The sequence below is a fragment of the Lentzea sp. NBRC 102530 genome (genome assembly GCF_030269365.1).
In the GTDB taxonomy this organism is placed as follows: domain Bacteria; phylum Actinomycetota; class Actinomycetes; order Mycobacteriales; family Pseudonocardiaceae; genus Lentzea.
The window spans coordinates 115,344-833,258 of record NZ_BSTF01000002.1; the positions used below are offsets into that span (position 1 = coordinate 115,344).

Genomic DNA, 717,915 nt, shown 5'->3' on the forward strand with positions numbered 1-717,915 from the left:
AACCGCTCAGCAAGCGGATCGCCGGGCTCTCCGACGGCGACCGGGACCAGCTGCTGCTCGACGTCGTGCGCTCGCACGTCGCCAAGGCCCTGGGCCTGTCCGGCCCGGACGCCGTCGACGAGCACCGCGCGTTCCAGGACCTCGGCTTCGACTCGCTCAGCGCGGTCGAGCTGCGCAACGGACTGAACGCCGCGACGGGCCTGAAACTGCCCGCCACGCTGGTGTTCGACTACCCGACCCCGGCGGCGCTGGTCGACCAGCTGCGCGCCGAGGTCAAACCCGACACACCCGCCGGGGCGCCGCTGGCGCTCGGCGATCTCGACCGACTGGCCGCCGAGCTGATCGAGCTCGGCAAGGACGACACCGCCCGTGCGCGGATCACCGAACGGCTGCAGGCGGTTCTCGCCGGACTGGCGTCCGCGCCGGAGTCCGACGGGGATCTGGACACGGCCACGGACGACGAACTCTTCGACATGCTGGACCAGGAGCTGACGTGACGATGGACAACGAGGAGAAGCTCCGCGACTACCTCAAGCGCGCCACAGCGGACCTGCGTCAGGCCCGGCGCCGCCTGAAGGAGGTCGAGGAGTCCGACCGGGAGCCCATCGCCATCATCGGCATGGCCTGCCGCTACCCCGGTGGCGTCAAGAGCCCGGAAGACCTGTGGGACCTGGTCGCCGGCGAGCGCGACGCCATCGCGCCGCTGCCGACCGACCGCGGCTGGGACATCGACGGCCTGTTCGGCGACGACCCCGAGGCGACCGGCCAGAGCTACGTCGCGAAGGGCGGGTTCCTCTACGACGCCAGTGAGTTCGATCCGGCGTTCTTCGGGATCTCTCCCCGTGAGGCGCTGGCGATGGACCCGCAGCAGCGGCTGCTGCTGGAGGCGTCGTGGGAGGTGTTCGAACGCGCCGGGATCGACCCGGCCGCGGTCAAGGGCACCAAGACCGGCGTCTACGCCGGCGTGATGTACCACGACTACGCGACCGGGCTGACCGAGGTGCCGGAGGAAGTCGGCGGCTTCCTGAGCACCGGCACGGCCGGCAGCGTCGTCTCCGGCCGCGTCGCCTACTCGCTCGGCCTGGAGGGCCCGGCCGTCACGATCGACACCGCCTGCTCGTCGTCGCTCGTCGCGCTGCACTGGGCGATCCAGGCGCTGCGCAAGGGCGAGTGCACGCTCGCGCTCGCCGGTGGCGTCACGGTGATGGCCACGCCCGGCACGTTCCTCGAGTTCTCCCGCCAGAAGGGGCTCGCGTCCGACGGCCGCTGCAAGGCGTTCGCGGCGTCGGCCGACGGCACCGGCTGGGGTGAGGGCGTCGGCATGCTCCTGGTGGAGCGGCTGTCCGACGCGCAACGCCTGGGCCACAACGTGCTCGCGGTCATCCGCGGCAGCGCGATCAACCAGGACGGCGCCTCGAACGGCCTCACCGCGCCCAGCGGCCCGTCACAGCGCCGCGTCATCGGGCAGGCGCTGGCCGACGCCGGTCTGACGACCCGCCAGGTCGACCTGGTGGAGGCGCACGGCACCGGCACCAAGCTCGGTGACCCGATCGAGGCGCAGGCGCTGCTCGCGACCTACGGCCAGGACCGCGCGGAACCGCTGCGGCTCGGCTCGATCAAGTCGAACATCGGCCACACCCAGGCCGCGGCGGGCGTCGCGGGCATCATCAAGATGGTCATGGCGATCCGCCGGGGCGTGATGCCGAAGACCCTGCACGTGGACGAGCCGTCCCCGCACATCGACTGGTCGGCCGGCGCGGTCGAGCTGCTGACCGAGCAGCGCTCCTGGCCGGAGACCGGCGAACCGCGCCGTGCCGCCGTGTCGTCGTTCGGGTTCAGCGGCACGAACGCCCACACGATCATCGAGCAGGCGCCGGAGTCCGAAGAGGACGTTCGCCCGGCCGGCACCGAGCGGGTGCTGCCCTGGGTGCTGTCCGCCCACGGTGAGACCGCGCTGCGGGCCCAGGCCGCGCAGTTGCGCGAGCACCTGGCCACCACGGACGCGTCCGCCGCCGACGTCGGCTACTCGCTCGCCACCACCCGTTCCCGCTTCCCGCACCGCGCGGTGCTGCTCGGCACGCAGAAGTCCGACTTCGCGCTGGACGCGCTGATCGGCTCCGAGGTCACGGCCGACGTCGTCGAGGGCGTCGCGGACGTGCGCGGCAAGGTCGCGTTCGTGTTCCCCGGCCAGGGTTCGCAGTGGGTCGGCATGGCCCTGGACCTGTTGGACACCAACGAGGTCTTCCGCGCCCGGATGGCCGAGTGCGAGCAGGCGCTGTCGTCCTACGTGGACTGGTCGCTGATCGACGTGCTGCGCGAGGCTCCCGGCGCGCCGGGCTTCGACCGCGTCGACGTCGTGCAGCCCGCCCTGTGGGCCGTGATGGTGTCGCTGGCCCAGGTCTGGCGCTCGCTGGGCGTCACGCCCTCCGCCGTCGTCGGCAGCTCGCAGGGTGAGATCGCCGCCGCCTGCGTCGCGGGTGCGTTGTCCTTGGACGACTCGGCTCGGGTGGTCGCGTTGCGCAGCCAGGCCCTGGGCGCCTTGTCCGGGCTCGGCGGCATGGTCTCGGTCTCCCTGCCGGTCGCGCAGGTCCGGGAACGCCTGACCCGCTGGGAGGGCAAGCTCTCCGTCGCCACGGTCAACGGTCCGCGCGCCACCGTGGTGTCCGGCGACAACGACGCGCTGGACGAGCTGCTGGCCTCGTGCGAGGCCGACGAGGTCCGCGCCCGCCGCATCGCGGTGGACTACGCCTCGCACTCCGCGCACGTCGAGATCATCCGCGACGAGCTCGCGAAGCTCCTCGCGCCGGTCCGGCCCGTCGCGGCCGAGATCCCGTTCTACTCCACCGTCACCGGCCTGCCGGTCGACGGCACCGCGCTCGACGCCGAGTACTGGTACACGAACCTGCGCGAGACGGTCGAGTTCGAGCAGGGCGTGCGGCTGCTGGTCGAGAAGGGCCACCGGTTCTTCCTGGAGATGAGCCCGCACCCGGTGCTCACCATGTCCGTGCAGGACATCGTCGACGAGACCGGCACCGAGGCCGTCGTGCTCGGGTCGCTGCGCCGCGACGAGGGCGGCCTGCCCCGGCTGCTGACCTCGCTGGCCCAGGCCCACGTCCGGGGCCTGCCGCTCGACTGGGAGGCGGTGTTCGCGGGCACCGGTGCCCGCGCGGTCGAGCTGCCCACCTACGCGTTCCAGCGCCAGTCGTTCTGGCTCGACACCGGCGGTTCCGGCTACGGCGACGTGTCGTCGGCCGGCCTCGGCGTCACCGACCACGCGCTGCTCGGCGCCGCCGTCGCGCTGCCGGACTCCGGCGGCTACCTGTTCACCGGCAGGCTGTCGCAGCGCACCCACCCGTGGCTCGCCGACCACCGCGTCAACGACGTGGTCCTGCTGCCCGGCACCGCGTTCGTCGAACTCGCCATCCGCGCCGGCGACCAGGTCGGCTGCGGCGTGCTGGACGAGCTCACGCTGGAAGCGCCGCTGGTGCTCGGCGAGCACGAGGCCGTCGTGGTCCGCGTGGCGCTCGACGACGCCGACGAGGACGGCGTGCGCACCGTCTCGGTGTTCTCCCGCGTCGAGCACGCGGACGACGACGAGCCGTGGACCCGCCACGCCACCGGCACCCTGGTCGCCGACGGTGGCGCGACCGCCGCGGACCTGACGGCGTGGCCGCCGCCGGGAGCCGAGCCGGTCGACACCTCCGAGCTGTACGACGGACTCGCCGCCATCGGCCTGGGCTACGGGCCGACGTTCCGCGGCCTGCGCGCCGCGTGGCGCTCCGGCGACGAGGTGTTCGCCGAGGTGGCGCTGCCCGAGGGCGTGAAGGTGGCCGGCTTCGGCCTGCACCCCGCGCTGCTCGACGCCGCGTTGCACGCGGTCGGCCTCGGGAAGTTCCTGGACGTCACGACCACGCCGTGGCTGCCGTTCTCCTGGACCGGTGTCCGGCTGGACGCCGCCGGTGCCGCCGCGCTGCGGGTGCGGATCGCCGCCGTCGGCTCGGGGTCGGTGTCCGTCACCGTCGCCGACGAGACCGGTCAGCCGGTCGCCTCGGCCGACGAACTGGTGCTGCGCCCCATCTCCCAGCAGCAGGCGGCCACCGGGTCGGCCCGGTCGCTGTTCCGGGTCGACTGGCAGGTGCTGCCGGTCGAGGCGGACCAGACCTCGCTCGCCGACGTGCCGGACGTCGAGGTGGTCGCGCTGGACGTCGCTCCCACCCTGCCCGCCATCCCGGATGCCGACAGCGTCCGCTCCGCCGTGCACTCCGCCCTGGAGCGCGCGCAGGCCGCTCTGAACACCGAGTCCCGCCTGGTCTTCCTCACCACCGGCGCGGTGCCGGTCGGCGACATCACCGACCTCGCCGGTGCCGCGGTCTGGGGCCTGATCCGCTCCGCCCAGACCGAGAACCCGGACCGCTTCGTCCTGGTCGACACCGACGACACCCCCGCGTCGGCCGCCGTGCTGGCCGCCGCCGTGGCCACCGGGGAACCCGAACTCGCGATCCGCGAGGGCGTCGTCCGCGTGCCCCGGCTGACCCGCGCCGCGGTGTCCACTTCGGACGCGCCGGCGTTCCGCCCGGACGGCAGGGTGCTCGTCACCGGCGCCACCGGCGTGCTGGGCGCGTTGCTGGCCCGCCACCTGGTGACCGTGCACGGCGTGCGCGACCTGGTGCTGACCAGCAGGCGCGGCCTCGACGCCCCCGGCGCCACCGGCCTGCGCGACGAACTCGCCGGGCTCGGCGCGTCGGTGACGATCGCGGCCTGCGACGCCGCCGACCGCGAGGCGCTCACCGCGCTGCTGGCTGAGCACCCGGTGACCGCCGTCGTGCACACCGCCGGCGTCCTCGACGACGGCGTGCTGTCCTCGCTCACCCCCGAGCGCCTGGACCTCGTGCTGCGGCCCAAGGTCGACGCGGTGCTGAACCTGCACGAGCTGACCGGAGAGCTGGACGCGTTCGTCCTGTTCTCCTCCGCGGCCGGCACGTTCGGCAACGCGGGCCAGGCCAACTACGCCGCCGCCAACGCCTTCCTGGACGCGTTCGCCGTGCAGCGCAGGGCCGCCAGGCTGCCCGCGCTGTCCCTGGCCTGGGGCCTGTGGGAGCAGGCCAGCGAGATGACCGGCGAGATGGCCGACACCGACCGCGGCCGCGTGGGCGCCGGTCTGTCCTCATCGGACGGTCTGGCGCTGTTCGACGCCACCCTCGCCGCCACCGAGCCGGTCCTCGTGCCGATGCACCTGGACACCGCCGGACTGCGCGGCGCGGGCGCCTCGGTGCCGCCGCTGCTGCGCGGCTTCACCCGCGCACCGGGCCGGCGCACCGCGTCGGCCGCCGACCAGGCCGCCGCGTCCTCGCTGGCGCAGCAGCTGTCCGCACTGCCCCAGAACGAGCAGACCCGCACCCTGGTCACGTTGATCGGCACGCACGTCTCCGCGGTGCTCGGGTTCTCGTCCGCGGAGTCCCTCGACTCGTCGAAGGCGTTCCGGGAACTCGGTTTCGACTCGCTGACGGCCGTCGAGCTGCGCAACCGGATCAACGCCGCCACCGGCCTCAAGCTGCCGGCCACGCTGGTCTTCGACTACCCGACCTCGGACGTGCTCGCCGAGCACCTGCGCGACAAGATCGTCGGTGCGGGTGGTGGGGCGGCGGTCGTCAGGGCGGCGACCTCCACCGACGACGACCAGATCGCCATCGTCGCGATGGCCTGCCGGTTCCCCGGCGGCGTCAAGACGCCCGAGGACCTGTGGGCGCTGCTCGCGGGCGGCGGGGACGCGATCGGCGGGTTCCCGCCGGACCGCGGCTGGAACATCGACTACCTGACCGAGGCCTCGAACGCCGCCGAGGGCGGGTTCATCTACGACGCCAGCGAGTTCGACCCGGCGTTCTTCGGCATCAACCCGCGTGAAGCCCTCGCCATGGACCCCCAGCAGCGCCTGCTGATGGAGACCTCCTGGGAAGCCGTGGAACGGGCGGGCATCGACCCGTCGTCGTTGCGCGGCAGCCAGACCGGTGTGTTCGCCGGCATGATGTACCACGACTACGGCACCCGGCTCACCGCGCTGCCCGAAGAGGTCGGCGGCTACTTCGGCACCGGCACCGCGGGCAGCGTCGCCTCTGGCCGGATCGCCTACACCCTCGGGCTCGAGGGCCCGGCGGTCACCGTCGACACCGCGTGCTCGTCGTCGCTGGTCGCGCTGCACCTCGCGGCGCAGGCACTGCGCAGCGGCGAGTGCGACCTCGCTCTGGCCGGTGGCGTCACGGTGATGGCCACGCCCGGCGTGTTCGTCGAGTTCAGCACCCAGGGCGCCATGGCACCCGACTCGCGCTGCAAGCCGTTCGCGGCCGCCGCCGACGGGTCGAGCTGGGGCGAGGGCGCCGGCATGCTCGTCGTCGAACGCCTGGCCGACGCTCGCCGCAACGGCCACCCGGTGCTCGCCGTCCTCAAGGGCACGGCGGTCAACCAGGACGGCGCCTCCAACGGCCTCACCGCCCCCAACGGCCCGTCGCAGCAGCGCGTGATCCGCCAGGCGCTGGCCAACTCCGGTCTGTCCACTTCGGACGTCGACGTGGTCGAGGCGCACGGCACCGGCACGAAGCTCGGCGACCCGATCGAGGCGCAGGCCATCCTGGAGACCTACGGGCAGAACCGGTCCACGCCGGTGCTGCTGGGCGCGGTCAAGTCCAACCTGGGCCACACCCAGGCCGCCGCCGGTGTCGCGGGCGTCATCAAGATGGTCATGGCCATGCGGCACGGCGTCGTGCCGAAGACGCTGCACGTCGACGCGCCGTCCCCGCACATCGACTGGACGTCCGGCGCGGTCTCGCTGGTGACGGAGACGACCCCGTGGCCCGAGACCGGCCGCACGCGCCGCTCGGCGGTGTCCTCGTTCGGCATCAGCGGCACCAACGCGCACGTCGTGCTGGAGCAGGCCCCCGAGGTCGCCGAGGAGCCGGGGGAGTGGACGACGCTGCCGTTCGTGCTGTCCGGCAAGACCCCCGAGGCGCTCGCCGCCCAGGCCGCGAAGCTCCGCGACCACCTGACCGCCCACCCCGACGCGAACCCGGCCGACGTGGCCTTCTCGCTCGCCACGACCCGGTCGCTGCTCGAGCACCGCACCGCCGTGGTCGCGAGCGACCGCGACGAACTGCTGGCGGCGCTGGAGAACCCGGCGATCGCGACCCCGGCCGGTGGCAGGCTGGCGTTCCTGTTCACCGGTCAGGGCAGCCAGCGGGCCGGCATGGGGCGCGAGCTCTACGACGCCTTCCCGGCGTACGCCAAGGCGTTCGACGAGGTCGCCGCTCTGGTCGATGTGAGGGACGAGGAACTCGACCGCACGGAGTTCACCCAGCCCGCGATCTTCGCGCTCGAAGTCGCGCTCTACCGGCTCGTCGAGTCGTGGGGCATCCGACCGGACTTCCTGGCCGGGCACTCGATCGGTGAGATCGCCGCGGCCCACGTTGCCGGGGTGCTCTCGCTGGAGGACGCGGCCACGTTGATCAGCGCCCGTGCGCGGCTGATGCAGGCACTGCCCGAGGGCGGCGCGATGGTCGCGTTGCAGGCCACCGAGGACGAGGTCACGCCTCATCTGTCCGATCTGGTGTCGCTGGCTGCGATCAACGGGCCGAACGCCGTGGTGGTGGCCGGTGCGGAAGACGCTGTGCAGCAGGTGGTCGCGCAGTTCCCGGACCGCAAGTCCAAGCGGCTCAGCGTCTCGCACGCGTTCCACTCGCCGTTGATGGACCCGATGCTCGACGACTTCCGGGCCGTGGTCACGGGATTGACGTTCCACGAGCCCCAGATCGCCATGCTGGGCGAGGTGACGGACCCGGAGTACTGGGTGCGGCACGTGCGCGGCACGGTCCGCTTCGCCGACGCGATGCGGACCCTCGGCGACCAGGGCGTGCGGACGTTCCTGGAGCTGGGCCCGGACGGCGTGCTGGCCGCGATGGCCGACGTGCCCGTGATCCCGGCCCTGCGCAAGGACCGGTCCGAGGTCCTCGGCATCACCACCGCGGTCGCGGCGCTGCACACCCGTGGCGTCCGGATCGACTGGGCCGCGTTCTTCGCCGGTGCCCGCGTGGTCGGCCTGCCGACGTACGCGTTCCAGCGCGAGCGGTACTGGCTGGAGGCCCCGGCGGGCGCCGACGACGGCACCGCCGCCGGGCTGGGCCTGGTCGCGGGCAGCCATCCGCTGCTCGGCGCCGAGGTCTCGCTGCCGGAGTCGGGCGCGCTGGTGTTCAGCGGCCGGATCTCCCTGCACACCCACCCCTGGCTCGCCGACCACGCCGTCAACGGGGTGGTCCTGCTGCCCGGCACGGCCTTCGTCGAGATGGCGCTGCAGGCCGGTGCCGGTGACGTGCTGGAGGAGCTGACCCTCGAAGCGCCGCTGGTGCTCTCCGGGCACGGCGGGGTGGCGTTGCGGGTCATGGTCGGCGAGCAGGAGGCCGACCGGCGCGCGGTGACCGTCTTCTCGCGGACCACCGACGACGCCCCGTGGACCCGGCACGCGACCGGTGTCCTGGCCCAGGCCGCCGACGAGGCGGGCGACGATCTCACGGCGTGGCCGCCCGCCGGCGCCGAGCAGGTGCCGGTGGACGGGCTCTACGACGACTTCGCCGCACTGGGCCTCGAGTACGGCCGGGCGTTCCAGGGCCTGAAGGCCGCCTGGCGTCGTGGCGACGAGGTCTTCGCCGAGGTCGCGCTGGACGCCGACACCACGGCGTTCGGCCTGCACCCGGCGTTGCTCGACGCCGCCCTGCACGCCATCAGGATCGGTGACTTCGTCGACGGCACGCGTCTGCCGTTCTCGTTCAACGGTGTCCGCCTGCACGCCGTCGGCGCGCAGGAGTTGCGGGTCCGGATGTCGAGCGCGGGCACGGACGCGGTGTCGCTGCTGGTCGCCGACGCGACCGGTGCGCCGGTCGCGTCCATCGACTCGCTGGTGCTGCGCCCGCTCGCGGTCACGCCCGTCGCCACCGACTCGCTGTTCCACGTCGAGTGGGTGCCGGTTCCGGCCGCTCCCGCCGAGGTCGAGGTGGTCGAGATCGCCGGCACGGTGTCCGAAGCCGTGCACGCGGCTCTCGCGAAGGTGCGGGAGCACGCCGAGTCCGACGCCCTGGTGGCGTTCGTGACGCGGGGCGCGGTCGCGGTCCGGCCCGGTGACGACGTGACCGACCTGGCGGGCGCCGCCGTGCGCGGCCTGGTCAAGTCGGCCCAGGCCGAGCACCCCGGCCGGTTCGTGCTGGTCGACCTCGCCGAGGGCGCCGAGCTCGTGCTCGGTGCCGACGAACCCGACGTCGCGGTCCGCGACGGCCAGGCCTTCGCGCCGCGGCTGGTCCGCACGGTGTCCGAAGTGGACGACCAGGTGACGGGCCTCGGCGCCGGACCCGTGCTGATCACCGGTGCCTCCGGTGGTCTGGGCGCGCTGTTCGCCCGCCACCTCGTCACCGAGCACGGCGTGCGGGACCTGGTGCTGGCCAGCAGGCGTGGCCCGGACGCGCCGGGAGCAGAAGACCTGCGCGCCGAACTGACCGGACTCGGCGCCGGCGTCGAGATCGTGGCGTGCGACGTGGCCGACCGCGACTCGGTCGCCGCGCTGCTGGCCGCCCACCCGGTGCGCGCCGTCGTGCACACCGCCGGTGTGCTGGCCGACGCCACCATCGGCTCGATGACCGCCGACCAGGTCGACCAGGTCCTGCGGCCCAAGGTCGACGCCGTGCGCAACCTGCACGAGCTCGCGGGCGACCTGGACGCGTTCGTGGTGTTCTCCTCGGCCGCGGGCACGTTCGGCACGCCCGGCCAGGGCAACTACGCGGCCGCCAACGCCTACCTCGACGCCGTCGCGCGGCAACGCCGGGCGCGCGGCCAGGCAGGGCTCTCGCTGGCCTGGGGCCTGTGGGACGACCTCGGCGGCATGACCGCCGACCAGGACAGGCTGGGACGTGCCGGTGTCGCGGCACTCGGCGTGGCGGAGGGGCTGGCGCTGTTCGACCGCGCGGTGCGCGGCGCGCAGCCGGTCGTGGTGCCGATGAAGCTCGACACCGCCGGTCTGCGCGGCGCCGGTGCGGGCCTGCCCGCCCTGCTGCGCGGCCTGGTCCGCACCACGACGAGGCGTGCGGCGTCGGCGACCGCCACGCTGGACCTGCGCAGCCTGTCCACCCAGGACCGGGGCGCGGCACTGCTGGAGGCCGTGCTGACGCACACCGCCGCGGTGCTGGGCTACGGGTCGAAGAAGGTCGAGCCGGACCAGCAGTTCCTGGAGCTGGGCTTCGACTCGCTCACCTCGGTCGAACTGCGCAACGTGCTGAACGAGGTCACCGGGCTGCGGCTGCCGCCGACCCTGCTGTTCGACCACCCGACGCCCGCGCTGGTCGCCGAGCACCTCGACCGCGAGATCGGGATCCCCGGAGACAGCGCCGCCGCGACCACCGCGACCGCCACGGCCGGCACGCTCGGCCTGCTGTCCAGGCACGCCACCGAGACCGGTCGCGGCGAGGACTTCATGGGCCTGCTGATGGCGATGTCGGCGTTCCGGCCGTCGTTCTCCGGCCCGGAGGACCTGCCGGAACCGTTGCACCGCATCAAGATGGCGAAGGGCGAGGGCAAGCCCGGCCTGATCTGCTTCCCGCCGATCCTCGCCAACTCCGGGCCCCAGGTCTACGCGCGGTTCGCGCACGCGTTGCGCGACGAGCGGGACGTCTCGGTGGTCTCGACGCCCGGCTTCCTCGCGGGGGAGCTGGTGCCCGCGTCCATCGACGCCATCGTCCGGGCGCAGGCCCAGGCCGTGCTCGAGCAGGCGGAAGGTGAGCCGTTCGTGCTCGTCGGCCACTCCTCGGGCGGCACGCTGGCGCACGGCGTGGCCGCACACCTGGAGAGCATCGGCAAGCCCGCCGAGGCACTCGTGCTGATGGACATCTTCCGCCACGACCGCGAGTCCCTGTCGCGCGTGCACCCCGAGTTCGTCGGGGGTGCGGCGGAGGGAGACACCGCAGGGGGAGGAATCCCCGCGCCGGGCGACGCCGGGGTGCTCGACGACCAGCGACTGACCGCGATGGGCGCGTACTGCCGCATCTACGCGGGCTGGCGGCCGACGGCCATCAGCACGCCGACGCTCCTGGTGCGGGCCACCGAACCGCTGCCCGGCACCGAGCCCGGCAGCGACTGGCGGTCCACCTGGGACTTCGAGCACGCGGTCCTGGACACCCCGGGCACGCACTTCTCGATGATAGGCGAGCACTCGGCCACCACCGCGGCGGCCGTGCACACGTGGTTGTCCGATCGGCGGGGATGACGAATTCCGCAATCCGTAGCGCGTGACGGGAAATCAATCTTTCAATTTTCAGACACCCTGTGCTCAGCCTGGAGGTATGCGCACTTCCGGTGACGTCTCGAGAGGAACGATCTGCCATGCTACCGGCAGCTGTGGACACCGCCCTGTGGATCCGCCGATTTCATCCGAACCCGGACGCGAATGTCCGGTTGGTCTGCCTGCCGCACGCGGGAGGATCGGCGAGCTTCTACTACCCGGTGTCGGAATCATTGACGCCCGAGGTGGAGGTGCTGGCGGTTCAATACCCCGGCCGGCAGGACCGCAGGAACGAGCCGTGCGTCGAATCCGTCACAGAATTGGCAGATCTGATCGTCGAGGCGCTCGACCCGTGGTCGGACGAAAGGCCGATCGCGCTCTTCGGTCACAGCATGGGCGCCACCGTCGCTTTCGAGGTGGCGCGCGGGCTGGAGCGGCGGGGACGGCCCCCGGTCGCCCTGTTCGCCTCCGGCCGGCGCGCCCCGTCGCGCTACCGCGACGACCAGGTGCACCTCAAGGACGACCGGGCGATCGTCGAGGAGTTGCAGACGCTGAGCGGCACCGACTCCCGGCTGCTTGGCAACGAGGACCTGTTGCGCCTGGTCATTCCCGTGGTGAGGGCCGACTACAAGGCGGTGGAGACGTACCGCTGCGAGCCCGGCGCGAAGGTGTCGTGCCCGGTGAGCGTGCTGGTCGGTGACAGCGATCCCAAGGCGACCATCGAGGAAGCCAGGGCGTGGTCGGAACACACCGCCAGTGCGTTCGAACTCCAGGTCTACCCCGGCGGGCATTTCTACCTCAGCGCCCACCAGGACCGCGTCACCGATCTTCTCCTGGATCGGCTGGTGGACTCGGCGGCCGCATTTCTGGGGCAGCCTAGGGGTGTCCTTTAGGGGTTTCCCCATATTGGGTAGGGGTTCCCCTGTCGTATCGTGAAGAATACGATTGTTTTAGAAAAGGATCCAGCGGTGCGGATGTTCAGCTCGCGGGACCGCAGTGCTTCAGAACCACTTTTCGCTGCGCTTCTCCGCAGCCCGTCGAGCAAGAGGAAGGAGGAGTGACGCAGATGACCGCGAAACTCTTCTCGACCGACTCGGTGCAGACCTATTCCGAGATCGAACAGAACGCTCTGCGCGTGGCCGACGTGCTGGGTGAGAACGGTATCGGCCACGGTTGCCGGGTGATGCTGAAGGCGGGCAACTCGGCCGGCTGGGTCATCACGCTGCTCGCGCTGATGCACACCGGGGCGTCCATCGTCATGGTGGACAGCCAGCAGCGCGCAGAGCAGACGCGGCGGATCGCCGACCAGGCCGGCGTGAAGATGTGCATCGTCGACGAGGACGCGCCGCTCACCCACGACCAGAGCAAGATCTACGTCTACGAGCTGCTGGTGGCCGCCGCCAGCCGCATCCCGTTGCGCGACAAGCTCGACTTCACCGAGTGGGCCGAGCGCCCGGACGGGCTGCTCATGTGGTCGTCCGGTTCGACGGGCACCGCCAAGGGGATCGTGAAGTCCGGCGGCAAGTTCCTCGAGAACCTCCGCCGCAACGCGGCCCAGGTCGGGCACCGCGAGGGCGACGTGCTGATGCCGTTGCTGCCGTTCTCGCACCAGTACGGCCTGTCCATGGTGCTGATCGCGTGGCAGGAGCGCTGCTCCCTCGTGGTGGCGCCCTACCGCCGGATCGACCGCGCGCTGGTGATGGCCGGCCAGACCGGTGTCACCGTCGTGGACGCCACTCCCTCGACCTACCGCAGCATGCTCAACATCGTGGAGAAGCGCGCGGACGCCGGGCTGAAGCTCATCACGGTGCGCATGTTCTGCAGCGGTGCCGCGCCGCTCGACCCCAAGCTGAGCCAGGACTACGTGGAGAGGTTCGGCCTGCCGCTGCTCGACAGCTACGGCAGCACCGAGATGGGCAACGTCTCGTTCGCCACGCTCGAGAACCCCTTCGTCTGCGGCCAGGCCATGGAAGGCCTGGCGCTCAAGGTCGTCGACGACGACGGCAACGAGGTGCCCGCCGGCGAGATCGGCGAGGTGCTCGTCTACACCCCGGACGTGATGGAGGGCTACCTCGCCGAGGACGGCACGCTCGTGCCGCACCGGGAGACGTGGTACCACACCGGCGACTTCGGCAGCCTGGACGAGCACGGCAACCTGTCGGTGTACGGCAGGAAGTTCGCCGTGACGCGCATGGGGTACACGCTGTACCCGGAGATCATCGAGCGCCAGGTCGCCGAGAAGGGCTGTTCGGCCAAGGTCGTCTCTGTGCCCGACGACCGCCGCGGCTGCCAGCTGGTGTTCTTCGTGGAGGACTCGCTGAACCGCGCGCCGCGGTTCTGGCGCGAGCTGCTCTGCAAGGTGCTGCCGGCCTACGAGTGGCCCAACCGCGTGCAGGTGCTCGACCGGTTCCCGTTGAACGCCAACGGGAAGCCCGACCGCTTGCAGCTGGAGCAGATGGCGCTGAACAGCGTCGAGGGCGTGGCCGCGGAGACCCTCGAGGAAGAGGCCGCACGCCTGACCGTCTGAGCGTTCGACCGTCGATGTCAGTCAACACAACCGCTTTGCCAGAGCCACTGGGCATCCAGGGGAGGGAGGGGAACACCGTGGAGGAGAACCAGAACACAACGACCGAGGCCGAACAGGGTCGCACCGCCATCGTGTTTCCTGGGATGGGACCGTCCAGCTTCGCCGACGTCGGCAGGTACATGGTGCTCGACCGCTACGCCCGCCGGCGGCTGGCCGCCGCCGACGAGGCGTTGGGGTACTCGGTGCTGGAACGCTTCCGCGGCGCCGACGACGAGTACTCCGAGGCGACCCAGATCGCGTTCCTGATCAACTCGGTGGCTCTGGCCGACCGGGCCGTCGACGTGATGGGGCTGTCCCCGGACGTGTGCGTCGGCCCGAGCTTCGGGCAGAAGGCGGCGACCGCGTTCGTCGGGTCGCTGCCGTTCGCCGACGTCGTGCGGATGACGGCGGAGCTCGCCCGGTGCGAGGAGGAGTTCTTCTCCACCCAGTACTCCGACGTCGTCACCCAGTCGTTCGTCCGCGCTCCGAAGGAACGGACGATGGAGATCCTCGCGGAGATGGAGGCACGGGGGGAGTGGCACGAGATCTCCGGATTCCTCGACTCGGACTTCTACTTCGTGTCCGTTCGTGAGTCCTTCCTGGACGATTTCAAGCAGCGCATCCGGGCGGCGGGCGGGTACTCCATGTACTCGATGCGGCCGCCGGTGCACGCCAGGGCCTTCGGCGACCTGCGCCGCAAGGCGGAGGACGAGGTGTTCTCGCGTTACGAGGTCGCGGCGCCGCGGATGCCGGTGATCGCCGACCAGAACGGCGCGGTCGTCACGTCCGCCGACGACATGCGCACGATGCTGCTCGACACGTTCGACCAGCCGATCAACTGGCCGGACGTCGTGTCCGGGTTGCAGGCGGAAGGCGTGTCCGAGCTCTGGTTCACCGGGGCCGACAACCTCTTCCACCGACTCCACTGCACGACCAAGAACTTCCGTGTCACCGCTGTGACACCGAAGACGGCACTGAAACCCGCGAAAAAGAGCTGAGGCACTACCGTGATCGACGAGAGCTGGCCGCACCGGATCCAACCGTCCATCAACCCCCAGCGGACACCGGGACCGATCGACCTGCGCCGGAACTTCGCCCAGCCCGCGTACTCGGGCATCGCGACCTTCATGGGCGTGCCGGTCTGCCTGACGCAGGAGGACCTGCGGGCCGGCGAGGTCGACGTCGCGATCATGGGTGTTCCGCTCGACCAGTCCGTCGGTCACCGCGGCGCCGCCTTCGGCCCGCGCGCCATCCGCTCCGAGGAGCGGTACCTGTTCAACAACTACGAGGACCTGGTGCACGCCTCGACCAGGGTGCACCCGTTCCAGCAGCTGCGGGTGGTGGACTACGGCGACGCCGCCGTGGATCCCTTCAGCCACCCCAACTCCATGGAGCCCATCAAGGAGATGGTCACGGAGATCGCCTCGGTGGGCGCGACGCCGATCCTGCTCGGCGGCGACCACACGCTGCTGTGGCCGAGCGTCGCCGCGCTCAACGAGGTCCACGGCCCCGGTTCCGTCGCTGTCGTGCACTTCGACGCGCACCCCGACTGCCACGCCGAGGTCTACGGCAACACGGTCAGCCACACGACGCCGATCTACCGGCTCATCGAGGACGAGAAGATCCCCGGCACGAACATCGTGCAGTGCGGCCTGCGCGCCCACTCCGCGCCCGACGACAAGCAGTTCAACTGGATGCGGCGGCAGGGCATGAAGTCCCACTTCATGGCCGAGATCGAGCGGGTCGGGATGAACGCGGTGATCGACAAGCTCATCGCCGACGTCTCGCACGTGCCCAACGTGTACCTGTCGCTCGACATCGATGTCCTCGACCCGAGCCACGCGCCCGGCACCGGCACCCCGGAGCCCGCCGGACTGAGCACCCGCGAGCTCTTCCCCGCGCTGCGCAGGCTGGCGCACGAGACCAACGTGATCGGCATGGACGTCGTCGAGGTGGCGCCCAACATCGACCCCGGTTACTCCACGGCGTTGAACGCCCGGCGAGCGGTGTTCGAGGTCATCACCGGGCTCGCCATGCGCAAGATGCAGATCAGCAGCACCAACTACGTGAACCCGATCGTGTCCGGGCAGGTCAAGTTCCCGATGAAGTGAACGATCCCGTTCCGTTCTCGAGAGAGGCTGGGTTCGCAATGCGAGTCCTCACCAGCATCACAGGATCTCAGGGCCACGCGCGGGACATGCTCCCGCTGGTGCGCGCCATCGCCGAAGCGGGCCACGAGGTCCTGGTCGTGCTACCGCCCTCGCTGGCACCGGTCTACGCGGGCGAGGCGGTGCGCGTCGAGGCGGTGCTGCCCGAGATGTCCGACTCGATCATGGCGGTGATCGCGGCCGGTGCCCAGACGAGGGCCCGCGAGGCCGCGGAGTCCGGGTTGCCCGAGCGGCCGCCACCCGCGATGACGGTGTTCGACGAGATGCTGGTGATGGCCGGCGGACCGCACATCACCCCGACGTACCAGCTGATCATGGCGCTGGCCAAGGACTTCCGGCCGGACATCGTGGTCAGGGACTCGGCGGAGGTCGCCATCACCCTGGTCGCGGAGGAGCTCGGGTTGCCGCACGTCGCGGGCCCGTCCGGGACCACGCCGCTGATCGACATCGAACGCCTCGTCGGCCCGCTCAACGAGCGCAGGGAGGAACTGGGACTCACGCCCAGGTCCGATCCCGGTGCGCTGTACCGGTACGGGCGGTTCGACTCGGTGCCGGAGCGGTACGCGTTCTCGGCCTTCGACCTGCCTCCCGCGATCCGCTACCGGCAACCGGCCATCGTCGCCCGTGACGAGGTCCTGTCCCGGGAGATCGCCGACCTGCCCACCGACAAACCACTCGTCGTCGCCGCCATGGGGACCGTGCTGAAGGCGTTGTGGCAGTTCGCCCAGTACGGTCCACCGTCCGACGTCGACCCGTTCAAGGTGCTGCTGCAGTCCCTGGCGGCCGGACTGTCCGAACTGGACTGCTACGCGGTGCTCGCCACCGGCGGGCTGCCCACGGACGGCGTCGAGTTCGGTGCCAACGTGCTCGTGGTGAACCAGATGGCGCAGCCGCTGCTGTTGCAGTGCGCGGACCTGTTCATCACCCACGGCGGCTACAACAGCATCCGCGAGGCGATGATCGCCGGCACGCCGATGGCGGTGCTGCCGCAGTTCGGGGACCAGCCCTTCAACGCCGACCAGCTGGAGAAGCTGGGGCTGGGCAAGGTGATCCCCGCGACCACCGCGGCCGCCGTGCACGACACCTGCCAGGCCGTGCTCTCCTCGTCGGCGATCGAGCAGGAGATTCGGCGCGCTCGTCAGGAGATGCTCGCCCTGCCGCCGGTCGAGTCCGTCCTGCCGTACCTGGAGTCGCTCGTGCCGAACTCCTGACCGTGAGCGTTGCCGACAGGCCCACCTGCTTCGCGCGGGTGGGCCCGTCGACGTCGTAAACGGGTTGCTCCGACCGGCTCGCCCGTGTTGCCTGGGAGGGCACCGGAGACCTGGGGGAGCTGATCGATGCTGGACGGCGAGATCGCCATCGACGTGTCGCTGGCGGCCGAGTTGGTTCGCACCCAGTTCCCGTGCTGGCAGGGGTTGCCGCTGCGCGAGGTGCGGCACGGCGGCACCAGCCACGCGCTGTTCCGGCTCGGTGACGAGCTGGCGGTGCGGCTGCCCCGGCGGGAGTGGGCCTGGAACGAGGCGGCCAAGGAAGCGGCGATCGTCCCGCTGGTCGCGCCGCACGTGCCGGTCGCGGTACCGGAACCCGTCGCGCTCGGCCTGCCGGACGACCGCTACCCGTACCAGTGGTCGGTGGTGCGCTGGATCGAAGGTGACCTGGCGCCGATCGAGGACGTCAGCGAGAACACGCCGTTCGCGCTCGCCGAGGTGGTCCGGTCGCTGCACGCGATGGACGCGACCGACCGGACGTGGACCCCGAACCGGGGCCGGCCCGTCACACCCGACGACGACGAAGCGGTCCGCGTCAACATCGCGGCCCTGGGCGGCAGCCCGGCGCTGACGGCCGTCTGGGAGGACGCGCTCGCCGCCCCGAGCTGGGACGAGCCCGGCCGCTGGCTCCACTCCGACCTGCACGTCGGCAACCTGCTGTTCCGCGAGGGCGAGCTGACCGGCGTGATCGACTGGGGCAGCGCGGGCGTCGGTGACCCGGCGGCCAACCTCATGACCGCGTGGCTCTACCTGGACGAACGCGGGCGCGCGCGGTTCCGGCGCGAGCTGGGCGAGTTCGACGACGCCACCTGGGCTCGGGCGGGAGGCTGGGCGTTGCACCTCGCCGTGATCGCACTGCCGTACTACCGCGACACCAACAGGTTCCTCGCGGACATCGCGACCCGCACGCTCGACCAGCTCTGCCCCGGCTGGGACGGCTGACGCGGCTCCGTCCGTTGTGGACGGGCTGGAGCGTTGCGGCGCACCGGCTTCGTCAAAAACCGATCTTGGTGAACGGCTGGTGTCTGTCCCTCTGGACGGGATGAAAACCCTCACCCGGCATAGCACGTCGCGCTAGCCGCGAACCGGAGTAAGGCGCCCCGCCATCTGGTGCCATTCGTCAGGTTACGTATATGAGAAAGTTTCACTACCCCCTCGACGCCGCCTCGGGTTTGTGCGTACGGTGAGCGCGTTGTCACCGTACCGGCCAGTAGGAACCCTAGCTGAATTCCTTTCTCCCCACCCCTGCCGGGTGAGGAAGTGAGCGCAGTGAACATGCTGTCGGATCGAGATCGGGTGCTGTGCCTGAGCCCTTTCAGCACCCCCAACCCGGCCCTCGTGGTCGCCGCCGAACGGGCGGGCGCACTCGGTGTGCTCGACCTCGGACCGCACGCCGCCGCCGACCTCGCGCGGGTCGCCGCACGACACCCGCGCTCGTTCGGGGTGCGGGTGCACGGGCCGTTGGCGGTGCCGCTCCCGGATGCCGTCGACACGGTGGTGGTCGATCTTGCCCGCTACCGCCCGAACCCTGCTGAACTGGGCGAACGCCGCCTCCTCGCGGTCGTCACCTCGGTGGCGGAGGCTGCTGCGGCGATCGAGCACGGGGCGGCCGGGTTGATCGCGAAGGGTGCCGAGTCCGGCGGCCGAGTGGGTGGATCGCCCGCGTTCGTGTTGCTCCAGCAGGTGCTCGCGCTGACCGATCTGCCGGTCTGGGTGGCCGGGTCGATCGGGCCGGACACCGCCGCGGCGGCCCTCGCCGGCGGTGCCCGCGGGGTCGTGCTGGAAGGGCAGCTCGCACTCGTGGCGGAGGCCCGAAAACATATTTCCGGCGAAATTGTCAACGCGGTCCGGATGATGGACGGCGCCGACACCGTCGTGAACGACGGGTTACGCGTGCATGTTCGTCAAAACGCGCTCGAAATTGGTCAAGAAGGTTCCTTTGCTGATTCTTACCGTACCTCGTTCGGGACCGTCGGAGGTGTCGTCGGGGCCATTGCGCGAGGTGTGACCGAGAATCTCACCCTGGCGGGTGAGCGGAGGTCCGTCCGGCCGGGCGGACCGTTCTGCGACCGGGTGCCCGGCCTGCGTTACCCCATCGCGCAGGGGCCGATGACGCGTGTCAGCGACCAGCCCGCGTTCGCCGCCGCCGTCGCGGAAGGCGGCGCGCTGCCGTTCCTCGCGCTCGCGCTGATGGAGGGCGACGCGGTCCGCGCACTGCTCGACGAGACGGCGGCCGAGCTCGGCGAACGGCCGTGGGGCGTCGGTCTGCTCGGCTTCGCGCCGGCAGAACTCCGGGCCCGCCAGATGGCGGCCGTGCTCGCGGTCAAACCCCGGTACGCGATCGTCGCCGGCGGCACGCCCGCGCAGGCCCGCGAACTGGAGGACGCCGGCATCGAGGCGTTCCTGCACGTGCCGTCACCCGCGTTGCTGCGCCGGTTCCTCGACGAGGGCGCGCGCAAGTTCGTCTTCGAGGGTTCGGAGTGCGGCGGGCACACCGGCCCGCGCACCAGCTTCACGTTGTGGCAGCAGCAGATCGACGTGCTCAAAGGACGGGAGAAGGACCTCGCCGACGTCACCGCGCTGTTCGCGGGCGGGATCCACGACGCCCGCTCGGCCGCGATGATCGACGCCATGACCGCGCCGATCGCGGCGAACGGCGCGGCGATCGGCGTGCTGGTCGGCACCGCGTACCTGTTCACCGAGGAAGCCGTGACGCACGGCGCGATCCAGCCGGTGTTCCAGCAGGTCGCGCTGGAGTGCGAGGACACCGCGCTGCTGGAGACCTCGCCCGGCCACGCCGTCCGCTGCGCCCAGACGTCCTATGTGGACACCTTCGAGCAGGCGCGTGGCGAACTCGAAAGCCTGTCCAAGCAGGAGAGCTGGGAGCGGCTCGAACAGCTCAACCTCGGCAGGCTCCGGCTCGCCAGCCGCGGCCTCGTGCGCGAGAACGGGGTGCTCACCGAGGTCGGCGAGGACGAGCAACGCCGCGAAGGCATGTTCATGATCGGCCAGGTCGCCACCCTGCGCCACGATCGCACCACGATCGCGCAGCTGCACGAGGACATCACTTCCGGGGTGCTCCCCGAAACCGTTCACGAGACCACCGAGACGCAGCCGCTCGACATCGCCATCGTCGGCATGGCCGCGATCATGCCGGGCGCCCGCGACGTCGCCGAGTTCTGGGCCAACGTGCTCGCGGGCACCGACTCGATCACCGAGATCCCGCCGGACCGCTGGTCGCCCGAACGCTACGGCAGCCCGTTCCGCTGGGGCGGCTTCATCCCGCGCACGGCGTTCGACCCGTTGGCGTACGGCATCCCGCCCGCCTCGCTGACCTCGATCGAACCCGCTCAGCTGCTGGCGCTGGAAGTCTCCGCGAAAGCACTGCGGGACGCCGGGTACGCCACCCGCGTGTTCGACCGCGAACGCACGTCGGTGATCTTCGGCGCGGAGGCCGGTGCCGACCTCGCGAACGCCTACACGGTCCGCACCGCGTTGCCCGCGCTGGGCGTCCGCGGCCTCGAAGACCACCTGCCGGCGCTCACCGAGGACTCGTTCCCCGGCGTGCTCGGCAACGTCATCGCGGGCCGCGTCGCGAACCGGCTCGACCTCGGCGGCGCGAACTACACCGTCGACGCCGCCTGCGCGTCCAGCCTCGCCGCGCTCGACGTGGCGTGCAAGGAACTCGTCGGCGGCACCAGCGACATGGTCCTGTGCGGCGCGGTCGACCTGCACAACAGCGCGCACGACTACGAGATGTTCGCGTCGGTCAAGGCCCTGTCCGCCCAGGGCCGTTGTGCCACCTTCGACTCGGCCGCGGACGGCATCGCGCTCGGCGAGGGCGTCGCGGCGGTCGTGCTGAAGCGCCTCGCCGACGCCGAACGCGACGGCGACCGGGTGTACGCGGTGATCAAGGGCATCGGCGCGTCCAGCGACGGCCGGTCGAGGGGCCTCACCGCACCCCGGCCGGAAGGCCAGCAGCGCGCCCTGAAACGTGCCTACGCCTCGGCCGGGCTACCGGTCACCGAGGTCGGCCTGGTCGAGGCGCACGGCACCGGCACCGTCGTCGGCGACCGCACCGAACTCGCGGCGCTCACCGAGATGTTCGCCGGCCTCGAACCCGGCACCTGCACGATCGGCTCGGTCAAGTCGCAGATCGGCCACACCAAGTGCGCGGCGGGCCTCGCGGGCGTGATCAAGGCGGCGCTGGCCGTGCACACCGGCATCCGGCCCGGCACGCTGCACGTCAAGCAGCCCAACGCCTTCTGGGACGCGGCCACCAGCCCGTTCACCTTCGGCCACCGCACGTGGGCGAGCCGGCACCGGGTCGCGGGCGTCAGCGCGTTCGGCTTCGGCGGCACGAACTTCCACACCGTGCTCACCGGCTACCCCGGCGCCGACGAACCCCGGCACGGCCTGACCGCCTGGCCCGCCGAGCTGTTCCTGATCCGCGGCGACGCACACGCGGAAGCCGCTCGTCTCAAGACTTTGGCCGACGAGCGGACGCCGTTGCGAGAACTGGCGGCGGCCTGCGGCACCGGACCGGTTCAGGCGGCGTTCGTGGTCAGCGATCACGCCGCGCTGCGGAAGGCGCTCGACGACGTCGAGGCCGGGCGCGAGTCGGACGTGGTGTCGTGGCGCACCGGCGAACGGCCGCGGGTCGCGTTCCTGTACCCCGGTCAGGGCAGTCAGCGGCCGGGCATGCTGCTCGACCTCGTCACGGCCTTCCCCCGCCTGCAGGACTTCCTGGACGCCCGGTACGAGCGGGTGATGTACCCGCCCGCCGCGCTGACCGCGGAGGACGTCGCCCGGCAACGCGCCGAGATCACCGACACCCGCAACGCCCAGCCGGCGCTCGGCATCGCCGGGCTCATGGTCACCGCGCTGCTGGATTCCGTCGGCGTGCGGCCGGACCTGGCCGGTGGGCACAGCTACGGCGAGCTGGTCGCGTTGTCGGCGGCCGGTGTGTTCGGCACCCGGGAACTCCTGGACCTCAGCGCCGCACGGGCCGCGGCCATGCTGGAGGCGGTCGGCGAGGACCCCGGCACGATGGCCGCCGTGACGGCCTCGATCGACGCCGTGGAAGCGTTGCTGCCCAACGACGTCGTGGTGGCCAACCACAACTCGCCCGACCAGGTCGTGATCTCCGGCCCGACCGAGGCCGTGCACCGCGCGGTCGACCAACTCCGGGACGCCGGGTTGACGGTGAAGAACATCCCGGTCGCCGCCGCGTTCCACAGCCCGCTGATGGCCGGTGCGCGCGACCGGTTCGCCGTGGAGCTGGCCGGGATCGAGACCGGTGAGCCGCGGTTCCCGGTGTGGTCCAACGTGTCCGCGCGGCCGCACACCGACGTCCGCGCAGGGCTGTCCGCGCAACTCGCGGGCCGCGTCCGGTTCGTGGACCAGGTCGAGTCGATGTACCAGGCGGGCGCGCGGATCTTCGTCGAGGCCGGACCCGGCGGCGTGCTCACGTCGCTGGTGGGCAGGACCCTCGGTGACCGGCCGCACCAGGCGTTGCGCTGCGACGACCACGTGACGTTCCTGCGCACGCTCGCCGCACTCGCGGTCGCCGGTGTCGAGGTGGACACCGCGCCGCTGTTCGAGGACAGGGCCGAACCGGCCACGGCCGTGCCGCCGCGGCCGGGCTGGTACGTGGATGGAGGTCTCGTGCGGGACGCGAACGGCAACGCACTGCCCGGTGGGCTGCGGCCCGCGACCGAGTTCCCGACCCTGAAGGTGGGGTCCGGACTGGGCCGGGACGAGATCGTCGAGAAGTTCCTGGACGGCATGCGGGACGCGGTCAGCGCCCAGCGCGACGTCCTGCTGAGCTACCTCGGCACCGCGCCCGCCGAGGTGCCCGCGCCGAGGCAGGTCATCGACCAGCACCCCGTCGTGGTCGCGGAACCCGTGGCCAAGCCGCAGGAGGACGTCGGCGCGGTCGTGCTGCGGACGATCAGCGCCCGCACCGGCTACCCGGTCGAGATGCTGCAACCGGGCCTGGACCTCGAAGCCGACCTGTCGATCGACTCGATCAAGCGGACCGAGATCGTCGGCGAGCTGGTCGCGGAACTGGGCGCGGCGGGCGAGGTCGACGAACTGGCGCAGCTCAAGACGATCGAGGGGATCGTCGGCTGGTTCGGGGCCGCGACCCCGGTCGCGGCACGGGGCTTGGACGTCCGGGCCGTGGTGCTGAGGACGATCAGCACGCGGACGGGCTACCCGGTCGAGATGCTGCAACCAGGTCTGGACCTCGAAGCCGACCTGTCCATCGACTCGATCAAGCGCGCCGAGATCGTCGGCGAGCTGGCCCAGGAACTGGGGGCGCCGGGCGAGGTCGACGAGCTGGCGCAGCTCAAGACGATCGACGGGATCGTCGCCTGGTTCGGCGACACACCGGCCCTGCCGGCCGCACCCGTCGTCGCCGCTCCCGAAGTCGTGCCGGGTTCGACCGGACGGCTGGTGCGGCTCGTGCCCCAGGTCGTCCCGGCCGACCCCGCCAGTCCCACCGATCTCACGGGCAGGTCCGTGCTGATCATCGACGACAACGGCATCGGCCTCGAACTCGCCGACCTCCTCGAACGGCACGAGGCCGTGCCGCGCGTCGAGCCCGCGTTCCCGGACGACCTGACCGGCGTGGACGTCGTCGTGCGGCTGCAGGCCCGGCTGCCGGAGGCGTTCAGCGAGGTCAAGGCGTGCGTGAGGAGCGGCGTCGCGCTCGTCGTCGTGACCACCGGCGGCGGCACGTTCGGCTTCGACCACCAGCCCGACGAACTGCCCGCGGACATCGGCCTGCACGGCCTGATCCGCACGGCCGCGCTGGAGTACCCGGACCTCGTGGTGCGCTCGGTCGACGTCAACCCCAAGGAGAGCCACCGCGACATCGCCACCGCCCTGCTCGCCGAGATCGGCCCGGGCCCGGCCGTCGTCGGGTACACGGCAGGGCGTCGTCAGGTGATCGAGGCCGTCGAAACCGTGCTCCCGCAGGGAGAACTCGGCCTCGACGCCGACAGCGTCGTGCTGCTGACCGGTGGCGCCCGCGGCATCACCGCGCTGGCCGCCACCGCGCTCGCCGAACGCACCGGGTGCCACGTCGAGCTGATCGGCCGCACGCCGATCGCCGCCGAGGACCACCGGCTGGGCCACGCCACCACCGAGCCCGAGCTGGTGAGGGCGTTGTTCGAGCTGGGGGAGAAGGAGAACGTCCCGGCCAAGGCGCGCGAGGTTCTCGCCGAACGCGAGGTCCGCGCCACCATGGAACGGTTGCGCGACAAGGCCTCCAGCGTCCGGTACCACGAGTGCGACGTCACCGACGCCGAGGCCGTCCGCAGGGTCGTCGACGACATCACCGCCCGGTTCGGCCGGCTCGACGGCGTCATCCACGGCGCGGGAGTGCTGGACGACAAGCTGATCGAGGCCAAGACGCAGGAGTCGTTCGACCGCGTCTGGGCCACGAAGGTGGTAGGAGCCAAGGCGTTCAGCGACGGCTTCCTGGTCCTGTTCGGCAGCGTCAGCGGTGTGTTCGGCAACCGCGGCCAGGCCGACTACGCGGCCGCCAACGACGCGCTCGACCGGATGGCCCGGTTCTGGGGCGCACAGCGCAGGGTCGTCGCCGTCGACTGGGGTCCCTGGGCCGGGGCGGGCATGGCCGTCGGGCTCGCCGACGAGTACGCGCGCCGCGGCATCCCGCTGATCGAACCGGGCCAGGGCGTCGACGCGCTGCTCAACGAGATCGCGACCGGCCAGGACGTGCAGGTGGTCTACCGATGGGAGGCATAGCGATCGTCGGGATCGGCGCCGTCTTCCCCGGCGCCCCGGACGCGGCGGCCTTCTGGCGCAACATCGCCGGCGGTGTCGACGCGATCGGCCAGATCCCCGCGGGCCGCTGGGACCCGGCCACCTACTACGACCAGGACAGCCGCTCCGGCGACCGGTTCTACTGCCGGCGCGGCGGGTTCGTCGACGACCTCGCGGAGTTCGACCCGACCAGGTTCGGCATCATGCCGTCCACAGTGGACGGCGCGGAGCCCGACCAGCTGCTCGCCCTGGCGACGGCCGCCGAGGCCATCGCGGACGCGGGCGGCGAGGCCGTCCTGCCGTCCCGCGACCGCGTCGGCGTGGTCGTCGGGCGCGGCGGCTACCTCACGCCGGGGTGCGCGAAGCTCGACCAGCGGGTCCGGCTCGCCGACGAGGTCGTCTCCGTCGTCCAGGACCTGTTCCCGCACCTCGCCGGCAGCGAGATCGACACGGTCCGGCAGGCCATCCGCGAGCGGTTCGGGCCGGAGCAGCCCGAGTCGTCGATCGGGCTCGTGCCGAACCTCGCCGCGTCCCGCATCGCCAACCGGTTCGACCTCAAGGGCACCGCGTACACGGTCGACGCCGCCTGCGCGTCCGGGCTCGTCGCCGTCGAGCACGCCGTCCGCGAACTCCAGGAGGGCCGCGCGGACGCGATGATCGCGGGCGCCGTCCACGTGTGCCACCACCCGACGTTGTGGAGCGTGTTCACCCAGCTCAGAGCGTTGAGCCCGAGCGAACGCATCCGGCCGTTCGACGCGAACGCCGACGGCACCCTGCTGTCCGAGGGCGTCGGCATGGTCGTGCTCAAGCGACTGGAGGACGTCGGCGACGAACGGGTCTACGCCGTCATCCGCGGCATCGGCTCCGCGAGCGACGGCCGTGCGACCAGCATGATGACGCCGAACCCCGAGGGCCAGCTCCTCGCCGTGCACCGGGCCTGGGCCAGCGCCGGACTCGACCCGCGCCGCGACGCGCCGGGGTTGATCGAGGCGCACGGCACCGCCACGCCCGCCGGGGACGCCGCCGAACTCCAGACGATGATCAGCGCGTTCGGCGAGCAGGGCGACGAGATCGGCATCGGCACGGTCAAGTCGATGATCGGCCACGCGATGCCCGCCGCCGGGATGGCCGGGCTGATCAAGGCGGCGCTCGCCCTGCACCACCACACCCTTCCGCCGACCCTGCACGTCGAGAACCCGCACAGCAGCTTGACCGGCACCAGGTTCGCGCCCGTGACGAGTGCTCGCGAGTGGACCGGACGGCACCGCGCGGTCGTCAACGCGTTCGGGTTCGGCGGGATCAACGCCCACGCGGTCCTCGACGGCCACACCATCGCGAAGCCGCGCAAGCCCGTGATGACGTTCGCCGCCGACACCGCCGACGAACTCGCACGGGCGTTGAAGGAACGCCGGACCTCCAGCGCCGACCGGGCGTTCCGGCTCGCCATCGGCAACCCGGACGACCGCAAGCTCGAGCTCGCCGAACGCGTGGTGCAGCAGGGCAGGGCGTGGCCGGGCCGGCACGACATCTGGTTCAGCCCGCAGCCGTTGCTCAGCAGCACCGACCAGGTCGCGTTCCTGTTCCCCGGCTTCGAGCGCGAGTTCAGCGGCGAGGTCGTGGAGCACGCGATCGGGCTGCTCCAGGACGGCCGCAGGGAGGCCCGCGAACTCATGGCGCTCGGCATCACGCCGGGCGCGCTCGCCGGGCACAGCATGGGCGAGTGGACCGCGATGGTCGTCGGCGGCATCTACCCGACGATCGACCAGTTCGTCGGTGCGCTCGGGCCGGGCGCGGTCGCCGTCGTCGACATCGCCTACGCCGCGCTGGGGTGCTCCGCCGGCACCGCCGAGCGGTACCTGGTGGACGGCGTCACGATCAGCCACGACAACTGCCCGCACCAGTCGGTGATCTGCGGCCCGATCGAGAAGCTCGAAGAGGTCCTCGGCACCTTGAAGGCGAACGGCGTGATGGCGCAGCTGATGCCGTTCCGCACCGGCTTCCACACCCCGGCGCTCGCCCCGTACCTGGGCCGTGCCAAGGAGATGCTGGACGCGCTGCCGGTGCGCGCGTCGGACGTCCCGGTGTGGTCGGCGAACTCCCTCGCACCGATGGCCGCTCAGGACGTCCGCGAGCTCGTGCTGCGGCACCTGGTCGAGCCCGTCCGGTTCCGCCCGTTGCTGCAACGGCTGCACGACAACGGCTTCCGGGCGTTCGTCCAGATCGGACAGGGCAGCCTGCCCGGGTTCGTCGGCGACACGTTGCACGACAGGCCGCACATCGCCGTGAACGCCGACATCGCGCCGGAGGCGCTGTGGGCGTTCGGGCTCAAGCGCGGCACGGCGCACAGGGTCAAGCTCCGGCTCGGCACGCGGAAGATCAAGGTCGAGCCGCTGCTCAGCCAACCCGCGTTGAGCACCGAACCGATCGCGGACGACAGCCCGATGTCCGCCGCCGTCACCAAGCTCCTCGCACACACCAACGCCGTGGCGCGCGAGGTCGCCGGCGCGCTGCGGCCGAACGAGGCGGGCTTCACCCGCGAGTTCTCGCTGCGGACCATGCCGGAACTCGTCGACCACTCGGTGTTCCCGCAGGCGCCCGGCTGGCCGGACCTCGCCGACGGGTTCCCGATCGTGCCCGCGACCGGCCTGCTGGAGGTGTTCGCCGACGCCGCGCGCAGGCTCACCGGCGGCGCGGTGCACGGGTTCGACCAGGTCAGGGCCAAGCGCTGGCTCACCGCGCTGCCCGCCACCACGGTCAAGGTCTCGGCCCGGTCCGAAGGCCCGGACCGGGTCGTCGTGAAGGTCGGCGACTACGCCGAGGGCGTCGTGCTGATGTCCCCGCAGACCCCCGAACGCGTCGGCAGGCAGCTCGAAGGGGTGCGCGAGGCCCCGGTGCCGGCCGCCGAGCTGTACCGCGACAACTGGATGTTCCACGGACCGGCGTTCGCGGGCGTCACGAAGATCGAGTGCCTGGCGGACAACGGGATCGCGGGCGTGCTGACCCCGTTGCCCGCACCGGGAGCGTTGCTGGACAGCGCCGGGCAGCTGATCGGCCACTGGATGCAGGTCTGCCACACGGTCGACCAGACGGTGCTGCCGACCGGGATCGAGCGCGTCACGTTCCACGGCCCTGCCCCGACCGGCGACGTCCACTGCACCGCGTGGATCCGCGAACTGACGGACCAGACCATGGTCGGCGACCTCGAACTGACCGCGAACGGCGTGCTGTGGTGCCGGATCACCGGCTGGACCACCCGCCGGTTCACCACCGACGACCGCATCTGGCAGGTCAAGCTCAAGCCCGGCACCGAGATGCTGTCCACACAGGACGGTCAGTGGCTGCGCGTGGCGGAGAACTGGTCGGACAGCGCGACCCGCGACCTGATCATGCGCCGCTACCTGAACTCGGCGGAGCGCAAGCACTACGGCGGTCTGGACGTGCCGGCCCAGCGCGACTGGCTGCTGCGCGTGATCGCGGTGAAGGACGCCGTGCGCTCCTGGCTGTGGGGCCGCGGGGCGGGGCCGGTCTACCCGGCGGAACTCACCGTCACCGCCGACGGACGGGTGCGCGGGGCCTTCGCCGTCCCGCGCGTCGAAGTCACCAGTGAACGAGGGCACGCCGCGGCCCGCGTGCGAACGGAGATCTGATGGACGAGGTGCTGCAGCAGGTCGCGAAGCTGATCACCGAGGTGGTCGGGCCCGACTTCCTGCTGGGCGTGGAGATCACCCGCGACACCACGTTCAGCGACGACCTGGGCCTGGAGTCGATCGAGTTCGTCGCGCTGGCCGACAAGCTCAACGCCCACTACGGCGTCGACCTCGTGGCCTTCCTGGCGGACATGGACATCGACGAGATCATGGCGATGTCCGTCGGCCGGCTCGTCGACCACATCACGGCCCGTGTCTGACGTCCACGCCCGAGGGCTGCGGTTCCACGTGCAGCGGCTCGGGCCGGCGGAAGGCCCGACCGTCGTGTTCGTGCACGGCCTGGTCATGGACAACCTGTCGAGCTTCTACTACACGCTCGCCGCGCCGCTGGCCAAGGCCGGGTTCGGCACCGTGCTGTTCGACCTGCGCGGCCACGGCCTGTCCGAACGCCCGCCGACCGGGTACACGCCCGAGGAGAGCGCTCTCGACCTGATCGCCGTGCTGGACGAGATCGGCGTGACCGAGCCCGTCCACCTGCTGGGCAACAGCTACGGCGGGGTCGTCGCGATGCACGCGGCCGTCCAGGCGCCCGACCGGGTGGGCGGCGTCGTGCTGGTCGAGTCGGCGGTCGGGGGAGTGGTCGGCGACGCCTGGTTCGAGGACATCACCAACACCCTGACGGTCGCGGCGCTCGGGCTGGAGTTCGACCGCACCCAGGACCAGTTGATGGCACTGGGTCAGCGCAAGATCGCGAAGCTCGCCGTGAACGCCAACGCGTTGCTCAACGGCACGACGCTGATCGACGACCTCGGGTCCGGCGCCAAGCTCGACCTGACCGAGGTGCGGTGCCCGGTGCTCGGGGTCTACGGCGCCGAGTCCGAACTCGTCGGTGCCGCCGCCGAACTGCGCGAGCGCATCCCGTCGTGCCGCCTGCACGTCGTGTCCGGGCTGGGCCACACGGTGCTGCGCGAGGCCACCCCGGAACTGCTCGAGGTGCTCTTCGACTGGTTGCCGTCATGAGCCGGTTCCTGTTCGTCGTGCCGCCGCTGACCGGCCACGTCAACCCGACCGCCTCGGTGGGCGGTGAGTTGCTGGCGCGCGGGCACGGGGTGGCGTGGGTCGGGCACCCCGGCACGTTGCGGACGCTGTTGCCGGACGACGCGAGGATCTTCCCGGCGATCGACGATGCGCTGGAGGCCGACATCCGCGCGAAGCGGGAGCGGTGGCTCGCGTTGCGCGGGATGGCGGTGCTCAAGTTCTTCTGGGAGGAGTTCCTGATCCCGCTCGGGCACTCCATGGTCCCCGGCGTCGAGGCGGCGGTGCGGGCGTTCCGGCCGGACCTGGTGGTCGCGGACCAGCAGGCGCTGGCCGGGCCGTTGGTGGCGCGGGAGTCAGGACTGCCGTGGGTGACGTCGGCGTCGACGTCGGCGGAGCTGGTCAATCCACTGAGGACGATGCCGAAGGTCGACGCCTGGGTGCGGGACCTGCTGCACGACTTCGCCGGTGGGGACGTCCGGTTCTCCGAACGGCTGGTGCTGGTCTACAGCTCGAAGGCGTTGGTGGCGGGGGAGTTCGGGGACGAGGTCGCCTTCGTCGGCCCGGCTCTGAGCCACCGGGTGGAACGGACCGGCTTCCCGTGGGACTGGCTGGGGGGTTCGCCGGGGGGAGGAGCGGCGGGCAGGTCGCCGGGACTCGCGGGGCGATGCGTGCTCGTGTCGCTCGGCACCCTCAACGGACCTGCCGGTGAGCGTTTCCTCGGCCAGACCCTCGAAGCCGTGGACGGGCTTCCCGTGCGGGTGGTCATGGTCGCCGAACCGCGACCCGCGCCGTCCAACGTCCTGGTCCTCCCGTCCGTCCCGCAACTCGCGCTCCTGCCGCACCTGGACGCCGTCGTCACGCACGGCGGCCACAACACGGCCTGCGAGGCGCTGGCCCACGGACTCCCGCTGGTCGTCGCCCCGATCCGGGACGACCAGCCCACGGTCGCCGCCCAGGTCGTCGCGGCGGGCGCGGGCGTCCGTCTCACGTACTCGCGGGCGCGGGCAGCAGACATCCGCAGCGCACTCACCTCCGTGCTGGACGAGCCGGAGTACGCGGCCGCCGCCGGGGCAGTGCGCGACTCGTTCCTGGCGGCGGGCGGCGCGGCCGCCGCGGCCGACCGACTCGAAAAGGTGGTGGCCGGGTGATCCTCACCGTGGTGGTCGTGCTGGTCGTCCTGCTGGACGTCCTGCGGCTGCGATCCCGCGCGTCCAAGCTGCGTGTGCTCCCCCGGGGCGCGGGCGAGCACACGCTGCTCACCGCCACCGGGGTCCGTCCCGAGGGCTCGTGGGAGACCGAGGACGACCTCGTCGACCTCGTGCCGCGGGACCTGCCGACGGTGGCGGCGCTCGACCTGCTCGGCGCGGTCGACCCCGGCGAGTACCGCGACGACCAGTGGGCGCGCGGGATCAGCGCGGCGCAGGCCGTGCTGGTGCGGGAGAAGTACGCGGAGGAGTTCGACACCGACGATCCGACGGAGTTCGTGGCGTTCGTGCGGCGGGTCAAGGACCACGTGCACGCCAAGGTCGACATCGCCGTGGCACCGGGGCTGCGGGCCGGGCCGTACGACCTCGGGTACCGCGCGGCGATGCTCCGCCGGCTCGGGAAGCGGCCATCGCTGTGGATCGCGGGCTCGGTCATCGGGTACGCGACCGTCGTCGGTGCTCTGATCACCGACTGGCGGTGGGGACTCGTCGCGCTCGCCGCCTACTGGGCGCACCCGGTCCTGGTGTTCGCCGGCACGCCGTTGAAGCCGCGCGACCTGTGGGTGCCGCGCGTCCTGCGCACGCCGTACCTGTGGTTCAAGACGTCCGGCGGCAAGAAGTCCACCGCCGAGAAGCGACAGGCCGAACACCTCGCGCAGGCCGCGCCCTGGTACGAGGAGAACCGGGACAGGAACTTCCACGAGGCACCGCGCGACGACTGCCCGTCGTGCGGCAGCACCGACCTGCGCCGCTGGGTCACCGCGACGGACCTGGTGCAGCGCAAGCCCGGGAAGTTCACCATGGACCGGTGTGTCCGATGTGGACACGTCTGGCAGAACCCGCGCCTCACCGGCGAAGGCCTCGGCTTCTACTACCGCGACTTCTACGACGGCCTCGGCGAGACGTCGGCGGAGGCGGTGTTCTCCGGCAAGACCGACCCCTACTACGGCCGGGCGCGCATGGTCGAGCCGTTCACCACGCCCGAACGGTGGCTGGACGTCGGCTCCGGGCACGCGCACTTCTGCCTGGGCGCCAAGGAAGTGCTGCCGCACACCAAGTTCGACGGGCTCGACCAGGGCGCGGCCATCGAGGACGCGGCCAGGCTCGGCCGGATCGAGCAGTCCTACCGGGGCAGCTTCAAGGACTTCGCGGGTGAGCTCCGGGGCCGTTACGACGTGATCAGCATGCACCACTACCTGGAACACGTGCGCGATCCGTGGGAGGAGCTCGACATCGCGGCCGACGTGCTGCCACAGGGCGGGTACCTGCTGATCGAGCTGCCGGACCCGGAGTGGCGGCTCGGCCGGTTGTTCGGCCAGTACTGGATGCCGTGGTTCCAGCCGCAGCACCAGCACATGATGCCCATCGGCAACCTGCAGCACGCGCTGGCCGACCGCGGCCTGACCACGGTGGCCACCGAACGCAGGGAAGCCCACCTCTGCAACGACTTCACGCTCGCGTTGCTGCTGTGGCTGGGCGACAAGGCACCGCGCACGCCCGCGCCGTGGCGTCCCGAGGAGGTCAGGCTGCGCCGCACCCGCAGCTTCCTCGTGTGGACGCTCGGCATCCCGGCGTTCTTCGTCGCGCTGGCGCTCGACCAGACCGTCAACCGGTTCGTGGCCGCCCGCACCGGCAACGGCAACGCCTACCGCCTGCTGGCGCGGAAGTCATGACGGACATCGCGGACCGGCCGGAGATCGCGCCGGAACTCCGGCTCGTCCCGCACGCGTTCCGGCGCACGTTCGGCAGGCCGGCCCAGGGCGTCTGGTACGCACCGGGCGTGGTGAACCTGCTGGGCGGCGCGGTGCGGGTGCCCGCCAGGTGGGGCGCGATCGTCGCGGGCGATCGGCGCGACGACGGCGTCCTCGAGCTGGTGTCGGTGAACCGGCCCGCCGAACGCGCCGTGCTGCCTTCCGACGACGTGCCGGCCTGGGCGCGGGACGTGCGCGCGAGGGGCGGCGCCACGTTGATGTGCAGCGTGGACCTGCCGCGGGGGAGCGGGCTCTCCGCCGGCGAGGCACTCAACGCGGCCATCGCACTCGCGCTCGACGAAAGCGACCAGCCGGACCCCGAGGTGCTCGACCTGCCCGGCCAGCGGCTGCTCGTGGTCGACACGAGGATCCGGCGGGAGGAACCGCAGGTGGAACGACCGCACACCCCGGGAACACAGGACCTCGGGACGGAACTCACGGCCTACCACCGCGCCCAGAGCCCGGATCCCGAGCAGGACGCGGTGGTGCAGGCCGCGCTGCAGGCCGGCGCACGCGGCGCGAGCATGCTGATCGACCCACCGGGCAGGCCCGCCGTCGCACTGGTCGACGCGGACCTCGTCCCGGCGGTCCGGAAGGCGATCACGAAGGCGGTGGAGACCCCTCCCCGTTACCTCACGATCACGCCCGGCCCCTTCAAGGCAACGGCTTCACGGTGAACTCGGCCCGGCGCAGGTCCTTCGAGCTCGGCCCCACGAGCAGGACGAACTCGCCGGGCTCCACCACCCGCAGACCGGCGGCGTCGACGATCGTGCAGTCCGACACCGGCAGTTCCAGGTCGACCTTGACGGTCTCACCGGGTGCCACGTCGACCTGGCTGAACGTCTTGAGCTCCTTGTCCGCCCAGCTCACCGACGTGACGGCGTCGCTCACGTAGACCTGCACGGTCTCGCGCGCGGGCCGCGACCCGGTGTTCGTCAGCGTGATCGACGCCCGCACCGTCTCGTCCGGGCGCAGCACCGCCGTCTCGACGTGCAGGTCGCCGTACTCGACCGTGGTGTACGACAGGCCCTCGCCGAACACGAACGCCGGCTCCTGCGTCAGGTCGGCGTAGCGCGTGCCGTGCTGGCCGCGGATCTGGTTGTAGTACGTCGGCTGCTGACCGGCGTGCGCGGCGAACGAGATCGGCAGGCGGCCGCTCGGCTCGACGAGGCCGTGCAGCACCTCCGCGATCGCCCGGCCGCCCTGCATGCCGGGGTTCGCGACCCACAGCAGCGCGGCGGCGTTGCGCGCCGACGGCGGCAGCACCAGCGGTTTCGACGCGAGCAGCACCACGACCAGCGGCTTGCCGGTCTCGGCCAGCGCGTCGAGCAGGGCGATCTGGCCGCCGATCAGGTCGAGCGTGGCGGTGGACCGGCCCTCGCCGACCAGTTCGATCTGGTCACCGACGACCGCGACCACGTAGTCCGCGTCCTGGGCGGCCGCGACGGCCTCGGCGATCAGGTTCGTGTCCGGCGGGCAGGCCTGCACGATCTTCGGACGCGGCTGGCCGTCCGGGAACGTGTCGCCCTCGGGGTCCGGCTCCAGCGTCAGGATGTCGGCGCCGCGCGCGTACGTCACCTCGCCCGACGACAGCTCGCGCAGTCCGTCGAGGACGGTGGTGATCATCTCGCGCGGGTGGCCGTTGGGCAGCCAGTCGGCCTGGCCGGACGACCCGGCCCAGTCGCCGAGCTGCGTCTGCGCGTCGTCCGCGAGCGGGCCGACGACCGCGATCTTGGCCTTGGGCCGGGTGAACGGCAGCACGCCGTCGTTGCTCAGCAGCACCAGCGACCGCCGCGCGACCTGCAGGTTCAACGCCACGTGGTCGTCGTGGTTGATCATCGTCCGCTGGCGTTCGGCGTCGGGCCTGCGCGGGTTCTCGAACAGCCCGAGGTCGAACTTCAGCGTCAGGATCCGGGTGACCGCGCGGTCCAGGTCGGACTCGGCGAGCAGCCCCTCCTCGACGGCCTGCAGCGCGCCGTCGAAGAACTGCGGGGTCGTCATGATCATGTCGTTGCCGGCCTTCACGGCGGCCGCCGCGGCGTGCATGTGGTCGGGCTGCAGCTTCTGCTCCCAGACCATGCGGCCGACGTTGTCCCAGTCGGTGATCAGGGTGCCCTGGTAGCCCCACTCACCGCGCAGCACCTCGTCCAGCAGCCACGAGTTGACCGTGATCGGCACGCCGTCGGTCGTCTGGTAGCCGAGCATGAACGTCGCGCAGCCCTCCCGGGCGACCTTCTCGAACGGCGGCAGGAACCACGAGCGCAGCTTGCGCCGCGACAGGTCCGCCTCGCTCGCGTCGCGCCCGCCCTGGGTCTCCGAGTACCCGGCGAAGTGCTTCGCGGTCGCGAGGATCGCCGTCTCGTCCGCGAGGCCGGTGCCCTGGTAACCGCGCACCATCGCGGCCGCGAGTTCCCCGATCAGCACCGGGTCCTCGCCGAACGTCTCGTCCACGCGGCCCCAGCGCAGGTCCCGCGCGATGCACAGGACCGGCGAGAACGTCCAGTGCACGCCGGTCGCGGCGGCCTCGACGGCGGTGACGCGGGCGACCTGCTCGACGAGTTCCGGGTCCCACGACGCGGCCATGCCGAGCTGGGTCGGGAAGATCGTCGAGCCCTCGTAGAACGAGTGGCCGTGGATGCAGTCCTCGGCGATCAGCAACGGCACGCGCAGGCGTGTCTGCGTGGTGAGGTCTTGCGCGCGCAGCACTCGTTCCGGCGAGGTGTGCAGGATCGACCCGACGTGCTTGCGCAGCACGTGGTCGTCCAGGTCCTCCCTCGAGTCCAGCTGCATCATCTGGCCGACCTTCTCGGCCAGCGTCATGCGGCCGAGGAGGTCGGCGACCCGCTCTGCGGTGGGCAGCGTGGCGTCGAGGTAGGGCACGTCGTCGCGATCCATGTGGTCTCCGAGAGGGCTCGTGCGGCGGCAGCGTCTATGGGAGCGCTCTCACAGTAGATACCTGAAACCGGTTCCGCGCGGAACCGGTTTCAGGATTTCCGGTACAAACGAATCGGTTGAGTAACCCGAACGCGACAAACCGGCGACCCTTCGGGGTCGCCGGTTCCAGTGTGTGGCCTCGGCGTCACTGCGCGCTGTCGCGCGGGACGCCGAAATTTCGGCCCGCTATTTGGTCGCTTTCGTCCCAGTCGGTGAGATCGCGAACCACTTGTCGTCCACGCCGTGACCCGTCGTGTCGCCCGCCTGCTCGTCGTCCACGTACCGGTAGACCGGCTTGCCCGCGATGGTCACCTGCTCCGTGCCGTCCGGGCGCTTCATCGTGCCGAGGAGCTGCGCGTCGAGGGCGGGCGCCTCGAACTTGCCGCCCGCCGCGAGCAGCGGCGGCCACACGAGGGTGCACTCGGGTTCGAGACACGTCGACTTGGACGGTCCGTCCTGGACGGTGAAGTAGAGCGTGTAGTGCTCGCGGTCGGCGACAACGGCGCCGACCGCGGGCGACTCCTCGACCTGCAGTGTCGCGATGTCGTTCGGAAGAACCCGGGAGGACCCCGCGACCGGACCGGCAGCGGCCTCCGGTGCGTCCAGCGAGGTCGTCTCCTCCGCCGGTGCGGAGCAGGCACCCAGGCACACGAGCAGCGCGACAACGGCGAATCGGCTCACACAGGGGATTACGGACGAAAGCGCCCGGGTGGTTCAGCGCGGCTTGTAGGCGTCGTTGACGTCCATGGGAGCGCCACCGCCGCGGTTGCCGCCGCCCAGGGCCGTAGATCGTGTCCGCGCCCCCGATGGCCGCCCCGCGTGCCGCTGGAGGGAACGCAGGGACCCCGCGTGTCGCTGGAGAGAACGAAAGGTCCCCGCGTGACTTTCGGGAACGGCGTGGCGAGGCGCGACACGCCGACTGACTGGGTCGGCGCATGTCGGATTCGGCACACCGGTGCTGCGGCGCTAGGCGTCCGGCCTGGTGATCGCCGCCAGCATCAGTGCGCGGATCTCGGCGGCGATGTCGTCGATCGCGAGCGGGGGCTCGTGCGCCTGCCACTCGCGCAGCAGGCCCGTGATGGCGCCGACGAGCGCGATCGCCGTGAGCCGGTACGAGCGCTGGGGTGCGACGCCCGTGGCCGCCGCCCGGAGCGCCTCCGCCTCGATGAACTCCGCCCAGGTGTTCACCCAGCGCACGTGCTGCCGTTCGATCTCCGTGTTCACGCCCACGGCTTCGACGTAGCTGAGGCGTGGCGCGCGCGGATCGGCTGTGACGCTGCGGACGAACACCTCCAGCAGCGTCGTGATCCGGGTGTCGACGTCCTCGGTCGCCAGTTCGGTCATCGCCGCGCGGACCTCGGCGAACGCCGTGGCGTTGATCAGGTCGTGCAGCTCGCGCAGCAGCTCTTCCTTGGAGGCGAACTCCTCGTAGAAGTTGCGCGTGGAGACGCCCGCCTCGGTGCACAGGCCGGAGATCTTCGTCGCCGCGAACCCGGTGCTGGTGAACAGCTGGAGGCCCGCCCGCAGCAGCCTCGCCCGGCGCTCCGCCCTGCGCTGCTCGGGTGAGATTCCGCCGTAGGCACGGGCCACCGGGCGCTCCAATCTGGTAACTGGGCTTGTCAGATTACGTCCGGGCAACCCCGGTCGCACGTCAAGCGTCTAGACCTGTGCGCGAGGGGTCAGCTGCCCGTCGCACTGGGGATGAGGGCCGGACAACCGGCCTCGGGGTAGTCGGCGTTGTACTCGAAATGCCACTGCTCGTTTTCGTAACGGCGGCACCAGCCCAGGGTGTTGCCGTTTTTCTCGACCCATTGTGCGGATTCGATCGGTTGAATGTCGACGGCGAATCCGATCACGTGCATCGACCGGTCCGGCGGGTTCAGCACGTACTTCGACGCCAATTCTTCGGTGCCGAACTTCTCCACCGCCTCGTCGAACTCGGCCCGCTGCTGCCCGCGGCTGCGCTTGCCGTCGTTCAGGCACAGGGTGACGCCCTGCTCAGAGGCCTTCTGGCGGAGCTTCGACCACGCCTGCAGCACCTCGGGACGCAGGCCCTCCGGCTTCTCGTCGAAGTACCGCGCGTCGATCGCGCACTTCGGTCCGTCCGGCGGTCCGGGCACTTCTTCGATGATCGCGAGTGGCTTTCCCGGATGGCGGTCGAACACGAGCGTCAATCTGCCCAGGTAACCCAGCGCGCCGCCGGTGGAAACCACGAGTGTGACGATCAGCAGCACGCCGAACACGACGCGTCTGGAGGTCTTGGACATGAATCGGATAATACGTCCTTTGATGCGGTGGTCTGTCAGCAACCCGTAACAGTCCGTCGGCGGCTCCGTCTCCGCGAACGTGTCGCGCGACACATCCGTTCGGCCCAACCACGCTTTCGGAGGAGTCCGTGAATGTGATCGGTGAACGTTTCCTGGCCCCTTTCGCGGTGGCGATTCCGGGTGGCAACATCTGCGGCGGCCGAGAACCGGCCCGTTTTTGTGAGGTCTCAGGAGGACCGCTTTCATGTCCGGCCGCATTTGTGCGTTCGTTGCTCTGCTCGTGTCGCTTTTCGCCTTCGCCGGCACCGCGCAGGCCGCGCCCGCTCCCCGCGGGAACACCGCCCTGGTGTTGACCGCCCAGTACTCCGAGTTCGACGACAACGCCTTCAAGGCGACCGTGCTGACCTGCGAACGAGGTGACCAGCACCCGCGCAGGGCCCTCGCCTGCGCGACGCTGTCCTCCGTCGGCACGCAGCTGGCGGCCATGCAGGCCGACGACCGTGCGTGCACGTTCCACTACGCACCGGTCGAGGTCACGATGTTCGGCTTCTGGCGCGGTCAGCCCGTGCACGAGGTGCACACCTACCCGAACTCGTGCGTCATGCTGGCGCACACGGGTGCCCTCTTCGATTTCTGACGATCGGACACGGCACCAAAAAAGAAATGTGGTGCGGGGCGCGGCAGGGGCGCTCCGCACCACATTTTCTTGCGGGCGAAATCACCGCTGCGCCGAATGGCGGGAGGCCAGTCCGGTATGCGAAGGTGTGATCATGGCCGCCGCCCCGCGCTTCCCGCTGCTCCACTGGACGACCATCACCCCCGTGCTCGGCATGGTCCTGCTCGCCGTCTTCTGGGGACGTGACCTCGGGGGCGTGCTCGTCGCGCTCGTCGCCGTGGTCCTCGCCGCGACGGTCCTCGCCGCCGTGCACCACGCGGAGGTGGTCGCGCTGCGGGTCGGCGAACCCTTCGGCTCCCTCGTCCTCGCGGTAGCGGTGACGATCATCGAGGTGGCCCTGATCGTCACCCTGATGGTGTCCGGCGGCCCCGAGGCCTCCTCGCTGGCGCGCGACACGGTGTTCGCCGCCGTCATGATCACCACGAACGGCATCATCGGCATCTCGCTGCTGCTCGGCGCGTTGAAGCACCACACGATCCTGTTCAACGCGGAAGGCAGCGGCGGCGCGCTCGCCACCGTGATCACGCTCGCCACGCTGACCCTGGTGCTCCCGACGTTCACCACCTCGACGCCCGGCCCGGAGTTCTCCGGCGCCCAGCTCGCCTTCGCGGCGCTCGCCTCGCTGGGCCTGTACGCGATGTTCGTGTTCACCCAGACCGTCCGGCACCGCGACTTCTTCCTGCCCGTCGACGAGGACGGCGTGATCGAGGCGGACGAGCACGCCGACGCGCCGACCGGCAAGGCCGCGCTGATCTCGCTCGCGTTCCTGCTCATCGCCCTGGTCGCGGTGGTCGGCCTGGCCAAGATCGAGTCACCCGCGATCGAGGCGGGTGTGCGCGCGGCCGGGTTCCCCCAGTCGTTCGTCGGCGTCGTGATCGCGTTGCTGGTGCTGCTGCCGGAGACCATCGCCGCCGCGCGGGCCGCGTTGCGCGACCGCATCCAGACCAGCATCAACCTCGGCTACGGCTCGGCGATCGCGTCCATCGGCCTCACGATCCCGACGATCGCGCTGGCCACGATCTGGCTGGACGGGCCGCTGACGCTGGGCCTCGGGTCGACGCAGATGATCCTGCTGCTGCTCACCGTCCTGGTCAGCGTGCTCACGGTCGTGCCTGGTCGCGCGACACGGCTGCAGGGTGGCGTGCACCTGGTCCTGCTGGCGGCGTTCCTGTTCCTGGCTGTGAACCCGTAGCGTGGCGACTCGAAATCAGGCGGGCCAGTTCACGCTCAGCAGGCCACGATGCACCCGTCTGACCGCGAACTGGCCCGGCGAATTTCGAGCCACCACGCCATGCCGGGATCCGTCCCGGTCGCTTGATCCGTTGTGCCCTGGTTTGCCCGACTCCTACGTTCGTGGGATGTTGCGTCGCAGGGCACTTCTGCAGTCGGTCGCGCTCGGAGCCGTGTCGGCGTTGGCCGGCAAGTCCACAATGGACGTCCAGCTGATCAGGCCCGGCGACGCCGCCTACAGAGACGCCAAGCTCGGGTACTTCACGCACTACGACGCCCAACGCCCGAGCGCGATCGCCCGTGTCGTCTCACCCGCCGACGTCCAGCGGTGCATCGAGATCGCGCGGACCGACCGGACCCGCATCACCGCGCGGTGCGGCGGGCACAGCTATCCGGGGTACTCCACGGCGGACGGCGCGCTGGTCGTGGACGTGCGCGGGCTCAACAGGATCGACGTCCGCGCGGACGGGACCGCCGAGGTCGGCGCGGGCGTGTTGCTGATGGACCTCTACCTCGCGCTGGCGAACGCCGGGCGGATGATGCCGGCCGGAACCTGCGCGACCGTCGGCATCTCGGGGCTGACCTTGGGCGGCGGCATCGGGGTGACCGCGCGGGCGTTCGGACTCACCAGCGACCGGCTGGTCAGCGCGCGGATCGTGACGCCCGACGGGGTTCTCCGCACGGTGTCGGCCGCCGAGAACGCCGACCTGTTCTGGGCGTTGCGCGGCGGTGGCGGTGGCAACTTCGGCATCGTGACGTCGTTCGTGTTCCGCACCGAACCCGCGCGCAACCTCACGACCTTCACGCTCCAGTTCCCGTCGGCCGCGCTGCCGTCGTTGCTCAGCGTGTGGCCGGACTGGCAGGGCAAGGCGCCGGACGCGCTGACGTCGACGGTCGGCGTCGGCAGCGGCGCGAACCCGTACGTCGAGGTCGGCGGCTGTTTCGTCGGCACGCCCGCGAACCTCAAGCCGCTGCTGGACGACCTCGTGCGGCGGGTCGGATCGCAGCCCACTTCGCGACGCGAGACCGAGCAGGGCTTCCTGGCCGCGATGGAACGGTTCGCGTGGTGCCGGGTGAACGACGGCTCGTGCAAACCCAGCTGGAACGGGGGCGGCGGCTCGCAGTCGCGCGGGAGTTACGTGGCGACGTCGCGGATGCTGACGAAGCCGATCGCCGACCCGCAGAAGCTCGCCGACATCTTCAAGAACACGCCCCACTCGTACAACATGATCGACGCCTTGGGCGGTGCGGTCGGACGTGGGCCCGCCACGGCGTTCCCGCACCGCGCGGCGGTGGCGAGCATCCAGGTCGAGTGCACGCTGGCCGCGGGCGAGACGAACGCGCGGCGGGACATGGGCGTCGCGCGCGACGAGCTCGGGACGATGTTCGGCGCCACCGGGTACGTGAACTACCTCGACCCGCAGATGCCGGACTGGGCCCAGGCGTACTACGGCTCGTCGTTGACGCGGTTGCGCGAGGTGGCGCGGAAGTACGACCCGGACCGGGTGTTCGCGTTCGCCCAGGGGATCGCGTGAGTCACCCCTCGACCGAGACGTTCCCCCGAGGGCGTTCCTCGACCTCGAAGACGAGCCGGTTGCCGCTTGCGGTGATCATGAAGGTGACCCGGTCGTTCTCGACACCGGTGCCTTCGAGGTAGCAGCTCATCCAGAGTCGACGCTTGGTCATCATCTCGGCGTGGACGAGGGAGACGTCGTGCACGAGCACGTCGTCGAGGTGCAGACCGCCGGAGCGGTCGAGGGACACCCGTGGTTTCTCCGGCATGCAGCGGACGGTAGTTCGCGCGACCGGGCCCGGCACGCGAATTTCGCGCGCCACCCGGTCGTGAATCCATCAAGCCGAAAGGCCTATTGCTCCACTGCTGCGTTCAGCCCTACATTGCGGTAACGCCGGTTACCACAAAGGGGTCCACCGATGCAGCTCCGAGCCGTGCTCTCCGCCGTCCTGCTGTTGTTCACCCTGGTCACGCCTGCTTCCGCCGCCGCGCCGGGGGAACTGGTCAGCAGCAGGGAGGTGGCGTGGCACCCGGAACCGCTCAGGTTGCTCCCGGCGCCGGTGAAGGCCTACGACATCCGGTACCGCTCCACGACCGCGACGGGCGGCAGCACGGTCGTGTCCGGCATGGTGCTGGTGTCACCGCTGCCGTGGAACAACGGGCCACGCCCGATCGTGGCGTACGCGATGGGCACGCAGGGCATGGGCGACCAGTGCGCGCCGTCGCGGCAGTTGCAGGGCGGCACCGAGGTCGAGATCGCGTTCCTCGCGCAGGCCATGTTCCAGGGCTGGGCGGTCGCCGTCACCGACTACGAAGGGCTTGGCACGCCTGGTGATCACACGTACGCGGTGTCCCGTTCGGAGGGACGTGCACTGCTCGACGTGGCACGCGCGGCGGGCAGCGTTCCCGGCTTGTCCGCGGACGCACCGGTCGGTGTTTTCGGCTACTCGCAGGGTGGGCAGGCCGCTTCGGCCGCCGCCGAGCAGTGGAAGTCCTACGCGCCGGAGGTGAACGTCGTCGGCGTCGCGGCCGGGGGAGTGCCGGCGGACCTGAACGCCGTCGCGAAGTTCAACGACGGCAACGCCGGGTCGGGCCTCGTGTTCGCCGCGGCCGCCGGCTACGCCGCCGCCTACCCGGAACTGCCGCTGTCGAACGTTTTGAACGCGCGCGGCCGGCAGGTGATCGACCGCATCCGCGCGGCCTGCGTCGCCGAGATCGCTCTGGTGGCACCGTTCACGCGGCTGAACGCGCTGACCACCACGCCGGACGTCATCCAGGACCCGTTGTGGCAGAAGAGGTTGAAGGAGAACACGCTCGGCTCGGTCAGGCCCGCCGCGCCCGTCTACCTCTACCACGGCACGCTGGACGAGCTCATCCCGTTCGGCGTCGGGCAGAAGCTGCGCTCGCAGTGGTGCTCGCTCGGCGCCGACGTGCAGTGGACGCCGCTGCCGCTGCTCGGCCACGTCACCGCCGTCAGCGCGTGGGGCACCAACGCCATGAACTGGCTCGGTGACCGCTTCGCCGGCCGGCAGACCCGCCCTAACTGCTAGGACACGGGAACCGGCGCCGGAAGGTGAACCCCTCCGGCGTCGGACCTTGTGCGCGAACGAGATCCAGCTTCGCGAGGCCTTCCTCCGTCGTCGGCCGGTGCCCGGCGGGGACCCACCACAGCACGTCGAACGCGCTCTCCGGCTCGAACCACTGCTCGCTGCGCTTCACCGCCTCGAGGTGGACGCCGCCGAACGTGAACGCCCACAACGACTCGACCGACTCCCACACGCTCAGGTTGTAGGCCTCACGCATCGGATCGCGTCCCAGCCGCAGCAGGTCGTTCATCATCCGCTCGGACGTCGGCCGCCACACGAACCCGGGAGCCTTCACCGCGAGGTCGTTGATCGCGTCGACCCGGCTCGCGAACCCGCGCATCCGCCAGTGGTCGAACGCCCACCGCCCGGTCGAGATGTTGGCCTGTGCCAGGTGGAAGGCTCCCATGCGCCCACTCTGACATGATCAGGCCATGCGGTGTGTGGTGCTCGACGACTACCAGGGCGTGGCGCTCGCCAACGCCGACTGGTCAGGCCTCGACGTGACGGTGCTGCGCGAGCACCTCGACGACCCGGCCGACGCTCTCGCCGACGCCGAGTGCGTTGTGATCATGCGCGAACGGACGCCCTTCGACGCGGCGTTGTTCGCCCGTCTCCCCAAACTCGAGCTGCTGATCACCAGCGGCATGCGCAACGCCGCGATCGACCTGGACGCGGCCAGGGAACACGGCGTCACGGTCTGCGGCACCGGCAGCGCCAAGACCCCACCGGCCGAACTGACCTGGGCGTTGCTCCTCGGCCTCGCCCGCCACATCACCGTCGAGAACGCCGCCTTCCACGCCGGTGGCCCGTGGCAGAGCACAGTCGGAGCTGATCTGAGTGGCCGCACCCTCGGCCTGCTCGGCTTCGGCCACATCGGCCGGGCCGTCGCCCGCGTCGGCAAGGCGTTCGGCATGGACGTGGTGGCGTGGAGCCAGAACCTGACGGCCGACCGCGTCGAACCCGAGGGCGTCCGGCTCGCCAAAGACCTGCACGACCTCCTGACGCAGAGCGACTTCGCGTCCATCCACGTCGTGCTGAGCGACCGTACCCGCGGCCTCGTGGACGCGGCCGCGCTGGCGTGCCTGAAACCCACGTCGTTCCTGGTCAACACCTCCAGGGCGGCCATCGTGGACGGTGAAGCCCTGCTCGACGTGTTGCGCTCGAACCGGATCGCCGGGGCGGGCCTCGACGTCTTCGAGGTGGAGCCGCTCCCGCTGACCGACGAGCTGCGCTCGCTGCCCAACGTCCTCGCCACCCCGCACCTCGGCTACGTCACCGAGACCAACTACCGCACCTACTTCACCGAGGCCGTGGAGAACGTCCACGCCTACATCGCGGGTGAACCGGTCCGGCAACTCTAGCGGCGAGTTACCTACCGGTAGTAAGTTCTGGCGCATGACCCCGGACGCCTCCGCGCACATCGACGTGGCTGCCTCGCCGCAGCGCGTGTTCGAGCTGGTCAGCTCCCTTCGTGAGCTCGGCCGGTACGCCGAGGAGTACTCCGGGGGCAAGTGGCTGAACTCGGTCGGCCCGCGCGTCGGGGCACGGTTCCGCGGCGTCAACAGGCGCGGCTGGCGGGTGTGGCCGACGACCTCGACGGTCACCGAGTGCTCGCAGACGCGGTTCGCGTTCGAGGTGAGGTCGCTGGGTCTCGCGGTGTCGCGCTGGCAGTACGACATCGAGGAGACGGCCGGCGGCTGCCGCGTCACCGAGTCGACGTGGGACCGCAGGCCCGGCTGGTACGTGCCGATCACGCAGCTGGCGACCGGGGTCCGCAACCGCGCGGTGACGAACCAGCGCAACATCGAGGCGACCCTGAAGCGGCTGAAGAGCGCCGCCGAGTCCGTCTGACAACCAGACAGAACCACTCACTTTTAAACACACCGCCACAAGCCTGCTCAGGGGTGTTGTGTGACCTTGAGCTGCAGACATCGGAGGACCGGAACGGGATCCGGTCGCGGTGACCCGTTGAAAACGCTGTCATCGGCGTGGGACGGTGGCCAAACGACCGTTGACACGCTCGTAACGCCCTTGTTCAATCGCCGTCAAATATCCTATAGGATCAGAGATCCGAGGAGTTGGCGTGGCGAAGATCGTGCGTGCTGAGGCGTTCCAGGTCGACGTCCCCGTCGAGACCCTGCGCACCGACGCGGTCCAGCAGTTCATCAAGCAGGAGACCGTGTTCGTCGAGGTCACGACGGACGACGGGCTCACCGGCCTCGGGTACGCCTACACGATCGGTACGGGCGGCAGCTCCGTCCTCGCTCTCCTGAAGGACCACCTGCTGCCGCGCCTCGAAGGCGTCGACGCGCGACGGATCGAGCACGTGTGGCACGACCTGTTCGCCTGCACGCGGTCGACGACGGTCGGCGCGATCACCTCGCTCGCGCTCGCGGCCGTGGACACCGCGTTGTGGGACCTGAAGTGCCTGCGGGCGCAGGAACCGTTGTGGCGCATGGCTGGCGGGTTCAGGCAGGACGTGCCGCTGTACGACACCGAGGGCGGCTGGCTGCACCTGAGCACCGAGGAGCTCGTCGCGGGCGCCAAGGAGACGGCCGCCCAGGGCTGGCAGGGCATCAAGATGAAGGTCGGCAAGCCGGACCTGACCGAGGACGTCGAACGCCTCGAAGCCGTGCGGGCGGCGGTCGGCGAGCGGTTCGCGATCATGGTGGACGCCAACCAGTCCATGACCGGCGCGGAGGCGATCCGGCGGGCCGACGCGTTCAAGAACGTCAACCTCACGTGGCTGGAGGAGCCGCTGCCGGCGGACGACGTCAGCGGGCACGCCAGGCTGGCGCGGACCACGCCGATCCCGATCGCGGTGGGGGAGTCGCTGTACTCGGTGGCGCAGTTCCGCGAGTACCTCGAACGGGGTGCGGCCTCGGTGATCCAGGTCGACGCTGCCCGGATCGGCGGCATCACGCCGTTCCTGAAGGTCGCGCACCTCGCGGAGGCGTTCAACGCGGACGTCTGCCCGCACTTCCTGATGGAGCTGCACGTCAGCCTCGCGGCGGCGGTACCCGGCGGCAGGTTCGTCGAGCACATCCCGCAGCTGCGCGCGATCACGAAGAGCGAGCTGACCGTCCACAACGGACAGGCGCTCGCCCCTGACTCACCGGGTCTCGGCATCGATTGGGACCGCGACGCGATGGACGACCTTCGAGTCGCCTGAAACACCACGGGAAATCACAAAGGAGTGGTCTTGAGAGCGTTAGGTGTCGTTGCCGGCCTGCTCGCGTCGCTGATCGCGGTCCCGGCGGCCCAAGCCCAAGCACCCGCAGCACAGCAGACCGCCGCGAAGGCGGAGAAGCCCTACATGGGGTGGAGCAGCTGGACGTTGCAGGCGACCAACTACCCCGGTGTCAACCCGGACGGCCCGGCGAGCTGGCTCAATGAGAAGAACGTGCTGGCGCAGGCGGACGTGCTGGCCGCGCGGTTCAAGAAGGCCGGCTACGACCACGTGAACGTCGACGCGGGCTGGCTCGGGTCGTTCGACTCCTACGGCAGGCCCGTGGTGGACCCGAAGAAGTTCCCGCGCGGCTTCAAGTGGCTCGGCGAATACATCCACGGCAAGGGCCTGAAGTTCGGCTCCTACCTGGCGGTCGGCCTGGACCCCAAGGCGTACAACGACGGCAAGACGCCGATCTTCAACGCGCCCGGCTGCACCACCAAGGACGTCGTCTACCCCGACCTGCGCAAGACCAACGGGTGGGACTCCTCCTACAAGATGGACTTCGCGAACCCGTGCTCGCAGAAGTACATCGACTCGCTCGCGCAGACCCTCGCGGGCTGGGGCGTCGACTTCCTCAAGCTCGACGGCGTCGGCCCCGGCAGTTTCCGCGGTGGTGAGCGCTACGACAACACCACCGATGTGAAGGCGTGGAACTCGGCGCTCAAGAGCACCGGGCGGCCGATCGAGTTCCTCATCTCGTGGGCGCTGAGCCACCGCTACGCCGACGTGTGGAGGGCCAACACCAACGGCTGGCGCGTCGACACCGACGTCGAGTGCTACTGCGACACGCTCGTCACCTGGAACCAGTCGGTGAAGCAGCGCTGGAACGACGTCGTGCAGTGGATCGACGACGCGGGCCCCGGCCACTGGAACAACCTCGACAGCCTCGCCGTCGGCAACGGCCAGATGGACGGCCTGACCGAGGCGGAACGCCAGAGCTACATGACGTTGTGGTCGATCTCGTCCTCGCCGCTCTACATCGGCGACGACCTGACGAAGATCGACGACTACGGCTACCGGCTGCTGACCAACGACGAGGTCATCAGGATCAACCAGGCGGGCATCCCGGCCCGTCCGGTCGACCAGTTCTCCGACCAGCAGGTCTGGTACGCCCGCAACCGCGACGGCAGCTACACCGTGGCGCTGTTCAACCTGGGCTCGCGCCCGGCCTCCGTCACCGCCGACTTCGCGAAGCTCGGCATCACCGGCAACGCCAAGGTCCGCGACGTGTGGGCGAAGAAGGACGTCGGCCAGAAGTCCGGCTCCCTCACCGAGGAACTGCCGGTGCACGGCTCGAAACTGTTCACGATCACCCCGCGCACCTCGGTCGCGCCGGGCGTCGTGCAGGGCACCGCGGCCACGCCGAACAGCGTCTCCCTGAAGTGGTACGGGAAGACGGGCGTCCGGTACGACGTCTACGCGGGCAACAAGAAGGTCGCCACCACCACGGACACCAAGGCCACCGTCACGGGCCTGACCCCGGCGACCGCCTACGAGTTCACCGTCGTGCAGAACGGCGCGCGCTCCAAGCCCGTCAGCTTCGTGACGCCGCAGGAGAGCGTGACGTACGAGGCGGAGAAGGGCAGCCCCGGCGGCGGCGCGACCGTCTACGGCTGCGCGTGCTCGGGCGGCAGCAAGGTCGGGTACATCGGCGGCAGCGGCACCATCACCATGCCGACGGTCGTGGCGCCCCGGGAGGGCACGTACCTCGTCGAGCTCGCCTACATCTCGGCCGACGCCAGCAGGACCGGCGTGGTCACGGTCAACGGCACCAGCTTCAAGCTGCCCGTCGCCGGGTCGAACGACGACGACTGGAACACCCCGCAGAAGGTGACCGTGCCCATCTACCTGTTGAAGGGCAACAACACCATCCGCATCGGGAACCCGGACGACTCCGTGTTCGACGTCGACAGCATGCGCGTCTAGAAGACCAGGAGGCGTCGTGGTGACAACCGTGCAGGACTCCAGCGCCCAGGTCGTGCGTGGCCCCGCCACCACGGCGTCTCCGCCCCCGCGCAGGCGCAGGGGCCCCGCCTCGCGCCGCAACGACACGTGGGTCGCGTGGCTCCTCGTCGCCCCCGCCCTCGTCGGGTTCGGCGTGTTCTTCGCCTACCCGATGCTGCGGGGCGTCTACCTCAGCTTCACCGAGTTCCACATCCTCAGCCCACCCGTGTGGACGGGCCTCGACAACGTCACCGAGCTCGTCAACGACACGCGGTTCTGGCACTCGCTGGGCGTCACCGTCTACTTCGTGGTGCTGTCGGTGGTGCTGGGCATCGGGGTCTCGCTGCTCACCGCCGTCGTGTTGCACCGCCTGGGGGTCAACACGACGGTCCGCGGGCTGATGATCCTGCCGTTCCTCATCTCCGGCGTCGTCACGGCGCTGGTGTGGACGTGGATGCTCGACCCGCAGCTCGGCATCGTGAACCAGCTGATCACGTGGATCACCGGTGAGCCGATCATGTTCTTCTCGTCCGACGACTGGGCGGTGCCCACGCTGGCCGCGCTGAACGTGTGGAAGACCATGGGCTACAACGCGGTCCTCATCTTCGCGGGCCTGCAGACGATCCCTGCGTCGATCTACGAGGCCGGGCGGATCGACGGCGCGTCGGAGTGGCAGATGTTCCGCTCGCTCACGTTGCCGCTGCTGCGGCCCATCCTGGTGATGGTCGTGATCCTCAACGTGATCAGCTCGACCCAGGTCTTCGACATCGTCCAGGTCAGCACCAAGGGCGGTCCGGCGGACGCGTCGCTGGTGCTGCAGATGTACATCTACGACAAGGCGTTCGGCCAGTTCGACTTCGGTTACGCCGCAACGATGTCGCTCGCGTTGTTCCTGCTGCTCGTCACGGTTACCTTCACGCAGATGCGGATGGCCCGTGCCGGCGAGTCCGACACCGCCTGAGGAGGCTCGGTGAACCTCTCGATGAAACTCGGCAGGGGCGTCGCCTGGGGCTACCTGGTCGTCGTGCTGCTGATCACGATCTTCCCGTTCTACTGGATGCTGCGCACCGCGCTGTCCAACAACTTCGCGATGTCGACCGACCCGTCGTCGTTGCTGCCGGTGCACTTCACGTGGGGTCCGTTCAAGCGTGCCCTCGGCCTCGCGACTCCGGCGGAAGCAGCGGCGGAAGGCGGGTCGGGCGCGTCGATCGACCTGGCGCTCGCGCTCTGGAACTCCGTTGTGTACGCCGGGATCCTGACGATCCTCACGGTCGGGTTGTCGGCGCTGGCCGCCTACGCCTTCGCCCGGTTGCGGTGGAAGGGCCGGGACTTCGTCTTCGGGCTGCTGCTCACCGCGTTGATGGTGCCGTCGGTGTTCACGCTGCTGCCGAACTTCGTGCTGATGAAGGACCTCGGGCTGCTCAACACGTTCGGCGGCATGATCCTGCCGGCCGCGCTGTTCTCCGCGTTCAACATCTTCTTCCTGCGGCAGTTCATGCTCGGGCTCTCGCACGAGGTCGAGGAGGCCGCGATCATCGACGGCGCCGGGCCGTTGCGGGTGTGCTTCCGGATCGTGCTGCCGATGAGCATCGCGCCGATGGCGACCTTGACGTTGTTGCAGTTCATCACCACCTGGAACGACTACTTCTGGCCGTTGCTCGTCACCAACGACGAGTCGGTCCGTCCGCTCACCCTCGCGCTCGCGGTGTTCAAGCAGTCCTCGCCGCAGGCGTCGCTGGACTGGGCGGGCCTGATGGCGGCGACGCTGGTCGCGGCGCTGCCGATGCTGCTGCTGTTCGTGGTGTTCGGGCGGCGGCTGGTCAACTCCATCGGCTTCACGGGGATCAAGTGAGACTGCACTGGCCTGCCGCGGCAGGGGAGTGGACCGAGGCGCTGCCCGTGGGCAACGGCCGTCTCGGCGCGATGGTCTTCGGCGGGGCCGGCCGGTCCCGCCTGCAGGTCAACGACGCGACCGTCTGGTCGGGGACGGCGGCCGGACCTGCTGACGCGCTGGCGGACGTGCTGGCTTCCGGTGCCGGCCCGGAACGGCTCGCGCAGGTGCGGGAGGCGATCTTCGACGGTGACCTGGAGCGGGCGACGTCGTTGCTGATGTCGTTCGAGGGACCGTACAGCCAGACGTTCCTGCCGTACGCAGACCTGTGGATCACCCTGCCCGAGGGCGAGTCGCACGGGCGCACCCTCGACCTCGCGACCGGGGTGGTGACCGAGCGGCTCACCATCGACGGTGCGGAGGTCACCCGGCGCGTGTGGGCGTCGGAAACGGCGCTGTGCGTGGAGATCACCGGTGCTGTGCCATCCGAGGTGGACATCTCGACGCCGTTGCGGGAGGTGTCGCGGGACGGCCTGGACCTGGTGGTCGAGATCCCGGTCGACTCCGCCCCGCGGCACGAACCCCAGGTCGACGCGCCCGTCTACGGCGACGGCGAGCGCGGCACGGTGACCGTGCGGATCACCGAGGGTGAGCGCTGGCTGCTCACGCTCACCAGCTCCACCACCACCGAGTCGTCGTGGCGGGGTCAGCGGCACGGCAACCACATGACGTTGATGGACGCGTGCGAGGTGCGGTTCGGCGACCTGCCCGAGGTCGTCGACGTGCCGGAGTTGGTGAGCGGCAAGGACGAGCAGCTCATCGCCTCCGTGCTGTTCGCGTACGGCCGGTACCTGCTGGTCTCGTCGTCCCGGCCGGGCGCGCCGCCCGCGAACCTCCAGGGCCTGTGGAACGCCGACCTGCGCCCCGCCTGGTCGTCCAACTACACGATCAACATCAACACCCAGATGAACTACTGGGCGGCCGAGGTCACCGGCCTCGCCGAGTGCCACGACCCGTTGCTGGAGCTGCTGGAGAAGCTCGCGGTGACCGGCGCGGACGTGGCCTCACGGCTCTACGGTGCGCGGGGCTGGGTGGCGCACCACAACACCGACGCGCACGCGTGGGCGCTGCCGGTCGGCATGGGCCACGGCGCGCCGTCGTGGGCGATCTGGCAGATGGGCGGTGCCTGGCTGGTCCAGCACGCCTGGGACCACTACGACTTCGCCCGCACCTGGTCCACATTGGAACGTGCCTGGCCGCTGCTGCGCGGCTGCGCGGAGTTCTGCCTCGACTGGCTGGTCGAAGGCCCCGACGGCCACCTCGACACGTGCCCGTCGACGTCGCCGGAGAACTGGTTCCTCGTCGACGGCGAGCCGCAGGCGCTCACGTGGTCCGCGACGATGGACGTGGTGCTCATCCGCGCCGTGTTCGAACGCACGCTGGCGCTGGCCCTCGCCTCGGGCCGCACCGATCCGCTGCTGGCGGAGATCTCGGCCGCACTCCCGCGCCTGCGGCCCGTCCCGGTCTTCGACGGACGGCTGGGGGAGTGGGTCGGCGACTTCGTGGAGGAAGACCCCACCCACCGGCACATGTCGCACCTGGTGTCCGTGTACCCGCTCGGCCAGATCGTCGCCGGCACCCAGCTCGGCGATGCCGCCTTCGAGGTGCTGCAACGGCGGGGCAACGGCGCGATGGGCTGGTCGTGGGCCTGGAAGATGGCGCTCAGGGCTCGTCTCGGCGACGGCGACACCGTGCGGTCGCTGCTGCTGGAGGCCGCGCAGCCGTTCACCGGCGACCGCCACCGGGACGCGCCGGTCGACGGGTCCGAGTGGGGCGGCCTGCTGCCGAACCTGTTCAGCACGCACCCGCCGTTCCAGATCGACGGCAACTACGGCTTCACCGCCGCGCTCGCCGAGGTGGTGGTGCAGAGCCACACCGGCGTGATCGACGTGCTGCCCGCGCTGCCGTCCGGCTGGTCGACCGGCTCGGCGCGCGGCCTGCGCTGCCGGGGCGGCCTGTCGATCGACGTGACCTGGGCCGGCGGTGACGTGACGGTGCGGTTGCGCCGGGTGTCCGGTGACGCCGGGGAGTTCGTGCCGGTGCGCATCGGCGGCGAGATCACCGAAGTCGTCGTGAGCGATGTCGTGGAAGTGCGCGGGAGGACCTCTTGCTGACAGACCTGACCCTGGACGCGCTGTGGGAGTACCGCAGCAGCTACGTCCGCCCGGACGACTTCGACGAGTTCTGGGACTCCACGCTCGCCGAAGCGCGTTCGCTGGACCTGGCCGTCGAAGCGGTGCCGGTGAACACCCCGCTGCGCACCCTCGACGTCTACGACGTGTCGTTCGCGGGCTTCGGCGGCGACCGGGTCCACGCCTGGCTGCGCACGCCGAAAGGCGCCACCGGCTTCCCCGCCGTGGTCCAGTACCACGGCTACGGCGGCAACCGGGGCAGCGCGGTCGAGAACCTGACCTGGGCGAGTGCCGGGTTCGCCCACCTTCAGGTCCAGGTGCGCGACCAACGCGGTGGTGCCGGCTTCATGACCCGCGGCATCACCGACCGTTCCACCTACTTCTACCGCCGCGTCTTCACCGACGCCGTCCGTGCGATCGACGCCGTGCGCCTGCTGGGGTCCTCGGACGTGGCCGTGCTCGGCAACAGCCAGGGCGGCGGGATCGCACTGGCCGCAGCGGGTCTGGTACCGGACCTCAAGGCCGTGCACACGCAGGCGCCGTTCCTCTGCGACTTCCGGCGGGCGCTGAACGTCTGCGGCCGCCCGCCCTACACCGAACTGACCACCTACATCGCCGAGAACCGGCGTTCCGACGTCTTCCCCGCACTGTCCTACTTCGACGGACTGGGGTTCGCCGCCAGGGCCACGGCCCCGGCGTGGTTCTCGATCGGCCTGATGGACGACATCGTGCCGCCGTCCACCGTGTTCGGCGCCTACCACGCCTACGCCGGACCGAAGGAGATCGCCGTCTGGGAGCACAGCGCCCACGAGGCGGGCGGCTCCGACGACCTCGACATCGCACTCGACGCGTTCCGTTCCCGTCTCTTGGAGAAGCCATGAAAATCGCCGCCGCTGCCCTCGTCGCAGCAACAGCCCTGGTGGTCGCGGGCTGCGGGAGTTCCGACTCGGGTTCCGCCGGCAACACCGTGAACTGGTGGACGTGGGACGACAAGCAGGCCGTCGCCTACGGCGAGTGCGAGAAGGCGTTCGAGACGGCCAACCCCGGCACGGACGTGAAGATCACCCGCTACAACGTCGACGACTACTTCACCAAGCTCACCGCGGGCTTCGTCGCCGGCACCGCCCCGGACGCGTTCCAGAACTCCGTCCAGTTCCTGCAGGCCTACGCCTCGCAGCACCAGCTGATGCCGCTCGACGACCTCATCACGAAGTCCTCAGTGGACCTGAAGAAGTACTCGGTCGGCGTCGACACCTGGAAGTTCACCGACGGCAAGCAGTACGCGCTCCCGCTCGACTGGGCCGCCTCCGCCCTCTACTACAACGCCGACATGCTCGCCAAGGCCGGCGTCCCGGAGGCCGACGTCCAGAAGCTCACCTGGAACCCCGACGACGGCGGCACGTTCGACAAGGTCGTGGCCCGCCTGACCGTCGACAAGTTCGGCAAGCACGGCGACGAACCGGGCTTCGACAAGACCCAGATCGCCACCTACGGCATCGGCGCCATGGCGGGCCGCAGCTTCATCGGCGAAACGAGCTGGGCCCCGTTCGTCAACACGCTCGGCTGGCGCCTGGGCGACAAGGACCAGTGGCCGACGAAGTTCAACTACACCGACCCCCGCTTCACCAAGACCATGAAGTGGGTCCTCTCCCTCACCGACCGCGGCTTCTCCCCGAAGCTCGGCACCTTCACCACCGGCAACCAGTCCACCATCTCCGACGTCGACCTGATCGGCTCCGGCAAGGTCGCCATGACCATGGGCGGCTCGTGGTCCGCTCCTTCGTTCGGCAAGATCCCGGGCGTCAAGGTCGGCATCGCTCCCACGGTGCTGGGTCCTGACGGCAAGCGTTCCGTCCTCTCCAACTCCAACGGCAACAACATCTGGGCGGGCACCAAGAACCCGGACCTGACCTGGAAGTGGGTCAGCTTCATGGGCAGCGAGGAGTGCCAGAGCAAGGCGGGCGCCACCGGCACCTTCTTCCCCTCGATCCCGGCCGCCATGGACAACACGGTGACCTCGATGAAGACCCAGGGCGTCGATCTCACCGTCTTCAACCAGTACGTGAAGGACGACGTCCTCCACCCGTCCACCGCCTACGCCAACGGCAGCGCGGTCCAGTCCGCCGAGCAGCCGCTCTTCGAGGCGTACTTCGCAGGCCAGCGCTCCGACGACGTGTTCGCCGAGATGGAACGCGTCTCGCAGGAGATACTGGCCAAGAACTAGGACGGGAGTCTCAGGAGTGGTGTTGCGGATACCGACCAGGCGCGTACTAGCGGATGACGTCTACGAACAGATCCGCGCCCTGATCATGAGCGACGGCATGGCCCCGGGCGCCCGCGTGAACATAGACGAACTCGCCCGCCGGCTCGACGTCTCCCCGACACCGGTCCGAGAAGCCCTGGCACGCCTCGAATCCGAAGAACTGGTCAGCAGGCTCCCGTTGCGCGGCTACAGCGTGACGGACCTGCTGAACCGCAAACAGGTGGCCGACCTCTACGCCCTCCGCCTGTTGCTGGAACCCCCGTCGGCCGCACTCGCGGCGCTCAACATGACCCCGGAGTCCGCCCAGCAGATCGAGGACGAACTCGCCACCTGCCCGGCGGCCCCCGCGGACAACGCTTACGACGACTACAAGAACCTCACCGCCCACGACCAACGGCTGCACGAGCTGATCCTGCGGATCGCGGGCAACGACGCCGTCCTCCAATCGTTCATCAAGACGCACTGCCACCTGCACCTGTTCCGGCTGAACTTCCAGCAGCCGTTCGGGGTGCAGACGATCACCGAGCACAGGGCGATCGTGGACGCGCTGATCGCCGGGGACCCGGAGGCAGCGAGCGCAGCGATGACCGCGCACCTCGAGATCGCCCGCGCACGCCTGCTGGACCGGATGTAGCCAGGCCGCATTCCTGGCTGAACCGTCCAGCCGCTATCGGTGACGTGCCAGCACGAACACAACCCCGATCCCCATCGTCGCGCAGCGGCGATGAAACGACCCGTCCCGCCCGAGGTCTGCCCAACCACCGCACCAGGTGACACACCTACGTAGCCGGCCACCTACGTAACGACTACCGACGCGAACCAGCCACCCCGAGAGCCAATCTGGCTCTCGTGACAACACGAACTGCGCCGACGCGAACGGCAAGGGCGGTGGTCCTGGCCTCCGCCACTCTCACGATCATGGCGGCGGCGATCATCGCCCCCAGTCTGCCCGCGATGGGCGAGGTGTACGGCGAGGGCGTCCTGATCCGCCTGGCCCTCACCATCACCTCCCTGGCCATCGCGGTCAGCGCACCGGCGGCGGGCCTGCTGGCCGACAAGACGGGCCGCAAGCCACTCCTCACGGCAAGCCTCGCCCTGTACGCCACCGCGGGCACCGCGGGCTACTTCGTCACGAACCTTCCCCTCCTCCTCACCACCAGAGCAGTCCTGGGCCTGGCAGTGGGCGGCATCATGACCGCCGTCAGTGCCCTGATCGCAGACTGGTTCGAGGGCAGCGAACGCAGCAAGTTCCTCGGCTACCAGCAGGCAGCGGCAGGCCTCGGCGGAGTCGTGTTCCTCCCGCTGGCGGGCGTCCTGGCGGCCCAGGACTGGCGCCTGCCGTTCTGGCTCCACAGCGCGGCGGCACTGATAGCCGCGGCAGCCGCGACGGGTCTCACGAACGAACGCCCACCAAGCCGCACCAGGACGACCGGGCCGTTCCCCAAAGAGGCCCTGGGCATCTACGTCATGGCGCTGATGGCCACCCTCATCTTCTACATGGCGCCGACCCAGCTGCCGTTCCTGCTGAAGTCGATGAACGCCACCCCCACCACCATCGGCGTGGTCATCGCCGGCAGCACCGCGAGCAGCGTCGTCGGCGCCCTGCTCTACCCAAAACTCACCACGACCCGCACCACGGCGATCAGCGTCGGCCTGCTGGGCGCGGGGTGGCTGGTGATCGGCTACGCCCCGAACACCGCCACCGTCACCGCAGGGCTGCTGATCGGCGGCCTGGGCGTGGGCCTGGTGGTCCCGAACCTCAACACCACCCTCGCCGACCTGGCCGAACCGGCCCAACGGGGCCGAATCCTGAGCGGCCTGGTGGCGGGCATCTTCCTGGGCCAGTTCCTCTCACCGCTGGCACTCGAACCAGTCGTCCGCGTCACGGGCATCGCACAGGCGTTCACCTGGACCGGCGCGGCAACCATCGCAGCAGGGGCAGTACTCGCCCTGACCTACAAGGAGAAGACAGCATGATCTACCACGGCAACCGCTTCACCCTGCGCAAGGACGCCTCGCCCGAGCAGATCGAGGAAGCCCTGGAAAGCCTGCGCCACCAGGGACGCGTCATCCCGAGCGTCAAGTCCTTCGTGGTCGGACGCGACCACGGCGGCGAGTACGAGTGGGGCGCCACGTTCGTCATCGAGGACCTGGAGGGGTACTGGGAGTACCTGATCCACCCCGCGCACCGCAACACCGACCGCGTCGGACTGCCCCTCGTCGACAAGTTCGCGTCGTTCGACATCACCGACGACGAGGACCCCGAGATGGGCGCGAAGATCGCCGCCCTGCACCAGAAGCGCTACGACGCCGATCCCGAGCTCACGCAGCTCGTGTCGGACCTCGGCGAGTACACGGGCAGCGCCGCCCCCGGACACCACGGAGACAGGTGATGCAGGCCTGGATCGACCTGTGGAACGGCGACCTCGCTCAGGCCGGCGACATCGTCACCGAGGACTTCGTCTGGCACGTCGCACCGCTGACCGGCGGCCCGCAGCAGGACCACCAGGGCCGCGAGAACCTCGTCGAGTGGGTCAGGAGCTCCCACGAGAACATGCCCGGCCTGAAGTTCACGATCGACGTAGGCCCGATCGAACAGGCGCCGTACGTCGTGATCAGGTGGCTGGCCGAAGCGAACGAGATCTCCTTCCACGGCACGGACATCCTCCGCGTCGAGGACGGCAGGATCGCCGAGTACTGGCTGAACGCCGACGGCCTGTGGGCCGCCCAGCAACTCGGTCTCCTGCCGCACAACTAGAACAGCCCGGCCAGCTGACGACGTGAGTTGATGCCCACCTTGCGGTAGATGTTCCGCAGGTGGGCATCGACCGTGCGGGGACTCAGGAACAACCGCGCCGCCACCTCCTTCGAAGTGGCCCCACCAGCCACCAGCCGAGCGATGTGCGTCTCCTGCATGGTCAACGACTCGGCGACGTCAGCCGAACGGCTCCGCGCCACCTCCCCGGTCGCTCGCAACTCCAGAGCCGCCCGCCCAGCGAACGCCTCCATCCCCACCGCAGCGAACAACTCGTGCGCCGACCGCAGCTGAACCCGCGCATCGACCCGACGCCCGGCCCGCCGCAACCACTCCCCGTACAAAAGATGCGCCCGCCCCAGATGAGGACGAGCGGCAGAAGCCGACAGCTGCTCCACGGCCGCAACGAAGCACTCCTCGGACCCGGTCACCAAAGCCGAGGCACAGGACGCCACACCGGCGGCCCACGAAGTGGCGCAAGGGGAAGTCCGGGCCACGAGATCGTCCAAAGCCCGAGAGGCCAACTCCGTCTCACCACACCGCATCGCCGCCTCGACCAGTTCGGGCAACGCGATCCCGGCGAGGTAGAGGTCCCCGGGTTCGACGGCGGCACGGGCAGCGGCCAGCGCCGCCGGGTAGTCGCCCAGGCCGTTGTGCAGCACGGCGGAAGCCCAGTGCGTGTTGGCGACCAGCACCCCGGCCCGCCGCGACGAGTGCTCCGACTCCGCCAGCACCGCGTCCTTCTGCCCCCGGAACGCCGCCAGGTGCAACCGCGGATACCGCAGAGGAGCCATCCCGACGGCGTCCGCGACGGCCTCCTCCTCGGCGATGGCCGACACCGCCGCCCCGAACTCCCCGCGCAGCACCGCCCCGGTCGCCACCTGCGCGAGGCCGAGCCGCAGCACGAACGGCGACCCGGCCTGCTGCCCGGTCTTCATCAGCCAGTCGGTGACCGCGGAGTGCACCTCGGTGTCCCACAGCTCCCCGGCGAGCATCGTGGCCAACGCCGGATGCCGGGTCCACGCTCGATCATCGGAGGCGAACACCCGGCGCAGCAACGGAACCGCGGCCGCGTGTCCCTCGTCGGCGAGGAGCACCAACGCCTCCAGCGCGTCCGACCCGCGTTCGAGCGCCCGAGCCTCGCGCACGACGGCGTCCATCACTCCGGAAGGCCGTCCGAAGGCCAACGCGAGCTCAAAAGCGTCCAGCACGCGATCACGAGCCTCGGCACCGGAAACCCGGCGCGCGGCGCGGAGGACGAACGACGGCCCGTCGTTCGACTCGCTGCGCACGAAGGCGATCCGCCCGCGCACCAGGTCAGCCCGGGGATCATCGGCCGGAAAGCTCGTCAGCAGCTCGGCGGCGTCGTCCACCGCACCGGCGTCGAGCTTCGCCTCGGCCGCCGCCACCGTGCGCGCGGCCCGCAGCGAGGGGGAGACCGACAACGCCGCCGCCCGTTCCAGGAAGGCCGCCGCCGCTGCCACTCCACCACGGGCCCGGGCGCGATCGGCGGACCGCTCCAGGTCCGCGGCCAGCGCGTCATCGGGCCCGGTACCGGCCTGCGCGCGGTGCCACACCTGCCGGTCGGGGTCGGTGCGGGCATCGGTCACGGCGGCCAGCGCGAGATGTGCCGCCTGCCGTTCGGTGGGAGAGGCCGCCAGGTACACGGCCGAGCGGGCGAGCGGGTGGCAGAACCGCACCCGCGTGGAGATGCCGACCAGCCCGGACCCCTCGGCCTCGACCCCGGCGGAGGCCACCTCGATCCCGAGCCGTGCGGCCGCGGCCCACAACAACCCGGGCTCCCCGGTCGGGTCGGCGCTCGCCACCGTCAGCAGCAGCCGGGCGTCCGCCGGCAGGGAGGCCGCGCGGTCCTGGAAGCTGCGTTCGACCAGGCTCGGCACCGACGCGACGTCCGGCATGGCGAACCCGCCCGCCTTCGGCAGTTCCAGCAACGCCAACGGGTTCCCGCGCGCCTCCGACAGCAGGCGTTCGCGCACCTTGTCGTCCACCACGGCGGACGACAGCAACGTCCGGGCGTCGGCGTCGGCCAGCCCGCGCAGCTCCAGCCCCGGCAACGCGTCCAACTTGGACGGACCGGACCGCGCCGAGAACACCAGCACGACGGCCTCGGCGGCCAGCCGGCGCCCGAGGAACGCGAACACCCCGGCCGACGCCTCGTCGAGCCAGTGCGCGTCGTCCACCAGGCACAGCACCGGCCCGGAGCGGCTCACCAGGTCCAGCACGGCCATCCCGACCCGCACCACATCAGGCTTTCCGATGGCCAGGCCGAACGCGACGTCGAGCGCCTCCCGGTGGTGACCGGAGGAGGAGTCCAGCAACGGCAGGCACAGCTGGTGCAGCGCGGCGAACGGCAGCGAGGTCTCGAACTCCGACCCGGACGCCTCGACCACCCGGAACCCGGCCGCCGACGACCGCACGTGATCGAGCACCGTGCTCTTGCCGATGCCCGCCTCCCCGCGCAGGACGAGGGCGCCACCCCGGCCTTCGAGACCGGCGGCGAGCATCCCGGACAGACAACGGATCTCGTCGTCCCGCCCGAGCAGCGAGGGGGTGGTGAGCGCGTCCATGAACGCACCGTATGCGAGGCCTACCGAGACGCGTCACCCGTTCGGCCCACAACCTGAGGTGGATGGGTAGTCGCCTGAAGTCGGATGCGTCCTCATCAAGAAGTTCAATAGCCTCACCAGCACATGATCACGAGGGGGAACTTGTGATGAGACGTGTTCTGGCGGCCACCGGCGTGGCCGCACTGGCGGGTGTGATCTTCACGGGGGTACCGGCCCAGGCGGCGCCGGGAGCGACGCTCCTCGCCGACACCGACCGCAGCGGCACGGTCGACTGGGCCGACCAGTCCGGCAAGACGAGGTGGACGCAGGGCAGGGGAGCGATCTTCCTGCCCAACCTGGACGACGACGCGAAGCGCTGCGAGGTCACCGAAGAAGACCTCCGGGACCGCGCCATCGCCGTCGACGAACGGCTCGCGGCCTGCAACGACGCCCAGGACGACGTCCTCAACGGCGCACGGGACGCCCAGGACTTCGCTCCGCTGCGCACGATGCCGCGCAACACCAAAGCGGACGGCACGATCGAACTCGGCGCGAACCAGGGCCGCTACGCCCGCCTGTGGGTCGAACGCGACGGCACCTGGACGTCCCTGAACGACAAGGGCACGCTCACCGCCGCCGAACTGCGCAAGGGCGTCAAGCTCGGCCTCGAGGGCAAGGACGTCATCCGGGACAAGGCCGTGTGGGACGGCACCGTCACCGTGACGCTGAGGACCGGCGGCAGCGCGGACTCCGTTCAGCTCCGGGTCGCCCCGCTGATCCTGCAGAACGACCTGAAGGCACCGAGCAAGGTCGTCACCTCGAAGCCGATCAGCCCCGGCCTCGACACCGGCTACCCGCAGTTCGTCGCGGGTCTCAAGGCCGCGATGAAGGCCGCGCACCTGCCCGACGAGGCGTTGCAGGTGGTCGCGAACGACGACCGGTGGTTCCAGGACATCTTCGAGCCCACCACGGCGTCCATGCCGGGCCCGAACGGCGAGCCGCAGGTCATGCGGGTGCTGTTGCGCAGCGCCAACTACCGGCCGGGCATGGAGTTCGAGGGCGTCCACCACCCGCCGGCCCTGCGCCCCGCCGGACGCGTCGTGTTCAGCGCCCTGCGCGGCCCGGACGTCGGCGTCGTGCAGCAGTACACGGCCGAGCGCGGCCCGGAGGTCGACGACAGCCTCAACTCCACCGGCAACTACGAGAGCCTGCCGCCGTACCGGGGTCACGAGCTGGGCCGGCCGCTGTTCGGCAGCACGCAGGCACGCATGCCCGACCCGACGTTCGCCAAGATGATCGGGGACCAGTACGCCGAGCCGGTCGTCATCGACACGTCGTGGCTCGCCGTCGGCCACTCCGACGAGACCGTGCACGCCATCCCCGCCCGCAACGCCCGCGGCTGGACGTTGATGGTCGCCGACCCGAGGCTCGCCCTCGACGTCCTGCGCAAGGCCACAAAGGACGGTCACGGCAGCGCGGTCCTGTTCGAGGGCACCGGTGAGCGGGACAAACCCACGATCGACCAGGCGCTCGCCGACCAGGACTTCCTGGCCCGCAACGAGACCGCGGCCAAGCACATCGACACCCAGCTCGCCGTGCTCACCAGGGAGACCGGTCTCCAGGACCGCGAACTCGTCCGGGTTCCCGTGCTGTTCCAGGAGTTCCGCTGGCCGCAGCTGGCCGCGGCCGCCGACGAGCTCACCGCATCCGGCCGGATCACCCGCGAGCAGCTCACCGCGCTGGGCGAACGGATGCGCACCGGCCAGGCCCCGGACTCGATCTTCGTGGCGCACTCGGCGGGCATCCCGAACGGCATCTCGCTCGGTGGCGGTGTGTTCGGCGCACCGGACCCGCACGGACCGCGCGTCGGCGGTGTCGACCTGTTCAAGACCAGGACGGAACAGGCGCTGACCGGCACGCCGGTCAAGATCAAGTGGGTGGAGGATTGGGACTTCCTGCACGCCGGTGCGGGAGAGGTGCACTGCGGGACCAACGCGTTCCGCGAGCCCACCAGGGCGGACTGGTGGCGCGCCTGATGGAGTCACAGGGGGTTTCACCGGGATGAAGAGGCTGAGCCTCGCGCTGGCGGGTGCCGCCAGCGCGGTTTTCCTGATGGGCACGTCGGTGGCGGCGCCACCGGAGCAACCGACGGCGCAGGAGGGCGCCACCTACGTCTACCGCGTCCCCGCGCCGCTGGGGCAGAAGGCGCAGGACCTGCTCGCTCGCGGGTTCGACGTCCTCGAACAGCGCGACGGCGACGACCTGTTCGTGCTGGGGTCGAAGACCACCCACACCGACCTCGCCAACGCCGGTTTCGCCGGCAGGGTCGAGTCGGTGATGGCCCCGCCGTCGGCCGAGCAGAAGACGCGGGGCAGTGGCGTCACCGAGACGTACTACGGCGGCTACCGCACGGTGAAGGCGCACCACGCCCACCTCGACCAGGTGGCGTTCAGGTACGCGGGCCTCGCGAAGGTCGTCGACTACGGCGACTCGTGGCGCAAGACCCAGGGCGCCGGCGGGTACGACCTCAAGGCCGTCTGCCTCACCAGGCGCGCCCCCGGCGACTGCAAGCTCACGCCGAACGCGCCCAAGCCGCGGATGGTGGTGTCGGGCCAGATCCACGCCCGCGAGATCACCACCGGTGACATGGCGTGGCGCTGGATCGACCACCTGACCCAGGGCTACGGCAAGGACCCCGAGGTCACCGCGCTGCTCGACACGACCGAGGTCTGGGTCATCCCGATCGCGAACCCGGACGGCGTGCAGATCGTGCAGTCCGGCGGCGACTCGCCGAAGTTGCAGCGCAAGAACGCCAACCACACCAACGGGCCGAAGGACTGCCCGACGACGCAGGACCCGAACGCCCAGATCGGCATCGACGTCAACCGGAACTTCGACGCGCAGTGGGGTGACAACGGCACGTCGTCCGACCCGTGCCACCAGGTCTACCGCGGGCCGAGCCCGGACTCCGAGGTCGAGACGAAGGCGCTGGAGAAGCTCTTCCGGTCGCTCTTCAAGGACACCCGCGGCCCCGCCGTCACCGACCCGGCGGATCCGAAGACCCGGGGCATGGTCGTCACCATGCACGCCGCGCTCAACGTCGTGCTGCTGCCGTGGGGTTACACCACCACGCCGTCGCCGAACGACGGACCGCTGCGCGCGATGGCGAAGGACATGGCGCAGCTCGCCGGACCCGAGTGGCAGTACGGCCAGCCGGGTGAGCTGCTCTACACCGCGGGCGGCTCGATCGACGACTGGGTGTACGGCGAGCTCGGCGTTCCCCACTACACCTGGGAGATCGGCAACTGGGAGGGCGAGTGCACCGGGTTCCTGCCCGCGTACTCGTGCCAGGACGGGCACTGGGCCGAGGTCAGGCCGATGCTGACCTACGCCGCGAAGAAGGCCGCCAACCCCTACGGCGGGTGACCGACCGGATACCCGTACGGATGTCCTGCGAACGCGTTTCCCGGACACCCCGTACGGGTATCCGCCCGGCATGGACCGCGGCATGACCATTGACTTCGGCTTCGACATCGACTTCGACGACTCGGCGGCGCGGCAACTGAGGCGCTACGTCCGCGAGGTCGTCACCGGGCTCGGCCTGCGCGGCGACAGCTCGTGCTTCGAGTTCACCCCGCTGCCCGGCGCCTACATCGCGCTGGAAGGACGGCTCGCCGACCACCCCGACCACTACGTCGCGCTCGTGTGGAAGGAGAGCGCGGGCTGGTCGGTCGCGATCGAGGACCGGCTGGGGGAGCTCGTCGAGGTGGCCCGGCTCGAAGGCCTGCACCCCTCGCCCGCGTCGGTCGTCGCCTGGGTGAGGGAACTGCTGCACGGCGACGAGCGGTCAAACCGTGACTTCGCCGCGTTCCTCCCGGAGCCGAGGACCGCTTTGTCCTGACGCGCGTGGGAACGAGGAAGGGCCCGGTGTCCGCCGTCTTCGGACACCGGGCCCTTCCGTCCCTCCACCTACGCGGGCACGGTCCACCGCTGGTTCGCCCCGCCCGTGCAGTCCCAGATCTGCAACTTCGCGCCGTTGGCGTTGTTGTTGCCGATCACGTCGAGACACTTGTTGCTGCCGGCGTTCACCAACGTGCCGCCGGACGCGGTCCACCTCTGGTTCGGACCGCCGAAGCAGTCCCAGAGCTGCACGGCCGAGCCGTTCGCCGTGCCGTTGCCGGTCACGTCGAGGCACTTGCCCAGCCCGCGCACCGTGCCGTCCGAGGACAGCGTCCACGTCTGGTTCGGGCCGCCGAAGCAGTCCCAGATCTGCGGCAGGGTGCCGTTGGCGGTCGAGCCGTCCGTCACGTCGAGGCACTTGCCGCCCAGACCCGTGATCTGGCCGGTGCGGCCCGTCGGCGGCTGACCGGGGTCGAGCGTGCCGGGCCAGGTGAACGTCGCCATCGCACCGGACGGCAGGGTGTAGCCGAACGTCTGGCCGTTGTACTGCACGCGGAAGTTCTGCTGACCGCCGGTGTTCAGCGCGACGAGCACGATCTGGCCGTCGGGGTTGCGGAAGGCGACGTTCTGCACGCCACCCTCGCCGAAGCCGGTCGAGTCGATGCGCACCGCGCCGGGCTTCACGAACTTCGACAGGTGGCCGAGGACGTAGTACTCGGCGTTGTACGTGACGTTGCCGCCGGAGGTGGTGACGACGCCCGTGCAGTTGGTGCAGCTGCCGATCACCGGGCCGTTGTTCTGGTCCAGCGCCATGTTCCAGATCGCCACGGACCGCGCGTGGTTGCGCGTCGCGCCGATCGCCAGGTTCATGCCCTGCCAGCGCAACGTGTCGCGGAACGTCGCGGCGTCGTTGGCCGACCGCGTGCCGGAGCACTCGGTGAAGAAGATGTCCTTGCCGGGCTGGTTCTGCTTCACGATGGACTGGCGGTCGGGGGTGCCCCGGTAGCAGTGCCACGCGGAGCCGATCACGTTGGCACCCGTGCCGTTGTTGACGGTCTGGGCGTAGTCGACGACGTCCCAGTTGTGGTCGTAGCCGAGGATGCGGGCCTGCTCACCGGCCGCGCGCAGCTTCGGGACCAGCGTGTTGATCACGTTGACCTGCTGCTGCGGCGACATGTACATGCCCGGGTAGCCCGGCGGCTCGAACAGCGGCTCGTTCTGCACGCTCAGGTAGTCGATCGGGATGCCGGCGGCCTTGTACGCCTGGGCGAACTTGACCAGGTAGTCGGCATACACCCCGATCCGGCTGTCGTTGAGCGAGCCGGTGATGAGGTTGTTGTTGTTCTTCATCCACGCCGGCGCGCTCCACGGCGTCGCCATGAAGGACACCTGCGGGTTGAGCTGCTTGGCCTGCTGGAGCAGCGGCAGGATGTACGCCCGGTCGTGGTCGATGGAGAACCGGGACAGCGACGGGTCCGCCGCGCCGTCGTTGTAGGTGTAGAAGTTGCGCGAGTAGTCGCTCGCGCCGATCGGCTGGCGGACGAAGCTCAGGCCGATGCCGCTGGACGTGTTGAACAGGTTGTTCATGATCTCGTTGCGGCGCGGGGAGTTGAAGATGTTCCACGCCGCCGAGTCCGTGAACGAGGCGCCGAAGCCCACCATCGACTGGAAGGTGGAGTTCGGGTTCACCGTGATCGTCGAGCCGCTGCCACCCGAACCGAACGTCACGTCCCCTTGCCTGGTGAGTGCGTTCGACTTGTCAGCGGTCGTCAACCACACGCTCGCGTTGGTCGCCGCGGTGGCGGCGGGGGAGGACACCAAGGTGCTTCCCACCGTCACCACGGCCGCCGCCAGCGCGATACCGCGCCAACGTGCTGTCATCTTTGACATAGCGCTCCTTGCAGGGGTGTAAGCGCCCGATAGCAGTTGTTCAGTTGTAGAGCCGGAAATCGGCGATGCTCCACCAGTTGCTCGCGCTCCCGGTGGACGTGATGCGGACGTAGCGCGCGCTGGTGCGGCGCACGTCGATGGTGGTCAGCTGGCCGACGCCCGCACCGGACGCGATCGTGCGCCAGCTCGAGCCGTTGTCGCTGACCGAGAGTTCCCAGTCGCGGGCGTAGTCGCCGAGGTTGCCGCCGGAGTCGACCGCGACGCGGCGGAAGTCCTTGCGGCGCCCCAGGTCGACCTGGAGGAACTGACCGGGGGCCTGGGCTCCGTTGTTGGACCAGCGGGTCGAGGCGTCGTCGTCGATCGCCGCCGCGCCGTCCGGGGTGGCGGTGGCACCGGCCAGCGACACGGCGTCGAGCCGGCTCCTGTGCTGGGTGGTCCAGGTGAACGTGGCCAGCGCGCCGCCCGGCAGGGTGTACTCGAACGTGCGGTCGCCGACGCTGACCGCGAACGAGCGCGGGTCGTCGTTCTGGTTGTGCACCACCAGAGCCGTGGAACCGTCGGGGTTGCGGAACGCGGCGTCCATGATCTGGCCGTTCCAGCCGGTCGTGCCGAACGAAGTGCTGGCGATCCGGCGCGCGCCCGGCTTCACGAACTTCGACAGGTGGCCGATCGTGTAGTACTCCGCGTCGGTGACGACCGAGCCGTCCGGCTGCACGGTGACGAGGCCGGTGCAGGTGTTGCAGCCACCGAGGTGCGGGCCGCCGGTGCTGTCGAGCGCGATGTTCCAGTTGACGGCGCTGCGGGCCCAGTTGCGGGTGGTGCCGAGCACGACGTTGCGGGCGTGCCAGCGCAGCGTGTCGCTGAAGACCTTCGCGGGCGGGTCGGTCGCGCCCTTCGAACCGGAGCACTCGGTGAACCAGATGCCCTTGTCCGGGAAGGCGTCGTGCAACGCGGTCTGCGCGCTCGGGTCACCGTAGTAGCAGTGGTAGGCCGTGCCCGCGACCCACTTCGCCGCCTTGGACCGCAGGACCTGGTACGGGTAGTCGGCTTCCGCCGTGCCGTCGTTGGGGTGCGTGGCCCAGTTGTGGTCGAAGCCGAGGATCTTGGTGCGCGGGCTCGCGAGCCTGAGCTTCGGGCCGAGCGCCTCGATCACCTGGACCTGCGCGGCGACACCCATGTCCGTGCCGGGGTAGGCGTCGGGCTTGCGGTTCTGCGGCTCGTTCTGCACGGACAGGAAGTCGATCGGCACACCGGCCTTCGCGTACGCCTGCACGAACTTCACGAGGTAACGCGCGTACGCGTCGTAGATCTTCGGGTCGTCCTTGAGCTTGCCGCCGACCAGCGAGTCGTTGTCCTTCATCCAGGCGGGCGGGCTCCACGGCGTGGCCATGATCTTGATCTTCGGGTTGAGGCGCTTGGCCTCGCGCAGCAACGGCAGGACCTTCGCCTCGTCGTGGCGGATGCTGAAGTGCCGGAGCGGGAAGTCAGTCTGGCCCGCGGGCACGTCGTCGTAGGTGTAGTGCTCCTTCGCCGCCGTGAAGTCCGACGAACCGACGGGCTGGCGCAGGAAGCTGACGCCGATGCCGTTCTTCGGATCGAAGAGCTTGCGCATGGTCTCGGCGCGGACGGCAGGGGCCAGGCCCGCGAGGACCTCGGCGGACGAGTCCGTGATGGACGCGCCGAAGCCGTCGATCTCCTGGTAGCGGCGGTCGGGGTCGACCACGATCGTCGGGTGCGCCGACTCGCTGGTGCCGAACGTGACGCGGGGGCGTTCGTGCATCAGTTCCGCCCGGTCCGGGGTGGTGACCCAGACGCGGACCTGCGGAGCGCTGGTGGCTTCGGCGGCCGGTACGGCGGTGAGGCCCACTACCAAGGCGACGATCGCGGTTGTTCTCATTGACGTCCTCACGACATGTAACACGTCTAGATCACTGTGAAACGCTGGTGTTTCAGGATGAAACACCGGGGTGTGCCGATCGTCAATGGTCTGGCCGAGTTCCGGTACAGTGACCTGGTGGAACGCAAGATCGAGAACGTGAAACAGCGCGCGAGCCTGCGGGACATCGCGGCGGAGACCGGTGTCTCGATCGCGACCGTCTCCCGCGTGCTCAACGATCATGTCAACGTGGCCCAGCGGACCCGTGACCTGGTCCTGCAGGCCGTGGAACGGCGCAAGCAGGACGCCGTCCCGCCACGCACGCGCACGGTCTACGTCCGCTGCCCGTACGTCCTCACCGACTACTTCGGCCTGATCGTGTCGTCGATCGCCGAAACGCTGAAACTGCACGGCCTGCGCATGCTGCTGGACGCGGGGGAGTCGGGCCAGGGCTCCGCCGCACTGCGCGCGCTGCCGGACATGGCCGACGTCGACGCGGCGATCCTCATCCTGCCGCCCGAGGAGGGCGACGACCTGCTCGCGCTGACCCGCGCCGGCTACCCGTTCGTCGTGGTCGACCCGCGCATCCTGCCGCTGCCCGACATCGCCTCGGTCTCCGCCGCGCACTTCGCGGGCGCGCGAGCCGTCGCCGACCACCTCATCGCCCTCGGGCACCGCGACATCGCCGTGATCGCCGGACCGGAGGAGTGGCTCGCCGGCGACGCCCGCCTGGCAGGCCACCGCGCGTCACTGGCGAAGGCCGGCGTGCTGCTGTCGCCGGACCGGTTGCGGCACGTGGAACCCACGACCGCGCACGGCAAGGCGGCCGCCGCCGAACTGCTGGCGCTGGAACCCCGCCCGACCGCGGTCGTGTGCTTCAACGACAAGGTCGCCGTGGGCACGTTGCAGGCGGCGCGGGAACGCGGTCTGCGCGTACCGGAGGACCTGTCCGTGGCCGGGTTCGACGACATCGACCTGGCCGAGGCGACCGACCCGCGGCTCACGACGGTGCGGCAACCGTTGCAGGAGATGGGAAGCATCGCCGTCACGCAGCTCATGCGCGTGCTGGACGGGCACCAGCCGGAGGCGTTGCACATCGAACTGGCGACGACACTAGTGGTGCGGGACTCGACGGCCGCGCTCTAGTGCACGACGGCCCAGGTGCGGTCGGCCGGGTCGACCAGCACCTGAAGGCTTCGTTCGCCGCGGTAGTGGTTGCACTGGTGGCGCACCTCGAAACCGCTGTCCTCCAGCGGAACCCACAGGGTGAGGTCGTGCGTGACGGACTCACCGTCGAAGTCCTTGGTGCTGTTGCGCACTTCGGCGCTGGCGGTGGTTCCTCCGGCGCGCAGGGCGGTGGACCTGGTCGCGGACGTGCCGGCCGAGGACCAGACCCTGACCATGACGGCGACCCCGGCGAGCAGGGCCAGCTCCCAGAGGACGGTCGCCCACCACGGGCCGTCCGAGAAGGCGACCGCGATCATGCCGGCGGCCAGCGCGACCGCCGTGGTGCCCGCGAACGCTCGTTGGGCGACGGCGGTGGCCGGGTTCGTCAGGACGATTTCGACCGGGGTCGTGGTCACCCGGAGATCCTAGTGGCGTGGCTCAGAACGTTGCCGGACGGACTCGACCGCCGGCTAGTGCACGACGGCCCAGGTGCGCGTGGTGGCGTCGAGCAGCACGGTGACCTGTCCGCCCGTCAGCACGGCGGTGCACTCGGACCGGCTGCACCGGTGGCGGTCCTCGAAACCGCCGCCCGGCACCGGGATCCGCAGCGTGAGCTCGTACATGATGGCGTCACTGACGTCGAACACGGTCTTGTCGGTGACCTCGCCCCGCACGAGCGTGCCCGCCTCCCTCAGCGCGGCGGTCTGGTCGGCGTCGTCGGACGCCGTCGTCCACAGCGCCAGCATGCCGAACACGACCACGAGCAGTCCGAGCTCCCACAGCACGATCGCCCACCACGCCTGGTCCGAGAAGGCGACCACGACGCCGCCCGCGACCGACGCCGCGATGCTGATGGCGGCCAGCGCGCGCTGGACCCGCGCGGAACCGCGGTCCGTCAGGACGACTTCGACAGGGTTCGTGGTCACCGGCCGATCCTAGGACGCCGATGACCACGAACCCCGTGCTTTTCACGGGCGCAGCGTCACCGACTGACCCTTGTGCAGCTTGACCTTCTTCTTCCAGTTCCCGAAGCGGACCTCGGTCTCCGTGCCACCGACGCTGCGCACGGTCACACTGGTGACCTTGCCGTCCTTCCACGTCAGGTCGACGCTGAAGCCGCCGCGCGCGCCGATCCCGGTCACCGAACCGGTCTTCCACGCCTTCGGCAGCGCGGGCAGCAGTTCGATCACGCCGGGACGGCCGTAGAGCAGCATCTCCAGCATGGCGGCCGGAGCGCCCAGGTTCGCGTCGATCTGGAAGATCGAACGGTCGCCGAAGCTGTACATGTCGAAGAAGTTCGGCGCCGTGCCGTTCGCGTGGTCGATCGACGGCCGGATGACCTTCCCGATCAGCTCGTACGACCGGTCGGCGTCCTTCAGCCGGGCCCAGCAGGCCGCGCGCCACGCGAGTCCCCAGCCGAAGCTCTCCATGCCGCGCGTGATCAGGTGCTGCTTCACGCCGTCGAGGATCGCGGCGGGGGAGTCGTCGCGGTTGATGCGGTCACCGGGGAAGAACCCGACGAGCGGGGACAGGTGCCGGTGCGTGGTCTCGCCGAGGTCGTCGGGCGACATCCACTCCTGCAGCATGCCGGTCTTCGGGCTGACGACCGGCAGGTAGAGCTTGTCGCGCAACGCCGACATCCTGCGTCCGTACGCCTGGTCGCGGCGCAGCACGTCGGTCGCGGCCCGATACGTGCCGAACAGGTGGTGCACCAGTTCCTGGTTGTAGGTGTTGCCGCGGGTGTCCTGCGGACCGTGCTCCGGCGACCAGTCGTGGTCGTCGACGAGGCCGTCCGGGGTCTCGACCAGGCGTGCCTCCCAGAACTCGCAGGCGCCCTTGAGCAACGGGTAGATCTTGGCCAGGTAGTCGCGGTCGAGCGTGTACTCGTAGTGCTCGTACAGCGACATGCACAGCCAGGCGTTGCCACCGGGGTGCCACCACCAGCCGCTGCCGCCGTAGATGTTGGTGGAGAAGGCGATCGCCCATCCGGCCACGCGGTTGTTGGTGTTGCGGAACCGGTTGCGCTCGTCCTGGTACACCGCCTGCGTGGTGTTCGTCCACGCCGGCAGCTGCGCGAGGCAGTAGTCCGCCAGCGCCTCGAACGTGTCCGACAGCGCGGCCCGGTCCGCGAGCCAGTAGTTCATCTGGATGTTGATGTCGGTGTGGTAGTCGCTGTACCAGTCCGGGTTGTTGTTCGACAGCCACAGACCCTGCAGGTTGATCGGCAGGTTGTCGCGCGACGCCGTGATGGCGAGGTAGCGGCCGAACTGGAGGTAGCTCGCCTCCAGCTCCGGGTCGGGCGCGTTGCTCGACGCCCTGGCCTGCAACCGGGTCCAGGTGTCCGTCGCGCGCTGGGCGTCGGTGGACCGGCCGAGGTCGACCCGCTGCCGGTCGTACTTCTTGCGGTAGTCGGCGACGTGCGTGCGCAGCAGGGCGTCCGCCTTGGCGCGCACCTTCGCCTTCTCCAGCGCGAGCTTCGCCGGTTCCACGAGGGGATCCATGAACCCGGTGGTGTGGTCCGGCACGTAGTTCGTGCCGCCGGAGAACACGACCACCAGGTCCGAGCAGCCCGTGAACGCCAGCTTCGCGCCGTCCACCTCGACCGTCCCATCAGGACTGAACGCCGTGACGACACCGGCGTACGCCAGCTTGTTCGCGAATGAGCCCGTGAACACCGCCGCGGTGTGCGGCGAGTCGCCCACGGTCGGTTCGCCGTGTGCGCCGACGAGGTCGATCGTGCCGGTCTGGCTCGGGCCGACGAGGCGGACGACCACCACGTCGTCCGGGTGGCTCGAGTAGATCTCGCGGCGGTACTGCTTGCCGCCGTGCGTGTACTTCGTGGTGACGAGGCCGTTGCTCAGGTCGAGTTCGCGGCGGTAGTTCGTGGCGCCCGCGTGGCCCGGCACGTTCACGTAGAGCTTGGCCAGCATGGAGAACGTGCCGAAGCGCGTCGGGTCGTAGGGCAACTGGCCGTCGCCTTCGAGGGCGTCGTTCAGCTCGCCGGTCCACAGCGTGACGTCGGTCAGGTAGAGGAAGTCCTTCTCGACGCCACCGCCGACGAGCGCGCCGAGGCGCCCGTTGCCGATCGGGAGACCCTGCTCGATGATCTTCGCCTCGTCGGCGGGAGCGGGGTACCAGAGCGTGGTCGGATTGGCCGTGAGCGGGTTGCCGCTCGGCCGGTACGGCTCGGCGTGCGAGGTGAACGTGGGCAGGACCACGGCCCCGAGCCCCAACGCGCCGGTGGCCTTCAGAAACGTGCGACGTGAGGTCATCGTTCGTAACTCCGTGAGGTGCGTTGCGGATCAGGGGGTGGGCAGGCTGGACACGTGCACGGCGTTGTCCGGTCCGCGCACCGCGACCCAGGTCGTGCCGCCGGCACCCGCGGCCGCGCCGACCGCGCCGGTGAGCGCGTTGCTCACGAACTGGTCGCGCTTGAACCACCAGGTGCCCGCGCCGTCGACGAGGTCCTGCTGCCACAGCGTGTAGTCGCTGCCGCGCACGAACACGTTGACGCGGTCGCCGTTCGCGAGGGCCGTCGGGCTGCCGCTGATCACGCCGCCGAGCGAGGTCCAGGCGGACCAGCCGTTCGCGGTGCGCTTGCGGTACCAGGCGGAGTCGTCCTGCAGCCGGACCGTGACGAACGTGCCGGCGGACACCGTCGCGGCAGAAGGCCTGCCGTAGATCTGCTGGTTGCCGGGAGAACCGACCGAGGTCCAGGTAGCGCTGTTCCTGTCGCGCGTCCACACGCGACCGTCAGCACCGCGACCGAAGAGGCTCCAGCTGTCCGGGCTGGTGAACGCCACCGACACCGAGTCCGTCAGGCTACCGCCGAGCGAGGACCAGTTGCCCCACTTGCCGTTCGCGTAGGTCCGTTGGTACGCAACGTTGTCCGTGCCGCGCACGAACAGATCGACGCGCCCGTTCGCGCTGGCGAAAGCCGACGGCTGGCCGAGGACCCGACCGTTCTTGGGGCCACCGAGCACGACCCAGTTGCGCCACTCGCCGTTGACCATCGACCGCTGCGTGAGGCGACCGGACCTGTCGCGCGCGAACGTGGCCATCGTCCTGTCGTCCCATCGAACCAGCGCCGGGCTGGCCGACGTCTCGCCACCGACGTCCGTGCCGGGCACCGCGGTCTCGCCGCGCAACTTGAGGAACGCCGTGCCGTGCGCGGGAACCGTGACGGTGACCTTGTCGGTCGTCGTGCCCTTGTCCGCCCGCGCCCGCAGGTCCCGCACGCTGACCGTGCCCTCGAGCCCGGCATCGGCCACATCGACCGCGAACTCGGCGGGCTGGTCGTTGCGGTTCAGCACCGCCACGGCCCGCTCACCCTTGCCGGACAACACCTTGCTGTACACGTCGACGTTGTTCGAACCCGCCACCCGAACACCCTGGATGGCCAGCGGGTCCTGGTTCACCGCGATGATCTCGGGGTTCTTCAACGTGTCGATCATGGACTGCGGCAACGTCCGCGGGTCCGACCCGATGATGAGCGGCGAGGCCATCACCGACCACATGACGAGCTGCGAGGTCGACTCCTCCTCGTTGAGCTCGTACGTCCCCTGCTCGGTCTTGCGCATGGGGATCAGGTAGTCGGGATCGTTGTAGTGACCGGGCCCCTGCGCGCCGGGCCGGTAGAGGTTGCGATCCATGTTGCGCAACACATCGCGCCAGATCCCCTCGTACGGCGTGCCGAACGCGACGTCCGTGCTCGTCCGCCACGAGTCACCCACGCGCGGCCCGTACGTGTAAGCCACGTAAGCCGTCTGGTCCCACCGGTGCGGCACACCCCACTCGTCCGTGACGGGGTTGCAGAGGTTGAGGATCATCTTCCGCCCGGCCTTCTGCACGGCGGCGGAGAACTGTGTGAACGCGACAGCCGGGTCCATGTTCTGCGCGATGCCGCACAGGAAGTCGATCTTGATGGCGTCGAACTTCCACCCGGCGAACTGCCTGGCGTCGGCCTCGTAGTACCCACCACCACTGCCGGCGGCGCAGTTCTTGCCGTCCCAAGCCCCGGCGTCGGTGTAGATGCCCGCCTTCAACCCCTTGGCGTGCAACGTGTCCACGAGCTTGGTGAAGCCGGACGGGAACCGCGCGGGGTCGGGCACCAACGACCCCTTGCCATCGCGCGGCGGGCTGGCGTTCCACCCACCGTCGATCCACACGATGTCGTACCCGGCCTTGGCAAGACCACTGCTCACGAGGTGGTCAGCCACCCCGAGCACCTTCTCCTCCGAGGCGGCGCCAACGGCGAAGTAGGAGTTCCACCCCATGTATGGAGTGCGTGCGACACCGGAGTCGTAGTAGGTGGGCGCTCCTTGGTCAACGCCCGCGTGCTCAACCGGGGCGGAAGTGGCAGCAGGCGCAGCGGCAACCGCCGTGGGCGCCAACAGCGCCAAAGCGATGGTGGTCGCGGACAGCAGGGTTCTCGGCATACCCGTACCTCTCGTCGTCGAGTGGCCAAAGCATGCTTCGGTCCCCCGATCGCGTCAAGAATAAATACTAAATTAAGTTTAGAAGTCCCTGCGCCCGTACGCACCGTAACAGCCCTCCGACCTATGGCAACGGTCCAGGCAGGATTACCCAAGATCCTGTCCGATCCAGGTCAAGGTCCTCGGAGGTGTGAGGTGTTCGGGGGTAGCGCGAGTTGCCCCCGAAGACGCCTCTGCCCCGGCTCGACGTAACGAGCCGGGGCAGAGGGAAAGAGGGGAGGGGCTCAAGCCTGACCGATACCGCACCACAGCCGCAGTCTCACCAGACCCGCGCACGCAACCGCAGTCGCCAACGCAAGCCGACCACCACCCAAGCCCGGCGCGCGCACCCAACCGGACAGCCGTCAACGCAAGCCGCCCACGTACGAAACCCGGCACGCGAAGCCGAAGGCGAGCCCGAACGAGCTGCTGCCACCTCTTAGCCGGTTCCGCCTGAACCGGCGATTGGGGCTTGACCTTGAGGGGCGGGATGCCAGCACGTCAGACCGGCCGGGGCGCTTGTATCCCCGGCTTGTGAGGCCGATGCGCATCCCGCCAGGGGCTCAAGGTCAAGCCTCAATCGCAACCCCAGATATCCGAAACGACCCAACGGGACCACCCTCGCAGGGTGACAGGACCAGCCCAACGCAACCACCCCCGCTGGAAGCTGGAGCCCGTCACGGCACCACCAGCACGGGCCAATGCCCAGCCCGGATCAGCCGAGTCGCCACCGACCCGGCGAACCGGTGCCCGGCCTGTTGCGAAGCCCCGACCACCACCATGTCCGCCTGACACTGATCGGCCGACTCCCGCAACACCGTCACGGGATCCCCGAACGCCTTGACGAACGTCACCGGAACGTCCAACTCCTCGGCGAGCTCCCGAACCTGATCCCGCAACTCCGCGTACAACGTCGCCGCAGTCTCGTGTTCGAACACCGAGGCAACCGCCGGACTGAAGGCACCCAACGAGGAATGGCAAGCCACGAACGTGACCACCAGCCGAGCCCCCTGCCGCCGAGCGAACCCGAACGCCGCCGCGGCAGCCCGCATGGCGGTGTCCGACCCGTCCACCCCCACCAGCACGGTGCGGGCGGACGGCAGCGGAGCGGGGCCGAAGGCGTCCACGGTGGACGAGAAGGCGTTGGGGCCGGCGCTCATGGTTTCCCCCTCAGGAAGTTCAGCGAGCAACCGCTGAGTCTGCTTCCTTCTTCTCGAGATCGATCGTCGTGCGCAACGTGATCGGCTTGAGCAGCAGCGCCGCGATGATCCCCACGACGCCGACCGCGGCCGAGATCAGGAAGATGTGCGCCGTGGCGTCCCCGTACACCGTGTGCACGACGGTCTGCACCTGGGGCGGCAACGCCGAGAGGTTCAACGCGCTGGTGCTCCCGGTCGACTGCCCGGCCGGCACGTGCAACGCGGCCGACAGGTCAGCGGTCACGCGGTTGGCCAGCACCGCGCCGAGCACCGACACGCCGATCGTGCCGCCCAGTGACCGGAAGAACGTCACGGTCGCGGAGGCGGCCCCGAGCTCGCTCAGCGGAACGCTGTTCTGCACAGCCAGAACCAGGTTCTGCATGGTCATGCCGACGCCGATGCCGACGACCGCCATCGCGACCCCGACGATCCACAACGCGGTGGCGTGGTCGACGAACCCGAGCCCGAGGAACCCGAGCACCAGGATGATGGTGCCCGCCACGATGTACGGCTTGATCCGCCCGGTCCGGCTGATCAACCGGCCGGACACGGTGGACGACACCAGCACACCCGCCATCAACGGGATCGTCAGCAGCCCGGCCTCGGTGGGCGAGTACCCGCGCCCGATCTGGAAGTACTGCCCGAGGAACACCGCGCCACCGAACATGGCCATGCCCACGGAGAGCGAAGCGATGATCGCCAGCGCCGGGGTGCGCTGGACGACGATGTGCAGCGGCACAACGGGTTCGGCGACGCGCATCTCGACGGCGACGGCAACGCCGAGCAGCATCACGCCGCCGAGCACCATCGCGCCGGTCTGCCAGGAGATCCAGTCGAACGAGTTGCCGACGAAGGACACCCAGATCAGCAGCACGCTCACCCCGGCGGCGATCAAGGCCGCGCCCAGGTAGTCGATCTTCACGTTCGAACGGCGCACGGTCTCGAGCTTCAGCGTCGCCTGGAGCACCACGAACGCGATCGCGGCGATCGGCACGGCGACCCAGAAGCACCAGCGCCAGCCGAGCCACGACACGTCCACGATCAGGCCGCCCAGCAGCGGGCCGCCAACGGTCGCGACGGCCATGACCGCGCCGAGGTAGCCGTTGTAGCGGCCGCGCTCACGGGGCGGGATGATCGCGGCGATCACGACCTGCACCAGCGCCTGGAGGCCGCCGACGCCGAGGCCCTGGAACGCTCGGGCGGCGATCAGCTGGCCGGTGTCCTGGGCGAAGCCGGAGAGCAGCGAGCCGATCACGAAGATCACGATCGCGGCCTGGACCAGGGTCTTCTTGTTGAACAGGTCGGCCAGCTTGCCCCAGATCGGGGTGGTGGCCGTCGCCGTGAGCAGGGTGGCCGTGACCACCCACGTGTACTGGGTCTGCGTGCCGTTCAGCGAGCCGATGATCCGCGGCAGCGCGGTGGACACCACCGTGGAGCTGACCATGGCCACGAACAGCGCGAGCAGCAGTCCGGACAGCGACTCCAGCACCTGCCGGTGCCCCATCGCCCGAGTCTCGATCTTCACATCCGCCCCTTCGTCACCTCTGATTCTTGCGCGTCGTGCAAATTTGCGCAATGGGCAACGTACACCCGCTAGGCTGGACGGCATGGAGACCCTCACCACTCGCCGCGAGCACAAGAAGGCGGTGACCAGGCGGGCGCTGGCGAACGCGGCGTTGCGGCTCGCGATGGAGCACGGCCTGGACGGCGTGACGGTCGAGGACATCGCGGACGCGGCGGGCGTCTCGCGCCGGACGTTCTCCAACTACTTCACCAGCAAGGAGGACGCGGTCCTCGACGCCGACCGCCAGCGCATGCGGGCTCTCGTCACGCTCGTGCAGGCTCGACCCGAGCGCGAAAGCGCCTGGCAGGCCCTTCGCGCGTCGACCGCCGACCTCTACCGCGACCGGCCGCTCCCGGACGTCGAGTGGATGGCCCAGCTCCGGCTGCTGCGCCGGCACCCGTCGCTGCTCGCACGCCAGGCAGGGGACCAGGTCGCGCTCGAACGCGACCTGACCGCCGTGCTGGTACTCCGCGAACCCGACGAGGAGGTCGCCCGTCTGATGGCCGCGACCTTCCTCGCCACGATCCGCACCGGCATCGCCCTGTGGCTCGAAGGCGCGGGCAAGCAGCAGTTGCCCGGCCTCGTCGACCGCCTGCTCGGCCGCGTCGTGGTTCAGGGCACGTAGACCTGGCCGGTCTGCCGTCCCTCGATCGACCGCACGTACGCGCGCGTGACCTCGGCCAGCGGGACGGGCTTCAGGCCGGGGAAGAAGTCGCCGTACGCGTCGAGCGACTCGGTGAAGACCGTGGGGCTGACGGCGTTCACCCGCTTCGGCGCGATCTCGACGGCCGCCGTGCGCACCCATCCCTCCAGCGCGCCGTTGGCCAGCGCGGCCGCGGCGCCACCGGGCACGGCCTCCCGCGCGAGCATGCCGGTGATCAGCGTGAACGAGTCCGTGACGTGCGCGAGCCCTTCGCGCACGAGCAGGATCTGGGGGAGCACCTTGCCGGTCATCGCGGCCTGGTAGTCGTCCGCGGTCAGGTCGCTCACCGGTCCGAACGGGACGTGCCCCGCGGCCGAGGCGACGGCGTCGAACGGGCCCGCCGTGCGGTACATCTCGGCCACCTGGGCCGGGTCGGACACGTCGTAGCGCAGGTCGCCCGAGGTGCGGGAGACGGTGACGACGTCGTGCTTGCGTTCCACGAGCTCCGAGTGCAGTGCGGTGCCCAGCGTGCCGGAAGCTCCAACGAGCAGAATCCTCATGGGCTCGACGCTAGGAGCGTTTTCAGGGCTTGAGAAATGCCGTTCGTGCAGCACTTATACTCGACGGTTATGAATGTCGAGCTGCGTCACCTGCGGGCGCTCGCCGCGATCGGCGACCACCTGTCGATCACCGCGGCGGCCCGGGCGCTGCACGTCACCCAGCCTGCGCTGTCCCGCACGCTCGAACAACTCGAACGCCGCGTCGGCGTCAAGCTCGTCGACCGCACGACCCGTCACGTCGCGCTGACCGAACCCGGCCACCGCCTGTGGGAGCACAGCCACCGCATCCTCACCTCGCTCGACTCCGCACTGGCCGAAACCGCGGCCCCGCAACCACTTCGGCTCACCTTCGCCTGGGCCGCGCTCGGCGGCCGCACCACGCCGTTCCTGCGCGAGTGGCGGGCGGAACACCCGGAGGTCGACGTCCGCATCCACCAGTCCGAGGACCCGGTGGCGGCGCTGCGCAAGGGCGAGGCGGACGTGGCGATCCTGCGCACGCTGCCCGACCGGCCCGGCGTCGACCACGTGGCGATCGCCGAGGAACCCCGCGTCGTGGCCCTGGCGAACGACCATCCACTTGCGACTCGAGAAGCGTTGGTGCTCAAGGACCTCGTCAACGAGAACGTCGCGGTGTGCGAGATGTCGGCCACGAGCTCGGCCGAGCTCTGGCCCGAAGGCGACCGCCCGCACACGCTCGACGTGCCGGGCGCGGTCGAGTGGATCACGGCGATAGCGGCCGGCACCACGGTGGGCGTCACCACGGCAGGGTCGAGCCACGACTACCCGCACCCCGGCGTCACGTACCTGCCGCTGACCGACGCGGGCCTGATCACCGTGCACCTGGCGTGGCCGCGGCCGGCGGCGCACCCGGCGACGGAGGCGTTCGTCGCCCTGGCACGGCGCCATCTGGGCGCCACAGCCGCAGCTGGAGCATCGCCGCGAACCGCGCGTCGGCAGAGCTGAGGTCGATCTCCCCGACCTCGGCGAGCCGCCGCAGCCGGTAGCGGAAGGTGTTGGGGTGCACGAACACCGCGGCCGACGCGGCCGTGACGTCCCCGAACGCGTCGAGCCACGCGGCGAGCGTCTCGACCAGGCTCGTGCCGTTCCTGCGGTCGTAAGCCACCAGCCGCGCGACGGGCCCGGTCAGCACGTCGCCGCGTTCGGCGATGAGATCCGCCAACTCCAGCAACAACCCCTCACCGTGCACATCGGACACCCGCGCCACCGGCAACGCCGACCGCCCGGCCCGCAACACGCGCAACACGAGATCCGCACCGGCCCGCGACCGCGCCAGCGAGAGCCCGTCCGCCACCTGACCGACCCCGACGAGCACCTGATGCCCGACGCGCGCCTGGAAATCGGAGGCGATGCCCCACGCCCGGTCCTCGGACACGGGCAGGATCGCGTAGGCGACATCACCGACCAACGCGGCCGCGGCGCGCGGATGCACCGCCGTCAGGTGCATCGCCAGCGCGTCCGCCACCTGACGCCGTTCGGCCAGCAACCGCGCGTGCGCGGCCGGATCATCGCCGTGCGAGTGGGCAAGGGCCAACGCCAGCACCACGCACGCCTGGTCCGACAAGCCCAGCCGCCGCACCGCCTCCGCCGCGCCCGCACCACCCTCGACGGCCGTCGACACCAGGTCCGCGCGCAACCGCCGTTCGACGTCGGCCCCGGCCCGCTGCCGCATCAGGTGCAACGCCACGAGCTTCGCCGCGTCCCGGAACGCCGCCGTGCTCTCCGCCGTCAACGGCTCCCGCACCGCCGCCCAGATGGACCCGAGCAACTCGTCCCCGGCCCGGCACGCCACCGCGACCCGGGGCAGGCAGAACGTGCCGTCCTCCTCGGGCAGCCCCTCGACGTGCACGGGCTGATCGCTGCGGTGCAGGTGCCCGAACACCCCGCGCTCGGCGAGCATCCGCGAGTACCGCTCAGGCACCTGCCGCCCCAGGATCGTCTGCACCCGCGACGGATCAGCCTCGTCCTGCCGCCCGGAGAACGCGAGCACCCGCGAACTGCGGTCCTCGATCGTCACCGGCGCGTCGATCAACGACGACACCGCGTTGGCGAGCGCGAACAGGTCCCCGGACGGCACGCCGCCGAGCGTCTCGGACGGGTCGGGCTCCAGCAACGACCGCAGCAACGCGGCCAACTGCGTCCACGAAGCACCAGGCGCGAGACCGAGCAGCACGACACCGGAGCGGTCGACGGCCTCGGCGAGGTCGTCGGTGAGCACGACCGGGCCGCGCACGACGAGCGCCGCCGCACCGGTGAGCCTGCCGAGCAGCTCCGCCGGGTGCCGCACGCCCACACCCAGCACCAGGGCGGACGGCGGCACCTGGTCGTCGTCGGGGTCGTGGATGACGACGCCGCCGACGGCCCGTCCGGGGTCGCCGCGCACGAGGTCGATCAGCGTGGTGCCGAGGTCGTCCAGCACGCGGGTGAGGCCTGTCATGCCCCCACTCTGCCCACCGCCCACTGACGATTCCAAGCGGCGACGACGTCGTTCACAGGCCGCCCAGCAACCCGGTGATCGCCTCCACGACCTCGATCAGCACTACGCAGAACTGCAGCGCGACGAAACAGGTCAGGACGAACCGCGACTGTCGGCGGGGTTTGCGCGAGTGCTTGGTCACCGTGATCACCTCTCTGTGGCATTCGGTGCCCACAGGCAACCTCGCACCCACGCTGACCAGGTACTCCGCGCAGTTCCTCCCGAGCGGAGGAACCGTTTCGGGCCCAAACCCGGAATACTCGGCCGACATGTACGACGGTCCCCTCGACGACGTGGCGATCAACGCGAGAACGAAGAGCGGCCGGTTGCTCACCGGCCGCAAACTGGCCAACAGCCCGGTGGTCCGGGCGTGCCTGGAAAGCGGCAGGCGCCTCGCCGAGCGAGAGCTCCTGGGCCAGGTGGGCGACGAACACCTGCACCGCCCGCTGCGAACGCTGACGCGGGAGAACATCGCCGCCGAAGCCGAGCTGATCTTCGCCGAGGCGGAGGCGCGCCGTGACGGCCAGATCGCCCGCGCACTCTTCGGCACGCCGCCCGACTGGAAGAAGGCCAAGACCAGACCCTCGGTCGGCACCACGAAGGACCCGTGGCCCACCCTCGCCCTCTACCTGGGCGACCTGGTCAGGTACGCGCTGCTGGACCGCTACTCGCTCACCGAGGGAATGCTCGACAACGCCACCCGAGCACAACTGCGCGAGTCGCCGTCCTTCAGCGTCGTGGTGGACAAGGTCGCCTACGAGGACATGAAGATCGTGTACGCCGACGAGACCTCGGCGCGCTTCCAGTACCTCGCCACCGGTCTGGCCGACTTCCACGACCAGATCAGGGAGGCGCTGGCCGGCGTCTACGAGCACTCCTTCCACTACTGGCGCGACGTGTACGCGGAAATCCTCGAAGCACGTGGCGTCGCGCTGCGCCCGGGGATCTCCCTCGACGAGCTGACGATGATGCTGACCGGCATGGCCCAGGGCCTGAGCCTGCGCCACATCGGCGCCGCCGGCGGCAAGGTGATCGACCACCACGGCCGGTGCTCCGTGCTCGGCAAGGCCACCCAGATCCTCATCGCCGGAGCCATCGACCCGGGAGACGGCCGGGAGGTCGCCGACGTGGTCGACGAACTCATGGCCGTGCGAATCCCACCTGACGGAGAACGCCGGAAGCCGTCGCGGTTGCGCACCTGGATCGACCGGCTGAGGCGTTGAGCTCCTAGGACGAGGGAATCCACTCCGTCTTCACCGTGAGCGAGTCGAGCACGTCCGGCAGAGGCGTCACGCCCAACCCCGGCCCGGTCGGCACGGTCAGGTGGCCGTCCTCCAGCACGAACGGCTCGGTGACGTCCAGCCGGTAGTAGCGGTCGGACGCCGAGGTGTCGCCGGGCAGGGTGCAGCCGGGCAACGCCGCCAGCGCCACGTTCGCCGCCCGGCCGATGCCCGTCTCGAGCATGCCGCCGCACCACACCGGGATGTTGTGCGCTGCGCAGACGTCGTGGATGCGGCGGGCTTCCAGGTAGCCGCCGACCCGGCCGGGCTTGATGTTGACGATCTGGCAGGCGCCCAGCTTGATCGCGTCGGCCGCCGAGGACGCCGACGTGATCGACTCGTCCAGGCAGATCGGGGTGCGCACCACCTCGGCGAGTTCGGCGTGGGCCAGGAGTTCTTCCTCGTCCAGCGGCTGTTCGATGAGCAGCAGGTCGAACGGGTCGAGCCGGGCGAGGTGGCGGGCGTCGCCGAGGGTGTAGGCGGTGTTGGCGTCCACCTGCAACAAGATGTCGCCGAACCGCTCGCGGACGGCGCGGACCGGTGCCACGTCCCAGCCGGGTTCGATCTTCAGCTTGATCCGCTGGTAGCCCTCGGCGAGGTAGCCGTCCACGGCGTCGAGGAGTTCGGGGATCGAGTTCATGATGCCGACCGAGACTCCGCACGGCACGCGGTCGCGCACTGCGCCCAGCTCACGGCCGAAGGACACGCCCCGCGCGCGTAGTTCGGCGTCCAGGACTGCCATTTCCAGTGCGGCCTTGGCCATCCGGTGGCCGCGGAACCTGCGCAGGCGCGGGGCCACCGCGATCGCGTCGATCTGGCCGGTCAAGGAAGGGACCAGGAAGCGGCGCAGGACGTCCGCGCTGCCCTCCAGGTACTCCGACGAGTACACCGGGTCGGCCATCGTGACGCACTCGCCCCAGCCCTCGTTCTCGTCGGTGACGGCGCGCAGCAGTAGTAGCTGGCGCACGGTCTGCGTGCCGAACGAGGTTCGGAACGGGGACCTCAGCGGCATCTCGACCCAGCGGATCTCCACCCCGGACAGCTTCACCGCGTGCTCCTCTCCACGACGTACCAGCCGGACCTGTTGAACCCGGTGACGCGGGCGCCCTCGGCCAGCAGGCCGCCCAGCACCTCCCGCACGGCGTGTCGCCATTCGTGCGCCGCGGCCGGGTTCGTGGTCCGCAGCGTTTCGACGTCCGGTGGCACGGCGACCAGAACCGTGGTGCCGGAAGGGGTTTCGCGCACCGGCCGGTCGTCCTCGATGCCCAGGGCCACCGAGCCCTCGACGGCGACCGCGCGCGGCACCACGGGCTCGGTGATGCGCCAGGTGACCAGCAGGCGGTCGGATTCGACGCCCGCGTTGATGCCGTCGTGCATGTCGCCGTAGAAGTCCGGCAGGTACTCGGTCGCTTCGGCGGCGAGTTTGGTCAGGTTGAAGTGGGCGTTGCGGCGCACCAGCGGGTCGAACGTCCAGGAGATCTCGGTGATGCCCCGGTCCAGCGCCCACTGCCGTTGGTCGAGCTTGAGCGCCAAACCGACGGCTCGGCCGCGTGCGGCCGCGGAGACCCCGGCGATGTGGCTGTGCAGCGAGCGGGCGGCGGGCGGGGAGCAGAATCCCGCGCACGCGCCCACCAGGACGTCGCCGTCGAACGCGCCCGCCACGTAACTGCCCGCCTTGGTCATCGCGCGCAGCAGTTCGGCGGTGACCGGGGGAGTGTCGCCCTGCCAGATCGACTCGAAAAGCCGTTGGGTGGCCAGGAGGTCCGCGTGTTCGGTGAGTTGCCGGACGACCACGTCCTGGGCGACCAGTGTCATGTCAGCTCCTTCACCAGCGCGGCCAGCAGCTCGGTGCGCGGGCCGATCTCGGACACCAGCACGTGCTCGTTCTCGGCGTGGGCACCGCCGCCGACGGCGCCGAGGCCGTCCAGCGTCGGGATTCCCAGGCCCGCGGTGAAGTTGCCGTCCGACGCGCCTCCGACCGCCGCCCGGGTGACGCCGGGGAGGAGCCGGCTGGCCCGTGCGAACAACGCGGTGGTCATCGTCTGCTCCATCGGCGGGCGGTTCGGGCCGCCGGACACCTCGACCTTCGAGCCGTCGAGCACCGGGCGCAACGCCCTGATGTCGTCGTCCACGCGCTGCTGTTCGGCGAGCGTCCGCACACGCACGTCGATCATGAACCTGCCCTGTGCCGGCACGGTGTTGGTGGTCGTGCCGGACGACAGCACGCTGGGCACGACGGTCGTGCCCAGCGCCGGAGCGGCCAGCTGCGCCACGGCCAGGACCTGGTGCGCGGCCTCGACGGTGGCGTTGACGCCGCGTTCGGGTTCCAGGCCGGCGTGTGCGGCGCGGCCGTGCAACGTCACCTCGTACATCGACGTGCCCTTGCGCTCGGTCTTCAGCGCGCCGCCGTCGGCCGAGCCCTCGGTGACCAGAACGGCCTGGTGCGCCAACGCTTCCGTCTCGATCAGGCCGCGCGACGACGGTGAGCCGATCTCCTCGTCGCCGGTGACCAGGATCGTCGTGCCGTCGGGGCAGCCGGCCGCCGCCACGGCGTGGAAGATCATCGCCAGGCCCGTCTTCATGTCGAAGCAGCCTGGGCCGCGCAGCACGCCGTCGGTGACGCCGAACGGGATGCGCGCCAGCGTGCCGATCGGCCACACCGTGTCGTGGTGACCCAGGAGCAACACCTTGCGCGGCCCGGAACCCAGGCGCCACCGCAGGTGCGTGCGGCCGTCGAGGACGATCCGTTCGGGTTCGGCGCCGAGCAGCGCGGCACCGACCGCGGCGGTGACCTCGGCGCCGCGGGCCACGGCCGCCAGGTCGTCGGAGGGCGACTCGCAGGACACCAGTCGCTCGATGTCGTTCAGCAGGTCCATGTCAGGACACCTTCGGCGTGGAGCGGAAACCGGAGTAGAGATACGGCTCGCCGCTGGGCAGCGAGTAGAAGACCAGCGCCGTCCAGGCCTTGTCCTGCGGCCACCGGTAGAGGAACACGTCGTCGGCGAACGGGACGAGGTCGACGACCTCCGGCTTCGGCACGACGTCCGCGAACGTGCCGGTGGGCGTCGTGTCGAGCCGGAGCCCGTTGTCTCCCAGCGTGATGTCGAAGCGCAGCGACGCCCGTTCGTACCGGCCGACGTGCTTCTCCAGTTCGACGGCGGGCGGTTCGGCGGCGGGCTTGCGCGCGGCGGGCATCTGAATGCCGGCCAGCTCGGCGAAGATCTCCCGGAACAGCTCCACGTACAGCTCGCGCGAAGTGTCCACATTGGTCAGCAGCGTCACCGCGAGGTCGTGCTCCGGCGCGATGAGCAGGTAGGCGGACTGGCCGACGGTGTTGCCGTCGTGGCCGATCAGCCGCTCGCCGTCCCAGCCGAACCGGATCCAGCCCAGGCCCCACGAGTCCGGCAGGCCGCCGGTGTCGGGCAACGTCGCCTGCTCCTCGGTCATCGCGGCCGCGGACTCCGCTGACAGCACGCGCGTGCCGTCAGCGGAAAGACCGCCGTCGAGGTGCATGCGCGCGAACTTCAGCACGTCGCCGGTCGAGGCGAAGATCGTGCCGGCCGGTCCCATGGCCCTGGGCAACGGCATCCAGAGCTTCGCCGTCTCCTGCTCGCCGTCGTGGGTCACGTGGCTGTTCGCGGCGCGGTGCAGCAACGCCTCCTCGGGCAACGTGCCGGTGTGCGTCAGGCCGAGGGGGGTGAGGAGGCGTTCGCGGACGGCCTCGTCCCACGTCTTGCCGGTGATCTTCTCGACCACCCGGCCCGCCAGCGCGAAACCCGCGTTGCAGTAGGAGAACGTGGCGCCCAGCGGGTGGTTCCGGGCCGCGTCTCCGAGCACGTCGGCGTAGCGCTCCAGGCAGTCGTCGCCGCGCCCGGTGTCGGTGAAGTTGTCGCCGTCGATCCCGCTGGTGTGCGTGAGCAGGTGCCGGACGGTCACGGGTTCCGCGAGCCTCAGCTCCGGCAGCACGTCCTTGACCGGCGCGTCGAGGTCGAGCAGGCCCTCGTCGACGAGCTGCAGCACGACCGTGGCGGTGTACACCTTGGTCATCGACCCGATCTGGAACACCGCGTCGTCGGTGACCTCGACACCGGTCGTCCTGCTCAGCACGCCGTGGTGCGCCTGGGCGATCTCACCGCCGAGGTCGATGCCGAGCACCGCGCCGGGCACGTCGTGCTTCTCGGCCAGCGCGGAAAGCCTGCGCTGCCAATGCTTCGCGTCGAGCGGCTTGCGCTGCTCGACGTGCTCGCGCAGCCAGTCGACCACGCGCCGGTTGAAGTCCTCGCGGTGCGACGGTTTGCCGCTCAGCACGAACAGGTGCGACTCGCCGGGGTAGAGCACGAGCCGCGCGGGAACGCCGCCCCGGCGCAACGCGGTGAACCACTGCTCGGCCTGGCCGACCGGGCAACGGTCGTCGTCGACGCCGTGGTAGAGCAGCGTTGGCGTGCGGACGTCGTCCACGCGCGTGAGTGGCGACTGGTCCGCGAACCGCGCCGGGCCCCCGAACTCGAACTCGGTCAGGTAGTGGCCGCCGTCGGACGTGCCGGCCATGCTGGTCAGGTCGCTGACCGCCCCGCCCGCGACGGCCGCCGCGAACCGGCTGTCCCGGCTGGTCAGGTAACACGTCATGTAGCCGCCGTAGCTGTAGCCGGTGACGGCGAGCTTCGCCGGGTCGGCGAGCCCTTCGGCGACGAGCTGGTCGAGCGGTTCGAGGAAGTCCTTCGCGTCGGACTCGCCCCACGAGCCGATGGTCGCCCGGTAGAACGCCTCGCCGTAGCCGTCGCTGGCACGCGGGTTGACCATCAGCACGGCCCAGCCCTCGCGCACGAGCGCCTGCTGGTAGTGACGGACCGAGTCGGCGGCGCCGTTCCACGCGTTGTGCGGGCCGCCGTGGATGTCGAGCAGCAACGGCGACGGGCCGGTGCGTGCGGGGTCGCGGACGAGCCAGCCGTGCACGACCGTGCCGTCCGAGATCGTGAACTCGCGCTCCTCACGGACGAACAGCTCCGGGCTGTTGTGTCCGGTGTGGACGGTCACCTCGCCGGTGGTCAGGTCGATCGTGGCCACCTCGCCGTACGAGGTGGGGGTGCTGAGCACGGTCGCGGCCCTGTCCCCGGTGACCGACAACCCCGACACGACCCGGTCACCACCGCCCAGGACCAGGCGCGGGCCGTCGTCGTCCACGGCGTACAGCTGGGAGCAGCCGCGGTCGCGGGCGCAGAAGTAGACGGTGCCGCCGACCTGCGCGGGCCGGCCGCCGGGATAGGCGGGAGAGCCGGACAGGACGTTGCGGTCGAGCGGCGCGGACAGGTTCGCGACCTCGCCGTCGACGTCCAGGCGCAGCAGGTGCAGGTGACCGGCCTCGACGTTCTCGCGGCCGACGACGAGCAGACCGTCGTCGGTCCACGTGACGGACTCCGCGTACCCCTCGGCGAGCCCGACGAGTCGCGGTTCCGCCGTGCCGTCGACGTCCACGACGTGGACCGGCCAGCGGTAGGTGAGGTCGGCGTCGTCGTCGAGGGGCGCCGTGAACGCGATCTTCGTGCCGTCCGGGGACCAGGTGGGCGTGGCCGCGTTCCAGTCGCCGGTGGTCAGCTGACGCACCTCATGCGTCTCCAGGTCGAGGACGTGCAGGTGGGACCGCACGCTGCGCAGGTAGCCCGCCCCGTCGGCCTTGAAGGCGAGCCGGGACGTGACGATCGGCTCCCCGGCGTCCGCGAGGTCGACCGGTGCCGCGAACGCGATCTTCGTGCCGTCCGGGCTCCACACCGGGGCACCCGCGCCCAGCGTCAGGTCGGTGAGCCGCTCGGGTTCGCCGTCGAGCAGCCACACCTGGGCGGCGCCGTTCTGGGAGGGGCCGTCCTGGGCGCGCAGGAACGCGAGCCTGCCGTCGGCCGACCACGCCGGTGCGGTGTCAGCGTTTCCCCTGGTCAGCTGCTTCGGCCTGCCGTCGGTGATCCGCCAGAGCGCGCGTTCGTCGCGGTCCTGCTCGCGGTTCGTCGTGCGCAGGACGTAGACGACCTCGGAGCCGTCGGGTGAGATGGCGGGCTGTTCCGGCAGCGCGTGGCCGTACAGGTCCTCGATCTTCGTCATGGTGTTCGTGATCCCCCTAATCCACCAGTCCGGTCCTTCTCACCCTGCCAGGAATTCTGGGTCCGGTGCCGGGCTCTTGGTTCGTCGCGGCCGACGAATCCGGCGGCTCGGATCTGTCCGCGCCGACGAGGTGGAGCAGGCTCTACCTCGGTCCTGGCAGCCTGCGTGATCGTGTCCGCGGTGCCCGCGAAATTAGGTTCTCAGCCAGAAAGTCGTTGCGAGCCAAGGAGAACGTGATGAGGGCAGACGCGCTGTCGCTGCAGGCGGTGCGGAAGGTGTACGGCTCGGGTGGCGGAGCCGTCACCGCGCTGGACGAGGTCACGGTCAGCGTCCGGCGGGGCACGTTCACCGCCGTGATGGGACCGTCCGGTTCGGGCAAGAGCACCTTCCTGCACTGCGCGTCGGGCATGGACCGGCCGACGTCCGGCCGCGTGCTGCTCGGCGACACCGACCTCGGTGGCCTGAAGGAGGCGGCGCTGACCCGGGTGCGCCGCGACCGGATCGGGTTCGTGTTCCAGGCGTACAACCTGCTGCCGTCGCTGACCGTCGAGCAGAACATCACGCTGCCGCTGCGCCTCGCGGGACGGTCGGCGGACCGCGGCTGGCTGCGCGAGATCGTCGGCAGGGTCGGCCTCGACGGACGGCTCGACCGGCTGCCGACCGAGTTGTCGGGCGGTCAGCAGCAACGCGTCGCGATCGCCCGCGCGCTGATCGCGAGGCCCGAGGTGGTGCTGGCCGACGAACCGACCGGCGCGCTCGATTCCCGGACCGCGCAGCAGGTGCTGGCGTTGCTGCGGTCCGTTGTGGACGAGATGGGGCAGACCGTCCTGATGGTGACGCACGACCCGGTGGCCGCCTCGGCCGCGCACAGCGTGCTGTTCCTCGCGGACGGACGGCTGGCCGGCGAGCTCGTGGCGCCGACGCCGGAGAAGGTCGCCGAGCGCATGACGCACCTCGGGGAGTGGTGAGCCGTGCTGACCCTCGCCTGGCAGACCGTCAAAGCCCGCACCAGCGGGTTCATCGGTGCCTTCGTCGCCGTGCTGTGCGGGACCGCGCTGGTCGCGGCCTGCGGGATCCTGCTCGAGTCCGGGCTGCGCGGGGGGGTGCCGACCCAGCGCTACGCGGCCGCCGACGTGGTCGTCACCGGTGACCGGACCGTGCGCCCGCCCGGCGCGGACGTCCTCGCGTTCGAGCACGCCGCCGAGCAGCCGTCCATCGCGGCCTCGCTGGTCGCGAAGGTCGCCGCCGTGCCGGGTGCGAAGGCGGTGGCCGAGCGGACGTTCCCCGCCGTGGTCGTCGGGCCGTCGGGACGACCGGCCGCGTCCAAACCCGTGTTCGGGCACAACTGGGGGTCCGCGGTGCTGGCGCCGTTCGCGGTGAAGGAGGGGAACGCGCCGGGACGGGACGAGGTCGTGCTCGACACGGCGCTCGCGGCCGAGGCCGGGGTGCGCGTCGGCGACGAGGTGCGGGTGATGACCCGCTCGCAGCCCGTCGCCTACCGGGTGGCCGGACTCGCCGAGTCCGCCGGGGTGGCGCGGCAGGCGTCGGTGTTCTTCAGCGACGAGGAGGCCGTCGAACTCGCCGGGGGGCCTGAACGGGTGAGCGCGATCGGTGTGCTCGGGGCGGACGCGAAGCGCGTCGAGGACGCGCTGGCCGGTGAGCACGTCACCGTGTCGGCCGGGGCGGACCGCAGCGCGGCCGAGTTCGACGACGTCAGCCGCACGAAGTCGATCCTCGCGATCCTGGCCGGGTCGTTCGGCGGGTACGCGATCCTGGTGGCGATCTTCGTCGTGGCGAGCACGCTGGCGTTGACCGTCGAGCAGCGCCGTCGCGAGTTCGCGCTGCTGCGGGCCGTCGGTGCCACGCCACGGCAGGTGCGCAAGCTGATCGGGGTCGAGACGACGGTCGTGTCCGCGGTGGCCGGGGTGCTCGGCAGCCTGCTGGGCATCGGGGTCGGGCACGGGCTGCGCGACGCGTTCGCGCGGATCGGCGTGGTGCCCGCGGACTTCGAGCTGTCGATCAGCCCGATTCCGCTGGTGGCGGCGTTGCTGATCGGGGTCGGCGCGGCCCGGCTCGCGGCGTGGAGCGCGTCGCGGCGGCCGTCGTCGATCAACCCGGTCGAGGCGCTGGGCGAGGCCGCCGTGCAGCGCAAGGACGTCGGGAAGGTGCGGCTCGCGATCGGGTGGGTGCTCGTCGCGCTGGGACTCGGCGCGAGCGTGGTGCCGTTGTTCCTCGGCGGGCAGATCGGTGCGGCGATGTCGGTGATGGCCGCGTTGGTGCTGATCATCGGGCTGACCCTGACCGGGCCGCGGGTGATCGGCGTGGCGGTGCGGTGGATCGTGCCGGTGCTCGCCCGGTTCGGCGTGAGCGGGTTCCTGGCCTCGGCGAACGTCGCGCGCAACTCGCGGCGGCTCGCGGCCGCGGTGACGCCGTTGATGCTCGCGGTCGGGTTCCTGGTGGCGAACTTCTACAGCCAGACGACTCTGACGGCCGCCGTCGGGCAGCAGACCGACCGGTCGATCACGGCCCAGCGGGTGATCACCGGCGTGACGGGCGTGCCGGCCGAGGTCGCTCCGGAGGTCGGCGGCACGTCGCTGGTGCGCACGCAGGTGATCACCTCGTCGCGGACGGGGGACAGCGTCGAGGTGCAGAGCCGTGCCGCCACCGGGCTCAGCCCGGCTCCCGCGGGCGTGGACCTCGGGATCGTGTCCGGCACCCTCGACGACCTGCGTGCGGGCACGGTGGCGTTGAGCGCCGGGCACGCGTCGTGGGAGGACAAGGCGGTCGGTGACGACGTCGAGTTCTGGTTCGCGGACGGGCAGCAGGCCCGGTTGAAGGTCATCGCGACGTACGACCACGACCTGGCGTTCGGTGACTACGTGCTGTCGGCTGCCGACGCCCGTGCGCACACCACGTCCGGATTGGACAGCGCGGTGCTCGTGGGTTCTTCGGACGTGAGCGAGGTCGTGAGCCGCTATCCGGGGTTGCAGGTGGCGGACCGGGTGGCGGCGCGGGAACGCGGCGAGGAGCGGACCCAGTTCCTGCTGAACCTGGTCGCGGTCGGCGTGATCCTCGGGTACGTGGCGATCTCGGTGTCGAACACGCTGGTGATGTCGACGGCGGCGCGGCGGCGGGAGTTCGCGTTGCTGCGGCTCGTCGGCACCGGACGGCGGCAGATCGTGCGGATGATGCGGACCGAGGCGTTGCTCACCGCAGGGCTCGCGCTGGTGCTCGGGTCGCTGGTGGCGGCCGTGCCGTTGGTGCTGCTGTCGCTGGGGCTCACCGGGAGCCCGGTGCCGTCCGGACCGGCCGGCGTGTGGCTCGGCGCGCTCTGCGGGGCGGTGCTGCTCGGGGTCGTGTCGGTGGCCGTGTCGACGCGGTTGTCGTTGCGCGGCAAGCCGATCGACACCATCGGCACGAGGGAGTGACCGGGGTGGGGAGGCCTTCGCGGCCTCCCCACTCGTGCGTCAGAGGACCTGCTGGATCGGGCTCGGCTGGGCGCCGAGGTGGATCGGCAGCGAGTGCAGCCCGTAGACGATCGACAGCTTGCGGAACTGCAGCGCGGCCGGGTCGGCCGCGAGCTGCATCTCCGGGAACCGCTTCACCAGCGCCGGGTAGGCGATCCGCAGTTCCATCTTGGCGAGCTCGGCGCCGATGCAGCGGTGCGCGCCGTAGCCGAACGCCAGGTGCTGGCTCGCGGGACGGTCGGCGAGGACGACGTCCGGGGTCGGGTAGACGCTCGGGTCGCGGTTCGCCTGGGACAGCGAGCAGGCCACGATGTCGCCGGCCTTGATCTTCGTGCCGGCCACCTCGATGTCGTGCCGCGCGACCCGAAGGAACGCCACCGACACGACGCTGAGGTGCCGCAGCAGTTCGTCGACCAGCCCGTTGACGGCCTTGTCGTCGCCGAGCGCCTTCTCGCGCAGACCGGGATCGCGCAGCATCGCGAGCGTGCCGAGCGAGATCATGCTGGCCGTCGTCTCGAACCCGCCGGTGAGCAGCCCGTCCGCGAGACCGGCCAGTTCGTCGTCGTCCAGCTCGTCACCGTGCTTGCGCACCAGTTCGCCGAGCAGCCCGTCGGTGGGCGCCAGCCGCTGCGACCGCACCAGCTCCCGGAAGTACACGATCGACTCGGACACCGCCGACAACGACGTGGTCGCGGCGCCGCCGAGGTCGAACCGCGAGACGCTGCGCCGCTGGAACTCCTCGCGCTCGCTCGCGGGCACACCCAGCAGCTCGCAGATCGTGAGCGCCGGGACCGTCATCGCGAAGTGCTCGACGAGGTCGACGGGACCGTCCTGCATGGACATCAGGTCGAGCTGGTCCTTGACGATCTCCTCGATGCGCGGCACGAGCCGCGACAGCCGCCGCATCGTGAACTCCGGCGTCAGCACCTTGCGCAACCGCGTGTGCTCGGGCGGGTCGCTGAACCCCAGCCCGCCCGGCGCCTCGTCGGAGAACAGCCCGAGCTCGCGCAGGTGCCCGAAGTCGTTGCTGAACGCCGCGGAGTCCACCAGCACCTGCTTGGAGGCCTCGTAGCCCGTGACCAGCCACACCGTGACCGGCAGCGGCAACCGCGTCACCGGCCCGTGCGCCTGCATCCGCGCCAGCTCCGGCACGGGGTCGACCCCGTTGCGCCGCAGCGGGGCGAGCACGCGCGAGGGGACGAACCAGGACGACTCGAGGTCGAACCCGGTCTTGCTGAGGTGCGCGAGGAACCGCTTCCCCATCCACTCGGTCACGCGCGACCGGACGTCGGTCGCTGACTGAAGCACTTCCCACATGACGCGGCTGTCCCTTCGGCGGAAAGGGGGTTACGAGCTGATGATGTCAATCGGAACGGACAATAACGACGTGGCCGCGCGCACGTCGTCATACCTGGGCCTAACGCGCCGTCATACTTTGGTCCAGATGTCGATCAAAACCGGGACAGGCGCCTGGTTGGCCGTTCAAAGACTCTCAGTCGGCATGATCAGCCGGGTGACCTCCGCCGCTGATTTCGACCGCTGGTACGCCGACCGGACCAGTTCCACCGTGGCCGACGACCTGGTCCGCCGCACCCTGGGCCTCCCGCCGGACCTGGAATCCACGAGCATGCTGTGCGGCGTCGCGCTGGACGAGGTGGCGGCCGCGTTGTCGCTGGGGCCGGGGCAGGTGCTGCTCGACCTGGGGTGTGGCCGCGGCGGCTACGGCCGGGAGATCGCGCGGCGGGCGTCGTGCTCCTTGATCGGGGTGGACTTCTCGGCCGTCGCAGTTGAACAGGCTTCTGCGCGGGGTGGCGACTTCCGGGTGGGGACGTTGGAGGCGTGTGGTCTGCCCGACGCGTCGGTGGACGCGGTGGTGGTGATCGACGCGCTGCAGTTCGCCGACTCGAAGCCCGGTGCGATGAGGGAGTGCCTGCGGGTGCTGCGGCCGGGCGGACGGCTGGTGGTGACGTGCTGGCAGCCCGTCGACCCCGCCGACGCGTCGGTGTGGCGCAAGTTCCGCGACCTGGACATGGCCGTTCAGCTGCCCGAGGCGGGGTTCGTGGACGTTTCTGTCGTCGACCGGCCTGAGTGGAGGGTGGTGGAGCGGCGGATGTGGGACGAGGCGCTCGCCGCGGACGCGGCGGGCGACCCGGCGATGGTGTCGATGCAGACCGAGGCACGGCACGTGCTGGCCACGTTCGACACCAAGCGCCGGGTGCTCGCCACCGCCTCCGCGCCCGGCTAGTGGCAGTGGCCCTGGCGGCCCAGCGTCGTCACCGGCCCCGCGCCCGGCCGCGTCCACTGCGGGACCGGACGGCTGTCCTCACCCCAGCTCGACCCGCCGGCGGCGTTCGTCCGCCAGAACCAGCCCGCGTGCTGCTGCTCCGGCCAGCCGTCCGGAGTGTCCTCCCAGGTCTCGCCGCGGCCCCGCACCGTCATGTCCAGCAACGCGAACGAGCCGGACACCGCCTCGAAGCCGCGGCCCGTCGTGGAGTAGGTGAGGAACGTGCGGTCGCCGTCGCGCACGTAGCTCGTCAGGTAGCCCATGTCGCCGCCGGCCGGGCCTTCGACGCCGCGCACCGAGTACCACGGCTGCCGGTAGCCCATGAACTCCACGAACGGCGCGACCTCGTCCCACGCGCCCGTGGTCACGATGGCGAAGGAGACGCCGCGTGCGTTGAGGTAGGCCGCGTCGCGGAAGTGCCACGGCACGAAGGTGCAGCCCTCGCACTGGCCCTGGTGCGGAGCGCCGTCCCACCACATGTGCTTGTAGACCACCAGCTCGTCGCGGCCGTCGAAGAGCGTGTGGAACGGCACGGGGCCATCAGCGCCGACGACGGGAACCGAGCCGTCGAACTCCACCATCGGCAGGCGGCGGCGTTCGGCGGCGATGGCGTCGCCCTCGCGGGTGTGGGCCTTCTCGCGGACCAGGAGCTCGTCGCGGGCCTTCTGCCAGGTGGCCAGGTCGGTGACGGGCGGTAGTCCGGTCATGATCGGTCCTCCAAGAGGTCGTGCGGACGTGCTTGCACAACCACGTCGAAGCCGGCGCCGCCGTTTCGACATGGCGTGACAGATGGCCCCTAACGAGTGATGGCATCCCCCTAACGGGTGACCCGTGGCCCCTAAGGAGTTCGGCCGCTCGAAATCTAGGGATCGCACCCGATGCCGGGGGATGTTGATCTCAATACGGTTCCCGTCAACATCCCCCGCATTGCCCCAAGGGAGCTCCAGTTCCATGATGCAGCAGGACATCCAGCCGGCCACCCCGCAGCAGCCCGCACAGCCGGTCGCGCCCGAGGTCGCCGTCCCGGCCACCCCCGCGGCCGTGCCGGCGGAGGCCCAGCCGGCCACGCTGCAGGAGTTCGCCCTGAACCTCCTGAACGACCCGAGCGCCCTGTCGGCGTTCGACCTCGACCCCGAGGGCGTCCTCAGCGCCTGCGGTCTCAGCGACATCACCCCCGGTGACGTCCAGGAGATCCTCCCGCTGGTGCTCGACGCCGTCTCGGTCGCGGACGTCAACGGCCTCTCGTCCTTCGGCGCCGTCACGGGCCTCGCGAACGTGGGCGCGGCGACCGGCCTGGTCGGCGACCTGGCCGGCCACTGCGACCTGTCGGACACCCTCGACGGCGTCACCGGCCTCGGCAACGTGGCCAACGTCGCGAACCTGGGCGACGTCACCGACCTGGGCAACGTGACCGACCTCGGCAACATCACGGACCTCGGCAACGTCGCCGACCTGGGCGACGTCACGGGCCTCGTCGGCTCCGGCGACCTGCTCGGCACCGCGACCGGCCTGACCGGTGTGGCCGACGTCAACGGCGTCCTCGGCACCGTCACCGGCGCGACCGAGATCGTCTCCGTCGACGGCGTGCCCGGCGTGCTCGGCGCGGCCACCACCGACGTCACCCACGTCACCGAGATCGTCCACGACGTCGTCCCGGACGTCGCGCCGGTCAGCGGCGTGCACGAGACCGTCCACAGCGTCGTCGACGGCACCGTCGGCAACGTCCTCGGCGGCTCCGTACTGGGCGGCGACGTCCTGGGCGACACGGCCGGCCTCGACGCGCTCGACGGCGTCGGCGGCCTCACCGAGGGCCTCGGCCTGGGTCTCTGACCCACCAGCGCGAAAGCAGCCCCGGACCGTGCCAGGTCCGGGGCTGCTCGCCGTTCTCAGGAGCCGAGCAGGTCGTCCAGGCGGTCGAGACCGGAACTCCACGGCCGCGGGGCCAGCACGGGAACGCCGTGCCGCTCGGCCTGCTCCACGAGCCACTGTCCGTGGTGGACGCTGACCGAGGCCCGGTGCGCCTGCGGGCCCGACGAAGGTTCCCGCGCCAGGTAGTTGGCGAGCACCTGCTCCTCGTCCGGTTCGTGCACGATTACGCCGGCGACCCGGCCCGTGGCCGCCCAACGAGCGCAGAACGACGGCAGCACGTAGTCGCCTTCCACGACGACCCGGTCACCGGCGTCGAGGTGGTTGCGGACGACGGCGTCGAGCGCGGGCACCAAAGCCTCCGCGAGCGCGACCTGCCGTTCCACGACGTGCTCCGCCGACAGCCCGTCGTGGTACGGGTGCGTCAGCCAGTGGTGCAGGTCGGGGTGCTGCTCCGGCGTGGTCATGCTCTGCACCGCCACGACGAGGTCGTCCACCTCGACCAGCGCGGCGCCGTGCCGCTGTGCCAACGGGTAGCTCAGCCTGCTCTTGCCCACCCCGGACGGACCGCCGACGAGCGCGATCACCCACCTGTTCCCAGTGCCCACGAAGCTGATCTTGTCAGCTAGCGGCGGATGAGTCCGAGGTCCGTGGCGGTGGCCACGGCGGCCGTGCGCGAGTCGACACCGAGTTTGGGGTAGCAGCGGGCCAGGTGCGACTTCACCGTGCCTTCGGTGAGGTGCAGCCGCGCCGCGATCGCCCGGTTCGACAGGCCGTCGGCGACCAGCGACAGCACCTCGATCTCCCGCCGGGTCAGCGCGGCGTCGGGCATGCGCATCCGGGTCAGCAGCCGGTCGGCGACGGTGGGGGCCAGGGTGCTGCGTCCGGCGGCGGCGGTGCGCACGGCGGCCGCGAGGTCCTCCGGCGACGCGTCCTTGAGCAGGTACCCGGTGGCGCCCGCCTCGATCGCGGGCAGGGTGTCCGCGTCCGTGTCGTAGGTCGTGACGATCAGCACGCGGGGTGCGCCGGGCCGCGCGGTGATGGCGGCGGTGGCCTCGGCCCCGGTCATGCCGGCACCGAACCGCAGGTCCATCAGCACGACGTCGACGTCACCCTGGAGCGCCCGCGCCACCGCCTCCTCGGCGGTGGCGGCCTCGGCGACCACGACGAGTCCGGGTTCGGTCTCCAGCACGGCCCGCAGACCCGCACGCACCACCGGGTGGTCGTCGGCCAGCAGCAGGCGGATCACGATCGGGCCAGCGGGAGCCGCGCGGTCAGCACCGCACCCTCACCGGGAGCCGATCGGACCGTGAGCGAGCCGCCCAGCGCACGGGCGCGGGAGCGCATGGCAGCCAGTCCGAACCCGTCGGGAAACGGGAGCGACGGGTCGAAGCCGACGCCGTCGTCCGCGATCTCCAGAGCGACCTCGTCGTCGAGGTGGCTCAGGGTGACGGCGGCGGTGGTCGCGTTCGCGTGCCGGACCGTGTTGGCGAGGGCGGCCTGGGCGATCCGCAGCAGCGCGACCTCGTGGGCGATCGGCAGCGCGACCGGGTCGCCGTCGAGGTGGAACCGCGTTCCCGGGGTGGCCGAGCACAGCCGTGCCACCGCGCCCGCCAGCGTCGTGCCGTCGAGCGCCGGCGGCGTGTGCGCGGCGACGAACCGGCGGGCCTCGGCGAGGTTGTCCACGGCGGCCTGCCGGGCCTGCTCCACGTACCCGGCCGCCTTGCCTCCGGTGTCGGGCAGCGCACGCCCGGCGGCGCGCAGCAGCAGTTGGATGCTCGACAACCCCTGGGCGAGCGTGTCGTGGATCTCGCGGGCCAGCCGTTCCCGTTCGGCCAATACCCCGGCGTCGTGCTGGGCCGCCGCGAGGTCGGCGCGGGTCGCGGTGAGCTCCTCGATCAGCCGCCGCCGCTGCTCGTTCTCCCGGTACAGCGCCTGATAGCCCCACACGACCGCGACCGCGACGGCGGCACCGAGCGCCGGGCCGATCGCGGCGGCAGGGCTGAACGTGCCCTGGTGCGCGGCGAAGGCGGCGATCGCGACCAGCGCCGTGACGGACACCGCGACCAGGCCCGCCCGCCGCGGCAGCAGGTGGAGCTGGAGGAAGTACAGCGGGAACGCGACCCACACGCCGTCCGGTGTCAGGACCACCAAAACGAGCCACGCGACGGTGACGGCACCCATCCATCGCGCGGCGACCACCCGCGACGAGCGGACCCTGGGGGACAGAGGTCCGAGCGCGTACACCGCCGCGCAGAGCACGGCGACCACGGTGACGGCCGCTGCCTGGGGTTGCCCGCCCGTCACGGCCCGTGTCGCCGCCAGCGCGAGCAGCGCGAGCAGCAGCAGGTGCAGGCATCGGGTCAGCACCTGGTTGATCGGGGCGACAGCGGGAGTGGCGTTCACAGTGAGTCCAGGCTACGCAGCACCGGCGGTGACCACCTCTGTCGAAAGGTACAACCGGGGCGCCGTCTTTCTGCCGGGCAAGAGCCATCCCCGGCCAGATCCGCGACCAGGGCTCCGGCGGAGATCGTGGAGAAGTCCCCGAACCCCACCGGAAAGGACCAGGCCGTTGTTCGTCGCCTGGAGAGACCTGAAGTTCGCCAAGGGCCGCTTCGCCCTGATGGGTTCGGTCATCGTGCTGATCACGCTGCTGGTCGGCCTGCTGTCCGGGCTGACCGCCGGGCTCGGGCGCCAGAACGTCTCCGCCGTCACCGGTCTGCCCGCCGACCACATCGCCTTCGCCCCCGGCCTGTCGTACGCCGACTCGGCCGTCACCGAGGCGCAGTGGCGGCAGTGGGCGGCCACGCCAGGCGTGAGCAGCGCCGAGCCCCTCGGCATCACCACCACCAAGGTGACCGCGGGCGACCGGAGCGCAGGCGTCTCGGTCTTCGGCGTCCGTGCCGGATCCGCCATCGCCCCGGCCGCACTCACCGAGAACTCGGTCGTGCTGTCCACTGTGGCCGCTCGCGACCTGGGGACCGGGCTCGGTGACGGCCTCGTCGTGGCGGGACGGCGGCTGACCGTCACCGCCGTGTCCGGTGACGCGTCGTTCAGCCACACCCCGGTCATCTGGACCACCCTCGACGTCTGGCGCGCCGCCGCCCCTCCGACCGGCGCGATGGCGACCGTGCTCGCCCTGACGACGTCACGCGCCGACCTCGGCGCCACCGACCAGGCGGCCGGGACGAAGACGGTCACCAAGGACGAGTCCCTGTCCGCCATCGGTTCCTACACCTCCGAGAACGGCTCCCTGCAACTGATGCGCGGCTTCCTGTTCGTCATCTCGGCCCTGGTCATCGGTGCGTTCTTCACCGTCTGGACCGTGCAGCGCAGCGCCGACATCGCGGTGCTGAAAGCCTTGGGCGCCACCACCTCCGGGCTGCTCAAGGACGCGCTGGGCCAGGCCGTGCTCCTGCTCGCCGGCGGCACCCTGATCGGAACCGGCCTCGCCGCGGCACTCGGCACCGCGCTCGCCGGCTCGGCGATCCCGTTCGTCCTCACGCCCGGCACCGTGCTCGTCCCGGCAGCCGTGACGGTCGGACTCGGCCTGCTGGGCGCCGGTCTCGCCGTCCGCCGCATCACGTCCGTCGACCCGCTGACCGCCCTGGGGAGCGTCCGATGAGTCTCGCCCTGACCGACGTCACCCTCACCTACCCCGACGGCGACACCCGCCTCACCGCACTCGACCGGGTCACCCTCGACGTGCCGCGCGGCACCCTGACCGCCGTGGTCGGCCCGTCCGGCTCCGGCAAGTCCAGCCTGCTCGCCGTCGCCGCCACCCTCATCACGCCCGACACCGGCACCGTCACGATCAGCGGCACCTCGACCGCGGACCTGACGAGAGGAGAGCTCACCGACCTGCGGCGCCGCCAGATCGGCATCGTCTTCCAGCAGCCGAACCTGCTGCCCGCCCTCACCGCCGCCGAACAGCTCCAGGTGATGAGCCGGAAGCCCGCCAAGGCCCGCACCCGTGCCCTGGACCTCCTCGACGCCGTGGGCCTGACACCGCAGGCGCACCGCCGCCCGCACCAGCTGTCCGGCGGGCAACGCCAGCGCGTGAACATCGCCCGCGCCCTGATGAACGACCCGGTGGTCCTGCTGGTCGACGAACCCACGAGCGCCCTCGACCACGAACGGGGTGCCGCCGTGCTCGACCTGATCACCCGCCTCACCCACCAGCAGGCCACCGCGACGGTCCTGGTCACGCACGACCGCACGCACCTCACGGCAGTTGACCGGATCGCCGAGGTCCACGACGGACGGCTGACCTCGCCTCGAAACCTCGACCTGGCCAGTTCGCGCCGGGCCGCCCGGTGAGCAGGGCGACGTCGCGCGGGCGGGGTGGCAGGGCGGCGTCGCGCAGCTCGGCCGACACCGGTCCTCGGCACCACCGGACGCACGTAGTGGGCGAGCAAGCGCCACAGGTCGGCGGGCACCGCCACCGCAGCACCGGGCGCACGTGGTGGGCGAGCAAGCGCCACAGGTCGGCGGGCACCGCCACCGCAGCACCGGGCCATGCCTCTCCGGTCTGCGGGTGCAGCGGCACCCGCAGCAGGTCCGCTGGTCGCGCGGCACCCGGTCCCGCCACCACCGCGGTGAAGGCGCCAGCGAGGTCGTTCGGCTCGCTCGGAGCGAGGAGCGTCCGCGGTCGTTCCGGCTGGTCCCTCCACTGAGGAGGCGCGGCCGCTCCCCGCCCCGGCGTCTACGGTGGCGTCATGGTGAGGCTGGACCGGCTGGTCAACGTGCTGGGCGGGTACGGGGTCCGGTTGTGCTGCGGCCCGGCGTCGCGCTCGGCCGAGCTGCGCGGTGTCGTCCTGCGCGACGCCGCGGACGACCGCACCGAGGTCGGTGACGTGTACCTCGCCGTGGGAGCCGGGTCCGTCGGGGAGGCCGTGGCCTCGGCGACCGCGGCTCGTGCGGTCGTCGTGCTCGTCCGCGGCGGCGAGGAACTGCGGGACGAGGCCGTCGCCGCGGGGGAGGTCGCCGGGGTCGCGGTGATGCTGGCCGACCCGTCCCTGTCGTGGAGCCAGCTGGCGGGTGTCGTCTACGGGCTGGTGCTCGAAGGGCGGGAGACCGAGTCCGGGCGCGGGCCCACCGACCTGTTCGCCCTCGCCGACAGCCTCACCGCCGCCACCGGCGGCCCGGTGACCATCGAGGACCGGCTGTCCCGCGTGCTGGCCTACTCCGGCCCCCAGCAGGAGGTCGACGCGGCCAGGCTGGAGACCATCATGGGACGCCGGACGCCCGCGTGGGTCCAGGAGGTGTTCGACGCGGCGGGCGTGGGCGCGCACCTGCGGGACTCCGACGAGCCGCTCTTCGTGGCCGGGGACCCCGGTCGCGGTCTGACCGGGCGGATGGTGGTCGCGGTCCGGGTCGGCCGGGAGCTGCTGGGCACCATCTGGGTGGCCTGCCCCGCGCCGCTGGAAGGCGTCCGGCGGACCGCGCTGACCGACGGCGCCCGGATCGTGGCGTTGCACCTGCTGCGGTCGCGGGCCAGCGCGGACCTGGAACGCCAGGTGGAGTCGGAGTGGGTGACCCGGCTCCTGGAGGGCACGGCCGACGCCGCCACGGTGATCAGCCAGCTCGGCCTCCCGCCGGGGCCCGCCAGGGTCGTCGCGGTCCGGGCGCAGGTCGGCGACGAACGGCACGCGGCGGTGCTGCAGGCGTTCGACCAGGCGACCACCGGTTTCGGCTGGTCCCGGCCGGGACGCAGCGCGGTCGCCGGCAACAGCGTCTACACGGTCCTGCCGGGGGAGCGGGTCGCGGCGGCGCGGGAGTGGCTGGCCGTGCTCAGGGCGTCGTTGCCCGCCGACGTGACCTTGTCCGCGGGGATCAGCGGGGTCGCCGAGCCCGCGGACCTGCCCGCCGCGCGGCAGGAGGCGGACGAGTGCCTGGCGCTGCACGAGGCCGGTGCGCCCCGCGCGCCCGCGTACGACGAGTCGTGGGACGAGATCCTGTTGCAGCGCCTGCGGACCGCGGCACGGGTCGGCCGGGCGCCTGCCCGCGGACCGGTGGCCGACCTGCGCCGGCACGACGCCGAGCACGGCACCGACCACGTCGCGACGTTGCGCGCGTGGCTCGAGGCGCAGGGCGACCTGACCGTCGCCGGTGAGCGCCTCGGCGTCCACGGCAACACCGTGCGCAACCGGCTCCGCAAGATGAGCGAGGTGACCGCCCTCGGTCTGGACGACGCGGCCAAGCGGGTCGCGATGCTGATCGACCTCGCCGCGACGGTGTCGGAAACCGACAACCGCTGACCGTCGATTGTAGGAATCGGACAAGCGGTTCGGTCCTGCTGCACCCCACCCTGGAATCGGTTGCCCCGAGGACAGGAGGACGGGATGGATGGCGTCGAGCGCCTGGACGGCGGTCCGCGCACCGCGGTGGTGGTCGGCGCGGGCGTGGTCGGTCTGTCCGCGGCGTGGTTCCTGCAGGAACGCGGGGTCGAGGTGACCGTGGTCGACCGGACCGGGGTCGCGGCGGGAGCGTCCTGGGGCAACGCCGGGTGGATCGCACCGGGACTGGCGATCCCGCTGAACGAGCCGTCCGTGCTGAGGTACGGCCTGCGCTCGGTGCTCGACCCGGCCGCGCCGCTGCACGTCCCGCTGACCGCCGACCCGAAGCTGTGGTCCTTCCTCGTGCGCTTCGCCGCGCACTGCCGGTGGCCGTCGTGGACCAGGGCCGTGCGGGCGAACCTCCCGCTCAACGAGGAGAGCGTCGAGGCCTACGACGTGCTCACCGCCAACGGCGTCGAGGCGCCCACCGTCGACGCGCCCATCACCGCCGCCTTCACCTCCGCCGGGCAGGCGCGTGGTCTGCTGCGGGAGCTCGAACGCCTCGCGGCGGCGGGACAGCAGGTCGACCACGTCCGGCTGTCCACGGCGGACCTGCGCGAGCACGTGCCGCTCGCCTCGTCCGCGATCACGGCCGGCGTGCGCGTCGACGGGCAGCGGTTCGTCGACCCCGGCGAGTTCGTGCGGGCGCTGGGACGCGCGGTGGTCGCCCGCGGCGCCTCCCTGCGCACCCTCGAAGCGGTCGACGTCCGCGCCGGGCGTGGCTGCGCGACCGTGGTGACGAAGGACGGTGACCGGATCTCCGCCGACGCCGTCGTGCTGGCCACCGGCGCCTGGCTGCCGGGCCTGGCCGCGGCGACCGGCGTCCGCACGCCGGTGCGCGCCGGGCGCGGCTACTCGTTCACGGTGCCCGTGCGGGAACCGGTCCCCGGGCCGGTCTACCTGCCCGAGGTGCGCGTCGCCTGCACGCCGTACCAGGGCGGCCTCCGCGTCGCGGGCACCATGGAGTTCCGCGGCCCCGACGCACCGCCCGACGAGGCCCGCGTGGACGCGATCATCGCGTCCGCCCGGCCGTTGCTGGACGGCGTGCGCTGGGAGGACCGCACCGACGTCTGGGTCGGCCCCCGCCCGGTGACCCCGGACGGCCGCGCTCTCGTCGGCGCGACCCGCCTGCCCGGTGTCTACGTGGCCGGCGGCCACGGCATGTGGGGCCTCGCCCAGGGACCCGTCACCGGCAGGTTGCTGGCGGAGCAGATCACCACCGGCAAACAGCCCGCCGCGTTGCGCGAGTTCGACCCGCTCCGGTGACGCCGGCGTGTCCACCGAACCGCCGCTGACCGACGACGAGCGCGCCGAGCTCGCCTGGCTGCGCAAGGAGAACGACTTCCTCCGGGTGCAGCGCGACATCCTCCTGGACGTGGCGACCGGCTACGCCCACGACTTCGAGGCCGTGCTGCGCGGCCCCGTTCCCGTCCGCGCGAGTCGAGAGCCGACCGAACCCGGCTGACGCGGACACCCCCGCCGTCAGGGCGATGCCTCCCCCAGGTCGCCCTGACGGCACCCAACCCATGGAGCGAACATGACGAGCACGACCCCGCGCGTGTGGCTCTCGCCGCAGGCGCACCACCGCCTCCGCAACGAGCTGATGACCCTGCTGTCCCCGGTGCGCCACCACGACGAACCCGGCGAGTCGGGCTTCCTGTCCCAGCGGGACCGCGAGACGCGCATCCGCCAGATCAAGGACCTGCTCGTCAACGCGATCGTGGGCGAGGACCCGCCGGACGACGGCGTCGCCGAACCCGGCATGGTGCTCACCGTCAGCTTCGACGACACGGGCGAGACCGAGACGTTCCTGCTCGGCGTCCGCGGTGCCGAACACGGTACGACCGAGGTGTACTCCCCGGACTCGCCGCTGGGCTCCGCGGTGAACGGCGCCCGCCAGGGCGAGCAGCGTGCGTACCGGACGCCGAGCGGTGCCACGGTCCGCATCACGGTGCTGAACGCGGTGCCGTACGGGCAGGTGCGTCGTGCTCAGTGAGAGCGAACGCCGGACGTTGGGCGAGATCGAACACGCACTGTCCACTGAGGACCCGAAGCTCGCGGAGACGTTGCAAGGAACCGAGATGCCCGCGGCCCGCGAACGCGGCCGGCACGCCTACGCGGTTCTCCTGGCGCTCACCGCGTCGATGGGCCTGCTCGCGCTGGCGCTCGGGCACCTGACCGGGGTCGTCGCGTGCGCTCTCGTGGCCGGGTGGACGTGGGGCTCGTGGCGACTGCGGCGCGACCGGACCACCGGGTGATCCGCCGTCACGTCCGCTTCCTCAGCATCGTCGTGATCTCGGCGCCGACGTCCTCGGTCAGCTTGCCCTCGCACGTGATGCCGAGGCTTTCCGCCAGAGCCCTGGCGTGCAGGTCGACCGCTGACTCGGTGAGGTCGGCGAACGCGACCGCGGCGACCCTGGCACGGCGTCGCGCGGTGAGGGCCGTGCCGACGGCGATGACGGCGGCGGGCCACCACACGACGCCCGCGGCCAGGTAGCCGGCCGCCCAGCCCGCCAGCCGGCTCGCGGCGGTCAGCCGGGCCCGAGCGGCCGTGATCTCGGCTCGGACGTCCTCCGGCAGGATGAGCCAGAGGCGCGGCCACACCGAGGCCAGGTCGAGCCGGTAGGTCTCCCACAGCCGCGTGTCGACGGCGGTGATCCGGTCGCCGAGCCAGAACGCGTGGACCGGCCGGGCGATGCTGATCCGGTTGCGCCGGGCGTTGAGGTCCTGGGCCCGTTCCGCCGCCGCGGGGGAGTTCTCGGCCCGCGCCGCCTCCAGCAGGGCCCGGTTGAACGCGTCCTGGGCGGCGTCCCACCTGCGCTGGCGGCGCCGGGCGAGCCACCGCGGACGCCTTGCGAGCCACAGCCGTTCCACCGCCGCGCCGAGTGCGCCGGCCGCCACCCCCAGGCCCGCCGACACGGTCAGGACCACGGCCAGCAGCAGGACCAGGGTGCCCGCGTTGCGCAGCGCCGGCTCGGTGGACCACCGGTTGAGCCTGCTGAGCAGCAGGGCCGTGTCGTGCCAGCGCCGATGGCCGAGGACCGTCCCCACCAGCGTCACGATCATCAGCAGCAGACTGGGCCCGAGCAGCAGCGCGAGCCAGCGTTCGGCCAGCTTGCCACCCAGGGCCTCGAGGAACTTGGTCACGAAGGCAGCCTCTGCACGACCATGGGCTTGAGGTGCACGGCGCAGGGCACCGGCCGCGCGCCCGGCAGTTCCACGCGGGGACAGGAACCGCCCGGACACCGGAGCACCTCGAGGACCCGGTGCCCGTCACCGGCGCCGGGCAGCCGGTCGTACGAGCGGACCGGGCTCAGCCCGGCGGCGTGCCCGGCCTGCAGCAGCATCTCCTCCAGCGCGTCGAAGTCGTCGGCGACGTCGGCGGGCTCGGCGCCCGCGCGCACCCGGCCGGCGATCGACTCGGCCAGCGCCGCCATCCGGGGCGAGGCGCGCACCCCGCCGGCGCTGTCAGCGAGGCGTTCGCACAGCACGGCCAACTGCTCGGAGATCATCCCGCTGAGGATAGCGTCGCAGGGTGTCTCCTTTCGACGACGAGATCGAGTGGAACCGGCGCCACGCGGCCGAGGGGTCGATCAACGCGATGGGCGACCTCGCGATGTTGTTGCGCGATCGGTACCGGCAGGCCGGTGACGTCACCGATCTGCTGGAAGGGGTCTCGCTGCTGCGGCAGGCGCTCGGGTACGTGGGCGATCACCCGATCCGGTACCCGTTGCGGATCAACCTCGGTTCCCTGCTGCTCGACCACTTCCAGCACTTCGGCGACGTCGCGGCACTGCGGGAGGCGCTCGCCGCGTGCGACGAGGCGATGCCGGTCCTCGCCGAGGACGAACGCGTGGTGGTGGCGGTGATGCGGGTCGAGACACTGGTCCTGCTGGCCGAGCACCTGCGCGAGGAGAGCCACGCGACCGAGGCGGTCGCGTCGGCACGCCGGTTGCCGCCGGACCCGTCCACCGCGTTCGGTCTGGGCAAGGCGTTGTCGGCGCTGCACGCGTTCACCGACGACATGGAGGCACTGGTCGAAGCCGTCGCCGTGCTGACGGAGAGCGTCAGGCTGACACCGCCTGATGACACGCATTACCTCCTGCGCCTCAACCTCCTGGGTGACGTGCAGCTGCGGCTCGCCGAGCAGACGGGTGACGACTCGGCGCGCGAGAGCGCCATCAGGCACCTGAGGGTGGCCGCCGCGGACCCCCGCGCGGCGTTCTCCCGCGTCAACCTGGCCGCCGCGTTGCGGCACCGGGGTGAGCAGACCGGGGACGTCGCCGCCCTGCGGGAAGGCGTGGCTCTGCTGCGCGAGGTGGTCGAGGACGGCGAACCGGGGACGAGGTCCTGGGGGAACCAGTGCGAGAACTACCTGAACGCGGTGCTGGCCCTGGTCGAGCTGACCGGGGACGTCGACCTGCTCGACCAGGCCGTCGAGGTCGGGCACGCGGCGCGGGGCCGGGGCAGCAAGGCGGCCACCATCCCCCTGCTCCTCGGACTGCTGCACTACGAACGGTTCCGGCGCACCGGGATGGAACTCGACCTGGTGCAGGCCACCACCGTGTTCTCGTCCGTCGCGGACACGGAACCCTACGGCGACCCCGACCACGTGGTGGCGCTGGGCAACCTCGGCCGGGTGTGGTTCGCCGAGCACCGGTTCCGCGGCGACGAGGAGTCGCTGCGCCGGTCGGTCACCGCGCTCAGCAACGCGGTCAGGGCGAGTGCGCCGCACACGACCGTGCGTGCCGAGTCGTTGCTCAACTACGGCGAGGTCGTGCAGGCGCAGGCCGAGCGCACCGGCGATCTCGGCGCGCTGGCCGCTGCGGGCCAGGCCTTCCGGGACGCCGCCGGGATCGAGGCGTTGCGCCCGGCGAAGCGGATCGCGGCGGCGCGCTCGTGGGCGCTCACCGAGGCCGTGGCCGGGCGGTGGCCGCGCGCGAGGGACGCCTACGCCTTCGCGGTGGGGTTGCTGCCGAGGGTGGTGCCGCGGCGGCTGGCCCGCGCCGACCAGCAGCGGGCGCTGGCCGAGCTCGAAGGGCTCGCGGCCGATGCCGCCGCCTGCGCCGTGCACGCGGGGGACCCGGAGACGGCGGTGCGCCTGCTGGAACTCGGCCGCGGTGTGCTGGGCGGGCAGCTGCTGCAGAGCCGCGTCGACCTGTCCCGGCTGCGCGCCGTGGCACCGGGGCTCGCCGCACGGGTGGAGGAGGCGTTCGAACGCCTCGCCCCGTCGGTGCACGTCGAGGGCGTCCCCGCGGACGACCGCCACGACGTCGACGTCCGGATGGAGGAGCTGCTCGGCGAGGTGCGTGCGGTGCCGGGTTTCGCGGACTTCCTGGCACCGCCGGAACTCCCGGAGCTCCTGGCGTCCGCTGTGGACGGTCCGGTGGTGCTGGTCAACGTGGGGCTGTTCCGCAGCGACGCCCTGATCGTGCGGCCGGACGGCGTCACCGTGGTCGAACTCCCCGGCGTGACACCGGATTCCGTCGGCGACCAGGCCGAGGCGTTCGGTGCGGCGCTCGCGGCTTCGCGCAAGCCCGGCGCGAACGAGGTCGAGGCACAGGCGACGATCACCGCCGTGCTCGCCTGGCTGTGGGACCACGTCGCCCAGCCCGTGCTGACCCGCCTCGGGTACACGGCCGAGCCCGCGGGGGACTGGCCGCGGGTGTGGTGGTCGCCGGTCGGCACCCTCGCCCTGCTCCCGATCCACGCCGCCGGCCGCTTCCCGGACGGCGCAACGGTTCTCGACCGGGTCGTGTCGTCCTACACGCCCACCCTGCGCGCGTTGCTGCACGCGAGGGAACGGCTCCCGCGGCACGGCGACGACCTGGTGGTCGTGGCGGTCGACAACGCGCCGGGAACGGCCGTGCTGAGAGGTGTGCGCAGGGAGGCCGACGCGATCAGGGCGCTGACCTCGGCCACGGTGCTGAGCGGCGAGGACGCGACCGCGGCGGGTGTGCGCGCCGCGCTGACCACGCACACGTCAGCGCACTTCGCCTGCCACGCGGCGAGCGACCCGGACGACCCGTCCGCGGGACACCTCCGGCTGCACGACGGCCCGCTCTCGGTCCTCGACCTCGCCTCGCTGAACCTCTCCGGGGTCCGGCTCGCGGTGTTGTCGGCCTGCGAGACCTCGCTGGGAGGCCCGCGCGTCGCGGACGAGAGCCTGCACCTGGTCTCGGCGTTCCAGCTCGCCGGCTACCCGCAGGTCGTGGGCACGCTGTGGCAGGTGAACGACCTCGTGGCCCGCCAGGTCGCCGTCGACCTGCACCAGCGGGTGGCCGCCGGTGAGGAGGTGGCGGTGGCACTGCACCACGCCGTCCGGAGCTGCCGCGCCCGGTTCGGCAAGACGCCGGCGCTGTGGGCCGCACACCTCCATTCGGGTCAATAGCGGGAAACAGGGTCCGCCGGGGACCGCCGCTGCACTAGGCATGAGCCATGGTGTTCGGCAGGAAGAAGCGGCGGGCGAAGACGACCACGGACCACGTCACCGGGGACTACGGCAGTGCCGAGATCAGCTACACGGAGCGGCCGGGCGACATCCCGCTGATCGACGTCAAGGTGTCGATGACCCCGGAGTACGCCTATGGGCTCGACCTGAAGAACAAGCTCGACACGCTCGGTCCGCACCACGTCGAGACCCACCGCGCGTCGCACCTCTACGCCGTCGAGATCGCCACGAAGCCGGAGCGGCTCGCCGAAGCCGTGGAACTGCTGGAGTGGGTCGCCGACCACTGCGACGACGAGGAGGTCAGGCTTCCGGCGCTCAACGACCTCACCCGGCTCCTGCAGGACAACGGTCACCCGAAGACGGCCGAGCCGCGGCTGCGCGAGGCGTTGTCCGGATGGGAACGGCTGCGCGGCCAGAACGACGACCAGACGCTGAAGATCGCCACGAACCTGGCTCACGTGCTGATGGACCTCGGCCGCCCGGACGAGGCCGAGGGCCTGATGCGGGACACGGTCGCGCGCCGGATCCGCGCCTTCGGCCTCGCCCACGCGGAAACGCTGCGCAGCATGAACTCCCTCGCCGGCACCCTGCGCGGCACACCCGCCCGGCTGGCCGAGGCCGAGAGCCTGTACCGGCAGATCCTGTCCACGCCCGATGCCGCGTCCGACCGCCTGCTCGGGGTCGCGCGGAGCAACCTCGCGGCCGTCCTGCTCCACCAGGGCCAGGCCGCCGAGGCCCTGGAGATCTTCGGCCAGTTGATCACCGACAGCACGCGGCAGCTGGGCTCCGACCACAAGGACACCTGGACCGCCCGCCTCAACCACGCCGCCGTGCTCGCCCGCGTGGGCCGGCTCGAGGAGAGCGAACGCCGCCTCGTCGAGGTCCTCGCCGGGTACCGGAGGGTCTACGGACCCGGCCACCACGCGACCCTCGACGTGCAGGTCGACCTGGCGGCGACCAAGGCGAACCAGGGCCGCCAGGCGGAGGCGATCCCCCTGCTGCGCGACGCGATCGCGGGACTGCGGAACACGCACGGCCAAGACCACCCGAAGGTGCGCCGGCTGCAGCACGTCCTGGCCGAGCTGGAGGGCCAGATCCGCTGATCAACGCTGTTCCCGCAACACGCGGCGGATCGCCCAGTGCGCGGGGACGACGTCGTGCGGCCGGGGCGGCATCGGCACGTCGCGCAGGCTGTCCGCCCACTGGCCACCGGTCCTCGGCAGCACCGGGCGCACGTCCCGCGCGAGCAGCACCCACAGCTCGGCGGACACCGCCACCGACCCGCCGGGCCACGCCTGCCCGGTCTGCGGGTGCCGCGGCACCAGCAGCAGGTCGGCCTCGCCGGTCACGCCCGGTCCGGCCAGCGCGAGGGACTTCGGCGCACCCCCGGGAGGCCGCCATTCGTCGAAGGCGCGCCGGAACACCGCGGCCAGCGGACCGTCCGGAACGGACACGGGTGCGCCCTCCGCCGCGCGCAGCACGCGTCCGGCGGCGACCCCGGCGGCGATCTCCACGCGGCGCTCCCACCACAGGTCGCCGTCCTCCGGCGACGGGCCGTTCCAGTCGAAGTCCTCCCACGGCCGCACGGGCTCCGGTGAGCCCACCGGACGCACGGCGCCCGGCGCGAACTCGACGACCTGCCAGAACGAGCAGTCGTCCACGCGGGTCGCCACCGGTCGTCCGCACGCGCAGGCCAGGTTCGGTTCGGCGGAGGCGTTCACGCCGCAGCAGTACCCCTCGTAGCCGATCCACGAGAGGCCGCGGACGTCGCCAGGGGCGACCAGGAAGTCGCCCTGGGCGGCGTAGGTGCCGTCCGCGAGCAGCGGCGGGGTGAAGCTGGTGCTGTTGCCCCACTCGATGCCCTCGTGGTCGGGGCGGTCCACCTGGGTCAGGGCAGCGGTCAGCGCCGCACCGCACCCCGCGCACTCGAAGACGACCACCGCACCATCATCCGGACGCCGTCCAGCGGTTTAGGCCGATCTCCTTGCCCCGCCAGCGTTTGCGCAACCACCGGTCGTGGCTCGCGACCACGATCGCGCCCGGACCCCGTTGCCCCAGCGCGTCCTCCAGTTCGTCGCACAGCGTCGGTGACAGGTGGTTCGTCGGTTCGTCGAGGAGCAGCAGGTGCGGCGGATCGGCCACCAGCAACGCGAGCGCCAGCCTGCGCCGCTGGCCCACCGACAACGAGCCGACGGGCTTGCCGAGGTCCCACCTGTGCAGCAGCCCCAACGAATCCAGCGGCACCCGCGCCACCCGCTCGGCACCGAGCGCACGGCCGTAGGTGGCACGGGCGGTCAGCCGCGGGTTGGCGAACGACGTGTCCTGGTCCAGCGATCCCACCCGCACACCGGGGCTGAGCCGGACGCCTTCCGTCGACAGGCGTCCGGACAGCACCTGCAGCAGCGTCGACTTGCCCGCGCCGTTCGGGCCGGTGACGAGCAGCCGGTCGCCGTCGCGGACGTCGAGGGCGTCGAGCGCCAGCCGTCCGGGAACCCGGACCTCCCGCAGCGCCACCAGTTCCCCGGCCTCGACGGCCAGCACGTCCGGGGCGAAGCGCAACGGGCGCGGGGGAGCGGGGACGGCGGCGCGTTCCAGCTCCTCCAGCCGGCGGGTGGCGTTGCGGATCCGGCGGGAGATCTGGCTCTGCACCCGGTTCGCGCGCACGCCGTAGCCCATCTTGTCGCCGTCGCGCATCGGCCGGTCCGGCGTCACCCGGCCCGCGATGAGGTCCAGCGACGAACGGACCTCGGCGATCTCCTCCTGCTCCTCGGCGAACCGGCGTTCCCAGCGGTCGCGGTCGGCCCGTTTCTGGTGCAGGTAACCGGAATAGGTGCCGCCGAAGCGGACCGGCCCCTCCGGCGCAGGATCGAGGTCGACCAGGTCGGTGCAGACCGCGTCCAGGAACGCCCGGTCGTGGCTCGCCAGCACGACCGTCCCCGGCAACGCCCGGAGCTGGTCCTCCAGGAACGCCGCCGCGTCGTCGTCCAGGTGGTTCGTCGGCTCGTCCAGCAGCAGGGCGGTGGGCCGGCGGATCACCAGTGCCGCCAGGTCGAGCCGCCGCCGCTGGCCGCCCGACAACGAGCCGAGCGCGCGGTCCCGGCCGACGTCGCCCAGCCCGAGTCCACCGAGGACGACGTCGGCGCGCCGGTCCGCGTCCCAGGCCTCGTGCAGCTGCGCGAGTTCGAGCCGCTCGGAGTACTCGGCGAGCATCGCCGGGTCATCGAGCAGCGCGCTGAGCCGGTCGAGTTCGGCGAGGTCGGTGCGGGCCTGCGCCAGGGCTTTGTCCAGCACGTCGGCGAGCGTGGCCTCGTCCGGGAACGGCATCTCCTGCCGCAGGAAACCCAGGTCGGCGGGCCGCCGCACCGTGCCGCGCTCCGGCTGGTCGACGCCCGCCAGCAGGCGCAGCAGCGTCGACTTGCCCGCGCCGTTCTCGCCGATCAGGCCGATCCGGCGGCCGGGCGCCGCGGTCAGCGAGACACCGTCGAGCACCCGCCTGCCGGCGAAGCCGCGCACGAGTTCGGTGGCCACCAGGGCTGCTTCAGCCACGTGCGACCTCCAGCAGCCTGCCGTTCTCCAGGCGCAGCCAGCGGTCGATCCTCACCTCGTTCAGGAACCGCTCGTCGTGGCTCACCACCACGAACGCGCCGCGGTAGGCGTTCAGCGCGCTCTCCAGCTGGCCCGCGCTGACCAGGTCGAGGTTGTTCGTCGGCTCGTCGAGCAGCAGCAGCTGCGGCGCGGGCTCGGCGAACAAGATGCACGCGAGCGTGGCGCGGAGGCGTTCGCCGCCCGACAGCACACCGACCGGCAGGTGCGCCCGGCTGCCGCGGAACAGGAAGCGCGCCAACAGGTTCATCCGGTCGGCCGGGGGCATGGCGGGCGCGAACGCCGCCAGGTTCTCGGCCACGGTGCGGCCGTCGTCGAGCAGGTCGAGCCGCTGGGACAGGTACGCGACGCGGCCGTCGGCCCGTTTCACCTCACCGGCATCCGGGGTCAGCGACCCGTGCAGCACCCTCAGCAGCGTCGACTTGCCCGCGCCGTTCGGGGCGGCCAGCGCGATGCGTTCGGGGCCGCGGATCGCGAAGTCCAGGCCGTCGAACAACTCCCGCACCCGGATGCCCGAGCCGTCGAACAACGTCCGTCCGGCGGGGACGACGGTCTGCGGCAGGTCCAGGCTGATCTTCTGCTCGTCCTTCACGGCCCGTTCGGCCTGGTCGAGCTTCGAGCGGGCGGCACCCAGGCGGGCGGCGTGCGTGCCGTCGGCCTTGGCCGCCGACACCTCCGCGTTGCGCTTCATGTTGCCCGCGAAGATCCGGGGCAGGCCCGCGTTGGAGAGGTTCTTCTGGGCGTTGGAGGCGCGGCGCGCGGCACGTTCGCGGGCCTGCTGCATCTCCCGCTTCTCGCGCTTGACCTCCTGCTCGGCACTGCGGACGTTCTTCTCCGCGACCTCGCGCTCGGCCGCCACGGCCTCCTCGTACGCGCTGAAGTCGCCGCCGTAGAAGCGGATCTCACCGCCGTCGAGCTCGGCGATGCGGTCCATCCGGTCGAGCAATGCCCGGTCGTGGCTCACCACGAGCAGGCAGCCGCGCCAGTCGTCCAGCACGTCGTAGAGCCGGTGCCGGGCCTCCAGGTCGAGGTTGTTGGTGGGCTCGTCGAGCAGCAGCACGTCGGGCTGCTTCAGCAACTGCGCGGCGAGGCCGAGCGAGATGACCTGGCCGCCGCTCAGCGTTCCCAGGCCGCGGTCCAGCGCGAGATCGCCGAGCCCGAGGCGGTCGAGCTGGGCGCGGGTGCGTTCCTCCAGGTCCCAGTCGTTGCCGATGGTGGTGAAGTGCTCCTCGGCGACGTCACCGGACTCGACGGCGCGGATGGCCGCGAGGACGTCGGCGACCCCGAGCACCTCGGCCACGGTCAGCCCGGCCGTGAGCGGCAGGTCCTGCGGCAGGTAGCCGAGGACGCCCTCGACGGACACGCTGCCACCGGACGGCTTCAGCGCGCCCGCGACGAGCTTGAGCAGTGTCGACTTGCCGGCGCCGTTGGGGGCGACGAGACCGGTGCGGCCGCCCGGTACCGAGACGGACAGGCCGTCGAACACGGGGGTGTCGTCCGGCCAGGAGAACGACAGGGACGACACGACGATGAATGCGTCGGACATGGGTGTGAGACCTCAGGATGTGCCGCGCGCGAACAGACGTCGCGCGAGTGGAAAAGGGGACGACTGAACCGGCCACCACACAGCGATGGCCTGTCACATCCAGGGCTCACCCTGAGATGTCGTCTTCACCCACCAGCACGTCGCACTCCTCGGTTGATCTCCGTTCCACCGTAGCAGCGCTCCAGGGACTCCGCCGAGGGGGTTTCGCCGCCGGGTGGCACTGTGGAGTGGTGACAGTTCTCCAGTTGCTGCGCGAACGCGGGCTGCAGCGAAGCGTGCCGGGGCAGCGCACGGACGGTGCGCGCCTGGTGTTGCTGGTCGAGGGCGGGAGCTCCCGGGGCGTCTACTCGAGCGGGATGACGGTGGCGATCGAACGCCTGGGGCTGCTGCCGCTGTTCGACGCCGTCTACGGCAGCTCGGCCGGGTCGTTGAACGCGGCGTGGCTGCTGTGCGGGCGGGCCGACCGCAGCAAGCACGCGTGGTGGGACCCGGCCGTCATGCGCACGACGATCGACCCGCGCCGCCTGTTCGGCAAACGGCCCGTCGTGGACACCCGGCACCTGATCCACACGATCTACACCCGGGTCCACCCGATGGGGTTCCAGGAGATCCTCGACAACCCCGTCGAGTTCCACCCGATGGCCACCGACGGCCTGACCGGCGAGGCCACCGACCTGCACCCGCACGTGCGCGACCAGCTCGGCATCCAGACGGCGCTGAGGGCCTCGGCCGCGATGCCCGTGCTGGCCGGGCCTCCCGTGGTGATCGACGGGCGCCCGTACGTCGACGCCGGGCTGAGCGAGACGATCCCGGTGCGGACCGCGCTGGCCCAGGGAGCGACGCACGTGGTGGCCCTGCGCACGCGGCGCGCGGACGAGGAGGCGGGGTCGCCGCCGTCACGGGTCGAGCGGATGGTGCTGGGGCGGTGGTGCGCCCGGCACGCGCCCGGGGTGATGGATGCCTTCCTGCGGCGGGAGGAGATCCGGGCGCAGGACGAGAACCTGCTCGCCACGCACCCGGACTGCCTGCAGATCCGGCCGCCGCTGGGCAGCGCGCCGATCGGACGGACCGAGCGGCGGCCGCGGGTGATGCAGGACGCGCTGGACGTGGGGATCGCCGCGGCGATGCACGACCTGCGGGAGAGCGTGGTCGAGAGCCGCTGATCCGGACGGGACTCGGACCGGCGGCGCGAGACCGCGCGAGCACCGACCCTTGTGGACTCCCGCCGGGGCCTCTACGGTATCGCAACAACCTGTTGCGAATTGGAGGGCTGCCGGTGGCGGGGCGTCCGCGGGATCCCGAGCTCGAACAGCGGCTGCTGGCCACGGCGTGGTCGCTGCTGACCTCGAACGGCTACGACGCGCTGACGTTGACGCAGGTCGCGGCCCAGGCCGGCGCGCACCGGACCGACGTGTACCGGCGCTGGCGCAGCAAGGTGCGGCTGGTGGCGGACGTGCTCGACGCCTACCTGCCGCCGGTGCCCGACCCCGACACCGGCACGTTGCGCGGTGACCTGAGGGCGTTCGCGCAGGACCTGGCCGGGGCCTGGAACGAGCCGTGGAACGACGGACTCGTCGGGTTCCTCGCCGACCTGCGCGGCGACGGCGACGCCGAACGGACGTTCCGGGCGTTGGTCGCACGCAGGTCCCAGCCGCTGGTGGACGCCATCGCCCGGGCGGTGCGGCGCGGCGAGATCGCCGAGGTGCCGGAGCTGCCGTTCGTCGGCAACCTGCTCGAAGGGCCGGTGATGCACCGGCGGATGTTCGGGGGCGAGCCGCTGACGCCGCACGAGCTCGACGTGGTGACGGAGTCGGTGCACCGGCTGCTCACCGGGACGTCGGTGACGTCGTGACGCTGCACGACCTGACGGCGGCGCAGCAGCTGGAAGGGTTGCGCGCCAAGGAGTTCAGCTCGCGTGAACTGACCGAGCACTACCTCGGTCGCATCGAGAGGCACGAAGGTCTCGGTGCGTTCGTGACGCTGAACGACGCCGCTCTGGAGGAAGCGGACAGGGCGGACGCGCGACTCGGGGCGGGGGACCGGGCGCCGTTGCTCGGGCTGCCGATCGGCGTCAAGGACCTCGCGGCCACGGCGGGCGTCCGCACGACGTTCGGGTCGGCGGCGCTGCGGGACTTCGTGCCGCCGCAGGACTCCTGGACGGCCGGGCTGATCCGGCAGGCCGGAGCGGTGCTGCTGGGCAAGACGAACACGTCCGAGTTCGGTGCCAGCTGCTACACCGAGAACGACGTCACGCCGCACCCGGCCGTGACCCCTTACGCGCCAACGAGGTATTCGAGCGGGTCGAGCGGTGGCGCGGCCACGGCGGTGGCCGCGGGGCTGTTGCCGGTGGCGCACGCCAGCGACGGGGCCGGGTCGATCCGCACGCCCGCGGCGACGTGCCACCTGGTCGGGTTCAAGCCCAGCAGGGGACTGGTGAGCCCGGCGCCCGCGGTGTCGTTCCTGAGCGCGGGCACCGAGGGACCGATCGCGCGCACGGTCGAGGACGCGGCGCTGCTGCTGGACGTCCTGGCGTCGCCCGCGCCCGGCGACCTCTACGGGTGGCGCAACGAGGGCAGCTTCACCCAAGCCCTCAAGCTCCGTCGTCCGCTCAAGGTCGCGACGTGGACGGACACCGGCACCACCGAAGCCACCCACCCCGAGGCCGAACGGGCGGTCGGACGCGCGAAAGAGGTGCTGACCGGACTCGGGCACGAGGTCGTCGAGGTTCCGCTGCCCGCCCGCTGGGACGAACCGGTGAGCCGCGCGATCCTGACGTGGTTCGCCTACCAGGTGGGCGCCGTGACCCAGCTGGTGGTGCGACGCCCGGAACTGCTGCGGCCGTACACGAAGAGCCTGCTCGCGATCAACGACACGTTGTCCGCCAACGACATCGTCACCGCGCAGGCGTTGCTCGCCCGCTACGCCGGCACGTTCCTGGCCGCGACCGACGACTACGACGTCGTCCTCACCCCGACGACGAACGGCCCGCCGGTGCCGATCGGCCACTACACCGGCGACGAGGCCGACCTGATGCTCAAGTGGTCGTGCCCCACGCCGTGGGTGAACCTCGCCGGGGTGCCGGCGATCTCGCTGCCGTCGCACGTGGACGACCAGGGGCTGCCGCACGGCGTGCACCTCGCCGGCCGCGCCCGCCGGGACGCCGAACTCCTCGCCCTCGCCGCCCAGCTGGAAAGCGCGCGGCTGTGGGAAGACCGCCACCCGCCCGCCTGGCACGAGTGAAAGGGGCGCCCGCGATGCCCGATCCCGGACTCGGCCTGACCGAGCAGACCGTCACGCTGCCCGACGGCCGCGCCATCCGCACCGTCCGGGCCGGACGGGCACCAGGACCGTTGATCGTCTTCGAGGCGGGGATGAGCGCGCCCGCCTCGTCCTGGATCCACACGCAACGCGAGGTGAGCGCGCGCTACCGCACGTTGTCCTACGACCGCGCGGGGTACGTCGGCAGCGACCCCGACCCGCACGACCGCACGCTCGACCGCATCGTGGACGACCTGACGGCGGTGCTCGACGCGATCCACGAGACCGACCCCGTCGTGCTCGTCGGGCACAGCTGGGGCGGCCCGATCATCCGCGTGTTCGCCGACCGCCACCCGGACCGCGTCGCCGGGATGGTGTTCGTGGACGCGACCCTCGCCGAGGTCATGGCCACCCGCAACGCCAAGGTGGCGGCGCGGTTCTTCGCTTTCATGGGGCTCGTCGCGAGGTTCGGGGGCAAGGGGCTGATCAAGAGGCAGACCTTCCGCAACGGTGTCGCGCCCGAGATCTCCGCGGCCGACGTGGAGATCATGACCCGCGACCACGCCAACCCGCGCGCGATGAGGGCGGGCAGCCGGGAGGCCGCGCAGATCGCCGCGGCACTGCCGGTGCTGCGCCGCGTGCAGGCGAAGGGCACCCCGGACGTCCCGGTCGTCAGCCTCCAGGCCGGACTGGTCGAGCGCGGCATGACGAAGTGGCGCCCGCTGTTCAACCAGCACACGCAGGACCTGATGGACGCCGCGCCGCGCGGCGAGATGGTCGTCGTCGAACGCGCCGGGCACCTCATCCCGCAGGAATCGCCGGAGATCGTCCGGGAAACCATTTTCGGGGTGGCCGAACAGCTACCTTGAGCGCGTGGACTTCGACGAGTACCGCCAGTACGACGCCACCGGGCTCGCCCGGCTCGTCGCCGAGAAGCAGGTGTCCGCGGCGGAACTGCTCGCCGTGGCACGGGAGCGCGCCGCCGCGGTGAACCCGCGCCTCAACGCGATCGTCCGGGACGTGCCCGCCGACCCGCGCGACGACCTCACCGGCCCGTTCGCGGGCGTGCCGTTCCTGATCAAGGACCTGGGCCAGGACTACGCGGGCCTGCCGACCTCGAACGGGTCGCGCTCGCTCAAGGCGCACAACGTCTCCGCGCACTCCACCGTGGTCCAGCGCTGGCTCGACGCCGGTCTGGTGATCTTCGGCAAGACCAACCTGCCGGAGTTCGGCGCGAAGGCGATCAGCGAGTCCACCACGTGGGGTCCGGCGCGCAACCCGTGGGACCTCGAACGCACCCCCGGTGGTTCGTCGGGCGGTTCGGCCGCCGCGGTCGCCGCCGGGATCGTGCCGTGCGCCGGGGCCAACGACGGCGGCGGTTCGACCCGCATCCCGGCCGCCTGCTGCGGTCTCGTCGGGTTGAAGCCCGGCCGCGGCCTCACGCCGTTCGGCCCGGAGACCGCCGAGATGATGCACGGCGCGGCGGTGCAGGGCGTCGTCTCGCGCACGGTCCGCGACACCGCGGCGATGCTCGACGTGATCTGCGGCGGCGAACCGGGCGGGCCGTACTCGCCCGCGCTGCCCCCGGAGGCGTTCGCGTCCTACGTCGGCCAGACGCCCGGCAGGCTGCGGATCGGCGTGCGCGTGCCGTCCGCGATCAACCCCGACCCGCACCCCGAGGCGGTCGCCGCCGTCGCGTCGGCGGTGAAGACCCTCACCGACCTCGGCCACCACGTCGAGGAACTGCCGGAGGCGCCGTTCGACGACGCGGCGCTGGCCAAGGACTTCCTGCTGACGTGGTTCGTGAACCTCGCCTGGAAGGTCGCCGACGCCAAACGGCTGACCGGGGCGCCCGACCTCGCGTTCGAACGCGACACGCTGCTCATGGCCGCGCTGGGACGGGCCACGAGCAGCGTCGACTACGTGGACGCGGTGCAGCGCCGGCACGAGCACACCCGCCGGCTCAGCACCTACTTCGAGTCGTTCGACCTGCTGCTGACCCCGACGCTCGCGACCCCGCCGCCGAAGGTCGGCCAGTTCGACCTGCCGGTGTCGCTGCAACGGGCGACCGACGTGCTGCTCAAGACCGGCACCGCCCGGTTCCTCAAGCACACGCCGATCGTCGAGGACATGATCAGGGACAACCTCGGCTGGGTGCCCTACACGCAGCTCGCGAACATCACGGGCCGTCCCGCGCTGTCGTTGCCGCTGCACTGGACGGCGGACGGGCTGCCGCTCGGCGTGCAGTTCGTGGCGCCGCTGGCGGGGGAGGCGGTGCTGATCAAGCTCGCGGCGCAGCTCGAGGAAGCCGCGCCGTGGGCCGATCGGCTGCCGGTCATGAACTGAGGAACTCGAGCAGTTCGGCGGTCACGAACCGCGGGTTCTCCTCGACGAGCCAGTGGCCCGCGTTCGGGACGTCGAGCGCGGCGACGATGTTCGGGACGCGCGGTGCGATCGTGCCCCTGATCGCCTGCGCCTGGCCCTCCGCGGCCAGCACCAGCGTCGGGTCCTGCACGGGCCGGGCGGCCACGGTGTCCCGGACGTCCTGGTCGAGCGCGCGGTACAGGCCGAAGCCGTTGGACAGCGTCCTGCCGTAGGTGCGGGCGTACTCGTCGATCTCCTGGTCGGTGAACGGGGACTTCGTGGACGTGCCGCCGAACGCGCTGCCCTGGTAGGACACCTGCGGGTAGAAGAGGTTCAGGTACTCCCGCACGTCGTTCTGCACGACCGCCTCGGGCACCTGCGGCTGCGAGTGGAACGCGATGTGCCAGCTCAGGCTCCGGTACGTGCGCGCGTCGATCGCCGGGCCGGGCAACGGCAGGTCGAGGTAACCGAGGCGGGCGGTGTCCTCGGGGAACTGGCTCGCGTACTGGAACGCGACGGCGGCGCCCAGGTCGTGGCCGACGATCGAGGCGTTCTCGATGCCCAGCTGGCTGGTCAGCCCGTGCACGTACCTCGCGAGCGTGGCCTTGTCGAAACCCTTCGGCGTACCGGTGCTGTCGCCGAGTCCGGGCAGGTCGAGGGCGTAGACGGTGTGGCGTTCGGCGAGCGCGGGCATGATCGGCCACCAGCCGTACCAGGTCTGCGGCCAGCCGTGCAGCAGCACGACCGGGCTGCCGCTGCCGCCGGTGACGTAGTGCATCTTCACCCCGTCGACGTCGGCGAACTCGTGCCGGAACGTCCGCTGGAAGGCCGGGTCGTGCTGGGTGACGGCGGCATGGGCGGGGACGTCGGCGGCAGGGGCGGAACAGGCGGTGATCAGGAGCAACAGCGCGACTGTGAGGCGTTTCATGCTTCGAGCTTGGCGTGTGATTGCCAGAACTGGCACGAAAACTTGCCGTCGTGGCAAGATGGCCGGTCATGAACCGCGAAACCGAAGAGGTCCTCGACGGGGTGGGCGCGCGGCTGCGGACGTTGCGGCGGCACCGCGGCATCACCCTCGCCGACCTCGCGACGACCACCGGGATCTCGGAGAGCACGCTGTCGCGGCTGGAGAGCGGGCAGCGGCGGGCGACGCTGGAACTGCTGCTGCCGTTGTCGCGCGTGTACGACGTGCCGCTGGACGACCTCGTCGGCGCCCCGCGCACCGGTGACCCGCGCATCCACCTGAAGCCGATCCACAAGTACGGCATGACGTTCGTGCCGTTGTCGCGACGGCCGGGTGGCGTGCAGTCGTTCAAGATGCTCATCCCGGCCGTGCCCGAACCGCTGGAACCGGCGTTGAAGACGCACGACGGGTTCGAGTGGCTCTACGTCCTGAACGGACGGTTGCGGCTGGTGCTCGACGACCTCGACCTGACGTTGCCGCCGGGCGAGGCCGCCGAGTTCGACACCGGGAAACCGCACTGGCTCGGCAGCGCGGACGGCGGCGCGGTCGAACTGCTGATCCTGTTCGACCCCCAGGGGGTGCGCGCGCACGTCCAGGCCGACGGGGTCACGCCCGGCTGAAGCGGGTCGCGAGCAGGCCGACCAGCGTGATCACCGCGAGGACCACCCCGTAGCCGACGGCCATCGAGGCCGCGCCGACCACGCCGACGAACAGGCCCGCGACGATCGCCGCGCTGCCCATCGCGAGGTAGCCGACGAAGAAGATCGCCGTGAACAACGCCGCCCGCTCGTGCGGCGCGACCTCGGGCACGAGCCCGCGGGTGGTGCCGGCGAACGACGCGCCGATCCCCGCGCCGCCGACGATCGCCGACGCCCACAGCAACGGCAGCGAGGTGGCGCCGATGCTGCCGATGAACAGCACCGCACCCACGACCATCGCCCCGATGCCGGCCGTGCGCAGCAACGGCGGCCGGTACCGGCTGGTGAACGCGGAGGCCACGGTGGACGCTCCGAGCGCGACGAAGGCCAGCAGTGACCCCACGATCGGGCTCTTCACCGCGAACACCGCGACCAGCAGCGCGGGCACGAGTCCCATGAACGCCGTCATCGTCATGAACCCGCCGACGATGCCGGGCACCGTCGTCCAGTAGAGCCTGCGCACCTGGACCGGCAACTTCAGGCGGGGGTTGAGCGACGCGATCGCGCCCGGCTTGCGCGTCGCGGTCTCGGGCGTGAAGACGGCGAAGAGCGTGCCGGCGGCCATGACCACGGCGAGCACGAGCCACACGTCGAAGGCCGCGTTCGAGGAGAACTCGGCCAGCACACCCGCGAACAGCGCGCCGATCGCCAGCCCGCCGAGCGGCGCCATGCTGGTCATCTGCGCGCCGAGTTTCTTGAACCTCTCCGGCGCGAGTTCCACGACCGCCGCGCTCAGGGCGGCCGACGCGGCACCGGTCGCCACGCCCTGCACGACCCTGGCGGCGATGACCCAGCCGATCGACGGCGCGAACAGGAACATCAGCATCGCCACGAGGTCGACGCCGAGCGCCGCGATCATCAGCGGCCGCCGTCCCACGTGGTCCGACAGCGACCCGATCACCAGGATCGACACCAGCAGCGAGAACGCGTAGATGCCGAACGCGAGCGTCAGCACCCAGGGCGCGAAGCCCCATTCGTGCTGGTAGACGGGCAGCAACGGGGTCGGTGCGCCGGCCGCGACGAGGATCGCCACCATCGCCGCCGAGATGCCCGCGAAGCCGGCGCCGCGGGACAGGAGAGGCCGCCGCGCGGTCGTGGCGGGACGGTCGAGCAGTGCGGTCATCGCACTTCCTTCGCTGGGGAGCGGGCAATGCGACGACGGTAGGCCGGTTCACTTCGTTTTTGCAAGTGTGCTCTGCATCGCGCAGCTGGATACGTTCAAGCAAGCGCGCTACGATCAGTGTTGTGAAGCGACGCGACTTCGGTCAGTACTGCGGCCTCGCCCGCGCCCTGGAACTGGTGGGCGAGCGGTGGGCGTTGCTGATCGTGCGCAACCTGCTGGTGCGCCCGCACCGCTACACCGAACTCCAGACGGGTCTCGCGGGAATCCCGACGAACGTGCTGGCCACGCGCCTGAAGGAGCTGGAGCAGGCGGGCCTCGTCGAACGCCGGGTGGCGCCCGCGCCGGCCAGGGGAGTCGTCTACGCGCTCACCGAGGTGGGCCGCTCGCTCGAGCCCGCGCTGCTGTCGCTGGCCCGCTGGGGCGCGACGCAGCTGGGTGAGCCGCAGCCGGGTGACCGGGTGACGCCGGAGGGCATGGCGCTGAACATGCGCGCGGCGTTCCGGCCCGAGCAGGCGGTGGACCTGACGGCGGCCTGGGAGATCCACGTGCGCGACGCCGTCGTCCACGTCGTGATCACCGACGGCGCGCTGACGACCGGCCTCGGTGAGTCGCCGGTCGAGCCGGACCTGGTGATCACGCCTCAGCTCGACGAGGACGCGCTGCCGTCGTTCCGCGCGGTCGTGCACGCGATCCGCGAGGGGGCCGTCGAACTGGGTGGCCGCCGCAAGCTGCTGGACACGTTCCTGCGCGTCTTCACCGCTCCGCGCGCGGCCTGAGGGCCACCGAGCCCGCCAGGATCAGTCCGGCGGCGACGAGCAGGGCGTGCGGTACGAGCAGGCCTGCCGCGACCAGCGCGAGCGCGATCACGTGCCACGGCCAGGTGCGCGCGGGGGACTTGGTGGCGGTCTTCGGGACGGTCTTCATCGGGCGCCTCCGGGGGCTTGAGGGCGTCACCTCCACCCTGCATCCGATATGTCCGGTTTGGCGATCGGTCGCGGCACCCAAGTCCGCATGGGGGAGACGCCCACCCCGCCGCGCGGTCGTGAGTGTCGCCACCCCCGCCCCTGCCGCGGCCCGCCGACCGGCGCGCATGCCGCCGCCCCGCGAACATGGGTGTTGCCACGGATGGACAGGTGGCGCCCCCGCCCGTCAGCCTCGCAGGCGTGGCGGGAAGTGATCACGGAGAGGCGGCTCGTGTGTCGTTGTTCGGGCGGATCTTCCTGCTCAACGCCCTGGTCCTGGTCGTGGCGGCCGCTCTGCTGGTGTTCGGGCCGGCCACGGTGTCCACGCCCGCGTTGTCGCGCGAGATGCTCGTGCTGGCGGCGGGGCTGGCGGTGATGCTGATCGCCAACGCCGCGCTGATCCGGGTCGGGCTCGCGCCGCTCGGGCGGTTGACCCGGGCGATGACCACCATCGACCTGCTCAAGCCGGGGCCTCGGTTGCAGGCCACCGGGCACGGCGAGATCGCCGAGCTGATCACCACGTTCAACAGCATGATCGACCGGCTGGAGGCCGAGCGCGGCTACAGCTCCGCGATCGCGTTGTCCGCGCAGGAGTCCGAACGGCGGCGCGTCGCGCAGGAGCTGCACGACGAGGTGGGGCAGTCGCTGACGGCCGTGCTGCTGAGCCTCAAGCGGGTGGCCGACCAGTCGCCGCAGGAGACCCGCGAGGAGCTGCTCGTCGTGCAGGAGACGACGCGCAGCACGCTCGACGAGATCCGGCGGATCGCGCGGCGGCTGCGGCCCGGCGTGCTGGAGGAGCTGGGACTGGTCAGCGCGCTCAAGGCCCTCACCAACGAGATCTCCGAACCCACCGGGCTCGCGATCAAGCGGTCGTTCGACAAGAACCTGCCCGCGCTCGACGCCGAGACCGAGCTCGTGGTCTACCGCGTCGCGCAGGAAGGGCTGACCAACACCGTGCGGCACGCCAACGCCGACGCGGCCGTGGTGAGCCTCACCGCGCGACCGTCCGAAGTGGAGCTGCGCATCCGGGACGACGGCCGGGGGATCGGCACCAACCAGGAGGGCGCGGGCATCAGGGGGATGCGGGAGCGGGCGTTGCTCATCAGCGCGGACCTGTCGGTGGGCCGGGCGCCCGGCGGCGGGACCGAGGTCAGGCTCGTGGTGAAGGCCAAGGGGGAGAGCGAATGAGCGTGCGCATCCTGCTCGCGGACGACCACGCGCTCGTCCGCCGCGGCGTGAGGATGATCCTCGACAACGAACCCGACCTCGAGGTGATCGGGGAGGCGGGCGACGGCGCCGAGGCGATCAGCATGGCCCGCAAGGACCAGCCCGACCTCGCGATCCTCGACATCGCCATGCCCCGGCTCACCGGTTTGCAGGCCGCGCGCGAGCTGTCCCGGCTGCTGCCGGACCTGCGGATCCTCATCCTCACGATGTACGACAACGAGCAGTACTTCTTCGAGGCGCTCAAGGCGGGCGCGTCGGGGTACGTGCTGAAGTCGGTGGCGGACCGGGACCTGGTGGAGGCGTGCCGCAGCGCGATGCGCGGCGAGCCGTTCCTCTACCCCGGCGCGGTGAACTCGCTGATCCGCAACTACCTGGACCGCGCCAAGGAGGGCAACGGGTTCCCGGCCAAGGCGATCACCGATCGCGAGGAGGAGATCCTCAAGCTGGTCGCGGAGGGCCACTCCTCCAAGGAGATCGCGGACATGCTCGTGATCAGCGTCAAGACCGTCGAGCGGCACCGGGCCAACCTGCTGCAGAAACTCGGGCTCAAGGACCGCCTCGAACTCACCCGGTACGCGATCCGCGCCGGGCTCATCGAACCCTAGGAACCACGAGTGAACGTCGAAGTGACGCCCCTGCCCGGCATAGGGGTCAGGCAGGACTTCTCCATCCGTTCTGGCCGCCGGATCGGCGTGATCTCCTACCGCGACGGCAAGTTCGAGCTGATCCTGTCCAAACAGGACGACCCGGACGCCACCGCCGCGTCGATCCCGCTCGCGCCGGAGGAGGCGGGCACGCTCGCCGGGCTGCTCGGGGCGCCGCAGCTCGTCTCGCAGCTCGACCGGCAGCACCGCGACATCGCCGGCATCACGACCAGGCAGCTGCCCGTCACGGCGTTCGCCCTCCGCACGCTCGGCGACACCGCGCTGCGCACGCGCACCGGCGCGTCGATCGTCGCGGTCGTGCGGGCGGGCACCGCGCACCCCTCGCCGGGCCCCGACTTCCAGTTCGAGAACGGCGATCTCGCGGTCGTCGTCGGCACCGCGGACGGTCTCGATGCCGCCGCGGACATCCTGACGGGCGGCTGACCACAGTGCACGACACAACGATCGCGCTGATCCAACTGGGTGCGGTCTTCTTCGGACTGGGCCTGCTCGGCCGCGTGGCCTGGAGATTCGGCATCTCGCCGATCCCGCTGTACCTCGTCGGCGGCCTCGCGTTCGGCTCCGGCGGGCTGATCCCGTTGCACGGCATCGAGGAGTTCACCCACCTCGCCAGCGAGATCGGCGTGGTGCTGCTGCTGTTGTTGCTGGGCCTCGAGTACTCGGCGTCCGAACTGACGACCGGCCTGAAGAAGTCGTGGATGGCCGGTCTGCTCGACATCGTGCTCAACGCGGCACCCGGCGCGATCGTCGCGCTGCTGCTCGGCTGGGGACCCGTCGGCGCACTGGCGATGGCGGGCGTCACGTACATCTCGTCGTCCGGCATCATCGCGAAGGTCCTGGGGGATCTGGGCCGGCTCGGCAACCGCGAGACGCCGGTGATCCTCTCGGTGCTGGTGTTCGAGGACCTGGCGATGGCCGTCTACCTGCCGGTGCTCACCGCCGTGCTCGCGGGCGTGAGCTTCTGGGGCGGACTCACCTCGGTCGGCATCTCGTTGCTCGCGATCACCATCGTGCTCGTGGTGGCGTTGAAGTACGGCCGGGTCATCTCGGCCATCGTGGACAGCCCGGACCACGAGGTGTTCCTGCTCAAACTCCTCGGTTCCGCGCTGCTGGTCGCCGGCATCGCCTCCGAACTCCAGGTGTCCGCCGCCGTCGGCGCGTTCCTGCTCGGCATCGCGATCTCCGGTTCCACCGCCGAGAACGCCACCCGCCTGCTGGAACCGTTGCGCGACCTGTTCGCCGCGATGTTCTTCGTGGTGTTCGGCCTGAACACCGACCCGCGCACGATCCCGCCGGTGCTGTTCATGGCGGTCGTGCTCGCGGTCATCACCACGCTGACGAAGGTCGCCACGGGCTGGTGGGCCGCCCGCAGACAGGGCATCGGGCCGATGGGAAGAGCCAGGACCGGTGCCGCCCTGGTGGCACGAGGCGAGTTCTCGATCGTCATCGCCGGCCTCGCGGTCGCGTCCGGGCACGTCAACGAACAACTGGCCGCTCTGGCGACCGCGTACGTGCTGCTGATGGCGATCATCGGCCCGATCGCGGCGCGCTACGTTGAACCGGTCGGCGAGTTCTTCCTGCGCAGGCGGGCAGCGACTGGATGAGGTGGCCGGCACTCCTGCTGGCGGTGTTGCTGGCGTTCGTCGGGACGAGCGCCCGCGACACGGCGGCCGACCAGCCGGGATCGGGGATCGACGCCCCGGTCTCGGCGGTGCACGTGCACACGACGGGCTCCCCGGACGCGTGCTGGGCCCTGGTCGGAGCTTCTGGCGACGCCCGCCCGCCGGCCGCGCCTCCCTCCGCCGAGGTGGCGTGCGCGGAGAGCGTGGACGAGACCTCCGCGGGTCAGTGGTCGAGCCGGGCACCGCCGTTCGCGGCGATCGCCTGACTCCACCTTCCCCTGACCCTTGAGGACCTCGTCATGTCGTACGTCGTACTTGTGCTGCTCGTTTCGTCCGTGATCGTCGGCGTCGGCGCGCTGGCCGCGATGGTGCAGAAGAAGGAACCGTTCTACGGCGTCGTCGGGCTCGTCACGATCTGCGTCCCCTCGTCGCTGCTGGCGTTCCTCTACATCGCCGTCGCCTGATCGGCGGACCGGTCGGGCTGGGCGATCCCACGGGCCACCCCCAGCTCGACCAGGTCCTGCGGCCGCAGCCGCAACTGGTCCGCGGTCCTCCTGGCCTGCGCCGGATCCCGCTTGAGGATCGCGGTCGCGAGCTCGGGCGAGATCACCGCGAAGTAGCTGTCCGGCGTCACCCACATCCGGTCCGGCGCCGCGAACGCCAGCGCACCCCCGGACCCGCCCTCCCCGACCACCAGTGTCGTCACCGGCACGCGCGCGCCGGCGATCGCGGTGAACAACGCGGCGATCGCCGCCCCCACCCCGGCCTTCTCGGCCGCCGCGTCGTTGGCGGCTCCCGGCGTGTCCACGAGCGTCAGCACCGGGACCCCGAGCCGGTCCGCGAGTTCGACGAGCCGCGCGGCCGTGCGGAACCCGGCCGGTCTCGTGGCCGTGCCGCACTGCGCGGCGTAGGCGAACGTCCGGCCGTCGCGCTGCCCGAACCCGCACAGCACCCCGGGGTCGACACCTCCGGCCCGGTCACCGTTGACCGGCTCGTGCCAGTCGAAGTAGGCGCCCAGGTACTGCTTCGCGCGCGGCCGGCCGAGCGCGCGGGCGTTGACCACGGCGTCCCAGCCGGTGGGCGGGAGCGCGGCCTGACCCAGTGCGTGCGGCACCGGTGCCTCGTCGCCGGGGGTGGTGAGCAGGCGGAGCCAGCGGTGCAGCCTGGCCGGCAGCTCGTCGGGCGTCAGCAGCTGGTCGACCAGACCGGCCGCGAACTGCTGCGTCACCGAGTAACCCGGTGGCCGCACCCTCGATCCCGCGAACCCGACCTGGGCGCCCCTCACACCGAGGACGATGTCGGCGCCCGCGCCCAGGGTCGCCCAGCCGCCACCCGTGGTGGGGTCTCGGAGGACGGCGATGTGGGGCAGGCCCGCGCGCCGGGTCAGGGTGAGCTGGCGGGCGATGCGGGTGAGCTGCATCAGGGCGGGGGTGCCCTCCTGCATGCGGCTGCCGCCCGTGGCGACCAGGGAGACGACGGGGAGGCCTTGTTCGCGGGCGTGGGTGAAGGCCTGCTCGATGCGGGCGCCGGTGCGGGTGCCCAGCGAGCCGCCGAGGAAGCCGAACTCGAATGCCACGACGACCGCCGTGGTGCCGCCGAGGTCGGCCACGCCGCAGACGACGGACTCGTGCTCGCCGGTGAGGGAGGTGGCACGGGCGAGCTGGTCGCCGTAACCCGGCCAGTTCAGCGGCCCGTTCGCTCCCAGGCTGTCGTCGCTGGCCGGCCTGAACGGACCGTCCGCGCTCAGGTTGCCGTCGCCACCCGACCCGAACGGACCGTCCGCTCCCAGGTCGCCGTCGCCGGCCGACTTGAACGGACCGCTCGCCTCGCCTGGCGGTCCCTCCGGCAGCTCCGCGAACGCCGACGCCACCCTCCCGATCAGCTCTCGCGCCGGCTCACGTCCGCAGGGCACGTTTCATCACCTTGCCCATGTCGTTGCGCGGCAACGACTCCACGAACCGCACGGTCCGAGGCCGTTTGTGCGGCGTGAGCAGCCGGGCGACGTGGTCGGCGAGGTCGTCGGGCGACGGTGCGGCCCCGGCGGGCACCACCCAGGCGACGATCCGCTCGCCCAGGTCGTCGTCGGGTTCGCCGGTGACCGCGACCTCCTGGACCGACGGGTGTTCCAGCAGGGCGTTCTCGATCTCGCCCGCGCCGATCTTGTAGCCGCCGCTCTTGATGATGTCCGTGGCCTTGCGGCCGACGATGCGGTAGTAGCCGTCGTCGTCGCGCGTGCCGACGTCGCCGGTGCGGAACCAGCCGTCCGCGAACGCCTCGGCGGTGGCGTCCGGCCCGTTCAGGTACTCGGTGAACAGGTTGCGGCCGCGCACCTGGATCTCGCCGACCGCGCCGACCTCGTCCAACGTCAGGCCCGCGTCGTCGACGAGCCGCACCTCGACGCCCGGCAGCGGCACGCCGACGGTGCCGGGCCTGCGGTCGCCGTCGAAGCGGACGCTGGTGTTCATCAGCGTCTCGGTCATGCCGTACCGCTCGACCACGCGCTGGCCGGTCGCGGCGGCGATGCGTTCGTGGTCGCGGACGGGCAGCGCGGCCGAGCCCGACACCAGCAGCCGCGCCTTGCCGAGCGCCTGAGAGAGCGCAGGGCTGTCGCCGACCTCCTCGGCGATCCGGTGGTACATCGTCGGGACGCCGAACATCATCGTGGCGTCGCCGTTCAACGCCTCCACGACGGCGTCCGTGGAGAACTTGCCCAGGTGGTGGAGTGTGCCGCCCTGGCGGAGCGGGCCGAGCACGCCGAGGATCAGGCCGTGCACGTGGAACAGCGGCAGCGCGTGCACCAGCACGTCGTCCGGGGTCCACCGCCAGGCCTGCGCCACCGCGTCCAAAGTGGACTCGATCGCGCGGCGCGGCAGCACGACCCCCTTGGGCGCGCCGGTCGTGCCCGAGGTGTAGACGATCAGCGCGGGTGCCTCGTCGCCGTGGTCCGCGAACGGCTCACCACCGGTGCCTTCGAGCGTGACGTCCTTGCGCGGCACCGACTCCAGGCCGGAGGGCAGCGTCACGCCAGGTCCCGCGAGCACCAGGGCCGGTGCGCTGTCGGCCACGATGTGCGCCAGTTCGCGTTCGCCGACCTTGGGGTTGAGCGGCACGGCGGGCACTCCGGCGAGCAACGCGGCCACGACGGCCACGCACGTCTCGATCGTCGAGGTGGCCCACACGGCGACGCGGGGGAGGCCGTCGAGTTCCCGTGCCAACGCGTGAGCGCAGGACCCGAGTTCGGCGTGGGTCAGGCTTCGGTCGCCGAAGCGGAGGGCGACGCGGTCGGACTGCAAGGCGAACATCGACTCACCAGATTCCCGGGACGACGAGGGCGAGCCAGACCAGCGGCGGCGCTGCCGCGACCATGATCCCGCCGTAGACCATCAACTGCTTGAAGAACTTGTCGCGATCCACGTCCTGCGCACCGGCCAGCACCAGGGCGCCGTTGGTGGAGAACGGGCTCACGTCGACCACCGTCGCCGACACCGCCAGAGCCGCGATCAGGCCGACCGCGCTCACCTCGCCCTGCAACAGGAACGGCACCGCCAGCGGGATGAGCGCGCCCATGATGCCGACCGACGAGGCGAACGCCGACACGATCGCGCCGATGTAGCAGATCAGCAGCGCCGCGACGAGCGGAGCACCGACACCGGCGACCGAGTCGCCCGCCCACTTGATCGTGCCCATCGTCTGCAGCACGGCGACGTAGGTCAGGATGCCGCAGATCAGCAGGACGGTCGGCCAGGTGATCTGGGTGATGGCCTGCTTGGACGTCTCCGGCCACACGACGCTCAGCAGCACGGCGACCGTGATGGCGGCGAGGCCGACGTCGAGGTCGAACACGAGGGCGGCGACGACCAGGGCGGCGAGGCCGAGCAGGGTGGCGAGGCGAGGCGCCGTCAACGACACGCGCTCATCGGACGAGTCGGCGCTCTTCTCACCGGGAACGTCTCCGCCGCTGGTCCCGCCCGTGAGGCTTTCGCCGGTCGAGTCACCGGCACCGGTCCGTGCCAGCGCGGGCGTCCCCAGAGGCTGCCGTGCCAGTTTCATCCCGCCCAGCACCACGAACACCACGGCCGCGATCAGGAGGTTCACCACCAGACTGGCCAGGAACAGCACGATCTCGTTGCCCGGCAGGCCTTCCTTGGCCACGATGCCGTTCACGATCGTGCCGTAGATGCTGATCGGCGAGAACCCGCCTGCCTGCGCGCCGTGCACCACCATCACACCCATCAGCAACGGGTTGATCCGGTACTTGGCCGCGAACCCCATCGCGATCGGCGCCACGATGGCGACGGCCGCGGGGCTGACCGCGCCGATCGCCGTCAGCACGCCGGTGATCGCGAACATCACCCACGGCATCAGCGCGATCCGCCCGCCCACGGCCCGGATCGCCATGTGCACCAGCCAGTCCGTGGTGCCGTTGGCGCGGGCGATGGCGAACAGGAACGTGACCCCGACCAGCACCACGAACAACGAGCCGGGGAAGCCTTTGAAGATGTCGTCGGTCTTCATGTCCGCCACCAGCGTGCCGACCCCGAAGGCGGCGGCGAAGGCGAGCGCACCCATGTTGATCGACCTGGTCGTGGCGATCACGAACACCACGACCAGCACGAGTATCGAGATCAGTTCGGCGGACATGCAGGGCTCCCGTCGTTGGGGCTGTCCGGTGGCGGCCAGAGCAACAGTGGCCGAGTGGCTCAGCCACTTTCCGCCCACTGTCGAGCAGCTGTCAAGAGGTGGCCTAGTGGCTGAGCCACTTGACCGGTTATTCTGGCTTTATGTCCGAGGCGCTGAGGCCGATGGTGAAGTCCCGCCTGTACGAGCAGGTGCTCGAACGGCTGCGCGCGTACGTCACTGAGGCCGGGCTTCAGGCGGGCGACCGGCTGCCCGCCGAACGCGACCTGGCGGCGAGCCTCGGCGTCAGCCGCGCGTCGGTCAAGCAGGCGATCGTGGTCCTGGAGGTCCAGGGCCTGGTCGAGGCACGCCACGGCGGCGGCACGTACCTGGTGCGCGACACCCTCGACGTCGAGCCGGTCGAGCAGCTCGTCGAACGCCGCGAGCGCCTCCCCGAGGTGCTGGAGGCCCGCGAGGCCCTGGAGACCAAGCTCGCCGAACTCGCCGCCGAACGCCGCACCGAAGAGCAGCTGGAGACGATCCGGCAGGCCCTCGACTTCATGCGCGACGAGATCGCCGACGGCGACAACGGCGTGGAAGGGGATCGCCGCTTCCACGCCGCCGTCACCGCCGCGGCGCACAGTTCCCTGCTGGCCGACTTCATGAAGACCATCGCCGGGCAGATCACCGAGAGCCGCACCGAGTCGCTGCGCCAGCCGGGGCGTCCCTCCCGGTCACTGGCGCAGCACACGGCGATCTACGAGGCCATCGCGGCGGGCGACGGGAAGAAGGCCGCCGCCGCGATGCGCAAGCACGTCCGGACCGTCGCGAAGGTCCGCCTGCTCACCTGGGTGCCCGAAGACTGATCACCGCGCCCGACCCCTTCACCGTCCGGGTCGAGCCGTCGGCCTCGTGCACCACCACCGTCCAGTCCTTCTTGGACCCCGACAGCACGAGCAGGTGGTCGCGCGCCTGCACGATCCGGGTGCGCTTCCCCTGGTCCTCGTACAGGGTGAACTCGCCGGTCGCTCCCGCCGTCACGTGCACGGTCAACGGTCCGCCCCGCACGTCGTGCGCGACGTCGGCCGACCGCTCGACCAGCACCCCGCCCGAACGCAGGAACACCGGCATGGTGTCGAGACCCGCGCTGACCGTCGCCCAGCTGTTGCCCTGGTACACCTGGCCGGTGAAGTAGTCGGTCCACTGGCCGGGCGGGAACCACACGCGCGTCGAGCCGACGTCGCCGGGCGTGGTGATCGGCGCGACCAGCAGGTCGGACCCCAGCAGGAACTGGCTGTCCACAGTGGAGTAGGCCTCGGGTGAACCGGGGTACTCCAGGTAGGCGGGGCGCACCATGGGCACGCCGGTCCGCCCGGCCTGCTCCGCCAGCGAGTAGAGGTACGGCACGAGCCGTTCGCGCAGGTTCAGGAACTTCGTCGCCGACGCCTGCGCGGCCGGTCCGTACTGCCACGGCAGCCGGTCGCCGTGGTTGCTGTGCAGACGGGTGATCGGCTGGAACGCCCCGAGCTGCACCCACCGCGCGTACAGGTCGTCCGGCAGCTTGGTCGTCCACCGCAGCTGCCCGTTGTCGAGGTACTGCTCCGACCCGCGCAGCCCGGTCGTGTCGTTGTGCCCGCCGATGTCGTGGCTGATGTTCGACATGCCCGTCGCCACGCCCTCGGCCGAGGTGTAGCCGATGGTCGCCTTCAACGTGCCCCACGTCGACGAGGTGTCGCCGGTGAAGTGCAGCGTCGTGCGCTTCTCCGCCCACGGCCCCGTCGGCAACGGCCCGGAGCCGCTGTACCCGCCCGCCTGCAACGACCCGAAGCCGCGCGAGAACGCGAACGCGCCGATCTTGGAGTACTGCTCGTTGATCCACGTGTCCGGCGTGACGCCGCGCAACGACGACCCCGAGCCGTCGCAGCACCAGTCGAGCCACCAGAAGTCCGTCGGCATCTTCCGGTGCAGCTCCAGGTACGCCCGCAGCTGGTCCGGATCGGCCCAGTCGAAGACGTAGCAGTTCGCGCAGGAACCCTTCGCCAGCTTGCCCTTCGCGGTCGCCTGGGCCTGCGCGAAGTCCGGGTCGTCGCCCTGGATGCTCGGGTGGATGTTCAACGTGCTGTGCAGGCCCTCGCCGTGCGCCCAGTCCAGGAACCCCTGCGGGTCGGGGAACTTCGCCTGGTCCATGCGCCAGCCGTTCCACAGGTTGTGCGCCTTGAAGTCGGTGTCGACCACGAGCACGTCGAGCGGCACGCCGTGCTGCCGGAACGCCGGCAGGATCCGGTCGCGGTAGTCGGCGGCCGTGCGGTCGATGTACTCGGAGTACCAGACGCCGTAAGCCCACTGCGGCAACACCTTCGGGCCGCCGGTCAACGTCGCGAGGTCACCCAGTGCGGCCTTGTGGTTCGTGCCGTACCCGAACACGTACCCGTCCTGGTACGGCTGCGCGCCCCGGTCCCCGCGCGGAGTTCCGTTGCGCAGCGCGGAAGGCGTGTCGTCCAGCAGGTACCAGCCGTCGCGGTACAGCAGGCCGGGCGTGAGCTGAGGATCGCCGTTGTTGCCCGTGTAGCCGTCGAGCGAACGCCGGTACCCGCCGAGTGCCAGGTGTTGCACCGAGTTGTTGAGGCCGATGGTGTCGAGGTTGACGTGGCACCCGGCGTCCGGGCACGTGACGGTCAGGTCGGAAGTGCCTGAGGGCAACGGAACCGAAGCCGTCGCGGTGGCCCACGTCTTCCAGTCGGCCGTCACGGGCAGCACGACCGCCTGCCCGTTGACCAGCACGGTCCTCGGCTCGTGCTTGCCGTCGCCCCCGACACCGTTGGCGTACCGCACCGTCACCGGGTACGTGCCGGCGGCGGGGACGCTCGACACCCGCTGGGTCAGCCGCGTGCCGCCGACGAGTTCGGCGACGAACCCGGTGCCCGCGAACCCGGCGTGCTCGTCCGCGATCTTCGCCGCCCCGCTCACCGCCCCGTTCTCGGCCTCGCAGGTCGTGCCGAACCGGCAGTCGTCGATCGTCCGGACGGTGGGATAACCCTGGTCGCCGCTCAGCAACGCCAGGCTGTCGACGTTGACGTTGCCCGAGTCGGCCGGTCCGCGCGTCAACGCGACGCGGTGCTCGCCCGCGGCCAGGTCGACGTCGGCCGACACCTGCTGCCAGGCGTTCCAGTCCGCGGTCGCCGGCAACGTGAGCTGCCGGGGAGCCTGACCGTCGACGGAGAGGCTCAGCGTGCGGTTCTCGTGCTTGCCGTCGCCGCCCTGCCCGTTCGCGTACTTCACCACCACGCGGTGCCGACCGGCGGCAGAAGCACGCACGGTCGCCGTGATCCCGTTGTTGCGGTAGGAGAACCCGGCGACGAACCCGGACCCGGAGTACCCGGGGTGGTCCGCCGCGACCAGCAGGCCTTCGCGGGCGGTGTCCTCGGCCTCGCACAGCTGCCCGGTCGCACAGACCACCCGCCGCCACGGGGACGCGGTCGTGCCGCCGGAACGCAGTTCGAGGTTGTCCGCGCGGAACGGCCCGGAGCCGACCCGATAGCGCAGGGTGAGAGCCGACGTGGTGATCGTCAGCCAGCCGTCGGACACCCGCGAGGTGTAGGCCGTGCGCGGGAAGGTGCGGTTTACAACGTTGTAAGTGGCCTGGTCCTCAAAGCGGCGGTCCCCGGCGAATTCCGACCGGATCAGCGTGGGGGAGAGGACCTGGAACCTGGCCTGCCCGGAGATCACCGTGCCGTTCGGCTGGGCGGTCGCGGGGGCCGGGAGCCCCAGGGTGAGTAGGGCTAACAGGGGGACTAACGCGCGTTTGCGCATCCGTGCTCCTCGTCTGACGCCGTCGGCTTCCGAGGTGTTCAGGAACGTGAACACCTCTCACCCTGGCGTGACGGTGTGGAGCGATCAAGAGGCCAGTCAGCGCAGCACCCTGTAGGTCACATGCGTGAACGCCGCGCCGGGCCGCGAGGACGTTTGCTCCAGCCGCAGCCGTCGATCGACCCCGGAGTCGGGCGTCCGGACTCGTCGCCTCCCATCCCGAGCTCCACGCCGTGACGCACGGCGGCCCGCCCGACCCTCCGGGCGGACCGCCGCACTCGCCGCAGCGCGGAACTCGGTCAGCGCTTGAGGGTGAAGGTGAAGTCGCCGGTGACCCTGCCGGTCAGCCGGACCGCCGACACCACCCCGCCCTCGGCGACGAGGCGTTCGACCTCACCCCGCGTCAGCCCGCACGCGTCCGCGATCAGCCGCGTCGGACGGACCGGGATCTTCGCCTCGAACCGGACCTCGACGTCGATCACGTCCCGGTCGAGGTGGTCCGAGCCGCCGGTGTCGAGCCGCCACGCGCCCTCCCAGTCCAGGGAGATGTGGTTGCGGCGCTGCACCACGGGGTCCTGCAGCAGTTCGGGCACGAGCGTGACGTCGTTGACGTGCAGGCGTTCCAGCAACGCCGGCCGCACGGTGCGCACGTGCGCCCGTTCGAAGATCGTGAGCTTGGCCGTGTCCCCGCAGCCCTCGCAGAGCACGAGGAGCCAGGCGTCGAGGATCTTGTGGTTGGCGTTGACGCGGAACTTGCCGCTCGGCCGGAACCGGTCGGAAGCGCAGACGTGGCAACGCCGGCGGACGGCGGGAAGGCGGGTGGGCACGACGGCCCAGGTGATGAGCACAGGAAGACACCGTTCGGTGAGAAATCCGCAGCAAGGGGAGCGCACCGCTCACAGAGCGGCGCGCAACGAAGACCAGCGCTTGGGAAGACTCACGCGATGTACAACGGCACTCCCGGCCTCGACGACTCAGTCGGGCAGGAACGTAACGGCCTCGGGCGGCACCGTTCCACTCGATTTCGGCAGGGTCGCCGAGCCGAGAACGCCCTCCAGCTGTTCCCACCTCGTCACGAGGTCCGAGAGCATCAGCATCATCACGTCGGGGAACGCGTACAGGAAGCTCTGGTAGCGGTAGTGGTCGAGGTAGAACACCAGCACGTCGTCGGTCAGCGCCGTCACGGACGTGGTGCGGGCGTTGAAGAACAGGTCGTAGTGGCCGAGCAGCGCGCCCCGGCCGAGCACCGCCCGTTCGTAGATCCCGCCGAAGTCGATCTCGATCCGCCCGGACGCCACCAGGAACACGCCGTGCGCCTCGTCGTCCTCGTGGCACAGCACGTCGCCCGCCGTGTAGGGAATCTCGTCGAACATCGACGCGAGCGTCTCCAACTCGGAGTCGGCCAGCGCGGCGAACAACCGCACGCCGTGGGGGTCGACGCTCTCCCGCAGGCAGGCCACCCGCTCGGTGAGCTCGGGTTCGGTGATGTGGTTCATCCGCATCCGCACGAACCGCAGCATCCGGTCGGTGTTGCGCGACTGCGCCCGCGACTTGCCGGCGCTCGGCGGGGTGTAGAGCTCGGAGTGGCCGCTGATCCGGGCGGCCTCGCGCAGCCCGCTCTCGTACGCGCTGTGCACGCAGCCCCAGTGGTACGGATTCGTGCCCTCGCCGGCGAAGTGGACGTCACCGACCGGTTCCGCGAGCGTCGCGACGTCCTTCGACGACGACCCGACACCGATGCACGTGTAGGAGCCCAGCGCGTACGGATCTGACGACCAGGCCGTGCGCGAGGTGCTGACCGGTGCCGGCGCGTCCTCGCCGAACAGGTCCTCGACCACCGACGTGGCGTACGCCGTGACGTCCTCTGTGGACCAGGTCTCCGCCTCACGGCCGAGCGACGCGCCGAGCAGCATCACCAGGATCGGCTTGCCGTGCGACTTCCACATGCTGATCACGACGGTGGGGTAGCGGTCGGTGTCGCGGCACAGGTAGCCGAAGACGTACTGCTCGCGCGGCCAGAACGGCTCGTCGTAGTGCAGCGCGATCTTGTTGAGCGTGCCGTACCCGAGCCGGGCGATCGCGGACCGCTTCGCTTCGGGCAACGGCGGCACGAACTCGACCGCGCCCGCCTTCAGCACGCCGAGCGGCAGCGTCACGAGCACCTTGTCCGCCTCGAACACGCCCTGGTCCGTCGTCACCCGCCCGGCCTCGACGCGCGTGACCACGTGGCCCAGCCGGACGTCGAGCCCGTCGGCCAGAGCGTCCACAACGGACTGGTAGCCCTGGTGCAGGGTGCTGTCGCCGTAGCCGTAGACGAGGTAGCCCTCTTCCCAGTGCTTCAAGGAGAGCTTGTCCGGATCCTCCGCCGCGTCCTCGCGCAGGATCACGTTCAGGTGGTACCGCACGGCCTGTTCGTCCTCGGGCGGCAGCCGGCGTTCGGCCAGCACGGCCGTCATCGCCTCGCCCAGCGAGATGTCCGGGTGCTCCGCCTTGCGGGCCACGGCGGCACGGCGTTCCAGCTCGTGCAGCACCTCGTCGGCCAGTTCGAGCGTCCGGCTCTTGTAGCGGTGGTTCACCGCCCGCCGGTCCGCGCCGAACAGGTCGAGGCTGTCGAACCCGCCGGTGTAGGCGCTGTCCCCGCCCACGTAGCTGTACGGGATCCCGAGGTCCTCGACCAGTTCGGTGATCGGGTTGCCGTCGGTGCCGTGGATCCAGTGCGCGCCCAGGTCGACGCCGTGCTCGTCGGTCCAGATCCGGCCGCCGATCCGGTCCCGCGCCTCCAGGACGGTGACCCGGTGTCCCAGGTCGCGCAACGCCCGCGCTGCGGTCAGACCGGCCACTCCCGCACCCACCACCAGGACGCTCGGTCTCGCGTCCTCATCACCACCAGATACCGAGGGCATCGCTCGATTGTCGGGCAACCATCCGTGCCCGAACATTCCCGGATCGTGTGCTCGCGCTGCGCCGTCCGGGTTGTCCGCGGGCGCCCCGAAATCCGACGTCAGAGCCGTCACCAGCACTGCGCTCCCCGAGGGAACCGGGACTACCAGGTAGTGACTTGATCTACAAGCGCCGGTATAACTTGTTCTCATGCGCCCACAGTGAGGAAGATCACATGACCCACACAATGACGTGTGACAACGGTTTTGAAGGTCCTTCACGACGTTCGTTCATAGCTGGAACAGGTTCTATTCTTGGGGCAGTCGCCCTCGGGGGTGTCGCTCCGGTGGCACGGGCGGCGGCCTCGATCTCCGACGCGGCAGTCGTTCCCGCCCTGGTGATCGGCACCGGCTACGGCGGAAGCGTGACGGCCCTGCGGCTCGCCCAGGCCGGTGTCGACGTCCACATGGTCGAGATGGGCATGGCGTGGGACACCCCCGGCTCGGACGGGAAGATCTTCGCGAACACCACGACCCCGGATCAGCGGTCCTTCTGGTTGCGGACCAAGACGAAGCAGCCGCTGAGTCACTTCCTGGGCATCCCGATCGACAAGAACATCCCGAAGTACACGGGCATCCTCGACGCCGAGGAGTTCTCCGGCATCACCGTCTACCAGGGACGTGGCGTCGGCGGCGGCTCGCTCGTCAACGGCGGCATGGCCGTCACGCCCAAGCGGGAGACCTTCGCCGACGTCCTGCCGATGGTGAACGCCGACGAGATGTACGACACCTACTACCCGAGGGCGAACGCGGAACTCGGCGTCGGCCTGATCAGGGCGGCCTGGTTCGACTCGACCCCGGCCTACCAGTACGCGCGGGTCGGCCGGAAGCACGCCCAGCGGTCGAACTTCCCGTACGTGTTCGTGCCCACCGTGTACGACTGGAACTACATGGAGCAGGAGGCCGCCGGGACGGTGCCGAAGTCGGCACTGGCGGGGGAGATCCTGTTCGGCAACAACCACGGCAAGAAGTCGCTGCAGAAGACCTACCTCAGCAAGGTCAGGGCGACCGGCCGCGTCACCATCTCACCGCTGCACCGGGTCGTCGACGTCCGGCCCGCGACCGGTGGCTACAAGGTCACCATCGAGCAGCTCAACACCGCCGGCGACGTGGTCACGGTCAAGGAGGTCACCGCGGCGAAGGTGTTCTTCGCGGCCGGCAGCGTCGGCACCAGCAAGCTCCTGGTCAAGTTCAAGGCCACGGGCGCGTTGCCGAACCTGAACGGCGAGGTCGGCAAGGGCTGGGGCGACAACGGCAACGTCATGTGCGGCCGCGCGAACCACATGTGGGACGCGACCGGCACGCTGCAGTCGTCCATCCCGACGCTGGGCATCGACAACTGGGCCGCGGGCGGTGCCTTCGCCGAGGTGGCACCGCTGCCGACCGGGATCGAGACCTACGCGTCGTTCTACCTGTCGATCACGAAGACGCCGAACCGCGGCACGTTCACCTGGAACGCCGCCGCGGGCAAGGCCGAGCTGAACTGGCAGACGGCGTGGAAGGAGGTCTCGATCAACGCCGCGAAGTCCATCTTCGACAAGATCAACTCGAAGGAGGGGACGATCTACCGGACCGACCTCTTCGGCGTGTACAAGATCTGGGGCGACCACCTGACGTACCACCCGCTGGGCGGCGCGATCCTCGGCAGGGCGACCGACAACTACGGCCGCCTGCAGGGGTATCCGGGCCTGTACGTCATGGACGGGTCGCTGATCCCCGGCAGCACCGTGGTGAACCCGTTCGTCACGATCACGGCGCTGGCCGAGAGGAACATCGAGAAGATCATCGCCACCGACTTCTGAGCAGTCCTCCTTTCTGGCAGTCCTCTGGGGACCTGATCAGAACTTCGGCAGCACGCACATCGCGTCGAGGCCGAACACCCGGTTCAACCTGCCGAACACGAGCCAGGCCCCGACGCTCATCGTGAGCTCCACTATCTCCACCTGCGTGTAGTGCTGGGTCATCCGCGCCCAGAACTCGTCGTCGAGACCGTGGTGGTCCAGTGCGTACCGCTCGGCGTACTCCGCGGCCAGCTTCGCCCGGTCGTCGAGGGCGTCGGTGGTGCGCCACTGGGTCACCGCCTCGAGGAACTCCTCCTCGACCTTCACGCCGTCGCGTTCGGTGCGGAAGTCCAGGCAGAACATGCAGCCGTTGATCTGTGCGATCCGCAGCCGCGCCGCCTCGAACTCGCGCAGCCCCAGCGTGGTGTGCTGGTACACGGCGAGCGAGAGCGTCGCGGCCGCCATGCCGATGCCCGGCACGAGTTCGCCCCACACGTACCCGATGGGGTCCTTGCCCTCGGGGATGTCGATGTTCACGCCCTGCCCCTTCCGAGTTTGCCGGCGACCGGCCGCAACGGGACGTCGAGCGCGTCGTACAGGCCGGGTTCCTGGCCGGCGAGCCAGTCGATGGCGTTCACGATCCGGCCGACCGCCGTGGCGTTGCCGCCCGCGGACCGGTTCTCGCCCTCGTCCACCGCCTCGACCGACACCTCGATGCGCGGCTGCCCCTTGATGATCACCTTGTGCGCGCCGTCGCCGGACGGCGGCATCGGCCAGTCCGTGGCGCACGAGGCGTGGATGCGGGTGACGTGCTCGATCACGATCAGCGGCTCGCCACCGACGACGCCCTGCACCTCGAACCGGATCGCGCCCTGTGTGCCCTTCTCGAACTCGCCCATGGTCCGCGTCGTCACCGTCTCGTCCAGCGCGCGCCGGTCGACGGTCTCGCGGATCTCCTCGATCTCGACGCCCAGCGCCCGCGCCATCAGCCGGATCTGCCCGCCCCAGATCATGGTCGGCACCGTCGGCATGATCATCGGCGCCTGGTAGTCGAGCGGCTGCCCGAACCCGATCAGCCACCGCACCGCGTCGGGCTGGTCGTAGGTCGAGTAGTCGAAGATCTCCTGGCAGCGCACGGCGTCGATGGTGTGGCCGAGGCCGCTGACGATCAACGGCAGCACGTCGTTGCCCCAGCCCGGGTCGACACCCGAGACGAACAACGACCCGCCGCCGTCCTTGATCGCCGCTAGAACTGGTTCTCGCAACTCCGGCGGTGCGCTGCGGTGGTCGTAGAGCGCGTACAGCGACGGCGTGACCACGACCGCGCCCGCCCTGATCGCCCTGGTGATGTCGGCGAGGGCCTCGTCCGGCCGGATGTCGCCGGAGGCCGCGTACACGACCGCGCGCGGACTCGTGGCCAGCACCGCGTCGATGTCCGTGGTGGCCGCGACTCCCAGTTCGGTGCCCAGTCCCGCGAGGTCGCCCGCGTCCCGGCCGGCCTTCTCCGGGTCGTGCACGATCACGGCCGTCAGCTTCAACGCCGGATGGGCCTCGACGGCGCGTATCGCGCTGCGGCCCACGTTCCCCGTACCCCACACCACCGTGGCGATCATGCGAGTAGCGTAACTAGAACACGTTTCAGTTTTCAAGGGTCCATCAGGTGTAGAGCCGCACCCCCGCCAGCTGTCCCGCCGGCCAGCCCGTGTTGCCGGTGAAGGTGAGCCGCACGTACCTGACCTGTGTTCCGGGGAGGACGGCCGTCGCGGAGTTGCCGGTGGCGGGGTCGAACACGTACCCGGCCCGGGTGACGAGCGGACTGAACTGCTGACCGTCGGCGCTGCCCTCGATCGTCACGGTCTGGGTGCGCCTGCCCCACGCGGGGTTCGGCGGGAGCGAGAGGACCGCGCGTTTCAGGGCGGCCGCCGTGCCGAGGTCGACCTGGATCCACTGGGGGAAGGCGTTGTTCGCGCTCTCCCAGTAGGAGTGCGGATCGCTGTCGACGGCGAACCCGCTGCCGTAGTGCTGGGTCTGGGAGCTTTGCGTCGTCGGCCGCCCGGCGGCCAGGTCGACGTCCGGCGCGGGCGGCCCGCCGAGCCACGGCTGGGTGGGCCTGATCGCGGTCAGGGCGATCTGACCCTTGAGCATCCGGCCGCCGTCGCCGGTCAGGCGCAGGTAGTAGTCGGCCGAGCAGCGGGTGCCGTCCTCGTCCAGCGCCAGGTACCCGGACCCGGCCGGCACGTCCGACTGCGTCTCGGCGGTCTTGCAGATCTGGTTGCCCTCGTTGAACTCGTCGAACATCGAGACGTAGATGCCCTGCGCGCCAAGGCGGACCATGTTGTAGAACTGCCGCCACATGAAGTCGCCGTGCAACCGTTGCCGCGAGCCGACGTCGCCCGGCAGCACACACGGCTGGTAGTCGATCCCGCGTGCGTCGCACTCGGCCTGGTCGGGCAGGTTCACGTTGGCGTGGAAGCGATCCGTGTCCGCGGGAGTGCCGATCCGGCCGACCATCCACGGCGAGATCATGTCGAACGACCGGTAGACGGTGCCGAAACCCTTCCGCGAGTCCTCGATCTCCAGCCGCCAGTGCGTCGGGACGCCGCCGATCACGTAGCAGCCGCGCGCCTTGAACCAGTCGATGACGTCCTGGCAGGGCTCCGGCGCGAACGGCCGGCCGGGGTCGTTGAAGCCGAAACCCCAGATGCAGACGACGGGCTTGCCGTTCTGCCGCGCGTACGCGGGCGAGGAGGTGTACGCGGACATCTTGTCGAGCCAGTCGGTCTTGATCTCCGACTGCATGTTCGTCCAGTTCGTGACGTCGTACATGATGTAGAACTTGCGGCCGGTCGCCTCGGCGGCGGGCCGGACGTGCGCGGTGACCGCGTCGCGGATCGGGCCCTCACCGCCGGTCGGGTCGAACCGCTGCAACGCCGCCGTGTCGATGTTGTTGTCGCGCATCCACTGGAAGTGCACGTCGACGGTCTGGCGGTCGTAGTTGGAGAACAGCGTCGCGGGGCGTCCGTCGTTCAGGTTCGCGAACGCCGTCTGGTACGTGCGCGCGTAGTCGCGGACGTCCGGCCAGGCGACGATCGAGCTGGTCGGGGGCGCGGGCGGCCGGCTCCAGTCGTTGTTCCAGTGCCACCAGCCGTCGAGCGGGGAGTTGTCGCCGCGGCAGGCGAACCAGCCCTGGTACCCGACGGTGATCTTGCCGACGACGTCGCCGGGTGGGCTGGCCGCCCGCCCCGGCGCGGGCAGGACCCCGAGCGCGGGAACGGCGAGCGCGGTGCTGAGCAGTGTGCGGCGTGACAGGGACATCGCGAACTCCTTTGTCGGCGATTCGACTCCAGAGTGCAAGATGTGAACAGGATCACGCAAGAAGGTGACGGACCGGAACTTTTAGGTGCCCGGACAGGGTGGACGAGCAGGACGGTGTCGCAGGAGTCGAGCTGGTGGGGGAAGCCCGGCCGGTCAGGGAGATCGCGCCCTTCGGCTTCTGCCGCAACGCTTTCGCGGTGCCGCGTCGCGCGTGTCCAGCGCGCGCGACGCGGCGAGGCGGCACCGGGTTTCCCAGAGCGAGAAGTCAGCGGTGTGCGGACCGGGTGTAGCTGCCGGCCGAAGCCGGTGCGGGGTCAGCGGCTCGACGGGGGAAACCGCCCGTCCAGGCTGCCGAGCGCGACCAGGTCGGTGTACTGGTCCTGCCACGACCTCTCGGTCGCGAGCAGGTCGGAGAGCCGCTGCACCCACTCGTCGCCGACGGTGTGCGCGGAGCCCGCCGCGAGGTGGACGGCGGTCTCCTCCCGTGCCTTGAGCCATTCGGACAACGTCGGTTCGAGTGCCGGGCCACCTGCGTCTTCTGGCATGGGCCGACCGTACGCCGCACGCATTACCTGTGCTGGTGCGCTACTGTGCGGAAGTCGGGGTACCAGGTGTCGGCAACCAGCCGCCGCGGTTCCCGATCCCCGTCCGGTCCGGTGTTCTCCGGCCGGAGACAGGAGCGCCGGCTTGCAGCCGGAACGCCAGATCTTCTCTCCTCCTCGATCTCAGCCGGCGATCGGTTTCGCGCAGGCGCGTCAGGCGGCCGAACGGGCCGAGTTCCACCAGCAGCGCCAGGCCGCCCGGCGCGTCGCGGAACGATCGCGTGACGCGGGCGACTGCCTCGACCTGCTGTCCATGCTCGGCCTGGCGAACCTGCCGGCGTCCACCGGCCCTGAAGGAGCACGCGCGTGACTCGAGGAACTGTCAAGTGGTTCAACGGAACCAAGGGTTTCGGCTTCATCGCGCCCGAAAGCGGTGGGCCTGACCTCTTCGTGCACCGCACCGAGGTGCGGGACTACGACTCCGGTGGCATCCCGGACAACCAGCTGGTGGAGTTCGAGGTCGGCCAGGGAGCGAAGGGACCGCAGGCGGTCTCCGTGCGGATGCTCTGAGGTAGGTCAGTCGGGCAGCAGCGGCACCGAGATCCCCGGATCGCGGCCGATCAGCGCCGCCCGCGTCACCGACCTCGACCCGAACCGGTCGCGCACCACGTCCAGTGCGGCGTCGAGCGCGGCCGGTTTGCGTTCCTCGAACGGCAGCACGAGCTGCATCGGGGTGTAGTCCTGCAGGTTGGTGAGCGACAGGCCCAGCAACGTGATGCCGCGGCTCTCGATCATCGGCATCGCCCCGGCCAGCAACTCCCGCGCGGCGTCCAGCAGCACGCCGGTCTCGGTCGTGGGCTGCGGCAACGTGTGCGAGCGGGTCGCGCGCGAGAAGTCCGCGAACCGCAGGCGGAGGACCACCGTCCGGCAGGCGCGTTCGGCCGTGCGCAACCGGCGTGAGATCCCGTCGATCAACGACGCCAGTACGGCGTCCAGGTCGTCACGCGTGCGGTCACGCCGGCCCAGAGCTCGTTGCGAACCGATCGACCGGCGCCGCCGTCCTGTGTGGACCGGACGCGGATCCTGGTTGTGCGCCAGCGCGAACAGGTGCCGGCCCGTCGCCTTGCCGAGCATCGACACCAGTGCGGTCTCGCCGAGCCGGGCGACCTCGCCGACCGTGCGCAGGCCCAGCCCGTGCAGCTTGGCGGCCGTCACGTCGCCGACACCCCACAGCCGTTCGACCGGCAGCGGGTGCAGGAACTCCAGTTCGCCCTCGGCCGGGACGACCAGCAGCCCGTCCGGCTTCGCCACGCCGCTCGCGACCTTGGCGAGGAACTTCGTGCGCGCCACCCCGACCGTGATCGGCAGGCCGGCCTGCTCCAGCACGGCCGCCCGCAGGCGTGCGGCGATCACCTCCGGCGGGCCCGCGATCCGGCGCAGGCCACCGACGTCGAGGAACGCTTCGTCGATCGACAGCCCCTCGACCAGTGGTGTCGTGTCGCGGAACACCTCGAAGACGGCCTTGCTCGCCGCCGAGTACGCCGACATCCGCGGCGGCACGACGATCGCGTGTGGACAGAGCCTGCGCGCCTTCGCCCCGCCCATCGCGGTGCGCACGCCGTACGCCTTGGCCTCGTAACTCGCGGCCAGCACCACCCCGCCGCCCACGATCACCGGGCGTCCGCGCAGCTCAGGCGCGTCCCGCTGCTCGACCGACGCGTAGAACGCGTCGAGGTCGGCGTGCAGGATCGGGGTGCTCACGAACACATGTTCGCACCCGTCACCCGTTCAGAACAGTGCCCGCTCACGTGAGCGCGCGGGCGATCGGCCAGGCACCGGGGGAGGTGTTGGACAGGACGGTGACCGTGCGGCCGGTGCGCGGGTCGTGCGTGGACTTGAACGACGCGCCCGCGTCGTACCCGGCGAGGATCACCTCGTCACCGGTCTCGTGCAGCCAGAACCCGAGCCCGTACCGCAGCGACTCCTCCGGCACGTGGTGGCGCGGCGCCGTCACGAGCGGAGCGTCCGGGCCCGCGAACAAGGCGTGCCAGAACTTCGTCATGTCGCCCGCGGTCGTGTGGATGCCGCCGTCGCCGTTCGCCAGGACCGGGAGGTGGAAGACGTTCGTGCGGTCCGAGTCCTCCAGGTAGCCGACGGCCGCGTCGCCGGGGAGTTCGTCGGAACGCAGGAAGTCCGTGCGGGTCATGCCGGCCGGGGCGAGCACCCGCTCGCGGACGAGGTCGTGGTAGGCCCGGCCGCTGACCCGTTCGGCCAGCAGCGCGAGCACGACGAAACCGCCGTTGCAGTAGCCGAAGCGCTCACCCGCCTCGAACTTCGTCGGGATGCCGTCGAGCAGCGGCAGGAACGCCTCGGTCGTCGTCAGCACGTGGACGGCGCCGATGACGTAGTCGTTCGCCTCCCAGTCGCCTTCCTCGTCGAGGTAGTCGCCGATGCCGGACGTGTGCGTGAGCAGGTGTTCGACCGTCACGCCGGCGGCGATCAACGGCAGGTCGCCGCCGAGCACCGACCGGGCCGTGGTGTCGAGCGACAACAACCCCTCGTGCACCAGTGAGAGCACGGCCAGGGCGGTGAAACCCTTGCCGCCACTGGCGATCCCGAACCGCGTGTCGACGGTGTTCGGCACGCCGTACGCGCGGTTCGCGAGCCCGTAGGCCTTCTCGAACTCGACGTCCCCGGCGTGGTCGACCCGCACCACGCCGGAGAAGTCCGTCTCCGCGGCGATCTCGTCGATCTGTGCCCACGACATCCGGGCAGGTTAGCCCCGCGCGGCCACCGGGCTGCCACTCGTTTTCCGGTGCAGCACGAGCGGTGCCAGCACGACGACCGCCGCGAGCAGGAAGCCGAGCCGGAACGAGCCGCCGGTGGTGAGCAGCGCCGCCGCGACCTGCACGCCCAGCGCCGCGCCGATCGCCCGCGCGATCCCGCACGTCGCCGCCGCCACCCCGGTGTCCTGCTCGCCGACCGACGCGATCACCGAGGTGTAGGTGGCGGTGGCCGCGGTGCCGACGCCGAGTCCGAGCGTCACCAGCAGTCCCACCACGATCTGCCACGGCGTCTCGTGCCACGCGGCCACGAACAAGGTCCCGGCGGCGGTGAGCGCGAGCCCCGCGAGCAGCGCGACCCGTGTTCCCACGCGACGTACGAACACCCCGGACAGCGGCCCGACCACGACCGCGACCAGCACGGTCGGGAAGAGGTACAGGCTGATCTCGCTCGCCGTCGCGCCGAACCCGGTGAGCAGTTGCGGCACCAGGAAGTACGTCGCCGAGTAGCTCGCCCCGAGCGCCGCGGCCGTGACGCTCGCGGTCCAGACCCCGCGCTCGTGAAGAATTCCCAGTTCCACCAACGGATGCGCGGACCGGCGTTCGACGGCGACCCACCCGGCGCCGAACCCCAGGGCCGCCACGAGCAGCACCACCGCGGTGAGCAGTGCCTGCGTCACCACGTAGAGCCCGAGCATGAGGGTGGCCAGCGCCAGCGCCAGCAGCACCGCGCCCTGCCAGTCCAGCCGGGTGCGCCGGACCGCCGCCGGGCCGGGCAGCGACAGCGGCGCGAGGAGCGTCACGACCGCCACGGCGATCGCCGGCAGCAGGAACATCCACTGCCGGGACAACGCGTCGGCGAGCGGTCCGGCGGCGAGCACGCCGAGTCCCGTGCCCACGGTGAACAGCCCGGTCAGCACGCCGACCGCCACGGGTGTCGAGTCGGGGAAGAGTTGCCGCGCCACGACGAACGACACGGGCAGCACGCCACCGCCCAGTCCCTGCAGGAACTGGCCGAGCAGGATCACCGGGAACGTCGTCGCGAACGCCGACAGCACCGCTCCGGCGACGATGCACCAGGTCAGCACGAGCAGCGTCCGGCGACCGCCGCGGTCGTCGGCGATCTTGGCGACCACCGGCATGGTGATGGCCGACGTGATGATCAACGTCGTGGACAGCAGACCCGCCTGGGCGGGGTCGAGGCCGAGTTCGCGTTGCAGCAGCGGGAGAGCGGGGAACGGGATGCTCTCCAGCGCGCCGATGGTCACGGCCAACGCGGCTAGCACCGCCATCGCGGGGCGGGTGTTCGTACTGGTCACGGCTGGTCTCCCTGGTCCGGGGGCCAGTAAAGCTACAACGTGTAGCGCAAACCCGCCAGAGGCTTGGGCGACAACCTGTAGCGAATCGGGTGGGCGGCCGTTCCCGGGCGTTCCGCCCCGATGCAGGCAACCGAACGCGCGGGCATCCCGTTTCGGGAAGTACCGGGTTGTGCTCACCCACGGGAAAGGACCGAGCGGAGTTGGCGCTCGCCACGATCAGCCGCCCCGCCGGGGTGCCCCTGCCGCCAATGCGGGTCGCGACACCTCGGCGCTGGCCGTTCGTGCTGGTCACGGCCGTTCTGCTGGGGCAGATGGCGATCGCGATGATCACCACCGCGGTGCAGCAGACCCCGACCATCGACGAACCCGTGTACATCGGCGCCGCCGTCGTCCAGGCCGAGCAGCACAGCCTGCGCTACAACCCCGAGCACCCGCCGCTCGGCAAGCTGGTCATGGCGGCGGGGCTCGCGTTCACCGGCGTCACCCTCGACCCCGGCTTCCAGGGTGATCAGACCGAACTGGGACGGCACCTGCTCTACGAGTCGGGACACGATCCCGGGGAGTTGCTGCTCGCCGCCAGACTCCCGATGATCGCGCTGACGCTGCTCTTCGGGCTGGTCGTGTACTTCTTCGCCGCCGACATCTCGGGGAGCCGGACCGGCGGCACGCTCGCCCTGGCCCTGTACGCGTTCTCGCCCGACGTCATCGCGCACGGCTCACTGGCCACTGTGGACGTTCCGGCCGCCGGGTTCGTGCTCACCTCGGCCTGGTTGCTGTGGCGGGCGCGCACCGATCCCGCGCTGAACCTGCCGCTCGCGGGGCTCGCGCTCGGTGCCGCCCTCGCGACGAAGATGAACACCCTGGCGGCCGTGCCGGTGCTGCTGGCCCTGGTGCTGTGGCAGGCCCGCTGGCGCGCCGCGCTCGGGTTCCTGCTGGCCGCGACCACCGTCGTCTGGATCTCCTACGTCGCCGTGGACCCGTCGGTGTCGTTCGTCCAGGCCTACCTGGACGGGATGCGCGTCCAACTGGGGTTCGAGCAGCGCGTCTGGGGCGGTTACCTGTTCGGCACGCACTACGAGGGGTCGCGCTGGTACTACCTGCCGGCCGCGTTGCTGGTGAAGACCCCGCTGGGTGCGTTGCTGCTGTGGGCGACGGGTGCCGTGGCCCTCGTCAGACGGCCCGCGGCGGCGTACGTGCTCGCACCCGCGGGCGTGATGCTCGCCGTCGCCATGACCGGCAGCCGCGACCTCGGGGTGCGCTACGCGATCTTCGTGCCGATGTTCCTCGCCGTCGCCGCCGCGGTCGTCGCGCACCGCCGGTACGCCGTGCTCGCGGTCGCGCTGGCCGCCGCGAGTTCACTGTGGACGTTCCCGTACTACCTGCCGTACTCCAACGAGCTGTTCGGCGGCCCGTCCAAGACCCACCTGCACCTGCACGACTCCAACGTCGACTGGGGCCAGGACCTCGGCAGGCTCGCCGAACGGCTGAAGCGCTACCCGGACGCGCAGAAGTGGCTCGTCTACAAGGGCGCGGGCGTGCCCGCGCACTACGGGATCGACGCCGCCGACCCGCGCGGTGTCCCGGCCGAGCACGTGCACGGGCTGCTCGTCGTGTCCAACACCGCCATCGCCAAGGCCGACGCGGCCCTGCGCGAACTGGTGGACACGAGCGTCCCGATCGACGTCGTCGGCCACTCCACCACGATCTTCCGCCGTCCGTAGGTAGTGAAAGTTCCGTACCCCTACGGATGCCGTCCCTGATTGTTCCGCACGTGTCCGGCTCCGACAGTGATCGCAGCGAACGGCCGCCGTCCCTGCCCTGAGGTGGGCGTTCCTGAGATCCGGAAAGGAACCGACGTGACGAGAACACGGTCATGGGGCCTCGTGGCCCTGGTCGCGGCCTCGGTGCTGACGCCCGTCAGCACCGCGAGCGCCGCGGCACCGAACGCCCCTGCCGCCACCTACCTGGGGGACACCGTCCCCGCGAACCTCGGTGACGCCTCGCCCTTCTTCGCCGGTGGGCAGAACGCCACGGTGAGCGAGTTCCCCGGCATCATCGCGGGCATCCGCGCCGGGGGCACCCGGCCGCAGGGCCAGACCTGCACCGGCACGGTCGTGGCGCCGCGCAAGATCCTCATCGCGGCGCACTGCGCGGACGCCCAGGGGGAGAAGAAGTTCGTCTACGGGCTCGACGACCTCAAGGACTACGACAACGGCAACGGGTCCGGGTTCGCCGTCAACGTCGTCAGCTACAAGAAGCACCCGAAGTACGTCAACTTCGACCAGGGCTACGACGTCGCCGTCGTGACCGTGGACCGCGACATCGCGCTCAAGGGCGGTGCCGCGTACCCGAAGTTCGCCACGTCGGCGGACTCCGGCGGTGCGGCGCCGGGCAAGACCGGTGTCGGCTTCGGCTACGGCAAGAAGGACTTCAACGACACCTCGGCGGACGTCACCCTCGACAAGGCGAGCCTGCCGGTCGTCAACGGCGACAGTGTCTGCCAGGGCGTCGGCGCCGGGTTCAAGTCGGCGACCATGATCTGCGCCGGCTACAACGACGGCCGGATCACGATCCTGCCCGGTGACAGCGGTGGCCCGCTGGTCGTCGACGGCAAGATCTACGGCGTCGCGTCGTGGAGCCGGTCGGACTTCAAGTGGTACTCGATCTACGGCCGCCTCGACAACGAGATGGGCGACTGGGTCAAGACCGAGGTCGGCGAGCAGCCGCCCGTCGGTGACTTCGGGCTGAGCGTCGCGCCGGGCAGCGGTGCGGTGGCGGCGGGCAAGACGCTGTCGGCGGGCATCACCACCACGGCGGGATCCGGTGGCGCGGAGAACGCCACGCTGTCCGCGTCCGGCCTGCCGAGCGGTGTGAAGGCGGTCTTCCAGCCGACCTCGGTCACCACCGGCAACTCGGCCAAGGTCACGTTCGACGCCAGTGCCTCGGCACCGAACGGCACCTACGAGATCACGGTCACGGGGTCGACGTCGAGCGGCAAGACGGCGTCCGCCAAGTACTCGCTGACCGTCACCGGCGGCGGCGACCCGCAGCCGGGCGACTTCACCCTCGGGGCGTCGCCGAGCAGCGTCAAGGCGGCCAAGGGCAAGTACGTCTCCACGACGATCTCGTCTGGCGGCGACGGGCAGACGATCACCCTCTCGGCGTCCGGGGTGCCGAACGGCGTGAAGGCCGCGTTCCAGCCGACGTCCATCGGCGCGGGCAGTTCGGCCAAGCTGACGCTCGACGTCTCCACCACCGCGGCCGCCGGCACGTCCACGATCACGGTCACCGGCACCGACGCGAACAACAAGACGGCCACCACCACGGTGTCGTTGACGGTCGAGGGCACCGACCCGCCGACCGGTGAGGTCACCGTGACCGCCACGCCGTCGTCCGCGACGGTGAAGCAGGGCCTGCTCGGTCAGACGATCGTGAAGGCCTCCGGTGGCACCGGGAACCTGACGCTGACCGCGTCCGGAATCCCGGCCGGTGCGCAGATGTCGTTCAACCCGGCCACGATCGGCCAGAACGGCAGCAGCAACGTCTGGATCTTCACCAACTTCTCCACCCCGCCCGGCACCTACCCGATCACCATCACGGCGAGGTCCGCCGACGGGAAGACCGGCACGACGACGTTCACGCTGACCGTCACCCGATAACTCCCCTGGCAGGGGGAACGGGGAAGAGCCCTGGAGTCGATGTGGCTCCAGGGCTCTTCTTCTCGCCGGACTCCTAGACCGTGAGGGTCCAGGTGTCGATGTTGCCGGTGTCGTAGGTGTAGACGTCCTTCACCTGGAGCTTCCAGGTGCCGTTGCGCGCCTCCGAGGACAGGTCGACGGTGTAGGTCTCGTGGACCCCCGCCGAGGACGAGGCGCCGCCCGCCTTCTTCAGCACGTAGGACTTGCCGGACGGGCTGACGAGGTCGATCGCCAGGTCGCCGGTGTAGGTGTGGTTGATGTCGACCTTGACGGTGGCCGACGCGGTGGAGTTGCCCGTGCAGCCCGAGATCGTCACCGACGACGAGACAGCGGTGTTCGTGTCCGGAATGGACACGTCGTCGCCGTTCGTGCCGGGACCGCACTGCGGCGGGTTGGGATCGCCGCCGCCGATGAAACCGCTGTACAGCAGCTTGTTCGGCGAACCGGAACCCGGGTTGGTGACCTTGCCGTCGGTGGCGTTGTTCACCAGCGCGTCGCGCAGGGCCTGCGGGCTCGCGGACGGGTTGGCCGACAGGTACAGCGCCGCGACCCCCGCGACGTGCGGGGTGGCCATCGACGTGCCGGACATGTTCGTGTTGCCGCCGTTCAGGCCGAGCGAGGTGATGTTGTCACCCGGCGCGAAGATGTCCGTGCAGGTGCCGTAGTTCGAGAACGAGGCACGCGCGTCGTTGGACGAGGTGGCGTTCACCGTGATCAGCGACGAGATCTTCGCCGGTCCGGTCGAGCACGCGTCGGTCGAGCTGTTGCCCGACGCGACGGCCATCTGCACGCCGGAGGCGACCATGCCGGCGATGGCGTCGTTGCCGATGTCCGCGGTGTCGAAGGTCCAGGAAGCGTTGACCACGGCCGGTTTCTGCGCGTTCGCCGTGATCCACTCGATGGCCTTGACACCGGCCGAGTCCGGTCCGTTGCCCGTGCAGTTCGTGCCGAGCATGCGGACCGAGACGAGCTTGGCCTTCTTGGCCACGCCCCAGGTCTTCGAGCCGACCGTGCCCGCCACGTGGGTGCCGTGACCGGAGCAGTCCTGCCCGTTCTGGCCGTCCTCGATGAAGTCGGCGCCCACGGACGCCCGCCCCTCGAAGTCGGCGATGCCGGTCTTCACGCCTGTGTCGGTGATGTAGACCGTCACGTTCGACGCGCCACCGCTGGGGTAGGTGAACTTCTTGTCCAGCGGCAGCGACGCCTGGTCGACGCGGTCGAGACCCCAGGTCGGGTTGGTCTGCACGTCCAGCGCCCTCGCGGTGCCGTCCTGGTAGACGGCCTTGACGGCGGGGTCCGCCGCCAGCTTCCGCGCCGCGGCCTCGGTCAGGTTCGTGACCTGGAAACCGCGCATGGCGTGGGAGAACACGGCGTCGAGGGTGCCGCCGTAGCGCTGGGTGAGAGCTTGCGACGACGCCTGGACGGCGGCGCCGGGTTTCAACGACACGATGAAGCTGCCGCCGGCCGCCGGGTTCTCGGCCCTGACGAAGTCGGCCTCGGCCGCCTGTGCCGGGGTCACCAGCACGGCGGAGGCCAGGGCCAGAACCGCGAGCCCGCAGGTGGTGCGGTGCATGGGAAGTCCTTCCAGGCTCGTCAGAACGTCAGGGTCCAGGTGTCGATGTTCCCGGCGTCGTAGGTCCAGACGTCGGTCACCTGCAGCTTCCACGTGCCGTTGCGGTTCTCGGCGGAGGCGTCGACCGTGAAGGTCTCGTGCACGCCGCCGGTCGAGGTGGCGCCCTTGGCCTTCTTGAGGCTGTAGGTGGCGCCGGACGGTCCGACCAGGTCGATGGCGAGGTCGGCGGTGTACGGGTGGTTGATGTCCACCTTCACCTTGGTGGCGGTCGACGCCTTGCCGGTGCAGCCGGTGACGCTCACCGACGAGGACACCGCGGTGTTGGTGTCCGGAATGGACACGTCGTCACCGTTGGTGGCCGCGGCACACGGCTCGGGGTCCGGGCCACCGCCGCCGATGAAGCTGATGTTGAGCAGCTTGTTCGGCGAGCCCTGCAGGTCGGTGATCTTGCCGGTCGTGGCGTTGTTCACCAGCGCGTCGCGAACCTGGGCAGGGGTGGCGTTCGGGTTCGCGGACACGTACAGAGCGGCGGCACCCACGACGTGCGGGGTGGCCATCGAGGTGCCGCCCATGGACGTGGTGCCGCCGCCGTTGCGGGTCGACGTGATGTTCGAGCCGGGCCCGAAGAGGTCGACGCAGGAGCCCCAGTTCGAGGCCTGCCCGCCGGTGTAGATCGAGCGCTTGTCGGCCGAGTCGCTGGCGGCCACCGTGATGGCCTCCGGCACGCGGGCGGGGGAGGTCTGGCAGGCGTCGCCGTTGTTGTTGCCCGCCGCCAGGCCGAACGTCACGCCCGCCGCGATCGCGCGCTTCACCGCGTTGTCCACAGTGGAGTCCGCGCCGCCGCCGAGGCTCATGTTCGCCACGGCCGGCTTCTTCGCGTTCTGCGCGACCCAGTCGATGCCCTTGATGATCTGCGAGTACTGGCCGTTGCCCGAGCAGTCGAGCACGCGGACCGCCACCAGGTTCACCTTCTTGGCGACGCCGTACGTCTTCGACCCGACGGTGCCGGCGACGTGCGTGCCGTGGCCCTGGCAGTCCGACGCGTCCGCGTCGTTGTCGATGAAGTCGTAGCCGTCCTTGGCCCGGCCCTCGAACTCGGTGTGCTGCTTGTAGATCCCGGTGTCCAGGACGTACGCGGTCACGTTCGAGGCGGTGTTCGGGTAGGTGAACTTCTGGTCGAGCGGCAGGTTCGCCTGGTCGATCCGGTCGAGGCCCCACGACGGGTTGGCCTGGGTGTCGGACATCCGCGCCCAGCCGTCCTGCTGCACGTAGGCGACGGCCGGGTCGGCGGCGAGGCGCCTGGCCGCCGCCTCGTCCAGCTTCACCGCGAAGCCGCGCACCGACGCCACGTAGGTGTTGCTGACCTTGCCGCCGTGCTTGCGGGCGAGGTCGAGCGCCTTCGCGTTCGTGGTCGGGGCGTCGCTGGCGCCGTCCTTGAACACCACGATGTAGCTGCCCGCGACGGGCTGCGCGGTCTGCTGGACCGTGCCGGTCTGGGCCATGACGGGGCTGGCCACCGCCGCCACGACGGCGAGGCCGAGGCCCGTGGCCGCGAGCACTCGTGTTGTGCGATCGAGTCGCATCTCGGGTTCTCCGTTCTGGCCGCCACGGCAGGGATGGGCGGCACGTGCCGATCACCATCGATCGGCGCGCAACGGCGAACAATCCGGATATCTCTACGTAGGGATACCCGTCTTTCACCTAACATCGATGCGGATGAGCCGGACACCGAAGTCCAGGGCGCGGCGTTGCGACCCCACGGGACTGATGCGCACGAGCTCGCCGGTGCTGGTGGGGCGAGGTGACCAGCTCGGCGCGCTGCGGGCCGCCGTGCCCAGCCAGCCCGCGGTGGTCATGGTCGAGGGCGAGGCGGGCGTCGGCAAGTCACGCCTGGTGCGCGAGCTGCTCGACGCCGACCTCGGGCCGATCGCCGTCCTCATGGGCCACTGCCAGCCGGTGGGGGAGCCGTTCCCGTACGGCGCGGTGCTGGAGGCGTTGCGCGACTGCACGGAACGCCTGGCGCGCAACCACACGCGGCTGAGCCCCGTGGCGGGCGTGCTCGCCGGGCCGTTGCCGGAACTGGCGTCCTACCTGCCGGAACCTCCGCCGCCGACCGGTGATCCGCGCGCGGAACGCCACCGGTTCTTCCGCGCCCTGCGGGAACTGCTCAGCGTGCTCGGGCCCGTGCTGCTGGTCGTGGAGGACCTGCACTGGGCGGACGACGGCTCGCGGCAGCTGTTGCGGTTCCTGATGGGCGACCCGCCACCGAATCTGTCCATCGTGGTCACCTACCGGCGCGAGGACGTGCCGGGCGGGGTGCCGCTGGGCTCCGCGTACCGGCCGCCGACCGGGATCACCAGCGCGTTGCTGGAACTGGAACCGCTGGACGTGGCCGAGGTGCGGGCGCTGACGTCCGCGATCCTCGACGGCGAGCCGGTGTCCGCCGAGTTCGCGGCCAAGCTGCACGAACGCACGGCCGGTATCCCGTTCGTGGTCGAGGAGACGTTGCGGGCGCTGCGGAATCCGGCCGGCGCGGTGCACGCGGACGGTGCCACGGCCCGGCGGTTGCTGGACAACGTGGACGTTCCGGTGCTGCTGCGCGACGCGATCGCCGAACGCCTGGCCGCGCTGCCGTCCTCCGCCGTCCGGCTGGTGCAGGCCGCCGCGGTGCTGGGCGCTCCGGCCGGCCTGGAGCTGCTGGGGTCCGTCGCGCGGATCAGCGAGAGCCCGGCCGCGTTGACGCACGCTCTCACGGGTCACGTGCTGCACGAGGTCGGCCCGCGGCGGTACGGCTTCCGGCACGCGCTGGCGCAGCAGGCCGTCTACGACACGTTGAGCGGACCCGACCGGACCGAGCTGCACCGGCGGGCCGTCGAGGTGCTGGACCAGGTCGAACCCAGGCCGCTGGTGCAGCTCGCCGAGCACTCCGAACGAGCGGGGAGCACCTCGGCGTGGCTGCGGTACGGCGAGGCCGCCGCCGACAGGGCGGTGGAGATCGGCGACGCGGGCACCGCCACGGCGATGCTGAACAAGCTGCTGGCGGACGCGGCCGTGCCCGCCGCCGACGTCGACCGGCTCGCGATCAAGCTCGGCCAGGTCGCCCACCAGGGCCTCGACCAGTTGGATCCGACCGAGACGCTGGAACGGCTGCTGTCCGACCGGCGCCTGTCGACCGCGGCCAGGGGCGAGGTGCGGCACTACCGGGGCGTGCTGCTGATCCGCCAGGCCGGGGGCATCGAGGAGGCGCGGTCGGAGCTCGAACGGGCCGTCGCCGACCTGACCGAACGGCCCGACCTGGCCGCGCGGGGCGAGGCCGTGCTGGGGCTGTCGTACCTGGGCATGACGCCGATGAGCGAGGTCCGGCCGTGGCTCGACCGGATCACCGCGGCCCGGGTCGCCGCTGTCGATCTCGAGCAGAAGATGGCCCTGTACGCCAACGAGGTCGGCTCCAAGATGCACCTGGGCGACCCGTCGGTGCTGCCGAACTGGTCCGCCCCGACCGTCACCACGTCCGGTGAGCTGCGCCAACTCGCCCGCGCGCACTGCAACCTCGCCGACGCGCTGACCACGACCGGCCACTTCGGGTTGTGCGCCGAACTGCTGCGCGACGGCCTGCGCTACGCCGCCGAGTGCGGGGCGCCGTTCACCGCGAGCACCGCCAACGCGACCAGGGCCCGCCTCGACTGGCTGACCGGCGACTGGGACGGCCTGGCCGAGCGCGCCGAGACGTTGCTAGACGAGTACCGCGACCTGTTCCCGCTGGCCAGCGAGCTGTGCCTGATCCTGGGGTCGCTGGCGACGGCCCGGGGTGAGTGGGCGGAGGCCACCAGCTACCTGACCGAGACGGGCGCGTTCGCCCCCGAGGAGTCGATCACGCCGGTGGCCATCGCGGGCTGCGCGGCACTGGCCCGCACGATGCTCGCCCAGGACGAGATCACCCGCGCCTGCGTGGACGTGGACCGCGGCCTCGCGATCGTGCGGGCGAAGGGCGTCTGGGTGTGGGCGACCGAACTCGGACCCGTCGCCGTCGCGACCTTCCTGGCGGCCGGGCGCGAGACCGACGCCGAGACGCTGATCGACGAGATCGCCGCCGGCATCGAGGGCCGCGACGCCCCGATGGCGTTCGCCGCGCTGGCCTGGTGCCGCGGCCTGCTGGCGGAGGCTCGTGGCCAGGAGGCCGTGGAGCTGTACCGGGAGGCCGCCGACCGGTACTCGGCGCTGCCCGCGCCGTACCTGACGGCGTTGGTCGCCGAACGCGAGGCCGCCTGCCTGCTGCCCGGCGACCAGGAGAAGGCGGCGGAGATCCTGTCCGCGCTGGTGGACACGTTCGACGGGCTCGGTGCCACCCGCGACGCGGCCCGGTGCCGGCACCAGCTGCGCAGCATCGGCGGCGGCAAGCCGTCCCGGCGTGGCCGGCGGGGGTACGGGGACGCGTTGTCGCCGCGGGAGCAGGAGGTCGCGCGGCTGCTGGTCGCGGGGCACACCAACCGCAAGATCGCGGACGTGCTGTTCCTGTCGCCGCGGACCGTCGAGCAGCACGCGGCACGGGTGCTGCGCAAGCTCGGGGTGTCGTCGCGGGCGGAACTGCAGGCCGAGGACCTCGCCTAGTTCCTGTCCTGCAAGCCTCGCCGGGCGAGACTTGCGGGCCCAGGGCCTAGTTCTCGCCCGGCACCACGACGCCCATCTCGTAGGCGGCGACGATGGCCTGCGCCCGGTCCCGCACCCCGAGCTTCGCGAACACCCTGCTGACGTGCGTCTTCGCCGTCTGCTCCACGATCACCAGCGCGGCCGCGATCTCGGTGTTAGACATGCCCCGCGCGACCAGCCGCAGCACCTTGAGCTCCTGCGCGGTCAGCCGTTCGGCGCGTTCGGTGTCGACCGGTTCGGGGCGGCGGGCGGCGAACTCGGCGACCAGGCGGCGCGTCACGGCCGGGGCGAACAGGGCGTTGCCCGCCGCGACCACCCGCACGGCGTTGACCAGGTCGTCCAGTGGCGCGTCCTTCAGCAGGAACCCGCTGGCACCGACCCGCAGCGCGCCGTAGACGTACTCGTCGATGTCGAAGGTCGTGAGCATCAGGACGCGGGCGTCGAGGTCGGGGTTGCCGAGGATCAGCCTGGTGGCCTCGAGGCCGTCCATGATCGGCATGCGGACGTCCATCAGCACCACGTCCGGGCGGTCGCGGATCGTGGCGCGCACGGCGTCGGCGCCGTTGCTCGCCTCGCCCACGACGGTGATGTCCGGCTGTGCGTCCAGCACGGCGTGGAAGCTCTGCCGGACCATCGTCTGGTCGTCGACGATCAGGACCTTCGTGTCCACCCGGTCATCCCTCGTTCCCGTTGAGCGGCAACGTGACCGCCACGACGAACCCGTTGCCTTCCGTCTCCGCGCGGAACGTGCCGCGCAGCGCCGTGACCCGTTCCTTCATGCCCAGCAAGCCGTGCCGGGGGCGTTCGTCCGCCGGTGCCGCGGGCTCGGTGGCGGCGCTGTTCGCGACCACCAGCCGGAGTTCCGCCGCCAGCGCGGTGATCCGGACGTCCACATCGGAGCCCGGAGCGTGCCGGACGGCGTTGCTCAGCGCCTCCTGCACGATCCGGTACGCGGACAGTGCCACGCCGTCCGGCACGTGCACGGTGTCCCCGTCGGTCTGCAGGGAGATCGAGACCCCGGCGCCGCGCAACCGTTCGACCAGGTCGGCGATCTCCTCGACACGGGGCTGCGGCGCGGTGTCCAGCACGCCGTCTGAGTTGCGCAGCACACCCAGCAGGCGGCGCATCTCGGTGAGGCCCTCGCGCGCGGTGGACTGCATCTCGTCGAACTCGGTCACCAGATCCGGAGGCACGTCCGTGAACCGGTAGCGCGCGCTCCCAGCCCGTAGCGCGAGCACGGACATGTGGTGCGCCACGACGTCGTGCAGTTCGCGGGCGATGACCGCACGTTCCTCCAACGTGTCGGCGCGTGTGCGCTGCTCCGCGCGGTCGGCGTCCGCGACGCGCCGCAACCTCATCGCGTTGCCGAGCACGAGCGGCGCGCCGATGATCGCGCAGATCATCAGCATGTACGGCAGGTAGCCCCAGAACAGCAGCCACACGAGTCCGGTGGTGACGGCGAAGACCCAGACCAGGACCATCTGCCGGTAGTTCTGGCCGACGGTCAGCAGCACCGTGAGGGAGGCGAGGACCAGTCCGGGCGACCAGGGCCACAGCCAGTCGTCGCTCCAGCCCCAGTTGATCTGCGGCGTCACGGTCAGCAGCAGCACCGCCACCCGCCACGCCCACAGCGGGCGCACCAGGGTGAGCAGCACCGTCGCCGCCGCGACCGCGGTGAACCACCAGCCGTTGACGGGGTAGTCCCAGCCGTACCGGCCGGGTGGGTTCACGAGGTCCAGGATGAAGACCAGCACGGCGGCGCCGACCGTGAACGACACCCGCACGTGGTGCCAGGGTGCCGGAGACGGCGCGCGCTCGAGCCTGCCGACGCCGAAGACGGTGGCGAGTCCGGTGACGAGGAACTGCCTGATCTCAGCGAACACCACGCGTCCCACCGCCCCCACGGAAGTCGAACCTACATCAGTTGCCGATCGAGTACTGAGCATGCGAGAACGGTCGCAAGGCCGCGGCCGGAAGTCGTCGTACGCGGGCGCACTCTTCGCGTGCTACCGGGGTAGCACGGTCTTCATCGGGAACTGCGAGTTGGTGCGCGCCACGCCGGGCAGGCTCGTGAGCGCCGACATCGACCTGATCCTCGAGCGGCTGCGCCAGGTGCGCTAGCGCCAGACGTCGGCGAGGTTGCGGTCGAACATCGTCGCGATCGACACCAGCGCGGCGTCGAGGTCGACGTGCTCCGGGTCGACCAGCGCCTGGAGGTGGATGCCGAGGAGCGCGCCGTTCAACGCCACCGCGGCGGTGCGCTCCTGCTCGGCCGCCCGGACGGGGTCGGCGCCCTCGGGACGCTTGAGGCGCAGCAGTTCCTCGATGCCCGCCCGCCTGCGGGTGAAGAACTCGCGGTACTGGTCGTGCACGAGACCGCGTTCGCCGAGCGCCTCGACCAGGATCATGAACACCAGGGCGGAGTTGCCGGACCTGAGCAGCTCCGCCGTCTCCCCGAACACCTCGGCGAGCGACGGCACCGCGTCGTACCGCTCGGCGGGCCAGATCCGGGCGACGGCCCGTTCGACGACGGCCATCACCAGGCCGTCCTTGTTCTTGAAGTGCCACGGAATCGAACCGCGGCTGATGCCCGACCGCCTCGCGATGTCCACAAAGGACGTCCGGTCGAACCCGCGTTCCGCGAAGAGCTCCTCGGCGGCGTCCAGGATGCGGCGGCGGCTCTCGTCACCGATCTCGTCGATCCGGCGCGTCCCAGGGGAGTTCACGGAGATCATCGTACGACGTCCTCCCGCACGTGCTGAGCGGTCCTGACGAGCACCAGACCGGCGACGACGCAGGCCGCGGGCGCGACGAGGGTGACCGCGTGCTGCGCGCCGGAGATCTTCTCCACGACGCCGGTGAGCACCGCGCCGCCGAGTCCGCCGACCACCGCCGTGACCGCTCCGACCAGGCCGAACGCCGTGGACCGGAACTCCTTCGGCGTCACCGCGGCCACGACCAGGCTGAGCGGCACGATGCCCGCGAACGTCATGGCCTGGGTGAGCACGCCGACCACGACGTAGGTCGTGACGTCCGGTGCGTGGGCCTGCACCGCGAACCCGATGCCCAGCACCGACAACGCCGCCGCCGCGAGGTGCAGGCAGGCCGGGGGAGAACGGCGGAACAGCCGGTCGCTCACCACCCCGCCGAGCGCCGCGCCGACCAGCCCGCCGGCCGCGCACACCGACGTGATCACGCCCCGTGCCGCCGCTCCCTGCCCGAGTTGCTCCTCGAGCAGGACGGTCAGGTAGATCGGCACGGTCGTGACGGAGACCCCGAACGCCGCCAGCGCGACCATCACCCCGGTGAAGGTGCGGATCTTCCTGAGCCGCCGGAACGTCCCGCGCGTCTGCGTGGCGTGGCGTGGCGGCTCCGGCAGGCGGTAGGCGGCAACGCCGAGAACGAGTGCCGGCACGGCGAGGAACGCGAACGCCCACCGCCACGGTTCGTGCTGCGCGGGGATCGCCGTCGCGAACGCCGCCGCCACCAGCGGACCGGCGACGATGCCGAGCGGCTGCCCGGCCCGGTGCAACCCGAGGATCCGCCCGCGTCCCTGCGCCGGGTAGGCGTCGGTGAGCAACGACGACTGGATCGGCCCCTCGTTCGCCTTGCCCGCACCAGCCACGATCCGGAGTGCCACGGCCTGCCACAGGGTGTGCACGAGCCCGAGGAGTGCGGCCGCGGCGGCCCAGACGAACGTCGCCACCCCTGCGATCCTGGTGCGGCTGCGCCGGTCGCCCAGCAGGCCGAGCGGCAGCGCGGCGACCGCGACCATCACGCCGGCCAGCGCGCCGACGACCCCGATGGTCGCCGTGCTGACCCCGAGCGCCGCGCGGATCTCGGGCGCGAAGACCACGAACACCACGCCGTCGACGCTGTCGAGCACCTGCAGCCCGGCCAGCACGCCGATGGTCGCGCGCCCGCTCGTGGCGAAGACGTCCTTCAGTGACATCTCTGTCGTCGTAGGCATGCTGAGCAGGCTACTGTGTTAGTCAACATAGTGTTGGTCGTTCGACATAGAGGAGGTCCGGATGCGGGACTGGGCTGGTTCGACGGCGTTCATCACCGGCGGGGCGAGGGGGATCGGCCTGGGCATCGCCCGCGCGCTGGCCCGTCGGGGGGTGCGGCTGGTGCTGGCCGACGTCGCGTCGTCGGCTCTGCGAGAGGCGGGCGCGGAGCTGGGTGCCGAGACCTTCGTGCTCGACGTGCGCGACCGTGCCGCGTTCGGACTGGTCGCCGCCGAGGTCGGCCCGGTGGACCTGCTGTTCAACAACGCCGGCATCGTGCCGCACTCGACCGTGGACTCGTTGACGTACGAGAAGTGGGACGTGGCGCTGGCCGTGAACCTGAACGGCGTGATCAACGGAGTGCAGACGTTCCTGCCGGGCATGCTCGCGCGCGGCTGCGGCTACATCGTCAACACGGCATCGGCCGCGGGCCTCGTGTCCGATCCGAACCTGCTGTACGCGACGACGAAGTTCGCGGTCGTCGGCCTGTCGGAGTCGTTGCGGCTCAACGTGGTGGAGCACGGCATCGACGTGAGCGTGCTGTGCCCGGGCCCGGTCGACACGGGCATCGTCCTGCACACCCGCGCGGCGCACGCCGAGGTGGGTCTGCGCGCCGACCTGGTGCCCGCCGTGTCGGCGTTCCTCGGCAGCGGCCCCTCGGTGGACTCGGTCGGTGAGATGGTGCTGGCGGGCATGGAGAAGCGCTCGCCGTGGATCTTCACGGGCTACGACGTGCGGCCGCACCTGGAACGGCGGGCGGCCGCCATGCTGGAGTGCCTCTGAGGGTTACGCGACCGCTTCGCGGCTGCCGGTGTCGACGTAGATCACGCCGTCCTGCACGACGACCGGGTACGTGCGCACCGCCCTCTTGGCCGGCAGGCAGGTGGGCACGCCGGTGCGCAGGTCGAAACTGGCCGCGTGCAACGGACATTCGACGAAGCACCCCTCCAGCCAGCCCTCGGACAACGACGCGTCCTGGTGCGTGCACGTGTCGTCGATCGCGTAGAACTCGCCGTCGGCGTTGAAGACCGCGATGGCGGGATCGCCCTCGACGCGCACGGACTCACCCGGCGGCAGGTCCTCGACGGTGCAGGCGGTGATCATGAGACCCTCCGTTGCGTATTACGGAACTAGGCGTGCGATACGCAACAGCGAGGATGACTCAGGATCATGAAGGCCGTCAAGAACCTGGTGGAGTGAGTGCAAGAACCCGGTGGGCAAGGGTCGGGAATCGGACACTGTTGCGCCAATCGGATACCGTTGCGCAATGGGCAACAACGAGGTGGGGCGCGACCCAGCGCTCGTGCAATCGGTCGATCGGGCGGTGACCGTCCTGGAACTGCTGGCCCGCAACGGCGAGGCGGGCATCACCGAGATCGCCGCCGAACTCGGCGTGCACAAGTCCTCGGCGTCCAGACTCGTCTACACCCTGCAGGCCCGCGAGCTGGTGGAGCAGGACGGCGAGCGCGGCCCGTTCCGGATCGGGCTGGGGATGCTCCGGTTCGCCGGTGCCGTGTCCGGACCCATCGACTACGTGCGGGTGGGCGGACCGGTGTGCGTCGACCTCGCGGATCGTCTCGGGGAGACGGTCAACATCGCGGTTCTCGATGGTGATGTCGCTTTGAACGTGTCGCAGGCTCGCGGCGGGTCGGCCGTCGCCGCGCAGAACTGGGTGGGGCAGCGAACGCCGTTGCACGCCACCTCTTCGGGGAAGGTCTTGCTGGCGGCGGCTTCTGCCGCTGAGCAGGACCGGTTGCTGGGCGGGGAGTTGGAGGCCTGCGCGCCTCGGACCATCACCGATCCTTCTCGGTTGCGGCGGGTTTTGCGGCGTACCGCCGAGGACGGGTTCGCTACCTGCATGGAGGAGTTGGAGGCCGGGCTGCACGCGGTCGCGGTGCCGGTTTTCGGCTCTGGTGGGGACGTCGTTGCCGCTATCAGTGCTGCTGGGCCGGCTTATCGGTTGTCCTCGGCTCGGATGCCGGAGATCGTGGAGGAGTTGAGGGTGGCTTCTCGGGATCTGTCTGCTCGGATGGGGCATGCGGTGGCGTAGGTGGTGGCGTTCCAAAGACTTTGACGAGCCCCGATCCCACGCGTACGTGGTCGGGTTTGTGCTGGCACGTCACCGATATCGGCCGATCGGTTCAGTCAAGACCGACGGCTCACCTGCGGCATCGTTCTCCTCGAGCCAACTCTCGGCTGCCAACTCTCGGCCACCTGGCGCTCCGCTCACCTCCGCCGCCTGTGTCCTGGCGCCGTCCGCGCCCCCTGTCGTCTGAGTCCTCACATCGCCCTGGCCGTGCCCGCTTCCCTTGTCCCGCACGGCCCGCCGAGCCCGATCGGGCAGGGCTGGGTGCCTCCGTCCGAGCGACCAGGTCTTGACAACGGCTTCGGCTGGTCTCACCGTGATGCGCGCTGCAGTTGCATAATGCGAACCTGGTTGCGTATTACGGAACTCGCTCGGAAGGGTTGGCCCGTGTCACTCTCCGTTCCCACCACCACAGACCTCGATCTGGGCATCGACGAGCTCGATCCCGAGGTCGCCGCCGAGATCCGCGCCGAGTTGCTGAGGCAGCAGTCGACGCTGGAGATGATCGCCTCCGAGAACTTCGCCCCCGTCGCGGTGTTGCAGGCGCAGGGGTCGGTGTTGACCAACAAGTACGCCGAGGGGTATCCGGGGCGCCGGTGTTACGGCGGCTGTGAGCACGTGGACGTCATCGCGGCCGCGCTCAAGCCCGCGTTCGACGCGGAGGCCCTCCAAACGCGGGTTGCCGTGCTGGCTGCCGAGAACCCCCTCTACCCCCACCTCTGACGGGAGCGATTCGAAGTGGTACATGCGGTGAACGGTGTCGTGGCGGCGGGGCGCGGGGCCAAGGTGTCGGTCGAGACGATCCTGGTGCCGGATCCCGGACCCGGTGAGGCGCTGGTGAAGGTGCGGGCCTGCGGGGTCTGCCACACCGATCTGCACTACCGGGAGGGCGGGATCAACGACGAGTTCCCGTTCCTGCTCGGGCACGAGGCGGCCGGAGTGGTGGAGGCGGTCGGGGACGGGGTGACCGACCTCGAACCCGGTGACTTCGTGGTCCTCAACTGGCGGGCGGTGTGCGGGTCCTGCCGGTCGTGCCTGCGCGGCAGGCCGCAGTACTGCTTCAACACGCACAACGCGGCGCAGCCCATGACGTTGCGGGACGGCACGCCGTTGTCGCCCGCGCTGGGCATCGGGGCGTTCGCGGAGAAGACGCTGGTGCACAGTGGACAGTGCACGAAGGTGAACCCGAAGGCGCCGGCGGAGGTCGCCGGGTTGCTCGGGTGCGGGGTGATGGCGGGCATCGGGGCCGCGATCAACACCGGTGGCGTGACGCGCGGGGACAGCGTCGCGGTGCTCGGGTGCGGCGGTGTCGGGGACGCGGCGATCGCCGGGGCGCGGCTCGCGGGTGCGCGCACGATCATCGCCGTCGACCTCGACCCGACGAAGCTGGAGTGGGCGACGAAGTTCGGGGCCACGCACACGGTCAACGGCGCGGAACAGGACGTCGTCGAGGCCATCCGGGAGCTCACCGACGGCAACGGCGCGGACGTCGTGATCGACGCGGTCGGGCGGCCCGAGACGTTCGAGCAGGCCTTCTACGCCCGTGACCACGCCGGGCTCGCCGTGCTGGTCGGCGTGCCGACGCCGGACATGAAGCTCGCACTGCCGTTGATCGACGTGTTCAGCCGGGGCGGCGCGGTGAAGTCGTCCTGGTACGGGGACTGCCTGCCCAGCAGGGACTTCCCGATGCTGATCGACCTGTACCTGCAGGGGCGGCTCGACCTCGGCGCGTTCGTCTCGGAGACGATCGGGCTCGGGGACGTCGAGAAGGCGTTCGAGGACATGCACCACGGCCGCGTGCTGCGTTCGGTGGTGGTCCTGTGACCCAGCCGAGAGTGGTGCTGATCGGCGCGGGCATCGTGGGGTGCGCGCTGGCCGACGAACTGACCGCGCGCGGGTGGACCGACGTCACCGTGCTGGAGCAGGGACCGCTGTTCGCCACGGGCGGGTCCAGCTCGCACGCGCCGGGGCTGGTCTTCCAGACCACCGGGTGCAGGACGATGACGTCGTTCGCCAAGTACACCGTCGAGAAGTACACGGCGATGACGCTCGACGACCAGTGGTGCTTCCAGCAGCTCGGCGGCCTCGAGGTGGCGACGACGCCCGAGCGGTGGACGGACGTCAAGCGGCGGCACGGGTGGGCCACGGCGTGGGGCGTCGAGAGCTTCCTGCGCGACCCCGAGGAGTGCGCGCGGCTGCACCCGCTGCTCGACCCGGCGAAGATCCTCGGCGGCTTCCACATCCCGTCCGACGGCCTCGCGAAACCGCTCAGGGCGGCCGAGGCCCAGGCGCGCAGGGCGATGGACCGGGGAGCGAAGTTCCTGCAGCACCAGAAGGTCATCGGCGTCGAACGCACCGGCCGGCGCGTCAAGGCCGTCGTCACGGAGAAGGACACCTTCCCGGCCGACGTCGTCGTGTCGTGCGTCGGCATGTGGGGCCCGCGGATCGGCAGGATGGTCGACCTCGACATTCCGCTGGTGCCGATGGCGCACCAGTACGCGAAGACGGCGCCGCTGCCGTCGTTGAAGGGCGTCAACACCGAGCTGTCCGAGATGTCGACGCCGTTGCTGCGCCACCAGGACGCGGACCTGTACTTCCGCGAGCACGTCGACCGCATCGGCATCGGCGCCTACGGGCACCGGCCCATGCCGATCGACGCCGACGAGATCCTCGACTTCGACGTGGCGCCGACCATGCCGTCCGAGATCGCGTTCACCCCGGAGGACTTCGAGACCTCCTGGGAGGCGGCCGTCGACCTGCTGCCGGCACTGGGCGACTCGAAGGTCGAGGAGGGCATCAACGGCCTGTTCTCGTTCACCCCCGACGGCAACCCGCTGCTCGGCGAACACCCCGGCCTGCAGGGGTTCTGGGTCGCCGAGGCCGTGTGGATCACGCACTCCGCCGGGGTCGCCAAGGCGATGGCCGAGTGGCTGGTCGACGGGCAGCCGAAGATCGACCTGCACGGCTGCGACCTCAACCGGTTCGAACTCGCCCAGCGCTCGCCCGGTTACGTGCACGAACGCAGCTGCCGGGCGTTCGTCGAGGTCTACGACATCCTGCACCCGTTGCAGCCGGCCGAGAAGCCGCGACCGCTGCGCACGAGCCCGTTCTACCAGCGGCAGAAGGAACTCGGCGCGGTGTTCCTGGAGGCGTCGGGCTGGGAGCGGCCGCACTGGTACGAGGCCAACGCGACCCTGCCCGAGGTCGCGGAGATCCCGGAACGCAACGAGTGGGCGTCGAGGTTCTGGTCGCCGATCGCCGGTGCCGAGGCACTGGTGGCGCGCAAGCGGGTCGCCCTGTTCGACATGACGGCGCTCAAGCGGCTGGAGGTCAGCGGGCCGGAGGCGTTGCCGTTCCTGCAGACCATGACCACCAACCAGCTCGACCGCAAGCCGGGTGCGGTCGTGTACACGTTGCTGCTCAACGAGGACGGGGGAGTGCGCAGCGACCTGACCATCGCCCGGCTCGGTGAGCAGCGGTTCCAGGTCGGCGCGAACGGCCCGCTGGACCTCGACTGGCTGCGGCGGCGGTTGCCGCCCAACGGCGGTGTGCACATCGCCGACATCACGCCGGGAACGTGCTGCATCGGCCTGTGGGGGCCGGAGGCGCGCAACCTGTTGCAGCCGTTGACGAAGACCGACTTCTCGCACAGCGCCATGGGGTACTTCAAGGCCCAGGAGGCGTTCATCGGCGAGGTGCCGGTCACCGCGATGCGGCTGTCGTACGTCGGCGAACTCGGCTGGGAGCTCTACACGACCGCGGACATGGGCGCGCGGCTGTGGGACACGCTGTGGGAGGCCGGGCAGCGGCACGGCGTCATCGCGGCGGGCCGCAGCGCGTTCACCAGCATGCGGCTGGAGAAGGGCTACCGCTCGTGGGGCACGGACGTGACCACCGAGCACGATCCGTTCGAGGCGGGGCTCGGGTTCGCGGTCCGGATGAACAAGGGCTACTTCCACGGCCGCAAGGCGCTGGAAGGCAGGTCCGAGGAAACCGTCACGCGCAAACTCACCTGCCTGCTCATCCATGACGACCACCAGGTCGTCATGGGCTCGGAGCCGGTTTTCGCCGGGGGCGTTCCGGCCGGGTACGTCACGAGCGCGGCTCGCGGCTACTCGATCGGCAAGAACATCGCCTACGCCTGGTTGCCCGCGGAGGTGGCCGTCGAGGGCACGCAGGTCGAGATCGAGTACTTCGGTGCCCGTGTCCCAGCGGTCGTGGCGGCGGAACCGCTCTTCGACCCCGAGATGAAGCGGATCCGTTCATGACGCAGACCGAGCTCCCCGGAAGCCTCATCCCGACGCTGCCCGGCCACACCTACACCGACCCGGCGATCTTCGAGCTGGAGCAGCAGAACATCTTCGAACAGATGTGGTTCTGCGCGGTCAGGAGCGCCGACCTACCGGACGCGGGCAACTTCAGGACCGTCCAGGTCGGCCGCGAGAGCGTGCTGATCACCCGCTCGCGCGACGGCTCGCTGCGGGCGTTCCTCAACATCTGCCGGCACCGCGGCGCCAAGCTGTGCGTCGAGGAGTCCGGCACGGTCAAGCGCAACTTCCAGTGCCCGTACCACGCCTGGACCTACGGCCTGGACGGCAAGCTGGTCGCCGCGCCGAACCTCACGTCCATGCCGGACGTCGACCGCGTCGAGTACGGCCTCAAGACCGTGCACCTGCGCGAATGGCTCGGCTACGCCTGGGTGTCGCTCGCCGAGGAGCCCGCGTCGTTCGAGGAGACCGTGCAACGCGACGTCCGCGAACGCCTGGGCAACCTCGACGCGATCGGCAACTACCAGGTCAGCGAACTCGACCTGGGGCGCCGGATCACCTACGACGTCAAGGCGAACTGGAAGCTCATCATCGAGAACTTCATGGAGTGCTACCACTGCGCCACGATCCACCCGGAGCTCACCGAGGTGCTGCCCGAGTTCGCCGACGGGTACGCCGCGCAGTACTACGTCGGGCACGGTGCCGTGTTCGGTGAGGAGATCAAGGGCTTCACGATCGACGGCAGCGAGGGCTTCGACGACCTGCCCGGCGTCGCGTCCGACCAGGAACGCCGGTACTACGCGATCACCGTGCGGCCGCAGGTGTTCATCAACCTGGTGCCGGACCACGTGATCATCCACCGGATGTTCCCGCTGGCCGCCGACCGCACGATCGTCGAGTGCGACTGGCTCTACGCCAAGGACGTCGTCGCGACCGGCAAGGACGTCTCACGGTCGGTGGAGCTGTTCCACCGCGTCAACGAGCAGGACTTCGAGGCGTGCGAACGGTGTCAGCCCGCCATGTCGTCGCGTGCGTACCGCGACGGCGGCGTGCTCGTGCCGTCCGAGCACCACATCGGCGAGTTCCACGACTGGGTGCAGAAGAAGCTGATCAGGGGGACCGACTAGAAGGCGGTACCGCGATGTCCGTCAAACCCGGACCGGAGTTCTTACCCACCACCAGATCCCACACCGACCGCGTCGTCTTCACCGTCTCGGCGGTCGTCGCCGCCGCGTTCCTCGGGTGGGGGATCATCGGCACGAACAGCCTCAGCACCGTCTCGTCGGCGGTGCTGGGCTGGGTCATCCGCAACACCGGCTGGGCGTTCCTGACCGCGGCCACGGGGTTCGTGCTCTTCGCCCTGTGGCTCGCGTTCAGCAAGTACGGCCGCATCCCGCTCGGCCAGGACGGCGAACGGCCGGAGTTCCGCACGATCTCGTGGGTCGCGATGATGTTCAGCGCGGGCATGGGCATCGGGCTGATGTTCTACGGCGTCGCGGAACCGTTGGCGCACTACGTGACACCGCCGCCCGGCTCGGCGCAGGGCGGCACGGACGCGGCGATCGACGTCGCGATGGCGACCTCGCTCTTCCACTGGGCGATCCACCCGTGGTCGATCTACGCGGTCGTCGGGCTCGCCATCGCCTACGGCACGTTCCGGCGCGGCCGCAAGCAGCTGATCAGCGCCGTGTTCGCTCCGCTGTTCGGCGACCACGTGTCGGAGAAGCCGCTGGGCCGGGTGATCGACGTGCTGGCGATCTTCGCGACGCTGTTCGGCTCGGCCGCGTCGCTCGGGCTCGGCGCGTTGCAGATCGGCAGCGGGCTGAAGGCCGGTGGGTTCGTCCGCGAGAACCCCGGCGTGGGCGTGCTGATCGGCATCATCGCGGTGCTGACGGTGGCGTTCGTGGCGTCGGCGTGTTCGGGCGTGGCCAAGGGGATCCAGTGGTTGTCGAACATCAACATGGTGCTGGCGACCGTGCTGGCGGTGTTCGTGTTCCTCGTCGGGCCGACCGTGCTGATCCTCAACCTGGTGCCGGCCGCGATCGGCGACTACTTCCGCGACATGGGCGAGATGGTCTCGCGCTCGGCCGGGACCGGCGGGAACGCCATGGAGACGTGGCTGTCCGGCTGGACGATCTTCTACTGGGCGTGGTGGATCTCGTGGACGCCGTTCGTGGGCATGTTCATCGCCCGGATCTCGCGCGGCCGCACGATCAAGCAGTTCGTGAAGGGCGTGATCCTCGTGCCGTCGGTCGTGAGCCTGGTCTGGTTCTCGATCATGGGCGGGACCGCGATCTCGGTGCAGCGCGGGGGCACCGACCTCGCGGGCGCGGCGAACCCCGAGTCGCAGCTCTTCGGCGTGCTCGGCCAGTTCCCGCTGGCCGCGGTCGCCGGGGTGGTCGTGATGGTGCTGGTGGCGATCTTCTTCGTCTCCGGCGCGGACGCCGCGTCGTTGGTGATGGGCACGTTGTCGCAGCGCGGCACCGACGAACCTCACCGCCGGCTGGTGGTGTTCTGGGGCGTCGCGACCGGTGGCGTGGCCGCGGTGATGCTGCTCGTCGGCGGGGGAGGGGCGACCGCGCTGACCGGGTTGCAGAACCTCACGATCATCGCCGCCGCGCCGTTCGGGCTCGTGATGGTCGTGGCCTGCGTCGCGCTGGTGAAGGACCTGCGCAGCGATCCGCTCGTCTCAGATCAACGCCCGGATCGCGCGCTCGAAACCGACGACGTGTTGTGAGGCGAGCTCGCCCGCCTTCTTCGCGTCCCCGTCGATGATCGCCGTCAGGAGGGGTACGTGTTCGTCGACGTGACCGGCCATTCCGGACAGTCGCGGCAGGAAGACGCACCAGATCCGGGTGGCGAGGTTGTCGTAGGAGATCAGGGTGTCCTCGAGGAACGGGTTGTGCACGCACCCGTAGATGGCGCGGTGGACGCCGACGTCGGCGCGCAACAGCTCCGTGTTGTCGCCCGTCGGCGTCGTGTCGAGCTGCGAGCGGAGGTCCGTGAGCGCGGCGCGGTCCTGCGTCGTGGCGCGCTCGGCCGCGGCTGCGGCGGCGAGGGGTTCCAGCGTCCGGCGCACCTCGGAGATGTGGGAGAGGTCGGAGATGTTGACGTCGGTGGCGAACGTGCCGCGGCGCGGGAAGGCGACGACGAGGCGTTCCTGCTCGAGCCGCTTCAACGCCTCGCGGATCGGGGTGCGGCCGACGCCGAGCTCGGTGCGCAGCCTGTCCTCGTTGATGGGCTCGCCGGGCTTGATCTCCAGCATGACCAGGCGATCTCGCAGCACCACGTACGCCTGCTCGGTGAGCGAGATGGCCGCCGGAACGTCGTTGACCCGTGCGTTCATGTGACCTACTGTAACGCACAGACTGATATATCAGGAGTCGACCAGATGGTGTCACTGGAGGCCTCGCGATGACCAGCCCGCCCGGAGCGCACCTGCCCGAGCACCCGGACTTCCTCTGGGACGACCCGGAGCCGAAGGCGTCCTACGACGTCGTGGTCGTCGGCGGAGGCGGGCACGGCCTGGCCACCGCGTACTACCTCGCGAAGGTGCACGGCATCACGAACGTCGCTGTGCTCGAGAAGGGGTGGCTCGCGGGCGGCAACATGGCCCGCAACACCACGATCATCCGGTCGAACTACCTGTGGGACGAGAGTTCCGGCATCTACGAGCACTCCCTGAAGCTGTGGGAGGGCCTGGAGGAGGACCTCGGCTACCCGATCCTGTTCGACCAGCGCGGCGTGCTGAACCTCGCGCACAGCCTGCAGGACGTGCGCGACAGCGTGCGCAGGGTCAACGCGAACCGCCTCAACGGCATCGACGCGGAGTGGGTGGACCCGGCCGGGGTCAAGGAGATCTGCCCGATCGTCAACACCTCGCCGGACGTCCGCTACCCGGTGCTCGGTGCGACCTACCAGCCGCGCGCGGGCATCGCCAAGCACGACTACGTGGCGTGGGGCTACGCGCGGGCGGCGCACGCGATGGGTGTCGACCTGATCCAGAACTGCGAGGTCACCGGGCTGGAGACGGTCGACGGCCGGATCGCCGCCGTGCAGACCAGTCGCGGCAGGATCTCGGCGGGCAAGGTCGCGTTGTGCGCGGCCGGGCACAGCTCGGTGCTCGCGAAGATGGTCGGGCTGCGGTTGCCGTTGGCCTCGCACCCGTTGCAGGCCCTGGTGTCCGAGCTGCTGGAGCCCGTGCACCCGACGGTCGTGATGTCCAACGCCGTGCACGTCTACGTCTCCCAGGCGCACAAGGGCGAACTGGTGATGGGCGCGGGCATCGACAGCTACAACGGCTACGGGCAACGGGGTTCGTTCCACATCATCGAAGAGCAGATGGCCGCCGCCCTGGAACTCTTCCCGGTGTTCGCGCGGGCGCACCTGCTGCGGACGTGGGCGGGCATCGTCGACGTCAGCCCGGACGCCTCGCCGATCGTGGGCCTGACCCCTGTCGGCGGCCTGTACCTGAACTGCGGCTGGGGCACCGGCGGTTTCAAGGCCACACCCGGTGTCGGCGACTGCTTCGCGCACACCATCGCCCACGACAAGCCGCACCCGTACAACGAGCCGTTCACCCTGGAGCGCTTCACCTCCGGCGCTCTCGTCGACGAGCACGGCGCCGCCGCCGTGGCCCACTAGGAGACCTGCGATGCAACTCATCCCGTGTCCGTGGTGCGGCCCGCGCGAGGAAGCCGAGTTCCACTACGGCGGCCAGGCCCACGTCGCCTACCCCGAGGACCCGTCGGCGCTGAGCGACGAGGAGTGGGCCCAGTACGTGTTCTTCCGGGAGAACCCGAGCGGCCCGTTCGCCGAGCGCTGGAGCCACAGCGCCGGCTGCCGCCGCTGGTTCAACGCCGTCCGCGACACCCGCACCCACGACCTGCTGGCCGTCTACCGCGTGGGCGAGCCGATGCCCGAGGTGACCGCATGACCCACCGCACCCCGACCGGCGGCTCGATCGACCGGAACACGTTGCTGCGCTTCACCTTCAACGGCACCGAGTACACCGGCCACCCCGGTGACACCCTGGCGTCCGCGTTGCTGGCGAACGGCGTGCACTCGATCGGCACCAGCGTGAAGCTCGGCCGGCCGCGCGGCGTCGTGGCGGCGGGCTCCGAGGACCCGACCTCGCTGGTCCAGGTCGAGGCGCCGTTCTCCGAACCCATGCTGCTCGCCACGACCGTCGAGCTGTACGACGGCCTGGTGGCGCGCGGGTTGTCCGGCCAGGGAAGGCTTTCGGCTGAGCCCGACCCGGCCCGCTACGACGCCAAGCACGAGCACTGCGACGTGCTCGTGGTCGGCGCCGGGCCCGCCGGCCTGGTGGCGGCGTTGACGGCCGCCCGTGCCGGTGCCCGCGTGGTGCTGGTGGACGAGCAGAACCAGGCCGGTGGCGCGCTGCTGGGCGTGGACGAGTACCTGGACGACCGGCCGTCCGCCGAGTGGGTCGCGGACGTGGTGGCGGAGCTGAAGTCGACGCCCGGCGTGCTGGTGCTGGAGCGGACCACGGCGTTCGGCATGTACCAGGACGGGTTCGTGCTGGCGTTGCAGAAGCGGACCGACCACCTCGGCTTCGCGGCGCCTGCCGCGGTGGCGCGGCACCGGGTCTGGCGGATCAGGACGCGGCAGACCGTGCTGGCCACCGGCGCCCACGAGCGGCCGGTGGTGTTCGCGGACAACGACCGGCCCGGGATCATGCTGGCGTCGTCGGCGCGGACGTTCCTGCACCGCTACGGGGTGCTGCCGGGCTCGCGGGCGGTGGTGTTCACGACCAACGACTCGGCCTACTGCGCGGCGATCGACCTCGCGGAGTCCGGTGTGGACATCGCGCTGATCGTGGACGCACGGGCGGAGGCACCGGCGCGGCTGTCGACGGAGTGCGCGGCGCGGGGCATCGAGGTCCGCGCCGGGCAGTTCGTCACCGGCACGGAGGGATCGTCTCGTGTCGAGGCGGTGCTGGTCGGGGACCAGCGGATCGCCTGCGACACCCTGCTCGTCTCCGGCGGCTGGAACCCGGTCGTCAGCCTGTTCAGCCAGGCCAGAGGCGCGCTGCGCTACGACTCCGAGCTGGGTGCTTTCGTCCCCGGCGAGGAGTTGCCCACCGTCCGCGTCGCCGGGTCCGCGACCGGCGAGCTCGACCTCACCGCGTGCACCCGCCAGGGCCGCGACGCCGGTGCCGGAGCCGCCCGGGCCGCCGGCTTCACCCCTGGCGGCCAGGTCCCGCTGCCCGCCTCCGACTCCCGCTGCACCGCCCGTTCCGGCCTGGTCCTGTGGCGCGTGCCGGGCTCCGACGACACGAGCTTCGTCGACCTGCAACGGGACTCCACCGTCGCGGACGTGCTGCGGGCGACCGGCGCCGGACTGCGGTCGCTGGAGCACATCAAGCGGTACACGACCATCGGCACCGCCCACGACCAGGGCAAGACGTCCGGCATGATCGCCGCCGGCATCGTCGCCGAAGCGCTCGGCGTGGAGTTGGGTGAGCAGCGGCCCACGACGTTCCGGCCGCCGTACACCTCGGTGTCGTTCGCGGCGCTGGCCGGGCGGGACCGCGGCGAGTTGCACGACCCGGTGCGCGTCACCTCGATCCACCCGTGGCACGTCGAGCACGGCGCGTTGTTCGAGAACGTCGGGCAGTGGAAGCGGCCCTGGTACTACCCGCAGCCGGGCGAGGACCTGCACACGGCCGTGCTGCGCGAGTGCAGGGCGACACGGGAGAGCGTCGGCCTGATGGACGGCTCCACGCTCGGCAAGATCGATGTGCAGGGCCAGGACGCCGGGAAGTTCCTGGACATGCTCTACACCAACCTGATGAGCACGTTGAAGGTCGGCAAGATCCGGTACGGCGTCATGTGCGGCGTGGACGGCATGGTGATCGACGACGGCACGGTGATCCGGGTCGGCGAGGAGCGCTACCTCGTGACCACGACCACCGGCAACGCCGCCAAGATCCTCGACTGGATGGAGGAGTGGCTGCAGACGGAGTGGCCGCACCTCGACGTGCACTGCACCTCGGTCACCGAGCACTGGGCCACGATCCCGTTGGTGGGCCCCAGGTCCCGCGACGTGCTGGCGGCCGTGGCGCCGGACCTCGACGTGTCCAACGAGGCGTTTGAGTTCATGACCTGGCACGACACCACGGTCGCGGGCGTGCCGGCGCGGGTGTGCCGGATCAGCTTCTCCGGTGAGCTCGCGTACGAGATCAACGTGACCGGCTGGCACGGCTTGACGGTGTGGAAGGCGTTGATGGAGGCCGGGAAGCCCTACGGCATCACGCCGTACGGCACCGAGACCATGCACGTGCTGCGCGCCGAGAAGGGCTACCCGATCATCGGCCAGGAGACCGACGCGACGGTGACGCCGCAGGACCTCGGCATGTCGTGGGCGGTGTCGAAGAAGAAGCCGGACTTCATCGGCAAGCGCTCGTTCGCCCGCGCCGAGAACAACCGCTCGGACCGCAAGCAGCTGGTCGGGCTCCTGCCCGTCGACCCCGCGGTGCTACTGCCGGAGGGGTCGCAGATCGTCGAGACCGACCGGCTGCCCGAACCGCCCGTGCGGATGCTCGGCCACGTCACGTCGAGCTACCCGAGCGCGGCGCTGGGCCGCACGTTCGCGCTCGCGCTGGTGCGCTCCGGCCACGACCGCATCGGCGAGACCCTGTACGTGCCCGTCGAGGACGCGCTCGTGCCGGTCACCGTCACCGAATCCGTGCTGTACGACAAGGAAGGAGCCCGTCGTGACGGTTAGTCCCCTCGCCGCCTGGACCGACCGGCTGGCGGCACTCGCTCCCGCGCTGGACGTCACCGAGGTGCCGTTCCGCTCGCAGCTCACCGTCCGGGTGTCCGACCCGGACGCCATCGCGGCGATGGGCGACGCGCTCGGGGTGAGGTTCCCTGCTGTCCCTTGCACTTTCAGCGCGGGCACCGGAGAGTTCGGTGCCGTCGAGGTGCTCTGGCTCGGCCCGGACGAGTTCCTGGTCACGGCCTCACCCGACCTGCAGGTCACGATCGAGGAGGTGTTGCGTGGCGCGCTCCAGGACGTCCGAGGGTCCGTTGTGGACACTTCGGCTCAACGCACGACCGTGGTCCTTCAAGGGCCGCGCGCGCGAGACGTGCTGGCTCACGGATGTTCCGTGGACCTGCACCCGGCTTCGGCTCCCCGCGGCACTTGCGTGCAGACGCTGCTCGCCCGGACGGGGATCGTCCTGCAGGTGAACGACGACGGCTACACGATCCTGGTGCGCTCGTCGTTCGCCGAGTACTTCGCCGCGTGGCTCGCCGACGCGGCCACCGAATACCTGGCGGTGCCGTGATGCCCCAGTTCGTCCTCACCCTGCACTGCCCCGAGCGGGCGGGCATCGTGCATGCCGTGACGTCGTTCCTGGTCGACCACGGCTGCGACATCGTGCAGCACCAGCAGTTCGACGACGACGTGCGCGGCAAGCTGTTCCTGCGCACCGCGTTCTCGTGCGCCGGCACGGACCGCGACTCTCTGGCCGGTGAGTTCGCCGCCGTCGCCACCCAGTTCGAGATGGACTTCGCACTGCACGACGAACGACCGCCGCGCGTCCTCGTCATGGTCTCGAAAGCCGGGCACTGCCTGAACGACCTGCTGTTCCGCTGGCGCGCGGGCAGCCTCGGCGGCGAGATCGCGGCCGTCGTCTCGAACCACCAGGACCTGCGCCCGATGGCGGAGGCGGCCGGGCTCGACTTCGTGCACGTGCCGAACACCGCCGACACCAAGCAGGCCGCCGAGCAGCGCCTGGTCGAACTGGTCGAGCAGTACCAGGCCGACCTGGTCGTGCTGGCCCGCTACATGCAGGTGCTGTCGAACGACCTGTGCGCGAAGCTGGCCGGCCGCGTGATCAACATCCACCACTCGTTCCTGCCGGGCTTCAAGGGCGCGAAGCCCTACCACCAGGCCTACGACCGGGGCGTGAAGTACGTGGGCGCGACGGCCCACTACGTCACCCCGGACCTCGACGAGGGCCCGATCATCGAGCAGGAGGTGCTGCGGGTCGACCACTCCTACGACCCGCGCGCCCTCACCGCCGCCGGCCGGGACGCCGAGGCGCTGGCGCTGTCCCGGGCCGTGCGGTGGCACTGCGAACACCGCGTGCTGCTCAACGGCAACGGCACGGTGGTGTTCCGCTGAGCGCCTACCCACACCCACCCGAGCCAGCCTCACGTTTCCTGCCGCACGCGGGGCCCTCGCGTGCGGTCCCCGCGTGCACTCCGGCAACGTGAAACGCGCTCGCGAAGCGGCGCGGCCGCGGACAGGACTCCCGGCCGAGCGCTCAGACCGCGCCGGTCGACCGCTCAGCCGGGCTCGGTGAACGAGACCGGCTTGCCGGTGGCGCGGGCGTGGGCGATCTCCCGGCTGGTGGACTCGCCGACGTACCCGCCGGGGTTGACCACCAGCACGCGGTCGGCCAGGTCGATCTTGTGCAGGTGCAGGGCGTCCAGCACGGCCTTCTGCTCGGCGGTGACCACCTCGCCGGCTTCACCCGGCGCGACGACGATGACCCCGGCGAACGTCAGCTCCCGGTTGGCCGCGCGCAGTTCGTCCACGAACCGGGCCGAGCCGCAGAGGCAGACGATCTCGGGCCGGTCAGGCACGGGAGTCCGGCAGCCCGGCGTAGTCCGGGAGTTCGGCGCCGTTGATAGCGCGGTCGATCAACGCGGTGAACGCCTCCATGTCGGGCTCCGGCGCGGGTTCGGCCTGGGGCAGCAGGCTGTGCACGTGCATCCGGCCGATCTCCTGGTTGGCCTCGACGAACGCCCGCATGCGTGTTTCGTAGCCCGCGAACCCGGCCCCGGGGTTCCAGTCCGCGGCGGCCAGTTCGCCCGCCAGCAGGTAGGCGCCGACGAGGGCGAGACCCGTGCCACCGCCGGACATCGGCGACGAGCTGGACGCGGCGTCGCCGATGAGCGCCACCCGGCCGGCGGACCAGCGGGGCATGACCACCTGGGCGACCTGGTCGAGGTAGAAGTCCGGGGTGTCGTCGAGGTGCGCGAGGATGCGCCCGGTTTCCCAGCCCATGCCCGCCATCTGCTCGCGCAGCAGGCGTTTCTGGCCCTCGACGTCGCGGAAGTCGACGTCGAAGTCGGCCGCCGGGAACGACATCATGGCCATCGCCCGGCTCTTGTCCTTCAGGGGGCGCAGGCCCGCGGTGCGGCCGGACTCGCGGTCCTGGTGGTCGATCATCCAGCCGTCGATGCCGAACTCGTTGGGCACGCTGTAGAAGGCGAGCACGAGCCCGAGGTGCCGCACGTAGGCCTCACGCGGTCCGAAGACCATGGCGCGCAACGACGAGTGCAGTCCGTCGGCGCCGATCACCAGGTCGAACCGCCTCGTGCCACCGCTCGCGAACGTCACGTCGACGCCGTCCGCGTCCTGGGTGAGTGCGCTGATCCGGTCGTCGAAGACGTACTCGACGTCGTCGCGCGTGTCGTCGTAGAGGAGTTGCGAGAGGTCGCCGCGCAGGATCTCGATGTCGGCGATGTAGCCGTCGCCGCCGTCGTCCTCCGCGCGGTACGTCTCCAGCACCGTGCCGTCGGCGTCCACGGTGTGCGCGCCCGCCGTTTCGGTGCGGGCCGCCCGCACCTGCTCTTCCAGGCCCATCAACCGGATCGCGTCCTTGGCGACGCCGCGCGCGTCCACCGCCTGACCGCCCGGCCGCAGCCCCGGCGCCCGTTCCACCACGGTCACGCCGGCTCCACGCCGCTGCAACCAGTGTGCGAGAGCCGGTCCCGCGATGCTCGCCCCTGCCACCAAGACCTCAGTCACGGTCCGGAGTGTGCGGAGGAAACGACGGTCAAGCCTTGCACATCAACAACTGCGCCTGCAGGAAACGTTCGCTTTCGATCGGTTGGCGGACCATTCGCCCGATCTCGGCGAAACCGGCTTCGCGCGCCAGATCCAGCAGACCGGACGGCGACCAGCGGTAGGCGGGCGTCACCCTGTGGTCGAACTCCACCGGTTCGGGGTCGTCGCCCGCGAAGAACCCGATCAGCGCGTGCCCGCCCGGCCGGAGCACCCGGTGGAACTCCGCGAACACCTTCGGCAGGTCGTGCGGCGGGACGTGGATGACGGAGTAGTTCGCCAGGATTCCGCCGAGAGAGCCGTCCCCGAGGTCCAGCGCGGCCATCGTGCCGACGTCGAACTCCAGGTGCGGGTGGGCCTGGCGGGCGAGGGCGATCATCTCGGGCGAGAGGTCGATTCCGAAGACGTCCAGCCCGAGCCCGTGCAGGTGCGCGGTGAGGTGGCCGGGTCCGCAACCGAGGTCGGCGACCGGGTTCTCGGTGAGTTCGGCGAACGCGGCGAGCATCGCGCGGTCGAGCGGCCGGGTGTCGAGCATGTCGCTGAACAGGTCGGCGTACAGGGACGCGACGGAATCGTAGGGGGTCACAAATGCGACCCTATCGCCCTGATTAATCAAATGTGAGTCCTTTGCTGTTGCCAGTGTTCTGCTGTTGCACCGTCGACGCAAACCTGTTGTGGTGCTTATAGTTCCGCCGTGATTTCCGTTCTCCGTCATCCGGCTTACCGCGCTTTGTTCGGCGCGCAGGTCGTCGCGCTGACCGGAACGGGACTGACGACCGTCGCGCTCGGCCTGCTCGCCCACGACCTGGCCGGTGCGGAGGCGGGCGTGGTGCTCGGTACGGCGCTGGCGATCAAGATGATCGCGTACGTGGCGGTCGCGCCGGTGGCCACGGCGGTGCTCGGTGCGCTGCCTCGTCGCGCGGTGCTGGTGGCGCTGAACCTCGTCCGGGCCGGGGTGGCCGTGGTGCTGCCGTGGGCCGGCGAGGTGTGGCAGGTCTACGCGCTGATCTTCCTGCTGCAGGCGGGATCGGCCGCGTTCACGCCGTTGTTCCAGGCGACGATCCCGGACGTGCTGCCGGACGAGCGGGAGTACACCCGCGCGATCACGTTGTCCCGCATGGCGTACGACCTGGAGAGCCTGCTCAGCCCCGCGCTCGCCGCGGCCGCGCTGGCGGTGGTGAGCTTCCACGAGTTGTTCCTGGGCACGGCGCTGGGGTTCGGCGGTGCGGCGTTGCTGGTGCTGTCCGCGGTCGTGCCACGCCCGGAGGTGGTGCCACGCCGGGGATACGACGCCACGACGCGCGGGATGCGTGCCTATCTGGCCACCGCGCAGCTGCGCGGGTTGCTCGCCGTGCACTTCACGGCCGCCGCGGCGGGGTCGATGGTCTTCGTGAACACCGTGGCGCACGTGCGGGACGGACTCGGGCGGGACGCCTCGGACGTCGCGCTGGCGTTGGCCGCCAACGGTGTCGGATCGCTGGTGGCGGCGTGCGCGTTGCCCCGGCTGCTCGACCGCTACCCGGACCGCGTGGTCGTGCTGCGGGCGGCGGTGACGTTGGCCGGGGTGCTGGGCCTGGGGGCGTTCCTCGCCGGGAGCTGGCCCGTGCTGCTGGTGTTGTGGGCGTTGATCGGCGCCGGGTGCTCGTTCGCTCTCACGCCCGGTGCCCGCCTGCTGAGGCGGTCGGCCGACGGGCCTGACCGGCCCGCGTTGTTCGCCGCGGACTTCGCTTTGTCGCACGTCTGCTGGCTGGTCTGCTATCCGCTCGCCGGATGGGTGGCGACGGCCGCGGGCATTGTGACGGCGTTCGTCGTGCTCGGTGTTCTGACGGCGGTGGGGGCGGGGGTCGCATTCGTGTTGTGGCCCAGGACCGAAAAGTTAAATTCGCAGGTCGCGGGTTTTGCGGAATACGGTTTTCGCACCCTGCCTGCGAAGGAGTTCCACTCATGCGATTGCGCAGCAAAATCATCGCTGCCGCGTGCGGATCGGTCCTGACGCTCTCCGTCGTGCCCAGCGCGGCGGCGGTGCAACCGGACGCCACGGTCCAGCAGAACGAAGCACACCAGCGGTTCGAGGCCCTGTCCTCCGAACTGCGCGGCCAACTGGCCGGGCACTGGTTCGACGCCGCCTCCGGCAAGCTCACCGTCGCGGTGCCGTCCGAGCAGGCCGCCCAGCGCGCCCGCTCCGAGGGGGTCGAGGCCGTGGTCGTGCAGCGCGGTGCCGGCGAACTGGACCGCCTGCTGGCCGAGGTGCGGTCGCACGTCGGCGATGGCGTGCCCGGCGTGTACAGCTGGGGTGTCGACGTGCGCGACAACCAGGTCGACGTCACGGTCAACACGACCAGCAAAACCGAAGCCACCGAACGCTTTCTGACGAAGGTGCGCGCGCTCGGCGACGGCGTGCACATCGTCGAGACGACGTCGCAGCCGCGGCAGCAGGCCGGCACCGTGCAGGCGGGCAGCCCGTGGTGGCCGGGGTCGGAGACGTACTGCTCGATCGGGTTCGCCGCGATGGACGCCAACGGCGGCAAGCACTTCCTCACCGCCGGCCACTGCACGAACGACGCGAACCAGGCCGCCTACGGCCAGTCCGGGCAGCAGAACCGGCTCGGCACGTCGAACGTCGGCGGCACCCGCAGCGTCAACGCCCGCGAAGGCGACATGGGCGTCGTGGCCGTGACCGAGGCCGGCTGGACCCTGTCCCCGTCGGTCAACACGTGGGGCCGGCCCGCCGTCACCGTCACCGGGTCGGCCGAGGCGATGGTCGGCGACCGCGTCTGCCACTCCGGCAACACCTCGAAGTGGCAGTGCGGCGAGGTCAAGTACACCAACAAGGCCGTGGACTACGGCGGCGGCCTGATCATCGAGGGCCTCACCTGGACCACGGCGTGTTCGCTGGGCGGCGACTCCGGCGGCGCCTGGCTCCTCGGCGACAAGGCGGTGGGCCTGCACGACGGCGGCCCGTCGCAGTGCGTCCAGAACCCGACGAACGACGGCGACCTGTCGATCTTCCAGCCGGTCGACGAGGCGCTCCGCAAGTGGAACCTCACCCTCGTCACCGGCGGGGGCGGCGACACCGCGGCCCCCACCGCCCCGGCCACCCCGCGCGCCACCGGCACCACGTCGTCCAGCGTCTCCCTGGCCTGGGACGCCTCGACCGACGACGTCGGCGTCACCGGTTACGAGGTCCTCAACGGCACCACCGTCGCCGCGACCTCCACCGGCACCACGGCCACCGTCGCCGGCCTGACCGCCGACACCCAGTACACCTTCACCGTCCGCGCCCTCGACGCCGCCGGCAACCGGTCGAAGCAGTCGGCCGAGGTCACCGCCCGCACGTCCGGCGACACCGGCGGCGGGCGCACGTTCACCAACGACACGGACTACCCGATCCGCGACTACCAGGTGGCGGTCAGCCCGCTGCGCTCCGCGGCGGCCGGCACCACCAGGAACCCGATCACGGTCACGGTGGACGCCACCCACACCTGCCAGGAAGACCTGAACGTCACGCTGGTCGCCGCGAGCGGCCGCGCGTACCCGCTGATGCGCACGCCGGGTGGCAACTACAGCTGCCACCCGTTCGTGGCGGGCAGGACGTTCACCGTGGTCCCCGGTGCAGGGGAGGCCGCGAGCGGCACGTGGACGCTGCGCATCGGGGACAACGGCCCCGGTGACACGGGCGTCCTGAGCAGCTGGTCGCTCACGGTCTAGGGAGAGAAGAGCGGGTGCGGCCGCCAGGTTCGGCCGCACCCGCTCGCCCCGTCGCTCACCAGGCCCACTCGAACCCGTAACACCCCGGCCCGAACCGCAGCGCCACCCCCAGCACCGACCCGCCCTCGTCCACCCGGACTCCCGCGGTCCGCTCACCCTCGGCGTCCCGCTCCACCCGCCGGACACTGCGCGGCGGCTCGTCGAACGTCACCTCCAGCACGTACTCGTGCACCGGCCGCCGGAACTTCCGCGAGTAGTTCGTGGCCAGGGGATAGGGCGCGGTGTTCTCCAGCGCGTGCTCGGTGATCACCGTCTGCCCCCGCCGCAACGGCGCCCGGAACAGCAGTTCCGCCACCAGCAGTCCCTCAGAAGGCCGCGTCACCACCCGCCCCAGCCGGCAGTTGTGCAGCGGCCGGATCGCCGGCAACGCCCGGTCGTGCTCGTCGAGGTGCAGGATCACCACCCACCGGTCGGGCCCGTCCTCCTCCGCCCGCAACACCTGCCGCGACACGTAGGACCGCTCACCCCGCCCGGCCACCGCCACCCGGTCGTGCTGGCTGATCCGGGTCAGCCGCGAGTCCCAGCGCGTGTCGACGCCGCCGACGACGTCCTCGATCACCGACGGCTCGGGCCAGAACGCGCTGATGCCCGCCACACGCCTCGATCCGCGCAACGCCGGTGCCAACAACGACGACAACGCACCGATCTCCAACTCCAGCACTTCTTCGAGGTGCGTCACGGCCGTCAAGGACGCACGGCGCTCGGGACGGCTGCGACCGGTCTGCCAATAGCTCAACGTGGCCAGGCTGACCGACACGCCGCGGCGGTCGAGGTGCGAACGGATGCGTTCGAGCGACAGGCCGCGCGCCGCGACGGCGGAGCGCAGGACGTCGGCGAAGTCGGGCATCGGGAGCGACATCGTTGTCTCCTCAGTACCGGGTCGCCCGACGCTATCCCCCTGATGGCGCAACGGAAGCCGGGACTTAAAAGTGAAATCGGACAGCCACGCGCGAACCGCGCCGACAACCATCCGAACGACCGGATGCCGCCCGCCGGAACGACAGCTACGGTCGCGTGACCCTGCGATCCCTGCGAAGGAGCCCGACAAGTGCGAAGAAGAAGATCCCTCCTCGCCACGGCCGTGACGGCGTTGGTGGCGACGGCGCTGACCCTCCCTGCATCGGCGTCCGCCCTGGCCGGCTGTTCCGGCACCAACGACGGTGACGTCGCGATCGGCGACAACACGACCGCCGAGTCGTCGATCCTCATCGAGGGCTGCGCCTCCGCGCCGTCCGCGACCGCCACCGTGCCGGTGAAGATCGTGCACACCTACATCGGCGACCTCCAGGTCAGCCTCATCGCCCCGGACGGCTCGGCGTACGTCCTGCACAACCGCTCCGGCGGCAGCGCGGACGACATCGACCAGACCTACACGGTCAACCTGTCGGGCGAGACGTCGAACGGCACGTGGAAGCTGCGCGTCAACGACAACGCCAACAACGACACCGGCCGGATCGACGCCTGGACGCTGAACCTCGGCGGCTCCACGCCCGCGAACGACTTCTCCGTCGCCGTGTCACCGACCTCCGGCACCGTCGCCGCCGGGTCGAACGCCACCACCACCGTGCAGACGCAGACCACCAACGGCCAGGCGCAGACCGTCGCGCTCACCGCCAGCGGCCTTCCGTCGGGCGCCACCGCGTCGTTCAGCCCGTCCTCCGTCCAGACGGGTTCGAACGCGACGCTGACGATCAGCACGACCGCGTCGATCTCGTCCGGCACCTACCCGATCACCGTGAGCGCGGCGGGCAGTGTCACCAGGACCGCGACCTACTCGTTGACGGTCACCGGCGGCACCGGACCGCAGATCCCGGACATCGACATCGCCGCGGTCAAGGCGCACCTGACGCAGTTCGGCACGATCGCCTCGCAGAACGGCGGCAACCGGCGTTCGACGTCGGCCGGCTACCGCGCGTCGGTGGCGTACGTGAAGGACAAGCTCACCGCGGCCGGGTACTCCGTCACCGAGCAGCCCTGCACGAGCGGCTGCACCACCGGCGCCGGTCCCAACGTCATCGCGGAGTGGCCGGGCGGCAACGCGAACAACGTCTACATGTTCGGCGCCCACCTCGACGGCGTGTCCGCGGGCCCCGGCATCAACGACAACGGCTCGGGCTCGGCGGCGCTGCTGGAGACCGCGCTCGTGCTCGCCCAGCGCAACCCGTCGATGACGAACAAGGTCCGCTTCGGCTGGTGGACCGACGAGGAGCAGGGCCTCAACGGCTCGCGCTTCTACGTCTCGCAGCTGCCGTCCACCGAACGCACGAAGATCAAGACCTACCACAACTTCGACATGGTGGGCTCGACCAACGGCGGCTACTTCATCAACAACATCACGTCGGCGCAGTCCGTGCACATGAAGGCGTACTGGGACTCGCTGGGCCTGTCGCCGGAGGAGAACACCGAGGGCCGCAACCGGTCCGACGACGCGTCCTTCACCAACGCGGGCATCCCGGCGTCCGGTTACGCGATGGGCGCGAGCGCCCGCAAGACCGCGGCCCAGGCGACCAAGTGGGGCGGCACGTCCGGCGCGGCGTTCGACCCCTGCTACCACGCGTCCTGCGACACCACCGCGAACATCAGCGACACCCACCTCAACCGCGCGGTCGATGGCATCGCCTACACCCTGTGGAAGTCCGCCGTCGGCACCGGGACGCCGTCGCAGGACTTCTCCGTGTCGGTGTCGCCGGCGTCCGGTTCGGTCGCGGCGGGCTCGTCCGTCTCCGCCACGGTCGGCACGGCCACGGTGAGCGGCTCGGCGCAGACCGTCCAGCTGTCCGCGTCCGGGCTGCCCTCCGGCGCGACCGCCTCGTTCAGCCCGGCGTCCGTCCAAACAGGAGCGAACTCGGCGCTGACGATCAGCACCACCTCGTCCACCCCGGCCGGCACCTACCCGGTGACGATCACCGCGGCGGGCACGGCGAACCGCACCGCCACCTACACGCTCACCGTCACGGGAGGCGGAGGTGGCAGCTGCGCCGGCACCAACCCGAACGACGTGGCCGTCCCGGACGCGGGTGCCGCCGTCGACAGCGACCTCGTCATCTCGGGCTGCTCCGCCACGCCGTCCGCGAGCTCCGTGGTCACCGTGCGGATCGTCCACCCGTACATCGGTGACCTGACGGTCGCGCTCATCGCACCCGACGGCACGTCGTACACGCTGCACAACCGCACCGGCGGTTCCGCCGACAACATCGACCGCACCTTCACGGTCAACCTGTCGAGCGAGACCGCGAACGGCACGTGGAAGCTGCGCGTCCGCGACCTCGCGGCGTCCGACGTGGGCACCATCGACACGTGGGGCCTGAACCTGGCCCCGTAGGCGCGTCGATCCGCACGTCGAGGGCCCCGGCGCACCGGGGCCCCTCGACGTGCAAGTGGTCCTGCCCGGTTCGACGCCCCGGACCGCGCCCCTGCTCGGCGATGCGGGTCACGGCGGGTCACGTCGCCGGTGCGATGGCGTTCCGCCCCTGCTCCGCCCGAAGTGGCCTCTTGCTTTGCGTGCTGAATGGGCCTTCAAGAGTGCCACTTGGGTGCGCGAGCATCGGAGGCGTGACCACTTCCACCACCGCCCACGCCACCGCCCGCACCATCGCCGAGCTCGACGCGGGCGAGACCGCCCAGGCCTTCGAGGTGATGCGCGAGCTCCGGCCCCACCTCACCGACGTCGACGAGTTCGTCGAGCTCGTTCGCGGCCAGCGGCGGGAGGGCTATCGCCTGGTCGTGTCGTACGACGAGACCGGGCGGCTGGTGTCGCTGGCCGGGTTCCGGCACCTCAACAGCCTCTACGCCGGGTCGCACCTCTACATCGACGACCTGAGCACCCTGCCGTCCGCGCGTGGCAAGGGGCACGCGGGGGCGCTGCTGCGGTGGGTGGACGAGGAGGCGCGCCGGTTGGGGTGTGCCGGGGTGCACCTCGACTCCGGTACGGCGCGGCACGACGCGCATCGGCTCTACCTGGCCTCGGGTTTCGTGATTCCCGCGTTCCACTTCGCCAAGAGCCTCTGAAACGGGGTCGCGCCCACGCCGTGCAGGGCGACGCTGCCCAGCACGCAGCCCACCGTGATGGCCAGGATCGTGTCGGCCGCGTTGCCCTCCGGGAGGCGGTTGAAGGCGAGCAGGCCGAAGACGATCGTCGTGGTGCCGCGCGGGCCCAGGGCGCCGATGAGCAGGCGCTCGCGGCGGCGCAGGGGGGAGCCGGTCAGGGCCAGGAACACCGGGCCCAGGCGGAGCACCGTGAGAACGGCCGCGCAGAAGACGACGACCTGCCAGTCGACGCCCAGGTAGAAGATCAGGACGGCGGCGATGCCGACCACGAACCACATGGTCATCGTCAGCAGGCCCGTGACGTCCTCCAGGAGGTGCAGGTCGCTGTTCAGGGCGTCGGTGCGGGCCTCGGCCCGTCCGGTGCGGACGCGGCGGGCCTTGAGCAGGCGGTGGACGTAGCGGAACGCGATGCCGGCGACGAAGGACGCCACGAAGCCGTTGCCGTTGATGGCGACGGTCGCGGTGAAGGTCAGCAAGGGGGCCAGGAGGACGGCCACCCGCGCTGACTGGTCGGTGACCCAGTCCGCCTGGTGGGCGAGGTCCATCAGCCAGCCGAGGAGCGCGCCGATCACCAGGCCCGCCACCAGTGCCTTCACCGCGAACGGGAGGACCGTCCCGAGTGCTTCGAGCGGTGTGCGGTCCTGGGTGTCGTCGCCGGCGAGGACCAGGGCGAAGAGGAACAGCGGCGTGACGATGCCGTCGTTGTAGCCGCTCTCGACGTTCAGGGTGCTGCGGACCCGGGCGGACAGGCCCCGGTCGCGGACCAGTTTCTCGGCCGGGGCGAAGTCGATCGGTACGGCCACGCACGCGACGAGCAGCAGGACCGCCCACGACAGGCTCGGGAACAGCAGCCAGCCGAGCACGGCGGCCGCGGCGAGGCTGATCGGCATCGCCACCAGCAGGACCCGGCCCACCAGGCCCGGATAGGCACCCCACAGGCGGCCCGCGCGCACCTCGGTGGCGTCGACGAAGAGCAGCACCGCGAGGATGATCTCCGCCGCGTGCTGCACGGACTCGGTGTTGAGGCCTTCGGCGATGCCGCTCGGTTCCGCCAGGCCCACGGCCACCCCGGCGAGCACCATGACCAGCGGCGCGCCGAGGTACCAGCGGTCCAGGCGGTTCGCCGCCAGCGATCTGACGACCATGGCGAACGCGGCGGCGAGCAACAGCGAGTTCATGGGCCCATCTTCCCGTGTGTGTCCTAACAGGACATGTCCAGGTGGCCCACCGGCCGGGCGGACTCCGGCGATTCACCTAAACCGGAACGGCTCGCTGTACGTACACCCAGACATGAGCGGATCTCAGTCCGGTAACGAGAGGACGCCACATGGGCAAACACCGCGATGACAGCAGCCGGGTGAAGATGATCGCGGGCGCCGTCGGGCTCGTGGCCGTGGCGATCACCGCTTCGACGTTCACCGCCAGCCAGGCCGCACCGGAGCAGCGCACCGCTCCCGAGCAGGCCACCCAGACGTTGCGGGAGAAGGCATCCGTGGCGGGCACCGCGTGGGCGGTGAACCCGGCCACGAACGAGGTCCTCGTCACCGCCGACAGCACGGTGACCGGCGCCAAGTGGGACAACCTCGTGTCGACGGTGAAGTCCATGGGCGCCGGGGTGAAGCTGCAACGCACCGAAGGCACCTTCAGACTGTTCGCCGAGGGCGGCGACGCGATCTTCGCCGGTGGCAGCCGGTGTTCGCTGGGCTTCAACGTCCAGACGAACGATGGGCGCCCCGCGATCCTCACCGCGGGGCACTGCACCGCGGCGGGCAGGCAGTTCTCGCTCAACCCCGGCGGCCGCGCCGTCGCCACCGTGGCGCGGTCGACGTTCCCTGGCAACGGCGACTTCGCGCTGCTCACCTACAACGACCGCAACGCGAACGCCCCCAGCGAGGTCGACACCGGCAACGGCCGCAAGGTGCGGATCCAGCGCGCCGCCGAGGCTCGCGTCGGCACGCAGGTCCAGCGGATGGGCAGCACCACCGGCCTGCGCGCGGGACGCGTCACCGGCCTCAACGCCACTGTCAACTACCCGGAGGGCCGCGTCACCGGCCTGATCCAGACGACCGTGTGCGCCGAGGGCGGCGACAGCGGCGGGCCGATGTTCACCGCCAACGGCAACGCGATCGGGCTCACCTCGGGCGGCAGCGGTGACTGCCGGCGCGGTGGTGTGACGTTCTTCCAGCCCGTCACCCGAGCGCTCGCCGCGGTCGGCGCGAGCATCGGTTAGGACATGGCCTGGTTCTTCAGGCCGCGTCCCGTCTGCTCACGGGGCGCAGCCTGATCCGGCGCCGCACGCGGGTGCGTCCAGCGCGGTCTGTCGAGCTGGAGGCATCGCGTGCGGTGTCGTGCTCGTCGTGGGTGAGCGGGGTGCGGCCGCCGGGCCCGCGTTCGCTGTGGTGCACGAAACCCAGCAGCACCAAGCCGATCACGAGCAGCGAGTGCGAGAACACCCGGCCCGCCGTCGCCGTGCCGCTGACGAGGTCGCTGGCGGAGTAGGGGATCAGCACCGCCACGAACGCCGCCGTGACGGGCAGCATGCCGCTGACCGCGCCGGGCCGCAGAGCCGTCCACAGTAGACCGAGGCCCAGCGCGAGGTTCCACGCCGTGCTCTCGTTGAACAGGTGGCTGCTGTCCACACCGGACGTGTGCCCGCCGTGCGACGGGTTGACGCCGATCACCTGTGCGAGACCGAGCGTGAGCTGCGCGACGGCGACTCCGGTCAGCAACCCGCGCGGCAGCCAGCCCCTGGGCGTGGCGGGGACGACCGGCGGGGCCGCCTCCATGATCGCCGCGGCGAGGTCGGGAACCTGCGTGGCGGGCCTCACCCTGAGCGTTCTGGTGAGCGCGGCGGCGCTGTCGTGCCACTCCCGGCACGACGCGCAGCTGTCGAGATGCGCGTCCACCTGGTCGGCGGGCACGCCCTCTGGTTCCCCGTCGAGCCTCGCGGACAGGGCTTCGCGGCAGATGTTGCACTCCACACCCACCATTGTCGGCCATTGGCCGTTCACAGTTCCCAGCAATCTCGAACGGTGGGTTAGTCTGCGCAATCGTGTCGACTTCGAGGGGTGACGACGAGGCGGTGACGGCGTGCGCGCTGGCCGCCGGTGCCGGTGACCGCGAGGCGTTGGAGCGGTTCATCCGCCTCACGCAGCGCGACGTGTGGCGGCTGGTCGCGCACCTCGGCGGCATCGGCGTCGCCGACGACCTCACGCAGGACGTCTACCTGCGCGCACTGCGCTCGTTGCCGAGCTTCGAGGGCCGCTCGTCGGCCCGCACGTGGTTGCTGTCGATCGCCCGCCGCACCGTCGTGGACCACATCCGCGCCGCCGTCGCCCGCCCGTCGATCGCCTGGTCGGCCGACTACCAACTGGCCTCGGACGCGGGCCGGTACGCCGAGCACGCCCGGTCGGCGGGGTTCGAGGACGTGGTGGAGCTCACCGTGCTGCTCGCCGGCCTCGCACCTGAGCGGCGGGAGGCGTTGCTGCTCACCCAGGTGCTCGGCCTGTCCTACGCGGAGGCCGCCGAGGTCGCGGGCTGCCCGATCGGGACCGTGCGGTCCCGGGTCGCGCGGGCGCGCGAGGACCTGATCAACGGGCAGGGCCACGAGGACGTCGGCGTCGTCTAGCGAACCGTTGCGCCGTCCGGCTCCCTAACGCCGCCAGACGGTGCCGCGCCGCTCGTACTCCAGCACGGTCTCGGTGCGCTGGGCCACCTGCGCCCCGACGAACCGTTCCACCATCCAGAGCGCCACCTCGAGACCCGACGTGATTCCGCCGCCGGTGATCAGGTCGCCGTCGTCCACCACCCGCGCGTTGACCACGGTGGCGCCCTGGGCCGCCAGGTCGGCCTTGGCACCCGCGTGCGTGGTCGCGTTGCGGCCCTTGGTGATCTCCGCCGCCGACAGGACCATCGTGCCCGTGCAGATGCCGACCGGCAGCGCCTTCGACTCCTTGAGCCTGCGCAGGAACCCCTTGTCGCCGATGAGCTCGTGCACGCCCGGCCCGGTGCGGTTGGTGTAGCCGCCGCCGGGTACCACGAGGACGTCCGCCTCGGCCGGGTTCCAGGCGCCCGCGACCTTGACCTCGGTGCCGTACGTGCAGGTCACGGTGCGCGGGCGGTGGTGTGACACGAGGGTGGTGCGGATGGCTCCGCTCATCCGGCCCGCGAGGCCGAGGACCTCGACGGGGGCGATGAAGTCCTGCTCCTCCACCCCGTCGAACATCAGCACCTGCACGCGCAGGGGTGTCGCGGCGGTGGCGGTGGCGGCGGCGGTTCCGGTCAGTCCCAGGGACAACGCTGAGGCGCGTATGAAGGTTCGGCGTTCCATGGCTCACAGGTCGGGCGGGAAACCCGTTCGGTTCCTGGGGAACCGCACGCGGTTTCGGCGCGACTAGTGGCGGTGGAAGAGGTTTCCGTGCGCGGCCGGGCCGCGGTGCCGGTGCTGACGACAGCGGCGATGACGGCGTCGATGCTGCCGTTGTTCCTGCTGGGAGCGCTTTCACCGGCCCTGGTGCGGGAGTTCGGCATCGAGCGGCCGTTGCTCGGCGTGCTCGTGACGGCCGGGTTCGGCGTGGCGGTGGTGCTGTCGCTCGCGATCGGGCCCGCCGTGGACGCGCTGGGGCCGCGCCGGTCGATCATCGCGTTGTTCGCGACGAGCGCGGTGGCGTTGGCCGTGTTCGCTCTTGCGCCGCACTACGCCGTGCTGGTGTGCGCGGTGGCGTTGGGAGGGGTGCCGCAGGCTTTGGCGAATCCCTCGACCAACAAGCTGATCGCGACGTCGGTGGAACCTGCGCGGCGGCCGGTGCTGCTGGGGATCAAGCAGTCCGGCGTGCAGCTGGGGGCGTTCCTCGCGGGGCTGCCGCTCGCGTGGCTGGCGGACGGCGTGGACTGGCGGCTCGCCGTCGGCGTGGCCGCCGGGCTGGCGCTGGTGGCGGCATTCGGGTGCCTGGTGCTCCCGCAGGACGTGGCTCCGCCTCGGCGGGTGCCGTTCGCCCTGTCGGTCGGTTCCGGTGGGCTGATCTGGCGCCTGGCCGCCTTCTCCGTGCTGCTCGGGTCCGGGATCGCGGCGGTGAACACCTACGTGGCGTTGTACGCGACGGAGGAACTCGGCTTCGGTGCGCCGGTCGCGGCCGGGCTGGTGGCGGTGCTCGGCGTGGTCGGCATCGCCGGGCGGATCGTCTGGTCGCGCGTGGCGGGCCGGGAGCTGCTGGTGGGGTTGTCGGCGGCGGCCGTGCTGGCACCGCTCCTGCTGCTGACCGGGGTGCCCGTGCTGGCGTGGGCAGCGATGGTGGTCGTGGGCGGGTGCGCGGTGGCGGCCAACGCGATCTCGATGGTGCTGGTGGTGGCTGCCTCCCGGGGACCGGAGCTGGGACGGAACTCCGCGCTCGTGTCGGCGGGGTTCTTCGCCGGGTTCGCGGTCGGGCCGCCGTTGTTCGGCCTGCTCGGCTACGACGCCGGGTGGGTGCTGGTGGCGGTCGAGTTCGGGTTGGCGGCGGTCGTGGCGTGGCGGGCGCGGTGAACGTCGAGGCCGTGCTGGGGGAGGTGGGCGACCGGTTTCCGTTGTACGCCCCGGCTTCCGGTGGCTGGCGGACGACGGCTCGTGGTGCGTGGGCGGGTGGGTGCTGGGCCGGGTTGCTGTGGCTGAGCGGGCACCCGGACGCGCGGCGGTGGACGGAGAAGCTCGACGGCTGGCACGACAGCGACACCGTGCTCCAGGCGCTGATCTTCTGGTACGGCAGGGGAGACGTCGACCGGGCCGCGAAGTCGCTGGCTTCCCGCGCGGTGGACGGTGTGATCCCGTGGGGCACGGCGTTCGGCCCCGACACCGGACTCCGTTCGGACGGCGCGGCCGGCGTCGTGCCGTTGCTGTGTGCGGCCGGATTCCCCGACCTCGCACGGTCCCACGTGGACGCTCACCTTCGGCTGGCCGAGACGTGGCCGCGTGGTCGTGCCTGGTTGCTGCTGGCGGCGGCGGACGCGGTGCTGTGGCTCGGCGAGGACTACCGGGCCGGTGCCGAGGCGAGGGCACGCGAGTGGGCAGATCCCGGGGACACCTCGGCGGACGCGATCGCCGCGGTCGCGTTGGTGAAGCTGGGGCTGGACGCGTCGGCACCGCTGCGGCGGCTGCGCGGCGCGATGCACGACGGCCGGTTGCTCGGTGGTGTCTACGACGGCCAGGAGAACCTCGAACTGGTGTGGGGCACCTTCTTCTCCGCGCTGGCCAGGGCGATCGTGTCCGGGGAGGTCAGCTCGCGCGAGTTCTGAGCAGGCGCCGCGCGGTGTCGGAGACGTGCATCTCGTCGGCACCGTCGAGGATGCGCGCCGCCCGGCCGATCCGCGCGAGCACCGGCAACGGCGTGTCCGGGCCGAGTCCTTCCGCGCCGAACACCTGGATCGCCGCGTCGCACACCTGGTGCAGGGTGCGGGCCGCCGCGACCTTGGCCAGCCCGATCTCGACGCGCGCGTCTTCCTCCGCCGCGACGAGATCCGCCGCCTGGCGCGTCAACGCCCGCGCCGAACGGATCGCCAGCGCCGATTCGAACACGTGCTGCCGCACCAACTGCCGGTCGGCCAGCGCGCTGCCCCGCACCTGGCGTTCGCCGGCGCGACAGCACATCAGGTCGAACGCCCGCTCCGCCATGCCGAGCCACCGCAGGCACCGCAGCGTCCGGCCCAGTGCCAACCGGGTTCCGGCGATCCGCAGCCCGTCGCCCTCTGCTCCGAGCAGGTGGTCGTGCGGCACGCGCACGTCGTCCAGCGCGATCTCGAACTGCCCGGCCGCACCCAGCACCGGGATCTCCCGCACCACCCGGAAGTCCGTGGCGACGAACAGCGACCCGCTGGCCAGAACCGTGACGTACGAGGCGTTTCCGGCACCGCTGGTGAACCACTTGCGCCCGTTGAGGACCCAGCCGTCACTCGTCCGAACGGCGGTGGTGCGCACGGCTCGTGGGTCCGAACCGGCGACCCCCGGCTCGGTCATCGCGTAGCTGCCGCTGATCTCTCCGGCCACCAGCGGTTTCAGCAGTTCGCCGACCGCCGGGCCGCCGAACCGCTGGAACATCCGCACGTCGAGCAGGCACGCCGAGCCGAGCGCGGCCGGTCCGTGATCGCTGCTGCCTTCCTGCTCCGCCACCGAGAAGTACTCCGTCAGGCCCAGTCCGCCACCGCCGAGTTCGCGGGGCAGTGGCAAAGCCCACAACCCTTCCGTCTTCGCCGCGCCGCGCAGCCGCGCCAGTTCCTCCCGCGCGGCCTGACCACCGGCGTCGAGCACCGTCTCGCTCGGCCACACCCGCTCGCGCACGAACGCGGAAATCCGTTCCAGCACCGGCGTTCTCCTCCCCGCTGGGAACTCGGGCGGCGTTGCGCCCGACTGGTGGACGACCGACCGTCGCCGCCAGGAGGAGGCCAGCGTGACCCTGCACCTCGACCGGACGACGAGCGATCCGCCGTTGTCCGCCACCGAGATCACCGTCCACGGCGACACCGCCGCGGCCGACGTGCTCGGCGCGCTCCTGCACCAGTCGGGCGCGACCGTCACCCGGTTCCCGGACGCCGCGGGTGAACCCGCCCACGTCGACGCCGGTGCCTCGCTCACCGTCGGCTGGGGAACGGTGCCGGGCGTCCGCGACGAGGCGAGCGCCCAGGCGGTGTGCGGCCTGATGCACGTGCACGGCCGCAGTCAGGGTTCGCCCCGCGGCCTCGGCCTCGACCACTGCTCCACCGCGGCCGGCGTGGTCGGAGGCACCGGGCTGCTCGCGGCCCTGTTCGGTGGCGCGTCGAGCGTCACTACGAGCGTCGCCGAGGCGGCGCTGCTCACCGTCTCGCAGTACCTGGCGGCGGCCGGGGCGCCGGAGGCGGAGGCCACGGCGCTGGCACCGGGCGGGCCGCCGTTCCTGAGCGCCGACGGGGTGCTGTTCGAGATCGAGGCGCTCGATCCCGGTGTGTGGCAGGCGTTCTGGACCGGGCTCGGGGTGCCGGGGAAGGTGATCGGGGCGGGGTGGCGGCCGTTCCAGTTCCGGTACCCGACGGCGACCGCGCCGTTGCCCGTGGAGTTGCAGGAGGCGGTGGGGGCGCGGCCGTTCGGCGAGGTGGAGGCGCTGGCGGGGGCGACCGGGACGAGCATCTGCCGGCTGCACGAGCCGGGCACGACCGGGGGACCGCTCTTCGAACTGACCACTTTGGACTCGGCACACGTGGGGGCGGCAGTCCGGAGAGCGGCTGCCGGAGCGGAGGCGGGTTCGCTCACCACGCCCCTGTCCGGCGTGGTCGTGCTCGAAGCCGGCCGCCGGGTCCAGGCGCCGCTGGCCGCCCACCTCCTGCACCTCCTGGGCGCCACCGTGATCCGCGTCGAACCACCGGGCGGCGACCCGTTGCGCGGCATGCCCCCGATGTGCGGTGGCACGTCCGCCCGCTGGCTGGCGCTCAACCGGGGCAAGTCCGCCGTGGAGATCGACATCAAGGACCCCGCCGATCGCGACCGCCTGCGCGACCTGGTCCGCACCGCCGACGTCTTCCTGCACAACTGGGCCCCCGGCACCGCCGAACGCCTCGGCCTCGGCGCCCAGGACCTCGCGGCCGTCAACCCCGCCCTGGTGTTCGTGCACACCTCGGGCTGGGCGAACAGGCTCCCCGACGCCCCGATGGGCACCGACTTCATGGCCCAGGCCCGCACCGGCCTCGGTGCCCTGCTGCGCCCGTCTGACGAGCCGCCCGCTCCGTCCCTGATGACCCTGCTCGACGTGCTGGGCGGCCTCCTCGGTGCCTACACCACCGTCGCCGCCCTGCTCCAGCGCGAGCGCACCGGCCGGGCGATCCGGGCCGAGTCGTCGTTGCTGGCCGCCGCGGAACTGCTGCAGCTGAACGCGAACGGCCGTCCGGCGCCGGGGTTCCGCAGGCCGCTGCTCGGTGACGGTGGCTGGACGCACGAGGGCGTGCCGGTCACCGACGACCTCGCCTCGATTCCCGCCGACCCCCGGTTCGCCGGCGTGGTCGGGCTCGACTCCGACCGTTGTCCCGAAGTCCTCACACCCTGGAGGTTCCGATGACGACCACCGCCGTCCACGACCTCGTGCCCGCCGCGCTGCGCCACCAGTGGGCCGAGCTGGGCCACTACCCGGACCGCGACATCTACGACCTGTTCGCCGTGCGGGTGTTCTTAGACCCGTTGCGAACAGCCGTGATCGACGACGACGGCGAGCTGACGTACGGGCAGCTCAACGAACTCGCGCTGCGGATGGCCGCGAACCTCGCCGCCAGAGGCGTGCGGCCCGGCGATGTCGTGGCCGTGCAGCTGCCCAACGGCCGGTACGCGGTCGCCGCCGATCTCGCCGTCGCCGCGGTGGGGGGTGTGATGCTGCCGTTCCCGGTGGGGCGCGGGGAGAACGAGGCGCGGTCGCTGGTCCGGCGCAGCGGGGCGGTCGGGCTGATCGCAGACGACCCGGGGCGGGCCTGGACGACCGCGGAGTTGCTGGCGCCGGCCGGGGTGGTCGAGCCGGTCCGGTCGGATCCCAACGGTCCGGCGCGCATCCTCGTGTCGTCGGGGTCCGAGGCCGAGCCGAAGATGGTGTTGTACTCGCACAACGCGTTGCTGGGCGGGCGAGGGGCGTTCGTCGGCAGGCTGATCCCGCCGGGGGAGGAGCTGCGGGCGTTGTTCCTGGTGCCGCTCGCGTCGTCGTTCGGCAGCAACGGCACGACGGTCACGTTGGCGCGGCACGGTGGCACTCTCGTGCTGCAGGGCAAGTTCACCCCGGAGTCCACTGTGGAGCTCATCGAGCGGGCGAGGCCGACGCACCTGTTCGGCGTGCCGACGATGTTCAAGATGCTGTTGTCCCAGCCCGGGGACTACTCGTCGATCCGCGTCATCGCGCCCGGCGGCGCGCAGCTGGACGCGGCGACGGCGCAGGCGTGCCGCGAGTTCTTCGACGCGATCGTCGTCAACGTCTACGGGTCGGCGGACGGCGTCAACTGCCACACCGCGCTGGACGACCCACCGGGGTCCGGTGCCGGGCGGCCGAACCCCGCTGTCGCGGAGATCCTGGTCGTGGACGACGCGCGGCAGCCACTGCCCGCCGGAGAGGTCGGGGAGATCATCGCGCGCGGGCCGATGAGTCCGTTGCGGTACGTGGACGACGACCTCAACGCCCGCTACCGCACCGAGGACGGCTGGGTGCGCACGGGTGATCTGGGGGTGTTCGACGAGGCGGGCTACCTGTCGGTCGTCGGGCGGCGCAAGGACATCGTGATCCGCGGTGGCGCGAACATCAGTCCGGCCGAGGTGGAGCAGGCGCTGGCCGCTCACCCGTCGGTCCGCGACGTCGCCTGCGTCGGCGTGCCGGACGAGCTGATGGGCGAACGGCTGTGCGCCTGCCTCGTGGTGTCGGAGCCGGTGACCGTCGCGGGGCTGGGGGAGTTCCTGAGCGGGCTGGCCCGCTACAAGCACCCGGAGCACCTGCTGGTGCTGCCCGAGTTCCCCCTCAACCCCGCGGGCAAGGTCGACCGCGACGCCTTGCGGCTCTTGGCTAGGCGAGCGCCTCGCTGATCTTCTTGGCGTTGGCGCGGTAGACACCGAGCAGGTCGTTGTCGTCGTCCGGGTAGTTGACGAGGTCGACCTGCTCGGCACCGGCATCGGGCAGCACGGTGCCGGTGCTCATGTGCGAGTTCTCGAAGACGAACTGCGGCGCCTTGCCCTTCAGTTCCGCGAGCTGCGACGGCGTCACCGGTTCCGGCCCGTACACGCCGAGCAGTTCGGCACCGGCGAGGTCGGCCGCGTAGCCGACGAACATCTGCGCGACGACCTTCGGCTGCTTGCCACCGGGCCACTTCGCCTTGACCTCGCCGGCGAGCTTCGCGTACTCGGCGTCGAAGTCGCCGATCCACTTCCGCGCCGCGTCCTGCGTGCCGAACAACTCGGCGAGCCGCGTCACCTCGGCCTTGACCTTGTCGCGCGAGTTGTCCAGCGCGACCTCGATCTTCTTCGCGTTCGAGCCGGCCGCGTCGGTGATCTTCGGCGCGAACGACTCGAACGGCGCGTACAGCACGTAGTCCGCGTCCGCGACGGCCTTGAGGTCGGACGGCTTCGGGTCGTAGTCCGGCGCGTGCAGCACGGACCTGGGCACGATCACCGTGACGTTCGTGGCACCGGCCGCCTTCGCGAACCCGGCCTCCCAACTGGTCGTCGCCACGATCTTGGGCCCGGTCTGTTGCTGCTGCCGGGGTGCCGCGGCCGATCCGCAACCGGCCAGCAGCAGCGCGGCGGTCAGTGGGACGAGGAAGCGGACTGCCATGCGGGGGTTCTCCGTTCGGGAAGGAAATGAGCGGCGAGCGCGACGGCGCCCGCCAGGAGCACGAGGACCGGACCGGGCGGCTGGTCCAGCAGGAGGGCCAGGGCGAACCCGGCCAGGTTGACGACGACACCGATCCCGACCGCCCACACCGCCATGCCGGTCAGCGACTGCGCGAGCCGCCGGGCCGCCAGCGCGGGCAGCAACGTCAGCGCGTCCACCAGCAACGCGCCGGTCAGCCGGATCGCACCGGCGATCGCGATGGCCACCAGCACGAGCAGGACGAGCGTCAGCCGGTTGACCGGCACGCCGCTGCACGCCGCCAGCTCGCGGTCGTGCAGCAGCAACGCGAGTTGCCCGCGGCGCCAGGCGAACAGCGCCGGAACGAGAACGGCGAGGGCGCCGAGCAGCACCACGTCGCCGGTCTTGGTGGCGAGGATCGAGCCCCACAGCAGCTCGAACGCCGCCGAGGCGTTGACGCCGGAGATCGACAGGACCAGCAGGGCGGCCGCGATGGCGAGGCTCATCAGCAGGCCCATCGCGCCGGACAGGCCGGACCGGCTGCGGGCGAGCGGGGTGAGGCCGGCGCCGGACAGTCCACAGGCGACCACCGCGCACAGCAACGGGTCGAGACCGGTGAGCAGGCCGACGGCGATGCCCAGCAACGCAATGTGCATCATGGCGAAGCGGACCGGCATGATGTCGAGGCCGATGATGACGACGCCGATGATCGGCAACGCCACCGCGCCGAGCAGGAGGGCGAAGGCGGCGCGCTGGACGGCCGCGAGTTCGAGGAGCTCGAAGAACTCGGTCACGTGATCTCCCGCAGCGCACCCGCGGCCATCTCGAAGACGCGTTCGCAGCGCTGCACCACGGCCCGGTCGTGCGTCACGACCATCACCGTCACCGGCAACCCGGCGAGCAGCCCGGCCACCGCCGCCTGCCCCTCGAAGTCCAGCGCCGCCGTGGGTTCATCGGCCAGCAGCACCCCCGCCCCGGCCTCGACGCACCCGAGCGCCCGCGCCAGGTACGCCCGCTGCAACTGCCCGCCGGACAACGTGTGCACCGGCTGCCGTCCCAGCTCACCGACGCCGAGTTCCGCGGCCGCGGCCCGCGCACGTTCCGGCGCACCGCCGCTCGCCAGCAGTTCGTCCACCAGCAGCGGGAACCGCCCGGCCGCCTGCCGTTGCGGGATCCACGCGATCTCCCGGCGGCGGCGGGTCCAGTCGGCGGACGTGCGGGCCTCGCGCCGCCCGACCTCGATCACGCCGCGGGCCGCGGCGTGCAGGCCGAGCACCGCGCGCAGCAGGGTCGTCTTGCCGGAGCCGTTCGTGCCGGTCAGCGCCACGCGTTGGCCGGCGGCGACGTCGAGCGAGACGTCGCGCACGACGGTCCTGCCGCCGTGCGCACAACTCACCCCCGCCAGCCGCACCGGCAGACCTGTCGTTTCCACGAGCATCTAGTCGGTGCGCGCGGGTGATCAGTTCCCTCGGTCGGGTGAGATCAGGAACTGGCAGCCCGAGCGGTCCGACCAGTGGACGCGGTCAACACCGGGCCGGTCACCTCACTGGTCCGGTGTCACCGACTGCGCGAAGGCGAAGACGCGGTCCGGGTCGTAGCGGGCGGCGACGGCGTGCAGGCGGGAGAGGTTGCCGCCGTAGTACGCCTCGGCCCAGCGCGGCATCTGCGGGTCGATGTAGTTGACGTAGCCGGTGTCGCCCGTCAGCGCACCCAGGCCGTCGCGGATCCCGGCCAGCTTCGTGCGGGCCTCGTCGGCGGACGACGGCGGGGTCTTGAGGTAGATCTGCACGTTCGCGAGGGCCGTGCGGTGCGGGAACGCCGTGGCGTCGGGGGCCACGTCGGCCACGGCGCCACGCAGGCCGTCGAAGATCAGGTACGTCTCGTCGGACTGGCCCGCCAGCAACTCCACGGCCCGCCCCGCGTCGACCGCGTCCCGGGCCACCCGCGACGACGCGACGGCCGACTCGCGCGAGATCGGGCCGCCCGCGAAGTACCGCACGGCCTCGGCGTAGGTCTGCGGCTGGACGAACCGCGACTCGGGCGCCGGCAGGCCGTTCAGCAACGACGCGAGGGCGCCGGCACCGCCGACGAAGCAGCCGCCGATGCGGGCGGACGGTTGCGGACCGCCGCGCACGACGACGTTCGACCAGAGTTCCGGCGGTGCCTGGGCGAGCCACGTCTGCCACGCGCCCAGGGCGTCCGCGGCGGCACCGGCCGGGTAGGCGAGCGAGAAGACGGTGACGTCCGGCGCGGGCAAGGTCGCGAACACGAACTCCGTCACGATCCCGAAGTTGCCGCCACCGCCGCCGCGCAACGCCCAGAACAGGTCGGGCCCCTCGGAGGCGGAGACCGTGAGCAGCCGCCCGTCGGCGGTGACGACCTTCGCCGACACCAGGTGGTCGCACGTCAGGCCGTACCTGCGGGAGAGAACGCCGATGCCACCGCCGAGCGTGAGGCCCGCGACGCCGACGGACGGGCACGTGCCGGTGGGCAGGCAACGGCCTGACGCGACCAACGCGTTCGAGACGGCGCTCAACGCGGCGCCGGAGCCGACGCGGACCTGGTCACCCGGCAGCACCTCGACGTCCGCCAGCCCGCGCACGTCGACCTGGAGACCGCCCGACGGCGACGAGTACCCGGCGTAGCTGTGGCCACCGCTGCGGGCGGCGATCGCGACGCGCCCCCGTGCCGCCTCGACGCAGGCCTGCACGTCCGCGGCCGAGGTGACCTTGGCGACGGCGGCGGGTTCCCGGGCGTCCCACACGGGGTTGAAGCCCTGGTAGGTGAACCCGTCCTCACCTGCCAGCGCCAGCCGCCCGGACATCCGCGAGCGCAGCGCGGCCCAGTCGGGCGGTCCACTCGGAACGGACGAAGTGGACGGTGGTGGAACCGGTGGGCCCGAGGCGGAGCAGGCGGCCACCACACCGACCCCGGCCAGTCCCGCGACCTTCAGAAACCCGCGTCGATCCACCTTCCCATGCTGGCACGCCATGATCACCCCCGCATCCGGTACGACCTGAGGCGTACCCCGGCGCCACCCTTCAGCGTGATGCGGGCTGACGAGCAGGAGATCCATTCTGAACCGCGTGGCAATCCTGAAAGCAGCGGTCGCGGCCGCGATGATCACGCTCACCCTGACGCCGGTGGCGACGGCGCAACCGGACCTGGGCTGGGGCAAGTGCGACAAACCCGTCGCCGACGGGGTCGAGTGCGGCACGCTCACCGTGCCGATCGACTGGGCGAAGCCGGACCGGACGGTCGGCCTGCGGGTCTACCGGTGGAAGGCGGACAACAGCAAGGGCACGATCCTGAGCTTCCCGTCCGGACCCGGCCAGCCCGGCGACTTCACCTTCGGCACGCTGAAACGCGCCCTGCCCGGCTACGACCTGATCTCACTGGACCCGCGCGGCGTCGGCGAAAGCCACCCCACGACGTGCGACCTGGCCAAGGCGCTCAAGGTCCCGTACGTCCCGCCGACCGGCGCGCGGGCGTTCGAGCAGCTCCAAAAGGACCAGAAGGCGTTCTGGGCGTCCTGCACGACCGGCGTGCCGGGCCTGGACCAGCACCTCGACGCCTACAGCACCGCGAACGACGCCGACGCGCTGCGCAAGGCCGTCAATGCGGACAGGGTCAGCATCTACGGCCTCTCCTACGGCACGTTGCTCGGCGAGCGCTACCTGGAGCGGTTCGGCCGGCACGTCGACGGCTCGGTGCTCGAGGGCGTGATGAACCCCGGTCTGAGCCGCCGCGAGTTCATGGCGACGGCTGCGGCGGGCGTCGAGGCGATCTTCACGAAGTTCACCCGGTGGTGCGCCGACACCCCGGACTGCGCGCTGCACGGCCAGGACCCGGCCGAGGTCTTCCGGCAGGCCCGGCGCACCGCCACGAAGATCCCCGGCACGTTCTACGGCTTCCCCTGGTCGGAGGCCATGATCACGCGTTACTTCGAGATCTTCGGCACGCGGGACTTCGCCGAGGCCGCACAGGGCCTGCACGCCCTCGCCGAGGGCCGCAACCCCACGCCGGACGACCCGGGAGGTGAGTTGCCGCACCGGTTCGAGTACGCCGACCCGAACGTCTGCTCCGACTGGCCGTTCGCGCTCGCCTCGGTGCGGGAAGCGCGCGGCGACCTGAACGCGACGCGCAAGGCCGCTCCGGTCGTGGGCTACTCGACGAACGCCAGCAACTACACCTCGATCTGCGTCGGCGGCCCGGAGACCGGACGCCCGAAGCCCGTGTCGTCACGCAGCCAGCACCCGACGTTGTTGCTCAGCAACAGCCTCGACCCCGCCACCCCGAGGACCTGGGCCGACGGCGTGCAGAAGCAGCTGGGGCGCAAGGCGATCCACGTCGTCACGGACCGGGTCGGCCACGGCGGCGGCACCGACGACCCGGTCACGCTGAAGAAGCTGCAGGACTACATGGCCAGCACGACCCGGCCGTGACCGGTGCGGTGCCACACGTCGGAGACGTCGGCGAGCGGCACCACCTCGTGATCCACGGTCAGCGCGCCCTCGGCGGCGTACCGGGCGATCACCGAGACGGCCTCGGCCCGTTGCTGCGCGGTCAGCTCGTTGTTGGTGTACCCCAGCAGCCGCAACGACTTGCTGCGCAACGTCGACGACGTGACCGGACTCGTCTCGCCCGCTGACCCGCCGAGGTTCACCCACCGGCCGCCCGGACGCAACGCCCGGGCGGCCGTGGCGGCGGGCTCCCCGAACAACGGGTCGATCAGCAGATCGGCGCCCTGACCAGCAACACCGACGTCCTCCAGCGGCACCACCACGTCGGCGCCGGCGCGCACGGCACGTTCCCGTGCCGATGCAGACCGTGCCGCCGCGATCACCCGCCCGGCGCCGAGCAGCCGGGCGAGCTGGATCGCGGACTGCCCGACCGCGCCGCACCCGAGCACCACCACCGACTCACCCGCGACGAGTCCACCGACCTGCAACGTCATGTAGGCGGCGACCGCGGACAACCCCAGCGCCGCCACCAGCACGGGGTCGACCGCCGGCAGAAACACGAGGTCTTCCTGCCGTGCCAACGCCTTCGGGGCCATGCTCCCGTCACCGGGCGCCATCCCGGCGGTCGTCGGGAACCACACCGCACGCCCGTCGACCGTCCCGACGCCCTGCACCCCGGGCACGTACGGCGTCTCCGGCACCCCGAAGTACGAGGTCCCGCCGGCGCACAACAGGTCGAGCGGCGTGATCGGCGCGGCGGCCACGTCCACCACGACCTGGCCGGGGCCGGCGGTGGGCTCGCCCCGGTCAGCGAGCGACGGCGGCTGACCGGGACGAACGACTACCGCGGCGCGCACGGCTGCAACACGAAGTCGTACTCCGCCAGGACCCAGGGCACAGAAGAAGAACCGCCGTCCGGCGTCGGCCCCGGCTCCTGCGGCACGAACCGCACCACCAGCTCCTGCTTGGTACCGAACACCACGTCGCTGTCGAGGTACTCCGCGCCTTCCTCGAACAGGTGCGTGATCAACGGCTCGAACCCGTCCGCGGTCAGCAGGAAGTGCACGTGCGCCGGGCGGAAGTAGCTGATCTCGGTCTGCTCGATCAACGCGCCGACCGGCCCGTCCATCGGGATCGCGTACCCCTTCGGCGTGATCGTCCGCACGCAGTACGACCCGTCCTCGCGCGCCCGGTACTTCGCCCGCAACCGCGCCTCGTCCACCTCGAGCTGCGCCTCGTACGCGCCCTCGGCGTCGGCCTGCCACACGTCCAGCACCGCCCCGGCCACCGGCGTCCCGTCCAGCGACCGCACGGTTCCCCTGATGTAGAGCGGGGTTCCGTCGACGTCGTCGGACATGTCACCACCGAACCCGAGTTCGGGGGAGCCGTCGATGTGGAACGGCCCGAGCACCGTCGCCGGAGTCGCGGCCGCGTCGAACCGGTGGTTCATCTGCACGACCAGCATGCTCAGCCCCAGCACGTCCGAGGCGAGGATGAACTCCTCGCGCTTCTCGTCGCTGATCTGCCCGGTGGCGGTGAGCCACTGAACGGCGGCCATCCACTCGGCCTCGGTGAGCCGCACCTCGCGGGCGAAGTCGTGCAGGTGCCGCACCAGCGCGGTCATCAGCTGGGCGGTCCGCGGCTCCTTCGCGGTCGCCCAGCGCTGCTGCGCGAGTGCGGTGATGTTGTCCTCGGTGACGAGCTGCATTGCTCACTCCTCGACGGGCGCGACGGACCTGGTGTTCGAATCGACGGACAGGAAGATCTCGTTGGCGACGGGGTTGCGCAGCTCTTCGGCTAGCTGTCCGATCAACCCGGCCGTGCGGGCCAGCAACGCGAAACCGCGCAACAACTCCAGCGGCAGCCCGAGGTCGGCGAGCACCGCCCCGCACGTGCCGGCGCCGTTGAGCGGCAACGTCCTGCCCAGCACCCGCGGGTGCACCCGGCCGATCGCCGCGAACAACGACAGGTGCGGCCCGACCAGGCCCTCCTCCTCGGCGATCTCGTAGAGGCGGGCGGTGCGCGGGTCGCCGTTCTTGTGCACGTGGTGGCCGAGGCCGGGGATGCGGGCCTTGCCTTGAGCCTGCAGCGTTTCCAGCGCCAGCGCGTCCCAGTCGGTGGAGTCCGTGCCGCTGACGACGTCGTGCAGGAACCGCCCGGCGTCCTCCGTGACGCCGAGGAACCGCGACCCGCCGCCGAGCAGCCCGGCCGCGAGCGCGCCCTGCACCGAGTCCGGCGCGGACAGGAACGTCAGGCGGCTGACGATCGCGGTCGGTGTGAACCCGTGGTCGGCCAGGGCCGCGAGCACCGCCTCGAACAACCTCGTCTCGCCGGGACTCGGCCTGCGCTGGGTGGCGAGCCAGAACGCCAGCTCGCCGAACCCGACGGTGCCCATCACGTCCCGGGCGAGGTCCTTGCCCAGCAACGTGATCGTGTCGGTGGTCGACGCGCCGAGCGCCGTTTCATAGGTGGCCACGAGACTCCTTCGGGCGCGGGACGAGACCCCTCACTGCTCCTCCTTCAGCCATGCGCGCAACTCTTCGCCGTGCTCGTCCAGGGCGGGCGGCGGCAGTTCGTACTCCGCCGGCGTCTGCGAGAACCGGATCGGGTGCCGCGTCGTCGGGACGTCGCCGACCACCACGACGGGGTCGAGCCCGAACCGTTCGGCCATCGCGAACCCGCCGTCGATCGTGTTGATCGGCCCGCACGGCACCCCGGCCGCCACCAGCAGGTCGAACCACTCCACCGCGTTCCGCGTGCGCAGCCGTTCCTCCAGGACCGGCCGCAACTCCTCGCGGTTGCGGGTCCGGTCGGCGTTGCGGGCGAACCTCGGGTCGTCCGGAATCTCCGGCAACCCCAGGACCTCGCACAACCGCCGGAACTGGCCGTCGTTCGCGGCGGCCACGATCAGGTCGTTGTCGGCGGTCGGCAACGGCTCGTACGGGAACACGCTCGGGTGCGCGTTGCCCATCCGGAACGGCACGACCCCACCGGCCACGAACGCCGAGCTGTGGTTCACCAGACCGGTCAACGCCGACGACAGCAGGTTCACCTCGACGAGTTGCCCGGTACCGGTCGCGTCCCGGTGCCGCAACGCCGCGAGGATGCCGATCACCGCGTGGTTGCCCGCCATCACGTCGAACACCGAGATGCCCGCGCGGTACGGCGGCCCGTCCGGATCACCGGTCAGGCTCATCAGGCCGGAGATCGCCTGCACCATCAGGTCGTAGCCGGGCACGTGACTGCCCGCGCCGGACCCGAAACCCGTGATCGACGCGTACACGACTCGCGGGTTCGCGGCGCTGACCGAGGCGTGGTCCAGGCCGTACTTGGCCAGGCCGCCGGGCTTGAAGTTCTCGATCACCACGTCCGCGCGCCGGGCCAGCTCACGGCCGAGCGCGGCGTCGTCCGGGTCGCGCAGGTCGAGGGCGATCGACCGCTTGCCCCGGTTGACGCCGAGGTAGTAGGTCGAGACGTCCTCCCGGACGGGCGGCATCCACGTGCGGGTCTCGTCCCCGGCCGGGCCCTCGACCTTGACCACCGAGGCACCCATGTCGGCCAGCAGCATGGTCGCGTACGGGCCCGCCAGCACGCGGGAGAAGTCGGCGACGAGCAGTCCGTCGAGCGCACCCATCAGACGGACGTCCTGGTGTCGCCGCGGTACTCGGTGTAGGTGTACGGGTTGTCCAGCACCTTGGACTCCGGGATGTCGGGGTTCATGCCCTTGCGCCACGCCTCCTCGCCGAGCTGCGCGCGCAGGTGGTCGACGGTCCGCGACACCTGCGAGCGGATCGCGCCGAGGTCGACGCCGACCAACCTGTGGTCGCGCTTCACGATCCTGCCGTTCACGATCACGGTGTCCACATCGGACCGTTGCGCCTGGAACGCCACGTGGCCGTACGGGTTGAGGATCGGGAACATCGCGGGGGAGTTCTCGTTGCGCAGCAGCACGACGTCGGCCTTCTTGCCCACTTCGAGACTGCCCAGGTCGGTGCGTCCCAACGCCCGAGCGCCACCCAGCGTCGCCCACTGCACGACCTGCTCGGCGCGCAACGACGAGTGCGTGACGGTGTCGTTGTCGGCGTGCGCGGCCATGTGCTCGCGGGACCGGTCGGCGCCCAGGGTCGTGCGCATCGCCGAGAACAGGTCGCCGCTCCACCACACCGAGGTGTCCATCGACAGCGACACCGGGATGCCGTGCTCGCGGATCGCCCAGGTGGGCGGGTAGCCCTGGCCCGCGCTCTGCTCGCTCTCGGTCGACACGGAGATCGATCCGCCGGTCGCCGCGATGCGGTGGTAGGAGTCGGCGGACAACGTCGCCGCGTGCACGTAGATGGACTCCGGCGTCATGAACCCGTTGTCGTGCATGAGCCTGATGCCGTCGTCGTTCGTCGCGCCCCACACACCCGCGTGCGTCGTGACGGGCACGCCGAGTTCGCGCGCGACCTCGAAGGCGGGCTTCTCCGGGAACGACGGGTCGCCGGTGACGTCGAACGCCAGCTGGAAGCCCAGCATGTCGTCACCGGTCATGCGCCGGGACACGAAGTCGCGGAACTCGGGCTTGGCCGTCCACGAGGCCGGGCTGTCCTGGATGTTGCCGTACGCCAGCACGAACCGGCCCGGCACCGCCCGCAACGCGTCCACGGCGGCGTCGGCGTGGTCGGGGGTCTGCAGGCCGTGCGACCAGTCGACGGTCGTGGTGACACCGGCGTCCAGCGCCTCGGCGGCGCCCAGGAGGTTGCCGGCGTGGATGTCCTGCGGCCGGAAGACCTTGCCCCACTCCAGGTAGTACCAGACGAAGTACTGCGTCAGCGTCCAGTCGGCGCCGTAGCCGCGCATCGCCGTCTGCCACATGTGCCGGTGCGTGTCGATCATGCCCGGCATCACGATGCCGTTCGTGGCGTCGATCTCGACGGTCCCCTCCGGTACCTCCAACCCCGGTCCGACCGCCGCGATCCGGTCGTCCACGACGAGGACGTCGTGGTCGGGCAGGGGTGGGCCCGCCATGGTCAGGACAGTGCCGTTTCTCAGGACGATGGAACTCATCGGGAACTCCTTGACCGTCTGGCGGACAGGTGTCCGTTGAATCCTCAACCTTCTCCGCCGCCCGGTCAACCCCTCAGGACGCGACGACCTCGTGCGGCACCGTGCCCAGCCGGGCGAAGTCCGCGCTGATCTCGCCCGCGACCTGCAGCAGCAGGGGCAGGTGATGATCGACCATCCGCTCGACCGAGGTCTCCGACGCGTGGCAGTTGACGTTGATCCCGGCGATCACCGTGCCGTTCCCGTCGCGCAACGGCGCCGCGATCGACCGGATGCCCAGCGCCAGCTGCTCGTCGGTCAACGCCCACCCGCGCGCCCGCACGTCCCGCAGCTCGGCGTCGCGCTCGGCCGCCCCGGGGTTCCAGCGCGAGGTGAGCCCGGACCGGGTCGGCTGCGCGAGCACGGCCTCCAGTTCGTCCGGTGCCAGTGCGGCGAGCTGCACTTTCCCGAGCGAGGTGGGCAACGCCGGGAAGCGCGTGCCGATCTGCACCGACAGCGTGACGATCTTCGGCACGGCCACGCGGGCGACGTAGACGATGTCCGAGCCGTCGAGCTGGGCGATCGACACCGACTCGTTGGTGCGCGCGCACAGCCGTTCCATGTGCGGCCGCGCCACGTCCCACAGGCCCATCGAGTGCACGTACGCGACGCCGAGTTCGAGGACCCTCGGGGTGAGCGCGAAGCCGGCCTCGCTCTGCCGCGCGTACCCGAGTTCGACCAGGGTGAGCAGGATGCGGCGGGTGGTCGGCCGGGCCAGGTCCGTGGCGGCGGCGACCTCGCTCAGCGTCATCACCGGGCGCAGTGGCTGGAAGGCGCGGATCACGTCCAGGCCGCGGGCCAGCGCCTCGATGAAGTCGGGGCCGGTGTCAGGGCGAGCAGGCATGCGCCCACGATAACGGACAGCTGTCCGCTGAGTCGGAAGTCGCTCGCCGGGGTCGCGGCCGATGTGGCCACTAGGGCTGGAGGTGGCGGCCCAGGTACCGGCCGGTGAGGCTCAGGGGTGCGGCGACGACCGCGTCGGGCGTGCCGGCGGCGACGATCCTTCCGCCCGCCGCCCCACCGCCAGGCCCCATGTCCACCACGTGGTCGGCGTTGGCGATCAGGTCGAGGTCGTGCTCGATGACCACCACGGTCGCGCCCCGGTCGGTGAGCCGTCCGATCACCGCCAGCAGCGTGCGGACGTCGAGCGGGTGCAGGCCCACGCTGGGTTCGTCCAGCACGAACAACGCGTCCGACTGGTCGCGGTCGAGCTCCGAGGCGAGTTTCAGCCGTTGCGCCTCACCACCGGACAACGCGGTCGTGGCCTCGCCCAGCGTCAGGTAGCCCAGACCGAGGTCGATCAGCGACTGGAGCCGCGTGCGCACCTTCCGCAGGCCTCCCACGCGCTTGACGGCCTGCCGCACGGTCAGCGCGAGCAGCGCCGGCAACGTGATCCCGTCGCGCACGTACGCGCTCGCGGCGGGGGAGTAGCGGGTGCCGCCGCAGTCCGGGCAGGCGATGTCGACGTCCGGCAGGAACTGCACGTCGAGCGAGATCTCCCCGGTGCCCTCGCAGCGCGGGCAGCGCAACGACCCGGTGTTGTAGGAGAAGTCGCTCGCGGTCAGCCCGTCCGCCACCGCCGCGTACGCCCGCCGGAGGTCGTCGAGCACGCCGCTGTAGGTGGCGACGGTCGAGCGGACGTTGACGCCGATCGGGGTCGCGTCGACCACGTTGACCCGCGTGATCGCCCCGGCGTCGACCTCCGCGACCCACGCGGGCAGCCGTTCGCCGGCGTTCTTGGCCCGCACCGCCGGCACGAGGCTCTCCAGCACCAGCGTGGTCTTGCCCGAACCGGAGACACCGGTGACCGCGGTCAGCCGCCCGGCCGGGAGGTCGAGGTCGAGGGCGTGGACGGTGTGCACCGGCCGCGTGGCCAGGTGGATCCGCCCGTGCTCGAACGGGTCGGGCGCCCGGTCCCGCACGACCACGGGCTCGCGGCCGACGAGGAAGCCGCCCAGCAACGAGTCCGGGTGCTCGGCGAGCGCCGCCACCGTGCCGGAGGCCAGCACCCGCCCGCCCTCCGCGCCCGAGCCGGGACCGATCTCGATCAGCCAGTCGGCCTCGCGCAGCACCTGCACGTCGTGGTCCACCAGGACCACGGAGTTGCCGTCCCGCAACAGGTCCCGCACCACGCCGAGCAGTCCGTCCACGTTGGACGGGTGCAGCCCGATCGACGGTTCGTCGAGGACGTAGAGCACCCCGGTCGTCTCGTTGCGCACGGCCCGCGCGAGCTGGACGCGCTGGCGTTCGCCGGTCGACAGGGTCGTGGACGCCCGGTCCAGGCTCAGGTAGCCGAGCCCCAGTTCGACGAGGCGCCGCGCGGTGCCGAGGAGTTGGGCGGCGATGCTCTCGCCCATCGCGCGCATGTCGCCGGGCAGGGCCCGCACGACGGGCGGAACCCAGGCGACCAGGTCGTCCAGGGTCTTCGAGGTGGCCTCGGCGAGGTTGATCCCGTCGACCCGGGGGGCCAGCGCGGCGGGGGACAGGCGCGTGCCGTGGCAGGTCGGGCAGGTCTGGGTGCTGATGAACCGGTTGACCCGGTTGAGGCCGCGTTCGGTGGTGGCGTTGTCCAACGCCTCGCGCACCGCGAGGCGCGCGTTGCGGTAGGTGAAGTTCAGGTCGAAGAGCCGACCGGCCTTCGACGGCACCCGGATCTGCCGCTTCTCGGCCGGGCCGTTCAGGACGATCTCGCGCTCGGCGTCGGTGAGGTCGGCGAACGGCACGTCGGTGCGCACCCCGAACTCGCCCACCACCTCGGGCATCACCGACAACCCGAACATGCCCCACGGCGCGACGGCACCCTGGGCGATCGTCAGCGACGGATCGGGCACCAGCCGGTCGTCGTCGACCTCCCGCACGACCCCGGTGCCGGTGCAGTGCGGGCACGCGCCGTCGGAGTTGAACGCCAGCGCCTCCGCACCGGGCGGGTTGAACGTCACCCCGCACACCGGGCAGGTCACGCCGATCTCCGCCGCGACGTCGATCGACGGTTCCTGCCGGTGCCCGTTGGGGCACACGTGCGAGGCGAGCCGGGAGAACAGCAGCCGCAGCACGTTGAGCAGTTCGGTCGAGGTGCCGAACGTGCTGCGGACGCCCGGCACGCCCGGCCGTTGCCGCAACGCGAGCGCGGCCGGGACGTGCCGCACGCTGTCGACCGCTGCCCGCGGCGCCTGGGACATCCGGCGCCGCGTGTACGTCGACAACGCCTCGACGTAGCGCCGCGAGCCCTCCGCGTAGAGCACGCCCATCGCGAGCGACGACTTGCCCGACCCGGACACCCCGGCGATCGCGACGAGCCGGCGCAGCGGCACCGTGACGTCGACGTCGCGCAGGTTGTGCACCCGCGCGCCCCGCACCTCGATGGCCAAAGGCTGATCCTGCATGCACCGAACTTAGGCCGTGTCCTGCAAGTCCGTCGGGCGACAGTGGCGGCCGAGGGACCCGGAGGCGGCACCGCCACGCCGCCCGAATACCTCCGGTATGAGGGCACCGCGGCGGCACCGTCTCCGGCTCGCTCACCCGCGCCTGCCACCTGACAGACTTGCAGGACACGGCCTACGGTCTGGACGCCAGCACCGCGCAGGCGATCACCAGTGCGGTCAGCACGAGCAGTGTCACGCTGACGTCCACGAGGAAGTCGAACAGGCGCGCGGTGGCCATGGCGATCAGTCCAAACTGGCTGGTTCCCTGCGGTTGGCGCGGAGGCTGGTCAGGGTGACGACCCCCAGCGTGGCGATGATGACGGCCAGCGACACGGGCGTCGGGATCGTCGGGACGGACGGCCACACGTCGTGCGCCCAGTGCAGCACCAGCTTCACGCCGATGAACGCCAGGATGAGCGCGAGGCCGTGGTTGAGGTGCACGAGCTTGGCCAGTGCCGAGTGCAGCACGAAGTACAGGGCGCGCAGGCCGAGCAGCGCGAACGCGTTGGTGGTGAAGACCAGGTACGGGTCCTCGGTGATGCCGTAGACGGCGGGCACCGAGTCGATCGCGAACACCACGTCGGTCGCGAAGATCGCCACCACCACGATCGCGAGCGGTGTGAGCGCGCGGCGGCCGTGCTCGCGCACGATCATCTTCGTGCCGCGGTAGTCGTCGGTGACCGGCATCAGCCTGCGCAGCAACCGCACGGACCGCATCTTCGACGTGTCCTTGGCCTCGGGTTCCCCGGCCAGCGCGGCGTGCAGGATCTTCACCGCGGACGCGAACAGCACCAGGCCGAACACCAGGAACGCCCAGGTGCCGGCCGACAGCATCGCCGCACCGGCCGCGATGAAGATGCCGCGCAGCACCAAAGCGCCCACGATGCCGTAGAGCAGCACGCGTTGCTGGATCTCGCTGGGGACGCTGAACGCCGCGAGCAGCAGCATGAACACGAACAGGTTGTCGACCGAGAGGGACTTCTCCACCACGAACCCGGTGACGAACTCCAGCGACTGGCCGCTGCCGAACTCGAACCACAGCCAGAGGCCGAACACGAACGGCAGCGCCAGGTAGAAGATCGACCAGCCGGCCGCTTCCTTGAGCGACACCTCGTGCGGGCGTCGCGTGACCAGGAAGTCGACGATCAGCAGACCGAGCAGCACCGCGATGCTGATGAACCACAGTGCGGGGGATGCCACGGATTGCACGGGCAGGGACCTCCTCGAACAAGATCGTTCGAGGTCTCCTTCACCCCTGGTGGGGCGGCCTCCCGGGGACACCGCTGGGGATGTCCGTACTGACCGGGCAGGCGCTTGGGAAGTACTCCCCTCGCCGGACAGCATAGGTAAAGGGTTGGTAATGCTCAAGTAACCCGATAGTGGGGTGGATCTCAGGGCGCGGGAGGCGCGGTCACCTTGGGTGGGGCGGTGAGAGTCGCCGCCTATCGCCGCCGTGTCCCCCGTACGAGCTACACGCAGGTGTCCACCGCGCGGGGACGTGCCGGAGCGGCGTGATCTTTAGCGTTTCGGCCATGCGAATCCTGTTGCAGATCGTCGTGGTGGTGGCGGTGTCGTGGGTGGCCGGCACCGGAGTGCAGGCGCTCGGCTGGAACTGGCCGTTGACGCTGGTCGTGGGCCTGCTGGCGGCCGTGCTGGCGGTGGCCGCCTACGGCTGGATCGTGCGGAGGACCGAACACCGCGAACCCACCGAGGTGGCGTGGAAGACCGCTCCGGGCGCGTTGGCGAGGGGCGCGCTGATCGGGTTGCTGATGTTCGCGGCGGTGATCGCCAACATCGCGTTCCTGGGCGGGTACGAGGTGCGCGGGCTCGGGTCGGTCACGGGGGCGCTGGCGATCTTCGGGTTCATGGCGGCGGTCGCGGTCACCGAGGAGTTGATGTTCCGCGGCCTGTTGTTCCGGTTGGTCGAACGACGCTTCGGCACGGGGGTCTCGTTGACCCTCAGCGGTCTGCTGTTCGGGTTCGCGCACTTCTTCAACGCCAACGCGACGCTGTGGACGTCGCTCGCCATCGCCGTCGAGGCCGGGTTCATGCTGGCCGCCGCGTACGCCGCGACCCGCACCCTGTGGGTGCCGATCGGCGTGCACTTCGCCTGGAACTACGCGCAGGGCGGCATCTTCAGCACCAGCGTGTCCGGGCAGGACGCGCCGCAGGGGCTGCTGGACGGCGTCACGTCCGGGCCGGCGGTCGTGAGCGGTGGCGCGTTCGGGCCCGAGGCCAGCATCTACTCGGTGGTGTTCGGCATCGCGGTGACCGCGGCGTTCCTGTGGCTGGCGAAGCGCAGGGGGCACCTCGTGCCCCGCCGCGGCGCCACGGCCCCGGCCGCTACCCTCGGCGCGTGATCAGCCTCCAGTGGTGGCGCGGCTTGGACGTCCGCGTCCAGGACGCGCCGATCGCGCTGGCGCTCGCGGTCGGCTCGGCGATCCCCGCCTTGTACAGCAAGGGAACCCAGCTCGGGGAGCTGCCGACGCGGCCGTTCGACTGGCTGGCGATCGTCGTGATCGCGGTGGAGTGCCTGCCGCTCGTGTTCCGCCGCAAGTGGCCGCTGATCTGCCTCGCGCTGGTGTCGGTCGCGTTCAGCGTGGACCAGCTGCGCGGCTACCACACGGTGGCGGGGACGGCGTTGGCGGTCGCGTTGATCAGCGCCGGGCTGCACCTGGAACGTCATCGGCGGGCCACGGTGATCGGGGCCTCGGTGGCCTACGTGGGGCTGGCCCTGGCACTGGACGCCAAGGGGTCCACCGAAGGCGTGGCCGGGTTCGTCACCTTCTACCTGGCGCTGGCGGCGGCGTGGGCGATCGGCGCGTGGCTGCGGCTCTCGCGCAGTGCCGAGGCCGAACGGCGGCGGCACGTCGCGGCGGCCACCCGCGTCGCCGAACGGACGTTGATCGCCCGCGAACTGCACGACGTCGTGACGCACCACGTGACGGCGATGGTGGTGCAGGCGGAGGCGGCGCGGTACCTGTCGGCGGCGCCCGACAAGCTGGACCGGACGCTGCAGGCGATCACCGACACCGGCCGGCGTTCGCTCACGGACCTGCGGCACCTGCTCGACCTGCTGAACCCCGACCACAGCCCGGAACGCGTCGGCGACCTGCGCACGCTGGTCGAGCAGACCCGGCTGGCCGGACAGCCCGTGGAGTTCGCCGAGGAGGGCGAGGCGACCGGTGACGCGGGCAGCGCCGAGGCCGTGGCGTACCGGGTGGTGCAGGAGGCGTTGACGAACGCGTTGAAGTACGCGCACGGCAACGCGACGAACGTCTACGTGCGGTACGGCGAAAGGGACATCACGGTGGAGGTCGGCACGGAGGGCGCCGCGTCGTCCAGTCCGGTCGGGGGCGGCGGCCGCGGGCTGGCCGGGCTGCGCGAGCGGGTGGACGTGCTCGGCGGCGAGTTCTCGGCGGGGCGGCGCGACGGCGGGTTCGTGGTGAAGGCCCGCATCCCGGCGGGGAACCCGGCGTGACCACACCGGTGCGCGTGCTCGTGTGCGACGACCAGGCGCTCATCCGCACGGGGTTCGCGACGATCATCGACGCCCAGCCCGACCTGGAGGTCGTGGCGGAGTGCGGGGACGGCCGCGCGGCGGTCGACCTCGCCGGGCGGCTGCGGCCCGACGTCGTCGTGATGGACGTGCGGATGCCGGTGCTCGACGGCATCGGGGCGACCCGGTTGCTGGCGGGCGCCGGCGTGCCGGACCCGGTGAAGGTCCTCGTGGTCACGACGTTCAACCTGGACGAGTACGTCTACGAGGCGTTGCGCGCCGGGGCCAGCGGGTTCCTGTTGAAGGACGCGCCGCCGGCGCAGCTGCTGCACGGCATCCGGACGGTCGCGAGCGGTGCGGCGTTGCTGGCGCCCGAGGTGACGCGGCAGCTCGTCGGGCGGTTCGCGGCGCGCATCCGGCCCGCCGAGGAGGTCGCGGAGACCCAGCTCGCGCCACGCGAGCTGGAGGTGTTGCGGCTGATCGCGGAGGGCCTGTCCAACAGCGAGATCGCGGCGGCCCTGGTGATCAGCCAGGAGACGGTGAAGACCTACGTGTCGCGCATCCTGACCAAGCTCGACCTGCGGGATCGGGTGCAGGCGGTCGTCTACGCGTATCGGCGCGGCCTGGTGAACTGATCTTGTCCAGTGATTACGAGACGTGACCTCGTCGTCACGAAGCGGTAAGAACCTCGGCATGAGAACTCCTGCGATCGTGTCGACCGTGCTCGCCGTTGCCGCCCTGCTCACGCCCGTCGCCGAAGCCGACCGCCCGGTGTGGTTCACGTCGTGGGCGCAGTCGCAGCAACACCTCGCGCCCGTGACGCTGCACGACCAGTCGATGCGGATGATCACGCACCTCAGCCAGGGCGGCAGCGCGGTCCGCATCCGGGTGCAGAACACGTTCGGCGAGCAGCCGTTGACCATCGACCGCACGACCGTGGCGGTGAGCGCCGGTGGGGCGGCGGTGGACGCGACGCGGGACGTGACGTTCGCCGGCCGCCGGTCGGTGACGATCCCCGCCGGCGGCGAGATGTGGAGCGACCGCACCACCCTGGCCACGACGCCGGGCGCGGACCTCGCGGTGAGCATGCACGTCGCCGGGGACGTCGTGCCGGGACGGCACGAGTCGGCGTTCCGGGACAACTACCTGACCCCGCCGGGCACGGGGGACAGGACGACCGACAAGGGTGCCGCGTTCACGGAGAAGGTCCAGTCGACGTACGTGGTCAGCGCGGTCGACGTGGTGAATCCGAAGCTGCGCGGGACGGTCGTGCCGTTCGGCAGCTCGGTGGTCGACGGCGTGGGCAGCACGAACTGCGGTCCCGGATGCACCGAGATCGGCACGAACAAGCGGTGGGCCGACGTGCTGGCGCGCAAGGTCGTGGCGTCCGGCGGTCCTCAGCTCGCGGTGGCCAACGCCGGGATCAGCGGCACGACCAGCGCGGTCTGCCCGCGCACTCCTGCGCCGTTCGTCGGGCTCGATGCTCGTACGAGGCTGGAACGGGACGTGCTCGCGTTGCACGGCGTCACGGACGTCATCTACTACTACGGCACGAACGACCTGGCGAACGGCTGCACAGCCGATGAGATCGTCGCGAGCTATCGCGCGGTGTTCGAGCGGCTGCGCAAGGCCGGGATCGCCGTGCACGTCACCCCGATCACGCCGCGTCCCGGCTACAGCGACCAGAACAACGTCGACCGCCACGCCGTCAACGACTTCGTGAAGCGCGGCGGCGACTGCTCGGACACCTGCGCTTCGGTGCAGGACTTCGACCAGGTGCTGGAGGACCCGATCCGGCCGAACGCCGTCAACCCGCGCTACGACACGGGCGACGGCGTTCACGCGAACATCACCGGACAGCAGGCGATCGCGGACTACATCGCGCTGGAGACGCTCGTCTAACGGCTGCCTTTGACGCTGTAGGCCGTGACGCCGCTCGCGAACAGGATCGCGGCCGTCCACGTCGTCGCGGCGTCGTCGGGGGAACCGAGCGGCCACGTGACGACCCTGGCCGTGACGGACTCACCCGGCGGCATGATCGCCGCCACCGCCCACCACAGCACCGGGGCGGTGGCGGCGAGCCTCGCTCCGGCGACCGCCGCGGCCAGCCCGGCCAGGCCGATCATGCCCGCGGTGTCGCGCACGACGAACGTGGCGCTGGACGGCTCGGAGCCGAGCTCCTGCACCAGGAGCACGGCCGCCGTGGCGGTGAGGGTGGCGAGCAGGAGGTGCGCGAGCCGCCAGAACGGCCAGGGCACGGCGGTGGAGGCGTCCAGTTCGGGGTCCTGGCCCGCGAGCCCGACGGTGGCCACCAGCACGGCGGCCAGGCAGGTCAGGGACGCGCTCAGCGGCGTCCACGGCGAGTGCAGCGCGGACCAGGCGACTAGCACGACCACCGGCAGGACGACCAGGGCGGACGGGACGTTGCGGGAGCGGGCGTACAGCGTGAGAGGCCTCATCGGCCCGCCTTCAGCACGTCCAGCATGCGTTCGGGGTCCTCGCACGCCAGCATCATCCGCCGCACTTCGGTGACCCGCTCGAGCTGCTCTGAATCCGGCTGACTGCGGAACTGCCGCCACGTCTCGTCGATCTCGCCGCGGAGCCGGTCGTTCGCCCACATGTGGGGCTCGGAGGGCAGTTGCACCAGTTCGCCGTTGAAGTAGCCGGCGGTGACGTAGCGGACGGTTCCCTCGAAGGTGTTGAAGGAGGACGGCACGGAGCAGGAGGCGACTCCCGCGCCGGCGAGCAGTTCGAGGCGGATCTCGTCCGGCGTCATCCTCAGCGTCCGGGGAAAGGCGTTGGTGTTCAGGTAGACGACGCGCTCGTCTCGCCGCGTCGGCGTGAGGTGCGCCATCGCGGACGTGTCCTCGTGGACGGCCTTCGGTGCGCCGGGCAGCACGGCGAGCTTGGCCAGCGCCGCCTTGCCCGCCTCGGCCACGGCGGGGAGGTGCTCCGCGTGCGCCTGGCCGACGCAGACGTCGTCGTCGCACACCAGCTTGCTCGCGATGGAGTCGGACACGATCACGTCGGAGAACTTGGCCGGCATGATCGCCAACGCGAGGGCGAGCGCGAGCCCGGCCGGGACCAGTGCGGCCAGACGACCGAGCAGGCCGCGGTTCACGAGCAGCAGGAACGCCGTCACGCCGAGACCGGTGAACCAGGCGAGCTGACCCAGGTCGACCGACGTCGAGGTGGTCACGAGGTCCGACTCCGGCGGGTCCATGACGGGCGTGAGCAGGGCGAGCGCGGAGATCTCGTCGCCGGGGGAGCGGACCTCGAGTGCCCGCCCCGCCGTCGTCGCGATCATGAACGTCGCCACCAGAGCCACCGGCACGGTCAGCGGGTGCGGCAGCATCCGTCCGATCGCGAGGCCCAGCAACGTGCTCGACGCGAGCGCCAGTACCGCGGTCAGGGCGAGCGGGACGAACCCGATCGACACGAACCCGCCGGTGAACGCGACCCGCGCGACCAGTCCGAGGCACAGCAGGGCCGCCGCCACCGCGACGACGCCCGCCACCGAGCCCGCGAGCGTGCCGAGCCGCCTCCAGGCCGGTTTCGCCGTGGTGGCGAACAGTTCGGTCACGCCCGCCCGGCTGTCGCGCATCCCCTGCAGGGTGGCCAGTCCGACGACGAGCGCCCAGACGTAGGCGATCGGGAAGCGGAACTCGAGCACGGCCGACGTCGAGTTGCCCTTCCAGAGCGAGCCCTCCGACGTGATGAGCCACAGCATCCCGGTGCCGGACGCCAGGACCACCAGGCCCGCCCAGAGCGCGGTGGAGCGCCGCAGTTCGATGCGCAGTCCGGTCACCAGGCACCCCCGGTGTTCGCGCTGATCAACGCCGAGTAGCCGCGTTCGATCGGGCTGTCGCCGACGTGCGCGTCCGTGCCGGCGTCCGTGAGGTCGCGCGGAGTTCCCCGGAACACCAGCGATCCCTCGTTGACGAGCACGACGTCCGTGCAGGCCGCCGCGACGTCCTCGACCAGGTGCGTGGAGATCAGCACGCAACTCCGTTGTCCCAGTTCGGCCACGAGTTCGCGGAACCTCAGCCGTTGCGCCGGGTCGAGGCCGACCGTCGGTTCGTCGAGCAGGAGGAGCTCCGGGTCGTTGACGATGGCCTGCGCGATGCCGACGCGGCGGATCATGCCGCCGGACAACGACTTCATCCGGTCGTCCGCGCGGTCCGCGAGGCCGACGCGGTCGAGTGCGCTGTGAACGGCCTTCGGGATCTCCTTGGCGGGCATCTCCTTCAGCCACGCCAGGTACTCGACGAACTCCCGCACCTTGAACCGCCTGTAGTAGCCGAAGTGCTGGGGCAGGTAGCCGAGCTTGCGGCGCACCGCCTTGAAGTCACCGCAGTCTCTGCCGAGCAGCTGGATCGTGCCGCTGGTCGGCTGCTGCACGGTGGCGAGCGTGCGGATCAGCGTCGTCTTGCCCGCGCCGTTCGGGCCGAGCAGCCCGTGCACGCCCCGGCCGAGGCTCAGGCTGAGCCCGTTCACCGCGTTGCGCTTTCCCCGGCGCACCACCAGGGTGTCGGTTTCGATCGCCCGCATCCTGTTCTCCCTCAAGTGTTTTCCGCTTCACCCGGCTAGACGGCGTTGGTGCGCTCGAGGTTCTCCGGGTGGTGTGACGTGGCTCACCACGTGCCGGGGCGGTCGGGGAGGCCGAGCACGGCGCTGTAGCCGCGTTCGATCGGGCTGTCGCCGGGGTGGTGTTCCGCGCCTTGGCCGGTGAGGTCTGCCGGCGTGCCCTGGAAGACGAGTTTTCCTTGGGACAGCAGAACTACGTCAGTGCACGCGGCGGCGACGTCCTCGACCAGGTGGGTGGAGACGACCACGCACGCGTCGGTGCCGAGTTCGGTGAGCAGCTCGCGGAACCTGAGCCGTTGCGCGGGATCGAGGCCCGCGGTCGGTTCGTCGAGCAGCAGGATCTCCGGGTCGTTGACGATGGCCTGCGCGATGCCGACCCTGCGGATCATGCCGCCCGACAACGTCTTCATCCTGTCGTCGGCCCGGTCCGCGAGCCCGACCCGGTCGATCGCCCGCTGGGTCGCCGCGGGGATGTCGCGCATCTCCTTGAGCCACGCCACGTACGCGACGAACTCCCGGACCGTGAACCGCTTGTAGTGCCCGAACTCCTGCGGCAGGTACCCGACCCGTTTCCGCAGCTCCCTCGACTCCATGCCGCCCAACAGGTGCAGCTCGCCCGCCGCGGGTTCGAGAACGGTCGCGAGTGCCCGGATGAGCGTCGTCTTGCCCGCGCCGTTCGGCCCCAGGAGCCCGTGCACTCCGCGCCCCATCTTCAGCGTGACGCCGTCGACCGCCATCCGCCTCCCGGCCTTCACCCTGAGGTTCTCGGTCGCGATCTCCCAGGCGTACGTGGTGGGCGCGGTCATCGGTTCGCCTCCAGCCTTGTGAACGTCATCCTTCTCAGCACGATCACCACGACGCTGACCGCCAGCACGCCCGCCCACACCGGCGCGGCCTCGGCGTCGAACGCCGTGGACGTCCTGGTGAACGCGATCGTCGGCGCCACGATCACGACCGCCCAGGCCGCGATCAGCGCGACGGCCGCCCGCGTGACGCCGACGAGCGTGCCGAGCGCGAGCGTGCCGAGCGTGAACGCCAGGCACGGCAACAACCACCGTGCGAACCCGACGTCCGTGACGAGACCGGCGATGGTCAGGCCGGGGACGAGCACCCCCAGTACCGCCGCCGTCCTGCGGAACACCAAAGGCAACCCGGCCCGGGGCGTGGCGGCGGTCAGCTCGTACGCGGGATCCAGCGCCCGGCTCCACGACGCCGCCACCCCGAGCACCGGCAGCACCGGCGCGACCAGCAGCACCACCGACACCCGATCACCCACCGCGAACCCGATGCGGTCCAGCACCACGGCCGCGGCGGTCACCAGCAGGATCGCCGCGAGCCACGGCCCGGCCGCGGGCGAAACCCACCCGTAGCGCCTCCTCGAACGAGGCATCTGCGGCGTGCTGTCGAGCTGCGGCAGGAGCTCGGCCCACACCGCCTCGGCGATCGGCTCGGGTGCGAGCCTGCCGCGGCAGGGCGCACACGTCTCCAGGTGCGCCTCGACCGCCCACAACTGGTCGGCGGGAAGGTCGGCATCACCACGCGCATACCTCCGCAGCAACGGCTCGGACGGGTGGTTCGTGGTCATGCCAAGGCCTCCCTCATCGCGATCCGGGCACGCCGGGCCCGCGTCTTGACGGTCCCCTCCGGCACCCCGAGCAACACCGACGTCTCCCGCACCGACAACCCGTCCAGCACCATCGCCTGCAACACCTGCCGCAACTCGGGAGCGAGCCGCCGCAACGCGTCCCCCACCTCGTCCCCGACGACTCCGTCCAGCACGGCCTCCTCGGCACCGGGCGTGGAACGCTCCGGAGCCGCCGCCGCAGGAGGTGAGGCGTGATGAGCCCGCCGCCGGAACGCGTCGATCAACCGCCGCGCCGCGATCGTCCACAACCACCCGACCGCACTCCCACCGGCGGCCGCGCCGGCGAAGGCGTCCGCCGCCCGCCACACCGCCAGGTAGGTCTCCTGCAACACCTCGGCGACGACCTGGTCGTCCGCGCACCGCCTGCGCAACCGCACCGTCAACCACGGCGACGTCCGCCGGTACAGCTCCTCGAACGCACGCCGGTCACCTCGTGCCACGCGGCGCACGAGTTGTTCCTCGTCGAGGTCGGCCGGCTCACCCCGGATGGCTCTCACACTCCGCAAGACGTCGAGATCGCGGTAGAGGTTCTCGCACCGGTGTGGCGCGCGCCACAACAAACAGCACTATTGCTTCAGTGTTGACCGAAAAACCTCACCGGGCACCAGCCACGACCAGCCAGATTCTCGGGCCATGCCCCAGTGCTGCCTGGCCGCCACCTGTCCCAGGTTTCGCTGGTTCGAGCTAGTCAGAGGCCGTCGGCAACGCCACCGCCAGCGTCAGCTCCAGCACCCGCTGCGCCGACCCCAGGTCCGGGAACAGGTCGCGGAGCTGCTGCATCCGGTACCGCACCGTCTGCGGGTGCACGAACAACGTCGCCGCCACCTCCTCCCGCCGCCCGTGGTGCAGCAACCAGGCCCGCAACGTCTCCTCCAGCTTCCGGGAGGTCGCGACCGGCAGCTCGAGCAACGGAGCGAGCGCCCGCGCCCGCAGGTCCGCGTAGGCGTCCGGGTCGGCGCTGAGCACCAGAGACGCGAGGTGTTCCTCGGTGTCGCGGATGTCGGGGGACAAGGAGCGCGCGCGTACGGCCCGTGCGTAAGAAGCGGAGGCACGCATCCATGGACGTGCCGGACCGACCACGGCTGTACGGCCGATGAGCTGCCGCAAGAGGTGGGAGCGGTCGGCTTCCGGCACGAGCAGCACGCCGGTGGAGTCGGGCAGGTCGTCGAGCACCAGGGTGCTGGGGTCGAGCAGGCGGTAGGCGGGGCGTGCCTGGGCCGCGGGCAGCAGCACGACGGTCAGCGTCGACGGCGGTTGCCACGCGGCCCGTCCGGCGTCGGCCAGCAGCACCTCGGCGCTGGCGCCGGCGAGCAGGTCTCGGGCGAGTTGTTCGAGGTGGCGCTCGTGGGCCATGCCCCGGGCGGCCAGTTCGTCGGCGTGACCCGCGGCGCTGGCGGCGGACAGTTCGTCGATGTAGGCGAACGTCAGCTCGGCGAACTTCGCCACCTCGGCGGCGGGCAGGCCTGCGGGAACGGCCCCGGCGGCGAGGCCTCGCCAGGCCACGCGGGCACCCACGCGGTAGGCGCTGAGCAGCGCGTCCATCGAGCGGCCGTCGCGCACCTCGCCCCGGCCCAGTTCGTAGGCGGCGTCGGACGCGTCGCCGCCGCCGCCTGTGCCGCCGGCGAGGTCCAAGTAGTGTCCTAGCGCCGTGCGAACCGCACGGCGGATGGTGCCACCCATGCGTCCGGAGAGTGCGTTGGCGTAGCTCGGCACCTCGGCGATGATGGCGCGGACCACCTCGTCGGCGGTCGTCTTCAGCACCGCGCGCAACGCGGTGACGGTCTTCTCATCGAGGGCGAGTTCGGTGGCTCGCCGCATTGCGTGCGTCACGATTTGTTCCCTGCGAACAATCCGGCCCGGCAGATTCACGTCCTACGGACAGGACTTTACGCCCTAGGGCGCATCAAGCTGGAGTCATGACGAGTGCCGCCCTCCGCAGCAGGGCGTGGAAACTGCTTGAGCTGGTCACGACGCCACTGCTGCCGTCCGACTACCTCGACCTGGTCAGCCCCCTCCGAGCAGGCGCTGACCTGCGCGGCCGCATCGAGGCCGTGCACCGCGAGACAGCCGATGCCGCGACCATCGTGATCCGGCCCGGCAAGGGCTGGCGCGGTCACGTCGCAGGTCAGTACATCCGCATCGGGATCGACGTCGACGGCGTGCGCCTGTGGCGCGCGTACTCGGTGACGTCGCCGACGAACCGCGCCGACGGCCGCATCACCATCACGGTGAAGGCCATCCCCGGCGGCAAGGTCAGCAACCACCTGGTCCGCCACGCGAAGCCCGGCACGATCATCCAGCTCGACCAGGCGACCGGCGAGTTCGTGCTGCCCGCGACGAAACCGGCGAAGGTGCTGTACCTGACCGCCGGCAGCGGCATCACGCCCGCCATGGGCATGCTGCGCGACGCGAAGCTCACCGACGTCGTGATGGTGCACTCCGCGCCGCGCAAGGAAGACGTGATCTTCCGCAACGACCTGCACGACCTGGTCGCGGACAAGTCGCTGACGCTGGTCGAGCTGCACACCGACACCGACGGCATGCTCGACGTCGCCGAACTGCACCGGCTGGTCCCGGACTGGGCCGAGCGCGAGACGTGGGCGTGCGGCCCGACCGGCCTGCTCGACGCCGCCGAGGCCCACTGGGCCGAGCACGGCATCGCCGAGAAACTGCACACCGAGCGCTTCCGCCCGACCGTCGTCGTGGCGGGCGAGGGCGGCGAGGTCACGTTCGGCAAGACCGGCAAGACCGTCGCCGCGGACGGTGCCACGCCGTTGCTGAACGTCGGCGAGGAAGCGGGCGTGCTGATGCCGTCCGGCTGCCGCATGGGCATCTGCTTCGGCTGCGTGACGCCGCTGAAGTCCGGCGCGGTGAGAGACCTGCGCACCGGCGAGATCACCCAGGCCGAGGACAGCCCCACGGCTCACGTGCTCGTCCAGACCTGCGTGTCCGCCGCGGCGGGCCCTTGCGAACTCGAACGCTGACCCACCCCACACTTCCTCCCCCCGCGAAGTGGCCCGTCCCCCAGCCACTGTCCCCGGAAAGCGAGATTCATGACCGCCATCGACCCCACCGCGCACCTCACCGCAGAGCAGATCGAGGAACTGGGCCGCGAGCTCGACGCGATCCGCGACGAGATCATCGCGAGCCGTGGTGAGAAGGACGCCGCCTACATCCGCAAGGTCATCTCGGCGCAGCGCAAGCTGGAGCTGACCAGCCGCGGCATCCTGCTGTTCTCGTTCTTCCCGCCGGCGTGGATCATCGGCACGGCCGGTCTGTCCGTCGCGAAGATCATGGACAACATGGAGATCGGGCACAACATCCTGCACGGCCAGTGGGACTGGATGCGCGACCCGAAGATCCACTCGACCACCTGGGAGTGGGACCACGTCTCGCCCGCCGACCAGTGGAAGCACTCGCACAACGAGCTCCACCACACGTACACCAACGTGATCGGCAAGGACAACGACCTCGGCTACGGCATCATGCGCGTGGACGAGGACCAGAAGTGGCACCCGATCCACCTCGGCCAGCCCGTCTGGAACTTCATCAACGCCTGCTTCTTCGAGTACGGCATCGCCGCCTACGACCTCGAACTGGGCAAGAACCTCCACAAGCGCCGCCGCAAGAACCCGGAGTTCCGCGCCCGCGCCAAGGCCGTCGGCCGCAAGATCCGCAAGCAGGTCCTCAAGGACTACGTGATCCACCCGCTCCTGTCGGGCCCGTCGTTCCTCACGACCCTCGCGGCGACCTTCACCGCGAACCTGATCCGCAACCTCTGGTCCCACTCCGTCATCATGTGCGGCCACTTCCCGGAGGGCGTCCAGGTCTTCGAGCGCCGTTCGATCAAGGGCGAGACCCGCGGCCAGTGGTACCTGCGCCAGATGATGGGTTCGGCGAACATCAGCGGCAGCAAGGCCATGCACTTCATGACCGGCAACCTGTCGCACCAGATCGAGCACCACCTGTTCCCGGACCTGCCGAGCAACCGCTACGCCGAGGTCGCCGTGAAGGTGCGCGCGCTCTTCGAGAAGTACGAGCTGGAGTACGTGACCGGCCCGCTGCCGAAGCAGGTGTTCTCGGCGTGGCGCAAGGTGTTCCGCCTGTCGCTGCCGAACAAGAAGCCGAAGGTCAAGACCCCGGACCGCGAGAAGGAACTGGTCGCGGCCTGACCACGACGAGTCCGACAGCAAGCTGACGCAGGGGTCCCGGCAACGGGACCCCTGCGTCGTTCCTCCACCCCGACCGCAGTCGCCAACTCGGGCCGACCACCGTCTTGGCCAGGCGCGCGGTGCCAACCGGACAGCCGTCAACGCAACCCAGCCACTTCCGAGGCCTGGCACGCGAGGGCGAGCCCGAATGGGCTGCTTCCCACCACCGAGCCGGTTCCCCCTGCCTTGGCGATTGGGGCTTTACCTTGAGGGGGCGGGGTGCCGGACCTGTCCGGTTCGGCCGGGGTGCTTCCATCCCCGGCTTGTGAGGCCGCGAACGCGCCCCGCCAGAGGCTCAAGGTCAAGCCCCAATCGCACCCCGCACGTCCGAACCGACCTACGCGTCCATCCTCGCAAGGCGACCCAACCCGAGGGACGCAACCAACCCCGCTGGAACCGGAACCACTCGCACCCCAGCCAGAACCGGAACCAAAACAGATCTTTCGGCCGTACCGGCACCCACCCGAAACCCGGTGAGATCCGTAAGTGAGGGCCCGAACCCCTGCAGCTACAACGGGCCCTCCAACGGAGGAACCATGCGAAAGGCCTACCTGGTCGCGGCCACCCTGCTGACAGCCGCGACCGTGTACACCCCTGTCCAGACGGCGCAGGCCGCAGCGGCCGCGATCACCGAGACGGTCTACGTAGAATCCACAATCGACAGTGACGCCGACGGCAGGCTGGACCGCATCGCCGCGGACGTCATGCGCCCGGACACCGCCGAGCGCGTCCCGATCGTCATGGAGGCCAGCCCCTACTACGGCCTGGGTGCGGCGAAAGCCGAGTCCATGACCGTCCCGAGAGGCTTCGGCCGCTGGTACGACGAGTACTTCGTGCCCCGCGGGTACGCGGTCGTGGAGATGGAGATGCAAGGCACCTCCCGCTCCACCGGTTGCCCCACCACCGGTGGCCCGGAGGACACCGCGAGCGTCAAGGCCGTGGTCGACTGGCTGAACGGCAGGGCCAAGGCGTTCTACGCCGACGGTCGTGAGGCCAAGGCCACCTGGAGCACCGGCAACGTGGGCATGCTCGGCGTCTCCTACAACGGCACGCTCCCGAACGCCGCCGCGGCGGCCAACATCCCCGGCGTCAAGACGATCGTCCCGATCGCCGCGATCTCCAGCTGGTACGAGTACGCACGCGACCAGGGGATCGGGTACAAGGGCTGGGAGTCGAACTATCCGACGTTCCTCGCCAACTACGTCGTGAGCGCGTCCCAGAAGGCCAAGTGCAAGCCGGTCTTCGACAAGCTGACGGCGCAGGACGGCGACGAGTCGTGGGACTACACGCAGTTCTGGAAGGCGCGCGACTACCGGCCGGGTGCGCAGAACACGACCGCCTCGGTGTTCGTCGTGCACGGGCAGGCGGACTGGAACGTCAAGCCGTCCCAGTTCGGCCGCTGGTGGAAGGAGCTCCAGGACCGGAACGTGCCGCGCAAGATCTGGCTGCACCGCGGCGGTCACCTCGACCCGATCTCGTTCCGGCAGGCCGAGTGGCAGCGCGTCATGGGGCTGTGGATGGACCACTGGCTCAAGGGCGCGAACAACGGGATCATGAGCGAGCCCGTGGCCGACGTGCAGAAGCCCGACGGCAGCTGGGAGCAGGCGGCGAGCTGGCCGCGGCCGAACACGCAGGACACCACGCTGTACTTCGGTCCGGCGGCGAACGGGATGTCCGGCTCGCTCACCACGACCCCGGTCACGAGCGGCACGCAACGCCTGGGGGACAACGCGAACCTCAGCGAGTCGCTCATGATGGCCAACCCGGAGACGGCCGACTCGCGCCGCCTCGCCTACGTGACGGCACCGCTCACCAAGGACGCTCGCCTGAGCGGTGAGGTCCGGGTGACGGCGCGGATCGCCTCGAACCGGGCGTCGACGCCGCTCACGGCGTTGCTGGTGGACTACGGGCCGACCAGTCAGGCGGTGCTGAGCGAACGCAGCCCGCTGCAGCTGTCGACCGAGACGTGCGCGAAGAACGACCTGAAGAACCGCACCGGCTGCGCCAAACCACCGGAGGTCTCGATCCAGGCGGTCAGCGCGACGATGCTGACCAAGGGCGCCATCGACACCAAGAACAGGTCGTCGCTGGAGTCCGCGACCCCGTTGCCCACCAACGGAACCACCGTGGACGTCACCTGGAAGCTGCACGCGCGGGACGCGATGGTCCCGGCCGGGCACCGGATCGGCATCGTGCTCGTCACCAACCACAGCGGGTACATCGCGACCGACACCGGCGCGAGCGGCATCGCGCTGAACGTGTCGCTGGGTGTCAGCAAGGTGGTGCTGCCGATCGTCGGCGGCGCGATCTGATCGGCAGCTGATCGTCCGGGGCCCTGTGTGCCGGAAACGCCGGTGCACAGGGCCCGTTCCCGTTAGCGTGCGACGAATGCTCCTCGCGGCCATTCCCAGTCCTACCCGGGGTGTCTGGCACCTCGGGCCCGTGCCGATCCGCGCCTACGCGTTCTGCATCATCGCGGGCATCCTCGTCGCGGCCTGGCTGACCGAACGCCGGTACGTGCGGCGCGGCGGAAAACCCGGTGTCATCAACCAGATCGCGACCTGGGGCGTGCCGTTCGGCATCGTCGGCGCGCGGCTGTACCACGTCGCCACGTCCTGGCAGCCCTACTTCGGACCGAACGGCGACCCGCTCAAGGCCCTGTACATCTGGGAAGGCGGCATGGGCGTGTGGGGCGCGATCGCGTTCGGCGCACTGGGTGCGTGGATCGGCGCGCGACGGGCCGGCGTGACGTTGCCCCCGCTGGCGGACGCGGCCGCGCCGGGAATCGCGCTGGCGCAGGGGATCGGCCGGCTCGGCAACTGGTTCAACAACGAGGTCTACGGCGGCCCGACGGACCTGCCGTGGGCGCTCACCGTCCACGAGTGGGACCAGGCCGCCGGCAGAGCGGTGATCGGGGCGGACGGGCTGCCGGTCGTGCTCGGCACGTTCCACCCGGCGTTCCTCTACGAACTGCTGTGGACCTTCGGCGTCGCGGCCGTCGTGATCTGGGCCGACCGGAGGTTCCGGCTCGGCCACGGGCGGGCGTTCGGGCTGTACGTGGCGCTCTACACGCTGGGCCGCCTGTGGATCGAGGCGCTGCGGATCGACGACGCCAACACGGTCCTGGGGCTGCGCCTCAACATCTGGACGTCGCTGCTCGTGGGGCTGGGCGCCGCCGCGCTGACGCTGTGGTCGGCACGGCGGCACCCGGGTCGGGAGGACCTCAGCTCAGCTTCGGAGCCGAGTTGTACGCCTCGACGAGCAGGCGGGGACGGCTGACGTCGCGCTGCGGGTCGATCGCGACGGTCCGGGTTTCCCCTGGCAGCAACCAGAAGTAGTTGTCGCTGTACAGGGTCGGCAGCACGCGGTCGGTGCCGTTGCGTTCGCGCAACGACAGCCTGACCATCGCGGCCACCGTCTTGCCGGTGTTGCGGACCACCGCGGAGTAACCGTCCTTCGTCGCGCTCAACGTCGTGGTCAGCTGCGTGTACGCCACCTGGTTGAGCGCGTGCATCGACTCCGGCGTGCGGTAACGCCAGTAGGTGTTCTCGGAGATCTGCTTGCCCTGGGCGTCGGTCATCGTCAACCGCAGCAGGTGGAACGCGGGCAACGAGTCCGCGAACGGCACGGTGAACAGGTTCGTCGCCGTGGTCGCGTTCACGTCGAGCTTCTGCTCCTGGGCCTGCCCGACCGCCTTGCCGTCCAGACCGAACAGCTGCGCCCGCACCGTCACGCCGACCAGGTGCGACGCGGTGTGGTTGACGGCGGTGACCTGCCACGTGGTCAGGTTCGCCTGCACGTGCCGCTGCTCGCACCCCTTGCGGGAGCCGTAGAAGCTGCCGTTGACGTCCATGTCGTAGTCGTAGGTCTGCCAGACGGTCGAGTGCCACGCCGGGTGCGACATCCACAGCAGCACGCCGGTCGCGTCGTTCCACAGCCGGGCGTTCCAGGCCTCGAAGATCGCGCGCATGTTCTCGTAGTTGACGAACTGCGCCTTGCGGCAGAACTCCTCGAGGCTGCTCGACGGCGCGAGGCGGGCGTCGATCGCGGCCTGGTAGCCCTTGGGCTGCTGGTTGCTGTTCTCCGACCAGTCGTGCAGGTACCAGGCGTCGCCGATCGGCCAGCCTGGGTTGCCCTGGCCGACGAGGTTGCGCATGCTCTCGACCGTGGAGACGGTCGGCAGACCGATCTCGCTCCAGAACCCGAACTTGCCGCCGGTGGCCTCGCCGGTGCCGTACGTGCGCGGGTCGACCCAGCGGTACGTGCCGTCGCCGGTGATCACGCCGCTGGCCGAGTTCGGCTGGTACATCAGGTCGGTGTTGGTGTGGACGATCTCCCGCAGGACCTTGTCCACGGCGGAGGGCGGGCTGCCCTCGTTGCAGCCGAACCACACCACGCAGCAGGCGTGCGAACGGTAGCGCAGCACGGTGTCTTCTGCCTGCGCGAAGAACTGCTCGTGGTTGGCCGGGTCGGCCGACCAGCCGAGCCAGAACTCGTTCCACAGCAGGATTCCGTACTTGTCGCACGCGTCGAACAGCTCGTCGCGGTAGGACGAGCCGACCCAGTTGCGGATGACGGTGAAGTTCATGTCCTTGTGCAGCGCCACGGCCGCGTCCGCACGGGAGGCGGGCATGCGGCGCAGCAGCTCGTCCCAGCCCCAGCTGCCGCCGCGGGCGAAGATCTTCACGCCGTTGACGAGGATGATCAGCGGTTTGGGGGAGTTGTCCTTCTCCGCCACGTCGGTCCAGGTGTCGCCGTCCTGCGACACCTGGATCTTGTAGGTGGCCGCGTACGCCGTCTCCCAGCGCAGCACCACGCGGTCGAAGGACGTCACCGCGCCGAGGTCGACCTGCACCCACTCGTTGTCGTTGTAGTTCGACGTCCAGCGGGACTTCGGGTCGCCGTCGGTCACGGCGCCGGGCGAGGTCCAGTCGGCGGCGGACGACGCGGTCGCCGTCCTGCCGCGCGCCAGGTCGGTGTCCGGGGTCCTGCTGTCCGCCACGGACATCGTGAAGATCGAGAAGCCCCAGCTCGTGGCCCGCCGCCCGCCCTGCATCCGGACGTAGCGCGCCTGCTGGTACGGGAACTCGACGGTCTGCTCGGCCGCGCCGTCGACGATCGTGATCGGCAGGTCGTACTGGTAGGTGACCTGGCGGATGCCGAACTTGCGCTTCTTGCGGTCGCTGACGGCGTTGCCGATCGACGCGGTGAGCGTCAGGTCGTGCAGCGTCGGGTCGCCGTACCCGTTGGGCCACCACAGCTTCGGGTTCCTGATCCGCAGCGGGGAGTGCGTCGACGGCGAGAACACGACGTCCTGCGTGGAGTTCGCGGCCACGGTGACGGTGCTGCTCACCTTGACGCCGTCGAACTCGGCGGTGACGGTGACGTTCTTCGCGGCGGCCTCGACGTTGCGGACCGGCACGGTGAACGTGACCTCGGCCGTCGTCCTGTCCGGCAGCACGGTGTCGATGCGCGGGTCGCCGACGACCACGGCGCCGGTCGAACGCAACCGCACGTGGTTCCAGATGCCGGAGGCGCGGTCGCGGACGGCGGGCATCCAGTCCCAGCCCGACACCGCGAGGTAGGTGGGGGAGTTCTTGAACATCGTGCTGTTCGCGCCGACCCACGCCTCACCGCGCGGGCCCTTGTCGCCGGGGCTGCCGGGGAACGGCATCGGCGTGATCTGCACGGCGAGGTTCTGGTCGCCGGAGCGGCGCAACGTGGCCGTGACGTCCAGCGCGGCCCGGCCGAACGGGTTGCTGACCGCACCGATCTTGGCTCCGTTGAGCCAGATCTCGGCCTCGTGGTTGATGCCGTCGAACTCGAGCCACACGTGCCGGCCCGCACCGGTGTCGAGGCCGCGCGGCAGCCCGAACGACCGCCGGTACCACCAGGTGTGCCGCGAGAGCGCCTCGGGGATCTTGAGGTTGTTCATGCCGTACACCGGGTCCGGCAGGTGTCCCTGCTCGACCAGCGACGCGAGCACCGTGCCCGGCACGGTCGCCGGCACCCAGCCGCGCGTGTCGACGTCCTGGCCGGAGAGCGCGGCGCCGTCCTTGCCGGGCGCGAAGTCCTGCATCGTCAGCACCCAGCCGGACTCGAGTGGCACCGATCCGTCCGCCGCCACGGTCAGCGCGGGGTTCGGGTGGTCCTGGACGGGCCAGTTGGTCCAGCCCTTGACCGCGGGCCGGTTGTCCCTGCTCGTGCCGTAGACCTGCAGCCCGTTGAGCCCCAGCGGGTTCGTCGTCGACCTGCGGGTCGCCGAGAACCGGACCCAGCGGGCCTTCACGACCGGCGTGAACGGGATCGTGATCGCCCCACCGGCGCCGGACTCCGTGTGGTGCACCGTCCGCCACACCCGGCCGTCGTCGGAGACGTCGAGGTCGAACGCCACCGCGTAGCTCGACAGGATCTCGGTGCCGACGGTGTCGGCGCGCGAGGCGTTGGCGTCGAACGCGGGGTCGCCGGGCTTGGCCTCGAACGTCAGCACGATCGAGCTGATCTCGCACCGGCCCTGCAGGTCCACGATCATCCACTGGCCGTCGCCCTGCCCGGCCCGCCACCCGGACCCCCGCACGCCGACCTGCGCGAGCCCGTCCACGGCGAACTCGGCGGGCGTCGCCGCGTAGTCCGTGGACGACACCGACACGGGTCGGAACAACGCGAGGTCGATCGTCTTCGGCTGCGCCGCCGACTGCCCGGGCGCGGCCGACGCGGTCACCGGCAGCAGGGTGCTGAGCCCGAACCCGGCGAGCAGCCCGCCACCCATCGTCAACGCCTGCCGCCGCGAGACGCCGCTGCCGAAGTCCTGCGCCATTGCGTGCTCCGATCCCTGTCCTGACAACGTTGCCAGGAAGCTTCAGGCTCGTAACACGAATGGTCAACAAGACAAACGAGACAGGAATCGGCGGCGACGACATCGATGTCATCCGGCTGGATCGGTGCTGGTGCCCTGTGCTGGGAGAACGGTACTGCGCCCGGCCGGTACCGGTCCCACCCGGAGAAAAGACCGGTACAAGAGGTGGACCGGTTTCCGATGGATCCTTGGGTCCACTCCGGTGACCGGCCGGGCGCTGGGCCGGGACTGCCCTTCGTCCTTCAAGCCGAGTGACGGATCGCCGCCGTCACCGTGATGTCGACCCACCGTCCGATCAGGAACGACGGCGCGCGGATCCCGAGCGCCCTGCGGTCCAGCCGGGCGGTGGCGGTCAGCACCAGGTCGTCCACGGTCACCACGCCGGTGATCTCGGCCGCGGTGCCCCGGCAGGTGAGCGTGCCGGTCACCTCCCAGCCGTCGGCGGTGGTCCGCGCCGACGTCGCGGTGAACCTCATCGTCGGATGCCGGTCGAGGTCCAGCAGGCCGGGCCGCCGCAGGTCCAGGTCGCGCTTGGGGACGCCGGTCGCGATGCCGGACAGGTCGAGCGTGCCGCGCACGCCGAGCAACGCGCCGTCGGCACCGATCTCCACCGATCCCGCGGTGACCGGGACCGTGCCGCGGGTCCTGCGGCCCAGGTTGCCCACGGTGAACGACGCGGTGGTGCGGGTGAGGTCGGCCTGCCAGCGGCCGGGGGCGAGGGCGTGGACGGTGGTCATGACGTCGCTCCGTGCTCGAAGACCTCGTGCACCGGGTAGATCTCGACGCGGTCGGGGCCCGGCAGCAGGTCCGGGTCCTCGCCGGGCAGCAGCGAGGTGCCCATGATCGCGTCGCGGCCCGCGAGGAGGTCCTGCTCGGTCTCGGCGAGCGTCAGGACGACCTCGGAGCCGTCGGGCCGGCGCAGCACGTAGGTCCTGATGCTGCCGGCCACCGACGCGACCGCGGGTTCGATGCGGTGGGTCGCCGCGAAGTCCGCGGCGGCCAGCAGTTCGGTGCTGCGGGGGCCGTCGAAGTAGACGAGTTGCGCGTACATGGTCGCCTCCTTGAAGTGGTGGCCACCGAGTCTCGTCATCCCGGGCAGCGGGCGGATCCGTGCCAGCACGGAGGTCACGCGCCGGGCGTCACCAGGCCCGTCTCGTGGGCGAGGACGACGGCCTGCGCGCGGTCCCGCAGGCCGAGCACGGCCGCGGATGAGCTCGCCGCTGGTCTACGGGCAGTCCGCCGACCCTGCCTCGCCGCACCACACCGACCAGGCGCGGCTGTACGCGCGCAAGCAGTGGGTGAAGGGCGAGTTCACCGAAAGCGAGATCGCCCGCAACCCGGACCTGGTGGTCACCCGCCTGCGCTGAACGTGCCGTGCCGGCCGGCGCCGTCAGCGAACCTGGCGGCGCCGGCCGCACCCTCCAGCGCCACGATCGGCACGCCCGCCGCTCCTTCCGCCCTCAACGCCTCCGCCACCGGCAGGTCCAGCCCGCCGTAGGTCGACGCCCGGTCCGCCAGCACGCACTCGAACGGGAACGCGGCGATCTGCTGCGCCAGTGCGAGAGCTGCTTCCAGGGCCTTCCCCGGTTCCACCACCCTGTTCGCCAGCCCGATCGCGAGCGCCTCCTCGGCGTGCACCGGGCGTCCGGTGAGGATCAGGTCCAGCGCCCGGCCCAGGCCGACGATCCTGGGCAGCCGCACGGTGCCGCCGTCGATCAGCGGCACGCCCCACCGCCGGCAGAACACCCCGAACACCGCGTCGCTCTCCACCACCCGCAGGTCGGCCAGCAACGCGAGTTCCAGCCCGCCCGCCACGGCGTACCCGCTGACCGCCGCGATCACCGGCTTGCTCAGGTGCAGTCGCGTCGGTCCCATCGGTCCGGCGCCGCCCCCGCCCAGGTCGAGCTCGTTGCGCCGTTCCGGATCTCCGACGGACGTCAGGTCCGCACCCGCGCAGAACGTCCCGCCTTCACCGGTGAGCACCGCGACCCGTTGCGGGGACGCCTCGAACTCCAGGAACGCGTTCCTGAGCGCCTCGGCCATCGGCCCGTCGACCGCGTTGCGGCGGTCCGGGCGGTTCATCCGGATCACCGTCACCACGCCGACGGTCTCGACCAGCACGTCCAATGTGACCTCCGTGATCAGCAGTGGCGTTCGGCGCGCCGCTGTCGTCTACTGACACGATGCCAATCGTCTCTCCCGGTTTCACCGGGCGACGCCAGTCACCGGACGTGCAGTTGCCGCCCGGCCAGTACCTGGCGGAGGACTTCCCGGTCCTCACCGCGGGCCCGACCCCGCGCGTGTCGACCGACCGGTGGCAGTTCACGATCAACACCGAGGCCGGCCAGCGCTACGACTGGTCGTGGCAGCAGCTGATCGAGCTGCCCGCGGAGAAGATCACCACGGACATCCACTGCGTGACCAAGTGGTCGAAGCTCGGCACCCGCTGGAAGGGCGTGTCGCTCGACGTGCTGCTCGAGGACGTGGAGACGGCCGCGGACTTCGCGCTCGTCCAGTCCTACGGCGGCTACACCACGAACCTGCCGCTCGAGGACCTGATCGACGGCCAGGCGTGGATCGCCTACCGCTACGACGGCGAGGAACTCACCCCCGAACACGGGGGCCCGGCGCGGCTGCTGGTGCCGCACCTGTACTTCTGGAAGTCGGCGAAGTGGGTCCGCGGGATCCAGTTGCTGCTGGAGGACGAACCCGGCTTCTGGGAGAGCGCGGGCTACCACGACTACGGAGACCCATGGCGCGAACAGCGGTATCAGGGCGACTGACCTGGCGGACGGCAGCCCTGGCCGAGGCCACCGACGTGACCGCGAGCGCGCGGAGCCTGGTGTTCGACGTGCCCGGCTGGCCGGGTCACCTGCCCGGCCAGCACGTCGACGTCCGGCTGACCGCCGAGGACGGCTACTCGGTGCAACGCAGCTACTCGATCTCCTCCGCACCGGACGGGGAGCGGTTCGAGCTGACCGTGCAACGGGTCGACGGCGGCGAGGTGTCGCCGTACCTGTGCGACGTGCTGCCGGTCGGTGCCGAGGTCGAACTGCGCGGGCCGGTGGGCGGATGGTTCGTCTGGCGTGCCACCGACCAGGCGCCGGTGACGCTGGTGGCGGGAGGGTCGGGCATCGCGCCGTTGATGGCGATGATCCGTGCGCGAGCTGCCGAGGGGAGCCGGGTGCCGTTCCGGTTGATCTACTCGGTCCGCACGCCGGACGACGTCTGCTACGCCGACGAACTGCGGCGGCGTGCGCGTGAAGATGGTGGGCTGGACGTGCACATCGTCTACACGCGCCGGGCGCCGGAAGGGTGGCCGGGCGTGCCTGGGCGGCTTGGACTTGCCGAGTTGAACACCCATGCCTGGCCGGCCGACTTCGCGCCGAACGTGTTCGTGTGCGGGCCCACCGGGTTCGTCGAGACCGTGTCGGACGTGTTCGTGGCGCTCGGGCACGATCCGCGGCGTGTGCGTACGGAACGCTTTGGCTGACGGGAGAGCACCTATGAGCGACACGCATGTGGACACGCACGTGGACGGCAACGCGCTGGCCGGTGACCTGCGGGAGATCTTCGCCGTGGACCTGACCGTCGCCACTGGACAGTGTTCCGGTTGCGGGTACAAGGGGTCCGTGGCGAGTTTGCGGGTCTATCAGAACGCGCCCGGGGTCGTTGCCCGTTGTCCTGCTTGCGAGGAAGTGGTGCTGCGGCTGGTTCGCGGGCGGGATCGTGCGTGGCTGGACCTGCGGGGCACGGTCAGCTTGGAGATCCCGCTGCCGTCCTGAGTTCGCCCGCGTGATGAGGAGAGCGATGTACCTGCGTTGTCAGGCCGTGCTGTTCGACATGGACGGCGTGTTGACCGATTCGACCGCGGCCGCTGAACGGGCTTGGACGCAGTGGGCCGGTGAGTTCGGGGTTTCGCCTTCGGCGGTGCTGGAAGGACTGCACGGGCGGCGGGCTTCGGACACCGTTCGAATGCATGTGCCGGATTCGGTGCACGCTCGGGCGTTGCGGCGGATCAACGCCATTGAGGTTGCGGATTCCGGTGCTACCACGGCGATTCCCGGGGCCGTGGAGTTGGTGGAGTCCTTGGGGGATCGGTGGGCGTTGGTGACTTCGGCGCCGGTCGAGTTGCTGGAGGCTCGGCTGGCGGCGGTGGGAATTCCGTTGCCTGCTGTGGTGGTGGACGGGGATTCGGTCGGTGCCGGTAAGCCCAGTCCTGAGGGATATCTGAGGGCTGCCGCGAAGCTCGGGTTGTCGGCTGGGGATTGTGTGGTCTTCGAGGACAGCGGCAACGGGGTGGCGGCTGGGATTGCCGCGTTGGCCGGGGCTGTGGTGGGGGTCGGGGTTGCGGCCTTGGAGACGCCCGCTGCCGTCGTGGTGCCGGATTTGAGGGCGGTTCGGTGGGATGGGGGCGGGGTCGAGGTCGTGGGGGCGTTGAGGGGGTAGCGCCGTGACCGTCGGCGGGGGTTGCGTTTCGACGGTTCGGCCGGACCGGACCGGTTGGCATCGCGCCGTCTCAAGGTAAGCCCCCATCGCCAAGGCAGGTGGAACCGGCCAGGTGGTGGGCGTTGGCCCGTTCGGGCTCACTGCGCTTGGATTCGTGGGTGGTCGGCTTGCGTTCACGACTGCGGCTGGCACCGCTCCGCGTTTCTGTTGTCCTCGCCGCGGTGCCCTCTGCCTCGTCAGCGCCGGCGCTTCGCCCTGCCTCTGCCGTTTGCTGCACGGCTGACCGCGCCTGGCTCTTGATCTCGGCGCTATGGTGGGTGCGTGGCCGCCGCCCGACTTGTTGGAGTTGCTCCAAGAGAAGGGAAAGCGCGTTGATGAAGCGGCCCTGGTTCCCCGCTCTTCTTGCCGTGTTGCTGACTTTGGTGTTCGTGCCTGCGGCTTCCGCTCAGGCTTCGCCGCGGTCGGCGATCTTCGGCGGCGGCCCGTTCTACTCCGACGGCCAAGCCGTGATGGACACGCTGCGCTCGTCCGGGTTCACGACCGTGATCCTGTGGAGCGTGCACGTGCACCCCAACGGGGATCTGTACCTGAACGACAAGTTGATCGTGCAGAGCGGCCGGTACGTCGGTGACTCCGGCTGGCCCGCTCGTCTGCGGACGTTGAAGCAGGCACCCACGTCCGTCAACCGCATCGAGGTGTCGGTGGGGTCGTGGGGCGTGCGCGACTGGGAGAACATCGCGGCCCTGATCAGCTCGGGCGGCACCGGCTCCAACTCGATCCTGTACCGCAACTTCCAGGCGTTGCGCAGCGCCACGGGGGCCGACGCGATCAACAACGACGACGAGTCGTTCTACCAGGTGGCGCCGACGGCGGCGTTCGCGCGCATGGCGGCGGAGCTCGGGTACTCGAAGTTCACGTTCGCGCCGTACACGAACCAGTCGTTCTGGGCGAGCCTCAAGTCGAACCTCGGCTCGCTGGTCGACCGCGTCTACCTGCAGGGCTACGCGGGCGGCGCGGGCAACAACCCCGCCACCTGGAACCGGGCGCTGGGCATGACCGTCGACCCCGGGTTGTGGAGCAAGCACGGCAGCGGGTGCGGCGCCGGCGACTCACCGGCGACCGTCGAGAGCAAGATGCGGTCGTGGAAGAGCTCGGCGGGCATCACCGGCGGGTTCATGTGGCTGTACGACGACATGAAGGCGTGCAGCTCACAAGGCAACGCGGCGGCCTACGCGCGCGCCGTCAACAACGGCGTGCGGTGAGTTTCTAGTCGAGCAGCTTGCGCAGCTCGGCCTCGAAGTCGACGTAGTCGTTCTCGCAACCGGGGGCGACTACGTCGTAGGTGGAGTTCAGGAACTCCTGCAGCTCCGACGACTGGACGTGGAACACGGCGTGCGACACGTCGGACCGCAGCTCGAGCACGGCGGTGGTGGAGTTGTGCGGCCGCAACCGCACGTCGCCCGCACCGCTGGTGGTGATCAGGCCGTCGGCGAGCAGGTCGCGGCTCACCAGCCACACCGTCTCCTGCCGTCCCATGCGGAACGTCATGGTCACGGCGTGGGGGTCGTCGGCGCGGTAGCCGAGCTCGACGTCAACGGGCAGCGGGCGCCCGGACGGGGCGATGAAGGCGAATGTCGAGTCGGCGCCCACTCGTGTCACGTTCCTCATGCCCCCTTAGACGTCCGGCAGCCTCCGTGGATGCCTCGATCAGGAAAAGCGATCGGAACGTGATTTTCAATGGTCCTCAAGTATGACTTTTCACATGCAGCGGAACCCGCCAGGTGAGACGGGTGACCACAGGTGTGCTGAGCTGGGATTTTGTTGGATTTGTGCAGGTGGTGTTCGGTCATCTGTGGACGGGATCACGGGCTGAGACGGACGGCTCGCGGCCCGGATGATGGGACTGGTGGGTGCCTCCAACCTTAATTCTGTTTAAAGGTGGAGGTGCTTTCCGTAGCTAATTCGGCACGTTAGGTGACGTTGATCAGGCCGGGTTTCCGCGGGGCCGCAGCCGTCCGCCCGGCAGCGGCGGCGCGGGCAGCCGGTCGCCCGGATAGCCCACGACCCGGCCGAACCGGTCCGTCTCCGCCTGCCACTCCTCGCGGAACGCGGCGATCTCCTCGTGGGTGCGCCCGACGAAGTTCCACCACATGACGATCTCCTCGCCGAAGGGCGTGCCGCCCAGCAGCACGACCCGCGCGCCCTCGACCGTCGAGAGCGTCAGCGAGGTGTGGCCGGTGCCCAGGTAGCCGAGCGAGTGGGGGGCCAGCGCGGTGTCGCCCAGGCGGACGTCGCCGGTGTCGAGGAGGACGCCGTGTTCGAACTCCTCGGACACGGCCAGCGTCAGCGTGGTGCTGGCGGGCAGCACGAGTTCGGCGCCCAGGAGCGGGCTGAAGGTGTGGACCGGGGAGGTGGAGCCGGCCAGGGTGCCGAGGAAGACGCGGGCGGTCGCGCCGTCGACGTCCACGGCCGGTGGGGCGTAGTGCTGGAAGTCGCGCGGGGCGTCGCGGTGCGCGTCGGGGAGGGCCAGCCAGAGTTGGACGCCGTGCAAGGTGGTGGAGGACGGGGTGGACTGCTCGGAGTGGCAGATGCCGCGGCCGCCCGTCATGAGGTTCAGCTCGCCCGGACGGATGTGTGCGTGGACGCCGTGGCTGTCGCGGTGCTCGATCTCGCCGGTGAAGAGCCAGCTCACGGTCTGCAGGCCCGTGTGGGGGTGCGGGGCCACGTCCATGCTGGTGTCGTCCGGGCCGTAGTGGTCGCAGAAGCACCAGGCGCCGATCAGCGAGCGCTGTTTCTGGGGGAGGGTGCGGCGGACCGGCATCGCCCTCGGGCCGCCCAGCGGGACGTCGCGCGGGGTGAGGACCTCCACGTCGCCCGGGCTGGAGGTGCACGTCACTTCTGCGGGCTCGGCCTCGACATTGCTCACGGTGGTGATCGTAGGCTGGCGCGGGGGGTAATTGTGGATCTTCGGCAGCGGGTGTCGGCCAGCGGGTACGTGCTCGACGTCGCGCAGCAAGCGGCCGTCGAACGGTTGGAGGAGCTCCAAGGGCGGCGCAGGGGTGTGTACCTGCACGGGCCCGTCGGGCGGGGGAAGAGCTTCTTGGCCGACGCCCTGTTCGAGGTGGTGCCGGGGCCCAAGAAGCGGGTGCACTTCCACTCGTTCTTCCAGGAGCTGCACCGCCGGATCTCGGCACGGCTGCACGAACGCGGAGCCGCCGCGAAGGCCGTCAAGGAACTCGTCGGCCGGGCGAAGGTGCTGGCGTTCGACGAGCTGCACGTGCACGACGTCGGCGACGCGATGCTGATGACGCGGTTGTTGGAGGAGCTCCAAGAGCGCCGGGTGATGATCATCGCCACGTCCAACTACCCGCCGGACGGGCTGCTGCCCAACCCGCTCTACCACGACCACTTCCTGCCGGGCATCGCGCTGATCAAGCAGATGATGGAGATCGTCCCACTGGACGGCGCCACCGACTACCGGCACCTGCACGGGGCGCCGCGTTCGCGGTTCGAGACCGGTGCGATCGTCCGCGTCGCGACATCGCCGGGGCCGCCCGTCGAACTGGACGTCAACGGCCGGGCGATCACCGCGCTCGCCGTCGACGGGAACGAGGTCTGGTTCGACTTCGGCGACCTGTGCGAGAAACCGACCTCGACGCAGGACTACTTGGAGCTAGTCCAACGGTACGACGACTGGGTGATCACTGGCGTGCCACGGCTCGAGCACCGCGATCGCGAGGCGCGGCAACGATTCTCGAACGTCGTGGACGTGCTGGTCGACGCCGACGTGAGGCTGACGGTGGTGAGTGAGCACTCGCTGGCCGAGATCCTCGGCGGCGAGGTGCGTGACCTCGATCGCACCGCCAGCCGCCTGGAGCTGATCAACACGACCGGGTGAACAGTTGGCCCCGCTCCACCGCCGATAGGTAGCAAAACCCCTGTCGTAGGAGCAGCAAGTGAAGATGGTGCGCGCCCGCGTCGGCTCGCTCGTGGAGAGCAACCGGTTCCAGATGTTCATCGTCGCGGTGATCGTGGTCAACGCGATCACCCTGGGAGCCGAGACGTCCACGGTTCTGCACGCGAAGTTCGGACCGGCCCTGACGGTGATCGACCACACCGCACTGGCGATCTTCACGGCCGAGCTGGCGGCACGGTTGTACGCGTTCGGCTGGAAGTTCTTCAAGGACCCGTGGAACGTCTTCGACTTCGTGATCGTCGCCATCGCGCTCATCCCGACGGCGGGGCCGCTCTCCGTCCTGCGCAGCCTCAGGATCCTGCGGGCGTTGCGGCTCGTCGCGATGGTGCCGAGCATGCGCCGCGTCGTCACCGCGCTCGTCCGGTCCATCCCGGGCCTGGTGTCGTTGTCGGGCCTGCTGGTGCTGCTCGTCTACGTCGGCGGCGTGATCGCCAGCAACCTGTTCGGCGACACCGGCGACCCGCGTTTCACCGGGCTCGGCCCGACACTGCTGACGCTCTTCCAGATCACCACGGGCGACGGCTGGTCCGACGTGATGCGGGACCTGATGGAGCAGAAGCCGTTCGCGTGGATCTTCTTCCTCATCTACCTGATGGTCGGCTCGTTCACGATGCTCAACCTGTTCATCGCGGTGGTGTGCAGCGCGATGCAGGAGGAGATCACGTTGCCGGCACCTCGGTCCGCCGCGCACGACGACCTGCTGCTGCGCGAGGTGAAGGCGCTGCGCGAGGAAGTGCGGGCCATGCGGCAGACCGCCTGACAGGACACCCGAAGACGCGGCGGAGCCCGCACCCCCACCAAGGGTGCGGGCTCCGCGTCCTGCCAGAGATCCCGATCGGCGACGCCGCCGTACACCGATCGGGATCCCTGCAACCCCCGCCTTCTACGGGGTGACCGGGATGTTCGACACGCCCTTCCTGGCCTTGGCGGCCGTGTTCGAGGCGTAGACGACATTGGGGTTGGCCTTGCACTTCGACGTGGATGACACGTACACGGCGTACTCGCCGACGTTGCCCAGGTCCGACCTGTTGTCGCGCCACACGTTCCCGCAGCCGTTGCCGAACGACGGGGTCGTGCTCGGGTTGTGGGTCTCGTAGCCGTTCTTGAACGTGCCCGGCGAGGTGAACGTGCCGGTGTTGTTCTCGATGCGGTAACCGAACCCCTTGACGTCGATCCACGAGTCGGCCGAGTTGGCGCCGGAGATGCCGGTGCCGTTGAAGGTGTTGCCGCTGATCAGGCCGCCCTGCGTGCCCTCCTTGACGTCGATGTGCTCAGCCGAGACGCCGGGACCGATGCGGTTGCCCAGCACCTGCACGCGGTCGGACTTGTCCACGCCGCCGGAGTTGCCGTGGCACTTCCAGTTGGAGTTGGCGGAGCCGATGTAGACGCCCTCGCCGTAGTCCTTGGTGACGACGCCCGCGTCGGTGATCGTGGAGTTCCTGATGACGCCGTCCGCCGAGCTGCGGCGGAAGTGGACGCCCTCCTCGTCGGTCCTGCGGACGGTGACGCCGTCGATCGTCACGTGGTGGGAGTTGTCGAGGACGATGCCCTTCTTCGACTCCGCGATCGTGATGCCCTTGATGTTCCAGTAGGGCGCGTTGTACAACCACAAGCCGTAACCCGAGTCCCAGCCGGAGGTGGGGACCGGGCAGGACGGGGCCGTGCCGGACGGGCCGTCGTTGACCAGCACCGCCGACGACGGCCCGGTGAGCGTGATCGGGTTGCTGGACGTGCCGGCCTTCTGGCTGACGAACGCACCGCGGTAGGTGCCCGGGGCGAGCTGGATGGTGTCGCCCGGCTTCGCGCCCGCCAGTGCGGCCTTCAGCTGGTCGGCGTTCGCGACCGGGACCGTGGCCCGCGCGCCGAAGTCGTCCTCGGTGGACCCCGCGGCGAAGTTCGCCGGGATGTTCTTGAGGAACAACGACTTCGCCGAGTCCGTCCTGGTCGCGTCGAGGCCGTGGCCGCTGGTGTAGTCGCGCTGCTCGTTCTTCGCCCAGTCCGCGATCGGGGTACCACCGACGTCGAGGTGCTGGTAGGCGGTACCGCTCCAGCCGAACTGGTAGACGCGGCCCTGCTCGCTGTAGAACGGGTCGTACGGACCACCGGTCGACAGCTGCTTCGTCATGCCGTTGTTGAAGAACACGTTGCGCGGGCCCGAGGCGCCCGACCACTTGACGGCCTTCTGGCCGGCGCCCCACCAGATCGGGAACCAGTTCGAGTCGTCCGGCCCGCCGCCGCCCTCCTCACCGCAGTTGGCGCGGCAGTTGCCGGAGCGGTGGGCGTAGGAGATCTTGACGCTGTTGTTCTCGAACAGGTTGTTGCGCTCCCAGCCGCCGTGCAGGTTCAGGTCGGAGTCGAAGTCGTTGCCCACCACGACGTTGCCCGACGCGGACCACTGGAACGTGAAGTGGCGCAGGTTGCGCGACGTGTTGCCGGCGAAGAGCGAGTCCCAGACGCGGGAACCGCGGAAGTAACCGTTGCCGCCCTTGCCCTTGTTCCACGAACCGTCGAGGTGGTTGTCGACGATCTGCAGGTTCTTGGCCTCCTCGGTGACGATCGGGTGCGACCCGGTCATCTCAGCGCGGACGCCCCTCACCCACGAGTTGGCCGCCCACTTGAACACGATGCCGTGCATCTCGTCGGCGGGCGCCATGTTGCCGTAGTTGTTGACGGCCTCGGCGGGGTTGAGGTCCGGCATCGCCTGCGTGAAGCCGAAGTTCTCGAACCCGACGCCGAGGACCGGGTCCACCAGCGGCGACACCTTCGAGTCGTACGCCGCCCCGTCGATGGCCGGTGAACCGTCCGAGGTGGAGTTGACCGGGACGTCGAACTCCAGCGGTTTGTCGAGCGTGACCGTCGTGCCCGACACCGATGCCACGGTGAAGATCTGCTGGCGCATGTGCATGTTCAGGTACGGCCACTCGGTGCCGTTCGCGAACTGCTGCTCGTAGAACTTGACCGAGTTGGCCGCGCGGACGTTGACGAGCATGCCCGCCTTGATGGTGCTCGCCGACGCGACCTTGATCGTGCGGTCACCGGCCTTCGCGGCCGCGGAGACCTTCGCACCCGCCTTCCAGTGCACGTTGATCGTGCCCTCGAAGATGTCCTTGCGGTTCTCCGGTGCCGACGCGTGGTCGCTCGCGTAGCTGGAGTGCACGCCGCGCGACTGGACCCGGAACAGCCCGCGGCCCGGCCACAGCCAGCCGCCCTTGCCCTGGCCGAACGTCATGCCGTCCTCGTCCCAGTCGGAACCGTCCGGCGTGAGCGCGTCGTAGCGGGTGCCGGCGTCCGGCGTGTAGACGATCTTCGTGGCGGTCGCGCCGGCACCCCTGATGATCAGGTGGTCGGCGTCGACGTGCAGTTCCTTCGAGACCTCCAGCCGGCCCGCAGGCAGCGTGATGGTGCTGAGCCTCGTGTAGCTCGCGCCCGGTGAGCACTGCGTCCTGATCGCGTCGATCGCTGCCTGGAGCCCCGCCGTGTCGTCGGCCGCGTCGTTCGGGCGGACGTTGAACTGACTCGCGAGTTCGGCCGCCGTGATCTGACAGGCCGCGCTCGGATTCACCTCGTTGTTTCCGGGCAGCACGCCATTGCCGCGATAGCCCGCTTTCGACCAGTCGTACATACCTGAAATAGGCGCACGACGGTTGCCTGACGAGACGTCCAGGCCTGTCAGAGCAGGTGCGGCGGTCGCCGCGGCGGCAGGGGCGGCCAGGGAACCGGTTAAGAGGAGTGTGAGCAGGGGTATGGAGCTTTTCGTCATTGATTACCCTCGTGTGGCAGGTCGGGGCCATTTCTTTGTAGTCGATGGTTTAGATGTGTGTCAAACTTTCACGTCCGTGAAATGGGTAATGTTGCAATGCTTTTCAATGACGAATGTCTGCCTGTTCGGACAGTCGACGGTCCAGCTCACGCGTCTGAATCGAGGGAGGCCGAGAGTCCGGTCGCGACCCGGATGGACGTGAGGAGGCCTCGGGTCGGAGTACCGGGATTTTTGGATTCGTGCCCCGGACGGCTCAGCCGCGGTCGGCGCCCGCGGCTCCGACGATCGGGTGACGCCCATTTCGGACGGCGTGGAATATCGGGGACCTGTGTCATGCGGTTGGTCGTCAGAAACCCACGAAAGTGGGGCTAGCCAAGGGCTTGCCTGCGTTATGGGGCCTACCGAAATGCAGTATCGGGCACACCCGTTCGTGGCCGAACCAAGCCTGAACGGCGGATCGCCGGTTGGGCCGACAGCTGCAATCGTCTGTTCCTGTTCGGCAGTGAGCGTTTCAACGAACAGGAGCCACCTAGGTCATGGCGAGCCCCACTGTGAAGCCGGTTCTGCGCACCGACTACCAGCGTTCCGTCGCGGACTACTGGAACAAGGAGAAGGACCCGGTCAACATCAAGCTCGGCGAGGTGGACGGGCTCTACCACCACCACTACGGGCTCGGCCAGTACGACCCGGCGGTCCTCGAGGCGCCCGCCGACATCCGCGACCAGGTGATGATCGCGGAGATGCACCGCCTGGAGACCGCGCAGGCCGAGGTGCTGCTCGACGCGTTCGGTGACCTGCCGGCGAACCCGCACCTGATGGACGGCGGCTCGGGCCGGGGCGGCACGAGCTTCATGGCCAACGCGAGGTTCGGCGCGCGCATCGACGGCGTCAGCATCTCCGAGGAGCAGGTGGCGTTCGCCAACAACCAGGCGAGGGAACGCGGCGTCGCGCACGACGTGAAGTTCCACTTCAAGAACATGCTCGACACCGGCTTCGAGACCGGCTCGTTCAACGGCATCTGGACCAACGAGACCACGATGTACGTGGACCTCCAGCAGCTGTACGGCGAGTTCGCGCGCCTCATCGCCCCCGGCGGCCGCTACGTCTGCATCACCGGCTGCTCCAACGACCTGACGGGTCTCCGCTCGCGAGCCGTCAGCCAGATCGACCAGCACTACATCTGCAACATCCACCCGCGCAGCGAGTACTTCCGGGCGCTGGCGGACAACGGCTTCGTGCCGATCAGCGTCATCGACCTGACCCCGGAGACGATCCCGTACTGGGAGCTGCGCGCCCAGTCGTCGGTCGCCACCGGCGTGGAGGACCCGTTCCTCACCGCGTACAAGGAAGGCAGCTTCCACTACCTCCTGATCGTGGCGGACCGCATCTGATGAAGGACCTCCTCACCGGGCCGTCCGGGCTGGGCACCTCCGCTGCCCGGCTCGGGCGGCCCGAGGTCGTGGACCTCCCCCCGGAACCGGGCTACGCCGAACGTCCCTGGGGCGACGGCACCGCACCACCGCTCTACGTGCCGGTGCTGGAACGCGAGGACCCGCTCCTGGCCGCCGCCGTGGACGAACGCCTCGTCGCCTGGGCGGACGAGTGCGGCTTCGAGGAGCCGGAACGCTTCCTGGGCGGCATGTTCGGCCGCCTGGCGGTGCTCACGCACGTCGACACGAACGACGTCGACCAACTGCTGATCGCGGCACGTCTCAACGCCGCGTGGTGGGCCGCCGACGACCTCTACGCCGACGACACCGAGATGGGCGCGATCCCAGCCGAACTACCCCCGCGCCTGGCCCTGGCGATGGCCGCGATGGACCCGGTGGCCCCCGCCGCCGAGTTCACCACCGCACTGGAGGAGCGCATCGCCTCCGACCCGGTGCTGGTCGGCCTGCGCTCGGGCATCGCGCACCTCACCTCGCGCTCCACCGCGACCATCGTGCAACGCGTCTGCTACTCGACGTTCGCGATGTTCGTGTCGTGGGGCGCCTACGCGGCGTGGCGCCACACCGGCAACTACCCACCCGCGTGGCAATACCTCGCAACCCGCCAACACGACACCTTCTACACGTCGATGACGCTCATCGACGCCGTCGGAGGCTACGAACTACCCGCGCCGCTCTACTACGACCCCCGAGTGCGCCAACTGCTCACCGCGGCGGGCACGGCATCGGTGATCGTGAACGACCTGGTGTCGGTGGAGAAGGACGCCGCCGACGAGAAACCGGTGTGCAACATGGTGTTGCAGATCGCGGCGGACCGGGAGTGCTCGATCGCCGAGGCGACCGAACGCACCGTGGAGCTGCACAACCAGCTGGTGCGGGACTTCGAGGCGGGGCACAAGGCGCTGCTGGCGGTGCCTTCCGCCGAACTGCACCGGTTCCTGAAGGGCACCAAGGCCTGGATGGGCGGCGGCTTCGAATGGCACACCACGCACCCGCGCTACAAGTGAAGCGTGCGCCTGAGCCACGCCATCCGCGTGGCTCGGGCGCGGCGGGACAGAGCGGCCTCCGGCGCGATCTGGTCGAACCCGTGGCAACCGCCCGGCCAGACGTGCAGTTCGGCGTCCCCGCCCGCGCGCCAGAGCCGCGACCCGAACTCGACCACCTCGTCGCGGAACACGTCGACCGAGCCGACGTCGAGGTACGTCGGTGGCAGGCCGTCCAGGCCGGTGGCACGGGCCGGAGCGGCGTACGGGGAGACGTCCGGACCGCCGCGCGCCTCACCGAGCAACGCCGTCCAGCCCGTGAGGTTGGACGTGCGGACCCAGGTCGTGCCGGCCAGGAACTGGTGGCTGGACGGGGTCTCGCACCGGTCGTCGAGCATCGGGCACATCAGCAGCAGGCCGCGGATCGCCGGTCCACCCTGGTCGCGCGCCATCAACGTCATCGCCGCCGCGAGCCCGCCCCCTGCTGACGTGCCCGCGACGACCGGCGCCGGGAAACCGTTGCGCGCCATCCAGGTCAGCGTTCGGTAGCAGTCCTGCACGGGTGCCGGGTGCGGGTGCTCGGGTGCGAGCCGGTACTCGGGGGAGATCAGCGTGACGCCCAGCTCCGCCACCCATTCCGAGAGGGCTTGCAGGTCGGAGCGACGGGTTCCGGCGACCATGCCGCCGCCGTGGACGTGGAGAACCGGTGGGCTCGCGACGCCGTGCGGGCGGAGCACCAGCACCGGCACGCCGTCGGCGTCCTGCTCGGTGAACGTCACCGCGCCGCCCCGCGTGAGCTCGGCGTCGGTGACCACCCGGCCATTGGCCCGCCGCCACCCGATGCGGTCCGGCGTCAGCGGTGTCAGCGGGAAGTCCATCGCGGCGGCGATCTCCGGATCGATCACCCCTTCACCCCGGTGTGCGCCAGCCCTTCGATGAACTGCCGCTGAGCCACCACGAACACCACCAGGATCGGCACGGCGGTCATGGTCGCCGCCGCCAGCTGGACGTTCCACATGGGCCCACCGTAGATGTCCACGAACTGGGTCAGGGCCTGTGGCAACGTGAACATGTCCGGGGTGGACAGGTAGACGATCGGCTCCAGGTACAGGTTCCACGAGTGCAGGAACGTGAAGATCGCGACCGCACCCAGAGCGGGCCGGGACAGCGGCAACGCGATCCGGTAGAAGATCCCGGCCCGCCCCAGGCCGTCCATCCGGGCCGCCTCCTCCAGTTCCGGCGGCAGCGCGAGGAAGAACTGCCGCATGATGAAGATCGCCAGCACGCAAGGTGCCCCGAAGATCGGCACGATGATCAACGGCCAGTGCGTGTTGGTCATCCCCAACGACTGGAACAGCTGGAACAGCGGCACGATCGTGACCTCGCTGGGGATGAGCAGCCCGGTCAGCACCACGACGAACAGCACGTTCTGACCGGGGAACTTGATCCGTGCGAACGCGTAGCCCGCCAGCGCAGCCACCGCCATCGTACCGACGGTGACGATCACCGCGATGTAGAGGCTGTTCCAGTACTGCTGTCCGAAGGGCTGCATCTTGAACACGGTCGAGTACGTCGAGAACGTCCACTCCGACGGCAGCAACGACTCCGAGAAGATCTCGGAGATCGGCTTCATCGACGACGTGACCATCCACCACGTCGGGAACACGAACGGCACGCACAGCAGGCACAGCAGGCCGTACAGCCAGACCTTACGACTCATGGAGCACCCACTTCCGGCGCATCCGCCACTGCACCAGCGTCAGCGCGGCGACGATGACGAACAGCAGCACCGAGATCGTCGCGCCGTAGCCGAAGTGGTGGAACTGGAACGCCTGCTGGTACAGGTAGTAGATCAACACCGTGGTGGACGTGCCGGGGCCGCCCTGGGTGAGCACCGCGATCTGCGCGAAGACCTGCAACGAGCCGACGATGGTGATGATCGACGTGAGCAGGATCGTCGGGCTGATCAACGGGATGGTGATGCGGGTGAACCGGGTCCACGCGCCCGCGCCGTCGATCTTCGCCGCCTCGTACAGCGGCGCGGGAACCCCTTGCAGGGCGGCGAGGAACAGCACCATGTTCAGTCCGACGTTCTTGATCACCTGCACGACGATCACCGACACCATCGCCGAGGACTCGCCGCGCAGCCAGTTGGGGCCGTCGACGCCGGCCAGGCCGAGCAGGTCGTTCACGCTGCCCTCGGGCTGCAGCATGAGCTGCCACACCAGCGTCCACGCCACCAGCGACACCAGCACGGGGGAGAAGAACAACGTGCGGAACAGGGTGGTGCCGCGCAGTTTCTGGTTGAGCAGCACGGCGAGCAGCAACGCGAGCGTCAGGTTCAGCACCACCAGCCCGGCGGCGAACCAGGCCGTGGCGACGAGCGAGTCGCGCAGCTTCTCGTCGGCCAGCAGGCGCTGGTAGTTCTCACCGCCGATGAACTCGAAGGTGCCGCCGAGCACGTTCCACTCGTTGAGGCTGTACCAGCCGACCATCCCCAGCGGGATCAGCACGAACGCGAGGCTGCCGAGCAGAGCAGGCGCGACGAACAGGTAGCCGACCAGGTTGTCGCGCCTGCGGTACGTCCAGAACGTCACGAGCGCTCCAGCAGCGGCTTGATCTTCGCGCACACGCCGTCGAGCACCGAGGACACGTCCGCGTCCGGCTTCCACAGCGGGTCGAGCGCCGCGCGGATCGTCTGGTTCAGCTCCTCCTGGCCCTGGTGGCTCGGCTTCACGACGCCCTTGCTGATGCCGTCGATCACCACCGACTGCAGCTGCTCGGGCTTGATCAGCGGGTTGCTCTTCGCGAGCGTGTCGGCGTTGAGCAGCGACTGCCGCACCGGCGGGAAGAACTGCGCGAGCTTCGCCGAGTTGGCCGCGTTGGTGAAGAAGCCGAGGAAGTCCGCGGCGGTCTCGGCGTTCTTCGAGCGCTTCAGCACGCCGACACCCGCCTGGCCGATCACCGCGTAGTCACCCTTCGGGCCCTTGGGCAGCGGCAGCAGCGTCCAGCCGAACTTGGCGTCCTTCAACGCCCCCGCCCGCGAGATCTGGCTGATGGCCATCGCCGCGTCGCCCGCGAAGAAGTCCACGGTCGTGCCGGGGCCGGGGATCGCCTTGTCGGTGAAGATCGCCTTGTGGACGAACGTCATGGCGTCCTTCATCTCGGCGCTCGCGAACCCGCACTGCTTGCCGTCGTCGCTCCAGGCCTGAGCGCCCCAGCCGCGCCAGATCGCCGACAGCACCGCCCAGTTCTGGTACTTGAAGTCGGGCAGCACCAGGTTCTTGCCCGCCGCCGCGGCGACGGCCTCGTCCCACGTCGCCGGCAGGTCCTTGACCAGGTCCGTGTTGACGAACAGGCCGAACGGCGAGGTCGAGAACGGGTAGGCGAACAGTTCGCCGTCCTTCTCCCACAGCTTCGTGGCGGACGGGACGAGCTCCTCGGCCTTCTCCACCTTGGCCTTGATCGGGGCGAGGGCGCCGGACGACACGAAGTCCGGCGCGGACTCCTCCAGGATCCACGCGAGGTCGGGGGCGTTGCCGCCGGCGATCTGGGTGGTGAGGGTCGTGGTGTAGCCGTCGGCCGGGATCGAGTCGAACTTGATCTCGGTGACGTCCGGGTGCGCCGCCTTGTACTCGGCCGCGATCTCGTTGAGCAGCTTGAGATGCGCCTCGTTGGCGGTCCACACGGTCATCCGCAGCGTCTTCGGCCCGGACTGCGCCGAAGAGCCGGAACACGCGGTCAACGCGATGAGAGCGGTGCAGAGAAGCGCGAGAAGCCTGGACATCTTTGTCTCCCTGGGCTTTTCAGTAACCGGACACGTCCGGCCAGCGGAGCTCGACCCCGTCGCGTTCCAGCCGGTGCTGGAAGTCCGCGAGCAGGGCGGGGGTGTTGCGCACCGCGCGAGGGGTGACTCGGTGCGCCAGGCAGAAGTCCGCGAGCGCGCCCGCGACCTCGCCGACGTTCCACTCGACCGGGTGCAGCCGGTGGGAACCGTTGGTGATGTGGGTGGTGCCGATGTTCTTGCCCGCAGGCAGGAGGTTCTCGACGCGTTGGGGGATGAGCGCGCCGAGCGGGATCTCGAACGGGCAGCTCGCGACGTCGAGGTAGTTGTCGCCGCCGGTCGACGGGTGCAGGTCGATGCGGTACATGCCCACGCCCACCGCGTCGGCGTGCTGCACCGCGCCCTTGTCGCCGCGCACGGCCAGCGACAGGTCCTGCTCGACGATCGTGTACTCGGTGCGCATCCGCCTCGACTCGCGGATGTACGGCGCCTGCGCCAGCCCGTCCGCGCTGCCCGTGACGTCACCGCGCAGCCGCAGGCCCGGGAATCCCGTGCCGCCGTCGGGCCTGGGTGCCTCGGTCTGCAGCCAGTACAGGACGGACCTCGACAGTTCGCGGGCCGCCGCGATGTGCGCGTCGGCGTCCGGCACGTCGATCACCGGCGACTCGAAGTAGTCGATCATCGGCCAGTTGACCAGGCAGATGTCGCTGTCGTAGGCGCCGTCGACGAAGTTGCGGCGGGCGGCGATGCGGCGGAACGTCCACAGGTTGCTGTCGCCCGCGCTCAGCCTCTGGTCCGAGAGCACGGACAACGGGTCGTCGTCCGGGTTCGGCGTGAACGTGCGCTCGGCGATGTTCAACGTGCGCGGGTCGGGGGAGCGGAACGACAACATCCGGTCACCCCAGTAGGGAGGCTGGTACTCCCGCCAGAAGTCGTAACGGGAGGGCCGGTCGATCGTGTGGTCCCCGTCGACGTGGTCGATCGCGAAGCACACCGACATCGCCTGCATGTTCGCCGGTTGGGCCACTTCTGGCGCGCTGGGCTCGCCGGTGTCCAGGGTGGACTCGAAGCCCGTCACGTACTCCGTGCCGGACAACGGCAGCAGCTCGCCCGTCTCGGTCGCGTCGAGGACGTAGGGCGCCGCGAGCTCGACCTCGGATCCGTTGTGCTCGACGGTGACCGACACGATCCGGTCGCCGTCGGTGCGCGCGGAGACCGGCCGCGCGGGTTGCAGGACCGTGAGCTGACCGCTGCCCCGGTACGGCGCGAGCATCTCGTCGATCACGGCGACGGCGACGCGCGGTTCGTGGCACAGGCGGCTGACGTTGCCCGCGCCGGGGTTGAGCTCACGCCACGCCCTGGCGCGCGGCGTCAGCGGGTAGTGGCGGCGGTAGTAGTCGCGGATGCCGTCGCGCAACGCCCGGTAGGACGCGGTGACGCCGAAGCGCTCCACCCAGCTGTGCTCGTCCGGGGGCACGGCCTGGCTGGTGAGCTGCCCGCCGAGCCACTCGAACTCCTCGGTGAGCACGACCCGGCGACCGGCGCGCAGCACCGCGAGGGCCGCGGCGACGCCGCCGAGTCCGCCGCCGATGACGACGACGTCAGGGTTGTGGGACAAGAGATTCCTCCAGAAACTCAGCCGAGCGTGGTGCCTTCGACGAACTCGCAGGCCAGCAGCTCCTGCGGGGTGGTGCCGTGTTCGAGCACCTCGGTCAGCGCCTGCACGGCCCGCCGTCCCATCTCCCGGCGCGGGATGCGGAACCCGGTCAGCGCGACGTCGTCCGGCGCGGGCCTGGTGGCCGCCCCGAGCGTGAGCACGGAAAGATCGCCGGGGACCGACAGGCCGCGCTCGCGGGCGGCGAGGACGAGCGCGGCACCGTCGGAGACCTCCTCGGCGAGCACGCACGTGATCCCGTTGCCGCGCAGCTGGTCGAGCCCGGCGAACTGCACGTGCGTGCCTTCGAGTCCCTGCGCCGCAACGGCCTGCTTGAAGCCGCGCAACCGGTCTGCCGACGACTCCGCGCCCGTGCCGGCCCCGACGTAGGCGAACTTCCGATGGCCCAGGGCCACCGCCCGGTCCACCAGGTCGCGCACGGCGGCGGGGTAGTCGGCACCGACGTGCGGCACCGGCCCGCCCGCGTCGTCGCGGCGGCCGATGGACACGAACGGGATGGCCTCGGCGACGAGCTGCGCGAGGTCGTCGCGGTCGACCGAACGGCCTAGCAGCACGCACCCGTCCGCGAGCCGGATCCTGCTGTCGTCGTTGAAGATCCGCCGCCGCCCGCCCGCCGCCTTCGCGCTGGTGAACAGCAGCAGGTCGCAGCCCACCTCCTCGGCCTGCTCCTCGATGCCCTCGAGGAACGGCTGGTAGAAGTCGGCGCGGGTGCTCGGGAAGACGGCCTCGTAGGTGAACACGCCGAGGATGCGGTTGCGCTGGTCGTGCAGGCGCCGCGCGATGGGGTTCGCGACGTAGCCCGTCCGGCGGATGACCTCCAGGACCCGCGCACGGGTCTCGTCGGCGATCCGGACGCCGCTGTCGGTCCGGTTGTTGAGCACCAGCGACACCGTGGCCTGGCTGACGCCTGCCATCCGCGCGATGTCCTGCTGGGTGAGCCGCTTCGCCATTGAACACCTGCCAATTCGAATTGGCACGGAGTCTGCGCCAGCACCCGCGCTGCCGTCAAGCCTGTAATAATTCGAATTAGCACCTTGACGGACCGGGTGTGGGGGAGCGAGGGTGCTCCGCCAAGGAGGTAGGCCCGTGAACGCATTCAGTCGTCGCAGCCTGATCACCGGCGCGACCGCGGCCGGACTGCTCGCCGCTCTGCCCGTGACAGCACACGCCTTGCCGGCACCCCCACCCGTGACGCCCGGCCGCCGCGCCTTCGCGCCGGAGGAACAGCGGTTCGCGCAGTACCTGATGCTGGTCTCACCGATGGTCGCCGACATGAACCCGGCCGGGTTCTTCGGCGGTGGCTGGTGGCGCAGCCCGAACGTCCGGTACAACGCCCGCGTCCAGGAGCACGTCTACACGCTGGCGTGGTTCGCGACGCAGTCCCGCCCGTGGAACCCGTACCGCGGCAACGCCGAGGTGCTCGCCGCGCTGGACGCCGGGCTCGGCCACTACCTCGGGCTCCAGCACGCCGACGGCTCGTGGCCCGAGTACTCGCCCGACCAGCACTCGCTCGCCGCGACCGGGTTCGCGATGGGGTACCTGAGCAAGACGAACGCACTGCTCAGGAGCACCCGAACGCTGCCGGCGCGGCAGCGTCAGATCTCCGCCGCACTGCACCGGGCCATGACGTGGTTCCTCGATCCGTCCACCGGCACGGTCTGGCAGTCGCCGCTGACCTGGGCGAACCAGACGACCTCCGGGCTCGCCGGCGCGGGCCTGGCGTTGCGGCAGGATCCCGACCGGGTGCTGCGCGGGCGGTTGACCGAGGCGTTGCGCAGGCTGGCCGTCGCCGGGCAGAGCCCGGCGGGCTTCTTCTACGAGGAGTCCGGCGCCGACACGAACTACAACTTCGAGGTGATGCTGCCCGAGCTCGCCGACGCGTGGCGGCAGACCGGCGACCAGAACCTCGTCACCATGACCCGCCGGTACACCGACTGGCTCGGCTACAACCTGCTGCGCGAACCCGACGGCTCCGGCTGGTTCGCCAACATCGCCACGAACTCGCGCACGTCCTCGAAGTTCTACGCCGACGTCCGCCCCGACCCCGAGCGCACGGCGCTGAACGCCCAGTTCGTGCCGGAGGTGCCGGACCTGGCGGCGTTCGTGTCGAGCCGTGAGGACCTGGCCGCCGCCCGCAGGGCCTGGGCGGCGTCACCGGAACCGATCCCCGCGCTCGCCAAGCAGGACACGTCCCCGCGCATCCTCGCGCACGCGATCTACGGTGAGCGCTACCCGAGTCGTGCCCAGCGCACGGCGGCCATCGCGCGGTTGCCCCACCGGCGGTCGCACTTCACCGAACTGCGCAGCGATCAGGGGCAGGACTTCCTGTTCGTGCGCCGGCCGCGCTGGTACGTCGGCGGCTACTTCGGGACGCGCCGCGCGACCTCGTTGGCGCGCACCGGGTTGACGTTCCTGTGGCATCCGGTCGCGGGCACACTCGTGCAGTCGATGAACAACAACAACCACGCGTGCTGGGCAACCGTGTTCTCCGGCCAGAAGCCGGACTCCGACGGCGTGCAGAGAGCGGAGTTCCTCGGCGGTGAGCCCTACCGGTTCCGCTACCGCACGGCGTCCGGCTCGGTGGTGACGGAGGTGACCGTCGGCGACCGGATCACCCGGACCGTGCGCGCGCAGTCCGCCGCCACCGAGCAGATTCCCTTGGTGGTGAAGGATTCCGACGTCCTCGTACTGGACGGTCGCGGGCTGACGCTCACCCGCGGTCGCACGGTGGTCCGGTTCGACTGGGGCCGGACGCTGGAACCTCAGCTGCGGCCGGCGTCCACGATCAGCTATCCGGGACGGCGCCTGCACGTCCTGACGGTGCCGCACGACGGGACGTTCGACCTCGTGGTGTCGGTGCGTTAGTCCACATTGGACTCACGTTCACCCTGATGTCGCAACGCCGCAACGCATGTCCGTGCAGCTCACGGGGTATTCGAGGTGCCCAAACCCATTTGGTCCCACCGAGTACCACCCGTGAGGGAGTGGTTGTGATGGCTCACGTGCGCCGCATCGTCGACATCCACACCGGAGACGAGTTCGACCAACCGGTTCCCTTCGGTCTGGTGTACCCGGTGTGCACCGCGGACGGGGAAGCACCGCCGAGCCAGCGCGGCCGCACGTGGGAACACCTCGTCGCGAGCGACCGCGAGCTGCGCCAGGTGTCGTGAAGTCCGTGTGAAGAACTCCCACGCCGGGTAGGCCCGGTGCGGGTGACCCGGTCGGGCTACCCGTGCGAAGGGAGTTCGACATGGACTTCGGACAAGGGCTGACCGACGCCTGGCGCGCGGTGGCCACGTTCGTGCCCAAGCTGGCGGCGTTCCTGCTGATCCTGCTGATCGGCTGGTTCGTCGCCAAGACGGTGGCGAAGCTCGTCGACAAGGTCCTCGAACGGGTCGGCTTCGATCGGCTCGTCGAGCGCGGCGGCATCCGGCGAATGCTCGCCAACAGCAAGTACGACGCCTCCGACCTTCTCGCGAAGCTGGTCTACTACGCGCTGCTGCTGATCACGTTGCAGATCGCGTTCGGCGTGTGGGGCCCGAACCCCGTCTCCGAACTGCTCACCGGGATCGTGGCGTGGCTGCCGAAGGCCGCGGTCGCGATCATCATCGTCGTGGTGGCCGGCGCGGTCGCCAACGCGGTGAAGGACTTCATCGGCGGTGCGCTCGGTGGCCTGTCGTACGGGCGTGTGCTCGCGAACATCGCGTCCATCTTCATCTGGGCGTTGGGCATCATCGCCGCGTTGAACCAGATCGGTGTCGCCACGACGGTCACCACGCCGGTCCTGATCGCCGTGCTCGCGACCGTCGGCGGCATCCTCGTCGTCGGTGTGGGCGGCGGTCTGGTGCGGCCGATGCAGCAGCGGTGGGAGGGCTGGCTGGGACGCGCGGAGCAGGAACTCCCGCAGGCCCAGGCCCAGGCGGAGGCCTACCAGCGAGGACGTGAGGACGCGACCCGTGTCGGCGCGGCTCCCGCTGCCCCTGCTCCCGCTGCCGCCGCCGAACCGGTCACGGCGCCGATGCCCGTGGCTCCGCAGGACCCGGTGCTCGGCGAGCGCCGGCCGGACGAACGCTGAGTTCCGCGACGAGGCGCACCCGCCTGGGTGCGCCTCGTGTCACGCGAGCTTCGGCAGGACGGGCACGTCGCCGGTCAGCGGCTTGACGTCGTGCAGGTGCGCGAGTTCGCAGATCGCCCTCAGCCGCAGACCGACCCACGACGTAGGCGTCCAGTCCGCGTCGAGGACGTGGTCGAGCAACCCGCGCCCGTACGAGGCGAGGAGCACGACCGCGCCGACCGCACCGGCGCCTTCGACCCCGATCAGGAGAATGTCGCGCACGGCCGCCGCGTGCTGGTCGACCTCGGCGGCGAGGGCGGGCGTGAGGGCGGGCGCCGCCCACCCGGCCACCCCGATCCGGGCCGACACCTCGGAGATCCACTGCCGCGCGTTCTTCTCGCGCCAGGTCGCACGCGTCCCGCCACGGTAGCGGCGGGTGCCGGAGCACCGGTTTGGGCGCGCTGGACGGGGGTAACCACGCGCGGGCGCGTCAAGCAGTCGGCGCGAGGATTCCGGCTGTGAAGGCAGGCGAGCATGACCACCGAACTCGACGAGCCCGCGTCCCGCCAGGTGCGCGCGACGGCACTGGAGAACCTGGACAACGCGGTCTGCTCCGCTCTGTCCGGGGTCGGCGCCGAGGACGCTCGCAGAGGTCTCGAGGAAGCGCTGGCGGCGTGCTCGGACGTGCACGCGACGGTGTCACCGCAGGTCCTGGGCAGTGTCAAGGCCGCGGGGGAACACCTGCGCTACGGCGAGCGGATGGAGGCGCGGATGCTGCTGACCGTCGCCCACCGGCTGCTGTCGCGCCGGTCCCACCCGGTCGTCCTGCCCGGTCCGCGCGAAGTTGATCGTGTCAACGGCTCCGTGCGCGGGTAACCGGAGAACGTGGACATCAAGCACGAAGTGCCTCAGGAAGTGGCCAGGGTCGAGTCGTCTTTGCTCGCGAGCTACCCCGACTACCTCGACGCCCAGCGGCTCGTGGACCGGATGTCCGACGACGGGTTCCCGGTGGAGAGCGTCAGGATCATCGGCGAGGGCGTTCGCACCGTCGAACAGGTGACCGGACGGCTGACCCGGGGCCGCGCGGCGGTGATGGGCGCGGCCAGCGGTGCCTGGTTCGGTGTGTTCATCGGTCTGTTGTTCGGGCTGTTCAGCACGGACACGGCCTGGGGCTGGTTCCTGGCGATCAGCGTCGTCGTCGGCGCGTTCTGGGGTGCCGTCTTCGGGTTCGTCGCGCACTGGAGCACGCGTGGCCGTCGTGACTTCGCGAGCACCATGACGTTGCAGGCACGCCGGTACGAGGTGCACGTCGACCGGGAACGGGCCGCCGAGGCAGCGCGTTACGTGCTCTGATGCAGACCTTCCTGCCGTACCCGGACTTCGCCGCCAGCGCCCGCGTGCTGGACCGGAGCCGGCTCGGCAAGCAGCGGGTCGAGGCGCTGCAGGTGCACCGGGCGTTGGTGGTGCCTGGCCACGGCTGGCGCCACCACCCGGCCGTGAAGATGTGGGTGGGCTACGAGGAGGCCCTCGTCCGGTACGGCCTCGACGTCTGCGCGGAGTGGCGGTCGCAGGGCTTCCGCGACACCTGCGAGGCCACGATGCGAGCGGACCTGGCCCGCGCCACCGGCGTCGTGCTCGTGCGCACGCAGGACGAACTGGCCGCAGCCGGGGACCTGCCGCCGTGGCTCGGTTACGACGAGGTGCACCGCAGCCACCAGTCGGCGTTGGTGCGCAAGGACCCCGCGCACTACCGCCGGTTCTTCCCCGCGGTGCCGGACGACCTGCCCTACGTCTGGCCGCCCACGCTCACCCGCACGGTGAACCCGTCCCCGTCGCGGCCCATCGCCACGTAGTCGCACGTGCGGTGCAGGATCCACAGTCCGAGCCCGGCCGACAGCGTCTCCTTGGTCGGCATCAGCCCCGCGAGCGGGTCGCCCGGGCCGGGGCCCTGGTCGGTCACCGACACGACCACCCGCGACCCACCGGCCCAGAGCCGGAACCGGACCGGGGCGACACCGTGCGTCAGGCCGTTCGTGACGATCTCGCTGGCCGCGTAGACGACGTCGTGCGCGTCGTCCTCGTCCAGACCCAACGGCTCGATGGCCGTGCCGACGGCCTCCCGCACCGCGCTCGCCGTCGCGTCGAAGAGCTCGACCAGCGGCGTTCCCGCCTCGAGCGCGTCGCTGACCTGCGGGGTGGCGGCAAGACCCTCGCGGTATCCGGGGTTGGCCTCGTGCGTGCCGGGCGCGGACATGATGTTCGGGTGTGTGCTGAGCACGTCGGCGAGCACGTCCGCGGGAGTCGTCCTCGTGTCGTACGGGCACAACCCCCACACGGGGAACTCGGCGTACGCCCGGTTCACCGCGGCCTCGTACCGCGCCCACCAGTCCCAGCACGCGCCCACACCGGAGTGCGGCACGTCGCCGACCACGCGCATCTGCTGCGCGCCGCTCGCCGTGTGCTCCGCGAACAGGGCGCGGAAGCGGGCGATCGACTCGGACGGCCGGGAGTACTGGTCGGCACCCGGCAGGTACATCACGGCGGCGTCGCCGAGCGCACCGCGCAGCAGGGCAGAGTTCCGCTCCGTGCACGCCACGACCGACGGTTCGCCCGCGCGCAGGCCGCCCTCGACGAACGGCACGGCGTGCGCGAGGAACTCGTCGTCAGAGCCGTAGAAGGCGGTCTCGTGGAAGAAACCGGTCACGCCGACCGATGTTACGCGCGCGAGGCCTGAGCCCGTCACGCACGCGAGGCCTTCCGTGCACGCGAAGCCTGAGCCGTCCGAGGGAACCTGCCACGAACGGCACTCACACACCGGGTGCGCTACGGTACTCACGGGTTGAGCAGCCAGCCCGGTGACGGCCGTGCGTGCCGTCCCACCTGGAGGTTGCCGCGTGCTCCCCATCAGCCCGATCCCCTTTCGCACGAGTTGCGAGACCATGGGCGTCTCCACCCTCGTCCGCGTCGGCGGTGAGGTCGACTACACGACGGCCCCTGAACTGGCCGAATGCCTCGTCCAGGCGGTCGAGGCGGTCATCCCGCCCGCGCCCGTCGTCGTGGACCTGAGCGGTGTCCGGTTCCTCGGCGCCCAGGGCATCGGCCTGCTGCTCGACCACCAGGACCTGTGCCTGCGCCGCGGCAGCGCGCTGGTGGTCGTCGCGAACACCGCCGCCGTGCTGCGGCCGTTGCAGGCGCTGGAACTGATGAGCGTGCTGGGCGTCCGGTCGTCGGTGCTCGACGCCGCGGTGCCGCCGGAGGTGCCGGCTTAGGTCTGTCCGGGATGCGGAGGGCAACGGAACACGTTGGCCTCCGCATCCCGCGTCATGTCGTGGACTCAGAGCATCGGCGGCATCAGCCGGTAGCTCTCGGAGTAGTACTCGCCGGTGCGGTCGCGGTAGCCGTCGTGGTCGTCGGGGTCGTACGGCGGCGCGTTCTTGATCTGCTCCTTGGTGCGGTCGACGTGGACCTTGCGTTCCTCGTGGTCCACGTGCCGTACGGTGCCGACGGGCAGCACCACCTTGTTCCCGAAGATCCACGGCCCGGTGTCGACCATCAGGCAGTCGTGCGGCACCTTGGCGTTGTCCTCGTGGATCTTCCCGATGCCGCCGTCGGTCGCCTCGACCTCGTAACCGATCAGGCCGGTGTCGGGCCGATCTGCCAGGTCCGGCTCCGGTTCGCCGGCCCAGGACGGATCGCGCCACAGCCACGGGATGAACGGGACGGGTTGCATGTCGGCCTCCTCAGGTCCGTCCCGGGGTACCCCGTCACACCCGGTCGAGGAACTTCCTCATCATCGAGATCTGTGCGGTCCGCGACTTGTCGATGCGGTCCGCGAGGGCCTTGACCTCCTGGCTCGCGCCGCTGCCGGTCTCCCAGCGGGCCATCTGCACGGCGTCGTCCTGGTGGGCGATCATCACGTTGGCCAGGCGCTGGTCGAACTCGGCGCCCTTCAACGCCGTCAGCCGTTCGACCTCCTCGGGGTCGGACTCGCGCATGCCGCCGTGGCCCGCGTGCGCGTCGGGTGGTGCCGTCAGCGGTTCGCCCCACGACGTCAGCCAGTTCCGCATCGTGTCGGCCTCGGTCACCTGGGTCTGCTCGATCGCGGCGGCGAGCATGCGCAGTTCCTCGTCCTGCGCGCGGTCTTTCGCGAGCGCGACCATCTCCACTCCCTGCTGATGATGGGGGAGCATCATCTGCAGGAACATCACGTCCAGCGGATCGCCGCGCAACACGGTGTCCGGCTGCGTGGAGGCGCAGCCGGACACCACGAAGGCGAGCGCCAGCAAGAAGAACCGCATCAGAGGCGTCGCCACAGGGCGGGCGTGTTCGGCGGTTCCCAGCCGGCGATGGCGGTGTGCGCGAGCTGGCACTCGTAGTTCACGCCGCCGTAGGTGACGCGGTTGCCGATCGAGTACGTCGTGCCCGCGGCCCACGTGCCACCGGCGGGCGGCTGCGTAGTGGTGGTCGTGGTCGTGGGTGGCTGGGGCGTCGTGGTGGTCGTCGGCGGGTTGGTGGTGCCGCCGCCGAAGTCGACGTCCGAGCACGTGTAGAACGCCTCGTTGCTGCCCACCACGCGCTGCCAGATCGAGTAGACGATGTGGCGGCCCGAGCGGTTCGGCAGGTTCAGCGTCCAGTTGGTGAACGTGGAGGGGTTCTGGTTGTTGAACGTCTGGAGGTGCACGAGGTCCGACCAGCGCAACGGCATGGTCGGGTTCCAGCCGTCCCTGGTGATGTAGAACTCGAAGTTGCTGTTCGAGTGAGGTGCGGACGCGTGGTACGTCACGGTCAGCGCCCCCGGCGAGACCCGCTTGGCCGGCCAGTCCGCGCGTTGCAGGTCGAGGCCGCGGTACTTGTCGCGACCGGCGCTGCAGAGCTTGCCGTCGGGGATGAGCTGGCGGTGGCGCCCGCCGGCCTCGAGCAAAGAGACCTCGTTCCAGTCGTAGTACGCCTGGGTGCCACCGGCGGCGACGGCGGCCTTGCAGGCGTCGGACTTCGGCGTCTCCGGACCCTCGTTCTTGCACGTGTAGACCCGGCTGGCCGGATCGGACATCGTGCCGTGGGCGATCGCGGGCGTCGTGGGGACGATGAACGCGACGACGACCGCAGTGGTGGCGGACAGGCTCGCTAGGGCAAGCCGAGTGCGTGTCTTCACTGCGCCTCCTGGCAGGCGGAGGTGGCGATCACTTCCCAGTTCAGGAGGTGTTCGCGTGACGGGTCGGCGGCCCTGGTTCACGAGTGTAAACAAGTGGTTGAACCATTTCAGTGGACCAACCGGGCGAATCGCCCATCCGGCGATGAGTCCTGGAGCCGCTGGCGGTCTGCCTTCCCGACGGAACCGGGGAAGGGTGGATCGACGTGGACCTGCACAGCGTGCTGTGCGTGAGCGACCTGGCGCGCTCGCTGGAGTGGTACGGGGTGTTCTTCGGCCGGGCGGCGGACGAGGTCATCGGTGAGGAGCACCTGTGGCAGGTGGGGGAGAACGCTTACGTCGTGCTCGACGCCCGTGACGTGCGATCTGCCCGTGTGGGCGGGTCCATGCTCACTTTCGGGCTGTCTTCAAGCGAGTTCGATGCCGCGTTGGAGCGGTTTGCGGCTCACGGCGTGACGCATGCAGCCGTGGAGACGTACTCCAACGGCGTGCTGCACGTCGAAGTGCTCGATCCCGACGGCAACAGCCTGTCGCTCGCGGCACTGCCGTAGGTCTTGCACACTCGACGGTGGGCACCGCAGAAGGGACCGCGCCATGACCACCGATCCCACCGTCGAGGCGTTCGTCGCCGCCGTGAACGCGGGCGACCGCGACGCGTTCTACGGGCTGTTGACCGACGGCGCCACGATGTCCGACGACGGTAGCGATCGTGATCTGCGCGCGTGGACCGCCAAGGAGTTGTTCGACGACAACGGGACGATGAAGGTCGAATCGTCCTCGCCGGACGGAATGTCGTTGATCGTCCACGTGCACAACGACACGTGGGGAGAGATGCGCACCTTCTGGCGGTTCGTCGTAGAGTCGGGCAAGGTCAGCCGCTTCGAGACGGGACAGGCGTAGATGAGCGACGAGAACGTGCTGGGACGCATCAACGAGCTGGTCGACGAGGAGCACAAGCTCCGTCAGCAGCTCGCGTCCGGCGAGATCTCCACGGACGAGGAGCACGCGCGGCTGCGGTCGCTCGAGGAGGCACTCGACCAGTGCTGGGACCTGCTGCGGCGGCGCCGGTCGGCGCGGTCGCTGGGCGAGAACGCCGAGGACGTGCCCGCCCGCTCGGTCGGCGAGGTCGAGGGCTACCTGCAGTAGTCAGTTCTTCGTGTCGCGGAAGACGACCCAGCGCAGGACGCTGTACATGAACGCCGCTTCGCACGCCCCGGCCACGATCCGCGACAGGTGGTACTGCAGGCCGAGTTCGGTCAGCGCGCTGCCGACGCCGAGGACGAACGCCAGGTAGTTGATCAGGATCGCGACGGCGTACAGGCCTGCCTGCGGGCCGACCGGGGCGTGGGAGCGGAAGTTCAGGGCGCGGTTCAGCACGAAGCTGAGCCCGAACGCCAGCACGTAGGCGATCGTGAACGCGAGGGGCACCAGCAGGCCGAGGCCGCTGCGCAGCAGCGTGAGCAGCAGCAGGTCGATGCCGAACGTGAAGCCGTTGATCAGGGCGAACCCGAGGAAGCTCGGCGCCACCACGCGGGACAGGCGCAGCGGCAGCCACCTCACCACGACCTCCATCAGGTCGTGGAACCTCGTGCCGAGGTCTCTGTCGTTCGCGTGCATGGTGGGCGTCCCGCCGGTCATGGTCACGACAGTGCCACGTCCGAGAGGGACGAAAACGACGAAACGCCCGGTGATCGACAGGTCGACCACGGGTGTTCAGCGGGTGTTCAGGTGGTTGAACCGCCGCCAGCGCGTGGGGCTCATCCCGTGCACCTTGCCGAACGTGCGGGCGAAGTAGCCGGCGTCCGGGATGCCCACCTGAGCGCCGATGTCGCCCACCGGCAGGTCCGTGACGGCGAGCAGGCGCCGGGCCTGCACCATGCGGCGTTCGGTGATCCACTCACCGACGGTGCGGCCGGTCCGCCGGCGCACGGACGAGGTGAGGTGGCCGGGGGAGACGCTCACCGCGGCGGCGACCTCCCGCAACGACAGCGGCTCGGCGTAGCGGCGTTCGATCACGTCGAACACCGAGGCCAGCAACGGTTCCGCGTTCTCGCGCAGGTCGCCGACCACGTCCGCGGCCAGCCGGGAGACGCCGACCAGCAGCAACGTGAGGTGCGCCGACACCGCCTCGCGGTAGCCGTCGCGGCGATGGTGCAGTTCATCGTGCAACGCCTCGACGCGAGCGGTCCACTCGGCGCGTGCGGGCGCGGGCACCTTGAGCCGGAGCGCGCCCGTGGCGCCGCCGCGGACGAACGGGAACAACAGCGGGTGCGTGCGCCACGCCAGGTGCGTGCCGGGGGTGTCCGAGCTCAGCACGTCGGCGGTGAAGAAGACGCCCCACCCGTGTGCGTCGAGCAGGTCGTCGCCGCGCGCCTGGCCCATCACGTCGCCGGGCGCGATGACGAACAGGTCGCCCGCCTCGACGTGCCGGACCTGGCGGCCGTGCCGCACGATGCCGCCGGACTCCTCGAAGTACGCGATGCCCGGGAAGTCGTGGGAGTGGGCCTCGTGCGCGCCGTTGATCTCCGCGCCGTGGCCGAGCCGCACGGCCGCCACGGACAGTTCGCCGGGAGCGGGTCGCCAGGCGTACTGCGCGGGTTCGTCGCCGCTCATCCGCGTTCGTCGGGTGCGCATCGTCAAATCGTCCCATTCAAACCGTGGATCGGCACAGAAATCCCAGTGCTGCTCAGGCCACACTGGGGCCATGACCGAAATATCGTCCCAGGAGCGCGACTACCTGCCCGGCATGGGCAAGCACTACCTGCTGCCGTTCTACGACCTGTTGCACCGCGTGTCCGCGCTGGGGCGCGTCCACGCCGAGATGGTGGCGCTGGCCCGGTTGCGGCCGGGTCAGCGCGTGCTCGACGTCGGCTGCGGCACCGGCAACCTGTTGCGCGCCACGGCGAAACGGCATCCGGACGTCGAACTCTTCGGCGTCGATCCCGACCTGAAGATGCTGGCGCGGGCGGAGCGCAAGCTCAGGACCGCGGGAGCGCGGCTGGACAGGGGGTACGCGCAGGAGTTGAGGTTCCCCGACGCGTCGTTCGACGTCGTCTTCTCCAGCCTGATGCTGCACCACCTCGACACCTCGTCGAAGGACGAGATGCTGGCCGAGGTCCGGCGGGTGCTGAAGCCGCAGGGCCTCCTGGTGCTCGCCGACGCCGTCTTCCACCACCACGGGACGTCGAAGGAGCACCTGCAGGACAACGTCGGCGACGCCGTCCCGAAGCGGATCGAGGCGGCCGGGTTCACCGCGGAGCCGACCGTGCTGCACAAGTTGCGGATGTTCGGCACCATAGGAATCGAGGTCGCGAGAGTCCACTAGGGACAGGTCCATTGTCGACCGATTGAACCTGCACGATGTTGCTTTGCTCCCAACGGATCCAATGGATCACGAAGTTTCCGGTTCCCGTCGTGAGAGCGTGTCCGCCCATCTAAGCTGCGCGCCGTGACAGATGCGACGGGAAGCCTGGTGGCGCAGCGCTACCGGCTCGTTCAGGTGATCGGTGCCGGCGGCATGGGCCGGGTGTGGCTCGGCCGGGACGAGGTCATCGGCCGTGAGGTGGCCATCAAGGAGCTGTTGCTCCCGGCCGGTCTCGACGCGCAGCAACGGGCGGTGCTGTGCCAGCGCGCCATGCGCGAGGCACAGCTCGCCGGCCAGCTCAACCACCCCGGCATCGTCACCGTGCACGACGTCGTCGAGTACAACGGCACCCCGATGATCGTGATGGAATTCGTCCGCGGCGGATCGCTGTCCGACGCCATCAAGACCCAGGGCGCGCTGCCACCCGACCAGGTCGCCTACGTCGCCACGTCGATGCTCAGCGCGTTGCGGGTCGCCCACCAGGCCGGGATCGTGCACCGCGATCTCAAGCCCGCCAACGTGTTGCTGTCCGGCGACCGGGTCGTGATCACCGACTTCGGCATCGCGCGGCTCACCGGCGACGTGCCGCTGACGACCGACGGCTCGATCGTCGGCACGCCCGCGTACATGGCGCCGGAGCAGGGCACCGGCGCGCCGATCACCCCGGCGACGGACCTGTGGTCGCTCGGCGCCACCCTGTACGCCGCGGTCGAGGGCAGGCCGCCGTACCAGGGCCAGGACTTCATGACGACCCTGTCGATGCTGCTCACCCAGGAACCGCCGCCCCCGCAACGAGCCGGGCACCTCTCGTCGTTGCTGGGCGGGCTGCTGCGCAAGAACCCCGCCGAACGCGCCACCGTCGACCAGGCTCTCGCGATGCTCGCCGGTGCCCCGGTCGTGCTGCCGGTCGTGGCCCGGAAGTCCGGTGTCAGCAGGCGCACCGCGCTCTTCGCGGGTATCGGCGCCGTGGCGGCCGTCGGTGGCGGCGCCGCGTGGTGGATCACCTCTCGCGGGAGCGACGGCGACGGGGCACTGCTGCCGTCCACCAACGACAACAAGGTGGCCTCCGACAAGGAGGGCGGCTCCGAGCAGTCCACGACCTCGGCCAAGGCCGATCCGGGCGCGCCCGAGGAGTTCGCCGACCACGTCCAGCTCGTCGACCACAAGGACGCGATCGCGTCCATCGCCTGGAGCCCGGACGGCAAGATCCTCGCGAGCGCCGAGGACGGCCTCGGCGACGGCGGCGACCTCGTCCGCATCTGGGACACCACCACGAACAAGGTCATCGGCACCGTCCAGCTGCCCGCCGGGCCCGGCGGCGCCGCGGCCACCGCGGTCGCGATCAGCCCGGACGGCAAGATCCTCGCGGCGGGCGGCAACCGCACCGGCGACTTCACCACGTACCTGTGGAACCTCGCCGACCGCTCGATGATCGGCGGTCTCGACGAGAGCCGCTCGATCATGAAGACGCTGCGCTTCCACCCCGACGGCAAGACCCTGGTGGGCGTCACCCACACCGGCCGCATGCTGGTCTGGGACGTCGCCACGCGCAAGGTCAGGATCGGCCTGACCGAGGCGCGCGGCAGCAGCGAGCTGTCGTTCACCCCGGACGGCAAGCTGCTCGCGTACGCGGGCAGCAAGTACCAGGAGATCAGGATCGTCGACCCGGCCACGGGCAAGCTGGTCAAGACCATCAACGACTCCACCGGCGACGGCGGCTCGTTCTCGCCCGACGGCAAGACCCTCGCGGTCGTGGACGGCGACGGCACGAACAGCATGCAGCTCTGGGACGTCACGTCCGGCCAGAGCAAGGCGGTCTTCCCGCGCGCGGACGACGACCTCACGCTGTCGAGCGCGCTGTTCCACCCGGACGGCGACACGGTCGCGGCCTGGGGGCAGGGCAACTTCGTGCAGCTGTGGGACGTGGAGACGAAGAAGATCCGCGCCACCGTGATCGGGGCGGCCGGGCAGATCCAGGCGGTGGCGTTCTCGCCGGACGGCAAGCGGATCGCGGCGGGTGGCGACGACAAGATCGTGCGGATCTGGAAGCTGGCGGACTAGGCACTGTCCGCCTCCGGCTCGCTCACCCGCGCCTGCCACCGGACAGACCAGCAGGACAGGGCCTGAACGTCTTCCAGCGTGTCCGTGAACGCCTCGACGGCGTTGCCGAGGCCCCACTCGCGTCCACCGCGGTCGGTGAACGTAGCGTGACCCGGCCGTCACAAACCGCGTGAACGCTGGAAACGCGCGTTTCGTAGCGTCGGACTCCATGACCCTTGACCAGGTTGCGGAGCGCGCGGAGGCTCCGGCGGCGTCCAAGGAGACGCTGGAGGACTACACGCTGCGGTTCGCCCCGCGCACGTACCGGCGCTGGACGCCGGCCGTCGTCGGGGCGTCCGCGCTCGGCGGGATCGCCTACATGGCGGACTTCTCGATCGGCGCGGGCATCGCTCTCACCCACGGCACCGGGAACGCGTTGCTGGCCATCGCGTTCGCGGCCGTCGTCATCTTCGTGACCGGTTTCCCGCTGGCCTACTACGCGGCCCGGTACAACATCGACCTCGACCTGATCACGCGTGGATCGGGCTTCGGCTACTACGGTTCGGTGCTCACGAGCGTCATCTTCGCGAGCTTCACGTTCATCTTCTTCGCGCTCGAAGGCTCGATCATGGCGCAGGGCCTGCGGTACGCGCTGGGCCTGCCGTTGTGGCTCGGGTACCTGGCGTCGACGCTGGTGATCATCCCGCTGGTGATCTACGGGATGAAGGTGCTCGCGAAGCTCCAGAGCTGGACGAACCCCCTGTGGTTGCTGCTGATGGTGGCGCCGCTGCTGTACCTGGTGATCGCGGACCCGTCGTCGGTCAGCCGGTGGCTGTCGTACGGTGACCAGGGGGTGAACCTGGCGGCGGTGATGCTCGGCGCTGGCGTGTGCCTGTCGCTGATGGCGCAGATCGGCGAGCAGATCGACTACCTGCGGTTCATGCCGCCGCGCACGGCCGAGAACCGCCGGGCCTGGTGGACGTCGATGGTGATGGCGGGGCCCGGCTGGGTGGTCTTCGGCGCGCTGAAGCAGGCGATCGGCGCGTTCCTCGCGATCTACGTGCTCGACGCGGTCGGCAAGGTGGCCGCGGTGGAGCCGATCGAGCAGTTCACCGGGGTGTTCAAGCAGTTCATGCCCGTGTGGCTGGTGGTGCCGCTGGCACTGGTGCTCGTGGTGCTGAGCCAGGTGAAGATCAACGTCACCAACGCCTACTCGGGGTCGCTGGCGTGGACGAACTCGTTCACCCGCGTCACGAAGCACTACCCGGGACGGCTGGTGTTCGTGCTGGTCAACCTCGCGATCGCGCTCATCTTGATGGAAGCCGACATGTTCAGCTTCCTCAACAACCTGCTGAGCTTCTACTCGAACTGCGCGATGGCGTGGGTCGTCACGGTCGCGGCGGACATCGCGATCAACAAGTACCTGCTCAAGCTCTCGCCCAAGCAGCCGGAGTTCCGCCGGGGCATGCTGTTCGCGGTCAACCCGGTCGGCGTCGGGTCGTTCCTCGCGTCGTCGATCCTGTCCATCTCCGTCTACTTCGGACTGTTCGGCGCGGGCATCCAGCCGTACTCGCCGCTGGTCGCCGTCGGGATCCCGATCGTGCTCACGCCGCTGCTCGCGGTCGTCACGCGCGGCCGGTTCTACCTGCGGCGCACCGACGACGGCATCGCGGAACCGCTGCTGGACCCCGACGGCAACCCGAGCGGCACGCGGTACGACTGCGTGGTGTGCGAGGAGTCGTACGAGCGGCCGGACATGACGGCGAGCGCGCAGGGTGGCGAGATCTGCTCGTTGTGCCTGAGCACCGACCGTGACGGGCGCCACGTGCTCCCCGCTTCCTGACCGGCGTGGCTCCCCGGGCGAGGTCCGTCCTGATCGAGCAAACTGCACGTCATGCAGGAATGGGCCTTGCTCGCGGTCGCGGCCGTGCTGATCATCGTGGCGGTGTCGTACTTCGCGCCGAAGCTCGGCGTCGCGGCACCGGTGTTGCTCGTGCTGGTCGGCATGGCGTGCAGCCAGCTCCCCGGAGCGCCGCACCTCGACGTGGAACCCGAGTGGATCCTGGTGATCGTGCTGCCACCGATCCTCTACTCGGCGGCGGTGAACGTGCCGGTCGTGGACTTCCGGCGGGACTTCTCCACGATCGGCTCGCTGTCGGTGCTGCTCGTCGTGGTGTCGGCGTTCGGGACGGGCCTGCTGATCTGGTGGCTGGTCCCGGACATCGGCTTCGCGGCCGCGCTCGCGCTGGGCGCGGTGATCAGCCCGCCGGACGCGGTCGCGGCCACCTCGATCGGCAAGCGGCTCGGCCTGCCACCGCGGCTCGTGACCATCCTGGAGGGTGAGGGGCTGGTCAACGACGCTACGGCGTTGGTGCTGCTGCGCACCGCTGTCCTCGCGATCACGGCCAGCGTCACGTTCGGCGACGCGCTGGGCGACTTCGCCTACGCCGTCACGGTGGGCGTGGCGATCGGGTTCGCGGTCGGCCTGGTGTCGGTGTGGGTGCGGTCGAAGATCCAGGGCCAGCCCGTGCTGACCACCGCGATCTCGTTCGTGGTGCCGTTCCTCGCGTTCATCCCGGCCGAGGAGGCGCACGCGTCGGGCGTGATCGCGGTCGTCATCGCGGGTTTGGTGACCGGCCACCTGAGCGCACGCCGGTTCACCGCGCACGACCGCATCTCCGAACGCACCAACTGGCGCACGATCCAGCTGCTGCTGGAGAACGGCGTGTTCCTGTTGATGGGCTTCGAACTCACCGCCGTCATCGGTGCCGTGGCGGACGAGGGCGTGGTGCGCACGTTGCTGATCGGCGCACTGGCCACGGTCGCGCTGGTCCTGCTGCGCGGGGTGTTCGTCATCCCGCTGATCGCCATGCTGCGCCGCCAGCAACGCCGCGCGGACGCGTTCACCGGTAAGCTCGACTCCTTTTTGGACCGATTCCTCGAACGCGGCCCGCGCCCGGGCGAGGAGAAGCGCTACGACCGAGGAGTCCGTGCCCTGCAACGCAAACAGGCCGACGTGGCGTTCTACGCGAGCGAGGGCCTGAGCTGGCGCGGCGGTGCCGTCCTCGCCTGGTCGGGCATGCGCGGCGTCGTCACGCTGGCCGCCGCCCAGACCCTGCCCACCGACCTGCCGCACCGCGAAGAGCTGATCCTCATCGCGTTCACCGTCGCGATCCTGACCCTGGTCGTGCAGGGCGGCTCGCTGCCGCTGGTCATCAAGTGGCTCGGCATCCGCGGCAACGACGAGGAACACGGCCGTCGCGAATACGCCCGTCTGGCCAACGAGCTCGTCGTCGCCACCCAGGACCTGCTGGCCAGCCCCACTTTGTGCCGCGAGAACGGCGACCCGTTCACCGACGACGTGCTGGAGCGGACCCGCGAGCGCACCGTGTTCATGAGCGAGAACATCGAGAAGATGCTGGTCGAACCGGAGCCGGACAGCGAGGTGCACCAGATCCGGGAGTTGCAGCGGCTGATGCTGGACGCGCAGCAGAACGCGTTGCTGGACGCGCGGGCGGGCGGCACCTACAGCTCGCACACGCTGGAGAAGGCGCAGAACTTCGTGGACAGCTTCTCGGTGCGGTTCACCTGAGTCAGAACGGGTCGCCGCTCACCCTCGCCCGCACGCCCACGGTGCTGCGCGGCGACGCCCCGAGCGTCAGCCTCGACACGATCTTGTACCGGTCGCCCCGGTAGATCGAGTGCACGTACTCCACCTGCCGCCCCTCGGCGTCCGTGGTGAGCCGCTCGAACAGCAGGGCCGGTGCCAGCACGGGAACCGCGAGCAGCGAAGCCTCGGACTCGTTCACCACGGTGGGCTCGATCGACTGCACCGCCTCGGAAACGTGCACGCCGTGCTCGCGCAGCCGTTCGTAGAAGTCGCCGGACTCCATGTCGTGCAACGTCAACGCGGGCGCGACGGCAGCCGGCACGTGCAGGTACTCCAACGCCATCGGCTCGCCGTCGACCAGGCGCAGCCGGGCGATGTAGTGGATCTCGGCGGCGGGGGAGAGGTGCAGCCGCCGGCCGACCCGTGCCCCGGCCGGGATGCGGGCGTGTTCCAGGACGCGCGACGACCAGGTGCCGCCCGCCTGGGGCAGCGACATCGCGCCGGTGTCCGACACCATCTCCTGGGTGATCTTGGCGCGGGCCACGAAGGTGCCCCTGCCGTGCTGGCGCACCAGCAGGCCGGTGTTGACCAGTTCCTCCACCGCGGAGCGGACGGTGGGGCGGGAGACCGAGAGCTGCTGGCACAGCACGCGTTCCGCCGGGATGGGGGCGCCCGCGGGGTGGGTCTCGATGAGTTCGAGCAGGTAGTCGCGGACGCGCTCGCGCTTCAGGATCGCCTCGGCCATGCCTCTCCGCTTCGTCGGCGGCCAGTATGGCATACCACTGGTAAGTAACCAGTCCGTTGAAGATCGAGAGCGCTCTCATGCGTCCGAGCTGGGTATTGACCTGAGAAGTGGTCTATGCCACTTTCTACCTCACCCGTCGAGACCTGACCAATTGGTCACATCCCAGCGAGAGGTGAGTCGTGTCGCGCTCCGCTGCCTTACTGGTTCTTGCACTCGCCTTGTCCGCCTGCGGCACGGAGGCCGGAGGGGGTGAGAAGCAGGAGATCACCGTGTGGCTCATGAAGGACACGGCCACCGAGGAGTTCGTGCAGAAGTTCGAGGGCGAGTTCGAGAAGGACCACGCGGACCTCGACCTGAAGATCCAGATCCAGGAGTGGAACGGCATCACGCAGAAGGTGACCAGTGCGCTGGCCAGCACTGATCCGCCCGACGTGATCGAGGTCGGCAACACCCAGGTCGCGCAGTACGTGGCCAGCAAGGGCGTCACGGACCTGTCCGGCAAGAAGTCCGAGCTGCAGGGCGACGACTGGATCCCCGGCCTCGCCGACCCCGGCGCGGTGGACGGCAAGCAGTTCGGCGTGCCGTTCTACGCGGCCAACCGGGTCGTGCTCTACCGGACCGACCTCTTCGAGGCCGCGCAGGTCAAGCCGCCCAGGACGCGGCAGGAGTGGCTCGAGGCCACCGCCAAGCTCGACCAGGGCGAGCAGCAGGGGATCTACCTGCCCGGCCAGAACTGGTACACGCTGTCCGGGTTCGTCTGGGACGAGGGCGGCGACCTCGCCGAGCAGGACGGCGGCAGCTGGAAGGGCTCGCTCAACACGCCCGAGGCGTTGGCGGGCATGGACTTCTACAAACAGCTCCAGGCGCTCGGCGACGGCCCGAAGGACGCCGACGAGTCCAAGCCGCAGCAGACGGACGTGGTCGCGGGCGGCAAGGTCGCGCAGTTCATCGCGGTGCCCGGCGCGGCGAAGCTCGTCACCAAGGCCAACCCGGCGCTCGAAGGCAAGATCGGCTTCTTCCCGATCCCCGGCAAGACCGCCGACAAGCCCGGCGCGGTGTTCACCGGCGGTTCCGACCTGATCATCCCGCTGGCGTCGAGCAGGCAGGACGGCGCGTACGAGGTCGTCAAGGCGCTGGCCGGCGAGAAGTGGCAGGTCGAGCTCGCGAAGGCGATGAACTACGTGCCGAACCGCAAGTCGCTGGCCGGCTCGGTCGGCGGTGATCCGGGCACGGCGGCGATGGCGCAGGGCGCCGCGAACGGGTTCGCCACGCCGAACTCGCCGAACTGGGCGGCCGTCGAGGCCCGCAACCCGATCAAGGAGTTCCAGACGGCGGTGTTGACCGGCGCCGACCCGAAGACGGCCGCGGCGAAGGCCGACGAAGTGATCACCCAAGCGCTCAACTCCGGCAAATGACGCTCCTCGCCGAGCGGCCGGTGCGGGAGACCGCACCGGCCCCGCCGCCGAGGCGCAGGCGTCCGGTCCTGCCGTACCTGCTGATCGCGCCCACCCTCCTGACCACCGCGTACCTGCTGTTCTACCCGCTGGTGCGCAACGTGATCATCTCGCTGCAGGAGTTCGGGCTGCCGCAGCTCGTCCGGGGCGACGCGGAGTTCGTCGGCCTGGCGAACTACGCGAAGGTGCTGCAGGACCCCGAGTTCTGGAGCGTGGTCAAGCGGACGCTGTGGTTCACCGCGATCAACGTCGTGCTCATCATGGTGCTGTCCACCCTGGTCGCGCTGCTGCTGGTGCGGCTCGGGAAGTGGTTGCGGTTCCTGGTGATGGGCGGCCTGGTGCTGACGTGGGCGACGCCGATCATCGCGGCCACCACGGTGTTCCAGTGGCTCTTCCAGTCGCGGCTCGGCATCGTGAACTGGGCGCTGGTCGCGCTGGGCTTCGAGGAGTACCGCGGCTACACCTGGTTCGCCGACGGCGACGCGACGTTCGGCATCCTCGTCACGCTGATCGTCTGGCAGTCGGTGCCGTTCGCCGCGCTGTCGCTGTACGCGGCGATGATCACCGTCCCGCAGGAGCTGTACGAGTCGGCGCGCATCGACGGCGCCGGCGCGTGGCGGGTGTTCACCACCATCACGTTCCCGATGCTGCGGGCCATGTTCGGGCTGATCACGTGCCTGGAGGTGATCTGGGTCGTCAAGGCGTTCGTGCAGATCTGGGTGATCAGCCAGGGCGGTCCCGGGCAGGCCACGACGACGTTGCCCGTCTACGCCTTCCAGGTCGCGCAGTCGTTGCAGCGCTACGACCTCGGCGCCGCGGTCTCGATGCTGATGGTCGTGTTGCTGGTGCTCGCACTGCTGGCGTACTTCCGCCAGCTCTACCGGCAGGAGCGGGAAGCATGATGCTCGGGAGGATCTCCCGCACGACGGCGGCGCTGGTGGTGTTCGTGCTCTCCGTCTTCCCCGTCTACTGGATGGTGCTGACGGCGTTCAAGCCCACCAAGGACATCCAGAGCGAGACGCCGACGTTCCTGCCGATCCCGCTCACGTTCGACCACTTCGGTACGGCCATCGCCGCGCAGGGGTTCTTCTCGTTCTGGCGCAACAGCCTGCTGGTCGCGGGAGGGGCGGTGCTGCTGGCCCTCGGTGTCGCACTGCTCGCCGCGTTCGCGATCGCCCGGCTGCGGTGGAAGGGCCGCAGGGCGTTCGTGCTGATGGTGTTCATCGCGCAGATGACGCCCTGGGAGGCGTTGCTGATCCCGATCTACGTGATCGCGCGCGACACCGGGATGCTCGACACGCTCTGGATCCTCACGCTGGTCTACTTCATGATGACGCTGCCGTTCACGATCGTGACGCTGCGCGGGTTCCTCGCCGCCATCCCGGTCGACCTGGAGGAGGCGGCGCAGGTCGACGGCTGCACGCGCGGGCAGGCGTTCCGCAAGGTCGTGTTCCCGCTGCTCGCACCGGGACTGCTCGCGACCTCGCTGTTCGGGTTCATCACGGCCTGGAACGAGTTCGCCTTCGCCAACGTGCTGATCATCAAGAACCAGGACGACCGCACGCTGCCGGTGTGGCTGTCGTCGTTCAACAACACCTTCGGCACCGACTGGGGCGCCACGATGGCCGCCTCCACGCTGTTCATGCTGCCGGTGCTGCTGATCTTCGTCGTGTTGCAGGGCCGGGTCACCACCGGCATCGTCGGAGGGGCGGTGAAGGGGTGATCGTGCCACTCCCGACCAGGATGGTCCGTCGCAGCAGGGGTTTCACGCTCGACTGCGGCACGAGCGTCCGGGCCACGCCCGGCGCCGAACCGGCCGCGCGGCTGCTGCGCACGCTGCTCAGACCGGCCACCGGCCTGGCGCTGCCGCTCGCGGACCACGGCCAGATCGTCATGGCGCTCGACGCCAAGCTCGTCGGGCTCGGCGAGGAGGGTTACGCGCTCACCGTCAACGAGCACGGCGTGCTGCTCAGGGCCGCCACCCGCAACGGCCTGGCGCACGGCGTCCAGTCCATCCGCCAGCTCCTGCCGGCGCAGGCACTGCGCTCGAGCCGGGTGTCCGAAGTGGAGTGGACGTTGCCCGGCGTCGACATCCGGGACGTGCCGAGGCTGCCGTGGCGCGGGTTCATGCTCGACACGGCACGGCACTTCCAGCCGGTGCACGTGGTGCGCCGGCTCATCGACCTGATGGCCCTGCACAAGCTCAACGTCCTGCACCTGCACCTCACCGACGACCAGGGCTGGCGGATGCCGGTCCCGGCCCACCCGCTGCTCACGTCGATCGGCGGCTGGCGCACCGAGACCAACGGCGACGGCGTCCCGCACGGCGGCACCTACACCCGTGCCGAACTGGAAGGACTCGTCGCGCACGCCGCCGAGCGCGGCATCCGGATCATGCCGGAGATCGAGATGCCAGGACACGCCCGCGCGGCGCTGGCCGCGTACCCCGCTCTCGGCATCGCCCCCGAGCCGTTGCCCGTCTGGACCCGGTGGGGCATCAGCGACGCCGCGTTCGGGATGCACGCCCTCGGCTTCGTTCGCGAGGTGCTGGCCGAGGTGCTGGACGTGTTCCCCGGCGAGCACGTCCACCTCGGCGGCGACGAGTGCCTGCTGCCCGAGACCGTCCACGCGCAGTTCCTCAAGCAGGCGAGCAAGTACGTGCTCGACCACGGCCGCACCCCGGCGGCGTGGGAACCGACCAGCGACGTGAGGTCCGTCCTCATGCCGTGGAAGGACGAAACCCAGGCCACCAAAGCACTCGAACGCGGCCAGCCGGTCGTGATGGCCCCGCACACCTCCACCTACCTCGACTACCCGCAGACCGAAGGCGCGCACGAACCACCCGGCCAGCCCGGGTTCGTCGTCACCACCCGCGACGTCTACGACGTGCCGCTGCCCGACGGCGTGCTCGGCGCCCAGTGCCAGCTGTGGACCGAGCACGTCCGCTCCAGGGACCACCTGGAGTACCTGGCTTTTCCCCGACTTGCCGCGCTGGCCGACACCCTCTGGTCCCAGCGCCCCGAGTGGGAGGGCTTCACCACCCGGATGCGCCTCCACTCGTCCAGGCTCGCCGCCCTGTCCGTCCCTGCCGAAATGAGGAGAGAACGTTGCGAGCACTCTTAGCCGCGTCCTGCGCGGCGCTGGCGGTGGCCGCACTGGCCGTCGCACCGAACGCGTTCGCCGCCGACGCGATCACCGCCCAGTACCGGACCAGCGCGTCCGGTGCGACGACCGACCAGGCGGAACCCTGGTTCAAGCTGGTCAACTCGGGCAGCACGAGCGTGCCGCTGTCCGAGGTGAAGATCCGCTACTACTTCAAGGCCGACACCCCGGACGTCGGCTACCGGTTCGCCTGCTCGTGGGCCGTGCGCGGCTGCGGCAACGTCACCGGCCAGTTCGGCACCCTCACCGGTGGCCCCGCCGACCGCTACCTGGAGGTCGGCTTCACCTCCGGCGCCGGCACCCTGAACGCCGGCGCCGACTCGGGCGACCTGCAACTCCGCTTCTACCGCACCAACTGGGGCCCGATCACCCAGACCGACGACTACTCGTTCCGCGCTGACAGCAACTACTCGGCGTCGAACAAGGTGACCGTCCACCGCGGCAGCACGCTGCTGTGGGGCACCCCGCCAGGCGGCAGCCCACCCACCACCACGACGACCAGCTCCACGCCGCCGAACCCCAACGGCCCCAAGCTGTTCGACGACTTCGCCTACACCAGCTCGAGCGACTCGCGCATCAGCCAGCGCGGCTGGACGGTGCGTTCGGGCGCGGGTGGCCCCGGCGTCCCCGGCGCGGAGTGGGACGCCTCGCGCGTCACGTTCCCGACCGTCGACGGCCAGAAGGTCATGCGCCTCGACTCGTGGAACAACGGCTCCGCCGCCAAGCAGACCGAGATGTTCCACCAGCGCAAGTTCTTCGAGGGCACCTACGCCTCGCGGGTGAAGTTCAGCGACGCCCCGGTCTTCGGCCCCGACGGTGACCACGTCGTGCAGACGTTCTTCACCATCACCCCGCTCGACGCGCCGATGGCCCCGGACTACGGGGAGATCGACTTCGAGTACCTGCCCAACGGCGGCTGGGGCGAGCAGGGCAACATCATGTACGAGACCACTTGGGAGACCTACCAGAACGAGCCGTGGGTGGCCGACAACATCCACAACTCCCAGCGCCAGAGCTACAACGGCTGGCACGACCTGGTCTTCCAGGTGGCGAACGGCCGGGTGAAGTACTACATCGACGGCAACCTGGTCGCCGACCACGGCGACAAGTACTACCCGGAGACGCCGATGTCGATCAACTTCAACCTCTGGTTCATCTCGGGCGGCCTGCAGGGCAGCAGCGCCGAACGCGCCTACCAGCAGGAGGTCGACTACGTGTACTTCGCCAAGGACCAGGTGCTGAGCCCGGCCCAGGTGAAGACGGCGGTGCAGGACTACCGCAACGCGGGCGTCACGCACACCGACAACGTCTGACCGCGCACGGGCGCCCCGGAACTCCTTTCGGGGCGCCCGTCTCAGTCCCGCAGCAACTCGTCCACCAATACCGCGATGTCGTGGTCGCCGTACCCGCGGCGCAGGTGGTGGACCTGGACGTGCACCAGGTGGTGCAGCTCTTCCGGCAGCTGCTCGACCCTGAGTGCGCCTCTCAGCCCGACGAGCACTGGAACCACCTTCTTTCCCTGCTGGTGTGCGAGAACCAGCTCCCTGCGCACCCAGTCCTGCGGATCGTCGAGGAACCGCACGCCGTCGTTGTTGGTCTGGCTCTCCCAGCGCCTGCCGACGACGGCGATCAGCGTCTCGCAGTTGCGGACGTTCTCCTCCAGCGCCTCGGTGAAGTCCGGCAGGCCTGGCCGCATCGACCGCACGTCGTAGAAGACGGCCTGCTCGCCCAGCCGGCGGACCAGTTCCCGGTGCAGCAGTTCGGGTACGGCCTCCGCGTCACCGGTGCGGAAGTTGATGAAGAACCTCGGCGGGGCCGGCGGCAGGTCGACCTCCACCCCGTACGGCTTGAGGAGGTCGCCCAGCCAGGACAGCTGCTCCGGCGTGTCGAGCGCACGCTGGACTCCCGACACCGGCGGGGCGGTGCACCGGTGGTCGAAGAGCACGACCGTTTCCCGGGGCATGTCCTCGATCGACTGCCAAAGGATCCCGTCCGCCCACGGCACCTTCTCGTACAGCCACGCGGCCCACTGCCGGGTCTTGGGGAAGCTGTCCGGTGTGGTCGTGGTGAGCCAGGAGTCCTGGTGCACCTGCCCGAGTTCTGGCGTCGTGAGGAGGCGGATGAGGTTGAGCGGGCGGGTCGTCCTGACCTCACTGAGCACCTGACCGGCGAGCGCGGCGCCCGGCAGGATGCGCTGGACCCCGCGGGTGACCGCGAACTCACGCAAGAACCGTTCCGCCACAGCGGTTTCCGGGGCCGCGGACATGCACAGCGTGTGGTGTGAGGCGCCGTTGCACGCGTCGAACCGGCCCCCGCCGAACGCGCTGTCGTGCCGGGGATCGAACATCCGCGGGTCGAGCGTGGCGGCGTGCACGCGGTAGAAGGTCCGTCCGGCTTCGATCGTCTCGCGCTTCGGAGTGCCGGTGAGATGAGGGGGCGGAGCCATGTCGGGCACGGGTCAGCCCTCCGTCAGCGCGACGGCGGCCGCCACCAGCAGGTCGTCGGGTGTCCGTCCGATCAGCTCGTACGGCGGCTCGGTGAGCCAGGCGTTCGCGCTGAACCACCAGTCGGCCGCGCCCCACGGGTCTTCGTGGGCGCGCAGCAACCAGTTCACCCGCAACACGACCTCCAGCGGTGCACCCGACTCGTCGAACTGGAACAGCGGCACGGACGCACTGCCGTCGTCGCGGTGCAGCTTGATCACCCCGAACGCGTCCGGGGCGTGCCCGCGTTCGCGCAGATCGGCAGCCGATTCCCACTCGTGCGTGAGAATGCGTTCTTTCGCGCTGCGCGGCCGCCCGTACAGGTTGACGTCACCGGAGATGGCAACGAGCAGGCGGTCGAGCTCGCGAATTTGTCCCGGGTTGGCATAACGGACCCCGGCGTCGGCGAAAACAGGGTCGTCATGGGGGAGGAGCTCGCCGAGCAACCGCGTCAGGGCGTGTGCGATGGCGGCCCGCTCGTCGGCGCTTTGAGCGGACCGCAGCGCGTCGACCAGCCCGCGCAACCGGGTACGCCCGTGGGATCCGAGCAGGTGGGTGACCCTGTCCCAGTCCGCGACGAGCGCGTCGATGATGTGCTGCACCGCCACGCGCACCACTCCTGTTCCGTAGACAGGACATTCTGCCCCGGCCTCACCGTGAAATTTTGGTCAGAAAGAGGACATTTGATTGTCGTGCCCGGGAAATGCGTGGAGCGGGACGTAGCTTCTTTCTTCGTCCGCACATCCAGGACATGCGTGAGGTTCAATGAGCTCATCCGTCGGTTATTACCTCTCTGCCGCTGACGTCGAAGCGCAACGCAGGCGCGACTTGCGCGCCGGCGTGGCCTCCGCCCTCGCCCGGTACGACGGGGTGCGGGCCAGGGCGCGCGGCATCGGACTCACGATCCCGGCCGTGAGGGCCGGTTTCACCGACGACACGACCAGTGACGAACTGCAGGAGCTGCTGCGGCGCGTGACCACCGCGCTCGACCACGCCGACGAGTCGATCAACGATGCCTGGCGGAGCCGGTGGCAGGCCGAGTTCGGGAAGGTCGCGCGGCACACCGTCGTGACCGGACTGTCCGCGCGGGACGAACTGGCGCGCGCCCAGTCCGAACCGGACCGCGAGACGCTCGCGGTGCGCAGCGCGGTCGCCGACGCCGAGTCGTTGATCGAGAGCCAGGGCCACCGCTGCGACGAACAGGGCGTCGCGTCCGCGCGAGAGGCGTTCACGGAACTCGTGGAGGCCACGACGGTGGTGCGCGCCAGGACGCTGTCGCTGGAGATCGCGGTGATCATCCAGAAGTCGGTCGCGCGCCGCCGCGCCGCCACGACCCTGGAGGCCGAACGGGTGCGGCTGCTGGAGTTGGTGCGCGATGCCGCTGCCGCCGAGCAGGAGTCGTTGCGCGAGCTCGTCATGACCACGGCTGACCTCGACGCGGCAGCGGGCGCCGTCTTCGGCTCGATCGAACGTGAGGACCGCGCCCGCCACCGCGAGCAGGTCGCGGACGCGGCCGCCCAGGCGTTGGAGGAACTCGGGTGCGTGGTCGGCGAGGAGTTCGAGTCGTTGCTGACGACCGAGAACGAAGCCGTCGTCGGGTTCCGCGCCCAGGACGGCTACGGGTTGCTCGTCCGGCTGCCCGAGGATGGTCAGTCGCTGCTCACGGCCGTGGTCCGCGCCGACGACCGGGCGGCGAGCGGCGTGCATGCCCTGGCGGTGCAGACGGCTTACTGCGACGAGACCCTCCCGGAACTGCACGCCAAGCTGCGGGAACGAGGTGTGCACATCGGTGACGCGCCGTTCCTGCGCGGTGAACCGGGCAGACCCGTCCCCGTCGCGCCCTCGCCGTTGCCCGGCAGGCAGCGCAGGCACGAGACGAAGAGGGTGAAGGAGCGGGAACGTGAACGCTGAGGTGCCCGCCTGGGTGCGCGAACTCGACCTCTCACTCATCACCCACCCGCAGGTCCTGCTGGTGGGCAACGTCCGCGACCGCTACTTCCTGCCGGCGGAGACCGGGCCGCAGCTGCTGCCCTTCGACCTCCCGCAGGTGGTCGAACGGTCGTGCCGGAGGCGGGGGTTCGCCGCGCTCTCGGTGTTCGACGTCGCCCGCGACCGGCTGGACGTGTGGCGCCTGCGCGACGACGAACTGCGGTTGCCGGACGCGTTGAAGGAGTTCATCGCCGACGACGCGCTGTCGGCGCCGGGCAGGGACGGAGGGGCGCCCGACGACCTGGTGCTGCGCCGGACGCGCCGGGTGTTGCGCGACATCGTCACGTTCCGCGCCGCGCCGATCGGTCTGCTGTTCCCGTTCGCGGCCAGGCTCGGCTCGCCGCGCGCCGAGCTGACCGGGGAGGGCAAGCTGCTGATGGCGGCGGTGGAGGCACTCGCGCACGAGGCCCGTCCGGTGCCGGGGTCGTCGCCGGTCATGCCCTACAACACGGTCTTCTGGGTCGCTGAACGCGAGGAGCAGCTGCCGGTCGAGTTCGCGATCTCCCCGCGCACCGTCAAGGTGATCACCATCCCGGCCGCGCCCGCCGAACAACGGCTCGCGGCGGCGAGGCACGCGGTCACCGTGGTCTCGAGCAAGGCGGGCCAGGTCGTCGACCAGCGCACCCTCGACAAGGCAGCGGAGAACCTCGTCTCGGTGACGCACGGGATGAGCAACGCCGAGGTGCTCGCGGTGAGCAGCGTGGCCGTCGACCGCGGCCTGCCGGTCAGCAGGCTGGACGAGGCGGCACGGCTGTACCGGGTGGGCGTGCGGGACAACCCGTGGGCCGTGTCGTCCATCGTGGACACGATCGCGAACGCCGACTCCGCCGCGATCGGCGTGATGGGCCAGGACCACGCCGTGAAAAAGGCCGTCGAGATCTTCATGCGGTCGGCGGCCGGTCTGACCGGTGCGCAGTCGTCCAGCTCGCCGAACCGGCCGCGCGGTGTGCTGTTCCTCGCAGGGCCGACCGGCGTCGGCAAGACCGAGCTCGCGAAGGGCGTGGCACGGCTGATCTTCGGCAGGGACGCGGAGCCGGTCAGGTTCGACATGAGCGAGTTCCAGCAGGAGCACGCCCGTGAACGGCTCGTCGGCGCTCCTCCCGGGTACGTCGGCTTCGACGCGGGCGGTGAGTTGACGAACGCGGTGCGCGCCAACCCGATGAGCGTGCTGCTGTTCGACGAGATCGACAAGGCGCACCCGCGGTTGTTCGACCTGTTCCTGCAGGTGCTGGAGGACGGGAGGCTCACCGACGGCCGCGGCTCGACCGTGTACTTCACCGAGAGCGTGCTGATCTTCACCTCGAACCTCGGCGTGACCGATCCGCACGCACCGCCGGGTGCGCCGCCGCGGTTCACCCACCGGGACGACCCGGTCGAGGTGCGCAGGGTGTTGCAGCAGTCGTTCGAGTTCTTCTTCGACAACAAGATCGGCAGACCTGAGCTGCGCAACCGGCTCGGGGACGCGTTCATCGCGATGGACTTCATCCAACCCGAGATCGTCCCCGCGCTGCTGGACAAGGCGCTCACGTCGGTCGTGCGCCGGATGGACGTCGTGCACCGGGTGCGGCTCGAGATCGGGCAGGCCGCGCGCAGGACGTTGTACGACAAGGCGGTCGAGAACCTCGGGCACGGCGGACGCGGGGTGAACAACGCGGTCGAGACGGCTTTGATCAACCCGCTGTCGGAGATGGTGCTGCGGCAACCACCGGTACCCGACGAGACCTGGCGAATCGATGCGCTGGTCGCGGAAGCGCAGGGGTGGCGGGTTGAGGTGACGCGGTGCTGAGAACGAGCAGGGTGCTGCACCCGATCACGTCGCTGGGCCCCGGCCGTCGACTCGGGATCTGGGTGCAGGGCTGCACATTGGCCTGCAAGGGCTGCATGTCCCGCGACACCTGGGACGCCGGCGCCGGAACTCCGCTGAGCGTCGACCATCTGCTGGAGCTGTGGCGAGAGGCCGTGCGGGCAGGTGTCGACGGGCTGACGGTGAGCGGGGGCGAGCCGCTGGAGCAGGCCGCGGCTCTCACCGAGTTCCTGGCGTCCGTGCCACTCGAGGGCAGGGACGTGTTGCTGTACACAGGACACGAGCTCGGCGAGCTGGACGACGAGCAAAGGGCGGTGCTCGGCCACGTGGACGCGGTGATCACCGGGCGGTACGTGGCGGGCGAGCAGCCGGGGCTGATCTGGAGGGGGTCGGCGAACCAGCGGCTCGTCCCGCTGACGCCGCTCGGCGAGGAGCGCTACCGGCCGTTCGTGGACCTGGCGAGCCGGGCGCAGGTGCAGGTCCGGGTGGACGACGGGCTGTTGTGGCTGGTGGGGGTGCCACCGGCCGGTGTGCTGCCGAAGGTCGAAAAACGCCTGCGCGACAACGGGATCGTGTTCGAGGAGGCTGCATGGCGCCCGTGATCTACCGCTGTCCCGACGACCCCGGAGGGTGTCCCTCCACGCTCAGCCCCGGTTTCTGCGCGGTCCACCCGGCGACGATGCTGGAGGCGGTCCGCGCGGCGGCGTTCACCACCGGGGAGACGCCGGCGGCCGCCGAACCCGCTGAGGCGCTGACGTTGCGGTTCCTGGGGCGCCTGATCGAGATCCCGCCCGAGGGCGTGGAGATCGGCCGCGAGACCGGGCCGCTCGCGTCCGTGCCGGGCATGGCGGAGCTCACCCAGGTCTCCCGACTGCACGCCACGATCTACCCGCTCAACGGACGCCTCTACGTCAGGGACGAGGACTCGGTCAACCACACCTACCTGGACGGCAGGCGGGTCACCGTTCCGCGCCGCCTGGAGGCCGGCCAGGTGCTGCGCCTCGGCCTGGACGTGGAGCTGCAGGTCGAAGGAGTGCGGTACGACGAGTTCGGGCTGCCGTCGTGAAGCGCGTGGAGGTCGCGGCGATCACCAGCAGGGGACTCGTGCGCGCAGGCAACGAGGACAGGGTGTCCGTCTTCGGCTGGCTGGCGCCGCGGGAGATGACCGAGCCCGTGCTGCTCACGCGCGCGACGTCCGAACCCGTGCTGGTCGTCGTGGCGGACGGGCTGGGCGGGCACCAGGCGGGCGAGGTGGCCAGTGAGTTCGCGGTGACGGCCCTGCACACCGCGCTGCCGGACGTCGTGGCCGACCCCGCGCAGGCGTTCGGGCGCGTGCACGAGGACCTGCTGGCACTGGGCGCGTCCCAGCCGGAGTTCGAATCGATGGCGACGACGGCCACGGCGTTGCTGATCACCGACGTGATCACGCTCTGCCACGTGGGCGACAGCAGGGCGTACTACGTCGAACCCGGCTTCGTCACGCAGCTCACGACGGACCACACCGAACCCGGTGGCGCCCTCACCCAGGTGCTCGGCGGCCGGCCGGGCCGCGAGGTGGTGCCGCAGGTGCGCGAGGTGGATTCGGCCGACTGCCTGCGCTTCCTGCTGTGCTCGGACGGACTTCACTCCTACGTGGACGCTGCCGTCGTGCGCGAGGAGGCGGCGCTGGAGTCGTCCTTCGGCGCCGCGCGGGCGCTGGTGCGAGCGGCTTTCGAGGCCGGCGCTCCGGACAACGTCTCGGTGTGCGTGGTCACCGTGTGGCTCGAAGGGGAACGAGATGACTGAGCCCGTACCGAGACCCAGCACGCCGACCGTGCAGCAAGGGTCGAACCCGACGGTCGCGCAGCACGGCAAGTCCGTTCCCACCGTGCAGCAGGGCCCGGTGGCCGCGCCGCGGGAGAACCCGGAGACGCCGGAGTTCCCGGACCAGCTGCGGGACCGGTTCGAACCGCTGGCCGTGCTCGGCACCGGGACCGAGGGCGTGGTCTGGCGGTGCCGCACGCCTCAGGGCGACGAGATCGCGGTGAAGGTGCACTGGGCGAACCACAAGGCGGACACGGCACTGCTGGCGCACCTGGACAGGAGTGAGTTCCGGCGGCACGTGCCGCAACTGTGCGGGCACGGCTCGTTCATCAGCCCGTACGGCCCGATCCACTGGGTGGCGATCGAACTCCTCGAAGCCACGCTGGACCAGGAGATCCGCGAGAGGTTCGCCGCCGGGTGGTCCGCGGGCTGGGCGCTCGGTGTGCTGCGCGAACTCGCGCAGGCGTTGCACTTCTGGCAGACGGAGGTGGGCCGCAACCCGATCGACGTGAAGCCGGACAACTGGATGCGACGCGCCAACGGCCAGTACGTCGTCGTGGACTTCGGCGGTGTCGTCGGGTTCACCGCGAGCCAGCAGATCGGCAGCACCACCATGGCCGCGCGGGCCTACACACCGCCGGAGCAGTACTGGCAGGAGAAGGGCGGGCCCTGGCCGTGGTGGACGCTCGGCGAGATCGCCTACCAGCTGTGCACCGGGCACATGCGGTTCCAGCGTCCCAACGGCGAGATGCTGTCCGACGAGGTCATCAACCGCATCCGCGCGCTGGGTGAGCTCGACCTGACCGATGTCGCGGACGAGCGGTGGCGGTCGTTGATCTCCGGCCTGCTCACGACTGATCCCGCCGACAGGTGGGGGTGGGTGCAGGTCGAGGACTGGCTCGCGGGTGGCAACCCACCGGTGGCGGCGCGGGGGCACGCCGCAGCGCCGGGACGTTCGCCGATCACGTTCGTGGACGGCCGGATGTTCACCGACCCCGCAGACCTGGCCGTGGCGATGCTCGACAACCCGCACGCCGCCGAACGCTGGCTGACCGGCGACGGCCGTCAGGTCCTGGACACCTGGTTGAAGAAGGAGGAACTCCAGAACCGGTTCGACGTTCTGCGCTTGCGCGGAGCCACGACGGGTTCGGCACGGCTGCACAGCGGCGTGCTCGCGTTCGGCGCGGCGTTCGCGCCCGAGGTCACCCCGCGCTACCGGGGCCGTCCCGTCGACAGCGACGGACTGGTGGCGGTGCTCGCGGAACCCGACGGCTTCGAGTTCGCGGGCGAGGTCGTGCTCGGGGACGTGCTCGGCACCGCGGGTGGCTATCGCTGCCGTCACCACGGATGCGGTGAGCGGTGCGCCGTGCTGGACCGCGCCGCCGCCGAACTCCCGGTGCTGGTGCAGGACGCCGAACGGATCATCACCGGGTCCGGCTCCGGCGCGTTGCAGAGCGGTGAGCGCGAACGCTTGCACGGCATGGCTTTGCTGCTCGTGCTGCGCCCGGACGAGGCCGCGCGGGTGCTGCGACCGTCGCCGTGGGTGCGGCTGGCGAACGTGCCGTGGTGGCGCCCACTCGCCAAGCAGTTCCCGTCTACCTCGACCGCGCACGGCCGCGCGACCCTGCTGGCCCAGGGGATCCTGCAGGAACGTGCCGCACTGCAACGGCCTCGGCGTGAGACCGGGAGGTTCTCCGCTCGCGGCGTCCTGCGGAAGATCGGTGCGGTCGTCGTGCTCTGGTACGTGATGATCGCCGCCGCGTGGGTCGCGGTGGTGCTGAGCAACGGCGACCTGGCGTTCAACGGTGGTCCCGACGGCGAACGCCAGGCCGCGACGCTCGGCGCGTCGGCTCAGATGGTGCTGGCACTGCCGTTGATGGTGCTGGCCGTCGAGCTCGTGTTGCTGGTGAGGACCAGAGGAGCGGTCGCGGCCGGCGTGGTGTCGGCCGCGGCGCTGGGCGTCGCGCTGCCCCACCTCCCGCTGTTCACCGCCGCCAGCTCGCCGGACCTGATCGCGAGCCAGGTGACCTCGCTCGCCGAGGTGTGGGCGGAGGGCATCGTGGTCGGGCTGGTGCTCATGACCGCCGGTGGCCTCGCGCTGGCGTCGCTGGCCCGGTCGTGGCTACCGGAGACGGCGCCGCGCGGGGTGAGCAGGTGGAGCTCCAACCGGGCGGTGATCGCCCTGATGGCCCTGGTGGCACTGGCTTCGCTGTTCTGGGCGGCCGTCGTGCTGAGGCTGATGATCTACTCCGCCGACGTGAGCACGGCCGACCCCGGTGGCTACGCGGCGTTCCTGCAGAGCGGCTACCTGCTGGCGCTGGCCGCGGTCGCCGCCGCGATCGCGCTGTCGGGACGGAACACGATCGGCACGCTGACGGTCGCCGTGCCGGCCGTGCTCGTGCTGGCTGCGATCGCGAAGCCGTTGCCGGAGTTGAGGTTCCTGTGGCTGCTGTTCCTGCGCGAACCGCTGCTGTCGTTCGCCGGGCTGTGGGGCCAGGCCGCGTTCTGGGCCGCCCTGCTGGTGCACGTGCCGCTGACCGTGGTGTGCGTGCGCGGGATCCGCCGGGCGGTGGACGCCTGATGGCCGACGACCACCGCGAACGCTTCGACCTGGTCGAGTCGTTGCTCTCGGAGTTCGAGACGCGACTGGACGAGGGCGAACCCGGCGACCAGGCGCTCCTCGACGACGTCAGGTACCACCTCGACTGGATCCAGGCCGTGGCGGGAGAACCGTCGTTCGACTGGCTGTGGGCCCATTACCTGAGCGCGTCGTGGCACCGCTGCCGCGCCCAGCTGTGGGAGGACGTGAACGAGATCGACGCCGCCGTGGCCGAACTGCGCCTGGTGGTCGGCTACTCCGACACGTTCTACTTCCGCCTCGACCTCGTCGAGTTGATCCAGCTCCGCTACCACGTCACCGACACCGGCGACCGCCCCTACCTCGCCGAGATCGTCGCGGAGCTGCGTGCCCTGTCCCTGCGCGAGCCCGATGACGAGGAAGACGGAGCCAGGGTGTCGTCCCTGCTGGGGCAGACGCTGCGCGAGCAGTTCCGGCGCGAGCTGAACGCCGACGAGAACCCGGCGCCGGAACTCCTCGACGAGGCCGAGCAGCACCTGTACGCGAGCCTCGACGTGACCGAGGACGTCGAGACCGTGCTGGACCTCGCGAGGCTGTTGTCGTTCCGGTCCGGCACGACGATCGACCTCTACGCGCGCGACCGGGAAGCGGACCGGCAGGAGGCGATCACGCTCTACGAGATGGTCGCGCTGGACGTGCCGGACGCCGCCTTCGAACTGAGCGACCTCTTCACCGAGGACCGCGACGAGATGATCGGCCGTTCGCAGGCGTTGCGGGCGATCGACAGCGTCAAGCACTCGCCCCAGTGGGAGAAGCACAAGGGGCAGTACGCGATCCGGCGCGGCGACCTGCTGATCAGCCAGGCCCGCGAGAACCCGGCGGAGCTGCCCTCGCTGATCGACTACCTCGAGGACGCGTTCGACACCCAGCCGGACGAGGGACTGCTCGGGAGCGCGCTCCTGGAGGCGCACTGGCTGGCGGGCGACGCCGAGGCCACGCTCAGGACGGTCGACCGGCTCACCGGAATCGAGGACGGGCCGCCACCGGAGGTGCTCCTGCCGTTGCGTGCCGTGGCGACGGCATCGCTGGCGTTGCGCGGGCGCGCCGACCGGGCGGAGGCCGAACGGCTGCTGCGGTCGTGCACGCGCGAACCCACCGAGCTGAGCTGGACGAAGCAGCTGCCGTTGGCCTTGCTGCCGATGGTGACGAACGAGCTGGCCGAGGTGCCCGAATCCCTTGCCGCGTCGGTGATCGGCGACGGCGACGTGGAACAGGTGGCGCGGGGCCTGCTCGACTGGCTCACCCGGCACGAGCAGCCCGGTTCCGACTGGCTCTGCGCGGTGGCGATGCTGAGGGCCAAGCTGGCGGACGACCAGGACACCAGGCTGGCCGCGTTGCGCGCCCTGGCCGCGGCCCGCGCCGCCGTCACCGCGGAAGGTCCGCTGGCACTCGAGCTGCTGGTGCGGCACGCGACAGTGCTCGCGAGCCACGGCGAGGAAACGAACGACCGCGATGCGGAGATCGAGTCCGCCGCGCTGCTGAACGAGTACTTCGCCAGGGCGGACGCGGACGATCCACTCCAGACCGTCGCGCTGGCGCTGCACGGCGTGGTCGTGGCGGAGGTGCACGCCCGCGGTGGCGTGGCGAACATCCCCCTGAGCCACGCCAAACCCGCCCTGGAGAAGGCGTGCGCGGACCACGAACTCGACCCGGACCTCCGCTCGACCCTGCTGGTCCAGCTCGCACGGCTGGAGGTGCTGCTGACCGTCCAGGAGCGCGTGGACCACTACCGGGCGGCCATCGGCCACTGCGCGGAGGCGATGAGCCTGGTGGAACCGGGTAGCGAGGAGCACGACCAGGCCTGGCTCATGCTGGGGCTGGTGCTGCTCAGCAGGTTCCACGAGCACGGCGGCCGCCACGATCACGACGCGGGCTTACGACACCTGCACGCGGTGCGCGAGTCGAGGCTCGGGCGCGGGATCGACGTCGCCGATGTCGACGACGTCCTGCGCGCGGTCGAACCGTTCCTCACCGACGGGGGCGGCCTCGACATCGGCATGACGGTCGCCGAGATCTACGCGAGGCTGGCGGAGCTGGACCGCAGCGAACTGGATCCGGCTCTGCTGGTGGCGGAACGGATGCTGCTCCTGCAGGGCCTGCTCAAGCACGGCAGCGACGCGAACGACGTGGCGGTGCTGGCGGACGCCCTCGACCAGCTCGGGAAGACCGCCGACGTGTTCCAGGCGGGCTCGGCGATGTACGCGGCGACCACCGTGGCCGGCCTGTACGGATCCACGGGCGCCGCGGCGGCGAGAGGCGACACCGCGAAGTTCCTCGACGGGATCGCCAAGCTGGAGGCGGTCCGCGACGACCCGGCGACCACGGGCGTCGACCGCAACCTCGCGTCGTTCGGTCTCTCGATCTGCTGGCACGCCCGGCACATGGCCACCCGGAGCACGGCGGACCTGGACAAGGCGTTGCTCCACTACAGCTCCGTGAACACCGACTCGGTGGGCATGCGGGACGCCACCGGGTTGCTGGACGGCTTGGCGGACAGCTGCTGGAAGCTCCTCCCACTGGGGTACGGCACGGTCGCCGTCTCGATCGGTTTCGACACCCTGAAGGTCAGGGCGCGGCACGTGCTGGCGCAGAGCACCGGGGAGCACGCGGCTGCGCAGGCTTCGGACGCGGCTGCTCGCGGTCAGCGCGTGGCGTTGCGCTGTGCCGCGTCGGGTGAGCTCCGCCGGGCCGTCGAGGCGGTGGAGTGGGGGCGTGGACTCGTGTTGCACAGCGCCACGTCCACCGCGGGCATCGCCGCGAAGCTGAAGGCGGCCGGACACCTCGACCTCGCGGCCGAGTTCGAGGTGGGGGAGGATCAGGACCTGGCGCCCAGCGACGTGCGGCGGCGGGCGTTGGCCGCGCTGGGCAGCGAGGTCGAGACGTTGACGCCACCTGCGCTGGAGGAGATCGCCTCCGCGTTGCGGGCGCTGGATGCGGTCGCGCTCGTGCACCTGGTACCCGGTCAGGGTGACCACTCCGGACGGGCGTTGGTGACGTCGGCGGACGGCTCGGTGTCCGAGGTGCTGCTGCCGTTGCTGTTGGACGGTCCGGACGGCGAAGTCGGGCGGTACCTGGCGCTGGACGACCGGCGACGACGTGAGGCGCTGCCCTCGTTGTGCGCCTGGGCGTGGCGGGTGGCGGTGGAGCCGTTGCTGCACAGGACTTCCGGCTGGCTCGTACTGGTGCCGACCGGTGCGTTGGGGGTGGTGCCCTGGCACGCCGCCTCCGGTGGTGGGCGGACCGCGGTGCACGAGGCCGGGTTCACGTACGCGGCGTCCGCGCGCCAGTTGTGCGAACTGGCGCACCGGGAACGGCAGCCGGTGGGGGCCTCGCCGGTGGTGGTGAGCAACCCGGCCGGGACGCTGGCGGCGACGCAGTACGAGGCCGAGTTCCTGCACGGGCTCTACCCGCACGGGCACTTCTACGGTCAGGCCGGGCCCGGAGTACCGGTGCACGGGGTGGGTACTCCCGACGAGGTGCTGGAGGAGATCGGGGCCTCGTTGCTGCACTTGGGATGTCACGCCCGTGCGGGTGCCACGCCGGCCCAGTCGGCGTTGGAACTGGCGCGCGCGGACCTGTCCGTTGAGCGGATGCTGCGGCATGCGGCCGTGCGGCGACACGGGGTGCCGGGTGGGCTTGTGGTGCTGGCGGCGTGTGAGAGCGACCTGACGGCGGGCCTGCACGACGAGGGGCTCACGTTGGCGGCGGCGTACGGCGCGGCGGGGGCCACCGGGGTCGTCGGTACGAAGTGGAAGGTGGACGACGTCGAGTCGGCGTTGCTGATGTGCGTGTTCTACGACTTCCTGGCGCGCGGCGACATGCGGCCTCGCGACGCGTTGCGGGCGGTGCAGCTGTGGGCGTTGGACCCGGACCGGGTGGTGCCGGTGGGCGTGGCGCGGCACCTCGCGGAACGCGGCAGGGCGGCCTCGCTCGCGGATCCCGTGTACTGGGCGGCGTTCGCGCACCACGGGTGGTGATCGTGCTCAGGTGCCGGTCACGGCCTCGCAGGTGACCTTCTCACCGGGTTTGCCCGTGGCGGACGCCAGTTCCTTGACGCCGTCGAGCAGGATCCGGCACGTCAGCACCTGGTCGCCCTTCGGCGTGACGGCGACCTGGGCCTTCTCGCCGGCGTTGACGATGACCTCGGTCGTCCACGGCAGCGGCGCCGCCGTGCTGACGTTCTGCGGGGTCTCCTTGCGGTTGCGGTCGGGCGACTCGGCGTACGTCACGTCCGCGAGGGTGTCCGCCGGTTGGGCCGACGCCTCGTAGGTGATGGCCCAGGACTTGCCGATCAGCGTGTTCCAGCCGCCCAGGTGGTTCACCAGCGCGACGGTTCCGCCGCCGAGCACTGCCAGCACGGCGAGGACGACCAGGAGCGTCTTCATAGGACAGACGGTAGTGGTGGCGGCGTGCGCCGGCATCGTTCGGCGGGGTGACCGGTGGGTCATCCCGCAGGACGACTCACTTGAGCAGCAGGCGGACCGTGAGTTCGAGGCGGTTCGCGACGTCGGTCGCGGTGGCGCGGCGGGTCACCCAGGCGACCAGGTTCGACAGCCACACGTCGCCGATCACGCGGGCGATGGCCTTCTGCTCGTCGGTGGGGGCGTCGTCGCTCATCGCCTTGGTGAACATGCTCTCCATCAGCAGCGAGACCTTGTCGATCTCGGCGCCGGCGGAGGCGTCGGCGAAGGTGAACGCGCGCGTCATCGCCTCGGTGAGGTGCGGGTTGCGCTGCAGGCCCCTGGTGATGCGGCCCAGCACGAACAGCAGGCGCTCGTAGGGGCTCTCGCCGGGAACGGTGGTGCGGTCCATCTTCTCCTGGGCGCGCTCCAGTTCCACCGCGAGGCTCGACACGAGCAGGTGGACCTTCGAGGGGAAGTAGCGGTACAACGTGCCCAGCGCCACGTCCGCGCGGTCGGCCACGGCACGCATCTGGACGGCGTCGAACCCGCCCTTGGACGCCAGCGCGATCGTCGCGTCGACGATCCGCTTGCGACGCTCGCGCTGGGCCGCCGAGCTGAGCTCGTCGCCCGCCATCAACGCGTCCGTGCGCGACTTCGAAGGTGACACGGAGATGATCCTCCTGAAACGTGTTGCAGCTGCGCTCTCATCATACTCGATCGGTTTGGCGGCCATGATCTGTTGCCCGAAATAGAACACGTTCTATAAACTTCTTCATGTACTGGAGGAGGCCGCATGCCGATCGCCACGACCGGGGACCAGCGCGCGTTGCGCGACAGCGTGGACGCCGCCGGGGACGAGTGGGCTGATCTCGTCAAGGTCGGGTTCTTCGAGGTGACGCGGGAGGGCGGCACGGTCGCCGATCTCGCGGTGATGCTGGAACGGGCGGCCGAGAACCTGGTGCCGGGGCCTTTGCTGCCCACGGCGCTGGTGTCGGTGCTGTTCCCCGGCTTCGACGGGATCGCGGGTTTCGGGTTCTCGTCGAAGCAGGTGGTCGGTGCCGCCGAAGCGACGCACCTGCTGGTCAGAACGGACAACTGGATGCTGGTGCCGGTGTCCCGGGTTTCGGTGACACCACTGGAATCCGTGGACCACTCACGTTCGCTCGGTTCGGTGCGCGTCGACGTGCCGGGGGAAACCACGGGTGATCCGACGGACCTCGCGGTGACGCTCATGGCGGCCGAGGCGAGCGGTGTGGCCGCGTGGTGCCTGAACACCGCCGTGGAGTACGCGAAACAACGGCAGCAGTTCGGGCGTGTCATCGGGTCGTTCCAGGCCGTGAAGCACCTCTGCGTCGAGATGCTGTGCCGCGCTGAACAGGCGTCGTCGGTCGCGTGGGACGCGGCGCGGTCGGTGGGGGAGGACGAGCACCCGCTGGCCGCGGCGGTCGCGGCGGCGGTGGCGTTCGACGCGGCGGTGCGCAACGCCAAGGACTGCATCCAGGTGCTGGGCGGGATCGGGTTCACCTGGGAGCACGACGCGCACCGGTACCTGCGGCGGGCGTTGGCGTTGCAGCAGCTCGCGGGTGGTGTGGCGCACTGGCGCCGGCGCGTCGCCTCGCTGGCTCTCGCCGGAGCGCGGCGGTCGCTCGCCGTCCGGGTCGAGTCGGATCCCGAGGTGCGGGCGTTCGCCGACGAGATCGCCGGGCTCGATCCGGCCGGTCAGCGGGAACGGTTGGCGCGCAGCGGGTTCCTGGTGCCGGGCTGGCCCAGGCCGTACGGGCAGGACGCCGGCCAGGCGCGGCAGCTCGTGATCGACAGCGAGTTCGCGCGGGCCGGGGTGCGGCGGCCGGACCTGATCATCGGTGGCTGGGCGGGGCCGACGATCCTGCGGCACGGGACCGCCGAGCAGCAGGAACGGTTCGTGCCGCCGACGTTGAGCGGGGAGCTGACCTGGTGCCAGCTGTTCAGCGAACCCGAGGCGGGCTCGGACCTGGCGTCGTTGCGCACCAGGGCGGACCGCGTCGACGGTGGCTGGAGGCTCACCGGGCAGAAGGTGTGGACGTCGCTCGCACACGAGGCCGACTGGGCGATCTGCCTGGCCCGCACCGATTCCGGCGTGCCGAAGCACAAGGGCATCACGTACTTCCTGGTCGACATGCGCTCCGACGGCGTGGACGTGCGGCCGTTGCGGGAGATCACCGGTGACGCGCGGTTCAACGAGGTCTTCCTGGACGGCGTGTTCGTGCCGGACTCGTGCGTGGTCGGGGAGCCGGGTGACGGCTGGAAGCTCGCCCGCACGACGCTGGCCAACGAACGCGTCGCCATGGGCTCGTCGCTCGGCGAGGCGCTCGAACAGGTCCTGACCTCCCCCGCGGCGCCGGAGCACGCGGAACGGCTGGGCGCGCTGGTGGCGCAGGGACTCGCGGTGTCGGTGCTGGACCTGCGGGCGAGCCTGCGGGTGCTGAGCGGGCAGGAACCGGGCGCCGAGTCGAGCGTGCGCAAGCTCGCCGGCGTGCGGCAACGGCAGGACGTCGCGGAGTTCGCGGTCGAACTGCTCGGCCCGGACGCCGCCGTCGAGGGCCCGCTGATCCACGAGTTCCTGCTGACGCGGTGCCTGAGCATCGCGGGCGGTACGACGCAGGTGCTGATGAACCTCGCTGGTGAACGGATTCTCGGTCTACCGAGGGAGCCCTGATGGATTTCCAGCTCGACGAGACCCAGCAGGAGATCGCCGCGCTGGCGGCCGACGTGCTGGGCAGGGAGAGCGACACCCCCTGGAAGGCGTTGGGGGAGGCGGGACTGCTGGCCCTCGCCGTTCCGGAACGGCTCGGTGGCGACGGGCTCGGCGTGCTGGAGACGGCCGTGCTGCTCACCGAGGTCGGACGGCGGGCGGTGGACGTTCCGGCGCTCGCGACGCTGGCGCTCGGCGTGTTGCCGATCGTGGCGCACGGGACCGAGGAGCAGCAGAACGCCCTGCTGCCGTTGGTGACCGAGCAGCACGGGGTGCTGACGGCGGCGTTGAGCGAGCCGTCCCGGCCGTTGCCGGTGTCACCGCGGACCACGGCGGGACCGGACGGCATCACCGGCACGAAGATCAACGTGCCGTACGCCGGTGACGCCGTGCGGATGCTGGTCAGCACGGACAGCGGCGTCTTCGTCGTGGACCCGGAGCAACCCGGCGTGTCCGTTGTGGACGGTACCGTGACGTTCGAGGACGCCAGGGGAGACCTGCTCGCCGGAGCGGACGTGCGGCGGTTCGCGCTGGCCGGTGCCTGCGCGGTCGCGGACGGCGTCCTGGCCGGAGCGCTCGACCTCACCGTGAAGCACGTGGGCACCCGCCACCAGTTCGGCAAGCCGCTGGCCACGTTCCAGTCCGCCGCCGCGCTGGTCGCGGACGTCTACATCGCCTCCCGCACCCTGCACCTGGCCGCGCTGACCGCCGCCTGGAGCCTCGACGACGCCGACCTCGACACGGCGGCCTACTGGCTCGCGGCCGAAGCGCTGCCCGCCGTGCACAGCTGCCACCACCTGCACGGCGGCCTCGGGCTCGACATCACCTACCCGATGCACCGCTACTACGGCATGGCCAAGGAGCTGACGCGGTTCGTCGGCGGAGTGGAGCACCGCTTGGGGGCCATCGATGTTCATTGATCTCAACGCCGCACAACGCACACTCCGTGACGAACTGCGTGAGTACTTCGCGAACGTCATGTCCGACGCCGAACGCGAGGCGATGCTCACCGAACGCCACGGCACGGTCTACCGCGAACTCGTGCGCAGACTGGGGCGTGACGGCAGGCTCGGCGTCGGCTGGCCCGTCGAGTACGGCGGCCTGGGGTTCGGACCGGTGGAGCAGCAGATCTTCGTCAACGAGGCGGCCCGCGCGGACGTGCCGTTGCCGTACGTGACGCTGCAGACGGTCGGCCCGACGCTCCAGACGTACGGGACCCAGGAGCAGAAGGACTTCTTCCTCCCCAGGATCCTGAGCGGCGACCTGCACTTCGCCATCGGCTACACCGAACCGGACGCGGGCACCGACCTGGCCGCGTTGCGCACCAAAGCCGTTCTCGCCGACGGTGACTACGTCGTCAACGGCCAGAAGACCTTCACGACCGGTGGTCACGACGCCGACTACGTGTGGCTCGCCTGCCGCACGGGTGCCGCGGACTCGCGCCACAAGGGCATCACGATCCTGATCGTCGACACGACCGACCCCGGCTACTCGTGGACGCCCATCATCACGTGCGACGGCGCCCACCACGTCAACGCCACCTACTACAACGACGTGCGCGTACCCGAGTCCCGCCGCGTGGGCGAGGAGAACAAGGGCTGGCGCCTCATCACCACGCAGCTCAACCACGAACGCGTGATGCTCGGCCCGTCCGGCCGCATCGGCGCCCTGATCACCCGCGTCCACGACTGGGCGTCGTCCCGCGGCCTGCTCGACGAGCCGGACGTGCGACGCGCGTTGGCCGAGGCACGGGCCGTCCACCGCGTGAACGAGCTGCTCAACTGGCAGGTCGCCGGTGGCGAACTCGAGGTGGCGGACGCCTCCGCCACCAAGGTGTTCGCCGCCGACCGCACCCAGCGCATCGGCCGGCTGCTCGAAGAACTGGTGGGCCGCCACGGAGCTCCCGAGGACCTGGTGCGCTGGCTGGACGTCCAGGCCCGCCGCAACCTCGTGCTGACCTTCGGCGGTGGCGTGCAGGAGATCCAACGCGAACTGATCGCCAACATCGGCCTGGGACTGCCACGGGTGGTGCGATGATCGACATCGAGAAGGAAGCAGCCCGCATCGCCGAACGGGGTGAGTGCGCACCCCGGCTGGCTCGCGACCCGGTGAACCTGCCGATGATCCGCAACTGGCTGGAGGCCATCGGCGACGAACACCCCGGCTACACCGAGGTGGCGCCGCCCGCGATGGTCCAGGTGTGGACGATGGCGGGCCTGCACGGCCAGCGCACCCTCGACGACCCGCTCGGCGCGATGATGACCGTGCTGGACGAGGCCGGGTACACCTCGGTGGTCGCCACCAACTCCGACCAGACCTACCACCGGTACCTCGAGGTCGGCGAGCAGCTGTCGGTCACGACGAGCCTGGAGGACGTGACCGGGCCGAAGCGGACGGGCCTCGGCGAGGGCTGGTTCGTGACGACCCGCAGCACCTGGTGGGTGGGCGACGAGGCCGTCGCGGAGATGCGCTTCCGGGTGCTGAAGTTCAGGCCCGCGCAGAAGCTCGCTCCCGAACCGGAGGTTCACCAGGCGCCGCAGGCCATCCGTCCCTCCGTCAACCGCGACACCCAGTACTTCTGGGACGGCTGCAACCAGGGTGAGCTGCGCATCCAGCGCTGCGGCGGCTGCGGCCTGCTGCGCCACCCACCCGGCCCGATGTGCCCGGAGTGCGGCGCCACCAAGCCGACGTACCTCGTCTCGGAGGGCTACGGCGTCATCTACAGCTACGTCGTGCACCACCACCCGCAGGTGCCGGGCAAGCAGACCCCGTTCGTCATCGCGCTGGTCGAACTGGACGAGGGCGTGCGGATGCTGGGCGAGTTCGACGGCGAGCCCGGTGTCGGGCAACGCGTCGAGGTCGTGTTCACGAAGGTCGACGACGACCTGACCATGCCGAGCTGGAGGCCCCGTGCGGATCGGTGATTCCCTGCCCGAGTGGCACGTCGAGGCCACGCCGACGTTCGTGATCAGCACCGCGCTGGCCACCCGCGACTTCCAGGACGTCCACCACGACCGCGACCTCGCGGTGCAGCGCGGGTCGAAGGACATCTTCATCAACATCCTCACCACCACCGGCCTGGTGCAGCGCTACGTGACGGACTGGGCCGGGCCACACGCACTCGTCCGGCAGGTGAACATCAAACTCGGCGCCCCCTGCTACGCCTACGACACGCTGAAGTTCTTCGGCCAGGTCGTCGGACGGGAGGACCAGGACCTGACCATCGAGGTCGTCGGCAGGACCGGCCACGGCGACCACGTCACCGGAACCGTGCGGATCGAGGTGCCCGCGTGAACGCCGCCATCGTCGGGATCGGGGCGACCGACTTCTCCAAGGACTCCGGCCGCAGCGAACTCCAGCTCGCCGCCGAGGCCGTCAAGGCGGCCCTGGAGGACGCCGGGCTCACACCGTCCGATGTGGACGGCCTGGTCAGCTTCACCATGGACACCAACGCCGAGATCGCGGTCGCACGCGAGCTGGGCATCCCGGAACTCACGTTCTTCAGCCGCGTCCACTACGGCGGCGGCGCGGCGTGCGCGACCGTCCAGCAGGCAGCGATGGCGGTCGAGACGGGCGCGGCGAAGGTCGTGGTCTGCTACCGGGCGTTCAACGAACGCTCCGGGCACCGGTTCGGCCAGGTCCAGACGGCGGCCGCGGCGAACATCGACAACAGCTGGTCGTACCCGGTGGGCCTGGGCACGCCGGCCGCGATGGTCGCGATGTTCGCGCGCCGGTACATGCACGAGTACGGCGCGACGAGCGAGGACTTCGGCCGGATCGCGGTGATCGACCGCAAGCACGCCGCCACGAACCCGAACGCCTGGTTCCACAACCGGCCGATCACCCTCGACGACCACCAGGCGTCGAGGTGGATCGCCGAACCGCTGCGGCTGCTCGACTGCTGCCAGGAGAGCGACGGCGGGGTCGCCCTGGTCGTCACGACCGCGGAACGAGCCCGCGACCTGCCGAACAAACCCGCCCACGTCAAGGCGGCCACCCAGGGCAGCGGCACCGACCAGTTCACGATGACCAGCTACTACCGCGACGACCTGACCGGGCTGCCCGAGATGGGCGTCGTGGCGCGGGGGCTCTGGGAGAGGTCGGGCATCGGACCGTCCGATGTGGACGTCGCGGTGCTCTACGACCACTTCACCCCGTTCGTGCTCGTCCAACTCGAGGAGCTGGGCTTCTGCGGCAGGGGAGAGGCGAAGGACTTCATCAGGACCGGCGCCCTCGAACTGGACGGCTCACTCCCGCTCAACCCGCACGGCGGTCAGCTCGGCGAGGCCTACCTGCACGGCATGAACGGCATCGCCGAGGGTGTGCGGCAGGTCCGCGGCACCGCGGTGAACCAGGTCGAGAACGTGAACCACGTCCTGGTCACCGCCGGCACCGGCGTCCCGACCAGCGGTCTAGTCCTCGGTCAGGGTTAGCAGGGCGTCCGCGAGCACCGGACGGTCCCCGGCGGACGTCGTCAGCACCAGCTGAGCGCCGTCCCGCCACACCCGCGTGGTCAGCGTCTCGCCGGGGAACACCACCCCGGCGAACTTCGCCCCGAACGAGAGGACCTGCTCCGGCCCGTCCAGCACGGCGTCGATCACGGCCTTGCACACCACCCCGTACGTGCACAGCCCGTGCAGGATCGGCGCGTCGAACCCGGCGCGCGCAGCGAAAGCAGGATCCGCGTGCAGGGGATTCCGGTCACCGCACAACCTGTACAGGTAGGCCTGCTGCGGCAAAGTAGGCGTCTCGATCACGAAGTCCGGTGCGCGCGACGGCACCTCGACCTTGCCCGACGGTCCGCGCTCGCCGCCGAAGCCGCCCTCGCCACGGGCGAAGATGCTCGACCGGGTGGTGTACAAGGCGGTCCCGTCAGCGGTGAAGGCCGTGGCCTCCTGCACGATCACCGCGGCCTTGCCCTTGTCCCAGACGTCCGAGATCCGCGTGCGCAGCACCGCCCCACCCGAAGCGGGCAACGGGGAGTGCACCGTGATCTCCTGCGTCCCGTGCAGCACCCGAGCGAGATCGATGTCCACGCCGGGGAACGACACGACCGGAGCGGCCGTCTCGTGGAAACGCGGCGCCACGACCCCGAACGTCGGCAGCACCCGCAACCCCTGCTCGTACACGTACCGGAGTTCCGTGGCGCCCAATGCCAGGTGGTACAGCAACACGTCGGACTCGGACCACGAGAACTCGACCTCGGGCAGCTCCGCCCCGACGGCGACGGCGGGATCGATCGGCATTCAGGCGCCCCTCACTCGTAGGTGATCTTCACGGTGTCGGTGACCGGAACCGACTGGCACGCCAGCACGATGCCCTCGGCGATGTCCTCGGAGTCGAGCACGTCGTTGTTGAGCATCTTGACCTCGCCCTCGACCAACCGGCACGCGCACGCGCTGCACGCGCCCTCCCGGCACGAGTAGGGCGCGTCGAGTCCCTTCTCCAGCAACAGGTCCAGCAGCTTCGTCCGCGCGGGCCACGGGAACCGGTGCTCCTCGCCGTCCAGCGAGACCTCGACCACGGCGTCCGGCCGGTCGTCGACCGCCACGACCTCGGCGGAGAACGGATCGCTCGACAACGACACGAACTTCTCGACGTGCACCACCGCAACGTCGTGCAACGCCTTGCGGGCAGCCTCCATGAACGGCCCCGGCCCGCATACGAAGGCCTCGTCGCACGAACGCGCGAACGCCCGCAACCCGGCCGCGGAAGGCAGTCCCTGCACCGACTCCAACCAGTGCACGACCGTCAGCCGCTCGGGGTGGGCGCGAGCCAGCTCGTCCAGCTCGCGCGCGAAGATCACCGAGGACTCGTCCCGGTTGGCGTAGAACAGGAACACCCGCCCGGACCCCTGCAGGAGCACCGACCGGATGATCGACATGACCGGCGTGATCCCGCTCCCGGCCGCGAACGCGACCACCGACCCGTCCAGCGACGCTGGCGTGAACACCCCGGCCGGCGCCAGCACGTCCAGTTCCATGCCCTCCAGCAGGGAAGAGCACATCCACACCGACCCGTGCCCGTCCGGCGTGCGCTTCACCGTGATCTTCAACGGCTCGCCCGGCGCGCTCGACAACGAGTAGCAGCGCGCCACCTCGCCGGCGCGCACGGTCAGGAACTGCCCGGGTTTCACCGCGAAGGAAGCTCCCGACAGCACGAACGAGCGCGCGTCGGCGGTCTCCTCGATCACGGCGTCGACCCGCAGCCGGTGCACCTCAGCCATCGGCGACCTCCAGCGTCCCCTCGCGCACGGCCTTCTCGATGCTGTCCCGCAAGCGCAGGCAGGTCGGCACCAACGCCGACCGCGACCCGCACAGCTCCACGCACGTCGAGGTGTCGGACAGCCACTGAACGGACGTGTGCTGCGGGCTGTTCTTCTTCACCAGCACCCGGTTCCCGCAGTCGCACCCCACCGGAACCATGCCGCCCACCAGGAACTCGTCGCGCTCGCTCACGTCGCCTGCTCCTGCGGCTGCTGCTTGGCGAGGTTCTCGGCGACCTCCTTCTCCCAGACCTCGACGGCCCGGCTGGTGTCGACCTCGAACTCGAAGCGCCGCGTCATGTCCTCGGACACGTCCTCGACGTCGACGTAGAACTGCTCGTACCAGCGCCGGAGTTGGTAGACGGGACCGTCCTCCTCACACAGCAACGGGTTGTCGACGCGCGACTTGTTCTGCCAGATCTCCACGTCCTGCAGGAACCCGACGCCGATGCCGCGGGCGAACTTCGCCGCGATCTTGTCCGCGTGGACGTCGTCCACCCCGGGCAGCTTCTTCACGATCGCGCCCCACTGGAGGCGGAACGACGTCGGCGAGATCGGGTAGTGGCAGTTGATCAGCACCGTCTCGATCTCGAGGCCCTTGTAGTCGTTCCACAGGTAGTCGATCATGTACGACGGCCCGTGGTAAGCGGCCTCCGACCGCACCTCGACGTCACCGGTGTAGTTCGAGCCCATCGCCACGTCCGGACGGCCGCGCGTGGTCAGGTACTGAGCGGCGACGTGGCCCTCCATCACGTTCTTGAAGTACGTCGGGAACGCGAAGTGGATGTAGAAGAAGTGGGCCATGTCGACGACGTTGTCGATGATCTCGCGGCAGTTCGCGTTGTCGATCACGACCGAGTCCCAGGTCCAGTTGCTCCACTCGTCGCTGAAAGCCGCGTCGATGCGCGGGATCGTCACGTGCTCCGGCGGCGGGTTGCCCTGCGGGTCGTTCCACACGAAGAGCTGCTTGTTCTCCTCCAGCGTGATCCACGACCGGGTGCGTGCCCGCAGCGGAACCCGCTTGGCGTAGGGGATGTCGACGCATCTGCCGTTGCCCGCCCAGCGCCAGTCGTGGAACGGGCAGGCGATGGTGTCGCCCTTGATCGTGCCCTGGGTGAGGTCGCCGCCCATGTGCCGGCAGTAGCCGTCCAGGACGTTGATCTTGCCGTCCTCGGAGGCGAACACCACGAGCTTCGTGCCGAACGCCTCGATCGCGTGGGGTTCGCCGTCGCGGAACGCGCTGGCGAGGCCGAGGCAGTGCCAGCCGCGGGCGAACCTCGCCGGGGGCGTGCCCGCGTCGATCGTCCGCACACCGTCCTGCGTCATCGCTCTCCTCCAGAGATGTCGAGGCCGGCGAGGTACCCGAACGTCATCGCCGGTCCGAGGGTGGCGCCCGCGCCCGCGTAGGTGTGGCCCATGACGGACGCGCTGGTGTTGCCCGCCGCGTACAGGCCTGCGATCACCGAACCGTCCTCGCGCAGCACGCGGGCACGGGTGTCGGTGCGCAGACCGCCCTTGGTGCCGAGGTCGCCGGGCACGATCTTCACCGCGTAGAACGGGCCGGTGGTCAGCGGCGCGAGGTTGGGGTTGGGCTTGGTGCGCGGGTCGCCGTAGTAGCGGTCGTAGGCGCTGTCGCCGCGGTGGAAGTCCGTGTCCTCGCCGTCGACGGCCAGGGTGTTGAAGCGACGCACGGTCTCGGTCAGTTCCGGCAGGTCGGCCTGCTGGGCGAGTTCCGCGAGGCTCGGCGCGGTCAGCACGGACTCCTTCCAGCGCCGGGGAAGCGGCCGTCGCGGCGGGATGCCGCAGAACGGGTAGCGGCTGCGGTAGGAGTGGTCGAAGACGAGCCAGGTGTCGCCGGTCATCGCGTTGACGACGTCGATGTAGGGCGCGGCCTCGTTGACGAACCGGCGCCCGGTCTTGTCGACGAGCACGCAGCCGGGCAGCGACCGTTCGGCGAGCAGGAAGAACGGCCCGCGCGGCAACGGCACCGACGGCCCCCACCAGGCGTCGTCCATCAGCCCGACCGCGGCACCGGCGCGCTGACCCGCCTCGATGCCGTCACCGGTGTTGGCCTTGGCGCCGACCGTCCACTCCGTACCGATGTTCTGGTGCTGCTTGCGCAGCCGCTCGTTGTGCTCGAAACCGCCGCACGCCAGCACGACGTGCTTCGCGGTGATCAGCTCGTCGCCGGCGAGAACGCCCGCGACCTCACCGTTCTCGAAGTGCAGGTCGGTCATGGCGGTGTTGAGCCTGACCTGGACGTCGAGCTTCTGCAGGCCTGCTCTGAGGCCCGCGGAGAGCGCCTGGCCCATGGTGAGGCGGCGGCCCGGCAGGAACCGGCGCGCGAACACCTTGGCGGCCGTGACGACGCCGCGCGGGTGGCGGCCGATCAGCGTGAGCCACCGGTAGTCGGTCTGGGTGATCACGATGCCCGCGGGCGTCGGCACGTACGGCGGTTCGAGGTTGCGGACCTCCTCGCCGAGCAGCGAGACGTCGAACGGCAACGGCTCGACCGAACGGCCGCGCGGCTGCCCGCCCGGCGCCTCCGGGTAGTAGTCGGAGTAGTCGCGCACCCAGCGGAACTCCAGCGGCGTGTGCTCGGTGATGAACGCCAGCATGTCCGGCCCGCCGCGCAGGAACGCCTCGCGCAACTCGGCCGGGGTCTCGGGCGCGATGTGCGCGAGGTAGGTGCTGGCTCGGTCGGCCGAGTCGGGCACGCCGTTGCCCGCGACCACGGCGTTGCCCGGCACCCAGATGCCGCCGCCCGACCGCGCGGTCGAGCCGCCGAAGTGCGCGGCCTTCTCGATGATCAAGGTCTTCAGGCCGTGTCGAGCGGTGCAGAGCGCGGCTGTCATACCCGCCGCGCCGCTGCCGACGACGATCACGTCGTACATCGCACCCTCCCGGAGCTCAGACTAGAACAGGTTATAGTTCTGAGGCGGTTTGGCGCTATGGTGTAGGAGTTCCAGGCAAGTCGACTCACCAAGAACCTGTTTCTCGCCAAGAACGTGTTCCAGGAGGGTTGCGTGGAGGTCACCGCTGACGTGATCGTCATCGGCTTCGGTGCGGCCGGCGCGTGCGCCGCCCTCGAAGCCGCGGCGGCCGGTGCGTCCGTGGTGGTGCTGGACCGGTTCGCGGGCGGTGGCGCGACCGCGTTGTCCGGCGGCGTCGTCTACGCGGGCGGTGGGACGCGGCAGCAGGTCGAGGCCGGCGTGCCCGACTCCGTGGACGCGATGTACTCGTACCTGCGGCACGAGGTCCAGGACGCGGTGTCGCCCGGGACGTTGCGGCGGTTCTGCGAGGACAGCGCGCAGATGCTGGCCTGGCTGGAGGACCAGGGCGTGCCGTTCGACGCGCGCGTCTCGCCGTTCAAGACCTCGTACCCGACCGACGACCACTACCTGTACCTGTCCGGCAGCGAGGACGTCTGGCCCGACCCGGCACCGCGCGGGCACCGGACCAGGGCGAAAGGCACGTCGGGCCGCGAGTTCTTCGCCCGGCTGGCCGAGGCCACGCGCCGGGCCGGCGTGCGGGTCATGCCGCAGACCCGGGCCGTGGAGCTGGTGCAGGAGAACGGCCGGGTCACGGGCGTGCGGTGCCGGACGCTGACCGGAGTGGTGCGCCTCGTGCACCAGGCGTTGTCCAGGGCGGGCGCGAAGCCGTGGCTCTACTACCCGCCGCTGGGCAGGAAGCTGTTCGGGCTGGCCGCGTGGCTCGAACGGTTCAGCCGCCCGGTGGTGGTCACGGCCGGGCAGGGCGTGGTCATCGCGGCCGGCGGCTTCATCGCCGACCGGGCGCTGGTGCACGAACACGCCCCGGCGTACCGGGGCGGTCTCGCGCTGGGCACGCCGGGCGACGACGGCGGCGGGATCAGGCTCGGCGTCGCCGCCGGTGGGAAGACCGCGCGGATGGACAAGATCTCGGTGTGGCGCTTCGTCACGCCGCCCAGCGCGTTGCAGCGCGGAGTTCTGGTCGACTCACAGGGTCAACGGTTCGGGGACGCGCGGCTGTACGGCGCGGCCAACGGGACGGCGATCGTCGAGCGCGGCGGCAAGGCGTGGCTGCTGATCGACGACGAGATCCTGCGGGTGGCTCGCGCCCAGGTGAGGACGCAGACCGCGCCGTTCCAGCGTTGGCAGGTCCGCTACCTGCTCGGCCGCGGCCTCGTCACCGCTCCGACGATCGAGGAAGTGGCCAGGAAAGCCGGAATCGCGACGCCCGAACCGTTCGGGACGCCGCCCTACTCGTTGATCAACGTGTCGGTGCGCGCGGGGTTCGGCTACCCGTGCCCGATGCTCACGCTCGGCGGACTCGTCGTGGACGAGGACACCGGTCGGGTGCAGGGGGTCGCGGGTCTGTACGCGGCCGGGCGGTCGGCGGTCGGGATCTGCTCGGAGTCCTACGTGAGCGGCCTCGCGCTCGCCGACTGCGTCTTCTCGGGCCGCCGCGCCGGCGCCCACGTCGTGAGGGAGGCCAGGTGCTGACGACCCAGAACAGGGAGGCCGCCGCCGAGTTGCTGCGTGCGGCGGAACGGGACCGCGTGCCCATCAAACCGCTGGTGGAGCTGTACCCCGAGATCGACGTGGTGGACGCCTACGAGATCCAGCTGCTCAACATCCGCCACCGCAACCGGGACGTCGTCGGCCACAAGGTCGGGCTGTCGTCGCTGGCGATGCAGCAGATGATGGGCGTGGACGAACCCGACTACGGCCACCTGCTCGACGACATGCAGCTCGCCGGCACCGCGGACGCCTCGGCGTACCTGTACCCGCGGGTCGAGGTGGAGATCGCCTTCCTGCTGGCCCGCGACCTGCCCGGCGAGGGCTGCACGGTCTCCGACGTGCTGGAGGCCACCGAGTTCGTCGCCCCGGCCATCGAGCTGATCGACAGCCGGATCGAGAACTGGCGGATCGGGTTGCAGGACACCATCGCGGACAACGCGTCGTCGGCCGGGTTCATGCTCGGCTCCGAACGCGTCCGTCCGTCCGAACTGGACATCGGCGCGGTCGCGGCCACGTTGCGGCGCAACGGCGAGCTGGTCGCGGAGGGCCGGGGTGACGCCGTGCTGGGCGATCCGGCGATCGCCGTCGCGTGGCTCGCCCAGAAGGTCGCGGGCTTCGGCGTCCGGTTGCTCGCGGGCGACATCGTGCTGCCTGGGTCGTGCACGCGCGCGATCGACGCCGGTCCAGGGGACGAGTTCCACGCCGAGTTCGCCGGACTCGGCTCCGTCGACCTGAAATTCGAATGAGGTGACTGGGTGAAGGCGGCCATCGTCGGCTCCGGCAACATCGGCACCGACCTGCTCTACAAGCTCCTGCGCTCGCCGGTGCTCCAACCCCGCTGGATGGTCGGCGTCGACCCGGCCAGCGAGGGGCTGCGGCGCGCCGCCGACCTGGGGCTCGAGGTGTCGGTCGAGGGCGCGGAGTGGTTGCTGCGCCAGGACGAACTGCCGGACGTCGTGTTCGAGGCGACGTCCGCGGCGGTGCACCGGGCCAACGCCCCGCGCTACGCCGAGGCGGGGATCCGGGCGATCGACCTGACCCCGGCGGCGGTCGGCCCGTACGTCGTGCCGCCGGTGAACCTCGGCGAGCACGCGGACGCCCCCAACATCAACCTGATCACGTGCGGCGGCCAGGCCACGATCCCCATGGTGCACGCCGTGTCCCGGGTGGTGCCGGTGTCCTACGCGGAGATAGTGGCGAGTGTCGCGTCGGTGTCGGCGGGGCCGGGGACGCGCGCGAACATCGACGAGTTCACCCGCACGACCAGTCGCGGCATCGAGGCGATCGGGGGTGCCGGGCGGGGCAAGGCGATCATCGTGCTGAACCCGGCCGACCCGCCGATGATCATGCGCGACACGATCTTCTGCGCGATTCCCGAGGACACCGATCCCGATCCGATCACGGACTCGATCGCGCGCATGGAGACCGACATCCGTTCGTACGTCCCTGGATTCCGGCTGCTGCGCGAGCCGCAGTACGACGCGGGCCGCGTGGCGATCTTCGTGGAGGTCGCGGGAGCGGGCGACTTCCTGCCGGAGTACGCGGGCAACCTCGACATCATGACCGCCGCCGCGACCAAGGTGGGGGAGGAGATCGCCCGTGCAGCAGCGCCTGAACCTGCGGCTGACCGACACGTCACTGCGTGACGGCTCGCACCACAAGCGCCACCAGTTCACGGCCGACGACGTGCGCTCGATCGTGGCGGCACTGGACGGCGCCGGGGTCCCGGTGATCGAGGTGACGCACGGCGACGGGCTGGGCGGGTCGTCGTTCAACTACGGCTTCAGCCACACGCCCGAGCAGGAGCTGATCAAGGTCGCGGTCGAGACGGCGACGCAGGCCGAGATCGCCGTGCTGATGCTGCCGGGTGTCGGGGTGAAGGACGACATCCTCGTCTCCCAGGACAACGGCGCCTCGATCGTCCGGATCGCCACGCACTGCACCGAGGCCGACGTGTCCGTGCAGCACTTCCAGCTGGCGCGCGAACGCGGGCTGGAGACCGTCGGGTTCCTGATGATGGCGCACTCGCAGCCGCCCGAGGCGTTGGCGAAGCAGGCGCGGATCATGGCGGACGCCGGGTGCCAGTGCGTCTACGTGGTGGACTCGGCCGGAGCCCTGGTGCTGGAACAGGTTTCCGAGCGCGTCGAGGCCTTGGTCGCCGAACTCGGGGACGACGCCCAGGTCGGGTTCCACGGGCACGAGAACCTCGGGCTGAGCGTCGCGAACTCCGTCGCCGCTGCCCGGGCCGGGGCGGTGCAGATCGACGGCAGCGTGCGCGGATTCGGTGCTGGGGCGGGGAACACGCCCCTCGAAGCGTTTGTCGGCGTCTGCGACAAGCTCGGGTTCGAGACCGGCGTCGACTTCTTCAAGATCGTGGACGCGGCCGAGGACGTCGTGCGGCCCGTCATGCCCGACGAGTGCCTGCTCGACCGGATGGCGCTGATGATGGGGTACGCGGGCGTCTACTCCAGCTTCCTCAAACACGCCTACACGCAGGCGGAACGCTACGGCGTGTCCGGCGCGCAGATCCTCGTCCGCGCGGGAGAGCGCAAGCTCGTCGGCGGCCAGGAGGACCAGCTGATCGACATCGCACTGGAGCTGAGCAGGGAGAAAGTCCGATGAGCGAGGAAATCCTCGGCAAGGTGCGGGAGCTGTTGCCGGCGCTCGCCGAACGCGCGGCGGAGGCGGAGGAGCTGCGTCGCGTACCGCCGGAGTCGGTGAAGGCGTTGCAGGAGACCGGGTTCTTCCGGATGCTGCAACCCGCGCGGTACGGCGGCTTCGAGTCGCACCCGCTCGACTTCTACACCGCCGTGCGCCTGATCGGCAGCGCCTGCGGGTCGACCGGCTGGGTCGCGTCCGTGCTGGGCGTGCACCCGTGGCACGTCGGGCTGTTCGACGTGCGGGCGCAGGACGAGGTGTTCGGCGAGGACCAGGACACCCGGATCTCGTCTTCCTACGCGCCGACGGGTCGTGCGACGGCAGTCGAGGGCGGTTTCCGGTTCAGCGGCAAGTGGAGCTTCTCGTCGGGCTGCGACCACGCGACGTGGGTGCTGCTCGGCGGACTCGTGATGAACGACGAGGGCAAGCCGATCGACTTCCGCACGTTCCTGCTGCCGATCTCCGACTACACGATCAACGACGTGTGGGACACGGTCGGCCTGCGCGGCACGGGCAGCAACGACATCGTCGTGAACGACGTGTTCGTGCCGGAGTACCGGGCGCTGAGCATGCAGCACACCGCGCGGTGCGTCTGTCCCGGCCAGGAGGTCAATCCCGGCCCGTTGTTCCGCATGCCGTACGGGACGATCCACCCGTACGCCGTCACCGCGCCGATCATCGGCATGGCGACCGGCGCCTACGCCCTGCACGTCAACGCCACCCGCGAGCGAGTGCGGGCCGCGTACCTGGGCGAGAAGTCGGTGGAGGACCCGTTCGCACAGGTCAGGATCGCGACCGCGGCGGCCGACATCGACGTCGCGTGGTGGACGCTGGAGAAGGACATCACCGAGGAGTGGGAGCACGCCGTCGCCGGCACGAGGATCCCGCTCGACCTGCGCCTGCGGGCCCGGCGGGACCAGGTGCTCGGCAGCGGGCGGGCGCTCGGCGCGATCGACCTGCTCTTCGAGAGCGCGGGCGGCAAGGCGATCAACGCGGGCCTGCCGTTGCCCCGCTTCTGGCGCGACGCGCACGCCGCACGGGTGCACGCGGGCAACGACCCGGAGCGCGTGCTCGTGCTGTACGGCAAGAACGAGCTCGGCATCCAGGTCCGCGACGGGCTGTTCTGAGGGGGCGTTCCATGAGCGTGCGGTTGCACTACCACGAAGCCGGCGCCGGCAACGCCGAGACGCTGGTCATGCTGCACGGTGGCGGGCCGGGCGCGTCGGCGATGTCGAACTTCCGCGCGAACGTCCCGGTGTTCGCGAAGTCGTTCCGGGTGCTGGCGGTCGACATGCCGGGCTACGGGGCGTCCGAGAAGCCGGCCGAGCACGACCAGTACTTCACCTTCGCCTCCCGCGCCTTGAAGGACCTGCTGGACGAGCTGGGGGTGGAGCGGGCGCACATCCTCGGCAACTCCCTCGGCGGAGGCACGGCGGTCCGGTTCGCCCTCGACCACGGGAAGCGGGCCGGTCGGCTGGTGCTGATGGGGCCGGGCGGGTTGTCGCTCAACGTCTTCGCGCCCGATCCGACCGAGGGGGTGCGCAAGCTCAGCGCGTTCGCCAGGACGCCCACGCGGGAGAAGATCGAGGAGTTCCTGCGGATCATGGTGTTCGACCAGTCGCTGATCACCGAGGAGTTGATCGACGAACGGTTCGAGGCCGCGCGTCAGCCGGAGTCGTTGCGGGCGATGGCCGCGCTGGGCAAGTCGTTCTCCGGCCCCGACTTCGAGCAGGGCATGCTCTGGCGCGAGGCGTACCAGCTGCGGCAGCGGGTGTTGCTGGTGTGGGGCAGGGAGGACCGGGTCAACCCGCTCGACGGCGCGCTGCTCGCGACGAAGCTGATCCCGCGCGTGCGGCTGCACGTGTTCGGCGGGTGCGGGCACTGGGCGCAGCTCGAGAAGTTCGACGAGTTCAACAGGCTCGCCCTCGATTTCCTGACGGAGGCGTGATGGGCATCCGGTCTCTGGGTTATCTCCGGATCGAGGCCACCGACATGGACCGGTGGCGCGAGTTCGCGTTGAAGGTCCTCGGCCTGGTGGAGGGCAGGGGATCCACTCCCGGTGCTCTTTACCTGCGGATGGACGACTTCCCGGCTCGGCTGGTGATCGTGCCGGGGGATTCCGACCGGCTGCGGGCGTCCGGGTGGGAGGCCGCGACCGAGGCCGAACTGGAGGAGGTCGCGAAACGCCTGGCGTCGGCCGGGGTGTCGTACGTCGAGGGATCGGCCGAGGATCTCGCCGAACGGCGGGTGACCGGGCTGATCCGGTTCGAGGACCCGTCCGGCAACGTCCTGGAGGTGTTCCACGGGGCGGCGCTGGAGCATCGGCGCGTGGTGTCGCCGTACGGGCACCGGTTCGTGACGGAGGAGCAGGGGCTCGGGCACGTCGTGCTGTCCACTTCGGACGACGAGGCCGCGCTGCACTTCTACCGCGACGTGCTCGGGTTCCGGCTGCGCGACTCGATGCGGCTGCCCCCGCAGTTCGTCGGGCGTCCCGCGGACGGTCCTCCCGCGTGGCTGCGGTTCTTCGGCTGCAACCCGCGGCACCACAGCCTCGCGTTCCTGCCGATGCCGACGCCGAGCGGGATCGTGCACCTGATGCTCGAGGTGGAGAGCACCGACGACGTGGGCCTGACGCTGGACCGGGCGTTGCGGCGCAAGGTGCCGATGTCGGCGACCCTGGGCCGGCACGTCAACGACCTGATGTTGTCGTTCTACATGAAGACGCCCGGCGGGTTCGACGTCGAGTTCGGCTGCGAGGGACGGCAGGTGTCCGATGAGGACTGGATCGCACGGGAAAGCACGGCGGTGAGCCTGTGGGGACACGACTTCAGCGTTGGCCACCAGAAGTGACGGGGTCAGACGTAGCAGCCCGCTACCGTTCCGTGCTCGGTCACTTCTGCACCGGGGTGACCGTGGTGACCGGCACGTCCCCGGACGGCCCCGTCGGGTTCGCCTGCCAGGCGTTCGCGGCGCTGTCCCTGGACCCTCCGCTGGTCGTCTTCTGTCCACAGCGGACTTCGCGGAGCTGGGCGGCGATGGCGTCGTCCGGCGCGTTCTGCGTGAACGTGCTGGCGGAGGACCAGCGGGAGATCTCCACCGTGTTCGGCCGGGCCGGCGCCGACAAGTTCGCCGGCGTCTCCTGGACGCCGTCGGCCACCGGAGCGCCGGTGCTGGACGGGGCGTTGACGTGGGTTGACTGCGAGGTGTCGGTCGTGCACGACGCCGGCGACCACGTGATGGTCGTCGGCGCCGTGGTGGAGCTGGGGCCCGTGCGCGAGGCGCAGCCGCTGCTGTTCTACCGCGGCCGCTACGCCTCGCACGCCGAGCTGGACCCGCGCGGGTGGTCCGGCGAGGTGCTGGACACCCTGCTGACCTGGCAGCGCCAGTCAGAGTGGAGCTGAGGCGGTGACCCGCCAGACCGCGCCGGGGATGCGGACCTCGTCGTTCCCGACGAACTCGTCGAACGCGCCGCGGACCTCTTCGAGGATCCGGTCGGGGGTGGGTGACTCCCTGAGTGCCCGGGCGATGGGGCCGAGGTTGCTCAGGTACGGGATCAGCAGCGATTCCGGCATGGTGCAGACGCGGTCGACCGGTTCCAGTTCGACGTCGGTCCAGCCCGCGGCGCCGAGGATCTCGCGGGTCTTGTCCGGGTCCGCCAAGGCGTGCGGGCCCGGGCCGTCCGGGTCTGGCGGTGGGGCGTCGGGGAAGTACGGGGCGGCCGCTCTGGACGCCGTGCTCATGAACGGGTTCTCGTCCGCGGTGCGCCAGGTGACGAAGCACAGGTCGCCGGTCGCCGCCTTGCGGAGGTTGCGGAAAGCGGCGGTGGGGTCGTCGAAGAACATCACGCCGAAGCGGCTGACGACGAGGTCGAAGCTCTGGTCGAACTCGTGGGTCTGGGCGTCGGCCAGGACGAACTCGCCCGTGTCGTGGGCCCGGGCGGCGGTGAGCATGGACTCGGCGATGTCCACGCCCAGGCACCGGGCTCCGGTGGCCTCGACGAGGGCCCTCGTCACGGCGCCGGTGCCGCAGCCCACGTCCAGGACGGTGTGGCGGGGCCTGCTGGTCGCCGTTTCCACGATCAGGTCCTGGTACGGGCGCAGGACCAGGTCCACGATCTCCTGGGCGGTGGCCCAGCCCCGGCCCGCCGCGTTCCACCAGTCGGCCTGGGCCCGGTTCACGTCAGATGTCATGCTCGTACCGTCCTACTTCAAGTCGGCTTGAGGTCAAGTGTCGTGGACTCTGCTGAGATCGGCATCGGGGAAGTGGTCCGGCGGTCCGGGGTGCCGGCGTCCACCCTGCGGTACTACGAGGAGCGCGGGCTGATCGCCGCTGTCCGGCGGCAGGGGTTGACCCGGGTGTTCTCGGTCGCCGTGTTGCAGCAGCTGGCGTTGATCGCGGTCTGCCGGAATGCCGGGTTCTCGTTGGACGAGATCGCTTCGATGTTCTCCACTGACGGGCGGCCTTCGCCTGACCGGGGGATGCTGGCGGCGAAGGCCGATGAGCTGGACGCCACGATCTCCCGGTTGGCTTCGATCCGGGATGAGCTGAGGCACGCCGCTGCCTGCCCGGCGCCGTCACACCTGGAGTGCCCGTCGTTCCGGCGGGTGCTGGCGGCCGAACTGCCGAGGCCGAGCTGAGAACGTCTAGAGGCTCCACACCTGGGGTGCGACGGTGACCGCGGCCGCCTGGTACGGCGGCAGCGGCCTGCCCTCCACCACGACCTCCAGCGGCCACTTCTCCTTCAGGACCACCCAAAGCCGGCCCGACAGGCCCGAGAACGCGCCCAGCAGGTTCGCGGCCGGGTTGGTCTGCAGGACGTAGACCCACTTGGCGACGTCCGGCGCGCCCTCGAGGGGTTCGCGCCACGCTCGGCGCAGGCGGTGGCCTCCGTGGCGGGCCGCGTCCGCCGACAGGACGATGTCCGCCTTGGACGGGTCCGGGGCCGTCGACGGCGCGTGGGCGGTGAAGCGGTAGGCGACCGGGGGGACCTCGGGGATGGTGGGGACGGCGGCCAGGTCCGTGTCGTGTGGATCGTCCAGGGTGGACGCGATCAGGTCGCGTTCCTCGGGCGTGAGGCCGATGTTCTCGTACGCCATGGACATCAGCAGGGTGGCCTCGGCCTGGGCGGGCTCGCCGCCGAAGTAGTCCTCGCGCACCGAGCGGAGGGTGTCGTCCTCCAGGCGTCCGGCCAGGCGGGCGCACACGTCGGTGACGGTGGCGTAGGTCTTCACGTCCATGGGGATCACTTCTTTTTGTACGGGCCGAGATCGGTTTTGGTGACGTTACCCTGGTCGTCCTGGACTATCCGGATGACGCGGTCGCCCTTGGGGCCCTCCCAGGTCCAGCTGCCGTTGCCGCCGGTGTCGGGGTGGCTGTAGCGGGGCGGGGTGCCCTGCGGGATGCCCTGCGGGGCCGGGTTCGGGGCCGACGGGTTGAGGATCACGCCGGGGTTCGTGGCGTCCGGAGGGAAGGACGTGCGGATCTCGCCGGTGGACAGGACCGTGGTGCGGACCAGCACGCCGTCGACGACGCCCTCGTAGTTGTAGGCCCAGGCCGGGTCGCCGTTGGCGTCCTTGGTGGGTTTCGGGCCCGTCACCGGTGGGCCCTGCTGGGTCACCTGGTGCGAGGCGTCCAGGATCTTGGCCTCGTCCCAGCCCTTCGGGAACTCGGTCTTGCCGGCGAAGCCGGTGCCCGCGATGTGGCCGCCCTGCTTGCCGCCGTCGCCGTGGATGATGTGTTCTTTGGACGCGTCGCTGTGGTGGATGTCGTCCGCTTTGGGCGGCGTGGTCGGCTTGGCGGGCAGCGGTTTCTTGGTGGGCTGGTTGTTCTGCTGGTTGCCGCCCGGCTTGGTCGCCGGGGTGCCCGGGGTGTTGCCGCCGCCCGGGGTGCCGGACTGGGCCGCGGCCTTGGCCGCCTTGGTGGCGCTGGAGAGGCCCGCGCCCGCGTTGATGTTGCCGTGCTGCTGGGACGGTTTCTTCTTCGGGTTGCCGCCCGAGGGCGTGCCGCCACCGCCTGGGTTCTTGGGTTTGGGAGGCATCGGGGGCTATCCGTTCAGCAGCTTGGTGAGGTTGGTCAGGCTGGAGATCAGGGCCGTCGTGTAGGTGAGGATGCGGCCCGCCCACTTGACCACGGCCGCGACGATCTGCGCCGCGATCACCGGGATGGTGACCACGAAGATCGCCTCCACGGCCCAGACGATCACCCTGGCGACCAGGTCGGCGATGAGGTCGCGGACGATCTCGCGGGTCATCTCGACCAGGCCGCCGGCGCCCTCGGTGGCCGCCGCCATGGCGGCGGCGATGGCGGAGAGGCCGCCGATCGCGTCCACGTTGTTGACCATCAGGCGCTGGTAGGCCTCGGAGGCCTCGCCCTCCCAGCCGAGCAGGTCGCTCTCGAGGTCCGCGCGCAGGTCGGTGGCCATGTCGGCGAGTTCGGTCGCCATGTTGTTCCAGGTGGCGGCGTGGGCGCGGACGACGTCGGGCTTGCCGGTCAGCTCGTCGAGCACCTCGCGCAACGGGTCGAAGTACTCGATGGCCCAGCCGAGGCCGTTGGAGAGCAACGCGCTGATCGGGTCGAGGACGCTCGCGGCGACGTCGACGCCGAGGGACGCGCCGGCGAGCGCGTCGTCGACCCAGCCCTCGGTCTTGATGGCGTCGACGACTCCCTGGACGCCGTCGGCGAGGCTGGAGCCGGTCCACGCCCGGCGCGACGACTGGGTCGGCGCGATCAGGGAACCCTCGGTCACCGGTCACCGCCCGCGGCCTTGACGCGGTCGACGTTGTCCTGGTCGGCGGCGGTGTAGGAGTCCGCGCTGGAACGCAGTTCCTTCGCCACCAGCTCCAGGTTGTTCTCGACGTGCGCGATCACGTCGTCGATCTCGGTGTGCCTGCCCTCGAGCACGCCGGAGATCCACCCGCACAGCGCGCCGTACGCCTGGTCGTCGCCGGTGATGTGCGTGCTGGCGGCCTTGACCTTGGCGAACCGCTGCTTGATGGCGTCGATGCTGGCGGCGTGGGCGCGCAGCTGTTCCGCCTCGACGCTGAACCCGCTCACCAGCGCTCCTCGGTGAAGACCTGGCCGGAGTTGTCCTCGTCGTCCGGCTCGGGACGGGCCTTCGGCTTGTCCGGTTCGGCGCCGAGTTGCCGTCCGACGCTCTCCGCGATGGCACGGCCCGCCGCGGACTCCGTGCCGATGGTGTCGGCGATGATCTCCTGCGACTTCTGCGCGAGCTGACGGCGTGCGTCACCGAGGGTGGCCATGATCGTCGAGGCCACGGTCTCGGGGCTCACCCGCGAGATCCGGTCGGTGAGCTTCAGGTCCACCAGCGCGCCGGTCGAGTCGATCCGGACCTCGGCCATGCCGTCGGCGTCCTTCGCGGTCAGCCGCAGGCCCTGCAACTGGTCGCTCATCGACTTCGTGTCGGCGGCCAGCTTGTCGATCCGGCCCTTCCACGCTGCCAGACGCTCGCGGGCGTCGTCGGGGTCCAGGATCGCATCGGTCACGAGTGCGGAGTCTAGGCAGCGTGTTGATCATTTGTGGGCGGAACGAGCGAGCTGCTTCAAGTGGTCCTGCGGGCTGCCGAACAACTGGCGGCTGCCGTGCGCCCGCTTGAAGTAGAGGTGCGCGTCGTGCTCCCAGGTGATCGCGATGCCGCCGTGCAGCTGCACCATCTCCGCCGCGACCGCGAACAACGCCTCCGAGCAGTAGACCTTCGCCACCGTCGCGCTGGTCTCGTCGACGACGGCTCCCGCGGCCGACCGCGCCGTCTCGACCAGCACGTGCATGTCGGCCATGCGGTGCTTCAACGCCTGGAACGACCCGATCGGCCTGCCGAACTGCACCCGCGTCTTCGTGTGCTCGACGGTGAGCTCGAGCGCCCTGGCCGCCGTGCCGACCTGTTCCGCGGCCAGCGCCGCGATCGCCGCCGTCCGGACCGCCGGGTCCCACGGACCGAGCCGCGTGGCCGGGGCGCGGTCGAGGTGGACGGTGGCCAGCCGACGGGTCCGGTCCATCGCCGGGGTGTGCTCGGGGGTGACTTCGCGGACCTCGTAGAGGTGCTCCCCGTCGCTGACGACGAGGATCTCGGCGTGGTCGCCGTCGAGGACGTACCGGAAGGTGCCGGTCAGGTGGTCGCCGCCGGTGACCTGGGTGCCGTCCCACGGCCAGGCGAGGGTGGCGATGGCGCCGTTCGCGATCCTCCGCAGCAGTTCGTCGTGCTTGACGCTGAGCAGCGCGTGCGTGGCGATGGTCGTGGCCAGCAACGGAGACGGCGTGAGCGTGCGGCCGAGTTCTTCGAGCACGACGCAGGTGTCCTGGGCCGTGGCCCCGGAACCGCCGAACTCCTCGGGGATCGGCAGCACACCCATGCCGCTGAGGCGCGCCCACACGTCCTCGTCGTAGCCGTGCGGGGTTTCGACGGCGGCGCGGACGTCCGAGTGCTTGGCGAGCAAGCCGCGGACCGCGTCCCTGAGTGCCAGTTGTTCGGGGGTCACAACGCCTCCAGCACGCGGGCTCGGTGCAACGACGGACTGCCCCACGCCGTGCGCAGGGCTCGGGTCTGCAGGAGGAACCGGCCCAGCTCGTGCTCGGCGGTGTAGCCGATCGCGCCGTGCACCTGCAGCGCGGTGCGGGCGGCCTGCCAGGCGGCGTCGGAGGTGGCGACCTTGGCGGCCGACACGTCGCGGGTGGTGAGGGTGACGGCGGCACCCCGGACGAGCGGGCGGGCGAGTTCGAGTCCTATGAGGACGTTCGCGAGGTGGTGCTTGACCGCCTGGAACCGGCCGATGGGCTGGCCGAACTGGTGGCGCGCCTTGACGTACGCGGTGGTCATCTCCAGCACGGCCCGGCCGAGGCCGAGCAGCTGGGCCGAGCAGGTGAGGACGCCGAGGTCGAACGCGCGGGCGGTGGGGACGCCGGTGGCGATCACCGGGCCGGGGGAGAGTCCGACCAGGTGGCGGGTCGGGTCGACGGACTCCGGTTCGGCGGTGGGGGTGGCCTCGTGGAGGGTGTCGGCGTCGGCGAGGAGGTAGCGGTCGGCTCGGACCGCGTGGGGGAGCAGGGGCGGGAAGGCCACCGACCAGGTCGCCCCGGGCTCGGCCCCGGTCCCAGCGCCAACCCCTGCCCCACCCAGCAGCATCGGCACCACCGCCAGCGTCTCGATCCACGGCCCTGCCAGCGCGTGGTGCCCGATCTCCTCGAACACCACCACCAGGTCGACCGGGTCGGTCACCTCGTCCACGCCGAGCGAGGCGAGATCGGTCTTGCCCGACCCCAGGAACCCGTGCAGCACGGCCGCGAGGTCCGTCTGCTCCGGTGACAGCGTGAACATCATCGCGGCAGCCCCAGGATCCGTTCGGCGATCACGTTGCGCTGGATCTCGTTGGTACCGGCGTAGATCGGGCCGGACAGCGAGAACACCCACCCGTCCCGCCACCCCGGCGCCACCTCGCCGAGCAGGTCGAGCGCCGTCTCGTGCAGCGCCACGTCGAGTTCCGACCAGAACACCTTCGTGACGCTCGCCGCCGGACCGCTGAGAGGTGACGCCAACGCCCCGTAGGTGTGCAGCCGGTAGGCCTGGGCGCCGATCCACGCGTCCACCACGCGGTCGCGCAACGCCGGGTCGGGGTTCTTGCGGTACAGCTCCACCAGCCGGGACGCCGCCGCCGTGAACCGGCCGGGGGAGCGCAGGGTGAGGCCGCGTTCGTTGCCCGCGGTGCTCATGGCCACGCGCCAGCCGTCGCCCACCTCGCCGACGACGTCCTGGTCCGGCACGAAGACGTCGTCCAGGAAGATCTCGGCGAAGCCCGGTTCGCCGTCGAGTTGGTCGATCGGGCGGACGGTGACGCCGGGGGCGCGCAGGTCGAAGAGCAGGTAGGTCAGGCCGCGGTGGCGTTCGCCGGGGCCCGTGCGGAACAGGCCGAACGCGCGGTCGGCGAAGGCGGCGCGGGAGCTCCACGTCTTGGCGCCGTTCAGCAGCCAGCCGCCGTCGCAGCGGGTCGCGGTGCCGCGCAACGACGCCAGGTCCGAGCCCGCCTCCGGTTCGGACCAGGCCTGCGCCCACACCTGCTCGCCGCGGGCCATCGCGGGCAGGATCCGGTCGCGTTGCTCGTCGGTCCCGAAGCCGAACAAGGTGGGCGCCAGCAGGAAGATGCCGTTCTGGGAGACCCGGCCGGGCGCTCCGGCGGCGTGGTACTCCTCCTCGAACACCAGCCACTGCAGCAAAGACGCCTCGCGCCCGCCGTACGAGCGGGGCCACGAGACGACCGAGAGGCGTGCGTCCGCGAGCTGACGTTCCCACGCGCGGTGCTCCGCGAAGCCCGCGGCGGTGTCCATCGAGGACAGTGGACGGACGTGGGTGGCGAGCCACGAGCGCACCTCGGACTGGAAGTCGAGGGTGGCGGCGTCCAGGTCGAGGTCCATCAGCCGGAGGCCCTCTTCATCGCGCGGGCGTCCATCCCGGCCAGCGCGTCGGAACCGACCTCGGCGTTGTGCGCGTGCGCGAAGTGGTGCAGGCCGAAGACCGAGTCCATGCCTGCCCGCAGGCCCATCAGGTCCTCGGACTGGTTCACCGCCTTCTTGGCGAGCGCCAGCCCGAACCGCGGCATCGCCGAGATCCGTCCGGCCAGCTCGAAAGTCGTCGACTCCAGCGCGTCACGGGCAACGACGCGCGAGACCATGCCCCACTCGTAGGCGCGCTGGGCCGAGAAGCGGTCGCCGGTGAAGAGCACCTCCTTGGCGGCGCGCGGGCCGAGGACCCACGGGTGCGCGAAGTACTCGACGCCCGGGATCCCCATGCGCACCACCGGATCGGCGAAGAACGCGTCCTCGGCGGCGACGATCAGGTCGCAGATCCAGGCGAGCATCAGGCCACCGGCGACGCAGGCGCCCTGCACCATCGCGATCGTCGGCTTCGGGATCTCCCGCCACCGCCGGCACATGCCGAGGTAGACCTCCATCTCGCGGGCGAACCGGAGGTCACCGCCCTCGCGGCCGACGTGGTCCCACCACATCACCGCCCTGCGTTCGAAGGACTGGTCGACGTCCCGGCCGGGCGAGCCGATGTCGTGGCCCGCCGAGAAGTGGTCACCGGCGCCCGCCAGGACGATCACCTTCACCTCGTCGTCGTCCACCGCGCGGGTGAACGCCTCGTCCAGCGCGTAGGTCATCGCCGAGTTCTGCGCGTTGCGGTACTCGGGGCGGTTCAGGGTCACGACGGCGACCGCGTCCCGCCGTTCGTACGTGACAGTCACGCGTTCTCCTTGCGCAGTCGGGTTTTGAGGACCTTGCCCATGGCGTTGCGGGGGAGCGCGGGCACGAACTCGACCGCACGCGGCACCTTGTAGTTCGCGAGCCGCTCCTTGCAGAACGAGATCACGTCCGAGGCGTCCAGCGAGGCACCCGGAGCCGTCACGACGAACGCCAGGCCCACCTCGCCGAGACGTGCGTCGGCCATGCCCACGACGGCCACCTCCGCGATTCCGGGAAGCCGGGCCAGCGCCTGTTCGACCTCGGCCGGGTAGACGTTGAACCCGCCGCAGATGTACATGTCCTTGAGCCGGTCGGTGATCGAGAGGTACCCGCGCGAGTCGATCGCGCCGACGTCCCCGGTGTGCAGCCAGCCGTCCGCGTCCACGGCGAGAGCCGTGGCCTCGGGGTCGTCGAGGTAGCCGAGCATCACGTTCGGCCCGCGCAGCAACACCTCGTTCCGCTCGCCGAGCCGCAGTTCGAACCCGGCCATCGGCGCCCCGCACGTGTACGCCACCGTCTCCGGTGAGTCACCAGGACGGCACATCGTCGCGACCACGGCCTCGGTGAGCCCGTAGGCCGTCAGCACGGTCAACGACAACTCGGCGCGCATCCGTTCGACCAGCACCACCGGCACGACCGCGGCCCCCGTCACCGCCAGCCGCAGGCTCGACAGGTCGAACGACGACCGCTCGGGGTGGTCGAGCAACGCCTGGAAGATCGTCGGCGGCCCCGGCAGCACGGTGATCCGCTCGCGCTCGATCAGCCGCATCGTCTCCACGACGTCGAACACCGGCTGCGGCACGATCGTCGCCCCGCTGAGCAGACAGGCCAGAATCCCCGCCTTGTAACCGAAGGTGTGGAAGAAGGGGTTGACGATCAGATAGCGGTCGGCGGCGGTCAGCTCGCCGCACGCCGCCCAGGCCTCCGCAACGCCCAACGACTGCCGGTGCGCACTCATCGCACCCTTGCTGCGCCCGGTCGTCCCGGACGTGTACATGACGTCGCACAGCTGATCCGGCTCCAGCACCGGAAGAGCGGTGTCGGCGTCCACCCACTCGAACGGCAGCCGCACCACCGCGGGCAGGTCCGCGGACAACGCCCGCAGTTCAGCCTCGCGATCCCGCCCGAGGAACCACCCCTCGACCACGAGCACGCGTGCGGCGCTGCGCCGCAGGACGTCCAGGGTCTCGGTGGCCGTGAACCGGGTGTTGATCGGCACCAGCGCCGCCCCCGCGTGCAACGCCCCGAGCGCCGCCACCACCCAGGCCCCGGAGTTCGGTGCGCACAACGCCACCCGGTCACCCGGCCGCACGCCCATCCCGGCGAGCGCCCGCGCGGCCGTCAGCACGGCGGCACGCAACTCCCGGAACGAGAGGCGAACCTCCCCGTCCACCAACGCCTCCGCGTCGATGTACGAAGCAGCGGCGCCTTCGAGCACGGCTGAAACCGTTTCCCTGCTTGGAACGTTCGACACGACGCCCTCCAAAGCAAGTGCTTGGTAGGTTAGAGTATGGCGCATGGAGTCCTTCCGGCGCGAGGTGCGGGAATGGTTGTCCGCCAACCTCGTCGGTGAGTTCGCTGAGCTTCGTGGCCTGGGTGGTCCCGGCCGCGAGCACGAGGCGTTCGAGGGCAGGCTGCGCTGGCACCGGCACCTCGCGCGGAGCGGCTGGACGTGCCTCGGCTGGCCCGGCGAGCGCACGGTCGAGGAACAGGTGGTCTTCCACGAGGAGTACGCCGAGGCCGACGCCCCGGCCAAGGTCGACATCGTCGGCGAGGGCCTGCTCGGGCCGACGCTCGTCGCGTTCGGCACGCGGCAGCAGAAGGAACGCTTCCTGCCCAGGATCCGCAGCCTCGACGAGCTGTGGTGCCAGGGCTACTCCGAACCGGGCGCGGGTTCGGACCTCGCCTCCGTCCAGACGAAAGCGCGCCTCGAAGGCGGCAGGTGGGTGATCGACGGCCAGAAGATCTGGACGTCCAACGCCCACTACTCGGACTGGATCTTCGTGCTGTGCCGCACCGAGCCGGGTTCGCAACGCCACCACGGCCTGTCGTACCTGCTCGTGCCGATGGACCAGCCCGGCGTCGAGGTCAGGCCGATCCGCCAGCTCACCGGCACGTCCGAGTTCAACGAGGTCTTCTTCGACGGCGCCGTGACGGTCGAGGAGAACGTGGTCGGCGAGCCCGGCGAGGGCTGGAAGATCGCGATGGCCACCCTGGGGTTCGAACGCGGCACCGCGATGCTCGGCCACCAGGTCGGCTTCCGCCGGCAGCTCGACGCGATCATGGCGAACAGCGACGACGAACGCCTCACCAGGGCGTGGGTGGAACTGCACGTCATGCGCTCGCACACACTCAGAACCCTCGACGACGAACCGGGGCCGGAGGCGTCCGTGCTGAAGCTCTTCTGGGCGGGCTGGCACCGCAGGCTCGGCGAACTCGCGATGGACTCCCTCGGCCCGGAGTCGATGATCGACGACAACGAGTGGCAGCGGATGTTCCTGTTCAGCCGCGCCGAGACCATCTACGGCGGGTCGGACGAGATCCAGCGCGAGATCATCGCCCACCGCATCCTGGGGCTGCCGCGATGACCGGTCACGACCTGCTCAAGGGCAAGATCGTCGTGGTCACGGCCGCGGCGGGCACCGGCATCGGCTCGGCCACCGCGCAGCGCTGCCTCGAAGAGGGCGCGACCGTGGTCATCAGCGACTGGCACGAGCGCAGGCTCGAGGAGACCCACGAGAAGCTCGGCACCGATCACGCCATCCCGTGCGACGTCACCAAGGAAGAGCAGGTGCAACGGCTCGTCGACGAGACCGTCGCCCGCCACGGCCGCATCGACGTGATGGTCAACAACGCCGGCCTCGGCGGTGAGAAGGCGATCACGGACATGGCCGACGAGGAGTGGGCCAGGGTTCTCGACGTCACGCTCAACGGCACGTTCCGCTGCACCAGGGCCGCGTTACGCCACATGGTCGCCCAGCGAAGCGGTGTCGTCGTTAACAACTCCAGTGTGATCGGCTGGCGGGCCCAGAGGGGTCAAGCCCATTACGCCGCAGCGAAAGCGGGCGTCATGGCGCTGACCAGGTGCGCCGCGATGGACGTCGCCGAGCACGGCATCCGGGTGAACGCCGTCGCGCCCAGCTTGGCGGCGCACCCGTTCCTGGCCAAGGTCACCAGTGAGGAGTTGCTGACGGAGCTGGCGTCCCGGGAGGCCTTTGGGCGCGCCGCCGAGCCCTGGGAGGTCGCGAATGTGATCGTGTTCCTCGCCAGCGACTACTCGTCCTACCTGACGGGCGAGGTCGTCTCGGTGAGCAGTCAGCACCCGTGAGGAAGGACCGAACGATGAGCACCCGGAGGGCCGAGCTGCTGGAGCTCGCCGCGCAGATGTTCGCCGAACGCGGCTACGGCCAGACGACGGTGAGGGACATCGCGGACGCGGCGGGCATCCTGTCCGGCAGCCTGTACCACCACTTCGACTCGAAGGAGTCGATGGTGGACGAGATCCTGCGGACGTTCCTGGACGAGCTGTTCAGCTCGTACCGGGAGATCGTGGAGGCCGGTCTCGGTCCGAAGCAGACGTTGAAGGCGCTGGTGGTGGCGTCGTTCGAGTCGATCGACACCCGGCACGCGGCCGTCGCGATCTACCAGAACGAGGCCAAGCACCTCACCGGGATCGAGCGGTTCGCCTACATCGAGGACCGCAGCGTCGAGTTCCGCAAGCTGTGGACGGTGCTGCTGGAGGAGGGCATGAGCGCGGGCGTGTTCCGCGCCGACCTCGACGTGGACGTGGCGTACCGGTTCATCCGCGACACGGTGTGGGTGGCCGTGCGGTGGTACCGGCCGGAGGGCGACCTGGCGGCGGACGCGGTCGCCGACCAGTACCTCGCGATCCTGCTCGACGGCATCGCCACGGGCCGCCGGAAGAACGCCAAGACGTAGCAAGGACGGACAAGGAGGGCCCTCGTGGCCGAGGCGTACATCATCGAGGCTGTGCGGACCCCGGCGGGCAGGCGTGGTGGCGAGCTCAGCCACGTGCACCCCGCCGATCTCGGCGCGCACGTGATCACGGCGCTGCTGGGCCGCGTCGACGTCGACCCGACGGACGTGGACGACGTGATCTTCGGCTGCGTGGACACCGTCGGCCCGCAGGCGGGCGACATCGCGCGGACGTCCTGGCTCGCCGCCGGTTTCCCCGAGCAGGTGCCGGGTGTGACGGTCGACCGGCAGTGCGGGTCGAGCCAGCAGGCGCTGCACTTCGCGGCGCAGGCGGTGATGAGCGGCACGGCCGACGTCGTGGTCGCGGGCGGCGTGCAGAACATGTCGCAGGTGCCGATCGGCTCGGCGATGACGGCCGGTCCGGGAGCGAGGAGTCCGTTCGAGGGCTGCGAGGGCTGGCAGCACCGCTACGGCGACGAGGAGGTCAGCCAGTTCCGGGCGGCCGACCTGATCGCCGTGCGCTGGGACCTGTCACGGCGCGAGATGGAGGACTTCGCGCTGCAGAGCCACCTCCGGGCGATCACCGCGATCAAGGAGGGGCGGTTCGACCGGGAGATCGCGCCGGTGAACGGGATCGCGGCCGACGAGTGCCCGCGGCCGGACACCAGCGCGGAGAAGATGGCGAAGCTGCAACCGTTGCGGCCCGGGGGACGGACGACGGCCGCGCTGTCGTCGCAGATCTCCGACGGCGCCTCGGCGGTGCTGGTCGTGTCGGAACGGGCGGTGCGCGAGCACAAGCTGACGCCGCGGGCGCGCGTGCACCACATGTCGGCGCGCGGATCGGACCCGATCTACATGCTGACCGCGCCGATCCGGGCGACGAAGTACGCGCTCGACCGGGCCGGGATGTCCATTGCGGACATCGACCTGTTCGAGATCAACGAGGCGTTCGCGTCGGTCGCGATGGCGTGGGCCAAGGAGCTCGAGGTCGACCTCGGGCGCGTGAACGTCAACGGCGGGGCGTTGGCGCTGGGCCACCCGATCGGCGCGACGGGCACGAAGCTGTTCACGACGTTGCTGCACGAGCTGGAGCGCACGGGGGGCCGGTACGGGCTGCAGACGATGTGCGAGGGCGGCGGTCAGGCGAACGTGACGATCATCGAACGGCTCTGAGCCGGTCGATCGCGGTCTCGGCGTCCCGCACGATCGACTCGATGAGCTCGGCGCAGGTGGGCAGGTCGTGGAGGAGTCCCGCGACCTGACCCGACGCGAGCACGCCCGCATCCGTGCGGCCCTCGACCAGTCCTGCCTTGAGCAGCATCGGCGTGTTCGCGGCCATGATCACCTGGGACCAGGTGAGGTCCCTGCCGTGCTTCATCGCCAGGCCTTCGCGGATCATCGTGCGCCAGCTCAGCCCGGTGTGCTGCCGGAACCGGGCTGCGTTCGTGATCGCCCTGGTGAGGCTGCTGATCCGGCCGGCCTTCTCCAGGTGCTCGACCAGGTCCGAGCGCAGGACTCGGTGCGGCAGGCCGTCGACGCGCGTCGTCACGACAGTGCCGTTGAGATCCCGTTGCAGGTAGACCTGTTTCACCGGGTCCGGGACGGTGCTCTCCCGGGTGAGCAGGAACCGGGTGCCCATCGCGATGCCGGCCGCGCCGTACGCGAGCGCTGCCGCGAGCCCCCGGCCGTCGAAGAAGCCACCGGCCGCGACCACCGGGATGTCGACGGCGTCCAGCACGCTCGGCAGCAGCAACGTCGTGGCGACCCCGCCGGTGTGGCCGCCGCCCTCGCCGCCCTGGACGATCACGGCGTGCGCGCCCCACTTCGCGACCTTCTCCGCGTGCCTGGCCGCGCCGATCGACGGGATGACGACGACACCCGCGTCGGTCAGCTTCGCGATCATGTCCGGTTTCGGTGCCAGCGCGAAGGAAGCGACCTTCACCTCCTCGCGGATCAGCAGGTCGATCCGTTCGGGGGCGTCGTGGGCGTCCGCGCGCAGGTTCACGCCGAACGGCGCGGAGGTGCGCGACCGGGTCTCCTTGATCGCCGCTTCGAGTTCGGGGTAGGTCATGGTCGCCGAGGCGAGGACACCGAGGCCACCGGCTTCGGCGGTCGCGGAGACCAGCTTGGGCCCGGCGACCCAGCCCATCCCGGTCTGCACGACCGGGTGCCGCACGCCGACGAGGTCCGTCAGCGCGGTCCTCATGCCGGCACTTCCTTGTCCCGCTTGGCTCCGGGGTCGAGCCTGGTCCTGATCAGCTGCAGCTCCTCGTCGGTCGGGAGCCGGGTCTCGGTGACGTCCTCGGCGACGAGGTCGAACGACGTCTGCTCCCGCACCTCGTCGACCGAGACGCCGGGGTGCACCGAGACGATCCGCATCGAGTGGCCGGGCGTGGCGAAGTCGAGCACGGCGAGGTTCGTGACGACGCGGTGGACGTCGTGGAACGGTCCGGCCGCCTTGTCGTAGCCGACGCCCGAGACCACGTCCACGGCCTCGACCAGCACGCGCGGGCTGTGCTTCGGCACCCAGTAGCTGGTGCGGTGGTTGACGGTGTTGCCCGGTGCGCCGCGGAACCCGAGGAGTTGCCGGGTGGGTTTCGCGTGGTCGCCGATCGCCGAGATGTTCTGGTTGCCGAACCGGTCGACCTGGTTCGCGCCCATCACGACGTGCCGCCGCCCGTGCGCGACCACGTCGAACACCTTCCGGTACGGCAGCCAGCCCTCCACAGTGGACTCCGGCGTGAGCAGGAACGCCTCGCCGTCGCTCAGCAGCAGGTCCGGTTCGGTGGTGAGCCGCGCCAGCCGCGCACCGAGCGACGGGATCAGGCCCATCGGGCTGGCGAGGGTCTCCCCGGCGCCCAGGAACAGGTCGGCGCAGGCGGCGACGCAGACCTCGGCCCGCGTGATGTCGCTCATCGGAGGAACCTCTCGTAGAAGGCGGGCCACTGCTCCAGGTCCGCGGCGGCGTTCGCGTACTCGCGTTGTAGCGCCTCGTCGCGCGGGTAGTCGGGTACGCAGCTCGTGAACCCCGCACCACCAGGGGCCTCCACCACGCCGTCGACCATCATCCGGTTGAGCAGCAACGTCTGCGGCGGGCCGTCGAACGTCTCCACGACCTGCTCGCACGAGACGTAGCGCCGGTCGGCGGCCAGGCAGAAGAGGTCGTCGAAGTACGGGTCGGGGCCGAGGTACTGGGCGTTGCCGTGCCTGTCCGCGCGGTTGAGGTGGACGAGCGCCACGTCGAGCTTGAGCGCCGGCATGGCGACGAGTTCCTCGCCGTCGTCGTAGGGCGACCGCACGGTCTTGATTTCCGGCGCGTACTTCAGGACGTCCGACCCCAGGCCCGCTCTGATCGGCAGGAACGGCAACCGGTGCGCGGCCGCCCGCAGCCCGGTCTGGAACATGCCCTCGTCGAGTTCGAGGACCTCGATCGCGCCGGTCTCGCGCGCCCGTTTGAACCACGGGTCGTACGGGATCGTGTCGAGCGAGACGAAGCCGTAGACCAGTTTGCGCACCTTGCCCGCCGCGCACAGCACTCCGGCGTCCGGGCCGCCGTAGGTGACGACGGTGAGGTCTTTCGCTTCGGACCTCAGCAAGGCTTTGACCAGGGTCATCGGCTTGCGCCGCGAGCCCCAGCCGCCGATGCCGACGGTCATCCCGTCCTTGATCTCGCCGACGACCTCGTCAGCTGTCATTCGCTTGTCGCGCATGGTTTCCGTCCAGGAAGGCCTGCCGGGCGTGGTCCGACGCACCGGTGAGGTTCAGCTCGAAGGTGAAGCCCTGCTCGAAGCGGTAGCTCTGGTGCACGCGCTGCGGGTCGATGCCGTTGATCGCCTCCTTGGCCGCGCGGATCACCGACGTGTCCTTCTTCGCGATCTCTTCGGCGATCTCGCGTGCCGCGTCGTCGAGCTGCGCGCGCGGGACGACTTCGACGACGCTGCCGTGGTGGTGGAGGGTGTGCGCGCTGACGTTGCGGGCCGTGTAGTACAGCGTCCGCATGAGGTGCTGCGGCACGAGCCTGGCCAGGTGCGTGGCCGCGCCGAGCGCGCCCCGGTCGACCTCGGGCAGGCCGAACGTGGCGTCGTCGGAGGCCACGACGATGTCCGCGTTGCCGACCAGCCCGACCCCGCCGCCGAGGCAGAAGCCGTTCACCGCGGCGATCACCGGCACCTCGCAGTCGTACACGGCCGCGAAGGCCTTGAAGCACCCCCGGTTCGCCGCGACGAGCGCGTTGTAGCCCTCGGTCCGCTGGATCTCCTTCAGGTCGACGCCCGCGCAGAAGCCGCGGTTCTCGGCCCTGAGGATCACCACGCGCGCGTCCGGGTCCTCGCCCGCCGCCGTGATGGTCCTGCCCAGCTCGAACCAGCCCTGCGACGGGATGGCGTTGACCGGCGGGTAGTCGATGGTGACTTCGATGATGCCGTTTTCGGTGTGGCTGCTGGAGATTCCCATGGAGCCGCCTTCCGAACCAAGCGATTGCTTGGTAATTTAGCAGTGCCGGAGCGACCGGGGTAGGTGCTGGTGGAACTGGACCTCGACGGAGCAGTGGTCCTGGTGACGGGCGGAGTGCGGGGTGTCGGTCTCGGCATCACCCGTGCGTTCCTGTCGGCGGGCGCTGTCGTTGTCACGTGTGCCCGTCGTCCCGCCGAGGTCGAGGGCGCGTCGTTCGTGCCGTGCGACGTCCGGGACGCGGACCAGGTGTCCGGGCTGGTGGCCGCGGTGGTGGCGGAGCACGGGCGGTTGGACGTGGTGGTCAACAACGCGGGCGGTGCGCCGTTCGCGTTGGCGGACAGGGCTTCGCCGCGCTTCCACTCGAAGATCGTCGAGCTGAACCTGCTGGCACCGTTGCTGGTGTCGCAGGCGGCGAACGCGGTCATGCAGGAGCAGGGTTCCGGGGCGATCGTGAACGTCAGCAGCGTGAGCGGGCGGAGGCCGTCGCCGGGGACCGCCGCCTACGGGGCCGCGAAGGCCGGTCTGGACAGTCTGACGTCGTCGCTCGCCGTCGAGTGGGCGCCGAAGGTGCGGGTCAACGCGCTGGCCGTGGGGATGGTGCGGACGGAACAGTCCCATCTGCACTACGGCTCGGAGGCCGGGATCGAGGCCGTGGCGAGGACCGTGCCGCTGGGACGCCTCGCGACGCCGGACGAAGTCGGTGCGTGCGCGGTGTTCCTGGCTTCACCGCTGGCCTCTTACGTGAGTGGCGCGACGTTGGTCGTGCATGGCGGGGGAGAGGCACCCGCGTTCCTGACGGCAGCCGATGGGGGTAGTTCATGAGCCGGGTCGTGATCGTGACGGGTGCGGGGCGGGGCATCGGCCGGGCGCACGCGCTGGCGTTCGGCGCTTCGGGCGCACGGGTCGTGGTGAACGACCTGTCGGCCGAGGTCGCCGGCGAGGTCGCCGCGATGATCGGGCCCACCGCGATCGTGAACACCGACGACGTGGGCACGTGGTCCGGTGCCCAGCGGTTGGTCTCGTCAGCGGTCGAGGCGTTCGGCGGGCTGGACGTGCTGGTCAACAACGCGGGCATCGTGCGGGACCGGATGGTCGTGGGGTGCGGTGAGGACGAGTGGGACGAGGTCGTCCGGGTGCACCTGAAGGGGCACTTCGCGACCTTGCACCACGCTGCCGCGCATTGGCGTGCCGTGGCGAAGGCGGGCGGGGCGGTCAGCGGCCGGGTGATCAACACGTCGTCCGGTGCCGGGCTCTTCGGCAGTGTCGGGCAGGCGAACTACTCGGCGGCCAAGGCGGGCATCGCGTCGTTGACGCTGGTCGCGGCCGCGGAACTGGCCCGCTACGGCGTGACGGTCAACGCGATCGCGCCCGCCGCGCGGACGCGGATGACCGAGGCGACGTTCGCGGACGTGATGGCGGCCCCTGCCGAGGGGTTCGACGCGATGTCGCCGGAGAACGTCTCGCCGCTGGTGGTGTGGCTCGGCAGTGAGGAGGCCGGGGACGTCACGGGCCGGATGTTCGAGGTCGACGGCGGGCGGGTGTGCGTGGTGCACGGGTGGCAGCGGGGACCGGAGATCGACAAGGGGGCGCGGTGGTCGCCGGACGAACTGGGTGTGGTCGTGCGCAAGCTGGTGGCGGACGATCATCCGACGCCGGTCTACGGAGCCGAGTAACTTCGATCATGTGACCCGTCTCGCCGCGTACGCCACCGTCTCGGCCGCTCTGGCGCGCCTGCGCGACGAGGAGCTGGCTGACCTGGTGGAACGGGCCGAGCCGGCCGGTTCGGGCATCGGCGGGCCGACCGCGTCGCTGGACGTGGAGGGCACGCGCGTGTTCGTGAAGCGTCTGCCGCTGACCGACCTGGAGCTGCGCAACCCCGGTTCGACGGCGAACCTCCACGACCTGCCCGTGCACGCGCACTACGGCGTCGGGTTGATCGGTGCGGCGGGTTTCGGCGCGTGGCGTGAGGTCGCGGTGCACGAGATGACCACCGGCTGGGTGCTGGACGGCTCGTACGACGGCTTCCCGCTGACGTACCACTGGCGCGTCCTGCCACACCCGGACCAGACGTTGCCCGCGGAGCTGGACCAGGCCGTCGACTACTGGGGACCGGAGGTCGCACCTCGCATCGAGGACCTGCGCACGGCCACGTCGAGCATCGCGGTGTTCGTGGAGCACCTGCCGCACGACCTGCACGACTGGCTGAACGCGTGCGACGATCTCGAAAGTGCCTGCGAGATGGTCGAACGGGAGCTGGCGGCCGGGGTGGAGTTCATGAACTCCCGGGGCCTGCTGCACTTCGACGGCCACTTCCGGAACGTCCTGACCGACGGCTCGCGCCTGTACTTCGCCGACTACGGCCTCGCGATCTCCTCGGCGTTCGAGCTGGACGAGGAGGAGATCGCGTTCTTCGCCGAGCACCGGGACTACGACCGCCACTACACCGTCACGCACCTGGTGATGTGGTTCGCGTACGCGTTGCGGGCCGAAGGGGTTCCGCCGCGCGTCGCCGAGGTCCTGCACCGGCACAACGACGTCGCCGCGGTCATGAAGGACTTCTACCGCCGGTTCCAGCACGAGTCGCGGTGTGCGCGGTACCCGTTCAGATCCGTTCGATGATCGTGCCGGTGGCCAGCGCGCCGCCCGCGCACATCGTGATCAACGCGGTGGAGGCGTCCCGGCGTTCCAGTTCGTGCAGCGCGGTCGTGATCAACCGCGTGCCGGTGCTGCCGACGGGGTGGCCGAGGGCGATCGCGCCGCCGTTGACGTTGACCCGGTCCAGGTTCGGCCGGTGCACCGACGCCCACGACAGCACGACGGACGCGAACGCCTCGTTGACCTCGAACAGGTCGATGTCGGCCATCTTCATGCCGCTGCGCTGGAGCAGCCGCGCGGTGGCGTCGACCGGGCCGTCCAGGTGGTAGTAGGGGTCCGAGCCGATCAGGCACTGGGTGACGATCCGTGCTCGGGGCTTCAGCCCGTGGGCTTGGGCGAACTCCTCGCTCACGACCATCACGGCCGAGGCGCCGTCCGAGATCTGCGATGACGTTCCGGCGGTGTGCACGCCGTCGGGGACGACGGGCTTGAGCGCCGCGAGTGCTTCGAGGCTGGTCTCCCTGAGCCCCTGGTCGGTGTCCACGAGTTCCTCGCCGACCTTCACCGGCACGACCTCGGCGGTGAACCGGCCCTCCGTCCACGCGGTGCGCGCCCGGTTCTGCGACTGCACCCCGAACCGGTCGACCTCCTCGCGCCCGATGCCGCGGCGCTCGGCGATCCGTTCGGCCGCCACGAACTGGTTGGGCAGGTCGATGGCCCACGACTCGGGGCGCGGCATGCCGGTCTCGCCGACGTTGGCGCGCAACGGCACCCGGCTCATCGCCTCGACCCCGCACGCGATGCCGGCGTCGATCGCCCCGGCCGCGATCAGCCCGGCGATCAGGTGCGTCGACTGCTGCGCCGACCCGCACTGGGCGTCGACGGTCATGCAGCCCGTGGTCTGCGGCAGGCCCGCGTGCAGCCAGGCGGTTCTGGTGATGTTGTTCGACTGCTCGCCCGCCTGGGTGACCGTGCCGCCGATGGCCTGTTCGATCGTGGACGGATCGACGCCGGTCCTGTCAAGAAGTCCTCGCTGCGCCGCACCGAGGAGTTCGGCGGCGTGCAGGCCGGACAGCCACCCGTTCCTCCTGCCGATGGGCGTGCGCACCGCTCCCACGATCACCGGACTGCCCACGCGAGCCTCCTCAAAACTAGAACACGTTCCTGCCTGGCTCCAGATTGGCCGTGTGGGGGCTTCAGCACAAGCCGCAAGCGTGTTTGAATCGGATAGAACGCGTTCCACCTAGGAGGTGCCTGTGGGCAAGCCCCGCATCCCGGAAGGCTTCGACTTCACCGACCCCGACATGTACGCGAGTCGGTTGCCGTTCGAGGAGTTCGCCGAACTGCGCCGCACCGCGCCGATCTGGTGGAACTCGATCCCCCAGGGGTCGGCGGGGTTCCCCGACGACGGCTTCTGGGTGGTGACGAAGCACCGGGACGTCAAGGAGGTCTCGCGCAACAGCGAGCTGTTCTCCAGCCGCGAGAACACGGCGATCATCCGGTTCAAGGAGGACATGCCGCGCGACAACATCGAGATGCAGCGGCTGCTGCTGCTGAACATGGATCCGCCCACGCACACCAAGCAGCGTGCGATCGTCTCGCGCGGGTTCACGCCCCGTGCCGTCAACTCGCTGCGCGAGGCGCTGGCGTCGCGGGCCGAGCGGATCGTCGCCGAGGCGTTGGAGAAGGGCAGCGGGGACTTCGTGTCGGACGTCGCCTGCGAGTTGCCGTTGCAGGCGATCGCGGAGCTGATCGGGATCCCGCAGGACGACCGGCGCAAGATCTTCGACTGGTCGAACCAGATGATCGCCTACGACGACCCCGAGTTCGAGATCGAGCCGCTGACCGCGGCCACCGAGCTGCTCGGGTACTCGTGGACGATGGCGGAGGACCGGCGGAAGTGCCCGCGCCAGGACATCGTCACCAAACTCGTGCAGGCGGACGTGGACGGGGCCGGGCTGGCTTCCGAGGAGTTCGGGTTCTTCGTGCTGTTGCTGGCGGTGGCCGGCAACGAGACGACTCGGAACGCGATCACCCACGGGATGAAGGCGTTCTTCGACCACCCCGAGCAGTGGGAGCTGTTCAAGGCCGAGCGGCCGGCCACCGCCGGGGACGAGATCGTCCGGTGGGCCACGCCGGTGGTGTCGTTCCAGCGCACGGCGATGGCGGACACCGAGCTGGGCGGCGTGGAGATCAAGCAGGGGCAACGGATCGGGATGTTCTACTCGTCGGCCAACTTCGACGAAGAGGTGTTCGAGGCGCCGGAGAGCTTCGACATCACCCGGGACCCGAACCCGCACCTCGGGTTCGGGGGGAGTGGTGCGCACTTCTGCATCGGGGCGAACCTGGCCCGGTTGGAGATCGACCTGATCTTCAACGCCATCGCCGACGCCATGCCGAACATCAAGCAGGTGGCCGAGCCGCGGCGGCTGCGGTCGGGGTGGCTCAACGGGATCAAGGAGTTCCGCGTCCAGTACGCGTGAGAGACGGCTGAGGGCCCCTCCGGTGTCGCGGAGGGGCCCTCAGCCGTCCGTGCCCTGTTACGATTCGACGCGCAGAGTCGCCATCGCTCGTTCCGTCTCCCAGAACGCCCGCACCGACTTGATCAGCCCGTCCTCGCCCACGTTGTAGACGAACACGCCCTCGGTGTCGACGCGGGCGCTGCCGGGCAGGAACGCGCTGATCGTCCCCACGTTCGCACACTCGCTGCCGGCCGCGAACGAGTCGTGGATCGCGAACTCGAACCGCTCCACGTTGGCGATCGCGAGGTCCCAGAACGCCGCGATCGCCTCCTTGCCGTGGTGGCCCTTGCCCTCGGTGTCGAACATCGACGGCCCCACCGGGTCCTCGACGACGGCGTCCTCGGCGAACAGGGCGAGCCACTCGTCCTTCCTGCCGCTCGACACGGCCTCCATGGAACGCCAGGACGCCACCCGTGCCGGGGTTTCGGTCTTGGACGCCGTCCAAGTCACGGCTGCTGCGGTCACGCGAACTCTCCGATCACCTCGTCGGCGAAGCGCCGAAGTCCGTCCTTCTTGGCCTGGAGGGAGCCGTCGAAGCCGACGCCGTAGAACAGCCACGGCACGACGATCGTGTCGGTCACGCCGACCTCGGCCAGTTGCTTGTAGCCGTCGAGGCCGAAGCGGTCGATGCAGACGGCCTGGATCTCGAACGGCCGCTCGAACGCCCCCCGGTCGTCGAGCGTCGCGATGACCGACTTGAGCTCCTCGAACTTGATCATCGCCGAGGTCCAGCCGTCACCCACGCGGGCCGCGCGCTTCAGGGCCGCCGGGCTGTGGCCGCCCACGTAGAACGGAACGGGAGAGGTGGGGGCCGGGGACATCTGCAGGCGGTCGAAGTCGAAGTAGTCGCCGTGGTACTCGACCATGCCGCCGGCCAGGACCAGCTTGAGGACGTCGATCATCTCGTCCACGCGGGGGCCGCGGTTCTTGAACGGGACGCCGCACCACTCGAACTCCTCGGGGGACCAGCCGAGGCCCACGCCGAAGCCGAAGCGGTTGCCCGTCAGGTGGGCCACGGAGCCGACCTGGCGGGCCAGCAGCAGTGGGTTGCGGGAACCCAGCTTCAACACCTGTGTGTAGAAGTGGATCCGGGACGTCACGGCGCCCATCGCCGCGGCCGCCACGAACGGGTCCACCCACGGGGTGTCGGCGTTCCACATCCGGGAGCCGTCCGGGGTGTACGGGTAGTCGGCGGAGACCTTCTCGGAGAAGAAGAGGGAGTCCGGGAGGGCGATGGACGCATAGCCGCACTCCTCGGCGCACTGGGCCAGCTCGGTCAGTTGGTCGAGCGGGCTCATGGCGATGCCTACGGTGAACTTCACGGCTTCTCCGATCCGACTACCCACATGGCGAAGAACTGCGAGCCGCCGCCGTAGGCGTGGCCCAGTGCTACTCGTGCGCCGTCCACCTGGTGGTCTCCCGCGGTGCCCATGACCTGCATGGCCGCCTCGGCGAACCTCAGCAACCCGGAGGCGCCGATCGGATTGGACGACAGGACACCGCCGCTCGGGTTCACCGGGAGGCGGCCGCCGAGAGCGGTCTCGCCCGCCTCGGTGAGCTTCCAGCCCTGGCCGACGTCGGTGAAACCGAGGTTCTCCAGCCACATCGGTTCGAACCAGGAGAACGGCACGTAGATCTCGGCCGCGTCCACTTCGGACAGCGGGTCGGTGATGCCCGCCTGCTTCCACAGGGCGCGGGCGGCGTCCTGGCCCGCCTGCGGGTTGACCTGGTCGCGGCCGGCGAACGTGGTGGGCTCGGTGCGCATCGCGGTGGCACGGATCCAGGCGGCCCTGCCCGAGGTGGGTTCGGCGGAGATCACCACCGCGCAGGCGCCGTCGGAGGACGGGCACGTCTCGTCGTAGCGGATCGGGTCCCACAGCATGGTGGAGGCCTGGACGGACTCGACGGTGATGTCCGGTTGTTTGAGGTGCGCGTACGGGTTGAGAGCGCCGTTGCGGCGGTCCTTGGCGGCGACCATCGCGCCCACGTGTTCGGGGGCGCCGGCACGGCGGATGTAGGAACGCACGTGCGGGGCGAAGTAGCCACCCGCGCCCGCGTGCACCGGCATGGTGAACGGGGTGGGCACGGACAGCGCCCACATGGCGTTCGACTCGGACTGCTTCTCGAACGCCACGGCGAGCACCCGGTCGTGGACGCCGGACTGGACCAGGGACGCGGCCACGTTGCCGGTGCTGCCACCCACCGAGCCGGCGGTGTGCACGCGCAGCAACGGTTTGCCGACGGCGCCCAGGGCGTCGGCCAGGAACAGCTCGGGCATCATGACGCCCTCGAACAGGTCCGGTGCCTTGCCGAGGACCACGGCGTCGATGTCGGGCCAGTCGACGTTCGCGTCGGCCATCGCCCGGTCGATCGCCTCGCGGCACAGGCCCGCCATCGACACGTCGAGGCGCTTGGCCGCGTGGTGCGTCTGGCCGGTGCCGACCACTGCTGCCGGTCGCATCACGCACGCCCTTCCATGACACAGACGAGGTTCTGCTGGAGCAACGGGCCGCTGGTCGCGTGGCCCAGGACCTTGGAAGCCGAGCCGTCGTGGACGCGGCGGGCGGCCTCGCCGATGCGGGCGAGACCGGCGGAGAACATCGGGTTGCCCGCGAGGACGCCGCCGGACGGGTTCACGCTCACGTCGTCGCCGAGGCCCAGTGCCTGGCGGAGCAGGATCTCCTGGTGGGTGAACGGCGCGTGCAACTCGGCGACCTGGACGCCGTCCACCCCGGCCGCCTTGCCCGCCGCCACGGCGGAAGGAGACGTCGTCAGGTCGCGGGTGCCGAAGGACGGCGAGTCGGTGCGGTGCTGGAAACCCGTGATCCACGCCGGTCGCTCGCACAGCTCTCGCGCGCGGTCCCCGGCGGCCAGCACGATCGTCGCGGCGCCGTCGGTGATCGGGGCGCAGTCGTGGCGCCGCAACGGGTCCGCGACGTACGGCGACGCGAGGAGCTCGTCGGCCCCGACCTCGCCCGAGAGCTGGGCCAGCGGGTTCGAGAGGGCGTTGCGGCGGCTTCGGGCGGCCACGGAGGCCATCGCGCGTTCGTCCCACAGGCCGTTCTCGATGCCCATTCGCGCCTGGATGCCGGCGAGCCCGAGCGTGTCCGGCCACAGTGGAGTGACGAGGTACGGGTCGAGCTGCATCGCCATCACGCGGCGGAGCTGGCCCGCGGAGGACTTGCCGAAGCCGTAGACGAGGGCGGTGTCGACCTCGCCGCAGAGCAGCTTGACCCACGCCTCGTAGAGCGCCCACGCGGCGTCCATCTCGACGTGCGACTCGGCGATCGGCGGGAACGCCCCGATCGCGTCGACCGCGGAGACGAACGAGAACGCGCGGCCCGCCAGGTAGTCCGACGAGCCCGAGCACCAGAACCCGATGTCGGTCTTGGTGAGCCCGAGGCCGCCGAGCACCTCGTGGAAGATCGGGACCAGCATCTCGACACCGTTGGTGGTGCCGTCGGTCTCGCGCACGCAGGGCGTCTGCGCGAAGCCGACTACCGCAATGTCACGCACGCGAGCCTCACAGGTGCTGGGAGTAGGAGTCGAACGGCGCGTCCGGCTCACCGGACGGCCTGAAGTGGTCGATGTTCTGCATGGTCGGGCCCCACTCCTCGCGCGGCTTCCACACGGCCTCGACGCGCATGCCCATCCGCACGTCCTCCGGCGCGACGCCGAGCAGCAGGTGCAGGAACGGGATGTCCGCGCCGTCGAGCAACACGTACGCCGAGACGTACGGAGGCGGGATGCGCTGACCCAGGAACGGGACGTTGACCACGCAGTACGTCGTGATCGTGCCGTGGTCGGCGAGCTCGACCTGGTCCGTCGTCGGCACGCCGTCGGTCGGGCACGCCGGGCGCGGCGGGAAGTAGACCTTCTCGCAGGACGGGCAGCGCTGGCCGAGCAGCCTGCCCTCCATGAGACCGCGCAGGAACGGGTCCTCGGTCGGCGATGCCGAGTGCGTGTAGTGCAGGTTGACCGGGGTGGTCACCATCGTGACGTCGTCGGCCGCCACGGGCTCGTCAGCGGGTTCGTCGGAGATCTCGAAGCACTCGATGTCGGTGATGGCGCCGACGCGTTCCGCACGCCATCGCACCCGCACGCGTGCGCCGGTGGAGATCTGGTCCGGCGTGCCGGCGTCGACGGCGTGCAGCAGCGAGGTGTCCGCGCCGTCGAGCTGGATGAGCGCCCACGCGAACGGCCGGTCGAGCGGCTGTCCCTCGAGGGGCTCGGGAATCCACGACCACCCGCGCACGACACCGGTCGCCGCCACGTCCACGAACTCGTGGAGGCTTTCGGCGGTCACGGGGTCGTACTCGAGCGGCGGCACGTGCACGCGCCCGTCCGAGCCGCGGATCCCGGTCACCCTGCGGCGGCGCAGATCCGAGAGGAACCGGCCCAGCGTCGGGCCGAGGGAGCGCGTGTAGTCGAAGCCAACGTCGAGTGGAGCACTCAGCGGCCGAGTCACAGATCAAAGTGAAACAGGTTCTCGAAATGGTGGCAAGATGGCTGCATGAAGCTCGGTCTGCAGCTCGGGTACTGGGGTGCTCAGCCGCCCCTGAACGCCGCTGAACTCGTGGCGGCGGCGGAGGAATTCGGCTTCGACGCGGTGTTCGCCGCCGAGGCGTGGGGCTCGGACGCGTTCACCCCGTTGGCGTGGTGGGGATCCGAGACGACGAGGGTGCGGCTCGGGACGTCCGTCGTGCAGATGTCGGCACGCACGCCGGCCGCCTGCGCCATGCACGCGCTGACGCTCGACCACCTCTCCGGCGGGCGGTTCGTCCTCGGGCTCGGCGTGTCCGGGCCGCAGGTCGTGGAGGGCTGGTACGGGCGGCCGTTCGCGAAACCCCTTGCCAGGACCAGGGAGTACGTGTCGATCCTGCGGCAGGTCATGGCACGCGAGGCTCCCGTCCGCAACGACGGGCCGCACCACCCGTTGCCCTACCAGGGGCCGGGGGCGCTGGGGCTGGGCAAGCCGTTGAAGCCCATCACCCACCCGCTGCGCGCTGACCTGCCCATCTGGCTCGGCGCGGAGGGGCCGAAGAACGTCGCGCTGACGTCGGAGATCGCGGACGGGTGGCTCGCGATCTATTACGCGCCAAGGCTCGCGGACATGTACAACGAGTGGCTGGACGAGGGCTTCGCGAAGTCCGGTCGGAGCAGGCAGAACTTCGAGGTCGCGGCCACGTGTCAGGTCGTCGTGACGGACGATCCGGCGTCGGTGCGGGCGATGCTGAAGCCGTTCGTCGCTTTGTACATCGGCGGAATGGGCGCGCCCGGGATGAACTTCCACGCCGAGGTGTTCACGCGCATGGGCTACGGCGAGGTCGTCGAGGACATCGGCAGGCTCTTCCAGGCCGGGCGCAAGGACGAGGCCGCGCGGGTGGTTCCGGACGAGTTGGTGGCCGAGATCAGCATCGTCGGGAACGCCGAGCACGTCCGCGAGGAGGTCCGCCGGTGGGAGAAGGCGGGGGTCACGACGCTGCTCGTCGGATGCCGCGACGTTGCCTCGATCAAGGCCTTGTCGGAGGCTTGTCAGTAGGTGAAACGCGTTCTACTTTGAGGGTGTGGTCACAGGACTCTGGAACATCGCCGCCGATCAGCCGGACCTGACCGCGCTGGTCGATCCGAGTGGTCGCGAGATCACCTACTCCGAGCTCGCGGGCGCCGCGAACCGCTACGGGCGCGGGTTCCGGGCCCTGGGCCTGCACCCTGGCGACAGCATCGTGCTGATGCTGCCCAACAGCGCCGAACTGGTGGCGGTGTACTTCGCCGCCTACCAGACCGGCCTCTACGTCGTGATGGCCAACTGGCACCTGACCGGCGCCGAGGTCGCTTACCTCGTGCAGGACAGCGGTGCCCAGGCCGTCGTGGCCCACGAACGGTTCGCGGCGGCCGCCGTGGAGGCGGCCGCGAGCCTTCCCGCGCAGGCCCGGTTCGCGGTCGGGGAGATCGACGGGTTCACCCCGCTCGCCGAGCTCGGGGACGACGGCGAGGGCAGGCCGGAGGGGCGCACCACCGGGTCGCCGATGCTCTACACCTCCGGCACGACCGGACGGCCGAAGGGCGTGCGCAGGCCGTTGACCGGCGCCGACCCCGACACCGTGCCGCCGAGCGCCGCCTGGTTCTTCGGCATCTTCGGGATCAAGCCGCACGACGGGCACGTGCACCTGTGCGGGTCACCGCTCTACCACACGGCCGTGCTGAACTTCGTGACCATCTCGATCCAGCTGGGCCACACCGCGGTGCTGATGGACCACTGGGCGCCCGAGGAGATGCTGCGGCTGATCGAACGGCACAAGGTCACCCACAGCCACATGGTGCCGACCCAGTTCCACCGGCTGCTGGCGCTGCCGGACGACGTCAAGGCGCGCTACGACATGTCGTCGTTGCGGGCGATGATCCACGGCGCGGCTCCGTGCCCGATCGAGGTCAAGCGCCGCATGCTCGACTGGTGGGGACCGGTCGTGGTCGAGTACTACGCGGCCACCGAGGGCGGCGGCACCGCGATCACCGCGACGGAATGGCTGCGGAAACCCGGATCCGTCGGGCTGCCGTGGCCGACGTCGGAGATCAAGATCCTCGGCGAGGACGGCACCGAGCTGCCGGTGGGCGAGCAGGGGCTCGTCTACATGCGGATGGGCGACTCGACGTTCGAGTACCACAAGGACTCCGAGAAGACCCGCGCCGCGCGCGTCGGCAAGCTGTTCACGTTGCAGGACATCGGGTACCTCGACGAGGACGGCTACCTGTTCCTGTGCGACCGCAAGAACGACATGATCATCTCCGGCGGCGTGAACATCTACCCGGCCGAGATCGAGGGCGAGCTGATCTGCCACCCGAAGGTCGCGGACGTGGCGGTGTTCGGTGTGCCGCACCCCGACTGGGGCGAGGCGATCAAGGCGGTGGTGCAGCCGGCGGACGGCGTCGTCGGGGACGACGCGCTGACCGAGGAGCTGCTGGAGTTCGCGGGGACGAGGCTCGCGAAGTTCAAGCTGCCGCGGACCGTCGAGTACCTGGCCGAGCTGCCGCGCGACCCGAACGGCAAGCTGTACAAGCGGAAGCTGCGCCATGCGTGACGCGATCAGGATGTCGGCCGCCGAGGTCGAGGAGTTCCTGCGCGGGCAGAAGACGCTGATCGTCGCCACCATCGGCCGGAACGGGCTGCCGCACCTCGCCCCGATGTGGTTCGCGTGGGTGGACGGCGAGATCGTGTTCTGCACGGACCGCAAGTCGCAGAAGATCCTGAACCTGCGGCGGGATCCGCGCTGCAGCGTGCTGGCCGAGGCGGGGGAGACCTACGACCAGCTGCGCGGCGTGCACATGGAGGGCGTCACCGAGTTCACCGACCTCGGCCCGGTCGTGGACGCCGTGGTGGCGCGCAACTTCGGCGAGGTGGGCGACGACCCCCAGGCGCGTGCAGCGTTGAAGAAGGCGATGGCGCGGCGGGCCGCCGTGATCTTCCGCCCGACCAAGACCGCCAGCTGGGACCACCGGAAGACGATGTCGGGAGTGACACCGTGACCCTGAACCGCCGTCAGGTGCTCGCCGGAGCCGGGCTCGCGCTGGCTTCGGGACTGGTCAAAACCGGGACGGCGTCGGCCGACCTGGGAGAGTTCGACGTCGTGGTGGTCGGGGCCGGTGCGGCGGGCATGACCGCCGCGCTGACCGCCGCCCAACGCGGCCTGAGCTGCGTGGTCGTGGAGAAGGCGCCGACGTACGGCGGCTCCGCGGCCCGGTCCGGCGCGGGCATCTGGATCCCGAACAACGAGGTGATCCTCGCCGCCGGCATCCCCGACACGCCCGCCAAGGCCGCGCAGTACCTGGCGGCCGTCGTCGGCGACATCCCGTTGGCGCGCCAGCAGGCGTACCTGGCCCACGGTCCGCAGATGATCTCGTTCGTGATGCGCAACAGCCCGCTGCGCTTCCGGCACATGGACGGCTACAGCGACTACTACCCGGAGCTCCCCGGCGGCATCGCGAGGGGCCGTTCGATCGAACCCGAGGTGCTCGACGGCCGCGTCCTCGGCGCCGAACTGGCGAACCTCAACGCCCCGTACCTGACCCCGCCCGCCGGCCTGGTGATCTACGGCGCCGACTACAAGTGGCTCGCGTTGGCCCTGGTGAACGCGAAGGGTGCGGCGACGGCCGCGGCGGCGCTGGCCAGGGGGACCGCGGCGGCGTTGGCGGGCCAGAAACCGTTGACGATGGGCCAGGCCCTGGCGGGAGGTCTGCGGGCGGGACTCCTGCAGTCGAACGTCCCGGTCTGGCTGAACACCGGTCTCGAGGACCTGGTCGTGCAGAACGGCGCGGTGCGCGGGGTCGTGACGTCCCGCGGGGTCGTGCGCGCCCGCCGCGGTGTGATCATGGGCTCCGGCGGCTTCGAGCACAACGCGGCCATGCGCGCCCAGTACCAGCGCCAGCCGATCGGTACACAGTGGACGGTGGGCGCGCGCGAGAACACCGGTGACGGCCACCGCGCCGGACTGCGCGCGGGCGCCGCGGTCGACCTGATGGACGACGCCTGGTGGGGCCCGGCCATCCCGACGCCCGGCTCACCGTACTTCTGCCTCGCCGAACGCACCCTCCCCGGCGGCCTGATGATCAACGCCGCGGGCAGGCGCTTCGTGAACGAGGCCGGCCCCTACAGCGACGTCGTGCACGTCATGTACGACGAGAACCCGACGGACCCCTGCATCCCCGCCTGGCTCATCGTCGACCAGAACTACCGCAACAGGTACCTGTTCGCCGACGTGGCACCGGCCCTGCCGTTGCCGGAGGGCTGGTACCAGTCCGGTGCCGTGGTGAAGAACTGGTCTTTGGACGGCCTCGCCGCGGCCATCGGCGTGCCGGGCGCGAACCTGAAGTCGACCGTGAGCCGCTTCAACGGCCAGGCCGTGACCGGCCGCGACGCCGACTTCCACCGCGGCGACAGCGCCTACGACCACTACTACACCGATCCGGCCGTCTTCCCGAACTCGTGCCTCGCCCCGCTGTGGCTGGCGCCGTTCTACGCGTTCAAGATCGTGCCCGGCGACCTGGGCACCAAGGGCGGGCTCGTCACCGACGCGCGGGCACGGGTGCTGCGGCCGGACGGCTCGGTGATCCCCGGGCTGTACGCGGCGGGCAACGTGAGCTCGGCCGTCATGGGCCGCAGCTACGCGGGCGCGGGCTCGACGATCGGCCCCGCCATGACGTTCGGGTACATCGCGGCCAACGACGTCTAGGAACACCGGCAGAGCGCGGGTACGTCGGCGAACCGCACCTGCTCGGTGATCTGCACGAACGGCCAGCCACCGGTCTCCGCGAGCAGGAGATCGGTGGTCGTGCTGTCGCCCGCGACCAGGCACACGGTCCGGCCGTCCGTCAGCGCCGTCCTGACCGCGTCGGTGAACCCCGGCGTGCCTTTGGGGTGCCCGACCTCACCCGACACGAACACCCGCGCGAACCGGTCCGCGAGGCCGGACAGCCGGATCTTGGCGCGCTGCAACGACCGGCAGCCGTCCGTGGCGAGCCACAGCTCGTGCCGTTCGGCCAGGGAGTCCAAAGCGGACTCGACGCCGGGGAACGGCCGCACCAGGGCTTGGCGCAGCCGCCGGAACGCCGACGCGGCGGTGTGAGCGTCGGCCGCGCTCCCCAGATCGGCCAACGCCAGTCGCCACGCCCGCACGTCGTTGCCCACCAACGCCTCGACGACCTCGGGCGGCATCGGCAGTTCGTGGAAGTCGGCCCACAACGCTTCCCAGGAGGCGACCCGTTCGACCTCGCGGTGCGTGGCGGTCCGGTTCTCGCGCCACTCCCGGCGAGCCGCGGCCAGCACGACGTCGACCGCCTGCTCGGTGGCCGGGATCGAGAGCTCACCGAGCACGGCGGCGATGGCGGCACGGGCCGCCGCGCCGTCCGGGATCAGGCAGTCGTCGAGGTCGATGATGACAACGGAACTCACCAGGCGATGCTAACGACCTTTGAACTCCGGCTTGCGCTTCTCCGCGAACGCCCGCGGTCCCTCCTTGGCGTCCTCGCTGGAGAACACCTCCATGCCGAGCCGGGCGTCCACTGTGAACGCCTCGTTCTCGTGCATCACCTCGGTCTCCCGCATGGTCTGCAGGATCTTCTGCACCGCGATCGGTCCGTTGGCCGTGATCAACGCGGCCAGCTCCAGCGCTTTGTCGAGCGCCTGACCGTCCGGCACCACGTGCCCGATCAGCCCGATCTCCTTGGCCTCGGCGGCCCGGATGTGCCGCCCGGTCAGCAGGAGGTCCGCCGCCACGGTGTACGGGATCTGCCGGGGCAACCGGACCGCCGAGCCGCCCAGGGGGAACAGGCCCCAGCGCGCCTCGGACACGCCGAACCGCGCGCTTTCGCCCGCCACCCGGATGTCCGTCGCCTGCAGGATCTCCGTGCCGCCGGCGACCGCCGGGCCTTCCACCGCGGCGATGAGCGGTTTCGTCAATCGACGACCTTTGAGCAGTGGTTCGATGACGGAGAAGTCGAACTTGCCGGCGTTCTCGCTGGGGTGGTTGGACGTCATGGCCTTGAGGTCGGCGCCCGCGCAGAACGAGCCGCCCGCGCCGGTCAGCACGCACACGCGGACGTCCGGATCGGTGTCGACGCGGTCCCACGCGTCCTTCATGATGGCCAACATGGGGCCGGACAAGGCGTTGCGGACCTCGGGCCGGTTCATCGTGACCACCAGGACGTTGCCGACCAGGTCCACCAACGCGTGTGGTTCTGTCGTGGTCGTCATTCGCGCGCCTCCTGGATCGAGTCTGACCGCACGGGGGATTGTCCCGAACAGTAACACGTTCTACTTTGCCTGCTATGGCCCTCAACGTCGCAGACCTCGTTGAACACGCCGCCGACACCGTGCCCGACCGGACCGCGCTCGTGTGCGGGTCCAAGAGGGTCACCTACGCCGAACTCGAGGAGCGAGCCAACAAACTGGCTCACCACCTGGCAAAGAACGGCGTGACGCAGGGTTCGCACGTGGGCCTCTACGCGCGCAACTCGATCGAACTGGTCGAAGCCATGATCGCGGTCTACAAGCTGCGGGCCGTGGCCATCAACGTGAACTACCGCTACACCAAGAACGAGTTGCAATACCTCTTCGGGGAAGCGGATCTGACCGCCCTCGTACACGAACGGCGGTACTCGCCACTCGTCGCGGAGGTCGGGGCGCCCGGCCACACCGTCGTGATCGACGACGAGACCGAGGAACCCTTCGAGGGCGCGGACTACGAGACCGCGCTCAGCGACGAATCGGGTGATCGCGACTTCGCCCCGCGCAGTCCCGACGACCTCTACATCCTCTTCACCGGCGGCACGACGGGCATGCCCAAGGGCGTGATGTGGCGGCACGAGGACGTGTGGCGCACGCTCGGCGGCGGCATCGACTTCGTCACCGGCGAACGGCTCGCCGACGAGTGGCAGCAGGCCAGGGCGGGCAAGGACTACGGGCTCATCCGGCTGTGCCTGCCGCCGCTGATCCACGGCGCGGCGCAGTGGGCCGTGCTGGGCGCGTTGTTCAGCGGCAGCACGGTGGTGCTGGTGCCCAAGTTCGACCCCGCCGAGATCTGGCAGGTGATCGAACGGGAAAAGGTTCAGGTCGCGGTCATCACCGGCGACGCGATGGGCCGGCCGTTGATCGAGGAGTTCCAGCGGGGCACGTACGACGCCTCGTCGCTCTACATCCTCAACAGCAGCGCCGCGCTCTTCTCCTACACGGTGAAGAAGCAGTACCACGAACACCTGCCGCACACGACGTTGCTGGAGTCCATCGGGTCGAGCGAGACCGGGTCGACCGGCATCGGCGCGGTGCCCAAGGAGATGGTCAAGACCGACGGCACCAAGGTGAAGCTCAACGACGACACCATCGTCATCGACGAGGACGGCAACAAGCTGGAGCCGTTGCCCGGTGTCATCGGCAAGCTCGCGCGTGGCGGGCACATCCCGATCGGCTACTACAAGGACCCCGAGAAGACCGCGCGGATGTTCGTGGAGGTCGACGGCAGGCGGTTCACCGTGCCCGGCGACTTCGCCCGGTTCGAGGAGGACGGCGACATCACGTTGCTGGGACGCGGCAACACGTGCGTCAACACCGGCGGCGAGAAGGTGTTCCCGGAAGAGGTCGAGGGCGTGCTGAAGTCCCACCCGGACGTCTTCGACGCGCTCGTCATCGGCATCCCGGACGACACGCTCGGCCAACGGGTCGGTGCGATCGTCGCACCCCGCGAGGGCGCGACCCCGACTTTGTCCGAACTGGACGCTCACGTCCGCGAGTCGCTCGCGGGCTACAAGGTGCCGCGCTCGCTGTGGCTCGTGCCCGAGATCGGCCGCACCCCGAGCGGCAAACCCGACTACCAGTGGGCGCAGCGCCACGTGGAGGACCATGCGCACCAGCCTGTGTGACCAGCTGGGCATCGAGCACCCCGTCTTCGGCTTCACGCCGTCCGAGCACGTGGCGGCGGCGATCAGCAGGGCCGGCGGGCTCGGTGTCCTCGGGTGCGTGCGGTTCAACGACGCGGAGGACCTCGACCGCGCGTTGACGTGGATGGACGAGAACACCGACGGCAAGCCGTACGGCGTCGACATCGTCATGCCGGCGAAGATCCCGGCCGAGGGTACGCAGATCGACCTCGCCGGGCTCATCCCGCAGAGCCACAAGGACTTCGTGGCGCAGACGTTGCTGAAGCTCGGTGTGCCCCCGCTGCCCGACGGAGAGGGCGGTGAGGGCGTGCTCGGCTGGCTGCACTCGGTCGCGCGGTCGCACGTGGACGTCGCCCTCGAACACCCGATCAGGCTCATCGCGAACGCCCTGGGTTCACCGCCCACCGACGTCATCGAACGCGTGCACGCGGCAGGCGTTCCGGTGGCCGCGCTGGCGGGCAAGGCCGAGCACGCGCGACGGCACGTGGCCAACGGCGTCGACATCGTGGTGGCACAGGGTTACGAGGCGGGCGGCCACACGGGTGAGGTCGCGACGATGGTGCTCGTGCCGGAGATCGTCGACGCCGTCGACGTCCCGGTGCTGGCCGCCGGGGGCATCGGCTCTGGCCGGCAGGCGGCTGCGGCACTGGCGCTCGGCGCGTCCGGCGTGTGGATGGGTTCGTACTGGCTCACCACGGCCGAGTACGCCCTGGGCAACTCCAGCACGCAGGAGGCGTTGCTCGCCGCCGGGTCGAGCGACACCGTCCGCACCCGCGTCTACACCGGCAAACCGGCGCGGCTGCTCAAGACCCGCTGGACCGAGGCGTGGACCGCGGCGGACGCCCCCGACCCGTTGCCGATGCCGTTGCAGAACCTGCTCGTCAGCGAGGCGCACCACCGGATCGCGCGGTCCGGCGACCCGTCGGTGGTGTCGATGCCGGTCGGGCAGATCGTCGGGCGGATGAACGAGGTGCGGCCGGTCGCCGAGGTGATGGCGGACCTGCTGGCCGAGTACGCCCGGACCGTCGGGAGGCTCACGGGACTCGTGTGATGCCCGACCCCTTGACCTGGCGACGCGGCGGGTTAGGGTGTGCGTCGGATACATCCGTTCTGGGGGGAACACATGAAGCGCGTCGTTCTGCCATGCCTTGTCGTGCTCGCGTCGCTCGTCGCCGCGCCGCAGGCCTCGGCGGCCGCCTGTCAGTACACCAAGCAGGACCTGCCCGTGCCTGCCGGAGTGGGTGACGTCTTCCTCAACGGCGGAAGCGCGAACAACAGCCGGATCGTCGGTCAGGCGCAGGCGGGGTCGTACACCCAGACCCTCTACTGGGCGAACGGCACCCTGCGGCAACTGCCGCCGGCCGCGCCCGACGCGAGCACCTACGGGTTCGACGTCAACAACACGGGTGTCATCGCCGGCTTCGTGGTGGACTCGGTGAACGGGATCCCGGCGACGACGCGGGCGTTCCGCTACGAGAACGGCGCGTACGAGTTCCTGGAGACCGACGCGGGCAAGGACTCGGCCGCGCGAGCGGTCAACCAGGCGGGTGACGTCGCCGGTCTGCACGGCGGCGACCTCTACCTGTGGCCGCGCGGGGGTGCCAGGAAGCTGATCGCCGCCCAGAGCGGCCAGGTGATGGGCATCTCCGACGACGGCAAGATCGTGGCCAGGTCGTCGTCGGGGATCAAGGTGTTCGACGTCGGCGGTGGCCCGGTGGTGACCATCCCCGGTGGTGGGATCGGCACGGCGGTCATGGACAACGACAGGGTGTTCCTGGTCGCTCGAGCGTCCTCGGGCGAGCTGGTGACCTCGGAGTACGACCTCAACGGGGTGAAGGTCGCCGAGCACCCCGTCAACGGCAGGACGTTCGGGCGCAACGGCAGCGGCACGGTGTGGGGCACCTACTCGCAGCCCGACGCCACGCGGACCCACGCCCTGTGGCGCAGCACGGGCCGCACCGACGTGGTCGCGGACCCGATGCCGCTCGAGAGCGTCTACTCCGACATCACCGACGCCGCGACGCTGATCGGCACCCACCGCACGGACCAGGGCGTCCGCCCAGCGCGCTGGCTCTGGGTCTGCAGCTGATCCTGCTCGCTCTCCGGGGGCTGCGGCGACCACGCCGCGGCCCCCGGTTCGCGGTCGGTCCACACACTGGGGAGCTCGCGTGAAACGTCGTTCCGCCATCGCCGGTCTGCTCGGGGCGCTCGTCCTCGCGTCGGCCGTCGCCACGCCGCAGGCCGCGGCCGCCGCCTGCCGGTACGTTCGCCAGGACCTGCCGCTCCCGGCCGGGGTGACGTCCGCGGAGACCAGGGGGAGCAGCACCGACAACAGCCGCATCGTGGGTTCGTACGCCAATCGCGGTCTGGTGTGGACGAACAGCGCGCTGCGCGTGATGGCACCGCCGGCGTCGCCCTCCGGCACCGTTCGGCCGAGCGCGGTCACCAACACCGGCGTCGTCGCCGGCACGCAGGAGATCCCGCTCGGCGGCGGCGGGTACGACAGCCGCGCGTTCCGCTACGAGAACAACGCCTACCAGCTGCTCGCGGTCGAACCGGGCGAGCAGTCGGCGGGCCACGCGATCAACGACGGCGGTGACGTCCTCGGCGTCGTGTGGCAGACGGCGACTCCCGCCACCCGCACCGTGGTGATGTGGCCGCGCACCGGGCCGCGCAGGTCGTTCGGTGCCGGCGAGGCGGTCGGCATCGACGCCCAGCGCCGGATCCTGATGTCCGCGCCGAGTCCCGGTCAGGCGGGCTGGATCGTCGACGGCAACACCGGCGTGAAGACGACGCTGCCCGACGCGCGCACGCCGATGGTGCTCGACAACGGCCGGGTGCTGCACTTCGAGTTCGGCCCCGCCGGCACCCGGATCGTCGAGCTCGGCCTCACCGGCACGCGGCTCGCGACCCACGACGGCGGCGTGAACGTGTTCGGCCGCAACAACAGCGGCACGGTCTTCGGCACGTACGGCATCCCGCAGCCGAGTCTGTGGCGCCCGAGCGGCCGGACGGACGCGTTGCTGGACAAGACGTTCGACCCGCGCTTCCACGCCGACGTCACCGATGCGGCGACCCTGATCGGCACCTACCGCGAGGCCGACGACAGCACGCACCCGGCCCGCTGGGTCTGGATCTGCAGTTGAGGAACAGAGGAACGATGAGACAGAGACGAGTGCTGGCCGGTCTGGTCGGCGTGCTGACCGCCGTGTCGGTCGTGGCGGCACCGCAGGCCTCGGCCGCCGGGTGCGTGTACAACCGCGTGGACCTGCCGCTGCCCGCGGGCGTCACCAGCGCGCACACGGAAGGCAGCAGCGCCAACAACAGCCGGATCGTCGGTGCGTACCGGGACCCGAACGTCACCAAGGCCGCGCTCTGGGTGAACAGCACCCTGCGCGTGCTGCCCCCGGCCGTGTCGCCGTTCTACGACGTCTTCCCGGAAGACGTCAACAACACGAGCGTCGTGGTCGGCAGCCAGGAATGGCGTGCCTCGGACCGCACGGCGACCCAGGCGTTCCGCTTCGAGAACAACGCCTACCAGTTCCTGTACACCGCGCTGGACGAGAACTCCAGGGGGCAGTACGTGAACGAGGCGGGCGACGTCGTCGGCACCGTCTGGAAGCGGGCGAACCCCACCGAGCGCACCGTCGTGATGTGGCCGCGCGAGGGCGGGCGCAGGTCCTTCGGCCTGGGGCAGGCGAGCGGCCTCAGCGGCCGGAAGATCGTCAAGTACGACGAGGCGAATTCGAAGTCGCTGATCGTCGACGCCGACACGGGCGCCACCGTCGAGCTGCCCGGTGGACGGCCTCCGGCGGTCGTCGACGGCGGACGGGTGCTGACCTACCGGTGGGTCGACCAGGTCGTCGGCGGTGAGATCGCCGAGTGGGACCTCAACGGCGTCGAGGTCGCCATTCACCGGGGTGGTTACCAGCCGTACGGCCGGAACAACAGCGGCACGGTGTTCGGCGTGCTCGAGCCGATGCTCGGCAGCACCCCGAGCCTGTGGAGGCCGTCCGGCCGCACCGCCGTGGTGGCCGACAAGCTGCCGATCGCCCACTACTACGGTGACGTGACCGACGCGGCGACGCTGATCGGCACCTACAACGGCGAAGCGGACCAGCTGCGTCCGGCGCGGTGGCTGTGGGTGTGCAGCTGATGCGATCGACGAACGCGCTCGCGGGACTGCTGGCGGCGCTCGTGGCGGCTTCGGCCTTCGCGGCACCGCAGGCGGTCGCCGCAGCCTGCCAGTACACGATCCAGGACCTCCCGTTGCCGCCGGTCCTCCCGATGAGGGCGGAGACCACCGGCAGCAGCACCAACAACAGCCGCATCGTCGGAGTCCGCACCGACAGCATGAACAAGCTGGGTTTGTTGTGGGTGAACAGCACGCTGCGCGAGATGCCCCAGGTCCCGCTCGTCGACGTCATCCCGGCGGCGGTCAACAACGTCAGCGTCGTCGCGGGCAGCCAGGAGTCCCGGCCGGACGGCGGATCCGTCGTCTCCCGGGCGTTCCGCTACGAGGCCGGCGTCTACACGATCCTGCAGACCGAGCCGGGCGAGCAGTCGTCGGCGCTCGGCATCAACGACGCGGGTGACGTCGTCGGGCTCGTGCGGACGAGTTCCACCGAAGCGGTCGCGGTGTGGCCGCGCACCGGAACGCGCAAGCTCTTCGGCGCGGGCTACCCGCGCGGCATCGACGCCCAGCGCAGGGTCGCGGTGTCGGCGCCGGGGCCCGGTCAGTCGGGCTGGGTCCTCGACACCGACACGGGCACGAGGACCGAACTGCCCGGCTCCCGGGCACCGATGGTGTTCGACAACGGCCGCGTGCTCGCGTTCGAGGGTGGCCCGCTCAACGACCCGGACCTCCCGTACGGGATCGGTGAGTGGGACCTGACGGGGGTGAAGGTCGCCAAGCACCTCGGCGGGCTCGCCCCGTACGGCCGCAACGGCAGCGGCACGGTGTTCGGCCGGTACACCACGTCGGCGCCGAGCCTGTGGCGCCCGAGCGGCCGGACCGACGTGGTCGCCGAGCACCTGCCGCAGCACGGCTACTACTCGGACATCACCGACGCGGCGACGTTGATCGGCACGTACGAGAACGCCGACCGGCAGATGCGCCCGGCCCGGTGGCTGTGGGTCTGCAGCTGATCACATCGCGGCGCTGAGCTTGAGGAGCTGGGCGGTCGCCCCGCCCAGCTCGAACTCGGTGCGCTTGGCCGCGGTGAAGTAGCGGTGCACGTCGTGGCTCATGTCGATGCCGGTGCCGCCGTGGACGTGCACGGTCGTGTGCGCCACGCGGTGCCCGGCGTCGGCGGCCCAGAACTTCGCCGTGGCCACCTCGGCGTCGGCGTCGAGGCCCTCGGACAGGCGCCAGGCGGCCTGCCAGAGCGTGAGCCGGATCGCGGCGACGTCGATGTAGGCGTCGGCCAGTCTTTGGGCCACCGCCTGGAAACTGCCGATCGGGCGTTCGAACTGCACGCGTGTCCGGGCGTACTCCGCCGTCAGTTCCAACGCGCGTTCGGTGATGCCGAGCTGGAGCGCGCACAGGCCGACCGTGTAGCGGGTGATCAGCCAGTCGGGGTGCAGGCCGGGCACGACCTCGCCGCCGGAGCAGGCGAAGGTGCCGGCCTGCGAGCCGTCGACGAGTTCCTGGGACGTGATCTCCAGGTCGTCGGCGGCGGCGAGGAAGACCTGATCTCCTCGTGCGACGAGGAAAGCCGCCGCCTCCTCGGCGAAAGGGACCGTGGTCAGCACGCCGCCGGCCTCCTGCAACGCCACGGACAGCACGGTTCCCGGGGTCAGCCAGCGGTCGCGTTGCGCAGGGGTGCCGAACTCGACGAGCGCGCCCGCCGCGACCATCGTCGGCAGGTAGGGGACCGGGGAGACCGCGCGCCCCAGTTCGACCAGCACCGCGCACTGTTCCAGGACGCCGAACTCGTCGGGCTGCTCCGGTACGACACCGGACTTGACCAGGTCGGGCCAGGGCGTGTCGGACGAGTCGATGATCTTGCGGGTCAGCGCGGCCAGTTCGCGCTGGGCCTCGGTCGGGGTGAAGTCCACGGAAGTCTCCTCTACCGGGGCACGGCGGGCAGTCCGAGACCCGCGCGCGCGATGATGTCCCGCTGGATCTCGTTGGTGCCGCCGCCGAACGTGAGGATCAGCGCCGAGCGGTGCATGCGTTCGACCCGGCCGTGCAGCAACGCCCCCGGTGAGCCGGCGCGCACGATCCCGTTGGCGCCCAGCACCTCCATCAGCAGCCGGTAGCCCTCGGTCGCGAACTCGGTGCCGAACACCTTGGTCGCCGACGCCTCGGCCGGGGACGGCGCCTCGTCGGTGCCGGAGGCGATGCGCCAGTTGACGAGCTTGAGGAACTCGGTCCTGGCGTGCACGCGGGCGAGGTGCAGGCGCACCCACTCGTGTTGTGCGGCACCGGTTTCGTCCGCCCATTGACGAACCTCGCGCAGCGCGGTCTGCAGCGGCGCGGCCGAGCACAGGGCGACGCGTTCGTGGTTGAGCTGGTTGGTGATGAGCTTCCAGCCCTTGTGCTCCTCGCCGATGAGGTTGCCGACCGGCACGCGCACGTTGTCGTAGAAGGTCGCGCTGGTCGTGGGCCCGGACATGGTGGGCACGGGCGTCCAGGAGAAGCCGGGGTCGGTGGTCGGCACCATGATGATGCTCAGGCCGCGGTGCCGCTGCGACTCCTGGTCGGTGCGGCAGGCGAGCCACACGTAGTCCGCGTACTGGATGAGGCTGGTCCACATCTTCTGGCCGTTGATCACGTACTCGTCGCCGTCGCGGACGGCCCGCGTGCGCAGCGCGGCGAGGTCGGTGCCCGCCTCCGGTTCGGAGTAGCCGATGGCGAAGTGCAGTTCGCCGGACGCGATCCTCGGCAGGTAGCAGGCCTTCTGCTCGGGAGTGCCGTAGGCCATGATCGTCGGCCCGATGGAGTTGAGCGTCAGGAACGGCACGGGCGCGCCGGCGGCGGACGCCTCGTCCAGGAAGATCAGCTGCTCGATCATCGGCCGGTTCCGGCCGCCGTACTCCTCGGGCCAGCCGATCGTCAGCCACCCGTCCAGCCCCATCTGGCGGACGGTGTCCTTGTAGACCCCGGCGTCGCCGTAGTCGCTGCCTCCGGCGAGCCCGGCCTTGCGTTCGGGCGTCATGAGCGCGGCGAAGTACGCCCGCAGCTCCTGGCGCAACTGCTCCTGTTCGGGCGTGAAACCGATGCGCATGCCCGCTACTCTAGAACAAGTTCTACTTGATGTCAGGAGGCCGCGATGAAGGTCGGCGTCGACCCTTCGCTGTGCGAGGCGCACGGGGAGTGCATGACCATCCTGCCCGAGGTGTTCGATCTCGATGACGACGAGGTCCTGCAGATCCGGGACGGTGAGCTGGCGTCGGCGGAGGAAGGGCCGGCGGAACGGGCCGTCGCGTCGTGCCCCAAGGGGGCGCTGCGCCTCTCACGCTGATGGGCCTTGTCAAGAACAGGAACAGATTCTAGTGTCCGACGGGTTACTTCGGCCGTGAGCTCAGCGAGGAGTGATACCGGTGAAGGCTGCCGTGCTCAACCAGGTAGGCGACGACAAGCTCGAGCTCCGCGACGACGTGACGACCACACCCGTGGGACCGCAGGAGATCCGCATCAAGATCAAGGCGTGCGGTGTCTGCCACAGCGATCTGTCCGCAATGGACGGAACGCTGCCCGCGCTGGCCCCCGGCGTCGTCGGGCACGAGGGAGCCGGTGAGGTCGCCGAGATCGGGAGCGCCGTCACGTCGCTCGCGGTCGGCGACCACGTGGCGATCACATTCGTGCCGCCCTGCGGCAAGTGCGCCCAATGCGTCACCGGGCAGGCGCACCTCTGCCTGGTGCACACCATCTCCGCGTTCACCTCGCCCCGGTTCGTCGTCGGGGGCAACCCGGCGTTCGGGTACGCGGGGCTCGGCGCGTTCGCCGAGGAGATGGTGGTGCCCGCCGACGCGGCCGTGAAGATCGACGACGACGTGCCGTGGGACGTCGCCGCCCTGCTGTCGTGCGGAATCCTGACCGGAGTCGGCGCGGTGCTCAACACCGCCAAGGTCGAACCGGGCTCCAGCGTCGCCGTGATCGGCTGCGGCGGGGTCGGGGTCGCGGTGCTCCAGGGCGCGCGGCTCGCGGCGGCGGCCAAGATCGTCGCGGTGGATCCCGTGCTGGAGAAGCACGAGGTGGCGCGGAAGTTCGGTGCGACCCACGCGACGGTGCCGGACGGCATCGCGGACCTGAACAACCAGCTGAACACGGGAATGGGCTTCGACTACGTGTTCGACGTCGTCGGCCTGCCCGCGACGATCCGGCAGGCGTGGGACCTGACCCGGCGCGGCGGCCACACGGTCGTCGTCGGCGCCGGCCGCGCGGACGCCATGGTGTCGTTCAGCGCCCAGGAACTGTTCCTGCACGACAAGACGTTGCACGGCTCGTTCTACGGAACGGCGAACTTCCGCCGCGACGTGCCGCGGATGATCGCGCTGTGGCGGCAGGGGCGCCTCGACCTCGAGGGCATGATCAGCAAGCGGATCAGGCTCGAGGACGTGAACGAGGGCCTGCAGGCGTTGCGAGGCGGAGGTTCGTTGATCCGCCAGGTGATCCTCTTCGATTAGGAGTCTGCTGTGGACCTCGCGGGGAAGGTCGCCGTGGTCACCGGCGCCGGTGCCGGGCTCGGCCGGGCGGAGGCGCTGGAACTCGCGCGCGCCGGCGCGTCGATCGTGCTGAACGACCTGCCGGGAGCGGCCGACGCCGCCGCGGCCGAGATCGAGCAACTGGGTGGGAAGTGCGTCGTCGTCGAGGGCGACGTGGGCGAGCGGGCGACCGCCGACGCCCTCGTCACCGCCGCGATGGAGCAGTTCGGCGGGCTGCACGTCGTGGTGAACAACGCGGGCGTGCTGCGCGACCGGATGCTGTTCAACATGACCGACGACGAGTGGGACCTGGTCGTGCGGGTGCACCTGCGCGGTCACTTCCTGTTGTCGCGCAACGCCGTCGCGCTGTGGAAGCAGCAGTCGAAGGCGGCGGGCGCGCCCGTGTACGGGCGGATCGTCAACACCGCGTCGGAGGCGTTCCTGCTCGGGTCGGAAGGCCAGGCCAACTACGCCGCGGCCAAGGCGGGCATCGCGGCGCTGACCGTCGCGACGGCACGCGGCACGAGCCGTTATGGCGTGCGCGCCAACGCGATCTGCCCGCGCGCCCGCACCCGGATGACCGCGCACGTGTTCGGCGACGCGCCCGCGGGCGACGACTCGCTGGACCCGTCGCACGTGGCCCGGTTCGTCGCGCACCTGGCCGGGCCGTCCGGCGAGAGGATCAACGGCCAGGTCTTCGTCGTCCACGGCGGCATGGTCGCGCTGATGGCACCCCCGACCGTCGAGCGGAAGTTCGACGCGTTGGCCGATCTCGACGGCCACTTCGCCGATCGCGATCCGCAGAGGACGTTCGCTTGCACGGAAACGATGGCCCTGTAGGAGGAGCTGTGTCGCTCACCGTCCAACCGCACCGCGAGACCCTGGGCCTCAAGGACGGCCGGCTCCTCGTCGGCGGCGAGTTCCGCGAGGCGGACGAGACCTGGACCCACCACCACCCCGCCACCGGCGAGGAGATCGGCAACTTCGCCGTCGCCTCCGCGAAGGACGTGGACGCGGCGGTGCTCGCGGCCCGCAAGGCGTTCGACGAGGGCACCTGGCCGCGATCGCGTGCCTCCGAGCGCATCAAGGTCCTGCGTCGCTACGGCGACCTGCTGCGCGAGCACTCCGACGAGTTGCGCGGCCTGCAGGCGCTGGACAACGGCGTGCCGCTGTCGTTCGGGCAGATCTACGCCACCTCCGTCGGCATCGCGGCCGACATCTTCGACCACCACGCGGGCTGGATCGACAAGGTCGGCGGCCAGACGCTGCCGCCGTACCAGGGCGGCGACCACCTCGCGATGACGTTCCGCGAACCCGTCGGCGTCGTCGCGGCGATCCTGCCGTGGAACGCGCCGTTCGTGCTGTTCGCCCAGAAGCTCGCGCCCGCCCTGGCCGCCGGGTGCACGGTCGTGGTGAAGCCGTCGGAGTACGCGTCGTTCTGCGTGATCCGCATGGTGGAGCTGCTGATCGAGGCAGGCCTGCCGGAAGGTGTGGTCAACCTCGTCACCGGCCCCGGCAACCCCACCGGCGAGGCCCTGATCACCCACCCCGGCGTGGACAAGATCAGCTTCACCGGCAGCCGCGCCGTCGGCCGCCGGATCGTCGAGGCGTCCGCCGGCACGATGAAGCGGGTTTCCCTGGAACTGGGCGGGAAGTCGCCCGCCATCGTCTTCGCGGACGCCCCGAACGTCGGCCTCGCCGCCATGACGTGCATGGGCATGGTCACGATGGGCCTGTCCGGCCAGGCGTGCGTCGCGCACACCCGTGCGTTGGTGCAGCGCGAGGTCCAGGACGAGTTCATCTCGATGGCCCAGATGCTCGCGGGCGCGGTGACGTTCGGCGACCCGTTCGACCCGGCCGTGCTCGCGAGCCCGTTGATCAACTCCCGCCAGCTCGACCGCGTCCTCGGCTACATCGCCCAGGGCCAGGAGGCAGGTGCCCGGCTCGTCACCGGAGGCACGCGGCTCGACGGCGACTACGCGTCCGGCAACTTCGTGGCGCCGACGATCTTCGCCGACGCCACCAACGACATGGCCATCGCCCGCGACGAGATCTTCGGCCCGGTGCTGACCGTCGTGCCGTTCGACTCGGAGGAGGAAGCGATCCGCATCGCCAACGACACCGAGTACGGCCTGGGCGCGGGCGTCTACACCAACGACGTGCGCCGCGCGTTCCGCGTCTCGAAGTCGCTGCGGGTGGGCATGGTCGGCATCAACGGCTTCCAGCTCGAACCGCACATCCCGTTCGGCGGCTACAAGCAGTCGGGCCTCGGCCGTGAGGGCGGGCAGAGCGCCTACGAGGCGTACACCGAGCTGAAGACCGTGATGATGCCGTTGACCGACGAGATGATGTAGATGCGCCTGTCCGGGAAGGTCGCCCTGATCACCGGCGCTGCCCGAGGTCAGGGCGCGGCCGCGGCCCGCCGCTTCGTCGCCGAGGGCGCGTCGGTGATGATCACCGACGTGCTCGACGACCAGGGCAAGGAACTGGCTGCGGAGTTGGGGGCCGAGTACTGCCACCTCGACGTGTCGTCGGAGTCCTCGTGGGCTGAGGCCATGTCGTTCACCGAGTCCACGTTCGGCCACGTTTCGGTTCTGGTCAACAACGCCGGGATCCTGCACTTCTCGGCGCTGGCCGACACCACGCTGGCCGACTACCAGCGGGTGATCGGCATCAACCAGGTCGGGACGTTCCTCGGCATGCGGTCCGTGGTGGAGTCGATGAAGTCGGCCGGCGGCGGGTCGATCGTGAACGTGTCGTCGGTCGAGGGGTTGGGCGGCATGCCCTATCTGACGGCGTACACGGCGTCGAAGTTCGCGATTCGCGGCATGACCAAGGTGGCCGCGATGGAGCTGGGGCAGTTCGGGATCCGGGTGAACTCGGTGCACCCCGGCGCGATCGACACGCCGATGGTGAGCGAGGCGCTGGGGCGGCCGATCGACGTGTCGCCGATCGGGAAGAAGCTGGCTTTGCGGCGGATCGGTCAGCCTGAGGACGTGGCCAACGTCGTGTTGTTCCTGGCCAGCGATGACAGCGCTTACTGCACCGGTGGGGAGTTCGTGGTGGATGGAGGGGCGACCGCGACGCATGCGCTGAGCGGGTGACATCGCGGCGAGTTCGGGGTTGGCATTCGGCGGATCACGTAGAACTGTCCGGTGGCTGACGGAAGCAGGCTCACCTTCACCCCGACCTGGCCGTTGTGTGCTCACGACGACTGCTCTGGCAGGCGGGTCGAGACGTTCTCGGCCTGCCTCGAACACCTCCGGGGTGGCGACCTGGAGGTGGTCCTGGAGCGACTCGGGCGAGGCGGTGACCTGGACCTGCGGGGAACCACCTTCAGTCCGAAGCTCCTTGACCGGCTCCTGGGAGCGTTGACCAAGAGCGCTGTCCACCAGTTCGAGCGTGCCGACTTCTCCTACTGCACCTTCCAGCGATACTCGGACCAGGACGGACCTGGCTACCGCGCGGAAGGGGTCATTCCGTTCGAGCAAGCCGTCTTCGGTGGTGCGGCCAGATTCGCGGGAGCCACCTTCGAGGGGACCGTGTCGTTCTACGACACGAAGTTCACGGCCGGGGCTACTTTCGAAGGAGCGGTGTTCCGCGGCCGCTTCTACTTCTACGGCGTGGAGGTCGACGACGAGGCGCTGTTCGCCGAGGCGCGGTTCGAGGAGGAAGCCCGCTTCGGCCTGTCGGGTGCGAAGTTCGTGGATCTGCGTGCCTCGATCTTCGTGAAGGCAGCCGTGTTCAGGGTGCGGGGGCGGGAGGTCTCGGCGTACGAGACGCGGTTCGAGGGCGGCGTCGAGTTCCAGGTCCAGGACGCCGAGGTGAGCCTGGGGCGCACGTACTTCGGCGCGCCGTCCTCGGTGAGCGGGGTGGACCCGACGCCCAGGCTGGTGTCGGTGCAGGGCACCGACGTGTCCGAGCTGACGATCGCGGACGTCGACCTGAGCCGGTGCCGATTCTCGGGCGCGCACCAGCTGGACAAGTTGCGGCTCGAAGGCTGGACGCCGTTCGCCGAGCCGCCGAAGGGCTGGCGCTGGGGGCGTCGTCAGGTGCTGGCCGAGGAGTTCCCGTGGCGTCTCGCTCGCACCAAGAACGCGGGCTGGGCCGACATCGACGGGAAGGACGTCGGGGCCGAGCGGTTGGCGGTGATGTACCGGTCGTTGCGCAAGGCCCTGGAGGACGGGAAGAACGAGGCCGGGGCCGGTGACTTCTACTACGGCGAGATGGAAGCGCGACGGCATGCGCGGACCACCAAGACCGGTGAGCGCGCGGTGCTGTGGGCGTACTGGTTGCTGTCGGGGTACGGGCAGCGGGCCAGCCGGGCGTTCGCGGCGTTGGCCGTGTTGGTGGGGGTGTTGTTCGTGCTGTTGACGTCGTACGGGTTGCCGGACGGCACGGCGTTGCAGCAGATGACCGGCACGATTCCGCCCGCCGTGGCCGGGCATCCGCAGCAGGTGACGCTGGAGGTCAAGCCGGGGCCGGTGACGTTGCCGGCCGATCGGTGGACGGCGGATCGGATGAGCAAGGCCGTGCGGATCGCACTCGGGTCGGTGGTGTTCCGGGAGGCTGACCAGCGGCTGGCGCCCGCCGGTGTGTGGACGGTGATGGCGGGGCGGGCGTTCGGGCCGTTGCTGCTGGCGCTCGCGGTGCTGGCGATCAGGGCTCGCGTCAAGCGGTGATGGGCTCCCTTGCGTGGTTCAGGGCGTCGTGGTTACGGTAAGGAAACTGAACCGGTAAGAAAATTGAACTGGGAGGACACCGTGGCTGACGTCCGGACCGTCGCCGAACTGGCCCGTGAGGTCGCGCCCAAGACCGAGGCCGGGGGTGCTCTGGCGCCGGAGCTGCTGGCGGCCATTGGGGAGTCCGGGCTGTTCAGGGCCGGTGTGCCGAAGGATTCGGGTGGGTTGGAGTTGCCGCCTGCCGAGACGTTGGCTGCCGCGTTGGAGATCGCTCGTGGGGATGCGTCGGCTGGGTGGTGCGTGTCGATCGCGGCCACGTCCGGGCTGCTCGGTGGGTATTTGGCGGACGACGGGGCGCGCGAGGTCTTCGGGGATCCGCGGTCGGTCGCGGCCGGGGTGTGGGCGCCCAAGGGGCGTGGTGTCTCGGTCGACGGGGGTGTGGTGGTGTCCGGGCAGTGGTCGTTCTGTTCGGGGATCGGGCACGCCGACTGGTTGTTCGCGGGGTTCGTGCACGAGAAGGCGTTGAAGGTGGCCGCGATTCCGCGGGCCGAGCTGGAGGTGCTCGACACCTGGCACACGACTGGGTTGCGGGGGACCGGCAGTCACGACTGCGTGGCTCGGCAGGTGTTCGTGCCGCAGCGGCGGGTGCTGTCCGTTTTGGACGGTCCGGTGGGTGGCGGGGCGCTGTACCGCTTTCCGGTGTTCGGGTTCTTCGCGTTGTCGGTCGCGGCGGCCGCGCTCGGCAATGCGTTCGGGGCGTTGGACGACTTCGTGGCCTTGGCTGTCAACCGGAGTCCGCTCGGGTCCAGTCGGACGCTGGCTGAGCGCGGGTCCACGCAGGCCGCGGTGGCGTCGGCGACCGCGTCGGTGAGGGCAGCGAGGGCCTACTTCTTCGAGGCCGTCGAGGAGGCTTGGGAGGCGGCGCAGACCGGTGAGGTGCCGGTCGAGCTGAAGGCCGGGCTGCGGCTGGCGGCCACGCACGCGGCTCGGACCGGACGTGCTGTCGTGTCGGAGTTGTACGACCTCGCCGGTGGCGCGGCGATCTACGACGGGGCCGCGCTGCAACGCCGGTTCCGGGACGCGCACACGGCTTCCGCGCACTTCCAGGTCAACGCGGCCTCGTTCGAACTGCCCGGCAAGGTGCTGCTGGGCGTGCAGGCGCGGACGGAGCAGCTGTGAGCTCGGTCGGCGTGGTCACCCCGTTCTGGCTGGACCGGCCGCCCACTGAGGCGCTCGACATCGCCCAGGCGGCCGACGACGCGGGTTTCGAGACGTTGTGGATCGGCGAGATGGCCACCTTCGACGCGTTCGCCCTGGCCACCGCAGTCGGACTCAGGACGTCCAGGATCTCGCTGAGGATCGGGCCGCTCGCCGTGGGCGTGCGCAGCCCGGTGGCGCTCGCCCTGGGACTGTCCACAGTGGTCGCCACCACGGGCAGGCAGGCCGGTCTGGCGCTGGGGGCGTCGAGCCCTCGGATCGTGACGGGGTGGCACGGCCGCGAGTGGGAACCCGTGCGCCGCATGAAGGAGACGATCAGGGACACCCGCGCGCTGCTCGACGGCAACCGCGTGTCGGGGTTCCGGCTCCAGCAACCGGTGCCGGGCACGTCGATCTCGGTGGCCGCGTTCGGGCCGGCGATGACGAAGGTGGCGGCGGCGGAAGGCGACGAGGTGGTGCTCAACCTGGTCAGCGCCGAGCACGTGGCAGAAGTCCGCAAGCGGCTGGTCGCCTCGCGACCTCTACCTCCACCCCTCGCCGTCTGGATCACCGCGGCCCTCGACCCAGGTCCCGAAACCCTCCACCAGATCCGCTCACAACTGGCCGTCTACCTGGCCCCACCCGGCTACGGCGAGATGTTCACCGCCCTCGGCCACGGCGACCTCGTCGACCAGGCCAGGCAGGGCAGACCCCGCACCGAACTCGCCGCCGAAATCCCGCGTGACCTGCTCGAACAGGTCGGCGCGATCGGCTCGGCCCAGACCATCGCCGACCGCGTCGCCGAATACCACGAGGCAGGAGCCGGGCACGTGGGGCTGGTCCCGGCGACGGCCGAGGACCCGGCTGGGCGCAGACTGCTGAGGACACTGGCCCCCTTGCTCGCGGAGGAACGCCGATGACCGACCCGGCCGGCCTGGACCGCCGCTTCCGAGGGGAGTCCGTCGGGCGCGCGCTCGACCTGGTGGGGGAGAAGTGGACGTTGCTGATCCTGCGCGAGGCGTTCTTCGGGGTGAAGCGGTACGGGCAGTTCGTGCGCAACCTCGGCATCCCGCGGCCCACCTTGTCGGCGCGGCTCAAGTCGCTGGTCGAGGCCGGGCTGGTGCGGCGGGTGCCGTACGCGGAGGACCGGGAGGAGTACCGGCTCACCCCGGCGGGGCTGGAGTTGTTCCCCGCCATCGTGATCCTCATGAAGTGGGGCGACGCGCACGTGCCCGACCCGGACGGGCCGCCGATCGTGCTGGAGCACAACGCCTGCGGCAAGGCGGTCGACGCGTTCCTGGCCTGCCGGTGTTGCGGTGGCGAGATCACGGCGCACGACGTGACGGCCCGCGAGGGCTGACCCACGCCGGGACACCTGCTGGCAGCCGCTGACAGCGGGCTGCCAGCGCCCTGCCAGCCAGGAGGCGCACAGTTCCCCCGAGGGACCACAGGGAGGAACGATGGCACTCGCGATCAGGGCTGAAGGCCTGGTCAAGCACTACGGGGAGACCAAGGCGCTGGACGGCGTCGACCTCGAGGTGCCGGAAGGGAAGGTCGTGGGCGTGCTCGGGCCGAACGGCGCGGGCAAGACCACGGCGGTGCGGGTGCTGGCGACGTTGCTGCGGCCGGACGCGGGGCACGCCACCGTGCACGGGCACGACGTGCTGAAGGACCCGCGGGCGGTCCGGTCGCTCATCGGGCTGACCGGGCAGTACGCGTCGGTGGACGAGGACCTCTCCGGCACGGAGAACCTCGTGCTGCTCGCCCGGCTGCTGGACCATTCGCGCGCGGGGGCGAAGGCGAAGGCCGCGGAGCTGCTGGAGCAGTTCGAACTCACCGATGCCGCACACCGGGCCGCCAAGACGTACTCGGGAGGCATGCGGCGGCGGCTCGACCTCGCGGCCAGCCTCGTCGGCAACCCGTCCGTGCTGTACCTGGACGAGCCGACCACGGGACTGGACCCGCACGCGCGCAACGAGGTGTGGGCCGTGGTGCGCAAGCTCGTCGCCAACGGCGTGACGGTGCTGCTCACCACGCAGTACCTGGAGGAGGCCGACCAGCTCGCCGACTCGATCACGGTGTTCGACCACGGCCGCGTCGTGGCCGAGGGACGGCCGGACGAGCTGAAGCGGCGCGTCGGCGGGCAGACGTTGCAGGTGCGGCCCACGTCGATGCACGACCTCGACGCGGTCTACCGCATCCTCGGTGACCTCACCGGCGTCAGGCCGACACGCGACGACGACACGGGACTGCTGACGGCGCCGGTGAACGACCCGGTGCTGCTGTCCACTTTGGTCAGGAAGCTCGACGAGGCCGGCATCACCGCGGACGAACTGGCGCTGCGGCTGCCCTCGCTCGACGAGGTCTTCCTGGCGCTCACCGGCAAGCAGAACGAGGGGAGCCTGGTGTGAGCACCATCGCGTTGGACAGGGGCGTGCGCCACGGCTTCACGCTGGCCTGGCGGGGAATCCTGAAGATCCGCAAGAACCCGGAACAGCTGATGGACGTCACGCTGGCGCCGATCGTCTTCCTGGTGATGTTCACCTACCTGTTCGGTGGCGCGCTCGCCGGCAACACGGACGCGTACCTGCAGATGCTGGTGCCGGGCATCATGGTGATGAACATCCTGCAGGCCAGCATGACCGCGGGCGTGCAGATGAACACGGACGTCTCGAAGGGCGTGTTCGACCGGTTCCGCTCGATGCCGATCGCCCGCTCGGCGCCGTTGGTAGGGGCGGTGCTCGCGGACATCGTGCGGTACGTCGTGTGCATCGTCGTGCTGCTGGTGGTCGCCACGATCATGGGCTTCCGGGTGCAGACGGGGCCCGCCGAACTGTTCATCGCGGCCGGGCTGACGATCGCGTTCGGACTGTGCTTCTGCTGGGCCTCGGTGTTCGTGGGCATGCTGCTCAAGACGCCGCAGGCGGTGCAGGGCCTGATGTTCGTGCTGATCATGCCGCTGACGTTCGGCAGCAACGTCTTCGTCGGCACCTCGACGATGCCGGGCTGGCTCAGGGCGTGGGCGGACGTCAGCCCGGTGAGCCTGCTGTCGGACGCGTTGCGCGGCCTGCTGAACGGCGGGGCGATCGCCGGGCCGCTCACGGGATCACTGATCTGGATGGTCGGCGTGGTCGCGGTGTTCTTCCCGCTCGCGATGTGGGCGTACCGCAAGCGCGTGTAGCGCCAGGGCTGTCCACTTCGTTGTCCTGTCCCGGTTCTCCGGTAACGAGGTCCCGCCGGCCTCCGATCGGACCGACGCGATCGCAGACCGGGAAATCGAGACGACGGAGGCAGCGATGGCTTGCGCCTGCATCAAGGACCGAGGATCGAAGTGCGCGTGGTGCAAGGAGGCCGAGGCGCACAAGATCCCGACCTCGCGCCACAAGTGCCAGTGGGGCACGTGTTCCTGAGAACGACGAGGGCGGGCTTCAGCCGGTGCTGAGGCCCGCTTCGGCGCGCACCCGGCGCATCGCCTCGGCCTTGCTGATCGTCAACGGCTCGGGTTCCCCCAGTTCGGCCACCATCCGCCGCACGTCCGGGTCGCCCAGGTCGAGGCGGCCGCGGATCAGCTGGGCCAGCGCCAGCAACCGCACGGCCGCCTCGGTGCGGCCCTGTGCGAGCCGCACACGGGCCAGGAGTTCGGTCACGCCCGAGAGGTCCGGCATGTCCCCGCGGCCCGACGTGGTGCCGACCGCGACCGCCGCGCACGACTCCGCCTCGTCCGGATCACCCTCGGCGAGCGCGATCCGCGCGTCCAGGATCGCCGACCACTCCGTGACGAACGGCCCGAGGAACGCCGCGACCGAGGCCGCGTCCTTGAACCGCGTGCTCAGCTCGCGCGCCTCCGGAATGCGGTCCGACCGCAGCATGACCTCGGCCTTGGCGTAGCCGATCATCAGGTTCAGCTGGTCGTTCCCGGCGTCGCGGACGAACTTCTCGGCCTGCTCGACCTCGCGCGCCGCCGCCTCGTTGTCGCCGAGCCGGGCGTACTCGACCGCGAGCCGCCACCGCTGCTGCACGGCGTCCTCGACGGACCCCAGTTCCCGCGCCACCTCGAGACCCTGCCGGTACAGGGCGATCGCGGCCAGGTTGTCGCCGGTGTGCGAGACGAACGCGGCCTTCATGCCGAGCGTCATCGCCGAACCCCACCGGTCGCCGACCGCCACGAACTGGTCGTACGCGCGGTCGCGGGCCTGCTCGGCCCCGGCCAGGTCGCCGTCCTCGCTGAGGATGAAGCTCATCGCCCAGTCCGCGCCCGCGCGGGCCCACGCGTCCTCGCTCGCCGCCGCGCGGTGCACCTCGCGCCGCGCGAGTTCCTTGTTCTGGCTCAGGAACGCGAGCATCGGCAGGGCGATCGCGAGGGACGGGTACTTCTGGGTGGCGCCGGTGTTCACGCAGTCCTCGATGACCTGCGAGGCCTCGATCGGCTCCGGCAGGCCGGGGATCGCGGACATGATCAGCCGCATCGCCCGGAACGTCGCGACGACGTCCGGCGGCAGGTCGTCGGCCAGCGCGAGCACCTCGCGCACCGACCGTTCCGACCGCTCGTTGTCGCCCTTGATCAGCCAGTACCAGAACACGCCGCCGAGGATGTCGGCCGCGAGACCCGACTCGCGGTCGTCGATCGCCCCGCGCAACGCGGCCACGACGTTGTCCTGCTCCGCCTGGTAGACCTTGATCGCCTCGAGCTGCCGCGCGGTGCGGACGAACGGCTCCCAGCGCGCGGTCAGGTCCCGGTAGTAGCGCCGGAACCGGCCGACGAACTCCTGCTTCTCCCCGGACGCCTCGAGCTGCTCCGCCGCGTACACCCGGATCGTCTCCAGCATCCGGTACCGCGCCTCGCCGTCCAGCTCGACGACGTCCACGATGGACTTCTCGACCAGCGACGTCAGCACGTACAGCGCGTCCTCGCCGCACACCGCCTCGACCGCCACGAGGTCCGCGCCCGCCGGGAACACCGCGAGCCTGCGCGCGAGCACGAGCTCGTCGGAGGTGAGCAGGTCCCAGCTCCACTCCACGACCGCCCGCAACGTCCGCTGCCGCGGCAACGCGGTGCGACTGCCCGAGGTGAGCAGCCGGAACCGGTCGTCCAGGCGCTGCGTGATCTGCCGGATCGTCATGGACCGCAACCGCGCGGCCGCGAGCTCCAACGCGAGCGGCATGCCGTCGAGCCTGCGGCACACCAGCTTCACGTCCTCCACGGTGGACTCGTCCAGCCGGAACCCGGGCTTGACCGCGTTCGCCCGGTCCACGAACAGCCGCACCGCGCCGAAGTCCGCCACGTCCGCCTGGCCGTTCGGCACGGCCAGCGGCCCGATCGGGCACAGCGACTCGCCGTCGATCGCCAGCGGTTCCCGGCTGGTCGCGATGATCCTGAGGTTCGGCACCCGGCGCAGCAGCAGGCCGGTGAACTCCGCGGCCGCCGAGACGAGGTGCTCGCAGTTGTCCAGCACCAGCACCGACTCGCCCGCGCCGAGCACCTCGGCGATGCGGTCCATGCCCTCGTTGGGCCGTCGCATCGGGTCGCCGGTGGAGGCCATCCGCAACTCGAACGCCTTGAGCACCACACCCGGCAGGTCCTCGGCCGCATGGATGCCGGCGAGCGCCGCGAACCACACGCGACCCTTGCCGTGCAACGGGTGCCGGGCCGCGACCTCGGTGGCGAGCCGCGTCTTGCCGGCACCGCCAGGCCCGACCAGCGTCACCAGCCGCGCCTGCCCGAGCAGCCCGGTGATCTCCCGCAGTTCGTCGTCCCGCCCGACGAAACTGGTGAGCCGCACCGGAAGCCGGTCCACCACCGGCCGCGGCCCGAGTTCCCCGCGCAGCGCCGCGAGGTGCACGTCCTGCAGTTCCTGTGACGGGTCGACGCCCAGTTCGTCGGCGAGCCGGCCGCGCACCTCGGCGTAGACGTGCAACGCGTCGGACTGCCTGCCCTGAGCGCACAACGCCCGCATCAGCAGCCCCGCCAGCCGTTCCCGCAACGGGTGCTTCTCATGCAACGCCGTCAGCGCCGCCACGTCCAGCTCGCCGCGATCTTCCTCCGCCGCCAGCCGCGCCTCGTCGAGCCGGGTGGCGACGGCCCCGGCGAACGGCGCCTCCCGCACGTCGGCGAGCGCCTCTCCCCGCCACAGCGCCAACGCCTCGTCCAGCCGCCCGGCCGCGCGCAGCCGGTCGAACCGGAACACGTCGACGTCCTCGGCGCTCACCCCCAGCCGGTACCCGCCGGGTTCCAACGCGACCGGGCAGACCTTGCGCAGCCGCGAGACCAGCGACTGCAGGGCGTTCGCGCCGTCGGCGGGAGGCTGCTCGCCCCACAGGTCGTCGATCAGCGTCGTCGCCGGCACCGGACGGCCGGGGTCGAGCGCGAGGCGGGCGACGAGCATGCGGACGCGGGCGCCACCGATGTCGACCGGGGTGCCGTCCTCCGCCTCGACCGCGGTCGGGCCCAGCAATGCCACGCGCACCCCACCAGCTTTCCAGACGTCGTCACGACACGGGCGCGCCAGGCCGAACGCCCATGCCAGCCGATCAAGGAATTGGATTTGTTTTTCCTATTGCGGCGAGGTGCGGCACGGCCGAACGGGTGAAGGCGCGAATTCGCGGTAGCTCGGCGTAACGCTCGGAGTGGGCGGCTCGATCACATTGGCGCCTGGACGTCATGAAACGCAGGCGAACGCTACCGGGGCGTTCGCGGGCGGTCTGAAGAAAAGGCCGACAGAATGCGCGAAGCATGTCCGATATCAGCTCTGAGCTGGTGTTATCTGCGAAAGTGGACATCCTGTCGGCGATTTTCTGGACAGAAGTAGGACAAAGTCCTCAATGCTGTCGTCTAACGCTTCGTCGTGCCGATCGGAGAGGACGAGTCGTGCCCGGAGAAAGCCTGAACGTGCTGACCGGATCACCTGAGTCGGGTCAGCGGAGCCCGACTTGCCGCGGGTGTGCCACGCCGAGAGAAAACAGCGACAGGTTCTGCGGGAACTGCGGGCTGCCGGCCGACGCGGTCGTGGTGGCGCGCACGGAGGCCCCGCCGCTCCCGGCGCCGCCGCCCCGGCCGGAACGGAGAGCGGGAGCCGACATCGGCGAGGTGACCCGCCTCGCCGGCACGACGAGGCAGACGCACCTGACGTCGTTGCTGTCCGCTCCGGCGCCCCTTTGCGTCGCGTGCGGTGCGGACATGGCGGACGGGCCGTGCGCGTCCTGTGGCACGCAACCGGACTTCCTGGCAGCACCGCCACAAGACGCCATCGGCGGTGTGTTCGAGTACCGCAAGATGCTGCGCAAGCGCCGGGCGATGCGCATCGGGACGAGCGCCGAGGGACCGTTGTTCCTCCTGCACGACGGCACCGTCGAGGCCCGCGACCCGGCCACGCTGAAGCCCGCGCCGATCCCTTTGCCCGCAGGAGAACACGAGTGGTTGAGCCCGGCGGCCGTGGTGCTGCGGATCGCGCTTGCCGTGGACTCGGCGCAGGTGAGTCTGCCGTGGACGTCCCGCGTGCTGCTCGACCACGCTTTCGCTCACGCCCGGTCGCACCTCGGGCTGGGCCGCCGCCTCGCGCTGGACGCGATGAACCTCGGCCACGTCGACCTCGCCGCCCACTGCGGGCTCGGCGAGTCCGAACAGGCTTGGCTGCGGCTGCTCTCGGCGGCCCGGCGCGGTGACGCCGCCGACCTGGTCGACGCGGCCGCCGCCCTGCCACCGGACCGGTACCGGCCCAAGATCGCGGCACTGGCGGTGTTCGCGGGAGCGGTACGCGGGGTGCGCGGTGCGGCGGAACGACTCGCGCCGTCACTGGCGGCCTTCGCGGAGACGGAACCGCTCGCAGGTCTCCTGCAACGCGCGCTCGGCATCACCGCCACCACGCCCGCTCGCCGTCGCGCGGACGTCGCGTTGCTGGCGGGGCTGGTCAACGCCCCCGCGCCGGTCCTCGCACTCGCCACCGCGTCGTTGCCCGAGATCGGTCTGGAGGACGCGCGACTGCTCGGCGCCAAGGGCAAGGTCGCGGCACTGCACGGCACGCCCCGCTCAGCCTCCGGCCTCGTCTCCGGGAGTGATCTCGACGCCGCACCGCTGTCCGTCGTGGACGGTTTGGCCGATGCGGGAGTGCTGACCGCCCAGCAGGTCCAGGGCCTGCGCCGGACCCCGGACGAGATCGCCTACCTGCTCGCCAGGACCAGTCCGCAGGACCTCACCGACGAGCAGGTGGTCCAGTCGGGCCACGTGGACGAGCAGGTGCGGCGCACGCACGAACGCGGGGTCGCCGACGCGGGCGAGAAGGCACCGGACTGCGCGATGGGCCGGCACCTGCGCGTCCTGGAGGCGTTGTCCCGCAACAGACTCGACGACGTGCGGACCGACGAGGCGTTGCCGGAGCACGCCGAGACCGTCAACAGACTGGTCACGGGCCTGCGCCGGGCCGCCGAGCAGGGCGACGCGACCGCCGCGCTGGACGAGGTCGTGTTGGGCGACCGCACCACCTGGCAGCCGTTGGTGACCGCGCTGGGCGCCAGTGCCTTGCTGCACGGCGAGGTCGCGCGCAGGAGGGTCCCCGCCTTCGCCGACTGGCTCTCCCTGGTGGCGGCCAGGGAACGGCTGTTCGTCGCCGACTGGGCAGGTGCCGCGTACGAGGCGAGGAACTGCCTCGCGCACGCCACCGACGAGGCGGTGCGCGACGAGGCGCACAACCTGCTGGCGTGCGCCCTGCACCACCTGGGCCAGCACGGAACAGCGCTCGGCGAGCTGGAAGCGGCGATCGAGGGCGAGTACTCGGTCGCGCTGCTCGCCAACATCGCCGTCGTCGCGATGCACCTCGACCGGGAACTCGGCGCCCGGCACCTCGCCAGGGTCGTGCGCGAGGCGCCGTCCCAGGCGATGCGGGCCAACGCCGCTTTGCGCGCCATGCGGATGTGGCGCAGCGACGGGTCGAAGATCTGGGAGGGTGAGGACCGCGCGGCCGACAAGCTGCCCGCGATGCTGCGCGAGCCGTTGCGGACGATCGTCACGCAGCCCATCGGTCTCGACGAGTTCCGCGAGGTCGCCGACGTGCTCGCCCGGTTCGACGCGGAATGGCTGCGCGCGCCGCAGAGCCTCGCCGGATCTCCGCACCGGGCCACGCTCGAAGCGACGTTCTACCGCGCCAGGGCCAGCGAGGACATGTACACGGCGATCGTGAACGTGCTCGGCACGATCACCGACTGGGCCGGTGCGCCGGACTGGATCCGCGAGGAACGCGACGACCTGGTGCACCAGACGAAGGAGTACCTGTTCGACCACCTCGACGACCCGGACAACGTCGCCGGTGTCGTGGCGCTCGCGATCGCCCGCCAGGTCACCGGACTCGCGAAGTACGACCACGTCTGCTTGCTGCTGCTGGGAACCGCGACGCTGACCTACCACGTCACCACCCGCGAGGAGGAGATCGCGGTCTCCCTCGTCGAGTCCTACCTCGCGGCCCGGCAGGCGGCCACGACCCTCACCGAGGACCAGCAGGAGAGGCTCACCGGGCTGCTGGAACTCACCCAGCGCCGCATCGGGTTCAACCTCTACCAGGCACGGGAGCGCGAGGTCGAGGCCAGGATCGACACCTACAACCGCGCGCTCGGCCTGCTCAACCAGGCGCAGACGGGCAGTCCCGCCTGGTTCGCGGGGCGGCAGGAAGTCGCCGCGACCGTCGACATGTGCACGCGGGTCCGTGAGCAGCTCACGCCGTGGGTGCGCGGAGCCGACAGCGGAGACCTGCGCTCGTTGCTCATGGACCTCCTCGAGCACGTCCGCGAGCTGGAGACCAAGGCCCGCCGCGTGCTGGGCAACTGAACGGAGGCAGTGCGATGGACAACCGCAACCCGTACCTGCTGCTGGGCGTGGACTACGGTGCCGACGCCGCGACGGCCCGCCGGTCGTTCGCCCGCGCCGCCAGGAGGATGCGCCGCGCGGGCGGGGACGCGTCGATCTCGATCGAGGACCTCAACCGGGCCCTGCACGAGATCCAGCAACGCGACCACGACCCGGCCGACGCCGTGGACCAGTTCCGCGTGCCGGCCAACCCCGAGGTGTTCCGGCCGGGCAGCACCGGCGCGTTCGCTCCCGGCCCGCTGCCGCTGGCCCGCGCGACCGCCGTGAGCGAGTCCGATGTGGACGTTCTGGAGGACTGGCTCGCGGACGACCTCTGGGAACTGCTGGGCGCCGTCGCACCCCGCCTCACCCAGTTCGACGACGGATACCCCCGGTAGGAGAGGACAGTCGATGACGCGCAAGACCAGGGAAGCCGCAGCCCGGCTGGAGCGGCTCGAGCACATGGTCGACGGCATCAGCCGGTCGATCGAGAAGATCGAGGTCGCGACGATCGTGCGCGACCCGTCGTCCGGCCTGGCGGCCGAGGCGTACGAGGGGCTGCGCAAGCAGGTCATCGCTGCGGCGGGTGACCGGATGAGACACCTGCACCAGCTCGCGCGCTTCGCCGAGGCGATCGACTCGGGGCACGTCGCGGCGTTGCCGGACCTCGTGCGCGAGTGGACGGCCCAGGCCGGGCTGCTCAAGATCCACGACCCCGCTGACGTGCGCTGCTACGAAGTGCTCGGCGGCGAGGGAGACCAGTTGCGGGTGCTGAGGTTCGCCTACGTCGACGAGATCACCGGCCGGGTCGTCGTCATGGGCCAGGCAGAGCGTGTGCAGTCCACAGTGGACTCGGGTGCGCACCGGCGGATGGACGTCGGTGACCAGGAAGAGGTGCGTTCGTGAACCCGTTCGGAATCGACTTCGGCACGACGAACTCCGTGCTGGCCCAGTGGAACGGCCGATCGGTGGACGTGCTGCCGATCGACAGCCCTCCGGCGGCGTGGGAGGCGATGGGGTTCGACAAGGTCATGCCTTCCGTCATCGGGATCGAGCCTTCCGGTGCGACGCGGTTCGGGTGGCACGGCAAGCAGATGGACGGGAACAAGCTCGAAGCCGTCAAGCGCTTGTTCGCGACCGAGGAGTTCGTCGAGATCGGCGGGCACTCGACGTCCGTCGAGGAGGCCGCGGCGCTTCTGTTCGGGCACATCCGCAGCGCGTCGCCGGGGCTCACCGTGGACCGGGCCGTCGTGACCATCCCGGCGAACAGCCGCGGGCTGGCGCGGTTCCGCACGAAGCTCTGCGCCGGTCTCGCCGGGATCGAGGTGCAGGCACTGTTGAACGAGCCCACCGCCGCGGCGATGGCGTACTCGGTCGACGCGACCCGCGACCAGAACGTGCTGGTCTTCGACTGGGGTGGCGGCACGCTCGACGTCACCGTGCTGGAGACCATCGAGGGCGTGTTCATCGAGCGCGCCTCGAAGGGCATCCCCCGCAGCGGCGGCATCGACCTCGACGGTGCGTTCGGGCAGGCCGTGCTCGACGCGCTGCCGGTGCGGCCGTCGTGGAGCCCGGTCCAGCAGGCGCAGTTCCGGTTGGAGATCGAGCGCGCCAAGATCCTGCTGTCCACTCAGGACGAAGTGAACATGAGACTCCCGGACGGCAGGTACTTCCCCGTCACGAGGGCGATGTTCACCAAGTCGATCCGGTCGTACCTCGACGAGGCCCGGCGGCCGATCGAGCAGTGCCTCGCGGACCTGTCGATCAGCCCCGACTCGATCGACCAGCTCGTGATGGTCGGCGGCAGCAGCAAGATCCCCGCCGCCCGCACGATGGTGTCGGAGCTGCTCGGACGGGAACCCGCCGGCGGCTGCGACCCGATGACCGCGGTCGCCCAGGGTGCCGCCATCGCGTCGGCGATCCTGCTGGGACAGCTGGACAAGGACTTCTTCGTCGCGACCGAGCACGCGCTCGGCACCGTGATCCACGACGACCACCAGCGGGCGAGCTTCAGCGTGCTGATCCCGCGCAACCACCAGCTGCCCGCCAAGGCGACCGACACCTACAACCCGGCGGTGCAGGGGCAGAAGGAAGTCCGGATCCAGGTCATCGAGGGCGACCCCGACAAGGGCATCGACCACGAGGACAACGTGATCCTGCGCGAGTGGAAAATCGCGGTCGACCCGGATCTCAGCATCATGGAGAACGCCTTCACGATCACCTACGAGTACAACGTCGACGGCATCCTGCACATCGTCGTGACCGAGATCAGGACCGGCAAGGTGTTGCTGCGCGACGACGTCTCGTGGGGTGTCACGAAGGACAGGTCGAAGCTCGTCGAGCTGGCCAAGCGGGTCAGCACCACGATCGACAACGGCTCCGTGAACGGCTCCGGCGCGCGGCACGCGGCCGTGCGCCCCGCCGATCCCGAGGTCGCGGCGCTCACCACCAAGGCGCGGTCGAAGGTCGTGCCGTTCGTCGACGACGAGGAGGCGTCGCGGATCGAGGCGATCTGCGCGGACCTGGAGAGCGCCACCGGCGCGGGCGTCGACGAGTGCAAGGAGGCGCTCTCCAGTGCGTTGCGCCCGTACGCCTACCTCCTCGTCTGACAGCGCCCGGATCGTGCCGATCTACCTGGTGTGCGACCTGTCCGCCTCGATGGCGGCCGGTGATCGCACCAGGGCCCTGCACGACTCCGTCACCGCGTTGCGCGACGCGATCTGGGCGAACCCGGTCGTGAGCGACACCGCGCGGGTCGCCGTGCTCGGGTTCGCGACCTCGGCGTGGGTCGTGCTCCCGTTGTGCGACATCGCGACGATCGACGAGATCCCGCCACTCGCCCCGGCCGGACTCACCAGCTACAGCGCCGCGTTCCGGCTCGTCGCCGCGACGATCGAGGCGGACGTCGCGCAACTCGCGGCCGACGAGTTCGGCGTCTGGCGGCCGATGGTGTTCTTCATCAGCGACGGCGAACCGACCGACAGCCGCTCCGAGTGGCAGGCGGAGCACCGGCGGCTGCTGGATCCCTCCCTGCCGTGGCGTCCCGAGATCGTGTCGTTCGCGATCGGGGACGCCAACGCCGCGACGCTCGCCCAGGTGGCGACGACGAGGTGTTTCGCCGCCCGGTCCGGGGAGGTCGTGGAGAACGCGATCGCGGGTATCGCGGACCTCGTGATCCGCAGCGTGGTCGCCTCGGGCACAGCGGGCGCACCCGTGCTGCCCAGGGGCGTGCCCGCCGGGTTCGACGAGGTGGACGTCCTGTGAAGGCGGCGGTCGTGCACGCGGCCGACGTGACCGAGGGCGATGTGCTGGGGGAGGGCGGGCAGGGCAGGGTCACCGAGGTGCGCGCGCTCCGCGGCGTGCCGGTGCGCGACCTCGTGGTCAAGCGGTACCACGACGACATCGCGATCAACCCGGCCGCGCTCAGCCGGCTCGTGGCGGTGCGCCGGTCGATGTCCGAAGCGGACGCGGCGGCGCTGGACGAAGTGGCGTGCTGGCCACACGCGGTGCTGGTCGACGGTGACCGGGCGGTCGGCGCGCTGCTGCCGCGGGTTCCGGCCGGGTTCACGTTCGGGCTGCGCATGCCGGGAGGTGGTAGCTCGGTCGTGTTGCGGGAGTTGCAGTTCCTCATCGCCGACCCGAGGTCGTTGCGACGCAGGGGGATCGAGGATCCCGACGGCGCGACGCGTCTGCGGGTGCTCGCGCACTGCACCGAGGTCGGGGCGCTGCTGCACCGGCACGGTGTGGTGCTCGGTGATCTGTCGGTGAAGAACGTGCTGTGGTGCACAGGTCCCGCTGTCTACCTCGTCGACTGCGACGGCGTACGGCTGGGTGGTGCAGATCCCGTGTCGCCGCAACCGAACTCTCCGGGCTGGGACGACCCGTTGTTCCCCGGCACGCAGAACCAGCAGTCCGATGTGTACAAAACCGCCCTCGTCGTGTTGCGCACCGCGGCGAGGAACTTCCACACCAGAGACCCGGAACTCGCGGCGGACGTGCTGGGCCGCGGGCTCCTGCCGTTGCTGCGGGCCTCGCTGCACGCCGAGCCGGGCAGCAGGCCGCCGCTGCGGGCCTGGCGAGAACCGTTGCTGCGGCGGGCGGACGAACTCAGCACATCCACCACACCGGAAGGGGTGACCGGCCGATGAGTGAGGACAAGGCCAAGCTGCTGCCGTTCTACCTGGTCATCGACGTCTCGTACTCGATGGACGGCGAGAACATCCTGGCAGCCAATGACATCATGCCCTCGCTGCTCGAGGCGCTCGCACAGAACCCGATCCTGAGCGACAAGGTGAGGTTCTGCCTCATCGACTTCTCCGACGACGCGCAGGTCCTGCTGCCGTTGTGCGACATCCTCGATCCCGCGATGACGGTGACCGGCCTCGCGGTGCGGGGCGGCACGTCGTACGCGGCCGCGTTCCGGGTGCTGCGCAAGACGATCGAGAACGACGTCGCCCAGCTCAAGGGCGACCACTACAGCGTGCACCGGCCGGCCGTGTTCTTCCTGAGCGACGGCGAGACGACCGACGAGGACCACGAGTGGCGCGCGGCGTTCCGCGACCTCACAGAGTACGACCGGCAGACCGGCACCGGGTTCGCGATGTACCCGAACTTCATCCCGTTCGGTGTGGCGCAGGCGGACCCGTCGGCGCTGCAGCAGCTGATCCACCCGTCGACCGGCAGCAAGCAGATGCGCATGTTCATGATGGACAAGGGCAACTCGCCGGCCGAGGCGATCAGGGCGATGGCCGAGATCCTGGTCTCCAGCGTGGTGAACTCGGGCAACGTCATGGCGGGAGGCTCGTCCGGCATCGTGCTGCCGGACACCACCCAGCTCCCGGCGGGCATCAGCTCCTACGGCGCCGACGACGACGATTTCCTGTGACCGGACGGACAACGCGCGACGAGGAGACACCGATGTCCCGTGGCAAGCACGCGGCAGGCACCGAACTCGGCGAGGAGCCGGTGACCTGGGAGGAGGGCGCGCGGCCGTGCGCCGTCGGCGATCCCGGTAGGGCGGCGAGCACCGTGCTGACCGAACGGGACAGCAGGTTCCTGTTCCGCAACGACTTCCTGGTCGACGGCGCCCGGCTGCCCCGAGCGGACGCCCCGGTGGCCGACCTGCGCGCCGCGTGCGTGCGGGGCCTGAAGAACCGCTACTACGGCAAGGTGTGCCAGGACGACTACGGGTTCCTGGTCACGAAGGACGAGCAGTGGCTCGTGATCGCGGTGGCCGACGGCGTGGCGCAGGGCTCTCACTCACACGTCGCCGCTGGGATCGTCGCCCGTGGAGGCTGCGAGACGCTCGCGAAGGCGCTGGCCGACGAGCACCCTTCGCGGATCGACTGGACGAGGTTGCTGCACCGGCTCGCCGACGACGTCGTCCGTCACGGGCAGCAGCACCTCGGCCTCAGAGACCGCGTCGACGTCTCGGGTACCCTGGCGACCACGGCGTTGTTCGCGATCGTCGGGCTGCAACCGGACGAGGACGGGTTCCTGCCGGCGTTCGTGCTGCCGTTCGGTGATTCGTCGGCGTGGCTGTTGCGGCCGCGCGACGGCCGGAAGTGGATCCCGTTGCAGGCGGTGAAGAACGAGGGCAACGTGATCGCCACGTCCGCCACCGACGCGATTCCGCTGGTACCGCACGAACTCCCACCGGCTCTGGAGACGAGTCTCGCACCCGGAGAGGCGCTCGTGCTGATGACCGACGGCGTAGGTGACCCGCTCGGCACGGGTGACGGAGAGGTCGGCCGGTTCCTCGCCGACGCCTGGAGCTCACCGCCCGAAGCGCTCACGTTCGCGTCGCAGGCGAACTTCGCGCGGCGCAGCTTCGACGACGACCGCACCGTCGTGGCGGTGTGGCCGGTGCCCCGGCCGTGACCGACGAGGTGGACCTCGCGGAGCTGGGCGAGGTCGGCCGGCAGATCGGCAAGGGCGGCCAGGCGATCGTGTACCTCGCGCCCGGCCTCACCCTGCCCGACGTGTCAGGACCGCTGGTCTACAAGGCATACCTGGGTCAGCAGTCGGCACCGCACGGCCTGCGCGCGATCGTCCGCGTGCGCAGCGCGATGGACACCCGCGACCGGCAACGCCTCGACACCGTCGCGGCCTGGCCGGTCCGGGTGGTGCGGTGCGAGGGACGCGTGGTCGGGGTGCTGATGCCGTTGATCCCGGACTCCTTCTTCCAGGAGCGGTTCCTGCCCACCGGTCGGCCCAGCCGCGATCCACGTGAGGCGCAGAACCTGTTCGTGGCGCCGGAACTGGCGGTGCGCCTGGGCATGCCGTCGTTGACCGGGGCGGACCGGATGGCGGTGTGCCGGGATTTGGCAGGGGCGTTGTCGTTCCTGCACGACAAAGGAATCGTCTATGGCGATGTGAACGCCAAGAACGAGCTCTTTCGGCTTGCCCCGGAGCCGACGGTGATGCTGGTGGACTGTGATGCGGTGAGGATTCGGGGGAGTGCCGCGGTTGTGCGGCAGTTGAGCGCGCCGGACTGGGATCCGCCGGAGGGCGCGGTCCTCACCCAGGCCACCGATGTGTACAAGCTGGCGTTGTTCGTGCTTCGGGTGCTCACGCCGGGTCCGCAGGCCTCCACGGCGCGGGATCCGGAACGGGTGCGGCGGATGCTCGACGGTGCCGGGTGGGACCTGCTGGCGCGGTCGTTGTCAGTGCGGGCCAAGGACCGTCCGCCGGCTTCGGCCTGGTACGCCTACCTGGCTCGGCGAACGCCTCGGCGTGGTTCCACGGCGGTCGATGTGGCGCGGGTGGCGGAGCCGCGGGCGCCGATGGTGACGAGCGGGTGGCGGCGGGATCCGGCTACCGGCAGATGGGTGCCGGCGACGTGAGCCGCGTGGGTCAGGGGGCGTTCTTGGGTCGTGTGCGGGTCCACACCATGCGGCCGCCCTGCTGTTCCCAGCACGTTCGCAGGTCGTCGATGTCGATCATGACGCCGGGTTTCCAGGTGGGGTCGTTGGCGATGAAGCCGACGAGCTTGCCTTCGAACTTGACGGTTCCGGTGATGTAGAGGCTGTGGCGATGCGGATGGGGGTGCGCTTCACTGGCGGAGCGCAGCCGCTCGGGGAGCTTGTCGTAGCGCTCGATCATCTCGTGGGCGTCGACGTCGACCGCGACGCCGTATCCCTTGTCCACAAGTGCCGCCACGTCCTCGACGCCCATGTCGTCCAGCTTGTAGGCGTCGAGACCGAGCGACTTCAGCAATGCGATCTGCTGGTCGCGGGTGGTGCCACCCCACTGCGCCTTGTCCTCGCCGTCCGTCTTGCACAGGCCTTGGTCGATGGCCGATTGCACGTGCTCGTCCGGCGTCCTCTCCACGCCCTGCAGCGCCGCCATCTCCCGCGTGTTCTCGAGTCCGCAGGTGTTCTTGGGTCCCACGTGGTTGTGGTCCTGCCGGTTCCACACCTTGACCGCCTCCAGTGGACGGCCTCCGATCTGAACGTCCGGGTAGTCGTTCAACGCCCCGATGCGCTTCTCGGCGATGATCCGCTTGGTGTAGTCGCGTGCGGTCACGTCGGCAGGGGCCAGGCCGATCTTCTGGAGGAGCCGGAATGCGCCGTCGTCCTGGGAACCGGAGGACCCTGACGAGTCGTCGACGAAGGCGGTCATCGCGTGGTCCTTGGGCGCGAGACGGGCGTCCGAGGACCGCTTCAGCGGCTCGTAGTCGAGTTTACTCGACACGTCCGGTGCCGCGGGCCGTTCGGCGGGCGGCTGGGCGAGGTCGTGCTGGCGGGCGCCGGACAGACCCAGGTGACCGAGCCGGCGTTCGAGCTTGTTGTGTTCCGGAGCGAGCTCGTGGTTCGGGGCTGTTTCGGGTTTGGTCTTCGGCTCCACCTCGAAGGCCGGTCTGAACTCAGGCGTCTCGTGGCCGCCGCCGAACCTCTCCACGGTCATACCTCCCACAGCGGTTTGAGCAGGAACGCGGGCCAGCTGGAGTCAAGTCCTGTCTGGTCCAGGGCACGGGTCAGGCGGAACGCGGGTGCTCCCTCTGCGAGGGACGACGTGAGGTCGTCGATGACCGGTGGCTCACCGCCCAGCACGGCGCGAGTGGGCACCCCGTCGCGGTCGGCGAGATCGGCGACGGCCGAGAGCTGCTCGGCCCAGGTGGTTCCGGGCACGTCGAGGCCCGCCTTCCGCCACGCGGCGGTGCGCGGGTGGGGAACGGCCGGGTCGTCGCCGGGACCGGGTCCGGCCAGCAGGGCGGTGACGATGCGGGCCCAGCGGAACTGGCCGACGCGCCACCGCGGTTCCGGCCTGCCGACGACAGCGCCGGAACCAGCTTGGTCCCGCATCACCTGCCCGACCTGCCGGGCCAGGTCACTCGGGGCGTACCAGCGCAGGACGTGCACGCTGCGGCGCGCGGTCGAGGCGTCGGCGGCCGCGGCGATCGCGCAGTCGAGGATCGGTGGCGGTTCGGCGTGCAGGCGGGCGCGGAACGCCGGGGACAGCGCGCCGAGTTGCTCGCCGCAGAGGTGGGCGATGGTCGTGATCTCCGCCCACAAAGAGATCGCCGGGCCTTCGGGCAGGTGTTCGGCGCGCACGATGCGGTCCAGGGGGCAGGCGCACCGAGATGGGCATGCCGGGCCGCGCGGCGAGACCGGAGGTGTTGTGATCACGGGAGAGCGGGACTCGCGGGCGCGTCCCGCCGCGTCGACGGCCACCAGGACCGGTCGGTCCATGCCGTCGGCGTGGGCCGCGGCGACGCCGGGGGAGAGGCTGACGACGTGCTGCGACTGGTCGTCGTCGAGGTTCATGGTGGCGCCCACGAAGTCGCGGTCGTCCTGGGCGGGCAGGCGGTGCACCAGTTTGACGGCGCTGTTCTTCACCACGTCCGGGAGGAGTTTGGCCGGGATCTGCTCGGCCACGACGATGCCCTCGCCGTACGCGCGGACCTCGGCGAAGAGGTTCGCGAACAGCGTGACGGCCTGAGCTGCGGCGGTGCCCGGTTCCACGTGCCGCAGCAGGCGGTGAGCTTCCTCCACGACGGTCACGTGCGCCAGGCCCGGACGCACGAGGCCGTGTTTCTCGCGCAGGCGCAGCCATTCGAACATCCGCAGCATCACGCAGCCGATGAAGAACGCCTTGTCGTTGTCGTCGCCCAGGTCCTCGATCTCGAAGATGGTGTTGCGGGTCAGCAGGCGGTCGAGGTCGAGGCGGTGGCCGCCCTCGAAGAAACGGCCGGGGGTGCCCGTGCTGAGGCTGCCGATCCGCACGCTCACGAAGCCCCGCATGTTGCGCTCGCTCTCCGGGCCGTAGCCGATGTCGTCGACGGCGGCGAGCGCGTGGCGTTGCAGGTCGCTGAGCGTTGGCCAACGGGGGAGCACGCGCGGCGCCGCGACCAGGGACTCGCCGAGGGGCAGGTTCCAGCCGAGAGACGTGTAGCAGCTCGTCAGGGCGCGGGCGAGGATCTGGGGGAACGGTTCCTGCGCGTCGAACGAGGCGGTGAACAGGGCCCGCACCATGTCCACGTGCGTCTGCAACGGGAAGTGGACGCGCCGGCCCGCCACGACGGTCGAGCTGGGTTCCAGCGGGTTGAGGGAGGCGGGGACGGCACCGGGCGTGCCGGGTCGGATCACCAAGACCTCGGCGGGGGCGATCCGGCCGGCGATCGCCGCGTACTCGGCCTTGGCGGGCTCGACCACGAGCCACGGGATCTTCCTGCCGGACAACGCTTCCAGCAAGGTGCGCACAGTCTGTGACTTGCCCGCACCGGTGGCGCCGGTGACGAAGACGTGCCGGTTCACGCTGTCGGCCGACACGCCGAACGGCAGCGACGGCGTGTCCGTTCCGTCGAGCACGCGGCCGAGCACCAGGTCGCCGGACGTCTCGGGGGTGCGGTCGAACGCCGGGGTGGTGGTGACCCGGATGCCCGGCAGTTCGCGCAGCGGTGGCCGCAGCAGCGCCGTCACGGCGGGCGTCGCCGCATCGCACGCGACGCCCCAGTCCAGGCCCGACCTGGGGCCCGTGGACCGCACCCGCACCGGGCCGTCGACGCCGCTGACCATCGCGGCGAGCGCGCCGGCCACGCCCTCGTCCTGCCCGGCGGTCCACACCCGCAGCCGCCACGCGCCGAGCGCGAACGCCTGGTCGAGGTGTTTGAGCTCGGCCTCGGCCCGCGCCAGGCGGAGGCGTTCCGAACCCCGTCCCGAACGCCGCCGTTCCAGGTCGTCGATCAGGTCGGACAGGTCGGTGACCCGGGATTCCACGGAGGACACCGGGCACGGTTCGGCGACGACGAACAACGCGGCCGGACGGTCCGGCACCAACTCGAACACGTCGTCGAGCACGGGAGGCGGTTCGTCGGGTTCCTCCCGCAGGCCGTCCAGGGCGAGTTCGGCGGGACGCCAGTGCGGCAGCCGGCCGACCGCGCGGGCGAGCTGGTCCGGGCGCAGCGCGGATCCCTTCGCGCCGGGCGGGAACGGCACCGCGGTGTCGGTCGCGACCCCGCCCACCAGCAGCGCGAACCGGCCGTGCGGACGGGTGCGGATCCAGCAGCACGCGACGGTGCGCCCAGCGGCGTGTGCGAGGGCGAGTTGGGGCAGCAACCGGGCGCGCAGTTCGGTCAGGTCTTCCAGGCGTGGCAAGGAAAGCACCTGGTGCGTCAGCAGCGTCGTCTCGGCGGGAGGCATGGTCACGGTCCCAGTGGTGTCGGTGACGTGCGGCCGGACCGGGCGATCGCCGGGTCGCAGAACGTGATCATCGCGGTGCGGCCGTTGCGGTACAGCGCGACACCGTCGTCGAGGCGCTGGAACGTCTCCGGCGGCACCACGTGCTCGTGCACGCGTCCCCAGCTCGTCTGGCTGGTGACGCCCGTCGAACCACCGGTCCCGTGCGTCGTGCTGGTGCTGGTGCTCAACGAGGTCGACACGGACTTGCCGAAGTTGCGGCCGAAGTTGAGCGCGCCGGTGAGCGTCCCGCTGCTGCTGGACCCGGAACTCCGGCTGGTGCTGGTGCTGACCCCGACGGTCTTGGCCTGGGACTCGTTCCACTGCTCGGTCTCGTTCTCCGACAACGAGAAACCGTTGACCACGAAGGTGAACTCCTTGCCGAACTGGTTGGCGGCGAACTCCGCGTCCTGCCGGTTCGGCAGTCTCGCCCACAGCGCGGCGTCGGCGCCGCCGTGCCCGACGACGGTCTGCGCCTCCTGGGTCACCCTGCCCCACAGAAGGACCAGCTGTTTGCCTGGACGTTGCGAGGTGCTCATGAGCGCGTCGAGCACCTCGGGGGCGAGTGCCTCGGCACCCGCCACGACGAGCAGGTCCGGCAGCTTGTACGGGGCCGCGAACGCGAGCATCGACGTGCGGGCCAGCAACTCCCGCGCGAGTTCCGCGTCCTGCGTGCTGCCGCCGCGCTCGGCCTCGTAGGTGCGGACGCGGAACGGGCCGCCGCCGGACGTCCTGGCCGCGCGGGCGGGATCACGGGCGTAGGCGAGCAACCCGGCCAGGTCGCCGTGCAGGTCGTTCAGCCGGGCGGCCACGTGCTGGCTGCCGCTCACGACGTCGGCGCGGTAGTCGCGCAGGTCGCTGTCCTCGCGCCGGCTGAACGAGGTGGTGATCGTCCGCGGCGGGTGCCCGAGCAGCAACGCGATCGCGTCGCGCAGCCGGACCAGGTCGTTGGAAACGTCGAGGAGTTGTTGCACACGGCCGAGTTCCTGCCTGGCCCGCAACGCGTCGTTGCGCCCCTGTCCGCCCGCGGCCGGTCGCAGCACGTCCGTCACGAGCGCCGCGAGCTCGTCCGGCGTGCGCTTGCCGAAGACGTCCACTGTGGAGCCCCGGGCGGACAGCACGTCGGACCGGACGGCAGGAACGCCGGGCGCGCGCCGCACCGGGTCGAACAGGTCCATCTGGGTGAGGTTGACCAGGCGCACCCGGCCGGGGAACGACATCGAGAACGTGACCAACAGGCTTGACCACAACGCCGCCGTGCCACCGAACACCGGCAGCAGGGGCACGTCGTCCCACACCATCACCGGGTACCACGCGGGTTGGGTGTGGTGCAAGGTGATGATCCGCTGCTGGTCGTCCTCGACCTGCTTGCGCCACAGGGCGTTGGCCTGCGCCGGGTCGATGCCGGAGGCGGGTGGCGGTCGGTCGAAGTACGGGCTGACCGGCATCGGACCGTGGGCCACCGCCTGCCAGCCGAGCACGAGCCCGCTCACCACGCACCTCCGGAAGTCGTTGTGCCGGAACCTCTTCCGCAACCGGCGGGTCGGGGCCTATCGTCGGCGGCACCCGGTGCGAGGAGGTCGCGGTGCTCAGCAGGTTCTTCAACCCCGTTGGCGGGCAACCGATCCCGGACCGGCTGCCGAAGGACGGCTGGGTCGACGTGCCCGGTGCGTTCCGGTTCGGCTACCCGTGGCCGTGGCAGCTGGTCGACGGCGGAGGCCTCGTGGACGGCTCCGGAGCGGACCAGGAGAACCACGTCTTCGCAACCCTCACAGCCCCGCACACGACGGTTGTGCCGCAGGTGCAGTTCTGGCCGCAGCACGGCGCGTTCGACGGGTCGGGCTCGGTGGTCCGCGAGTTGCCGGCGCTCTACCGGGGAGTGGTGGTGGAGTCGCGGAGGGTGCTCGTCGGCGGGCAGAACGCGTTCGTCTTCGTCCTCGACCTCCCTGGCGGGTGGCGGGTCTCGCGGCTCGTCGCCGACGGTCCCCGCTTCCCGCTGCACGGCGAGCTGAGGGTGCCGCAGGTGAGTGCGGCCGGGTACGAGTGGCACTGGTGCTCGATGCTGGGATCGATGCAGTGGAGGTGACGGTGCCGCCATCTCATTTCCTCAGCACGGTCGTGCCGGCGGACGTGCCTGTGAGCAGGAGCTTCTTGGCGTAGCAGTCGTCCTTGCCGATGCCCTGGGCGTCGCACCAGGAGTTGGCCTCGGCGCCCTCGCTGAACGTGCGGGGCACCACGGTGACCCAGAAGTCCTTGCCGTCGTAGCTGGCGAACTCGCCGGACCACAGCAGCAGCGCCTCCGGGTAGCGGCGTTGCACGGCGCGGTAGTCGGCCCAGATCTCCTGGTAGCCGAACGTCGCGCTGTTGACGACGAGCCCGTACTTCTTCGAGGAGAGCTGCGGTATCCACACGCCCACGAGCGCGTTGACCGACGCCCGGTCGCGGGCGACCCGCTGGTCCAGGGCCTGCCGCGCGAGGGCGTCGCTGGTGAACACGTCGGGCTGGGTCGTTGTCGTGGGCGGCACCGTCGTCACCGGTGCGGTGGTCTGCCAGGCGGGCGGCGTCGGGCCTGCCGAAGGGGTACCCGCGGTGTTCCGGGTCGAGCCGTCCTGCGCGGCCAGGGCGAACACGATGACGACCAGGACGGCGACGACGGTCGCCAGCCCACCCGTCAGCGCCCAGGACGGGCCGCGTGGCCGCACCGCGCGCACGGGCGGCGGTGACAGCGGTGGCCAGACAGGGGCCCCCACCGGTCCGGGTGCGGTGTGGACGGCGACGGCGGCCGGTGCCTGCCGCAGATGTGCACCACAATTCGTGCAGTAGTTCAGTCCCGGTCGGACGGTGCCACCGCAACTGCCGCAGGCGATCAATCCCGGTCACCTCTTCGTTCCGTCTCCGGCGTTCTCGACGTGCTCTTCTTTCACTTCGTCTGACCGGTGTCTCGGCGTTACCGGGTGCGTCCAAAAAATTGTCACCTATTTCTTGCAACGTCCGGAGAGCAGTCGGCGATGCACCGGTCAGGCATTGACGGGCAGAGGAGCGGAACGTGGAAGCGTTGTGGGTGTTGGTGATCATCTTGTTGCTCGGCTGGGCGATTTTCACCCAGGTGCGGGCGCGTACTCAGCTGGATGTCACGGCAGCGCTGAGCGAGCAGCAGGCCGGGCAGCTCGTGATGGAGCACTTCGGTGTCATGTGGAGTCAGGTGGAAGGCCCCGGTCACCTGAACTTCAAGCCCAGGCTGCGGAAGTGGCCGCCGACGATCTCGGTCAACTTCACCACCAGCGGCACCGCGCAGTGCGAGGTGTCGATCTGGACGTCGCACTGGACGAGCCACTACGGCGTGATGGGTCACGCCCAGCTGGCCTGGCGCAAGGAGGCGGCGCTGGCCCGCAAGCTGAGCAACGCGGACTCGGCGGCGAATTGGCTGAAGGGTGCGTGACCATCAATTCGTCCACGATTTGTCCACTTCCTGCGGACGGATTCGGCGGCGGTCATGATCTTCATCAACTACCGCACCGGCGACGGTGATTTCGCTGCCGTTCTGATCGACCGGCACCTCGCCGGCGTGTTCGGCGAGGACCGCGTCTTCCTGGCGTCGAGATCTATTCCTGCCGGAATGGATTTCGATAGGGAAATCGAATCGAGGCTGGCGGACTGCGTCGTCGTCCTCGCGGTGATCGGGTCGCAGTGGCTCGACGTGCGCGACGCCGCTGGGACGCGCAGGCTCGACCACCCGGACGACTGGGTGCGGCGCGAACTGGTGCTTGCCCGGCAGTGGGGGATCACCGTCATCCCGGTGTTCCTCGACGCCACCCCGCGCCTTCCCGCGGCGCGCCTCCCGGACGACCTGGCCGGGCTGGCCGCCGCCCAGTACTGGCGGCTGCGCCACCGCAACGCCGTCGAGGACCTCGGGGTGATCACCCGGCTCACCGGTGACCTGATGACGATCACCGAACTCGACCTGCGCGCCTACCTCAAGGCGTTGGCGGACCTGGTGAACGGCACCGGCTCCTGGCTGCCGTACCGGACGCTCGGCGACGGCTACCTCGAACGCCGGGTCACCGTGCACGACGAGGTGCCGGAGCGGAGCCCGTTCGTGCCGGAGGGCGAGACCCGGTGGCGCGACGCCGTGCGCGACGTCCGCCTCGGTGTCGTGCTCGCCGACGCCGGGTTCGGCAAGACCTGGTTGCTGCGCCAGCACGCACTGCGCCTGTGCGAGGCCGCACTGTCCGCATTGGACGCCGGAGTGCCGGTGAACGCGGTCGAGCTGCCGCTGTTCGCGCACGCCCATCAACTTGCCGACGCCTGGTCGGACACACCGTCACCGGACGGCATCGCCCGCGCCGCGCTGTGTTCGTTCCCAGAACTCCGCGACAACTCGCGGTTGCGCGCGCATCTGGCCGCCCGCGTCGACTCCGGCACTCCCGCCGCGCACGTGCTGATCGACGCCTGCGACGAGGTGTTCGAGGACGGCGCACGGGACGCGGTCGCGGAAGCTTTGGCGCTGCTCGCCAAGTCCGGTCCGACCGTCTTGCTCACGTCGAGGCCTGCCGGGTTCGTGCCGCCGTTCGGCTCGGAGGAGACCGTCTTCTTCGAACTGGGTGCGTTGGGGGAACGGCAGGTGCGTGCGCTGTGGGAGCGGTGGTACGCGCTGCGCGATGGAGAGGTCCCCTGGGACAGACTGGAAGCGGTGCTCGCGCCGCTGTCCGCGATCCGTGCCGCGACAGGCATCCCGCTGGTGGCGGCCTTCTGCGCGTGGGTCGCGGAGACCGAGCACGTCGTCACCCACCGCAGCGGCCTGTACCAGCAGGTGGTCGACCGGTTCTACCGGCTGGAGTGGAAGAGCGGCTCGCCGTCACCGTTTCCCGCGCTGCGCCAGGACGCCGGACTGCGCGGCCGCTTCCGCACGGCGTTCCGCGAACTCGGCTGGCACATGGCGACGAGCGAGCGGGCGTGGCGGGACGCTGTGCCGATCGACGAGTGCGAGGTGGTGCTCGATCGCGCGCTGGGGTCCGTCACGGCGGCGCGCAGCCGGGTGTTCGACGCCACGCGGGCGTTCGGCGTGCTGGTGCCGTGGGGTGGCGGCGACGACGCTCCGATCGGCTGGATCCACCGCAGCGTCCACCAGTTCGTCGTGGCGGAGAAGCTCGTCACGCTCCCGGCCGCCGAGGTCGAGGACCTGGTCGGCGCACGGGCGTGGGCGTGTCCTGAGTGGACGGACGTGCTGGACTTCGCGCTGGGGATCGAGGCGGAACGCCCCGGCGCGGTCACCGAGGTCGTGCGGCGGCTTGCGTGCGGTGAAGACGGGCTCGGCTGGTTCGCCACGGCGTTCACGGCGGCGAGCGCTGGCACCACGGGCGGGCACGCCGAGATCACCGCACTGGTGCGGCGCCTGCACGACGTGGGGTTCCTGACAGCGGAACACCTGGTCAGGGTGCTCGCGCTGACGCCGGGCGCCGACTCGTCCGAGCTGACCGAACTGGTGCGGGCCGCCGCCGACGACCACGGCTACCGCGCCTCGACCTGGCACGCGCTGGCGTGGTGCGGGCCGCCGGGGTACGCGGCCTTGCGCGCGGCGATCGTCTACCGGCGGGTGGCGGACGGCGCCGCCGCCGCACTGCACCGCGTCGCGCCGGATCTGGCGGTGGCCGCGATCCGCGAACGCCTCGCCCGAGGGCTGCCCGTCAGTCACCCGGACCGGGCGGTGCTGCGCGAACTGTCCACCGAGGACGTCGAGGTGCTGCGGGAAGCGCGGCGCCGCGCCCCTTCGCTGATCGCGACCGCGCAGGCGCTGGGCTGGACCGGAGCCGCCGCGGCCCGCGCCGATCTCACCGAGGCGCTCGGTGCCGGCGATCCACGACACCGGGAAGCGGCGGTCGCGGGCCTCGCGGCGAGTCTCAGCGCCGCACTCGACGACGCTGGCGTGTCCGCACTGCTCGGCGTCGCGCTGAGTGACGAGGACCGGCGGGTCAGGGTGGCCGCCCGCGCGGAACTGGTGCAGATCGGCCTGTGCGTGCCGTGGGTGAACCGCCTGCTGGACGAGGTGCACGCCGACCTCTACCGCGACGACAGCGCACCTCCGCTGGACGACCTGGACGCGCTGGCGGCGCGGCTCACCGAGGTCGGACCGGCCACGGAGACCGTGCTGCAGATGCTGGAGATCGACCCCGGCTTGCTGACCGGACCGGTCGGCGCCGCCCTGCAGAGCCTGATGCTGAGGGCGGTGGACGGAGCGTTGTCACCACAGCTCATCCGGCTGGTGACGAACCTGGCGGGTGAGCAGTTCGTGTCGGCAGCCGTCGACCGCCTCGACGGCACCGTGCCGTTGCCGGTGCACAACCTCCGCCGCATCGCCTGGGGGCTGGTGCACGCCCGGCCGGACGATCCCGAGGTGTTCGCCGCCGTGGCGACCTGCGCCAGGGTGACGTCCGATCCGGCGATGGAGATGGTGTTGCGCACGCACGAACTCCCCGCGCAGGAAAAGGTCCGGTACCTGCTCGACCGGCTGCTGGAGCTGACCACGCCGGACCGGGACGTTGTCGCGGTCTGGAGCGGTGCCGTACGGCACGGGCTGATCCGCCTGTCACCGCAGGCACGGGACGGGTTCCGCGCCGACTGCGCCCGCGCGACCGCGCACGTCCTCGGGATGAACGGAGGTTCCTCGGTCAGCGCAGCCGATCGAGAGCCGTGGTGAGCGCGTCCGTGAGCACCCGCTCGAACGCCTCGTCGGAGCTGCCGCGCGGGACCCGTTCGGTGAGCATGATCGAGTAGAGGTACGCCTGGTAGGCGGCCAGGCGCAGGCGTGCGGAGTCGGTGAACTCGAAGCCGTAGGCCGGAAGGAGGTCGTGGTCGTCCTCGATCGTGCCGAACAGGGCGAGCGACACGAACTCGGCGACCGGATCGCCCCAGAACGCCCGTTCGCCGTCGACCAGTCCGGACAGTCCGGTGTCGGCGAGGACGTTGCCGTCCCACAGGTCGAAGTGGACGAGGGAGGGGCGCCGCACCTCGTCGAACGCCTTCGCGTGCCGGCCCATGTCGGTGGTCGGCAGGCGCACGCCGAAGCGTTCGGCGTCAGCCAGCACGGCCGCGTACATGCCGAGGAACGCCTCGGTCCACGTGCCGTGCAGGCCGAGTTGCGGGTAGCCGAAGCCGGGGCCGGTGATCTCGTGCACCGCGCGGACGGCCTCGCCGAGCTGGCGGCGGATCAACGGCCGGTCGACGTCCCGGCCGAACACCGGCTCGCCGGGCAGGAACGTGGCCAGCAGCGCGGTGGTGTCGTCGGTGTGGACGACCTCGGGGACGGGCGCGACCTTCGACGCGAGCCGGCAGAACAGCGTCTCGGTGCTGATCAGCCGCCGTTCGTAGGTGAGGCCCGGTTGGTCCTGCGGCGCCATCTTCAACACGAACTCGCCTTCGGCGGCCGAGATCCGGAACACCGAGTTGTAGGTGCCGCCGCCCAAAGGTGTCGCCGTCGCGTCGGACAACCCGGCGGAATCGAGGATGCGTTGCAAGGTCACCTCCGCCAAGGTAGTGACCATGGGGACGTTCCGGGGGACCGCTGAACTCGCGTGGCGCTGGGTGCTGAACGAGGTCCGGGAGGACGACGACGGGATCTGGATCCCGGAGTTCCCCGGCGGCGACCTGCCGCCGGAGTGGCGTGCGAGCACGTACGCCGGGGTCGGTGGGCTCGCGCACGTGCTGGCGGAGATCCGGCTCGTCCGGGCGTGGACGGCGCGGGAAGAGGAGCTGGCGGAGACGATCACGGCTCGGGTGCGGGCGAACCGGTCCGGTGAACCCAGCTTCTTCAACGGGCTGGTCAGCTCGATCAGCGTGCTCACCGCGCTGGACGTCGCCGGTGCCGACGACGTCGTCGCGCGGCTGCTGGACCTGGCCACGCCGGACGGCTGGGCACACGAGAGGTTCGGTCCGCCGCGGTACCACGAGGGTGCTCGCGTGCACGACCTGACGGTGGGCACGGCCGGGGTGTTGCTCGGCGCGGTGTGGGCCCATCGGCACGGGGTGACGGGTGCCCGGGAGCTCGCGGGCCTCGCGGCCGACGTGCTGCTGGCGGAACGGGAAGAGGTGCCGGGCGGGCTGAACTGGCGGACGGTGCCGGTCCGGTTCTGCCTGGCACAGCGGGAGTTCCCGAACTTCTCGCACGGGCTCGCGGGTGTCGCGACGGCGCTCGCGCTGGGCGGAGCGGAGTTCGGGCGGGCGGATCTCGTCACCGCCGCTGCCGCGGGTGCCGAGCACCTGGTGTCGCTGGGGGACACCTCCGACGGCGGTTTCCGCGTGCCGGTGCGGATACCGGCGATTCCGGAGGTCGAGGGGTTCAGCTACGGCTGGTGCCACGGGCCGACCGGGACCTCGTTGCTGTGGCCCGCTCTGCGGCACGCCGGAGTGTCCGAAGTGGCCGGTGTCGACGTGGGGGAGTGGCGGCGGCGAAGCCTGCACAGCGTCGTCGTGTCCGGACTGCCGGAACGGAAGTACCCCGGGTTCTGGGACAACGACGGCCGGTGCTGCGGCACGGCGGGCGTCGGTGACGTGCTGCTCGATTCCGGGCAGCACACGGACTTCGCCTTGCGCCTGGCCGACGTCGTGGTGGACCACGCCGTGCGGGACGGGGCGGGCGTGTGCTGGCGGTTCCTGGAGCACCGCGACGACGACCCGGTGCTGCCGCCCGGAATCGGCTGGATGCAGGGGGCGGCGGGCATCGCCGGGTTCCTGTTCCACGCCGACCGGGTGGCGGACGGCGATGCGCGGTCCGTGCCGCGCATCGACACGTGGTGGGCGCAGGACACTAGCTCGGCTGCCAGCCCAGTTCCGGGCCGAGCTTCGTCGCGATGTCGGTGAGGATCTGCACGTAGTCCTCGTGCTCGAAGCTGAACGGCAGCGCGAACGCCACCTCGTCGACCTCCTGGAACCCGGCGTGCGAGTAGAGGCGTTCGGCGATCTCCGCGGACGTGCCGACGATGTCGCCCTCGAACATGAAGTCACGCGGCCCGAACGTCTTGCCCACGCGGTCCGACCGTCCCGCGACGTACGCCTCGTACTTCGCGCGCTGCTCGGGAGTGGCCGAGTCGGTCGGGATCACCACGAGTCCCTGGGAGACGCGGCCGCCGCCGTGCTCGCGGAACGTCTGGATGAGCGTCCTCTGGGTTTCGGCGAAGTCGAGCGACCCCTCGGACTGGATCACGTTGCTGGCCAGCAGGTTCAGCCCGTTCTCGCCGGCCCAGCGCGCCGACCGCAGGCTGCCGCCGCCGTACCAGATCCGGTCGCGCAGCCCGGCCGCGTGCGGCTGGACGCGGTCCGACCAGACCTCGATGCCCTCGACGCCGCTGAACGAGGCGACCTTCTCACCGCCGACGAAGTCCAGCAGCCGCTTCACCCGGTCGTAGCTGAAGTTCTCGACGTCGGCGGTCTCCGGGTAGAGCGCTCCCTTGACGTCGTCCCAGTGCATCGGCGGCCCGACGCTCACGCCGGGGTTGAGCCGCCCGCCGGACAGCACGTCGACCGTCGCGAGGTCCTCGGCGAGCCGCAGCGGGTTCTCCCAGCCGAGCGGGATGACCGCGGTGCCGAGCTGGATGCGGCTGGTCCGCTGGGACGCGGCGGCGAGCACCGCCACCGGCGAGGAGATGCCGAACTGCAGGTGCCGGTGCCGCACCCACGCGCTGTCGAACCCGAGCTCCTCGCCGAGCACGATGACGTCGAGCGTGGACCGGTGACCCGCACCCGGATCCTGCTCGTCGAACAGCCCGATGGTGAGAAAACCGAGCTTTCGCAACGGCTCTGACTTCCGCGGCACGGAACCCTCCTTCAGCGTCTCCTCCCAGTTTAGGTGACGTCTCAACTAAGTCCGGATGCTGAGACGAAGGTGACGGCAAAGCTGCACTTCTGCGCGTACAGCCGGTACTGCGGCAGCACGCCCGGCCCGCACGACGCCGTGCCCAGGCCGTGCTGAGCGAGGTCGAGGTTCAGGAACACCTGGTCACGGGGCTCCAACTCGTCGGTGTGCCGTGCCGCGTCGAGGTCCTCGCTGGTCCAGCGGCGGGCGGTGAAGTCGAAGGTCGGGTCACCCTCCACCTTCAGCCCGCCGATGGTGAGCCAGCGGGCTTCGGCGCGGTTGCCGTTCTCCTGCGGGAACACGTACGGCGTCTGCAGCGCGTCCACGGTCGACGAGAACCGGCCGACCCGAACGGCCTGACGGCTGTCGGCGTACGCCTCGCCCGGTCCCAGGCCGAACCACTCGACGACGTCCGCGCTGGTCAGCGCCATGCGCAGGCCGAGGCGGGGGAGCGGGCACGGCCACTCGCCGTCCGGCGTGACCTCGACCTGGAGCCTGAGGCGGTCGCCGGACGCGGTCCAGTGGTAGTCGGTGAGCAGGCCGAACCCCAGGGCGGGCGGCGCCACGCGGGTGCGGACGACCAGTCCGGACTCCTGGGTGTCGACGTCGATCACCCGGTGCTGGAGGCGGTGCAGGCCGGCGTCGCGCCACGCCCGCTCGTCGGGGTGGTCGCCACCGCGGTCGTTGTCGGTGGGGGCGCGCCACAGGTCGAGGCGCGGCCCTCGCAGCGCAAAGCCGCCGAACCTGGTCAGGACGCCGGTGACCGGGTCGAACTCGCCGGGGCCGTGGCGGAGGACGGCGCCGACGTGGACGAGTTCGGCGCCGGTGAACGGGGTCGGTTCGGCTTCCGCGACGGGGAGCTGGCCCCAGGCGACGACGTGTCCGGCCTCGGCCCAAGGAGTGGCGGAGGTGAGCGAGGCGCGGACGGTGAGCCACGTTTCGCCGGTGGTGCCGGGCAGGTCGGGAAACGGGACTTCCTCGCTCGTCGTCACGTCGAGCGTGCCCGCGGCGACCTCGACGCCCTCCTCCTCCAGCACCCAGTCGAACCTCAGGTGCTCCAGCCCGATGTGGTCGTAGAAGTTCTCGACCCGGATCCCGGTCTCACCCGCCGTGATCCGCACCGGCTCGAAGACCTTGGCGAACTCGGCCAGCCCCGGCGACGGCGTCCGGTCCGGGAACACCAGCCCGTCGATCACGAAGTTCCCGTCGTGCAACGGCTCGCCGAAGTCGCCGCCGTACGCGAAGTGCCCGTCGCGGGCGATCCCGTGGTCGATCCACTCCCAGACGAACCCGCCCTGCACGGTCGGGTACCGCTCGAACAGCTCGCGGTACTCCAGCATCCCGCCCGGCCCGTTGCCCATGGCGTGGGCGAACTCGCACAGCACGAACGGCAACCCGTGCGCCCGCGTGCGGCCGATCTCGTCGACCTCGGCGTGCGAGGCGTACATGCGGCTGTGGACGTCGACGTACGCGCAGTCGTGGTCGCCCTCGTAGTGCACGGGCCGGGACGGGTCGCGGTCGCGGGTCCACTCGGCCATCGCCGCGAGGTTCGCGCCGGTGTGGGACTCGTTGCCGAGCGACCACAGCACGATCGACGGGTGGTTCTTGTCCCGCTCGACCATCCGGCGCATCCGGTCCAGGTAGGACTCGGTCCACTGGGGAGAGCCACTCGGGTTGCCGGACCAGCCGAGCTGGTCGAACCCGTGCGTCTCCAGGTCGCACTCGTCGATCACCCACAGGCCGTACTCGTCGCACAGCGAAAGGAAGTACGGGTCCGGCGGGTAGTGACTGGTGCGCACCGCGTTGACGTTGTGCCGCTTCATCAGCAGCACGTCCTGCAGCGCGGTCTCCCGCGGCACCGCGCGGCCGAGACGGGGGTGGTGCTCGTGCCGGTTCACGCCGCGGAACACGACACGAGCACCGTTCACCGTGAGCACGCCATCGGTGATCGCGACCGTGCGGAAGCCGATCCGCACCGGCACGCGTTCCACGTCGGTGTGCACGACGCCGTGGTAGAGCCGAGGGTGCTCGGCACTCCACGGTTCGACGGGCAGCGAGAGGGACCGCCCTGGTGGCAGGTCGCGCACGCCGAGTTCGGGAACGGACAGCATCCCGCCCTCGACGGACACCGTGCCGGAACCCGAGAGGTGGTCGTAGGAGGCGTGGACCTCGTAGTCCGCGACGCCGCCGCGCGGGCGGGACAGCAGCGTCACCGAGCGGAAGATCCCGGACAGCCACCACATGTCCTGGTCTTCCAGGTAGCTGCCGGCCGACCACTGGTGCACGCGCACCACCAGCACGTTCCCGGTGGCGCGCAGCAGGTGACCCACCTCGAACTCGGTGGGCAGCCTGCTGCCGCGCGTCACGCCGAGCTCGACGCCGTTGAGCCACACCAGCCCGCACGAGTCGACGCCGTCGAACCGCAGCACCGCCGGTTCGGAGGGCCAGCCGCCGGGCAGGTCGAACGTCAGCCGGTGGTCGCCGGTCGGGTTCTCCGTCGGCACGTGGGGTGGATCGACGGGGAACGGGTAGCGCACGTTGGTGTACGCGGGCGACCCGTGCCCCTGCAACTGCCAGTGACCGGGCACGGTGATCGTGGCCCAGCCGCTGTCGTCGAAGTCGTCGGCCTCCGCCCCGAACGGCGCGTGGGCGTGCGGTGACAGCCGGAAGCGCCACTTCCCGTCCAGCGACAGCGAGGCCGCGTCGGACGTGAAGAACGAGCGCGGCGGCACCGCACCGAAGGCGGGGCCCATGTCCTCGAAGTACGACAGCAAGTTGGTCAGCCCTTCACTGCGCCGGCGGCGATGTTGCGGATGAAGTGCCGGGCCCCGAACAGGAACACGATCACCAGCGGCACGATCGCCACCAGCGTCCCGGCCATCACGACCGCGTAGTCCTGCAAGTAGAGGCCGTTCAGCTGGGACAACGCCACCTGCAACGTCGTGTGGTTCGAGTCGATCAGCACGACCAGCGGCCACAGGTAGTCGTTCCACGCGTTGACGAACGTGAAGATCCCGAGGAACGCCAGCGCGGGCCGCAGCACCGGCAGGCCGACCGACAGGTAGGTGCGGAAGAAGCCCGCGCCGTCGACCCGCGCCGCCTCCAGGACCTCGTCGGAGATCGCGCCGCGGGCGTACTGCCGCATCCAGAAGATGCCGAACGCGTTGGCGGCGGCCGGGATGATCAACGCGTTCAGGCTGCCGACCAGGCCGAACTTCGCCATCAGGTCGAACTGCGGGATCGCCGCGAGCTGCGTCGGCACGACGAACGTCGCCAGCAGGATTCCGAAGAGGACGTTGCTGCCGGGGAAGTCGTACTTGGCGAACGTGAAGGCCGCCAGCGAGTCGAAGAACAGCACGAGCACCGTCGTCGCGATCGCCACCACGAGCGTGTTGAGCAGCGACCCGAAGAAGTCGATCTTCGCGAACACCTCGCCGATGTTCTCGAACAGGTGCCCGCCGAACCAGAACGTCGGCGGCGACGAGTAGATGTCCGCGGTGGTGTTCGAGGCCATCACCGCGAGCTGGTAGTACGGGAACAGCGTGATCAGCGCGCCGACCACCATCGCGCCGTAGGTCAGGAGGGTGCCGGGTTTCGCGGTCCGGTTCACTTTTCGCCTCCACGGGCCGGGCGCTGCACGAGCCGCCAGTTGAGGATCGAGAACAGCACGACGACCACGAAGATGCCCCACGCGATCGCGGCGCCGTAGCCGAAGTCGTTGTCCGCGAACGCCGTGTTGTAGAAGTAGAGGACCATCGTCATGCCCGCGCCCTCCGGGCCGCCGCGGTCGCCCAGCAGGATCTGCGACTCCGTGAAGATCTGCAGCCCGCCGATCGCCGACATCACCACGGAGAACAGCAGCACCGGGCGCAGCAACGGGAGCGTGACGCGGAAGAACGTCTGCACGGGACCGGCGCCGTCGAGCTTCGCGGCCTCGTAGACGTCCTGAGGCAGCGCCTGGAGGCCGGCCAGCAGGATGATCGCGTTGTAGCCGGTCCAGCGCCAGATGATCATCAACGAGATCGCGATCCGGATCGCCCACGGATCGGTGAGCCACTGCACCGGATCCACGCCGACGAGGCCGAGGAACCAGTTCAGCACGCCGAACTCGCTGGAGAAGAACGAGCCGAACACCAGCGACATCGCCACGATCGACGTGACGTTGGGCAGGAAGTACGCCACCCGCAGGAAACCCTTGTGCCGCACCGACGAGTTGAGTCCCAGCGCCACCAGCATCGACAGCACCAGCATCGGGATCGTCGACATCACCCAGATGAGCAGGGTGTTGCCGATCGCGTCCCAGAACGCGGTGTCGGTGAGCAGGAACCGGAAGTTCGCCAGCCCGACGAACTTCATCTCGCTCACGCCGTTCCAGCGCTGCAACGACAGCCACAGCGAGTACCCGACGGGGTAGACGCCGAAGATCGCGAACAGCACGAAGAACGGCGCGATCGCGAGGTACTGCGGGAGGTACTTCCACCTGCGGTGCGCGCTGACGGCGGCGGTCATGCGAGCACCCCCTGCCGGCGCAGCAGCCGTTCGACGGCGGTCCGCGCGTCCTCCCAGGCCTGCTCCGGGTCCTTGCCCGCGGCCTCGACGTTGGTGAGCTCGTCGGTGTAGGTGTCGGAGATCGTGATGTCCCAGGGCGAGAAGTAGACCGGCTGGACCTTCTCCGCGATCGCGCCGAACACCCCGATCGTCGCCTGGCCGCCGAAGAACTCCTCGGGTGCCAGCACGGACGGGTCGGAGTAGGCCGCCGGACTGGACGGGAACAGGCCCAGTTCGAGGTAGGCCGCGGCCTGGTTCTCCGGCGACATCAGCCACTTCACGATGTCGTACGCGCCCTGCGGATCGGGGCAGTACCTCGTGATCGCGAGGAACGATCCGCCCTGGTTGCCGGGACCGCCGGGCGCCTGGCAGACGTGCCACCTCCCGGACGTGCCCGGCGCCGACCGCTTGAGGTTGCCGGTGATCCAGGAGGCGTTGACGAACGCGACCTCCTTGCCGTTCGTCCAGGCCGCGCGCCGGTCGACGCCCTCACCGGTGGCCGATCCCGCATAGCCCGCGGTGAGGCCCATCCGGAACGCCTTGACGGCGCGGTCCCATGCCCGCCGCACCTGCGACTGGTCCTCCAGGTAGCGGTTCTGCCGGTCCAGGTACTTCTGCTCCTCCTGCGCGAGCGAGTAGGTGAACACCATCTTCGTGTCGGTGATGAGGTACCGGCCGGGGAGCTTGTCCTTGACCCGCAGGGCGAACTCGAAGTAGTCGTCCCAGGTGGACAGTGCGGCGGCGACCGCGTCCGGTTCGGCCGGCAGGCCCGCCTCGGCGAACAGGTCGTGCCGGTAGTAGAGCGCGGCCGGTCCGGTGTCGATCGGGAAGCCGAGCTGGAAGCCGTCCGGGCTGCGGCCCGCCTGCCACTTCCACGGCAGGTAGTTCGCCTCGTCCTGCCGCGCGCCGAGCGCGTTGAGGTCGGCGAACCGGTCGGTGGCGGAGAAGTAGGTGGAGATGCCGTCGCCGAGCATCGTGATGTCCGGCAGGTAGGCCTCGCCGGACAGGGCGGCGAGCAGCCGCCGGTTCAGTTCGCCGCTCACCTCGTTCGGCGTGAGGTGCTGGGCGGGGAAGCGCCGCACGGCCTGGTCGAGCACCTTCTCCGAGACACCGTTCGTGGAGTACCAGAGCGTGGTCTTGCCCGGGTTCGCGGTGGTCGGGCTGGTGCACGCGGTCGCACCGAGCGCGGTCGCACCCAGTGCTGCCGCGCCGGTCAGGAACCTGCGTCGAGTCAACGTCATCGGGGACCCTCCGGAGAGCCCGTGAACGCTCCCGTGAACGTTCACGGATTGGCGCGAAGCATGGGCCGGTCGAGTGAGCCTGTCAAGGGGTCAGGCGGACTCGCGCACCAAGAGAACGGCGCTGACCTGGAGTTCTTCGGTCGGCAACGGCGTTTCGCCCGCGACCAGCCGACCGGCCTGCTCGATCGCGAGAGTGCCGATCCGGCGGGTGTCGAGCGCGACGCTCGTGAGCGCCGGGTCGACGACCGTGCCGAGCTGCAGACCGTCGAACCCGATCACGGCGAGGTCCTTCGGGACGGCCTTGCCGAGTTTGCGGGCCGCCTTGAGCGCGCCCATCGCGATCACGTCGTTGTAGGTGAAGACCGCGGTGAGGCCGGGGTGCTCGGCGAGCAGCCGGCGCAACGCCTCGGCGCCGCCGTCGACGGACTGCACGGCGTTGCCGACGACCGGCGCGTGCAGGCCGTGCCTGGTCATGGCGTCCTCGAACCAGTCGCGGCGCAGGCTCGGGTCGGCGCGGCCCGCGTGGTCGAGCATGCCGATCCGGCGGTGACCACCGGCGACGAGGTGGTCTATGGCCGCGTGCACGCCCTGCTCGCCGTCGATGCGGATCGAGCTGAACCGCGGTTCGTGGTGGTCGCGGCCGATCAGCACGACCGGCATGCCGCCGAGGTGTCCGTCCAGTTCGGACTCGGGCAGGCTGAAGTACCCGACCACGGCGTCCACCTGGGACGCGACGACCTCCAGCGTGCCGCGTTCCTCGGTGATGCTGTCGGCGGTGTCGTAGACGATGACGTGCCAGCCGTGCGCCCGTGCCGCCTCCAGCGCACCGGCCGCGACCTCGGTGAAGAACGGGTTGAGCAGGTCGGGGATGACCAGGCCGATCGTGGTGCTGTCCTGCCGCACCAGGCCGCGCGCGAACCGGCTCGGCCGGTAGCCGAGCTCCTTGGCCGCGTCGAGCACCCGCTGCTTGGTGCTCGCGTCGATCTCGCCCTTGTCGTTGAGCGCCCTCGACACCGTCTGCCGCGAGACCCCGGCGACCCGTGCGACGTCGTTGATCGTGACGCGCTTGCCCATGATCACCTCTCGTCCGACTGCGACCGAGTATGCAGGGCGGCGAGCACCGCGGTGATCGCGGCGCGCGAGTCGCGGCGGATGGCGGCGGTGATCCGGCGCGTCACCGGCAGCTCCTTCGTGACCACGTCGAACCGGCGGTCGACGGCCAGCGCGGGCAGCACCGCGACCGCCAGACCGGCCTCGACGTGCTTGAGCGTGAGCATGTAGTTGCTGAACCGGCCGGCGACCCTGGGCTCGAACCCCGCCTGCCGGCAGAGCCTGGTCGCGAGGTTCGCCATGTACGAGCCGGGGACGTCGAACGCCCACGGCTCGTCCTTGCACGCGGCGAGGTCGTTCTTCGGCTGGCCCGGTGGGGAGACGAGCACGATCGGGTCCTCACCGAGCGGCACGACGTCGATGTCCTTCGGCACCGGCAGCTCGACGAAGTCGGTGGTCGTGATGATCACGTCGACGTCGCCGGAGAGCAGCGCGGGCATGCTGGCGTGCGGTTCCAGCTCCAGGATCTCGACGTGGAGGTGCGGGTGGCCGAGTTGTCCCAGGGCGGGGACGACGAGCGTGTGGATCGAGCTCTGGAACGCGCCGAGGCGGATGAGGCCGGACGGCTCCTGGCTGAGGTTGCGCAGCTCGGCCTCGACCGCGTCCATCTGGTCCAGGATCGAGCGCGCCCGCCTGGCCAGGATCAGCCCGGCCGAGGTGAGCCGGACGCGCCGCCCGGTCCGTTCGAGCAGCTGCGTGCGCGTCTCGCTCTCGAGCACCGCGAGCTGCTGCGAGACGCTCGAAGCGCTCAGGTTCGCGGCCTGCGCCACGGCCCGCACGGTGCCCAGCGCGTCGAGCTGGCTGAGCAGGCGCAGGCGCCACGGGTTGAGCGTCATGCTGTGCAGTATTTCCGAACAGCGAGCGTGGGATTGTGAGATGGACCTGTTGCTCGGCGCGTCCTAGCGTTTTCGGCATGGACACCTTCTGGGACGACGTCGACCGCCACCTCGTCCGCTACGGCGGCACGTTCACGCGCGAGATCATCGACAGCGCGTCGGGAAGCCACCTGTTCACCGAGGACGGCCGCCGGATCCTCGACTTCACGTCCGGTCAGATGAGCGCGATCCTCGGCCACTCGCACCCGCGCATCGTGCAGACCGTCCAGCGCCAGATCGCGAACCTCGACCACCTGTTCAGCGGCATGCTCAGCCGCCCGGTCGTCGACCTGGCCCGCCGCCTCGCCGGCACGCTGCCGCCGACGTTGTCCAAGGTGCAGTTGCTGACCACCGGCGCCGAGTCGAACGAGGCCGCGCTGCGCATGGCCAAGCTCGTCACCGGCAAGCACGAGGTCGTCGCCTTCGCCCGCTCCTGGCACGGCATGACCGCCGCCGCGGCCGCCGCCACCTACTCCGCCGGTCGCAAGGGCTACGGTCCCGCGACGCCGGGCAACTTCGCCATCCCCGCGCCCTCCGGAGACTGGCAGGCGCAGCTCGACCTGGCGTTCGACCTGATCGACGCCCAGTCGGTGGGGTCGCTGGCCGCGTGCATCGTGGAGCCGATCCTGTCGTCCGGCGGGATCTTGGAACCGCCGCCGGGTTACTTCGCCGCGTTGCAGCGGAAGTGCCGCGAGCGCGGGATGCTGCTGATCTTCGACGAGGCGCAGACCGGCCTGTGCCGCACCGGCACCTGGTACGCGTTCGAACGCGACGGCGTGGTGCCGGACATCCTGACGTTGTCCAAGACGCTGGGTGCCGGGTTGCCGCTGGCCGCCGTGATCACGTCCGACGAGATCGAGGCGGAGGCCCACGCCCGCGGCTACCTGTTCTTCACCACGCACGTGTCGGACCCGTTGGTGGCCGCTGTCGGCAACACGGTGCTGGACGTGCTGGAGGAGGAGCGGCTCGACGAGCGGGCGTTCAAGCTCGGGGCGTTGCTGCGGTCCGGGCTGGACGACATCGCCGCGCGGCACCCGCTGGTGTCGGACGTGCGCGGGCGCGGGTTGCTGGTGGGGCTGGAGATCGCGGACGAGTCGCTGAGCGCCCCGATCACGCAGAAGTGCCTGGAGCTGGGGCTGCACATGAACATCGTGCAGATCCCCGGGATGGGCGGGGTGTTCCGGATCGCGCCGCCGTTGACGGCGTCGGAGGAGGAACTGGGGGAGGGGATCGCGATCCTGGAGGAGGCCATCGGGTCCGTCTGACCACTTGGCCATCCGGCTCGGCTGGAAAGCCGAGGCCCGGTGGAGGCCCGCCTCCTACGATCGACGGGTGTGGGAGAAATTCGTCGCAGGCTGCTGATCGTCGTCACCGTCCTGCTGTGCGTCGAGATCTTCGTCGTCACCGGGCGGATCATCGGCTTCGACCGGGCGATCCACCTGAGCAACACCCGCGGCATCAGCGTGGGCTCCTCGGTGTTCACCCACCCGCTGGTGATCGTCATCGAGGCGTCGCTCGTGCTGGTCGTCGTGTTCGCCCACGCGTGGCGGACACGGCCTCTGGTGGCCGTGCCGCTGGTCGTCGTGCTCGTCGCCGTGGTCGACCACGCCGCGTTCTTCCGCCCGCACCCGGCCCTGAGCCGGGCGGACGCCGTCCAGCTGATCACGTTCCTGAGCGTCGTCATGGCGGCTGCCGGTCTGCTGCTGCGGATGCGGGAACGGTCACGTGCGGCGTTGGCGGCGGCCGCGGAGGAGAGGGCCCGGCGCGACGAACGCCTCGACATGGCCAGGGAGCTGCACGACGTGGTGGCGCACCACGTCACCGGGATGCTCGTGCAGGCCCAGGCCGCGCTCGTGGTGGCGCAGCAGGACAGGGACAGGGCGTGTGCCATGCTGCCGGGAATCGTGGAGGGTGGCACGGACGCGTTGGGGGCGATGAGCGCGATGGTGAGGACGTTGCGGAACAACGGGACCGACACCGCCACCACCGACCTCACCGCCGACCTGCACCAGCTCGCCGAGAAGTCGGGACTGCCGGTGCGGACGAGCATCGAACTGACCGAGGTGCGGCCGGAGCTCGGGCGGTCGGTGCTGCGCATCGTCCAGGAGGCGCTGACCAACGTCCGCAAGCACGCCTTCGACGCGACGAGCGTGGAGGTCGACGTGCGGCTGACGGCCGACGCGGTGCTGCTGTCCGTTGTGGACAACGGCAGGACGCGCCCCGCGCACTCGGGAGGGTTCGGGCTCGTGGGCATGAAGGAGCGGGTGAGCGAACTGGGCGGGCGGTTCTTCGCGGGTGCCACGGGAGAGGGCTGGCTCGTCACCGCCGAGCTGCCGCTGGAGGTCCGCGCGTGATCAGCGTGCTCATCGCCGAGGACCAGGACATGGTGCGAGCCGGGTTCCGGCTCATCCTCGAGACGCAGCCCGACATCGACGTCGTCGCGGACGTGCCGGACGGCGTGAGCGCCGTGGAGCAGGCGCGCAGGCTGGAGCCCGACGTCTGCCTGGTCGACGTGCGGATGCCCGGCCTGGACGGCCTGGAGGTCACCCGCCGGCTCGCCCCGCACACCCGTGTCGTGGTGGTGACGACGTTCGACAGCGACGAGGTGCTGAACAAGGCCCTGGACCTCGGCGCGTGCGGGTTCCTCACCAAGGACGCGAGCCCCGGCCTGCTGGCCGAGGCGGTCAGGTCGGCGGCGCGTGGTGACGTCCTGGTGTCGCCCCAGGTGGTGCTGCGCGTGCTGCGCCGGTCGACGCCCCCGGTCGCCTCGGCCGACGCCGAGGTGCTGAGCGAACGCGAGCTGGAGGTCGTGCGGGAGGTCTCGAAGGGCCTGAGCAACAACGAGATCGCGGTCGCGCTCAAGGTCTCCGTGTCGTCGGTGAAGGCCTACCTGGCGTCGGTGCAGACCAAGGTGGGCGCGCGCAACCGCGTCGAGGTCGTCGCGTGGGCGTTCCGCGCGCACGTGGTGGCCGGATGACCATGGCCATCCGGCCAGTCCCGTCCGCGTCGCTGTCCGAGCGGCCATGATCTCGGTGCCCTCCGGCTGATCCACCGGCACCCCTCGGCCCAGCAGGCTCGTCCACATCGGATTTCGTTGTGGACGAAGGGTTTCGGGCTGTGCTGGAGCAGGTGCTGTGGGCGTGGGACGCCGTCGGGGACGCGCTGGCGAACCCGCTGATCGCGGTGGGCGTGGTGGTCGGGGCCGTGGTGCTGGGCGTCGGCGCGCGGTGCGCGGCACGGCGGTTCGGATGGCGTCCGGTGCCCGCCGTCTTCGCGGGTGTCTTCCTCGGGGTCGTGCTCGGCGTGACGTTCTCGCGCACGCTGCCGGACTGGGCGACCGCACCCGGCCAGGCGTTCTGCCACCTCAACGGGTTCTCGTTGCACGGTTCGGCGGAGCTGCTGAACGCGTTGCTGTTCGTGCCGCTGGTGTGGTGCGCGGTGCTGGCGACGCGCCGCCCGCTCGCGGTCGCGGTGGGGGCCGTGCTGCTGAGCGCGGCGATCGAGGTCGTGCAGCCGCTGACCGGGCGCGGACTGTGCGAGACGCAGGACTTGTTCAACAACAGCGCGGGAGCAGTGGTGGCTGCCGCGCTCGCGGCGGGTTTCGTGGCGCTGCGCGACCGTGCCGAGGTGGCCCGATGACCGTCCAGCGGCGGCTCTGGGCCGCGGTCGCGGGCGGGCTGCTGGTGTGGGTGTTCGTGCGGAGCTTCGGCACCGGTGTGCTGGACCTGCGCGTGTACCTCGCGGGCGGAGAGGCGTGGCTGACCGGGAGCGATCTGTACACCGCCGCCTTCCAGGCCCCGAACGGACTTCCGTTCACCTACCCGCCCTTCGCGGCGGTGGTGTTCAGCGCCCTGGCGCCGCTTCCCCTCGCCGTGGTGGCACTTCTGTTCACGGCGCTGGGCATCGGGCTCTTCACGGCGGCGATGCGCCCGTGGGCCGGGTACGGCCTGGTGGCGTTGTTCCTGCTGCTCGAACCCATGCGCGGGGGAGCGGACCTCGGCCAGGTCAACCTGGTCCTGATCGGACTGGTCGCGCTCGACTGCCTGCTGCCGCGCACGGTGTGGCCCCGCGGCCTGCTCGTCGGGCTGGCCGCCGCGATCAAGCTGACCCCGGCCGTGTTCGTGCTGTTCTTCCTGTGCCGCGGGCGCTGGCGGCCCGCACTGACCGCCGTGGCGACGTTCGCGGCGTGCGGCGCGCTCGGCTGGCTGCTCGCACCGGGGCAGTCCCGGCGGTTCTGGTTCCACGCCATGCTCGATCCCGACCGGGTCGGCGGACTCGCCTACAGCGCGAACCAGTCGTTGCGCGGCTTGCTGGTCCGGCTCGGCGCACCGCAGTTCGTGTGGTTCGTCGCGGTCGTGGCGGTGCTGGCGTTGGTCGTGGTCGTGCTGCCGCGGCTGCGTGACGACTTCACGGCTCTCGTGGCGACCGCCGCCGCCGGTCTGCTGATCTCGCCGGTGTCGTGGTCGCACCACTGGGTGTGGATCGCGCCGGCGTTGGTGCTGCTGCACGGCCGGGTGCGGATCGCGGTGGCGGCGGTGTTCGCCGTCGGACCGCACTGGTTGCTGCCGACTGCGGGGGACAAGGAACTGACGTGGACGTGGTGGCAGCACCTCGTCGGCAACACCTACGTGTGGCTGGCGCTCGCGTTCCTGGTCTGGTGCGCGGTGCGGCCGGGCACGATCACCCGGCCGCGTCCGCCCGCTCAGCCCGTCAGCGCGCGGGAGTCCTCGATCGCCGCCCGCCGGGCCAGCCGGTGGGCCCGCCGGATCTCGGCCTCGCCGTAGCGCCTGCGATCCTCGTCCGTCTGCGGCACGACCGGGGGCACGCCCCTCGGTTCGCCGTGCTCGTCGACCGCCACCAGCACGATGTAGGCCGACGCCACGTGCACGGCGGGCACCGTGCTGTCCCAGCGGTCGGCGAGCGCCCTGACCCCGATCTCCATCGAGGTCGCGCCCGCCCAGTTGATCTGCGCGTGCAGGTGCAGCACGTCACCGACGCGCACGGGCACCCGGAACGTCATCTCGTCGATCGCCACGGTGACCGCGGCGCCCTCGGAGTGCCGTGCCGACACCACCCCCGCGAGGGAGTCGGCCAGTTTCATCAGCACACCACCGTGGACGGTGCCCATCAGGTTGGTGTCGTTGTTGTCCATGATCTGCGACAGCGTCAGCCGCGACTCGGCGGGCGACTTTCCGGGCAGCACCGGGTGGATCACAGGCTCTCTCCTCGCGAGCGTGCGGATGCAACGCCGGCGGCAGGTCTTCGGACTCGTGGGCGCACCGCTCGCTCCTACCGGCCGCCGCTTCCCGGGCTCTCGCCCAGTGCTTCGTTGGCAGCTTTCGTTCCCACTCACCGCTGCGGGGCAGTCCCGGATTCGCACCGGGTTCCCTCTTGCCTCGCTCCCGTCGCGGGGAGCGAACCGTCAGCCCGGTCAGCCTAACCCGCACGCTCGAACGGGGGCCCCGGCGCGTGGTCGGGACCCCCGTCGACGCAGCTCGCTAGCGGGCGAACTGGAACCAGTTCACGTTCGCCAGATCGCCGCCCGTGCCGCCGGTCGCCACCAGGTAGAGCCGGTGCACGCCGGTCGCGCCCGACGCGGCGGCCGTGCGGCTCGTCCACGTCTGCCAGCCGCCGGTGCTCGCCGCGGACACCGTCGCGACCACCGGGCCGGTCGGGCTGTCGAGGCGGTACTGCAGCGTGCCGCCGGCCGTGGAGCCCGACGCGAGCCGCGTGGTCACCGACGTCGGCGGCGTGGCACCGAAGTCGATGTCCGCGTAGGCCACGTAGTCGCCCGGCGTCAGGTAGCCGACGTTCTGGCCGCAGCCGGAGTCGGTGCACCGCTCGACCTGCGTGCCGCGCTGCTCGTCGTAGTACGAGGCGCCGATGATGTTGTAGGCGTTCTGCGTCGCCGGGAACTGCGTGCCGAAGCCGTACGGGAACAGCGGTGCCTTGCCGTCGCCGACGTTGATCGGCTGCTGCGAGGCGCTCTGCATCCACGTGAACGGCAGCGTGCCGGTCGGCTTGTAGTCGCCGAAGAGCACGTCCGCGACGCCGTTGCCCTCGGTGCCGGGCAGCCAGGCCGCGACGAGCGCGGTCCACTGCGGCAGCTGCGCCGCGATGTCCAGCGGGCGGCCGGACACGAGCACCACGACGACCGGGACACCGGTGGCGCGCAACGTGTTCAGCGTCGCGATGTCCTCGGCGTCGAGACCGAGGCCGCCGGGCCGGTCACCCGCGCCCTCGGTGTACGGGGTCTCCCCGATGACGGCGATCGCGGCGTTGTACGTGCCGTCGATGCCGGTGCCGTTGCGGTTGTACGTGACCGTCGTGGACGTCGACACCGCGCCGCGGATGCCCTGCAGCACAGTGGTTCCCGGCGTCACCGCGCCGCTGCCGCCCTGCCACGAGATCGTCCAGCCACCGCTCTGGTAGCCGATGTCGTCCGCGCTCTTGCCCGCCACGAAGATCTTCGACGCCGTCTTGGACAGCGGCAGCACGCCGTTCTGGTTCTTCAGCAGAACCTGCGACTTGCGCACGGCCTCGCGGGCCAGGGCGCGGTGCTCGGCGTTGCCGACGGTCGGCGTGTAGTTCCGGTCGGTCAGCGGCTTCTCGAACAGGCCCAGCTCGAACTTCTTGGTGAGGATGCGGCGGTTGGCGTCGTCGATGCGCGACATCGGCACGCGGCCCGCCTGCACCTCCTGCTTGAGGAAGGTGATGAAGTTCCGCCACTCGGTCGGCACCATGACCATGTCGAGGCCCGCGTTGATCGAGTCGCGCACCTCGGCGGCGGTGAAGCCGGGCTGGCCGTCGATCTGGTCGATGGCGTTCCAGTCCGACACGACGAGGCCGCTGAAACCCAGCTCGTTCTTCAGCACGTCGGTGATCAGATACCTGTGGCCGTGCAGCTTCGTGCCGTTCCAGCTGCTGTAGGTGATCATCACCGAGCCGACGCCCTTGGCGATCGCGTCGCGGAACGGCGGCAGGTGCGTCGCCCGCAGCTCGGCCTCGCTGACCTGCGTGTTGCCCTGGTCGGTGCCGTTGGTCGTGCCGCCGTCACCGATGTAGTGCTTGGCCGTCGCGAGCACCGAGCCGGGGTCCGACAGCTTCGAGCCCTGCAGGCCGGTGATCATCGTCGTCATCGCGGTGGCGTCCTGCGGCGTCTCACCGAACGACTCGTAGGTGCGGCCCCACCGGTCGTTGCGCGCGACGCACAGGCACGGCGCGAAGTCCCAGTCGATGCCGGTGCCCGACACCTCCTCGGCGGTGGCGCGGCCGATCCGCTGCACCAGCCCGGGATCACGCGTCGCGCCGAGGCCGATGTTGTGCGGGAAGATCGTGGCGCCGACGACGTTGTTGTGCCCGTGCACGGCGTCCACGCCGTAGATCATGGGAATGCCCAGCGGCGTGGCCATCGCCGCGCGCTGGAAGTTGTCGTACATGTTCGCCCACGACGTGGCGTTGTTCGGTGACGGCGCGGAACCGCCGCCGGACAGCAGCGACCCGATCCGGAAGTTCGTCAGGTCCGCGTTGCTGACCGCGTTGCGCTCGGCCTGCGTCATCTGCCCGACCTTCTCGTCGAGCGACATGCGGCTCAGCAGGTCAGCCACCCGAGCCGGGACGGGCTGCGCCGGGTCCTTGTAGATCGGGTCGGCCGCGGCGGCCGTACCGGTGGGGATGACGGCGGCACTGAGCAGAAGTGCGGCCGCCAGGAACTTTCTCACAGGGCAGACCTCCGGGGGACGAGGTCCTGTTTACCTTGCGGCACAACAGGGTTGACCGCAGCGTAACCTCGGTCGACCTAGTGGTATAGACCACGGGGGAACCGGAACCAGGACCGGTTCCCCCGCTGGTCCTACCGGCACCAGGACCGCACCGTCTCCGCGAAGTCGGGGAACTCGGCCCGCGCCGCCGCCAGCACCTCGGCGGGCGTGCGCGGTGCGACCCCGGAGTACTTCTCCGCCACCGCCCGCAACCCGGCGTGCTCCACCCCGCCGTCGAACCCGAACTCGACGGCCTCCTGCGGCCCCACCCCGCCCGCGAGCAGCCACAGGAACTCGCCGAGGCTCGTGGCCACCGGCCCGACCTCGCCCTCCGACCCGAAGAACACCACGGGCTGCGCCTCCAACGGGCCCTCCCGCACGATCCAGAGCAAGGCCAGCCCACCCGTCCCGTCCTGCCCGAAGGCCCGGAACGCGGCACCGTCCAACTCGTCGTTGCCGGTCCACGACCGGATCCAGTCGGTGGTCTCCTCGGCCGAGTCGAACTCCTGGTAAGGCTCGTAGTCCATGTTGCCCGGCGAGGGCTCGTCGGCCTTCTCGTCGTACTCCCACGGGAAGTCGATGCCGCCGAGAGCGGCCAGCGCGGCGGGGAAGGCGCGGTCGTCAGTGATCTCCACGCGCGCACGCTACTTCAACAGATCACGCGCCTGCGGCGTCTTGGTGCGGGAGAGGAGTCAGACATGCCCATGCCCAGGTGGTGGGGTCACATCAACAAGCGCGTGTTCAACCCGCACGCGCTCAGGAGCGGCAGGTGGGCGGTGCTCACCCACGTGGGCCGCAGCTCCGGCATGCTCTACCGCACCCCGATGGAGGCGCACCCGGTCGACGGCGGCTACCTCGTGGTGCTGGTGTACGGGTCCCGCTCCGACTGGGTGCGCAACGTGATGGCGGCGGGCCGCGCGAAGCTCACCGTGGCCGGCGAGGAGGTCGAGGTGACGGCGCCGCGGGTGGTGAGCGAGACCGAGGCGTTCGAGGCGCTGGCCCCCGACGTCAAGCGCCCGCCGAAGTCGCTGCGCATCAAGGAGTTCCTCCGGATGGACGTCGTCTAGTCCGAATGCTCGGTCGCGAGCTTGCCCAGCGCGAGCCTGTTGGTCAGCCCCGTCTTGGTCAGCAGGCTCGACACGTGCTTCTCCACCGTGCGGCGCGAAAGGTGCAGCTGCGCCGCGATCTCGTTGTTCGCGAGTCGTGCACCGAGCAGTCGCAGCACTTCGTACTCCCGCACCGTCACGCCCGCGAGCCGCAGTTCGTCGGGCACCTCGTCGACGCCGGTGCGGCGTTGCGTGACGCGGACGCCCATGAGGCGCAGCTGGGCGCGGCAGGCGCCTGCCACGGCCGGGATGCCGGCGTCGTGGAAGTGGTGTTCGGCGGCGCGCAGCCACGACTCCGGGGTGCCCCAGCCGTCGCGGGCGGCGGCCTCGCTGACCAGTCGGAGGCCCAGGTGGCGGGCCATCGGGTAGGGCAGACCCACGTCGCCGCTCTCGGTCACCAGGGCGGTGGCGAGGTCGTGGTCGCCCGCGGCGCCCGCGAGGACGGCGGAGGCGAGCAGGGCGAAGTGCTGGTCCCAACGGAGACCTGCGGCCGGGTCGGCGACGACGGTGTCGTACTCGGCTCTGGTCAGGTCGCCGTCCACGGCGCGCAGCAGCAACGAGAGGCCCAGGCGGCCGGTCAGGTGGTAGGTGGTGGGGGTGGCTCGTTCGGCTTCCAGGGCCGCCGCCAGGTCCGCTCGGGCTCTTGGTCTGTCCTCTTCCAGCAGGGAGCAGAAGGTGGCGGCCAGGCCGTGCAGGCGGGCGGTGTGCTGTTCGCCGCCCGGTTCGACGAGGACGGACCAGGCTTCGGTCAACGTTGTCCGATCGCCGCGGTGGCCCGCCAGCACGGCGCGCAGCACGGCCATGAACTGGCCGATCTCCTGCAGGCCCAGGCGCTTCGCGGCGGAGGAGACGTCGTCGACGACCAGGGAGGCTGCGGCGAAGTCGGCACGCAGGACCAGCTGCAGGCCGATGTTGACCTCGGACTGGTAGCGGGCGATCACGGCGCCGATGCGGGACGCCAGGTCCCGGGCCTGTTCGAGGCGGCCGATGTCGCCGGAGCGCAGGGCGTCGTCCAGGCCCAGGCGGACGAGAGCGTGGATCTCCCAGATCGGCAGGTCGTGGGCGATGGCGAACGCGCGGCTGCGTTCCAGGTAGGCGGTGGCACGGGCCGGGTCGCGGCGGCGGGTGAGCGCGCCGAGCAGTTGCCACGCCTGGCAGGCGACGACCGGGAGCGGCACGCGTTCGGCGACGGTGGCGGCGCGGAGTGCGATCTCCTCGGCGCGTTCGAGGCCGCCCGGTTCGGCCCGGTCGAGTTCCAGGTGGGCCGCGACCACGTCCACGGGTGCGCAGTCTTCCGGTGCCGCGTCGCCGAGCAGGGCGCGGGCGATCTCCACCTGGGACAAGCCGTCGGAGGTGCGGCCCGCCAGGTTCGCCGCCCACGCGAGCTGGGTGTGCAGACGGGCGCGATGCGGGCGGTCGAGGCCCGAGCTGTCGAAGCTCATCGCGAGCGCCCGGTCGACCTGGCCCGCCTCGGTGAGGGCGAGCAGTTGCGCTTCCAACGCCTCGAAGCGCTGCACGGGGTCCTCGACGAGTTCCAGGGACCGGTCGAGCAGGGTGACGGCGGACTGGGCGGCGCCCTGGGCGAGCGCGCGCCGTCCCGCCTCGGCGTAGAGCGAACCGGCCTGCGCGGTCTGGCCCGCCGCCTCGCGCAGCGTCGCGCAGAGGTGGCACCAGTCGCCGGGCACGCCGGGGTAGCGCTTCTCGACGGCGTCGGCGGCCCGGCGCGCCAGCGACGCCTGGACGTCCTCCGGGATGAGGGTCAGCACCGCGTCGGCGACCAGCGCGTGCGTGAAGAGGTACCAGTCCGGCGTGTGGTCGTCGGGGCCGATGAGGTGCGCGACCGGTTCGCTCTGCAGGTACCGCAGCAACGTCCGGTAGTCGAGGCCGGTGACCTCGCGGACGACCGTCAGCGGGAACCTCAGGCCGATCACGGCCGCGACCGACACGAACTCGCGCGCCTGGTCGTTCAGCCGCCCGAAGCGGCCCGCGACGCTGTGCACCAACGCGGACGGCGGCACCCCGGCGTCGCCCATGTTCCACACGTCGCCGGTGCGCACGAGGTGTCCGTCCGAGACGATCTCGTCGAGCAGTTCCTCGACGAACAACGGCAACCCGCCGCTGCCCGCCCACAGCAGGTCCAGTGCGGGCGCGGGGACCGTGCCTTCGAGACAGGCGCCGGCGAGCGCGGAGACCTGCTCGTGTCTCAGGCGGCGCAGTTCGAGGAGGGTGGCGGAGTCGCGCTTGCTGGTGGCGCGGGCGAACTCCAGCGCCGCGCTGTCGTCGTCGCGCATCGTGGCGAGCAGCAGCGTCGGCTGGTGCGAGATGTTGTCGATGACGTATTCGAGCACTGCCAACGTGTCCGGGTCGGCGTACTGCAGGTCGTCGATGACGACGGCGCAGCCTCCGTTGCGCCCCACCAGATCGGTCAGGCGCAGCACGCCCTCGGCGAGCACGATCAGCGAGCTGCCGGACGGGTCGTCGGCCGCGGTGCCCCAGTCGGGGTTGAGGCGGGCGAGTGCGGGGCGGTAGGGGCCCAGCTCGTCGATGTCGACGGTGGTGCCCAGGCGTTGCAGCGACAGCAACGCCTCGCTCAGGCAGCGGAACGGGATCGTGCGGCTCATGGCGCTGCCGCGGCCGCGCATGATGCTCATGCCGCTCTGGTAGGCGAGGTCGGTCGCCGCGGAGGCGAGCCGGGACTTGCCGATCCCGGCTTCACCGGTCAGGAATACGACCTGACCCCTCCCCGTAGCGACTTCCGCCAACGTCGTCCTGATCAGTCCCAGCTCATGGTCACGACCGACGACGACTGGTGCACGCAATGCCACGTGCACATGCAATCACGTCACGCCACAAAAGGGTGACACACGGTCAGAAACCGGACTTCAGTTTTCCGGGCGGCAACACGTGGAACCGTTTCCGCCGCCGGTGGCGGACACGACGGCGTCGAGCACGACGTCGACGTTGGCCGGGGCCGCGGAAACGCTGGGAGCTGCGGCGATGACGCCCGCGGAGAGGACGACACCGGTCAGTGCGGCGATCCGCATGCCGATCTTCTTGGTGGTGGCGCGAACCGAGGCGGACTGGTCGTGGGTCTCCGGCAGTCTCATTGCTTCTCCTGTTGGTGAGTAACGGTTTCCAGCTCTCCCCGGTGACCCGGGAAAAGATCAGTTGCCTGCTTCGAGGAGCAGGACGGACGGCGCGCGCTCCGGGAAACCCAGGCGCAGCAGGCCGATCCCGAGCCCGGCGAGTCCGGTGAGGAGTCCCGGGGTGGGCACGCGGTCGGGGGTGACGCAGCGGGGACCGTCGCGGCGCAACGTCGCGAGCACCTCACCCGTACGGCGGTGCCTGCGTGCGGCGGACCAGCCGCTGACCGACACGTCCGCATGGCCGAGTTCCCCGTGGCACAGGGACAAGTCGTCGTCCGTCCATTTGGAAGCATCGTGCTGGCACCACTGGACGGGCCCGGCGGGACCGTCCGGGTAGCGGTCGGCCAGCTCACGTGCGTCGGAGCAGCCGATTTCCGCGTCCAGTGCGCGCATCGCCGCAGCGAGGCCGTGTTCCGGTTCGAACTCCGCCGCGGCGCGTGCCAACCGAACGGTCGTGCGGGCCCAGCGCGCGACCTCGTCGTCGTTGGTCAGCCTGGCGATCCTGGCGAGCCCGTAACCGATGCCGGCGAAGCCGGTGAGGCCGCCGGAGCCGACCGCGGCGATCAGGTCGTCGTTGTCCTTCAACCCGGCGAGCAGGTCGGGGATCGCGTTCAGCGTGCGGCGGGCGACGTCGGTGTAGCGGGTGACCTCGCTGATCTGGCCCAGCTGCGCGAGGAACAGCGCGACGCCGGTGTAGCCGTGTGCGAGTCCGGCACCCATCGGGAGCACGAGCCAGCGCGTGTCGCCGACGGGCTCGAGGCCGATCCAGTTGACGCGGTCGGTGCCGTAGCTGGTGGTCACGATCCGGTCGGCGATCGCGCACGCCGCGGAGAGCACCTCGTCGGTGCCGACGGCGTGCGGCTGCACCTGCCCAGGACCGGTACCGGTGACCGCGACCCGGCGGGTGGCGAGCGATGCGGCGATCACCCACTCCTGGTCGTCCCGGTCGAACTCGTCGAACGCGGCCAGGCAGGCGAGCGCGTCCTCCAGGCCGGACGTGGCGAGGACGTCGCCGAGGGTTCCGCCGGCGGCGTGCAGGTCGTGGCCGTCGGCCCTGGTCGTGAAGAGCGGGACGTCGCCCGCGTCGAGCTCGGCCGCTTCGAGTTCGGCCAGCCCCGGGAGGGCGGCGGTCGCGCACGCCGTGGTGAACGCGTCGTGCCGGATCTTCGGCTGCCGCAGGAACTCCGGGGCGCGCGCGGCGGCGAGGAGGTCCGCGTACCGGGCCGTCGGCCTCGGCACGATCCGCACCGGCACCGACGCGCAGCCGGCCAGCAGGGCGGCGAACTCCGCGCTGTGGAGGGAGATCGCGTCGTAGGTCTGGCGGAACCCGGTCGTGATCGCGTCGGCGTGGTCGGCGGCCTCGACCGGCTCACCCCGCCAGGTGGGACGGTTGGCCGCCCCGGTCGTGATCTCCGGTCGCTGCACGGCACGCATCCGGTCGGTGCCGGCGTCGAGCCATCCCGTTGTGGTGCTTGAGGTTTCCTGGCCCGCGTCACCGCCGGCGCCGGAGATGTCGACCAGCCCGTGCCGCCCGGCCAGCGCGGGCAGCAGACCCGTGCGGGCGACCGAACGGCCGAGCGCGACGACGGCGGGGTCGGGCCGTTCGCCGGGCAGCTGGGCCTGGAAGAGGGTTTCCACGTCGATCAGCAGCGGCTGGTCGGCGCGGGTGATCACGTTCTGGTGGTGCATGTCGGTGGCGCGCAACATGTGCAGCACGGCGAGCAGGCCGCCGAGGCGCAGGAAGTAGGCGGTGGCGTCCGGGGTGGGCAGCGGCGCCGGCTCGACGTGCTCGGTCCAGCCGTGACCGCCGGACGGCAGCGCCTTCACGGTCGCGAGGCCGAGGTCGACGAGGTCGTTGACGAGGTCGACGACGTGCGCGAGGGCCAGGTGCGCGTCCACGCCGCGCGGCTTGTAGACGAGGCGTTGGCCGTCGGCGAGTTCGACGACCGTGGTGGACCGTCCGCCCCGGTGCCGGTCACCGCCGGGGTGTGCGGCGACGAGCGGGGACTTCGTGTCGAGCAGCGTGCCGGTCAGCCGGTCCTGGTCCTCGGCGTAGCGGGTGGCGAGTTCGGTGACGGTCTCGACGGCGGTGTCGCGTTCCCGGTCCAGGTCTGCTGCGAGCACGGGGTAGCCGGCCAGGTGGTCCCGGGTGAGGAAGTCCTGGAACCGTGCGTGCTCGTCCTCGCCCTGGAGGTCCGTCGCCTGGGCGAGTTCGTGCACGAGGACCGGCGTCGCGATGCGGGCGAGCCTAGTGCCCAGGCGTGCGGCGGTGCCGGCCACGAGGGCGTTCGCGTCGACGGCGTGCTCGGGCAGCGAGGCCAGGCAAGCGTGCAGACGGGCGCTCGCCGCGCTCACCCACGGGGCCACGACGTGCGCGAACACGTCCGTGGGAGCGGGTGTGGCGCGGCAGGCGATCTCCATGAGACGAAGCGTGCCAGGGCGCTACCGGCGGGTCATGCGTGGAGAACACCACCATTGCCCCGCACCTGCGCACGGGCCACTACGCATGCTCACCCATGCCGCTCGGGGACCGCTTGAGCCGGTGGGTGCCGTGCCCGTGCTCCCGGTGGTCCCGAGCTGTGGTTTTCGAATGGTGGTGACCGCCACGGATGAGGTTTTCGCTGGTGGGCGGGAGATTTCTCTCGGGCCGCAACGGGGCCTGAAACACCAGGCAGAACCACTACACGGAGGTGCATTCCGATGGAGAAGATCGTCGACGCGACCGACCTGCTGACCATGGGCTTCGAGGACGACGCGCTGCTGATGGAGGACAACTCCCTCTGCACGCTCTGCTCCTGGACCCAGAGCCAGAACTGACCGGAGCTCCGGTGATGCGGTGGGCCGCCGTCGTGCGGCCCACCGCAAGTCCCTTCTCAGGCAGGTGAGTTCTCATGCGACGACGCGTGGCCCCGGACCCGATCCGGCGCGAGGCGGGCCGGCTGGCCGCCCGCTGCGCCGACACCTACACCGTGCGCGCCGAACCGTACTGGTGGCACTTCGACCCGGTCGCCGACGTCCCGGCCCGCCGGCAGGGCTGGAAGATCCACGTGAGCGCCGCCCCGGCCGACGCCGCCGAGGTCCTGCGCCGGGTGGCCGCCGTCGTCACCCCGCTGTCGTTGCGCTGGAAGGCCGCGCGGTCTGTCGACAAGCTGATGAACCTGAGCGCGCCCCCTTCGCCTTTGACGCAGTCGGGCAAGTTCATCACCATCTACCCCTCTCCTTCTTCCGACGTCGAGCCGCTGTGTGCTGCTTTGGACGCGGTCACCAGCGAGTTCGACGCTCCTGTTGTTCCTTCTGACCGCCGCTTCCGGCCGCACAGCAACGTGTACCTGCGCTACGGAGCGTTCGTCGGCCAGAGCGTGTTCGACCCGGTGTCGCAGAGCCTCACCTATGTGCTGGTGGACCCGTCTGGCCGCCGTGTGGAAGACCGGCGTGCACCTGGGGTCGCGGCGCCCGACTGGATCGACGACGTGGTTCCTCCTGTACCGCGGCCTTTCTTGGAACGCCCGGGGAGTGGGCTGTTCGGGCGCGAGATCGTGGTGCAGGGCGTGTTGCGGCAGTCGGTGAAGGGCGGGGTGTTCCGCGTGCTGCACCGGGGGGTGCCCGCGGTGCTGAAGGAAGCCAGGATCGGCACCACCCCCGACCGTCTCGGCCGCGACTCGCGCACCGCGCTCCTGAACGAGTGGAAGCTGCTGCGGGTGCTGTCCGGGTCCGGTCTCGCGCCGGAGCCGCTGGCGTTCTTCCACCAGGAGGACAACGCGTACCTCGTGCAGGAGTTCCTGCCGGGGCGGACGTTGCGGGCTTCGGTGGAGCGCGCGAACTACCGGTCGGAGGCGTCGCTCGGTTCGTTGACGGAGCTGGTGTCCGGGGTGCGGGGGCTGGTGGCGGCGGTCGAGGCGTTGGGCGTCCGGCTGCTGGATCTGACGCCGAACAACGTGATGGTGGACGGGTCGCGGTTCTACGTGATCGACCTGGAGCACGCTGCGCTGGTCGACTCGGCTGAACCGCCTTTCGTCGCGCACACGCCCGGGTACGTGCCTGCCGATGCGCCTTGGGCTGGGGACACCGAGTACGCGTTGGCCGCGATCGCCCACTTCGTGTTGACCGGGATCGATCCTCATCTCGGGTCTGGCGTGGACTACGCCGCGCACCTGCCCGCGGTGGTGGCGGCGTTCGCGCCGGACGGGGTGGATGCGGAATCGATCCACCTTCGGCCCCTCCGGGGGGTGCGTGAGGCCCCCACTCCCATCGTCGCAGGCAGGTCTGACAGTTTCGGCGGTGCCGAGGTGGGGATGGGCGTTGAGGGCGGTGGACGCGAGAGGCCTGCCGGTTCGGCTGTCGTGGGTGTGGGGCCGGCGAATGACGGTGTGGGCGGTGCTGATTCGGCCGTCAAGGGTGTGGGGCCGGCGGTGGGCGGTGTGGGCGGTGCCGGTTCGGCCGTCGTGGGTGCGGGGCCGGCGCTTGGCGATGTGAGCGGTGCCGATTCGACCGTCGAGGAAGCGGTCGAAGCCGGCGAGGAGCTCGTCCGCCTCACCGAGTGGGACCGGCACCCCTGGCCGTGGCCCCAGCGGTGGGCGCCGGGCGCCATGCACCCCGCCTCCTTCATGGCGGGCACGGCGGGCATCGCGCGTTTCTACCTCGACCTCCACGAGGCCACCGGCGACGGGGCCTGGCTCGGGCACGCCGACCAGCTCCTCACCTGGACCGTCGACACGAATCCCGTCGTGCCGGGGCAGACGCCGCCAGGGCTGTACTTCGGGCTCGGGGCGTTGCCGTGGCTGATGACCGACCTGGCCGCGGCGGGGCACGAGCCCGAGTCGTGGCGGCGGGAGGCGGTGCGGTTCGCGCGGGAGCTCGACGCCGTCGAGGTCGCCGGGTGGGACGTCACCCACGGGTGGGCCGGGGTCGGGTTGGCGAAGGTCGCGGTGCTCAAGGCCACCGGGGAAGGGGCCGGGGACGTCACGAAGGTCATCGCCAAGGTGCTGGGCGGGGTGTCCACGAAGGACGGTCTACCCGCGTGGCCCACCAACGGGTCGGCTTTCCACGGGTTCGCGCACGGGAGTGCGGGGGTGGCGTACTTCCTGCTGCACGCCGGGCTCGCGGTGGACGATCCGGTGGCGGTCGACCTGGCGGTGGCGACCGGGCGGGCGTTGCTGGGGAAGGCGCAAGAAGCTGCCCAAGGGATCTCGTGGCCGCACAAAGCCGGCAGCGACACCATGTGGTCGCACTGGTGCAACGGCGCTGCGGGGGTGGGGATCCTGTTGCAGGCGTTGGCCCAGCACACGGAGGACCCCGAGTTCGCGGACGGTGCGGTGCGGGCCGGGCGGGCGATCACCACGGCCAGGCCGTTCGGGAGCACCTGCCGGTGCCACGGGCTGGCCGGAGACGGGGACTTCCTGCTCGATCTCGCGCGCGAGCACGAGGAGTTCCACGCCGGGGCCGTCCACATCGGACGCAAGCTGGACGCGTTGCGATTCCGGGACGGGTTCGCGGTCAAGTGGGCCCCGGAGGGACTCGGGGTGCCCCGGCCCGACTACATGCGCGGGTACACGGGTGTGCACGCGTTCCGGCTTCGGCTCGCCGGGCACGTCGCCCGGTCGCCGTTGACATTGCGAGTGGAGGAACGGCCGTGAACCTCACCGACGTACTGGTCCACGAGATGGTGGCGGACTGGGGTGGCAACCGCAAGGTCCTCGCCCGGCAGGGCGGCGAGACGGTGTTCGAGTGCGTGGTGCGGCCGGCGCCGGGGATCACGTACGTCACCGAGTGCCTGCCGCAGCGCGACGATCCGGAGACGGTCGGGCACCTGGTGGGCGTGCTCGAGCACCTGCGCGGGCACGGGATGCGGGACGTCGTCGTGGTGCACCCCGAGTTCTGGGACGTCGGGGGGACCGACTGCGGGCGGATCGTGCCCATGTGGTCGCGGCTCGACGTGGAGATGATCGCGTCGTTCGAACGGGCGCTGCCGGTGGGCTACCGGATCGAGCCGCTCGGTGAGGTGGCGGGGGACGCGCACGACCGGCAGGTGTTCGAAGAGGTCGCGTCCGGGTCGTACGGGCCGATGATCGAGGAGGCCTGCCTCAGCGTCACGGCCGGGGGCACCACCCGCGGCGCCGTCGTCGTGACGCGGGACCGGGGTGTGCCGTTGATCGGGCACCTCGCGATCGAGCAGGCACAGCGGGGCGCCGGGCTCGGCAAGGCGTTGCTGGTGCGGGCCGTGCTCGGGCTCGCGTCGGCCGGGTACGCGGACTGCCGCCTCAACGTCATGGCGGAGAACTTCACGGCTCGGCGGCTGTACCGGTCGATCGGGTTCGTGCAGGACCGCGCGACGCTCAAGGCGAGCAGGGTGACGGCATGAGCGTCACGGTGCTGTCGATCGAGTCCGCGTGGATTCCCGGCGTGCTGGCGGACCTGCGGGCACGCCACGGGCAGGTGCGGTACTACCTGTCGGCGGGACGGCCGGTGTGGCTCAGGCCCGAGGACGACACCACGGACCTGAGCACGGCGTTGCTGCGGTGCCACGACGACCGTGAGGCGCGGCTGCGCAAGGAGGTCAGCGCCGTGCGGTCGTGGCTGGCCGAGGGCGGCGAACGCGCGGTCGTCGTCGAGATGTTCGGGGCACCCACGCACGACGACGTGCGGTTCCTGCAGGAGTGCCGCATGCGGCTGGTGCGCGGGGAAGCGCAGTCGGTCACGGTGCTCCGGCACGTCCTTGCGGCGCTGCCGGTGGAGGGTGACGAGATCCTCGCCATGCTGAAGCTCGCCGGGGGAGCGGTGCCGGAGCGGGAGTTCCAGCAGTGGCAGGCGCAGCACGGGTGGGACGAGGCGCTCGTCCACGCCGTCACGTCCACAAGGGACGGTCTGCGCACCTGGGCCGCACCGGTCGCGCGGCCGTTGCCGATCACGCCCGAGCTCGCGGCCGAGGTGGCCACGACCTCGCGGGTGCCCCTGGAGACGGCGGCGTTGATCACGGACCCGGTGCTGGCGCTGCGGGCGTTCACGGCCGGAGCCGCCGCCGAGGCCGCGGGGCGGGGCAGGGTGCTGAGCCGGTACGCGGGCAACCTCTACCGGCGCGCGCTCAAGACCGGCGCGATCCCGCACGCCACGGCCGCGGCCGCCTACCTCGCCGCGCTCGTCGCCGATCGTCGCCGCGTCTCCGGGCCGCTGGCCGACGTCGTGCTGAGGCAGGCCGCCAGGTGGGACGTCGCGCCGGACCATCGGGCGATGCTCGCCTACAGCCTCGGCCAGTTGCTCGCCAAGGACCCCGACCCGGCGCAACGGGCTTCGGCGGCGCGCTGCTTCGCGCACGCCAGGGAGCTCGACGTACCCCTCGCGCAGGTCGCCGCCTCGTTCAACGGTGCCGCGCTCGCCCTCTACCGCGACCGCGACCTCACCGGCGCCGTCACGACCATGCGCACAGCGCTGGATTTGCTGGAAGGCCACGACACCGTCGCCGACCAGCAGGTGCAGCTGCTCACCAACCTCGCGAAGCTGCGCCGGGGCACACCGGAGGCCGTCGGGTTGTACCGGCGGGCCTGGGGGATCGCGGACGACGTCGCCAACGCCACCTACGTCGCCGCCGACCTCGTGCGGGTGTTGCTGGAGGCGGGGGAACGGCCGGAGGCGGAGGCCGTAGCCACGCGGCTGCTGGAGCTGTCCGACCGCGCCGAGGACACGGGTCAGGCCACCGAGAAGGCCGTGTCGGCCGTGTGCTTCCGGCTCGCCGACCAGCACCTCGCCGACGGCGCCACGGCCGAGGCGGGACGCTGGTACCTCGCCGGGATCAGCCGGATGCGGCGCGGCGCGCCCGACGTGGTCGACGCCGTCATGCGCAACCTCGGCGAGCAGCCGGCCGCGCTGCTCGAACAACGTGCCGCGCACGCCCTCGTCGCCGGCGACCTGCTGGCGTTGCGAGGGTTGCTGGCCGGTGCGGCATGACCGCGCTCTCACCCGGCCGCGACCTGCTCGCCCTGACCAGGCCCGGTGAGCTGGGGGTGGTCGAGGTGGCGCCGGACGGCAGCGCCGACCTCGCCACGACGCACTGGATCGCCGCCGGCGACTGGCACCTCGCCGGCTGGGCCGCCCCGCACCTGGTCGTGTTGCGCCGCCGCGGCGAACTCGGCCTCTTCGACACCGGCCACCGGGTGCTGACCTCGACGCATCCGGTGGTCGGACGCACCCTCCGCCACGACGGCGAGGAAGCACTGCTCGCCGTCGTGCGCGCCGGCCGCCCGATGCTGTGCACGCATCGGCCGGCTGAAGGCACCTACCGGCTCGTCGAGGGCACCGAAGGCGTGCGGTCGGTGGCCACCTGGGACCGCGACACCCTCGTCTTCACGCACGACCGGGGCGTGACGATGATCCGCGACGGCGAGCGGACCGACCTCGACGCGGTCTCGGCCGCAGGCGACGGCCCGATCCTCGCGCTGACGGGCGCCGGGGACGTGCCGGGCACCCTGGACCTCGCCACCGGGCGCACCCGCTGGTACGAGCCGGGCGGCAAGGCCGTCGCCGTGTCGCCGTCCGGGCTGCTCCTCACGCTCACCTGGACCGACCACCGGTACGTCTACCGCGTGCTCGACGCGGACGGTCGCGTCGTCGGCACCCCCGTGCCCGGCCACGGCATCGCCACCGACCTCGCCTTCACCGCCGACGAACGCCACCTGCTCGGCCACCACCAGTCACCGGCCGCACCGCCCGCGCTCGTCCGCTGGAACGTCCGCAGTGGACTGATGACACCGCTCGAAGGCCAGCCGCGCGAGGAGATCGCGGTCCGCTGGTGGCACCGCGAGTCGACCCAGTCCCCGGAATGGGTCTACGAACCGGAGAACGGCCACGGCGGCACGGTCCTGCACCTGCACGGCGGCCCGCGCAGCCAGCTCCGGCAGATCCACGAACCCGTGATCGCGGCCCTGGTCGCGGCGGGCTGGACCGTCATCGGCATGAACTACCCCGGCAGCTCCGGCTACGGCGACGAGTTCCGCGACCAGGTCGTCGGTGACTGGGGCGGTGCCGACGTCAAGGCCGTCACAGCTCGCCTCCGCGACCTCCAAGGCGATCACCCGGTCTGCCTGTACGGCCAGAGCTACGGCGCCTACCTGGCCCTGCTCGCCGCCGACCCGGCACTGGTGGACGCCGTCGCCGTGTGGGCCCCGGTCACCGACGTCGAGAAGCTCCTGGAGTCCGCGACGGGTCTGCACCGCCAGTGGCTCACGACCGAACTCGGCGCCCTCGCCGACGACCGGGACGAACTGGCCAGGCGCAGCCCGATCGCCCGCCCGTGCACCGCGCCGAGGCTGATCGTCGGGCACAGCGCGGGCGACGACAGGGTCCCGGTCGAGCAGTCGCGGCACTTCGTCGCACGCCATGAGACGACCCGGTACGTGGAGCAGCGGGGCAACGGCCACGAACCGGCGGACATGGCCGCGTGGACCGCCGCCGTGGTGACGCACCTCGAGGAACTCGTGCGGCAGGGGGTATCAGTGTGAAGTCGTTGCTGTGGCAGGCGGGACGGGGCCGGTTCGTCCTCTTCTGCGTGCTGGCGGTCCTGCAGGGCCTCGCCCCGGCCGCCGCCATCGCCGCGTCGGGCGTGCTCGTCGCCGGACTCCCGGACGACCCGGAGCAGGCCACGCTAGGACTCGCGCTGTTCGGCGCCGCACTGCTCACCGGGACGGTGTTGTCGGCGGTCCTCGACCACGAGGCCGCCGTGCTCGACGGCGGGTTCGCCCGGATCGTCCACGAGACGGTCGCGCACGCCGCCCTTCGCACCGATGTCGCGCACCTGGTCGCCGACAGGACCACCAGGGAACTCGGGGCGCTGGCCGAGTTCGAGCGCGTCGACGGCTTCGTCGGCACCGCGAGCGCGCTGAAGGAGCTGCTCAGGCAACGGGCCACCGGTACCGGTGCCGCCGTGGTGCTGGCGACGTTCGCCTGGTGGGCGCCGATCGTGATGTTCCTCGGCTGGCGCGGCCTGAGCTTCGGCGTGCGGAAGTGGCTCGACCACGGCATGACCCTCGGCGCCCAGCAAGGTGAGACGGCGTTGCGCCGCGCCCGCTACCTGCGCGGCCTCGCCGTGGACAGCCCCGCCGCCAAGGAGATCCGCGTGTTCGGGCTCGCCGGCTGGCTCGTGCCGCTCTACCGGGACGCCTACCTGAACGCCCTGGAGGTCGTCTGGCAGGGCCGCAAGCTCGGCATGCGCACGGTGTTCGCCGCGACCGGCGGCGTCCTCGCAGCACACCTGGTCGTCCTCACCGCGATCGCGCAGTCCACCACCTCGCCGGCGGAGATCGTCGTCTACGCGCAGGCCGTGCTCACCACGAGCGCACTCGGGTACGTCTTCGGTGCCGAGATCCCGCTGGCCCGCGCCCGCAAGGTCGCCGAACTGGCCCGCTCGATCGCCCGAAGCCTCGCTCCCGCACCGCCGGAGCCGCGCACCGCGGCCGACTCCATCCGGCTGACGAACGTCCACTTCGGATACGCCGGGACGCCGGTGCTGAAGGGCCTCGACCTCGAAGTCCCGAAAGGACAGTCGCTGGCGATCGTCGGCGAGAACGGCGCGGGCAAGAGCACGCTCGTCCACCTGCTCGCGGGCATCCACCGGCCGGACAGCGGCGAGATCACGATGCCCGGCAGGGTCAGTGCGATCGTCCAGCGGTTCACCCGCTTCGAGCTCTCGCTCCGCGACAACATCGCGTTCGGCGGGGAAGGCGCGGAGCAGGCACTCGAACGCGCGGGCGGGCTGGGGTTGCTCGAAGACCTGCCGCACGGCTGGGCCACCGTCCTGTCGTCGTCGCACCCCCGGGGCCGCGACCTCTCCGGCGGCCAGTGGCAGAAGGTCGCCCTGGCGAGGGCGCTGAGAGCGGTCGACGCCGGCGCGGAGGTCCTGGTCATGGACGAACCCAGCGCGAACCTCGACGTCCTCGCGGAGGAGGAGCTCTTCGCGCGCTTCAGTGAACTGGCCGGCGAGACCACCACGATCCTCGTGTCGCACCGGCTCGCGTCCGTGAAGCACGCCGACCGCATCATCGTGATCGCGGACGGCCGCGTCGCCGAGGACGGCACGCACGCCGAACTCATGGCATTGCAAGGGAAGTACGCCGCCATGTACTCGGTGCAGGCGGAGAGGTTCGCGGAGGCCGGCCATGCGTGAGATCCGCCTGCTCGTCGCGACGGCCTGGCGGGCCGACCGCCGGCTCACCCTCGCCCTGATCGCCGAACCGTTCGGCAACACCCTCGTGCTGATGTCCGGGCTGTGGCTCGCGATGCTCACGAACGGCCTGCTCCAGCACGACACCCGCCAGGTCGTCACCGGCGTCGCCGCGCTCGTCCTCGGCGCCGGGCTCGGCTGGCAGCTCGACCTGTCGGCGAGCCAGTGGCGGATGGTGCTGGGGGAGAAGGTCGCGCACGCGTTCGACACCGAGATCGCCCGGCTGTGCGCCGAACTGCCCACGCTCGACCACTTCGAACGCGCCGAGCACCAGGACCACCTCGAACTCCTGCGGCAGCGCCAAGGTCAGCTCGGCAACTCGATGAGCGCGCTCGCGGTCACGGTCAAAGCGGTCTGCGCGGGTCTCACCGTGCTGGTGCTGCTGGTCGTCGCCCACCCGGCGATGCTCGCGCTGGTGCTGTTGGCGTTGCCCGCCCTGCTGATCACGAAGGCCCAGCAGCGGTGGCGCACCACGGCGGAGGACGCCTCGGCGCTGGCCAGCCGCACCGCCCGCCACCTGCGCACCGTCGCACAGGACCGGGACGCCGCCGTCGAGGTGCGGCTGTTCGGCCTCGCCGACGACCTCGAACGCCGCATCGGCACGCTCTGGACCGCCCAGCGCCGCCCGATCGAGCACGCCGAACGCAAGGTGGCGCTCGCCTCGCTCGCCCAGCAGGTCCTCTACGTCGCCGGCGTGGTCGCCGCCGTCGGTTTCGTGCTGCACCAGGCACTGCAGGGCAGGTCCGCCCCCGGCGACGTGGTGCTGGCGATCTACCTCAGCCAGCAGGTCCAGACGGCGGTGATCTGGCCGGTCCAGGCCGTCGCGGGGTTCGGCCGCACCCTGCACACCGTCCGCCGCTTCCGCTGGCTGCAGGACCACGCCCGCAGCGCGTCCGGGACCCTGCCCGCGCCCCGGGAGATCCTCGGCGGCATCACGCTGGAGAACGTGTCGTTCCGCTACCCCGGCACACAGAAGTGGGTGCTGCGCAACGTGGACCTGACCATTCCGGCCGGGCGCGCGCTCGCGGTCGTCGGCGCGAACGGCGCGGGCAAGACCACCCTCGTCAAGCTCCTGACCAGGATGTACGAGCCCACCGAAGGCAGGATCACGGTCGACGGCGTGGACATCGCCGACCTGGACGTGCACGCGTGGAGGCACCGGCTCGCGGCGGCGTTCCAGGACTTCGCCCGTTTCGAGTTCACCGTCCAGCACGCGGTCGGGGTCGGCGACCTGCCCCACCTCGACGACCCCGCGCACGTCCGCGACGCCATCACCAGAGCCGGTGCCGACGTGCTGGCGCAGGACGCCCAGCTCGGCACGGCCTGGGGCGGCACCGACCTCTCCACCGGCCAGTGGCAACGCCTCGCGCTCGCCCGCGGCCTCGCGAGGACCACGCCGCTGGTGCGCTTCTTCGACGAACCGACGGCCTCGCTCGACGCGTTCACCGAGGACGCCCTGTTCGACAGCATGACCAGGGCCACCGACTGCGCACACGGCATGATCACCGTCCTCGTCACGCACCGCTTCTCCACCGTCCGGTCCGCCGACCTGATCGTGGTGCTGGCGCACGGCGGCGTCGCGGAACTCGGTTCGCACCAGGAGCTCCTGGCCCAGGGCGGGCACTACGCGCGGCTCTACCGGTCGCAGGCGGACGCCTTCGCTGACTAATCCGCAAAGGAGGGACGTCCTGCGGTTGCGCTCCTGGGTGAGGTGGCGGCCGCGTTGCGCGAGTTCTTCGGCGGGACGGCCTCCTGGACCTGCGTCCGGGGCTCGGTTCCGGAGAGGGCGCGGCTGGTGCGAGACCTGGAGCCGCAGTGCGACGTCGAGGCGCGGGTTATCGTCCTGATCAGCTGATCGGGAGGGTGCGTTGCCGGGGTTCGTCGCAGGGGTGGAACGTCACCAGGTCGCCGTCTACCTCGGTGCCCTCGCGGCCGGCGGGCTGGCCGGGTGGCTCGCCCCGAGCGCGGGACCAGTGCTGGAACACGCCATCAACCCGGTGCTCGCGGCCCTGCTGTACGTGACGTTCCTGCAGGTGCCGGTGGCGGAACTCGGGCGGTCGCTGCGGTCTGGGCGGTTCCTGACGGCGGCGCTCGTCGTGAACTTCGTCGTGGTGCCGTTGGTGGTGGCGGGGCTCTTCGCGTTCCTGCCCGGCGAGCAGGCCGTGCGGGTGGGCGTGTTGCTGGTGTTGCTCACGCCGTGCGTCGACTACGTGATCGTGTTCAGCGGGCTGGCGGGCGGTGACAGCCGGCGGCTGCTGGCGGCGACGCCGTTGTTGTTGCTGGCGCAGATGGTGCTGCTGCCGGCGTACCTGTGGGTGTTCCTCGGGGCGGACCTGGCGGTGGTGGAGCCGGGGCCGTTCGTCGAGGCGTTCCTGGTGCTGATCGTGATCCCGCTGGCGCTGGCCTGGCTCACGCAGACGTGGGCCGGGCGGGTCATCGGGGCGATCAGCACGTCGATGGTGCCGTTGATGGCGGTGACGCTGTTCGTCGTGGTGGCCTCGCAGGTGCCGAAGCTCGGCGACGTGCGACAGGTCGCGGCCGTCGTGCCGTTCTACGTGGTGTTCCTGGTGGTGATGGCGTTCGCCGGGCTCGGTGTCGCGCGGGCGTTCGGGCTGGGCGGGCCGGCCGGTCGCGCGATCGTGTTCACCGGCGCGACGCGGAACTCGTTGGTGGTGCTGCCGCTCGCGCTGGCGTTGCCCGGTGATGTCGCGGCCGTCGTGGTGGTCACCCAGACGATGGTCGAGGTGGCCGGGATGGTCCTGTACGTGAAGGTGGTGCCCCGGCTGGTGCCGTGAGGCGGCGGCATCAGGCCTGTTGCGCGGCGACCTGGCGGTCACGCAGCGGGGCGAGCGCGCCGCTCCACGTCACGAGCTCGTCCAGCAGGGTCGACAGGGTGCTGACCTGGAAGTCCGACGGCACGAACTCGGAGAAGTTCCGGAACTCCGTGAACATCGACAGCGACACGCTCGTGCGCACGTCGGCCATCTTCAGCTCGCCCGCGATGAGGCGCAGGTGCTCGACGGCCCGCGCGCCGCCGACACCGCCGTACGAGACGAACCCGACGGCCTTGTTGTTCCACTCGGCGAACAGGTAGTCGATCGCGTTCTTCAGCACGCCGGACGTGGAGTGGTTGTACTCGGGCGTGACCATCACGAACCCGTCGAAGCTCGCGATCTTCGCCGCCCACGCCTTGGTGTGGTCGTGCTGGTACTGGCCCATCGCGGGCGGCATCGGCTCGTCGAGGTGCGGCAGCGGGAAGTCCTGGAGGTCGACGAGCTCGAACGTCGCGTCGGCGCGCTGCTCCGCGTTCTCCAGCACCCACCTGGCCACCTGCTCGCCGTTCCGGCCGGGACGGGTGCTGCCGATGATGATTCCGATGTGCGTCATGTCGTGGGTCCCTGTGCGCTGGTCGAGGTAACCGGACCGTACCCCGTTTGCTTAAGTGGACTCTACCCCGGTTGTGCTCGTGATGGTCAAGTGCGGTGGGTCACAGACGCGAGCGGTCAGGAATCGAGAAGCACCGTGCAGGGCTCGGCGAACAGCGTTCCCGGCATGACCTCACTCGACGCGATCACCCTCGAGGTGGCCGACCTCGCGGCCGCCGAACGCTTCTACGCCAACGCTTTCGGACTCGGCTCCCGGCTGCGCCTGCGGGCCTCGCAGGAACCGGCCACCGGGTTCCGCGGCTTCACCCTCTCCCTGACGGTCGCGCAGCCCGGCGACGTCGGCGTCCTCGTCGCCGGCGCGATCGACGCCGGCGTGACGGTGCTCAAGCCCGCCGCCAAGTCGCTGTGGGGCTACGGCGGCGTGGTGCAGGCGCCCGACGGCACGATCTGGAAGGTCGCCACGTCGGCCAAGAAGGACACCGCCCCGGCCACCGGTGCCGTCCAGGACGTCGTGCTGCTGATCGGCGCCACGGACATCGCCGCGAGCAGGAAGTGCTACGTGGAGCACGGTTTCGCGGTGGAGAAGAGCTTCGGGCGCATGTACGTGCAGTTCGCCTCGACCGGCGGCATCAAGCTCGGCCTGTACCGGCGGCGCGCGCTGGCCAAGGACGCGGGCGTCGCGCCGGAGGGGGCCGGTTCGCACCGCGTCGAGCTGCACGGCGCCGGGGAGTTCACCGATCCGGACGGCTTCGCGTGGGCGTCAGGGCAGCCGGTCGGCCAGCTCGGCGCGTGAGCGGATGCCGAGCTTCGTGTAGACCTTGCGCAGGTGGTACTCGATGGTCTTCGGGCTCAGGAACAACGCGGCGGCGACCTCGCGGGTGGTCTTGCCCTCCGCGAGCAGCAGCGACACCTGCAACTCCTGCGGTGTCAAGGTTTCCCCCTCGTCGCGCCGCTTGATCGTCTCGCCGGTGGCGCCGAGCTCGACCGCGGCGAGGTCCGCCCACCTGGCCGCACGGAGGTGGTCGAACGTCTCCAGTGCGGCGTGCAGGTGCGGGCGGGCGTCGGCCCGGCGGCGGGCGCGGCGCAGGCGGGCACCGTAGGCGAGCCGCGTGCGCGCGGTCTCGAACTCGTCCAGAGTCCTTTCGTGGTACCGCAATGACGCCTCGAAGTGCGTCTCGAACTCCGCGCTGAGCATGCCCGCCGTGCGTTCGGCGCGTGCCATCGACCAGGGCTGGCCCTTGGCCGCGGCCTCGTCCCGGAAGCGCCTGGCCATGGTGTGCGCTTCCTCGCGGCGGTTCAGCCTCACCAGCGCGTCGGTGAGTTCCGGGGCGGGGGACACGTCCGGGTCGGTCAGCTTCAACTCCTCCAGCAGGTCGGCGAGTTCCTCCAGGTGCCCTAACGCCCTCGCCGGGTCGCCGCGGCCGAGTTCCAGCTCTCCCAACGCGAACAGCGACCAGACCCGTCCGATGTGGATGTCGCGGGACCGGCAGAGCGGCAGGGCCTCCTCGACCAGGTCCCGGCAGCGGTCCTCGTCACCCAGCCTGGCCTGCAGCCACGCCCTGCCGGCGAGGCACATGGCGAGGTCGGTCTCCTGGCCGGTTTCGCGGGCCAGCCGGGTCGCCTCGTCGTAGGTGGCCTCGGCGCGCGCCCACTGGTTGGTCGTGGCCTCGTCCCTCGCGACGTGGAACAGCAGCGCGGGCAGGGTGCCGACGGCGGCCTCGGTGCGGGCGTGGGCGACGGTGCGGCGCAGTTCCGCGCCGGAGTCGGCGTCGCGCAGGAACATCGGGCCGATCATCAACCACGACAGCCGGCGCCGATCGTCGCGCAGGAGGCCGGAGCCGGTGAGCAGGTCGATCGCGGCGCGGATCTGGTCGGCGCCACCGCGGTTGGCGAGGATCCTCGCCACCCCGGCGGCCATCCGGCCGAGTCCGGACGCCTGGGGCGCCACGACGTCGGGGAGCCGGGCCTCGATCTCGTGGGCGAGTGCGACGCCGCTGGTGGTGTCGCCGAGGTAGAAGCAGGCGTTGACGGCGTCGGCCAGCAGCACGACGGCGGCGTCCGGGGTCGCCGCGGCCCCGGCGGCCTCGCGGCACAGGTCGCGGGCCTCGGTCAGCGAACCGGTGCGGGCCGCGATCGCCGCGCGCAGGTCGACGGCGGTGCCGGGACCTGCCTGGTCGAGCAACGAGACGGCCCGCTTCGTCTCCCCGGCGAGCCACGCCGACTCCGCCGCGGAGACGCACAGCGCGGCGTGCCGTGCGACGTCGGGGCTGAGGCGCGCGGCCCGTTCGTACGCGGCCGAGGCGACGTCGTGCGCACTGCGGTCGTGGGCCCGCACCGCCGCCTGCACCAGCAGGCCGGCGACCTCGGCGTCCGGTCCGACCGACGCCTCCGCCAAGTGCCAGGCGTGCCGGTCGGAGCCCACGCCCACCGCCGACGCCACGGCCCGGTGGATCTCCCGGCGCCGCCGCGGGTCCGCGTCGCCGTACACGGCCGCGCGGATCAGCGGGTGCCGGAACTCCACTCGTCCGCCGGCGATCCGCACCAGCCCGGTGCTCTCCGCCTCGGCGAGCGCGTCCACCGCCACCCCGAGTGCCTCGCACGCCCCGGCCACCACCCGCAGGTCGGTGCCCGCCACCGCCGCCACCAGCACCGCCGCCTGCGCGGACGGGCCGAGCGAGCGGGCCTGGGCGGCGAACTCGTGGGCAAGCGCCGCCGACACCGGCAGCGGGGTCTCGGGCGAGACGTCCCGCACGGGCCGGGCCGCCAGTTCGATCAGCGCCAGCGGGTTGCCGGCGGTGGCCCGGTGCAGGCGGGCGAGGTGGTCGGGGGACACCGGTCCCGCGCGACTCACCACCAGGTCGTGGGCGGTGGCGAGGTCGAGGCCGGTCAGCGCCAGCGCCGGTAGCGGCGGGTCGGGTGCGCGGGTGGTGGCCAGCAGGACGATCGGGTCGGCGCCGAGGCGTCGGGCGGCGAACGCCAGGGCGTCGACGGACGGGCGGTCCAGCAGGTGCAGGTCGTCGAGCAGCACCGCGAGCGGCCGGTCCTCGGCGAACCGGCAGAGCAGGCTCAGCGTCGCGGCGCCCACCGCGAACCGGTCGATCGCGGGACCGGACGAGAGGGCGAGCGCGACGGACAACGCCTGTGCCTGCGGCGCGGGGATCTCGGGCAGCCGGGCCAGCGCCGGTCGCAGCACCTGGTGCAGGCCGCCGAACGGGATCTCGCGCTCGGGTTCGCTGCCCGCGGCCTGCAGGACGGTCATGCCGGCACACCCGGCGGCGGCGAAGCGGAGCAGGGCGGTCTTGCCGACGCCCGGTTCGCCGGTGAGGGCGAGCGCGCCACCGCGGCCGATCCGGGCGCTCGCGACGAGCCGCTCGATCCGGTGCCGTTCCGAGTCGCGGCCCATCAGCACACGGGGGAGTGTAGGTCGGCGAAACCCTAGGTGGGGCACCTGATGCGGCCACGTCCCGCGCGCTCATAGGTTCCAGGCCCTCAGCAGGAGGGAAGAGCAGATGACCACGACAAGACCCGAGGTCGACACCGACAAGCTCATGCAGTTCGTGTTTCGCGCCGTCGACGAGGTGGGCGCCACGCTCAACGCCGCGCTCGTCGTCATGGGTGACAAGCTCGGCTACTACCGCGCGATGGCCGACGGGGAACCGGTCAGCGCCGCCGAGCTCGCCGACCGGACCACCACCGCCGAGCCGTACGCCCGGGAGTGGCTCAACGCCCAGGCGGCGGGCGGCTACGTCACCTACGACCCCGGGACCAGCAGGTACGCGCTGCCGATCGAGCACGCCGTCGCGCTCACGGTCGAGGACAGCCCCGCGTTCCTGCCCGGCATGTTCCAGATCGCGCTCGGCACCGTGCACGACGCCGGACGGGTGCTGGACGCGGCGCGCAGCGGGTCGGGCGTCGGCTGGCACGAGCACAACACCGACGTGCACGTCGGCTGTGAGCGGTTCTTCCGGCCCAACTACGCGGCGAACCTGATCGACGGCTGGCTGCCCGCCCTGGACGGCGTGACGGACAAGCTCCGCGCCGGCGCACGGGTCGCGGACGTCGGCTGCGGCCACGGCGCATCGACGATCCTGATGGCACAGGCCTTCCCGAACTCGACGTTCACCGGCTCGGACTACCACCCCGAGTCGGTCCGCACGGCCCGCGACCGCGCGGAGGCCGCCGGGGTGAGCGACCGCGTGACGTTCGAAGTGGCCTCCGCCAAGGACTTCACCGGCACCGGCTACGACCTCGTGACCATGTTCGACTGCCTGCACGACATGGGCGACCCCGTCGGTGCCGCGCAGCACGTGCGGGACGCGGTCGCGCCCGACGGCACGTGGATGATCGTCGAACCGATGGCCGGTGACCGCGTCGAGGACAACCTCAACCCCGTCGGCCGCACCTACTACGGCTTCTCGACGCTGCTGTGCACGCCCGCCTCGCTGTCGCAGGACGTCGGCCTCGCGCTCGGCACGCAGGCAGGGCCCGCCCGGCTGCGCGACGTCGCGGTCGCCGGTGGGTTCACCCGGTTCGCCGGTGTCGCGCGGACGCCGTTCAACCAGGTCCTCGAAGTCCGCCCGTGAACGCCGAGCCGCGCCCGGTGCGCGAGGCCGACCGGACCGGGTTCGCCGACCGCGCCGGGGTGCGGCTCGCGTTCCGGGTGTACGACAACCCCGGCAAGCCCACGGTCCTGCTCGTGCCCACCTGGTCGATCGTGCCGTCGAGGTTCTGGAAGGCCCAGGTCTCGTTCCTGGCCAGGCACTTCCGGGTGGTCACGTTCGACGGGCGCGGCAGCGGCGACTCGGACCGGCCGCGCGGCTGGGCGTCCTACGTGGACGAGGAGTGCGCGGAGGACGTGATCGCCGTCCTGGACGCCACGGACACCGCGCAGGCCGTCCTGGTGGCGTTGTCGCGGGGTGACGCCTGGTCGGTGCTCGCCGCCGCCCGTCACCCCGGCCGCGTCACCGGCATCGTCGCGATCGGCCCGGCCAGCGGGTCGCTCATCGGCGTGCAGGAACAGGAACGAGAGGCCTGGGAGGCGGCGGACGGCGGCACGCCGTACAACCGGCACCACTGGCTGAACGGCGGCTACGACCAGTTCACCGAGTGGTTCTTCGCCCGGATGTTCGCCGAGCCGCACTCCACCAGGCAGATCGAGGACGCGGTGCGGTGGGCGCACGAGATCGAGCCGGTCACCCTGGTCGACACGACCGCCGGACGACTCGCGTCGAAGTCCATCGAGGACGAATGCCGCCGGCTGACGTGCCCGGTACTGGTGATCCACGGGACCGACGACCAGGTCCGCCCGCACGCGATCGGCGCACGCCTGGCCGAGCTGACCGGGGGCGACCTCGTGCTGATCGACGGCGCCGGCCACGGCGTGCACGCCCGCGACCCGGTCCGGATCAACCTGTTGATCAAGGACTTCGTCGACCGCGTCCACCCGGCGCCGCGCGTCGTCCGGACGTCGCGGGCTTCGGGGACCAGGCCGCGGGCGCTCTACCTCAGCTCACCGATCGGCCTCGGGCACGCCCGCCGCGACCTGGCCATCGCCGGTGAACTGCGCGAACTCCATCCGCGACTGGAGGTCGACTGGCTCGCCCAGCACCCGGTCACCGAGGTGCTCGGGCCGGCGGGGGAGCGGATCCACCCGGCGTCCGCCTGGCTCGCCACCGAGTCGCGGCACGTCGAGGAGGACGCGGGCGAGCACGACCTGCACGTCTTCGAGGCGTTCCGCCGCCTGGACGCCGTGCTGGTGCACAACTTCATGGTGTTCAACGAGGTCCTGGAGACCGAGCGGTACGACCTGGTGATCGGCGACGAGGCCTGGGACGTCGACCACTTCCTGCACGAGAACCCCGAGCTGAAGCGGTTCGCCTTCGCCTGGCTGACGGACTTCGTCGGCTGGCTCCCGATGCCCGACGGTGGCGCCCGCGAGCAACGTCTCACCGCCGACTACAACCTCGACATGATCGAGCAACGGGCCCGGCTGCGCCGGGTGCGCGACCGGTCGGTGTTCGTCGGCAACCCCGACGACGTGATCTCCCTGCCGTTCGGCGAGGGGCTGCCCGCGATTCGCGAGTGGACGGAGCAGAACTTCGACTTCTGCGGCTACGTGACAGGAGTCGACCCGCCTGCCCCACCGTTGGGCCTTCGTGCGGACGAGAGGCTGTGCGTGGTGACGGTCGGCGGTTCCGGCGTGGGCGAGTCGCTGCTGCGCCGCGTGCTCGACACCGTCCCCGAGACCGTGCGACGCGTGCCCGGCCTGAGGTTCCTCGTCGTCACGGGGCCGCGCATCGACCCGGCCGGACTGCCGGCACACCCCGCCGTCGAGATCCGCGGGTACGTGCCGGACCTGCCCCGGTACCTCGCCGCGTGCGACATCGCGGTGGTGCAGGGCGGCCTGACCACGTGCATGGAGCTGACCGCGGCGCGGCGGCCGTTCATCTACGTGCCGCTGCGCCACCACTTCGAGCAGAACTTCCACGTCCGGCACCGGCTCGACCGGTACCGGGCGGGCCGGTGCCTGGACTACGACGAGGTGTCCGGCGGACTGGCCGCCGCGATCGCCGAGGAGATCGGCCGGGAGACGGACTACCGGGAGGTGGAACGGGACGGGGCGGCGCGCGCCGCGGCACTGCTCGCCGAGCTGCTGTAGCGCGCCGCGCGCACTCGCCCGAGGTCGCTCCGGCCCGCCGCCCGGGCGGCCCGTGTCCTTTCACCCCAACGCCTGGGCAGGCCCGAGTTCCTCCACCGCGCCGCCCGAGCGGGCCCGCGTCCTTTCACTCCAACGCCTGGGCGGGCCCGCGTCCCTTCACCCGACCGGTCCTACTCGGCGCGGTCGTCCGCCGCAGCGGTCTGCGTCAGCACCGCGACCGTCTGCTCCAGCCCGCGCTGCACCTCGTCGCCGGACGCCTCCCGCACGCTGTGCAGGCTCACGGTGATCCGCGACCGCCCCGGCGACACCTCCTCGACCTGGAGTTCGCCGTGGTAGTCGTCCGGTCCCTCGGCGCCCCACTCCAGCGTCCGCCGCGAGGCGTCAGGCCGCACCCACGCCTCGCCCTCCACGTGGTGGCCGTGCACCTCGGCCTCGACGTGCACCTGCTCCCCGCCCTCCGGCTCGGCGGCCGTCATCTGCGGGAAGTACCGCGGCAGGTTGCGCGGCTCGGCGATGAACCCGAAGAGCGTGTCGGCCGGGATGTCCGCCTCAGCTGTGTGCGTGTACGTCGTCATGGCGGTCGGGGTACCCGATCGCCCGGTCGGTGAACACGTCCCGCGTGCGCGCCACGTGCTCGTGCCACCCGCGCTGGTCCCGCCGGAAGATCGGCACGACGAACGCCCCGCCGACGTACAGCGCCACGACCACGAGGTCCCACCAGCCGATGTCGATCAGCGGCGACACGACCGTCGCGTACGCCAGGAACCCGGTGAACCCGAGCAGTTCGCGCACCAGCAGCAGCAACGGGTTGGCGCGCGTGCCGTCCTCGGCGCGGACGCGGTAGTTGAACAGCACCCCGCCGAGCGTGAGGCCGTTGAACGCCGCGGGCAGCACGACCCGGAACGCCACCAGCACGCACACCGCCCACAACGGGTCGGAGTGCAGCAGCAGCTTCGCGATCACGATGATCAGCACGAGTTCGGAGATCAGCCCGAGCAGCCGGCGCGGCACGGTGACGGTGGTGGGCGGCGCCTCCGAGTCCTCCGACGACGGCACGCGCGGCACGACGAACGCGGCCGGGGCGAGCATCCAGCCCAGCAGGCCGCCGAAGGTGTTGGAGATCAGGTCGTCGACGTCGGCGATCCGGTACGGGCAGGGGTAGAAACCGAGGTTGCCGGTGTACTGCACGACCTCGACGGCCAGCGAGAGGCCGGCCGCGATGGCGATCACCGCGAGCGGGCCCTTGCCGTAGGCCTTGCGCAGCACGATGCCGAGCGGGACGAACAGCACGACGTTGAACAGCTGCTGGAGGAACGCCTGCGACTGCGCCATGGCGAGGATGCCGGAGCGTCCGTAGGCCGCCATGTTGTTGCTCATGTCGGTGACCCACTGGAACGGGGTGGTGGACAGCATCTGCTCGCCCGTGCACAGCTCGGACACGTCCGACGGGAACGGCAGGAAGATCAACGCCAGCGCGACGAGACCGTAGGCGAGCAGCCCGTACAGCACGAACGCCCGGCGGGGCTCGACCCTGCGGAAGCGGAAGTAGTGCAGCAGCACCAACGGAACCAGGACCATGAGTCCGACACCCACGAACGCCAGGAAACCGGTTCGGGCGGTCTCCCAGTACGACGCCATCATGAGGGGTCCTTTGCCCGCCAACGCCGCGATTCAAACCACAGTTCGGGAAAGATGCCTCGGACGGCCGCACCGCGTACCGCCGGTCGGTCCCGCAGACCGTGCGGGACCGTCGCCTGGCCGTTGTCCGACCTCGTTCAGCCGGCGAAACGGCCGATGGCGACGAACGCCGCCAACAGCAGCAGAACCACGTTGACGGGCAACGTCTTCGTCTCGTTGATCTTCAGGTGCACCCGCGTCGCGACGACCTGCACGATGACGAGCCCGACGGCGGCGATCGGCGTCAGCACCGGCGCGATGCCGAGCGCCCACGGCAGGACGACGCCGATCGCGCCGAGCACCTCGACCGCGCCGATGCCCTTCACCGCCCCGTCGGAGAAGTCCCGGGCCCAGTTGCCGCTGTCGGACGCGGTGATCTGCTCGCGGGAGCGGACCAGCTTCGTCACGCCGCTGCCGAGGTAGACGGCGGCGAGCAGGGCCTGGGCGATCCAGAGGGCGATGTTCATTGCAGGCTCCGATCCTTACTTCTTGTGCGTAGCCTCATGTTGTGTCCGCATTGGATGAGCTGCAAAAGGCACAGGGATGTATGTGTCCAGCACGGGAGGCGTGGTTGTGATGGGGTTCACTCGCGCTCAGGGGTGCCCGCCGCCGATGAACGACGGCGGCGCGGTGCGTCAGGTCTTCGACCGGATCGGCGACAAGTGGAGCCTGCTGGTCGTCGGCGCGCTGCGCGAGGGGCCGTTGCGCTTCAAGGAGCTGGAGCAGACGGTCACGGGCATCTCGCAACGCATGCTCACGCTGACGTTGAAGCACCTCGTCGAGGACGGGCTGGTGGGGCGCACCGCCTACGCCGAGGTGCCGCCGCGGGTGGAGTACGAGCTGACCGGCCTCGGGAAGACGTTGATGCCGTTGGTGATCGCGCTGGCGGAGTGGGCGCTGGAGCACCGGGACGAGCTCAACGCCAGCAGGGGCCGGTGATGCGCCTCGACCTGAACCGGATCCGGGCGGCCCGGCAGGTGATCGACCCGGTGTTCCTGGACACCCCGCTCTACCGGTGCGAAGGGCTCGGCCGCGCACTGGGCTGCACGGTGAGCGTCAAGGTGGAGACGGTGAACCCGGTGCGCAGCTTCAAGGGCCGCGGGACCGAGCTCGTCACGAGCCGGCTCGTCGAGCAGGGCCGCGACGCCGTGGTGTGTGCCAGCGCGGGCAACCTCGGCCAGGCGCTCGCGTGGTCGGGGCGGCGGCGCGGGCTCGACGTGACGGTGGTGGCCTCGAACCGGGCGCCCGAGGCCAAGCTCGCCCGGATCCGCGCGCTGGGTGCCGAGCTGGAACTGGTGGACGGCGACTTCGAGATGGCCCGCGAACGAGCGGTGCGCGTCGCGCGGGAGCGCGGCATCCGGCTGCTGGAGGACAGTCTGGACGTCGAGACGTGTGAGGGTGCCGCGACGATCGGGCTCGAGCTGCGCGGCGAGTTCGAGGCCGTGCTGATCGCACTGGGCGGTGGTGCGATGGCCACCGGTGTGGGCCACGTCGTGAAGACGACGAAGCCCGGCACCGAGGTGATCTGCGTGCAGCCCGCGGGAGCGCCCGCGTTGACGCTGTCCTGGCGCGCACGCCGGGTGGTCACCACCGACACGGCGGACACCATCGCGGACGGCGTCGCCGGGCGGTTCCCCATCCAGGAGGTGCTGGACGACCTCCTCGCCGTGGCGGACGACGCCGTGCTGGTCAGCGAGTCGTCGATCGTCGCGGGCATGCGCCTGCTCTTCGAGCACACCGGCCTCGTCGTCGAACCGTCGGCGGCGCTCGGCGTGGCTGCGGTCCTGGAGGACCGCGACCGCTTCGCCGGGCGCCACGTCGTCACCGTGATCTGCGGCAGCAACGTCGACTCCGGCGCTCACCGCCGCTGGGTCCACCCGTGACGTGTCACTCGAACGAGCAGCCCGGGTTCGGCGTGCTGACCGCGAGCGCGCTGCCCACCGGGTTCCGGTAGAGCACCTCCAGCACCAGCGGGCTGGTCGTCAGGTTCCGTCCGATGTGGACGTAGCCGGTGCCGTTGGGCTCGCTGATGAACTAGCCGGGCCGGTAGATGCCGTCGATCGAGCAGTCCGAGTCGTAGTGGGTCAGCACGCCCTTCGTGACCACGCCCTTGACCGGGCCGGGGTGGTAGTGCCAGCCCGTGGAGCCGCCGGGCGCGATGGTGATCTCGCGCAGCACGTACTGGGTGTCGCCGACGGTGTGGTCGAAGATCGTGACCGCGCTGACCCCGTAGCCCGGTGTCGCGCCGGCGGTTCCCGGGGTGGCGGTGGCCGTCAGGCCGATGATCGCCGTGACCAGCGCGAGCCGGCGAAACGTCCGCATCGGACTCTCCTCAGAACGTGGAACGGGGTGGGAACCTGCTCTGCCAGCATGCTCTTCAGCCGCGTGTGCGTGTCAAGGTCTCCTGGCACACCGCGCGGCCCAGGCGTCCTCGTCCGGCTCCAGCGCGACGGTGTCGCCGGCCGGGCTGCACGACGATGCCGAGGTCGATCGGCCGGTCGCCGTCGTCGGGCACTCCTGCGGCGGGTTCCCGGTGACGGAGGCGACGGCCGGGGTGGCGCACGTGACGCGTCTCGTCCACCTGGCGGCGTGGATGGTCGCACTCGCCGTTCCTGTCGGCACCCGGACCGCTCGCGGCGCTGCTGCACCAGATCACGAAGGTCTAGGAACGGGTCTTCTCGTAGTGCCGGGCCACGCGCGCGCGGTTGCCGCACACGTTGGCCGCGCACCACATCCGGCGCTTGTTCTCGGCCAGGAACAGCATCGAGCACGCCGGGTTCGCGCACGCCCGCAACGACGCCAGGCGCGCTTGGTCGGCCAGCAACCTGATCGCCTCGCCCGCCAGCGCGGCCAGCGCGGGATGGCCGTTGTAGTCGTCGTGCCACCGGGTCTCCGCGCGGGCATCGGCACCCCACCCGTCGAGGCGCGGGCTGGTGGGCACCGCGGCCGCGACCGCGTTCAGGTCCGCGATGAGCGACGGATCGGGCGTGGTTCCGGTCAGGTGCGCGTCGAGCAGGTCCCGCAGCAGTGACCGCAGCCGCCGGGTCGCGCCCAGCGACGGCGGTGGCCCGGCCGGTACGCGATCGGCCTGCAACGCCCACCACTTCGCGTTGTCCTGCTCGTCCGCCAGCAGGTCCCTGACCGGGTCCAGGCACAACGCGTGCGTGTCCACCAGGTCGAGCGCGACGAGCGGCTCGGCCCCCATCGGGAAGCCCGCCGCCTGGAACTCCGTCAGCGTCGTCACGCCCACTCCTAACGGTTGGAAAGACAGTTCACACGTTAGCAGATTCCCGTCTCGGCGCCTTGCGACGAGCAACCTAACGTGTATACGGTCTGTTTATCCATTAGATCGAACCGAGGGAGAACGCCATGCCCGCCATCCGTCACCGCCACGTCGAGATCGACGGCCTGAAGGTGTTCGTCCGGGAGGCGGGCGACGCGGCCAGGCCGACCGTCGTCCTGCTGCCGGGATATCCGTCGAGCACCCGCGCCTACGTGCGGCTGATCGACCGCCTCGCCGCGTCCTGGCACGTCGTCGCCATCGACTACCCGGGCTTCGGCTCGTCCGACCCGCTGCCCGGCACGCCCACGTTCGACCGGCTCGCCGACGTCACCGGCCGCGTGATCGACCAGTTCGGCGTCGGTGACTACGCCGTCTACATGTTCGACTTCGGCTCACCGGTCGGCTTCCGCATCGCGCTGGAGCACGACCGGCGCGTCCAGGCCGTGATCACGCAGAACGGCAACGCCTACACCGACGGCCTCGGCCCGGACATGCAGGGGCTGAACGGCTGGTGGCAGGACCGAACTGTGGACCAGGAGGCCGTGGACCGGGTCGTGAGCCTCGAAGGCACCCGCCACCAGTGGCTCACCGGTGCGCAGGACCCCGAGCACATCGACCCCGAGCAGGCGCTCGCCGACCAGGCCGTGCTCGACCTGCCCGGCCGCGCCGACTACATGAAGGACCTGCTCTGGGACTACCAGACCAACATCGGCCGCTACCCGGCCTGGCAGGCGTGGCTGCGCGAGCGGCAGCCGGCGGTGCTCGCGGTGTGGGGCCGCCACGACACGTTCTTCGTCCCCGCGGGCGCCGAGGCCTACCGCCGGGACGTGCCGGCGGCCGAGGTCGTGCTGCTCGACACCGGCCACTTCGCGCTGGAGGAGGCGGCCGACGAGATCGCCGCGCACGTGCACACCGTGCTGGCGAAGACCTTCGGCTGACCTGAGGCTATGCCCCGAAGGGCATGACCTGCCGCGAGAACGGCATTGGCGGAGCAGGACGGACTCTGTCCACAGTGGTGGGCATGGAAATGATCCGCAACTTCGTCGGTGGCGCCTTCGCCGACCGGGACGCGGCCTTCGGCGACGTCGACCCCGCGACCGGCAGGACGCACGCGGTGGTGCAGGTCGCCGACGAGCCGCTGGTCGACCAGGCGGTCGCGGCGGCGAGGGCGTCGGGCTGGGGCCGGGTGCCGGTGCGGGAACGGGCCGCGGTGCTGCGCCGCGCCGCCGACGGCATCGAGGCGAGGTTCGAGGAGTTCGTCGCGGCCGAGGTCGCGGACACCGGCAAGCCCGTCCGGCTCGCCCGCGACCTGGACGTGGCCCGCGCGGTGCACAACTTCCGGACGTTCGCCGACGTCGTGTCCGCGGCCGGGCAGGAGTCGTTCCTCACCGACCTCGCCGACGGCAGGCAGGCGTTGAACTACGCCGTGCGCAAGCCACTCGGCGTGGTCGCGGTCATCGTGCCGTGGAACCTCCCGCTGCTGCTGCTCACGTGGAAGGTGTCGGCGGCGCTCGCGTGCGGCAACAGCGTCGTGGTGAAGCCCAGCGAGTTCACGCCCGGCACGGCGACGCTGCTCGCCGAGGTGCTCCGGGACGCGGGACTGCCCGCCGGCGCCTACAACGTGGTGCACGGGCACGGTGACGTCGGCGAGTTCCTGGTCGGCCATCCCGGCATCGACGGGGTGACGTTCACCGGCTCCACCACGACCGGCACGCGCGTCATGCGGACCGTCGCCCCGCGCGTGCGGCCCGTGTCGTTCGAACTCGGCGGCAAGAACGCGGCCGTCGTGTTCGACGACGTGGACCTCGACGAGGCGCTCACCGGGCTGAGCCGGGCGATCTTCACCAACACCGGCCAGGTCTGCCTGTGCACCGAACGCGTCTACGTGCAGCGGTCGATCTTCGCCGACGTCGCGGACGGCCTCGTGGAACACGCACGGGCGTTGCGGCTCGGCGACCCGAACGACGAGGCGACGACGACCGGACCGTTGATCTCGCAGCAGCACCGCCGCAAGGTGCTCGACCACCTGGCGCTGGCGGAGGAGTCCGGCGCCAAGGCGATCACCGGCGGCGGCATCCCGGACATGGGGGAGGGCCTGGGCGAAGGTTCGTGGATCGAACCGACGCTGTGGACCGGGCTCACCAACGCCGACCGCGTGGTGCGCGAGGAGGTCTTCGGCCCGGTCGCCGCGCTGATCCCGTTCGACACCGAGGACGAGGCGATCGCGCTCGCCAACGACACCGACTACGGCCTGGCCGCCTCGGTCTGGACGAACGACCTGCGCCGCGGCCATCGCGTCGCGCAGGCGATGGACGTCGGCATGTCGTGGGTGAACACGTGGTTCCTGCGCGACCTGCGGTCCCCGTTCGGCGGCATGGGCATGTCGGGCATCGGCCGCGAGGACGGCGAGTCGTCGTTGCACTTCTACACCGAACCCACGAATGTGTGCGTGCAGCTGTGACCATCGCCGAGACCCTCCACGAAGCACAGACGACCGCGACCGAGATCCCGAACTTCGGGGACCTCACGGTCGAGGACGCGTACGAGGTCCAGCGCGCCCTGATCGCCCTGCGGGAACGGGCGGGCGAGACGGTCACCGGCGTGAAGCTCGGCTTCACCAGCGAGGCGAAGATGAAGCAGATGGGCGTGTCCGAGGTGATCGTCGGCAGGCTCACCAGCGGCATGGCGGGCCGCACGAGCGAGAACCTCATCCACCCCAGGGTCGAACCCGAGATCGCCTACCGGCTGCGCCGCGACGTCGACGGGTCCGCGCCGATCGAGGAGTGCGTGGACGCGGTGGCCGCCGCGATCGAGGTCATCGACTCCCGCTACCGGGACTTCCGCTTCACCTACACGGACGTGATCGCGGACAACACCTCCGCCGCCGGGTACGTCCTCGGGGACTGGCAGCCCGTCACCGACGTGGGCGGACGTACGGTGCGGCTCACGTCGGGCACGGCGCACGTCGAAGGCTCCACCAGCGCGATCCTCGGCAACCCCGCGAACGCCCTGAGGGCGTTGGAGGACGTCGCCCGGAGGCGCGGAATCCCGTTGAAGGCCGGGTACGTCGTGCTCGCCGGGGCGGCGACCGTCGCGCTGCCGCTCACCGGGGAGTACGTCGAGTGCTCGATCGACGGGCTCGCCCCCGTCTCGTTCGGAGGGCGGTCGCGATGACAGCGCGCACGATCACCGGACTGGCCCGCCCGCGCGGCCGGTTCCCGCACGTGAAGGTGTCCGGCGACCTCGTGTTCGTCTCCGGCACGAGTTCCCGCAGGCCCGACAACACGTTCGCGGGCGTCGAGGTCGACGAGCTCGGCACCACGAACCTCGACATCCGGGCGCAGACCCAGGCCGTGATCGAGAACGTCGCCGCCATCCTCGCCGAGGTCGGCTGCACGCTCGCCGACGTCACCCAGGTGACCACGTTCCTGGTCAACATGAACGACTTCGGCGGCTACAACGAGGTCTACGCCTCGTTCTTCGACGAGAACGGTCCCGCCCGCACGACCGTCGCCGTCCACCAGCTGCCCCACCCGCACCTGCTGATCGAGATCCAGGCGATCGCCCGCCTGCCCGAGGAGAACCGATGACCCTGCCGCCCGTGATCAACTTCCAGGCCTGGATCGACGAGAACCGGCACCTGCTCAAGCCGCCGGTCGCGAACAAGACCCTGGCGCTCGGCGACGACTTCATCGTCCAGATCGTCGGCGGCCCCAACAGCCGCACCGACTTCCACCACGAGCCCTACGAGGAGTGGTTCTTCCAGATCAAGGGCGACATGCACGTCAACGTCATGACGGAGGGAGGCCAGGAGACGGTCCACATCCGCGAGGGCGAGACGTGGCTGCTGCCCGGCAACACCCCGCACTCGCCGCAGCGCCCCGACCCCGACTCGATCGGCCTCGTGATCGAACGCGTCCGCGAGGAGGGACAGCTCGAACGGTTCCAGTGGTACTGCCTGGACTGCTCGAACCTGCTGCACGAGATCGAGCTCCAGGTGCGCGACATCGTGGCGGACCTGCCGCCGGTGTTCGAGAAGTTCTACGCCGACACCGGCGCCCGCACGTGCTCCCGCTGCGGCGCGCTGCACCCCGGCAAGGGCTGAGCATGGGCACCATCGACGTCCACACGCACCACGTCCCGCAGGCCTGGCCGGCACTGCCCGGTGCCGAGGCGCCGTGGCTGCGGGTCGAGTCGGCGTCCGACGCGGTGATCATGATGGGCACCCGCGAGTTCCGGCGCATCCGGTCGAACTGCTGGGACGCCTCGCTGCGGCTCGCGGACATGGACGCCGACGGCGTGGACGCGCAGGTCGTCTCGCCCACGCCGGCGTTCTTCTCCTACGGCCTCCCGCCTGCCGAGGCCGTCGAGGTCGCGCGGATCTTCAACGACCTCGCGCTGGAGATCGTGGCACCCGCGCCTGACCGGCTGATCCCGTTCTGCCAGGTGCCGCTGCAGGACCCGGACGAGGCGTGCCGCGAACTGGAACGGTCCCTCGCCAACGGCCATCGCGGTGTCGAGATCGGCAACCACGTCGGGGACCTCGACCTGGACAGCGAGGGCGTGGTCACGTTCCTGCAGCACGCGGCGTCGCTGGACGTGCCGGTGTTCGTGCACCCGTGGGACATGGCGAGCACGCCGCGCAACGACCGGTGGATGGCGCAGTGGCTGACCGGCATGCCCGCCGAGACGCACCTGTCCGTGCTCGCGCTGATCCTCGGCGGCGTGTTCGACCGGATCGACTCGCGCCTGCGGATCTGCTTCGCGCACGGTGGCGGTTCGTTCGCGTTCTGGCTGGGACGCACCGAGAACGCGTGGCACCAGCGCCACGACGTGATCGGCACGTCCGAGTTCCCGCCATCGCACTACCTCGGCCGGTTCTACGTCGACTCGGTGGTGTTCGACGAACGCGCGCTGCGGCTGCTCGTCGACACGGTCGGGGCCGAGCGGGTGCTGGTCGGCAGCGACTACCCGTACCCGCTGGGGGAGCGGCCGGTCGGCGAGGTCGTGACGAAGAGCGGGTTCCTGAGCGAGGACCAGCGGGCGTTGATCCAGCGCGGCAACGCCTTGCGTTTCCTCGGTTAGCGACCGTCCATGTCGGACGCGATCTCCGTCAGGCACTCGATGAACGCCTCGGCGGACGGGCTCAGCGTGCGGGAGGGCAGGGTCAGCCCCACGCTGTGCCCCACCTGGTCGAGCTGGACGTTGAGCCGGGTCAGCCGGTCGTCGTCGACCGTGATCAGACTCGGCAGCGCGGCGATGAAGTCGTTCTCCACCAGCAGTTCCCGCACGATCAGGTACGACGTCGTCTCCACCCGGTTCACCGGCAGGGCGATCTCGTGGCGCGCGAAGAACTGCTCCAGTTCGCGCCGCAGCACCGTTTCCGCGCCCGGCATGATCCACGGGTGCTTCGCGAGGTCGGCGGGACCCACCTCGCGGTTCGCCAGCGGATGTGTGGTCCGCACGACGAGGTGCACCGCCTCGTCGTAGAGCCTGCGCCGTTCGAGCTGCTCGTCCGACGGTGCCGTGAGCCGCCCGACGATCATGTCGACGCGCCCGGCCGCCAGGTCCACGAGCATCGGCTCCGGCGCCGCCTCCCGCACGATCACCGTCAGGTTGGGCCGGCGGCGCTTCATCGCGGTGATGGCCCTGGGCAGCAACACGTTGGTACCGGCCAGGTGCGTGCCGACCACGACCGTGCCGCGTTCGGCTTCGGCGAGTTCGACCAGGTGCCGGCCCGCTTCGTTGAGCTGGGCCAGGACGGCCCTGGCGTGCTCGCCGAACGCCGACCCGTAGACCGTGGGCGTGATGCCGCGCGGGCCGCGGTCGAAGAGCGTGACGCCGAGGATCTCCTCGAGTTCGTGCAGGCCGCGGGTGACGACGGGCTGGGTGACGTGCAGGGCGGCGGCCGCGCCGACGACGGTGCCCTGGCGCAGGAGCGCGTCCAGCAGCACGAGGTGGCGCAGCTTCAGCCTGCCGTCGAGCAGCCGGGGCGTTTTCACGATCCGACCTTACGTGCCGGGGGTGCGGGGGACGGTGTCCCGCGCCGGGTGGGAGGGCGCAGGGGCGGGGCGTCGGCTGGTGGCTTCGAGGGCGCGGCGCCTGCTGCTCTCCGGCCCGATCGCGGCGATACTGCCCATTCGCTTTTCGTTGCCCAGGTGGGCCCAAATCGATTTTGGAGCTCCTTTGGAGCTTTCTTGGTGTGCGCGGGCAGACTCCTCGTTGTTCGAAGTTCATCGGAGGGAGGAGCACTCATGCAGAAGCCCAAGGCCAAGATGAAGCGAATCACGATTCGCAAGGTCGGCCCGGTCCGCCTCACGGCGGCCGCCTGCTCGCAGTACAACGTCAAGCCGGCCTAAGGCGGGACGCGGATGCGCTGGGCTCGCGCGCCCAGCGCATCCGACTTCGGCGCAGGGGAGGAACGTCGTGACCGAGTTCGATCTGGACCGGCCGGTGCCGTTGCACCCGCTGGTGTTCCTGGAGGACGGCGACGAGGTGACGATCGGCAGGGCCGACGTCGACTCGTACGGCATCTTCCCCGGTGAGGGCGCCGCACTCGTGCGGCGGCTGGTCGACGGCGACACCCCGCGCGAGGCGGCGGAGTGGTTCGAGCGCGAGTACGGCGAAGAGGTCGACGTCGAGGACGTGCTCGCCGGGCTGGAGGAACTCGACCTCGTCCGCGGAACCGGTGAGGTGGCCGCGGAGAAGGCGCCCGTGCGATTCAGCGGTCTCGGGAAGGCGTTGTTCTCGAAACCGGCGTGGGTGGTTTACGCGGCTTTGGTGATTTGGGGACTCTCCGCGATGGTGTTCAACGCGGATTTGAGGCCCACCTATCACAACATCTTCTTCTCCGACTATTACACGGTCATTCAGGTCGGATTGTTCCTCGCCGCCGTTCCGCTGCTGTTCCTGCACGAGTCGTTCCACGCGCTCGCGGGACGGCGGCTCGGGGTGCGATCGAGGCTGCGAATAGGGCGGCGGCTCTACTTCATCGTGCTGGAGACCTCGCTCGACGGGCTCGTGGCCGTGCCCAGGAGACAGCGGTACCTGCCCATCGTGGCCGGGCTGCTCGCGGACGTGCTCGGGATCGCGGCGTGCACCGTCGCGGCCGACCTCACGCGGCACCCCGACGGGTCGCTGTCCGGGCTCGGGCAGTTCCTGCTGGCCGTGGCGTTCGCCGCGCTGCTGCGGGTGATCTGGCAGTTCTTCCTGTACCTGCGCACCGACGTGTACGTGCTCGTCAGCACCGTGCTCGGGTGCGTCGACCTGCACGGCGCCGCGTTGCAGATCTTCCGGAACCGGGTGCGGCGGGTGTTCGGGCGGCCGGAGACGGACGAGGAGCTGCTGCACCCCGTCGACCGCAAGGTCGGGCGCTGGTACTCGTGGCTCGTCGTCGTCGGGTACACCGCGAGCCTCACGACGTTCGTGCTGGCCGGCGCGCCCGTGCTCTACCGGTTCGTCACCGGTGTCGTCGGGCGGCTCACCGGGGACGGCGTGCCGACGGCCCAGTTGCTCGACTCGATCGTCTTCGGCACCGCGGCGGTCGTGCAGTGCGCGGTGCTCGGCTGGCTCATGGTCCGCGAACGGGTCAAGGCGCGCCGCGACCGTCGTCTGCACCACGTCATTCACTGAAAGGACGCACCATGGACAGCCGCTTCTGGATCCGCGCCGACCGGCGGCGCGACCGGGCCCACGCCCTCGCCGCACTGGAGCTGCCGCCGGTCTGGGCGGTCCTCGACGCCCACCGGCGGCTGCGCGGACCGTACACGGCTGCGGGCGCGTTGTTCCGCCAGATCGCCGACGACCTGCTGGAACGCTGCCCGGACCTGGGGGAGCGGCACAACATCGAGCTGCTGACGACCACGCCGGAGCTCGCCGGGCGGGTGCCGAGCGCCTGGCACACCCTCGAATGGGCCGTGCAGGACAGCGAACGCACCCGCTACTACTCGCGGCTGCACACCCGCAACATCGCGAACGGCCTGGCGGAACTGCTGCGCGACTACCTCGCCACCCTCGGCGGCGGGCCGCGCACGCTCGTGATCGAGAACGCGCACGAGGCCGACGCGTCCGACCAGGAGTTCATCGCGGTCCTGTTGCGGCGTGGCGACATCCCGGACCTGACCGTCGTCGTCGGCACGAGCCGGGAGCCGCTAGCCGACCCGCGCGGCGAGGTCGACGTGTCGCTGGCGCAGACGATCGCCGCCCACACCCGGATCGTCGACGCCGAGCCCGTCGCAGAGCAGCCGGTGGCCGAGAACCCCGCCCAGGCCTATGTGGACAGTGACGGCACGGCGGACGACCCGCGCCTGCTCGCCGCGTACCTGGAACTGCCGGCCGAGACCCGCGCCGCGCTGCACGACGCACGAGCCGAGGAACTCGCCGAGTCCGAGGACTTCTCGCTGCGGCTCGGCGCGATCCCGTTCCACCTGGAGCACGGCAGCGACCCGGCGGGAGCCGGCGCGCAGGCGTTGCGGGTGGCGCTGGACCACTGCCACAAGGTCGGGCTCTACCAGGCCGCGGCGGACCACGGGCTGCGCGGCCGGGCGGCGGCGGACCGCGAGACCGACCCGGACCTGTGGTGGCACCTCACGTTCCAGACGGGCATCGTGCTGGCCGCCGTCGGGCGCGCCGCCGAGGCCGAGACGCTCTACGTCGAGGGCCGCGCCGCCTCCACGGACGCGGGGGTGCACCTGGAACTGGCCTACTCCACGGCCATGCTGCACGCGCGGCACTACTCCGAGGCCGAACGCGACTACGTGCGCGCACGGGCTTGGATGAACCTCGCCATCGCGCTCGCGTCCCAGCTGACCGACCCGAAGATGGAAGCGTTCCAGTCCGTCTTCACCCGCAACGGCCTCGCGCTGGTCGAGGTCCGCGAGCAGAAGCCGCAGGTGGCGCTCGACCTCGTCAACGAGGGGATCGCGCGGCTCGACCGCGACCTCGAACCGGACGAGCAGGTGCTGCACCGCCTCGTGCTGCGCTACAACCGGGCACAGGTCTACGGCGCGATGGGCAGGCTCGACGAGGCGCTCGCCGACTACAGCTACGTGCTCGAACGCGACCCGAACTTCCCCGAGCACCACTTCAACGTCGGCAACGTGCTGCGCAAGCTCGGCAGGGACGAGGAGGCGATCGAGGCCTACCGCGAGGCGTTGCGGCTCTCGCCGCCGTTCCCCGAGGCCTACTACAACATCGGCGACGCACGGCTGGCGCTCGGCGACGTCGAGGGTGCGATGGCGGACTTCGGTTACGTCATCGAACTCGACCCCAAGCACGTCGACGCGCGCATCAACCGCGCCGGGCACCTGCTGGCGAACGGCGACGTCGACGGGGCGTGGCGCGATGTCGCCGCCGCGCTGGAGCTGGCCCCGGACAACGCGCACCTGTTGTGCCTCAAGGGCCAGCTGCTGGTCGAGCAGGACGAGTACGCGGCGGCCTCCGAGGCGTTGGCGCAGGCGGTGCAGCGCAACGGCAAGCTGGCCGAGGCGTGGGCGATCCGCGGCTCGATCGCGGTGGCCTCCGGCGAACTGACCGACGCGATCAGCTACCTGAGCCGGGCGTTGACGCTCGACGACAACCCGGAGGTCCGCTACAACCGCGCGATCGCCTATGAGGAGTCCGGCGAACTCGCGGCCGCGATCCTCGACTACGACGCGGTGCTCGCGGTGACCGACGACGAGGACGCCCGCGAGCGCAGGGAACTCTGCGCCGCGGCGTCGGTCAGCTAGGGGAAACGCCGTGACAGCAACGGAGAACGTGGCCACCGGAGCACCGGTGGCCGCGTTCACCGACGCCATGAGCCGGCTGGTCTCCGGCCTCGCCGTCGTCACGACGCGGCAGGAGACCGGGCGGCCGTGCGGGCTGCTCGTGTCCTCGATCTGTTCGTACAGTGTGGATCCACCTTCCGTGCTCGTGGTGGTCGACCACGCGTCGCGGTGCCGCGAGCCCTTGACGCACTGCGCGGAGTTCGGTGTGCACGTGCTCGGCAGCGCGCAGGAGCGCACGGCGCGGACGTTCGCGAGCCGGGGCGCCGACAAGTTCGCCGAGATCGGGTGGGAGTGGGACGGGTCGGTGCCCCGCCTCTGCGCCGCGCCGATCTACCTGCGGTGCACCGCTTCCGCCGTGCTGGACCACGGCGATCACACGATCCTGATCGGTGAGGTGACGCGGGCCGAGGTCCGCGAGGCCGAGCCGCTGGTGTTCTACCGCCGCCTCTTCGACTGGAGGCTAAGGGGAAACGGTGTGCGCCAGCTGTAGCCCGGTGAGCACCCGTTCGTGCCGGTGCTCCCGGTCGAACGGGTCCTCGCCGTTGAGGATCACCTGGTGCATGGCGCGCAGCCGCGGTCCCGGTTCGATCCCGGCCTGACTCGTGAGCAGCCGGTACGCCCGCGCGTAGGCCGTCAACGCGTCCGCCCGGCGTTCCGCCTGGCACAGCGCCAGCATCAGCTGTTCGTGGAAGCGTTCCCACAACGGGTAGGTCCGGCACAGCTCCTCGAGGTCGAACACGGCCTGGTGCCCGTCGCCGTTGCACAGCATCACGTCGAACCTGTTGCGCAGCAGTTCGAGGTACTCCTTCTCCAGCCGCGCGATGTCGTGCTCGAAGATGCCGGTCTCGCGCAGGTCCGCGAGCGGGGCGCCGCGCCACAACGCCAGCGCGGCGGCGAACTTCTCCCGCGCGTACCGGCAGTCGTTGGTGGACATGGCCAGTTGCCCCTGACGCGCCAGTTCGCGGAACCTGGTCAGGTCGAGCTGGTCGGGGTCCAGGCTGAGGACGTAGCCCGAGGGGCGGGTGTTGAGCACGGGGTGCGTGGTGCGCGAGTTCCAGCCGGGGGCGAGGACGCGCCGCACCGACGTGACGTACCCGTGCAGCGCGGCGATCGCGGACCTGGGCGCGCCCCGCGTCCACAGCTGGTCCACGATGCGACTCGTCGGCACGAACTCGTTGGCGTGCAAGGCGAGCAACGCCAGCAGCGCGCGCTGCTTCAACGCCGTCGGCGTGCACCGGCGGCTGCCCCGCGTCACCTCGAACGTGCCGAGGACCCGGAACCGCGGCGGTTCTTCTCCCGTTGTCACGTGAATCGCCGCCTCCCGGTATGTCCGACTCCGAGAGTGTTCATCAGGCGACGGTCAGTTAGATAGTGGTCACCTCGAAACTGCCGGTCCGTCTTATGGCACACCCCGCCAGGTGATCGGGAGGCCGTGCGTCGGGCCGGGGATCCCGTTCCTGGCAAAGGAGATCCACGAGGAGCGCAGTGCGCGGCCGAACTGCTTCACGTGCTCCCACGGCGTCTGTCCGAGCATGGGCGAACCGGCCCAGGCCCGTGCGGACCCCAGCAGGAGCGGCAACTCGACGCAGTGCGTGGCCCCGTAGGCGGAGCCGGCCGGGCGCCAGGCGTTGTAGTAGGTGAACACCCGCGCGCCGCGTTCCTCCACGCGCCGGGCGAAGTCGGGGTCCGCGAACACGCCGCCGGTGCGGTCGCCGCCGAACGCCGTCATCTCGTCGGCGTTCCACCCGTGAACGATCTCGACACCGGTCAAGTCCTGTGGCTCCCACGGCGTGACGACCGGCCGGAACGGCATGGACACACCTCGGTAACGCCCGGCGACGTGTGCCTGGGCCGCGAGCAGGTCGGCGGGGGAGCGGGAGTGCACGAGTCCGCGCAGCAGCGCGCTGAACGCGGTACCGGTCCCGGCGGCCTCGTTGTGGGCCAACGGTTCGACGCCGTGCGGCAGGCTCTGCAACACCGCGCGCCGGAACAACCGCTCGGGGTGGTCGAGCAGCAGCAGGGCCGACAGCGCGCCCGCCGACTGCCCGAACACCGTCACCTGCCCGGGGTCGCCGCCGAAGCGGGCGATGTTGTCGCGCACCCACCGCAACGCCTCGGCCTGGTCGAGCAGGCCGAGGTTGCCGTCGCTCACGTCCTGCGCGACGAGGAAACCCAACGCGCCCAAACGGTAGTTGACGCTCACCACCACGACATCGCCCTCTGCGGACAACGCCGACCCGTCGTACCAGTCGAGCAGGCCCGCCCCGCTGCTGAACCCGCCGCCGTGCAGCCACACCAGCACCGGGCGCCTGCCGTTGTCGAGCGCGGGTGTCGAGATCGACAGGTTCAGGCAGTCCTCGCCCTGCGGCCGCGGATCGAGCGGCGGCCCCATCACGGCCTCGAGCCGCGAGCGCGGCTGCGGGCAGATCTGTCCGGAGGATTTCTCGGTGCGTGCGCGCACGGGTGGGGCGAAGCGGGCAGCGGTGGCGTAGCGCAGGGGACCGGTTCGGACTGTCACCGGACCACCGTCGCGCCTCGCGTCCTGCACGGCAAATGCGGATTCCGGCAGCCGGTATAGCCGTGCGGGCATGGCGAGGGCGCTGATCGGCATTTGTGCGGCTGTGCGACCGGGGTCACGCTTTCGGCCAACACAACCCCGTCAACCCCGACCCGGGCAGGCCACCATGAGTGAACGAGGCGCCACGTCGCAACGGAAGGTCGCGCTCGCGACACTCACCGGCGCGACGCTGGAGTGGTACGACTTCTTCCTGTACGGCACGGCTTCCGCGCTGATCTTCAACAAGCAGTTCTTCCCGTCGCTGTCCCCGGCGGCGGGCACGCTGGCCGCGTTCAGCACGTTCGCCGTCGGGTTCATCGCCCGCCCGCTCGGCGGCCTCGTCTTCGGCCACTACGGCGACCGCATCGGCCGCAAGATGACGCTCGTGGTGTCGTTGGTGCTGATGGGAATCGGTTCGACGCTCATCGGCGTGCTGCCCGGCTTCGCCACCATCGGCGTGTGGGCCCCGATCCTGCTGGTCGCGTTGCGCGTCGTGCAGGGCATCGGCCTCGGCGGCGAGAACGCCGGCGCGAACCTGATGGCCCTGGAACACGCGCCGCCGGACCAGCGCAACCGCTACGCGGGCTTCCCCCAGATGGGCACGCCGGCCGGTCTGGTGCTGGCCAAGACCGTCTTCCTGATCACCAGCACGGTGATGCCCGCCGCGGCCTTCACGTCGTGGGGCTGGCGGATCCCGTTCCTGCTCAGCGCCGCGCTGGTCGTCGTCGGCCTGGTCATCCGCCTGCGCGTGACCGAGACCCCGTCGTTCGCGAAGGCCGTCGAACGCCACGAGATCGTGCGCTTCCCCCTGAAGGAGGCGCTGTCCGTCGGCGCGGGCAAGCTCGTGCCGACCCTGGTGCTCAGCATCGCGAACTCCGCCGTGGCGTACCTGTTCCTGGTGTTCAGCCTCTCCTACGGCACCGCGCAACTGGGGCTGAACCGGCAGTTCCTGCTGATCACCGTGACCGTGGCGGCTGCCTTGTGGTTCCTCACGATTCCGGTGTGGACGTCCATTGCGGACCGTCGCGGGCGGCGCGGCATGTTCGTGTGGGGTTCGGTGGCGCTGCTGGTGTGGGCGGCCGCGTTCTTCCCGTTGCTCAACACGAAGAACACGGCCGTCATCGTGCTGGCCCTGGTCGGCATGGGCCTGATCATCCCGGTCACCCACTGCGTGCAGGGAGCGATCGTCGCGGACACGTTCTCGGCGAACGTCCGCTACTCCGGCTCGTCCCTGCTGCTGCAACTCGCGGCGCTGCTCGGCGGCGGCCTGGCGCCGCTGGTGTCCACCGCGATCCTGAACGAGACCGGTGCCACGACCGGCGTCAGCGCCTACATCACGGCGGTGTGCGCGCTGAGCCTGCTGGCCGCCGTACTGGCGTTCCGGACGTCACCGGTCTCGCGCAGGGTGGACGCTCCGGTCACCGCCTAGCGCAGGGCGGCCTCGATCGCCTCGGTGATCGAGGCGTCCTCGGGCTCGGTGCGCGGGCGGAACCGGCCGAGCACCTGCCCGTCCCGCGAGACCAGGAACTTCTCGAAGTTCCACTGGACGTCACCGGCGGTGCCGTCGGCGTCGGCGTGCTGGGTCAGCTCCCGGTAGACCGGGTGCTGGTCCGGGCCGTTGACCTCGATCTTCTCGAACAGCGGGAACGACACCCCGTAGGTCGTGGAGCAGAACGTGGCGATCTCCTCCGACGTGCCCGGCTCCTGGCCCATGAACTGGTTGCACGGGAAGCCGACCACGGAGAAGCCCTCGGCCCCGTACTTCTCCTGCAGCCGCTCCAGGCCCGCGTACTGCGGGGTGAGGCCGCAGCGCGAGGCGACGTTGACGACGAGCGCGACCTTCCCCTTGAGCGCGCCGAGGTCGCCGGGCTCGCCCGCGAGGGTGTGGACCGGGATGTCGTAGATCTCCATGACTCGAACCTAGTTGATGGGGCAGAGCCGTTACACAACCAGCACACAACGTGCACGTCGCGCGTGCGGTCCGGCGACATCGCTCCGTCAGGCTCGGTGTCGTGGCTGGTAAGGGACTGTGGATCGCGGTAGTGGTGGTGGCGGTGCTCGCGGGGTGCTCGCCGGGAAGTTCGCCGGGCGGCGCGACCGGCGCGGGGGTGGATGCCGGTGCGCCGAGCGGGAGGGCTGTCGCCGGGGACGGCAGCATCCCCGAGGGGCAGAGCATCTCGCTGGACGACGACCAGCACGCCGCGATCGCCAACCTCGACCCCGCGCTGCTCGCGGCGGTGCGCAAGGCGGCGGCGGACGCGAAGAGCCGCGTGGAGTTCCGGGTGACGTCCGGGTGGCGCAGCAAGGAGTACCAGCAGCGGTTGCTGGACCAGGCCATCGACCTCTACCGCAGCGAGGAGGAGGCGTTGCGGTGGGTGCACCCGCCGGACAAGTCCGCGCACGTCACGGGCAAGGCCATCGACATCGGGCCGACGAACGCCGACGACTGGCTCATCCAGCACGGCTCCGACTACGGGCTGTGCCAGGCCTACGCCAACGAGATGTGGCACTTCGAGCTGCTCACGACGCCGGGCGAGCCGTGCCCGCAGCCGAAGAGCAACGCCTGACCGGTCAGCTGCGGTGGATCACGGTCTGCGCGTGCTCGCGGGCCGGGGCGCTCAGCGTCGTGTTGAGCTGCTCGAACAACGCCTCCGCCGTCACGCCGTTCCACCCCGGCGGCAGCAGCGACAACGGCAGGCCCGGGTCGCTGTACGGCAGGCGGCGCCACGCGGTGAGCATCGGCACGTACAGCTGGAACGCCTGTTCCGGCGTGGTGGCGCCGGCGTCGACGAACGGGCGGTGGCGGCGCAGGAAGTCCGCGTAGAGGTCCGCGAGTTCGTCGAGGTCCCACCAGGTGCGCACCTTGGAGCGCAGGTCGCCGAACGCGAAGTGCTGACCGGTGAAGATGTCGACGTACTCGGCCAGGCCGCGGCGTTCCAGGGTGCGGCGGGTCTCGGTGGCGAGGTTGCCGGGCGCGACCCACACGCCCGGTGCGGCGGTGCCGAAGCCGAGCTGGGTGAGGCTGGTGCGCAGGGCGTGCCGCTTGTCGCGTTCGGACTCCGGCACCGAGAACACCACGACCAGCCAGCCGTCTTCGGCGGTGGCGCGGCGGCGTTCGAAGATGCGGGTGTCGCCCTCGGCCAGGGTTTCGAGGGTGGATTCGGCCAGCACGTAGCCGGCGGCGCCGTCGCGGCGTTCGGCCACGACGACACCCCGGCGCTTCAACCGCGAGATCGACGAGCGGACCGCCTGGCCCTCGACGCCCAGGTCGGCCATGAGCTGCACGACCGACGCCACGGAGAGCCAGTTGTGCTCCGTGCGCGCGTAGAGGCCGAAGATCGTGATGATGAGCGGGCCCAGCCGGTCGCGTACGGCGGGAGCCGCGGCTTCGACGGTCATGTCCGCGACGTTCAGCGGTCTTCCTCCTTGATCAGGTCGCGAGCTTAACGCCCGGGCTCGCGAGGTCCGTCAGCGTGACGGTGTTGCGCAGCTCGCCGAGCCCGCTGACCCGCGTCACGACCACGTCGCCGTCCTGCAGGAACACCTGCGGCTCGCGGGCGTTGCCGACCCCGCTCGGGGTGCCGGTCAGGATCACGTCCCCGGCGCGCAGCGTCATGCCCTGGCTGAGTTCGGCGATGATCTGCGCGAACGGGAACGCCATCTGCGCGCTCGACGCGTCCTGCACCAGCACCCCGTTGAGCTCGCACCGCACCCGCAACGCCGTGAGGTCCGCGATCTCGTCGAGGGTGGTCAGCCACGGGCCGAGCGGCATGGTGGCGTCGAGGCTCTTGCCCTTGAGCCACTGGCCGCCGTGCGCGCGTTGCAGGTCGCGCTGCGAGACGTCGTTGGCGACGAGGAACCCGAAGACGTGGTCGAGCGCCTTCTCCTCGGGGATCGAACGGCCGTCCAGGCCGATGACCATCGCGATCTCCGCTTCGTAGTCCCATTGCCGGGACACGGTCGGGTCGAACGCGATCGGGTCGGACGGGCCGATCACGGTGTCCGGGCCCTTGGTGAAGAACGTCGGCCGCAGCGGGCGGGACGCCGGGTCCTGGCCCTCGCGCTTGCCCGCCGACTCCTCGAAGTGGTCCCAGTAGTTCCAGCCGGTGCACAGGACGTCCCGGTTGAAGCGCCCCACCGGGGACAGCAGGCCGTCCAGTGGCACGACCTCGCCGGTGAGCTCGACGGGCGCGCCGCGCACCACCTCGTCCACCGAGACGGACATCAGCGAGACGACACGGTCCGCCTCGTCGACGACACCCCCGCGGCGCACACCGCCGACGGACACAGACGCGAGCTTCACTCCGGCACCCCTCCGATATCGCGTGAACATTTCGGTGATCGTGGAAACGACATCGATTCAGGTGGGCCTGACGAGGCGTTCCTCCGGGATCACCGCGACGCCGAGGATCTCGATGAGCGCCTCCGGCTGCCACAGCGCGGTGCAGCCGATGCCCGCCATCGCCGGGTAGACCGGTCCGGCGAGCTCGCGCCACACCTTGCCGATCTCCTTGCCGTGCGCCTGGTAGTCCGGGATGTCGGTGAGGTAGATCGTGATGCTGACCAGGTCCTCCGGCTCGCCGCCGGCCGCGCGCAACGTCGTCAGGACGTTGCCGAACGCCTGGCGGAACTGCTCGACGATGCCGCCCGGAACGATCCTCATGTCCGCGTCCAGCGCGGTCTGGCCGCCCAGGTGCAGCGTCGTGCCGGACAGCGTGCCGTGGGAGTAGCCGCTCGGTGCCGGGAGGCCGGCCGGGTTCACTGCCAAAGGCTTCATGAGTATTGACAGTATCTGACGGTCGTGAAGAATACGAGATATGGAGCCCGACTTCAGCAGGTACCAGCTCGAAGGCGACAACTCGATGTACCGGCTGCCCAGCGGCCTGGTGGCGCCCGTCGTCACGCGCGGCGGCGCGGAGAACCCGGACACGGCGAACTCCGGTGGCGCGATCCGGATCTCGGGCGTGAGCATCCAGCACACGCCGGCGACGAGGCTGTGGTTCGGCAAGGTCACGAACGAGCCGGGCTACCGCTCCGTCACCCACCACCACGGCGAGGCCGAGACGGGCGGCTACGTGCTGTCGGGACGGGCGCGGATCTACTTCGGCGAGAAGTTCGAGGACTACCTCGACATGGAGGAGGGCGACTGGGTGTTCGTGCCGCCGTTCATGCCGCACATCGAGTGCAACCTCGACCGCAACAACCCGCTGACGTGGATGACCACGCGGACGCCGGAGAACATCGTCGTGAACCTCGACGACGTGCCGGACGAGGACCTGCGCGACTGGCTGACCCGATGACGACCTCCGCGATCTTCACCGAGGCCGTCACGCTGGAGAAGGCGGAGGCGGAGCACTTCGACCTCGCCTTCACCGCCGTCACCCAGCCCTGCCCGTGGCCCAAGGCGTACGGCGGTGACCTGGTCGCCGCCGCCGCGGCCGCCGCCATGCGGTCGGTGACCGACGGCAAGACCATGCACTCGATGCACAGCTACTTCCTGCGCCCGGCCGACATCGGCGCCCAGGTGCGTTACGAGGTCGAGCTGCTGCGCGACGGCCGCGGCTACAGCACGCGGCAGGTCCGCGGCTACCAGAACGGCAAGCCCCTCTACGTCTGCCTGGCGAACTTCGCGGCGGGCGAGGCGGGCGGGACCTACGCGGCCGAGTTCACCGACGACCTGCCGGCGCCCGAGGAGTTGCCGTCCTCGGCGGACTACCTGCAGGGCCGCGACGGCGGCACGATGACCGGCGAGTCGAAGGCGTACTGGGCCGGGGGCCGCAGCTTCGACATGCGGCACGTGCCCGGCCCGGTCTACCTCGCGGTCGAGGGTGCCAAGGTGCCGCACCAGGCCGTGTGGATCAAGCCGTTCGACCCGCTGCGGCCGGTCGACGGGCTGACCGACGCCCAACGCGACCTCGCCGCGCTCGCCTACGTCTGCGACTACACGATCCTCGAGCCGGTGCTGCGCGTGCTCGACCTGCCCTGGGCACAGCCCGGGCTCGTCACCGCGAGCCTCGACCACGCCATGTGGTTCCACCGCCCGGGCCGCGTGGACGACTGGCTGCTCTACGTGCAGGAGGCCGTCGCCGCCGACTCCGGCCGCGGACTCGGCCACGGCCGCTTCTTCACCCGCGACCACCGGCACCTCGCCACCGTTGCCCAGGAGGGCATGATCCGCGCTTCCTGACCCGCCGCCCGCGGAAGGACTTCACCGATGGACACCTTCGCCCGCGACCACCTCCCCCCGGCGGCGTTGTGGCCGACGATCGAGTTCACGACGCCGGAGCTGACCTACCCCGAACGCCTCAACGCCGCCGTCGAGCTCATCGACGTCCCGGTGGCGGCGTTCGGCCCCGACCGTCCCGCGCTGCGCACCCCGGCGGGCGAGGTCTGGACGTACGGAGAGCTGCGGACCCGTGCGAACCAGGTCGCGGAGGTGCTGACCGAGGACCTCGGACTCCTGCCAGGACAACGGGTCCTGCTGCGCTCGCCGAACAACCCGTGGACCGCGGCCGCGTGGCTCGGCGTCCTCAAGGCGGGCGGTGTCGTGGTCACGACCATGGCGGCGCTGCGGACCCGTGAGCTCACGCCGATCGTCGACCGCACCCGGCCGTCCATCGCGCTCGTGGACCCCCGGTTCGCCGAGGACCTCCAGGACTTCCCGGACCTGAAGGTCGTGGACCACGACGACCTCGCGGCCCGCACGAGCACCAAGCCCGGAGAGTTCGTGGCGGTCGACACGGCCGCGGACGACGTCGCGTTGCTCGCGCCCACGTCCGGCAGCACCGGCGCACCGAAGATCACCGCGCACTTCCACCGCGACGTGCTGTCCATCGACAACACCTTCGGCCGGCACGTCCTGAAGCTCACCGGGAACGACCTCGTCGCGTGCACCGCGCCGTTCGCGTTCACGTTCGGCCTGGGCATGCTGCTCGTGTTCCCGCTCAGAGCCGGCGCCTGCGCGCTGCTGACCGAGGCCGCCACCCCGGCGCAGGTCGCGGACCTCGTGCAGCAGCACGGGGTCACGGTCCTCGCCACCGCGCCCACGGCGTACAAGGCGATCCTGCGCGACGGCCTCGAAGGCAAACTCGCCGGGCTGCGCAGCGCCGTGTCCGCGGGCGAGCACATCCCGCGGGAGACCTGGCAGCGGATCCACGACGCGCTGGGGCTCAAGGTGATCGACGGCATCGGCGCCACGGAGTTGCTGCACATCTTCCTCTCCGCCGCCGGCGACGACATCCGGCCCGGCTCCACCGGCAAGCCGGTCCCCGGCTACCGCGCGACCGTGCTCGGCGTCGACGGAGAGGAACTCGGGCCGGGCGAACCCGGACGGCTCGGCGTGATCGGTCCGGTCGGCTGCCGCTACCTCGACGACCCGCGGCAGGAGGACTACGTGGTGGGCGGCTGGAACGTCACCGGCGACGTCTTCCACCGCGACGAGGACGGCTACTTCCACTACCACGCCCGCAGCGACCACATGATCGTCTCCTCCGGCTACAACATCGGTGGCCCCGAGGTCGAGGAGGCCATCGACACGCACCCGGACGTGCTGGAGTCGGCCGTCATCGCCAAGCCCGACGAGGAACGCGGCTCCGTCGTGTGCGCGTTCGTGGTGCTGCGCGAGGGCGTCCCGGCCGACGACGCGAAGGCGCGCGAGATCCAGGACCACGTCAAGCAGACCATCGCGCCGTACAAGTACCCGCGCGAGGTGCGGTTCCGGACCTCGTTGCCCCGCAACGCGAGCGGCAAGCTGCAGCGCTTCGCCCTGCGCAAGATCGTCGAAGAAGAGGTCCGAGCATGAAGATCGCGTCCAAAAGGATCGCCATCGTCGGCGGCGGCCCCGGTGGGCTCTACCTCGCCGCGTTGATGAAGCAGCTCGACCCCGCCCACGTCGTGACGGTGTGGGAGCGCGAGGCGCCGGACGTCACGTTCGGCTTCGGCGTCGTGTTCTCGGACGAGACGCTGGGCGGGATCGAGAACGCCGACCCGGAGTTCGCCGACGCGATGGCCCGCCGGTTCGCGCGGTGGACGGACATCGACATCCACTACCGCGGCGAGACGCACACCGTGGGCGGGCAGGGGTTCGCCGCGATGAGCCGCAGGGAACTGCTGCACCTGCTCCAGCGGCGCTGCCTCGACCTCGGCGTGGACGTGCGGTTCTCGACACCCGCGCCCGCCGTCCGGGACCTGCGCGCCTCGCACGACCTCGTCGTCGGCGCGGACGGCGTCAACTCCCAGGTGCGGCAGGCGTTCCAGGACGTCTTCCGCTCCACAGCGGACCGCAGGCGCAACAGGTACATGTGGCTCGGCACGGACCTGGTCTTCGAGGCGTTCCAGTTCTACATCAAGGACACGCCGTGGGGGACCGTGCAGGTCCACGGTTATCCCTACTCCGACAAGGGTTCGACGTTCATCGTCGAGATGCACGAGGACGTGTGGCGGCGCGCCGGGTTCGACACCGGTGAACAGTTCCCGCCCGGCGTCTCCGACGAGCGCGCCGTCGACCGGATCCGCGAACTGTTCGCCGCCGAGCTCGACGGTCACGAGCTGTACGCGAACAACTCGAAGTGGCTGAGCTTCACGACCGTCCGCAACGCCCGGTGGCACGACGGCAACCTCGTGCTGGTCGGGGACGCCGCGCACACCGCGCACTTCTCGATCGGCTCCGGCACGAAGCTCGCGATGGAGGACTCGCTCGCGCTCGCCGCGTGCCTGCACGAACACGCCGACGTCGAAACCGCCCTGACGGCCTACGAGGCCGAACGGCGGCCCGTCGTCGAGTCGACCCAGCGCGCGGCCCAGGCGTCGCTGGAGTGGTTCGAGAACATCGGCATGTACACCGGCCAGGACCCGACCCGGTTCTGCTTCAACCTGCTCACGCGCTCGCGCCGGATCACCTACGACAACCTGCGCACGCGCGACGCCGAGTTCGCCGACCGGGTCGACGCCGGGTTCGCCGCCTCCCAGGGGCTCGCGGAGGTGGTTCCGGCGATGTTCCAGCCGTTCCGGCTCGGGCAGCTGGAGCTGAAGAACCGGGTGATCGTGTCCGCGATGGACATGTACTCGGCGGAGGACGGCGTGCCCGGCGACTTCCACCTCGTGCACCTGGGCTCGAAGGCGATGGGGGGCGCGGGCCTGGTCATGACCGAGATGGTGTGCGTCTCGCCGGAGGGCCGGATCACGCCCGGCTGCACGGGCCTGTGGAACGACGAGCAGCGCGACTCGTGGGCGAGGATCGTCCGGTTCGCCCACGAACGCGGCACCGCCCGGATCGGCCTGCAGCTCGGCCACTCCGGCCGCAAGGGCTCCACCCGGCTCATGTGGGAGGGCATGGACGAGCCGCTGCCCGAGGGTGGCTGGGAGGTCTGCGGCCCGTCCCCGCTGCCGTACGGCCCGGCGTCGCCCGTGCCGGCCGAGGTCACCCGCGCGGACCTGGACCGGATCACGGCCGAGTTCGTCGCGGCGGCACGGCGGGGTGCCCAGGCGGGCTTCGACCTGCTCGAACTGCACTGCGCGCACGGCTACCTGCTGTCGTCGTTCCTCTCGCCGGTCGCGAACCAGCGCACGGATGAGTACGGCGGCTCGGTGGAGAACCGGCTGCGGTACCCGCTGGAGGTGTTCGACGCCGTCCGCGCGGTGTGGCCCGCGCAACGGCCGATGATCGTGCGCATCTCGGCGACCGACTGGGTCGACGGCGGCAACACCGAGCACGACGCAGTGGAGATCGCCCGCGCGTTCGTCGCGCACGGAGCCGACGCGATCGACGTGTCCAGCGGCCAGGTCACCGCGGCCGAGCGGCCCGCGTACGGGCGCAGTTACCAGACCCCGTTCGCCGACCGGATCCGGCACGAGGTGACCGGCGCCGCCGTGATCGCGGTCGGGGCGATCGCCTCGTACGACGACGTCAACTCGATCCTGCTGGCGGGCCGCGCGGACCTGTGCGCGATCGGCCGCACACACCTCTACGACCCGCACTGGACGTTGCACGCGGCGGCCGAACAGGGCTACCAGGCCGAGTGGCCGGTCCAGTACCGGGCGGGCAGCCGCAAACCGCCGTCGGCGCGCACGGACGCCGTCAAGCCCCGGCTGTCGCTGCTGCGAGCAGACCCGCCGGACCGCGTCGTCCATCTCAGGTGGACTCCGCACCGCGAGCGCGCGACGCTCGGATGACCCGTCCGGGCGAACCTTCCCGCGTGAATGGGGCCAAACCGATACGCTGAGCGCAGGGCCGGTCGGCATGTGGGGGGACGGGTGCAGGCGCCGTCGACGGTTGTGCAGTTCGTGTTCGTCGTGTTGCTGGTGCTGCCGGGGGTGACTTACCAGTTCGTCCGTGAGCGCGTGCGCGGGCCGCTGCCGGGTGAGCGCGACCTCGGTGAGCGGGTGTTGCGCGCTGTCGTCGCCTCCATCGCCCTGGACGCGGTGTACCTGCTGGCCGCCGGTCCCGCGCTGGTCAGGCTTGCCAAGGGGACCGGCCAACCGGCGTGGAACGGGTTCACCCAGCAGCCTCGGCTGACCGGTGCGGTGGCGGTGCTGCTGTTCCTGGTCGTGCCGGGCGTCCTCGCCGCTGTGGTGTCGCTGGCCGAGCGGAAGCGCCGCACGGCCCGTTACCTGCGCACGCCCACCGCGTGGGACCACGCGTTCCGCGATCGTGAACCGTGCTTCGTGCGCGTGCGGCTCAAGGACGGCAACTGGGCCGGAGGCTGGTACGGCCCGGCGTCGTACGCGTCGTCCTACCCGCACCCTGCCGAGCTCTACCTGGAGTCGGCCAGGGTGATGGCGCCGGACGGCTCGTTCGGCGCCAGGGTGCCCGGCTCGGTCGGCCTCCGGCTGCGTGCCGAGGACTTCGACGTGCTCGAGTTCGTGCGACCCGAGAAGAAGGGGGAGAAGGATGACCTACCCGGAACTGACACCTGAGGAGATGGCGTTCCTGGCGTCGGGCAACCGCGGCTACCAGCCGGGCAAGGACGTCGCGGAGCCGGAGGAGGCACCGCGCGGACCGGCGGGGCCGTCCCGCGCCCCGGACGAGGACTGACCAGGTGGACTGGGGGCGCCGCTTCGAGGAAGCGCTGCGGATCGCCCAGGTCGCCCTGACCTCGAAGAGCCTGGCCGACGCCGTGGTGGCGGGCCGCAGGGCAGTGGCGGCGCCGGGCGGCGGTGTGCACCGCGCACAACTCGCGGCCGTCCTGTACTGGCGGTACCAGCAGGGAGGAGTCCTGGCCAACCTGTACGAGGCGCGCGAGCTGGACCGGGCCGCGGTCGCGGACGATCCGGAGAACGCCTACAAGGCCAGCAACTTCGCGCTGCTGTTGAAGAAGCTGTTCGAGGAGGCCGGTGACCCCGCCGACCTGGCGGAGGCGGAAACGATGGCGCGCCGCGCTGTGGCGTTGAGCCCTCACTCTCCCGCCTACCGCCGGATGTTGTCGATGGTGCTGCGCACCGCTTTCACCCGCACCGGCGACCAAGCCGTTCTCGAAGAGGCCGTCGAGTTGTCGGCGGAGGCCCTCGAACTACCGGACGACCAGGGCGATCCAGCGCACTACCAGTACTCCTTCGCTCTGTCACTCGCCGACTGGTACGACGCCGTGAGAAGCCTGGATGCGTTGGACGAAGCGATCACCGCGGCTCGCTCGGCGGTGTCGTTGTCCCGGCCTGGGGCCCAGGACACCATCGATCGCCAAGCACACCTCTGCGCGATGCTGGACACCCGCTGGGAGTTGACCGGGACCGCGCAACACAAGGCCGAGCTGGTCGACGCGACCACGACGCTCGCGATGATCTCGCCGCATGGACACACGTCGCGGGACATGGCCGAGCGAAACCTGCTCGCGCTGCAGGGCCGCGACCCGCTGAAGCCACTGCCGGACGAGGCCGAACTGCTCGCCGCGGAAGCCGTCCGCCGCCTCGCGCGGTACAAGCAAACAGGCGAAGTTGAGCGGCTGGAAGAGGGGATCGCGCTCGCGAGGGCGGCGGTGCAGGCCGGCACTCCGATCCAGGAGCGCCGCGCGAGCCACCTGGACACGTTGGCCGTCGCGTTGAAGGAGCGGGTCAACGCGGTAGGAGGTGATCTGGCGGAGAGTCTCGACCTGCACCGCCAGGCGATCGAGCTGGATCCGTGCGCGCGCCACCTCTCGAACGCGAGTGGCACGTTGCTCAGAATCTTCCGCGCCAACGGCGAGTTCGCGCTGGTGGACAAGGCGATCGAGCTCACCCGTGCCGCGGTGGCCCAGCTGCCGGACGCCGCCAACCTCGGGATGCTGGCTGTGTGCCTCAACCACCGGTACGAGGTGACCGGGGAACTCGCGGTGCTCGAGGAGGCGATCACCCACGCTCGGGCGGCCACGCGCCAGATCGACGAGGGGGATGCCTGGCACAACGCGGCCAACCTGGCGACGTTGCTGTACAGCTGGTTCGCGCGCACAGGGGAGCTGGCGGGGTTGCGGGAATGCGCCGCGATGCGGGAGACGGTGCTCGCCGGTGTCCCGGTGCGCCATCCGAAACGAGCAGAACACCTCTGCAACCTGGCAGCGGTGCAGCACGAGATCTTCGATCGCTCCGGAGATCAGAAGGCGTTGAACGCCGCGATCACGGCCCGCCGCGCGGCGGTGGAACTCACCCCGGAGTGGCACCAGGACAGGTTCCGGTATCTGGCGGGTCTGAGCAGTTTGATGGTGGCCAAGGGCGAGGTCGGGGAGGGCGTTTCGCTCGCCAGGCAGGCGCTGCGTCACACGGATCCCTACCACCGCGCTCACAGGTTGATGGTGCTCGCTCAGGCGTTGGGCGCTGAGCATGCGCTGACGGCCGACCCGGCCACCTTGACCGAGGCGCTGGAGGTGTTGCGCACCGCGTCCGAGGTGGCGGTGTCACCTGTGGAGGAGCGTCTCGGCGCCGCCGTGAAGTGGGGCGAGCTCGCTGCCCGCACCGGCAGGCGCGAGGAGGCGGCGGTGGCCATGGCCACCGCCGTGGGGTTGTTGCCGCGACTGGCTTCGCGGAGGCTCGGCCGGGGCGACGCCCAACACTTCCTCCGGAGGTTCACCGGCCTCGCGGGCAAGGCGGCCGCGTGCGCGCTCGACGCCGGAGGTCCCGCGGCCGCCGTGGTCGTCCTCGAAGTCGGTCGCGGCGTGCTGTCCGCTCAGGCGCTCGACGTTCGCGAAGACCTGAGTGCGCTGCGCGAGGACGCACCCGCGCTCGCGCAGCGGTTTGACGAGCTGAGCGAGGCGATCGAGAACGACCAGAATGCTGACCGGGTGGCGCTCTCGGCGGCGTTCGACGAGGTGTTGAACGGTATCCGGGCCGTCCCCGGCCACGAGGACTTCCTGCGCCGCCCCACGTTCGCCGAGTTGGTCGACGTGGCATCGGAAGGGCCTGTTGTCCTGGTCAACACCAGCCCGACCCGGTGCGACGCGCTGATCCTGACGCCTGACGAGGTGCTGCCGGTGACGTTGCCCGCGCTCTCGGACGCTGAGCTTCGTCGCAGAGTGAAGGCCTTCCACACAGGGCTTGCCGAGCAGGAGAACAGCGCACGGGAACTCGCTGTGCTGCAGACGCTGGAGTGGTTGTGGCACGCGGTCGTCCGCCCGGTTGTCGCCGCGCTGCCGCCGGCCGGGGCTGAGCTGCCGCGGGTGTGGTGGTCGCCGGTCGGCCCGCTGGCGCTGCTGCCCTTGCACGCGGCCGGCGTCCACGGCGGGGAGTGGATCGGCGACCACATGATCTCCTCCTACACCACGACGATCCGCGCCCTGCGGTACGCCCGGCGCGCCCCTTCGGGGGGCCGTCCGCGGCAGTTGATCGTCTCGATGCCCAAGACCCCCGGCGACGAGGACCTGCCCAACGCGGAACGGGAGGCGGCCGCCGTGGCGATGACTGTGCCCGGCGCGAAGCGGTTGAGCGCGGACGAGGCGAATCGCGCCGCGGTGGTGCGGGCGTTGGCGGACAGAACCTGGGCGCACTTCGCGTGTCATGGGAACGCGGATCCGGCGGATCCGTCTCGCAGCTGCCTCGCGCTCTTCGACGGACCCCTGACGGTGCCGGAGATCGCCCGGCTGCGGCTGGCCGATGCGGAGTTCGCCTACCTTTCGGCGTGCGACACCGCGCGGGCGGAACCGACCTTGTCGGATGAGGCGATTCACCTCGCCGGCGCGTTCCAGACGGCGGGGTTCCGGCACGTCGTCGGAACCCAGTGGGCCGTGAACGACGAGATGGCGCGCTATGCCGCCGGTCTCGTCTACGACGAGGTCATGGGGGAGGGTGAGCCCGACGCCGCTCGCTCCGCGGCGGCACTGCACTCGGTGCAGGCGGCGCTCAGGGAGGGGTTCCCGAACATCCCCTCACTGTGGGCGACGTTCCTGCATGCCGGTGCCTGAGCACATTTGACCTGTGGATGGGCATTTCAGCGGCGTTCAGGTGAAACTTCATTCGGCTATGAATTGGAATCTGTCGCGAGGTCACACGTGCGGCTTCGGCGCGTTGGTCTGATGGGGCAGACATCCGACGCACGCGGGTGAGTGGGTGTTTCACGCACGAGCGGCGTCCCTAGCGTCTGCGGTCTGTTCCCGAACCGCCGCTGAAGGGATTCCGCTCGTGCGAAGACGTTTGCCGGCAATGCTGCTCGCGGGCGTGCTCGCCGGCAGCACGCTGACCGCCGCAGTGCCCGTGGCCGCCCAGCCACCCGTCTCCACCCTCGCCAAGTCCGTGCAGGGCGTGTCCGATCCCGCCTCGCACGGCGCCACCGCCTCGTGGGTCGTGTCCTACGACAACGCCGCGAACGGTGCCGCCACCATCACCGACCCGATCGGCGCGGGCCAGAGCCTGCTCGCCGGGTCGTTGCAGGTCCCGCCGGGCTGGACCGGCACAGAAGGCAATCCGATCACCGCCACGCACCCGGACGTGCGCAACGGCGGCAAGTCCCTCGCGAACGTGCTGACGCCGCCGGTGCAGGCCAGCGCGAGTCCCACCGGCGGTGACGGGTTCATCCCGATCCTGCACCGCACCCCGCAAGGCCGGCTGCAGGCCTGGAACGTCTACCACCACCTGGGTCTCGCCAACGCGAAGCTGGTGTGCACCGACGTCTCGACCAGTTCGCTGTGCGCCGGCGGACCGTGGCCGAAACCGCTCAACACGGCTGCCGGCCCGTTCGGTTCCGGCAACACCGGCGACATCGCCAGCCCGCTCACCGCGCAGTACGTCCGCGACACGGCCGATCCCGCCCGCGTGTACTACTCGGCCGTGACGGCGTCCTCGATCGGCGTCGGCTGCCTCGACCTCGGCGCTCCCGGCAACTGCGGCTACTGGCCGTTGATGAACCGCAGTGGGCAGACGTTCGAGATGGCCGGACTCGTCCAGGTCGGCGGGAACCTCTACGGCGTCGCGAACTCCGGTCAGGTCCTGTGCTGGACGCCCGCGACGCAGACCGCGTGCGGCGGCCAGCCCTACGCGCCGGTCGTGCCGTTCACCAACCACGGCGGCTACTACCTCGGCGCGCTCGCCGTCGCCGGCGGCAAGCTGTTCGCGTCGTCGACGCCGTCCCTGGGTGGTGGCACGCCGACGATGGGCTGCTTCGACCCCGGCACCGCGGCCAGGTGTGCGGGCTGGCCGTCGGCCAAACCGCTGGCCTCCGCCGGCAACTACAGCTACAACGCCTTCACCGCCTACAGCACGACGGGCCAGGAGACCGGTGCGTGCTCGAGCACGGCCGGCGCCACGAACGTCACCACCTGCTTCGCCATCGACGGGACGCCCCTGTCCCACGGCTTCACCGCGCTGGAGAGCAACACGTGGGTGTTCACGCCGGAGGTCGTCCGCACCGGTGACCGGGTGCGCAGCTACTTCGGCATCTGGAGCGGCCCGTACGTCGGCGCGACCCTGTGCCACGACTGGAGCACCGGTACCGCGTGTGCCGGCGTGCCGTCGCGCATCTACCACCCCGGCGTCAACGGCGGGAACACGAGGGACTACGGCTACGCCTACGACGCGCCCACCGGTTGCCTGATCGGGCTCGGTGACGCCGGCGTGCTGTTCTCCATGGATCCTGACACGGGAGCGTCGCCATGCGTGCGCAGTGGCGCTTCCGTGTCGCTCACCCCCTCGCAGTTCTACTGCGACGGCCAGCAGCACGCGACGAGTTACACGAAGGCGCGGCTCGTCGGGGTGACGCCGGCGAACGTGAACTTCGGTGCCTCGAGTGTGCGGGCGACGGACGGCGGCGGCAATCCCGTTGCCGTGCCCGGGTTCGCGCCCGACGGCACGGTCGACCTGTCCGGTGTCACGGCGTCCTCGTTGACGGTCACGGCGTCGCTGGTGCTGAACAACGCCGGGGACTTCGGCAACGGCAACCAGCCGTCGCTGTCCGTCGAGTTCTCCGGTGACGCGCCGCAGGTGTGCTTCCGCACCACGATCTCCGCGGACTGCGCGGTCACGTCCGTCGCGAACACCGCGGGCGGGACCGACGGGACGGGCTCGTTCTCGTCCAACACGGTGACGCGCCAGGTCGCGCCGGGTGCGGCGTGCCTGCCCGACGTGGTGGTGAACAAGGAGATCTGCGGTTCCTACACGCCGTCGCACTGCAAGGCGGGCGGCGCGGGACCGTGGCTCAAGCAGGCGCCGGTCGGTGTGCTGGGCCTGCTGAACGCCACCGCGTACTGGCGGGTGACCGTGACGAACAACGGGCCGATCGCGATCGTCGACGCGTACGTGGTCGACGACGTGGAACCGAACTGCCAGGCCGGGCCGTTCTCGTTGCAGCCCGGTGAGTCCAAAGTGGTGCATTGCTCGACCTACGCGTTGCTGTCGCTGTTCCCCTTGACCAACAAGGCGAAGGCGAAGTACACGCCGGTCGGCGCGACGCGCATGTACACCGAGTGGTCGTCCGCGAAGGCCTGCTCGCTGCTCTGCGTGCTGGGCTGAGCAGGCGCGTGGAGGAGCATCAGCCGTACTCGGCCAGGTAGGTCAGGACGGCGAGAACCCTGCGGTGCTCCTCCACGTTCGCGGCCAGGCCCAGCTTGGCCATGATGCTGCCGACGTGGGTCTCGACCGTGCGTTCGGTGAGCCAGAGCCGTTTGGCGATGGCCACGTTCGTGCACCCCTCGGCCATCAGTCCGAGCACCTCGCGTTCGCGCGGGGTGAGCGCCCCGGTGGTGGGCCGTCCGAGCAGCCGGCCCACCACCTCGGGGTCGAGGGCGGACCCGCCCGCCGCGACGCGCGCGATGGACTCCAGGAACTCGTCCACGTCGAGCACGCGGTCCTTCAGCAGGTACCCGAAGCCGCCCTGGCTGACCAGGTCGACCGAGTGCTTCGTCTCGATGTGCTGGGACAGCAGGACTATCGCGACTCCCGGCTGGGCCTCGCGGATCTTGCGGGCGGCTCGCGCGCCGTCGTCCTTGAGCTCGGGTGGCATCCGCACGTCCACGATGGCCAGATCCGGGTCCGCTGATTTCACGACGCTGATCAGGGTGTCGGCGTCGGCGGCCTTGCCCACGACGTCGTGGCCCGCGTGGGTGAGCAGGCTCGCGAGGCCTTCCCGGAACAACGCGCTGTCCTCGCCGATCACGATGCGCACGGCAGCACCGCCTGGATCGTCGTGCCGCCGCCGGGCCTGCTGGTGAGGCGCAGCTTCCCGCCGATCGCCGCGACCCGGTCGGCCAGTCCGGCCAGCCCGGAACCGTTGTGCGGATCGGCTCCGCCCCTGCCGTCGTCCTTGATGGACACGTTCACCTCGTCGGCCCTGTGCGTGACGCGGACGGTGATGGTGCTGGCCCTGGCGTGCTTGGCGGCGTTGGTGATGGCCTCGGCGGCGACGAAGTAGGCGGTGATCGCCACGTCGTCGGCCAGGTCGACGGCCGTGATGTCCAGTGCCACCGGCACGGGCAGTGTGTGGGTGAGGGCCTGCAGGGCCGCGTGCAGGCCGTCGTCGAGGCTGGTGGGCCTGAGGCCGTGCGCGATCTGGCGCAGCTCCGCGATGGCGGTGGCCAGTTCGGCGACCCCCTGGTCGAGCAGCGCGTGCACGTCGACCTCGCCGCTGGGCAGCCTCCTCTGGGCGAGCCGCATCGCCATGCCGAGGGACACCAGCCGTTGCTGGGCGCCGTCGTGCAGGTCGCGTTCGAGCCGGTGCCGTTCGGCGTCCCCGGCCTGCACGATCCTGGCCCGGCTCGCCTCCACCTCCCGCAGGGCGGCGGCCAGTTCGCCGCGCAGGCGGGCGACCTCGACCAGGTTCGCCGCCTTCTCCGCGACGACCTTGAGCGCTGAGGTGTCCTCGGCCGCGATGACGCCGATCTGCGTGCCTCCCAGCGTGATCGGCACGAGCCCGGTGTCGGTCACCGGGTCGCCGTTCGCGTCCACGAAACCCGGGGTGTTCGGGAGCAACAGGCCCACTCGCAGCGTCGGATCGCGGAGCGCTTCTTTGAGCGTCGCCTCGAGCTCCTCTGGTTGCGCCGCCTGGGTGTGCACGCGCTGCTGGAGCTCCTCGACGGCCTGGAGCGCCGCCCTGGTGCGCGGGAACAGCCTGCGGTCCACGGCTTTCTGCAGGTGTTTCCTGACGGGGGTGAGCAGCACGGCGCAGACCGCGGTCGCGCCGGCCGCGGCGACGGGGGAGTCCCGCCCCACGACGAGGCCGAGCGCCAGCGCCGCCACCCCGTACGCGCCCACGAGGACCAGCAGGACGATCGTGTAGCTGATGGTGTCGGCCAGCACGCGGTCGACGTCGTAGAGGTCGTGCCGCAACATCGCCACGCCGACCGAGCAGAACAAGGCGACGATCGTGACGATCCCGAACACCGTCGCCACCACACCGCTGCGGCCGGTCACGACGATCTCGGCCAGGCACACCACCGGGTACGCCGTCACCGCCAGCCCGGCGAACGCGAGCCACTTGAGCTGGGCCCTGATCACGCCTTCCGCCTTGCGGAACCGCACGGCGAGGGAGACACCGGCCGCGATGACCGTGAAGACGAGCCCGATGGTCACCGCGTAGCTGAGGACGTTGAGGGTGTCCGTGGCCTGCCCCCACGGCTTGGCGAGGTCCTGCATGGGTTCGGTGAACGGTTCCCGCGGCATCGTGCCGAGCGCCTGCTGTGCCAGCGCCAGCACGACGATCGCCGGCGGCAGGGCCTTCCAGCGGCCGGGCAACGTGCCGTTCGGGAAGTGCAGCAACAGCAACGCCACGGCGGCCAGCAGCCACCAACCGCTCTCGTTCAGCAGCGCCACCACGCGGGGGTCGAGCGGTACGGCGTCCGGGTCGTCCAGCCAGGTGCGGTAGTAGACGTCGCGGGTGGCCAGGAAGACCACGATCGCGCCCACCCAGGCCAGCAGCGGGCCCACGGGGTTGTCCCGGACGCGGTACTCGATCGTCACGCCCAGGGCGGCCATCGCCAGGCCGAGGACGGCCGTGCCGGTGAACGCCGGGGTGCTCGCCGGGGTGTGGAACAGCAGCCAGACGCCGCCTGCCGTCATCACGACGGCGGCGCTCAGGAGAGTCAGGCCGACGGGCCGCTGCCACCTCATCGGGCCAGGGTAAGGCCGGTTTCGGCGGATGGCCTCCGTGCTGCCACGGAGAACCGGTCCAGGGGCCGTACCGATGTGGGAGGGAGGGGTTCGCGGGTTCGCTGTGGGCCACGAAAGACCACCGCTCGTCTCGACACAGCCACCAGAGCCGAACCCTGAAAGGGGCGAGACCATGTCCGTCGACCTCACCGCGGCACCCACCGCCGCCGAGACCTCCACCCGAACCCGGACGGCCCTGCTCGCCGCCGTCCTGGGCGTCACCTCGATCGCCGCGGTCGTCGGTGGCCTGCTCTGGCCGGAACCGGCTGCGGGCGGCGAGACCTACGCGTACACCGACATCGCGGCCGGCCGCGAACTCTGGTGGACGCTCCTGACCGGTCTCGCCGCCATGCAGGTCCTCAACATCCCGCTCCAGGCGCTCGCGACGATGGTCCTGGTGCGTGACCGGGGCAGCGCCTGGGCGACCTGGGGCGGTGCGCTCATGTGGACCGGCGGTGGGCTGCAGGGCGCGGCGGTGGCCGGTTGGGCAGCGGCGTACTTCTACCCGACCGACCCCGCCGTGGACCCCGCCGCCGGTACCGCCGTCGTCGAGGCGGCCAACAACGACGCCCACCTGTTCGCGTTGATGGTTCCCGGTGCCGCGCTGGTGTTGCTGGGCACCGTGTTGCAGTGCGTGGGGCTGTTCCGCTCGCGCGCCGTTCCGAGGTGGGTGCCGGTGCTGTCGCTGTTCGTCGTGCTCTCGTTCGTGATCCCCGGCAGCGGCCTGGCCGGCCTGCTGACGAGCATCCCGATGGCGGTGGGCGCGATCGGACTCGGCTACTTCGCCTGGCGCGTCACCGCGCGTCCGGACCGGTCAGGATCCTGAGGTCGTCGACGGTGTAGGACAGCGAGCCGCGGAAGCCGACGCCCGTGCGCTGGATGCGCAGGTCGGCGAGTTCCTCGCCCGGCACGTGCTGGAACGACAGGGATCCCGCGCCCACCCAGGTGTCGGCCATGGTCAGGTTCTTGAGGATCGACTGGGTCAGTTCGTGCACGGCCGGGTCGTCGTGCCGGCCCGCCTGCAGGCGCGGGAACTGGCGCAGGTTCACGATCGGGCGGGTCAGCGCCGGGATCGCGGGCGCGGTGCGTTCCAGGGTCACCTCGGCCTCGGCGAGGCGCCTGCCCGCGGTCGAGGCCGTGGCGGCGAACCTGCCGCCGGGGCCGACGACCGGCGCGGCCCTGCCCGGCACCGCGAAGGCGCGGGTCTGGTGGACGGCGCCGAGCTTCTTCGGGAAGCCCTGGAACCAGCCGCGGGCGAGCGAGGCGTCGTTGTCCACCCAGATGAACGGGCACCAGGCCACGTTCGTGCCGGTGAACTGGGCGTCGAGGAAGATCAGGAACTCGGAGTACTGGCTGCGCACCGGGTCCAGGTAGTCGTCGGCGTCGGTGGAGAACTGCCAGTCGATGAAGATCGCCCAGCCGTGGCCGGGGGACACGGGGTCGGGGGTGAGGCCCGTGGGCAGGGAGGCCGCCGCGGCCTCCGGGGTGGTCCAGAACTCGACGCCCACCGCGTCGCCGACGTAGTGCCACGGCGGCGCCTGGACGATGCTCGCGGTGCCCTTCGCGCTCAGCGGCAGGCTGTAGCCCTTGAGGCGTTCGCTCGCGGACGCCGGGGGACTGGAGGCGACGGCCGGCGTGGCCATCGCCCCCGCGACGACACCGGCGAGACCGGCACCGATCAGGCTGCGGCGCCCGATGTCGTTCTGCTCAGACATGGTTCTCCTCAACGAGATGTGGAAAAGCACTCCACCCACTCGCACGGATCTGAGGACCGTCGCACCTCACCCTTGAGACGCACATCACCGCCGTACCAACGGAAACTGTTCCCGGTCCGCGTTCCGGTCCCTTGTGGACAGCCACGCCACCAGCGCGACCGCCGCGGCCGCGACCCCGGCGAGGGCGGTGAACGCGAGGACCACCAGCACGACGGCGAACGCGACGGCGGCGGCCACCCGCACCCCGCCGGACAGCACCCGCCACGCCGAGGCCGTGCACCCGAGGTACACCAGCAGGAACATCGTGCTCGGCACGGCGACCAGCGAGTCGAGGTCCAGCACCCCCAGGCCGAACAGGCTGATCAACACCCCGCTCGACGCGAGGATCGCGGTGTTCAGCCAGTGCGGCGGCGTGTCGCACTCCCGCGGGTCGCGCGTGAGCGAACGGGCCAGGGTCGCCGCCCCGGACACGTAGGCGTTGATCGTCCCGATGGTGAGGACGACGGCGGACACGGAGGCCAGTGCCACGCCGGCCGGTCCGACGGCGAGCACGAGCAGCTTCGCGACGGGCGTGGAGCCACCACCGTCCGGGCCGAGCGCGCCGATGGTGACGGCCGCGAGCGCCAGGTACAGCACGCTGGTGACGACGAGCGTGATCGCGACGATCCGCGGCAACTGGCGCCGCGGGTCGGCCAGCCGGGCGGTGAGTGGGGCCGCCGCCTCCCAGCCCACGAACGCGAGCATCAACGGCGCGGCGGCCGTTCCGACCGCCGTCCAGCCGTGCGGGGCGAACGGCGTCCAGTTGCCCGCGTCCGAGGACGACGCCCCGCCGGCGACGCTGAGCATCACCACGCCCAGCAACAACACCACGAGCCCGGACTGCACGGCCGAGGACGTGCGCAGCCCGCGCGAGGTGATCACCAGCACCACCGCCGTGATCCCGGCGGCGGCCAGGCACGCCGTCACCCGTCCCGAGCCGGTGAGCTCGGCGACGTAGCTCGCGCCGATCATGCTCACGATCGGCGTGCCGGTGATGATCCCGGCGAGGAACGTCCACGAGGTCGTGGCCGCCGCACGAGCGCCGAGACCGGCGGCGACGTACCCGCGCACGCCGGTCGCGGACGGCAGCCGGACGCCGAGCGCGGCGAAGACCCAGCCGAGCAGTCCGGACAGCACGAGCAGGCCGGACCAGGCGAGGACGGACGCCGGACCGGCGATCGACGCGGTCAGGCCGGGCACGACCAGCAACCCGGGACCCAGCAGTGCCCCGACGTACATCGCCGACGCGCGCGGCACGGTGAGAGAGGAGGACATGCCGTGAATTCTCGAGCGCGAGTCGAGACAGCCGCTGCGAAACTGAAGCGCTCAGAAAGCGTTCGGTGCAATCCTGTTGCGTCGAGAGCCTGATCGTTCGAACATCGTGCACATGGACAGGTTCGACGCCGTCGACCGGGCCATCCTGCGCCGCCTGCAGATCGACGGCCGGGTGCCCAACAACGAACTCGCCGAGGCCGTGCGCCTCTCGCCCTCCGCGTGCCTGCGCCGCGTGCGTGCGCTGGAGAGCGCCGGCATCATCGCGGGCTACCGCGCCGAACTCGACCGCGAGAAGGCGGGCCTGGACCTCACGGTCTTCCTGGAGATCAAGGTGAACAACCACTCCACCGAGACCGCGCGAGAGGTCGAGGACGGCCTGCTCGCGATCCCGGCCGTCGTGGCGTGCCACCTCGTGACCGGTTCGGCCGACTTCTTCGCCGAAGGGGTGCTACCGGACCTGCCGTCCTACGAGCGGTTGCTGCTGACGCACGTCGTCGCCATCCCGGCGGTGAGCGACGTGCGCAGTTCGTTCGCCATCAGGACGATGCGGTCGCGCGGGCCGTTGCCGGTGGACCACCTGCGGTAGTGCTCAGGCCGGCACCGCGTGGTGCGCGAGCAGGCTCTCCGCGGTCTCGGCGATGCTGTCCCCGATCGGGCGCGGCCGCCACCCGAGCACCCGCTCGGCCTTGGCGCTGGTCGCGTTGAAGTCGTGGCCGAGCTGCGGCCGCAACGACCTCATCACCGGGTTGACCATCGCCAGAGCACGCGCGACCGCCAGCGGGATCTCCTTCGTCGGGGCCTTCGCGGCACGGTCGCCGAGACGGGCGCGCAGGATCCGCGAGACCTCGACGATCCGCAGGCTCGGCCCGGCGGTGGCGAGGAACCGCTCACCGTTCGCGGCCGGGTCCGTCATGGCGCGCAGGTGCAGGTCGGCGACGTCACGCACGTCGACCCAGCCCGTGCCGAACGGGGGACAGGCGGGCAGGCGGCCGTCGAGCATGCCGCGGATCGTGCGCAGCGAGGGCGGGTCGTCCGGGCCGAGCACCGGGCCGATGACCGCGGCGGGGTGCACGGCGGCCAGTTCGAGGCCGTCGCCCCCGGTCCTGACGAACTCCCACGCGGCGCGTTCGGCCAGGGTCTTCGACCGCTGGTACGGGGCGATGTCGGCGTCGACGTTCGTCCAGTCCTCCTCGGTGAACGGCTCCGAGCGGCGCGGGTGCCCGTAGGCGACGGCGCCGAGCGCGCTGGTGAGCACGACGCGCTTCACCCCGGCGTCGCGGGAGGCCTGCAACACGCGCAGCACGCCGTCGCGGGCGGCCGAGATCATCGCCTCCTCGCTCTCCGGCGAGTGGCGCAGCGTCGGCGAGGCGACGTGCAGGACGAAGTCACAGCCCGCGACCGCCTGCGCCCAGCCCTCGTCGCTGTTCAGGTCGGCGCGGAAGACGGTCAGCCGCGCGTCCTCGAACTCGGTCGCGCCGTGCAGCAACGCGCGCAGCTCCGGCTCCCGTTTCAGGTCGCGAACCGTCGTGCGGACGTCGTGTCCCGCCTCCAGCAACGCGAGCGCGCACCAGCTGCCGATGAACCCGGTACCGCCGGTGACCAGCACGTTCGACATGGGTCTCTCCTTCAGGCGAACTCGCGGAGGATCCTCCGGGAGTGTCGCCGAAGCTAGCGGAGGATTGTCCGCATGTCAAAGGCAGGGCATCATCTGGAGGTATGAACGAGGAGTCGCCCGGCACGTACGGCACCCAGCGCAAGGCCGCCGCGCGCAACCGCGTCGCGATCATCGACGCGGCTCACGAGCTGTTCGCCGAGAACCCGCTCGTGACGCTCAGCGAGGTCGCCAAGCGCGCGGGGGTCGGCCCGGGAACGCTCTACCGGCACTTCCCGACCCGCGAGGACCTGATCCTCGCGGCCTACCAGCACGACATCGAACGCATGACCACCGACGCCGACGCCGTGCTGGAGCGCCACGCCTCGGCCAAGGCGGCGTTCGTCGAGTGGTTCGAGACGCTCTCGTCCTACATCCGCCTCAAGCACGGCCTCGGAGACGCGCTGCACGGCGACGCGGCCCAGGAGATGGTCCGCGCGGCCTGGGGACCGGCCACGGAGGCGGTGTCGAAGCTGGTCGGCGCGTGCGTCGCCGAGGGCACGATGGCGCCGGGTCACGACCCGGCGGACATCATCATGCTGATGAGCTTCCTGTGGCGCGTCCCGAACGACGAGGCCGGCGTGGCCCAGGGGCGGCGCCTGACCGCGGCGGTGTTCGCCGGCCTCGAGAACGCGCCGAAACCGCTCTAGCGCGCGAACTCCGCAAGTGGATCGGTGTGCTTCGGCGTCCAGCCGAGCTCCGCTTGCGCGCGGGCGGGCGTGAACCGCTGGTCCAGCGCGAACGCGTCGGCGATCGGCCCCATCCGCGTGCGGGCCTCTTCGAGGGACAGCGCGGCGGTCCGGCCTTCGAGGCCCGCGCCGTGGCTGAGCGCGGTGGCGACCTCGCGGGCCGTCGGGTCCACACCGCCTACGCCGAGGTACACCGAACCGGGTCGCGCTTCGAGTGCCGCGACGTAGAGGTCCGCGAGGTCGTCGACGTGCACGAGCGACCAGTGGTTCGCGCCGTCGCCGATGTACGGGATCGCGCCCGCCGCCCTGCCGGGCTGTGTGAAGAACACGTCGATGAGGCGGTTCTCCCTGCCGTACAACAGTCCTGGCCTGATCACGACGCCACCGCCCGCGAGCACCTTCGCCTCGACCTCCTCGCGCCACGCGACGAGCGCGGGAGGGTTCCACGGCGCGTCCTCGTCGGCGATGCCGCTCGTGTCGCCGTAGACCCACGTGCCGCCCGTGTGGACGTACGTGCCGTTGCCCTGCATCGCGGTGGCTGCGGCCAGGTCGGCCTCGCCGCTGTCGGCCTGCGCGAGGTGGATCACGGCGTCGGCCTGCTGCGCGGCGGCGGTCAGCACGTCGAGGTCCGCCAGGCCGCCGCGCACCGGCGTCGCGCCGGACTCGGTGACGGCCGCGGCGGCCACGTCGGTGCGGGCGAGCGCCTCGACGACGTGCCCGTGCCGGCGGAGCGCGGCGACGGTCGCCCCGCCGATGTAGCCGGAGGCCCCGGTGACGAACACCTTCATGGTGGTTCCCTTCCTGAAGTGGTGCCTCCAGCCTCGGCCCCGTTCGCCCGGGCCGTCCAAGACCTGTTGCGTCGTGCCCGATACCCGCAGGGCATCGCTCCACATCGGACTGCGGGCGGGTGGTCCGGTGCCGCGCCGGCAGGCCTTCGCCACGTCTTCGACGCTCGGCGGGAAGCGCCGGCGGTAGCGGGCCGAGCCTGTTCCGGGGTCATTCAGATGATGATGTAATCTGGATTTTCAGAACATTCCAATGGCATCGGGAGCGGTGATGGTCCGGCTCACTCGGGTCGAGCAGCAGGCGCGCACACGGGCCGCGGTACTGGCGGCCGCGCGGGAGGAGTTCGCCGAGCACGGGTTCGGCCCGGCCAAGGTCGACCGGATCGCGGAACGGGCGGACCTCACCCGCGGGGCGGTGTACTCGAACTTCCCGAGCAAGCGCGCGCTGTACCTGGCCGTGCTGATCGACCTGGTCGAACAGGACTCCGGCGAACCGCTCGCGTCGGTGTCGCCGTCGTCGGAGCCGGCCGCGCTCGGGGTGTTCGCGCGGGTGTGGCTCGAGCGGTTGCCGCTGGTCGGCGACCCGGCGCCGGGCGGGCGGTTGCAGCTGCGGTCGCTCGACGGGGTGTTCGACGACGAGACCGAGCCGTCCGTGCTGGCGCAGGTGGCGAGGCTGGAGGCGTTGCTGCTGGCCCTCGCGCTGGAACAGGGCGCCCCGGTGCGGCGCGTGCGGCTCGCCGAACTCGTGCTGACCCTGCTCGACGGGGCGGGGCACCGGGCCGCGACGGCGCCGGGGTCCGGGGACCCGTTCGACGTGGCGCACGCGTGCCGGCACCTCGCCGGGATCGACCTGCAGGACACCTGGGCGCCGCCGCACCTGCCGTACGTCGCGCCGGCGCAGGCGTGCGCGGACGTCTGGTCGCCGCCGGGTGATCTGGTGGACGTGATCAGCGGCGAGCCCGTCGACCTCGGGCGCGGCCTGGTCGTGGTGCTGGGCGCGGGACGCCTCGGCGCGGCCGAGGAGGCCGTGCGCTCGGCGCAGCCCGGTGAGCAGGTCGTGGTGGCGGTCGTGACGGGCGATCCCGAGGAGACCGGTCGCCTCGTGCGGTTGCGGCTGCTCGACGCCGTAGCGAGCCTGCGCCGGGTGTTCGCCGCCTCGTCGTGGCGGCCCGTCCGGCTGGTGCTGGACGACGGCGCGCGGGTGGCGTCGGCGATCGGGCTCGCGGACCCCGGCGACGAGACCGAGTCCGCGGTCAGCGTGCGTGACGGTGTGGTCGTCGCTCGGGCGCACGGCCGCGGCGCCGGTCACGCGGTGGGCGCGCGCGACCGGGAGGCGATGCCGTGAACCCCGTCCTGCACGCCCTGCGCTGCGTCGGCAGCACCAGCCCCGCCCGCGTCGCCTGGTTCACCGGGCTCTCCGAGTCCGACGTGGAGTCCGACCTGATCGACCTCGCGGTGGCCGGCCTGGTGAGCTACGAACGCGCGTTCGGCGCCTGGTCGCTCACCGAGACCGGCCGTGCGCGCGACGCCTTCGACACCAGCGCCGAACTCGACGCCTCCGGCACGCGTCCGGCGCTGGCAGCGGCGTTCGAGGACTTCCTGGTGCTCAACCCGGAACTGCTCGACCTCTGCACGGCGTGGCAGATCCGTTCGGACGGCACGGTCAACGACCACACCGACACCGCCTACGATGCGCGCGTCCTGGCGCTGTTCGCCGACCTGCACGCCCGCGCCGTCGAGGTGATCGCCGCCCTGGCCGCAGCCGCACCCCGCTTCGCCCGTTACTCGCTCCGCCTGACCTCGTCCCTGCGTCGGGCCCAGGCGGGCGAGCTGGACCGGCTGGCCGACACGATGGACTCGTACCACGCGATCTGGGCCGAGCTGCACGAAGACCTGCTGGCCACCCGGGGGATCACCCGATGGTCTGGCTGAAGCACCTCTCCGCGGACCTGACCGACCCGCCGGAGGTGGTGGGCGGCAAGGCGCACGGCCTGGTCCTGCTGCACCGCCTCGGTCTCCCGGTGCCCGCCGGTTTCGTGGTCACCACCGAGGCGTGCCGCGCGTTCCTGCACGACTCGCTCCCCGACGGGTTCTGGTCCTCGCTGGCATCCGCCGTCGACACCCTGGGCGCACCGCTCGTGTCCGTGCGTTCGGGTGCGGCCGTGTCGATGCCGGGCATGATGGACACGATCCTCACCGTGCCGCCGGACGCCGTGCCCGAGGCCGTCCGCTCGGTCTTCGCGTCCTGGCACACCCCGCGCGCCCGCACCTACCGCACCCTGCACGACATCCCGCACGACCTGGGCACGGCCGTCATCGTGCAACGGATGGTGTTCGGTGACCGCGACGAGCACAGCGGCTCCGGCGTGGCGTTCAGCCGCGACCCCGACACCGGCGCGCGCACACCGTTCGGCGAAGTCCTCTTCGGACACCAGGGTTCCGCCGTCGTCTCCGGCACCTCGCTGACCCGCCCGCTGTCCGCCCTCGCCCGCGAACCTGCTGTGTGGCAGGACCTCCTGGCCGCTCTGGACCTGCTGGAACGCCACTACCGCGATGCCTGCTACGTCGAGTTCACCTACGAGTCGGGCACCTTGTGGTTGTTGCAGGTGCGGCCGGGACGGTTCGCCGGGGCCGCGGCCGTCCGCCTGGCCGTCGACCTCGCCGACGAGGGGGTGATCGGCCGGGACGAGGCGTTGGTGCGGGTGTCGCCCGAGGACCTGCGGCATGTCCGCACGCCGCGACTCGTGGCGGGTGCGGAGGTGCTGGGACGGGGAACGGGCGTGTGTCCCGGGGTCGCCGTGGGGCGGGTCGCGGTGACCGCGGACGAGGCGGTGCGGATGGCGGTCGGCGGACCGGTCGTGCTGGTGCGGCCGGAGACGTCGCCGGACGACATCCGGGGCCTGGCGGCGGCGACCGGCGTCGTGACCGCTCGCGGAGGGCCGGCCAGTCATGCCGCCGTGGTGGCGCGGTCGATGGGCAAGCCCGCGGTCGTCGGGCTGGCCGCGCTCGAGGTGGGGCGTGAGTCGGTCGTGGTGGGCGGGCGCACGGTCGGGGTGGGGGAGGTGGTCAGCCTCGACGGGACCAGCGGTGCCGTGGTGCTCGGTGCGGCCGAGGTGGTGGCGGGCGGGGCGGACGGGTCGGTGCGGCGGCTGCTCGGGTGGGTGGACGACGTGGTGGGAGCGGCTTCCGGGGACGACGCCGACCGACTGCGCGCGGCGCAGGTCGAGCTGCGGCGGGCCTGAGCGCGGGCTCTGTCCGACGAGGTCGCCGCGCGGGCGTGATCAGCGCGGCGGCCGCGCCGGGTCAGGGGCGGGTGCCCGGCCCGAAGCCAGTCCACCGCAACTCCTCCGGCAGGTGGCTCATGTCGTTGTACACCACCAAGGTCGGCGGCGTGCCCTCCCGGAACCGGAGCGCCGTCAACGCCGTGTTCCCGCAGCTCATCGCCAGCCACCGGTCGGCCGGCGCGCCCAGCGCGTGCCGCACCAGCCACGCCACCTGGTAGGCGTGTGTCACCAGCACCTCGTGCGCCTCCACGTCGGCGGGCCGGGCGAACCTGTCCGTCAACGCCTGGGCCAACCGCTCCCCGGTCGCCGCCTCCGCGGCGGAGTAGCCGTCGAAGAACCCGGCCCAGGCGGGCGGTGGCGACGCGGGCACGTGCGGCACGTGGTCGACCAGCTCAGGTGCCTCCGAGACAGGCACCCCCGGCAGGTGCTGGCCGAGCAGTTCGGCCGTGCGCGCGGCACGCGCCAGCGGCGAGTGCCAGACGGCGGTGATCGGGGAGCGGGACAGGCGTTCGCCCAGGAAGCGGGTCTGCCGTTCGCCGGCCGGGGTCAGGTCGCCGAACGCGTCCGCGGCGCCGTGGCGGACCACGTAGAGGTGTCGTGTTGGCACCATCGGGATGTTAGCAACATCTGAACACGTTTGGGGTAGTGGTGACACTGCTGCGGACGAGTGAACTCCTGGCCACTCGTCATGCAGCGGCCCCACGGTCGTTTGACCATGTCTGGACGTTGTAGCAACACAGAAGTCGTGCGGGGGCACGCATTCCAGTCGGGGCCGACTGAGTAGGAGGCAGGGAGTCGATGCACCGGCTCGACGACGTGCAGGCCAGGGAGTTGACGCTGGCCGCCGTGGGCGCGGTCAACCGCCGTGATCACCAGTGGTCCGTGGAGGCCGCGAGGTGTCTGGCGGGAGACGAACGGACGCGGGTGGTCGCGATCGACACGTGCGCGGCGGTCCTGCTGCGCGGTGTTCCTCGCGGTGCGCTGGCGCCGTCCGCTCGCATTCCGGTGTCCTTGCCCGGCGAGGACCCCCAGACGACGGCGGTGGCCTCGGATCTCCTGAGCGGCCTGGCGTCCGGTGATGACCAGCGGGTGTCGTTGGTTTTGGCGAGGTTGACGGAGGAGCAGCAGTTCGTCGCTGTGCTCGTGTTGGTGCGTGCGGCGGCGGCGTGGATCGACGCGTACATGGGCATCGACGGTGACACTGTGGACGCCTACTACGCGATCTCCAAAGCGGAGTTGACCTGACCGGCGAAGAAAGATCGCTCGCCGTTGTGCAGAGTCGACGGACCGCCCATACGGTCGTTGTGGGAGGTCCGAGATGCGAAGCCAGTACGAGTACCTGGCGGTTCTGGGTGTGTGCGTGCTCATCACCGTGCCGCTGGAGTGGATGGGACGCGGCGTGTACCGCCGTGCTCCCGAGCTCGCCCGGGCCGTCGCACCCGTGCTGGTCGTGCTCGCGGTCTGGGACTTCGTCGCGATCCTGCGCGGCCACTGGAGCTTCCACCCGGAGGCGACGACGGGGGTGCTGATCGGCGGCGTGCTGCCCATCGAGGAAGTGCTGTTCTTCGTGGCGATCCCGCTGTGCGCGGTGCTGACCTACGAGGCGGTGCGCGGGCATCAGGAACGCTGGTTGCGCAATGGTTGAGGAGTACTCGTTCGCCGCGGCGACGGCGGTGGTCGTGGTGTTGCTGCTGGAGTTCTGCCTGCTGCGCACCGGGTTGTTCAGGAGACCGGCGTACTGGATCACGATGGCGATCGTGCTCGGGTTCCAGGTGCCGGTGGACGGCTGGCTGACGAGACTCGACGCCCCGATCGTGTTGTACGCGGACTGGGCGATCAGCGGGGTGCGGGTGCCGTGGGACATCCCCGTGGAGGACTTCCTCTACGGGTTCGCCATGGTCACCGCCGTGTTGCTGTTGTGGGAACGGGGAAGGCTCGCACGTGAACAAGCTTGAGGTACCGGGGAAGTTCGACCGCGCGGCGCGCGGCTACGACCTCCTCGTCGGGCTCAACCCCGGCTACCACCAGGCGCTGCGCCGCTCGGCGGGAGCGCTCGGCCTGCGGCCCGGCATGCGGGTGCTCGACCTGGGCTGCGGCACCGGCGCGTCCACCGCGGCGCTGCTCACCGCCGCGCCCGGCGTGGAGGTCGTCGCCGTGGACGCGTCCGCGGGCATGATCGCGCGAGCGAGGCAGAAGCGCTGGCCGGACCGGGTGAGGTTCGTCCACAGCCGCGCGGAGGACGTCGACGAGGGCGAGTTCGACGCGGTGTTCGCCGCCTACCTGGTGCGCAACCTGCCCGAACCCGACACGACGCTGACCAGGGTCCGCGAGATGCTCAAGCCGGGCGGAACCCTGGTGCTGCACGAGTACTCGGTGCGCGACTCGCCGATCAGCACGGCCGTGTGGACGGCGCTGTGCGGGTTCGTCGTGCCGATGGGCTGGCTGGTCACCGGTGACCGCAGCCTCTACACCTACCTGTGGCGCAGCGTCATGGACTTCGACGGCGCCACGGACCTCCGGAACCGGCTGCGGCGCAACGGCTTCACCGCCGTGCGCAGCGCGCCCGTGCCCGGCATGCAACTGGGCGTCGTGCACACGTTCCGCGGCCAGGCACCGGAGGCGCGGTCGTGAAGGATCGCAGGGCCGTACGGATCCCGGCACCGGCAGGGCGCGCGCAGTTCGACGGGGACGCGCCCGTGGTCGTGGTGGTGGGTGGCGGCATCGCCGGGCTCGCCGCCGCGACGCTGCTCGCCGAACGCGGCGCGAAAGTCGTGCTGTGCGAACGGGAGAACCACCTCGGTGGCCGCGTCGGCGGGTGGAGCACGAGGCTGAAGGACGGCAGCGAAGCCACGATGACGCGCGGTTTCCACGCGTTCTTCCGGCAGTACTACAACCTCCGGTCCCTCCTCAAGCGCGTGGACCCGGCGGGCCGGGCCCTCACGCCGCTGCCCGACTACCCGCTGCAGCACGCCTCCGGGCACCGCGACACGTTCGCCACGCTGCCCACCGCCGTGCCGTGGAACGCGCTGGCGTTCCTCCGGAGCAGCCCCACGTTCCGCTGGGGCGACCTGCCGGACGTCAACGCCCGCGCGGCCCTGAGCCTGCTCGACGTGTCCGTGCCGCGGGTGTACGAGGAGCTCGACGGCCTCGACGCCGCGACCTACCTGCAACGCATCAGGTTCCCCGAGGCCGCGCACGCCCTGGCGTTCGAGGTGTTCTCCCGCAGCTTCTTCGCGCACCCCACGCAGATGTCGGCGGCGGAACTGGCGCTGATGTTCCACATCTACTTCCTCGGCTCCAGCGAGGGACTGCTGTTCGACGTCGCCGCCGACCCGTTCCCGCACGGCCTGTGGGAACCGCTGCGCCGCCACCTCGCCCTGCTGGGCGCGACGGTGTGCACGGGCACCGAGGTCGGCGCCGTGCGCCCCGGCGAGCGCAAGCGCTTCGAGGTCGGCATCGGCGAGGGCGCCATCGAGGCGGACGCGGTCGTGCTCGCCGCCGACGTCCCCGGCCTGCGCGCCCTGGTCGACGCCTCACCGGCGCTCGCCGACCAGGCCTGGCGGGACAAGGTCGGCGCACTCCGCACGGCACCGAGGTTCCTGGTGTCGCGGTACTGGCTCGACGCCCCGGTCGACGCGGACCGGCCGGGCTTCCTCGGCACCGGCGGCCACGACCTGCTCGACAACATCAGCGTCCTCGACCACTACGAGCACGAGGCACGGGCCTGGGCGGCGCGCACCGGCGGTTCCGTCGTGGAGCTGCACGGCTACGCGCTGCCGTCCGATGTGGATGAAGAGGATGCGAAGTCCCGGCTGTGGACCCAGCTCACCGAGGTCTACCCGGAGACCAAACGCGCGGCGATCATCGACGAACGGCACGAGCTGCGCGCCGACTGCCCGTTGTTCCCCGCCGGTGGCCATGCCGGCAGGCCCACCGTCACGACGCCGGACGAGTTCCTGGTCGTCGCGGGCGACCTGGTGCGGATCGACCTGCCCGTCGCGTTGATGGAACGGGCCGCCACCACGGGTTTCGCCGCCGCCAACCACCTGCTGAGCCGCTGGGGCGTCGCGGGCACCGAGCTGTGGACCGTGCCGACCGAGGGCCGCGTGCCGCTGCTGCGCTCGGCCGCCCGACGCTGGAGGACGCTGTGATCGTCGTGGTGGGAGCCGGGCTGGCCGGCCTGAGCGCCGCGCTGGAGCTGACGGCGGCGGGGCGTGAGGTCACCGTGCTGGAGGCGGCGGACGAGGTCGGCGGCCGGGTCCGGACCGACGTCGAGGACGGCGTGCGGTTCGACCGCGGCTTCCAGATCCTGCTGCCCGCCTACCCGGACCTGGTGCGGCTGAACCTGGACCCGTTGCCGCTGCGGCACTTCCGGCCCGGCGTGTTCGTGCACGACGACGGCAGGCACGACCTGCTGGCCGATCCCCGCAGCGGGCCGTCGGCGTGGGACGGATTCCTGCGCCAGCACGTGCTGAGCGCGCGGGACGTGGCCGCCGTCGCCCGGTTCTCCGGCCCGGACGCGTTCGGCCCGGCCCGGCCGTTGCTCTCCGCCCCCGACCGCCCGACCAGGGACGCGCTCCGAGCCCTCGGCCTGTCGGACCGCGCGGTCGAGGCGGTGTTCCAGCCGTTCCTGTCCGGGGTCTTCCTCGAACGCGAGCTGACCACGTCGTCGCGGTTCTTCCACCTGGTGTGGCGCAGCTTCGCCCGGGGTGGCGCCGCCGTGCCCGCGCTGGGCATGGGGGAGCTGCCGAAGGCGATGGCGGAACGGCTGCCCGCCCACAGCGTCCAGCTGCACACCACCGTGCGTGCCGTCCACGACAACGGCGTGGACCTGGAGGAGGGCGGCAGGATCGCCGCCGACGCCGTGGTCGTCGCCACCGACGGGACGACCGCCGCCCGCCTGCTGCCGGGCCTCGCCGAACCGCGCTGGAACGGCGTGACCACCTGGTACTTCCGTCCGCCGAGGTCCCCGCTGCGGGACGGCTGCCTGGTCGTGGACGCCGGCGGCGGCCCGGTCGCGAACACGGCCGTGATGTCCGAGGTCTCCCGGCCGTACTCACCGAAGGCCCCGCTCGTGCAGGCCTCGGTGCTCGGCGACGCCGACGAGCAGTCGGTCCGCAAGCACCTGGAACGCCTGTACCGCGCCGACACCAGCCGGTGGGAGATGCTGCGGCGCTACGAGATCCCGCGCGCCCTGCCCGCGATGACGGCCCCGCACCGGCTCAAGCAGTCGGTCCGCGCGGGCGAACGCCGGTACGTGTGCGGCGACCACCGCGACACCAGCTCGATCCAGGGCGCCCTGCACTCCGGGCGCAGAGCCGCGCACGCCGTGCTGACCGACCTGAACGGTGCTCGATGACCCTGGTGTTGTTCGGAGACCAGCTCGGCCCCCACTTCCTCACCGGGAACGAGGACGTCGTGCTGGTCGAGTCCGCCGCAGCGTTGCGCCGCAGGCCCTACCACCGGCAGAAGCTGCACCTCGTGCTGTCCGGCATGCGGCACCTCGCCGCCGAGTTCCCCGATCGCGTCACCCTCGTGCGAGCCGAGACCTACGGCGAGGCGATCCGCAAGCTCAAGGGACCGGTGTCGGCGTACCAGCCGGGGTCGGCCGCCGCGGTGCGGATGCTCGAAGACCTGGGCGTGCGGATCCTGCCCACCAATGCGTTCGCGTTGTCCCGCGACGAGTTCGCGGCCTGGGCGGGCACCCGCGAGAAGTTCCTGATGGAGGACTTCTACCACTTCCAACGAGCCCGGTTCGACGTCCTGATGGAGGGCAGCGACCCGGTCGGCGGCCGGTGGAACTTCGACGCCGAGAACCGCGAGCCCGCACCGAAACGCCCCCGGCTGGACGTCCCGGCGCCGTGGTGGCCCGAAGAGGACGAGATCGACGCCGAGGTCCGGGCCGACCTGGACGCGCTGGACCTGCCGGCCGTGGGCAGGGACGGGCCGCGCAGGTTCGCCATCACGCGCGCGGAGGCGTTGCAGGCGCTGGAGGTCTTCGTCCGCGACCGGCTGCCGCACTTCGGCCCGCACGAGGACGCCGTGCTGACCAAGGACTGGACGATGGCGCACTCGCTGCTGTCCGTCCCCCTCAACCACGGCCTGCTGCACCCGCTCGAGGTCGTCTACGCGGCCGAGGACGCCTACCGCGCCGGCGACGCGCCCCTGGCGAGCGTCGAGGGGTTCGTCCGGCAGGTGCTCGGCTGGCGCGAGTACGTCTGGCAGCTGTACTGGCACCTCGGCGACGACTACCGCGACCGCAACGGTTTCCGCGCCACCACCGCACTGCCGCGGTGGTGGACGGACCTCAAGCCCGGCACCGTCCGGGCCGCCTGCCTGCGGACCGCGCTCGAAGGCGTCCGCGACCACGGCTGGGTGCACCACATCCAGCGGCTGATGGTGCTCGGGAACCACGCCCTGCAACGGGGTTACGACCCGGCCGCGCTCAACGACTGGTTCGTCACGTCGTTCGTCGACGGCTTCCCGTGGGTGATGCCGGTGAACGTCATCGGCATGAGCCAGCACGCGGACGGCGGTGTGATCGCCACCAAGCCGTACCTGAGCGGCGGCGCCTACCTCAACCGCATGACCGACCACTGCAAGACCTGTTGGTTCGACCCCAGGAAACGTACGGGCGAACGCGCGTGCCCGTTCACCGCCGGCTACTGGGCGTGGCTCGACCAGCACGAGCAGCAGGTGAGCGGCAACCACCGGATGGTCCGCGCGGTGCAGGGACTGCGCCGGCTCGCCGACCTGAACGAGGTGCGGCAGCAGGAGAAGACGAGGGAGATCTTCTGACGGCACGAGTGGAGGAAGAGCGGGCGATCCCCTGAGCACTCGGCCGGAAGGCCTGTCCATGGTCGCGCCGGTTTCGCGAGCGTGCTTCACGTTGCTGGAGTGCACGCGAGGTCCCCCGCGTGCGGTCAGTGAAACGTGAAGGTGGTTCAGGGGCGCGGCAGGACTGTCGGCCAGATGTTCAGCGCACGCGGTCGAGCACGAGCTGCACGGCGTCGTTCAGCGACGCCGGCCGACGCACGAACGACGGCAGTTGCAGGCCGTGCCACCCGGCGCCGGCGACCGCGACCAGCGCGTCCGACCGCGACCCCAGTTCCGCGAGCGGCACCTGCAGCGCGAGGTCGGGGCTGTGCGCCCAGACCAGGACCACGCTCGGCCGCAACCGTTCCGCGGCGTCGCACAACGCGGGAGCGGGCACCCGAGCACCGAGGTTGCCCCACATGCAGCCCTCTTCGGACAACGCCGCGCCGAGCGCTTCCAGCGGCAGCCAGTGTTGTTCGTCCGGAGCGCACGACAGCAACGCGGCGAGCACGCCCGGTTCGGTGGTGCGGGGGATGCCGCGCAACGCGTGCAGCACGCTCGCGCTGGCCAGGTGTTCTACCTCGACGCCCTGCCCGGTGTCGGCGACCAGTTCCCCGAGCGCGACCATCGCCGGGACGAACACCGACTCCCACGCCGACACGACGCCGTGCCCGTTGAGGAGCTTCGAGGCCACGTCGGACATGGCCGGTTCGTCGAGGCGTTTCGCCGCGTCCAGGAAGTGGTGCTGCGCCATCGCGGCGTCCTCGGCGCAGATCGGCGTGCGCGTCCCCGCAGGAGGCGCGACCGGGCGTTGCCGGGCCAGCACCGCCGCCGCGGCGGCCGCGACGCCCTGGGAGGTCAGCACGACCATCCGGCGCAGGACCTCGACGTCCGCGTCCTCGTACCGGCGGTGACCGCCGTCCGTGCGCGCCGAAGGACCCAGGCCGTAACGCTGGTCCCAGGTTCTCAGGGTGGTGGGGGCGATGCCGAGCATGCCCGCCACGGCGCGGGGCGTGTACGTCACGTCCTGCGCGCGCGTTTCGCCAGAATCTCCCTCAACTCGCTCTCTCCGAGTCCGCCCCAGATGCCGAAGGTCTCCTGGACCTCCAGCGCGTGCGACCGACATTTTTCCATGACCGGGCAGCGTTGGCAGATGGCCTTCGCCGCGGCCTCCCTCCGGTCGCGCGCGGAGCCGCGTTCGTTGGGCGTGTGGAAGAAGTAGGCGCTGTCCATGCCTCGGCAGAGGCCGGCGAGCTGCCAGTCCCAGGACTCCGCGACCGGCTGAGGCAGACGGGACAATTCGGGCATGGCGCACGTCCTCGGATGAGTCGACCTCGGTGGTGGGAGCACCATCCTAAAATCGACTCAGAAACGACGCAACTCGACTCGCTCAGTCCGGAAAACGACCCTTCCGGCGCAGTGAGTACCGACGTTCGGCGTACGCGAGGTCGTCGCGCCACAACCGGGCCGCCGCCCAGCGCATGACCGGCCGCAACGCCCCCGCGGCGGGCCTTGCCAGCGCGAACCCGCGCCGGTGCGAATGCGCGATGGTCGCCTCGACGACGGCGGTGCGACCGGGACCGATCGGCGTCGCGTGGGTCTCGACGACGCTGCCCTCGCCCTCTCCCTCCACGATGTGCATGACGACCGTGCGCGGCTCCGGGCAGGTGAACGCGGCGAGCACCGGCACGCCGACCCGTCCGGCCAGCCGGAACGTCACCTCCACCAGGAACCTGTCCTCGGTCTCGGTCGGCGTCTCCAGCACGTCCAGGTTCGCGAACGAGTACGGGTGGAACCACGCGCCGTGCCACGGGTCGAGCCGGTTCGCGACCACGTCCTCGGGGTCGCAGCGGCCGATCAGCGTGGCCACCGCGTCGATCGACCCGGCCGGCGGGCGCTCGGGGAGCACCGGGGCGGGCAGGGGTTCCTCACCCCCTGCCTCGTCGAGGCGCACCCAGACCAGCACGCCGTCGTCGTGCGCGGGGAACGGCGTCCAGGAACCGAACCGCTTGCCGTTGAGCGCGAGCCCGTGCCAGCGGCAGATGAGCTTGCCCTCGGCCACGGCGCCGTCGCACAGGGGAGCGCCGAGGTGCGGGCACGACCCGGAGCCCGCCAGCAGCGTGTCGTGCGGCCCGCGCCAGAGCACGAGCTCCTGGCCCGCGATGACGCGCCCGGTCGGCCTGCCCTTGACGACGTCCGAGCTCGCGCCCGCGACGAACCAGTTGCCGGACGGCCGGGCGCTCGCACGCTTGAGGGCCGCCTCGATCAACGCCGGTTTGGCGTCCTGCCAGGTGGGGCGCTGCTCGCGCCACGGCGGGCTGGAGTAGATCCGCAACGGGAACCGGTCAGGCAGCACGGGCGAACACCGCCCTCGCCAGCGCGGGCAGGGCGACGGCGAGCCGCCTGCCGTTCGACACGACGACGCGGCGGGACAGCACGTCGCAGTCCGCGTCCTCGACCAGGTCGAGGATCCGCCCGTACAGGCGGTAGGCGGTGAGCACGCACGGCCGGGAGCGCGGCGCGAGCATGCCGATGCCCGGCCACGCCCGCTCGTACACCTGCCGGGCCCGGCGCACCTGGTCCCGCAGGGCGGCGCGGACCTGCTGGTCGGCGTGTCCCCTGGCGCGGGCGTGCAGCAGGCGTTCGCGATCGACCCCGAACGCCGCGAGCTCGTCGGCGGGCAGGTACACCCGGCCGCGGTCGAGGTCCTCGCCGACGTCGCGGATGAAGTTCGTGAGCTGGAACGCGATGCCGAGCGCGGCCGCGGCGGGTTCGGCCTCCTCCCGCGAGGTGCTGGTGCCGAGCACCGGCAGCACCTGCAGGCCGATCACGGCGGCGGACCCGTGCACGTAGCGTTCGAGGTCGGCGTAGGTGGGGTAGTCGGTGACGGAGAGGTCCATCCGCATCGACGCCATGAAGTCCTGGAAGTGCTGGAGGGGGATGTCGTAGCGGTGCACGGTGTCGACGAGCGCCGCCAGCACCGGGTCGTCCGGCGCCTCACCGGCCAGGGCGGCCCGCAGCCGCGCGTCGATCGCGGTCAGCGCCGCCGTCTTCTCGCCGAGTCCACTGTGGACGTCGTCGACCACGTCGTCCACCCAGCGGGCGAAGCCGTACAGCGCGTGCACGGCGGGCCGTTGCTCCGCGCTGAGCAACCTCGTTGCCAGGTAATAGGTCCGGCCGTGCTGGGCGTTGAGCTCGCGGCAGCGCCGGTACGCGTCGCGCAACGCCGGCGCAGTCACGCCCGCGGCGTCCAGTTCGCGTTCAGCCGACATCAGCTGTCCTTTCGCGGAGGAGGTCCCCCTCACGCTAAATCCGCGAGTTGCGCTCCGCACAACGGCGGTGCTCATCATGCAGACCCGCCGGTGCGCTGCTTAGCTCGGACGAGATGAACCCCAACTCCTCAAGGGACCGCCGATGTCGCTGCTGACCAGCGCTTGCCCGTCGCAGGTGGACGACTTCCGCGTCCAGCTCGACGGCGCTCTGCACGACTTCCTGCGCGTCCGCGAGGACCGCGCGCCCGAGCTCGCGGCCGAGCTGACCGGGTTGATCATGGCCGGGGGCAAGCGGATCCGGCCGACGTTCGCGTGGTGGGGCTGGCGGGCGGCCGGCGGGTCGACGCACGCGGACGACGTGGTGCGCGCGCTGGTGGCGTTGGAGCTGCTGCAGTGCTGCGCGCTCGTGCACGACGACGTGATGGACCGGTCTGCGACCAGGCGCGGCAAGCCGTCGGTGCACGAGACGTTCGCGGCCCGGCACCTGCGTGAGCGATGGGCCGGGAGCACCCGCCAGTACGGCGACTCGGCGGCGATCCTGGTCGGCGACCTCGCGCTGGCGTGGGCGGACGACGCGCTCGTCACGGCCGGGCTGCCCGCCGACGCGCTGCACCGCGCGTGGGAACCGTGGCAGTCCATGCGGACCGAGATGATCCTGGGCCAGCACCTCGACCTGCTCGCCGTCGCCCGGCGCGAGGAGTCGATGGAGCACGCCCTGCGGGTGGCCGCGCTGAAGACCGCCGCGTACACCGTGGAACGGCCGTTGCACCTCGGGGCGGCGTTGGCGGGCGCCCCGGAGGACGTCGTGGACTGCCTGCGGGCGTACGGGCACGACATCGGGGTCGCGTTCCAGCTGCGGGACGACCTGATCGGGGTGTTCGGCGACCCGTCGGTCACCGGCAAGCCGGTGGGGGAGGACCTGCGGGAGGGCAAGCGGACGCCGTTGATGTCGATCGCGCTCTCCCGCGCGCAGGGCAAACCTGCGGCGTTGAGGACACTCCGGCGTTGCCTGGAGAGCGGGGACAAGAGCGAGAGGATGATCGACGACGTGTGTGCGTTGCTCGTCGACCTGGGTGCGGTCGCCGTGGTGGAGAAGCACATCGCCCGGCTGGCGGAGTCGGGGCTCGCGGCGCTGGACCGCGCGGCGATCGACGCCGACGCACGCCACGCGCTGGTGCGCCTCGCCGGCCGTGCCGTGGCGAGGACGACCTGATGGTGAACGTGGTGAAGGGCCGCACGGACCACGTGGTCGTTGTGGGTGCCGGTCTCTCGGGCTTGTCGGCGGCGTTGCACCTGCGCGGCGCCGGGCACGAGGTGACGGTCCTCGAACGGCAGCCGCACCCCGGCGGGCTCGCGGGCCGCCTCGACGTGGACGGGCACCGGATCGACACCGGGCCGACCGTGCTGACCATGCCCGAACTGCTCGAGGACGCGTTCGCCGCCGTCGGGTCGAAGCTCGAGGACCACCTGGAACTGCTGCCGCTGCACCCGGCCTACCGCGCGTCGTTCGCCGACGGCACGGCGCTCGACGTGCACACCGACGCGGACCGGATGGAGCAGGCGGTCCGCGACTTCGCCGGGGACCGCGAGGCGCAGGGGTACCGCGACCTGCGGGCGTGGCTGACGAAGCTGTACGAGGTGGAGCGCGACAGGTTCATCGGCGCGAGCTTCGACTCGCCGCTCGACCTGGCCGGGCCGGACCTCGTGCGGCTCACCCGCCTGGGCGGATTCGGGTCGCTCGACAAGGCCGTCGGGCGGTTCCTGCGCGACGAACGGCTGCGGCGCGTCTTCACGTTCCAGGCGCTGTACGCGGGGGTGGCGCCGAAGGACGCGCTGGCCGCCTACGCCGTGATCGCCTACATGGACACCGTGGCGGGAGTGTGGTTCCCGCGCGGCGGGATGCGGGCGGTACCGCAGGCGCTGGCCGACGCGGCCGCGGACGCCGGGGTGCGGTTCCACCACGGCGTCGAGGTCACCGAACTGGAACGCACCGGCGCGCGGGTCAGCGCGGTGCGGGCGGGGACCAGATTCCCCTGTGACGCGGTCGTTCTCGCCACCGGGCCCGCGCAGAGCAGCAGGTTGTTGCGCGGCCGGCCACGCCGGATCCGGCCGCTGCGGTGGTCGCCGTCGGCGGTGGTCGTGCACCTCAGCGCCCGTGCGGTGGCGGACGACCTCGCGCACCACACGATCTCGTTCGGCGGCAGCTGGAACGGCACGTTCGACGAGATCATCAAGCGGGGCAGGCTGATGAGCGACCCGTCGTTGCTGCTCACCACCCCGACGTTGACCGACCCCGCGCTCGCGCCGGACGGGCGGCACCTGCAGTACCTGCTGGCGCCGTGCCCGAACCTCGACACCGCGCCGTTGCGCTGGGACAGGCTGGCCTCGCGGTACGCGGAGGAGCTCGTGGACGAGATGGTGGCGCGCAAGCTCCTCGTGGACGCCGAACCGCTCGCGGTGGTGACGCCGGACGACTGGGCCCGCGACGGCCAGGCCGCGGGAACGCCGTTCTCCGCCGCTCACACGTTCGCGCAGACCGGTCCGTTCCGGCCGGGCAACCTGCCGTTCCGGGACGGGAACGTGGTGCTGGCGGGCAGCGGGACCACGCCCGGTGTCGGGATCCCGCCGGTGCTGATCTCGGGGAGGCTTGCCGCCGAACGGCTCCGCCGGTGAGAGCGCTTTCTCGCTAGGTTGGGCCGCACGACGAGCTGCAGGGGGCGTTGTGCGGTCGGTGAAGCGGGTACTGGCGTTGTCCGTCGCGGTGCTGGTGTTCGCGGGGGGCGTGGCGCACGCCGAGGCGCACTCCCTCGCGTGGGCGCCCTGCCAGGACAACCCGGACGGTGAGTGCGCGACGCTGACCGTGCCGCTGGACTGGGCGAAGCCGCGGGGCGCGAAGATCGACCTCGCGATCGCCCGGCACAGGGCCACCGATCCGTCCCGGCGGATCGGTGTGCTCGTCGTCGACCCCGGCGGGCCGGGCGGGTCGGCGGCGGAGTTCGCGTTGTCCGGGCTGTTCAGCGCGGAGGTGCGGGCGCGGTTCGACATCGTCGGCGTCGACCAGCGCGGTACCGGTGGCAGCCAGGCGATCCGCTGCGACGACCTGGTCTTCGGCGGTCCGTCGATCCACCCCGCGGACGAGGCCGGGTTCGACGCGTTGCTGCGGCACAACCGGGACGTCCTGGAGAAGTGCCGCGAGCGCAGCGGTCCGGTGTTCGACCACGCCGACGGCGCGTCGGTGGCGCGGGACCTGGACGCGGCGCGCCGGGCGCTGGGTGAACGGAGGATCAGCTACTTCGGGTTGTCGTACGGCACGACGTTCGGGCAGGTGTACGCCGAACGCTTCGGCCGCAACCTGAGGGCGATGGTGCTCGACAGCGTGGTCGACCACAGCGCGGACCTCCTGCGGTTCGTGGGAGACCGGGCGGCGGCCTCGGACGACGCGTTCCGCGAGTTCGAGAAGTGGTGTGCGGGCAGCACCGAATGCGCTGTGCACGGTCAGGACGTGCGGGCGGCGTGGGAGGCGGCGCTGGTGCGCGCCGACGCCGAACCGGGTGGTCGGCAAAGCTTGTTGGACAGCATGTACTTCGCGTTGCGCGGCCCGGACTGGTTCTACGCCGCCGATCTCATCACCGGCACGCCGACGGCGAGGGGCCTGGCCTTCGAACCGAACTACGAGTCGGTCCGGCTGGCCAGCGTGTGCCAGGACTTCTCGTTGCGCCTGGAGAACTTCCGCGACTACCAGCGGATGCGGGAGGACGAGCTGCGCCGCGCACCGATCATGCGTGGCAGCTTCCTCGGCCACGACGAGGCGACCGCGTGCGCCGGGGTGGAGGGCAGGCCCGCCAACCCGCCGCACCGCCTCGACATCGGGGACGCACCGAAGATCATGGTGATCAACGCGAGGTACGACCCGACCACCCCGCACGAGTGGGCGGTCAGCATCAGGAAGCAGGCGCCGCGCAACACGGCGTTGCTCACCTACGAGGGCTGGGGCCACATCGCCTACCCGCGCAGCGCCTGCACCAGGTCCAACGTCGACGACTACCTGCTGGACCTGAGGACTCCCGCCGTCAGCTGCCCTGCCGTGCCTTAGCGATGTGCGCCCGGTACCAGTGGTAGCTGGCCCGCGGAGTGCGTTGCAGCGTCTGGTAGTCGACGTGCACCAGGCCGAACCGGTGCTTGTAGCCGTGCGCCCACTCGAAGTTGTCGAGCAGCGACCAGCAGAAGTAGCCCCGCAGGTCGACCCCCGCCGCCTGCGCGGCCGCGATGTGGTCACCGAGGAACGCGATCCGTTCGGCGTCCTCGAAGTCGGCGTTGTCGGGGTAGACGCAGCCGTTCTCGGTGACGTAGACCGGCGGCAGGCCGGGGTGGCGGGCCTTCAGGTCCGCCAGCGCGACCGTCATGCCCTCGGGTTCGACGGGCCAGCCCATGCCGGTGCGCGGGACGTCCGGCAGCCGCGTCGTGTCGACGCCGATGTCGTGGGCCGTGCGCTTGGCCGGGTCTGGCTCGCGGTGCGGGGCGTCGGCGACGTGCAGCCGGTAGTAGTAGTTGAGGCCGACGTAGTCCAGCGGCTGGCCGATCACCTCCAGGTCGCCGTCGTGCCGGAACGAGAAGTCGCTGATGTCGCCGAACATCGACGTCATCTCGTCCGGGTACGCGCCGCCGAACAGCGGGTCGGTGAACTGGCGGCGCAGCAGGACGTCCTGCCGGGTCGCGGCGGCCACGTCGGCGGGCGAGTCGGTGACCGGCACGGCGGGGGACTGGTTCAGCACGATGCCGAACTCGCCGGGCTCGCCGCCCGCGCGCATCGCCTGCACCGCCAGGCCGTGGCCGAGCAGCAGGTGGTGCGCGGCCGCCAGCGAGCCGTGGCCCTCACGGGCACCGGGCGCGTGCCGGCCCTCGCCGTAGCCGACGACCGCCGAGCAGTACGGCTCGTTCAGCGTCGTCCACTTGCGGACGACGTCCCCGAGTTCGTCGTGCACGAGGGCGGCGTAGTCGGCGAACCAGCCCGCCGTCGACCGGGTGCGCCAGCCGCCCTCGTCCTCGAGCGCCTGCGGCAGGTCCCAGTGGTACAGCGTGACGAACGGCTCGATCCCGTTGTCCAGCAACGACTCCACCAGCCTGCGGTAGAAGTCGAGGCCGCGCCGCTCGATCCTGCCCCGTCCTTCCGGCTGGACCCGCGACCACGACACCGAGAACCGGTACGCGTCGACGCCCAGGTCGACGAGCAGCCGCACGTCCTCGGCCCAGCGGTGGTAGTGGTCGGCCGCCACGTCGCCGGTGTCGCCGTTCGCCACGGCCCCCGGCACCTGCGCGAAGGTGTCCCAGATGGACGGTCCGCGGCCGTCGTCCCGTGCCGCCCCTTCGATCTGGAAGGCCGAGGTCGCCACGCCCCAGCGGAAAGCCGGATTGCTCACAACAGTCTCCAAAAGAGGTCAGCCCTTGACGGCGCCGGACATGATGCCGCCGACGATCTGGCGGCCGAACAGCAGGAACACGGCCAGCACGGGTACCGTGCCGATCGTCGCGGCGGTCAGCACCAGCGTGTAGTCGGTGGTGTAGCCGCTGGCCAAGGTGGACAGCGCGGTCTGCACGGTCGGGTTCTCCGGCGTGAGCACGACCAGCGGCCAGAAGAAGTCGTTCCAGGCCTGCATGAACGTGAACAGCCCCAGCACCGCGGCCGCCGGACGGGCCGCCGGCAGCGCGACGTGCCAGAACAGCCGCAGCGAGTGGCAGCCGTCCATCCGGCCCGCCTCCAGCAGTTCGTCCGGGATCGCCCGCTCGAAGTACTGGCGCATGAAGAACACGCCGAACGCGGTCACGAGCCCCGGCACGATCACCGCGTGGATCTCACCGGCCCAGCCGAACTCGGCCATCATCATGTAGAGCGGGATGATGCCGAGCTCGGTCGGGATCGCCTGCGTGCCGATGATCAGCAGCAACAACACGTTGCGGCCGCGGAACTTCAGCTTGGCGAACGCGAACCCGGCGAGCGTCGAGAACAGCACGACCGAGACCGTCACCGTGCCCGCGACGACGATCGAGTTCAGCAACGCCAGCCCGAAGTCGGTGGTGTCGAAGACGCGGGCGATGTTCGCGAACAGGTGACCGCCCGGCACCAGCACGGGCGGCACGCTGTCGATCGCGTCCGGTGTCTGCGAGGACACCACGAACGACCAGTACACGGGGAAGGCCGACCCGGCGAGCACGGCGATCAGGGCGGCGTAGGTCCACGGCCCGGCGACGCGCCTGGCCAGTCTGCGCGCCCTGCCGGCGGGCCCGGTGGGCCGCGCCGGGGCGGGACGTTCCAGCACAGCGGTCATGGGGGTCACTCCGTCCGGATCCGTTTGGTCACCAGGTAGCCGATCCCGGCGACGATCACCGTGGCGACGGCCAGCACGACCGCGATGGACGAGCTGTAGCCGAAGTCGTACTTCGTGAAGCCCTGCTCGTAGAGGTAGAGCGCCGCGGTCTGGAACTGCCGGTCGGAACCACCCGTCGCGGCCGCCGCACCGGGGTTGAACAGCAACGGCTCGGCGAGCAGGCGCATGTTGCCGGTGGTCGCGATGATCGTCGTGAAGATGATCTGCGGCCGCAGCAGCGGAACGGTGATGCGCCAGAACTGCTGACGGCCGCTCGCCCCGTCCAGCGTGGCCGCCTCGTACAGCGACGGCGAGATCGCCTGCATCGACGCCAGGAAGATCAGCGCGTGGTAGCCGGTCCAGCGCCACACCACCATCACGGCGATCGCGATGTGCGACGACGCCGTGCCGGCCTGCCAGTCGATCTGCCCGGCGCCGAACAGCCCGAGCACCCAGTTGATCAGACCGAAGTCGCGGCCGAACAGCTGCGCGAAGATGATCGTCACCGCCGCCACCGAGGTGATGTTCGGCAGGATCACCCCCATCCGGAACAGCGTCCGGGTGCGGACCTTGCGGTTGAGCAGCTGCGCTATGAACAACGCGAACAGGATCTGCGGGACCGTGGTCAGCAGCCACAGGCTGAGCGTGTTGCCCATGGCGTTCCAGAAGTACGGGTCCGCCATCAGCTTCGCGTAGTTGTCGAACCAGACGAGCTTCGCCGCGGCCTCGTCGAGCAGGTTGCGCTCCTGCAACGAGACCCAGATGGTGTAGAGCAGGGGGAACAGCCCGAAGACACCGAAGATCAGGAAGTACGGTGCCACGTAACCGTAGGGCGCGAACTTCGTGTCCCAGCGGTGCCTTCGGGTCGTCTTGTCGATCACTGCCATGTCAGCGGATCACTTCTGCACGTCGCCGACGAACTGGCGCCACGAGTCCTCGCCGTTCTGCTTGCCCTGCTCGACGCGCTGCATCGCGTTGCCGATCGCGGTCTGGATGTCGCCCGCCTTCGGACCCTGGTACTGCGGGTTGAGCTTCTTCGCCGCGTCGGTGAACAGCTTGCCGATCGGGGCGTCGTTGAAGTACGGGTTCTTGAAGTCCACGATGGACGGGTCCTCGTACAGCTTCGGGATCGACGGCAGCAGCCCGGCGCTCTTGAACACCTTGGCCTGCTGCTCGGGCGCGGTCAGCCACGCCGCCAGCTCCACGGCCTTGTCGACGTTCTTGCCGGACTTCGGCACCGTGAGGTAAGAGCCGCCCCAGTTGCCGCCACCGCCGGGCACGGACGTGACGTCCCACTTGCCCGCAGCCTCCGGGCCGGCCTGGTCCTTGATCTTGGCCATCTGCCAGGCGGGGCACGTGACGGTCGCGAACTGGCCCTGCTTGAACCCGGTGTTCCAGACGGGCGTGGAGTACAGCAGCTTCGAGGACAGGCCCGCGTTCACCCCGTCGACGACGAGGTTCCAGGCGTCCTTGACCTCCTTGTTCTCGCCCACGACGATCTTGTCGGACTTGTCGTAGTAGCCGACCGAGGCCTGGCCGACGATCGCGTTGAGCACGGTCGGGCCGCCGTCGAACCACTTCACGCCCTCGGGCGCCTTCTCCTGGAACTTCTTGCCCGCGTTCATGAAGTCCTGCCAGGTCGGCCAGAGCGCGGCGACCTGGTCGCGGTCGGCGGGCAGGCCCGCGTTCTGCAGCAGGTCGCGGCGGTAGCAGATGGCGAGGCCGCCGACGTCGGTGCCGTAGCCGATCTGCTTGCCGTCCTTGCTGAGCGAGCCCTCCCACTTCCACGGCAGCCAGCGCTCCTTGAGCTGGTCACCGCCCTTGGTGTTGAGGTCGACGAACTTGTCGGGCGTGGCCTTGAACTGGTTGATGTACCCCGTGTCGACGGCCTCGATGTCGGCCGCGCCGCTGCTGGTGGCGAGGTGCGCGGCGAGGTTCTTGTGGTGGTCGGAGTAGGAGGCCGTCCGGTCGCTGATCTCGACGTCGGGGTGCGCCGCCGCGTACTCCTTGAGCAGTTCGGCGTACCCGAAGTTGCCGAACAACCCGATGGTGAGCTTGGTCTTGCCGCCGGACGCGGTGTCGCTGCCGCAACCGGCGAGCACCACGGCGGTCGCGAGCGCGACACAGCCGAGTGCGAGTGCTTTGGGGCGCATTTCCAGGCCTCCGTTGGTTTCTGGGCGCGCTGAAGAAAGGTCAAGTGGTGGTGCGGGAAGGTGTGTGGCGCCTATGACAGCGGTGTTGCGCGGCGTCAGTCAAGTAACGAACTGATAAACAGATCAACTTCGGCAGGCGTTTGACTAGGAGAACTGCTGCTCGTACGGTCTATGTAACCGCTTACGATTTCAGTGGAGGCCGGATGGCGACCGGGCGAGAGATCGCCCAGCTCTGCGGCGTGTCCGTGGCGACGGTGTCGCGCGTCTTCAACCAGCCGGAAACGGTGAACGAGGAGACGCGGGCCCGGGTGCTGCGGGTCGCGGACGAGCTGGACTACCGGCCCAACGAGTCGGCGCGGGCGTTGTCGACGAGGCAGTCGACGATGATCGGCCTGGTGTGGGACACCGACCACCGCAGACCGGACTGGCGGCACCCGTACCTCCAGGACCTGTTGATAGGCCTCAAATCCGCGCTGTCCGCGCACGGCTACCACCTGCTGATGCTCGCCACCAGCGGCGACGCCCGTGAGGTGGGCGCGTCGCTCGCGGACCCGGTCGGGTACGTGAACATGACCCGCCGCCACCACCTCGGCGGGCTGGTGCTGATCGACAGCGGGTCGGACGCCGAGGCGTTCGAGGCGTTCGCGCAGTCCGGGGTTCCGTGCGTGGCACTGGACGTGGCCGTGGACGGACCGCGCGCCACCTACGTCACGTCGGACAACGTCGGCGGCGCGCAGGAGGCCGTCCGGCACCTGGTGGGCCTCGGGCACACCCGGATCGCGACGATCACCGGGCCGCGCGGCAACCAGCCGTCGGACGCCCGCGTGTCGGGCTACCGCACGGCGTTGCTCGACGCGGGCTTCCCGTCGCGCGAGGACTACGTGGTGCCCGGTGACTTCTACCGGGCGAGCGGAACCGCGGCCATGCGCCGGCTCCTCGCGTTGGACGAGCCGCCGACGGCGGTGTTCGCGGCCAGCGACGAGATGGCGGTCGGCGCGGTGCTCGCCGCCCGTGCCGCCGGCCTGCGCGTGCCGCAGGACCTGGCGCTGGTCGGGTTCGACGACATCGAGATCGCCTCCGTGGTCGATCCCGCGCTGACGACGGTGGCGCAGGACAAGCCGGGGTTCGGCGTGGCGGCCGCGAAGGCGATCATGGCGATGATCACCGAGGGCGCCCGGGCCGAGCCGATCGTGCTGCCCACGCGGCTGGTCGTCCGGGACTCCTGCGGCGGCCGGGAAGGGGCTTAGGCCGCGCACCGCTCACTCCGTGACCCTCGTCCGGCAGACCTGCGTGACACCGCCCGAACATCTTGCCGAAAGCCCGCCCTTCGCGAGCTCACCTCACGTTTCCCTGCGGCACGCGGGGACCCCGCGTGTCTTTCACGCGAACGAAAGCGCCCCGCGTGCGGTTCAGTGACGTGAAGCGGGCTCGCGAAGAGGGCGGAACAGCTGTCCGCTCATCGTCTACGCCTCGGTGGACGCCGCCGCGATGAGCGCGATCAGCTGCCGCCGGAAGTGCTCGTAGTCGTCGACGGCGCCGAGCAGCGTGTCGGACTCGCGTTCCTCGCGGCGCGCGGCGGCCAGTGCCCTGCGCCCGGCCGGGGTGACCTTCACCGAGGTCCGCCTGCGGTCCTTCGGGTCCTGGCTGCGCACGACGTGGCCGCCGCGGTCGAGGTGCTCGATCGTGCGGCTCATGGTCTGGTCGGTCACCCGGCACAGCACGGCGAGTTCACGCTGCGAGCGCGGCCCGTCCGCGAGGTGGTGCAGGGTGATCATCCCGGCGTGGGTGAGGCCGCGGCTCGCGAGGAACTCCTCGAACCGCTTCTCCACGACGCGGGCCGCGACCGACAGGAGCCTGCCCGTCGGCCAGGAGGCGACGTCCGCGCCCACCTGGTCGGGGCGGTCCTGCACCGCCAGTTCGTCTCCCTCGGCCACGGCCCCATCATCGCAGAGCGGCCCGATCACCCCACGTCGGTCCCGATCGGCATGCCCGTCACGGGCGTGTCGCCGGCCAGCGCCGCCGAGATCGCCGCCGCGGCCGGGGGATAGGCGAGCTCGCCCAGCCCGCCGAGCGGGGCGTCGGACGGCACGATCGTGACGTCGACGTCCGGTGACTGGTCGATCCGCGCCCACGTGAAGTCGCCGAACGAGGACTCCGCGACGTGGCCGTCCCGGACCGTGATCTGCGCACCGAGCACTGTGGACAGCGCGTCGGACACGCAGCCCTCGACCTGGGCCCTGACCCCGGACGGGTGCAGCGCCACGCCCACGTCGACGGCCGCGTGCACCCGCAGGACCCTGCGCGCGGCGGGATCGGCGACGGCGATCACCGCGATCGCGGACCCGTACTCCTCCAGGCACGCGACGCCTCTGGCCGTGCCCGGCGCGGGTGGCCTGCTCCAGCCGGCGCGGTCGGCGACGGTGTCGAGCACGTTGCGCAGCCGCGAGGTCGCGGGCAGCAGGGTGCGGCGCAGCGCGACCTGGTCGAGGCCCGCCCGCCGGCCGATCTCGCTGAGGAAGTTCTCCTCGGCGTAGGCGAACTGGCCCGAGTAGACCGACCGCCAGAAACCGGTGCGCAGCGGGGCCGGGCGCACGGTGACGGTGACCTCGCCCGGCACGGCGTAGGGGAAGTGGTCGCCGCTCGCCTTGATCAGGGCCGGGTTCGAGAAGATCGGCAGGACGGTCAACGGCCAGGTGACGACCTCGTGCGCACGCCGGACGGGCAGGCCGTCCTGCCCGATCTCGGCGGTCAGCCGGTGCACGGACATCGGCCGGTACGAGTCGTGCCGCATGTCGTCGGCCCGCGTCCAGAGCACCTGGACGGGCACCCCGACGCGGCGCGAACAGGCCACCGCCTCCTGCACCTGGTCGGTCTCGATGCGCCGCCCGAACGCCCCTCCGGACGCCGCCGCCTCGACCCGCACGGCCGTCGCGGGCAGTCCGAGTTGCTGGGCCACCAGGGTCTGGATCCGGCCGGGGTCCTGGGTCGGCACCCAGATCGTCGCGCCGTCCGGACGGACGTGCGCGGTCGCGTTCATCGGTTCCATCGGCGCGTGCGCGAGCAACGGCATCTCGAACGTCCGCTGGAGGCCGGTGATCGGGCTCTGCGCGGGCAGGGCGGCGTGCAGGTCGGCGAGCCACGCCCGGCTGTCGGCGGCAGGGGTGCCGCCACGCCAGGTGATCTTCAGCGTGTCGCGGGCCTTCAACGCCTGGTAGGTCGACCGAGCGAGGACCGCCACGCCGCCCTGACCGTCGGCCGGAGCGGCGAGCGTGATCACGTCGACCACACCGGGGATGGCGCGGGTCGCGCTGTCGTCAATGGTGTCCGGGACGGCGCCGATCCACGGCGGGCGCGCCACCACGGCCACCAGACCACCGGCTGGGCGGGAGTCGATGCCGTACTTCACCCGGCCGGTCGAGATGGTGCGGGCGTCCACGCGTCCGGCGCGGGTCTTGCCGAGAAGCCGCCACTGGTCCTGGGGGATGAGCGTCACGGGCACGGTGGCCGGGTCCAGCGCGGCGGCCGCGCGGACGAGCGCGCGGTACGGCAGCCTGCCCCGGCGCGGGTGGCGGACGGCGCCGTCCTTCGCGGTGCACTCGCTCACCGGCACCCGCCACCGTTGCGCGGCGGCCGTGACGAGCAGGCAGCGCGCGGTCGCGGCGGCCGTGCGGATCGGGGTGCTGAGCTGGCGCACCGACGTCGAGTTCGACACCGACTGCGAGCCGTACTTCGCCGAGTCGCCCGGCGCCTGCTCCAGGGTGACGTCACCGACCTCGACCGCGAGTTCCTCGGCGACCATCAACGCGACGACGGTCCGCACGCCCTGCCCGCTGTCGGGCTTCGGCACGGTCGCGGTGATCCGGCCCGCGTCGTCGAGCCGGACGAAGACGTTCGGGACGAGGCCCTCGACGGCGAGCGCGGGTATCGGCACGGCCACCATCAGAGCGCCGGCGCCCGCGCCGCGCAACAACGTCCGCCTGCTGATCACCGTTCCTCCCGCATGATCCGGGCGGCCCGGCGCACGGCGGCGCGGATGCGGGGATAGGTGCCGCACCGGCACACGTTGTCCCGCAACGCCTCGGAGATCGCCTCGTCGTCGGGGTCGGGATCACGGGCGAGCAGCGCCGCCGCGGCCATCATCTGACCGGGCTGGCAGTACCCGCACTGGGCCACGTCCAGCTCGCGCCACGCCCGTTGCACCGGGTGGTCGCCGTCGCGGGAGAGCCCCTCGATGGTCGTGATCCGCGCCCGCGCGCTGTCCGCCGCCGTCCGCACGCACGGCCGGGCCGCCTGACCGTCCACATGGGACGTGCAGGCACCGCACAGACCGACCCCGCACCCGTACTTGACCCCCGTGAGCCCCAGCTCGTCGCGCAACACCCAGAGCAGGGGAGTGTCCGCCTCGACGTCCACCTCGTGCCGTTCACCGTTGACGCGCAACAGATATCGGGCCACCGCGTTGCCTCCAGATTTGCTCAGGGTGCTGAACGTAGCACGCGCACCCTGCATAATGCTCAGCATGCTGAACGATGTGCGGCGTGGCCGCGGGCTCCTGGTGTGGGCGGTGGTGGGGAGCGCGGTGCTCACCGGATTGGTGTGGTTGCTGGGACAACGGCTGCACGGGATCACGCTCCTGCCCGATCAGGGGGCCTCCTGGTACTACTGGAAGCTGCCCGATCCGACCTTCTGGAGCAGGGCGTCCGCCTGGGTGGGCTACGCGGCCCACCAGCTGGTGTCGTGGGGGCTGATCTACTACGCCCAGACCAGGGTCCGGCGGTACACGACCGGGCTGCACCGGATGAACGTCGTCGCGCTGCTCGCGAACGGCGCGTTCATCGGGTTGCACGCCCTGCAGACCCAGGTGTTCTACGACGGCCTCGCGCAGGACGTCTCGATCTTCAGCTCGCAGGGCTCGGTGGTGCTGCTGCTCGTCGTGGTGCTGCTGATGGAGAACAAGCGCCGCGGCCTGGTGCTGACCTGGTCGGCGCCGATCTCCGCACAGGTCGTCGCGTTCGCCCGGCGCTACCACGGCTACCTGTTCAGCTGGGCCGCGATCTACACGTTCTGGTACCACCCGATGGAGTCGTCGAGCGGGCACCTCATCGGGTTCTTCTACATGTTCCTGCTGCTGGTGCAGAGCAGTCTGATGTTCACGACGTCCCACACGAACCGCTGGTGGACGATGACCCTCGAACTGCTCGTCGCCGTCCACGGCACGCTGGTCGCGGTCATGAACTCCGGGCCCGACGGCATCTGGCCGATGTTCTTCTTCGGGTTCGTGGCGATCTTCGTGCTCACCCAGATGCACGGCGTCGGGCTGAGCGCGACGACCCGGTGGTGGATCGGCGGGACGTTCGTCGTCGCCGCGCTGGCCGTCTACTCGTGGCGCGGGCTCGACCGGCTGGACGAGGTCGTGCGCATCCCGCTGATCGAGTACCTGCTGGTGGGTGTGCTCGCCGTGCTGATCTGGGCGGGGGTCAGGCTGGCCGCGCTCATCCGGTCATGACCGGGTGGCGGACTCCAGCAGCTTCACGGCGACGTCGCGGAGCTTGGTGTTCGCCCGCTGGGACTGCTCCACCAGCATCGAGAACGCCTCGTCGGCGGTGCAGCTGTGGACGGCCATCAGCACGCCCTTCGCCTGTTCGATCACGGCACGGGACGTCAGGGCGCGTTCGAGGTGGCCCACGTGGTCCTGGGAGCGGCGCCAGCGCTGGGCGTTGGTGATCGTGGCGGACGCGGCCGTGGTGAACAGCCGCATCAGGCCCTCGTCGAACGGGTCGAACGCCGTCGCGGTGTAGCTGTAGACGTTCAGGGTGCCGATGTGGCGTACTTCGGTGTTGTCCGAGGCGGGGAGGACGACGGGCACGGACAGGTACGCGCGGACACCGGCCTTCCCGGCGGCGGCCTCGAACTCCGGCCACTCGTCGCGGTGCTCGCCGACCACGGCCCGGACCGGGACCAGCTTGGCCGCCGACTCGAGGCACGGCCCGCGGCCCGACTCGTACTGCTGCCGGTCCACCTCGACCAGGTCCCGGTCGGTGGCCGCGGCGGTGTGCGGCTGGGTGTCGGTGACGACGGAGACGGTCACGGCGTCGGCGTCGGGCAGGGCCCTCGTGGCTGTGTCGGCCACCCGCTGCAGCGCGTCGTCGAGGGACTCCTCGCCGGTGAAAGCGTCGTGGAGCGCCGTCAGCGCTTCGGTGGTCTCGTCCAGGCGGTCCAACGCGTCGGGGCGCTCGTCGCCCTGCTGTCTCACCGGACCGGTCTGCACGTAGTCGGCCATGCCGCAGCGCCCCTATCCCTCTCACCGGAATCCACGGCGCCGGCTGCTTGACGTCGTCCAGCGCATCGTACGGGGAGAGGCACAGGAACCGCGCCGGCGGCGGGTTGCTGCAAGGTCTCAACGTCCCGTCGCCGGCGCGGCCGGACCTGCCCGAAAGCGGGTCCTCCGGTGCGAACACGCGCGTGTTCGGCGATCTCTCAGTACCCCGGCGAGGCGACGCTCACACCGCCTTTCGAACGACAGCCGTCGTCCCGGTCGTTCCGGAAACTTGTCCGGTTTGACATGACCGATACCTCCGTTCGGCCGTAGCCCGCCGTCCGAGGCCTGTGCGTGGATGTAGGGGAGCGCTCTTACAACGTTGTAAAACGAAGGGGATCTTCACTGATGAAGAAAGCCGGCCCCGTCCTCGTCGCGCTGTTGCTGGCGCTGGGCATAGCGCCCGGGGTGCCGTCCGCGGGTGCTGCTGAACCCGTGCACGGCCTGAAGGGCGAGTACTTCAGCATGTCGGCACCGGGAGCGCGGGACTTCGCGACCCTCGGTGGGACCGTCCTCGACGCCGACGTCAACCACGGTGACCTGACCGGGGTGTTCGGGTTCCTCAACGGCAGGACCGAGCACACGACCGCCCGCTGGACCGGGCAGATCGCCGTGCCGCAGACCGGCGACTACACCTTCCACGCGATCGGCGACAACGGGTTCCGGTTGCTGGTCGACGGCCAGCCGGTGATCGACCACTGGGTCGGTGACTGGGACCGCGAGCAGACCAGTGCCCCGGTCACGCTCACCGCCGGGCGCCAGTACGACTTCAAGCTGGAGATGTTCCAGGACGTCGGTGGCGCCAACATGTTCCTGCGCTGGTCCAGCGCCACCACGCCGAAGCAGCTCGTGCCGACGTCCGCGTTCACGCCGCCGGCGGACTTCAAGGTCCTGCCGCGCACCGCGGAGGTCTCGAAGGACGGCCGCACCCTCACCGCCGACTTCGGCGGCCGGGTCACCGGCGCGTCCGACCTCAGGGACCACCTGCGGGTCGAGGTCGACGCCACCCCGTTCCCGATCTCGGTCATCACGACGAGCCGCACCAAGGCGACGATCCGGTTGTCCGAGCGCGTGCTGAAGGGCCAGCGGGTCCGGATGTACTACGACGGCGCCGGTGCGCTGGCGGTCGACGGGCAGAAGGTCGAGAAGACCGCCCGCACGACCGGCAACGCCTCCACCGAGCGGCTCAGGACGCCGTGGGGCGAGAAGGCCGACCCGCGCAACCCGTTGCCGGAGTACCCGAGGCCGCAGCTGGAACGCGACAAGTGGCTCAACCTCAACGGGCCGTGGGAGTTCGCCGCCGCGAAGGCCGGTGAGCAGCCGCAGTTCGGCAAGAAGCTGCGTGAGAAGGTCGTCGTCCCGTACCCGATCGAGTCGCAGCTCTCCGGGCTCGAACGGCACGAGGACCACATGTTCTACCGCCGCACCGTGACCGTCCCGCACGACTGGAAGATCGGCGGCGGGCAGCGGCTGAAGCTCCACTTCGGTGCCGTCGACTACGAGGCCAAGGTCTGGGTGAACGGCAAGCTGGTCGCCGAGCACACCGGTGGCTACACGGCGTTCAGCGCGGACATCACGGACGTGCTCAAGCGCGGTGAGCAGGAGATCGTCGTCGGCGTCACCGACACGACCGGGCCGCACCAGCCCAAGGGCAAGCAGGCGGTCAACCCCAGCGGCATCTTCTACACCCCGTCGTCGGGCATCTGGCAGACGGTGTGGATGGAACCCGTGGCGGACAAGGGGATCGACGAGATCAAGACGACCCCGGACCTCGCCACCAGCACGCTCTCGGTCAACGTGAAGTCGGCCGGCAGTGGCACCGTCACGGCCGTCGCACGCGACGCCAAGGGCAAGCAGGTCGGCACGGTCACCGGCCCGGCGAACTCCGCGCTCACGCTGCCGGTGCCGAACGCGCACCTGTGGACGCCGGACGACCCGTACCTGTACAAGCTCGACATCACGCTCGGCAAGGACAAGGTCAAGAGCTACTTCGGCATGCGCTCCACCGGCATCGCGAACGTCGGCGGCACGCCCAAGCTGACGCTCAACGGCCAGCCGATCTTCCACCTGATGCAGCTCGACCAGGGCTTCTACCCGGACGGCCTGAACACCGCGCCGAGCGACGAGGCGTTGGTCTTCGACCTGCAGGCCCAGAAGGACCTGGGCTTCAACTCGGTCCGCAAGCACATCAAGGCCGAACCCGCCCGCTGGTACTACCACGCCGACCGGCTCGGACTGCTCGTGTGGCAGGACTTCGTCGCCCTCGAGGACGGCACCGACCCGCTCGCCCAGGAGCGGTTCGTCGAGGAGGGCAAGGAGCTGATGCACCAGCTCCAGAACCACCCGTCGATCTACGCCTGGATCGTGTTCAACGAGGGCTGGGGCGAGTGGGACCGCACCGCCACCGGGCAGATCACCGACGAGGTCAAGGCGCTGGACCCGAGCCGGATCGTCAGCGCGCACAGCGGCGTGAACTGCTGCGCGTCCAAGGGCGACAGCGGCAAGGGCGACGTCATCGACCACCACGACTACAACAACACCGACCCGGCCCGCCCGGACGGCAAGCGCGTCGTGATGGACGGCGAGCACGGCGGGTTCACGCTGCGCACGCCCGGCCACCAGTGGCCGGTCCCGCCGATCGCGATCTACAGCGGTGTGGCGGACAAGGCGGCGCTGACGGCGAAGTACGTCGACAACACCCGCACGTTCTACCTCGGCCAGGCCCGGCAGGAGATGTCGGCGTCGGTCTACACCCAGGTCACCGACCTGGAAGGCGAGCTCAACGGCCTGTGGACCTACGACCGCAAGCGCCTCAAGGTCGATCCGGGGCCGGTCCGCGAGATCAACCGGCGCGTCATCGAGGCCGGGGCCAACGCGGGCAAGCCGTACCCGTACGCGGGCAGTGGCGAGTGGAAGCTGAACGAGACCGGGGGCACCACGGCCAAGGACTCGACCGGCAAGAACCCGCTGTCGCTGACCCCGACCGGCGCCACCTGGAAGGACGGTGCGCTGGAGTTCCGCAACGGCTCGGCGGACACCTACGGCCCGGTGGTCGACACCACCAAGGACTACACGGTGTCGGCGACGGTGCGGCTCGACGAGCTGCCCGGCAACTACGCGAGCGCGGTGAGCCAGGACGGCCGGCAGGCGGAGAACCCCTTCTACCTCCAGTACGGCCAGGGCGCGTTCGCGTTCAGCACGCCCGGCGGCAACCGCGCCCGGTACGAGGTCGTGCCGGAGCTCGGGCGCTGGTACGAGCTCAAGGGTGAGCGCAGGGGCAACGAGATCAGGCTCTACGTCGACGGCGCGCTGGTCGCCACGGCACCGGCCGGACCGGCGCTCGAGAGCACCGGGGCGTTCACGGTCGGTCGCGCCAAGTACAACGGCCAGAACGTCGACTTCTGGAGGGGAGCGATCAAGGACGTGCGCGTCACCTCCTGATCTCGGGAGAACGCTCTCCGGCGTGGTACAACCGTGGCATGAGCAAGGTTGCGCCCACGCTGGAGGACGTCGCGCGCGTCGCGGGAGTGTCGCGCGCGACGGTCTCGCGTGTCGTGAACGGCACGCGGAACGTCGATCCCGACATCCAGGAGACGGTGCGCAACGCGATCGAGCAGACCGGGTACACGCCGAACCGCGTGGCCCGGTCTCTCGTCACCCGCCGCACCGGCACCGTCGCGCTGGTGATCTCCGGCGCCGGCGGGGGATCGGACGTGTTCACCGACCCGTTCTTCGGCCGCGTCACGGCCGGGGTGGTCGACTTCCTGCGCGGTCACAGCGTGCACCCGGTGCTGATGCTCGCGGACACCGACAAGGCGCGCACCGAGGTCGTCGAGTTCCTCCGGCAGGGCAGCGCGGACGGGGCGTTGCTCGTCACGACGCACGCCGCCGAGCCGTTGCCCGGCCGCCTGGTCGAGGCCGGGGTGCCCGCGGTGCTCTACGCGCGGCCCGGCAGCCCGATGCCGATCAGCTACGTCGACATGGACCACCGCGCGGGCGGCAGGCTCGCCGCCGACCACCTGGTGACGTCCGGGCGGTACAACATCGCCACCATCTCCGGCCCGATGGACGTGCTCGCGAGCCAGGACCGGCACGCCGGGTTCCGCGACGCCATGGCGCGGCACGGTTTCCCGTACGTCCCGACGGTCGAGGGCGGGTTCACCGCCGAGAGCGGGGCCGCCGCGACGCACCAGCTGCTCAAGGAGAGCCCGGACCTCGACGCGGTGTTCGCCGCGAACGACCTGATGGCGCAGGCGGCCGTGGACGTGCTGCTGGAACACGGGCTGCGGGTGCCGGAGGACGTCGCCGTGGTCGGGTTCGACGACAGCGCGCCCGCCCTGAACTGCCGGCCGCAGCTCACCACGATCCGGCAACCGGTCGAGCGGATGGCGGCGCAGATGGCCGAACTCCTGCTCGGAGACCTGGAAAAACCGGGACAAAGGCCGAGATCCGTCATCTTCGAACCGGAACTCGTCGTGAGGGCCTCTGCCTGATTGACCTGCCCGACACCCGGCGTTAACGTCCCTTGGGAGAGCGCTCTCACGCCCCTGTCCAAGGCTTTCCGCCCTTCCCCTGTCAGGCAGGACCATGGGATCGACCCTGTCCAGGGCCGCCGCGTTCGCCGCTGCCGCCCTGTGTTTGGTGACCACAGTCAGCGTGACGTCGCAGGCGGGTGCCGCCGCCTGCGGCACCTCCAACGTCGCTCTCGGCAAGACCGCCACCGCGTCCTCGACCGAGAACGGTGGCACCCCGGCGTCGGCCGCGGTCGACGGCAACGCCGGAACGCGCTGGTCGTCGCAGTTCGCCGACCCGCAGTGGCTCCAGGTCGACCTCGGCTCCACCCAGCAGGTCTGCCGCGTCTCCCTGAGCTGGGAGGGCGCGTACGGCAAGGCGTTCCAGGTCCAGGTGTCCGACACGGCCGCCGCGAACTCGTGGCGCGATGTCTACTCGACCACGACCGGCACCGGTGGCACGCAGTCGGTCGACGTCAGCGGTTCCGGCCGGTACGTCAGGGTGCTCGGCACCCAGCGCGGCACCGGCTACGGCTATTCGTTGTGGGAGCTGGGAGTCTTCGCCACCGTGCCGGACACTCCGGGGGTGACGCCGACCGACCCGCGCAACCCGGACTTCGGCCCGAACGTGTACGTCTACGGCCCGGGATCGTCGCAGTCGGAGATGCAGTCGCGGCTCGACACCATCGCCGCGCAGATGAAGACCAACCAGTTCGGGCCGCAGCGGCACGCCGTGCTGTTCAAGCCGGGCAGCTACAACGCCGACGTGAACCTGCGGTTCTACACGCAGATCGTCGGGCTCGGGCTGATGCCGGACGACGTGAACATCAACGGCCACATCCGGGTCGAGGCCGACTGGCTCCAGCAGGGCGACGACCCGAACAACCTCGGCAACGCCACGCAGAACTTCTGGCGCGGCACCGAGAACCTCTCGGTCACGTTGCCTCCCAACCAGATCGAGCGCTGGGCGGTCTCGCAGGCGACGGCGTACCGGCGGATGCACCTGCGCGGCCAGGCGCACCTGTGGAACGGGTACGACGGCTGGGCCAGCGGTGGTCTGATCGTGGACAGCAAGATCGACGGCGTGACCGTCTCCGGCTCGCAGCAGCAGTTCCTCACCCGCAACAGCAACCTCGCCGGTGGCTGGTCGGGTTCGGTCTGGAACATGGTGTTCGCGGGCACGCAGGGCGCGCCGCCCGACAACTTCCCGAACCCGTCGCACACCACCGTCGACACCTCGCCCGTCACGCGCGAGAAGCCGTACCTGTACTTCACCAGCGGGGGTGAGTACCGCGTGTTCCTGCCCGCGTTGCGGCAGAACTCGCGCGGCACGAGCTGGGAGAACGGCAACCCCGGCACGTCGGTGTCGTTGGCCGACTTCTTCATCGTCAAGCCCGGCACCCCGGCCGCGACGATCAACCTCGCGTTGCAGCAGGGCAAGCACCTGCTGCTCACGCCGGGCATCCACCAGCTCGACGACACGATCCGGGTCACCCGGCCGAACACCGTCGTGCTGGGCCTCGGCCTCGCGACGCTGACGCCGACCACGGGCAGGGCCGCGCTGACGACGTCCGATGTGGACGGTGTCAGGCTGGCCGGGTTCCTGGTCGACGCGGGCGTGCAGAACTCCCCGGTGCTGCTGGAGATCGGTGACTCCAGCGCGGCCTCGCACGCCGCCAACCCGACCTCGCTGCACGACGTGTACCTGCGCGTCGGCGGGTCGCAGGCAGGCAAGGCCACCGTCAGCATGCGGGTGAACAGCCGCAACACGATCATCGACCACACCTGGGTGTGGCGCGCCGACCACGGCGAGGGCGTCAGCTGGACGGCGAACCCCGGCCAGAACGGCGTGATCGTCAACGGCGACGACGTGATCGCGTACGGCCTGTTCGTCGAGCACTACCAGCAGCACAACCTGATCTGGAACGGCAACGGCGGCCGCGTCTACCTGTACCAGAACGAACTCCCGTACGACCCGCCGAACCAGGCCGCGTGGATGAACGGTTCGAAGCGCGGCTGGGCCGGGTACAAGGTCGCCGACACCGTCACGACGCACCAGGCGTTCGGCGTCGGCGTGTACTGCTTCAACCAGGCGAACCCGAGCGTGGTCACGGACAACGCCTTCGAGGCGCCGAACCGGTCGGGAGTCCGGTTCACGCACCTCGTGGCGGTGTCGCTCGGTGGCGTGGGCACGATCGCCAACGTCATCAACGGCACGGGCGGTCAGGCGGACCTGGCGAACCAGGTCCGGTACGTCGTGAACTACCCCTGACCGAGCCTGCCGAGCTGCTCCCTGCGTGACGACTCGACGGACGCCGCGAACTCCTTGGTCGCGGCGTCCGTCCCGTTGTCCTGCTCGCTGCGGGCGAGCTTCGCGGTCTGCTCCAGGTGCTCGTGCAGCTTCTTGGGCAACGCGGAGGGATCCGTGCGGATGACCAGCAGGTCGGCCTCGGAGATCAGGCCCGGCATCCGGTGGCCGGCGTGCACGTTGGTGTCCGGCAGCCCGGCCCGGTCCCGCAACCGTCGCAGGTGGATCAGTTCCTCCGAGTGCGACGCCTTCAGGTCGGCGGCGAACTGGGCCAGGGATGCGGGTGCGGCGTCGAGCGCGGGCAGCAGTTGCTCGTTCATCGGGATCATCAGCTGGACCCACGCCGTGTCGGTCGCGTTGAACGGCGAGGCCTCGGCGGGCGGCGGGGGAGCGGGCGCGGCGGCACACCCCGCGAGCAGCAGCACCGCGGAAACACCCCAGGGCACGCGCCGCCCTGGGGTGCATGAGGCGAGGAACCTCACCGCGGCAACCGGTAGTCCGGTCCGAGGGCCGCTCCTCTGTTCGGCTTGTACAGGTCGAACCCGCGCGGATCGCACTGCAGCCCGCCGTTGATGCAGTGGCGGACGAGCGCGGCCTGGGTGGGTGCGTCCCAGGCGTTCATGAAGTCGTAGTGCCAGGTGTAGCCGCGGCCGCTCGACAACCTCACCCGTGACATGTCCCCGGAGACCGGGAACGCCATCTTGAACTCGATCATCGGCACCGCCACGGGGTGCGACGGCGGGCAGACGAGCGTCGCGCGGTCCGGGTAGGCCATGTGGGACCTGTGGTCCGCCGAGTCGAGGTCACGGCCGTTCCAGCAGCTCGGTGCCTGGTAGCGGACGTTGAGCTGGGTGCCGGGCGGGCACCACGCCGGGAAGTCGTAGTTGTGGAAGCTGTCCCCGCACTCCCAGCCCTCGACCGCGCCGGGAGCGGTGCGGAACTGCTCCTGCGTCGCCGTGGGACTGCCGACCACGAACCGCATGCCCGGCGGGAACGGCACCACGTCCTGGTACCGCAGGATGCCGGACTTGTAGTAGATGACCTGCGGGAAGTCCGGCGGCACGAGCTGGTCGCCGTTGTAGACCGACGGGAACCAGTACGCGGACCTGTCGTCCGGCGTCCTGCAGTTGGTCTGAGCTTCCTTCAACGAGTCGTTGGTGCTGCGGGCGTTGGTGGAGGGGTTGCCGAGGAACGTGTGCATGTGCGAGGCGCCCGGCAGTCCCGGGAAGACGATCGGGTCGTCCGGGAGGTGGGTCGTGACCGAGCAGTTCGCCTGGAACTCGTGGTGCGTGACCAGGTCGTCGGCCTTCGCCGACTGGGTCACCACCACCGCTGCCACCAGGGCAGCCGTCATCGTCAACGCGCTGAGTTTTCGGGACACCAATGTCCTCCTGCCGACGTGGGGAACCGGCTTGGAGAGCGCTCTCCCAAACAGCGTCCCGTCACGTCGTGCGAGGTGTCAAGACCGGTTCTTTGACAGGGCCGACGGTCTGGTCGTACCGTGCGTCGGCAGGGTTGTGAGAGCGCTCTCCTCATCTTCCCGGCTGGTAACAGGAGTTCGAAGTGCGTGGATTCATCAGGTTCATCACGGCGGGCGCGGCGTCGGCCGCCCTGCTGTTCGGCGCCGCGCCCGCGGTGCTGGCCGACGGATCGGTCCAGGTGGACGTGGGAGGCTCGGGTGACGCGACCTTCCTGCCGGACAACGGGGCCGGCGGCCTCGTCGACGCGAAACCGGCCGACAAGCGTGCACACACCTCCCTCAGCCGCACGGTGACCAACCCGATCCCCAACGGGATCTGGTACACGGCAAGGCACCTGGAGTCGACCTACGAGCTGACCGGGCTCACCGCGGGCGGCGCCTACGAGCTCAGGCTCTACTTCCTCGACTGGTACTTCACCCGGCCCGGTCAGCGGGTCTTCGACGTCGACGTGAACGGCACCCGCGTGCTGAGCGACTTCGACATCGTCGGCACGGCGGTCGCGGCCGGCGCCGACGCCCCGCTCACGGCGTTCGGCGTGGAGGAGGACCTCGCGGTGACGGCCGACGAGAACGGGACGGTCCGCATCGACTTCGTTCGCGGCAAGGTCAACCAGCCGCAGGTGAACGCGATCGCGCTCGTGCCGGCGTCCTGACCGCCAGGGGCAGGGCAGACGACAGACAGCCGAACACGTCCGGGTGAGTCACCGCTGAGGTTCCGCGCCCGGCTGCTCGGTGCCCTCGAACACGACGGCGGCGTCCGTGCGGGCGGGCTGCCCCCAGACGAAGTCGCGGGCGGCGGCGTCACCGGCGAGGTAGTGGCGGAACCACGACGTCATGACCCGCTTGGCCGCGACGAGCTGAGCGGCCCGGGTGATGGACCCGTTGTCGCAGAACAGGCCTGAGGAGTCCATGAATCCACAGTGGAACCCGCCGGTGATCGTGCGCAGCTGCTTCGCCGGCGGCTTCGCGGTGAACATCGGCCGCTGGTGCTCACCGACCGGCGTGATGGTGTCCTGCGACCCGGCGAGGAACTGCGCGGGCGCGGCGAGGGACGCGGCCGCCGCCCTGGCCGACGGGGTCGTCTCGGCGGCGGCGTAGGTGGACACGGCCGTGATCCGCGGGTTGCGCGCCGCCGCCAGCACGGCCGCGCCGCCACCCATGGAGTGGCCCGCGACGCCGAGCGCGGCGGTGCTGATGTGGTCGCGGAACCGCGAGCCCGCCGTGGTGTCCTGGGCGACCAGCCAGCTCAGACCGGTGTTGAGGTCGTCGGCGAACGTGCCGTGGTTCGGGCTCAGGCCGCCCTGCGTGGTCGGCACCACGACGACGAAACCCCACGACGCCAGGTGGTTGCTGGTGCTCGTGTACTTCGACGTCGCCTGGAAGAAGCCGTGCCCGAAGGCGATCGCGGGGAACCGGCCCGCCGCCACGGGCTGGTTCGTCCCCGCGGCGGTGGCGGGGTAGTGCACGCGCGCGGGCACGGACCTGCCGCCCACGACGGCGGTGACATCGCTGTACGCCACCGGATGGGTGCTGGGCAGGCCGTAGTCCGGTGGCGCCGCCACCGCGCTCGGGGTGGCCAGGGCGGTGGCCACCAGGGCCAGTGTTGTCGCGAGAACTCGCATGAACCGCTCCTCGTGAGAAGGGTGGACCGGCGGCGCTGGTGGCGCCGCGACGTCAGGGCGATCCGAACCTCATGCGCAGACCCGTGACCGCGAGGTGCAGGCGCGGGCGGGCCGTGGTGAACCGGGCGAGGGGGCCGTCCGGGGTGAAGCGCCACTCCAGCCGGGTGCGGCGGACGCGGGCGGAGGTGCTCAGGGCGGTGCGGACGGTGCGGTGGTCCAGCGACTGCCAGACCGAGGCGCCGACGCGCAGGGGCAGGCCGCGTGCCGGGGGAGGGGGCTCGTCGGCACGACGGTCGGCGGCGCCGGGTGGTTCGGTGGTGCCGGGTGGTTCGGTGGTGCTGGGTGGTTCGGTGGTGCTGGGTGGTTCGGTGGTGCTGGGTGGTTCGGTGGTGCTGGGTGGTTCGGTGGTGCTGGGTGGTTCGGTGGTGCTGGGTGGTTCGGTGGTGCTGGGTGTAGTGGTGGTGCCGTGCGGGGCGGTGGTGCCGGGTGGCTCGGTGGTGCCGGGTGCACCGGCGGTGCCGGGTGGCTGCGTGGTGCCATGTGCGCTGGCGGGTTCGTGCGCGGCGGCGATGCTCTCTGCTCGCGCTGCCAGTCGCGGCGAGGACGAGAGCGTGAACTCCGCCATCTCCTTGGGGATCCCCCACATCGCCCGCGCCCCTCGCCGCGACGTCTCGTCGTCCACCCAGATGTCCGTGATGGACAGTCCGAACCGGACTCCCCGGCGCACCACCACGGCCGCCATCAGCTCGCGGTACGAGAGCAGTCCCTCATCCGAGTAGTCGACGAACGCGGTCACCACGACCACGCGGCCGAAGAGGCTGAGCGGCGCCACGCCGGTGGGCAGCAGGGGTACCACCGAGCGCGGCGCCGTCCACACCGTGAGCCAACCCCGGCCGCACAGGGTCCACGGTGCAGGAGGGAAGTCAGGCATTCGAGGCTCCCGGTCGCAGGGCGGCGGGCGCGCCCACCGGCACGGCGGGGCGGAGCGGTGCCACCGCGCGGATCCTCCGGTAGCGCGCGCCGAGAGGGGGGCGCGGGTCCGGATCTCCCTTGCACGGCCACAACGACATCGCCCGCTCGGCGAGCGCGGTGATCGTCAGCGCCGGGTTGACCCCGAGGTTGGCCGGGATCACGGACCCGTCCACGACGTGCAGCCCGGGGTGGCCGTGCACGCGGTGGTAGGGGTCGACCACGCCGGTGGCGGGCGAGTCGCCGATCACGCAGCCGCCGATGAGGTGACCGGTCAGCGGGACGTTCGCCAGGTCGGTCCACGCGCCCCTGGGCACTCCGCCCGCGCGGGCCGCGAGACGCCGTGCCACCTCGTGCCCCGCCGGGATCCACGACGGGTTGGGCGCGCCCTCGCCCTGGGTCGTGGTGAGGCGGCCGCCGCGCAGGCGGGTGGTGAGCGAGTTGTCCAGGCTTTGCATGACCAGCAACGCGATCGTCTCCTCCGACCACCGGCGTGGTGTGTGCGTGCGCAGTGCCGTGCGGACCTCGGCGCGGAGCTGGGAGAGGCCGCGGCGCAGCCGGGACGGGCCGCCGTCGACGAGCGTCGTCATCAGCAGGCCCAGCAGGTTGCTGCCGCGCCCGTACCGCACGACCTCGACGTGCGTGTCCGCGTCCGGGTGGATCGAGGACGTGATCGCGATGCCGCGCGAGTGGTCGATCCGCCCGCCTGTCGTGCGCACCGCGACGACCGCCTCGGAGTTGGTGCGGCACAGGGCCCCGAGCCGTGGCGACAGACCCGGCAGCCCGCCCCGGTCGCGAATGCCGTGCAGGAGCCTCTGCGTGCCGAGGGACGCTGCCGCGAAGACGACCTGGGTGCTCGTGAACACGCGCTCCGCCCGGCTGCCGGTGCGGTGGGTGCGCACGGCGTACCCGCCGGTGCGTCCCGGCCGCACGTCGGTCACCGTCGTCAACGGCCACACCTGCGCGCCCGCCTGCTCGGCGAGGTGCAGGTAGTTCTTCGGCAGCGTGTTCTTCGCGTTGGAGCGGCACCCGGTCATGCAGGCACCGCAGGCGATGCAGCCGGTGCGCCGCGGACCCGCCCCGCCGAAGAACGGGTCCTCGCCGTCCGGTCCGAAGTGGACACCCACGCGGGTCGGCTGGAACGTCTCCTCGACGCCCAGCTCCGCCGCGACCTGCCGCAGCAGCCGGTCGGCCTCGGTGCGCACCGGGTTCTCGACGACGCCGAGCATCCGGCTCGCCTGGTCGTAGTGCGGTGCGAGCTCGGCCCGCCAGTCGGTGACGTGCGCCCAGTGCGGGTCGCGGAAGAACGACCCGGGCGGTTCGTACAGGGTGTTGGCGTACACCAGGGAGCCGCCGCCGACACCGGCCCCGCTGAGCACGAGGACGTCGCGCAGCAGGGTCATCCGCTGGATGCCGGTGCACCCGATGCCCGGCGCGAACAGGTAGTCGCGCAGCTGCCAGGACGTGCGGGGCAGCTGGTGGTCGGCGAACCGGCGACCGGCCTCCAGCACACCCACGCGGTACCCCTTCTCGGTCAGCCTCAGCGCGGTGACCGCGCCGCCGAACCCCGAACCGATGACGATCACGTCGTAGTGCACGTCTCACCCCCGTTCCGCGGCCTGGACCAGCACGTGGTCCCCGGGCCGCAGGCGCGCGGTCCGGCGCAGGTACTCCCCGGTCCCGCCGGGCCAGTTGGTCGTGACCGACCCGTCTCCCGCGCGGTACCAGGAGCCGCAGCCGCTCCACACGCCGTGCGCGAGCCGGGCCCGCATCTCCGCGTCGAACGCGGCCGCCACCTCCGGTCGCACCTCCAGGCCGCCCCCGCCGGAACGGGCGAGGTGGCGGACCGCGGCGACGACGTAGCGGCACTGCGCCTCGATCATCGTGATCACCGAGTTGCCCCCGAGGTTGGTGTTCGGGCCGTACACGAGGAAGAAGTTCGGGAAACCGGGCACGGTCATGCCCAGGTGTGCCCGCGGCCTGCCCGCCCACACGTCGGCGAGCTCACGACCGTGCGCACCGGTCACCTCCACGGGCAACCGGAAGTCCGCCACCTCGAACCCGGTGCCCCAGATCAGCACGTCCGCCGGGTGCACCCGGCCGTCGCGGGTGCGCACGCCGTCGCCGGTGATCTCGGTGATCGGCGCGGTGACCACGTCGACGTTCGGCGAGGTCAGCGCCGGGTACCAGTCGTTGCTGAACAGCACCCGCTTGCAGCCGGCCTGCTCGCGCGGCCGCAGCAGCGCGCGCAACCGGGGGTCGCGCACCCGGACGTGGCGGTGCGCGGCGGCGAGCCCGGCGACGAGGCTCCGCGAGAACCGTCCGGAGTTGAGCAGCCCGGTCAGTGCCTCGCCGGCGAGCCAGACCCCCACGCGGGCGACCCGTGCGGTCCAGAGGTGTGCCGGGGCGCGCGTGGCCGCGTCGGGTTTGGGCAGCACGTGCGGCGCCGACCGCTGGAACACGGTGAGGGTGCTCGCCAGCGGACGGATGCGGGGGACGAACTGCACCGCGCTGGCACCCGTTCCCACCACCGCGACCCGCAGGCCGGTGAGATCGACGTCGTGCCGCCACCGCGCGCTGTGGAACACCGGGCCGTGGAAGCGGTCCACACCGGGCAGGGCGGGAGTCGCCGGCCTGTTCAGCTGTCCGACCGCCGACACGAGCACGTCCGCTTCCACGACACCGCCGCCGGCCAGTGCGACGCGCCACCGGCCGCCGTCGAACGACGCGGAGACGGCCTTCGCGCCGAACCTGATCCGGTCCCGCACCGGTGCCGCCGTCCGCCGGAGGTAGGCGAGCACGTCCGGCTGCGCCGCGTACCGGCGCCGCCGGTCGAGGTGGGGAGCGAAGGAGTACGAGTAGAGCGACGACGGCACGTCGCACGCCGCGCCGGGATAGGTGTTCTCCCGCCAGACCCCGCCGACGTCGTCGGCGCGCTCCAGCACGGTGAAGTTGTCGAAACCGGCTCTGCGCAGGGACAACGCCACACCGAGACCACCGAACCCGGCACCGATGACGACCACTTCCGGGGTAGCAGGCACGAGATCGAAACTAGGAACAACCACCCGTTCGCACCAGGACAACGGCGGCCGGGGAATTGACAATCGCGGCCATGAGGACGTTGGCCGAACCCGCGACCCGGCGCTGGGACTTCCCCCGCGGCATCGCGAGCGTCGCACTGCTGCTGCGCTACGGCGTCGAACGCGGGCTGCCGCGGCACGAGCTGCTGGCGGGCAGCGACCTCACCGCCGGGCAGCTCGCCGACCCGGCGGCCGAGATCACCGCCCACCAGGAGCTCGCGGTCGTGCGCAACCTGGCCGCCCGTCTCCCGGACGCGGGCGTGGACGCGGGCCGTCGCTACCACGCCACGACGTTCGGCGTGCTGGGCCACGCGTTCCTCAGCGCCGCCACGGTGCAGGACGCGGTCGACCTGGCGTTGCGCTTCCTGGACCTCAGCTTCGCGTTCACCGCGCCGACCGCCGCGCTGACCGGAGACAGGCTGGTCCTCTCGCTCGACCCCGGTGCGCTGCCCGCCGATGTGGCGCCGTTCCTGGTCGAACGGGATCTGGCCGCCATCCACACGGTGATCGGCGAGCTCGTCGGCGGCGAGGTGCCGGTCGTCTCCGTGGAGCTCAGCCGTCCCGCACCGGCCGACGTCCGGGCCCACGAAGAGGTCTTCGGTGTCAGACCGGAGTTCTCCGCTCGCCGCGATCAGTCCGTTGTGGACGCCGCGCTGCTGGTGAGAGCGCTCCCGCTCGCCAGTCCGGAGGCGACGGCGTTGTGCGAGCAGCAGTGTGCGGACATCGCCGCACGCCGTCGCCGGAAGCCGGGCGTCGAGGACGAGGTCCGGCGAGTGCTGGAGAACTCGGTCCGGTTCGAGGAGACGATGCCGGACGTGGCCCGCGCGCTGGGCCTCAGCCCGCGCACGTTGCGCCGCAGGCTCACCGAGTCCGGCACCGGCTACCAGGTGCTGCTGGACGAGGTGAGGGCCGCACGCGCGGCGGCGTTGCTGACGGGCGGGGGAGTGTCGGTGGAGCGGGTGGCGGCCGCGCTCGGGTTCGCCGAGTCCGCCAGCTTCATCCACGCGTTCCGGCGCTGGTACGGCACCACGCCGGCCGGTTTCGCGCGGTCGCGCGGCGCTTGAAGCGACTCTGAAGGATCAGGGCCGCGCCCTGGTCACGCCGGGACGTCCCCCGAACACTGTCCGCCATGGTGCAACTGGACGAACGCGCCGCGGTGCGGAGGCTGCACGACCGGCTGGGCACGGGCCCGCGGCCGGGAGACCTGGACAGGACGTTCGGCGCCGCGCTCGACGCGGTGCTCGGGGGTGATGCGGCCGGTGAGGTGCCGCCACCGCGACCGGTCAGCCCCGCCCGCCCGGCCAAGGGCGACCGCGCGGCCAAGCAGGACGCCGCCCACCAGCGCGACGAGGACGACCACGCGCTGACGACGTGGTGGCTCGACCGCATGGTGACCACGAACAGACCGGCGCTCGAACGCATGACCTGGTTCTGGCACGGGCACTTCGCGACGAGCGAGCAGAAGGTGCGGTCGCCCCGGGCGATGCTGGCGCAGAACGAGACGTTCCGCAGGCTCGGGCTCGGGCCGTTCGCGGACCTGGCCCAAGCGCTGGTGATCGATCCGGCGATGCTGGTGTGGCTGGACGGCAACGACAACCGCGCGGGCGCGCCCAACGAGAACCTCGCCCGCGAATTCATGGAGCTGTTCACCCTGGGCGTCGGCCACTACGGCGAACCGGACGTCCGCGAGGCCGCCCGCGCGCTGACCGGCTGGACGGTGCGCGCGGACACCGGCAAGGCCGAACTGGTGGCCAAGCGCCACGACGACGGCGAGAAGACCGTCTTCGGGCAGTCGGCGAAGTTCACCGCGAGGTCGTTGGTCGCACTGCTGCTGGAACGGGCCGAGAGCGCGGAGTTCGTGGTGGGCAGAACGTGGTTCCGGCTGGTGTCCGCGCAACCACCACCGGTCGACGTCGTCGCACGGCTGGTGCCCGCGTTCCGCCGCGACACGCGCTCCCTGTTGCGCGCCGTGGCCTCCGAACCGGCGTTCCGCGATCCGGCGAACGTGCTGGTGAAGCAACCCGTCGAGTGGGCGGCCGGGCTGATGCGCGCGGTGGGGGTGCGGCCCCGCGATCTCGAACGCGAGCAGGCCGACGGACTGCTGAAGGCGTTGCGCGGACTCGGCCAGACGCCGTTCCGCCCGCCGAGCGTCGGCGGCTGGCCGGCCGGGGGCGCGTGGCTGACGACCGCCACCTGGCCGTCGCGGCTCGACCTGGCGAAGCTCGTGGCGGACCGCGCCGACCTCAAGGCCGCCCTGGGCACCGCCGACCGGATCGAGGGGGTGCGGCGCCTGCTCGGCGTGGACTCGTGGTCCGACCGCACGAAGACCGCGCTCGGCAAGGTCTCCGGCAACCCCGCGCAGCTCGTCGTCGTGGCGGCGAACTCCCCTGAACACGTGGTGAGCAGGTGAACTCGTGGACTCCCTGACCCGGCGCCGTTTCCTGACGCTCTCCGGGGTCACCGCCGCCGGCGCCCTCGCGCTCGGTGCGACGCGGGTGAACTGGGAGGACCTCATGAAGGCGGCGGCCGACGACCCGCTCGACGCGAGCCAGGGCGTGCTCGTCGTCGTGACCCTCTACGGCGGCAACAACGGTCTCAACACCGTCGTGCCCGCCGAGGACCGCGCCTACCAGGACGCCCGCCCGGACCTCGCCCACGAACCGGGCGAGGTGCTCGGCCTGGGCGAGGGCCTGGGCCTCAACCCGGGACTCAAGGGGCTGAAGGGGCTCTGGGACGAGCAGGGGCTGGCCGTCGTGCGCGGCGTCGGCTACCCGCGACCCGACCACAGCCACTTCCGCTCCATGGCCATCTGGCAGACGGCCTCGCCGCGCACGTCCGTCCCGTCCGGCTGGCTCGGCCGGTGGCTGGACGAGACCGCGGGCGGCGACCCGTTGCGCGCGTTGTCCGTAGAACCCCTGCTGCCACCGATGCTCGCGGGCGAGCGCACGGCCGCGGCCTCGTTCCCGCTGAACGGCCTCAAGCTCCCGCAGGGACCCCTGGGTGAGGCCTTCACCGCGCTGGGACAGCCGTTCGGTGGCGAGGACCCTGGCAGGCGAGGGTCTCACGGTCCATCGCCGACCTGCGCCGCACCGCCACCACCCTCACCGGCTCGCCCGACGGCGGCAAGCTGCCCGACGACGACCCGGACGAGCAACGCGACAAGGGTGCCTCGGCGGGCGGCGGCGGTGCGCTGGGCGCCCAGCTCGACGTGGTGGCGCGCCTGATCGAGGCGGGCGCGCCCTGCCGCGTCTACTCGGCGTCGCTCGGCGGGTTCGACACGCACTCCGACGAACGCGCCACCCAGCAACGCCTGCTGACCGAACTCGACGCGGCGCTCACACCGTTCGTCCGCAGGGTCGGGAAACGGGCCGTCGTGCTGGTCTACTCCGAGTTCGGCAGGCGCGTGCGGGCCAACGCGAGCGACGGCACCGACCACGGCACGGCGGGTCCGGTCTTCCTGCTGGGCGCGGGGGTGAAGGGCGGCTTCCACGGCGCGCAGCCGAGCCTGACCGACCTCGACGACGGCGACCTGGTGCAGACCACGGACTTCCGCGACGTGTACGCGACGGTCCTGGACCGCGTGCTGGGCACCGAACCGTCCAGGGTGCTGACCGACCACACCGGACAACTGGACGGCGTCTTCGCCACCTGACCTCTGGCGCATCGCCCGCGCTTCCGCATAATGCTCAGCGTGCTGAACAATGTGGTGCGGTCCGTCGCGGCAGGTCTGTGCGTCGTGGTTCCGCTGTTCCTGCTCGCGCTGGCGTGGCGCCCGTTGACGCACGGCCACCCCGCGCACCTGGTCCTGCTGGGCGCGGTGGCGGTGATCGGCGTCGCGCTGGCGTGGTGGGCACCGCCGTGGCTCGCGGCGGTGCTGGCGGTCGTGCTGCTGGCGCCGGCGGTGTACCTCCAGCCGTTCGCCGCGACCCAGGACACCGGCGACGAGACCGTGCTGCGCCCGGAAGGGCCGGTCCGCGCGGGACTCGTGTTCCACCCCGGCGCCCGCGTCGACCACCGGGCCTACCTGCCGTTGCTCCGGCGCGTCTCCGAGCAGGGGTTTCTCGTCGTCGTGGTGAAGGAGCCGCTGAACATCGCGCTGCTGAGCGGCGACACGGCACCCCTGCGCGCGAGCCACCCGGAGGTGCCGGTCTGGGCGGTCGGCGGGCACTCGCTGGGTGGCGTGGCCGCGTCCGGGGACGTGCTCGCGGACCCGTCGGTGCGGGGCCTGGTGCTGTGGGCGTCCTACCCGACCGGCGACCTGTCGGGCCGCGCCGGGCTCACCGCGTGGTCGATCCACGGCGGGCGGGACGGCTTCACCACGCCGCAGGACATCGCCGAGTCGCGGTCCCGGCTGCCCGCGGACACCCGGTTCGCGGAGATCCCCGGCGCGGTGCACGCGTTCTTCGGCGACTACGGCGACCAGCCGGGCGACGGCGTTCCGGCGGTGTCGCGAGCCGAGGCCCAGGACGAGATCGTCGAGCAGACCGTGGCGGCCCTGGAGGCTGTCGCGCAGTGAACTCTATTGTTTCAGTGTGGACCGAAGTCAGTCCTGGAGGTGGCTGGGCACCGAGACCGGGTTCACCACCCCCGCGACGCTACGACCGCAGCACGAAGTCCGCGCTGTGGTTGACGCACCGTTGCTGCGGGCGGGGCAGGCCCCGGCCCGGCAGGGTGTGGTCGAGGTGGCGGTAGAGGGTGCCGAGGTCGACCGGCCCCGGCGTCTTCTCCAGGAACGCCAGCAGTTCGCCGGTGAACTCGGTGTGGCGGTCCTGCGTGCGGTACTCGGCCTTGTCCGTGCGGTGGGTGGCGGTCAGCAGGTGCAGGTTCGCCGCCGCGGGGGCGTCCATGGCCAGGCCGGAGTAGCAGCAGTCGAGGATCACGACCTTCCACGCCGCATCGGCTCGCGCGATGATCTCGAACACCGAGTCGACCGGCAGCGACGTGCGGCGGACGTGGCCCTCCTCGTCCACGGAGCCGGGCAGTGCCAGGCACAGGCGGTCGGAGTCGTCGCGAAGGCCGTGGCCGGTGTAGTAGAACACCAGGGCGTCCACGGGGGCCGACGTGCGCAGGGTGAGCCGGTCGAGCACGAACTGCGCGGTGGGCGGGTCGACGAGGACGTCCAGGTTGCCGGCACCGTAGTCCTCGACGAGCGCGTCGTGCAGGTCGACGACGTTGCCGGCGGACCAGTCGAGCTGGGACAGTCCCCCGGTGTAGGTGCTGGTGCCGACCAGCACGGCGCGCGTCCCGGACACTCAGGCCTCGTCCAGCATCCGCATGATCCGGCTCCGCAACGCCTCCACGTCCGCCCGGCCCCTGACGTCGACGTCGAGCGTGTCTTCCTTGTGCGTGGCGGAGATCCGCAGGGTGATCCGCCTCGACTTGGCGCGTTCGCTCAGCCAGGTGCAGAACGGCCGGCCGAGCCGTCCGGTGCCCGCCAGGACGATCACGGCGTCCGCGGCCCCGCCCAGTTCTCCTTCACCGGGGCCGTTCATCCGGGTGCGGTTGCTGCCGCGCAGGTCCTCGTCCAGCCACTTGGCCAGGTGCCGGGCGTCGCGGTCGCGGTCGGCGGGGTCGCCCTCCGGCTCGATGATGAACTCGTCCGGCATGGGATCACCTCTCGGCGGTGGTGGTGCCGCGCCCGCGGGGCTTTCCCGTCGGGGCGAACAACGGCAGGTGGCTCTGCACCTGGTACGGCAGGCGGAACGTCAGGGCGGCTTCGTCCACATCGGACAGGTCGCAGAGGATGCGTTCGGAGTCGCGCAGGGCACCGACCGGTGCGCCCTGGCCGTGGGTGAGCCCGAGCCATTCCCGGTTGAGGCCGGCGAAGTTGCGCCAGAAGGTCTCCTGCTCGCCGGGAGGAGCCTCGCAGGCGACCCCGCCGCCGGTGGTGGCGGCGACCAGCTCCGCGAAACCGCTGCGCGGTTCCCCCTGGGAAGCAATGGAGATCCGGGTCCGGAAGCACGGTCCGGACGTGTACAGGGAGGCGGCTCGGTCGTAGAGCGGGGCCGCCTGCTCCGCCAGCGCGTCGGGCTCCATCGACACCGTCCACACCGGACTGGGCGGGCTCGGCCGCGCCAGGTACCGGTACTCCGCCGCGAGCCTGCGCAGGTCGTCCACCAGCGGCGGCGACGGCCGGTACGGCTCCAGGTAGACGCTGAGCACGGTCGGCTCCGGCATCAGCCTCAGTTCGCGCCACAGCGGTTCCCACGACCGGTCCGCGGGCGCGCGCAGCGGAGACACGGCGAAGCAGAACCGCCGCCGCGTCTCCGGCCGTGAACAGTGCGCCCAGGCCAGCCGCTTGCGCACCTCGACGGTGCGGTAGCCGCCGCGCGCACTGGGCACGAGGTGCTCCCTGACCTCGTCCGCGTCGAGCAGAGGGTCGGTCCGCACGTGGATCGGCGCGGCGGCGAGCCGGTCGCGCAACCGAATCGCGGCCTCCGCGGCCCGGTGCGGATCGCCGTCCTCCACCCTGCCGAGCAGCACGCACGACAGCAGCCGGGTCGAGGGGTCGTTGCGGAACCGGAGTTCCCAGCGCGCGTACGACTCGGTCGTCCACAGGCCCGCCAGCCACGCCGTCTCGTGCGTGATGGTCCTGGTGAGCCGCTGCGACTCGTCCACGTCCGGATACGAGCCGGTCTCGCCCAGCTGCAGGGCCGGCCGCACGCGCACGCCGATCCACGCCCAGCTCATCGCGGGCGTGGTCTCGAGCAGGACTCCGGGTGGGGTCACGGCGTCTGCGGGTCCGGGATCCCGTGGCGCCCGGTCTCCTGGACCCCGACCATCGGCGGCGACACGAACCCGCCCGGCACCGGTGCGGCGGCGAACCGGCCCTCCTCGACGGGCGGCAGGCCGTTGGGGAAGCCGAAGTGCTCGGGCACCTGGATCCCGTCCACGGCCACCATCAGGCCCTCGCGGCACGCGGCGTGCACGGCCTCGCGCATCGCCCGCGCGCGGTCGGCGCGCATCATCGCGATCTCCGGGTCGTTGTGCCCGCTCATGCTGCGGAAGATGCCGACGAGGAACTGCCAGATCAGCGTGGCGCCGCGGCGCGAGCGCCACATCTGCCAGCCCAGGTAGAGGCTGGTGCCGTAGCGGAACACCGAGACGTAGATCTGGAAGTCGCCCTCGGTGATGTAGAGCCGGTGGTCGAGGTCCGTCGGAGCGTTGCCCGTGCGGATGCGGCGCGGCCCGCCGCCGACCGGCAGCTGGCGGCGGTACATCGTGCCGGAGATCTGGCTGTAGGCGGACTGCACGAACTCGGCGCGGTCGGCCAGCACGACCCGCCACTCGGCGATCGGCTCCGGCAGCCTGCTCACCAGCACGATCAGCAGGAACACCACAACGGACAGCACGCTTCCCGTGCCCATGAAGAAGGTCGCCGCTCCGGCCGCGCCGGAGTTGCTGCTGCTGCCGTAGTAACTGCTGCTGCTCCCGCTGAAACTGATGACGAGGAGGAACAGGCCGATCATCCAGAACGCCGCCCCGACGACGAACCCGGCGATGGCGCCGCGCAGCCAGAGGTGGAAGACGAACCGCCAGCCGACCGTGTCGTCCAGATAGGTGTCCATCGGCTGATGGCGCAGGTTCTTGTCCAGGTAGGCGGCGTTGCCGTCGCCTCCCCGCCAGCCGGGCAACGGCTGGGCTTGGTTCTCGTGCACGGTGGGTCCCTCCCGGAAGTGGCGTGCGGCCACCGGATTAGTAGCGCTCACCCGGGGCGCTGTTATCCGAATTGGACACGTTCACTCTTCTGCCCTAATTCAGGGATCCGCGAAATGGAATCAACAGCGGCGAACCAGTGTAGGAGAGGACAAAAACGTGACAACGAATGAGGATGCTTTTGTCAATTGTGGACCGTGGGCGATTCGGCGGTTCGGGAGAACGAGGTCGCAGTCGCGGGCGAACACGGTGGTGGCGGCGCGGTCGCGGGCCTGGAGCTTCGCGGTCGGGGAACCGACGTGGGTCTTCACGGTGGTCTCGGCGAGGCCGATGTGCTCGGCGGTCTCGCGGTCGGACAGAGCGCGCGCTCAGGCACTGCCGGACCCAGTCTCGTCCCCGGTCTCACCCTCGACGGCCACGAACGCGGTGCCGTCGTCGAGGTAGCCGCCAGCCACGCGTCGTCCTCGTGGCCCCAGGTCCGCGACGGGCACCCGGCGGACCACCTCGCCGTCCGGGCAGGCGTGGAACGCGACGTCGTCCTGGTCGTGGGCGACGGTCATGAAGTGCCGGGAAGGTAGCTCGATCAGGTCAGTTGCAACGACCTCGGGTACAGCCAGCTGCCGGGCGTTCCCTCGGCCGGGTTCGTGTAGTACTCGTGCACCGCGTCCACGTACTCCTGGAGGCTGATCGAGCCGTCACCGTCGGTGTCGAGGTGGGTGAACGCGAGGCCGCACTCGGCGTCGGACAGGCCGCGGGCCTTCAGCAGGACCTGGAACTCCGCCGCCTCGACCCGGCCGTCGCCGTTCGCGTCGGCGAGCGCGAGCAACGACTCCGAGACCTCCAGGAAGACGTCGTCGAACTCGTCGACGTCCGCGAGCACCGTCGCCATCGCGGCGCGGTACTCGTCCTGGGTGATCCGGCCGTCGCGGTCGGTGTCGCAGCGCTCGACCAGCGTCTCCCAGAACCGGTCTGACGTCTCGATCAGCTCCCGGCCGCGGTCCGAGCCGGCGGGCTCGCCGAAGCCGCGCATCAGCCTGCCCGCGAGCGCGTAGAGGTCCGCGAGTTCGATGACGCCGTTGCCGTTGGCGTCGTAGTGGGCGAAGGTCGCCTCGATCCGGTGCAGCAGAACCTCGTTCATGACCGGAAACCCTGGCTGGCGGACGGCCAGAGCGCAACCGGTCTCGATCGGACGGACCCATCCGGCGGGCGCCCGGCTCCGAAGTACCGTCGTGAAGGCAACACGTTCAGTAGTCATCGGGCTGGTGTCGGTGGCCGCGGCGCTCGCGGCGGGGCATCTCGTCGCGGGGCTCATCAGTCCGCTGGCCTCGCCGTTCCTCGCGGTCGGCAACACCGCGATCGACCTGACCCCGCACCCGGTCAAGGACTTCGCGATCCGCACGTTCGGCGAGAACGACAAGCTGGTGCTGCTGGGCGGCATGGCGGTCGTGCTCGCCGGGCTCGGCGTGGTGGCGGGACTGCTGTCCCGGCGCAGTCCGTGGCCCGGCACGGTGCTCGCCGGGGCGCTCGGCCTGCTCGGCGTCGCCGCCGTGCTGGCGCGGCCGACCAGCACGACCTGGGCCGTCGTCGCCCCGCTCGCGAGCCTCGTGGCCGGTGTGCTGGCCTTCCGCTGGCTGTGGTCCCGGGAGAAGCCCGCCGAGGAACCGGGCCGCCGGAGGTTCCTGGCGTCGACCGCCGCGATCGCTGCGGGTGCCGGTGTCGCCGCGCTGGGTGGGCAGTGGCTCGCCGGACGCGTGGACGTCGAGGCCTCCCGGCGGGCGATCACGTTGCGGCCGCGGGTGAAGGCGCCGGAGATCCCGTTCGACGCGGACTTCGTGCGCGAAGGCACCCCGCCGTTCATGACGCCGCTCGACAAGTTCTACCGCGTCGACACCGCGCTGAGCATTCCGCGCCTGCGTGCGGAGGACTGGCGGTTGCGCGTGCACGGCATGGTGGACAACGAGATGGTGCTGACCTACGACGACCTGCTGCGCCGTCCTCTGGAGGAGAAGACCATCACGCTGGTGTGCGTGTCGAACGAGGTGGGCGGCCCGTACATCTCGACGGCGAACTTCATCGGCGTCTCGCTGCCGGACCTGTTGCGGGACGCGGGGGTCCGCCCGGGAGCCGACCAGCTCGCGACCCGCAGCGTGGACGGCTGGACGTGCGGCACGCCGGTGGAGTCCATCATGGCTCCCGGTTCGAACGCGATGCTGGCCATCGGCATGAACGGCGAACCGCTGCCCCTGGAACGGGGTTTCCCGGTGCGCATGGTCGTGCCCGGCCTCTACGGCTACGTCTCGGCCACGAAGTGGTTGGTGGACATGGAACTCACCACCTTCGACGCGTTCGACCCGTACTGGGTCCAGCGCACGTGGGCGAAGAAGGCGCCGGTCAAGACGATGTCGCGGATCGACCGCCCGAAGTCGTTCGAGCGGGTGCCCGCGGGCAAGTTCGTCGCGGCGGGCATCGCCTGGGCGCAGCACACCGGCATCGACCGGGTGGAGGTGCGGGTGGACGGTGGGCCGTGGCAGGAGACGACGCTGAGCACCGAGGTCAACGTCGACACCTGGCGGATGTGGCGCATCGAGCTGGACCTGAAGGAGGGCAACCACACCGTGGAGTGCCGCGCGACCGACCGGAAGGGCTACACCCAGACCGACCAGCGCGCGGCCCCGATCCCGGACGGCGCCACCGGCTGGCACTCGATGGTGTTCACCTCCGTAGCGGGGTCGTGACCGGCGGTCGCTGAACCGTCCTTCCCGGAGCGCGCAGGTGTGATCAGCCGCCCGATCGGGTAATCCGCCGATCCCGATGGCGGGCTGATGCCCCGAGCAGGACGGTGAACACGTGGCCAAGGCGCCTTCGAGAGACGCGTGGTGTCCGACGATCGGCGTGGAGGAGGAGTTCCTCCTCGTCGACCCGGACACCGGGGTCCCGGTCAACCGTGCGGACGACGTCGTGACGGTCGCCCGCGAACGGCTGGGCCTCGACCTGGACCACGAACTGACGGGTGCCCAGGTCGAGATCAACACCCCGGTGTGCGAGGACGCGGAGCAGGCCCGGCAGGAGTTGCTGAAGGCGCGGCGAACAGTGGCCCAGGCCGCGCGCATCGCCGGCTGCCGGGCCGTCGCCGTGGGCGCGCCGCCGCTGGGCGACGGGTCCGGCGAGATCACCGACAGCCTGCGCTACCGCCGGATCGCCCGTGAATTCGGTGCCCTGGCGGAACAACAGCTGATCTGCGGCTGCCACGTCCACGTCGCCGTGCCCGACCGGGAGACCGCCGTGCAGGTGTGCAACCACGTGCGCCCGTGGCTGCCGGTGCTGGCGGCGGTGACCACGAACTCGCCGTTCTCGGCGGGCGAGGACAGCGGTTTCGCGAGCTGGCGCTCCACGATCTGGTCGCGCTGGCCGGTGTCCGGCCCGCCGCCGATCTTCGAGTCGTGGCAGCACTACGAGGAGGTCTGCGCCACGATGATCGAGGCGGGCACCGCCCTGGACCGGGCGATGGTCTACTGGGACGTCCGCCCCGCGACCGAACTGCCGACCGTCGAGGTCCGCGTCGCCGACGTCGCCGTGACCGTGGACGACACCGCGCTGCTCGCGGCACTCGTCCGCGCCCTCGTCGCCCAGGCCACCGTCGACGTCGCCGAGGGCGTCCCCGTGCCGCAGGTCCCGCAGGAGACGTTGCGGCAGGCCTGCTGGGGAGCGGCGAACGAAGGCCTGCGGGGCGACGCCTGGGACGTGCTGGCCGGCGAGCTGAGGCCGGTGCGGGACCAGCTGGACGACCTCGTCCGGCGGTTGACCCCGGTGCTGGAGGTCAACGGCGATCTGCCCGTGGTGCAACGGGGTCTGCGGCTGCTGGACCGCGAGGGGAGCGGTGCCGAACGGCAGCGCCGGGCGTTCCGCGCGGGCCAGGTGGGGCCGTTGCTGGACCTGCTCGACATCGACAACGCGAATCCCGGCGTGGAGGAGCCCACGGCGTCCTGACCGGAGGCGCTCACCCCCGGCGGCCGGTCGCGGTGTCCTTGCCGCACAACGCGATCCCGGCCGCCGCGCGGTCCTGTTCGTCCTGGTCGCCGGTCTCCGTCGCGATCGCCAGCGCCTCCCGGTGCGCGGCCGGCGCACCCGGACGCCCGGCCGCGCGCAGGGCTTCGGCCAGGCCGTTCAACGCGTTCGCCTCGCCGTAGCGGTGCCCGGTCGCCCGGAAGATCTCCAGCGCCTGCTCGTGCTGAGCGATCGCCTCCTCCGGGCGGCCCAGGTCGACGTGCACCTGGCCCAGCGTCGACAGGGCGGCGGCCTCGCCGTAGCGGTGGCCCAGGGCGCGGAAGTGGACGAGGGCCTGCCGCAGGTGGGCCGCGGCGGTGGTGTGGCGGCCGAGGTGGGTGTAGGCCTCGGCGAGGTTGGTGAGCGCGGTCGCCTCGCCCGCCCGGTCGCCCAGCGCGCGGAACAGCTCGCGGCCCGCGTTGAGGGCCCCGGCGGCTCCCGCGTGGTCGCCGGTCTGGCCCTGCACGGTGCCGAGGTTGGTGAGCGCCGAGGCGGTGCCGTGCCGGTCGTCCAGTTCGCGGTAGCGGGTGAGCGCCTCCCGCAGGTGGCCGAGCGAGGCGGGAACGTCGCCGAGGCGGTCCTCGACGATGCCGAGGTGCGCCAGCGCGCGGGCCTCGCCGGCGCGGTCGGCACCCGTGCGGTGCAGGCGGAGCGACTGGCGCAGGCGGGCGGCGGCGGGGCCGTAGCGGCCGAGCAGGCGGTGCACCGCACCCAGGTTGGTCAACGCCCGCGCCTCGCCCTCGCGGTCGCCGACCAGGCGTGCCGCCCGCAAACCGTTGGTGTGCACGACGAGCGCGTCGGAGTGGTGCCCGGCCTCGAGGTAGCGGTAGAGCACCTCGGCCAGCCGCATGGCCTGGCGCGGGCGGTCGTGGCGGGTGGCGAACGCGCACAGGTCGGTCAGGTTGGCCCGTTCCGCGTCGAGCCACGCGCGCGTCCGGGCCGGGTCGGTCGCCGGCGCGGCCGCCCGGACGGTGGGGTAGACGGACTCCACCGCGGTCGCGGCGGACGCCAGGTAGTGGTCCAGCAGCCGGTCGAACGCCGCGGTCCGTCCGGGATCGTCCTGCGCCAGTTCGACGGCGTAGGCGCGCAGCAGGTCGTGCATCGAACACCGCCCGGCCGGACCGCGATCCACCAGGTGCGCCCGCACGAGCACGTCCACCAGCCGGCGTGCGGTGTCGGAGTCCGCGTCGGCGAGCGCGGCGGCGCAGGCGACGTCGAAGTCGCGGCCGGGATGCGCGCCCAGCAACCGGAACAGCCGCGCCGCCTCGGCCGGGAGGTGCTTGTAGGACCAGGAGAGCACCTCGCGCACCGCCGCCCGGTCGTCCCCGCCGCCGTCGAGCAACCGCAGCCGCCGCTGCCGGTCGCCGAGTTCGCGCACCAGGTCCGCGAGCGGCGTCTCGGGAGAGCTGAGCACGAGTTCCGCGGCCACCCGCAACGGCAGCGGCAGGAACGCGCACTGCGCGGCCAGTTCCGCCAGCGCCGCCGACGGCCGGTCGCCGATCAGCCCGCGCAGCAACGTGATCGCGTCACCCCGCCGCAACGGCCGCAGGTCGAGCCGGCGCGCCCCGTGCACCGCGACGAGGCTCGCCAGGCTGTCCCGGCTCGTCACCACGACCACGCACGACGGCGCGCCCGGCAGCAGCGGCCGCACCTGCTCGACCGCCGCCGCGTTGTCCAGCACGACCAGCAGCCGCCGGTCGGCCACCTCGGTCCGGTACCGGGCCGCCCGCGCGTCCACGCCGGCCGGGATCGCGGTCACCCCCAGCGCCTCCAGGAACCCGCCCAGCACGTCCGCCGCGGCCACCGGTGTGCCCGCCTCGTACCCGCGCAGGTTCACGTACAGCTGGCCGTCGGGGAACTCCGGCCGCAGCCGGTGTCCCCAGTGGACGGCCAGCGCCGTCTTGCCCACCCCTGCCGTTCCGCACACCGCGATCACCGCCGTGGCCGAGGGGTCGCGGCCGGCGAGCACCCCGTCGAGCGCGGCCAGTTCCGCCGCGCGGCCCAGGAAACCGGGTGCGTTGGCGGGCAGCTGGGCCGGGGCCGGACTCCGTCGTGACGGGACCACCGGTGGTTCGTCGAGCAACGCCGCGTGCGCCCCGGCGAGTTCCGGTCCCGGGCCGATCGCGAGTTCGTCGCGCAAGACCCGCCGGGCGCTGTCGTAGACGGCGAACGCGTCGGCCCGCCGCCCGGCGGCCGCGTAGGCGTGGACGAGAAGTGCCTGCACCGCTTCGTCCAACGGTTGTCCGGCCGTGTGCTCCACCAGCAGCGGCGCCACCTCGACCGCCCGGCCCAGCCCGATCATGATCTCGGCGTGCGCGAGCAACGCGGTGCGCCGTTCGCCCATCAGCGCGACGACCTTCGCGTGGCCGGCCAGAGCGGGGTGATCGGCGAACGGCCGCCCCTGCCACAACCCGAGCGCCGTGCCGAGCAGTCCGGCGACCTCCTCCGCGGCCGAAGTCCGCGCGGCCGCCGCGACGAGCGCGCGGAACCGTCCCACGTCGACCTCGTCGTCCGGCAGCCGCAACGCGTACCCGTCGCCGGCGAACGGAATGCTGGTGCTGCGCGCATATCGGTGGCGGTCCGGGTCGAACAACCGGCGCAGGTGCTTGACGTGCGTCTGGATCACGTTGGTGGCGCTGGGCGGCGGGTCGTCGCCCCACAGCGCGTCGATCAGGTCCGCTCGCGGCACCACCCGGCCGCCCGCCAGGGCGAGCAGGCCGAGCACCGCGCGTCTGCCCGCAGGTCCGAGCTCGATCTCCCGACCGTTCCGCCAGGCCCGAACCGGGCCGAGAACCTGGACGCGCAACAGCACCCCCCATGCCACGACCATGCTGGCACGGTCCGTTCGGGCGCGGCAACGCCCGAGACCAGACGAACGAAGGTACACGCGGGGTGGACTGGCGCTCTACCGTCGGTGACTGATCGGAAACCCTGCACCCGACCGCGTCCTGAGCGGCCGGGATTTCCGTGAGGAGCCCAACTTCATGAAAACCCTGCGCCTGGGGGCGCTCGCGGTGCTCACGGCATCGGCGATCGCCCTCACGATGTCGGGCGCCTCGGCGCACGACCCGGACACCCCCGAGGGACAGGCGGCGGCCAGAACGTTCATGGCCGACTTCCAGCCCGCCGAACGGCACTCCGTCACGAACACCGCGGCCGGTGTGCCGTGCGTGAACGGCAAGGCCGACATCTACCCGTGCAAGAACGTCGACCTGCTCAGCGTGCTGCCGCTGGCCCAGATCGGCGGCGGCAACGGCAACGACATCTGGGGCTGGACCGATCCGTCCTCCGGCAAGGAGTACGCGATCGTCGGCCGCACCAACGGCACCGCGTTCGTCGACGTCAGCACGCCCACCGCGCCGAAGTACCTGGGCAACCTGCCGTCCAACGGCGGTAGCAGCTCGTGGCGTGACATGAAGGTCTACAAGGACCACGCGTTCATCGTCGCGGACTTCATCACCGGCCACGGGATGCAGGTGTTCGACCTGACCCGGCTGCGCACGATCACGTCGCCGCAGACCCTCACCGCCGACGCCCTGTACAAGGAGTTCGGCCCGGCGCACAACATCGCCATCAACGAGGAGACCGGATACGCGTACGCGATCGGCTCCAACACGTGCAGTGGCGGCCCGCACATGGTCGACATCCGCACGCCGAAGCAGCCGAAGAACGCGGGGTGCGTCTCGCAGGACGGCTACACGCACGACAACCAGTGCGTCGTCTACCGCGGCCCGGACGCCGGCTACCGCGGCCGGGAGATCTGCTTCAACTCCAACGAGGACACGCTGACGATCGTCGACGTGACCGACAAGGCCAACCCCGTGCAGATCGCGCGCAAGGGCTACTCCGGCGCGCAGTACTCGCACCAGGGCTGGCTGACCGAGGACCAGCGCTACTTCCTGCTCGACGACGAGCTCGACGAGTCGCGCGGCACCGACAAGCGCACCAAGACCTACATCTGGGACCTCGCGTCGCTGGCGAACCCGGTGCACACGGGTGTCTACAGCTCGCCCGCGAGCGCGATCGACCACAACCAGTACATCAAGGGCAAGTACTCCTACCAGGCCAACTACCAGGCCGGTCTGCGCATCCTCGACGTCAGCGGCGTCGCGAACGCGCAGCTGTCCGAGGCCGGGTTCTTCGACATCTACCCGGCGGGTGACGAGGCCAAGTTCAACGGCGCGTGGAGCAACTACCCGTACTTCTCGAGCGGCATCGTCCTGGTGAACGGCATCGAGCAGGGCCTGGTCGTGGTCAAGCCCAACCTCGGCACCACCGAACCACCGCCCGCGGGCAAGAAGTTCGAGAACACCGCCGACGTGCAGATCCCGGACGCCGGCGCGGCCGTCACGTCCCCGGTCACCGTGTCGGGCGTCAGCGGGAAGGCACCGTCCGCGCTCAAGGTGAACGTCGACGTCAAACACAGCTACCGCGGTGACCTGGTGATCGACCTCGTCGCCCCGGACGGCACGTCGTTCCGGCTCAAGGGGTCGGGCAACGACTCGGCGGACAACGTGATCACCACCTACACCGTGGACGCCTCGGCGAGGACCGCGGACGGCACCTGGCAGCTCAAGGTCCAGGACGTCGCCAGGGCCGACACCGGCTACGTCGACGCGTGGAGCCTGCAGTTCTGAGCTGACCGGGGGTGCTCCCGCGGGGGCACCCCCTCCAGGAGTCGATCATGCGCAAACTCGGGGTCACCGACTGGCTCTTCGCCCTCATCGCCGTCGTCATCGTGGGCGCGGGCGGTGTCATGCTGTTCGGCACCAGCGCGCCACCGATGCAACACCAGAACATGGGCGCGGTCGTCCCCGCCTCGCACAGCGACGGACTGTCCGAAGCAGAGGGTGACTATCGGATCGAACGCGTCGCCGTGCCCGCCGAGCGCGGGGCGTCGGTGCCCATCGCGTTCCGCATCCTCGGCCGCGACGCCGAACCGGTCACCCGGTTCCTGGACAACCAGACCAAGCAGATGCACTTCTTCGTCGTGCGCGACGACATGCACGTGTTCCGGCACGTCCACCCGTTGCTGGAGGGCGACACCTGGCGCACGGCCGTCGACCTGCCCGACGGCGGCGCCTACCGGATGTTCGCCGAGTTCGTCCCCCTCGACACCAAAGACCCGCTGCACCCGGTGGTGCTCGGCGTTCCGTTCAGCCTCGCCGGCGACACCGCTCTGGTGCCCGTGCCGGCGCCGGACGCCCGTGCCGTCACCGAGACCGGGTACACCGTCACCCGCGTCGACCAGCCCGCCGCGCTGCCGTTGCTCGCCGAACGCTCGATCAGGCTCGCGATCCGCACCCCGGACGGCACGCCGGTGGAGCGGCTCGAACCGCACCTGGGCTCCAACGGGCACATGACCGGGTTCCACACGATGCTGCTGTCCGCCACCCACCTGCACCCGGTGGAACCGGCCGGGGCGCCGTTGATCGACGGCGAACTCACGTTCCGCTCGGTGTTCGCCGAACGCGGCGAGTACCGGCTGTTCCTGGAGTTCTCGCACGGCGGACGGCTGCACACGGCCGCGCTCACCGTCGCGGTGCAGTGACACCGTGCGGGGACGCCGTTCTCGTACGATTGCGGGGTGTTCGCCCTTCTGCGGTCGGTGTGGGACGAGCCGCGCCCGGCCCGTGCGGCGGCTCGGCCGTGGCAGGACCGGGCGCTCGTCGGCGTCCTGGCGGTGGTCGCCGTGCTGGAGGCGGTGCTGCGGCCGGAGCTGAGCTGGCGGGCGGGATCGCTCGCGCTCGCCCTGGTGCTGCTGCCGTTGCTGCTGGTGCGCCGGAGCCGGCCGTTGCTCGCGGTGGCCGGCGCGTTCGGGACCGCCGCCGCGGCGTCGCTGGTGTTCGGCGGCGAGCCCGGCCTGACCGTGCTGGTGTTCATGGTGCTGTTCCCGTTCGCGCTCTTCCGCTGGGGGTCCGGCCGCGAGTGGGTGTTCGGGCTGGCGGTGATGCTCGGCAAGGTCGGGTTGTCCGCGGCCCTCGGGTACCTCGGCCCCGGCGACGCGGTGGCGGGTTGCGCCGTGCTCGGGACGGCGTGCGCGCTGGGGGCCGCGGTGCGCTACCGGGGCAGGGCGCGGGCGCGGGAACTCGAGCAGGTCAAGCTGCTCGAACGGGAACGCCTGGCGCGCGACCTGCACGACACGGTGGCGCACCACGTGTCGGCGATGGCGATCCGCGCGCAGGCCGGCCTCGCGACGGCGCCGCACCGGCCGGAGGCGGCCACCGAGGCGCTCGCGTTGATCGAGGCGGAGGCCTCGCGGGCGCTCACCGAGATGCGCACGATGGTGCGGGCGTTGCGGCACAACGACTCCGCGGACCTGGCGCCCAGTCCGACCGTCGCCGACGTCGCGCTGCTCGCGAGCGTGGGCAGGCCGGGGCCGGAGGTGGACGTCCGGATCGACGGAGCCGTCGACGACCTGCCGAAGTCGGTGGGCACCGCCCTCTACCGGCTCACCCAGGAGTCGGTCACCAACGCCCGCAGGCACGCCCGGCACGCCACCCGCATCGAGGTGCGGGTCAGCGTCGGCGAGACGGCGGTGCGGCTGCGGGTCAGCGACGACGGCGAGACCGGCAGAACCCCGGCGGCACAAGGGCACGGGCTCATCGGCATGAAGGAGCGCGCGACGTTGCTCGGAGGCACCTGTGAGGCAGGCCCGGACGCGAGCGGCTGGACGGTGACCGCCGTGCTGCCACTGGGAGCTACGCGATGAACGTTCGCGTGCTGGTCGCCGACGACCAGGAGATCGTCCGCACCGGCCTCGCGATGATCCTCGACGCCCAGCCCGGCATCGAGGTCGTCGGCGAGGCCCCCGACGGCAGGCAGGCCGTGGAACTCGCGCGCAGGCTGCGGCCGGACGTGTGCCTGTTCGACATCAGGATGCCCGGCGTCGACGGCATCGAGGCCACCCGGCTGCTCGCCGGACCGGGTGTGGCCGAACCGCTCGCCGTCGTCGTGATCACCACGTTCGACCTCGACGAGTACGTCTACGCGGCGTTGCGGGCGGGCGCCAAGGGGTTCCTGCTCAAGGACGCCGGACCCGCGCTGCTCGCCCAGGCCGTGCACGCCGCGGCCGCCGGTGACGCCCTGATAGCCCCGAGCGTCACCGCCCGGCTGCTGGACGCGTTCGCCGACACCGGCCCGGCGGGCCCCGCCGTCCAGCCGGTCGACCCGCTCACCGACCGGGAGGAGCAGGTCCTCGTGGCCGTCGCGAGCGGCCGCACCAACAACGAGGTGGCCCAGGACCTCCACATCACGCTCAGCACGGTGAAGTCGCACCTCACGAGTCTCATGGCGAAGATCGGGGCGCGGAACCGCGTCGAGGTCGCCATCTGGGCCTACGAGACCCGGCGCGTCCGCCGGTCAGCCGAAAGTACGACGAGCGGGCCCGACCGACGGCCGAGGTGATCGCGGCCCTTGTTCCGATGATCTGACCCCGTCCCGGGCGCCACGCTCGGTGGCATGAAATCCAGGTCCGACAAGCTCGTCCCGGCGGCGATCATCCTGTTCAGCGTCGTTCCGGTGCTCGGCGGCGCACTGCGGCTGACCGAACTCGGCGGCGGCGCGGAGATCACACCGGACAACGCGCGGTTCTTCGCCTCGCCCGTGCCCGTGGTGCTGCACGCCGTCACGGTCAGCGTCTACAGCCTGCTCGGCGCGTTCCAGTTCGCGCCGGGCTTCCGCCGCCGCAGACCGGCCTGGCACCGGCGGGCCGGTCGCGTTCTGGTCCTTTGTGGACTTGCAGGTGCGTCGTCCGGGCTGTGGATGACCGTCTGCTACCCGAAACCCGCCGATGTGGGCCCGTTGCTCACCGGTGTCCGGCTGGTGTTCGGCACGGCCTGGGCGGTGTTTCTCGTGCTGGGCTTCCTCGCCATCCGCCGTCGCGACGTCCGCGCCCACCGCGCCTGGATGGTGAGGGCGTTCGCGATCGGACTCGGCGCGGGCACGCAGGCGGTGCTGCTGAGCGCGTGGATCGCCGCCACCGGCCCGCTCGGCCAGGTCACGAAGGCGGTCCTGATGCTCGCCGCCTGGGTGCTCAACCTCGCCGTCGCGGAGTGGATCATCCGCGGCGCCCGCACTCGACAGCCGCAGGGAGCGACCCGATGAAGGCGATCGTGCAGAACCGTTACGGCTCACCGGACACGCTGGAACTCCGCGACGTGGAACTGCCGTCCGCTTCGGGCACCGAACTCCTCGTGCGCGTGCGCGCGGCGTCCGTGAACGCCTACGACTGGCACGTGATGCGTGGCGACCCCTACCTCGCCAGGCTCACCGGCATCGGCCTGGCACGCCCCAGGGCGACGATCCGCGGCCGCGACTTCGCCGGCACCGTCGAGGCGGTCGGCCGGGACGTGCGCCGCTTCCGGCCCGGCGACGAGGTGTTCGGCGACCTGGGCACCGCCGACGGAGCGTTCGCCGAGTACGTCTCGGTGCCGGAGGACCTGGTGGAGGCCAAGCCGTCCACTCTCACCTTCGAGCAGGCCGCCGCACTTCCGCTGGCCGGGCAGACCGCGCTGAAGGGCCTGCGCGGGAACCTCCAGCAGGGCCAGCGCGTCCTGATCAACGGTGCCTCCGGTGGCGTCGGCACGTTCGCCGTCCAGATCGCCCGGTCCCTCGGCGCCACCGTGACGGCCGTGTGCAGCACGCGGAACGCCGGCCTGGTGCGCTCACTCGGGGCCGACCACGTGCTCGACCACGTCAGTGCGGACTTCACCACCACCGGCGACCGCTACGACCTGGTGTTCGACCTGGTCGGCAACCACTCCCTGACCGGCCTGCGCCGCGCGCTCAGCCCCGGCGGCACGATCGTGCTGTCCGGCGGGGGAGTGTTCGACGGGGGCAGCCTGCTCGGGCCGATGCGCCTGATGCTGGGCGCGAAGCTGCGCGCGCCGTTCGTCCGCGACCGGGTCGTCGTGCTCACCACGGCGGCCGGCTGTGAACACCTCACCGCACTGCGGCATTTGGTCGAGTCGGGTGTCATCGGTCCGGTCATCGACCGCACCTACAGCCTCGCGGAGGCGTGTGATGCCGTCCGATATGTCGAAACTGGTCGCGCGCGCGGGAAGGTCGTTATCGCCCTGTGACCTGGGCGGACTGCGGCCTGGTCACGGTCCGTGTCAACGCGCTCACCAGAAGGGATGTGAGTAAGAACACTCGCCTGTGACTCTCTCGTGTTCATTTCGTAATGTGGCGGGCCGCGTGACCATGCCCTGTCCCCGACGGAAGTTGTTTCCCGAATGCCGGGCCGACATAGAACGAAGCAGGAACCCAACCGGAAGCTGCCCATCGCGGTCGCCGCCACCCTCACGGTCGGCCTCGTCGCGACCTTCTGGGTGGTCCGCAGCTCCGACCAGCCGGTCGATCCGACCGGTGCGGCCGCCCAGCTGGGCGCCCCGACCACCGCCGTGAGCCAGGAAACGCCGTCCCCCGCGGCGTCGAGCTCCGCGCCGTCGTCCTCGTCGGCGGCGCCGGTGACCACCACGCCGCCTCCGGTGACCACGACGACCACGCCACCCCCGCCCCCGCCGCCTCCACCCCCGCCGCCGTGCCCGACCACGCTGGAAGGCACCAAGCCGCACGTGGCGCAGGTCGGTCACCACGTCGCGGGCAAGTTCGGCGTCGACGACATCGGTGGTGCCGCCGGCCGCGCCGGTGGTGGCGAGCACCCGATCGGTCTCGCGCTGGACTTCATGGTGGACACGAACACCGGCAACGCGCTGGCCGACTACGTGCTGGCCAACCGCAAGGCGTTCGGCGTGACCTACGTGATCTGGCGTCAGCGCTACAACGACGGCAGCGGCTTCACGCCCATGGAGGACCGCGGCAGTCCCACGGCCAACCACATGGACCACGTGCACGTGTCGTTCGCGCCGAACGCGACGGTCAACGTCACCTGCTGAGCCGGGTCAAGGGCGGGCACCCGTTCCGCTCGGCGTTGCGGCTGCTCGTCGACCGCGGCCTGCCGGCGCACGAGCGGTACCGGGGAGCGGTCGTCGCGCGGCTCGGCCAGGCCCGCATCGACGAGATCTTCGACTACCGCAAGGTCCTCGAACTCGGCGCGCCGCGCATGGCCCTGGTCTCCGGGGCCGACCTGACCCCGTGCTGGCCGAGGTCGACCACCTCGAGTCGCTGGCCACGCGCACCCCGGCACCGTCGTGGCGCTAACTGACGCGCTTGCGCAGCGCACAAGGTGATCGTCGCGGCGGCCGGCCACCGCCACCTGCTCGTCAGCTACCGCCGCTGCGAGGACGAGGTGCGCCTGCTGCTCACGTTCGTCCGCCCCGACTTCGACGCCGCGAGCCTGACGCGCTGACCCACGACGTCGACCACGCGGGCCGGGCGGCGTTGCCGAGCGCCCTGCGGCGCGCCGAGGAGAGCAGGCGCCTGCTCGGCCGCTGAGGGGCAGCGGCGGGGATGCGCGACCTGTTCAGAGCGGCCTCACCTCGGCGAGCCGCTTGCGCGAGTAGTCGTCGTCCCAGCACACCGCGGCCTCCCACGCCGCCGAGGCCTGACCGGCGACGTCGTAGGCGCGGTCGTCGAGGCCGGCGGCGTTGCCGGGCAGTGCCAGGTCGAAGTCGGGAACGTCGACGTGCGCCTCGTCCCAGTCGATCAGCCCGACGCGCGAGGCGGTCAGGCGGACGTTGCCCGGGTTGAGGTCTCCGTGCAGGACGCAGGTGGGGCGCCCGGCGAGCCTTGCCCACGCGGTGCGGCAGCGGGCCACGGCCTCGGCGGGCATCGCGTCCAGGTCCACCTTCGTGCCGGTGGTGGTGTGCAGGAGGTCGGCCGACGAACGCCAGCCCGGGCGTTGTGGCCAGCCGGTCGTGAGGCTGTGCAGGGTGCGGAGCGTGTCGGCCACGCGGCGCCAGTCGGCCGGTGTTCGCGGTGGTTCGCCCTCCACGTAGGTCATGACGACGAGGCCGTCGGCGAACAGGCGGCCGTCGGTGGTGGGGATCGGGACGGGCACGGTCAGGCCGTGCCCGTCGAGGTGCCGCAGGAGGCCGGTCTCCCAGGCGAGGTCGGCGTCGGTGCGCGAACCCAGCCGGGCGACCGCCCGCTGTCCGTTCACGTGCACGCTCCACACGTCGTTCGCCACGCCGCCGGTGAGCCGTTCCAGGCGCACGGCGCCCCAGTGTTCGAGCGAGTCCCACCCCATGCGCCAGACCCTACGAGGTCTCCGCGACGGGGCAACCGAGTTCGGGGCCATGACCTGTCCGGGTTCGGGACTCACCAGCTCGGTGGTTGGAAAGCGGGCGGGCGGGGTAACTCGAACGGACGTTCGAAGGGAGAACCACGTGAACCGCACGCCCGAGAAGGACCCTCAGGACTGGACGACCGGTGACGAGCCCATGACCGGGCCGCAGGAGTCCTACCTGCACACGCTGGCGCAGGAGGCGGGTGAGGAGGTGCCCGCCGAGCTCACCAAGGTCGAGGCGTCCCAGCTCATCGACGAACTGCAGGACAAGACCGGCAGGGGGCAGGGGTCCTGATCCCGGTCCACTGCCCGGCGACTGCGAGCGGAGCGGTGTCGTGCCGGGGCGGAGGGCATCACCTGCCCGTCTTCCGCCCCGGCCAGCGCCCGCGGGTCTGTTCGCCCGCGGGGTTGGGCTCGTGCACGTTGCCCTCGGTGGGCGCGACCGCGGTCCTCGTGAGCGCGGCGAGGCGGAACAGCGGCCCGACGAGCAGGTCGTACAGGCGAGGCAGCAGCCGGAACGCGGTGACGATGAACGGGTTCGTGACGCCGACCGGGACCGAGACGTGCCGCCGCGGCCGCTCGGCCAGCCTGGTGATCACGGCGGCCACCCGCTCCGGGCTCACGACCGGGAACGGCGGCCTCGGGGCACGCCCGGTGTAGTTCGCGCCCTGGTCGTAGATCGGCGTGTTGACGCTGCCGGGGCTCACGACGCACACGTGCACCCCCGGTTCGTCGCGTGTTTCCTGTTGCAGGGTGCGGAGAACCGCTCGCTGACCCCACTTCGCCACCGCGTAGGCACCCATCTGCGGAACGGTGACCGAGCCGAGCAGCGAGTTCACCCCGATCAGCACGCCCGCGCGCTGGCGGCGCAGCACGGGCAACACCGCTCGAGCGAGGCCGGCCGTGCCGTGCAGCGCGGTGTCCACGACGGCGGTGAACACGTCCGCGGGCATGGCCTCGACGCTGCCGTAGCCCATGACGGTGGCGCTGTGCACGACGACGTCGGCGCGGCCGTGCCGGGCCAGCGTCTCCGTGACGATCCGCTCGGCGCCGCCGGGACGGCTCACGTCCGCGACGACGACGTCCACCGCGGCCGCACCCGCCGAGCGGCAGGCCTGCTCCGCCGCGGCGAGCGCGTCACCGCTGCGCGAGACGAGCACCAGGCGGTCGGCCAGGCGCGCGAACGCGAGCGCGGTGGCCAGCCCGATGCCGCTGCTGGCACCGACGACGAGCACCACACGACCGGTCATGGTTTTAGGCGTTCCCCTCAGTCGCTGGTCTTCCTCCCGGCGAGCGAATAGCCCGGACGAGCGCCGTCAAACTCCGCGGCCGCCGCATGAACACACCGGATTCAGGGAAGGAGGAAGTGCACACGGCTCCGCCACACGGCTCACGGGAGAAGTCATGATGAAGACAAGTCATGTCGTGGACACGAGTCCGGACACCGTCTTCGCCGTCCTGGCCGACGGCTGGTCCTACGCGGGCTGGGTGGTCGGCAACTCGCACATCCGCGACGTCGACGCGGGATGGCCCGCCGTCGGCACCCGCATCCACCACAGCGCGGGGGCGTGGCCCACGCAGATCGAGGACACCACCACGGTGCTCGCCGTCGAACCAGGACGGCTGCTCGAACTGGAAGCGCACCTGTGGGTGCTCGGCACGGCCAAGGTCCGCCTCACGATGTCGCCGGTCAACGGCGGCGCCGCCACGGAGGTGACCATGGAGGAGGAGATCGTGCGAGGACCGGCCCAGCTGGTTCCCGCGTTCCTGCAGGGAGTGCTGTTCCAGCCGCGCAACAAGGAGTCCCTCGCCCGGCTCGGCGATCTCGCCGTCGGCAGGGAGCCGTCGCGGCCGGACGCCGGGAAGCGCCGGTGACCGCGCCCTCGGGCACCGTGGACGCCGTGGTGATCGGTGCCGGTCCCAACGGCCTGGTCGCCGCGAACCTGCTCGCCGACGCGGGCTGGGACGTGCTCGTGCTGGAGGCCGCCCCGCAGCCCGGTGGCGCCGTGCGCACCGCCGAGTTCGTCGAACCGGGGTTCGCGAGCGACCTGTTCAGCTCGTTCTACCCGCTGGGCGCGGCGTCCCCGGTGCTGCGCGGCCTGGGGCTGGAACGCCACGGGTTGCGGTGGGTGCACGCTCCCGCCGTGGTCGCCCACGTGCTGCCCGACGACCGCTGTGCGGTCCTGTCGCGCGACATCGACGAGACGGCCGCGTCGCTCGCGGCGTTCTCCCCGGCCGACGAGGACGCCTGGCGCCGTGAGTTCGCGCTGTGGCAACGCATCCGCGGCGATCTCCTCGACTCCCTGTTCACCCCGTTCCCGCCGGTGCGGCCGGGAGCGCGGCTCGCGAGGACGCTCGGCGTAGCCGACGCCCTGCGGATGGCGCGGATGATCACCATGCCGGCCCGGACCTTCGGCGAGGAACGCTTCACCGGTGCCGGTGCCAGGGTCCTGCTCTCGGGCAACGCCCTGCACTCCGACCTGGGGCCCGGCCAGTCCGGCAGCGCGGTCTTCGGGTGGCTGCTCTGCATGCTCGCCCAGGACGTCGGGTTCCCGGTGCCCGAAGGCGGCGCGGGCGCGCTGACCGCGGCACTGGTGCGCAGGCTGACCGAGCGCGGCGGCCGGGTCGAGTGCGGCCGTGAGGTGACGGAGGTGCTCGTGGCCCGCGGCCAGGCCGTCGGCGTCACCGACAGCAGCGGTGAGCGGATCCGCGCACGGCACGCCGTGCTGGCGACCGTGCCCGCGCCCACGCTCTACGGCGGCCTGGTGGCCGCGGAGCACCTGCCGGCGCGCCTGCTCGAGGACCTGCGCAACTTCCACTGGGACGACGCGACCGTGAAGGTGGACTGGACCCTCTCCAAGCCCGTCCCGTGGCTCAACCCGCAGGCGAACTCCGCCGGCACCGTGCACCTGGACTCCGACGTCGACGGTCTCGCGGACTTCGGCGCGTCGCTCGCCACCGGCCGTCTGCCGGAGAACCCGTTCCTCCTGCTCGGCCAGATGACGACGACCGACCCGACGCGCTCACCGGAGGGCACCGAGGCCGCCTGGGCCTACACCCACGTGCCGCGCCGGATGACCTGGGACAGGGACGCCGTCCTGCGCCACGCCGACCGCGTCGAACAGGTCGTCGAACGCCACGCGCCCGGCTTCACCGCCGCGATCCGCGGCCGCCACGTGTCCGGCCCGCTTGACCTGGAGGAGCAGGACGCGAACCTGGTCGGCGGCGCGACCAACACCGGCACCTCCGCGATCCACCAGCAACTCGTGTTCCGCCCGCTGCCGGGAGCCGGGCGCGCGGACACCCCGATCGACCGGCTCTACCTCGCCGGGGCCTCGGCACACCCCGGCGGTGCGGTGCACGGCGGGCCCGGGGCGAACGCGGCGCGGGCCGCGCTGGCCAGGGCAGGAGCGGCAGGCGCGTGGTACGGCCGGTCGATGCGCGCCTTGCACGACCTGATCTACCGCTGAACCCCGGTCCCGTCCACAGTGGACGGGACCGGGGTCGCGGCCGCCTCACGCCGGCTGGGGCGTGCGGCGGGCACCGCGAGCGAGCCCGGTCAGGCGACCCGGCAGCTCACCGTCGGCCAGTTCCAGTTGCCGCCGTGCTGGATGGTGAAGCCGAACGTGTTGCCGTTGCCGTTGGGGCGCGCGGTCATCACGTTCGCGGTGTCCCAGCTGGCACTGGTGTTCCAGGTGGCGATGATCCGCTGGGGCGAACTCACCGTGACGGTCACGATCCAGTTGTCGGTCCCCGTCACGGTGACGTTGCCGTTGAAGCGGTCGCTCCACTTCTCACCCTCGGAGTACGTCGCGGTGCAGCCCCCGCCGCCGGGGTTGCCGGACGTGGTCGTCGTGGTGGTGGGCGGAGTCGTGCCGCCGGTGCCGGTGTTGAGGACGTTCAGCACCGAGTTGTAGGCGGCCTTCTTGTTGCCGCTGCCGTCGAACAGCAGGGGAGTGCCGGACGCGCGCCACGAGTCGCTGTCGCGGATGCCCCACACCGTGATGCCGGTGCAGCGCGAGACGGAGAGGCAGGCCTGGGTGACGCCCTGGTACTGCTGGGCCTGCGAGCTGCCGGAGCCCTCGATGTCGAGCTCGGTGATCTGCACGTCGACGCCGAGGTTCGCGAAGTTCTGCAACGTCGTGTGGTAGTTCGACGGCACCGGGTTGCCGCTGTTGAAGTGGGCCTGGAAGCCGACGCAGTCGATCGGGACGCCGCGCGACTTGAAGTCCTGCACCATCCGGTAGACGCCCTGGGTCTTGGCGTGCGACCAGTTGTCGGTGTTGTAGTCGTTGTAGCAGAGCTTGGCGTTGGGGTCGGCGGACCGCGCGGCCCGGAACGCGGCCTCGATCCAGTCGTTGCCGGTGCGCTGCAGGTTGGAGTCGCGCCGCCCGCCGCTGCTGCCGTCGGCGAACGCCTCGTTCACCACGTCCCACGCGTAGATCTTGCCGCGGTAGTAGCTCGCGACCTGGGTGACGTGGTTGAGCATCGCGTTGCGCAACGACGAACCGGACATGTTCTGCATCCAGCCCGGCTGCTGCGAGTGCCACGCCAGGGCGTGGCCGCGGACCCGCTTGCCCTGGTTGCGGGCCTGGTTGACGATCCGGTCCGCGTTGCCGTAGCTGAACTGGCCCTGGTTCGGCTCGGTCGCGTCCATCTTCATCTCGTTCTCGGCCGTGACCATGTCGAACTCGCGGTTCAGGATTCCGACGTAGGTCGAGTCGCCGAGCTTGTTGGCGGCGACCGCGGTGCCGAAGTACCGACCACTTTGCTGTGCGGCCGCGCCGAGCGTGGAGGCCGCACCGCTGGCGGGGGAGGCCCCGATGATCGCGGCGCCGGCGGCTGCGGCGACCAGGGCGGACACGAGCGCGGCTCGCGCTGCTGACTTCGCTGTCAGTGACATTTTTTACGGCGCTTTCTGATGAGCACCCGCGGACGGCGGGTGGAACGGATCAGTTCGCATCTGTGCTCTGGTGCTGCGGGAAACCCGGGACTGCGCCGTGTCCGCGGGTCGCTGTGCAAGAGCCACGAACAGTATTGGCAGAAGTTGTGAGCGTTATCAACCTTTCGAAACAGCTGCGGCACAACGAAAGCGACCTGGTGTCCACTGTGGATGCAGAATGCGAGTGCGCGCTTGTCGAACGCGTTCGACAGTTGCTTGACCGGCTGCGGGCGTTACCCCACAGTGTGGTGGCACTTGATCGCATCCTCATCGCCCCTGCGAAGTGGAGCACCTCATGGCCGCATCAGGCCGTCATCCCGTAGCCCGTGCCCTGGCCGCAGTCGCCGTCCTGCTCGGCGCCCTCCTCGCCGGCGTGACACCGGTGTCCGCCGCGACCGTGGACACCACCGCCTGGTACGTCCTGGTGAACCGGAACAGCGGCAAGGCGCTGGACGTCTACAACCTCGCCACGAACGACGGCGCGCGCATCGTCCAATGGGCCCGCAACGACGGGAACCAGCAGCAGTGGCAGTTCGTCGACTCCGGCGGCGGCTACTACCGGCTGAAGTCCCGGCTTTCGGGCAAGGTCCTCGACGTCCACAACTTCTCGACGGCGGACGGCGGCGCGATCGTCCAGTGGGCCGACGGCAACGGCACGAACCAGCAGTTCCGCCTCGCCGACTCCGACGGCGGCTTCGTGCGCCTGGTCAACCGCAACAGCGGCAAGGCCGTCGAGGTCCAGGGCGCTTCGACGGCGGACGGCGGCAGCGTCGTCCAGTACAGCGACTGGAACGGCGCGAACCAGCAGTGGCAGCTCGTCCGGGTCGGTGGCGGCGGCAGCGGCTGCCAGCTCCCGTCGACCTACCGCTGGTCGTCGACCGGCCCGCTGGCCCAGCCGAGGCAGGGGTGGGTGTCGCTCAAGGACTTCACGCACGTCGTCCACAACGGCAGGCACGTCGTCTACGCGACCACCCACGACACCGGCACGACCTGGGGTTCGATGAACTTCGGCTCGTTCACGAACTGGTCGGACATGGGCTCGGCGAGCCAGAACGCGATGAGCACCGGCGCGGTCGCCCCGACGCTGTTCTACTTCGCCCCCAAGAACATCTGGGTGCTCACCTACCAGTGGGGCCCGAGCACCTTCAGCTACCGCACGTCGAGCGACCCGACCAACGCCAACGGCTGGTCGTCCCCGCAGACCCTCTTCACCGGGCGCATCCCCGACTCCGGCACGGGCCCGATCGACCAGACGCTCATCGGCGACAGCACCACCATGTACCTGTTCTTCGCCGGGGACAACGGAAAGATCTACCGCGCCAGCATGCCCATCGGGAACTTCCCCGGCAGCTTCGGCTCGTCGTGGACGCAGATCATGAGCGATACGCAGGCGAACCTCTTCGAAGGCGTCGAGGTCTACAAGGTCCAGGGCCAGAACCAGTACCTGATGATCGTCGAGGCGATGGGCTCCGGCGGCCGGTACTTCCGGTCGTTCACCTCCAGCAGCCTGGGCGGGTCCTGGACGCCGCAGGCGGCCACCGAGGGCAACCCGTTCGCCGGCCGGGCCAACAGCGGTGCCACCTGGACCAACGACATCAGCCACGGCGACCTGATCCGCAGCAACCCCGACCAGACCAAGACGATCGACCCCTGCAACCTGCAGCTGCTCTACCAGGGACGTGATCCCAACTCCGGCGGCGACTACGGCCTCCTGCCGTACCGGCCGGGCCTGCTGACGTTGCAGCGCTGAACCAGCCCGAAATTTTCTCTCCCCGAGAAGATTGATCTTCGGCTCCTCCGGGCATCCCAGTGCCGCAGCACCTGGCACACCGACGGAGGACGACGAAATGGGCACCGACGACAAGATCGACGCCAAGTCCGACCAGCTCAAGGGCAAGGTCAAGGAGGGCGTTGGCGCCGCGACCGACGACGAGGGCCTGGAGGCGGAAGGCAAGGGCGACCAGGTGAAGGGTCACCTGAAGGAAGGCGTGGAGAAGGTGAAGGACGCCTTCAAGAAGGACTGACTTCTCCCAAACCCGCTATGAGCGTGCACCCGTTGGTGCACGCTCATAGACGTACATCAGCCACACAGCAGAAAGCCGAACGCTCTTGCGCACTCAGCACGGTGACGGTCAGACGTCCGTCACGACGCCGCACGCCGGCCTGACCCATGATCTGTTCAGCCACCCCGACCAGGTCGTCGCGGACGGCAGGCCCGGCACGCAGCCCGACGTCCAGTGGGCGCACACCAGCCTCTTCCAGGAAGCGCCCACCGGCTGAACCACGCCTACTCGCTGAACATGGTGAACGAGCGCATCCGTTCGAACCGCTGAGCCGTCAGGTCGTCGGTGCTGATCAGGAAGCACCCGTAGTGGTAGTCGCTCTCGGTGTAGAACTGCGCGAGCGGCACCCACTCCCTGGTCAACCGGTACTCCTCGACGTCGCTCGAGCCGAAGCGCTCCGCGTCGGGCGGTCCCGACTCGTGCCGGCTGCGGACGCCGGCCATCGTCAACTGCGTGAACGGGGTGTCCTGCCCGCCGATTCGCGAGCAGTAGCCGCCGAGGCGCAGCCAGGCACCGCGGTCCTGCTCCGGCCAGAGCTCGTCGACCAGTTCGCTGAGCTCCTCGGCGTGCTTCAGCTCGTCGTTCAGCTCTTCCAGCACCGCGTTGTCGAAGTCGTCCTCCCCGATCCACCTCGGCAGCACCGCCTCGACCGAGGCCGAGAGCGGCCGTGCGTCGCCGGGCTCGCCCGGTCCGGACGCCGGCGCGGTCTCCGTGCCCGCCGGAACGAAGAGGACGCGGGCGAACTCCGGCTCGTCGGCGGTCGGCGGGGCGAACAGGTCGTCTTCGTGGTCGAGGAAGAACAACAGCGTGCCGCCCTCCGGCAGGGCGAGCCCTTCGGCCCGCGGGAGGGCCGCGCAGTCGACGGAGGCGACGAAGGGCAACGGCGATCCGTTGGTGCTGCTGGGCCATTCGGCGCCCACGGGTAACCGCGGCACCCCGCCGAACTGTCCCATGACCTGCTCGCCCTCGCGGGTGATCCCGGCCCAGACCGCGAACCGGAGCTGGTCGGCGAACTGGACGATCTCGTCGTCGGGGAAGCCTCGATCGGTTGCGGCGCGGCGGAACTGCTCGTAGCGATCCATGGCGCCGCATGGTGGCAGATCGAGAAAACCTTGCCGTGACTGGGTATCGGCCGAGTTCCATAGGCCATGAATGGCTCCGGTCCGCATAGGACGCCCGGCATGAGACGATCGTGGGGTGAGCTGGAGAGCGATGACGCCCGACGAGGCCTGCGACCTCATGGACTTCTGGGACGCCGAGCCGTGGCCGCTCACGCGCGACCAGGTCCAGCAGCGCGCGGTCGAGTGGTTCGGGTGGACGGTCGAGGTCGACGACGGCGTCTCGTACCTCATGAACACGGTGTCCGGCTTCACCATCCCCGACGTGTCGACCATCGGCTCCAGGGGAGACCTGTCCTACATCGCCCTCCGCGTCGCGGACACGATCCGCGACGTCACGCGCGAGTCGCGGAGCTTCCTCGGGGACGCCTTCGCGCTCGTGGTGCGGGAAGGGGAATCCCGCTGGGGCGCCCCGGCGCTGAGCGACCGCGAGGAGACGCAGGCCGCGGTCTGGGACACCGCCTCCGGCGCCCAGATCTCCTTCACCCTGGCCCCGAAGGGACTTCGCGCGATGTTCAAGACCCCGCAGGGCGTGCGGCTCGACCGGAAGGTGGACCACTGGTGAGCCGCGACCGCCTGCCGCCGCCCGCCCGGTTCGTGAAGTACCGCGACGTCGCCTACCGGGTGCAGCACATGCCCGGCAAGTGGTGGATCACGGCGGACCACGCGGTCGACGAGTCGTTCGTGCAGAAGGGCCGGCGCACCTTCACGAGACAGCTGACGCACGAGGACGTGCTGGAGTGCTACGACCTCGCCCGCCCCGGCACCTACCGCGGCCTGGTCGTCGAGGTGTCGACCACCACCGCGGGGGCGTACGTGGTGACCACGCGCGACCCGGGGGCGTCGGCCGAGGGCTTCGAACGGCGCGACCACCGGACGCCGCTGGAGAAGGAGATCGCGTTCGAGGACACCGAGCTGGAGTTCACCACCACGCTCACGCCGGTGCCGATGCCGTGGAAGCTGGCGCACGACTGGGATTCGTTCACCGAACGACTGGTGGACGCGTTCCGCGACGTCACCGACGGTGTGTTCCTCATCGTTCACGCGGCGGCGGAACCTCGACGCTACGTGCAGTTCACCGCGGTGCCGGACCGGCTCTACGCGGAGGCGCCGGGCACGGACGTCTGGGCGGACACCGACGAGGTCCAGCTGCGCAGGTTCGACTGGGCCGCGCCGATCGTCACGCAGCCCAACTGGACCGCGGAGCTGCGCCGCCCCGCGCTCACGGCCGAGTTCCGGCGGTTGGCGCGGGCGTGTGCAGCGGCGCTGCACGAGGCGTACGGGATCACGAGCCCGGACGAGCTGACCTACCGGGCGTGGCGCCAGCCGATGGGCGACCAGGCCGCGGCGGTGCGGTTCCTGGCGCTCGGGCTCGGCTGACGGACCGGCTGACGGAAGGACACGGGTGAGCGACTCGTCGAAGGTCGGCAGGCACGCGCGGGCGGTGCTGGCCGCCGCGGAGGCGTTCCGCGCCGAGGTCGCGGAGGTGCGCGGGGAACCGGACCGGTTGCGGGCGCTCGCCACCGCGCGCTACCAGGCGGTGCGGGACGGGCTCGTGGCCGAACGGCTCGGTGCCATGCCGGTGGACAGGCTCCGCGACACCAGGGCGAACCTGCGGCTGAGCTCGCTGAAGGAGGCGGGGTACCGGACCGTCGCCGACGTCGCGCGGGCGGGCCTGGACCAACTCGACGGCGTGCCCGGCGTCGGCCGGCAGTCGGCCGAGCAGATCCTGGAGGTCGTGCGCGCCGTCGTCGACGGGGTCGTGCGCGACACGTCGGTGCGGCTGAACCCGGACCGGGCCGACCACGCCCAGACCGAACTGGTGCAGCTGCTGTCCAAGCTGCGCAGGGCGAACCAGCTCGTCGGTCCGTTGCGCGAGCCGCTCACCGACGTGCTCGGCAGGGTCGACGCCGACGTGCGGGCCGCGTCCCGCGCGTGGAGCCGGCTGCGGATGTTCTTCTCGACGGGCCGCACCCGGCGGGCCGCCCTCGACTCGCTCGACCGCCTCGAGGCGTTGCTGGCCGGCCGCGACGCGACGGCCCTGCGCGCGGTGGGCGCCCAGCTGCGGGTGCCGGACCTCGATGCCCGTGCGCTGTGGCGCGACTACGAGCTCGACGCGGCCGCCTACACCACCCTGCTCGCCGACCTCGCCGGCCGGGACGCGGCGCCGGATCGCAGTGCCGCCAAGGGTTTCGTGCCGGCCGACATCGAGCACGAGGTCGACGCGACCACACTGGACACCAGCCTGCTGAAGGTGTCGTTGCGCGGCTACCAGGTGTTCGGGGCGAAGTTCGCGCTGGCCCGCAGGCGGGTGATCATCGGCGACGAGATGGGCCTGGGCAAGACGATCGAGGCCATCGCGGTGATGGCGAGCCTCACCGCCGGCGGGCGCACCGGGTTCCTCGTGGTCTGCCCGGCGAGCGTGGTCGTCAACTGGGTCAACGAGATCGCGCGGCACAGCGACCTCGTGCCGCACCGCCTGCACGGCGCGGGCCGTGACAGCGCGGTCGGCGAGTGGCTGGCGCGCGGCGGCGTCGGCGTGACGACGTTCGGCACGCTGCCGAAACTGGTGCTGCCGAAGAAGTTCCGCCCGACCCTCGTCGTGGTCGACGAGGCGCACTACGTGAAGAACCCGGACACGCAACGCTCCCAGGCCGTCAACGCACTGGTGCAGCGCGCGGAACGGGCCATCCTGCTCACCGGCACGCCGATGGAGAACCGAGTCGAGGAGTTCCGCAACCTGGTCGCCTACCTCCAGCCCAGCGTCGCGGCCCGCACCGGTGCCACCGACGCCGTGGTGGGGGCCAAGGCGTTCCGCCGCGTCGTCGCCCCGGTGTACCTGCGGCGCAACCAGGAGGACGTGCTGGGCGAGCTGCCGGAACTGCTGGAGGTCGAGGACTGGGTCGAGTTCGGGAAGCAGGACCGCGGCGCCTACCTCGACGCGGTGCGCGCCGGGAACCTGATGGCCATGCGCCGCGCCGCCTTCACCCCGCGCACCCCCACCGGTTCGGCCAAGCTCGAACGGCTGCTGGAGATCGTCGAGGAGTCCCGCGACAACGGCTGGAAGGTCGTGGTGTTCTCGTACTTCCACGACGTGCTGGACGCCGTCGCGGACCACGTGGAGGACGTCGTCGGCCCGCTCACCGGCGCGACCTCGGCGCAGGGCCGTCAGCAGCTGGTGGACGCGTTCACGGCACGCGAGGGACACGCGGTGCTGCTGGCGCAGATCGAGGCGGGCGGCGTGGGCCTCAACATCCAGGCCGCCTCCGTGGTGATCATCGCCGAACCGCAGTGGAAGCCGAGCACCGAGGACCAGGCGATCGCGCGCTGCCACCGGATGGGCCAGGTCCGCAAGGTGCACGTGCACCGGTTGCTGGTCAAGGACAGCGTGGACGCGCGGGTGCGGGAGATCCGCGACCACAAGACGTTGCTGTTCGACCACTACGCGCGGGAGAGCGACACGAAGCACTCCCACGCGAGCGCGCTGGACTCCGCGGTGTCGGTGGAGCAACGGGTGGTGCTGGCCGAACAGCAGCGTCTGGGGCTCTAGTGGTGTGACTCGGAACGTGGGCGAGGCACCACTAGCCAGGGAACCTGGTCCACTGTCCTTCGGAGACCACCGCGACGGCGTCGTCGACGACCTTGATGGCCGTCTGCTCGTCGATCGCGTAGGCCGGGCCGTCGAGGTCGGCGGCCCACCGCTCGGCGTCGGCCGGGGTGTTCGTGGGAAACGCGTTGAGGTGCGGGAAGATCGAGAAGTCGACTACCCCGAGGGTGCGGTCGTCGGGCGCGGACGGCCACTCGACGAAGTACGAGCCGATCCGGGGCGTCATCACCATGCTGCCGGCGCTCACGCCCACCCAGACCGTGTCGGTCAGCGAGGGCAGCAGGTCGGCCAGCCCTGACTCGCGCATCCAGTGGCACAGGTAGGTCGCGTCGCCGCCGTCGACGAGGAGCACGTCCGCCTGCTGGACCCAGGGAATCCACCGCGACGCCCCGATCGAGGGCAGGGCGGTGAGTTCGAGGACGCCGAGCGACTTCCAGCCCAGGCCGGAGAAGTGCTGCCACCTCGGTTCGGCCGCCACGAAACCGCGCACCGACGCCGGTCCGCACAGCGGATGGCCCCACTGGGCCGTGGGCACGCAGAGGGCGTGGCACTCGGAGATCGGCTTGCCGAGGAGCCCCAGCAGTGCCGAGTGGATGGTCGGGTTCGTGACGCCACCCGAGGTGAGCAGGAGTTTCATGAGCCGCCCTACGAGTACTCGATGTCGAGTTGTGCGAAGCCGTGTGCCTCGAACAACGCCTTTCCGGCCTTCTTGAACGGGTTGCCGCAGTCGACGAACTCGACGCTCGCCAGGTTCGGGCAGTCCAGCAACGCTTCGACGTTCACGATCCTCTTCGAGTTCAGGACGGTCAGCTGGGTCAGCGCGGGCAGCTCCTGGAACACCGCGCAGTCGATCTCGGCGCGGATCCCGTTGAGGCGCAACGACTCCAGCGTCGGGATCGTGGTGAGCCGGGCGATCGGGAAGTCGCGTCCGGTGCCGCCGATCTCCAACGCGCGCAGCGGCGCCACCACGTGGGCGACCACGTCGGAGTTCTTCACGTCCACCACCTCGAGGTGCCGCAACGACGGCAGGTCGGCGAGCTGGCGCAGCACCGCGGCGTCCCCGGACACGTTGGTGCGCAGGAACTCCAGCGGCGGCAGCGGGTCGACCACCCTGGGCAGCCGCGGGGTGGTGAACGAGCTGACCCAGAGCAGCGCGCGCAACGCCGGGAGGGCGGTGTCGGCGGCGAGGGGGAGCGGCGGGGCCTGGCCGTCGTCGTTGCCGATCACGAGCGACGTCAACTCCGGCGACTTCAGGTGTGCGACGAGCCGTGCGGGCACCGTCAGGGATCGCAGGTTCACCAGGTCCGGCAGGTAGGCGGGCAGCACCGCCTTGCTCAGCTGTGCCGTCGTGGGGCACAGGGCGAGGCTGCGGATCCGTGCCCTGTGCTCGGGGCGTGGCGCGCGGCCCCACGGGATCCGGACGGCGCCGTCCTCGACGAGGTGGTCGCACTCGTCGGCGTTGCCGACGCAGAAGTACCCGTCGCGGCCGAACGGGCCGAGGTACCGCTCACGGCTGGTGCTGAAGACGTCGACACCTGTCACGCCGAGCATCATCCAGCACGGGTTCGGACCGTTCGGAAGTGAGGCCCGCCGCCGAACGGAGTAGAAATGCGGTCGCGGCGAAAATCATTGCATTTGCTTCGGAAGTACCCGTGCCTTGGAATGCTTTTGGATGGCATGATGCCGTTAACGGTGACACGTTGTGGCAGGAGAAGGATGAAGCGTTTGTTCAAGGTTGTCGCTGTGGTGTCGTCCGTGGTCGCGTTGACGTTCTCAATGGGAGCGGCCGCGCAGGCTTCGGTGTCCCAGGGCTACATCAGCGGCGCCGGCACCGTGACCGACGACTGGGGTGACGAGGGCGAGCTGTCGCGGTCCACGTTCCCCAACAGCTCCGCGACGGGCATCTGGCAGAAGGTGCTCTACGCGGACGGGTACCTCACCGTCAACGACATCGACTGCCGGTTCGGGCAGGACACCGAGGCGGCCACCAGGAGGTGGCAGGCGGCCAGGAGCCTCGGCGACGACGGCCGCGTGGGTCCGCAGACCTTCGGTCGTGCCGACAACCAGCTCCGGGCCACCAGTGATCCGGAGATCTTCCGGTACGACGGCACCGCCCGCGACGAGTACTTCCTGCGGGTCAACGGTCGTTACGAATTGTTTCCGGGGCATGTCGCGTACTACCGGTCCATCTCGTCCGCGTGCTGACGGACTCGTGTTCGTGAGTTGAACCGGTACTTTTTCTGAACACGAGCGATTCCGGCGGATCCGCGCATTTCGGTCCGCCGGAATTGTCGTGCGCAATTGAAGGCTAATTGTTCACCGCGTCGGGTGCGGGTTGGTCTCGTCGGAGCAGCTGCCGGACCGGGCGGGCCTGGGACGCTCGCGGAACTCGTTGCGTCGCTGGGGGAACGCGCCTGTGCGGCGACCGCGCCACGCTGCCGATCGCGGGTGACGACGAATCCGCCAAGGCCGAGGTGACGCGGTTGCTGGACGCGCTCGGCTTCGACGCGCTCGACCACGGCACCCCGGCCGGCAGCTGGCGCAGCGAGCGCGACATGCCCGCGTACGTCGTGCCGTACCACGAGCCCGCGCCGGAAGGCGCACGAGGCCGTCGGCATCAGCCGGTTCTGAAGGCTATTGCCCGGCCGTCAGCACGGCGACGGTCTCCCGCAGCACCTCGACGACCTCGTTCGCCCGCAGCCGCACCACGCCCTCGCGGTCGCCGACGCCGTCGATGCGCGAGCGCAGCCGGTACCGCACCGTGCCGTCCGGTTCCCTTCGGGCGGACAGGTCCTCGGTGGTGGGACCCCAGCGCCCGAACTCCGCCGAGCGCCCGGCGATGTCGGCCCGCAGCGAATGCACGAACGCGGGCACGTACGCGGTGTTGTCGAACGGCGTCACGACCGCGTTGTCCAGCCACACCGTGCACGTGCGCAGCCGCGGCCCGAGCGGGTCCACCGGTCCGATCTCCACCGCGAACCGCACCCGGTCGCCGATCAGCAGGTCCGTCACACCCCACCGCGCGACGTCGAAGTCGAAGTCGAGCGCCGCGATCAACTCGTCCGTTGTGGACTGATCGAGCGCGAAGGACTCGGGCACGTCCACGAAACCCAGGCGCTCCAGCGCATCGCGGTCGACGACGTCGAGGTTGCGCAGCGCGGGCACGTGCACGCGGTCGGGTCCGGACAGCCGGACGCCGGCCGCGTGCACGCGTGCGGACCGAAGGTGCGGCGCCGAGTGGTCGGCCGCGCCCAGTTCGACGGCGAAACCGCCGCGGTCGCCGTACACCCCGGCCGTCCGCACACTGGAAGCGCTGCGCAACTCGTCGGCCACCGCGCGGTGCCGCACCGGATCGTCGCCGCTCAGCCGGGTGAAACCCCGGTGCTTCGCGATGTCGGCCCGCGCCCCGGTCAGGCCGAGCAGGCCGTTGCCGCAGTGGTAGCGCACCAGGTACTCCGGGTCGAGCACGCCGCGGTGCAGCGCCGCCACCGAGCGAGGTGTGCTCGGCAGCGCCGCGAGTGCCAACGCCGCGTGGATCCGGTCGCCCCAGTGCCCACCGCCTTCGAGCACCGCGACCACTTCGGACACGTGCTCGTCGTCCCCCGTCATCTCGTGCAGCACCTGTGCGATGCGCACCCGGAGCGTGCCCTCGGCCGACGGCAGGGCGGACCGCAGCACCGCCGCGGTGTCCGACGGCGCACGACCGGCGCGGGCCAGCGCGCCCAGCGACTCGACCGCGACGTGGTCACCCTCGCCGAGGCCGGCCCGCAGCATCCGCTCCGCCCGCTCCGGTTCGCGTGCGTGCTCGTTGACGAGGGCGTCGACGTCGGCGCCCTCGTGCCACACCAGGTACGGGTCTCCGAACACCTCACGGCGGAACTCGTGCCACGCGTCGTTCACGCGGCTGAGACTACTGCCGGCCACCTCCACGCGACGCGGGCGACGACGGCCAGGAGCACCGCTTCGGCGAGGCTGCCGAGGATGTAGTAGATCCACGTCTCGCCGATGCACGACGCGAGGATGCTGACCAGGTAGAGGCAGCTGGCCACGATGTTGACCATGCGGTTGACCCGCGGCCTGAGCGTCAACGTCAGCACGACCATGAGGATCGGCGGCACGATGTAGCCGGTGGTCGCGATCAGGAACGCCTGATCGATGACGAACGGCGTGTTCGCCACCCTGCCGTCGAGGACGCCCTGGATGAGGTCGGCACGGAAGAACCCGAAGATGTCGACGTAGGCGAACAGGAACAGCGTCGTGATCCACAGCCCGCAGAGCACGAGCTTCACGTCGATCGGGGTGTCTTGGTACTGCTTCGGTGTCGTCACGGGGCGTGCTCCTCATGCTTGGTTGAGGAGACCCAGTGTCGGCACGCGGGACCGGCGGCACACCAGGGTGACGGCCAGTGCCGCCCTGGCCGTTCGGCCAGGTCCCGGCCTGTCCGCGCGGGTGATCCGCCGGCCCGTCCGACGCCCTAACCTGGTGCGGGTGAGGACGGATCCGGACCGCGGGGGCGACTGGGCGCTCGCCGCGGTGGTGACGGCGGCGACGCTGGTGGAAGTCGCCGTGCGCGACGAGATGACGTGGCGCCCCGCCGGGGTGCTGGCCGGGCTGACGGTGGCGTTCGCGTTGCTGTGGCGGCGAGTCCGCCCGCTGGCCGCCGTGGCGCTGGGGTTCGGCGGGGTGACGGCGATCGACCTGGCGGCGGTGCTCGCCGGTGGCGGGCCCGTTTCGCTGAACGCCGCCTCGTTCTCCCTGCTGCTCGTGTACTCGCTGTTCCGCTGGGGAACGAGCCCGCAGAAGGCGGTCGGGTCGGTGATCGTGCTGCTGGCGTGGCTCGTGGCGGTGACGACCGACTTCCCCGGTGCCGTCGACGCGGTCGGCGGTCTGGGCGTGTTGCTGTTCGCCGCCGCACTGGGCGTCCTGGTCCGCTACCGCGGCATCGTCCGCTCCCAGGAGGTCGAGCGGATCCGGTCCCGCGAAAGGGAGATGCTGGCCCGGGAGCTGCACGACACGGTCGCCCACCACGTGTCCGCCATCGCGGTGCAGGCCCAGGCGGGACGGTTCCTGGCCGGGTCGCACGACCTCGACGGAGCCGGCCAGGCCCTGGAGGTCATCGAGGCGGAGGCGTCGCGCACGCTGGCGGAGATGCGCACGATGGTCGGTTCGCTGAGGCGGGACGCACCCGAGGTGCTCGTCCAGCGCGGCCTCGCCGACATCGAGGACCTGGTTGCGGTGCAAGGGGATCAGCGGTTGCGGATCGACGTCGAACGGTCCGGCGACCTCGCCGGCCTGCGCCCGTCGGTCGAGGCGGCGCTGTACCGGGTCGCCCAGGAGTCGATCACCAACGCGCAGCGGCACGCCCGGCACGCGAGCAGGGTGCACGTGCTCGTGGACGGCGGCACCGACGCGGTGCGGCTGAGCGTCAGCGACGACGGTGAGCGCGGGCTGTCGAACTTCCGCGTGCCGGGCTACGGACTCGTGGGCATGGCCGAACGCGTGACGCTGCTCGGCGGCACCCTCGAAGCGGGGTTCGGCCCGGACCACGGCTGGACCGTCCACGCGGTGATCCCGAGACGAGAGGCGCTCGCATGAGCATCCGCGTGATCATCGCCGACGACCAGGACATCGTCCGGGCGGGACTGACCACGATCCTGAACGGCCAGCCCGGCATCGAGGTGGTCGGTCAGGCCGCCGACGGCACCGAGGCCGTGGCGCTCGCCCGCAGGCTGCGCCCCGACGTGTGCCTGTTCGACATCCGGATGCCGCGCCTCGACGGCGTCGAGGCCACCCGCCTGCTCGCGGGACCCGACGTCGAGGACCCGCTGGCCGTCGTCGTCATCACCACCTTCGACACCGACGAGAACGTCAGCGGCGCGCTGAAAGCCGGCGCGAGGGGGTTCCTGCTCAAGGACGCCGGGCCGGCGCTGCTGGTCCAGGCCGTGCACGCCGCCGCCGAGGGCGACGCGCTGATCGTCCCCAGCGTCACCGCCCGCCTGCTCGCCCGCTTCGCCGACTCGGCGCCCACCTCGAGGAGGCGGGCCGAGCCGCTCGTCGCGCTGACCGACCGGGAGGAGGAGGTCGCGCTGACCGTCGCGAGAGGACTGACCAACGCCGAGATCGCCGACGAACTCCACATCAGCCTCAGCACGGTCAAGTTCCACCTCGCGAGCCTGATGACCAAGATCAGCGCCCGCAACCGCGTCCAGATCGCCATCTGGGCCTACGAAACCCGGCGTGTCAAGCCCTGACCGGTCAGTCGCTCTGCCCGAGGAGCTGCCCGGCGCGTTCGACGCAGCGCTGCCGGGCGGGGGAGAAGTCGTACGGCATCTTGTGGAACGCCTCGTAGGCGCTCATCACGACCTCGTGCTCCACGTCGTCTTCGCTGTCGAAGAGCGCCTCGTCGCCGGCGTCCAGCCCGGCCGCCACGACGGCCCGTTCCACCGCTTTGAGGTGGGCGAACCGCTGCTGGGCGAGCTCTTCGACGCGCGGGTCGTCCGGGTCGACGCCGTCGTCGAGGGACGCCTCGGTCGCGTCGAGGCGGTCCTCCTCGGCCCGCAGTTCCGGATGGGTGGCCAGCACGATGAACGAGCTGGCCTGGATCGCGGCGGCGACCGGCCCGAAGATCCGTTCCGTCACCATCAGAGCATCCACATCGGACGGTCGCACCGCGCCGGGCGGCAGGTCCGCGAGGCGGTCCGTCACGAGTTCCGACAGCAAGCCCAGCGGGCTGCCCACGGCCCGCAGGCGCCGCACGGCCGCGAGCTGGCGCCGGATCTCGGCCTCCTGCGCGGTCAGGGTCTCCTCGAGGCGGCGCAGGTTCTCGTCCATGTCCCGCGCGTCGTCGAACGAGGCCCGCACGTCGCCGAGTCCCACCCCGGCCTCCGTCATCCTGCGGATCCACAACAGCCGGATCATGTCGTCGTAGCCGTATCGGCGGCGGCCGTCCGCGCCCCGTTCCGGCTCCCGGAGCAGGCCGATCTGGTGGTAGTGGCGAATGGCCCGCGGGGTCGTCCCGGCGAACGCGGCGGCGTCGCCGATCTTGACCTGACGGGGCGGTGTGAAGGAGAGCTGCATCGGTGCCTTTCGCGCTGTGGTGCCTTCAAGGACAGCACATGCCGCTACGTCACCTGCAACTTCAGCCGCCGCGCCTCGGCCACCAGGCCGGCCGGCAGGCCCGGACCGGCGCAGGCCTGGTCGATCAGCATGCGCCGGTACGGCTCGTTCCGCACCAGGGGCGCCACCTCGACGAGCGCGCGCAGGTCGTCGGGCGAGCCGGTGAGCCGCGTCCGGTAGGCGGCCGCGGCCGCGCGCAGAGCGGGTTCGGACGGCTCGTGCGTCAGGCCCTGCTCGGCCGAGCGGACCGCGGCGGCGAAGTCGCCCCGAGCGGCGTGCAGGTCGGCCAGGTCGAGGTGGACGGACCAGTTCGGCGGGTCCAGCTCGACGGCCCGTTCGAACGCGACCGCCGCCTGCTCCAGATCGCCGAGCTTGCGCCAGGTGCCCGCCCGGACGACCTCGGTCATCACGGACCGTTCCACCGAATCGGCCTGGTCGCACAGCGCGAACGACTCGTCGGTGAGCCCGCAGCCCCGCAGGAAGATCGCCATCTTGGCCAGCGCGTCCGCCGACGGCCGCCGGGCGCGGACGGCGTCGACGGCGTCGAACCACGGCCGCAGCCGTTGCCGCATCGGCGCGCTGTCCAGGTCGTGGCCACCGTCGAGCGTGCGCAGCGCGGCCTCGGCGAACGCGTCGGCGCTGACCGCGCCGAGGAACCGCTCGTCGCTGAACCAGGGGGCCGCCGCCCACGCGATGTCGGGCTGCACCCCCGTGACCGAGCCGAGCATCATCGCCGCGGCGTCCGCGTCACCCTCGAGGAAGCTGACGTACGACTGCGCCACCGCCTCCCGCAGTGCGGGGTCTCGCAGGACCTCGGCCAGCTCCGCCGGCCTGTCCCGCCACCACTGCGCCACGATCGCGTACGGCTCCGGGTTCGCCGGCTCGGCGGCCACCGCGCCGACCACGTACCGCACGGCCTCCGCCAGGTCGCCCCCGCAGTGCGCCATGACCTGCGCCATGACCATCCCACGCGCTGCTCGTTTCACGGCTGGAGCGTACGCGCGATCGACGCCCCTCAGCGCGTGGTGGAGCAGGCTCCACCCGGAGAACGCCCCTTGACCGCACTGACGCGCACAAGGTGGATTCCTAGTGTTTCCCGCATGACCCCGACCCCCACCGTCGCTGCCGGGAACCGTTGGCAGGCAACGGTTCAACGCTTTCCGCTGATCACCTTCTTCGCCCTCGCCAACGGCATCAGCTGGCTGGCGTGGCTGCCCTACGTCCTGTCGCTCGACGGGTTCGGCGTGCTGCACTTCCGGTACCCGGACCTGCTGATGGGCAACCAGCTCACCGCGATCCTGCCCGGCGCGTACCTGGGTCCGCTGACCGCGGCGTTCACCGTCACCGCCGTCACCGAGGGCAGGGAAGGCCTGCGGCGGTGGCGCAGGCGGCTCTTCCAGTTCCGCGCCGGCGTCGGCTGGTACGCGTTCGCGTTGTTCGCCGTTCCCGTCGCGGTCCTGCTCGGCACGATGGCGGCGACGGACGCCGAAGGCCTCCGCACCCCCTCGCTGATGGTGCTGGCCGTCTACGTCCCGATGCTGGTGCTCCAGTTCTTCACGACCGGCCTGGCGGAGGAACCGGGCTGGCGCGACTTCGCGCTCAGCCGCCTGCAGCAGCGGCACCACCCGATGGCCGCCACGTTCATCCTCGGCGTCCTGTGGACCATCTGGCACCTGCCGCTGTTCCTCACGCCCTGGGGCGGCCCGGACGTCACGGCCGAGACGATCGTCCGCTTCGCCGTGATAGCCCTGGAGATGAGCTTCCTGATCACCCTGGTCTACAACAAGGGACGCCAGAGCCTGCCCCTGGTCATGCTGTTGCACTGCTCCATCAACAACTTCCAGTCCGTCGCGTTCTCCGAGTTCTTCCCGGACGCCGGCGAGCAGGCGTTGTGGGGCCCCGCGCTCGGGCTCGGCGTGCTGACCCTGGTCGTCGTGGCGGTCACGAAGGGACGGCTCGGCTACACCGCGGAGCCGCGAGCCGAGGTGTGACACACCCTCCCGCGGCCGTCTGTGCGGACCTGGCGTCGAGATCATGAACGACGGACGAGCGATCGAGGCTCTGCACAAGCGCTGGGTGTTCGGCTGGGACCGCCGTGCCGGGGACGCGCCGTTCGACTTCCGCGGCGCGTTCGGCGAGTTCTACGACTTCGGCTCACCGGACCTCCGGCTCTACGACGACTTCGACCCCGGACACCGGGTGGCGACGACCTCGCCGGTCTGGCGCAAGACGCCGGATTCCACCGGGTCACTTGGGGTGGCGGACTCCGGCGTAGAGCACCGTGCCCCCGGCGAACGCGGCCGCCAGACCCGCCCAGCCGCGCTGGTTCGCCGCCAGCACCGCCGGGTCCTGCTCGAGGCTGCCGGCCGTGGTCCCGGTCAGCAGTGGCAACGCGAAGAGCAGCGCCCCGCCGAGGAGCGCGACCACCGCCACCGCGACCGCCCACGCCGGCAGCGTCGGGTCGTCGAAGTTGAAGCCGCCTCTGGTCAGGAACACCGCCGCCACCATGAGAGCCAACGAGATCACCGTCAGCACGAGGTTCGCCGATCTCGGCAGCAGCGGGCTGCCGGTGGCGAAACTCGACAGGACGACGACGGCGTCGAGGACGACCACCACGAGCGCGGCCCACTGCAGCGGCACCAGTTTCATGCCTCAGCAGCCTAGGGTGCCGCGGATCGTGCCGGGGTGCGAACGCGGCCCCTGATCAGTTCCGCAGGGTCGGCGGCACGTACTCGAACGTCGGGCCCGCCGTCGCCGTGCCGTCCGCCAGCGGCATCATCATCAACGCCTGGGCCTGCGCCTTCACCTGGTACATCGTCCCGACCGTGGCACCGAGCCGGGCGGGCTCGCCGTTGAACGCCTGCTCCAACTCCTGCAGCAGCCGGCAGTAGGTGACGTTGAACCGCTCCTGCGCGAGGCGGATCTCGCTGCCCTCCGGGTGATCGCTGGTGCGGGGGTCGGGCCGCATCGGCATGACGGCGTCGAAGTCGACCGCGATCGCCTCGCCGGTCGGACCGGACTGCGGCGTGTCCCCGGTCTGGTAACGGCGGCCGTGCTTGAGTTCCTGGAACCGGTAGTAGTGCGCCACTTCCTCCCGTTCGGGGTGGAAGACGTCGCGGTCGCCGTCCCACACGTCGGTCCGCGCGGCGCCCTCACCCTGTTCGGTGATCTCGGTCAGCGCGGCCAGCGCGGACTTCAGGTCGTGCACCGGGAGGACCGCGCCACCGCCGCCCCGCAGGTGGAACTCGCCGACCTGCCGTGCCGGATCGCCGCTGAACACGGCCTCCTCGCCCAGGTCGTCGCACAGCCGGCGGAGGCCCTGCTCGACGGCGGCGTAGAACTGCCCGATCGTCTCGTAGGAGTCGGCTTCCGGTGGCGCGTCGACCGTGGCGGGCTGTTCGATCCGCAGGAACGTCTCCAGTGCCTCCGGTCCGAACGGCGTGAGGTGCACCTGGAACGAGTTGTCGCTGTGCGGCAACGGATGCGGGTACGCCGGGAGCAACGCGGGGGAGTCGAGCCGCGGGGTGCCGCCGACCGCGTTGAGCAGGTTCGCCGCGAGTGCGAGGTGCAGCATCTCCTCGGCGAGCACGCTGCCCACGACCTGTGCGGCCTCGGCGTTGCGGCCCGGGTCGAGCGAGTACAGCGCGCACAGGTACGGCGGGATCGTCGAGTGCTCCAGTTCGACCGCCCACTGCAGGTGGCGGCGGAGGTCCTCCAGCGACTCGATCCGGGTGGGCGGCCTCAGTTCCACCACCACTCGGTACGACGCGGGCTCGGAGGTGACGTGCAGGCCGGACTCGTCGAACAGGCGCCGCAGCGACGCCTGCCACACCGGGTTGCCGACGGCCTCGTCCAGTTCGCCGCCCGACCTCCACTCCGCGACGTGGACGAACCGCGCGTCCGGTCCGTCGCCGAGGGGCGCGTGCAGGCGGGAACGCACGAAGCCGGGCTGGGCCGACATGATCCGCGCGTTCTCCTGGTACGCCTCGACGAACTGCTCGGCCTCGCCGGCCGGCACGGTGTAGTTCTTGATCACGACGACCGGCTCGTTCGTGCCGGTGGCCGACTCCAGGGATTGGCTCACGTTCAGGAAGACAGGACAGCCCCCGAGCTTGTGACAACGCGCGGCTCTACGGTGGTGGTGTGGCCGACACCCGACAACGCCTCATCGACGGCGCGATCGAGACCCTCCGCACGCACGGTCTGACCGGCACGACGGCGCGCAGCATCGCGGCCACCGCCGGCGTCAACCAGGCGCTGGTCTTCTACCACTTCGGCACCGTCCACGACCTGCTCCAGGCCGCCTGCCTCGCCGCCACGCGGGCGCGCGTCGAGCCGTTCGTCGACCGCCTCGAACAGATCACCGACCTGCGGCAACTCCTCGCGCTCGGCCGGTCCCTGCACACCGAGGAACGCGCCGAGGGCAACGTCATGGTGCTCGCCCAGCTGCTCGCGGGCGCCCAGACCAGTCCCGAACTCGCCGAGGCCACGGCCGCGTCCCTGCACCTGTGGATCGCTCCGATCGAAGGGGCCCTGACCAGGTTGCTCACCGGTTCGCCGCTGTCCGACCTGATCGACACGGCGGGGCTCGCCCGCGCGGTCAGCGCCGGGTTCATCGGCCTCGAGCTGTACGAGGGCGTCGACCCGGACGGGGCGAAGGCGGCGCTGGACGCCCTCGACCGGCTGGCCGTGCTCATCGAGGTCGTGGACGACCTCGGCCCCGTCGCCCACCGGGCCCTGCGTGCCAAGCTCCGCAGGAAGAAGTTTTGAGCATCTGCTCAAAACTGGGTTACCCTTCGATTTGAGCGATCGCTCAAACGGGAGGGGGTCCCATGGCGCGACGACGAGCGCTCTACGTGGAGACGGTGATCCGGGCCGACCTCGACGAGGTGTGGCGGCTCACCCAGGAGCCGCGCCCGCACCAGCGGTGGGACGTGCGGTTCAGCACGATCGACTACCTGCCGAAGGCGAGCGAGGACGCGGAGCAGCACTTCCGGTACGCGGTCCGCGTGCTGGGCCTCGAGGTGGGCGGGGTCGGCGTCAGCGTCGGCGAGCGCGTCAAGCCGGACGGGTCCCGGACGTCGGCGCTGCGCTTCAGTTCGGCGCACCCGTTGTCGCTGATCCGCAGCGGCGCGGGCTACTGGCGGTACGTGCCGACCGGTGACGGCGTCCGGTTCCTCACCGGCTACGACTACCGGCCCGGCTGGGGACGTCTGGGCGCGCTGGCCGACCGCCCGTTCCGCCGGCTGATGGGCTGGGGCACGGCCTGGTCGTTCGACCGGCTCCGGCTCTGGCTCGAACACGGTGTGCCGCCCGAGAAGTCGCTCCGGCGTGCCCTCGCGGACGCCGGCACGAGACTCGCCGTCTGCGCCACCGCCTGGGCGGCCGCGCCGAAACCGGTCGCCGCGGCCCTCACCCTCGGCGCGCTGCTGGCGCCGCCGCTGCCGTCGACCCCGGCCGCGCGGAGGTGCCGGCGGACGCCGCCGGACCGCCGTTCGTCCACCGCGCCGTCCACCCTGTCCACTTTGGAGCGCCCGTGACGTCGATCTTCCAGCGCGCCCTCGGCGCCGACTTCGAGCTCCTGCACCCGCGACTGCGCCGCCGGTTCGGGTTCGGCAGCGACGACGGCATCGCCTGCGTGGGGACGGGGGTGATGGACCGGGTGTGGCACGGCCGCGGCTTCACCAGGCCGTTCCTCTGGCTCGGTGCCCAGCGGCACATCCTGCTGCCCAGCCGGGGCAGCGACGTCCCGTTCACCATCCAGAACTACCCGTACCGCGACTCCCTCGGCCGCGAGACGGTCACCTTCGTGCGCACCTTCGTGTTCGACCGGCCGCGGCGCTGGGACGCGACGATGATCTACAGTCCCGAACGCGGCTGCGTCGTGGATTACCTGGGGACGCACCAGCACGTGTCCGTGGACCTGCACCTGTCCGTTGTGGACGGTGCGCTGGTGATCCGCAGCGGCGAGCAGCGCTTTCACGAAGGGCCGCTGCACTTCCGCATCCCCTCGTCGGTCACCGGCACCGCCGAGGTCCGCGAGTCCTACGACGAGGGTGCGGGGCGGTTCCGCATCGACGTCGAGGTGTCGAACCACCGGTTCGGGCCGCTGTTCGGGTATTCCGGCACGTTCACCTGCGCGTTCCCCCAGGTCGCGGGTGTTCCGGAGGAGATCAGGCCGATCCGGGAGCAGGCGAGGGTCTGAGGGGCGGAGGCGGCCGGCTTCGAGGTGGCGCCGGCGACCATCGAGATCGCCGGCCCTCCGTCGCTCTGCGAGAGCTGTTTCGGCCCGCGGAGCCGACCTCGCGCTGATCCTGGGGTTCACGCCACCGTTCGGGCGCTGACCTCCTTGCGGGACTTCACGAACCCGATGATCCCGTCGAGGACCAGGAACGCCACCAGGCTGATGCCGAGCAACGGCATGGCGATGCCGAGCGCGATCAGCACGAGCGGTGCCGGGATGACGAACCACAGCGGCAGCTGCTGCCAGCCACCGCGCCGGGGAGCCGTGCCGAACGGCGCTGTGCGGTCCGCGCGAGTGGGACGGCGCTGCCACCACATCCGGTAGCCGAAGAAGATCAGCGTGAGGATCGTGGCGGCCAGCAGCAGGAGTGCGATCTGGTTGGCGAGGCCGAACAGCAGGCCCATGTGGGCGAGAACGCCCAAAGTGGACAGTTGGGCGAGGAACGGCCGGTCGGCGAAGTCCGCGCGGGCCGTGACGGTGCCGGTGGCGGGGTCGACGGCGGCCTTGTCCTGCCGGACCGGCCAGAGCTGGTCGGTCTGCGCGACGGACCACGCGGTGCCCGGTGCCGTGGCCGGGGTGAGTTCGAGCGGCCCGTCGAGACCGGCCCCGCGACCGGCGGCGAGCACGGTGTCGAACGTCCTGGCGTCGACCGGCCCGGAGGTGCCCGCGCTGCCGTCGTGCTGCGCGTGTTCGCTCGTCGCGGCGGGTGCGGAGCCGGGCAGCGCGGTGTCGAGGGCAGGCGCCTTGGCGTTGAGGGCGGTCAGCACGGCGCTGAAGTTCTCGCCGGCGTAGTTCGACCACGTCAGTCCGGTGGCGGACAGGAACAGCGCGCCCACCAGGGCCCAGACGCCGAGGCTCGCGTGCCACGAGCGGCTCCCGCGCACGCCCTTGGCGCCCTTCTCCGGCAGCAGCACCGCGCGGACCCGGCGCTGGGCGGTGCGGCGGCGCTGGAGCCACAGCACGAGGCCGACGACCGCGAGCACCCAGAGCCAACTGGCCGCGAGCTCCGAGTAGAGGTTGCCGACCGCGCCGAGCTGGAGGTCGCGGTGGAACTGGTCGAGCCACGTGACGGCCGGTGTCGCGCCCGCCCACGTCGTGAGCTCGCCCTTCACCTCGGCGGTGTACGGGTCGACGTAGACGGTCTTGCTGTACTCCTCGGCGAGGCCGGGGGCGGCGAACACGACGCGCGTGGTGGCCTCGGGGTCGTCGAAGAGCTGCACGGCGGTCACGGTGCCCTCGGGCAACGCGGCCTGCGCGGCGGCGACCTGGTCGGAGACGGGACGGGCGGTGCCCGCGGGCTCCACCCACAGCTTGTCGTCGTAGAGCACGTCGTCGATCTGGGGCGCGAACGCGTACAGCATGCCGGTCACGGCGGCCACGACCAGGAACGGGCCGATGAGCACGCCGGCGTAGAAGTGCAGCCTGCGCAGCAGCGGTACGACGGAGATCTGGCCGGCGCGGGGTGTCTCGTCTGTTCTTTCGAGCTCGAGCAGGGGAGCGGACACGGGGGACCTCGGTGGTGGGGAGGGAGTGCGGGGGTTGGAGACGTAGTCGGCTGCGACCCGCGTCTGGTTCCCCGATCGGTTCAGGTCAGCGGATGGCCTGGGTCACGTAGAGCAGCGCCAGGCCGACGGCGAGGGCTCCGAGCAGCCGCCGCAGGAGGAGTTCGGGCACGCGGGGCTGGAGCCGGGCACCGAGGTAGCCGCCGAGCAACCCGCCGACGCCGCAGGAGAGTCCGAGCAGCCACTGCGGTGCCGAGCCCGCCGTGGTCGTCACCGCGAGCACGGCGTAGGTGAGGGCGCCGACGACCGAGGTGACGAACGTGGAGGCGAGCGCCGCCGGTGCCACCACGGCCAGGGGCAGACCCAGCCCGGCGAGCACCGGTTCGAGCAGCGAACCGCCTCCGATGCCGTAGATCCCGCCGACCACCCCGGCCGCGAGACCCAGCACCGCGATCGTCCTGGACGACGGCCGCCCGCGCGGCGGAGTTCGGTGTGGCTTCAGGGTTTGCCAGCACAGCCAGGCACCCAGCGGCAGCAGGACCGCGGAGACGACGAGCCGGAACTCGCGGGCGCCCGGCACGGCGAAGACCCTGACCAGCGTGCCGAGGACGACGCCGGGGAGGGTGCCGGCGAGGAGTTCGCGGGTGAGCCCGTCGTGCGGGCGGCCGCGGTAGCGGAGCAGGGCGCCGGGCGTGGCGACGATGTTGAACAGCAGGTTCGTCGGCGTGACCGAAGGACTCGGCACGCCCAGCACGCTCAGCTGGACGGGGAGCAGGAACACCGCGCCGGACACGCCGACGGGCGCGATCACCAGTCCGGCCGCGAACCCGGCGGCGCACTGGTACCAGGTCACCGCTTCCGACTTTCCACGTCGAGGATCGAGCGGGTCCGAGACTGCCGTGTGGTGGTGACGCCCGCCAACCACTCGATCATCGATCTCACGACGTGGTACGCCGTTGCCCCCCGGACCGGCCCGACGAGACCGGCGCCGGCGTGCGCGCCGGGGTGGACCGGCCCGCCGGCCGTCCTCAGTGGACCTGCTGCTTCGCCCAGTCCGCGAACGAGGTCATCGGAACGCCGAACCGGGCCGCGACCGCAGGGTCCGCCGAGATCTCGGTGGTGTTCATGCCCGCCTGGTTGGCGAGCAGCAGCGGGAGCATGCCGCGGGCCTCGCCCTGTTCGACCGTGACGTGTTCGACGTGCGCGGGGAAGCCGGCGGCCGTCAGCGCCTCCGCCATGTCCCGCAACGACAGCAGCTCGCCCGCCAGTTCGATCGCGTGGCCGTGGAACCGGGCGGGGTCGGCGAACGCGGCCGCCGCGGCCGTGCCGATGTCGTCGGGGACGATGACCGCCATCGGCTTGTCCGGGTCCAGCGCGGTCACGATCGTCTCGCCGGTCATGCCCTCGAACCAGATGGACGGGCGGCGCAGGTTCGTCGCGAAGAACGCGGGCCGCAGTTCGGTCCACGCCTCGAAACCGCTGTCGGGCAACGCCTGCCCGACCGCCGCCTTGCTCAGCCAGTAGTGCGGGTCGCCCCGGTGTGCCGCCCGCCCCAGCGCGGCGGCGCGCAGGTAGTCGCCGACACCGGACACGGAGGAGTGCACGAACTGCGCCACGCCGGCCTGGCGCGCGGCCGCGACCAAGTTGAGTCCCATCACCTTCTCGGCGTCCGAACCGACGTCCGCGAGGCTGGGGGTCTGCACCGAGAACACCGCCCGCGCGCCCCGCAACGCCGCCACCAGCGAGTCCGGATCGGTCAGGTCGCCCGTCGCCAGGTCGGCCCCGGCGTCGGCGAGGGCCTGCGCCGCCTCGGGGCGCCGCACCAGCGCGCGCACCGGCACGCCGTTCTCGAGGAGCCGCCGTGCCACCGCTCCACCCTGCTGCCCGGTCGCGCCCGTCACGACCACCACGTCCGTCATCACTTGCCTCCGTCTAAATGGGGGGTGCCCCCGTTTGTCGTTGCTACGATATGGGGCCTGACCCCAGTTGGCAACGGAGCGGTGGATGAAGACCTTGCGGGCCGACGCCCTGCGCAGCCGTGAGCGGATCGTGCGCGCCGCCGAAGCCGCGTTCCGCCGGCACGGGGTGGACGCCTCCCTGGAGGCGATCGCGAAGGACGCGGGGGTGGGGTCGGCCACGCTGCACCGCCACTTCCGGTCGCGGCGCGAACTCGTGGAGGCGGTCTTCCAGGACAGCACCGGCGCGGTCGCGGCGGAGGCCTCCCGGCTGGCGGCGGAACACCCGCCGGGACCCGCGCTCTTCCACTGGTTGCAGGCGGTGCTGGACCACACGCTGGCCAACCGGGGGCTCGCCACGACCCTGGTCCCGGCGGCGGACGAGCACCACGGGGGTTTCTGCGGCCACGACGCCCTTGAGGCCGCGGTGGCACCCCTGCTGGTGGCGGCCAAGGGGGCGGGGCAGGTGCGGGCGGACGTCACGGTCGGGGAGGTGCTGTCCCTGGTGAACGCGATCTCGCTGCTGGCGGACCACGACCCCGGCGCGGATCCCGAACGCCTGCTGGGGCTCGCGATCACCGGCTTCGGCCCCAGGCAGTGCGAGCAGCACTAGAGTGCGATCGATGCCCGCCGGGCATCGGTGTGGTGTGCTGATGGGCGTGGAGCTCAGACAACTCCGGTACGTCGTCGCGGTGGCCGAACACCGCCACTTCCGGCGCGCCGCCCAGGCGCTCGGGTTGACCCAGCCGTCGCTGTCGCGGCAGGTCGGCGCGGTCGAGCGCGAACTCGGGACGGCGCTGTTCGAACGGACGCCGCGCGGCGTCGTGCCCACCGCGGCGGGCGAGGTCTACGTCGTGCACGCCCGCAAGGTGCTCGAACAGGTCGAGGCGGGGGCGACGGAGGCCCGGCAGGCCGCGCGCGGGCAGACCGGGTCGTTGCGGCTCGGGTTCGTCAGCGAGGCGCTCATCGAACTGCTGCCGTCGCTGCTGGCGCGGTTCCGTTCCGTGCATCCCGCGGTGAGCCTGGACTGCCGGGAGATGTCGACGGTGCAGGCCGCCACCGCGCTGCTCGCGGGGGAGGTCGACCTGGCGTTCTGCCGGGGCGCGCCGACCGGGGACGGAGCCGAGCGGCTCACGTCGGTGCCGGTGGCCGGGGACCACCTCATCGCCGTGTGCCACCGCGGGCACCCGTTCGCCGGGCTGCCCGCGCTCTCTCCCGAGCAGTTGCGCGGTCAGCCGCTCATCGCCGCGCCCGCCGCCGACGAACCGGCCGCGGTGCGGGTGCTGGCGCCGTTGCTCGCCACCGCGGGCGGGGTCACGCAGGCGCGGGACGTGCACACGGTGATCGGGCTCGCGGCGTGCGGGATGGGGGTCGGGCTGGTGCCCTCGAGCGCGCGGCGGGCGGTGCGGCAGGAGACCGTGGCGGTGGAGATCGGCCCACGGTTGCGGTTGCCGGACCTGACGATGGCCTTCCGCCGCACCGACGGCTCGCCCCCGCTCGGCGCGTTCCTCTCCGTGACGCGGGAACACTGCCCCGGCACCGGGAAGCGGCTCGCCCGACTGATGCCCGGCGGGCATCAAGCGTCCCGTTGACGGGTATCGGCACCACCGGCGCTCGCTGCGGCGGGTGACATGGAGGCATGTCGATCACTACGCGAGCTGTGCGGTACGGGGTCACCCTGGCGGGCACGGGCGGCACCAACCTGGTGGAGGCCGCCGTCGCCGAGGCGCGGGAGGCCGCGGCGCACGGCGTCGATTCGGTCTGGATGGGGCAGCGGCTGGACTACGACGCCGTCGGACTGGCCGGGCTCGTCGGCACCCGCGTACCCGGTGTCGACGTGGGGGTGTCGGCGGTGCCCGTGTTCGGCCGCCACCCGCTGCTCGTCGGCAGCCAGGCCCAGACCGCGCAGGCCGCGACGGGCGGGCGCTTCCACCTGGCCGTCGCGCTGGGCGCGCCGCCGATCGTCGAGGAGGCGTTCGGGCTGCCGTGGGAACGGCCGGTGGCCCGGCTGCGGGAGTTCCTGACCGCACTGGGACCGCTGCTGCGCGGCGAACCGGTGGCGCACGAGGGCGACCTGATCACCGCGCGCTCGCTGCTGCCGACCCACGTGCCCGGCGCCACCCGCACCCCGCTGCTCGTCGCGGCCATGGCGCCGCAGGCCCTGCGCGTCACCGGTGAGCTGGCCGACGGAACGGTGCCCTACCTCGCCGGACCGCGGGCGCTGGCGGAGCACGTCGTCCCGGCGATCACCGCTGCCGCGAACGCCGCCGGACGGCCGGCCCCGCGGGTGGTCGCCCTGGTCCCGGCCGCGGTCACCACCGACGTGGAGGCGCGGCGCACCATGGCGGACGGCCTCGCCTTCTACACCCGGTTCAAGTCCTACCGCAGGGTTCTCGAGCTCAACGGCACCGAGAACCCCGTGGACCTCGCCCTGATCGGTGACGAGGACGCGGTCGCCGAGGGGGTGCGCGAGTACGTCGAGGCGGGTGCGACGGAGGTGGTCCTGACCGCCCACCACGACCTCGACGCCGCCACCCAGTCGAGGACCCGCGCACTGGCCGGAGCGCTCGCCCGGCGGTGACCGTGCCGAGGAGCCGTAGGCTGGTCGCGTGGCCACGAACTCCGACGCCCGGACGATGAAGATCGGCGAACTGGCACGGCTGACCGGCGTCAGCGCCCGGTCGCTGCGGTACTACGAGCAGCAGGGGCTGGTGCACAGCACGCGGTCGACCGGCGGGCAACGGCACTACGCGGCCGGCGAGGTCGCGCGGATCGAGATCATCCGCAGGTTGTTCGACGCCGGCCTGAGCAGCAGGGTGATCGCCCGGCTGATGCCCTGCGTCGACACCGGTGGCACCGAGGTGGCGCAGGACGCGTTCACCACGATGCTCGGCGAACGCGACAGGCTGACCGCCGACATCGGCCGGCTCGTCGAGGCCAGGTCGGCGCTCGACGAGCTGATCGAGATCAACACGCGCTACCGGCACCAGGCCGGCGCCGCCTGAGCAGCCCGGTCAGAGGCTCAGGTCGAGGACGAGCTTGCCCGTGGCGTGCCCCGACTCGACGAGCGCGAGCGCCTCGGCCGCGTCCGCCAGCGGGTACGTCCTCGTGATGTGCGGATCCAGGCGTCCTTCGGTCATCAGCGCGGCGACGCGTTCGAGGTTCGCCCGGTCGAGGCGGCGGCGCACCACCTCGCCGCCCAGTTCGGTCACGGCCGGGTCGCCGACGGAGACGATCGCGCCCCGGTCCGCGACCAGCGAGGCCACCGCGCGCAGCGAGTCACCACCCACGTTGTCGGCCACGGCGGCGAAACCTCCGGGAGCGAGCGCGCGGAGCCGTTCCACGACGTCGCCCCCGGTGTAGTCGACGAACGTCGCGCCGGTCGCCGTCACGAGGTCCCGCTTGGCCGGCCCGGCCGTGCCGGTCACGACCAGTCCCCGGTCCCGCGCGAGCTGGGCCAGCGCGATGCCCACACCGCCGCCGATGCCGTTGACCAGCAGCGACGCGCCAGCGGGCAGGTCCAGCTGGTCGAGCACGTCGAGCGCGGTGGTGCCGGCGACGGGAATGGTCGCCGCCCACGTCTCCGGCAACGCGTCCGGGATGCGCGCGGTGGACTCCCCGAGCAGCAGCGTGGTCTCCGCGTACGTGCCCGCGCCGGTCAGCGCGAACCCGGTGACGCGGTCGCCGACGGCCAGCCCGGTCACGTCGGATCCCACGGCCAGCACCGTGCCGGCCGCCTCCATCCCGAGGACCTGGGGGAACGGCACGTGGCCGTTCAACGCGGTGCCGTGGCCCGACCGCAGCTTGTGGTCGAGCGGGTTGACCCCGGCGGCCGCGACGCGCACGAGCACCTCCGCCGGTCCGGGCACGGGATCCGGCCGCTCGAAGGACAACTGCACCTCGGCGCCGCCGAACTCCTTGTACCCCAGCACTTCACCCATGATCGCCTGCTCCTCGGCCGTCGGTTCGGGACGACGCGAAGCTATTCGATGACACCGGTGTCAGCTTCCACCCGTTGTGACGACCGCCACCCGGGGTGTCCGCAGTCAGGGGCTGTCTTCGTTCTTCAGGACCTTGCCCGCGATGTCCTTGCGCGGCACGCCGTCCACCTCCACGCAGAGCCCGAAGACCCGGTCCCTGGACGTCCAGCCGTTGATCCCGCCCCGGTTGTTCCCGATCTGCACCCGCTGGCCCGCGATCGCGGTGACCCGATGCAGGTACACGGTTCCGGCGACCCGGACCAGGACGATGTCGTCCACCTCGAGCTTCGCCGTGTCGACCGGGGCGACGGTCACGAGCTGGCGGCTGACGATCAACGGCACCATCGACGAGCCGGTCGGCCGGAACTGCACCCTCTCGCCCTGCGCGACGCGAGCCGCGACGGCGTCCATCATTCCCACACGCCGTAGCTTCGGCGGCACGCCCGGTGCCGCGCAACGCATTTGTCCGCCTTGTCGGGCCCCACCGCATGCCGGACAATGCGGACGTGGGGGAGTGGAAGCGGATCGTGCCGGACGAGAACGAGCTGCCGGGTGTCGTGATCTTCGCGGTGATCTTCGCCGCGTTCGCCGTGTTGTTCGCGGGGATGGTCCTGGTGGCGCCGGGCAAGGTGGTCGGGTGGTGGGGGATGTCCTCCGCGATCGCGCTCTGCGCGGGGATGGCCTGCTTCCTGTGGAGGGCGGGGCGCACGGGTGTCCACTTCGGACCGCGCGGTGTGCTGGTCCACCCCGCGACCCGCGCCGCCGAGGTCGTGCCGTGGGACGAGTTCGTCCGGTTCGAGGTCCGCCCGGAGCGGGCTGCGGGCGTGGCACCGCGAGGTGCCGTCGTGCACGTCGTCCGCACGACCGGGGACCCGGTCGCGACGCCGCTCAAGCAGTCGATCGACGCCGACTGGAACCGGACGTTCTACTTCTTCGAGGTCGTGCTGTCCGAAGTGGAGTTCGCCGACGCGCTCGCTCGCCTGAACGCGTGGGCGGTCGCGTACACCTCGCGGGAGTGACCGCCGGCTACACCGTCGTCGAGTGAATCCCCGTGCCGTACACGAAGCGCAGCCCGGCCTCCGCGATGAACCGCTGGGCGTGCGGCAGCACCGGCCGGGACCCGATCTTGTCCACCGCCCTCCGCCGGATCGCCCGGTTGAGTCGGCCGGAGGCGCTGGTGACGGCGGCCCAGTCCCACTCGGCGGGGTCACCCAGTTCCGGGTTGGTCGCCGCCCACGCGGAAGCGCGCTTCTCGGAGTTGTGGTTCGTGTGGCTCCACCCCAACTCCCGCACCCCGTCGACCCTGCCGCGATCGAGCTGGATGAGGCCCCAGCCCTCGCAGGTGTAGCGGAACGGGGCCTCCGGGGACACCCCGGGCAGGAAGTCGATGCGGCTGCGCAGAGGTTCCGGCCCCGCCCCGTCGACGAACAACGACAGGTGCCAGGCCCGCTGATCACCCGCGGCCTCCGCGGCGGAGCGGAACTCCCGCAACTCCGTCCCCGGTTCCGAGTCGGACTCGAACACGCGGAACACCCCGAGACCGAACACGGTCTCCAGCACCGCGGTCCAGTCGTCACCGGCGGCGAAGAAGTCGAGGTTCGGCACGATCACACCCTAACCCGGTGCCGGGTGACGCCGGACGTTCCTCGTGCGGCATCACGGGCGAGATGGGGAACTCGCCCGTGCACGCCACGATCGACCACGGGACCGTCGACTGGCAGCTGACCACCGTGCTGCGGGCCGTCGACGGTCCCGGGGCGTGAGGCCGGTCAGACGCTGAAGCCGCCGTCGACCGTCAGCAGCGCGCCGGAGTGCATCGGGCGGCGCCTGGACGTGGTGCAGCGCAACCGCGATGCCGTCAGGTCGTCCCTGCGGTCCTGGGAGGACACCCTCGCCCGGAAGAGGACCGGCCGGTCCGCGAACCGACCGGCCGGTCCTCCACGAGGTCAGGCGATGCGCAGGAAACGGCCGATCGGGTACACCCAGCCGCGGGTGAACTCGAGTCCCAGCTGGTGGTCGTACACCTGGCACCCGCTCGGCTGGGGCAGGTCGGGGCAGAAGTACACGGTGAGCGCCGAGTACGTGAGCACGTCGTTCGGGTCGACCGGGGCGATCCTGTTCCTCACGGCGAACGCCACCGACGCCAGGCGCGGGTCCTGCACGCCGTTCGGGTAGTACACCTCCGATTCGGGGTCGTACACGAGGATCTGGTCGTTGAAGATGCAGACGTTCGCCCCGAAGAAGAAGTCGTACATCTTCGTGCCCTGGCTGGTCTCGTAGATGGACTCCACGACCTCCTCGCGGTAGCAGGGAGTGCCGGGCGGAAACGCGCGGGGCGGGCTGATCGGCCACGCGGTGGTCTTGACGTCGCCCGCGCCGGCCGACGAGACCGCCTCCAGCGCGGGCTTCTCCGACGACGCCGAGGCCGCCGGAGCCGCGATCACGATCAGGGTCAGGGCCGCCACGGCTGCCGCGGACAGGCGTGTGAAGCGTGTGAACACTGGAACACCCCTCTGGTTGCAGTGTCGAACAGGCTTCAGCCTCGCCGGGCGGACTGGACGCAGATTGGACGGAGACTGGTTTCGGCCGACGCGCCCGCACGCGCCGACCGGTTCCACTCCACTGTGGACTCAGAGGTGACCCGTCACTCGAACACCCCGTAGCCCGCGACGGCGTGCGCCCGCACACCGTCCATGTCGAGCTCCACGCCGATCCCGGGGGTGTCGGGCAGCGTGATGTAGCCGTCCTTCACGATCGAGCCGCTCCCGTCCGGGGCGTGGACGTAGCTGTCCCACACCTCCCGCTCCTCCAGGGCGTGCCACTCCTGGACGTAGAAGTTGGGGATCGCCGCGCACTGGTGCGACGTGGCCATCGTGCCCAGCGGCGTCGACACCAGGTGCGGTGCGAACGGGACGTAGTGCAGCTCCGCCAGGTTGGCGATCTTCTTGGCCTCCGCGAGGCCGCCGCACTTCGGCACGTCCGGTTCGATCACGTCCACGGCGCCGCGTTCGAGCAGCTCGCGGAACCCCCAGCGCAGGTAGAGGTTCTCACCCGCGCAGATGGGTGTGCTGGTCTGCGACCGCACCCGCACCAGCGCGTCGACGTTCTCGGCCGGCAGCGGTTCCTCGAGCCACATCAGGTCGAACGGTTCGAGCGCCCGCGCGATCCGGCACGCGCTCGGCACGTCGTAGCGGGCGTGCAGGTCGATGGCGAGGTCGACGTCGGGCCCGATCGCCTCGCGGACGGCGGCCACGCGCGCGACCATCGACCGCAGCTCGGCCGCGTTGACCGTGTGGTTGAAGTCGTCGAACTTCGCCGGGTGGCTCATGTCGTCGACGTCGAACTTGAGCGCGGTGAAGCCCTCGGCGACCATCCGCTGGGCCCGGTCCACGCACCCGGACACCGACCCGGCCGGGTCGTCCCCGTCGCCGCAGTCGGCGTAGAGGCGGATCCGGTCGCGGAACTTGCCGCCGAGCAGCCGGTGCACGGGCTGGCCCGCCGCCTTGCCCGCGAGGTCCCACAGCGCGAGCTCGATGCCGGACAGGGCGATCACGAACACCCCGCCCTGGGGTCCCGCGAACACCTTGCCGCGCCGGAGCTTCTCCCAGCACCGCTCGACGTTGCGCGGGTCCTCCCCGATCAGGAGGGGGGTCAGGAACTTGATCATCCCGACCACGCCGGCCGCGCCGGCGTCGGGATTGGCCTCGCCGTAACCACTGAGACCCTCGTCGGTGTCGATCCGGACCAGCGTGGCCTCACCGTGGTAGGCGACCACCGCCGTACTGACGTTCACGATCCGCATTGCTCTCTCCCGCCACCGGGTTGTGCATATGAACGGACGAACGCGATTCCCAACTTGTCCTATAAGCTGATGACATGCAAAGGGGACAAGAGTCTTCGGACGCTGTCAAGGTCCGGACCCTGCCCGTGCAGGTGGCCGCACACCTGACCCGGCGCATCGTGAGCGGCGAGCTCCAGGACGGCCGGGGGCCGTCGGAGCTCGACATCTCGCGCGAGTTCGGGGTGTCCCGCGTGGTGGCGCGGGAGACGCTGAAAGTCCTGGCGTCGCTGGACATCGTCGAGGTGGCGCAGGGGCGCCGCGTCGTCGTGCGCCCACCGGCGGAGTGGGACTACCTGAGCCCGTTGCTGATCGAGTGGCTGCCCGCCGAGGTCGTGGGCGAACTGCTGCAGGAGCTCGACCAGATGCGGATGCTGCTCGAACCGGAGCTGGCCGCGATGGCCGCGGCCCTCGTCACCGACGAGACGCTCGACCGGCTCCGGGACGAGATCGGCCGGATGGAGGCGCTGGAAGGAGATCCCAACGCCTACCTCGAGGTCGACCACGAGTTCCACATGGAGATCTGCCGGGCGGCGGACAACCGCATCCTGGACCGGATCATGTACTCGGCGCGCTGGCTCGGCACGGCCAGCCGCCGCATCACCAACGAGGCGCCCGCCGCGCTGTGCAAGGCCACCGCCGACCACACGGAGATCTACGAGGCGCTCGTGGCACGCGACCCCGACCGGGCCCGTGCGGCGATGCGCAAGCACCTCGCCAACAACTCCAACCTCCTCGCGGAGAAGAAGCGGCAGACCAAGCGGTCACCCCGCCGGCGTTAGCCGCGACGAGCACCAGAACACCGCGTCAGCAGTCCTTCACCACATGCACGACCCGGCAGCGAAGACCTCGCTGTCCCGCCGGTAGCAACGTCGCCCCGTCGGACGCGTCCGCCTGACCGGACGCGGGAGGAGTTGTTGTCATGGAAGCGAAAACGGACTTATCTCGGCGTACCTTCCTCGGCGTGAGCGCGCTCGGCGTGCTCGGTCTCGCCGGATGCGGGGGTGGCGGCCCCGCCGCCCCGCAGGTGGACGTCCAGGTGCCCCAGGCACTGCTCGACCAGGCGGCCTCGCTGCGCGGCGGGTCGGTCGGCATGCTCTCGCAGAAGCTGTACTCGGAAGCCGCGAACAAGGCGCTGGACAGGTCGTTGCAGGTCTTCGCAGAGGCCACCGGCACCACCGTCCGCAACGACCTGGTCTCCGGCGACGCGGGCGACATGGTCGCGAAGATGGACGCCGAGGTGAAGGCGGGCACCAGCCGCGACTTCGCGTTCGTGAGCGACCGGCGGTTCGTCGGCCAGCTGCACAACCTCGGCGCCCTCACCGACGTCACCGACGTGGTCGAGGAGATGCGCAAGCTCTACGGGGAACCCGCGACGGAGGCCACCAACTACTGCGTCTTCGGCGGCCGCTGGTTCGCGATCCCGTACCACTTCATCGCGACGGCGATGTACCTGCGCAAGGACTGGTACCAGGAGAAGGGGCTCCCGCTCAAACCGCACTACACGTGGGAGGAGTTGCGCGACAACGCCCTGGAGGTCTCCGACCCGGCGAAGAAGCGCTTCGGCTGGGGTCTCACGGTGAACCGCTCGGGCGACGCCAACGGCTTCATCGCGAACGTCATCAACTGCTACGGCGGCGCGCTCGCGGACAACACCGGCACGAAGGTCGTGCTGAACTCCCCGGAGACCGTCGCCGCCGTGACGTTCATGGGCGACATCTACACGAACCCGAAGTACGCGCCGATGCTGCCGCCCGGCATCGGCAGCTGGACCGACTCGAGCAACAACGAGAACTGGCTCGCCCAGATCCTCGGGCTCACGCTCAACCAGTTCAGCGTCTACGCCGACTCGAAGACCAAGAACAACCCGGTCTACGGCAACACCCACGCGTTCAACGGCGCGACCGGGCCGGCGCTCGACAAGCCGCTGGCGTTCGGCGAGTCCAACTCGTTCGTCGTGTTCAAGGGGGCGAAGAACCCCGACCTCGCGAAGCTCGTGGCCAAGTACATGGTCAGCGGCACCGCGCTGCTCGGTGTCGCGAAGGGAGCGCCGTGCCTGGTGAACCCCTCGTGGGACAAGGTGTGGGACTCCGACCCGTACTACACCAGCGGTGACCCGGCGTTCCCCGCGCTGCGCGAGCAGACCCGCACGCCGCTGCCGGTGACCACGAAGACCGGCTTCAAGTTCCCGCAGGCGCCGAGCCCCGGCGAACAGGCGGCCACCGCCGCGTACCTGCTCACCGACATGATGCAGTCGGTCATCCAGGGCACCAAGCCGGCCGACGCCGTCGCGGCGACCCACGCCCGCATGGTGCAGGTCTTCGAGCAGCAGGGCTACAAGCAGTGACCGACCTGCGCACACGGCCGGCGCCGGCTCGTCCGGCGCCGCGCACGTCGAGTTCACTGACCCCGTCCCAACGGCTGCTCGGGCGCGACTGGCGGCTCGCGGCGGCGTTCGTGGGACCGACGCTGGTGCTGGTCGCCGGCCTGATCCTCGTCCCGATCGTCGACTCGGTGGTCACCAGCACCACGGAACGCCACGGCGCCGAGACGGTCTTCGTCGGACTGGACAACTACACCGCCCTCATCGGTGACTCCCTGTTCCACAAAGGAGTGCTGAACTCGTTCGTCTTCACCGCGTACGCCGAGATCTTCAAGGTGACCCTCGGCCTCATCGCGGCGTTGATGCTGCACCACATGCGCCGCGGCCGCGCGATCGTCGCCGGCGTGATCCTGCTGCCGTGGGTGGTGCCGACCGTCGTCACCGCCTTCACCTGGCGGTCCCTGTTCGACCCGATCTTCGGCAGCGTCAACGTCCTGCTCACCGACTCCGGCATCGGGCCCGTCCTCGCGTCGATCGGGCTCGTCGACCGGTGGCCGGCGGAGTGGCTGTCCGATCCGGCGCTCGCGATGCCGTCGGTCATCCTGGTCAACGTCTGGAAGGGCATCCCGTTCTTCACGGTGACGTTCCTGGCCGGGCTCAAGGCGATCGACAGCCACCTCTACGAGGCGGCGATGGTGGACGGTGCCTCGCCGTGGCAGCGGTTCGTCCACATCACACTGCCCGGCCTGCGGCACGTGATGATCGTGACGGTGCTGCTGTCGTCGATCTGGACGTTCAACAACTTCGACCTGATCTGGCTGATGACCCAGGGCGGGCCGGGCGACGCCACCGCGCCGTACGTGATGGTGGCCTACTCGAAGGCGATCCAGCAGTTGCAACTCGGCGCGGGCGCCGCGGTCACGCTGGTGATGTTGCCGATCATCGCCGTGCTCGTCGTGGTCCTCGTGCGGATGATGCGCCGCAACGAGGTTCCGGGCGCGAGCGACCTGGGCCGCAGGCGGCTCACGCCCGCCCAGCGCCGCGCGGTGCCGTGGGTGGTCGTGCTCGTCTCGGTGCTCCTGCTGATCTGGGCGTCGCCGAACATCGTGTGGAAGGCCGCGCTCGTGCTGGGCGTGTTCGTGGTGCTCGCGGCCGCCGTCGGACGGGTCGTGTCGGTGTTCGCCGCACGGGGCAACAGGTTCGCGGCCCGCCTGATCGGCGGCACGGGGTCGGGCATCGCCCTGATCGGGCTGCTGGGCTTCGTGCTCGCCCCGCTGTACTGGATGACGGTCACGGCCTTCAAGTCCGACGACCAGATCGTCGCGCGCACCGACGACCTCTGGCCGACCCCGTGGACCACCGAGCAGTTCACGAACCTCTTCACGGACAGGGCGTTCGGCACCTGGTACCTCAACACCGTCCTGGTGTCGGTGGCGTCCACGGTGATCGCGCTGGTCTGCGCGGCGCTGGCCGGGTACGCGTTGGCGCGCCTGAAGTTCCGGGGCTCGGAGAGCTTCACGGTGACGATCCTGCTCACCTACGTGATGCCGGGCGCGTTGCTGTTCATCCCGCTGTACCAGTTGATGAGCGGCATCGGCCTCAACGACTCGTTGTGGTCGCTCGTGCTCGCCTACCCGACGTTCACGCTGCCGTTCGCGACGTGGTTGCTCGTCGGGTACTTCCGGTCGATCCCGGCGGACCTCGAGGAGGCCGCGCTGGTCGACGGCTGCACCCGGTTCGGGGCGTTCCTGCGGATCACGTTGCCGCTGGCCAAACCTGGCCTGCTCGCCGTCGCGCTGTTCACGCTCACCAACGCGTGGAACGAGTTCCTGTTCGCGTTCGTGTTCATCACCCAGGACGACTACAAGACGTTGCCGGTCGGCATGCAGTCGATGATCTTCGGTGACGTCGTGCCGCAGGGCCAGCTCGCCGCGGCCTCGCTGCTGATCAGCATCCCGGTCGTGACCATGTACGCGTTCGGGCAGCGGTTCCTGACCGAGGGCCTCACCGCCGGGGCGGTGAAGGGGTGAGCGAGGCGATCACGGAGGAGCACGTCGCCACCGCGTCGCGTCCGAGTGCCTTGCGGATCACCGATCTGCGGGTGGCGAACCTGGCCGGCGTGCCCTTCCACTCGTCGATCGTCCGGATCGAGACGAACCAGGGGCTGGTGGGCTACGGGGAGGTGCGCGACCAGGCCAGCGCCACCTACGCGTTGATGCTCAAGAGCCGGCTGGTCGGCGAGAACCCCTGCAACGTCGAGAAGATCTTCCGCGGGATCAGGCAGTTCGGGCACCACGGACGGCAGGGAGGGGGAGTGTCCGGCGTCGAGATGGCGCTGACGGACCTCGCGGGCAAGGCGTACGGGGTGCCCGCGCACGCGTTGCTCGGTGGCCGGTACCGCGACCGGATCCGGTGCTACGCCGACACCCCGTCGCTGCCGGACCCGCACGAGATGGGAGCCCGGCTGCTGGAACGCAGGCGGCGCGGGTACACGATGCTCAAGATGGACGTGGGCGTCGACCTGTTGTGGGACGTCCCGGGGGCGTTGATCGCGCCGCCCGGGGCCCGCGAGGACCTCGCGACGATGCACCCGTTCACCGGGATCCAGGTCACCGATCTGGGCGTGCGGCACCTGGCGTCCTACGTGGACGTCGTCCGGTCGATCGTGGGCTACGACGTCGCGCTCGCCGCCGACCACTTCGGCCACATCGCGCTCGACTCGTGCATCCGCATCGGCCGAGCGCTGGAACCGTTCACGCTGGCGTGGATCGAGGACCTGATCCCGTGGCAGCTGACCGACCAGTGGCGCCAGCTCACCGAAGCCGTTGCCGTCCCGACCTGCACGGGCGAGGACATCTACCTGCTCGACGGGTTCCGGCCGTTGCTGGACACCGGCGCCATCCGCGTCGTGCACCCGGATCCGGCGACGGCGGGCGGGATGGCGGAGACCAAGCGGATCGGTGATCACGCGCAGGAACGCGGGATCCCGATGGCGTTGCACCTCGCGGCGTCCCCGATCGCGACGATGGCGTCCGTGCACCTGGCCGCCGCCACGCAGAACTTCCTCGCGCTGGAGCACCACGCGGCCGAGGTCGAGTTCTGGAGCGACCTCGTCACCGGCCTGCCCCGGCCGTTGATCGAGGACGGCCACATCGCCGTGCCGGACACACCGGGGCTGGGGTTCGGGGACCTCGACGAGGAGTCGGTGCGCTGCCACCTCGACCCGCGGGACCCGGTCTTCTTCGCCGAGACGAAGCACTGGGACCGCGAGTCGAGCCACGACCGCCTGTGGAGCTGACGAGCGGTTGTGGAGCTAGCGTCCCTGCTCGGCGCGCCACTTCTCGTACTCGGGCCAGGCGTCCTCCGACAACGGGTAGTACCGCCGCAGGTCGCCGCCCTCGGACAGCCGGATCCGGGAGAACTCCTCCCACTCCGCGTGTTCCCGGGCGGCGGCGACCAGTGCGGGCGCGAGCTTCACCGGCACCACGACCGCCCCGTCGTCGTCCGCGACGACGATGTCGCCCGGTTCGACGAGCGTGCCGCCGCAGGCCACCGGCACGTTCACGGCGGTCGGGACGATGCCGGTCTGGGCGTGGTAGTTCGGGGTGGCACCGCGGATCCACAGCCCGAGCCCGAGCTTCTTGGCCTCGCCGACGTCGCGCAGGCACCCGTCGATCACCACGCCCGCGCCGCCGCGACCCTTGAAGTACGTCAGCATCATCTCGCCGAACACCCCGCTGCCCATGTCGCCGCGCGCGTCCACGACGATCATGTCGCCCTGCTGGGCGTGGTACATGACGTGCCGGTGCAGTTGTTTCTCCGGCTCGGCGTACTCCTCGTCGGGGTAGAGGTCCTCCCGCTTCGGCAGGAACTGCAGCGTCAGCGCCGGACCGGCCACCCGCACGCCGGGCGTCACCGTGACCGGGCCCTGGATGAACGCGCTGCGGATGCCCATGCGGCTCAGTTCGGCGCTCGCCGTCGCGCTGCCGAGAGCCGCGAGGGCGGTGCTGAGTTCTGCGGGCGGGCGAACGATGTCGTGCGTCTCGACCACGTCGGCAACTCCCTCGGATTCGCGATGACCGCCGGTGAACCTCGATGAGCCTGCGATCCGAGCCTAGTGCAGGAAACCGCCGGGCAGAGCCGGGAGTTGTTTCGAAAAGTCAGGAGACGTTGTGCGGCAACGAGTTCGCGCGAGTCAGCGGAGCTGGTCGTCGGTGTAGTAGCCGGAGTCGACGAGGACCTGGTGGTAGTTGGCCTTGTCGACGCTCACGGGGTTGAGCAGGAAGGCCGGGACGATCTTGACGCCGTTCTCGTAGTCGTTGAGGTTGTTGAGCTGCGGCGGTGTCCGTCCCTTCAGCACCGCCTCCGCCATCGACGCCGTGGCCGTGGCGAGTTCGCGGGTGTCCTTGTAGATCGTGGAGTACTGCTCGCCCGCGATGATGGACTTCACCGAGGGCAGTTCGGCGTCCTGGCCCGTCACGATCGGCAGGGGTGCGCCGTAGCCGTTGTTCTTCAGCGCGGTGAGGACCCCCAGCGAAATGCCGTCATAGGGCGAAAGCACGCCGTTCACCTTGTTCTTCTTGTACGCCGTGGTGAGGATCTCCTCCATGCGCTTGCGGGCGGTCTCGCCGTCCCACCGCAGGGTCGTCACGGCCGTGAAGTCGACCTGACCGCTGCGCACCACCAGTTTCTTCTCGTCGAGATAGGGCTTGAGCACGGACATCGCGCCGTTGAAGAAGAACGCCGAGTTGTTGTCGTCCGCGGAACCGGCGAACAGTTCGACGTTGAACGGGCCGGGCTGGGGACCGGGAGTGCCGTCACCGTTGCGCAGGCCCAGGCCGTTCAGCAGCGACTCGGCCTGGTAGACGCCGACGCGGAAGTTCTCGAACGTCGCGTAGTAGTCGACGTTCGGGCTGCCGCGCAGCAGCCGGTCGTAGGCGATCACCGGGATCCCGGCCTCCGCGGCGGCCGCCAGCGGTTCGGTGAGCGCGGAGCCGTCCACCGAGGCGATGATCAGGAGTTTCGCGCCGGCGGCGATCTGGCTCTGCACCTGCCTCACCTGCGTGGGCACGTCGTTCTGCGCGTACTGCAGGTCGACCTTGTGGCCGCGCGACTCGAGGTCGCGCTTGATGTTGTCGCCGTCGCTGATCCAGCGTTCCGACTTCGTCGTGGGCATCGTGACACCCACGAGAGCGCTCTCAACCGGTTTGCTCTGCTGCCCCGCGGCGGGCGAGCCGCACGCCGCAGCGAGCAGCGCGATCACGGGAACGACGAACTTCGGTGATCGCATTCATGCACCTCACGCGCTGTTTTGTGACCTGCGCCACAAGCGGGATGTGCACGTTAACAACTGATTGCCGGAGGATCAAGCGGTGCGTGCGCAACGGGTTCCGGCCATCAAAGACCCGAATGGGTCAGCGGCGGTCGCGCTCCCACAACAGTTCGGTGAGGTGCGTGACCGCTTTGTCCCGATGCCGCCGGTAGGTGTTGAAAGACAGGTGCAACGACTCCGCGACGCGCTCCTGAACACCGACCGGTCGCAGGAACGTGCGCTCGACCAGCACCCGGAACTCGGGCTTCAGCCCGGCGGCGGTGTCCTCGAGCAACTCCCGCAACGATTCAGCGGGCGTGCGTCCCGCGCCTCCGTGCCGCGCGACCATCCGCGACCGCAGCAACGGGTTGTGGTGCAGCAGTTCCGGGGAGTGCAGGGCGCGCAGCGCGGAGCGGACGGCCTCGGTGAACTCCGGCCGGGACAGCACCTCGCCGGGCTCCTGCCGCACCGGCGCGCCGATCTGGTTGGCGTGCAACAGATCCGTGTACTCCTCCACGTCGGCCCGGCGCCAGTCGCGGGCGAACAGCGGACGGGACGACGCGCCGACGGCCCGGAACCCGAGCGACTTCAGCGCGGGTGTCCACAGTGCGCCGTCCTCGAACGCGTCCACGAAGGTCCACGCCGTGTCGTCGCCGATCAGGACGATCTCCAGCATCTGCCACGCGACGAACAGCGTCAGCGACGGGGACGGGCGTTGCCCGTGGTCGCGGTCGAGGAAGAACCGCCACGCGCGGACCCGTTCGCCGGCGCGCGGAGGCCCGAACTCCTCGGCGTGCCACCACATCGCGTCCGTGCGGGGGTCCGCGCCGAGATCGGCCTCGGCCAGGTCCAGGCACGCGCCGAAGCCCTGCGGTGCGCCGTTGCCGGTGCGGAAGACGCGGAACGCCTCGGGCCGGCGCTGCAGCCACCGCGCCACCGAGGCGGCCTGGTCGTGCCCCTGCCACCGGGCCGTCATGGCGACGATTTCCGGCTGATCGCCCTCGCGCAGCGAGTCGGCGTGAGTCCGCAAGGTCGGCGGGAGCGACGCCAGCGCGGCGAAGCGCGACCGCGTGCCGTTGAGCACGACCGTCATGACCATCAGGTCGAGCCGGTGCCGTTCGTCCGCCGTGGCCCGGACCTGGCCCTGGAACAGCGCGAGCTTCCTGCGGTAGAGGTCGGCGTAGCGGCTGGGATCGCGCCAGCGCAGGTCCGCGACGACGGCGTCGCGGACCACGTCGTGCGGGTACAGGCCGTACGGCGACTCGTCGACGAACACCTGTGCCCGCAACCAGGCGAACAGCTCCCCGGTGTCGTCGCCGGCGAGCGTGCGCAGCAGGTCCTCGGTGGTGACGAGCAGCAGCGCGCACACCTCCAGCGCGGTGCGGTGGCGGGCGCTCGGCACGTCACCGATCAGCTGCGTCAGCAACGCGGCCGCCCCGCCGGGCAGGTCCGCCAGGGTGCGGGGCGACGCTCCGCGGCGCACGGCGTCCACCACCATCGACAACGTGAGGGGGTGACCGCTGCTGATCTTCAGCAGCCGCTCGTGCTCTTCCTCGGGAACCTCCTGAGCGCACAGGTAGGCGCGACCGTCCCGCTCGGACAGGTTGCCGAGGGCGACGACCTCCATCACCGTCCGCCACGCCGGGTCCGCGCGCCACCGCGGGCCGGGGCCACGCCGTCCGGCGATCACCACCAGGCACGACGCCGGGAGCGACGGCAGGTAGTGCTCGCGGATCCAGTCGTCGAGCGGTTCCAGCAGTTCGTAGGTGTCGAGGAAGAGGAGCGAGGGCGCGTCGGCGGGCGCCGGCAGCGCGCTCCGGCCGAGCGCCAGGTGGCGGGCGTCGATCCGGACCGGTTCGACCCCCTTCCCGGCGGCCACCTCGGCGAACACGTCGAGCAACGTGCTCTTGCCCACCCCGCCCGGTCCGTGCACGAAGACCACACCGGAACCGCCCAGCGCGTCCCGGAACAGGGCGACCTCGTCGTCACGACCGGTGAAGGACCGCAGCCGCAGCTCCCGCAGGGTGTGTCCGAGTGAGGGCATGCACCCGACAGTAACCAACCCGGGTTTGGGCACCGGATGGGCAGCGGCCGGGCTGTCGGCGGGGCGCCGGAGCGGTGACGATCTCGACCAGTCCTGTCCCACCGCGGAAACGAGAGACACCCACCATGGACGAGAAGCCTGCCGAGTTCCCGAGCAACTGGGGACGCTGGGGCGGCACGGACCAGCTCGGCACCGTCAACCTGATCACGGCGGAGGCCCGCGCCCGCGGCGTCGCCCAGGTGCGCACGGGACAGTCGGTGTCACTGGCCCGCAAGACCCCCACGGCGCCGCTGATGGGCGGCCCGATGGCCGCGCTGCACGCGGACACCACGGGCGTGCAGACGATCATGTCGTTCACCGGCGCGCCCCCGCTGGCGATGGCCGAGCTGATGCTCGTGACGACCCACCACCCCGAGGTCACCCACCTCGACGCCCTGGCGCACATGGTGGTCGACGGCCAGGTCTACCCCGGGATCGCGCAGGCGGAGAGTTCCGGCCCCGCCGGGGTGACCCACGGCGCCGCCGACGCGTTCGCCGGCGGCATCGTGACCAGGGGAGTGCTGCTCGACCTCGCCCCCGCAGGCGCGCTGCCCGACGGCCACGCGGTCACAGCCGCGGACCTGGACGCCGCCGCGGCGCGCGCGGGAGTCGTGGTGGAGTCCGGTGACGCCCTGGTGGTGCGGGCGGGCTGGGACCGCGTGGCCGACCACGGCCGGCCACTGCCGGGGATGACCTCGGGCGCGGTCCGGTGGATGCACGACCACGAGATCTCCCTCTACGCCGGGGACATCGGCGACGCGTCCCCGCCGGTGCGCGACGACGTCCCCGGCGCGTTGCACCGGCTCGGGCTCCTGCGCCTCGGCCTCGTGCTCGTCGACGGCGCCCAGTGCGAGGAACTCGCGGCGGCCTGCTCGGACCAGGGCCGCCACACGTTCCTCTTCGTGGCCGCGGTGCCCCGCATCCTCGGCACCACGGGCCTGCCGGTGAACCCGCTCGCGGTCTTCTGACCCGTCAGCCCAGCAGCCCGCGGGCGGCGAGGTTCGTCATCAGCGCGGTGATGCCGAACGTCCAGTCCTGCGCGTCCTCGGCGGTGTTCACGACGTTCGTCAACGAGCCCAGCCGAGGAGACGAGATGCGCACGACGTCCCCGACCACGTGCGTGAACCCCTCGCCGGGCCGGTCGCGGTCCTCGGTCGGCGCGAACATCGTGCCGGTGAACAGCACGAACCCGTCGGGATAGCGGTGGTGGGCGCCGAACGCGTGGGACACCAGGTCCTCGAGCTCCCGGCTGATCTCCGACACCGCGCTCACGCCGTGCAGCTCGAACCCGTCTGGACCGGTGATGTCCAGGGAGATCTCGGTGGCCTTGGCGTCCGCGAGCGTGAACCCGTCGTCGAACAGCCGCAGGAACGGCCCGATGGCGCAGGAGGCGTTGTTGTCCTTGGCCTCCGTGAGCAACAGGGCGCTGCGGCCCTCGAAGTCGCGGAGGTTGACGTCGTTGCCGAGAGTCGCGCCGACCGGTGTCCCGCGCGAGTTCACCACCAGCACGAGCTCGGGTTCGGGGTTGTTCCAGGTCGAGCGGGCGAGCACACCCACGTCCGTCCCGACCCCCACCGCCGAGAGCACCGGCGCCTTGGTGAAGATCTCGGGGTCCGGCCCGATGCCGACCTCGAGGTACTGCGACCACAGCCCCTCCGCCTGCAGCACCCTCTTCACCTCCGCGGCCTCCGCCGAACCGGGCTTCAGCTTCGAGAGGTGCCCCTGGACGATCGCGCCGATCTTCGCGCGCACCTCCTCGGCCCGCGCCGGATCCCCGTCGGCCCGCTCCTCGATGACCCTTTCCAGCATGCTGCGGACGAACGTCACGCCCGCGGCCTTGAGCACCTGCAGGTCGACCGGAGCCAGGAGGCGCGGCACGGCACCGTCCGGGTTCGTCGTGGCGGCGAGCACTTCCGCGAGCGGCCACGAGGTGCCCGGGTGGGTCCTGGCGATCTCCAGCGCGTCCGGCCGTTCGAGCAACGACGACATGGTCGGTGCCAGCGCCGAGAGATCCACGACCTCCTCGCCGCGGATCGCCACGACCGAGGGGCCGTCGACGGACGGGTCGAACACCCGCGCGACCAGGGTGGCGGATGCCGCGTCCTGGGGAAGGACGTCGGCGGCGGTCAGCGAGATCCCCATGGAATTCCCTCCTGCTCCGAACCGCAGGTCAGTTCGAAGCCTTCGCAGAGCAGTCAACCGCAGACTTCACGGCTCGCCCACCTGCTGTTCGCGCAACCAGTGCTCCGCCGCCTCCCGCACCGCCGCGTCCGGGTCGCCCACCGCCTCCCGGACCACCTCGGCCAGGTGGCGCGAGTCCCGCCGCCACCACAACAGCGACAGGACGGCGAGACGGCGCACCGACGCGTCCGGGTCGTCCCGCATCACCCGGCACAACAACGGCAGCACCCGCCGCCCGACCTGCCTGCCGAGCTGCCGCCGCCCCAGCACGCTCACCGCGTGCCGGCGGATCAGCGCGTGCGGAGAGCCCAGCCCGAGGACGGCGACGTCGACCTCGGCAGTGGTGATCTCGCAGCAACCGGTGCCGGGAGCCAGCCTCGCCTCCACCGCCGCCAGGTAGGCGGGCTTGCGTTCGGCCACTTCCGCCAACGGCCGGTAGTCGAGCGGTGCGGAGACGACCCCGTGGTCGCGGAACGAGGTGTAGGGCGCCGCGACCGCGCCGGCCACGACGTCCGCGGGCAGGCTGTCGGCGCGGGCGAGCACGAGGTCGAGGCGGCCGAGGCGGGACAGCGCGACCGCGGCCCAGTGCCGCGCGCCGGCGTGGGCCAGTGTGGCCTCCAATGCGGTGATGACGCTGTCGGTGGGGCGGCCGATGTCCGCGAGCAGTTTCGCGGCTTGCCAGGCTCGGTCCGCGCTGCCGCCGAGCAGGTCGAGCAACGCCGAGAACGCCGCCGGGCCGAGTTCGAGCAGCAGGGCTGCGGCGTTCTCCGAGCCGACCGGGCCCTCGAACGTGCCCAGCAGGCCGGTCAGGCGGGCGGCGCGGTCGGCCGGGGGGAGTGCCGCGAGTTCGGCCAGGGCTACCGTGCGCTCGTCCAGTTCCGGGAAGTGGCGGCGCACCTCGGCACCGGTCAGCACGCGCTTGATCAGCGGCTCGTGCAGCTCGTCGTCGAGCAGCAGCACCACGAACTTCCGGTCGGTGACGCCATCCCGGCGCAGCGTCGTGCGTGCTCGGCGGCAGACGCGGACCAGCGTGGTGACGTAGCGGTCGAACGTCCGTTGCCAGTGGCGGGTCGTTCCGGCGCACGCCAGCGCCGTCAAGGCCTGCTCCCAGCGTTCGGCAGACCCGGGTGGCAGCCAGTCGTCGAGGTGGCGGTCCCAGTCCGGGGCGCTCCACCGCAGCTGCTCCCGGACCTCCTCGGGTTCGCGCGCCAACGCCTCGACGCTGTTGACTCCCAACAGGGGCAACGCGATCAAGCCGTCCTGCTCGCGGTGGACGCGGTGCAGCGCCGCCGCGTAGAACCGCTCGCCGGGGTGGACCGCCGCCTCGACGGACCGCACCACGCCGTCGTGCAGGGCCCGCTCGAACTCCGCCCAGTCAAAGCTCGCCGTCACGGGAGCACTCTACGGCGCGTCCGATGTGGACGAAGCGGAACTCAGTTCTCCTCCTCGACCACTTCCTCCTCGATCGGGGTGTGGTCGCGCCGCCACCGCAGCTTCACCTCGAACTGGCCCTGCACGCCGGTGCGTGCGATCACGGCGCCGGCCTCGGCGTCCAGCTTCACGCCGAACTTGAGCTCGACCTCGTCCGGCGGACGGGACATCGCGCGGAACTGGTCGAGCGCGGTCGAGGCGGCGTCGCGCACGTCGGTCAGCGCCTTCTCGAAGGACGCGCGGGCGTCGCGCAGCACGCGGCCCGAGCGGCTCGCCCGGGAGACGCCCGGCTCCTCGTCGACCTCGACGACGACCGAGCCGCCGCCGTCCAGTGCGAAACGCGCCAGTTCAGTCATGCACCACTCCTCATCGGCACGGGAACTCCACCCGTTCTTCTTCCGGGACACCGGATCGGACGATCTCCAGCTTCTCCAGCAGTGACTCGAGCCGGGACGGATCGTCGACGTGTTCGAGCACCGCGCGGTAGAACGCGGTGCGCATCTTCGGGGGCATGAGGTCGGAGGCGTCGAAGCACAGCGACTGGTCCGAGGTCAGGATCGTGGCGATCTTCTTGCTGACGTCGTCGCGGTGCTCCGACGGCCCGACCTTGCGGTTCGTCGAGAACGCGCCGCCGTTGCGCGGCCAGATCCGTTGCGCCTTCTCGGAAGCGAGGTAGCTGATCAGCCTGCGGGCCTGCGGGGTGTCGGTGAACATGGCCGCCAGGTCGGCCGAGACCACCGAGGCGGGTGGCTTGCCGGCGAACGCGGGGAACGGGAAGAAGTCGAAGTCCCGCGCGACCTCCGGGGCGGTGTCGTAACCCTGGTAGACGCCCATGATGAACGACGCCTGGTGGTCGAGCAGGCACCCCGGCTGCGGGCCGAACAGGGCCCTGCCGGAGTCGACGAAGTCCGTCAGCAGCGCGGACTTCGGACCACCGCGCACGGTCGTGGCGCCGGCCAGCCGGCTCCAGGTCGTCCACGCCTCGCGCACCTGCGGCGACGTCCACGGCAGCTTGCTCGCCGCCCACTGCCGGTAGACGTCGGGGCCTGCCTGGTGCAGCAGGACGTCCTCGATCCAGTCCGTGCCGGGCCAGCCGGAGTCCGGGGTGGCGCCGAGGCCCATGCACCACGGCGTGCGGCCGCCTGCCGCGAGTTCGTCGCTCAACGCCAGCAGTTCCTCGCCGGTCCGCGGCACCGGGGAGCGCAACGTCCCGGGGTTGAACCAGATCGCGCTCTTCAGGTCGGCCTTGACCGCGACGGCGAAGCGCTGCTCGCCGCCGTCGCGCAGCGCGACCTTCTCGAGCGCCAGCCACTGCGCGCTGTACTCGTCCTGGCCGGAGGGGACGATGCCGTCCAACGGGACGAGGTGCCCGTCGCGCGCGTAGGCCGCGAGTTCCCCTGGACTGGGCAGCAGGGCGATGTCCGGGGGAGTGCCCTGCCGCACCTCGGACCCGAGCACCTGGCTCAGCGCGCGGGTGCCGACGTACTCGACGACGACGTTCTCGTCCTTCTCGAACTCCGCCAGCACTTCGAGGAACCGCTGCTCCTCCTGGCCGGTCCAGGACGCCATGATCTGGACCTTCCCCGCGGCGCCCGCGCCGGAGCAGGCGGGCAGCGCGCTCAGCAGGACCAGCACGATCAGCAGTCGGATCATCGTCGCTCGTACCTGTATTCCTGGATGCGCGGGTGGAGGCCGAGGAGCACGGACAGCCCGATCAGCACGGCGCCGATCGGGATCAACGTCTCCAGGCCCGCGTGGTCGTCGGCCGCCGCGACCGAGGCGTTGACGTGCTTGGCCGCGTCGGTGAGCTCCTTGTCCGACACCGGGTCCGGCGTGCCCGTCTGGCGCAGGTCGGACAGGAATCGGACGACCGTGTCGCCGCAGCCGCCGTCCGCGGCCGCGCAGAGCTTCGTGACCAGGTTCTTCAGCTCGTCCTGCGCGGCGGCCCTGGTGGTGGAGGTCCGTCCGTCCCAGGTGGACGTCACGTCGCGCAGTTCGCCGGCCGCCGTCTCGACCTCCTGCTGCGCCAGGACCCCGAACACCGCGATCGCACCGCAGCCGGCCAGCACGACCGTCGCGAACACCAGCGGCAGGTTCCACGCCCGGCGGAACCGGCGGCGCAGGAACCGTTGTGTGACAACGAGGAGCACGAACAGCGCGATGATCGGCACGGCGACGAGCGCTCCCCGCCAGAACGTCGTCGAGCTGCCGTCGAGCTGGTCGCCGAGCGCGGCCTGCTGCGCTTTCACCAGCTCGTCGAACTGGGCCAGCACCCCGCTGCCCGGTTCGTGCAGCAGCCGGGACGCGTACCAGAGGTCGACCGCCGCCAGCGACGTGCTGCCGCCGCCCTGCCGGTAGTGCGCGTCGGCCTGCTCGATCCACCCGGTGTACGCGACGACGAGTCCGGCCACCACGCGCAGCTGCTTGCTGCCGGACTCGCCCAGGGTGTTGTCCTCGGCGACCTGCGCGATGCTCTGGCTCGCCACCGCGATCTGGTTCTGGTAGCGGTCACCCGGCCCGATCAACTGGGCCTCGCCCGAGCTGAAGCTCCTGATGGCCACCGAGTCCGCCTCGGCGAGTGCGGACCGGGCGACGGCGGCCTCCAGCAGCGCGGGGGCACTGCGGTCGCGCACGGTGTCGATGGTGTCGTGCACGCTGTCGAAGGCGTACCAGGACGACAGCAGCACCAGCGCGGTCACGCCCAGCAGCGCGGCGCGCAGCCGCAACAGACCGCGCCGGGTGGTGGAGCGGGCGTCCGTCCGGGTGGCGACCACGCCGGGGGCCGTCATGCGCTCACCTCGAACGCCTGGCCGCACCCCTCGCAGAACGCGGCGCGGGCGGGGGAGACGTGCCGGCAACGCTCACACGTGCGATCGGGACCGGTCTGCTGCGGGCCGGGGTCCTGGGCGGCATCGGGGCCGCGCGTGCCGTGGCTCCGGCTGAGCTCGCTCAGCTTGACGTCGAGCAGGTCGAGGTCGGTCCGGACGCGCACCTCGCCGCGGGCCGGATCGCCGACGACGTCGACCAGCCGGTGCAGCCGGGTGAGCACCTTCTCGTTGCGCTGCGCGGAAGCCAGCGCGACGGCCCTGCCCCACTCCAGCGCGGCCCGTTCGGTGTCGCCCTCGTCGTACGCCTCGCACCCGGCCATCACCGCCCGGCCGAGTTCGGCCTGGTTCGTGGCGTGCGCGACCCGGGAGTCCATCACGCTGGAGAGGACGGTGTTCTCGGTCCACTGCGCGACGATCGGCCGCACGTCGCCCGCGACGGCGGCCGGGGTTTCGCGTCCGGCGCGGACGGGCACCAGGGAGGCCTCGGCGATCTGGTACTCGAGCAGCCCCAGCCCGTCCGGCCGCACGTCCAGGCAGATGTGGAAGTCCCGGCTCTCCTCACCCCAGGAACCCGTGGGGAACAGGGTGGTCAGCGGGCCCGTGGACGTGCCGAGCGCGGTCAGGTCCGTCTGCGTCGGGAACGTCTGCCGCAGGAAGCGCACGCGGGCGAACGGCGTGGTCTCGACCTGGACCAGCAACTCCGGCACGACCTTGCGCATCGCGGCCCGCATGATCGCGGTGAAGTCCTCGGCGAGTTCGTGCTCCTCGCGGACGGCGTCGGCCGTGCCGTTCAACGCGGACACGATGCGCAGCAGCTCCTCGGGCTCCCAGCCGTCACCCACGCCGCGCGCGTCGCAGACGAACCGGCCGGAACATCCCGCCAGCACCTCGTCGAGTTCCCCGGACGTCTCGTGCTCGTTCTTGCCGTCGGTCAGCAGCAGGACGTGCCGCACGGCCTCCGGGTGGGCGGCCAGCAACCGGTCCGCCAGCCGCAGCCACGACCCCATCGCGGTGCCGCCGCTGGCGGTCAGGCGCCGCACCGCCCGCTTCGCCGCGGCCCTCGTCGCGGCGGTCGCCGCGACCAGGCGGTCGTCCTTCGGGTAGATCACGCGCGCCGCGTGCGTGCCCTCGACCACCGCGAAGAACGCCCCGTCGCGCAGGGCGTCGATCGCCGCGGCGGTGGCCTCCTGCGCGGCCCGCAGCTTCGCCGGAGGGCTGTGCATCGAGCCGGAGCAGTCGATGGCGATCACCTCGGCGGCCTCGGGGACCTCGCCGCCGGTCAGGCCGCCGAGGCCCCGGGTCGTCACGGTGAGCACCGCGTGCATCTCGGTCTCGCCGGCGAACAGGTACGGGTTCTGGCTCACCTCGAGGCTGAAGGCCGGCTGCGCGTCCGCTGTCATGACCACGTCCTCGGGCGAATCGTGTTGGCCAGGTCGATGAGAATGCCGTGCTCGTCCTCGTTGCGGGCCTGTCCGGCCAGGCCGCGGTACGACTCCTCGAGCAACCGCCGCAGTCCGTCCGCGCTGGGCACGGCGCCGAAGACGTCGGCGGCGTCGAACCGGGTGCCGGGTTCGCCGACGAGCGGCAGCGCGGCCTCCCGCAGGATCGTGACGAGCCGGTTGCGCCCGTCGGTGTCGAGGTAGAGCGACGGCAGGCGTTCGGCCGCCTCGCCCAGGTCGCCGACCGCCGGGGTACCCGACGCCAGCCGTCCACAAAGGATGATCACGGCCGCGACGGCGGCGGCGTCGAAGTGCCGGGACACCTTGGGCACCTCGTCGAGCACGGCCACCGCGCCCGCCCGGTCGCCCTCGGCCAGCCTGATCCTGGTCAGCCCGAACGCGGCGCTGCCCTGCGACCGGTCCCGGCGCCAGACCGCCTCGTAGAGCCGCCGGGCCCGGTCGAGTTCGCCCTCGTGCTCGGCGCAGAAGCCGAGCGCGAGCTTCGGTGCCTCCTCGCCGGGCAGCGCGTCGTAGACGGCGGTGAACTCCAGCCGGGCCTGGCCGACCTCGTCCCTGGCGAGCGCGATCAGCCCGCGGTGCCACGCGATCCGCCAGTCGCCGGCCTCGCGCCCGGCCGCGCGCAGGCTGTCCGCGGCGAGGTCGAGCCGTCCGATCTCGATCTCCGCCCGGCAGCGGGCGAACCAGCTCTCCGCGGTGTCGAGGTCCGCGGTCGTCAGCTTGTCCAGCAACCGCAGGGCGGTCGGCTCGCCGATGACGGCGAGGTACTCGGCGGCGTCGTCACCGGGATCGACCCGCGGCACCGGCAGCCCGATCGCGACCTCGGCGGCACCCGGCCGTCCGTCCGGCAGCGGCACGCCGGTGCCGCTGTACCGGTCGGGCCTGGTCCACCGGTGCAACGGGGGCACGTCGCCGAGTCCTGAGTCGAGCAGCGCGGCCGTCGGTGCGAAGACGGTCGACGGATCGGGCCGGGCGACGCCGTCGCGCAGGGACGCGATCTCGCGCCGCACCCCCTTGAGCTGCTCGGCCATCTGGGCCGCCGAGTCGAAGCGCTGGTCGGGGTCCTCGTGCCGGGCCCTGGCGATCAGCCGGCGGAACGACTCCAGGCCGAGCGCGAGGTGCTCGTCGGTCGCGCCCGTCTGCTGGTCCAGCCAGTCGGTCGTGCCGGTGTAGAGCCGTTCCAGCGTGACGCCCACGGTGTGGATGTCGGACTGCACGGTCAGGCCGCGGGCCTGGAACTCCGCCTCGTCGACCTCGAAGGGCTTGGTGCCGATCCGGCTGCTCTCGCGGTCGTCGGCCTTGCGCACCGCGCCCAGGTCGATGACCTTGACCCGGTCCTCCTCGCCGCGGTGCCCCGGCCGGACGATCACGTTGTCCGGCTTCATGTCGCAGTAGAGGTAGCCGCGCCGGTGCAGGTACTCCATCGCCTCCAGCACCTGCAGCACGCAGAAGATGACGTGCTCGACCCGCAACGGCTCGGTGCCGAGCGCGCGTTGCCGGGTGGCCTCGCGCAACGTCAGCCCGTCGACGTACTCCATGACGATGTACTCGCGCTGCTTGCCCGCGCTGTCGGGGTGGGCGACGAAGTTGAGGATCCGCACGATGTTCTTGTGGTCCATCATCGTCATGGCGCGCCGCTCCGCCGTCGCGAGCGCGGCGTAGCGCAGGTCGATCAGTCCTTTGAGGACGACCAGGTTGTCGTCCAGTCGGCGGTCCCGCGCCAGGTACACCCAGCCGAGCCCGCCGCGCGCGAAGCAGCCGATCACCTCGTACTGGCCGTCGACCAGGTCACCCTCGTGCAGGTTCGGCACGAACGAGTACGGGTGCCCGCAGGCGGGGCAGAACCCCTCGCTGATGGCGGGCTGACCCGCGTAACTGCGGCCGACCGGCGCCCCGCAGTTCTCGCCGGGGCACTTGCGGCTCTCTTCGGGAACGTCGGTGTCGTTGAGGATCCGGCTCGACGGGTCGGGGAACTCGAACACCGGCAACGCGAGCGGATCACCGCTCGAGTGGCTCAGGACGGAGGTGGCCGGCACCGCGGTCACCTCCGCGAGGGCCTCGTCGGACAACGGCCGCAGCCAGCACGTGCCGCAGAAACCCGTGGCCCGCACCGTTCCGGTGCACCCCGGCCGGTTGCACGCCGTCACCGCCGCTCCCTCCCCGCGTCGCCGAGCGCCCGCCGGACCGCGGCCCCGTACCCGCGCACCGCCTCCTCGGCGAGCGCGAGGTCGTCGAGCCCGCGTCCCAGCAGGTCGTGCGCCCGCCGGTACAGCCCCGCCAGCCCGGTGTCCTCGACGAGACCACCGCCGTCGGCCTTCGCCTGGTAGGCGTCGAGCAGCCCACCCGCCTCCCGCCGACGTTCCAGCAACTCCTCCACCACCCGCGCCGCACGCCCGGTGCGCCTCAACGCCCGCGCGAGCGAGACCTCGGTCTCCTCCAGCAACGGCCGCACCGAGTGCGCGTCCGGCCGTCCGAGGGCGGCCCGCAGCCGCACCAGACGCATCCGCAGCCCGGCCGCGCGATGATCGACCTCACGGTGGTGGCGGTCGAGCAGTTCCTCCTGCGCCGCAAGCACCTTGATCTCGTCCGCGAGCCGGTCCAGCCGCGCGGTGAGCGACCCGAGCTCCCACGACCGCGCCGCCGTGAGGCTCGGCGACGACTCGCGCCGGAAGCCGAGCACCACCCGCGACCCCTGCTCGACGAGAGGCTTCAGGACCTCCTGCAACAACACCTCGGGCTGTTCGGCGTCGTCCACCCCGTCGACCACGACGGTCATCGGCGGTGTCCCCGCCCGCACCTGCTCACTGGGAGTGCTGCTCTCGTCGGCCCCCACCCCGGCGCGGTCGATGATCCGCCGCGACACCTGGTCGGCGGTCCGGCTCGACGCGTCCACCGCGAGGTCGACGCTTCCGACCGAGGGCACCGTCCCCTCCGGCGCGCCGTTCGTCTCCGGCCGCGACTCCACCGCCGACAGCCCGACGGCGCGGTGCAACACCTCGCGATCACGGCCCACCAGCACCATCACCACGTCGCGCGAGTGGTGCCGATCGAGCCACCCGGCCAGCGCCCGAGCCAGCCCGACCTGCTCGACGTGCGCGTCGGGCGTGCCGGTGAACCCGTCGTCGAGCGGCGCACCCCCGACGGCCCACCGCGCCACCCCGGGCAGGTGCACCAGGATCGTCTCCACGGGGATCATCCAGGCCAGGTGCGCGATGTCGTTGGCGAACTCGCCGACCACGATCCCGATCACCGCCCGCGACCCGTCCGCGTCGTCCACCACGCCCGCCCCGCTGAACCCGCTGGTCACCGGAAACTCGTTCGCGGAGTCGCGGTTGAGCTGCACCCACTCGTGCCCGGGCCCGCCCCGCCCGGCGAGCCGCGCCAGCACCGACACACCGTCGTGCACCCGCCGGGGAAACCCGACCGTGCGCACCACGAGGTTCCTGGGCAACGCGGTCCGGCGCAGCAGCGCACCGGCACCGTCCACGGGCCCCGCCAGGTCCAGCAAGGCGACGTCACCCCGGCGGTCCTCGAGTGGCGGCACGAAGTGCTCGTCCGCCACGTCGGCGCGCACGGCGGGCCCGCGCATCCGGTCGACGAACACGTGGTCAGCACCCGCGGGCACCACGTGCGCGCAGGTCAGCACATGCGTCTCACCGAGCAGCACACCCGCGCCGAGGACGCCGCCGTCGGCGTCGAGCACGCGCACCCGCCACGGCTCGTCGTCGGGCATGTGATCGGCCACGCGGCCGACACTATGGCGGATTTTGGGACGTTCGGGGCCGTTTGGTCGTCAATCGCTCGTATGGACCAAAGACGCGGCCGGGCGCCGCCGGATGGAATTTTCCCTGCTCTGCCCAGTCGTGGGACATCGTGACGACGATCTTGCCGATGTGGTTGCCCGCCTCCACGTACCGGTGCGTGCCGACGATCTCGGCGAGGTCGGAGGTGTGGTCCGCGGTCGGCCTGGACAAACCGGAGGCGAGCCCGGCGTTGATGAACGCCACGGCGCGGCGCAGCCGCGTCGGGCGACGTTCGCACTACGACCGCGATCGAGCCTCCGGCGGTCGGTAGCCTTCCCGGTCATGAGCAGAAAACTGCTGGTCGGGCTCGGAGTCGTGCTGCTGGTCGTCGGCGGGGTGTGGACCGCCCAGGGGCTGGGTCACCTCGAGGGCAGCTTCATGACGGGGCAGCGGCTGTGGACGACGATCGGGTTGCTGTGCGCCAGTGCCGGCGTCATGATGCTCATTCCGTGGCCCAAGAAGAAGTGACGGAGCGTGCGCCGTCAATCACTGAACCGGCTGTTCTGTGAATGACGGGCCAATCTGTGAATGAACGTCTTCGTCTTCGGCGCGTATCTAGTCGAAGAACGGAACGCACGTTTTGTGTCATGGATTGTCCGACGCCGGGGAGCGCCATTGCCCAGCCCAGCCGACTCCGCCGCTCCCGAGGCGGGAATCGTCCGCCGCTTCTGGTGGCGCACCAGCCAGCCCGCGCGGCTCGCGATCGGATGCCTCGGCGTCGTCACGGCGCTGGCCGCCACCGGCGCGGTCGCGTTCAGCGGTGACGACCTCTCGCGAAGCCGGGGTGACGGCGCGCACGAGGCGAGCGGGTTCCGGGGTGACGCCGTTCAGGTGACCGTGAGCTCGGTGTCCGAGGTCGACCTCTTCGAGGGCGCGGAGCCCGTCAGCGGTCGTGTCGTGCGCGCTCGCGTCGCCGGGGTGCGGGCGCTGCCGGACTGCTGGGTGTCGCAGTCCCGCGCCGCCGCCCAGGACCTGTTGCTGGGCAAGGACGTGCGACTGGTGGTGAAGCGCGAGGACGGGGGCGATCGGATCCTGGTCGACGTCGAACTGCCGGGCGGGGCGGACTACGCGCGGACCGTGGTGAGCGGCGGCGCGGTGCAGGCCGACCTGGCGGCGCGCGGCGACCTGGCGGACGACGAGTCCGCCGCCCGGCTGGGGCGCCTCGGCCTGTGGGCGGCGGGTTGCGTGCCCGGCGCGGTGACGACGACCGTCTCCACCGCGCCGACGTCCTCCTCCGTGCCGAGCGCACCTCCTGCGACGACGACCACGACCGAACCTTCCCCCGTTCCGCCACCACCTCCGCCGCCGCCCGCGCCCACGACCACCGAGCCGGCGCCGCCGGACGAGGAGTGGGACGACTTCCGGCTGGGCAAGCCGTGCCTGTTCGAGGGCGCGCGGAGGACGACCAGGGACGGCTACGAGATCGTCTGCTCCCGCAACGGCAGGAACCAGCTGAGGTGGCGTCGTGCGGACTGAGGACGAGGTCGACCTGTTCAGCAAGGCCGATCCCGCCGGCGGGACGGGGCCCGGTCTCGCGGACGGTGCCGCCCCGCGAGGCCTGACGCCCGGTGGCTGGGTCCGCACGACGGGCTGGCTCCAGGTCGGCCACCACCCGGTGAGCTCGGTGCTCGTCGCCGCGCTGGTGGGCCTGCTGGGAGCCGTCGTGGTCGCGGCCGCCCTCGTGCGCACCCACCCCGTCGCCGCCGGAGTCCTCGTGCTCCTGACGCCGGTGGCGTGCGGCGGCGCGTGGTGGGTGTTCACCACCCGGCTCAAGCCCGCGTCCCCGGCGCGCAACGTCGGGACCGTGCCGGCGAACGAGCTGTCGCCGGGAGATCACGTCCGCCTGCACGGCTCGATCGGACCGGTCGGCCAGGTGGTGGCGGTGGTGGCCGGCGAGGAGGTCCAGGTGGACTTCCGCGGCGGCATCCGCCGGACGTGGCCCGGTGACCGGGCGGTGCACGTCGTGCAGCTGCTCGGCTGAGGAGCCGATTCGGAACCGCGCCGTTCACCAGCATGATCACCGTGTGTCGAGGTGAAACGCGTTCAATTGTGTCCCAAAGTAGTTGGAAATCGGTGTTTGAAATTAATCGACGCCGTTGAGCTGCCTATTTGAAATAACTCCCACTTTCGAGTGAACCGGCCTGTCTGGGGTGCCGAATACCTCGATGTACAGGTGCTGATTCGACGAGAGGGGGTGATTACATGAAGTCGACATGCTCCAGGATGATTCGGCGGACGCTCGGCGTGGCCGGGTTCCTGATCGGATTCGGTCTCCTGTCCGCGGGAGTCGCGAGTGCCGACGAGGGCGATTCACCCGGTCTGCTGGGCGGGGTCGCGGACCTCGTCGCACCGGTGACCGACACGGTCGCGCCGGTCGTCCGGGACGTCACGGCGGTCGCGGACCCGGTGGTGCGGCCCGTGCTGGCGGTCACCGAGCCGGTGACCGACCCGGTGCTGGCTCCGCTGGCGCCCGCCGTGGACACCGTCACGAAGGCCGCGGGGCCGGTCCTGGACCCGCTCCATCCCGTCACGGCGCCGCTGCTCGCCCCCGTGGCGGACGCGGTGCAGGACGTGCCGGTGGTGCGTCAGGTCGTGGAACCGTTGGTGGTCAAGCCTTCCGCTGCGGCGGAGGTGGCTCCGCCGCCGGTCGCCGCGCCAGTGGTGGCAGAGGCTCCCGCGGCCCCCGCGGTCGAGACGCGCTCTCCAGCGCCGATCGGCCGGGTCGCGGCGATACCTGCCCCGCAGCCGCACGAGGTTCTCGCACCTGACGTGGCGCCACCCGTTGAGGCGCCGCACCAGCAGTCGCCGGAGATGCCGTTCGCCCTGCCGGGCGCGACGGGCTCGGCGTCGTCGAGCGGATCGGCCGGACAGACCGTCTCGGACCTCCCCGCCGTGCGAGGGGACCGGTCGGGCAGCCGATCGCTCCTGGTGGTCGCGGATCACCAGATTCACGGGTCGTGGTGCTATTACTACGGCCGCAATCATCCGAGTTGACCACTCCTGCCAGCCAAGCCGACCAGATCACCCAAGCTTGATTGACAGGAAGAGTCGACATGCACAGCTATGTGAAACGCGGCCTGTTGGCCGCAGCGTTCTCGGGAGGATTCCTCCTGGCCGGAACGGCGATGGCGAGCGCTGACACGGGCGGCAACGGCCTGCTCGGTGGCGTCGGCGACGTCGTGCACTCGGTCGTGAACGGTGGCAACGGCGGCGATTCGGGCGACGGCGGCAACGCCACCAGCTCGAACAACGCCACGTCCGGCAACTCGGGCAACTCCGGGAACTCGGGTGACACCGGCGGCAACAGCGCCTACGGCGTCTGCGTGCTCGCGGAATGCCACACGAACGTCAGCTCGGGTGACTCCGGTGACACGGGTGCCACGGGCTCGACCGGTGACGCCTCCAACCACAGCACCACGGTGGGCGGCAACTCCGGTACGGCGGGCAACGGTGGCGACGCCACCGCGGCCGGCCGTTCCCAGAACGCGGACGCGACCGCGGGCAACGGCGGCGACTCGGGCGACGGCGGCGACGCCACCAGCTCGAACACCGCGCGGTCGGGCAACTCCGGGAACTCGGGCAACTCGGGTGACACCGGCGGCAACAGCGCCTACGGCGTCTGCGTGCTCGCGGAATGCCACACGAACGTCAGCTCGGGTGACTCCGGTGACACGGGTGCCACGGGCTCGACCGGTGACGCCTCCAACCACAGCACCACCGTGGGTGGGAACTCCGGTCCCGCCGGTGACGGAGGCGACGCGGCGGTCCTGACCAAGGACCAGAAGTGGGGCCACCACGGCAAGTCCGGCTCCACCGAGGCGACCGCGGGCAACGGCGGGAACTCGGGTGACGGCGGCAACGCCACCAGCTCGAACAACGCCACGACCGGCAACTCGGGCGACTCCGGGAACTCGGGCGACACCGGCGGCAACAAGGCCGTCGTGCGCACCATCGGCCAGGACAAGGGTCACGGGAAGTCGTGGCACAGCAGCAAGTCCTGGACCACCGTCACGTCCGGCGACTCGGGCGACACGGGTGCCACCGGCTCGACCGGTGACGCGTGGAACCACAGCGCCACCAAGGGCGGCACCTCCGGCCCGGCCGGTGACGGCGGCGACGCGTGGGCGATGACCGAAGGCCAGAAGTGGGGCCACCACGGCAAGTCCGGCTCCACCGAGGCGACCGCGGGCAACGGCGGGAACTCGGGTGACGGCGGCAACGCCACCAGCTCGAACAACGCCACGACCGGCAACTCGGGCGACTCCGGGAACTCGGGCGACACCGGCGGCAACTCCGCGGTCGTGAAGACCGAGAACAAGAAGTCGCACGACCACCGCGGCGACGAGTGCCACGGCTGGAAGCACCACAACTGGAAGCACGACGGCGGGAAGCACAGCCGGCAGAACCACGGCACCAAGTCCTGGACCGAGGTCACCTCGGGCGACTCCGGTGACACCGGTGCCACGGGTCCGACCGGCGACGCGTCCAACCACAGCAACACGGTCGGTGGCCACTCCGGTCCGGCGGGCGACGGCGGCGACGCCGCGTCCTGGACCCACGGGAAGAAGCACTCCATGAAGGCGTGACCACGAGGTGATCAGGAAGGCGGGGTCGACTCCGGTCGGTCCCGCCTTTCGCCGTCCGACAGCAGAAGCCGCGCACACCGGCCGGCCACGACGTCCAGCGGCCCGTCGTCCCCGACCACCACCCCGGCCTCGTCGCCGCCCAGCGGTTCGAGCGCCGCGAGCTGGGAGTCGAGCAGGCTCACCGGCATGAAGTGCTCCCGCCGCGCCATCCTGTCCGCCAGCACCGCGCGGTCCACGCGCAGCTCGACGAACACGGTGCCGGGCGCGAAGCCGCGCAGGTGGTCGCGGTAACGGCGTTTGAGCGCCGAACAGGCGATCACGACCCGGCCCCGCGCGAGCCTCTCACCCACGACGTCGAGCCACGGCCACCGGTCCGCGTCCTCCAGCGGTGTGCCTGCCGCCATCTTCGCGCGGTTGCGTTCGGGGTGCAGGGCGTCCGCGTCGACGAACGGCAGTCCCAGCAGAGCGGCCAGCGCGCCGCCGACGGCGCTCTTGCCCGCCCCGCTGGGACCCATCACGACCACGGCGTGATCACCAGTCATGCATCGACCCGTCCAGCTTGAGGCGGTTCACCGGCAGGTAGGCGCGGGAGTACGGGTGCCGGTCCGCCTCCGCGTCGTCGTGGTCCACGCCCAGGCCCGGCTCGTCGGACGGCGCGAGCAGGCCGTCGGTGAAGCTGTAGGTGGGGCGGAAGACCTGGTCGGTGGCCTCGGTGTGCTTCATGTACTCCTGGATGCCGAAGTTCGGGATCGCGACGCCGAGGTGCAGCGCCGCCGCGAGGCCGACGGGGGAGATGTCGGTCGGGCCGTGCACACCGGACTTGATCTGGTAGACGGAGGCGTAGTCGAAGATCCGGCGCAGCGCCGTGATGCCGCCCGCGTGGGTGACGGGGGAGCGGACGTAGTCGATCAGCTGCTCCTCGAACAGCTCGCGGTAGTCCCAGATCGTGTTGAACACCTCGCCGATGGCGAGCGGGGTGGTGGTGTGCTCGCGGACCCGGCGCAGCACCGCGGTGTTCTCGGCGGGCGTGACGTCCTCCAGCCAGAACAGGTCGTACGGTTCGAGCTCCTTGCCCAGCTTCGCGGCCTGGATCGGGGTCAGGCGGTGGTGGGCGTCGTGCAGCAGCGGGAGTTCCGGGCCGAACTCGCTCCGCACGTCCTCGAACACGCGCGGGGCGTGCCGCAGGTAGGCCCTCGTGTCCCACTCCTCCTCGACCGGGACGGCCGCGCGGCGGGCGGGCTCGTGGTCGTAGCGCGAGGTCGCGCCCGCGTCGCCCACCGCGGCGTTCGCGCTGGACGCGACGCCGTAGACCGAGCCGAGGCCGGGCACGCCGGTCTGGATGCGGATGGCGCGGTAGCCCTGGTCGAGGTGGGCGCGGATGGAGTCGAACAGCTCGGGCAGCTCGGCGCCGCTGGCGTGGCCGTAGGTCAGGCAACCGCGCCGGCTGCGCCCGCCGAGCAGCTGGTACAGCGGCATCCCGGCCATCTTCGCCTTGATGTCCCACAACGCCGTGTCGACCGCGGCGATGGCCGCCATGGTGATCGGGCCGCGCCGCCAGTAGGCGCCGCGGTACAGGTACTGCCAGGTGTCCTCGATCGCGTGCGCGTCGCGGCCGATCAGCAACGGCGTCACGTGGTCCCGCAGGTAGGACACGACGGACAGCTCGCGGCCGTTGACCGTGGCGTCGCCGAGACCGGTCACGCCGTCGGCCGTGCGCAGCCGCAGCGTCACGAAGTTGCGGCCCGGCGAGGAGACCAGGACCTCGGCGGAGACGATCCGCGTGCCGTTGTCGTCGGTCATCGAGAGAACCCCCGGTGGTGGAACGTGGTGGTCATGGCGGTGGTGTGCGCGGCGATGCGCGCGGCGGGCAGTTCACGGTCGTAGACGGCCACCTTGCCGACGGCGCCCGCGAACCACGAGCCGAAGTCCCTGGTGCCCACCCGGAACGGTGCGGTGCCGCCCTCGGGCGTGATGACGACGTCACGGATCACGAGCTGGTCCTGGTCGCGCAGGACGCCGTCGCGGTAGATCTTGACGTAGCCGTGCGGGTACTCGGCGCTGACGGCGGCCGGGTTGATCACGAGTGCGTAGTGGATCCACTGGCCCTCGACGATCGCGTCCTGGAAGTAGGATCCCGCCCCCAGGCCGCCGTCGCGGTTGAAGGCGTAGCCGGAGATCCGGTTCGGCCGGTTCTCGGTGTTGGTCTTCGAGTACATCCGCGCGACGTACTCGTGCTGGCCCGGCGCGCCCTTGCCCATCCAGTGCACGTACCCGGACGACTCGGCGTGCGGGAACTCCAGCGCGTCGGGCCGCATCCACGCCTCCAGGGTGAACGCGCCCGTGGTGGCGGGGCTCAGCGCGTCGCTGTCGGGCACCTGGAGGTAGCCCGTCGCACCGTCGAAGTCGGTGGCCCGGTCGCCGTTGGGCAGGAACGCGACCGAACGGCCGCCCGTGTAGGTGCCGGTGCGGCCGTGGCCGCTGACGTCCTGTTCGGACGGTGACGTGCCGCTGGACATGCGCCAGTACGCGACCGGCGAGTCCGCGAGCACCGCGGCGTCGTACCCGCAGTGCGGCGGCCGTGCCGAGGCGGCGGGGGAGACGCCGGCGAGGAGAGCGGCGGCGGTGACGGCGACGAGCAACCTTCTCATGATCTGCACCTTCCGTCGTGGTGGATCCGGGGGTCGGCCGCCCAGCCGGGTGCGAGGCGGTCCAGCGAGTCGGTGTTCTGTCCGGTGTGGACGAGCCAGGCGTCGACGACCCGCAACGCGGGGCCGGGGTCGGCGCCGTCCGCGAGCAGGTCGCGCACCAGCGGCACGACCCGTTCACGGAGCTTGTTCTCGGCGTCCAGCGCGATCTGGGCGAGCGCGTGCCGGATGCGGCCGTTGGTGAACCGGGTGCGCAGCTGCCGCACGTACTCGTCGGCCTCGGGCACGCCGCGGGACGCGACGGCCCAGTACTGCTCCACGTGCTCGGTGAGCACCGGGTCGGTCATCGCGTCGGCGACGGTGCCGTGCCCGCGGGCGAGACCGGCCAGGGCCAGCAGCAGGTGCGCGCCGTTGAGCAGCCTCAGCTTGCGCCGCTCGAACGGCCTGATGTCGTCGGTGAACACGGCCCCGGCCCGCTCCCACGCGGGACGCCCGGCGGGGAACTCCCCGGCCAGCACCCACTCCGCGAACGGCTCGGTGACGACGGGCGCGCGGTCCTCGACGCCGAGCGCGGCGAGCCGGGCGACGTCGTCCGCCGTGGTGGCCGGCGTGATCCGGTCCGACACCGTGTCCACGAACGACACGTGCTCGTCGATCCAGCCCGCCAGGTCGCCGTCCGCCTGGTCCAGCAACGCCGACCGGGCGCGGGCGCCGTTCGCGAGCACGTTGTCGCACGGCACCACCGCGATCGGCCCGGCGCCGGAGCGCCGCCGCGCGTCCAGCGCCTGGACGAGCCGCCGGGGCGCGGCCGGGTCCGCATAGCCCGCCTCGGTGATGGTCAGCGTCACCACGGCCACCTCGGGACCGGCGACCAGCCGGTCGAGCACGTCCTGCCGGTCCGCGCCGTACGCGGCGACGAGCGAGGACATCCGGTGGTGCGCGTCGAACTCCGGGCCCCGCTCGACGAGGGTGTAGCGGCAGTCCTGGGCCGTCAGCGTCTCCGCCAGCCGGGCCGACCGGCCGCTGAACGCCGCCACGCCCCACTCCGGGTCGCCGTGCTGGGTGAACCACACCTGGTGCGCGCGGTGGAACGCGCCGAGTCCGATGTGGACGATCCGCACCGGTGGGCGGTCAGCGGAGCCAGTCATCGCGGTGCTCCTCCACGAACTCCTCGTCCAGCAGCGCCGGGAACCGCTTCCGGGCGTCGGCGATCAGGTCGGCCTGGCCGGGCGACAGCACCTCGGCCGGCGCCAGGCACACCGACGACGCGAGCAGGCCCTGTTGCCGCAGCACCTCGTTCACCCCGGCCACGCACCCCGCGAACCGGTGCGCCACGTCGAAGACCGCCGCGTTCACCTCGACCAGGTCGGCACCGGTCGCGAGCAGTTCCCCGGTCAGGTCGGCGGCCCGGCGCCGCAGCGCGACGGCCGCGCGCGTCCCGACCGCCCACTGGCCGAGCAGCCCGCCCGACACCCGCAACGTCCGTTCCTCGCCGCCGACCACGGCCCGCCACGGCGTCACGAGGTCGGTGACGATGGTGTCGTCGTTGCCGGTGAGCAGCGCGATCCGGTTCCACCGGTCGTGCTCGACCAGGGCGCGGGCGATGTCGTTGGTGCGGTAGCGGTCGAACGGCGCCGCCTTCACGCCGACGACCGCGTCCAGGTCGAACAGCCTGCTCCAGTACGACTTGGGCAACGGCCGGCCGCCGACGGCCTCCTGCAGCGCGAACCCGATGACCGGCAGCACCTCGCCGACCGCGCGGGCCCGGTCCAGCTGGGCCTCCGGTCTCGGGTCGCTCATCCCGAACGGGCACAGCAACACGGCGTCGTAGCCCGCCCCGGCCGCCACCTCGGCCTCCCGCACGGCCTGCGCGGTGTCACCGATGACACCGGCCACCAGCAACGGCCCGGTGCGCGCCGCCAGCCCGAGCACCGCCGCGAACAGCCCGGGGTCGTCGTGCAGCTCGAACTGGGTGGTGTGCACCCCGACCGCCAGACCGTCCACTTCGGACGCCAGGTAGTACCGGGTGAGCGCGCGCTGGGCGCGTTCGTCGAACACGCGGTCCGGCGTCAGCGCGAGGGGGTGCGCCGGGATCGTGACGCCCGCGAGCAGGCGGTCCCGCACGTCGGTCGTCATCAGTACCGCCCCTGGCGCTGCTCGAACTTCGTGGCCTTGCCGAGCCGGCGCCCTCCCGCACCGATCCAGTCGGCGGTCCAGTCGATCAGGGTGCGCGCGGCGAGGCTCGGGTAGCCGAACCGCGCGAAGCAGTCGCCCGCGTCGTTGAGCAGCGCGTCGGAGGCCTCGGTGCCGGTGAACTCGACCTCGCGGCCCATCGCCTCGCCGAGCAGCGACGCGATGCGGCGCACCGGGATCGTCTCCGGTCCGGTGGCGTTGAGCACGGGTGCCGACGGGTCCGCGAGCAGGATGCCGCGCAACGCCCAGGCGGACACGTCCCGCTGCCACACCACGTTCACCGCGGGCATGGTCACGTCGACCGGACGGCCGTCGGCGATCCGGGCGGCGATGTCCGCGATCACGCCGTAGCGCAGTTCGCAGGCGTAGTTCAGCCGGAACATCAACGAGGGCGTGCCCCACCGCTCGGAGGCGCCCGCGAAGACCCGTTCGCGGGCGAGGCACGACTGGGCGTACTCGCCGAGCGGCCCCGGGGCGTCCTGCTCGGTGCAGCCGCCGCGGGCGAGCGGCGTGAACGGGTAGACGTTGCCGCTGGAGTACACGACGGTCGGCACACCGCGGTAGCGCGAGGCCACCAGCGCGGGCACGGCGGCGTTGGTCCACCACATGCGGTGCTCGGCGCCGGTGGTGCCGAACTTCATGGCCGCGAGGTAGAACACCCCGGCCGCGTCGGGCAGCGCCGCGTACGCCGACGGGTCGCCCAGTTCGGCGCTGTGCGTGCGGATCCCCTTCTGCTCCAACGATTCCCGCACGTCCACTTCGGACCAGCGGGACACGGCGTGGACGGTCGCGGACGAGCCGGCTTCCTCCAGGGCGCGCTTCGCCATCACGGTCATCGTCGGGCCGATCTTGCCGCCCGCGCCGAGGAGCACGACGTCACCGCCGAGCGCCGCCAGGTCGGCGCCCACGCCGTCGAGCGGCGCGGAAAGCAGGTCCTCGAGCTGTTCCTCGTCTGCGGGAGCGGGTGGCCGCGCGGTGGTCTGCATCAACATCCTCCGATTCAAACGTTTGCACGGTAGAGCGCGAAAAGGGCCGGGGTGGGGGAGCGGGAACTCAGGCGCGGGGCTTGCCGACGCTCGCGCGCCAGATCACCTTCGTGCCGACACCGAGGTGGTGCGGATCGGCCGTGACGCCGGGTTCACCGGCCTCCAGCAGGCGGTCGACGGCCAGCTGGCCGACGCGGGCGCTGAGCCCCTCGACGGTCGTCAGCCCCGGCTGCACCAGCCCGGCCATGACGTCGTCGTGCCCGGCGACGCTGACGTCGTCGGGCACCGAGAGCCCGAGCCGGCGGAAGCCCTCGATCAACCCCGCGGCGAGCACGTCGTCGAACGCCACGACCGCCGTCGCGCCACCGTCCGCCACCGCGCGTGCCGCCGTGACGCCGTCCTCGTGCCGGGCCGCGGTCGGGTCGAGCTTCACCAGTTCGGCGCCGTGCCTGCGCACCCGGTCCGCCACCGTGCGGGCGCGGACCTTGTTCGCCCAGGACCCGACGGGGCCGGGCAGGTACGCGATCGTCTCGTGGCCGAGCTCGCACAGCCGGTCCACGAGTTCGGCGACCGACGCCGTGGAATCGGTGTAGACGCAGGGAATGCCGTCGACCGGCCGGTTCACCAGCATCAACGGGATCATGTCCGCGATCTCGCGGATGTGCGAGACGCTCATCCGCGGCGCGCACAGCAGGATGCCGCGCGTCTGGCGGGCGAACTGTTCGCACACCTGCCGTTCGACGTCGGCCGCGTCGTCGGTGTCCGCCACGAAGACGCCGATGCCGCGCGCCCGGGACCGGGACTGGGCGGACTTGAGCAGCATCGTCATGTACGGGTTGCTGATGTCCGGCACCACGACGCCGATGTAGGGCGAGTCGCCCGCCCGCAGCGCGCGGGCCATCGGGTTCGGCGTGTACCGCAGCCGTGCCGCGACCTCGCGCACGTTGCGGACGGTCTCGGGCGAGAGCAGCTCCGGGTTGGAGAACACCCTGGACACCGTGGAGATGGAGACCCCGGCCTCGGCCGCCACGTCGGCGAGCTTGGTCTTGCGGGTGCGCCCGGTCATGCCGCAACCAGTTCGGGGTGCATCAGGCCACGGTACTCGGTGACCTCGATCCGCCTGGTCGAACCCGCCCACTCGGGAGCCACCTCGGAGAACAGCGCCGCCCGGCGCGCGCAGGCGGCGACGAGCCGGCCGAGCCCCGCCACCCGCTGTCCGTCCCATGTGGACTGACGGGGTGGTGTACCGGGTGCGCCGACGGCCTGGGCCACGGCGTTGGCCGTGAGCACGAGGTTCCTGGTCGAGCGCAGGGACAGCACCGGGTCGCCCGGCCCGCCCGGGTCGGTCACGGCGCGTTCCAGGGCGGACGCCACCGGAACAGCGGACGGCACCGGAACCCTTGCCCTGCCTCGGTACGCGACCACGCGTTCTCCTCCGTCCGTCACGCGGATGGTGCCGTTGCGCGTGTGCACCAGCACTCCGGGGCGCACGACCACGTCGGTCGAGGTCGTGCCGACCGCCACCACCCTCGGGCCGCGGTGCGGGGTGACGCGCAGAGCGGAGATGTCGTCGCCTTCGATCGGCCGGGCGTGGAAGCACTCGGCCTCGACGGACGCCGGCGCCCAGTCCCGTTCCACCTGGCCCGCGAACAGCAGCGCCGCCTGCACGACGTGCGCCAGCGGGTTGAACAGCGGCCCGTCCAGCACGGCCTGCCCGTCGAGGAACCACGTGCCGGCCCACCTGCTGCGCCGGTAGTACTCGTCGGGCCGCGTCAACGCGCCGTGCGCCACCACGTCGTCGACCGGCGGCCTGCCCAACGCGTCCCACGCCCGGTGCAGCGCGCCGACGGTGGCACCCGCGGCCTGGAACCCCACCTCGACCCGCCGGGCCGCGGGCAGCGCGGCGAGCGCGTCGAGGTCCTGCAGGAGCGTCACGGGCGGTTTCTCCAGGTACACGGCCGTTCCCGCGCGGATCGCCGTCCGGGCGAGCGCGAAGTGAGTGTGCGGCGGGGTCGCGATGACCACGCTGTCGGCCTGGTGCGCGGCCAGTGCCCGTCCGAGGTCGGCGTACCGGGCCGGAGCGCTCTGGTGCTCGGCGAGCAACGCCGTCGCCTGCTCGCCGACGTGGACGTCGACCAGCGCCACCAGCCGCAGGCGCCCGGAGCGCTCCAGTTCGAGCAGGCTGCGCAGGTGCCGCAGCCCGTAGCCGCCGGTGCCGACCAGAACCGTGTCGTTCATCCCTTCAGCGCCCCTCCGGCCAGTCCCGAGAACACGTGACGTTGCAACAGCAGGTACACCAGCAGCGGCGGGACGATCACCACGAGCGCCGCGGCGGAGATGACCCGCTGGTCGGCGGAGAACGCGCCGGACAGGTACTGCACACCGACGTTCACCGGGTACTTGTCCGGGCTGCTCAGCACGACCAGCGGCCAGATGAAGTGGTCCCACGAGTCCAGGAACCCCAGCACGGTCACGACGGCCAGCGAGCCCTTGACGTTGGGCAGCATGATCCCGAGGAACGTCCGCACCGGACCCGCGCCGTCGATGGTCGCGGCCTCCTCCAGCTCGTCCGGGATGGCCCGGAACGCCTGGCGCATCACGAAGATCGAGGTGATCGACACCGCCTGCGGCAGCACCACGCCGAGCAACGTGTCCTGCAGCCCCAGGTTCCTGGTGACGAGCAGCGTCGACACGAGGATCACCTCGAACGGCAGCGCGGCCGTGGCCAGCAGCGCCGCCATGTACAGGTTGCGGCCGCGGAACGGGATCCGGGCGAGCGCGTACCCGGTGAGGGTGGCGAGCAGGAGGTTCGTCGTCACCCCCAGCGCGGCGATGCCCGCGGAGTTCGCCAGGTAGCCGGCGAGCGGGATCTGCGTGAAGGCGGTGGTGAAGTTGTCCAGCGTGGGGTCGCTCGGCACGAGACCGCTGAGGAACCCGGTGGTCGACTCGCCCGGTCCTTTGAGGGCGGTGCTGAGCTGCCACAGCAACGGGCCGAGCACCACCGCCGAGGCGAGGAGCATCAGCACCCACCGCAGCGTGGCTTCCCCGCGCGAGACGGTCTGCTCGTTCATGCGGCCCTCCTGCGGCTCGCACCCCAGGTGACGGCGGCGGCCGCCAGCACGAACACGAACAGCACCAGGCTGATCGCCGAGGCGTAGCCCGCCTGCGTGCCGGGGGCGACGCCCTTCTCGAACAGGTAGAGCACGATCGTCTCCGTCGCGTCGCCCGGCCCGCCGCCGGTCATCACGTAGGGCTCGGTGAACACCCGCAGCGCGCTGATCGAGGTCAGCACGGCGACCAGCACGGTCGTCCCGCGGACCTGGGGGAGCGTCACGCTCCACGTCCGGCGCAGCCAGCCGGCGCCGTCGATCCGCGCCGCCTCGTCCTGCTCCCGCGACACGTTCTGCAGTGCCGCCAGCGTGATCAGGGTGGCGAGCGCGCAGCCCCGCCAGACCGTGACCAGCGTCAGGCTGATGAGTGCGAGGTGCGAGCTCGTCAGGAACGGCAACGGGTCGCTGATCACGTGCAGGCCGCGCAGCAGCTGGTTCGCGAGGCCGTCCGAACGCAGCACGAACTGGAACATCACCGCCACGGTCGCGAGCGGCATCACCATGGGGGAGAACAGCAACGACCGGACGATGGCCGAGCCGCGCAACGACGTGTTGACGAGGATCGCGAGCGAGGTCGAGATCGCCACGATCAACGGGACGGTGATGAGCGCGTAGAGGAACGTCCTGCCGACCGCGGCCCAGAACTCCGCGTCCGCGAACAGGGTCGTGAAGTTGTCCAGCCCGGTGAAACGGCCGCCGCCGACCGTGCTGGCGTTGGTGAACGCCAGCACGAACGTGTTGACCAGCGGGGTGAACAGGAACGTGCACTGCACCACCAGGATTGGCCCGACGAACAGCAGCGGCACGTACCACCGGTGGCGGGCCGCGATCACTGGCGCGCCTTGAGGATCGAGTTCAGCTTCGTCTCGGCGTCGGCGAGCGCCTGGTCGGCCGGTACCTCACCGACGATCGCCCGTTGCACGGACGACCACAGCGCGGTGGTGAACTCGGAGTCGACCGCGGCGGGGGTGGCGTTCGTGGTGCCGTTCTTCAGGCTGGCCGCGGAGATCGCGCGGGCCTGCGCGACCAGGTCGCCGCCCTCGGCGGTGAAGAACGCGTCCTCCAGGGACTTCGCCGTGCTGGGGAAGACGCTCGACTGCTTCGCCAGGGCGAGCTGGTTGTCCGCCGACGTCAGGAACTTCGCGAACGCCACCGCCGTCGGCAGGTTCTTCGACGCCTTCGGCACCGCCACCCCGTGCGCGACGACCCAGGTGCCCTTGCCGTTGACCGCCAGCGGTTTCGTGAGCGTCGTCCGCGCGTACACCGCGGGCGCGTTCTGCTGGATGATCTTCAGCCGGGAACCGCCGGTCTCCAGGTAGGCCGTCTGCCCCTCCTGGAACGTCTCGATCTCGCCGCGCTGCTGGGCGGACACGGCGTCGGCGGGGATGCCCCCGGACTTCTGCAGCTTCGCGAGCGACTCGACGAACGCGATCGCCTCGGGGGTGCGCACGACCGCCTCGGTGCCCTGGTCGTTCACCAGCGGCACGCCGAGGCTGCGCAGGTAGGTGTGGAAGCCGAGCTGGGTCGGCTGGAAGCCCGCCTTGCCGGTGGCGGCGGCGATCTTCGCGGACGCCTCCACCAGTTCCGGGTAGCTGGTCGGGTCCGGCGCGGAGGCGAGTCCGGCCTGCTCCAGCAGCGCGGAGTTCTTCATCAGCACCGGGGTGTTGAGGTACCAGGGCAGGGCCGAGGCGGACGACCCGCCGAAGCTCACCGACTTCCAGGCGGACTCGACGAACCCGGCCTTCAGGTCGTCCGCCGCGGCGCCCATGTCGACCACGAGTCCCTTGCGGGCGAGGGGTGCGAGCGTGCCGGTGTCGAGGTCCACCACGTCCGGCAGCGACCCCGCCACGGCGTCCGCGTTGGTCTTGCGCGCGGCCGAGTTGCTGGGGATGTCGGTCCAGGTGACCTTCGTGCCGGGGTGCTGCTTCTCGAACTCGGCGATGACCCCGCGCAGGTAGCCGTCGAACGTGGGGGACAGCTGCAGGGTCTGGAACGTGATGTCGCCCTTGACCTCGCCGGAGGTGTCCACGCCGCCGGCGGTCTGGGGGCCGTCGCCGAGCCCGCACCCGGCCAGGGCCAGTGCGCCGACGGCGGCCGTGAACAGCCGGAACGCCCTTCTGCGAGCCATGGTCCCTCCGATGTGAGGTTGGTGTTTACTGATCGTGCAAACGTTTGATAGAAACTAGATATGCGTTCTGGCAATCGTCAAGCCCCCTTCGCCGATCCGCTCGGTGACGAGGCGGAGACCTGGGTCGACCGGTGGCTCGGCCGGCTCACGCCGCGGCAGAAACTCGCCCAGCGGCTCGTCGTCCTGCCTGGTCAGATGGCAGACGGCCGTCCTGACGCCGACGTGCGGGCCGCGCTTGCCGCCGGTCTGGGCGTGCTGCACGGCCTCGTCGGGACCTCGGTGTCGGGCGCGGGCCGCTACCACGCCGAGGTCGACGACCTGTGCGCCGGACTGGGCGTGCCGCCCGTGCTGGTGGCCGCCAACCTGGAGTCGGGGATCGGTTACACGCTCGGCGGGGGCGGCACGGACTTCCCGTACCCGCGCGGTGTCGGGTTCAGCGGATCGGCCGAGGTCGCGCGGAGGGTCGCCGAGGCCGCGGCCAGGGAGGCGCGGCTGGTCGGGTTCCACTGGACGTTCAGCCCGTGCGTCGACGTCCTGACGAACCCCGACGACCCGATCCTCGGCGTGCGGGCGTTCGGCGTGGACGCCGCACGCACCGGTCAGCTCGGTGCGGCGCAGGTGCGGGGCTACCAGGAGGGTGGCCTGCTGGCGACCGCGAAGCACTTCCCCGGTCACGGGGACAGCGCGCAGGACACCCACTCCGGGTCCGCCGTGCTGGCGCGGACCCGGCGGGACCACGACCGGCTGCACCTGCCGCCGTTCCACGACGCGGTCGCCGCCGGGGTCGCGTCGGTGATGGTGGCGCACGTGGCGTTGCCCGCGCTCGGCGTGGACGGCCCGGCGAGCCTGTCTTCCCAGGTCAACCGCACGTGGTTGCGCGAGGAGATGGGCTACGACGGCCTGGTCGTCACGGACTCGCTGCGGATGGGGGCGATCGCCGCGCGCTGGAGCACGCCGGCCGCGGCGGTGGCGGCGCTGGCCGCCGGAGCCGACGTCGCCAACGTGAAGTGCCCGGCGGGGGAGGTGCCCGCCCTGCTCGACGCGCTGGAGGAGGCGTTGTCGGCCGGGGTGCTGGACAGCGCCGAGCTCGACCGGTCGGTGGCGCGGTTGCTGCGGGCCAGGACGTGGCTCGGCCTGCACCGCGGGCACGGGATCGACCTCGGCCGCTGCCGCGAGCTCGACGCCGGAGGGGAGTGGGAGGACCCCGAGCTGGCACGGACCGTGAGCGCGCGGGTCGATCCGGTGGCCGGGCCCCTCGTCGTGGTCGGCGACAGCGACCTGGCCGCGCGGGTGGCGGCACGGCTGGGCGTCGCGCACGTCGCCGTGCGGCCGGAGGAACCCGGTGCGCTGGTGCGGCCGGGAACCACCGTCGTGGCGGTCACCTGCCCGTTGCCCGTCGACGGCGGACGTGACCCCGAGGCGTTCGCGGCGGCGGTCCGGTCCGCTCGCGCCGCAGGTCAGGACGTCGTGGCGGTGGTCAACTCCACCTGCGCCGCCGAGGACCTGCGCGTCGGGGCGCCCTCGGTGAGCGTGCCGGCGGTCGACGCGTTCGGGATCGTCTCGCGCGCCGCCCTCGCCGCCGTGGCCGAGGTCCTGCGGTGAGGTCAGCCCAGGATCCGTTCGAGCAGCCTCACCGGCTCGACCAGCGCTTCCGGGTCCGCGGTGCCGAGTCCGCGCTCGACCGCGTCGAGGAACGCGGCCACCTGGTCCTCCAGGTAGGTCGCGGGGGCCTCGATCCGCAGCCGCTCGCCCGCCGTGATGGTGAAGGCCTCGGCCTCGGGGCGGAAGACCAGGTCGACGGTCAGGTTCTCGCCGGTCAGCCGGGCGCGTCGGTCGGTCGCGCTGTGCACGTCCAACGGCCGTGCGGCCAGTTCGCAGGCCAGCTCGACGTGGTGGACGCCGTAGTGCGCGAGTCCGCCGTACGGGCTGCGCGGGTCGGCCGGTCCCTCGATCGTCACGGTCACCGGTCCGGCCTGGTCACGCACCCACGCCTCGGCCTCGCGCGTCGCCGCGGCGTCCCGGAAGCCCGACCGGCAGGCGAGCACCACCCGCGTCGCCGCCGCAGCGCCGACCATCGCACGCGCGTCGGCCTCGCGAGTGGCCAGCGGCTTGTCGACCCACACCGAGATCCCCGCCCTGAGCAGCGGCAACGCCTGGGCGGCGTGATCCCGCCCGTCACGCGTGCACAGCAGGACCGCGTCCACCTGCCCGATGAGGTTCCCGGCGTCCTGCGGGGTCACCAGCGCCACCGGCCCGGCCAGGAACTCCCGCAGCCGCGCGGGGCGTGAGCTGTCCAGTCCGACGATCGCCAGGCGCGCGGTCGAATTCAAACGTTTGCACAAGTCCACCGGCTTTTAGTACCACACGGAGGGTTCATGCTCATCAGGGCCGAGAGTGCGATGACGGTCGTCGGAGCGCCGACGCGGGAGGAGATGGGCGCGCTCGCCGGGGCCCACGCGGGCCGGGTGCTGCGCGACGTCCTCGCCGGGCGCGCCACGGCACGGGTGATGCTCGCCGCGGCGCCCAGCCAGAGCGCGACCCTGGCCGCCCTCGCGCGGGAGGACGTCGACTGGACCCGCGTCGAGCTGTTCCACATGGACGAGTACATCGGGCTGCCACCCGGTGCGCCGCAGGGCTTCGCCACCTGGCTGACCACGCACTTCGTCCGGCACGTGCCCGGCGCGGTGCTGCACCCGATCGACCCGTCCGGGAACGCCGAGGCCGAGGCCGCGCGGTACGAGGCGTTGCTGGGCGACGAGCCGTTCGACCTGGTGCTGCTGGGACTGGGGGTCAACGGGCACCTGGCGTTCAACGACCCGCCCGCCGACTTCGCCGACCCGCGTGGCGCCCGCGTCGTGGCACTGGACGCGACCAGTCGCACGCAGCAGGTCGAGGAGGGCCACTTCGCGACGTTCGGCGACGTGCCCGCGACCGCCGTGACGGTGACGATCCCGAGGCTGCTCAACGCGGAGGTCGTGATCGCCTCGGTGCCGGGACGCGCCAAGCGGACGGCGGTGCGCCAGACGCTGACCGAGCCGATCGGCCCGATGCACCCCGGCACCGCGCTGCGCACGCACCCGGACGTGACCCTGTACCTCGACGCGGAGTCCGACCCGCGATGACCGCGCTGCTGAGGACCTACGCGGACCGGTTGTGCGCGCTCGTCGACGCGATCGTCCGCGACGAGGCCGAGTCGATCGCGGCGGCGGCCGCACTGGTCGCCGGCCAGCTCCGGCGTGACCGCCTGGTGCACGTCCACGGCCCCGGCGGCCACTCCGCCCTGGCCGTCCAGGACGTCTTCTACCGCGCGGGCTGCCCGGTGCTGATCGCTCCCGTGACCGACCCCGGCACGTCGTTGCTCGGCGGCGCGCTGAACTCGACCGCGACCGAACGCCTGGACGGCAGAGGGGCGATGGCCGTCGAGGGCCTGGTCGAGGGTGACCTGCTCATCGTCGTGAACGCGTTCGGCGTCAACGCGGCCTCGGTCGGCGCGGCCAGGTCCGCCCGGGAGCGGGGCGTGCGGGTGATCGCGGTGTCCTCCCGGACCGCCGCGGCGGACCTGCCCGCCGACCACCCGGCCCGTGCGGGAGAGCTGCCGTCGCACGCCGACGTGCACATCGACACGCACGTCCCGCCGGGCGACGTCGTGCTCGAAGTGGCACCCGGTGTTGAGATGGGCGGGGTGTCGACGGCGCTGAACTCGTTCGTGCTGCACGCGGTGCTCGCGGCGGCGGTCGAACAGGCGCCCGGGACGACCGTGTGGCGCTCCAGCTACACCGAGGGGGGCGACGCGCACAACGCGCGGGCCGCCGAACAGGTCAGGGGAAGGGTGCCGCAGCTGTGAAACCGTCCGGAGTGGCCGGCCGCACCACCGCCGGCGCCGTCGAGGTGACCTGGCGCGACGACGTGATCACGTCGATCACCCCGATCGACACGGCGTCCGACCTGCCGTTGCTCGCGCCGGGCCTGGTCGACCTCCAGGTCAACGGCTACGGCGGCCTCGACGTGAACGCGGAGTCCGTCGGCCCGGACACCGTCGCCGAGCTGTCGCACCTGCTCGCGACCCACGGCGTCACGACCTGGCTGCCGACCGTCATCACGGCGAGCGAGGACCGCATCGCCCACGCCCTGAGGTGCGTCGCCCGGGCGCGGGCCGACGATCCGCTGGTGGCGCGAGCGGTGCCGACCACGCACGTCGAAGGCCCGTTCATCTCGGACCGCCAGGGTGCGCGCGGCGTGCACGACCCGGCGTTCGTCCGCCCGCTCGACCCCGCCGAGGTCACCCGCTGGCGCAGGGAGGGCCCGGTCGGGATCGTCACGATCTCCCCGCACGGCGAGCAGGCCCCGTCGCGGGTGCGCGAGCTCGTCGCCGCCGGCGTCACCGTCGCGATCGGACACACGCACGCCACCCCGGACGAGGTGACCGCCGCCGCCGACGCGGGCGCCACCCTCTGCACCCACCTCGGCAACGGCATCCCGACCACGCTTCCCCGCCACCCCAACGTGCTCTGGCGGCAGCTGGCCGATGACCGGCTGAGCGCGGGCCTCATCGCGGACGGCCACCACCTGCCGTTCGACACCCTCGAGGTCATGCTCCGCGCGAAGGGGCCGGACCGCGCGTTCCTGGTCTCGGACGCGACGGAGATCGGCGGCAGGCCACCGGGCCGGTACCGCACCGCGGTCGGCGCGGAGGTGGACCTGGACGCGCACCAACGGCTGTCCGAGGTGGGCAGCGACCTGCTCGCGGGCGCCGCGGCCACCCTGCTGGACGGCGTGCGGAACGTCGCCGCGCACACCTCGTTCGGCCTGGCGGCGGCGCTGGACCTCGCGACCAGGAACCCGGCCCGCCTGGTCCCCGGCGCACGGCCGGGCGTGGGGGAGTTGCGCGTCGGCGGCCCGGCCGACCTCCTGCTGCTGGAGCCGGGTCCGGCCGGACCCTCCCTGGCGGGCGTCGTGCAGTCCGGACGCCGGGTGCGGTGACGATCGACGGCTCCCGGACCAGCCGCTGCCCGCCCAGGTGGTCTGAACCTTATGCCCAATTGGTATGTACCACTTGGGGTGATCCTCGTCGTACGGTCTTGCCCGCAATCACCCTGCGTGCAAGGAGCGGACATGAACCGCAAGCTCATCGCCGCCGCCACAGCGGCGGTCACAGCGGCCGGGCTGACCATCGCGGTGGCGCTGACGACCAGCGCCACCGCCGCCAACTCGGCCGACCCTGCCCTGCTCGCCGCGATGGCCCGTGACCTGGGCATCTCCTCGGACCAGGCGCGCGACCGCCTGGCCGCCGAGAAGGTCGCGGGCCAGACCGACGCCACCCTGAAGGCGCAGCTCGGCCCGGCCTACGCCGGGTCGTGGCTGGACGGCACCGGCCACACCCTCACCGTCGCGGTCACCGACCCGGCCTCGGCGAACGCGGTCCGCTCACGCGGCGCCGTCGCCACCACGGTCAAGCACAGCGCGTCCGCACTGGACAGCGCGAAGACCAAGCTGGACGCCCGGGCCACCACCGTCCCCGACGCGGTGCCGGGCTGGTACGTCGACGTGCGTGCCAACAAGGTCGTCGTGCTCGCCCGCTCCGGCGGCGAGCAGCAGGCCAGGACGTGGGCGGCCGAGGCGGGCCTGGGCGGTGACGTCGTCACCGTTGAGGCCAGCACCGAGGACCCCAAGCCGTTGGTCGACGTCATCGGTGGCAACGCCTACGGCGTGCCCGGCGGCGGCCGCTGCTCCATCGGCTTCGCCGTCGAGGGCGGCTTCGTCACCGCGGGCCACTGCGGTTCCACCGGCGGCCGCACGTCCAACCCCGGCGGCACCATCCAGGGCAGCAGCTTCCCCGGCAACGACTACGCGTGGGTCCGCGTCGACGCGGGCAACACCCCGCGCGCCCTGGTCAACCGCTACCCCGGCACCGTTCCGGTCGCGGGTTCGCAGGAGGCCGCGGTCGGCTCGTCGGTCTGCCGGTCCGGCTCCACCACCGGCTGGCGCTGCGGCACCATCCAGCAGAAGAACGCCTCCGTCACCTACCCCGAGGGCACCATCACCGGCCTGACCCGCACGAACGCCTGCGCCGAGCCCGGTGACTCGGGTGGTTCGTGGCTGACCGGCGACCAGGCCCAGGGCGTCACCTCCGGCGGGTCCGGCAACTGCCAGTCCGGCGGCACCATCTACTTCCAGCCGGTGACCGAGATCCTGCAGGCCTACAACCTGCGCCTGGTGACCACCGCCGGTCCGACCACGACCACCCCGCCGACCAGCACGACCACGACGACCCCGCCCGGCGGTGGCTCGTGGGCCCCGTACACCACCTACGCCACCGGTGCCCAGGTCACCTACGACGGCGCGACCTACCGCGTCATCCAGCCGCACACGTCCGTGCCCGGCTGGGAGCCGCCGAACACCCCCGCCCTCTGGCAGCGGCTCTGAGCTGGAACGCCTCCCGGCGGCTGCCCCCGCCGGGAGGCGTTTCGCTGCGAACGGGATCACTCTTCGGGGATACCGGGTGCGGCGCGATCACCGGCTGACACAATGGGCGAATGGCACTGGGTTACGTCTTCGCTGTGCTGGCCACCCTGGCGTCAGGCAGTGGGTCGATCCTGGAGTCGTTGGGCGTCAAGCGTGCTGGCGCATACGGCGGAAGGTCCCTCGACCTCATCGCGCTGAGGCATCAGTGGCTCTACTTCCTCGGCCTGGGGGTGAACCTCCTGGGCTTCGCCTGCGCGTCCGCAGCCCTGCACCGGCTGCCGTTGTTCCTGGTCCAGTCGATGCTCGCGTTCAGCGTCGGCGTCACCGCCATGATCAGCGCGTTCATGGGACACCACCTGCGAGCACGGGGCTGGGGCGCACTGTTCGTCGGCGCGATCGGCCTGCTGCTGCTGGGCGTCTCCGCGGAGCCTGGCCCCGCCCAGGCCCTCTCGTCGCACTGGCGGTGGATCCTCGTGGCCACCCCGATCCCGGTGCTCGCGCTCGCCGCCTACGCCCGCCGCCACCGGCACGTCTGGGCCACGGCCGCACTGGCGTTCGGCTCCGGCATCTCCTACAGCGTGGTCGGCATCTCGGCCCGCACCCTGCACCTGCCGGACGCCGTCTGGAAGCTCGTCCTGGAACCGGCGGCCTGGGCCATCGCGCTGAACGGGGTCACCGCGGCGGTGCTGTTCGCGATGGCGTTGCAGCGGGGCGGCCCGACCGGCGTCACCGCGATCATGTTCACCTCGAACACGGTGCTGTCGTCGTTCGTCGGCCTCGTCTACCTCGACGACAAGGTCCGCGACGGCTACTTCACCGCCGCGACCATCGGGTTCCTCCTCGCGATCGCCGGCGCGATCGCCGTGGCCCACTACTCGGCCGAGACCCGGCAGAAGTCGCCGGAGAAGGTGCCGGCTGGCACGTCGGCCTGATCCTCAGACGTCGCTCCGGCCGATCCACTCGACGGTGGCGACGACCTGCCCGTCCGGCTTCACCCGGAGAGCCTCGGCCGCCGCACGTGCCCGGGCCTCGCGGACGAGATCCGGCCAGGGCCTCGTGAAGTCGAGCTCGGCCTCACCGCCGGGGTTGCTGATCCCGCGCATCCGGCCGTCCGCGGTGACCTGCCAGAGCTGGAAGTAGAGCGTCACCTGCCCGTGGGCGGCGAGGTCGTCGACCACCTCGGTGAGCCGTGCGAGAGGCCAGGCGTTCTCCCCGCCGTTGGGCGTGGTGACGCGAAGTCCGGCGGTCAGCGGCGGGACGACCGGGTGCCGGGCGCCCAGGTCGGTCAGGGCGGCGCGCAACGCGACCGGTTCGCTCCAATCCGGACGGTCGCCGCGCTCCTTGGTCGCTTCATGGGCCCGTTGCAGCGCGGGCACGGCCTCGAAGACCCGCGTCCGGCTCAAAAGGCCGGCCGCCCAGTCGCGCACCGTGTCGTGTGCGCTGTCCAGCAGGGCGATCAACGGCTGGGCGGCGCGGGGATCGTCGAGCTCTTCGAGGATCTCGATCGCGCACAACTGGCCGTACCGGCTCAGGCCGGGCAGGGCACGCAGGAGCGGACCGACGACGTCCGCCTCGCGGCCCCGATGCGTCAGTTCCGCCTGCGCGTCCATGGCCTCTTCGGCGGTGCTCGCGTCGAGCCGGTGGATCAGCTCTTCGAGTTCGTCCTGCTCCGCGGTGTCGACCGTCCTGCTCCATCCGTGCGCTGCGGCCCTTGAGGTAACGACCGTAAGGCAAGTGAAGGCTTGCAGGCAAGTCGCCACTTGCCTATGGTGGCGGGCGTGGAAGACGGGCTCTTCAAAGCGCTGGCGGATCCGAACCGGCGGCGCATCCTCGACGAGCTGACCGAACGCGACGGGCAGACGCTGTTCGAGATCTGCACGCGGCTGCTGACCAAGCACGGTCTCAGCCTGACCCGTCAGGCGGTCAGCCAGCACCTGGCCGTGCTGGAGGACGCGGGGCTGGTCCGCTCGCGCCGCGAAGGCCGTTACAAGTTCCACCACCTCGACACCGACCCGCTCGAGCACATCGTCACCCGATGGCTCAAGCCGCGACCGCCGGAGAGCACCCCATGAGGATTCATCTGACCAGTGTTTTCGTCGACGACCAGGACAAGGCGTTGCGCTTCTACACCGACGTCCTCGGCTTCGTGAAGAAGACCGAGGTGCCGCTCGGTGCCGACAAGTGGCTGACCGTCGTCTCGCCCGACGACCCTGACGGCACGGAGCTGCTGCTCGAACCCGACGGTCACCCGGCGGTCGGGCCGTACAAGACCGCTCTGGTGGCCGACGGCATCCCCGCGGCCCAGTTCGCCGTCGACGACGTCCGGGCGGAGTTCGACCGGCTGAGCGCGTTCGGCGTCCGGTTCACGCAGGAACCGCTGGAGATGGGGCCGGTCACCACCGCCGTGCTGGACGACACCTGCGGCAACCTGATCCAGATCGTGCACCACCAGGGGTGACGGCACCGCCGCGAGCGGGTCCGGCGGGCCGAACTGACGCACCGTGACGGTCATTTGCTCCGTTTCTGCAACTTTCGTTGCATTCGTCCGATAGGTGGACGAAGTCAACCGTCAAGAGCGTTGAATCGCGTCACGCCAATGGCGGACGAGTGGGCGCGGTGACCTTCTTTACGTTGGACGACGGAATCCTGAGATTCCATTCTTCGCACCCTGCAAGCGAGGAGAAATGATGTTCAGGAAAGTCGTCCTTTCTGTCGCGCTCGCCGCGGCCACCACCGTCATCACCCCTCTGACCGGCCAGGCGTCGGCCGCCGAGGGCCCGATCACCGCGGCGGCGGTCAACGTCTACTACGACGTCAGCAGCGCACCCACGTTCGCGAGCGCCATTCGGCAGGGCGCGGCGAACTGGAACGCGCGGGTGAGCAACGTGAAACTGGTGGAGAACCGCAACTCGGCCACCCTGCGCTACCGCGAGGGCAATGACCCGCGCGGTTCGTACGCTTCCACCAACGGTCACGGCAGCGGCACGATTTTCATCGATTACACGCAGGCGCGGCAGTACTACGTCACCCGCATCACCGCCCACGAGACCGGGCACGCGCTCGGTCTGCCGGACCACTACAGCGGTCCGTGCTCGGAACTGATGTCGGGCGGCGGTCCGGGCACGTCGTGCACCGTCGCCTCGCCGAACGCCAACGAGGTGGCCCGGGTGAACTCCCTGTGGGCCAACGGGTTCGTCGGCACCTACGAGTGGAAGGTGATCTACGAGCAGGTCCCCGTCCACTCCTGAGGGCGGAGGGTCGTCAGGGCATGATCCGGGGGTGGCGACCACGCGTCGCCACCCCCGGATCGGTGAGCGCGTACAAGACCACGTACCCGTCGCGGCGTGCGGAGACCAGCCCGGTGACCGCCGCGATCCCCGGCCCCGTTACTCCGTTAGGGTTGTGTGGCCGCATAGCGCAACTGGCTGTAGCTGTGCTGCGACAACCTTGAGCCAATGCCTGGCGGACTGATGGGGGAGGCTGCGCCGTGGCCGCACGCTGTGTGCTGCGTGGACCCTGGTCGTGCGAGGGTCTGCGATGACGACCCCGAACCCCCTGGTCGTCAAGCCTGACGCCGAGCCGGGCGGGGTCTTCAACGCGGGCACCGGTGACAACGGCTGGGCGACCGGCATTTCGATCGCCGAGTCCGCCATGGACACGTTCAACGGCGTCAAGGACGGCAACTGGATCGAGGCCGGCCTGGGCATGGTCGGGCTGGCCGCGGACGCCGCCGCGATGGCCATCGACCCGTTCGGCACGCTGTTGTCCTCCGCCGCGTCGTTCCTGATGGAGCACGTGCAGCCGTTGAAGGACATGCTCGACTGGCTCGCGGGCGACCCGCCGGTGATCGAGTCGTACTCGGCCACCTGGGGGAAGGTCTCCCAGGAGCTGGGCAAGATCGCCGAGGACTACGCCGCGCAGGTGACGAACGGCACGCAGGGCTGGACCGGGCCGGCGGCGGACGGTTACCGCGCCAACTCCCAGGCGCAGAGCGACGCGCTGACGGGCGCGGCGTCGGCGGCCGGCACCGTGGGCACCGTCGTGGGCATGATGGGCATGGTCGTGGCGTTCGTGCGCGAGATGGTGCGCGACCTGATCGCCGACCTGGTGGGCAAGCTCATCGCCTGGGTGCTCGAGGCCGTGTTCTCGCTGGGGTTCGGCACGCCGGTGATCGTCGCGCAGGCCGTGACCGCGATCTCCAAGTGGGCCGCCAGGATCGCGAAGGTCATCCAGGACCTGCTCAACACGATCAAGAAGGTCTCGCCGCTGCTCAAGCGCCTGGTCGAGGTCTTCGAGAAGATCATGAAGGTGGTCGGCAAGCTCGCCGGCAAGGTCACCGGCCTCGACGTGCTGAGCACGAAGAGCATCAAGCCGGGCGGGTTCCTGCAGACCGGCCGCGCCGACGTCGACCTGCCCCCGGGCAGCCCGGGCCGTGGCAACGGCGGCCCGCCGTCCGACCCGGACACCCCCGACACCCCGAGCCCGACCACACCCGGCTCGAGCTCGCCGAACTCGAGCTCGCCGGACCCGAGCTCGCCGTCCGATCGCCCTCGCGACACGACGACGGCCTCGAACACCGCCACGTCGACGAGCGACCCCGCGACCTCCCGCCCAGGCCCCGGCGACCCACCTGCCGCTCCGCGCCCCGGCCGCGATCCGGACGCGCCGCGCGACAACACGCCCGGCCCCGGCACCGATGCTCCGCGAGGTAGCACGCCCGGCCCCGGCACCGATGCTCCGCGCGGTAACACGCCCGCCGGCAGCAACCCCGGTCTCAGCACCGATGCTCCGCGTGGCAGCACGCCCACAGGTAGCAACCCCGGTTCCGGCGCCGACGCTCCGCGTGGCAGCACGCCCACAGGTAGCAACCCCGGTCCCGGCGCCGACGCTCCGCGTGGCAGCACGCCCACAGGTAGCAACCCCGGTCCCGGCGTCGATGCTCCGCGTGGCAACGCGCCCACCGGCAGCACTCACAGCCCTGGCGGCGACGCCCCGCGCACCACCGCACCGTCGGCCGAACACCACGGCGGAGCGCCGGGCCAGCACAGCAGCCCCGGCACCGGAAGCGGCTCACCCGCCGGTGGCCCCGGTGCACCGCCGCCCCGCGTCGACAACACCTCGGCGGCCACCGCCGCGGCCCCGGAGGCCCCGAGCCGCCCAGTCCAGCCCCACACCACGAACACAGGTCCGCAGGGCAGCACGCCCACCGGCCACCCCACCCCTGCCGGCGCACCGGGCGGCATGTCCCCAGCACCGGGCGGCATGCCCCACGCCCCCGGAGGCTCGCCGGGCGGTGGCCCCGGCCCGAGGCCAGGCAGCGGAGGCGGCTGGACCGGAACGCCCGGCAGCCGCGGCGACCTGGGCTCCGGCATGCCGCCGGGCCGCACGGCGGACACCTCCCGCCCGTCCTCCTTCTCCCCGGCGAACGCAGGCCCCGGCCACCCGGCCGCACCACACGCCGGCCCCACGCCCCACGGCGGTCCGACTGGTCCTTCGTCGCACGGTGGCCCGACCGGTCCCTCGCCCCGCAGCGGCCAGAACGGTCCCTCGCCGCACGGCCCCGGCCCGTCCTCCACCCATCCCGGCACGCCGCCGAGGCCTCACACCGCTCCGGGCGGTCCGCCGCACCCCGGCCCGAACCCCCGAGGCGCGGGCCCGTCCCACCACGCCCCGCCGCGCACCCACCAGCCCAACCCGGGACCGCACCCCGGCCCCCAGCACCCAGGCCGTCCCCAGCACCCAGGCCGTCCCCAGCACGCCGGCCCGTCGCACGCGGGCGGTTCGCCGTCCGGCCCCGGCTCGCACCCCGGGGACGCCGCACCAGCACGCCACCCGAACGCCCCCGGCCCCCGGCCGCACGACGGCACACAGCCGTCGCGCCACGACGCCGGCCCGTCCCGCGCCCCGGAGACGCCGTCTCGCCGCGACCCGGCCGGCACGCAGGGACCGTGGCGTGAGCCCGAGCAGGGCACGTCGCCGCGCCACGACACCAACCGCGACCCCGGCCACCACACCGACCGCGACACCGACCGCGACACCGACCGCGACACCAACCGCGACACCAACCGCGACACCAACCGCGACCCCGGCCACCACACCGGCCACCACACCGACCAGGGTGGGCAGCCCGACGCGCACCGCCCGGACGCCGACCGGCCGAGCATCGACGAGGCCCACACCCGGCACGGCGAGACGACGCCCGCCGGCATCTCGCACCACCGGGGCGACCCGGAGATGGGCGACCTGCCGCAGCGCGTTCCGCCCGACCCGCGCTACTTCACCGCCGACGTGCACGTCACGCAGGACGGCCGGGCCCGCATCGGCAACCACACCTACAGCCCCGAGGAGTACGGGGACCTGTTGCGGCGCGGCGGGTGGGACGGCAGGACGCCGATCCGGCTGATCGGCTGTGACGCGGGCTCCAACGACTTCGCCAACCGCCTCTCCCGGCACACCGGCGCCGACGTGCTCGCGCCCACCAAGCCCGCCTGGACCGACAGCAGCGGCCGCGTCTACACCAGCGACGCCGAGATCGGGCCGGACGGCAACCGCCAGCCCAGGATCCCGCCGAACGGCGAGTGGGAAACCCACCGTCCCGACGGCACGAGGACCAAGGCGGGTGAGGACGGGTTCGTCCCGGGCACGCGGGACGGCGACAAGGCCGGCCTGACGCCGGACGACGCGGTCGACCGCGGCCAGCGTCCGCGCGACCTGATCACCGACCCGCCCGCGGGGCGCGATCCGACGCCGCAGGCCTCGGTCGACTGGGACCCGCCCACCAGGCCCGACGGCAGCCCGTTGCCCGAGGTGCCGGTGCAGGTGCCGAGGGACCGCAGCGTGTTCGACCTCAACGGCGGCGAGCCGTTGCAGCCGAACTCGCGCATGGTCGTCACCGACGCGGACGGCAACCCGCGCGGCACCTACTACACCGACGAGAACCGCAACATCACCCACGTCGACAGGCAGGTCCCGAACACGCCTCTGCGCGCCGGGCTGCACCTCGACCCGGACGCGTCACGTCTCCAGCCGGGCGTGACCTACCGGCTGGAGACCGGTGTCGGCGACCCGCACGTGCTGGTCGGCCGCGACTTCACGCCGTTCCCGGAGGTCGGCTCGTCACGACCGGGCGTGGACGCGCCGGACGCGAACGGCCCGAACGCCCCGGACTCCAGCGGCCCGAACGCTCCGGACGCGGACCAGCCGGGCACCCGCTCGCCGGACCGGTTCGAGGGCTTCGACAACGGCCAGACCCCGCCCGCCGTGCATTGGGATCCTCAGGGCGACCCGGAGCTGGGCGGCCGCTACCACGACCGGCCGGCAGTCGACGGCTACGACGCTCGTCCCGAGCCGGACGGCAGCGGTCCGTTCAGCACGCGCGCCCACGAACCGCCGCTGCAGCCGCACTCGTGCTACGAGGTCAACGGCCCGGACGGCGAGTGGCACGGCACGTTCTACACCGACGCGGACGGACGGATCTCGCACGTCCAGACGTGGTCGGGCAACCAGGCGAACGGCTTCAACCCGGAACTGGGCGACGACGTCACCTGGGGCAGGTGCCCGCTGCCCGACACGACGTACGCCGTCGGCCCGCGGCACGTGGACGGACTCGACCCGCGCACGCCGATGCAGATGTACCGCACGGACGTCCACGGCGACACGATCGCGGCTTCCGGACGGCCGCACTACGCACCCGACGGCGTCGACACCAGGTCGTACTACGAGGGGCGGCGCGGCGAGACCCCGGGCAAGATCGCCGAGGGCGTCCAGTCCGACGTGGGCCGCGTCGCCGGTGGCGGCTCGTCCGGCAAGACCGACCCGAGCGCGGGCGAGTACGCCGCGGCGAACTACGACCCCGCGGACGTCAAGCAGTTCAAGTGGGCCGGTGGCCACGTCGTCGCCTACGAGATGGGCGGCCCCGGTGAACGGATCAACCACGTCCCGCAGTGGGCGCACGAGAACAGCGGCTACAAGATCGACGGCCGGGGCCGCCCGGACACCTGGTACGGCATGGAGACCGACATCGGTAAGCTCGCCAGGCAGGACGGCACGTCGGTCGACCGCATCGACTTCTTCGCCGAGCGGAGGACGCCGGACATCCACACACCGGACGTCCTGCACACCCGTGTGCAGGTCACGGACGCGTCGGGACCGGGTACACACACGAGGAGCTTCCACAATGTCCCACCCGCGGCCCGGGGTCCCAAGTACAACCCCGCCCCCGACCCCTCCTAGTCGCCGCGAAGAGCTGCTCCAGGGCATCGGGCGCGACCTGGCGGCGGTGCTGCCGGCCGGCTGGTACCGGGCGGACCTGCGGTTCTTCGACGCGTCGGTGGTCAGCGACACGAAGCTCGCCGTGCTGATGCGCGACGGCGGCAGGCCGTACGTGGACGCGCCGACGTCGGTCGTGGAGGCGGCTAGGGAGCTGCGCGGACTGTCCTACCGGGACGGTGCGGGCACGTGGTTCTCCTTCCGCTACCTGCTCGATCCGCCCAGCCGGTACACGGTGGTGTTCAACCACGACTTCGATCCCCTGTGGAATCCGGAGATCCCCGCCGAGGTGTGGCGGACGGACCTGGAGGTCTACCCGCGCGACGAGGCGCACACGCCAGGGTGGCTGCGGTCGAAGCTCGTCGAGGGGGAGTCGTGACGCTGAACCCGGTGCAGCAGGACGAACTGCTGCAGAAGATCACCGAACGCCTCGTGTACCTGCTTCCCCTGGGCTGGCACCACGTCCAGCTCGACTACCGGGCGCTGGGCGACCACGTCTCCGCGGGAGTCCTGCTGCGGATGGTCGACGGCGGCGTGTCGGGGTGGCCGCTGCCCGCCGAGGTGGTCGACATGTTCAGCGAACTGAGGGCCGGCACGGCTCGTCCGGAACGCGGCGCCTGGGTGCAGGCGACGTACTGGCTGACCTACCCGAACGAGTACCAGGTCGAGTACAACCGCGACAAGGACCCGGGTTTCGCGACCCCGCCGCCGCCCGAGCAGTACCGGCGGGAGCTGGAACGCTTCCCGCGCCGGGAAGAGCACGTCCCGGACTGGCTGCGCGACACCGCAGCCCTGGCCTGACCCGGCTCGTCCGGCACCCCGGAACCGCGACGAGCAGCGACAGTTCGGTCAACGACGTCGTGCGCAGATCGAAGTGCGAGGTCCGGGTCACCCGCTTCCGCAGCGTTCCGCCGGCCTGGCTCGCGAGCAACGGGCTTCACGCCGCGTGCCGTTGCCGCACCTCCTCGGCGATCCAGGTGATCGCCTCCGCCGTCGTCAACGGCAGACGAGACGTCCGCAGCAGTGCGGGCGCGTTCCGCCAGACGTGCGTCCACGCGTCGAGGGCGGCTTCCTCGGCCACCAGCGAGTCGACCTGCCCGGTCGGGGTGCGCAGCGCGTCGGTCACCAGGCCGAACACCAGCGCTCCCAAGCGGTCGTACAGCCCGCCGAGCGCGGTGCGGTCACCTCGGGCGACGGCGGTCAGGAGATCACCCGCGGACGTCACCGGCCCTGCACGGAGCGGGAGGGCGCGCATGAGACCACCTTTCGCCGTCGATCTCTTCACCCAGAACGCTATGGCCGTGGGGGAGTGCCTGCATGACGGCGAGGCGGCGAGATCGGTGTGGCCCGGCTCACGGTGATCCACCGGGACCAGATCGAGGCGGCTCGGTGGCGGGCGGAGCGGTGGGCGGTGGGCTGCCGTGCCAGCGCCAGCCGTCCTGCGGGGTCCGGCCGGGCAGCTGGACCCGGTTGGTGGACCAGAGCAGCGCCGTCCACGGTTCGACCTCGGTCAGGGTCGCGGCGGTGTGCGGGAACAGCCGGCCGAGGACGTTCCGGCACAACCCGGCGGGCGGGCTGAGGCGCAGGCCGAACCCGTGCGCGATGTCGTGGCCGTGGACGAGCGCCTCCACGCACCCCATCGCGGCGAAGCCCTCGGGATCGGCCAGGCCCGTGGGGTGGTACGCCCTCGTGGCCGGTGGGCAGGTGCGCACGACCGAGGCGAGCACGCGACCGCCCAGCGCCAGGAACTCCAGCACCTCGGCGGCCGAGGCGTCCTCGTCGGCGACAGCCATGAAGCGCGCGTAGCGGTCCTGCGGTGCCGCGGTCAGCTGGCCCGCGTAGGAGAGGAGGCAGTCGCCGACGTGGTCGGCGGTCGTGCGCGCGGTCCAGTCGCCGGTGCCCGGCGTTGCCCGCCAGTCCCGGTGGACCTCTGGCGCCAGGGTGCTCTCCACGGTGTGGATCGCCAGGTCGAGGTCGTCGGCTGTGACAGCCACGGGGGCTCCCAGGGGGTGCGGCGGTCAGCTGCGAAGGTACCGGCATTCCTCAGTGCGGCCAGGACCGCAGTGCGGTGTCCGCCATCTCCTGGAGTTCCCCGGCGCTGACGCCGCTCGCCGCCTGCACGGCGATGCCCGCCTGCAGGGTGTGGACGTAGCGGGCGAGCGACGCCGGGTTCGCGTCCGGTGGCAGGTCGCCTTCGTCGACGGCGCGCTGGAACCGGTCGCGGATGCGTTCGTGGCCCTTGTTGCGCCAGTCGACCAGGAGCGCGCGGATCTCGCGCCCGGCCTCACCGGTGGCCAGAGCCGCTTGCACGCCAAGGCATCCGTGGGGCTGCTCCGGGCAGGTGGTCGTGCGGATGGAGCCGGCGAGCAGTGCGGTGGCGACGCGCAGCGCGGTCGGTTCGGCCAGGGCGGCCACGACGTACGCGCTGGGGCCTTCGTCGTAGCGCCGCAGGGCTTTGCGGAACAGCTGCTCCTTGTTGCCGAGCGTCGCGTACATGCTGGCCGTCGAGATGCCCATCGCCTCGGTCAGGTTGGCGAGGCTGGCGCCTTCGAAGCCCTGCTCCCAGAAGACGAGCAGGGCGCGGTCGAGCGCCTCGTCGACGTCGAACGCCCGTGGGCGCCCGGTCGCCCGTCGTCGTGTCTCCATGCCGCGAGTCTACGTGTTCTGAAGCGATCGATGCAGAACGTGCTACGGTCGCCTTCTGAAGCGATCGATTCAAAAGTGGGCGTTGTTCGTCCGAGAGGAAGACGCATGACCATCACCCTGATCACCGGCGCCAACAAGGGCATCGGCCACGCGACCGCCGAGCGGCTGCGGGAACTGGGGCACACCGTCTACATCGGAGCGCGTGACGCCGAACGGGGCGAGAAGGCGGCGGCCGACCTCGGTGCCCGGTTCGTGCAGTTGGACGTGACCGACGACGCCTCGGTGAGCACCGCGCTGGCGAAGATCGACGCGGAGGAGGGGCGCCTGGACGTCCTCGTGAACAACGCGGGCGTGCTCGCCAACGAGTCCCTCGACGGACCGTCGGCGTTGCGGGCGTTCGACGTCAACGCCGTCGGCGTGGTCCGGGTGACGGAGGCCGCCCTCCCGCTGCTGCGCAGGTCCGGGAACCCGACCGTGGTGACGGTGTCGAGCAGCATGGGGTCGTTCTGGGCCGTGACCAACCCCGACCGCCCCGAGTACCAGATGCACCTGGCCCTCTACGCCGCGTCGAAGGCGGCGGCGACGATGCTGACCGTCCAGTACGCCAAGGCCCACCCCGGCATCAAGTTCAACGCGCTCGAGCCGGGCACGACCGCCACCGACATGACCGCGGCCTTCGGGATCGGACGGCCGGTCGAGCAGAGCGCGGAGGTGGTGGTGCGGCTGGCGACCCTCGCCGGGGACGGTCCCACGGGAACGTTGCAGGACGAGAACGGCGTCCTCGCCTGGTGAGCCCGGAGGACGGGCGAGGGCCTCAGCAGGCCCTGACGATGACCGCGTGCGCCTTGGGGCTGACGTCGAGGACCTTGACGGTCTTGGCGCCGGCCGGCACGCGCACCACGTAGGTGCCCGGGTAGACCGGGTAGCCGAAGCTGCTGTCCGCCGGTGCGGCCGCGGTGCCCGCGATCATCGCACCGCTGGTGCGGTGGATCGTGGTGGAGACCGCCTTGCCGCAGTTGTTCTTGATGATGATCCTGCCCTTGGTGGCGGCGGTGGCGGTGCCGGTGGTGAGTGCCGACATGACCAGGGCCGTGGCGGCCAGGCCGGTGATGAGGCGCCGGGTCGTGGTCATGGTGCTCCTCCAGGCTTCCGGGCGGGATCGAAAGATCAAGATATCGACGCGCGCGGCGGGGCGCAGTGGGTCGAACGACCGACATGGGCCACTGTCGCGGCACCCGGGAGGCGAAGGTCGGCTCCGCCGCCTTCAGTCGCGGCACGGACACGCCGAGGCGTCTGGCCACCGCCAGGGTGTCGCGGCAGACCTCGCGCGGTTCGGCGGTGTCCGGGTCGGCATGCGCCTCCAGGCCGCGGCGGGCCGGCGCGCCCGGCCTCAGTCCCCGGACGAACATGCCGGCGTCGGGCGCGAAGTGGATCCACAGCCAGTCACGGAGGTCGGGGTGTTCGCGTGGCGTGCGTGGTCGGGAGCCCCCTGTCCGATGCCTTCCTCAAATTCAGGAACGTTCGTTCTTGACTGACCGTTCCTAAAAACGTTAGGGTCGTGACATGGGACGACGAAGGTCCTTCGACGAGGACGAGGTCGTGGAGGCGGCGGCGGAGTTGTTCGCCCGCCGCAGCTACGAGGGCGTCTCGATCGACGACCTCGTGAAAGCGGTCGGAGTGCATCGCAACAGCCTCTACGGCGTGTTCGGCAGCAAGCGCGGGTTGTACCTGGCGGCGCTGCGGCGGCACGTCGAGCGGGAGGTGCGGCCGCACCTGGCTCGCGCCGCGCGGGAGGGGCAGGTCCCGAACTGGGACCTGCTGCTGCTCGCCGCGGTGGATCGGGCACCGGAGGACCCGGACGTGGCCGAGCTGGTGTCGTCGGTCTTCGCCGAGCTCGACGTGGCGACGGGTGATCCGGTGGCCACGGAGGTGCTGCTGGGCCGCTGGCTGCGCGGACGGCCCGACCGCGGCGTCCCCGCCGAACTCGACGCGCTGGAAACGGCGCCTGGCAAGGAGGAGGTCTGACATGGCCGTGGTCAGTGTGCAAGGCCAGGACCTGGTGGTGGAGATGGAAGGTCTGGACAAGCTGTGGGCGCTGAAGAGCAGGCTCACGATCCCGCTGGAGAACGTGCGGGGAGCCACCGTGGATCCGGGGATCGTCGGTGAGCCGAAAGGAATCCGGGCTCCGGGCACGCACCTGCCCAAGGTGATCACCGCGGGCACGTTCCACCACGAGGGCGAGAAGGTCTTCTGGGCGGTGCGGGACGCGCAGAAGGCCGTGGTCGTGGAGCTGGCCGACGAGAACTACACCCGGCTCGTGGTCGAGGTCGACGACCCGCGCGCGGTGGTGGCCATGGTCGAGAAGGCGACGCGCCGGTGATCGTCCGGATCGCGGTGGCGCTGGCGACGGTGGTCTCGTCGGTCGCCCTGCCGCCCGTGACCGCCGTCGCCGCCTCGGTGCAAGCCGCGCCGGGCAACCACGACAAGGGGTTCTGGCTGCCGGCGCACGACGAGGAGGTGTCCTTCGTCGTCGACGGCACCACCACCTACGGGACGTTGCACGTGCCCGCCCGCCTGCGCGGCGAACGGCTGCGCGCGGCTCTCCTGCTGCCCGGCAGCGGGCCCACCGACCGGGACGGCAACCAGCTTCCCTCGCTCACGCCGAACACCCTCCGCGATCTCGCCCTCGTGCTGGGGCGCGATCGCGTGGTGACACTGCGCTTCGACAAGTACGGGACCGGCCGCACTGGGCTGGGGGAGTGGGCGGGGCGTCCGCAGGAACTCGACCACCCGGCGTTCGTGCGGCAGGCCGCCGCCGCTCGTGACTACCTGCGGGACCGTGGCGAGGTGGCTCCGCGGCGGGTGGCGCTGGCCGGTCACAGCGAGGGGGCGCTGACCGCGCTGGTGCTCGCCGCCGACGCGCCTCGCGACCGGCGTACCGCCGCCCTGATCCTGTTGCAGCCACTGGCGTTGCGGATGCTGGACGTGCTGGCCACGCAACTGCACGACCAGACCCGGCAACTGGTCGAGTCCGGCGGTATGTCCGAAGAGGACGGTCGCGTGGTGGACCGTGCGATCGACGTCGCCGTGGCCGACCTGCGCGGAGGCCGTCCGGTGGACACCACGGCCATGCCGCCGGCGCTCGCCGCGCTCTTCGGGTCGCTGGCGGGACCGAGCCGCCGGTTCGTCACCTCACTGGACGCCGTCTTCCCGCCGGACGTCGCGCGTCGGCTGCCGCCGATGCCGGTGCTGCTGACCTGCGGTGAGCTGGACCCGCAGGTGCCCTGCCAGGCCACCGACCAGCTCGCGTCCGTGGTGGGCCACCGGGTGGTCCTGCCGGGCGTGGGCCACGCGATGACCACGGCCGACGGCACGTTCTCGCCGGTGCTGACCAGCCGGCTCGGCGCCTTGCGGTGGTGACTACCGCATCGTGGTGCGGAGGGCTTCAGCGGCTCGGGTGAGCGCGGCGCTCATCGTCGCCAGGTCGGCGTCCTTGCGCCACGAGGTCAGCAACGTCACGGCGTACGTGCCGTCGAGCTTGACCAACCCGGTGCTGTTGAGCACTTTGCGATCACCCGAGCTGCCCCAGCCCTGCTTGATCGCCCAGGTCGCGCCCGGCAGGCCGCTGGGGATGCCGAAGTGCTGGTCGACCCCGTCCGCCGCGGCGCGCGGGGCCTCGGCCATCGCCGACGTCAGCAGCGCGCGGTCCTCGGCGTCGAGCGTGCCCGCGATGTGGCGGTAGACGCGGGAGACGTCCGAGGCCGACGTCGTCGTGCTGCCCCACTGCCCCGGCACCGCCGGCGGCCGGGTGTGGCGCAGGCCGAGCGCCTTGACCTGGCGAGCGATGATCTCCGAGCCCCCGCCCTGCTGCCACAACCGGCTCGCCACGCCGTCGTCGCTGCGCGTCAGCATCGCGGTGACGTCGTGCTGCACCGCGTCGGAGTTCGCGGAGGTTCGGTGCAGCAGGTCCAGCGCGATCAGCAGCTTCACCACGGAGGCCGTCGGCGTGGCGAGGTCACCCTTCCAGGACAGGACCGTCGCGCAGGTCTCCAGGTCGACGACCTCCATCGACAGCACGGGATCGTGCCCGGCGCTGAGCAACGCCTTGCGCGCCTGCTGCACGGCGGGCACCTCACCGGTGGCCGGCGTGAACTCCGTGCAGCGGGTGCGCCAGTCGTCCGCGCCGGTGCGGAGGACGACCACGACGAGCACCGCGAACAACGCGATCACGAGCCCGCTCGAAGCGACCCACCTGCGCCGCCGCCGGTTCGGCGGACGCCAGGTGCCCGGCCGGGGGAGGAGCTTTTGGGTAGGCGAATCCGCATCACCGTGCATGGGCGTTGGTCCAATCCGGAAGAAGGCAGCAGAAAGCCGCACAGCAGAGCCGAAAGGCGAGCCGTGTCAACGAGAAGTGATCAGGCGCGGTTTCCCGCGATGTCCGCTATCGGCGGGGAGCGGACGTCCGTGCGCGCGACGCGCGGAGGTAGCCCATCACGAGCGACTCCAGGTCGGGTTCCGCGTCGCTCCAGCCCTGCGGGGCGGGCCCGGAGTCCTTCAGCAGCAACGTGGCCTGGCGCTGGGTGCGGGTCGCGCTGACGAGCGTTCCCTCCACAGCGGACTCGTCGGCGGCCGGACCGACCAGGATCCGGTGCCGTGCCAGGACTTCCTCGATGTCGCCGTCGACCTGGACCCGGCCGTCGTCGACCAGGAGCAGGTGGTCGCACACCTCGCGCAGGTCCGCGAGCAGGTGCGAGGACATCACCACCGTGGTGCCCCGGTCGGCGACCTCGGCCATGATGATCCGCAGCGTCTCGTCGCGGGCCAGGGGATCGAGGTCGGCCAGCGGTTCGTCGAGCAGGAGCAGCCGGGGCAACCGGCCCAGTGCCAGTGCGATCGCCACCTGCGTCCGGGTGCCCGCGGACAGGGTGCGGATCTTCGCGTCCTGGTCGACGCCCGCCTGCAGGCCGAGCACCTCCTGGACCCGTTCGGCGGACCAGCGGTCGTTCATGCCCGCCGCGACGCGCACCATCTCGCGCACGGTGAGGTGGCCGTAGAGCGGCCGGTCCTGGGCGAGGAACGAGACGTCCGGGTGGGTGCCGCCGCGCACCGGCGTGCCGAAGACCCGCAGTTCCCCGGCGGTCGGGCGGACGAGACCGGCGGCCATGCGCAGCAGGGTGCTCTTGCCCGCGCCGTTCGGGCCGACCAGGGCGATGACCTTGCCCTCGGGGAGGGCGAAGGTGCAGTCGCGGACCGCCCAGCGGCTGCGGTACTGCTTGCCGACGGCGGAGGCGCTCAACGGGATCATGATCGTTCCTCGACGGGGTAGTGCTCTTCGCGGACCGCGGAGTACAGGGCGTCGACGTCCTCGACGACCAGACCGCCCTCCCGCGCGAGCTTCATCCAGCGCGCGAGTTCCTTGCGCAGCGGTGCGTCGTCGCCCGCGGTCGCCTCGGAGGCCAGCGACTTGGTCACGAAGGTGCCCAGACCGCGCCTGCCCTCCACGAGGCCCTCGCGTTCGAGCTCGCGGTAGGCCTTGAGCACGGTGTTGGGGTTGACGGCGGTGGCGTCCACCACCTCCCGCGCTGAGGGCAGCCGGTCGCCGGGGGCCAGCAGTCCCAGTCGCATGGCCTGCTCGACCTGGTGGACGATCTGCATGTACGTGGAGACCCCGGAGTGCCGGTCGATCCGGAACTCGATCACGTCGATCAGCATAGGTGCTCTCCCGCTCCAGGGCGTCCACCACGCACTCGGCCCAGCTCAGCTCTGCCTGCGCAGGGCCCAGACCGTCCCCGCCAGCAGCAGCACCGCGAAGCCGCCGAAGATCGCCGCGTCGTACAGGTGCGCGATCCAGGTGCTGCTCTCCGGCAGGACCAGGGAGTACCTGTTCTCGAGGCCGGACTCCCGCATGCACGCCAGGAACTCCTCCTGCCCCTGGGTCGCGGCCGACGACGTCGTCCGGCAGGCGTCGGACACGGACACGGCCCTGTCCCACGGCACCTCCAGCCCGGCGGCGTCGAGCCAGCCCCTGCCGACCGACAGGGCACCGTCGCGCATGTCCACGGTCAACCCGTCCGCGGCCACCCGCCGTTCGGGCGTCACGAACCGGTTCACCTGCCCGTCCAGCGCGAACCGCGCGACGACGAACACGCCGAACGCCGCGGTCATCGCGACGAGCGTGCGGCGGGCCACCACGCCCACGAAAGCGCCGACGGCGAAGGCGAAGAGCGTGTAGGCGACCGGCGAGACGTGGTCGATGCCGAAGTTGACGGGGTGCCACGCGCCGTTGATCCGCGGCCCCAGCGTGCCCGCAGCGGTCAGCCACCACCAGACGAGGTACTGCAGCACCGCCACCACGACCAGGGCCGGCACCAGCGCGACGACCAGCTTGCTGAGCATCCACCGCGTCCGGCTCACCGACTGGGTGAACGCCAGGACGTGCGTGCCGTGCTCCAGCTCCTGGGCGAACAGCGGAGCCCCGACGAACACGCCGATCAGGATCGGCAGCACGATGATCAGGATGCGCGCGACCTGGAAGAGGTTGCTCCAGTCGTCCAGGAACGCGTTCTGGTCGACCGACGCGCACGCCGTGCCGCCGCGCTCCACGCACTCGGTGAGCCGTGCCGAGGTGATCGCGCCGACCATGCTCGAGCGCAGCAGCACGAGCGCGCCGCCGCCGACGACCAACACCCCGAGGAGGGTGAGCAGCTGTACGCGCTGCAACCGGAACGATGCCCAGATCATGCCGCTGCCTCCTGTGCCGCCGCCGCACGCATGTGGTGCAGAACCAGTTCCCCGAGCGGGGTGCCGTTCGTGCTGAGCCGGTCGACGTCCCCGGCCAGCAGAATCCGTCCTTTGTGGAGCAGCACGAGGTGGTCGCACACACCTTCCAGCTCCGCCAACACGTGTGAGGACAACACCACGGTAATGCCCTGCGACCGCGCCTCGGTCATCAACGCGCCCAGCACCGCCTCCCGCGCGAGCGGGTCCAGATCGGCCAGCGGCTCGTCGAGCAGCACCAGCCGGGGCCGCTTCCCCAGGGCCAGCGCCAGCGCGACCCGGGTCCGCTGCCCACCCGACAGCGTGCCGACCTTCGCGTGCAGCGGCACCCCGGCCTGCTCCACGAGGTGCGAGGCGTAACCCTGGTCCCAGGTGGGATTGGTGCGCGCGCCGAACGTCAGCGTCTCGGCCACGGTGAGCTGCTTGTACAACGGCTTCGGCTGGGCCAGGTAGGACACCGCGGGGTGCATCCCCCGGCCGTTCGGCTGGTCGCCGAACACGGCGATCGAGCCGACCGTCGGGCGCAGCATGCCCGTGATGAGGCCCATCAACGTGCTCTTGCCGGCGCCGTTCGGGCCGACGAGGGCCACGATCCGGTTGCCGGGGATCGTCAGGGACGTCTGTTCCAGCGCCCAGCCCCTGCGGTACCGCTTGCCCACGCCCTCGGCGAACACCGGCAGCTCGGGGACCGGCACCCCGGGGGCCGGCAGTTCTGGGTGCGGCAGCCTGCGCATGGTCACGGCCACCTCCTCTCGTCATCGACGAGCCGAAGGTAGCACGGTTCACTATTTAAATAGTGAACCAGGTGACCGTTGCCTCCCGGAGGCAACCGGCAGGCTGCTGGGGCGTCCTGGGAAGGCTCAGGCCGAGTCTGTTGTGGACGGTGTGGATGCCGTGGGCCGGTTCGGGTCCGGCGTCACGTGCCGGTCGTCGCCCTGGTCGTGACGCGGGAGATCTCGAGGCACGCCAGGTCGCGGACGTAGCGGCTGGAGCGGCCGTCCCGCGGGGTGACGAGCGTGGGGCGGGTGAGCCTGCGACCGTTGTAGCGGGTGGCGAGCAGGGCCGCGCAGGAACCGAACTCGGGGTCGACCTCGGCCCAGGACAGCGCGACGCGGAAGCCGTCTTTCGAGGTCGCGATGACGACGAAGCTGAGCTCGTCCATCTTGCCGGTCCCGTCGAGGCGCAGGACGACCCTGCTCAGGACGTCGTGCAGGGGCACGCCCTGGACGCAGTGCACCTCGGTCACACGGGTCGTGCGGTACTGGACGTTGACCGGCTCGCGGGCGTGCGCGTCGAGGTGCGCTGTGGAGAACGTCCAGTCCTCGCGGATGTCCCCGGTGACCAGTACCTGGTCGTCCGGGACCGGTGTGCGTGGCGTCGGTACGCGGGCGAGCGAGAGGTCCACGCCACCCACGGTACGACGCCGGACGGTCCTGCAGAAGACAAATCCCGGAGTTCGCTCGTTTGAACGCATCTGCGGGTCTGATCACCTATGTGTTCCGCGATCACGTGTTCACATCACGATTGTCTCCGCAAACGCTGCTGGGCTTTGTCTCCGCAAAAGCGGAACCTAGGATGCCTTCGAGCCGAGGTTGCGGATCGCTCGTCGCTTCGGGTCGAACTCGCTCGTGCAGTCGTCGAAGTCCCGGAGGCCTGAGGTCATGTCCAGAATCGCGCGTGGACTCGTCGTCACCGCCACGGCCGCGCTGGCGCTCGCGGGCTGCGGGTCCGGTGGGCAGAGCGGCGGTGCGCCGGCGTCCGGTGCGGGGGCGCCGAAGGTCACCGGTGACGTCACGGTGTTCGCGGCGGCGTCGCTCACGGAGACGTTCACCCAGCTGGGCGGGGACTTCGAGGCCGCGAACCCCGGTACGAAGGTCAAGTTCAACTTCGGCGGCAGCTCCGCCCTGGCGCAGCAGCTCAACCAGGGCGCTCCGGCCGACGTGTTCGCTTCGGCCGCGCCCGCGAACATGAAGCAGGTCACCGAGACCAAGATCATCACGGACGCGCCCACGACGTTCGCGCGGAACAAACTCGCCATCGCGGTGCCGAAGGGCAACCCGGGCAGGATCGCCGGGCTGCCGGACTTCGCCGACGCCGGCAAGAAGATCGCGTTGTGCGCCGAGCAGGTGCCCTGCGGCGCGGCGGCGAAGAAGGTCTTCGAGGTCGCCGGGGTGACGCCCGCGCCGGACACGCTGGAGCAGGACGTCAAGGCGGTGCTGACCAAGGTCTCGCTGGGTGAGGTCGACGGCGCGCTCGTGTACCGGACGGACGTGAAGGCCGCGGGCGACAAGGTCGAGGGCATCGACTTCGCCGAGGCCGACCAGGCGGTCAACGACTACCCGATCGCGCCGCTCGCCAAGGCGCGGAACGCGGCCGCGGCCAAGGCGTTCGTCGAGTTCGTGCTGTCCGGCAAGGGCAAGTCGGTGCTGAGCGCGGCGGGCTTCGTCAGCCCGTGAGGGCGTCACCGGCCACGAGCGCGAACCCGCCCGCCACGTCTGCTCCGGCGTGGCGGATCAGCGCACCTGCTCGGCCTTGAACTGCATCCGCGGCGTCGCGTAGAACTCCTGGGCCTGCACCAGTCGCAGCTCGCGCTCGCCGGAGCGGTAGGTCAGGTCGATCAGGTCGAAGACGCTCGACGCGGTGCGTTCCAACGCCAGCGCCGCGTCCTTCGTCCGCACGTAATGGGCGGTGAACAGCGCGGCCGTGACGTCGCCGGACCCGTTCGCCTTGAACGGCAGGTGCGGGGTGCTCACGAGCCACGACCCGGCGGTGTCCACGACGAGCATCTCGATCGTGCCCTCCTCCCGGTCGGGCCGCTCGACGCTCGTGACCAGCACGGTCGACGGGCCCATCGCGCGGGCGAGGTCGGCCGAGGCCAGCGTCTCCTCGACGCTCGCCGGCTCGGTGCCGGTGAGGAAGCCCAGCTCGAACTGGTTCGGGGTGATGATGTCGGCCACCGGCACGACCCGGTCGCGCAGCAGCACGGGGATCTCGGGCGCGACGAAGCACCCGGACTTGGCGTTGCCCATCACCGGGTCGCACGCGTAGAGCGCCGCCGGGTTCGCGGCCTTCACCCGGCGCACCGCGTCGATGATCACGTCGGCGATGCCCGTGCCGCCCTGGTAGCCGGACAGCACGGCGTCGACCTGCCCGAACACCCCGCGCTCCTCGACCCCGAGCAGGATCTCGGCCACGTCCGAGGGCGGCAGCAGCGGACCGCGCCACGCGCCGTACCCGGTGTGGTTGGAGAAGTTCACCGTGGGGATCGGGACGACCTCGACCCCGATGCGCTGCAGCGGGAACACGGCGGCGGAGTTGCCGACGTGGCCGTGGGCGACGACCGACTGGATGGACAGAACCTTCATCCGTCCACCCTAGACGGACTCCTGAGCGCCGCCGTGCGACCGGGCCCGGTCGACGCGGACCCTCGGGTCCGCCTGGACCTGGGACGTGCATAGCCTGGGCCGATGAGACCGCTGACCTTCAGTGACGACGGGGACGACGAGCAGGACTGGCTCCCCGGCGGGAGCCGGTCCGCCGCGGACGCCTTCCTGGAGTTCGTGGCCCGGCGCCGCGGCGAGGACACCACGTCGTTCTCCATGGAGGACTCGGCGGCCGAAGAAGCACTGGTGTTCATGCTCGACATCGGCGCCATCTGCCGGGTCAGGGGGTGGCAGGACCCGCACACCGAGTACCGGGTCGTGACGAGCAGAAGCGACCACCACACCCTGGCGACGGAGTTCGCCCGCGGCGGGTTCGCCGCGCTCGACCTCCACGGACCCTGGCTGCCGGACGCGGAGAGCTTCCTGCAGGCCCGGTCGGCCCACCTCGGGCAACGGGCCGCCCGCAACAGGGCGGGTCGTGACGAACGCGGCGCGGAGCTCCGATCCGAGTTCGACCGCTCCGTGCTGCGGCGGACCCACCCGCGCGAGCTGCGCCGCCGTCTGGAGGTCCTGACCCGCGCCGGCGGACGCGAGCCGGCAACGGTCACCGGCGTCACCCACTACCGCACCGGTGACGCCGTCAACGCCTGGTTCACGGCCGGCGGACGCGGCATCGTGGTGACGTTCGACCCCGCCGGCCCTCTCGGTTCCACAGAGGACGCCCGCGCGCACGCCGCCCTGTACGACGGCGTACCGCCAGACCTGCTCGCCCTGGTGCGGAACGTGCCGGAGACGCGCGCGGTCCCGCACCCCGACGGCGGCACGCTCGTGGCGGCCACCGGGATCTTCACCTTCTCCGGGCCGTGCGCGATGGCGGACGGCCTGGTGACGCGCCTGCAGGAGGACGGCCTGGGCATCGAGGCCACCGGACTCGGCCTGCTCGAAAGCCTTCTCGAAGGGCCCGCACCGGACGCTGAGCCTGCCGCACCGCTCGACCCCGAGGCGCTGACCCGCTTCTGCCGGATCTGGGCCGACACCGGGTACAACGACCGCTGGGACACGCACTACGTCCTCTTCGACAGCAACACGGTCGAGGAGGCCGGCCCGGCCCGTGACGACCTCCTGGAGCTGGTCCGCACACTCGGACTCGAGCGCGTCGACGCTCCACCCGGAGCTTCCACGGGCGAGGTGTGGGTCCGCACGGACCCGCGCATCGACGCGGAGCTCGGCAACTGGTCGTGACCGGTGGCCGTCGCGGGATCAGCCGGTGAGTCCGGGCAGGTGGTAGCCGGTGTGCTCGTCCCACTCGATCTCGAGGTCGTCGAGGGTGAAGGTCCAGTCCGCATCCGGCACCGCGCCGCGCAGCGCGGTGACCGCGGCCAGCCAGTGCACCAGTGACGGGACCACCCTGTCGTCCGTGAAGGGCAGCTTGGTCGACCCGTCGAGCACCGTTCCGGGCTCGAGCCGGTCGTAGAGGTACAGGCCCTCTTCGTCCGTCGAGAACGGCGCGTTCGCGTTGGCGGTGTCGACGGCCTGGCCGACCGCCGCCAGTTCGGCTTCGTTCAGCGGGGTCGTGCGATGAGCCGCGTAGTAGAGGGATACGCCCACGCGGACCACCCTAACCGGGCTCGCCCCGCGGTCCTGCCCTCACCCGCCCGGTGTCAACCGGCACCGGGCAGACCGCGTCCAGGAACCGCTGGCTGTGCTCGTCGCTGGGTTCCCTGCAGGCCCGCAGGAACCGTGCCTCCAGTAGGCTCGATGACTTCAGTGTGGATCGAACTGAAACCTTTCGGCGACGTAACCTGCGAAGACCCGTCGCGTCACCAAGATGACAGCGACATGAAGCCGCCCCGCACAGTGCTGATCACATGATCGAGTTCTGGGGGCTCCATGAGGGATGACGGGCTGAGCAGGCGGACCCTGCTCAGCCGCTCAGCGGAAGGACCGCGACGATTCCTGGGTAGCCGTCGTCGAAGGTGTGCGACTGGCGCATCTGCTCGGGCGTGCGAGGCTCGAGCGTGTCCATCAGGTCGCCCGCGCGGCGCAGCGCTCCCAGCGGTTGCACGTCGCGGACGAGCACGAGGTCGAAGATCTCACCGAGGAAGGGCCCGGGGCCCATCGAGGCGTCCACCCAGGACAGGTCGTGCTGGTTCACGTCGGTCCCCAGTGCGGTGAGGGTGTTCGTCCCTCGCCGTGAATTCGAGTCGTGCTGTGGTCAATGCTTCCGGCGCCGCGGGATCGCCCCTGCGGGCCAGCGCTCGGTCACGACCATTCTGCTCGTTGCCCGGACGCCGGTGAGCCTGGCCAGCAACTCGAGCGTGGCCGGCCCGAGGTGGTCGTGTTCGCTCGAGCCGTCTGGGTCGATGCCGACGGCACGCATGTCGTCGACGAGGTGATCTGGACTGCTCCCGGTTCGATGCGCGGCCAGGGCGGGCTCGAACTCCGTCACCACTTCGCCGTCGACCGCGAGGGAGAACCGTTCCAATCCGCCTCCTGTGTGGTAGTAGCTCACAGCGGTGCGCTCGCGTGAGATCTCCCGCAGCCAGTCTCCGTCGGCACCCTTCAGGGAGTGGAACTCGATCAGAACCGACCACTCGCCTGCCGGGGCGACCCGAAGCCCGGCGTCTCCCTGCCTGAACGGCACTACCTGGGCATCTTCCGCGTTCCAACGGGTGTCGCCGATCCTCGTCGCGCCGACGGCTGACAACAGGTCCTCGGCAGACATGTTCTGGACGCAGGTCACGCAGAACATGACCGTCGCCGGATCGCTCACCCACTCGAAGTCGTCGCCGGTTTCTGCCGCTGGAGCCACGCGAACGACCCTAACGGAGCGGGCGAGCCGGGCTGACGATCAGGCCGGGGGATCGGTGACGTGCAGGGTCAGCTCCTCGTCGACGACGGTCACCAGGACGTGCTGCCCGCCGCGCAGTTCGCCCGCCAGCAGTGCGCGGGACAGCCGACGGTCCAGTTCCCTCGCGATCGTGCGGCGCAGCGGCCGGGCGCCGTACTCGGGCACGTGGCCTCGTGCCGCGAGCCAGTCGACCGCCGGGTCGTCCACGTCCAGCGTGATGTCCTGCTCGCGCAGCCGCTGGCGGGTGCGGTCGAGCAGCAGTGCCGTGATCTGCCTGAGCTGGCCGGGGTCGAGGCCGCGGAACAGGATGATCTCATCGACGCGGTTGAGGAACTCCGGGCGGAAGGAACGGCGCACCGCGGCCATCAGCGGTTCGCGCAGCTGCTCGACTTCCGTGCCCGAGGTGGCGGCGGCGAGCAGCTGGTCGGCGCCGATGTTGCTGGTCATGATGATCACGGTGTTGGTGAAGTTCGCGGTGCGTCCCTGCGCGTCGGTGAGCCGGCCCGCGTCGAGGACCTGCAGCAGCGTGTTGAAGACGTCCGGGTGCGCCTTCTCGATCTCGTCCAGCAGGAGCACCGAGTACGGGGTGCGCCGGACGGCGCCGGTGAGCTGGCCGGCGTCCTCGTAGCCGACGTGGCCCGGTGGTGCGCCGATGAGGCGGGAGACGGTGTGCTGCTGCCCGAACTCGCTCATGTCGAACCGGATCAGGTGGTCCGGTGAGCCGAACAGCGCTTCCGCCAGGGCTCGCGCGACCTCCGTCTTGCCCACGCCGGTGGGGCCGAGGAACAGGAACGAGCCGACGGGCCGGTTCGGGTGCTTGAGGCCTGCCCGGCCCTGGCGGACCGCGTCGGCCACCGCCTCGACCGCCTCCTCCTGCCCGACGATCCGCCGGTGCAGGTGGTCCTCCAGGTGCAGCAACCGGTGCCGTTCGGCCTCGGTGAGCTGGGCGACCGGGATGCCCGTGCTGCGTGACACGACCTCGGCGACGTCGTTCGGCTCTACCTCGGGCGCGTTGGCCTGTGCGGCCCTGGCGGCCTCCAGTTCGGCGACCGCCCGGCGGAGGTCGTCGTCGAGGAACGGCGCGTCCTCGGCCTGGGCGGCGTCCCGTTCCCGCGTCAGCCGGCTCACCCGCTGTGCGAGCTCCGCCGGGTCCGGTGGCATCGGGGCCTTCTCGCGCAGCCGGACCCGCGCGCCCGCGCGGTCCACCAGGTCGACCGCCTTGTCCGGCAGGAACCGGTCGGTGAGGTAGCGGGCCGACAGTTCGACGGCGGCCACGATCGCCTCGTCGGTGATCCGCACCCCGTGGTGCGTCTCGTACCGGGCGCGCAGGCCGCGGAGGATGGCGATCGTCTCGGCGGGCGACGGCTCGGCGACGAGGACGGGCTGGAACCGCCGTTCGAACGCCGCGTCCTTCGCGATGTGGCGGCGGTACTCCTCGGCCGTGGTCGCGCCGACGACCTGGAGCCGTCCGGTGGTGAGCGCGGGCTTGAGGATGTTCGCGGCGTCCATCGGCGCGTCCTCGGCGCTGCCCGCGCCGACGACGGTGTGCAGTTCGTCGATGAACAGGACCACCATCCGGTTCGACGCCGCGACCTCCTCGATCACGTCGCGCAGGCGTTCCTCGAACTCGCCCCGGTACTTCGACCCGGCCACCAGGCTCGCCAGGTCCAGCGAGACCAGCCGCCTGCCGCTGAGCGTGGCGGGCACGTCGCCGGCCGCGATCCGGGCCGCGATGCCCTCGACGATCGCGGTCTTGCCCACCCCCGGATCGCCGATCAGGACGGGGTTGTTCTTGGTGCGTCGCGACAACACCTCGAGCACCTCGTCGACGACGTCCTCCCGGCCGATCACCGGGTCGAGCAGGCCGTCACGCGCCGCGGCGGTGAGGTCGCGTCCGTGGTGATCGGTGCGCCTCGTCGCGGACGAGGGCCGGCCGAGCCCGCCGAACACCTTCCCGAGGAGGTCCTCCCACGAGGTGGAGCCGAAGCCGAACACCCAGTCGTCACCGCTCACGGCCCGCCACCTTCACCCGGTCGAGGGACTTCCACTCCGATCCTCCTCCGTGCGGGGCGCGTGCACAGACCAGACACGGCAGGAGCGAGCGCCGTGCACCGTGCCGGCCCAGTTCCTGCTCAGGCGCGTCGGACGGTCGAGAGCAGGTTCGTGGCGACGTCGCGGAGCTTGACGTTCTCGCGCTGCGACTGCTGCACCAGCTTGGTGAACGCCTCGTCCGCGGTGCAGGAGTGCACGGCCATCAGCACTCCTTTGGCCTGGTCGATGACCGCGCGGGAGGTGAGCGCCCGTTCGAGCTGCTGGACCTGGGCGCGGGAGTGCTGCCACCGCCGGGCGCTGGTGATCGCCGCCTGTGCCGAGGCGGTGAACAGGCGGAGGAGACCTTCGTCGAACGGGTCGAAGGCGGAGGCGGTGAAGCTGTAGATGTTGAGCGAGCCGATGTGCCGCTCGGGGTCGCCGTCCGTCGCGGGCAGCACGACCGGGACCGACAGGTAGGCGCGGACGCAGTGCTCCTCGGCGGCGGCCTCGAACTCCGGCCACTGGTCGCGGTGCTCGCCGGTCGCCGCGCGTACCGTGCGCAGCAGCCGCGCGGAGTCGAGGCTCGGGCCGCGTCCGGCGCGGTACTGCCGCTCGTCGACGTCGGCCAGCCGGGAGTCGGTGGTGGCCGCGGTGCGCGGGCGGTCCTCCGTGACCAGGGAGGCCGTCACCGCGTCGGCGTCGGGGACCGCTCTGGCCGCGGTCTCCGCGATGCGCCGCAACGCTTCCTCGAGCGGTTCCTCGCCGGTGAAGGCCTCGTGCAGGGCGGCCAGTGCCGCGGCGGTGTCGTCGAGGCGGGCCACGGGGTCCGGCCGGTCGTGGTGGGACGATGGCGTCGAGCCCGGACTCGTGCGGTCGGCCATGCCGCGGTGCTCCTCGGTCGGCGAGTGGGAACCACGGCGCCGACTGCTTGACGCACGTTGCGCGAACATCATAAGTGGACCGTGCCGGCTGCCCCGGACCAGTCAGATGAGTGGAGAACGGCCGGCCGCCGGCGGAGGGGGAGGACCGGGGTGGAAGACGACCTGATGGCCAGGGTGACGGCGACGGTGCAGCGTGGGCGGGCGGGGGAGCGGGTCGCCGCCCGCGAAGAACTGGAGTCGATGTGGGCCGAGGTCGAGCACGGCGGGGGCGACGACTTCCACCGCTGCGTGATCGCGCACTTCCTGGCCGACCTGCAGGACGATCAACGCGACGAACTGGCGTGGGATGAGCGGGCCCTCGCCGCGGTTCGCGGGGTGAGCGACGAGCGCGCCCAGCGGTTCGACCAGTCGTTGCAGGTGCGGGGGTTCATGCCGTCGCTGTACCTCAGCCTCGCCGACGACCACCGGCGGCTCGGCGACGCGGCCCGCGCCCGCGAGTTCCTCGAGAAGGCCCGGGCCGTGTCCGACGCTCTGGGTGAGGACGCCTACGGCGCGCTGGTCAAGGGCATCCTGGACAAGTTGGAGCGAGCGGTGGCCGAGGGTTCGACCGAGCCACTACCGGCCGACTGACGCCGGGCGCGAACGGGAACTCGTGCCGAACTTCCGGCCGGACCACTCGATCAGGCGGTTTACCCGTCGCGCGGCGCGTCAGCACGCGGGCCCGTCGCGGCCCGGCGGCAGTCTGGAACGCGAGGGTGGACCGAAGAAGTGCGGAAGGAACGACGACTCGATGATCCGGATCCTGCACACCAAGGACCAGCAGGTGCGAGTGACGTGGGCGCTGCCCCGGCACGAGCCCCCGGGCCCGGTCAGCGTGGTCGGTGACTTCAACGACTGGACTCCCGGGACGACCGCGCTCCGGGCTCGTTCCAACGGCAGCCGCACCGCCTCGGTCGTCGTGGCGCGCGGGACCACGCTGTGCTTCCGCTACCTCGGCCCGAACGGCCACTGGTTCGACGACGAGGACGCGGCGGACCGCGACGACCAGGGGTGCCGGATCACGGTGTGACGCCGCGGCGACCGGCACCGCGCGGACGACCGGGGATCTAATCGTCCACTGTGGACTGCGATGTCCGGTGCGAGCCAAGTCTGCGCCAAAACGTTGACGCGGCACCTCCTGATCGGAAAGTTCGACGGAGATGACGTCGACGACAGGAGACCTGGTGCGACTCGGGTTAGCGATGTCCCTGGTCATGGCGGCGGTGCTCGGCGCGCCCACCGGTGCGCTCGCGGACCCTCCGCCGGAACCGGTGGCCGATCCGGCCGCGTACGTCGACCCGATGATCGGCACCGGTCGCGGTGGCGCCACGGTAGGCGAGATCAACAACTTCCCCGGCCCGTCCAGGCCGTTCGGCATGATGCAGTTCTCGCCGGACACACAGGGTTCCTACGCGGGCTACCAGTACCACTCCGACCGCATCCGGGGCTTCAGCCTCACCCACGCGTCGGTCGGCTGCACGGCGTTCGGCGACGTGCCCCTGCTGCCCGTCGCCGGTGAGATCGGGGCGGCTCCCTGGGACCGCACCGAGCCGTTCACCCACGTCGGCGAGCAGGCGGAGCCGGGCTACTACGCGGTCACGCTCGGGAACGTCCGCGCGGAACTGACCGCCAGCACCCGCACCGGTCTCGCCACCTTCACCTACCCGCAGGGCGCGACGCCGCAGGTGTTGCTCAAGGCGGGTGGCAGCCTCGCCGGGAACTCCCGTGCCGACGTGCGGATCACCGGTGACAGGGAGCTCAGCGGCTCGGTCACCACCGGCGACTTCTGCGGCAAGGGCAACGACTACACCCTCTACTACCACGTCACCTTCGACCAGCCGTTCACCGCGCACGGCACGTGGGACGGCCGCACCATCACGCCCGGCTCGGACAGCGCCGACGCGCCCAGGGCGGGCGCGTACCTGACGTTCGGCTCCGGCGCGGTCGTGCGGGCGAAGGTCTCGATGTCGTACGTGAGCGTCGACGGCGCGAAGGCGAACATGGCGGGGGAGGTGCCGGACTGGGGCTTCGACGCGGTTCGGCGGGCGACCAGGGACGCGTGGTCGGGTGCGCTCGGCAAGATCGGGGTCGCCGGCCGGGACCAGGCGCAGCTCAGGACCTTCTACACCGCTCTGTACCACTCCTTGTTGCACCCCAACGTCTTCGACGACCTGGACGGCCGGTACATCGGGTTCGACGACCAGATCAGGACGTTGCCGAAAGGCCGCCACCAGTACGCGAACTTCTCCGACTGGGACACCTACCGCTCGCTCGCACCGTTGCAGGCCATGCTCTTCCCGCGAGAGGCCAGCGACATGGCGCAGTCGCTGACCAACGACGCCGTGCAGGGCGGCTGGTGGCCGCGGTGGCCGATCGCGAACGACTACACCGGCCAGATGACCGGGGACAGTTCGGTGGCACTGGTCTCCACGCTGCACGCGTTCGGAGCGAAGGACTTCGACGTGCGGACGGCGCTGAAGTACCTCGTGAAGGGCGCGACCTCGGTGGACCACACGCCGGGCGCGTACCAGGAGAGGCCCGGCATCGAGCAGTACGTCGCCCGCGAGTACATGCCCAACAACGACGCGGCGCGCGGCGACCACGCCCGCGTCGGCGCGTCGATCACGCTGGAGTGGGCGGTCGACGACTTCGCCATCGCCCGGTTCGCGCAGGCCATCGGGGAGCACGCCACCGCCCGCGAGTTCACCCGGCGCGGCCAGTACTGGCAGAACGTCTTCAACCCCATCACCGACCACGTCGCGCCGCGCGGGCAGGACGGCCGGTTCCCGGACGGGCCGGGGTTCGTGCCGCCGCGGCCCGGCAGGTTCGGGCAGAACGGCTTCGACGAGGGCAACGCCGCCCAGTACTCCTGGATGGTGCCGCAGAACCCGGCGGGCCTCGTGACCGCGATGGGCGGCCCGGCGGCGGTGTCGCAGCGCCTCGACACGTTCTTCCAGAAGCTCAACATCGGCCCGAACGAGCCGTACATGTGGATCGGCAACGAGCCGAACTTCGGCGTGCCGTGGCTCTACAACCACGTCGGGCAGCCGTGGAGGACGCAGGAGGTCGTGCGCCGCATCGCCACGACGTCGTTCAGCGCCACACCCGACGGCGCACCGGGCAACGACGACCTCGGCGCGATGTCCTCCTGGTACGTCTGGGCCGCGCTGGGCGTCTACCCGGCCGTCCCCGGCACCCCGGACCTCGTGGTGCACAGCCCGTTGTTCGAACGCGCGGTGCTCTCGCTGCCGACCGGACGCAAGATCGACATCCGGGCGCCCGAGGCGTCCACGACCACACCGTACGTGCAGGGGCTCCGGCTCAACGGCCTCCGCTGGGACCGCACCTTCTTGCCGCGCAACGCTTTCCGCGACGGCGGCCGGCTGGACTTCTCCCTCGCGGCCACGCCGGACCGGACGTGGGCGGCGACGAGCACCCCACCGTCCTATCGCGACGGTGAGAAGCCCTTCCTGGCGGCGGCCACCAGCCAGATCACCGTCGCACCCGGTGGCACGGGCCGGTTCGAGGTGAGCGCCCAGCGACTGGGCGGTCGCGACCGCGTGCTCGAGGTGACGGCGGCCCCTCCGGCGGGCATCACCGTCACCGGGCAGGGCCCGCTCGCGCTGGACGATCGGACCGGCAGCGGCGGCGTGCGGCCGACCGTCACCGTCGCACCGGGCACCGCCGAGGGCTACTACGAGGTGCCGGTGATCGTCACCGGCGGCCGGACGGCGTCGCCCAGTTCGGTCATCGTGTTGGTGGCCAAGGAGAACAGCCTCGCCGCGGCGCTCGGGAACGTCGGCATCTCCGACGACGGCGACGTGGGGTCGGCGGACGTCGACGGCGCCGGGAACAGCTTCTCCCGTCAGGCGCTCGCGGCCGCGGGACTCGTCGGCGGCAGGACGCACGAGGTCGCGGGCACCTCGTTCGTCTGGCCCGCCGCACCTCCGGGCCGCGCGGACAACGTCGTACCCGCGGGCCAGACGATCGCGGTCGACGCACCGGCGACCCGCCTGTCGTTCATCGGCGCGGCCACGAACGGCGACCAGCGCGCGACCGCGACGGTGACCTTCACCGACGGCACCACGGGCCAGGCCGACCTGTCGTTCGGTGACTGGGTGCTGCCCGGCGGCGGCCAGGAACCGGTGTTCGGCAACGCGGTCGTCGCCCGCGCCGAGTACCGCAACCGCCCCGACGGCGCGCGGCCGGGCGCGATGGTCTTCGCGACGGCACCGTTCGAGGCGCCCGCAGGGAAGCAGGTCGCCTCGGTGACGCTGCCGTCCAACGGGAACATCCACGTGTTCGCGATCGGCCGGTCGTGACGGTCGTGACGAGTCGTGGGCTTGCCGGTCAGGACTGCCTGGTCTGCCGCCCCCGGTAGCCGCGTGGCGGGACGGCTGTTGCCTCCCAGGACAGGAGCCCGGGAGGCAACGGCGCTCGTGCCGCCTCGATCAGCCCCGAGCCTCGTCCTCGGTCGCGCCGACCAGCTCCGGGTCCTCCGGAGCGGGCATGTGGCGGATGCTGTCACTGCCCTTGTGGTCGTGGGCGCGGTCGTACCGGGAGTCCAGCACCCTGCCCAGCTTGTGCGCCGCACCGGTGTACGCGTCGTCCACCGTGGTGGCGTGGTGGGTGACCGCGACCGGCTGCTTGCCTCCCGGGCGTGCCTCGATGACGCACTTCTTGTCCTCTGGCTTGCCGCCGCCGTCCTCGCTGAGGTGCACTTCCACGCGGGTCAGCCAGCCGCTGAACCGGGACAGGCTGCTTTCCAGGTCGGTGGTCACATAGGTGGCCAGTCGTTCGCCACCATGGATGTTGTGGTCGGTGTTGACCTGGATCTGCATGAGCACCCTCCGGAACGGGACTGAGATGGTCTTGGTCGATACCACCGGAGCATCGGTTTCAAACGTGGCCGAGTTCCCACCGTCGTGACGGGGATCGGTGACGTGGCGAATGCTCAGGGTGGCGGTGCAGCAGCTGGGTCAGCCGGTGTTCCGGCGATGCGCGGTGGGTGTCGCCGACGAGGTCCAGCGCTCACCCGTGCCGGCGGCAGTGGTCGGACGCGTCCCGGCCACCTGTGCCGGGACGTCGCCGGGCAGCGCGCAGGCGTCGATGACCTGCACGGCGTGGGGCTGGAGCGCGACCGCGCGGGTGGTCACCTCCAACAGCGACCGCAGGACGACCAGGCGTGCGGCGGAATCCCGCGCAGGCGCCGTGTCCGGGCCTCGCCGCGGGCGACGCCCCGGGATCCGCAGGCGAGCCACCAGCCTCGGCCAGCCGGCGTCCAGCACGTCCCCGGCGTACCCGTCCCGGCCACGATTCCACGCGAGAACGCCCGCATCGACGCGCTGGTAACACGTGCGACACAAGATCGAGATTCTGCTAGACAGCGGTGTGGACCGACGTGAACTCAGCGCTCTCGCGCACGCAGACCATCCGATCTCGGCTCCGCTGAGCGACAGCACAGTGGCGCACCTCCTGCACCGGGCCGTCCGCGGCCAGAACGATCACCTGATCGACCTGGGCTGTGGCGACGGCACCTGGTTGCTGCGCGCGCTGCAGACGTACGGCGGCGCAACGGCTGTCGGGGTCGACATCTCGGGCGCGGGCTTCGACGACGTCCTCGGCGAGGCCGCCCGGCTCGGTGTGGCGGACCGGCTCGAACTGCGCCGCCAGGACGTCGCCGAGTACCGGTCGTCCAGGAAGGCGGACCTGGTGCTCAGCGTGGGAGCCGCCTACGCGTTCGGCGGGCTGCTCGAGACGTTGAACGCCGCTCGGGAGCACCTCGCCGAAGACGGCTTGCTCCTGCTCGGCGACTGCTTCTGGGAGCACGAGCCCGACCCCGCCGTCCGGGCGGAGATCGAGAGCGGCCCGCAGAAGTTCGCGGACCTCCCGACCACCGTGGCCCAGGTCGTCGCCGACGGGTGGACACCGGTCTACGGGCACACCAGCACCATCGAGGAGTGGGACGAGTACCAGTGGTGCTGGACCGGCACCCTCGCCCAGTGGGCTCTCGACCACCCCGACCACCCCGACAGCGAGGTCGCCCTGCGGATGTCGGCGGACCACCGCACCGGCTGGCTGGGCGGCTACCGCGGAGTCCTCGGGTTCGTCGTTCTCCTGCTGCGGCGCACACCTCCGTCGGCACCGACCGAAGCGTCCTGACGCTTCCCCTCTGCGCACAACCGTTTCGTGCAGCCTCCAGCAGGTCAGTCCGATGAGGACTCCGTGCGGCGCCGGGCCGGCGCCTCCGTGGTCTGCGCCTACCCGCTGGGCGGCTGGTGACACCCGTCCGGGCCGTGTTTGTGCCGGTCGGTCGCGGGAACACGATCGCGAAGTGGCCGCTGAGAGGAGAACTGACGTGAAGGCTGTCGTGTGGCACGGAACGGGCGACATCCGCCTTGACGACGTGCCCGATCCGCAGTTGTTCGAACCGACGGACGCGATCGTGCGCATCACCCGCAGCGCCATCTGCGGCACGGACCTGCACATGGTGCGGGGCACCCTGCCGGGCATGATGGAGGGCACCGTGCTGGGGCATGAGGCCGTGGGTGTCGTGGTGGAGGTCGGCGACGCGGTGCGCGGGTTCTCCACAGGCGACCGCGTGGTGGTGACGTCGACGATCGGGTGCGGTACGTGTTCGTATTGCCGTGCGGGGTATTACGCGCAGTGCGACAAGGCGAACCCGAACGGTCCGGCGGCGGGCACCTGTTTCTTCGGCGGGCCTCAGTCGACCGGACCGGTGAACGGCCTGCAGGCCGAGTTCGCGCGGATCCCGCACGCCTCCACGACGCTGGTCAGGGTTCCCGACGAGGTCACCGACGACCAGGCGATCCTGCTCTCGGACATCTTTCCCACGGCGTGGTTCGGTGCCCGGCTGGCCGAGGTCGGCGACGGCGACACCGTGGTGGTGCTGGGCGCCGGTGTGGTGGGGCAGCTCGCGATCGCCTCGGCCAAGCGGCAGGGGGCCGCGCGGGTGCTCGTGGTGGACGGGAACAGGTCCCGGCTGGAGAAGGCACGGGCGCAGAACGCGGAGGTCGTGGACTTCAGCACCGAGGACCCGGTCGCGGTGGTCAGGGAGCTGACCGGTGGTGTCGGGCCGGATCGGGTCGTCGACGCAGTCGGGATCGACGCGGAACGTCCCTCGTCCGGGCCCGCGGCGGACGGGGTGGAGGACCTCGCCGACTTCGGCGAGGAGAAGGAGCTGGCCGCGCCGGACGCGTCGCCGGACGGCGAGTTGTGGCAGCCCGGGTCGGCGCCGAGCCTCGCGCTGCGGTGGGCGGTGCAGATGGTGGCGAAGGCCGGGTCCGTCGGCGTGATCGGGGTGTACCCGCCCGGGTTCGACCGGTTCCCGATCGGCGAGGCGATGAACAAGAACCTCACCGTGCGGATGGGCAACTGCAACCACCGGCGTTATCTGCCGCGGCTGATGGACCTGGTGCTGACCGGGGTGGTCGACCCGATCCCGTTCATCACGCAGTACGAGAAGCCCACGTCGGCGATCGACGCGTACCGGACGTTCGACCTGCGCGAGGACGGATGGCTCAAGACCGTTCTCGAGGTCGCGTGACCGCCCGGCGGTACCGCCGCGCCGCTGACTACCTCGCCGCGGCCATGATCTACCTCAGGGACAACGTGCTGCTCGACGAGCCGTTGCGGGCCGAGCACCTCAAGCCGCGGCTGCTCGGCCACTGGGGTACGTGTCCCGGGATCACGTTCGCCTACCGGGGTCTCAACAAGCTCGTCAAGGACAGCGGGCGGCGCACGTTGCTGGTCACCGGGCCCGGCCACGGCGCCCCGGCGGTGCACGCCAACCTGTGGCTGGAAGGCACGCACGAGGTGTTCGACCCCGCGTTGGGCCGGGACCGGGCAGGGCTGACCGAGCTCGTGCGGCGGTTCTCCTGGCCCGGCGGGTTTCCCAGCCACCTTTCGCCCGCCGTGCCCGGTGTCGTCAACGAGGGCGGGGAACTGGGGTACGCGCTCTCCACCGCTTTCGGGGCGGCGGCGGACGATCCGGGACTGCTGGTCGCGTGCATCGTCGGGGACGGCGAGGCGGAGACCGGGCCGACGGCGGCCTCGTGGCACGGTGGCACGTTCTTCGACGACCCGGCGCACGGCCAGGTGCTGCCGATCCTGCACCTCAACGGCTACAAGATCTCCTCGCCGACGGTGTACGCGTCGATGGCCGACGAGGACCTGATCGCGCACTTCCGGGCGCTGGGATGGGCGCCGCGGGTCGTCGACGTGGAGTCCACGGCGGACCCGGATGCCGAGCTGGACGCGGCGCTGGCCGCGGCGGACCGCCGGACGATGGTCCTGCTGCGCAGCCCCAAGGGGTGGGGCGTTCCCCGCGAGGACGCCGGTGGGAGGCCGCTGGAAGGCACCTTCCACGCCCACCAGGTGCCGCTCGAACACGACCAGGTCGAGCTGGTCGAACGCTGGTTGCGTTCGTACCGGCCGGAAGAGCTGTCGCCGACGGGGTGCCGCACCGGGACCTGCTGGACGAACTGCCGCCGGAGGACCTGCGTCTCGGCCGGGTACCGCAGGCGAACGGGGGTGCGCTGCGGCGGGAGCTGCCGTTGCCGGACCTCGCGGAGTTCGCCGTGGCCACCGACGAGCCCGCCAGCCCGACGAGGACCGCCGGCGCGTGGCTGACCGCGCTGATGGCGGCCACCGAGGACCGGCGCGACTTCCGCATCGTCTGCCCGGACGAGCTGGCGTCGAACAAGCTCGACGAGGTGCTGACGGTCACCGGGCGCGCCTTCACGCGGGACTTCCAGGGGTACAGCGAACACCTCTCGCCGGACGGCCGCGTGCTGGAGGTGTTGTCCGAGCACTTCTGCCAGGGGGTGCTGCAGGGGTACCTGCTGACCGGACGGCACGGCCTGTTCCCGTGCTACGAGGCCTTCGTGTCCATTGTGGACGGCATGGTCAACCAGCACGCCAAGTTCCTGACGATGGCGCGCGACGTCCCGTGGCGGGAGCCGGTCGCGAGCCTGAACTACCTGCTGACCAGCGAGGGCTGGCGGCAGGAGCACAACGGCTACAGCCACCAGGGACCGGGGTTCATCAACAACGTGCTCACGAAGAAGGCCGCTGTCTCGCGGATCTTCCTGCCGCCGGACGCGAACACGTTGCTGGTGACGCTGCGGGAGTGCCTCGCCTCGACCGGCCGGATCAACGTCGTCGTGGCGAGCAAGCACGAAGGGCCGCAGTGGCTCGACCTCGACGCGGCGCGGCGTCATTGCGCGGCGGGCGCGGGGGTCTGGCAGGACGCCGGGGAACCCGGCGTGGTGCTGGCCTGCGCCGGGGGAGTGCCGACGGTCGAGACCGTCGCGGCGGCACGGCTGCTGCGCGAACGGGCGCCGCGTTTGAAGGTGCGGCTGACCAACGTGACCGATCTGTTGTGCCTGGCACCGGACGGTCTCCCCGACGACGAGTTCGCGCGCTGCTTCGGCGGTGACGACGTCCCCGTCGTGTTCGGCTTCCACGGTTATCCGTCCGCCGTGCACATCACGCTGCACGGCCGTCCGCGCCCGGATCGCTTCCACGTCCACGGCTACCGCGAGGAAGGCACGACGACCACGCCGTTCGACCTGTTGGTGAGCAACGAGATGAGCCGCTACGACCTCGCGGCCGACGCGGCGCGGCGAGCGGGCGTGGACGTCGCGGACGACCTGCTGGCCGAGCGCGACCGGTTGCTGGAGCAGGCCCGCCGCGACGGCCAGGACCCGCCGGAGGTGGGGGCGTGAGCACCGTGCTGACGATCAACCCCGGTTCCAGCAGCCTGCAGGCCGAGGTCGTGGACGCCTCGTCCGAGCGGGTCCTCGCCCGCGCGGAGAGCGAGGCGGAGCTGGACGACCTGCTGGAGCACGACGTCGACGCCGTCGGGCACCGGCTCGTGCACGGCGGACCGGAACTGCTCGCTCCGACGGTGGTGGACGACAGCGTCGTCGAACTCGTGCGCGACGCCTGTTCGCTGGCACCACTGCACGTACCGGTCAGCCTGAAGTTGCTCAGCGCGTTGCGGGACAGGCTTCCGGATGTCCCGCACGTGGTGTGCCCGGACACGGCCTTCCACCGCGACCTGCCGGAGGTGGCGGCCACCTGGGCGGTGCCCGAGTCGTGGCGGACGAGGTTCCGGTTGCGGCGCTACGGGTTCCACGGCCTGTCGTACGCGTGGGTCGCGAGCCGGGTCGACGCACCGAACGTGCTGGCCGCGCACCTGGGCGGTGGGTGCTCGGTGTGCGCGATCGAGAACGGCCGCAGCGTCGACACCTCGATGGGGTTCACCCCGCTCGACGGCGTGCCGATGGCCAAGCGCTCCGGCAGCGTCGATCCCGGCATGGTGCTCTGGTTGCTGGAGCAGGGGCTGACGCTCGACGAGGTGCGGGACGGCCTGTACCGGGAGTCCGGGTTGCTCGGTCTGTCCGGCGGCCTGTCGGACGACACCCGCGAGCTCGTGGCGTCCGACGACCCGAAGGCGGCGTTCGCGCTCGCCGTGTTCGCCCACCGCGTCAGCCGTGAGCTCGCGGCGACGGCGGTCTCCCTGCGCCGGGTCGACGCGCTGGTGTTCACCGGCGAGATCGGCTGGGACCAGCCCGAGGTCCGCGAGGCCGTCCTCGCCGGACTCGGGATCCTCGGCGACGTGCCCGTGCACGTGGTGAAGCCGGAGGAGAACCTGCAGATCTGCCGGGAGACGCTGCGCGCCCTGCGGTGATCAGCCGACGATCAATGCCTGGGGCGCGCTCTGCTTGATCCTGGTCTTCAGCCACGCCAGCTGCCGGGCGGTGTCCTGCTCGCAGGCGTGGACGACCTGGATCAGTTCGGTGTCGCGCAGCCCCTGTGCGGCCTGGCCGACGACGGTCCAGGTGATGTCCGTGAACGAGGTCAGCGCGTAGAGGTCCTGCAGGTCGCGCAACAGCCCGACGCCACCGCCGCGGGCCGAGTCGAGGCCGGCCGCGTGCAGCCGCTCCGGTTCGGCCTCCCGGTGTTCCCCGTACCGTTCGACGACGGGAGCGAGTTTCTCGGCCTGCCGGTCGATCCGGTTCGCGAGGGTGTGGCACGTCAGCCGCACGTCTGGTTCGTCGCCGTGCCCGGACGCGACCTCGCGGAACGCGTCGGCGAGCGTGCGCAACGAGCCGTGCAGGAGTCCGAGGTAGGTGGCGAGGTGCACGGTCAGTCCTTCCTGGTGATCCGCACGGCGCTGATCTTGAAGAGCGGCTGCTTCGACACCGGGTCCCACTCGGTGAGCGTCAGCTCGTTCGCGGCGCGGTCGTGCTCGCCGGAACCGGAGTCCCAGTAGCCGTAGTGGAACGGCAGGAACACCACGCCGTCGCGGCACCGTCCGGTGCGGACCGGCACCTCGACGCCGCCGCGCGCCGACTCGACGCGCACGACGTCTCCTTCCTCGACGCCGAGACCGGCCGCGTCGGCGGCGGACAGCTCGACCCACGGCTCGGGGGCGGCGTCGCGCAACGGCTTCGACCGGCCCGTCTTCGTGCGGGTGTGGAAGTGGTACGCGGTGCGCCCGGTCGTGCACAGGAACGGGTACTCGGCGCTCGGGGACTCCGGCGGTGGCGTGTGTTCCAGCGCCTTGAGGAACGCGCGTCCGTCCGGCCGGGCGGCGCGGTACTGCTCCGGCGTCACGCCGGCACCGGTGAGGAGATCGTGGCCGTAGTCCTCGCACTCCTCCGCCGCCGTGGGGAAGACGTTGTCGGTGTAGAGGCGTTCCTGGCCGTGCGGCCACGGGATCCCGCTGCCGCCGCGCAGCTCCGCGTAGGACAGGGAGGTGTAGTCGCAGGGGCGTCCGCGGCTGCACTCGCGCCAGGCGTCGAACGCGCCCTCCGGGTCCTTCCAGGTGATCAACGGGTTGCCGTCGCGGTCGCGGAACCCCATGCGGTGCGCGTAGTCGAGGAAGATGTCGAGATCGCTGCGGGCCTGACCGGGCGGCAGCACCGCCTGCTCGGACAGGTGCACCACGCGGGAGGCGTTGGTGAACGTGCCCTGCTTCTCGCCCCACATCGCGGCGGGCAGCACCACGTCGGCCAGTTCGGTCGTCTCGGTGCGGAAGGCGTCCTGCGCGACGACGAACAGGTCGTCGCTGCTCAGGATCGACCGGATCCGGGACAGCTCGGGCAGGGAGACGGCCGGGTTCGTCGCCGAGATCCAGAGGAACCGGATCGAACCCTGCTCGGCGTACCGCCAGATCTGCATCGCGTGGGTGGGCGGTGCCCAGTGCGGGATCGTGAGCGGGTCGACGTTCCACAGGTTCGCGAGCTCTTCGACGTGCGCCGGGTTGTCCCAGTTGCGGAAGCCGGGCAGGTCACCGTCGGCGCCGCACTCGCGGGTGTTCTGGGCGGTCGGCTGGCCGTTCATCTGCAGCACGCCGCAACCCGGTTCGCCGATCAGGCCGCGCAGCAGGTGCAGGTTGTTGACCTGGCAGGCCGCCGCGGTGGCCTGGTGGGACTGGTAGAAGCCCTGCAGCACGGTGGAGAGCACCCGCCGGCTCGTGCCGAAGATCTCGGCGGCGCGACGGAGGTCGGCGGGGGAGACGCGGCAGATCTCGGCGACGTGCTCGGGGGTGTAGGGCTCGACCGTCGCGACCAGGTCGTCGAACCCGATCGTGTGCGCGGAGACGTAGTCCCGGTCGACCCAGCCGTGCTCTACCAGCTCGCGCAGCAGGCCGTTCATAAACGCCAGGTTGGTGCCGGGCAACGGGGCGAGGTGCACGTCGGCGGCTTCGGCGACCTTCGTGCGCCGGGGGTCGACGGCGACGAGAAGAGGCCGGTCGGGGCCTTCGAGGCGGTCCAGCACGCGCGACCACAGCACGGTCTGCGTCTCGGCCATGTTGTGCCCGAACAGGAACAACGCGTCGCACGCCTCGACGTCGGCGTAGCAGGCGGGCTGGCCGTCCGAGCCGAAGGTCTCCTTCAACGCCGCGGCGGCCGTCGCGGTGCACAGACGGGTGTTGCCGTCCATGTGCGGCGTGCCGACACCGGCTTTGCCGATCACGCCGAGGGTGTAGTACTCCTCCAGGAACAGCTGCCCGCTGGTGTAGAACCCGTGCGAGAGCGGCCCGGACTCGCGCAGCAGCTCCTGCGACCGGCGCACCACCTCGGCCATCGCGGTGTCCCAGTCGGTCTCGACGAGCCGGCCGCCGCGCCGGATCAGCGGGGTGGTCAGGCGGTCCGTGCGGTGTGCCTGCCACGAACCGAAGAGCCCTTTGGGACCCAGCCTGCCGCGGTTCACCACGTCGGCCGCCCGGCCGCGCACCCCGACCACCCGGCCGTCCTTCACCGCGATGTCGCAGCCACACCCGTTGCTGCACAGCACGCAGGCCGACTGCACCCAGGAGTCCACATCGGACTCGGCGAGGCCGTCCGCCAGCTGCAGGTCGACCCGCTCCGGCCAGGGCGTGTCCCGGGCGTGCGGGGTCCGCGCGCCCCAAATCTCGGTGATGCGGTCCATCCCGTGGCGGTACCCGGCACGGGAGCCTCGAAACTCCCGGTCCGGCATCGCCCACCCGGGACTGGTCAGGAGGGGGAACGGGTACCCGTTCGAGTACAGGGTGGCTGACCGAAGGGGCACGGACATGAGGGTTGTCGTCACCGGTGCGAGCGGGAACGTGGGCACCGCGTTGCTGCGCAGGCTCGCCGACGAGCCGGACGTGGAGGTCCACGGCCTCTCCCGCCGCACCCCGGATGACGTGCCGCCCTACCAGGGGGTGCGGTGGACACCGGTCGAGCTGGGCAGGGCCGGCGCCGAGGAGGTGCTGAAGAGCGCGTTCGAGAAGGCGGACGCGGTCGTGCACCTGGCGTGGCTCATCCAGCCCTCCCGCGACGAGCGGCTGTTGTACCGGACGAACGTGGCCGGGTCGGCTCAGGTGTTCGACGCCGCCGTCGCCACCGGGGTGCCGCACCTGGTGCACATGTCGTCGGTCGGCGCCTACTCGCCGGGCCCGAAGGACCGCCGGGTCGACGAGTCCTGGCCGGTCGGCGGCGTGTCGACGTCCTCCTACAGCAGGCACAAGGCCGCCGTGGAGCACATGCTCACCAAGTTCGAGTCGAAGCTGCTGATCTCCCGCGCCCGGCCGGGACTGGTCCTGCAGTCCGACGCCGGTGCCGAGATCCACGAGTACTTCCTGGGGCCGTTCGTGCCGAGGTTCCTGTTCGGACAGCGGATTCCGGTGGTGCCGGTGCCGCGCGGCCTGGTGACGCAGTTCGTGCACTCGGACGACGTCGCCGACGGCCTCGTGCGGATCCTGCGCCGACGCCCGGAGGGCGCGGTGAACTTCGTGGCCGACCCCGTGATCACCCCCGACGTGCTGGCGCAGGTGCTCGGCGGCAGGCACGTCGCCGTCCCGCCGCGGTTGCTGCGCGGCCTCGCGAACGGGACGTGGCGGCTCCGGATGCAGCCCACTGCACCGGGATGGGTAGACCTGGCCCTGAAATCGCCGCTGCTGGACGCGTCACGCGCCCGCACGGAACTCGGCTGGGAACCGCGCCACGACGCCCGGGAGACGTTGCGGGCGCTGTTGCGGGGCATCGCGCGGGGAGAGACGGTCGAGGCAAGTCCGGCGCTGTGAAGTCCGGCCCTGTGAAGTGGGTACCCGGCCGGGCATGGACGACAAGACGACCGATGCCGTCGGCAAGCTGCGCAAGGCCCTGGAGACCACCGAACGCGCCCGCGGCCACCTGTACTCGTTCCACCAGCTCACCGGCACCGCCGACTTCGAGCTCGGCGACGCGGTCGAGGCGTTGCGCGCCGCCGGGCACGAGGACCACGCCGACCGCGTGCAGCGCGAGCTGCTCGGGCACGACGTCCTTTCCGGACGGTGGACCTTCCAGGTCGTCGAGGAGTACGACGACTCCTACTACGACGTCTTCCGCGATGTCGAACAGGCAGTGCGCGACGACCTGGCCGACGGGGAACGGCACGGCCTGGAGAAGCGGATGAAGGAGGAAAGGCAGCGGAAGAGCGACGAGGCGCGGTGATGTTTCCCGGCGGGTATTCGTCGCTGCAACCGTGGAAAGGACTTCCGATGACCACCGTCTCCCGCACGTTCACCGTCACCGCCGCGCCGGACGTCGTCGTGCCGTACCTGGCCGACTTCGGCAACGCCGTGCGCTGGGACCCCGGCACGCAGAGCTGCACCCGCAACGACAGCGGTCCCGTCCAGGTCGGTGCGAACTGGCACAACACCTCGAAGATCGCGGGCATCACCACCGAGCTGACCTACACCCTCGAACAGCTGACCGGTGACCGCGTCGTCCTGGTGGGCCGCAACGACACCGCGACCTCCACCGAGACCATCGACGTCGTCCCGGACGGCACCGGGTCGAGCATCACCTACACCAACGACCTGGAGTTCCACGGTGCGGCCAAGCTCGCCGCACCGGCGGCGAAACTGGTGTTCGAGAAGCTCGGCGACGACACCGAGGAGCAGCTGACCGAGGTCCTCAACGGGCTCGCGCGCTGACGGCCCTGGACTTCCCCGCGGCACGGGCCGCCGCGAACCTGTCGGCGGCCTCGCGCAGGTCCACCAGGGGCGGCGGGTAGTCGAGCGCCGCGCGTTCGTCGTCGGGGAGCGTCCACGGTTCGTGGAGGTATCGGACGTCCACATCGGACAGTTCGGGCAGGTACCGCCTGACGTAGGCGCCGTCCGGGTCGTAGCGCTTGGCCTGCGCCACCGGGTTGTGCACCCGGTTCGGGCGGGTGTCCGTGCCCGTTCCGGCGATCCACTGCCAGTTCATCTGGTTGTTCGCGAGGTCGCAGTCCACCAGCAGGTCGGTGAAGTGCTGGGCACCGCGCCGCCAGTCCACGTACAGGGTCTTGCACAGGAAGCTCGCCGTGATCAGACGGGCCCGGTTGTGCATCCAGCCCTCCTGGGCGAGCTGGCGCAGGCCGGCGTCCACGATCGGGTAGCCGGTGCGGCCGTCCCGCCACGCCTCGAAGTCGCGGTCCGACCTCCGCCAGCGGTCGTGGCGGGTGCGGTAGTCCCGCGAGGCGGACTCGGGGCGGGCGGCCAGCACCTGGTGGTGGAAGTCGCGCCAGGCGAGCTGGCGGGTGTAGGCCCTGGCCCCCTCGGACGCGGTGCCGACGCGGTCGAGCAGTTCGGTCACCGACACCGTGCCGAAGTGCAGGTGCGGGGACAGGCGCGAGGTGGCGTCGTCAGAGAGGGCGTCGTGCAGGTCCGCGTAGCCGGCCACGCCCGTGCGCGCCCAGTCCGCCATGAGTTTCCGGCCGGCGGTCTCGCCGCCCGCGGCCAGGTCCGGTGACGTGGCGCCGCGGTGGAGCTCACCGGGCAGGTCGCCGGCCGGTGCGGGCACCGCGAACCGCCGGGGTGCGCTCAGGACGCCACGCCGGTGCGCGGTCTCCCACCGGCGGAAGTACGGCGTGAACACGGCGAAGTGGTCGCCGCCGCCGGACGGGGTGAGCGAGAGGGGCGGCACGGCGTTGATCGACGCGTCGTGGACGTGCACCGCGACGCCCAGTTCCCGCAGCGCCTCCTCCCGGCGGCGCGCGAAGCCGCTGACGTCGGCGGCCAGGTGGATCTCGTCGACGCCGTGGTCCCGCACGACCCTCGCGACCTCGTCGACGAGCTTTCCCTCGCGCACGAACAGACCGCCGCCCCGTTCCCGCAGCGCGGCGTCGAGGTCCCGCAGGCAGTCCAGGAGGAACGCCGCGCGGTTGGCGTTGAAGAACGACGACGAGGTGATCGCGCTGTCGAGCACGAACAGCGGGACGCACCGGTCCGCGGCGGCCGCGGCGTGCAGCACCGGGTTGTCGTGGACCCGCAGGTCGCGGGTGAACAGGGCGATCGAGGTCCTCATCGGCGAGCGGTACCCGCAGGTGGCGCCGGGCAATCATGCCGTCGCCCGATCAGGGGAGCGGTTGTGCCGGGACGGACAACGGCCTAGCGTGAGGTGGAGGAAACAGACCACCGATCTGCGTCTTGTGAGGTCATCGACAGGTTCTCCGGGTTGGGCAGCGGCTCGCGTCGGCGCTTCGCGCGGTTTGCCGGGAGGAGCGCGCCATGAACGAGCAGCCCAGCGGAACAACCGCCGTGCTGACGGCCCGGACGGAACACCAGGACGGGGTCGCGGTCCTGGTCGTGACCGGTGAGATCGACCGGATGACCGACGAATCACCGTTGCGCGAGGCGTTGGACGCCGTGCGGCGGGGCCCCGCGGCACTGGTCATCGACCTGGACGCGGTCAGCTTCTTCGGTTCGACCGGGATCAACCTCCTCATCACCGTCGAGCACCAGGCCAGGGCGATGGACGTGCCGTTCGCGGTCGTCGCGGGCGCGCGGAGGGTGCTCAAGCCGCTCGCGATCACCGGGGTGGACGCGCTGCTGCCGTTGTACCCGAACAGGGTCGAAGCGTTCCTCGCCCTCCGGTCCGTGCCGCGGCCCCGGCGGGGCTGACCGGAACGGAAAGGGCGGCACCGCCCACCCGAACGGCGTCCACTGGTGTAGGCGGTCGTCACGTCCACATCGACGTCGACGGTCCCGGTGATCCCGCCCAAGGGGGCGTCACTTCTCAGCCAGCCGGGTGGAACACGACTTTCTGAGCCCCGTGGAGCTTCTTCTGGAACATCTCGTAGGCGCGCGGCGCGTCCTGCAGCGGCAGTCGGTGGGTCGCGAAGTCGTCCACGCCGAGGGGATCGTCGTCGCCGGAGAGCAGCGGCAGGATGTCGTCGATCCAGCGGCGGACGTTGGCCTGTCCCATGTGGAGCCGGATCTGCTTGTCGAACAGCTCCATCATGGGCATCGGGTCGATCATGCCGCCGTACACGCCCGACAACGAGATCGTGCCACCGCGCCGGACCGAGTCGATGGCCGCGTACAGCACGCTCAACCGGTCGATGCCCGCCTTCTCGGTGACCAGCGCGCCCGCCGCCTGCGGCAGCAGCGCCACGAGGTTGTGCGCGAACTTGGCCGCCGGCGCGCCGTGCGCCTCCATGCCCACCGCGTCGATGACGGCGTCGGCACCACGGCCCGAGGTGAGCGCCCGGACGGCGTCGCCGATGTGGTCGTGGTCGCGGGTGTCGATCACGGTCGCGCCGTGCGCCTCGGCGCGCGCCAGTCGTTCCTGCACGAGGTCGACACCGATCACCAGTTCGGCGTCCTGGTGGCGAGCGATGCGGGCGCACATCTGCCCGATCGGCCCGAGGCCGAAGACCACGACGGAACCGCCCCGCGGGATCTCGGCGTACTGGACCGCCTGCCACGCGGTGGGCAGCACGTCGGACAGGTAGACGAACCGGTCGTCGGGTGGCCCGTCCGGCACCTTGATCGGCCCGTACTGGGCCTGCGGCACGCGCAGGAACTCGGCCTGCCCACCGGGCACCCGGCCGTAGAGCCGGGTGTAGCCGAACAGCGCCGCACCCTTGCCCTGGTCGGTGACCTGCGTCGTCTCGCACTGCGACTGGAGACCGCGGTCGCACATGAAGCAGTGCCCGCAGGAGATGTTGAACGGCACGACCACGCGGTCACCGGGCTTGAGCGAGGTGACTTCGGCCCCGACCTCCTCGACGACGCCCATCGGCTCGTGGCCGAGAACGTCCCCCTCGGTCATGAACGGGCCGAGCACCTCGTACAGGTGAAGGTCCGAACCGCACAGCCCGGTCGACGTGACCCGGACGACGGCGTCGGTGGGGGACTCGATGCGCGGGTCGGGCACGGTGTCGACCCGGACGTCGCGCTTGCCGTGCCAGGTGACGGCCTTCATCAACGCTCCTCTTGGCAGAGAACGGGGTTGCGGGCCGGGTGCCCACGAAATCGCCGGGCAAACACCGTCGCACGACCTTGTTTCAAGGTCGTGGAACTGGCCGACTCGTTGTTCGTGATGCTGCTCAGAGCGCGAGGTGTCTACGCGCCACAGGAAGACACGTCTTTTCTCCTGGAAGCGCTGCGCCAGGCGGCGGTTCCCGCGCGCGCCCGCGTCCTGGACATCGGTACCGGCACGGGCGCTCTCGCGCTGGCGGCGATGCGCGCCGGTGCCGCCGAGGTGACCGCTGTGGACGTCTCACGGCGTGCGGTGTGGACGGCGCGGGTCAACGCGGCGCTGCACCGGCTGCCCATCAGGGTCCGCCACGGCGACGTGCTGGACGTCGTGGGGGACGAGAGCTTCGACCTCGTCCTGGCGAACCCGCCCTACGTGCCCGCCGACCGGGCCGCGCGAGGTCCTGCACGGGCCTGGGACGCGGGGCTGGACGGCCGGGTCCTGCTCGACCCGTTGTGCGCCAGGGCGTTCGACCTGCTCAACCCGGGCGGGGTGCTGCTGATGGTCCACTCCGCACTGTCCGGAGTGGACGAGACGGTGCGCCGGCTGCGGGACTGCGGGCTGAAGGCGGCGGTGGTGCAACGCCGCACGGTGCCGTTCGGGCCGGTGTTGCGGTCCAGGACGGCGTTCCTGGAGGAGCAGGGCCTGATCGAGCCCGGTCAGCGAGAAGAGGAACTGGTGGTGATCCGCGGTGACCGAGCAGAACCCGCGCCGGGTGACGATCGTGCCGAACGGCCCGGTGCTCGTCGAAGGTCCGGTCGAGCTCGTCACCGATGACGGCGTGACGCACACCAGCGACCGTTTCGTGGTCGCGGTGTGCGCCTGCCGCCGCAGCAAGCGCTACCCGTTCTGCGACACCAGCCACCGCAGGCGCGTCCGCAGCGACGACTCGCCCGCGTCCCACGACGACCGCAGGTGATCGGCCAGCCGCGCCTCCAGCAGTTCCGTGGCCTGGATGCCGAACACCACGTCGGCGCGCAGTGAGGGTTCCTGCTCCAGCAACGAACCGATGACGTCGTTGCGCATGATCTGCTCGTGCACTGCGTCGGCCTCGATGTGCTCGGTGAAGAACTCGACGCACCTCGGGTCGGCGCCCAGCCGGGTCAGCGCCTGCGCCATGCGGTGGGCACTCGGGGCCGTCGTGATCTCGGCGGCGGCGAAGTGCCCGACCAGGGCCCCGCGCAACGACCGGTGCAGGCCGAAGAGCGACATCATGTTGACGATCGCGATGGCGGGTGCCGGCACGTCGTCCAGGTAGTGCAGGTAGTCCGCCGACATGCCCGCTCCTTCGAGCAGGTCGGCGTACAGCCGCGAGTGCATCCGGTCGGCCCGTCCGCCACCGAACTCGTCGAACTCCACCGCCACCAGCGCGGCCTTCGCCCTGCCGCGCAACCGGGGGATGACCCAGGCGTGCGGATCGGCCTCCTTGTGGTGGTAGACCGAACGATGGGCGAAGTACTCGCACATCTGGTCCCAGGTCCCGTGGTCGCGCAGGTGGTGCGACACCCCGTTGCCGGGCACGTGTTCGACCAGCAACGCCCCCAGGGCGCCGTCCAGGTCGTCCCCACCCTCCACATCGGACCGGAGTCCGGTCAGGAAGACGTCCTCGGCGCGCGACCGGAGCCGCAGCAGTTCCGGGTCCCACTCCCAGGCCGGGTCCACGCCGGTGAACCCGCCGTAATGCAGCTCGTACAACGTGTACAGCGCGATGGCGAGGTCTTCGCTGTACGGATCGGCGGGCACGAACTCGATGACGCGGCCGTCCGGCGTGCCGTTCAGCGCGGCGACGACTCGTTCGGACAGAGGACCGCGAGGTGAGGGAAGCTCCACTCCGCAGTCATACCCGGCGATCCAGCAGCCCAAGCACGAGAGCCAGCTCGCCGCGTTCCTCCAGCGCCGGGGTCACCCGCGAGACCAGTTCGTCCAGCACCGCGGTGGCGGGCACCCGGCACTCGCGCCACGGGTGCACCGCGGCGCCGTCGAGGCCGTACCGCGACGCCGTCCACACGGCCGCCGCGAGCACGTCGTCGCGCACCGCAGGGGGCTCGGCACCGGCCTCGACGTCCTGGCACGCGGTGTGCACGAGCGCACGGCACAGGGCGGACTGCAGCACCGCGTCGTCGACCTCGGCCGCCGCGTCCGCCACCCGGAACTCCACCGTCGGCACCTTCGTGCCGAGCCGGACGAGCCAGAACGACTGCGCGGCGTCCACGAGCGCCCCGCACGCCACCGTCCGGGCGATGTGGGCGTCGTAGTCCGCCGCGCCGGCGAACAGCGGCGGCACACCGGAGCCGGGGAAGCGGGACTGCTGCACCATCCTCCAGCTCGCGTAGCCGTGGTCGGGGGAGTTGGCGGACAGCGCCAGCAACGTCGGCAGCCACGGCCGGACGTGCCCCAGCACCGCCACTCCCGTCTCGCGGTCGGGAACTCCGACGTGCACATGGCAGCCGCACGCTTCGTAGTCCTCGACGACACCGGCGTACGCGTCGAGGATCCGGTGGAACCGCGCGCCGGGTGAGATCACCGAGTGGGTGGCGGCCTTGCGGGGCGTGCCACGGGAAAGCAGCTCCAGTCCCTCCTCGCGGGCCGCGTCGGCGAGCAGGCCACGGGCGGTCGCCAGTTCCTCGCCGAGCTTGGCGGCGCTGGTGCACGGCCCGGTGGCCGCCTCCACCTGGGTTCCGGCCAGCTCGGCGTGGAACCGGGTGAGCGCGGTGTCCCGCACGCGCGCCAGCACCGCGTCCGCCCGCATCACCGTCCGCCCGGAACCCGCGTCGACGAGCAGGAACTCCTCTTCCACGCCGACGGTGTCGGCACAGCGTTCTGGCACCCGGCCATCTCCGCTCTTCGGGGGACTTCGTGGCGCACGGGTACCCATCCCGCGCCACCGGCTACTCGTCGAGCTCGTCCCGGCGCGCCGCGACGGTGCGGGCGATCTCGACGAGCTTGGTGTTGAGGTGCTGGGACGTCGTGCGCAGCAGGGCGAACGCCTCGTCGGCGCTGATGCCGAGGCGTTGCATGAGAACGCCCTTCGCCTGGCCGATGACGTCGCGGCTCTCGATCGCGCGCCGCAGTTCTGCCTGGCGCAGTCCGGCCTGTTCGGCCAGACGTGCGTGGGCGAGGGCCAGCGACCCGTGCATCGCGAGCAGCACCGCCATCCTGGCGTCCGCGCTCGACAGGCCGTCCGGACGAGCCGACCAGACGGTCAGCGCCCCGGTGCGGTCGTGCAGCGCGGTGGTGAGCAGCGCGCGGTGGCCCTGGGCGACGGCCGCCTCCGCGAACTCGGGCCACCGCTGTTCGGCGGCGACGTCGTCGCACTGGACCTGCGCGGGCGCTTCGGGCGTGGTGACGTCGAGGCAGGGGCCTCGTCCAGCGACCGCCTGGATCCCGTCGAGCTGCTCGGCCCCGGCACCGCTGGACGCCGCGGTGGTGAGTGCGTCGCCGGACCGCAGCGTCACGCTGACGAGGTCCGCCCCGGGGATCACCGCGCAGGCCGTGCGGACGAGGAACGTCAGCGCGTCCTCCGCCGTCGCGGCGCCGAGCAGCGCACCGGTGAGCGACTCGAACTGGTCGAGCACCGCCTCGGTGAGCCGGTCGTGGTCCGCCCTCGGACGCAGGCCCCGGCGTGCGGGTTCGTCGTCGTGCAGGGTCTGCCGCGGGGTGACGCCGTAGGTGGCGCGGTAGTGCGCGGCGAACGCGGCTTGCCGCTGGTAGCCCCACCGCGTCGCGATCCGGCCGACGGCGGTGTCGCCGATGTCGCCGGTGTCCGAGGCGCGCAGGTCCGCGCGGGCGCCGTCCAGTCGTACGCGCCGCAGGTGGGCCATCGGCGTGGTGCCGAGGTGGCGCCGGAACGCCTGCTCGACGGACCGCGGGGAGACGCGTGCGGCGGCGGCGATGTCGGCGAGACCGATCGGGCGGTCCGCGTTCGCCTCGACGAACGCGATCGCCCGCCGCACCACGCCCGCGTGCGAGTCGCGGCCGTCCAGGCCGGAAGCGCTGGTGGGGAAGGCTTTCAGCACGGCTGAGGCGAGGTACTGCGTCGCCGTCGCCACCACGAGCTCGTCGTCGCCGACACCGGGAACGGCGAGCACGTCGTCCCGCAGGTGCGCGATGGCCCGGCGCACGTGCCGCGCACCGGCCTCGTCGACCGGGCGGTGGTCCAGCAGCCGGACCGGTTCGCCGGCGACCTGCTCCAGCAGCGCGGGATCGAACATCGTGATGCCGTAGCGGGCGCGGACGATCCGGCCGACGTAGGCGCGGTCGGGCGGTGAGAACGAGAACAGCTCACCCGCACCGAACGACCGCTCCTCCCGCCATTCCTCCACCCGATGTCCCTCGACCGTGCCCTCCTCGATGTCGCACAGGCAGATCTGCCCGAGCGGCTGCACGTCGTAGCTCATCTCGAAGGTCAGGTCGAGGCGGTCGATGCTCAGGCCGCTCGTCGCGACCCTGGTGATGTGCGCGCCGGAGGTCCCGGTGTCGCTGCCGATCCGCATCGGGGCGTAGGACGCGCTGAGGAACTCCTCGGTCACCTCCAGATCGGTGCTGTCGAACGCCAGGGTGTTCACCGCGGAGCCGAAACCACTGGTGTCCGCTGACCTCCTGGTCGCCGCGTCCGCGAGCGCCTTGGCGAACGTCTTGTGCCGGGAGAGGGCGTGCTGGGCGTCGAAGTGGTCCAGCACCGCGTCCGCCGCGCGGCTCGACGGGGCCATGACCAGCGAGCACCCGCCGCCGCGACGCAGGACGGACCCGCCGAAGCCGACGACGGCCCGTGCCATCGCCACGGACAGCAGCGTGACCTGTCTCAGGTCGAGCACGACGTGCGCGGCGTCCCCTGCCGTGGCGTTCAGCGCTTCGACGAGGGACGCGGCGTCGTGCGACACGTCGGGCAGCGCCAGCACCTGGACGGAGCCGATCCGGCGTGCGCTGATCTCCACGTGGTGCATCGGCCAGTTCCCCTTATGTGCTGGGTTCTCTTCACGGCCGCTGCTTGCTCAACGAGAGGTCCAGCATTCCCGACCCGGGAGTCGTTGTCGACTCGCCGCAAACGACCCGAGTATTCGTGGTTTAGAGCGGCCGTCACCGGGTACACCGGCTCGTTTGCGTCCTCGGCGGGAAAAGAGCAGCCATGGCCCACCAGGTTCCGTCCGTGGTCCTGGACCTGCGCATCGACCGCGACCTGGTGCTGACGGACCTGCGGCACGACGTCGGCAGCGCGTTGACCGGACTGGGCGAGGACCACCTCTACGACGTGTTGATCGTCGTGACGGAGCTGGTGAGCAACGTGCTCGACCACACGACCGGGCACGGCCGGGTGCGGGTGCTGCGCCGCCGCACGCCCTGCGAGGTCACGGTCGAGGTCGACGACACCTCCTCCGAGCACCCGGTCTACGGGCGCTCCCGGCTGGGCGAGCACCGGGGCCGGGGCGTGGTGATGGTCGAGGGCACCTCCAGTGCCTGGGGCATCACCCTGCTGCCCGACGACGGCAAGACCGTGTTCGCGGTGGTCCCGTGTCCCTGAGGAGGAACACGATCACTACCCGGTCGGGGCGATCTCGAAACCGATCTCGGGCAAGCCGGTTGAGGGGCTGCTAGACGTGGAACGCGCACAGCCGACGAGCGGGACGGAGGCGGGATGACCGGGGCGGGGAGTGCGATCCGGTGGCGGGTGCTGGACGCCGTGACGGACGAGACGCTCAGGGACCTGGGCGTCGACGAGCTCCTGCGGGTGCTGCTCGACCGCGTCCGCGCGTTGCTCGCCGTCGACACCGCCACCGTCCTGCTGGTGGACCAGGACGGCGTGCAACTGGTCGCGCGGGCGACCTCCGGCCTCGACCAGGAGGTCTTCCAGGGCGTGCGCGTCCCGCTCGGCAAGGGGTTCGCGGGCCGGGTGGCGCAGACCCTGCGCCCGGTGCAGATCGAGCGCGTCGACGAGTCCACCGTGGTCAACCCGCTGCTGTGGGAACACGGATTGCGGGTGCTGCTCGGCGTGCCGATGGTCGCGGAGGGCGAACTGGTCGGCGTCGTCCACGTCGGCAGCACCACGTCGCGGCGGTTCACCGACGAGGAGGCCGACGCGCTGCGGCTGGTCGCCGACCGCCTCGCGATGGCCGTGTACGTCAACCGGATGCGGGCCGAACGCACCGCCGCGACCCTGCTGCAGGAGAGCCTGCTCCCGTCACACCTGCCGAGCACCCAGGGCTGGGAACTCGCGGCCCGGTACGTCCCCGGCGCGGGCAACGGCGTCGGTGGCGACTGGTACGACGTGTTCGAACTGCCCGGCGGGCGCACGGGCGTGGTGATCGGCGACGTCGTCGGCAGCGGGCTGCGAGCCGCGGTCGTCATGGGCCGGTTGCGCAGCGCGTTGCGCGCCTACGCCCTGGACTACGCCGATCCCGCCGTGGTGCTGGGGAAACTGGACCGCAAGGCGAGCCACTTCGAGCACGACACGATGGCCACCGTCGCGTACGCCGTCATCGACAGGGCCGCGCGATGCATGCGCCTGTCCGTCGCCGGACACCTGCGGCCGGTCGTCGCGGTGGAGGGTCAGGACCCCGCGTTCGCGAACGTGCCCGTCGACCCGCCCGTCGGGTTCGAACTCGTCACCGGCGGGCGCCGCGCCACCGACGTCGACCTGCCGCCGGGGACCGTGGTCGTGCTCTACACCGACGGCCTGGTGGAACGGCGCGGCGAGGACCTCGACGCCGGCCTGGAACGGTTGCGGCACACCGTCACCGCGACGGATCCGGAGGCGGTGTGCGCGCGGGTGATGGCGACGATGGTCGGCGACCAGCAGGCCGCCGACGACATCGCGCTCGTGGCGCTCCGGCACAGCTGACCAGGTCCGGCACGGTCGCCGGGTAGGAGGCGCCCGACTGCCGCCGTCGCCCGCCGGACGTGCCGGACAGGGCTAGGACACGGCCTGGGGTGACACGGCGACCGGCACGTCGGCGACGCGCGCGTAAACCGACGTCAGCTCCCGCGCGAGGCGGTCCCGCGAGTACCTGGCCGTGGCCCGGTCCCGTGCGGCGATGCCCAGCTGCTCGCGCGCCGAGACCTCGTCGAGCAGCCGCGTCAACGTCCTGGTCAGGGCGCGCGGGTTGCCCGCGGGCACGTGCAGTCCGCTGACGCCGCGCACGACGGCGTCGGCCAGCACGCCGACCTCGGTGGCGACCACCGGGGTCCCGCACGCCATCGCCTCCAGCGCGATCCGGCCGAACGGCGCCGTCTCGGGCAGGCAGACGACGACGTCGGCCGACCGCAGCAGCGCGGGCCGCGCCGAGCGCGGAACCCGCCCGGCGAGGACGACGCGCTGCGCGACGCCCGCGTGCCGGGCGAACGACCTCAGCTCGCGTGCTTCCGCACCGGCGCCGACGACCACCACCTCGGTGTCGTCCAGCAGCGGCAGCACGGAGACCAGCTCGGCGACGCCACGACTGGACTCGGCGTTCGCGACGGTGACGATCCGGCGGGCGTGCCGCTTGCGCGCGACGGCACCGTCCGGGTGGAACAGGTCGAGGTCGACGCCGCCCGGGACGATGCTGATCCTCGCCCGGTGCACCCCGGTCCTCGTCAGCTCGGGTACCTCCGCGGCGCTCGTGGTGACGAACCGGGCCACCTCACGGGCGAGCAGTCTGGCCGCGTCGCCCGACCGGAGCGGTTCGGGCGAGTCGTCACCGTGCCCGGAGTGCACGACCGGCGTCCGCGTGCGGTCCACGCTCGTGACGGCGGCCAGCCCGGCCAGTTTGCCGTGGGAGTGCACCACGTCCGGCGGACTGCTCCGCCACCGACCCGCGAGGAACTCGGCGATCTCGCCGAGGTGCCGCTCGGCGTCGTCGTCGCGCGGTTGTGGTGTGCCGGTCGGCACGAACACGACCTCGTAGCCTTCGCGGGCGATGACGCGCTCAGGAGCGGCGGGGTCCGATTTGTGACGGAACACCGTCGGTTCGTGGCTGTGGCGGCTCAGCGCGACGGCCAGTTCGGTGACGTGGGCCCGTTGTTCGGACGAGCGGGTGGGCAGGTCCACCAACGCGATCTTCAGCACGTGGGCAGGGGAACGTTCAGGCATACCGGCGACTCCCTCGTCGAGGTAGTTCACCGGGCTTCCATCTCAACCCGACTCACTGGAGGCGCTTCCCACCGTAATCGTGATCTTGTAGGTCGACAAGTCGAGCGGATCTCACGGGGTGCGGCCGGAATCCGGGTCCTGCCGTCACGTGACTCGCGGCCGCCGGTGCCGGCGTAATCGGAACCCTCGAGTTCTGGTGGCGCAGGAGCCGGTTGTCTAAGGTGTCCGCCATGGTGCGACCACGGCGGGTGACGGCGCCCGTCGTCGGCCTTTCGGTGCTGCTCGTGTTGTCCGTCGTCGCCTGGATCGGCGGTGACGCCGTCATCGACCGGCTCACCGCGACCCGCTGCACGGACCCGGCGACGGTCCTGGTCACCGCCGCGCCCGCGGTCGCGCCGGCGCTCAGCGAGGTCGCGGAGCAGGTCGGCACGAGCGAGGACTGCTACCGCGTCGAGGTCAGGGCGGAGCCCGCGCGCGAGACGATGACGAGGCTCGTCGACGGAACGGGGTCGCCCTCGGTGTGGGTGCCCGAGTCGACGATGTGGTTGCGGCAGGCGCGGGACTCCGGCGCGTGGCGCGTGCCCGAGTCGGGCACCTCGGTGGCGCTGTCGCCGGTCGTGCTCGCCGTCAAGGACCCGGCGAAGGGCAAGAACTGGCGCGAACTGATCGGGCCCGGCGCACAGGCCGTCGGCGGGATCGCCGATCCGGCCAGGGACCCGGCCAGTCTCTCGGCGTTGCTGGCGATGCGCGGGTTCGCGGCGGGGGAGCAGGACCCGGCGGCGGCGACGGTCGCCGCGATCAGGCCGGTGTCCGCCGACTACGCCGACCGCGCGGACGACCTGTTCGCCCGGCCGCTCGACGTGTTCCCGACGTCCGAACAGGCCCTGGAACGGCACAACTCCACGCCCGGCGCGGCCCGGCTCACGGCGGTCGCGCCGGAGAACCCCGTGCCACCGCTCGACTTCCCGTACGTCGTGCTGCCCGACGCGGGGGAGGCGCAGCGGGCCGGTGCGGAGAAGTTCCTGTCGCGCCTGCGGTCCGCGCCGGACCTCGGCAGGTTCGGCCTGCGCCCGCCCGACGACGGTGCCGCCGCGCTGGACCAGGGTTTCGTGGACGAGACGCTGCGCCTGTGGAGCGGGCTCACGCTGACCGCGCGGGTGCTCGGCGTGCTGGACGTGTCCGGCTCGATGAACCAGGCCGTGCCCAGGACCGGGACGACGCGGATGGCGCTGGCGGTCGCCGCGGCCGAGCGCGGCCTCGGCATGTTCAAGCCCGGCACCCAGATCGGCCTGTGGAAGTTCTCCACGAGGCTGGACGGCGACAAGGACTACAAGGAGATCATCCCGTTCGCGTCGGTCAAGGACCACCTCGCGAGCGGCCAGGCCGTGGCCGCCGTCCGGGCGACGCGCGCGACCGCGAACGGCGCCACCGGCCTCTACGACACCACCCTGGCCGCCTACCGGGAGGCCAGGAAGAACTGGGAGCTCGGGCGCATCAACATCGTCGCGATCATGACCGACGGCCGCAACGAGGACCCCGACTCGATCAGTCAGCGCGAGCTGCTCGACGAGCTGGCCAAGCTGCAGGACAAGCGCAGGCCGTTGCCCGTCATCGCGATCGGCATGGGACCGGACGTCGACGTGGACGAGCTGAAGAGGATCGCCGACGCCACCGGGGGCCGGTCCTTCACGACCGTCGACCCCGCCGGCATCAGCGACATCTTCGCGCAGGCGCTGAGCACGATGCTCTGCCAGCCGCCCGCCTGCCGTCCGCAGTAGCCGGACACCGCAGCCGGGCACTGTGGCCGGACACCGCAGCCGGGCACTGTGGCCGGACACCGCAGCCGGGCACTGTGGCCAGGCGCGGCAGCCAGACACGGCAGCCAGACACGGCAGCCAGACACGGCAGCCGGATCAGTACGGGTCGTACTCCCCTTCGTGGCCGAAGAACCGCGCGACCGGCCGCAGCCGCAGCCGGAGCAGGACCTTGATTCCCACGTTGCGCAGGAACCAGGGCATCTCGGCCAGCAGGCGCCTGCGATCGGCCCAGCCCGGCTGCGCCAGGCGGAAGCGCGCGAGTGAGCCCGCCCGGTCCACGTACACGTACCGGTTGCCGCACAACACCTTCGCCAGGATGCCGCTGGTCACCCCGATGGACGAGAACGCGTCGTGCACCAGGATCTCCCCGTCGGGCACGAGGTTCTCCGACCACAGCATGTCGTCGGTGTAGGTCCAGTAGTCGTGCTTGCCGTCGATGTAGAGCAGGTCGATGCGCTCGTCCCAGCGCCGGCGCAACTCCGTGCTGTAGGCCGCTTCGAGCCGCACGACGTCCGTCAGGCCTGCGCGGGCGACGTTCTTCTCGAACCGGACGCGGGTCGGCGTGCCGCCGAACAGCCTGCCCTCGACGAACGGGTCGACGGCCACCACCGTCGCGCCGACGGACCTGGCCGCGATGCCGAGCACGGTGGTGGAGCGGCCCTGGTGGCTGCCGATCTCGACGATCCGCGCGCCGGGCCCGAGGCGGGACGCGGCTCTCCACAACGCGGTCGCCTGGTCAACTGTCAACCAGCCGGGAACCTGGTCGCCCAGTTCCCACGCTTGCTCGAACGTGGTCGAAGAAGTCATCGCCACCTGCCTGGACGTGCCCCCAGAACGGTCGTGGTGGCCCAAGATAGCGATAGTCGCCCGCGAGCACTACCCGGTGGTAACTTCCTGCGCCATCAAGAGCCTGAAGATCGCGCACCGGAACCCGACGACGTGGGTGCTCCTCGCACTCACGGTGCTGTCGTTCGCCCAGCGCTTCGGCACGGCCACCTTCGACACGAAGCTCGACCTGGTCGTCAACCCGGTCGGCTTCCTCGGCAGGGCACTGCACCTGTGGAACCCCGCGGCCACGGCGGGCGAGTTGCAGAACCAGGCGTACGGCTACTTCTTCCCGATGGGGCCGTTCTTCGCGGCCGGCCAGATCCTCGGCGTACCCGCGTGGATCACCCAGCGGCTCTGGTGCGCTCTCCTGCTCTGCCTCGCCTTCTACGGCACGCTGCGACTCGCCCGCGCGCTCGGCATCGGCCAGGAGCCCACGAGGTACGCGGGTGCGCTCGCCTACGCGCTCGCGCCGCGGGTGCTGACCGAGATCGGGCCGCTGTCGGCGGAGATGCTGCCCGCCGTCATGCTGCCGTGGGTGCTGCTGCCGCTGGTGCTGGCGGACAGGATCGGCTCGCCCCGCCGTGCGGCCGCCCTGTCCGCGCTCGCGGTGCTGGGCATGGGCGGCGTCAACGGCGCGATGGTCGTGATGGCGCTGGTCCTGCCCGGGATCTGGCTGCTGACGCGCCGGTGGAACCGCGCGCACGTGCGGCTCGTGCTGTGGTGGGCGGGCTCGGTCGTCGCGGTGGCGCTGTGGTGGATCGTCCCGCTGCTGCTGCTCGGCCGGTACAGCCTGCCGTTCCTCGACTACATCGAGTCCGCGGCGAACACCACCGCGCCGATGTCGCTGTTCCAGGTGCTGCGCGGCACCAACCAGTGGGTCGCGTACGTGCTGCAGGGCGAACCGTGGTGGCCCAACGGGTTCCTCCTCGTCGACAACCCGGTGCTGATGGCAGGCACGGCGGCGGTGGCGCTCGTCGGCGTCGTCGGCCTGGCCCGGCTCGGGCTGCCGGAGCGCCGCTTCCTGGTGCTGGGCACGCTCGCCGGACTGACCCTGCTGACCGTCGGCTACGTGGGCTCGCTCGACTCGCCGCTCGCGGAGGTCGTCCGCGGACTCCTGGACGGTCCGCTCGCGCCCCTGCGCAACGTGCACAAGTTCGAACCCGTGCTGAGGTTGTGCCTGGTCCTCGGGTTCGTGCACGGCCTGCACCTGTCCCGGCCGGCCGGGGTGCGGGCGGCCCCCGAGCACTGGCGGCGGCGTGTGCGCGCGGGGGTGGCGCTGCTGCTGATCGCGGTCGTCGCGGCCCCCGCGTGGCTGCTGACCCTGCGGCCCGGGCTCGGCTGGTCGGACGTGCCCGGCCACTGGCGCGAGGCGGCGGGATGGCTCGCCGGGAAGGACGCCCGCGCCCGGACGTTGTTGCTGCCCGCCACCGGTTTCGGCCAGTACACCTGGGGCAGGACCGTGGACGAGCCGATGCAGTCGCTCGCGGAGGCGCCGTGGGCGGTGCGCAACCAGGTGCCGCTCGGCTCCGAGGGCAACACCCGGTTCATGGACGCCGTGTACGACGCGCTCGCGGACGGCCGCGGCTCGGCGGGGCTCGCCGACTTCCTCGCCCGCGGCGGGTACCGGTTCCTGCTGCTGCGCAACGACATCGCCCGGGAACAGACCGGCTCACCGCCGCTCACCGTGCTGCGCCAGGCCCTGCAGGGCTCGCCCGGCGTCGAACGGGTCGCCGAGTTCGGGCCCGAGGTGCGGATGAGCGACCAGCGGCTCGTCAGCTCGGTCGACGCGGCCGCGACCGGCAGGGCGCTGGAGGTCTTCGAGGTGAAACGGCCCGTCCCGGCCGTGACGGCGGTCGACGCCGCGGACGTGCCGACGGTGAGCGGCGGGCCGGAGTCGTTGCTGCCGCTGCTGTCGCAGGGACTGCTCGGGGCCGACCAGCCGGCGATCCTCGCCGGCGACGCGACCGAGGAGTCCGCCGAGTTGCTCGTCACCGACGGCCTGCGGCGCAAGGAACGCAACGTCGGCAGGGTGACCGACAACCTCAGCCAGACGATGTCCGCGGACGAGGCGTCCCGGCAGGGGCGGGTGGCGCTGGACGTGTCGCCGTTCCAGGACGTGCGGCACCAGACCGTGGCGGAGTACCGCGGCATCCGTGCCGTCCGCGCGTCCACGTCGACCGCGTACGCCGACGCGGCGGGGGCGATCGACCCGGCGAACTCGCCGTTCGCCGCGGTGGACGGCGACGGTGGCTCCGCCTGGCACTCGTCGAGCTTCACCGGCCCGGTCGGCCAGTGGCTGGAGATCGACCTGGACACCCCGCGCTCGGTCGGCGAGGTGACGCTCGACCTCGTCGACGACCTGCGGGTCGGGTGGGCGGTCACCCGGATCAGGATCACCACCGACACGGGTGCGACCGACCACGACGTCCCGGCGGGCGGCGGCCGGCACGCCTACCCCGTCAGCGCCGGGCTGACCGGCAGCGTGCGCGTCACGGTCCTCGGTGTCGCGGCGGACCGGCAGGACGGCAACGTCGGCGTCAAGGAGCTGAGCGTGCCGGGCATGACGGCGCAGCGGGCGTTGCGCGTGCCCCGCGACCAGGAGGCGGGCAAGCCCGGATTCTCGTTCACCAGGGGGAGCCAGTCGCGCCCCGCCTGCTACCGGACCGACGGCGCGGTGCGGTGCGACGCGTCGCTGTCCCGGCTCGGCGAGGAGGTCAACGGGCTCACCCGCCTGTTCCGCACCTCGGCCGCCGGGAAGTTCGCCGTGAACGCCACCGTCGTGCCCGCCGCCGGCGCGCAGAACCCGGTCACCGCGGCCGGCGTCGCCGTCACGGGCACGTCGTCGCTCGCGGGTGACGTCGCGGCGAGCCCGCTGTCCGCTGTGGACGGTGATCTCGGCACGGCGTGGGTGCCGGACGTGACGGACCTGCGGCCGACGCTCACCCTGGCGTGGAAGGGAAAGCGGACCGTCGCCGAGTTCCGCGTCGAAGGCGGGGCGGGCTTCCGGGCCCCCGTGGAGCTGGAGGTGCGCACCGACGCGGGCACCGAGGTCGTGCGCGTCGGCGCGGACGGGCTCGTCAGGATCAGGCCGGCGGACACCGAGAAGCTCGAACTGGTCGTGCGCGAATCCGGCGGCAGCGGGCCCGCCGAGATCGGTGAGCTCCGGGTGCCCGCGCTGGACGGCGCGCTCGCGCCGGTGCCGGCCGACACCCCGTTCACCGTGCCGTGCGGCCGGGGGCCGGTGATCGACGTCGACGGCGTCAAGATCAACAGCTCGGTCACCGGCGTGCTCGGCGACGTCGTGAACCACCGCCCGCTCAAGGCCGTGCTGTGCGAGGACGACCTGGCCACGGCGCTGGAGCTGCCGGCGGGCGACCACGTGCTGACCACCTCGCGGTCCGACTCGTTCGTGGTGCAGGACGTGTCGGTGACCCACGTCGATCTTGCGAAACCCGCTGCGACGCACCGGGAGGTGACGATCGGCAGGTGGGACGCGACGGACCGGCAGGTCACCGTGGCGCCGGGTGCCCGCGCGTTGCTCGTGGTGCCCGAGAACGTCAACGACGGCTGGACGGCGACGCTGAACGGCCGGGAGCTGGAGAAGGTCAGGGTCGACGGCTGGCAGCAGGCGTACGTCCTGCCCGAGGGCGACGGCGGCGTGGTGGCGCTGGAGTTCGGCCCCGACGCGCGGTACCGGACGGGCCTGCTGGCCGGCGCGCTCGGCGTGCTGGTGGTCCTCGTGCTCGCCGCGGTCCCGGTGCGGCGGCGGGTGGCGTTCGTGGCGCCGTCGCAGAGCCGCGGGCTGATGGTCGCGATGCTCGTGCTGCTGGCCGTGCTCGGCGGGATGCTGCCGATCGTGGCCGTCATCGCGTGCCTGCTGGCGCGGGAGTTCTGGGCGGCGGCGCCGAAGGTGGTCGCCGTCGGCGGGATGGCCCTGGGATCGGTGGTGGCGGTGCTCGGGCGGGTGCTCGGGCACGGGCAGGAGTGGGCGTACGTGCCGGTGGCGCAGGCCGCGCTGCTGGTGGCGGTGTCGGCGGTGGTGGCGGCCGCGTTCCGGCCGTTCGGGCGGCGCGACGATCCCGCGGCGGTGGAGACCGTCACCGAATGATCAGGCGCGGCGGGTCCCGCGCGCCTCGATGACCGCTCCCGCGACGACCAGCCCCGCGGTCGCGAGCAGCGCGCCCGTCACCACCTGGGCGACAGACCCGTTGAGCCACACGGTGATCAGCACGATCTCGACGCCGACCGCGATCCACACTGCGACGGTCGACCGCCGGTCGCCGCTCGCGATCCGGGAGAACAGCAGCAGCTGCACCAGTGCCAGGCACGACCCCACGAGGGCGAACTGCCACAACGGGATCGCGTCGCCGTGGTAGTGCGCGCCGCCGATCAGTGACACGCCCAGCGGGCCGAACAGGGCGCAGCCCGCGACCACGAACGCGTCGAGGCCCGCGCACACCGCCAGCGCCCTGGGCAGCATGCGGCGGCGGTCGTCCGCGTCGGCCATGCGCGGCAGCACCAGCACCCCGACCGCCTGCGGCAGCCAGTACGCGATCTTCGTGACGACCGCCCCGACGGCGTACCCGCCCGCCAGGTCCGCGAGCTGGTGCCGGGCCAGCACGAGGTCGAGGTTGACCAGCAGCACCAGCGCCAGCATGGCCTGGGAGGCGTGCAGCACGTCGGGGCCGCCCGCGGGACGGGCCGGGCGGGGCGAGCCGCAGAGCCGCCACCCGGTGAGCACGACCAGGAACGAGCCGATCGCGGTGCCCGCCAGCACCGAGGCCGAGGTGGGGGAGAGCCACAGGCCGATCACCCCGCCACCGACCTTGCCGAGCCCTTCCAGCGACACCAGCAACGCCAGCGCGCCGAACCGGTGCGTGCCCTGCAGGAGACCGTGCAGCACGCCGAGGACCGTGAGCGGGGCCAAGGAGAGCGCGAGCCACACGACCGGCCACGGTCCGTCGAGATGCAGCAGGCGGGTGAGCAGCGGCACGAGCGCCAGCGTCAGCAGGGTCATGCCCGCGCTCACGCTGAGACCCAGTCCGAACAGCGGGCGCGGGCCGAGGCTCGTCACCCGCAGGGCGGCGACGGTCTGCAGGCTCATCGCGGGCACCACGCCGATGACCACGAGCGCGAGCAGTGCGCTCAGCTCGCCGAACACCGCGGGCGCCAGGGCCCGCGCGGCCGCGATGGTGAGGACGTAGCTGGCGGCGTTGGCACCCAGCAGTGCGCCGGTGATCAGCAGGGCGTCCAGCCGGGTGGTCGTCGGCGCCGGTGCGGACACGCGAGATCCTTCCGGTGGACGGCAGGGCTACCGACGAGTACTACTGGCCGGTAGTTTCGGCGACTGTAGCCCCGGGGCGACCGGAGGGGGAGCAAGTGCGGCCGAACGGACTGACGCTCTACGCCACGTGCGCGGCGCTGGCCCTGGCCGCCCTCGCTCCTGTGCTGTGGCCGGGTCACGTCCTCGTCTACGACATGGTGTTCACGCCGGAACAACCGCTCAACGCGGCGGCGTTCGGGCTCGGGGACGCGTTGCCGCGGGCGGTGCCGGTCGACGCGGTGGTGGCCCTGCTGACCCAGGTCGTGCCCGGCCAGGTGGTGCAGAAGGTGGCGCTGCTCGCGATCGTGTTCGCCGGTGCGCTGGGTGCCGGACTGCTGGTGCCGACGGAGAAGACCGGCGTGCGGATCGTCGCCGCCGTCGCCTACTCGTGGAACGCCTACGTCGCCGAACGGCTGTTCATCGGCCACTGGACGCTGCTGCTGGGCTACGCGGCGCTGCCGTGGATCGCCCTGGCAGGCCTGAGGATGCGCAACGGCGAACCGCACGCGTGGACGCGGCTCGTGCTGGCGAGCCTGCCCGCCGTGCTCTCCGCGCCGGGCGGGATCCTCGCGCTGGGCACCGCGCTCGCCACCGCCGGGCGCCGGAAGGCCTGGCAGGTCCTGGCGATCGGCGTCGTGCTGAACGCGCCGTGGTGGGTGCCTTCCTTGCTGCAAGATGGGCTTTCGGACCCGGCGGGCGTCGAGGCGTTCAGCGCGCGGGCCGAGAACTGGGGCGGACCGGTGCTGAGCGTGCTGGGGCTGGGCGGGATCTGGAACGCCGAGGTCGTGCCCGCGAGCCGCGCCAACCCGGCGCTCCCGGTGATCACGCTGCTGCTCCTGGGAGCGGCTGTCCTGGGACTGCGGGAGCTGTCGAAACGCCTGCCCGTGTGGCCGTTGGCGGGCCTGGGGGTGCTGGGTGCCGTGCTGGCCCTGGTCGCGGTGCTGCCGGGCGGGGTGACCGCGCTGGAGGCGTTGATCGAGCACGTGCCGGGCGCCGGTCTGTTGCGGGACGGTCAGAAGTGGGTCGCGTGGCTCGCGCTGCCGTTCGCGCTCGGGCTCGCGGCGGCGGTGGAACGGCTGCGCGCGCGGCTGCTCGTGGCCGTGCTGCTGCTGGGACTGGTGCCGGACCTCGTCTGGGGCGGCCTGGGACGGCTCGAACCCGTCGACTACCCGGCGGACTGGGCCGCGGTGCGTGAGGAACTCGTCGACCAGCCCGGTGACGTGGCGGTGTACCCGCTGTCGGCGTTCCGCAGGTTCGACTGGAACGACCGGCGCACCCAGCTCGACCCCGCGCCGCGCTACCTGCCCGGCACCACGGTCGTGGACGACTCCCTGTCGGTGGGCGGCAGGGTCGTGGCGGGGGAGGACCGCCGGGCGGCACGGCTGCGCGCCGGCGACCTGACCGGCATCGGCTGGGTGCTGGTCGAGCACGGCACACCCGGCCGGGTCGACGAGAACCTGCTGGCACGACTGGAGAAGGTCCACGACGGTCCCGAGCTCGCGCTCTACCGGGTGCCGGGAGCAGTGGCCGCTGAACCGAACGGCCCAGCGGCCGCGCCCGTTGTGCTGGCCTGGGTCGCGGCTGGGTCACTGATCGGCGCGAGCCTGTTGTGGAGATGGTTACCGGTCGGTAGATTCGCGGCACCCCGACGTGAGGAGTAGACGTGGAACTGGTTTCGGTGCTGGTGGCGATCGTTGCCGGGGCCGCTCTCGCCGGAGGGGTCGGCGTGATCGTCGTCGAGCAGAACAGCCCGGACAAGGTGGTCGAGCAGCGGATCGAGGAGGGCGTGCGGGCCCAGGAGCCCGAGGTCCTCGACTACGGCTCCCGCTGACCGGGTGACCGTGGCCTTCTCCGGTGACCCGGCGGCCTCCTGGAGCATCCTGCTCGAGGCGACCCTGCGCGAGGCACCGGACCCCGCGGCGGTGGCCGCGCGGATGTCCCGCGCCGGCGCGGAGTTCCCGAACCTCGGTCCCGCGGCGGTCGTGCTGCGACCGTCCGATTGGGACCTGACACGCGCAGAATTCGCCGACGGCCGTTACGGCGCAGGCGATCCGCTCGTCCGGGTCGCGCTCGCCGGTGAGTCCCTGATGATCGCCGCGCACCACGGCGCGGTCGACGGGCTCGGGCTGATCGCGTTGCTGGGCATCGCACTCGGTGAGCCGGTGCGGAGTTCGGCGACCGGAGTGGCCCTGCGCCGCCCGGACCGGCCGTACCTCCTGAGCGCTCTCGGCCGCGTGCGCGAGGCGGTGTGGACGCCTCCCACGCGCATCCAGCCCTCGTTGCAGGGCAACGACTCCGGCGACCACCTGGTGTCCCGCGCGCTGCCCGCGCTGAAGCTGGGCAGTGCCAGGCTCACGTCGGCCGCACTCGACGCGACCCGGCGGTGGAACGCCGCGCGCGGCGCCGGGCACGGCCGCGTCGTCGCCGCGATCGGCGCTTCCTGGCGCGGTGGCGCGGATCCACGTCCCGAGGCCGGCAGCGCGCTGCTGAGACTGCGCCTGCCCGCCGGGGCGGGCGAGGACGACGTCCGCGCGCTGCTGGCGGCCGCGGCACCGGAGGCGGGCTTCCCCAGCGCGCACAACCCGGTGGCGCGGTGGGGGATGCGGGTGCTGGCGTCCCGGCTGGGCAGCACCTTCCTGGTGTCGAACCTCGGTGTGGTCGAGGCGGACGTGGCCGCCCTGCGCTTCTACCCGGCGGCGAGCGGCCGGTCCGGCGTCGCGTTCGGCGTGGTGACGACAGGGGAGGTCACCACGGCCACCGTGCGCGTGCGACGCAGGGACTTCGACGCGGCCGCCGCCGCGGGGCTGCTGGACCTGCTGTGCGATGCGGCTCTTGCGGGTCTTGGGGTGCGGCGGTAGTCGCACCGTGCGGCGGCGGAACTCAGGGCGAGAAGTACGCGCGGCACCGACTGTCACCGCATCGAACCCACCAGGGCGTTGCACGGGCTTTGCTGCGTGGGTCACAGTGGAAGCCTTGTCAGCTGCCAAAAGGGGACAGGGGGCCGTTGCCCGATGATGTGGTTCCGCGAGCGTCGTAGGGTCAATGCGCGGCGAACGCACCTTTCGGAGGTGGCGGACAGCGTCGGCGCGAGGCGGGGAGTGCTGCTGGCGGAGAAGCGCACCGGCGGGGCCGGGATCGGGAACTCGCCGGTCAGCCTGGTGATCATCACGCTCCGCCCCGGCTCCGAGAACGAGGTGGCCCGGGCACAGATCGAGTCCGCTGTCTCCGCGGGCTACACGAAGCCGCCCGAACCTCCTTGCAGCAAAGGGCGGGGCTGCTCCTTCTACGGCCAGCCGCACTTGCCCATGCTGACCATCGAGACGTACTCCTCGGGCGTACCGATCTCGTCGTTCGGGCCGGTTCCCGAAGGGCAGACCGGCGTCATCATCAGCCTGAGTTAGCGCCTGGTCGTCCCACGGCGGACTCACCGAGGAATCCTTGGGCGTGGCGACGAGGCGCGGCGGTGGCCGGTCGCAAAGCGCTGTGCACGGCGCTCTCGAACGCGTCGAGGCTCTCCTCCCAGCTGAACCGCTGGGCGCGGTCCCGGCCCGCCGCGCCCATCGCCTTGCGCAACGGCTTGTCCCGCAACAACTCCTCGGTGTGCCGGACGAAGTCGCGGAAGTCGTCGGCCAGCAGGCCCGTGCTGTGCTCCACGATCGCCTCGGCCACGCCACCCGCCGACCGGTACGCGACCGTCGGCACGCCGTGCGAGGCCGCCTCCATGATGACGATGCCCCAGCCCTCCTTGACCGAAGGGCACACGTGCACCCAGGCACCGGCGAGGATCTCGTGCTTGGTCTGCTCGTCGACCCAGCCGTGGATGACGACGCTGTCCTCGACGCCGCGGTCGATCGCGTGCCGGCGCAGCACGTCCTTCCAGGGGCCCTCGCCGACGAGTTCCAGCCGCAGGTCCGGCCACTTCGGACGGAGCTCGGCGACCAGGTCGATCGCGTGCTCCAGCCGCTTGTGCGGCACCAGCCGGGACACCGCGACGAGCACCGGTGCCTCGGTGCGGCGCGTGGTGACGGCGGGGGGCGCGTCCAGCCCGTTCGGCACGACGACCGTGCGCCGCAGCTCGACGCCGAGGGCGCCCAGTTCGTCCCGCGTCACGTTGGACACCGTGATGTAGCGGCATCTGCGGTACAGCCGGGGCGCGAGCCACGACTCGATCCACCAGCCGATGCGCCCGAAGAACGGGCCCAGCGCGCTGTGCCACTGCTCGCGGTGCACGTGGTGCACGAGAACGAGAACGGGGCAGCGCGCGACCAGGCGGCTGAAGAAGGGCATGCCGTTCTGCACGTCCACGATGACGTCCGCGTCGGAGCGCAGGATCGCCAGCAGGGCGTGCAGGTAGACGGTGAACTTGTTGCCGCGCCTGCGGAAGCGGACGCCCGCCACCCAGTCGCCGGACGGGGCCCGGTTGTGGTCCGCGCACTGGATCGCGACCCGGTAGCCGAGCCGCGCCAGCCCCTCGGCGATGCGCTCGACGTACCGCTCGGAACCGCCGCCCTCGGGGTGTCTCGTGTCGCGCCAATTCACCAGCAGAATGCTCGGCCGGTAATCAGGGCAACGCGACATCTGCCTCTCCCGGTGCTAGGTTACTGTCAAGTAGCCATGGTAGACGGAATGCGGGAGATGGCAATGGTCGAGATCGGTTCAGTTTCGACCCCTGGAAAGTTGTGGAAGCCAACTTTCCGGCGTTCTGTTCGGCTTTTTCGCGCATTTCTGAAAGAACAGTCCGACCCCGACCACTTCTACCGGATCCTGGCGGATGACTCGGTCGCCCAGGTGTCGTCGTACGTGTCCCTGCAGGGCGCGGTCGTGCTGGACGTCGGGGGCGGTCCCGGGTACTTCGCGGAGGCCTTCCGCGGTGCCGGCGCCCGGTACGTGGGTCTCGACCCGGACGTCGGCGAGCTGTCGGCGCGGGGTGAACCCGACCCCGGCATGATCCGCGCGAGCGGGACGGCGCTGCCGTTCCGCGACGGGTCGGTGGACGTCTGCTACTCGTCCAACGTCCTGGAGCACGTCGGTGACCCGTGGCTCATGCTGGCTGAGATGGTGCGTGTGACCAGGCCCGGAGGGACCGTCTTCCTGTCGTACACGCCGTGGTGGTCACCCTGGGGAGGCCACGAGACGGCGCCGTGGCACTTCGTCGGCGGTCACTACGCGCGACGCCGTTACGAGCGCCGCAACGGCAAACCGCCGAAGAACGCGTTCGGCACGTCGCTGTTCCCGGTGGGCGTCGGGGCGGTCCGGCGGTGGGCTCACCGCCAGACCGTCGCCGACGTGGTCGAGACGTTCCCCCGGTACCACCCGTGGTGGGCGAAGTGGATCACCCGCGTGCCGGTGGTCAGGGAGGTCGCCTCGTGGAATTTCGTGGTCGTGCTCAGGCGGCGTGCCTAGCGCGTCGCCCGAGGACGCCGATCGCGATTCCGGCGAGCAGCAGCACCAGGCCGACGGAAAGCAGGACGACCGGTCCGGTGCTGCTGATCAGGGTCAATTTGTCCCGCGCTTCCGAGGCGCGTTCCACCGATTCTTTGACGGTCTTCTCGTTGAACGTCAAAGTGGCGTCGAGCAGCACCGTTCCTTCTTTTCCATCCGGCCCGACGAGCACCTGCCGCTGCTGTTCGGAGCCCTTGATGATGATGCCGCTGGCCGGCTCCACCCACATGGTCCGGGTGTTCTGGTAGCGGCGCTCCGCCTTGACCGAGGCCTCGGTGCTGTTCACCAGGGTGCCGGGCACCTCCTGGTCGCGGAACTTGGTCGACGGGATCTTCTGGACGAACTTGTAGACCTCGAGCCCGTTGAGCTGTTCCGTGCCCTCGTACCGCGCGGTCGACGCCTTGCGCAGCGTGGTGTCGAAGTACTCGTAGTCCTGGGGCTGCGTGCCGAACGGGAACTTGTAGTTCAGCCCCTCCTGGCGGACCTTCTTGTCGTCCTCGGTCGGGTCGCCCTCGGCGTCCGTCACGTACTGCTGGGTGCAGTTCTGCAGCGCCATGTTCGTCCGCCGGTCGAGGCACACGCGGTGCTTCATCGCGGAGACGAGCTGGTTCTCCGAGTCGGTGACGACCAGGCCCTGGTCCCACACCATCACGTCACCGTCGACCTGGGCCTCCGGCCTGGTCAGGTTGCTCTCGACCTTGCGGGTCGCCGTCAGCCGCGCGTCCCGGACGACGAGTTCCTTGGGGTAGAAGACCTTCGCCGCGCCTTCCGCGACGGATTCCGTCTTCTGGTCGAGCGGCACGACGGCGAGCTCGGGGTACACGTAGAAGCGCAGGACTGCTCCGAGCGCCAGCGAGAAGATGCCCAGTCCTACCAGCACGAGGCTCGCAACACGTCGCACTCGTCCTCCTTCCAGGTGTGTGCCGACTGTGAGAGGGAGGTCACAGTGGCGAGGAAACTACCGGACAGTAACCTCTGCGCAACCCTTCGGTCGGGGTGACTCAGGTCATCTTGATCGGTCCGCGTGGAGAAAGAAGCTACTCGGCCGCCGCAACGTGGAGCCGTTCGGCGGAACCCCTGCTGTCCAACGGGTAGCGGCTGAATGAAGGAGTTCCTTACTCGTCGGCGACGATGCCGGAGGAAGAGACACGTGGAAGAAACCCCTGTGTGCTATCCCGGAGCAGTTGAGCAGGCCCGGCTGCTCGCGCGCGGTACGACGACCGCAGCAGAACTCCTTGCTGCGGCGCAACATCGGCTGGGTTCCCGGCGTCACGTTTTCACAGATGTCGATTTGGTGGCCGCCCGGCGCAGTGCTGAGGAGGCCGATCGGCGGTTGGCGGCGGGGGAGCGCGGACGACTGCTCGGCCTGCCTTTGGCGGTCGAGGATTCCTTGCCCCGTTCGGCTTTCGACGCACTGGCGGCGGCCGGAGCCGTCGTGATCGGACGGACCTCGTCGGCCGAACGCCACCGCAACCCCACGCCCGGCATCCCCGCCACGGCGCTCGATCCGAAGGTGTCCGGCACCGCGGTCGCCGTCGCCACCGGCGTGGTGTCCGGGGTCCTGGCCCGCCGCGCGCCCGGAGCCGGGCAGGTGCCCGCGGGCGGTGCCGGTGTGGTCGGCTTCGAGACGTCCGGCGGATCCGGTGTGGTGGCGCGGAAGGTGGCCGACGTGGCGCACGTCGTGCACGGGCTCGGCTGGGAGGCCGCGCCCGCGGACCGTCCACTGAGGATCGGTGTGTCGTTGCGCGGCGTCTCGGTGACCACTCGAACGCGCGCGCCCATGCGGCGGGTCGTCGAGGACGTCGCCGCGCTGTTGTCGTTGCACGTCGACGAAGTGGTGGACCACGACCCGCACCTCGCCAGCGAGGCCCGGCTCCTGCTGGCGCCGCACCTCGCGGCCGGGCCCCGGGAACTGGAACTGCTCGGCCGGGTCGTGCCCGGGCCCCTGAGGGGCGTCTGCCGATCGCTGCGTGCCGCGGAACGGGAGATGCTGAACCACATGTTCGCGGGTGTCGACGTGCTGGTGACACCGGGGCACACCGGCCCGGCCGAGACGACGTCGCTGCCCGGCGGTGTCCTGGTGCGCAACGGCGCCACGTCGCCGTTCACCCCGCTCTGGCGGGTCAGCGGCTACCCGGCCGTGTCCGTGCGCGCGGGTTCCGACGCCGACGGCAATCCGTTGCCGGTGACGCTGATCGCCGTCCCGAGGGCGGAGGGAGAACTGCTGAGGGTCGCCCGGATCGTCGAGGCGGAAGGCACTGCTCATCGCAGCCCGTAGTCGACGTTCGTCGACGACACGACGTTCTTGAGGTCGAGCGAACCGTCCGGGTCGCTGGCGTTGGTGACGCCGTAGGTGATCGCGCCCGCGAGGCACGCACCGAACACCAGCGCCAGCGCTCCGGCCACGAGTCCGCGCCGCCACCGGAGCAGCAGCACGGCGCCGGCCGCGAGCAGAGCGGCGCCGGCGGCGAGCAGCACCGCGGGCAGCACGGTGATCATGAAGAGCTTCGGCAGGTTCTGCTTGACCTGGTCCACGTTCGCGGTGACCGAGGCGTTGGTCAGGCCCAGTTCCCCGGCGAACACCGGGGTTCCCGCGCCCTCGGCCTGCGCGGCGGTGCGCAGTTCCTGGCGGATGTCCTCGCGGACCGAGAGCACGGCGCCGGTCCTGGGTTCGACCAGCAGCGTGCGGGTGACGCCGTAGTACTGGGTGACGTCCACCGACGACTCGGCGCTGCCGACGAGCGCACCGGGAACCGCGAACCGGCCGAGCGCCGTCGGCGGGATCGTGTGCGCGAACCGGTACACGTCGAGTCCTTGCAGCAGCTGCTCGCCGGCGAAGTGGATGGCGACCGGGCGGTTCAGCACCGTGTCGTACCAGTCGTGGTCGCGCTGCTCGGTGCCGAACGGGAAGACGAAGTTGAGGCCCGGCTGCAGGAGTGACCGGCCCTCCGCGGTGATCCGCTTGCCCTGCTCGGTCTCGTAGAACTCGCCGCGGCAGGGCGCGACCGCCTCGCCGGTGCGGCGGTCGAGGCAGACCTTGCGCACCTCGGCGCTGAGCACGAGCCCGTCCGCGTCCTCCTTGACGATCGTCGCCCGCTTCCACACGGTGACGTCGCCGTTCTCCTTGACCTCCGGCGCGGCGAGGTCTCCCTCCACGTGCGTGGTCGCGGTGAGGCTGAGGTCGTGCCGGACCTCCGGCGCGGCACCCGGCGGGTACACGACGGCGGTGACCCCTTCTCCTCGTGAGATCGAAACGGTGTTGATGTCGTGCTGCAGCTTCGCCAGCAGGGGATAGGCGTGCAGCTGCAGCACGAGGCCCGCCGCGGCGGCGAAGGCGCCGAGTCCGAGCAGGGCGGCGACGACTGCGGTTCGCACAGGTCCTCACAAGTATTCGGTTGGCAGGGAGGCGTGTCCGTGAGGCGCGATTTCCGGTAACCGTGCGTTCAGTTCTACCCGGTTCGTGAGCTAGATCACAAGGGCATACCTGAATCCCATTCGGGTTACCTCGCCGCGACGGCTGGGACACGATCACCGCTCGGTTGGGTCAAGGTGCCCCGAACCCCTGGTGTGCCACCGGTTCGCGTGGCTGGATCGACCGCGCACCAGTCCTGTTCGACTCGAAGAGCTTGGGGGATCCATGAGAGTTCGAAGATGGTCGGCCGTCGCCTTGTCGGTCGCGGCCGTCGTGTCCGCCGCGATTCCGGCCACCGCGCAGCCCGCGTGGCGCCTGGGGCAGATCCCGCAGACCGCGGTGACGAGCATCCTCCGCGACGTGGCCGCCGTCGACGCCGGGAACGCCTGGGCGGTCGGCACGGAGGCGTACGACCCCGCGCAGGAGAGCTCGACCGGCGTTCCCCTGATGCTGCGGTGGGACGGGAGCGGCTGGTCGCGCACCTCGCTCCCGGTCACGCCGGAGCGGGTGGCGTTCCAGCGCGTCGCCGCGTCGTCCGCGCAGGACGTCTGGGTCAAGGGATCGCCGCTGTACCCGAACGGCAGCGTGGTGCTGCTGTGGCGCTACGACGGCCAGACGTGGACCGAGGTGCCGTTCCCGCCCGGAGCCACGCCGAGCGAGCTGTCGATCCGCGACATGTCCGTTGTGGACGGTCACGTGTGGCTGGTGGGTCACCGCGGCAACGCGCCGGTGTTCCACGAGTGGGACGGGACCTCCTGGGTGGAGCACCGGCCACCGACGGAGTGCGTCGCCGGTGGCGGTTTCCCGAACTTCTGCTTCGTCAACACCGTCAAGGCGTTCGCTCCCGACGACGTGTGGGCGGCGGGCAACGGGTGGTGGAACGGGTTCATGGGCCCGGTGCTGTTCCACTGGAACGGCACGGCGTGGCGGACCGTCGACATCGGACTGAACCAGCAGCAGCTGACGATCCAGTCGCTGGACGGGGTGTCCTCGAAGGACATCTGGGCGGTCGGGGACAGCGGGGGCATGGGTTCCGGCAACGTCGTCGTGCGGGGAGACGGCACCACGTGGCAGACCGTCGGGGGCTTGCAGACGCCCAGCACCCCCGCCGTCGCCGTCGGCGCGAACGGCGTCCCCCAGGTCGTCGCCCGCATCCCGCTCCCGACGTTCCGCTCGTACGGCCCGGCGGGCTGGACGATGGCGATGGCACCCGTCCCGGCGGGCACCTCCAGCACGGAGTACACGGCCATCACCGCGGTGCCGGGGACGAACCGGATGATCGCCGTCGGGTCGGCGGGGGTGCAGGGCACGAGCCCGCTCCGGCTGCGGGCGGTGATCGCCGAGTACGTGAGCCGGTGAGTCCCGTGCCGCGGCCGTCCGCTCCGGCGGGGCGGCCGCGGCCGCCGCGGGGGAGCAAGGACGGAAACCGCGGCGACCGCGTCGCGTGCCACTCGGGTGACGGGAGAGGCTGCTGCCGAGGGCCTCTCCCGTCACGCGTGTCAGCGATGCGCCACCGCGAAGTCGTCGAACGCGGCACCGGTGCCGAAGACGCGGACCCCGTTGGCGCCACTGGCGAAGCTCGTGTCGGTGACCGAGATCTTCGGTGCGGTCAGGTCGCCGACATACACCCTGATCGACGAGCCGACGGCCTCCACCCGCAGGTGGTGCCGGACGTCCGGCCGCACGGTCACCGGTGCCGACGCGAGCTGCGTCCAGTTGTTGTCGGCCTTGCCGAGCACGACCCGTCCGCTGCCGGTGATCCCGGCGTAGTAGCCGCGGTAGGCGTCCGTGCCGGTGGCCGCCTGCGTCACGCGGAACACGACCCCGCTGTCACCGTTCGCCGACCGGGGCGTGACGTGGGCGTCCTGCACGAAGTCGGTGAAGTTCGTGTCCAGCAACGACTTCCCGCCGAACGACGCGCCGGTCTCGTACCGTCCGCCGCGCGCTGTCCAGGTGCCGCCGTGCGTGGTCCAGCCGATGGCGTTGCCGTCGTCGAAGTTGTCCTTGACCCGCATGGTGACGGGCTGGATGGTGCCGTCGGCGTTGAACGTCATGCGGTCGTAGGCGAGCTGCCGGTCGTTGGCGCCGGAGCGGCTCAACGGGCGGCGGTGGTAGACGATGTACCAGATGTCGGTGCCGGGCACGTTGATCACGGAGTTGTGGCCGGAACCCCGTGCCACGGCGGAGTCCTGGGCGAGGACGCGGCCGATCTTGGTGAACGGGCCGGTGGGGGAGTCGGAGATCGCGTACGCCACGGCGTAGTTCGGGCCGGTCCAGCCGTCCTCGGACCACATGAAGTAGTACCTGCCGTCGCGTTTGAACATCTGTGAGCCCTCGGTGAAGTTCGCCGGGGTGATCTCCTTGTACGTGCTGCCGTCGGGGAACGTGCCGAGGCTCGTCATGTCGGCGTTGAGCTTCACGACGTTCGCGTGGCCCCAGCCGCCGTAGTACAGGTACGCCTGGCCGTCGGAGTCGACGAAGACGTCCTGGTCGATGGGCTGCGCGCCGTTGACGAACTGGCTGATCAGCGGCTTGCCGATGGCGTCGCGGTAGGGGCCTTCCGGGCGGTCGGCGACGGCGACGCCGATGCCGCCGAGTTCGGAGTTGCCCTGGATGTCGTTGGCGCCGAAGTAGAGGTAGTACCGGCCGTCGCGTTCGACCGGGGCGGGTGCCCAGACCGCGCGGCGGGCCCAGGAGACGTTCGCCTTGGTGAGGACGTCGGGGTGCTTGGTCCAGGTGACGAGGTCGGCCGAGGAGAAGGCGTCGAGGTAGGTCTGCTCGTCGTAGGGGCGCGACGAGGTGGGAAAGACCCAGTACCGGCCGCCGTAGACCGCGACGTCCGGGTCGGCGTACCACCCGTCGACGAAGGGGTTGCCGGCCTCGGCCGTCGAGAAGTCGGGCGGTGCGGGCACGGCGGCCGCGGGCACGCCGCCGAGCAGGGAGAGCGCCAAGGCCGTCACCACGATCTTTGACGTCACGTGTCGTCCAATCCGCAGGGGAGTGTTTACAACGTTGTAATCACGTCGTGCACCGATCCAAACACTCTCCGTCGACGACTGTCCAGCAATCAGCGCGGACGCCGCCGCACGGCCTACGAGGCGGAGGGTGGTGTGAGCGCGTCCAGGCCGTCCTGCCACCGCCGGCGCCGCTGCCCGGGAGTCTGTTCCCACCAGGGGGTGCCGCGCTCGCCGAGGGCGGTCTTCGCGAGGTGCACCCGTGCCCGGGCATCCCGCTCCGCGCCGGCGTCCTGGGCGCGCAGGGCGGCGCCGACGTCGCGGCGGGCCGCCATCAGCAGGCTGCGCAGCCGTGCGGCCTGCTCCGGAGGGACCTCGGGGTCGGTCGCCCGCCACCGCCGGCCGTTGATCACCACGAAGTGCCCGTCCGGGGTCAGCTCCGGTTCAGTCACCACACCAGGATCGCACCGATCGCCGGAGCACGCGGTCCCGGACGAACACGCATGCTTCGCGGACGCGCTGCGATGTTGCGCCACGCCGCCGCGGACTTCACTGGGATCATGACGATCGTTCATCCGCCGACGCCGGGCAACGCCCTGTGGGTGTACGCGCACCCGCGCCGCGACTCGCTGAACGCCCACCTCCTGCACGCCGGCTCGAAGGCCCTGTCGCAGCGGTACGACGTGACGGTCTCGGACCTCTACGCCCAGGGGTTCGACCCGGTCCTGTCGAACCGCGACCTGGGAGAGTTGTCCGGGAAACCGGGCAACCTGGTCGAACTGGTCGCGGACGCCTACGCGAGCGGTCAGTTGCCCGCCGACGTGCGGGAGGAACAGGCGAGGCTCGCGGCGGCCGAACTGCTGGTGCTGCAGTTCCCGCTCTGGTGGTACGGGCCGCCGGCGATGCTGAAGGGGTGGTTCGACCGGGTGCTCACCGGCGGGTTCGCCTACGGGGACGACGATCCCGAGCTGGGTGTGCCGCGCCGGTACGGCGACGGCGGGCTGGCCGGGCGGAAGGCGTTGATCGTGGTCACCGCCGGCGAGGACGCGAACTCCATCGGCCCGCGCGGCATCAGCGGCGACCTGGACTCCCTGCTGTTCCCGATCACCCACGGCGTTCTCTGGTACGTCGGGATCGAGGCGCTGGACCTGCACGTGGTCCACGACGCCGATTCGCTCGACGCCGCCGGGGTGGACCACCAGGCCGAGCGCCTGGCCGCCAGGATCAGCGGCCTCGCGGACGAGCAGGGGCGCCGGTTCCGGCGCCTGCGGGACGGTGACTACGCGGGCAGCCGGGCGTTGCACGAGGACCTGGCGCCCGGCCGCACCGACCTGGGGATCCACCTGGCCGACGAGCACGGTGGGGGAACGTGACCGCGAACCTCCCCCACCGCACCCCTCGTCAGTCCCGGGTCGCGGCCGCTGCCGTGCTTCCCGGTTCGGGCGCCCGCACGCCCTGAAGCAGCGCCAGCATCTCCGGGAGGTCGAAGAAGCGGGCGACGTCCACCGCGGACCTCGGTCCCAGCGCCGGGTCCGCCCCCGCGTCGAGCAGGAGCTCGACGACGGGCCGGGAGCGGCGGAAGACCGCCGCTCCCAGTGCTGTCTGCCCCCGGTCGTTGACGCGCCCGGTGTCCGCGCCTCGTGCCAGCAACGCCCGGACGGTGTCCGGATGGCAGTGGTAGGCGGCGAGGATCAGCAGGGAGTCGCCCGCGCCGTTGGTGAGGTTCACCGGCACGCCGTCGTCGATGCACGCTCCCAGCCGGCTCGCATCACCCGAGCGGGCCAGGTCGAACATCGAGCGGAGGAAGGAGAGCTCCTGCTCGGTCAGCGCGCTCGTCACGACACGGCCGCCGGGAAGCGGTTCCACACGCGGTGGCCGCCGAGCAGGGTCGCGACCGCGCCGAACACCTTCGACGCGTCGTCGCCGGTCACGACTCCCTCGCCGGTGCACCCGGCGGCGTCGACGACGGCGCGTCCGGCACCCCAGGCGCCGATGGCCTTCGCGTGGCGGAAGCACTCCTGGATCATCAGGTCGACCCGCGGGTCCGCGACGCCGCCGGTCACCAGCAGCGCGTCGAACTCGACGGAGCGCGCGGTGAGGAACGTGCGCTGCGCGACCAGTCCGCTGTCGCCGATCGGGCCGCCGGTCGGGGCGATCAACAACGGCACCATGCCGCCCGCGAGGATCGTCTCGCGGACCGTGCGGACACCGTCGAGATCGGCCGGGTCGACGACGATCCCGATCATGCGGCCGTCGGCGGGCCAGGTCTGCCCGAGCTGCGACAGCGCGGGGCTGGGCGCGACCTTCCTCGTCCGCGCGGCGGCCGGGGCGGGCAGGCCGAGGCCGAGCGCGACCCTCTCGCACAGCACCGGGTCGACCTGGGCGAGCACCTGCAGCTCACGTTCCTTGATCGCCTGCTCGTAGCACTTGCCGAGCTCGAACGTGAACGCGTCGACGAGGTGGTCCTTCTCGGTGGGCGAGAGGCTCAGCCAGAACAGCCTCGGCTGGGTGAAGTGGTCGGCGAACGACGCGGGTGCCTCCCTGACCTTCACCGCCTTCGGCAACGGCTGCGCGACCTCGACCAACGGGCGGTCCTCCGGCTTCGCGACGAACGGGTTGCCGCCGTCGAGGGTGTTCGGCCGGTAGGGGGCGACGCCGGCGTGCACCGCGTGCTGGTGGTACCCGTCGCGGAACATGTCGTTGACCGGCACGTGCGGGCGGTTGATCGGGATCTGGTTGAAGTTCGGCCCGGCGAGCCTCGTCAGCTGGGTGTCCAGGTAGGAGAACAGCCGCGCCTGCAGCAGCGGGTCGTCGGTGACGTCGATGCCGGGCACGAGGTTGCCGAGGTGGAACGCCACCTGCTCGGTCTCCGCGAAGTAGTTGGACGGGTTGCGGTTCAGCGTGAGCATGCCGACCGGCTGCACCGGCGCGAGCTCCTCCGGCACGATCTTGGTCGGGTCGAGCAGGTCAATGCCCTCGAACGTCTGCCGGGGCGTGTCGGGCATGACCTGCAGGCCGAGCTCCCACTGCGGGTAGGCGCCGGACTCGATGGCGTCGGCGAGGTCGCGGCGGTGGAAGTCGGGGTCGAAGCCGCCGAGCATCTGCGCCTCCTCCCAGACCAGGGAGTGCACGCCCAGCTTGGGCTTCCAGTGGAACTTGGCGAGCGCGGTCTCGCCTTCGGCGTTGACGAGCCGGAACGTGTGGACGCCGAAACCCTCCATCGTGCGGTAGGAACGCGGGATGCCGCGGTCCGACATGTTCCACATGACGTGGTGGGTGGCCTCGGTGTGCGTGGACACGAAGTCCCAGAACGTGTCGTGCGCGCTCTGCGCCTGCGGGATCTCGCGGTCGGGATGTGGCTTGCCCGCGTGGATCACGTCCGGGAACTTGATCCCGTCCTGGATGAAGAACACCGGGATGTTGTTGCCCACCAGGTCGAAGTTGCCCTCGGAGGTGTAGAACTTCGTCGCGAACCCGCGGGTGTCGCGAACGGTGTCGGCCGAGCCGCGCGAGCCCAGCACCGTCGAGAACCGCACGAACACGGGTGTTTCGACGCCGTCGCCGAGAAAGCGCGCCATGCAGACATTCGCGGCCGTGCCGTAGCCGACGAACACGCCGTGCGCGCCGTAGCCGCGGGCGTGCACGACGCGCTCCGGGATGCGCTCGTGGTCGAAGTGCATGACCTTCTCGCGCAAGTGGTGGTCCTGCAACAGCGTGGGGCCGCGTTCGCCCGCCTTCAGCGAGTGGTCGGTGTCGCGCAGCCGCGCGCCGGCCGAGGTCGTGAGGAACTCGCCCTGCTGTGCCATCGACGCCTGCGGGGCACCCGTCGGCGCGCCGGTGGGCGTGACCGTCTCCGGCCCCTTCTGGTCGGGCTTGGGCGGCAACGGGCCGCGCGGCTCGGTCGGCTCCTCCAGCGACGGCGGTTCACTGGCGGGAGCGCCGGGGATCGGCGGGTTCACCAGTTCGGTGACCTTGTCGACCGCCTTCTCCAGCGCTGCTTTCACGAGCTTGCCCGGCTTGTGGGTCGCCACGGCATCCTCCTCGACAACGGGAACGTCGCCGATGCGGTACCCGGCGGTGCGCGGCTCAACCACTTCGGCCGGATTCGTTTGTCCCGCTGGGTCGCGGGTAGTCGCGGCGACGGCGGTGGTCACGCGGGTGGTCGCCGCCGGCTGCGGCGTGCGCGACGTATTGGAGCCGGTTCATGGCGGCTGGCGGCCACTGCACCTCGACCTGCGGGAGGGCGAGCGGACGCGCCTGATGGCCGTCGCGCTGTCCCGGACGAGGGAGGTGCCCGGCGCGAAGAAGCTGCTGTGCCGCTGTCTCACGGGCAGCGCGGTGGGGCAGCGCACCGTCGACGACGTGCGCGCGTTGCCGGTGGAGCTCGGTGCCGTCGCCGCGGGGGAGCACATCGGCCTGCTCACCGCGTCCGGCCTGGCGGCGCTGGACGGGGTGGAGCTCGACGGCCGGGCCCGCGCCGAGCTGGTCCGGCTCGCGCACCGGGCCGGGGCGAGGGCGGCCCGACCGTCCTGCTCACCCCCGGACGCGGTCGCCCGCGGCGGTGACCGGCAACCGGAGCCCGAAGTGGTTGAGGGTGGCGGGCAGCGGCGCGGACAGCACCGGCAGGTCGAGGTGCTCGGTGAGCACGTCCAGCAACGTGCCCGCCGCGGTGAGCACGAGGTCGCGCCCGGGACACTCGCCGGGACCCGCGCTGAACGGGACGATCGCCGGATCGCGGGGGCCGTCCCAGATCTCCGGGGCGTACCGGTCGGCGAACGGCAGGCGGTCGGGGTCGCGGTGGAAGAACGGGGTGAACACCACGAAGGACGTGCCCGTCGGCAGCAGGGTTCCGTGCCACCGCGTGTGTTCGGTGCTCTCCCGCAGCAGCAACGGCGTCGTCGGCCACAGGCGAGCCGACTCCAGCACGCCCCGCGCACCGGTACCGCCGATCGCGAGCGCGCGCATGAGGACGATCCCGGCCGCGTCGAACGCGAACAGCCAGTGCGGTACCTGCTCGACGAGCTGCTCGGGCTCGGCGGTGGCCGCGAGGCTGCCCGCTTCGCGACGGTCGAGGTGGGCGCGCAGCCGTCGGCGGAAGCGGTCCTGCGCGGCCTCGGCCCGCGGGCTGAGGTACGCCCAGTTCGCGCGCTGCCGCAGGGCTTTCAGGGCGTCGGTCAGCTGGTCGTCCTGCCGGGCCGCGTTGCCGAGCACCAGGCGCCGCACGATCCGCCACCACGCCTGGTTCAGCGCGTGCCAGGTCAGCTCACCGGTGCTCCTCGCGTGCCGCACGAGGAGGTCGCCCTCGTCCCGCACGACTTCCTCGGCCGGGATGTTCGGCGGGCGCAGCACCGTTTCGTTGAACTCGCGCAGCTGCCGGCGGTGCGGCCCGCGCGTCACGATGAGGCCGTGCGGCTGGAAGTGCTCCAGCGCCGCGTTCTTCTCCTTGGTGGCGATGGAGAACGGCTCGGGTGACTCCGCGAGCAGCCGGCCCACGTCGGCGGGGTCGAGCAGCAGCGCGAGGCTGCGGCCCGTGACGCGCAGCCGCAGCGGTTCGGGACCGTAGCGGTCCCGCAGGGCGCGCATCGTGGCGATCGCGGTGGCGTCCGACCGCAGCTTCTCGGCCAGCGCCATCACCCGCGGGCGACGGACGACGGCGCCTTTGGCGATGGTCGGGAGCAGAACCGTGCCGAACACCCGGACCGTGTCGAAGCGCGACGCGATTGCCATGGATCCTCCTGGAACCTCGGATCTGAACGGCTACCCGGCCGCGAGCGTCGTCACCCCCTTCGCGTGTACATCGGTTCGCCCCGGGTAGTCGGGGGCTACGAGCAACCACTGTGGAGAGTTCACCCGTGCCCGGAGTCAGCCACGCCGACGAGTGGAACCGGGTGGTGGTCGAGTTCCGGCGAGAGGAGAACTGACATGAGGGCGGTCGTCCACCGGGACAACGAGGACACAGCGGCGCGGGAGGCCCTGGACGCGCGCGGAGACGGCTGGACCGAGGTCCTGCTGAAGCCGGGCCGCTGACATGGCGCGCACCGAGACGGACGAACGCAGGGCGGTCCAGAAGATCGCGCTGGTGGCGAGTGCGGTCTTCGCACTGGTGGGCATCGCCGGGTTCGTCCCCGGCCTGACCACGAACCACGACGGGCTGATGTTCGCCGGGCACGAGTCGCACGCGATGCTGCTGGGAGTGTTCGCCGTGTCCGTGCTGCACAACATCGTCCACCTCGCCTTCGCGGTGGTGGGGTTCCTGATGTCCCGCACGGTCGACGGGGCACATCGGTTCCTCATCGGCGGAGGAGCGGTCTACCTGGTGCTGTTCGTGTACGGGCTGGTCTTCGGGCACAGCACCGACCTGAACTTCGTACCGGTGAACCCGGCCGACAACTGGCTGCACCTGTTCCTGGGCGCCGGCATGATCTTCCTCGGACGGGCGGCGGGCCGCGGTCATGGCACCCACCGGCGGTGAACGGGTCGTCGTCACGGGCGGCGCGGGGTTTCTCGGCTCGCACGTCTGTGACGCGTTGACGGCGGAAGGCGCGCGGGTGGTCTGCGTGGACTCGTTGCGCACCGGGTCGCTGCGGAACGTGCCGGACGGCACCGGAATCGTGATCGCCGACGTGTCCCGGCCCCTGGACCTGCTCGGCCCCGTCGACCTGATCGTGCACCTGGCGTGCCCGGCCTCGCCCCCGGACTACCTGCGCACCCCGGTGGACACGTTGAGAACAGGCGGGTTCGGCACCTACCACGCGCTGGACCTGGCCCGCCGCAAGGACTGCCGGGTGGTGGTCGCGTCGACCAGCGAGGTCTACGGGGACCCGGAGGAGCACCCGCAGCGGGAGACCTACTGGGGTCACGTGAACCCGGTGGGGCCGCGCAGCGTGTACGACGAGGCCAAGCGGTTCGGTGAGGCGATGGCCACGGCCTTCCGGGCCGAACACTGTGTCGACGCCGGGATCGTGCGGATCTTCAACACCTACGGGCCGCGGATGCGCGCGCACGACGGGCGGATGATCCCGACGTTCCTGCGGCAGGCGCTGGCGGGCGAACCGCTGACGGTGCACGGGGACGGCCTGCAGACGCGGTCGCTGTGTCATGTGGACGATCTGGTGCGGGGGCTGCTCGCGATGGCCCGCAGCCGCCACCCGGGACCGATCAACCTCGGCAACCCGGCCGAGGTCACCGTCCTCGACGTCGCGCGCCGGACCATCGAGGTCACCGGCAGCGGGTCGGAGATCCGGCACGTCGAGCCGATGGTGGACGACCCACGCCGCCGGCGGCCGGACATCGGCCTGGCACAGGAGGTCCTCGGCTGGGAACCGAAGATCTCGCTGGAGGACGGGCTGCGCTCGTTTGCCCGGGAATTCGCCGGGTAGCCGCACGTCATGCGAGTTCTCGGGATCAACGCCGTGTTCCACGACCCGGCCGCGGCGCTCGTCGTCGACGGGGAGATCGCCGCCGCCGCGGAGGAGGAACGGTTCTCCCGCCGCAAGCACGGCAAGCGGCCGGTGCCGTTCTCGGCGTGGGAACAACCCGAGCTCTCCGCCCGCTGGTGCCTCGAGCGGGCCGGGCTCACGGCCGCCGACCTCGACGCCGTCGCGTACTCGTACGACCCGGACCTCGTCGACGCGGAGTACGCGCCGTGGGAGGACCTGCGCACGACCTACGCCCGCAAGGCCCCGAACTTTCTCGCCACCGCCCTGCCGGGACTCGATCCCGCGATCGTGCGGTTCGTGCCGCACCACGTCGCGCACGCCGCGTCCACCGGCCTCGCCGCGCCGTTCGGCGGGAACTGCGCCGTGCTGGTGGCGGACGGCCGCGGCGAATGCGGATCGCACCTCGCCGGCCGGTACGTGGACGGCGCGCTGACCACCCTCGCCTCGCAACGACTTCCGCACTCGCTCGGCCTGATGTACGAGGACCTGACCGAGCACCTCGGGTTCCTGCGCTCCAGCGACGAGTACAAGGTGATGGCCCTCGCCTCGCACGCCGAGCCCGTGCACCTCGACCTGTTGCGAGAGCACGTGGTGGTGCGCGACGGGGGGTTCGAGATCCGTCCGCTGGACTGGAACACCCTGGCCAAGCGGCGCGGGAAGCACGACGACCTGGCACAGGAGCACGCGGAGCTGGCGGCGAGCGTGCAGGCGCGCCTCGAGGAGGTGCTGCTGAGCCTCGTGACCTGGTTGCACGACCGCACCGGCGAGACCAGGCTCACGATGGCCGGCGGCGTCGCGCTGAACTGCGTGGCCAACACCCGGATCTTCGCGGACGGCCCGTTCGACGAGGTCTGGGTGCAGCCCGCCGCCGGCGACGCGGGCACGGCGCTGGGCGCCGCCCTGCACGTCAGCGAGGACGAGCTGACCCCGATGCCGGGGGCCGACCTCGGCAGGGGGTTCTCCGACGAGGAGATCGAGGCGGTCCTGCGGACGGCCGCCGTGCCGTACAAGCGGTCCGACGACATCGCGCTGGAGGCCGCCGAGGCGCTGGCCGCGAACAAGATCGTCGCCTGGTTCCAGGGTCGCTCCGAGTACGGCCCGCGGGCGCTGGGCCGCCGCTCGCTGTTCGCGAACCCCTGCTACGCAGAGAACCTGACGCGGCTCAACGACGTGAAGGGTCGCGAGCAGTTCCGCCCGGTGGCGCCGGTGGTGCTCGCCGAGCGCGCGAGCGAGGTGTTCACCCGAGGACCGATTCCCAGCCCGTACATGCTGTTCGTGCACGACGTCCGTCCGGAGTGGATTGACCGCGTCCCGGCCGTGGTGCACGTGGACGGCACGGCCCGCGCGCAGACCGTCTCCGGCGATCCGTTGCTGGAACGGCTGTTGCGCGTGTTCGAGGACCGCACCGGCGTCCCGGTCGTGGTGAACACCAGCCTCAACACCGCGGGCCGTCCGATGGTCGACACCCCGCGGGACGCGCTGGAGTGCTTCGGTTCCTCACCGATCGACCTGCTCGCCATCGGCCCCTTCGCGGTGCGCCGATGAGGTACTCGGTGGTCATCCCGACCGTGGGCCGCCCGAACCTGGACCGCCTGCTGGACTCCCTCGCCGAAGGCGACGGACCGGAGCCGCACGAGGTCATCGTGGTGGACGACCGCGTCACGCGGCTCGGCCCGGCGGCGGCGCGCAACACCGGCTGGCGCGCGGCGAGCGGCGACTGGGTGGCGTTCGTCGACGACGACGTGGTCCTCGCCTCCGACTGGAAGGCGCGGCTGTGCGCGGACCTGGCGGACCTGCCCGCCGACGTGGGCGCGAGCCAGGCGAGGATCGTCGTCCCGCTGCCGGGAGGCCGCCTGCCGACCGACGCCGAACGCGGCACGGCGGGGCTCGCGTCGGCGCACTGGATCACCGCGGACATGGCGTACCGGCGGGAGGCGCTGGCCAGGGCGGGTGGCTTCGACGAACGGTTCCCGCGCGCCTACCGGGAAGACGCCGAACTCGCGTTGCGCGTGCAGGAACTGGGATACCGGATCGTGCGCGGGTCCAGGGTGACGACACACCCGGTGAAGCCCGCGACCTTCCTGACCAGCGTCCGCGACCAGCGCGGCAACGCCGACGACGCGTTGCTGCGACGGCTGGCGGGACCGCGGTGGCGCTCCCGGATCGGGGGAGCGAGCGGACGGCTGCGGTCGCACGCGCTGACCACCGCGGCCGGTCTGCTGGCGGTCCTCTGCGGCGCACTGGGCCTGCGTCTCTGCGCCCGTGCGTGCGCGGCGGTGTGGGGCGGGCGAACGGCGTTGTTCGCGGCCGAGCGGATCGCACCCGGCCCGAAGACGGTGGACGAGATCGCCCGGATGGTCGTGACCAGCGCGCTGATCCCGCCCGTCGCGTGCTGGCACCGGCTGCGCGGGGAACTGAGGCACCGGCGGGTGCGGCCGTGAGGATCCTCGTGCTCCGGGCGCTCGGACTGGGTGACCTGCTGACGGCGGTGCCCGCGCTGCGGGGACTGCGGACCGCGTTCCCGCGGGCGGAGATCGCCCTGGCCGCACCGGCGTGGCTCGCCGACGCGGTCGACCGGGTGGACGCCGTGGACCGCCTGGTGCCGACGGAGGAACTCGCGCCGATCGACTACGACCGGCCCGATCTCGCGGTGAACCTGCACGGCCGCGGGCCGCAGAGCGTGCGCAGACTGCTCGACACCGGCCCGCACCGGCTCATCACCTACGGCGAGCAGGACGGCGACGAACGGGTGCTCGCGGCGCGGTGGCCGGACCAGCGGCACGAGATGCTGCGGTGGTGCGACCTGCTGCGGGGCAAGGCCATCCGCTGCGACCCCGACGACTTCCGGCTCCCCCCGGTGGGAGCCCGCACCGGCAAGATCGTGATCCACCCCGGTGCGAGCACGGGGGCGCGGCGGTGGCCGGTGGAGAGGTACGCGGCGGTCGCGCGGGCGCTGGGTCCCGAGGTGGTCGTGACGGCCGGACCGGGGGAACGGGCACTCGCCCGGCGGGTGAGCCGCACCGTCGTGGCCGGCACCCTCGCCGAACTCATGGACCTGGTCGCCACCGCGCGCCTGGTCATCTGCGGTGACACCGGTGTCGCCCACGTCGCCACCGCCTACCGCACACCGTCGGTCGTCCTGTTCGGCCCTGTCTCCCCGCGGCTCTGGGGACCTCGCCGGGGCCCGCACCGGGCGCTCTGGCACGGCAGGACCGGCGACACGTTCGCGGACGACCCCGATCCCGGCCTGCTGCGGATCACGGTCGACGAGGTCCTCGAAGTAGCCGGAGGTGTGTTGTGCGGATCGGCGTCATCGGTGCGGGCTACGTCGGCCTGACCACCGCCGCGTGCTTCGCGCGCCTGGGCCACCGGGTGGTCTGTGCCGACGTGGACGGGGCGAAGGTCGAGGCCCTGCGGGCGGGAGAGGTCGGGCTGCACGAGCCAGACCTGCCGGAACTCGTGGCCGAAGGGCTCGCGAACGGGCGGCTGGAGTTCGTGCACGGCACGAGTCTGTCCGATGTGGACTTCACGTTCGTCTGCGTGCCGACCCCGGAGGGCGACGACGGCGCGGCCGACCTCACGGCGGTCGAGGAGGTGCTGGGCCAGGTGACCTCCCGGGTGGTGCTGAAGTCGACCGTGCCGGTCGGCACGGGGGCACGGCACCCCGGCGTCGTGTCGAACCCCGAGTTCCTGCGCGAAGGTCACGCCGTCGAGGACTTCCTGCGTCCGCAACGGATCGTGGTCGGCGCCCGGCACGAGCGCGACGCCCGCGCGGTGGCCGACCTGTACGCGCGCACAGGCGCGCCCGTCGTGCTCACCGACAACACGAGCGCCGAGCTGGTGAAGTACGCCAGCAACTGCTTCCTGGCGCTGAAGCTGTCCTACGTCAACACGCTGGCCGAGCTGTGCGAGCGACTCGACGCGGACGTCGACGCGGTGACCGGGGGCATGCGGCTCGACGACCGGATCGGCGCGTCGTGCCTCGCACCGGGGCCGGGCTGGGGAGGTTCCTGCCTGCCCAAGGACACCCTCGCGCTGCTCGCCACGGCGCGCGCCGCGGACGTCGACTTCGCCACCCTCGAGGCCGCCGTCACGACCAACCGCCGCCAGCCGCACCGGGTCGCCGACGCGGTCCGCGCCGAACTCGGTGCGCTCACCGGCAGGCGGATCGCGTTGCTGGGGCTGACCTTCAAGGCGGGGACGAACGACCTGCGCGACTCACCGGCCCTCGCCGTCGCGGCCGTCCTGGCCCAGGAAGGCGCGGAACTCGTCGCCTACGACCCGTGCGTGAACGCGGACCTGCCCGGCATCACCGTCGCCGGCACCGCGGCGGAAGCCGCCACCGGGGCGGACGCGCTGCTGGTGCTGACGGAGTGGCCGGAGTTCGCGGAGCTCGACTGGCCCGACCTGGTGCGGCGGGTTCGCGGGCCGTTGATCGTCGACACCCGCGGTGTCGTGCCGGGGGACAAGGCGGTCCAGACGGGGTTCCGGCTCGTCAGGGGGTAGGCCGTGGCCCCAGGGGCGCCCGTGACAGGCGCGGTGTCCCGGGCCTCGGCCGCTGCTGCTCGCCGGGCGGGACCTGGTCAGTCCCGGGCCTCGGCCGCTGCTGCTCGCCCGGCGGGACCTGGTCAGGCGTCGGGAACGCCCAGGTGGACCACCTTGGTCGTCGTCATCTCGTCGAGCAGTTCGGGGCCGTAGCCGTACCCGGTGCCGGACGCCCCGCGCGGCTGGGCCGCGCCACCCGGTGCGCCGCCGAAGACCGCGTTGACCTTCACCGTGCCGACCGGCAGCGCCCGCCACGCCCGCTGGGCGTGGGCCATGGACCCGGTCAGCACGGTCGCGGCCAGGCCGTAGTCGCCGGAGCAGGCCTCGGCCAGTCCCTGGTCGAACGACGGCACCAGGCGCACGGGCGCGACCGGCCCGAACGTCTCCTCGCGCAGGACCCGCATCGACTCGGTGCAGTTCACGAGCACCGTCGCCGGGTAGTAGGCGCCTTCACCGGGCGGCACGGCCCCGCCCACCAGCGCGCGTGCCCCGTCCGCGACGGCGGCGGCGACCTGGCCGTGCACGAACTCGCGGTGCCGCGGGTCGACCAGCGGCTGCGGGTCGGCGTTCCACTCGCGGGCCTGGTGGCACAGCGCGCTCAGGAAGGCGGGCGCGATCGCCTCGTGCACGTAGATCCGTTCGACCGACGTGCAGAGCTGGCCCGCGTTGGTGAACGCCCCGAGTGCCGCCTGTGCCGCGGCCCAGGCGGGATCCACGTCCTCGTCGACCAGCAGCGGGTCGTTGCCGCCGTTCTCCAGCAGGAGTTTCGCGGACGACGACCGCGCGATCGCCCGGCCCGTGGCGGTGCTGCCGACATGTGCGACGACGTCGACCTCGGCGGACCGCACCAGCTCGGCACCAGTCGCGCCGTCCCCTTCGACGGTGTGCAGCACGTCGTCGGGGAAACAGGGCTGGAGAACGGCTCCGAGCAAGCGGCCGGTCCGCGGACAGCGTTCGCTGGGCTTGTGCACCACCGCGTTGCCGGTGACGAGGGCCGCGCCGAGGAGCCCGCACGCCACCGCGACCGGGTCGTTCCAGGGCGTCAGTGCCACGACGACACCGCGTGGTTCGGGCACCATGAAGTCGACCGCGGAGCCCAGCAGCGACCGTCCACGGTGGACCGGTCCGAGCTCCGCGTACTGCTCCAGTGTGGACGCGCCCGCGAGCACACCTTCCAGCGCGGAGCCGAACGGCCGCCCGGTGTCCGCTTCCACGGCGGCCGCCAGGTCCTTCGCCCGGTGCCGCACCGCGGTCGCCGCCTCCTTCAGCGCGGCACCGCGTTCGGCGGCGGGGACCTCGGCCCAGGTGGGGAAGGCGGTGCGGGCAGCGGTCAGCGCGGAGGCCGGCGTAGCGGTCATGGCACGCGGGTACCCGTGCGTTCGCTCTGAAACATGGGAGGACGGCAATGCCCGGACGTGAGGAACTGCCCAGCACCGTGGCCCGCTCGTCGCAGAAGGCCCAGGACACGTGGATCAAGACGCACGACTCGGCCGTGGAGTCCTACGGCGAGGGCGAACGGGCCCACCGCACCGCGTTCGCCGCGCTCAAGCACAGCTTCGAGAAGGTCGGGGACCACTGGGAGCCCAAGGAGGAGAAGGGCCCCTCGGACGCCCAGGCCGAACGCGGCACGCCGGCCAGGGGCGAGACGGCCGGGGGTGTCGACGCCAACGCGAGCAAGGAACACCTCTACGGGATCGCGCAGCGGTTGGAGATCGAAGGCCGTTCGCGGATGAGCAAGGACGAGCTCGTCGAAGCCATCCAGAAGGCGAACGACCGCGCGACGGCGAAAGCGCGGTCGTGAACCGCTTCACCGAGTAGCGTTTCAAGCCGTTTTTCCCGGCTAACTCTCCTCTATGGACGAGCCTTTCGGCGCGGTGCTCTTCGACCGCGACGGCACTCTCATCAGGGACGTGCCGTACAACGGCGATCCCGCCCGCGTCACGCCGATGCCCGGAGCGCGGGAGGCCTTGCGCACGCTGCGTGCTCACGGTCTGCGCACGGGCGTGGTGAGCAACCAGTCCGGCATCGGCCGCGGCCTGCTCACCGAGTCGCAGGTCGGCGCGGTGAACGCGCGCGTGGAGGAACTGCTCGGCAGGTTCGGCACCTGGCAGATCTGCCCGCACCTGCCCGGCGACGGCTGCGCGTGCCGCAAACCCGCGCCCGGACTGGTGTTCGCGGCCTGCGAGGCGTTGCACGTCGACCCCCGGCGGGTGGTCGTCGTGGGCGACATCGGGGCGGACGTGCGGGCGGCGGAAGCGGCCGGTGCCGTCGCCGTCCTCGTGCCCACGCCCGTGACGAGGCCGGACGAGGTCGCCGATGCCACCCGCACGGCACCGGACCTGGCGACCGCGATCGAGATGATCCTGTGAGGACCCTGGTCGCCCGGCTCGACAGCGACGGCGACGTCCTGCTCGCCGGGCCGGCCGTGCGCGCGGCCGCCGCGGCGGGCGAGGTCGTGTTCCTGTGTGGTCCGCGCGGTGTCCGGGCGGCGGAACTGCTGCCCGGCGTCACCCGGATCGTCGAGTGGGAGTGCCCGTGGATCGCCAGCCCGGCGCCCGAGGTGCGGCCGTTCGACGTCGAGGCCGTCGCCGCGTTGCTGCACGGCGTGCGCGCGGACGTCGCGTTGATCCTGACGTCGTTCCACCAGAGTCCGCTGCCGCTGGCCCTCGTGCTGCGGATGGCGGAGGTGCCGAAGATCGTCGCGCGGTCGGTCGACTACCCCGGATCGCTGCTGGACGTCCGGTTGCGCGACGACCCGGACGTCCCGGAATCCCTGCGCGCGCTGGAAGTCGCGCACGCGGCGGGATTCGCGTCGCCGGAGGGCGACGACGGCCGCCTGGCGATCGTCGAACCTCCGCGGACGCCATTGGACCATCCGTACGTGGTGGTGCACCCCGGTGCGTCGGCGCCCGCCCGCACCTGGTCGCCCGACCGGTGGGCGAAGGCCGTGGTCGCGCTGACCGCGGCCGGGCACCGCGTGGTCGTGACCGGGGGACCGGCCGAGACCGGGCTCACCGGACACGTCGCGGGCGCGTGCGGATCCGATCTCGGCGGGCGCACCAGCTTCCGCGACCTGGCCGGGGTGCTCGCGGGCGCCGGGGCCGTGGTCGTCGGCAACACCGGTCCCGCGCACCTCGCGGCCGCAGTCGGCACACCCGTCGTGTCGCTGTTCGCCCCGGTCGTTCCCGCGGCCAGATGGGCGCCACACGGACGGCACGTGCTGCTCGGTGACCAAAGCGCGCCGTGCCGCGGCACGAGAGCCCGGGACTGCCCGGTGGCCGGACATCCGTGCCTCGACCTGGTCGACCCGGCGGAGGTCGTGGCGGCCGTGGAGGAGTTGACGACGTGAGAATCCTGCTGTGGCACGTGCACGGCTCCTGGACGCACGCCTTCGTCCAGGGCGGTCACGACTACCTGTTGCCGGGGCCACCGGACGGCATCGGCCCGGCCGGCCGTCCCTGGCGCGCCACCGAGGTCCGTCTGTCCGAAGTGGACGCCGACGTGGCGGTCGTGCAACGGGTCGAGGAACTCGCCCGGGTACCGGACGGGATTCCGGTGGTGTACCTGGAGCACAACACCCCCGGCACGCCGGGACAGCGGCATCCGCTCGCCGACCGGGACGGGACGCTGGTCCACGTCACCCACTTCAACGACCTGATGTGGGACTGCGGTTCCACCAGGACCGTCGTGATCGAGCACGGCGTCGTCGACCCCGGACCGCTCTACACCGGCGAGCTCCCGCGCGCCGCGGCTGTGATCAACGACCCGGTGCGGCGCGGTCGCGCCGTCGGGGCGGACCTGCTGCCGAGGTTCGCGCCGGTCGACGTGTTCGGCATCGGCACCGAGCAGATCGGCACCGAGCGGATCGGCGGCCTGGGAGACCACGGACTCGAAGCGTTGCACCGGGAACTCGCTCGTCGCCGCGTCTACGTGCACACCGCGCGGTGGACGTCGCTCGGGTTGTCGCTGCTGGAGGCGATGCACCTCGGCATGCCGGTCGTCACGCTGGCCTGCACCGAGGCGGTACGAGCCGTGCCCGCCGGAGTCGGTGTGGCGTCGGCGGACGTGCGGGAGCTGGTCGAGGCGACGCGGGAGCTGATCGCCGACCCCGCTCTCGCCCGCGAACGAGGACAACGGGCCCGCGAGTTCGCGCTGGCCCACTACGGGCTCGACGCGTTCCTGCGCAACTGGGACGTGCTGCTGAAGGAGGTGATCGGATGAGGATCGCGATGGTGTCGGAGCACGCCAGCCCGCTCGCGGCGCTGGGAGGAGCCGACGCGGGAGGGCAGAACGTCCACGTGGCCGCACTCGCCGCCGCGCTGGTGCGGCGGGGTCACGAGGTCTCGGTGTTCACCAGGCGCGACGCGCGCGAACTGCCGCGCCGCGTCGGCACGCCGGACGGCTACGACGTCGTGCACGTGGACGCCGGACCGGCGCGGCACGTGCCCAAGGACGACCTGTTGCCGCACATGACCGACTTCTCCCACTTCCTGGCGCACGACTGGAGCCGGACACCACCGGACGTGGTGCACAGCCACTTCTGGATGTCCGGCCTGGCGTCGGTGCTGGCCGCCCGGCGGTGCCGCGTGCCCGCCGTGCACACCTACCACGCCCTCGGCACGGTGAAGCGCCGTCACCAGGGATCCCAGGACACCAGCCCCGCGCAACGGATCGCGGTGGAACGGCTCATCGGCCACGAGGTCGACGCCATCGCGGCCACCTGTGACGACGAGGTCCGCGAGCTGCTCGCGATGGGGCTGCCGCGCCACAAGATCGCAGTGGTGCCGTGCGGCGTCGACACGGAACTGTTCTCGCCGGCCGGACCCGTCGCCGGGCGGACCGCGCCGCACCGGGTGGTGTCGGTCGGCAGGCTGGTGGCGCGCAAGGGTTTCGACGACCTGATCGCCGCGCTGCCCCTGGTCCCGGACACCGAGCTGGTGATCGCGGGCGGTCCGCCGGACCTCGCGGACGACCCGGAAGCGCGGCGGCTGCGGGCCCGCGCGCAGGCTCTCGGCGTCTCCGGTCGCGTCCACCTGACCGGGCAGCTGGCGCGCGCGGACATGCCCGCCCTGCTGCGCTCGGCCGACGTCGTGGCGTGCGTGCCGTGGTACGAGCCGTTCGGGATCGTGCCACTGGAGGCGATGGCCTGCGGTGTCCCGGTCGTCGCGTCGGCGGTCGGCGGACTGACCGACACCGTGGTCGACGGTGTCACCGGTGTGCTCACCCCACCCAGGGATCCGCGACGCCTCGCCAGGGCGCTGCGGAGCGTGCTCGGCGAACCCTCGCTGGGACTGGCCTGCGGGATGGCCGGGCAGGACCGGGTGAACGCGCTCTACACCTGGGACGGGATCGCCGCGCGCACCGAGCAGGGCTACCTGCGGACGCGGGCGAACGACGACCTGGCGGTGACGCGGTGACGCTCGAAAGCCACCTCGACGGCCTGACCGGCACGCTGGCCGGTCTGCGGGCGCAGGCTCCGCGCATCCACCGCTGGGGCACCGCCCTCGCCACCGCGCTGCTGGGCGGCGGCAGGGTGCTGGCGGCGGGCAACGGCGGCTCGGCGGCGGAGGCGCAGCACCTCACCGCAGAACTGGTCGGCCGCTACCGGCACGACCGCGCGCCGTTCTCCGCGCTGGCGCTGTGCGCCGAGACCTCCAGCGTCACCGCGATAGCCAACGACTACGGCTACGACCAGGTGTTCGCGCGCCAGGTCTCCGCCCACGCGCGGCCGGGCGACGTCGTGATCCTGCTGTCCACCAGCGGCAGCAGCCCGAACCTGCTGGAGGCGGCGCACGCCGCCCGGCCGGCCGGGGCGAGCGTGTGGGCACTGACCGGGCCGCTGCCGAACCCGCTGGCCTCACTGGCCGACGACACCCTGGCGTTGCCCGGCAACCCGTGCCACGTGCAGGAAGCGCAACTCGTGGTGGTCCACGCGCTGTGCGAGGCCTTCGAAGCGGCGCTTCCCTCCACGCACCGGAGGGCGTCGTGAAGCTGGTCGTCGTGGGCGACTCGTTGCTCGACGTGGACGTCGAAGGCACGGCGGACCGGTTGTGCCCGGACGCCCCCGCTCCGGTGCTGGACGTCGTGAGCGAGCACGCCAGGCCGGGTGGCGCCGCGCTGGCGGCGACGATGGCCGGACGGGACGGCGTGGACGTGACGCTGGTCAGCGCGCTGTCCCACGACGAGGCGGGGGAGCGGCTGCGGTCGCTGCTCGACGTCCCGTCGCTGTTCGGTCACGTCGACTCGGTACCGGTGAAAACTCGCCTGCGCTGTGCCGGAACGTCGTTGGCGCGGTTGGACAGCGGTGGCCACGGCGTGCCGCGGGTGTCCGACGACATGCTCGACGCCGTGCTGTCCGCCGACGTCGTGCTCGCGTCCGACTACGGCAGGGGACTGCTCCGCGACGAACGGCTGCGGTCGGTGCTGTCCCGCGTCCCGGTGGTCTGGGATCCCCACCCGCGCGGGCCCGCACCGGTGCCCGGCGTCCGGCTGGCCACCCCCAACCTCGCCGAGGCACGGGCGTTCAGCGGGCTGGCCGACCCGTACGAGGCGGGCCGGGCGCTGCTGTCGCGGTGGCGGGCACGAGCCGTGGTGGTGACCCTCGGCGGTGACGGCGCTCTGCTGCACCGCGGATCGTCCCCGGTGGCGGTGCCCGCTCCACCCGTCCAGGTCCAGGATCCCTGCGGGGCAGGGGATCGGTTCGCGGTGACGGCGGCCGTGCGGCTCGCCTCCGGAGCCGCCGCGGACGAGGCGGTGGCCGACGCGGTCCGGGACGCGGCGGGCTTCCTCGCCCGCGGCGGCCTCTCCGGACCCCGGTCGGAAGCACCGTCCACAGTGGACGAGGTGCGGTCGCGAGGTGGCGTGGTGGTGGCCACCGGCGGGTGCTTCGACGTGCTGCACGCCGGTCACGTGCGCATGCTGGCCGCCGCACGGGCGTTGGGCGACTGCCTGGTGGTGTGCCTCAACTCGGACCGGTCCGTGCGCCGGCTGAAGGGCGACGGCAGACCGGTCAACGGCGAGGCGGACCGCGCCGAGGTGTTGCGCGCGCTGGCCTCCGTGGACGACGTGGTGGTGTTCAGCGAGAACAGCCCGGAGAACGTGCTGCGGCAGCTGCGCCCGGACGTGTGGGTCAAGGGCGGCGACTACACCGCCGAACTGATGCCGGAAACCGCCGTGGTGAGCAGCTGGGGCGGCCGCACGGCGGTCGTGCCGTACCACCGGGGCCGCTCGACGACCGAGATCCTGACGAGGAGGACGTGATGCTGGGCAACGTGCTGGTCAGCGGAGGCGCGGCGGGCCTGGGCGCCGCCGTGGCGGAGGCCGTGCGGAACCAGGGCGGAACGCCGCTGGTGCTGGACAAGTCGGCACCGGCCATGGGCGAGTTCGAACTGGCCGACCTGACGGACGGACGTGCCACGGCGGCCGCCGTGCGTGCCCTGGCCGGTCGGCACGGACGCTTCGGTGCCGTCGTGACCGCCGCGGGCATCGACCGCTGCGGCACGCTCGCCGAGGTGCCGGCGCACGAGTGGGACCGCGTCGTGCAGGTCAACCTGCTGGGCACCGCCGCGGTGATCAGGGCGGCCCTGCCGTACCTCGACCGCGGCCGCGTCGTCACGATCGGCTCGACGCTCGGCCTGCGTGCCGTCAGCGACGCGACCGCCTACTGCGCCTCGAAGTTCGGCGTCGTCGGCTTCACCCGTGCCCTCGCCGCGGAGACGGCCGGACGCATCGGGGTGACGCTGGTGGTGCCCGGTGGGATGCGGACGGGTTTCTTCGACGACCGCACCGAGCAGTACCGGCCGAAGGACCTCTCCAAGCTCAATCCGCCGGACCACGTGGCGGCGGCCGTCGTGTTCGCGCTCGGGCAACCGCAGGACTGCGAGATCAGAGAGCTCGTCATCGCGCACGCCGAAGAACCCTCGTGGCCCTGACCGGGGGCGAGATGCCACCCGGGCGTGCCGGACGTCGGGTCGAACTCCGCGCAGCTGCCGGTGGTCGACGTGAGGCGCGGTCGCCGCGACCCGGGGACTCGGCGTCGGCAGCCGCACCCGTTCGCGACCTCCGCCGTGCGGAACGCGACGACCGCCTGCTGTTCGACATCGGCGGCGCCTGGATGGAGGTCGCGCTCGGCCGGGACGCCGAACCGGAACTGGCGCTGTCGCCGCCGACCGGCGCGGCACGGCTCACGCGCGCGTTCCTCCAGCACACCCCACCGAACCGGCCGGAGGTCAGGGAGGTGCGCCCGCACGTCCCGGGGGACCTCGGCGAGGTGATCGACCGGTTGCGCTGGGAGGGCAGCCTCCGCGACGCCGTCGCCACCTCCAAGACGGCCGAACAGCTCGCGCGTGCCGTCCCTGATCGGTCTGTTTGGTGTCGTGCCGGGCCGGGTAGCCCCAAAGCCTCATCTCCTGGTGCGCCGTGCTCGCCGTCTCCGCGTTCTCGAGCCGTGAGCGGTGCATGGCCGGGGTGAGGGAGCCGGCGAGAGGCTGAGCTGTGCCGCACCTGATGATCCGCCAGAGGCAGATCGGTGACGTTCTGGTGCTCACCCTGCCCAGGGCCGTCGGCGAGTTGGGGTCCGGGCTGCTGGCGACCGCGCTGGCGGAGGCCGTCGTTCCCGCCGCCACGCTGGTCGTGCTCGACCTGCGCGGGGTGGCGCTGGTGTCGGTGCACACGGCCAGGACGCTGCTCGCGTTCGCCGACGGGCGCGCCGACCGCGGCGTGGAGTGCGTGCTGGTGCCCGATCCGGCCAGCACGGCGGTGTCCGTGGTGCTGGACGCGGTCGATCCGGGTGCCTCCGTGCCGAGGTGCGGCACCGTCGACCAGGCACTCGCCGGACGGGTGGACACCGACCTGCAGTCGCTGCGCCTGCCCGGCTCGGTGACGCGCAGCGTGTCGTTCGACGGGACCGACGTGGAGCGCGTGGAGGAGCTGCTGAGCACCGCCTACGCGCCGATGCGGATCCGGAGCGCCCAGGGGCGGCCGCGAGTGAGCTTGACCAGGGTCGCCGCCGGTGAGATCAGCGTCGACGAGCTGGAACTCGGCTTCGGCGTGACCTACGACGCGGCGCCGCTCGGCAGGGTGTGCCTCGTCGACGTCGAGGCGGGCGCGGTGAGCGAGCACCTGCTGCGGGGAGGGCGGGAACCGGCCGCCTTCGAGCCCGGCGAGCTGTTCGCCTTCGGCCCGACCGATTCGCCGGTCAGCGGCCGGGCCGACGACGTCCGTGCGACCGTCACGCTGCTCGGACCTGATCTCTTCGCCAGGGTGGTGGGCCACCGGGTCAGGCTGCTGGGCCACCGCCCGCACGACGGCGGTGCCGCGGCCGGGCTGCGCACGGCGATCGCCCACGTGCGCGACACCGTGCTCGCCACGGCCGATCCCGATCCGCTGCTCGTGTCGACGGCGTCCCAGTACGTCGCCGCGTCGGTGTTGCGGGCGTTCCCGAGCACGGCGCTTTCCGCATCGCCCGTGCACGAGAGTGACGCGCACTTCCAGACCTTGCGGCGGGCGATGGCGTTCATCGAGTCCAACGCCGACCGGGACATCGCCGCCGCCGACATCGCCACGGGCACGAGCGTGACGGCCCGCGCCGTGCAGCTGGCGTTCCAGCAGCACCTCGGCATGACGCCGATGGCCTACCTGCGCCGCGTCCGGCTCGAGTGCGCCCGGACAGACCTGCAGGCCGCCGACCCCGGCGAGGCGACGGTCACCCGGATCGGGGCGCGGTGGGGGTTCAGCCGGGCCAGCACGTTCGCCGCGCAGTACCGCGCCGCCTACGGCGAATCGCCGTCGCAGACCCTCCGCGCGTGACGCCGCTTCGCTTTTCCGTCAGGCCGGACTTCGTTTTCGCGGTATGCGCCGCCTGCCCGCACTGGTGCACTGGGTGACGAACGATCCATCGCCCAAGAGGAGGCGCGTCATCGCCAGGACCGGCAACCAGCAGGGCAGCGCCGCCGAGGTGGAAGCAGACCAGTTCGAGGCGCTGACCCGCAGGCTGCTCCACACGTCCACGGTGGCCGAGGCGCTGCAACAGGTCGTGGACGCGGCCGGGTTCGTGGTTCCGGGCGCGGACCTGGTCAGCGTGACGGTGCTGGCTCCGGACGGCACGTTCCACACCCCCGTCCAGACCGCGGAGGTGGCGGTCGAGCTCGACCAGGTCCAGTACCGCTCCGGGCGTGGTCCGTGTCTGGACGCGGCGCGCGCCGACAGCCCCGGTTACGTCGAGAGCGCAGACCTGGCGACGGAGACGAGGTGGCCTGAGTTCGCGTCCTCGGCTTCCGGGTACGGCTTCCGGGCGATCCTGTCCAGCGAGCTGTTCCCGGCCGAGGGCAGGGACAAGCTGTCCGGCGCGTTGAACATCTACTCACGGCGGGTCAACGGTCTCGGTCCCGCGGATCGGCATTCGGCCATGCTGCTGGCCACCCACGGGTCACTGGCCCTGGCGCACGCGCGGGCGACCGAGCTCGCCGACCTGACGCAGGCCCAACTGCGGCGGGCCATCGACAGCCGGGACGTCATCGGGCAGGCCAAGGGAATCCTGATGAACCGGCAGGGGATCAGCGCGGACGAGGCGTTCGACCTGCTCCGCCGCACCTCGCAGCACCTGAACGTGAAGCTCGTCGACCTGGCGAGCACCCTCACCGCTCACCACGGAGAGCTCGACGAGGGCTGAAGAGTCCAGTTCTTCCCGCGCGGTTCAGCCGGTAGCCGCCTTCCGACCCCGTGCGCTGACGCGCGCTGGAAGGGGCTGATCAGCAAGATCTTCGCCTGCCCTGGTGCCACCTCACCCGTGACCGTCGATCTGACCGGCGGTGACGTCACCGTCGCCACCGTCTCAGGTGAGCTCGACAGCGTGTCGTCCGGCTTCCTCTCGCGGCACCTGGAGGCCGCGGTGGCGGCCAGGCCGCACGCGCTCATCCTCGACTTCGCCGCGGTGGGCTTCTGCTCGGCCGCCGTGCTGAGGGTGCTGGTGGAGACGACGGCCGCCGCGGACTCGGCCGGCGTGCGGTGGGCGCTCGTCAGTGATCACCGTGCCGTGTTGCGCCCGATCGAGCTCACCGGGCTCGAGGTGTCGCTGCACCCGTTGCCGACCGTGGCCGCTGCCCGTCAGTGGCTCACGGCGGCTTAGGGCGCATCCCGAAAGTCCGTCGGGCGACAGCGGCGGAGGGCCCCGGAGACGGCACCGCCGCGATGCCCGAACACGCCAGGGCGGGCCCGAAAGCCTCTCGCCCGCACCCGCCACCGGACGCACGTCCGGGACACGCCCCAGCAGCGAACAGGAGTGCTCATGAGGATCTCGATGGTGTCCGACGAGGTACCCGGTGCCCGGCAGGTGACCGAGCTGGCCGCCGCGCTCACCCGCTGCGGTCACGACGTGTCCGTCCATCTGCGACAGACGGACTCGGATGGGTTTCGCGACCTGCTGGCGCGGCAGTGGCGGCGCCGCCGCCCCGACGTGGTCCACGCGCACTTCTGGGAGTCGGGTCTGGTCTCGCTGCTCGCGGCACGCGGACTGGGCCTGCCGGTGGTGCAGACCTTCCACACGTTCAGCGCGCTCGCGCGAGGTCCTGCCAGGCCGCGTGAGGAGCGGATGGTCGCGCGGCACGCCACGCAGGTCGCCGCCACCTGCACCGAGGAGAAGTTCGACCTGATCAGGAGCGGGGTGCGGCGTCCGCGCGTCTCGGTGGTGCCGTACGGGGTCGACCTGGTCAGGTTCACCCCGGACGGACCTGTCGCGAAGCGGGGGGACCGGCCGCGGATCGTGTGCGTCACCCGCTCGGCCACCAGGCAGGAGCACGACGTCGCCATCGCCGCGCTCGCCCGGATCCCGGACGCCGAACTGGTCGTCGCGCAGGACCAGACCTCCCTGGCGGACGGGCCGGACACGCGTCGGCTGAAGGAAGTCGCCGAACGCCGCGGAGTGGCGCACCGGGTCGTCGTGGTCCCGCGGCTGCGCCAGGACGCGCTGCCGGCGTTGCTGCGCTCGGCGGACCTGGCGCTGTGCGTGGGAGGCCCTGCGCTGGCCAGTTCGCTGCCCCTGGAAGCCATGGCCTGCGGCGTTCCCGTGGTCGCCGCCACGCCGAGCGACGTCGACGCGCTGATCGACGGTGTCACCGGGAACCACGTCCGGTCGCAGGAGCCCGCGGAGATCGCGCACGTGGTCCGCCGGTTGCTGGCCGATCCCGGCCGGCGCGAGAGCTACGGGGTCGGCGGACGGGACCGGGCGCAGGCGTGCTGTTCCTGGAAGCACGTCGCGCTCGAAGCGGTCCACGCCTACGAAGGCGCTGGGGCGTGATCGGCGCGGTGCGGCGCGAACTCCTCCCGGCGGAACTCCCGGTGCTGCCCCGTGTGCAGTTCGCCGCGAGCCATCTGCTGTCCCACGCGGGCACCACGGCGGGAGCCGACTGGTTCGACGCGCTGCGCCTGCCAGACGGGCGCGTGGCGATGATCGTCGGGGACGTCGTGGACCACGGTGCCGCGGCTTCGGCGACGGCGGCGCGACTGCGGATCGTGCTGCACGAACGCCTCGCCGCCACCGCCGACGTGACCGCCGCGCTGGCCGCGGTGAACGCCGCCGCGAGCCGGCCCCGCGGTGCCGGACCGGCGACGCTGTGCGCCGTCGTGTTCGACCCGGAGTCCGGCGAGGTGGAGTACTGCACCGCCGGGCACCCGCCGCCGCTCGTGCTGTCTCCGAACGGCGAACACCGCTACCTGGCCGGCACCGGCACCGGCCCGCTGGGCGTCGGCGGCGACTTCACGACCGGCGTCACGGGCGCGGACCGGCTCGCCGAGGGCGAGATCGTCCTGCTCTACTCCGGCGGCGTGCTGGAACGGCCGGTCCTCGACCTCGGACAGGCCTCCGCCGCACTCGCCACGGCCGCAGGGGGCACCACCGCGAGCCGGGCCTCTCGCGACGACAGCCGCCACCCGGTGGAACGCGTCTGCGCGCGAACCCTGGAAGCCCTCACGAGCGACACCGGGCACGCCGGCCACGTCACCGTGCTCGCCGGGCAACGCGTCGCGCGGCCGGCCGATCTGAACCTGTGCCTGGCCGCTCACCACGAGGTGCTGCCGGAGGTCCTGGACGGCCTCGCGCGCTGGCTCGCCGGCGCCCGCGCCCACGAGAGGGACGCGGAGTCGTTGCGGTACGCGGTCGGGGAGCTCGCCGCCAACGCGATCGAGCACGCCTACCTCGACTCGGCGGGCCCGGACACCTTCACCGTGACGGCCACGCTGACCGACGCCGGTGACGCTCGGGTCCAGGTGTCCGACCGGGGACGCTGGCGCGCACCCGCTCCGTCCGGTGACAGGGGTCTGGGTCTGCAGGTGGCCCAGCGGATGGTCGACACGCTGCGCGTCGACCACGACGAGCACGGCACCACCGCCACCGTGCACCGCCGGCTCGGCAGTTCCGCCCACCTGCTGACCGCGAGCCACGTGACCTGGACCGGGCACGGCGGGGAACCGGACGTGCTGGAGACCGCCGTCCGGACGTCGCCCGCCGGACCGCGGCTCGTGGTCGGCGGTCCGGTGCACGCCGGCACGATCGCCGAGTTCGTGGCCGCGGTGCGCACGGCCGGAGCCACCGGGACCCGGTCGCTGCTCCTGGACCTCTCCGGCGTCACGCAACTGGCGGGCGCCGGGGTGTCCGCGCTCTACCGCCTGGCCGCGTCGCACGCGGGAAGCCACACGTCGCTGCGCGTGTACTGCCCGGCCGGAAGCCGGGCCGACGTCGTCCTGACCCTCGTCCGCCTCGACCACGACACCGTCGACCCCGATGCGACGGGTTGACCCGGGTTCCGGCGGTTGTGGGGCTCCGCCCGGGGTACCTGGGGCCATGACAGCGAGCGAGAGAACCGTCACCGAACTCCTCCACAACGGGGCCGTCGTCACCTACTTCGACCCCTCGCCGTTCGCGGAGGACGTGTTCCGCCGCGCGGTCGCGGTGGGTCCGGAGATCGTCGATCCGCAGACGAACCTGCGCTGGATCCCCCTGGTGCGCACCGATGCCCGGATCGAGCTGGTCGTGTGGGCGGTGGTCGTGGACATCGCCCCGTGCGCCTGAGCGTCCGGCGTACCGCGGGGCACCTCACCTGATCCGGTGAACGATTTGATCTTGGCGCCTGCCGTGCCGCACTCTGCCGCAAACCGACGAGGTGCGAGCGAGAGGTGCCATGGAGCACGAGGCGAACTGGTTCAAGGGCGCGGTCTTCTACGAGGTGCTGGTTCGCGCCTTCTGCGACTCGAACGGTGACGGCACAGGCGATCTGCGCGGGCTGGCGTCCAAACTGGACTACCTGGAGTGGCTGGGCGTCGACTGCCTCTGGCTGCCGCCGTTCTACGCGTCGCCGCTGCGCGACGGCGGGTACGACATCAGCGACTTCCGCGCGGTGCTGCCGGAGTTCGGCACCGTCGAGGACTTCCAGCACCTGCTGGACGAGGCGCACCGGCGCGGCATCCGGGTGATCACCGACCTGGTGCTCAACCACACCAGCGACGCGCACCCGTGGTTCCAGCAGTCGCGAGAGGACCCCGAGGGCCCGTACGGCGACTTCTACGTCTGGAGCGACGACGATTCGGCGTACAGCGACGCGCGGATCATCTTCGTGGATACCGAGTCGTCGAACTGGACCTACGACCCGGTGCGCGGGCAGTTCTTCTGGCACCGCTTCTTCAGCCACCAGCCGGACCTCAACTACGACAACCCCGCCGTCCAGGACGCGATGCTGGACGTGCTGCGGTTCTGGCTCGGCGTCGGCATCGACGGGTTCCGTCTCGACGCCGTGCCGTACCTGTTCGAGCGCGAGGGCACCAACTGCGAGAACCTGCCGGAGACGCACGACTTCCTGCGCAAGTGCCGCAAGGTCGTCGACGACGAGTACCCCGGACGGGTGCTCCTCGCGGAGGCGAACCAGTGGCCGTCGGACGTGGTCGAGTACTTCGGCGACCCCGGGGTCGGTGGCGACGAGTGCCACATGGCGTTCCACTTCCCGTTGATGCCGCGCATCTTCATGGCGGTGCGGCGCGAGTCGCGGTTCCCGATCTCGGAGATCCTGGCGCAGACGCCGTCGATCCCGGAG

At 71.1% G+C, this 717,915-nt stretch carries 654 protein-coding genes, 3 pseudogenes and 1 riboswitch (1 of these 658 cut by a window edge); of the genes and pseudogenes, 370 read left to right on the forward strand and 287 right to left on the reverse strand.

Features of this window, described 5'->3' with window-relative positions; genetic code table 11:
• The 15 genes from QSK25_RS04170 to QSK25_RS04240 all read left to right on the forward strand — a co-directional run.
• Positions 1-497: the 3' portion of an SDR family NAD(P)-dependent oxidoreductase gene (locus QSK25_RS04170; protein WP_285633073.1), read on the forward strand. Its footprint begins 14,392 nt before the window's first position; the window shows 497 of its 14,889 coding nt (coding positions 14,393-14,889); its start codon lies beyond the left edge, outside the window; its stop codon occupies positions 495-497.
• Positions 494-11,287: an SDR family NAD(P)-dependent oxidoreductase gene (locus tag QSK25_RS04175; protein WP_502881805.1), complete on the forward strand. Its 10,794-nt coding sequence runs from the start codon at positions 494-496 to the stop codon at positions 11,285-11,287. Before QSK25_RS04170 ends, QSK25_RS04175 begins: the two co-directional genes overlap by 4 nt.
• Positions 11,288-11,346: 59 nt before the next feature.
• Entirely contained in the window at positions 11,347-12,195 is an 849-nt protein-coding gene (locus QSK25_RS04180) for a thioesterase II family protein (protein WP_352235706.1), read from the forward strand.
• Between the two features lie 173 nt (positions 12,196-12,368).
• Entirely contained in the window at positions 12,369-13,829 is a 1,461-nt protein-coding gene (locus tag QSK25_RS04185; RefSeq protein WP_285633076.1) for a class I adenylate-forming enzyme family protein, read from the forward strand.
• A 77-nt stretch (positions 13,830-13,906) separates the two neighbouring features.
• Positions 13,907-14,866: an ACP S-malonyltransferase gene (locus QSK25_RS04190; protein WP_285633079.1), complete on the forward strand. Its 960-nt coding sequence runs from the start codon at positions 13,907-13,909 to the stop codon at positions 14,864-14,866.
• Between the two features lie 9 nt (positions 14,867-14,875).
• Positions 14,876-15,979 carry an agmatinase family protein gene (locus QSK25_RS04195; RefSeq protein ID WP_285633082.1) on the forward strand — a complete coding sequence of 368 codons (1,104 nt, stop codon included), beginning with the start codon at positions 14,876-14,878 and terminating at the stop codon, positions 15,977-15,979.
• 38 nt (positions 15,980-16,017) lie between these two features.
• Entirely contained in the window at positions 16,018-17,247 is a 1,230-nt protein-coding gene (locus QSK25_RS04200; RefSeq protein WP_285633085.1) for a glycosyltransferase, read from the forward strand.
• A gap of 126 nt (positions 17,248-17,373) precedes the next feature.
• Positions 17,374-18,246 (forward strand): aminoglycoside phosphotransferase family protein, encoded by an 873-nt coding sequence (locus QSK25_RS04205; RefSeq protein WP_285633089.1) that lies wholly within the window; start codon positions 17,374-17,376, stop codon positions 18,244-18,246.
• A 318-nt stretch (positions 18,247-18,564) separates the two neighbouring features.
• The gene (locus QSK25_RS04210; RefSeq protein ID WP_285633091.1) at positions 18,565-25,080 is read left to right on the forward strand and encodes a type I polyketide synthase; all 6,516 of its coding nucleotides are present in this window, start codon (positions 18,565-18,567) and stop codon (positions 25,078-25,080) included.
• Positions 25,068-28,745 carry a beta-ketoacyl synthase N-terminal-like domain-containing protein gene (locus QSK25_RS04215; RefSeq protein ID WP_285633094.1) on the forward strand — a complete coding sequence of 1,226 codons (3,678 nt, stop codon included), beginning with the start codon at positions 25,068-25,070 and terminating at the stop codon, positions 28,743-28,745. Before QSK25_RS04210 ends, QSK25_RS04215 begins: the two co-directional genes overlap by 13 nt.
• Positions 28,745-29,005, forward strand: a complete 261-nt coding sequence (locus QSK25_RS04220) for an acyl carrier protein (protein WP_036014077.1) — start codon at positions 28,745-28,747, stop codon at positions 29,003-29,005. Before QSK25_RS04215 ends, QSK25_RS04220 begins: the two co-directional genes overlap by 1 nt.
• Entirely contained in the window at positions 28,998-29,765 is a 768-nt protein-coding gene (locus QSK25_RS04225; RefSeq protein WP_285633119.1) for an alpha/beta fold hydrolase, read from the forward strand. Before QSK25_RS04220 ends, QSK25_RS04225 begins: the two co-directional genes overlap by 8 nt.
• Positions 29,762-30,931 carry a glycosyltransferase gene (locus tag QSK25_RS04230; protein WP_285633121.1) on the forward strand — a complete coding sequence of 390 codons (1,170 nt, stop codon included), beginning with the start codon at positions 29,762-29,764 and terminating at the stop codon, positions 30,929-30,931. The genes QSK25_RS04225 and QSK25_RS04230 overlap by 4 nt, the downstream gene beginning before the upstream one ends.
• A complete protein-coding gene (locus QSK25_RS04235; RefSeq protein WP_285633123.1) occupies positions 30,928-32,661 on the forward strand; it encodes a methyltransferase domain-containing protein in 1,734 nt (577 codons plus the stop codon). Before QSK25_RS04230 ends, QSK25_RS04235 begins: the two co-directional genes overlap by 4 nt.
• On the forward strand, positions 32,658-33,416 hold the full coding sequence (locus tag QSK25_RS04240; protein WP_285633125.1) for a hypothetical protein: 759 nt from the start codon (positions 32,658-32,660) through the stop codon (positions 33,414-33,416). Before QSK25_RS04235 ends, QSK25_RS04240 begins: the two co-directional genes overlap by 4 nt.
• Here the strand turns inward: QSK25_RS04240 and QSK25_RS04245 are convergent.
• The 4 genes from QSK25_RS04245 to QSK25_RS04260 form a co-directional block, all read right to left on the reverse strand.
• Positions 33,394-35,634 (reverse strand): exo-beta-d-1,3/1,6-glucosidase, encoded by a 2,241-nt coding sequence (locus QSK25_RS04245; RefSeq protein ID WP_285633127.1) that lies wholly within the window; start codon positions 35,632-35,634, stop codon positions 33,394-33,396. The two genes, QSK25_RS04240 and QSK25_RS04245, sit on opposite strands and share 23 nt — an antisense overlap.
• A gap of 225 nt (positions 35,635-35,859) precedes the next feature.
• Positions 35,860-36,354: a COG4315 family predicted lipoprotein gene (locus tag QSK25_RS04250; RefSeq protein WP_285633129.1), complete on the reverse strand. Its 495-nt coding sequence runs from the start codon at positions 36,352-36,354 to the stop codon at positions 35,860-35,862.
• 285 nt (positions 36,355-36,639) lie between these two features.
• Positions 36,640-37,263, reverse strand: a complete 624-nt coding sequence (locus tag QSK25_RS04255; protein ID WP_285633131.1) for a TetR/AcrR family transcriptional regulator — start codon at positions 37,261-37,263, stop codon at positions 36,640-36,642.
• Between the two features lie 89 nt (positions 37,264-37,352).
• Positions 37,353-37,940: a D-alanyl-D-alanine carboxypeptidase family protein gene (locus QSK25_RS04260; protein WP_285633132.1), complete on the reverse strand. Its 588-nt coding sequence runs from the start codon at positions 37,938-37,940 to the stop codon at positions 37,353-37,355.
• 244 nt (positions 37,941-38,184) lie between these two features.
• Here QSK25_RS04260 and QSK25_RS04265 point away from each other — a divergent pair, with 244 nt between their 5' ends.
• The 3 genes from QSK25_RS04265 to QSK25_RS04275 all read left to right on the forward strand — a co-directional run bounded on the left by QSK25_RS04265 (position 38,185) and on the right by QSK25_RS04275 (position 41,381).
• The gene (locus QSK25_RS04265; RefSeq protein WP_285633134.1) at positions 38,185-38,577 is read left to right on the forward strand and encodes an SSI family serine proteinase inhibitor; all 393 of its coding nucleotides are present in this window, start codon (positions 38,185-38,187) and stop codon (positions 38,575-38,577) included.
• A gap of 133 nt (positions 38,578-38,710) precedes the next feature.
• Complete coding sequence (locus QSK25_RS04270; protein ID WP_285633136.1) at positions 38,711-39,808, forward strand: calcium:cation antiporter; 1,098 nt, start codon at positions 38,711-38,713, stop codon at positions 39,806-39,808.
• 166 nt (positions 39,809-39,974) lie between these two features.
• Positions 39,975-41,381 carry an FAD-binding oxidoreductase gene (locus QSK25_RS04275; protein ID WP_285633138.1) on the forward strand — a complete coding sequence of 469 codons (1,407 nt, stop codon included), beginning with the start codon at positions 39,975-39,977 and terminating at the stop codon, positions 41,379-41,381.
• A 1-nt stretch (position 41,382) separates the two neighbouring features.
• Here QSK25_RS04275 and QSK25_RS04280 read toward each other — a convergent pair whose 3' ends face one another.
• On the reverse strand, positions 41,383-41,628 hold the full coding sequence (locus QSK25_RS04280; protein ID WP_285633140.1) for a hypothetical protein: 246 nt from the start codon (positions 41,626-41,628) through the stop codon (positions 41,383-41,385).
• 150 nt (positions 41,629-41,778) lie between these two features.
• Here QSK25_RS04280 and QSK25_RS04285 point away from each other — a divergent pair, with 150 nt between their 5' ends.
• The gene (locus QSK25_RS04285) at positions 41,779-42,909 is read left to right on the forward strand and encodes a lipase family protein (RefSeq protein ID WP_285633142.1); all 1,131 of its coding nucleotides are present in this window, start codon (positions 41,779-41,781) and stop codon (positions 42,907-42,909) included.
• On the opposite strand, the gene QSK25_RS04290 is transcribed toward QSK25_RS04285, so the two are convergent.
• Positions 42,899-43,351: a DUF3291 domain-containing protein gene (locus QSK25_RS04290; RefSeq protein ID WP_285633144.1), complete on the reverse strand. Its 453-nt coding sequence runs from the start codon at positions 43,349-43,351 to the stop codon at positions 42,899-42,901. The two genes, QSK25_RS04285 and QSK25_RS04290, sit on opposite strands and share 11 nt — an antisense overlap.
• 25 nt (positions 43,352-43,376) lie before the next feature.
• On the opposite strand from QSK25_RS04290, the gene QSK25_RS04295 reads away from it, so the two are divergent.
• From QSK25_RS04295 to QSK25_RS04355, 13 genes are all read left to right on the forward strand, one after another.
• Positions 43,377-44,306 carry a D-2-hydroxyacid dehydrogenase family protein gene (locus QSK25_RS04295; RefSeq protein WP_285633147.1) on the forward strand — a complete coding sequence of 310 codons (930 nt, stop codon included), beginning with the start codon at positions 43,377-43,379 and terminating at the stop codon, positions 44,304-44,306.
• A 34-nt stretch (positions 44,307-44,340) separates the two neighbouring features.
• Positions 44,341-44,796, forward strand: a complete 456-nt coding sequence (locus QSK25_RS04300) for an SRPBCC family protein (RefSeq protein ID WP_285633150.1) — start codon at positions 44,341-44,343, stop codon at positions 44,794-44,796.
• A 232-nt stretch (positions 44,797-45,028) separates the two neighbouring features.
• Complete coding sequence (locus tag QSK25_RS04305; protein ID WP_285633153.1) at positions 45,029-46,117, forward strand: mandelate racemase/muconate lactonizing enzyme family protein; 1,089 nt, start codon at positions 45,029-45,031, stop codon at positions 46,115-46,117.
• Positions 46,118-46,147: 30 nt separating this feature from the next.
• On the forward strand, positions 46,148-48,103 hold the full coding sequence (locus tag QSK25_RS04310; protein WP_285633156.1) for an alpha-galactosidase D: 1,956 nt from the start codon (positions 46,148-46,150) through the stop codon (positions 48,101-48,103).
• A 16-nt stretch (positions 48,104-48,119) separates the two neighbouring features.
• On the forward strand, positions 48,120-49,082 hold the full coding sequence (locus QSK25_RS04315) for a carbohydrate ABC transporter permease (protein ID WP_285633160.1): 963 nt from the start codon (positions 48,120-48,122) through the stop codon (positions 49,080-49,082).
• 9 nt (positions 49,083-49,091) lie between these two features.
• Positions 49,092-49,973, forward strand: a complete 882-nt coding sequence (locus QSK25_RS04320; RefSeq protein ID WP_285633171.1) for a carbohydrate ABC transporter permease — start codon at positions 49,092-49,094, stop codon at positions 49,971-49,973.
• Entirely contained in the window at positions 49,970-52,126 is a 2,157-nt protein-coding gene (locus QSK25_RS04325) for a glycosyl hydrolase family 95 catalytic domain-containing protein (protein WP_285633174.1), read from the forward strand. Before QSK25_RS04320 ends, QSK25_RS04325 begins: the two co-directional genes overlap by 4 nt.
• Positions 52,120-53,025: an acetylxylan esterase gene (locus QSK25_RS04330; RefSeq protein WP_285633177.1), complete on the forward strand. Its 906-nt coding sequence runs from the start codon at positions 52,120-52,122 to the stop codon at positions 53,023-53,025. Before QSK25_RS04325 ends, QSK25_RS04330 begins: the two co-directional genes overlap by 7 nt.
• On the forward strand, positions 53,022-54,368 hold the full coding sequence (locus QSK25_RS04335; protein WP_285633180.1) for an ABC transporter substrate-binding protein: 1,347 nt from the start codon (positions 53,022-53,024) through the stop codon (positions 54,366-54,368). The genes QSK25_RS04330 and QSK25_RS04335 overlap by 4 nt, the downstream gene beginning before the upstream one ends.
• A gap of 22 nt (positions 54,369-54,390) precedes the next feature.
• Complete coding sequence (locus QSK25_RS04340) at positions 54,391-55,041, forward strand: GntR family transcriptional regulator (RefSeq protein WP_285633184.1); 651 nt, start codon at positions 54,391-54,393, stop codon at positions 55,039-55,041.
• 254 nt (positions 55,042-55,295) lie between these two features.
• Entirely contained in the window at positions 55,296-56,384 is a 1,089-nt protein-coding gene (locus tag QSK25_RS04345; RefSeq protein WP_285635213.1) for an MFS transporter, read from the forward strand.
• Entirely contained in the window at positions 56,381-56,800 is a 420-nt protein-coding gene (locus tag QSK25_RS04350) for a Dabb family protein (RefSeq protein WP_285633195.1), read from the forward strand. The genes QSK25_RS04345 and QSK25_RS04350 overlap by 4 nt, the downstream gene beginning before the upstream one ends.
• Positions 56,800-57,165, forward strand: a complete 366-nt coding sequence (locus QSK25_RS04355) for an ester cyclase (protein ID WP_285633198.1) — start codon at positions 56,800-56,802, stop codon at positions 57,163-57,165. The genes QSK25_RS04350 and QSK25_RS04355 overlap by 1 nt, the downstream gene beginning before the upstream one ends.
• On the opposite strand, the gene QSK25_RS04360 is transcribed toward QSK25_RS04355, so the two are convergent.
• On the reverse strand, positions 57,162-59,750 hold the full coding sequence (locus tag QSK25_RS04360) for an AAA family ATPase (protein ID WP_285633201.1): 2,589 nt from the start codon (positions 59,748-59,750) through the stop codon (positions 57,162-57,164). The genes QSK25_RS04355 and QSK25_RS04360 overlap by 4 nt on opposite strands.
• Before the next feature lie 146 nt (positions 59,751-59,896).
• On the opposite strand from QSK25_RS04360, the gene QSK25_RS04365 reads away from it, so the two are divergent.
• The 3 genes from QSK25_RS04365 (at position 59,897) to QSK25_RS04375 (ending at position 63,630) form a co-directional block, all read left to right on the forward strand.
• On the forward strand, positions 59,897-61,765 hold the full coding sequence (locus QSK25_RS04365; protein ID WP_285633204.1) for a protein-arginine deiminase family protein: 1,869 nt from the start codon (positions 59,897-59,899) through the stop codon (positions 61,763-61,765).
• Between the two features lie 25 nt (positions 61,766-61,790).
• Positions 61,791-63,155 carry a M14 family zinc carboxypeptidase gene (locus tag QSK25_RS04370; protein ID WP_285633207.1) on the forward strand — a complete coding sequence of 455 codons (1,365 nt, stop codon included), beginning with the start codon at positions 61,791-61,793 and terminating at the stop codon, positions 63,153-63,155.
• A gap of 82 nt (positions 63,156-63,237) precedes the next feature.
• Positions 63,238-63,630 (forward strand): DUF6292 family protein, encoded by a 393-nt coding sequence (locus QSK25_RS04375; protein ID WP_285633209.1) that lies wholly within the window; start codon positions 63,238-63,240, stop codon positions 63,628-63,630.
• 68 nt (positions 63,631-63,698) lie between these two features.
• Here QSK25_RS04375 and QSK25_RS04380 read toward each other — a convergent pair whose 3' ends face one another.
• Both QSK25_RS04380 and QSK25_RS04385 read right to left on the reverse strand, forming a co-directional pair.
• On the reverse strand, positions 63,699-65,510 hold the full coding sequence (locus QSK25_RS04380) for a ricin-type beta-trefoil lectin domain protein (protein ID WP_285633212.1): 1,812 nt from the start codon (positions 65,508-65,510) through the stop codon (positions 63,699-63,701).
• A 49-nt stretch (positions 65,511-65,559) separates the two neighbouring features.
• The gene (locus QSK25_RS04385) at positions 65,560-67,416 is read right to left on the reverse strand and encodes a discoidin domain-containing protein (protein ID WP_285633215.1); all 1,857 of its coding nucleotides are present in this window, start codon (positions 67,414-67,416) and stop codon (positions 65,560-65,562) included.
• Positions 67,417-67,533: 117 nt separating this feature from the next.
• On the opposite strand from QSK25_RS04385, the gene QSK25_RS04390 reads away from it, so the two are divergent.
• On the forward strand, positions 67,534-68,541 hold the full coding sequence (locus tag QSK25_RS04390) for a LacI family DNA-binding transcriptional regulator (RefSeq protein ID WP_285633218.1): 1,008 nt from the start codon (positions 67,534-67,536) through the stop codon (positions 68,539-68,541).
• On the opposite strand, the gene QSK25_RS04395 is transcribed toward QSK25_RS04390, so the two are convergent.
• The 6 genes from QSK25_RS04395 to QSK25_RS04420 form a co-directional block, all read right to left on the reverse strand.
• Positions 68,538-68,978: a hypothetical protein gene (locus tag QSK25_RS04395; RefSeq protein ID WP_285633222.1), complete on the reverse strand. Its 441-nt coding sequence runs from the start codon at positions 68,976-68,978 to the stop codon at positions 68,538-68,540. The two genes, QSK25_RS04390 and QSK25_RS04395, sit on opposite strands and share 4 nt — an antisense overlap.
• Positions 68,979-69,032: 54 nt before the next feature.
• Positions 69,033-69,488: a hypothetical protein gene (locus tag QSK25_RS04400; RefSeq protein ID WP_285633225.1), complete on the reverse strand. Its 456-nt coding sequence runs from the start codon at positions 69,486-69,488 to the stop codon at positions 69,033-69,035.
• Between the two features lie 42 nt (positions 69,489-69,530).
• The gene (locus QSK25_RS04405) at positions 69,531-71,834 is read right to left on the reverse strand and encodes a glycosyl hydrolase family 95 catalytic domain-containing protein (RefSeq protein ID WP_285633228.1); all 2,304 of its coding nucleotides are present in this window, start codon (positions 71,832-71,834) and stop codon (positions 69,531-69,533) included.
• A 30-nt stretch (positions 71,835-71,864) separates the two neighbouring features.
• A complete protein-coding gene (locus tag QSK25_RS04410; protein WP_285633231.1) occupies positions 71,865-73,838 on the reverse strand; it encodes a DUF8189 domain-containing protein in 1,974 nt (657 codons plus the stop codon).
• Between the two features lie 875 nt (positions 73,839-74,713).
• A complete protein-coding gene (locus QSK25_RS04415) occupies positions 74,714-75,196 on the reverse strand; it encodes a universal stress protein (protein ID WP_285633234.1) in 483 nt (160 codons plus the stop codon).
• 19 nt (positions 75,197-75,215) lie between these two features.
• Positions 75,216-76,739, reverse strand: coding sequence for an MDR family MFS transporter (locus QSK25_RS04420; RefSeq protein ID WP_285635216.1), 1,524 nt, complete (start codon positions 76,737-76,739; stop codon positions 75,216-75,218).
• A 103-nt stretch (positions 76,740-76,842) separates the two neighbouring features.
• Here QSK25_RS04420 and QSK25_RS04425 point away from each other — a divergent pair, with 103 nt between their 5' ends.
• Complete coding sequence (locus QSK25_RS04425; protein WP_285633239.1) at positions 76,843-77,424, forward strand: TetR/AcrR family transcriptional regulator; 582 nt, start codon at positions 76,843-76,845, stop codon at positions 77,422-77,424.
• Here the strand turns inward: QSK25_RS04425 and QSK25_RS04430 are convergent.
• On the reverse strand, positions 77,412-78,002 hold the full coding sequence (locus QSK25_RS04430) for a short chain dehydrogenase (RefSeq protein WP_285633242.1): 591 nt from the start codon (positions 78,000-78,002) through the stop codon (positions 77,412-77,414). The genes QSK25_RS04425 and QSK25_RS04430 overlap by 13 nt on opposite strands.
• A 69-nt stretch (positions 78,003-78,071) precedes the next feature.
• Here QSK25_RS04430 and QSK25_RS04435 point away from each other — a divergent pair.
• Positions 78,072-78,851, forward strand: a pseudogene (locus QSK25_RS04435) (LysR family transcriptional regulator); the annotation flags it as partial.
• Here QSK25_RS04435 and QSK25_RS04440 read toward each other — a convergent pair.
• Together QSK25_RS04440 and QSK25_RS04445 are read right to left on the reverse strand one after the other, a co-directional pair.
• Complete coding sequence (locus QSK25_RS04440) at positions 78,832-80,457, reverse strand: PucR family transcriptional regulator (protein WP_285633245.1); 1,626 nt, start codon at positions 80,455-80,457, stop codon at positions 78,832-78,834. The pseudogene QSK25_RS04435 and the gene QSK25_RS04440 overlap by 20 nt on opposite strands.
• Positions 80,458-80,509: 52 nt before the next feature.
• Positions 80,510-80,638, reverse strand: a complete 129-nt coding sequence (locus QSK25_RS04445; RefSeq protein WP_285633258.1) for a hypothetical protein — start codon at positions 80,636-80,638, stop codon at positions 80,510-80,512.
• A 127-nt stretch (positions 80,639-80,765) separates the two neighbouring features.
• Between QSK25_RS04445 and QSK25_RS04450 the strand changes: the two genes are divergently transcribed.
• Positions 80,766-81,719 (forward strand): hypothetical protein, encoded by a 954-nt coding sequence (locus QSK25_RS04450; protein WP_285633261.1) that lies wholly within the window; start codon positions 80,766-80,768, stop codon positions 81,717-81,719.
• A 4-nt stretch (positions 81,720-81,723) separates the two neighbouring features.
• On the opposite strand, the gene menC is transcribed toward QSK25_RS04450, so the two are convergent.
• Genes menC through QSK25_RS04470 form a run of 4 tightly spaced genes read right to left on the reverse strand, consistent with a single transcriptional unit; the run spans position 81,724 to position 87,866 of the window.
• Positions 81,724-82,824, reverse strand: coding sequence for an o-succinylbenzoate synthase (gene menC, locus QSK25_RS04455; RefSeq protein WP_285633264.1), 1,101 nt, complete (start codon positions 82,822-82,824; stop codon positions 81,724-81,726).
• Positions 82,821-83,591, reverse strand: a complete 771-nt coding sequence (locus QSK25_RS04460; protein ID WP_285633267.1) for a GNAT family N-acetyltransferase — start codon at positions 83,589-83,591, stop codon at positions 82,821-82,823. Before QSK25_RS04460 ends, menC begins: the two co-directional genes overlap by 4 nt.
• The gene (locus tag QSK25_RS04465) at positions 83,588-84,652 is read right to left on the reverse strand and encodes a M20 family metallopeptidase (protein ID WP_285633269.1); all 1,065 of its coding nucleotides are present in this window, start codon (positions 84,650-84,652) and stop codon (positions 83,588-83,590) included. Before QSK25_RS04465 ends, QSK25_RS04460 begins: the two co-directional genes overlap by 4 nt.
• Position 84,653: 1 nt before the next feature.
• The gene (locus QSK25_RS04470) at positions 84,654-87,866 is read right to left on the reverse strand and encodes a serine hydrolase (protein ID WP_285633272.1); all 3,213 of its coding nucleotides are present in this window, start codon (positions 87,864-87,866) and stop codon (positions 84,654-84,656) included.
• 236 nt (positions 87,867-88,102) lie between these two features.
• Between QSK25_RS04470 and QSK25_RS04475 the strand changes: the two genes are divergently transcribed.
• Together QSK25_RS04475 and QSK25_RS04480 are read left to right on the forward strand one after the other, a co-directional pair.
• Positions 88,103-88,834, forward strand: a complete 732-nt coding sequence (locus QSK25_RS04475) for an ABC transporter ATP-binding protein (RefSeq protein ID WP_285633275.1) — start codon at positions 88,103-88,105, stop codon at positions 88,832-88,834.
• Positions 88,835-88,837: 3 nt separating this feature from the next.
• On the forward strand, positions 88,838-91,294 hold the full coding sequence (locus QSK25_RS04480; protein ID WP_285633278.1) for an FtsX-like permease family protein: 2,457 nt from the start codon (positions 88,838-88,840) through the stop codon (positions 91,292-91,294).
• 39 nt (positions 91,295-91,333) lie between these two features.
• Here the strand turns inward: QSK25_RS04480 and QSK25_RS04485 are convergent, their stop codons facing one another.
• Entirely contained in the window at positions 91,334-92,650 is a 1,317-nt protein-coding gene (locus QSK25_RS04485) for a cytochrome P450 (protein WP_285633282.1), read from the reverse strand.
• 184 nt (positions 92,651-92,834) lie between these two features.
• On the opposite strand from QSK25_RS04485, the gene QSK25_RS04490 reads away from it, so the two are divergent.
• Complete coding sequence (locus QSK25_RS04490; protein WP_285633285.1) at positions 92,835-93,578, forward strand: class I SAM-dependent methyltransferase; 744 nt, start codon at positions 92,835-92,837, stop codon at positions 93,576-93,578.
• Here the strand turns inward: QSK25_RS04490 and QSK25_RS04495 are convergent.
• Positions 93,575-94,324, reverse strand: a complete 750-nt coding sequence (locus QSK25_RS04495; RefSeq protein ID WP_285633288.1) for a DUF899 family protein — start codon at positions 94,322-94,324, stop codon at positions 93,575-93,577. The two genes, QSK25_RS04490 and QSK25_RS04495, sit on opposite strands and share 4 nt — an antisense overlap.
• 244 nt (positions 94,325-94,568) lie before the next feature.
• On the opposite strand from QSK25_RS04495, the gene QSK25_RS04500 reads away from it, so the two are divergent.
• The gene (locus QSK25_RS04500; protein WP_285633292.1) at positions 94,569-95,447 is read left to right on the forward strand and encodes an IniB N-terminal domain-containing protein; all 879 of its coding nucleotides are present in this window, start codon (positions 94,569-94,571) and stop codon (positions 95,445-95,447) included.
• 56 nt (positions 95,448-95,503) lie between these two features.
• On the opposite strand, the gene QSK25_RS04505 is transcribed toward QSK25_RS04500, so the two are convergent.
• Genes QSK25_RS04505 through QSK25_RS04515 form a run of 3 tightly spaced genes read right to left on the reverse strand, consistent with a single transcriptional unit; the run spans position 95,504 to position 97,889 of the window.
• A complete protein-coding gene (locus tag QSK25_RS04505; RefSeq protein ID WP_285633295.1) occupies positions 95,504-96,091 on the reverse strand; it encodes an AAA family ATPase in 588 nt (195 codons plus the stop codon).
• 17 nt (positions 96,092-96,108) lie between these two features.
• Positions 96,109-96,732, reverse strand: coding sequence for a response regulator (locus tag QSK25_RS04510; RefSeq protein ID WP_285633298.1), 624 nt, complete (start codon positions 96,730-96,732; stop codon positions 96,109-96,111).
• Positions 96,729-97,889, reverse strand: a complete 1,161-nt coding sequence (locus QSK25_RS04515) for a sensor histidine kinase (RefSeq protein ID WP_285633302.1) — start codon at positions 97,887-97,889, stop codon at positions 96,729-96,731. Before QSK25_RS04515 ends, QSK25_RS04510 begins: the two co-directional genes overlap by 4 nt.
• A gap of 166 nt (positions 97,890-98,055) precedes the next feature.
• On the opposite strand from QSK25_RS04515, the gene QSK25_RS04520 reads away from it, so the two are divergent.
• From QSK25_RS04520 to QSK25_RS04550, 7 genes are all read left to right on the forward strand, one after another.
• Positions 98,056-99,108, forward strand: a complete 1,053-nt coding sequence (locus tag QSK25_RS04520; protein WP_285633305.1) for an ABC transporter permease — start codon at positions 98,056-98,058, stop codon at positions 99,106-99,108.
• Positions 99,105-99,803: an ABC transporter ATP-binding protein gene (locus QSK25_RS04525; protein WP_285633316.1), complete on the forward strand. Its 699-nt coding sequence runs from the start codon at positions 99,105-99,107 to the stop codon at positions 99,801-99,803. Before QSK25_RS04520 ends, QSK25_RS04525 begins: the two co-directional genes overlap by 4 nt.
• Positions 99,804-100,201: 398 nt before the next feature.
• Positions 100,202-101,743, forward strand: a complete 1,542-nt coding sequence (locus tag QSK25_RS04530; RefSeq protein WP_285633319.1) for a PucR family transcriptional regulator — start codon at positions 100,202-100,204, stop codon at positions 101,741-101,743.
• A gap of 84 nt (positions 101,744-101,827) precedes the next feature.
• Entirely contained in the window at positions 101,828-103,087 is a 1,260-nt protein-coding gene (locus QSK25_RS04535; protein ID WP_285633321.1) for an NAD(P)/FAD-dependent oxidoreductase, read from the forward strand.
• Between the two features lie 7 nt (positions 103,088-103,094).
• Positions 103,095-103,286, forward strand: a complete 192-nt coding sequence (locus QSK25_RS04540) for a hypothetical protein (RefSeq protein WP_285633324.1) — start codon at positions 103,095-103,097, stop codon at positions 103,284-103,286.
• Between the two features lie 72 nt (positions 103,287-103,358).
• A complete protein-coding gene (locus tag QSK25_RS04545) occupies positions 103,359-103,817 on the forward strand; it encodes a GreA/GreB family elongation factor (RefSeq protein ID WP_285633327.1) in 459 nt (152 codons plus the stop codon).
• Positions 103,807-104,079, forward strand: coding sequence for a DUF3040 domain-containing protein (locus tag QSK25_RS04550; RefSeq protein WP_285633330.1), 273 nt, complete (start codon positions 103,807-103,809; stop codon positions 104,077-104,079). Before QSK25_RS04545 ends, QSK25_RS04550 begins: the two co-directional genes overlap by 11 nt.
• Before the next feature lie 7 nt (positions 104,080-104,086).
• Here QSK25_RS04550 and QSK25_RS04555 read toward each other — a convergent pair whose 3' ends face one another.
• Positions 104,087-104,968, reverse strand: coding sequence for a hypothetical protein (locus tag QSK25_RS04555; RefSeq protein ID WP_285633333.1), 882 nt, complete (start codon positions 104,966-104,968; stop codon positions 104,087-104,089).
• Positions 104,965-105,333 (reverse strand): phage tail sheath protein, encoded by a 369-nt coding sequence (locus QSK25_RS04560; RefSeq protein ID WP_285633336.1) that lies wholly within the window; start codon positions 105,331-105,333, stop codon positions 104,965-104,967. Before QSK25_RS04560 ends, QSK25_RS04555 begins: the two co-directional genes overlap by 4 nt.
• Before the next feature lie 23 nt (positions 105,334-105,356).
• Between QSK25_RS04560 and QSK25_RS04565 the strand changes: the two genes are divergently transcribed.
• Positions 105,357-108,212 (forward strand): CHAT domain-containing protein, encoded by a 2,856-nt coding sequence (locus tag QSK25_RS04565; protein ID WP_285633339.1) that lies wholly within the window; start codon positions 105,357-105,359, stop codon positions 108,210-108,212.
• 47 nt (positions 108,213-108,259) lie between these two features.
• Entirely contained in the window at positions 108,260-109,375 is a 1,116-nt protein-coding gene (locus QSK25_RS04570) for a tetratricopeptide repeat protein (protein WP_285633342.1), read from the forward strand.
• Here the strand turns inward: QSK25_RS04570 and QSK25_RS04575 are convergent, their stop codons facing one another.
• Genes QSK25_RS04575 through QSK25_RS04585 form a run of 3 tightly spaced genes read right to left on the reverse strand, consistent with a single transcriptional unit; the run spans position 109,376 to position 113,421 of the window.
• The gene (locus tag QSK25_RS04575) at positions 109,376-110,212 is read right to left on the reverse strand and encodes a hypothetical protein (protein ID WP_285633345.1); all 837 of its coding nucleotides are present in this window, start codon (positions 110,210-110,212) and stop codon (positions 109,376-109,378) included.
• Between the two features lie 7 nt (positions 110,213-110,219).
• Positions 110,220-111,818, reverse strand: coding sequence for an ABC-F family ATP-binding cassette domain-containing protein (locus tag QSK25_RS04580; RefSeq protein ID WP_285633348.1), 1,599 nt, complete (start codon positions 111,816-111,818; stop codon positions 110,220-110,222).
• Complete coding sequence (locus tag QSK25_RS04585; RefSeq protein ID WP_285633351.1) at positions 111,811-113,421, reverse strand: ABC-F family ATP-binding cassette domain-containing protein; 1,611 nt, start codon at positions 113,419-113,421, stop codon at positions 111,811-111,813. The genes QSK25_RS04580 and QSK25_RS04585 overlap by 8 nt, the downstream gene beginning before the upstream one ends.
• A gap of 230 nt (positions 113,422-113,651) precedes the next feature.
• On the opposite strand from QSK25_RS04585, the gene QSK25_RS04590 reads away from it, so the two are divergent.
• The 5 genes from QSK25_RS04590 to QSK25_RS04610 all read left to right on the forward strand — a co-directional run bounded on the left by QSK25_RS04590 (position 113,652) and on the right by QSK25_RS04610 (position 119,025).
• Positions 113,652-114,584, forward strand: a complete 933-nt coding sequence (locus QSK25_RS04590; RefSeq protein ID WP_285633354.1) for a patatin-like phospholipase family protein — start codon at positions 113,652-113,654, stop codon at positions 114,582-114,584.
• Positions 114,585-114,697: 113 nt separating this feature from the next.
• Positions 114,698-115,273 (forward strand): TetR/AcrR family transcriptional regulator, encoded by a 576-nt coding sequence (locus tag QSK25_RS04595; RefSeq protein WP_285633357.1) that lies wholly within the window; start codon positions 114,698-114,700, stop codon positions 115,271-115,273.
• On the forward strand, positions 115,270-116,661 hold the full coding sequence (locus QSK25_RS04600; protein ID WP_285633360.1) for an amidase: 1,392 nt from the start codon (positions 115,270-115,272) through the stop codon (positions 116,659-116,661). Before QSK25_RS04595 ends, QSK25_RS04600 begins: the two co-directional genes overlap by 4 nt.
• Positions 116,662-116,675: 14 nt before the next feature.
• On the forward strand, positions 116,676-117,548 hold the full coding sequence (locus QSK25_RS04605; RefSeq protein WP_285633363.1) for an alpha/beta fold hydrolase: 873 nt from the start codon (positions 116,676-116,678) through the stop codon (positions 117,546-117,548).
• Positions 117,549-117,552: 4 nt separating this feature from the next.
• Entirely contained in the window at positions 117,553-119,025 is a 1,473-nt protein-coding gene (locus QSK25_RS04610) for an amidase (RefSeq protein ID WP_285633366.1), read from the forward strand.
• Here the strand turns inward: QSK25_RS04610 and QSK25_RS04615 are convergent.
• Positions 119,015-119,971 carry an alpha/beta fold hydrolase gene (locus QSK25_RS04615; RefSeq protein WP_285633368.1) on the reverse strand — a complete coding sequence of 319 codons (957 nt, stop codon included), beginning with the start codon at positions 119,969-119,971 and terminating at the stop codon, positions 119,015-119,017. The two genes, QSK25_RS04610 and QSK25_RS04615, sit on opposite strands and share 11 nt — an antisense overlap.
• A 68-nt stretch (positions 119,972-120,039) precedes the next feature.
• On the opposite strand from QSK25_RS04615, the gene QSK25_RS04620 reads away from it, so the two are divergent.
• Positions 120,040-120,627 (forward strand): helix-turn-helix transcriptional regulator, encoded by a 588-nt coding sequence (locus QSK25_RS04620; protein ID WP_285633371.1) that lies wholly within the window; start codon positions 120,040-120,042, stop codon positions 120,625-120,627.
• Here QSK25_RS04620 and QSK25_RS04625 read toward each other — a convergent pair.
• Complete coding sequence (locus QSK25_RS04625; protein ID WP_285633374.1) at positions 120,614-121,828, reverse strand: MFS transporter; 1,215 nt, start codon at positions 121,826-121,828, stop codon at positions 120,614-120,616. The two genes, QSK25_RS04620 and QSK25_RS04625, sit on opposite strands and share 14 nt — an antisense overlap.
• A gap of 122 nt (positions 121,829-121,950) precedes the next feature.
• On the opposite strand from QSK25_RS04625, the gene QSK25_RS04630 reads away from it, so the two are divergent.
• Complete coding sequence (locus QSK25_RS04630; RefSeq protein WP_285633377.1) at positions 121,951-122,604, forward strand: winged helix-turn-helix transcriptional regulator; 654 nt, start codon at positions 121,951-121,953, stop codon at positions 122,602-122,604.
• On the opposite strand, the gene QSK25_RS04635 is transcribed toward QSK25_RS04630, so the two are convergent.
• Complete coding sequence (locus QSK25_RS04635) at positions 122,582-122,752, reverse strand: hypothetical protein (protein WP_285633380.1); 171 nt, start codon at positions 122,750-122,752, stop codon at positions 122,582-122,584. The two genes, QSK25_RS04630 and QSK25_RS04635, sit on opposite strands and share 23 nt — an antisense overlap.
• A 239-nt stretch (positions 122,753-122,991) precedes the next feature.
• Here QSK25_RS04635 and QSK25_RS04640 point away from each other — a divergent pair, with 239 nt between their 5' ends.
• From QSK25_RS04640 to QSK25_RS04665, 6 genes are read left to right on the forward strand one after another with little or no spacing between them, the layout of a single operon-like run.
• The gene (locus QSK25_RS04640) at positions 122,992-123,978 is read left to right on the forward strand and encodes a HAMP domain-containing sensor histidine kinase (RefSeq protein ID WP_285633384.1); all 987 of its coding nucleotides are present in this window, start codon (positions 122,992-122,994) and stop codon (positions 123,976-123,978) included.
• On the forward strand, positions 123,975-124,622 hold the full coding sequence (locus tag QSK25_RS04645) for a response regulator (protein WP_285633395.1): 648 nt from the start codon (positions 123,975-123,977) through the stop codon (positions 124,620-124,622). Before QSK25_RS04640 ends, QSK25_RS04645 begins: the two co-directional genes overlap by 4 nt.
• A gap of 9 nt (positions 124,623-124,631) precedes the next feature.
• Positions 124,632-125,105, forward strand: coding sequence for a cation:proton antiporter regulatory subunit (locus tag QSK25_RS04650; protein ID WP_285633398.1), 474 nt, complete (start codon positions 124,632-124,634; stop codon positions 125,103-125,105).
• A 5-nt stretch (positions 125,106-125,110) separates the two neighbouring features.
• Positions 125,111-126,286 carry a cation:proton antiporter gene (locus QSK25_RS04655; RefSeq protein ID WP_285633401.1) on the forward strand — a complete coding sequence of 392 codons (1,176 nt, stop codon included), beginning with the start codon at positions 125,111-125,113 and terminating at the stop codon, positions 126,284-126,286.
• Positions 126,283-126,570 carry a hypothetical protein gene (locus QSK25_RS04660; RefSeq protein WP_285633404.1) on the forward strand — a complete coding sequence of 96 codons (288 nt, stop codon included), beginning with the start codon at positions 126,283-126,285 and terminating at the stop codon, positions 126,568-126,570. Before QSK25_RS04655 ends, QSK25_RS04660 begins: the two co-directional genes overlap by 4 nt.
• Positions 126,571-126,603: 33 nt before the next feature.
• A complete protein-coding gene (locus QSK25_RS04665; protein WP_285633408.1) occupies positions 126,604-126,768 on the forward strand; it encodes a hypothetical protein in 165 nt (54 codons plus the stop codon).
• On the opposite strand, the gene QSK25_RS04670 is transcribed toward QSK25_RS04665, so the two are convergent.
• From QSK25_RS04670 to QSK25_RS04680, 3 genes are all read right to left on the reverse strand, one after another.
• Positions 126,750-128,051 (reverse strand): carboxyl transferase domain-containing protein, encoded by a 1,302-nt coding sequence (locus tag QSK25_RS04670; RefSeq protein WP_285635219.1) that lies wholly within the window; start codon positions 128,049-128,051, stop codon positions 126,750-126,752. The two genes, QSK25_RS04665 and QSK25_RS04670, sit on opposite strands and share 19 nt — an antisense overlap.
• Before the next feature lie 148 nt (positions 128,052-128,199).
• Positions 128,200-129,606 (reverse strand): acyl-CoA synthetase, encoded by a 1,407-nt coding sequence (locus QSK25_RS04675; protein WP_285633411.1) that lies wholly within the window; start codon positions 129,604-129,606, stop codon positions 128,200-128,202.
• 4 nt (positions 129,607-129,610) lie between these two features.
• Complete coding sequence (locus QSK25_RS04680) at positions 129,611-130,945, reverse strand: SLC13 family permease (RefSeq protein ID WP_285633414.1); 1,335 nt, start codon at positions 130,943-130,945, stop codon at positions 129,611-129,613.
• 140 nt (positions 130,946-131,085) lie between these two features.
• Here QSK25_RS04680 and QSK25_RS04685 point away from each other — a divergent pair, with 140 nt between their 5' ends.
• Positions 131,086-131,787, forward strand: coding sequence for a FadR/GntR family transcriptional regulator (locus QSK25_RS04685; RefSeq protein ID WP_285633417.1), 702 nt, complete (start codon positions 131,086-131,088; stop codon positions 131,785-131,787).
• On the opposite strand, the gene QSK25_RS04690 is transcribed toward QSK25_RS04685, so the two are convergent.
• The 3 genes from QSK25_RS04690 to QSK25_RS04700 form a co-directional block, all read right to left on the reverse strand.
• Entirely contained in the window at positions 131,765-134,731 is a 2,967-nt protein-coding gene (locus tag QSK25_RS04690) for a TIM-barrel domain-containing protein (RefSeq protein WP_285633420.1), read from the reverse strand. The two genes, QSK25_RS04685 and QSK25_RS04690, sit on opposite strands and share 23 nt — an antisense overlap.
• 296 nt (positions 134,732-135,027) lie before the next feature.
• Positions 135,028-135,576 (reverse strand): DUF1062 domain-containing protein, encoded by a 549-nt coding sequence (locus QSK25_RS04695; protein WP_285633423.1) that lies wholly within the window; start codon positions 135,574-135,576, stop codon positions 135,028-135,030.
• A gap of 126 nt (positions 135,577-135,702) precedes the next feature.
• Positions 135,703-137,631, reverse strand: a complete 1,929-nt coding sequence (locus QSK25_RS04700; protein WP_285633426.1) for an FAD-dependent oxidoreductase — start codon at positions 137,629-137,631, stop codon at positions 135,703-135,705.
• Between the two features lie 323 nt (positions 137,632-137,954).
• On the opposite strand from QSK25_RS04700, the gene QSK25_RS04705 reads away from it, so the two are divergent.
• The gene (locus QSK25_RS04705; RefSeq protein WP_502881806.1) at positions 137,955-139,469 is read left to right on the forward strand and encodes a GMC oxidoreductase; all 1,515 of its coding nucleotides are present in this window, start codon (positions 137,955-137,957) and stop codon (positions 139,467-139,469) included.
• Between the two features lie 36 nt (positions 139,470-139,505).
• Here the strand turns inward: QSK25_RS04705 and QSK25_RS04710 are convergent, their stop codons facing one another.
• The 4 genes from QSK25_RS04710 to QSK25_RS04725 form a co-directional block, all read right to left on the reverse strand.
• Positions 139,506-139,985, reverse strand: coding sequence for a carboxymuconolactone decarboxylase family protein (locus tag QSK25_RS04710; protein WP_285633429.1), 480 nt, complete (start codon positions 139,983-139,985; stop codon positions 139,506-139,508).
• The gene (locus QSK25_RS04715) at positions 139,982-141,061 is read right to left on the reverse strand and encodes an NAD(P)H-dependent amine dehydrogenase family protein (RefSeq protein WP_285633432.1); all 1,080 of its coding nucleotides are present in this window, start codon (positions 141,059-141,061) and stop codon (positions 139,982-139,984) included. Before QSK25_RS04715 ends, QSK25_RS04710 begins: the two co-directional genes overlap by 4 nt.
• A 43-nt stretch (positions 141,062-141,104) precedes the next feature.
• Positions 141,105-142,763 carry a glycoside hydrolase family 99 protein gene (locus tag QSK25_RS04720; RefSeq protein WP_285633435.1) on the reverse strand — a complete coding sequence of 553 codons (1,659 nt, stop codon included), beginning with the start codon at positions 142,761-142,763 and terminating at the stop codon, positions 141,105-141,107.
• A gap of 314 nt (positions 142,764-143,077) precedes the next feature.
• Positions 143,078-143,308, reverse strand: coding sequence for a hypothetical protein (locus QSK25_RS04725; protein ID WP_285633445.1), 231 nt, complete (start codon positions 143,306-143,308; stop codon positions 143,078-143,080).
• Between the two features lie 142 nt (positions 143,309-143,450).
• On the opposite strand from QSK25_RS04725, the gene QSK25_RS04730 reads away from it, so the two are divergent.
• Both QSK25_RS04730 and QSK25_RS04735 read left to right on the forward strand, forming a co-directional pair.
• The gene (locus tag QSK25_RS04730; RefSeq protein ID WP_285633450.1) at positions 143,451-143,675 is read left to right on the forward strand and encodes a hypothetical protein; all 225 of its coding nucleotides are present in this window, start codon (positions 143,451-143,453) and stop codon (positions 143,673-143,675) included.
• Positions 143,672-143,875: a cold-shock protein gene (locus tag QSK25_RS04735; protein WP_285633453.1), complete on the forward strand. Its 204-nt coding sequence runs from the start codon at positions 143,672-143,674 to the stop codon at positions 143,873-143,875. The genes QSK25_RS04730 and QSK25_RS04735 overlap by 4 nt, the downstream gene beginning before the upstream one ends.
• 6 nt (positions 143,876-143,881) lie before the next feature.
• On the opposite strand, the gene dinB is transcribed toward QSK25_RS04735, so the two are convergent.
• Genes dinB through QSK25_RS04750 form a run of 3 tightly spaced genes read right to left on the reverse strand, consistent with a single transcriptional unit; the run spans position 143,882 to position 147,407 of the window.
• A complete protein-coding gene (gene dinB, locus QSK25_RS04740; protein WP_285633456.1) occupies positions 143,882-145,072 on the reverse strand; it encodes a DNA polymerase IV in 1,191 nt (396 codons plus the stop codon).
• Positions 145,073-145,109: 37 nt separating this feature from the next.
• Positions 145,110-146,072 carry a serine hydrolase domain-containing protein gene (locus QSK25_RS04745; RefSeq protein ID WP_285633459.1) on the reverse strand — a complete coding sequence of 321 codons (963 nt, stop codon included), beginning with the start codon at positions 146,070-146,072 and terminating at the stop codon, positions 145,110-145,112.
• A 9-nt stretch (positions 146,073-146,081) separates the two neighbouring features.
• Positions 146,082-147,407 (reverse strand): MFS transporter, encoded by a 1,326-nt coding sequence (locus QSK25_RS04750; RefSeq protein WP_285633462.1) that lies wholly within the window; start codon positions 147,405-147,407, stop codon positions 146,082-146,084.
• 200 nt (positions 147,408-147,607) lie between these two features.
• On the opposite strand from QSK25_RS04750, the gene QSK25_RS04755 reads away from it, so the two are divergent.
• Together QSK25_RS04755 and QSK25_RS04760 are read left to right on the forward strand one after the other, a co-directional pair.
• Entirely contained in the window at positions 147,608-149,128 is a 1,521-nt protein-coding gene (locus tag QSK25_RS04755) for an ArnT family glycosyltransferase (RefSeq protein ID WP_285633465.1), read from the forward strand.
• A 135-nt stretch (positions 149,129-149,263) separates the two neighbouring features.
• Positions 149,264-151,066: a trypsin-like serine protease gene (locus tag QSK25_RS04760; protein ID WP_285633468.1), complete on the forward strand. Its 1,803-nt coding sequence runs from the start codon at positions 149,264-149,266 to the stop codon at positions 151,064-151,066.
• A gap of 73 nt (positions 151,067-151,139) precedes the next feature.
• Here the strand turns inward: QSK25_RS04760 and QSK25_RS04765 are convergent, their stop codons facing one another.
• Together QSK25_RS04765 and QSK25_RS04770 are read right to left on the reverse strand one after the other, a co-directional pair.
• Complete coding sequence (locus tag QSK25_RS04765) at positions 151,140-152,678, reverse strand: S8 family peptidase (protein WP_285633471.1); 1,539 nt, start codon at positions 152,676-152,678, stop codon at positions 151,140-151,142.
• A gap of 20 nt (positions 152,679-152,698) precedes the next feature.
• Complete coding sequence (locus QSK25_RS04770) at positions 152,699-154,261, reverse strand: S8 family peptidase (RefSeq protein WP_285633475.1); 1,563 nt, start codon at positions 154,259-154,261, stop codon at positions 152,699-152,701.
• Between the two features lie 133 nt (positions 154,262-154,394).
• On the opposite strand from QSK25_RS04770, the gene QSK25_RS04775 reads away from it, so the two are divergent.
• Positions 154,395-157,286, forward strand: coding sequence for an ATP-binding protein (locus QSK25_RS04775; protein ID WP_285633478.1), 2,892 nt, complete (start codon positions 154,395-154,397; stop codon positions 157,284-157,286).
• A 46-nt stretch (positions 157,287-157,332) separates the two neighbouring features.
• On the opposite strand, the gene QSK25_RS04780 is transcribed toward QSK25_RS04775, so the two are convergent.
• Together QSK25_RS04780 and QSK25_RS04785 are read right to left on the reverse strand one after the other, a co-directional pair.
• Positions 157,333-157,995, reverse strand: coding sequence for a response regulator (locus tag QSK25_RS04780; RefSeq protein WP_285633481.1), 663 nt, complete (start codon positions 157,993-157,995; stop codon positions 157,333-157,335).
• Positions 157,996-157,999: 4 nt separating this feature from the next.
• Positions 158,000-159,211, reverse strand: coding sequence for a sensor histidine kinase (locus QSK25_RS04785; protein ID WP_285633484.1), 1,212 nt, complete (start codon positions 159,209-159,211; stop codon positions 158,000-158,002).
• A gap of 58 nt (positions 159,212-159,269) precedes the next feature.
• On the opposite strand from QSK25_RS04785, the gene QSK25_RS04790 reads away from it, so the two are divergent.
• Positions 159,270-159,446 carry a hypothetical protein gene (locus tag QSK25_RS04790; protein ID WP_285633487.1) on the forward strand — a complete coding sequence of 59 codons (177 nt, stop codon included), beginning with the start codon at positions 159,270-159,272 and terminating at the stop codon, positions 159,444-159,446.
• Here the strand turns inward: QSK25_RS04790 and QSK25_RS04795 are convergent.
• Together QSK25_RS04795 and QSK25_RS04800 are read right to left on the reverse strand one after the other, a co-directional pair.
• Positions 159,443-160,051 carry a TetR/AcrR family transcriptional regulator gene (locus tag QSK25_RS04795; protein WP_285633490.1) on the reverse strand — a complete coding sequence of 203 codons (609 nt, stop codon included), beginning with the start codon at positions 160,049-160,051 and terminating at the stop codon, positions 159,443-159,445. The two genes, QSK25_RS04790 and QSK25_RS04795, sit on opposite strands and share 4 nt — an antisense overlap.
• Before the next feature lie 5 nt (positions 160,052-160,056).
• On the reverse strand, positions 160,057-161,295 hold the full coding sequence (locus QSK25_RS04800) for an MFS transporter (protein ID WP_285633493.1): 1,239 nt from the start codon (positions 161,293-161,295) through the stop codon (positions 160,057-160,059).
• Positions 161,296-161,356: 61 nt separating this feature from the next.
• Between QSK25_RS04800 and QSK25_RS04805 the strand changes: the two genes are divergently transcribed.
• Positions 161,357-162,115 (forward strand): SDR family oxidoreductase, encoded by a 759-nt coding sequence (locus QSK25_RS04805; protein ID WP_285633496.1) that lies wholly within the window; start codon positions 161,357-161,359, stop codon positions 162,113-162,115.
• Positions 162,116-162,118: 3 nt separating this feature from the next.
• Here the strand turns inward: QSK25_RS04805 and QSK25_RS04810 are convergent, their stop codons facing one another.
• On the reverse strand, positions 162,119-162,436 hold the full coding sequence (locus tag QSK25_RS04810; protein ID WP_285633499.1) for a bifunctional 3-phenylpropionate/cinnamic acid dioxygenase ferredoxin subunit: 318 nt from the start codon (positions 162,434-162,436) through the stop codon (positions 162,119-162,121).
• A 163-nt stretch (positions 162,437-162,599) separates the two neighbouring features.
• On the opposite strand from QSK25_RS04810, the gene QSK25_RS04815 reads away from it, so the two are divergent.
• From QSK25_RS04815 to QSK25_RS04840, 6 genes and pseudogenes are all read left to right on the forward strand, one after another.
• Positions 162,600-163,382, forward strand: a complete 783-nt coding sequence (locus QSK25_RS04815) for an IclR family transcriptional regulator (protein ID WP_285633502.1) — start codon at positions 162,600-162,602, stop codon at positions 163,380-163,382.
• A 459-nt stretch (positions 163,383-163,841) separates the two neighbouring features.
• Positions 163,842-164,048 (forward strand): annotated as a pseudogene (locus tag QSK25_RS04820) (serine hydroxymethyltransferase); the annotation flags it as partial.
• 120 nt (positions 164,049-164,168) lie between these two features.
• On the forward strand, positions 164,169-165,242 hold the full coding sequence (locus QSK25_RS04825; protein ID WP_502881807.1) for an S-(hydroxymethyl)mycothiol dehydrogenase: 1,074 nt from the start codon (positions 164,169-164,171) through the stop codon (positions 165,240-165,242).
• Positions 165,239-167,686, forward strand: coding sequence for a GcvT family protein (locus QSK25_RS04830; protein WP_285633508.1), 2,448 nt, complete (start codon positions 165,239-165,241; stop codon positions 167,684-167,686). Before QSK25_RS04825 ends, QSK25_RS04830 begins: the two co-directional genes overlap by 4 nt.
• Positions 167,683-168,813, forward strand: coding sequence for an aromatic ring-hydroxylating oxygenase subunit alpha (locus QSK25_RS04835; protein ID WP_285633511.1), 1,131 nt, complete (start codon positions 167,683-167,685; stop codon positions 168,811-168,813). Before QSK25_RS04830 ends, QSK25_RS04835 begins: the two co-directional genes overlap by 4 nt.
• 14 nt (positions 168,814-168,827) lie before the next feature.
• Positions 168,828-170,423, forward strand: a complete 1,596-nt coding sequence (locus QSK25_RS04840; RefSeq protein ID WP_285633514.1) for a BCCT family transporter — start codon at positions 168,828-168,830, stop codon at positions 170,421-170,423.
• On the opposite strand, the gene QSK25_RS04845 is transcribed toward QSK25_RS04840, so the two are convergent.
• A complete protein-coding gene (locus QSK25_RS04845) occupies positions 170,376-171,032 on the reverse strand; it encodes a GntR family transcriptional regulator (RefSeq protein ID WP_285633518.1) in 657 nt (218 codons plus the stop codon). The genes QSK25_RS04840 and QSK25_RS04845 overlap by 48 nt on opposite strands.
• Before the next feature lie 68 nt (positions 171,033-171,100).
• On the opposite strand from QSK25_RS04845, the gene QSK25_RS04850 reads away from it, so the two are divergent.
• The 5 genes from QSK25_RS04850 to purU are packed head-to-tail and all read left to right on the forward strand — an operon-like array spanning position 171,101 to position 176,842.
• A complete protein-coding gene (locus QSK25_RS04850) occupies positions 171,101-172,330 on the forward strand; it encodes a sarcosine oxidase subunit beta family protein (RefSeq protein ID WP_285633521.1) in 1,230 nt (409 codons plus the stop codon).
• Positions 172,331-172,340: 10 nt separating this feature from the next.
• Positions 172,341-172,622 carry a sarcosine oxidase subunit delta gene (locus QSK25_RS04855; protein WP_285633522.1) on the forward strand — a complete coding sequence of 94 codons (282 nt, stop codon included), beginning with the start codon at positions 172,341-172,343 and terminating at the stop codon, positions 172,620-172,622.
• Positions 172,619-175,435, forward strand: a complete 2,817-nt coding sequence (locus QSK25_RS04860) for a 2Fe-2S iron-sulfur cluster-binding protein (RefSeq protein WP_285633524.1) — start codon at positions 172,619-172,621, stop codon at positions 175,433-175,435. Before QSK25_RS04855 ends, QSK25_RS04860 begins: the two co-directional genes overlap by 4 nt.
• A complete protein-coding gene (locus QSK25_RS04865) occupies positions 175,425-176,000 on the forward strand; it encodes a sarcosine oxidase subunit gamma (RefSeq protein WP_285633525.1) in 576 nt (191 codons plus the stop codon). Before QSK25_RS04860 ends, QSK25_RS04865 begins: the two co-directional genes overlap by 11 nt.
• On the forward strand, positions 176,000-176,842 hold the full coding sequence (gene purU / locus QSK25_RS04870) for a formyltetrahydrofolate deformylase (RefSeq protein ID WP_285633526.1): 843 nt from the start codon (positions 176,000-176,002) through the stop codon (positions 176,840-176,842). The genes QSK25_RS04865 and purU overlap by 1 nt, the downstream gene beginning before the upstream one ends.
• A 164-nt stretch (positions 176,843-177,006) precedes the next feature.
• On the opposite strand, the gene QSK25_RS04875 is transcribed toward purU, so the two are convergent.
• From QSK25_RS04875 to QSK25_RS04885, 3 genes are read right to left on the reverse strand one after another with little or no spacing between them, the layout of a single operon-like run.
• Positions 177,007-177,306, reverse strand: coding sequence for a hypothetical protein (locus QSK25_RS04875; RefSeq protein ID WP_285633527.1), 300 nt, complete (start codon positions 177,304-177,306; stop codon positions 177,007-177,009).
• The gene (locus tag QSK25_RS04880; protein WP_285633530.1) at positions 177,299-178,477 is read right to left on the reverse strand and encodes an FAD-dependent monooxygenase; all 1,179 of its coding nucleotides are present in this window, start codon (positions 178,475-178,477) and stop codon (positions 177,299-177,301) included. Before QSK25_RS04880 ends, QSK25_RS04875 begins: the two co-directional genes overlap by 8 nt.
• 28 nt (positions 178,478-178,505) lie before the next feature.
• On the reverse strand, positions 178,506-179,048 hold the full coding sequence (locus tag QSK25_RS04885) for a class I SAM-dependent methyltransferase (protein ID WP_285635225.1): 543 nt from the start codon (positions 179,046-179,048) through the stop codon (positions 178,506-178,508).
• A 159-nt stretch (positions 179,049-179,207) separates the two neighbouring features.
• Between QSK25_RS04885 and QSK25_RS04890 the strand changes: the two genes are divergently transcribed.
• Together QSK25_RS04890 and QSK25_RS04895 are read left to right on the forward strand one after the other, a co-directional pair.
• Positions 179,208-180,506, forward strand: a complete 1,299-nt coding sequence (locus QSK25_RS04890; RefSeq protein WP_285633533.1) for an MFS transporter — start codon at positions 179,208-179,210, stop codon at positions 180,504-180,506.
• Complete coding sequence (locus tag QSK25_RS04895; RefSeq protein ID WP_285633536.1) at positions 180,458-182,221, forward strand: proprotein convertase P-domain-containing protein; 1,764 nt, start codon at positions 180,458-180,460, stop codon at positions 182,219-182,221. Before QSK25_RS04890 ends, QSK25_RS04895 begins: the two co-directional genes overlap by 49 nt.
• 55 nt (positions 182,222-182,276) lie before the next feature.
• Here QSK25_RS04895 and QSK25_RS04900 read toward each other — a convergent pair whose 3' ends face one another.
• On the reverse strand, positions 182,277-183,140 hold the full coding sequence (locus tag QSK25_RS04900) for an XRE family transcriptional regulator (protein WP_285633539.1): 864 nt from the start codon (positions 183,138-183,140) through the stop codon (positions 182,277-182,279).
• A gap of 189 nt (positions 183,141-183,329) precedes the next feature.
• Here QSK25_RS04900 and QSK25_RS04905 point away from each other — a divergent pair, with 189 nt between their 5' ends.
• Positions 183,330-185,603, forward strand: a complete 2,274-nt coding sequence (locus tag QSK25_RS04905; RefSeq protein ID WP_285633542.1) for a proprotein convertase P-domain-containing protein — start codon at positions 183,330-183,332, stop codon at positions 185,601-185,603.
• Between the two features lie 230 nt (positions 185,604-185,833).
• Positions 185,834-186,289 carry a GNAT family N-acetyltransferase gene (locus QSK25_RS04910; RefSeq protein WP_285633545.1) on the forward strand — a complete coding sequence of 152 codons (456 nt, stop codon included), beginning with the start codon at positions 185,834-185,836 and terminating at the stop codon, positions 186,287-186,289.
• Here the strand turns inward: QSK25_RS04910 and QSK25_RS04915 are convergent.
• Positions 186,235-187,506, reverse strand: a complete 1,272-nt coding sequence (locus QSK25_RS04915) for a cation:proton antiporter (RefSeq protein ID WP_285633548.1) — start codon at positions 187,504-187,506, stop codon at positions 186,235-186,237. The genes QSK25_RS04910 and QSK25_RS04915 overlap by 55 nt on opposite strands.
• Positions 187,507-187,655: 149 nt before the next feature.
• On the opposite strand from QSK25_RS04915, the gene QSK25_RS04920 reads away from it, so the two are divergent.
• Positions 187,656-188,558: a S1 family peptidase gene (locus QSK25_RS04920; protein WP_285633551.1), complete on the forward strand. Its 903-nt coding sequence runs from the start codon at positions 187,656-187,658 to the stop codon at positions 188,556-188,558.
• Positions 188,559-188,574: 16 nt separating this feature from the next.
• Here the strand turns inward: QSK25_RS04920 and QSK25_RS04925 are convergent, their stop codons facing one another.
• A complete protein-coding gene (locus QSK25_RS04925; protein ID WP_285633554.1) occupies positions 188,575-189,309 on the reverse strand; it encodes a zf-HC2 domain-containing protein in 735 nt (244 codons plus the stop codon).
• 71 nt (positions 189,310-189,380) lie between these two features.
• Between QSK25_RS04925 and sigC the strand changes: the two genes are divergently transcribed.
• Positions 189,381-189,956 (forward strand): RNA polymerase sigma factor SigC, encoded by a 576-nt coding sequence (gene sigC, locus QSK25_RS04930; RefSeq protein ID WP_285633557.1) that lies wholly within the window; start codon positions 189,381-189,383, stop codon positions 189,954-189,956.
• Between the two features lie 24 nt (positions 189,957-189,980).
• On the opposite strand, the gene QSK25_RS04935 is transcribed toward sigC, so the two are convergent.
• Entirely contained in the window at positions 189,981-190,658 is a 678-nt protein-coding gene (locus tag QSK25_RS04935; RefSeq protein WP_285633560.1) for a DJ-1/PfpI family protein, read from the reverse strand.
• Positions 190,659-190,730: 72 nt separating this feature from the next.
• On the opposite strand from QSK25_RS04935, the gene QSK25_RS04940 reads away from it, so the two are divergent.
• Together QSK25_RS04940 and QSK25_RS04945 are read left to right on the forward strand one after the other, a co-directional pair.
• On the forward strand, positions 190,731-191,849 hold the full coding sequence (locus QSK25_RS04940; protein ID WP_285633563.1) for an MFS transporter: 1,119 nt from the start codon (positions 190,731-190,733) through the stop codon (positions 191,847-191,849).
• Entirely contained in the window at positions 191,834-192,595 is a 762-nt protein-coding gene (locus QSK25_RS04945) for a hypothetical protein (protein WP_285633566.1), read from the forward strand. The genes QSK25_RS04940 and QSK25_RS04945 overlap by 16 nt, the downstream gene beginning before the upstream one ends.
• Here the strand turns inward: QSK25_RS04945 and QSK25_RS04950 are convergent.
• Positions 192,576-193,658: an acyl-CoA dehydrogenase family protein gene (locus QSK25_RS04950; RefSeq protein ID WP_285633570.1), complete on the reverse strand. Its 1,083-nt coding sequence runs from the start codon at positions 193,656-193,658 to the stop codon at positions 192,576-192,578. The genes QSK25_RS04945 and QSK25_RS04950 overlap by 20 nt on opposite strands.
• A gap of 85 nt (positions 193,659-193,743) precedes the next feature.
• Between QSK25_RS04950 and QSK25_RS04955 the strand changes: the two genes are divergently transcribed.
• Positions 193,744-195,378 (forward strand): CoA transferase, encoded by a 1,635-nt coding sequence (locus QSK25_RS04955; protein ID WP_285633572.1) that lies wholly within the window; start codon positions 193,744-193,746, stop codon positions 195,376-195,378.
• Positions 195,375-196,871: a class I adenylate-forming enzyme family protein gene (locus QSK25_RS04960; RefSeq protein ID WP_285633574.1), complete on the forward strand. Its 1,497-nt coding sequence runs from the start codon at positions 195,375-195,377 to the stop codon at positions 196,869-196,871. Before QSK25_RS04955 ends, QSK25_RS04960 begins: the two co-directional genes overlap by 4 nt.
• On the opposite strand, the gene QSK25_RS04965 is transcribed toward QSK25_RS04960, so the two are convergent.
• The 4 genes from QSK25_RS04965 to QSK25_RS04980 all read right to left on the reverse strand — a co-directional run bounded on the left by QSK25_RS04965 (position 196,852) and on the right by QSK25_RS04980 (position 200,605).
• Positions 196,852-197,616: a metal ABC transporter solute-binding protein, Zn/Mn family gene (locus tag QSK25_RS04965; RefSeq protein WP_285633577.1), complete on the reverse strand. Its 765-nt coding sequence runs from the start codon at positions 197,614-197,616 to the stop codon at positions 196,852-196,854. The two genes, QSK25_RS04960 and QSK25_RS04965, sit on opposite strands and share 20 nt — an antisense overlap.
• Positions 197,589-198,428, reverse strand: a complete 840-nt coding sequence (locus QSK25_RS04970; protein WP_285633580.1) for a metal ABC transporter permease — start codon at positions 198,426-198,428, stop codon at positions 197,589-197,591. Before QSK25_RS04970 ends, QSK25_RS04965 begins: the two co-directional genes overlap by 28 nt.
• The gene (locus QSK25_RS04975) at positions 198,425-199,066 is read right to left on the reverse strand and encodes a metal ABC transporter ATP-binding protein (RefSeq protein ID WP_285633583.1); all 642 of its coding nucleotides are present in this window, start codon (positions 199,064-199,066) and stop codon (positions 198,425-198,427) included. The genes QSK25_RS04970 and QSK25_RS04975 overlap by 4 nt, the downstream gene beginning before the upstream one ends.
• 111 nt (positions 199,067-199,177) lie before the next feature.
• Positions 199,178-200,605 (reverse strand): FAD-binding oxidoreductase, encoded by a 1,428-nt coding sequence (locus QSK25_RS04980; protein WP_285633586.1) that lies wholly within the window; start codon positions 200,603-200,605, stop codon positions 199,178-199,180.
• Positions 200,606-200,720: 115 nt separating this feature from the next.
• Here QSK25_RS04980 and QSK25_RS04985 point away from each other — a divergent pair, with 115 nt between their 5' ends.
• Positions 200,721-202,079, forward strand: a complete 1,359-nt coding sequence (locus tag QSK25_RS04985; protein ID WP_285633590.1) for an alpha/beta fold hydrolase — start codon at positions 200,721-200,723, stop codon at positions 202,077-202,079.
• Here the strand turns inward: QSK25_RS04985 and QSK25_RS04990 are convergent.
• The 8 genes from QSK25_RS04990 to QSK25_RS05025 form a co-directional block, all read right to left on the reverse strand.
• Positions 202,052-202,954, reverse strand: a complete 903-nt coding sequence (locus QSK25_RS04990) for a quinone oxidoreductase family protein (protein WP_285633593.1) — start codon at positions 202,952-202,954, stop codon at positions 202,052-202,054. The genes QSK25_RS04985 and QSK25_RS04990 overlap by 28 nt on opposite strands.
• Positions 202,939-203,805 (reverse strand): dioxygenase family protein, encoded by an 867-nt coding sequence (locus tag QSK25_RS04995; RefSeq protein ID WP_285633596.1) that lies wholly within the window; start codon positions 203,803-203,805, stop codon positions 202,939-202,941. Before QSK25_RS04995 ends, QSK25_RS04990 begins: the two co-directional genes overlap by 16 nt.
• 3 nt (positions 203,806-203,808) lie before the next feature.
• Positions 203,809-204,573: a citryl-CoA lyase gene (locus QSK25_RS05000; protein ID WP_285633598.1), complete on the reverse strand. Its 765-nt coding sequence runs from the start codon at positions 204,571-204,573 to the stop codon at positions 203,809-203,811.
• Between the two features lie 30 nt (positions 204,574-204,603).
• Positions 204,604-205,731 (reverse strand): CaiB/BaiF CoA transferase family protein, encoded by a 1,128-nt coding sequence (locus QSK25_RS05005; protein WP_285633600.1) that lies wholly within the window; start codon positions 205,729-205,731, stop codon positions 204,604-204,606.
• On the reverse strand, positions 205,731-207,143 hold the full coding sequence (locus QSK25_RS05010) for an amidohydrolase family protein (RefSeq protein WP_285633603.1): 1,413 nt from the start codon (positions 207,141-207,143) through the stop codon (positions 205,731-205,733). Before QSK25_RS05010 ends, QSK25_RS05005 begins: the two co-directional genes overlap by 1 nt.
• Before the next feature lie 73 nt (positions 207,144-207,216).
• Positions 207,217-208,023 (reverse strand): IclR family transcriptional regulator domain-containing protein, encoded by an 807-nt coding sequence (locus QSK25_RS05015; protein WP_285633606.1) that lies wholly within the window; start codon positions 208,021-208,023, stop codon positions 207,217-207,219.
• Between the two features lie 70 nt (positions 208,024-208,093).
• Positions 208,094-210,562 (reverse strand): excinuclease ABC subunit UvrA, encoded by a 2,469-nt coding sequence (locus QSK25_RS05020; protein ID WP_285633609.1) that lies wholly within the window; start codon positions 210,560-210,562, stop codon positions 208,094-208,096.
• Between the two features lie 282 nt (positions 210,563-210,844).
• Positions 210,845-211,810 carry a TerC/Alx family metal homeostasis membrane protein gene (locus QSK25_RS05025; protein WP_502881808.1) on the reverse strand — a complete coding sequence of 322 codons (966 nt, stop codon included), beginning with the start codon at positions 211,808-211,810 and terminating at the stop codon, positions 210,845-210,847.
• Positions 211,811-212,133: 323 nt separating this feature from the next.
• Between QSK25_RS05025 and QSK25_RS05030 the strand changes: the two genes are divergently transcribed.
• Genes QSK25_RS05030 through QSK25_RS05045 form a run of 4 tightly spaced genes read left to right on the forward strand, consistent with a single transcriptional unit; the run spans position 212,134 to position 216,002 of the window.
• A complete protein-coding gene (locus QSK25_RS05030; RefSeq protein WP_285633612.1) occupies positions 212,134-212,961 on the forward strand; it encodes a CPBP family intramembrane glutamic endopeptidase in 828 nt (275 codons plus the stop codon).
• Positions 212,958-214,082: a sensor histidine kinase gene (locus QSK25_RS05035; RefSeq protein ID WP_285633615.1), complete on the forward strand. Its 1,125-nt coding sequence runs from the start codon at positions 212,958-212,960 to the stop codon at positions 214,080-214,082. The genes QSK25_RS05030 and QSK25_RS05035 overlap by 4 nt, the downstream gene beginning before the upstream one ends.
• Complete coding sequence (locus QSK25_RS05040) at positions 214,079-214,735, forward strand: response regulator (RefSeq protein WP_285633618.1); 657 nt, start codon at positions 214,079-214,081, stop codon at positions 214,733-214,735. Before QSK25_RS05035 ends, QSK25_RS05040 begins: the two co-directional genes overlap by 4 nt.
• A 58-nt stretch (positions 214,736-214,793) precedes the next feature.
• A complete protein-coding gene (locus QSK25_RS05045) occupies positions 214,794-216,002 on the forward strand; it encodes a GDSL-type esterase/lipase family protein (protein WP_285633621.1) in 1,209 nt (402 codons plus the stop codon).
• On the opposite strand, the gene QSK25_RS05050 is transcribed toward QSK25_RS05045, so the two are convergent.
• The 7 genes from QSK25_RS05050 to QSK25_RS05080 form a co-directional block, all read right to left on the reverse strand.
• Positions 215,999-216,559 carry a hypothetical protein gene (locus QSK25_RS05050; protein ID WP_285633624.1) on the reverse strand — a complete coding sequence of 187 codons (561 nt, stop codon included), beginning with the start codon at positions 216,557-216,559 and terminating at the stop codon, positions 215,999-216,001. The two genes, QSK25_RS05045 and QSK25_RS05050, sit on opposite strands and share 4 nt — an antisense overlap.
• On the reverse strand, positions 216,556-217,908 hold the full coding sequence (locus QSK25_RS05055) for a hypothetical protein (RefSeq protein ID WP_285633627.1): 1,353 nt from the start codon (positions 217,906-217,908) through the stop codon (positions 216,556-216,558). The genes QSK25_RS05050 and QSK25_RS05055 overlap by 4 nt, the downstream gene beginning before the upstream one ends.
• Entirely contained in the window at positions 217,905-218,651 is a 747-nt protein-coding gene (locus QSK25_RS05060) for an ABC transporter ATP-binding protein (protein WP_285633630.1), read from the reverse strand. Before QSK25_RS05060 ends, QSK25_RS05055 begins: the two co-directional genes overlap by 4 nt.
• An 83-nt stretch (positions 218,652-218,734) precedes the next feature.
• Positions 218,735-219,493, reverse strand: coding sequence for an ABC transporter ATP-binding protein (locus tag QSK25_RS05065; RefSeq protein ID WP_285633633.1), 759 nt, complete (start codon positions 219,491-219,493; stop codon positions 218,735-218,737).
• On the reverse strand, positions 219,490-220,272 hold the full coding sequence (locus QSK25_RS05070) for a zf-HC2 domain-containing protein (RefSeq protein WP_285633636.1): 783 nt from the start codon (positions 220,270-220,272) through the stop codon (positions 219,490-219,492). Before QSK25_RS05070 ends, QSK25_RS05065 begins: the two co-directional genes overlap by 4 nt.
• Positions 220,269-220,820, reverse strand: a complete 552-nt coding sequence (locus QSK25_RS05075; RefSeq protein WP_285635231.1) for an RNA polymerase sigma factor — start codon at positions 220,818-220,820, stop codon at positions 220,269-220,271. The genes QSK25_RS05070 and QSK25_RS05075 overlap by 4 nt, the downstream gene beginning before the upstream one ends.
• Positions 220,821-221,016: 196 nt before the next feature.
• Positions 221,017-222,162 carry a PucR family transcriptional regulator gene (locus tag QSK25_RS05080; protein ID WP_285633639.1) on the reverse strand — a complete coding sequence of 382 codons (1,146 nt, stop codon included), beginning with the start codon at positions 222,160-222,162 and terminating at the stop codon, positions 221,017-221,019.
• An 86-nt stretch (positions 222,163-222,248) separates the two neighbouring features.
• On the opposite strand from QSK25_RS05080, the gene QSK25_RS05085 reads away from it, so the two are divergent.
• From QSK25_RS05085 to lgt, 4 genes are all read left to right on the forward strand, one after another.
• Positions 222,249-223,316, forward strand: a complete 1,068-nt coding sequence (locus tag QSK25_RS05085; protein WP_285633643.1) for a ferredoxin reductase — start codon at positions 222,249-222,251, stop codon at positions 223,314-223,316.
• Positions 223,317-223,385: 69 nt separating this feature from the next.
• Positions 223,386-224,504, forward strand: coding sequence for a fatty acid desaturase family protein (locus QSK25_RS05090; RefSeq protein ID WP_285633646.1), 1,119 nt, complete (start codon positions 223,386-223,388; stop codon positions 224,502-224,504).
• Positions 224,505-225,079: 575 nt separating this feature from the next.
• On the forward strand, positions 225,080-226,855 hold the full coding sequence (locus QSK25_RS05095; protein ID WP_285633649.1) for a CocE/NonD family hydrolase: 1,776 nt from the start codon (positions 225,080-225,082) through the stop codon (positions 226,853-226,855).
• Positions 226,856-226,931: 76 nt separating this feature from the next.
• Positions 226,932-227,822 (forward strand): prolipoprotein diacylglyceryl transferase, encoded by an 891-nt coding sequence (lgt, locus tag QSK25_RS05100; protein ID WP_285633652.1) that lies wholly within the window; start codon positions 226,932-226,934, stop codon positions 227,820-227,822.
• Here the strand turns inward: lgt and QSK25_RS05105 are convergent.
• The 3 genes from QSK25_RS05105 to QSK25_RS05115 all read right to left on the reverse strand — a co-directional run bounded on the left by QSK25_RS05105 (position 227,767) and on the right by QSK25_RS05115 (position 232,528).
• On the reverse strand, positions 227,767-231,360 hold the full coding sequence (locus QSK25_RS05105) for a discoidin domain-containing protein (RefSeq protein ID WP_285633655.1): 3,594 nt from the start codon (positions 231,358-231,360) through the stop codon (positions 227,767-227,769). The genes lgt and QSK25_RS05105 overlap by 56 nt on opposite strands.
• 281 nt (positions 231,361-231,641) lie before the next feature.
• Positions 231,642-232,136 (reverse strand): YceI family protein, encoded by a 495-nt coding sequence (locus QSK25_RS05110; protein WP_285633658.1) that lies wholly within the window; start codon positions 232,134-232,136, stop codon positions 231,642-231,644.
• Positions 232,133-232,528: a hypothetical protein gene (locus QSK25_RS05115; protein ID WP_285633661.1), complete on the reverse strand. Its 396-nt coding sequence runs from the start codon at positions 232,526-232,528 to the stop codon at positions 232,133-232,135. Before QSK25_RS05115 ends, QSK25_RS05110 begins: the two co-directional genes overlap by 4 nt.
• Positions 232,529-232,607: 79 nt before the next feature.
• Between QSK25_RS05115 and QSK25_RS05120 the strand changes: the two genes are divergently transcribed.
• Positions 232,608-232,766 (forward strand): penicillin acylase family protein, encoded by a 159-nt coding sequence (locus QSK25_RS05120; protein ID WP_285633664.1) that lies wholly within the window; start codon positions 232,608-232,610, stop codon positions 232,764-232,766.
• Here QSK25_RS05120 and QSK25_RS05125 read toward each other — a convergent pair.
• Positions 232,750-233,526: a crotonase/enoyl-CoA hydratase family protein gene (locus tag QSK25_RS05125; protein WP_285633667.1), complete on the reverse strand. Its 777-nt coding sequence runs from the start codon at positions 233,524-233,526 to the stop codon at positions 232,750-232,752. The two genes, QSK25_RS05120 and QSK25_RS05125, sit on opposite strands and share 17 nt — an antisense overlap.
• A gap of 56 nt (positions 233,527-233,582) precedes the next feature.
• Between QSK25_RS05125 and QSK25_RS05130 the strand changes: the two genes are divergently transcribed.
• From QSK25_RS05130 to QSK25_RS05150, 5 genes are all read left to right on the forward strand, one after another.
• The gene (locus QSK25_RS05130) at positions 233,583-234,182 is read left to right on the forward strand and encodes a sulfite oxidase-like oxidoreductase (RefSeq protein ID WP_285633670.1); all 600 of its coding nucleotides are present in this window, start codon (positions 233,583-233,585) and stop codon (positions 234,180-234,182) included.
• The gene (locus QSK25_RS05135) at positions 234,152-234,892 is read left to right on the forward strand and encodes a ferredoxin reductase (RefSeq protein WP_285633673.1); all 741 of its coding nucleotides are present in this window, start codon (positions 234,152-234,154) and stop codon (positions 234,890-234,892) included. Before QSK25_RS05130 ends, QSK25_RS05135 begins: the two co-directional genes overlap by 31 nt.
• Positions 234,893-234,905: 13 nt before the next feature.
• On the forward strand, positions 234,906-235,184 hold the full coding sequence (locus tag QSK25_RS05140; RefSeq protein WP_285633676.1) for a DUF6510 family protein: 279 nt from the start codon (positions 234,906-234,908) through the stop codon (positions 235,182-235,184).
• 46 nt (positions 235,185-235,230) lie between these two features.
• On the forward strand, positions 235,231-235,848 hold the full coding sequence (locus QSK25_RS05145) for an HAD-IA family hydrolase (RefSeq protein WP_285633679.1): 618 nt from the start codon (positions 235,231-235,233) through the stop codon (positions 235,846-235,848).
• A 374-nt stretch (positions 235,849-236,222) separates the two neighbouring features.
• A complete protein-coding gene (locus tag QSK25_RS05150; RefSeq protein ID WP_285633682.1) occupies positions 236,223-237,110 on the forward strand; it encodes a lysyl endopeptidase in 888 nt (295 codons plus the stop codon).
• 4 nt (positions 237,111-237,114) lie between these two features.
• On the opposite strand, the gene QSK25_RS05155 is transcribed toward QSK25_RS05150, so the two are convergent.
• Both QSK25_RS05155 and QSK25_RS05160 read right to left on the reverse strand, forming a co-directional pair.
• On the reverse strand, positions 237,115-237,516 hold the full coding sequence (locus QSK25_RS05155) for an SsgA family sporulation/cell division regulator (protein ID WP_285633685.1): 402 nt from the start codon (positions 237,514-237,516) through the stop codon (positions 237,115-237,117).
• 316 nt (positions 237,517-237,832) lie between these two features.
• Positions 237,833-238,774 (reverse strand): pirin family protein, encoded by a 942-nt coding sequence (locus QSK25_RS05160; RefSeq protein ID WP_285633688.1) that lies wholly within the window; start codon positions 238,772-238,774, stop codon positions 237,833-237,835.
• A gap of 33 nt (positions 238,775-238,807) precedes the next feature.
• Between QSK25_RS05160 and zapE the strand changes: the two genes are divergently transcribed.
• A complete protein-coding gene (gene zapE, locus QSK25_RS05165; RefSeq protein WP_285633692.1) occupies positions 238,808-239,746 on the forward strand; it encodes a cell division protein ZapE in 939 nt (312 codons plus the stop codon).
• A gap of 64 nt (positions 239,747-239,810) precedes the next feature.
• The gene (locus QSK25_RS05170) at positions 239,811-240,584 is read left to right on the forward strand and encodes an ion transporter (protein ID WP_285635234.1); all 774 of its coding nucleotides are present in this window, start codon (positions 239,811-239,813) and stop codon (positions 240,582-240,584) included.
• A 123-nt stretch (positions 240,585-240,707) separates the two neighbouring features.
• On the opposite strand, the gene QSK25_RS05175 is transcribed toward QSK25_RS05170, so the two are convergent.
• A complete protein-coding gene (locus tag QSK25_RS05175) occupies positions 240,708-243,446 on the reverse strand; it encodes a right-handed parallel beta-helix repeat-containing protein (protein WP_285633696.1) in 2,739 nt (912 codons plus the stop codon).
• A 674-nt stretch (positions 243,447-244,120) separates the two neighbouring features.
• Between QSK25_RS05175 and QSK25_RS05180 the strand changes: the two genes are divergently transcribed.
• Both QSK25_RS05180 and QSK25_RS05185 read left to right on the forward strand, forming a co-directional pair.
• A complete protein-coding gene (locus QSK25_RS05180) occupies positions 244,121-244,975 on the forward strand; it encodes a geranyl diphosphate 2-C-methyltransferase (protein ID WP_285633699.1) in 855 nt (284 codons plus the stop codon).
• Entirely contained in the window at positions 244,975-246,039 is a 1,065-nt protein-coding gene (locus tag QSK25_RS05185; protein WP_285633703.1) for a family 2 encapsulin nanocompartment cargo protein terpene cyclase, read from the forward strand. The genes QSK25_RS05180 and QSK25_RS05185 overlap by 1 nt, the downstream gene beginning before the upstream one ends.
• On the opposite strand, the gene QSK25_RS05190 is transcribed toward QSK25_RS05185, so the two are convergent.
• The 6 genes from QSK25_RS05190 to QSK25_RS05215 are packed head-to-tail and all read right to left on the reverse strand — an operon-like array spanning position 246,030 to position 252,424.
• The gene (locus QSK25_RS05190) at positions 246,030-246,920 is read right to left on the reverse strand and encodes an alpha/beta hydrolase (protein ID WP_285633706.1); all 891 of its coding nucleotides are present in this window, start codon (positions 246,918-246,920) and stop codon (positions 246,030-246,032) included. The two genes, QSK25_RS05185 and QSK25_RS05190, sit on opposite strands and share 10 nt — an antisense overlap.
• Positions 246,917-247,735, reverse strand: coding sequence for a carbohydrate ABC transporter permease (locus QSK25_RS05195; RefSeq protein WP_285633709.1), 819 nt, complete (start codon positions 247,733-247,735; stop codon positions 246,917-246,919). The genes QSK25_RS05190 and QSK25_RS05195 overlap by 4 nt, the downstream gene beginning before the upstream one ends.
• Entirely contained in the window at positions 247,725-248,612 is an 888-nt protein-coding gene (locus QSK25_RS05200) for a carbohydrate ABC transporter permease (RefSeq protein WP_285633712.1), read from the reverse strand. Before QSK25_RS05200 ends, QSK25_RS05195 begins: the two co-directional genes overlap by 11 nt.
• A complete protein-coding gene (locus QSK25_RS05205) occupies positions 248,609-249,802 on the reverse strand; it encodes an ABC transporter substrate-binding protein (RefSeq protein WP_285633715.1) in 1,194 nt (397 codons plus the stop codon). Before QSK25_RS05205 ends, QSK25_RS05200 begins: the two co-directional genes overlap by 4 nt.
• Before the next feature lie 19 nt (positions 249,803-249,821).
• A complete protein-coding gene (locus QSK25_RS05210; protein ID WP_285633718.1) occupies positions 249,822-251,417 on the reverse strand; it encodes an FAD-dependent oxidoreductase in 1,596 nt (531 codons plus the stop codon).
• A gap of 17 nt (positions 251,418-251,434) precedes the next feature.
• The gene (locus QSK25_RS05215) at positions 251,435-252,424 is read right to left on the reverse strand and encodes a LacI family DNA-binding transcriptional regulator (RefSeq protein WP_285633721.1); all 990 of its coding nucleotides are present in this window, start codon (positions 252,422-252,424) and stop codon (positions 251,435-251,437) included.
• A 136-nt stretch (positions 252,425-252,560) separates the two neighbouring features.
• On the opposite strand from QSK25_RS05215, the gene QSK25_RS05220 reads away from it, so the two are divergent.
• The 3 genes from QSK25_RS05220 to QSK25_RS05230 all read left to right on the forward strand — a co-directional run bounded on the left by QSK25_RS05220 (position 252,561) and on the right by QSK25_RS05230 (position 255,549).
• Positions 252,561-254,339: a hypothetical protein gene (locus QSK25_RS05220; protein ID WP_285633724.1), complete on the forward strand. Its 1,779-nt coding sequence runs from the start codon at positions 252,561-252,563 to the stop codon at positions 254,337-254,339.
• 128 nt (positions 254,340-254,467) lie between these two features.
• Complete coding sequence (locus QSK25_RS05225; RefSeq protein WP_285633727.1) at positions 254,468-254,644, forward strand: hypothetical protein; 177 nt, start codon at positions 254,468-254,470, stop codon at positions 254,642-254,644.
• An 80-nt stretch (positions 254,645-254,724) separates the two neighbouring features.
• Positions 254,725-255,549 carry a mechanosensitive ion channel family protein gene (locus QSK25_RS05230; RefSeq protein WP_285633730.1) on the forward strand — a complete coding sequence of 275 codons (825 nt, stop codon included), beginning with the start codon at positions 254,725-254,727 and terminating at the stop codon, positions 255,547-255,549.
• 39 nt (positions 255,550-255,588) lie between these two features.
• Here the strand turns inward: QSK25_RS05230 and QSK25_RS05235 are convergent, their stop codons facing one another.
• The gene (locus QSK25_RS05235) at positions 255,589-255,897 is read right to left on the reverse strand and encodes a DUF6401 family natural product biosynthesis protein (protein ID WP_285633733.1); all 309 of its coding nucleotides are present in this window, start codon (positions 255,895-255,897) and stop codon (positions 255,589-255,591) included.
• A 165-nt stretch (positions 255,898-256,062) separates the two neighbouring features.
• Between QSK25_RS05235 and QSK25_RS05240 the strand changes: the two genes are divergently transcribed.
• The 3 genes from QSK25_RS05240 to QSK25_RS05250 are packed head-to-tail and all read left to right on the forward strand — an operon-like array spanning position 256,063 to position 257,381.
• Positions 256,063-256,404, forward strand: a complete 342-nt coding sequence (locus tag QSK25_RS05240) for a hypothetical protein (RefSeq protein WP_285633736.1) — start codon at positions 256,063-256,065, stop codon at positions 256,402-256,404.
• Positions 256,405-256,431: 27 nt separating this feature from the next.
• The gene (locus QSK25_RS05245; RefSeq protein ID WP_285633739.1) at positions 256,432-256,881 is read left to right on the forward strand and encodes a YflT domain-containing protein; all 450 of its coding nucleotides are present in this window, start codon (positions 256,432-256,434) and stop codon (positions 256,879-256,881) included.
• On the forward strand, positions 256,881-257,381 hold the full coding sequence (locus QSK25_RS05250; protein WP_285633742.1) for an MSMEG_6728 family protein: 501 nt from the start codon (positions 256,881-256,883) through the stop codon (positions 257,379-257,381). Before QSK25_RS05245 ends, QSK25_RS05250 begins: the two co-directional genes overlap by 1 nt.
• Here the strand turns inward: QSK25_RS05250 and QSK25_RS05255 are convergent.
• Positions 257,315-258,232, reverse strand: coding sequence for an anti-sigma factor RsbA family regulatory protein (locus QSK25_RS05255; protein ID WP_285633745.1), 918 nt, complete (start codon positions 258,230-258,232; stop codon positions 257,315-257,317). The genes QSK25_RS05250 and QSK25_RS05255 overlap by 67 nt on opposite strands.
• Positions 258,233-258,467: 235 nt before the next feature.
• Between QSK25_RS05255 and QSK25_RS05260 the strand changes: the two genes are divergently transcribed.
• Positions 258,468-258,797 (forward strand): STAS domain-containing protein, encoded by a 330-nt coding sequence (locus QSK25_RS05260; protein ID WP_285633748.1) that lies wholly within the window; start codon positions 258,468-258,470, stop codon positions 258,795-258,797.
• 65 nt (positions 258,798-258,862) lie between these two features.
• Here QSK25_RS05260 and QSK25_RS05265 read toward each other — a convergent pair whose 3' ends face one another.
• The 3 genes from QSK25_RS05265 to QSK25_RS05275 are packed head-to-tail and all read right to left on the reverse strand — an operon-like array spanning position 258,863 to position 260,680.
• Positions 258,863-259,258 carry a PRC-barrel domain containing protein gene (locus tag QSK25_RS05265; RefSeq protein WP_285633751.1) on the reverse strand — a complete coding sequence of 132 codons (396 nt, stop codon included), beginning with the start codon at positions 259,256-259,258 and terminating at the stop codon, positions 258,863-258,865.
• Positions 259,259-259,292: 34 nt separating this feature from the next.
• Entirely contained in the window at positions 259,293-259,826 is a 534-nt protein-coding gene (locus tag QSK25_RS05270; protein ID WP_285633754.1) for a DUF305 domain-containing protein, read from the reverse strand.
• Complete coding sequence (locus QSK25_RS05275; RefSeq protein WP_285633757.1) at positions 259,826-260,680, reverse strand: lytic polysaccharide monooxygenase auxiliary activity family 9 protein; 855 nt, start codon at positions 260,678-260,680, stop codon at positions 259,826-259,828. The genes QSK25_RS05270 and QSK25_RS05275 overlap by 1 nt, the downstream gene beginning before the upstream one ends.
• Positions 260,681-260,883: 203 nt before the next feature.
• Here QSK25_RS05275 and QSK25_RS05280 point away from each other — a divergent pair, with 203 nt between their 5' ends.
• The 3 genes from QSK25_RS05280 to QSK25_RS05290 are packed head-to-tail and all read left to right on the forward strand — an operon-like array spanning position 260,884 to position 261,823.
• Positions 260,884-261,228, forward strand: coding sequence for a VOC family protein (locus QSK25_RS05280; protein WP_285633760.1), 345 nt, complete (start codon positions 260,884-260,886; stop codon positions 261,226-261,228).
• A 43-nt stretch (positions 261,229-261,271) separates the two neighbouring features.
• Positions 261,272-261,577 (forward strand): nuclear transport factor 2 family protein, encoded by a 306-nt coding sequence (locus QSK25_RS05285; protein WP_285633763.1) that lies wholly within the window; start codon positions 261,272-261,274, stop codon positions 261,575-261,577.
• Positions 261,578-261,823 carry a DUF2630 family protein gene (locus tag QSK25_RS05290; protein WP_285633766.1) on the forward strand — a complete coding sequence of 82 codons (246 nt, stop codon included), beginning with the start codon at positions 261,578-261,580 and terminating at the stop codon, positions 261,821-261,823.
• Here the strand turns inward: QSK25_RS05290 and QSK25_RS05295 are convergent, their stop codons facing one another.
• Both QSK25_RS05295 and QSK25_RS05300 read right to left on the reverse strand, forming a co-directional pair.
• A complete protein-coding gene (locus tag QSK25_RS05295) occupies positions 261,824-262,315 on the reverse strand; it encodes a GtrA family protein (protein WP_285633769.1) in 492 nt (163 codons plus the stop codon).
• A 75-nt stretch (positions 262,316-262,390) separates the two neighbouring features.
• A complete protein-coding gene (locus QSK25_RS05300) occupies positions 262,391-263,311 on the reverse strand; it encodes an AraC family transcriptional regulator (RefSeq protein WP_285633774.1) in 921 nt (306 codons plus the stop codon).
• A 70-nt stretch (positions 263,312-263,381) separates the two neighbouring features.
• Between QSK25_RS05300 and QSK25_RS05305 the strand changes: the two genes are divergently transcribed.
• The 4 genes from QSK25_RS05305 (at position 263,382) to QSK25_RS05320 (ending at position 269,673) form a co-directional block, all read left to right on the forward strand.
• A complete protein-coding gene (locus QSK25_RS05305) occupies positions 263,382-264,002 on the forward strand; it encodes a class I SAM-dependent methyltransferase (protein ID WP_285633777.1) in 621 nt (206 codons plus the stop codon).
• A 123-nt stretch (positions 264,003-264,125) separates the two neighbouring features.
• Positions 264,126-266,102: a WD40 repeat domain-containing serine/threonine protein kinase gene (locus tag QSK25_RS05310; RefSeq protein WP_285633780.1), complete on the forward strand. Its 1,977-nt coding sequence runs from the start codon at positions 264,126-264,128 to the stop codon at positions 266,100-266,102.
• A 208-nt stretch (positions 266,103-266,310) separates the two neighbouring features.
• Positions 266,311-267,924: a purine-cytosine permease family protein gene (locus tag QSK25_RS05315; RefSeq protein WP_285633783.1), complete on the forward strand. Its 1,614-nt coding sequence runs from the start codon at positions 266,311-266,313 to the stop codon at positions 267,922-267,924.
• A 51-nt stretch (positions 267,925-267,975) separates the two neighbouring features.
• Positions 267,976-269,673: a cation:proton antiporter gene (locus tag QSK25_RS05320; RefSeq protein WP_285633786.1), complete on the forward strand. Its 1,698-nt coding sequence runs from the start codon at positions 267,976-267,978 to the stop codon at positions 269,671-269,673.
• A 1-nt stretch (position 269,674) separates the two neighbouring features.
• Here QSK25_RS05320 and QSK25_RS05325 read toward each other — a convergent pair whose 3' ends face one another.
• Positions 269,675-270,436: a GntR family transcriptional regulator gene (locus tag QSK25_RS05325; protein WP_285633789.1), complete on the reverse strand. Its 762-nt coding sequence runs from the start codon at positions 270,434-270,436 to the stop codon at positions 269,675-269,677.
• Positions 270,437-270,714: 278 nt separating this feature from the next.
• Between QSK25_RS05325 and QSK25_RS05330 the strand changes: the two genes are divergently transcribed.
• Genes QSK25_RS05330 through QSK25_RS05350 form a run of 5 tightly spaced genes read left to right on the forward strand, consistent with a single transcriptional unit; the run spans position 270,715 to position 276,365 of the window.
• The gene (locus tag QSK25_RS05330; protein WP_285633792.1) at positions 270,715-271,851 is read left to right on the forward strand and encodes an extracellular solute-binding protein; all 1,137 of its coding nucleotides are present in this window, start codon (positions 270,715-270,717) and stop codon (positions 271,849-271,851) included.
• Positions 271,848-272,792, forward strand: a complete 945-nt coding sequence (locus QSK25_RS05335; protein WP_285633795.1) for a carbohydrate ABC transporter permease — start codon at positions 271,848-271,850, stop codon at positions 272,790-272,792. Before QSK25_RS05330 ends, QSK25_RS05335 begins: the two co-directional genes overlap by 4 nt.
• Positions 272,789-273,613 carry a carbohydrate ABC transporter permease gene (locus QSK25_RS05340; protein WP_285633798.1) on the forward strand — a complete coding sequence of 275 codons (825 nt, stop codon included), beginning with the start codon at positions 272,789-272,791 and terminating at the stop codon, positions 273,611-273,613. Before QSK25_RS05335 ends, QSK25_RS05340 begins: the two co-directional genes overlap by 4 nt.
• Positions 273,610-275,013: a beta-N-acetylhexosaminidase gene (locus QSK25_RS05345; RefSeq protein ID WP_285633801.1), complete on the forward strand. Its 1,404-nt coding sequence runs from the start codon at positions 273,610-273,612 to the stop codon at positions 275,011-275,013. The genes QSK25_RS05340 and QSK25_RS05345 overlap by 4 nt, the downstream gene beginning before the upstream one ends.
• Positions 274,998-276,365, forward strand: coding sequence for a cellulose binding domain-containing protein (locus tag QSK25_RS05350; protein ID WP_285633804.1), 1,368 nt, complete (start codon positions 274,998-275,000; stop codon positions 276,363-276,365). The genes QSK25_RS05345 and QSK25_RS05350 overlap by 16 nt, the downstream gene beginning before the upstream one ends.
• Before the next feature lie 41 nt (positions 276,366-276,406).
• On the opposite strand, the gene QSK25_RS05355 is transcribed toward QSK25_RS05350, so the two are convergent.
• Both QSK25_RS05355 and QSK25_RS05360 read right to left on the reverse strand, forming a co-directional pair.
• Positions 276,407-277,498: an RES domain-containing protein gene (locus QSK25_RS05355; RefSeq protein ID WP_285635237.1), complete on the reverse strand. Its 1,092-nt coding sequence runs from the start codon at positions 277,496-277,498 to the stop codon at positions 276,407-276,409.
• A 12-nt stretch (positions 277,499-277,510) separates the two neighbouring features.
• Positions 277,511-278,143 carry a hypothetical protein gene (locus QSK25_RS05360; RefSeq protein WP_285633807.1) on the reverse strand — a complete coding sequence of 211 codons (633 nt, stop codon included), beginning with the start codon at positions 278,141-278,143 and terminating at the stop codon, positions 277,511-277,513.
• A 157-nt stretch (positions 278,144-278,300) separates the two neighbouring features.
• Here QSK25_RS05360 and QSK25_RS05365 point away from each other — a divergent pair, with 157 nt between their 5' ends.
• Genes QSK25_RS05365 through QSK25_RS05395 form a run of 7 tightly spaced genes read left to right on the forward strand, consistent with a single transcriptional unit; the run spans position 278,301 to position 289,746 of the window.
• Positions 278,301-279,446, forward strand: coding sequence for a hypothetical protein (locus QSK25_RS05365; RefSeq protein ID WP_285633811.1), 1,146 nt, complete (start codon positions 278,301-278,303; stop codon positions 279,444-279,446).
• Positions 279,436-281,310, forward strand: a complete 1,875-nt coding sequence (locus tag QSK25_RS45570) for an AAA family ATPase (RefSeq protein ID WP_285633814.1) — start codon at positions 279,436-279,438, stop codon at positions 281,308-281,310. The genes QSK25_RS05365 and QSK25_RS45570 overlap by 11 nt, the downstream gene beginning before the upstream one ends.
• Positions 281,304-281,930, forward strand: a complete 627-nt coding sequence (locus QSK25_RS05375; RefSeq protein WP_285633817.1) for a 4Fe-4S single cluster domain-containing protein — start codon at positions 281,304-281,306, stop codon at positions 281,928-281,930. The genes QSK25_RS45570 and QSK25_RS05375 overlap by 7 nt, the downstream gene beginning before the upstream one ends.
• A complete protein-coding gene (locus QSK25_RS05380) occupies positions 281,918-282,394 on the forward strand; it encodes an FHA domain-containing protein (protein WP_285633820.1) in 477 nt (158 codons plus the stop codon). Before QSK25_RS05375 ends, QSK25_RS05380 begins: the two co-directional genes overlap by 13 nt.
• Positions 282,391-283,113 (forward strand): PP2C family protein-serine/threonine phosphatase, encoded by a 723-nt coding sequence (locus QSK25_RS05385; protein WP_285633823.1) that lies wholly within the window; start codon positions 282,391-282,393, stop codon positions 283,111-283,113. The genes QSK25_RS05380 and QSK25_RS05385 overlap by 4 nt, the downstream gene beginning before the upstream one ends.
• Entirely contained in the window at positions 283,106-285,712 is a 2,607-nt protein-coding gene (locus QSK25_RS05390; RefSeq protein ID WP_285633826.1) for a protein kinase domain-containing protein, read from the forward strand. Before QSK25_RS05385 ends, QSK25_RS05390 begins: the two co-directional genes overlap by 8 nt.
• Positions 285,712-289,746: a CHAT domain-containing protein gene (locus tag QSK25_RS05395; protein ID WP_285633829.1), complete on the forward strand. Its 4,035-nt coding sequence runs from the start codon at positions 285,712-285,714 to the stop codon at positions 289,744-289,746. Before QSK25_RS05390 ends, QSK25_RS05395 begins: the two co-directional genes overlap by 1 nt.
• A 6-nt stretch (positions 289,747-289,752) precedes the next feature.
• On the opposite strand, the gene QSK25_RS05400 is transcribed toward QSK25_RS05395, so the two are convergent.
• Together QSK25_RS05400 and kstR are read right to left on the reverse strand one after the other, a co-directional pair.
• Complete coding sequence (locus tag QSK25_RS05400; protein WP_285633832.1) at positions 289,753-290,154, reverse strand: MmpS family transport accessory protein; 402 nt, start codon at positions 290,152-290,154, stop codon at positions 289,753-289,755.
• A 76-nt stretch (positions 290,155-290,230) separates the two neighbouring features.
• Positions 290,231-290,806, reverse strand: a complete 576-nt coding sequence (gene kstR, locus QSK25_RS05405) for a cholesterol catabolism transcriptional regulator KstR (RefSeq protein WP_285635240.1) — start codon at positions 290,804-290,806, stop codon at positions 290,231-290,233.
• A gap of 159 nt (positions 290,807-290,965) precedes the next feature.
• Here kstR and QSK25_RS05410 point away from each other — a divergent pair, with 159 nt between their 5' ends.
• From QSK25_RS05410 to QSK25_RS05435, 6 genes are read left to right on the forward strand one after another with little or no spacing between them, the layout of a single operon-like run.
• On the forward strand, positions 290,966-292,867 hold the full coding sequence (locus tag QSK25_RS05410) for an acyl-CoA dehydrogenase family protein (RefSeq protein WP_285633835.1): 1,902 nt from the start codon (positions 290,966-290,968) through the stop codon (positions 292,865-292,867).
• Entirely contained in the window at positions 292,867-293,823 is a 957-nt protein-coding gene (locus QSK25_RS05415; RefSeq protein WP_285633838.1) for an acyl-CoA dehydrogenase family protein, read from the forward strand. Before QSK25_RS05410 ends, QSK25_RS05415 begins: the two co-directional genes overlap by 1 nt.
• Positions 293,813-294,940: an acyl-CoA dehydrogenase family protein gene (locus QSK25_RS05420; protein ID WP_285633841.1), complete on the forward strand. Its 1,128-nt coding sequence runs from the start codon at positions 293,813-293,815 to the stop codon at positions 294,938-294,940. Before QSK25_RS05415 ends, QSK25_RS05420 begins: the two co-directional genes overlap by 11 nt.
• Positions 294,940-295,827, forward strand: a complete 888-nt coding sequence (locus QSK25_RS05425) for a bifunctional MaoC family dehydratase N-terminal/OB-fold nucleic acid binding domain-containing protein (protein WP_285635243.1) — start codon at positions 294,940-294,942, stop codon at positions 295,825-295,827. The genes QSK25_RS05420 and QSK25_RS05425 overlap by 1 nt, the downstream gene beginning before the upstream one ends.
• Entirely contained in the window at positions 295,814-296,197 is a 384-nt protein-coding gene (locus QSK25_RS05430; protein ID WP_285633844.1) for a MaoC family dehydratase, read from the forward strand. The genes QSK25_RS05425 and QSK25_RS05430 overlap by 14 nt, the downstream gene beginning before the upstream one ends.
• Positions 296,194-297,336 carry a lipid-transfer protein gene (locus QSK25_RS05435; protein ID WP_285633847.1) on the forward strand — a complete coding sequence of 381 codons (1,143 nt, stop codon included), beginning with the start codon at positions 296,194-296,196 and terminating at the stop codon, positions 297,334-297,336. Before QSK25_RS05430 ends, QSK25_RS05435 begins: the two co-directional genes overlap by 4 nt.
• On the opposite strand, the gene chsH3 is transcribed toward QSK25_RS05435, so the two are convergent.
• The 5 genes from chsH3 to QSK25_RS05460 are packed head-to-tail and all read right to left on the reverse strand — an operon-like array spanning position 297,316 to position 302,062.
• Complete coding sequence (gene chsH3 / locus QSK25_RS05440; RefSeq protein ID WP_285633850.1) at positions 297,316-298,149, reverse strand: enoyl-CoA hydratase ChsH3; 834 nt, start codon at positions 298,147-298,149, stop codon at positions 297,316-297,318. The two genes, QSK25_RS05435 and chsH3, sit on opposite strands and share 21 nt — an antisense overlap.
• A gap of 11 nt (positions 298,150-298,160) precedes the next feature.
• Complete coding sequence (locus tag QSK25_RS05445) at positions 298,161-299,129, reverse strand: ferredoxin--NADP reductase (RefSeq protein WP_285633853.1); 969 nt, start codon at positions 299,127-299,129, stop codon at positions 298,161-298,163.
• Positions 299,122-299,361 (reverse strand): hypothetical protein, encoded by a 240-nt coding sequence (locus QSK25_RS05450; protein WP_352235707.1) that lies wholly within the window; start codon positions 299,359-299,361, stop codon positions 299,122-299,124. Before QSK25_RS05450 ends, QSK25_RS05445 begins: the two co-directional genes overlap by 8 nt.
• Positions 299,358-300,494 (reverse strand): 3-ketosteroid-9-alpha-monooxygenase, oxygenase component, encoded by a 1,137-nt coding sequence (locus QSK25_RS05455; RefSeq protein WP_285633856.1) that lies wholly within the window; start codon positions 300,492-300,494, stop codon positions 299,358-299,360. The genes QSK25_RS05450 and QSK25_RS05455 overlap by 4 nt, the downstream gene beginning before the upstream one ends.
• Positions 300,491-302,062 (reverse strand): FAD-dependent oxidoreductase, encoded by a 1,572-nt coding sequence (locus tag QSK25_RS05460; protein ID WP_285633859.1) that lies wholly within the window; start codon positions 302,060-302,062, stop codon positions 300,491-300,493. The genes QSK25_RS05455 and QSK25_RS05460 overlap by 4 nt, the downstream gene beginning before the upstream one ends.
• Before the next feature lie 132 nt (positions 302,063-302,194).
• Between QSK25_RS05460 and QSK25_RS05465 the strand changes: the two genes are divergently transcribed.
• The 8 genes from QSK25_RS05465 to hsaB are packed head-to-tail and all read left to right on the forward strand — an operon-like array spanning position 302,195 to position 309,729.
• Positions 302,195-303,652, forward strand: a complete 1,458-nt coding sequence (locus tag QSK25_RS05465; protein ID WP_285633862.1) for an FAD-binding protein — start codon at positions 302,195-302,197, stop codon at positions 303,650-303,652.
• Positions 303,646-304,416: a 2-keto-4-pentenoate hydratase gene (locus QSK25_RS05470; RefSeq protein WP_285633865.1), complete on the forward strand. Its 771-nt coding sequence runs from the start codon at positions 303,646-303,648 to the stop codon at positions 304,414-304,416. Before QSK25_RS05465 ends, QSK25_RS05470 begins: the two co-directional genes overlap by 7 nt.
• Before the next feature lie 9 nt (positions 304,417-304,425).
• Positions 304,426-305,316, forward strand: a complete 891-nt coding sequence (locus QSK25_RS05475; protein ID WP_285633868.1) for an acetaldehyde dehydrogenase (acetylating) — start codon at positions 304,426-304,428, stop codon at positions 305,314-305,316.
• Positions 305,270-306,292, forward strand: coding sequence for a 4-hydroxy-2-oxovalerate aldolase (gene dmpG / locus QSK25_RS05480; protein WP_285633871.1), 1,023 nt, complete (start codon positions 305,270-305,272; stop codon positions 306,290-306,292). Before QSK25_RS05475 ends, dmpG begins: the two co-directional genes overlap by 47 nt.
• On the forward strand, positions 306,289-307,455 hold the full coding sequence (gene hsaA / locus QSK25_RS05485; protein WP_285633873.1) for a 3-hydroxy-9,10-secoandrosta-1,3,5(10)-triene-9,17-dione monooxygenase oxygenase subunit: 1,167 nt from the start codon (positions 306,289-306,291) through the stop codon (positions 307,453-307,455). The genes dmpG and hsaA overlap by 4 nt, the downstream gene beginning before the upstream one ends.
• Positions 307,456-307,466: 11 nt before the next feature.
• Entirely contained in the window at positions 307,467-308,276 is an 810-nt protein-coding gene (gene hsaD / locus QSK25_RS05490) for a 4,5:9,10-diseco-3-hydroxy-5,9,17-trioxoandrosta-1(10),2-diene-4-oate hydrolase (RefSeq protein ID WP_285633877.1), read from the forward strand.
• The gene (gene hsaC, locus QSK25_RS05495) at positions 308,276-309,178 is read left to right on the forward strand and encodes an iron-dependent extradiol dioxygenase HsaC (RefSeq protein WP_285633880.1); all 903 of its coding nucleotides are present in this window, start codon (positions 308,276-308,278) and stop codon (positions 309,176-309,178) included. The genes hsaD and hsaC overlap by 1 nt, the downstream gene beginning before the upstream one ends.
• Positions 309,175-309,729 (forward strand): 3-hydroxy-9,10-secoandrosta-1,3,5(10)-triene-9,17-dione monooxygenase reductase subunit, encoded by a 555-nt coding sequence (hsaB, locus tag QSK25_RS05500; protein WP_285633883.1) that lies wholly within the window; start codon positions 309,175-309,177, stop codon positions 309,727-309,729. The genes hsaC and hsaB overlap by 4 nt, the downstream gene beginning before the upstream one ends.
• Here the strand turns inward: hsaB and QSK25_RS05505 are convergent.
• Positions 309,715-310,518 (reverse strand): class I SAM-dependent methyltransferase, encoded by an 804-nt coding sequence (locus QSK25_RS05505; protein ID WP_285633886.1) that lies wholly within the window; start codon positions 310,516-310,518, stop codon positions 309,715-309,717. The genes hsaB and QSK25_RS05505 overlap by 15 nt on opposite strands.
• A gap of 42 nt (positions 310,519-310,560) precedes the next feature.
• Here QSK25_RS05505 and QSK25_RS05510 point away from each other — a divergent pair, with 42 nt between their 5' ends.
• Entirely contained in the window at positions 310,561-310,965 is a 405-nt protein-coding gene (locus tag QSK25_RS05510; protein WP_285633931.1) for a helix-turn-helix domain-containing protein, read from the forward strand.
• A gap of 6 nt (positions 310,966-310,971) precedes the next feature.
• Here the strand turns inward: QSK25_RS05510 and QSK25_RS05515 are convergent, their stop codons facing one another.
• Genes QSK25_RS05515 through QSK25_RS05560 form a run of 10 tightly spaced genes read right to left on the reverse strand, consistent with a single transcriptional unit; the run spans position 310,972 to position 319,013 of the window.
• Entirely contained in the window at positions 310,972-311,565 is a 594-nt protein-coding gene (locus tag QSK25_RS05515; RefSeq protein ID WP_285633934.1) for a hypothetical protein, read from the reverse strand.
• A gap of 5 nt (positions 311,566-311,570) precedes the next feature.
• On the reverse strand, positions 311,571-312,365 hold the full coding sequence (locus QSK25_RS05520) for an EndoU domain-containing protein (RefSeq protein WP_285633937.1): 795 nt from the start codon (positions 312,363-312,365) through the stop codon (positions 311,571-311,573).
• Positions 312,366-312,371: 6 nt separating this feature from the next.
• Complete coding sequence (locus QSK25_RS05525; protein WP_285633940.1) at positions 312,372-313,073, reverse strand: WXG100 family type VII secretion target; 702 nt, start codon at positions 313,071-313,073, stop codon at positions 312,372-312,374.
• Positions 313,070-313,381 carry a type VII secretion target gene (locus QSK25_RS05530; protein ID WP_352235708.1) on the reverse strand — a complete coding sequence of 104 codons (312 nt, stop codon included), beginning with the start codon at positions 313,379-313,381 and terminating at the stop codon, positions 313,070-313,072. Before QSK25_RS05530 ends, QSK25_RS05525 begins: the two co-directional genes overlap by 4 nt.
• A complete protein-coding gene (locus tag QSK25_RS05535) occupies positions 313,378-313,830 on the reverse strand; it encodes a YbaB/EbfC family nucleoid-associated protein (RefSeq protein ID WP_285633943.1) in 453 nt (150 codons plus the stop codon). Before QSK25_RS05535 ends, QSK25_RS05530 begins: the two co-directional genes overlap by 4 nt.
• Before the next feature lie 27 nt (positions 313,831-313,857).
• Positions 313,858-314,820: an acyl-CoA dehydrogenase family protein gene (locus tag QSK25_RS05540; protein WP_285633947.1), complete on the reverse strand. Its 963-nt coding sequence runs from the start codon at positions 314,818-314,820 to the stop codon at positions 313,858-313,860.
• A complete protein-coding gene (locus tag QSK25_RS05545) occupies positions 314,817-315,659 on the reverse strand; it encodes an acyl-CoA dehydrogenase family protein (RefSeq protein WP_285633950.1) in 843 nt (280 codons plus the stop codon). The genes QSK25_RS05540 and QSK25_RS05545 overlap by 4 nt, the downstream gene beginning before the upstream one ends.
• Entirely contained in the window at positions 315,656-316,747 is a 1,092-nt protein-coding gene (locus QSK25_RS05550) for an acyl-CoA dehydrogenase family protein (protein ID WP_285633953.1), read from the reverse strand. Before QSK25_RS05550 ends, QSK25_RS05545 begins: the two co-directional genes overlap by 4 nt.
• Complete coding sequence (locus QSK25_RS05555; protein ID WP_285633956.1) at positions 316,747-317,577, reverse strand: enoyl-CoA hydratase; 831 nt, start codon at positions 317,575-317,577, stop codon at positions 316,747-316,749. The genes QSK25_RS05550 and QSK25_RS05555 overlap by 1 nt, the downstream gene beginning before the upstream one ends.
• Positions 317,574-319,013 carry a FadD3 family acyl-CoA ligase gene (locus QSK25_RS05560; protein WP_502881809.1) on the reverse strand — a complete coding sequence of 480 codons (1,440 nt, stop codon included), beginning with the start codon at positions 319,011-319,013 and terminating at the stop codon, positions 317,574-317,576. The genes QSK25_RS05555 and QSK25_RS05560 overlap by 4 nt, the downstream gene beginning before the upstream one ends.
• Positions 319,014-319,092: 79 nt before the next feature.
• On the opposite strand from QSK25_RS05560, the gene QSK25_RS05565 reads away from it, so the two are divergent.
• The 4 genes from QSK25_RS05565 to QSK25_RS05580 are packed head-to-tail and all read left to right on the forward strand — an operon-like array spanning position 319,093 to position 322,684.
• Complete coding sequence (locus QSK25_RS05565) at positions 319,093-320,163, forward strand: acyl-CoA dehydrogenase family protein (protein ID WP_285633962.1); 1,071 nt, start codon at positions 319,093-319,095, stop codon at positions 320,161-320,163.
• Positions 320,160-320,903, forward strand: coding sequence for an SDR family oxidoreductase (locus QSK25_RS05570; protein ID WP_285633965.1), 744 nt, complete (start codon positions 320,160-320,162; stop codon positions 320,901-320,903). Before QSK25_RS05565 ends, QSK25_RS05570 begins: the two co-directional genes overlap by 4 nt.
• Positions 320,904-320,917: 14 nt before the next feature.
• On the forward strand, positions 320,918-321,514 hold the full coding sequence (locus QSK25_RS05575) for a TetR/AcrR family transcriptional regulator (RefSeq protein ID WP_285633968.1): 597 nt from the start codon (positions 320,918-320,920) through the stop codon (positions 321,512-321,514).
• Between the two features lie 24 nt (positions 321,515-321,538).
• Positions 321,539-322,684, forward strand: a complete 1,146-nt coding sequence (locus QSK25_RS05580) for an acetyl-CoA C-acetyltransferase (protein ID WP_285633971.1) — start codon at positions 321,539-321,541, stop codon at positions 322,682-322,684.
• Here QSK25_RS05580 and QSK25_RS05585 read toward each other — a convergent pair.
• Genes QSK25_RS05585 through QSK25_RS05600 form a run of 4 tightly spaced genes read right to left on the reverse strand, consistent with a single transcriptional unit; the run spans position 322,668 to position 325,963 of the window.
• Positions 322,668-323,717, reverse strand: a complete 1,050-nt coding sequence (locus QSK25_RS05585) for an NAD(P)H-dependent flavin oxidoreductase (RefSeq protein ID WP_285633974.1) — start codon at positions 323,715-323,717, stop codon at positions 322,668-322,670. The two genes, QSK25_RS05580 and QSK25_RS05585, sit on opposite strands and share 17 nt — an antisense overlap.
• The gene (locus tag QSK25_RS05590; RefSeq protein ID WP_285633977.1) at positions 323,714-324,427 is read right to left on the reverse strand and encodes a CoA-transferase subunit beta; all 714 of its coding nucleotides are present in this window, start codon (positions 324,425-324,427) and stop codon (positions 323,714-323,716) included. The genes QSK25_RS05585 and QSK25_RS05590 overlap by 4 nt, the downstream gene beginning before the upstream one ends.
• Positions 324,424-325,221 (reverse strand): CoA transferase subunit A, encoded by a 798-nt coding sequence (locus QSK25_RS05595; protein WP_285633980.1) that lies wholly within the window; start codon positions 325,219-325,221, stop codon positions 324,424-324,426. Before QSK25_RS05595 ends, QSK25_RS05590 begins: the two co-directional genes overlap by 4 nt.
• Positions 325,196-325,963, reverse strand: a complete 768-nt coding sequence (locus QSK25_RS05600; RefSeq protein WP_285633983.1) for an enoyl-CoA hydratase family protein — start codon at positions 325,961-325,963, stop codon at positions 325,196-325,198. The genes QSK25_RS05595 and QSK25_RS05600 overlap by 26 nt, the downstream gene beginning before the upstream one ends.
• A gap of 63 nt (positions 325,964-326,026) precedes the next feature.
• Here QSK25_RS05600 and QSK25_RS05605 point away from each other — a divergent pair, with 63 nt between their 5' ends.
• The 3 genes from QSK25_RS05605 to QSK25_RS05615 are packed head-to-tail and all read left to right on the forward strand — an operon-like array spanning position 326,027 to position 328,582.
• On the forward strand, positions 326,027-326,785 hold the full coding sequence (locus QSK25_RS05605) for an SDR family oxidoreductase (protein ID WP_285633986.1): 759 nt from the start codon (positions 326,027-326,029) through the stop codon (positions 326,783-326,785).
• A complete protein-coding gene (locus tag QSK25_RS05610; RefSeq protein ID WP_285633989.1) occupies positions 326,782-327,636 on the forward strand; it encodes an SDR family oxidoreductase in 855 nt (284 codons plus the stop codon). Before QSK25_RS05605 ends, QSK25_RS05610 begins: the two co-directional genes overlap by 4 nt.
• A 10-nt stretch (positions 327,637-327,646) precedes the next feature.
• The gene (locus QSK25_RS05615) at positions 327,647-328,582 is read left to right on the forward strand and encodes a protein kinase family protein (protein ID WP_285633992.1); all 936 of its coding nucleotides are present in this window, start codon (positions 327,647-327,649) and stop codon (positions 328,580-328,582) included.
• Here the strand turns inward: QSK25_RS05615 and QSK25_RS05620 are convergent.
• The gene (locus QSK25_RS05620) at positions 328,566-329,693 is read right to left on the reverse strand and encodes a steroid 3-ketoacyl-CoA thiolase (protein WP_285633995.1); all 1,128 of its coding nucleotides are present in this window, start codon (positions 329,691-329,693) and stop codon (positions 328,566-328,568) included. The genes QSK25_RS05615 and QSK25_RS05620 overlap by 17 nt on opposite strands.
• Positions 329,694-329,814: 121 nt before the next feature.
• Here QSK25_RS05620 and QSK25_RS05625 point away from each other — a divergent pair, with 121 nt between their 5' ends.
• A complete protein-coding gene (locus tag QSK25_RS05625) occupies positions 329,815-331,041 on the forward strand; it encodes a cytochrome P450 (protein WP_285633998.1) in 1,227 nt (408 codons plus the stop codon).
• Positions 331,042-331,098: 57 nt separating this feature from the next.
• Here QSK25_RS05625 and QSK25_RS05630 read toward each other — a convergent pair whose 3' ends face one another.
• Genes QSK25_RS05630 through QSK25_RS05650 form a run of 5 tightly spaced genes read right to left on the reverse strand, consistent with a single transcriptional unit; the run spans position 331,099 to position 335,548 of the window.
• Complete coding sequence (locus tag QSK25_RS05630; protein WP_285634000.1) at positions 331,099-331,545, reverse strand: nuclear transport factor 2 family protein; 447 nt, start codon at positions 331,543-331,545, stop codon at positions 331,099-331,101.
• Positions 331,542-332,402 carry a TIGR03619 family F420-dependent LLM class oxidoreductase gene (locus QSK25_RS05635; protein WP_285634002.1) on the reverse strand — a complete coding sequence of 287 codons (861 nt, stop codon included), beginning with the start codon at positions 332,400-332,402 and terminating at the stop codon, positions 331,542-331,544. Before QSK25_RS05635 ends, QSK25_RS05630 begins: the two co-directional genes overlap by 4 nt.
• On the reverse strand, positions 332,399-333,541 hold the full coding sequence (locus tag QSK25_RS05640) for a thiolase family protein (protein WP_285634005.1): 1,143 nt from the start codon (positions 333,539-333,541) through the stop codon (positions 332,399-332,401). Before QSK25_RS05640 ends, QSK25_RS05635 begins: the two co-directional genes overlap by 4 nt.
• On the reverse strand, positions 333,541-334,596 hold the full coding sequence (locus QSK25_RS05645; protein WP_285634008.1) for a thiolase family protein: 1,056 nt from the start codon (positions 334,594-334,596) through the stop codon (positions 333,541-333,543). The genes QSK25_RS05640 and QSK25_RS05645 overlap by 1 nt, the downstream gene beginning before the upstream one ends.
• Positions 334,597-334,603: 7 nt before the next feature.
• Positions 334,604-335,548 carry a Zn-ribbon domain-containing OB-fold protein gene (locus tag QSK25_RS05650; protein ID WP_285634011.1) on the reverse strand — a complete coding sequence of 315 codons (945 nt, stop codon included), beginning with the start codon at positions 335,546-335,548 and terminating at the stop codon, positions 334,604-334,606.
• 45 nt (positions 335,549-335,593) lie between these two features.
• Here QSK25_RS05650 and QSK25_RS05655 point away from each other — a divergent pair, with 45 nt between their 5' ends.
• From QSK25_RS05655 to kstD, 4 genes are read left to right on the forward strand one after another with little or no spacing between them, the layout of a single operon-like run.
• Positions 335,594-336,622, forward strand: coding sequence for an LLM class F420-dependent oxidoreductase (locus QSK25_RS05655; protein WP_285634014.1), 1,029 nt, complete (start codon positions 335,594-335,596; stop codon positions 336,620-336,622).
• 25 nt (positions 336,623-336,647) lie between these two features.
• Positions 336,648-338,159 carry an acyl-CoA synthetase gene (locus QSK25_RS05660; RefSeq protein WP_285634016.1) on the forward strand — a complete coding sequence of 504 codons (1,512 nt, stop codon included), beginning with the start codon at positions 336,648-336,650 and terminating at the stop codon, positions 338,157-338,159.
• On the forward strand, positions 338,152-338,604 hold the full coding sequence (locus QSK25_RS05665) for a pyridoxamine 5'-phosphate oxidase family protein (RefSeq protein WP_285634019.1): 453 nt from the start codon (positions 338,152-338,154) through the stop codon (positions 338,602-338,604). Before QSK25_RS05660 ends, QSK25_RS05665 begins: the two co-directional genes overlap by 8 nt.
• Complete coding sequence (gene kstD, locus QSK25_RS05670) at positions 338,601-340,307, forward strand: 3-oxosteroid 1-dehydrogenase (protein WP_285634024.1); 1,707 nt, start codon at positions 338,601-338,603, stop codon at positions 340,305-340,307. Before QSK25_RS05665 ends, kstD begins: the two co-directional genes overlap by 4 nt.
• On the opposite strand, the gene QSK25_RS05675 is transcribed toward kstD, so the two are convergent.
• Positions 340,304-341,026 carry an HAD family hydrolase gene (locus QSK25_RS05675; RefSeq protein ID WP_285634030.1) on the reverse strand — a complete coding sequence of 241 codons (723 nt, stop codon included), beginning with the start codon at positions 341,024-341,026 and terminating at the stop codon, positions 340,304-340,306. The genes kstD and QSK25_RS05675 overlap by 4 nt on opposite strands.
• A 9-nt stretch (positions 341,027-341,035) precedes the next feature.
• On the reverse strand, positions 341,036-341,827 hold the full coding sequence (locus QSK25_RS05680; protein ID WP_285634033.1) for a crotonase/enoyl-CoA hydratase family protein: 792 nt from the start codon (positions 341,825-341,827) through the stop codon (positions 341,036-341,038).
• Positions 341,828-341,901: 74 nt separating this feature from the next.
• Between QSK25_RS05680 and QSK25_RS05685 the strand changes: the two genes are divergently transcribed.
• The 6 genes from QSK25_RS05685 (at position 341,902) to QSK25_RS05710 (ending at position 348,654) form a co-directional block, all read left to right on the forward strand.
• Complete coding sequence (locus QSK25_RS05685; RefSeq protein ID WP_285634036.1) at positions 341,902-343,488, forward strand: acyl-CoA synthetase; 1,587 nt, start codon at positions 341,902-341,904, stop codon at positions 343,486-343,488.
• On the forward strand, positions 343,469-344,557 hold the full coding sequence (locus QSK25_RS05690) for an NAD(P)H-dependent flavin oxidoreductase (RefSeq protein ID WP_285634039.1): 1,089 nt from the start codon (positions 343,469-343,471) through the stop codon (positions 344,555-344,557). Before QSK25_RS05685 ends, QSK25_RS05690 begins: the two co-directional genes overlap by 20 nt.
• A 72-nt stretch (positions 344,558-344,629) precedes the next feature.
• Positions 344,630-345,595, forward strand: coding sequence for a hypothetical protein (locus tag QSK25_RS05695; protein ID WP_285634042.1), 966 nt, complete (start codon positions 344,630-344,632; stop codon positions 345,593-345,595).
• A gap of 79 nt (positions 345,596-345,674) precedes the next feature.
• Positions 345,675-346,652: a hypothetical protein gene (locus tag QSK25_RS05700; protein WP_285634045.1), complete on the forward strand. Its 978-nt coding sequence runs from the start codon at positions 345,675-345,677 to the stop codon at positions 346,650-346,652.
• Between the two features lie 14 nt (positions 346,653-346,666).
• A complete protein-coding gene (locus QSK25_RS05705; RefSeq protein ID WP_285634048.1) occupies positions 346,667-347,662 on the forward strand; it encodes a hypothetical protein in 996 nt (331 codons plus the stop codon).
• Positions 347,662-348,654, forward strand: coding sequence for a hypothetical protein (locus tag QSK25_RS05710; RefSeq protein WP_285634051.1), 993 nt, complete (start codon positions 347,662-347,664; stop codon positions 348,652-348,654). Before QSK25_RS05705 ends, QSK25_RS05710 begins: the two co-directional genes overlap by 1 nt.
• Here the strand turns inward: QSK25_RS05710 and QSK25_RS05715 are convergent, their stop codons facing one another.
• Together QSK25_RS05715 and QSK25_RS05720 are read right to left on the reverse strand one after the other, a co-directional pair.
• Complete coding sequence (locus QSK25_RS05715) at positions 348,655-349,566, reverse strand: acyl-CoA dehydrogenase family protein (protein ID WP_285634054.1); 912 nt, start codon at positions 349,564-349,566, stop codon at positions 348,655-348,657. It lies immediately after the preceding gene.
• A gap of 11 nt (positions 349,567-349,577) precedes the next feature.
• The gene (locus QSK25_RS05720) at positions 349,578-350,738 is read right to left on the reverse strand and encodes an acyl-CoA dehydrogenase family protein (RefSeq protein ID WP_285634058.1); all 1,161 of its coding nucleotides are present in this window, start codon (positions 350,736-350,738) and stop codon (positions 349,578-349,580) included.
• Positions 350,739-350,783: 45 nt separating this feature from the next.
• Between QSK25_RS05720 and QSK25_RS05725 the strand changes: the two genes are divergently transcribed.
• The 11 genes from QSK25_RS05725 (at position 350,784) to QSK25_RS05775 (ending at position 361,218) form a co-directional block, all read left to right on the forward strand.
• The gene (locus tag QSK25_RS05725; protein WP_285634061.1) at positions 350,784-350,975 is read left to right on the forward strand and encodes a ferredoxin; all 192 of its coding nucleotides are present in this window, start codon (positions 350,784-350,786) and stop codon (positions 350,973-350,975) included.
• 79 nt (positions 350,976-351,054) lie between these two features.
• Positions 351,055-352,140, forward strand: a complete 1,086-nt coding sequence (locus tag QSK25_RS05730) for a Zn-dependent alcohol dehydrogenase (protein WP_285634064.1) — start codon at positions 351,055-351,057, stop codon at positions 352,138-352,140.
• A 9-nt stretch (positions 352,141-352,149) separates the two neighbouring features.
• Complete coding sequence (locus QSK25_RS05735; RefSeq protein WP_285634067.1) at positions 352,150-352,998, forward strand: SDR family NAD(P)-dependent oxidoreductase; 849 nt, start codon at positions 352,150-352,152, stop codon at positions 352,996-352,998.
• A gap of 8 nt (positions 352,999-353,006) precedes the next feature.
• Complete coding sequence (locus QSK25_RS05740; protein ID WP_285634072.1) at positions 353,007-354,512, forward strand: aldehyde dehydrogenase family protein; 1,506 nt, start codon at positions 353,007-353,009, stop codon at positions 354,510-354,512.
• Positions 354,513-355,262, forward strand: coding sequence for a glucose 1-dehydrogenase (locus QSK25_RS05745; protein WP_285634075.1), 750 nt, complete (start codon positions 354,513-354,515; stop codon positions 355,260-355,262).
• Between the two features lie 51 nt (positions 355,263-355,313).
• Positions 355,314-356,840: a pentapeptide repeat-containing protein gene (locus tag QSK25_RS05750; RefSeq protein ID WP_285634078.1), complete on the forward strand. Its 1,527-nt coding sequence runs from the start codon at positions 355,314-355,316 to the stop codon at positions 356,838-356,840.
• An 81-nt stretch (positions 356,841-356,921) separates the two neighbouring features.
• Positions 356,922-358,019, forward strand: coding sequence for an acyl-CoA dehydrogenase family protein (locus QSK25_RS05755; RefSeq protein ID WP_285634081.1), 1,098 nt, complete (start codon positions 356,922-356,924; stop codon positions 358,017-358,019).
• Positions 358,016-358,957 (forward strand): LLM class F420-dependent oxidoreductase, encoded by a 942-nt coding sequence (locus tag QSK25_RS05760; protein WP_285634084.1) that lies wholly within the window; start codon positions 358,016-358,018, stop codon positions 358,955-358,957. The genes QSK25_RS05755 and QSK25_RS05760 overlap by 4 nt, the downstream gene beginning before the upstream one ends.
• Positions 358,954-359,397 (forward strand): winged helix-turn-helix transcriptional regulator, encoded by a 444-nt coding sequence (locus QSK25_RS05765; protein ID WP_285634088.1) that lies wholly within the window; start codon positions 358,954-358,956, stop codon positions 359,395-359,397. The genes QSK25_RS05760 and QSK25_RS05765 overlap by 4 nt, the downstream gene beginning before the upstream one ends.
• 100 nt (positions 359,398-359,497) lie before the next feature.
• Positions 359,498-360,448 carry an ATP-binding cassette domain-containing protein gene (locus tag QSK25_RS05770; protein ID WP_285634091.1) on the forward strand — a complete coding sequence of 317 codons (951 nt, stop codon included), beginning with the start codon at positions 359,498-359,500 and terminating at the stop codon, positions 360,446-360,448.
• Entirely contained in the window at positions 360,445-361,218 is a 774-nt protein-coding gene (locus QSK25_RS05775; protein WP_285634098.1) for an ABC transporter permease, read from the forward strand. Before QSK25_RS05770 ends, QSK25_RS05775 begins: the two co-directional genes overlap by 4 nt.
• A gap of 247 nt (positions 361,219-361,465) precedes the next feature.
• Here the strand turns inward: QSK25_RS05775 and QSK25_RS05780 are convergent, their stop codons facing one another.
• Positions 361,466-364,501: an AfsR/SARP family transcriptional regulator gene (locus tag QSK25_RS05780; RefSeq protein WP_285634106.1), complete on the reverse strand. Its 3,036-nt coding sequence runs from the start codon at positions 364,499-364,501 to the stop codon at positions 361,466-361,468.
• A gap of 542 nt (positions 364,502-365,043) precedes the next feature.
• Between QSK25_RS05780 and QSK25_RS05785 the strand changes: the two genes are divergently transcribed.
• The 9 genes from QSK25_RS05785 to QSK25_RS05825 are packed head-to-tail and all read left to right on the forward strand — an operon-like array spanning position 365,044 to position 374,711.
• A complete protein-coding gene (locus QSK25_RS05785; protein WP_285634108.1) occupies positions 365,044-367,848 on the forward strand; it encodes a hypothetical protein in 2,805 nt (934 codons plus the stop codon).
• A 14-nt stretch (positions 367,849-367,862) separates the two neighbouring features.
• Complete coding sequence (locus tag QSK25_RS05790) at positions 367,863-368,264, forward strand: hypothetical protein (RefSeq protein ID WP_285634111.1); 402 nt, start codon at positions 367,863-367,865, stop codon at positions 368,262-368,264.
• Positions 368,265-368,277: 13 nt separating this feature from the next.
• Positions 368,278-368,772, forward strand: coding sequence for a hypothetical protein (locus tag QSK25_RS05795; protein ID WP_285634114.1), 495 nt, complete (start codon positions 368,278-368,280; stop codon positions 368,770-368,772).
• The gene (locus tag QSK25_RS05800) at positions 368,769-370,475 is read left to right on the forward strand and encodes an Hsp70 family protein (protein WP_285634120.1); all 1,707 of its coding nucleotides are present in this window, start codon (positions 368,769-368,771) and stop codon (positions 370,473-370,475) included. The genes QSK25_RS05795 and QSK25_RS05800 overlap by 4 nt, the downstream gene beginning before the upstream one ends.
• A gap of 13 nt (positions 370,476-370,488) precedes the next feature.
• Complete coding sequence (locus tag QSK25_RS05805; RefSeq protein ID WP_285634122.1) at positions 370,489-371,130, forward strand: vWA domain-containing protein; 642 nt, start codon at positions 370,489-370,491, stop codon at positions 371,128-371,130.
• Positions 371,127-372,014 (forward strand): phosphotransferase, encoded by an 888-nt coding sequence (locus QSK25_RS05810; protein WP_285634124.1) that lies wholly within the window; start codon positions 371,127-371,129, stop codon positions 372,012-372,014. Before QSK25_RS05805 ends, QSK25_RS05810 begins: the two co-directional genes overlap by 4 nt.
• Entirely contained in the window at positions 372,011-372,751 is a 741-nt protein-coding gene (locus tag QSK25_RS05815) for a vWA domain-containing protein (protein WP_285634129.1), read from the forward strand. Before QSK25_RS05810 ends, QSK25_RS05815 begins: the two co-directional genes overlap by 4 nt.
• Positions 372,752-372,783: 32 nt before the next feature.
• Positions 372,784-373,746, forward strand: coding sequence for a protein phosphatase 2C domain-containing protein (locus QSK25_RS05820; RefSeq protein WP_285634132.1), 963 nt, complete (start codon positions 372,784-372,786; stop codon positions 373,744-373,746).
• The gene (locus QSK25_RS05825) at positions 373,743-374,711 is read left to right on the forward strand and encodes a hypothetical protein (RefSeq protein WP_285634135.1); all 969 of its coding nucleotides are present in this window, start codon (positions 373,743-373,745) and stop codon (positions 374,709-374,711) included. Before QSK25_RS05820 ends, QSK25_RS05825 begins: the two co-directional genes overlap by 4 nt.
• Positions 374,712-374,721: 10 nt before the next feature.
• Here the strand turns inward: QSK25_RS05825 and QSK25_RS05830 are convergent, their stop codons facing one another.
• Genes QSK25_RS05830 through QSK25_RS05840 form a run of 3 tightly spaced genes read right to left on the reverse strand, consistent with a single transcriptional unit; the run spans position 374,722 to position 380,038 of the window.
• A complete protein-coding gene (locus QSK25_RS05830) occupies positions 374,722-375,774 on the reverse strand; it encodes a hypothetical protein (protein ID WP_285634137.1) in 1,053 nt (350 codons plus the stop codon).
• Entirely contained in the window at positions 375,771-378,509 is a 2,739-nt protein-coding gene (locus QSK25_RS05835; RefSeq protein WP_285635252.1) for an ATP-binding protein, read from the reverse strand. The genes QSK25_RS05830 and QSK25_RS05835 overlap by 4 nt, the downstream gene beginning before the upstream one ends.
• Before the next feature lie 2 nt (positions 378,510-378,511).
• A complete protein-coding gene (locus QSK25_RS05840) occupies positions 378,512-380,038 on the reverse strand; it encodes a hypothetical protein (RefSeq protein WP_285634139.1) in 1,527 nt (508 codons plus the stop codon).
• Positions 380,039-380,130: 92 nt separating this feature from the next.
• Between QSK25_RS05840 and QSK25_RS05845 the strand changes: the two genes are divergently transcribed.
• The gene (locus QSK25_RS05845) at positions 380,131-380,631 is read left to right on the forward strand and encodes a hypothetical protein (RefSeq protein ID WP_285634142.1); all 501 of its coding nucleotides are present in this window, start codon (positions 380,131-380,133) and stop codon (positions 380,629-380,631) included.
• Positions 380,632-380,644: 13 nt separating this feature from the next.
• Here the strand turns inward: QSK25_RS05845 and QSK25_RS05850 are convergent, their stop codons facing one another.
• The gene (locus QSK25_RS05850; protein ID WP_285634145.1) at positions 380,645-381,295 is read right to left on the reverse strand and encodes a hypothetical protein; all 651 of its coding nucleotides are present in this window, start codon (positions 381,293-381,295) and stop codon (positions 380,645-380,647) included.
• A gap of 296 nt (positions 381,296-381,591) precedes the next feature.
• Here QSK25_RS05850 and QSK25_RS05855 point away from each other — a divergent pair, with 296 nt between their 5' ends.
• Together QSK25_RS05855 and QSK25_RS05860 are read left to right on the forward strand one after the other, a co-directional pair.
• A complete protein-coding gene (locus QSK25_RS05855; protein WP_285634148.1) occupies positions 381,592-381,984 on the forward strand; it encodes a hypothetical protein in 393 nt (130 codons plus the stop codon).
• Between the two features lie 54 nt (positions 381,985-382,038).
• Entirely contained in the window at positions 382,039-385,239 is a 3,201-nt protein-coding gene (locus QSK25_RS05860; protein WP_285634151.1) for an NACHT domain-containing protein, read from the forward strand.
• Here QSK25_RS05860 and QSK25_RS05865 read toward each other — a convergent pair.
• A complete protein-coding gene (locus QSK25_RS05865; protein WP_285634162.1) occupies positions 385,211-386,062 on the reverse strand; it encodes an aminoglycoside phosphotransferase family protein in 852 nt (283 codons plus the stop codon). The two genes, QSK25_RS05860 and QSK25_RS05865, sit on opposite strands and share 29 nt — an antisense overlap.
• A gap of 19 nt (positions 386,063-386,081) precedes the next feature.
• Here QSK25_RS05865 and QSK25_RS05870 point away from each other — a divergent pair, with 19 nt between their 5' ends.
• Positions 386,082-387,398 carry a lanthionine synthetase LanC family protein gene (locus QSK25_RS05870; RefSeq protein ID WP_285634165.1) on the forward strand — a complete coding sequence of 439 codons (1,317 nt, stop codon included), beginning with the start codon at positions 386,082-386,084 and terminating at the stop codon, positions 387,396-387,398.
• Here the strand turns inward: QSK25_RS05870 and QSK25_RS05875 are convergent.
• The 7 genes from QSK25_RS05875 to QSK25_RS05905 all read right to left on the reverse strand — a co-directional run bounded on the left by QSK25_RS05875 (position 387,346) and on the right by QSK25_RS05905 (position 396,124).
• The gene (locus tag QSK25_RS05875; RefSeq protein WP_285634168.1) at positions 387,346-388,350 is read right to left on the reverse strand and encodes an LLM class flavin-dependent oxidoreductase; all 1,005 of its coding nucleotides are present in this window, start codon (positions 388,348-388,350) and stop codon (positions 387,346-387,348) included. The two genes, QSK25_RS05870 and QSK25_RS05875, sit on opposite strands and share 53 nt — an antisense overlap.
• A 41-nt stretch (positions 388,351-388,391) precedes the next feature.
• Positions 388,392-391,163: a glycoside hydrolase family 2 TIM barrel-domain containing protein gene (locus QSK25_RS05880; protein ID WP_285634171.1), complete on the reverse strand. Its 2,772-nt coding sequence runs from the start codon at positions 391,161-391,163 to the stop codon at positions 388,392-388,394.
• A 5-nt stretch (positions 391,164-391,168) separates the two neighbouring features.
• Complete coding sequence (locus QSK25_RS05885) at positions 391,169-391,999, reverse strand: carbohydrate ABC transporter permease (protein ID WP_285634174.1); 831 nt, start codon at positions 391,997-391,999, stop codon at positions 391,169-391,171.
• Positions 391,996-392,898, reverse strand: a complete 903-nt coding sequence (locus QSK25_RS05890; RefSeq protein WP_285634177.1) for a carbohydrate ABC transporter permease — start codon at positions 392,896-392,898, stop codon at positions 391,996-391,998. The genes QSK25_RS05885 and QSK25_RS05890 overlap by 4 nt, the downstream gene beginning before the upstream one ends.
• The gene (locus tag QSK25_RS05895; RefSeq protein ID WP_285634180.1) at positions 392,895-394,178 is read right to left on the reverse strand and encodes an extracellular solute-binding protein; all 1,284 of its coding nucleotides are present in this window, start codon (positions 394,176-394,178) and stop codon (positions 392,895-392,897) included. Before QSK25_RS05895 ends, QSK25_RS05890 begins: the two co-directional genes overlap by 4 nt.
• Before the next feature lie 90 nt (positions 394,179-394,268).
• Positions 394,269-395,252, reverse strand: coding sequence for a LacI family DNA-binding transcriptional regulator (locus QSK25_RS05900; RefSeq protein WP_285634183.1), 984 nt, complete (start codon positions 395,250-395,252; stop codon positions 394,269-394,271).
• Between the two features lie 2 nt (positions 395,253-395,254).
• A complete protein-coding gene (locus QSK25_RS05905) occupies positions 395,255-396,124 on the reverse strand; it encodes a LysR family transcriptional regulator (protein ID WP_285634186.1) in 870 nt (289 codons plus the stop codon).
• A 77-nt stretch (positions 396,125-396,201) separates the two neighbouring features.
• On the opposite strand from QSK25_RS05905, the gene QSK25_RS05910 reads away from it, so the two are divergent.
• From QSK25_RS05910 to QSK25_RS05930, 5 genes are all read left to right on the forward strand, one after another.
• A complete protein-coding gene (locus QSK25_RS05910; protein WP_285634190.1) occupies positions 396,202-397,428 on the forward strand; it encodes an aspartate aminotransferase family protein in 1,227 nt (408 codons plus the stop codon).
• Positions 397,429-397,497: 69 nt separating this feature from the next.
• Positions 397,498-398,517, forward strand: coding sequence for a sensor histidine kinase (locus QSK25_RS05915; protein WP_285634194.1), 1,020 nt, complete (start codon positions 397,498-397,500; stop codon positions 398,515-398,517).
• Positions 398,514-399,140, forward strand: a complete 627-nt coding sequence (locus tag QSK25_RS05920; RefSeq protein ID WP_285634197.1) for a response regulator transcription factor — start codon at positions 398,514-398,516, stop codon at positions 399,138-399,140. Before QSK25_RS05915 ends, QSK25_RS05920 begins: the two co-directional genes overlap by 4 nt.
• A gap of 119 nt (positions 399,141-399,259) precedes the next feature.
• Positions 399,260-399,802: a VanZ family protein gene (locus QSK25_RS05925; RefSeq protein ID WP_285634200.1), complete on the forward strand. Its 543-nt coding sequence runs from the start codon at positions 399,260-399,262 to the stop codon at positions 399,800-399,802.
• A complete protein-coding gene (locus tag QSK25_RS05930; protein ID WP_285634203.1) occupies positions 399,799-400,947 on the forward strand; it encodes a glycosyltransferase 87 family protein in 1,149 nt (382 codons plus the stop codon). Before QSK25_RS05925 ends, QSK25_RS05930 begins: the two co-directional genes overlap by 4 nt.
• Here QSK25_RS05930 and QSK25_RS05935 read toward each other — a convergent pair.
• The 4 genes and pseudogenes from QSK25_RS05935 to QSK25_RS05950 all read right to left on the reverse strand — a co-directional run bounded on the left by QSK25_RS05935 (position 400,866) and on the right by QSK25_RS05950 (position 404,558).
• Positions 400,866-401,378, reverse strand: a complete 513-nt coding sequence (locus tag QSK25_RS05935; protein WP_285634206.1) for an acyl-CoA thioesterase — start codon at positions 401,376-401,378, stop codon at positions 400,866-400,868. The two genes, QSK25_RS05930 and QSK25_RS05935, sit on opposite strands and share 82 nt — an antisense overlap.
• Before the next feature lie 21 nt (positions 401,379-401,399).
• A riboswitch (cobalamin riboswitch) is annotated at positions 401,400-401,602 on the reverse strand.
• Between the two features lie 59 nt (positions 401,603-401,661).
• Positions 401,662-402,051, reverse strand: a complete 390-nt coding sequence (locus QSK25_RS05940) for a carbohydrate-binding protein (protein ID WP_285635255.1) — start codon at positions 402,049-402,051, stop codon at positions 401,662-401,664.
• Between the two features lie 24 nt (positions 402,052-402,075).
• Positions 402,076-403,884, reverse strand: a pseudogene (locus QSK25_RS05945) (glycoside hydrolase family 3 protein); the annotation flags it as partial.
• Between the two features lie 131 nt (positions 403,885-404,015).
• The gene (locus QSK25_RS05950) at positions 404,016-404,558 is read right to left on the reverse strand and encodes an SMI1/KNR4 family protein (RefSeq protein WP_285634209.1); all 543 of its coding nucleotides are present in this window, start codon (positions 404,556-404,558) and stop codon (positions 404,016-404,018) included.
• Positions 404,559-404,621: 63 nt separating this feature from the next.
• On the opposite strand from QSK25_RS05950, the gene QSK25_RS05955 reads away from it, so the two are divergent.
• Positions 404,622-404,990 (forward strand): nitroreductase family deazaflavin-dependent oxidoreductase, encoded by a 369-nt coding sequence (locus QSK25_RS05955; RefSeq protein WP_285634212.1) that lies wholly within the window; start codon positions 404,622-404,624, stop codon positions 404,988-404,990.
• Here the strand turns inward: QSK25_RS05955 and QSK25_RS05960 are convergent.
• Genes QSK25_RS05960 through QSK25_RS05970 form a run of 3 tightly spaced genes read right to left on the reverse strand, consistent with a single transcriptional unit; the run spans position 404,987 to position 410,596 of the window.
• Positions 404,987-407,860, reverse strand: coding sequence for an ATP-binding protein (locus tag QSK25_RS05960; RefSeq protein ID WP_352235709.1), 2,874 nt, complete (start codon positions 407,858-407,860; stop codon positions 404,987-404,989). The two genes, QSK25_RS05955 and QSK25_RS05960, sit on opposite strands and share 4 nt — an antisense overlap.
• Positions 407,861-407,911: 51 nt before the next feature.
• On the reverse strand, positions 407,912-408,136 hold the full coding sequence (locus QSK25_RS05965) for a hypothetical protein (RefSeq protein WP_285634219.1): 225 nt from the start codon (positions 408,134-408,136) through the stop codon (positions 407,912-407,914).
• A gap of 57 nt (positions 408,137-408,193) precedes the next feature.
• Positions 408,194-410,596 (reverse strand): type 2 lanthipeptide synthetase LanM family protein, encoded by a 2,403-nt coding sequence (locus QSK25_RS05970; RefSeq protein WP_285634230.1) that lies wholly within the window; start codon positions 410,594-410,596, stop codon positions 408,194-408,196.
• 470 nt (positions 410,597-411,066) lie between these two features.
• On the opposite strand from QSK25_RS05970, the gene QSK25_RS05975 reads away from it, so the two are divergent.
• The 7 genes from QSK25_RS05975 (at position 411,067) to QSK25_RS06005 (ending at position 422,176) form a co-directional block, all read left to right on the forward strand.
• Positions 411,067-413,808 carry a class III lanthionine synthetase LanKC N-terminal domain-containing protein gene (locus tag QSK25_RS05975; protein WP_285634233.1) on the forward strand — a complete coding sequence of 914 codons (2,742 nt, stop codon included), beginning with the start codon at positions 411,067-411,069 and terminating at the stop codon, positions 413,806-413,808.
• Entirely contained in the window at positions 413,805-414,533 is a 729-nt protein-coding gene (locus QSK25_RS05980) for a GNAT family N-acetyltransferase (protein WP_285634236.1), read from the forward strand. Before QSK25_RS05975 ends, QSK25_RS05980 begins: the two co-directional genes overlap by 4 nt.
• On the forward strand, positions 414,530-416,113 hold the full coding sequence (locus QSK25_RS05985) for a tetratricopeptide repeat protein (RefSeq protein ID WP_285634239.1): 1,584 nt from the start codon (positions 414,530-414,532) through the stop codon (positions 416,111-416,113). The genes QSK25_RS05980 and QSK25_RS05985 overlap by 4 nt, the downstream gene beginning before the upstream one ends.
• The gene (locus tag QSK25_RS05990; protein ID WP_285634242.1) at positions 416,110-417,663 is read left to right on the forward strand and encodes an alpha/beta hydrolase family protein; all 1,554 of its coding nucleotides are present in this window, start codon (positions 416,110-416,112) and stop codon (positions 417,661-417,663) included. The genes QSK25_RS05985 and QSK25_RS05990 overlap by 4 nt, the downstream gene beginning before the upstream one ends.
• Entirely contained in the window at positions 417,660-419,324 is a 1,665-nt protein-coding gene (locus QSK25_RS05995) for an ATP-binding cassette domain-containing protein (protein WP_285634245.1), read from the forward strand. The genes QSK25_RS05990 and QSK25_RS05995 overlap by 4 nt, the downstream gene beginning before the upstream one ends.
• The gene (locus QSK25_RS06000; protein WP_285634248.1) at positions 419,317-421,050 is read left to right on the forward strand and encodes an ABC transporter ATP-binding protein; all 1,734 of its coding nucleotides are present in this window, start codon (positions 419,317-419,319) and stop codon (positions 421,048-421,050) included. Before QSK25_RS05995 ends, QSK25_RS06000 begins: the two co-directional genes overlap by 8 nt.
• Positions 421,051-421,249: 199 nt before the next feature.
• Positions 421,250-422,176: an arsenic resistance protein gene (locus tag QSK25_RS06005; protein WP_285634251.1), complete on the forward strand. Its 927-nt coding sequence runs from the start codon at positions 421,250-421,252 to the stop codon at positions 422,174-422,176.
• A gap of 10 nt (positions 422,177-422,186) precedes the next feature.
• Here QSK25_RS06005 and QSK25_RS06010 read toward each other — a convergent pair whose 3' ends face one another.
• Positions 422,187-422,768, reverse strand: coding sequence for an NADPH-dependent FMN reductase (locus QSK25_RS06010; protein ID WP_285634254.1), 582 nt, complete (start codon positions 422,766-422,768; stop codon positions 422,187-422,189).
• A 165-nt stretch (positions 422,769-422,933) separates the two neighbouring features.
• On the opposite strand from QSK25_RS06010, the gene QSK25_RS06015 reads away from it, so the two are divergent.
• The gene (locus QSK25_RS06015) at positions 422,934-423,560 is read left to right on the forward strand and encodes a VOC family protein (RefSeq protein WP_285634257.1); all 627 of its coding nucleotides are present in this window, start codon (positions 422,934-422,936) and stop codon (positions 423,558-423,560) included.
• Here QSK25_RS06015 and QSK25_RS06020 read toward each other — a convergent pair.
• Positions 423,528-426,170, reverse strand: coding sequence for a helix-turn-helix transcriptional regulator (locus tag QSK25_RS06020; protein WP_285635258.1), 2,643 nt, complete (start codon positions 426,168-426,170; stop codon positions 423,528-423,530). The two genes, QSK25_RS06015 and QSK25_RS06020, sit on opposite strands and share 33 nt — an antisense overlap.
• A gap of 106 nt (positions 426,171-426,276) precedes the next feature.
• Between QSK25_RS06020 and QSK25_RS06025 the strand changes: the two genes are divergently transcribed.
• Positions 426,277-427,350: a class I SAM-dependent methyltransferase gene (locus tag QSK25_RS06025; protein ID WP_285634260.1), complete on the forward strand. Its 1,074-nt coding sequence runs from the start codon at positions 426,277-426,279 to the stop codon at positions 427,348-427,350.
• Complete coding sequence (locus tag QSK25_RS06030; RefSeq protein WP_285634263.1) at positions 427,347-429,425, forward strand: alpha/beta fold hydrolase; 2,079 nt, start codon at positions 427,347-427,349, stop codon at positions 429,423-429,425. The genes QSK25_RS06025 and QSK25_RS06030 overlap by 4 nt, the downstream gene beginning before the upstream one ends.
• A 170-nt stretch (positions 429,426-429,595) precedes the next feature.
• On the opposite strand, the gene QSK25_RS06035 is transcribed toward QSK25_RS06030, so the two are convergent.
• The 3 genes from QSK25_RS06035 to QSK25_RS06045 form a co-directional block, all read right to left on the reverse strand.
• Positions 429,596-430,000, reverse strand: a complete 405-nt coding sequence (locus tag QSK25_RS06035; RefSeq protein WP_285634267.1) for an SRPBCC family protein — start codon at positions 429,998-430,000, stop codon at positions 429,596-429,598.
• A complete protein-coding gene (locus tag QSK25_RS06040) occupies positions 429,975-431,066 on the reverse strand; it encodes a VanZ family protein (protein WP_285634270.1) in 1,092 nt (363 codons plus the stop codon). Before QSK25_RS06040 ends, QSK25_RS06035 begins: the two co-directional genes overlap by 26 nt.
• A gap of 134 nt (positions 431,067-431,200) precedes the next feature.
• Positions 431,201-431,569 (reverse strand): DoxX family protein, encoded by a 369-nt coding sequence (locus QSK25_RS06045; RefSeq protein WP_285634275.1) that lies wholly within the window; start codon positions 431,567-431,569, stop codon positions 431,201-431,203.
• A 145-nt stretch (positions 431,570-431,714) separates the two neighbouring features.
• On the opposite strand from QSK25_RS06045, the gene QSK25_RS06050 reads away from it, so the two are divergent.
• The gene (locus tag QSK25_RS06050; RefSeq protein ID WP_285634278.1) at positions 431,715-432,041 is read left to right on the forward strand and encodes a winged helix-turn-helix transcriptional regulator; all 327 of its coding nucleotides are present in this window, start codon (positions 431,715-431,717) and stop codon (positions 432,039-432,041) included.
• On the forward strand, positions 432,041-432,985 hold the full coding sequence (locus QSK25_RS06055) for a threonine ammonia-lyase (protein ID WP_285634281.1): 945 nt from the start codon (positions 432,041-432,043) through the stop codon (positions 432,983-432,985). The genes QSK25_RS06050 and QSK25_RS06055 overlap by 1 nt, the downstream gene beginning before the upstream one ends.
• A 151-nt stretch (positions 432,986-433,136) precedes the next feature.
• Here the strand turns inward: QSK25_RS06055 and QSK25_RS06060 are convergent, their stop codons facing one another.
• Together QSK25_RS06060 and QSK25_RS06065 are read right to left on the reverse strand one after the other, a co-directional pair.
• Positions 433,137-433,424, reverse strand: coding sequence for a cupin domain-containing protein (locus QSK25_RS06060; RefSeq protein WP_352235710.1), 288 nt, complete (start codon positions 433,422-433,424; stop codon positions 433,137-433,139).
• A gap of 340 nt (positions 433,425-433,764) precedes the next feature.
• The gene (locus tag QSK25_RS06065; RefSeq protein WP_285634285.1) at positions 433,765-434,346 is read right to left on the reverse strand and encodes a CGNR zinc finger domain-containing protein; all 582 of its coding nucleotides are present in this window, start codon (positions 434,344-434,346) and stop codon (positions 433,765-433,767) included.
• A 125-nt stretch (positions 434,347-434,471) separates the two neighbouring features.
• Between QSK25_RS06065 and QSK25_RS06070 the strand changes: the two genes are divergently transcribed.
• The 6 genes from QSK25_RS06070 (at position 434,472) to QSK25_RS06095 (ending at position 439,470) form a co-directional block, all read left to right on the forward strand.
• A complete protein-coding gene (locus QSK25_RS06070) occupies positions 434,472-435,323 on the forward strand; it encodes an alpha/beta fold hydrolase (protein ID WP_285634289.1) in 852 nt (283 codons plus the stop codon).
• 83 nt (positions 435,324-435,406) lie between these two features.
• The gene (locus QSK25_RS06075; protein ID WP_285634293.1) at positions 435,407-436,846 is read left to right on the forward strand and encodes a 2-hydroxymuconic semialdehyde dehydrogenase; all 1,440 of its coding nucleotides are present in this window, start codon (positions 435,407-435,409) and stop codon (positions 436,844-436,846) included.
• The gene (locus tag QSK25_RS06080) at positions 436,843-437,559 is read left to right on the forward strand and encodes a 2-keto-4-pentenoate hydratase (protein ID WP_285634296.1); all 717 of its coding nucleotides are present in this window, start codon (positions 436,843-436,845) and stop codon (positions 437,557-437,559) included. The genes QSK25_RS06075 and QSK25_RS06080 overlap by 4 nt, the downstream gene beginning before the upstream one ends.
• A complete protein-coding gene (locus tag QSK25_RS06085; RefSeq protein WP_285634299.1) occupies positions 437,556-437,975 on the forward strand; it encodes a RidA family protein in 420 nt (139 codons plus the stop codon). The genes QSK25_RS06080 and QSK25_RS06085 overlap by 4 nt, the downstream gene beginning before the upstream one ends.
• The gene (locus tag QSK25_RS06090) at positions 437,972-438,490 is read left to right on the forward strand and encodes a 3-hydroxyanthranilate 3,4-dioxygenase (protein WP_285634302.1); all 519 of its coding nucleotides are present in this window, start codon (positions 437,972-437,974) and stop codon (positions 438,488-438,490) included. The genes QSK25_RS06085 and QSK25_RS06090 overlap by 4 nt, the downstream gene beginning before the upstream one ends.
• Positions 438,491-438,492: 2 nt before the next feature.
• A complete protein-coding gene (locus tag QSK25_RS06095) occupies positions 438,493-439,470 on the forward strand; it encodes an amidohydrolase family protein (RefSeq protein WP_285634305.1) in 978 nt (325 codons plus the stop codon).
• Here the strand turns inward: QSK25_RS06095 and QSK25_RS06100 are convergent.
• Entirely contained in the window at positions 439,467-440,387 is a 921-nt protein-coding gene (locus QSK25_RS06100) for a LysR substrate-binding domain-containing protein (protein ID WP_285634308.1), read from the reverse strand. The genes QSK25_RS06095 and QSK25_RS06100 overlap by 4 nt on opposite strands.
• Before the next feature lie 424 nt (positions 440,388-440,811).
• Between QSK25_RS06100 and QSK25_RS06105 the strand changes: the two genes are divergently transcribed.
• Genes QSK25_RS06105 through QSK25_RS06115 form a run of 3 tightly spaced genes read left to right on the forward strand, consistent with a single transcriptional unit; the run spans position 440,812 to position 444,642 of the window.
• Entirely contained in the window at positions 440,812-442,017 is a 1,206-nt protein-coding gene (locus QSK25_RS06105) for a hypothetical protein (RefSeq protein WP_285634311.1), read from the forward strand.
• An 11-nt stretch (positions 442,018-442,028) separates the two neighbouring features.
• Complete coding sequence (locus QSK25_RS06110) at positions 442,029-444,113, forward strand: tetratricopeptide repeat protein (RefSeq protein WP_285634315.1); 2,085 nt, start codon at positions 442,029-442,031, stop codon at positions 444,111-444,113.
• Positions 444,114-444,123: 10 nt separating this feature from the next.
• The gene (locus tag QSK25_RS06115) at positions 444,124-444,642 is read left to right on the forward strand and encodes a flavin reductase family protein (RefSeq protein ID WP_285634318.1); all 519 of its coding nucleotides are present in this window, start codon (positions 444,124-444,126) and stop codon (positions 444,640-444,642) included.
• Here the strand turns inward: QSK25_RS06115 and QSK25_RS06120 are convergent.
• Positions 444,613-445,458, reverse strand: coding sequence for an AfsR/SARP family transcriptional regulator (locus QSK25_RS06120; protein ID WP_285634321.1), 846 nt, complete (start codon positions 445,456-445,458; stop codon positions 444,613-444,615). The genes QSK25_RS06115 and QSK25_RS06120 overlap by 30 nt on opposite strands.
• A gap of 93 nt (positions 445,459-445,551) precedes the next feature.
• On the reverse strand, positions 445,552-446,670 hold the full coding sequence (locus QSK25_RS06125; RefSeq protein ID WP_285634324.1) for a carboxylesterase family protein: 1,119 nt from the start codon (positions 446,668-446,670) through the stop codon (positions 445,552-445,554).
• Between the two features lie 166 nt (positions 446,671-446,836).
• On the opposite strand from QSK25_RS06125, the gene QSK25_RS06130 reads away from it, so the two are divergent.
• Positions 446,837-448,138 (forward strand): MFS transporter, encoded by a 1,302-nt coding sequence (locus QSK25_RS06130; protein WP_285634327.1) that lies wholly within the window; start codon positions 446,837-446,839, stop codon positions 448,136-448,138.
• Here QSK25_RS06130 and QSK25_RS06135 read toward each other — a convergent pair.
• Complete coding sequence (locus tag QSK25_RS06135; RefSeq protein WP_285634330.1) at positions 448,135-448,620, reverse strand: glutathione peroxidase; 486 nt, start codon at positions 448,618-448,620, stop codon at positions 448,135-448,137. The two genes, QSK25_RS06130 and QSK25_RS06135, sit on opposite strands and share 4 nt — an antisense overlap.
• A gap of 101 nt (positions 448,621-448,721) precedes the next feature.
• Here QSK25_RS06135 and QSK25_RS06140 point away from each other — a divergent pair, with 101 nt between their 5' ends.
• The gene (locus QSK25_RS06140; RefSeq protein ID WP_285634333.1) at positions 448,722-449,276 is read left to right on the forward strand and encodes a M15 family metallopeptidase; all 555 of its coding nucleotides are present in this window, start codon (positions 448,722-448,724) and stop codon (positions 449,274-449,276) included.
• Between the two features lie 4 nt (positions 449,277-449,280).
• Here the strand turns inward: QSK25_RS06140 and QSK25_RS06145 are convergent, their stop codons facing one another.
• Genes QSK25_RS06145 through QSK25_RS06155 form a run of 3 tightly spaced genes read right to left on the reverse strand, consistent with a single transcriptional unit; the run spans position 449,281 to position 451,486 of the window.
• On the reverse strand, positions 449,281-450,108 hold the full coding sequence (locus QSK25_RS06145) for a PaaX family transcriptional regulator (protein ID WP_285634337.1): 828 nt from the start codon (positions 450,106-450,108) through the stop codon (positions 449,281-449,283).
• Between the two features lie 31 nt (positions 450,109-450,139).
• Positions 450,140-451,012: a fumarylacetoacetate hydrolase family protein gene (locus tag QSK25_RS06150; protein WP_285634340.1), complete on the reverse strand. Its 873-nt coding sequence runs from the start codon at positions 451,010-451,012 to the stop codon at positions 450,140-450,142.
• A gap of 57 nt (positions 451,013-451,069) precedes the next feature.
• A complete protein-coding gene (locus QSK25_RS06155) occupies positions 451,070-451,486 on the reverse strand; it encodes a RidA family protein (RefSeq protein ID WP_285634343.1) in 417 nt (138 codons plus the stop codon).
• A 40-nt stretch (positions 451,487-451,526) separates the two neighbouring features.
• On the opposite strand from QSK25_RS06155, the gene QSK25_RS06160 reads away from it, so the two are divergent.
• From QSK25_RS06160 to QSK25_RS06195, 8 genes are all read left to right on the forward strand, one after another.
• Positions 451,527-452,009, forward strand: coding sequence for a cupin domain-containing protein (locus QSK25_RS06160; protein ID WP_285634346.1), 483 nt, complete (start codon positions 451,527-451,529; stop codon positions 452,007-452,009).
• A complete protein-coding gene (locus QSK25_RS06165) occupies positions 452,006-452,896 on the forward strand; it encodes an acyl-CoA thioesterase (protein ID WP_285634349.1) in 891 nt (296 codons plus the stop codon). The genes QSK25_RS06160 and QSK25_RS06165 overlap by 4 nt, the downstream gene beginning before the upstream one ends.
• 27 nt (positions 452,897-452,923) lie before the next feature.
• Positions 452,924-454,510, forward strand: a complete 1,587-nt coding sequence (locus QSK25_RS06170; protein WP_285634352.1) for an AMP-binding protein — start codon at positions 452,924-452,926, stop codon at positions 454,508-454,510.
• Entirely contained in the window at positions 454,507-456,879 is a 2,373-nt protein-coding gene (locus tag QSK25_RS06175) for a bifunctional salicylyl-CoA 5-hydroxylase/oxidoreductase (protein ID WP_285634355.1), read from the forward strand. The genes QSK25_RS06170 and QSK25_RS06175 overlap by 4 nt, the downstream gene beginning before the upstream one ends.
• A 102-nt stretch (positions 456,880-456,981) precedes the next feature.
• Entirely contained in the window at positions 456,982-457,623 is a 642-nt protein-coding gene (locus QSK25_RS06180) for a DUF6338 family protein (protein ID WP_285634359.1), read from the forward strand.
• The gene (locus QSK25_RS06185) at positions 457,598-457,741 is read left to right on the forward strand and encodes a hypothetical protein (RefSeq protein ID WP_285634362.1); all 144 of its coding nucleotides are present in this window, start codon (positions 457,598-457,600) and stop codon (positions 457,739-457,741) included. Before QSK25_RS06180 ends, QSK25_RS06185 begins: the two co-directional genes overlap by 26 nt.
• Before the next feature lie 4 nt (positions 457,742-457,745).
• Positions 457,746-461,069, forward strand: a complete 3,324-nt coding sequence (locus QSK25_RS06190; RefSeq protein ID WP_285634365.1) for a CHAT domain-containing tetratricopeptide repeat protein — start codon at positions 457,746-457,748, stop codon at positions 461,067-461,069.
• Positions 461,070-461,286: 217 nt separating this feature from the next.
• Entirely contained in the window at positions 461,287-463,608 is a 2,322-nt protein-coding gene (locus tag QSK25_RS06195) for a DUF7617 domain-containing protein (RefSeq protein ID WP_285634368.1), read from the forward strand.
• Positions 463,609-463,627: 19 nt separating this feature from the next.
• Here the strand turns inward: QSK25_RS06195 and QSK25_RS06200 are convergent, their stop codons facing one another.
• Together QSK25_RS06200 and QSK25_RS06205 are read right to left on the reverse strand one after the other, a co-directional pair.
• Complete coding sequence (locus tag QSK25_RS06200; protein ID WP_285634371.1) at positions 463,628-464,260, reverse strand: response regulator transcription factor; 633 nt, start codon at positions 464,258-464,260, stop codon at positions 463,628-463,630.
• The gene (locus QSK25_RS06205; RefSeq protein ID WP_285634374.1) at positions 464,248-466,200 is read right to left on the reverse strand and encodes a sensor histidine kinase; all 1,953 of its coding nucleotides are present in this window, start codon (positions 466,198-466,200) and stop codon (positions 464,248-464,250) included. Before QSK25_RS06205 ends, QSK25_RS06200 begins: the two co-directional genes overlap by 13 nt.
• 172 nt (positions 466,201-466,372) lie before the next feature.
• Here QSK25_RS06205 and QSK25_RS06210 point away from each other — a divergent pair, with 172 nt between their 5' ends.
• Positions 466,373-467,065, forward strand: coding sequence for a hypothetical protein (locus tag QSK25_RS06210; RefSeq protein WP_285634377.1), 693 nt, complete (start codon positions 466,373-466,375; stop codon positions 467,063-467,065).
• On the opposite strand, the gene QSK25_RS06215 is transcribed toward QSK25_RS06210, so the two are convergent.
• On the reverse strand, positions 467,034-467,954 hold the full coding sequence (locus tag QSK25_RS06215) for an acetoacetate decarboxylase family protein (RefSeq protein WP_285634380.1): 921 nt from the start codon (positions 467,952-467,954) through the stop codon (positions 467,034-467,036). The two genes, QSK25_RS06210 and QSK25_RS06215, sit on opposite strands and share 32 nt — an antisense overlap.
• 84 nt (positions 467,955-468,038) lie before the next feature.
• On the reverse strand, positions 468,039-469,268 hold the full coding sequence (locus QSK25_RS06220) for an APC family permease (protein ID WP_285634383.1): 1,230 nt from the start codon (positions 469,266-469,268) through the stop codon (positions 468,039-468,041).
• Positions 469,269-469,380: 112 nt separating this feature from the next.
• Here QSK25_RS06220 and QSK25_RS06225 point away from each other — a divergent pair, with 112 nt between their 5' ends.
• Positions 469,381-469,854, forward strand: coding sequence for an Lrp/AsnC family transcriptional regulator (locus QSK25_RS06225; protein ID WP_285634444.1), 474 nt, complete (start codon positions 469,381-469,383; stop codon positions 469,852-469,854).
• A gap of 3 nt (positions 469,855-469,857) precedes the next feature.
• Here the strand turns inward: QSK25_RS06225 and QSK25_RS06230 are convergent, their stop codons facing one another.
• Positions 469,858-470,883 carry an SDR family oxidoreductase gene (locus QSK25_RS06230; RefSeq protein ID WP_285634447.1) on the reverse strand — a complete coding sequence of 342 codons (1,026 nt, stop codon included), beginning with the start codon at positions 470,881-470,883 and terminating at the stop codon, positions 469,858-469,860.
• Between the two features lie 101 nt (positions 470,884-470,984).
• On the opposite strand from QSK25_RS06230, the gene QSK25_RS06235 reads away from it, so the two are divergent.
• A complete protein-coding gene (locus QSK25_RS06235; protein ID WP_285634450.1) occupies positions 470,985-471,569 on the forward strand; it encodes a TetR/AcrR family transcriptional regulator in 585 nt (194 codons plus the stop codon).
• Here QSK25_RS06235 and QSK25_RS06240 read toward each other — a convergent pair.
• Positions 471,566-472,396, reverse strand: a complete 831-nt coding sequence (locus tag QSK25_RS06240) for an NAD-dependent epimerase/dehydratase family protein (RefSeq protein ID WP_285634455.1) — start codon at positions 472,394-472,396, stop codon at positions 471,566-471,568. The two genes, QSK25_RS06235 and QSK25_RS06240, sit on opposite strands and share 4 nt — an antisense overlap.
• Before the next feature lie 268 nt (positions 472,397-472,664).
• Between QSK25_RS06240 and QSK25_RS06245 the strand changes: the two genes are divergently transcribed.
• From QSK25_RS06245 to QSK25_RS06255, 3 genes are read left to right on the forward strand one after another with little or no spacing between them, the layout of a single operon-like run.
• Positions 472,665-473,738: a TetR/AcrR family transcriptional regulator gene (locus tag QSK25_RS06245; RefSeq protein WP_285634458.1), complete on the forward strand. Its 1,074-nt coding sequence runs from the start codon at positions 472,665-472,667 to the stop codon at positions 473,736-473,738.
• Positions 473,735-474,325, forward strand: a complete 591-nt coding sequence (locus tag QSK25_RS06250) for a transcriptional regulator (protein WP_285634461.1) — start codon at positions 473,735-473,737, stop codon at positions 474,323-474,325. The genes QSK25_RS06245 and QSK25_RS06250 overlap by 4 nt, the downstream gene beginning before the upstream one ends.
• Positions 474,313-475,635, forward strand: coding sequence for a PEP/pyruvate-binding domain-containing protein (locus QSK25_RS06255; protein WP_285634464.1), 1,323 nt, complete (start codon positions 474,313-474,315; stop codon positions 475,633-475,635). Before QSK25_RS06250 ends, QSK25_RS06255 begins: the two co-directional genes overlap by 13 nt.
• 61 nt (positions 475,636-475,696) lie before the next feature.
• Here the strand turns inward: QSK25_RS06255 and QSK25_RS06260 are convergent, their stop codons facing one another.
• Complete coding sequence (locus QSK25_RS06260; protein ID WP_285634466.1) at positions 475,697-476,287, reverse strand: histidine phosphatase family protein; 591 nt, start codon at positions 476,285-476,287, stop codon at positions 475,697-475,699.
• Positions 476,288-476,475: 188 nt separating this feature from the next.
• Between QSK25_RS06260 and QSK25_RS06265 the strand changes: the two genes are divergently transcribed.
• The 7 genes from QSK25_RS06265 to QSK25_RS06295 all read left to right on the forward strand — a co-directional run bounded on the left by QSK25_RS06265 (position 476,476) and on the right by QSK25_RS06295 (position 482,475).
• Positions 476,476-476,922: a hypothetical protein gene (locus QSK25_RS06265; protein WP_285634469.1), complete on the forward strand. Its 447-nt coding sequence runs from the start codon at positions 476,476-476,478 to the stop codon at positions 476,920-476,922.
• Positions 476,923-476,995: 73 nt separating this feature from the next.
• Positions 476,996-477,322 carry a lycopene cyclase domain-containing protein gene (locus QSK25_RS06270; RefSeq protein WP_285634472.1) on the forward strand — a complete coding sequence of 109 codons (327 nt, stop codon included), beginning with the start codon at positions 476,996-476,998 and terminating at the stop codon, positions 477,320-477,322.
• Complete coding sequence (locus tag QSK25_RS06275; RefSeq protein WP_285634474.1) at positions 477,315-477,632, forward strand: lycopene cyclase domain-containing protein; 318 nt, start codon at positions 477,315-477,317, stop codon at positions 477,630-477,632. Before QSK25_RS06270 ends, QSK25_RS06275 begins: the two co-directional genes overlap by 8 nt.
• Entirely contained in the window at positions 477,619-478,308 is a 690-nt protein-coding gene (locus QSK25_RS06280) for a class I SAM-dependent methyltransferase (RefSeq protein WP_285634476.1), read from the forward strand. The genes QSK25_RS06275 and QSK25_RS06280 overlap by 14 nt, the downstream gene beginning before the upstream one ends.
• Positions 478,305-479,828: an FAD-dependent oxidoreductase gene (locus tag QSK25_RS06285; RefSeq protein ID WP_285634479.1), complete on the forward strand. Its 1,524-nt coding sequence runs from the start codon at positions 478,305-478,307 to the stop codon at positions 479,826-479,828. The genes QSK25_RS06280 and QSK25_RS06285 overlap by 4 nt, the downstream gene beginning before the upstream one ends.
• Entirely contained in the window at positions 479,825-481,036 is a 1,212-nt protein-coding gene (locus tag QSK25_RS06290; protein WP_285634482.1) for an NAD(P)/FAD-dependent oxidoreductase, read from the forward strand. Before QSK25_RS06285 ends, QSK25_RS06290 begins: the two co-directional genes overlap by 4 nt.
• Entirely contained in the window at positions 481,033-482,475 is a 1,443-nt protein-coding gene (locus QSK25_RS06295; RefSeq protein ID WP_285634484.1) for a cryptochrome/photolyase family protein, read from the forward strand. Before QSK25_RS06290 ends, QSK25_RS06295 begins: the two co-directional genes overlap by 4 nt.
• A gap of 178 nt (positions 482,476-482,653) precedes the next feature.
• On the opposite strand, the gene QSK25_RS06300 is transcribed toward QSK25_RS06295, so the two are convergent.
• From QSK25_RS06300 to QSK25_RS06315, 4 genes are all read right to left on the reverse strand, one after another.
• Positions 482,654-483,517, reverse strand: a complete 864-nt coding sequence (locus QSK25_RS06300) for a MerR family transcriptional regulator (protein WP_285634487.1) — start codon at positions 483,515-483,517, stop codon at positions 482,654-482,656.
• Positions 483,514-483,801: a WhiB family transcriptional regulator gene (locus QSK25_RS06305; protein ID WP_285634490.1), complete on the reverse strand. Its 288-nt coding sequence runs from the start codon at positions 483,799-483,801 to the stop codon at positions 483,514-483,516. Before QSK25_RS06305 ends, QSK25_RS06300 begins: the two co-directional genes overlap by 4 nt.
• A gap of 82 nt (positions 483,802-483,883) precedes the next feature.
• A complete protein-coding gene (locus QSK25_RS06310; RefSeq protein ID WP_285635261.1) occupies positions 483,884-484,846 on the reverse strand; it encodes a Rieske (2Fe-2S) protein in 963 nt (320 codons plus the stop codon).
• Positions 484,839-485,765, reverse strand: coding sequence for a phytoene/squalene synthase family protein (locus QSK25_RS06315; RefSeq protein ID WP_285634493.1), 927 nt, complete (start codon positions 485,763-485,765; stop codon positions 484,839-484,841). Before QSK25_RS06315 ends, QSK25_RS06310 begins: the two co-directional genes overlap by 8 nt.
• A gap of 142 nt (positions 485,766-485,907) precedes the next feature.
• Here QSK25_RS06315 and QSK25_RS06320 point away from each other — a divergent pair, with 142 nt between their 5' ends.
• Genes QSK25_RS06320 through QSK25_RS06330 form a run of 3 tightly spaced genes read left to right on the forward strand, consistent with a single transcriptional unit; the run spans position 485,908 to position 489,858 of the window.
• On the forward strand, positions 485,908-486,978 hold the full coding sequence (locus QSK25_RS06320; RefSeq protein WP_285634496.1) for a polyprenyl synthetase family protein: 1,071 nt from the start codon (positions 485,908-485,910) through the stop codon (positions 486,976-486,978).
• Positions 486,978-488,438: a phytoene desaturase family protein gene (crtI, locus tag QSK25_RS06325; RefSeq protein ID WP_285634499.1), complete on the forward strand. Its 1,461-nt coding sequence runs from the start codon at positions 486,978-486,980 to the stop codon at positions 488,436-488,438. Before QSK25_RS06320 ends, crtI begins: the two co-directional genes overlap by 1 nt.
• A 58-nt stretch (positions 488,439-488,496) precedes the next feature.
• Positions 488,497-489,858 carry an alpha/beta hydrolase gene (locus tag QSK25_RS06330; RefSeq protein WP_285634502.1) on the forward strand — a complete coding sequence of 454 codons (1,362 nt, stop codon included), beginning with the start codon at positions 488,497-488,499 and terminating at the stop codon, positions 489,856-489,858.
• Here the strand turns inward: QSK25_RS06330 and QSK25_RS06335 are convergent.
• The 4 genes from QSK25_RS06335 to QSK25_RS06350 are packed head-to-tail and all read right to left on the reverse strand — an operon-like array spanning position 489,836 to position 494,280.
• Positions 489,836-491,182 (reverse strand): GH1 family beta-glucosidase, encoded by a 1,347-nt coding sequence (locus QSK25_RS06335; RefSeq protein ID WP_285634505.1) that lies wholly within the window; start codon positions 491,180-491,182, stop codon positions 489,836-489,838. The genes QSK25_RS06330 and QSK25_RS06335 overlap by 23 nt on opposite strands.
• Positions 491,183-491,200: 18 nt before the next feature.
• The gene (locus tag QSK25_RS06340) at positions 491,201-492,088 is read right to left on the reverse strand and encodes a carbohydrate ABC transporter permease (protein WP_285634509.1); all 888 of its coding nucleotides are present in this window, start codon (positions 492,086-492,088) and stop codon (positions 491,201-491,203) included.
• A 5-nt stretch (positions 492,089-492,093) separates the two neighbouring features.
• Positions 492,094-493,014, reverse strand: coding sequence for a carbohydrate ABC transporter permease (locus tag QSK25_RS06345; RefSeq protein WP_285634512.1), 921 nt, complete (start codon positions 493,012-493,014; stop codon positions 492,094-492,096).
• A gap of 9 nt (positions 493,015-493,023) precedes the next feature.
• Positions 493,024-494,280, reverse strand: a complete 1,257-nt coding sequence (locus QSK25_RS06350; protein WP_285634515.1) for an ABC transporter substrate-binding protein — start codon at positions 494,278-494,280, stop codon at positions 493,024-493,026.
• Positions 494,281-494,483: 203 nt separating this feature from the next.
• Between QSK25_RS06350 and QSK25_RS06355 the strand changes: the two genes are divergently transcribed.
• The gene (locus tag QSK25_RS06355; protein WP_285634518.1) at positions 494,484-495,527 is read left to right on the forward strand and encodes a LacI family DNA-binding transcriptional regulator; all 1,044 of its coding nucleotides are present in this window, start codon (positions 494,484-494,486) and stop codon (positions 495,525-495,527) included.
• Positions 495,528-495,743: 216 nt separating this feature from the next.
• Here QSK25_RS06355 and QSK25_RS06360 read toward each other — a convergent pair whose 3' ends face one another.
• Genes QSK25_RS06360 through QSK25_RS06370 form a run of 3 tightly spaced genes read right to left on the reverse strand, consistent with a single transcriptional unit; the run spans position 495,744 to position 498,735 of the window.
• Positions 495,744-496,214 (reverse strand): MarR family winged helix-turn-helix transcriptional regulator, encoded by a 471-nt coding sequence (locus QSK25_RS06360; protein ID WP_285634521.1) that lies wholly within the window; start codon positions 496,212-496,214, stop codon positions 495,744-495,746.
• Between the two features lie 26 nt (positions 496,215-496,240).
• On the reverse strand, positions 496,241-498,268 hold the full coding sequence (locus tag QSK25_RS06365; RefSeq protein ID WP_285634525.1) for a xanthine dehydrogenase family protein molybdopterin-binding subunit: 2,028 nt from the start codon (positions 498,266-498,268) through the stop codon (positions 496,241-496,243).
• Positions 498,265-498,735, reverse strand: coding sequence for a (2Fe-2S)-binding protein (locus QSK25_RS06370; RefSeq protein WP_285634528.1), 471 nt, complete (start codon positions 498,733-498,735; stop codon positions 498,265-498,267). The genes QSK25_RS06365 and QSK25_RS06370 overlap by 4 nt, the downstream gene beginning before the upstream one ends.
• Before the next feature lie 64 nt (positions 498,736-498,799).
• On the opposite strand from QSK25_RS06370, the gene QSK25_RS06375 reads away from it, so the two are divergent.
• Positions 498,800-499,786, forward strand: a complete 987-nt coding sequence (locus tag QSK25_RS06375; protein WP_285634531.1) for a hypothetical protein — start codon at positions 498,800-498,802, stop codon at positions 499,784-499,786.
• Here the strand turns inward: QSK25_RS06375 and QSK25_RS06380 are convergent.
• A complete protein-coding gene (locus QSK25_RS06380) occupies positions 499,781-500,560 on the reverse strand; it encodes an ANTAR domain-containing response regulator (protein WP_285634534.1) in 780 nt (259 codons plus the stop codon). The genes QSK25_RS06375 and QSK25_RS06380 overlap by 6 nt on opposite strands.
• A 384-nt stretch (positions 500,561-500,944) precedes the next feature.
• On the opposite strand from QSK25_RS06380, the gene QSK25_RS06385 reads away from it, so the two are divergent.
• From QSK25_RS06385 to QSK25_RS06395, 3 genes are all read left to right on the forward strand, one after another.
• Positions 500,945-504,037 carry a PA14 domain-containing protein gene (locus QSK25_RS06385; protein WP_285634537.1) on the forward strand — a complete coding sequence of 1,031 codons (3,093 nt, stop codon included), beginning with the start codon at positions 500,945-500,947 and terminating at the stop codon, positions 504,035-504,037.
• 38 nt (positions 504,038-504,075) lie between these two features.
• Positions 504,076-505,089, forward strand: coding sequence for a LacI family DNA-binding transcriptional regulator (locus QSK25_RS06390; protein ID WP_285634540.1), 1,014 nt, complete (start codon positions 504,076-504,078; stop codon positions 505,087-505,089).
• A gap of 148 nt (positions 505,090-505,237) precedes the next feature.
• Positions 505,238-507,379 (forward strand): pectate lyase-like domain-containing protein, encoded by a 2,142-nt coding sequence (locus tag QSK25_RS06395; RefSeq protein WP_502881810.1) that lies wholly within the window; start codon positions 505,238-505,240, stop codon positions 507,377-507,379.
• Here QSK25_RS06395 and QSK25_RS06400 read toward each other — a convergent pair.
• Entirely contained in the window at positions 507,370-507,861 is a 492-nt protein-coding gene (locus tag QSK25_RS06400; protein ID WP_285634545.1) for a DUF305 domain-containing protein, read from the reverse strand. The two genes, QSK25_RS06395 and QSK25_RS06400, sit on opposite strands and share 10 nt — an antisense overlap.
• Before the next feature lie 32 nt (positions 507,862-507,893).
• Positions 507,894-508,796 (reverse strand): DUF1996 domain-containing protein, encoded by a 903-nt coding sequence (locus QSK25_RS06405; protein WP_285634548.1) that lies wholly within the window; start codon positions 508,794-508,796, stop codon positions 507,894-507,896.
• Positions 508,797-508,978: 182 nt separating this feature from the next.
• Here QSK25_RS06405 and QSK25_RS06410 point away from each other — a divergent pair, with 182 nt between their 5' ends.
• On the forward strand, positions 508,979-509,548 hold the full coding sequence (locus tag QSK25_RS06410; protein ID WP_285634551.1) for a malectin domain-containing carbohydrate-binding protein: 570 nt from the start codon (positions 508,979-508,981) through the stop codon (positions 509,546-509,548).
• Between the two features lie 48 nt (positions 509,549-509,596).
• On the opposite strand, the gene QSK25_RS06415 is transcribed toward QSK25_RS06410, so the two are convergent.
• From QSK25_RS06415 to QSK25_RS06430, 4 genes are read right to left on the reverse strand one after another with little or no spacing between them, the layout of a single operon-like run.
• Positions 509,597-510,517, reverse strand: a complete 921-nt coding sequence (locus QSK25_RS06415) for an alpha/beta hydrolase family protein (protein WP_285634554.1) — start codon at positions 510,515-510,517, stop codon at positions 509,597-509,599.
• Between the two features lie 52 nt (positions 510,518-510,569).
• On the reverse strand, positions 510,570-511,448 hold the full coding sequence (locus tag QSK25_RS06420) for an acetoacetate decarboxylase family protein (protein ID WP_285634557.1): 879 nt from the start codon (positions 511,446-511,448) through the stop codon (positions 510,570-510,572).
• Complete coding sequence (locus QSK25_RS06425; RefSeq protein ID WP_285634561.1) at positions 511,441-513,084, reverse strand: FAD-dependent oxidoreductase; 1,644 nt, start codon at positions 513,082-513,084, stop codon at positions 511,441-511,443. The genes QSK25_RS06420 and QSK25_RS06425 overlap by 8 nt, the downstream gene beginning before the upstream one ends.
• 3 nt (positions 513,085-513,087) lie before the next feature.
• Positions 513,088-514,527, reverse strand: coding sequence for a flavin-containing monooxygenase (locus QSK25_RS06430; protein WP_285634564.1), 1,440 nt, complete (start codon positions 514,525-514,527; stop codon positions 513,088-513,090).
• A 71-nt stretch (positions 514,528-514,598) separates the two neighbouring features.
• On the opposite strand from QSK25_RS06430, the gene QSK25_RS06435 reads away from it, so the two are divergent.
• The 5 genes from QSK25_RS06435 (at position 514,599) to QSK25_RS06455 (ending at position 519,082) form a co-directional block, all read left to right on the forward strand.
• Positions 514,599-515,630 carry an AraC family transcriptional regulator gene (locus QSK25_RS06435; protein WP_285634567.1) on the forward strand — a complete coding sequence of 344 codons (1,032 nt, stop codon included), beginning with the start codon at positions 514,599-514,601 and terminating at the stop codon, positions 515,628-515,630.
• Positions 515,631-515,695: 65 nt separating this feature from the next.
• Positions 515,696-516,976, forward strand: coding sequence for a DUF1800 domain-containing protein (locus QSK25_RS06440; protein ID WP_285634569.1), 1,281 nt, complete (start codon positions 515,696-515,698; stop codon positions 516,974-516,976).
• 4 nt (positions 516,977-516,980) lie between these two features.
• Positions 516,981-517,790, forward strand: a complete 810-nt coding sequence (locus tag QSK25_RS06445; RefSeq protein ID WP_285634571.1) for a DUF1501 domain-containing protein — start codon at positions 516,981-516,983, stop codon at positions 517,788-517,790.
• A complete protein-coding gene (locus tag QSK25_RS06450) occupies positions 517,694-518,218 on the forward strand; it encodes a DUF1501 domain-containing protein (protein WP_502881813.1) in 525 nt (174 codons plus the stop codon). Before QSK25_RS06445 ends, QSK25_RS06450 begins: the two co-directional genes overlap by 97 nt.
• Before the next feature lie 39 nt (positions 518,219-518,257).
• A complete protein-coding gene (locus tag QSK25_RS06455) occupies positions 518,258-519,082 on the forward strand; it encodes an alpha/beta hydrolase (RefSeq protein WP_285634576.1) in 825 nt (274 codons plus the stop codon).
• Positions 519,083-519,161: 79 nt separating this feature from the next.
• Here the strand turns inward: QSK25_RS06455 and QSK25_RS06460 are convergent, their stop codons facing one another.
• The 6 genes from QSK25_RS06460 to QSK25_RS06490 form a co-directional block, all read right to left on the reverse strand.
• Positions 519,162-519,818: a caspase, EACC1-associated type gene (locus QSK25_RS06460; RefSeq protein ID WP_285634579.1), complete on the reverse strand. Its 657-nt coding sequence runs from the start codon at positions 519,816-519,818 to the stop codon at positions 519,162-519,164.
• Positions 519,819-520,172: an effector-associated constant component EACC1 gene (locus tag QSK25_RS06465; RefSeq protein WP_285634582.1), complete on the reverse strand. Its 354-nt coding sequence runs from the start codon at positions 520,170-520,172 to the stop codon at positions 519,819-519,821.
• 4 nt (positions 520,173-520,176) lie between these two features.
• On the reverse strand, positions 520,177-521,295 hold the full coding sequence (locus QSK25_RS06470; protein ID WP_285634585.1) for a hypothetical protein: 1,119 nt from the start codon (positions 521,293-521,295) through the stop codon (positions 520,177-520,179).
• Entirely contained in the window at positions 521,292-522,224 is a 933-nt protein-coding gene (locus QSK25_RS06475) for a hypothetical protein (protein ID WP_285634588.1), read from the reverse strand. The genes QSK25_RS06470 and QSK25_RS06475 overlap by 4 nt, the downstream gene beginning before the upstream one ends.
• A 366-nt stretch (positions 522,225-522,590) precedes the next feature.
• Entirely contained in the window at positions 522,591-522,782 is a 192-nt protein-coding gene (locus tag QSK25_RS06485) for a hypothetical protein (RefSeq protein WP_285634591.1), read from the reverse strand.
• A gap of 23 nt (positions 522,783-522,805) precedes the next feature.
• On the reverse strand, positions 522,806-523,360 hold the full coding sequence (locus QSK25_RS06490; protein ID WP_285634594.1) for an EF-hand domain-containing protein: 555 nt from the start codon (positions 523,358-523,360) through the stop codon (positions 522,806-522,808).
• On the opposite strand from QSK25_RS06490, the gene QSK25_RS06495 reads away from it, so the two are divergent.
• Positions 523,359-524,957 (forward strand): molybdopterin-dependent oxidoreductase, encoded by a 1,599-nt coding sequence (locus QSK25_RS06495; protein WP_502881811.1) that lies wholly within the window; start codon positions 523,359-523,361, stop codon positions 524,955-524,957. The two genes, QSK25_RS06490 and QSK25_RS06495, sit on opposite strands and share 2 nt — an antisense overlap.
• Before the next feature lie 112 nt (positions 524,958-525,069).
• On the forward strand, positions 525,070-526,209 hold the full coding sequence (locus QSK25_RS06500; RefSeq protein ID WP_285634600.1) for a carboxylate-amine ligase: 1,140 nt from the start codon (positions 525,070-525,072) through the stop codon (positions 526,207-526,209).
• Positions 526,210-526,219: 10 nt separating this feature from the next.
• On the opposite strand, the gene QSK25_RS06505 is transcribed toward QSK25_RS06500, so the two are convergent.
• The gene (locus tag QSK25_RS06505) at positions 526,220-529,096 is read right to left on the reverse strand and encodes an AfsR/SARP family transcriptional regulator (RefSeq protein ID WP_285634603.1); all 2,877 of its coding nucleotides are present in this window, start codon (positions 529,094-529,096) and stop codon (positions 526,220-526,222) included.
• Between the two features lie 154 nt (positions 529,097-529,250).
• Between QSK25_RS06505 and QSK25_RS06510 the strand changes: the two genes are divergently transcribed.
• The 9 genes from QSK25_RS06510 to QSK25_RS06550 all read left to right on the forward strand — a co-directional run bounded on the left by QSK25_RS06510 (position 529,251) and on the right by QSK25_RS06550 (position 536,578).
• Positions 529,251-530,903 carry a choice-of-anchor B family protein gene (locus QSK25_RS06510; protein WP_285634606.1) on the forward strand — a complete coding sequence of 551 codons (1,653 nt, stop codon included), beginning with the start codon at positions 529,251-529,253 and terminating at the stop codon, positions 530,901-530,903.
• 47 nt (positions 530,904-530,950) lie between these two features.
• On the forward strand, positions 530,951-531,817 hold the full coding sequence (locus QSK25_RS06515; RefSeq protein ID WP_285634609.1) for a DUF8832 domain-containing protein: 867 nt from the start codon (positions 530,951-530,953) through the stop codon (positions 531,815-531,817).
• 36 nt (positions 531,818-531,853) lie between these two features.
• Complete coding sequence (locus QSK25_RS06520; RefSeq protein WP_285634612.1) at positions 531,854-532,978, forward strand: sensor histidine kinase; 1,125 nt, start codon at positions 531,854-531,856, stop codon at positions 532,976-532,978.
• Entirely contained in the window at positions 532,975-533,673 is a 699-nt protein-coding gene (locus QSK25_RS06525; RefSeq protein ID WP_285634617.1) for a response regulator transcription factor, read from the forward strand. The genes QSK25_RS06520 and QSK25_RS06525 overlap by 4 nt, the downstream gene beginning before the upstream one ends.
• 54 nt (positions 533,674-533,727) lie before the next feature.
• Positions 533,728-534,372, forward strand: a complete 645-nt coding sequence (locus QSK25_RS06530; protein WP_285634619.1) for a DUF2306 domain-containing protein — start codon at positions 533,728-533,730, stop codon at positions 534,370-534,372.
• Entirely contained in the window at positions 534,369-535,349 is a 981-nt protein-coding gene (locus QSK25_RS06535) for an NAD(P)-dependent alcohol dehydrogenase (RefSeq protein ID WP_285634622.1), read from the forward strand. Before QSK25_RS06530 ends, QSK25_RS06535 begins: the two co-directional genes overlap by 4 nt.
• A 153-nt stretch (positions 535,350-535,502) precedes the next feature.
• Positions 535,503-536,165, forward strand: coding sequence for a VldE C-terminal domain-containing protein (locus tag QSK25_RS06540; protein ID WP_285634625.1), 663 nt, complete (start codon positions 535,503-535,505; stop codon positions 536,163-536,165).
• A 35-nt stretch (positions 536,166-536,200) separates the two neighbouring features.
• Entirely contained in the window at positions 536,201-536,434 is a 234-nt protein-coding gene (locus tag QSK25_RS06545; protein WP_285634628.1) for a GntR family transcriptional regulator, read from the forward strand.
• A 21-nt stretch (positions 536,435-536,455) separates the two neighbouring features.
• Positions 536,456-536,578, forward strand: a complete 123-nt coding sequence (locus tag QSK25_RS06550; RefSeq protein WP_285634631.1) for a hypothetical protein — start codon at positions 536,456-536,458, stop codon at positions 536,576-536,578.
• Positions 536,579-536,692: 114 nt separating this feature from the next.
• Here the strand turns inward: QSK25_RS06550 and QSK25_RS06555 are convergent, their stop codons facing one another.
• Positions 536,693-537,418, reverse strand: a complete 726-nt coding sequence (locus tag QSK25_RS06555; protein ID WP_285634634.1) for a phosphotransferase enzyme family protein — start codon at positions 537,416-537,418, stop codon at positions 536,693-536,695.
• A gap of 139 nt (positions 537,419-537,557) precedes the next feature.
• Between QSK25_RS06555 and QSK25_RS06560 the strand changes: the two genes are divergently transcribed.
• Positions 537,558-537,752 carry a DUF3072 domain-containing protein gene (locus QSK25_RS06560; RefSeq protein WP_285634637.1) on the forward strand — a complete coding sequence of 65 codons (195 nt, stop codon included), beginning with the start codon at positions 537,558-537,560 and terminating at the stop codon, positions 537,750-537,752.
• Between the two features lie 58 nt (positions 537,753-537,810).
• On the opposite strand, the gene QSK25_RS06565 is transcribed toward QSK25_RS06560, so the two are convergent.
• Complete coding sequence (locus tag QSK25_RS06565) at positions 537,811-538,707, reverse strand: SDR family NAD(P)-dependent oxidoreductase (RefSeq protein WP_285634640.1); 897 nt, start codon at positions 538,705-538,707, stop codon at positions 537,811-537,813.
• A 154-nt stretch (positions 538,708-538,861) separates the two neighbouring features.
• Here QSK25_RS06565 and QSK25_RS06570 point away from each other — a divergent pair, with 154 nt between their 5' ends.
• Together QSK25_RS06570 and QSK25_RS06575 are read left to right on the forward strand one after the other, a co-directional pair.
• Complete coding sequence (locus QSK25_RS06570; protein WP_285634643.1) at positions 538,862-539,332, forward strand: SRPBCC family protein; 471 nt, start codon at positions 538,862-538,864, stop codon at positions 539,330-539,332.
• A complete protein-coding gene (locus tag QSK25_RS06575) occupies positions 539,329-540,927 on the forward strand; it encodes a phytoene desaturase family protein (protein WP_285634645.1) in 1,599 nt (532 codons plus the stop codon). The genes QSK25_RS06570 and QSK25_RS06575 overlap by 4 nt, the downstream gene beginning before the upstream one ends.
• Positions 540,928-541,016: 89 nt before the next feature.
• Here QSK25_RS06575 and QSK25_RS06580 read toward each other — a convergent pair whose 3' ends face one another.
• Positions 541,017-542,360, reverse strand: coding sequence for a glycoside hydrolase family 10 protein (locus QSK25_RS06580; RefSeq protein WP_285634648.1), 1,344 nt, complete (start codon positions 542,358-542,360; stop codon positions 541,017-541,019).
• A gap of 334 nt (positions 542,361-542,694) precedes the next feature.
• Here QSK25_RS06580 and QSK25_RS06585 point away from each other — a divergent pair, with 334 nt between their 5' ends.
• From QSK25_RS06585 to QSK25_RS06595, 3 genes are all read left to right on the forward strand, one after another.
• Positions 542,695-544,149, forward strand: a complete 1,455-nt coding sequence (locus QSK25_RS06585) for a non-reducing end alpha-L-arabinofuranosidase family hydrolase (protein ID WP_285634651.1) — start codon at positions 542,695-542,697, stop codon at positions 544,147-544,149.
• A gap of 97 nt (positions 544,150-544,246) precedes the next feature.
• Positions 544,247-544,423: a CsbD family protein gene (locus tag QSK25_RS06590; protein WP_285634653.1), complete on the forward strand. Its 177-nt coding sequence runs from the start codon at positions 544,247-544,249 to the stop codon at positions 544,421-544,423.
• Between the two features lie 85 nt (positions 544,424-544,508).
• Positions 544,509-544,679, forward strand: a complete 171-nt coding sequence (locus QSK25_RS06595) for a hypothetical protein (RefSeq protein WP_285634656.1) — start codon at positions 544,509-544,511, stop codon at positions 544,677-544,679.
• A 7-nt stretch (positions 544,680-544,686) separates the two neighbouring features.
• Here the strand turns inward: QSK25_RS06595 and QSK25_RS06600 are convergent, their stop codons facing one another.
• The gene (locus QSK25_RS06600) at positions 544,687-545,544 is read right to left on the reverse strand and encodes a DUF1963 domain-containing protein (RefSeq protein ID WP_285634659.1); all 858 of its coding nucleotides are present in this window, start codon (positions 545,542-545,544) and stop codon (positions 544,687-544,689) included.
• 115 nt (positions 545,545-545,659) lie between these two features.
• On the opposite strand from QSK25_RS06600, the gene QSK25_RS06605 reads away from it, so the two are divergent.
• From QSK25_RS06605 to QSK25_RS06615, 3 genes are read left to right on the forward strand one after another with little or no spacing between them, the layout of a single operon-like run.
• On the forward strand, positions 545,660-546,145 hold the full coding sequence (locus QSK25_RS06605) for a DUF6301 family protein (protein WP_285634662.1): 486 nt from the start codon (positions 545,660-545,662) through the stop codon (positions 546,143-546,145).
• Positions 546,142-546,960 carry a TY-Chap domain-containing protein gene (locus QSK25_RS06610; protein WP_285634665.1) on the forward strand — a complete coding sequence of 273 codons (819 nt, stop codon included), beginning with the start codon at positions 546,142-546,144 and terminating at the stop codon, positions 546,958-546,960. The genes QSK25_RS06605 and QSK25_RS06610 overlap by 4 nt, the downstream gene beginning before the upstream one ends.
• Before the next feature lie 25 nt (positions 546,961-546,985).
• Positions 546,986-549,130 carry a DEAD/DEAH box helicase gene (locus QSK25_RS06615; protein ID WP_285634668.1) on the forward strand — a complete coding sequence of 715 codons (2,145 nt, stop codon included), beginning with the start codon at positions 546,986-546,988 and terminating at the stop codon, positions 549,128-549,130.
• Between the two features lie 31 nt (positions 549,131-549,161).
• Here the strand turns inward: QSK25_RS06615 and QSK25_RS06620 are convergent, their stop codons facing one another.
• Positions 549,162-549,824: a Type 1 glutamine amidotransferase-like domain-containing protein gene (locus tag QSK25_RS06620; RefSeq protein ID WP_285634672.1), complete on the reverse strand. Its 663-nt coding sequence runs from the start codon at positions 549,822-549,824 to the stop codon at positions 549,162-549,164.
• 8 nt (positions 549,825-549,832) lie between these two features.
• Positions 549,833-550,729, reverse strand: coding sequence for a hypothetical protein (locus tag QSK25_RS06625; RefSeq protein ID WP_285634675.1), 897 nt, complete (start codon positions 550,727-550,729; stop codon positions 549,833-549,835).
• 174 nt (positions 550,730-550,903) lie between these two features.
• On the opposite strand from QSK25_RS06625, the gene QSK25_RS06630 reads away from it, so the two are divergent.
• Positions 550,904-551,392, forward strand: coding sequence for a peptidoglycan-binding domain-containing protein (locus QSK25_RS06630; RefSeq protein WP_285634678.1), 489 nt, complete (start codon positions 550,904-550,906; stop codon positions 551,390-551,392).
• 429 nt (positions 551,393-551,821) lie between these two features.
• Here QSK25_RS06630 and QSK25_RS06635 read toward each other — a convergent pair whose 3' ends face one another.
• Both QSK25_RS06635 and QSK25_RS06640 read right to left on the reverse strand, forming a co-directional pair.
• Positions 551,822-553,087: a hypothetical protein gene (locus QSK25_RS06635; RefSeq protein ID WP_285634681.1), complete on the reverse strand. Its 1,266-nt coding sequence runs from the start codon at positions 553,085-553,087 to the stop codon at positions 551,822-551,824.
• Positions 553,084-553,515 carry a DUF6326 family protein gene (locus QSK25_RS06640; RefSeq protein ID WP_285634684.1) on the reverse strand — a complete coding sequence of 144 codons (432 nt, stop codon included), beginning with the start codon at positions 553,513-553,515 and terminating at the stop codon, positions 553,084-553,086. Before QSK25_RS06640 ends, QSK25_RS06635 begins: the two co-directional genes overlap by 4 nt.
• A 160-nt stretch (positions 553,516-553,675) precedes the next feature.
• Here QSK25_RS06640 and QSK25_RS06645 point away from each other — a divergent pair, with 160 nt between their 5' ends.
• Positions 553,676-554,782 carry a sensor histidine kinase gene (locus QSK25_RS06645; protein WP_285634687.1) on the forward strand — a complete coding sequence of 369 codons (1,107 nt, stop codon included), beginning with the start codon at positions 553,676-553,678 and terminating at the stop codon, positions 554,780-554,782.
• A complete protein-coding gene (locus tag QSK25_RS06650; protein WP_285634691.1) occupies positions 554,779-555,438 on the forward strand; it encodes a response regulator in 660 nt (219 codons plus the stop codon). Before QSK25_RS06645 ends, QSK25_RS06650 begins: the two co-directional genes overlap by 4 nt.
• Before the next feature lie 4 nt (positions 555,439-555,442).
• Here QSK25_RS06650 and QSK25_RS06655 read toward each other — a convergent pair whose 3' ends face one another.
• Together QSK25_RS06655 and QSK25_RS06660 are read right to left on the reverse strand one after the other, a co-directional pair.
• Positions 555,443-556,264, reverse strand: coding sequence for a MerR family transcriptional regulator (locus tag QSK25_RS06655; protein WP_285634694.1), 822 nt, complete (start codon positions 556,262-556,264; stop codon positions 555,443-555,445).
• A gap of 44 nt (positions 556,265-556,308) precedes the next feature.
• Complete coding sequence (locus tag QSK25_RS06660) at positions 556,309-557,289, reverse strand: tetratricopeptide repeat protein (RefSeq protein WP_285634697.1); 981 nt, start codon at positions 557,287-557,289, stop codon at positions 556,309-556,311.
• Positions 557,290-557,403: 114 nt separating this feature from the next.
• On the opposite strand from QSK25_RS06660, the gene QSK25_RS06665 reads away from it, so the two are divergent.
• A complete protein-coding gene (locus QSK25_RS06665) occupies positions 557,404-558,294 on the forward strand; it encodes a CPBP family intramembrane glutamic endopeptidase (protein ID WP_285634700.1) in 891 nt (296 codons plus the stop codon).
• 256 nt (positions 558,295-558,550) lie between these two features.
• Here the strand turns inward: QSK25_RS06665 and QSK25_RS06670 are convergent, their stop codons facing one another.
• Both QSK25_RS06670 and QSK25_RS06675 read right to left on the reverse strand, forming a co-directional pair.
• On the reverse strand, positions 558,551-558,952 hold the full coding sequence (locus tag QSK25_RS06670; RefSeq protein ID WP_285634702.1) for a hypothetical protein: 402 nt from the start codon (positions 558,950-558,952) through the stop codon (positions 558,551-558,553).
• A 55-nt stretch (positions 558,953-559,007) separates the two neighbouring features.
• Positions 559,008-560,387 (reverse strand): ferritin-like domain-containing protein, encoded by a 1,380-nt coding sequence (locus QSK25_RS06675; protein WP_285634704.1) that lies wholly within the window; start codon positions 560,385-560,387, stop codon positions 559,008-559,010.
• A 59-nt stretch (positions 560,388-560,446) separates the two neighbouring features.
• On the opposite strand from QSK25_RS06675, the gene QSK25_RS06680 reads away from it, so the two are divergent.
• The 3 genes from QSK25_RS06680 (at position 560,447) to QSK25_RS06690 (ending at position 562,508) form a co-directional block, all read left to right on the forward strand.
• On the forward strand, positions 560,447-561,073 hold the full coding sequence (locus QSK25_RS06680; protein ID WP_285634706.1) for a TetR/AcrR family transcriptional regulator: 627 nt from the start codon (positions 560,447-560,449) through the stop codon (positions 561,071-561,073).
• Positions 561,074-561,135: 62 nt separating this feature from the next.
• Positions 561,136-561,843, forward strand: a complete 708-nt coding sequence (locus tag QSK25_RS06685; protein WP_285634708.1) for a hypothetical protein — start codon at positions 561,136-561,138, stop codon at positions 561,841-561,843.
• A complete protein-coding gene (locus QSK25_RS06690) occupies positions 561,840-562,508 on the forward strand; it encodes a DUF4166 domain-containing protein (RefSeq protein ID WP_285634710.1) in 669 nt (222 codons plus the stop codon). Before QSK25_RS06685 ends, QSK25_RS06690 begins: the two co-directional genes overlap by 4 nt.
• Positions 562,509-562,624: 116 nt before the next feature.
• Here QSK25_RS06690 and QSK25_RS06695 read toward each other — a convergent pair whose 3' ends face one another.
• The 3 genes from QSK25_RS06695 to QSK25_RS06705 form a co-directional block, all read right to left on the reverse strand.
• Entirely contained in the window at positions 562,625-564,052 is a 1,428-nt protein-coding gene (locus QSK25_RS06695) for a PepSY-associated TM helix domain-containing protein (RefSeq protein ID WP_285634713.1), read from the reverse strand.
• Positions 564,053-564,137: 85 nt separating this feature from the next.
• Positions 564,138-564,902 carry a TSUP family transporter gene (locus QSK25_RS06700; RefSeq protein WP_285634716.1) on the reverse strand — a complete coding sequence of 255 codons (765 nt, stop codon included), beginning with the start codon at positions 564,900-564,902 and terminating at the stop codon, positions 564,138-564,140.
• A gap of 175 nt (positions 564,903-565,077) precedes the next feature.
• The gene (locus QSK25_RS06705) at positions 565,078-565,968 is read right to left on the reverse strand and encodes an SDR family oxidoreductase (RefSeq protein WP_285634719.1); all 891 of its coding nucleotides are present in this window, start codon (positions 565,966-565,968) and stop codon (positions 565,078-565,080) included.
• A gap of 85 nt (positions 565,969-566,053) precedes the next feature.
• Between QSK25_RS06705 and QSK25_RS06710 the strand changes: the two genes are divergently transcribed.
• The 4 genes from QSK25_RS06710 to QSK25_RS06725 are packed head-to-tail and all read left to right on the forward strand — an operon-like array spanning position 566,054 to position 569,009.
• Positions 566,054-566,617, forward strand: a complete 564-nt coding sequence (locus QSK25_RS06710) for a TetR/AcrR family transcriptional regulator (protein WP_285634722.1) — start codon at positions 566,054-566,056, stop codon at positions 566,615-566,617.
• A gap of 10 nt (positions 566,618-566,627) precedes the next feature.
• A complete protein-coding gene (locus QSK25_RS06715; RefSeq protein ID WP_285634726.1) occupies positions 566,628-567,596 on the forward strand; it encodes a LysR family transcriptional regulator in 969 nt (322 codons plus the stop codon).
• A gap of 47 nt (positions 567,597-567,643) precedes the next feature.
• Complete coding sequence (locus tag QSK25_RS06720; protein WP_285634729.1) at positions 567,644-568,585, forward strand: TIGR03564 family F420-dependent LLM class oxidoreductase; 942 nt, start codon at positions 567,644-567,646, stop codon at positions 568,583-568,585.
• A 28-nt stretch (positions 568,586-568,613) separates the two neighbouring features.
• Entirely contained in the window at positions 568,614-569,009 is a 396-nt protein-coding gene (locus tag QSK25_RS06725) for a MerR family transcriptional regulator (RefSeq protein WP_352235711.1), read from the forward strand.
• 9 nt (positions 569,010-569,018) lie between these two features.
• On the opposite strand, the gene QSK25_RS06730 is transcribed toward QSK25_RS06725, so the two are convergent.
• Positions 569,019-569,945, reverse strand: coding sequence for an NADP-dependent oxidoreductase (locus QSK25_RS06730; RefSeq protein WP_285634732.1), 927 nt, complete (start codon positions 569,943-569,945; stop codon positions 569,019-569,021).
• Positions 569,946-570,050: 105 nt separating this feature from the next.
• Positions 570,051-570,404, reverse strand: a complete 354-nt coding sequence (locus QSK25_RS06735) for a S26 family signal peptidase (RefSeq protein WP_285634735.1) — start codon at positions 570,402-570,404, stop codon at positions 570,051-570,053.
• Between the two features lie 86 nt (positions 570,405-570,490).
• Here QSK25_RS06735 and QSK25_RS06740 point away from each other — a divergent pair, with 86 nt between their 5' ends.
• Complete coding sequence (locus tag QSK25_RS06740) at positions 570,491-571,003, forward strand: hypothetical protein (RefSeq protein WP_285634738.1); 513 nt, start codon at positions 570,491-570,493, stop codon at positions 571,001-571,003.
• Between the two features lie 7 nt (positions 571,004-571,010).
• On the opposite strand, the gene QSK25_RS06745 is transcribed toward QSK25_RS06740, so the two are convergent.
• On the reverse strand, positions 571,011-571,589 hold the full coding sequence (locus tag QSK25_RS06745; RefSeq protein WP_285634740.1) for a hypothetical protein: 579 nt from the start codon (positions 571,587-571,589) through the stop codon (positions 571,011-571,013).
• Between the two features lie 17 nt (positions 571,590-571,606).
• Between QSK25_RS06745 and QSK25_RS06750 the strand changes: the two genes are divergently transcribed.
• The gene (locus tag QSK25_RS06750) at positions 571,607-571,747 is read left to right on the forward strand and encodes a hypothetical protein (protein WP_285634742.1); all 141 of its coding nucleotides are present in this window, start codon (positions 571,607-571,609) and stop codon (positions 571,745-571,747) included.
• A gap of 183 nt (positions 571,748-571,930) precedes the next feature.
• Here the strand turns inward: QSK25_RS06750 and QSK25_RS06755 are convergent, their stop codons facing one another.
• Together QSK25_RS06755 and QSK25_RS06760 are read right to left on the reverse strand one after the other, a co-directional pair.
• Complete coding sequence (locus QSK25_RS06755) at positions 571,931-572,485, reverse strand: hypothetical protein (protein WP_285634744.1); 555 nt, start codon at positions 572,483-572,485, stop codon at positions 571,931-571,933.
• 143 nt (positions 572,486-572,628) lie between these two features.
• Positions 572,629-573,786 (reverse strand): mandelate racemase/muconate lactonizing enzyme family protein, encoded by a 1,158-nt coding sequence (locus tag QSK25_RS06760; RefSeq protein WP_285634747.1) that lies wholly within the window; start codon positions 573,784-573,786, stop codon positions 572,629-572,631.
• 74 nt (positions 573,787-573,860) lie between these two features.
• Between QSK25_RS06760 and QSK25_RS06765 the strand changes: the two genes are divergently transcribed.
• The 4 genes from QSK25_RS06765 (at position 573,861) to QSK25_RS06780 (ending at position 579,443) form a co-directional block, all read left to right on the forward strand.
• Positions 573,861-574,604: a FadR/GntR family transcriptional regulator gene (locus tag QSK25_RS06765; protein ID WP_285634750.1), complete on the forward strand. Its 744-nt coding sequence runs from the start codon at positions 573,861-573,863 to the stop codon at positions 574,602-574,604.
• Positions 574,605-574,786: 182 nt separating this feature from the next.
• The gene (locus tag QSK25_RS06770) at positions 574,787-576,169 is read left to right on the forward strand and encodes an extracellular solute-binding protein (protein WP_285634753.1); all 1,383 of its coding nucleotides are present in this window, start codon (positions 574,787-574,789) and stop codon (positions 576,167-576,169) included.
• Entirely contained in the window at positions 576,166-578,175 is a 2,010-nt protein-coding gene (locus QSK25_RS06775) for an ABC transporter permease (protein ID WP_285634756.1), read from the forward strand. The genes QSK25_RS06770 and QSK25_RS06775 overlap by 4 nt, the downstream gene beginning before the upstream one ends.
• Positions 578,172-579,443, forward strand: a complete 1,272-nt coding sequence (locus QSK25_RS06780; RefSeq protein ID WP_285634759.1) for a mandelate racemase/muconate lactonizing enzyme family protein — start codon at positions 578,172-578,174, stop codon at positions 579,441-579,443. Before QSK25_RS06775 ends, QSK25_RS06780 begins: the two co-directional genes overlap by 4 nt.
• Before the next feature lie 15 nt (positions 579,444-579,458).
• On the opposite strand, the gene QSK25_RS06785 is transcribed toward QSK25_RS06780, so the two are convergent.
• The 3 genes from QSK25_RS06785 to QSK25_RS06795 form a co-directional block, all read right to left on the reverse strand.
• Positions 579,459-580,196 carry a ribonuclease activity regulator RraA gene (locus QSK25_RS06785; protein ID WP_285634761.1) on the reverse strand — a complete coding sequence of 246 codons (738 nt, stop codon included), beginning with the start codon at positions 580,194-580,196 and terminating at the stop codon, positions 579,459-579,461.
• A gap of 144 nt (positions 580,197-580,340) precedes the next feature.
• A complete protein-coding gene (chvE, locus tag QSK25_RS06790; protein WP_285634764.1) occupies positions 580,341-581,435 on the reverse strand; it encodes a multiple monosaccharide ABC transporter substrate-binding protein in 1,095 nt (364 codons plus the stop codon).
• Between the two features lie 124 nt (positions 581,436-581,559).
• The gene (locus QSK25_RS06795; protein ID WP_285634766.1) at positions 581,560-583,500 is read right to left on the reverse strand and encodes an ATP-binding protein; all 1,941 of its coding nucleotides are present in this window, start codon (positions 583,498-583,500) and stop codon (positions 581,560-581,562) included.
• Between the two features lie 125 nt (positions 583,501-583,625).
• Here QSK25_RS06795 and QSK25_RS06800 point away from each other — a divergent pair, with 125 nt between their 5' ends.
• Positions 583,626-584,507: a cyclase family protein gene (locus QSK25_RS06800; protein ID WP_285634769.1), complete on the forward strand. Its 882-nt coding sequence runs from the start codon at positions 583,626-583,628 to the stop codon at positions 584,505-584,507.
• Between the two features lie 4 nt (positions 584,508-584,511).
• Here QSK25_RS06800 and QSK25_RS06805 read toward each other — a convergent pair whose 3' ends face one another.
• The 9 genes from QSK25_RS06805 to QSK25_RS06845 all read right to left on the reverse strand — a co-directional run bounded on the left by QSK25_RS06805 (position 584,512) and on the right by QSK25_RS06845 (position 595,443).
• Positions 584,512-585,681: a fumarylacetoacetate hydrolase family protein gene (locus QSK25_RS06805; RefSeq protein WP_285634772.1), complete on the reverse strand. Its 1,170-nt coding sequence runs from the start codon at positions 585,679-585,681 to the stop codon at positions 584,512-584,514.
• Positions 585,682-585,747: 66 nt separating this feature from the next.
• The gene (locus tag QSK25_RS06810) at positions 585,748-587,112 is read right to left on the reverse strand and encodes a HEAT repeat domain-containing protein (RefSeq protein WP_285634775.1); all 1,365 of its coding nucleotides are present in this window, start codon (positions 587,110-587,112) and stop codon (positions 585,748-585,750) included.
• A gap of 41 nt (positions 587,113-587,153) precedes the next feature.
• Positions 587,154-587,507 carry a CU044_2847 family protein gene (locus tag QSK25_RS06815; RefSeq protein WP_285634778.1) on the reverse strand — a complete coding sequence of 118 codons (354 nt, stop codon included), beginning with the start codon at positions 587,505-587,507 and terminating at the stop codon, positions 587,154-587,156.
• 10 nt (positions 587,508-587,517) lie between these two features.
• A complete protein-coding gene (locus QSK25_RS06820; RefSeq protein WP_285634781.1) occupies positions 587,518-588,804 on the reverse strand; it encodes an ABC transporter substrate-binding protein in 1,287 nt (428 codons plus the stop codon).
• Positions 588,801-589,940, reverse strand: a complete 1,140-nt coding sequence (locus QSK25_RS06825; protein WP_285634785.1) for a GlnX family signal transduction membrane protein — start codon at positions 589,938-589,940, stop codon at positions 588,801-588,803. The genes QSK25_RS06820 and QSK25_RS06825 overlap by 4 nt, the downstream gene beginning before the upstream one ends.
• Complete coding sequence (locus QSK25_RS06830) at positions 589,937-591,379, reverse strand: vWA domain-containing protein (RefSeq protein WP_285634788.1); 1,443 nt, start codon at positions 591,377-591,379, stop codon at positions 589,937-589,939. The genes QSK25_RS06825 and QSK25_RS06830 overlap by 4 nt, the downstream gene beginning before the upstream one ends.
• Positions 591,376-593,583, reverse strand: a complete 2,208-nt coding sequence (locus QSK25_RS06835; RefSeq protein WP_285634791.1) for a serine/threonine-protein kinase — start codon at positions 593,581-593,583, stop codon at positions 591,376-591,378. Before QSK25_RS06835 ends, QSK25_RS06830 begins: the two co-directional genes overlap by 4 nt.
• Positions 593,580-595,181 (reverse strand): trypsin-like serine peptidase, encoded by a 1,602-nt coding sequence (locus QSK25_RS06840; RefSeq protein ID WP_285634794.1) that lies wholly within the window; start codon positions 595,179-595,181, stop codon positions 593,580-593,582. The genes QSK25_RS06835 and QSK25_RS06840 overlap by 4 nt, the downstream gene beginning before the upstream one ends.
• 10 nt (positions 595,182-595,191) lie before the next feature.
• Positions 595,192-595,443, reverse strand: a complete 252-nt coding sequence (locus QSK25_RS06845; RefSeq protein ID WP_285634799.1) for a hypothetical protein — start codon at positions 595,441-595,443, stop codon at positions 595,192-595,194.
• A gap of 78 nt (positions 595,444-595,521) precedes the next feature.
• Between QSK25_RS06845 and QSK25_RS06850 the strand changes: the two genes are divergently transcribed.
• From QSK25_RS06850 to QSK25_RS06870, 5 genes are all read left to right on the forward strand, one after another.
• Complete coding sequence (locus tag QSK25_RS06850; protein WP_285634802.1) at positions 595,522-595,707, forward strand: hypothetical protein; 186 nt, start codon at positions 595,522-595,524, stop codon at positions 595,705-595,707.
• 147 nt (positions 595,708-595,854) lie between these two features.
• Complete coding sequence (locus tag QSK25_RS06855) at positions 595,855-596,715, forward strand: thermonuclease family protein (RefSeq protein ID WP_285634805.1); 861 nt, start codon at positions 595,855-595,857, stop codon at positions 596,713-596,715.
• Complete coding sequence (locus QSK25_RS06860; RefSeq protein ID WP_285634808.1) at positions 596,705-597,220, forward strand: hypothetical protein; 516 nt, start codon at positions 596,705-596,707, stop codon at positions 597,218-597,220. Before QSK25_RS06855 ends, QSK25_RS06860 begins: the two co-directional genes overlap by 11 nt.
• A 221-nt stretch (positions 597,221-597,441) precedes the next feature.
• The gene (locus QSK25_RS06865; protein ID WP_285634811.1) at positions 597,442-598,233 is read left to right on the forward strand and encodes a hypothetical protein; all 792 of its coding nucleotides are present in this window, start codon (positions 597,442-597,444) and stop codon (positions 598,231-598,233) included.
• 59 nt (positions 598,234-598,292) lie between these two features.
• The gene (locus QSK25_RS06870; RefSeq protein WP_285634814.1) at positions 598,293-599,825 is read left to right on the forward strand and encodes a serine-rich family protein; all 1,533 of its coding nucleotides are present in this window, start codon (positions 598,293-598,295) and stop codon (positions 599,823-599,825) included.
• Between the two features lie 11 nt (positions 599,826-599,836).
• On the opposite strand, the gene QSK25_RS06875 is transcribed toward QSK25_RS06870, so the two are convergent.
• The 11 genes from QSK25_RS06875 to QSK25_RS06925 form a co-directional block, all read right to left on the reverse strand.
• Positions 599,837-600,367 carry a gluconokinase gene (locus QSK25_RS06875; RefSeq protein ID WP_285634817.1) on the reverse strand — a complete coding sequence of 177 codons (531 nt, stop codon included), beginning with the start codon at positions 600,365-600,367 and terminating at the stop codon, positions 599,837-599,839.
• Positions 600,357-601,625, reverse strand: a complete 1,269-nt coding sequence (gene manD / locus QSK25_RS06880) for a D-mannonate dehydratase ManD (RefSeq protein ID WP_285634820.1) — start codon at positions 601,623-601,625, stop codon at positions 600,357-600,359. Before manD ends, QSK25_RS06875 begins: the two co-directional genes overlap by 11 nt.
• Positions 601,622-602,473: a LamG-like jellyroll fold domain-containing protein gene (locus QSK25_RS06885; protein WP_285634824.1), complete on the reverse strand. Its 852-nt coding sequence runs from the start codon at positions 602,471-602,473 to the stop codon at positions 601,622-601,624. The genes manD and QSK25_RS06885 overlap by 4 nt, the downstream gene beginning before the upstream one ends.
• Positions 602,470-603,618, reverse strand: a complete 1,149-nt coding sequence (locus QSK25_RS06890) for a mannitol dehydrogenase family protein (RefSeq protein ID WP_285634827.1) — start codon at positions 603,616-603,618, stop codon at positions 602,470-602,472. The genes QSK25_RS06885 and QSK25_RS06890 overlap by 4 nt, the downstream gene beginning before the upstream one ends.
• A complete protein-coding gene (locus QSK25_RS06895) occupies positions 603,602-604,606 on the reverse strand; it encodes a dihydrodipicolinate synthase family protein (RefSeq protein ID WP_285634830.1) in 1,005 nt (334 codons plus the stop codon). The genes QSK25_RS06890 and QSK25_RS06895 overlap by 17 nt, the downstream gene beginning before the upstream one ends.
• Positions 604,606-605,655, reverse strand: coding sequence for an NAD-dependent epimerase/dehydratase family protein (locus QSK25_RS06900; RefSeq protein ID WP_285634833.1), 1,050 nt, complete (start codon positions 605,653-605,655; stop codon positions 604,606-604,608). The genes QSK25_RS06895 and QSK25_RS06900 overlap by 1 nt, the downstream gene beginning before the upstream one ends.
• Before the next feature lie 61 nt (positions 605,656-605,716).
• Positions 605,717-606,715, reverse strand: a complete 999-nt coding sequence (locus tag QSK25_RS06905) for a LacI family DNA-binding transcriptional regulator (RefSeq protein ID WP_285634837.1) — start codon at positions 606,713-606,715, stop codon at positions 605,717-605,719.
• On the reverse strand, positions 606,712-607,887 hold the full coding sequence (locus tag QSK25_RS06910) for a Gfo/Idh/MocA family protein (RefSeq protein WP_285634840.1): 1,176 nt from the start codon (positions 607,885-607,887) through the stop codon (positions 606,712-606,714). The genes QSK25_RS06905 and QSK25_RS06910 overlap by 4 nt, the downstream gene beginning before the upstream one ends.
• Positions 607,884-608,720: a carbohydrate ABC transporter permease gene (locus QSK25_RS06915; RefSeq protein ID WP_285634846.1), complete on the reverse strand. Its 837-nt coding sequence runs from the start codon at positions 608,718-608,720 to the stop codon at positions 607,884-607,886. The genes QSK25_RS06910 and QSK25_RS06915 overlap by 4 nt, the downstream gene beginning before the upstream one ends.
• Entirely contained in the window at positions 608,717-609,592 is an 876-nt protein-coding gene (locus QSK25_RS06920; protein WP_285634849.1) for a carbohydrate ABC transporter permease, read from the reverse strand. The genes QSK25_RS06915 and QSK25_RS06920 overlap by 4 nt, the downstream gene beginning before the upstream one ends.
• The gene (locus tag QSK25_RS06925; RefSeq protein ID WP_285634852.1) at positions 609,589-610,887 is read right to left on the reverse strand and encodes an extracellular solute-binding protein; all 1,299 of its coding nucleotides are present in this window, start codon (positions 610,885-610,887) and stop codon (positions 609,589-609,591) included. Before QSK25_RS06925 ends, QSK25_RS06920 begins: the two co-directional genes overlap by 4 nt.
• A gap of 60 nt (positions 610,888-610,947) precedes the next feature.
• On the opposite strand from QSK25_RS06925, the gene QSK25_RS06930 reads away from it, so the two are divergent.
• Complete coding sequence (locus QSK25_RS06930; RefSeq protein WP_285634855.1) at positions 610,948-612,489, forward strand: glycoside hydrolase family 3 N-terminal domain-containing protein; 1,542 nt, start codon at positions 610,948-610,950, stop codon at positions 612,487-612,489.
• A 2-nt stretch (positions 612,490-612,491) separates the two neighbouring features.
• Here the strand turns inward: QSK25_RS06930 and QSK25_RS06935 are convergent, their stop codons facing one another.
• Positions 612,492-613,217, reverse strand: coding sequence for a Gfo/Idh/MocA family oxidoreductase (locus QSK25_RS06935; protein ID WP_285634859.1), 726 nt, complete (start codon positions 613,215-613,217; stop codon positions 612,492-612,494).
• Positions 613,218-613,262: 45 nt separating this feature from the next.
• On the opposite strand from QSK25_RS06935, the gene QSK25_RS06940 reads away from it, so the two are divergent.
• From QSK25_RS06940 to QSK25_RS06960, 5 genes are all read left to right on the forward strand, one after another.
• A complete protein-coding gene (locus QSK25_RS06940; RefSeq protein WP_285634862.1) occupies positions 613,263-614,009 on the forward strand; it encodes a 6-phosphogluconolactonase in 747 nt (248 codons plus the stop codon).
• Positions 614,006-614,731: a sugar isomerase domain-containing protein gene (locus QSK25_RS06945; protein WP_285634866.1), complete on the forward strand. Its 726-nt coding sequence runs from the start codon at positions 614,006-614,008 to the stop codon at positions 614,729-614,731. The genes QSK25_RS06940 and QSK25_RS06945 overlap by 4 nt, the downstream gene beginning before the upstream one ends.
• Positions 614,728-615,867 carry an N-acetylglucosamine-6-phosphate deacetylase gene (locus QSK25_RS06950; RefSeq protein WP_285634869.1) on the forward strand — a complete coding sequence of 380 codons (1,140 nt, stop codon included), beginning with the start codon at positions 614,728-614,730 and terminating at the stop codon, positions 615,865-615,867. Before QSK25_RS06945 ends, QSK25_RS06950 begins: the two co-directional genes overlap by 4 nt.
• 132 nt (positions 615,868-615,999) lie before the next feature.
• Positions 616,000-617,310 (forward strand): alpha-lytic protease prodomain-containing protein, encoded by a 1,311-nt coding sequence (locus QSK25_RS06955; protein WP_285634872.1) that lies wholly within the window; start codon positions 616,000-616,002, stop codon positions 617,308-617,310.
• A gap of 110 nt (positions 617,311-617,420) precedes the next feature.
• Complete coding sequence (locus QSK25_RS06960) at positions 617,421-618,281, forward strand: DMT family transporter (protein WP_285634875.1); 861 nt, start codon at positions 617,421-617,423, stop codon at positions 618,279-618,281.
• A gap of 3 nt (positions 618,282-618,284) precedes the next feature.
• On the opposite strand, the gene QSK25_RS06965 is transcribed toward QSK25_RS06960, so the two are convergent.
• A complete protein-coding gene (locus QSK25_RS06965; RefSeq protein ID WP_285634878.1) occupies positions 618,285-619,109 on the reverse strand; it encodes a HEAT repeat domain-containing protein in 825 nt (274 codons plus the stop codon).
• 6 nt (positions 619,110-619,115) lie between these two features.
• Here QSK25_RS06965 and QSK25_RS06970 point away from each other — a divergent pair, with 6 nt between their 5' ends.
• The 6 genes from QSK25_RS06970 (at position 619,116) to QSK25_RS06995 (ending at position 626,418) form a co-directional block, all read left to right on the forward strand.
• A complete protein-coding gene (locus QSK25_RS06970; RefSeq protein ID WP_502881812.1) occupies positions 619,116-619,421 on the forward strand; it encodes an ArsR/SmtB family transcription factor in 306 nt (101 codons plus the stop codon).
• Complete coding sequence (locus QSK25_RS06975; protein WP_285634884.1) at positions 619,418-619,807, forward strand: VOC family protein; 390 nt, start codon at positions 619,418-619,420, stop codon at positions 619,805-619,807. Before QSK25_RS06970 ends, QSK25_RS06975 begins: the two co-directional genes overlap by 4 nt.
• Positions 619,808-620,036: 229 nt before the next feature.
• A complete protein-coding gene (locus QSK25_RS06980) occupies positions 620,037-620,597 on the forward strand; it encodes a snapalysin family zinc-dependent metalloprotease (RefSeq protein WP_285634888.1) in 561 nt (186 codons plus the stop codon).
• Between the two features lie 289 nt (positions 620,598-620,886).
• Positions 620,887-625,581, forward strand: a complete 4,695-nt coding sequence (locus QSK25_RS06985) for a WXG100 family type VII secretion target (RefSeq protein ID WP_285634891.1) — start codon at positions 620,887-620,889, stop codon at positions 625,579-625,581.
• 46 nt (positions 625,582-625,627) lie between these two features.
• Positions 625,628-625,996: a hypothetical protein gene (locus tag QSK25_RS06990; RefSeq protein WP_285634894.1), complete on the forward strand. Its 369-nt coding sequence runs from the start codon at positions 625,628-625,630 to the stop codon at positions 625,994-625,996.
• Positions 625,993-626,418: a hypothetical protein gene (locus QSK25_RS06995; protein ID WP_285634897.1), complete on the forward strand. Its 426-nt coding sequence runs from the start codon at positions 625,993-625,995 to the stop codon at positions 626,416-626,418. The genes QSK25_RS06990 and QSK25_RS06995 overlap by 4 nt, the downstream gene beginning before the upstream one ends.
• 136 nt (positions 626,419-626,554) lie before the next feature.
• Here the strand turns inward: QSK25_RS06995 and QSK25_RS07000 are convergent, their stop codons facing one another.
• The 3 genes from QSK25_RS07000 to QSK25_RS07010 form a co-directional block, all read right to left on the reverse strand.
• Positions 626,555-626,872: a sigma-70 family RNA polymerase sigma factor gene (locus QSK25_RS07000; RefSeq protein ID WP_285634900.1), complete on the reverse strand. Its 318-nt coding sequence runs from the start codon at positions 626,870-626,872 to the stop codon at positions 626,555-626,557.
• A gap of 97 nt (positions 626,873-626,969) precedes the next feature.
• Positions 626,970-627,611, reverse strand: coding sequence for a maleylpyruvate isomerase mycothiol-dependent enzyme family protein (locus QSK25_RS07005; RefSeq protein ID WP_285634903.1), 642 nt, complete (start codon positions 627,609-627,611; stop codon positions 626,970-626,972).
• A 49-nt stretch (positions 627,612-627,660) separates the two neighbouring features.
• Positions 627,661-628,263 carry a TetR/AcrR family transcriptional regulator gene (locus QSK25_RS07010; protein ID WP_285634916.1) on the reverse strand — a complete coding sequence of 201 codons (603 nt, stop codon included), beginning with the start codon at positions 628,261-628,263 and terminating at the stop codon, positions 627,661-627,663.
• A 105-nt stretch (positions 628,264-628,368) separates the two neighbouring features.
• Between QSK25_RS07010 and QSK25_RS07015 the strand changes: the two genes are divergently transcribed.
• A complete protein-coding gene (locus tag QSK25_RS07015) occupies positions 628,369-629,055 on the forward strand; it encodes an SDR family NAD(P)-dependent oxidoreductase (RefSeq protein ID WP_285634923.1) in 687 nt (228 codons plus the stop codon).
• Positions 629,056-629,077: 22 nt separating this feature from the next.
• Here the strand turns inward: QSK25_RS07015 and QSK25_RS07020 are convergent, their stop codons facing one another.
• Positions 629,078-629,395 carry a hypothetical protein gene (locus tag QSK25_RS07020; protein WP_285634926.1) on the reverse strand — a complete coding sequence of 106 codons (318 nt, stop codon included), beginning with the start codon at positions 629,393-629,395 and terminating at the stop codon, positions 629,078-629,080.
• 431 nt (positions 629,396-629,826) lie between these two features.
• Between QSK25_RS07020 and QSK25_RS07030 the strand changes: the two genes are divergently transcribed.
• Genes QSK25_RS07030 through QSK25_RS07040 form a run of 3 tightly spaced genes read left to right on the forward strand, consistent with a single transcriptional unit; the run spans position 629,827 to position 631,683 of the window.
• Complete coding sequence (locus QSK25_RS07030) at positions 629,827-630,288, forward strand: TetR/AcrR family transcriptional regulator (RefSeq protein WP_285634929.1); 462 nt, start codon at positions 629,827-629,829, stop codon at positions 630,286-630,288.
• 1 nt (position 630,289) lies between these two features.
• The gene (locus tag QSK25_RS07035) at positions 630,290-630,643 is read left to right on the forward strand and encodes a hypothetical protein (protein WP_285634932.1); all 354 of its coding nucleotides are present in this window, start codon (positions 630,290-630,292) and stop codon (positions 630,641-630,643) included.
• Entirely contained in the window at positions 630,640-631,683 is a 1,044-nt protein-coding gene (locus QSK25_RS07040) for an alpha/beta hydrolase family protein (protein WP_285634935.1), read from the forward strand. The genes QSK25_RS07035 and QSK25_RS07040 overlap by 4 nt, the downstream gene beginning before the upstream one ends.
• On the opposite strand, the gene QSK25_RS07045 is transcribed toward QSK25_RS07040, so the two are convergent.
• The 6 genes from QSK25_RS07045 to QSK25_RS07070 form a co-directional block, all read right to left on the reverse strand.
• On the reverse strand, positions 631,684-632,493 hold the full coding sequence (locus QSK25_RS07045; protein WP_285634938.1) for a serine hydrolase: 810 nt from the start codon (positions 632,491-632,493) through the stop codon (positions 631,684-631,686).
• 211 nt (positions 632,494-632,704) lie between these two features.
• On the reverse strand, positions 632,705-633,568 hold the full coding sequence (locus QSK25_RS07050; RefSeq protein WP_285634941.1) for an ABC transporter ATP-binding protein: 864 nt from the start codon (positions 633,566-633,568) through the stop codon (positions 632,705-632,707).
• Positions 633,565-633,963 carry a GntR family transcriptional regulator gene (locus QSK25_RS07055; protein WP_285635291.1) on the reverse strand — a complete coding sequence of 133 codons (399 nt, stop codon included), beginning with the start codon at positions 633,961-633,963 and terminating at the stop codon, positions 633,565-633,567. The genes QSK25_RS07050 and QSK25_RS07055 overlap by 4 nt, the downstream gene beginning before the upstream one ends.
• Positions 633,964-634,020: 57 nt before the next feature.
• Positions 634,021-635,004: an ABC-2 membrane transporter-related protein gene (locus tag QSK25_RS07060; protein ID WP_285634944.1), complete on the reverse strand. Its 984-nt coding sequence runs from the start codon at positions 635,002-635,004 to the stop codon at positions 634,021-634,023.
• Entirely contained in the window at positions 635,001-635,774 is a 774-nt protein-coding gene (locus QSK25_RS07065; RefSeq protein WP_285635294.1) for an ABC transporter ATP-binding protein, read from the reverse strand. The genes QSK25_RS07060 and QSK25_RS07065 overlap by 4 nt, the downstream gene beginning before the upstream one ends.
• 182 nt (positions 635,775-635,956) lie before the next feature.
• The gene (locus QSK25_RS07070) at positions 635,957-636,445 is read right to left on the reverse strand and encodes a molybdopterin-binding protein (RefSeq protein WP_285634949.1); all 489 of its coding nucleotides are present in this window, start codon (positions 636,443-636,445) and stop codon (positions 635,957-635,959) included.
• A gap of 256 nt (positions 636,446-636,701) precedes the next feature.
• Between QSK25_RS07070 and modA the strand changes: the two genes are divergently transcribed.
• Positions 636,702-637,496, forward strand: a complete 795-nt coding sequence (gene modA / locus QSK25_RS07075; protein WP_285634951.1) for a molybdate ABC transporter substrate-binding protein — start codon at positions 636,702-636,704, stop codon at positions 637,494-637,496.
• A 57-nt stretch (positions 637,497-637,553) separates the two neighbouring features.
• Here the strand turns inward: modA and pdxY are convergent, their stop codons facing one another.
• Complete coding sequence (gene pdxY, locus QSK25_RS07080) at positions 637,554-638,405, reverse strand: pyridoxal kinase PdxY (protein WP_285634959.1); 852 nt, start codon at positions 638,403-638,405, stop codon at positions 637,554-637,556.
• Between the two features lie 102 nt (positions 638,406-638,507).
• Between pdxY and QSK25_RS07085 the strand changes: the two genes are divergently transcribed.
• Positions 638,508-639,665 carry a DUF6357 family protein gene (locus QSK25_RS07085; RefSeq protein ID WP_285634962.1) on the forward strand — a complete coding sequence of 386 codons (1,158 nt, stop codon included), beginning with the start codon at positions 638,508-638,510 and terminating at the stop codon, positions 639,663-639,665.
• An 18-nt stretch (positions 639,666-639,683) separates the two neighbouring features.
• Here the strand turns inward: QSK25_RS07085 and QSK25_RS07090 are convergent, their stop codons facing one another.
• From QSK25_RS07090 to QSK25_RS07110, 5 genes are all read right to left on the reverse strand, one after another.
• Complete coding sequence (locus QSK25_RS07090; protein ID WP_285634965.1) at positions 639,684-640,031, reverse strand: hypothetical protein; 348 nt, start codon at positions 640,029-640,031, stop codon at positions 639,684-639,686.
• Positions 640,032-640,347: 316 nt separating this feature from the next.
• Positions 640,348-640,578, reverse strand: coding sequence for a hypothetical protein (locus tag QSK25_RS07095; protein WP_285634969.1), 231 nt, complete (start codon positions 640,576-640,578; stop codon positions 640,348-640,350).
• 60 nt (positions 640,579-640,638) lie between these two features.
• Positions 640,639-641,235 carry a DUF6461 domain-containing protein gene (locus tag QSK25_RS07100; RefSeq protein ID WP_285634973.1) on the reverse strand — a complete coding sequence of 199 codons (597 nt, stop codon included), beginning with the start codon at positions 641,233-641,235 and terminating at the stop codon, positions 640,639-640,641.
• A 39-nt stretch (positions 641,236-641,274) separates the two neighbouring features.
• A complete protein-coding gene (locus QSK25_RS07105; RefSeq protein WP_285634976.1) occupies positions 641,275-643,287 on the reverse strand; it encodes an ATP-dependent Clp protease ATP-binding subunit in 2,013 nt (670 codons plus the stop codon).
• Between the two features lie 119 nt (positions 643,288-643,406).
• Entirely contained in the window at positions 643,407-644,186 is a 780-nt protein-coding gene (locus tag QSK25_RS07110; protein ID WP_285634978.1) for a GAF and ANTAR domain-containing protein, read from the reverse strand.
• Positions 644,187-644,336: 150 nt separating this feature from the next.
• Here QSK25_RS07110 and QSK25_RS07115 point away from each other — a divergent pair, with 150 nt between their 5' ends.
• From QSK25_RS07115 to QSK25_RS07125, 3 genes are all read left to right on the forward strand, one after another.
• The gene (locus tag QSK25_RS07115) at positions 644,337-644,816 is read left to right on the forward strand and encodes a hypothetical protein (RefSeq protein ID WP_285634981.1); all 480 of its coding nucleotides are present in this window, start codon (positions 644,337-644,339) and stop codon (positions 644,814-644,816) included.
• A 160-nt stretch (positions 644,817-644,976) separates the two neighbouring features.
• Positions 644,977-645,255, forward strand: coding sequence for an early set domain-containing protein (locus QSK25_RS07120; protein ID WP_285634984.1), 279 nt, complete (start codon positions 644,977-644,979; stop codon positions 645,253-645,255).
• 154 nt (positions 645,256-645,409) lie between these two features.
• Positions 645,410-648,547 carry a GH92 family glycosyl hydrolase gene (locus tag QSK25_RS07125; RefSeq protein WP_285634989.1) on the forward strand — a complete coding sequence of 1,046 codons (3,138 nt, stop codon included), beginning with the start codon at positions 645,410-645,412 and terminating at the stop codon, positions 648,545-648,547.
• 129 nt (positions 648,548-648,676) lie between these two features.
• On the opposite strand, the gene QSK25_RS07130 is transcribed toward QSK25_RS07125, so the two are convergent.
• Positions 648,677-649,066, reverse strand: coding sequence for an HPF/RaiA family ribosome-associated protein (locus QSK25_RS07130; protein ID WP_285634991.1), 390 nt, complete (start codon positions 649,064-649,066; stop codon positions 648,677-648,679).
• Between the two features lie 138 nt (positions 649,067-649,204).
• Positions 649,205-649,591: a hypothetical protein gene (locus QSK25_RS07135; protein ID WP_285634994.1), complete on the reverse strand. Its 387-nt coding sequence runs from the start codon at positions 649,589-649,591 to the stop codon at positions 649,205-649,207.
• 97 nt (positions 649,592-649,688) lie between these two features.
• On the opposite strand from QSK25_RS07135, the gene QSK25_RS07140 reads away from it, so the two are divergent.
• The 5 genes from QSK25_RS07140 to QSK25_RS07160 all read left to right on the forward strand — a co-directional run bounded on the left by QSK25_RS07140 (position 649,689) and on the right by QSK25_RS07160 (position 654,942).
• Positions 649,689-650,387, forward strand: coding sequence for an SAM-dependent methyltransferase (locus tag QSK25_RS07140; protein WP_285635005.1), 699 nt, complete (start codon positions 649,689-649,691; stop codon positions 650,385-650,387).
• Positions 650,388-650,583: 196 nt separating this feature from the next.
• Positions 650,584-651,792 (forward strand): alcohol dehydrogenase catalytic domain-containing protein, encoded by a 1,209-nt coding sequence (locus QSK25_RS07145; RefSeq protein ID WP_285635008.1) that lies wholly within the window; start codon positions 650,584-650,586, stop codon positions 651,790-651,792.
• Positions 651,789-652,877, forward strand: coding sequence for a phosphoketolase family protein (locus QSK25_RS07150; protein WP_285635011.1), 1,089 nt, complete (start codon positions 651,789-651,791; stop codon positions 652,875-652,877). Before QSK25_RS07145 ends, QSK25_RS07150 begins: the two co-directional genes overlap by 4 nt.
• A gap of 8 nt (positions 652,878-652,885) precedes the next feature.
• Positions 652,886-653,974: a phosphoketolase family protein gene (locus QSK25_RS07155; RefSeq protein ID WP_285635297.1), complete on the forward strand. Its 1,089-nt coding sequence runs from the start codon at positions 652,886-652,888 to the stop codon at positions 653,972-653,974.
• Positions 653,971-654,942, forward strand: coding sequence for an acetate/propionate family kinase (locus QSK25_RS07160; RefSeq protein WP_285635014.1), 972 nt, complete (start codon positions 653,971-653,973; stop codon positions 654,940-654,942). Before QSK25_RS07155 ends, QSK25_RS07160 begins: the two co-directional genes overlap by 4 nt.
• On the opposite strand, the gene QSK25_RS07165 is transcribed toward QSK25_RS07160, so the two are convergent.
• Together QSK25_RS07165 and QSK25_RS07170 are read right to left on the reverse strand one after the other, a co-directional pair.
• A complete protein-coding gene (locus tag QSK25_RS07165) occupies positions 654,943-655,398 on the reverse strand; it encodes a hypothetical protein (RefSeq protein ID WP_285635018.1) in 456 nt (151 codons plus the stop codon).
• Between the two features lie 2 nt (positions 655,399-655,400).
• Positions 655,401-657,692, reverse strand: a complete 2,292-nt coding sequence (locus QSK25_RS07170) for a molybdopterin oxidoreductase family protein (RefSeq protein ID WP_285635020.1) — start codon at positions 657,690-657,692, stop codon at positions 655,401-655,403.
• A gap of 124 nt (positions 657,693-657,816) precedes the next feature.
• On the opposite strand from QSK25_RS07170, the gene QSK25_RS07175 reads away from it, so the two are divergent.
• Genes QSK25_RS07175 through QSK25_RS07185 form a run of 3 tightly spaced genes read left to right on the forward strand, consistent with a single transcriptional unit; the run spans position 657,817 to position 659,703 of the window.
• The gene (locus QSK25_RS07175) at positions 657,817-658,809 is read left to right on the forward strand and encodes an NAD-dependent epimerase/dehydratase family protein (protein WP_285635024.1); all 993 of its coding nucleotides are present in this window, start codon (positions 657,817-657,819) and stop codon (positions 658,807-658,809) included.
• A gap of 34 nt (positions 658,810-658,843) precedes the next feature.
• The gene (locus QSK25_RS07180) at positions 658,844-659,218 is read left to right on the forward strand and encodes a hypothetical protein (protein ID WP_285635028.1); all 375 of its coding nucleotides are present in this window, start codon (positions 658,844-658,846) and stop codon (positions 659,216-659,218) included.
• Positions 659,219-659,265: 47 nt separating this feature from the next.
• On the forward strand, positions 659,266-659,703 hold the full coding sequence (locus tag QSK25_RS07185) for an SRPBCC family protein (RefSeq protein WP_285635033.1): 438 nt from the start codon (positions 659,266-659,268) through the stop codon (positions 659,701-659,703).
• Here QSK25_RS07185 and QSK25_RS07190 read toward each other — a convergent pair.
• On the reverse strand, positions 659,684-661,057 hold the full coding sequence (locus QSK25_RS07190) for a cryptochrome/photolyase family protein (RefSeq protein WP_285635036.1): 1,374 nt from the start codon (positions 661,055-661,057) through the stop codon (positions 659,684-659,686). The genes QSK25_RS07185 and QSK25_RS07190 overlap by 20 nt on opposite strands.
• A gap of 203 nt (positions 661,058-661,260) precedes the next feature.
• Between QSK25_RS07190 and QSK25_RS07195 the strand changes: the two genes are divergently transcribed.
• Entirely contained in the window at positions 661,261-661,653 is a 393-nt protein-coding gene (locus QSK25_RS07195) for an STAS domain-containing protein (RefSeq protein WP_285635039.1), read from the forward strand.
• Positions 661,654-661,768: 115 nt separating this feature from the next.
• Here the strand turns inward: QSK25_RS07195 and QSK25_RS07200 are convergent, their stop codons facing one another.
• Positions 661,769-662,959: a zinc-dependent alcohol dehydrogenase gene (locus tag QSK25_RS07200; protein WP_285635042.1), complete on the reverse strand. Its 1,191-nt coding sequence runs from the start codon at positions 662,957-662,959 to the stop codon at positions 661,769-661,771.
• Positions 662,960-663,073: 114 nt separating this feature from the next.
• Here QSK25_RS07200 and QSK25_RS07205 point away from each other — a divergent pair, with 114 nt between their 5' ends.
• Positions 663,074-663,790 (forward strand): HemK2/MTQ2 family protein methyltransferase, encoded by a 717-nt coding sequence (locus QSK25_RS07205; protein WP_285635300.1) that lies wholly within the window; start codon positions 663,074-663,076, stop codon positions 663,788-663,790.
• Positions 663,705-663,932 carry a CDGSH iron-sulfur domain-containing protein gene (locus QSK25_RS07210; protein ID WP_285635045.1) on the forward strand — a complete coding sequence of 76 codons (228 nt, stop codon included), beginning with the start codon at positions 663,705-663,707 and terminating at the stop codon, positions 663,930-663,932. Before QSK25_RS07205 ends, QSK25_RS07210 begins: the two co-directional genes overlap by 86 nt.
• On the opposite strand, the gene QSK25_RS07215 is transcribed toward QSK25_RS07210, so the two are convergent.
• The 3 genes from QSK25_RS07215 to QSK25_RS07225 all read right to left on the reverse strand — a co-directional run bounded on the left by QSK25_RS07215 (position 663,854) and on the right by QSK25_RS07225 (position 667,956).
• On the reverse strand, positions 663,854-664,843 hold the full coding sequence (locus QSK25_RS07215; protein ID WP_285635048.1) for an iron-containing redox enzyme family protein: 990 nt from the start codon (positions 664,841-664,843) through the stop codon (positions 663,854-663,856). The two genes, QSK25_RS07210 and QSK25_RS07215, sit on opposite strands and share 79 nt — an antisense overlap.
• 7 nt (positions 664,844-664,850) lie before the next feature.
• A complete protein-coding gene (locus QSK25_RS07220; RefSeq protein ID WP_285635051.1) occupies positions 664,851-665,840 on the reverse strand; it encodes a carboxylate-amine ligase in 990 nt (329 codons plus the stop codon).
• 61 nt (positions 665,841-665,901) lie between these two features.
• The gene (locus QSK25_RS07225; RefSeq protein ID WP_285635058.1) at positions 665,902-667,956 is read right to left on the reverse strand and encodes an ANTAR domain-containing protein; all 2,055 of its coding nucleotides are present in this window, start codon (positions 667,954-667,956) and stop codon (positions 665,902-665,904) included.
• Positions 667,957-668,138: 182 nt separating this feature from the next.
• On the opposite strand from QSK25_RS07225, the gene QSK25_RS07230 reads away from it, so the two are divergent.
• A complete protein-coding gene (locus tag QSK25_RS07230; RefSeq protein ID WP_285635061.1) occupies positions 668,139-668,531 on the forward strand; it encodes an ATP-binding protein in 393 nt (130 codons plus the stop codon).
• A 114-nt stretch (positions 668,532-668,645) separates the two neighbouring features.
• The gene (locus QSK25_RS07235) at positions 668,646-669,848 is read left to right on the forward strand and encodes a PP2C family protein-serine/threonine phosphatase (protein WP_285635067.1); all 1,203 of its coding nucleotides are present in this window, start codon (positions 668,646-668,648) and stop codon (positions 669,846-669,848) included.
• Between the two features lie 72 nt (positions 669,849-669,920).
• Here QSK25_RS07235 and QSK25_RS07240 read toward each other — a convergent pair whose 3' ends face one another.
• A complete protein-coding gene (locus QSK25_RS07240; protein WP_285635070.1) occupies positions 669,921-671,078 on the reverse strand; it encodes a glycosyltransferase in 1,158 nt (385 codons plus the stop codon).
• Positions 671,079-671,308: 230 nt separating this feature from the next.
• On the opposite strand from QSK25_RS07240, the gene QSK25_RS07245 reads away from it, so the two are divergent.
• Complete coding sequence (locus tag QSK25_RS07245; protein WP_285635073.1) at positions 671,309-672,856, forward strand: substrate-binding and VWA domain-containing protein; 1,548 nt, start codon at positions 671,309-671,311, stop codon at positions 672,854-672,856.
• Positions 672,857-672,991: 135 nt separating this feature from the next.
• Here the strand turns inward: QSK25_RS07245 and QSK25_RS07250 are convergent, their stop codons facing one another.
• Positions 672,992-673,702 carry a class I SAM-dependent methyltransferase gene (locus tag QSK25_RS07250; RefSeq protein ID WP_285635077.1) on the reverse strand — a complete coding sequence of 237 codons (711 nt, stop codon included), beginning with the start codon at positions 673,700-673,702 and terminating at the stop codon, positions 672,992-672,994.
• Between QSK25_RS07250 and QSK25_RS07255 the strand changes: the two genes are divergently transcribed.
• Positions 673,686-677,831, forward strand: a complete 4,146-nt coding sequence (locus QSK25_RS07255) for an alpha-(1->3)-arabinofuranosyltransferase (protein ID WP_285635080.1) — start codon at positions 673,686-673,688, stop codon at positions 677,829-677,831. The genes QSK25_RS07250 and QSK25_RS07255 overlap by 17 nt on opposite strands.
• Here the strand turns inward: QSK25_RS07255 and QSK25_RS07260 are convergent, their stop codons facing one another.
• Complete coding sequence (locus QSK25_RS07260) at positions 677,832-679,007, reverse strand: polysaccharide biosynthesis protein (protein ID WP_285635083.1); 1,176 nt, start codon at positions 679,005-679,007, stop codon at positions 677,832-677,834.
• Positions 679,008-679,102: 95 nt separating this feature from the next.
• On the opposite strand from QSK25_RS07260, the gene QSK25_RS07265 reads away from it, so the two are divergent.
• The 4 genes from QSK25_RS07265 (at position 679,103) to QSK25_RS07280 (ending at position 682,447) form a co-directional block, all read left to right on the forward strand.
• A complete protein-coding gene (locus QSK25_RS07265; protein ID WP_285635085.1) occupies positions 679,103-680,707 on the forward strand; it encodes an MmpA family trehalose lipid delivery protein in 1,605 nt (534 codons plus the stop codon).
• 2 nt (positions 680,708-680,709) lie between these two features.
• Positions 680,710-680,877: a hypothetical protein gene (locus QSK25_RS07270; protein ID WP_285635088.1), complete on the forward strand. Its 168-nt coding sequence runs from the start codon at positions 680,710-680,712 to the stop codon at positions 680,875-680,877.
• A 4-nt stretch (positions 680,878-680,881) separates the two neighbouring features.
• Positions 680,882-681,904: a condensation domain-containing protein gene (locus QSK25_RS07275; RefSeq protein ID WP_285635091.1), complete on the forward strand. Its 1,023-nt coding sequence runs from the start codon at positions 680,882-680,884 to the stop codon at positions 681,902-681,904.
• 210 nt (positions 681,905-682,114) lie between these two features.
• On the forward strand, positions 682,115-682,447 hold the full coding sequence (locus QSK25_RS07280) for a hypothetical protein (RefSeq protein WP_285635094.1): 333 nt from the start codon (positions 682,115-682,117) through the stop codon (positions 682,445-682,447).
• On the opposite strand, the gene QSK25_RS07285 is transcribed toward QSK25_RS07280, so the two are convergent.
• Positions 682,434-683,585, reverse strand: a complete 1,152-nt coding sequence (locus QSK25_RS07285; RefSeq protein WP_285635097.1) for a glycosyltransferase family 4 protein — start codon at positions 683,583-683,585, stop codon at positions 682,434-682,436. The genes QSK25_RS07280 and QSK25_RS07285 overlap by 14 nt on opposite strands.
• A 102-nt stretch (positions 683,586-683,687) precedes the next feature.
• On the opposite strand from QSK25_RS07285, the gene QSK25_RS07290 reads away from it, so the two are divergent.
• Positions 683,688-684,449 carry a class I SAM-dependent methyltransferase gene (locus QSK25_RS07290; RefSeq protein WP_352235717.1) on the forward strand — a complete coding sequence of 254 codons (762 nt, stop codon included), beginning with the start codon at positions 683,688-683,690 and terminating at the stop codon, positions 684,447-684,449.
• Here the strand turns inward: QSK25_RS07290 and pgfA (QSK25_RS07295) are convergent.
• The gene (pgfA, locus tag QSK25_RS07295) at positions 684,433-685,389 is read right to left on the reverse strand and encodes a cell envelope lipid trafficking protein PgfA (protein ID WP_285635103.1); all 957 of its coding nucleotides are present in this window, start codon (positions 685,387-685,389) and stop codon (positions 684,433-684,435) included. The two genes, QSK25_RS07290 and pgfA (QSK25_RS07295), sit on opposite strands and share 17 nt — an antisense overlap.
• A 534-nt stretch (positions 685,390-685,923) precedes the next feature.
• On the opposite strand from pgfA (QSK25_RS07295), the gene QSK25_RS07300 reads away from it, so the two are divergent.
• Positions 685,924-686,766 carry an amidase family protein gene (locus QSK25_RS07300; protein ID WP_285635121.1) on the forward strand — a complete coding sequence of 281 codons (843 nt, stop codon included), beginning with the start codon at positions 685,924-685,926 and terminating at the stop codon, positions 686,764-686,766.
• On the opposite strand, the gene pgfA (QSK25_RS07305) is transcribed toward QSK25_RS07300, so the two are convergent.
• Positions 686,751-687,863, reverse strand: a complete 1,113-nt coding sequence (gene pgfA / locus QSK25_RS07305; RefSeq protein ID WP_285635123.1) for a cell envelope lipid trafficking protein PgfA — start codon at positions 687,861-687,863, stop codon at positions 686,751-686,753. The two genes, QSK25_RS07300 and pgfA (QSK25_RS07305), sit on opposite strands and share 16 nt — an antisense overlap.
• A 262-nt stretch (positions 687,864-688,125) precedes the next feature.
• Here pgfA (QSK25_RS07305) and QSK25_RS07310 point away from each other — a divergent pair, with 262 nt between their 5' ends.
• The gene (locus QSK25_RS07310) at positions 688,126-689,259 is read left to right on the forward strand and encodes a WD40/YVTN/BNR-like repeat-containing protein (protein ID WP_285635125.1); all 1,134 of its coding nucleotides are present in this window, start codon (positions 688,126-688,128) and stop codon (positions 689,257-689,259) included.
• A gap of 140 nt (positions 689,260-689,399) precedes the next feature.
• Here QSK25_RS07310 and QSK25_RS07315 read toward each other — a convergent pair whose 3' ends face one another.
• Complete coding sequence (locus QSK25_RS07315; protein WP_285635126.1) at positions 689,400-690,878, reverse strand: family 43 glycosylhydrolase; 1,479 nt, start codon at positions 690,876-690,878, stop codon at positions 689,400-689,402.
• A 113-nt stretch (positions 690,879-690,991) separates the two neighbouring features.
• Positions 690,992-691,306 carry a hypothetical protein gene (locus QSK25_RS07320; RefSeq protein WP_285635128.1) on the reverse strand — a complete coding sequence of 105 codons (315 nt, stop codon included), beginning with the start codon at positions 691,304-691,306 and terminating at the stop codon, positions 690,992-690,994.
• Between the two features lie 108 nt (positions 691,307-691,414).
• Here QSK25_RS07320 and QSK25_RS07325 point away from each other — a divergent pair, with 108 nt between their 5' ends.
• On the forward strand, positions 691,415-692,227 hold the full coding sequence (locus tag QSK25_RS07325; protein ID WP_285635134.1) for an NAD(P)H-dependent oxidoreductase: 813 nt from the start codon (positions 691,415-691,417) through the stop codon (positions 692,225-692,227).
• Between the two features lie 28 nt (positions 692,228-692,255).
• Here the strand turns inward: QSK25_RS07325 and QSK25_RS07330 are convergent, their stop codons facing one another.
• From QSK25_RS07330 to QSK25_RS07345, 4 genes are read right to left on the reverse strand one after another with little or no spacing between them, the layout of a single operon-like run.
• Complete coding sequence (locus tag QSK25_RS07330; protein ID WP_285635136.1) at positions 692,256-692,693, reverse strand: ankyrin repeat domain-containing protein; 438 nt, start codon at positions 692,691-692,693, stop codon at positions 692,256-692,258.
• On the reverse strand, positions 692,690-694,885 hold the full coding sequence (locus tag QSK25_RS07335) for a catalase (protein WP_285635138.1): 2,196 nt from the start codon (positions 694,883-694,885) through the stop codon (positions 692,690-692,692). Before QSK25_RS07335 ends, QSK25_RS07330 begins: the two co-directional genes overlap by 4 nt.
• A 55-nt stretch (positions 694,886-694,940) precedes the next feature.
• Positions 694,941-695,354 (reverse strand): hypothetical protein, encoded by a 414-nt coding sequence (locus QSK25_RS07340; protein ID WP_285635141.1) that lies wholly within the window; start codon positions 695,352-695,354, stop codon positions 694,941-694,943.
• A gap of 33 nt (positions 695,355-695,387) precedes the next feature.
• A complete protein-coding gene (locus tag QSK25_RS07345) occupies positions 695,388-696,581 on the reverse strand; it encodes a cytochrome P450 (RefSeq protein WP_285635143.1) in 1,194 nt (397 codons plus the stop codon).
• 301 nt (positions 696,582-696,882) lie between these two features.
• On the opposite strand from QSK25_RS07345, the gene QSK25_RS07350 reads away from it, so the two are divergent.
• From QSK25_RS07350 to QSK25_RS07375, 6 genes are read left to right on the forward strand one after another with little or no spacing between them, the layout of a single operon-like run.
• Positions 696,883-697,326 carry a DUF4383 domain-containing protein gene (locus QSK25_RS07350; protein ID WP_285635145.1) on the forward strand — a complete coding sequence of 148 codons (444 nt, stop codon included), beginning with the start codon at positions 696,883-696,885 and terminating at the stop codon, positions 697,324-697,326.
• On the forward strand, positions 697,307-698,233 hold the full coding sequence (locus tag QSK25_RS07355) for an NAD-dependent epimerase/dehydratase family protein (protein ID WP_285635148.1): 927 nt from the start codon (positions 697,307-697,309) through the stop codon (positions 698,231-698,233). The genes QSK25_RS07350 and QSK25_RS07355 overlap by 20 nt, the downstream gene beginning before the upstream one ends.
• A 9-nt stretch (positions 698,234-698,242) precedes the next feature.
• Complete coding sequence (locus tag QSK25_RS07360; protein WP_285635151.1) at positions 698,243-699,838, forward strand: carbamoyltransferase family protein; 1,596 nt, start codon at positions 698,243-698,245, stop codon at positions 699,836-699,838.
• Complete coding sequence (locus QSK25_RS07365) at positions 699,835-700,734, forward strand: glycosyltransferase family 2 protein (RefSeq protein ID WP_352235712.1); 900 nt, start codon at positions 699,835-699,837, stop codon at positions 700,732-700,734. Before QSK25_RS07360 ends, QSK25_RS07365 begins: the two co-directional genes overlap by 4 nt.
• Positions 700,731-701,630 carry a glycosyltransferase family 9 protein gene (locus tag QSK25_RS07370; protein ID WP_285635154.1) on the forward strand — a complete coding sequence of 300 codons (900 nt, stop codon included), beginning with the start codon at positions 700,731-700,733 and terminating at the stop codon, positions 701,628-701,630. The genes QSK25_RS07365 and QSK25_RS07370 overlap by 4 nt, the downstream gene beginning before the upstream one ends.
• Complete coding sequence (locus QSK25_RS07375; RefSeq protein ID WP_285635157.1) at positions 701,591-702,799, forward strand: UDP-glucose dehydrogenase family protein; 1,209 nt, start codon at positions 701,591-701,593, stop codon at positions 702,797-702,799. Before QSK25_RS07370 ends, QSK25_RS07375 begins: the two co-directional genes overlap by 40 nt.
• Before the next feature lie 122 nt (positions 702,800-702,921).
• Here the strand turns inward: QSK25_RS07375 and QSK25_RS07380 are convergent, their stop codons facing one another.
• Positions 702,922-704,244: an aldehyde dehydrogenase family protein gene (locus QSK25_RS07380; protein ID WP_285635159.1), complete on the reverse strand. Its 1,323-nt coding sequence runs from the start codon at positions 704,242-704,244 to the stop codon at positions 702,922-702,924.
• On the opposite strand from QSK25_RS07380, the gene QSK25_RS07385 reads away from it, so the two are divergent.
• The 16 genes from QSK25_RS07385 to QSK25_RS07460 form a co-directional block, all read left to right on the forward strand.
• Positions 704,244-704,639 carry a ChaB family protein gene (locus QSK25_RS07385; protein ID WP_285635162.1) on the forward strand — a complete coding sequence of 132 codons (396 nt, stop codon included), beginning with the start codon at positions 704,244-704,246 and terminating at the stop codon, positions 704,637-704,639. The genes QSK25_RS07380 and QSK25_RS07385 overlap by 1 nt on opposite strands.
• Before the next feature lie 52 nt (positions 704,640-704,691).
• Complete coding sequence (locus tag QSK25_RS07390) at positions 704,692-705,207, forward strand: D-glycero-alpha-D-manno-heptose-1,7-bisphosphate 7-phosphatase (protein ID WP_352235714.1); 516 nt, start codon at positions 704,692-704,694, stop codon at positions 705,205-705,207.
• A complete protein-coding gene (locus QSK25_RS07395) occupies positions 705,204-706,187 on the forward strand; it encodes a glycosyltransferase family 9 protein (protein WP_285635165.1) in 984 nt (327 codons plus the stop codon). Before QSK25_RS07390 ends, QSK25_RS07395 begins: the two co-directional genes overlap by 4 nt.
• Positions 706,184-707,059, forward strand: coding sequence for a glycosyltransferase (locus QSK25_RS07400; protein ID WP_285635168.1), 876 nt, complete (start codon positions 706,184-706,186; stop codon positions 707,057-707,059). Before QSK25_RS07395 ends, QSK25_RS07400 begins: the two co-directional genes overlap by 4 nt.
• Positions 707,056-708,255 (forward strand): glycosyltransferase, encoded by a 1,200-nt coding sequence (locus QSK25_RS07405; RefSeq protein ID WP_285635171.1) that lies wholly within the window; start codon positions 707,056-707,058, stop codon positions 708,253-708,255. The genes QSK25_RS07400 and QSK25_RS07405 overlap by 4 nt, the downstream gene beginning before the upstream one ends.
• Positions 708,252-708,827, forward strand: coding sequence for a D-sedoheptulose-7-phosphate isomerase (locus QSK25_RS07410; RefSeq protein WP_285635174.1), 576 nt, complete (start codon positions 708,252-708,254; stop codon positions 708,825-708,827). Before QSK25_RS07405 ends, QSK25_RS07410 begins: the two co-directional genes overlap by 4 nt.
• Positions 708,824-710,098 (forward strand): D-glycero-beta-D-manno-heptose 1-phosphate adenylyltransferase, encoded by a 1,275-nt coding sequence (rfaE2, locus tag QSK25_RS07415; protein ID WP_285635177.1) that lies wholly within the window; start codon positions 708,824-708,826, stop codon positions 710,096-710,098. The genes QSK25_RS07410 and rfaE2 overlap by 4 nt, the downstream gene beginning before the upstream one ends.
• On the forward strand, positions 710,098-710,769 hold the full coding sequence (locus QSK25_RS07420; RefSeq protein ID WP_285635180.1) for an SDR family oxidoreductase: 672 nt from the start codon (positions 710,098-710,100) through the stop codon (positions 710,767-710,769). Before rfaE2 ends, QSK25_RS07420 begins: the two co-directional genes overlap by 1 nt.
• Positions 710,760-711,308 (forward strand): Ppx/GppA phosphatase family protein, encoded by a 549-nt coding sequence (locus QSK25_RS07425; protein ID WP_285635183.1) that lies wholly within the window; start codon positions 710,760-710,762, stop codon positions 711,306-711,308. The genes QSK25_RS07420 and QSK25_RS07425 overlap by 10 nt, the downstream gene beginning before the upstream one ends.
• A gap of 35 nt (positions 711,309-711,343) precedes the next feature.
• On the forward strand, positions 711,344-712,645 hold the full coding sequence (locus QSK25_RS07430; protein WP_285635186.1) for a helix-turn-helix domain-containing protein: 1,302 nt from the start codon (positions 711,344-711,346) through the stop codon (positions 712,643-712,645).
• 43 nt (positions 712,646-712,688) lie between these two features.
• Positions 712,689-713,507, forward strand: coding sequence for a GAF and ANTAR domain-containing protein (locus QSK25_RS07435; RefSeq protein ID WP_285635189.1), 819 nt, complete (start codon positions 712,689-712,691; stop codon positions 713,505-713,507).
• 117 nt (positions 713,508-713,624) lie between these two features.
• Positions 713,625-713,963 (forward strand): STAS domain-containing protein, encoded by a 339-nt coding sequence (locus QSK25_RS07440; RefSeq protein WP_285635192.1) that lies wholly within the window; start codon positions 713,625-713,627, stop codon positions 713,961-713,963.
• Positions 713,964-714,122: 159 nt separating this feature from the next.
• A complete protein-coding gene (locus tag QSK25_RS07445; RefSeq protein WP_285635195.1) occupies positions 714,123-715,130 on the forward strand; it encodes a glycosyltransferase in 1,008 nt (335 codons plus the stop codon).
• On the forward strand, positions 715,127-716,626 hold the full coding sequence (locus QSK25_RS07450; protein WP_285635198.1) for a SpoIIE family protein phosphatase: 1,500 nt from the start codon (positions 715,127-715,129) through the stop codon (positions 716,624-716,626). The genes QSK25_RS07445 and QSK25_RS07450 overlap by 4 nt, the downstream gene beginning before the upstream one ends.
• 46 nt (positions 716,627-716,672) lie before the next feature.
• On the forward strand, positions 716,673-716,900 hold the full coding sequence (locus tag QSK25_RS07455; protein ID WP_285635201.1) for a hypothetical protein: 228 nt from the start codon (positions 716,673-716,675) through the stop codon (positions 716,898-716,900).
• Positions 716,901-717,009: 109 nt separating this feature from the next.
• The coding region (locus QSK25_RS07460) for an alpha-amylase family glycosyl hydrolase (RefSeq protein ID WP_285635204.1) at positions 717,010-717,915 on the forward strand (906 nt) is incomplete at its 3' end.

Excerpts from the sequence above, each read along its gene's own strand:
- QSK25_RS05655 (WP_285634014.1), top strand. The coding sequence starts at position 335,594 with ATGAAGCTCGGTCTGCAGCTCGGGTACTGGGGTGCTCAGCCGCCCCTG.
- QSK25_RS04770 (WP_285633475.1), bottom strand. The coding sequence starts at position 154,261 with ATGCGACTCGATCGCACAACACGAGTGCTCGCGGCCACGGGCCTCGGC.
- QSK25_RS05725 (WP_285634061.1), top strand. The coding sequence starts at position 350,784 with ATGAAGGTCGGCGTCGACCCTTCGCTGTGCGAGGCGCACGGGGAGTGC.
- QSK25_RS05415 (WP_285633838.1), top strand. The coding sequence starts at position 292,867 with ATGGATTTCCAGCTCGACGAGACCCAGCAGGAGATCGCCGCGCTGGCG.
- QSK25_RS04965 (WP_285633577.1), bottom strand. The coding sequence starts at position 197,616 with ATGGCAGTCCGCTTCCTCGTCCCACTGACCGCCGCGCTGCTGCTGGCC.
- QSK25_RS04280 (WP_285633140.1), bottom strand. The coding sequence starts at position 41,628 with ATGCCGGAGAAACCACGGGTGTCCCTCGACCGCTCCGGCGGTCTGCAC.
- QSK25_RS05250 (WP_285633742.1), top strand. The coding sequence starts at position 256,881 with ATGCAGACCTTCCTGCCGTACCCGGACTTCGCCGCCAGCGCCCGCGTG.
- QSK25_RS06245 (WP_285634458.1), top strand. The coding sequence starts at position 472,665 with ATGGTCCGGCTCACTCGGGTCGAGCAGCAGGCGCGCACACGGGCCGCG.
- QSK25_RS05695 (WP_285634042.1), top strand. The coding sequence starts at position 344,630 with ATGAAGCGCGTCGTTCTGCCATGCCTTGTCGTGCTCGCGTCGCTCGTC.
- QSK25_RS04485 (WP_285633282.1), bottom strand. The coding sequence starts at position 92,650 with ATGTGGGAAGTGCTTCAGTCAGCGACCGACGTCCGGTCGCGCGTGACC.
- QSK25_RS06155 (WP_285634343.1), bottom strand. The coding sequence starts at position 451,486 with ATGAAGCCTTTGGCAGTGAACCCGGCCGGCCTCCCGGCACCGAGCGGC.
- QSK25_RS06910 (WP_285634840.1), bottom strand. The coding sequence starts at position 607,887 with ATGAACGACACGGTTCTGGTCGGCACCGGCGGCTACGGGCTGCGGCAC.
- QSK25_RS06270 (WP_285634472.1), top strand. The coding sequence starts at position 476,996 with ATGCGAAGCCAGTACGAGTACCTGGCGGTTCTGGGTGTGTGCGTGCTC.
- QSK25_RS06510 (WP_285634606.1), top strand. The coding sequence starts at position 529,251 with ATGAAAACCCTGCGCCTGGGGGCGCTCGCGGTGCTCACGGCATCGGCG.
- QSK25_RS05265 (WP_285633751.1), bottom strand. The coding sequence starts at position 259,258 with ATGCAACCCGTCCCGTTCATCCCGTGGCTGTGGCGCGATCCGTCCTGG.
- QSK25_RS07245 (WP_285635073.1), top strand. The coding sequence starts at position 671,309 with ATGGTGCGACCACGGCGGGTGACGGCGCCCGTCGTCGGCCTTTCGGTG.
- QSK25_RS05140 (WP_285633676.1), top strand. The coding sequence starts at position 234,906 with ATGAGCGACACGCATGTGGACACGCACGTGGACGGCAACGCGCTGGCC.
- QSK25_RS06875 (WP_285634817.1), bottom strand. The coding sequence starts at position 600,367 with ATGACTGGTGATCACGCCGTGGTCGTGATGGGTCCCAGCGGGGCGGGC.
- QSK25_RS06970 (WP_502881812.1), top strand. The coding sequence starts at position 619,116 with ATGGTGGCGGGCGTGGAAGACGGGCTCTTCAAAGCGCTGGCGGATCCG.
- QSK25_RS05170 (WP_285635234.1), top strand. The coding sequence starts at position 239,811 with ATGGTGCGCGCCCGCGTCGGCTCGCTCGTGGAGAGCAACCGGTTCCAG.
- QSK25_RS04270 (WP_285633136.1), top strand. The coding sequence starts at position 38,711 with ATGGCCGCCGCCCCGCGCTTCCCGCTGCTCCACTGGACGACCATCACC.
- QSK25_RS06925 (WP_285634852.1), bottom strand. The coding sequence starts at position 610,887 with ATGGCTCGCAGAAGGGCGTTCCGGCTGTTCACGGCCGCCGTCGGCGCA.
- QSK25_RS06010 (WP_285634254.1), bottom strand. The coding sequence starts at position 422,768 with ATGACGCACATCGGAATCATCATCGGCAGCACCCGTCCCGGCCGGAAC.
- QSK25_RS04380 (WP_285633212.1), bottom strand. The coding sequence starts at position 65,510 with ATGACAGCACGTTGGCGCGGTATCGCGCTGGCGGCGGCCGTGGTGACG.
- QSK25_RS05135 (WP_285633673.1), top strand. The coding sequence starts at position 234,152 with ATGGCGCGAACAGCGGTATCAGGGCGACTGACCTGGCGGACGGCAGCC.
- QSK25_RS04425 (WP_285633239.1), top strand. The coding sequence starts at position 76,843 with ATGGAGACCCTCACCACTCGCCGCGAGCACAAGAAGGCGGTGACCAGG.
- QSK25_RS06205 (WP_285634374.1), bottom strand. The coding sequence starts at position 466,200 with ATGAGGTGGCAGCGGCCCGTCGGCCTGACTCTCCTGAGCGCCGCCGTC.
- QSK25_RS04370 (WP_285633207.1), top strand. The coding sequence starts at position 61,791 with ATGAAGAGGCTGAGCCTCGCGCTGGCGGGTGCCGCCAGCGCGGTTTTC.
- QSK25_RS05260 (WP_285633748.1), top strand. The coding sequence starts at position 258,468 with ATGGGCGTCTCCACCCTCGTCCGCGTCGGCGGTGAGGTCGACTACACG.
- hsaC (WP_285633880.1), top strand. The coding sequence starts at position 308,276 with ATGGGCATCCGGTCTCTGGGTTATCTCCGGATCGAGGCCACCGACATG.
- QSK25_RS05565 (WP_285633962.1), top strand. The coding sequence starts at position 319,093 with ATGGAGTCCTTCCGGCGCGAGGTGCGGGAATGGTTGTCCGCCAACCTC.
- pdxY (WP_285634959.1), bottom strand. The coding sequence starts at position 638,405 with ATGAAGGTTCTGTCCATCCAGTCGGTCGTCGCCCACGGCCACGTCGGC.
- crtI (WP_285634499.1), top strand. The coding sequence starts at position 486,978 with ATGGTGAACGTGGTGAAGGGCCGCACGGACCACGTGGTCGTTGTGGGT.
- QSK25_RS06565 (WP_285634640.1), bottom strand. The coding sequence starts at position 538,707 with ATGACCGGTCGTGTGGTGCTCGTCGTCGGTGCCAGCAGCGGCATCGGG.
- QSK25_RS05185 (WP_285633703.1), top strand. The coding sequence starts at position 244,975 with ATGAAGGACCTCCTCACCGGGCCGTCCGGGCTGGGCACCTCCGCTGCC.
- QSK25_RS07020 (WP_285634926.1), bottom strand. The coding sequence starts at position 629,395 with ATGACCACGACCCGGCGCCTCATCACCGGCCTGGCCGCCACGGCCCTG.
- QSK25_RS07435 (WP_285635189.1), top strand. The coding sequence starts at position 712,689 with ATGCGCCGCCTGCCCGCACTGGTGCACTGGGTGACGAACGATCCATCG.
- QSK25_RS05905 (WP_285634186.1), bottom strand. The coding sequence starts at position 396,124 with ATGACGCTCAACCCGTGGCGCCTGCGCCTGCTCAGCCAGCTCGACGCG.
- QSK25_RS06465 (WP_285634582.1), bottom strand. The coding sequence starts at position 520,172 with ATGCCGGACGAGTTCATCATCGAGCCGGAGGGCGACCCCGCCGACCGC.
- QSK25_RS04470 (WP_285633272.1), bottom strand. The coding sequence starts at position 87,866 with ATGACGAAGATCGAGGACCTGTACGGCCACGCGCTGCCGGAACAGCCC.
- QSK25_RS04460 (WP_285633267.1), bottom strand. The coding sequence starts at position 83,591 with ATGACACTGGTCGCCCAGGACGTGGTCGTCCGGCAACTCACCGAACAC.
- QSK25_RS05320 (WP_285633786.1), top strand. The coding sequence starts at position 267,976 with ATGCAGGAATGGGCCTTGCTCGCGGTCGCGGCCGTGCTGATCATCGTG.
- QSK25_RS04625 (WP_285633374.1), bottom strand. The coding sequence starts at position 121,828 with ATGACCGCACTGCTCGACCGTCCCGCCACGACCGCGCGGCGGCCTCTC.
- QSK25_RS06235 (WP_285634450.1), top strand. The coding sequence starts at position 470,985 with ATGAACGAGGAGTCGCCCGGCACGTACGGCACCCAGCGCAAGGCCGCC.
- QSK25_RS07170 (WP_285635020.1), bottom strand. The coding sequence starts at position 657,692 with ATGGACCGCATCACCGAGATTTGGGGCGCGCGGACCCCGCACGCCCGG.
- QSK25_RS04490 (WP_285633285.1), top strand. The coding sequence starts at position 92,835 with ATGATCAGCCGGGTGACCTCCGCCGCTGATTTCGACCGCTGGTACGCC.
- QSK25_RS07190 (WP_285635036.1), bottom strand. The coding sequence starts at position 661,057 with ATGAGGACCTCGATCGCCCTGTTCACCCGCGACCTGCGGGTCCACGAC.
- QSK25_RS05015 (WP_285633606.1), bottom strand. The coding sequence starts at position 208,023 with ATGCCTGCTCGCCCTGACACCGGCCCCGACTTCATCGAGGCGCTGGCC.
- QSK25_RS06570 (WP_285634643.1), top strand. The coding sequence starts at position 538,862 with ATGATGAAGACAAGTCATGTCGTGGACACGAGTCCGGACACCGTCTTC.
- QSK25_RS04230 (WP_285633121.1), top strand. The coding sequence starts at position 29,762 with ATGAGCCGGTTCCTGTTCGTCGTGCCGCCGCTGACCGGCCACGTCAAC.
- QSK25_RS04635 (WP_285633380.1), bottom strand. The coding sequence starts at position 122,752 with ATGAAGACCGTCCCGAAGACCGCCACCAAGTCCCCCGCGCGCACCTGG.
- QSK25_RS06260 (WP_285634466.1), bottom strand. The coding sequence starts at position 476,287 with ATGGTGCCAACACGACACCTCTACGTGGTCCGCCACGGCGCCGCGGAC.
- QSK25_RS05305 (WP_285633777.1), top strand. The coding sequence starts at position 263,382 with ATGACCGAAATATCGTCCCAGGAGCGCGACTACCTGCCCGGCATGGGC.
- QSK25_RS05900 (WP_285634183.1), bottom strand. The coding sequence starts at position 395,252 with ATGGGCAAGCGCGTCACGATCAACGACGTCGCACGGGTCGCCGGGGTC.
- QSK25_RS05395 (WP_285633829.1), top strand. The coding sequence starts at position 285,712 with ATGGCCGACGACCACCGCGAACGCTTCGACCTGGTCGAGTCGTTGCTC.
- QSK25_RS05110 (WP_285633658.1), bottom strand. The coding sequence starts at position 232,136 with ATGACCACCGTCCACGCCCTCGCCCCCGGCCGCTGGCAGGCCGACCTC.
- QSK25_RS04525 (WP_285633316.1), top strand. The coding sequence starts at position 99,105 with ATGAGTCTCGCCCTGACCGACGTCACCCTCACCTACCCCGACGGCGAC.
- QSK25_RS04725 (WP_285633445.1), bottom strand. The coding sequence starts at position 143,308 with ATGCCAGAAGACGCAGGTGGCCCGGCACTCGAACCGACGTTGTCCGAA.
- QSK25_RS04290 (WP_285633144.1), bottom strand. The coding sequence starts at position 43,351 with ATGGGAGCCTTCCACCTGGCACAGGCCAACATCTCGACCGGGCGGTGG.
- QSK25_RS07155 (WP_285635297.1), top strand. The coding sequence starts at position 652,886 with ATGGCGGCCACCGAGGACCGGCGCGACTTCCGCATCGTCTGCCCGGAC.
- QSK25_RS05505 (WP_285633886.1), bottom strand. The coding sequence starts at position 310,518 with ATGACATCTGACGTGAACCGGGCCCAGGCCGACTGGTGGAACGCGGCG.
- QSK25_RS07345 (WP_285635143.1), bottom strand. The coding sequence starts at position 696,581 with ATGGCAATCGCGTCGCGCTTCGACACGGTCCGGGTGTTCGGCACGGTT.
- QSK25_RS06710 (WP_285634722.1), top strand. The coding sequence starts at position 566,054 with ATGAAGACCTTGCGGGCCGACGCCCTGCGCAGCCGTGAGCGGATCGTG.
- QSK25_RS07130 (WP_285634991.1), bottom strand. The coding sequence starts at position 649,066 with ATGCAGATCCAGGTCAACACCGACCACAACATCCATGGTGGCGAACGA.
- QSK25_RS07120 (WP_285634984.1), top strand. The coding sequence starts at position 644,977 with ATGATCCGGATCCTGCACACCAAGGACCAGCAGGTGCGAGTGACGTGG.
- QSK25_RS05515 (WP_285633934.1), bottom strand. The coding sequence starts at position 311,565 with ATGGACGTGAAGACCTACGCCACCGTCACCGACGTGTGCGCCCGCCTG.
- QSK25_RS07200 (WP_285635042.1), bottom strand. The coding sequence starts at position 662,959 with ATGAAGGCCGTCACCTGGCACGGCAAGCGCGACGTCCGGGTCGACACC.
- QSK25_RS06090 (WP_285634302.1), top strand. The coding sequence starts at position 437,972 with ATGACCCTGCCGCCCGTGATCAACTTCCAGGCCTGGATCGACGAGAAC.
- QSK25_RS04915 (WP_285633548.1), bottom strand. The coding sequence starts at position 187,506 with ATGAACTCGCTGTTGCTCGCCGCCGCGTTCGCCATGGTCGTCAGATCG.
- QSK25_RS06705 (WP_285634719.1), bottom strand. The coding sequence starts at position 565,968 with ATGACGGACGTGGTGGTCGTGACGGGCGCGACCGGGCAGCAGGGTGGA.
- QSK25_RS04645 (WP_285633395.1), top strand. The coding sequence starts at position 123,975 with ATGAGCGTGCGCATCCTGCTCGCGGACGACCACGCGCTCGTCCGCCGC.
- QSK25_RS05955 (WP_285634212.1), top strand. The coding sequence starts at position 404,622 with ATGCCCATGCCCAGGTGGTGGGGTCACATCAACAAGCGCGTGTTCAAC.
- QSK25_RS06620 (WP_285634672.1), bottom strand. The coding sequence starts at position 549,824 with ATGAAACTCCTGCTCACCTCGGGTGGCGTCACGAACCCGACCATCCAC.
- QSK25_RS04275 (WP_285633138.1), top strand. The coding sequence starts at position 39,975 with ATGTTGCGTCGCAGGGCACTTCTGCAGTCGGTCGCGCTCGGAGCCGTG.
- QSK25_RS06175 (WP_285634355.1), top strand. The coding sequence starts at position 454,507 with ATGAAGATCGCGTCCAAAAGGATCGCCATCGTCGGCGGCGGCCCCGGT.
- QSK25_RS04660 (WP_285633404.1), top strand. The coding sequence starts at position 126,283 with ATGAGGTGGCCGGCACTCCTGCTGGCGGTGTTGCTGGCGTTCGTCGGG.
- QSK25_RS06050 (WP_285634278.1), top strand. The coding sequence starts at position 431,715 with ATGAACGACGGCGGCGCGGTGCGTCAGGTCTTCGACCGGATCGGCGAC.
- QSK25_RS05770 (WP_285634091.1), top strand. The coding sequence starts at position 359,498 with ATGGCACTCGCGATCAGGGCTGAAGGCCTGGTCAAGCACTACGGGGAG.
- QSK25_RS06495 (WP_502881811.1), top strand. The coding sequence starts at position 523,359 with ATGACCGGAAACCCTGGCTGGCGGACGGCCAGAGCGCAACCGGTCTCG.
- QSK25_RS06095 (WP_285634305.1), top strand. The coding sequence starts at position 438,493 with ATGGGCACCATCGACGTCCACACGCACCACGTCCCGCAGGCCTGGCCG.
- QSK25_RS06655 (WP_285634694.1), bottom strand. The coding sequence starts at position 556,264 with ATGCAGCTCTCCTTCACACCGCCCCGTCAGGTCAAGATCGGCGACGCC.
- QSK25_RS05680 (WP_285634033.1), bottom strand. The coding sequence starts at position 341,827 with ATGACGACCACGACAGAACCACACGCGTTGGTGGACCTGGTCGGCAAC.
- QSK25_RS05575 (WP_285633968.1), top strand. The coding sequence starts at position 320,918 with ATGAGCACCCGGAGGGCCGAGCTGCTGGAGCTCGCCGCGCAGATGTTC.
- QSK25_RS06110 (WP_285634315.1), top strand. The coding sequence starts at position 442,029 with ATGGACAGCCGCTTCTGGATCCGCGCCGACCGGCGGCGCGACCGGGCC.
- QSK25_RS05325 (WP_285633789.1), bottom strand. The coding sequence starts at position 270,436 with ATGGCCGAGGCGATCCTGAAGCGCGAGCGCGTCCGCGACTACCTGCTC.
- QSK25_RS04845 (WP_285633518.1), bottom strand. The coding sequence starts at position 171,032 with ATGAACGCACGGGTCAACGACGTTCCGGCGGCCATCTCGCTCACCGAG.
- QSK25_RS04720 (WP_285633435.1), bottom strand. The coding sequence starts at position 142,763 with ATGTCCCTGTCACGCCGCACACTGCTCAGCACCGCGCTCGCCGTTCCC.
- QSK25_RS05595 (WP_285633980.1), bottom strand. The coding sequence starts at position 325,221 with ATGCGCGACAAGCGAATGACAGCTGACGAGGTCGTCGGCGAGATCAAG.
- QSK25_RS06220 (WP_285634383.1), bottom strand. The coding sequence starts at position 469,268 with ATGTCCTCCTCTCTCACCGTGCCGCGCGCGTCGGCGATGTACGTCGGG.
- QSK25_RS06980 (WP_285634888.1), top strand. The coding sequence starts at position 620,037 with ATGTTCAGGAAAGTCGTCCTTTCTGTCGCGCTCGCCGCGGCCACCACC.
- QSK25_RS06795 (WP_285634766.1), bottom strand. The coding sequence starts at position 583,500 with ATGCCCTCACTCGGACACACCCTGCGGGAGCTGCGGCTGCGGTCCTTC.
- QSK25_RS06130 (WP_285634327.1), top strand. The coding sequence starts at position 446,837 with ATGAGTGAACGAGGCGCCACGTCGCAACGGAAGGTCGCGCTCGCGACA.
- QSK25_RS04535 (WP_285633321.1), top strand. The coding sequence starts at position 101,828 with ATGGATGGCGTCGAGCGCCTGGACGGCGGTCCGCGCACCGCGGTGGTG.
- QSK25_RS06915 (WP_285634846.1), bottom strand. The coding sequence starts at position 608,720 with ATGAACGAGCAGACCGTCTCGCGCGGGGAAGCCACGCTGCGGTGGGTG.
- QSK25_RS07050 (WP_285634941.1), bottom strand. The coding sequence starts at position 633,568 with ATGATCCCGTTGAGCGCCTCCGCCGTCGGCAAGCAGTACCGCAGCCGC.
- QSK25_RS06900 (WP_285634833.1), bottom strand. The coding sequence starts at position 605,655 with ATGTTGATGCAGACCACCGCGCGGCCACCCGCTCCCGCAGACGAGGAA.
- QSK25_RS06420 (WP_285634557.1), bottom strand. The coding sequence starts at position 511,448 with ATGCCTGACTTCCCTCCTGCACCGTGGACCCTGTGCGGCCGGGGTTGG.
- QSK25_RS05895 (WP_285634180.1), bottom strand. The coding sequence starts at position 394,178 with ATGACGTTGACTCGACGCAGGTTCCTGACCGGCGCGGCAGCACTGGGT.
- QSK25_RS06355 (WP_285634518.1), top strand. The coding sequence starts at position 494,484 with ATGGCGACCGGGCGAGAGATCGCCCAGCTCTGCGGCGTGTCCGTGGCG.
- QSK25_RS04800 (WP_285633493.1), bottom strand. The coding sequence starts at position 161,295 with ATGCCTACGACGACAGAGATGTCACTGAAGGACGTCTTCGCCACGAGC.
- QSK25_RS04885 (WP_285635225.1), bottom strand. The coding sequence starts at position 179,048 with ATGCTCGACACCCGGCCGCTCGACCGCGCGATGCTCGCCGCGTTCGCC.
- QSK25_RS06060 (WP_352235710.1), bottom strand. The coding sequence starts at position 433,424 with ATGCGGACGTTTCGCCGGCTCGCGCTGGTCACGGCGATCATCGGCCTG.
- hsaA (WP_285633873.1), top strand. The coding sequence starts at position 306,289 with ATGAGCGAGGAAATCCTCGGCAAGGTGCGGGAGCTGTTGCCGGCGCTC.
- QSK25_RS04260 (WP_285633132.1), bottom strand. The coding sequence starts at position 37,940 with ATGTCCAAGACCTCCAGACGCGTCGTGTTCGGCGTGCTGCTGATCGTC.
- QSK25_RS06415 (WP_285634554.1), bottom strand. The coding sequence starts at position 510,517 with ATGCGAGTTCTCGCGACAACACTGGCCCTGGTGGCCACCGCCCTGGCC.
- QSK25_RS07000 (WP_285634900.1), bottom strand. The coding sequence starts at position 626,872 with ATGCGCGCCCTCCCGCTCCGTGCAGGGCCGGTGACGTCCGCGGGTGAT.
- QSK25_RS06800 (WP_285634769.1), top strand. The coding sequence starts at position 583,626 with ATGGACGAGAAGCCTGCCGAGTTCCCGAGCAACTGGGGACGCTGGGGC.
- QSK25_RS04680 (WP_285633414.1), bottom strand. The coding sequence starts at position 130,945 with ATGTCCGCCGAACTGATCTCGATACTCGTGCTGGTCGTGGTGTTCGTG.
- QSK25_RS05155 (WP_285633685.1), bottom strand. The coding sequence starts at position 237,516 with ATGAGGAACGTGACACGAGTGGGCGCCGACTCGACATTCGCCTTCATC.
- QSK25_RS07235 (WP_285635067.1), top strand. The coding sequence starts at position 668,646 with ATGACCGGGGCGGGGAGTGCGATCCGGTGGCGGGTGCTGGACGCCGTG.
- QSK25_RS07455 (WP_285635201.1), top strand. The coding sequence starts at position 716,673 with ATGACAGCGAGCGAGAGAACCGTCACCGAACTCCTCCACAACGGGGCC.
- QSK25_RS04265 (WP_285633134.1), top strand. The coding sequence starts at position 38,185 with ATGTCCGGCCGCATTTGTGCGTTCGTTGCTCTGCTCGTGTCGCTTTTC.
- QSK25_RS06390 (WP_285634540.1), top strand. The coding sequence starts at position 504,076 with ATGAGCAAGGTTGCGCCCACGCTGGAGGACGTCGCGCGCGTCGCGGGA.
- QSK25_RS04495 (WP_285633288.1), bottom strand. The coding sequence starts at position 94,324 with ATGACCGGACTACCGCCCGTCACCGACCTGGCCACCTGGCAGAAGGCC.
- QSK25_RS06295 (WP_285634484.1), top strand. The coding sequence starts at position 481,033 with ATGACCCTGGTGTTGTTCGGAGACCAGCTCGGCCCCCACTTCCTCACC.
- QSK25_RS04285 (WP_285633142.1), top strand. The coding sequence starts at position 41,779 with ATGCAGCTCCGAGCCGTGCTCTCCGCCGTCCTGCTGTTGTTCACCCTG.
- QSK25_RS06385 (WP_285634537.1), top strand. The coding sequence starts at position 500,945 with ATGAAGAAAGCCGGCCCCGTCCTCGTCGCGCTGTTGCTGGCGCTGGGC.
- QSK25_RS05085 (WP_285633643.1), top strand. The coding sequence starts at position 222,249 with ATGACGAGTGCCGCCCTCCGCAGCAGGGCGTGGAAACTGCTTGAGCTG.
- QSK25_RS05070 (WP_285633636.1), bottom strand. The coding sequence starts at position 220,272 with ATGACCACGAACCACCCGTCCGAGCCGTTGCTGCGGAGGTATGCGCGT.
- QSK25_RS06045 (WP_285634275.1), bottom strand. The coding sequence starts at position 431,569 with ATGAACATCGCCCTCTGGATCGCCCAGGCCCTGCTCGCCGCCGTCTAC.
- QSK25_RS05090 (WP_285633646.1), top strand. The coding sequence starts at position 223,386 with ATGACCGCCATCGACCCCACCGCGCACCTCACCGCAGAGCAGATCGAG.
- QSK25_RS04500 (WP_285633292.1), top strand. The coding sequence starts at position 94,569 with ATGATGCAGCAGGACATCCAGCCGGCCACCCCGCAGCAGCCCGCACAG.
- QSK25_RS06225 (WP_285634444.1), top strand. The coding sequence starts at position 469,381 with ATGGACAGGTTCGACGCCGTCGACCGGGCCATCCTGCGCCGCCTGCAG.
- QSK25_RS06760 (WP_285634747.1), bottom strand. The coding sequence starts at position 573,786 with ATGCGGATCGTGAACGTCAGTACGGCGGTGGTCGCCTACCACGGTGAG.
- QSK25_RS04920 (WP_285633551.1), top strand. The coding sequence starts at position 187,656 with ATGGGCAAACACCGCGATGACAGCAGCCGGGTGAAGATGATCGCGGGC.
- QSK25_RS06815 (WP_285634778.1), bottom strand. The coding sequence starts at position 587,507 with ATGACTGAACTGGCGCGTTTCGCACTGGACGGCGGCGGCTCGGTCGTC.
- QSK25_RS05335 (WP_285633795.1), top strand. The coding sequence starts at position 271,848 with ATGACGCTCCTCGCCGAGCGGCCGGTGCGGGAGACCGCACCGGCCCCG.
- QSK25_RS05720 (WP_285634058.1), bottom strand. The coding sequence starts at position 350,738 with ATGCGCATCGGTTTCACGCCCGAACAGGAGCAGTTGCGCCAGGAGCTG.
- QSK25_RS06685 (WP_285634708.1), top strand. The coding sequence starts at position 561,136 with ATGGCGCGACGACGAGCGCTCTACGTGGAGACGGTGATCCGGGCCGAC.
- QSK25_RS06040 (WP_285634270.1), bottom strand. The coding sequence starts at position 431,066 with ATGATGGCGTCGTACTGGGAGACCGCCCGAACCGGTTTCCTGGCGTTC.
- QSK25_RS06070 (WP_285634289.1), top strand. The coding sequence starts at position 434,472 with ATGCCCGCCATCCGTCACCGCCACGTCGAGATCGACGGCCTGAAGGTG.
- QSK25_RS05045 (WP_285633621.1), top strand. The coding sequence starts at position 214,794 with ATGAGAACTCCTGCGATCGTGTCGACCGTGCTCGCCGTTGCCGCCCTG.
- QSK25_RS05150 (WP_285633682.1), top strand. The coding sequence starts at position 236,223 with ATGAAGCGGCCCTGGTTCCCCGCTCTTCTTGCCGTGTTGCTGACTTTG.
- QSK25_RS06315 (WP_285634493.1), bottom strand. The coding sequence starts at position 485,765 with ATGTCGGCTGAACGCGAACTGGACGCCGCGGGCGTGACTGCGCCGGCG.
- QSK25_RS05910 (WP_285634190.1), top strand. The coding sequence starts at position 396,202 with ATGGACACCTTCTGGGACGACGTCGACCGCCACCTCGTCCGCTACGGC.
- QSK25_RS04375 (WP_285633209.1), top strand. The coding sequence starts at position 63,238 with ATGACCATTGACTTCGGCTTCGACATCGACTTCGACGACTCGGCGGCG.
- QSK25_RS04205 (WP_285633089.1), top strand. The coding sequence starts at position 17,374 with ATGCTGGACGGCGAGATCGCCATCGACGTGTCGCTGGCGGCCGAGTTG.
- QSK25_RS05315 (WP_285633783.1), top strand. The coding sequence starts at position 266,311 with ATGACCCTTGACCAGGTTGCGGAGCGCGCGGAGGCTCCGGCGGCGTCC.
- QSK25_RS07355 (WP_285635148.1), top strand. The coding sequence starts at position 697,307 with ATGGCACCCACCGGCGGTGAACGGGTCGTCGTCACGGGCGGCGCGGGG.
- QSK25_RS05180 (WP_285633699.1), top strand. The coding sequence starts at position 244,121 with ATGGCGAGCCCCACTGTGAAGCCGGTTCTGCGCACCGACTACCAGCGT.
- QSK25_RS05230 (WP_285633730.1), top strand. The coding sequence starts at position 254,725 with ATGGACTTCGGACAAGGGCTGACCGACGCCTGGCGCGCGGTGGCCACG.
- QSK25_RS06265 (WP_285634469.1), top strand. The coding sequence starts at position 476,476 with ATGCACCGGCTCGACGACGTGCAGGCCAGGGAGTTGACGCTGGCCGCC.
- QSK25_RS06000 (WP_285634248.1), top strand. The coding sequence starts at position 419,317 with ATGCGTGAGATCCGCCTGCTCGTCGCGACGGCCTGGCGGGCCGACCGC.
- QSK25_RS06590 (WP_285634653.1), top strand. The coding sequence starts at position 544,247 with ATGGGCACCGACGACAAGATCGACGCCAAGTCCGACCAGCTCAAGGGC.
- modA (WP_285634951.1), top strand. The coding sequence starts at position 636,702 with ATGTCCAGAATCGCGCGTGGACTCGTCGTCACCGCCACGGCCGCGCTG.
- QSK25_RS04995 (WP_285633596.1), bottom strand. The coding sequence starts at position 203,805 with ATGCAGCTCGTCACCGAGGACAACATCACCGCACTCGCGCAGCAGCGC.
- QSK25_RS05240 (WP_285633736.1), top strand. The coding sequence starts at position 256,063 with ATGACCACCGAACTCGACGAGCCCGCGTCCCGCCAGGTGCGCGCGACG.
- QSK25_RS07385 (WP_285635162.1), top strand. The coding sequence starts at position 704,244 with ATGCCCGGACGTGAGGAACTGCCCAGCACCGTGGCCCGCTCGTCGCAG.
- QSK25_RS07445 (WP_285635195.1), top strand. The coding sequence starts at position 714,123 with ATGAGGATCTCGATGGTGTCCGACGAGGTACCCGGTGCCCGGCAGGTG.
- QSK25_RS06185 (WP_285634362.1), top strand. The coding sequence starts at position 457,598 with ATGACCTACCCGGAACTGACACCTGAGGAGATGGCGTTCCTGGCGTCG.
- QSK25_RS07420 (WP_285635180.1), top strand. The coding sequence starts at position 710,098 with ATGCTGGGCAACGTGCTGGTCAGCGGAGGCGCGGCGGGCCTGGGCGCC.
- QSK25_RS06215 (WP_285634380.1), bottom strand. The coding sequence starts at position 467,954 with ATGTCTGAGCAGAACGACATCGGGCGCCGCAGCCTGATCGGTGCCGGT.
- QSK25_RS04860 (WP_285633524.1), top strand. The coding sequence starts at position 172,619 with ATGACCCACCGCACCCCGACCGGCGGCTCGATCGACCGGAACACGTTG.
- hsaD (WP_285633877.1), top strand. The coding sequence starts at position 307,467 with ATGAGCGTGCGGTTGCACTACCACGAAGCCGGCGCCGGCAACGCCGAG.
- QSK25_RS05380 (WP_285633820.1), top strand. The coding sequence starts at position 281,918 with ATGGCGCCCGTGATCTACCGCTGTCCCGACGACCCCGGAGGGTGTCCC.
- QSK25_RS06505 (WP_285634603.1), bottom strand. The coding sequence starts at position 529,096 with ATGGTCGTGGCATGGGGGGTGCTGTTGCGCGTCCAGGTTCTCGGCCCG.
- manD (WP_285634820.1), bottom strand. The coding sequence starts at position 601,625 with ATGACCGACGACAACGGCACGCGGATCGTCTCCGCCGAGGTCCTGGTC.
- QSK25_RS06630 (WP_285634678.1), top strand. The coding sequence starts at position 550,904 with ATGAAGCGTTTGTTCAAGGTTGTCGCTGTGGTGTCGTCCGTGGTCGCG.
- QSK25_RS04355 (WP_285633198.1), top strand. The coding sequence starts at position 56,800 with ATGCAGGCCTGGATCGACCTGTGGAACGGCGACCTCGCTCAGGCCGGC.
- QSK25_RS06025 (WP_285634260.1), top strand. The coding sequence starts at position 426,277 with ATGACCACGACAAGACCCGAGGTCGACACCGACAAGCTCATGCAGTTC.
- QSK25_RS04835 (WP_285633511.1), top strand. The coding sequence starts at position 167,683 with ATGACGCAGACCGAGCTCCCCGGAAGCCTCATCCCGACGCTGCCCGGC.
- QSK25_RS06210 (WP_285634377.1), top strand. The coding sequence starts at position 466,373 with ATGTCCGTCGACCTCACCGCGGCACCCACCGCCGCCGAGACCTCCACC.
- QSK25_RS05420 (WP_285633841.1), top strand. The coding sequence starts at position 293,813 with ATGTTCATTGATCTCAACGCCGCACAACGCACACTCCGTGACGAACTG.
- QSK25_RS05455 (WP_285633856.1), bottom strand. The coding sequence starts at position 300,494 with ATGACGCAGGACGGTGTGCGGACGATCGACGCGGGCACGCCCCCGGCG.
- QSK25_RS05290 (WP_285633766.1), top strand. The coding sequence starts at position 261,578 with ATGAGCGACGAGAACGTGCTGGGACGCATCAACGAGCTGGTCGACGAG.
- QSK25_RS04295 (WP_285633147.1), top strand. The coding sequence starts at position 43,377 with ATGCGGTGTGTGGTGCTCGACGACTACCAGGGCGTGGCGCTCGCCAAC.
- QSK25_RS06600 (WP_285634659.1), bottom strand. The coding sequence starts at position 545,544 with ATGGATCGCTACGAGCAGTTCCGCCGCGCCGCAACCGATCGAGGCTTC.
- QSK25_RS06650 (WP_285634691.1), top strand. The coding sequence starts at position 554,779 with ATGAGCATCCGCGTGATCATCGCCGACGACCAGGACATCGTCCGGGCG.
- QSK25_RS06665 (WP_285634700.1), top strand. The coding sequence starts at position 557,404 with ATGACCCCGACCCCCACCGTCGCTGCCGGGAACCGTTGGCAGGCAACG.
- QSK25_RS05860 (WP_285634151.1), top strand. The coding sequence starts at position 382,039 with ATGATCTTCATCAACTACCGCACCGGCGACGGTGATTTCGCTGCCGTT.
- QSK25_RS06485 (WP_285634591.1), bottom strand. The coding sequence starts at position 522,782 with ATGACCGTCGCCCACGACCAGGACGACGTCGCGTTCCACGCCTGCCCG.
- QSK25_RS05010 (WP_285633603.1), bottom strand. The coding sequence starts at position 207,143 with ATGAGTTCCATCGTCCTGAGAAACGGCACTGTCCTGACCATGGCGGGC.
- QSK25_RS07390 (WP_352235714.1), top strand. The coding sequence starts at position 704,692 with ATGGACGAGCCTTTCGGCGCGGTGCTCTTCGACCGCGACGGCACTCTC.
- QSK25_RS05665 (WP_285634019.1), top strand. The coding sequence starts at position 338,152 with ATGCGTGACGCGATCAGGATGTCGGCCGCCGAGGTCGAGGAGTTCCTG.
- QSK25_RS07060 (WP_285634944.1), bottom strand. The coding sequence starts at position 635,004 with ATGATCTGGGCATCGTTCCGGTTGCAGCGCGTACAGCTGCTCACCCTC.
- QSK25_RS04475 (WP_285633275.1), top strand. The coding sequence starts at position 88,103 with ATGAGGGCAGACGCGCTGTCGCTGCAGGCGGTGCGGAAGGTGTACGGC.
- QSK25_RS05270 (WP_285633754.1), bottom strand. The coding sequence starts at position 259,826 with ATGCGGTTCTTCTTGCTGGCGCTCGCCTTCGTGGTGTCCGGCTGCGCC.
- QSK25_RS05685 (WP_285634036.1), top strand. The coding sequence starts at position 341,902 with ATGGCCCTCAACGTCGCAGACCTCGTTGAACACGCCGCCGACACCGTG.
- QSK25_RS05390 (WP_285633826.1), top strand. The coding sequence starts at position 283,106 with ATGACTGAGCCCGTACCGAGACCCAGCACGCCGACCGTGCAGCAAGGG.
- QSK25_RS06255 (WP_285634464.1), top strand. The coding sequence starts at position 474,313 with ATGGTCTGGCTGAAGCACCTCTCCGCGGACCTGACCGACCCGCCGGAG.
- QSK25_RS06135 (WP_285634330.1), bottom strand. The coding sequence starts at position 448,620 with ATGGAGATCTACGACATCCCGGTCCACACCCTCGCGGGCGAGCCCGGC.
- QSK25_RS07110 (WP_285634978.1), bottom strand. The coding sequence starts at position 644,186 with ATGGCCGACCGCACGAGTCCGGGCTCGACGCCATCGTCCCACCACGAC.
- QSK25_RS04450 (WP_285633261.1), top strand. The coding sequence starts at position 80,766 with ATGTACGACGGTCCCCTCGACGACGTGGCGATCAACGCGAGAACGAAG.
- QSK25_RS04560 (WP_285633336.1), bottom strand. The coding sequence starts at position 105,333 with ATGATCTCCGAGCAGTTGGCCGTGCTGTGCGAACGCCTCGCTGACAGC.
- QSK25_RS07195 (WP_285635039.1), top strand. The coding sequence starts at position 661,261 with ATGAACGAGCAGCCCAGCGGAACAACCGCCGTGCTGACGGCCCGGACG.
- QSK25_RS06825 (WP_285634785.1), bottom strand. The coding sequence starts at position 589,940 with ATGACGGCCCCCGGCGTGGTCGCCACCCGGACGGACGCCCGCTCCACC.
- QSK25_RS04585 (WP_285633351.1), bottom strand. The coding sequence starts at position 113,421 with ATGTCCGACGCATTCATCGTCGTGTCGTCCCTGTCGTTCTCCTGGCCG.
- QSK25_RS07225 (WP_285635058.1), bottom strand. The coding sequence starts at position 667,956 with ATGCACCACGTGGAGATCAGCGCACGCCGGATCGGCTCCGTCCAGGTG.
- QSK25_RS04805 (WP_285633496.1), top strand. The coding sequence starts at position 161,357 with ATGCGGGACTGGGCTGGTTCGACGGCGTTCATCACCGGCGGGGCGAGG.
- QSK25_RS06230 (WP_285634447.1), bottom strand. The coding sequence starts at position 470,883 with ATGTCGAACGTGCTGGTCACCGGCGGTACCGGGTTCATCGGCAGCTGG.
- QSK25_RS05890 (WP_285634177.1), bottom strand. The coding sequence starts at position 392,898 with ATGACCGCCGCCGTCAGCGCGCACCGCAGGTGGAAGTACCTCCCGCAG.
- QSK25_RS07030 (WP_285634929.1), top strand. The coding sequence starts at position 629,827 with ATGGGACGACGAAGGTCCTTCGACGAGGACGAGGTCGTGGAGGCGGCG.
- QSK25_RS06585 (WP_285634651.1), top strand. The coding sequence starts at position 542,695 with ATGGCCGCATCAGGCCGTCATCCCGTAGCCCGTGCCCTGGCCGCAGTC.
- QSK25_RS06165 (WP_285634349.1), top strand. The coding sequence starts at position 452,006 with ATGACGACCTCCGCGATCTTCACCGAGGCCGTCACGCTGGAGAAGGCG.
- QSK25_RS06320 (WP_285634496.1), top strand. The coding sequence starts at position 485,908 with ATGTCGCTGCTGACCAGCGCTTGCCCGTCGCAGGTGGACGACTTCCGC.
- QSK25_RS05065 (WP_285633633.1), bottom strand. The coding sequence starts at position 219,493 with ATGACCGCGCCCACCACGTACGCCTGGGAGATCGCGACCGAGAACCTC.
- QSK25_RS07250 (WP_285635077.1), bottom strand. The coding sequence starts at position 673,702 with ATGACTTCTTCGACCACGTTCGAGCAAGCGTGGGAACTGGGCGACCAG.
- QSK25_RS05105 (WP_285633655.1), bottom strand. The coding sequence starts at position 231,360 with ATGGCGCAGGACTTCGGCAGCGGCGTCTCGCGGCGGCAGGCGTTGACG.
- QSK25_RS07405 (WP_285635171.1), top strand. The coding sequence starts at position 707,056 with ATGAGGATCGCGATGGTGTCGGAGCACGCCAGCCCGCTCGCGGCGCTG.
- QSK25_RS04745 (WP_285633459.1), bottom strand. The coding sequence starts at position 146,072 with ATGTCGTGGGCACAGATCGACGAGATCGCCGCGGAGACGGACTTCTCC.
- QSK25_RS04840 (WP_285633514.1), top strand. The coding sequence starts at position 168,828 with ATGTCCGTCAAACCCGGACCGGAGTTCTTACCCACCACCAGATCCCAC.
- QSK25_RS04465 (WP_285633269.1), bottom strand. The coding sequence starts at position 84,652 with ATGGACCTGCTGAACGACATCGAGCGACTGGTGTCCTGCGAGTCGCCC.
- QSK25_RS05300 (WP_285633774.1), bottom strand. The coding sequence starts at position 263,311 with ATGCGCACCCGACGAACGCGGATGAGCGGCGACGAACCCGCGCAGTAC.
- QSK25_RS05520 (WP_285633937.1), bottom strand. The coding sequence starts at position 312,365 with ATGCCTCCCAAACCCAAGAACCCAGGCGGTGGCGGCACGCCCTCGGGC.
- QSK25_RS04715 (WP_285633432.1), bottom strand. The coding sequence starts at position 141,061 with ATGATCGCCACGGTGGTGTGGGGTACGGGGAACGTGGGCCGCAGCGCG.
- QSK25_RS05820 (WP_285634132.1), top strand. The coding sequence starts at position 372,784 with ATGTCCCGTGGCAAGCACGCGGCAGGCACCGAACTCGGCGAGGAGCCG.
- QSK25_RS07065 (WP_285635294.1), bottom strand. The coding sequence starts at position 635,774 with ATGCGCAGGCTGCCGCACCCAGAACTGCCGGCCCCCGGGGTGCCGGTC.
- QSK25_RS05705 (WP_285634048.1), top strand. The coding sequence starts at position 346,667 with ATGAGACAGAGACGAGTGCTGGCCGGTCTGGTCGGCGTGCTGACCGCC.
- QSK25_RS05985 (WP_285634239.1), top strand. The coding sequence starts at position 414,530 with ATGAGCGTCACGGTGCTGTCGATCGAGTCCGCGTGGATTCCCGGCGTG.
- QSK25_RS05745 (WP_285634075.1), top strand. The coding sequence starts at position 354,513 with ATGCGCCTGTCCGGGAAGGTCGCCCTGATCACCGGCGCTGCCCGAGGT.
- QSK25_RS05600 (WP_285633983.1), bottom strand. The coding sequence starts at position 325,963 with ATGGGAATCTCCAGCAGCCACACCGAAAACGGCATCATCGAAGTCACC.
- QSK25_RS06905 (WP_285634837.1), bottom strand. The coding sequence starts at position 606,715 with ATGACCGGGCGCACCCGCAAGACCAAGCTCGCCGACGTGGCGGCCGAG.
- QSK25_RS05930 (WP_285634203.1), top strand. The coding sequence starts at position 399,799 with ATGACCGTCCAGCGGCGGCTCTGGGCCGCGGTCGCGGGCGGGCTGCTG.
- QSK25_RS06350 (WP_285634515.1), bottom strand. The coding sequence starts at position 494,280 with ATGCGCCCCAAAGCACTCGCACTCGGCTGTGTCGCGCTCGCGACCGCC.
- QSK25_RS06440 (WP_285634569.1), top strand. The coding sequence starts at position 515,696 with ATGGTGCAACTGGACGAACGCGCCGCGGTGCGGAGGCTGCACGACCGG.
- QSK25_RS04900 (WP_285633539.1), bottom strand. The coding sequence starts at position 183,140 with ATGTCGCTCCCGATGCCCGACTTCGCCGACGTCCTGCGCTCCGCCGTC.
- QSK25_RS05590 (WP_285633977.1), bottom strand. The coding sequence starts at position 324,427 with ATGAGCGACATCACGCGGGCCGAGGTCTGCGTCGCCGCCTGCGCCGAC.
- QSK25_RS05095 (WP_285633649.1), top strand. The coding sequence starts at position 225,080 with ATGCGAAAGGCCTACCTGGTCGCGGCCACCCTGCTGACAGCCGCGACC.
- QSK25_RS05790 (WP_285634111.1), top strand. The coding sequence starts at position 367,863 with ATGGACAACCGCAACCCGTACCTGCTGCTGGGCGTGGACTACGGTGCC.
- QSK25_RS06955 (WP_285634872.1), top strand. The coding sequence starts at position 616,000 with ATGAACCGCAAGCTCATCGCCGCCGCCACAGCGGCGGTCACAGCGGCC.
- QSK25_RS06940 (WP_285634862.1), top strand. The coding sequence starts at position 613,263 with ATGCTCATCAGGGCCGAGAGTGCGATGACGGTCGTCGGAGCGCCGACG.
- QSK25_RS07010 (WP_285634916.1), bottom strand. The coding sequence starts at position 628,263 with ATGGAGACACGACGACGGGCGACCGGGCGCCCACGGGCGTTCGACGTC.
- QSK25_RS06515 (WP_285634609.1), top strand. The coding sequence starts at position 530,951 with ATGCGCAAACTCGGGGTCACCGACTGGCTCTTCGCCCTCATCGCCGTC.
- QSK25_RS06145 (WP_285634337.1), bottom strand. The coding sequence starts at position 450,108 with ATGACCGTCGAAGCCGCGGCTCCCGCCGTACGCGACCGGCTGGGCCCG.
- QSK25_RS04240 (WP_285633125.1), top strand. The coding sequence starts at position 32,658 with ATGACGGACATCGCGGACCGGCCGGAGATCGCGCCGGAACTCCGGCTC.
- QSK25_RS04405 (WP_285633228.1), bottom strand. The coding sequence starts at position 71,834 with ATGACCTCACGTCGCACGTTTCTGAAGGCCACCGGCGCGTTGGGGCTC.
- QSK25_RS05795 (WP_285634114.1), top strand. The coding sequence starts at position 368,278 with ATGACGCGCAAGACCAGGGAAGCCGCAGCCCGGCTGGAGCGGCTCGAG.
- QSK25_RS06580 (WP_285634648.1), bottom strand. The coding sequence starts at position 542,360 with ATGTCACTGACAGCGAAGTCAGCAGCGCGAGCCGCGCTCGTGTCCGCC.
- QSK25_RS06555 (WP_285634634.1), bottom strand. The coding sequence starts at position 537,418 with ATGGGGTGGGACTCGCTCGAACACTGGGGCGCCGTGCGCCTGGAACGG.
- QSK25_RS07085 (WP_285634962.1), top strand. The coding sequence starts at position 638,508 with ATGAGACCGCTGACCTTCAGTGACGACGGGGACGACGAGCAGGACTGG.
- QSK25_RS04665 (WP_285633408.1), top strand. The coding sequence starts at position 126,604 with ATGTCGTACGTCGTACTTGTGCTGCTCGTTTCGTCCGTGATCGTCGGC.
- QSK25_RS04605 (WP_285633363.1), top strand. The coding sequence starts at position 116,676 with ATGCCCGATCCCGGACTCGGCCTGACCGAGCAGACCGTCACGCTGCCC.
- QSK25_RS06540 (WP_285634625.1), top strand. The coding sequence starts at position 535,503 with ATGCCGGGCCGACATAGAACGAAGCAGGAACCCAACCGGAAGCTGCCC.
- QSK25_RS06085 (WP_285634299.1), top strand. The coding sequence starts at position 437,556 with ATGACAGCGCGCACGATCACCGGACTGGCCCGCCCGCGCGGCCGGTTC.
- QSK25_RS05205 (WP_285633715.1), bottom strand. The coding sequence starts at position 249,802 with ATGTCCAGGCTTCTCGCGCTTCTCTGCACCGCTCTCATCGCGTTGACC.
- QSK25_RS05690 (WP_285634039.1), top strand. The coding sequence starts at position 343,469 with ATGCGCACCAGCCTGTGTGACCAGCTGGGCATCGAGCACCCCGTCTTC.
- QSK25_RS04615 (WP_285633368.1), bottom strand. The coding sequence starts at position 119,971 with ATGAAACGCCTCACAGTCGCGCTGTTGCTCCTGATCACCGCCTGTTCC.
- QSK25_RS04220 (WP_036014077.1), top strand. The coding sequence starts at position 28,745 with ATGGACGAGGTGCTGCAGCAGGTCGCGAAGCTGATCACCGAGGTGGTC.
- QSK25_RS06850 (WP_285634802.1), top strand. The coding sequence starts at position 595,522 with ATGAGCAGAAAACTGCTGGTCGGGCTCGGAGTCGTGCTGCTGGTCGTC.
- QSK25_RS06985 (WP_285634891.1), top strand. The coding sequence starts at position 620,887 with ATGACGACCCCGAACCCCCTGGTCGTCAAGCCTGACGCCGAGCCGGGC.
- QSK25_RS06890 (WP_285634827.1), bottom strand. The coding sequence starts at position 603,618 with ATGACTGGCTCCGCTGACCGCCCACCGGTGCGGATCGTCCACATCGGA.
- QSK25_RS07325 (WP_285635134.1), top strand. The coding sequence starts at position 691,415 with ATGACGATCGTTCATCCGCCGACGCCGGGCAACGCCCTGTGGGTGTAC.
- QSK25_RS04420 (WP_285635216.1), bottom strand. The coding sequence starts at position 76,739 with ATGGGGCACCGGCAGGTGCTGGAGTCGCTGTCCGGACTGCTGCTCGCG.
- QSK25_RS05570 (WP_285633965.1), top strand. The coding sequence starts at position 320,160 with ATGACCGGTCACGACCTGCTCAAGGGCAAGATCGTCGTGGTCACGGCC.
- QSK25_RS04440 (WP_285633245.1), bottom strand. The coding sequence starts at position 80,457 with ATGACAGGCCTCACCCGCGTGCTGGACGACCTCGGCACCACGCTGATC.
- QSK25_RS04185 (WP_285633076.1), top strand. The coding sequence starts at position 12,369 with ATGACCGCGAAACTCTTCTCGACCGACTCGGTGCAGACCTATTCCGAG.
- QSK25_RS05975 (WP_285634233.1), top strand. The coding sequence starts at position 411,067 with ATGCGACGACGCGTGGCCCCGGACCCGATCCGGCGCGAGGCGGGCCGG.
- QSK25_RS06865 (WP_285634811.1), top strand. The coding sequence starts at position 597,442 with ATGAAGTCGACATGCTCCAGGATGATTCGGCGGACGCTCGGCGTGGCC.
- kstR (WP_285635240.1), bottom strand. The coding sequence starts at position 290,806 with ATGGCGGGCGACGAGCTCAGCTCGGCGGCCCAGCGCGAGCGTCGCAAG.
- chsH3 (WP_285633850.1), bottom strand. The coding sequence starts at position 298,149 with ATGCCGATCGATCCCGCCGTCGCCGTCGGGGCGGAGCTGCCCGAGGTC.
- QSK25_RS05835 (WP_285635252.1), bottom strand. The coding sequence starts at position 378,509 with ATGCCTCCCGCCGAGACGACGCTGCTGACGCACCAGGTGCTTTCCTTG.
- QSK25_RS05365 (WP_285633811.1), top strand. The coding sequence starts at position 278,301 with ATGAGCTCATCCGTCGGTTATTACCTCTCTGCCGCTGACGTCGAAGCG.
- QSK25_RS04350 (WP_285633195.1), top strand. The coding sequence starts at position 56,381 with ATGATCTACCACGGCAACCGCTTCACCCTGCGCAAGGACGCCTCGCCC.
- QSK25_RS06170 (WP_285634352.1), top strand. The coding sequence starts at position 452,924 with ATGGACACCTTCGCCCGCGACCACCTCCCCCCGGCGGCGTTGTGGCCG.
- QSK25_RS06375 (WP_285634531.1), top strand. The coding sequence starts at position 498,800 with ATGCTGAACGATGTGCGGCGTGGCCGCGGGCTCCTGGTGTGGGCGGTG.
- QSK25_RS05460 (WP_285633859.1), bottom strand. The coding sequence starts at position 302,062 with ATGTACGACGTGATCGTCGTCGGCAGCGGCGCGGCGGGTATGACAGCC.
- QSK25_RS06305 (WP_285634490.1), bottom strand. The coding sequence starts at position 483,801 with ATGCCCGAATTGTCCCGTCTGCCTCAGCCGGTCGCGGAGTCCTGGGAC.
- QSK25_RS06715 (WP_285634726.1), top strand. The coding sequence starts at position 566,628 with ATGCCCGCCGGGCATCGGTGTGGTGTGCTGATGGGCGTGGAGCTCAGA.
- QSK25_RS06380 (WP_285634534.1), bottom strand. The coding sequence starts at position 500,560 with ATGGCCGACTACGTGCAGACCGGTCCGGTGAGACAGCAGGGCGACGAG.
- QSK25_RS05215 (WP_285633721.1), bottom strand. The coding sequence starts at position 252,424 with ATGGCGAAGCGGCTCACCCAGCAGGACATCGCGCGGATGGCAGGCGTC.
- QSK25_RS04415 (WP_285633234.1), bottom strand. The coding sequence starts at position 75,196 with ATGAGCGCCGGCCCCAACGCCTTCTCGTCCACCGTGGACGCCTTCGGC.
- QSK25_RS04545 (WP_285633327.1), top strand. The coding sequence starts at position 103,359 with ATGACGAGCACGACCCCGCGCGTGTGGCTCTCGCCGCAGGCGCACCAC.
- QSK25_RS05610 (WP_285633989.1), top strand. The coding sequence starts at position 326,782 with ATGAGCCGGGTCGTGATCGTGACGGGTGCGGGGCGGGGCATCGGCCGG.
- QSK25_RS05830 (WP_285634137.1), bottom strand. The coding sequence starts at position 375,774 with ATGACCGTGGAGAGGTTCGGCGGCGGCCACGAGACGCCTGAGTTCAGA.
- QSK25_RS04570 (WP_285633342.1), top strand. The coding sequence starts at position 108,260 with ATGGTGTTCGGCAGGAAGAAGCGGCGGGCGAAGACGACCACGGACCAC.
- QSK25_RS06830 (WP_285634788.1), bottom strand. The coding sequence starts at position 591,379 with ATGACAGCGGACGCGCAGCCGGCCTTCAGCCTCGAGGTGAGCCAGAAC.
- QSK25_RS05640 (WP_285634005.1), bottom strand. The coding sequence starts at position 333,541 with ATGCGACCGGCAGCAGTGGTCGGCACCGGCCAGACGCACCACGCGGCC.
- QSK25_RS05285 (WP_285633763.1), top strand. The coding sequence starts at position 261,272 with ATGACCACCGATCCCACCGTCGAGGCGTTCGTCGCCGCCGTGAACGCG.
- QSK25_RS07365 (WP_352235712.1), top strand. The coding sequence starts at position 699,835 with ATGAGGTACTCGGTGGTCATCCCGACCGTGGGCCGCCCGAACCTGGAC.
- QSK25_RS04815 (WP_285633502.1), top strand. The coding sequence starts at position 162,600 with ATGGGCAACAACGAGGTGGGGCGCGACCCAGCGCTCGTGCAATCGGTC.
- QSK25_RS05585 (WP_285633974.1), bottom strand. The coding sequence starts at position 323,717 with ATGAGGACCGCGCTGACGGACCTCGTCGGCGTGCGGCACCCGGTCGTG.
- QSK25_RS06435 (WP_285634567.1), top strand. The coding sequence starts at position 514,599 with ATGAGGACGTTGGCCGAACCCGCGACCCGGCGCTGGGACTTCCCCCGC.
- QSK25_RS06535 (WP_285634622.1), top strand. The coding sequence starts at position 534,369 with ATGAAGGCGATCGTGCAGAACCGTTACGGCTCACCGGACACGCTGGAA.
- QSK25_RS06805 (WP_285634772.1), bottom strand. The coding sequence starts at position 585,681 with ATGGGGATCTCGCTGACCGCCGCCGACGTCCTTCCCCAGGACGCGGCA.
- QSK25_RS05545 (WP_285633950.1), bottom strand. The coding sequence starts at position 315,659 with ATGATGTTCACGCTGTCACCGGAGCAGACGGACCTCGCGGCCGTGCTG.
- QSK25_RS04675 (WP_285633411.1), bottom strand. The coding sequence starts at position 129,606 with ATGTTCGCCTTGCAGTCCGACCGCGTCGCCCTCCGCTTCGGCGACCGA.
- QSK25_RS07430 (WP_285635186.1), top strand. The coding sequence starts at position 711,344 with ATGATCCGCCAGAGGCAGATCGGTGACGTTCTGGTGCTCACCCTGCCC.
- QSK25_RS04765 (WP_285633471.1), bottom strand. The coding sequence starts at position 152,678 with ATGCACCGCACCACCTGCGGGCTCGCGGTTCTGGCCCTGGCCTCCGCC.
- QSK25_RS05120 (WP_285633664.1), top strand. The coding sequence starts at position 232,608 with ATGAGCTCGCCGCTGGTCTACGGGCAGTCCGCCGACCCTGCCTCGCCG.
- QSK25_RS06730 (WP_285634732.1), bottom strand. The coding sequence starts at position 569,945 with ATGGGTGAAGTGCTGGGGTACAAGGAGTTCGGCGGCGCCGAGGTGCAG.
- QSK25_RS05550 (WP_285633953.1), bottom strand. The coding sequence starts at position 316,747 with ATGGACCTCGACCTGGACGCCGCCACCCTCGACTTCCAGTCCGAGGTG.
- QSK25_RS05175 (WP_285633696.1), bottom strand. The coding sequence starts at position 243,446 with ATGTACGACTGGTCGAAAGCGGGCTATCGCGGCAATGGCGTGCTGCCC.
- QSK25_RS06975 (WP_285634884.1), top strand. The coding sequence starts at position 619,418 with ATGAGGATTCATCTGACCAGTGTTTTCGTCGACGACCAGGACAAGGCG.
- QSK25_RS07310 (WP_285635125.1), top strand. The coding sequence starts at position 688,126 with ATGAGAGTTCGAAGATGGTCGGCCGTCGCCTTGTCGGTCGCGGCCGTC.
- QSK25_RS04850 (WP_285633521.1), top strand. The coding sequence starts at position 171,101 with ATGACCAGCCCGCCCGGAGCGCACCTGCCCGAGCACCCGGACTTCCTC.
- QSK25_RS07015 (WP_285634923.1), top strand. The coding sequence starts at position 628,369 with ATGACCATCACCCTGATCACCGGCGCCAACAAGGGCATCGGCCACGCG.
- QSK25_RS05060 (WP_285633630.1), bottom strand. The coding sequence starts at position 218,651 with ATGCGGGCGATCGAAACCGACACCCTGGTGGTGCGCCGGGGAAAGCGC.
- QSK25_RS05050 (WP_285633624.1), bottom strand. The coding sequence starts at position 216,559 with ATGAGGCCTCTCACGCTGTACGCCCGCTCCCGCAACGTCCCGTCCGCC.
- QSK25_RS07290 (WP_352235717.1), top strand. The coding sequence starts at position 683,688 with ATGGTCGAGATCGGTTCAGTTTCGACCCCTGGAAAGTTGTGGAAGCCA.
- QSK25_RS06895 (WP_285634830.1), bottom strand. The coding sequence starts at position 604,606 with ATGACGACCGACGTGCGGGACCGCCTGCTCGCGGGCGTCACGATCCCG.
- QSK25_RS05965 (WP_285634219.1), bottom strand. The coding sequence starts at position 408,136 with ATGAGACTGCCGGAGACCCACGACCAGTCCGCCTCGGTTCGCGCCACC.
- QSK25_RS06340 (WP_285634509.1), bottom strand. The coding sequence starts at position 492,088 with ATGACCGCTGTGCTGGAACGTCCCGCCCCGGCGCGGCCCACCGGGCCC.
- QSK25_RS04215 (WP_285633094.1), top strand. The coding sequence starts at position 25,068 with ATGGGAGGCATAGCGATCGTCGGGATCGGCGCCGTCTTCCCCGGCGCC.
- QSK25_RS07350 (WP_285635145.1), top strand. The coding sequence starts at position 696,883 with ATGGCGCGCACCGAGACGGACGAACGCAGGGCGGTCCAGAAGATCGCG.
- QSK25_RS06960 (WP_285634875.1), top strand. The coding sequence starts at position 617,421 with ATGGCACTGGGTTACGTCTTCGCTGTGCTGGCCACCCTGGCGTCAGGC.
- QSK25_RS07360 (WP_285635151.1), top strand. The coding sequence starts at position 698,243 with ATGCGAGTTCTCGGGATCAACGCCGTGTTCCACGACCCGGCCGCGGCG.
- QSK25_RS05020 (WP_285633609.1), bottom strand. The coding sequence starts at position 210,562 with ATGCAGGATCAGCCTTTGGCCATCGAGGTGCGGGGCGCGCGGGTGCAC.
- QSK25_RS06345 (WP_285634512.1), bottom strand. The coding sequence starts at position 493,014 with ATGGCAGTGATCGACAAGACGACCCGAAGGCACCGCTGGGACACGAAG.
- QSK25_RS04300 (WP_285633150.1), top strand. The coding sequence starts at position 44,341 with ATGACCCCGGACGCCTCCGCGCACATCGACGTGGCTGCCTCGCCGCAG.
- QSK25_RS06075 (WP_285634293.1), top strand. The coding sequence starts at position 435,407 with ATGGAAATGATCCGCAACTTCGTCGGTGGCGCCTTCGCCGACCGGGAC.
- QSK25_RS04810 (WP_285633499.1), bottom strand. The coding sequence starts at position 162,436 with ATGATCACCGCCTGCACCGTCGAGGACCTGCCGCCGGGTGAGTCCGTG.
- QSK25_RS07180 (WP_285635028.1), top strand. The coding sequence starts at position 658,844 with ATGGACGACAAGACGACCGATGCCGTCGGCAAGCTGCGCAAGGCCCTG.
- QSK25_RS05400 (WP_285633832.1), bottom strand. The coding sequence starts at position 290,154 with ATGAAGACGCTCCTGGTCGTCCTCGCCGTGCTGGCAGTGCTCGGCGGC.
- QSK25_RS04430 (WP_285633242.1), bottom strand. The coding sequence starts at position 78,002 with ATGAGGATTCTGCTCGTTGGAGCTTCCGGCACGCTGGGCACCGCACTG.
- QSK25_RS05970 (WP_285634230.1), bottom strand. The coding sequence starts at position 410,596 with ATGGAGATCGCCTGCCGCGCCACACCCGCTCCCACGGACGTGTTCGCG.
- QSK25_RS04690 (WP_285633420.1), bottom strand. The coding sequence starts at position 134,731 with ATGCGCAAACGCGCGTTAGTCCCCCTGTTAGCCCTACTCACCCTGGGG.
- QSK25_RS04895 (WP_285633536.1), top strand. The coding sequence starts at position 180,458 with ATGCGATTGCGCAGCAAAATCATCGCTGCCGCGTGCGGATCGGTCCTG.
- QSK25_RS05295 (WP_285633769.1), bottom strand. The coding sequence starts at position 262,315 with ATGACCGGCGGGACGCCCACCATGCACGCGAACGACAGAGACCTCGGC.
- QSK25_RS04360 (WP_285633201.1), bottom strand. The coding sequence starts at position 59,750 with ATGGACGCGCTCACCACCCCCTCGCTGCTCGGGCGGGACGACGAGATC.
- QSK25_RS05355 (WP_285635237.1), bottom strand. The coding sequence starts at position 277,498 with ATGGCTCCGCCCCCTCATCTCACCGGCACTCCGAAGCGCGAGACGATC.
- QSK25_RS07230 (WP_285635061.1), top strand. The coding sequence starts at position 668,139 with ATGGCCCACCAGGTTCCGTCCGTGGTCCTGGACCTGCGCATCGACCGC.
- QSK25_RS06720 (WP_285634729.1), top strand. The coding sequence starts at position 567,644 with ATGTCGATCACTACGCGAGCTGTGCGGTACGGGGTCACCCTGGCGGGC.
- QSK25_RS04700 (WP_285633426.1), bottom strand. The coding sequence starts at position 137,631 with ATGCCCTCGGTATCTGGTGGTGATGAGGACGCGAGACCGAGCGTCCTG.
- chvE (WP_285634764.1), bottom strand. The coding sequence starts at position 581,435 with ATGCGATCACCGAAGTTCGTCGTTCCCGTGATCGCGCTGCTCGCTGCG.
- QSK25_RS05130 (WP_285633670.1), top strand. The coding sequence starts at position 233,583 with ATGCCAATCGTCTCTCCCGGTTTCACCGGGCGACGCCAGTCACCGGAC.
- QSK25_RS04530 (WP_285633319.1), top strand. The coding sequence starts at position 100,202 with ATGGTGAGGCTGGACCGGCTGGTCAACGTGCTGGGCGGGTACGGGGTC.
- QSK25_RS06930 (WP_285634855.1), top strand. The coding sequence starts at position 610,948 with ATGCGTTCTGGCAATCGTCAAGCCCCCTTCGCCGATCCGCTCGGTGAC.
- QSK25_RS05225 (WP_285633727.1), top strand. The coding sequence starts at position 254,468 with ATGGCTCACGTGCGCCGCATCGTCGACATCCACACCGGAGACGAGTTC.
- QSK25_RS04685 (WP_285633417.1), top strand. The coding sequence starts at position 131,086 with ATGTCCGAGGCGCTGAGGCCGATGGTGAAGTCCCGCCTGTACGAGCAG.
- QSK25_RS06820 (WP_285634781.1), bottom strand. The coding sequence starts at position 588,804 with ATGATCCGACTGCTGATCGTGCTGGTCCTGCTGAGCGCGCTGCCCGCC.
- QSK25_RS04960 (WP_285633574.1), top strand. The coding sequence starts at position 195,375 with ATGACGACCACCGCCGTCCACGACCTCGTGCCCGCCGCGCTGCGCCAC.
- QSK25_RS06160 (WP_285634346.1), top strand. The coding sequence starts at position 451,527 with ATGGAGCCCGACTTCAGCAGGTACCAGCTCGAAGGCGACAACTCGATG.
- QSK25_RS07175 (WP_285635024.1), top strand. The coding sequence starts at position 657,817 with ATGAGGGTTGTCGTCACCGGTGCGAGCGGGAACGTGGGCACCGCGTTG.
- QSK25_RS05445 (WP_285633853.1), bottom strand. The coding sequence starts at position 299,129 with ATGGCTGAGGTGCACCGGCTGCGGGTCGACGCCGTGATCGAGGAGACC.
- QSK25_RS06015 (WP_285634257.1), top strand. The coding sequence starts at position 422,934 with ATGACCTCACTCGACGCGATCACCCTCGAGGTGGCCGACCTCGCGGCC.
- QSK25_RS07185 (WP_285635033.1), top strand. The coding sequence starts at position 659,266 with ATGACCACCGTCTCCCGCACGTTCACCGTCACCGCCGCGCCGGACGTC.
- QSK25_RS06945 (WP_285634866.1), top strand. The coding sequence starts at position 614,006 with ATGACCGCGCTGCTGAGGACCTACGCGGACCGGTTGTGCGCGCTCGTC.
- lgt (WP_285633652.1), top strand. The coding sequence starts at position 226,932 with ATGCTCCTCGCGGCCATTCCCAGTCCTACCCGGGGTGTCTGGCACCTC.
- QSK25_RS05195 (WP_285633709.1), bottom strand. The coding sequence starts at position 247,735 with ATGAGTCGTAAGGTCTGGCTGTACGGCCTGCTGTGCCTGCTGTGCGTG.
- QSK25_RS04410 (WP_285633231.1), bottom strand. The coding sequence starts at position 73,838 with ATGGGGTGGAACTCCTACTTCGCCGTTGGCGCCGCCTCGGAGGAGAAG.
- QSK25_RS04775 (WP_285633478.1), top strand. The coding sequence starts at position 154,395 with ATGAGCCGGACACCGAAGTCCAGGGCGCGGCGTTGCGACCCCACGGGA.
- QSK25_RS05765 (WP_285634088.1), top strand. The coding sequence starts at position 358,954 with ATGACCGACCCGGCCGGCCTGGACCGCCGCTTCCGAGGGGAGTCCGTC.
- QSK25_RS06885 (WP_285634824.1), bottom strand. The coding sequence starts at position 602,473 with ATGAGAAGGTTGCTCGTCGCCGTCACCGCCGCCGCTCTCCTCGCCGGC.
- QSK25_RS06055 (WP_285634281.1), top strand. The coding sequence starts at position 432,041 with ATGCGCCTCGACCTGAACCGGATCCGGGCGGCCCGGCAGGTGATCGAC.
- QSK25_RS05815 (WP_285634129.1), top strand. The coding sequence starts at position 372,011 with ATGAGTGAGGACAAGGCCAAGCTGCTGCCGTTCTACCTGGTCATCGAC.
- QSK25_RS06240 (WP_285634455.1), bottom strand. The coding sequence starts at position 472,396 with ATGAAGGTGTTCGTCACCGGGGCCTCCGGCTACATCGGCGGGGCGACC.
- QSK25_RS05410 (WP_285633835.1), top strand. The coding sequence starts at position 290,966 with ATGCCGATCGCCACGACCGGGGACCAGCGCGCGTTGCGCGACAGCGTG.
- QSK25_RS06870 (WP_285634814.1), top strand. The coding sequence starts at position 598,293 with ATGCACAGCTATGTGAAACGCGGCCTGTTGGCCGCAGCGTTCTCGGGA.
- QSK25_RS04385 (WP_285633215.1), bottom strand. The coding sequence starts at position 67,416 with ATGAGAACAACCGCGATCGTCGCCTTGGTAGTGGGCCTCACCGCCGTA.
- QSK25_RS05710 (WP_285634051.1), top strand. The coding sequence starts at position 347,662 with ATGCGATCGACGAACGCGCTCGCGGGACTGCTGGCGGCGCTCGTGGCG.
- QSK25_RS07240 (WP_285635070.1), bottom strand. The coding sequence starts at position 671,078 with ATGCCTGAACGTTCCCCTGCCCACGTGCTGAAGATCGCGTTGGTGGAC.
- QSK25_RS04200 (WP_285633085.1), top strand. The coding sequence starts at position 16,018 with ATGCGAGTCCTCACCAGCATCACAGGATCTCAGGGCCACGCGCGGGAC.
- QSK25_RS05990 (WP_285634242.1), top strand. The coding sequence starts at position 416,110 with ATGACCGCGCTCTCACCCGGCCGCGACCTGCTCGCCCTGACCAGGCCC.
- QSK25_RS05330 (WP_285633792.1), top strand. The coding sequence starts at position 270,715 with ATGAAGGACACGGCCACCGAGGAGTTCGTGCAGAAGTTCGAGGGCGAG.
- QSK25_RS04855 (WP_285633522.1), top strand. The coding sequence starts at position 172,341 with ATGCAACTCATCCCGTGTCCGTGGTGCGGCCCGCGCGAGGAAGCCGAG.
- QSK25_RS04935 (WP_285633560.1), bottom strand. The coding sequence starts at position 190,658 with ATGGAACGCCGAACCTTCATACGCGCCTCAGCGTTGTCCCTGGGACTG.
- QSK25_RS06490 (WP_285634594.1), bottom strand. The coding sequence starts at position 523,360 with ATGAACGAGGTTCTGCTGCACCGGATCGAGGCGACCTTCGCCCACTAC.
- QSK25_RS06765 (WP_285634750.1), top strand. The coding sequence starts at position 573,861 with ATGCAAAGGGGACAAGAGTCTTCGGACGCTGTCAAGGTCCGGACCCTG.
- QSK25_RS06670 (WP_285634702.1), bottom strand. The coding sequence starts at position 558,952 with ATGAAACTGGTGCCGCTGCAGTGGGCCGCGCTCGTGGTGGTCGTCCTC.
- QSK25_RS06035 (WP_285634267.1), bottom strand. The coding sequence starts at position 430,000 with ATGACGACGTACACGCACACAGCTGAGGCGGACATCCCGGCCGACACG.
- QSK25_RS04245 (WP_285633127.1), bottom strand. The coding sequence starts at position 35,634 with ATGGATCGCGACGACGTGCCCTACCTCGACGCCACGCTGCCCACCGCA.
- QSK25_RS05005 (WP_285633600.1), bottom strand. The coding sequence starts at position 205,731 with ATGGGTGCGCTCGACGGACTGCTCGTCGCCGACTTCTCCCGCGTGCTG.
- QSK25_RS05340 (WP_285633798.1), top strand. The coding sequence starts at position 272,789 with ATGATGCTCGGGAGGATCTCCCGCACGACGGCGGCGCTGGTGGTGTTC.
- QSK25_RS04335 (WP_285633180.1), top strand. The coding sequence starts at position 53,022 with ATGAAAATCGCCGCCGCTGCCCTCGTCGCAGCAACAGCCCTGGTGGTC.
- QSK25_RS06525 (WP_285634617.1), top strand. The coding sequence starts at position 532,975 with ATGAACGTTCGCGTGCTGGTCGCCGACGACCAGGAGATCGTCCGCACC.
- QSK25_RS06020 (WP_285635258.1), bottom strand. The coding sequence starts at position 426,170 with ATGGGCCGCGACTCGGAACGGCACCGGATCGAGCGGCTCGTCGCGAGC.
- purU (WP_285633526.1), top strand. The coding sequence starts at position 176,000 with ATGCCCCAGTTCGTCCTCACCCTGCACTGCCCCGAGCGGGCGGGCATC.
- QSK25_RS05030 (WP_285633612.1), top strand. The coding sequence starts at position 212,134 with ATGCGAATCCTGTTGCAGATCGTCGTGGTGGTGGCGGTGTCGTGGGTG.
- QSK25_RS07035 (WP_285634932.1), top strand. The coding sequence starts at position 630,290 with ATGGCCGTGGTCAGTGTGCAAGGCCAGGACCTGGTGGTGGAGATGGAA.
- QSK25_RS04790 (WP_285633487.1), top strand. The coding sequence starts at position 159,270 with ATGCGAGAACGGTCGCAAGGCCGCGGCCGGAAGTCGTCGTACGCGGGC.
- QSK25_RS05870 (WP_285634165.1), top strand. The coding sequence starts at position 386,082 with ATGGGGACGTTCCGGGGGACCGCTGAACTCGCGTGGCGCTGGGTGCTG.
- QSK25_RS04365 (WP_285633204.1), top strand. The coding sequence starts at position 59,897 with ATGAGACGTGTTCTGGCGGCCACCGGCGTGGCCGCACTGGCGGGTGTG.
- QSK25_RS06275 (WP_285634474.1), top strand. The coding sequence starts at position 477,315 with ATGGTTGAGGAGTACTCGTTCGCCGCGGCGACGGCGGTGGTCGTGGTG.
- QSK25_RS04620 (WP_285633371.1), top strand. The coding sequence starts at position 120,040 with ATGAACCGCGAAACCGAAGAGGTCCTCGACGGGGTGGGCGCGCGGCTG.
- QSK25_RS06530 (WP_285634619.1), top strand. The coding sequence starts at position 533,728 with ATGAAATCCAGGTCCGACAAGCTCGTCCCGGCGGCGATCATCCTGTTC.